Origin of the sequence: Halomonas alkalicola (assembly GCF_030704205.1) — a bacterium.
In the GTDB taxonomy this organism is placed as follows: domain Bacteria; phylum Pseudomonadota; class Gammaproteobacteria; order Pseudomonadales; family Halomonadaceae; genus Halomonas; species Halomonas alkalicola.
The window spans coordinates 111,955-1,015,225 of the sequence record NZ_CP131913.1 but is presented as its reverse complement, the minus strand read 5'-3'; the positions used below and the strand labels follow the sequence as shown (position 1 = coordinate 1,015,225).

At 67.5% G+C, this 903,271-nt stretch carries 817 protein-coding genes, 11 tRNA genes, 1 other RNA gene and 31 pseudogenes (1 of these 860 cut by a window edge); 520 read left to right on the top strand and 340 right to left on the bottom strand.

The window, feature by feature from the left end; translation table 11 throughout:
• Window positions 1–451 carry the beginning of a replication-associated recombination protein A gene (locus B6N23_RS04875; protein WP_305502418.1) on the bottom strand. The gene continues 899 nt to the left of window position 1, outside the view, so the window shows 451 of its 1,350 coding nt (coding positions 1–451); the start codon lies at window positions 449–451; its stop codon lies off the left edge, out of view.
• A 177-nt stretch (window positions 452–628) separates the two neighbouring features.
• Between B6N23_RS04875 and B6N23_RS04870 the strand changes: the two genes are divergently transcribed.
• The 5 genes from B6N23_RS04870 (at window position 629) to B6N23_RS04850 (ending at window position 9,436) form a co-directional block, all read left to right on the top strand.
• Window positions 629–1,177 (top strand): hemerythrin domain-containing protein, encoded by a 549-nt coding sequence (locus B6N23_RS04870; protein ID WP_169957825.1) that lies wholly within the window; start codon window positions 629–631, stop codon window positions 1,175–1,177.
• Between the two features lie 142 nt (window positions 1,178–1,319).
• A complete protein-coding gene (murI, locus tag B6N23_RS04865; RefSeq protein ID WP_305502414.1) occupies window positions 1,320–2,099 on the top strand; it encodes a glutamate racemase in 780 nt (259 codons plus the stop codon).
• Window positions 2,100–2,144: 45 nt separating this feature from the next.
• Entirely contained in the window at window positions 2,145–3,272 is a 1,128-nt protein-coding gene (gene trmA, locus B6N23_RS04860; RefSeq protein WP_169957827.1) for a tRNA (uridine(54)-C5)-methyltransferase TrmA, read from the top strand.
• A gap of 177 nt (window positions 3,273–3,449) precedes the next feature.
• Window positions 3,450–8,291, top strand: coding sequence for an NAD-glutamate dehydrogenase (locus B6N23_RS04855; protein WP_305502411.1), 4,842 nt, complete (start codon window positions 3,450–3,452; stop codon window positions 8,289–8,291).
• Between the two features lie 119 nt (window positions 8,292–8,410).
• Entirely contained in the window at window positions 8,411–9,436 is a 1,026-nt protein-coding gene (locus tag B6N23_RS04850) for a quinone-dependent dihydroorotate dehydrogenase (RefSeq protein ID WP_305502409.1), read from the top strand.
• A gap of 106 nt (window positions 9,437–9,542) precedes the next feature.
• Here the strand turns inward: B6N23_RS04850 and rmf are convergent, their stop codons facing one another.
• Window positions 9,543–9,749: a ribosome modulation factor gene (rmf, locus tag B6N23_RS04845; RefSeq protein ID WP_110068206.1), complete on the bottom strand. Its 207-nt coding sequence runs from the start codon at window positions 9,747–9,749 to the stop codon at window positions 9,543–9,545.
• Between the two features lie 244 nt (window positions 9,750–9,993).
• On the opposite strand from rmf, the gene rlmKL reads away from it, so the two are divergent.
• Together rlmKL and B6N23_RS04835 are read left to right on the top strand one after the other, a co-directional pair.
• A complete protein-coding gene (gene rlmKL / locus B6N23_RS04840) occupies window positions 9,994–12,198 on the top strand; it encodes a bifunctional 23S rRNA (guanine(2069)-N(7))-methyltransferase RlmK/23S rRNA (guanine(2445)-N(2))-methyltransferase RlmL (protein ID WP_305502404.1) in 2,205 nt (734 codons plus the stop codon).
• 82 nt (window positions 12,199–12,280) lie between these two features.
• Entirely contained in the window at window positions 12,281–12,628 is a 348-nt protein-coding gene (locus B6N23_RS04835; protein ID WP_302141852.1) for a glutaredoxin family protein, read from the top strand.
• Window positions 12,629–12,632: 4 nt separating this feature from the next.
• On the opposite strand, the gene B6N23_RS04830 is transcribed toward B6N23_RS04835, so the two are convergent.
• Window positions 12,633–12,920, bottom strand: a complete 288-nt coding sequence (locus B6N23_RS04830; protein WP_305502401.1) for a hypothetical protein — start codon at window positions 12,918–12,920, stop codon at window positions 12,633–12,635.
• Window positions 12,921–13,013: 93 nt separating this feature from the next.
• Between B6N23_RS04830 and pdxB the strand changes: the two genes are divergently transcribed.
• The 7 genes from pdxB to B6N23_RS04795 all read left to right on the top strand — a co-directional run bounded on the left by pdxB (window position 13,014) and on the right by B6N23_RS04795 (window position 18,644).
• A complete protein-coding gene (pdxB, locus tag B6N23_RS04825; RefSeq protein WP_305502398.1) occupies window positions 13,014–14,195 on the top strand; it encodes a 4-phosphoerythronate dehydrogenase PdxB in 1,182 nt (393 codons plus the stop codon).
• Window positions 14,196–14,540: 345 nt separating this feature from the next.
• Complete coding sequence (locus B6N23_RS04820) at window positions 14,541–15,038, top strand: GNAT family N-acetyltransferase (protein ID WP_187984713.1); 498 nt, start codon at window positions 14,541–14,543, stop codon at window positions 15,036–15,038.
• A 168-nt stretch (window positions 15,039–15,206) separates the two neighbouring features.
• Window positions 15,207–15,842, top strand: coding sequence for a LysE family translocator (locus tag B6N23_RS04815; protein ID WP_305502392.1), 636 nt, complete (start codon window positions 15,207–15,209; stop codon window positions 15,840–15,842).
• 39 nt (window positions 15,843–15,881) lie between these two features.
• Window positions 15,882–16,298 (top strand): hypothetical protein, encoded by a 417-nt coding sequence (locus tag B6N23_RS04810; protein ID WP_305502390.1) that lies wholly within the window; start codon window positions 15,882–15,884, stop codon window positions 16,296–16,298.
• Between the two features lie 88 nt (window positions 16,299–16,386).
• A complete protein-coding gene (locus tag B6N23_RS04805; RefSeq protein WP_305502387.1) occupies window positions 16,387–17,166 on the top strand; it encodes a hypothetical protein in 780 nt (259 codons plus the stop codon).
• Between the two features lie 109 nt (window positions 17,167–17,275).
• Window positions 17,276–17,434, top strand: a complete 159-nt coding sequence (locus B6N23_RS04800) for a hypothetical protein (RefSeq protein WP_305502384.1) — start codon at window positions 17,276–17,278, stop codon at window positions 17,432–17,434.
• A gap of 472 nt (window positions 17,435–17,906) precedes the next feature.
• Window positions 17,907–18,644: a hypothetical protein gene (locus B6N23_RS04795; RefSeq protein ID WP_305502382.1), complete on the top strand. Its 738-nt coding sequence runs from the start codon at window positions 17,907–17,909 to the stop codon at window positions 18,642–18,644.
• A gap of 343 nt (window positions 18,645–18,987) precedes the next feature.
• Here the strand turns inward: B6N23_RS04795 and B6N23_RS04790 are convergent, their stop codons facing one another.
• Complete coding sequence (locus B6N23_RS04790) at window positions 18,988–20,406, bottom strand: IS1380 family transposase (RefSeq protein WP_305501048.1); 1,419 nt, start codon at window positions 20,404–20,406, stop codon at window positions 18,988–18,990.
• An 81-nt stretch (window positions 20,407–20,487) separates the two neighbouring features.
• On the opposite strand from B6N23_RS04790, the gene B6N23_RS04785 reads away from it, so the two are divergent.
• Window positions 20,488–21,171 (top strand): DUF5677 domain-containing protein, encoded by a 684-nt coding sequence (locus tag B6N23_RS04785; protein ID WP_379688214.1) that lies wholly within the window; start codon window positions 20,488–20,490, stop codon window positions 21,169–21,171.
• Between the two features lie 68 nt (window positions 21,172–21,239).
• Entirely contained in the window at window positions 21,240–21,560 is a 321-nt protein-coding gene (locus tag B6N23_RS04780; RefSeq protein WP_305502377.1) for a hypothetical protein, read from the top strand.
• A 134-nt stretch (window positions 21,561–21,694) separates the two neighbouring features.
• On the opposite strand, the gene htpX is transcribed toward B6N23_RS04780, so the two are convergent.
• The 11 genes from htpX to B6N23_RS04725 all read right to left on the bottom strand — a co-directional run bounded on the left by htpX (window position 21,695) and on the right by B6N23_RS04725 (window position 32,533).
• Window positions 21,695–22,597, bottom strand: a complete 903-nt coding sequence (gene htpX, locus B6N23_RS04775) for a protease HtpX (protein ID WP_305502375.1) — start codon at window positions 22,595–22,597, stop codon at window positions 21,695–21,697.
• Between the two features lie 138 nt (window positions 22,598–22,735).
• Window positions 22,736–23,965 (bottom strand): pyridoxal phosphate-dependent aminotransferase, encoded by a 1,230-nt coding sequence (locus tag B6N23_RS04770; RefSeq protein WP_305502369.1) that lies wholly within the window; start codon window positions 23,963–23,965, stop codon window positions 22,736–22,738.
• 42 nt (window positions 23,966–24,007) lie between these two features.
• Entirely contained in the window at window positions 24,008–24,976 is a 969-nt protein-coding gene (ylqF, locus tag B6N23_RS04765) for a ribosome biogenesis GTPase YlqF (protein ID WP_305502365.1), read from the bottom strand.
• A 94-nt stretch (window positions 24,977–25,070) separates the two neighbouring features.
• Window positions 25,071–25,472, bottom strand: a complete 402-nt coding sequence (gene msrB, locus B6N23_RS04760) for a peptide-methionine (R)-S-oxide reductase MsrB (RefSeq protein WP_305502358.1) — start codon at window positions 25,470–25,472, stop codon at window positions 25,071–25,073.
• Between the two features lie 159 nt (window positions 25,473–25,631).
• Window positions 25,632–26,723, bottom strand: a complete 1,092-nt coding sequence (gene ychF / locus B6N23_RS04755) for a redox-regulated ATPase YchF (protein WP_305502356.1) — start codon at window positions 26,721–26,723, stop codon at window positions 25,632–25,634.
• A gap of 74 nt (window positions 26,724–26,797) precedes the next feature.
• Window positions 26,798–27,385, bottom strand: coding sequence for an aminoacyl-tRNA hydrolase (gene pth, locus B6N23_RS04750; RefSeq protein WP_305502353.1), 588 nt, complete (start codon window positions 27,383–27,385; stop codon window positions 26,798–26,800).
• A 99-nt stretch (window positions 27,386–27,484) separates the two neighbouring features.
• A complete protein-coding gene (locus B6N23_RS04745; protein ID WP_119020749.1) occupies window positions 27,485–28,120 on the bottom strand; it encodes a 50S ribosomal protein L25/general stress protein Ctc in 636 nt (211 codons plus the stop codon).
• A 108-nt stretch (window positions 28,121–28,228) separates the two neighbouring features.
• Window positions 28,229–29,170, bottom strand: coding sequence for a ribose-phosphate pyrophosphokinase (locus B6N23_RS04740; protein ID WP_169957852.1), 942 nt, complete (start codon window positions 29,168–29,170; stop codon window positions 28,229–28,231).
• 28 nt (window positions 29,171–29,198) lie between these two features.
• Entirely contained in the window at window positions 29,199–30,101 is a 903-nt protein-coding gene (ispE, locus tag B6N23_RS04735; protein ID WP_305502348.1) for a 4-(cytidine 5'-diphospho)-2-C-methyl-D-erythritol kinase, read from the bottom strand.
• A 16-nt stretch (window positions 30,102–30,117) separates the two neighbouring features.
• Window positions 30,118–30,735: a lipoprotein insertase outer membrane protein LolB gene (gene lolB, locus B6N23_RS04730; protein ID WP_305502346.1), complete on the bottom strand. Its 618-nt coding sequence runs from the start codon at window positions 30,733–30,735 to the stop codon at window positions 30,118–30,120.
• 37 nt (window positions 30,736–30,772) lie between these two features.
• On the bottom strand, window positions 30,773–32,533 hold the full coding sequence (locus B6N23_RS04725) for a tetratricopeptide repeat protein (RefSeq protein ID WP_305502344.1): 1,761 nt from the start codon (window positions 32,531–32,533) through the stop codon (window positions 30,773–30,775).
• Between the two features lie 162 nt (window positions 32,534–32,695).
• On the opposite strand from B6N23_RS04725, the gene hemA reads away from it, so the two are divergent.
• The 13 genes from hemA to B6N23_RS04660 all read left to right on the top strand — a co-directional run bounded on the left by hemA (window position 32,696) and on the right by B6N23_RS04660 (window position 46,880).
• Window positions 32,696–33,964 carry a glutamyl-tRNA reductase gene (gene hemA / locus B6N23_RS04720; protein ID WP_305502341.1) on the top strand — a complete coding sequence of 423 codons (1,269 nt, stop codon included), beginning with the start codon at window positions 32,696–32,698 and terminating at the stop codon, window positions 33,962–33,964.
• 8 nt (window positions 33,965–33,972) lie between these two features.
• The gene (prfA, locus tag B6N23_RS04715; protein ID WP_119020755.1) at window positions 33,973–35,064 is read left to right on the top strand and encodes a peptide chain release factor 1; all 1,092 of its coding nucleotides are present in this window, start codon (window positions 33,973–33,975) and stop codon (window positions 35,062–35,064) included.
• On the top strand, window positions 35,064–35,924 hold the full coding sequence (prmC, locus tag B6N23_RS04710) for a peptide chain release factor N(5)-glutamine methyltransferase (protein ID WP_305502339.1): 861 nt from the start codon (window positions 35,064–35,066) through the stop codon (window positions 35,922–35,924). The genes prfA and prmC overlap by 1 nt, the downstream gene beginning before the upstream one ends.
• 181 nt (window positions 35,925–36,105) lie before the next feature.
• Window positions 36,106–36,606 carry an Lrp/AsnC ligand binding domain-containing protein gene (locus B6N23_RS04705; RefSeq protein WP_169957858.1) on the top strand — a complete coding sequence of 167 codons (501 nt, stop codon included), beginning with the start codon at window positions 36,106–36,108 and terminating at the stop codon, window positions 36,604–36,606.
• A gap of 2 nt (window positions 36,607–36,608) precedes the next feature.
• Window positions 36,609–37,355, top strand: a complete 747-nt coding sequence (locus tag B6N23_RS04700; RefSeq protein ID WP_302141885.1) for a HesA/MoeB/ThiF family protein — start codon at window positions 36,609–36,611, stop codon at window positions 37,353–37,355.
• A gap of 211 nt (window positions 37,356–37,566) precedes the next feature.
• Window positions 37,567–38,874 carry an NAD(P)/FAD-dependent oxidoreductase gene (locus B6N23_RS04695; protein WP_305502335.1) on the top strand — a complete coding sequence of 436 codons (1,308 nt, stop codon included), beginning with the start codon at window positions 37,567–37,569 and terminating at the stop codon, window positions 38,872–38,874.
• A gap of 36 nt (window positions 38,875–38,910) precedes the next feature.
• Window positions 38,911–40,257, top strand: a complete 1,347-nt coding sequence (locus tag B6N23_RS04690) for a glutamine synthetase family protein (protein WP_119020760.1) — start codon at window positions 38,911–38,913, stop codon at window positions 40,255–40,257.
• Between the two features lie 107 nt (window positions 40,258–40,364).
• A complete protein-coding gene (locus B6N23_RS04685) occupies window positions 40,365–41,471 on the top strand; it encodes a polyamine ABC transporter substrate-binding protein (protein WP_305502332.1) in 1,107 nt (368 codons plus the stop codon).
• A 186-nt stretch (window positions 41,472–41,657) separates the two neighbouring features.
• A complete protein-coding gene (locus tag B6N23_RS04680; RefSeq protein ID WP_305502330.1) occupies window positions 41,658–42,791 on the top strand; it encodes an ABC transporter ATP-binding protein in 1,134 nt (377 codons plus the stop codon).
• A gap of 51 nt (window positions 42,792–42,842) precedes the next feature.
• On the top strand, window positions 42,843–43,754 hold the full coding sequence (locus tag B6N23_RS04675) for an ABC transporter permease subunit (RefSeq protein ID WP_305502327.1): 912 nt from the start codon (window positions 42,843–42,845) through the stop codon (window positions 43,752–43,754).
• A gap of 2 nt (window positions 43,755–43,756) precedes the next feature.
• Window positions 43,757–44,599 (top strand): ABC transporter permease subunit, encoded by an 843-nt coding sequence (locus tag B6N23_RS04670; protein ID WP_305502324.1) that lies wholly within the window; start codon window positions 43,757–43,759, stop codon window positions 44,597–44,599.
• A 30-nt stretch (window positions 44,600–44,629) separates the two neighbouring features.
• The gene (locus B6N23_RS04665; protein WP_305502321.1) at window positions 44,630–45,922 is read left to right on the top strand and encodes an NAD(P)/FAD-dependent oxidoreductase; all 1,293 of its coding nucleotides are present in this window, start codon (window positions 44,630–44,632) and stop codon (window positions 45,920–45,922) included.
• Window positions 45,923–46,181: 259 nt separating this feature from the next.
• Window positions 46,182–46,880 carry a glycine zipper 2TM domain-containing protein gene (locus B6N23_RS04660; RefSeq protein WP_305502319.1) on the top strand — a complete coding sequence of 233 codons (699 nt, stop codon included), beginning with the start codon at window positions 46,182–46,184 and terminating at the stop codon, window positions 46,878–46,880.
• 143 nt (window positions 46,881–47,023) lie between these two features.
• Here the strand turns inward: B6N23_RS04660 and B6N23_RS04655 are convergent, their stop codons facing one another.
• Window positions 47,024–48,394, bottom strand: coding sequence for a glutamine synthetase family protein (locus B6N23_RS04655; protein ID WP_305502316.1), 1,371 nt, complete (start codon window positions 48,392–48,394; stop codon window positions 47,024–47,026).
• A gap of 169 nt (window positions 48,395–48,563) precedes the next feature.
• Between B6N23_RS04655 and B6N23_RS04650 the strand changes: the two genes are divergently transcribed.
• The 4 genes from B6N23_RS04650 to B6N23_RS04635 all read left to right on the top strand — a co-directional run bounded on the left by B6N23_RS04650 (window position 48,564) and on the right by B6N23_RS04635 (window position 52,642).
• Window positions 48,564–49,340 (top strand): gamma-glutamyl-gamma-aminobutyrate hydrolase family protein, encoded by a 777-nt coding sequence (locus B6N23_RS04650; protein WP_305502313.1) that lies wholly within the window; start codon window positions 48,564–48,566, stop codon window positions 49,338–49,340.
• A gap of 25 nt (window positions 49,341–49,365) precedes the next feature.
• Entirely contained in the window at window positions 49,366–50,799 is a 1,434-nt protein-coding gene (locus tag B6N23_RS04645; protein ID WP_305502310.1) for an aspartate aminotransferase family protein, read from the top strand.
• Entirely contained in the window at window positions 50,796–52,316 is a 1,521-nt protein-coding gene (locus B6N23_RS04640) for an aldehyde dehydrogenase (RefSeq protein WP_305502308.1), read from the top strand. Before B6N23_RS04645 ends, B6N23_RS04640 begins: the two co-directional genes overlap by 4 nt.
• A 155-nt stretch (window positions 52,317–52,471) precedes the next feature.
• Complete coding sequence (locus B6N23_RS04635; protein ID WP_305502306.1) at window positions 52,472–52,642, top strand: DUF6435 family protein; 171 nt, start codon at window positions 52,472–52,474, stop codon at window positions 52,640–52,642.
• Between the two features lie 22 nt (window positions 52,643–52,664).
• Here B6N23_RS04635 and B6N23_RS04630 read toward each other — a convergent pair whose 3' ends face one another.
• Genes B6N23_RS04630 through gatC form a run of 4 tightly spaced genes read right to left on the bottom strand, consistent with a single transcriptional unit; the run spans window position 52,665 to window position 56,475 of the window.
• Window positions 52,665–53,216 carry a cupin domain-containing protein gene (locus tag B6N23_RS04630; RefSeq protein WP_169957869.1) on the bottom strand — a complete coding sequence of 184 codons (552 nt, stop codon included), beginning with the start codon at window positions 53,214–53,216 and terminating at the stop codon, window positions 52,665–52,667.
• 12 nt (window positions 53,217–53,228) lie between these two features.
• Window positions 53,229–54,698, bottom strand: a complete 1,470-nt coding sequence (gene gatB / locus B6N23_RS04625; RefSeq protein WP_305502301.1) for an Asp-tRNA(Asn)/Glu-tRNA(Gln) amidotransferase subunit GatB — start codon at window positions 54,696–54,698, stop codon at window positions 53,229–53,231.
• On the bottom strand, window positions 54,698–56,158 hold the full coding sequence (gatA, locus tag B6N23_RS04620) for an Asp-tRNA(Asn)/Glu-tRNA(Gln) amidotransferase subunit GatA (RefSeq protein WP_169957871.1): 1,461 nt from the start codon (window positions 56,156–56,158) through the stop codon (window positions 54,698–54,700). The genes gatB and gatA overlap by 1 nt, the downstream gene beginning before the upstream one ends.
• Before the next feature lie 29 nt (window positions 56,159–56,187).
• On the bottom strand, window positions 56,188–56,475 hold the full coding sequence (gatC, locus tag B6N23_RS04615; protein WP_110068164.1) for an Asp-tRNA(Asn)/Glu-tRNA(Gln) amidotransferase subunit GatC: 288 nt from the start codon (window positions 56,473–56,475) through the stop codon (window positions 56,188–56,190).
• A gap of 172 nt (window positions 56,476–56,647) precedes the next feature.
• Here gatC and B6N23_RS04610 point away from each other — a divergent pair.
• From B6N23_RS04610 to tldD, 7 genes and pseudogenes are all read left to right on the top strand, one after another.
• Window positions 56,648–57,690: pseudogene (locus B6N23_RS04610) on the top strand (rod shape-determining protein).
• Between the two features lie 104 nt (window positions 57,691–57,794).
• On the top strand, window positions 57,795–58,643 hold the full coding sequence (gene mreC, locus B6N23_RS04605) for a rod shape-determining protein MreC (RefSeq protein WP_305502298.1): 849 nt from the start codon (window positions 57,795–57,797) through the stop codon (window positions 58,641–58,643).
• Window positions 58,643–59,137 carry a rod shape-determining protein MreD gene (gene mreD, locus B6N23_RS04600; RefSeq protein WP_119020776.1) on the top strand — a complete coding sequence of 165 codons (495 nt, stop codon included), beginning with the start codon at window positions 58,643–58,645 and terminating at the stop codon, window positions 59,135–59,137. Before mreC ends, mreD begins: the two co-directional genes overlap by 1 nt.
• 13 nt (window positions 59,138–59,150) lie before the next feature.
• A complete protein-coding gene (locus B6N23_RS04595) occupies window positions 59,151–59,768 on the top strand; it encodes a Maf family protein (RefSeq protein WP_305502295.1) in 618 nt (205 codons plus the stop codon).
• A gap of 80 nt (window positions 59,769–59,848) precedes the next feature.
• Window positions 59,849–61,312, top strand: a complete 1,464-nt coding sequence (rng, locus tag B6N23_RS04590) for a ribonuclease G (RefSeq protein WP_305502294.1) — start codon at window positions 59,849–59,851, stop codon at window positions 61,310–61,312.
• Between the two features lie 4 nt (window positions 61,313–61,316).
• Window positions 61,317–65,150, top strand: a complete 3,834-nt coding sequence (locus B6N23_RS04585; protein WP_305502292.1) for a YhdP family protein — start codon at window positions 61,317–61,319, stop codon at window positions 65,148–65,150.
• The gene (gene tldD, locus B6N23_RS04580; RefSeq protein ID WP_305502290.1) at window positions 65,147–66,604 is read left to right on the top strand and encodes a metalloprotease TldD; all 1,458 of its coding nucleotides are present in this window, start codon (window positions 65,147–65,149) and stop codon (window positions 66,602–66,604) included. Before B6N23_RS04585 ends, tldD begins: the two co-directional genes overlap by 4 nt.
• Window position 66,605: 1 nt before the next feature.
• On the opposite strand, the gene yjgA is transcribed toward tldD, so the two are convergent.
• Entirely contained in the window at window positions 66,606–67,145 is a 540-nt protein-coding gene (gene yjgA / locus B6N23_RS04575; protein WP_305502288.1) for a ribosome biogenesis factor YjgA, read from the bottom strand.
• 114 nt (window positions 67,146–67,259) lie between these two features.
• On the opposite strand from yjgA, the gene pmbA reads away from it, so the two are divergent.
• Window positions 67,260–68,600 carry a metalloprotease PmbA gene (pmbA, locus tag B6N23_RS04570; RefSeq protein ID WP_305502286.1) on the top strand — a complete coding sequence of 447 codons (1,341 nt, stop codon included), beginning with the start codon at window positions 67,260–67,262 and terminating at the stop codon, window positions 68,598–68,600.
• 158 nt (window positions 68,601–68,758) lie between these two features.
• Here the strand turns inward: pmbA and B6N23_RS04565 are convergent, their stop codons facing one another.
• From B6N23_RS04565 to B6N23_RS04515, 11 genes are all read right to left on the bottom strand, one after another.
• Entirely contained in the window at window positions 68,759–69,028 is a 270-nt protein-coding gene (locus tag B6N23_RS04565; protein WP_305502285.1) for an HPr family phosphocarrier protein, read from the bottom strand.
• 2 nt (window positions 69,029–69,030) lie between these two features.
• Complete coding sequence (gene rapZ / locus B6N23_RS04560; RefSeq protein ID WP_302141934.1) at window positions 69,031–69,951, bottom strand: RNase adapter RapZ; 921 nt, start codon at window positions 69,949–69,951, stop codon at window positions 69,031–69,033.
• Window positions 69,952–69,994: 43 nt separating this feature from the next.
• Complete coding sequence (locus tag B6N23_RS04555) at window positions 69,995–70,459, bottom strand: PTS sugar transporter subunit IIA (protein ID WP_305502282.1); 465 nt, start codon at window positions 70,457–70,459, stop codon at window positions 69,995–69,997.
• Window positions 70,460–70,466: 7 nt separating this feature from the next.
• Complete coding sequence (gene hpf, locus B6N23_RS04550) at window positions 70,467–70,775, bottom strand: ribosome hibernation-promoting factor, HPF/YfiA family (RefSeq protein ID WP_119020786.1); 309 nt, start codon at window positions 70,773–70,775, stop codon at window positions 70,467–70,469.
• A 170-nt stretch (window positions 70,776–70,945) separates the two neighbouring features.
• Window positions 70,946–72,358 carry an RNA polymerase factor sigma-54 gene (locus B6N23_RS04545; RefSeq protein WP_305502279.1) on the bottom strand — a complete coding sequence of 471 codons (1,413 nt, stop codon included), beginning with the start codon at window positions 72,356–72,358 and terminating at the stop codon, window positions 70,946–70,948.
• A 154-nt stretch (window positions 72,359–72,512) separates the two neighbouring features.
• The gene (gene lptB / locus B6N23_RS04540) at window positions 72,513–73,244 is read right to left on the bottom strand and encodes an LPS export ABC transporter ATP-binding protein (RefSeq protein ID WP_305502277.1); all 732 of its coding nucleotides are present in this window, start codon (window positions 73,242–73,244) and stop codon (window positions 72,513–72,515) included.
• 8 nt (window positions 73,245–73,252) lie between these two features.
• Window positions 73,253–73,759, bottom strand: coding sequence for a lipopolysaccharide transport periplasmic protein LptA (lptA, locus tag B6N23_RS04535; protein WP_110068149.1), 507 nt, complete (start codon window positions 73,757–73,759; stop codon window positions 73,253–73,255).
• On the bottom strand, window positions 73,756–74,340 hold the full coding sequence (gene lptC / locus B6N23_RS04530) for an LPS export ABC transporter periplasmic protein LptC (protein ID WP_169957881.1): 585 nt from the start codon (window positions 74,338–74,340) through the stop codon (window positions 73,756–73,758). Before lptC ends, lptA begins: the two co-directional genes overlap by 4 nt.
• A 4-nt stretch (window positions 74,341–74,344) precedes the next feature.
• Window positions 74,345–74,902, bottom strand: a complete 558-nt coding sequence (locus B6N23_RS04525; protein ID WP_110068147.1) for a KdsC family phosphatase — start codon at window positions 74,900–74,902, stop codon at window positions 74,345–74,347.
• 26 nt (window positions 74,903–74,928) lie between these two features.
• Window positions 74,929–75,924 (bottom strand): KpsF/GutQ family sugar-phosphate isomerase, encoded by a 996-nt coding sequence (locus B6N23_RS04520; protein WP_305502272.1) that lies wholly within the window; start codon window positions 75,922–75,924, stop codon window positions 74,929–74,931.
• Window positions 75,925–75,956: 32 nt separating this feature from the next.
• Window positions 75,957–76,913 carry a calcium/sodium antiporter gene (locus B6N23_RS04515; RefSeq protein WP_305502270.1) on the bottom strand — a complete coding sequence of 319 codons (957 nt, stop codon included), beginning with the start codon at window positions 76,911–76,913 and terminating at the stop codon, window positions 75,957–75,959.
• 166 nt (window positions 76,914–77,079) lie between these two features.
• Between B6N23_RS04515 and B6N23_RS04510 the strand changes: the two genes are divergently transcribed.
• The 9 genes from B6N23_RS04510 to hisD all read left to right on the top strand — a co-directional run bounded on the left by B6N23_RS04510 (window position 77,080) and on the right by hisD (window position 83,988).
• On the top strand, window positions 77,080–77,892 hold the full coding sequence (locus tag B6N23_RS04510; protein WP_110068145.1) for an ABC transporter ATP-binding protein: 813 nt from the start codon (window positions 77,080–77,082) through the stop codon (window positions 77,890–77,892).
• A complete protein-coding gene (gene mlaE, locus B6N23_RS04505; protein WP_305502268.1) occupies window positions 77,889–78,677 on the top strand; it encodes a lipid asymmetry maintenance ABC transporter permease subunit MlaE in 789 nt (262 codons plus the stop codon). The genes B6N23_RS04510 and mlaE overlap by 4 nt, the downstream gene beginning before the upstream one ends.
• 54 nt (window positions 78,678–78,731) lie before the next feature.
• On the top strand, window positions 78,732–79,196 hold the full coding sequence (gene mlaD, locus B6N23_RS04500) for an outer membrane lipid asymmetry maintenance protein MlaD (protein ID WP_305502266.1): 465 nt from the start codon (window positions 78,732–78,734) through the stop codon (window positions 79,194–79,196).
• A gap of 44 nt (window positions 79,197–79,240) precedes the next feature.
• Window positions 79,241–79,894, top strand: a complete 654-nt coding sequence (locus B6N23_RS04495) for an MlaC/ttg2D family ABC transporter substrate-binding protein (protein WP_305502263.1) — start codon at window positions 79,241–79,243, stop codon at window positions 79,892–79,894.
• Window positions 79,891–80,226, top strand: a complete 336-nt coding sequence (locus B6N23_RS04490; protein WP_305502261.1) for an STAS domain-containing protein — start codon at window positions 79,891–79,893, stop codon at window positions 80,224–80,226. The genes B6N23_RS04495 and B6N23_RS04490 overlap by 4 nt, the downstream gene beginning before the upstream one ends.
• A 123-nt stretch (window positions 80,227–80,349) precedes the next feature.
• Window positions 80,350–80,604, top strand: coding sequence for a BolA family protein (locus B6N23_RS04485; protein WP_305502259.1), 255 nt, complete (start codon window positions 80,350–80,352; stop codon window positions 80,602–80,604).
• A gap of 12 nt (window positions 80,605–80,616) precedes the next feature.
• Entirely contained in the window at window positions 80,617–81,879 is a 1,263-nt protein-coding gene (gene murA, locus B6N23_RS04480) for a UDP-N-acetylglucosamine 1-carboxyvinyltransferase (protein ID WP_305502257.1), read from the top strand.
• Window positions 81,880–81,898: 19 nt separating this feature from the next.
• Complete coding sequence (gene hisG, locus B6N23_RS04475; RefSeq protein WP_110068138.1) at window positions 81,899–82,549, top strand: ATP phosphoribosyltransferase; 651 nt, start codon at window positions 81,899–81,901, stop codon at window positions 82,547–82,549.
• 119 nt (window positions 82,550–82,668) lie between these two features.
• Window positions 82,669–83,988, top strand: a complete 1,320-nt coding sequence (gene hisD / locus B6N23_RS04470; RefSeq protein WP_302141941.1) for a histidinol dehydrogenase — start codon at window positions 82,669–82,671, stop codon at window positions 83,986–83,988.
• An 84-nt stretch (window positions 83,989–84,072) separates the two neighbouring features.
• Here the strand turns inward: hisD and B6N23_RS04465 are convergent, their stop codons facing one another.
• Entirely contained in the window at window positions 84,073–85,326 is a 1,254-nt protein-coding gene (locus tag B6N23_RS04465) for a S1C family serine protease (RefSeq protein ID WP_305502253.1), read from the bottom strand.
• 102 nt (window positions 85,327–85,428) lie between these two features.
• On the opposite strand from B6N23_RS04465, the gene B6N23_RS04460 reads away from it, so the two are divergent.
• A complete protein-coding gene (locus B6N23_RS04460; protein WP_305502251.1) occupies window positions 85,429–86,190 on the top strand; it encodes a Nif3-like dinuclear metal center hexameric protein in 762 nt (253 codons plus the stop codon).
• Window positions 86,191–86,452: 262 nt separating this feature from the next.
• Here B6N23_RS04460 and B6N23_RS04455 read toward each other — a convergent pair whose 3' ends face one another.
• The gene (locus B6N23_RS04455) at window positions 86,453–86,902 is read right to left on the bottom strand and encodes a Z-ring associated ZapG family protein (RefSeq protein WP_305502249.1); all 450 of its coding nucleotides are present in this window, start codon (window positions 86,900–86,902) and stop codon (window positions 86,453–86,455) included.
• Window positions 86,903–87,096: 194 nt separating this feature from the next.
• Here B6N23_RS04455 and zapE point away from each other — a divergent pair, with 194 nt between their 5' ends.
• The 8 genes from zapE (at window position 87,097) to B6N23_RS04415 (ending at window position 93,446) form a co-directional block, all read left to right on the top strand.
• Window positions 87,097–88,284: a cell division protein ZapE gene (gene zapE, locus B6N23_RS04450; protein ID WP_305502236.1), complete on the top strand. Its 1,188-nt coding sequence runs from the start codon at window positions 87,097–87,099 to the stop codon at window positions 88,282–88,284.
• 173 nt (window positions 88,285–88,457) lie between these two features.
• On the top strand, window positions 88,458–88,886 hold the full coding sequence (gene rplM / locus B6N23_RS04445; protein ID WP_110068133.1) for a 50S ribosomal protein L13: 429 nt from the start codon (window positions 88,458–88,460) through the stop codon (window positions 88,884–88,886).
• Window positions 88,887–88,899: 13 nt separating this feature from the next.
• On the top strand, window positions 88,900–89,289 hold the full coding sequence (gene rpsI / locus B6N23_RS04440) for a 30S ribosomal protein S9 (protein ID WP_110068132.1): 390 nt from the start codon (window positions 88,900–88,902) through the stop codon (window positions 89,287–89,289).
• A 224-nt stretch (window positions 89,290–89,513) separates the two neighbouring features.
• Window positions 89,514–90,107: a ubiquinol-cytochrome c reductase iron-sulfur subunit gene (gene petA, locus B6N23_RS04435; RefSeq protein ID WP_169957892.1), complete on the top strand. Its 594-nt coding sequence runs from the start codon at window positions 89,514–89,516 to the stop codon at window positions 90,105–90,107.
• Entirely contained in the window at window positions 90,107–91,366 is a 1,260-nt protein-coding gene (locus B6N23_RS04430) for a cytochrome b (protein WP_169957893.1), read from the top strand. Before petA ends, B6N23_RS04430 begins: the two co-directional genes overlap by 1 nt.
• Window positions 91,366–92,133 carry a cytochrome c1 gene (locus B6N23_RS04425; RefSeq protein ID WP_169957894.1) on the top strand — a complete coding sequence of 256 codons (768 nt, stop codon included), beginning with the start codon at window positions 91,366–91,368 and terminating at the stop codon, window positions 92,131–92,133. The genes B6N23_RS04430 and B6N23_RS04425 overlap by 1 nt, the downstream gene beginning before the upstream one ends.
• Before the next feature lie 142 nt (window positions 92,134–92,275).
• Window positions 92,276–92,902, top strand: coding sequence for a stringent starvation protein SspA (gene sspA, locus B6N23_RS04420; protein WP_169957895.1), 627 nt, complete (start codon window positions 92,276–92,278; stop codon window positions 92,900–92,902).
• A gap of 49 nt (window positions 92,903–92,951) precedes the next feature.
• A complete protein-coding gene (locus B6N23_RS04415) occupies window positions 92,952–93,446 on the top strand; it encodes a ClpXP protease specificity-enhancing factor (protein WP_305502233.1) in 495 nt (164 codons plus the stop codon).
• 103 nt (window positions 93,447–93,549) lie between these two features.
• Here the strand turns inward: B6N23_RS04415 and B6N23_RS04410 are convergent, their stop codons facing one another.
• From B6N23_RS04410 to B6N23_RS04395, 4 genes are read right to left on the bottom strand one after another with little or no spacing between them, the layout of a single operon-like run.
• Entirely contained in the window at window positions 93,550–94,128 is a 579-nt protein-coding gene (locus tag B6N23_RS04410) for a BON domain-containing protein (protein ID WP_305502231.1), read from the bottom strand.
• A 5-nt stretch (window positions 94,129–94,133) separates the two neighbouring features.
• Window positions 94,134–94,727 (bottom strand): phosphoheptose isomerase, encoded by a 594-nt coding sequence (locus B6N23_RS04405; RefSeq protein WP_110068125.1) that lies wholly within the window; start codon window positions 94,725–94,727, stop codon window positions 94,134–94,136.
• Between the two features lie 37 nt (window positions 94,728–94,764).
• Window positions 94,765–95,133, bottom strand: coding sequence for a YraN family protein (locus B6N23_RS04400; RefSeq protein ID WP_302141945.1), 369 nt, complete (start codon window positions 95,131–95,133; stop codon window positions 94,765–94,767).
• Entirely contained in the window at window positions 95,117–96,865 is a 1,749-nt protein-coding gene (locus B6N23_RS04395) for a penicillin-binding protein activator (RefSeq protein WP_305502227.1), read from the bottom strand. The genes B6N23_RS04400 and B6N23_RS04395 overlap by 17 nt, the downstream gene beginning before the upstream one ends.
• Window positions 96,866–96,914: 49 nt before the next feature.
• Here B6N23_RS04395 and rsmI point away from each other — a divergent pair, with 49 nt between their 5' ends.
• The 17 genes from rsmI (at window position 96,915) to lpxC (ending at window position 115,884) form a co-directional block, all read left to right on the top strand.
• Complete coding sequence (gene rsmI, locus B6N23_RS04390) at window positions 96,915–97,772, top strand: 16S rRNA (cytidine(1402)-2'-O)-methyltransferase (RefSeq protein ID WP_305502225.1); 858 nt, start codon at window positions 96,915–96,917, stop codon at window positions 97,770–97,772.
• 50 nt (window positions 97,773–97,822) lie between these two features.
• Window positions 97,823–98,175: RNase P RNA component class A (rnpB, locus tag B6N23_RS04385), an RNA gene on the top strand.
• 61 nt (window positions 98,176–98,236) lie between these two features.
• Complete coding sequence (rsmH, locus tag B6N23_RS04380) at window positions 98,237–99,193, top strand: 16S rRNA (cytosine(1402)-N(4))-methyltransferase RsmH (RefSeq protein WP_169957901.1); 957 nt, start codon at window positions 98,237–98,239, stop codon at window positions 99,191–99,193.
• Window positions 99,194–99,203: 10 nt separating this feature from the next.
• A complete protein-coding gene (ftsL, locus tag B6N23_RS04375) occupies window positions 99,204–99,527 on the top strand; it encodes a cell division protein FtsL (protein ID WP_169957902.1) in 324 nt (107 codons plus the stop codon).
• Window positions 99,524–101,233, top strand: a complete 1,710-nt coding sequence (locus B6N23_RS04370; protein ID WP_305502222.1) for a peptidoglycan D,D-transpeptidase FtsI family protein — start codon at window positions 99,524–99,526, stop codon at window positions 101,231–101,233. Before ftsL ends, B6N23_RS04370 begins: the two co-directional genes overlap by 4 nt.
• Before the next feature lie 51 nt (window positions 101,234–101,284).
• A complete protein-coding gene (locus B6N23_RS04365; protein WP_305502220.1) occupies window positions 101,285–102,811 on the top strand; it encodes a UDP-N-acetylmuramoyl-L-alanyl-D-glutamate--2,6-diaminopimelate ligase in 1,527 nt (508 codons plus the stop codon).
• Window positions 102,808–104,193, top strand: coding sequence for a UDP-N-acetylmuramoyl-tripeptide--D-alanyl-D-alanine ligase (locus B6N23_RS04360; protein WP_169957905.1), 1,386 nt, complete (start codon window positions 102,808–102,810; stop codon window positions 104,191–104,193). The genes B6N23_RS04365 and B6N23_RS04360 overlap by 4 nt, the downstream gene beginning before the upstream one ends.
• Before the next feature lie 9 nt (window positions 104,194–104,202).
• The gene (gene mraY / locus B6N23_RS04355) at window positions 104,203–105,288 is read left to right on the top strand and encodes a phospho-N-acetylmuramoyl-pentapeptide-transferase (protein WP_305502215.1); all 1,086 of its coding nucleotides are present in this window, start codon (window positions 104,203–104,205) and stop codon (window positions 105,286–105,288) included.
• 32 nt (window positions 105,289–105,320) lie between these two features.
• Window positions 105,321–106,700 carry a UDP-N-acetylmuramoyl-L-alanine--D-glutamate ligase gene (gene murD / locus B6N23_RS04350; protein WP_169957907.1) on the top strand — a complete coding sequence of 460 codons (1,380 nt, stop codon included), beginning with the start codon at window positions 105,321–105,323 and terminating at the stop codon, window positions 106,698–106,700.
• The gene (gene ftsW / locus B6N23_RS04345; protein ID WP_305502212.1) at window positions 106,697–107,968 is read left to right on the top strand and encodes a putative lipid II flippase FtsW; all 1,272 of its coding nucleotides are present in this window, start codon (window positions 106,697–106,699) and stop codon (window positions 107,966–107,968) included. The genes murD and ftsW overlap by 4 nt, the downstream gene beginning before the upstream one ends.
• A 2-nt stretch (window positions 107,969–107,970) precedes the next feature.
• Window positions 107,971–109,053, top strand: a complete 1,083-nt coding sequence (murG, locus tag B6N23_RS04340; RefSeq protein ID WP_305503950.1) for an undecaprenyldiphospho-muramoylpentapeptide beta-N-acetylglucosaminyltransferase — start codon at window positions 107,971–107,973, stop codon at window positions 109,051–109,053.
• A gap of 52 nt (window positions 109,054–109,105) precedes the next feature.
• A complete protein-coding gene (gene murC / locus B6N23_RS04335) occupies window positions 109,106–110,518 on the top strand; it encodes a UDP-N-acetylmuramate--L-alanine ligase (RefSeq protein ID WP_305502209.1) in 1,413 nt (470 codons plus the stop codon).
• Window positions 110,515–111,444 carry a D-alanine--D-alanine ligase gene (locus B6N23_RS04330; protein ID WP_305502203.1) on the top strand — a complete coding sequence of 310 codons (930 nt, stop codon included), beginning with the start codon at window positions 110,515–110,517 and terminating at the stop codon, window positions 111,442–111,444. Before murC ends, B6N23_RS04330 begins: the two co-directional genes overlap by 4 nt.
• Entirely contained in the window at window positions 111,441–112,166 is a 726-nt protein-coding gene (locus B6N23_RS04325) for a cell division protein FtsQ/DivIB (protein WP_302141953.1), read from the top strand. Before B6N23_RS04330 ends, B6N23_RS04325 begins: the two co-directional genes overlap by 4 nt.
• 194 nt (window positions 112,167–112,360) lie before the next feature.
• Window positions 112,361–113,650 (top strand): cell division protein FtsA, encoded by a 1,290-nt coding sequence (ftsA, locus tag B6N23_RS04320; protein ID WP_119020824.1) that lies wholly within the window; start codon window positions 112,361–112,363, stop codon window positions 113,648–113,650.
• Window positions 113,651–113,684: 34 nt separating this feature from the next.
• Window positions 113,685–114,860: a cell division protein FtsZ gene (gene ftsZ, locus B6N23_RS04315; protein ID WP_305502200.1), complete on the top strand. Its 1,176-nt coding sequence runs from the start codon at window positions 113,685–113,687 to the stop codon at window positions 114,858–114,860.
• Window positions 114,861–114,972: 112 nt separating this feature from the next.
• Window positions 114,973–115,884 (top strand): UDP-3-O-acyl-N-acetylglucosamine deacetylase, encoded by a 912-nt coding sequence (lpxC, locus tag B6N23_RS04310; RefSeq protein WP_169957912.1) that lies wholly within the window; start codon window positions 114,973–114,975, stop codon window positions 115,882–115,884.
• Between the two features lie 88 nt (window positions 115,885–115,972).
• Here lpxC and B6N23_RS04305 read toward each other — a convergent pair whose 3' ends face one another.
• Complete coding sequence (locus tag B6N23_RS04305; protein WP_169957913.1) at window positions 115,973–116,434, bottom strand: DUF721 domain-containing protein; 462 nt, start codon at window positions 116,432–116,434, stop codon at window positions 115,973–115,975.
• Between the two features lie 115 nt (window positions 116,435–116,549).
• Here B6N23_RS04305 and B6N23_RS04300 point away from each other — a divergent pair, with 115 nt between their 5' ends.
• The 4 genes from B6N23_RS04300 to B6N23_RS04285 all read left to right on the top strand — a co-directional run bounded on the left by B6N23_RS04300 (window position 116,550) and on the right by B6N23_RS04285 (window position 121,977).
• Complete coding sequence (locus tag B6N23_RS04300) at window positions 116,550–116,921, top strand: hypothetical protein (protein WP_305502196.1); 372 nt, start codon at window positions 116,550–116,552, stop codon at window positions 116,919–116,921.
• 59 nt (window positions 116,922–116,980) lie between these two features.
• Entirely contained in the window at window positions 116,981–119,710 is a 2,730-nt protein-coding gene (gene secA, locus B6N23_RS04295; RefSeq protein ID WP_305502193.1) for a preprotein translocase subunit SecA, read from the top strand.
• A 30-nt stretch (window positions 119,711–119,740) separates the two neighbouring features.
• Window positions 119,741–120,958 (top strand): bifunctional glutamate N-acetyltransferase/amino-acid acetyltransferase ArgJ, encoded by a 1,218-nt coding sequence (argJ, locus tag B6N23_RS04290; RefSeq protein ID WP_305502191.1) that lies wholly within the window; start codon window positions 119,741–119,743, stop codon window positions 120,956–120,958.
• Window positions 120,959–121,029: 71 nt separating this feature from the next.
• Window positions 121,030–121,977 carry a Nudix family hydrolase gene (locus B6N23_RS04285; protein ID WP_119020830.1) on the top strand — a complete coding sequence of 316 codons (948 nt, stop codon included), beginning with the start codon at window positions 121,030–121,032 and terminating at the stop codon, window positions 121,975–121,977.
• An 82-nt stretch (window positions 121,978–122,059) separates the two neighbouring features.
• On the opposite strand, the gene B6N23_RS04280 is transcribed toward B6N23_RS04285, so the two are convergent.
• The 3 genes from B6N23_RS04280 to B6N23_RS04270 form a co-directional block, all read right to left on the bottom strand.
• Entirely contained in the window at window positions 122,060–123,574 is a 1,515-nt protein-coding gene (locus B6N23_RS04280; protein WP_305502189.1) for an NCS2 family permease, read from the bottom strand.
• Window positions 123,575–123,778: 204 nt separating this feature from the next.
• On the bottom strand, window positions 123,779–124,966 hold the full coding sequence (locus B6N23_RS04275) for an amino acid aminotransferase (protein WP_169957918.1): 1,188 nt from the start codon (window positions 124,964–124,966) through the stop codon (window positions 123,779–123,781).
• A complete protein-coding gene (locus tag B6N23_RS04270; RefSeq protein ID WP_119020834.1) occupies window positions 124,967–125,305 on the bottom strand; it encodes a 4a-hydroxytetrahydrobiopterin dehydratase in 339 nt (112 codons plus the stop codon).
• A 190-nt stretch (window positions 125,306–125,495) separates the two neighbouring features.
• Between B6N23_RS04270 and B6N23_RS04265 the strand changes: the two genes are divergently transcribed.
• Window positions 125,496–127,064 (top strand): sigma-54-dependent transcriptional regulator, encoded by a 1,569-nt coding sequence (locus B6N23_RS04265; protein ID WP_305502186.1) that lies wholly within the window; start codon window positions 125,496–125,498, stop codon window positions 127,062–127,064.
• Window positions 127,065–127,090: 26 nt separating this feature from the next.
• Window positions 127,091–127,720, top strand: coding sequence for a hypothetical protein (locus tag B6N23_RS04260; RefSeq protein WP_305502184.1), 630 nt, complete (start codon window positions 127,091–127,093; stop codon window positions 127,718–127,720).
• Window positions 127,721–127,730: 10 nt separating this feature from the next.
• On the opposite strand, the gene B6N23_RS04255 is transcribed toward B6N23_RS04260, so the two are convergent.
• Together B6N23_RS04255 and cfa are read right to left on the bottom strand one after the other, a co-directional pair.
• Window positions 127,731–129,716 carry a RecQ family ATP-dependent DNA helicase gene (locus tag B6N23_RS04255; protein ID WP_305502182.1) on the bottom strand — a complete coding sequence of 662 codons (1,986 nt, stop codon included), beginning with the start codon at window positions 129,714–129,716 and terminating at the stop codon, window positions 127,731–127,733.
• Window positions 129,717–129,847: 131 nt separating this feature from the next.
• A complete protein-coding gene (gene cfa / locus B6N23_RS04250; protein ID WP_305502180.1) occupies window positions 129,848–130,999 on the bottom strand; it encodes a cyclopropane fatty acyl phospholipid synthase in 1,152 nt (383 codons plus the stop codon).
• A gap of 360 nt (window positions 131,000–131,359) precedes the next feature.
• Here cfa and hppD point away from each other — a divergent pair, with 360 nt between their 5' ends.
• From hppD to B6N23_RS04145, 21 genes are all read left to right on the top strand, one after another.
• Window positions 131,360–132,463: a 4-hydroxyphenylpyruvate dioxygenase gene (hppD, locus tag B6N23_RS04245; protein WP_305502178.1), complete on the top strand. Its 1,104-nt coding sequence runs from the start codon at window positions 131,360–131,362 to the stop codon at window positions 132,461–132,463.
• Window positions 132,464–132,607: 144 nt separating this feature from the next.
• Window positions 132,608–134,068: a sodium-dependent transporter gene (locus B6N23_RS04240; protein ID WP_302141975.1), complete on the top strand. Its 1,461-nt coding sequence runs from the start codon at window positions 132,608–132,610 to the stop codon at window positions 134,066–134,068.
• Window positions 134,069–134,230: 162 nt separating this feature from the next.
• Complete coding sequence (cobA, locus tag B6N23_RS04235) at window positions 134,231–135,058, top strand: uroporphyrinogen-III C-methyltransferase (protein WP_302141977.1); 828 nt, start codon at window positions 134,231–134,233, stop codon at window positions 135,056–135,058.
• A gap of 73 nt (window positions 135,059–135,131) precedes the next feature.
• Window positions 135,132–136,835, top strand: a complete 1,704-nt coding sequence (locus B6N23_RS04230; protein ID WP_305502174.1) for an ATP-binding protein — start codon at window positions 135,132–135,134, stop codon at window positions 136,833–136,835.
• Between the two features lie 44 nt (window positions 136,836–136,879).
• Window positions 136,880–137,641 (top strand): response regulator, encoded by a 762-nt coding sequence (locus tag B6N23_RS04225; protein WP_305502172.1) that lies wholly within the window; start codon window positions 136,880–136,882, stop codon window positions 137,639–137,641.
• Window positions 137,642–137,787: 146 nt separating this feature from the next.
• Window positions 137,788–138,789, top strand: a complete 1,002-nt coding sequence (locus tag B6N23_RS04220; protein ID WP_305502170.1) for a tripartite tricarboxylate transporter substrate binding protein — start codon at window positions 137,788–137,790, stop codon at window positions 138,787–138,789.
• 98 nt (window positions 138,790–138,887) lie between these two features.
• Window positions 138,888–139,370, top strand: coding sequence for a tripartite tricarboxylate transporter TctB family protein (locus tag B6N23_RS04215; RefSeq protein ID WP_305502168.1), 483 nt, complete (start codon window positions 138,888–138,890; stop codon window positions 139,368–139,370).
• Window positions 139,371–139,389: 19 nt separating this feature from the next.
• A complete protein-coding gene (locus B6N23_RS04210; RefSeq protein WP_305502165.1) occupies window positions 139,390–140,871 on the top strand; it encodes a tripartite tricarboxylate transporter permease in 1,482 nt (493 codons plus the stop codon).
• Window positions 140,872–141,184: 313 nt separating this feature from the next.
• The gene (urtA, locus tag B6N23_RS04205) at window positions 141,185–142,534 is read left to right on the top strand and encodes an urea ABC transporter substrate-binding protein (RefSeq protein WP_379688216.1); all 1,350 of its coding nucleotides are present in this window, start codon (window positions 141,185–141,187) and stop codon (window positions 142,532–142,534) included.
• A gap of 220 nt (window positions 142,535–142,754) precedes the next feature.
• Window positions 142,755–144,350 carry an urea ABC transporter permease subunit UrtB gene (urtB, locus tag B6N23_RS04200; protein ID WP_305502162.1) on the top strand — a complete coding sequence of 532 codons (1,596 nt, stop codon included), beginning with the start codon at window positions 142,755–142,757 and terminating at the stop codon, window positions 144,348–144,350.
• Window positions 144,351–144,353: 3 nt separating this feature from the next.
• Window positions 144,354–145,520 (top strand): urea ABC transporter permease subunit UrtC, encoded by a 1,167-nt coding sequence (gene urtC, locus B6N23_RS04195; protein ID WP_253443660.1) that lies wholly within the window; start codon window positions 144,354–144,356, stop codon window positions 145,518–145,520.
• Window positions 145,517–146,356, top strand: coding sequence for an urea ABC transporter ATP-binding protein UrtD (gene urtD / locus B6N23_RS04190; RefSeq protein WP_305502157.1), 840 nt, complete (start codon window positions 145,517–145,519; stop codon window positions 146,354–146,356). The genes urtC and urtD overlap by 4 nt, the downstream gene beginning before the upstream one ends.
• Window positions 146,356–147,054: an urea ABC transporter ATP-binding subunit UrtE gene (gene urtE / locus B6N23_RS04185; protein WP_305502154.1), complete on the top strand. Its 699-nt coding sequence runs from the start codon at window positions 146,356–146,358 to the stop codon at window positions 147,052–147,054. Before urtD ends, urtE begins: the two co-directional genes overlap by 1 nt.
• 411 nt (window positions 147,055–147,465) lie before the next feature.
• Window positions 147,466–148,356 carry an urease accessory protein UreD gene (locus tag B6N23_RS04180; protein WP_305502152.1) on the top strand — a complete coding sequence of 297 codons (891 nt, stop codon included), beginning with the start codon at window positions 147,466–147,468 and terminating at the stop codon, window positions 148,354–148,356.
• A gap of 25 nt (window positions 148,357–148,381) precedes the next feature.
• A complete protein-coding gene (locus tag B6N23_RS04175) occupies window positions 148,382–148,690 on the top strand; it encodes an urease subunit gamma (protein WP_305502151.1) in 309 nt (102 codons plus the stop codon).
• A gap of 157 nt (window positions 148,691–148,847) precedes the next feature.
• The gene (locus B6N23_RS04170) at window positions 148,848–149,168 is read left to right on the top strand and encodes an urease subunit beta (protein ID WP_169957935.1); all 321 of its coding nucleotides are present in this window, start codon (window positions 148,848–148,850) and stop codon (window positions 149,166–149,168) included.
• On the top strand, window positions 149,165–150,868 hold the full coding sequence (ureC, locus tag B6N23_RS04165) for an urease subunit alpha (RefSeq protein ID WP_305502148.1): 1,704 nt from the start codon (window positions 149,165–149,167) through the stop codon (window positions 150,866–150,868). The genes B6N23_RS04170 and ureC overlap by 4 nt, the downstream gene beginning before the upstream one ends.
• 9 nt (window positions 150,869–150,877) lie before the next feature.
• On the top strand, window positions 150,878–151,402 hold the full coding sequence (gene ureE / locus B6N23_RS04160; RefSeq protein WP_169957937.1) for an urease accessory protein UreE: 525 nt from the start codon (window positions 150,878–150,880) through the stop codon (window positions 151,400–151,402).
• The gene (locus B6N23_RS04155; protein WP_249322326.1) at window positions 151,392–152,114 is read left to right on the top strand and encodes an urease accessory protein UreF; all 723 of its coding nucleotides are present in this window, start codon (window positions 151,392–151,394) and stop codon (window positions 152,112–152,114) included. Before ureE ends, B6N23_RS04155 begins: the two co-directional genes overlap by 11 nt.
• A 41-nt stretch (window positions 152,115–152,155) precedes the next feature.
• The gene (ureG, locus tag B6N23_RS04150) at window positions 152,156–152,797 is read left to right on the top strand and encodes an urease accessory protein UreG (protein WP_305502145.1); all 642 of its coding nucleotides are present in this window, start codon (window positions 152,156–152,158) and stop codon (window positions 152,795–152,797) included.
• Between the two features lie 47 nt (window positions 152,798–152,844).
• Entirely contained in the window at window positions 152,845–153,075 is a 231-nt protein-coding gene (locus tag B6N23_RS04145) for a hypothetical protein (protein ID WP_305502143.1), read from the top strand.
• A gap of 70 nt (window positions 153,076–153,145) precedes the next feature.
• Here the strand turns inward: B6N23_RS04145 and B6N23_RS04140 are convergent, their stop codons facing one another.
• Together B6N23_RS04140 and B6N23_RS04135 are read right to left on the bottom strand one after the other, a co-directional pair.
• Window positions 153,146–154,123: an NADPH:quinone reductase gene (locus B6N23_RS04140; RefSeq protein WP_305502141.1), complete on the bottom strand. Its 978-nt coding sequence runs from the start codon at window positions 154,121–154,123 to the stop codon at window positions 153,146–153,148.
• Window positions 154,124–154,223: 100 nt separating this feature from the next.
• Window positions 154,224–154,778, bottom strand: a complete 555-nt coding sequence (locus B6N23_RS04135) for a hypothetical protein (RefSeq protein WP_305502139.1) — start codon at window positions 154,776–154,778, stop codon at window positions 154,224–154,226.
• Between the two features lie 185 nt (window positions 154,779–154,963).
• On the opposite strand from B6N23_RS04135, the gene B6N23_RS04130 reads away from it, so the two are divergent.
• Window positions 154,964–155,767: a glycerophosphodiester phosphodiesterase family protein gene (locus B6N23_RS04130; protein ID WP_305502137.1), complete on the top strand. Its 804-nt coding sequence runs from the start codon at window positions 154,964–154,966 to the stop codon at window positions 155,765–155,767.
• A gap of 90 nt (window positions 155,768–155,857) precedes the next feature.
• Here the strand turns inward: B6N23_RS04130 and B6N23_RS04125 are convergent, their stop codons facing one another.
• A complete protein-coding gene (locus tag B6N23_RS04125; protein WP_305502135.1) occupies window positions 155,858–157,156 on the bottom strand; it encodes a xanthine/uracil/vitamin C permease in 1,299 nt (432 codons plus the stop codon).
• A gap of 132 nt (window positions 157,157–157,288) precedes the next feature.
• Here B6N23_RS04125 and B6N23_RS04120 point away from each other — a divergent pair.
• The 3 genes and pseudogenes from B6N23_RS04120 to B6N23_RS04110 all read left to right on the top strand — a co-directional run bounded on the left by B6N23_RS04120 (window position 157,289) and on the right by B6N23_RS04110 (window position 161,111).
• Window positions 157,289–158,708: pseudogene (locus tag B6N23_RS04120) on the top strand (IS1380 family transposase).
• Window positions 158,709–159,350: 642 nt separating this feature from the next.
• Window positions 159,351–160,769 carry a phospholipase D-like domain-containing protein gene (locus B6N23_RS04115; RefSeq protein WP_305502134.1) on the top strand — a complete coding sequence of 473 codons (1,419 nt, stop codon included), beginning with the start codon at window positions 159,351–159,353 and terminating at the stop codon, window positions 160,767–160,769.
• Between the two features lie 114 nt (window positions 160,770–160,883).
• Window positions 160,884–161,111 (top strand): lipopolysaccharide assembly protein LapA domain-containing protein, encoded by a 228-nt coding sequence (locus B6N23_RS04110; RefSeq protein WP_305502132.1) that lies wholly within the window; start codon window positions 160,884–160,886, stop codon window positions 161,109–161,111.
• A 38-nt stretch (window positions 161,112–161,149) separates the two neighbouring features.
• On the opposite strand, the gene B6N23_RS04105 is transcribed toward B6N23_RS04110, so the two are convergent.
• Together B6N23_RS04105 and B6N23_RS04100 are read right to left on the bottom strand one after the other, a co-directional pair.
• Window positions 161,150–162,076: a YihY/virulence factor BrkB family protein gene (locus tag B6N23_RS04105; protein WP_305502130.1), complete on the bottom strand. Its 927-nt coding sequence runs from the start codon at window positions 162,074–162,076 to the stop codon at window positions 161,150–161,152.
• Window positions 162,077–162,245: 169 nt separating this feature from the next.
• Window positions 162,246–163,229, bottom strand: coding sequence for a serine hydrolase domain-containing protein (locus B6N23_RS04100; protein WP_305502128.1), 984 nt, complete (start codon window positions 163,227–163,229; stop codon window positions 162,246–162,248).
• Window positions 163,230–163,376: 147 nt separating this feature from the next.
• Here B6N23_RS04100 and B6N23_RS04095 point away from each other — a divergent pair, with 147 nt between their 5' ends.
• From B6N23_RS04095 to dcd, 6 genes are all read left to right on the top strand, one after another.
• A complete protein-coding gene (locus tag B6N23_RS04095; RefSeq protein ID WP_110068073.1) occupies window positions 163,377–164,051 on the top strand; it encodes a polyamine aminopropyltransferase in 675 nt (224 codons plus the stop codon).
• Between the two features lies 1 nt (window position 164,052).
• Window positions 164,053–164,676, top strand: coding sequence for a hypothetical protein (locus tag B6N23_RS04090; RefSeq protein ID WP_110068072.1), 624 nt, complete (start codon window positions 164,053–164,055; stop codon window positions 164,674–164,676).
• Window positions 164,673–165,416: an RNA pseudouridine synthase gene (locus B6N23_RS04085; protein ID WP_305502124.1), complete on the top strand. Its 744-nt coding sequence runs from the start codon at window positions 164,673–164,675 to the stop codon at window positions 165,414–165,416. The genes B6N23_RS04090 and B6N23_RS04085 overlap by 4 nt, the downstream gene beginning before the upstream one ends.
• A 178-nt stretch (window positions 165,417–165,594) precedes the next feature.
• On the top strand, window positions 165,595–166,611 hold the full coding sequence (locus B6N23_RS04080; protein ID WP_305502122.1) for a coiled-coil domain-containing protein: 1,017 nt from the start codon (window positions 165,595–165,597) through the stop codon (window positions 166,609–166,611).
• A 155-nt stretch (window positions 166,612–166,766) separates the two neighbouring features.
• Complete coding sequence (apbC, locus tag B6N23_RS04075) at window positions 166,767–167,570, top strand: iron-sulfur cluster carrier protein ApbC (protein ID WP_283241859.1); 804 nt, start codon at window positions 166,767–166,769, stop codon at window positions 167,568–167,570.
• Window positions 167,571–167,671: 101 nt separating this feature from the next.
• Window positions 167,672–168,238: a dCTP deaminase gene (gene dcd, locus B6N23_RS04070; protein ID WP_110068068.1), complete on the top strand. Its 567-nt coding sequence runs from the start codon at window positions 167,672–167,674 to the stop codon at window positions 168,236–168,238.
• A 95-nt stretch (window positions 168,239–168,333) separates the two neighbouring features.
• On the opposite strand, the gene purN is transcribed toward dcd, so the two are convergent.
• Complete coding sequence (purN, locus tag B6N23_RS04065) at window positions 168,334–169,065, bottom strand: phosphoribosylglycinamide formyltransferase (protein ID WP_305502120.1); 732 nt, start codon at window positions 169,063–169,065, stop codon at window positions 168,334–168,336.
• On the bottom strand, window positions 169,062–170,129 hold the full coding sequence (purM, locus tag B6N23_RS04060) for a phosphoribosylformylglycinamidine cyclo-ligase (RefSeq protein WP_305502118.1): 1,068 nt from the start codon (window positions 170,127–170,129) through the stop codon (window positions 169,062–169,064). The genes purN and purM overlap by 4 nt, the downstream gene beginning before the upstream one ends.
• A gap of 165 nt (window positions 170,130–170,294) precedes the next feature.
• Here purM and B6N23_RS04055 point away from each other — a divergent pair, with 165 nt between their 5' ends.
• Both B6N23_RS04055 and hda read left to right on the top strand, forming a co-directional pair.
• On the top strand, window positions 170,295–171,371 hold the full coding sequence (locus B6N23_RS04055; RefSeq protein WP_305502111.1) for an AI-2E family transporter: 1,077 nt from the start codon (window positions 170,295–170,297) through the stop codon (window positions 171,369–171,371).
• Window positions 171,368–172,069, top strand: a complete 702-nt coding sequence (hda, locus tag B6N23_RS04050) for a DnaA regulatory inactivator Hda (RefSeq protein ID WP_119020875.1) — start codon at window positions 171,368–171,370, stop codon at window positions 172,067–172,069. The genes B6N23_RS04055 and hda overlap by 4 nt, the downstream gene beginning before the upstream one ends.
• 27 nt (window positions 172,070–172,096) lie before the next feature.
• Here hda and B6N23_RS04045 read toward each other — a convergent pair whose 3' ends face one another.
• On the bottom strand, window positions 172,097–172,633 hold the full coding sequence (locus tag B6N23_RS04045; RefSeq protein ID WP_305502109.1) for a carboxypeptidase-like regulatory domain-containing protein: 537 nt from the start codon (window positions 172,631–172,633) through the stop codon (window positions 172,097–172,099).
• A gap of 171 nt (window positions 172,634–172,804) precedes the next feature.
• Window positions 172,805–173,188, bottom strand: coding sequence for a phasin family protein (locus tag B6N23_RS04040; protein ID WP_110068358.1), 384 nt, complete (start codon window positions 173,186–173,188; stop codon window positions 172,805–172,807).
• Window positions 173,189–173,402: 214 nt separating this feature from the next.
• On the opposite strand from B6N23_RS04040, the pseudogene B6N23_RS04035 reads away from it, so the two are divergent.
• Window positions 173,403–174,784, top strand: a pseudogene (locus B6N23_RS04035) (class II fumarate hydratase).
• 392 nt (window positions 174,785–175,176) lie between these two features.
• Here B6N23_RS04035 and glpD read toward each other — a convergent pair.
• The 16 genes and pseudogenes from glpD to pyk all read right to left on the bottom strand — a co-directional run bounded on the left by glpD (window position 175,177) and on the right by pyk (window position 192,989).
• Window positions 175,177–176,673: a glycerol-3-phosphate dehydrogenase gene (glpD, locus tag B6N23_RS04030; protein WP_305502107.1), complete on the bottom strand. Its 1,497-nt coding sequence runs from the start codon at window positions 176,671–176,673 to the stop codon at window positions 175,177–175,179.
• Window positions 176,674–176,833: 160 nt separating this feature from the next.
• The gene (locus B6N23_RS04025; protein WP_305502105.1) at window positions 176,834–177,598 is read right to left on the bottom strand and encodes a DeoR/GlpR family transcriptional regulator; all 765 of its coding nucleotides are present in this window, start codon (window positions 177,596–177,598) and stop codon (window positions 176,834–176,836) included.
• The gene (locus tag B6N23_RS04020; RefSeq protein ID WP_305502103.1) at window positions 177,595–179,478 is read right to left on the bottom strand and encodes a glycerol-3-phosphate dehydrogenase/oxidase; all 1,884 of its coding nucleotides are present in this window, start codon (window positions 179,476–179,478) and stop codon (window positions 177,595–177,597) included. The genes B6N23_RS04025 and B6N23_RS04020 overlap by 4 nt, the downstream gene beginning before the upstream one ends.
• Window positions 179,479–179,592: 114 nt before the next feature.
• Window positions 179,593–181,088: pseudogene (glpK, locus tag B6N23_RS04015) on the bottom strand (glycerol kinase GlpK).
• A gap of 248 nt (window positions 181,089–181,336) precedes the next feature.
• Entirely contained in the window at window positions 181,337–182,125 is a 789-nt protein-coding gene (locus tag B6N23_RS04010) for an MIP/aquaporin family protein (protein WP_305502101.1), read from the bottom strand.
• A gap of 636 nt (window positions 182,126–182,761) precedes the next feature.
• Window positions 182,762–183,511, bottom strand: a complete 750-nt coding sequence (gene tpiA / locus B6N23_RS04005; protein WP_305502098.1) for a triose-phosphate isomerase — start codon at window positions 183,509–183,511, stop codon at window positions 182,762–182,764.
• Window positions 183,508–183,903, bottom strand: coding sequence for a hypothetical protein (locus tag B6N23_RS04000; RefSeq protein ID WP_305502095.1), 396 nt, complete (start codon window positions 183,901–183,903; stop codon window positions 183,508–183,510). Before B6N23_RS04000 ends, tpiA begins: the two co-directional genes overlap by 4 nt.
• Window positions 183,887–184,259: pseudogene (locus B6N23_RS03995) on the bottom strand (phosphoglucose isomerase-related protein); the annotation flags it as partial. The pseudogene B6N23_RS03995 and the gene B6N23_RS04000, both read right to left, overlap by 17 nt.
• Window positions 184,260–184,309: 50 nt before the next feature.
• Window positions 184,310–184,789, bottom strand: a complete 480-nt coding sequence (locus B6N23_RS03990; protein ID WP_305502093.1) for a methylglyoxal synthase — start codon at window positions 184,787–184,789, stop codon at window positions 184,310–184,312.
• Between the two features lie 144 nt (window positions 184,790–184,933).
• A pseudogene (locus B6N23_RS03985) lies at window positions 184,934–186,261 on the bottom strand (sodium ion-translocating decarboxylase subunit beta).
• Between the two features lie 11 nt (window positions 186,262–186,272).
• A pseudogene (gene oadA / locus B6N23_RS03980) lies at window positions 186,273–188,110 on the bottom strand (sodium-extruding oxaloacetate decarboxylase subunit alpha).
• 56 nt (window positions 188,111–188,166) lie between these two features.
• Complete coding sequence (locus B6N23_RS03975; RefSeq protein ID WP_305502091.1) at window positions 188,167–188,418, bottom strand: OadG family protein; 252 nt, start codon at window positions 188,416–188,418, stop codon at window positions 188,167–188,169.
• A gap of 41 nt (window positions 188,419–188,459) precedes the next feature.
• Window positions 188,460–189,245 (bottom strand): alkaline phosphatase family protein, encoded by a 786-nt coding sequence (locus B6N23_RS03970; RefSeq protein WP_305502088.1) that lies wholly within the window; start codon window positions 189,243–189,245, stop codon window positions 188,460–188,462.
• Window positions 189,133–190,035: a hypothetical protein gene (locus B6N23_RS03965; protein WP_305502086.1), complete on the bottom strand. Its 903-nt coding sequence runs from the start codon at window positions 190,033–190,035 to the stop codon at window positions 189,133–189,135. The genes B6N23_RS03970 and B6N23_RS03965 overlap by 113 nt, the downstream gene beginning before the upstream one ends.
• Window positions 190,036–190,189: 154 nt before the next feature.
• Complete coding sequence (eno, locus tag B6N23_RS03960; protein ID WP_305502084.1) at window positions 190,190–191,482, bottom strand: phosphopyruvate hydratase; 1,293 nt, start codon at window positions 191,480–191,482, stop codon at window positions 190,190–190,192.
• 46 nt (window positions 191,483–191,528) lie between these two features.
• The gene (gene pyk, locus B6N23_RS03955) at window positions 191,529–192,989 is read right to left on the bottom strand and encodes a pyruvate kinase (RefSeq protein WP_305502076.1); all 1,461 of its coding nucleotides are present in this window, start codon (window positions 192,987–192,989) and stop codon (window positions 191,529–191,531) included.
• A gap of 286 nt (window positions 192,990–193,275) precedes the next feature.
• Between pyk and gap the strand changes: the two genes are divergently transcribed.
• The 3 genes from gap to B6N23_RS03940 all read left to right on the top strand — a co-directional run bounded on the left by gap (window position 193,276) and on the right by B6N23_RS03940 (window position 194,634).
• On the top strand, window positions 193,276–194,298 hold the full coding sequence (gene gap / locus B6N23_RS03950; protein WP_305502074.1) for a type I glyceraldehyde-3-phosphate dehydrogenase: 1,023 nt from the start codon (window positions 193,276–193,278) through the stop codon (window positions 194,296–194,298).
• A gap of 161 nt (window positions 194,299–194,459) precedes the next feature.
• Window positions 194,460–194,536: transfer RNA gene (locus tag B6N23_RS03945), tRNA-Val, on the top strand.
• 21 nt (window positions 194,537–194,557) lie between these two features.
• Window positions 194,558–194,634 (top strand) — tRNA-Val (locus tag B6N23_RS03940).
• A gap of 98 nt (window positions 194,635–194,732) precedes the next feature.
• On the opposite strand, the gene B6N23_RS03935 is transcribed toward B6N23_RS03940, so the two are convergent.
• The 4 genes from B6N23_RS03935 to B6N23_RS03920 all read right to left on the bottom strand — a co-directional run bounded on the left by B6N23_RS03935 (window position 194,733) and on the right by B6N23_RS03920 (window position 197,830).
• Window positions 194,733–195,203, bottom strand: coding sequence for a free L-methionine (R)-S-oxide reductase MsrC (locus tag B6N23_RS03935; RefSeq protein ID WP_305502071.1), 471 nt, complete (start codon window positions 195,201–195,203; stop codon window positions 194,733–194,735).
• Between the two features lie 56 nt (window positions 195,204–195,259).
• A complete protein-coding gene (locus tag B6N23_RS03930) occupies window positions 195,260–196,054 on the bottom strand; it encodes a MetQ/NlpA family ABC transporter substrate-binding protein (RefSeq protein ID WP_305502069.1) in 795 nt (264 codons plus the stop codon).
• A gap of 83 nt (window positions 196,055–196,137) precedes the next feature.
• Window positions 196,138–196,791, bottom strand: a complete 654-nt coding sequence (locus tag B6N23_RS03925) for a methionine ABC transporter permease (protein ID WP_302142032.1) — start codon at window positions 196,789–196,791, stop codon at window positions 196,138–196,140.
• Window positions 196,772–197,830 carry a methionine ABC transporter ATP-binding protein gene (locus B6N23_RS03920; RefSeq protein WP_302142034.1) on the bottom strand — a complete coding sequence of 353 codons (1,059 nt, stop codon included), beginning with the start codon at window positions 197,828–197,830 and terminating at the stop codon, window positions 196,772–196,774. The genes B6N23_RS03925 and B6N23_RS03920 overlap by 20 nt, the downstream gene beginning before the upstream one ends.
• A 406-nt stretch (window positions 197,831–198,236) precedes the next feature.
• Here B6N23_RS03920 and B6N23_RS03915 point away from each other — a divergent pair, with 406 nt between their 5' ends.
• The 7 genes from B6N23_RS03915 to B6N23_RS03885 all read left to right on the top strand — a co-directional run bounded on the left by B6N23_RS03915 (window position 198,237) and on the right by B6N23_RS03885 (window position 204,226).
• On the top strand, window positions 198,237–198,866 hold the full coding sequence (locus tag B6N23_RS03915; protein ID WP_305502066.1) for a riboflavin synthase subunit alpha: 630 nt from the start codon (window positions 198,237–198,239) through the stop codon (window positions 198,864–198,866).
• 227 nt (window positions 198,867–199,093) lie between these two features.
• Window positions 199,094–200,395, top strand: coding sequence for an NCS2 family permease (locus B6N23_RS03910; RefSeq protein ID WP_305502064.1), 1,302 nt, complete (start codon window positions 199,094–199,096; stop codon window positions 200,393–200,395).
• 42 nt (window positions 200,396–200,437) lie between these two features.
• The gene (locus tag B6N23_RS03905; protein WP_169957965.1) at window positions 200,438–200,983 is read left to right on the top strand and encodes an adenine phosphoribosyltransferase; all 546 of its coding nucleotides are present in this window, start codon (window positions 200,438–200,440) and stop codon (window positions 200,981–200,983) included.
• Between the two features lie 4 nt (window positions 200,984–200,987).
• Window positions 200,988–201,467 carry a xanthine phosphoribosyltransferase gene (gpt, locus tag B6N23_RS03900; RefSeq protein ID WP_302142039.1) on the top strand — a complete coding sequence of 160 codons (480 nt, stop codon included), beginning with the start codon at window positions 200,988–200,990 and terminating at the stop codon, window positions 201,465–201,467.
• A gap of 18 nt (window positions 201,468–201,485) precedes the next feature.
• On the top strand, window positions 201,486–202,169 hold the full coding sequence (gene ung / locus B6N23_RS03895) for a uracil-DNA glycosylase (RefSeq protein ID WP_302142040.1): 684 nt from the start codon (window positions 201,486–201,488) through the stop codon (window positions 202,167–202,169).
• Between the two features lie 117 nt (window positions 202,170–202,286).
• The gene (gene upp / locus B6N23_RS03890) at window positions 202,287–202,916 is read left to right on the top strand and encodes a uracil phosphoribosyltransferase (RefSeq protein WP_119022969.1); all 630 of its coding nucleotides are present in this window, start codon (window positions 202,287–202,289) and stop codon (window positions 202,914–202,916) included.
• Between the two features lie 65 nt (window positions 202,917–202,981).
• Window positions 202,982–204,226, top strand: coding sequence for a uracil-xanthine permease family protein (locus B6N23_RS03885; RefSeq protein ID WP_305502059.1), 1,245 nt, complete (start codon window positions 202,982–202,984; stop codon window positions 204,224–204,226).
• Between the two features lie 173 nt (window positions 204,227–204,399).
• Here the strand turns inward: B6N23_RS03885 and B6N23_RS03880 are convergent, their stop codons facing one another.
• Together B6N23_RS03880 and B6N23_RS03875 are read right to left on the bottom strand one after the other, a co-directional pair.
• Window positions 204,400–205,302, bottom strand: coding sequence for a carbon-nitrogen hydrolase (locus B6N23_RS03880; RefSeq protein ID WP_305502057.1), 903 nt, complete (start codon window positions 205,300–205,302; stop codon window positions 204,400–204,402).
• 178 nt (window positions 205,303–205,480) lie between these two features.
• A complete protein-coding gene (locus tag B6N23_RS03875) occupies window positions 205,481–206,524 on the bottom strand; it encodes an agmatine deiminase family protein (protein ID WP_305502055.1) in 1,044 nt (347 codons plus the stop codon).
• 164 nt (window positions 206,525–206,688) lie between these two features.
• Between B6N23_RS03875 and B6N23_RS03870 the strand changes: the two genes are divergently transcribed.
• The 4 genes from B6N23_RS03870 to B6N23_RS03855 all read left to right on the top strand — a co-directional run bounded on the left by B6N23_RS03870 (window position 206,689) and on the right by B6N23_RS03855 (window position 211,831).
• Entirely contained in the window at window positions 206,689–207,489 is an 801-nt protein-coding gene (locus B6N23_RS03870; protein ID WP_305502053.1) for a hypothetical protein, read from the top strand.
• Window positions 207,486–209,747, top strand: a complete 2,262-nt coding sequence (locus tag B6N23_RS03865) for an EAL domain-containing protein (protein WP_305502050.1) — start codon at window positions 207,486–207,488, stop codon at window positions 209,745–209,747. Before B6N23_RS03870 ends, B6N23_RS03865 begins: the two co-directional genes overlap by 4 nt.
• 97 nt (window positions 209,748–209,844) lie before the next feature.
• The gene (locus B6N23_RS03860; protein ID WP_305502048.1) at window positions 209,845–211,086 is read left to right on the top strand and encodes a lipoprotein-releasing ABC transporter permease subunit; all 1,242 of its coding nucleotides are present in this window, start codon (window positions 209,845–209,847) and stop codon (window positions 211,084–211,086) included.
• Window positions 211,087–211,093: 7 nt separating this feature from the next.
• A complete protein-coding gene (locus tag B6N23_RS03855) occupies window positions 211,094–211,831 on the top strand; it encodes an ABC transporter ATP-binding protein (RefSeq protein WP_249322287.1) in 738 nt (245 codons plus the stop codon).
• A 116-nt stretch (window positions 211,832–211,947) separates the two neighbouring features.
• On the opposite strand, the gene B6N23_RS03850 is transcribed toward B6N23_RS03855, so the two are convergent.
• On the bottom strand, window positions 211,948–212,490 hold the full coding sequence (locus B6N23_RS03850) for a DUF2062 domain-containing protein (protein WP_305502045.1): 543 nt from the start codon (window positions 212,488–212,490) through the stop codon (window positions 211,948–211,950).
• A gap of 135 nt (window positions 212,491–212,625) precedes the next feature.
• Here B6N23_RS03850 and B6N23_RS03845 point away from each other — a divergent pair, with 135 nt between their 5' ends.
• From B6N23_RS03845 to murB, 9 genes are all read left to right on the top strand, one after another.
• Window positions 212,626–214,902 carry a DNA internalization-related competence protein ComEC/Rec2 gene (locus B6N23_RS03845; protein WP_305502043.1) on the top strand — a complete coding sequence of 759 codons (2,277 nt, stop codon included), beginning with the start codon at window positions 212,626–212,628 and terminating at the stop codon, window positions 214,900–214,902.
• 42 nt (window positions 214,903–214,944) lie between these two features.
• Complete coding sequence (locus B6N23_RS03840; RefSeq protein ID WP_305502041.1) at window positions 214,945–215,643, top strand: MotA/TolQ/ExbB proton channel family protein; 699 nt, start codon at window positions 214,945–214,947, stop codon at window positions 215,641–215,643.
• The gene (locus tag B6N23_RS03835; protein WP_110068040.1) at window positions 215,640–216,077 is read left to right on the top strand and encodes an ExbD/TolR family protein; all 438 of its coding nucleotides are present in this window, start codon (window positions 215,640–215,642) and stop codon (window positions 216,075–216,077) included. The genes B6N23_RS03840 and B6N23_RS03835 overlap by 4 nt, the downstream gene beginning before the upstream one ends.
• The gene (msbA, locus tag B6N23_RS03830; protein ID WP_305502037.1) at window positions 216,074–217,834 is read left to right on the top strand and encodes a lipid A export permease/ATP-binding protein MsbA; all 1,761 of its coding nucleotides are present in this window, start codon (window positions 216,074–216,076) and stop codon (window positions 217,832–217,834) included. The genes B6N23_RS03835 and msbA overlap by 4 nt, the downstream gene beginning before the upstream one ends.
• 79 nt (window positions 217,835–217,913) lie before the next feature.
• Window positions 217,914–218,984 (top strand): tetraacyldisaccharide 4'-kinase, encoded by a 1,071-nt coding sequence (gene lpxK, locus B6N23_RS03825; RefSeq protein ID WP_305502034.1) that lies wholly within the window; start codon window positions 217,914–217,916, stop codon window positions 218,982–218,984.
• A 10-nt stretch (window positions 218,985–218,994) separates the two neighbouring features.
• Window positions 218,995–219,204, top strand: a complete 210-nt coding sequence (locus B6N23_RS03820; protein WP_119023720.1) for a Trm112 family protein — start codon at window positions 218,995–218,997, stop codon at window positions 219,202–219,204.
• Window positions 219,204–220,004, top strand: coding sequence for a 3-deoxy-manno-octulosonate cytidylyltransferase (gene kdsB, locus B6N23_RS03815; RefSeq protein ID WP_169957978.1), 801 nt, complete (start codon window positions 219,204–219,206; stop codon window positions 220,002–220,004). Before B6N23_RS03820 ends, kdsB begins: the two co-directional genes overlap by 1 nt.
• Window positions 220,001–220,480: a low molecular weight protein-tyrosine-phosphatase gene (locus B6N23_RS03810; RefSeq protein ID WP_305502031.1), complete on the top strand. Its 480-nt coding sequence runs from the start codon at window positions 220,001–220,003 to the stop codon at window positions 220,478–220,480. Before kdsB ends, B6N23_RS03810 begins: the two co-directional genes overlap by 4 nt.
• Window positions 220,477–221,505: a UDP-N-acetylmuramate dehydrogenase gene (gene murB, locus B6N23_RS03805; protein WP_379687103.1), complete on the top strand. Its 1,029-nt coding sequence runs from the start codon at window positions 220,477–220,479 to the stop codon at window positions 221,503–221,505. The genes B6N23_RS03810 and murB overlap by 4 nt, the downstream gene beginning before the upstream one ends.
• Window positions 221,506–221,614: 109 nt before the next feature.
• On the opposite strand, the gene rne is transcribed toward murB, so the two are convergent.
• Window positions 221,615–224,761: a ribonuclease E gene (gene rne / locus B6N23_RS03800; RefSeq protein WP_305502029.1), complete on the bottom strand. Its 3,147-nt coding sequence runs from the start codon at window positions 224,759–224,761 to the stop codon at window positions 221,615–221,617.
• 553 nt (window positions 224,762–225,314) lie between these two features.
• On the opposite strand from rne, the gene B6N23_RS03795 reads away from it, so the two are divergent.
• From B6N23_RS03795 to sppA, 3 genes are all read left to right on the top strand, one after another.
• Window positions 225,315–226,262 carry an RluA family pseudouridine synthase gene (locus B6N23_RS03795; RefSeq protein ID WP_305502026.1) on the top strand — a complete coding sequence of 316 codons (948 nt, stop codon included), beginning with the start codon at window positions 225,315–225,317 and terminating at the stop codon, window positions 226,260–226,262.
• Between the two features lie 66 nt (window positions 226,263–226,328).
• Window positions 226,329–226,982 (top strand): HAD family hydrolase, encoded by a 654-nt coding sequence (locus B6N23_RS03790; RefSeq protein WP_302142065.1) that lies wholly within the window; start codon window positions 226,329–226,331, stop codon window positions 226,980–226,982.
• 3 nt (window positions 226,983–226,985) lie between these two features.
• Complete coding sequence (gene sppA / locus B6N23_RS03785) at window positions 226,986–228,092, top strand: signal peptide peptidase SppA (protein ID WP_305502024.1); 1,107 nt, start codon at window positions 226,986–226,988, stop codon at window positions 228,090–228,092.
• On the opposite strand, the gene B6N23_RS03780 is transcribed toward sppA, so the two are convergent.
• The gene (locus B6N23_RS03780) at window positions 228,084–228,665 is read right to left on the bottom strand and encodes a Maf family protein (protein ID WP_169957984.1); all 582 of its coding nucleotides are present in this window, start codon (window positions 228,663–228,665) and stop codon (window positions 228,084–228,086) included. The genes sppA and B6N23_RS03780 overlap by 9 nt on opposite strands.
• Window positions 228,666–228,767: 102 nt before the next feature.
• Between B6N23_RS03780 and B6N23_RS03775 the strand changes: the two genes are divergently transcribed.
• From B6N23_RS03775 to B6N23_RS03720, 12 genes and pseudogenes are all read left to right on the top strand, one after another.
• Window positions 228,768–229,295, top strand: a complete 528-nt coding sequence (locus tag B6N23_RS03775) for a YceD family protein (protein ID WP_119022942.1) — start codon at window positions 228,768–228,770, stop codon at window positions 229,293–229,295.
• Between the two features lie 32 nt (window positions 229,296–229,327).
• A complete protein-coding gene (gene rpmF / locus B6N23_RS03770) occupies window positions 229,328–229,498 on the top strand; it encodes a 50S ribosomal protein L32 (protein WP_023005526.1) in 171 nt (56 codons plus the stop codon).
• A gap of 43 nt (window positions 229,499–229,541) precedes the next feature.
• A pseudogene (gene plsX / locus B6N23_RS03765) lies at window positions 229,542–230,665 on the top strand (phosphate acyltransferase PlsX).
• Between the two features lie 5 nt (window positions 230,666–230,670).
• On the top strand, window positions 230,671–231,639 hold the full coding sequence (gene fabD, locus B6N23_RS03760) for an ACP S-malonyltransferase (RefSeq protein ID WP_305502018.1): 969 nt from the start codon (window positions 230,671–230,673) through the stop codon (window positions 231,637–231,639).
• 30 nt (window positions 231,640–231,669) lie between these two features.
• Complete coding sequence (gene fabG / locus B6N23_RS03755; RefSeq protein ID WP_302142072.1) at window positions 231,670–232,413, top strand: 3-oxoacyl-ACP reductase FabG; 744 nt, start codon at window positions 231,670–231,672, stop codon at window positions 232,411–232,413.
• 131 nt (window positions 232,414–232,544) lie between these two features.
• Entirely contained in the window at window positions 232,545–232,778 is a 234-nt protein-coding gene (acpP, locus tag B6N23_RS03750; protein ID WP_008956801.1) for an acyl carrier protein, read from the top strand.
• 197 nt (window positions 232,779–232,975) lie between these two features.
• Window positions 232,976–234,214, top strand: a complete 1,239-nt coding sequence (gene fabF, locus B6N23_RS03745) for a beta-ketoacyl-ACP synthase II (RefSeq protein ID WP_302142074.1) — start codon at window positions 232,976–232,978, stop codon at window positions 234,212–234,214.
• A 19-nt stretch (window positions 234,215–234,233) separates the two neighbouring features.
• A complete protein-coding gene (pabC, locus tag B6N23_RS03740; protein WP_305501987.1) occupies window positions 234,234–235,049 on the top strand; it encodes an aminodeoxychorismate lyase in 816 nt (271 codons plus the stop codon).
• Between the two features lie 21 nt (window positions 235,050–235,070).
• Window positions 235,071–236,078 (top strand): endolytic transglycosylase MltG, encoded by a 1,008-nt coding sequence (gene mltG, locus B6N23_RS03735; protein WP_305501984.1) that lies wholly within the window; start codon window positions 235,071–235,073, stop codon window positions 236,076–236,078.
• Window positions 236,079–236,088: 10 nt separating this feature from the next.
• Window positions 236,089–236,730 carry a dTMP kinase gene (gene tmk / locus B6N23_RS03730; RefSeq protein WP_119022936.1) on the top strand — a complete coding sequence of 214 codons (642 nt, stop codon included), beginning with the start codon at window positions 236,089–236,091 and terminating at the stop codon, window positions 236,728–236,730.
• Complete coding sequence (locus tag B6N23_RS03725) at window positions 236,721–237,719, top strand: DNA polymerase III subunit delta' (protein WP_305501982.1); 999 nt, start codon at window positions 236,721–236,723, stop codon at window positions 237,717–237,719. The genes tmk and B6N23_RS03725 overlap by 10 nt, the downstream gene beginning before the upstream one ends.
• Before the next feature lie 14 nt (window positions 237,720–237,733).
• Window positions 237,734–238,069, top strand: coding sequence for a PilZ domain-containing protein (locus B6N23_RS03720; protein ID WP_305501979.1), 336 nt, complete (start codon window positions 237,734–237,736; stop codon window positions 238,067–238,069).
• Here the strand turns inward: B6N23_RS03720 and B6N23_RS03715 are convergent.
• From B6N23_RS03715 to frdA, 7 genes are read right to left on the bottom strand one after another with little or no spacing between them, the layout of a single operon-like run.
• Window positions 238,057–239,478, bottom strand: coding sequence for an AMP-binding protein (locus B6N23_RS03715; protein ID WP_305501977.1), 1,422 nt, complete (start codon window positions 239,476–239,478; stop codon window positions 238,057–238,059). The genes B6N23_RS03720 and B6N23_RS03715 overlap by 13 nt on opposite strands.
• Window positions 239,471–240,454 (bottom strand): o-succinylbenzoate synthase, encoded by a 984-nt coding sequence (gene menC / locus B6N23_RS03710; RefSeq protein WP_305501975.1) that lies wholly within the window; start codon window positions 240,452–240,454, stop codon window positions 239,471–239,473. The genes B6N23_RS03715 and menC overlap by 8 nt, the downstream gene beginning before the upstream one ends.
• A 19-nt stretch (window positions 240,455–240,473) precedes the next feature.
• On the bottom strand, window positions 240,474–241,334 hold the full coding sequence (gene menB, locus B6N23_RS03705; protein WP_305501973.1) for a 1,4-dihydroxy-2-naphthoyl-CoA synthase: 861 nt from the start codon (window positions 241,332–241,334) through the stop codon (window positions 240,474–240,476).
• A 28-nt stretch (window positions 241,335–241,362) separates the two neighbouring features.
• Window positions 241,363–241,743 (bottom strand): fumarate reductase subunit FrdD, encoded by a 381-nt coding sequence (gene frdD / locus B6N23_RS03700; protein WP_305501970.1) that lies wholly within the window; start codon window positions 241,741–241,743, stop codon window positions 241,363–241,365.
• A gap of 1 nt (window position 241,744) precedes the next feature.
• A complete protein-coding gene (locus B6N23_RS03695; protein ID WP_305501968.1) occupies window positions 241,745–242,137 on the bottom strand; it encodes a fumarate reductase subunit C in 393 nt (130 codons plus the stop codon).
• A gap of 9 nt (window positions 242,138–242,146) precedes the next feature.
• Window positions 242,147–242,872, bottom strand: coding sequence for a succinate dehydrogenase/fumarate reductase iron-sulfur subunit (locus B6N23_RS03690; protein ID WP_305501960.1), 726 nt, complete (start codon window positions 242,870–242,872; stop codon window positions 242,147–242,149).
• A complete protein-coding gene (gene frdA, locus B6N23_RS03685; protein WP_305501958.1) occupies window positions 242,869–244,653 on the bottom strand; it encodes a fumarate reductase (quinol) flavoprotein subunit in 1,785 nt (594 codons plus the stop codon). The genes B6N23_RS03690 and frdA overlap by 4 nt, the downstream gene beginning before the upstream one ends.
• A gap of 339 nt (window positions 244,654–244,992) precedes the next feature.
• Between frdA and B6N23_RS03680 the strand changes: the two genes are divergently transcribed.
• Entirely contained in the window at window positions 244,993–246,462 is a 1,470-nt protein-coding gene (locus B6N23_RS03680; protein WP_305501956.1) for an anion permease, read from the top strand.
• Window positions 246,463–246,480: 18 nt separating this feature from the next.
• On the opposite strand, the gene menH is transcribed toward B6N23_RS03680, so the two are convergent.
• The 3 genes from menH to B6N23_RS03665 are packed head-to-tail and all read right to left on the bottom strand — an operon-like array spanning window position 246,481 to window position 250,274.
• The gene (gene menH / locus B6N23_RS03675; protein ID WP_305501954.1) at window positions 246,481–247,245 is read right to left on the bottom strand and encodes a 2-succinyl-6-hydroxy-2,4-cyclohexadiene-1-carboxylate synthase; all 765 of its coding nucleotides are present in this window, start codon (window positions 247,243–247,245) and stop codon (window positions 246,481–246,483) included.
• Entirely contained in the window at window positions 247,235–248,962 is a 1,728-nt protein-coding gene (gene menD, locus B6N23_RS03670; RefSeq protein WP_305501952.1) for a 2-succinyl-5-enolpyruvyl-6-hydroxy-3-cyclohexene-1-carboxylic-acid synthase, read from the bottom strand. The genes menH and menD overlap by 11 nt, the downstream gene beginning before the upstream one ends.
• Window positions 248,963–248,969: 7 nt before the next feature.
• The gene (locus tag B6N23_RS03665) at window positions 248,970–250,274 is read right to left on the bottom strand and encodes an isochorismate synthase (RefSeq protein WP_305501950.1); all 1,305 of its coding nucleotides are present in this window, start codon (window positions 250,272–250,274) and stop codon (window positions 248,970–248,972) included.
• 168 nt (window positions 250,275–250,442) lie between these two features.
• On the opposite strand from B6N23_RS03665, the gene B6N23_RS03660 reads away from it, so the two are divergent.
• The 4 genes and pseudogenes from B6N23_RS03660 (at window position 250,443) to B6N23_RS03645 (ending at window position 254,914) form a co-directional block, all read left to right on the top strand.
• On the top strand, window positions 250,443–251,291 hold the full coding sequence (locus B6N23_RS03660) for a TatD family hydrolase (protein WP_305501947.1): 849 nt from the start codon (window positions 250,443–250,445) through the stop codon (window positions 251,289–251,291).
• Window positions 251,292–251,314: 23 nt separating this feature from the next.
• Window positions 251,315–251,872: a DUF1285 domain-containing protein gene (locus B6N23_RS03655; protein WP_169957993.1), complete on the top strand. Its 558-nt coding sequence runs from the start codon at window positions 251,315–251,317 to the stop codon at window positions 251,870–251,872.
• A pseudogene (locus B6N23_RS03650) lies at window positions 251,869–254,093 on the top strand (ATP-dependent helicase). Before B6N23_RS03655 ends, B6N23_RS03650 begins: the two are co-directional and overlap by 4 nt.
• Window positions 254,090–254,914, top strand: coding sequence for a sulfurtransferase (locus tag B6N23_RS03645; protein WP_305501944.1), 825 nt, complete (start codon window positions 254,090–254,092; stop codon window positions 254,912–254,914). The pseudogene B6N23_RS03650 and the gene B6N23_RS03645 overlap by 4 nt, the downstream one beginning before the upstream one ends.
• A 291-nt stretch (window positions 254,915–255,205) precedes the next feature.
• Here the strand turns inward: B6N23_RS03645 and B6N23_RS03640 are convergent, their stop codons facing one another.
• On the bottom strand, window positions 255,206–256,870 hold the full coding sequence (locus tag B6N23_RS03640) for an electron transfer flavoprotein-ubiquinone oxidoreductase (protein WP_305501943.1): 1,665 nt from the start codon (window positions 256,868–256,870) through the stop codon (window positions 255,206–255,208).
• 350 nt (window positions 256,871–257,220) lie between these two features.
• Here B6N23_RS03640 and B6N23_RS03635 point away from each other — a divergent pair, with 350 nt between their 5' ends.
• The 6 genes and pseudogenes from B6N23_RS03635 (at window position 257,221) to B6N23_RS03610 (ending at window position 262,556) form a co-directional block, all read left to right on the top strand.
• Complete coding sequence (locus B6N23_RS03635) at window positions 257,221–257,970, top strand: electron transfer flavoprotein subunit beta/FixA family protein (protein ID WP_305501941.1); 750 nt, start codon at window positions 257,221–257,223, stop codon at window positions 257,968–257,970.
• Window positions 257,971–257,984: 14 nt separating this feature from the next.
• The gene (locus tag B6N23_RS03630; protein WP_305501938.1) at window positions 257,985–258,935 is read left to right on the top strand and encodes an electron transfer flavoprotein subunit alpha/FixB family protein; all 951 of its coding nucleotides are present in this window, start codon (window positions 257,985–257,987) and stop codon (window positions 258,933–258,935) included.
• Window positions 258,936–259,152: 217 nt separating this feature from the next.
• Window positions 259,153–260,862, top strand: coding sequence for a DUF3450 family protein (locus B6N23_RS03625; protein WP_305501936.1), 1,710 nt, complete (start codon window positions 259,153–259,155; stop codon window positions 260,860–260,862).
• Entirely contained in the window at window positions 260,846–261,412 is a 567-nt protein-coding gene (locus B6N23_RS03620; protein ID WP_305501934.1) for a MotA/TolQ/ExbB proton channel family protein, read from the top strand. The genes B6N23_RS03625 and B6N23_RS03620 overlap by 17 nt, the downstream gene beginning before the upstream one ends.
• Window positions 261,405–261,810 (top strand): annotated as a pseudogene (locus tag B6N23_RS03615) (ExbD/TolR family protein). The gene B6N23_RS03620 and the pseudogene B6N23_RS03615 overlap by 8 nt, the downstream one beginning before the upstream one ends.
• The gene (locus B6N23_RS03610) at window positions 261,807–262,556 is read left to right on the top strand and encodes an energy transducer TonB (protein ID WP_305501932.1); all 750 of its coding nucleotides are present in this window, start codon (window positions 261,807–261,809) and stop codon (window positions 262,554–262,556) included. The pseudogene B6N23_RS03615 and the gene B6N23_RS03610 overlap by 4 nt, the downstream one beginning before the upstream one ends.
• A 182-nt stretch (window positions 262,557–262,738) precedes the next feature.
• Here the strand turns inward: B6N23_RS03610 and xthA are convergent, their stop codons facing one another.
• Together xthA and B6N23_RS03600 are read right to left on the bottom strand one after the other, a co-directional pair.
• Window positions 262,739–263,566 (bottom strand): exodeoxyribonuclease III, encoded by an 828-nt coding sequence (gene xthA / locus B6N23_RS03605; RefSeq protein WP_305501929.1) that lies wholly within the window; start codon window positions 263,564–263,566, stop codon window positions 262,739–262,741.
• The gene (locus B6N23_RS03600) at window positions 263,566–263,820 is read right to left on the bottom strand and encodes a hypothetical protein (RefSeq protein ID WP_305501926.1); all 255 of its coding nucleotides are present in this window, start codon (window positions 263,818–263,820) and stop codon (window positions 263,566–263,568) included. Before B6N23_RS03600 ends, xthA begins: the two co-directional genes overlap by 1 nt.
• A gap of 152 nt (window positions 263,821–263,972) precedes the next feature.
• Here B6N23_RS03600 and rhlB point away from each other — a divergent pair, with 152 nt between their 5' ends.
• Entirely contained in the window at window positions 263,973–265,250 is a 1,278-nt protein-coding gene (gene rhlB / locus B6N23_RS03595; protein WP_305501924.1) for an ATP-dependent RNA helicase RhlB, read from the top strand.
• 4 nt (window positions 265,251–265,254) lie between these two features.
• A complete protein-coding gene (gene dinG, locus B6N23_RS03590; protein ID WP_305501922.1) occupies window positions 265,255–267,393 on the top strand; it encodes an ATP-dependent DNA helicase DinG in 2,139 nt (712 codons plus the stop codon).
• A 66-nt stretch (window positions 267,394–267,459) separates the two neighbouring features.
• Here the strand turns inward: dinG and B6N23_RS03585 are convergent, their stop codons facing one another.
• The gene (locus B6N23_RS03585; RefSeq protein WP_305501920.1) at window positions 267,460–268,548 is read right to left on the bottom strand and encodes a 3-deoxy-7-phosphoheptulonate synthase; all 1,089 of its coding nucleotides are present in this window, start codon (window positions 268,546–268,548) and stop codon (window positions 267,460–267,462) included.
• A gap of 340 nt (window positions 268,549–268,888) precedes the next feature.
• Here B6N23_RS03585 and rpoE point away from each other — a divergent pair, with 340 nt between their 5' ends.
• From rpoE to B6N23_RS03555, 6 genes are all read left to right on the top strand, one after another.
• The gene (gene rpoE / locus B6N23_RS03580; protein WP_305501918.1) at window positions 268,889–269,494 is read left to right on the top strand and encodes an RNA polymerase sigma factor RpoE; all 606 of its coding nucleotides are present in this window, start codon (window positions 268,889–268,891) and stop codon (window positions 269,492–269,494) included.
• Window positions 269,495–269,679: 185 nt separating this feature from the next.
• On the top strand, window positions 269,680–270,369 hold the full coding sequence (locus tag B6N23_RS03575) for a sigma-E factor negative regulatory protein (RefSeq protein ID WP_305501915.1): 690 nt from the start codon (window positions 269,680–269,682) through the stop codon (window positions 270,367–270,369).
• Window positions 270,370–270,385: 16 nt separating this feature from the next.
• On the top strand, window positions 270,386–271,366 hold the full coding sequence (locus B6N23_RS03570; protein ID WP_305501912.1) for a MucB/RseB C-terminal domain-containing protein: 981 nt from the start codon (window positions 270,386–270,388) through the stop codon (window positions 271,364–271,366).
• A gap of 111 nt (window positions 271,367–271,477) precedes the next feature.
• Window positions 271,478–272,899, top strand: coding sequence for a DegQ family serine endoprotease (locus B6N23_RS03565; RefSeq protein WP_305501910.1), 1,422 nt, complete (start codon window positions 271,478–271,480; stop codon window positions 272,897–272,899).
• Between the two features lie 215 nt (window positions 272,900–273,114).
• Window positions 273,115–273,738 carry a DUF6036 family nucleotidyltransferase gene (locus tag B6N23_RS03560; protein WP_169958026.1) on the top strand — a complete coding sequence of 208 codons (624 nt, stop codon included), beginning with the start codon at window positions 273,115–273,117 and terminating at the stop codon, window positions 273,736–273,738.
• A complete protein-coding gene (locus B6N23_RS03555; RefSeq protein WP_119022218.1) occupies window positions 273,735–274,163 on the top strand; it encodes a hypothetical protein in 429 nt (142 codons plus the stop codon). Before B6N23_RS03560 ends, B6N23_RS03555 begins: the two co-directional genes overlap by 4 nt.
• A gap of 298 nt (window positions 274,164–274,461) precedes the next feature.
• Here B6N23_RS03555 and B6N23_RS03550 read toward each other — a convergent pair whose 3' ends face one another.
• The 5 genes from B6N23_RS03550 to B6N23_RS03530 all read right to left on the bottom strand — a co-directional run bounded on the left by B6N23_RS03550 (window position 274,462) and on the right by B6N23_RS03530 (window position 279,907).
• Complete coding sequence (locus B6N23_RS03550) at window positions 274,462–276,531, bottom strand: helicase C-terminal domain-containing protein (protein ID WP_305501903.1); 2,070 nt, start codon at window positions 276,529–276,531, stop codon at window positions 274,462–274,464.
• Window positions 276,528–277,169 carry a type I-E CRISPR-associated protein Cas6/Cse3/CasE gene (locus B6N23_RS03545; protein ID WP_305501901.1) on the bottom strand — a complete coding sequence of 214 codons (642 nt, stop codon included), beginning with the start codon at window positions 277,167–277,169 and terminating at the stop codon, window positions 276,528–276,530. The genes B6N23_RS03550 and B6N23_RS03545 overlap by 4 nt, the downstream gene beginning before the upstream one ends.
• A complete protein-coding gene (locus B6N23_RS03540) occupies window positions 277,166–278,002 on the bottom strand; it encodes a hypothetical protein (RefSeq protein ID WP_305501898.1) in 837 nt (278 codons plus the stop codon). The genes B6N23_RS03545 and B6N23_RS03540 overlap by 4 nt, the downstream gene beginning before the upstream one ends.
• 184 nt (window positions 278,003–278,186) lie before the next feature.
• A complete protein-coding gene (locus tag B6N23_RS03535) occupies window positions 278,187–278,852 on the bottom strand; it encodes a hypothetical protein (protein WP_305501896.1) in 666 nt (221 codons plus the stop codon).
• 2 nt (window positions 278,853–278,854) lie between these two features.
• Complete coding sequence (locus B6N23_RS03530) at window positions 278,855–279,907, bottom strand: hypothetical protein (RefSeq protein ID WP_305501894.1); 1,053 nt, start codon at window positions 279,905–279,907, stop codon at window positions 278,855–278,857.
• Between the two features lie 413 nt (window positions 279,908–280,320).
• On the opposite strand from B6N23_RS03530, the gene B6N23_RS03525 reads away from it, so the two are divergent.
• The 8 genes and pseudogenes from B6N23_RS03525 (at window position 280,321) to acpS (ending at window position 287,513) form a co-directional block, all read left to right on the top strand.
• On the top strand, window positions 280,321–280,881 hold the full coding sequence (locus B6N23_RS03525; RefSeq protein ID WP_305501892.1) for a pilin: 561 nt from the start codon (window positions 280,321–280,323) through the stop codon (window positions 280,879–280,881).
• 378 nt (window positions 280,882–281,259) lie between these two features.
• On the top strand, window positions 281,260–283,077 hold the full coding sequence (gene lepA / locus B6N23_RS03520; protein WP_305501890.1) for a translation elongation factor 4: 1,818 nt from the start codon (window positions 281,260–281,262) through the stop codon (window positions 283,075–283,077).
• 27 nt (window positions 283,078–283,104) lie between these two features.
• A complete protein-coding gene (gene lepB / locus B6N23_RS03515) occupies window positions 283,105–283,908 on the top strand; it encodes a signal peptidase I (RefSeq protein WP_305501888.1) in 804 nt (267 codons plus the stop codon).
• Window positions 283,909–283,987: 79 nt separating this feature from the next.
• Window positions 283,988–284,692, top strand: a complete 705-nt coding sequence (gene rnc, locus B6N23_RS03510; RefSeq protein ID WP_305501886.1) for a ribonuclease III — start codon at window positions 283,988–283,990, stop codon at window positions 284,690–284,692.
• On the top strand, window positions 284,689–285,588 hold the full coding sequence (gene era, locus B6N23_RS03505; protein ID WP_169958035.1) for a GTPase Era: 900 nt from the start codon (window positions 284,689–284,691) through the stop codon (window positions 285,586–285,588). The genes rnc and era overlap by 4 nt, the downstream gene beginning before the upstream one ends.
• Window positions 285,589–285,594: 6 nt before the next feature.
• Window positions 285,595–286,296: a DNA repair protein RecO gene (gene recO, locus B6N23_RS03500; RefSeq protein WP_305501883.1), complete on the top strand. Its 702-nt coding sequence runs from the start codon at window positions 285,595–285,597 to the stop codon at window positions 286,294–286,296.
• A 37-nt stretch (window positions 286,297–286,333) separates the two neighbouring features.
• Window positions 286,334–287,132: pseudogene (gene pdxJ / locus B6N23_RS03495) on the top strand (pyridoxine 5'-phosphate synthase).
• Between the two features lie 3 nt (window positions 287,133–287,135).
• Window positions 287,136–287,513 carry a holo-ACP synthase gene (gene acpS / locus B6N23_RS03490; RefSeq protein WP_305501881.1) on the top strand — a complete coding sequence of 126 codons (378 nt, stop codon included), beginning with the start codon at window positions 287,136–287,138 and terminating at the stop codon, window positions 287,511–287,513.
• Here acpS and B6N23_RS03485 read toward each other — a convergent pair.
• On the bottom strand, window positions 287,510–290,197 hold the full coding sequence (locus tag B6N23_RS03485; RefSeq protein ID WP_305501879.1) for an ATP-binding protein: 2,688 nt from the start codon (window positions 290,195–290,197) through the stop codon (window positions 287,510–287,512). The two genes, acpS and B6N23_RS03485, sit on opposite strands and share 4 nt — an antisense overlap.
• A gap of 116 nt (window positions 290,198–290,313) precedes the next feature.
• Here B6N23_RS03485 and cysM point away from each other — a divergent pair, with 116 nt between their 5' ends.
• Genes cysM through ppc form a run of 5 tightly spaced genes read left to right on the top strand, consistent with a single transcriptional unit; the run spans window position 290,314 to window position 298,518 of the window.
• On the top strand, window positions 290,314–291,216 hold the full coding sequence (gene cysM / locus B6N23_RS03480) for a cysteine synthase CysM (protein ID WP_305501877.1): 903 nt from the start codon (window positions 290,314–290,316) through the stop codon (window positions 291,214–291,216).
• A gap of 1 nt (window position 291,217) precedes the next feature.
• Window positions 291,218–292,690 carry a 23S rRNA (uracil(1939)-C(5))-methyltransferase RlmD gene (rlmD, locus tag B6N23_RS03475; protein WP_305501875.1) on the top strand — a complete coding sequence of 491 codons (1,473 nt, stop codon included), beginning with the start codon at window positions 291,218–291,220 and terminating at the stop codon, window positions 292,688–292,690.
• A complete protein-coding gene (gene relA / locus B6N23_RS03470; protein ID WP_305501873.1) occupies window positions 292,683–294,959 on the top strand; it encodes a GTP diphosphokinase in 2,277 nt (758 codons plus the stop codon). Before rlmD ends, relA begins: the two co-directional genes overlap by 8 nt.
• Complete coding sequence (gene mazG / locus B6N23_RS03465) at window positions 294,956–295,873, top strand: nucleoside triphosphate pyrophosphohydrolase (RefSeq protein WP_305501871.1); 918 nt, start codon at window positions 294,956–294,958, stop codon at window positions 295,871–295,873. Before relA ends, mazG begins: the two co-directional genes overlap by 4 nt.
• Window positions 295,870–298,518: a phosphoenolpyruvate carboxylase gene (gene ppc / locus B6N23_RS03460; protein WP_305501869.1), complete on the top strand. Its 2,649-nt coding sequence runs from the start codon at window positions 295,870–295,872 to the stop codon at window positions 298,516–298,518. The genes mazG and ppc overlap by 4 nt, the downstream gene beginning before the upstream one ends.
• A gap of 111 nt (window positions 298,519–298,629) precedes the next feature.
• Here ppc and B6N23_RS03455 read toward each other — a convergent pair whose 3' ends face one another.
• The 4 genes from B6N23_RS03455 to B6N23_RS17090 form a co-directional block, all read right to left on the bottom strand.
• Window positions 298,630–299,196, bottom strand: a complete 567-nt coding sequence (locus B6N23_RS03455) for a hypothetical protein (RefSeq protein WP_305501867.1) — start codon at window positions 299,194–299,196, stop codon at window positions 298,630–298,632.
• A 74-nt stretch (window positions 299,197–299,270) separates the two neighbouring features.
• The gene (locus B6N23_RS03450) at window positions 299,271–300,287 is read right to left on the bottom strand and encodes a ketopantoate reductase family protein (RefSeq protein WP_305501865.1); all 1,017 of its coding nucleotides are present in this window, start codon (window positions 300,285–300,287) and stop codon (window positions 299,271–299,273) included.
• A 36-nt stretch (window positions 300,288–300,323) separates the two neighbouring features.
• Window positions 300,324–301,118 carry a DNA topoisomerase gene (locus B6N23_RS17095; protein WP_439649832.1) on the bottom strand — a complete coding sequence of 265 codons (795 nt, stop codon included), beginning with the start codon at window positions 301,116–301,118 and terminating at the stop codon, window positions 300,324–300,326.
• Window positions 301,051–302,232, bottom strand: coding sequence for a DNA topoisomerase (locus B6N23_RS17090; RefSeq protein WP_439649831.1), 1,182 nt, complete (start codon window positions 302,230–302,232; stop codon window positions 301,051–301,053). The genes B6N23_RS17095 and B6N23_RS17090 overlap by 68 nt, the downstream gene beginning before the upstream one ends.
• Window positions 302,233–302,357: 125 nt before the next feature.
• Between B6N23_RS17090 and B6N23_RS03440 the strand changes: the two genes are divergently transcribed.
• Entirely contained in the window at window positions 302,358–303,602 is a 1,245-nt protein-coding gene (locus B6N23_RS03440; RefSeq protein ID WP_302142187.1) for an ABC1 kinase family protein, read from the top strand.
• 63 nt (window positions 303,603–303,665) lie between these two features.
• Complete coding sequence (locus B6N23_RS03435; protein WP_305501863.1) at window positions 303,666–305,504, top strand: SEC-C metal-binding domain-containing protein; 1,839 nt, start codon at window positions 303,666–303,668, stop codon at window positions 305,502–305,504.
• 37 nt (window positions 305,505–305,541) lie between these two features.
• Here the strand turns inward: B6N23_RS03435 and B6N23_RS03430 are convergent, their stop codons facing one another.
• Window positions 305,542–306,909: an AmpG family muropeptide MFS transporter gene (locus B6N23_RS03430; RefSeq protein ID WP_305503941.1), complete on the bottom strand. Its 1,368-nt coding sequence runs from the start codon at window positions 306,907–306,909 to the stop codon at window positions 305,542–305,544.
• Window positions 306,910–307,090: 181 nt separating this feature from the next.
• Here B6N23_RS03430 and rfaH point away from each other — a divergent pair, with 181 nt between their 5' ends.
• The 5 genes from rfaH (at window position 307,091) to B6N23_RS03405 (ending at window position 310,221) form a co-directional block, all read left to right on the top strand.
• A complete protein-coding gene (rfaH, locus tag B6N23_RS03425; protein WP_110067986.1) occupies window positions 307,091–307,627 on the top strand; it encodes a transcription/translation regulatory transformer protein RfaH in 537 nt (178 codons plus the stop codon).
• Between the two features lie 38 nt (window positions 307,628–307,665).
• A complete protein-coding gene (locus B6N23_RS03420) occupies window positions 307,666–308,175 on the top strand; it encodes an FKBP-type peptidyl-prolyl cis-trans isomerase (protein ID WP_305501860.1) in 510 nt (169 codons plus the stop codon).
• Window positions 308,176–308,303: 128 nt separating this feature from the next.
• Window positions 308,304–308,417, top strand: coding sequence for a cytochrome c oxidase subunit CcoM (gene ccoM, locus B6N23_RS03415; protein WP_276110359.1), 114 nt, complete (start codon window positions 308,304–308,306; stop codon window positions 308,415–308,417).
• 245 nt (window positions 308,418–308,662) lie between these two features.
• Complete coding sequence (locus B6N23_RS03410; RefSeq protein WP_305501852.1) at window positions 308,663–309,019, top strand: hypothetical protein; 357 nt, start codon at window positions 308,663–308,665, stop codon at window positions 309,017–309,019.
• A gap of 44 nt (window positions 309,020–309,063) precedes the next feature.
• Entirely contained in the window at window positions 309,064–310,221 is a 1,158-nt protein-coding gene (locus B6N23_RS03405; protein ID WP_305501850.1) for a PqqD family protein, read from the top strand.
• Here the strand turns inward: B6N23_RS03405 and B6N23_RS03400 are convergent.
• The 3 genes from B6N23_RS03400 to B6N23_RS03390 form a co-directional block, all read right to left on the bottom strand.
• The gene (locus B6N23_RS03400; RefSeq protein ID WP_305501848.1) at window positions 310,205–310,342 is read right to left on the bottom strand and encodes a hypothetical protein; all 138 of its coding nucleotides are present in this window, start codon (window positions 310,340–310,342) and stop codon (window positions 310,205–310,207) included. The genes B6N23_RS03405 and B6N23_RS03400 overlap by 17 nt on opposite strands.
• A gap of 147 nt (window positions 310,343–310,489) precedes the next feature.
• Window positions 310,490–311,143, bottom strand: coding sequence for a lytic transglycosylase domain-containing protein (locus B6N23_RS03395; protein ID WP_379687045.1), 654 nt, complete (start codon window positions 311,141–311,143; stop codon window positions 310,490–310,492).
• Between the two features lie 13 nt (window positions 311,144–311,156).
• A complete protein-coding gene (locus tag B6N23_RS03390) occupies window positions 311,157–312,878 on the bottom strand; it encodes a proline--tRNA ligase (RefSeq protein ID WP_305501846.1) in 1,722 nt (573 codons plus the stop codon).
• 242 nt (window positions 312,879–313,120) lie between these two features.
• Between B6N23_RS03390 and B6N23_RS03385 the strand changes: the two genes are divergently transcribed.
• Window positions 313,121–313,573: a hypothetical protein gene (locus tag B6N23_RS03385; protein ID WP_305501844.1), complete on the top strand. Its 453-nt coding sequence runs from the start codon at window positions 313,121–313,123 to the stop codon at window positions 313,571–313,573.
• 32 nt (window positions 313,574–313,605) lie between these two features.
• Here the strand turns inward: B6N23_RS03385 and B6N23_RS03380 are convergent, their stop codons facing one another.
• Window positions 313,606–314,889 (bottom strand): benzoate/H(+) symporter BenE family transporter, encoded by a 1,284-nt coding sequence (locus B6N23_RS03380; protein WP_305501842.1) that lies wholly within the window; start codon window positions 314,887–314,889, stop codon window positions 313,606–313,608.
• A 104-nt stretch (window positions 314,890–314,993) separates the two neighbouring features.
• Between B6N23_RS03380 and B6N23_RS03375 the strand changes: the two genes are divergently transcribed.
• Window positions 314,994–315,566 (top strand): helix-turn-helix domain-containing protein, encoded by a 573-nt coding sequence (locus B6N23_RS03375; RefSeq protein ID WP_305501839.1) that lies wholly within the window; start codon window positions 314,994–314,996, stop codon window positions 315,564–315,566.
• A 22-nt stretch (window positions 315,567–315,588) separates the two neighbouring features.
• Here B6N23_RS03375 and B6N23_RS03370 read toward each other — a convergent pair whose 3' ends face one another.
• From B6N23_RS03370 to B6N23_RS03360, 3 genes are all read right to left on the bottom strand, one after another.
• Window positions 315,589–316,779 carry a vWA domain-containing protein gene (locus B6N23_RS03370; protein WP_305501837.1) on the bottom strand — a complete coding sequence of 397 codons (1,191 nt, stop codon included), beginning with the start codon at window positions 316,777–316,779 and terminating at the stop codon, window positions 315,589–315,591.
• 3 nt (window positions 316,780–316,782) lie between these two features.
• Window positions 316,783–317,637, bottom strand: coding sequence for an AAA family ATPase (locus B6N23_RS03365; protein ID WP_305501834.1), 855 nt, complete (start codon window positions 317,635–317,637; stop codon window positions 316,783–316,785).
• Window positions 317,638–317,713: 76 nt separating this feature from the next.
• Window positions 317,714–318,601, bottom strand: coding sequence for an NAD(P)-dependent oxidoreductase (locus tag B6N23_RS03360; protein WP_369424882.1), 888 nt, complete (start codon window positions 318,599–318,601; stop codon window positions 317,714–317,716).
• A gap of 169 nt (window positions 318,602–318,770) precedes the next feature.
• Here B6N23_RS03360 and B6N23_RS03355 point away from each other — a divergent pair, with 169 nt between their 5' ends.
• The 3 genes from B6N23_RS03355 (at window position 318,771) to B6N23_RS03345 (ending at window position 323,155) form a co-directional block, all read left to right on the top strand.
• Window positions 318,771–320,405, top strand: coding sequence for a metal-dependent hydrolase family protein (locus B6N23_RS03355; protein ID WP_305501829.1), 1,635 nt, complete (start codon window positions 318,771–318,773; stop codon window positions 320,403–320,405).
• Window positions 320,406–320,597: 192 nt separating this feature from the next.
• Entirely contained in the window at window positions 320,598–321,779 is a 1,182-nt protein-coding gene (locus tag B6N23_RS03350; RefSeq protein ID WP_305501827.1) for an acyl-CoA dehydrogenase, read from the top strand.
• Window positions 321,780–321,949: 170 nt separating this feature from the next.
• On the top strand, window positions 321,950–323,155 hold the full coding sequence (locus B6N23_RS03345; RefSeq protein ID WP_305501825.1) for a CaiB/BaiF CoA transferase family protein: 1,206 nt from the start codon (window positions 321,950–321,952) through the stop codon (window positions 323,153–323,155).
• Here B6N23_RS03345 and ppsR read toward each other — a convergent pair.
• Window positions 323,152–323,985 (bottom strand): posphoenolpyruvate synthetase regulatory kinase/phosphorylase PpsR, encoded by an 834-nt coding sequence (gene ppsR, locus B6N23_RS03340; RefSeq protein ID WP_119023659.1) that lies wholly within the window; start codon window positions 323,983–323,985, stop codon window positions 323,152–323,154. The genes B6N23_RS03345 and ppsR overlap by 4 nt on opposite strands.
• 269 nt (window positions 323,986–324,254) lie before the next feature.
• On the opposite strand from ppsR, the gene ppsA reads away from it, so the two are divergent.
• Together ppsA and ggt are read left to right on the top strand one after the other, a co-directional pair.
• A complete protein-coding gene (gene ppsA, locus B6N23_RS03335) occupies window positions 324,255–326,627 on the top strand; it encodes a phosphoenolpyruvate synthase (RefSeq protein ID WP_305501822.1) in 2,373 nt (790 codons plus the stop codon).
• Window positions 326,628–326,878: 251 nt separating this feature from the next.
• A complete protein-coding gene (ggt, locus tag B6N23_RS03330; RefSeq protein ID WP_305501820.1) occupies window positions 326,879–328,720 on the top strand; it encodes a gamma-glutamyltransferase in 1,842 nt (613 codons plus the stop codon).
• A gap of 109 nt (window positions 328,721–328,829) precedes the next feature.
• On the opposite strand, the gene B6N23_RS03325 is transcribed toward ggt, so the two are convergent.
• The 3 genes from B6N23_RS03325 to acnB all read right to left on the bottom strand — a co-directional run bounded on the left by B6N23_RS03325 (window position 328,830) and on the right by acnB (window position 334,105).
• Entirely contained in the window at window positions 328,830–330,713 is a 1,884-nt protein-coding gene (locus B6N23_RS03325; RefSeq protein WP_305501818.1) for a glycerophosphodiester phosphodiesterase family protein, read from the bottom strand.
• Between the two features lie 94 nt (window positions 330,714–330,807).
• Window positions 330,808–331,296, bottom strand: a complete 489-nt coding sequence (gene rraA / locus B6N23_RS03320) for a ribonuclease E activity regulator RraA (protein ID WP_305501815.1) — start codon at window positions 331,294–331,296, stop codon at window positions 330,808–330,810.
• A 205-nt stretch (window positions 331,297–331,501) separates the two neighbouring features.
• A complete protein-coding gene (gene acnB / locus B6N23_RS03315; RefSeq protein WP_305501813.1) occupies window positions 331,502–334,105 on the bottom strand; it encodes a bifunctional aconitate hydratase 2/2-methylisocitrate dehydratase in 2,604 nt (867 codons plus the stop codon).
• A 284-nt stretch (window positions 334,106–334,389) separates the two neighbouring features.
• On the opposite strand from acnB, the gene B6N23_RS03310 reads away from it, so the two are divergent.
• The 7 genes from B6N23_RS03310 to B6N23_RS03280 are packed head-to-tail and all read left to right on the top strand — an operon-like array spanning window position 334,390 to window position 340,977.
• On the top strand, window positions 334,390–335,748 hold the full coding sequence (locus B6N23_RS03310) for an NTP/NDP exchange transporter (RefSeq protein WP_305501811.1): 1,359 nt from the start codon (window positions 334,390–334,392) through the stop codon (window positions 335,746–335,748).
• Window positions 335,745–336,692: an aldo/keto reductase gene (locus B6N23_RS03305; RefSeq protein WP_305501808.1), complete on the top strand. Its 948-nt coding sequence runs from the start codon at window positions 335,745–335,747 to the stop codon at window positions 336,690–336,692. The genes B6N23_RS03310 and B6N23_RS03305 overlap by 4 nt, the downstream gene beginning before the upstream one ends.
• A gap of 3 nt (window positions 336,693–336,695) precedes the next feature.
• Window positions 336,696–337,010, top strand: a complete 315-nt coding sequence (locus B6N23_RS03300; protein WP_119022175.1) for a cupin domain-containing protein — start codon at window positions 336,696–336,698, stop codon at window positions 337,008–337,010.
• A gap of 21 nt (window positions 337,011–337,031) precedes the next feature.
• Window positions 337,032–337,439 carry a hypothetical protein gene (locus B6N23_RS03295; protein WP_119022174.1) on the top strand — a complete coding sequence of 136 codons (408 nt, stop codon included), beginning with the start codon at window positions 337,032–337,034 and terminating at the stop codon, window positions 337,437–337,439.
• Window positions 337,440–337,496: 57 nt separating this feature from the next.
• The gene (locus B6N23_RS03290) at window positions 337,497–338,267 is read left to right on the top strand and encodes a metallophosphoesterase (protein WP_305501804.1); all 771 of its coding nucleotides are present in this window, start codon (window positions 337,497–337,499) and stop codon (window positions 338,265–338,267) included.
• The gene (locus tag B6N23_RS03285) at window positions 338,264–338,566 is read left to right on the top strand and encodes a DUF1294 domain-containing protein (protein WP_119022172.1); all 303 of its coding nucleotides are present in this window, start codon (window positions 338,264–338,266) and stop codon (window positions 338,564–338,566) included. The genes B6N23_RS03290 and B6N23_RS03285 overlap by 4 nt, the downstream gene beginning before the upstream one ends.
• 5 nt (window positions 338,567–338,571) lie before the next feature.
• A complete protein-coding gene (locus B6N23_RS03280; protein WP_305501799.1) occupies window positions 338,572–340,977 on the top strand; it encodes a DNA polymerase II in 2,406 nt (801 codons plus the stop codon).
• A gap of 12 nt (window positions 340,978–340,989) precedes the next feature.
• Here the strand turns inward: B6N23_RS03280 and B6N23_RS03275 are convergent, their stop codons facing one another.
• Window positions 340,990–342,795 carry an ABC transporter transmembrane domain-containing protein gene (locus B6N23_RS03275; protein ID WP_305501796.1) on the bottom strand — a complete coding sequence of 602 codons (1,806 nt, stop codon included), beginning with the start codon at window positions 342,793–342,795 and terminating at the stop codon, window positions 340,990–340,992.
• Window positions 342,796–342,966: 171 nt separating this feature from the next.
• Here B6N23_RS03275 and trxC point away from each other — a divergent pair, with 171 nt between their 5' ends.
• On the top strand, window positions 342,967–343,404 hold the full coding sequence (gene trxC, locus B6N23_RS03270) for a thioredoxin TrxC (protein WP_110067967.1): 438 nt from the start codon (window positions 342,967–342,969) through the stop codon (window positions 343,402–343,404).
• A 186-nt stretch (window positions 343,405–343,590) separates the two neighbouring features.
• Here trxC and B6N23_RS03265 read toward each other — a convergent pair whose 3' ends face one another.
• The 6 genes from B6N23_RS03265 to B6N23_RS03240 form a co-directional block, all read right to left on the bottom strand.
• Window positions 343,591–344,694, bottom strand: coding sequence for a GGDEF domain-containing protein (locus B6N23_RS03265; protein ID WP_305501792.1), 1,104 nt, complete (start codon window positions 344,692–344,694; stop codon window positions 343,591–343,593).
• Between the two features lie 132 nt (window positions 344,695–344,826).
• Window positions 344,827–345,825, bottom strand: coding sequence for a nucleoid-associated protein YejK (gene yejK, locus B6N23_RS03260; RefSeq protein WP_110067964.1), 999 nt, complete (start codon window positions 345,823–345,825; stop codon window positions 344,827–344,829).
• 66 nt (window positions 345,826–345,891) lie between these two features.
• A complete protein-coding gene (locus B6N23_RS03255; RefSeq protein ID WP_305501788.1) occupies window positions 345,892–346,653 on the bottom strand; it encodes an ABC transporter permease in 762 nt (253 codons plus the stop codon).
• A complete protein-coding gene (locus B6N23_RS03250; protein WP_305501786.1) occupies window positions 346,650–347,591 on the bottom strand; it encodes an ABC transporter ATP-binding protein in 942 nt (313 codons plus the stop codon). Before B6N23_RS03250 ends, B6N23_RS03255 begins: the two co-directional genes overlap by 4 nt.
• Before the next feature lie 129 nt (window positions 347,592–347,720).
• Window positions 347,721–347,999, bottom strand: coding sequence for a peptidylprolyl isomerase (locus B6N23_RS03245; protein WP_110070487.1), 279 nt, complete (start codon window positions 347,997–347,999; stop codon window positions 347,721–347,723).
• Between the two features lie 100 nt (window positions 348,000–348,099).
• A complete protein-coding gene (locus tag B6N23_RS03240; RefSeq protein WP_110070488.1) occupies window positions 348,100–348,423 on the bottom strand; it encodes a hypothetical protein in 324 nt (107 codons plus the stop codon).
• A 146-nt stretch (window positions 348,424–348,569) separates the two neighbouring features.
• On the opposite strand from B6N23_RS03240, the gene B6N23_RS03235 reads away from it, so the two are divergent.
• The 6 genes from B6N23_RS03235 to B6N23_RS03210 all read left to right on the top strand — a co-directional run bounded on the left by B6N23_RS03235 (window position 348,570) and on the right by B6N23_RS03210 (window position 357,331).
• Complete coding sequence (locus B6N23_RS03235; protein WP_305501783.1) at window positions 348,570–348,920, top strand: DUF1722 domain-containing protein; 351 nt, start codon at window positions 348,570–348,572, stop codon at window positions 348,918–348,920.
• A 10-nt stretch (window positions 348,921–348,930) separates the two neighbouring features.
• On the top strand, window positions 348,931–350,157 hold the full coding sequence (locus B6N23_RS03230; protein WP_305501782.1) for a methyltransferase: 1,227 nt from the start codon (window positions 348,931–348,933) through the stop codon (window positions 350,155–350,157).
• 88 nt (window positions 350,158–350,245) lie between these two features.
• Window positions 350,246–352,813 carry an ABC transporter substrate-binding protein gene (locus tag B6N23_RS03225; protein ID WP_305501780.1) on the top strand — a complete coding sequence of 856 codons (2,568 nt, stop codon included), beginning with the start codon at window positions 350,246–350,248 and terminating at the stop codon, window positions 352,811–352,813.
• Entirely contained in the window at window positions 352,810–353,937 is a 1,128-nt protein-coding gene (locus tag B6N23_RS03220) for an ABC transporter permease (protein WP_302142387.1), read from the top strand. Before B6N23_RS03225 ends, B6N23_RS03220 begins: the two co-directional genes overlap by 4 nt.
• Entirely contained in the window at window positions 353,934–355,274 is a 1,341-nt protein-coding gene (locus tag B6N23_RS03215) for an ABC transporter permease (RefSeq protein WP_305501777.1), read from the top strand. Before B6N23_RS03220 ends, B6N23_RS03215 begins: the two co-directional genes overlap by 4 nt.
• A complete protein-coding gene (locus B6N23_RS03210) occupies window positions 355,274–357,331 on the top strand; it encodes a dipeptide ABC transporter ATP-binding protein (RefSeq protein WP_305501775.1) in 2,058 nt (685 codons plus the stop codon). The genes B6N23_RS03215 and B6N23_RS03210 overlap by 1 nt, the downstream gene beginning before the upstream one ends.
• Before the next feature lie 58 nt (window positions 357,332–357,389).
• On the opposite strand, the gene B6N23_RS03205 is transcribed toward B6N23_RS03210, so the two are convergent.
• From B6N23_RS03205 to B6N23_RS03190, 4 genes are all read right to left on the bottom strand, one after another.
• Entirely contained in the window at window positions 357,390–357,782 is a 393-nt protein-coding gene (locus tag B6N23_RS03205; protein WP_110070494.1) for a glutaredoxin family protein, read from the bottom strand.
• A gap of 80 nt (window positions 357,783–357,862) precedes the next feature.
• Window positions 357,863–359,842: a M1 family metallopeptidase gene (locus B6N23_RS03200; protein WP_305501773.1), complete on the bottom strand. Its 1,980-nt coding sequence runs from the start codon at window positions 359,840–359,842 to the stop codon at window positions 357,863–357,865.
• Between the two features lie 4 nt (window positions 359,843–359,846).
• Complete coding sequence (locus B6N23_RS03195; protein ID WP_305501771.1) at window positions 359,847–361,007, bottom strand: ChaN family lipoprotein; 1,161 nt, start codon at window positions 361,005–361,007, stop codon at window positions 359,847–359,849.
• 126 nt (window positions 361,008–361,133) lie between these two features.
• Window positions 361,134–361,610, bottom strand: a complete 477-nt coding sequence (locus tag B6N23_RS03190) for an aminoacyl-tRNA deacylase (RefSeq protein WP_305501769.1) — start codon at window positions 361,608–361,610, stop codon at window positions 361,134–361,136.
• A 206-nt stretch (window positions 361,611–361,816) separates the two neighbouring features.
• Here B6N23_RS03190 and B6N23_RS03185 point away from each other — a divergent pair, with 206 nt between their 5' ends.
• The 17 genes and pseudogenes from B6N23_RS03185 (at window position 361,817) to B6N23_RS03105 (ending at window position 377,396) form a co-directional block, all read left to right on the top strand.
• Window positions 361,817–362,182 (top strand): hypothetical protein, encoded by a 366-nt coding sequence (locus B6N23_RS03185; RefSeq protein WP_305501767.1) that lies wholly within the window; start codon window positions 361,817–361,819, stop codon window positions 362,180–362,182.
• A gap of 50 nt (window positions 362,183–362,232) precedes the next feature.
• A complete protein-coding gene (locus tag B6N23_RS03180) occupies window positions 362,233–363,366 on the top strand; it encodes an acyltransferase family protein (protein ID WP_305503937.1) in 1,134 nt (377 codons plus the stop codon).
• Window positions 363,363–364,424 (top strand): serine hydrolase, encoded by a 1,062-nt coding sequence (locus tag B6N23_RS03175; RefSeq protein WP_305501765.1) that lies wholly within the window; start codon window positions 363,363–363,365, stop codon window positions 364,422–364,424. Before B6N23_RS03180 ends, B6N23_RS03175 begins: the two co-directional genes overlap by 4 nt.
• 136 nt (window positions 364,425–364,560) lie before the next feature.
• Window positions 364,561–365,559: a metal ABC transporter solute-binding protein, Zn/Mn family gene (locus tag B6N23_RS03170; RefSeq protein ID WP_305501763.1), complete on the top strand. Its 999-nt coding sequence runs from the start codon at window positions 364,561–364,563 to the stop codon at window positions 365,557–365,559.
• Window positions 365,559–366,356: a metal ABC transporter ATP-binding protein gene (locus B6N23_RS03165; protein ID WP_305501760.1), complete on the top strand. Its 798-nt coding sequence runs from the start codon at window positions 365,559–365,561 to the stop codon at window positions 366,354–366,356. Before B6N23_RS03170 ends, B6N23_RS03165 begins: the two co-directional genes overlap by 1 nt.
• Window positions 366,356–367,567 (top strand): metal ABC transporter permease, encoded by a 1,212-nt coding sequence (locus B6N23_RS03160; protein WP_169958087.1) that lies wholly within the window; start codon window positions 366,356–366,358, stop codon window positions 367,565–367,567. Before B6N23_RS03165 ends, B6N23_RS03160 begins: the two co-directional genes overlap by 1 nt.
• Window positions 367,564–368,484, top strand: coding sequence for a metal ABC transporter permease (locus B6N23_RS03155; RefSeq protein ID WP_305501757.1), 921 nt, complete (start codon window positions 367,564–367,566; stop codon window positions 368,482–368,484). The genes B6N23_RS03160 and B6N23_RS03155 overlap by 4 nt, the downstream gene beginning before the upstream one ends.
• Window positions 368,485–368,603: 119 nt before the next feature.
• A complete protein-coding gene (locus tag B6N23_RS03150; RefSeq protein ID WP_305501755.1) occupies window positions 368,604–369,182 on the top strand; it encodes a TetR/AcrR family transcriptional regulator in 579 nt (192 codons plus the stop codon).
• A 218-nt stretch (window positions 369,183–369,400) separates the two neighbouring features.
• Window positions 369,401–369,988, top strand: a complete 588-nt coding sequence (locus B6N23_RS03145) for a DUF1326 domain-containing protein (protein ID WP_305501750.1) — start codon at window positions 369,401–369,403, stop codon at window positions 369,986–369,988.
• Window positions 369,985–370,790 (top strand): annotated as a pseudogene (locus B6N23_RS03140) (DUF2182 domain-containing protein). Before B6N23_RS03145 ends, B6N23_RS03140 begins: the two are co-directional and overlap by 4 nt.
• Before the next feature lie 127 nt (window positions 370,791–370,917).
• Window positions 370,918–372,165: an RNA polymerase sigma factor gene (locus B6N23_RS03135; RefSeq protein WP_369424870.1), complete on the top strand. Its 1,248-nt coding sequence runs from the start codon at window positions 370,918–370,920 to the stop codon at window positions 372,163–372,165.
• 88 nt (window positions 372,166–372,253) lie between these two features.
• Window positions 372,254–373,099 (top strand): YciI family protein, encoded by an 846-nt coding sequence (locus tag B6N23_RS03130; protein ID WP_305501746.1) that lies wholly within the window; start codon window positions 372,254–372,256, stop codon window positions 373,097–373,099.
• The gene (locus B6N23_RS03125; protein ID WP_305501744.1) at window positions 373,096–373,506 is read left to right on the top strand and encodes a YciI family protein; all 411 of its coding nucleotides are present in this window, start codon (window positions 373,096–373,098) and stop codon (window positions 373,504–373,506) included. The genes B6N23_RS03130 and B6N23_RS03125 overlap by 4 nt, the downstream gene beginning before the upstream one ends.
• The gene (locus B6N23_RS03120) at window positions 373,503–373,856 is read left to right on the top strand and encodes a DUF1428 domain-containing protein (protein WP_305501742.1); all 354 of its coding nucleotides are present in this window, start codon (window positions 373,503–373,505) and stop codon (window positions 373,854–373,856) included. Before B6N23_RS03125 ends, B6N23_RS03120 begins: the two co-directional genes overlap by 4 nt.
• Before the next feature lie 105 nt (window positions 373,857–373,961).
• Entirely contained in the window at window positions 373,962–375,647 is a 1,686-nt protein-coding gene (locus B6N23_RS03115; protein ID WP_305501739.1) for a methyl-accepting chemotaxis protein, read from the top strand.
• A gap of 105 nt (window positions 375,648–375,752) precedes the next feature.
• A complete protein-coding gene (locus tag B6N23_RS03110) occupies window positions 375,753–376,142 on the top strand; it encodes a DUF1801 domain-containing protein (protein WP_305501737.1) in 390 nt (129 codons plus the stop codon).
• A 399-nt stretch (window positions 376,143–376,541) separates the two neighbouring features.
• A complete protein-coding gene (locus B6N23_RS03105) occupies window positions 376,542–377,396 on the top strand; it encodes a helix-turn-helix transcriptional regulator (RefSeq protein ID WP_305501730.1) in 855 nt (284 codons plus the stop codon).
• Here B6N23_RS03105 and B6N23_RS03100 read toward each other — a convergent pair.
• Window positions 377,361–377,951, bottom strand: coding sequence for a LysE family translocator (locus B6N23_RS03100; protein WP_305501728.1), 591 nt, complete (start codon window positions 377,949–377,951; stop codon window positions 377,361–377,363). The genes B6N23_RS03105 and B6N23_RS03100 overlap by 36 nt on opposite strands.
• 231 nt (window positions 377,952–378,182) lie before the next feature.
• Here B6N23_RS03100 and B6N23_RS03095 point away from each other — a divergent pair, with 231 nt between their 5' ends.
• From B6N23_RS03095 to B6N23_RS03085, 3 genes are all read left to right on the top strand, one after another.
• A complete protein-coding gene (locus tag B6N23_RS03095) occupies window positions 378,183–379,745 on the top strand; it encodes a glutamate synthase-related protein (RefSeq protein WP_305501725.1) in 1,563 nt (520 codons plus the stop codon).
• Window positions 379,746–379,876: 131 nt separating this feature from the next.
• Entirely contained in the window at window positions 379,877–380,695 is an 819-nt protein-coding gene (locus tag B6N23_RS03090; protein ID WP_305501723.1) for a class I SAM-dependent methyltransferase, read from the top strand.
• A gap of 3 nt (window positions 380,696–380,698) precedes the next feature.
• Window positions 380,699–380,899 (top strand): hypothetical protein, encoded by a 201-nt coding sequence (locus B6N23_RS03085; protein WP_305501721.1) that lies wholly within the window; start codon window positions 380,699–380,701, stop codon window positions 380,897–380,899.
• Between the two features lie 29 nt (window positions 380,900–380,928).
• Here the strand turns inward: B6N23_RS03085 and B6N23_RS03080 are convergent, their stop codons facing one another.
• Window positions 380,929–381,558, bottom strand: a complete 630-nt coding sequence (locus B6N23_RS03080) for a CIA30 family protein (RefSeq protein WP_305501719.1) — start codon at window positions 381,556–381,558, stop codon at window positions 380,929–380,931.
• A gap of 119 nt (window positions 381,559–381,677) precedes the next feature.
• Between B6N23_RS03080 and B6N23_RS03075 the strand changes: the two genes are divergently transcribed.
• Window positions 381,678–383,888 (top strand): OsmC domain/YcaO domain-containing protein, encoded by a 2,211-nt coding sequence (locus tag B6N23_RS03075; RefSeq protein WP_305501717.1) that lies wholly within the window; start codon window positions 381,678–381,680, stop codon window positions 383,886–383,888.
• Between the two features lie 147 nt (window positions 383,889–384,035).
• On the opposite strand, the gene B6N23_RS03070 is transcribed toward B6N23_RS03075, so the two are convergent.
• The 6 genes from B6N23_RS03070 to B6N23_RS03045 all read right to left on the bottom strand — a co-directional run bounded on the left by B6N23_RS03070 (window position 384,036) and on the right by B6N23_RS03045 (window position 390,169).
• On the bottom strand, window positions 384,036–384,737 hold the full coding sequence (locus tag B6N23_RS03070; RefSeq protein WP_305501714.1) for an aspartate/glutamate racemase family protein: 702 nt from the start codon (window positions 384,735–384,737) through the stop codon (window positions 384,036–384,038).
• Window positions 384,738–384,740: 3 nt separating this feature from the next.
• Window positions 384,741–386,045 (bottom strand): TRAP transporter large permease, encoded by a 1,305-nt coding sequence (locus B6N23_RS03065; protein ID WP_119022114.1) that lies wholly within the window; start codon window positions 386,043–386,045, stop codon window positions 384,741–384,743.
• Complete coding sequence (locus tag B6N23_RS03060; protein ID WP_119022113.1) at window positions 386,042–386,611, bottom strand: TRAP transporter small permease subunit; 570 nt, start codon at window positions 386,609–386,611, stop codon at window positions 386,042–386,044. Before B6N23_RS03060 ends, B6N23_RS03065 begins: the two co-directional genes overlap by 4 nt.
• Window positions 386,612–386,626: 15 nt before the next feature.
• Window positions 386,627–387,664: a TRAP transporter substrate-binding protein gene (locus tag B6N23_RS03055; protein WP_253443310.1), complete on the bottom strand. Its 1,038-nt coding sequence runs from the start codon at window positions 387,662–387,664 to the stop codon at window positions 386,627–386,629.
• Between the two features lie 268 nt (window positions 387,665–387,932).
• Complete coding sequence (locus B6N23_RS03050; RefSeq protein ID WP_305501708.1) at window positions 387,933–388,781, bottom strand: MurR/RpiR family transcriptional regulator; 849 nt, start codon at window positions 388,779–388,781, stop codon at window positions 387,933–387,935.
• Between the two features lie 95 nt (window positions 388,782–388,876).
• A complete protein-coding gene (locus B6N23_RS03045) occupies window positions 388,877–390,169 on the bottom strand; it encodes an MgtC/SapB family protein (protein WP_305501706.1) in 1,293 nt (430 codons plus the stop codon).
• Between the two features lie 165 nt (window positions 390,170–390,334).
• On the opposite strand from B6N23_RS03045, the gene B6N23_RS03040 reads away from it, so the two are divergent.
• Window positions 390,335–392,251, top strand: coding sequence for an ABC transporter ATP-binding protein (locus B6N23_RS03040; protein WP_305501704.1), 1,917 nt, complete (start codon window positions 390,335–390,337; stop codon window positions 392,249–392,251).
• Between the two features lie 9 nt (window positions 392,252–392,260).
• Here the strand turns inward: B6N23_RS03040 and B6N23_RS03035 are convergent, their stop codons facing one another.
• Window positions 392,261–392,497, bottom strand: a complete 237-nt coding sequence (locus B6N23_RS03035) for an antibiotic biosynthesis monooxygenase family protein (RefSeq protein ID WP_305503933.1) — start codon at window positions 392,495–392,497, stop codon at window positions 392,261–392,263.
• 75 nt (window positions 392,498–392,572) lie between these two features.
• On the opposite strand from B6N23_RS03035, the gene B6N23_RS03030 reads away from it, so the two are divergent.
• Window positions 392,573–393,991: an IS1380 family transposase gene (locus B6N23_RS03030; RefSeq protein WP_305501048.1), complete on the top strand. Its 1,419-nt coding sequence runs from the start codon at window positions 392,573–392,575 to the stop codon at window positions 393,989–393,991.
• A 208-nt stretch (window positions 393,992–394,199) separates the two neighbouring features.
• Here the strand turns inward: B6N23_RS03030 and B6N23_RS03025 are convergent, their stop codons facing one another.
• The gene (locus tag B6N23_RS03025) at window positions 394,200–394,331 is read right to left on the bottom strand and encodes an antibiotic biosynthesis monooxygenase family protein (protein ID WP_305501700.1); all 132 of its coding nucleotides are present in this window, start codon (window positions 394,329–394,331) and stop codon (window positions 394,200–394,202) included.
• 142 nt (window positions 394,332–394,473) lie between these two features.
• Here B6N23_RS03025 and B6N23_RS03020 point away from each other — a divergent pair, with 142 nt between their 5' ends.
• The gene (locus B6N23_RS03020; protein WP_305501698.1) at window positions 394,474–395,199 is read left to right on the top strand and encodes an aspartate/glutamate racemase family protein; all 726 of its coding nucleotides are present in this window, start codon (window positions 394,474–394,476) and stop codon (window positions 395,197–395,199) included.
• Window positions 395,200–395,333: 134 nt separating this feature from the next.
• On the opposite strand, the gene B6N23_RS03015 is transcribed toward B6N23_RS03020, so the two are convergent.
• Window positions 395,334–396,299, bottom strand: a complete 966-nt coding sequence (locus tag B6N23_RS03015) for an integron integrase (protein ID WP_302142528.1) — start codon at window positions 396,297–396,299, stop codon at window positions 395,334–395,336.
• Window positions 396,300–396,531: 232 nt separating this feature from the next.
• On the opposite strand from B6N23_RS03015, the gene B6N23_RS03010 reads away from it, so the two are divergent.
• The 8 genes from B6N23_RS03010 (at window position 396,532) to B6N23_RS02975 (ending at window position 400,096) form a co-directional block, all read left to right on the top strand.
• On the top strand, window positions 396,532–397,029 hold the full coding sequence (locus B6N23_RS03010) for a GNAT family N-acetyltransferase (protein WP_033933253.1): 498 nt from the start codon (window positions 396,532–396,534) through the stop codon (window positions 397,027–397,029).
• A 188-nt stretch (window positions 397,030–397,217) separates the two neighbouring features.
• Window positions 397,218–397,670, top strand: coding sequence for a GNAT family N-acetyltransferase (locus B6N23_RS03005; protein ID WP_305503931.1), 453 nt, complete (start codon window positions 397,218–397,220; stop codon window positions 397,668–397,670).
• A 140-nt stretch (window positions 397,671–397,810) separates the two neighbouring features.
• Window positions 397,811–398,047, top strand: a complete 237-nt coding sequence (locus B6N23_RS03000) for a helix-hairpin-helix domain-containing protein (protein ID WP_169958114.1) — start codon at window positions 397,811–397,813, stop codon at window positions 398,045–398,047.
• Window positions 398,048–398,168: 121 nt separating this feature from the next.
• Window positions 398,169–398,489: a hypothetical protein gene (locus tag B6N23_RS02995; protein ID WP_164834383.1), complete on the top strand. Its 321-nt coding sequence runs from the start codon at window positions 398,169–398,171 to the stop codon at window positions 398,487–398,489.
• A gap of 150 nt (window positions 398,490–398,639) precedes the next feature.
• Window positions 398,640–398,882 carry a type II toxin-antitoxin system Phd/YefM family antitoxin gene (locus B6N23_RS02990; protein ID WP_099036673.1) on the top strand — a complete coding sequence of 81 codons (243 nt, stop codon included), beginning with the start codon at window positions 398,640–398,642 and terminating at the stop codon, window positions 398,880–398,882.
• Complete coding sequence (locus B6N23_RS02985) at window positions 398,879–399,142, top strand: Txe/YoeB family addiction module toxin (RefSeq protein WP_305501681.1); 264 nt, start codon at window positions 398,879–398,881, stop codon at window positions 399,140–399,142. The genes B6N23_RS02990 and B6N23_RS02985 overlap by 4 nt, the downstream gene beginning before the upstream one ends.
• 94 nt (window positions 399,143–399,236) lie before the next feature.
• Window positions 399,237–399,668 (top strand): hypothetical protein, encoded by a 432-nt coding sequence (locus B6N23_RS02980; RefSeq protein ID WP_305501680.1) that lies wholly within the window; start codon window positions 399,237–399,239, stop codon window positions 399,666–399,668.
• Complete coding sequence (locus B6N23_RS02975; protein WP_305501679.1) at window positions 399,665–400,096, top strand: hypothetical protein; 432 nt, start codon at window positions 399,665–399,667, stop codon at window positions 400,094–400,096. Before B6N23_RS02980 ends, B6N23_RS02975 begins: the two co-directional genes overlap by 4 nt.
• 138 nt (window positions 400,097–400,234) lie before the next feature.
• Here the strand turns inward: B6N23_RS02975 and B6N23_RS02970 are convergent, their stop codons facing one another.
• Genes B6N23_RS02970 through B6N23_RS02950 form a run of 5 tightly spaced genes read right to left on the bottom strand, consistent with a single transcriptional unit; the run spans window position 400,235 to window position 406,855 of the window.
• A complete protein-coding gene (locus tag B6N23_RS02970) occupies window positions 400,235–401,134 on the bottom strand; it encodes a hydroxymethylglutaryl-CoA lyase (protein WP_305501678.1) in 900 nt (299 codons plus the stop codon).
• Window positions 401,135–401,138: 4 nt separating this feature from the next.
• Window positions 401,139–403,205: an acetyl/propionyl/methylcrotonyl-CoA carboxylase subunit alpha gene (locus tag B6N23_RS02965; RefSeq protein WP_302142535.1), complete on the bottom strand. Its 2,067-nt coding sequence runs from the start codon at window positions 403,203–403,205 to the stop codon at window positions 401,139–401,141.
• A complete protein-coding gene (locus tag B6N23_RS02960) occupies window positions 403,202–404,050 on the bottom strand; it encodes an enoyl-CoA hydratase-related protein (RefSeq protein WP_305501677.1) in 849 nt (282 codons plus the stop codon). Before B6N23_RS02960 ends, B6N23_RS02965 begins: the two co-directional genes overlap by 4 nt.
• 17 nt (window positions 404,051–404,067) lie before the next feature.
• Window positions 404,068–405,675: a carboxyl transferase domain-containing protein gene (locus B6N23_RS02955; protein WP_305501676.1), complete on the bottom strand. Its 1,608-nt coding sequence runs from the start codon at window positions 405,673–405,675 to the stop codon at window positions 404,068–404,070.
• A gap of 10 nt (window positions 405,676–405,685) precedes the next feature.
• Entirely contained in the window at window positions 405,686–406,855 is a 1,170-nt protein-coding gene (locus tag B6N23_RS02950; protein ID WP_305501675.1) for an isovaleryl-CoA dehydrogenase, read from the bottom strand.
• 277 nt (window positions 406,856–407,132) lie between these two features.
• Here B6N23_RS02950 and B6N23_RS02945 point away from each other — a divergent pair, with 277 nt between their 5' ends.
• A complete protein-coding gene (locus tag B6N23_RS02945) occupies window positions 407,133–408,314 on the top strand; it encodes an RNA-guided endonuclease TnpB family protein (protein ID WP_305501674.1) in 1,182 nt (393 codons plus the stop codon).
• Window positions 408,315–408,492: 178 nt separating this feature from the next.
• On the opposite strand, the gene B6N23_RS02940 is transcribed toward B6N23_RS02945, so the two are convergent.
• Entirely contained in the window at window positions 408,493–409,434 is a 942-nt protein-coding gene (locus B6N23_RS02940; RefSeq protein WP_305501673.1) for a sodium-dependent bicarbonate transport family permease, read from the bottom strand.
• A gap of 130 nt (window positions 409,435–409,564) precedes the next feature.
• Here B6N23_RS02940 and B6N23_RS02935 point away from each other — a divergent pair, with 130 nt between their 5' ends.
• The 3 genes from B6N23_RS02935 (at window position 409,565) to idi (ending at window position 411,643) form a co-directional block, all read left to right on the top strand.
• The gene (locus tag B6N23_RS02935; RefSeq protein ID WP_305501672.1) at window positions 409,565–410,551 is read left to right on the top strand and encodes a LysR family transcriptional regulator; all 987 of its coding nucleotides are present in this window, start codon (window positions 409,565–409,567) and stop codon (window positions 410,549–410,551) included.
• 161 nt (window positions 410,552–410,712) lie between these two features.
• Window positions 410,713–411,243, top strand: a complete 531-nt coding sequence (locus B6N23_RS02930) for a squalene/phytoene synthase family protein (RefSeq protein WP_305501671.1) — start codon at window positions 410,713–410,715, stop codon at window positions 411,241–411,243.
• 28 nt (window positions 411,244–411,271) lie between these two features.
• Window positions 411,272–411,643, top strand: coding sequence for an isopentenyl-diphosphate delta-isomerase (gene idi, locus B6N23_RS02925; RefSeq protein WP_305501670.1), 372 nt, complete (start codon window positions 411,272–411,274; stop codon window positions 411,641–411,643).
• Between the two features lie 215 nt (window positions 411,644–411,858).
• Here the strand turns inward: idi and B6N23_RS02920 are convergent, their stop codons facing one another.
• The gene (locus B6N23_RS02920; protein ID WP_305501669.1) at window positions 411,859–413,481 is read right to left on the bottom strand and encodes an alpha/beta hydrolase; all 1,623 of its coding nucleotides are present in this window, start codon (window positions 413,479–413,481) and stop codon (window positions 411,859–411,861) included.
• 69 nt (window positions 413,482–413,550) lie between these two features.
• The gene (tnpC, locus tag B6N23_RS02915; RefSeq protein WP_022519762.1) at window positions 413,551–414,999 is read right to left on the bottom strand and encodes an IS66 family transposase; all 1,449 of its coding nucleotides are present in this window, start codon (window positions 414,997–414,999) and stop codon (window positions 413,551–413,553) included.
• Window positions 415,000–415,217: 218 nt separating this feature from the next.
• On the opposite strand from tnpC (B6N23_RS02915), the pseudogene B6N23_RS02910 reads away from it, so the two are divergent.
• The 6 genes and pseudogenes from B6N23_RS02910 (at window position 415,218) to arcC (ending at window position 422,555) form a co-directional block, all read left to right on the top strand.
• Window positions 415,218–415,980: pseudogene (locus B6N23_RS02910) on the top strand (IS5 family transposase).
• Between the two features lie 124 nt (window positions 415,981–416,104).
• A pseudogene (locus B6N23_RS02905) lies at window positions 416,105–417,677 on the top strand (IS3 family transposase).
• A 114-nt stretch (window positions 417,678–417,791) separates the two neighbouring features.
• Window positions 417,792–419,231: a YfcC family protein gene (locus B6N23_RS02900; protein ID WP_305501668.1), complete on the top strand. Its 1,440-nt coding sequence runs from the start codon at window positions 417,792–417,794 to the stop codon at window positions 419,229–419,231.
• Window positions 419,232–419,334: 103 nt separating this feature from the next.
• Window positions 419,335–420,591 carry an arginine deiminase gene (gene arcA / locus B6N23_RS02895; protein WP_305501667.1) on the top strand — a complete coding sequence of 419 codons (1,257 nt, stop codon included), beginning with the start codon at window positions 419,335–419,337 and terminating at the stop codon, window positions 420,589–420,591.
• A gap of 11 nt (window positions 420,592–420,602) precedes the next feature.
• The gene (locus tag B6N23_RS02890; protein ID WP_305501666.1) at window positions 420,603–421,613 is read left to right on the top strand and encodes an ornithine carbamoyltransferase; all 1,011 of its coding nucleotides are present in this window, start codon (window positions 420,603–420,605) and stop codon (window positions 421,611–421,613) included.
• A 12-nt stretch (window positions 421,614–421,625) separates the two neighbouring features.
• Complete coding sequence (arcC, locus tag B6N23_RS02885; protein WP_305501665.1) at window positions 421,626–422,555, top strand: carbamate kinase; 930 nt, start codon at window positions 421,626–421,628, stop codon at window positions 422,553–422,555.
• A gap of 278 nt (window positions 422,556–422,833) precedes the next feature.
• Here arcC and B6N23_RS02880 read toward each other — a convergent pair.
• The 9 genes and pseudogenes from B6N23_RS02880 to B6N23_RS02845 form a co-directional block, all read right to left on the bottom strand.
• Window positions 422,834–423,220: pseudogene (locus tag B6N23_RS02880) on the bottom strand (transposase); the annotation flags it as partial.
• Window positions 423,219–424,670, bottom strand: coding sequence for an IS66 family transposase (tnpC, locus tag B6N23_RS02875; protein WP_305501664.1), 1,452 nt, complete (start codon window positions 424,668–424,670; stop codon window positions 423,219–423,221). The gene tnpC (B6N23_RS02875) and the pseudogene B6N23_RS02880, both read right to left, overlap by 2 nt.
• A gap of 164 nt (window positions 424,671–424,834) precedes the next feature.
• A complete protein-coding gene (locus B6N23_RS02870) occupies window positions 424,835–425,656 on the bottom strand; it encodes an ABC transporter substrate-binding protein (protein ID WP_305501663.1) in 822 nt (273 codons plus the stop codon).
• A 25-nt stretch (window positions 425,657–425,681) separates the two neighbouring features.
• Window positions 425,682–426,410, bottom strand: a complete 729-nt coding sequence (locus B6N23_RS02865; RefSeq protein WP_305501662.1) for an ATP-binding cassette domain-containing protein — start codon at window positions 426,408–426,410, stop codon at window positions 425,682–425,684.
• On the bottom strand, window positions 426,407–427,111 hold the full coding sequence (locus tag B6N23_RS02860; protein WP_305501661.1) for an ABC transporter permease: 705 nt from the start codon (window positions 427,109–427,111) through the stop codon (window positions 426,407–426,409). Before B6N23_RS02860 ends, B6N23_RS02865 begins: the two co-directional genes overlap by 4 nt.
• 80 nt (window positions 427,112–427,191) lie before the next feature.
• Window positions 427,192–427,740, bottom strand: a complete 549-nt coding sequence (locus tag B6N23_RS17025; RefSeq protein WP_369424856.1) for a hypothetical protein — start codon at window positions 427,738–427,740, stop codon at window positions 427,192–427,194.
• Window positions 427,694–428,641: a GntP family permease gene (locus B6N23_RS02855; protein ID WP_369424854.1), complete on the bottom strand. Its 948-nt coding sequence runs from the start codon at window positions 428,639–428,641 to the stop codon at window positions 427,694–427,696. The genes B6N23_RS17025 and B6N23_RS02855 overlap by 47 nt, the downstream gene beginning before the upstream one ends.
• A 194-nt stretch (window positions 428,642–428,835) precedes the next feature.
• On the bottom strand, window positions 428,836–428,961 hold the full coding sequence (locus B6N23_RS02850; RefSeq protein WP_258306303.1) for a hypothetical protein: 126 nt from the start codon (window positions 428,959–428,961) through the stop codon (window positions 428,836–428,838).
• Window positions 428,958–430,172, bottom strand: coding sequence for an MFS transporter (locus B6N23_RS02845; RefSeq protein WP_305501660.1), 1,215 nt, complete (start codon window positions 430,170–430,172; stop codon window positions 428,958–428,960). Before B6N23_RS02845 ends, B6N23_RS02850 begins: the two co-directional genes overlap by 4 nt.
• 174 nt (window positions 430,173–430,346) lie before the next feature.
• Between B6N23_RS02845 and B6N23_RS02840 the strand changes: the two genes are divergently transcribed.
• Window positions 430,347–430,529, top strand: coding sequence for a hypothetical protein (locus B6N23_RS02840; protein ID WP_119022508.1), 183 nt, complete (start codon window positions 430,347–430,349; stop codon window positions 430,527–430,529).
• A gap of 194 nt (window positions 430,530–430,723) precedes the next feature.
• Window positions 430,724–430,996, top strand: a complete 273-nt coding sequence (locus B6N23_RS02835) for a hypothetical protein (protein WP_119022507.1) — start codon at window positions 430,724–430,726, stop codon at window positions 430,994–430,996.
• A 90-nt stretch (window positions 430,997–431,086) separates the two neighbouring features.
• On the opposite strand, the gene B6N23_RS02830 is transcribed toward B6N23_RS02835, so the two are convergent.
• The 9 genes from B6N23_RS02830 to B6N23_RS02790 all read right to left on the bottom strand — a co-directional run bounded on the left by B6N23_RS02830 (window position 431,087) and on the right by B6N23_RS02790 (window position 441,457).
• Window positions 431,087–432,193 (bottom strand): pyridoxal phosphate-dependent aminotransferase, encoded by a 1,107-nt coding sequence (locus B6N23_RS02830; RefSeq protein ID WP_305501659.1) that lies wholly within the window; start codon window positions 432,191–432,193, stop codon window positions 431,087–431,089.
• Window positions 432,194–432,226: 33 nt separating this feature from the next.
• Complete coding sequence (locus B6N23_RS02825) at window positions 432,227–432,673, bottom strand: GNAT family N-acetyltransferase (RefSeq protein WP_305501658.1); 447 nt, start codon at window positions 432,671–432,673, stop codon at window positions 432,227–432,229.
• The gene (locus B6N23_RS02820; protein ID WP_305501657.1) at window positions 432,670–433,602 is read right to left on the bottom strand and encodes a DMT family transporter; all 933 of its coding nucleotides are present in this window, start codon (window positions 433,600–433,602) and stop codon (window positions 432,670–432,672) included. Before B6N23_RS02820 ends, B6N23_RS02825 begins: the two co-directional genes overlap by 4 nt.
• Window positions 433,599–434,993, bottom strand: coding sequence for an FAD-binding oxidoreductase (locus B6N23_RS02815; protein ID WP_305501656.1), 1,395 nt, complete (start codon window positions 434,991–434,993; stop codon window positions 433,599–433,601). The genes B6N23_RS02820 and B6N23_RS02815 overlap by 4 nt, the downstream gene beginning before the upstream one ends.
• A gap of 40 nt (window positions 434,994–435,033) precedes the next feature.
• Window positions 435,034–436,659 carry an ABC transporter ATP-binding protein gene (locus B6N23_RS02810; RefSeq protein ID WP_305501655.1) on the bottom strand — a complete coding sequence of 542 codons (1,626 nt, stop codon included), beginning with the start codon at window positions 436,657–436,659 and terminating at the stop codon, window positions 435,034–435,036.
• Between the two features lie 14 nt (window positions 436,660–436,673).
• A complete protein-coding gene (locus B6N23_RS02805; protein ID WP_305501654.1) occupies window positions 436,674–437,510 on the bottom strand; it encodes an ABC transporter permease in 837 nt (278 codons plus the stop codon).
• Entirely contained in the window at window positions 437,507–438,490 is a 984-nt protein-coding gene (locus B6N23_RS02800) for an ABC transporter permease (protein ID WP_305501653.1), read from the bottom strand. Before B6N23_RS02800 ends, B6N23_RS02805 begins: the two co-directional genes overlap by 4 nt.
• 85 nt (window positions 438,491–438,575) lie before the next feature.
• Window positions 438,576–440,126: an ABC transporter substrate-binding protein gene (locus tag B6N23_RS02795; protein ID WP_169958139.1), complete on the bottom strand. Its 1,551-nt coding sequence runs from the start codon at window positions 440,124–440,126 to the stop codon at window positions 438,576–438,578.
• 83 nt (window positions 440,127–440,209) lie between these two features.
• On the bottom strand, window positions 440,210–441,457 hold the full coding sequence (locus tag B6N23_RS02790; protein ID WP_305501652.1) for a M20 family metallo-hydrolase: 1,248 nt from the start codon (window positions 441,455–441,457) through the stop codon (window positions 440,210–440,212).
• A 131-nt stretch (window positions 441,458–441,588) separates the two neighbouring features.
• Between B6N23_RS02790 and B6N23_RS02785 the strand changes: the two genes are divergently transcribed.
• The 12 genes from B6N23_RS02785 to B6N23_RS02730 all read left to right on the top strand — a co-directional run bounded on the left by B6N23_RS02785 (window position 441,589) and on the right by B6N23_RS02730 (window position 454,937).
• The gene (locus B6N23_RS02785) at window positions 441,589–442,527 is read left to right on the top strand and encodes a LysR family transcriptional regulator (RefSeq protein ID WP_305501651.1); all 939 of its coding nucleotides are present in this window, start codon (window positions 441,589–441,591) and stop codon (window positions 442,525–442,527) included.
• Between the two features lie 264 nt (window positions 442,528–442,791).
• A complete protein-coding gene (locus B6N23_RS02780) occupies window positions 442,792–444,066 on the top strand; it encodes an ArgE/DapE family deacylase (RefSeq protein WP_305501650.1) in 1,275 nt (424 codons plus the stop codon).
• 31 nt (window positions 444,067–444,097) lie between these two features.
• Window positions 444,098–445,153 (top strand): histone deacetylase family protein, encoded by a 1,056-nt coding sequence (locus B6N23_RS02775; protein WP_305501649.1) that lies wholly within the window; start codon window positions 444,098–444,100, stop codon window positions 445,151–445,153.
• A 65-nt stretch (window positions 445,154–445,218) separates the two neighbouring features.
• A complete protein-coding gene (locus tag B6N23_RS02770) occupies window positions 445,219–446,865 on the top strand; it encodes a thiamine pyrophosphate-dependent enzyme (protein WP_305501648.1) in 1,647 nt (548 codons plus the stop codon).
• Window positions 446,866–446,902: 37 nt separating this feature from the next.
• Window positions 446,903–448,273, top strand: a complete 1,371-nt coding sequence (locus B6N23_RS02765) for an NAD-dependent succinate-semialdehyde dehydrogenase (RefSeq protein WP_305501647.1) — start codon at window positions 446,903–446,905, stop codon at window positions 448,271–448,273.
• A 39-nt stretch (window positions 448,274–448,312) separates the two neighbouring features.
• A complete protein-coding gene (locus B6N23_RS02760; RefSeq protein WP_305501646.1) occupies window positions 448,313–449,083 on the top strand; it encodes a helix-turn-helix transcriptional regulator in 771 nt (256 codons plus the stop codon).
• A 153-nt stretch (window positions 449,084–449,236) separates the two neighbouring features.
• Window positions 449,237–450,304: a TRAP transporter substrate-binding protein DctP gene (dctP, locus tag B6N23_RS02755; RefSeq protein WP_305501645.1), complete on the top strand. Its 1,068-nt coding sequence runs from the start codon at window positions 449,237–449,239 to the stop codon at window positions 450,302–450,304.
• Between the two features lie 65 nt (window positions 450,305–450,369).
• Window positions 450,370–450,915 carry a TRAP transporter small permease gene (locus B6N23_RS02750; protein ID WP_305501644.1) on the top strand — a complete coding sequence of 182 codons (546 nt, stop codon included), beginning with the start codon at window positions 450,370–450,372 and terminating at the stop codon, window positions 450,913–450,915.
• On the top strand, window positions 450,912–452,189 hold the full coding sequence (locus B6N23_RS02745) for a TRAP transporter large permease (protein WP_305501643.1): 1,278 nt from the start codon (window positions 450,912–450,914) through the stop codon (window positions 452,187–452,189). Before B6N23_RS02750 ends, B6N23_RS02745 begins: the two co-directional genes overlap by 4 nt.
• A 165-nt stretch (window positions 452,190–452,354) precedes the next feature.
• Window positions 452,355–452,711, top strand: a complete 357-nt coding sequence (locus B6N23_RS02740) for a RidA family protein (protein WP_305501642.1) — start codon at window positions 452,355–452,357, stop codon at window positions 452,709–452,711.
• 1 nt (window position 452,712) lies between these two features.
• On the top strand, window positions 452,713–453,654 hold the full coding sequence (gene lhpI / locus B6N23_RS02735) for a bifunctional Delta(1)-pyrroline-2-carboxylate/Delta(1)-piperideine-2-carboxylate reductase (protein ID WP_305501641.1): 942 nt from the start codon (window positions 452,713–452,715) through the stop codon (window positions 453,652–453,654).
• Entirely contained in the window at window positions 453,651–454,937 is a 1,287-nt protein-coding gene (locus tag B6N23_RS02730; RefSeq protein ID WP_305501640.1) for an aminotransferase class IV, read from the top strand. Before lhpI ends, B6N23_RS02730 begins: the two co-directional genes overlap by 4 nt.
• A gap of 13 nt (window positions 454,938–454,950) precedes the next feature.
• Here B6N23_RS02730 and B6N23_RS02725 read toward each other — a convergent pair.
• A pseudogene (locus B6N23_RS02725) lies at window positions 454,951–455,731 on the bottom strand (SDR family NAD(P)-dependent oxidoreductase).
• Window positions 455,732–456,019: 288 nt separating this feature from the next.
• On the opposite strand from B6N23_RS02725, the gene B6N23_RS02720 reads away from it, so the two are divergent.
• The 5 genes from B6N23_RS02720 (at window position 456,020) to B6N23_RS02700 (ending at window position 460,614) form a co-directional block, all read left to right on the top strand.
• Window positions 456,020–456,994: a TRAP transporter substrate-binding protein gene (locus tag B6N23_RS02720; protein WP_305501639.1), complete on the top strand. Its 975-nt coding sequence runs from the start codon at window positions 456,020–456,022 to the stop codon at window positions 456,992–456,994.
• An 87-nt stretch (window positions 456,995–457,081) separates the two neighbouring features.
• Window positions 457,082–457,627: a TRAP transporter small permease gene (locus B6N23_RS02715; RefSeq protein ID WP_349304971.1), complete on the top strand. Its 546-nt coding sequence runs from the start codon at window positions 457,082–457,084 to the stop codon at window positions 457,625–457,627.
• Window positions 457,627–458,922: a TRAP transporter large permease gene (locus tag B6N23_RS02710; protein ID WP_305501638.1), complete on the top strand. Its 1,296-nt coding sequence runs from the start codon at window positions 457,627–457,629 to the stop codon at window positions 458,920–458,922. Before B6N23_RS02715 ends, B6N23_RS02710 begins: the two co-directional genes overlap by 1 nt.
• Window positions 458,923–459,062: 140 nt before the next feature.
• Entirely contained in the window at window positions 459,063–459,419 is a 357-nt protein-coding gene (locus B6N23_RS02705; RefSeq protein ID WP_110070422.1) for a RidA family protein, read from the top strand.
• A 106-nt stretch (window positions 459,420–459,525) separates the two neighbouring features.
• On the top strand, window positions 459,526–460,614 hold the full coding sequence (locus tag B6N23_RS02700; protein ID WP_305501637.1) for an Lnb N-terminal periplasmic domain-containing protein: 1,089 nt from the start codon (window positions 459,526–459,528) through the stop codon (window positions 460,612–460,614).
• Here B6N23_RS02700 and B6N23_RS02695 read toward each other — a convergent pair.
• A pseudogene (locus B6N23_RS02695) lies at window positions 460,544–461,691 on the bottom strand (IS110 family RNA-guided transposase). The gene B6N23_RS02700 and the pseudogene B6N23_RS02695 overlap by 71 nt on opposite strands.
• A gap of 189 nt (window positions 461,692–461,880) precedes the next feature.
• Here B6N23_RS02695 and B6N23_RS02690 point away from each other — a divergent pair.
• Together B6N23_RS02690 and B6N23_RS02685 are read left to right on the top strand one after the other, a co-directional pair.
• Complete coding sequence (locus tag B6N23_RS02690) at window positions 461,881–462,096, top strand: hypothetical protein (protein WP_305501636.1); 216 nt, start codon at window positions 461,881–461,883, stop codon at window positions 462,094–462,096.
• Between the two features lie 326 nt (window positions 462,097–462,422).
• Window positions 462,423–463,772: a Na+/H+ antiporter family protein gene (locus B6N23_RS02685; RefSeq protein WP_305501635.1), complete on the top strand. Its 1,350-nt coding sequence runs from the start codon at window positions 462,423–462,425 to the stop codon at window positions 463,770–463,772.
• A 148-nt stretch (window positions 463,773–463,920) separates the two neighbouring features.
• Here the strand turns inward: B6N23_RS02685 and B6N23_RS02680 are convergent, their stop codons facing one another.
• The 4 genes from B6N23_RS02680 to B6N23_RS02665 all read right to left on the bottom strand — a co-directional run bounded on the left by B6N23_RS02680 (window position 463,921) and on the right by B6N23_RS02665 (window position 467,530).
• Window positions 463,921–464,661, bottom strand: coding sequence for an RNA methyltransferase (locus tag B6N23_RS02680; protein ID WP_305501634.1), 741 nt, complete (start codon window positions 464,659–464,661; stop codon window positions 463,921–463,923).
• A 139-nt stretch (window positions 464,662–464,800) separates the two neighbouring features.
• The gene (groL, locus tag B6N23_RS02675; protein WP_119022480.1) at window positions 464,801–466,444 is read right to left on the bottom strand and encodes a chaperonin GroEL; all 1,644 of its coding nucleotides are present in this window, start codon (window positions 466,442–466,444) and stop codon (window positions 464,801–464,803) included.
• A 57-nt stretch (window positions 466,445–466,501) separates the two neighbouring features.
• Entirely contained in the window at window positions 466,502–466,795 is a 294-nt protein-coding gene (locus tag B6N23_RS02670; RefSeq protein WP_119022479.1) for a co-chaperone GroES, read from the bottom strand.
• 198 nt (window positions 466,796–466,993) lie between these two features.
• Complete coding sequence (locus tag B6N23_RS02665) at window positions 466,994–467,530, bottom strand: FxsA family protein (RefSeq protein WP_302142618.1); 537 nt, start codon at window positions 467,528–467,530, stop codon at window positions 466,994–466,996.
• Between the two features lie 229 nt (window positions 467,531–467,759).
• On the opposite strand from B6N23_RS02665, the gene B6N23_RS02660 reads away from it, so the two are divergent.
• Complete coding sequence (locus B6N23_RS02660; RefSeq protein WP_302142621.1) at window positions 467,760–468,521, top strand: SDR family oxidoreductase; 762 nt, start codon at window positions 467,760–467,762, stop codon at window positions 468,519–468,521.
• Window positions 468,522–468,585: 64 nt separating this feature from the next.
• Window positions 468,586–469,337, top strand: a protein-coding gene (locus B6N23_RS02655) for an IS5 family transposase (protein ID WP_371317400.1) whose coding sequence is annotated in 2 segments (ribosomal slippage) — window positions 468,586–468,909 and window positions 468,912–469,337 — 750 coding nt in all. Because the reading frame shifts where the segments join, the coding sequence is not laid out codon by codon here.
• A gap of 246 nt (window positions 469,338–469,583) precedes the next feature.
• On the opposite strand, the gene B6N23_RS02650 is transcribed toward B6N23_RS02655, so the two are convergent.
• Window positions 469,584–469,865: a ComEA family DNA-binding protein gene (locus B6N23_RS02650; protein ID WP_169958157.1), complete on the bottom strand. Its 282-nt coding sequence runs from the start codon at window positions 469,863–469,865 to the stop codon at window positions 469,584–469,586.
• Between the two features lie 323 nt (window positions 469,866–470,188).
• Here B6N23_RS02650 and pyrF point away from each other — a divergent pair, with 323 nt between their 5' ends.
• Window positions 470,189–470,890, top strand: coding sequence for an orotidine-5'-phosphate decarboxylase (pyrF, locus tag B6N23_RS02645; RefSeq protein ID WP_169958158.1), 702 nt, complete (start codon window positions 470,189–470,191; stop codon window positions 470,888–470,890).
• A gap of 7 nt (window positions 470,891–470,897) precedes the next feature.
• On the opposite strand, the gene lapB is transcribed toward pyrF, so the two are convergent.
• The 3 genes from lapB to B6N23_RS02630 are packed head-to-tail and all read right to left on the bottom strand — an operon-like array spanning window position 470,898 to window position 472,741.
• Window positions 470,898–472,079, bottom strand: coding sequence for a lipopolysaccharide assembly protein LapB (lapB, locus tag B6N23_RS02640; protein ID WP_305501633.1), 1,182 nt, complete (start codon window positions 472,077–472,079; stop codon window positions 470,898–470,900).
• Window positions 472,080–472,385: a lipopolysaccharide assembly protein LapA domain-containing protein gene (locus tag B6N23_RS02635; protein WP_119022473.1), complete on the bottom strand. Its 306-nt coding sequence runs from the start codon at window positions 472,383–472,385 to the stop codon at window positions 472,080–472,082.
• Window positions 472,386–472,444: 59 nt separating this feature from the next.
• On the bottom strand, window positions 472,445–472,741 hold the full coding sequence (locus B6N23_RS02630; protein WP_169958160.1) for an integration host factor subunit beta: 297 nt from the start codon (window positions 472,739–472,741) through the stop codon (window positions 472,445–472,447).
• 191 nt (window positions 472,742–472,932) lie between these two features.
• Here B6N23_RS02630 and B6N23_RS02625 point away from each other — a divergent pair, with 191 nt between their 5' ends.
• Window positions 472,933–473,226, top strand: coding sequence for an FAD assembly factor SdhE (locus B6N23_RS02625; protein ID WP_169958161.1), 294 nt, complete (start codon window positions 472,933–472,935; stop codon window positions 473,224–473,226).
• A 46-nt stretch (window positions 473,227–473,272) separates the two neighbouring features.
• Window positions 473,273–473,599: a hypothetical protein gene (locus B6N23_RS02620; RefSeq protein ID WP_305501632.1), complete on the top strand. Its 327-nt coding sequence runs from the start codon at window positions 473,273–473,275 to the stop codon at window positions 473,597–473,599.
• An 11-nt stretch (window positions 473,600–473,610) separates the two neighbouring features.
• Here the strand turns inward: B6N23_RS02620 and nadB are convergent, their stop codons facing one another.
• The 8 genes from nadB to B6N23_RS02580 form a co-directional block, all read right to left on the bottom strand.
• Window positions 473,611–475,200, bottom strand: coding sequence for an L-aspartate oxidase (gene nadB, locus B6N23_RS02615; RefSeq protein WP_169958163.1), 1,590 nt, complete (start codon window positions 475,198–475,200; stop codon window positions 473,611–473,613).
• On the bottom strand, window positions 475,181–476,326 hold the full coding sequence (locus B6N23_RS02610; protein WP_110070438.1) for an FUSC family protein: 1,146 nt from the start codon (window positions 476,324–476,326) through the stop codon (window positions 475,181–475,183). Before B6N23_RS02610 ends, nadB begins: the two co-directional genes overlap by 20 nt.
• A 59-nt stretch (window positions 476,327–476,385) precedes the next feature.
• Window positions 476,386–476,472 (bottom strand) — tRNA-Leu (locus B6N23_RS02605).
• A 30-nt stretch (window positions 476,473–476,502) separates the two neighbouring features.
• Window positions 476,503–476,576, bottom strand: a tRNA-Cys gene (locus tag B6N23_RS02600).
• 34 nt (window positions 476,577–476,610) lie between these two features.
• A tRNA-Gly gene (locus B6N23_RS02595) sits at window positions 476,611–476,685 on the bottom strand.
• 59 nt (window positions 476,686–476,744) lie between these two features.
• Window positions 476,745–477,293, bottom strand: coding sequence for a CDP-diacylglycerol--glycerol-3-phosphate 3-phosphatidyltransferase (pgsA, locus tag B6N23_RS02590; protein WP_110070439.1), 549 nt, complete (start codon window positions 477,291–477,293; stop codon window positions 476,745–476,747).
• Window positions 477,294–477,360: 67 nt separating this feature from the next.
• Window positions 477,361–479,175, bottom strand: coding sequence for an excinuclease ABC subunit UvrC (gene uvrC / locus B6N23_RS02585; protein ID WP_169958178.1), 1,815 nt, complete (start codon window positions 479,173–479,175; stop codon window positions 477,361–477,363).
• Between the two features lie 68 nt (window positions 479,176–479,243).
• Window positions 479,244–479,891, bottom strand: coding sequence for a response regulator (locus tag B6N23_RS02580; protein WP_119022466.1), 648 nt, complete (start codon window positions 479,889–479,891; stop codon window positions 479,244–479,246).
• A gap of 184 nt (window positions 479,892–480,075) precedes the next feature.
• Between B6N23_RS02580 and B6N23_RS02575 the strand changes: the two genes are divergently transcribed.
• Window positions 480,076–480,151 (top strand) — tRNA-Ala (locus B6N23_RS02575).
• A 204-nt stretch (window positions 480,152–480,355) separates the two neighbouring features.
• Here the strand turns inward: B6N23_RS02575 and B6N23_RS02570 are convergent.
• Together B6N23_RS02570 and argF are read right to left on the bottom strand one after the other, a co-directional pair.
• Window positions 480,356–480,661 (bottom strand): hypothetical protein, encoded by a 306-nt coding sequence (locus B6N23_RS02570; protein ID WP_305501631.1) that lies wholly within the window; start codon window positions 480,659–480,661, stop codon window positions 480,356–480,358.
• Window positions 480,662–480,806: 145 nt separating this feature from the next.
• Window positions 480,807–481,727: an ornithine carbamoyltransferase gene (argF, locus tag B6N23_RS02565; protein ID WP_305501630.1), complete on the bottom strand. Its 921-nt coding sequence runs from the start codon at window positions 481,725–481,727 to the stop codon at window positions 480,807–480,809.
• A 171-nt stretch (window positions 481,728–481,898) separates the two neighbouring features.
• Between argF and B6N23_RS02560 the strand changes: the two genes are divergently transcribed.
• Entirely contained in the window at window positions 481,899–482,234 is a 336-nt protein-coding gene (locus B6N23_RS02560; protein ID WP_305501629.1) for a Grx4 family monothiol glutaredoxin, read from the top strand.
• A gap of 114 nt (window positions 482,235–482,348) precedes the next feature.
• Here B6N23_RS02560 and rnt read toward each other — a convergent pair whose 3' ends face one another.
• Window positions 482,349–483,017, bottom strand: a complete 669-nt coding sequence (gene rnt / locus B6N23_RS02555) for a ribonuclease T (RefSeq protein ID WP_119022462.1) — start codon at window positions 483,015–483,017, stop codon at window positions 482,349–482,351.
• A gap of 179 nt (window positions 483,018–483,196) precedes the next feature.
• On the opposite strand from rnt, the gene B6N23_RS02550 reads away from it, so the two are divergent.
• The 3 genes from B6N23_RS02550 to B6N23_RS02540 all read left to right on the top strand — a co-directional run bounded on the left by B6N23_RS02550 (window position 483,197) and on the right by B6N23_RS02540 (window position 486,155).
• A complete protein-coding gene (locus B6N23_RS02550) occupies window positions 483,197–484,417 on the top strand; it encodes an argininosuccinate synthase (protein ID WP_119022461.1) in 1,221 nt (406 codons plus the stop codon).
• 203 nt (window positions 484,418–484,620) lie between these two features.
• Complete coding sequence (locus B6N23_RS02545) at window positions 484,621–484,920, top strand: HlyU family transcriptional regulator (RefSeq protein ID WP_119022460.1); 300 nt, start codon at window positions 484,621–484,623, stop codon at window positions 484,918–484,920.
• Between the two features lie 107 nt (window positions 484,921–485,027).
• On the top strand, window positions 485,028–486,155 hold the full coding sequence (locus B6N23_RS02540; protein ID WP_305501628.1) for a DUF294 nucleotidyltransferase-like domain-containing protein: 1,128 nt from the start codon (window positions 485,028–485,030) through the stop codon (window positions 486,153–486,155).
• Here the strand turns inward: B6N23_RS02540 and B6N23_RS02535 are convergent.
• The 3 genes from B6N23_RS02535 to B6N23_RS02520 all read right to left on the bottom strand — a co-directional run bounded on the left by B6N23_RS02535 (window position 486,152) and on the right by B6N23_RS02520 (window position 491,562).
• Entirely contained in the window at window positions 486,152–488,884 is a 2,733-nt protein-coding gene (locus tag B6N23_RS02535; RefSeq protein ID WP_305501627.1) for an ATP-binding protein, read from the bottom strand. The genes B6N23_RS02540 and B6N23_RS02535 overlap by 4 nt on opposite strands.
• Window positions 488,885–489,130: 246 nt before the next feature.
• Window positions 489,131–491,191, bottom strand: coding sequence for a 3'-5' exonuclease (locus tag B6N23_RS02525; protein ID WP_305501626.1), 2,061 nt, complete (start codon window positions 491,189–491,191; stop codon window positions 489,131–489,133).
• Window positions 491,191–491,562 (bottom strand): response regulator transcription factor, encoded by a 372-nt coding sequence (locus B6N23_RS02520; RefSeq protein WP_305501625.1) that lies wholly within the window; start codon window positions 491,560–491,562, stop codon window positions 491,191–491,193. Before B6N23_RS02520 ends, B6N23_RS02525 begins: the two co-directional genes overlap by 1 nt.
• Window positions 491,563–491,716: 154 nt before the next feature.
• Here B6N23_RS02520 and B6N23_RS02515 point away from each other — a divergent pair, with 154 nt between their 5' ends.
• On the top strand, window positions 491,717–492,400 hold the full coding sequence (locus B6N23_RS02515) for a glutathione S-transferase (RefSeq protein ID WP_305501624.1): 684 nt from the start codon (window positions 491,717–491,719) through the stop codon (window positions 492,398–492,400).
• 3 nt (window positions 492,401–492,403) lie between these two features.
• On the opposite strand, the gene B6N23_RS02510 is transcribed toward B6N23_RS02515, so the two are convergent.
• The 3 genes from B6N23_RS02510 to B6N23_RS02500 all read right to left on the bottom strand — a co-directional run bounded on the left by B6N23_RS02510 (window position 492,404) and on the right by B6N23_RS02500 (window position 495,064).
• Complete coding sequence (locus B6N23_RS02510; RefSeq protein WP_305501623.1) at window positions 492,404–492,688, bottom strand: hypothetical protein; 285 nt, start codon at window positions 492,686–492,688, stop codon at window positions 492,404–492,406.
• 163 nt (window positions 492,689–492,851) lie between these two features.
• The gene (locus B6N23_RS02505; RefSeq protein ID WP_305501622.1) at window positions 492,852–494,543 is read right to left on the bottom strand and encodes an AMP-binding protein; all 1,692 of its coding nucleotides are present in this window, start codon (window positions 494,541–494,543) and stop codon (window positions 492,852–492,854) included.
• A gap of 71 nt (window positions 494,544–494,614) precedes the next feature.
• A complete protein-coding gene (locus B6N23_RS02500) occupies window positions 494,615–495,064 on the bottom strand; it encodes a MerR family transcriptional regulator (protein ID WP_305501621.1) in 450 nt (149 codons plus the stop codon).
• 216 nt (window positions 495,065–495,280) lie between these two features.
• Between B6N23_RS02500 and B6N23_RS02495 the strand changes: the two genes are divergently transcribed.
• The 6 genes from B6N23_RS02495 to B6N23_RS02470 all read left to right on the top strand — a co-directional run bounded on the left by B6N23_RS02495 (window position 495,281) and on the right by B6N23_RS02470 (window position 501,254).
• Complete coding sequence (locus tag B6N23_RS02495) at window positions 495,281–496,453, top strand: acyl-CoA dehydrogenase family protein (protein ID WP_305501620.1); 1,173 nt, start codon at window positions 495,281–495,283, stop codon at window positions 496,451–496,453.
• Window positions 496,454–496,471: 18 nt separating this feature from the next.
• A complete protein-coding gene (locus tag B6N23_RS02490; protein WP_305501619.1) occupies window positions 496,472–497,626 on the top strand; it encodes an enoyl-CoA hydratase/isomerase family protein in 1,155 nt (384 codons plus the stop codon).
• Window positions 497,627–497,673: 47 nt separating this feature from the next.
• The gene (gene mmsB / locus B6N23_RS02485) at window positions 497,674–498,570 is read left to right on the top strand and encodes a 3-hydroxyisobutyrate dehydrogenase (RefSeq protein WP_305501618.1); all 897 of its coding nucleotides are present in this window, start codon (window positions 497,674–497,676) and stop codon (window positions 498,568–498,570) included.
• A gap of 143 nt (window positions 498,571–498,713) precedes the next feature.
• The gene (locus B6N23_RS02480; protein WP_305501617.1) at window positions 498,714–499,154 is read left to right on the top strand and encodes a hypothetical protein; all 441 of its coding nucleotides are present in this window, start codon (window positions 498,714–498,716) and stop codon (window positions 499,152–499,154) included.
• A 216-nt stretch (window positions 499,155–499,370) separates the two neighbouring features.
• Window positions 499,371–499,826 (top strand): tellurite resistance TerB family protein, encoded by a 456-nt coding sequence (locus B6N23_RS02475; RefSeq protein WP_302142709.1) that lies wholly within the window; start codon window positions 499,371–499,373, stop codon window positions 499,824–499,826.
• A 180-nt stretch (window positions 499,827–500,006) separates the two neighbouring features.
• A complete protein-coding gene (locus B6N23_RS02470; protein WP_305501616.1) occupies window positions 500,007–501,254 on the top strand; it encodes an NAD(P)/FAD-dependent oxidoreductase in 1,248 nt (415 codons plus the stop codon).
• A 76-nt stretch (window positions 501,255–501,330) separates the two neighbouring features.
• On the opposite strand, the gene B6N23_RS02465 is transcribed toward B6N23_RS02470, so the two are convergent.
• Together B6N23_RS02465 and B6N23_RS02460 are read right to left on the bottom strand one after the other, a co-directional pair.
• Window positions 501,331–501,768, bottom strand: coding sequence for a hypothetical protein (locus B6N23_RS02465; protein ID WP_169958195.1), 438 nt, complete (start codon window positions 501,766–501,768; stop codon window positions 501,331–501,333).
• Window positions 501,769–501,809: 41 nt separating this feature from the next.
• The gene (locus tag B6N23_RS02460; RefSeq protein WP_169958196.1) at window positions 501,810–502,700 is read right to left on the bottom strand and encodes a DMT family transporter; all 891 of its coding nucleotides are present in this window, start codon (window positions 502,698–502,700) and stop codon (window positions 501,810–501,812) included.
• A gap of 171 nt (window positions 502,701–502,871) precedes the next feature.
• Between B6N23_RS02460 and pyrC the strand changes: the two genes are divergently transcribed.
• Both pyrC and luxS read left to right on the top strand, forming a co-directional pair.
• Window positions 502,872–503,909 carry a dihydroorotase gene (gene pyrC / locus B6N23_RS02455; RefSeq protein ID WP_302142717.1) on the top strand — a complete coding sequence of 346 codons (1,038 nt, stop codon included), beginning with the start codon at window positions 502,872–502,874 and terminating at the stop codon, window positions 503,907–503,909.
• Window positions 503,910–504,028: 119 nt separating this feature from the next.
• On the top strand, window positions 504,029–504,553 hold the full coding sequence (gene luxS, locus B6N23_RS02450; RefSeq protein WP_305501615.1) for an S-ribosylhomocysteine lyase: 525 nt from the start codon (window positions 504,029–504,031) through the stop codon (window positions 504,551–504,553).
• Window positions 504,554–504,634: 81 nt separating this feature from the next.
• Here the strand turns inward: luxS and B6N23_RS02445 are convergent.
• The 3 genes and pseudogenes from B6N23_RS02445 to folD all read right to left on the bottom strand — a co-directional run bounded on the left by B6N23_RS02445 (window position 504,635) and on the right by folD (window position 507,245).
• Window positions 504,635–505,555 (bottom strand): annotated as a pseudogene (locus B6N23_RS02445) (alpha/beta hydrolase fold domain-containing protein).
• A 13-nt stretch (window positions 505,556–505,568) separates the two neighbouring features.
• Complete coding sequence (mtnN, locus tag B6N23_RS02440; RefSeq protein ID WP_305501614.1) at window positions 505,569–506,315, bottom strand: 5'-methylthioadenosine/S-adenosylhomocysteine nucleosidase; 747 nt, start codon at window positions 506,313–506,315, stop codon at window positions 505,569–505,571.
• A gap of 72 nt (window positions 506,316–506,387) precedes the next feature.
• Window positions 506,388–507,245 carry a bifunctional methylenetetrahydrofolate dehydrogenase/methenyltetrahydrofolate cyclohydrolase FolD gene (gene folD, locus B6N23_RS02435; RefSeq protein WP_305501613.1) on the bottom strand — a complete coding sequence of 286 codons (858 nt, stop codon included), beginning with the start codon at window positions 507,243–507,245 and terminating at the stop codon, window positions 506,388–506,390.
• A gap of 206 nt (window positions 507,246–507,451) precedes the next feature.
• Between folD and B6N23_RS02430 the strand changes: the two genes are divergently transcribed.
• From B6N23_RS02430 to B6N23_RS02380, 11 genes are all read left to right on the top strand, one after another.
• Window positions 507,452–507,528, top strand: a tRNA-Pro gene (locus tag B6N23_RS02430).
• 68 nt (window positions 507,529–507,596) lie between these two features.
• Window positions 507,597–507,673, top strand: a tRNA-Arg gene (locus B6N23_RS02425).
• 38 nt (window positions 507,674–507,711) lie between these two features.
• Window positions 507,712–507,786 (top strand) — tRNA-His (locus tag B6N23_RS02420).
• A 57-nt stretch (window positions 507,787–507,843) separates the two neighbouring features.
• Window positions 507,844–507,918 (top strand) — tRNA-His (locus B6N23_RS02415).
• A 274-nt stretch (window positions 507,919–508,192) separates the two neighbouring features.
• The gene (gene tig, locus B6N23_RS02410) at window positions 508,193–509,554 is read left to right on the top strand and encodes a trigger factor (RefSeq protein WP_305501612.1); all 1,362 of its coding nucleotides are present in this window, start codon (window positions 508,193–508,195) and stop codon (window positions 509,552–509,554) included.
• A 90-nt stretch (window positions 509,555–509,644) separates the two neighbouring features.
• Window positions 509,645–510,265, top strand: coding sequence for an ATP-dependent Clp endopeptidase proteolytic subunit ClpP (gene clpP, locus B6N23_RS02405; protein WP_169958202.1), 621 nt, complete (start codon window positions 509,645–509,647; stop codon window positions 510,263–510,265).
• Between the two features lie 108 nt (window positions 510,266–510,373).
• On the top strand, window positions 510,374–511,654 hold the full coding sequence (clpX, locus tag B6N23_RS02400; RefSeq protein ID WP_169958203.1) for an ATP-dependent Clp protease ATP-binding subunit ClpX: 1,281 nt from the start codon (window positions 510,374–510,376) through the stop codon (window positions 511,652–511,654).
• A gap of 210 nt (window positions 511,655–511,864) precedes the next feature.
• Complete coding sequence (gene lon, locus B6N23_RS02395) at window positions 511,865–514,270, top strand: endopeptidase La (protein WP_305501611.1); 2,406 nt, start codon at window positions 511,865–511,867, stop codon at window positions 514,268–514,270.
• 177 nt (window positions 514,271–514,447) lie between these two features.
• Window positions 514,448–514,720 (top strand): non-specific DNA-binding protein Hbs, encoded by a 273-nt coding sequence (gene hbs / locus B6N23_RS02390; RefSeq protein WP_119022795.1) that lies wholly within the window; start codon window positions 514,448–514,450, stop codon window positions 514,718–514,720.
• Between the two features lie 118 nt (window positions 514,721–514,838).
• A complete protein-coding gene (locus B6N23_RS02385; protein WP_305501610.1) occupies window positions 514,839–516,656 on the top strand; it encodes a SurA N-terminal domain-containing protein in 1,818 nt (605 codons plus the stop codon).
• Window positions 516,657–516,842: 186 nt separating this feature from the next.
• Window positions 516,843–517,901 carry a CobW family GTP-binding protein gene (locus B6N23_RS02380; protein WP_305501609.1) on the top strand — a complete coding sequence of 353 codons (1,059 nt, stop codon included), beginning with the start codon at window positions 516,843–516,845 and terminating at the stop codon, window positions 517,899–517,901.
• Here the strand turns inward: B6N23_RS02380 and B6N23_RS02375 are convergent.
• Both B6N23_RS02375 and B6N23_RS02370 read right to left on the bottom strand, forming a co-directional pair.
• On the bottom strand, window positions 517,890–518,654 hold the full coding sequence (locus tag B6N23_RS02375; RefSeq protein ID WP_305501608.1) for a UDP-2,3-diacylglucosamine diphosphatase: 765 nt from the start codon (window positions 518,652–518,654) through the stop codon (window positions 517,890–517,892). The genes B6N23_RS02380 and B6N23_RS02375 overlap by 12 nt on opposite strands.
• A 79-nt stretch (window positions 518,655–518,733) precedes the next feature.
• Entirely contained in the window at window positions 518,734–519,231 is a 498-nt protein-coding gene (locus tag B6N23_RS02370; protein WP_305501607.1) for a peptidylprolyl isomerase, read from the bottom strand.
• Between the two features lie 303 nt (window positions 519,232–519,534).
• On the opposite strand from B6N23_RS02370, the gene B6N23_RS02365 reads away from it, so the two are divergent.
• Together B6N23_RS02365 and cysS are read left to right on the top strand one after the other, a co-directional pair.
• Entirely contained in the window at window positions 519,535–521,238 is a 1,704-nt protein-coding gene (locus B6N23_RS02365) for a glutamine--tRNA ligase/YqeY domain fusion protein (RefSeq protein ID WP_305501606.1), read from the top strand.
• 14 nt (window positions 521,239–521,252) lie between these two features.
• Window positions 521,253–522,716, top strand: a complete 1,464-nt coding sequence (gene cysS / locus B6N23_RS02360; RefSeq protein WP_305503928.1) for a cysteine--tRNA ligase — start codon at window positions 521,253–521,255, stop codon at window positions 522,714–522,716.
• 98 nt (window positions 522,717–522,814) lie between these two features.
• On the opposite strand, the gene B6N23_RS02355 is transcribed toward cysS, so the two are convergent.
• Window positions 522,815–523,786 carry a DUF1853 family protein gene (locus tag B6N23_RS02355; RefSeq protein ID WP_305501605.1) on the bottom strand — a complete coding sequence of 324 codons (972 nt, stop codon included), beginning with the start codon at window positions 523,784–523,786 and terminating at the stop codon, window positions 522,815–522,817.
• A 98-nt stretch (window positions 523,787–523,884) separates the two neighbouring features.
• On the opposite strand from B6N23_RS02355, the gene osmF reads away from it, so the two are divergent.
• The 8 genes from osmF (at window position 523,885) to B6N23_RS02315 (ending at window position 533,224) form a co-directional block, all read left to right on the top strand.
• A complete protein-coding gene (osmF, locus tag B6N23_RS02350) occupies window positions 523,885–524,796 on the top strand; it encodes a glycine betaine ABC transporter substrate-binding protein OsmF (RefSeq protein ID WP_305501604.1) in 912 nt (303 codons plus the stop codon).
• A 3-nt stretch (window positions 524,797–524,799) separates the two neighbouring features.
• Complete coding sequence (locus B6N23_RS02345) at window positions 524,800–525,978, top strand: ABC transporter permease (RefSeq protein ID WP_305501603.1); 1,179 nt, start codon at window positions 524,800–524,802, stop codon at window positions 525,976–525,978.
• The gene (locus B6N23_RS02340) at window positions 525,975–526,919 is read left to right on the top strand and encodes an ABC transporter ATP-binding protein (protein WP_305501602.1); all 945 of its coding nucleotides are present in this window, start codon (window positions 525,975–525,977) and stop codon (window positions 526,917–526,919) included. Before B6N23_RS02345 ends, B6N23_RS02340 begins: the two co-directional genes overlap by 4 nt.
• Window positions 526,920–526,944: 25 nt before the next feature.
• Window positions 526,945–527,670, top strand: a complete 726-nt coding sequence (locus B6N23_RS02335; protein WP_305503926.1) for an ABC transporter permease — start codon at window positions 526,945–526,947, stop codon at window positions 527,668–527,670.
• A gap of 174 nt (window positions 527,671–527,844) precedes the next feature.
• The gene (locus tag B6N23_RS02330) at window positions 527,845–529,053 is read left to right on the top strand and encodes a thiamine pyrophosphate-dependent dehydrogenase E1 component subunit alpha (protein ID WP_305501601.1); all 1,209 of its coding nucleotides are present in this window, start codon (window positions 527,845–527,847) and stop codon (window positions 529,051–529,053) included.
• 1 nt (window position 529,054) lies between these two features.
• Window positions 529,055–530,032, top strand: a complete 978-nt coding sequence (locus B6N23_RS02325) for an alpha-ketoacid dehydrogenase subunit beta (RefSeq protein ID WP_305501600.1) — start codon at window positions 529,055–529,057, stop codon at window positions 530,030–530,032.
• Between the two features lie 13 nt (window positions 530,033–530,045).
• On the top strand, window positions 530,046–531,368 hold the full coding sequence (locus B6N23_RS02320; protein ID WP_305501599.1) for a 2-oxo acid dehydrogenase subunit E2: 1,323 nt from the start codon (window positions 530,046–530,048) through the stop codon (window positions 531,366–531,368).
• 5 nt (window positions 531,369–531,373) lie between these two features.
• Window positions 531,374–533,224 (top strand): protein kinase domain-containing protein, encoded by a 1,851-nt coding sequence (locus B6N23_RS02315; RefSeq protein WP_305501598.1) that lies wholly within the window; start codon window positions 531,374–531,376, stop codon window positions 533,222–533,224.
• 7 nt (window positions 533,225–533,231) lie between these two features.
• On the opposite strand, the gene B6N23_RS02310 is transcribed toward B6N23_RS02315, so the two are convergent.
• The 3 genes from B6N23_RS02310 to B6N23_RS02300 are packed head-to-tail and all read right to left on the bottom strand — an operon-like array spanning window position 533,232 to window position 536,148.
• Complete coding sequence (locus B6N23_RS02310; protein WP_305501597.1) at window positions 533,232–534,536, bottom strand: TRAP transporter large permease; 1,305 nt, start codon at window positions 534,534–534,536, stop codon at window positions 533,232–533,234.
• A 25-nt stretch (window positions 534,537–534,561) separates the two neighbouring features.
• Complete coding sequence (locus B6N23_RS02305) at window positions 534,562–535,125, bottom strand: TRAP transporter small permease (RefSeq protein ID WP_305501596.1); 564 nt, start codon at window positions 535,123–535,125, stop codon at window positions 534,562–534,564.
• Window positions 535,126–535,161: 36 nt separating this feature from the next.
• Window positions 535,162–536,148, bottom strand: a complete 987-nt coding sequence (locus tag B6N23_RS02300; RefSeq protein ID WP_305501595.1) for a TRAP transporter substrate-binding protein — start codon at window positions 536,146–536,148, stop codon at window positions 535,162–535,164.
• Between the two features lie 256 nt (window positions 536,149–536,404).
• Here B6N23_RS02300 and B6N23_RS02295 point away from each other — a divergent pair, with 256 nt between their 5' ends.
• The 11 genes from B6N23_RS02295 (at window position 536,405) to B6N23_RS02245 (ending at window position 546,579) form a co-directional block, all read left to right on the top strand.
• A complete protein-coding gene (locus B6N23_RS02295) occupies window positions 536,405–537,322 on the top strand; it encodes a LysR family transcriptional regulator (RefSeq protein WP_305501594.1) in 918 nt (305 codons plus the stop codon).
• Between the two features lie 81 nt (window positions 537,323–537,403).
• Window positions 537,404–538,207, top strand: a complete 804-nt coding sequence (locus B6N23_RS02290; protein ID WP_305501593.1) for a putative hydro-lyase — start codon at window positions 537,404–537,406, stop codon at window positions 538,205–538,207.
• Between the two features lie 40 nt (window positions 538,208–538,247).
• Window positions 538,248–539,312 carry a TRAP transporter substrate-binding protein gene (locus B6N23_RS02285; protein WP_305501592.1) on the top strand — a complete coding sequence of 355 codons (1,065 nt, stop codon included), beginning with the start codon at window positions 538,248–538,250 and terminating at the stop codon, window positions 539,310–539,312.
• Between the two features lie 64 nt (window positions 539,313–539,376).
• Complete coding sequence (locus B6N23_RS02280) at window positions 539,377–539,973, top strand: TRAP transporter small permease subunit (protein ID WP_305501591.1); 597 nt, start codon at window positions 539,377–539,379, stop codon at window positions 539,971–539,973.
• Window positions 539,970–541,256 carry a TRAP transporter large permease gene (locus B6N23_RS02275; RefSeq protein WP_119022814.1) on the top strand — a complete coding sequence of 429 codons (1,287 nt, stop codon included), beginning with the start codon at window positions 539,970–539,972 and terminating at the stop codon, window positions 541,254–541,256. Before B6N23_RS02280 ends, B6N23_RS02275 begins: the two co-directional genes overlap by 4 nt.
• Window positions 541,257–541,315: 59 nt before the next feature.
• On the top strand, window positions 541,316–541,993 hold the full coding sequence (locus B6N23_RS02270; RefSeq protein ID WP_305501590.1) for a DUF2848 domain-containing protein: 678 nt from the start codon (window positions 541,316–541,318) through the stop codon (window positions 541,991–541,993).
• 16 nt (window positions 541,994–542,009) lie between these two features.
• Complete coding sequence (locus B6N23_RS02265; protein ID WP_305501589.1) at window positions 542,010–542,822, top strand: hypothetical protein; 813 nt, start codon at window positions 542,010–542,012, stop codon at window positions 542,820–542,822.
• Between the two features lie 110 nt (window positions 542,823–542,932).
• Window positions 542,933–544,105 carry an NADH:flavin oxidoreductase/NADH oxidase gene (locus tag B6N23_RS02260; RefSeq protein WP_305501588.1) on the top strand — a complete coding sequence of 391 codons (1,173 nt, stop codon included), beginning with the start codon at window positions 542,933–542,935 and terminating at the stop codon, window positions 544,103–544,105.
• A gap of 46 nt (window positions 544,106–544,151) precedes the next feature.
• Window positions 544,152–544,907 (top strand): 5-oxoprolinase subunit PxpA, encoded by a 756-nt coding sequence (locus B6N23_RS02255; protein WP_305501587.1) that lies wholly within the window; start codon window positions 544,152–544,154, stop codon window positions 544,905–544,907.
• Window positions 544,904–545,629 (top strand): 5-oxoprolinase subunit B family protein, encoded by a 726-nt coding sequence (locus B6N23_RS02250; protein WP_305501586.1) that lies wholly within the window; start codon window positions 544,904–544,906, stop codon window positions 545,627–545,629. Before B6N23_RS02255 ends, B6N23_RS02250 begins: the two co-directional genes overlap by 4 nt.
• Complete coding sequence (locus B6N23_RS02245; RefSeq protein ID WP_305501585.1) at window positions 545,626–546,579, top strand: 5-oxoprolinase subunit C family protein; 954 nt, start codon at window positions 545,626–545,628, stop codon at window positions 546,577–546,579. Before B6N23_RS02250 ends, B6N23_RS02245 begins: the two co-directional genes overlap by 4 nt.
• 21 nt (window positions 546,580–546,600) lie before the next feature.
• Here B6N23_RS02245 and B6N23_RS02240 read toward each other — a convergent pair whose 3' ends face one another.
• Complete coding sequence (locus B6N23_RS02240) at window positions 546,601–546,810, bottom strand: sugar phosphate isomerase family (RefSeq protein ID WP_305501584.1); 210 nt, start codon at window positions 546,808–546,810, stop codon at window positions 546,601–546,603.
• Window positions 546,811–547,094: 284 nt separating this feature from the next.
• Here B6N23_RS02240 and sugE point away from each other — a divergent pair, with 284 nt between their 5' ends.
• Window positions 547,095–547,409 carry a quaternary ammonium compound efflux SMR transporter SugE gene (sugE, locus tag B6N23_RS02235; protein WP_162899980.1) on the top strand — a complete coding sequence of 105 codons (315 nt, stop codon included), beginning with the start codon at window positions 547,095–547,097 and terminating at the stop codon, window positions 547,407–547,409.
• A 19-nt stretch (window positions 547,410–547,428) separates the two neighbouring features.
• Here sugE and csiR read toward each other — a convergent pair whose 3' ends face one another.
• The 6 genes from csiR to B6N23_RS02205 all read right to left on the bottom strand — a co-directional run bounded on the left by csiR (window position 547,429) and on the right by B6N23_RS02205 (window position 553,602).
• A complete protein-coding gene (gene csiR / locus B6N23_RS02230) occupies window positions 547,429–548,112 on the bottom strand; it encodes a DNA-binding transcriptional regulator CsiR (protein ID WP_305501583.1) in 684 nt (227 codons plus the stop codon).
• A gap of 176 nt (window positions 548,113–548,288) precedes the next feature.
• Complete coding sequence (locus B6N23_RS02225; RefSeq protein ID WP_305501582.1) at window positions 548,289–548,894, bottom strand: ABC-type transport auxiliary lipoprotein family protein; 606 nt, start codon at window positions 548,892–548,894, stop codon at window positions 548,289–548,291.
• Window positions 548,891–549,829, bottom strand: coding sequence for an MlaD family protein (locus tag B6N23_RS02220; protein WP_305501581.1), 939 nt, complete (start codon window positions 549,827–549,829; stop codon window positions 548,891–548,893). The genes B6N23_RS02225 and B6N23_RS02220 overlap by 4 nt, the downstream gene beginning before the upstream one ends.
• Entirely contained in the window at window positions 549,829–550,650 is an 822-nt protein-coding gene (locus tag B6N23_RS02215) for an ABC transporter ATP-binding protein (RefSeq protein WP_305501580.1), read from the bottom strand. Before B6N23_RS02215 ends, B6N23_RS02220 begins: the two co-directional genes overlap by 1 nt.
• On the bottom strand, window positions 550,647–551,780 hold the full coding sequence (locus tag B6N23_RS02210) for an ABC transporter permease (RefSeq protein ID WP_305501579.1): 1,134 nt from the start codon (window positions 551,778–551,780) through the stop codon (window positions 550,647–550,649). Before B6N23_RS02210 ends, B6N23_RS02215 begins: the two co-directional genes overlap by 4 nt.
• A gap of 109 nt (window positions 551,781–551,889) precedes the next feature.
• Window positions 551,890–553,602, bottom strand: coding sequence for a SulP family inorganic anion transporter (locus tag B6N23_RS02205; RefSeq protein ID WP_305501578.1), 1,713 nt, complete (start codon window positions 553,600–553,602; stop codon window positions 551,890–551,892).
• Between the two features lie 202 nt (window positions 553,603–553,804).
• Here B6N23_RS02205 and B6N23_RS02200 point away from each other — a divergent pair, with 202 nt between their 5' ends.
• A complete protein-coding gene (locus B6N23_RS02200; protein ID WP_305501577.1) occupies window positions 553,805–554,980 on the top strand; it encodes an RNA-guided endonuclease InsQ/TnpB family protein in 1,176 nt (391 codons plus the stop codon).
• 110 nt (window positions 554,981–555,090) lie between these two features.
• On the top strand, window positions 555,091–556,365 hold the full coding sequence (locus tag B6N23_RS02195; protein WP_305501576.1) for an O-acetylhomoserine aminocarboxypropyltransferase/cysteine synthase family protein: 1,275 nt from the start codon (window positions 555,091–555,093) through the stop codon (window positions 556,363–556,365).
• A gap of 65 nt (window positions 556,366–556,430) precedes the next feature.
• Here B6N23_RS02195 and rarD read toward each other — a convergent pair whose 3' ends face one another.
• Window positions 556,431–557,339, bottom strand: a complete 909-nt coding sequence (gene rarD, locus B6N23_RS02190) for an EamA family transporter RarD (protein WP_305501575.1) — start codon at window positions 557,337–557,339, stop codon at window positions 556,431–556,433.
• Between the two features lie 148 nt (window positions 557,340–557,487).
• Here rarD and B6N23_RS02185 point away from each other — a divergent pair, with 148 nt between their 5' ends.
• Together B6N23_RS02185 and B6N23_RS02180 are read left to right on the top strand one after the other, a co-directional pair.
• On the top strand, window positions 557,488–558,303 hold the full coding sequence (locus B6N23_RS02185; RefSeq protein ID WP_305501574.1) for an amidohydrolase: 816 nt from the start codon (window positions 557,488–557,490) through the stop codon (window positions 558,301–558,303).
• A complete protein-coding gene (locus tag B6N23_RS02180) occupies window positions 558,303–559,001 on the top strand; it encodes a pseudouridine synthase (protein ID WP_305501573.1) in 699 nt (232 codons plus the stop codon). The genes B6N23_RS02185 and B6N23_RS02180 overlap by 1 nt, the downstream gene beginning before the upstream one ends.
• Before the next feature lie 82 nt (window positions 559,002–559,083).
• Here the strand turns inward: B6N23_RS02180 and B6N23_RS02175 are convergent, their stop codons facing one another.
• The 6 genes from B6N23_RS02175 to B6N23_RS02150 form a co-directional block, all read right to left on the bottom strand.
• Window positions 559,084–559,662, bottom strand: coding sequence for an OmpW/AlkL family protein (locus tag B6N23_RS02175; RefSeq protein ID WP_305501572.1), 579 nt, complete (start codon window positions 559,660–559,662; stop codon window positions 559,084–559,086).
• A 113-nt stretch (window positions 559,663–559,775) separates the two neighbouring features.
• Complete coding sequence (locus B6N23_RS02170; protein ID WP_305501571.1) at window positions 559,776–560,636, bottom strand: YjbH domain-containing protein; 861 nt, start codon at window positions 560,634–560,636, stop codon at window positions 559,776–559,778.
• A gap of 55 nt (window positions 560,637–560,691) precedes the next feature.
• Entirely contained in the window at window positions 560,692–561,840 is a 1,149-nt protein-coding gene (locus tag B6N23_RS02165) for a YjbH domain-containing protein (protein ID WP_305501570.1), read from the bottom strand.
• Between the two features lie 71 nt (window positions 561,841–561,911).
• A complete protein-coding gene (locus tag B6N23_RS02160; protein ID WP_305501569.1) occupies window positions 561,912–562,703 on the bottom strand; it encodes a capsule biosynthesis GfcC family protein in 792 nt (263 codons plus the stop codon).
• Window positions 562,694–563,263, bottom strand: coding sequence for a hypothetical protein (locus B6N23_RS02155; RefSeq protein ID WP_305501568.1), 570 nt, complete (start codon window positions 563,261–563,263; stop codon window positions 562,694–562,696). Before B6N23_RS02155 ends, B6N23_RS02160 begins: the two co-directional genes overlap by 10 nt.
• A gap of 155 nt (window positions 563,264–563,418) precedes the next feature.
• Complete coding sequence (locus B6N23_RS02150; RefSeq protein WP_305501567.1) at window positions 563,419–563,700, bottom strand: hypothetical protein; 282 nt, start codon at window positions 563,698–563,700, stop codon at window positions 563,419–563,421.
• Between the two features lie 429 nt (window positions 563,701–564,129).
• On the opposite strand from B6N23_RS02150, the gene B6N23_RS02145 reads away from it, so the two are divergent.
• Entirely contained in the window at window positions 564,130–565,155 is a 1,026-nt protein-coding gene (locus tag B6N23_RS02145) for a polysaccharide export protein (RefSeq protein ID WP_305501566.1), read from the top strand.
• A 208-nt stretch (window positions 565,156–565,363) separates the two neighbouring features.
• Here B6N23_RS02145 and B6N23_RS02140 read toward each other — a convergent pair whose 3' ends face one another.
• Window positions 565,364–566,782: an IS1380 family transposase gene (locus B6N23_RS02140; RefSeq protein ID WP_305501048.1), complete on the bottom strand. Its 1,419-nt coding sequence runs from the start codon at window positions 566,780–566,782 to the stop codon at window positions 565,364–565,366.
• A gap of 87 nt (window positions 566,783–566,869) precedes the next feature.
• On the opposite strand from B6N23_RS02140, the gene B6N23_RS02135 reads away from it, so the two are divergent.
• Genes B6N23_RS02135 through B6N23_RS02125 form a run of 3 tightly spaced genes read left to right on the top strand, consistent with a single transcriptional unit; the run spans window position 566,870 to window position 569,647 of the window.
• Window positions 566,870–566,965: a hypothetical protein gene (locus B6N23_RS02135; protein ID WP_379688579.1), complete on the top strand. Its 96-nt coding sequence runs from the start codon at window positions 566,870–566,872 to the stop codon at window positions 566,963–566,965.
• 3 nt (window positions 566,966–566,968) lie between these two features.
• A complete protein-coding gene (locus tag B6N23_RS02130) occupies window positions 566,969–567,400 on the top strand; it encodes a low molecular weight protein-tyrosine-phosphatase (RefSeq protein ID WP_305501565.1) in 432 nt (143 codons plus the stop codon).
• A gap of 30 nt (window positions 567,401–567,430) precedes the next feature.
• Entirely contained in the window at window positions 567,431–569,647 is a 2,217-nt protein-coding gene (locus B6N23_RS02125; RefSeq protein WP_305501564.1) for a polysaccharide biosynthesis tyrosine autokinase, read from the top strand.
• Window positions 569,648–569,689: 42 nt separating this feature from the next.
• Here the strand turns inward: B6N23_RS02125 and B6N23_RS02120 are convergent, their stop codons facing one another.
• Window positions 569,690–570,715, bottom strand: coding sequence for a site-specific integrase (locus B6N23_RS02120; protein ID WP_305501563.1), 1,026 nt, complete (start codon window positions 570,713–570,715; stop codon window positions 569,690–569,692).
• A gap of 215 nt (window positions 570,716–570,930) precedes the next feature.
• On the opposite strand from B6N23_RS02120, the gene B6N23_RS02115 reads away from it, so the two are divergent.
• From B6N23_RS02115 to B6N23_RS02040, 17 genes and pseudogenes are all read left to right on the top strand, one after another.
• Window positions 570,931–571,125, top strand: a complete 195-nt coding sequence (locus B6N23_RS02115; protein ID WP_305501562.1) for a hypothetical protein — start codon at window positions 570,931–570,933, stop codon at window positions 571,123–571,125.
• A 58-nt stretch (window positions 571,126–571,183) separates the two neighbouring features.
• Window positions 571,184–571,612, top strand: coding sequence for a HipA family kinase (locus B6N23_RS02110; protein ID WP_305501561.1), 429 nt, complete (start codon window positions 571,184–571,186; stop codon window positions 571,610–571,612).
• Window positions 571,500–571,922, top strand: coding sequence for a HipA family kinase (locus tag B6N23_RS02105; protein ID WP_369424821.1), 423 nt, complete (start codon window positions 571,500–571,502; stop codon window positions 571,920–571,922). Before B6N23_RS02110 ends, B6N23_RS02105 begins: the two co-directional genes overlap by 113 nt.
• Window positions 571,919–572,758 carry a DUF3037 domain-containing protein gene (locus B6N23_RS02100; protein WP_379688599.1) on the top strand — a complete coding sequence of 280 codons (840 nt, stop codon included), beginning with the start codon at window positions 571,919–571,921 and terminating at the stop codon, window positions 572,756–572,758. The genes B6N23_RS02105 and B6N23_RS02100 overlap by 4 nt, the downstream gene beginning before the upstream one ends.
• A gap of 24 nt (window positions 572,759–572,782) precedes the next feature.
• A complete protein-coding gene (locus B6N23_RS17020; protein WP_369425123.1) occupies window positions 572,783–573,025 on the top strand; it encodes a DUF2442 domain-containing protein in 243 nt (80 codons plus the stop codon).
• A gap of 76 nt (window positions 573,026–573,101) precedes the next feature.
• A complete protein-coding gene (locus B6N23_RS02095) occupies window positions 573,102–573,245 on the top strand; it encodes a hypothetical protein (protein ID WP_305501558.1) in 144 nt (47 codons plus the stop codon).
• A gap of 313 nt (window positions 573,246–573,558) precedes the next feature.
• Window positions 573,559–574,677 carry an ISAs1 family transposase gene (locus B6N23_RS02090; RefSeq protein ID WP_305503922.1) on the top strand — a complete coding sequence of 373 codons (1,119 nt, stop codon included), beginning with the start codon at window positions 573,559–573,561 and terminating at the stop codon, window positions 574,675–574,677.
• 177 nt (window positions 574,678–574,854) lie between these two features.
• Window positions 574,855–575,916, top strand: coding sequence for a dTDP-glucose 4,6-dehydratase (rfbB, locus tag B6N23_RS02085; RefSeq protein ID WP_305501557.1), 1,062 nt, complete (start codon window positions 574,855–574,857; stop codon window positions 575,914–575,916).
• A gap of 66 nt (window positions 575,917–575,982) precedes the next feature.
• Window positions 575,983–576,861, top strand: coding sequence for a glucose-1-phosphate thymidylyltransferase RfbA (rfbA, locus tag B6N23_RS02080; RefSeq protein ID WP_305501556.1), 879 nt, complete (start codon window positions 575,983–575,985; stop codon window positions 576,859–576,861).
• 17 nt (window positions 576,862–576,878) lie between these two features.
• Window positions 576,879–577,922, top strand: coding sequence for a TDP-N-acetylfucosamine:lipid II N-acetylfucosaminyltransferase family protein (locus tag B6N23_RS02075; protein ID WP_305501555.1), 1,044 nt, complete (start codon window positions 576,879–576,881; stop codon window positions 577,920–577,922).
• A complete protein-coding gene (locus B6N23_RS02070; RefSeq protein WP_305501554.1) occupies window positions 577,915–578,628 on the top strand; it encodes an NAD-dependent epimerase/dehydratase family protein in 714 nt (237 codons plus the stop codon). The genes B6N23_RS02075 and B6N23_RS02070 overlap by 8 nt, the downstream gene beginning before the upstream one ends.
• A gap of 49 nt (window positions 578,629–578,677) precedes the next feature.
• Window positions 578,678–580,108, top strand: a complete 1,431-nt coding sequence (locus tag B6N23_RS02065) for a lipopolysaccharide biosynthesis protein (RefSeq protein WP_305501553.1) — start codon at window positions 578,678–578,680, stop codon at window positions 580,106–580,108.
• Between the two features lie 143 nt (window positions 580,109–580,251).
• Window positions 580,252–581,364 carry a glycosyltransferase gene (locus B6N23_RS02060; protein ID WP_305501552.1) on the top strand — a complete coding sequence of 371 codons (1,113 nt, stop codon included), beginning with the start codon at window positions 580,252–580,254 and terminating at the stop codon, window positions 581,362–581,364.
• A gap of 185 nt (window positions 581,365–581,549) precedes the next feature.
• Complete coding sequence (locus B6N23_RS02055; protein WP_305501551.1) at window positions 581,550–582,824, top strand: hypothetical protein; 1,275 nt, start codon at window positions 581,550–581,552, stop codon at window positions 582,822–582,824.
• A 608-nt stretch (window positions 582,825–583,432) separates the two neighbouring features.
• On the top strand, window positions 583,433–584,686 hold the full coding sequence (locus tag B6N23_RS02050; RefSeq protein ID WP_253447568.1) for an IS256 family transposase: 1,254 nt from the start codon (window positions 583,433–583,435) through the stop codon (window positions 584,684–584,686).
• Between the two features lie 74 nt (window positions 584,687–584,760).
• The gene (locus tag B6N23_RS02045; RefSeq protein ID WP_305501550.1) at window positions 584,761–584,943 is read left to right on the top strand and encodes a hypothetical protein; all 183 of its coding nucleotides are present in this window, start codon (window positions 584,761–584,763) and stop codon (window positions 584,941–584,943) included.
• A gap of 24 nt (window positions 584,944–584,967) precedes the next feature.
• Window positions 584,968–586,093, top strand: a pseudogene (locus tag B6N23_RS02040) (ISAs1 family transposase).
• 24 nt (window positions 586,094–586,117) lie between these two features.
• Here the strand turns inward: B6N23_RS02040 and B6N23_RS02035 are convergent.
• A pseudogene (locus B6N23_RS02035) lies at window positions 586,118–586,576 on the bottom strand (helix-turn-helix domain-containing protein); the annotation flags it as partial.
• 122 nt (window positions 586,577–586,698) lie between these two features.
• Between B6N23_RS02035 and B6N23_RS02030 the strand changes: the two are divergent.
• The 7 genes from B6N23_RS02030 to B6N23_RS02000 all read left to right on the top strand — a co-directional run bounded on the left by B6N23_RS02030 (window position 586,699) and on the right by B6N23_RS02000 (window position 593,777).
• The gene (locus B6N23_RS02030; RefSeq protein WP_305501549.1) at window positions 586,699–587,379 is read left to right on the top strand and encodes a hypothetical protein; all 681 of its coding nucleotides are present in this window, start codon (window positions 586,699–586,701) and stop codon (window positions 587,377–587,379) included.
• A gap of 115 nt (window positions 587,380–587,494) precedes the next feature.
• Entirely contained in the window at window positions 587,495–588,301 is an 807-nt protein-coding gene (locus B6N23_RS02025; RefSeq protein ID WP_305501548.1) for a glycosyltransferase family 2 protein, read from the top strand.
• Window positions 588,302–588,311: 10 nt separating this feature from the next.
• On the top strand, window positions 588,312–589,091 hold the full coding sequence (locus tag B6N23_RS02020; RefSeq protein WP_305501547.1) for a glycosyltransferase family 2 protein: 780 nt from the start codon (window positions 588,312–588,314) through the stop codon (window positions 589,089–589,091).
• A gap of 265 nt (window positions 589,092–589,356) precedes the next feature.
• A complete protein-coding gene (locus B6N23_RS02015; protein WP_305501546.1) occupies window positions 589,357–590,523 on the top strand; it encodes a nucleotide sugar dehydrogenase in 1,167 nt (388 codons plus the stop codon).
• Window positions 590,524–590,569: 46 nt separating this feature from the next.
• Window positions 590,570–591,859, top strand: a complete 1,290-nt coding sequence (locus B6N23_RS02010; protein ID WP_305501545.1) for a sugar transferase — start codon at window positions 590,570–590,572, stop codon at window positions 591,857–591,859.
• A gap of 75 nt (window positions 591,860–591,934) precedes the next feature.
• On the top strand, window positions 591,935–592,492 hold the full coding sequence (locus B6N23_RS02005; protein WP_305501544.1) for an acyltransferase: 558 nt from the start codon (window positions 591,935–591,937) through the stop codon (window positions 592,490–592,492).
• A 97-nt stretch (window positions 592,493–592,589) separates the two neighbouring features.
• Entirely contained in the window at window positions 592,590–593,777 is a 1,188-nt protein-coding gene (locus B6N23_RS02000; RefSeq protein ID WP_305501543.1) for an O-antigen ligase family protein, read from the top strand.
• On the opposite strand, the gene B6N23_RS01995 is transcribed toward B6N23_RS02000, so the two are convergent.
• The 5 genes from B6N23_RS01995 to rimO form a co-directional block, all read right to left on the bottom strand.
• A complete protein-coding gene (locus tag B6N23_RS01995) occupies window positions 593,769–594,746 on the bottom strand; it encodes a glycosyltransferase family 4 protein (protein ID WP_305501542.1) in 978 nt (325 codons plus the stop codon). The genes B6N23_RS02000 and B6N23_RS01995 overlap by 9 nt on opposite strands.
• Window positions 594,743–595,819 carry a glycosyltransferase family 9 protein gene (locus B6N23_RS01990; protein WP_305501541.1) on the bottom strand — a complete coding sequence of 359 codons (1,077 nt, stop codon included), beginning with the start codon at window positions 595,817–595,819 and terminating at the stop codon, window positions 594,743–594,745. Before B6N23_RS01990 ends, B6N23_RS01995 begins: the two co-directional genes overlap by 4 nt.
• A gap of 111 nt (window positions 595,820–595,930) precedes the next feature.
• Window positions 595,931–597,499, bottom strand: coding sequence for an ATP-binding protein (locus B6N23_RS01985; RefSeq protein WP_305501540.1), 1,569 nt, complete (start codon window positions 597,497–597,499; stop codon window positions 595,931–595,933).
• A 42-nt stretch (window positions 597,500–597,541) separates the two neighbouring features.
• Window positions 597,542–599,407, bottom strand: a complete 1,866-nt coding sequence (locus B6N23_RS01980; RefSeq protein ID WP_305501539.1) for an SEC-C metal-binding domain-containing protein — start codon at window positions 599,405–599,407, stop codon at window positions 597,542–597,544.
• A gap of 55 nt (window positions 599,408–599,462) precedes the next feature.
• The gene (gene rimO / locus B6N23_RS01975) at window positions 599,463–600,788 is read right to left on the bottom strand and encodes a 30S ribosomal protein S12 methylthiotransferase RimO (protein ID WP_305501538.1); all 1,326 of its coding nucleotides are present in this window, start codon (window positions 600,786–600,788) and stop codon (window positions 599,463–599,465) included.
• Between the two features lie 79 nt (window positions 600,789–600,867).
• Here rimO and B6N23_RS01970 point away from each other — a divergent pair, with 79 nt between their 5' ends.
• The gene (locus tag B6N23_RS01970; RefSeq protein ID WP_305501537.1) at window positions 600,868–601,278 is read left to right on the top strand and encodes an SRPBCC family protein; all 411 of its coding nucleotides are present in this window, start codon (window positions 600,868–600,870) and stop codon (window positions 601,276–601,278) included.
• A gap of 121 nt (window positions 601,279–601,399) precedes the next feature.
• On the top strand, window positions 601,400–601,600 hold the full coding sequence (locus B6N23_RS01965; RefSeq protein WP_305501536.1) for a hypothetical protein: 201 nt from the start codon (window positions 601,400–601,402) through the stop codon (window positions 601,598–601,600).
• 381 nt (window positions 601,601–601,981) lie between these two features.
• On the opposite strand, the gene B6N23_RS01960 is transcribed toward B6N23_RS01965, so the two are convergent.
• From B6N23_RS01960 to coaE, 5 genes are read right to left on the bottom strand one after another with little or no spacing between them, the layout of a single operon-like run.
• Window positions 601,982–602,860, bottom strand: a complete 879-nt coding sequence (locus B6N23_RS01960; protein ID WP_305501535.1) for a DNA replication terminus site-binding protein — start codon at window positions 602,858–602,860, stop codon at window positions 601,982–601,984.
• A 7-nt stretch (window positions 602,861–602,867) separates the two neighbouring features.
• Window positions 602,868–603,098 (bottom strand): DNA gyrase inhibitor YacG, encoded by a 231-nt coding sequence (yacG, locus tag B6N23_RS01955; protein ID WP_305501534.1) that lies wholly within the window; start codon window positions 603,096–603,098, stop codon window positions 602,868–602,870.
• 14 nt (window positions 603,099–603,112) lie between these two features.
• Window positions 603,113–603,397, bottom strand: coding sequence for a type II toxin-antitoxin system RelE family toxin (locus B6N23_RS01950; RefSeq protein ID WP_110070305.1), 285 nt, complete (start codon window positions 603,395–603,397; stop codon window positions 603,113–603,115).
• Window positions 603,387–603,635, bottom strand: a complete 249-nt coding sequence (locus B6N23_RS01945) for a type II toxin-antitoxin system Phd/YefM family antitoxin (protein WP_110070304.1) — start codon at window positions 603,633–603,635, stop codon at window positions 603,387–603,389. The genes B6N23_RS01950 and B6N23_RS01945 overlap by 11 nt, the downstream gene beginning before the upstream one ends.
• A gap of 54 nt (window positions 603,636–603,689) precedes the next feature.
• Entirely contained in the window at window positions 603,690–604,319 is a 630-nt protein-coding gene (gene coaE, locus B6N23_RS01940) for a dephospho-CoA kinase (protein ID WP_305501533.1), read from the bottom strand.
• Between the two features lie 230 nt (window positions 604,320–604,549).
• Here coaE and B6N23_RS01935 point away from each other — a divergent pair, with 230 nt between their 5' ends.
• The 3 genes from B6N23_RS01935 to B6N23_RS01925 are packed head-to-tail and all read left to right on the top strand — an operon-like array spanning window position 604,550 to window position 607,558.
• A complete protein-coding gene (locus B6N23_RS01935) occupies window positions 604,550–606,226 on the top strand; it encodes a carbon starvation CstA family protein (protein WP_305501532.1) in 1,677 nt (558 codons plus the stop codon).
• Between the two features lie 14 nt (window positions 606,227–606,240).
• Window positions 606,241–606,543, top strand: a complete 303-nt coding sequence (locus B6N23_RS01930) for a cory-CC-star protein (RefSeq protein WP_302138655.1) — start codon at window positions 606,241–606,243, stop codon at window positions 606,541–606,543.
• Between the two features lie 7 nt (window positions 606,544–606,550).
• Complete coding sequence (locus tag B6N23_RS01925; protein ID WP_305501531.1) at window positions 606,551–607,558, top strand: ArsA family ATPase; 1,008 nt, start codon at window positions 606,551–606,553, stop codon at window positions 607,556–607,558.
• 7 nt (window positions 607,559–607,565) lie between these two features.
• On the opposite strand, the gene B6N23_RS01920 is transcribed toward B6N23_RS01925, so the two are convergent.
• From B6N23_RS01920 to metG, 5 genes are all read right to left on the bottom strand, one after another.
• Window positions 607,566–608,330, bottom strand: a complete 765-nt coding sequence (locus B6N23_RS01920; protein WP_305501530.1) for a YdcF family protein — start codon at window positions 608,328–608,330, stop codon at window positions 607,566–607,568.
• Window positions 608,330–609,412 carry a hypothetical protein gene (locus tag B6N23_RS01915; protein WP_305501529.1) on the bottom strand — a complete coding sequence of 361 codons (1,083 nt, stop codon included), beginning with the start codon at window positions 609,410–609,412 and terminating at the stop codon, window positions 608,330–608,332. Before B6N23_RS01915 ends, B6N23_RS01920 begins: the two co-directional genes overlap by 1 nt.
• A gap of 86 nt (window positions 609,413–609,498) precedes the next feature.
• Window positions 609,499–610,134 (bottom strand): endonuclease III, encoded by a 636-nt coding sequence (nth, locus tag B6N23_RS01910; protein ID WP_305501528.1) that lies wholly within the window; start codon window positions 610,132–610,134, stop codon window positions 609,499–609,501.
• Between the two features lie 498 nt (window positions 610,135–610,632).
• On the bottom strand, window positions 610,633–611,418 hold the full coding sequence (locus B6N23_RS01905) for an RnfABCDGE type electron transport complex subunit B (RefSeq protein ID WP_305501527.1): 786 nt from the start codon (window positions 611,416–611,418) through the stop codon (window positions 610,633–610,635).
• Window positions 611,419–611,422: 4 nt separating this feature from the next.
• Complete coding sequence (metG, locus tag B6N23_RS01900; RefSeq protein ID WP_305501526.1) at window positions 611,423–613,459, bottom strand: methionine--tRNA ligase; 2,037 nt, start codon at window positions 613,457–613,459, stop codon at window positions 611,423–611,425.
• A 219-nt stretch (window positions 613,460–613,678) separates the two neighbouring features.
• On the opposite strand from metG, the gene B6N23_RS01895 reads away from it, so the two are divergent.
• A complete protein-coding gene (locus tag B6N23_RS01895; RefSeq protein WP_169958488.1) occupies window positions 613,679–613,948 on the top strand; it encodes a hypothetical protein in 270 nt (89 codons plus the stop codon).
• A gap of 187 nt (window positions 613,949–614,135) precedes the next feature.
• Window positions 614,136–614,408 (top strand): hypothetical protein, encoded by a 273-nt coding sequence (locus B6N23_RS01890; RefSeq protein ID WP_379686506.1) that lies wholly within the window; start codon window positions 614,136–614,138, stop codon window positions 614,406–614,408.
• 174 nt (window positions 614,409–614,582) lie between these two features.
• Here B6N23_RS01890 and B6N23_RS01885 read toward each other — a convergent pair whose 3' ends face one another.
• From B6N23_RS01885 to B6N23_RS01860, 6 genes are all read right to left on the bottom strand, one after another.
• Window positions 614,583–617,714, bottom strand: a complete 3,132-nt coding sequence (locus tag B6N23_RS01885) for a transglycosylase domain-containing protein (protein WP_305501524.1) — start codon at window positions 617,712–617,714, stop codon at window positions 614,583–614,585.
• Window positions 617,715–617,800: 86 nt separating this feature from the next.
• Window positions 617,801–619,285: a tRNA uracil 4-sulfurtransferase ThiI gene (gene thiI / locus B6N23_RS01880; RefSeq protein WP_305501523.1), complete on the bottom strand. Its 1,485-nt coding sequence runs from the start codon at window positions 619,283–619,285 to the stop codon at window positions 617,801–617,803.
• 169 nt (window positions 619,286–619,454) lie between these two features.
• Window positions 619,455–619,736: a hypothetical protein gene (locus tag B6N23_RS01875; RefSeq protein ID WP_110070292.1), complete on the bottom strand. Its 282-nt coding sequence runs from the start codon at window positions 619,734–619,736 to the stop codon at window positions 619,455–619,457.
• 75 nt (window positions 619,737–619,811) lie between these two features.
• Entirely contained in the window at window positions 619,812–621,008 is a 1,197-nt protein-coding gene (locus B6N23_RS01870) for a cation diffusion facilitator family transporter (RefSeq protein WP_305501522.1), read from the bottom strand.
• A gap of 24 nt (window positions 621,009–621,032) precedes the next feature.
• On the bottom strand, window positions 621,033–622,205 hold the full coding sequence (locus B6N23_RS01865) for a 1-acyl-sn-glycerol-3-phosphate acyltransferase (protein WP_305501521.1): 1,173 nt from the start codon (window positions 622,203–622,205) through the stop codon (window positions 621,033–621,035).
• A gap of 4 nt (window positions 622,206–622,209) precedes the next feature.
• The gene (locus tag B6N23_RS01860) at window positions 622,210–623,136 is read right to left on the bottom strand and encodes a recombination-associated protein RdgC (protein ID WP_305501520.1); all 927 of its coding nucleotides are present in this window, start codon (window positions 623,134–623,136) and stop codon (window positions 622,210–622,212) included.
• Between the two features lie 166 nt (window positions 623,137–623,302).
• Between B6N23_RS01860 and B6N23_RS01855 the strand changes: the two genes are divergently transcribed.
• The 8 genes from B6N23_RS01855 to B6N23_RS01820 all read left to right on the top strand — a co-directional run bounded on the left by B6N23_RS01855 (window position 623,303) and on the right by B6N23_RS01820 (window position 634,345).
• Window positions 623,303–623,722, top strand: a complete 420-nt coding sequence (locus B6N23_RS01855; RefSeq protein ID WP_305501519.1) for an acyl-CoA thioesterase — start codon at window positions 623,303–623,305, stop codon at window positions 623,720–623,722.
• Between the two features lie 122 nt (window positions 623,723–623,844).
• On the top strand, window positions 623,845–626,529 hold the full coding sequence (gyrA, locus tag B6N23_RS01850) for a DNA gyrase subunit A (protein WP_305501518.1): 2,685 nt from the start codon (window positions 623,845–623,847) through the stop codon (window positions 626,527–626,529).
• Window positions 626,530–626,551: 22 nt separating this feature from the next.
• The gene (gene serC, locus B6N23_RS01845; protein WP_305503920.1) at window positions 626,552–627,670 is read left to right on the top strand and encodes a 3-phosphoserine/phosphohydroxythreonine transaminase; all 1,119 of its coding nucleotides are present in this window, start codon (window positions 626,552–626,554) and stop codon (window positions 627,668–627,670) included.
• Window positions 627,671–627,675: 5 nt separating this feature from the next.
• On the top strand, window positions 627,676–628,767 hold the full coding sequence (pheA, locus tag B6N23_RS01840; protein ID WP_305501517.1) for a prephenate dehydratase: 1,092 nt from the start codon (window positions 627,676–627,678) through the stop codon (window positions 628,765–628,767).
• A gap of 9 nt (window positions 628,768–628,776) precedes the next feature.
• A complete protein-coding gene (locus B6N23_RS01835) occupies window positions 628,777–631,038 on the top strand; it encodes a bifunctional prephenate dehydrogenase/3-phosphoshikimate 1-carboxyvinyltransferase (RefSeq protein ID WP_305501516.1) in 2,262 nt (753 codons plus the stop codon).
• Window positions 631,035–631,733, top strand: a complete 699-nt coding sequence (gene cmk / locus B6N23_RS01830) for a (d)CMP kinase (RefSeq protein WP_305501515.1) — start codon at window positions 631,035–631,037, stop codon at window positions 631,731–631,733. Before B6N23_RS01835 ends, cmk begins: the two co-directional genes overlap by 4 nt.
• Before the next feature lie 179 nt (window positions 631,734–631,912).
• Entirely contained in the window at window positions 631,913–633,589 is a 1,677-nt protein-coding gene (rpsA, locus tag B6N23_RS01825; protein WP_305501514.1) for a 30S ribosomal protein S1, read from the top strand.
• Window positions 633,590–633,967: 378 nt separating this feature from the next.
• Window positions 633,968–634,345: a histone-like nucleoid-structuring protein, MvaT/MvaU family gene (locus B6N23_RS01820; protein ID WP_169958470.1), complete on the top strand. Its 378-nt coding sequence runs from the start codon at window positions 633,968–633,970 to the stop codon at window positions 634,343–634,345.
• 37 nt (window positions 634,346–634,382) lie between these two features.
• Here B6N23_RS01820 and B6N23_RS01815 read toward each other — a convergent pair whose 3' ends face one another.
• Window positions 634,383–634,589: a hypothetical protein gene (locus B6N23_RS01815; protein ID WP_305501513.1), complete on the bottom strand. Its 207-nt coding sequence runs from the start codon at window positions 634,587–634,589 to the stop codon at window positions 634,383–634,385.
• A 143-nt stretch (window positions 634,590–634,732) separates the two neighbouring features.
• Here B6N23_RS01815 and istA (B6N23_RS01810) point away from each other — a divergent pair, with 143 nt between their 5' ends.
• Window positions 634,733–636,040, top strand: a complete 1,308-nt coding sequence (istA, locus tag B6N23_RS01810) for an IS21 family transposase (RefSeq protein WP_379687598.1) — start codon at window positions 634,733–634,735, stop codon at window positions 636,038–636,040.
• Window positions 636,040–636,834, top strand: a complete 795-nt coding sequence (gene istB / locus B6N23_RS01805) for an IS21-like element helper ATPase IstB (RefSeq protein WP_305499182.1) — start codon at window positions 636,040–636,042, stop codon at window positions 636,832–636,834. Before istA (B6N23_RS01810) ends, istB (B6N23_RS01805) begins: the two co-directional genes overlap by 1 nt.
• On the opposite strand, the gene B6N23_RS01800 is transcribed toward istB (B6N23_RS01805), so the two are convergent.
• Window positions 636,827–637,447 carry a helix-turn-helix domain-containing protein gene (locus B6N23_RS01800; RefSeq protein ID WP_305501511.1) on the bottom strand — a complete coding sequence of 207 codons (621 nt, stop codon included), beginning with the start codon at window positions 637,445–637,447 and terminating at the stop codon, window positions 636,827–636,829. The genes istB (B6N23_RS01805) and B6N23_RS01800 overlap by 8 nt on opposite strands.
• 351 nt (window positions 637,448–637,798) lie before the next feature.
• Here B6N23_RS01800 and B6N23_RS01795 point away from each other — a divergent pair, with 351 nt between their 5' ends.
• Window positions 637,799–638,140 carry a hypothetical protein gene (locus tag B6N23_RS01795; RefSeq protein WP_305501510.1) on the top strand — a complete coding sequence of 114 codons (342 nt, stop codon included), beginning with the start codon at window positions 637,799–637,801 and terminating at the stop codon, window positions 638,138–638,140.
• Between the two features lie 11 nt (window positions 638,141–638,151).
• Here B6N23_RS01795 and B6N23_RS01790 read toward each other — a convergent pair whose 3' ends face one another.
• Genes B6N23_RS01790 through queC form a run of 4 tightly spaced genes read right to left on the bottom strand, consistent with a single transcriptional unit; the run spans window position 638,152 to window position 640,710 of the window.
• Complete coding sequence (locus B6N23_RS01790; protein ID WP_305501509.1) at window positions 638,152–638,445, bottom strand: YkgJ family cysteine cluster protein; 294 nt, start codon at window positions 638,443–638,445, stop codon at window positions 638,152–638,154.
• On the bottom strand, window positions 638,442–639,287 hold the full coding sequence (locus B6N23_RS01785) for a 6-carboxytetrahydropterin synthase (protein WP_305501508.1): 846 nt from the start codon (window positions 639,285–639,287) through the stop codon (window positions 638,442–638,444). The genes B6N23_RS01790 and B6N23_RS01785 overlap by 4 nt, the downstream gene beginning before the upstream one ends.
• Window positions 639,287–639,979, bottom strand: a complete 693-nt coding sequence (gene queE, locus B6N23_RS01780) for a 7-carboxy-7-deazaguanine synthase (RefSeq protein ID WP_305501507.1) — start codon at window positions 639,977–639,979, stop codon at window positions 639,287–639,289. Before queE ends, B6N23_RS01785 begins: the two co-directional genes overlap by 1 nt.
• On the bottom strand, window positions 639,979–640,710 hold the full coding sequence (gene queC / locus B6N23_RS01775) for a 7-cyano-7-deazaguanine synthase QueC (protein WP_305501506.1): 732 nt from the start codon (window positions 640,708–640,710) through the stop codon (window positions 639,979–639,981). The genes queE and queC overlap by 1 nt, the downstream gene beginning before the upstream one ends.
• 198 nt (window positions 640,711–640,908) lie before the next feature.
• On the opposite strand from queC, the gene trhP reads away from it, so the two are divergent.
• From trhP to B6N23_RS01760, 3 genes are all read left to right on the top strand, one after another.
• Window positions 640,909–642,351, top strand: a complete 1,443-nt coding sequence (gene trhP, locus B6N23_RS01770; protein ID WP_305501505.1) for a prephenate-dependent tRNA uridine(34) hydroxylase TrhP — start codon at window positions 640,909–640,911, stop codon at window positions 642,349–642,351.
• 147 nt (window positions 642,352–642,498) lie between these two features.
• Window positions 642,499–643,167: an anti-virulence regulator CigR family protein gene (locus B6N23_RS01765; RefSeq protein ID WP_169958463.1), complete on the top strand. Its 669-nt coding sequence runs from the start codon at window positions 642,499–642,501 to the stop codon at window positions 643,165–643,167.
• A gap of 123 nt (window positions 643,168–643,290) precedes the next feature.
• The gene (locus B6N23_RS01760) at window positions 643,291–643,971 is read left to right on the top strand and encodes a TVP38/TMEM64 family protein (RefSeq protein ID WP_305501504.1); all 681 of its coding nucleotides are present in this window, start codon (window positions 643,291–643,293) and stop codon (window positions 643,969–643,971) included.
• 14 nt (window positions 643,972–643,985) lie between these two features.
• Here the strand turns inward: B6N23_RS01760 and B6N23_RS01755 are convergent, their stop codons facing one another.
• The 7 genes from B6N23_RS01755 to B6N23_RS01725 all read right to left on the bottom strand — a co-directional run bounded on the left by B6N23_RS01755 (window position 643,986) and on the right by B6N23_RS01725 (window position 651,087).
• The gene (locus tag B6N23_RS01755) at window positions 643,986–644,222 is read right to left on the bottom strand and encodes a DUF2789 domain-containing protein (RefSeq protein ID WP_305501503.1); all 237 of its coding nucleotides are present in this window, start codon (window positions 644,220–644,222) and stop codon (window positions 643,986–643,988) included.
• Between the two features lie 92 nt (window positions 644,223–644,314).
• Complete coding sequence (locus B6N23_RS01750) at window positions 644,315–645,373, bottom strand: asparaginase (RefSeq protein ID WP_305501502.1); 1,059 nt, start codon at window positions 645,371–645,373, stop codon at window positions 644,315–644,317.
• A gap of 61 nt (window positions 645,374–645,434) precedes the next feature.
• Complete coding sequence (locus B6N23_RS01745) at window positions 645,435–646,643, bottom strand: efflux RND transporter periplasmic adaptor subunit (protein ID WP_305501501.1); 1,209 nt, start codon at window positions 646,641–646,643, stop codon at window positions 645,435–645,437.
• Between the two features lie 16 nt (window positions 646,644–646,659).
• On the bottom strand, window positions 646,660–647,133 hold the full coding sequence (locus tag B6N23_RS01740) for an ABC transporter permease (protein ID WP_305503918.1): 474 nt from the start codon (window positions 647,131–647,133) through the stop codon (window positions 646,660–646,662).
• Window positions 647,134–647,170: 37 nt separating this feature from the next.
• Window positions 647,171–649,030 carry an FtsX-like permease family protein gene (locus B6N23_RS01735; protein ID WP_305501500.1) on the bottom strand — a complete coding sequence of 620 codons (1,860 nt, stop codon included), beginning with the start codon at window positions 649,028–649,030 and terminating at the stop codon, window positions 647,171–647,173.
• Between the two features lie 7 nt (window positions 649,031–649,037).
• A complete protein-coding gene (locus B6N23_RS01730; RefSeq protein ID WP_169958458.1) occupies window positions 649,038–649,769 on the bottom strand; it encodes an ABC transporter ATP-binding protein in 732 nt (243 codons plus the stop codon).
• A gap of 91 nt (window positions 649,770–649,860) precedes the next feature.
• Window positions 649,861–651,087 (bottom strand): MFS transporter, encoded by a 1,227-nt coding sequence (locus tag B6N23_RS01725; protein ID WP_305503916.1) that lies wholly within the window; start codon window positions 651,085–651,087, stop codon window positions 649,861–649,863.
• A gap of 130 nt (window positions 651,088–651,217) precedes the next feature.
• Here B6N23_RS01725 and B6N23_RS01720 point away from each other — a divergent pair, with 130 nt between their 5' ends.
• On the top strand, window positions 651,218–651,388 hold the full coding sequence (locus B6N23_RS01720; RefSeq protein WP_305501499.1) for a hypothetical protein: 171 nt from the start codon (window positions 651,218–651,220) through the stop codon (window positions 651,386–651,388).
• A 72-nt stretch (window positions 651,389–651,460) separates the two neighbouring features.
• Here the strand turns inward: B6N23_RS01720 and B6N23_RS01715 are convergent, their stop codons facing one another.
• The 5 genes from B6N23_RS01715 to B6N23_RS01695 all read right to left on the bottom strand — a co-directional run bounded on the left by B6N23_RS01715 (window position 651,461) and on the right by B6N23_RS01695 (window position 657,205).
• Entirely contained in the window at window positions 651,461–652,759 is a 1,299-nt protein-coding gene (locus B6N23_RS01715; RefSeq protein WP_305501498.1) for a DEAD/DEAH box helicase, read from the bottom strand.
• 149 nt (window positions 652,760–652,908) lie between these two features.
• Entirely contained in the window at window positions 652,909–653,427 is a 519-nt protein-coding gene (locus tag B6N23_RS01710) for a helix-hairpin-helix domain-containing protein (protein WP_305501497.1), read from the bottom strand.
• 82 nt (window positions 653,428–653,509) lie between these two features.
• Complete coding sequence (locus B6N23_RS01705; RefSeq protein ID WP_119023557.1) at window positions 653,510–654,100, bottom strand: PqiC family protein; 591 nt, start codon at window positions 654,098–654,100, stop codon at window positions 653,510–653,512.
• 61 nt (window positions 654,101–654,161) lie between these two features.
• On the bottom strand, window positions 654,162–655,835 hold the full coding sequence (gene pqiB / locus B6N23_RS01700; protein WP_305501496.1) for an intermembrane transport protein PqiB: 1,674 nt from the start codon (window positions 655,833–655,835) through the stop codon (window positions 654,162–654,164).
• The gene (locus B6N23_RS01695; protein ID WP_305503914.1) at window positions 655,832–657,205 is read right to left on the bottom strand and encodes a paraquat-inducible protein A; all 1,374 of its coding nucleotides are present in this window, start codon (window positions 657,203–657,205) and stop codon (window positions 655,832–655,834) included. The genes pqiB and B6N23_RS01695 overlap by 4 nt, the downstream gene beginning before the upstream one ends.
• A gap of 198 nt (window positions 657,206–657,403) precedes the next feature.
• Between B6N23_RS01695 and B6N23_RS01690 the strand changes: the two genes are divergently transcribed.
• The 6 genes from B6N23_RS01690 (at window position 657,404) to B6N23_RS01665 (ending at window position 665,718) form a co-directional block, all read left to right on the top strand.
• The gene (locus B6N23_RS01690) at window positions 657,404–658,384 is read left to right on the top strand and encodes a calcium/sodium antiporter (RefSeq protein WP_305501495.1); all 981 of its coding nucleotides are present in this window, start codon (window positions 657,404–657,406) and stop codon (window positions 658,382–658,384) included.
• A 388-nt stretch (window positions 658,385–658,772) separates the two neighbouring features.
• A complete protein-coding gene (locus B6N23_RS01685; protein WP_119020899.1) occupies window positions 658,773–660,191 on the top strand; it encodes a cytochrome ubiquinol oxidase subunit I in 1,419 nt (472 codons plus the stop codon).
• A gap of 3 nt (window positions 660,192–660,194) precedes the next feature.
• On the top strand, window positions 660,195–661,196 hold the full coding sequence (cydB, locus tag B6N23_RS01680) for a cytochrome d ubiquinol oxidase subunit II (RefSeq protein ID WP_119020900.1): 1,002 nt from the start codon (window positions 660,195–660,197) through the stop codon (window positions 661,194–661,196).
• 3 nt (window positions 661,197–661,199) lie between these two features.
• Window positions 661,200–662,885 carry a thiol reductant ABC exporter subunit CydD gene (gene cydD, locus B6N23_RS01675; RefSeq protein ID WP_305501494.1) on the top strand — a complete coding sequence of 562 codons (1,686 nt, stop codon included), beginning with the start codon at window positions 661,200–661,202 and terminating at the stop codon, window positions 662,883–662,885.
• Window positions 662,878–664,644 (top strand): thiol reductant ABC exporter subunit CydC, encoded by a 1,767-nt coding sequence (gene cydC / locus B6N23_RS01670; RefSeq protein WP_305501493.1) that lies wholly within the window; start codon window positions 662,878–662,880, stop codon window positions 664,642–664,644. Before cydD ends, cydC begins: the two co-directional genes overlap by 8 nt.
• A gap of 78 nt (window positions 664,645–664,722) precedes the next feature.
• The gene (locus tag B6N23_RS01665; protein WP_119020903.1) at window positions 664,723–665,718 is read left to right on the top strand and encodes an adenosine deaminase; all 996 of its coding nucleotides are present in this window, start codon (window positions 664,723–664,725) and stop codon (window positions 665,716–665,718) included.
• Between the two features lie 81 nt (window positions 665,719–665,799).
• On the opposite strand, the gene B6N23_RS01660 is transcribed toward B6N23_RS01665, so the two are convergent.
• The gene (locus B6N23_RS01660) at window positions 665,800–666,789 is read right to left on the bottom strand and encodes a cytochrome-c peroxidase (RefSeq protein ID WP_110070353.1); all 990 of its coding nucleotides are present in this window, start codon (window positions 666,787–666,789) and stop codon (window positions 665,800–665,802) included.
• Window positions 666,790–667,024: 235 nt separating this feature from the next.
• On the opposite strand from B6N23_RS01660, the gene msrP reads away from it, so the two are divergent.
• From msrP to B6N23_RS01645, 3 genes are read left to right on the top strand one after another with little or no spacing between them, the layout of a single operon-like run.
• On the top strand, window positions 667,025–668,002 hold the full coding sequence (msrP, locus tag B6N23_RS01655) for a protein-methionine-sulfoxide reductase catalytic subunit MsrP (protein WP_169958449.1): 978 nt from the start codon (window positions 667,025–667,027) through the stop codon (window positions 668,000–668,002).
• A gap of 15 nt (window positions 668,003–668,017) precedes the next feature.
• Entirely contained in the window at window positions 668,018–668,623 is a 606-nt protein-coding gene (msrQ, locus tag B6N23_RS01650) for a protein-methionine-sulfoxide reductase heme-binding subunit MsrQ (protein WP_169958448.1), read from the top strand.
• Complete coding sequence (locus B6N23_RS01645; protein ID WP_305501492.1) at window positions 668,620–668,964, top strand: c-type cytochrome; 345 nt, start codon at window positions 668,620–668,622, stop codon at window positions 668,962–668,964. The genes msrQ and B6N23_RS01645 overlap by 4 nt, the downstream gene beginning before the upstream one ends.
• A gap of 65 nt (window positions 668,965–669,029) precedes the next feature.
• Here B6N23_RS01645 and B6N23_RS01640 read toward each other — a convergent pair whose 3' ends face one another.
• The 5 genes and pseudogenes from B6N23_RS01640 to xdhA form a co-directional block, all read right to left on the bottom strand.
• Window positions 669,030–670,400 (bottom strand): NCS2 family permease, encoded by a 1,371-nt coding sequence (locus B6N23_RS01640; protein ID WP_305501491.1) that lies wholly within the window; start codon window positions 670,398–670,400, stop codon window positions 669,030–669,032.
• A 144-nt stretch (window positions 670,401–670,544) separates the two neighbouring features.
• Complete coding sequence (gene guaD, locus B6N23_RS01635) at window positions 670,545–671,861, bottom strand: guanine deaminase (RefSeq protein ID WP_305501490.1); 1,317 nt, start codon at window positions 671,859–671,861, stop codon at window positions 670,545–670,547.
• 13 nt (window positions 671,862–671,874) lie between these two features.
• Window positions 671,875–672,764 (bottom strand): annotated as a pseudogene (xdhC, locus tag B6N23_RS01630) (xanthine dehydrogenase accessory protein XdhC).
• Between the two features lie 2 nt (window positions 672,765–672,766).
• Window positions 672,767–675,265: a xanthine dehydrogenase molybdopterin binding subunit gene (gene xdhB, locus B6N23_RS01625; RefSeq protein WP_305501489.1), complete on the bottom strand. Its 2,499-nt coding sequence runs from the start codon at window positions 675,263–675,265 to the stop codon at window positions 672,767–672,769.
• The gene (gene xdhA / locus B6N23_RS01620; RefSeq protein WP_305501488.1) at window positions 675,249–676,712 is read right to left on the bottom strand and encodes a xanthine dehydrogenase small subunit; all 1,464 of its coding nucleotides are present in this window, start codon (window positions 676,710–676,712) and stop codon (window positions 675,249–675,251) included. Before xdhA ends, xdhB begins: the two co-directional genes overlap by 17 nt.
• 237 nt (window positions 676,713–676,949) lie before the next feature.
• Here xdhA and B6N23_RS01615 point away from each other — a divergent pair, with 237 nt between their 5' ends.
• Window positions 676,950–677,624, top strand: coding sequence for a TetR/AcrR family transcriptional regulator (locus B6N23_RS01615; RefSeq protein ID WP_305501487.1), 675 nt, complete (start codon window positions 676,950–676,952; stop codon window positions 677,622–677,624).
• On the opposite strand, the gene B6N23_RS01610 is transcribed toward B6N23_RS01615, so the two are convergent.
• The 4 genes from B6N23_RS01610 to B6N23_RS01595 form a co-directional block, all read right to left on the bottom strand.
• A complete protein-coding gene (locus tag B6N23_RS01610) occupies window positions 677,605–677,901 on the bottom strand; it encodes a HigA family addiction module antitoxin (RefSeq protein ID WP_305501486.1) in 297 nt (98 codons plus the stop codon). The two genes, B6N23_RS01615 and B6N23_RS01610, sit on opposite strands and share 20 nt — an antisense overlap.
• A gap of 10 nt (window positions 677,902–677,911) precedes the next feature.
• Window positions 677,912–678,193 carry a type II toxin-antitoxin system RelE/ParE family toxin gene (locus B6N23_RS01605; protein ID WP_305501485.1) on the bottom strand — a complete coding sequence of 94 codons (282 nt, stop codon included), beginning with the start codon at window positions 678,191–678,193 and terminating at the stop codon, window positions 677,912–677,914.
• 72 nt (window positions 678,194–678,265) lie between these two features.
• A complete protein-coding gene (gene arsJ, locus B6N23_RS01600; RefSeq protein ID WP_305501484.1) occupies window positions 678,266–679,483 on the bottom strand; it encodes an organoarsenical effux MFS transporter ArsJ in 1,218 nt (405 codons plus the stop codon).
• Window positions 679,480–680,493: an ArsJ-associated glyceraldehyde-3-phosphate dehydrogenase gene (locus B6N23_RS01595; RefSeq protein WP_305501483.1), complete on the bottom strand. Its 1,014-nt coding sequence runs from the start codon at window positions 680,491–680,493 to the stop codon at window positions 679,480–679,482. Before B6N23_RS01595 ends, arsJ begins: the two co-directional genes overlap by 4 nt.
• A 79-nt stretch (window positions 680,494–680,572) precedes the next feature.
• On the opposite strand from B6N23_RS01595, the gene hrpB reads away from it, so the two are divergent.
• Entirely contained in the window at window positions 680,573–683,029 is a 2,457-nt protein-coding gene (gene hrpB, locus B6N23_RS01590; protein WP_305501482.1) for an ATP-dependent helicase HrpB, read from the top strand.
• Here hrpB and B6N23_RS01585 read toward each other — a convergent pair.
• The 3 genes and pseudogenes from B6N23_RS01585 to B6N23_RS01575 all read right to left on the bottom strand — a co-directional run bounded on the left by B6N23_RS01585 (window position 683,026) and on the right by B6N23_RS01575 (window position 689,867).
• Window positions 683,026–684,372 carry a DUF3999 domain-containing protein gene (locus tag B6N23_RS01585; RefSeq protein ID WP_305501481.1) on the bottom strand — a complete coding sequence of 449 codons (1,347 nt, stop codon included), beginning with the start codon at window positions 684,370–684,372 and terminating at the stop codon, window positions 683,026–683,028. The two genes, hrpB and B6N23_RS01585, sit on opposite strands and share 4 nt — an antisense overlap.
• Window positions 684,369–687,032, bottom strand: a pseudogene (locus B6N23_RS01580) (DUF2339 domain-containing protein). Before B6N23_RS01580 ends, B6N23_RS01585 begins: the two are co-directional and overlap by 4 nt.
• Before the next feature lie 66 nt (window positions 687,033–687,098).
• On the bottom strand, window positions 687,099–689,867 hold the full coding sequence (locus B6N23_RS01575) for a cation-translocating P-type ATPase (RefSeq protein ID WP_305501480.1): 2,769 nt from the start codon (window positions 689,865–689,867) through the stop codon (window positions 687,099–687,101).
• A gap of 180 nt (window positions 689,868–690,047) precedes the next feature.
• Here B6N23_RS01575 and B6N23_RS01570 point away from each other — a divergent pair, with 180 nt between their 5' ends.
• The 3 genes from B6N23_RS01570 (at window position 690,048) to B6N23_RS01560 (ending at window position 692,387) form a co-directional block, all read left to right on the top strand.
• The gene (locus B6N23_RS01570; RefSeq protein WP_305501479.1) at window positions 690,048–690,506 is read left to right on the top strand and encodes a YchJ family protein; all 459 of its coding nucleotides are present in this window, start codon (window positions 690,048–690,050) and stop codon (window positions 690,504–690,506) included.
• A gap of 102 nt (window positions 690,507–690,608) precedes the next feature.
• Window positions 690,609–691,736 carry a 23S rRNA pseudouridine(2604) synthase RluF gene (gene rluF / locus B6N23_RS01565; protein WP_305501478.1) on the top strand — a complete coding sequence of 376 codons (1,128 nt, stop codon included), beginning with the start codon at window positions 690,609–690,611 and terminating at the stop codon, window positions 691,734–691,736.
• 27 nt (window positions 691,737–691,763) lie between these two features.
• On the top strand, window positions 691,764–692,387 hold the full coding sequence (locus B6N23_RS01560; RefSeq protein WP_305501477.1) for a DUF938 domain-containing protein: 624 nt from the start codon (window positions 691,764–691,766) through the stop codon (window positions 692,385–692,387).
• Between the two features lie 17 nt (window positions 692,388–692,404).
• Here the strand turns inward: B6N23_RS01560 and B6N23_RS01555 are convergent, their stop codons facing one another.
• Window positions 692,405–692,671 carry a hypothetical protein gene (locus B6N23_RS01555; RefSeq protein ID WP_305501476.1) on the bottom strand — a complete coding sequence of 89 codons (267 nt, stop codon included), beginning with the start codon at window positions 692,669–692,671 and terminating at the stop codon, window positions 692,405–692,407.
• Between the two features lie 67 nt (window positions 692,672–692,738).
• Here B6N23_RS01555 and B6N23_RS01550 point away from each other — a divergent pair, with 67 nt between their 5' ends.
• Entirely contained in the window at window positions 692,739–694,124 is a 1,386-nt protein-coding gene (locus tag B6N23_RS01550; RefSeq protein WP_305501475.1) for an FAD-binding oxidoreductase, read from the top strand.
• A gap of 27 nt (window positions 694,125–694,151) precedes the next feature.
• Here the strand turns inward: B6N23_RS01550 and B6N23_RS01545 are convergent, their stop codons facing one another.
• The 5 genes from B6N23_RS01545 to nfo all read right to left on the bottom strand — a co-directional run bounded on the left by B6N23_RS01545 (window position 694,152) and on the right by nfo (window position 698,407).
• Window positions 694,152–695,414, bottom strand: coding sequence for a TRAP transporter large permease (locus B6N23_RS01545; RefSeq protein WP_119020929.1), 1,263 nt, complete (start codon window positions 695,412–695,414; stop codon window positions 694,152–694,154).
• Window positions 695,411–695,899 (bottom strand): TRAP transporter small permease, encoded by a 489-nt coding sequence (locus B6N23_RS01540; RefSeq protein ID WP_305503912.1) that lies wholly within the window; start codon window positions 695,897–695,899, stop codon window positions 695,411–695,413. The genes B6N23_RS01545 and B6N23_RS01540 overlap by 4 nt, the downstream gene beginning before the upstream one ends.
• A 66-nt stretch (window positions 695,900–695,965) precedes the next feature.
• Window positions 695,966–696,961, bottom strand: coding sequence for a TRAP transporter substrate-binding protein (locus B6N23_RS01535; protein WP_305501474.1), 996 nt, complete (start codon window positions 696,959–696,961; stop codon window positions 695,966–695,968).
• Window positions 696,962–697,055: 94 nt separating this feature from the next.
• Window positions 697,056–697,562 (bottom strand): GNAT family N-acetyltransferase, encoded by a 507-nt coding sequence (locus B6N23_RS01530; RefSeq protein WP_119020931.1) that lies wholly within the window; start codon window positions 697,560–697,562, stop codon window positions 697,056–697,058.
• Complete coding sequence (nfo, locus tag B6N23_RS01525) at window positions 697,559–698,407, bottom strand: deoxyribonuclease IV (protein WP_305501473.1); 849 nt, start codon at window positions 698,405–698,407, stop codon at window positions 697,559–697,561. Before nfo ends, B6N23_RS01530 begins: the two co-directional genes overlap by 4 nt.
• Before the next feature lie 135 nt (window positions 698,408–698,542).
• Between nfo and B6N23_RS01520 the strand changes: the two genes are divergently transcribed.
• Window positions 698,543–699,022: a Spy/CpxP family protein refolding chaperone gene (locus tag B6N23_RS01520; protein ID WP_302138488.1), complete on the top strand. Its 480-nt coding sequence runs from the start codon at window positions 698,543–698,545 to the stop codon at window positions 699,020–699,022.
• Window positions 699,023–699,091: 69 nt separating this feature from the next.
• Here B6N23_RS01520 and B6N23_RS01515 read toward each other — a convergent pair whose 3' ends face one another.
• The gene (locus B6N23_RS01515) at window positions 699,092–700,051 is read right to left on the bottom strand and encodes a zinc metalloprotease HtpX (protein WP_305501472.1); all 960 of its coding nucleotides are present in this window, start codon (window positions 700,049–700,051) and stop codon (window positions 699,092–699,094) included.
• A 538-nt stretch (window positions 700,052–700,589) separates the two neighbouring features.
• Here B6N23_RS01515 and B6N23_RS01510 point away from each other — a divergent pair.
• From B6N23_RS01510 to B6N23_RS01495, 4 genes are read left to right on the top strand one after another with little or no spacing between them, the layout of a single operon-like run.
• Window positions 700,590–704,270, top strand: a complete 3,681-nt coding sequence (locus B6N23_RS01510) for an ATP-binding protein (protein WP_305501471.1) — start codon at window positions 700,590–700,592, stop codon at window positions 704,268–704,270.
• 41 nt (window positions 704,271–704,311) lie between these two features.
• The gene (locus tag B6N23_RS01505; RefSeq protein WP_369425130.1) at window positions 704,312–704,938 is read left to right on the top strand and encodes a condensin complex protein MksE; all 627 of its coding nucleotides are present in this window, start codon (window positions 704,312–704,314) and stop codon (window positions 704,936–704,938) included.
• On the top strand, window positions 704,935–706,182 hold the full coding sequence (locus B6N23_RS01500) for a hypothetical protein (protein WP_305501469.1): 1,248 nt from the start codon (window positions 704,935–704,937) through the stop codon (window positions 706,180–706,182). The genes B6N23_RS01505 and B6N23_RS01500 overlap by 4 nt, the downstream gene beginning before the upstream one ends.
• A 20-nt stretch (window positions 706,183–706,202) precedes the next feature.
• Entirely contained in the window at window positions 706,203–707,081 is an 879-nt protein-coding gene (locus B6N23_RS01495) for a DUF7281 domain-containing protein (protein ID WP_305501468.1), read from the top strand.
• A gap of 86 nt (window positions 707,082–707,167) precedes the next feature.
• Here B6N23_RS01495 and B6N23_RS01490 read toward each other — a convergent pair whose 3' ends face one another.
• The gene (locus tag B6N23_RS01490) at window positions 707,168–707,779 is read right to left on the bottom strand and encodes a superoxide dismutase (protein ID WP_305501467.1); all 612 of its coding nucleotides are present in this window, start codon (window positions 707,777–707,779) and stop codon (window positions 707,168–707,170) included.
• A gap of 238 nt (window positions 707,780–708,017) precedes the next feature.
• Between B6N23_RS01490 and B6N23_RS01485 the strand changes: the two genes are divergently transcribed.
• Window positions 708,018–709,442, top strand: a complete 1,425-nt coding sequence (locus B6N23_RS01485) for a DNA recombination protein RmuC (RefSeq protein ID WP_305501466.1) — start codon at window positions 708,018–708,020, stop codon at window positions 709,440–709,442.
• 46 nt (window positions 709,443–709,488) lie between these two features.
• Here B6N23_RS01485 and B6N23_RS01480 read toward each other — a convergent pair whose 3' ends face one another.
• Together B6N23_RS01480 and B6N23_RS01475 are read right to left on the bottom strand one after the other, a co-directional pair.
• Window positions 709,489–710,181 (bottom strand): RES family NAD+ phosphorylase, encoded by a 693-nt coding sequence (locus B6N23_RS01480; protein WP_305501465.1) that lies wholly within the window; start codon window positions 710,179–710,181, stop codon window positions 709,489–709,491.
• A complete protein-coding gene (locus B6N23_RS01475) occupies window positions 710,175–710,573 on the bottom strand; it encodes an antitoxin Xre-like helix-turn-helix domain-containing protein (protein WP_305501464.1) in 399 nt (132 codons plus the stop codon). The genes B6N23_RS01480 and B6N23_RS01475 overlap by 7 nt, the downstream gene beginning before the upstream one ends.
• Window positions 710,574–710,773: 200 nt before the next feature.
• Here B6N23_RS01475 and B6N23_RS01470 point away from each other — a divergent pair, with 200 nt between their 5' ends.
• Together B6N23_RS01470 and B6N23_RS01465 are read left to right on the top strand one after the other, a co-directional pair.
• The gene (locus B6N23_RS01470; protein WP_305501463.1) at window positions 710,774–712,009 is read left to right on the top strand and encodes a DUF4236 domain-containing protein; all 1,236 of its coding nucleotides are present in this window, start codon (window positions 710,774–710,776) and stop codon (window positions 712,007–712,009) included.
• A 115-nt stretch (window positions 712,010–712,124) separates the two neighbouring features.
• On the top strand, window positions 712,125–712,589 hold the full coding sequence (locus tag B6N23_RS01465) for a hypothetical protein (protein WP_305501462.1): 465 nt from the start codon (window positions 712,125–712,127) through the stop codon (window positions 712,587–712,589).
• A 10-nt stretch (window positions 712,590–712,599) separates the two neighbouring features.
• On the opposite strand, the gene B6N23_RS01460 is transcribed toward B6N23_RS01465, so the two are convergent.
• Complete coding sequence (locus B6N23_RS01460) at window positions 712,600–713,322, bottom strand: L,D-transpeptidase (RefSeq protein ID WP_305501461.1); 723 nt, start codon at window positions 713,320–713,322, stop codon at window positions 712,600–712,602.
• A 326-nt stretch (window positions 713,323–713,648) separates the two neighbouring features.
• On the opposite strand from B6N23_RS01460, the gene B6N23_RS01455 reads away from it, so the two are divergent.
• The 14 genes and pseudogenes from B6N23_RS01455 (at window position 713,649) to B6N23_RS01390 (ending at window position 739,011) form a co-directional block, all read left to right on the top strand.
• Window positions 713,649–716,642: a DEAD/DEAH box helicase gene (locus tag B6N23_RS01455; RefSeq protein ID WP_305501460.1), complete on the top strand. Its 2,994-nt coding sequence runs from the start codon at window positions 713,649–713,651 to the stop codon at window positions 716,640–716,642.
• Between the two features lie 97 nt (window positions 716,643–716,739).
• A complete protein-coding gene (locus B6N23_RS01450) occupies window positions 716,740–718,902 on the top strand; it encodes a hypothetical protein (RefSeq protein ID WP_305501459.1) in 2,163 nt (720 codons plus the stop codon).
• 132 nt (window positions 718,903–719,034) lie between these two features.
• Window positions 719,035–720,182: pseudogene (locus tag B6N23_RS01445) on the top strand (IS110 family RNA-guided transposase).
• A gap of 376 nt (window positions 720,183–720,558) precedes the next feature.
• Entirely contained in the window at window positions 720,559–723,453 is a 2,895-nt protein-coding gene (locus tag B6N23_RS01440) for a hypothetical protein (protein ID WP_305501458.1), read from the top strand.
• Between the two features lies 1 nt (window position 723,454).
• Window positions 723,455–724,183 carry a hypothetical protein gene (locus B6N23_RS01435; RefSeq protein WP_305501457.1) on the top strand — a complete coding sequence of 243 codons (729 nt, stop codon included), beginning with the start codon at window positions 723,455–723,457 and terminating at the stop codon, window positions 724,181–724,183.
• A gap of 243 nt (window positions 724,184–724,426) precedes the next feature.
• Entirely contained in the window at window positions 724,427–724,897 is a 471-nt protein-coding gene (locus B6N23_RS01430; protein ID WP_305501456.1) for a DUF2846 domain-containing protein, read from the top strand.
• Window positions 724,898–725,251: 354 nt separating this feature from the next.
• Window positions 725,252–727,219 (top strand): DUF262 domain-containing protein, encoded by a 1,968-nt coding sequence (locus B6N23_RS01425; protein ID WP_305501455.1) that lies wholly within the window; start codon window positions 725,252–725,254, stop codon window positions 727,217–727,219.
• A gap of 226 nt (window positions 727,220–727,445) precedes the next feature.
• Window positions 727,446–727,685: a type II toxin-antitoxin system Phd/YefM family antitoxin gene (locus B6N23_RS01420; RefSeq protein WP_305501454.1), complete on the top strand. Its 240-nt coding sequence runs from the start codon at window positions 727,446–727,448 to the stop codon at window positions 727,683–727,685.
• Window position 727,686: 1 nt separating this feature from the next.
• Complete coding sequence (locus tag B6N23_RS01415) at window positions 727,687–728,073, top strand: type II toxin-antitoxin system VapC family toxin (protein WP_305501453.1); 387 nt, start codon at window positions 727,687–727,689, stop codon at window positions 728,071–728,073.
• A gap of 31 nt (window positions 728,074–728,104) precedes the next feature.
• Window positions 728,105–729,274, top strand: coding sequence for a DEAD/DEAH box helicase (locus B6N23_RS01410; protein ID WP_305501452.1), 1,170 nt, complete (start codon window positions 728,105–728,107; stop codon window positions 729,272–729,274).
• On the top strand, window positions 729,165–734,645 hold the full coding sequence (locus tag B6N23_RS01405) for a DUF1998 domain-containing protein (RefSeq protein ID WP_305501451.1): 5,481 nt from the start codon (window positions 729,165–729,167) through the stop codon (window positions 734,643–734,645). The genes B6N23_RS01410 and B6N23_RS01405 overlap by 110 nt, the downstream gene beginning before the upstream one ends.
• A gap of 1 nt (window position 734,646) precedes the next feature.
• On the top strand, window positions 734,647–736,770 hold the full coding sequence (locus B6N23_RS01400; protein ID WP_305501450.1) for a UvrD-helicase domain-containing protein: 2,124 nt from the start codon (window positions 734,647–734,649) through the stop codon (window positions 736,768–736,770).
• A gap of 382 nt (window positions 736,771–737,152) precedes the next feature.
• Window positions 737,153–738,232, top strand: a complete 1,080-nt coding sequence (locus B6N23_RS01395) for a hypothetical protein (protein WP_305501449.1) — start codon at window positions 737,153–737,155, stop codon at window positions 738,230–738,232.
• Window positions 738,233–738,234: 2 nt separating this feature from the next.
• A complete protein-coding gene (locus B6N23_RS01390; protein WP_305501448.1) occupies window positions 738,235–739,011 on the top strand; it encodes a hypothetical protein in 777 nt (258 codons plus the stop codon).
• A gap of 207 nt (window positions 739,012–739,218) precedes the next feature.
• Here B6N23_RS01390 and B6N23_RS01385 read toward each other — a convergent pair whose 3' ends face one another.
• Entirely contained in the window at window positions 739,219–739,416 is a 198-nt protein-coding gene (locus B6N23_RS01385; protein WP_305501447.1) for a hypothetical protein, read from the bottom strand.
• A gap of 288 nt (window positions 739,417–739,704) precedes the next feature.
• Here B6N23_RS01385 and B6N23_RS01380 point away from each other — a divergent pair, with 288 nt between their 5' ends.
• The 8 genes and pseudogenes from B6N23_RS01380 to B6N23_RS01345 all read left to right on the top strand — a co-directional run bounded on the left by B6N23_RS01380 (window position 739,705) and on the right by B6N23_RS01345 (window position 744,869).
• Window positions 739,705–740,805, top strand: a complete 1,101-nt coding sequence (locus tag B6N23_RS01380) for a tyrosine-type recombinase/integrase (protein ID WP_305501443.1) — start codon at window positions 739,705–739,707, stop codon at window positions 740,803–740,805.
• A 39-nt stretch (window positions 740,806–740,844) separates the two neighbouring features.
• Window positions 740,845–742,265: pseudogene (locus B6N23_RS01375) on the top strand (IS1380 family transposase).
• A gap of 247 nt (window positions 742,266–742,512) precedes the next feature.
• Window positions 742,513–742,824, top strand: coding sequence for a tyrosine-type recombinase/integrase (locus B6N23_RS01370; protein WP_305501440.1), 312 nt, complete (start codon window positions 742,513–742,515; stop codon window positions 742,822–742,824).
• 64 nt (window positions 742,825–742,888) lie between these two features.
• Window positions 742,889–743,155 carry a type II toxin-antitoxin system RelE family toxin gene (locus B6N23_RS01365; protein WP_305501438.1) on the top strand — a complete coding sequence of 89 codons (267 nt, stop codon included), beginning with the start codon at window positions 742,889–742,891 and terminating at the stop codon, window positions 743,153–743,155.
• Window positions 743,139–743,483, top strand: a complete 345-nt coding sequence (locus B6N23_RS01360) for a helix-turn-helix transcriptional regulator (protein ID WP_305501436.1) — start codon at window positions 743,139–743,141, stop codon at window positions 743,481–743,483. The genes B6N23_RS01365 and B6N23_RS01360 overlap by 17 nt, the downstream gene beginning before the upstream one ends.
• A gap of 118 nt (window positions 743,484–743,601) precedes the next feature.
• Window positions 743,602–744,222 (top strand): hypothetical protein, encoded by a 621-nt coding sequence (locus tag B6N23_RS01355; protein WP_305501433.1) that lies wholly within the window; start codon window positions 743,602–743,604, stop codon window positions 744,220–744,222.
• 111 nt (window positions 744,223–744,333) lie between these two features.
• The gene (locus B6N23_RS01350; RefSeq protein WP_305501431.1) at window positions 744,334–744,639 is read left to right on the top strand and encodes a MerR family transcriptional regulator; all 306 of its coding nucleotides are present in this window, start codon (window positions 744,334–744,336) and stop codon (window positions 744,637–744,639) included.
• Complete coding sequence (locus B6N23_RS01345; RefSeq protein ID WP_305501430.1) at window positions 744,636–744,869, top strand: KilA-N domain-containing protein; 234 nt, start codon at window positions 744,636–744,638, stop codon at window positions 744,867–744,869. Before B6N23_RS01350 ends, B6N23_RS01345 begins: the two co-directional genes overlap by 4 nt.
• A gap of 54 nt (window positions 744,870–744,923) precedes the next feature.
• Here B6N23_RS01345 and B6N23_RS01340 read toward each other — a convergent pair whose 3' ends face one another.
• A complete protein-coding gene (locus tag B6N23_RS01340; protein WP_305501427.1) occupies window positions 744,924–746,141 on the bottom strand; it encodes an IS256 family transposase in 1,218 nt (405 codons plus the stop codon).
• Window positions 746,142–746,223: 82 nt separating this feature from the next.
• Between B6N23_RS01340 and B6N23_RS01335 the strand changes: the two genes are divergently transcribed.
• The 5 genes and pseudogenes from B6N23_RS01335 (at window position 746,224) to istB (B6N23_RS01315) (ending at window position 752,861) form a co-directional block, all read left to right on the top strand.
• Window positions 746,224–746,712: a KilA-N domain-containing protein gene (locus B6N23_RS01335; RefSeq protein WP_379687576.1), complete on the top strand. Its 489-nt coding sequence runs from the start codon at window positions 746,224–746,226 to the stop codon at window positions 746,710–746,712.
• A 230-nt stretch (window positions 746,713–746,942) separates the two neighbouring features.
• A pseudogene (locus tag B6N23_RS01330) lies at window positions 746,943–748,197 on the top strand (IS256 family transposase).
• Window positions 748,198–749,239: 1,042 nt separating this feature from the next.
• Window positions 749,240–750,547 carry a group II intron reverse transcriptase/maturase gene (gene ltrA / locus B6N23_RS01325; RefSeq protein WP_305501424.1) on the top strand — a complete coding sequence of 436 codons (1,308 nt, stop codon included), beginning with the start codon at window positions 749,240–749,242 and terminating at the stop codon, window positions 750,545–750,547.
• 48 nt (window positions 750,548–750,595) lie between these two features.
• Window positions 750,596–752,134 (top strand): IS21 family transposase, encoded by a 1,539-nt coding sequence (gene istA, locus B6N23_RS01320; RefSeq protein WP_305503910.1) that lies wholly within the window; start codon window positions 750,596–750,598, stop codon window positions 752,132–752,134.
• Entirely contained in the window at window positions 752,121–752,861 is a 741-nt protein-coding gene (gene istB / locus B6N23_RS01315; protein ID WP_305501416.1) for an IS21-like element helper ATPase IstB, read from the top strand. The genes istA (B6N23_RS01320) and istB (B6N23_RS01315) overlap by 14 nt, the downstream gene beginning before the upstream one ends.
• A gap of 519 nt (window positions 752,862–753,380) precedes the next feature.
• Here istB (B6N23_RS01315) and B6N23_RS01310 read toward each other — a convergent pair.
• The 13 genes from B6N23_RS01310 to B6N23_RS01250 all read right to left on the bottom strand — a co-directional run bounded on the left by B6N23_RS01310 (window position 753,381) and on the right by B6N23_RS01250 (window position 777,157).
• Window positions 753,381–754,622, bottom strand: coding sequence for an McrC family protein (locus B6N23_RS01310; RefSeq protein WP_305501414.1), 1,242 nt, complete (start codon window positions 754,620–754,622; stop codon window positions 753,381–753,383).
• Window positions 754,619–757,267: an McrB family protein gene (locus B6N23_RS01305; protein WP_305501411.1), complete on the bottom strand. Its 2,649-nt coding sequence runs from the start codon at window positions 757,265–757,267 to the stop codon at window positions 754,619–754,621. The genes B6N23_RS01310 and B6N23_RS01305 overlap by 4 nt, the downstream gene beginning before the upstream one ends.
• Complete coding sequence (locus B6N23_RS01300) at window positions 757,254–760,589, bottom strand: AAA domain-containing protein (RefSeq protein WP_305501409.1); 3,336 nt, start codon at window positions 760,587–760,589, stop codon at window positions 757,254–757,256. Before B6N23_RS01300 ends, B6N23_RS01305 begins: the two co-directional genes overlap by 14 nt.
• 15 nt (window positions 760,590–760,604) lie before the next feature.
• A complete protein-coding gene (locus B6N23_RS01295; protein WP_305501407.1) occupies window positions 760,605–761,867 on the bottom strand; it encodes a hypothetical protein in 1,263 nt (420 codons plus the stop codon).
• The gene (locus B6N23_RS01290) at window positions 761,864–765,358 is read right to left on the bottom strand and encodes an Eco57I restriction-modification methylase domain-containing protein (RefSeq protein WP_305501405.1); all 3,495 of its coding nucleotides are present in this window, start codon (window positions 765,356–765,358) and stop codon (window positions 761,864–761,866) included. Before B6N23_RS01290 ends, B6N23_RS01295 begins: the two co-directional genes overlap by 4 nt.
• 115 nt (window positions 765,359–765,473) lie before the next feature.
• Window positions 765,474–766,829: an IS1182 family transposase gene (locus tag B6N23_RS01285; protein WP_305501403.1), complete on the bottom strand. Its 1,356-nt coding sequence runs from the start codon at window positions 766,827–766,829 to the stop codon at window positions 765,474–765,476.
• Window positions 766,830–766,860: 31 nt separating this feature from the next.
• Window positions 766,861–767,688, bottom strand: coding sequence for a hypothetical protein (locus B6N23_RS01280; RefSeq protein WP_305501401.1), 828 nt, complete (start codon window positions 767,686–767,688; stop codon window positions 766,861–766,863).
• A 31-nt stretch (window positions 767,689–767,719) separates the two neighbouring features.
• Window positions 767,720–769,369 (bottom strand): DUF8741 domain-containing protein, encoded by a 1,650-nt coding sequence (locus B6N23_RS01275; protein WP_305503908.1) that lies wholly within the window; start codon window positions 769,367–769,369, stop codon window positions 767,720–767,722.
• Entirely contained in the window at window positions 769,270–770,562 is a 1,293-nt protein-coding gene (locus B6N23_RS01270; RefSeq protein ID WP_305501399.1) for a DEAD/DEAH box helicase, read from the bottom strand. Before B6N23_RS01270 ends, B6N23_RS01275 begins: the two co-directional genes overlap by 100 nt.
• A complete protein-coding gene (locus tag B6N23_RS01265; protein WP_439649852.1) occupies window positions 770,562–775,586 on the bottom strand; it encodes a DEAD/DEAH box helicase in 5,025 nt (1,674 codons plus the stop codon). Before B6N23_RS01265 ends, B6N23_RS01270 begins: the two co-directional genes overlap by 1 nt.
• A 21-nt stretch (window positions 775,587–775,607) precedes the next feature.
• Window positions 775,608–775,811 carry a hypothetical protein gene (locus B6N23_RS01260; protein ID WP_305501395.1) on the bottom strand — a complete coding sequence of 68 codons (204 nt, stop codon included), beginning with the start codon at window positions 775,809–775,811 and terminating at the stop codon, window positions 775,608–775,610.
• A gap of 267 nt (window positions 775,812–776,078) precedes the next feature.
• Window positions 776,079–776,723: a hypothetical protein gene (locus B6N23_RS01255; protein ID WP_305501393.1), complete on the bottom strand. Its 645-nt coding sequence runs from the start codon at window positions 776,721–776,723 to the stop codon at window positions 776,079–776,081.
• A gap of 357 nt (window positions 776,724–777,080) precedes the next feature.
• Window positions 777,081–777,157: transfer RNA gene (locus tag B6N23_RS01250), tRNA-Pro, on the bottom strand.
• Window positions 777,158–777,367: 210 nt separating this feature from the next.
• On the opposite strand from B6N23_RS01250, the gene B6N23_RS01245 reads away from it, so the two are divergent.
• The 4 genes from B6N23_RS01245 (at window position 777,368) to B6N23_RS01230 (ending at window position 780,166) form a co-directional block, all read left to right on the top strand.
• On the top strand, window positions 777,368–778,306 hold the full coding sequence (locus B6N23_RS01245) for a BCCT family transporter (RefSeq protein WP_369424793.1): 939 nt from the start codon (window positions 777,368–777,370) through the stop codon (window positions 778,304–778,306).
• Window positions 778,188–778,997, top strand: coding sequence for a BCCT family transporter (locus B6N23_RS01240; RefSeq protein WP_369425127.1), 810 nt, complete (start codon window positions 778,188–778,190; stop codon window positions 778,995–778,997). The genes B6N23_RS01245 and B6N23_RS01240 overlap by 119 nt, the downstream gene beginning before the upstream one ends.
• Window positions 778,998–779,078: 81 nt before the next feature.
• Window positions 779,079–779,435 carry a CidA/LrgA family protein gene (locus B6N23_RS01235; protein ID WP_169958415.1) on the top strand — a complete coding sequence of 119 codons (357 nt, stop codon included), beginning with the start codon at window positions 779,079–779,081 and terminating at the stop codon, window positions 779,433–779,435.
• Entirely contained in the window at window positions 779,432–780,166 is a 735-nt protein-coding gene (locus B6N23_RS01230; protein WP_302138462.1) for an LrgB family protein, read from the top strand. Before B6N23_RS01235 ends, B6N23_RS01230 begins: the two co-directional genes overlap by 4 nt.
• Window positions 780,167–780,261: 95 nt before the next feature.
• Here B6N23_RS01230 and B6N23_RS01225 read toward each other — a convergent pair whose 3' ends face one another.
• Window positions 780,262–780,615: a hypothetical protein gene (locus B6N23_RS01225; protein ID WP_169958413.1), complete on the bottom strand. Its 354-nt coding sequence runs from the start codon at window positions 780,613–780,615 to the stop codon at window positions 780,262–780,264.
• Window positions 780,616–780,777: 162 nt separating this feature from the next.
• Between B6N23_RS01225 and B6N23_RS01220 the strand changes: the two genes are divergently transcribed.
• The 5 genes from B6N23_RS01220 to B6N23_RS01200 all read left to right on the top strand — a co-directional run bounded on the left by B6N23_RS01220 (window position 780,778) and on the right by B6N23_RS01200 (window position 785,360).
• On the top strand, window positions 780,778–780,951 hold the full coding sequence (locus tag B6N23_RS01220; protein WP_169958412.1) for a DUF2970 domain-containing protein: 174 nt from the start codon (window positions 780,778–780,780) through the stop codon (window positions 780,949–780,951).
• A gap of 133 nt (window positions 780,952–781,084) precedes the next feature.
• Entirely contained in the window at window positions 781,085–782,206 is a 1,122-nt protein-coding gene (coxB, locus tag B6N23_RS01215) for a cytochrome c oxidase subunit II (RefSeq protein ID WP_305501389.1), read from the top strand.
• Window positions 782,207–782,239: 33 nt separating this feature from the next.
• Window positions 782,240–783,874, top strand: a complete 1,635-nt coding sequence (ctaD, locus tag B6N23_RS01210; protein WP_305501387.1) for a cytochrome c oxidase subunit I — start codon at window positions 782,240–782,242, stop codon at window positions 783,872–783,874.
• A gap of 32 nt (window positions 783,875–783,906) precedes the next feature.
• A complete protein-coding gene (locus tag B6N23_RS01205; protein ID WP_305501385.1) occupies window positions 783,907–784,506 on the top strand; it encodes a cytochrome c oxidase assembly protein in 600 nt (199 codons plus the stop codon).
• Window positions 784,503–785,360 (top strand): cytochrome c oxidase subunit 3, encoded by an 858-nt coding sequence (locus B6N23_RS01200; protein ID WP_305501382.1) that lies wholly within the window; start codon window positions 784,503–784,505, stop codon window positions 785,358–785,360. The genes B6N23_RS01205 and B6N23_RS01200 overlap by 4 nt, the downstream gene beginning before the upstream one ends.
• Before the next feature lie 40 nt (window positions 785,361–785,400).
• Here the strand turns inward: B6N23_RS01200 and B6N23_RS01195 are convergent, their stop codons facing one another.
• Window positions 785,401–785,595, bottom strand: a complete 195-nt coding sequence (locus B6N23_RS01195) for a DUF2909 family protein (protein WP_110068630.1) — start codon at window positions 785,593–785,595, stop codon at window positions 785,401–785,403.
• Window positions 785,596–785,605: 10 nt separating this feature from the next.
• Between B6N23_RS01195 and B6N23_RS01190 the strand changes: the two genes are divergently transcribed.
• The 4 genes from B6N23_RS01190 to cyoE are packed head-to-tail and all read left to right on the top strand — an operon-like array spanning window position 785,606 to window position 788,911.
• Window positions 785,606–786,346: an SURF1 family protein gene (locus tag B6N23_RS01190; RefSeq protein ID WP_305501378.1), complete on the top strand. Its 741-nt coding sequence runs from the start codon at window positions 785,606–785,608 to the stop codon at window positions 786,344–786,346.
• On the top strand, window positions 786,346–786,894 hold the full coding sequence (locus B6N23_RS01185) for a redox-active disulfide-containing membrane protein (protein WP_305501376.1): 549 nt from the start codon (window positions 786,346–786,348) through the stop codon (window positions 786,892–786,894). The genes B6N23_RS01190 and B6N23_RS01185 overlap by 1 nt, the downstream gene beginning before the upstream one ends.
• Window positions 786,895–786,915: 21 nt before the next feature.
• On the top strand, window positions 786,916–787,980 hold the full coding sequence (locus tag B6N23_RS01180; RefSeq protein WP_305501374.1) for a COX15/CtaA family protein: 1,065 nt from the start codon (window positions 786,916–786,918) through the stop codon (window positions 787,978–787,980).
• A gap of 7 nt (window positions 787,981–787,987) precedes the next feature.
• Window positions 787,988–788,911, top strand: coding sequence for a heme o synthase (gene cyoE, locus B6N23_RS01175; RefSeq protein WP_439649851.1), 924 nt, complete (start codon window positions 787,988–787,990; stop codon window positions 788,909–788,911).
• Between the two features lie 82 nt (window positions 788,912–788,993).
• Here cyoE and B6N23_RS01170 read toward each other — a convergent pair whose 3' ends face one another.
• Window positions 788,994–790,292 (bottom strand): SLC13 family permease, encoded by a 1,299-nt coding sequence (locus B6N23_RS01170; RefSeq protein WP_305501370.1) that lies wholly within the window; start codon window positions 790,290–790,292, stop codon window positions 788,994–788,996.
• A gap of 76 nt (window positions 790,293–790,368) precedes the next feature.
• Here B6N23_RS01170 and B6N23_RS01165 point away from each other — a divergent pair.
• A protein-coding gene (locus tag B6N23_RS01165) for an IS5 family transposase (RefSeq protein ID WP_305501369.1) occupies window positions 790,369–791,123 on the top strand; the annotation gives its coding sequence in 2 pieces (ribosomal slippage) (window positions 790,369–790,699 and window positions 790,699–791,123; 756 coding nt in all).
• Here the strand turns inward: B6N23_RS01165 and B6N23_RS01160 are convergent.
• A complete protein-coding gene (locus B6N23_RS01160; RefSeq protein WP_305501367.1) occupies window positions 791,120–791,290 on the bottom strand; it encodes a hypothetical protein in 171 nt (56 codons plus the stop codon). The two genes, B6N23_RS01165 and B6N23_RS01160, sit on opposite strands and share 4 nt — an antisense overlap.
• A gap of 213 nt (window positions 791,291–791,503) precedes the next feature.
• Between B6N23_RS01160 and cysQ the strand changes: the two genes are divergently transcribed.
• From cysQ to ihfA, 10 genes are all read left to right on the top strand, one after another.
• Window positions 791,504–792,334 (top strand): 3'(2'),5'-bisphosphate nucleotidase CysQ, encoded by an 831-nt coding sequence (gene cysQ / locus B6N23_RS01155; RefSeq protein WP_302138441.1) that lies wholly within the window; start codon window positions 791,504–791,506, stop codon window positions 792,332–792,334.
• A 43-nt stretch (window positions 792,335–792,377) separates the two neighbouring features.
• Window positions 792,378–792,845: a DUF2489 domain-containing protein gene (locus B6N23_RS01150; protein WP_305501365.1), complete on the top strand. Its 468-nt coding sequence runs from the start codon at window positions 792,378–792,380 to the stop codon at window positions 792,843–792,845.
• Between the two features lie 267 nt (window positions 792,846–793,112).
• Window positions 793,113–793,775, top strand: coding sequence for an OmpA family protein (locus tag B6N23_RS01145; RefSeq protein WP_302138436.1), 663 nt, complete (start codon window positions 793,113–793,115; stop codon window positions 793,773–793,775).
• 199 nt (window positions 793,776–793,974) lie between these two features.
• The gene (thrS, locus tag B6N23_RS01140) at window positions 793,975–795,873 is read left to right on the top strand and encodes a threonine--tRNA ligase (RefSeq protein ID WP_305501363.1); all 1,899 of its coding nucleotides are present in this window, start codon (window positions 793,975–793,977) and stop codon (window positions 795,871–795,873) included.
• 33 nt (window positions 795,874–795,906) lie between these two features.
• Window positions 795,907–796,449: a translation initiation factor IF-3 gene (gene infC / locus B6N23_RS01135; protein WP_258306193.1), complete on the top strand. Its 543-nt coding sequence runs from the start codon at window positions 795,907–795,909 to the stop codon at window positions 796,447–796,449.
• A 107-nt stretch (window positions 796,450–796,556) separates the two neighbouring features.
• Entirely contained in the window at window positions 796,557–796,751 is a 195-nt protein-coding gene (gene rpmI / locus B6N23_RS01130) for a 50S ribosomal protein L35 (protein WP_089725334.1), read from the top strand.
• Between the two features lie 35 nt (window positions 796,752–796,786).
• Window positions 796,787–797,140 carry a 50S ribosomal protein L20 gene (gene rplT, locus B6N23_RS01125; protein WP_021817421.1) on the top strand — a complete coding sequence of 118 codons (354 nt, stop codon included), beginning with the start codon at window positions 796,787–796,789 and terminating at the stop codon, window positions 797,138–797,140.
• A 119-nt stretch (window positions 797,141–797,259) separates the two neighbouring features.
• The gene (gene pheS, locus B6N23_RS01120) at window positions 797,260–798,279 is read left to right on the top strand and encodes a phenylalanine--tRNA ligase subunit alpha (protein WP_169958399.1); all 1,020 of its coding nucleotides are present in this window, start codon (window positions 797,260–797,262) and stop codon (window positions 798,277–798,279) included.
• Between the two features lie 33 nt (window positions 798,280–798,312).
• Window positions 798,313–800,709, top strand: coding sequence for a phenylalanine--tRNA ligase subunit beta (gene pheT, locus B6N23_RS01115; protein WP_305501341.1), 2,397 nt, complete (start codon window positions 798,313–798,315; stop codon window positions 800,707–800,709).
• A gap of 88 nt (window positions 800,710–800,797) precedes the next feature.
• A complete protein-coding gene (ihfA, locus tag B6N23_RS01110; protein WP_110068640.1) occupies window positions 800,798–801,097 on the top strand; it encodes an integration host factor subunit alpha in 300 nt (99 codons plus the stop codon).
• 57 nt (window positions 801,098–801,154) lie between these two features.
• On the opposite strand, the gene B6N23_RS01105 is transcribed toward ihfA, so the two are convergent.
• Window positions 801,155–801,364: a DUF2788 domain-containing protein gene (locus B6N23_RS01105; protein WP_110068641.1), complete on the bottom strand. Its 210-nt coding sequence runs from the start codon at window positions 801,362–801,364 to the stop codon at window positions 801,155–801,157.
• A gap of 153 nt (window positions 801,365–801,517) precedes the next feature.
• On the opposite strand from B6N23_RS01105, the gene B6N23_RS01100 reads away from it, so the two are divergent.
• Window positions 801,518–801,982, top strand: coding sequence for a flavodoxin domain-containing protein (locus B6N23_RS01100; protein ID WP_305501340.1), 465 nt, complete (start codon window positions 801,518–801,520; stop codon window positions 801,980–801,982).
• Window position 801,983: 1 nt separating this feature from the next.
• Window positions 801,984–802,349 carry a hypothetical protein gene (locus B6N23_RS01095; protein WP_169958397.1) on the top strand — a complete coding sequence of 122 codons (366 nt, stop codon included), beginning with the start codon at window positions 801,984–801,986 and terminating at the stop codon, window positions 802,347–802,349.
• A gap of 119 nt (window positions 802,350–802,468) precedes the next feature.
• Here B6N23_RS01095 and ppnN read toward each other — a convergent pair whose 3' ends face one another.
• The gene (gene ppnN, locus B6N23_RS01090) at window positions 802,469–803,830 is read right to left on the bottom strand and encodes a nucleotide 5'-monophosphate nucleosidase PpnN (RefSeq protein ID WP_283241836.1); all 1,362 of its coding nucleotides are present in this window, start codon (window positions 803,828–803,830) and stop codon (window positions 802,469–802,471) included.
• A gap of 98 nt (window positions 803,831–803,928) precedes the next feature.
• On the opposite strand from ppnN, the gene B6N23_RS01085 reads away from it, so the two are divergent.
• On the top strand, window positions 803,929–804,843 hold the full coding sequence (locus B6N23_RS01085; protein ID WP_305503901.1) for a LysR family transcriptional regulator: 915 nt from the start codon (window positions 803,929–803,931) through the stop codon (window positions 804,841–804,843).
• 105 nt (window positions 804,844–804,948) lie between these two features.
• On the opposite strand, the gene gcvP is transcribed toward B6N23_RS01085, so the two are convergent.
• Both gcvP and gcvH read right to left on the bottom strand, forming a co-directional pair.
• Window positions 804,949–807,843: an aminomethyl-transferring glycine dehydrogenase gene (gcvP, locus tag B6N23_RS01080; protein ID WP_305501338.1), complete on the bottom strand. Its 2,895-nt coding sequence runs from the start codon at window positions 807,841–807,843 to the stop codon at window positions 804,949–804,951.
• Window positions 807,844–807,947: 104 nt separating this feature from the next.
• Window positions 807,948–808,340 carry a glycine cleavage system protein GcvH gene (gene gcvH, locus B6N23_RS01075; RefSeq protein WP_110068646.1) on the bottom strand — a complete coding sequence of 131 codons (393 nt, stop codon included), beginning with the start codon at window positions 808,338–808,340 and terminating at the stop codon, window positions 807,948–807,950.
• A gap of 497 nt (window positions 808,341–808,837) precedes the next feature.
• Between gcvH and B6N23_RS01070 the strand changes: the two genes are divergently transcribed.
• Window positions 808,838–810,241, top strand: coding sequence for an alanine/glycine:cation symporter family protein (locus B6N23_RS01070; RefSeq protein ID WP_305501335.1), 1,404 nt, complete (start codon window positions 808,838–808,840; stop codon window positions 810,239–810,241).
• Window positions 810,242–810,318: 77 nt separating this feature from the next.
• Window positions 810,319–811,431, top strand: coding sequence for a glycine cleavage system aminomethyltransferase GcvT (gene gcvT, locus B6N23_RS01065; RefSeq protein ID WP_305501333.1), 1,113 nt, complete (start codon window positions 810,319–810,321; stop codon window positions 811,429–811,431).
• 134 nt (window positions 811,432–811,565) lie between these two features.
• Here the strand turns inward: gcvT and B6N23_RS01060 are convergent, their stop codons facing one another.
• The 6 genes from B6N23_RS01060 to B6N23_RS01035 form a co-directional block, all read right to left on the bottom strand.
• Window positions 811,566–812,189 carry an alpha-ketoglutarate-dependent dioxygenase AlkB family protein gene (locus tag B6N23_RS01060; protein ID WP_305501331.1) on the bottom strand — a complete coding sequence of 208 codons (624 nt, stop codon included), beginning with the start codon at window positions 812,187–812,189 and terminating at the stop codon, window positions 811,566–811,568.
• Between the two features lie 50 nt (window positions 812,190–812,239).
• Entirely contained in the window at window positions 812,240–812,782 is a 543-nt protein-coding gene (locus B6N23_RS01055; protein WP_119021007.1) for a phosphatase PAP2 family protein, read from the bottom strand.
• Window positions 812,754–813,911, bottom strand: coding sequence for a glycosyltransferase family 4 protein (locus tag B6N23_RS01050; RefSeq protein WP_110068651.1), 1,158 nt, complete (start codon window positions 813,909–813,911; stop codon window positions 812,754–812,756). Before B6N23_RS01050 ends, B6N23_RS01055 begins: the two co-directional genes overlap by 29 nt.
• A 108-nt stretch (window positions 813,912–814,019) precedes the next feature.
• Window positions 814,020–814,955 carry a LysM peptidoglycan-binding domain-containing protein gene (locus tag B6N23_RS01045; RefSeq protein ID WP_110068652.1) on the bottom strand — a complete coding sequence of 312 codons (936 nt, stop codon included), beginning with the start codon at window positions 814,953–814,955 and terminating at the stop codon, window positions 814,020–814,022.
• Window positions 814,907–815,773, bottom strand: coding sequence for a 1-acylglycerol-3-phosphate O-acyltransferase, YihG family (yihG, locus tag B6N23_RS01040; protein WP_305501328.1), 867 nt, complete (start codon window positions 815,771–815,773; stop codon window positions 814,907–814,909). The genes B6N23_RS01045 and yihG overlap by 49 nt, the downstream gene beginning before the upstream one ends.
• A gap of 75 nt (window positions 815,774–815,848) precedes the next feature.
• Window positions 815,849–816,745: a LysR family transcriptional regulator gene (locus B6N23_RS01035; RefSeq protein WP_110068654.1), complete on the bottom strand. Its 897-nt coding sequence runs from the start codon at window positions 816,743–816,745 to the stop codon at window positions 815,849–815,851.
• A 205-nt stretch (window positions 816,746–816,950) separates the two neighbouring features.
• Here B6N23_RS01035 and B6N23_RS01030 point away from each other — a divergent pair, with 205 nt between their 5' ends.
• A complete protein-coding gene (locus tag B6N23_RS01030) occupies window positions 816,951–817,652 on the top strand; it encodes a CoA transferase subunit A (protein WP_305501326.1) in 702 nt (233 codons plus the stop codon).
• An 88-nt stretch (window positions 817,653–817,740) separates the two neighbouring features.
• Window positions 817,741–818,400: a CoA transferase subunit B gene (locus tag B6N23_RS01025; protein WP_110068656.1), complete on the top strand. Its 660-nt coding sequence runs from the start codon at window positions 817,741–817,743 to the stop codon at window positions 818,398–818,400.
• A gap of 80 nt (window positions 818,401–818,480) precedes the next feature.
• Here the strand turns inward: B6N23_RS01025 and B6N23_RS01020 are convergent, their stop codons facing one another.
• From B6N23_RS01020 to B6N23_RS01010, 3 genes are all read right to left on the bottom strand, one after another.
• Window positions 818,481–819,248, bottom strand: a complete 768-nt coding sequence (locus tag B6N23_RS01020) for a VOC family protein (RefSeq protein WP_110068657.1) — start codon at window positions 819,246–819,248, stop codon at window positions 818,481–818,483.
• 123 nt (window positions 819,249–819,371) lie between these two features.
• Window positions 819,372–819,647 carry a GrxA family glutaredoxin gene (locus B6N23_RS01015; RefSeq protein ID WP_110068658.1) on the bottom strand — a complete coding sequence of 92 codons (276 nt, stop codon included), beginning with the start codon at window positions 819,645–819,647 and terminating at the stop codon, window positions 819,372–819,374.
• Between the two features lie 118 nt (window positions 819,648–819,765).
• Window positions 819,766–820,587, bottom strand: coding sequence for an inositol monophosphatase family protein (locus tag B6N23_RS01010; RefSeq protein ID WP_305501324.1), 822 nt, complete (start codon window positions 820,585–820,587; stop codon window positions 819,766–819,768).
• A gap of 104 nt (window positions 820,588–820,691) precedes the next feature.
• On the opposite strand from B6N23_RS01010, the gene hybE reads away from it, so the two are divergent.
• Window positions 820,692–821,138 carry a [NiFe]-hydrogenase assembly chaperone HybE gene (gene hybE / locus B6N23_RS01005; protein ID WP_305501322.1) on the top strand — a complete coding sequence of 149 codons (447 nt, stop codon included), beginning with the start codon at window positions 820,692–820,694 and terminating at the stop codon, window positions 821,136–821,138.
• Between the two features lie 83 nt (window positions 821,139–821,221).
• The gene (locus tag B6N23_RS01000; RefSeq protein ID WP_305501320.1) at window positions 821,222–821,995 is read left to right on the top strand and encodes a 3-hydroxybutyrate dehydrogenase; all 774 of its coding nucleotides are present in this window, start codon (window positions 821,222–821,224) and stop codon (window positions 821,993–821,995) included.
• Between the two features lie 104 nt (window positions 821,996–822,099).
• On the opposite strand, the gene B6N23_RS00995 is transcribed toward B6N23_RS01000, so the two are convergent.
• Entirely contained in the window at window positions 822,100–822,645 is a 546-nt protein-coding gene (locus B6N23_RS00995; protein WP_305501318.1) for a response regulator transcription factor, read from the bottom strand.
• A 27-nt stretch (window positions 822,646–822,672) separates the two neighbouring features.
• Window positions 822,673–823,947 (bottom strand): ATP-binding protein, encoded by a 1,275-nt coding sequence (locus B6N23_RS00990; RefSeq protein WP_110068663.1) that lies wholly within the window; start codon window positions 823,945–823,947, stop codon window positions 822,673–822,675.
• Window positions 823,948–824,092: 145 nt separating this feature from the next.
• Here B6N23_RS00990 and prfC point away from each other — a divergent pair, with 145 nt between their 5' ends.
• Window positions 824,093–825,682, top strand: a complete 1,590-nt coding sequence (gene prfC / locus B6N23_RS00985) for a peptide chain release factor 3 (RefSeq protein ID WP_169958386.1) — start codon at window positions 824,093–824,095, stop codon at window positions 825,680–825,682.
• Window positions 825,683–825,755: 73 nt separating this feature from the next.
• Window positions 825,756–826,514 carry a TatD family hydrolase gene (locus B6N23_RS00980; protein ID WP_305501308.1) on the top strand — a complete coding sequence of 253 codons (759 nt, stop codon included), beginning with the start codon at window positions 825,756–825,758 and terminating at the stop codon, window positions 826,512–826,514.
• Here the strand turns inward: B6N23_RS00980 and ygfZ are convergent, their stop codons facing one another.
• Window positions 826,515–827,552 carry a CAF17-like 4Fe-4S cluster assembly/insertion protein YgfZ gene (gene ygfZ, locus B6N23_RS00975; RefSeq protein ID WP_305501306.1) on the bottom strand — a complete coding sequence of 346 codons (1,038 nt, stop codon included), beginning with the start codon at window positions 827,550–827,552 and terminating at the stop codon, window positions 826,515–826,517.
• Between the two features lie 180 nt (window positions 827,553–827,732).
• On the opposite strand from ygfZ, the gene B6N23_RS00970 reads away from it, so the two are divergent.
• From B6N23_RS00970 to B6N23_RS00940, 7 genes are all read left to right on the top strand, one after another.
• Window positions 827,733–827,930, top strand: a complete 198-nt coding sequence (locus B6N23_RS00970) for a hypothetical protein (protein ID WP_110068667.1) — start codon at window positions 827,733–827,735, stop codon at window positions 827,928–827,930.
• Window positions 827,931–827,944: 14 nt separating this feature from the next.
• Window positions 827,945–828,361, top strand: coding sequence for an OsmC family protein (locus B6N23_RS00965; RefSeq protein ID WP_119021023.1), 417 nt, complete (start codon window positions 827,945–827,947; stop codon window positions 828,359–828,361).
• Between the two features lie 28 nt (window positions 828,362–828,389).
• Window positions 828,390–830,411: an excinuclease ABC subunit UvrB gene (gene uvrB / locus B6N23_RS00960; RefSeq protein WP_305501303.1), complete on the top strand. Its 2,022-nt coding sequence runs from the start codon at window positions 828,390–828,392 to the stop codon at window positions 830,409–830,411.
• Between the two features lie 184 nt (window positions 830,412–830,595).
• Window positions 830,596–831,420, top strand: coding sequence for an endonuclease VIII (gene nei / locus B6N23_RS00955; RefSeq protein WP_305501298.1), 825 nt, complete (start codon window positions 830,596–830,598; stop codon window positions 831,418–831,420).
• A gap of 179 nt (window positions 831,421–831,599) precedes the next feature.
• Window positions 831,600–833,105: a fumarate hydratase gene (locus B6N23_RS00950; protein ID WP_305501294.1), complete on the top strand. Its 1,506-nt coding sequence runs from the start codon at window positions 831,600–831,602 to the stop codon at window positions 833,103–833,105.
• A gap of 92 nt (window positions 833,106–833,197) precedes the next feature.
• Window positions 833,198–834,613 (top strand): cardiolipin synthase, encoded by a 1,416-nt coding sequence (gene cls, locus B6N23_RS00945; RefSeq protein ID WP_305501291.1) that lies wholly within the window; start codon window positions 833,198–833,200, stop codon window positions 834,611–834,613.
• A gap of 64 nt (window positions 834,614–834,677) precedes the next feature.
• Window positions 834,678–835,595 (top strand): LysR substrate-binding domain-containing protein, encoded by a 918-nt coding sequence (locus tag B6N23_RS00940; protein ID WP_110068672.1) that lies wholly within the window; start codon window positions 834,678–834,680, stop codon window positions 835,593–835,595.
• Window positions 835,596–835,742: 147 nt separating this feature from the next.
• Here B6N23_RS00940 and B6N23_RS00935 read toward each other — a convergent pair whose 3' ends face one another.
• On the bottom strand, window positions 835,743–836,837 hold the full coding sequence (locus B6N23_RS00935) for a bifunctional nicotinamide-nucleotide adenylyltransferase/Nudix hydroxylase (RefSeq protein WP_305501289.1): 1,095 nt from the start codon (window positions 836,835–836,837) through the stop codon (window positions 835,743–835,745).
• 134 nt (window positions 836,838–836,971) lie between these two features.
• On the opposite strand from B6N23_RS00935, the gene B6N23_RS00930 reads away from it, so the two are divergent.
• Window positions 836,972–837,907, top strand: a complete 936-nt coding sequence (locus B6N23_RS00930) for a YihY/virulence factor BrkB family protein (RefSeq protein ID WP_305501287.1) — start codon at window positions 836,972–836,974, stop codon at window positions 837,905–837,907.
• Window positions 837,908–838,018: 111 nt separating this feature from the next.
• Here the strand turns inward: B6N23_RS00930 and B6N23_RS00925 are convergent, their stop codons facing one another.
• A complete protein-coding gene (locus tag B6N23_RS00925; RefSeq protein ID WP_305501285.1) occupies window positions 838,019–838,522 on the bottom strand; it encodes a Rossmann-fold NAD(P)-binding domain-containing protein in 504 nt (167 codons plus the stop codon).
• A gap of 214 nt (window positions 838,523–838,736) precedes the next feature.
• A pseudogene (locus B6N23_RS00920) lies at window positions 838,737–839,069 on the bottom strand (Glu/Leu/Phe/Val dehydrogenase dimerization domain-containing protein); the annotation flags it as partial.
• A gap of 236 nt (window positions 839,070–839,305) precedes the next feature.
• On the opposite strand from B6N23_RS00920, the gene B6N23_RS00915 reads away from it, so the two are divergent.
• The gene (locus B6N23_RS00915) at window positions 839,306–839,578 is read left to right on the top strand and encodes an acylphosphatase (protein ID WP_302138270.1); all 273 of its coding nucleotides are present in this window, start codon (window positions 839,306–839,308) and stop codon (window positions 839,576–839,578) included.
• 70 nt (window positions 839,579–839,648) lie between these two features.
• Here the strand turns inward: B6N23_RS00915 and B6N23_RS00910 are convergent, their stop codons facing one another.
• Genes B6N23_RS00910 through B6N23_RS00900 form a run of 3 tightly spaced genes read right to left on the bottom strand, consistent with a single transcriptional unit; the run spans window position 839,649 to window position 842,466 of the window.
• Complete coding sequence (locus B6N23_RS00910; protein WP_305501283.1) at window positions 839,649–840,593, bottom strand: nucleoside hydrolase; 945 nt, start codon at window positions 840,591–840,593, stop codon at window positions 839,649–839,651.
• A gap of 10 nt (window positions 840,594–840,603) precedes the next feature.
• Complete coding sequence (locus B6N23_RS00905; protein WP_305501281.1) at window positions 840,604–841,518, bottom strand: ribokinase; 915 nt, start codon at window positions 841,516–841,518, stop codon at window positions 840,604–840,606.
• A 15-nt stretch (window positions 841,519–841,533) separates the two neighbouring features.
• Window positions 841,534–842,466, bottom strand: coding sequence for a D-2-hydroxyacid dehydrogenase (locus B6N23_RS00900; protein ID WP_305501279.1), 933 nt, complete (start codon window positions 842,464–842,466; stop codon window positions 841,534–841,536).
• 180 nt (window positions 842,467–842,646) lie between these two features.
• On the opposite strand from B6N23_RS00900, the gene B6N23_RS00895 reads away from it, so the two are divergent.
• The 13 genes and pseudogenes from B6N23_RS00895 to B6N23_RS00835 all read left to right on the top strand — a co-directional run bounded on the left by B6N23_RS00895 (window position 842,647) and on the right by B6N23_RS00835 (window position 853,491).
• Window positions 842,647–842,913, top strand: coding sequence for an FmdB family zinc ribbon protein (locus B6N23_RS00895; RefSeq protein WP_110068678.1), 267 nt, complete (start codon window positions 842,647–842,649; stop codon window positions 842,911–842,913).
• A gap of 53 nt (window positions 842,914–842,966) precedes the next feature.
• Window positions 842,967–844,747: pseudogene (gene aspS / locus B6N23_RS00890) on the top strand (aspartate--tRNA ligase).
• Window positions 844,748–844,885: 138 nt separating this feature from the next.
• Window positions 844,886–845,425, top strand: a complete 540-nt coding sequence (gene ruvC, locus B6N23_RS00885; RefSeq protein WP_119021037.1) for a crossover junction endodeoxyribonuclease RuvC — start codon at window positions 844,886–844,888, stop codon at window positions 845,423–845,425.
• 152 nt (window positions 845,426–845,577) lie between these two features.
• Window positions 845,578–846,189 (top strand): Holliday junction branch migration protein RuvA, encoded by a 612-nt coding sequence (ruvA, locus tag B6N23_RS00880; RefSeq protein ID WP_305501275.1) that lies wholly within the window; start codon window positions 845,578–845,580, stop codon window positions 846,187–846,189.
• A 4-nt stretch (window positions 846,190–846,193) separates the two neighbouring features.
• Window positions 846,194–847,238: pseudogene (ruvB, locus tag B6N23_RS00875) on the top strand (Holliday junction branch migration DNA helicase RuvB).
• Window positions 847,235–847,651 carry a tol-pal system-associated acyl-CoA thioesterase gene (gene ybgC, locus B6N23_RS00870; protein WP_305501273.1) on the top strand — a complete coding sequence of 139 codons (417 nt, stop codon included), beginning with the start codon at window positions 847,235–847,237 and terminating at the stop codon, window positions 847,649–847,651. Before ruvB ends, ybgC begins: the two are co-directional and overlap by 4 nt.
• Before the next feature lie 11 nt (window positions 847,652–847,662).
• A complete protein-coding gene (gene tolQ, locus B6N23_RS00865; RefSeq protein ID WP_110068797.1) occupies window positions 847,663–848,352 on the top strand; it encodes a protein TolQ in 690 nt (229 codons plus the stop codon).
• Between the two features lie 12 nt (window positions 848,353–848,364).
• Window positions 848,365–848,802, top strand: a complete 438-nt coding sequence (gene tolR / locus B6N23_RS00860; protein WP_305501270.1) for a protein TolR — start codon at window positions 848,365–848,367, stop codon at window positions 848,800–848,802.
• A 9-nt stretch (window positions 848,803–848,811) separates the two neighbouring features.
• Window positions 848,812–850,035, top strand: coding sequence for a cell envelope integrity protein TolA (tolA, locus tag B6N23_RS00855; RefSeq protein ID WP_305501268.1), 1,224 nt, complete (start codon window positions 848,812–848,814; stop codon window positions 850,033–850,035).
• Window positions 850,035–851,321 carry a Tol-Pal system beta propeller repeat protein TolB gene (tolB, locus tag B6N23_RS00850; RefSeq protein WP_305501266.1) on the top strand — a complete coding sequence of 429 codons (1,287 nt, stop codon included), beginning with the start codon at window positions 850,035–850,037 and terminating at the stop codon, window positions 851,319–851,321. The genes tolA and tolB overlap by 1 nt, the downstream gene beginning before the upstream one ends.
• Before the next feature lie 44 nt (window positions 851,322–851,365).
• Entirely contained in the window at window positions 851,366–851,902 is a 537-nt protein-coding gene (gene pal, locus B6N23_RS00845; protein WP_305501264.1) for a peptidoglycan-associated lipoprotein Pal, read from the top strand.
• Window positions 851,903–851,933: 31 nt separating this feature from the next.
• Window positions 851,934–852,710 (top strand): tol-pal system protein YbgF, encoded by a 777-nt coding sequence (ybgF, locus tag B6N23_RS00840; RefSeq protein WP_110068687.1) that lies wholly within the window; start codon window positions 851,934–851,936, stop codon window positions 852,708–852,710.
• Between the two features lie 16 nt (window positions 852,711–852,726).
• Window positions 852,727–853,491 carry a YciK family oxidoreductase gene (locus B6N23_RS00835; RefSeq protein ID WP_305501261.1) on the top strand — a complete coding sequence of 255 codons (765 nt, stop codon included), beginning with the start codon at window positions 852,727–852,729 and terminating at the stop codon, window positions 853,489–853,491.
• A gap of 134 nt (window positions 853,492–853,625) precedes the next feature.
• Here the strand turns inward: B6N23_RS00835 and B6N23_RS00830 are convergent, their stop codons facing one another.
• Both B6N23_RS00830 and ubiG read right to left on the bottom strand, forming a co-directional pair.
• A complete protein-coding gene (locus B6N23_RS00830) occupies window positions 853,626–854,288 on the bottom strand; it encodes an HAD-IA family hydrolase (protein ID WP_110068798.1) in 663 nt (220 codons plus the stop codon).
• Window positions 854,288–855,013, bottom strand: coding sequence for a bifunctional 2-polyprenyl-6-hydroxyphenol methylase/3-demethylubiquinol 3-O-methyltransferase UbiG (ubiG, locus tag B6N23_RS00825; protein WP_110068689.1), 726 nt, complete (start codon window positions 855,011–855,013; stop codon window positions 854,288–854,290). Before ubiG ends, B6N23_RS00830 begins: the two co-directional genes overlap by 1 nt.
• Window positions 855,014–855,243: 230 nt before the next feature.
• On the opposite strand from ubiG, the gene galU reads away from it, so the two are divergent.
• On the top strand, window positions 855,244–856,134 hold the full coding sequence (gene galU / locus B6N23_RS00820) for a UTP--glucose-1-phosphate uridylyltransferase GalU (protein ID WP_305501258.1): 891 nt from the start codon (window positions 855,244–855,246) through the stop codon (window positions 856,132–856,134).
• Between the two features lie 4 nt (window positions 856,135–856,138).
• Window positions 856,139–857,425, top strand: a complete 1,287-nt coding sequence (locus B6N23_RS00815) for a UDP binding domain-containing protein (RefSeq protein WP_305501256.1) — start codon at window positions 856,139–856,141, stop codon at window positions 857,423–857,425.
• 94 nt (window positions 857,426–857,519) lie between these two features.
• Here B6N23_RS00815 and B6N23_RS00810 read toward each other — a convergent pair whose 3' ends face one another.
• Entirely contained in the window at window positions 857,520–858,101 is a 582-nt protein-coding gene (locus tag B6N23_RS00810) for a superoxide dismutase (RefSeq protein ID WP_110068692.1), read from the bottom strand.
• Between the two features lie 224 nt (window positions 858,102–858,325).
• On the opposite strand from B6N23_RS00810, the gene B6N23_RS00805 reads away from it, so the two are divergent.
• Genes B6N23_RS00805 through msrA form a run of 5 tightly spaced genes read left to right on the top strand, consistent with a single transcriptional unit; the run spans window position 858,326 to window position 865,729 of the window.
• Entirely contained in the window at window positions 858,326–859,237 is a 912-nt protein-coding gene (locus B6N23_RS00805) for a coiled-coil domain-containing protein (RefSeq protein WP_302138236.1), read from the top strand.
• A gap of 56 nt (window positions 859,238–859,293) precedes the next feature.
• Window positions 859,294–861,177, top strand: coding sequence for an autotransporter assembly complex protein TamA (gene tamA, locus B6N23_RS00800; protein WP_305501252.1), 1,884 nt, complete (start codon window positions 859,294–859,296; stop codon window positions 861,175–861,177).
• Entirely contained in the window at window positions 861,141–864,041 is a 2,901-nt protein-coding gene (locus B6N23_RS00795) for a translocation/assembly module TamB domain-containing protein (RefSeq protein ID WP_305501250.1), read from the top strand. The genes tamA and B6N23_RS00795 overlap by 37 nt, the downstream gene beginning before the upstream one ends.
• The gene (locus B6N23_RS00790; RefSeq protein WP_305501248.1) at window positions 864,005–865,171 is read left to right on the top strand and encodes a translocation/assembly module TamB domain-containing protein; all 1,167 of its coding nucleotides are present in this window, start codon (window positions 864,005–864,007) and stop codon (window positions 865,169–865,171) included. Before B6N23_RS00795 ends, B6N23_RS00790 begins: the two co-directional genes overlap by 37 nt.
• A 27-nt stretch (window positions 865,172–865,198) precedes the next feature.
• Window positions 865,199–865,729 carry a peptide-methionine (S)-S-oxide reductase MsrA gene (msrA, locus tag B6N23_RS00785; protein WP_305501246.1) on the top strand — a complete coding sequence of 177 codons (531 nt, stop codon included), beginning with the start codon at window positions 865,199–865,201 and terminating at the stop codon, window positions 865,727–865,729.
• Between the two features lie 28 nt (window positions 865,730–865,757).
• On the opposite strand, the gene B6N23_RS00780 is transcribed toward msrA, so the two are convergent.
• From B6N23_RS00780 to B6N23_RS17005, 3 genes and pseudogenes are all read right to left on the bottom strand, one after another.
• Window positions 865,758–866,792, bottom strand: coding sequence for a hydrolase (locus B6N23_RS00780; RefSeq protein WP_302138226.1), 1,035 nt, complete (start codon window positions 866,790–866,792; stop codon window positions 865,758–865,760).
• 7 nt (window positions 866,793–866,799) lie between these two features.
• Entirely contained in the window at window positions 866,800–867,438 is a 639-nt protein-coding gene (locus B6N23_RS17010; RefSeq protein WP_369424776.1) for a M24 family metallopeptidase, read from the bottom strand.
• Window positions 867,439–867,716: 278 nt separating this feature from the next.
• Window positions 867,717–868,103 (bottom strand): annotated as a pseudogene (locus B6N23_RS17005) (Xaa-Pro dipeptidase); the annotation flags it as partial.
• A gap of 141 nt (window positions 868,104–868,244) precedes the next feature.
• Here B6N23_RS17005 and B6N23_RS00770 point away from each other — a divergent pair.
• Complete coding sequence (locus B6N23_RS00770) at window positions 868,245–868,724, top strand: cytochrome c (protein ID WP_302138223.1); 480 nt, start codon at window positions 868,245–868,247, stop codon at window positions 868,722–868,724.
• On the opposite strand, the gene can is transcribed toward B6N23_RS00770, so the two are convergent.
• Window positions 868,721–869,368, bottom strand: coding sequence for a carbonate dehydratase (gene can / locus B6N23_RS00765; protein ID WP_305501242.1), 648 nt, complete (start codon window positions 869,366–869,368; stop codon window positions 868,721–868,723). The two genes, B6N23_RS00770 and can, sit on opposite strands and share 4 nt — an antisense overlap.
• Before the next feature lie 165 nt (window positions 869,369–869,533).
• Between can and gorA the strand changes: the two genes are divergently transcribed.
• The 4 genes from gorA to B6N23_RS00745 all read left to right on the top strand — a co-directional run bounded on the left by gorA (window position 869,534) and on the right by B6N23_RS00745 (window position 873,617).
• On the top strand, window positions 869,534–870,913 hold the full coding sequence (gorA, locus tag B6N23_RS00760; protein ID WP_305501240.1) for a glutathione-disulfide reductase: 1,380 nt from the start codon (window positions 869,534–869,536) through the stop codon (window positions 870,911–870,913).
• 282 nt (window positions 870,914–871,195) lie between these two features.
• The gene (ectA, locus tag B6N23_RS00755; protein ID WP_169958354.1) at window positions 871,196–871,774 is read left to right on the top strand and encodes a diaminobutyrate acetyltransferase; all 579 of its coding nucleotides are present in this window, start codon (window positions 871,196–871,198) and stop codon (window positions 871,772–871,774) included.
• A 91-nt stretch (window positions 871,775–871,865) separates the two neighbouring features.
• Window positions 871,866–873,131, top strand: a complete 1,266-nt coding sequence (ectB, locus tag B6N23_RS00750; RefSeq protein WP_305501238.1) for a diaminobutyrate--2-oxoglutarate transaminase — start codon at window positions 871,866–871,868, stop codon at window positions 873,129–873,131.
• Between the two features lie 90 nt (window positions 873,132–873,221).
• Window positions 873,222–873,617 carry an ectoine synthase gene (locus tag B6N23_RS00745; RefSeq protein ID WP_169958352.1) on the top strand — a complete coding sequence of 132 codons (396 nt, stop codon included), beginning with the start codon at window positions 873,222–873,224 and terminating at the stop codon, window positions 873,615–873,617.
• A gap of 44 nt (window positions 873,618–873,661) precedes the next feature.
• Here the strand turns inward: B6N23_RS00745 and B6N23_RS00740 are convergent, their stop codons facing one another.
• Window positions 873,662–874,249, bottom strand: a complete 588-nt coding sequence (locus B6N23_RS00740; protein WP_169958351.1) for a DUF3833 domain-containing protein — start codon at window positions 874,247–874,249, stop codon at window positions 873,662–873,664.
• Between the two features lie 290 nt (window positions 874,250–874,539).
• Between B6N23_RS00740 and B6N23_RS00735 the strand changes: the two genes are divergently transcribed.
• The 6 genes from B6N23_RS00735 to yidD all read left to right on the top strand — a co-directional run bounded on the left by B6N23_RS00735 (window position 874,540) and on the right by yidD (window position 879,277).
• Window positions 874,540–875,376: an ATP-dependent zinc protease family protein gene (locus B6N23_RS00735; protein ID WP_305501235.1), complete on the top strand. Its 837-nt coding sequence runs from the start codon at window positions 874,540–874,542 to the stop codon at window positions 875,374–875,376.
• A 48-nt stretch (window positions 875,377–875,424) separates the two neighbouring features.
• On the top strand, window positions 875,425–876,930 hold the full coding sequence (locus B6N23_RS00730; RefSeq protein ID WP_305501233.1) for a UUP1 family membrane protein: 1,506 nt from the start codon (window positions 875,425–875,427) through the stop codon (window positions 876,928–876,930).
• Window positions 876,927–877,925 (top strand): alpha-L-glutamate ligase-like protein, encoded by a 999-nt coding sequence (locus B6N23_RS00725; protein ID WP_305501231.1) that lies wholly within the window; start codon window positions 876,927–876,929, stop codon window positions 877,923–877,925. The genes B6N23_RS00730 and B6N23_RS00725 overlap by 4 nt, the downstream gene beginning before the upstream one ends.
• 67 nt (window positions 877,926–877,992) lie before the next feature.
• Window positions 877,993–878,436, top strand: coding sequence for a transcriptional repressor (locus B6N23_RS00720; protein ID WP_305501229.1), 444 nt, complete (start codon window positions 877,993–877,995; stop codon window positions 878,434–878,436).
• A 44-nt stretch (window positions 878,437–878,480) separates the two neighbouring features.
• Window positions 878,481–878,927 (top strand): phosphoribosyl-AMP cyclohydrolase, encoded by a 447-nt coding sequence (gene hisI / locus B6N23_RS00715; RefSeq protein WP_305501227.1) that lies wholly within the window; start codon window positions 878,481–878,483, stop codon window positions 878,925–878,927.
• Window positions 878,928–878,929: 2 nt separating this feature from the next.
• Entirely contained in the window at window positions 878,930–879,277 is a 348-nt protein-coding gene (gene yidD / locus B6N23_RS00710; RefSeq protein ID WP_305501225.1) for a membrane protein insertion efficiency factor YidD, read from the top strand.
• 38 nt (window positions 879,278–879,315) lie between these two features.
• Here the strand turns inward: yidD and B6N23_RS00705 are convergent, their stop codons facing one another.
• The 5 genes from B6N23_RS00705 to B6N23_RS00685 form a co-directional block, all read right to left on the bottom strand.
• Window positions 879,316–880,881, bottom strand: a complete 1,566-nt coding sequence (locus tag B6N23_RS00705) for a Fic family protein (protein WP_305501223.1) — start codon at window positions 880,879–880,881, stop codon at window positions 879,316–879,318.
• A gap of 76 nt (window positions 880,882–880,957) precedes the next feature.
• Window positions 880,958–881,383 carry a SufE family protein gene (locus B6N23_RS00700; protein WP_305501221.1) on the bottom strand — a complete coding sequence of 142 codons (426 nt, stop codon included), beginning with the start codon at window positions 881,381–881,383 and terminating at the stop codon, window positions 880,958–880,960.
• A gap of 27 nt (window positions 881,384–881,410) precedes the next feature.
• Entirely contained in the window at window positions 881,411–881,797 is a 387-nt protein-coding gene (locus tag B6N23_RS00695) for a helix-turn-helix domain-containing protein (protein WP_305501219.1), read from the bottom strand.
• Window positions 881,797–882,093: a type II toxin-antitoxin system HigB family toxin gene (locus B6N23_RS00690; protein WP_305501218.1), complete on the bottom strand. Its 297-nt coding sequence runs from the start codon at window positions 882,091–882,093 to the stop codon at window positions 881,797–881,799. Before B6N23_RS00690 ends, B6N23_RS00695 begins: the two co-directional genes overlap by 1 nt.
• Window positions 882,094–882,117: 24 nt before the next feature.
• Window positions 882,118–883,266 (bottom strand): tyrosine-type recombinase/integrase, encoded by a 1,149-nt coding sequence (locus B6N23_RS00685; RefSeq protein ID WP_305503899.1) that lies wholly within the window; start codon window positions 883,264–883,266, stop codon window positions 882,118–882,120.
• Window positions 883,267–883,543: 277 nt separating this feature from the next.
• Between B6N23_RS00685 and B6N23_RS00680 the strand changes: the two genes are divergently transcribed.
• Window positions 883,544–884,572, top strand: coding sequence for a DNA-binding protein (locus tag B6N23_RS00680; protein ID WP_305501216.1), 1,029 nt, complete (start codon window positions 883,544–883,546; stop codon window positions 884,570–884,572).
• Window positions 884,573–884,778: 206 nt separating this feature from the next.
• Here B6N23_RS00680 and nfuA read toward each other — a convergent pair whose 3' ends face one another.
• The gene (gene nfuA / locus B6N23_RS00675; protein WP_305501214.1) at window positions 884,779–885,369 is read right to left on the bottom strand and encodes a Fe-S biogenesis protein NfuA; all 591 of its coding nucleotides are present in this window, start codon (window positions 885,367–885,369) and stop codon (window positions 884,779–884,781) included.
• Between the two features lie 299 nt (window positions 885,370–885,668).
• Between nfuA and metH the strand changes: the two genes are divergently transcribed.
• The 4 genes from metH (at window position 885,669) to B6N23_RS00655 (ending at window position 893,107) form a co-directional block, all read left to right on the top strand.
• A complete protein-coding gene (gene metH / locus B6N23_RS00670; protein WP_305501212.1) occupies window positions 885,669–889,382 on the top strand; it encodes a methionine synthase in 3,714 nt (1,237 codons plus the stop codon).
• A 55-nt stretch (window positions 889,383–889,437) separates the two neighbouring features.
• Window positions 889,438–890,766, top strand: a complete 1,329-nt coding sequence (locus B6N23_RS00665; protein ID WP_305501204.1) for an MATE family efflux transporter — start codon at window positions 889,438–889,440, stop codon at window positions 890,764–890,766.
• A 135-nt stretch (window positions 890,767–890,901) separates the two neighbouring features.
• Complete coding sequence (locus B6N23_RS00660) at window positions 890,902–892,554, top strand: nitrite/sulfite reductase (protein ID WP_305501202.1); 1,653 nt, start codon at window positions 890,902–890,904, stop codon at window positions 892,552–892,554.
• Complete coding sequence (locus B6N23_RS00655; RefSeq protein WP_305501200.1) at window positions 892,547–893,107, top strand: DUF934 domain-containing protein; 561 nt, start codon at window positions 892,547–892,549, stop codon at window positions 893,105–893,107. Before B6N23_RS00660 ends, B6N23_RS00655 begins: the two co-directional genes overlap by 8 nt.
• 52 nt (window positions 893,108–893,159) lie before the next feature.
• Here B6N23_RS00655 and smrA read toward each other — a convergent pair whose 3' ends face one another.
• Window positions 893,160–893,774, bottom strand: coding sequence for a DNA endonuclease SmrA (gene smrA / locus B6N23_RS00650; protein ID WP_379687188.1), 615 nt, complete (start codon window positions 893,772–893,774; stop codon window positions 893,160–893,162).
• 116 nt (window positions 893,775–893,890) lie between these two features.
• On the opposite strand from smrA, the gene B6N23_RS00645 reads away from it, so the two are divergent.
• The 5 genes from B6N23_RS00645 to B6N23_RS00625 all read left to right on the top strand — a co-directional run bounded on the left by B6N23_RS00645 (window position 893,891) and on the right by B6N23_RS00625 (window position 896,393).
• On the top strand, window positions 893,891–894,334 hold the full coding sequence (locus B6N23_RS00645) for a gamma-glutamylcyclotransferase family protein (RefSeq protein ID WP_119021074.1): 444 nt from the start codon (window positions 893,891–893,893) through the stop codon (window positions 894,332–894,334).
• An 83-nt stretch (window positions 894,335–894,417) separates the two neighbouring features.
• On the top strand, window positions 894,418–894,765 hold the full coding sequence (gene arsC, locus B6N23_RS00640) for an arsenate reductase (glutaredoxin) (protein WP_305501198.1): 348 nt from the start codon (window positions 894,418–894,420) through the stop codon (window positions 894,763–894,765).
• A gap of 34 nt (window positions 894,766–894,799) precedes the next feature.
• Window positions 894,800–895,423 (top strand): NAD(P)H:quinone oxidoreductase, encoded by a 624-nt coding sequence (gene wrbA, locus B6N23_RS00635; RefSeq protein ID WP_305501196.1) that lies wholly within the window; start codon window positions 894,800–894,802, stop codon window positions 895,421–895,423.
• Complete coding sequence (locus B6N23_RS00630) at window positions 895,423–895,824, top strand: DUF2069 domain-containing protein (protein WP_169958337.1); 402 nt, start codon at window positions 895,423–895,425, stop codon at window positions 895,822–895,824. Before wrbA ends, B6N23_RS00630 begins: the two co-directional genes overlap by 1 nt.
• Window positions 895,825–895,916: 92 nt before the next feature.
• The gene (locus B6N23_RS00625) at window positions 895,917–896,393 is read left to right on the top strand and encodes a c-type cytochrome (RefSeq protein WP_119021078.1); all 477 of its coding nucleotides are present in this window, start codon (window positions 895,917–895,919) and stop codon (window positions 896,391–896,393) included.
• 105 nt (window positions 896,394–896,498) lie between these two features.
• Here the strand turns inward: B6N23_RS00625 and B6N23_RS00620 are convergent, their stop codons facing one another.
• From B6N23_RS00620 to istA (B6N23_RS17000), 3 genes and pseudogenes are all read right to left on the bottom strand, one after another.
• Window positions 896,499–897,185 (bottom strand): cytochrome b/b6 domain-containing protein, encoded by a 687-nt coding sequence (locus B6N23_RS00620; RefSeq protein WP_302142907.1) that lies wholly within the window; start codon window positions 897,183–897,185, stop codon window positions 896,499–896,501.
• A 113-nt stretch (window positions 897,186–897,298) separates the two neighbouring features.
• Window positions 897,299–898,058, bottom strand: a pseudogene (gene istB, locus B6N23_RS00615) (IS21-like element helper ATPase IstB).
• Between the two features lie 16 nt (window positions 898,059–898,074).
• Window positions 898,075–899,615: pseudogene (gene istA / locus B6N23_RS17000) on the bottom strand (IS21 family transposase).
• A gap of 342 nt (window positions 899,616–899,957) precedes the next feature.
• Between istA (B6N23_RS17000) and B6N23_RS00605 the strand changes: the two are divergent.
• Complete coding sequence (locus B6N23_RS00605; protein WP_249322117.1) at window positions 899,958–900,662, top strand: AzlC family ABC transporter permease; 705 nt, start codon at window positions 899,958–899,960, stop codon at window positions 900,660–900,662.
• Window positions 900,659–901,006 carry a branched-chain amino acid transporter permease gene (locus B6N23_RS00600; RefSeq protein WP_110068722.1) on the top strand — a complete coding sequence of 116 codons (348 nt, stop codon included), beginning with the start codon at window positions 900,659–900,661 and terminating at the stop codon, window positions 901,004–901,006. Before B6N23_RS00605 ends, B6N23_RS00600 begins: the two co-directional genes overlap by 4 nt.
• Window positions 901,007–901,106: 100 nt before the next feature.
• On the opposite strand, the gene B6N23_RS00595 is transcribed toward B6N23_RS00600, so the two are convergent.
• Window positions 901,107–903,014, bottom strand: coding sequence for a Tn3 family transposase (locus tag B6N23_RS00595; RefSeq protein WP_305503895.1), 1,908 nt, complete (start codon window positions 903,012–903,014; stop codon window positions 901,107–901,109).
• Window positions 903,015–903,271 lie beyond the last annotated feature (257 nt).

Here is a 903,271-nt window from a genome sequence, read left to right as displayed (position 1 = left end):
GCGCCGAGTTGACCTCGAAGGAGGGGTTCTCGGTGGTGGCGCCGATCAGGGTCAGCAGCCCCGACTCCACATGGGGCAGCAGGGCGTCCTGCTGGCTCTTGTTGAGACGGTGGATCTCGTCGAGAAACAGCAGCGTCGCCTGGCCGTGAGCCTGGCGCGCCCTGGCCCGCTCCACCGCGGCGCGGATCTCCTTGACGCCGGCCATCACCGCCGAGAGGTGCTCCAGTTCGGCGCCGGACTCGGCGGCCAGGATCTCCGCCAGGGTGGTCTTGCCGCTGCCCGGCGGCCCCCAGAGGATCATCGAGCGCACCACGCCGGTCTCGACCATACGGGCCAGGGGGCGGCCGGGGCCTACCAGCGCCTTCTGGCCCACATAGTCGGCCAGGGTGCGGGGCCGCATGCGCCAGGCCAGCCGGGCGCCGTGATCGCTCTCGTCGGCGAAGAGGTCCATGGCAGGTTCCTTACGTTGATCTCGACAGAGGCAGGTCGTGGGACTGGCTGCTAGAGTGGGGAGGTATCATCGCTGGCCAGGCAGTCGATGAACCTCGTCCCCGATGGCGCATCCAATGAAAGCGTGTGCCTACTCCCTACGTCCCTGCAATGATGTCACTACACAGGAGGGCCCGACATGCCCGTGCTGACCCAACTGCGTCTGGATCATGCCAACATGGCTCGCATGTTGCACGTTCTGCAGCTGAAGCATAAGACCCTCGCGGCAGGCGAGCGCCCCAACTTCCAACTGGTGCGCGAGGTGGTGGACTACATCCTGGACTACATGGAAGGTTTCACCCTGCCCCTGGAGCGGCTGTTCAGTGAGCGCCTGGCAGAGCTCGACCCCGGCAGCCGGCCGATGACCGAGCGTCTCGCCGCCGACTATCAGGCGCTGAAGGTCCAGCTGGGCCGCCTCTCCAGCGATATCGACATGATCCTGATGGATGCGGTGATCCCCATGGATCGCTTCGCGGACGACCTCAAGGCGTACCTGGATGCCCACCGCGCCTACCTGCGCGACGAGCGGGAGCTGCTCTTCCCGATGATTCGCGAGCACTTCAACGAACAGGACCTCGATCGCCTCGCCCAGGCACTTCCCGAGGGTGCCGCGGCCGAGCTGGAGCGCCTCCAGGAGGCCTATCCGGAGCTCTATGCCGAGCTGCGCGAGACGCCCGAACCCGCCTGACCCGGGCTGCCAGCGCGCGCCGGCTGGGGTAGAATGTCGCCTCTCCCAGCCGGTGCCTCGTGATGCCAGACCCCCGACGCTCGTCGACGCTCTCCCGCCGCCCCCACCGTGATGCCGCCTGCGGCATGGCCGGGGTGTGCCCATGAGCGGCGGACCGATCCTGGTCTTCGACTCCGGGGTGGGGGGGCTCTCCGTGGTGACGGCCCTGCGTCACCAGTTGCCGGAGGCCGCGCTGGCCTACGCCTGCGACAATGCCATGCTCCCCTACGGCCTGCGCGAGGACAACTGGCTGGTGGCGCGCATCCTGCGCGTATGCGAGGCCGCCGTGTCGGCCAGCCGCTGCGTGACCCTGGTGGTGGCCTGCAACACCGCCAGCACCCTGGCGCTGGATGCCCTGCGCAGCCGGCTGGCGATCCCCGTGGTCGGCACCGTACCGGCCATCAAGCCCGCCGCGGCCTCCTCGCGCAGCGGCCACTTCGGCCTGCTGGCCACCTCCGCCACGGTGGCGCGTCCCTATACCCTGGGCCTGATCGAGGCCTTCGCCGCCCACTGCCGGGTGACCCGGGTGGCCGCCGATGAGCTGGTCCGCGAGGCCGAACGCTGGCTGGCCGGCGAGGCCCCGGACCCCGCGGTGATCCGCCGGGCCCTGGCGCCGCTGTGGGAGGATCCGCTGCTGGATACCGTGGTGCTCGGCTGCACCCACTTTCCCCTGCTGCGGGACTTCCTGGCCGCCGCTGCCCCCCGCGAGATTGCGTGGATCGACTCCAGCGAGGCCATCGCCCGGCGCACCGCCCAGGTGGCGCGCGGCGTGGCCCCCCGGCGCGGTCCGGGAGAGAGCCATGTCACCGCCCTGGACCCCCGGCTGACCGCGGCCCTTGCCCGCTTCGGCTTTGCCGAGCCGCGACTTCTGGTGCTGGACTGAGCGCAGTCCCCCATCCGTTTCCTGCCATTCCCCGAAGGAGGCTTCTTGGCCATTCCTGTTGTCGACCCCGCCCGCTATGACCAGCAGCTCGAGGCCAAGCGCGAGCGCATCACCCGCGACTTTGCGCGCTTCTCGCCGCCGACCCTCGAGGTCTATCCCTCGCCGCCCAGTCACTACCGCCAGCGCTGCGAGTTCCGGATCTGGCACGAGGGTGACGACCTCTTCTATGCCATGTTCGAGATACAGGAGTCCGAGGCGGGCCCCGAGGAGCCGAAGAAAAAGACGAAGAGGGTGATTCGCCTCGACGAGTACCCGGTGGCCAGCCGTCGCATCAATGAGCTGATGCCGGCCCTGCTCGACGCCATCCGTGGGGTGCCCCTGCTGCGCCGCAAGCTCTTCCAGGTGGAGTTCCTCACCACGCTCGCCGGCGAGGCGCTGGTGACCCTGGTCTACCACCGCCCGCTGGACGAGGCCTGGGAGGCCGAGGCGCGCCGCCTCCAGGAGACGCTCGGGGTGATGATCATCGGGCGCGCCCGCAAGCAGCGTCTGGTGCTCGAGCGCGACCACGTCTGGGAGCGCCTGACGGTGGAGGGGCGCGAGTTCGTCTACCAGCAGGTGGAGAACAGCTTCACCCAGCCCAATGCCGAGATCTGCCGCTCGATGCTCGCCTGGGCGCGGGAGGTGACCCGGGGCAGCCAGGCCGGCGACCTGGTGGAGCTCTACTGCGGCAACGGCAACTTCACCGTGGCGCTGGCCGAGAACTTCCGCCGCGTGCTGGCCACCGAGATCTCGCGCACCTCGGTGGCCAGCGCCCGCGAGAACCTCGCCGCCAACGGCCTCGACAACGTGACCGTGGGGCGCATGTCGGCCGAGGAGTTCGCCGCGGCCCTCCAGGGCGAGAAGGGCGGCCGGCGGGTGGCCGAGTGGGCGCTGGACGACTATGACTTCACCACCGTGCTGGTGGATCCGCCCCGCGCCGGACTGGACGAGGCCAGCTGCCGCCAGCTCAGCGGCTATGAGCGCATCGTCTATATTTCATGCAATCCGGATACGCTGGCGGACAACCTGGAGCGACTGACCGAGACCCACGCCATCACCCGTTTCGCGCTGTTCGACCAGTTTCCCTGGACCCACCACTGCGAGTGCGGGGTGCTGCTGGAGCGGCGCGACTGACCGGGTCGCGGGGCGTGCCTGTCAAGTGGCGATGCCCAACCGTCATGCTCCATGAGCATGTTGGCATCCCGGTGGGGCCGGTGCGGAGAGTGGCGTAAGCTGGCGACAGGGCGCCCGGGGCGGGCGCCATGTCGAACACTTCCGGTCGCTGTCGCGGCCCAAGGCACGAGGTGAAGGATGCTGCATGTTGCGAACAATGACGCCAGACAGGACTTTCTCAAGCAGCTTACCGAGCGGCTGAGCACCCGACTCGAGGAGCGCAAGGCGGCGGAGGTGGGCGCCTTCGCCCGCTACTTCTACGCCTCCGTGCCCTTCGATGACCTCGAGGATCGCCGCCTGGACGACCTCTACGGGGCCACCCTGTCGGTCTGGCACTTCCTCCAGCAGTTCGACGCCGCCTCCCCCAAGGTGCGGGTCTTCAACCCCGACTACGAGGAGCATGGCTGGCAGTCGTCCCACACCTTCGTGGCGGTGCTGCATGAGGACATGCCCTTCCTGGTGGACTCGGTGCGCATCGAGCTCAATCGTCGCGGCATCACCGTGCATGCCATTCACAATGCCGTCCTGGCCACGGAGCGCGGCAAGGAGAGTCGCCTGACCCGGGTCGCCTCGCCCCGCGATGCCGATGCGCCGAGCGGCCGGGAGTCGCTGATCGTCATCGAGATCGATCGCCACTCCGACCCGGCCGCGCTGGCCGAGCTCCAGGCCAGCCTGCATGAGGTGCTGGTGGACGTGCGCACGGCGGTCACCGACTTCGAGCCGATGCGCGAGCAGGTCAAGGCCGCCCTGGAGGAGCTGCGCGCCGCCTGTCCGGCCCAGATCGATCCGGAGGACCACCGCGAGGCGATTGCTTTCCTCGAGTGGCTGTTGCACGACAACTTCACCTTCCTCGGCTACGACGCCTACCAGGTCACCGAGAAGGGCGGCCAGCAGCAGCTGGTCAAGGCCAAGGGCAGCGAGCTGGGGGTGTTCCGGCTCGACCAGCCGCGCTATCGCGAGCGCATCCGCACCGAGCTCGGCGTCGAGAATGGCGAGTTCGTCCTGGTGCCGGAGCTGCTGTCGTTTGCCAAGAGCGCCCACCACGCCCGGGTGCATCGCCCGACCTACCCCGACTACATCTCCATCGACCGCTACGATGAGCAGGGCAACCTGATCGGCGAACACCGCTTCCTGGGCCTGTTCACCGCCACCGTCTACAACGAGTCGCCGCGCAACGTGCCGATCCTGCGCCGCCGGCTCAAGGCGGTCATGGAGATCGCCGGCTTCAACCCCAAGGGGCACAACGGCAAGCAGTTGCTGCAGATCCTCGAGGTCTATCCCCGCGACGACCTCTTCCAGATCGACACCGAGGAGCTGGCCGAGACCGCGCTGGGCATCCTCAGCATCCGCGAGCGGCGCCGGGTGCGGCTCTTCATCCGCGAGGACCGCCCCGGGCGCTTCTACTCCTGCCTGGCCTACATCCCGCGGGATGTCTTCTCCACCGAGCTGCGCGTGCGTATCCAGAACCTGCTCTGCGAGGAGCTCGACGCCACCTTCGGCGACTTCAACACCTACCTCTCGGAGTCGGTGCTGGCCCGCATCCAGTTCATCCTGCGCTTCGAGGGCGACCGGCCGGTGGAGTATGACGTCAGGCGTCTCGAGGCCAAGGTGGCCCAGCTGGCCCGCAACTGGCGCGACGACCTGCAGGCCGCCAGCATCGAGGGCTTCGGTGAGGAACAGGCCAACCGCCTGATGGATCGCTTCCGCGATGCCTTCCCGGCCAGCTATCGCGACGACTTCAGCGCGCGCACGGCGGTCTATGACCTGCAGCATATCGGCGAGCTGGACGAGGGTGCGCCGCTCTCCCTGTCGCTCTACCGGCTGGTGGAAGAGGAGGGCAGCGGGGTCAACCTCAAGCTGTTCCATCGCGACAAGCCGATTCCGCTCTCCGACGTGCTGCCGATGATGGAGAATCTCGGCCTGCGGGTGATCGGCGAGCGCCCCTACGAGATCGTCACTCCCGACGTGCGTTACTGGCTGCACGACTTCGACCTGGAACACCACACCAGCGCCGAGGTGAACCTCCAGGAGATGCGCAAACCCTTCATCGAGGCCTTCCAGCGTATCTGGGTCGGCGAGGCGGATAACGACGCCTTCAACCGCCTGATCATCGGCGCCAACCTGACCTGGCGCGAGGTGGCCATGCTGCGCGCCTATGCGCGCTACATGAAGCAGATTCGCTTTGGCGTCTCCCAGGAGTACATGGCCAACACCCTCACCAGCCACCCGGAGATCACCCGCGAGCTGGTGACCCTCTTCGAGCTGCGCTTCGACCCCGAGGAGCGTCCCGCCGAGGGAGAGGAGGAGGCCTGCCTCGAACGCATCCAGCGCCTGCTCGACGACGTGGCGAGCCTCAACGACGACCAGCTGCTGCGCCGCTACCTGGAGCTGATCCAGGCCACCCTGCGCACCAACTACTACCAGACCCGCGAGGATGGCGGGCCCAAGGACTACATCGCCTTCAAGCTGGAGCCCGGCCGGGTGACCGGCATGCCGAAACCCAGGCCGGCCTTCGAGATCTTCGTCTGCTCGCCGCGCCTCGAGGGCGTTCATCTGCGCGGCGGCAAGGTGGCCCGGGGCGGTCTGCGCTGGTCGGATCGTCATGAGGACTTCCGCACCGAGGTGTTGGGGGTGGTCAAGGCCCAGCAGGTCAAGAATGCCGTCATCGTGCCGGTGGGTGCCAAGGGCGGCTTCGTCTGCAAGCGCCTGCCCGAAGGGGGCGACCGCGACGCCATCCAGCAGGAGGGCATCGCCTGCTACAAGACCTTCATCCGGGCGCTGCTCGACGTGACCGACAACCTGGTCGGCGGCGAGGTGGTGCCGCCCAGGGACGTGGTGCGTCACGACGATGACGACGCCTATCTGGTGGTGGCGGCCGACAAGGGCACGGCGACCTTCTCCGATATCGCCAACGAGATTTCCGCCGAGTATGGCCACTGGCTGGGCGATGCCTTCGCCTCCGGTGGCGCCAACGGCTACGACCACAAGAAGATGGGCATCACTGCCCGCGGTGCCTGGGAGTCGGTGAAGCGCCACTTCCGCAATCTGGGCCTTAACACCCAGGAAGAGGAGTTCACCGTGGTCGGCATCGGCGACATGGGCGGCGACGTGTTCGGCAACGGCATGCTGCTCTCCGACAAGATCCGCCTGGTGGGGGCCTTCAACCACCTTCACATCTTCGTCGACCCGAATCCCGATGCGGCGGCCACCTTCGCCGAGCGCAAGCGCCTGTTCGAGCTGCCGCGCTCCAGTTGGGAGGACTTCGACGCCTCGCTGATCTCCGAGGGGGGCGGCATCTTCAAGCGCAGCGCCAAGTCGATCCCGATCTCGGCCCAGATGAAGCGCCTCTTCGGCATCCGGGAGGAGCGGCTCTCGCCCAGCGAGCTGATCCGCGCCATGCTCAAGTCCGAGGTCGACCTGATCTGGAACGGCGGCATCGGCACCTACGTCAAGGGCAGCGAGGAGAGCGACGCCCAGGTGGGCGACAAGGCCAACGATGCCCTGCGCATCGACGGTCGCGAGCTCAACTGCCGGGTGGTGGGCGAGGGCGGCAACCTGGGCCTGACCCAGCGTGGCCGCATGGAGGCCGCCGCCAAGGGCGTGCTGGTCAATACCGACTTCATCGACAACGCCGGCGGGGTCAACTGCTCGGACCATGAGGTCAACATCAAGATCCTCATCGATGAGGTGGTCAAGCGCGGCGACATGACCGACAAGCAGCGTAACCAGCTGCTCGCCGACATGACCGAGGAGGTGGCCGATCTGGTCATCCTCGACAACTACCGCCAGACCCAGGCGCTGGATATCTCGGCCATCTTCTCGCGCCAGGGCATCGACCCCTACCGGCGCTTCATCAGCGGGCTGGAGGCCGCCGGCCAGCTCGACCGGGAGCTGGAATTCCTGCCCTCCGACGAGGAGTTGCTGGAGCGCGCCAACAGTGAGCAGGGGATGACCCACCCTGAGCTGTCGGTATTGATCTCCTATTCCAAGAGCGTGCTCAAGGGCGAGGTGCTGGCCTCCGACGTGCCCGACGACCCCTATATCCAGCAGTACGTGGAACGTATCTTCCCACGGGTACTGGTCGAACGCTTCCCCGATGAGATGTACGAGCATCGCCTCAAGCGCGAGATCGTCTCCACTCAGGTGGCCAACGATCTGGTCGATCACATGGGTATCGTCTTCGTGCGGCTGCTGATCGACTCCACCGGCGCCAGCCCGGCCGATATCGCCCGTGCCTATGTCATTGCCCGCGACAGCTTCCAGCTCTCCAGCCTGTGGGAGCGTATCGAGGCGCTGGACAACCGGGTACCGAGCGCCGTGCAGTACGGCATGATGATCGACCTGATGCGCCTGATCCGCCGCGCGACCCGCTGGTTCCTGCGTGCCCGGGTGGGTATGGAGACCCGCGAGACCATCGAGTACTTCGCCCCGCGCCTGGCCCAGCTCCAGGAGGGCATCGGCAAGCGGCTGCGCGGCGAGGAGCTCGCGGCCTGGGAGGCGCGCCGCGCCGAGCTGATCGAGGCCGGCGTGCCAGAGGCGCTGGCCGGCGCCTCGGCGGCGGCCGCCAGCCTCTATGCCGGGCTCGGCATCATCCAGGCGGCCCGCCAGGCCGACGAGAAACCGCAGCGCGTTGCCGAGGTCTTCTACGAGATCGGCGACCGCCTGGAGCTGCCGTGGCTGATCGGCCAGATCACCGACCTCAAGGTACGCGACAGCTGGCAGGCCCAGGCCCGGGACACCTTCCGGGACGACGTCGACCGCCAGCAGCTGGCGCTCACCGTCAGCGTGTTGCGCATGGAGGGCGGCGCCCGCGAGGCCGGCGAGCGGGTCGATCAGTGGCTTGAGCTGCACGCCGGCATGCACAGCCGCTGGTGCAAGCTGCTCGAGCAGGTGGGCAGCGGCGGTCAGGGGGGCTTCCCGCTGTTTGCCGTGGCCGTGCGCGAGCTGGTGGACCTGGCGGAGAGCAGCCAGGAGAGCTGAGCTCGCCCTGCCTCCGGAATCGACGCACCCCGCCGCCTGGCGGGGTGCGTCGTCATGGGGCGGGGGCGCTGCTATACTCCTGCGCCGACACGTCTAGCCCCTCGCCGCCTGGAGACGCCATGTATTCCCTCGCCCGCTCGATCCTCTTTCGCCTCGATGCCGAGACCGCCCACGGGGTGGCGCTGAAGGGGCTCGACCTTGCCGGGCGCCTGGGGCTGGCGGGCCGCCTCGGCGGCGAGCGCGTTGAGGACCCGGTGGAGCTGATGGGGCTGCGCTTTCCCAACCGGGTGGGCCTGGCGGCCGGCCTCGACAAGAACGCCGACCACCTCGACGTCCTGGGGGCGCTGGGCTTCGGCTTCGTCGAGGTCGGGACCGTGACCCCGAAGCCCCAGGCGGGCAATCCGCGGCCGCGGCTCTTCCGGCTGCCCGAGGCCGGCGCCATCATCAACCGCATGGGCTTCAACAATGCCGGGGTCGACCACCTGGTCGAGAAGGTCAGGGCGAGCCGCTATGACGGCGTGATCGGCATCAACATCGGCAAGAACCTCACCACGCCGGTGGAGCAGGCGGTGGACGACTACCTCGCCTGCCTGCGCAAGGTGCATGCCCATGCCCACTACATCACCGTGAACATCTCCTCGCCCAACACCCCGGGGCTGCGCAACCTGCAGTTCGGCGAACAGCTCGATGGCCTGCTCTCGGCGCTGCGTGAGGAGGGCAGCCGGCTCGACCGCGACGGCGGCCGTCGGGTGCCGCTGGCGGTGAAGATCGCCCCGGACATGGAGGCCGAGGAGGTCTGCCTGGTGGCGCGCTGCCTGGCCGGCAACGCCATCGATGCGGTGATCGCCACCAACACCACGATCTCCCGCGAGGCGGTGGCGGGGCTGCCCCACGCCGAGGAGGCCGGGGGGCTTTCCGGCCGTCCGGTGTTCGAGGCCTCCAATGCGGTGATCCGCGAACTGCGCCGGCAGCTGCCAGAGATGCCGATCATCGGCGTGGGGGGCATCGACAGCGGCGAGGCGGCCCTTGCCAAGCGCGAGGCCGGCGCCGACCTGGTGCAGCTCTACTCGGGCTTCATCTATCGCGGCCCGGCCCTGGTGGGCGAGTGCGCCCGGGCCCTGAAGGCCCAGGCCGGCGCGCGATGAGTTGGTGAGGCACGCAAAAAGCCCGTGGTGAGTGCCACGGGCTCCATCGAGTTGGGATCTCCAGTCTATCGAGATCGGTGGGTGTGAACCCGAAAGCGGGTAGGGGTCACATCACCATGGGGTTCTTGTGGATGCCGGAGACTCCCGTCATGCCGGACCATTGATCCCCACGACCTTCACGCCAACCGCTCATCCAGTATTCGCGAAGATTGATGTCCTGGCTCGGACAGTCATCGCGAGAGCGACCTGAAATACCTGCCTTGTAGCCATGAATGTAGGCACGCTGGAAGCGATCACGTTTCTGTCGTTTCATTGGACTACCTCTTGAAAAGGTATCTAACTGGCAGGCCCCGACCGAAGGCGCGAGCCATACCCTAACGTGCCACGGGCCGGTTCATGAAGAGCGAGCCCGTTGACAGCAAACGCATGCGTGTTTCAGTAGCTACTGGGGTATTGATAGCCCACTTCGATCGGGCTTGTCGACCCCCGATTTGTAACAACCCGTTCACCTGTCTGACACGGTGGACCCCGAGAATCTGCCAAGCGGTATCGACGCGATGACACTACCACCACACGACGCCACGCTGGATCTCCTGGCCACCTGCCCCCAGGGGCTCGAACTGCTGCTGGCCGAAGAGCTCGCCGCCCTGGGCGCCGAGCCCGGCAAGACCACGGTCGGCGGGGTGAACCTGCGCGCCGACCTCGCCGGCGCCTACCGCGCCTGCCTGTGGTCGCGGCTGGCCAACCGGGTAGTGCTCTGCCTGGCCAGGGAGGAGGGAATCGAGACCCCGGAACAGCTGCGTGCCGCCGTGGCGGCCATCGACTGGTCGCGCCATCTGGCGCCCGGCGCGACGCTGGCGGTGGATTTCCATGGGCGCAGTGAGGCCATTCGTCACACCCGCTTCGGCGCCCAGACGGTCAAGGACGGGGTGGTCGACCGGCTGCAGGCCGCGGGGCTGGCGCGCCCCGATGTCGACCTGAAGTCCCCCGACCTGCGCCTCTATGCCCACCTGCACCGCGGGCGGCTGATCATCGGCGTGGACCTCTCCGGCGACAGCCTGCACCGCCGCGGCTATCGCCGCGACGTGGGCCATGCCCCGCTCAAGGAGAACCTGGCCGCGGCGCTGCTGGTGCGCGCCGGCTGGCCGGCCCTGGCCCGGGAGGGGCGCGTGCTGGTGGACCCGCTGTGCGGCGCCGGGACCCTGCTGATCGAGGCGGCGATGATGGCCGCCGACATGGCCCCGAACCTCGCGCGGGAGCGCTTCGGCTTCCATGGCTGGGCCGGTCACGACGAGTCCCTGTGGCGCGAACTGAAGCGCGAGGCCGAGACCCGGGCCAGCATCGGCCGCAAGCGCTGCCGTTCGCACTTCCATGGCTTCGACCAGAGCCCGGCGGCGCTCGCCGCGGCCCGGGCCAACGCCATGCGCGCCGGCATCCCGGCGCTGATCACCCTGACCGGGGCGGGGCTGGCCCAGCTGGCGCGTCCTGAGGGCCTGGGCGTCGAACCGCCTGGCCTGGTGATCACCAACCCGCCCTACGGCGAGCGGCTCGGTGACCTGCCGGAACTGGTCGGCCTCTATGCGCAGCTGGGCGAGCGGGTGCGCGCGGCCTTTCCCGGGTGGCGGCTGGCGGTATTCACCGCCAACCCTGACCTCGGCCACCGCATCGGCCTGCGTGCCCAGAAACAGTATGCCCTGCGCAACGGGCCGCTCGAGGCCAAGCTGCTGCTCATGGAGGTCACCGAGGCCGACGGCCCAGCGTCAGGGGAGGGCACCGCCCCGCGTCGCTCCGAAGGGGCGCAGATGTTCGCCAACCGGCTGGAGAAGAACCGCAAGCGCCTGAAGAAGTGGCTCAAGCAGAGCGGCGAGCGCTGCTATCGGCTCTATGATGCCGACATGCCGGAGTACGCTCTGGCCGTTGATCTCTATGGCGATCGGGTCCATGTGCAGGAGTATGCCGCGCCCCGCTCCGTCGATGCCGCCCAGGCCCAGAAGCGCCTGTTCGAGGCGCTGGCGGTGATCCCCGAGGTGCTCGAGGTCGACCCGACGCGGGTGGTGGTCAAGCGCCGCGAACGCCAGAGCGGCCGCGCCCAGTACCAGAAGCAGGCGGCCAGCGGCGAGCGCTTCGAGGTGCGCGAGGGCCGCGCCCGGCTGTGGGTCAATCTGCGCGACTACCTCGACACCGGCCTGTTCCTGGACCACCGTCCGGTGCGCCGGATGCTGGGCGAGATGGCGCCGGGCAAGCGCTTCCTCAACCTCTTCTGCTACACGGCCACCGCCACCGTGCAGGCGGCGCTGGGGCCGCGTGGCGCCGAGGGATGCGCCGGTGCCAGCGACAGCGTCAGCGTGGATCTCTCCAACACCTATCTGGAGTGGGCGCGGGACAACTTCGCCCTCAACGGCCTCGACCCGAGCCGCCACCGGGTGGTTCGCGACGACTGCCTGCGCTGGCTCGAGACGGCGGGGGCCGAGTTCGACCTGATCTTCATGGACCCGCCCACCTTCTCCAACTCCAAGAAGATGGAGGGTACCCTCGACGTGCAGCGCGACCACGGGCGCCTGGTGCGCCTGGCCATGGCCCGCCTGGCGCCGGGTGGCACCCTGGTGTTCTCCAACAACCAGCGCCGCTTCACGCTGGACGCCGACCTGGCCGAGCACTATGCGGTGGACGACATCTCGGCGAAGACCTTCGACCCGGATTTCAAACGCAATCCCGACCTTCACCACGTCTTCCTGATTCGTCACAGAGAGGAAGCGGCATGAGACCTTCGACCCGCTTTTTAACTTGTTCCAGGGACCCTGACCTTCACCACGTCTTCCTGATTCGTCACCGGGAGGCGCGCGCATGATCCGGCTGACCCTTTACACCACCCTGGGCTGCCATCTGTGCAGCCAGCTCGAGGCGCTGCTGGGCCACCTCAGCCGCGAGCCGGTGGCCCTGGATCGGGTCGAGATCAGCGAGGATGATGCCCTGGTCGAGCGCTACGGGGTGCGCATCCCGGTGCTGGCGGATGCCGAGGGGAAGGAGCTGGACCGCGGCTTCGATGCGCCACGGCTGGCGGCCTGGCTGGCCGAGCGGGACTGGCTGGATGACGACGCCTGGGAGGTCCTGCACCGCCAGCTGGCGGGCGAGGAGCCGACCCGCGAGGTACGCGGGGCCGAGATGCGCAACGGTCGGCGCTACCTGGGATAGCGTCCTACAGGGCGTCCAGCAGCGACAGCTGGCTGACCGCCTCGCGTCCCTCGGGGCTTTCGTCCTCCACCTCCACCTCCAGCACCTTGCGAAAGCCCCGGGAGGCCTGGATGGTGGCCTCGTCGGCCAGCCACATCAGCGCCTGGTCATGATCGTCGGCCAGCTGGTGCTTGAGGCCCCCGAACTGGGTGCCGATCTGCCCCCAGGCGCGACTGAAGATCCAGTCGCCGAACATGTCCTGGTGAATGTGCACCAGCACATAGTCGTGGTCGGTTTCCCAGCGGACGATCATCGAGGCTCCTGAGATGCAGAGGCTCCCCGTGGCGGCGGGGGAGTGGTAGGTTGGGGCGTATTGTAATCGCCTGAGAAGTGGGAACAAGAGACCATGCGAATCCTTGTCGATGCTAACGTCCCCGCCGCCGAGGCCTGCTTCGGTTCGCTGGGCGAGCTTGTCCGCCGGCCCGGGCGGGAGATCACCGCCGATGACCTGGTCAACGTGGACGCCCTGGTGGTGCGCTCCATCACCCGGGTAGACGAAGCGCTGCTGGCCCGAGCGAACCGGCTGCGCTTCGTGGGCACCTGCACCATCGGCACCGACCATATCGAGACCGCGCTGCTCGCCGAGCGCGGTATCGCCTTCGCCAGTGCCCCGGGCTGCAACGCCGAGGCGGTGGTGGATCATGTGCTCGGCAGCCTCGCCACCCTGGCCGAGCGCCAGGGGTGGCGGCTTGCCGAGCGGCGGGTGGGCGTTGTGGGCGCCGGCAACGTAGGCGGGCGGCTGCTGGGGCGCCTCGCCGCCATGGGCATCGACTGTCTGGCCTGTGATCCGCCCAGGGTCGCGGCAGAGAGTGCCGCGGGGCAATCTCTGTCCGGCTTCGTCGACCTCGAGACGCTGATCGATGAGTGCGACGTGCTCTGCCTGCATACCCCGCTGGTGCGCGAGGGGCCCCATGCCACCCATCACCTGCTCGACGCCGAAGCGATCGCCGAGCTGGCGCCCGGTACCGTGCTGCTCAATGCCGGCCGCGGCGACTGCGTCGACGGCGCGGCGCTGCGCCAGCGGCTGGCCGGGGAGGGCGATATCAGCGCGGTGCTCGACGTCTGGGAACACGAGCCCGCCATCGACACCGCCCTGTGCGACCTGGCCGAGATCGCCACGCCCCATATCGCCGGCCACAGCCTGGACGGCAAGCGGCGCGGCACCCATATGGTCTACCGAGCGCTCTGCCGTGAGCTCGGGCTCCCCGCTCGGGTCACCCTCGATGCGCTGCTGCCTTCCCCGCCCCTGCGCCGCCTGGCGCTGGGCCCGGGCCTCGACCCCGAAGAAGCGCTGCGGCTCTGCCTGCGCGCCGTTCACGACGTGCGCCGGGACCACGACAGCCTGCGACGTGAAAGCCGCCGTCAGGGCATGGCCAAGGGCTTCGACGCCTGCCGGGCGAACTACCCCCTGCGCCGGGAGTTTTCCACCCTTGAGGTGGAGCTGACCGAGCCCGACGCCGCCCTGGCGGCGCTACTGACGGGAGCGGGCTTTCGGCTGCTACACGGCGATGATGGCAAGAGTCGATAGGATCATCCGAACTGCCCTTTGCATCCCTGGCGGCCCCGGCATACGCTGAAATACAGCAAGCCAGCCGAGGCGGCTGGCCAGCGAGCTCAAAGAGGCGCATCACACCGCATGGATGGCAGGTGCCAAGCCAGCATGCAGTGGGGCGGTAGCGTGCCTGAATGACCAAGCGAGCAGGCACGCGAATCCTTCTTATGTAGCCAAGCTATTCTTAATTTCAAAAGAAATCAGCTGGTTAGTGGAAAAGTTGCACGCTCGTTTATTGACTTGAACGCGGGCGCTCGTTCAAGTCAATAAACGAGCGTGCTGTCTAATACCTGTTATGCATTTTTTGAGAAAAGAGGAACTATGGTTGTTGAAGTCAGGCGAGCAGAGCCATCAGATGCTAAAGCGATAAAAGGAATTTATGAGTGCCCAAATGCTTACACTGGCACATTACAACTTCCGCTTCCATCCTCAGATATGTGGGAAAAACGTTTCCAGGCTATTCCAGAGCATGTTTATGCGTATGTGGCAGTAGTGGACGGTGAAGTAGTAGGTAATTTAGGCTTTGAGCTATGTGCCAATCCGCGACGCCGTCACGTTGGTACATTCGGTATGGGCGTCAAAGACGATGTTCAAGGTTTAGGTGTTGGTAGTGCTTTACTGAAAACGGTTATCGATTTAGCGGATAACTGGCTAAATTTGAAACGAATCGAATTGACGGTGTATGTGGATAACGAACGAGCGATTAATTTGTACAAGAAATTTGGCTTTGAGATTGAAGGTGAGTCGAAAGCTTATGCGTTCAGAAATGGCTGCTACGTTGACGTTTACCACATGGCTCGCGTTGTGGCACATGCATAACAAACGCTTCAAGAGGGACTTCCAACGCGTGGCATTTTCATTATGCGTTGATTTTGGTGGTTTTATTGTTATGCGGAAACTTGGTAGTAGCGTTGTCAGCCCCTTAAGCGGGCGTTATGTTTACACTTGGCATCTGGAACAGATGCTGCCCATATTGGAAGCCTTAAAATGTTTGACTACACGCTTGTTCACTGGATGACATTTTTTTCAGCGGCGGTTCTTCTGAATCTGTCCCCTGGCCCAGAAAGTGCCTTCATTTTGGGCCAGACCTTGCGAAATGGACGTAGACAAGGCTTTGCCGCGATGTTTGGAACTTGGACAGGTGGGGGGCTGCATGTGGTCATGGCAGCCGCCGGCCTCTCGGCAATTCTCGCAACATCAGCTGTGGCTTTTTCGATTATAAAGTGGTTAGGCGCTGCATATTTGATATGGCTTGGGTTCATGATGCTGCTGTCGCGTGAAGATTCACCAGCTTCGAACGAGGAACCAAAAAGGAAAAATGAATATTCGATCTATGGTCAAGGGGTGTTAGTTGCAACTCTCAACCCGAAGGTGGCCATCTTTTTTCTGGCGTTCTTACCGCAGTTTGTTGTTGAGGGGGCTGGTTCTCCTGGCGCTCAATTATTTCTCCATGGATGTCTGATAATTATTATTGCTGCTTTCATAGATCCTTTTTTAGTTATGATTGGATCTCGTTTAGGGACGTTTTTCAAGAAAAAACAGAAAGTTGCATTGTGGGCCAATCGTGCTCTTGGGGGAGTGTTTGTAACCTTGGGTGTGCGCCTCGCGTCAAGTGCCAGGTAGTAATACCGTTGCACACAGCAATGCAGAAAGGAGTAAATAGTGTTGAAGCCCGTGATACAGGAAGAAATTTCAGGATGCGGAATTGCGTCTGTAGCCAACATTCTGGGAAAAACGTATTCGGAAATGAAAGCTACCGCAAATGCAATGGGAATTTATGCTGAAGATGAGTCGCTTTGGTCTGATACTCAATATGTGAGAACGATGTTAACTCATGCAGGCGTCGAGACGTCAGCTGGTGAGATTCCATTTGAATCGTGGGATGCGTTGCCTGATTTGGCATTACTGTCCATCAAGCACCATCAAGAAAATGGCAGAAACTTCTGGCACTGGGTTGTTTTCAAACGCGTAGAAGATCGGGGTTTTGTTTTGGATTCAGCGAGCTACCTGCCATCAAATATTCGAACGGACTTCAGTGAAATGCAGCCCAAGTGGTTCATCAAAGTAACAAATACATAACCAGACCATGCACCGGATGCCAAACCCTTCGCTCCGCTGCGGATTTTTCACCGGTGATGGTAGCGTTATATTCAAGGAGCCAAATTTAATGCCATATGATCTTTTTGACCTCACAGGTCTCCTTGAACACACCATTCGAACAACGGTTAAAAACGTTGGGATTTGGGATTGGGATGAAGACCACATCACGCGAAGTATTCTGACGCAATTGCGACAAGAGCTTGGTCGAGTTGAGCTGATGGGCGACGACGTCCGAAGCCACCTGCACTGGGAGGCCTATAAGCTGAGTGGTTCCTACGAAAATCGGTTTGGCGATATAGCAGTGCTGGTCAAGATTAACTACAAGGACGGTGAACATCTTCAGGGGGCAGCATTCCTTGAGGCGAAGCGGCGACAACGAAGAAAGACCAACTTTGACGCCATGCGTGCACAACAGGTCAATAAAATCCTTAAGCATGCACCAAGGGCTCAATATCTGCTGTACGACTATGAAGATATTACGGGCTTTCAGTCTGCTCCGGCATTTCTTCATGAAATCAGAAATTTCTATCGAAGAAATTGGCAAACTGGTTCAGTTGCTCTACGAACAAGCGCTGTATGTGTGCCGCTGAACGTGGCTAAAGCAACAGGGTATAAAGATACCCTACTATATCGGTATGCAACGCCGCTTTCGATGATGCTCTCGTGCCGGTATTTTCAGGGGCTCGATCTAGAGTTTGGAAAAGAAGCGATTGAAGTGGCGTGTGGTTACCTCGAAAAGTTTGGATTGCCTTCGTACGTTTTGGAAGTCGAGATTTCGGAAGCGGGTGCTGAGCCAAAGGAAAATACAGCTTACGTCAACCGGCAGCGCTATGAACCGATGGATTGAATATAACAAGGCCAAGCACAGCGACAGCTTTTCCGTTGCGGCTTCGCCTTCACTGCAAAGCTGCGCGTGTTAGCGGCGTTAGTCACTCAAGATAACGAGGAAGGTTCCCATGCAGGGAGAAGACCGTCTAATTGACGAGTTGAATAAGATCATTGAAAAGCCGAGCGGCAAACAGGCAGTAAGGTATCTTCTGAATGCAATGGGAGGAATACCATTTGTGGGTGGAGCAATAGCAGGCGTAGGTAGTGCTTGGGGTGAGAAGGAGTAGCAAAAGTTTAATGAGATAGTTACTGAGTGGGCTTCCCAGGCTGATACTGATATTGCAAGGTTGTTAGAAGTGCTTGGAGACCAACTCAGGGAGCCGACACAAGCTCATCTTGCTATTTTAATCGGTGAGATAACGGGCCTAGATATTTCTTCCGTCTCAGAAGAAGCTCATGTTCCTGTGGTATTGAATGGTGAAACAGTGTCTGAGCTTCAACCATATGTGCAGAAAAGTTGGGTTTCACCTCGGTCAAACAGAAATTTCACCAATATGGGTGCGGGTAATCGAATCGGGAATTCAATAGAAGATAGGAAGCGACCTTGGGGAATGGGGAATGGCTTTATCCTTACCGTATCTCGTTTGTACTTCGAAGGCGAAGATGACTAACAAAGCCATTAAATTCGCTACCTTCGGTCGCCGGACCTCATTTTACTCGCCGTTTATGGCGTGCGTTATGTTTTTAGAGTGAGGAAGAATGGTTAAAGGGAATCACCAAGGTCAGATATTACGAGATCATAAGAAGGTGGGGAAAAAATTCATACCACCTTTGATGCAGCTCCCCAATATGAAAGAAATGTCATTTAGGGATAATACGCTGCCTTGTCTGATTTGGCTATCGGCTATTTTTCTTCGAAATCCTGATCGGCAATCCGTTCATTATGTCATCGAATTCCTTGTCAGATGCAAGGATATTTTGGATGATGACAAATCACCAGCACTAGTGTTTCTGAATAACTTTGACAAACTGACTGCTGAGCAAAAGAGAAGGATTTTGGATGGTATCGAAAATCAGGCTGTGCTCAATTTCCTTAGAGAAAGCTTGGTTCATCAGTATCACCTTCTAGAAGATTACCCCCTTGACTTTCTTTTTGAAGATTATACCTATGGTGTTGATAAGGAAGAAGCATTGGAGCAACTTAGAGAAGATGTTTCGGCTTTGCTAGATCGATCTACAATGCACTCTACCAAGGTCCAGACTACAGCATTCGTTTCAATGGTGGCTACTGGTAAGTTGTTTTTAAGTTCAGCAATAGACCTTCCTGATTTCAATTCAATTTTTACAGTTCCTGATTCGGAAGAAAGCAAAAGAGTCGCTTCTTTTGTGCGTGCAAACATAAATGTCGGAGCAGGATTTCAGGATGCAGAAGGAGGTGAAAACGAATGGTCAAAATCATTCTGGAGTCAGTGTTTTGACTTGGAGGCTTGTTCATAAATGGAAGATAAAAACCCAGTTTCAGAGTTGATTGAGTCGTATGAATCATATCTAAAATCAAGCTTTGAAGAGCTTTGGGGAAGTGTGAAAATTGAGTACGATAAGTTAGACCCGCCTTATTCACGAGGGCGCTGATTGAGCGGTCTGAAGGTACTGGCTGTTGGCATTGCTTATCAGGATTCGCCTCTTCAGCGCGAGTGGCTGTTGAGTAATGCCAGAACGCAGCCCTTTTTCCTACTTACTTATAGCTCTTTGGAATCAATGGCGGCCGTCCAAGCAGCCGTGATCGCCGACCGCCGCTCCGTCGCTCGCTTTCTGATGCTGTGGTGGTCTCGCAGGAGCGTCAGCTCAGTGCGGTCAGCTTCGGTAGCCCCTTCAGCAGCGTCGGCCACCACTTGTCGGCGGCGGCACCCAGATGAACGGTGATTCGCCGAGCGTGCAGCCTCAGCGTGGCGGCGACCTTGAGCACCTGCTCGCGCATCCGGCTCAGGCTCCAGCCTTGTCGGGTTTGCCGCTCCAGGAGGCAGCGCAGGCCATGCAGGACCTGGTAGGCGTAGAGACTGAGCAGCAAGCTCACCTCGTTGCGCGCCATCACGTCCTGAACGGTGGAGGCGCCGCGATCGGTCGACGAGAGGTGCACGTCGAGCGCCGACTTCACTTCGCCCATGTGCGCCTCGGCGCTGCCGCGCTTGCGATAGAGTGCTAGGACCTTCTCTGGCGGCCAGTCGAACTTGCTGAGGTTGGTGACCAGGAAGAAGGCATGCAGCAGCAGGTCATCGGGGCGCTCCTGCACGACCAGCACGACGCGCCGTGGTGCCGGCCAGGAACCGGCTTGGTACTCAAGGTCATGGCACCATTCTCGAGGCTGTTCAGGCGGTCGGCCGCGGGGCCGCTTCAGGTAGGGCGCCGCCAATTTTTGCAGGCCCTTGTGGCTGCGTAACCGGCCCAGATACTCGATGTCGCGCTCTTCCAGCGCCTCCAGCGTGTCGTTGTCGGTGAATCCGGCATCGATGCGCACCCGAACCTGGGCGCCAGTGCTCTCGTTGAGCCGCGTCACCAGATGGGGGATCCATGTATCGGCATTCTCAGCCGGGCCGGCGTTGCCCTCGCGTAGCAGGCCACCGACCATGTCGCCTGTTTCGGCCAGCGAGGCGACCAGCGGCGAGTAGATGCGGGTACCGTAAAGGCCATGGTAGGCCGAGCCACCTTGGTGACCGTGGACCTCGATCGGCAGGCCGTCGATGTCCAGCGTCAGCTGCTTGGGGCGCTCGCCGTTCTTCAGCGAGGTCAGGCGCCAGAGCACCAGCCGCAGCAGGCCTTCGTGCACGGCATCGATGTTGTCGTTGCGGCCGAGGCAGGTCAGCAGCCGCGACAGCGTGGCTTGAGACGGCCGGTCCTGCGCCAATGGCGTCGTCCCGCGCGCGTCGCTACAGGCCAACTGCCAGAGCGGGTCACGGCGCAGCGTGTCGGTATCGCTGAGATCGATCCAGCCCATCGCGCGCTGCAGCACCAGGGTGCGTAGCTGACTGGCCAGGGAGTGGCGGATACGCAGCGGGTGACGCGGATCGACCAGGTTGTCTTCGAGCGCCTCAATCACGCCGCTGTTGTCGAGGGCTTCACGCAGCAACAAAGCGCCGCTGTCGCTGGTGGTGCGGTGGCCGCTCAGCTCGACACGGACAGAGCCGTTGCACGAGGGCGTCCAGGTGGATAGGCTTTCACCCATAGCGGATGGCTCCCTTGGATCAGGTTCTTGGCGGAACACACTGAATTTTCAAGAGGATACCATCCGCTATCTTCGTTTTCAGGCCGGTCTCATGAATAAGGCGGGTTAGAGGCATACTCTGTGATTGGAGGGCTTTTGTCCCGCCAGGTCACCATGTCTATTCAAATGGCAAGATCGCCGAATATATGGAACGGACATTCGGCCCCATTGTTTCTACGAGCGATGACAGATTTACATATAGCGTTGTCGTGGATCATGCTAGATTTAGAGGAGCGTTCAAAAAAATATATATTGCATGGGTTAGGCGAAGAGAAGCTTCTTATGGAGCACTTCAAGAAAGAGTTGGAGGATAACCCTGAAAACCCTAATAATGAACAATTAATTCAGCTTGTTGATTATAAATCTGCTTGGATAAATTCACAGCGTCGTGACTTTTTTGTTGAGGTCAATCTTGGTAATTGGGCGCAGTTGGATTACAGGCGAATGTCTCAGGAAGCTGATTGTGAAGGTTTGTATAAGTTTGCATATAAGCCATTTAGCCATGCTGCTCATAACATGTGGCCTCATGTATCAATTTATAACTGTAAAGATTGCAATAGCCCACTTCACAAGCATCATCTCATTCCAGATTTATTCGAAGCTCCTATAGATATAGATTTTCTATTTAGATCATGTAAGTACGTCCATATGGCCTACGAGCTCTTCATGGAAAAATTTAGCTTAGTTGTTCAAGCTCCTATGCCAATGGACTGGTGGTACAATTATTTCGACGATGATGGCGATACAGAAGATGATGAAGCATAACAGACGCGTAAAATGCGACGCTCGTGCCTCGCGCGCTTTGCGCGGGCGTTATTTATTCAGGAGGTAACTTGATTAATATTGTGGGAAGATGGCGAATCAAGTGGATGGAGATGTGGGATCAAGATTTTGTTGATCTTATCGAGCCCGGGTATTTTCAGTTCGATAAAGACGGCCTTGGTTTCTTCATGTTCGGCGCAGTCGAGGGGGAAATCGATTATCGCGTTACTGATGATGGAGCGCGCGTCGAATTCTCGTGGTCCGGCAATGACGATGGCCGCGAGAACTCTGGCCGTGGTTGGTTCCAGTTTCAATCTGCAGGCTCAGCTAAAGGCAAGATATTCATTCATTGTGGAGACGAGTCGGCTGTGAATATCGAGTTTCAAGCATAACCAGGGCATGCGCCGGATGCCAAAACTTACGCTTCGCTGCGGATTTGCCACCGGTGATGACAGACGCTGCAACGCAAGAGGGCCCGCCAATGGCGGGCCCTCTGCATTCTGGCCGTCGGAATGGCTGATCGCCGTTACTGACGGTAGGCGGATTCCTTCAGGGCGCGGATGCGATCGTCCAGCGGTGGATGGCTGGCGAACAGGCGCTCCATCAGCGACTTGGTCTGGCCCTTGGTGATGGCCATGGCGCGCAGGGTGTCCGGCATCTGGTCGGGCATCTCGGTCTCCGCCTTGAGGCGGGCGAGGGCGTTGATCATGGCGCCGGAGCCGGCCAGCTTGGCGCCGGCGGCGTCGGCGCGGTACTCGCGGAAGCGCGAGAACCAGGCGACGATGGCCGAGGCGATGATGCCGAACACGATCTCGGCGACGATCACCACCGCGAAGTAGCCCATGAAGCCGAGCCCCGCGCCGTCGCTGCGGCTCTTGAGGAACTGGTCCACCAGGTGGGCGACCACCCGGGCGAAGAACATCACGAAGGTGTTCACCACCCCCTGGATCAGCGCCAGGGTCACCATGTCACCGTTGGCCACGTGGCCGATCTCGTGGGCCAGCACCGCGCGCACCTCCTCGGGGCGCATGCGGTTGAGCAGGCCGGCGGAGACCGCCACCAGGGCGTCATTGCGGTTCCAGCCGGTGGCGAAGGCGTTGGACTGCTGGGCGGGGAAGATGCCCACCTCGGGCGTCTTGATGCCGGCCTCCCGGGAGAGCTCTTCCACGGTGTCGAGCAGCCACTTCTCGGTGGCGTTGCTTGGCGTCTCGATGATCACGGTGCCGGTGCTGCGCTTGGCCATCCACTTGGAGATGAACAGCGAGATCATCGAGCCTGCCATGCCGACGATGAAGCAGAAGATCAGCAGGCTGTTGAAGTTGATGCCCTGGCCGCGCAGATAGCCTTCCACCCCCAGCAGCCGCAGGGTGATGCTGGCGACGATGATGACGCCCAGGTTGGTGCCCAGAAAGAGCAGGATTCTCATCATGGTGCAGTCTCCAATGGTTATCGAGGGAAAGGGGATCCGAAGTGAGGTGCCGCGCGGGGGCGCGGCGTTCAGAAGCTTTGGCTTAGATACGTCCGGAGCCCGCGGGTTTCAAGCGCCGCGGGCGCCGGGCCTGCGCCACTACTGGCGATAGCGCGACAGGAAGCGCTCGAAGCGCTCCAGGGCGTCGCCGAGCTGGTCGGCCCAAGGCAGGGTGACGATGCGCACGTGGTCCGGCTCCGGCCAGTTGAAGGCGGTGCCCTGGACCAGCAGGATCTTCTCCTGCAGCAGCAGGTCGAGCACCAGCTGCTGGTCGTCGCGGATGTTGTAGACCTTGGGGTCGAGCCGCGGGAAGGCGTAGAGCGCCCCCTTGGGCTTGACGCAGCTCACCCCGGGGATGGCGTTGAGCCGCTCATGGGTGATGTCACGCTGGGCCAGCAGGCGCCCGCCGGGCAGGATCAGGTCGTTGATCGACTGGTAGCCGCCCAGCGCCGTCTGGATGGCGTGCTGGGCCGGCACGTTGGCACACAGGCGCATGGAGGCGAGCATGGTCAGCCCCCGGATGAAGTCGGCGGCGCGCTGCTTGGCGAGGTTGCCGGAGAGGATCATCCAGCCGGAGCGGAAGCCGGCGCAGCGGTAGCTCTTGGAGAGCCCGTTCATGGTCACCACCAGCTGATCCTCGCCGGCCAGGGCGCCGGTGGAGACGTGCTCGACGCCGTCGTAGAGGATCTTGTCGTAGATCTCGTCGGAGAAGACCACCAGGTCGTGCTGACGGGCGATCTCCAGCAGCTCGCGCACCACCTCGGGCGGATAGACGGCGCCGGTGGGGTTGTTGGGGTTGATGATCACGATGGCCCGGGTGTGGCTGGTCACCTTGCTGCGGATATCGTCGAGATCCGGCGCCCAGTCGGCCTGCTCGTCGCACAGGTAGTGCACAGCGCGCCCTCCGGAGAGGTTGGCGGCGGCGGTCCACAGCGGGTAGTCCGGCGCCGGGATCAGCACCTCGTCGCCGTCGTTGAGCAGCGCCTGCATGGCCATCACGATCAGCTCGGAGACGCCGTTGCCGATGTAGATGTCCTCGATGCCGACATTGGGTATGTTCTTGCGCTGGCACTCCTGCATGATCGCCTTGCGCGCCGAGTAGAGCCCCTTGGAGTCGCAGTAGCCCTGGGCGGTGGGCAGGTTGCGCATCACGTCCTGGAGGATCTCCTCCGGCGCCTCGAAGCCGAACGGGGCGGGGTTGCCGATGTTGAGCTTGAGGATGCGCTGGCCTTCCTCTTCCAGCCGCTTGGCGTGGTCGAGCACCGGGCCGCGGATGTCATAGCAGACGTTGTGCAGCTTGTGCGATTTCCGGATCGGGGTGGTGTCCATGTCGTTCGGTGTCCAGTGTCCAGGGCGGCGGGCGAAAGGGGATTATGCGGTGTGGTCGGGGCCGGCGTCATCCTCGGCGCAGGCCGGTTCTTCCACGGGCTCGGGGGGAATATCCGCCGGGGTCTCCAGGGTAAGGCGGCCGAGCTTGCCGTCGCGCAGCTCGTGGAGCAGCACCTCGGCGCCGCGGTGCAGGTCCACCTCGCCGCCGGGGCGCAGGCCGCCGCGGCGGCTGGCGATCTCGGTCAGGATGGCGTGGCCATCGAAGCCGGCCAGCGCCAGCAGGTCCACGCGCACCGGGCCGTCGGCCTCGACCCGCTCGGTCTCGGGGTTGGCCGTGTAGGCCGGCAGCGCCTTGAGCCTGTAGCGCGCGGTGAGCGCCTCGGGGTAGCGGCGCGCCAGTTCGGCGGCGGTGACCACCGCCACGTCGACATAGTCGATGGCGGTATCGCGGATGGCGCCGCTGGCGGCCAGCCGATAGGCGCTGGCCTGGTCCTCGATCTTGGGCCACAGCACCCCGGGGGTGTCGATGATGGCGACGCGCCCGCCGATGCGCACCTTCTGCTGGCGCTTGGTGACCGCGGGCTCGTTGCCGGTCTTGGCGATGCTCCTGCCGGCCAGGCCGTTGATCAGGGTCGACTTGCCGACATTGGGAATGCCCATCACCATCACCCGCACGTCGCGGTCGGCACGCACCTGTCCTGCCAGCTCGTGGCAGAGCTTGGGGATGCGCTTGAGCTCCCGGGCGTTGGTGGTGGTGACGGCGAGCGCGCGCATGTCGGGCTGGGCGTCGAAGTAGGCGACCCACTCCTTGGTGCGCGCCGGGTCGGCCAGGTCGGCCCGCGACAGCAGCTTCAGCACCGGCTTGTGACGGGTCAGCTGGGCGAGCATGGGGTTGGCGCTGGAGTAGGGCAGGCGGGCGTCGAGGACCTCGATCACCACGTCGATCTCCGGCAGCGCCTCGGTGATCTGGCGCCTTGCCTTGTGCATGTGTCCCGGGTACCAGCCGAGCATGGGGGCCTCACTTGGGTCAGCCAAAAGAACGGCCGCCCATCTTACCAGATGGGCGGCCGCGGCAGGATGAGGTGGTCGGCGACTCGCCGGGGCGCTACTCCCCGGCGTGGAAGTCGATGGCCACCGAGTTGATGCAGTAGCGCAGGCCGGTGGTGTCCGGCGGGCCGTCGGGAAACACATGGCCCAGGTGGGCATCGCAGTGGGCGCAGGTCACCTCGGTGCGCAGCATGCCGTGGGAGGTGTCCTGGCGCTCCTCGAGGCTATGCTGGCCGAGCGGCCTGTCGAAGCTCGGCCAGCCGCAGCCGGCGTCGAACTTGTGCTCGTTCTCGAACAGCGGGGCATTGCAGCAGACGCAGTGGTAGATGCCGTGCTCGTCGCTGACCCGGTAGTCACCGCTGAAGGGCGGCTCGGTGCCCTGCTGGCGGGTGACCCGGTACTGCTCGGGCGTCAGCTGCTGGCGCCACTCGGCCTCGCTCTTCTCGATCTTGGTTCGCATAGCCTCTCTCCTCGTCGTCGGGGCCTGTGAGGTCCTCTCATTGTGGCACCCCGCGGCAGGAATGTGACCGGCAACGGCCGCTCGGGTATCACGCCGGCTCAACGCTGAGCGCTCGCCGGGGCGAGCGCTCAGGAGGAACCGCGGACCTAGACCGCGGGCCTATACATTGAAGCGGAAGTGGATCACGTCGCCGTCCTGGACGATGTACTCCTTGCCTTCCAGGCGCCACTTGCCGGCGTCCTTGGCGCCCTGCTCGCCGCCGAGGCTCACGAAGTCGTCGTAGGCGATGACCTCGGCGCGGATGAAGCCCTTCTGGAAGTCGGTGTGGATCACGCCGGCGGCCTCGGGGGCGGTGGCGCCCACCTTGACGGTCCAGGCGCGTACCTCCTTCACCCCGGCGGTGAAGTAGGTCTGCAGGCCGAGCAGGGCGTAGCCGGCGCGGATCACTCGGTCGAGGCCCGGCTCCTCCATGCCCATCTCGTCGAGGAACATGGCGCGCTCCTCGTCATCGAGCTCGGCGATCTCCGCCTCGAGCTGGTTGCACACCGGCACCACCACGGCGCCCTCGGCCTCGGCGATCTCGCGCACCACGTCGAGATAGGGGTTGGCCTCGAAGCCGTCCTCGTTGACGTTGGCGATGTACATGGTGGGCTTCAGGGTCAGGAAGCCGAAGCCCTTGAGCTGCTTCTTCTCGTCCTCGTCGAGGCCGAAGCTGCGCAGCGGCATGCCCTCGGCCAGGTGGGGCTGGATGCGCTCGAGGATCGCCTTGGTGGCGATGGCCTCCTTGTCGCCGCCCTTGGCCACTCGCACCAGGCGCTGGATGGCGCGCTCCACGGTGTCGAGGTCGGCCAGCGCCAGCTCCATGTTGATGATCTCGATGTCCGCCCGCGGGTCCACCTGGTTGGCGACATGGATGACGTTGTCGTTGTCGAAGCAGCGCACCACGTGGGCGATGGCCTGGGTCTCGCGGATGTTGGCCAGGAACTTGTTGCCGAGGCCCTCGCCCTTGGAGGCACCCGCCACCAGCCCGGCGATGTCGACGAACTCCATGGTGGTGGGCAGCACCTTCTGCGGCTTGACGATCTCGGCGAGCCGGTCGAGGCGCGGGTCGGGCATCGGCACGATGCCGACGTTGGGCTCGATGGTGCAGAAGGGGAAGTTCTCGGCGTCGATGCCGGACTTGGTGAGGGCGTTGAAGAGGGTCGACTTGCCGACGTTGGGCAGGCCGACGATACCGCAGTTGAAACCCATGGGATCGTCCTGGAAAGCGTGTTCGCGATTGGAAGGTGGCGTCTATTCTACGCGGGCGAAGCGCGTTTGAAACGTTAGGCGCTCTTGAAACTGTGCAGCCGGTTCATGGCCTTGACCCAGTCGCCGGCGAGGGCCTGGGGCAGGGTGGCCAGGCACTCGTCGATGGCGGCCTCGATGGCGCCATGCTCGGCCTTGCCGGGGCGCCCCAGCACGAAGTGGGTCACCTGTTTCGCATCGCCCGGGTGGCCGATGCCGATGCGCAGGCGGTGGAAGCCGCGCTCGTTGCCCAGGGCGCTGATGATGTCGCGCAGCCCGTTGTGGCCGCCGTGGCCGCCGCCGGTCTTGTAGCGGGCGGTGCCGGGGGGGATGTCCAGCTCGTCGTGGGCCACCAGCAGCTCGTCCGGGGCGATCTTGTAGAACTGGCAGAGGGCCGCCACGGCGCCACCGCTGCGGTTCATGAAGGTCGTCGGGTTGAGCAGGTGGAGGTCGTGGCCCTCGAACTGCACCCGGGCATGAAGCCCGAGGAACTTGCGGTCGGGGCGCAGCTCGGCCCCTGCGCGGCGGGCCACCGCCTCCACCAGCCAGGCGCCGGCATTGTGGCGGGTGGCCTCATAGTCGGCGCCGGGGTTGCCCAGCCCGATGATCGCTCTGACCTGACTCATGGGTTGCCTCCAAAAAAAATCAAGCGCCGGGGCGCTTGATCGTAACCGGAAGGGGCCGTGCCTGGCACGGCCCCGGGCGGTCGGATGGAGCGGTGAGGATTACTCCTCGCCCTGCTCGCCTTCCTCGCCTTCACCGGCTTCCTCGCCACCGCGGACCTTGGCCTTGGTGATGCTGAGGATCGCCTGGTTGTGGTCTTCGCCGTGGGTCAGCTCGACCAGGGTCACGCCGGCCGGCAGGACCAGGTCGGTCAGGTGCAGGGTGGAGCCCAGCTCGACGTCGGCGATGTTCACTTCCAGGAAGTCCGGCAGGTCCTTCGGCAGGCAGCTGATCTGGACTTCGTTGGCCAGCACGTGCAGCTCGCCGCCGTTGTCCTTGATGGCCTTGGACTTCTCTTCGCCCACCACGTGCAGCGGCACGTTGATGGTGATCTCGTGGGTGGCGTCCACGCGCAGGAAGTCGGCGTGGGTGATCAGCGGCTTGAAGGGGTGACGCTGCATGTCACGCACCACGACCTGCTCGCTCTTGCCGTCGATGACCAGGTTGATCACGGAGGAGAAGAAGGACTCGCTCTCGGCGGCCTTGTAGAACGCGGACTTCTCGACGGAGATCGGCTGGGGCGCCTTCTCACCACCGTAGACGATGGCCGGCACCTGGAGGTTCGCACGACGCAGGCGGCGGCTCGCACCTTTCCCCAGGTCGTTACGAACGCTGGCGTTAAGGGTAAAATCAGACATGGTATTGCCTCTTCAGTGAAGTAAGGAAGGCGCCACGGCCCGCGACCTGACCGTGACGCTTCCAGTTGCCCCGCAGGGCGCTTTCCGACGCGGTTCCCGAGGCGTGCCTCAGTGGAACATGGCGCTGACGGATTCCTCGTTGCTCACCCGACGGATCGCCTCGGCGATCAGCCCGGCCACGCTGAGCTGGCGGATATGGCCACAGCGGCGTGCGTTGTCGGAGAGCGGAATGGTATCGGTGACCACCACCTCGTCGAGCACCGAGCCGACGATGTTGTCGACCGCAGGCCCCGAGAGGATGGGGTGAGTGGCGTAGGCCACCACGCGCTGGGCGCCGTGGTCCTTGAGGGCCTCGCCGGCCTTGCACAGGGTGCCGGCGGTGTCGATCATGTCGTCGACCACCACGCAGTTGCGCCCCTCGATCTCGCCGATGATGTGCATCACCTGGGCCTGGTTGGCGGAGGGGCGACGCTTGTCGATGATGGCGAGATCGGCGTTGAGCTGCTTGGCGATGGCGCGTGCGCGGACCACGCCGCCCACGTCGGGGGAGACCACCACCAGGTTCTCGTAGTTCTGGCGCTCGATATCGTCGAGCAGGATCGGCGAGCCGTAGACGTTGTCCACCGGCACGTCGAAGAAGCCCTGGATCTGGTCGGCGTGCAGGTCCATGGTCATCACCCGGTCGACGCCGGCCTTGACCAGCATGTCGGCGACGATCTTGGCGGAGATGGGCACGCGGGCGGAGCGCACGCGACGATCCTGACGGGCGTAGCCGAAGTAGGGCACGACCGCAGTGATGCGGTGGGCCGAGGCGCGACGCAGGGCGTCCACCATCAGCACCAGCTCCATCAGGTTGTCATTGGTCGGTGCACAGGTGGACTGGAGGACGAAGACGTCCTTGCCGCGCACGTTCTCGTTGATCTCGACCGCGATCTCGCCGTCGCTGAACTGACCGACCGTGGCGTTGCCCATGCGGGTGTCCAGACTCTCGGCGATCTTCCGGGCGAGTTCGGGATTGGCGTTCCCGGCGAAAACCATCAATTTTGACACGCGCAGCCACCTATGCAGGGTTGGGTCATCAGGAGTCGAGTTCCACAGCGTCATGGCCCAGGACGTCGTCGTCCAGAACATCGTGGTCCAGAACATCATGGAGAGGGGAGCGGTTCAGCCCGCGGGCCTTGAAGGTCGGCCAGCGTCCGGCGATCTCGGCCAGCAGCCGGTCGGCCTCGGCCTCGCTGGCCAGACGGGCGAAGATGCAGGCGCCGGTGCCGGTCAGCAGGGCCGGTGCTCGTGCCGATAGCCAGTCGAGCGCCTCCGCCACGGGCGGATAGAGGGCCCTGACCGTGGCCTCGCAGTCGTTGCGCCAGCTCGACGCACCCCCCTGAAGTGCGCGCGCCATGGTAATCGGGGGGGTGTTGCGTGTCAATTCGGGGGCCCCGAACACCGCCGGGGTGGAGACCGCCACGCCGGGATGCACCACCACGAACCATGGGGTGTCGAGCTCGACGGGGGTGAGACGCTCGCCGACCCCCTCTCCCCAGGCGGCGTGGCCGCGCACGAACACCGGCACGTCGGCGCCCAGGGTGAGCCCCAGCTCGGCCAGGCGGTCCAGGGTCAGCCCCAGCTGCCACAGGGCATTGAGGCCGAGCAGGGCGGTGGCGGCATCGCTGCTGCCGCCGCCCAGCCCGCCGCCCAGGGGCAGGCGCTTCTCGAGGTGGATCTCGGCGCCCAGCCGGCAGCCGCTCTCTGCCTGCAGCGCTCGGGCGGCGCGCACGATCAGGTTCTCCTCGGCGGGCACCCCGGGAATCTCCGGGGTCAGGCGGATCTCGCCATCCTCGCGAAGGTGGAAGCGCAGGGTGTCGCCGTGGTCGAGGAACTGGAACAGCGTCTGCAGCTCGTGGTAGCCGTCCGGGCGGCGTCCGAGGATATGCAGCAGGCGGTTGAGCTTGGCCGGGGCCGGCAGGACAAGGGGCTTGTTCATCAACCTGCTCATCGACCTACTCATCGACGACCGGGCGCCAGTCGGTGACCACCAGAGTGACGCGCAGGTCGCCGTAGTTCATCACCAGCCGGCGCGGCAGCCAGAGCTCCTCGGCCAGGGTCCAGTCGCGGTACTCGATCTGCCAGCCATCCTGCTCGAGCCGCTGGGGGAAGCCGAGCTCATCCTCTTCCAGGTGGTAGTCGCTCTGCGAGCCGGGCAGGCCGCGAACCCAGTCCTGCAGCGCGCCCATCGGCAGCGACCAGCCGAGCTGCTCCTCCATCAGCGCCTCGGGGGTCTCGGCCTCGAAGCGGCCCTCGGAGGTGGTCAGCGAGAAGCGCCCCTCGCGGCCCTCGAGGGTGCTGCGCCCGCTGCCGAAGGGTCCGCTGAGCAGCATCCGGTAGTAGTGGGGGTGCTGGCTCCAGTCGAGGTTGGCGCTGGTGCCGTCCTGGGAGGTGCGCAGTCCGACGCGTGCCACCAGGATCCAGGTGTCCAGGGCCTCGGTGCGCTCGGCCTGGGACTGCCACTGGCCGGCGGCGCGCTCGCCATCCGGGGCTGGCGTGCGCCCGGCACAGCCGGCCAGCAGCAGCAGGGCGAGCAGGGGAATCAGCAGCGTCGTCAGGGAGCGTGGCGTCATGGGTGTCTCGTGGCGGTAGTCGGTGAGAGTCGGGCCTTCAGCGGGCCAGTTCGGGGATGCGCCGCAGCAGGTCATCGACCAGTGGGCGCTCGTCGAAGCGCTCGAGGGCCTCGGCCAGGCGCGCGCGGGCCTCGGCGCGCCGCTCCAGGGCCCACAGCACCTCGATCAGGTGGGCGGCGATCTCCTGGTCCGGCATCTGGGCATAGGCGCGCTCGAGCCAGGGCAGGGCGCGCTCGGGGTCGCCCAGGCGATAGTAGACCCAGCCCAGGCTATCCTTGATGGCGGGGTTACCGGGGTCGAGCTCGTGGGCCCGTTCGATCATTTCGCGCGCCTCGTCCAGGCGCTCGGTCACGTTCATGTCGGCCAGGGTGTAGCCCAGGGCGTTGAGGGCCATGGCGTTGTCCGGGTTGCGCTCGATGATGCGCCCCAGGTCGCGCTCCATCCCCTCGGGGTCGCCGGCCTCCCAGGCGCGCATGCCGCGCAGGTAGAGCAGCTGCTCGTCGTTGGGGGGGCGGTCGAGCTCGCGGTCGAGCAGGGCGGTGGCCTCGTCGGCGAGCCCCTCGCGCCCCAGCAGCTCCACCTCGAGGCTGACCAGGTCGGCGAAGTGGACCTCGTGGCGCAGCCGCTCGATGCGCAGGAAGGCGCGGGCGTCGAGCAGGCGGTCATCCTCGATCAGCATCTCGGCGGCACGCAGGCGTGCCGCCAGGAACTCGGGGCCCGGTGCCACCTGGCGGTAGTAGAGCAGGGCGTTGTCCACCTCGCCCTCCGCCTCGGCGGTGGTGCCGAGCAGGTAGAAGGCCATGGGCGGAGTGTCGGGTTCGTCAACCAGCGGCAGCAGCAGGCGGCGGGCGGCCTCGGTGGCGCGCTCCTCGAGGTAGAGGCGGGCCAGTGCCAGGCGCAGCTCCGCGTTGCCGGGGTGATCCTCCAGCAGGGCGTCGGTGCTCGCCTCGGCGGCGGCCACGTTGCCCAGGCGCAGCTCACTCTGGGCCAGCAGCAGGATGAAGCGGGCATCGTCCGGTGAGATGGCCAGCCCCCGCCGCGCCGCCTCGCGGGCGCCGCGGTGGTCGCCGCGCTCCTGGGCCAGGCGCGCCCGGGTCAGCCACAGCGCCGGCAGCTCCGGCGCACTCTGGCCCAGCCGTTCCAGACGGCGCTCGGCGGCGGCGGTGTCGCCGCTGGAGACCTCCAGCAGCGCGGTGGCAAGCTCCGCGTCCTGGCGGGCTGCGCCCTGTGGCGCGCGGGGCAGCCAGGGGCGGAGCAGCGCCAGCAGCGGTGCCGGGTCGGCGTTCTCGCCAAGCGCCGCCTCGACGAAGGCGGTCAGGTCGCTCTCGCTGCCACGCTCGATCAGCGCCAGGCGCTGGCGCAGCGCATCGGGCCAGTCGCCGCGCTGCACCGCCAGCCCCGCGAGCAGCCGCGAGGGCGCCTCGGCCTCGGGGGCCAGCGCCTGCCAGCGGTCGGCGGCCCGGGCCAGCAGTTCGCGGTCGCTGCTGAAGCTGGCGGCCAGGGCGGCGCGCTCGGCCAGGGCCGGGGCGGCGTAGCGCTCGGTGGCCTCCAGATACCCCAGGGCGGCGCGGCGGTAGTCGCCGCGCTGGCCGGCGAGCTCCGCGGTGAGCAGGCCGGCCAGCCCCTCGGCGTCCAGGCCGCGTTCGATGGGGGGAGCGCCGGCCAACGGGTCGTCCAGCGGCTCGCCCGCCCCGTCCACGGCCGACAGCGTCTGGCAGCCGGCGAGCAGCATGGCCAGCGCCAGCGGGGCCAGGCGGGCGGTGAGCGGGCGAAGTGACGAGGGAAGAGCGGCAGGCATGGGGTTCTCGCTGGCAGGGCCGAGGGGTCAGCATAACGGCTTGACCGGCGTGGGCAAAGCGCACCACCGTAGGCGGCCAAGCGGGCGACGCTATGGTAGAATCCACGCCCAATGATCAGGACGCCGCCAAGGCCGGCCACCACTAGCAAAGATGCCCGACGGATGACGCTGCTTGCCCTAGGAATCAACCATCGAACCGCCACCGTCGAGGTGCGCGAGCAGGTGGCCTTTACCCCCGCCCAGCTGGAAACGGCGCTCGGCGAGCTGCGCGGTTTGCCCCAGGTCAAGGAAGCAGCGGTTCTCTCGACCTGCAATCGTACCGAGCTCTACTGCGTCACCGAGCCCCAGGGGGAGATGGCGATCCTCGACTGGCTGGGTCGCTTCCATGGCCTGCCGGTGGCGGATCTCTCGACCTGCGCCTATCACTATCTGGATAACGAGGCCGCCCGCCACCTGATGCGGGTGGCGGTGGGCCTCGACTCCATGGTGCTCGGCGAGCCGCAGATCCTCGGCCAGCTCAAGGATGCCTATCAGGCCAGCCGCGAGGCTCGCGGGCTCGGCAAGGAGCTCGAGTGCCTCTTCCAGCACACCTTCGCAGTGGCCAAGCAGGTGCGCACCGAGACCGGTATCGGTCGCAACCCCGTCTCCGTGGCCTATGCGGCGGTCAGCCTGGCCAGCCGCATCTTCGATGACTTCGGTCGCGCCCGGGCCCTGCTGATCGGCGCCGGCGAGACCATCGAGCTGGTGGCGCGCCACCTCTTCGAGGCCGGCGTGCGCCAGATCACCGTGGCCAACCGCACTCGGGAGCGCGCCGAGCTGCTGGCCGGCAGCCTGGGCGGGCGCGCCATCACCCTGGACGCCATTCCCGAGGCGCTGGTGGAGGCCGATATCGTCATCTCCTCCACGGCGGCGCCGCTGCCGATCATCGGCAAGGGCATGGTGGAGCGAGCGCTGAAGGCGCGCCGCCACCGCCCCATCTTCATGGTCGACATCGCCGTGCCCCGGGACATCGAGCCCGAGGTGGGCAGGCTCGCCGACATCTTCCTCTACTCCGTCGATGACCTTCAGGAGGTGATCGAGGAGAACCGCCGCCACCGCCAGGTGGCCGCCGACCAGGCCGAATCGCTGATCGAGCACGGGGTGGGCGCCTGGCTCCACGAGCGGCGCATCCGCGGCGGCGGCGAGCTGATCCACGACTTCCGCTCCCGGGGCGAGACGCTGCGCGACCGCTCCCTGGAGCAGGCCCTGATGCGGCTTGGCCGCGGCGAGGACCCCGAGGCGGTGGTGCGCCGCCTGGCGCACCAGCTCACCAACCGGTTACTGCACAGCCCCACCGTGGCGCTGCGCGAGGCCGCCTCCGCCGAACGCCACGACCTGCTCGAGGCCGCCGGCGCCCTGCTGCTCGGCGCCGCCCCCGACAAGACCCGATAGGACAACCCATGAAAGCTTCCCTGCGTCAGCGCCTCGACGCCTTCGGCGAGCGCTTCGAGGAGCTCGCCGCCCTGTTGGCGGAGCCCGAGGTGATCGGCGACCAACCCCGCTTCCGAGACTATTCCCGCGAGTACGCCGAGCTCGAGCCCCTGGTGGAGGCCTGGCGCGAGTTCCGCGGCGTGGAGGGCGATATCGCCGACGCCGAGCAGCTCGCCGGTGACAGCGACCCGGAGATGCGCGAGCTGGCCGAGCTGGAACTGGCCGAGGGGCGCGACAGGCTTGCGGCCATGGAGGTGCGCCTCAAGCAGCTGCTGGTGCCGAAGGATCCCGACGACGGTCGCAGCGTCTTCCTGGAGGTGCGCGCCGGCACCGGCGGCGACGAGGCGGCGCTGTTTGCCGGTGACCTCTTTCGCATGTACTCCCGCTACGCCGAGCAGCACGGCTGGAAGGTCGAGGTGGTGAGCGCCAGCCACGGCGAGCAGGGCGGCTACAAGGAGATCATCTCGCGCATCAAGGGCGAGGGGGTCTACGCGCGGCTCAAGTTCGAGTCCGGCGCCCACCGGGTGCAGCGGGTCCCGGCCACCGAGTCCCAGGGGCGCATCCATACCTCCGCCTGCACCGTGGCGGTGATGCCCGAGGCCGATGCGGTGGGCGATATCGACATCAACCCCGCCGACCTGCGGGTCGACACCTTCCGCTCCAGCGGCGCCGGCGGCCAGCACGTCAACACCACCGACTCCGCGATACGCATCACCCACCTGCCCAGCGGCGTGGTGGTGGAGTGCCAGGAGGAGCGCAGCCAGCACAAGAACCGCGCCAAGGCGATGTCGCTGCTCGCCGCGCGCCTCAAGCAGAGCGCCGTTGAGTCGCGCCGCCAGGCCCAGGCCGACGAGCGCAAGAGCCTGGTGGGCTCCGGCGATCGCAGCGAGCGCATCCGCACCTACAACTTCCCCCAGGGGCGGGTCACCGACCACCGCATCAACCTGACCCTCTACAAGCTGGCCGAGGTGATCGGCGGCGAGCAGCTCGACGAGGTGATCGAGCCGCTGATCCACGAGTACCAGGCGGAGCAGCTCGCCGCCCTGCAGCAGGAGAGCTGATGCGCCTCGATGCCCTGCTGGTGGCGTCGGCGGCGCGCCTGGCGGCGGCCGGCTCGCCCACCCCGCGCCTCGACGCCGAGGTGCTGCTCTGCCACCTGCTCGAGGTCGATCGCACCTGGCTCTACACCTGGGGGGATCGCGAGGCAGACCCCGCCACGGCCGAGCGCTTCGCCGCCCTGCTGGCGCGCCGCGAGGCGGGGGAGCCGGTGGCCTACCTCACCGGCGAACGGGAGTTCTGGGGGTTGCGCCTGGCCACCGAGCCGAGCACCCTGATCCCGCGCCCCGATACCGAGACCCTGGTCGAGGCCGCCCTGGAGAAGGCGGGCGCGGCCGGCGGGCGCCTGCTGGATCTCGGCACCGGCACCGGCGCCATCGCGCTCGCCTTCGCCAGCGAGCGGCCGGGCTGGCGGGTGCTGGGGGTGGATCTGCGTCCCGAGGCGGTGGCGCTCGCCCGCCGCAACGCCGAGCGGCTCGCCATCGCCAACGCCGTGTTTCGCCAGAGTGACTGGTTCTCCGCGCTGGAAGCCGCCGAGGGCGAGGCCGCCGAGCGCTTCGAGCTGATCGTCTCCAATCCCCCCTATCTGGCCGACGACGACCCGCACCTGGCCCGCGGTGACGTGCGCTTCGAACCGGCAAGCGCCCTCGTGGCCGGCGACGGCGGCCTGGCCGACCTCCATCACCTGGTGCGCACGGCCCGGGAGCACCTGGCCGTGGCGGGCTGGCTGATGCTCGAGCACGGCGCCGAGCAGGGCGGGGCGGTGCGCCAGGCCCTGATCAGTGCCGGCTATGCCGAGGTGGCGACCCGCTGCGACCTGGCCGGCCTCGAGCGGGTCAGCCTGGGGCGCTGGCCAGGGCGTTGAGGGTTCAACTGGCGGTGATCGGCGGGGGTGTGGTACATCTTGATCAGAAAATAACACCTAAAGCCGCCGTGATTTCATGCCTGAAGACCACGATGCCGCTCTCCTGGCGGTGGTTTTCAGTCCGATCGACTGTCGCGCCGGCACGTTCTGCCACTCCCGAGACCGAGCAGCCGCCACGCCCATGAAAGCCAAGTCCCGCGCCCTCGACCGCATCGACCTCAAGATCCTGCGCTGCCTGCAGGAGAACGCCCGCATCTCCTACGTCGACCTCGCCGCCCAGGTGGGGCTCTCCACCACGCCCTGTCTCGAACGGGTCAAGCGCCTGGAGCGCGCGGGCGTAATCCGCGGCTACAAGGCGGTGCTCGACCCCCGGGCGCTCAAGGCCAACCTGCTGGTGTTCGTGGAGATCAGCCTGGAGACCCAGTCGCCGGCGGTGTTCGACGAGTTCCGTCGCGCCGTGGCCAAGCTGCCGCAGATCCAGGAGTGCCACCTGGTCTCCGGGCAGTTCGACTATATCCTGAAGTGCCGCATCCCCGAGATGGCCGCCTACCGGCAGCTGCTCGGCGACGTGGTACTGACCCTGCCGGGGGTCAAGGAGTCCAAGAGCTATGTGGTGATGGAGGAGGTGAAGGAGGAGTTCTCCCTCCATGTGCCCGACATCGAGGAGTTCGAGGACAAGTGACCATGCACGACGCCGACCTGCTGCGCTACAGCCGCCAGATCATGCTGGCCCAGATCGACATCGAGGGGCAGGAGCGGCTGCTGGCCGGCCGGGCCCTGGTGGTGGGCGCCGGCGGGCTCGGCTCCCCGGTGGCCCTCTACCTGGCCGCCGCCGGGGTAGGGCGGCTGACGCTGGCCGATGCCGATGCGGTGGAGCTCTCCAACCTGCAGCGCCAGATCGCCCACGGCGAGGCGGACCTGGGCCGCAACAAGGCCGAGTCCGCCCGGGACTCGGCGCGGGCCCTGAACCCCGGCTGTACGATCGAGACATTGACCGCTCATCTGGAGGGCGAGGCCATGGCCGCGGCGGTGGCCGACGCCGACGTGGTGCTCGACTGCACCGATCGCTTCTCCAGCCGCTACGCCATCAATGCCGCCTGCCGCGCGGCCGGCGTGCCGCTGGTCTCCGGGGCGGCGATCCGCTTCTCGGGGCAGCTGGCGGTGTTCGACCCCCGCGATCCCGACGGCCCCTGCTACGCCTGCCTCTACCCCCCGGACGATCGCGGGGACGAGGCGCTCTCCTGCGCCGAGAGCGGCGTGGTGGCCCCCCTGGTGGGGCTGATCGGCAGCTTCCAGGCGCTGGAGGCGATCAAGCTGCTCAGCGGGGCCGGCACGCCCCATCGCGGGCTCTCCACCTTCGACGGCCTCACCGGCCAGTGGCGCCACTTCAAGGTGCCCCGGGATCCCGCCTGCCCGGTCTGTGGCGGCTGAGGCCTGGCGGGCTCTGGTCGTCATTTCTTGACGCCTGAGGCGTCGCGGATGGGATCTGGCGGCCAGGATGGTGGACTTTCGGTGATTTTTGCCCGGCTGCCAGGCGTAGCGTTGTTATTGAATACTTGACAATCTCGCGGCGGCTGATGTCAAACTGTTCCGAGAGCAGGGCCGCACGGCCCTCCATCCCACAACAACGAGCGCACTGCGCATGACCGCATCGGCGACCCCCCCTTCCAGCCTCGATCGACGTCCGGCTTCCTGGTACCGCGACTCCATCGCCGTCGACCTTGGCCCCTGCCCCCCGCTGGCGGGGGAGGTGCGTGCCGACGTCTGCGTGATCGGCGGCGGGATCACCGGCTGCTCGGCGGCGCTGCACCTGGCCGAGCGGGGCTATTCGGTGGTGCTGCTGGAGGCCAGCGAGATCGGCTTCGGTGCCTCCGGGCGCAGCGGCGGCCAGATCCTGCCGGGGCTCGGCACCGACATCGCCACCGTGGAGCGTGCGCTGGGCCTCGGCGCCGCCCGTGACATCTGGGCCATGAGCCGCGAGGCGGTGGCCCTCACCGCCGAGCTCATCGAGCGCCATGCCATCCCCTGCGATCTCGCCTGGGGCTACCTGCACGCCGCGGTGAAGTCGCGCCACGTGCGCGAGCTCAAGGCCTTCCGCGACCGCCTGGCCCGAGACTATGGCTACGAGGCGCTGACCTGGCTCGAGGGCGAGGCCCTGCGCGAGCGCGTGGTCAGCGATGCCTATCCCGGGGCGCTCCACGAGAGCGAGGCGGGGCACCTGCATCCGCTCAACTACACCCTGGGGCTGGCCCGCGCCGCTCGCGACGCCGGCGCGGTGCTCCACGAGGGCAGTCCGGCGCTCGCGATCGAGCGCGGCACTCCCCACCGGGTGGTCACGCCCGGCGGCAGCGTCACCGCCGACTTCGTGGTGCTGGGTACCAACGCCTTCCAGCACCGCCTGGTGCCGGAGCTCACCGGCCGGGTGATGCGCGCCGCCAACTACCTCATCGCCACCGAGCCCCTCGGCGCCGCCCGCGCCGCCCGGGTGCTGCCGAAGAACGATGCCCTCTCGGACGCCAACTTCGTCCTCGACTACTATCGTCTCTCCGCCGACCGGCGGCTGATCTACGGCGGCGAGGTGAGCTATACCGGGCGTGAGCCCAGGGGGCTTCAGGCGCGCATGGACGCCAAGATCGCCCGGCTCTTCCCGGCGCTGCGTGGCGTCGCCATCGACTACCGCTGGGGCGGCGAGGTGGCCATCACCCTCAACCGGGCGCCGGACTTCGGCCGCATCGGCCAGACGCTCTACTATGCCCAGGGCTACTCCGGCCACGGCATGGCGCTGGCGGGGCTGGCCGGCAAGCTGATGGCGGAGGCGGTGGCCGGCCAGTGCGAGCGCTTCGACGCCTTCGCCGCCATGCCCCACCGGCGCTTTCCCGGCGGAGAGCGGCTGCGCACGCCGCGGCTGGTGCTGGCCACCGCCTTCTACAAGCTGCGTGATCGACTATGACGAGCGCCCGGGCCCCGGGCGACTGACGAGGTTCCCATGAAAGACCTGGAAAGCTGGCTGAAGGAGCGACGCATCACCGAGGTGGAGTGCCTGGTGACGGATATCACCGGCATCGCCCGCGGCAAGATCACCCCGGTGTCGAAGTTCGTGGCCGAGAAGGGCATGCGCCTGCCGGAGAGCGTGCTGCTGCAGTCGGTGACCGGCGACTACGTCGAGGACGACATCTACTATTCGCTGCTCGACCCCGCCGATATCGATATGGTCTGCAAGCCCGATGCGGGGGCGGCCTACCCGGTGCCCTGGGCGCTGGAGCCCACCGCCCAGGTGATCCACGACTGCTTCGACAAGATGGGCAATCCCATCGAGCTCTCCGCCCGCAACCAGCTCAAGCGCGTGCTGGCGCTCTACGCCGAACAGGGCTGGCGCCCCATCGTGGCGCCGGAGATGGAGTTCTACCTCACCAAGCGCTGCGAGGACCCGGACCTGCCGCTGCAGCCGCCCATCGGCAGAAGCGGCCGCCAGGAGACCGGCCGCCAGTCCTTCTCCATCGACGCCGCCAACGAGTTCGACCCGCTCTTCGAGGACATGTACGACTGGTGCGAGGCCCAGGGGCTGGATATCGACACCCTGATCCACGAGGAGGGCACCGCCCAGATGGAGATCAACTTCCGTCACGGCGACCCGCTGACCCTGGCCGACCAGGTCTTCCTGTTCAAGCGCACCATGCGCGAGGCGGCGCTCAAGCACGACGTGGCCGCCACCTTCATGGCCAAGCCGGTGACCAATGAGCCGGGCAGCGCCATGCACATCCATCAGAGCGTGCTGGACGCGAAGAGCGGCAAGAGCGTCTTCTCCAACGCCGACGGCACCATGAGCCAGCTCTTCCTGCACCATATCGGCGGGCTGCAGAAGTTCATTCCCGAGGCGCTGCCGCTGATGGCTCCCAACGTCAACTCCTTCCGCCGCTTCCTGCCCGACACCTCGGCGCCGGTCAACGTCGAATGGGGGGAGGAGAACCGCACCTGCGGCCTGCGGGTACCCGACTCCAGCCCCCAGAACCGCCGGGTCGAGAACCGCCTGCCGGGAGCCGACGCCAACGCCTACCTGGCCATCGCGGCGTCCCTGCTGTGCGGCTACCTGGGGATGATCCAGAAGCTCAACCCCTCGGCCCCGGTGCAGGGGCGCGCCTTCGAGCGCCGCAACCTGCGCCTGCCCTTCACCCTGGAGCAGGCCCTGGAGCGCATGGAGCACTGCGCCGAGCTGGAGACCTACATGGGCAGCAAGTTCGTGACCGGCTTCGTGGCGGTCAAGCGGGTGGAGAACGAGAACTTCAAGCGCGTGATCAGCTCCTGGGAGCGGGAATTCCTGCTGCTGAGTGTCTGATGCGCACCCCAGCGTTGAGACCGCCCCCGAAGCGGGTCGCTACGCTGGCTTCATCGGGCCCGGCCCAGGGTAACCGATAACAACAAGCGACCGAAGAGGTGATCAGGATGATGCAAGCCAAGCGACTCTCACTGGCCGTGACCGCCGCCGGCCTGGCGCTGGGTGCCGCCGCCGCCCAGGCGGCGGGCGAGGTACGGATCTACAACTGGTCGGACTACATCGCGCCGGACACCCTGGAGAAGTTCACCGAGGCCACCGGCATCGAGGTGATCTACGACGTCTACGACAGCAACGAGGTGCTCGATGCGGCCCTGCTGGCGGGCCGCTCCGGCTATGACGTGGTGGTGCCCTCCAACCACTACCTGACCCGCCACATCAGCGCCGGGGTCTATCGGGAGCTCGACCACGACAAGCTGCCCAACATGGCCAACCTCAACCCGGAGCTGATGGACGACCTGGAGTTCGTCGACCCGGGCAGCCGCTACTCGGTCCCCTACATGTGGGGCACCAACGGCATCGGCTACATCGAGGAGCGAGTCCTCGAGATCCTCGGCGACGACGCCCCGGTGGACTCCTGGGCGCTGCTCTTCGATCCCGAGATCACCACCGCCCTGCGCGAGGGGGGCTGCGGCATCTCCATGCTCGACTCCGGCGACGAGATGCTCTCGCCGGCCATGGCCTACCTGGGGCTCTCGCCGCTCTCCGAGGAGACCGCCGACCTGGAGGCCGCCGGTGACCTGATCGCCGCGGTGCGCAACAACGTCACCTACTTCCACTCCTCGCGCTACATCACCGATCTCGCCAACGGCGACCTCTGCGTGGCGGCGGGCTACTCAGGCGACATCTTCCAGGCCGCCGACCGCGCCGAGGAGGCGGGCCGCGACTTCACCATCCGCTACAGCATCCCCAAGGAGGGCGCCGCGCTCTGGTTCGACATGATGGCGATCCCCGCCGATGCGCCGAACCCGGACAACGCCCACGCCTTCATCAATTTCATCCTGGAGCCCGAGATCGCCGCCGCGATCACCGAGTACGTGGTCTACGCCAACCCCAACCTGGCGGGCAACGCCTTCCTCGACCCGGCCATCCGCGACGATCCGGCGATCTATCCCGACCAGGAGGTGATGGACAACCTCTACGTGGCCGAGGAGAAGCCGCTGGCCGTGCAGCGCGTGCGCACCCGGGTCTGGAACCGCGTCAAGTCGGGGCGCTGAAACGCACCCAATGAGCTGTCAGGGGCGCCGGGGGCAGGCTTGAGCGGAGGTCCTACGCCAGGGAAGGCGTCGGTAGCGCCCAGGGAAGGGTTCACAGCGCCTCCGCGAATGGCCTGCCGCCGGATCAGCCCCGAGTTTCCATGCCTCTCAGCGTGCGGTGGCAATCACTTATCACAGGAGATGCCGATGCCACAGAACCAGACCGCGGCGCGTCCGCCCGGGCGACGCACCGGCGAGGCGCTGGTCGAGATCCGCCGCATCAGCAAGCGCTTCGACGGCGTCCTGGCGGTGGACGACGTCAACCTGACCATCCGCCAGGGCGAGATCTTCGCCCTGCTGGGGGCCTCGGGCTCCGGCAAGTCGACCCTGCTGCGCATGCTGGCAGGGTTCGAGAAGCCCAGCGAAGGCCAGATCCTGCTCGACGGTCAGGACATCACCGCCATGCCGCCCCATGAGCGGCCGATCAACATGATGTTCCAGTCCTACGCGCTCTTCCCCCACATGACGGTGGCCCAGAACATCGCCTTCGGGCTCAAGCAGGACCGCCTGCCCCGGGCCGAGATCGAGCAGCGGGTGGCCGAGATGCTCAAGCTCGTGCACATGGAGGGCTTCGCCCGGCGTCGCCCTCACCAGCTCTCCGGGGGGCAGCGCCAGCGGGTGGCCCTGGCCCGCTCGCTGGCCAAGCGGCCGAAGCTGCTGCTTCTCGACGAGCCCATGGGGGCGCTGGACAAGAAGCTGCGCACCGAGATGCAGCTCGAGGTGGTGGCGATCCTCGAGCGGGTGGGGGTGACCTGCATCATGGTCACCCACGACCAGGAGGAAGCGATGACCATGGCCGATCGCGTGGCGATCATGTCGGATGGCTGGATCGCCCAGGTGGGCAGCCCCATGGACGTCTACGAGAGCCCGGCGAGTCGCATGGTGGCGGAGTTCGTGGGCACCGTGAACCTCTTCGAGGGGGAGATCCGCGTCGACGAGGCCGACCACTGCATCATCGCAAGCCCGGCACTCGGTCGCGATATCCGCATCGGCCACGGGGTCTCGACCCAGGCCGACGAGCGCCGGGTGTGGGTGGCCATTCGCCCGGAGAAGACCACGCTCACCCGCACGCGGCCAGAGGGCGAGCACAACTGGACCGCCGGCACGGTGGAGGATATCGCCTACCTGGGCGGGCTCTCGGTCTACTACGTGCGCACCGAGTCCGGCGCTCTGGTCAAGGCGAGCCTGGCCAACGTGGAGCGTCGCGGCGACCGCCCCGACTGGGACGAGCCGGTCTACGTCAGCTGGGACGAGATGAGCGCCGTGGTGTTGCATGAGTGAGCGCTGCACGAACAGCCCTTCACGCGTGAGCCCGAACAAGCGAGGAGCCCCATGAAATCGACTGCCCTCGAGCGCCTCTCGCGCCGCCTGCGCCCGGGGCGCGGCTGGGTCATCGCCGTGCCGCTGATCTGGCTGAGCCTCTTCTTCCTGGCGCCCTTCGCCATCGTACTCAAGATCAGCCTCTCCGAGGCGGCCATCGCGGTGCCTCCCTACCAGCCGATCCTCGACTTCACCGCCGAGACCCTCAACATCGCCCTGAACCTTGGCAACTACCTGTTCCTGGCCAGCGATTCGCTCTACGTGGCGGCCTACTGGGGCTCGGTGAAGATCGCCTTTTTCTCGACGCTCTTCTGCCTGCTGATCGGCTACCCCATGGCCTATGCCATGGCCCGCGCCCCGGCGCGCTGGCAGCTGGTGCTGCTGCTGCTGGTGATGCTGCCCTCCTGGACCTCCTTCCTGATCCGGGTCTACGCCTGGATGGGGATCCTGAGCACCAACGGCCTGCTCAACAACCTGCTGCTGTGGATCGGCATCATCGATTCGCCGCTGCGCATGATGAACACCAACTTCGCGGTGATGCTGGGCATCGTCTATGCCTACCTGCCGTTCATGATCCTGCCGCTCTACGCCAACCTGACCCGGCTCGACGACTCGCTGCTGGAGGCGGCGGCGGACCTCGGCTCCCGGAAGTTCAACACCTTCCTGAAGGTGACCCTGCCGCTCTCCAAGGGGGGGATCATCGCCGGCTCCATGCTGGTCTTCATCCCCGCGGTGGGGGAGTACGTGATCCCCGAGCTGCTCGGCGGACCCAACACGGTGATGATCGGCAAGGTGCTGTGGGAGGAGTTCTTCCTCAATCGCGACTGGCCGGTGGCCTCGGCGCTGGCCATGGTGATGCTGCTGCTGCTGTTGATCCCCATTGCGCTGTTCCATCGCTACCAGTCCCGCGAGCTGGAGGAGTGACCATGCGCCGATCCTTCACCCCCCCCTCGTTCACCACCCTGATGCTGATCCTGGGGCTGCTGTTCCTCTACCTGCCCATGGTGGTGCTGGTGGTCTACTCCTTCAATTCGTCGCGGCTGGTGACGGTCTGGGCGGGCTTCTCCGGGCGCTGGTACCTGGAGCTGCTGCGCGACCGGCAGATACTCGCCGCGGTGTGGACCAGCCTGCGCATCGCCTTCTTCTCCGCCACCATGGCCGTCTGCCTCGGCACCCTGGCCGCCTTCGTGATGACGCGCTTCGGCCGCTTTCGCGGCAAGACCGCGCTCTCCAGCATGATCACCGCGCCTCTGGTGATGCCGGAGGTGATCACCGGCCTGTCGCTGCTGCTGCTCTTCGTGCAGATGGCCCAGATCGTCGGCTGGCCGGCGGATCGCGGCATGGCCACCATCTGGATCGCCCACACCACCTTCTGCAGCGCCTACGTGGCGGTGGTGGTGTCGTCGCGGCTGCGCGAGGTGGACCGCTCCATCGAGGAGGCGGCCATGGACCTCGGCGCGCCGCCGGTGAAGACCTTCTTCCAGATCACCCTGCCGGTGATCGCCCCGGCGCTGGCCGCGGGCTGGCTGCTGGCCTTCACCCTGTCGCTGGATGACCTGGTGATCGCCAGCTTCGTCTCCGGCCCCGGCGCCACCACCCTGCCCATGGTGGTCTTCTCCTCGGTCCGCATGGGCGTCTCGCCCAAGATCAACGCCCTGGCCACCCTGATCATCCTGGCGGTGTCGCTGGCCACCTTCCTGGCCTGGTACTTCATGCGCCGCAGCGAGGCGCGCCGCCTGGCCGCCCTGCGCCAGCAGGAGACGCCCTGATGTCCCCTTCGCAGAGTCTGGAGCCCTCTCATGCCTGACTATCCCGCCGGCGAGCACGTCGCCTCCTGGTACGCCGCCACCGCCAACCCCGCCCCCGAGCGCCCGGCGCTCGCCGGGGAGGTCGAGTGCGACGTCTGCGTGGTGGGGGCCGGCTTCACCGGCATCTCCGCGGCGCTGCACCTGGCCGAGCGCGGCCTCTCGGTGGTGGTGCTGGAGGGGGCCCGGGTGGGCTTCGGCGCCAGCGGGCGCAACGGCGGCCAGATCGTCAACAGCTACAGCCGCGACATGGACGTGATCGAGGCGAAGTATGGCGCCCAGACCGCCCGCGCCCTGGGCGACATGGCCTTCGAGGGCAATCGCATCATCCGCGAGCGGGTGGCGACCTACGCCATCGACTGCGACCTGCGCGACGGCAACCTCTTCGCCGCCTGCAACCGCAGGCAGCTGGCCGGGCTGCGCGAGCACAAGGCGCTCTGGGAGCGCTACGGCTACCGGGAGCTGGAGCTGCTGGAGGGGGAGGGGGTGAAGCGCGAGGTCAACTCCGACCGCTACGTGGGCGCCCTGGTGGACCATGGCGGTGGCCACCTGCATCCCCTGAACCTGGTGCTGGGCCAGGCCGCCGCGCTCGAGTCGCTCGGCGGGCGCATCTTCGAACAGTCGGCGGTGCGGGAGGTGATCCACGGCGAGCCGGTCACCCTGCGCACCGCCGGCGGGCGGGTGCGCGCCGAGCGGGTGGTGATGGCCGGCAACGCCTACCTGCGCGGGGTGCTGCCGGAGATCGAGGGCCGCTCGATGCCCTGCGGCACCCAGATCATCACCACCGAGCCCCTCGGCGAGGCCCGGGCCCGGGCGCTGATACCCAACGGCCTGGCGGTGGAGGACTGCAACTACCTGCTCGACTACTACCGGCTGACCCGCGACAACCGGCTGCTCTATGGCGGCGGGGTCAACTACGGCGGCGAGGACCCGGCCGACATCACCGCGGTGATCCGGCCCAAGATGCTGGCCACCTTCCCGGGGCTTGCCGACGTCAAGGTGGACCACGCCTGGAGCGGCACCTTCCTGATGACGCTCAACCGGCTGCCCCAGTTCGGGGTGGTCAACGGCAACGTCTACTATGCCCAGGGCTACTCCGGTCACGGCGTCACCTGCACCCACCTGGCCGGCAAGCTGATCGCCGAGGTGATCCATGGCCAGGGTGAGCGCTTCGACGCCTTCGCCGGCATTCCCCACCTGCCGTTCCCCGGCGGGCGGCTGCTGCGGGTGCCGCTCTCGGCGCTGGGCGCCTGGTACTACTCGACCCGCGACCGTCTGGGGCTCTGAGGGCCAACCGGGACCGCTTGGGGCACTGACCCCCGGGCGCCACCGGCCTGTCGCATCCCTGCGACAGCCGGTCAGATAATGGGGAAACCCTGTCCGCGCCCTCCACCGGGTGGCGCGGGCGCCTATAATGCCCCTATCGCGGTGGCGCAGGAGGCCCCGCCGCGGCTCTCATCGTCACCATCACCGAACCGAGTCATCCACGCCTGGAGCCATGCGAGTTTCAGCGACGGGCGCCCGCACGCCCGCGAGGAGGAGAACCATGAGCAAGTCGATCATCGTGGGGTCCAGCCTGGCCGTCCTGGGGCTGGGGGGGCTGGCCTTCGGCGCCTGGCAGGTCCAGGAGAACCGCGCGCCCGAACCGCAGTTTGCCGAGATCCTTGACGTCGCGGCGGCCACCCGCAGCGTGGAGCGCCCCCGTGAGGTGTGCGAGGACGTGGAGCGGGTGGTCAGCGTCGAGGTGCCGGTGGAGGTGCCCGTCCAGGTGCCCGTCACCCAGGCCGCGCCCTCAGGCCCCGGGGCGAGCCAGGACCCCCATCGCGTCGTCGGCACCGCGGCCGGGGCCATCGTCGGCGGCCTGCTGGGCAACCAGGTGGGCGGCGGCAGCGGCAAGAAGCTGGCCACCGTGGCCGGTGCCATCGGCGGCGGCCTGGCCGGGCGCGAGGTGCAGAACCGCGTCGAAGCCCGCCAGCACGCCCAGGCGGGTAGCCAGGTCCAGTACGAGACCCGCTACGAGACCCGTTACGAGACCCAGAACCAGACCGTGACCGAGCGGCAGTGCCAGACGGTGATGGAGAGCCACGAGGAGCACCTCGGCTACGACGTCACCTATCGCCTCAACGGCGAGGAGCTGACCCGGCGCATGGAGAGCGCCCCCCAGGCCGAGCGTCTCCCGGTCGTCGAGGGCGAGGTGCAGTGGCAGGCCGCCCTGCAGGAGGCCGAGCCCCAGCGCGAGGGCTGAGCCCCAGCGCGAGGGCTGAGCGAGAGGGCTTGGCAAGAGGGTTGAGCAAGAGCGCTCTGCGCCCCACCGGCCCGGCTCATGCACGCCCCCGGATCCGCCAGGATCCGGGGGCGTATGCGTTTCGGGGGGCCGCACCAGGGGGCTCAGACTTGGCGCAGGTACCACTCGTACTCGAGCCGGCTCACCGCCTGCAGGGCCTGGGCACGCTCGGCGCGACGGTTGGCCAGGTAGACGTGGAGGAAGTCGCGCCCCAGGGCCTCGCCGAGGATCTCGTTGGCCTCCAGCAGGTCGAGGGCCTGCTGCCAGCTGTTGGTCAGGCTGGGGGGCGTCGTCTCGTAGGCGTTGCCGACGCTGGGCGGCGGCGGCTCGAGTCCCTCGGCGAGACCATGGTGGATGGCGGCCAGCAGGGCGGCCAGCAGCAGGTAGGGGTTGGCGTCGGCGCCGGCCACCCGGTGCTCGATGCGCCGGGCGGCCCGGGCCCCGGCGGGAATGCGCAGCGCCACCGAGCGGTTGTCGAAGCCCCAGGTGGGAGCCAAGGGCACGTAGAGCCCTGCCTGGAAGCGCCTGAAGGCGTTGAGGTTGGGCGCGCAGATCGCCATGGAGGCGGGCATCAGCGCCAGCAGGCCGGCCACCGCCTGGCGCAGCGCCGGGCTGCCCAGGGGGTCGTCACCCGGCTCGGTGAAGACATTGCGGCCCGTCTCATCCAGCAGGCTGATATGCACGTGCATGCCGTTGCCCGCCTCCTGGCCGTAGGGCTTGGCCATGAAGGTGGCCTCGAAGCCGTGGCGCAGGGCGACCCCCTTGATCAGGCGCTTGAGCTGCACCGCGTGGTCGCAGGCCGCCAGCGCATCGTCGCAGTGGATCAGGTTGATCTCGAACTGCCCCGGGGCGCACTCCTTGAGAGCGGTGTCCAGGGGCAGGCCCTGAACCTGGGCCGCGGCCTGCACTTCCTCGAGGAAGTCGGCGTACTCGTCGAGCTCCAGCATGGAGTAGAGCTGACTCTGGCTGGCGCGTTCCCCGCTGACCGGCGAGCAGGGCGGCTGGATCAGCCCGGCGGCGGTGCGCTCGCGATCCACCAGGTAGAACTCCAGCTCCACGGCGACCACCGGGGTCAGCCCCAGGGCGGTCAGGCGACCCAGCACCCGGCCCAGCAGCTGGCGGGGGTCGGCGAAAAAGGGGGAGCCGTCGAACTCCTCCATGGTCATCAGCAGCTGGGCCTGATGGCCCCGGGCGACCCAGGGCACCGGCTTGAGGCTGCCGTCGATCGGTCGGCAGAGGCGGTCGCCGTCGCCGCTGTCGAGGCCGAGCCCGGTCTCCTCGATGGTGTGGCCGTTGATGTCCAGGGCGAAGACCGAGGCGGGCAGGGCGATGCCGCTGGTATAGGCCTTGGTGACGCTCTCCCGGGGGATGCGCTTGCCGCGCATCACCCCGTTGAGATCGCTGATCAGCAGGTCGACGCTGTTGATCTCCGGGTGGGCGTCGAGGAAGGCCCGGACATCGTCGGGAGCAGGCATGGGCACACCTCTGGCGTTGTGATCCTTGTGGCTCCTATCCTTGTAGGGGTGCCCGGTGTTGTCAAATAATTTACGTATCGAGGGGAGTGTCCGCCTTGGAAAGCGGGCGACAGGTGGTTATGGTGAATAAAACATAACACCCGGTCCGCTTCCGACGAGGAGAGACGCGATGAAGAGCCGACCCCTGGTGGGGGTGATCGCCTGCCACCGTGAGGTGGAGGGCCATCCCGCCCAGATGGTGACCGACAAGTACCTGCGCGCCCTGTGGGACTACGGCCTGTCGCCGGTGATCCTGCCGGTGTGGGAGGAGCAGGAGGCCGACCCCGAGGCCGCTCGCGCCCTGCTGGCCCGCCTCGATGGTCTGCTGCTGACCGGCAGCTACACCAACGTCGAGCCGCGCCGCTACGGGGCCGAGCGGGTGCCGGAGAACACCCGGGATGACCGCCACCGCGATGCGGCCGCCCTGGTGTGGATTCCCGCGGCGCTGGACCTCGGCCTGCCGCTGTTCGGCATCTGCCGGGGCTTCCAGGAGCTCAACGTGGCCTTCGGCGGCACCCTTCACCAGGCGGTGCAGGGCGTGCCCGGCCTGCAGGACCACCGCGAGCCCCCGGGGGAGCGCGAGGTGCAGTATGCCCCCGCCCACGAGATCACCCTGGTGCCCGGCGGGCGCCTGGCGGCGCTGCACCCCGAGCCCCGGTCGCGGGTCAACTCCCTGCACCAGCAGGGCATCGCCGAGCTGGGGGCGGGCCTTGTGGCCGAGGCCCATGCCCCGGACGGGCTGATCGAGGCGGTGTCGGTGGCCGATGCCGCCGGCTTCGCCCTGGCCGTGCAGTGGCATCCCGAGTGGCGTCCCCGTGAGCACCCCCTGAACGATGCCCTCTATCGCGCCTTCGCCGAGGCGTGCCGCGTCCGCCAGGCCGCCTCCCGCGCGCCCCGGGTGGACTGAACGCCCCGCTATCTGGAGATCCCCCATGCATACCCGTGACTACCAGGCCCTGGATCGCGCCCACTACCTGCACCCCTTCACCGACTTCAAGGCCCTGGGCGAGGAGGGCAGCCGCATCATCGAGCACGCCGAGGGGGTCTATATCCACGACTCCGAGGGCAACCGCATCCTCGACGGCATGGCGGGGCTCTGGTGCGTCAACCTGGGCTATGGCCGCGAGGAGCTGGTGGCAGCGGCCACCGAGCAGATGCGCCAGCTTCCCTACTACAACAGCTTCTTCAAGACCGCTCACCCTCCGGCGGTCAAATTGGCCGAGACCCTCTGCCGCCTGGCGCCCGCCCATGTCAACCACGTCTTCTTCACCGGTTCCGGCTCCGAGGCCAACGATACCGTGCTGCGCATGGTGCGCCGCTACTGGGCGCTCAAGGGCCAGCCCGACAAGCAGTGGGTGATCGGCCGCAAGAACGCCTACCACGGCTCCACCGTGGCGGGGGTGAGCCTCGGCGGCATGGCCCCCATGCACGCCCAGGGCGGCCCCCTGGTGCCGAAGATCGCCCATGTGCGCCAGCCCTACTGGTTTGGAGAGGGGCGGTCTGGAGAGGGTCGGTCTGGAGAAGGGCGCACGGCCGGCCAGGACCCCGAGGCCTTCGGCCGGGAGTGCGCCGCGGCCCTGGAGGCGAAGATCCAGGAGCTCGGCGAGGAGAACGTCGCCGCCTTCATCGCCGAGCCGGTGCAGGGCGCCGGCGGTGCCATCATTCCGCCGGAAAGCTACTGGCCGGCGGTGAAGGCGGTGCTGGCGAAGTACGACATCCTGCTGGTGGTGGACGAGGTGATCTGCGGCTTCGGGCGGCTGGGCGAGTGGTTCGGCAGCGTCCACTACGGCCTGGAGCCTGACCTGATGCCCATCGCCAAGGGGCTCTCCTCGGGCTACCTGCCCATCGGCGGGGTGCTGGTGGGCGACCGGGTCGCCGAGACCCTGATCGAGGAGGGCGGCGAGTTCTTCCACGGCTTCACCTATTCGGGCCATCCGGTGTGCGCCGCGGTGGCGCAGCGCAACCTCGAACTGCTGGAGGCCGAGGGGCTGGTGGACCGGGTCCGCGACGAGATCGGCCCCTACCTGGCCAGCCGCTGGAAGGCCCTCGAGGCGCACCCCCTGGTGGGCGAGGCGCGCTCCCTGGGGCTGATCGGCGCCCTGGAGCTGGTCGATCCCGCCACCGGCGAGCGCTTCGCCGAGTCCCGGGGGGTGGGCACCCTGTGCCGCGATCTCTGCTTCGCCGGCGGCCTGGTGATGCGCTCGGTGGGTGATACCATGATCATCTCGCCGCCGCTGGTGATCTCCCGTGACGAGATCGACGAGCTGATCGACAAGGCGCGCGCCGCCCTGGATGCCACCCTGGCGCGGCTGGCCGAGCCCCAGTCCGACCCCCGACCCGACCCCCAGGAGGAGTCCCCCGCATGAGTCGCCTCGAACCCCCCAAGACCCTGGCCGACTGGCAGGCCCTGGCCGATCGTCTGATTCCGTATCTGGAAACTCGCGCTTTTATCGACGACGCCTTCGTCGATGCGCTGAGCGGCGAGACCTTCACCACGACGAACCCGGCCACCGGCGAGCCCCTGGCCGAGGTGGCGAGCTGCGACGCCGCCGACGCCGAGCTCGCCGTGGGCCATGCCCGGGCCGCCTTCGATGCCGGCGAGTGGTCGCGCCTGGCGCCTGGCCGGCGCAAGAAGGTGCTGCTGCGCCTGGCCGACCTGATGGAGGCCCACCGGCACGAGCTGGCGCTGCTCGACACCCTGGACATGGGCAAGCCGGTGGCAAGCTCGCTGGGCGACATGGCCGGCGCCATCGCCTGCTTCCGCTACCAGGCCGAGTGCATCGACAAGCTCTACGGCGAGGTGGCGCCCACCGGCGAGGAGGCCCTGGCCCTGGTGCTGCGCGAGCCGCTCGGGGTGGTCGCCTCCATCGTGCCCTGGAACTTCCCGCTGATGATGACCGCCTGGAAGGTCGCCCCGGCGCTGGCCGCCGGCAACAGCGTGATCCTCAAGCCCTCGGAGAAGTCGCCGCTCTCGGCGCTGCGCCTGGCGGCGCTGGCCCATGAGGCGGGTATCCCCCGCGGGGTCTTCCAGGTGCTGCCGGGCTTCGGCCACACCGTGGGCAAGGCCCTGGCGCTCTCCATGGGGGTGGACTGCCTCGCCTTCACCGGCTCGACCCAGGTGGGCAAGCAGCTGATGCAGTACGCCGGCCAGTCCAACCTCAAGCGGGTCTATCTGGAGTGCGGCGGCAAGTCCCCCAATATCGTCTTCGCCGACTGCAAGGACCTCGCGCGGGTGGCGAAGCACGCCGCCTCGGCGATCTTCCACAACCAGGGGGAGGTGTGCATCGCCGGTTCCCGGCTGCTGGTGGAGAACGCGATCCGCGAGGCCTTCATCGACCAGGTGCTCGTGGCGGCTAAGCGGATGCAGCCCGGCGACCCCCTGGACCCCGACAGCTTCATGGGGGCCATCGTCGACGAGGCCCAGTATCGGCGCATCCTGAGCTACATCGAGAAGGGCCGCGAGGAGGGCGCCCGGCTGCGTGTGGGCGGTGAGGCCACCCAGGTCGATGGTAAGGGGCTCTTCATTCCACCTACGGTGTTCGACGGCGTGACCCCCGAGATGGCCATCGGCCGCGAGGAGATCTTCGGCCCGGTGCTCTCGGTGTTCGGCTTCGACAGCGAGGAGGAGGCGGTGGCCATGGCCAACGACAGCGTCTATGGCCTGGCCGCGGGGCTGTGGAGCCAGGACATCGACCGCATCATGCGTGTCACCCGGCGGCTCCACTCCGGCCAGGTGTTCGTCAACAACTGGGCCGGCGGCGACCAGACCATGCCCTTCGGCGGGGTGAAGCAGTCGGGCAACGGCCGCGACAAGTCCCATCACTCCCTGGAGGAGTACTCCGAGCTCAAGAGCGTCTGGATCTGGATCTCGCTGTCGAGCTGAGCCCTTTCACCGTAGCCTGACGCGACGAGGCCGGCGCCATGGGCGCCGGCCTCGCCATATCTGTGCGACATAGTTTATATGTACAGCCCTTGTATCGCTTTTTTCCGGTGAGGGGAGTAGCCTGTGGGTGATACTCCCCGGCCAGAGGTACTCCCATGTTCGGACTCTTCAAGAGCGACCCGACGAAGAAGCTGCAGAAGGAATATGAGCGCAAGCTCGAGCAGGCGATGCATGCCGCCCGCAACGGCGACATGCGCGCCAACGCCTCGCTCACCGAGGACGCGGAGGCGATCCGCGCCGAGATCGATAAGCTGAAGCAGGAGTAGGAATCCGCAGCGCCCGAGCCTGTCAGAAGGCCCGGGCGGGGGTCGCGCAGCTCACCAGGCGGCAGGGCTCGCTGCCCGGGTTGCGGAAGCGGTGGGGGACGTTGGTCTCGAAGTAGTAGGCCTCGCCCGCCTGGAGCACCCGGCTCTCGGCGCCGATGGTGATCTCGATCTCGCCCTCGAGCACCATGCCGGCCTCCTCGCCCAGATGGGCGATCATCTCGCGGCCGGTGTCGGCCCCCGGCGGGTAGGTTTCCACCATGAAGGAGAGGGCGCGATCGCGGCGATCGGCCCCCACCAGCTTGTAGATGACGTCGCCGGTGCCCACGTCGGCCAGGTCCTCGGCCGAGTAGAAGACCCGGCGACCGTTCTCCAGGTCCATGGTGAAGAAGTCGCCGACGCTCATCGGGATGGCGTCGAGGATTTTCTTCAGGGAGCTGACCGAGGGGCTCACCTTGCCCTGCTCGATCAGCGACAGACTGGAGTGGGTCACCCCGCAGCGCTTGGCCAGCTCGCGCTGGGAGATGCCGCGCAGGGTGCGCAGTGCGCGCAGCCGCTCGCCCACGTCATCGGCCATGGTGGCTCCTCTTCAGCACAGGGCGTCCAGTTTCTCCTTGAGGAGCTGGTTGACCTGCTGCGGATTGGCGGTGCCGCGGGAGGCCTTCATCACCTGGCCCACGAAGTAGCCGATCATCTTGCCGCGCTTGTCCGGCTCGGCGTCGCGGTACTGGGCCACCTGGGCCGGGCTCTCGCCGATCACCTGGTCGATCATCGCCTCGATGGCGCCAGTGTCGGTGACCTGCTTGAGCCCCTTGGCCTCGATCACCTCATCGGCGGACTGCCCCTGGCCGTTCCAGAGCGCCTGGAACACCTGCTTGGCGGCCTTGCCGTTGATGGTGTCGTCCAGCACTCGGCCAATCAGCTCGCCGAGCTGGCGTGCCGAGACGGGGCTGTCGGTGATCGGCAGCCCCTCGCGGTTGAGCGCGCCGGCAAGCTCGCCCATCACCCAGTTGGCGGCGGACTTGGCGTCGCCGCAGGTGTCCTTGACCTCTTCGAAGAACTCGGCCATCTCGCGGGTGGCGGAGAGCACCCCGGCGTCATAGGCGGAGAGGCCCAGCGCCGACTGGAAGCGGGTGCGCTTCTCGTCGGGCAGCTCCGGCAGCGCCTCGCGCAGGTGGTCGAGGTAGGCTCGGTCGAGCACCACCGGCAGCAGGTCGGGGCAGGGGAAGTAGCGGTAGTCGTTGGCCTCCTCCTTGGTGCGCATGCTGCGGGTCTCGTCGCGCTCGGGGTCGAAGAGGCGGGTCTCCTGGACCACCTTGCCGCCGTCCTCCAGCAGCTCGATCTGGCGCTCCACCTCGAACTCGATGGCGCGCTCCACGAAGCGGAAGGAGTTGACGTTCTTGATCTCGGCGCGGGTGCCGTACTCGGCCTGGCCCACCGGGCGCACCGAGACGTTGACGTCGCAGCGCATGGAGCCCTCGGCCATGTTGCCGTCGGAGATCCCCAGGTAGGTGACGATGGAGTGGATCGCCTTCAGGTAGGCGGCGGCCTCCTTGGCGCTGCGCATGTCAGGCTCGGAGACGATCTCCAGCAGCGGGGTCCCGGCGCGGTTGAGGTCGATGCCGGTCATGCCGTGGCCCATGCCGTCAGAAAAGGATTCGTGGAGCGACTTGCCGGCGTCCTCCTCCAGGTGGGCATGGTGCACCCGGATGCGCTTGCTGCTGCCGTCTTCCAGGGTGATCTCCACCTCGCCGGCGCCGACGATGGGGTGGTACATCTGGCTGGTCTGGTAGCCCTTGGGCAGGTCCGGGTAGAAGTAGTTCTTGCGGTCGAAGACCGAGACCTCGGGGATCTCGGCGTGGATCGCCAGGCCGAACTGCACCGCCATGGCCACCGCCTGCTCGTTGAGCACCGGCAGCACCCCGGGCAGGCCCAGGTCCACGGCGCAGGCCTGGGTGTTGGGCTCGGCGCCGAAGGCGGTGGAGGCCCCGGAGAAGATCTTCGAGCGGGTGGCGAGCTGGACGTGCACCTCCAGCCCGATCACGGTTTCCCATTGCATCAGGTGGTCTCCTCGGCAAGCGCGGGACGACGCAGGTGCCAGTCGGTGGCCTGCTGGAAGCGGTGGGCGACGTTGAGCAGCCGCGCCTCGGCGAAGTGGGTGCCCAGGATCTGCAGGCCCACGGGGCGCTTGCCCACGAAGCCCGCCGGCACGCTGATGCCGGGGATCCCGGCCAGGTTCACCGCGATGGTGTAGATGTCCTGCAGGTACATGGAGACCGGGTCCTTCTTGGCGCCCAGGTCGAAGGCCGGGGTGGGGGAGGCCGGGCCCATCAGGACGTCGACCTCCTCGAAGGCGTCGAGGAAGTCCTGGCGGATCAGTCGGCGCACCTGCTGGGCCTTCTTGTAGTAGGCGTCGAAGAAGCCCTCGGAGAGGGTGTGGGTGCCGATCAGGATGCGCCGCTGCACCTCCTCGCCGAAGCCCTCGGCGCGGGAGCGCTTGTAGAGGTCGATCAGGTCGGACGGGGCCTTGCAGCGGTGGCCGAAGCGCACGCCGTCGTAGCGCGACAGGTTCGAGGAGGCCTCGGCCGGCGCGATGACGTAGTAGGCCGGGATCGCGTAGTGGGTGTGGGGCAGGCTCACCTCGCGCACCGTGGCGCCCAGCGACTCATAGACCCTCACCGCCTCGCGCACCGCGGCCTCCACCTCGGGGTCGAGGCCGTCGCCGAAGTACTCGACCGGCAGCCCGATCTTGAGGCCGGAGAGCGGAGCGCCGAGCTCCTCGGTGTAGTCCGGCACGCCGCGGGCCACGCTGGTGGAGTCCTTCGGGTCGGGGCCGGCAATGGCGTTCAGCAGCAGGGCGCAGTCCTCGGCGGTGCGCGCCATGGGGCCGGCCTGATCGAGGCTCGAGGCGTAGGCGATGATGCCCCAGCGCGAGACGCGGCCATAGGTGGGCTTCAGGCCTGTGATGCCGCAGAAGGCGGCCGGCTGACGGATCGAGCCGCCGGTGTCGGTGCCCATGGCGGCGGGCACCAGGCCCGCGGCCACCGCGGCAGCGCTGCCGCCGGAGGAGCCGCCGGGCACGGCGCTGGTATCCCAGGGGTTCTTCACCGGGCCAAAGGCGCTGTTCTCGTTGGAGGAGCCCATGGCGAACTCGTCCAGGTTGACCTTGCCCAGGCTCACCGTGCCGGCGGCCTTGAGCTTCTCCACCACGGTGGCGTCGTAGGGGGAGACGAAGTTGGCCAGCATCTTCGAGCCGGCGGTGGTCAGCACCCCCTCGGTGCAGAACAGGTCCTTGATGGCCAGCGGCAGGCCGGTCAGGGGGCCGGCCTCGCCGCGAGCGCGGGCGGCGTCGGCGGCATCCGCCGCGGCGAGGGCCTGCTCGGCGGTCACGGTGATGAAGCTGTTAAGCTCGCCGTCGAGGCGCGCGATGCGCGCGAGCTGGTGTTCGGTCAGCTCGCGGCTGGTGAACTCGCCGGCCGTGAGGGCGGCGGCCAGTTCGCTCAGTGTCTTGTCATGCATGGGCCGGGGGCTCCGTCAGGCAGGAAGGCTTATTCGACCACGCGGGGGACCAGGTAGAGGCCCTGTTCCACCGCCGGGGCGCAGCGCTGGAAGCGGTCGCGCTGGTCGCTCTCGGTCACCTCGTCGGCGCGCAGCCGCTGGGTGGCGTCGAGGGGATGGGCCAGGGGGGCAACGCCCTCGGTGTCCAGCGCCTGGAGCTGGTCCACCATCTCCAGGATGCGGCCGAGGTCGTCCAGGTAGTGGGCGGCGTCCTCGTCGCTCAGGCCGAGCCGGGCGAGGTGCGCGGCCCTGAGCACGTCAGCGTGTTCAAGCGCCATGGTTCGGATGTCCTCGAAGGGAAAACAGGCCGCAAAAGGTACCACATACCGCGACCCGCGGGCAGGTCCGTGAGAGGCCGGGCTTGCGGGCTCCGCGCTTGCTGCGCAGGGGCCGCGGTGATACCGTTTGCGTCCGCACAGGGTTCCCGGACTGCACTAGGTAACGACTTCCATGTTCAAACGCTTGAGGGGGCTGTTCTCCAGCGATCTGTCGATCGACCTGGGAACCGCCAATACGCTGATTTATGTGCGCGGTCGTGGCATCGTGCTCGATGAGCCGTCGGTTGTGGCCATCCGCCAGTCCGGCAACATGCGCAGCGTGGCCGCGGTTGGCTCCGATGCCAAGCGCATGCTGGGCCGCACGCCCGGCAACATCACCGCCATCCGCCCGATGAAGGACGGGGTCATCGCCGACTTCACCGTCACCGAGCAGATGCTCCAGCACTTCATCCGCAAGGTCCACCAGAGCACCTTCCTCACCCCGAGTCCGCGGGTGCTGGTCTGCGTGCCCTGCATGTCGACCCAGGTGGAGCGCCGCGCCATCAAGGAGTCCGCCGAGGGCGCCGGCGCCCGCGAGGTGTTCCTGATCGAGGAGCCCATGGCGGCCGCCATCGGCGCCGGCCTGCCGGTCGAGGAGGCCCAGGGCTCCATGGTGGTGGATATCGGTGGCGGCACCAGCGAGATCGCCATCATCTCCCTCAACGGCATCGTCTACTCCGAGTCGATCCGCGTGGGCGGCGACCGCTTCGACGAGGCGATCATCGCCTATGTGCGCCGCCACTACGGCAGCCTGATCGGCGAGGCCACCGCCGAGCGCATCAAAGGAGGAGATCGATCGGCTGTGCCTATCCCGGCGGCGAGCTGCGCGAGATCGACGTGCGCGGCCGCAACCTGGCCGAGGGGATCCCGCGCAGCTTCACGCTCAACTCCCACGAGATCCTCGATGCCCTGCAGGAGACCCTGGCCTCCATCGTCACCGCGGTGAAGAACGCCCTGGAGCAGTCCCCGCCGGAGCTCGCCTCGGACATCGCCGAGCGCGGCCTGGTGCTGACCGGTGGCGGGGCGCTGCTGCGCGACCTGGACAAGCTGATCGCCGAGGAGACCGGCCTGCCGGTGATCGTCGCCGAGGATCCGCTGACCTGCGTGGCCCGCGGCGGCGGCAAGGCCCTGGAGATGATCGACCAGCACACCTTCGAGCTGCTCTCCAGCGACTGACCCGGGGCTGACTTTAGGGGAAAACGCCTATCAAGCCGCTGTTCTCCGACGGATCGCTGCCCGGCTATCGCCTCTTCCTGTGCGTGCTGGTGGCGTCGGCGCTGATGTTCGCCGATACCCGCCTCACGCGCATGGAGGAGGTGCGCGCCCAGCTCTCCACCCTGGTGGCCCCCGTCCAGTGGGCGGTGAGCCTGCCCAGCGGTATCCTCACCTGGGGGTCGCTGGCGCTCTCCGACCAGCGCGCCCTGCTGGAGGAGAACCGCCGGTTGCGCGAGCAGATCCTGACCCTCTCCCACCGCGTGCAGCACATGGCCAGCCTCACCGCCGAGAACGTGCGCCTGCGCGAGCTGCTCTCCGCGGCCCAGCGGCACGACATGCCCTTCATCACCGCCGAGCTGCTCTCCCTGGACCCGGACCCCTTCGCCCACCAGATGGTGATCGATCGGGGGCGGCGCAACGGCGTCTACGTGGGCCAGCCGGTGATGGATGCCTCTGGCCTGGTGGGGCAGGTGACGGCGGTCTCCGCCTACTCCAGCCGGGTGCTGATGGTGGCCGATGCCAGCCATGCGCTGCCGGTGCAGGTGAACCGCAACGGGCTGCGCTTCATCCTCCAGGGCAGCGGCCGCTACGAGGCGCTCACGGTGCTGCACGTGCCCGACACCGCCGATATCCGCGAGGGCGACCTGCTGATCACCTCGGGGCTGGCGGGACGCTTCCCGCCGGGCTACCCGGTGGCGCGGGTCGCCGAGGTGGTCCATGACCCGGGCCAGCCCTTCGCCCGGGTCACCGCCACGCCGGTGGCCCAGCTGCAGCGCTCCAGACACTTCCTGCTGCTCTTTCCGCCGCCCGCCCCGGGGGTCGACGACGAGGTCTGGGAGCTCGAGCTCTCCGCCGAGGCGATGGAGGCCGCCCGGGCGGTGATCGGCCTCGACGCCGACCAGGAGGCACGCTGATGGCCGCTCCCTCTTCCGCCCACCTGGCCCTGCCGTGGATCTGGCTCTCGCTGCTGCTGGCGCTCTGCCTGCAGGTGATGCCGCTGGCGGACGGCTGGCAGATCTGGCGCCCCGACTGGCTGGGCCTGATGCTGATCTACTGGTGCATGAAGGCGCCGAGCCGGGTGGGCGTCTTCCACGGCTTTGCGCTCGGTATCCTGCTCGACCTGATCGAGGGGGCCACCCTCGGGCAGAACGCCCTGATCCTGTCGCTGCTGGCCTTCCTCTGCGCGCTGGTCTATCCGCGTTTCCGGGCCTATTCCCTGGTCCAGCAGGCGGTGCTGATCTTCGTGCTGCTGGGCACCGTACAGCTGGCCGAGCAGTGGCTGCGCACCCTGCTCGGCCCCTTCTCCATCCATCTGGCCTTCCTGCTGCCCTCGCTGATCGGCGCCGTGCTGTGGCCCTGGCTCGCCACCCTCTTCGAGGCCCTGGGCCGGCGCCTGGCCCGCGACTGATCCGGAGCCCCGCATGTCCGATCCCCGTCAGCCCCTCTCCGATACCGCCCGCCCCGGGCTCTGCCTGGCCAGTGCCTCGCCGCGGCGCCGCGAGCTGCTCGCCTCCATCGGCGTGTCGGTGGCGGTGCGGCCGGTGGATATCGACGAGACTCCGCGCCCCGGCGAGGGGGCGGTCGACTACGTGACCCGGCTGGCCCGGGAGAAGGCCCTGGCCGGGGCCCGGCTCACGACGCTGCCGACCCTGGGCTCCGATACCGCCGTGGTCTGCGATGGCGAGATCCTCGGCAAGCCGGAGGGACCCGAGCATGCCGCCGGCATGCTGCGTCGCCTCGCCGGCCGGACCCACGAGGTGCTCACCGCGGTGGCGGTGAGCGGGCCCGCCGGCGTGCTCGAGGCCTGTGTTGCCACCCGGGTCACCATGCGCGCGATCGGCGAGGCGGAGATCGCCGCCTACTGGGCCACCGGCGAGCCCGCCGATAAGGCCGGCGGCTATGCCATCCAGGGGCTGGCGGCGATCTTCGTCGAGCGCATCGAGGGCAGCCACTCGGCGGTGGTGGGGCTGCCGCTTTACGAGACCGCCGAGCTGCTGCGCCGCCAGGGGGTGGCGCTGTGGGGCAGGACCTTCGGTTGACCCCTTGCCGGTCATCAACGCCTTGGGCGTATGACACTATGTCATAATGGACGCAAAGCATTCTGGATAAGGACTTCCGCATGAGCGGCGAAGTACTGATCAATCTGACGCCGATGGAGACCCGCGTCGCCGTGGTGGAGAACGGCGTGCTGCAGGAAGCCTTCATCGAGCGCAGCCGCCGGCGCGGTATCGTCGGCAATATCTACAAGGGCAGGGTGGTCCGGGTGCTGCCCGGCATGCAGGCGGCGTTCGTCGATATCGGCCTGGATCGCGCCGCCTTCATCCACGCCCATGAGGTGATGCCCCCCGGCACCCCGGCCGAGGAGCAGCTCTCCATCGGCCACTTGCTCCACGAGGGGCAGGCGCTGGTGGTGCAGGTCACCAAGGACCCCATCGGCTCCAAGGGGGCCCGGCTCACCACCCACCTGTCGGTGCCGTCGCGCTACCTGGTCTACATGCCGGATGCCCCCCATCACGGGGTTTCCCAGCGCATCGAGGACGAGCGGGAGCGGGAGCGGCTGCGCGGGCTGATCGAGGAGGCCCAGGCCCAGCAGGGCCAGGAGGTGGTCGGCGGCTTCATCGTGCGCACCGCCGCCGAGGGTGTCGGCCTCGAGGAGCTCGCCACCGACATGCACTTCCTGCTGAGGCTGTGGCGCAAGGTGAGCGAGCGCAAGGTGACCGCCGGGGCCCCCAGCGTCATCTACGACGACCTGCCGCTGTTCATGCGCATCCTGCGCGACGTGATGCGCGACGACATCGAGAAGGTGCGCATCGACTCCCGTGAGAACCACGTCAAGCTGATCGAGTTTGCCGAGGAGTTCATGCCCGATGCGGTGGAGCGCATCGAGCACTATGCCGGCGAGCGGCCGATCTTCGACCTGTTCAGCGTCGAGGACGAGATCCAGAAGGCCCTGGGCCGCAAGGTGCAGCTCAAGTCCGGCGGCTACCTGGTGATCGATCCCACCGAGGCGATGACCACCATCGACGTCAACACCGGCGGCTATGTGGGGCACCGCAACCTCGAGGAGACCATCTTCAAGACCAACCTCGAGGCTGCCACCGCCATCGCCCGCCAGCTGCGCCTGCGCAACCTCGGTGGCATCATCATCATCGATTTCATCGACATGGAGGACCCGGAGCACCAGCGACAGGTGCTGCGCATGCTCGAGAAGTCGCTTGAGCGGGACCACGCCAAGACCAAGTGCACCGGCGTCACCGAGCTGGGCCTCGTCCAGCTGACCCGCAAGCGCACCCGCGAGAGCCTGGAACAGACCCTCTGCGAGGCCTGTCCCACCTGTGGGGGGCGCGGCACCCTCAAGACCCCGGAAACGGTCTGCTACGAGATCTTCCGCGAGATCCTCCGCGAGGAGCGTGCCTACAGCGCCGAGACCTACATGGTGCTGGCGGCCCAGGCCGTGGTGGACCGCCTGCTCGACGAGGAGTCCGCGGCGGTGGCCGACCTGGAGGAGTTCATCGGCAAGCCGATCCGCTTCCAGGTGGAGACCCACTACTCCCAGGAGCAGTACGACATCGTGCTGATGTGAGCCCATGTCTCCGATTCGCCTGGTGACGCGCTGGAGCCTGACGCTGGTGGCGCTGCTGCTGGCGTCGCTGGCGCTGCTGCTGCTGGCGCTGCGCCTGGCGCTGGCGCTGGCCGACGGGCTCACGCCGAATCTCGAGGCGCTACTCTCGGCGCGCTTCGGCGCCGAGGTGCGCATCGCCGAGCTGGACACCCGCCTCGCCGGCCTCGACCCGGCGCTCTCCCTCGACGCCCTGAGCATCCGCACCCACGAGCGTGCGCTGCCGCTGCTGGAGGTGGAGAGCGGGCGACTGCGCCTGGACAGCCTGGCCTCCCTGCGCGCCGGGGTGCCGGTGGTGGAGGATGCGAGGCTCTCCGGGGTGACCCTGCACCTCTATCAGACCCCCGAGGGCGGCTGGCACTGGCCCGACCCCGCCGAACTGCCCCCCGAACTCCAGCCCCGCGGCGAGCTCGACCTGGAGCGCCTCGACTTCTGGGTCGGGGTGCTGCTGCGCCAGCGCGCCTGGGTCGAGGACCTGCGCCTGGTGCTGCATGGACGCGAACGGCGCGTGGTGCTCGAGGCGCCGCGGCTGCTGATGACCGGCGATGACCGACGCGCTCACCTCGAGGGCGAGGTGCGTCTCGAGGGGGACCCCGAGGCCGCCATGCAGGCCGCCCTGGAGGTGCTGCCCGGCCCCTCGGGCTTTCGCGACTTCAGCGCCGCCCTGCAGGCTGACATGCGGCTCGACAGCCTGATCAGCCTGGTGGAGGTGCTGGGCCGCAACGAGCCGCTGCGCCTCGACGAGTCCAGCGGCCGGGCGCGGCTGTGGGGCCGCTGGCACCGCGGGGAGCTGGCCGATGCGCGGCTGGACCTGGGCATTGCCCGCTTGGCGGTGAGCCACGCCGATGGCAACGGCGAACGCCACGCCATCGAGCTGACCGAGGTGGAGGGGCGTGGTCAGTGGCTGCGCCGCGACGGCGGCTGGGAGGCCTGGTTCGAGGGCGATGCGGTGAGCCCCGAGGCGGCGGAACCCGACGACCTCGAGGCGCCCTGGGGGCCGGCGCTGCCGCACCGCTGGCAGCTCGCCGGCGATGGCGACGGCTGGTGGCTGGACACCAGCGGCTTCGACCTGGGGTCGCTGGCCGCCTGGCGTCACCGGGTGCCGCTGCCGGAGGCCCTGGCCCGGGTGGTGGACACCCTGGACCCCCGCGGACAGGTCAACGGCTTCCGCCTCGGCCATCGGGAGGGCCAGTGGTTGGCCCGCGCCGCGCTGAGCGGGGTGGAGGTCTCGCCCTGGGAGCAGGCCCCCGGCGGTGGCCCCCTGGACATGTGGGTCGAGGCCCGCGACCTGACCGGCCGGGTGCGCTTCGCGGGCGGGCCGGGGGCCAGCCTGCACTTCCCCGCGCTGTTCCAGGGACCGATGGCGCTGGAGCATGCCGCCGGCGAGGTGCTGTGGACCTATGACGGCCCGCGCAGCCTGGTCAGCGGCCGCGAACTGCGGGTGGGCTGGAACGGTGCCGAGGTGGAGGGCGGCTTCGGCCTCGCCGTGGGCGGCGGGCAGCGGGGCGGCTTTGGCCTCTCGCTGGGGTTCCGGGAGGTGGACGCCGTGGAGACGCCGCTGTCGGAGTGGCTGCCGGTGGGCATCCTCGGGGAAGAGCTGCGGACCTGGCTGGACGGCGTGGCCGGCCGGGTGCCCGAGGGCTCGCTGCGCCTGCATGTCCCCCTGGCCGGCGGTGCCGAGCGCATCGACCCCAGCTTCGGGCTGGAGCTCGCCATCGAGCAGGGGCGGCTGGCCTTCGATCCGGCCTGGCCGCCCCTCACCGACGTCGAGGGGCGGCTCTCTCTGCAGGACACCACCCTGGAGGCGAGCCTCGAACGGGCCGAGAGCCTGGGGGTAGCGGCCCGCAACGGCCGGGTGCGCCTGATCGACGAGCGCCTCGAGGTGGAGGGCGAGCTTGCCGCCTCGGCGCAGGCGCTGCGTCGCTACCTGCTGGCCATGCCGGTGGAGGGCATCGAGGCCGTCGACGACTGGCAGGCCGAGGGGGAGGCGGAGGGCCGCCTGCGCCTGGCGCTGCCGCTGGGGCAGCCCGACGAGCCGAGCGGGCTCGAGCTCGATATCGAGACCGAGGTCACCTTCCCGCGGCTGGAATTCCGTCCGCTCGAGCTTACGTTCAGTGATCTCTCGGGTCCCCTGAGCTGGCGTCAGCGGGGCGAGGAGGGGGGCCTTGAGGGGCGCATCGAGGGACGGCTGCTGGGCGGTCCGGTGCGCGCCGATGTCGATACCCTGGGCGGCGGCCTGGGTCTCTCCGGCAGCGCCGAGGCCGCGGCCCTGGCGCGCTGGGGGGGGCTGGCGGACAGTGCCGACCTGGCGAGTGGGCGTTTCGCCTGGCAGGGACGGCTGGCCATCGGCGAGAACCGTGTCCACCTCGGCCTCGACAGCGGCCTGGAGGGGCTCGGCATCTCGCTGCCCGCCCCGCTGGGCAAGAGCGCCGCCGAGCGGCGCCCGCGGCGGCTCGACATGGACCTGACCGAGGGGCGCCTCGAGGGTCGCCTGGGTGACGAGATCTCGCTGCGTTGGCGGGCCCTGCCCGGTGACGGTCCCGGCCAGGGCCAGGTCTGGGTGGGGCGGGCACCGACCGCGGGCTGGCCCGAGGGGGAGGGGTGGCGAGTCGACGCCTACCAGCCGCGCCTCGCCCCGGCGCGCTGGGCCGAGGCGCTGGGCGGGCTCGGCGGCCTGGCCGGTGGCGGGGGAGCGACGGCCCTGCGCGAGCTGCGCCTGGCCACCGACTGCCTGGAGAGCGACGGCCGCTGCATCGGTTCGCTGGCGGCGGAGGGACGGCCCCAGGCGGGAGGCGGCTGGCGCGTGGCGCTGGAGGGCAGCCTGCTGGCGGGTCAGTTCGACTACCGCCCGAACCTTCCCCAGCCCCTGGACATCAGCCTGATGCGCCTCTCCCTGGATGGCCTGACCCCGGAGCCCGAGGCCATGGGGTCGCTGTTCGACGAGATCGCCACCCCGCCCGAGCCCGCGCCTTTCCCCGACTGGGTGGGGGAACTGCCCGATGGCCGCCTGCGCATCGCCGACATCGAGCGCGGCGGTCAGCGGCTGGGCCCCTTCACGGCGCGCTGGCAGGCTACTCCGGAGCGCCTCACCGTCGCCCCGCTGGGCCTGACCCTGGGGCAGATCAGCGCCCGGGGCGAGCTGGTCTGGGAGGCCGCCGGGGCCGCCGACACCCTGACCCGGGCGCGGCTCGATCTGGACGGCCGCGACCTGGGCACGGCCATGGAGCGGCTGGGTCAGGATGCGGTGATCCGCAGCGGCGAGACCCGCGTGCAGAGCCAGCTGGCCTGGCCAGGGGCGCCCTGGCAGTTCGCCCTGGAGCGCTCCCGGGGCAGCGTCGAGGTGGAGCTGCGCGACGGGCGCTTCGTCAACGTCGCCTCGACCTCCGCTCGCCTGGTCGGGCTGCTCAACGTCGACAACCTGGTCCGCCGGCTGCGCCTGGACTTCTCCGACGTGACCGGGCAGGGCACCGCCTTCGACCGTGTCAGCGGAGCGGCGACCCTGTATGGTGGCATACTGGAGACCCGGGGCCCGGTGACGGTCGACGGCCCGGCCACCCGCTTTACCCTCGAGGGGCGCGTCGACCTGGCGCGGCGGGAGCTGGATCAGCGTCTGGGGGTCACGGTACCCATCAGCCGCAACCTGCCGCTGGCCGCGGTGCTGGCCGGGGCGCCGGTGGTGGGGGGGGCCCTGTTCATCGCCGACCGCCTGTTCGGTGACGCCCTCGACCGCGTGACCCGAATTCATTATCGCGTGCGGGGTCCCTGGACCGCGCCGCAGATCTCAGTGGAAAGTGCCGAATGACTGCTACCCGACGTTCCCTGCTCGACGAAGCCGAAGCCTTCCTGCTCACCCCAGGGGGACTGACCCTCGATGACCTGGACCTCGGCCTCGGCCATGCCCTGGGGCCGGGGATCGACTACGCCGACCTCTACTTCCAGCGCAGCTGGCACGAGGGCTGGGTGCTCGAGGACGGTGAGGTGAAGGAGGCGAGCTACAACATCGACGGCGGCGTCGGCGTGCGCTCCCTCTCCGGCGAGAAGACCGGTTTCGCCTACTCCAACCAGATCACCGCCGACGCCCTGGCCGAGACCGGCCGCACCGCCTCCGGCATCGTGCGCAGCGGCTCGCGCCTGGCGCTGGCGCCGAGGGTGGTGGTGCAGAGCGACGCCCGCTACGGCGGCGTCGACCCCCTCACCGGCCTCTCCGCCGAGGAGAAGATCGCCCTGCTCAAGGAGGCGGACCGGGTGGCGCGGGCCGCGGACCCGGCGGTGAGCCAGGTCAGCGCGTCCCTCACCGGCGTCCATGAGGTGGTGCTGGTGCGTGCCAGCGATGGCACCCTGGCGGCGGACATCCGCCCCCTGGTGCGCCTCAACGTCAGCGTGATCGTGGTGCGCAACGGCCGCCGCGAGCGCGGTAGTGCCGGGGGCGGCGGCCGCTACCCCCCATGGCCGCGGCTGCGCGACGAGGGGGTGGCCGAGCGCTTCGCCCGGGAGGCGGTTCGCCAGGCGCTGGTCAACCTGGAGGCCATCGATGCCCCGGCCGGCCAGCTGCCGGTGGTGCTGGGGCCGGGCTGGCCCGGCATCCTGCTCCATGAGGCGGTGGGCCACGGCCTGGAGGGCGACTTCAACCGCAAGGGCAGCTCCGCCTTCGCCGGGCGGATGGGCCAGCGGGTCGCGGCCCGGGGCGTGACCGTGGTCGACGACGCCACCCTGGTCGACCGCCGCGGCTCCATGACCATCGACGACGAGGGCACCCCGGGCCAGTGCACGACGCTGATCGAGGACGGCATCCTCACCGGCTACATGCAGGACAAGCTCAACGCCCGGCTGATGGGCATGGCGCCCACCGGCAACGCCCGGCGGGAGTCCTTCGCCCACCTGCCGATGCCGCGCATGACCAACACCGTCATGCTGGCCGGCCAGGACGATCCCGCGGATATCCTGAAGAGCGTCAAGCGGGGCCTCTATGCGGTGAGCTTCGGCGGCGGCCAGGTGGACATCACCTCGGGCAAGTTCGTCTTCTCGGCAAGCGAAGCCTACCTGGTGGAAGACGGCAGGATCACCGCGCCGGTGAAGGGTGCGACCCTGATCGGCAACGGCCCCGAAGCCATGGGGCGGGTCTCGATGATCGGCCACGACATGGAGCTGGATACCGGCATCGGCGTGTGCGGCAAGGAGGGCCAGGGCGTACCCGTCGGAGTGGGCCAGCCCACCCTGAAGCTGGACGAGCTGACGGTGGGCGGCACGGCGTCCTGAGTCACATCCCCGCGGTATCGCGGATCAGCTTGAAGAGCTTGCGGGCGCTGGCGGGGGGCTTGCCCCTCTCGCGCTCGCGCTGGGCGTTGCGGATCAGCTGACGCAGCGCCTGGCGATCGACCTCGGGGAAGTCGGTGATGAAGGCCTCGACGGCGCTGTCGCCCTCGTCGAGCAGGCGGTCCCGCCAGGCCTCCAGGCGATGGAAGGCGTGGTCGCGGCGCAGTTTCTCCTGCTCGATCTCGTCGTAGACGGCCTTGATCGCCTCGAGGTTCTCGCGGCGCATGACCTTGCCCACGTACTGCATGTGGCGCCGGCGCCCCTCGTGGGAGCGCACGCGCGAGGTCTCCTCCACGGCGGCCAGCATGTCGTCGGAGAGGGGGAAGCGGGCGCGCTCGGCGGGGGTCATGGCGATGATCGCCTCGCCCAGCGCCTGCAGGGCATGCATCTCCCGCTTGAGCTGGGACTTGCTGGGGCGTTCGTCTTCGTCGGGCTGCTGCTGGATCAGCTGGTCGAGCAGTTCGAGGGGGGAATCCTGGGACATGCCGCATCCATGGTTGGGCTTGAGAATAGCCACAGTATACCAGCCCGCGGCGGCGGGCTTGAGCGCAACATCACGAAGAGTTGGCCCGCAGGGCCGGCAGACGAGGAGAGACCCATGACACAGGCATTCGATGCCGCCGCCCAGCAGGCCCTGCTGGAGACCCGCGCCCAGATGGCCCTGGAGCTGGCCCGTCGGCTCGGCGCCGACGCCTGCGAGGTGGGCGCCAGCGTCGACCAGGGCGTCGGCGTAAGCGTGCGTGAGGGCGAGGTGGAGACGGTGGAGCTCTCCCGCGATCAGGGCATCGCGGTGACGGTCTACGTGGGCAAGCGCAAGGGCAGTGCCTCCTCCACCGACGCCGGGGAGGCGTCGATCCGTGCGGTGGTGGAGAAGGCCCTGGCCATCGCTCGCCACACCGGGGAGGACCCGGCCGCGGGGCTCGCCGACGCCGAGCTGATGGCCACCGAGCTGCCCGACCTCGACGTCCACCACCCCTGGCCCCTCTCCACCGAGGAGGCCATCGAGCTGGCGCTGGCCTGCGAATCCGCCGGCCGCCGCCGCCCCGGTATCAGGAGCTCCGACGGCGCCTCCCTCTCCAGCGGCGAGGGGGTGCGGGTCTATGCCAACAGCCACGGCTTCCTGGGCACCCAGCGCGGCAGCCGCCACTCGCTCTCCTGCATGCTGATCGCCGGCGACGACAGCGGCATGCAGCGGGACTACGACTACACCTCGGCGCGCAACCCCCGGGACCTGCTGGCCCCCGAGAAGGTCGGTGAGAGCGCCGCCGAGCGCACCCTGCGCCGCCTGGGTGCCCGGCGGCCGGCCACCGGGCGGATGCCGGTGCTCTTCGACCCGACCCTGGCCTCGGGGCTGGTCGGTTCGCTGATGGGGGCCATTGCCGGCGGCGCCCTCTATCGCCAGGCCTCCTTCCTCTGCGACCGCCTCGGCGATGGGCTCTTCCCGGAGTGGTTCAGCCTCCAGGAGCGTCCCATGGAGGTGGGGGCCATGGCGAGCTCCCCCTTCGACGGTGACGGCGTCCAGACCCGGGACAACGTCTTCATCGAGAATGGCCGCCTGGCCAGCTACATGCTCTCCGCCTACAGCGCCCGGCGCCTCGGCATGCAGACCACCGGCAACGCCGGCGGCGCCCGCAACCTGCGCCTCGACGCGCCGCTGGCCAGTCGGGACGAGCTGCTCGCCCGCATGGGGCGCGGGGTGCTGGTGACCGAGCTGATGGGGCAGGGGGTGAACGCCGTGACCGGGGGCTACTCCCGCGGCGCGGCAGGCTTCTGGGTGGAGAATGGCCAGATCCGGCACCCGGTGGAGGAGTTCACCATCGCCGGCAATCTGGAGGCGATGTTCAGGGGCCTGGCCGGCATCGGCAGCGATACCGACACCCGCGGCAGCATCCATACCGGCAGCTGGCTGATCGACGAGATGACCGTGGCGGGTAGTTGACCCCCCGGGTTAACCCGGGAGACCCAGTCTGCGACGGAGAGGGATGAGCGAGCGAAGGTCAGGCAAGGCGAAGCCCGACGAGCAAGCGGAGTTTAGGGAACCTAAATGAGCATTGTGAGGAGGGCTTCAACGCCGCTTGGCCGAGCGCAGCCATTCCGTTACTCATCTTCGTGGAAGCGGGCCTCGAACAGCGCTTCTATGGCCTCGAGGGCCGCCTCGGCATCCTCGCCCTCGGCGCTCACCGTGAGCTCGGTGCCGCAGGGTGCAGCCAGCATCAGCAGCGACATGATGTTGGCGGCGTCGCCGCGCATGGGCCCGTTGGCCACGCTGATGGAGGCGGCGAAGGGCTGGCAGCACTGCACCAGCTTGGTGGCGGCGCGCGCATGCAGGCCGCGCTTGTTGCTCAGGGTCAGCTTGCGTTGCGGCACGCTCAACTTCCTTGATGAGGTGTGACGTCGGTCGCCGGGTCCGGCAACGGGAGCAGGGTGTCATGGATGCCCAGCTCGCGATGGCGGAGCCGGACCAGGGGGTGGGAGGCGGCCAGGCTCGCGGCCAGGCGCTCCGCCAGGTAGACCGAGCGGTGCTGGCCGCCGGTGCAGCCGATGGCCACCGTGAGGTAGCTGCGGTGGCTGGCCAGGTAGGCGGGCAGCCACCGCTCCACCCAGGCCTGGATATCGGCGCGCATCGCCTCCACCAGGGGGTAGGTCTCGAGGAACTCGATGACCGGCGCGTCGCGGCCGGTGCTGGCGCGCAGCTGCGGGTCCCAGTAGGGGTTGGGCAGGCAGCGCGCATCGAACACCAGGTCGGCGTCCAGCGGCACGCCGCGCTTGAAGCCGAAGGACTCGAATGTGAGGGTGAGCTGGTCGGGCTGGTGGAGTGCCACCTGGTCGGCGATACGGCGCCTCAGTTCGTGGACCGATAGCCGTGAGGTATCGATGACCAGGTCGGCCAGGTCGCGGATCTCGGAGAGCGCCAGCTCCTCGGAATCGATCGCCTCGGCCAGGGTCATCTGGCTGTCCCGCGTCAGCGGATGGCGGCGTCGGGTGGCGGAGTAGCGCTCGAGCAGGATGCGCGCATCGGCGGTGAGGTAGATCACCTGGCAGGCGATGCCACGGGCCTGGAGCGCCTGCAGCTGGGCGGGAAAGCTCTGCAGGGCCTGCGGCAGGTTGCGGGCGTCGATGCTGACGGCGATGGAGGAGCGTGGCGACTCCGAACTACCCAGCTCATCGACCAGCGAGCCGAGCAGCATGGCCGGGAGGTTGTCGATGGCGTAGTAGCCGAGATCCTCCAGGGCCTGCAGCGCGATCGACTTGCCCGAGCCGGAGCGGCCGCTGATGATCACGAGCTGCATGGGGGATCTCCTGGTCGTCAATCTGGCCGGGTGCCCGTGGGCGCTATCCCTGCCGTCGAATCGCCTCGATGAGCCTTTCGTGGAGCTCGCGCTGGCTTTCGCTGCGGCGCAGCCCGCTGCGGGTGTCGGCGTCGTTCATCACCCCGCCCACCTGGGCCAGCAGGGCGAGGTGGGCGTCATCGGCCTCCTCGGGGACCAGCAGCACGAACACCAGGTCGACGGGTTCGCCGTCGATGGCGTCGAAGTCCACCGGCTCGGCCAGCTTCAGGAAGCCGGCGATGGGGGCCTTGCAGTGGGGGCTTCTGGCGTGGGGGATGGCCACCCCGTTGCCGATGCCGGTGCTGCCCAGGCGTTCGCGCCCGATCAGCCGGCTGAATACCTCCTGGCTGTCGAGGCTTGGCGTATTCTGGGCGATGAAGGTGCTGAAGAACTCCAGCACCCGTTTCTTGCTGCCCCCGGGCACGCCGAACAGGGTGCGCTCCGGGGGCAGGATGGCTTCCAGTGACATGATGGGCTCAGCGAGCGCCGGCGCCCTGGGCGCGGGCCTGGGCCTTCTCCTTGTGCTTGACCAGCTGGCGGTCCAGCTTGTCGGCCAGGGCGTCGATGGCGGCGTACATGTCGCCGTCCTGGGCTTCGGCATGCAGGTCGGCGCCGGCGGCATGCAGGGTGCAGGCGGCGTGCTGGCGCTCCTTCTCCACGGACAGGGTCACCTGCACGTTGGTGATGTTGTCGTAGTGGCGCTCCACGCGAGCCAGCTTCTCGTCCACATAGCCACGCAGGGCATCGGTCAGTTCCACATGATGGCCGGTGATATTGACTTGCATGACACGCTCCTTGCTCGTTGGTTGTGGGTCGATTGTAACCCTTTTTCCTGCCTTGCATACCCCCCGGCCTGACGCCGCCGTGGCGGGCCTGATGCAGGTCATCGAAGCGTCTCCCGGCGGCGGCCGGCACGGGACGCGGCCGCCGCCCCGAGGCATGCTGGGAGATGGGGTCAACGCAGCCGCTTGCGCTCGCTGGAGGAGGGGATGCCCATGGCTTCGCGGTACTTGGCGACCGTGCGGCGGGCCACCTGGATGCCGGCCTCCTCGAGCAGGGTCACCAGCTTGCTGTCGGAGAGCGGCTTGCGCGGCGGCTCCTCCTGGATCAGCTTGCGGATCCGTGCGCGGATGGCGGTGCTGGAGTGGGCGTCGCCCTCGCCGTTGCCGCCCACCTGGCTGGAGAAGAAGAACTTCAGCTCGAACACCCCCCGGGGAGTGTGGATGTATTTCTGGGTGGTGACCCGGGAGATGGTCGATTCGTGCATCTCCACGGCCTGGGCGATGTCGGCCAGGATCAGCGGCTTCATCGCCTCCTCGCCCTGCTCCAGGAAGTCGAGCTGGCGGGCCATGATCTCGCGGCCCACCCGCAGCAGGGTGTCATTGCGGCTGGAGAGGCTCTTCATCAGCCAGCGCGCCTCCTGCAGGTGGTCCTTGAGGAACTGGTTGTCCTGGCTCTTGTCGGCGCGGCGGATCAGCGCCGCGTAGTCGGGCTGGATGCGCAGACGGGGCAGCGCCTCCTGGTTGAGCTCCACGTGCCAGCCGCGGCTGTCCTGGCGTGCCACCAGGTCGGGGATCACGTAGTCGTTCTCGAGGCTGGAGTAAGCGCTTCCGGGGCGCGGGTCCAGGGAGCGGACCAGGGCGATGGCCGTTTCCAGGGCGTCGTCGTCGAGGCCGAGGCGGCGCTTGAGCAGGCGACGGTCGTCGCCGGCCAGGGCCTCGAGGAACTGGCGCACCAGGCGGCGCGCCTGGGGCAGCAGCGGGGTGTCGTCGGGCAGGGCGGCGAGCTGCAGCATCAGGCACTCGCGCAGGTCCCGGGCGAAGACGCCGGTGGGCTCGAACTGCTGCAGGCGCAGCAGCACCTGCTCCACCTCGGCGCTGCGCAGCCCGCCGAGCCCCTGGGACTTGAGGCCGTCGCGGATCTCGTAGAGGGATTGCGCCAGGTAGCCCGCGCTGTCCACGGCATCGATCAGGCTCTCGGCGATCTGCTGCTCGCGGGGGTCGAGGTCGGTCATCGCCAGCTGCCAGGCCAGGTGGCCCTGCAGGCTCTGTGCGCTCGCCTCGCGCTCGAAATCGGGGCCCTCGCCGCCGGCCGGCGCCCCCAGGTCCTGGTAGGTGTCCGACCAGTCGCTGTCGGTGCTGAGCTCGTCGGGAATCTCGCTGGCCCAGTCGTCCTCGGGGGCCTCGCTCACCGCCTGCTCGCCGAAGCCCTCGTCGAGCTCCAGCATGGGATTTGACTCCAGGGCCTGCTGGATCTCCTGGCGCAGGTCGAGGGTGGAGAGCTGCAGCAGGGCAATCGCCTGCTGCAACTGGGGCGTCATGGTCAGCTGCGTGCCGACGCGGAGCTGAAGGGAGGCTTTCATGGCCATCGTGATCGTCTGCCCTCTTGTGCCGGGAAGTGGCCGGAAGGCCTCACCCTAGCGCGGGCGACGCGGGCATGCAAGCGCTTGTTAAGCAACTTCTGTGCCACCCGCAATCGGTATGCCGTCATCTAATAACGACAGGCATATCAGGGGATTGTGGTCAGAGCCGGAAGTCCTCGCCCAGGTAGACCTCGCGCACCCGCTGGTTGGCGAGGATCGCCTCGGCGTTGCCCTCGGCGATGATCTTGCCGTCACCGACGATGTAGGCGGTGTCGCAGATATCCAGAGTCTCGCGCACGTTGTGGTCGGTGATCAGCACGCCGATGCCGCGGGCCTTGAGCTGGCGGATGACCCCCTTGATCTCGCCCACCGAAATGGGGTCGACGCCGGCGAAGGGCTCGTCGAGCAGGATGAAGGCGGGCTCCGTGGCCAGGGCCCGGGCGATCTCCACACGCCGTCGCTCGCCGCCGGAGAGGCTCATGCCGAGGTTGTCGCGGATATGGGTCACGTGAAACTCCTCGAGCAGCTGCTCGAGGCGGGCGCGGCGCCCCTCACGGTCGAGATCCTTGCGGGTCTCGAGGATCGCCATGATGTTGTCGGCCACCGACAGCTTGCGGAAGATCGACGCCTCCTGGGGCAGGTAGCCGATGCCGGCCCGGGCGCGGGCGCGCTGGTGCATGGCGGCCCGGGACAGGTCCAGGCCGTCGATGGCCACCTCGCCGGCGTCGGCGCGCACCAGCCCCACGATCATGTAGAAGGAGGTGGTCTTGCCGGCGCCGTTGGGGCCGAGCAGGCCGACGATGCTGCCCTGGCGGATGGCCAGGCTGATGTCCTGGACAACGCGGCGACGCTTGTAGCTCTTGGCCAGGTGGCGGGCATGGAGGGTCTTCATGGGCGGCCTTACTGCTCGGGCTGTAGGGTCATGCGGATGCGCTGGCGTCCTTCGACACCCTCGCCCTCGCTGCGGGCCTGGACCACGCGGCGGTCGAGGAAGTACTCCAGATAGCCGCCGTCGAAGGTATCGCCGCCCTGGTGCAGCTCGGCGCGGTCGATCAGCTCCATACGCCGCTCGGCCACGTGGTAGATGATGGTGCGGCCCCACCCGCGCACCATGGGCTCTGAGGGGTCGGGCTGCTGCTCCAGATAGGCGCGCTCGCCGGTGGCGATGGCGCGGGAGAGCTGGCCCTGGGCGTTGCGCTGGATCTCCACCCGATCGCCGGTCAGGCGCATGCTGCCCTGGCGGATATCCACCTCGCCGGTATAGACCGCGGTGCCGGCGCGGTCGTCCAGATCGAGCCGGTCGGCCTCCACCTCGATGGGGGCCTCGGCATCGCGGCCCTGGGCCAGGGTCGGCGCGGCGACCAGCGGCAGCAGCAGGCAGAGCAGCAGGGCGGAGGTTCGCTTCATGGCTGGGGGTCCTCTCGGGTCTCGGGCGGATGGTGGCCGCGCACATTGTCGGTCAGTCGGGCGCGGTTGTCATGGAGCCAGGCGTCGAAGCGCTCGCCGCTCATGCGCTGGGGGGGCTGCTGGAGCAGGGCCGGGGTGTCGCTCCAGGCGTGACCGCTCTCGGCGTCGTAGTGGAGCACCTCGGTGTCGAGCTGCCAGCGCTCCTCGGGGGCGTGGAGCCTGGCGCTGCCGGAGAGGGTGAGCGGGTTGCCGCCGGGACCCAGCACGCCGCTGTCGGCCTCGGCCAGCCATATCCGGCCGGCGTTGTCGTAGAGTCGGGCGTCGGGAGTCTCGAGGCGGGTGACGTCGTCGTGGGGCGTGTGCACCAGGCGTGGCGTCTCGATGCGCTGATGGGCGCGCCCCTCGCCGTCGAAGCGGGTCAGTCGTGCCCCCTCCAGGTAGAAGTCCGGCTCGCCGGCTTCGTCCCGGGGGACCGCGCCGGGCTCCCTGACGCTGCGCGAGTCGAGCAGCACCAGCATGCCACCCAGCGCCACCAGCAGCAGGAAGAGCCAGACCCGAAACGACGGCCGCGGCAGGGCCATGGGCTCAGCCGGCCCCGTGCAGGTAGGTGTCGATCACGGCGTCCCAGTGGCCCTGGGCCTTGAGCAGGGTGTCGGCGATCTCGCGGGCGGCGCCCTGGCCGCCGCCCTTCACGGTGACCCAGTCGGCGTGCTTCTGGATGTACTCCGGGGCGTTCGGCACGCTGATGCCCACGCCGGCGCGGCGAATGGCGCCCACGTCTGGCATGTCGTCGCCGCAGTAGGCGACCTGGTCGAATTCGAGGCCTAGGCGGGCGCAGAGGTCGCGCAGCACCGGCAGCTTCTTCTCCACCCCCTGGAAGACGTGCGGGATGCCCAGCGCCGCAGCGCGGCGGCTCACCGTCGGGGAGTCGCGGCCGGTGATCAGCGCCACCTCGATGCCGGCACGCTTGAGCAGCTTGAGGCCGTGGCCATCCTGCACATTGAACGCCTTGATCTCGATGCCGTCGGCCTGGAAGTAGAGCTGGCCGTCGGTGAGCACGCCATCGACGTCCAGGGCCAGCAGGCGGATGCGGCGCAGGCGGTCCACCAGGCGGGGGTCTTGCAGCGGGAGGGTGTGGGGCATGGGAGCTCCGGTTCGGGGGGTGAGGGTCAGATCACGCCGCTGGCGAGCAGGTCGTGCATGTGCAGGGCGCCGACCGGCCGGTCGTCGTCGTCGACCACCGCCAGGGCGGAGATGCGGTGGTCCTCCATCAGCTTCACCGCTTCGGCGGCCAGCATCTCCGGTGCCACTCGCTTGCCGGGTCGAGTCATCACCGTGTCGACGGTCAGGCCGGAGAGGTCGCTGTGCTGGTCCAGGGTGCGGCGCAGGTCGCCGTCGGTGTAGACCCCGGCCAGCCGGCCCTGCTCGTCCACCACGCAGGTGAAGCCGAGCCCCTGGCGGGTGATCTCCAGCAGGGCGTCGCGTAGCGGGCTGCCCAGCGGCACGATGGGCAACCGGGGACCGTCGTGCATCAGGTCGGCCACGCGCAGCAGCAGCCGCTTGCCGAGGCTGCCGCCGGGGTGGGAGAGGGCGAACTCCTCCGCGGTGAAGCCGCGAGACTCCAGCAGCGCCACCGCCAGGGCATCGCCCAGCGCCAGGGCGGCGGTGGTGGAGGCGGTGGGCGCCAGGTCCAGCGGGCAGGCCTCGCGTTCCACGCCGGCGTCGAGGTGGGCCTCGGCGTGGCGGGCCAGGGTCGAGGCGGGGCGGCCGGTCATGCTGACCAGGGGCACGCCCATGCGCTTGAGCAGCGGCAGCAGGGCGGTCACCTCGGCGGTCTCGCCGGAGTTGGAGAGCGCCAGCACCACGTCCCCCGGGGTGATCATGCCGAGGTCCCCGTGGCTGGCCTCGCCGGGGTGCACGAAGAAGGCCGGGGTGCCGGTACTGGCCAGGGTAGCGGCGATCTTGCCGGCGATATGGCCGGACTTGCCCATGCCGGTGACCACCACCCGGCCGCGGCAGGCGAGAATCAGCTGGCAGGCGCGGTCGAAGTCGGCGTCGAGGCGGGCGATGAGCGCGCCGATGGCCTGCTGCTCGAGGCGCAGGGTGCGCCGGGCGCTGTCGCGCAGCGACGAGGCGTGCGGAGCCTGGGGAGTCTGTTGGGTCATGGCGGTGATTGTTGCCTGTTGCGCGGGTTCACTCAAGGGGCAGCGCCGAGGCTGGCCACGCCGACCCAGGCCAGGTAGCCCAGGTAGGTGGCCGCCAGCAGGGCCCCGGGGAGGCGACCGACCCGACCGCGGCGCTGCCACAGCAGCAGCATGCCGAGCGCCAGGGTCAGCGCCAGCATCACCGGGTAGTCGCGGCCCGCGGCGGCGGGATCGCTGGGGCCGGGGGCCAGCAGGCCGGGAATCGGCAGCACGAGGAGCAGGTTGAAGAGGTTGGAGCCGATCACGTTGCCGATGGCGATGTCGTGGTGACGCTTGAGGGCGCTGGCCACGCAGGCGGCGAGCTCCGGCAGGCTGGTGCCGATGGCCACCACGGTCAGTCCGATGGCCAGCTCGCTCACCCCCAAGCCGAGAGCCAGCTCGCTGGCCCCCCACACCACGGCGCGGGAGCCCGCGGCCAGCACCAGCAGGGTCGCCGCCAGCCAGGCCAGCGCCCGGGGCAGGGCCATGTCGGGGATCTCGCCGGCGTCGGGGTGGGGGGCGTCCGGGGTGTCGGCGCGGAACAGCCACCACAGGCTGAAGACCAGCAGCAGTAGCAGGAAGAGAGCGTCGAAGCGGCCGAGGATGCCATTGGCCAGGGCGTAGCCGGCCAGGCCCGTGGCACCCAGCAGCAGCGGCAGCTCGCGGCGCACCAGAGAGAAACGCACCGGGATCGGCACGATCAGGGCGGTGATCCCCAGCACCAGGCCGATGTTGGCGATGTTGGAGCCCAGGGCGTTGCCCGTGGCCAGGTCGGGGATGCCGTCCAGGCTGGCCACCACCGAGACCACCATCTCCGGCGCCGAGGTGCCCAGCGCCACCACCGTCATGCCCACCAGCAGGGTGCTCATGCCGGCCCGGTGGGCGGTGGCCGCCGCCGCCCCCACGAAGCGGTCGGCGCTCCACAGCAGGGCGGCGAGGCCCAGCAGCACGACGATCAGCGGTACCAGCATGCGGTGTCCTTGGCGGAGAAGCGGGAAGGGCGCATTAAACGCGCTGGCCTCGGGGAGTGCAAGGCGTCGGGGGAGGGGAGAAGAGCGTGTCGCTGGCGCAGGCCCGGGGAGTTAGGATACGATGTTCGATAATTATCCCCAGGGTTCCGGAAGAGTTGACGAGCCGATGAGTGACACTCCCTTCGTGGTGGTGGAGGGTCTGCATTTCTCGCGGGGTGACAAGGAGATCTTCCGCGGCGTCGATCTCGTCATCCCGCGGGGCAGGATTACCGCCATCATGGGTCCCAGCGGCACCGGCAAGACCACGCTGCTCAAGCTGATCGGCGGCCAGCTGGTCCCCGATGCCGGCCGCGTGCTGATCGACGGCGAAGACGTGCATCGCCAGTCGCGCCGGGCGCTGTTCGCCATGCGCCGGCGCATGGGCATGCTGTTCCAGAGCGGGGCGCTCTTCTCGGACCTCAGCGTGTTCGAGAACGTCGCCTTCCCGCTGCGCGTTCACACCGATCTGCCCCAGGCGATGATTCGCGACCTGGTGCTGATGAAGCTCGAGGCGGTGGGGCTGCGCGGCGCCCGCGACCTGATGCCGGCGGAGCTCTCCGGCGGCATGGCACGCCGGGTGGCGCTGGCCCGAGCGATGGCCCTGGACCCCGAGCTGATCCTCTACGACGAGCCATTCGTCGGCCAGGACCCCATCTCCATGGGCGTGCTGGTGCAGCTGATCAAGCGCCTCAACGAGGCGCTGGGGCTCACCTCCATCGTGGTCTCCCACGATATCAAGGAGACGCTGACCATCGCCGACTACGTCTATGTGATCGCCGACGGCCAGGTGATGGCCCACGGCACCCCCGAGGGGCTCGACGTGGACCAGGACCCCCGGGTGAGCCAGTTTGTGCATGGCGAGCCCGACGGCCCGGTGCCTTTCCACTATCCGGCGGTGGACTTCTTTACCGATATCCTCAATGCGGGAGGGCGGCGATGATCGGGCGGATCACCAGCCTCGGCCGGCGCGGCTGCGAGCTTCTCGAGTCGCTGGGCCGGGCCGGCATCTTCGTGGCCCAGTCGGCGGTGGGCGTGCCCAGCCGGGAGGGCTGGCACCTGTGGCTGCGCCAGATGCACTTCGTGGGGGTGCTGTCGCTGGCCATCGTGCTGGTCTCGGGGCTCTTCATCGGCATGGTGCTGGCGCTGCAGGGCTACACCATCCTGGTGGACTTCGGCGCCGAACAGGCGCTGGGCCAGATGGTGGCGCTGTCGCTGCTGCGCGAGCTGGCGCCGGTGGTGGCCGCGCTGCTCTTCGCCGGCCGCGCCGGCTCGGCGCTGACCGCCGAGATCGGCCTGATGAAGGCCACCGAGCAGCTCACCAGCATGGAGATGATCGGCGTCGGCGTCGACCCGCTGCGCCGGGTGGTGGCCCCGCGGCTGTGGGCGGGGTTCGTGGCCCTGCCGCTGCTCACCATCGGCTTCAGCGTGGTGGGGATCTACGGCGGCTACCTGGTGGGCGTGGAGTGGCTCGGCGTCTTCGAGGGCTCCTACTGGGGCAACATGCAGTCCAGCGTCGAGTTCATCGGCGACGTGGGCAACGGCATGGTCAAGAGCCTGGTGTTCGCGGTGGTGGTGACCTGGATCGCGGTGTTCCAGGGCTACGACCTGGTGCCCACCTCGGAGGGAATCTCCCGGGCCACCACCCGCACGGTGGTCTACTCGTCGCTGGCGGTCCTCGGCCTCGATTTCGTGCTGACCGCGGTGATGTTCGGTGGCCTCTCCTGAGCGGATTCCCGACAGGAAGAGACGCCCCGCAAGCTTGATGTTCGGAGAGAAACGATGAAGCGCAGCAAGATGATGGAGCTGGGGGTGGGGCTGTTCATGCTCGCCGGCATCCTCGGCCTGATATTCCTCGGCCTGCGGGTCAGCGGGCTGACCTTCCAGGCGCCCGGCGATACCTTCCGCCTGGAGGCCAACTTCGCCAATATCGGCGGTCTCAAGCCGCGGGCGCGGGTCACCATGGCCGGTGTCACCGTAGGAAGGGTCTCGGCCATTGAGCTCGACACCGACTGGTACGATGCCCGGGTGATCCTCGAGCTCAACGGCGACCTGGAGGACAGGCTCTCCCGGGATACCACCGCGGCGATCCTCACCGCGGGGCTGCTCGGCGAGCAGTACATCGGGCTCAGTGTGGGCGGGGACCCCGAGACCCTCTCCGACGGCGACACCATTCGCGACACCCAGTCGGCCGTGGTGTTGGAAGAACTCATCCAGCAGTTCCTGTCCAACATGATGAGCGACTGACCTGAGCGGTACCGCTTTGTGCCCCCTTCAAGGAGAGTTTCTGCATGAGCCGTCTTTTTCTTCCCGTGCGTGCCCTGCTGGCCGGCCTGGTGCTGGCCCTGTTCGCCCTGCCGGCCAGCGCCGCCCCCGAGCGCTCCCCCGAGCAGGTGATCCGTGAAAGCGTCGAGACGCTCACCGCCGAGATCGAGGGGCGTCGCGACTACTTCGCCGACAACCTCGACGAGCTCAAGGCGCTGGTCGACGAGAGCCTGGATGACATCGCCGACTTCCGCTACATCGGGGCCAGCGTGATGGGGCGCTACTTCCAGAATGCCACGCCCCAGCAGCGCGCGCGGTTTGCCGATACCTTCCGCCAGACCCTGATCGACACCTACACCAAGGGCCTGGTCACCTTCGACTATCGCGAGCTGCGGGTGCTGAACAGCCAGCGCCCCCCGCGCCACGAGGACCAGGCCAGCGTCGACATGGAGGTGGTCGCGACCAGCGGCCAGGTCTACCCGGTCAGCTATTCGCTGCGCCTCTCCGGCGACGAGTGGCGGGTGGTCAACGTGATCGTCAACGGCATCAACCTGGGGCTCACCTTCCGCAACCAGTTCGACCAGGCCATGCGCGAACAGGGCCGCGACTATGACGCGGTGATCGACGGCTGGGCGCCGGAGCTGGCCGTCGAGGAGCTCGAGGAGGGCGGCAGCGCATGACCCGGCTGCTCGAGGGCGCGGACGTCTGCCTGGAGGCCGACGGCAGCGTGCTCAAGGTCGAGGGGCGGGTGGGCTTCGAGGCCGCCGCGGCCCTGGCCGAAGCGGGACGCGGCTGGCTCGCCAGCCAGCCCGCCGGCACCCGGGTCAGCTTCGACCTCACCGGCGTGGCCGACGTCAGCAGTGCGGCGCTCAGCGTGCTGCTGGAGTGGGCCCGTGCCGCGCGGGCCGCCGGCCTCAAGCTGCAGGCGGTGCGCCTCTCGCCGGCCCTGCGCCGGCTCACCGATCTCGCCGGACTGGAGCGCCTGCTCCCGGTGGAGAGCGACGCTGCCTGAGGCGATGGCCTGCCGAGATCGCCAAGCGACGCGCTTTTCATTACCATGGGCCATCCCCATTTCGTGCCATCGGTCGCGCCGCGCCCGGTGGCCTTCCCGTTTCAGACACAGGAGTGCCGCACCATGCACCCCAGCGACGTCAAGGCGCTGCTCGTTGCGCGCATCGAAGGCTGCGAGTTCCATATTCAGGGCGAAGGCTGCAACTTCCAGGTGGTGGCCGTGGGCGAGGTCTTCTCGGGCCTGTCGCCGGTCAAGCGCCAGCAGCTCATCTACGGGGCGCTGGCCGACGAGATCGCCTCCGGCGCCCTGCACGCGGTGAGCATCAAGACCTATACCCCGGCGCAGTGGGAAAGCGCGCCGGAAAACGCCGGTGCCTGAGATCGAGCCCCCATGGACAAGTTGATCATCACCGGCAACGGGCCGGTCGACGGCGAGGTATGGGCCAGCGGCGCCAAGAACGCTGCCCTGCCGATCCTGTGCGCCACCCTGCTTGCCGAGGAGCCGGTGACCATCGGCAACCTGCCGCACCTGCAGGACATCACCACCACCCTGGAGCTGCTCGGCCACCTCGGCGTCGAGCCGGTGATGGGCGAGAAGATGACCATTCAGCTCGACGGCGCCCAGGTGAAGCACTGCGATGCGCCCTATGAGCTGGTCAAGAAGATGCGCGCCTCCATCCTGGTGCTGGGGCCGCTGCTGGCCCACTTCGGCCACGCCGACGTCTCCCTGCCCGGCGGCTGCGCCATCGGCTCGCGCCCGGTGGACCTCCACCTGCGTGGCCTCGAGGCCATGGGCGCCGATATCCGCGTCGAGGGCGGCTACATTCGCGCCCGGGTCGATGGTCGCCTCAAGGGCGCCACCATCTTCTTCGATACCGTGACCGTGACCGGCACCGAGAACCTGCTGATGGCCGCCACCCTGGCCGACGGCACCACGGTGCTCGAGAATGCCGCCCGGGAGCCGGAGGTGGTCGATCTGGCCGAGTGCCTGATCAAGATGGGGGCGAGGATCCGCGGCCACGGCAGCGACACCATCGTCATCGAGGGCGTCGAGCGCCTGCACGGCGCCTACCACGACGTGATGCCCGACCGCATCGAGACCGGCACCTTCCTGGTGGCCGCCGCACTCTCCCGGGGGCGCGTCAAGGTGCGCCGCACCCGCGCCGATATCCTCGAGGCGGTGCTCGCCAAGCTCGAGGAGGCCGGCGCCGAGATCACCACCGGCGACGACTGGATCGCCCTGGACATGCACGGCAAGCGCCCGCGGCCGGTGAACATCCGCACCGCCCCCTATCCGGCCTTTCCCACCGACATGCAGGCGCAGTTCGTGGCCATGAATGCGGTGGCCGATGGGACCTCCCGGGTGGTGGAGACCATCTTCGAGAACCGCTTCATGCACGTCCAGGAGCTCAACCGTATGGGCGCCAGGATCGCCCTGGAAGGCAATACCGCGGTGATCGAGGGGGTCGAGCGCCTCTCCGGCGCCCCGGTGATGGCCACCGACCTGCGCGCCTCGGCGTCGCTGGTGATCGCGGCGATGATGGCCGAGGGCGAGACCCTGGTCGACCGCATCTACCATATCGACCGCGGCTACGAGTGCATCGAGGAGAAGCTGCAGCTGCTGGGTGCGCAGATTCGTCGCGTGCCGGGCTAAGGACGACCAAGGCAAGAGCATGAGCAAACAACTGATCCTGGCCCTCTCGAAGGGCCGCATACTCGACGAGACCCTGCCGCTGCTGGCCGATGCCGGCATCACCCCGGCCGAGGACCTGGGCAGGAGCCGCAAGCTGCTGTTCGACACCAACCTGCCCGACGTCAAGCTGGTGGTGATCCGCGCCACCGACGTGCCCACTTATGTGCAGCTGGGCGCCGCCGACCTGGGGGTCGCCGGCAAGGATGTGCTGCTCGAGCACGGCGCCGAGGGGCTCTACGAGCCGCTGGACCTGGAGATCGCCCGCTGCAAGCTGATGACCGCCGGGATCGTCGGGGCCGAGCCGGCCCGCGCCAGGCGCCGGGTGGCCACCAAGTTCGTCGGGGTGGCGCGCCGCTGGTACGCCGAGCAGGGCATCCAGGCCGAGGTGATCAAGCTCTATGGCGCCATGGAGCTGGCCCCGCTGATGAACCTGGCCGACGAGATCGTCGACATCGTCGACACCGGCAACACCCTGCGGGCCAACGGCATGGAGCCCCGCGAGCTGATCGCGCAGGTCTCCACCCGGTTGGTGGTCAACAAGGCCGCCATGACCATGAAGCACGCGCGGATCAAGCCGCTGCTGGAGCGCCTCGGCCAGGCCGTGGCCGCGCGCCGGGAAACCCTGGCCTGAACCGGCGGGGTTGGAGGAATGATAGCCATGGCGTCTCGACGCCATAGCCCAAGCCCCCTTGCTCCCTGGCCTCCGGGCCCGAACAATAGAGTCCTCCCCGATTGATGACGGAAGCTGCCATGACCGAGACAACCGCCCCCTCCGGCATCGCCCGGCTTGCCACTGCCGAGGCGAGCTTCGAAGACCGCCTGTCGACCCTGCTGGCCTGGGAGGGGGTCTCCGACGCCGCGGTGCAGCACCGCGTCGACGAGATCATCGCGGCGGTGAAGGCCCGCGGTGACGATGCCCTGGTGGAGGCCAGCAACCGCTTCGATCGCCTCTCGGCGACCGGCATGGCGGAGCTGACCCTGTCCGCCGAACGGCTGCGCCAGGCCTATGACGGCCTGCCCGCCGAGCAGCGCGAGGCGCTGGCCCAGGCCGCCGAGCGCATCCGCGTCTACCACGAGCGTCAGAAGCCCGAGTCCTGGCACTACACCGAGGCCGACGGCAGCGTGCTGGGCCAGCAGGTGATGCCGCTGGACCGCGCCGGCATCTACGTGCCGGGGGGCAAGGCGGCCTATCCCTCCTCGGTGCTGATGAACGCCATTCCCGCCCACGTGGCCGGGGTGCGCGAGATCATCATGGTGGTGCCGACCCCGGACGGCGTGCTCAACGAGCTGGTGCTGGCCGCCGCCCACCTGGCCGGCGTCGACCGGGTCTTCACCGTGGGCGGTGCCCAGGCGGTGGCGGCGCTGGCCTACGGCACCGAGACAGTGCCGCGGGTCGACAAGATCGTCGGGCCCGGCAACATCTACGTGGCCACGGCCAAGCGCGCGGTGTTCGGCCAGGTGGGGATCGACATGATCGCCGGCCCCTCGGAGATCCTGGTGGTCTCCGACGGTGGCACCGACCCGGAGTGGCTGGCCATGGACCTCTTCTCCCAGGCGGAGCACGACGAGGATGCCCAGTCGATCCTGGTGAGCTGGGACGCCGAGCACCTCGACGCCGTGGCGGCCGCCATCGATCGGCTGCTGCCGACCCTGGAGCGCGAGGAGATCGTGCGCGCGTCGCTCTCCCGTCGCGGCGCCCTGATCCGGTGCGCCAGCCGCGAGGAGGCGGTGGCGCTGATCAACCGCATCGCCCCCGAGCACCTGGAGCTCTCGGTGGCCAACCCCGAGGGCTGGCTGCCGGAGATTCGCCACGCCGGGGCCATCTTCATGGGCCGCTATACCGCGGAGGCGCTCGGCGACTACTGCGCCGGCCCCAACCACGTGCTGCCCACCTCGGGCACCGCGCGCTTCTCCTCGCCGCTCGGGGTCTACGACTTCCAGAAGCGCTCCTCGATCATCCATTGCTCCGCCGAGGGAGCGTCCCGACTCGGCCGGGTGGCCTCCGTGCTGGCCCGCGGCGAGTCGCTGACCGCCCACGCGCGCAGCGCCGAGTACCGCATCAAGGAGTGAGCCCGAGCCGGTCGGACGGTTCGGTCGAGACGCAGGAGGCCCCGCCATGGCGGGGCCTCCTGCGTTGGTGCGGGGCGCGGCAGGCTACTCCGGGCGGCGCAGCTCCGGTGCCGGGCGCTCGCCCACCTCCAGGGTGACCTGCAGCGTCTCGCCGCCGCGCACCACGGTGAGCGGCAGCGTCTCGCCGGGGGCCACCGCGGCGATGTCGGACATGGTGACCCGCGCATCGAGGATCGGGCGGTTGTCGATGGCCAGCAGCACATCGCCGGGCTGGAGGCCGGCCCGGTCGGCGGGGCCGTCCGGCACCACGCCGGCGATCACCACCCCGCGGGGCGCCTGCAGGCCGAAGGAGGCGGCCAGCTCCGGGTTGAGCTCCTGGGCCTCGACGCCGAGCCAGCCGCGAATCACCCGCCCCTGGGTGACCAGCTCCTCGAGGATGTTGGCGGCGAGGTTGGCGGGGATGGCGAAGCCGATGCCCTGGGAGCCGCCGGAGCGCGAGAAGATGGCGGTATTGATCCCCACCAGCGCCCCCTCGGCGTTGATCAGGGCGCCGCCGGAGTTGCCGGGGTTGATGGCGGCGTCGGTCTGGATGAAGTCCTCGTAGGCGTTGAGGCCCAGGTGGCTGCGTCCGGTGGCGCTGATGATGCCCATGGTGACGGTCTGGCCCACACCGAAGGGGTTGCCGATGGCCAGCGAGACATCGCCGATGGCCACCTCGGTGGAGTCGGCCAGCTCGATCACCGGCAGGGAGTCGAGGTCGATGCGCAGCACGGCCAGGTCGCTCTCCGGGTCGGTGCTGATCACCTCGGCCAGGGTCTCGCGGCCGTCGCGCAGCGCTACCTGGATCTGATCGGCCCCGCCGATCACGTGGTGGTTGGTCAGCACATAGCCCTCCTCGCTGACGATCACCCCGGAGCCGAGGCTCGACAGCATGCGCTGGCGGGCGGGCACGTCGTCGCCGAAGAACTGACGGAAGAAGGGGTCCGACATCAGCGGGTGCTGGTCGCGCTCCACCACCCGCGAGGAGTAGATGTTGACCACCGCCGGCGCCGCCTTCTCCACGGCGGCGGCGTAGCTTACCGGCCCCTGCTCGCGGGAGAGCGGGGCGGCCTGGCGCAGCTCCGGGGCGGGGCGCGGTTCGCTCTCCTGCGGTGCCTCGACCCGGGGGGAGACGCTCAATGGCGCCGGGGGCGGCTGGACCGTGGGTTGCGGCGGCGGTGTGGGGTCCGCCTGGCGTCCGCTCAGCTGCGGGAAGGTGTTGAGCAGCACCACGGCCAGCAGCACCCCGATGGTGATCGGCAGCAGGTAGGGCGTGAGCGAGCGCAGAAGGCGAGGCATGCGGGTCGGCGTCCTTGTGGCGGGCGGTCGCGGGGAGGGTGGCCCCGCCGGTACAATGGGGCAATTGTAACATTGTCACCCCGCAGACGTAGGGAGCTCTCCATGATGAATCGCGATGCGCTGGTGGCCGCCTGTGACCGGGAACTGGCGGCGGAACGCTTCAAGGACTACACGATCAACGGCCTCCAGGTCGAGGGCCGCGAGACGGTGCGCCGGGTGCTGAGCGGCGTTACCGCCTGCCAGGCGCTGCTCGACGAGGCGGTGGCCTGGCAAGCGGACCTGGTGCTGGTGCACCACGGCTTCTTCTGGAAGAACGAGCCGGTGGCGATCACCGGCATGAAGCGCCGGCGCATCCGCACCCTGCTGGCCCACGACATCAGCCTGCTGGCCTATCACCTGCCGCTGGATGCCCATGTCAGTCTGGGCAATAACGCCGAGCTGGCTCGCCGGCTGCCGTTCCGGGTGCAGGGCTGCGCCGACGGTGAGACGGGCGAGGGGCTGCTGTGGCTGGGCTCGCCGCCGACGGGGCTGGATGCCCGCGGCCTGGCCGCCCACGTGGGTCAGCGGCTCGAGCGCGAGCCGCTGCTGGTACAGGCGCCGGGCCAGGGCGAAATTCGCCGGGTGGCCTGGTGCACGGGGGGCGCCCAGGACATGATCACCGCGGCCTGGAAGGCGGGTGCCGACGCCTTCATCTCCGGCGAGATCTCCGAGCGCACCACCCACCTGGCCCGGGAGCTCGGCATCCACTACCTGGCGGCAGGGCACCATGCCACCGAGCGCTACGGGGTCCAGGCGCTGGGCGAGTGGCTGGCCGGCGAGTTCGGGCTCGAACACCGCTTCGTGGATATCGATAACCCGGCCTGAGGCACTGCCCAACGACCGCGCCCCGACGGGGTCGGGGCGCGGTAGCATCAGCCTGCGGCAGCCTCAGTGCCGCGGCGGCCTCAGTACGGCGGCGGTTGGGGCGCCTTGGCGTCCTCATCGTCTTTGAGGCCGAGACCTTGTCGAGAGCTCTGAGAGGGTGCCGCGGCGGCCTCAGTAGCGGGGCGGCTGAGGCGCCTTGGCGTCCTCGTCGTCCTTGAGGCCGAGACCTTGTCGAGAGCTCTGAGAGGGTGCCGCGGCGGCCTCAGTAGCGGGGCGGCTGAGGCGCCTTGGCGTCCTCGTCGTCCTTGAGGCCGAAATCCTCCGACAGGGTGCCGCCGGTGCCATCGGCATAGTCCCGGGGAGTGGCCGGTTCCTCGCTGCCCTCGGCCGCGGGGGCGCTGGCGGGGGTGGCCTCCAGGCCGGCGCGCGGGGCGCCCTTGCCGCCCAGGCGGCTGGCGTCCTGGGCCAGGCGGCTGGCCAGCGCCTCGCCGTCGCGCTGCAGGGCGCTCACCAGGCGGGAGATCTCCCCCAGGTGATCGTCCACGCCATCGCGCAGGGCCGCCAGTTCACGGTCGCGCTCGGCCAGGGGCTGGCGCAGCTTCTGCAGGCTGGCGGCGCTGGAGTTGAGCAGGTGGTAGCCCAGTGCGCCCAGCCCGATGCCGGCGAGCAGGCAGGCGATGGCCAGAATCCAGTTGATCTTGCTTGCGTCCACGTCTGTCTCCCTGCGGCGGTGGATTGGCCCGCCTCGGTGCGGGCCCGTCTGGGGCGAGGCCCCGGGCGCCCATTATAGGGCCGAGCCGCGGCGGCGGGTCAACGCGCCCCTCTGGCGGGGTCATGGCGGTGCGTGCCTCGGCCTCTATGCGTATAATGCGCAACCACCTACAGCCGAGATGGTCCGAACCCCGCATGAGTGCCACGCCGACCCCGCCCGAGTCCCGAGACGCTCGCCTGTCGCCCACCGAGCGCTATCGCGCCGACCTGAAGCGGGACGACTTCCAGTACGACCCCGCCCAGGAGCAGGCGGTCACCCACCTGCAGCGTCTGCATGACGACCTGATGGCCGCTCCGCGGCGCCGGCCACGGGCCGTGCCTCCCCAGGGGAAGATCGCCTCGCGCATGGCCGGCCTGTTCGGCAAGCGCAGCCGTCAGGCGTCGGCGCCCGAGTCGGTGCTGCCCGAGGTCACGGGCCTTTATTTCTGGGGCGGGGTGGGGCGCGGCAAGACCTATCTGGTGGACGCATTCTACGAGTCGCTGCCCTTCCCGGAGAAGATGCGCACCCACTTCCACCGCTTCATGCAGCGGGTCCACAACGAGCTGACCCACTACAAGGGCGAGAAGAACCCCCTGAAGCTGATCGCCGCCAAGTTCGCCAGCGAAGCGCGGGTGATCTGCTTCGACGAGTTCTTCGTCAAGGACATCACCGACGCGATGATCCTGGCCAACCTGCTCGAGGCGCTCTTCGAGCATGGCGTGGTGCTGGTGGCGACCTCCAATATCGTGCCCGACGACCTCTACAAGGACGGCCTGCAGCGAGCGCGTTTCCTGCCGGCCATCGAGCTGCTCAAGCGTCACTGCGAGGTGGTCAACGTCGACTCGGGCATCGACTACCGGCTGCGCGCCCTGGAGCGCGCCGAGATCTTCCATGCGCCGCTGGATGCCGCCGCGGAGAGCGAGCTTGCACGCAGCTTCCGGGAGATCGCCGGCCATGAGGGCGAGGCGGATGCCCCCATCGAGATCAACCATCGCGTGCTGCGGGCGCGGCGTCTCCACGACGACGTGGTGTGGTTCGAGTTTCGGGAGCTGTGCGATGGTCCGCGCAGCCAGAACGACTACATCGAGCTGGCTCGCGAGTTTCACACCGTGCTGGTCGCCAACGTCACCCGCATGAGCGGGGCGACGGATGACCAGGCGAGACGCTTCATCAACATGGTCGACGAGTTCTACGACCGCGGCGTCAAGCTGCTGATGTCCGCCGAGGTGCCCGCCGAGCGGCTCTACGCCGATGGCCGCCTCGAGTTCGAATTCCAGCGCACGCTGTCGCGTCTGCAGGAGATGCAGTCCCACGAGTACCTGGCGCTGCCCCACAAGCCGTGATCAGCATTGCGTCCCTGGCGTGATCTCGTGTAGAATTCGCGCGCTCTACTCGTTGTCCCCGTCTCTGTCCGCCGCGCGGCGAGCCCCGGCGGGTGGCAACCAAGAAGAATAGGGATGGTTCCATGCCGGAGAGCCGGCTGAGAACCCAATACACTTGAACTGGTGATAGCTCCATGAAGACGTTCACTGCTAAGCCGCAGACCGTCCAGCGCGACTGGTATGTCGTCGACGCCACGGACAAGACGCTCGGCCGCCTGGCCACCGAAATCGCTCGTCGCCTGCGTGGCAAGCACAAGCCGGAATTCACCCCGCACGTCGACACCGGCGATTACATCGTCGTCGTCAACGCCGAGAAGGTGAAGGTCACCGGCAACAAGGCCAAGGCCAAGACCTACTACCGTCATACTGGCTACCCCGGTGGCCTGCGCTCCATGACCTTCGACAAGCTGCTCGACCATGCGCCCGAGCGCATCATCGAAGGCGCCGTCAAGGGCATGCTGCCCAAGGGTCCGCTGGGCCGCGCCATGTATTCCAAGCTCAAGGTCTATGCCGGTGCCGAGCATCCGCACGCCGCCCAGCAGCCGCAAGAACTGAACATCTGAGGGAGTCTTCGCCATGACACAGCAGTATTACGGTACCGGGCGCCGCAAGACCTCTACCGCCCGTGTCTTCATGAAGCCGGGCACCGGCAAGATCACCGTCAACAGCCTTGAGCTGGACCAGTACTTCGGCCGCGTTACCGGCCGCATGGTGGTCCGCCAGCCGCTCGAGCTGACCGATACCCTGAACCAGTTCGACGTCTTCGTGACCGTCAAGGGCGGTGGCGGCTCCTCCCAGGCCGGCGCCATCCGTCACGGCATTACCCGTGCCCTGATGGAGTACAACGAGGAGTTCCGCAGCCAGCTGCGTGAGGCCGGCTACGTGACCCGCGACGCCCGTCAGGTCGAGCGCAAGAAAGTGGGTCTGCGCAAGGCGCGTCGTCGCCCGCAGTTCTCCAAGCGTTAAGCGCCGATTATCGCGCCAGAGACGCTCACGCCCGAGTCTACGACTCGGGCGTTTTTGTTTTAGGATCAATGATTTGACGGGCGTGTTACACCTTCGTCAAGGGTCGTTGTCCTTGTATGGTGAGCCGCATTTTCTTACTATAGTGCGCATTTGGTATCCGTGGTCGCGGGATGCTTTTCCGCCCGTGATGGATCAACGGGTAAGCTGATGGGAGAAACCTTGAAATGGCAGATAACGGCGTAAACAAGGGTCGGCGCCGTTTCCTCGTAGGTGCCACCACCGTCGTGGGTGCGGTGGGTGCCGTCGGGGTAGCGGTCCCCTTTGTGGCTTCCTGGCAGCCCAGTGCCAGGGCGAGAGCGGCGGGTGCGCCGGTTCAGGCGGATATCTCCAAGCTTGAGCCGGGGCAGCGCATGACCGTCGAGTGGCGCGGTCGGCCGGTATGGATCATCAACCGCACGCCGGAGATGATCGAGCGCACCGAGAGCTTCGACGGCTCTCGCCTGTCCGATCCCGATTCGCAGGTGCAGCAGCAGCCCGCCTACATCAGTGGCCCGCTGCGCTCCATCCGCCCCGAGATCGGCGTGCTGATCGGCATCTGTACCCACCTGGGCTGCTCGCCGCTCTTCCGTCCCGAGCCCGATGCGGTCGACATGAGTGGCTGGCCGGGCGGTTTCTTCTGCCCCTGCCACGGCTCCTACTTCGACCTGGCGGGTCGCGTATTCCGCAACGTGCCGGCGCCCAGCAACCTGGAGGTGCCGCCGTATCGCTTCGAGACCGACGACATCATCATTGTCGGTGAAGACGAGGAGACTGCCTGATGGGTAACCCGAACAAGGCGAAGGCAGAAAAGGGCCTGATGCGCTGGGTCGATGATCGCTTCCCCGCCACCCAGATGGTTCAGGACCACCTGACCAAGTATTACGCGCCCAGGAACTTCAACTTCTGGTACTTCTTCGGCTCGCTGGCCCTGCTGGTGCTGGTCAACCAGATCCTCACCGGCGTCTGGCTGACCATGAGCTACAACCCCTCGGGAGAGGGTGCCTTCGCTTCCGTCGAGTACATCATGCGCGACGTGGAGTACGGCTGGCTGATTCGCTACATGCACTCCACCGGTGCGTCGGCCTTCTTCGTGGTGATCTACCTGCACATGTTCCGCGGCCTGCTTTACGGCTCCTACAAGGCGCCCCGCGAGCTGGTGTGGATCTTCGGCATGGCCATCTACCTGCTGCTCATGGCCGAGGCCTTCATGGGCTACCTGCTGCCCTGGGGGCAGATGTCCTACTGGGGTGCCCAGGTCATCATCTCGCTGTTTGCCACCATCCCGTTCATCGGTCCCGACCTGGCCCAGTGGATTCGCGGTGACTTCCTGATCTCCGGTATCACCCTGAACCGCTTCTTCGCCCTGCACGTGGTGGCCCTGCCCATCGTGATCCTGGCGCTGGTGGTGCTGCACCTGATCGCCCTGCATGAGGTGGGTTCCAACAACCCGGACGGCATCGACATCAAGGAGAAGAAGGACGAGACCGGCAAGCCGCTGGACGGCATCCCCTTCCACCCCTACTACACGGTGAAGGACATCGTCGGCGTGGCCGTGTTCCTGTTCGTCTTCGCGGCGGTGATCTTCTACTTCCCCGAGGGCGGCGGCTACTTCCTCGAGCGTCCGAACTTCGAGCCCGCCAACCCGATGGTGACGCCTGACCATATCGCGCCGGTGTGGTACTTCACGCCCTTCTACGCGATCCTGCGTGCGATCACCTTCAATATTGGCCCGCTGCAGGCCGAGTTCCTCGGCGTGCTCTTCATGGGCGGTGCCATCGCGGTGCTCTTCGTGCTGCCCTGGCTCGATCGCAGCCCGGTGCGCTCCATGCGCTACAAGGGCTGGATGTCCAAGGTGATGCTGACCCTGTTCGCCATCAGCTTCGTGGTCCTGGGCGTCCTCGGCGCCATCCCGGCCACAGGGCTCCGCACTGCGGTGGCGCAGCTGTGCACCGCGATCTACTTCGCCTTCTTCCTGCTGATGCCGATCTACACCAGGCTGGAGAAGACCAAACCCGTTCCGGAGAGGGTGACTGGCTAATGAAAAAGCAACTCTTCGCACTGCTCTTCGCGCTGGTGCCGTTCGCGGCCATGGCGGCTCCGCTGCCGGACATGCCGCACTCGATGTCGCCGGACCTCAGCGACACGGCGTCCCTGCAGCGTGGCAAGCAGCTCTACGTCAACTACTGCATGGGCTGCCACTCTCTGGAGCACCATCGTTTCGCCCGCTCCGCTGCCGATCTGGGTATTCCCCAGGACCTGATCGAGGAGAATCTGATCTTCTCCAGCGAGCTGGCCTTCAACGACCAGATGCATGTTGCCATGCAGTCGGGTGACTCCGAGAACTGGTTCGGTGTGGCACCGCCCGATCTGACGCTGTTCAGTCGCCTGCGGGGAGCGGACTACATCTACTCCTATCTGCTGGGGTTCTATCGTGACCCGAGTCAGCCGCTCGGCGTCAACAACACCGTGCTCGAGGCGTCGGCCATGCCCAACGTGCTCGAGCCCCTGCAGGGCGTGCAGGAGATGGTGTGCAGCGAGAGCGACCGGCCGCTGCCGGGCGCCGAGCTGGACCCGCTGACCGGCAAGTACCAGTCCTGCGAGGTGCTGCAGATCACTCGCCCGGGCAGCATGGAGCCGGACGAGTTCGAGGAGGCCATGTACGACCTGACCAATTTCCTGGTCTACGTGGGCGAGCCTTCCAAGCTCCAGGCCCAGGCCCTGGCGCCCAAGGTGTTGATCTTCATCTTCATCTTCGGTGTCATCGCCTACCTGCTGAAGCGTGAGTACTGGCGCGATATCCACTGATCCACTGCGGTGGTGACGTTCGGGGGCGCATGGCCGAGGGTCATGCGCCCCCTGTGGTTTCTGCTGGCAGCCTGGGAGCACGGCCTCCCGCTGCCCGCTGTCGTGTTATCATTGCCGTTCGAACTGATGCGAGGATTCTTTCATGGGTGTAGTGGCCAAGCGGTCGTCGATGATCTTCTACTCGGGTGGTGCTGATCACCTCAGCCATCGCGTACGGATCGTGCTCGCCGAGAAGGGCGTGGCGGTGGACATCGTCGAGGTCACCGACGAGCAGCACCCCGAGGAGCTCGCCGACCTCAACCCCTACAACAGCGTGCCCACCCTGCTGGATCGCGAGCTGGTGCTCTACGAGTCCAAGGTGATGATGGAGTACCTGGACGAGCGCTTCCCCCATCCGCCGCTGCTGCCGGTCTACCCGGTGGCGCGTGCCCAGAGCCGGCTGTGGATGCATCGCGTCGAACGCGAATGGTGTCCGCTGGTCGAGCAGATCGAGAAGGGGCCCAAGAAGGAGGCGGACAAGGCGCGCAAGGAGCTGCGCGAGAGCCTGATCGGCATCTCGCCGATCTTCGAGGACATGCCCTACTTCATGAGCGAGGAGTTCACCCTGGTGGACTGCTGCCTGGCGCCGCTGCTCTGGCGTCTCCCGGCACTCGGCATCGAGCTGCCCGAGAAGCAGGTCAAGCCGCTGCTCGGCTACATGGAGCGGGTCTTCGAGCGTGAGGGCTTCAAGGCCTCGCTGAGCGAAATCGAGCGCGAGATGCGCAGCTGAATACACCGCCCCCGGCCCGGCCGGGGGCCGCAATCCGGAGGGCCTGACGATGTCATCCAGTCGCCCCGAGTCGAGTCGCCCCTATCTGGCCAGAGCCCTGTATCAGTGGCTGCTGGACAACGACCTGACCCCCTATATCGTGGTCGATGCGGAGCAGCCCGGCGTGGAAGTGCCGCGGCAGTTCGTCCAGAACGGGCAGATCGTGCTCAACCTCTCGCCCGGCGCGGTGCGGGACCTCTTCATGGAGAACGAGGCGCTGGGTTTCTCCGCCCGTTTCGGCGGCCAGCCGATGCGGCTGATGGTGCCCACCTCGGCTCTGGTGGCCATCTACGCCCGCGAGAACGGCGTGGGCATGGTATTCGGCCATGAGCCGGTGCTGGCCAGCGCCGAGGCGCCCAGCGAGGAGGGGCCGAGCCTGACCAGCGTGGAGGGCGACGGCGAAGCGCCCGGCGCGCCCCGGAGCGAGGGGGGCGAGCAGGGCGGTGGCGAGAAGGCCGACGGGACGCCACGCAAGCGCAAGCCCTCGCTGCGGGTGATCAAGTAGCGCCTCGCCGACGTGTCGGCACGGCGCCATCAACGCGAAACGGCAGGCCGCTGGCCTGCCGTTTCGCGTTTTCCGGTCCCCGCGCCTGGCGGGGAGGCCGCCCTCAGTCGGTGTAGTCGAACACCTTGACGATGCGCTGCATGCCGCCGACGTTGGAGACGGCGTCGACGATGCGGTCGCCTTCGGCACGGCTGACGATGCCCATCAGGTAGACGCTGGCATTCTCGGTGACCACGCGGATGCGGCCCGAGTCGATGCGCTCGTTGGCGGCCAGACTGGTGCGGATGCGGGTGTTGAGCCAGGAGTCGGAGAGGCGCTGGCTGGCCGGGAGGTTGGCGGCCACGGAGAGCTCGTTGTGGACCTCGCGCACATTGCGCACCTCGCGGGCGACCTCGCTGGCCTTCTCCTTGAGCTCCTGGCTCGGCACCTGGCCGGTGAGCAGGACCACGCCGTTGTAGGTGTCGACGTTGATGCGGGCGTCGCCCAGGCGGGCGTCGGTGCGGCGCAGGTTGTGGCTGATCTTGGTCTCGATGTTCTGATCTTCGACCTGGGTGCCGACGGTGCGCTTGCCGTAGTTCTCGTCGATGGTGCCCTGGTGGGTGACGCCGGTGACGGTGGTGCAGCCGGCGACGCCCAGGGCGGTGGCCAGCAGCAGGGAGGTGAGCAGGGGCTTGCGGGTCATGGGCTTTACTCGCTTGTACCGAAGAGTTGTTCGTCGATCAGGTCGCAGAGGCAGTGGATCACCAGCAGGTGCACTTCCTGGATGCGGGCCGTGGAGGTGGCCGGGACGCGGATCTCGCAGTCGTCCTGGCCGAGCAGCGAGGCCATGTTGCCGCCGTCGCGGCCGGTCAGTGCCACGACCGTCATGTCGCGGTCGTGGGCGGCCTGGATGGCCTGGATGACGTTGGCCGAGTTGCCGCTGGTGGAGATCGCCAGCAGGATGTCGCCGGGCTGTCCCAGGGCTCGGATCTGCTTGGAGAAGACCTCGTTGTAGCTGTAGTCGTTGGCGATGGAGGTCAGCGTCGATGTGTCGGTGGTCAGCGCCAGGGCCGGCAGGCTGGGGCGCTCGCGCTCGAAGCGGTTGAGCAGCTCGGAGGAGAAATGCTGGCTGTCGCCGGCGCTGCCGCCGTTGCCGCAGGCCAGGATCTTGCCCTCGTTGACCAGGCACTGGACCATCATCTGGCTGGCCACCTCGATAAAGGGCGGCAGCACCTCGCTGGCGTAGGTCTTGGTGTCGATGCTGGCGTTGAAATGGCCGAGAATGCGCTGCTGGAAATCCATGTGGCGTCCGGGTCCTTTGGCAGGGTGACGTGACCGGTCAGTACGCCTCGAAGGCGTTGGCGACCCAGTCGTACTCGAGGTGGGGCGGCAGGCCGGTGACGGCCAGCACATCGAAGCGGCAGGGACATGATAGCCGGTTGCGATGGAGATAAAAACGCGCGGCCCGGATCAGGCGGCGCTGCTTGGAGGGGGTGACGGTCTCCAGCGGGTGGCCGTGGCGGCTGTCGGCCCGGTGGCGCACCTCGACGAACACCAGGGTCTCGCCGTCGCGCATCACCAGGTCGAGTTCGCCTCCCTTGGCGTGCTGGTTCACCGCCTCCAGGGCCAGGCCGCGCTCGGCGAGCCAGGCCGCGGCGAGGCGCTCGATGGCCTCGCCGCGGGCGCGGGCATCACGGGGTCCGTTCATCGCCGAAGATCCCGGGGATCAGGATCGGCTGGGGGACGCCGTTGACGAAGCGAGCCCAGGGCAGCTGGCGCTCGATGCGCCCATCGCTGCCCGGGCGCAGGGTGCCGGTGGCGCCCTGCACTTCGCTCCCGGGGATGGCCTGCAGCTGGGGCAGGCGGCGGGCCAGTTCGAAGGCGTCCACGCCCATGGCCTGCAGGCGGAACACCGTGGGGTCCGACTCCTCGCGCAGCGAACGGTAGCTGTCGAGGAAGGGCAGCACCTCGACGCCGCCCACGGCGGCCTCGGGGATCTGCCAGGGGATGTCGAGGAACTGGACGTCGTTCAGGTCGTTGTCCAGGCGCGGGTTGATGCGCCCCTCGAAGAGGTGTGAAGTGGCGTAGACCGGCAGCTGGCTGGCGTTGAAGTAGTCCAGGGTGGGCGGCACCTGGCGGGCGTAGTCCGGCAGGCCCAGCAGGAACAATGCGTCCGGGCGCGGGTTGCTGATGGCGCGGCGGGTGCTCTCGGTGGCCGGGGCGCCGGGGTTGTAGCGCACGGCATTGGTCACCTCACCGCCCAGGGCCTGCCACTCGTTCCAGAACGCCTCGCCGACGCGGCGCCCCCAGTCGTTGTCGGGCACCAGCAGGGCGGCGCGGCGATGGCCGTCCCGCCAGGTGCGGAGGGCGGCCTGGCGGGCCTCGTCCTCGGCGGAGAGGCCGTACTGGAAGAGCCCGTCGGCGCGGTTGCGCTCGGCGTGGCCGTAGTTGAGCGCCAGGGTGAGCAGCGGCACCCGGTCGCGCGCCTCGAGCTGGCTCACCTGGTCCTTGTCCAGGGGGCCGATCACCACCTGGGCGCCGCGGCTCTCGGCCTCGCGATAGAGCGATTCGAGGTCGCCGCTGGCGGCGTCGATGAAGCTCAGACGGACGTCGCCGCCGCTATTGCGATGCTGGGTACGCATGCCTTCGGCGATGGCCGCGGCGGGGCGCGCCAGAGGGCCGGACTCCGGCAGCAGCACGGCGATATGGCGCACCTCAAGGCCGCGCAGTTCGCCCAGGGCGGCAAGGTCGGCGGGCAGCTGGCGGGCCGCCGGATGGCGGCCGTTGCGGCTGCGCCACTCCTCCAGGCGCCCAAGGAAGCGCTCGATATCGCCCCCGCTTGCGCGGTATAGCTCGGTGAGTTCGAGCCAGCCCCGGGTCAGGGCGTCCTCGTCCCGGGCCAGGACGCTGATGGCCTGGTGGTCCATGCGGATGAGGGCCTCCCAGATCGGGTCGTTGAGCGCCACGTCATCGGTCTCGGCCTGGACGCGCAGCAGCGCCCGGGCGGCGCCGGCCGGCTCGTCCTCGGCCAGCAGCGCCAGGCCCATCCGCTCGCGCAGGGCCCTGGACTGGGCGGGCTCCAGGGCGAGCTCATCCAGGTCGCGGGTGGCTTGGATCACCGCCTGCGGCTCGCCCAGCGCCTCGCCGAGGTCGGCCAGCAGCAGGGCCCAGCGGGCGCGCTGCGGACCCTCGAGCAGGCTGTCGTCGATGTCGGAGGCGACCCGAAGCGCCTGGGTGCGTTCCCCCTGGCGTGCTAGGATGTCGGCCGCCTCGAGCCGGCTCCTGGCCGCCTGGGCCGGTTCCTGCTGGCCGGCCTGTTCGAGCAGGCGTGCGGGGTCATCTTCCGTCACGCGATCGACGATGCCCGGTGCCGTGGCACAGCCCGCCAGCAGCAGCGCAAGGAGCGCGGTGGCCAGCAGGCCGCGAGTGGGTATCCGCATGAATCCATCCTTAGTCCGTTGTGTCGGTCATTGCGCCGAGGAGCCACAAGTGTCAGACGCTAACTCAGCCTCATTGTACGTGGTCGCCACGCCGATTGGGAATCTGGAGGACCTGAGCCCGCGCGCCGCGCGGCTGCTGGGAGAAGTGGCACTGATCGCCGCCGAGGATACCCGCCATACCGGCCGGCTGCTGCGCCACCTGGGGCTCTCGGTGCCGCTGCTCTCGCTGCATGAGCACAACGAGGCGGCGCGGGTCGAGCAGCTGGACGCCCGGCTGGTGGCCGGCGAGTCCATCGCCCTGGTCTCCGACGCCGGCACGCCGCTGATCAGCGACCCGGGCTTCGTGCTGGTGCGCGAGCTGCGCGCCCGGGGGCGGCGCATCGTGCCGGTGCCGGGCGCCTGCGCCCTGGTGGCCGCGCTCTCGGCGGCGGGCCTGCCCACCGACCGCTTCACCTTCCAGGGATTCCTGCCGGCCAAGGGGGGCGGACGCCGCGCGCGCCTCGAGGCGCTGGCCGCCCGGGAGGAGACCCTGGTCTTCTACGAGTCGCCCCACCGCATCCGCGACACCCTGGCCGACCTGGCGACGGTGGTTGGCAAGCGGCGCCTGGTGCTGGCCCGGGAGCTGACCAAGGCCTTCGAGACCTTCCTCGACGGCTCGGCGGACGAGCTGCTGGCGCGCATGGAGGCCGACCCCGACCAGGCCCGCGGCGAGTTCGTGGTGATGGTGGCTGGTGCCGCCCCCCGCGAGGAAGAGGAGGCCTCGGTGGTGGAGGGCGAGGCGCTGCTCGCGGCGCTGCTGGCCGAGGGCGTCGGCGTCAAGCAGGCGGCCGCGGTGGCGGCGCGGGTGCTGGGGGGCGGCAAGAAGGCCTGGTATGCCCGCGCCCAGGCTCTCAAGGGTGCGGGTTGAGCCGCGATCAGGCATTGAGGGGCCTACGGGGCGCTGGTATGCTTGCCGCGGGAGTCGGCCAGACAGTCGCCGCCGGAGAGATCCGGGGGAGGAAAGTCCGGGCTCCACAGGGCAGAGTGCCAGGTAACGCCTGGGCGGCGTGAGCCGACGGAAAGTGCAGCAGAGAGCAGACCGCCTACGTCTCCTTCGGGAGGCCGGCAAGGGTGAAAGGGTGCGGTAAGAGCGCACCGCGCGCCTGGTAACAGTGCGTGGCACGGTAAACCCCACTCGGAGCAAGACCAAATAGGAACCCCATGACGTGGCCCGCGTCGGGTTCGGGTAGGTTGCTTGAGGGTCGCGGTGACGCGCCCCCTAGAGGAATGACTGTCCACGACAGAACCCGGCTTATCGGCCGGCTCCCCCCTGATTTCCACCCCTGAGCGTGCGGTCTGTGGCCGACCCGCCAGCCCATGATCGAGATACGCATGTCGTCATCCGCACCTGATACTGCCTCGCGCGGCTTCCGTCATGCCAGCGTCCTGCTCGACGGCGCCGTGGAGGCCCTGGTGCACGACACCGATGGGGTCTACCTGGACGGCACCTTCGGCCGCGGGGGCCACTCCCGCGCCATCCTTGACCGGCTCTCGCCGGCCGGGCGCCTGATCGCCATCGACCGCGACCCCGAGGCCATCGCCGAGGCCGCGGCCATCGACGACACCCGCTTCACCATCGAGCGCGCGGAGTTCGCCCGCCTGGGCGAGATCGCCGGGCAGCACGGCGTGCACGGCCAGCTGGCCGGCATCCTGCTCGACGTCGGCGTCTCCTCGCCGCAGCTCGACGACCCCGAGCGCGGCTTCAGCTTCCTGCGCGATGGTCCCCTGGACATGCGCATGGACCCCACCCAGGGGGAGAGCGCAGCGGCCTTCATCGCGCGCGCCAGCGAAGCCGAGCTGGCGCGGGTGTTCAAGGAGTACGGCGAGGAGCGCTATGCCCGCCGGCTGGCCAAGGCCATCGTCGCCCGTCGCGGCGAGCAGCCCTTCCTGCGCACCGCGGACCTGGCCGAGGTGGTCAAGACGGCCCACCCTGCCTGGGAGAAGCACAAGCACCCCGCGACGCGGGTCTTCCAGGCGCTGCGCATCCATGTCAACGGTGAGCTCGAGCAGCTCGATGCGGCCCTGGAAGCGGCCCTCGAGGCCCTGGCCCCCGGTGGCCACCTGGTGGTGATCAGCTTCCACTCGCTGGAGGATCGCCGGGTCAAGCGCTTCATTCGCCACCACGTGCGCGGTGATTCCCACCTGCCGCGGGGCATGCCGATTGCCGATACGGAGCTCGAGCGGCGCCTCGAGGCGCTTGGCAAGGCGCAGCGGGCCGGCCCCGAGGAGGTCGAGGAGAACCCCCGGGCACGCAGTGCGGTGATGCGGGCGGCTCGCAAGCGTTACTGAGGGAGGCGATATGACACAGGGACGAACGTCGACATCCGGATTCGGCTGGCCGCTGGCAGTGCGGCCCAGCCCCTCCCTGCTGCTGGTGGCCGCCCTGCTGGTGGCCAGCCTGGTCAGCGCCCTGGCGGTGATCACCACCACCCATCTGACCCGTGAACAGTATGGTCGCCTGCAGCAGCTCGAACGCGAGCAGAACCAGTTGCAGACCGAGTGGGGGCAGCTGCTGCTCGAGGAGAGCGCCTGGTCGTCGCCGGCGCGCATCGAGCGCCTGGCCATGGAGCGCCTGGAGATGCGCCTGCCCGATGTCGACGAGGTCGAGGTGATCCGGCCATGAGCACCGAGGTCCGCGGCGGCGTCTCGCCCCGTCGTCCGCCGCCCATGGCCCCCATGGGGGGGCTGCGCTACGGCCTGATGCTGGCCATCGTGCTACTGGGGCTGGGCCTGCTGGTGGGGCGCATCGTCATCCTCCACGTGGTGGACCGCCCCTTCCTGCAGGGGCAGGGCGACGCCCGCACCCTGCGCACCGACCCGATTCCCGCCCACCGTGGCATGATCAGCGACCGCAACAGCGAACCCCTGGCCATCTCCACGCCGGTGGTCACCCTGTGGGCCAATCCCCAGGATGTCCCGGAGGATCCCATCCAGCGTCTTCAGCTGGCCAGGGCGCTGGGCATGGAGCTCGACGACCTCGACGCGCGCCTGGAGCGCTTCGCCTCCCGGGAGTTCATGTTCCTGCGCCGCCAGCTGACCCCGGAAGCGGCCCAGCGGGTGCTGGACCTGCGCATCCCCGGGGTCTATCGCCAGGACGAGTACAAGCGCTACTACCCGGCGGGGGAGGTGACCGCCCAGCTGCTTGGCGTCACCAATGTCGACGACGTGGGCCAGGAGGGCCTCGAGCTCGCCTACCAGTTCTACCTGGCCGGCGAGCCGGGACAGCGCCGCGTGCTGAAGGACCGTCGCGGGCGCCTGGTGCGCGACCTCGAGGTGCTGCGCGAAGCGCGCCCCGGCGGTGAGCTGACCCTTTCCATCGACCAGCGCCTGCAGTACATGGCCTACCGCGAGCTCAAGGCGGCGGTGGCCGAGCATGACGCCGACGGCGGTGTGGTGGTGATGATGGATGCCCGCACCGGCGAGGTGCTGGCCATGGCCAACCAGCCCTCCTACAACCCCAACAATCGCGCCGGCCTCGATCCCCGCGGCCTGCGCAACCAGGCCATCGTCGACGTCTTCGAGCCCGGCTCGGTGATGAAGCCGCTGGCCATGGCGGCGATCATGGAGAGCGGCCAGTTCCCCCGCGACGTGGTGGTGGACACCTCGCCGGGCTGGATGCGCATCGACCGCTTCACCATCCGCGATATCCGCAACTACGGCCGACTCGACCTGGCGGGCATCCTCGAGAAGTCCTCCAACATCGGCATGTCGAAGCTGGTGCTGGAGCTCGACGACCCCCTGGTGCCGGACCTCTACCGCCGGCTCGGCTTCGGCCAGAGCCCCGAGACCGGCTTTCCCGGCGAGTCCACCGGCACCCTGCCGGCGCCGGTGCGCTGGTCGCGCAGCCAGTGGGCCGCGCTCTCTTATGGCTACGGCCTGTCGACCTCCGCGCTGCAGCTGGCCGGCGCCTACACCGCCATCGCCAACCACGGCGAGCGCCTGCCGCCGTCGCTGCTCAAGCTCCCCGAACCGCCGCCGGGGGAGCCGGTCATCGACCGCGCCGTGGCCCACGACCTGCTGCGCATCATGGAGGAGTCCGTGCAGCCGACCACCGGGGCGCGGCGCGCCATGGTGCCGGGCTACCGGGTGGCCGGGAAGACCGGCACGGTGCGCAAGACCGGTGCCGGCGGCTATGTGCAGAACGCCTATCGCAGCCTCTTCGCCGGTATCGCGCCGGTCTCCGACCCGCGCATCGTCACCGTGGTGATGATCGACCACCCTCGTGGTGACAGCTACTTCGGCGGCGCCGTGGCGGCGCCGGTCTTCTCCCGCGTCGTGGGCAGCGCCCTGCGCCTGCTCGACGTGCCGCCCGACCAGCGCAGCCGCTGAGGCCCCCATGACCCTGAGCCCACTCCCGACCCGACAGCTGCGAGGCGAAACATGCAGGTGACCCCCTCTCGCCTGACGGCGACCCTCCAGCGCCTCTGGCCCGAGGCGCGCCCCTTGCCTGAACTCGCCGTAGCGACCCTCGGGCTCGCGACCGACAGCCGCCGTGCCGGGCCGGGCACGCTGTTCGTGGCGGTGCCCGGGGTGGCCGCCGATGGCCGCGACTTCATCGCGGCGGCGCTGGCAGCCGGGGCCTGTGCGGTGCTCTGCCACTCGGGCGATGAGCGCGCCTGCCCCGACGACCCACGCGTGGTGCCGCTGCCCGGCCTGCGCGAGCGGCTGGGGGAGCTGGGGCGCGAGCTCTTCGCGGTGCCGGACAGCCTGGAGCTGATTGGCGTCACCGGCACCAACGGCAAGAGCTCGGTGACCCACTATATCGCCGAGCTGAGTGAGGCGCTGGGAGTGTCGGCGGGGCTCGTGGGTACCCTGGGGTGCGGGCGCCTGGGTGCGCTGCACGACGGCGGCCTGACCACGCCGGGGCCGCTGGCGCTGCAGGCGGCGCTGGCCGAGCTGGCCGATGCGGGTGTTCGCCGGGTGGCCATGGAGGTCTCCTCCCACGCCCTGGAGCAGGGGCGCCTCGACGGCTGCCGGCTGGCCGCGGCGGTCTTCACCAACCTGACCCGCGACCACCTCGACTATCACGGCAGCATGGCCGCCTACGCCGCGGCCAAGGCCAGGCTCTTTCGCCGTGAGGAGCTGCGCCTTGCCGTGGTCAACGCCGATGACTCCCTGGCCCGGCTGATGCTGGCCGGGCTCCCCGGTGGTCAGGAGGGGCGGGTGCGCGTGCTGGCCACCGGTACCGACGAGGCGGTGACCTTCCGGGTCATCGACTGGCACCCCCACGGCGCCGGCCAGCGGGCGCTGGTGGCGACCCCCGAGGGGGAGCGGGTGTTGGAGACCTCGCTGCTCGGCCGCTTCAACCTGGACAACGTGCTGCTGGCCATCGCCACCCTCTACGGGCTGGGCCACCCCATCGGCGCGCTGTTCGACGCCGCCGCGGGCCTCGCCCCGGTGCCGGGGCGCATGGAGGCGCTGGTGCGCCCCGGCGCTCCTACCGTGGTGATCGACTACGCCCACACCCCCGACGCCCTGGACAACGCCCTGGCCGCCCTGCGCGCCCACCGGCCGGCGGATGGCCGGCTGTGGTGTCTGTTCGGCTGCGGCGGCGACCGCGACCCCGGCAAGCGGGCGCTGATGGCGGCCGCCGCCGAGCGCCATGCCGACCGCCTGGTGGTCACCGACGACAACCCCCGCGGGGAGGATCCGGCCGCGATCCGCGCAGCGGTGCTGGCGGGGCTCTCCGCCGACGCGCGCCGGCAGGCGCTGGAGATCGCCGGGCGTGGCGCGGCGATCGCCCGGGTGCTGGCCGATGCCGATGCCGAGGACCTGGTGCTGATCGCCGGCAAGGGCCACGAGACCTACCAGGAGATCGCCGGCGTGCGTCACCCCTTCTCGGACCTGGTCGAGGCCGAACGCGCACTGGCCGCCCGGGCGCCTGCCGGCGGGGAGGCGACGCCATGAGCCGCTGCGGATTGACCACCCTGGCCGAGGTGGCCGAGGCGCTGGGCCTCGAGGCACCGGCGGCCGACCTGCCCATCGGTGCGATCGTCACCGATACCCGCCGGCTGAGCCCGGGCAGCCTGTTCGTCGCCCTGCGCGGCGAGCGCTTCGATGCCCACGACTTCCTCGACGAGGCCCGGGCGGCCGGCGCCGCGGCGGCGCTGGTCGAGGCCGGCGCCATGGCCGAGAGGGGCGACGTGGAGGGCATGGCGCTGCTCGAGGTGGCCGATACCCGCCTGGCCCTGGGGCTGCTCGGCCGCGCCCGGCGCCGCGCCTGGGGCGGCCCTCTGGTGGTGGTGACCGGCAACAGCGGCAAGACCACCGTCAAGGAGATGCTGGCCGTCATCCTGGCTCGGCGGGGGGCGACGCTGGCCACCCGGGGCAACCTCAACAACGACTTCGGTGCGCCGCTGACCCTGCTCGAGCTCGCCCCCGAGCACCGCCAGGCGGTGGTGGAGCTCGGCGCCAACCACCTCGGAGAGATCGCCTGGACCAGCGTGCTGGCCGAGCCCGGGGTGGCGGTGATCACCAACGTCACCGGCGCCCACGTCGGCGAGTTCGGCGGCATGGGGCGCATCGCCCAGGCCAAGGGCGAGATCCTCGCCGGCCTGCCGACCGACGGCGTGGCGGTGCTCAATCGCGACGACGCCTACTTCGCCACCTGGGCGCGCCTCGCCGCGCCGCGGGAGGTGCGCGACTTCGGCCTCGATCCCCGCGCCCGGGTCACCGCCCGGGCGCTGGCCTGCGATGCCCTGGGGCGCTATGCTTTCACGCTTGTCGCCGACGGGGTCGAGCTGGGCCGCGTGCAGCTGGGCCTGCTCGGGCGCCACAACGTGGCCAATGCCCTGGCCGCGGCGGCGGCGGCGCTGGCCATGGGCCTGGCCCCCGAGGAGGTGGTGGCAGGCCTTGGCGAGGTGGTGCCGATGCCGGGACGGCTCTCCGTCGTGCCGGGCATCAACGGTTCACGCCTGCTGGATGATACCTATAATGCCAACCCCGGCGCGGTGAGGGCGGCACTCGACCTGCTGGTCACGCTGCCCGGCCCCCACTGGTGCCTGCTGGGCGCCATGGGGGAGCTGGGGGAGGCGTCCGAGCGGCTGCACGCCGAGATCGGAGATTACGCACGGAAACTGGGAATCGACTTCCTCGGCACCTGCGGCGAGGCGGCCCGCGCCGCCTCCCATGCCTTCGGCGCAGGCGGGTGCCACTTCCAGGAGCGCGAGGCGCTGGTGCGTCACGCCCTCCACCATCTTCCTCCCGGCGCCAGCGTGCTGGTCAAGGGATCGCGCAGTGCCGCCATGGAGCAGGTGGTGACGGCACTGCGTCAGGATCGATCAAGGTGAACGCGATACATGCTGCTCTATCTGGCTGAGTTCCTGGCGCAATACTTCAGCGCCTTCAACGTCTTCAACTACCTGACCCTGCGCATGATCCTGGGCACCATCACCGCCCTCGGGCTCTGCCTGTGGCTGGGGCCGGTGATGATCCGCCGCCTGGTCGAGCGCCAGATCGGGCAGGCGGTGCGCGACGACGGCCCCCAGTCACACCTCTCCAAGGCCGGCACGCCCACCATGGGCGGGGCCATGATCCTGATGGCCATCGCCGTCAGTACCCTGCTGTGGGGCGATCTCGGCAACCACTACGTCTGGATCGTGCTGGGCGTGACCCTGGGCTTCGGGGCCATCGGCTGGGTCGACGACTATCGCAAGGTGGTGGAGAAGAACCCCCGCGGCCTGCCCGCGCGCTGGAAGTACCTGTGGCAGTCGGTGGTCGGCCTGGCCGCCGCGGTGCTGCTCTACGCCACCGCGGCCTCGCCGGTGGAGACCAGCCTGATCGTGCCGCTGTTCAAGGACGTGGTGGTGCCGATGGGGGTGTTCTTCATCGTGCTGACCTACTTCGTGATCGTCGGCAGCTCCAACGCGGTGAACCTCACCGACGGCCTCGACGGCCTGGCGATCATGCCCACCGTGCTGGTGGCCATGGGGCTGGCGGTGTTCGCCTACGCCACCGGCAATGCGGTGTTCGCCAACTACCTGCAGATCCCCTTCATTCCCGGGGCCGGGGAGCTGGCCGTCTTCTGCGCCACCATCGCCGGCGCGGGGCTCGGCTTCCTGTGGTTCAACACCTACCCCGCCCAGGTCTTCATGGGGGACGTGGGGGCCCTGGCGCTGGGGGCGGCGCGCTGGGCGTGTGGGGCGGTGATCGTGCGCCAGGAGATCGTGCTCTTCATCATGGGCGGCATCTTCGTGATGGAGACCATCTCGGTGATCCTGCAGGTGGGCTCCTACAAGCTCACCGGCCGGCGCATCTTCCGCATGGCCCCGCTGCACCATCACTATGAGCTCAAGGGCTGGCCCGAGCCGCGGGTCATCGTGCGTTTCTGGATCATCACCGTGGTGCTGGTGCTCATCGGCCTGGCCACCCTCAAGGTGCGCTGAGCGAGGCCCTCCACGCGGGCAAGGAGCAGGATATGGTCAAGGTGCCGACAGGCGTCACCCTGGTGGTCGGGCTCGGGATCTCGGGGCGCGCCATCTGTCGCCATCTGGAGCGCCAGCGGGTGCCCTACATGGTGGCCGACACCCGTGCCGTGCCGCCGGGCATCGACGACTTTCATGCCGCCCACCCCGGCGTGGCCATCCACTGCGGCCCGCTGACCGCCCTCGACCTCTCCGAGGTGGAGGAGGTGGTGGTGAGCCCCGGCATCGACCCGCGCACCCCGGGCCTCGACGTCCTGGACGGGCGCCTCCGCGAGGCCACCGGCGAGCCGCTGGTGATCGGCGAGATCGCGCTCTTCGTGCGCGCCGCCCGGGCGCCCATCGCGGCCATCACCGGCTCCAACGCCAAGTCCACCGTGACCACCCTGGTGGGGGAGATGGCCGTCGAGGCCGGTCGTCGCGTGGCGGTGGGGGGCAACCTGGGCACCCCGGCCCTGGACCTGCTCGCCGACGAGCCCGATGCCGATTTCTACGTGCTGGAGCTCTCCAGCTTCCAGCTCGAGACCACACCCAGGCTCGGTGCCGAGAGTGCGGCCTTTCTCAACCTCTCCGAGGATCACCTGGACCGCCACGGCGACATGGCCGGCTATCGGGCCGCCAAGCTCGGCATCTTCCGCGGGGCGCGTCACGGGGTGGTCAACGCCGAGGACCCCAACACCTGGCCGGAGCAGCGGCTGCCCTTTCAGGACAGCTTTACCACCCGCCCACCCGAGGCCGGCGAGTGGGGCATCGGCCGCCACCGGGATGCCGACTGGCTGATGCATGGCGACACGCCGCTGATGCCCGCCGCCGAGGTGCGCCTGGCCGGTCGCCACAACCAGGCCAATGCCCTGGCCGCGCTCGCCATGGGGCGCCGGCTGGGCCTGCCCATGGAGCCGATGTGCCGGGTGCTGCGGCGCTTTCCGGGGTTGCCCCATCGTGGCGAGGTGGTGGCCGAGGTGGGCGGCGTGCGCTGGATCAACGACTCCAAGGGCACCAACGTGGGGGCCACCCTGGCCGCCATCGCCGGGCTCGGCCCGACCCTGGCGGGCCGCCTGATCCTGCTGGCCGGCGGCGTCGGCAAGGGGGCCGACTTCGCCCCCCTGGCCGAGCCCCTGGCCCGCCATGGCCGCGAGGCGATCCTCTTCGGCCTCGATGCCGAGCGCCTGGCGCGCGCCTTGCGCGGGCGGCTGCCGCTGACCGAGGTGGAGGACCTGGCCGCGGCCATGGCCCGGGCCGCCGAGATCGCCGAGCCCGGCGACTGCGTGCTGCTCTCGCCGGCCTGCGCGAGCCTCGACCAGTTCGCCAACTACCAGGAGCGGGGCGAGGTGTTTCGGCGCTGGGTGCGCCGCCACCTGGCCGAGGAGGAGGCATGAAGCGCGCGCCCCGGTTCGCCCGGCTCTCCCGGCTCCGCGAGCGGCTCTCCACCCGCGACCAGCCCTTCGACGGCTGGCTGCTGATCGCGACCCTGTCGCTGATGCTGATCGGCTGGGTGATGGTGACCTCGGCGTCATCGGAGGTGGCGGCGAGCCTGACCGGCAATCCCTGGTACTTCAGCATCCGTCACGGCCTCTTCCTGGTGATGGCGCTGGCCGCGGCCGCCTTCGTGCTGCGCATTCCCCTGGGGTGGTGGAAGGTCAACGGTCCGCTGCTGCTGCTGGTGGGCATCGCCCTGCTGGTGCTGGTGCTGCTGGTGGGGCGCGAGATCAACGGCAGCAAGCGCTGGATCTCGATCCCCGGGGTGCCCTTCAACCTGCAGGCCTCCGAGGTCGCCAAGCTCTGCCTGATCGCCTACATGGCTGGCTACCTGGAGCGCTTCCTGCCCCAGGTGCGCCGGCAGTGGGGCGCCTTCCTGCGTCCGCTGCTGATCCTGGCCATCATCGGCGTGCTGCTGATCCTCGAGCCGGACTACGGTGCCGTGGTGGTGATGACCGGCTGCGTGATGGGCATGCTGCTGATGGCCGGGGCCCCCTGGGGGCGCTTCCTGCTGCTGGCGCTGCTGGTCGCGGCCGGCGGGGCCCTGCTCGCCATCGCCGAGCCCTATCGCCTGGCGCGCCTGGCCAGCTTCGCCGACCCCTGGGCGGACCAGTTTGCCAGCGGCTACCAGCTGACCCAGGCGCTGATCGCCTTCGGCCGCGGCAGCTGGCTGGGCATGGGGCTCGGCAACAGCGTCCAGAAGCTCTTCTACCTGCCCGAGGCCCACACCGATTTCGTCTTCGCGGTGCTCGCCGAGGAGCTCGGCCTGTTCGGCGCCGTGGGGGTGGTGGGGCTCTTCGCGCTGCTGATCTGGCGGGCCATGGCGGTGGGCCGCCGTGCCGAGCTGGCCCAGCTGCCCTTCGCCGCCTACCTCAGCTACGGCATCGCCCTGGTGATCGGTGCCCAGGCCTTTATCAATATCGCCGTGAGCAGCGGCATGCTGCCCACCAAGGGACTGACCCTGCCGCTGCTCAGCTACGGTGGGTCGAGCCTGCTGGTCAGCGCGGTGATGATGGCGCTGCTGCTGCGGGCCGACATCGAGACGCGCCAGGCCCAGCGGCGGGCGAGCCCCGCGGCGCCCAGGGGGAATGGGCGCCGGGAGCCCTCCCTGGCACCGTCGGGTTCCGCTTCCACGCCACTCTCTCAACGACAAGGAGTCGCCAAGTGAGCATGCGACCGGGACGCCGCGTCCTGATCATGTCCGGAGGCACCGGCGGCCACGTCATTCCCGCCCTCTCCCTGGCCCGGGGCCTGGACGCCGAGGGGGTAGAGGTGGCCTGGCTGGGCAGCCCCCGCGGCATCGAGAACCGCCTGGTGCCGGAGGCCGGCATTCCCCTGCATCGCATCGCGGTGTCGGGGTTGCGCGGCAACGGTGCCGCCGGCTGGCTGCTGGCCCCGTTCAACCTGACCCGCGCCGTGTGGCAGGCGTGGCGGGTGATCCGTGCCTTCGACCCCCAGCTGGTGGTGGGCCTTGGCGGCTTCGCCAGCGGTCCCGGCGGCCTGGCCGCCTGGCTGGCGCGCCGCCCCCTGGTGATCCACGAGCAGAACGCCGTGGCCGGACTTACCAACCGCGCGCTGTCACGACTGGCGCGGCGCGTCTACGCCGCCTTTCCCCAGGCCTTCGGCGCCCGCGGCGAGGTGATCGGCAACCCGGTGCGCGAGGAGATCGCTGCCCTGGGCGAGTCACCCCGCCCGGCCGCGGCGATGCGTGGCCGGCGCCTGCGCCTGCTGGTGGTGGGCGGCTCGCTGGGGGCCCAGGCGCTCAACGAGCGCCTCCCCCAGGCCCTGGCTCGCCTGCCGGAGGGCGAGCGACCCGAGGTGCGCCACCAGGCGGGACGCGACAAGGACGCTGCCACCCGCGAGGCCTACGCCCGCGAGGGCGTGAGCGCCGAGGTGACGCCCTTCATCGATGACATGGCCGAGGCCTACGGCTGGGCCGACCTGGTGGTCTGCCGGGCGGGCGCCCTGACGGTGGCGGAGCTGGCCGCCGCGGCCAGGCCGGCGCTCTTCGTGCCCTTTCCCTTCGCTGTGGACGATCATCAGACCGCCAACGCCCGAGCGCTGGTGGAGGAGGGGGCCGCCGAGCTGCTGCCCCAGACCGACCTCACGGCGGCGACGCTGGCCGATCGGCTGGCGGCGCTGCTCGATCCCGATACCCTTGCCACCATGGCCGTGCGAGCGAGGGCCTGCGCGCACCTCGATGCCGTCGAGCGCCTGGTGGCCGGCTGCATGGAGACAGGTTTTGAGCGATAGCACGTCACGGCCGGTTCCCGGCCAGTCCGTCCCCCCCGAGCGGGGCCTTGGCATGCGCCGGATCCGGCACATCCATTTCGTGGGCATCGGCGGCGCCGGCATGTGCGGCATCGCCGAGGTCCTGGCCAACCAGGGCTATACGGTCAGCGGCAGCGACCTGAAGGCGTCGACGGTGGTGGCGCGGCTGCGCCAGTGCGGCATCACGGTGGCCATCGGCCACGATGCCGACCACGTAGTCGGCGCCGATGTCGTGGTGGTCTCCACCGCGGTGGACGAAGCCAACCCCGAGATCGTCTGGGCCCGGGAGCACCGGGTGCCGGTGGTGCGCCGCGCCGAGATGCTCGCCGAGCTGATGCGTTTCCGCCACGGCATCGCCGTGGCCGGGACCCACGGAAAGACCACCACGACGAGCCTCACCGCGACCCTGCTCGGCGAGGGGGGGCTCGACCCCACCTTCGTGATCGGCGGGCGGCTGACCAGCGCCGGCACCAATGCCCGGCTGGGGGAGGGCGATTACCTGGTGGCCGAGGCGGACGAGTCCGACGCCTCCTTCCTGCACCTGCAGCCCATGGTCTCCATCGTCACCAACATCGATGCCGACCACATGGCCACCTACGGCGGCGACTTCGAGAAGCTCAAGACCACCTTCCTCGAGTTCCTGCACAACCTGCCGTTCTATGGCCTGGCGATCCTGTGCAACGACGATGACAACGTGCGCGGCCTGCTCGACCGGGTGCATCGCCAGTTCATCACCTACGGCTTCAGCGAGGACGCCGACTACCGCATCGCCGACTTCGCCCAGCAGGCCGGCGAGATCCGCTTCACCGCCCATCGCCCCGGCGGGCTGGCGCCGCTCGCCGTTCGGCTGGCCATGCCCGGCCGCCACAACGCCCTGAACGCCCTGGCGGCCATCGCCGTGGCCACCGATGCCGGGGTCGACGACGACGCCATCCTGCGCGGCCTGGCCGGCTTCCAGGGGGTGGGACGTCGCTTCCAGGTGCAGGGGCATTTCCCGGCGCCGGGCGGCGAGGGCGAGGTGATGCTGGTGGACGACTACGGCCACCACCCTCGCGAGGTGGAGATGGTGATCCGGGCGGTACGCGCCGGCTGGCCCGAGCGGCGCCTGGTGATGCTCTACCAGCCCCACCGCTACTCGCGCACCCGTGACCTCTATGAGGACTTCGTGCGGGTGCTCTCCGGCGTCGATACCCTGCTGCTGCTGGACGTCTACAGCGCCGGCGAGGCGCCGATTCCCGGCGCCGAGGGGCGCACCCTGGCCGGTTCCATCCGCCAGCGCGGTGAGGTGGACCCGATCTTCGTCCAGGAGAAGGGCGAACTGCCTGGTCTGCTGGCCCGGGTGCTGCGCCCGGACGACATCCTGATCACCCAGGGCGCCGGCGACGTGGGTGGCATCTCCCTGGCCCTGGCCGAGGCGGCCCTTGAGCTCGACGAGGTGACCCTATGAGCCTGGTGAACGACCTGGGCCGCGTGGCCGTGATCTACGGCGGCAGCTCCGCCGAGCGGGAGGTCTCGCTGAAGAGCGGGGCGGCGGTGCTGGCGGCGCTCACCCGCGCCGGCGTGAATGCCATCGGCTACGACCCTGCCGACGGCGGGCTGGTGGGGCTCGAGGCCCTGGCCCCGGACCGCGTCTTCATCGCCCTGCACGGCCGCGGCGGCGAGGACGGCACCCTGCAGGGGGCGCTGGAGCTGCTCGGTATTCCCTATACCGGCAGCGGCGTGCTCGCCTCGGCCCTGGGCATGGACAAGCAGCGCACCAAGCTGGTGTGGCAGGCACTCGGCCTGCCCACGCCGGAGTCGGTGATGCTGGAGACCGACGCCGACTGGTCGGCGGTGGTGGCGCGCCTCGGCCTGCCGCTGATCGTCAAGCCGGTGCATGAGGGCTCGACGCTGGGCATCAGCATCGTCGAGAGCGCCGAGGCCCTGGCGGCGGCCTACCACGAGGCGGCCCGCTTCGACGCCCGGGTGATGGCCGAGCGCTTCATCAAGGGCGACGAGTATACGGTGTCGCTGCTTGGCGACGAGGTGCTGCCGGCGATCCGCGTCGAGGTGCCCGGGGGCTTCTACGACTACGAGGCCAAGTACCTCTCCGACGAGACGCGCTACCACCTGCCCTGCGGGCTCGGCGATGCCGAGGAGGCCGAGCTCGGCGAGCTCTGCCGTCGCGCTTTCGAGGCGGTCGGCGCCGAGGGGTGGGGGCGCGTCGACGTGATGCGCGACGTCGAGGGGCGCTTCTGGCTGATCGAGGTCAACACCTCGCCGGGCATGACCGACCACAGCCTGGTGCCCCAGGCCGCGGCGCATGCCGGTATCGACTTCGAGGCCCTGGTGCTGCGCATCCTGGCCACCACCCTGGAGGCGAAGCGGGCATGACGCGTCGCGGTGGCCTGCTCGGGGTGGTGCTGCTGCTGGTGCTGTTCGGCGCCGGCGGTCGGGCCCTGTGGCTGTGGCTCGACCGGCCCATCGAGCGGGTCTCCATCGCCGGCGAGTTCACCCACGTCAGCGCCGACTACCTGCGCGACGAGCTGGCGCCGCTGATCCGCGGCCGCACCTGGCTGTCGGTCAACGTGGCCGAACTGCGCGAGGAGGCGCTGGCCATCGACTGGCTCTCCGAGGTGCGGGTCACTCGGGAGTGGCCCAATGCGCTGACCTTCGAGCTGGTCGAGCAGATTCCGGTGGCACGCTGGAACGACGACTACCTGCTCAATCCCGAGGGCGAGCCCTTCGCCTTCGGCCCGGTGTCGCCGCCCGGCGACCTGCCGGATCTCGCCGGTCCCGCCGGCAGCGGGGCGGAGGTGCTGGCCTACCACGAACGGCTGGCCACCCGCTTCGGCGCCATGGGCCTCGAGCTCTCCCAGCTGCGCCTGGAGCCCCGCGGCGCCTGGCGCTTCCAGCTGGACGATGGGGTCTGGGTGATGCTCGGTCGCAACGACCGCGAGGCGCGGCTGGGCAGGCTCTCCGCGGCCTGGCAGCGGCAGCTCGGCTCCCAGGCGTCGCATATCCGCTACATCGACCTGCGATACCCCAACGGCGTGGCCGTTGCCTGGCACGGTGAATCCGACCCCGCCGAGGATGATGAGTCGGCCGAGGGCTGAGACCATTTTCTCCGCAAAGGCGCATGTTCGAGGGACTGCGCCTGTTTCTTTTGGGGCAAAATCACCGTATCGTGAAAGGTGAATTTTTCTGTGGGGTGGAGGATCAACCCGAGTTGTTCCTATAATTGCCCCCAGGTTCATTTTCCGTGTTGCAGGCCCCGAAGCGGGCCAGGTTCTAGGAGAGTTCCCGACTCATGGCAGGTCCTTCCAATGCGTCCAATATGGTAGTCGGGCTGGATATCGGAACGTCCAAGGTCGTGGCGATCGTGGGTCAGCCCACCGACGATGGCGGCATCGAGATCGCCGGTATCGGCTCGCACCCCTCCCGCGGCATGAAGAAAGGGGTGGTGATCAACATCGAATCCACGGTGCTCTCCATCCAACGCGCCGTGGAGGAGGCCGAGCTGATGGCCGGCTGTGATATCCACTCGGTCTATGTCGGCGTCGCCGGCAGCCATATCAGCTCCATGAATTCCGATGGCGTGGTGGCGATCAAGGAGCGCGAGGTCACCCCCTCCGACATCGATCGCGTCATCGACTCCGCCCGGGCCCGGGCCATCTCCGAGGGCCAGCGCGTCCTCCATGTGCTGCCCCAGGAGTTCTCCATTGACACCCAGGGCGGCATCCGCGAGCCGCTGGGCATGTCCGGGGTGCGCCTGGAGGCCCGGGTGCACCTGGTCACGGCGGCACTGAACGCCGTGCAGAATATCGAGAAGTGCGTGCGCCGCTGCGGCCTCGAGGTCGATGCCATCATCCTCGAGCAGCTCGCCTCGAGCATGGCGGTGCTCACCGAGGACGAGCGGGAGCTGGGCGTCTGCATGGTGGACATCGGCGGTGGCACCACCGATATCGCCGTGTTCACCGAGGGGGCGATTCGCCACACGGCGGTGATCCCCATTGCCGGGGACCAGGTCACCAACGACATCGCCATGGCCCTGCGCACCCCGACCCAGCACGCCGAGGAGATTAAGGTCAAGTACGCCTGCGCGTTGACCCAGCTGGCCGCCAGCGACGAGCTGATCAAGGTGCCCAGCGTCGGCGACCGCCCGGCCAGGGACCTCTCCCGCCAGGCGCTGGCCGAGGTGGTGGAGCCGCGCTACGAGGAACTCTTCACCCTGGTGCGCGACGAACTGCGCCGCAGCGGCTACGAGGACCTGGTGGCCGCCGGGGTGGTGCTGACCGGGGGCACCGCGCGCATGGAAGGGGTGGTGGAGCTCGCCGAGGAGATCTTCCACATGCCGGTGCGCATCGCCTGCCCGCAGAACGTGCGGGGCCTGGCCGATGTGGTCCGCAACCCGATTTATTCGACCGGAGTCGGTTTGCTACATTACGCCCTGCAGGAAAATCGGCAGGGGCATGGTCGACAGACACAGGGCAGCTTGGTGCCGGTTCAGGCGCGGCGTGAGGACGCCGGCCGGCGCGGCTTCAGGGAAAGCATACCGGCGCTGGCAAGGTTCAAGGGCTGGTTGAAAGGAAATTTCTGACAGGGTCGCCATGGCGACCCAGGAGACGGGGCAAATGTTTGAACTGGTAGATAGCGCACCCTCAAGCAGCGCGGTCATCAAGGTGATCGGTGGCGGCGGCGGCGGCGGCAATGCCGTCAATCACATGGTCGAGAGCAACATCGAGGGCGTGGAGTTCATCTGCGCCAACACCGATGCCCAGGCCCTCAAGCGGGTCTCCGCCAAGACCGTGCTCCAGCTCGGCACCGAGATCACCAAGGGGCTCGGTGCCGGCGCCAACCCCGAGGTGGGGCGCCAGGCGGCCATGGAAGACCGCGAGCGGATCGCCGAGCTGCTCAACGGTGCCGACATGGTCTTCATCACCGCCGGGATGGGTGGCGGTACCGGCACCGGCGGTGCCCCGGTGGTGGCCCAGGTGGCCAAGGAGCTGGGTATCCTCACCGTGGCGGTGGTGACGCGTCCCTTCCCCTTCGAGGGCCCCAAGCGCATGCGCGCCGCCGAGGAGGGCATGCGGGAGCTCTCCGAGCACGTCGACTCGCTGATCACCATCCCCAACGAGAAGCTGCTCTCGGTGCTGGGCAAGAGCGCCAGCCTGCTGACCGCCTTCAGCGCCGCCAACGATGTGCTGCTGGGCGCCGTTCAGGGCATCGCCGAGCTGATCACAAGCCCGGGCATCATCAACGTCGACTTCGCCGACGTGCGGACCGTGATGTCCGAGATGGGCATGGCGATGATGGGCTCCGGCAGCGCCATCGGCGAGAACCGCGCCAGGGAAGCCGCCGAGAAGGCCATTCGCAGCCCGCTGCTCGAGGACGTCGACCTCCACGGCGCCCGCGGCATCCTGGTCAACATCACCGCCGGCCCGGATCTCTCCATCGGCGAGTTCAACGATGTGGGCGCCACCGTTCAGGAGTTCGCCTCCCAGGACGCCACCATCGTGGTGGGCACCTCCATCGACATGGAGATGTCCGACGAGCTGCGTGTCACCGTGGTGGCCGCCGGGCTCGACGGCCGTCAGCAGGCCAAGGCAGCGACCCGCGAGCCGGCCAAGCGCGTCGAGGCAGGCAGCGACTACCGTCAGCGCCCGGCGCAGCCGGCCATGCGCCAGCAGGCCCCCCGCGCCGCCGCCGAGCCGGAGGAGGCCGCCAAGCCGCGTGCCGAGAAGCGCCGCTCCCAGGAGCTCGATGACTATCTCGATATCCCGGCCTTCCTGCGCCGCCAGGCGGATTGAGGGGCGCTATCGAGTCCATAGGGCGTGCCGGGCGAGGTTTCTTTGTCGAAACGCCCGTTCGGTGTTATAGTGAACAGTGTTTGATAACCCGACAACAGCCTGGCCACCTCTCATGATCAGACAACGCACCCTGAAGAACGTCATCCGCGCCACGGGCGTCGGCCTGCACTCCGGCAAGAAGGTCTACATGACCCTTCGCCCGGCGCCCGTGGATACCGGCATTGTCTTCGTGCGCACCGATCTGGATCCCGAGGTGCAGATTCCGGCGAAGGCCCACAACGTCACCGACACCACCCTGTGTACCGCGCTCTCCTCGGGCGGCGCCAAGGTGGCCACGGTGGAGCACCTGATGTCGGCCCTGGCCGGACTCGGCATCGACAACGCCTATGTCGACCTCAGCGCCCCCGAGGTGCCGATCATGGACGGCAGTGCCGGCCCCTTCGTGTTCCTGATCCAGTCCGCCGGCATCAGCGAGCAGAACGCGCCCAAGAAGTTCATCCGCATCAAGCGCGAGATCACGGTGACCGAGGGCGACAAGGAGGCCACCTTTCGCCCGCATCAGGGCTTCAAGGTCGCCTTCTCCATCGACTTCGACCATCCGGTGTTCGAGGAGCAGACCCAGACGGCCATGGTGGACTTCTCCACCACCTCCTTCGTCAAGGAGGTGTCGCGGGCCCGCACCTTCGGCTTCATGCGTGACCTGGAGTACCTGCGCTCCAACAACCTGGCGCTCGGTGGCAGCCTCGACAACGCCATCGTGGTGGACGACTACCGCATCGTGAACGAGGGCGGCCTTCGCTACGACGACGAGTTCGTCAAGCACAAGGTGCTGGATGCCATCGGCGACCTCTACCAGCTCGGCCACAGCCTGATCGGCGAGTTCCGCGGGGTGAAGTCGGGCCATGCGCTCAACAATCAGCTCTGCCGCGCCCTGCTGGCCCAGCCCGACTCCTACGAGATCGTCACCTTCGAGGAAGAGGCCGCCGCCGCGCCCATCTCCTACGCGGCCCCGGCCATGGCCTGACGCCAGTTCGTCCCGCCCCCATGACATGAAGAAGGCCCGCCAGCATCTGGCGGGCCTTCTTCATGTCATGGGGCTCGGGGCGTTGCCGTCATGGCTCGCGCTCGGCATGGGCGGCCAGTCGCTGGAGCGCTGCCTTGAGCCGCGGGTCGACCACGTCCTCGGCGCAGCTCGCGAGTTCATCGGCCGCTCGGGCCGGCAGATGGCGCACCTGGCGCAGCGGCGCCTTGACCGGTCGTACCGGGCGGACCTTGAGGGTGAAGCCGGTCACCGCCTCGAAGCCGGGCAGCTGGTGAAGCCGTTCGAGCAGTCGCGGCTGCTCGTAGCGCAGCCGGGTGAGCCAGGCGGCACGGTCGGTGATCAGCGTCAGGCGACCATCGCGAAAGCCGCCCACGTGCAGGTGCTCGGCCACTTCCGCGGGGAGCTGGTCACGCAGGTGCTGCTGAGCGCGCTCGATCAGTCGCGCCATGCGCATCAGCGAGCCGAGTTCGCCGTGGCCATCGAGCAGGCGGGTCATGGGCTGGGCGCGGAAGCGCTTAGCCTTTATACTCATGGGCTTGTTTCTCGGGGCCATGTTCCGGTCGCCGGACAGGAAAGCCACACTCACTCTTCACTGTGTCGGGCGCTGATGCCCGCCAGCCTAGCACGCTCGGGAGTCCATCGACAGCATGCCCGCCCGCACCCAGCATGACGATGCCAAGGCGCCTGCCGCCATGAGCCGGCGGCGCCCGGCGCGCTGGTGGCTGGCCGGGCTGCTGGTGGGGTGCCTGCTGCCGGCCGGCCTGGCCCAGGGGGAGCCGCTGCGCCAGGCCGAGCGCCTGGTGCAGGTGTGCATCCTGGCACCGGCGCTGATCCGGGCCAGCTCCCGGCTGCAGGCCCGCCGCCGCGCGCGGCGTGCCTGGCCGCTGCGCGTCCTCGGCCGCCTCGGCGCCTGCGGGCGACGTCCCCTGCCGCCATCCCCCTGCCGCCGTCCGGCGACCGCGGCCCATGATGTCCTGACCCGTCGGGGTCCGCCCTGCGTTGGCACGCTGAACCCCTGATCCTGGCCGGCTGCCTCGGGCGGCTGGCACGTTTCCACACGCAAAGACTGGACCCCCCAATGATCAATTCCCTGTTACGCAAGGTCGTCGGCTCCAAGAACGATCGTGAAGTGAAGCGCATGAGCCGCCAGACCGACCGCATCACCCTCCTCGAGCCGGAGCTGCAGGCGCTGGACGACGCCTCTCTGCAGGCGCGCACCGAAGCCTTCCGTGGCCGTCTCGACGCCGGCGAGGCACTCGATGACCTGCTCGTCGAGGCCTTCGCCACCGTGCGCGAGGCGGGCAAGCGGGTGATGGGCATGCGCCACTTCGATGATCAGATGATCGGCGGCATGACCCTGAACAGCGGCCGCATCGCCGAGATGAAGACCGGTGAGGGCAAGACCCTGGTGGCGACCCTGGCCGTCTACCTCAATGCCCTGCCCGGCAAGGGCGTGCACGTGGTCACGGTGAACGACTACCTGGCGCGCCGTGACGCCGAGTGGATGCGTCCGCTCTATGAGTTCCTCGGCCTCACCGTCGGCATCATCCATGCCGGTCAGACCAGCGAGGAGAAGCGCGCGGCCTACGCCTGCGACATCACCTACGGCACCAACAACGAGTTCGGCTTCGACTATCTGCGCGACAACATGGCCTTCTCGCTGGAGGACAAGGTCCAGCGCGGGCTCAACTTCGCCATCGTCGACGAGGTGGACTCGATCCTGATCGACGAGGCGAGGACGCCGCTGATCATCTCCGGCGCCGTGGACGAGAATACCGAGCTCTACAAGGTTGTGGACCGCCTGGCGACCCACCTGGTGGCCTGCGAGGATCCCGAGGAGCCGGCCAGCGGCGACTTCCTGCTCGACGAGAAGCACAAGCAGGTGGAGATCACCGAGACCGGCCACAACAAGGTCGAGGAGCTGATGCGGGCGGAGGGGCTGCTGGGCGAGGAGGACTCCCTCTACGCGGCCCAGAACCTCAACCTGCTGCACCACATGCATTCGGCGCTGCGCGCCCGTCACCTCTACCATCGTGACGTGGACTATATCGTCGCCGAAGGCCAGGTGGTGATCGTCGACGAGCACACCGGGCGCACCATGCCGGGCCGCCGCTGGTCCGAGGGCCTGCACCAGGCGGTCGAGGCCAAGGAGGGCGTGGCGGTGCAGCGCGAGAGCCAGACGCTCGCCTCGACCACCTTCCAGAACTACTTCCGCCTCTACGAGAAGCTGGCCGGCATGACCGGTACCGCCGACACCGAGGCCTTCGAGTTCCGCCAGATCTACGGCCTCGACGTGGTGGTGATTCCTACCAACAAGCCGCGGGTGCGGCGCGACCTCAACGACCTGGTCTACCTGACCGCCGAGGAAAAGTTCGAGGCGATCATCAAGGACGTCCAGGCCGAGACCGAGGCCGGACGCCCGGTGCTGGTGGGGACCGCCTCCATCGAGACCTCCGAGTACCTGGCCGGGCTGATGAAACAGGCTGGCCTCGCCTTCAGCGTGCTCAACGCCAAGCAGCACCAGAGCGAGGCGGAGATCATCGCCCAGGCGGGCCGCGCCGGCGCCATCACCATCGCCACCAACATGGCCGGCCGCGGCACCGACATCATGCTGGGCGGCAACTGGGAAGCCGAGGCGGCCAAGCTCGACAACCCGAGTCCCGAGCAGCTCGAGGCGCTCAAGGCCGCCTGGCAGGAGCGCCACGATGCGGTGCTGGCCGCCGGCGGCCTGCACGTGATCGGCTCCGAGCGCCACGAATCGCGGCGCATCGACAACCAGCTTCGTGGCCGTGCCGGTCGCCAGGGGGACCCGGGCTCGACCCGTTTCTTCCTGTCGCTGGAGGACAGCCTGATGCGGCTGTTCGGCTCCGACCGGGTGCAGCGCATGATGAAGGCCCTGGGCCTGGAGCGCGGCGAGGCGATCGAACACAAGATGGTCTCCAACGCCGTGGAGCGCGCCCAGAAGAAGGTCGAGAGCCGCAACTTCGATATCCGCAAGCAGCTGCTCGAGTATGATGACGTGGCCAACGACCAGCGCCGGGTGATCTACGAGCAGCGCAACGAGATCCTGGCCGCCGAACAGGTCTCCGAGGCCGTGGCGGGCATTCGCCAGGAGGTGCTGGACCTGGCCATCAGCGACTATGTGCCGCCCCAGAGCCTCGCCGAGCAGTGGGATCTCCCCGGGCTTCAGGACCACCTCAAGGCCGAGTTCAACCTGGACGTCCCGGTGGTGCAGTGGGCCGAGGAGGACGACCGCTTCCACGAGGAGCAGCTGCGCGAGCGGCTGCAGACCCTGCATCGCGAGACCTACGAGGCCAAGGTGGCCGAGGCCGGCGAGGCCCTGATGCGCCGCTTCGAGAAGCAGGTGATGCTGCAGGTGCTCGACACCCGCTGGAAGGAGCACCTGCAGTCCATGGACCATCTGCGCCGGGGCATCCACCTGCGCGGCTACGCCCAGAAGAACCCCAAGCAGGAGTACAAGCGCGAATCCTTCGAGCTGTTCCAGAACCTGCTGGCCAATATCAAGGCCGATGTGACGCGCATCCTCAGCCATGTGCAGGTGCGGCGTCCCGAGGAGGTCGAGGAGCTCGAGCAGAAGCGTCGCGAGGCGCTGGAGCGCGAGAAGGCCATGGCGGACAGCCGTCACGAGGATCCCGATGCGCTCGACCGCCCCGAGGAGTCGGGGGCGCCGCTGCCGGGAGCGGATGGACGCCCGGTGCGCCGCGAGGGGCCCAAGGTGGGCCGCAACGATCCCTGCCCCTGCGGGTCGGGCAAGAAGTTCAAGCAGTGCTGCGGCAAGCTGGACTGAGCCGCCGCCCAGCAGACAGGAGACGAGACGATGGCAGTGGGTAATGCAAGCTTTCCCGAGATGCCGGCGATCCCCGGCGTGCGCCTGGGCACCGCCATGGCGGGCATCAAGAAGGCCAACCGCCGTGACCTGGTGGTGATCGAGGCGCCCGCCGGTGCCCGCGTGGCGGGGACCTTTACCCGCAACGCCTTCTGCGCGGCGCCGGTCACCGTGGCCCGCGAGCACCTGGCCTCCGGCCAGCCGGCCCGCTACCTGGTGATCAATACCGGCAACGCCAATGCCGGTACCGGTGAGGTAGGTCTTGCCGATGCCCGCGCCACCTGCGCCGAGCTGGGGCGCCTGGCCGGGGTGCCCGGCGAAGCCGTGCTGCCGTTCTCCACCGGGGTGATCGGCGAGCCGCTGCCCATGGAGCGGGTGCTGGCGGGCCTGCCCGTGGCGCTGGCGAACCTGGCGGAGGAGGGGGCCTCCTGGCACCAGGCCGCCGAGGGCATCCTCACCACCGACACCCGCGCCAAGGGTGCCAGCGTGACCCTGGCGCTGGGGGAGGCCACGGTCACCATCAACGGCATCGCCAAGGGCTCGGGCATGATCCAGCCCAACATGGCGACCATGCTGGCCTTCGTGGCCACCGACGCCACCCTCGACCAGGCGCTGCTCGAGGAGATGCTGCGCGAGACGGTGGATCGCTCCTTCAACTGCATCACCGTGGACGGCGACACCTCCACCAACGACGCCTGCATGCTGATCACTACCCAGCAGGGACCGCGGGTCGAGGGGGAGGAGGCCATCGCCATCTTCCGCAACGGTCTGCAGCGGGTCATGACTGAGCTGGCCCAGGCGATCATCCGCGACGGCGAGGGAGCCACCAAGTTCGTGACCCTGCAGGTGAACGGGGCCGCGAGCCGTCAGGAGGCTCTCGACGTGGCCTTCACCGTGGCCAACTCGCCGCTGGTCAAGACCGCGCTCTTTGCCTCGGATGCCAACTGGGGTCGGATACTGGCGGCGGTCGGCCGTGCGCCGGTCGTGGACTTCGATGTCTCCCGGGTGGCCATCGACCTGGGCGAGGTTCGCCTGGTGGAGGCCGGTGGCCGGGCGCCCTGCTACACGGAAGAGGCCGGCAGTGCGGTGATGGCCAGGGAGGAGATCCCCATTCGCATCGACCTGGGACGCGGGGAGGAGAGCGCCACGGTATGGACCACCGACCTCTCCCATGAGTATGTAACCATCAACGCCGACTATCGCAGCTGAGCGATCGGTCAGCCGCCGGACAGAGCATCCCGCCCCCGAGGGCGGGCAAGTTGGAAAGGTGAATGAACGCAATGGTGAAGAGAAGGGTGCATGTGGCGGCCGCCGCCATCATCAGTGCCGACGGCGGGCAGGTCCTGATCGCCCGCCGGCCCAGCAACGTCGACCATGGCGGGCTGTGGGAGTTTCCGGGAGGCAAGCTGGCGCCGTACGAGACGGGCCTCGGCGGGCTCAAGCGCGAACTCCATGAGGAGCTCGGGGTGGAGATCCAGCGCGCGCAGCCGCTGATCCGCATCCACCACGAGTATCCCGACAAGCACATCCTGCTCGACGTCTGGCAGGTGCACGAGTTCTCCGGCGAGCCCTTCGGCCGCGAGGGGCAGGCGGTGCGCTGGGTGCCCATGGAGGAGCTGGTCAACTACCCCTTCCCGGCGGCCAACCTGCCGATCCTGCGTGCCGTCGCGCTGCCGACCGAGTACCTCATCACCGCCGAGGAGGAGGACGAGGCTCTCTACCTGCAGCGCCTCGAGCGTGCCCTGGTGGAGGATCGCGCCCGCCTGGTGCAGCTGCGCGCCAAGCAGCTCGACGAGACCGCCTACCTGGCCCGCGCCGAGGTCACCCTGGCGCTGTGTCGCCAGCATGGGGCTCGCCTGCTGCTCAACGCCGAGCCCGAGCTCCTCGAGCGGGTCGATGCCGACGGTATCCACCTCACCAGCGAACGGCTGATGCGCCTCGAGCGTCGCCCCATCGCCGAGGGGAAGTGGCTGGCGGCCTCTACCCACGATCGCGAGCAGCTGGTACAGGCCGGCAAGCTGGGCTGCGACTTCGTGACCCTCTCGCCGCTGCGCACTACCCCCTCCCACCCCGAGGTGCCCCCCATGGGCTGGCATGACTTCCAGCAGCTGGTGGAGCGTGCCGCCATGCCGGTCTTCGCCCTGGGCGGCATGACCCGCTTCGATGCCAACCATGCCCGCGCCGTGGGTGCCCAGGGCATCGCCTCGATCCGCGATTTCTGGAAGTAGCCGTCGGCGACGTCGGTCGCTGTAGTCAGGTTGCGCCCCGCCATCCGGCGGGGCGCGCTGCGTCAGGGGCAGGGCAGGGCGACTAGGGGCGGCGTGGTGCCCCGGCGGCCAGGCGCTGCTGCTGCCAGGCGAAGTAGAGGAACAGGCCCCCCATCACCAGGTAGCCCACCACATAGTCCGGGGCGGCGTTGAGGGCGAGGGCCGGGGCATGCATCAGGCCCACGAAGGAGAAGCCCGCGGCGACCGCGGCGAAGGCGGCGGCACGGCGGAACTGGTGGTCGATCACCGAGACCGTCATGGCGCCGATCAGGATCGCCATGAACATGGCGCCCTGGCCCAGCGGCACGATCCCGGTGGAGATGCCGGTCACCGTCTCCTCGGCGGCACGCCCGAAACGGGTCATCACGTAGTTGGCGAAGTAGGGCAGCATGGCCAGTGCCACCGCGGGGTAGTAGCGGGTGTCGTTGCTCTGGAAGGCGGTGGCGATCATCGACATGCCCACGAAGACCAGGATCGGCGCGACCACCGAGACCGGGATGATGGCGGCCAGGGCCGCGATCAGGCCGAACATGGTGGCCAGGCCGTAGACCGCGCCGTTGAGCAGGCTGTAGCCGCGCCCGGCGCCCATCCACTTGGCGCCCACGGTGGCGATGTAGACGGTGGTGGGGAAGACCCCGCCGAACAGGGCGCCGATCATGGTGCCGGCGCCGTCCACCGCCTGGCACTCGCGCACGTCGTACCTGTCGCCGGCGGCCTCCATGGCCTCGACGTTGTTCATGGTCTCGATGGCGTTGTAGAGGGTGATCGGCAGCACCACGGTGAGCACCGCCAGCATGCCGGTGAAGAGCAGCCCCAGCCCCTCGAGCCAGGCCAGGTTGGGCAGCAGCGGGTAGAAGCCCAGATGGGTGAAGGCGTCGCTGAAGCGCTCGCCGCCGGCATCCCCGATCAGGTAGGCCATGGCGGTCCCCACCACGATGGCGAACAGCGAGGTGGGCAGCCGGAAGGGCATGGCGACCCGGGCCACCAGGCCGACGATGATGATCGCCAGCACCAGCAGGCCGATCACCGGCATCTCCAGGGTCTTGAACAGCATCTCGCCGGCGATGAAGGTCAGCGCCACCCCGGCCACGGCGCCGAGCATCGCCGCCCGGGGCAGGTGATGCTGGACCCAGCGGCCGATCAGGCTGATCAGCGCCTCGATGGCGCCGCTGATGAAGCAGGCGGCCACCGCAACCTTCCAGGCCAGTTCGGCATCGCCGGTGAGCTGCTTGGCGGGCAGCAGCACCCCGAACAGGAAGACGAACATCACCGGGGTGGAGATGCCGTAGGAGAGGGCGGTGACGTCGGTGCGGTTCTCCTTCCTGGCCAGGCGCGCGGCGCTCCAGGCGTAGTAGAAGTTGCCCACCATCACGGCCACCGCGGCGCCGGGCAGCACCTGGCCGAAGACGATCGACGCCGGGGAGCCCATGCCGAGCATGGTGATGGCGATGATCACGAAGTTGGCGATGTTGTTCTGGAACAGGGCGAAGAAGGCGTCGGTGTCCTCCTTCTTGTACCAGGGATAGTGCACGGGGGAGCTGCCGGGGGTAGCCGCCATGGGGAGCCTCTTGCTGTTGGGGTGGTTGTGTACAAGGCAGGCATCAGTCTGTATGCGACCTGACTGATTGGTCAAGACTGTTGCCGCCGGGCGCGCCCCGAGGCCGCCCTGATCCCCGGTGCAGCGAAAAACAGGCGAGGAGTCTACCCGAAACGAAAACGCCCGGGCAGGGCCCGGGCGTCGGCATGGCTGGCGGCGCGGCGATCAGTTGACGGCGGCGACGGCCTTGGCCAGGTAGGGCAGGTTCTCGTGGGAGAAGCCTGCCACGTTGGCGCGGCCGGAGCGCACCATGTAGATGCCGAACTCGTCGCGCAGGCGATCGACCTGCTCAGGCGTCAGGCCGGTGTAGCTGAACATGCCGCGCTGCTCGGCGATGTGCGCATACTTCTGGTCGAGGCCGTAGGGCTTCAGGGCCTCGACGAAGTCGCGACGCAGGGTGTTGATGCGGTCGCGCATCTCGGTGAGCTCCTCGCGCCAGATGGCGGCGAGCTCCGCGGAGTGCAGGATCTCGCTGACGATGGCGCCGCCGTGGGCCGGCGGGTTGGAGTAGTTCTCACGGGCCACGATGGCGATCTGCGAGCGGACGTTCTCCATCTGCTCGGCGTTCTTCGCCACCATGATCAGGGCGCCGGTACGCTCGCAGTAGATGCCGAAGTTCTTGGAGCAGGAGCTGGTGATGATCACCTCGTCGAGGTGCTCGGCCAGCAGGCGCACGGCGTAGGCGTCCTCCTCCAGGCCCTCGCCGAAGCCCTGATAGGCGAAGTCGACCAGCGGCAGCAGGTTGCGCTCGCGCAGCACCTCGAGCACGGTCTGCCACTGCTCCCGGGAGAGGTCGAAACCGGTGGGGTTGTGGCAGCAGGCGTGCAGCACCACCACGTCGCCCTCGGGAATCTGCTTCAGGGCGGCGAGCATGCCGTCGAAGTCGAGGCGGTTGTCGGCGTCCACATAGGGGTACTTGTGCAGCGCGATGCCGGCGGCGGTGAAGATGCCGTGGTGGTTCGGCCAGGTCGGGTCGGAGACCCAGATCCCCTTGCCGGGCAGCTCCTTAGCGATGAAGTCGGCCGCCAGGCGCAGGGCGCCGGTGCCGCCGGGTGACTGGGTGGCGCTGGCGCGGTTCGCCGCGAGGACCGGAGAGCCCTCGCCCAGCACCATCGGCAGCACCACCTCACCGTACGCGGGCGCCCCGTGGGAGCCGATGTAGGTCTTGGTGGTCTCGTTCTTGAGCAGCAGGGCCTCGGCTTCCTTGACCGCGCGCATCACCGGGGTGTTGCCCTGGGCATCCTTGTAGACGCCGACGCCGAGGTCGACCTTCTGGGGGTTGGTATCCTTCTTGAAGGCCTCGATGAGACCGAGGATGGCGTCCCCGGGAACCCGCTCAATGTGTTCGAACATTTAATTCGCTACCTCGTCGGTTCTGGCGGCAAGAATGAAGTCGTTCCTGTGCAGGCCCCGTATCTTGTGTGACCACCAGGTCACGGTGACCTTGCCCCATTCGGTCAGCAGGGCCGGGTGGTGACCCGCCGCCTCGGCGATCTCGCCGACGCGGTTGGTGAAGGCCAGCGCCTGCTTGAAGTCGGGGAAGGTGAAGGCCCGCTCCAGCTGCATGATGCCATCGCGCTCGACGATCTTCCACTGGGGGATCTCCGGCTTGAACAGCGCGATCTCGGCTTCGCTGACGGTGGGGGCGCCCTTGCGGCAGGCCTCGCAGGGCTGCTGGGACAGCTGGCTCATGGTGTGGCTCCCGGGGTGATGGCATGACCCTGTCAAGGTCGTGCAGCCGGCCCCGGGCGTCAAGCACCCGCGGCGGTGGCGGCGGGATTGAGCCGCCGGGGGTGTCACGTTATCTTGACACTCCGTCATGCCGGCGTGACACCCCGTGGCCGGCCTGGCCTCCCTGATCCCCCTGAGGAGCGTTGCCACCATGCGTCTGAGGTTTCACTGCCAGAATCGGGTGGGCATCCTGCGCGATATCGTGGCCCACTTTGCCGACTATGGCCTCAACGTGGCCCGTGGCGAGGTGGGGGGCGAACAGGGCAACGCCATCTACCTGCATGTGCCCCACCTGCTCAATGCCCAGCTGGTGACCCTCAAGCCCGAGCTGGAGGCGGTGCCCGGGGTCTTCGCGGTGCGCCGGGTCGGCCTGATGCCCAGCGAGCGGCGCCACCTGGAGCTCGATGCGCTGCTCTCCTCGCTCACCGACCCGGTGATGTCCATCGACATGGAGGGGCAGGTGGTGGCCGCCAACCGCGCCGCCGGCCAGCTGCTCGGCGTGCGCATCGACGAGGTGCCGGGCCTCTCCCTGGACCGCTACCTGCCCGACCTGGACCTGCCCGAGCTGGTCCGGCGCAACAACGCCCGGGTCAACGGCCTGCGCGTCACCCTGCGTGATACCACCTTCCTGGCCGACATTGCGCCGCTGCACCGGGAGCATCTCGATGACGTGGCGTCGCTGGCCGGCGCCGTGGTGACCCTGCACCGTGCCGAGCGCATCGGCGAGCGCATCTATCAGGTGCAGCGCCAGGAGCTGCGCGGCTTCGAGGCGATCTTCCAGGCCAGCCCGCGCCTGGAGGCGCTGACCCGGGAGGCCCGGCGCATGGCGCCGCTGGATGCGCCGCTGCTGATCCAGGGCGAGACCGGCACCGGCAAGGAGCTGCTGGCGCGGGCCTGCCACCTGGCGAGCCCTCGCGGCCAGGCCCCCTTCATGGCGCTCAACTGCGCGGGGTTGCCTGAGTCCATGGCCGAGACCGAGCTCTTCGGCTATGCCCCCGGCGCCTTCGAGGGGGCCCGGCCCGAAGGCAAGCTCGGCCTGCTCGAGCTCACCGCCGGCGGCACCATCTTCCTGGACGAGGTAGGAGAGATGAGCCCGCGCCTGCAGGCCAAGCTGCTGCGGTTCCTGCAGGACGGCGGCTTCCGGCGGGTGGGCAGCGACGAGGAGACCTGGCTCGACGTGCGGGTGATCTGCGCCACCCAGCAGGACCTGCCGCGGCTGTGCGCCGAGGGGCGCTTTCGCCACGACCTCTTCCATCGCCTCAACGTGCTGTCGCTCGTGGTGCCGCCGCTGCGCGATTGTCGCGACGGCATCCCCGCCCTGGCGGAGCATTTCATCGACCGTGCCGCCCGCCAGATCGGCTGCCCGCTGCCGGCGCTCTCGGCCGCGGCCCTGGCCCGCCTGGAGGCCTACCCTTGGCCCGGCAACGTGCGCCAGCTGGAGAACGTGCTCTTCCAGGCGGTCTCGCTGTGTGACGGGGCCCGCATCGAGCCCCTTCACCTGCGCCTGCCCGAGGTGGGGGAAGGCCCCCTGCTGGCCGGCCTGGAGCTGTCGGGAAGCCTGGCCGAGATCATGGGCGCGGTGGAGCAGCGGGTGCTGGCCGCCCTCTATCCCCGCTTTCCCTCCAGCCGGCAGCTGGCCAGGCGGCTCGGGGTCTCCCACACTACCATCGCCAACAAGCTCCGGCGCCACGGCATCGGCGGGGAGGAGGGCGATGCCTGATGGAGCCGGCCGAACAGGAGGGCGTCATGCCGAACAACGCTGCACCGGGTCAGCTGCCGCTGTGGCTGAAGCTTGCCTTCACCGCCTGGATCATCGGCTGGGCGCCCACCTACTGGGTGCTGCTCGGGCCGCAGAACTACTTCTGGCTATGTAACCTGGCGAGCTTCCTGATCCTGGTTGGCCTGTGGCGGGAGAGCCGGCTGCTGCTCTCCATGCAGTGGCTGGCGGTGGCCCTGGTGGGCACCCTTTGGGCACTGGACGTGGGCACGGCCTGGCTGACGGGGGTGCATCCCATCGGTGGCACCGAGTACATGTTCGATGACGACCAGCCGCTGCTGACCCGGCTGATGTCGCTCTACCACCTGGTGCTGCCGGTAGTGGCGGGGCTGGCCATCTGGCGGCTCGGCTATGCGCCGCGGGCGCTGGCCTGGCAGTCCGTGCTGACCTGGCTGGTGGTACCGACGAGCTACCTGCTCACCGAGGCCGAGCGCAACATCAACTGGGTGCACGGCCCCTTCGGCACCCATCAGGAGTGGCTGCCGCCGCTGGTCTACCTGGCGGGGCTGATGGCGCTGTGGCCGCTGCTGATCTACCTGCCGGTGCACCTGGCGACGCGCTGGCTGCAGCGGCGTGGTCGCCTCCCAGGCGCGGGCTGAGCGGCGCCGTTCAGGCCCCTGTCGGGGCCGCGGTGCTCCTGTGCACCGCCTCGCGCACCTCGGCGTAGGGGTAGGCCTCGAGCGCCCCGAAGCCGGGCAGCTGCCTGGCCTTGAGCCGGGTGAGGCGGGGCGTGGTGATGCCGCACAGGAAGCGCGCCAGCAGGTCTGCCGTGGCGGGGCCGCCGGCGGCATCCTCGGCGAGCCGAGGGGCCAGCGCCGCGAGGTGTGCGGCGAGCTCTCGCTCCTCCAACGGGGCCAGCGACGGCGGGGCCGGCAGCCGCGCGGGCTGGCCCCGGCAGGCGGAGCAGTGGCCGCAGTGCACCGGGGCCTGGGTATCGCCGAACCACTCGGCGAGCCGTCGACTCAGGCAGTCATCGGACTCGAACAGCGCCAGCATGGCGTGCAGGCGGGCGATCTCGGCCTGTTCCCTGTCGCGGAAGTAGGCGTGGAGCTCGGCGCCGAGGGCGGCGGGGTCCCGGGGGGGAGCGAGCACCCGGTAGACCTCGGTGAGCTGCTTGCTCTCGAGCACCATCCACCCCTTCTCGACGAAATACTCGAGGGCCGTGAGCACCCGGCCGCGCTGGACGTCCAGCCCGCGCTCCGCGCCCAGCCGCTCCAGTACCGCGAAGTCCAGGGCGTGCCAGGTGCGCGCCCGGGGGGCGGCGTCGAGGATGGCCTGCACGAAGGCGCGGCGCTCGCCCGCAAAGCGCTCGACCAGAGCCTCGGGCTCCTCCTGCAGGCGGAAGCGGTAGTCGGCGAAGTAGCTGTGGCGCGGGGCGATGATGCCGCGCAGCTCCAGCTGCACCAGCAGCGTCTTGAGCGGCAGCGGGCGGATATCGCTGTCCCGGGAGAGGGCGTTCAGGGTGAGCTCCCAGTCGCCGCCATGGTGCTCGGCGGCCTCGACCAGGGCATCGATCACGCGAACGATGCCCTGGCGCTCCGGGGTGTCGCCGTAGACGAAGGTCTCCAGCACCCCGAGGGTGTCGCGCCCCGCCAGCATCAGGCACTCCGAGGGCTGGCCATCACGGCCCGCTCGGCCGATCTCCTGGCTGTAGTTCTCGATGGACTTGGGCAGGTCGAAGTGCACCACGGCGCGGATGTCGGCCTTGTCGATGCCCATGCCGAAGGCGATGGTGGCGACGATGCAGGAGGTCTTCCCGGCCATGAAGTCGCGCTGGATCGCCTCGCGCCGCTCGCTCTCCAGTCCGGCGTGATAGGCGGTGGCCTTGACGCCGGCCTTGTCCAGATAGGCGGCCAGGCGTTCGGCGGTCTGCTGCAGGGTCACGTAGACGATGGTGGGAAAGCCGACGTCGCCGCCCTGGCGTGCCTTGAGCCAGGCCGCCAGGGCCCGCGGGCGGGAGTCGGCGGCCACCGGCGCCACCGTCAGGTCCAGGTTGGGCCGATAGAAACCGGTGAGGGTGACGTCGGCCTCGGCGATGCCGAAGCGCCGGCGCATGTCCTCGATGACCCGCGGGGTGGCGGTCGCGGTGAGCAGCAGCACCTGGGGAATCGCGAACTCGCGCTGGTAGTCGGGGAGCTTCAGGTAGTCGGGACGAAAATTGTGGCCCCACTCGGAGATGCAGTGGGCCTCGTCCACCACCATCAGCGAGATCGGCACGCGGCGAATGAAGGCGCGGAAGCGCTCGTTCTTCAGGCGCTCCACCGAGATCATCAGGATGCGGATCTCGCCACGCTCGACCCCGCCCATCACCGCGGCGGCCTCGTCGCGGCTCTGGCCGGAGTCGATGCTGGCGGCGGCGATGCCATGGCGCCGGAGAAAGGCGAGCTGGTCCTGCATCAGCGCCAGCAGCGGCGAGATCACCAGCGTCAGGTGCGGCAGGTGGAGGGCGGGCAGCTGGTAGCAGAGCGACTTGCCGGAGCCGGTGGGGAAGATCGCCGCCGCCGAGCGGCCGGCCGCCACGGCCTCGACCACCGGGCGCTGCCCGGGGCGAAAGTCGTCATGGCCGAATACCTGTCGGAGTGTCTGCTCGATCATGTCGCCATTCCCTTGTCAGCCTTTTTATGTATGGGCATACAGTATAGCCGATACGCCGGTGGCAGGTGCAGCTGATGGCCTGGCATGGGGCGTCGTCCGCGGTGGCAGGTCGTGCCGGTACCGCGTGCCGGTCAGCGCGGGGCGTCGTAGCGACCTTGGCGCTGGCGGGAGAAGACCAGCTGCCAGAGCTGCAGGTCGCGGGCGCGGAAGGCGCCGGCGCAGACGGAGAGGTAATACCGGAACATGCGTCGGGTGCGTTCGTTGTAGCGTGGGGCCACCTCGTGCCAGCGGGCGTCGAAGTTGGTAAGCCAGGCCATCAGGGTCGGGTCGTAGTCGGGCCCGAAGTTCTGCCAGTCCTCCAGCAGCAGGTGGGGTTCGCTGGCCCTCGCGACATGCATGGCCGACGGCAGCACGCCGTTGGGGAAGATGTACCTGTTGACCCAGGGGTCGGCCGAGATCTCCGAGCGGTTCGAGCCGATGGTGTGGAGCAGGAAGAGCCCCTCCGGCATCAGGTGCTCCGACACGGTGCGGAAGTAGGTCGGGTAGTTGCGGTGGCCGACGTGCTCGAACATGCCGATGGAGACGATGCGGTCATAGCGGCCGCTCAGGTCGCGATAGTCCTTGAGCTCGATGGTCACCGCCAGGTCCCGGCAGCGCTCCCGGGCCAGCTCGGCCTGCTCCCGCGAGATGGTGATGCCGGTGACCTCCACGCCATGGTGGCGGGCGGCGTGTTCGGCGAAGCTGCCCCAGCCGCAGCCGATGTCCAGCACGCGCAGGCCCGGCTCGAGCTCGAGCTTGCGGCAGGCCAGCTCCAGCTTGGCCCGCTGGGCCTCGTGGAGGGTGCGCGCCTCCTTCCAGTAGCCGCAGGAGTAGCACATCGTCGGGTCGAGCATGCGTTCGAAGAGGTCGTTGCCGAGGTCGTAGTGGGCCTCGCCGACGATATGGGCGCGGGCCTTGCTCTGCAGGTTGAACAGGCCCGACTGCAGCCGGTACCTCAGCCGCTCGGAGGGGGTGTGGGCGCGCTCGCCCAGGCCGTGACGCAATAGCCGGCAGGCCATCTCGTCGATGCGGTCGCAGTCCCACCAGCCGTCCATGTAGGCCTCGCCGAGCCCCAGGGTGCCCTGGCGCAGCACGCGCGAGAAGAAGTCGGGGTGATGGACGCGCAGGTCCTGAGGGGCCTGGCCGTTGAGGGCCACCCCGGAGCCCTCCAGCAGCTGTTCGATGACCCGCCGGGCGCGGGTCTCGGGGAGGGCGATGGGGCCGATGCGGGAATCGCTGGTCATGGAGTCCTCCTGATCCAGCCGAGTCGGTGTTCCCGGGCTGGCGCACCCGGATGTGGTGCGGCGCAAACCCTTGAAAAGGAGCATAGCCCAGTCGCCGTGACCCGGTGGGTTCCGTCGTGGGTGTCAAGATTTCGTGACGCCCTGTCAGGAATTCCTGCCGCCCGGGAGGCCGGACGGTGCTGGCAGGTGTGCCTGTAACGAAATCCTTACGACTGGCGGCCGCGGGGCAGGCGACCGGGCCCCGACCGGGCCCGGCGGGGGCGTATCACGACGCCTCGTCCCCCTCTAGGCTGGGTCTCGACAACCGAGGCGACCCGGCATGGCCGGGCGCCTGACAACAACACCCCCTGGAGACCCGCCATGAACGCACCCGCCCGAGAGCCCCTGACGCCCACCGCCAAGGGCAACCCCATCGGCACCGACGGCTTCGAGTTCGTCGAATTCACGGCCCCCGACGCTTCCGGCATCGAGGCGCTGCGCCAGCTCTTCGGCCAGCTGGGCTTCACCGAGACCCGTCGCCACCGTTCCAAGCAGGTCTTCCTGTTCCAGCAGGAGGGCGTCAACTTCGTGCTCAACGCGGAGCCAGCAAGCCATGCCGCCGAGTTTGCGCGCCTCCACGGCCCCAGCGCCTGCGCCATGGCCTGGCGGGTCTCCGACACCCGCCAGGCCTTTGAGCATGCCCTGGCCAACGGCGCCGAGGCGGTGGAGAACCCGGTCGGCCCCGGCGAGGTCGGCATCCCGGCCGTCAGGGGCATCGGTGGCTCGCTGCTCTATTTCGTCGACCACCGGGTCAACGAGGCGGGGCGCACCATCTATGAGATCGACTTCGAGCCGATCCCCGGTCGCAGCGCCACCGATGGCAGCGTGGGTCTCAAGGTGCTCGACCACCTGACCCATAACGTCGCGCGTGGCCAGATGGATGTGTGGGCCGACTTCTACACCCGCATCGCCAACTTCCGCGAGATCCGCTACTTCGACATCGAGGGCAAGATGACCGGGCTGCATTCCCGGGCCATGACCGCCCCCTGCGGCAAGATGCACATCCCGATCAACGAGTCGGCGGACGACACCTCCCAGATCGCCGAATTCCTGCGCGAGTACAACGGCGAGGGCATCCAGCACCTGGCCATGGCCACCGATGACATCTACGCCACGGTGCGCGCGCTCAAGGCCAACGGGGTGACCTTCCTGACCACGCCGGACACCTACTACGAGAAGCTCGACGCGCGGGTGCCCAACCACCAGGAGGACCTGGGCGCCCTGCGCGAGCTCAGCCTGCTGGTGGACGGCGGTCCGGACGAGGGCGTGCTGCTGCAGATCTTCACCGACACGGTGATCGGTCCGATCTTCTTCGAGATCATCCAGCGCAAGGGCAACGACGGCTTCGGCGAGGGCAACTTCAAGGCGCTCTTCGAATCCATCGAGGAAGACCAGATCCGTCGCGGCGTGCTCAAGGCCGAGTGAGCCGCGGCGCCCCCTGCCGGAGCGAAGAAGAATAACGCCATGGCAGGCTGCCAAATCACGGCAATATCCATCACAATGCCGGGCCAGAACGGCCTGGTATTGTGGTGTCCAACCATAAAAGCAACGTGATTCCCCTGGTGTAACATGACGACGAACGCACAACCTCGTGCCCAGTGGCTCGGCCGCTGGGGCTTCGTGCTGGCGGCCACCGGTTCCGCGGTGGGTCTCGGCAACATCTGGAAATTTCCCTACATCACCGGCGAGTACGGCGGCGGCGCCTTCGTACTGGTCTACCTGGCCTGCATCCTGGCAGTGGGCATCCCGGTGATGATGACCGAGATCGCCTTCGGGCGTCGCGGCCGCGGCAGCCCCATCGACGCCGTGCGGCGGGTCGTCAACGAGTCCGGCCGCGCCTCTGCCTGGTCGCTGCTGGGCTGGATGGCGATGCTCTGCGGCTTCATGATCCTCTCCTTCTATGCGGTAGTGGCAGGCTGGTCCTTCGCCTACCTGTGGAAGATGCTGACCGGTGTCTTCGCCGGGGCCGGCGCCGACGACATGGTGGGGATCTTCGTCGCCAACAACGAGAACCCGCTGAACCTCGGCTTCTGGAGCACCCTGGTGGTGGTGGCTACCATGCTGATCGTCGGCAAGGGGGTGCAGGCCGGCATCGAGCGCAGCGTCAGCTGGATGATGCCCGGCATGGTGGTGATGCTGGCGATTCTGATCGGCTACGGCGTGTTCTCCGGCGGCTTCGGCGAGGCGTGGCGCTTCCTGTTCTCCTTCAACGCCGGCAGCCTGTCGAGCGAGGGGATGCTGGCGGCCCTGGGCCATGCCTTCTTCACCCTGTCGCTGGCCTCCGGTGCCATCCTCACCTACGGCAGCTACCTGCCGGCCCGGGCCTCCATCGCCCGCACCACCCTGACCGTGGCCGCCGCCGATACCTTGGTTGCGCTGATGGCGGGGCTGGCGATCTTCCCGATCATCTTCGCCAACGGCATGAGCCCGGCGGAGGGGCCGGGGCTGATCTTCATGAGCCTGCCGCTGGCCTTCCAGGCAATGCCGCTGGGCACCCTGTTCGGCATCCTCTTCTTCGTGATGCTCTCCATGGCGGCGCTCACCTCGTCGATCTCCATGGTGGAGGCCACCGTCTCCTGGCTGACCGACAACAAGGGGATCTCGCGCCGCGCCGCGGCCTGGGGCACCGGCATCGTGCTGTGGGTGGTGAGCACCCTGGCGATGCTCTCCTTCAACCTGGGCGCCGACTGGACCCTGGCCGGGCGCAACGTCTTCGACTGGCTCGACTACCTGACCGCGCGCTGGATGATGCCGCTGGGTGGGCTCGGCCTGGTGCTGCTGGCCGGTTTCGTGCTCAAGAGCGAGATCCTGCGTGACGAACTCGGGCTCTCGCCGCGGGCCCATGCGCTGTGGCTCTTCGCCGTGCGCTACCTGGCCCCGCTGGGCATTCTGGTGATCTTCGCCGACGCCCTGGGCGTGGCCCGCATCGAGTTCGGCCTGCACTGGCCCTGGCTGCTGGCGACGTTGGTCGTGATCACCCTGATCGGTGAGCTCGCCTGTCCCAGGCTGCGTCGCACCCTCCAGGGCTGAGCCCCTCTCGCCACCCGCCCATCGCCCCCGCCTCGTCGGGGGCGATGACGTTTCGGGCGGTGGAAAAGGTTATAAGCTCGGTGCGGATGGAGAGTGGCAGGCGCGTGGCAAAATCATTACCTTTCGGAATATCAACAAATAGATTGTCCGAGGTAATGGAATATGCAGCAGAGCCCGTCTCCCCACGAGCCCCCAGGCACCGCCTTCGCGCCGGGCAGCGTCTGCCTGGTGGGGGCAGGCCCCGGCGACCCGGAGCTGCTGACGCTGAAGGCGCTGCGCCGCCTCCGGCAGGCCGAGGTGGTCCTGCACGATCGACTGGTCGGGGCGGAGATCCTGGCCCTGGCCAACCCGGCGGCCGAGCGCCTCTACGTGGGCAAGGCGCGCTCGAACCACAGCGTCCCCCAGGAGGGCATCAACCAGGCGCTGGTGGAGTGGGCGAGGGCGGGGAAACGTGTCCTGAGATTGAAGGGGGGCGATCCCTTCATCTTCGGGCGTGGCGGCGAGGAGCTCGAGACCCTGGCGGCGGCAGGCATCCCGGTGGAGGTCGTTCCCGGCATCACCGCCGCTTCGGGGTGTGCCGCCTATGCCGGCATCCCGCTGACCCATCGCGACCACGCCCAGTCGGTGCGCTTCATCACCGGCCACCTGAAGAACGGCAGCGCCGAGCTGGACTGGCCAGCCCTGGCCAGCCCCGGCCAGACCCTGGTCTTCTACATGGGCCTGCATGGCCTGCCCGAGATCTGCCGTCAGCTGGTGGCCCATGGCCTCCCCGAGACCACCCCGGCGGCCCTGATCGAGCAGGGCACCACGGCGCGCCAGCGGGTGCATCGCGCGACCCTCGCCGACCTGCCGGCGCGACTGGCCCAGGCGTCGCCCCGGCCACCCACCCTGATCATCGTCGGTGGAGTGGTCGGGCTGCACGGCACCCTGGCCTGGTTCGACCCCGCGCATGCCGGGGCCGGTGGCTGGGAGACCGGTAGCCGCGGCTGAGGCGGGGCGCTGCCGGCGACGGCGTGGTCGTCGCGTGCGACAATGAGGGCTCCACGATCGTCGGGAGCCCATCATGACGGCTCGTCCCAATGATGCCCTCGCCGAGGTGAGGCGACTGCGCCACCAGCGCCCGCGGCGCCACCACCTGATGCGCAGCTTCCGCCTGCAGGTGATGCTGCTGGTGGGGGTGCTGCTCGCCGCCATGCTGCTGGCCCAGGGCGCCTACCTCAATCACCGCAAGGCCGAGATCATCAGCGACCAGATGGGCCAGCGTGCCCTGGCGGTGGCCCAGAGCGTGGCCGCCATTCCCGAGCTGGTCGCGGCCTTCGATGAGCCCGACCCCAGTGTCACCATCCAGCCCATCGCCGAGCGTATCCGCCGCGACACCGGGGCCCGCTATGTGGTGGTGGGCAACGCCGAGGGCATCCGCTACTCCCACCCGCTGCCGGACCGCATCGGCCTGCCCATGGTCGGGGGCGACAACGACCGGGCGCTGATCGGCGGCGAGTCCTACGTCTCCGAGGCCGAGGGCTCGCTGGGCGAGGCGATGCGCGGCAAGACCCCTGTGTTCGACGCCGAGGGCAACATCATCGGCATCATTTCGGTGGGCTTCATGCTCGACCGGGTGGCCCTGGACGTGGGGGGACACACCAGCCTCGGCTGGTGGCTGGTGGCGGCCATGATCGCCCTGGGCTTCGCCGGCGCCTACGGGCTCTCCCACCACCTCAAGCGGGTGATCCTGGGCCTCGAGCCCCACGAGATCGCCCGGCTCGCCATGGAGAAGGAGGCGATCCTGCAGTCGATCCACGAGGGGATCCTCGCCGTCAACCGCGAGGGCGAGATCACCCTGGTCAACCAGCAGGCGCGGCGCTTCCTGGGGCTGCCCGAGGCCCGGGAGGTGCTGGGGCGGCCGATCCAGGAGCTGGTGCCCAACTCGCGGCTGCTGGAGGTGCTCGAGCGCGGCGAGCGGCAGTTCGACCAGCAGATGTGGCTCGGCGACCACCCGGTGGTGGTCAATCGGGTGCCGGTGCGCCACGCCGGCGAGATCGAGGGGGCCGTGGCCACCTTCCGCAGCCGCCGCGAGATCGTCGAGCTCTCCGATGCCCTGACCGCCGCCAGCCGCGACGTGGACATGCTGCGTGCCCAGGCCCACGAGTTCTCCAACAAGCTCTACACCCTCTCCGGGCTGCTGCAGCTCGATCGCATCCAGGAGGCCCTGGCGCTGATCCACCAGGAGAGCGAGCGGGCGCAGGCGCAGATGAGCTTCCTGATGGGCCACGTGGCCGACCCGGTGATCAGCGGCACCCTGCTCGGCAAGCTGACCCGGGCCCGCGAGATCGGCGTGGTGCTGGAGATCGACGACCAGAGCTCCTTCTCGCTGCCGATGACCGCCGCCGGCCAGGAGGTGCTGATGACGGTGCTGGGCAATCTCATCGACAACGCCTGCGATGCCGCCCGGCAGGGCGCCGGCCCGGATGGCGATGGAGACCGTGGCGAGCTGCCGCGGGTCAGGCTCTTCTTCACCGACCTGGGCGAGCAGCTGCTGATCGAGGTGGAGGACAACGGCCCCGGTGTGCCGTCCGCCCAGGTGGCGCGCATCTTCGAGGAGGGCTACTCCACCAAGCCCGGCCGCCACCGCGGCATCGGCCTGGCCCTGGTCGCTCGCCTGTGCGCCGAGCACGGCGGCGCCATCACCCTGGAGGAGAGCGAGCTGGGCGGGGCCTGCTTCACGGTGGTGCTGGACCGTTCGCTGTGCCGCGACCCGGCCACGGCCTGAGCGAGCCCCGGCACCCAACCGCCACCACCGTCAGAGGAGGAGAGATGTCGAACGACCCCCAGTCGGCCCAGGGCCAGGACCTCGATCATCAGGGCCATGGCGTCCTGATCATCGAGGACGACTTTCGCATCGCCGAGATCCACCGCGCCTTCATCGAGCAGAGCGAGGGCTTCCGGGTGGTGGGGATGGCGCGCTCCGGGGCGGAGGCCCGCACTCTGCTCACCGACGTCGGGGAGGCGGTGGATCTGGTGCTGCTCGACGCCTATCTGCCCGATGTCGAGGGGCTCGAGCTGCTCTGGCTGCTGCGCCGCGACCACCGCCATGTCGACGTGGTCATGGTCACCGCCGCCCGGGAGGTGAAGACCATCGGCGAGGCGCTGCGCGGCGGCGTCTTCGACTACCTGATCAAGCCCGCCGAGGCCTCGCGCATGGCCCAGATGCTGGCGCGCTTTCGCCGCGAGCGGGCGGCCCAGGCGGCCCGTGGCGAGATGAACCAGGAGGAACTCGACCGGGTGCTGGCGCGGGTGCAGCCCGAGGCGGGCGGGTCGCGGCGGCAGTTGCCCAAGGGCATCGACCGGCTGACCCTGCGCGCGGTGGTGGCCGCCCTGGAGGAGGCGAGGGCGCCGCTGGCGGCCATGCAGGTGGCCAGGGCGATGGGCGCGAGCCGCTCCACGGCGCGGCGCTACCTGGAGTTTCTGGTATCGGTGCAGGTGATGGAGGCCGAGCTGGGCTATGGTGATGTGGGCAGGCCGGAGCGTCGCTATCGCCTGGTGGGGGACGCCACTCCCTGGTGCGAGGAGGGGTGAGGGGCTCGCCGCCGTGAGCAGAATGGACACAATGCCCACAACGCACTTTTTCTTCATTATGTTCACAAGGTTGTGATCCCTGGCGCCGCTCCTCTAACGTTCGCTCCGTAGTTCCATAATAACGAACCCGCCTAGAGGAAATCGCCATGACCGCCACGTTCACTGCCAGGGGTCTCACCGCCATCGTACTGCCGCTGGCCGCGCTGACCGGCCTGGCCGGCGCCGCCCCGGCCGACGACTGGACCCCGACACGCTCCATCGAATTCATCGCTCCGGCCAATCCCGGTGGCGGCTGGGATACCCTGGTACGCACCGTCTCGCGGGTGATCCAGGAGGAGGGGCTGGCCGAGCGCAGCTTCGGCGCCATCAATGTGCCGGGCGGCGGCGGCGCCGTGGCCTGGGCGCAGATCGCCCGCGACACCGGCAACCCCCACAAGCTCTTTGCCACCAGTCCGCCGATCATCCTGGTGCCCCTGGCCGGCACCTCGCGCTATGACCACACCGACTTCACCCCCGTCGCGCGGCTGATCACCGACTACTCCATCATCCTGGTCAAGGCCGACTCGCCCTACGAGGACCTCAACGAGCTCTTCGAGGCGATCGCCGAGAACCCCAGCCTGAGCATCGGCGGTGGCAGCGCGCCGGGCTCCATGGACCATATCTCCATGGCCGGGGTGGCCGCCGCGGCCGGCCTGGATGCCGCCAGCGTCAACTACATTCCCTTCTCCGGCGGCGGCGAGGCGATGACCAACCTGATGGGCGGTCACGTGGCGGCGGTGATCACCGGTGCGGGCGAGGCCTCCGGCCAGCTCGGCGAGGGCAGCGGCCTGCGCCCCCTCGGTGTCTCTTCTCCCGAGCGGCTGGGCGGCGTGCTGGCGGATATCCCCACCTATCAGGAGCAGGGGATCGACTACACCTTCGACATCTGGCGCGGCGTGATGGGCACCCCGGACATGCCCGAGGAGGCGGTGGCCTACTACGAGGCGCTGTTCGCCGAGATGCTCGAGACCGACGGCTGGGAAGCGGCCCGCGACCAGCTGGGCTGGATCAATGCCTACCAGAACAGCGAGGAGTTCGGCGACTTCCTGGACGAGCAGAAGGAGCAGTTCAGCACCATCCTCGGTGACCTCGGCCTGCTCGGCGGCTGACCCCTCCACCCCTCTGTCTCACCGCTTGCCCGGGAGCCTGGCTCCCGGGCGGGCCCGTCCCCATGTGTCGGCACTGCGGTGCCGTCGGGCAGGTTTCCATGACACGACTCAACTCCAACCAGATCATCGCGCTGCTGCTGGCGCTGCTCTCGGTGGGCTACCTGGCCATGGCCTGGCAGATCCCGGCCTTCCCCCTGCCGCGTCCCATCGACTCCGACCTCTTTCCCAAGGTGCTGGGCTTCACCCTGCTGGGCCTGGCCGTGTTGCTCTTCCTCGAGGCGCCCGCCGCCGGCGAGCCCCAGCCCGACGGCGACGCGGCTGAGCCCAGGGGGCCGCTGCTGCTGCGCCCCTGGTCGCGAGTGGTGGTGACCGCCATCGCCCTTGCCGCCTATGCGCTGCTGCTGGTGCCGGTGGGCTTCGTGCTGGCCTCCACGGCACTCTGCTTCGGCCTCGGCGCCTACTACGGCTATCGCCGCCACGCCGTCAACCTGGCGACCTCGCTGGGCGTGGTGCTGACCCTCTACCTGACCCTGACCCGGGTGATGGGCGTCTACCTGCCCACCGGCCTGCTGCCGTTCTGACCGGCGAGAGAGTGATTCCATGGACGCCTTCAATAACCTGATCTACGGCTTCAGCATCGCGCTGGACCCGATCAACCTCTTCTACGTCTTCGCCGGGGTCTTCGCCGGCACGGTGATCGGCATGCTGCCGGGGCTTGGGCCGATCAGCGCGCTGGCCCTGATGATCCCGCTCACCTTCGGCATGGAGCCCTCCTCGGGGCTGATCCTGATGGCCGGGGTCTACTACGGTGCCATCTTCGGCGGCTCCACCTCCTCGATCCTGCTCAACGCCCCGGGCGTGGCGGGCACCGTGGCCACCTCCTTCGACGGCTACCCACTGGCCAAGCAGGGCCAGGCCGGCAAGGCCCTGGCCATCGCCGCTTACGCCTCCTTCATCGGCGGCACCATCTCCATCATCTTCCTGATGCTGGTGGCACCGCTTCTCGGCCGGGTGGCAGTCAGCTTCGGGCCCGCCGAGTACTTCTCGCTGATGGTGCTGGGCCTCACCGCGGTGGTCTCGCTCTCCGACAAGTCGCTGGTCAAGGGACTGATCGCCGCCGTGGTGGGGGTGATGATCTCCATCATGGGCATCGACCTGCAGACCGGCACCGAGCGCTTCACCTTCGGCACCGCCCACCTGCTCGACGGCATCGACTTCCTGGTGGTGGCGCTGGGGATCTTCGCCCTGGCCGAGGTGTTCTACATGCTGCTGCGGGGGGGCGGCGGCAAGGAGCAGCCGCGCAACGCCATCGGTTCGCTCAGGCTCTCGAAGCAGGAGGTCAGGCAGATCGCCCCGCCCATCGGCCGCAGCTCCATACTCGGCTTCTTCACCGGGGTGCTGCCCGGGGCCGGCGCGACCATCGGCTCCTTCCTCGGCTACAGCATGGAGAAGCGCCTGGCCAAGGACGGCGATACCTTCGGCAAGGGCAACATCAAGGGAGTGGCGGCGCCGGAGTCGGCCAACAACGCCGCCTGCACCGGCTCCTTCGTGCCCCTGCTTACCCTCGGCGTGCCCGGTTCCGGCTCCACCGCGGTGCTGCTCGGCGCCCTGCTGGTGATGGGGGTCTCCCCCGGGCCTGCGATGCTGGTGGACCGCCCCGACGTCTTCTGGGGCGTGGTGGCCAGCATGTATATCGGCAACATCATGCTGCTGGTGCTCAACCTGCCGCTGATCCCGCTGATCGCCAAGATCCTCGACCTGCCGCGGCCGCTGCTGCTGGCGCTGATCCTGATCTTCTGCATGGTCGGGGTCTACGGCATGAGCTTCAGCGTCTTCGACCTGCTGCTGCTGCTCGGCTTCGGCCTGCTGGGGCTCGGCATGCGCCTGTTCGGCTTCCCGGCCGCACCGCTGATCCTGGCGCTGATCCTCGGCAGCATCATGGAGGAGTCCATGCGCCGGGCGCTGCAGATCTCTGGGGGCGACTGGTCGATCTTCATCGACAAGCCGATCTCCCTGGCGCTGCTGGTGGTGGCCGCGCTCTCCCTGACCCTGCCGCTGCTGCGCAAGCTCAGGGCCCGCTGACCCCCTCGCCAGACCGCTGTTCGCGGGGGCGCCGGCCATGCCGGCGCCCCCGCGTCGTTGTACCCGGGCTCTCGGCGCGCGGCACGTCCGCCGCGCACTGACCTGGCGCAAGGGGGCGGGCGCGGTGCACCGAACGGTGCATGGCGGCGCCCTCGGTTGCACCGAGGCGGTGCGTCAAGCGCTCTGCTGCGCCGCATTAATTAGAGACAACTGCTTGTATTTGCAGGCCTTTATCGGGAATGGCCTACTGTGGCGCACCCCTTGCAAAGTCTCCTTGTCCCACAACAACGACCCCCGAGCGGGGAGCAAGGAGATTCTCGTGACCCTATCCCATCGCAAGTCGCTGCCGCTTCGTCCCCTGACCGCCGCGCTGCTGACCGCCTCCCTGCTGGGCGCCGGCGGCCAGGCCCTGGCCGACGACGACCCCATCAAGGTGGGCATCCTGCACTCGCTCTCCGGCACCATGGCGATCAGCGAGACGGTGCTCAAGGACACCGTGGAGATGCTGATCGCCAAGCAGAACGAGCAGGGGGGGCTGCTCGGCCGCCAGCTCGAGGCGGTGGTGGTGGACCCGGCCTCCAACTGGCCGCTGTTCGCCGAGCGCGCCCGGGAGCTGCTCGCCCAGCATGAGGTGGACGTGGTCTTCGGTAACTGGACCTCGGTGTCGCGCAAGGCGGTGCTGCCGGTGTTCGAGGAGCTCAACGGCCTGCTCTTCTATCCGGTGCAGTACGAGGGGGAGGAGTCCTCCGAGAACGTCTTCTACACCGGCGCCGCGCCCAACCAGCAGGCCATCCCCGCGGTGGAGTACTTGATCAACGAGATGGGCATCGAGCGCTTCGCGCTGCTCGGCACCGACTACGTCTATCCGCGCACCACCAACCGCATCCTCGAAGCCTTCCTCAAGGAGGAGCACGGCATCGCCGACGAGGACATCATGGTCAACTACACCCCCTTCGGGCACAGCGACTGGCAGAACATCGTCGCCGAGGTGCGCCGTTTCGGCAGCGAGGGCAAGCCCACCGCGGTGGTCTCCACCATCAACGGCGATGCTAACGTGCCCTTCTACCGGGAGCTGGGCAACCAGGGGGTGGACGCTGGCGACATTCCGGTCATCGCCTTCTCGGTGGGAGAGCAGGAGCTCACCGGCATCGACACTGCCCCCCTGGTGGGCCACCTGGCCGCCTGGAACTACTTCATGAGCGTCGACACCGACGCCAACTACGACTTCATCGACGCCTGGATCGAGTGGACCGGCGACGAGGAGGCGGTCACCAACGACCCCATGGAAGCCCACTACATCGGCTTTAACATGTGGGCCGAGGCGGTGCGCAAGGCCGGCACCACCGACCCCGACGCCATCAAGGACGCCATCATCGGCGTGGTGGTGCCGAACCTCTCCGGCAGCTACGCGGCGATGATGCCCAACCACCACATCACCAAGCCGGTGCTGATCGGCGAGGTCCAGGACAACGGCCAGTTCGACATCGTCTGGCAGACCCCCTCCACCGTGGTCGGCGACGCCTGGTCCGACTTCCTGCCCGGCTCCCGTGACCTGATGGCCGACTGGCAGGCGCCCATGCGCTGCGGCAACTTCAACGTGGCCACCGGCCGCTGCGGCGGCAGCACCGCCGCCGAGGAAGCCGAGGCCGCCCTCGCCGAGTAACGCCCGCTCCCGGCGTCGCATCAAGCGCAAGGCGCCGGGGACAGGTCGAAGAGGGGGTCCTATGCCAGGGATGGCATCGGTAGCGCCCAGGGATGGGTTTACAGCGCCCCCTCGCAGGCCTGTCGCCGGAACAGCCTTGAGTGATTCTGCCTGCTGTGATTTCGCGGGGCGCACGCCCGCTTTACCCCCTTAGTGACTCCCTAATCCAAAGGATGAACCCATGAGGCGTCTCCTTTTTCTCTGGCTGCTGGTGCTGCTGGCCGTGCCGCTGGGCGCCCAGGCCCAGCCCGCGGCCGACGATTCCGCCGCCATCGAGCTGCTCGACGCCCTCGACGTCGACAGCTTCCCCGCCAAGAGCCGCGCCATCGAGGCCATCGTGGCCAGCGACGACGAGCGCGCCCGGGACTGGCTCCAGGCCCTGCTCGACGGCCGCCTGCAGCGCGCCGACGACGGCCGCTTCGTGGTGGTGCTGGACAACCGCGGCCGCGACTGGCCGGTGGAGGATGCCCTCACCGGCGAGGCGCTGGGCGAGATGTCCCGGCGCGATCTCGACCGCATCGGCATCAACAACGCCCTGCGCAACCAGCTGCGCAGCGCCATCGCCGTGGTGGATCTCTACTCGGCGGACCTCACACTGCGTCGCGCCTCCGCCGAGCGGCTGCTCGGCGAGGTGGACGCCGACCTGGCCGGCCCCCTTGCCGAGGTGATCGAGGGCGAGGAGGACGCCCGGGTGCGCCGCCGCCTGACCCAGGCGCTCGCCATCTACCGCCTGGAGCAGGGCGAGGTGGCCGCCGTGGCCGACCTCGAGGGCAGCCTGCACTCCCGGGTCCGCGTCGCTCTCAATCAGGCGGCCAACGGCGACGACCCGATGCTGGCCGACGCCGCCCGCAGTGCCCTGAGCGGCATCGAACAGATGCTCAAGGTCAACCGCGCCGCCGAGACCCTCTACTTCGGGCTCTCCCTGGGCTCGGTGCTGGTGCTGGCGGCTATCGGCCTGGCCATCACCTTCGGGGTGATGGGGGTGATCAACATGGCCCACGGCGAGCTGATCATGCTCGGCGCCTACACCACCTGGATGATGCAGCAGCTGCTGCCCGGCCAGCCGGGCCTGGCCCTGGTGCTGTCGGTGCCCGCCGGCTTCCTGGTGGCGGCGCTGGCCGGCATCGCCATCGAGCGCGGGGTGATCCAGTTCCTCAAGGGGCGGCCGCTGGAGACCCTGCTGGCCACCTTCGGCATCAGCCTGATCCTGCAACAGCTGGTGCGTACCCTGATCTCGCCCCAGAACCGCACCGTGGTCTCCCCGGAGTGGATGAGCGGCTCCATCGCCGTCAACGACGCCCTCTCGCTGACCCTCAACCGCCTGGTGGTGATCGCCTTCGCCCTGGCGGTGTTCGCCGCTCTGGTGCTGATCATGCGCCGGACCCGGCTCGGGCTCGAGGTGCGGGCGGTGACCCAGAACCGCGCCATGGCGCGCTCCATGGGCATCCGCGCCACCCGGGTCGATATCCTCACCTTCGCCCTGGGCTCCGGGGTGGCGGGGCTCGCCGGGGTGGCGCTCTCCCAGCTCACCAACGTGGGGCCCAACCTGGGCCAGAGCTACATCATCGACTCCTTCATGGTGGTGGTGTTCGGCGGCGTCGGAAACCTCTGGGGCACCCTGGTGGCGGGCCTGTCGCTGGGGGTGATCAACCAGGTGCTGGAACCCTGGGCGGGCGCCGTGCTGGCCAAGATCATCGTGCTCGTCTTCATCATCCTGTTCATTCAGAAGCGCCCCCGCGGACTCTTCCCGCAGAAGGGCCGGGCGGCGGAGGGCTAACCGATGCATTCCACACACTTCTGGCTGACGCGCCCCTTCGCCGAGCGCTCGACGCAGCTCTTCCTGGCCGTGCTGCTGGCGGCCATGACCCTGGTGACGCTGCTGCACCTGGCCGTGCCCCAGGGCCACCCGCTTTACGTCAACGCTTATACCGTCAACCTCTTCGGCAAGTACCTGAGCTATGCGCTGCTGGCCGTCGCCGTGGACCTGGTGTGGGGCTATCTGGGCATCCTGAGCCTGGGTCACGGCGCCTTCTTCGCGCTGGGCGGCTACGCCATGGGCATGTACCTGATGCGCCAGATCGGCGACCGCGGGGTCTATGGTGATCCCGTGCTGCCGGACTTCATGGTGTTCCTGAGCTGGGAGAACCTGCCCTGGTACTGGCTCGGCTTCGACATGGCCTGGTTCGCCTTCCTGATGGTGCTGCTGGTGCCCGGCGCCCTGGCGCTGGTGTTCGGCTTCCTGGCCTTCCGCTCCCGGGTCACCGGGGTCTATCTCTCCATCATCACCCAGGCGCTCACCTTCGCCCTGATGCTGGCCTTCTTCCGCAACGAGATGGGCTTCGGCGGCAGCGACGGCCTGACCGACTTCCGCGAGATCCTGGGCTTCAACCTGAGAAGCAACGAGACGCGCCTCGGGCTCTTCCTGGCCAGCGGCGTGGCGCTGGCCCTGGGCTATGTCGTGTGCCGAGCCATCGTGGGAAGCAAGCTCGGCCGGGTCTGCGTGGCCACCCGTGACGCCGAGGCGCGCACGCGCTTTCTCGGCTACCGGGTGGAGCGCTTCCAGCTCTTCGTCTTCGTGGTCTCGGCCATGCTGGCGGGGCTCGCCGGCGCCCTCTACGTGCCCCAGGTGGGGATCATCAACCCCAGCGAGTTCTCGCCGCTCTTCTCCATCGAGATCGTGCTCTGGGTGGCGCTCGGCGGCCGGGCGACCCTCTACGGGGCGGTGATCGGGGCGATACTCGTCAACTACGCCAAGACCTATTTCACCGGCGCTATGCCCGACGCCTGGCTCTTCGCCCTCGGCGGGCTCTTCGTGCTGGTCACGGTCTTCCTGCCCAGGGGCGTGGCGGGGATCCTCGCCTATCGCCTGAAGCGTCGCCGAACGGGCGATGACGCCGGCGCGTCCGGCAATGAAAACAGCGCCACCGGCTCGGAGGTGACCCCATGAGCTTCCTGAGATCCCTGGCCGACCGCGATCGCGTCTTCGACTTCCTGGTGCCGACCGCCTCGCCGGTGGACGTGCGCCACGGCCCGATCCTCTACCTGGAGGACGTCACGGTGAGCTTCGACGGCTTCAAGGCCATCGACAACCTCAACCTGACCATCGACGACGGCGAGCTGCGCTGCATCATTGGCCCCAACGGCGCCGGCAAGACCACCATGATGGATATCATCACCGGCAAGACCCGCCCCGACACCGGCTCGGTGTGGTTCGGCAGCCGCCACGACCTGCTGACGATGAACGAGCCGGAGATCGCCAGTCTCGGCATCGGCCGCAAGTTCCAGAAGCCTACGGTCTTCGAGGCGCTCAGCGTGTTCGAGAACCTGGAGCTGGCCATGGCCGCCGACAAGCGCATCCTGCCGACCCTGACCGCACGGATGAGCGGCGAGGTGCGCGACCGCATCGAGGAGGGGCTCGACACCATCGGCCTCACCGCGCTGCGCGACCGGCCGGCGGGCATCCTCTCCCACGGCCAGAAGCAGTGGCTGGAGATCGGCATGCTGCTGATGCAGCGGCCGCGCCTGCTGCTGGTGGACGAACCGGTGGCCGGCATGACCGAGCAGGAGATGGAGCGCACCGCGGAGCTGCTGACCGGGCTTGCCGGCAAGCAGTCGGTGGTGGTGGTGGAGCACGATATGGGCTTCGTGCGCTCCATCGCCCGCCAGGTGACGGTGCTCCACCAGGGCAGCGTGCTGGCCGAGGGGACCATGGACCAGGTGGCCAGCGACCCCAGGGTGATCGAGGTCTACCTGGGGGCCGAGGCCGACGAGGAGATGGCGTGATGCTCAGGATCGACAAGCTCAACCAGTACTACGGCGAGAGCCATACCCTCTGGGATCTCGACCTCGAGGTGCCCGCGGGGGAGTGCACCTGCGTGATGGGCCGCAACGGGGTGGGCAAGACCACCCTGATGAAGGCGATCATGGGCGAGGTAAAAGTGGCCTCCGGCAGCCTCCGCTACGCCGACGACGTGGAGCTGACCCGGCGGCGCGTCGAGGAGCGCTCGCGGCTCGGCATCGGCTACGTGCCCCAGGGCCGCCAGATCTTTCCGCTGCTCACCGTGGAGGAGAACCTGCGCACCGGGCTCGCCGCCCGGGGCGACGGCCGCAGGACGATTCCCGAGCGCATCTACGAGCTCTTCCCGGTGCTTCGGGAGATGAAGCACCGTCGCGGTGGCGATCTCTCCGGTGGCCAGCAGCAGCAGCTGGCCATCGGCCGGGCGCTGGTGCTCGAGCCGCGCCTGCTGATCCTCGACGAGCCGGGGGAGGGCATCCAGCCCAATATCGTCACCCTGATCGGCGAGGTGATCCGCAGGCTGATCGCGGAAGACGGCCTCAGCGTGCTGCTGGTGGAGCAGAAGCTGCCCTTCGCCCGCAAGTACGCCGACCGCTTCGTGATCATGGACCGCGGCCGGCCGGTGGCCAAGGGGGCCATCGGCGAGCTCTCCGATGCGCTGATCAGGGAGCACCTCACCGTCTAAGGTCGGAAGCGACGACGGGCGGTTACAGCTGGCTTATATCACTCGGGGCTGACCTGTCGGCAAGCCTTCGAGGAGGCGCTCTGAATACATCCCTGTACGCTACCGATGCCATCCCTGGCATAGGACCTCCTCTTCGGCTTGCCCCCAGCGCCCCTCGTTATGCGTCACTGCGGCAGCCCGGCTGTCGAAATCGAGAGAGTCTTGCACCTTTCTGGCCTGCCCGCCCGTGCGCCTGCACCCGCAAGGTGCGCGGCGGCCTCCGTTGATGCACCGCGAGGGGGCGTGCATGCCGTCAGCCTGGCACCGGCATTCATCTCAACTTTATGAATGATAAGGGAAATATATCCCTCTCCCCATTCTGGTACGCCCCTTGCTGAAGACTGGTCAGAGATGCCACCGCACGAGCCGCCCATGACTGCCTTCGAGCCTACCCTTGCCCCCCCGCCGCCGGCATCCGGCCACCGCTTCGATGCCGAGCGGCGCTGGGAGGCGACGCTTGAGTTGCGTTTCGCCGCGCGGGGCGGGGCGACGCGGCTGACCCGGGCGCGCCATTGCGGGCCGCTGCGGGTGCAGCGCCCCTTCTATCCGGAGGGGCCTGCGGGCGTCTGCCACCTCTACCTGCTGCACCCGCCGGGGGGGCTGGTCAGCGGCGATGCGCTGACGATCTCGGCGCGGGTCGAGGCGGGCGCCCAGGCGCTGCTCACCACGCCTGCGGCCAACAAGCTCTATCGCGCCGACAGCCACGGGGTGGCCTGGCGCCAGGCCACCCACCTCGCGGTCGACGACGGCGGCAGCCTGGAGTGGCTGCCCCAGGAAACCATCGCCTTCGACGGCTCCCGGGGGGAGCAGAGCACCCGGATCGACCTTTCCGGCACCGCCCGTTGCCTGGGATGGGAGGTGCTGGCCCTGGGGCGCCCGGCAAGCGCGCTGCCCTATCGCTCGGGGCGCCTCGAACAGCGCTTTCGCCTCACCCGCGACGGCAGGCCCCTGTGGCTGGAGCGCCAGCCGCTGGACCCCACCCACCCGCGCTTCACGGGGCGCTGGGGGCAGGGGGGCGCCAGCGTCCAGGCGACCCTCTGGGCGGTGGGCCTCGACGACGAACCCGAGGCCATCGAGGCGCTGCGCGACGCGCTTCCCGCCTCGCCGCGCTGGGCGGTGACCCTGCGCCACGGCGTGCTGCTGCTGCGCTACCTGGGCGATGAGCGCCGCGAGGCCTGGGCGCTCTGCGAGGCCGCCTGGCGCGTGCTGCGCCCGCGGCTGCTGGGCCTCGAGGCCCAGATTCCGCGCATCTGGCTGACCTGATTCCCTTCACCAACGAGACGACGCCATGGAACTGACTCCCCGCGACAAGGACAAGCTGATGCTGATGCTCTTTCTGGCCGCTCAGCTGGCCGAGCGCCGCCGCGCCCGCGGCCTGAAGCTCAACTACCCCGAGGCGGTGGCGCTGATCAGCTTCGAGATCATGGAGGGCGCCCGGGATGGCCGCAGCGTGGCCGACCTGATGAGCGCCGGCCGCGAGATCCTCGGCCGCGACGACGTCATGGAGGGGGTGGCCGAGATGGTCCACGAGGTGCAGGTGGAGGCTACCTTCCCGGATGGCACGAAGTTGGTCACCGTCCACACCCCAATCGTCTAAAACTGGCTGCACTCGGCCATGCTGTGTTGGCTTCGCGACAAAAATTGCTCATTTACTAAAGTAAACTCCGCTTTTTTGCCGCTCGCCGCCTTGCCTGGCCTTCGTTCGCTCAGTTTTAGCTGTGCAGCAGCAGCCATTAACGAAAGGTAAGGCGCTTATGATTCCTGGCGAATATCAGCTGAAGGACGGCGAGATCGCGCTCTGCGAGGGGCGCGAACGGATCACCGTCGAGGTGGCCAACACCGGCGACCGGCCGATCCAGATCGGCTCCCACTACCACTTCGCCGAGGCCAACCCGGCGCTGGTCTTCGACCGCGACAAGACCCGCGGCCATCGCCTCGACGTGGCCGCCGGCACCGCGATTCGCTTCGAGCCGGGCCAGACCCGGGAGGTGACCCTGATTCCCTTTGCCGGCACGCGCCATATCTACGGCTTCCGCGGCGACGTAATGGGCGCGCTGGAAGGAGGCAAATCATGAAGATCTCGAGACAGGCCTACGCCGATATGTACGGCCCTACGGTGGGCGACCGGGTGCGCCTGGGCGACACCGAGCTGTGGATCGAGGTGGAGCGCGACGCCACCCACTACGGCGAGGAGGTGAAGTTCGGCGGCGGCAAGGTGATCCGCGACGGCATGGGCCAGAGCCAGCGCCATGACGACAGCGTGATGGACACCGTGATCACCAACGCCCTGATCCTCGACTGGTGGGGCATCGTCAAGGCGGATGTGGGGCTGCAAAATGGCCGCATCGCCGCCATCGGCAAGGCGGGCAATCCCGATACCCAGCCGGGCGTGGAGATCGTGATCGGCCCCGGCACCGAGGTGATTGCCGGCGAAGGCATGATCCTCACCGCCGGCGGCATCGACGCCCATATCCACTTTATCTGCCCCCAGCAGGTGGAGGAGGCGCTGGCCAGCGGCATCACCACCATGCTGGGCGGCGGCACCGGGCCCGCCACTGGCTCCAAGGCCACCACCTGCACCCCGGGGGAATGGCATATCGGCCGCATGCTCCAGGCGGTGGATGGACTGCCCATGAACATCGGCCTGTTGGGCAAGGGCAATGCCAGCCTGCCGGAGGGGCTGGCGGCGCAGCTCGAAGCCGGGGCCATGGGCCTCAAGCTCCACGAGGACTGGGGCACCACCCCGGCCTCCATCGACAATTGCCTCAGCGTGGCCGAGCGGTATGACGTGCAGATCGCCATCCACACCGACACCCTCAACGAGTCGGGCTTCGTGGAGGACACCCTGGCGGCGTTCAAGGAGCGCGGCATCCACACCTACCACACCGAGGGGGCCGGGGGCGGCCACGCGCCGGACATCCTCACCGCCTGCGCCAAGCCCTACGTGCTGCCGTCCTCCACCAACCCGACCCGGCCCTACACGGTCAACACCATCGACGAGCATCTCGACATGCTGATGGTGTGCCACCACCTGGACCCCAACATCCCCGAGGACGTGGCCTTCGCCGATTCGCGCATCCGCCGCGAGACCATCGCCGCCGAGGACATCCTCCAGGATCTCGGCGTGATCTCGATGATCTCCTCCGACTCCCAGGCCATGGGCCGGGTGGGGGAGGTGGTGTGCCGCACCTGGCAGACCGCCCACAAGATGAAGGTGCAGCGGGGCCTCTTGCCCGAGGACGAGGCGCTCGGCGCCGACAACTTCCGCGCCCGGCGCTATATCGCCAAGTACACCATCAACCCGGCGATCACCCACGGTATCGGCCACGAGGTGGGCTCCGTCGAGGTGGGCAAGCTGGCCGACCTGGTGCTCTGGAGCCCGGCCTTCTTCGGCGTCAAGCCGGCGCTGATCCTCAAGGGCGGCATGATCGCCATGGCGCCCATGGGCGACCCCAACGCCTCAATCCCTACGCCCCAGCCGGTCCACTACCGGCCGATGTTCGGCGCCCTGGGGCGGGCAGCAAGCGAGACCCGGGTCAGCTTCGTCAGCCAGGCGGCCCTGGACGCGGGGATCCAGGAGCGGCTGGGCCTCGCCAGCCGGCTGGTGGCGTGCAAGAACGTGCGCGGCGTGCGCAAGGGGGATGTGAAGCTCAACGACGCCTGCCCCGAGCTCAGCGTCGACCCCCAGACCTATGAGGTGCGCTGCGACGGGGAGCTTCTGACCTGCGAGCCCGCCACCGAGCTGCCGCTGGCCCAGCGCTACCACCTGTTCTAGGAGCCCGAGATGCTGAAAATGACCGAACGCCTGGGCCCCATCGGGGCGGACCAGGCCCGCGATACCCTGACGCTGCCCTATGAGCTGCGTATTCGCGGCCGCCTCAAGGCGACTAGCGACGCCGGCCGCGACCTCGGCCTCTTTCTCGACCGCGGGCCGGTGCTGCGCGACGGCGAGGGGCTGCGCGCCGAGGGCGGCGAGGTGGTGCGCATCCGCGCCGCCGACGAGCCGGTGGTCACCGCCCGCATCGCCGCCGGCCTGCCCCTGGCGCGGCTCGCCTACCACCTGGGCAACCGCCATGTGCAGCTGGCGCTGGGCGAGGACGAGAAGGGGGGATACGTACGCTTTCCGCCGGACCATGTGCTGGAGGAGCTGGCGGCGCTGCTCGGCGCCACGCTCGAGCACCACCGGGCCCCCTTCGACCCGGAGCCCGGCGCCTACCAGCAGCTGGGCGGGCACGGCCACTCACACAGCCACTCGCACGGGCACGACCACGACCATGAGCACGACCATGGCCACCCCCATGCTCACTGAGCCCGAGGCGCCGGTGGAGAGGGCGCCGGGCGACGACCTGGCCCTGCTCGGGCTGCTGCAGTGGGTCAGCCCGGCGCTGCCCATCGGCGCCTTCGCCTTCTCCCAGGGGCTCGAGAGTGCCTTCGAGCTGGGCTGGGTGACCGACGAGGCGAGCCTCGGCGACTGGCTCGAAGGGGTGCTCGAGGATGGCCTGACCCGCTGCGACCTGCCGGCACTTTCGCGCCTGCATGCCGCCTGGTCGGAAGGCGACGGCGAGGCGGTGGCCGAGTGGGACCAGTGGCTTGCCGCCAACCGCGAGACCGCGGAGCTCGCCGCCGAGGATGCGCGGCTCGGGGCCTCGCTCAAGCGGCTGCTGGGCAGCCTGGCGCTGCTGCCCCCTGATGTTTCAAGTCATGGGCCCGAGCTCCCGGAAGGAGCGGGCTATGTGACGCTGTTTGCCTGGGCGGCCCGGGTGCGCGGCATACCGGTGCGCCAGGCGCTGCTTGGCTTCGCCTGGGCCTGGCTGGAGAACCAGCTGGCGGTGGCCTGCAAGGCGCTGCCCCTGGGCCACACCGCCGCCCAGCGAATCGTGGAACGGCTGCGTCCGGCCCTGGTCGCCGCGGTGGACGAGGCACTGGCGCTGCCCGATGACGAACTCGGCCCGGCGCTGCCCGGCCTCGCCCTGGCCAGCGCCCTGCACGAGACCCAGTATTCGCGACTGTTCAGAAGCTGATGTGACCAGAAGCTGACGATGCACAACCAGGAGAGACGACCATGACCCATTGTTTACGCGTTGGCGTCGGCGGCCCGGTGGGCTCCGGCAAGACGGCGCTGCTCAAGCAGCTCTGCCTGGCCCTGCGCGACCACTACGATATCGCCGTGGTCACCAACGACATCTACACCCGGGAGGACGCCGACTTCCTGCTGCGCCACGAGGCGCTCGCCGCGGATCGCATCCTCGGCGTGGAGACCGGCGGCTGCCCCCACACCGCCATCCGCGAGGACGCCTCCATGAACCTCGCCGCCATCGACGAGCTCCAGGGGCGCCACCCTGGCCTTGAGCTGGTGCTGGTGGAGTCCGGCGGCGACAACCTCTCGGCCACCTTCAGCCCCGAGCTCTCCGACCTCACCCTCTACGTGATCGACGTCTCCGCCGGCGACAAGATCCCCCGCAAGGGCGGCCCCGGCATCACCAAGTCTGACCTGTTGATCATCAACAAGATCGATATCGCCGAGCAGGTGCATGCATCGCTCGAGGTGATGGAGCGCGACTCGAAGATGATGCGTGTCGAGCGCCCCTTCGTTTTCACCAACCTCTACGACGGCGTGGGCCTCGAGACCATCATCCAGTTCATCCTCGAGCGCGGCATGCTGCCGGAACGACGGCCGTCGGCCGATGCCGGCGCTACCGCCTGATTCACTCCCCCATACCGACTCGACACCCTGGCAAGGAGATCGCCACCATGACCTTACTCTCGATGTCTCTCTCGAAACGGGCCGCCGCGGCCACCGGCCTGATGCTTGTGGCCCGCTCCGCCCTGGCCCACCCGGGCCACGGCGCCCCCGATGTCCATGCGCATACCGGCCATCCGCTGCTGCTGCTGGCGGGCGCCTTCGCCGTGCTGGGCGTGACCGGGCTGGCCCTGCTGCTGCGGCGTGTCCTTCGCCAGCGACGGCTGCAGCGTCAGCGCTGAATGTCGGCGTCGCCACAAGCAGAACGCCCGGCCAGTGGCCGGGCGTTCTGCATGGGGGGCAGGGTGGTGATCAGGGCAGCAGGATGGTGGAGCCAGTAGTCTGGCGGCCCTGCAGGGCGTCCTGAGCCTGGCCGGCCTCGGCCAGCGGGTAGCGGTGGGAGATATCGACCTTGAGCTTGCCGCTTTCGAGCATGGCGAAGAGCTCGTCGGCCATCATCTGCAGCCGCTCGGGGGTGTCGGCATAGCCATTGAGGCTGGGGCGGGTGACGAACTGCGACCCCTTCTGGTTGAGAATGCCCAGGTTGACCCCCTCGACTGCGCCGGAGGCATTGCCAAAGCTGACCATCAGCGAGCGCGGCTTGAGGCAGTCGAGGGAGGTTTCCCAGGTGTCCTTGCCCACCGAGTCGTAGACCACATCGCACATGGCATCGTCGGTGAGCTCGCGCACCCGCTCGACCACGTTCTCCTTCGTGTAGTCGATGGTGGCCCAGGCGCCGTTCTTCTCGGCCAGGGCCGCCTTCTCCGGGGAGCTGACGGTGCCGATCAGCCTGACGCCGAGCGCCCGCGCCCACTGACAGGCGATGGAGCCCACGCCGCCGGCCGCGGCATGCCACAGGATGGTCTCGCCGCCCTTGAGGGGAAAGGTCTGGCGCATCAGGTACTGCACCGTCAGCCCCTTGAGCATGCTGGCCGCGGCGGTCTCGAAGTCGATGGCATCGGGCAGCTTGACCACCTTGTCGGCGGGCAGGGTATGCAGCTCGGCATAGGCGCCGAGCGGCCCCTGGGCGTAGGCGACGCGGTCGCCGGGCGCGAGGTGGCTGACCCCTTCACCTACCGCATCGACCACGCCGGCGCCCTCGGTGCCTAGCCCGGAGGGCAGCGACGGGGCGGGGTAGAGGCCGGTGCGGAAGTAGATGTCGATGAAGTTGAGGCCGATGGCGCGGTTGGCGATTCGCACCTCGCCGGGGCCGGGCTCGGCGGGGGAGACATCGACGAGTTCGAGCACCTCGGAGCCGCCGGTGCGGGCAAACTGGATACGCTTGGCCATGGTGTCAGGTCCTTGTCATGGGAGTGGAAAGCCGTGGGGACAGAGAGCCATCCAAACGCCGAACGTCCGGCCGGTCAAGTCGCTGGCTCCCTCGGCGGGTTCAGCCGGTCCCGAGCCCGTCGACGAAGGCCTGCCGCTCCGCCTCGAAGAAGGCCCGCTCCTGCTTGAAGCGGCGCAGCACCGCCTGCTCATCGAAGGCGAGCGGTGGCGTCAGCCGGCCGGAGAGCGCGGCGGGGTGCTGGAAGGCGAGGCCGACCCGCTCGCCCCGGTCGTTCTCCACCCAGCGAGTGATGCCGCACTCCCCCAGGAAGGCCTCATCCAGGGTCTCGTTTGGGGGGATGCAGAGCGGCGCCTTCAGGGCCAGGTCGTGAAGCAGGCGCCTCAGCGGCTCGCGGCTCTCCTCGAGGGTGGCGGCGAGGGTCACGGCCATGCCCTCGCCGCTCTCGTCCATGACCAGCAGGGCCAGCGCCAGGGGCCGACCCTTGTTGTCCAGCAGCGCCCAGAGCCGTGCCGCCTCGGCGGGAAACAGCAGGTGACGGGTGCCGCTGAAGGCCACCAGGGGCGCCAGGCCGGCCTGGGTGCCGTGGACCGCCGCGCACAGCCGCGCCAGGCAGGCATCGCGCCTGGCGCCGGGCTCGAGACTCACCACTTTCATCCGGATTCTCCACTCCATGACGGGTTGGCGCGAAGCCTACCATATCTGCCCGCCCATGCTCGGCCGCCATCCCTCCGCGCAGGGGCTGTGCCTGGCTCCTGCATCTCGCTATGCTGGCTTCCATTGCCGGTCGCCGCTGCCATCCGCTCGTGGTGGCCGGCCCCCTCAAGGACGCGAGAGGCCCCATGAACTATCCCACAAAGCCCCATCCCCTCATGCCTCATTCCGCCACGTCCCACCCTGCGATCAGCCTGCCACGCCTGATCGCCCACCGCGGCCTGTCGGCTCGGGCCCCCGAGAATACCCTGGCCGCGGTGCGCGCCGCCCACCGGGCGGGCTGTACCTGGGTGGAACTCGACGTCCAGCTGCTGGGCGACGGCACGCCGGTGGTCTGGCATGACGCCACGGTCAAGCGCTGCTCCGATGGCCGCGCCCGCCTGGCGGACCTGGACCTGCCCCGGGCCCGTCGCCTGGACGTGGGCGGCTGGTTCGGCGACGAGTTCCGCGGTGAGCGCATGGCGACCCTCTCGGAGATGCTCGCCCTCGTCGATGCCCTGGGGCTCGGCCTCAATCTGGAGCTCAAGGTGAACCGCGGCCGCAGCGCTGCGGCCCTGGTCGAAGAGGCGGTCCCCGCAGCCCTGGATGTCCTGTCCCCCGAGCGGCTGATCGTCTCCTCCTTCAGTGGCGAGGCGCTGGCTTGCGCCCGGGACCTGGCCCCCGCCGCCCGGCTGGCCCTGGGCGTGCTGTTCGAGGGGATTCCCGACGACTGGCGGCAGCGCTGCGAGGCGCTGGACACCTTCAGCGTGCATGCCGACTGGACGCGCCTGAGCGGGCGCGGTGCCAGGGCCGTGCGTGAGGCCGGCTACCCGCTGCTCTGCTACACCGCCAACGATCCGGCGGCCTTCGCCCACCAGTGGGCGTGGGGCGTGACCAGCGTGATCAGCGACGATCCCGCCCGCTTTGCGGGGCATCTGCCCGACCGGGAGTGACAGGTCAGCCCGCATGGCAACGCCAGGGGCCGCTCCGGTGGAGCGGCCCCTGGCGGTTGGTCCGGATGTGGTCATCCGGTGGCACTTGGTTCAGCGGGTGGCCGGGGAGATCTCCTCGCGGCCATCATCCTGTTCCACCACCATGTCATCCTCGACGTGGATCGGCTCCTCGTCCTCGGCGGCGCGCACGCTGCGGGCGCGGTGCTCGATCAGGAAGTAGAGGATCAGGCCGATGCCCAGGCCCCAGGCGGCGCCGTGGGTGGCCAGGACCACGCCCATGATGCCCGCCACGCCCATGGCGGTGGCGTTCTTGATCTGCTCTACGGCGACCGCGATGCACAGGTAGCCGGTGATCAGCAGGGTGATGGAGAGGGCGATCGGCAGCACCGGACGGAAGGCGGTGACCAGCGGCAGCAGGAAGAGGGCAAAGAAGCCGACCATCCAGAACACCGCGGTGCCGGAATAGATGGTCTCCATCGCCTTGCGGCCGTAGCGGTAGCGCTCGGTGACCGTCGCCATGGCACCGGTGAAGAGCGGACCGGCCAGGCCCGGGTAGGGGGCCAGCAGGGAGTGCATCAGGTTGCGCAGGCCGGTGATCAGGTGCACGCGATCCACGTCCACCTCGATCTTCTCGTCGGGGCGCAGGTGGTCGACGCGCTTGATCAGGGTCTGGCCGACGATGATGTCACCGAAGGCGATGATGTAGGCGATGATGGCGGTGGGGATGGCGGCGATCATCAGCTCGATGCCGGGGGCACCGATGGAGAAGGGCAGGTAGGCCCAGATGCCACCGAAGTCGGGGATGGCGATGCCCCACTCCACCGTCGGCAGCGGGTACTCGCCCACGCCCCAGCCGATGGCCATGGTGATCAGCATGCCCGGCACCATGCCGTAGGCGACGATGTTGCGGGCCCAGCGGTACTTCTCGGCCAGGTCGCGGAAGGAGAGCGAGAAGAGCACGTAGAGGGTGATCAGGCCGCCGATGCCGAGCGAGATCGGAGTATTGTAGAGACGCCCACCCACGCTGATCTCGCCGCTGATGGCGGCGATGCCGGCGCCCAGCAGGATGCCCGCCTTGATGGAGTCGGGGACATTGTTGACCAGCTTGGTGCCCAGACGGGTGACGGCCATGAACAGGAAGATGGCGGTGACCATCAGCTGCAGGGCGATCATCGCCTTGAGGGCGTCCGGGCCCGGCTCGTACTGGCCGATGAACAGGAGTACGACCGGAATGGCCGGGGTGATCCAGCCGGCGATAAAGGGAATCCCGAGCAGCGGCGGCAGGATGAAGCCGATGCCACAGACCACCACGAAGGCCAGTGCCACCTCGTAGGGGATGCCGAGGTACTGTTCCAGCAGCGGGATCATGCCCAGGGATATGACGAACATCACCAGCGCCTGGATGGTCTCCGGGATGGCCCAGGGGAAGTGGATGAAGGGAAGGCGAACCTTGAACCCGCCTTATTCATGAGACCGGCCTGAAAACGAAGATAGCGGATGGTATCCTCATGAAAATTCAGTGTGTTCCGCCAAGAACCTGATCCAAGGGAGCCATCCGCTATGGGTGAAAGCCTATCCACCTGGACGCCCTCGTGCAACGGCTCTGTCCGTGTCGAGCTGAGCGGCCACCGCACCACCAGCGACAGCGGCGCTTTGTTGCTGCGTGAAGCCCTCGACAACAGCGGCGTGATTGAGGCGCTCGAAGACAACCTGGTCGATCCGCGTCACCCGCTGCGTATCCGCCACTCCCTGGCCAGTCAGCTACGCACCCTGGTGCTGCAGCGCGCGATGGGCTGGATCGATCTCAGCGATACCGACACGCTGCGCCGTGACCCGCTCTGGCAGTTGGCCTGTAGCGACGCGCGCGGGACGACGCCATTTGGCGCAGGACCGGCCGTCTCAAGCCACGCTGTCGCGGCTGCTGACCTGCCTCGGCCGCAACGACAACATCGATGCCGTGCACGAAGGCCTGCTGCGGCTGGTGCTCTGGCGCCTGACCTCGCTGAAGAACGGCGAGCGCCCCAAGCAGCTGACGCTGGACATCGACGGCCTGCCGATCGAGGTCCACGGTCACCAAGGTGGCTCGGCCTACCATGGCCTTTACGGTACCCGCATCTACTCGCCGCTGGTCGCCTCGCTGGCCGAAACAGGCGACATGGTCGGTGGCCTGCTACGCGAGGGCAACGCCGGCCCGGCTGAGAATGCCGATACATGGATCCCCCATCTGGTGACGCGGCTCAACGAGAGCACTGGCGCCCAGGTTCGGGTGCGCATCGATGCCGGATTCACCGACAACGACACGCTGGAGGCGCTGGAAGAGCGCGACATCGAGTATCTGGGCCGGTTACGCAGCCACAAGGGCCTGCAAAAATTGGCGGCGCCCTACCTGAAGCGGCCCCGCGGCCGACCGCCTGAACAGCCTCGAGAATGGTGCCATGACCTTGAGTACCAAGCCGGTTCCTGGCCGGCACCACGGCGCGTCGTGCTGGTCGTGCAGGAGCGCCCCGATGACCTGCTGCTGCATGCCTTCTTCCTGGTCACCAACCTCAGCAAGTTCGACTGGCCGCCAGAGAAGGTCCTAGCACTCTATCGCAAGCGCGGCAGCGCCGAGGCGCACATGGGCGAAGTGAAGTCGGCGCTCGACGTGCACCTCTCGTCGACCGATCGCGGCGCCTCCACCGTTCAGGACGTGATGGCGCGCAACGAGGTGAGCTTGCTGCTCAGTCTCTACGCCTACCAGGTCCTGCATGGCCTGCGCTGCCTCCTGGAGCGGCAAACCCGACAAGGCTGGAGCCTGAGCCGGATGCGCGAGCAGGTGCTCAAGGTCGCCGCCACGCTGAGGCTGCACGCTCGGCGAATCACCGTTCATCTGGGTGCCGCCGCCGACAAGTGGTGGCCGACGCTGCTGAAGGGGCTACCGAAGCTGACCGCACTGAGCTGACGCTCCTGCGAGACCACCACAGCATCAGAAAGCGAGCGACCGGAGCGGCGGTCGGCGATCACGGCTGCTTGGACGGCCGCCATTGATTCCAAAGAGCTATAAGTAAGTAGGAAAAGGGCTGCGTTCTGGCATTACTCAACAGCCACTCGCGCTGAAGAGGCGAATCCTGATAAGCAATGCCAACAGCCAGTACCTTCAGACCGCTCAATCAGCGCCCTCGTGAATAAGGCGGGTTGAAGGGTCCCACCGGCCAGTAGGGTTGTTCCTCACCATACTTACGTTTCAGTAGCACGTCGTTAACCTCAGCGGTTCTGGTTGTTCATGGGCATTCCTCGCTTTGCTGTTGTTGTTCTTGGCTGAGGCGTTTGTACTCGGCGCCGCCGGGGGGGAACATTCGACCTTGTAACGAGGCGGCTCGTCCCCGGCAGGTCGGGAGTGTCGACAATCTTTGCGGCGAGCGGTGGAAGTATCGCGAAATGACGGGGAAATGCCGCCAAGGCGCCGGCATATGACGGCATCGTTGTCGACACGCGGAGGCTTGTTTAGGTAGCTTACGTAAACGTAAACTTTGGTCCAATGGGCCCCGATACGGGAGTCGGGGAGCGCCCGAGGGGCTGTACGTGGACGAAACGAGGAGGGCGCATGTGGCCATGGATCGTGACGGCGGCGCTGGCGGCCTGGGTCGCCATGGGCCTCTGGCAGCGCGTCAAGCCGCTGCCGGCGGGCGTCGGCGTGGCCTGGCCGCAGCGCGCGGCCGATGAGGTGCGCTTCCTGGCCGACGAGTCCTGGTTCGATGCGGCGGGGGAGCGTCGCCTCGAGCAGGTCATCTTCGACGAGGTGCTGGCGCTGATCGGTCAGGCCCGGCGCCTGGTGGTGCTGGATATCTTCCTGTTCAACGACTTCGCCGGCGACGCCGACGGCCTGCGGCCGCTCAGTGCCGAGCTGACCGACGCCCTGGTCGAGCGCAAGTGCGATCATCCCGAGCTCCAGGTGGTGGTGATCAGCGATCCGCTCAATACGCTCTACGGCGGCATCGAGCCCGATCACCTGGCGGTGCTGCGCCACGCCGGCATCGAGGTGGTGCTGACCGACCTCGATCGGCTGCGCGCCTCCAACCCCCTGTGGTCGGGCCTCTGGTGCCTGGGGGCGCGCTGGCTCGGCAACAGCGCCCGTGGCGGCTGGCTGCCCAATGCCCTGGGGCCCGGACGGGTCACCCTGCGCAGCTACCTGGCGCTGCTCAACTTCAACGCCAACCATCGCAAGACCCTGGTGGTGGATCGCGGCGAGGGCTGGGCGGGGCTGGTGACCTCCGCCAACCCCCACGACGCCAGCAGCCTCCACGGCAACGTGGCCCTGCGCTTCGCGGGGGCCGCCGCCCTGGACCTGCTGGCCTCCGAGCGCACGGTCGCCGCCTGGTCCGGCGTCCGCCTGCCGGGCCCGGGGCCACGGCCGGCCCCGCCCACCCCCGAGGGTGGAAGGCTACAGGTGCTCACCGAAGGGGCGATCCGCGATGCCCTGCTGGCCGCCATCGGGGCCAGCGGCGAGGGGGATCGCCTCGACCTGGCGGTCTTCTACCTCTCCCACCGCGAGGTGATCGAGGCGCTCAAGCGGGCCAGGCAGCGGGGCGCCGAGGTGCGCGCCCTGCTGGACCTCAATCGCGACGCCTTCGGCCTGGAGAAGGGCGGCATCCCCAACCGGCCGGTGGCCCGCGAGCTCGTCGAGGCGGGCATCGCGGTGCGCTGGTGCGCCACCCGGGGCGAGCAGTGCCACAGCAAGCTGCTGCTGCGCCGACCCGCCCGGGGGGGCGAGGCGGAGCTGATCCTCGGCTCGGCCAACTTCACCCGGCGCAACCTCGACAACCTCAACCTGGAGACCAGCGTCCGGCTGCTGGACGCCCCCGGCTCGCCGGCCCTCGAGCAGGCCGCGGCCTTCTTCGAGCGCCGCTGGCAGAGCTCCCCGGAGCGCACCACCAGCGAGCCCTTCGCGGCACACGATGACGCCACCGTCTGGCAGCGCTGGCGCTACCGGATCATGGAGGCCACCGGGCTCTCTACCTTCTGACGGCTGAAGGCTCTCTACCTTCTGATGGCGTCCCGGCCCTGCGGCGGGGGGCGCCTTGACAGGGCGAGGCTCACCGACCAGCTTGGAAGGGCCGATTCGACAAGGAGAGCGGGCATGGACAAGCTGCTGCTGGCCGTGAAGCTGATCATCACGGCCCTGGTACTGATTCTCTTCGTGCAGAACATCGCCGTGGTGGAGGTGCGCTTCCTGACCTGGAGCCTGTCGCTGCCCCTGGCCCTGCTGCTGGTGGCGATCTACCTGCTGGGCATGATCAGCGGCAAGAGCCTGATGGGTCTGATCCGCCGGCTGCGCCAGGGCGGTTCGGAGTCCTCCCGTCGCTGAGGGCGCCTGCGGGCCTTCTCACCCCCGGCGCTGCCCTATTACTCTACATGGGTGACGGCCTGGCGGCGGGGGTCGATGTGCCACGCCAACCCCTGGCGGGCGTTGTGCTCCAGCTCGGCGATCACCTGGGCGCCCAGCAGCAGGATGATGGCCCCCACCTCCAGGCTCAGCAGCATCACGATCAGGGTGGCCAGGGAGCCGTAGACGGCGTTGACGAAGGAGATGTTGGCGAAGTAGTAGACCAGCAGCAGGCGCACCCCCCCCCACAGCAGGGCGGCCACCAGGCCGCCGATCACCGCCCGGCGCAGGGCGACCTTGACCACCGGCAGCACCTTGTAGATGGCGCTGAAGAGCAGGAAGACCCCGAAGAAGCTGGCCAGGTTGAGCACCGGATCCGAGAGTCCGGCCAGCGGCAGTTCGCGGTCGAAGAGCGCCAGCCATAGCGCGTTGACCGAGCTGAGCAGGCTAACCAGCAGGGTCAGCGCCATCAGCCCCGCCCCCAGCACCACCATGAAGGCATAGGGCAGCAGCACCGAGACCCAGGCGCTGCGGCCGTGATGGTGGGTGTCCGGGGCATGGAAGATGATCGCCAGGGCGTCCTCCAGCATGCGGAAGGCGAAGGAGCTGAACAGCAGCAGGATCGGGAAGCCGAGGATGCCGATCACCTCGCGGGTGTCGAGCAGGGCGCGCACCGCCTCCAGCAGCACCTCGGCGTGGGCCGGGGCCAGGTGCTGGGCCTGGATGCTCAGCACTCCGAGCAGGTGCGCCTCGTCCACCACCCGGGCCAGCAGCACCACCAGCAGCGCAAACAGCGGCACGATGGAGAGCAGGATGTTGTAGCCCACCCCCCCGGCCAGCAGGATGCCGCGGTTGCGCAGGAAGGCGGTGAGCACCCGCCACAGGAAGCGTGCTACCCGGGGCAGCAGGGGGAAGGCGCTGGGTCGCGTTGTGCGGATTCGTGCCATGGGGACTGCCATCCTTGTGCGCTGCAGGCATGATACGCCTCCCCGCTGCCCGCCGGCCAACCGCATGCGCGCGATGATCACCCGGATGCCGATGCCGATGCCGATGCCGCTACCCGCGTGGGGCCTCCACGGGGGGGAATCGCCCCCCTTTCTGTGACGTTATTCCTGTTCAAGGCGCTCCCAGCATGCCCTCGACGAGGGCGTGCAGCGTCTGTTGGAACTGGCCGCCGGGGGAGGGTGGCTCGGGGTCTGAGGTGATTGCCACGGTCAGCCCCCTTCCGGGAATCACATAGAGCGCCTGACCGCCGAAGCCGCGGCCGTAGTAGGCGGCCTCGCCGGCGAGCTCGGTGACGAACCAGCCGTACCCATAGCCGTCTCCGGTCCAGGGCGAGCGGCCCCGCGGCTGCCAGGAGGCCTCGACCCACCCCTCGGGCAGCACCCGGGTGCCATCGATGACGCCGTCCAGGCGGTAGAGCTCGCCGATTCTCACCAGCGCCCGCGGCGAGAGCTGCATGTCGTTGCCGCCGAAGTAGACCCCCTGGGGATCTCGGGGCCAGGCGGGAATGGCGATGTCGAGCGGCTCGCCCAGCAGCCGCCGTGCCAGCGCCAGGGTGCTCTCGCCGCCGGCGCGGGTCAGCGCCGCGGAGAGCAGATGGCTCGAGCCGGTGGAGTAGAGCATGCGCCCGCCCGGCTCGTCGACGAAGGGGCGCGAGAGGGCGTCGCGCACCCAGTCGGGGCTCGCCACCCAGCTGCCGTAGTTGGCGCCGGAGGTGCGCTCGAGGCCGGCCTGCAGCGACAGCAGGTGGCCGACGGTGATCTCCCTCACTCGCGGGTCGGCGCCGGCGGGCACTCGGGAGCCGAGCAGCTCGGCGACCGGGCGGTCGGGGGAGTCGATGATGCCCGCCTGGATGGCGGCGCCGACCAGGGCCGCCAGCACCGTCTTGGAGAGCGACTTGATGTTGGCCGGCTGGTCGACCCCGGGGCCGCCATAGGCGCGCTCGAAGCGGATCTCGCCCTGCTCGGCCACCACCAGGGCGTGCAGCCTCTCCAGGCGCGACGCCTGGGCGTCGAGGCGCTCCAGGCCGGCCTGGCCGAGGGGCGGTGGTGACGCCTCCCCGGCCTGCGCATGGCAAGCCGCGGCGACTGCCAGCATAATGAGTCCCCCCAGCAGGGGACGAAGGGCACTCAGGGGGCGCGGGGTCGGCATCGGGACTCCTCGTTGGCCGGGTGTGGACCTGACCTTCGAGGCGCCAGCGGCCGCTGGGTTCCGCCCTCCATCTTCCATCGCCAGCGAGAGACCATGGCCAAGTTCGAACTGATCGGCACCGCCAGCATTCCCGGCAAGGGCACCGAGCTGCGCCTGCTGCGGCGCAATGATGAATTCTCCATCCGCATCGCCGGCACCGCCGGCGAGCTGATGAACACGCGCCTGCACGGCTCCGAGGATGCCCTCGCCGAGCTCGCCTGCCAGCGCATCGCCGAGCGTCCCGCGGCCCGGGTGCTGGTGGGTGGGCTGGGCATGGGCTTCACCCTGGCCGCGGCGCTGGCCGCCCTGGGGGAGGACGCCGAGGTGGTGGTGGCCGAGCTGGTGCCGGGGGTGGTGGAGTGGAACCGGGGACCGCTCGGCGCCGCCGCCGGCTACCCCCTCGACGATCCGCGCACCCGGGTCAGCGTGGGCGACGTGGGCGAGCTGCTGCGCCGCGAGCCCGGCGGCTTCGACGCCATCATGCTCGACGTGGACAACGGTCCCGAGGGGCTGACCCGGCGCGAGAACGACTGGCTCTACTCGCCCAAGGGGCTCGCCGCCGCCCAGGCGGCGCTGCGCCCCGACGGCGTGCTGGCGGTGTGGTCGGCGGGCCAGGATCCGGCCTTCACCGAGCGCCTGCGCCGGGTCGGCCTGCTGGTCGAGACGGTCACGGTGCGCGCCCATCGCCCCGGCAAGGGGGCCAAGCACTGCATCTGGCTGGCCCATTGAGATGGGCATCTCGAGCGCGCTGATCCGGGGAGCGCTGCTGCTCGCCCTGCTGGGCCTGGTCGGCTGTGCCGGTCGGCTGACTCCGCCGGAGGCCAGCGTGGCGCCGGTGACGGTCTACCTGCTCGACCACGGCCGCCACGCCAGCCTGGTGCTGCCACGCCGGGAGGGCGGCATGGTGCGCTACAGCTACGGCGAGTGGCGCTGGTACGTGGAGGGCGAGCGCCACCTGCTGGCCGGTGCCTCGGCCCTGCTCTGGCCCACCGCCAGCGGCCTGGGGCGCGGCGTGCACGAGACGATCACTACCCGGGGCGAGCTGGCAGGCCTCGCCCCGGAAGGGCTGGTGCGGGTCTATCCGCTGGTGGCCGAAGAGGCCCGGGTGGTGGCCCTCAAGCGCCGTCTGGATGCCCACTTCGAGGCGCCAGGCGTCGCGCCGGTCTACAGCGAGGAGTTCGATCTCGCCTTCGTGCCCTATCCCCGCGCCTACTGGCTGACCCACCAGTCCAACCTGGTCACCGCCCGCTGGCTGCGCAGCCTGGATGTGGAGGTGCGGGGCATCCCCTGGCTCTCCAACTGGCGCCTCGAGGCGCCACCCCACCCCATCGATCAGCAGAAGGATGAAACATGAGTGACACGGACGCCGGTGAGCGGCTCTCCAAGCGGCTGGCCCGCGAGCTGCCCTGTTCGCGCCGCGAGGCCGAGCTCTATATCGCCGGTGGCTGGGTGAGGGTCGATGGCCGCATCGTCGAGGAGCCCCAGTTCAAGGTCGCCGATGAGCGTATCGAGCTCGCCCCCGGCGCCACGCCCCGGGAGATCCCGCCGGCCACCCTGCTGTTCAATGCGCCCGCCGACATCGCTGCCGCCGAGGCCGGGGCCGAAGGCGAGGACCTGGCCAGGCGGCTGATCCGCAAGGCCACCCACTGGGCCGAGGACCCCGCAGGCCAGGCTCCTCTCAAGGCGCACTTTCGCGGCCTGACCACGCTGCTGCCGCTGGCCCCCGGCGAGGAGGGGCTGCTGGTGTTCACCCAGGATCGCGGGGTGGCGCGGCGTCTCGAGGAGGGGCGGACGCGCCTGGAAGAGGAATGGCAGGTGGAGGTGATCGGCAGCCTGGACGAGCGTCAGCTCGCATCGCTGCGGGATGGCACGGCGGTGCCGGGACGACGGCTGGCGCCCGGCAAGGTCAGCTGGCAGAGCGAGACTCGCCTGCGCTTCGCGCTGAAGGGCATGGTGCCCGGCCAGCTTGCGCTGATGTGCCGGGCCGTGGGGCTGACCGTGGTCGCCACCCGCCGGCTGCGCATCGGCGGGGTGTCGCTGGGCCGGGTGCCGGTGGGCGAGTGGCGGTTTCTCAGGGCCGCGGAGCGCTTCTGAGCGTTGAGCCTCCCCCGGCGCCGTCCCTTTCCCCTGTGAGACCCCCTCTGTATGCTGGGCTTCAGTAGGTTGGAATCCTGATCGCCTGAACGCCACCCGGGCAGGATTCGAAGTGCTTGGCCGCTCGGCCCATGCCGGCCGGTCCCGATCCCTAGGTTGACTCAGAGAGGATGCATCCATGTCGGAAACCTCCAAGACATCACCGTTCAAGGACAACCGCGTCAAGGGGCTGGCGGGCGTCGCCGCCGTCGCCGTCATCTGGGCCCTCGTCGCCCAGTCCAACTCCGGCTCTCATCGTGAGGCTCGCGAGGCCCTGGAGGCGGAGCTCGCCGCGCTGGAGTCGCGCAACCAGACGCTGGCCAGTCAGCTCGACGAGCGCGACGAGGCCGGCGAGGAGATCGAGGCGCTGCAGGCGCGCCTGGCCGAACTCCAGGACGAGCGCGATGCCGCCGAGGCCGCCATGGCCGAGGAGCAGGCCGAGGCGCGCGGCGAGCTCGAGCGTCTGAATGCCGAGATCGGCGAGGCCGAGGCGCAGCTCGAGTCGCTCACCGAGCAGCGCGATGGCCTCCAGGAGGAGCTCGAGGCCCTCGAGGCGCAGCAGGCCGAATTGCAGGCCGCGCTCGAGGCGCTGGGCGAGGAGGTCGAGGCCGTCGAACAGGCGCGCGACGACGCCGAGGCCGCCCGCCAGGATGCCGAGGAGTCACGCCAGGAGGCGGAGGCCGCCCGTCAGGAGGCCGAGGAGGAGCGCCAGCAGGCGGTCGACACTCGCGAGCAGGCCGAGGCGGCTCGCGATGAGGCCGATGCCGAGCTCGAATCCCTGCGTGAGCGGGTCGAGGAGGCCGAGGTGCGGCTGGCCGGCATCGAGGCCGAGCTCGAGGAGCGCCAGGCCCATCTCGAGGCCCTCGAGGAGGAGATCGAGGCGCTGGAGATCTGGCGCGACGAGGTCGCCGAGGAGGTCGGCGAGGCCCGCGACGAGCGTGACGCCGCTCGCGCCGAGGTGCAGGAGGCCCGCGCCGAGCGCGACGACCTGATGATCGCCATCGGCATCGGCCGCGACGAGGTGGCCACCATCGAGGCGGAGGCGGAGCGCCGCGAGCAGCAGCTCGAGCGCCTGGAGGCCCAGCTGGCCACCTGGCGCAGCGAGCTGGCCGATCTCGAGGCCAGCGTCACCGCCGAAGAGGCCGACGAGGAGTAGTCATCTCCCGGGATGGCGCCAGCGCGACGGCGGGCTTCGACCCGCCGTTCGCCGTTGGGGGAGCCGGGACGGCGCCGGGCCCTATGGGTATACTGGTCCGACAGCGCGGGGCGGCGACGCAGGCCCCGGCCGATGACAAGCGAGAGGAGCAGTCCGTGATCGAAGGGGTCAAGCATATCGTCGCCGTGGCATCCGGCAAGGGCGGCGTGGGCAAGTCCACCGTCACCGTCAATCTGGCGCTGGCCATGGCGGCCGAAGGCTATCGGGTCGGCATCCTGGATGCCGATATCCACGGGCCCAGCCAGGCCCAGATGCTGGGGGTAGGCGAGGGCGTGCGGCCCCAGGCCGCCGGCGAGAACCGCATGCACCCGCTCGAGGCCCACGGCCTCCAGGCGATGTCCATGGCCTTCATGGTCGACACCCGGGAGCCCATGGTATGGCGCGGGCCCATGGTGGCCGGTGCCTTCCAGCAGCTGCTGACCCAGACCCAGTGGGATGACCTGGACTTCCTGTTCATCGACATGCCACCGGGCACCGGCGACATCCAGCTGACCCTGGCCCAGAAGGTGCCGGTGGACGGCGCGGTGATCGTCACCACCCCCCAGGACATCGCCCTGCTCGACGCCCGCAAGGGGATCGAGATGTTCCGCAAGGTGAAGGTGCCGGTGCTCGGCGTGGTGGAGAACATGAGTCTCCACGTCTGCTCGAACTGCGGCCACGCCGAGCCGATCTTCGGCGAGGGGGGCGGCGAGCGCATCGCCGCAGAGTACGAGACCCGGGTGCTGGGCCGGCTGCCCCTGGCGCTCTCCATTCGCGAGCAGGTCGACGGCGGGCGGCCCACGGTGGTCGCCGAACCCGACGGCGAGGTGACGGCCATCTTCCGCGACATGGCCCGCCAGGTGGCCGCGCAGGTGCAGGCGCAGGCCGATGAGGGGCCCAGCATCTCCTTCAGCGACTGAGCCCGCGGCGTCGAGGTGACGCCCGTGGCCGGGGCCGCTATCATGTGGCCCCGCGGCCTGGCGCCCAGGCCCAAGACTTCACTTCAGCAGGAAATGTCCCGATGAGCATCAAGTCCGACAGGTGGATCCGCCGCATGGCCGCGCAGGAGGGGATGATCGACCCCTTCGAGCCCGACCAGGTTCGCTACGTGAATGACCGTCGGGTGATCTCCTACGGCACCTCCAGCTACGGCTACGACGTGCGCTGTGCCGACGAGTTCAAGGTGTTCACCAACATCCACTCGGCGGTGGTGGACCCCAAGGCCTTCGACGAGAAGAGCTTCGTCGACATCAAGGGCGACGTCTGCGTGATTCCGCCCAACTCCTTCGCCCTGGCGCGCACCGTGGAGTACTTCCGTATCCCGCGCAGCGTGCTGACCATCTGCCTGGGCAAGTCCACCTACGCGCGCTGCGGCATCATCGTCAACGTGACGCCGCTGGAGCCGGAGTGGGAGGGGCATGTGACCCTGGAGTTCTCCAACACCACCAACCTGCCGGCCAAGATCTACGCCAACGAGGGCGTGGCGCAGATGCTCTTCCTGGAGTCCGACGAGGTGTGCGAGACCTCCTACAAGGACCGCGGCGGCAAGTATATGGGGCAGCGGGGGGTCACCCTGCCGCGCACGTAACCGCGGCGCGCCTGCTGCTGGAAACGAGAAGACCCGCCGGCGTCGGACGCCGGCGGGTCTTTCGTTGGGGCCGCATCATGCCACGCTGCTTGCCGCTACTGCTCGTCCAGCTCCTCGGCCGCATCGGCGTGGGAGAGGCGCACGCCCTGTGCCGGCAGCGGGGTGCCGTCCAGGGTGGCGCCGCCGGGGGCGAACTGCAGGCGCCCCTCCAGGAACCACTTCACCGCGATGGGGTAGATCAGGTGCTCGCGGGCGTGCACCTTCTCCTTGAGGCTCGCTTCGGTCTCGCCCTCGGCCACGTCGACGGCCACCTGGATCACCACGGGGCCGCCGTCGAGCTCCTCGGTCACGAAGTGCACGCTGCAGCCGTGCTCGGCCACGCCGTCGGCCAGGGCCCGGGCGTGGGTGTCGTGCCCCTGGTAGGCGGGCAGCAGCGAGGGGTGGATATTGAGCATCCGCCCGAGGAAGCGCTGCACGAAGCGCGGGGTGAGGATGCGCATGAAGCCGGCCAGCACGATCAGGTCCGGCTCGTGGCGCTCGATCACCTTGATCAGGGCGCCATCGTAGGCCTCGCGGCTGTCGTACTCGCGGTGGGGGAGCACCACGGCGTCGATCCCGGCCTCCCGGGCGCGGGTGAGGCCGTAGGCGTCGGGCTCGTTGGAGATCACGGCGACGATCTCGCCGCCCAGGCGGTCATGGGTCTGCTCGTCGATCAGCGCCTGCAGGTTGCTGCCGCTGCCGGAGATCAGCACCACCACCCGGCGCGCACCGACCGGCTCCGAGGCGAAGTCGTTCAGGGTGTCGCTGGCGTAGTCGGTATCGCTCATGCCCGAAGGTTCTCCAGGCGAATCTGTTCCTCGTCGCCGTCCCGGGCGACGATCTCGCCGATGCGATGCACCGTCTCGCCCAGGGCCTGCAGGTGGGCGCGGGCCTGGTCGGCCTTCTCGGCCGGCACCACCACCACCATGCCGATGCCGCAGTTGAGCACCCGGTGCATCTCGTCCTCGGCCACGTTGCCCTGCTGCTGTAGCCAGTCGAAGACCGCCGGGCGGGTCCAGCTGGCCACGTCGACCTTCGCCGCGAGGCCCTCGGGCAGCACCCGGGGCAGGTTCTCGGTGAGGCCGCCGCCGGTGATGTGGGAGAGCGCATGGACCGGTACGCCGCTCTCCTTGATCAGCGACAGCAGCGACTTGACGTAGATGCGGGTGGGCGCCATCAGGGCGTCGCCCAGCGCCGTGCCGTCCAGGTCGGTGTCGAGAGAGGCGCCCGAGACCTCGAGGATCTTGCGGATCAGCGAGTAGCCGTTGGAGTGGGGGCCGGAGGAGGCGATGCCCAGCAGCGCATCGCCCTCGGCGACCTTCTTGCCGTCGAGGATCTCGGACTTCTCCACCACGCCGACGCAGAAGCCGGCCAGGTCATAGTCGCTGCCCTCGTACATGCCGGGCATCTCGGCGGTCTCGCCGCCCACCAGGGCGCAGCCGGCCTGCTCGCAGCCGTCGCCGATGCCGGTCACCACGTCGGCGGCGATGTCCACATCGAGCTTGCCCGTGGCATAGTAGTCGAGGAAGAACAGCGGCTCGGCACCCGCCACCACCAGGTCGTTCACACACATCGCCACCAGGTCGATGCCGATGGTGTCGTGGCGGCCAAGGTCCATGGCCAGGCGCAGCTTGGTGCCCACGCCGTCGGTGCCGGAGACCAGTACCGGCTCGCGGTAGCCGCTCGGCAGCTGGCACAGGGCGCCGAAGCCGCCCAGGCCGCCCATGACCTCGGGGCGGGTGGTACGCTTGGCGACGCCCTTGATGCGGTCGACCAGGGCGTTGCCGGCATCGATGTCGACGCCGGCGTCCTTGTAGCTGAGCGAGGGGCGGGAAGAGGGGGAGTCGGTCATCTCGGGTCCTGTCGGTGGGTCGTCGGCCCGGGCCGGCCGCCGTGGGTGGCGGGCCGCGTGGGCAAGTTCGGGCGCTGGATCAAGAGTGGGTGCCGAATTGTAGCATCAAGACGCCGTGCAGGCAGCCGTGAGGGCATGCCCGCGCGGCAGCACAGGGAGAGCAGGATGCGCAGAGAGTGGTGGGTGCTGGCGGCGGCGGTGGCCCTGGTGTGGCTGATGCTGCGCCTCGAGGCGATGCTGATGCCCTTTATCGCCGGGATGATCCTGGCCTATCTGGTCGACCCCCTGGCCAACCGGCTGGAGCGCTGGGGAGCGTCGCGGCCGCTGGCGGTCAGTGCCGTCTTCCTGGTGCTGCTGGTACTGCTGGCGGTGGGGGTGCTGGTGCTGATTCCCCTGCTGGTCCAGCAGCTGCGCCAGTTCGGCCAGATGATCCCGGGGATCTTCGAGTGGCTGGAGTCGGTGCTGGCGCCCCAGATCCAGGCCTGGACCGGCTTCGACGTGGCCGGTGAGCTGGACAACGTCCAGGCGACCCTGGCCGACCACTGGCAGGATGCCGGCGGCTACCTGGCCCAGTTCCTCGGCCAGGTGGGGCGCTCGGGCATGGCCTTCATCACCTGGGTGACCTATGTGTCGCTGATCCCGGTGGTGACCTTCTACCTGCTGCTCGACTGGAAGCGCCTGATGGCCAGCCTGCGCGACCTGCTGCCGCGGGGCTGGGAGGCCGACACGCTGCGCCTGGTCGGGCGCTGTGACGAGGTGCTTTCGGCCTTCCTGCGCGGCCAGCTGCTGGTGATGCTGAGCCTGGGGGTGATCTACGGGCTGGGGCTGACCCTGATGGGGGTGCGCTTCGGGGTGCTGATCGGCCTGATCTCGGGGCTGGCCAGCATCGTGCCCTTCCTGGGGTTCATCGTCGGCATCAGCATCGCGCTGATCGTCGCCTTCTTCCAGTTCGGCACCTGGCTGGCGCTGCTGGGCGTGGTGGCGGTGTTCAGCATCGGCCAGGCGATCGAGAGTACGGTGCTGCAGCCCAAGCTGCTGGGGGACCGCATCGGCCTGCACCCGGTGGCGGTGATCTTCGCCGTGCTGGCCGGCGGCAACCTGTTCGGCTTCACCGGGGTGCTGCTGGCGCTGCCTGCGGCGGCGGTGATCATGGTACTCTTGCGCGAGCTCAATGAACGCTACAAGAACAGTACCTTGTACGACGCCACGCTCGCTCGACGCGACGATGAGGAGGCGCCATGAGCAGGACCCCGGCGCAGCTGCCGCTGGGCGTCGGCCTGCGTGACGACGCCACCTTCGCCAACTACCATCCCGGGCCCAATGCCAGCCTGGTCGCTCGCCTGGTCCAGCAGCTGGACGAGAGCGGGGAACCCTTCCTCTACCTGTGGGGCGGGGAGGGCGTGGGTCGCAGCCACCTGCTCCAGGCCGCCTGCCATGCCGCCTCGGATCGGGGCCTGCGCGCCCTCTACCTGCCGCTGGCGGAGCTTGGACACTTTCCGCCCTTGATGCTCGAGGAGATCGAGCGCCTCGACCTCGTGGCCATCGACGACCTGGAGCGGGTGCTCGGGCGCAAGCGCTGGGAGGAGGCGCTGTTCCACGCCTTCAATCGCCTGCGTGATGCGGGCAAGCGGCTGCTGGTGGCGGCCGACGCCGCTCCCCGGCAGCTGCCGGTCAAGCTGCCCGATCTCGCCTCGCGGCTCACCTGGGGCGTCACCTTCCACGTTCAGGGGCTCGACGATGCCGGGCGGCTGGCCGCGCTGCAGCTGCGCGCCCGGGGGCGGGGCATGGCGCTGCCGGACGAGGTGGCCCGCTATATCCTGCATCGCGGGCCGCGACGGCTGGGCGAACTCTTCGAGGTGCTGGCCACCCTGGACCGCGCCTCGCTCTCCGCCCAGCGCAAGCTGACCATTCCCTTCGTCAAGCAGGCGCTGGGCTGGTAGGGCAGATGGCCGCGCCGCCTTGGCCGCTCAGCGGCTGAGCTCGACCTCCATCTGCTGGCCACGGCTCAGCTGCACCTGGCGGATCACCACCCGCGCCTCGCCGGTGCGCGGGTCGGGACCGGCGCCGGAGAGGTAGAATGCGCCTGCGGGCAGGCCGGTGAGGCGGAAGCGGCCGCTGCCGTCGGTGCGCGTGCTGTGGGTATACTCCCGCGCTCGCGGGTCGGCGGGCTCCACGGCGATGCCGGCCAGCGCCTTCTCCGCCGCCTCGGCGGAGTAGGTGGTCACCGGCGCGGCGGAGACGCCGGCGCCCGCCACCGGCTGGCCGCCCAGCATCAGTCGACCGCTGATCACGGCGCTGCCCGACTTCTCCAGGGCGGCATACTCGGCGGCGGGGAAGGCCACCTGGCGAGCCACACGCCCGGGAGCGACCTCGCGGACCTCCTCGGCCGGCTCGACCTCGCGGTCGACCACCTCGATGCGCTCGGTGGGCGTCGGGGCGGGGGGCATGATCTCGCAGCCGGCCAGCAGCAGCCCCGGCAGCAGCATCGGTATCCAGCGTTTCATGGTGTCACTCCCTGAGAGGTTCATCGGCGCCCTGTGCCAGCCCAAGAGCATAGCGCAAGCCGCTGCCCAGGCCACGCCGTGCGTGTCGAGCGCCCAGCAAAAAGCCGCCGCCCCGGAGGGCGGCGGCTTTTCTGAAGCGCGGCGGTTGCCGGCCTGGCCGGCAGCGGCGGCTTACTTCTGGGCGGTAGCCTTGGTGGCGGTCGCCTGGGCCTGCTTGACGTTCTCTTCGGTCAGCTTCTGGCTCTGCTGGACGAAGTCCTGCTGCAGGGCCACGACCTTCTCGGCGTCGCCCTTCAGGCGCTCGGCCAGGTCCTTGGCGACCTTCTGCTGGCCTTCCATGTAGCTCTTCAGGCCTTCGGCATCCTTGACGGCCATCAGGGTGCGCAGCTGGGCCAGGCCGGTGTCGGTGTAGGCCTTGGTGGCGTCCAACTGGGCGTGGGCCAGCTTCTCGGCGTAGTCCACGGACAGGGAGGCGTAGGCGCGGGCCGGGCCGAAGAAGAGGGCGTCGAACTGCTGGGTGTCGAACTGCTTGGTGTCGAAGTTGAAGGCGTTCATCATGGTAGAACCTCCTGGTTCATCTGGTGTTGAGGAGCAGGAAGCCTGCCCTGTTGCAATGCACAATAGCAGAGTGGTTTGTGCACTGCAACATCGCCTCGGGGTGAAAACTCTCATGCTCGGATGCGTCGCCACGCGTCGTCTCACGCTTGCGGATCCGAGGTGGCAGCGCCAGGCTGAACCCGATGATCACGCCGCCTGCGAGGAGCGAGCCATGAACGAGACGCGTATCGAGCGAGACAGCATGGGCGAGCTGGAGGTGCCGGCCGATGCCCTCTACGGCGCCCAGACCCAGCGTGCCGTGAACAACTTCCCGGTGTCGGGGCAGCCGATGCCGCCGGCCTTCATCCACGCCATCGCCCGCATCAAGCTGGCCGCCGCCCGGGTCAACGCCGAGCTTGGCCTGCTCGACGCCCCGCGGGCCACGGCGATCGCCGCCGCCGCCGAGGCGGTGATCCGTGGCGAGCATGACGACCAGTTCCCGGTGGATCTCTTCCAGACCGGCTCCGGCACCTCCAGCAACATGAACGTCAACGAGGTGGTCGCCCATCTGGCGAACCGCGAGGGGGTCGAGGTCGGGCCCAACGATCACGTCAACATGGGGCAATCCAGCAACGACGTGATCCCCACGGCGATCCACCTCTCCGCGGCGCTGGAGGTGAGCGGGCGGCTGCGCCCGGCGCTGGTCCACCTGCGTGAGACCATCGAGGCCCGCGCGGTGGAGCTCGACGGGGTGGTGAAGACCGGCCGCACTCACCTGATGGACGCCATGCCGCTGCGCATGAGCCAGGAGCTGGGCGGCTGGGCGAGCCAGGTGGGGCAGGCGGTCGAGCGCCTGGACGACGCCCTGGTGCGGCTCTGCCGCCTGGCCCAGGGCGGCACTGCGGTGGGCACCGGCATCAACGCCCATCCCGAGTTCGCCGCGCGCATGGCCGCGGAGCTGTCGCAGCAGACCGGGCTCGCCTTCGTGCCCAACGACAGCCTCTTCGCGAGCCTGGCCTCCCAGGACGCCGCGGTGGAGCTCTCCGGGCAGCTCAGGGGGCTCGCCTGCGTGGTCATGAAGATCGCCAACGACCTGCGCTGGATGAATTCCGGCCCCCTGGCCGGCCTCGGCGAGATCGAGCTCGAGGCGCTGCAGCCGGGCAGCTCCATCATGCCGGGCAAGGTCAATCCGGTGATCCCGGAGTCGGCGGCCCAGGCGGCCGCCCAGGTCATCGGCCTCGACGCCGCCGTGACCATCGCCGGGCAGAGCGGCAACTTCCAGCTCAACGTGATGCTGCCGCTGGTGGCCCACAACCTGCTGACCTCCATCACCCTGATGAGCAACACCGCCTGGCTGCTCGCCAACCGGGCCATCGCCACCTTCAAGGTGCGCGAGGATCGCCTGCAGGCGCCGCTCTCGCGCAACCCCATCCTCCTGGACGGGCGCTCAACGCCGTGATCGGCTACAACGCCGCCGCGGCGATCGCCAAGCAGGCCTATCAGGCGGGGCGGCCGATCCTCGACGTCGCCGAGGAGCAGACCGAGCTCTCCCGGGAGGAGCTCGAGCGGCTGCTGGACCCGGCGGCGCTGACCCGAGGCGGGATTCCGGAGTAGGGGCGGCGGGCCGGTAGAGAAGCCGGCGATATGCAGGCGTCCGCTGCGCATCGCTTCTCCAGATCGCCTCGAGGCAGTCGGCCAGGGCGGGAGCGGACCGGGTAAGCGATGCGGGTTGGGTAACCCTGGGGGCATAGGCATGGCGATGTTCGGAAACCGACATGCCGAGAACAAGTCTGGTTGCTTCCGAAAGATTGCTCCCTCAGCTTGGTTTTGCCGCCGGGCGATGTCAAACACTAGGCGCTGTCTGAAAAGTCGGCGAGCGAAGGCCAGACAAGGCAAAAATCGGCGAAAAGACGGAGTTTACGCAGTGTAAATGAGTACTTTGAGCCGATTTTTAACGCCGTATGGACGAGCGCAGTCAGTTTTCGGACAGTGCCTAGACCTAACGGTCAATTGACGCCCATGGAGGTGCGCCTCTGGCGCGTCGTCAAGTAGTGGTCGAGCCGCTGACGGTCCCGTTCGCTCAGGCGCATGGCGAGCTTGGTCCGCCGCCACAGGACATCCTCGAGGCCGACTGCCCACTCCCGGTCGACCAGATAGTCGACCTCCCGGGCGGTGAGGCCGGCGCCGAACGCTTGGCCGAGATCGGCCTCGGCCCGGGCGCTGGCGAGAAACTCGAGGCAGAGAGAGCCATAGGTGCGCGCGAACCGGCGCGCCCGCGCCTCGCCCAGCCAGGGAAACTCCGCGAGCAGCCGTGCCGTGAAATCGACCTGGCTGCCGATGTCGCCGCCGGGGAGGGGAGTCTTCTCGGTCCAGGCGGGCCCCATCGTCGGCAGGTGCGGGGCCAACTGCGCCAGGGCGGCCTCGGCGAGCCGGCGGTAGGTCGTCAGCTTGCCGCCGAAGACGCTGAGCAGCGGTACCCCGCTGGTGTCCAGATGGAGGGTGTAGTCGCGGGTCATGGCGGAGGGGGCGGTCGACTCGTCATCGCACAGCGGCCGGACGCCGGAGAAGGTGCGCAGCACGTCCTTGCGGGCGAGCGGTCGCCGGAAGTGGGCGTTGACGACCCCCAGCAGGTAGTCGATCTCCTCGTCGGTGGCGGTGACCCGGGCCGGATCGCCGTCGTAGCGGCGATCGGTGGTCCCCACCAGGCTGAAGTCCTCCTCCCAGGGGAGCACGAAGACGATGCGCCCGTCCTGGTTCTGCAAGATGTAGGCGCGCTCGTCCTCGTTGAGGCGGGGCACCACCAGGTGGCTGCCCTGGATCATGCGGATGCCATAGCGCGGCTCGCGCGCGAGCCCCTGGCGTATCACTTGCTCCACCCAGGGGCCGGCGGCGTTGACCAGCGCCCGGGCGCGGCGCAGGAAGCGCTCGCCGCTGGCGGCATCCTCCAACTCCAGCTCCCAGAGCCCCTCCACCTCGCGGGCAGCGATACAGCGGGTGCGGACCAGCACCTCGGCGCCCTGCTCCCGGGCCTGCAGGGCGTTGAGCACCACCAGGCGGGCATCGTCCACCCAGCAGTCGGAGTATTCGAAGCCACGGGTGATGCTCGGTGCGAGCGGGCCCTGGGCGGTGAAGCGCACGCCGCGGGAGGCGGGCAGCGCTCGGCGTTTGCCCAGATGATCATAGAGGAAGAGGCCGGCGCGAATCATCCAGGCCGGCCGCAGATGGGAGCGGTGGGGGAGCAGGAAGCGCATTGGCCAGATGATATGGGGCGCCTTGGCCATCAGCACCTCGCGCTCGCGCAGCGCCTCGCTCACCAGTCGAAACTCGCGGTGTTCCAGGTAGCGCAGGCCGCCATGGATGAGCTTGCTGCTGGCGGAGGAGGTGGCGCTGGCGAGGTCGCCCTGTTCGCAGAGGCCGACGCGCAGCCCGCGGCCGGCCGCGTCGTTGGCAATGCCGGTGCCGTTGATTCCGCCGCCGATCACCATGAGGTCCAGGGGTGCCATGGGGGTCATTGTCTCCTCCGATCCATCGCTCGGCGGGGTGGGGGCCGCCAGCGCTTCCACCAGTATTTTTCATAGGTGAAAGTACTGTACTCGGAAAAGAACATCAATGGGCGAAATCGAACTCTGCAGGGTTCGCTTTCGACAGGTTGGGCGGCGGGACTCAGTCGGCGATATGCAGGGCCACGTCGTGGCTCTCCATCAGCTGGCAGATCGACTGGGGGGGGCGCAGGTCGGTGAAGAGGGCGTGGATCTGGGTGATATTGCCCTGGCGCACCGAGGGGTTGCGGCGGAACTTGGAGTGGTCGGCGGCGAGATAGACCTGGCGCGAATTCTGGATGATGGCCTGGGCCACGCGCACCTCCTGGTAGTCGAACTCCAGCAGTGAGCCGTCCTCGTCGATGCCGCTGATACCGATGATGCCGTAGTCCACCTTGAACTGGTTGATGAAATCGATGGTGGCCTCGCCGATGATGCCCCCGTCCCGGGAGCGCACCTGGCCGCCGGCGATGATCACGTTGAAGTCCTCCTTGTGCTGGAGGATGGCCGCCACGTTGAGGTTGTTGGTGATCACCTCCAGCTCGCGGTGGTGCTCCAGCAGCGCCTCGGCGATCACCTCGTTGCTGGTGCCGATATTGATGAACAGCGATGAGCTGTCGGGGATCCGGCTGGCCAGCAGCGCGGCAATGCGGCGCTTGGCCTCGAGGTTGAGGGTCTTGCGAGTGGCGTAGGCGGTGTTGACGGTGCTCGATTCGAGCCCCGCGCCGCCGTGGACCCGGCGGAGCCGCCCTTCCTCAGCCAGGGCGTTGAGGTCGCGGCGAATGGTCTGGGGGGTGACGCTGAAGTGATCGGTCAGTTGCTCGATGCTGGCATAGCCCTGCTGGCGGACCAGGTCGACGATGGCATCCTGACGAAGTTGCTGATTCATGGGGGCTCCCTATTGTCACGCCATTGTATGTGATCATCTTGTTGTGCTGCAGTCGCTTCCAACACTACCTGACGCACACTCAGTGACCATAATCGAACATACAATGAGGGATAAGGGGAGCCTCCATGGCAAATTCCCTGCCTTTCGCTGCCCCTGAGGCTCTCCAGAGGGCGTGGTGGTGGTCTGGATCGAGCGTCCCTCCACCACTTCAGCGATTCGGAGCGGGCCGGATTGTCCGCCGCGGCCACGGGGCTAAGTGCTTCAGGCGTCTGATCGTGTGGATCGGCGAAGTACTCATCATAGCGTGCCTGGGCTTGGTCACCGAAAAGCATTTCACAGGCTTCCCGAAGGCCGGGAGAGTGGCGAATCTGATCGTTGTTGACCACCAGGGAGATCTTGGCGCGACGTCGCAGGAAGTCCTCGAGCCGGGTGATCATTTCACGGCGCTTGGCCTGGTGCAGCTCGCAGCGGATGTATTCGGTGCCCTCGATCAGTAGTTCGCCCTGGCGCGGGTCTTCCCGAATCTCCTCGAGCATGTCCAGAGCATGGGTCCCGTAGCGCCGCCACAGCCGCGTCGTCAGCGGCTCTGACGCCTCCGGTGAGGTCATGGCGTCGAGATCCATCAGGCGCGCCTGATGCAAGAATTCCTGCCTGACTGTCTCGGGGGGCTCGCCGTACCAGCGATAGTCAGGATAGGGCACCGCCACCCCAAAGCGCTTCACCTCGGCGACGATCTCCTCGCCCACGTTCAGGCAGTCGGTCAGCTTGCCGCCAAAGATGCTGATGTGCGCGTCGGCAGCGTTGGTGTCGATAACATGCTTGCGCGAGAGCTGCAGAAAGTCACGGCCGCTGCCGGCGCTGGCCTTGACCGCTAGCGGGCGGACGCCGCAGCGCGAGGCGATGATGACATCGCGGTCGAGGGGTTTGGCCAGCTTGAGGCGCTTGTTGATGTTGTCCAGTACGAAGGCGACATCTTCGTCTGTCACATGCACGTCGGGGCTCTCCATGCGGGTATCGGTCGTGCCGATACAGGTGCGCTCGCCCATGGGGATGACGAAGAAGAGGCGGCCATCATCGGCGAAGAAGGCCAGTACGCGCTGGCTGCTGGTGAGCTTCGGTACAATCAGATGAATGCCCTTGGAGTAGACGTGCTGATGCTGGGTCTGCTGCCTGGTCATGGCGTTATGCTCGTCTACCCAGGGGCCGGCGGCGTTGACGATAACCTGGGCGCGAATCTCGAAGGTGTCGCCGTCAATGACGTTGCGCGCGCGTGTGACCCAGGTGCCGTCCTGGCGTTGCGCGCCGAGCGACTCCACATAGTTGGCGGCAGCCGCACCGTAGTCCAGCGCCGTCCGCACGAAGTTGAAGGTGAAGCGGGCATCGTTGTCGTGCAGGTAGGCGTCCGAGTACTCGAAGCCGCCCGCGGCCTCGCTGGTGTCGATGATCGACTCGCGCTCTCTGAGGGCGGAGGGGGACAAGAATTTTGGCAGCCGGGTGGCGGCGTTGCCAATCAGCCAGTAGAGCCAGGTGCCCGCCCACAAGAAGCGGGGATGGTGACGAAACCCCCGCGTCACAGTGGTTAGGAAGCGTATCTCCTGCACCGTTGAGGGGTAGCTTCTCATCAGGTGGTTGCGGCTCTTGCACAGCTTGCGAACCAGTGAAAAGTCGTAGCTCTCCATGTACTTGATGCCGCCCCATACCAGGTTGGAGGAGTGCATGCTGGTGCTGCCGGCGAAATCGCCGCGATCGATCAGCGCCACTTTGACGCCTTTTCCGGCCAGGGCGGCTGCCGCGGAGGCGCCGTTGATCCCGCCCCCGATGATCAACACGTCGAAGGTCTCGCTGGCCAGCTTGTCGAGATTGCTGTTGCGCAGTTGCATTGTAGGGTCCTGTCGAAACAAGGTGTTGGCCATGAGGCCTCGTCCCTATCGGGAAGTGGGCCAGGCCACCGGGTGCGTTGGCCACGGTGGTCTGGTTCGATGTCGCGAACGGGGTTACTCCATGTCTTCCTTCTCCCAGTGCATGGTCCGTCGCACGGCTTTCTTCCACCCCTTGTAGCGGCGCTCACGCTGCTCTTCGTCCATCTGCGGCTCGAAGGTGCAATCCAGCTCGGCTTTTTCCTTCAGCTCGTCCTGGGTCCACAGGCCCACGGCGATACCCGCCAGGTAGGCAGCCCCCAGGGCGGTGGACTCGGTGACCCGCGGACGCTCCACGTTGACTCCCAGCATGTCGGACTGGAACTGCATCATGACGTTGTTTACCACGGCCCCGCCGTCCACCCGCAGAGACTTCAGGGTGATTCCGGAGTCTGCCTGCATAGCGTCGATGACATCGCGAGTCTGGTAGCCCAGGGAGTCCAGGGTGGCGCGAGTGATGTGCTCCTTGCGCGTGCCCCGGGTGATGCCGAAGATCGCCCCGCGCGCGTACATGTCCCAGTAGGGGGCGCCCAGGCCGGCACCACGTAGACCCCGCCGGCGTCCTCCACCTTGCTGGCGTAGTACTCCGAGTCTTCGGCCGAGTCGATCAGCTTGAGCTCATCGCGCAGCCACTGCACGGCCGCCCCGGCGATGAAGATGGCGCCTTCCAGGGCATACTCCACCTTGCCTTCCAGCCCCCATGCGATGGTGGTGAGCAGGCCGGACTTGGAGGGCACGGGGGTCTCGCCGGTGTTCATCAGTAGAAAGCAGCCGGTACCGTAGGTGTTCTTGGCCATGCCCTTCTCGAAGCAGGCCTGGCCGAAGAGCGCTGCCTGCTGGTCACCCGCGATGCCGGCGATGGGGATCCGCGCGCCGCCGAACATTTCGGCACCGGTGGTGCCATAGATCTCGCTGGAGGGGCGCACCTCCGGCAGCATGGCGGCCGGGATACCCAGCTCTTCGAGCATGCGTGAGTCCCACTCCAGGGTGCGGATGTTGTAGAGCAGGGTGCGCGAGGCGTTGCTGTAGTCCGTGACGTGCCGCTCGCCCCGGGTCAGGTTCCAGACCAGCCAGGTATCCATGGTGCCGAACAGCAGATCGCCGCGCTCCGCCCGCTCCCTGGCCCCCTCGACGTTGTCGAGAATCCAGCGGATCTTGGTGCCCGAGAAGTAGGCGTCTGCCACCAGCCCGGTGGTCTCACGAATGTAATCCTCCAGCCCGCGTGCCTTGAGGTCGTCGCACAGCGTCGCGGTGCGACGGTCCTGCCAGACGATGGCGTTGTGAATCGGCTTGCCGGTATGGCGGTCCCACACCACCGTGGTCTCGCGCTGGTTGGTAATGCCGATGGCCGCCACTTCGGAGGGCTTAATGCCTTGGGTCTCCAGCACCTCGCGGGCCACCCCCATCTGGCTGCCCCAGATCTCCATGGCGTCGTGCTCGACCCAGCCGGGGGTGGGGTAGTACTGGTTGAACTCCTTCTGCGCGATGCCAACGATCTGCGCGTTACGATCAAACAGAATAGCGCGGCAGCTGGTGGTGCCCTGGTCAAACGACAGGATGTACTGCTGTTCCATGATGGTTGCTCCACAGGTTGGGCCGTTGAGTCGCTTGCCGATTAATGCTCTGCCGCCAGCGTGGCGCGGTGATGCTCGTCAGCAGAGCCGTCCGGCTGGCTATCAAGGCTGTCATGATGAGTTGTTGTGTCAGTATTCATGTCTCAGGTGCGCCAACGGTGTTGGCGACTGCCTGTCCTGCTTCTGTGGTTACTTGGGCTTGGTGATGTTGCTGGCAGCGCCGGCTACGGCATCTGGCATGGGCCTGGTCAGGCCCCGGACGCTCTGGAACCGACGGCTAGGCATGCGATGATGGCCAGCAGAGCGATTGTCATGGCCAGCGCGCTGCCGTCGACGAAGACATGGCGATAGAAGAGTGCACCCGCCACGCCACCGATAAGCGGGCCCGCGACCGGAATCCAGGCGTACTTCCAGTTGGAGCCCCCTTTCCCTGCAATGGGGAGCAGGAAGTGCGCCAGCCGCGGTCCAAGGTCACGCGCCGGGTTGATGGCGTAGCCTGTGGTACCGCCAAGCGACAGGCCGATGGCCAGGATGAACAAGCCGATGATCAGCGGATTGAGCCCTTCGGTAAAGTCGTTGGCGCCGATCGCCAGAATGCCTAGCACCAGCATGAAGGTGCCGATGACTTCGCTCATCATGTTGGAGGGTGTGTGCTCGATGGCTGGGTCGGTGCAGAACACCGCCAGCTTCAGACCCGGGTTTTCGGTTTTTTCCCAGTGGGGGTAGTAGTGTAGCCAAACGATCACCGCGCCGATGAAGGCGCCGATCAGCTGCGCTAGCAGATAGGCTGGCACCATGGACCAAGGAAACTCGCCGATGGCGGCGAGGCCAACGGTTACGGCTGGGTTGATGTGAGCGCCGCTGACGCTACCCACGGCATAAATGGCCACGGCGACCCCCAACCCCCACCCCATCGTGATAACGATCCAGCCGCCGGCTTCAGCCTTGGAGTGCTTGAGCAGCACACCAGCGACTACGCCGCCACCGAATACGATAAGTAGCATCGTGCCGATTATTTCGCCGAGAAACGGAGTCATTAGCGTTACCTTTGTCTTGTAGTTGTGAGCCGTTGTGAGGTCGTTTGCATTAGCGGCCGCAGGCGTGGTCGTAGAGGCCGATCAACAACGACGCAGCGCCCTTGAGTTGCAAATCGAACATTATTGTCAAAATTCGAACATGACAACCTCTGGTCGGTCGATCACGAAAACAATTGACTTAGTGGCTTGTTTTTAATGTCTTTTTTAGGGGTTCTACTTTCGTATTATGCGCGTTCGCAACCTGCTCATTGCCAAGGATTGGCGGCTTGTCTACTGAGCGTAAGCGTACTTAGTGTTCTTTATCGAACTATTCGCACGGGGTCGGTGGCTGCTCCCCGTTGTTGGGAGCTTAAAGCAGGCGGCTGTGAGTCAGGTACTCTGTGGGAGGCAGAGCGCCGTGCGGCGGCGCTCATGCGATGGGGTTGCGTTGCTTTCTGGAGGCGTGACGAAGCGGTTCGAGTGTTCATTATGGACATGCCTGCTGCCAACCAGATGGGGTCGGCGAGGCCGACATCGTGATCGGGTTGCTGCAGGTTTCGGCGATCAAGGAAGTGTCGGTGTGCTGTCCGGTGGCTAATCGCACTTCCGGCCCGCAGACTGGAAGTGCAGTCCTGATGCTCGATGTGGCCTGTTGCATCAACTCGCTGACTGGCAGATGGCCAGGAAGTCGTCGACTTTCAGCGAGGCCCCGCCCACCAGGCCGCCGTCAATATCCGGTTGTGCAAGCAGTTCGGCGGCATTGTCGGCATTCATGCTCCCGCCGTAGAGGAGTCTCAGTCCACTGGCCAGCTCGTGATCGTGTCTCGCCTGGTGCTCGCGAATGGCTGCCATCACCTCCTGGGCCTGCTTCGGCGTTGCGGTGCGGCCGGTGCCGATGGCCCATACCGGCTCGTAAGCAATGACGATTCGCTGGCGCTGCTCGGGCTCCAGGCGCGACATCACGAAACCTGTCTGACGCAGGACCACTTCCATGGTGTGCCCGGCGTCGCGCTCTGAGAGCGTCTCGCCGACACACAGCGCCGGCGTCAGGCCCACGCTGAGCGCCGCCAGCAGCCGGTCGAAGACCTGCTCGTCATTCTCACGGTAGAGCTGGCGACGCTCCGAGTGGCCTACCAGCGCATAGCGCACCCCGAACTCGCCCAGCATTCGCCCGCTGACTTCACCGGTATGGGCTCCGGAGTGGAGCGGGTTGAGGGTCTGGGCACCCAGGTGAAGCGGCGTGCCGTCGAAGGCGCGCTGCGCCGCTTCCAGATAGGGGAAGGGCGGGCAGATCACCACCTCCAGTCCCTCTGGTAGCGTCGCCTCCGTAAAGGCATGTCCAAACGCTTCAGCGAGCGTTGCCGAGCCGTTCATTTTCCAGTTGCCGGCAACCAGCGGAGTTCTCATGAGTTGTTGTCCTCTTTTTGCAGTTTCTGCAGGGGTGTCGTGTCAGGATGTTGTGTGAATGTATCCTGCTGGGATGAGACCCTGGCGCCAGACGAGGCGATATCCTTTCGGGTCTCCCAGGAAGGGTGCTCTCCCGCCAGAGCACTGCTTTCAGCGGCTTGGTTGCCGAAATGTCCTCTCTCGAAGCCGCCGAACACCGAGGCGCCGAGCTCAGAAGCGGTAGCCAGGGGGCTGCCGGTGATAGCCTCGGGGGCCATGTAGATGGCCGCGGGGACCTTGTCGTAGTCCCCGGATACACGTTCGTCGGTGACCAGAGCGGCCTGGAAGTAATTGACGGCGGCTATGGCCACCATGTTCGCGCGGTGCACCCCACGACTATGCTGGGCCGCCATGCGCGCCTCGTGGAGGGCGAGGCGTTCCGCGGAGCGCTCGCGAGTGCGGCGTGTTCGCCGCTGGCTCGGCGGTCTCGGTCTCGCTAGCTGTGAAGTGCTCGCGTACCCGCGCCAGCAGCCCCTGGGTAGAGGCGCCGCAGTCCTGGCGCGGCTCGTCTATGCGCTCGTTGATCTCGCCGGCGATGCGCTTGCCAAGCTGCACCCTCCTACTGGTTGAAGGAGTTGATGTTCCACATCACCCGCTGTACGAACACCTTGTGCTCGTACAGCGCGATCAGCGCGCCCAGATTCCTCGGTGCCAGCTCGTCGAGCAGCAGGGTGCTGGAGGGGCGGTTCCCCGGGCAGCGCTGCGGTTCAACTGGAACATCGGAAGCCTCGCCTCTTGTTATCGGTTGGGGCTCTTGGGTCAGTCGGCGGTGCGGTCGGAGACCCAGGCGCCGGCATCGGGAATGGTCATCGCATACTCTGACGCTAGCCAGGGAGAGCTGATCAGGAAGTCGGCGCTGGCCGTGTTGCAGGCCACGGGGATGTTCCAGAGGGCGGCAAGCCGCAGCAGCGCCTTGACGTCTGGATCATGGGGCTGCGGAGCGAAGGGGTCCCAGAAGAAGATCAGCAGATCGAGCCGCTGCTCGGTGATCAGGGCGCCGATCTGTTGATCGCCGCCCAGCGGCCCGCTCATCAGCCCCTGGACCTCCAGGCTAAGTGCCCGTCCGATGCGACTGGCCGTGGTGCCGGTGCCGGAGAGGTCATGCTGGGCCAGGGTTTGCTTCCAGCGCGCGACCCACTGCAGCAGTTCCTCTTTTTTTCCGTCATGTGCGATGAGTGCAATACGCTTGCGAACAGGGAGAGTGCGCGTCACGCTGCGTTTGGGGCGTAAGTCAATCACGGTCCTTCACCTCTAGAGTCTGTAATGTGTTGGTGTCGCTGGCTGTCTGGCGGCTGATGCTCCCTTCGGCCCAGATACCATGAGGGCGCTGTAGTGGGGGGCGCCGCTGAGGCGCCCCGCTGCTGGCGATGACAAGCGTGTCGCTCAGCCCAGGTACTTGATCATCACCCCCGCGGCCACCGCCGAGCCGATGACGCCGGCCACGTTGGGCCCCATGGCGTGCATCAGCAGGAAGTTGTGCGGGTTGGACTCCAGCCCCACCTTGTTGGCCACCCGTGCCGCCATCGGCACCGCCGAGACCCCGGCGGCGCCGATCAACGGGTTGATCGGGGTCTTGCCAACGGCATTCATCAGTTTAGCCATGACCACACCCGAGCCGGTACCGATGGCGAAGGCGACGATGCCCAGCGCCATGATCCCCAGGGTTTCCATCGCCAGGAAGCTCTCGGCCATCAGCCGCGAGCCCACGGCCAGGCCCAGCACGATGGTGACGATGTTGATCAGGGCGTTCTGGGCGGTGTCGGTCAGGCGCTCGACCACGCCGCACTCGCGCATCAGGTTGCCGAAGCAGAACATCCCCCCCAAAGGCGGCGCGGCGTCCGGCAGGAACAGCGCCACCAGCATCAGCAGGGCCAGCGGGAAGACGATCTTCTCGAGCTTCGACACCGGACGCAGCTGCGTCATGGTGATCTCGCGCTCCTTCTTGCTGGTCAACAGCTTCATGATCGGCGGCTGGATCATCGGTACCAGCGCCATGTAGGCGTAGGCGGCCACGGCGATGGCCCCCAGCAGTTCCGGGGCCAGCACGCTCGACACGTAGATCGAGGTGGGGCCGTCGGCGCCGCCGATGATGCCGATGGCGGCGGCCTGCTCGAGGGAGAAGTCCATCCAGCCCAGGGCCGACAGGCCCACCGCGCCGAACACCGTGGCGAAGATGCCGAACTGCGCCGCCGCGCCCAGGAACAGGGTGCGCGGGTTGGCCAAGAGCGGCCCGAAGTCGGTCATCGCCCCCACGCCCATGAAGATCAGCAGCGGGGCGATGCCCGAGGCGACCGCGACCTGGTAGAAGGTGTAGAGCAGGCCGTCGCCGTAGCCGACGTTCATGGCCACGTCCTTGGCGGCACGCAGCTGGTCCGGCGAGGCGCCGTTGTCGACCAGCGCCTTGAGGGTGGCCCGCCAGGCCTCCTCGCCGGCCAGCGGGTCCAGGGTCGCCCCCAGCGCCATGGCCATCTGGTGGAGCACCGCGGGGCGCGCCACCTCGATGGCCTGGTCCAGGGCCGAGATGGCCAGGCAGCCGCCTCGGGAATGTTGGCCAGTATCCCGCCGAAGCCGATAGGCACCAGCAGCAGCGGCTCGAACTTCTTGGCGATGGCCAGGTACAGCAGCCCCAGGCCCACCGCGATCATCAGCGTCTGGCCGAGGGTCAGGTTGTAGGCACCCGAACCCTCCCAGAGTGTCAGCAGATTCTCCATGGTCAGGGCCCTTAGAGCTCGATGAGGACGTCACCGACGGCGACGCTGTCGCCCTCGCCGACCTTGACCGCGGAGACGGTACCGGCGCTCGCCGCACGCACCTCGGTTTCCATCTTCATGGCCTCGAGGATGATCACCACGTCACCCGCCTTGACCGCATCGCCCGGGCGCACGTTGACCTTGAAGATGTTGCCGGCCAGCGGCGCGCTGATCACCTCGCCGGTTGCGGCCGGCGCGGCCTCGGCGGCGGGCTGGGCGGCAGTGCCCTGCGCCTGGACATCGGCGATCTCGCCGCCCTCGGCGACCTCGACCACGTAGGCCTTGCCGTTGACCTTGACGGTGTAGGTCTCGGGGCCGGCCGGGGCGCCTGCGCTGACGGCCGGCGCCCCGCCCTTCTGGGCAGCGACCGGCAGGTTGGCACCGGCGGCGTCCTTGCCCGGCGCCTGGGGCGCCGGCTCGAAAGCATCGGGGTTGTCGCGGTTCTTGAGGAACTTCAGGCCGATCTGCGGGAAGAGCGCATAGGTGAGCACGTCATCGATCTCGCGCTCGCCCTCGGCCAGGCGGATGCCGTCGGCCTTGGCCTTCGCCTTGAGCTCCTTGGTCAGCGTATCCATCTCCGCCTCGAGCAGGTCGGCGGGGCGGCAGGTGATGGGCGCCTTGCCCTCCAGCACGCGAGCCTGCAGCTCCTTGTTGAAGGCGGCAGGCGCGGCGCCATACTCGCCCTTGAGCAGCGCCTGGACCTCCTTGGAGATCGACTTGTAGCGCTCTCCCATCATCACGTTCATCACCGCCTGGGTGCCGACGATCTGGGAGGTGGGGGTGACCAGCGGGATGAAGCCCAGGTCCTCGCGCACCCTGGGGATCTCCTGGAGCACGTCGTCGAGCTTGTCGCCGGCGCCCTGCTCCTTGAGCTGGTTCTCCATGTTGGTGAGCATGCCGCCCGGCACCTGGGCGATCAGGATGCGCGAGTCGATGCCCTTGAGCGAGCCCTCGAAGGCGGCGTACTTCTTGCGCACCTCGCGGAAGTAGGCGGCAATCTCCTCGAGCAGCTCGAGGTCCAGGCCGGTGTCGCGCTCGGTGCCCTGGAGGATCGCCACCACGGACTCGGTGGGGCTGTGGCCGTAGGTCATCGACATCGAGGAGATGGCGGTATCGACGTTGTCGATGCCCGCCTCGGCGGCCTTGACGATGGTCGATGTGGAGAGGCCGGTGGTGGCGTGGCACTGCATGTGGATCGGGATGTCCACCGCGGCCTTGAGCTTGGTGACCAGCTCATAGGCGTCATAGGGCTTGAGCAGGCCGGCCATGTCCTTGATGCACACAGGGAATCGGCGCCCATGGCGGCGATGGTCTTGCCGAGCTCGACCCAGCCGTCCAGGGTGTGCACCGGGCTCACCGTGTAGGAGAGGGTGCCCTGGGCGTGGCCCTCGACGTTGCGCACCGCCTGGATGGCGCGCTCCAGGTTGCGCGGGTCGTTCATGGCATCGAAGACGCGGAAGACGTCGACGCCGTTGGTCTTGGCGCGCTCGACGAATCGGTCCACCACGTCGTCGCCGTAGTGGCGATAGCCGAGCAGGTTCTGACCCCGCAGCAGCATCTGCTGGGGGGTGTTGGGCATGGCCGCCTTGAGCTCGCGGATACGCTCCCAGGGATCCTCGCCCAGGTAGCGGATGCAGGCGTCGAAGGTGGCGCCGCCCCAGGACTCCAGCGACCAAAAGCCGACGCGGTCGAGCTTCTTCTCGGCGATGGGCAGCATGTCATCGAGGCGCAGGCGGGTGGCGAACAGCGACTGGTGGGCGTCACGCAGGACGACGTCGGTGATACCGAGCGGGCGAGCGGTGTCAGTCATTGGCTTGACCTTGTCGTAATAGTGAAGGGGAAGTCGGGAAAGCGGGGAAGCCGGCGTCAGCGGCGATGGCGCTGACGGTAGCGATGCAGGGCGGCGCCGATCACCGCCATCAGCTCGTCATCCTGGCGGGCGGACGCCGGCGAGCGAGTGGGCGTGGCGGCGGGCGCGGGCGGCTCGGGGGCGAAGCGCCGGATCACCAGCGACATCAGGGTGGTCACGATCACCAGAACGGTAAGAAAAACAAAAACGAAGCCCATGCCGAGCCCCATCAGGGCTAGGCCCTCCTCCAAAAGTGACGTGCCTTGCATATAGAAATCTTCCAGTTGTAGACCTGTTACCCGGGCTCTGTTCAGACATAATCGACCAGCACCCGGCCGGTCATCTCCTTCGGCACCGGCTGGTCCATCAGGGTCAGCAGGGTCGGGGCGATGTCGCACAGGCTGCCGTCCTCCTGGAGCCGCGCCGGGCGCGGGCCCACGTAGATCAGCGGCACAGCGAAGGTGGTGTGGGCGGTCTGGGGGTTGCCGGTCTCCGGGTTGACCATCTGCTCGGCGTTGCCGTGGTCGGCGGTGACCAGGCAGGCGCCGCCCACCTTCTCGATCGCTTCCACCACTCGGCCCACGCAGCTGTCGACGGCCTCGATGGCCTTCACCGCGGCGTCGAAGTCGCCGGTGTGGCCGACCATGTCGCCGTTGGCGTAGTTGCAGACGATCAGGTCGTAGTCGCCGGACTCGCTGGCCGCCACCAGCTTGTCGGTGACCTCGACGGCGCTCATCTCCGGCTTCTCGTCGTAGGTCCTGACCTCCTGGGGGGAGGGCACCAGGATCCGGGTCTCGCCCTGGTACTCGGCCTCGCGGCCGCCGGAGAAGAAGAAGGTGACGTGGGCGTACTTCTCGGTCTCGGCGATGCGCAGCTGGGTCAGGCCGCGGCTCTCCATCACCTCGCCCAGGGTGTTGTGTGAGAGCGACGCCGGCGGGAAGGCCGCGGGGGGGGGGGGATGTCGGCGGCATACTGGGTCAGCATCACCAGGCCGTCGGCGGCGAGGCGCGGGCAGACGCGGCGCTCGAAAGCCGTCGAAGTTTTCCTGGACGAAGGCGCGGGTCAGCTCCCGGGCGCGATCGGCGCGGAAGTTCATGAAGATGGCGGCGTCGCCCTCCTCCAGCACCACCGGGGCGCCGGTGGGGCGGGATGCTGGTAGCGGCCACGAACTCGTCGGTCTCGCCGCGCTCGTAGGCGGCGCGCAGCCCCTCCTCGGCGCTCACCGCCTCGAACTCGCCGACACCCTCGGTGAGCAGGCGGTAGGCCTTCTCGACGCGATCCCAGCGGTTGTCGCGGTCCATGGCGTAGTAGCGGCCGATGATGGAGGCGACGAAGCCGTTGTCGGCGCCGACCAGCTCGGCGAGGCGCCCGTTGGCGCGCTCGAGGGAGGCCAGGGCGCTCTTGGGCGGCATGTCGCGACGACCGTCCAGGAAGCCGTGGACGTAGATACGCTGCGCGCCGCGGCGGGCGGCCAGCTCGGCCATGGCAATGAAGTGGTCGTCGTGGCTGTGCACGCCGCCCGGGGAGAGCAGGCCCAGCAGGTGCACCGCCCGGCCCGCCGCCACGGCGGCATCGATGGGCGCGGTCAGGGCGTCGATGAGATCCAGGTCGCCCTCCTCGATCGCCTTGGTGATGCGGGTGAAGTCCTGGTACACCACGCGGCCGGCGCCGAGGTTCATGTGGCCCACCTCGGAGTTACCCATCTGGCCCTCCGGCAGGCCCACGTGGCGGCCGTCGGTGTGGATCAGGGTCGCCGGATGCTCCTGCTGCAGGCGATCCATCACCGGGGTGCGGGCGGCCAGCACGGCGTTGTGGGCGGCGTCCGGGTTATGGCCGTAGCCGTCCAGGATGATCAGGGCAACGGGGCGCGGAGAGATATGGCTCATGAAACAGTCTCATTTTTTAGTTATAAGGCCAAGCTGTTGCGGTAGCTACCTTAGGTAGCCAGCTACAGCTCGGTAAGATATCTGTCTGGCTAACCGGATAGCTCCTTGTGTCCATCGACAGCAAGCCTGTTCTGCCGGAGTCTGCAGCAGCGGCTTACTGGCCCTTGATGGCCGAGAGCCCCGGGTAGCGGGCGCGCTCGCCCAGCTCGTTCTCGATCACCAGCAGGCGGTTGTACTTGGCGACGCGATCGGAGCGGCACAGCGAGCCGGTCTTGATCTGGCCGGCGCAGGTGCCCACGGCGAGATCGGCGATGGTGGTGTCCTCGGTCTCGCCGGAACGGTGGGAGATCACCGCGGTGAAGCCGGCGTCCTGGGCCATCCTGATGGCGTCCAGGGTCTCGGAGAGCGAGCCGATCTGGTTGAACTTGATCAGGATGGAGTTGCCGATCTGCTCGTCGATGCCGCGCTTGAGGATCTTGGTGTTGGTCACGAAGAGGTCGTCGCCCACCAGCTGCACGCGATCGCCCAGCTTGTCGGTCAGCGCCTTCCAGCCGGCCCAATCGGACTCGTCCATGCCGTCCTCGATGGAGACGATGGGGTAGTCGTCACACAGGCCGGCCAGGTAGTCGGCGAAGCCCTGGGTGTCATACTGCTTGCCCTCGCCGGCGAGGTTGTACTGGCCGTCCTGGTAGAACTCGGAGGAGGCGCAGTCCAGCGCCAGGGTGATGTCGCGGCCCAGGGCGTAGCCGGCGTCTTCCACCGCCTGCTTGATCACCGCCAGGGCCTCGGCGTTGGAGGCCAGGTTGGGGGCGAAACCGCCCTCGTCACCCACCGAGGTGGAGAGGCCACGAGCGGAGAGCACCTTCTTCAGGGCGTGGAAGATCTCGGCGCCCATGCGCAGGGCCTCGCGGAAGTTCGCGGCGCCCACCGGCTGCACCATGAACTCCTGGATATCGACGTTGTTGTCGGCATGCTCGCCGCCGTTGAGGATGTTCATCATCGGCACCGGCATGCTGTACTGGCCCGGCTGGCCGTAGAGCTCGGCGATATGGGCGTAGAGCGGCATGCCCTTGGCGTCGGCCGCGGCCTTGGCGGCGGCCAGGGAGACGGCCAGAATGGCATTGGCGCCCAGGGTCGCCTTGTTGTCGGTGCCGTCCAGCTCGAGCATGGCGTTATCCAGGGCTCGCTGATCCTCGGCATCCAGGCCCACCAGGCGCTCACGGATGGCGCCATTCACGGCCTCGACGGCCTTGAGCACGCCCTTGCCCAGGTAGCGGCTCTTGTCGCCGTCGCGCAGCTCCAGGGCCTCGCGGGAGCCGGTGGAGGCGCCGCTGGGGGCGCAGGCCACGCCCACGGCACCGCTCTCCAGCCGCACCTCGGCCTGGACGGTGGGATTGCCGCGGGAATCGAGTACCTCGAGGGCGCGAATGTCGACGATCTTGGTCATGCGAGTTTCCTTCAATGTTATTTAAATTGGCTGTCTGGTCAGAACGTTAACGGACGTCGAGGATCTTCAGGGTGTTGGTGCCGCCATGGGCGTTCATGTGATCGCCGCGGGTCAGGATCACGTGATCGCCAGGGGCGGCGATGCCCTTCTCCACCAGCAGCTGAAGCGCCCGGTCGTTGAGCTCGGTGGGGGCCATGTCGCGGGTATCGAAGGGCAGCGAGACCACCCCGCGGTAGAGCGCCATGCGCCGCTGCGCCACCGGGCTGTGGGCCAGGCCGACGATGGGCAGGCTCGAGCGAATGCGCGAGGCGATCAAGGGCGTGTAGCCGGTGGAGGTCATGCAGGCGATGGCCGCGACGCCGGAGAGGTGGTTGGCGGCATACATGGCCGACAGCGCGGTGGTCTCGTCGATGCGCGAGAAGCCCTCGTGGATGCGGTGGCCGGACTCCTGGGCGATGCGCTCGCGTTCGGCGCCCAGGCAGACCCGATCCATGGCCTCGATGGTCTCCACCGGGAAGTCCCCGGCGGCGGTCTCGGCGGAGAGCATCACCGCATCGGTGCCGTCGAGCACGGCGTTGGCCACGTCGAACACCTCGGCCCGGGTGGGCAGGGGCGATTCGATCATCGACTCCATCATCTGGGTGGCGGTGATCACCGCCCGGTTGAGCTGGCGTGCGCGCTTGATGATGCGCTTCTGCATGCCGATCAGCTTGGCGTCGCCGATCTCCACGCCGAGATCGCCGCGGGCCACCATCACCGCCTCGGAGGCCTCGATGATGCCGTCCAGGGTCGCCTCGTCGGCCACGGCCTCGGCACGCTCCAGCTTGGCCACCAGGCCGATCTCGCGCCCGGCCTCGCCGAGCAGCGCGCGGGCCTCGGCCATGTCGGCGGCCGAGCGCGGGAAGGAGACGGCTAGGTAGTCGACGCCAATCGCCACCGCGGTGGCGAGGTCGGCGCGGTCCTTGCCGGTGAGGGCCGGGGCCGAGAGGCCGCCGCCCTGCTTGTTGATGCCCTTGTTGTTGGAGAGCTTGCCGCCCACCACCACGCGGGTGTGAATCTCGCGCCCCTGGATGGCGGTGACATCGAGCACTACCCGGCCGTCGTCGAGCAGCAGGCGGTCGCCGGGGACGACGTCGTCGATCAGCTGCTGGTAGTCGCAGCCGACCCGGGTCGCGTCGCCGGCGTTGCCGTCGAGCGCCATGTCGAGCACGAAGGTGGCGCCCTCGGCGAGCTCGACGGCGCCCTCGGCGAAGCGGGCGATGCGGATCTTGGGCCCCTGCAGGTCGCCGAGGGCGGCGACGCTTCTGCCCAGGCGGTCGGCGATCTCGCGCACCCGCACCAGGCGCTGACGGTGGTCGTCGGCCGAGCCGTGGGAGAAGTTGAGGCGCACGACATCGACGCCGGCCGCGATCATGGCCTCCAGCACGCCCTCGCGGTCGCTGGCCGGGCCCAGGGTGGCAACGATCTTGGTGCGGCGGATGGGGGGCATGGGGGGCTGGATCGGCATTGCGACCTCCGGTCGGTTGGGTGGGAGTTTAAAACGTAAACTTACAACCAATGTGTTCGTTAGTGAAGGTAATTGGCCAAATTTACGAACATATTGGCGGTTTTCCAAGTAGTTTTTTTCTAAATATAACAAAAAAATCTTGAGCGGCCCTCTCCCATCGGGCATATTGAGGGGCAAGGACGAGCCCGTGGGCACGGCAGGCGGCCACTGGCCGCCATCGGCGCCGGCCGGGCTCCCTCCGTCTCACGACAACACAACGAGTGGCAGCGCCACGGAGGAGAGACCCATGACCCTGAAGATCGCCATCAATGGTTTTGGACGTATTGGCCGCAACGTGCTGCGGGCCCTCTATGAGAATGGCTATCGCCATCGTGTGGAGGTGGTGGCCATCAATGATCTTGGTGCGCCGGCTCTCAACGCTCATCTGCTACGCCACGACACCGTGCACGGGCGCCTCCCCTGCAAAGTGGAGCACGATGAAGCGAGCATGAGCGTGGACGGCGACCGTATTGCAATTTTTTCCGAGCGCGAACCGGCGGCCCTGCCCTGGAAGTCGCTCGGCGTTGACCTGGTGATGGAGTGTACCGGGCTCTTTACCAAGCGGGCCGATGCCGCCAAGCACCTTGAGGCCGGTGCCAAGCGGGTGCTGATCTCAGCACCGAGCCCCGACGCAGACGCCACCGTGGTCTATGGGGTCAACGAGGCTGAGCTCACCGCCGAGCACAAGGTGGTCTCCAACGCATCCTGCACCACTAACTGCCTGGCGCCGGTGGCCAAGGCGCTCAACGAGAGCGTGGGCATTGAGAACGGCCTGATGACCACGGTGCACGCCTACACCAACGACCAGAACCTCTCCGACGTCTACCACAGCGATCCCTACCGGGCGCGCAGCGCCACTCACTCGATGATCCCCACCCGGACCGGGGCCGCCGCCGCCGTCGGGCTGGTGCTGCCAGATCTGGCCGGAAAGTTTGACGGCCTGGCGGTGAGGGTGCCGGTGATCAACGTCTCGCTGGTCGACCTGGTCTTCACGGCCAGCCGCGATACCACCAAAGAGGAGATCAACGCCATCGTCGCCAAAGCCGCCGAGGCGTCCCCTGTGCTGGCGGTCAACTCTCAGCCGCTGGTCTCAATCGACTTCAATCACGACGCCAATTCCTCCACCTTCGACGCCAACCACACCCGGGTGAACGGCCGGCTGGTCAAGGTGATGGCCTGGTACGACAACGAGTGGGGCTTTTCCAACCGGATGCTGGATACCGCTCTGGCCATGCAGGCAGTGGGCGAGGCCAGGCACGAAGCAGCCTGACTGTCCGAATTGGCCAGTTCGGCCAGGCCTCGACCTGATGCTGGCAGGAGGCGGTGGAGCGGGTCAAAAGCGATCGCTGAAGGCTTGCAAAATCCTTGGGGATCGGTAATATATGCATCCGTTGCCGAGGCGAGCACGCCCCGGCAATTTGCTGCTGAAACAGGACCATAGCTCAGTTGGTTAGAGCGCTACCTTGACATGGTAGAGGTCGGCGGTTCGAATCCGCCTGGTCCTACCAGCACGCAGAAGGCATCACCACAGGACCATAGCTCAGTTGGTTAGAGCGCTACCTTGACATGGTAGAGGTCGGCGGTTCGAATCCGCCTGGTCCTACCAGATTCCAGAACGCCCCCGCAGCCCTGCTGCGGGGGCGTTCTGCTTTTTGCTTCATCAGCCGCGAGCCGTGTCTTCCGATTTTCTGCCGGCGCCACGCGTCAGGCGGGCAGCTTCAGTTCTGTGCGCTCGATAAAGATCGCCACCAGGGCCTCGATGCCGGCCTGGTCGTCGGCGCTGAAACGCCCGCGCCTGGGGCTGTCCAGGTCCAGCACGCCCCACAGTCGGTCGCCTGCCACGATGGGCACCACCAGCTCGGCCCGGGAGGCGGCGTCGCAGGCAATATGGTCGGCCACGGCGTGGACGTCGTCGATGCGCTGGGTGCTGCGGGTGCGCGCCGCGGCGCCGCACACCCCTCTGCTGAAGGGAATGGGGTGGCAGGCGGGCTTGCCCTGGAAGGGGCCGAGGCCTAGCGTCTCGGGTGCGCGCTGCAGGTAGAAGCCCACCCAGTTGAGCTCGGGGAGCTCCTGCATCAGGAAGGCGGCGGTCTGGGCGCTGTTGGTCAGCCAGTCGCGGGTATCGAGCAGTGCGGCGAGCTGGCGGGCGAGCAGGGGATAGTCAACGGTCATCATGGCTCCTGAAATAGAAGGGGCCGGCTAAGGCCGGCCCCTGTTCTTCTCCGTTTTTCTTATTCCCAGCCGGGCACCGCCGCCGGCCCAAACAGCTCGGCCGCCTTGGCCTTCACTTCCTCGGTCTGGTAGCTGCGCACCAGCTGCTGGATAGCCTCACGCTCCTCGTCGCCGCCGCGCACCACGATCAGGTTGACGTAGGGGGACTCCGGGCCCTCCTTGATCAGGGCGTCGTCCAGGCTCAGGCCGGCGGGCTGGGCGAAGGTGTTGTTGATGAAGGCCATGTCCACGTCGGGCAGCACGCGGGGAAGCTGCGCGGCCTCGATCTCGCGGAAGCGGAAGCGCTTGGGGTTTTCCACCACGTTGATCGGCGTCGCCTCGAGGTTTTCCGGGTCGTCGAGTTGGATCAGGCCCTTGTTGTGCATCAGGATCAGCGAGCGCCCCTCGTTGGAGGGGTCGTTGGGCAGGGCGATCTGGGCGCGCTCGGGCAGTTCGTCGATGCTCGCGTACTTTTCGGAGTAGGCGCCGATGGGATAAACGAAGGTGTAGCCGGCCACGGCGAAGTCGTAGCCGCGATCGTTGACCATGGCCTGCATGTAGGGCTCGTGCTGGTAAGCGTTGGCGTCCAGGCTACCGTCGGCCAGGGCCGCGTTGGGCGTCACGTAGTCGGTGAACTCGATGATCTCCACGGTCAGGCCGTACTCGCGCAGGGCGATCTCGGCGGCCACCTGCATCACGTCGGTCTCGGGGCCGGCCACGGTGCCGATCTTGATGCGGTGCTCGTCGGCCAGGGCGCTGCCGGCGCCGAGGGCCAGGCTGGAGGCGAGCAGGGTGCTGAGCAGTGTCTTGCGCATGGCGGGTCTCCTAGAGTGATGGTTCGATGATAATGGAATAAAAATAATTTTTTAAATATTAAAAAGCTATTGATGGTGTCTTTTCATTTGTGATCGCTCTTGCGGACCAAGTAGTCCCCGATGCTCTGGAAGCCCTGCACCATGACCACCAGGATCGCCACGGTGATCAGCATGATGGTGGGGTTGAAGCGGTTGTAGCCGTAGCGGATGCCCAGATCGCCAAGGCCCCCGCCGCCTACGGCGCCGGCCATGGCGGAGTAGCTCACCAGGGTCACCACGGTGACGGTCAGTGCGGTGAAGATGCCGCCGCGGGCCTCGGGCAGCAGCACCCGGGTGATGATCTGCCAGGGGGTGGCGCCCATGGACTGGGCGGCCTCCACCAGGCCCGGGTTGATCTCGTTGAGCGCGCCCTCCACCAGGCGGGCGATGAAGGGGATGGCGGCGATGGTCAGCGGCACAGCGGCGGCATTGGTGCCGATGGAGGTGCCCACCAGCATGCGCGTGAAAGGGATGATCGCCACCATCAGGATGATGAAGGGGATCGAGCGGCCGATGTTGGTGACGATGCCGAGCGCGCCGTTCACCGCCGGCTGGGCCAGCACCTGGCCGGGGCGAGTCACATAGAGCAGCACCCCGAGGGGAATGCCCACCAGGGCCGAGAGCACCCCGGAGATGGCCACCATGTAGAGGGTGTCCAGGGTGGCCCGGAGTATCAGGTCAATCATCGCGCTGGACATGGCCGAGCACCTCCACGTGCAGATCATGGGATTCGAGGTAGTCGATGGCCTCACGGGTCTTGGCCGGCGGGCCCATCAGTTCGGCGATCATCAGTCCCAGGGTGCGCTCCTGGATCGATTCCACCTTGGCCTGCAGGATGCTGACGTCGACGCCGCACTCCCGGGCCAGCCGGGAGATCAGCGGGGTGGAGACGGCATCGCCCGAGAAGGCCAGGCGCACCACCGGATGGGTGTGCTCGCCGGGTGTCGCCTCCAGGCGCTCGAAGAGCGCCCGGGGCGGTTCCAGCTGGAGGAAGTCGTTGAGAAACTCGCGGCCCAGCTGGGTCCTGGGCGAGGTGAAGAAGTCGCCGACCTCGGCCTCCTCCACCAGTTCGCCGTCGGAGATCAGGCTGACCCGGTGGCAGATCGCCTTGACCACCTCCATCTCGTGGGTGATCAGCAGGATGGTCAGGCCGAGCTTCTGGTTGATGTCGCGCAAGAGCGCCAGGATCGAAGCAGTGGTCTGGGGATCCAGTGCCGAGGTGGCCTCGTCGCACAGCAGCACCTTGGGCCGGCTGGCCAGCGCCCGGGCGATGGCCACCCGCTGCTTCTGGCCGCCGGAGAGCTGGGCCGGGTACTGGGCCGCCTTGTCGGCCAGGCCCACCAGCTCCAGCAGCGGCGTGACCCGGCTGCGGATCTCGGCGCGCTTCATGCCCATCAGCTCCAGGGGCAGGGCCACGTTGGCGAACACCGTGCGGTTGGTCAGCAGGTTGAAGTGCTGGAAGATCATGCCGATCCCGTGGCGCGCCTGGTTGAGCGCCTGGCGGGAGAGCCCGGTGAGCTCCTGGCCGTCCACGCTGACGGTGCCGGTAGTGGGGCGCTCGAGCAGGTTGACGCAGCGGATCAGGGTCGACTTGCCGGCCCCGGAGAGGCCGATCACGCCGTGGATCTGGCCGGCGGGCACGTGGAAGTCGATATCCTTCAGCGCCTGGACGGTCCGGGCGCTGCCGCGCCGGCCCTTGAGGGCATAGGTCTTGGAAACGTTCTGGAGTCGGATCATGGAAGCACCGCAAACGGGGCGCCGGGGCGGGCGGGGCAGGGCAGGGTGGGCGCAAAAAAAAGGCCACCCTTGCGGGTGGCCATCAACGCTGGACACACCCTTTTAGCTGCACTTCACACGCTGGCCGCTCCGAGGAGTGTGCCACCGCGCTGGCGCCCGCAAGCCGGGTACAAATCGGCGCCGTTCAATGTAGCGGGGAAGCTTAGGTGCGGCGGGCGTGGCTGTCAATCGGCCTGGGTGTTGTTGTGGTCGTCCCGCCCATTAGACAGGACAATTTCCTGTTTTCTCGTGTTTGGTAGGTGAAAACGCTGGTGTGCCGGGTGCCGGCGTGGACGCGGCGGGGCAGAGTTCTCTACACTCGTGACCCTTGGCCCCGCCCGGGGCCCATCCCAGTCGAGGAGACGCCATGTTCACTGGTATCGTGCAGGGCACCGCCGAGGTGGTCGCCATTGAAGAGGCAGATCAGTTCCGCACCCATGTCATCGCCCTGCCCGAGGCGCTGCGCCAGGGGCTCGAGATCGGTGCCTCGGTGGCCCACAACGGGGTCTGCCTGACGGTGACCGCCATCGACGGAGAGCGGATCAGCTTCGACCTGATGCGCGAGACGCTGCGCGTGACCAACCTTGGTGCACTGGCGGTCGGCGACAGCGTCAATATCGAGCGCGCCGCCCGCTTCGGCGACGAGATCGGCGGGCACTCGATGTCCGGCCACGTGATGGCGGTGGCCGAACTGGTGGAGCTCGATGAGGCACCCAACAATCGTCGCCTGTGGTTCGAGCTGCCCCACGCCCTGGGGCGGTTCCTGTTCGACAAGGGCTACATCGGCGTCGATGGTGCGAGCCTGACCATCGGCGAGGTGCGCCCGGCCACCGCCGCCCACGGCCCGCGCTTCTGCGTCAACCTGATCCCCGAGACCCTGGCCCGCACCACCCTGGTGGACCGGGTGCCGGGTGACCGCGTCAACATCGAGATCGACCCCCAGACCCAGGCCATCGTCGAGACCGTGGAGCGGGTGCTGGCGGCCCGCGGCATCTGAACGCGGCGGGTGATTGACCACTTCGTCAAGTCTGCGTTGGCGGCGCGGCTGGCGCCTGGCCCGGCCTTTGCTTATACAGTGTGACGAGCAGTGTGAAGAGTCTGAATCAGCGGCCTTCCGGTCTCTCGCATCCCGTCGGGGATGCGAGTACCATAGGCCGCTTTTCTCGTGACCCTTCTCGCCCCCCAGGGACCGTCGCAACGTCCACGCGCGCAGGAATGAGCCTCATGAAGAGCCTGATCGACAAGCAGTTCAAGCTGTCCGAGCACAACACCAACGTGAAGACCGAGGTCATCGCCGGGATCACCACCTTCCTGACCATGGCCTACATCATCTTCGTCAACCCCAGCATCCTCTCCGAGGCGGGCATGGACTATGGCGCGGTCTTCGTCGCCACCTGCCTGGCCGCGGCCATCGGCTGTCTGATCATGGGGCTGTGGGCCAACTATCCCATCGCCCAGGCGCCGGGCATGGGCCTCAATGCCTTCTTCACCTACGGGGTGGTGCTGGGCATGGGCTACACCTGGGAGGCGGCGCTCGGCGCGGTCTTCTTCTCCGGCCTCTGCTTCTTCCTGCTCAGCATCTTCAAGGTGCGCGAGTGGATCATCCACTCGATCCCGCTCTCCCTGCGCCTGGGCATCGCCGCCGGTATCGGCCTCTTCCTGGCGATGATCGCGCTGAAGAACGCCGGCATCGTGGTCTCCAACCCGGCCACCTATGTCGCCCTGGGGGATCTCTCCCAGCCGGCGGCCATCTATGCGCTGCTGGGCTTCTTCGTGATCACCGCCCTGGCCTACCTGAAGGTCACCGGGGCGGTGATGATCGGCATCCTCGGCATCACCGTGATGGCCATGCTGCTCGGCCACAACGAGTACGGCGGCATCATGTCCATGCCGCCCTCCATCGCGCCCACCTTCATGGCGCTGGACCTGTGGGGCGCGCTGGACATCGCCATGCTCAGCGTGATCTTCGCCTTCCTGTTCGTCGACCTCTTCGACACCTCCGGCACCCTGGTGGGCGTGGCCCATCGCGGCAAGCTGCTCGACAAGGACGGCAAGCTGCCGCGCCTCGGTCGCGCCATGATGGCCGACAGCGGCGCCTCCATGGCCGGTGCGGTGCTTGGCACCTCCACCACCACCAGCTACATCGAGTCCACCGCGGGCATCGCCTCCGGCGGGCGTACCGGCCTGACCGCCGTGGTGGTCGCCGCGCTGTTCCTGATCAGCCTCTTCTTCGCCCCGCTGGCGGGCTCCATTCCGGCCTACGCCACCGCCGGCGCGCTGCTCTACGTGGCGGTGCTGATGGCCGGCAGCCTGGCCCACGCCAACTGGGAGGATCCCACCGACGCCGCGCCGGTGCTGATCGCCGCCCTGGCCATGCCGCTGACCTTCTCGATCGCCGAGGGCATCGCCCTGGGCTTCATCAGCTATGCGGCGATCAAGGCGCTCTCCGGGCGCTTCAAGGACCTCAATCCGGCGGTAGTCGTGCTGGCGCTGCTGTTCGCGCTGAAGTTCCTGTTCCTCGACTGATCCTCGACCACCGATTGCACCCACTCACCGAGACCCGTATCGATGAGCATCTACGGCGACTACATCAAGTCCGTCATCCGCACCGTCCCCGACTGGCCGCAGCCGGGGGTCAACTTCCGCGACATCACGCCGCTGCTGCAGAACAGCGCGGCCTTTCGCAAGCTGGTCGACAGCTTCGTGCACCGCTACCAGGAGATGGAGATCGATGCCGTCGCCGCCATCGACGCCCGCGGCTTCATCGTCGGGGCGCCGTTGGCCTACGAGCTCGGCTGCAGCTTCGTGCCGGTGCGCAAGAAGGGCAAGCTGCCGTTCCGTACCATCAGTGAGACCTACACCCTGGAGTACGGCGAGGCCGAGGTGGAGCTCCACTCCGACGCCTTCAAGCAGGGCGATCGCATCCTGATCGTCGATGACCTCATCGCCACCGGCGGTACCATGCTGGCCGCCGCCAAGCTGATCACCCGCAGCGGCGGCCAGGTGGTGGAGACCGCCACCATCGTCGACCTGCCGGATCTCGGCGGCTCTGCGCGCATCCGCGAGGCGGGCTTCAACGTCTTCGCCGTCTGTTCCTTCACCGAGGACGAGTGACCTCATGAGCAGCAACCGCTACCACAAGCACTTCACCGTCTCCTGGGACCAGCTGCATCGCGATGTCCGCGAGCTCTGCCACCAGCTGGTGGAGCGCGACTTCAAGGGCATCGTCGCCATCACCCGCGGCGGGCTGATCCCTGCGGCCCTGATCGCTCGTGAGCTCAACGTCCGCCTGATCGATACCGTCTGCATCAAGAGCTACGACCATATGGACCAGGGCGGCCTCGACGTCATGAAGGGCGTCGACCATGACGGCGACGGCTGGCTGCTGGTCGACGACCTGGTGGACACCGGCAAGACCGCCCGCAAGGTGCGCGAGCTGCTGCCGAAGGCGCACTTCGTCACCGTCTATGCCAAGCCGGAGGGGCGTCCGCTGGTGGATCAGTACCTCACCGAGGTGGCGCAGGACTGCTGGATCCAGTTTCCCTGGGACATGGGCGTGGCCTACGTCGAGCCGCTGGTCGACCAGGTCAAGCGCTGAGACGCGAGGAGGGCAGGGATGGCGGCACCGCTTCCCGATAGCTGGCAGCAGTGGCTGGGCGAGGAGTTCCAGGCGCCCTACATGCAGTCGCTTCGCGACTTCCTGGCCGCCGAGAAGGCGGCCAGGAAGGTGATCTATCCCCACTCCGTCGACTGGTTCCGGGCCTTCGAGCTCACGCCCCTGCCGTCCGTGAAGGTGGTGATCCTCGGCCAGGACCCCTACCACGGCCCCGGCCAGGCCCATGGCCTGTGCTTCTCGGTGAAGCCGGGGGTGCGCATTCCGCCGTCGCTGGCCAACATCTACAAGGAGCTGGCCACCGACGTCGGCTTCCGCCCGGTGGCCCACGGCCACCTGGAGCACTGGGCGCGCCAGGGGGTGCTGCTGCTCAACACCTCGCTGACCGTGGAGGAGGGCAATGCCGGCTCCCACCGCGGGCGCGGCTGGGAGACCTTCACCGACCGCGCCATCGCCACGGTCAGCGAGCACGGCGAGCCCACGGTGTTCCTGCTGTGGGGCAGCCACGCCCGCCAGAAGAGGGCGCTGATCGATGCCAGCCGGCACCTGGTGCTGGAGTCGCCGCACCCCTCGCCGCTCTCCGCCCATCGCGGCTTCTTCGGCAACCACCACTTCTCCCGGGCCAACGCTTTCCTGGTCGAGCACGGGCGCACCCCCATCGACTGGCAGCTGCCCGAGGTGCCCTGAGCCGCCTACACCTCGAGGCGGGATGCGGGTAGAATGGCCGTCAATTTACCGGCCGGGTCCATGCGACCAAGGTCGGTATCGTCTCCCGCCGCCCCGAAGAGTGAAGAGGTTCCGCCCATGAGCGTCCATGCCATCCAGCACCCCCTGGTCCAGCACAAGTTGGGTCTGATGCGTGAAGCCGGCATCAGCACCAAGAGTTTCCGTGAGCTGGCCGGCGAGCTGGCCAAGCTGCTCACCTACGAGGCGACCAAGGATCTCGAGCTCGAGGTTCAGGAGATCGACGGCTGGAGCGGCAACAAGATCCCCGTGAACCTGCTCAAGGGCAAGAAGGTCACCATCGTGCCGATCCTGCGCGCCGGCCTCGGCATGCTCGACGGCGTCACCGACCTGATCCCCAGCGCCAGGATCAGCGTGGTGGGACTCTACCGAGACGAGGAGACCCTCGAGCCGGTGCCCTATTTCGCCAAGTTCGCGAACGACCTCGACGAGCGCCTGGCCATCGTCATCGATCCCATGCTGGCCACCGGGGGCACCATGGTGGCGACCCTGGACATGCTGCGCGAGCGCGGCTGCAAGCAGATGAAGGTGATCGTGCTGGTGGCGGCGCCCGAAGGGATCAAGCGGGTCCAGGACGCCTACCCGGACATCGAGATCTACACCGCCGGCGTCGACGAGCGTCTCGATGAGCACGGCTATATCGTGCCCGGCCTGGGTGATGCCGGCGACAAGATCTTCGGTACCCGCTGAGTCCTTTCCCATCGCCATCGCGCCCCTGAGCCCTCGCGCCAGGGGCGTTTTTTCGGAGAACTGTCATGACTGACACCTCAGCGGCCGCCCACCCCGCGGCCGAATCGCTGCCCCGTACCCTGCTCACCGGGGCGCAGATGCTCTTCGTGGCCTTCGGCGCCCTGGTACTGGTGCCGCTGCTCACTGGGCTTGACCCCAGCGTGGCGCTCTTCACCGCCGGCGTGGGGACCCTGGTGTTCCACGGCGTGACCCGGGTCACCGTGCCGGTCTTCCTGGCCTCGTCGTTCGCCTTCATCGCTCCCATCCAGGGCTCGGTGGTCAACTTCGGCATCCCGGCCACCATGGGCGGCCTGATGGCCGCGGGCCTGGTCTACGTGGCGATCTCCCAGGCCGTGCGCCTCAAGGGCACCGCCTGGCTGCATCGGCTGCTGCCGGCCGTGGTGGTGGGGCCGGTGATCATGGTGATCGGCCTGGCGCTGGCGCCGGTGGCGGTCAGCATGGCCACCGGCGAGACCAGCGACAACATCGGCTATGCCCCGGCGATCTTCCTCTCCATGACCAGCCTGCTGGTGACGCTGGTGCTGGCGGTGTTCGGCCGCGGCCTGATCCGCCTGATCCCGATCATGGGCGGCATCGTCACCGGCTATGTGCTGGCGCTTGCGATGGGCATGGTGGACTTCACGCCGGTGCGCGAGGCGGCCTGGCTATCGATCCCGGCGTTCACCGCGCCGAGCTTCCACTGGGCGGCGATCCTCTTCATGATCCCGGTGGCCATTGCGCCGGCGGTGGAGCATATCGGCGACATGGTGGCCATCGGCTCGGTGACGCGGAAGAACTACCTGGAGAAGCCGGGCCTGCATCGCACCCTGCTGGGTGACGGCCTGGCTACCACCACCGCGGCGCTGTTCGGCGGCCCGCCCAACACCACCTATTCCGAGGTGACCGGCGCGGTGACCCTGACCCGGGCCTTCAACCCGAAATACATGGTGGTGGCGGCCTGTCTCGCCATCGGCCTGGCCTTCGTGGCCAAGCTCGGCGCCCTGCTGCAGACCATCCCGGGCCCGGTGATGGGCGGCATCATGACCCTGCTGTTCGGCTCCATCGCCGTGGTGGGCATGAACACCCTGGTGCGCGCCGGCCACTCGCTGACCGCGCCGCGCAACCTGGTGGTGGTCTCGCTGATCCTGGTCTTCGGCATCGGCGGCATGCAGTTCGGCGGCGGCCAGTTCACCCTGCAGGGGGTCAGCCTGGCCGCCCTGGTGGGCATCGTGCTCAACTGGGTGCTGCCGCGCGCCGAAGAGGACGAGTAGGCGGCAAGTCCGCCGGTCTGTCGTCGGGCTTTACCGGCGGCAGGCCCCGGGGCGCCGGACCGTCGAGGAGGCGCTGTAAATACTTCCCTGTACGCTACCTCGGCCGTCCCTGGTCCTCGGACCTCCTCTTCGGCCTGCCCCCGGCGCCCTCTGGCTTGCTGACGGCACCAGTCTCAGTCGCGGTAGCGCCGGGTCAGATCGCCGTAGGCGTCGATGCGGCGGTCTCTCAGATACGGCCAGATCCGGCGCACGTCCTCGCCGCGCTCCATGTCCAGGGTCACCAGCAGGCGCTCGGCGTTGACGCCGCCGTGGGCCAGCAGCTCCCCCTGGGGGCCGGCGATGAAGCTGCCGCCCCAGAAGTCGATGCCGCGGCCGACCCCGGAGTGATCTGGCTCGTGGCCGACCCGGTTGGCGACGATCACCGGCACGCCGTTGGCCACCGCGTGGCTGCGCTGGATCAGCGTCCAGGCGTCCTTCTGGCGGGACTTCTCGGCGTCGTCATCGGCGGGGTCCCAGCCGATGGCGGTGGGGTAGAGCAAAAGCTCCGCCCCGGCCAGCGCCATCAGGCGCGCCGCCTCCGGGTACCACTGGTCCCAGCACACCAGCAGGCCGAGCCGGCCCACCGAGGTGTCGATGGGGTGGAAGCCCTGGCCGCGGGCGTCGTCGGCGTCGCCCGGGGTGAAGTAGAACTTCTCATAGAAGCCCGGATCGTCGGGGATATGCATCTTGCGGTAGTGGCCCACGGCACCGTGCTTGCGGTCGTAGACCACGGCGGTGTTGTGGTAGAGCCCCGGCGCGCGGCGCTCGAACAGCGAGCCCACCAGCACGATATCGAGCTCGGCGGCGAGCGCCGCCAGGCGGGTGCCGGTGGGGCCGTCCAGGGGCTCGGCCAGGTCGAAGAGCTCGGTGTCCTCGTACTGGCAGAAGTAGTGGGTGGCGTGCAGCTCCTGGAGCATCACCAGCTCGGCGCCGGCGGCGGCCAGCTCGCGGATGCCGGCCTCGCTCTCGGCGAGGCTCCTGGCCTTGTCGGGCCAGGCGGGCTGCTGGACCAGGCCGACCTTCAGTTGGCGGGGCATGATCGACTCTCCTCTTTATTCATTTTCTCGGGGCTTGTCTGGCGACAAGCCTGTGAGCGGGGCCGGCCTTCCGGAGGCGCTGTGAATACTTCCCTGTACGCTACCGACGCCATCCCTGGCGTAGGACCTCCTCTTCGGCTTGTCCCCAGCGCCCCTAATCTCGTGGTTTCAATTTCCTTCAGGCCCGGCTGGCCAGGCTGCCCTGGGGCAGCTGCATGGTCAGGCAGTGCAGGCTGCCGTGCTGGCGGATCACGCTCAGGCAGTCGATGGGAATGATGTCGCGCCCCGGGAAGGCGCCGGCCAGGGCGGTCAGCGCCCGGGTGTCGGCGGCGTCGCCGTAGGTGGGCACCAGCACCGCACCGTTGATGATCAGGAAGTTGGCGTAGGTGGCCGGCAGGCGGTGGCCGTCGACCGGGTCGAAGCAGGGGCTCGGCCAGGGCAGCGGCACCAGCCGGTAGGGCTCGCCGTCCCGGCGGCGCAGGGCCTTGAGCTCCGCCTCCATGGCGGCCAGCGCCGGGTAGTGGGGGTCGCTCTCGTCGTCGCAGCGCACGTAGGCGACGGTGGCCGGGTCGCAGAAGCGCGCCAGGGTGTCCACGTGGCTGTCGGTGTCGTCCCCTTCCAGGTGGCCATGGGCCAGCCACAGCACCCGGGTCACCCCGAAGTCCTCGTGCAGCCAGGCCTCCACCGCCGCTCGGTCGAGGCCGGGGTTGCGGTTGGGATTGAGCAGGCACGCCTCGGTGGTGAGCAGGGTGGCGGCACCGTCGCTCTCCAGCGCCCCACCCTCCAGCACCAGGCCGCGCTCGCTGACCGGGCAGGCGTAGACGCCGGCATCAAGCAGCCGCCGGGTCAGGGTATTGTCCCGGGCGGCGGGAAACTTGCCGCCCCAGCCGGTGAAGACGTAGTCATGCAGGCGCAGCTCGCCGTTATCCTCCACGGCCAGCGGGCCATGGTCCCGGGCCCAGGTGTCGTCGGCGGGCGCCACCACCAGGGTCACTCGCTCCTCCGGCACGCCGAGGCTTGCGAAGCGGCCGGCCAGGTGGGTGCGGGTGGCGGTGTCGGGCACGCTGATCAGCACGGCCTGATAGCGGGCGATGGCGACCACCATGGCCTCCAGGGTGGCCTCGATGCGCTCGAGCAGCGGCGCCCAGTCGCTCTCGGGGCCGGGCCAGGTGAGCTGGACGGCATCCTGAGGGTGCCATTCGGGAAGCAGGCGTTTGGCCATGGTCAGAGAAAGCCCCGCTGGGTGGATCGGTGGGTCAGGTCGCGAATGTAGGCATCAATGCACGGCGATGCAAGTGGCGACCGTGAGAGGGTTGGTCTCGGTCGGTGGTGCGCATCGATGATATTCTTGGAGCATTGCAGATTGCCGGCCCGCCGAGGAGCCCCATGCGCCCGTTGACTCGCCCCCTCTTTCCCCTGGCCATGGCGCTGCTGCTCGGCGGCTGTGCCGCGCTGCCCTCGGGCGATGCCATCGTCACCTCCTCGGGTGAGTGGCTGTCACGTACCGGGGAGGCCATCGGCGCCCAGCGGGAGCGCCTGGCCGATCGCTTTTCCCGGGATGACGACGACCTGGCGGCGCAGGAGGCCGAGGTCGAGGCGCTGCTGGCGCAGCCCTGGATCGACCCGCTCACGGACTTCCTCGAGGCGAACGCCGGGGAGCCTCGGCTCGCCGAGAGCCTGGTGGTCCTGTCCCGTGAACGTGACCGCCGCTGTGCGGCCATCGCCGAGGAGTACGCCGAGCGTCCCGCGAATCGGGAGACCCTCGCGCGTTACCGCCGCGGCTATCTCCACTCCTGCCCCGCCGATGTGAACGCCTTCCATGCCAGGGTCCGCGAGGAGGAAGCGCGCCTGGCCGCCGCCTCGCCCCCCGCCTCCGAATCCCTTGAGGATGAGTCCGAGTCGCGCCGCGAGGCGCAGGCCATGGCACGCCGCGGCGCCAGCGACTGCTACCTCTACTTCACCATTCGCAACCTCCAGCAGGCCCGCGAGGCCTGTGCCGCGCCGGCGGAGCAGGGGGATACCAGGGCCCAGCACCATATGGGCAGTCTGGCGGAGCTGGCGGGGGAGCGCGAGGAGGCGCTGGGCTGGTTGCAGCGCGCCGCCGACGGTGGCGATGAAGCCGCGGCGGCCCGCCTGGAGCAGCTCTCCCGGGCCGGTGGTGACGAGACCGCCGAGGCCGCCCGATGAAGCCGCCCGCCCTCGGACTGGGCGGGCGCCACGTCATCATGCTGCTGCTGGCTCTGCTGGTGGCGCTCTTCCTCGGCGGCATGTGGCTGCTCTCGGGGCTGAACCTGCGCATGGCCGAATCCTCCCTGGCCGAACTGCGTGAGCGCCAGATTCACGAGAGCTTCGAGGCCAACCTGGGGCGCATCAACGCCCACCATCGGCGCATGGAGCAGAACACCCAGGACCTGGCGCGGGTCGGCCAGCTGTTGATCGAGCTGGGCGGGGGGGCAGCAGCGGCCGAGGAGGCCCTGCGCCAGGCACTGACCGACTTTCCCGATGCCCAGGGGGTCACCCTGTGGCTCGCCGGCGTGACGCCGCCGCTGGGCATGCACGCCTGGCGTCGGGGAGGCGAGCTGCGGGTCGCTCCCCTGGAGCCGGGCTGGGAAGCGGCCGACTGGCTGGCCCGGCGGCTCGACGCCTGGCGCGAGGGGGCGACGCCCATGCACTGGACCGCCGCCTACTTCAAGGAACGCATCGACGACGTGGTGATCAGCGCCAGCGCCCCGGTGCGCGACGCCGAGGGGCGCGTGCTCGGCATGGCGGCCAGCGACTGGGTGGCCGGGGACATCATCGGCCTGATCAGCGAGGTGGAACTGACGCCGCGCGCCTTCACCTTCCTGGTCGACCGCGAGAACCGCAACCTCTCGAGCCTGGCCCGGGCCGAGGACCAGGCCCGCGCCCAGCCGCTGATCGAGGCGGTCATCGACCAGCAGCTGCACCGCGAGACCAGTCCCGAGATGACCCTGAGCCCCCTGGCCCTGCAGGGGGAGGCCTGGGTCCTGCTGCATGCCACCACCCGGGCCGGCATGGTGTTCGGTATCGGCGTGCCCCAGGCCGAGATCGACGCGGTGCTCACCCCGATGCGCCAGGCCAACCTTCGCATCATGGCCACGGTGGGGGCGGGGGTGCTGCTGCTGGCGCTGGTCATCCTGCTGCTGGTGGCCGGCATGCTGCGTCAGCTGCGCACCCTCTATACCGACCCCCTGACCGGCCTGCCCAACCGGGCCCGGCTGCTGGCCGACCTGGAAGGGCACAAGCCGGGTGCCCTGGTGCTGGTCAACGTCGACGGCTTCAAGCAGTTCAACGGCGTCTTCGGCCAGGCCTGCGGCGACCAGGTGATCCGCCACATGGTGTCATGCCTCGCCGCCGAGCTGCAGGGGGTGGAGTGGCGCGGCAGCCGGCTCTACCGCATGCCTGCCGACGAGCAGGCGATCTGGCTGCCAGGCCGCTTCTCGCACGAGGCGCTGGCGCGACGGCTCGCGGCCCTGCAGGTGGCGGTGGGGACCTCGCGCCTGACCTGGCGGGGGCAGGAGCTGGCGCTGCACGCCACCCTGGGGCTGGCCGCCACCTGGCAGCTCGCGGACGAGGGACGCGAGGCGCTGATCTCCGCCGCCGGGATGGCGCTGCGCCAGGCCCGCGAGCAGCAGACGGGCAGCGGCCTCTATGACCCCGCCAAGCGGGTGCGGGAGGGCTACGAGCAGAACCTGGCCTGGGCCAACCGCCTCTCCGCCGCCCTGGAGGAGGGGCGCATCGTCGCCTACTTCCAGCCGATCCTCGAGCTTGCCAGCGGCCGGATCATCAAGCACGAGTGTCTGATGCGCCTGATCGACGAGCAGGGCGAGGCGGTGAGCCCCGCCCAGTTCCTGGAGGTGGCGCGGCGCAGCCGGCTGCACCGGCGCCTGACCCTGACCATGCTCGAGTGCTGTCTCTCGGCCATGGCGCAGGGCGACCACTCCTTCTCGCTGAACCTCTCCGCCGAGGACCTGGTGGATCCCGAGGTGAGCGAGCCGCTGCTCGCTCGGGTAGCCGAGAGCGGCCTGGGCAGCCGGCTCATCCTCGAGATCCTCGAGTCGCACAGCATCGACAGCTATGTGGCGGTCAGCGACGCCATCGCCCGTGCCCGTGCGCTGGGGGGGCGCATCGCCATCGACGACTTCGGCACCGGCTACGCCAACTTCGAGCACCTGCTGCGCCTCGACGTGGACCTGCTCAAGATCGACGGCAGCCTGATCCGCCATCTGGACAGCGACCCCCAGGCGCTGACCCTGACCCGTGGCATCGTGCGCTTCGCCCGGGAGCTGGGCATCGAGACGGTGGCGGAGTTCGTGCATAGCCCCGAGGTGCTGGCGCGGGTGCGCGAGCTGGGCATCGACCATGCCCAGGGCGCCTGCATCGGCATGCCCGAGGCGCAGCCGATCACCGAGCCTCGTCTGGCCTGAGCGGGAGTCGTGCAAATCCGCGGCAAGGCGCCGCCGCCCCGGTGCAGCGGCGTCCAAAAAGCCGTACCATGGGTGCCCGCTGACAAGGAACGCCTCCATGCTTGACCGTCTGCCATTCCTGATTGGGCTGCGCTACGTGCGCGCCAAGCGCCGCAACCACTTCATCTCCTTCATCACGCTGACCTCCATGCTGGGCCTGATGCTGGGCGTGGCGGTGCTGATCCTGGTGCTCTCGGTGATGAACGGCTTCGACCACGAGCTGCGCACCCGCATCCTCGGCATGGTGCCGCACACCAAGATCGAATCGCGTACCGGCATGGTGGAGTGGGAGTCCCTGGCCGCCCAGCTGATGGAGCGCGAGCGGGTGATCGGCGCCGCCCCCTTCGTGGAGCAGCAGGGCATGTTCTCGGTGGGCGGCCGCAACGAGGGCGCCATGGTCAACGGCATCCACCCCGATTGGGAGGACCGCGTCTCGATCATCGGTCGGCACATGCAGCAGGGCGGGCTCGACGACCTGCAGCCCGGCGAGTGGAACATCGTGCTGGGCTCCATCCTGGCCAGGCGGCTGGGGGTCGGCGTGGGTGATACCGTGACCCTGCTGGTGCCCGAGGCCTCGATCACTCCGGCCGGGGTCTTCCCGAGACTCAAGCGCTTCACGGTGAGCGGGGTGTTCAGCGTCGGTGCCGACCTGGATGCCGCGCTGGCCTACGCCAATATCGAGGACATGCAGACCCTGGCGCGCCTCGGTGACGCCGTGGGCGGCCTGCGCCTGGAGCTCGACGACCTCTTCCTGGCCGCCGCCGAGACCCGCAGCATCGTCAACGAGCTGGGGCCGGGCTACCGCGGCATCGACTGGACCTTCTCCCACGGCAACCTCTTCCAGGCGATCCAGATGGAGAAGCGCATGATCGCGCTGCTGCTGACGGTGATCATCGCCGTGGCGGCCTTCAACATCGTCTCCACCCTGGTGATGGTGGTCACCGACAAGCACGCCGACATCGCCATCCTGCGCACCATCGGCGCCACGCCGCGCTCGATCATGGGTATCTTCATCGTCCAGGGGCTGGCCATCGGGGTGATCGGCATCCTGGTCGGGGTGGCGCTCGGGGTGCTGCTGGCGCTGACCATCTCCGACATCATCGACGGGGTCGAGAGCCTGTTCGGCATCCAGTTCCTCGACGCGGGGGTCTACTTCATCAGCAACCTGCCGTCGCGCCTCGACTGGACGGACGTGCGCGACATCGTCGCCGCGGCCCTGGGCCTGACCTTCCTTTCCACCCTCTATCCGGCCTGGCGGGCGGCCAAGGTCCAGCCGGCCGAGGTGCTGCGCTATGAGTGAGACGACCATGCAAGCCACTGCCGAGCAGGGCGCCGCCACGGCGCCGGGGGCGCCGATGCTGGAGTGCCGCGACCTGACCCGCATCTACCACGAGGGTCCCCAGGACGTCACCGTGTTGGACGGCCTCGAGCTCACCGTGCACGCCGGCGAGCGGGTCGCCATCGTCGGCAGCTCCGGCTCCGGCAAGACCACCCTGCTCAACCTGCTGGGCGGCCTGGACCAGCCCACCCGCGGTGAGGTGCGCATCGCCGGCGAGTCGCTGCTGGCGCTGGGCGACGCGGCCCTCGGCCACTTCCGCAACCGCCATATCGGCTTCGTCTACCAGTTCCACCACCTGCTGGCCGAGTTCACCGCCCTGGAGAACGCCGCGCTGCCGCTGATCGTGCGCGGGCAGCGCAAGAAGGTCGCCGAGGCGCGCGCCCGCCAGCTGCTGGAGCGGGTCGGCATGGCCGCCCGCGCCGACCACAAGCCGGGTGAACTCTCCGGCGGCGAGCGCCAGCGGGTGGCCATTGCCCGGGCCCTGGTCACCGACCCGAGCCTGGTGCTGATGGACGAGCCCACCGGCAACCTGGACCAGCACACCGCGGCGAGCATCCTGGCGCTGATGGATGAGCTGGCGCGCACCTCCGCCTGCGCCTTCGTGATCGTGACCCACGACCCGGGGCTGGCGGCCCATCAGGACCGGGTCATGCGCCTGGACGAGGGGCGCCTGAGCGAGCAGCCGCGGCCCACCCCGGTGGAGTGAGCCCGCAGGCGAGGCGCCGCCATCGTCCGGCAACCGCGAACGGCCGGCCCCAAGGGGGCCGGCCGTTCGCGTAGGGGCAGTCGATAGGGCAGCGACAGGAAAGGAGCAGCGGCGCCTCAGCGCAGGTCCTTGTCGCAGGGCGCCTTGCGCCGCCGGCGCCGCCGGGCCTTCCAGCTGCGCGAGACCTGCCAACGCCAGATCAGCCGGATCACTAGGTTGCCGAGCAGCGCCAGGACGACGGCGGTGACCACCGAGCCCACCGCCAGGGCGGGCAGGATATCGGCCATCTGTTCGGCGATCCAGCGGGTGGAGAGGCGTTCGGGCACCTCCCGGGCCGGCGTGTTCATCAGCCAGGCGCCGAGGCGGTAGTTGGCGTAGAAGATCACCGGCATGGTCAGAGGGTTGGTGATCCACACCAGGCCCACGGAGAGGGGCAGGTTGGCGCGCGCCAGCCAGGCGCCGAAGGCAGCCACCACCATCTGGAAGGGAATCGGCAGCATGGCGCTGAACAGGCCCACCGAAAAGGCGTTGGCCACACTGCGACGACTCAGCACCCACAGGGCGGGGTTGCCGATCAGGTGACTCATGAAACGCAGCGAGCGCTGGCGCCTGAGTGTCTCGGGGTGGGGCATGTAGCGCTGGAGAAAGCGGCGCGGCATGTCGTCGGGCTCGCGGCATCGTGACGCGAGCTATTATCCATACAAGGGCCTGCCTTTGCCATGACTGCGCTTCCACGCAAGGCGCGGGGCACGGGCAGACATGCACCCATCCGGAGCAAGGGAATGCGACCTGGAATGGCCATCCTCCTGGCCCTGGCCGTGCTCGCCGGCCTGGGACTGGGCAGCCAGCCGCCGCCGGGGCTGCTCGAGGGGCTGGGACTCCTCGCCCTGGGCGCGCTGGCCAGGCGGCGACCGGCCGACTGGCTGCCTCTGGCGGCACTGGTCGGCGTGACGGCCGCCGTACTGCTGGCACGCGGGGCGGTCCTGCCCGATGGGCTGCTGCGCGAGGATCTCGCCATCCAGGGGCGGCTGGTGGAGGTGACGGAGGAGGAGCGGCTGACCCGCCTCACCCTGGCGGTGAGCGATTGCCGCCCGCTTGCCGCGGCGCGCCCCGCCTGCGAACGCCTGCGACGCGTGCGCCTGAGCGCCTTCGAGGCGCCCCCCCTGCAGCCCGGCGAGCACTGGGCGCTCACCGTGCGGCTGCGTCCGCCGGCGGGATTCGCCAATCCCCACACCTTTGACTACGAGGCCTGGCTGTGGCGCGAGGGAATCCAGGCCACCGGCTATGTGCGCCATGAGCCGCCGCCGCAGCGGTTGGCCGAGTCCGCGCCCGGCCTGCGCGAACATGCCCTCACGCATCTGGAGGGCCGGGCGCTGCCGCCTCGCGCCGAGCGCTGGCTGGCGGCCCTGACCCTGGGCGCCGGCGATCGGTTGACGGCCGATGACTGGGCCCTGCTCAACGCCAGCGGCACCACCCACCTGATGGTGATCTCCGGGCTGCATGTGGGGCTGGTTGCGGGGTTTGCCCTGCTGCTGGGCCGGGGAGCCGCGCGGTTGGCGACCCCGGGGGGATGGCGCCTGGCGGTGTGGCCCTGGTGGATGGCCGGCGTCGCGGCGGCGGGCTATGCGACCCTCGCCGGTCTGGAGCCCCCGGCGCTGCGCGCTCTGGTGATGGCGCTGGTGGGGCTGTGGGTCGCCAGCGGGCGCCACGCCCCGGGGCCCTGGCAGGGGTGGTGGCTGGCGCTGGCCGTGGTGCTGGCCATCGACCCGCTGAGCGCCTGGCGCCCGGGGCTCTGGCTCTCCTTCCTGGCGGTGGCGCTGCTGATCCTGGCCTGGCAGGGCCGGCCGCGTCCCCGTGGCGTGCGCGGCTGGCTGTGGGCGCTGGTCAGGACCCAACTGCTGCTGGCGCCGCTGATGGCGGCGGCGGTGCTGCTGGCCTTCGCGCGGCTGGCCCCGGCCGCACCGCTGGTCAACCTGGTGGCGGTGCCCGTGGTCAGCAGCCTGCTGGTGCCGCTGGGGCTGCTCGGCTGGCTGCTGGCGCCGCTGCCGCCGCTCTCCGCGCTCTGCTGGTGGCTCTTCGCGCACCTGAGCGAGGCCCTGGCCCGAGGCCTGGAGGCCGCCGTGGCCTGGTTGCCGCTGTGGCTCCCCGAGCCGGCCCTGGTGACGCCCCTGGCGCTCTGCCTGGGGCTGATGGCGCTGCTCTGGGTGCTGCCCGGGCTTGCGGCCCCGCTGCGCGCCACGGGCAGCCTGGCGCTGGCCGCAGTGGCGCTGAGCCTTGCGCCGGCGGGCATCCCCCCCGGCCAGCTGGAGGTGCGCGTGCTGGACGTGGGCCAGGGGCAGCTGGTGGAGCTGCGCACCGCCGGCTATCGGGCGCTCTATGATGCGGGGCCACGCTTCGCCTCGGGGTTCGTCCCGGTCAGCGTGCTGTGGCCGCCGGGTCAGCGCTTCGACGAGGTGATCGTCAGCCACGATGACATCGATCATGCCGGCGGGGTGGCGCTGCTGGCGGAGCGCCATCGCGTGGGGCGCTTCCTGGCGCCGCCTGGCGAGGAGATCGGCGTTCCCTTCGCCGCCTGCCGGCGCGGCGACAGCTGGGAGCGGGACGGCGTGCGCTTCCGTTTCCTGTGGCCGCCGGAGGAGACCGCCGCGCTCTCCAGCAATGACCGCTCCTGCGTGCTGGAGGCGAGCGTGGGCGGGCAGCGCTTGCTGATCACCGGCGACGTGGGGCGCCGGGTGGAGCGCGCCTTCCTGCTCGAGGCCGAGGCGCCGGTGACCCTGCTGGTGGCCGGCCACCACGGCAGCCAGACCAGCTCCGGGCCTCAGCTGGTGCAGTGGCTCACCCCGCGTCAGGTGGTCTACAGCGCCGGGCGGCGCAACGCCTTCGGCCATCCCCACGACGAGGTGGTCAGGCGCTTCCGCGGCGCCGGCAGCTGCCAGTGGAGCACGGCGCTGGATGGCGCGCTGACGTTCCGGCTGGGGGGCGAGGCGGGTCGGGTCGTCGAGAGCACACGGCCACTGCCCTGGCGGCGGGGCGGTGTCGGAGCCGACTGCCTTGCGTTAGAATCGCCCTGAGTTCGGGATCACGGTTCACGGGGCATCTTCGAGGGAAAGCGCATGGACATGATGGAGGCCCTGATCGCCGGGGGCTGGCTGATGCTGCCACTGCTGGGCTGTTCGCTGCTGGCCACGGTGATCATCATCGAACGCCTCTGGACCTTGCGTGCCGGGCGCATCGCGCCCCGGGGGCTCGGCCAGGAGGTCTGCACCCTGGTCTCCCGGGGCCAGGTCAACCTCTTCTGGCTGGAGAGCCACTCGCCGCTGGGCGGCGTGCTGGCCGCGGGGCTGCGCAACGCGCGCCTCGGCCATGAACAGGTGCGGGCGCGTCTCCAGGAGGCGGGCACCGCGGTGATCCATGACATGGAGCGCTTCCTGAGCCCCCTCGGCACCATCGCTGCCATCGCTCCGCTGATCGGGCTGCTGGGCACCGTGGTGGGGATGATCGAGGTCTTCTCGGTGATCGTCGCCGGCGACGGCGCCAGCCGCACCGCCGATCTGGCCGGCGGCATCTCCCGCGCCCTGGTGACCACCGCGGCGGGCCTGACCGTGGCGATTCCCGCCCTGATGTTCCACCGCTACTTCCTGCGCCGGGTCGAGGACATCACCGTGCGCATGGAGGAGCAGTCGGGCCAGGTGATGGAGTTCCTCGCCCACTACGGCGGCGAGCTGACCCTGGCCGAGCGCCACGAGGCCGCCGCCGAGGAGGAGCGCCTCGAGGCCGACGGGCGGATGGCGCCCCGGGTGAAGCGCTCGTGAGGTTTGCGCGTACCCGCCGCGACCCGGTGGAGGTCAACCTCACGCCGCTGATCGACGTGGTGTTCCTGCTGCTGATCTTCTTCATGGTCTCCACCACCTTCGAGACCCGTCAGGCGCTGGAGCTCGAACTGCCCGAGACGACCAGCGGGGCCGCCGCCGAGGTCTCGCCGGTCACCCTGGTGGTCACCGCGGCCGGCGTCTACCGCCTCGGCGAGCGCGAGCTGACGCCGGCCGAGCTGGCCTCGGCGCTGGCCGCCGAGGCCGAGCAGGCCCGCGAGCACGGTCTGGTGGTGGAGGCCGATGGCCGCGCCAGCCACGCCGATGTGGTCCGCGTGCTCGACCAGGCCGGCCTGCAGGGCATCGAGCGGGTGCGTATCGCCACCACCGAAAGCCGCACCGGCGAGACCATTTCCCCACAAGCGGAGACGCCGTGAATCAGGACGGGACCCCCCAACACTCCGGCTGGACGCTCTACAAGCGCCTGCTGAGCTATGTGCGCCCCCACTGGCGCTCCTTTGGCCTGGCCATTGTCGGCTACGTCATCTATGCCGCTTCCAGCACGGCACTCGCCGAGATGATGAAGCGCCTGATCGATGGCATCCAGAACCCCGATGCCGCCTTCCGGCTCTTCCTGCCGCTGTTCGTGGTCGGCATGTTCGCCGCCCGGGGCCTCGGCACCTTCCTCGGCACCTACTTCATGAGCAACGTGGCGCGCAACGTGGTCCACGCCCTGCGCTGCAACGTCTTCAACCATATGCTCCACCTCCCGGGGCGCTTCTTCGACAGCCACTCCAGCGGCCACCTGATCTCGCGGGTCACCTACCACGTGGAGCAGGTCACCGGCGCGGCCACCAAGGCGCTGACCATCCTGCTGCGCGAGGGGCTCTTCGTCCTCGGCCTGGTGGGCTACCTGCTGTGGACCAACTGGATGCTGACGCTGCTCTTCCTGACCGTCACGCCGCTGATCGGCGGGGTGGTCAGCTACGCCAGCAAGCGCTTCCGGCGCATCTCGATGCGCATCCAGGCCTCCATGGGGGACGTCACCCACGTGGCCTCCGAGGCGCTCTCCGGCTACCGGGTGGTGCGCACCCACGGCGCCGAGGGCTTCGAGAAGGCTCGCTTCGCCGCCGCCAGCGAGTACAACCGCCAGCAGAGCATGAAGGAGGCGCTGACCAAGGCGATCAGCACTCCGGTGATTCAGCTGCTGGTGGCCCTGGCCCTGGCGGTGCTGGTGTGGCTGGCCATGTCGCCGACGCTGATGGACAACATGACCGCCGGCGAGTTCGTCGCCTTCATCACCGCCGCCTCGTTGATGGCCAAGCCGGTGCGCCAGCTCACCGAGATCAACAGCGAGATCCAGAAGGGGCTGGCCGCCGCCGCCGAGCTGTTCGGCCTGCTGCAGGTGCCCGCCGAGCGGGACGAGGGGCACCACGAGCCGGGCCGGCTGGTCGGCAGGGTCCGCTTCGAGGGCGTGCGCTTCCGCTACGGCGAGGGTCAGCCCGAGGTGCTCAAGGGCATCGACCTCGAGGTGGCGCCGGGCGAGATGATCGCCATCGTGGGCCGCTCGGGCAGCGGCAAGTCGACCCTGGTGGGGCTGCTGCCGCGCTTCTATCGGCCCACCGAGGGGCGGGTGCTGGTCGATGACGTGCCCCTGGACGACTACCGCCTGACGCCGCTGCGCCGCCAGATCGCCCTGGTCTCCCAGCAGGTGACCCTGTTCAACGCCAGCATCGCCGACAACATCGCCTATGGCGTACCCGACGCCGACCCTGCGGCCATCGAGGCCGCCGCCCGGGCCGCCCATGCCCACGAGTTCATCGAGCGCCTGCCCGGCGGCTACGCCACCGTGGTGGGCGACAACGGCGTGATGCTCTCCGGCGGCCAGCGTCAGCGCGTGGCCATCGCCCGGGCGATCTTCAAGGACTCGCCGCTGCTGATCCTCGACGAGGCCACCTCGGCGCTGGACACCGAGTCCGAGCGCCATATCCAGGCGGCCCTGGAGGAGGTGTGCCGCGGGCGCACCACCCTGGTGATCGCCCACCGTCTCTCCACCATCGAGCGCGCCGACCGGATCCTGGTCATGGAGCAGGGCGAGGTGATCGAGCAGGGTAGCCATGCCGAGCTGCTGGCCCGCGACGGCGCCTACGCCGCGCTGCACCGCCTGCAGTTCCAGGAGGCCGACCCCGCATGAGAGGCCCGCAAGCGTGCCGGCCGGTGATGGCCACGGCAGTGTCGCTGCATCGCTTGCCGCACCGGGAGGCCGGCCCCGCATGAGCGGACTGGGCGAGCGCTGGCTGGCGGCCGCCTATGGGGGGGCGCCCTGGCTGGCGCTGCTGCGTCCCCTGGAGGCTCTCTACCGCGCCGCGGTGGCGCGTCGCACCGCCGCCTATGCCGAGGGGCGCCGCACGGTGTGGCGGGCTCCGGTGCCGGTGATCGTGGTGGGCAACCTGACGCTCGGCGGCACCGGCAAGTCGCCGCTGGTGGCCTGGCTGGTGCGCCACCTCGTCGAGCGCGGCCATCGTCCGGGCATCCTCTCCCGCGGCTATGGTGGGCAGAGCGACGCCTATCCGCTGTGGGTCGATGACCGGACCCCCGCGGCGCAGTGCGGCGACGAGCCGCGCATGCTGGCCGACCAGACCGGCGTGCCGGTGGTGGTGGACCCGGACCGTCCCCGCGGGGCAGGCAGGCTGCTGGCGGCGGGCTGTGACATCCTGGTCAGCGACGATGGCCTCCAGCACCTGGCCCTGGGGCGCGACCTCGAGCTGGTGGTGGTGGACGGGGCCCGGGGCTTCGGCAACGGCCGCTGCCTGCCGGCGGGGCCGCTGCGCGAGCCGCTCTCGCGACTGGCCAGTGTCGACGCGGTCGTGATCAATGGCGTGGCGGTCGGCGGCCAGCCGGCCTTCACCCCGCCGCCGGGGGGCTTCGCGATGACGCTGGCCCCGGTCGCCTGGCGCCGGCTGGGTGACGGCAAGCGCTCTCCACCGCTACCGCTGCCGTTCACGGGGCCGGTGCACGCCGTGGCCGGCATCGGCCGTCCGGCGCGCTTCTTCGAGACCCTGGCCGAGCTCGGCGTCGAGGCGATGGCCCACCCCTTCGACGACCACCACACCTATCGCGCCGAGGAGCTCGCCTTCGCCGACGGTCGCCCGCTGGTGATGACCGCCAAGGACGCCGTGAAGTGCCGTGACCTGGCGCCCCGCGACAGCTGGGTGCTGGAGGTGGCGGCCACGCCGGATCCCGCCTTCGTTCGCTGGCTCGAGGCGCGGCTGGCCGCCCTGGATGCCGCGGCGCCCGACATGAATTCGCGAGCCGGCAGTGCGCCGGCTCACCACCAGGAGTGAGGTGAACATGATGGACAAGGAACTGCTGGCCATGCTGGTCTGCCCGCTGTGCAAGGGCAAGCTGAAGTACCAGCGCGAGGCCGAGGAGCTGCACTGTCTCTATGATGGCCTGGCCTATCCGGTGCGCGACGGCATCCCGGTGATGCTGCCCGAGGAGGCGCGTCAGCTCTCCGCCGACGAGAAGCTCCGCGCCTCCCCTGGACGCACGGGGGAGGCGTGATGGCCGAGCGCGACTTCATCGCCGTCATTCCGGCGCGCTTCGCCTCCTCGCGCCTGCCCGGCAAGCCCCTGGCCCAGATCGCCGGCCGGCCCATGGTGGCCCACGTCTGGCAGCGCGCCTGCGAGAGTCGCGCCGCCCGGGTGGTGGTAGCCACCGACGATGGCCGCATCGAGCAGGCCATGCGGGCCGAGGGCGCCGAGGTGGTGATGACCCGCGCCGACCACCCCTCCGGCACCGACCGCCTGGCCGAGGTGGCCGAGCGGCTGGGCCTGGCCGATGACGCCGTGCTGGTCAATGTCCAGGGCGACGAGCCGCTGATCCCGGCGACGCTGATCGACCAGGTGGCCGACCGGCTGTTCGACGACCCGGAGGCCTCCATCGCCACCCTCGCCGAGCCGATCAGCGACGTGGAGAGCCTCTTCAATCCCAACGTGGTGAAGGTGGTGCGCGCCCTCTCCGGGCGGGCGCTCTACTTCTCCCGGGCGCCCCTGCCCTGGGATAGAGAGGCCTGGGACCGTGACGCCTTCACCGCCCGCCCCGAGCTGCTCGAGACCGACGCCTGGCTGCGCCATATCGGTCTCTACGCCTATCGCGCCGGCTTCCTGGCCGAGTATCGCGACTGGGTGCCGTCGCCCCTGGAGCGGCTCGAGCACCTGGAGCAGCTGCGCGCGCTCCATCACGGCCACGCGATTCAGGTGGCCCTGGCCAGGGAGCCGCATCCCGCCGGGGTCGATACCGCCGAGGACCTGGCCCGGGTGAGGGCCCTGCTGGACGCCGCCGAACGCGGGGGAGGGGAGTGAGGCGGGTACTCTTCGTCTGCCTGGGCAATATCTGCCGCTCGCCCACCGCCGAGGGGGTGTTCCGTCGCCTGCTCGACGAGCGCGGCCTGGCTCACCGGGTCGAGGTCGACTCCTGCGGCATCGCGGGCTGGCACGAGGGCAAGGCGCCGGATCCGCGCACCCGAGAGGCCGCCGCCCGCCGCGGCATCGACCTCTCGACGCTGCGTGCCCGCCAGCTGGATGATGCGGACTTCGACGCCTTCGACTACCTGCTGGCCATGGACCACGACAACCTGGCGGCCATGCGGGCCCGAGCCCCCGCGACCCTCGACGCCCATCTCGGGCTCTTCCTCGCCTTCGCCGGCATGCCGGATCGTGCGGTGCCCGACCCCTACTATGGCGGTGAGCAGGGCTTCGAGGAGGTGCTCGACCTGGTGGAGCAGGGGGCCCGCGGCCTGCTGGCCGAGATCGAGGCGCGGCTGGAGCGCCGCCCTTGAGTCCGGTGGCTTATCCCGCGCGTGACCTGGCCTCGTCGAACACCCTGGGCCTGCCCTGCATGGCGGAGCATTTCGTCGCGCCTGCAAGCCTGGCCGAGCTGCAGATGGCCCTGGCAGAGGCGCGCGCCCGAGACTGGCCGCTGACCCTGCTCGGCGGCGGCAGCAACCTGATCCTGCCCGAGCGCCTGCCTGGGCTGGTCATCCGGCCTGCCATGGCGGCCTGGTGGCTCGAGGAGGGCGAGGAGGACGAGGAGGACGAGGTACGGGTCCACGCCGAGGCGGGGGTGGTCTGGCACGCGCTGGTGATGGCCCTGGCGCGCCTCGGCCTGTGGGGCACCGAGAACCTGGCGCTGATTCCCGGCCACTGCGGGGCGGCGCCGATCCAGAATATCGGCGCCTATGGCGTCGAGCTCTGCGAGGTGCTGGAGGCGCTGCAGGTGGTGGATCTCGCGGACGGACGTGAGCGCTGGATGACGCCGCAGGAGTGCGCCTTCGGCTACCGCGACAGCATCTTCAAGGGGGCTCTCGCGGGGCGGGTGGTGATCACCCGGCTGGTGCTTCGGCTGTCGCGCACTGCGCGGGCGCACCTGGGCTATGGCGATCTGGCCAGTCGGGTGGGGAAGGCCCCGACGCCGCTGGCAGTGGCCGAGGCGGTGTGTGCCATTCGCCGCGAGAAGCTGCCCGACCCCGCGGTGCTCGGCAACGCCGGCAGCTTCTTCAAGAACCCGGTGGTGTCGCAGGCGCTGGCCGAGCGACTGCTGGCCGAGCACCCCGAGATGCCCCACTTCCCCCAGCCCGACGGGCGGGTCAAGCTGGCCGCCGGCTGGCTGATCGACCGCTGCGGCCTCAAGGGCCTGCGCGAGGGGCACTTCGGGGTGCATGAGCGCCAGGCGCTGGTGCTGGTTCACTTCGGTGGCGGCAGTGCGGCGGAGCTGCTCGGCTTCGCCAAGCGGGTGGCGAGCCGCGTGCACGAGCGCTTCGGCGTGACCCTCGAGCGGGAGCCCCGGCTGGCCGGCGAGCGCTGATGGCCTGACTCGACGGCCATGCCATAACGACCGCGCCCGCAGCCATGGCTGCGGGCGCGGTCGTCTCAAAGAGGGTCAAGCGGGGCCTCAGCCCTGCTTGGCCTATCTCCTAGCGCTGAGGGCTCTCCTGGGCCTTGGCCTCGAGCTCGCGACGGCGGATCTCGCGCGGGTCATTGTGCGCGCGGCGGCGACGGCGGTTGGCGCGGCGCTCCTCTGGCGTCTCTTCGGCCTTGGCGTCGGCCTTCGGTGCCTCGGCGGGCTTCGGTTCTGCCTTGGGCGCTTCGGCTTTTACCTCGGCCTTGGCCTCGACCGGTGCTTGCGCCGCCGGCTTCGGTGCCTCGGCTTTCGGCGCGTCGGGCTTAGGCGCTTCGGCCTTCGGCGCGTCGGGCTTCGGTGCCTCGGCCTTCGGCGCGTCGGGCTTCGGTGCCTCGGCCTTCGGCGCGTCGGGCTTCGGTGCCTCGGCCTTCGGCGCGTCGGGCTTGGGTGCCTCGGCCTTCGGCGCGTCGGGCTTGGGTGCCTCGGCCTTCGGCGCGTCGGGCTTCGGTGCCTCGGCCTTCGGCGCGTCGGGCTTGGGTGCCTCGGCTTTCGGCGCGTCGGGCTTGGGCGCTTCGGCCTTCTGCTCGGTCGGCTTGGCTACCTCGGGCTTGGGCGCCTCGGCCTTCGGCTCGGCGGACTTGGGCGCTTCGGCCTTCGGTGCGTCGGGCTTGGCTACCTCGGGCTTGGGCGCTTCGGCCTTCGGCTCGGCGGGCTTCGGAGCCTCGGCCTTCGGCTCGGCGGCTTTCGGAGCCTCGGCCTTCGGCTCGGCGGCTTTCGGAGCCTCGGCCTTCGGCGCGTCGGGCTTCGGTGCCTCGGCCTTCGGCTCGGCGGGCTGCGGCGCTGCCTTGGGCGCTTCAGCCTTTACCTCGGCCTTGGGCGCCTCGGCTGCCGTTTCCGGCTGGGCCTCGGCCGCCTGGGCCTGGAGGCGCTGCTGCTCCTCCAGGGCCTTCGGGCTGATGGCGTGCTGACGGCTGCGGCTGCGCGGGTTGTTGCGGGTACGCTTGGGCTTGCCGTCGTCCACCGGCGCCTCGGCCCTGGGCGCGTTGCTCTTCGCCTCTACCGGCTTCTCGGCCGGGCGCTCGTCACGCCTGTCGCCGCCGCGTTGGCGACGCGCGTCGTCCCGGGGCTTCTCGTCGCGCGGCCTTTCATCGCGCTTGGGTGCCTCGGGCTGACGCGCCTGACGGGCATCGTCCTGGCGGCCGCGCCCACGGCCGCCACGGCCACCGCGGTTGTCGGCGGACTCGGCCCTGCTGTCGCCGCGCTCGCTCTCCTGGCGCGGCGCGCCGCGGCGCTCCTCGCTGCGCGGGCGGCGCTGACGCTGATTGCGCCCGCTGCGCTCGTCGTCGCGCTGCGCGGGCTTGCGGGCGCCCTGGTCAGCGCGTGACTCCTCGCCGCGGGCGGCGGGGGCCTTGCCGCTGTCGGCAGGCGCTTCGTCGCCGCCGAGCAACTTGGCCAGGCCCTTGACCAGGCGGCCCAGCACGCCGGCCTGGGGCTCGGCGACCGGCTGCTGCACCGCGGGCGGGCGGGCCGGCGCCCTGGCTGCCGGGGCAGGGGGCTTGGCGGGGGCCTTGGGTGCCGGGGCCTCTTCCTGCTGCAGGGAGGCGGGGGCCGGCTCGTGGTGGATGACCGTCTTCACCGCGGCCTCGGCGCGCTGCACCGGCTTGCCGAAGGTGGGTTCCGGCTCGCGGCCGACCTCGGTGTCGGTGGAGAGCTCGAAGCTGGAGAGGGTGGCGGTGCCCTCCTCGTCCACGTGGTCGTCGCGCAGCCGCTGGACATCGTAGTGGGGCGTATCCATGTCCGGGCTGGGCAGCAGCACCACCCGCACGCCCTGGCGGCGCTCGATGTCGGCCAGCACGTTGCGCTTCTCGTTGAGCAGGTAGGTGGCTACCGGCACCGGGAGGATGGCGCGGATCTGGGCGCTGCGCTCCTTCATGGCCTCTTCCTCGATCAGGCGCATGATCGAGAGGGAGATGGAGCGGACGTCGCGGATGGTGCCCTGGCCGTCGCAGCGCGGGCAGACCACGCCGCTGGTCTCGCCGAGTGACGGGCGCAGGCGCTGGCGGGACATTTCCATCAGGCCGAAGCGCGAGATGCGGCCGATCTGCACCCGGGCGCGGTCCAGCTTCAGCGCATCCCGCACGCGGTTCTCGACCTCGCGCTGGTTGCGTGCCGGGCTCATGTCGATGAAGTCGATCACCACCAGGCCGCCGATATCGCGCAAACGCAGCTGGCGGGCGATCTCGTCGGCCGCCTCCAGGTTGGTCTGCAGGGCGGTCTCCTCGATATCGCTGCCGCGGGTGGCGCGCGCCGAGTTGATGTCGATGGAGACCAGCGCCTCGGTGTGATCGATGACGATGGAGCCGCCGGAGGGCAGCTTCACCTCACGCTCGTAGGCAGTCTCGATCTGCGACTCGATCTGGAAGCGCGAGAAGAGCGGCACCTCGTCGACGTAGAGCTTGATCTTCTGCTGGTAGGAGGGCATCACCTGGCGGATGAAGGCCAGCGCCTCCTGGTGCACCGCCTCGCTGTCGATCAGCACCTCGCCGATGTCCTGGCGCAGGTAGTCGCGCATGGCGCGGATGATGACGTTGGACTCGCGGTAGATCAGGAAGGGAGCGGAGCGCTTGCCGGCCTCGGCGGTGATCGATTCCCACACCTGGACCAGGTAGTCCAGGTCCCACTGCAGCTCTTCGGGGGAGCGGCCGATGCCGGCGGTGCGCACGATCAGGCCCATGCGGTCGGGAATGGTGAGCTGCCCCATGGCCTCCTTGAGCTGGCTGCGCTCCTCCCCCTCGATGCGGCGCGAGATGCCGCCGGCCTTGGGGTTGTTGGGCATCAGTACCAGGAAGCGACCGGCCAGACTGATGAAGGTGGTCAGCGCCGCGCCCTTGTTGCCGCGCTCCTCCTTGTCGACCTGGACGATGACCTCCTGCCCCTCCTTGAGCACCTCCTTGATGCTGGGGCGGCCGGAGGCGGGCTCCTTGACGAAGTACTCGCGGGAGATCTCCTTCAGCGGCAGGAAGCCGTGGCGATCCGCGCCGAAGTCGACGAAGGCGGCTTCCAGGGAGGGCTCGATGCGGGTGATCTTGCCGCGGTAGATATTGGCTTTCTTCTGTTCCCGGGCACCGGATTCGATGTCCAGGTCGTAGAGGCGTTGTCCATCGACCAGCGCGACGCGCAGCTCTTCGGGCTGGGTCGCATTGATGAGCATCCGTTTCATGTTGTCTCGCACTATGGGGTGCCGGCGAGTACGACGTGGCGAACCTCTGTGTGCTGCGTGCCTGTGCTCAGCGTATCGCAGGAATACGCATATCTACGGCCGTGGCGGTTCGATGACGACGCGTCACGGCACGAGTTGTTGAGTACGGGGCGGAGGCAGGACATGTCTCGGTGGGGGTCACCCATCCGGCCCTGCGGTCACCGCCAACACCTGGCATTCATCGATTCGCCGCCGCCGGTCGCCGGCACGCTGTTGAACGTGTCCCGTGGCCTGCCGAAGTTCCATGACGGGGGAAACATCGGGGGGATCCGGGCGTGGCGCTGTATCGCTGTGTTTCCGTTGCTGCGGGGGGCGGGACGTGTCGACGTCGTCGCGGCCTGATCTTTTCGCTCCGGCCTGCGTGTCTGTCGGGCAGGCGCCAGAGGGCCTGGTTTGGCCCATTGGAGCGAACTGGCAATATAACAGCAACCGGGCCGCGCCAGCAATTGGCGCGCCGGGGAGCCCACTGCGATAGAATGCGCCTTTTGGCAGTTTCCGGCAGTGGAGTCTCGGCATGGCCGAAGGGCGCGACGTACAGTGGGTCGAGGTGACGGAAGGTCAGGATGGCCAGCGGGTCGACAATTTCCTGATGACCCGGATCAAGGGGGCGCCGCGGGCGCTCATCTACCGCATCGTGCGCAAGGGCGAGGTGCGGGTGAACAAGAAGCGCGTCAAGCCGGACACCCGCCTGGCGGTCGGTGTTCTGGTGCGCATACCGCCTCTCAAGCTCTCGCCCCGCGAGGCGGTGCGGGAGGTGAGTGACAACCTGCGCAACCTGCTGGCCGGCAGCGTGCTGGTCGAGGGACGCGACTGGCTGGTGATCAACAAGCCGGCGGGGCTCGCCGTGCACGGCGGCAGCGGGGTCAAGATCGGCCTGATCGAGGCGCTGCGCCAGGTGCGCGAGGATCTCGACTTCCTGGAGCTGGTGCACCGCCTGGATCGCGACACCTCCGGCTGTCTGCTGCTGGCCAAGTCGCGCCCGGCGCTGCTGGCACTGAACGAGGCCCTCAAGCAGCAGCAAATGGACAAGCGTTACCTGGCCCTGGTGGCCGGTCGCTGGCCGGCGCGGCGCGACTACGTGGCGGCGCGGCTGGACCGCTACACCCTGGCCAACGGCGAGCGTCGGGTGCGGGTCGATCCGGCAGGGAAGGTCTCCCGCACCCGTTTCGCGGTGCGCGAGGCCTTTCCGAGGGTGACCCTGCTGGAGGCCGAACCGGTCACCGGGCGGACCCACCAGATCCGCGTGCATGCGGCCCACGCCGGTCATCCGCTGCTGGGCGACGACAAGTATGCCAGTCGCGACAGCCAGCGGCTCAGCGAGTCCCTCGGCGTGACGCGGCTCTTCCTGCACGCCGAATCGCTGAGCTTCCCCGAGCCCACCAGCGGCCGCCCGGTGCAGATCAAGGCGCCGCTGCCCGATGAGCTTCAGGCGGTGCTGGCCCGGGCCCGTCGCGACGCCTGAGCCCTGTTCGACTCGATTCAACGACCCGATTCATCGACCTCGGGCATCGACCACACGGAGAGGACAATGCGCTATCGACTGGTGATCTTCGACTGGGATGGCACCCTGATGGACTCGGCGGCTCGCATCGTCGACTGCATGCAGGCGGCGTCGCGGGACGCCGGCTGGGGCGAGCTCTCGCCCCAGAGCATCCGCAACATCATCGGCCTGGGGCTGCCCGAGGCGATCGCCACCCTGTGTCCCGGCATCGACGCGGAGCGCGCCGAGCTGCTGCGCAGCCGCTACTCCTGGCACTTCGTCGAGGGCAGCGACACGCCCATGCGCTTTTTCTCCGGGGTGGAGGCGGGGCTTGCCGACCTGCATGGCCGTGGCGGGCAGCGTCTGGCGGTGGCCACGGGCAAGAGTCGCCGAGGCCTCGACCGCGTCTTTCACGAGAGCGGCAGCGGTCGCTGGTTCCACGCCAGCCGCACCGCCGATGAGACCCGCTCCAAGCCGCACCCGCAGATGCTCGACGAGCTGCTGGCCCAGCTCGAGGTGGACGTGGCGGAGGCGGTGATGGTGGGGGATACCGAGTATGACCTGGAGATGGCCCGGGCCATCGGCATGGACCGGGTGGCGGTGACCTGGGGGGTGCATGCGCCCGCGCGGTTGGCGGCCAGCCGGCCGACCTTCACCGCCGAGGCGGTGCCCGAGCTCTTCGACTGGCTGCAGGGAAGGTAAGGCATGAGTGACGACGACCAGAAGCATGGCACCACACAGGACCCCTGGACCCAGGGGGAGGAGCGCAGCCCCGAGCAGGCCCGCGAGGAGCGCGAGGCGCGCCGCACCCCGGCGGAGCCGGTCGCGGCCCAGGCCGAGAGCGCCGAGGCCCTGCGCGAGCGCCAGCGCCTCCAGCAGCTGGAGATGATGGACCGCTGGATCGGCGGGGTGCTGACGGAGCAGCGTCGCGCGCGACGCTGGAAGCTCTTCTTCCGCTTCCTGTTCGCGGCGCTGATCCTGGCCTCGCTCTCGGCGACCCTCTACAGCCTGGTGGCCGGCCCCCCCGGCAGCAGTGCCGCTTCCGGGCCGCACCTGGGCGTGGTCAAGGTGCGCGGCGTGATCGATTCGGAGTCGCCGGCCAGTGCCGAGCGCATCATCACCGGGCTCAATCGCGCCTGGGAGGCCGAGGAGAGTGTGGCGGTGGTGCTGCAGATCGACAGTCCCGGCGGCAGCCCGGTGCAGTCCCAGCGCATCTTCGACGAGATCATGCGGCTGCGCGGCGAGGGCGACAAGCCGATCATCGCGGTGATCGAGGATGTGGGGGCCAGCGGCGCCTACTATATAGCCGCGGCGGCCGACGAGATCCTGGTGGCTCCCGCCAGCCTGGTGGGGTCCATCGGGGTGATCTCGGCCAGCTTCGGCTTCGAGGAGGCGATCGAGCGCCTGGGCGTGGAGCGGCGTGTCTTTGCCGCCGGTGACAACAAGGCCTTCCTCGACCCCTTCTCGGAGCTGGCGCCCGAGCAGCGCGACTTCTGGCAATCGGTGCTGGCCACCACCCACCGCCAGTTCATCGAGGCCGTGCGCGAAGGGCGGGGCGATCGCCTGAGCGAGGATGAGCGACTGTTCAGCGGCCTGGTGTGGAGCGGCGAGCAGGCCGTGGCGCTCGGCCTGGTGGACGGCATCGGCAGCCTGGGCGGCCTGGCCCGGGAGCGGCTGGCCGAGCCCAGGGTGCGGGACTACACTCCGCGCCCGGATCCCTTCGAGCGCTTCTCCCGGCAGTTCGGCCGCGTCGCCATGGAGCTGCTGGGCGTGCCCCGCGCCGATTCGCCGCTGCGCTATCAGCTACCCTAGCGGGTCGAGGCCTGCCTCGCGCAGCATGGCGCAGAGGCGGATCAGCGGCAGGCCGATCAGGGTGTTGGGGTCGTCGCCCTCGAGTTTCTCGAACAGGGTGATCCCCAGCCCCTCCATGCGGAAGCTGCCGGCGCACTCCAGCGGCAGCTCCTTCTCCACGTAGCGGGCGATCTCGCCCTCGCCGAGCCGGCGAAACACCACGTCATAGGTCTCGTGGGTCACCCGATGGCGCCCACGGCGCGTGTCCAGCAGGGCCAAGCCGGTCAGGAAGCGCACCCGCTGTCCGGAGAAGCGCGCCAGCTGGCGTCTTGCGGCGGCGGCATCGGCTGGCTTGCCGAGGATCTCGCCGTCGAACAGGGCCACCTGGTCGGAGCCGATGATCAGGTGGTCGGGCCACGCCTCGGCCAGGGCCTGGGCCTTGCCCAGCGCCAGCCGGTGCACCAGGGTGGCCGGCGCCTCCCCCGGGTGCGGGGTCTCGTCGATGTCGGGGCTCTGCCAGGCGTAGGGGATTTCCAGGCGATCCAGGAGCTGGCGGCGCCAGCGAGAACCTGAGGCGAGGACGAGTCGTGGCATGGGGGCTTTTCCGGTGGCGGATGGATGAACGAGGGTAGCATGAGCCGAACGGTCAACGGCGGCTTTGACAGGGGAGGGGGGAGTGCCTATCATTGCGCGCCTATGTTGACCACACGACTTCCCAGCAGGGTCGAGCCCTACAAGCTTGCAGCCCGCGCCGAGCGACTCGAGGGCCTGATGGCCCTCGCCGATTTTGCACGTCTGGCCGAAGAGGTCGGTGCCCAGACCGGCGATATTCGCGTCACCCTCGATTTCGGCATCGACGCCCAGGGACGCCGAGTGATCCATGGCCGCCTGGAGGCCGACCTGCAGCTGCCGTGCCGGCGCTGCCTGTCGCCCCTGGCGCAGCATGTGGAGAGCGAGTTCCTGCTGGGGATGGTCACCAGCGACGATCTGGCAGCCGAGTTGCCGAGCACTCATGAGCCGGTGCTGGTGGAAGACGAACAGCTGAACCTGCTGACGGTGGTCGAGGACGAACTGATCCTCAGCCTGCCTCAGGTGGTTTACCACGATGAGGCCGACTGTGAGGTCTCTCGCGACCAGCTGACCAGCGGGGAGGATGCCGTGGCATCCCGGGAGCCCGCAGCGAGCCCCTTCGATGTGCTCAGGCACCTCAAGGGCAAATCCTGATTCATCATCGTTTTACTCTGGAGTGACATCCCATGGCAGTTCAACAGAACCGCAAGACCCGTTCCAAGCGCGGCATGCGTCGTAGCCACGACGCCCTGAGCGCTCCGGCCCTGTCCCAGGACAAGGAAACCGGTACCACTCACCTGCGCCACCACGTCTCTCCGGACGGCTTCTACCGTGGTCGCAAGGTCGTCGACGCCTGAAGCGACGACGCATCTCTCGGTGACGCCTGGCCGCTGACTCCCCGTGCGAATCGCCATCGATGCGATGGGCGGTGACCTCGGTCCCCGCGCCACCGTGCGAGGAGCGGCCAGTGCGGCCCTCCAGGACTCCCGTCTCTCGCTCCTGCTGTTCGGCCCGCGTCGACAGCTGGAGGGAGAGATCTCCTGCCTGCCGCGGCGTCTCGTCGCGTCGCGCTGGCTGGTTCGCGTCTGGAGGTCGTGGATTCCGCCGAGGTAATCGCCCCCGGTCAGCGCCCCGCCGACGCCCTGCGCCATGGCCAGGCCAGCAGCATGGCCAGGATGCTGGCCGCGGTAGCGGCCGGCGACGCCGCGGCGGGGGTCAGCGCCGGCAACACCGGTGCCCTGGTGGCGCTGGGGCGCCAGGCGCTGGGCACCGTGGCCGGCATTCCGCGTCCGGCGATCAGCACTGCCATTCCGACCCGCAGCCAGGGGCGCTGCTATCTGCTCGATCTGGGGGCCAACGTCGAGGCCTCCGCCGAGCGGCTGGTGGACTTTGCCCTGATGGGTGAGCTGATGGCTCGTCATGTGGACGGGATCGAGGCCCCCCGGGTGGCGCTGCTCAACGTCGGGGTCGAGGGCACCAAGGGCACGGCTAGCGTTCGCGAGGCGGATGCGCGGCTGCGCGCCATGGGTGGGCTCGACTATCGCGGCTACGTGGAGGGTGATGGCATCTTCGCCGGCCAGGTGGACGTGGTGGTGTGCGACGGCTTCGTCGGCAACGCCGTGCTCAAGGCCAGCGAGGGGTTGGCACGCATGCTGGTGGCGCGGGTCCAGGCGACCTTCGAGGCCCACTGGAGCAGCCGGCTGGTGGGGCTGCTGGCGCGACCGGCGCTGCGCCGCCTGCGCGGCGAACTCGACCCGGTGCGCTACAATGGCGCCAGCCTGCTGGGCCTGGCCGGTATCGTGGTCAAGAGCCACGGCAGTGCCGACGCCGCAGGCTTCCACTATGCGGTACAGCGGGCAGTGCAGGAGGTCCGGCATGACCTGCCGCGCTGCCTGGCGGCGGGTCTGGCCCCACGGCGGGGCGTTGGCGAGTCGATCGGCAGAGCCGGTCGAGTCGCCAGCGATCCCGACTTCCTCACGCCGGGGATTTCCGGTGGTGATGACAGCCAACAAGAGCAAAGGTGACCAAGATGACTCAATCCCTCGCCCTCGTGTTCCCCGGGCAGGGTTCCCAGCAGATCGGCATGCTGCGGGAGCTGGCGGAACGCTACAGCGTGGTGCGTACCTCCTTCGAGGAGGCCTCCGACGCGCTGGGCTATGACCTCTGGCAGGTGGTGCAGGAGGGCCCGGCAGACGCCCTCAATGCCACCGCCTGTACCCAGCCGGCCCTGCTCACCGCCAGCGTCGCCATCTGGCGGGTCTGGCAGGAGCTGGAGGGGCCGCGCCCCGGTGCCATGGCCGGTCACAGCCTCGGCGAGTACAGCGCCATGGTGTGCGCCGGCGTGATGAGCTTCGCCGAGGGCGTCAAGCTGGTGCGCCTGCGCGGCGAGGCGATGCAGGCGGCGGTGCCGGTGGGTCAGGGCGCTATGGCGGCGATCCTCGGTCTCGACGATGGCGTGGTGGAACAGGCCTGCGCCGAGGCCGCCCAGGGCGAGGTGGTCTCCGCGGTCAACTACAATGCCCCCGGTCAGGTAGTGATCGCCGGCGGCAGTGCCGCCGTGGAGCGCGCCATCGCCGCCTGCCAGGCGGCCGGTGCCAAGCGTGCCATGGCGCTGCCTGTCTCGGTGCCCTCCCACTGTGCGCTGATGGAGCCCGCCGCTGAGCGCCTGGCCGAGGCGATGGCCGCCATCGAGCTGCGTGCCCCGCGCTATACCGTCTTCCAGAACGTCGATGCCCAGGCCCACGCCGATACCGAGACCCTGCGTACCCGGCTGATCGAGCAGCTCTATCGCCCGGTGCGCTGGACCTCCTGCGTCGAGGCCATGGTCGAGGGCTGCGCTGAGGTGTTCATCGAGTGCGGGCCCGGCAAGGTGCTCACCGGCCTCGGCAAGCGCATCGCCCGGGGCAGCAAGGGGCTGGCCGTCAACGACCCGGACAGCCTCGAGGCGGCACTGGAGCTGGCCCGCAGCGTCGCCAACGGCGGCTCGACCAACGGCTGAACCATTCCTCAGGACGAAGGCGAAAACACCATGACAACCGAAACGAGAGTTGCCCTGATCACCGGCGCCAGCCGCGGCATCGGCCGGGCCATCGCCCATGAGCTGGGCCGTCAGGGGCGCATCGTGATCGGCACCGCGACCAGCGATGCCGGCGCCGAGAAGATCGACGCCGATCTCAAGGCCCAGGGGATCCAGGGCGCCGGGCGCCGGCTCGATGTCACCGACGCGGCCAGCGTCGAGGCCCTGGTCAAGGCGGTCACCGAGGAGTTCGGAGCGCCGACCATCCTGGTCAACAATGCCGGGATCACCCGCGACAACCTGCTGATGCGCATGAAGGAAGAGGAGTGGAGCGACGTCGTCGACACCAACCTCACCTCGATCTATCGCGTCAGCAAGGCCTGCCTGCGCGGCATGACGCGGGCGCGCTTCGGCCGCATCGTCAACATCAGCTCGGTGGTGGCCACCATGGGCAACCTTGGGCAGACCAACTATGCTGCCGCCAAGGCGGGCATGGAGGGGTTCACCCGGGCCCTGGCCCGCGAGGTCGCCTCTCGCGCCATCACCGTCAATGCGGTGGCCCCGGGCTTCATCGCCACCGACATGACCGAGGCGCTGCCCGAGGAGCAGCACAAGATGCTGCTGGGCCAGATTCCCCTGGCGCGGCTGGGCCAGCCGGAGGAAATTGCCGCGGCGGTGGGCTTCCTTACCGGCGACACGGCGAGCTACATCACCGGCGAGACGCTGCACGTCAACGGCGGGATGAACATGCGTTGAGACCCTTCCGGGGCGGCGGTTGCGCCGGCCCCGGGGCGTCTATAAACTACCCCGCAGCTTCCGTCTGCGGATCTGGAACCCCAACGGCTGGTCATCTGGACGGCCAATTTGAACGACTGGAGTACGTCATAATGAGCACCATCGAAGAGCGCGTGAAGAAGGTTGTGGCCGAGCGCCTGAACGTCAAGGAAGAGGACATCCAGAACAGCTCCTCCTTCACCGAGGACCTGGGCGCCGACTCCCTGGATACCGTCGAGCTGGTCATGGCGCTCGAGGAAGAGTTCGATACCGAGATCCCGGACGAAGAAGCCGAGAAGATCACCACCGTCCAGGAAGCCATCGACTACGTCAACGCCCACCAGTAAGCCTGGTGGCGGTCGATGCCGCCTGACGCGGGGAACCGCTTCCCCGGAGAAAAGCCGCCTCGCGAGGCGGCTTTTTCGTGGCAGGGTGATACGAGGCTTGTCAGGGCAGCGCATGGCGGGGAGACTCGGTATAATGCGCGCAAAGGACGGCTCCTCGCGGGGGAGCCCTGTCATACTGGATGTCTGGAGGAACACTGATGGCACGTAGAAGGGTTGTGGTGACCGGCCTGGGACTGGTCACGCCGGTGGGGAATAGCGTCGAGGAGAGCTGGTCCAGCATCAAGGCCGGCAAGAGCGGTATCGCCCCCATTGAGCACTTCGATGCCAGCGGCTTCAATACCCGCTTCGGCGGCTCGGTGAAGGACTTCGACATCAGTCCCTACCTGAATCCCAAGGAGGCCCGCAAGATGGACCTCTTTATCCAGTACGGGGTGGCGGCAGGGGCCCAGGCGATTCAGGATTCCGGGATCGAGTGCACCGAGGAGAACGCCGCGCGCATCGGCGTGGCCATCGGCTCCGGCATCGGCGGCCTGCCGATGATCGAGCACAACCACAGCGCCATGCTCAAGAGCGGCCCGCGGCGCATCTCGCCCTTCTTCGTGCCCGGTTCGATCATCAACATGATCTCCGGCAACCTGGCCATCCAGCACGGCTTCCGTGGCCCCAACATCGCCATCACCACCGCCTGTACCACCGGCACCCACAATATCGGCTACAGCGCCCGCACCATCGCCTACGGTGACGCCGACGTGATGATCTGCGGTGGAGCCGAGATGGCCACCACGCCCCTGGGCCTGGGCGGCTTCTCCGCGGCGCGGGCGCTGTCGACCCGCAACGAGGCGCCCGAGGCGGCCAGCCGCCCCTGGGACCGCGACCGCGACGGCTTCGTGCTCTCCGATGGCGCCGGGGTGCTGGTGCTGGAGGAGTACGAGCACGCCAGGGCGCGCGGGGCGACCATCTACGCCGAGCTGACCGGCTTCGGCATGAGCGACGACGCCTATCACATGACCGCCCCGCCCGAGGACGGCAGCGGCGCGGCGCTCTCCATGGCCAATGCCGTGAGGGATGCCGGCATCGATGCCTCGGCCATCCACTACATCAATGCCCACGGCACCTCCACCCCGGCCGGCGACCTTGCCGAGAGCCGCGCCGTGGAGAAGGTGATGGGCGCGGCGGCGAAGTCCGTGGCGGTGAGCTCCACCAAGTCGATGATCGGCCACCTGCTGGGCGCCGCCGGCGCCGTGGAGGCGATCTTCTCGATCCTGGCCATCCGCGACCAGGTGGCGCCGCCCACCATCAACCTGGATAACCCCCAGGAGGGCTGCAACCTCGACTACGTGCCGCACACCGCTCGCGAGATGAAGATCGACGTGGCGCTGTCGAACTCCTTCGGCTTCGGCGGCACCAACGGCACCCTGATCTTCTCCCGGGTCTGACCCGGGGGTAGGCAAGCCGATGCGTGACGGGCAGGGTGGCTGGCCGCTGGACGACCGCGGGGCCGCCTACGGCGACGGCCTGTTCGAGACCGTGCTGCTGCGCGATGGCAGTCCGCTGCTGTGGGATGAGCACCTGGCGAGGCTGGTGCGCGGCTGCCATGCCCTGGGCATTCCGATGCCCGCCGAGCGTGAACTGGCCGCTCCCCTGGCCGAGGCGGGGCCGGGGCTCGTGGTACTCAAGCTGATCCTGACCCGCGGCAGCGGTGGCCGCGGTTACCGGCCGCCGGCGTCCCCCGAGCCTCGCCTGCGCTGGCAGCTGGCGACCTTCGTCCCTGCGGAAAACCGCTGGCGGGAGGGCGTGCGAGTGCGACACTGCCGCCTGCGGCTGGGTATCCAGCCGGCGCTGGCCGGCCTCAAGCACCTCAATCGCCTGGAGAATGTGCTGGCCCGCTCGGAGTGGGACGACGAAGGAGTTGCCGAGGGGCTGCTCTGCGACAGCGATGGCCGGCTGGTGGAGGCGACCGCCATGAACCTCTTCTGGCAGCGTGACGGCCGCCTGGAGACGCCCCGCCTCGACCGCTGCGGCGTGGCGGGCACCCTGCGCGAGGCCCTGAGGGAGCGCCTTTCCATCGCCGAGGTGGAGGCCGGGCCCGAGGCGCTCATCGCGGCCGAAGCGGTGTGGCTCGGCAACTCGGTGCAGGGGATCTGGCCGGTGGTGCGCCTCGATGATGCCGATGGCGTCGAGCGGCAGCGCTGGTCCCTTGCGCCGCTGCACCGGGGCTTCCAGGCCGAGGCCCATCGCCTGCTGGGCTATCCACTGCCCGATCCGACCTGACCTGAGATGATGAGGACGCCGATGCTGCGTGTGCTGAAGTTCCTGCTGGTGCTGGCCATCCTGGCCGCTGGCGCCCTGTTCGGTGGTTACCGCTACTGGGAATCCCGGCTCGAGGCGCCCATCGCGGTGAGCGAGCCAACCCTCTACGAGGTGCCCCGCGGCGCCGGCTACAACCGGGTGGTGGCCGACCTGGCCCAGCGCGGAATGATCGAGGACGACTGGGCCTTCCGCCTGCTGACCCGCCTGGAGCCCGACAGCGTGCCGCGCCTGCGCGCCGGCGAGTACATGCTGGAGCCGGGCATGAGCGGGCGCGAGCTGGTGGCGCTGCTCGGCAGCGACCGGGTGGTCACCTACCCGCTGACCATCCCCGAGGGCTGGACCTTCCGTCAGATGCGCCAGCTGCTGGACAACGCTCCCAAGCTGGAGAACCGCACCGCCGGCCTCTCCGACGAAGAGGTGATGGCGCTGCTGGACCGCGAGGGCGTCTATCCCGAGGGCTGGTTCTTCCCCGACACCTACCGCTACCACAAGGGGGTGAGCGACGTGGAGATCCTGCGCCAGGCGCTCACCCGCATGGAGGCGATCCTCGAGGAGGTGTGGGAGGGGCGCGCCGACGACCTCACCATCGATTCGCCCTACGAGGCGCTGATCATGGCCTCGCTGATCGAGCGTGAGACCGGTGCGCCCGAGGAGCGCCGCGAGATCGCCGGCGTCTTCAAGCGGCGCATGCAGACCGGGATGCGCCTGCAGACCGACCCCACCGTGATCTACGGCATGGGCGAGCGCTACGAGGGCCGCATCACCCGCGCCGACCTGCGCGAGGCGACTCCCTACAACACCTACGTGATCGACGGCATGCCGCCGACGCCCATCGCCATGCCGGGCCGGGCGTCGTTGGAGGCTGCGGTGGATCCGCTGCCCGGCGACACCCTCTACTTCCTCTCCCGGGGCGACGGTACGCACCACTTCTCGCGCACCCTGCGCGAGCACAACAACGCGGTGAACCGGTATATCCGCAATCGCCAGTAAGGAGACCCAGATGGCCGTGCGCGGACGCTTCATCACCCTGGAGGGGGGCGAGGGGGTCGGCAAGTCCACCAACCTGGCCCGGGTGGTCGCCTGGCTCGAGGCCCGAGGGCTCGAGGTGGTGCAGACTCGCGAACCCGGCGGTACCCCGCGGGCCGAGGCGATCCGCCGCTTGCTTCTCGACCCCGACGTCGAGGAGCCGCTGGACGTCGATGCCGAGCTGCTGCTGGTCTTCGCCGCCCGCGCCCAGCACCTGGCGCGGGTGATTCGCCCCGCGCTCGAGCGCGGCGCCTGGGTGGTCTGCGACCGTTTCACCGATGCCACCTTCGCCTACCAGGGCGGCGGGCGGGGCATCGACCCCGCGCGCATCGCCGAGCTGGAGCGCTTCGTGCAGCGGGGCCTCGCCCCCGACCTGACCCTGCTGCTGGACATGCCCATCGAGGCGGCCCGCGCGCGCGTGGCCCTGCGCGGCGAGACGCCGGATCGCTTCGAGCGCGAACGCGGCGAGTTCTTCTCGGCGGTGCGCCAGGCCTACCTGGCCCGCGCCACCGCCGCCCCCGAGCGTATCGCTGTGGTGGACGCCTCGCGCCCCCTGGCGGCGGTCGGGGAGCAGATCGATGCGCTCCTGGCCCAGCGGGTGTCGGCATGGCGGTAGCGTCCTCGGTCGGCCAACCGCTGCCCTGGCTGGCGCCGCGCTTCGCCGAGCTGACGCGCCTGGCCGATGCGGGCCGGCTGCCCCATGCGCTGCTGATCTCGGGGCCGCGCGGCGTAGGCAAGCGCTCCCTGGCCGACGCCCTGGTCGCGCGCACCCTGTGCGCCGCCCCCGGTGAGAGCGCCTGCGGCAGCTGCCATGGCTGCCGCATGCTGGCCTCGGGCTATCACCCCGACCTGCTGCGCGTGGAGCCGGAGGAGGGCAAGCGCCAGATCCGCATCGATGTCATCCGCGAGGTCAACGCCTTCGTGGCCCAGACCCCCCAGCAGGGCGGCTACCGGGTGATCCTCATCGCCCCGGCCGAGGCCATGAACCTGGCCGCCGCCAACGCTTTGCTCAAGAGCCTCGAGGAGCCGGGGGAGCGCACCCTCTTCGTGCTGCTCGCCGACATTCCCTCGCGCCTGCTGCCCACCATCCGCTCACGCTGTCAGCACTGGAGCCTGGCGGTGCCCGGGGAGGCGGCCTGCCTGCCCTGGCTGGCCGAGCGACTCGGCGACGAGCAGGAGGCCCGCTTCTGGCTGGGGCTCGCCGGCGGGCTGCCCCTGGCCGCCCTGTCCCAGGCCGAGCCGGCCTCCCGGGCGCTGCGTCAGCAGCTGGTCGAGACCTTCGAGGCGCTGGTACGCGGCGCCGAACCGGTGGCCGAGGCCGCCCGGCTGGAGCGCCAGTCGACGGAGGCGATCCTGTGGTACGGTATCGCCTGGCTGGAGGACCTGATCCGGCTGGGGCTCTCGGGGCAATCCGGCGAGCTGCGCAATCCCGATCTGCTGCCGCTCTACCGCCAGGCGGTGAAGAACGCGCGACTGCGCGACTGGTTCCGCCTGCTCGACTACGCCCGGGAACAGCGTCGCCTGCTGGCTGCGGGCGGCAATCCCAATCCCCAGCTGGTGCTCGAAGCCTGGCTGGTGCGCTGGTCCGCGCTGCTGCGCTCGTGAACGAGGAGAGGCCCATGGCTGCCCAGAAGGCCCTGTCGCTGAATATCCAGGATGTCCAGACCCTGCTCTCGGCCTACATGCCGATGCTCGAGCGGGGGGGCATCTTCGTGCCCACCCGGGAGCGCTACGAGCTGGGGCAGGAGATCTACCTGCTGCTCACCCTGCCCGGCGAGAGCGACCGGGTCCCGGTCACCGGCCAGGTGGTGTGGGTCTCCCCGGAAGGGGTCAGCGGGCGGCGCATGCCCGGCGTAGGCATCCACTTCAGTGCCGGTGACCAGTCGGTGCGCGATCGCATCGAGAACCTGTTGGCCGGCCGCCTGGACAAGGGCGCGCCCACCTACACGCTGTGAGGCCGCGCGCCCAGCCGTTCGGCGGCCAGCGCGCTCAGCCGCCGGCGTGACGGCTTGAGTCCCTGGTCGGCATCGGGCCAGGGCAGCCAGGCGTCGGGCACCATGTAGCCGGGCAGCGTCTCGCGCAGCCAGGCCTCGAGCGCGCGGGCCGGCAGCGGATGGTCGTGCCAGTCGACGAAGGCGACCGGCCGCTGCCCCCACTCCTCGCTGGGCACCGGCACCACCAGGGCCTGGGCCACCCCGGGATGATCCACCAGGCGCTGCTCGATCGTCTCCGGCTGAATGTTCTCGCCCCCCGAGACGAAGCGGTTGTCGAGCCGTCCCTCCACCACCAGCTCGCCCCCGTCGGTGAAGCGCCCCCGGTCGCGGGTCGCGAACCAGCCCTCGGGGTCGCGGGCGGGCACGAGATTCTCTCCTTCCAGATAGCCGACGAACAGGGTGTCGCCGCGCACCTGGATCTCGTCGTCGACGATCCTCACCTCCCGACCGGGCAGCGGCCTGCCCACCACGCCGGGCGCCGTCGGCTCCCCCGTGCACACCTGGCTGGCCATCTCGGAGAGGCCGTAGCTCACCTTGGGCGCGAGCCCGAGGGCGCTCAGCCGTTCCACCAACGGGGCGGGTATCGCCGCGCCGCCCAGCAACAGCTCCCGCAGCCGCGTGCGCTCGGGGCGGAAGCCCTCCCGCAGCAGCCGCCACAGCTGAGTCGGCACCAGGGAGAGGTGGGTGATGGGCTCCCGCTCCAGGCGCTCCCCGAGCGGCCGCGCGCGGGAATCGAGGATCAGGCAGGCCCCGGCGAGGAAGACCCGGAACGGAATGGCGTAGCCGCCGATGTGGAACAGCGGCAGCGACAGCAGCCATCCGCAGTCGGCGTCCAGGGGCAGCACGGCGGCCGAGCCGCGGGCCGAGGCGAGATGGTTGCCGAGCCGGTGCAGCACCGCCTTGGGCGGCCCGCTCGACCCCGAGGTCAGGATGGTGTTGCAGGGCCGCTCGGGATCGAGGCGGGGCGGGGGAACGGCGGCCGCCTCCCGGGAGAAGTCGAGCCGCAGCGGCCGCCAGTCCGGGGCCGGCGAGCCCTCCGCACATGAGCCCTCTATGGAGTAGAAGGCGTCCGCGCGCAGCCGCCGGGCCATCCCGACCTGCGTCTCGGCGGGAAAGGCGGGGTTGAGCGGGCAGAACAGGAGGCCCGCGCGCAGGCAGGTCCAGGCCAGCAGCAGATCCTCCAGGCTGCCCCGGACCGGCGCGACCAGCCGGGCGCCGGGCGCCACCCCGGCCTCGCTCAGCTGCGACTGGAGCGAGGCGAGGCGTCTGTCCAGGGTGCGGTAGTCGAGGGTCGTCGTCTCGCTTCGCACGGCGATGCGCGAAGGGGCCTCGCCGGCCCAGTGATGGATGGGGCAGGGCATGTCATTCATGGTGGCCGTCGCTCCGGTGGAGGCGGATCAGGGCGTCGCGCTCGGGCAGGCCGTCCGGGGCCAGCAGGCCCTTCGCCAGCCAGCGGCGGGTATCGAGCCCCGGAGGCTCGTCCGGCGCCCATTCGGCGGCGAGCCTGTCCAGCAGCCCGAGCCCCAGGTCGGACTCGAAGCTCGAGGAGACCACCGTCCTGAGGCCCAGCCGCCGCGCCTCCCGCACCAGGGCCTCGCAGCGGGCCAGGGAGCCCACCAGGGTGGGCTTGATCACCAGCGCCGCGAGCTGCGGGACGGGGTGCCAGGGCAGGCCGCGCGCCAGGGGCTCGTCGACGGCGATGGGCACGCCGCTGGCGGCGGCGACGGCGGCGCTGTCGGCGAAGTCGGCGCAGGGGTCCTCGAGATAGTCGATGCGCCCGACCGGCAGCCGCGAGCAGAAGGCGAGGGCCTGCGCCCGGGACCAGCCGCCGTTGGCGTCGAGCACCAGCATGAGCGCCGGGAAGCGCTCGGTGAGCCGGCGGATCAGCGCCAGCTCGTCCTGCGTGGCGTGGCGGGCCACCTTCAGCTTGGCCTTGCGAACCGCCGCCGTCTCCCAGGCCCGCGCCAGATCGTCGAGGCCGGCCAGCAGCTCGAGGGGCGGGCCCTGCAGCAGCGGACAGGGCTCGGGAGGCGTCGCGACGGCGGGGGGCGAGCGCCTGAGCGCGCAGTCGAAGCCGAAGCTCACGGACGGCAGGCGCGGGGCGATGGCGCGGCCGCGCGCCAGGGCCTCGAGACAGGCCAGGCTCTCCGCCTCGGCCTCGTCCAGACTCTCCCGGGAGAAGCCGGGCAGCGGGGCGATTTCCCCCCACTGGCCGTCGATCTCCAGCAGCAGGCCCTCTCGTATCGGGCTCTTTTGTGTCGGGCCTTCCCGTTTTCCGGGCTGCGCGTCGCCCGGCATCAGCGGACGTGTAAGGGGCAGGCGATAGCGGTAGAGGGCGAGGCGCATCGGGTCCCGTGAGCCCGGCTCAGGGATTGCGAGGATAGCGCGAGAAGTCGGGGCGGCGCTTCTCGTTGAAGGCGTTTCGCCCCTCCTGGCCCTCCTCGGTCATGTAGAAGAGCATGGTGGCGTTGCCCGCCAGCTCCTGCAGCCCGGCCTGGCCGTCGCAGTCGGCGTTGAGCGCGGCCTTCAGGCAGCGCAGCGCCATGGGGCTGTGCTGCAGCATCTCGCGGCACCAGCGCACGCTCTCCCGCTCCAGTTCGGCCAGCGGCACGACCTGGTTGACCAGCCCCATCTCCAGGGCCTGGCGGGCGTCGTAGCGGCGGCACAGGAACCAGATCTCCCGGGCCTTCTTCTGGCCGACGATGCGCGCCATGTAGGAGGCGCCCCAGCCGCCGTCGAAGGAGCCCACCTTGGGCCCGGTCTGGCCGAAGACGGCGTTGTCGGCGGCGATGGTGAGGTCGCACATCATGTGCAGCACGTGGCCGCCGCCGATGGCGTAGCCGGCGACCATGGCGACGATCGGCTTGGGGCAGGTGCGGATGTCGCGCTGGAAGTCCAGGACGTTGAGGTGGTGGACTCCCTCGTCGTCGCGGTAGCCGCCGTAGTCGCCGCGGATGCGCTGGTCGCCGCCGGAGCAGAAGGCCTCGTCGCCGGCGCCGGTGAGGATGATCGCGCCGATCGCGCTGTCGCGACGGGCCGCGTCGAGGGCCTGGATCATCTCCGCCACGGTGCGCGGACGGAAGGCGTTGCGCACCTCGGGCCGGTCGATGGTGATCCTGGCGATGCCGTCGGGCGAGGTGTGGTAGCGGATGTCCCGATAGCCGTCGGAACGGTCCCGCCATTCGATGGGCGCGTAGAGTTCCGCTTCCGTGATGCCTTCGATCATGGGTTCTCTCTTTTCGTCGGGGTGAGGCTCAGCGCAGCATGCCCAGCAGCACGACGCCCAGCGCCAGGGCGCTGAGCAGGGCGGCGGCGCCGTACATGAGCCACTTGTTGGTGCCGTCGCTGCCCAGCGTCAGGTCGAACAGGCCGTGACGGATCCGGTGGGCGGCGTGGAAGAGCGGCAGGCAGATCGTCGCCCCGACGAAGATCAGGCCGGGCAGGCCGAACAGCAGGGAAGAGGCGCGCTCGTAGCTCAGCGCATCCGCCGGCAGCAGCCCGGCGGGCAGCAGCAAGGCCAGGAACAGTGCCGCCGAGGGCACGAACAGCGCGAAGCAGACGCCGCCGGCGCTGAACAGGGCCCACCACAGCGGCTCGTCGTATGCCTGACGGCGGTCCGGATGATGCTGGGTCATGTCATGCCCTCCCGAATACCCAGACGAACAGCAGCAGCACGGCCAGCACTCCCGCCCACTGGCCCGCCACCATGAGGCTGGCCGGGACGCTGCGATCTCCCAGGCGCAGCGGCATCACGCGGGGGAAGAGCTGGAAGAAGGTCCAGGCGTGATAGAGGCTGGCCACCAGTGCCAGCGCGTTGAGGGCGACGACCGGCGGCGATCCCATGAAGCCGAGCCAGCCCTGCCAGGCGTCGGGGCCTCGCGAGAGGGCGAGGGTGCCGGCCAGCAGGCAGACGATGAAGAACACCAGCGGCAGCACCGTGGCCTCCCGCGCCATGTAGGCGATGAAGAAGCGGTGCTTGAGCCACCAGTTCCGCGGCAGCGGCGGATGGGCTCTCGGCGGCTTGTGCATGCGATCTCCTTAACCTTTGAACAGCGCGATCAGCGTATGCTTGGCGGCTTCCACCTTGCCCTGGTTGACGGCGGCGGCCGGGTCGACGTGCTTCGGGCAGACCTGGGAGCAGAAGCCGACGAAGGTGCAGCTCCAGACGCCGTCGTGGCGGTTGAGCTCGGGCATGCGCTGCGCCTTGCCCCGGTCGCGGCTGTCGAGGTTGTAGCGGTGGGCGAGGGTCAGCGCCGCCGGGCCCAGGAACTCCGGATTGAGGCCGAACTGCGGACAGGCCGAGTAGCACAGCCCGCAGTTGATGCAGTTGGAGAACTGCCGGTAGCGGGCGAGCTGCTGCGGCGTCTGCCGGTAGGTCTCGGCCGTCTCCTGGGTCTGGGCGTCGTCGATCAGGTAGGGCTTCACGGCGGCCAGGTGCTCGAGGAAGATCTCCATGTCGACGACCAGGTCGCGACGCACCGGGAAGTGGGCCAGCGGCTCGATGCGGATCTCTCCGTCGTAGTCGCGCAGGAAGGTCTTGCAGCCCAGCTTGGGAATGCCGTTCACCATCACCCCGCAGGAGCCGCAGATCGCCATGCGGCACGACCAGCGGTAGCTCAGGCTGCCGTCCAGGCTCTCCTTGACGTGATGGAGCGCGTCCAGCAGCGAGGTGCTGTCGTCGACTGGCACCTCGAACGGCTGCCAGAAGGGAGCGTCGTCGCGCTCGGGAAGATAGCGTCTGATGCTGATCTGCTTGGTGGTCATGCGCTTGATCCTTTGCCGGCGTCGCCATAGACCCGTGCCGCGGGAGCGGAGAAGCGGGTGTCCACCTCCTGCCAGCGCAGCTCGGCCGGGCCGTCGTGGCGATGGAAGACCTGGCTGTGCCGCAGGTAGCGGTCGTCGTCCCGCGCCTGCATGCCTTCGTCGAGGCGCTGGTGGGCGCCGCGCGACTCCCGCCGCTCCAGGGCGCCCAGGCAGGTCGCCTCGGCGATGTCCAGGCCGAAGCCGAGCTCGATGCACTCCAGCAGCTCGGTGTTGTAGACCTTGCTGGTGTCCCCGACCCTGATCTCGCGGTAGCGCTCCCGCAGCCGGCGCACGGTCTGCAGGGCGTGGCCCATGCCGTCCTCGGTGCGGTAGATGCCGCAGCCCGACTCCATGGCCTGAACCAGCTCGCGCTTGAGTTCGACCCAGTGCTCGCTCTCGCGGCCGTCGCACATCCGGGCCAGCCGGGCGCGCTGGTCGTCGGCCTGCTCCCGCAGGGCGCGCGGGTCGGCGAACTCCGTCCGGGCCGCGCGCTGGCTGGCCCGCTCCCCGGCCAGGCGGCCGAAGACCAGCAGCTCGGTGAGCGAGTTGGAGCCGAGCCGGTTGGCGCCGTGCAGCCCCACCGAGGCGCACTCTCCGGCGGCGAACAGCCCTGCCACGCTGGTCTCGCACTGCGGGTCGGTCTCGATGCCGCCCATGGTGTAGTGCACCGCCGGGCGGATCGGAATGGGCTCGCGCACCGGGTCGACGTTGATGTAGGCCTTGGCGAGCTCGCAGATGAAGGGCAGCCGCTCGTGCAGGAAGGCCTCGCCCAGGTGGCGCAGGTCGAGATAGACCACGTCGCTGCCGGCGAAGGTGCCGGTGCGCCCCGCCTGCTGCTCCTGCCAGAAGGCCTGGGACAGCTTGTCCCGGGGACCGAGCTCCATGTACTTGTTCTGCGGCTGGCCCAGCGGGGTCTCGGGGCCGAGGCCGTAGTCCTGAAGGTAGCGGTAGCCGTCCTTGTTCAGCAGGATGCCGCCCTCGCCGCGGCAGGCCTCGGTGATCAGGATGCCGGAGCCGGGCAGGCCGGTGGGGTGATACTGCACGAACTCCATGTCGCGCAGGGCGACGCCGTGGCGATAGGCGATGGCCATGCCGTCGCCGGTGACGATGCCGGCGTTGGTGTTGAAGCGGAACAGCCGTCCCGCTCCGCCGGTGGCCAGGATCACGGACCTGGCGCGCAGCAGCACCATCTCGCCGGTGGCCACCTCCAGGGCGACGATGCCGGCCACGGCGCCGTCGTGGACGGCCAGGTCGAGGACGAAGTACTCGTCGAGCCGCTCGATCTCGGGGTATTTCAGCGAGGTCTGGAACAGGGTATGCAGCATGTGGAAGCCGGTCTTGTCCGCCGCGAACCAGGTCCTGGCGGTCTTCATGCCGCCGAACCGGCGTACCTGCACGTTGCCGTCGTCCCTGCGGCTCCAGGGACAGCCCCAGCGCTCCATCTGCACCAGCTCCCGGTGGGCGTGGCGCACGAAGTAGTCCGCCACGCCCTGTTCGACGAGCCAGTCGCCGCCGGACACGGTGTCGTCGAAGTGCGCCTGCAGCGTGTCGTCCGGACTGGTGACCGCGGCGGCTCCGCCCTCGGCGGCCACCGTGTGCGAACGCATGGGATAGACCTTGGAGAGCAGGGCGACGCGCTGTGGCCGATGGTCGCTCCTGGCCTGCTCGGCGGCGGCGATCGCGGCGCGCAGTCCGGCTCCGCCTCCCCCCACGATGACGATATCGAAATCTCGATGCTGCATGGTGATGCGGCCCCTGTCCGGTCCTTGGTCTCCCGCGCCCGGGTTGCGGCATCGGCCGCGAAGGGCCGGCGGGAGTCCGCGTAGCTCGGTTGGCGTACGTCTCGAATCGAGTCTAGCATGCAGCTCCGAGAGGGGACCACTTGAGCGCATCCTTATGCATGCCGGTCTTGACGCACGTCAAGATTGCTCCCGTTTCGGCTTCTCCGCTGGGGGTTCGTCACCTAGCCTCCGTCTAGGGAGTGGAGCAGACGTCCCGTCTCTCGACGTTCCCGGTACGTCATGTCTCGCAACGGCTGGTCAACGACAACGGCTGGCAAACGACAACGAAAGGAACGGCTCATGAACCTCAACGGGATATCTTTCCCCTCCTGGAAGTCTCTGGCGCCGCTCATCGTCACCGTCGTAGTGGCGCTGTGGCCGACCCCCGACGGGCTGTCTCCCCACGCCTGGTATTTCTTCGCCATCTTCCTCGGCTGCGTGGTGGGCCTGATCCTCGAGCCCCTGCCGGGGGCGGTGATCGGGCTGATCGGCGTCACCGCGGCGGCGCTGCTCGCGCCCTGGGTGCTGTTCTCGCCGGAGCAGCTCGCGGCGCCCAACTTCAACGCGGCCAACCAGGCCTTTGCCTGGGCGGTGTCCGGGTTCACCAACTCCACCGTGTGGCTGATCTTCGGCGCCTTCATGTTCGCCCTGGGCTATGAGAAGACCGGCCTCGGCAGACGCATTTCCCTCTGGCTCGTGAACGCCATGGGCAGGCGCACCCTGACGCTTGGCTACGCGGTGATGATCTCGGATACCATTCTTGCCCCTTTCACACCCTCCAATACGGCGCGTAGTGCGGGCACCATCTATCCGGTCATTCGCAACCTTCCGCCCCTTTACGATTCGCATCCCAATGACCCGAGCATGAAGCGTATGGGCAGCTTCTTGATGTGGACGGCGCTGGCCTCTACCTGCGTTACCAGTTCGCTGTTTCTGACCGCCATGGCCCCGAACCTGTTGGCCATCGCGCTGACCGAGAGCGCCACCGGCATTCAGGTCAACTGGGGACAGTGGTTCATGGCGATTGCCCCGGCGGGTATCCTGCTGCTGCTTCTGGTACCGCTGCTGTGCTACTGGCTATGCGCCCCCGAAGTGAAGGCGGGCCATGAAGTCTCCGACTGGGCGAGAGACGAACTCAAGAAGCTGGGCGCTCTCACTCGCAAGGAGATCGTGCTGGTGCTGATGGTCGTCACGGCCCTGCTGCTGTGGATCTTTGGCGGCGACATCATCTCCGCATCGCTGGTAGGGCTGGTGGTGATTTGCGGCATGCTGCTGACCGGCATCGTCACCTGGGACGATATCCTCAACAACAATCCGGCCTGGAACACTCTGGTATGGTTCGCCACGCTGGTGGCGCTGGCGGGCGGGCTGAGCCAGGTGGGCTTCGTGCACTGGTTCGGCACCGTGGTGGGTGGGCAGATCAGCCACTTCAACCCGCTGATGGCCATGGTGGCGCTGGTCGTGCTGTTCTACGCCCTGCACTACTTCTTCGCCAGCATCACCGCCCACGTGACGGCGCTGCTGCCGGTGATCCTCGCCGCCGCCTCGGGCATTCAGGGCCTCGACATGCAGATGTTCGTGCTGCTGCTGCTGCCGACCCTGGGCTTCATGGGCATCCTGACCCCCTACGGCACCGGCCCGAGCCCGGTCTACTATGGCAGCGGCTATCTGCCCAGCGCACTCTTCTGGCGCCTCGGGGCGATCTTCGGGCTGCTGTTCCTGGTGGTCTGGCTGGCGATTGGCATGCCCTGGCTGGCGCTGATCCTGTGACGCGCTGAGCGCTCACCCTCACGGATCGCCGGCGCCGTCGCGGCACCAGGCGCGTACCGCCTCGGCCACGTCGTCGGGGCGGTCGAGGTGCAGATCGTGCCCCCCGGGCAGGCTCAGGTGCCTGAGACGGCGGCAGCGCCGGGCCAGCTCCGAGCCGATGCCGTGGAACTTCGCGTCGCGACTCCCCGAGAGATACCAGACCGGCAGCCCGGTGCCCGCCAGCCATGCGCCGAGCGCGGGCTGCCGGCCCAGCGAGGTGGCGCGCAGCATGGCCGCCACGGCCGGGCCGTGGTTGCCGAGCCGCCTGGCGACCTGGCGGGTTCTGGTCGACTCGTCCAGATCGGCGAAGACCGGCTGGCGATACCAGTCGGTCAGCACGCTCTCCAGCGGCTCCTCCTCGAAGCGCTCGGCCCAGGCGTCGTCGTGGGCGAGGCGCGCCGGGCGCTGCTGCTCGGGCAGGCCCGGGTGCGCGCTCTCCAGCATCAGCACCCCGAGTCCGGCGGGCCGATGGCTGGCGTGATGGAGTGCCAGCCGCCCGCCGAGGGAGTAGCCCAGCAGGCGGTAGCGCCGGATGCCGCGCCTCTCCAGCTCGCCGCACAGCCAGCGCCGGGCCTCGTCGAAGGAGCGGACGTGCAGCCGGCGATTGTCGCCGTGACCCGGCAGGTCGAGGGCCAGGCACCTGAGGCCGTCCAGCCGCGCGATGAGCGCGTCCCAGTCGCGGCGCTCGCCCAGCAGGCCGTGCAGCAGCACGATGGGCGTCGCGGTGCGCGCTTCAGCGCTCACGCAGCCGGGCTCCCAGGGCCTCGAGATCCTCGGCCACCTGCCGGCTGGGCACGCGGACCTCGATCAGCGTGGCGCCCCGGCGCAGGGCGTTCCGGTAGCTCTCCTCGAAGGCCTCCAGCGTCTCCGGCGCCGCGTAGTCCAGGCCGAACATGGCGGCGGCCCGGGCGAACGACAGCCCGTGGGGCAGGCGATAGCAGGCATCGAGCAGCTCGCCCCGGTCGGGCACCGGCAGCATGTGGAAGATGCTGCCGCCGTCGTTGTTGAGCACGATCACCACCAGCGGCGGCCCGTCCCGATTCGGCAGTGCCAGGCTGTTGAGGTCGTGCAGGGCGCTCAGGTCGCCGAGCAGCAGGGTCGTCGGCATCCCGCTGCCCCGGGCGGCGCCGCAGGCGGTGGCGATCAGGCCGTCGATGCCGGAGGCGCCGCGGTTGACCAGCACCCGCGCCGGGCCCGTGCCGGCGCCGCCCAGCATGTCCATCAGCCGCGCCGGCAGGCTGTTGCCGACCACCAGCAGCCCCTCGGCGAGGCGGCTCAGTCGATGACAGACGCCCAGCTCCGAGAAGCGCCCGCAGGCGCGTTCGACGTGCTCGCTGGCCCGCCTCTGCCGCGCTGGCAGCTGGTGCCAGGGCGCATCGGCGGGCGGCGCGGGGTGGACGGCGAGGAAGTCGTCCGCCCGGCAGGTCAGGCGGCGACGCACCCGGTGGTCGGGGTCGAGGCGGGCGGGCAGGGGGTCCACCAGCCAGTAGTCGCGCCAGGGATGATGGGCGATGAAGCGGCTCAGGCGCTTGGAGATCAGGCGCCCGCCGAACTGCAGCAGCACCTCGGCCCGCGACAGCTCGGCGACGAAGGCCGCGTCGTGGAGCGCCAGGTCGCCGTGGATCAGGTTGCGCGCATCGAAGCGGATCTGGCTCTGCAGGTCGGCGAACAGCGGCCAGCCGAGGCGCTCGGACGCCTCGGCCACCGCGCGGGCCCGCTCGGGCTCGTCGATGCGTCCGGCGACGATCAGGCCGCGTCTTCCGCGAAACGCCTCCCAGTCCGGCTGCACGGGGCAGCCCGGCGGCGTGGCGACCCAAGGCCCCCAGGGGCGCCGGTCGCGGGGCCAGTCGCCCAGCGGCGCCAGGTAGTCGCCGGCGTCGATGGCCCGGTCGCCGGGGTAGAGCGGCTCGGGGTAGCGGCAGTTGAGGTGGATGGGACCGGGCGCCAGGCGCTGGCTGGCCATGGCCTGATCCACCGTGCCGAGCACGAAGGCGGCGGCGATGTCGGGGGCGGGGCTGGGCAGGTCGCGGTGGAACGCCACGTGGCGGGCGAACAGGTCGCGCTGGTCGATCGCCTGGTTGCTGCCGTTGTCGAACAGCTCCGGCGGGCGGTCGGCGCAGAGCAGCACGAGGGGGACGCCGCTCAGGTGAGCCTCCACCACGGCCGGCAACAGGTTGGCGACCGCCGTGCCCGAGGTGGTGACGATGGCGACCGGGCGGCGGGAGCTCCTGGCCAGGCCCAGCGCCAGAAAGCCCAGGCCGCGCTCGTCGAAGTGCAGGTGGCGGCGCAGCCCCGGGTGGGCCGCGGCGGCCATGGTCAGCGGCGAGGAGCGCGAGCCGGGCGCCAGCGCCAGGTCGCGCACGCCGTGGCGGTACAGCTCCTCCAGCAGCAGCGCGGCCCACAGATGGTTGAAGGTGTCGTGGTGGCGGGGAAAGGGGGGCGTGGCGGCGTCGTTGGACATGGCGGTCTCATACCAGCAGGGACATGACGTCGGCGATCTTGGCCTCCAGCTCGTCCCACTCGTCGTCGGGGACGGAGCCGTCGACGATGCCGGCGCCGGCGTAGAGGCTCACTGCCTCGGCGGTGACCAGGGCGCAGCGGATCGCCACCGTCAGTTCGGCGGCCTCGCGGCTCAGCATGCCGCAGGCGCCGGCGTACCAGCCACGCCGGTGGCGCTCGTGGCGGCGGATGAACGCCAGCGCCGCGTCGCGGGGCGTGCCGCCGACCGCCGGCGTGGGATGCAGCGCGGCCAGCAGGTGCCGGTCGCGCACCCAGGGATGCAGCTCGGCCTCGATGTCGCGCCGGATGTGCTGCAGCGCGCGCAGCCTGACGACGCCGGGCTCGGCGAGGCTGGCGTGGCGGGCGAGCGGGGCGAGGCGCGCCAGGATGTCGGCGTGCACCAGTTGGTTCTCCCGGCGGTTCTTGGGATCGGCGAGCAGGGTGGCCGCCAGGGCCGCGTCCCGGGCGGCGTCGCCGTCGCGCCGGCAGGTGCCGGCCAGCGCCTCGCTGAGCAGCCGGGCGCCGTCGCGCCGGTAGAGGCGTTCCGGCGAGCAGCCGATGAAGGTTGCCTCCGGGGAGAACTGGAAGCCGAAATGGAAGCAGTGCCGGGCACGCCGGCGCCAGGCGTCCAGCAGCACCCAGGGATCGACGGGGACGCGGGTGAGCAGCCGGCTCTGCCGCGACAGCACCACCTTGGCGGCCCGGGCCTGTTCCTCGGACGAGGTGGCCCGGTCGACCCAGCCGGCCCAGTCGTCGCGGCAGGGGGTGTCGTGGCGCCCGGTGACGACCGGCGACAGCGGCTCGGCGGGCCGCGCATCGCGCAGGGCCAGCAGCGCCGCGCGGGCGGCTTCCAGCTCCGCGTCGGGATCGCGGCCGTCGAAGAGCAGGTTCAGGCACAGCTCGGCGGCATGCTTGCGCCGCACCAGCTCCAGGCGTGGCAGCACGAAGCGGCCGGCGCCGAACCCTTGCCAGCCGGCGTCCCGGGGGTCGAAGGCCAGGCCCCCGAAGTAGCGGGCTTCCGCGTCCTCCAGGCAGGCGGGCAGGGCGGGCGGCAGGCCGTCCTCGGCCGGGCGCTCGTCGGCGGCGCCGACCGCCGCATGCTCGACGGCGTCGGGGCCGCGCGAGCGCCAGTACAGGCGGGGCAGCAGCGGCTGGGCGCGGAGCCAGTCCAGGGGACTGTCGATGTCGACGCGCCAGGTCAGGCGAAGGAGTCCGCTCGGCGGGCGTTTCCCCAGCGTGTCCAGGCGCCGCATGATACGGGGAGGTACTCGCATGTCGTCCGTTCGGTCCATGAAGTGAGCGAGCAGAATACTGGATGGCCCGGGCGATGAGAAGCCGGGCCGGCCGCGGTGGCGCGCGGCGCGGCGGCCCTTTTGTCCATCGCCGCGGCGCTTTCGTGGTACCCTGCCTGGCTCGATGTTGAACGATGAAGAAGAGCCCCGATGTTCGTCGATTCCCACTGCCATCTCGACCGCCTCGACCCACGTACCCACGGCGGTGACCTCGCCGCCGCCCTGGATGCCGCCCGTGCCCGGGGGGTGAAGCAGTTCCTGGCCATCGGCGTCACCCTCGACGAGGTGCCCGGCGTGGCGGCCATCGCCCGGGAGCATGACGACGTGGTGATCTCCGCCGGGGTTCACCCGCTGCACAGCGTCGCCGAGGAACCGAGCCTCGAGGCGATCAAGGAGGCCGCCGAGCGCTTCGGCGCCGTGGCCATCGGCGAGTGTGGCCTGGACTACCATTATCTGGAGAAGGCGCCGGACAAGGTGCCCTCCCGCGAGGTGCAGCGCGAGCGCTTCCGCCGCCAGCTGATCGCCGCCACCGAACTCGAGCTGCCGGTGATCATCCACACCCGGGAGGCCCGCGAGGAGACCCTGGCGATGATCCGCGAGCACACCGACCCGGCCATCGGCGGCGTGCTGCACTGCTTTACCGAGGATCTCGAAATGGCCCGGGAGGCGGTGCGCCACGGCTTCTACATCTCGCTCTCCGGCATCGTCACCTTCCGCAACGCCGAGGCGCTGCGCGAGGTGGCGCGCAAGGTGCCGCTGGATCGGCTGCTGATCGAGACCGACAGCCCCTACCTGGCGCCAGTGCCCCATCGCGGCAAGCCCAACGAGCCGGCCTGGGTGGTGGAGGTCGCCGAGTGCATCGCCGCCGAGCGAGGCATCAGCGTGGAGGAGGTTGCCATGCAGACCACCGCCAACTTCTACCGCCTGTTCCGGGCCGCGGCCCCTGAGGCGCCCGCCGAGCTGCGCGAGACGCTGCGCGGCGCGGGCCTGCTGGGCTGATTCACTGCAAGGCTGGAGCCACCATGAACCTCGACCCGCTGCTGGCCCAACTCGATCCCGAGGGCGAGATCCCGCCGGTGGATCTCTGGCATCCCGAGCAGGTCGGCGAGATGGACCTGGTGATCGTCGCCGACGGACGCTGGCTCCATGAGGGGACGCCGATCGCACGTCCGCGACTGGTGCGGCTGCTCTCGACGATCCTGCGCCGCGAGGATGACGGCCGCCATGCCCTGGTGACCCCGGCCGAGAAGCAGTTCATCCGGGTGGAGGATCGTCCCTTCGTGGTGGTGGACGCCGACCCGGATGCACAGGGCACCTGGTGGCTCACCACCAACGTCGGCGACCGTCTGGCGCTGGGCGAGGACCTCCGCCTGTCGCTGAGCGAGACGCCTGCCGGCGAGACGGTGCCCGAGGTGCCGGTACGCTTCGGCCTCGCCGCGCGCCTCGGGCGCAACGTCTACTACCGGCTGGTGGAGGCCGCCGAGCACCGCCCGCTGCAAGGCGGCGGCGAGGAGCTGGGCCTGGTCAGCGCCGGCGTCTGGCAGCCCCTGGGGCGCCTGGACAGCGGCGACACGGCGTGAGGCTGACCCCCGAACAGCGTGCCGTCGTCGAGCACGCGGGCGGTCACGCACGGGTGGCGGCGGTGGCCGGCTCGGGCAAGACCACCACCATGGTGGCCCGGGTGCTGCAGCTGCTGGCCCGGGGCGTGGCGCCGGAGCGGATCCTGGTGCTGATGTTCAACCGCTCGGCCCGCGAGGATTTTCAGGCGCGCCTGGCCGCCATGGCGCCTGCCGGGCAGACGCTGCCCGACGTGCGTACCTTCCACTCCCTGGGTCACCGCCTCACCGCCAGCCTGACCCGCTGGGGGGCGCTCTCGCCGCGCACGCTGCTCACCGCCGACTGGCAGGCCGAGCGGCTGCTGCGCCAGGCCACCCAGCGCGCCCTGGTCGATAGCCCCGAGGCGGGAGAAGCGGCCCTGGACGCCGAACGCCTCGAGGCCCTGGCCCACTTCTGCGCCCTGGTGAAGGCCGAGATGCTGCCGCCGGCGGAGCTCTACGCGCGGCTCGATTTCGGCGAGGCCACCGAGCACTTCGTGGTGGCCTTCGACCACGCCGAGGCGCTGCTCGACGAGCATGGCCTGATGGGCTATGCGGACCTGCCCTACCGCCCGCTGCGCGCCCTGGAGGCCGACGACAGGCTACGCAGTCGCGTGCAGGGCTTTCTCGACCACGTGATCATCGACGAGTACCAGGACATCAACGTCGCCCAGCAGCGCCTGCTGGCGGTGCTGGCCGGTGATCGCGCCGAGGTGATGGCGGTGGGCGACGCCAACCAGTGCATCTACGAGTGGCGCGGCGCCCATCCGGACACCATGCTGGAGCGCTTCACCGCCACCTTCGGCGCCGCGCTCGACTACCCACTCTCCACCACCTTTCGCCATGGCCACGCCCTGGCCCTGGCCGCCAACCACGCCATCGAGGCCAATCGGCGCCGCCCCGACCAGCTCTGCCTGGCCGCACCGGGCAACCCGAAGACCCGCCTGGCCCAGGCCCAGGGCAGCCGAGCCCTGCTCGAGGCCCTGTCGGCCTGGCAGGCGGATGGCCGCCGGCTCAGCGAGGCCTGCGTGCTGGTGCGCAGCTGGTCGCTCTCGGTGCCGCTGCAGCTGGCGCTGCTGCGCGAGGGAATACCCTTCCGGCTCTCGCGCCAGGATCGCTTCGTCTTCCGCCTGCCGCTGGTCCAGGCCCTGGCCGGCTACCTGCGCCTGGCGCGGGAACCGGCCCTGCTGGCAGATCCCGCCCACCTGGCGTTGCTGCTGAGCCAGCCGACCCCCTTCGTGGCCCGGGAGCGACTGGAGCGCCTCGCCGCCGTGCTGGCCGACACCCAGCGCTGGCCGGAGCGCCACGACCCGCTGCTGGCCGGCCTCAAGCCCCACCAGCAGCGCACCCTCAAGAAGCGCTGGGCGCTGCTCTGCGAGCTGCCCAAGCGCTCGGCCTGGCCGCCCGCGCGGCTGCTCGAGCACGTGGTGGAGGCGGTGGAGGCCGAGAAGGTGCTCAAGCGCGCCGCGGCCCGGCGTGACAAGGGCGAGGAGGACGTGCGGCTGCTCGACGTGCTGCTGGAGCAGGCCGCCGAGCTCGCCGAGCTCGCAACGACCCGGCGGCCTTCATCGAACTGCTGCAGCGGCCGGTGCAGAGCGATGCACAGGGCGTGCTGATCACCACGGTGCACGGCGCCAAGGGGCTGGAGTGGCCGCTGGTGGCGCTGGCCGGGGCCAACGAGCAGGACTTTCCCCACTACAGCCGCGACAACCCCTTGACCGCCCAGCGTCTGGAGGAGGAGCGCCGGCTCTTCTACGTGGCCATCACCCGGGCCCGGGAGCGGCTGCTGCTGCTCCACGACGGTGGCGACCACCGGCCGAGCCGCTTCCTCGCCGAGAGCGCCTGGGAGGAGTGCCAGCGGGTGGCCGAGCGGCTTGACGAGGAGCCGCCAGCGCCGGCCGCCAGGGCCGAGGCGCCGCTGGCAGTGTCGCGTCCCGTCCTGGTCGAGCGCTATCTGGCGAGGCTCGGCACCTCGCTGCCGCTGGCCTCGGCGGCCTCGCCGGGGGTGGCCGAGGGTACCGTCGACTATCGCGCCTTCGACGTGGGGCAGCGCCTGCGCCATGCTGTCTTTGGTGAGGGCGAGATCGACCTGGTGGAGGGCGACCCGGACAACCCGGTGATCGAGGTGCGCTTCCGCCATGCCGGCCGCCGGCGCCTGATCGCGCGCCGGGCGCCCATCGAACTGCTGGAAGGAGACCGCCCATGAGCCCCCCCTTGATCACCGCTTCCGAACTGGCCGAGGCCGTCGACAGTCGCCTGCCGCCGAGGCTGCTGGACTGCCGTGCCCGCCTGGGCGATCCCGATGCCGGCCACACCCTGTGGTGGGAGGCCCATCTGCCCGGCAGCTACCACCTCGACCTGGACCGCGATCTGGCGGGTCCGCCGGGGCAGGGCGGTCGCCACCCGCTGCCGAGCCGCGAGGCCTTCACCGCGACGCTGCAGCGCCTCGGCATCACGCCCGAGGTGCCGGTGGTGCTCTATGACGATATGGGGGGGCAGCTGGCCGCGGCGCGGGCCTGGTGGATGCTGGCCTGCTGGGCCGGCCATCCGGAGGTGCGGGTCTTCGATGGCGGCATCAAGGCCTGGCTGGGGGCCGGTGAGGAGCTCTCGGAAGGCGACCGTGCCGCGCCGCCTGCCAGCCGCTGGGTGCCGGAGTTCCGTGACGACCAGTGGGTGGACGCCGTCGGGCTTCAGGCGAGCGGGGCGCTGCTGGTGGATGCGCGCAGCCGCGAGCGCTTCCGCGGCGAGGTCGAGCCCATCGATCCGGTGGCGGGGCATATCCCCGCGGCGGTGTGTCGACCCAGCGCCGACAACCTGACCCCCTTCGGTCGCTTCAAGTCCGCCGCCGAGCTCGCGCGGGAGCTGCCGGAGGCCGAGGCGGTGATCGCCTACTGCGGCTCCGGCGTCACCGCCTGCCATAACATCCTGGCTTACGCCGTGGCCGGCCGCCCGCTGCCGCGGCTCTACCCCGGCTCCTGGAGCGAATGGATTCGCGACCCGTCGCGAGAGGTGGCCACCGGCGAGTAGCGTCCGCACCCAGTAGCCTCGCTGAGGCTCGAGGCTACTGGTGGGATGGTGGGAGCTCGGCTCCGCCGGGCGAATGGCTGCGTTGCCAAGGTTTGTCATCACTGGTGGGAGCTCGGCTCTGCCGGGCGAATGGCGCCGCAGGCGCCTCGGCGGTGTCGCTTGCGTTGGCGAACACCGCCTGGGAGCCCTTCGGTCTCCATTCGCTCCGCAAAGCGTTGCTCCCACCACAATCAACAGCCTCAGTGGCCACTTTCCATCAGAAGCAACGACCTCGGCGAGGTTGCTGGATGCCTACATATTCGGGTAGTTGGGTCCGCCGCCGCCTTCCGGCGCCACCCAGGTGATGTTCTGGGCCGGGTCCTTGATATCGCAGGTCTTGCAGTGCACGCAGTTCTGGAAGTTGATCTGGAACTGCGGCTTGCCGTCGTCCCCCTCGATCACCTCGTAGACCCCGGCCGGGCAGTAGCGCTGGGCAGGCTCGGCATAGGTCGGCAGGTTGTCGCGGATCGGAAGCTCACGGTCCGCCAGGCGCAGGTGGCAGGGCTGATCCTCCTCGTGGTTGGTGTTCGACAGGAACACCGAGGAGAGCTTGTCGAAGGAGAGCTTGCCGTCGGGCTTGGGGTAGTCGATCTTCTCGAATTCGGCGGCCGGCTTGAGCGCTGCGTGATCCGGCGTGGTGTCGTGGACGTTGGGCAGCTTGCCGCCGAGCAGCTGGTTGACGAAGTTGTAGGCGCCGCCGCCCACGGTACCGTACTTGTGGATCGCCGGGCCGAAGCTCGCGCTCTCCTTGAGCTCGGCGTAGGCCCAGCTCGCCTCCCACTTCTCGGTGAAGGCGGTCAGCTCGGCGCCCCCCTCGTCACCCCCCTTGATGGCTTCGAACACCGCCTCGGCGGCCACCAGGCCCGACTTCATGGCGGTGTGCAGCCCCTTGATCTTGGCGAAGTTGAGGGTGCCGGCGTCGCAGCCGATCAAGAGGCCACCCGGGAAGGTCATCTTCGGCAGGCAGTTGAGGCCGCCCTTGGTGATGGCGCGGGCGCCGTAGGCGATGCGCTTGCCGCCCGCGAGGTGCTTGGCCAGCACCGGATGGTGCTTCATGCGCTGGAACTCGTCGAAGGGCGAGAGCCAGGGGTTCTGGTAGGAGAGGTCCATGATCAGGCCCACCACCACCTGCTGGTTCTCGGCGTGGTAGAGGAACCAGCCACCGTGGGTGGACTTGTCCAGCGGCCAGCCGGAGCCGTGCAGCACCAGGCCGGGCTCGTGCTGCTCGGCGGGGATATCCCACAGCTCCTTCAGGCCGATGCCGTAGTGCTGGGGGTCGCGGCCGGCCGCCAGGTCATACTGCTGGATCAGGCGCTTGCCGATATGGCCGCGGGCGCCCTCGGCGAACAGGGTGTACTTGGCGCGCAGCTCCATGCCCGGCATGTAGCTGTCCTTGGGCTCGCCGTCGGCGCCCACGCCCATGTCGCCGATCAGGATGCCTTTGACCACCCCCTCCTCGACGATCGCCTCCTGGGCGGCGAAGCCGGGGAAGATCTCCACGCCCAGGCCCTCGGCCTGCTCGGCCAGCCAGCGGCACAGGTTGCCGGCGCTGATCACGTAGCGGGGCATGTCGCCGCCGGTGTTATGCATGCTCTTCGGCACCAGGGCGTTGGGCAGCTTCTGAGCCTTCTCGGCGTCCTTGAGCAGGTACACCTCGTCGCGGGTCGCCGGGGTGGTCAGCGGGGCGCCGCGCGCCTCCCAGTCGGGGAAGAGCTCGGCCAGGGCGCGGGGCTCGAAGACGGCGCCGGAGAGGATATGGGCGCCCACCTCGGAGCCCTTCTCCACCACGCATACCGAAAGCTCCTGCTCGGCCTCATTGGCCTGCTGCATCAGCCGGCACGCGGCGGCCAGGCCCGAGGGGCCGGCGCCGACGATGACCACATCGAACTCCATCGAATCGCGTTCTACCTGTTCCACCTGCTTCTCCTCCCTCGCTCCGCCTCCGCTGGCCTGCTACCAACGTCGACAGTAATTAAAACGGTCGTTTGCTTCTTGCCTGGCTCCATGATAGGCATAATAGCCGACTCAGGTCACCCCTTCGATGTGGATTAGGCGATGAGGGGGGGTGAAGAGAGGATTGTTGCCGGGCCATCGGCTATGGCACATTGGAAATGTTTATCCGTGCGGCGCCTATCAAACGCTCGCATGAATTTCGAACAAGGGCATGCCGGCCCGTTATAAGCGGCCCCAACAGGCGGAGGCCGGCGGTCAGCGTCGCGCCCAGTCACCAGGATGGTTCCATACTCGAAGAGCCAAGCGAGGACACCATGAAAGTACTCGTCGCGGTCAAACGCGTCATCGACTACAACGTCAAGATCCGGGTCAAGCCGGATCACTCCGACGTCGACCTCACCAACGTCAAGATGGCCATGAACCCCTTCTGCGAGATCGCCGTGGAAGAGGCGGTGCGCCTGAAGGAGAAGGGCGTGGCGACCGAGATCGTCGCCGTGACCATCGGCCCCAAGGCCGCCCAGGAGCAGCTGCGCACCGCGCTGGCGCTGGGTGCCGACCGCGCCATCCACGTCGAGACCGACGAGCGCGTCGAGTCCCTGGGCGCCGCCAAGGCGCTGGCCAAGCTGGTGGAAGAGGAGCAGCCGGGCCTTGTGATCCTCGGCAAGCAGGCCATCGACACCGACAACAACCAGACCGGCCAGATGCTCGCCGCCCTGACCGGCCTGCCCCAGGGCACCTTCGCCTCCGCCGTGGACGTGGATGGAGAGAAGGTACAGGTGACCCGCGAGGTCGACGGCGGCCTGCAGACCGTCGAGCTGACCCTGCCCGCCATCGTCACCACCGACCTGCGCCTCAACGAGCCGCGCTACGCCAAGCTGCCGGACATCATGAAGGCCAAGAAGAAGCCGCTGGACGTCAAGACCCCGGCGGATCTCGGCGTCGAGGTGGCCTCGAAGGTCAAGCTGCTCAAGGTCGAGCCGCCGGCCGAGCGCCAGGGCGGCGTCAAGGTGGGCTCCGTGGATGAGCTGGTCGACAAACTCAAGAACGAAGCCAAAGTGCTTTGATAGGAGCGGATCTCATGAGCATTCTGGTACTCGCTGAACATCACGACGGCGCCCTGGCCGGCGCCACCGCCCATGTGGTCGCCGCTGCTAAGGCCATCGGTGGCGATATCGACGTGCTGGTGGCAGGCGAGAACGTCGCCGCCATCGCCGAGGCCGCCGCCAGGCTGGACGGCGTCTCCCGCGTGCGCGTGGCCGACCACGCCGCCTACGCCCATCTGCTGGCCGAGCCCACCGCGGCGCTGCTCAACGAGCTGGCCGGCGATTACACTCACCTGCTGGCGGCCGCCTCCACCACCGGCAAGAACGTGCTGCCCCGCGTCGCCGCCCTGCGCGACGTCGCCCAGATCTCCGAGATCATCGCGGTGGAGTCCCCGGACACCTTCAAGCGCCCGATCTACGCCGGCAACGCCATCGCCACCGTGCAGAGCGAGGACGCCCTCAAGGTGATCACCGTGCGCACCACCGGCTTCGATGCCTGCCCTGATAGAGGGACCGAGGGTGGCAGCGCCGCCATCGAGGCGGTGGACCTGTCCTTCACGAAAGGGGCCGACAACGCCCAGTCCACCTTCCTCAAGGAGGAGCTGGCCAAGTCCGACCGCCCCGAGCTGGGTGCCGCCCGGGTGGTGATCTCCGGTGGCCGCGGCATGGGCAACGGCGAGAACTTCAAGCTGCTCGACGGCATCGCCGACAAGCTGGGCGCGGCCATCGGGGCCTCCCGCGCCGCAGTGGACGCTGGCTTCGTGCCCAATGACATGCAGGTGGGCCAGACCGGTAAGATCGTCGCGCCTGAGCTCTACATCGCCGTGGGCATTTCCGGTGCCATCCAGCACCTGGCCGGCATGAAGGACTCCAAGGTGATCGTCGCCATCAACAAGGACGAGGAGGCGCCGATCTTCCAGGTGGCTGACTATGGACTCGTGGCCGATCTCTTCGAGGCCCTGCCCGAGTTGGAAAGCAAGCTGTAAGCAAGAGAGCCTTGCTCTCGACAGGCGCATCGAACACACCGTTGCCGGCCCTCGAACGAGGGCCGGTTTTTTATGGGGCGTCGCCAGGATAAAATAGAGAATCATTTGCATTAATATCGCGGTTGATCTGGGCCATGGCAGAGCAGCGCGCCATGGGGGAAGATCACGCCAGTCGCTGTTTCGGGAGACGAGGGTGAACGAGCGCAGAGGAAGATCGATGGCGAGGCAGTGGGTCGGGTCCGCCTGCCTGTGCCTGACCCTGCTGATGACATCGGGCATGGCCAGCGGGGCATCGCCGGAGGAAACGGACCCGGGGGTCGAGCCAGGCGCCCTCGGCCCGGCCTTGCCGCTGGCCGCCGAGATGGCACGCAGCCTGGAGCGGCTGGAGGCCTTCATCGCTGGCGACCTGCCCTTTCTGGTCGAGCAGCGCCGGGCGCGGGTGGGTGATCTGCGCCAGGCGCTGGCCGCCGAGCCGCTGCTGGCCCATGAGCAGTGGGAGGGCCTGGTGGCCGCCTGGCGCCAGGAGCTCGCCTACGGGCGAGAGATCGACAGCTGGCGTGGACTGCTGGTGGGTAACGCGTCCCGGGAGGTGGACTACCTGCGACTGGGTCGGGTCGGGCTCTATTTCCTGAGCCCGGATGGTCGTGAAGGGGGCGTCTGGTCCCGCGCGGAGGCGGGCTGGCAGCCCCTTGATGCGGCCGCGCTGGCCGAGCTGCGCAAGGGGCTGGCCATTGCCCGCGAGCGGCGTGCCCCCGAGCTGCTGGCGCTGCCGGTCTCCCTGTTGCCTGAGGCCGAGGAGGCCGGCGCCCCCGCCAGCGTGCCGCTGCCCGGGACCCCGGTCGCCGAGGATGGCGGCGACGCCGAGCTGCTGGCGCGGGTGGATCGCCAGGCCGGCGAGCTGCGTGACGGCCTCGCCGAGAGCTGGCTGCGCCTGGGCAGCGGGCTCGAGCTGCCGGCGCGACCCTCACAGGAGGCGAGCGGCATCGAGGCGAGTGCGGAGCTGCTGCGTGGGCTGGAGGCCTGGACCGCGGAGAGCGGACGCTGGCGGCGCTTCGAGGCGCCGGTGGCCGACCTCGCGGGCCATATCGCGCCGCGCGAGGTTGCCCGCCTGGGCGACCTGATGGCCTTCGGCGGCGGCGATCTGCTGCGCCGCGGCACCGCCGAGAATGGCGATATACCGCGCCTGGCGGTGGTCGAAGGGCTCTCCGCCGAGCAACGCGCCCGCCTGGCGGCGGCCTGGTCCGGCGGCGAGGCGCTGCTGCTGGACCCCACCGCAGGCCGGCTGCTGGACGCCCTGTCGGCCCAGCCCACCCTGGTGGAGCGCTTCCACCAGGGTGGGGCCGTGGGCTACGTGGTAGTGACGCTGGGCGGGCTCGGCCTGTTCGCCGCGCTGCTGCAGTACACCTACCTGCTGGGGGTCACCCTGCGGCTGCGCCGCCAGTGCAGGACCCCCGAACGGCTGCGCGATGACAACCCCCTGGGGCGGGTGCTGGCACGCTTCGAGGCACTCCCCGATGGCCTGCCGCCCGAAGCGCTCGAGGCGCGCCTGGACGAGGCGCTGTTGGCAGAGCTGCCGCGTCTCGAGCGTGGCCAGGGGCTGGTCAAGCTGCTGGCCGCCGTGGCGCCACTGCTGGGCCTGCTCGGCACCGTCACCGGCATGATCGTCACCTTTCAGGCGATCACGGTGTTCGGCACCGGGGACCCGCAGCTGATGGCCGGCGGCATCAGCCAGGCGCTGGTCACCACGGTGCTGGGCCTGATCACTGCGGTGCCGCTGCTGTTCGCTCATACCGCCCTGGTCAGCCGCAGCCGACGCCTGGTGGGCCTGCTGGAGGGTCACGCCAGCGCGACCCTGGCCGACCACCTGGAGGCCCATTCCGCCCCCGCCAAGGCGTCGTCGCGAGAGTCCCATGCCCTTTCCGCCTGAGGCCTGGTGGGGCTGGACCGCGCCTCTTCAACGCCTGGTGGAGGCGGGCGGTGCCGTGCTGGTGGGCATCATGCTGGTGGCCGCGCTGCTCTTCGCCCTGACCCTGGAGCGCTGGTGGTACTTTCGGGTCACCTGGCGTGCGGAGCGCCGCGCCCTGCTGCGCCGCTGGTCGGCCCGTCGGGACCACGCGAGCTGGAGCGCGCGCACCCTGCGCGAGGCCTGGAGCCGCGAGCTGGTGGCTCGGCTGCACCGCCCCCTGCCGTGGATGAAGCTGCTGGTGGCGCTCTGTCCGCTGCTCGGCCTGCTGGGGACCGTGACCGGCATGATCGTGGTGTTCGACGGCCTGGCGCTCAGCGAGACCCACCAGGCGCGGGCCATGGCCGACGGGGTGGCCCGGGCCACCCTGCCCACCCTGACCGGCATGGCGGTGGCCGTGGCGGGCCTGCTGGCCACCACGCGCCTGGAAGTGATCATTCGGCGCGAGCGCCAGCGGCTGCATGACCGCCTGGCCCGTGCCGTCGAGGAGAGGGGAGAAGAGCAGGATGCGTAGACGCCGCCTGGAGGCCGACAGCGAGAGGCAGTGAAGTGAACCTCACGCCGATGCTCGACGTGGTCTTCATCATGCTGATCTTCTTCATCGTCACCACCAGCTTCATCAAGGAGAGCGGGGTGGAGATCGAGCGCCCCGACTCCAGCGCCGCGACCCCGAGGCCCGAGGCCCAGGTCATGGTGGCACTCACCGCGGAAGGGGCGGTGTGGGTCGACGGGCGCCCGGTGGACCTGCACCGGGTCGGCGCCGAGGTGGCCGGGCTGCTCGGCAGCGAGGGCGGCGTGGTGATCCAGGCCGACCGCCGTTCTACTACCGGACTGCTGGTGGAGGTGATGGACCGGCTGCGGGAGTCGGGCGTCGATGACGTGGCGGTGGCGGCCACCCGGGGCGGTCCATGATGCGGCTGGCCCTCTCGGGGCTCGGCGGTGCCGCCCTGGCCATGGGGCTGTTCTGGCTGCTGGCGCTGCTGGTGACGCCGCCGATGGAGGAGGTGGCGCCGCTGGAGGCAGCGATGCCGCTGCGGATGGCGTCGCTGGCGGAGAGCGACGAGCCGGGCGAGCCGGCACCCGAGGAGGTCGCCGACGCGCCGGCATTGCCCGCCGCGGCGGTCGATAGCGAGCCTGTCGAGAGCGACCCTGTCGATAGCGCCGCGGCCGAAGCGGCGCCTGTGCCCGCACCCGAGCCCGTACCCGAGCCCACGTCCGAGCCCAAGCCGGAGCCAGCGCCCGATCCCACGCCGGAGCCTGTGCCCGAACCGCAACCGCAGCCGCAGCCAGCGCCGGTCGCCGAGCCAGTCGAAGCGCCCGGGGCAGAGCAGGTCCGGGAGCGCAGGGCGGACGAGGAGCGTGGAGAGTTGGCGGTCGTCGATGGCGGACCGGTGGAGGTGGGGGAGGCAGTGCCGCTCAGCCGCGTGCCGCCCGGCTATCCGCGACGCGCCCAGCGTCGTGGGCTCGAGGGGCATGTGGAACTGGAGTTCCTGATTCGGCCCGATGGCAGCGTCGATCGTGCCAGCATCCGGGTGCTGGACGCCCGGCCGCGTCAGGTCTTCGAGGAGGCCGCCGAGGAGGCGGTAGGGCAGTGGCGCTTCGAGGCCGACGGCCGCCTGCGGCGCGCCCGTCAGCGACTCGAGTTCCAGCTGCGCTAGGGGCCTACAGTCGGCCGGCAAGCAGGGCGGTCAAGGCCTCGTCGCTGAGCACCAGGGGGTTGGTGGCCATGCTGCCGCCGCGGGCATGGTGGCGATCCCTGGCGTGGTGGGCATGACCCCTCACTATAGGGCCCCGCCTGGGCCGGGCCAACCGCCGGGTCAGCCGCCCGGCGGGGGCAGGCTCAGAGCGCGAGGTCGGTCCACACCGGGGCGTGGTCGGAGGGCCTCTCCATGCCGCGCAGGTCATAGTCGATGCCGGCGTCCACGACCCGCTCGGCCAGCGGTGCGGTGACCAGGATATGATCGATGCGCAGCCCGCGCCTGGGCTCGCGGTCGAAGCCCTTCGAGCGATAGTCGAACCAGCTGTAGCGGTCGTCCACTGCCGGGTAGCGCACCCGGTAGCTGTCGACGAGCCCCCAGGCCTTGATGCCGTCGAGCCACTCCCGCTCCACCGGCTGGAAGCTGGTCTTGCCCTCGCGCAGCCAGCGCTTGCGGTTGGCCTCGCCGATACCGATGTCGATCTCCTCGGGGGAGATGTTGAAGTCGCCCATCACCGCGAGGCGCTCGTCGGGGCGGTGCTGCGTCTCCAGCAGTCGCCTGAGCTGGGCGTAGAACTCGCGCTTGTGGGGAAACTTCACCGGATGGTCAAGGTTCTCCCCCTGGGGGAAGTAGCCGTTCCACACCGTCAGCGCCTCGCCGTCGGCCAGCACCAGGCGCGCGCCGATCATGCGCCGCTGGGCCTCCTCGCCATCGTCGGGAAAGCCGTAGTGGACCGCCTCGGGCTCGCCGCACTGGCCGGCGTCGATCATCAGCGCCACCCCGTAGTGCCCCTTCTGGCCGTGAAAGAACACTCGGTAGCCCAGCGCCTCCACCGCCTCGCGGGGAAACTCGCTGTCCTGGACCTTGGTCTCCTGCAGGCCGATCACCGCCGGGCGCGGGGTGGCCACCAGCGCCTCGAGCTGGTGGAGCCGGGCGCGAATGCCGTTGATGTTGAAGGACACCAGGCGCATCAGCTCTGCGGACCTCCCTGCTCGGGGGGCTCGGTCTGCGGTTCGGGGTGGATGGCGATGCTCTCGCCGCTCTCCTGGCGGGCCAGCTTGCGGGCGGCCTGGAGCTTGCGCTGCTGGCGCTTCTTCTGGGTGTAGCGGGTCGACGAGGTAACCTGGTCGGGATTCTCGTGGCGCCATTTCTTGTAGTCCTTGCGCCGACCGGTGCGGATGGTCACCTTGTCGGCGAGCGAACGGGTCTTCTTGCGACGGGTCATGGATCAACTCCTCTGGTCTGGCGCGCATTCTACCAGTCCCGCCGCGCCTACCACAGGCGAAGCGCTCACGAGACGCGCCCTTCGTCGCATTGGCTGTTACAATGCGCGTTTGTGTCATGCACTCAACCACCCAAACGGACAGACAGCAGCCTATGAGCGAGTCGGATCAGATCAACGCACCGGCCCAGGATCACAAGCCCAAGCGTCGTCGTCGCAAGCCGCGGCGCCGCAACGCCTCCGGCTGGGACCTGCGCCAGTTCCAGGTGCCTGCCGTGGCAGGCAAGTGGCGCTTCCATGACTTCGATCTGCCGCTGCCGCTGATGCATGCCATTCATGCCCTGGGCTTCGAGTACTGCACCCCGATCCAGGCCGAGGCGCTGACCCACACCCTGCTGGGCGGCGACGTGGTCGGCAAGGCCCAGACCGGCACCGGCAAGACCGCCGCCTTCCTGATCTCGATCCTCGCCTACTTCCTCGAGGAGGAGGCGCCGAACGCCCAGAAGCCCGGCGCCCCGCGGGCCCTGATCGTCGCCCCGACCCGGGAGCTGGCCCTGCAGATCGAGAAGGACGCCAGGGCCCTGGCCCGCTTTACCGACCTCAAGGTGGCCAGCGTCGTCGGCGGCATGGACTACCAGAAGCAGCGGGAAGCCCTGGGCGGCCGGCTCGACCTGCTGGTGGCCACCCCCGGCCGCCTGCTCGACTTCCACCAGAAGCGCGACGTCGACCTGACCCAGGTCGAGGTGCTGGTGCTCGACGAAGCCGACCGCATGCTCTCCATGGGCTTCATCCCGGACGTCAAGCGCATCATCCGCCACACTCCGAAGAAGGAGGAGCGTCAGACCTTCCTCTTCTCGGCCACCTTCACCGAGGACATCCTCAACCTTGCCAGCCAGTGGACCCATGAGCCGACCCACGTCGAGATCGCGGTCACGGTGGAGAATGCCGCCGATATCGACCAGCGGGTCTACCTGGTCAGCGACGCCGACAAGCAGCGTCTGCTGGTCAACCTGCTCGGGCAAGAGAGCTTCGACCGAGTGATGGTGTTTGGCAACCGCCGCGACCTGGTACGCAAGCTCGACGAGCTGCTGACCAAGGCCGGCATCAACGCCGCCATGCTCTCCGGCGATGTGCCCCAGAACCAGCGCATCTCCACCCTCGAGAAGTTCCGCGAAGGCGAGATCCAGGTGCTGGTGGCCACCGACGTGGCCGGCCGCGGCATCCATATCGAGGATGTCAGCCACGTGATCAACTACACCCTGCCGGAAGACCCGGAGGACTACGTTCACCGCATCGGCCGCACCGGCCGCGCCGGCGCCAAGGGGGTCTCGATCAGCTTCGTCGGTGAGGAGGACGCCTTCTCGCTCCCCGAGATCGAGCGCTTCATCGGCGACAAGCTGCCCTGCGAGCATCCGCCCGAAGGCCTGCTCTGAGCCCATGCTCGACGAGGCCCTGAAGGGGGAGATCCAGGCCGCTTACCGCCGCGTGCTCGAGGGCCTCGAGCTGACGCCCCGCTATGGCCAGCGGCTGATGATCGCCGAGATCGCCCGCACCCTGGGGGGGATCGAGGCCGACGAGGCCGGCAAGCGGGTCAGCGACGAGCACGTCTGCGTGCTCGAGGCCGGCACCGGCACCGGCAAGACCCTGGCCTACCTGCTGGCCGCGCTGCCGGTGGCCAAGGCCCGCGGCAAGCGGCTGGTGGTGGCCACCGCCACCGTCGCCCTCCAGGAGCAGGTGCTGCACCAGGATCTGCCCGCCCTCAAGGCCCACAGCGGCATCGACTTCGGCTATGCCCTGGCCAAGGGGCGCGGCCGCTACGTCTGCGTGGCGCGCCTCGATCAGGTCCTCGAGGGCGTCGAGGAAAATCCCACCCTGTCGCTCTTCGAGCGCGAGATCGCCAGCGGCGGCGACGACTTCCAGGCCCTGGCCCAGTCGCTGGGCGAGGCCTACGGCAACGGCCGCTGGGCCGGCGATCGCGACAGCTGGCCCGAGGCCATCGAGGACACCCACTGGCGCCGGCTCACCGTCGACCACCGCCAGTGCACCAACCGCCGCTGCGGTCACTTCGGGGCCTGCGCCTTCTTCCGCGCCCGGCGCGACCTGGAGCAGGCCGACATCATCGTCGCCAACCACGACCTGGTGCTGGCCGACCTCTCCCTCGGCGGTGGCGTGGTGCTGCCCAACCCCGGCGACTGCATCCACGTCTTCGACGAGGGCCACCACCTGCCCGACAAGGCGCTCAACCACTTCACCCATCGCTTCGCCGTGGGCGGCGCCCTGGGCTGGCTGCGCACCCTGAAGAAGTCGCTGACCGAGCTCAATGCCGCGCTCGCCGTGCAGCCGACCCTGGCGCGGCTGCTGGCCACGCTGCCCCCGGCCATCGAGGCGCTGGAGCCGAAGCTCGGCGAGGCCTTCGCCCTGGGCCACCAACTGGCCGGGCGTCCCGAGGGGCTCGCCGACGGCGAGGAGGCCCGTCAGCACCGCTTCGAGATGGGCCGTGCCCCGGAGGCGCTTCGCGAGCTGGCCGGGGCCCTGCTGGTCATCTTCGCCGAGCTCGCGCGGACCCTGGAGAGCATGGCCGATATCCTGCGCGAGAGCCTCGACCCGGAGAAGCATACCGGGCTGCCGAAAGAGCAGGCCGAGGCGTGGCTGCCGCTGGTGGCGCTGCTGCACGGTCGCGCCCTGGAGGCCCACGCCCTGTGGCAGGCCTTCAGCGAGAGCGACCCCGAGGGCGAGCCCCCGCGGGCGCGCTGGCTGACCCTGGAGCGCTTCGGGGCCGACCCGGAGCTGAGCTTCTCGGCCAGCCCCGTCTCGGCGGCCCATACCCTGGCAAAGAGCCTGTGGGGCGCCACCTTCGGCGCCGTGGTCACCTCGGCCACCCTCACCGCGCTCGGGCGCTTCGAGCGGCTGCAGGAGCGCGCGGGGCTCGCCAATCGCTACCGTTACCAGCGCCTGCCGAGCCCCTTCGACTACTCCCGGGCAGTGCTCAGCGTACCCCGGGAGGCCGTGGACCCGGCCGACCGCGAGGGCCATGAGCGCGCCATCGTGGACTTCGTCCAGGCGCTGGGGGACAAAGAGGCGGTACTGATGCTGTTCTCCTCCCGGGCGCAGCTGCGCGCAGTGGAGAAGGCGCTGCCCAAGGCCCTGGGCGAGCGGGTGCTGGCCCAGGATCGGCTGCCCAAGCGCGAGCTGATCACCCGGCACCGGGCGCGGGTCGATGCGGGGGAGGGCAGCATCATCTTCGGCCTGGCCAGCTTCGCCGAGGGGATCGACCTGCCCGGCGACTACCTCACCCACGTGGTGATCACCCGGCTGCCCTTCGCGGTCCCCGACGACCCGGTGGGGGCGACGCTCGCCGAGTGGATCGAGAGTCGTGGCGGCAACCCCTTCATGCGCATCAGCGTGCCGGACGCCTCCATCAAGCTGGTGCAGGCCTGTGGCCGGCTGATCCGCAAGGAGCAGGACAGCGGCCGCATCACCCTGCTCGACCGGCGCGTGCTGACCCGCCGCTACGGCCGGGCCCTGCTCGACGCCCTGCCACCCTTCGTGCGCGAGATCGACGGCGTCCGCCAGTAGGGCGCAGGGAACACGCAAGCGGGCCCGCCAACTGGCGGGCCCGCTTGCGTTCTGGAAGCGCCGCGACTAGGCAGTCTGTGCCGCCTCGAGCCGCTTGGCCAGCGCCGGGGCGAGCTTCTCGTTCATCGCCTTGAAAGCGCGCTCGGTGGCATCCCAGTCGATGCAGGCATCGGTGATGGAGACGCCGTACTGCAGCTGGTTGAGGTCCTCGGGCACCTTCTGGGCGCCCCAGCCGATGTTCGACTCCACCATCAGGCCGATGATCGAGCGGTTGCCCTCGAGGATCTGGTTGGTGACATTCTCCAGCACCAGGGGCTGCAGCGCCGGGTCCTTGTTGGAGTTGGCGTGGGAGCAGTCGATCATGATGTTGGGCTTGATGCCGGCCTTCTTGAGCTCCTGCTCGGCCAGGGCCACGCTGACGCTGTCGTAGTTGGGCTTGCCGTTGCCGCCGCGCAGCACCACGTGGCCGTAGGCATTGCCGCGGGTGCGGATGATCGCCACCCGGCCGGCATAGTCGATGCCCAGGAAGTTGTGCGGGTGGGCCACCGACTGCAGGGCGTTGACCGCCACCTCCAGGCTGCCGTCGGTGCCGTTCTTGAAGCCGACCGGGCAGGAGAGGCCGGAGGACATCTCGCGGTGGGTCTGGGACTCGGTGGTGCGCGCCCCGATGGCCGACCAGCTGATGCAGTCCTGGATGTACTGCGGCGAGATCGGGTCCAGCGCCTCGGTGGCCAGTGGCAGGCCCATCTCGGCCAGCTCCACCAGCAGCCGGCGGGCGATGTGCAGGCCCTCCTCGATCTCGAAGGAGCCGTTGAGGTGCGGGTCGTTGATCAGGCCCTTCCAGCCCACGGTGGTGCGCGGCTTCTCGAAGTAGACCCGCATCACGATGTAGAGGCTCTCCTTGACCTCGTCGGCCAGGCGGCGCAGGCGGCGGGCGTAGTCGAGGGCGGCATCCACATCGTGGATGGAGCAGGGGCCCACCACCACCAGCAGGCGGGGATCCTCGCCGTCGAGGATGCGCTGGATGGTCTCGCGCCCTTCGATGACGGTGCGCTCGGCGGCCTCGGTGAGGGGGATCTCCTGCTTCAGGGCCTCGGGAGTGATAAGGACGTCCTGGGAGAGGACGTTGAGGTTGCTGACCTGCTGATCTGTCATTCGGCTACCTGTGTGTCGTGTCTGCGCTGATGGCCCGGGGGCGAGGGAGAGTTTTTCCCCCTACTATACACCGGTGGGGCCGCATCAGATCAATCACGGAACCCCCGCCGGGGCCTGGTGGTCACAGCGCGGTTCGTCCTGTCGATGTCGCGATGACCCGCCCCGGGTTGATGGATGGCCAGGAAAAGGGAACACTTGTGCGACTTTGGGCTACGGCCTTGGATCTTTTGCTGCCCCTTCAGGGCTTCGGGTTGATGCCATGCACGCACTCTTGAACATGACCGCCGCTCCCCGAGCGCACTCGTCACGCTCTCCTCGCCGTCTGTCGGGGAGGCCGTGAATGGGTGCCAGGGAGACCGACCAGCAGCTCGTCGAGCGCGCCCAGAAGGGCGACAACCAGGCCTTTGACCTGCTGGTGAGGAAGTACCAACACAAGATCATCGGGCTGATCGGGCGCTACGTCCACGACCATGCCGAGGTGCAGGACGTGGCCCAGGAGGCCTTCATCAAGGCCTACCGGGCACTGGGCAAGTTTCGCGCCGAGAGCGCCTTCTATACCTGGATGTATCGCATCGCCATCAACACCGCCAAGAACCACCTGGTCTCCCGAGGGCGCCGTCCGCCGGGCAGCGACCTGGATATCGTGGATGCCGAGATCGTCGACCGCAGCGGACGCCTGGCGGATTCCGAGACGCCGGAGGCGGCCATGGCCCGCGACCAGCTCGAGGCGGCGGTCTTCGAGGCGATCGACAATCTGCCCGATGACCTGCGCACGGCGATCACCCTGCGTGAGCTCGAGGGGCTCTCCTACGAGGATATCGCCAACATCATGCAGTGCCCGGTGGGCACGGTGCGTTCGCGGATCTTTCGTGCCCGGGAGGCGGTAGATCAGCATATCCAGCCGCTGGTCACCACCTCGCGCAACCGCGAGGCCGTGGAGGAGTAGGGGCGAGTGCACACTTTTTGCCGATTGGCTGAACTGTCCGCCGCCTTTGACGTCAGAAGCTGTGTTCGATCCGCCTGCCAGGCGGAGATCGCGTCGGCATTCCCGGCCCATTCCGGGAATGCCGATTCCAGGCTGAAATCGAGGGAGCAGGGCGGAGCGTCCTGCCACTGTAGAGGGTGTTGAGAATGAGTCAGAACGCACGGGAGTCGCTTTCTGCCCTGATGGATAACGAGGGGGACGAGCTGGAGCTGCGCCGAGTGCTCAAGGCGCTGGAGGCCTCCCCCGACGCCGCCGAGGCGTGGCGGCGTTACCACCTGATGCGCAGCCTGATGCGTCGGGAACCCGATATCGACGTCACCACCGATCTCTCCGCCGGCATCATGGCACGCCTCAAGGACGAGCAGCCGCCCCAGATGGAGGCTGCTGCGCCCACCGCCCGCCGCTCGTTGCCCTTCGCGCGCAGCGCCGGCATCGCCGCCGCGGTGTCGCTGATGGTCATCACCGGCGTGCAGTTCTACGGGGGCGGCGGCTCCGATGGTACTCAGCCGAGTGTCGCCGGCGGCAGCGCCGCTCAGCCGGCACCCGCCAGCCTGGCGGCCGGCGAGAGTGCCGCGCGTCCCTCGCTGGTCGACCTGCCCCTCTTCCAGCTGCCTCAGGGCGCCGGACAGGGGCTGATGACCGTGGGGGCCGGCGCTGACGCCTCCCCCATGTTCATGGCGCCGGGGCAGCGTCAGTCGCTGCTCGCCGACGAGGAGCAGGCCCGCCTGCTGCAGTCCTACCTGGATCGCCACGCCGAGGGGGCCGCCTACCGCAGCGGCGATACCTGGATGCCGCTGCTGCGCGCCTCCGGCGCCGACGGCCTCGGTCAGCGCTGAGCGAGGCGGGGTGACGATGAGTGCGTCACGCCTGTGCCTCCTCGCCGCGAGCTGCCTGAGTGGCCTGCTGTTCAGCAGCGCCCTGATGGCCGCCCCGATGGCAGAGACCAATGGACCCGGGGAGGAAGCCTTCGATTGCCGGAGCCTGGCCGAGGCCGAGGCCCCCGAGACGGCCCGGCAGTGGCTCGAGCGCAGCCTGTGGGCGGGCCACTGCTACCTCTACGATGCCCATGCCGTGCGCATCGGCCACGATGGCGTGCGTACCCTGACCCTCAGCCATGATGTGCGTGATGGCATCGAGCGGGGCGTGGCCAGCTACCTCGACGGGCCGCCCATGGTGTTCGAACGCCGCGGGCGCGTCGGTCGCCTGGGTGGGTCGGGGGAGGGCGGCGAGGCGCTGCCGTCCCCGGCTGGGATCGCCGAGCGGGTCGACGGCCTCTATCGCCTGCAGCTCGGTGGCGAGGAGCGCATCGCCAACCGCCGCGTCCTGCGCCTGGATATCGCCCCCCTGGACAGTTTCCGCTTCGGGCATCGGCTGTGGCTCGATCAGGCCACCGGCCTGACGCTCAAGCAGTCGCTGCTCGACGAGACCGGGCGCCCCCTTGAGACCTTTCAGCTGACGGCGCTGGAGCGTCCCCGCCTCTATCAGGGCGAGGTGCGTCTCGACCGCCTGCGCGAAGCCCCGGCAGACCCCTGGCGGCTGGGCTGGCTGCCCGACGGCTTCGCCCCCCAGCCGGCGGATACCCGCAGTGCCCGCCACGGCGAAGGCGTGATTCACCGCCTCTACAGCGATGGGCTCGCCACCCTCAGCCTGTTCGTGGCGCCCATCGGCGAGGTGGAGCTGCTGGCGCCGGGTCTGCATCGCCTGGGCGTCTCCAACGCTGCGGTGCGCCATCGCGAACTGGGTGGCGAGCCGCGCCAGCTGGTCGTGATGGGCGAGCTGCCGCCCCGGGTGCTGCTGCGGGTTGCCGACAGCCTGGCGTGGGAGGCCCCCTGATGGGGGGCTTGTGAAGGCCGCCCATCGCCCCTATCTGCCTGTTGTGCCATGACCCTCATCGCCAACCGACATCATGGATATCCGTCGTTCGATCCATCGCAGGAGCCCTTCATGAAGCGCATGATCCGACCCCTTTCCCTGTGGATGCTGCTCGCCGCGACCCTGCTGGCCTGGCAGTCGGCCTCGGCCCGGGGGCTGCCCGACTTCACCGAGCTGGTGGAGGAGGCCGCTCCTGGCGTCGTCAACATCTCCACCACGCGAACGGTGCAGAGCCGCGACAACCCCTTGCAGGGCTTCGGCGGTCAGGAGCTGCCGGAGATCTTCCGCCACTTCTTCGGCGACCGTTTCCCGGCGCCGCCCAGCGGTCCGGCGCCCGGGCGTCCCCAGGAGCGCCAGTCACTGGGCTCCGGCTTCATCATCAGCGATGACGGCTACATCCTCACCAATGCCCACGTGGTGGACGGCGCCGACGAGATCCTGGTCCGCCTCAGCGATCGCCGCGAGCTCCAGGCCGAGCTGGTGGGCAGTGACGAGCGCACCGATGTGGCGCTGCTCAAAGTGGACGGCGAGGACCTGCCTACCCTCAAGCTGGGCAACTCCGATACCCTTCGGGTGGGCGAGTGGGTGGCCGCCATCGGCTCGCCCTTCGGCTTCGACCACTCGGTGACCGCCGGCATCATCAGCGCCATCGACCGCACCCTGCCCAGGGATGCCTATGTGCCCTTCATCCAGACCGATGTCGCCATCAACCCGGGCAACTCCGGCGGCCCGCTGTTCAACCTGGACGGCGAGGTGATCGGCATCAACTCCCAGATCTTCACCCGCAGCGGCGGCTTCATGGGGCTCTCGTTTGCCATTCCCATCAACGTCGCCATGGACGTGGCCGACCAGCTGCGCGATGACGGCCAGGTGCGCCGCGGCTGGCTCGGGGTGATGATCCAGCCGGTCTCCCGGGACCTGGCCGAATCCTTCGGCATGGACAGCCCCAGCGGGGCGCTGATCGCCGACCTGGACCCCGAGGGCCCGGCCGCCCGCGATGGCCTGCAGGCCGGCGATGTCATCCTCGAGGTGGACGGCAGCCGCGTGCACGACTCCAGCACCCTGCCGCGCCTGATCGGCCGCACCGCGCCGGGCAGCGAGGTGGAGCTCGAACTGATGCGCGACGGCCAGCGTCGCCAGCTCACCGTCACCGTGGGTGACTGGCCCGACGCCGAGCGGGCCACCGCCAGCCGCCCACAGGAGAGTCGCCAGGCCCGCCTGGGTATCTCGGTGGGCGAGCTCGAGCGCGCCGAGCGTGAACAGATCGGCATCGAGGGCGGCGTGCGGGTGCGCGAGGTCGACCCCGACGGTGCCGCCGCCGCGGCCGGTATCCGCCCCGGCGACATCCTGGTCAGCATCGACCATCGGGCCGTCACCGGCGCCTCCCAGCTGGTCGAGCTGGTCAGCGAGCTGCCCGCCGATCGTGCCGTGCCGGTGCGGCTCTTCCGCGATGGCCGCTCGCTGTTCGTGGCCCTGCGCCTGGCCGGCGACTGAGTCCTTCCACGGCGCCACCCGAACCCGGCGGCCATGGCCGCCGGGTTCGCTGTATCTGGCCGCTTGACCAGCACCTGGCGCGTGGAGGGGCAGGGTGGGCTGGTGATGCTTTTTTCTTTACTCAGCAGGGAGATAGTGTGGAGAGGGGCGGCTGGCGATAGCGCTTGACATATGGTGCTGTGGTAGCATTTACGGATCAGCTAACAGGAGGCATCATGGCTATAGAGCCAACAGGCTACCCAGCTATCGAGCCCAATACAGCATTGGGGCGTGCCCTTGTAGACTTCTTTGATGTTCTTGAGCCGGTATACGCGAGCGGTGAGCATGGCGTTTTCCAAGTGATTGTATTTGGCGGGTGTGCCGTCCATATTCATACGCAGTCACGTGGCAGTGCTGATATTGACGCTGAGGTCGCTTCTCACGGCCATGCTGATAAATCCGAGATTATTGCCCTCCTGGGTGAAGATGCCTATGTCTTCTCTGATGAGGAGGGTGTTTCGCAGATGCTGGAGCTCGATCTCAGCTTCAATACGACGCTATCCCCATTGCATGAGGATTACGAGGACCGAGTCGTTCGGCTAGTGACACAAAGCAGTGTTCCGAACGTGGAGGTATATGTAGCCAGCGCCATCGACGTGGCAATCTCCAAGCTTGGCCGATTTGGTGAGCGAGATCAGCATGATATTCAATCTTTACTTCGTCTTCCTCATGTCGATATCGTCGAATTCGAACGGTTGGCTCGTGAGGCCATCGGTTACTATGTCGGCGACCATACTCGAATACTGGGAAACCTAAGCATTGTGCTGGACGACTATCACCACAGTGAGGGTCAGTCATGATGGTCTCTTTCAAACGCAAACGGCTGTATCGCGTCGGCTCTCGTCCGCTAGAGGTGGCGGTCGATGACGTGAAGGCACTGGCTGAAGCCGTCTGGTACCGCGGCTATCGTCCGACGCGGGTGGAACTGGAGCAGCTGCGTGGCGTGATGTCACGAGAGGAGTTCCAGAGGGCGCTTTGTGTGCTGGAACTGCTCAGTCAGTATCCAGTGTGCCGCCGCGAGACCGCACGACATCTACAGCAGCTCGCCCGGTACTTTCATAGGGAGCTGCTTGGAAACGACGACACGCCGGTACAGGGGCGCTACTCCCCCAGCAAGCGTTGGGGCTTGAATGATGCCACTGGCCCCTTGCGCAAGGCACTGTTGCCGCTGCAGACCCGTACCTACGCTGACGCCACGGGCCACCAACACGGCCTCAGCGCCTGAGTGCTGGGGAAGTGTTCAGGCCTTCCCCATGACCCCGTCAAATGCAAAAGGGCAGCCCTGGTGGCTGCCCTTTATGGCACTGTCTGTTTTTTTGGTACCACAGCAGAGCGCAGCCCGACCCGATGGATCGGGCTATGAGTGCTCTTTGTGCTGCTATCATCCCCGCATCTGCGGGGAAAACACTCGATAAGGGTGAAACCACCCTGTCCGTGCCGTTCATCCCCGCGTCTGCGGGAGTCCTGCTGCAGGGACGGTTCGATGATACCTCAGATTGCACCGTGGGTCCGGCCTCATCAGGTCAAAAGAACGTCCCCCATGCGGTATCAGGCATGGGCTTTTGATCGCTCCTGCCGCTAGTTGCCGCTTCACCCGGCCAGGTGGTCTGGGCTTCGCGGTAATCCTTCAGGAAGCGAGGCGGTATCGCGCCGAGTGACTGGGCGTGCTGTCGCAGCCCCTCGCCGGCGGGTGCTCCCCTGGGCGAGGGGAAGCGTGGGTCGAGGATAACCACATGTACGTCGTCATCGGGGTGGCGAATTCCGCGCCCGAGGCCCTGGCGCAGCTTGTGGGTCGCCCGTATGCCGCCTTGCTTGAGCAGGATCTGCCGGGCCAGTTTGCTGGCTTCCTCCCGTGAACGACTGCCGCGGCGCATGAACTGCTGTTCCAGCAGGGCCTGGAGCACGGGGTCCGGCGTGGGGTGGGGCAGGCGCAGGATGACCAGGTGATCCCAGAAGGCCCGGTCACCGCGAGTCGGCGACAGCCCCTCCCATCCTGAAGGGGTCACCAGCACGGCGTCCTCGTCCAGCGCCTCGGCGATCTGGTTGAGGTTCGCGCCGGGGGCGTGGGTCGTAAGCCTTGCGTCTTCTTCTGGCCAGGCATGGCGGATTGCCTCCACGTCCGAGTAGGCGTTGGCCAGCACCAGGACGCGGCCCGAGAGCGAGCGGATGCGCCGAGTGGCTATGGCGCAGAAGGTTGGGGAGAGCGCATAGCGCCCCGCCTCCGGCTGCCACAGTGGCGGGGGCATGTCGTCCGGCAAGGTGAAGCGCATCCTGCCGAAGCGCAGGGCGGGGTGGCTCGCCTTGAGGCCCAGGCGGGTGTCCGCCGTGCCCAACTGCAGGCGGCCCCGCAGATAGTCGAAGCTGGGGGCTTCTCCCAGGGCGTGCTGCATATCGGAGAGCGTGGCCGAGGTCAGGATGGTGCAGCGTGAAGCGGCGCCTGACTTGAGGCACCGCCCGGCGGCGGGCTCCTGAGCCACGAGGCTGGGCAGCCCTATGACGGGGGAGTGCGATACCAACAGGGGGCTGTCGGGGGAGTCCTTCAGGCGCATGGTCATCAGGTCGGCCTGCGCCATGAGCCGGTGCCACTCCGCAGCGAGGGTACTACTCACGGCGTCCAGATTGGGCTTGGCACGGCGCAGCGTCTGGAAGGCCGCCACCAGCTGCTCACGTTGTGGAGCGGAGAGCGGCAATGCCCGCCCGGCATGGGACGGCGTCGTCCAGCCGTTCAGCAGCTCCTGCCACGCGTGTGCTGCCCGTATCCCCAACTGGTCCAGCAGCGCGTGGCTGGCCCGCAGCGACAGCTGCTCAGACAGAATCGATTCGGCGGCGTCCGGGAAGCGGCCGGCCTCATCCAGCAGCAGCGCATAGGGCGTCTGGGCACCGGTGATGCTCCCCTCGGTGACCAGATCCAGAGCCAGCAGGGCGTGGTTGATGATCAGGATGTCGTGGGACTGGGTGGCCTGAAAGTGCTCTTCAAGGGCTCGGGGTAGTGGTTCCTGGGGCAGCAGGCAGATATCGGCCAGGGTGACGCCTTCGGGCAGGGCGTCCGTCTCCAGGTCGAGCAGGCAGCCGGGCGTCTCCAGGGCCCACTGGGCCAGCGTGCGCTCCTCGTCCCGCCGAGAGCGGTCCTTGGCGACCGTGGCCAGCTCCGGCGCGCCCAGCGACCTTGCCAGGCGTTCGGGGGAGACATAGTTGCCGCGCCCCATACGCAGGCCCACCCTCAGTGAAGGCAGGCCCTCCAGAGCCAGGTACTCGGCGATCAGCTCGAGATGTTCGGGGTCCAGCAACTGGCGCTGCAGCGCCCGGGTGTGGGTGGCGACGATGGCGCGTCGGCCGATGTCCTGGTTTCGGCCCTTGTCCTTGTGTTTTCTCTTGCCACGGGCCACCCAGTCCGCCAACGCCAGCGAGTAGGCCAGCGACTTGCCGATGCCGGTATCCCCCTCGATGAAGTGCAGCTTGCCGGGCTGGGCCAGGGCGCCGGTCATGGAGCCGGCATAGGCCATCTGCACCGGGTTGGCCTGGTAGCCGGCCCTCTGGGGTAGCCGCTCGGCGAGAAACGCCTGCACGCGGTTTGCCGTCCGGGTGCTGGTCATGCGTCACCGCCATGCGTCACCGGCATCAGGAGCCCCAGGCCATAGCCGCGCTTGCGTGAGACTCCCTTGAGCCACGCCTCGGCGGCCAGCATCGGGTCGGTGACGCGCAGCCGCGCCTGGCAGTGGGCCACGCCGATCAGGCGCTCCCCTTTGCCCGGCAGGCGGAAGACGCCATGCCGATGCACCGCGATCTCTCCGCATGCCGCCCAGCCGTGGCGGTGTATCTTGTCGCGGCAATTCTCTGGCCACTCTTCGATACCGGGCTGGTAACGCTGGCCCCGGGGCTTGCCGGCGGCGCGGCCCTGCTGGGGCGAGGCCAGCAGCCGGCTGCGGGAGGGCAGGTGTAGCCAGGAGAGCGTCAGCTCCGCACCCTCGCTCAGGTCCACGCTGCGTAGCGAAGATCTGGCCTTGGCCCCGTCGAACGCCATAGGGGAGCGAATCAGGTAGACATCCATGGGCAGGCTGGGGTGCGGCTGCACGCGAAACAGGAAGGGGCGTGGGTCGCCGTCCTGAAGCTCAGTGGCACCCTGGCTGAAGAGCCGCCAGGCGGTCCTGTGGTGATCGTCCAGGCTCAGGTGGCCCCGGGTGGGCGTGGCCTGGGGCACCATGGCCATAGCCTCATGGTAATGAACGATCACGGGGCCTCCTCCAGAAACGCCGGATCAGCGCTGATTCTCGGGATGAGGGAGCGCATCATGGCGGGCAGTTCCAGGCGGTCGTGGGGGTTGATGGGCAGGGCGCCCAGCAGCGCCTGGGGGTCCGGCACCTTCTTGAGCCAGGTCGCCATGTCGTCGGAGAGCGATTCCAGCGGTGCCCCCTGGGCGGCCTGGCGGATGGGCGTCCAGAAGCTCGGCTTGAGCCCCTGGTCGGCGATGCCCTGCCGGCACAGCTCCCGGGCGGTAGCGGCATGGGCCAGCAGGTCCCGGGCGAACGGCCCCTTCTCGCTGTTGCACCACAGCTCCGAGAGCGAGTGGGTCAGGCTCAGGCCCTGCATCAGGGCGTCGGGCTTGCGTCCCCACAGGTCGATGTAGAGAAAGCCTCGCTCGACCTCGATCTGATCGCCGTAGATCAGCTCCAGCAGGATATCCAGCGGCCTTACCCCGGGGCCGATTTCATGGATCTGCCCCCGCTGACCATAGATGCCGGGGCCGTATTTCGTCACGAACGCCTTGGGAAGCGCGAGGTGCAGCGTTCCCTCATGGGTCACGATGCCGCCCGAGCCTGCCAGCATGCCCAGCTTGCCGGGGGTGGGTATCCGGCTCTTGCCCCGGTAGGACTCGATGCCCAGGGCGTTGGGTGCCGAGATGCGCGGGGTGTAGCAGGTGCTGCACAGGTACTCGACGGCGGTAGGCGGGGAGTACCGGTAGGTAAAGGCCTGGTCGGGGTCTTCTACCTCGTTCCAGCCGCGCTGGCAGTAGCCGCAGGCGAGGGAGGTGGGCGTTACCGGCCCGGCTTCGTTGTCCTCCCGCACGACGTGGGTCGCAGCATGAAACAGCGCATACGGATTCAGGTGAAAGGCGCCGAGGGAGTGGGCGCTCGGGCTGAGTGGAGTCTCAGGCGCTGGGTCATCGAAGAGAAACGGAAGGGTGCCCTGCAACGCGCTTTCGGCGCCCTTGGTGTTACGGCTGGGCTTTTGCTGTCGGTTTGTCCGGGGCTTAGCCATGGTGCAGCGCCTCCTTGAGCACGCGGGGCGGGCGCAGCACCGGCTGGTCATCACCGCCCGGCACCAGGGCGAGATGGTCGACCACGGGGGGGTAGGGTTGCTCGGCATGCGCATGACCCTTGTCGGTTGCCCAGGGCCGCCAACGCCAACGCCCATCATCGTCCGGCAGGCTCTCGATGCTCTCCACGGAGAAAAGGCCACAGCCATGGGCGTGCTCGCGCCCGATGCCGCTCAGCAGCGTCAGCAGTTCCGCGCAGCGCATGGCGTCGCCGACGCCGTAGAACAGGGCGTAGGGGGCGAGCAGGGCAGGGTGCTCGCTCAGGCGTGGGGCGGTCGGCCCTCCATCCACCGTGATGCGTTTGCGGATCGGCGGTGAGACCTCGCTGAAGGGCAGTCGTCTGATCGCCGTGGGGAAGGGCACGCTTTCGGCCACCAGCCCTGACTGAGGCGTTGTGCCAAACACAAGCTGTGAGCCTCGAAGGCCGCGCAGTTCGGCATCCCACGCCAGCGGAATGTCACTGGCCTGGATCGGGGTGTCCCAGTCCAGGCGCAGGTTGCGCACGGCCTCGGCTAGCAGCACATCGAGCCGGGGTGCGGCGCGGGGCAGGATCAGCGGCGTGTGCAGCTTGAGCCGCAGGCAGAAGGTATCGCCGGCCATGCTTACCGGCCCCGCGGCGCTTTCTGCATCGCCTGCTCCAGCAGGTAGCACGAGAGATCCTGGGTCGGGATTGCGGCCCGGAATGCCTCTCGGGCTGCTTCCAGGGCATCACCAATCAGCTGGATGCCCAGCTCGTCCAGCGCGACCTCGCCGATCTCCTCGGCCTGCAGGCTGCCGGCGTCGCGGCGATAGACCGTCCAGCGCGCCTCGAGGGTGCCGCCGGCCCCCTGGTGCCCGCCGATCACCGGATGGCGAGAGAAGACGATCAGGGTCTCCAGTAGCAGGCCGAGCGACGCCTCAGACACGTTGCGCAGCTTCAGGGTGGAGGAGAGGGTGCTGCCCGGCGCGATCGCTTCATACCCCTCGATGGGGTGCTTGATCGAGTTCTCGGCGCCCTTGCGATTCTCGCGCAGTTCCTTGATCTCGGCTTCAAGGCGTTCGACCTGCTTCCACAGCTGGCTCTTCTGCTCACGGTCGTCCGTCTTGCGGTACTGGGCCTTGAGCTGCTTGATCTCGGCCTGGAGGGGGGCGATATCCGCCATCGACGCCGAGGCGCTGGCTATCATGTCGCGGAGTGCCGCCTGGTCCTCCTCGGAGAGCCACTCCACCAGCGAGGGGTCGCGCTCGAACTGGTCATGGCGGGTGCCCTGGCCCGCCTGCATCACATTGCCGGCAGCGGTGCGCAGCGGGCTCACGCTGAGCTGCCCGGCCAGCCGCCAGCGGCCGAACATGTCGAGGATCAGGTTGGTCTCGCGCAGGCGCTGCTCGGCGGCAGGGTCGTAGTATTTGCCCGCCTCGTTGTTCACCTCGCGGGTGGTGTCCACGCCTTCCCCGAGCATATAGAGCGTCTGGAGGCTCAACGCCTCGTTCACCTGCTCCTTCGCGACCCGCAGCGCGGCCTTGCGCAGCGGACCGCGCAGGGTGCCACTGTTGAGAAACACCTCCCCGTGCGGGGTGCGGGGCAGCCTGCCATCCAGGCCCACATAGGTGACGGAGAGGGGCGCGGTGGCGGTGATCTCGCCGCGAAGGAGGTACTGGTGCTTTTGGGCTGGCATCGCGTTCGGGCTCTCCTGGGCTGTGGGGCTTGGCTGCAAGCTGTGGCTGCTGGCCCCGATGGTAGCGCATCTCGGCGCTTAACAAAGCCGGCAAGGCCGCGGAGGGGAGGCAGCCTAGCTCAAGCCGGGCGATGAGTCGGTGGCCGTGCCCATGCTATGGCGACTCGCCGCCGGTAGATGCCGCGTGCCGAGCGCTGCGACACGCCGTGAGCGAAGACCGTAAAAAATAGCTCACACAAGGTGAGCTCGGCCTTGCAGAATTACAAACCGTAACTTAGAGTAACTGGCAGGAGCCGCACCCGATGCGGTTCCGTGGAGAGCAGGCAGCGCGGCAGCGCTCGACTGCCTGGCTTGGGCACATCCGCAGGGGGCAGACCACTGCCGGGGCGGACACGAATTCAAGGGGCACAGCCATGAGCACGGTAAAAGAGATGAACGAGTTGAACAGAAAGACGCAGCGCAACAGGGAGCAGGGCGGTTTTACCCTGATCGAACTGATGATCGTGGTGGCGATTATCGGTGTTTTGGCAGCGGTTGCAATTCCGCGCTACCAAGATTACGTGGCCAAATCTCAGCTTACTCGAGCTTACAGTGAACTCTCTAGTCTTCGTACGGGATTAGAGGACAGGCTCACAAGAGGCCTAACTGAAGCTCAAGCAGGTGATCTGACTGTGAATGACATAGGTTGGACTGGTTCAAATATGTTTACTGAGATCCCCGCAGGGGAAGATTCTACGCAGGATCCTGCTGTTGACAATCCATTGCTGAAAGCTAACGCTGATGGGTCGGCTACAATTGCTGGGGTGTTGAATGGCGATGTCTCTTCCAGGTTGAATAATGTTGCTGTGGAATTGACAAGAAATGCTGACAATGCTACCGGTAATCCTGGTGCTTGGAGTTGTTCAATTAGCGGAATTGCTGAAGACGATTTTGATAATTTGGCCCCGGCGGCATGTACCAGAGATGCTGGATGATCTGACTCATTGTGGCTAGGCGAACTGCTGGTGGCTCCTCATTGCCTACCACTTATCTAGCTTGAAACAGCACCCAGCGGCCGGCAGAGATGTCGGCCGCTGGCGTTATGGCCAGCCTCTGACGGCATTCTGACCACCTTCGCTTTGGGTCTCGACGGCCTCCTCCACTGACTGCTCACCAAGTCCACCTGGCTGCGCCCTGCTCGAGACCTTGGCAACCCCCTGATCGTCGTTTAATCGAAGAGCGTCGGCCAAGCCAGCCTCTGACGACAACCCGCCCTTTCTCGCTGTACAATACGCCCAACCTAGATTCTCGCGCTCGCTCGGGACCCTGCCCAGCGTTGTACATGGGTGCGTACATGAACCGGATTCTGATGCATGTCTAACAGCGAAAACCGTAGCAAAATCAGTCATATACGGAACTTCTCGATCATCGCCCACATCGACCACGGCAAGTCGACCCTGGCCGACCGTCTGATCCAGAGCTGTGGCGGGCTGTCCGAGCGCGAGCTGAAGGAGCAGGTACTCGACTCCATGGACCTCGAGCGCGAGCGCGGCATCACCATCAAGGCCCAGTCGGTGACCCTGGACTACCACGCCCAGGACGGCAACACCTACCAGCTCAACTTCATCGATACCCCGGGGCACGTGGACTTCTCCTACGAGGTCTCGCGCTCTCTCTACGCCTGTGAAGGGGCGCTGCTGGTGGTGGACGCCGCCCAGGGCGTCGAGGCGCAGTCGGTGGCCAACTGCTACACCGCCATCGAGCAGGGGCTCGAGGTGCTGCCGGTGCTCAACAAGATGGACCTGCCCCAGGCAGACCCCGACAAGGTCGCCCACGAGATCGAGGAGATCATCGGGCTGGATGCCACCGATGCCTGCCAGGTCTCGGCCAAGAGCGGCCTGGGCATCGATGCCCTGCTGGAGCGTCTGGTGCGCGACATTCCGCCGCCCAAGGGGGACCCCGACGCCCCGCTGCAGGCGCTGATCATCGACTCCTGGTTCGACAACTACCTGGGCGTGGTCTCCCTGGTGCGGATCTTCGACGGCACCCTGAAGAAGGGCGAGAAGATCCGCATCAAGTCCACCGGCCGCGACTGGCAGGCCAACGAGGTGGGCATCTTCACCCCGCTGCGCCGCGAGACGGGGATCCTGCGTGCCGGCGAGGTGGGCTTCGTGGTGGCCGGCATCAAGGAGATCCAGGGCGCGCCGGTGGGGGATACCATCACTCACGCCAAGACGCCTGACGTCGAGCGCCTGCCCGGCTTCCAGAAGGTCAAGCCCCAGGTCTACGCCGGCATGTTCCCGGTCAGTGCCGACGACTACGAGGATTTCCGCGACGCCCTGGAGAAGCTGGCGCTCAACGACGCCTCCCTGGAGTACGAGCCCGAGAACTCCGACGCCCTGGGCTTCGGCTTCCGGGTCGGCTTCCTCGGCACCCTGCACATGGAGATCATCCAGGAGCGCCTCGAGCGCGAGTACAACCTGGACCTCTTGACCACGGCGCCCACGGTGGTCTACGAGCTGGCGCTGAAGAACGGCGACGTCATCTACGTTTCCAACCCCTCCAAGCTGCCCGACATGGCCGACGTGGAGGAGATGCGCGAGCCCATCGTGCGCGCCAGCATCCTGGTGCCCCAGGAGTTCGTCGGCAACGTCATCGCCGAGTGCGAGAATCGCCGCGGCACCCAGAAGGACATGCAGTTCCTCGGCAGCCAGATCCAGCTGGTCTACGAGCTGCCGATGTCCGAGGTGGTGATGGACTTCTTCGATCGCCTGAAGTCGATCTCCCGGGGCTATGCCTCCCTCGACTACGGCTTCGAGCGCTTCCAGGCGGCCAAGCTGGTGCGCCTGGACGTGCTGATCAATGGCGACAAGGTCGACGCCCTGGCGGTGATCATCCACCGCGACCACGCCCACGGCCGTGGCCGGCTGCTGGTCGAGAAGATGAAGGAGCTGATTCCGCGCCAGATGTTCGACGTGGCGATCCAGGCGGCCATCGGTGGCCAGGTGGTGGCCCGCTCCACGGTCAAGGCGCTGCGCAAAAACGTCACCGCGAAGTGCTACGGTGGCGACGTCAGCCGCAAGAAGAAGCTGCTCGAGAAGCAGAAGGCGGGCAAGAAGCGCATGAAGCAGGTCGGCCGGGTGGAGATTCCCCAGGACGCCTTCCTCGCCGTGCTCAAGGTCAATGACTGATTTCAACCGCTAGGAACGCATACCCCCATGGATTTCTCCCTGCTGCTGGTGGTGGCCGTGGCCATCACCGGCCTGATCTGGCTGCTTGATCTCGCCTGGTGGCGCCCCGCCCGTCGTCGCGCTGCGGCCAACGCCGAGGCCGGCACCACCGAGGGACTCGACCCCGTCGCCCGCGAGAAGGTGCTCAAGGAGCCCTGGCCGGTGGACTACTCGCGCTCCTTCTTCCCGGTGCTGCTGGTGGTGCTGGTGCTGCGCAGCTTCGTGGTGGAGCCCTTCCAGATCCCCTCGGGCTCCATGCGCCCGACCCTGGAGGTGGGCGATTTCATCCTGGTCAACAAGTTCACCTACGGCCTGCGCCTGCCGGTGGTGCACACCCGCATCGTCGAGTTCAACGAGCCGGCGCGCGGCGACGTCATGGTGTTTCGCTTCCCCAACGAGCCGGCGGTGAACTTCATCAAGCGGGTCGTCGGCCTGCCGGGCGATACGGTGCGCTACGAGGGCAAGCAGCTCTACGTGAACGGCGAGCCGGTGCCCAAGCGGCTGCTGGAGGAGGGCCCCGCCGGCGCGCCGGGCGAGCTGTTGCTGGCCGAGCGGCTGGGCGGTGTCGAACACCGGATCTACAATAACCCCCGAGACCCGGGCCCGCAGATGCGTGAGCTGGTGGTGCCGGAAGGCCACTACTTCACCCTGGGCGATAACCGCGACCACTCCAACGACAGCCGCTACTGGGGCTTCGTGCCGGAGGAGAACATCGTCGGCCGGGCGTTTGCGGTATGGATGCACTGGGACGGCGGCCTGCCCAGCTTCAGCAGCGTACGACGCATCCAGTGAGCCTCCATGCCACCGGCGGCAAGGGCCGTCGTGCGCGGGCCGCCTCGACGCCGACAAGACATCAGACAACAGGATATCCGTGAGCAACTCCCTCAACGCCTTCAGCCGACGCCTCGGCCACGCCTTCAGGGATCCCGCCCTGCTGGAACTGGCCATGACCCACCGCAGCGTCGGCGGGCAGAACAACGAACGCCTCGAGTTCCTCGGCGATTCCATTGTCAACTTCGTGATCGCTGAGGCGCTGTTCCGGCGCTTCCCGGACGCCCGCGAAGGGCAGCTCTCGCGCCTGCGTGCGCGCCTGGTCAAGGGCCAGACCCTGGCCGAGCTGGCCCGCGAGATGGGCTTCGGCGAGCACCTGCGTCTCGGCTCCGGCGAGATGAAGAGCGGCGGCCATCGCCGCGAGTCGATCCTGGCCGATGCCGTGGAGGCGGTGATCGGCGCCATCTACCTGGATGCCGGCATGGAGGCGGTGCGCGGTCGCGTGCTCTCCTGGTATGCACCGCGGCTGGAGAGCACCAGCCTGCAGGATACCCAGAAGGATCCCAAGACGCGCCTGCAGGAGTTCCTGCAGTCCCGCCAGGTGCCGCTGCCCCGCTACGAGGTGGTCAACGTGGAGGGCGAGGCCCACGCCCAGACCTTCACCGTGGAGTGCCACGTGGAGATGCTCGATCAGCACACCTCCGGCGAGGGGGCCAGTCGGCGCCACGCCGAGCAGCAGGCCGCCGAGAAGGCCCTGGCCCTGCTGGAACCCGTCAGGGCCAACGCACAGGGAGCACGACCATGACCCAGACCTGCGGCTTCGTGGCCATCGTCGGTCGCCCCAACGTCGGCAAGTCGACGCTGATGAACCGGATCCTCGGCCAGAAGATCTCGATCACCTCGCGGCGTCCCCAGACCACCCGCCACCAGGTGATGGGGATCAAGACCGAAGGGGAGGCGCAGTTCATCTACGTCGATACCCCCGGCATCCATATCATGGCCAAGGATCGCAACAAGGCGATCAACCGCTTCATGAACCAGGCGGCGACCCAGGCCCTGCGCGATGTGGACTGCGTGGTGTTCATCATCGACCGCACCCGCTGGAGCGACGAGGACCAGATCGTGCTGCAGCGCCTCGAGCACGTCACGGCGCCGGTGATCCTCGCGGTCAACAAGGTCGACCGGCTGCAGGACAAGGCGAGCCTGCTGCCCTGGCTCGAGGAGGTCGGCGCCCGGCGCGACTTCGCCGCCATCGTGCCGATCTCCGCCAAGCACGGCACCAACGTGCCGGAGCTTGAGGCCGAGGTGGCCAGGCACCTGCCCGAGAGCGTGCATTTCTTCCCCGAGGATCAGGTCACCGACAAGAGCCAGCGCTTCCTGGCGGCGGAGCTGGTACGCGAGAAGGTGATGCGCCAGCTCGGCGACGAGCTGCCCTACCAGATGACCGTGGAGATCGAGGAGTTCCGCGACGAGGGGCGGGTGGTGCATATCAGTGCCCTGATCCTGGTGGAGCGCCAGGGGCAGAAGAAGATCCTGATCGGCGAGAACGGCGAGCGCATCAAGAGCATCGGCCGCGAGGCGCGCCTCGACATGGAGCGCGCCTTCGGTGCCAAGGTGATGCTCAACCTCTGGGTCAAGGTGAAGCGCGGCTGGTCTGACGACGAGCGGGCGCTGAAGAGCCTGGGCTACAACCTCGACTGAGGCGCCATGACGCCTGAACCGGCCTTTCTGCTGCACCGGCGCCCTTACCGGGAGACCAGCGCCCTGGTGGAGCTGCTGACCCTGCACCACGGGCGGGTGCGAGCGGTGGCCCAGGGGGTGCAGCGCCCCGGTTCGCGCTCCCGGGGGCGCCTGCAGCCCTTCGCGCCGCTCTACCTCACCTGGACGGGGGGGGGCGAGCTCAAGCGCCTGCGCCTGATCGAGAGCCGCGGGTCCGCGGCGCTGCTGGCTGGCGAGGGGTTGCTCTGCGGGCTCTACGCCAACGAGCTGCTCACCCGCACCCTGCCGGTGGAGCTGCCGGTGGCCGAGGTGTTCGCCTTCTACACGGCGCTGCTCGAGGCCCTGCCCAGGCCGGATGCCCGCGCCGCGGGCCTGCGTCGCCTCGAGGTGGCGCTGCTCGAGGCCTTGGACGCCCTGCCGCGTTTCACCACCCCGGACGGCGGCGAACTGGACCCCCAGTCGCGCTATGTGCTGGATGCGGCCAGCCGTGCCTTTCGCCCCGGCAAGCCGGGCCTGGATGGGCGTACCCTGCGCCTGCTGGCGGCCGGGGACTGGGACGCCCCGGGGCTCGCGGGCCCCGCCAAGGCGGTCACCCGGGCGGCGCTGGCGCCGCTGCTGGGCGCACGCCCCTTGCGCTCCCGGGAGCTGATGGCCCAGCTTGCCCAGCGCCGCCGGGCTGGGTCACACTGAACACCTCCTGACTTCCCGCCTATTCAAGGATCGTGCCATGCATCCCCCCCGACTCCTGCTCGGCGTCAATATCGACCATATCGCTACCCTGCGTCAGGCCCGCGGTACCCGCTACCCCGACCCGGTCCAGGCGGCGCTGCTGGCCGAGGAGGCCGGCGCCGATGGCATCACCGTGCATCTGCGTGAGGATCGCCGGCACATCCAGGAGCGCGATGTGCGCCTGCTGGCCGAGGTGCTCAACACCCGCATGAACCTGGAGATGGCGGTCACCGAGGCGATGATCCGCCTGGCCGAGGAGGTCCGCCCGGCCCACGTCTGCCTGGTGCCCGAAAAGCGCGAGGAGCTGACCACTGAGGGCGGCCTGGACGTGGTGGGGGGGGGCTGCGGCGGCGATCCAGGCCGCCTGCCAGCGCCTGGCCGCGGCCGGCTGCGAGGTGTCGCTGTTCATCGACCCCGAGCCGTCACAGATCGAGGCCGCCGCCCGGGCCGGCGCCCCGGTGATCGAGCTGCACACCGGCGCCTATGCCGAGGTGACCGGCGAGGCGGCGGTCAAGGAGCATGCGCGGCTCGCGGCGGCCGTGGAGATGGCGCTGGAGCTGGGGCTCACCGTCAACGCCGGCCACGGCCTGAACTACCATAACGTGGAGGCCATCGCCGCCATTCCCGGCCTGCACGAGCTCAACATCGGCCATGCGATCATCGCCCGTGCGCTCTTCGTCGGGCTCAAGGAGGCGGTGGCCGAGATGAAGCGCCTGGCCATCGCCGGCCAGGAGGCGGGCTTCGTGGCCTCGCTGGAGGAGCACGACCATGACCCTCACCACGATCATCAGCACTGAGCCATGATCCTCGGCATCGGCACCGATATCGCCAGGGTCGAGCGCTTCGAGCGGGCGCAGGCGCGGCACGGCGAGCGTCTGGCGCTGCGGCTGCTGGGCGAGCTGGAGCGCGAGCGCCTGGCGGGCCATCCGGCGCCGGCGGCCTTCCTGGCCAAGCGCTTCGCCGCCAAGGAGGCCTTCGTCAAGGCGCTGGGGACCGGCCTGCGGCTGGGCATGCGCTGGACCGAGATCCAGGTCACCAACGATGCCCTAGGCCGGCCCTCACTGCTGCTGTCGGGCAAGGCCCACGAGATGGCGCTGGCCGCCGGGGTGCGGGCGACCCACCTGTCGATCAGCGACGAGGAGGCCCTGGCGATCGCCTTCGTGGTCCTGGAAGGTTAGCTGTCGTCGGGTCTGGCCTGCGGCTTCGCCCAGGCGCGCAGGTCCGCCATGGCGGCGAAGAGGTCGTCCATCAGTGGTATCACCGCCTCCCGGCCACGGGTGCGCAGCCGGGTCTCCAGGGACTCGGCGATCAGCCCCAGCCGCGGGGCCCCGCAGTAGCGGCAGGCCCCGTTGAGGGCGTGGATGCCGTCCAGCAGCGCCTCATCGTCGCCCTCGTCCAGGGCGCGGCGCAGGGCGGCCTCATTGTCGTCGAGTCCCTCCGCCAGGCGCTCCAGCAGCTCCCTGGCAAGCGCCACCCGCCCCCCCGCCAGCCGTGCGCCGAGCTCCAGGTCCACCGTGGGCAGCTCGCCGTCATCGGCGATCAGCACGGGCGCCTCCTCCCGCGCTGGCGAGGCGGCCTCGTCGCCCTCCGGCAGCGTGACATCCAGATGCCGGCGCAGGGCGCTGCGCAGCTCTCCGGCGTCCACCGGCTTCACCAGCACATCATCCAGCCCGCTGGCCAGCAGCCGGCGGCGCTCCTCCTCCAGCACGTGGGCGGTGACCGCCACCACCGGGGTGGTGCGCCAGGGGCCGCCCAGGCGGCGCAGCGCCCGAGTGGCGGCCACGCCGTCCATGCCGGGCATGCGGATATCCATCAGCACCAGGTCGAAGGGGTGCTTTCGTGCCAGGGCCAGGGCCTCCTCGCCGCTGGCGGCCAGGCTGACCTCGATGCCGGGGCCTGCCACCAGCTCACGCAGCAGCAGACGATTCGACTCGGTGTCATCCACCGCCAGCAGGCGCAGCACAGAGGGGGGCGGCAGCCCCCGCGGGGCGGCCTGTGTCGAACCCTCGCCTGCGTCCAGGAAGCCCGCCACGGCGTTAGCCAGGGTAGCCCTGGCCACCGGCTTGGCAAGGATCTCGCCGCCGTGGGGCAGCGGCAGGCTGGGCAGGTCGAGCGGGCTGGCATTGGCCAGCAGCAGCGTCGGGCAGCCCAGCTCGGCCAGTCGGTGCTGCCAGGCCGACGCCTCATCCGGGGTCAGCGGCGTGTGGGGCAGGCTGGCGACCAGCAGGGCCGGGGACGCGTTCTGGGGTGGTGGGGTCGTGTCGTCCAGCGGTTGGGCGCCCCAGCGGGAAAAGAGATGGCGCAGGGCGCGGCGAGTGGCGGGGTGGGGCTCCTCGATCAGGACCCTCTGCCCGTCCAGCTGCAGCTCGGGTGGCCGCTCGCTGAGGTCGCTGCCTTCCAGCGGCAGGGTGAAGGAGAAGGTGGCGCCCTGGCCGGGCTCGCTCTCCACGCCGATCTCGCCGCCCATCTGCTCCACCAGCTGGCGGCAGATGGTCAGCCCCAGCCCGCTGCCGCCGAACTCCCGGGAGTGGCTGGGCTCGGCCTGCTGGAAGGCCTGGAACAGGCGGCGCTGACGCTCCGCGGAGAGGCCGATGCCGGTGTCGGTGACGCTGATCCGCAGGATGACCCGGCCGGGGTCGGCCTGCTCCACCATCACCCGCACCACCACCTCGCCCTGCCGGGTGAACTTCACCGCGTTGTGCACCAGGTTGGTGAGCACCTGCTGGATGCGCATCGGGTCGCCGGTGAGCACGCTGGGCACATCGTCATACACCAGGCCCAGCAGCTGCAGCTCCTTCTGGTGGGCCAGCGGTGCCTGCAGGCCCAGCACCTCGTCCACCAGGGCGACCATGTCCAGCGGCAGCCGCTCGAGTTCCAGGCGCCCGGCCTCGAGCTTGGAGAAGTCGAGCACGTCGTTGACCAGCATCAGCAGGTTGCTGGAGGCGCGCTGGACGTGCTCCAGCCACTCGCGCTGACGGGGCTCCAGCCGCGAGCGGTCAAGCAGGCGGCAGAAGCCGATGATGCCGTTCAGCGGGGTGCGGATCTCGTGGCTCATGTTGGCCAGGAATTCCGACTTGATGCGGTTGGCCTCCACGGCGCGGCGGTGGGCGATGTCCAGTTCGATGCTCTGGACCTCGATGGTCTCCATGGACTCCTCGAGCTCGGCGGTGGCCTGCTCGATCTGGCGCTGCGTCTCCAGGCCCGCCCGGGCAAGGTGGCTGGCCAGGGCGTTGACCCGTTCGGTCAGGCCGGCCAGCTCGCCGGGCGAGGGGGCAAGCTCGGGGGGGCTCTCGCCCTGGGCCAGTCGGGAGAGGGCCTCATCCACGGCTTGCAGGGGAGGGGAGAGACGCCGGTGGGTGGCGAAGGTCAGCCCCCCCAGCAGCAGGGCGGCAATCCCCAGCAGCAGGGCCGTCAGGCCGATCTGGCGATAGTGGCCGAGCAGCAGTCGGCTGGCATCCACGTCGAGCACCAGCCAGGTTGGTTCGGTCCCGGACAGCGGCGCCTGCAGTCGCCATTCGGTGGCCTGCTGTTCGAGGTGCCGGTGGCCGTCGCGCGGCAGGCCGGGCGGCGAGCGCAGCCGGCCCAGCTGAAGCAGCGTCTCGCCTCGGGCATCGATGATGCCGAGTGCGCGAACCTCGTCGAGTTCCAGCAGCCGCGCCGCCGTGGCCTCCCGCTGGAGGGCATCATCGGCGCTGCCCAGCTGGGGCGCGAGCAGGTCGACGGCGTGATCGAGACGAGCCCGCAGCAGCTCGTCGTGGTGCGAGCGGTGCAGCGACAGGGTCGTGGCGGCAATCAGCAGCATCAACAGCCAGGGGACGACCAGGCCGGTCATCAGCAGGCGGAACTTCAGGGACATCGACATCGACAGGCTCTCTGCAGGTGGCAGCCCCCAGTATGACACAGCCGCGGGGGATGCCTGTCCACCCCGGGGTGGCAGGGATATAATGGCTGAAAACCCGTTTCCACAAGGAAGGTTGCATGCATTTTCCCACCCTCGAGGAGGTCGTCGGCAACACGCCCCTGGTCCGCCTCAAGCGCATCACCGCCGGCCGCCGCAACAACAACATCCTGCTGGCCAAGCTGGAGGGCAACAATCCCGCCGGCTCGGTGAAGGATCGCCCGGCCCTCTCCATGCTCGAGCAGGCCGAGGCGCGCGGCGAGATCCGCCCCGGCGACACCCTGGTGGAAGCGACCTCGGGCAATACCGGCATCGCGCTGGCCATGGCGGCCGCCATCAAGGGCTATCGCATGGTGCTGATCATGCCCGAGAACGCCTCCGAGGAGCGTAAGCAGGCCATGGCGGCCTTCGGCGCCGAGCTGATCACCGTCAGCAAGGCGGGCGGCATGGAGGAGGCCCGCGACCTGGCCGAGGCGATGCTGGCCCGCGGCGAGGGCAAACGCCTGGACCAGTTCGCCAACCCTGACAACCCCCTGGCCCACTATCGAGGCACCGGCCCCGAGATCTGGGAGCAGACCGCCGGCACGGTGACTCACTTCATCAGCTCCATGGGCACCACCGGCACCATCATGGGGGTCTCCCAGGCGCTCAAGGAGCGCAACCCCGAGGTGCAGATCATCGGCCTGCAGCCCGAGGACGGGGCCAGCATCGCCGGCATTCGCCGCTGGCCGGCGGAGTACCTGCCGAGCATCTTCAACGCCAGCCGGGTCGACCGGGTGCTGGACATCGGCCAGCACGAGGCGGAGGCGCACATGCGCCGCCTGGCCCGGGAGGAGGGCATCCTGGCCGGGGTCAGCTCCGGCGGTGCCCTGGCCGGCGCCCTGCGCGTCGCCGAGGAGGTGGAGAACGCGGTAATCGTGTTCATCGTCTGCGACCGCGGCGACCGCTACCTTTCCACCGGCCTGTTCGCCCCGGAGGCCTGAGATGGCGATGCTGGGCAAGCGGCGGCCGCGCCGTGAACGGTCTGGGGTCTCGGGCCTGCAGGGGCGCCAGGCGCCCCGGGGTATTCCCGGTGAGCACGCGGGCAGCGAGGAGCCGTCCCCGGGGGTGACCATCGAGCGCCTGGCCCACGACGGCCGCGGGCTGGCTCATGACGCCGCCGGCAAGGCGCTGTTCGTCGAGGGGGCGCTGCCCGGAGAGCGGGTCGAGGCGGCGGTGCACCGCACCCGCAAGCGCTTCGATGAGGCCCATGTGCGCAAGGTGCTCGAGGCCTCGTCCGACCGGGTCGCGCCTCCCTGTGCCCACTTCGGCCGCTGCGGCGGCTGTGACCTCCAGCACCTGGCCGTGCCTGCCCAGCGTCGCCACAAGCAGGCGGTGCTTCTCGACCTGCTGGCCCGCCAGGGCATCGAGGCGCCCGCCGCGCCGGAGCTGCTGGCCGGGGAGGCCAGCGGCTATCGCCGCCGCGCCCGGCTCGGGGTCAAGGTCGACGCCGAGGGGCAGGTGCACCTCGGCTTCCGCGCTCGCCACAGCCATCGCCTGGTGGACATCGACCACTGCACCATCCTGGTGCCTGTCCTCGACGCCCTGCTGGCGCCCCTGCACCAGCAGGTGGCGTCGCTCTCGGCGCCGCGCCAGGTGGGGCATCTGGAGCTGCTCGACAGCGACCAGGGGCCGGCGCTGGTGGTTCGCCAGCTCAAGGAGCATGCCCAGGACCGCGAGGCCTGGCAGGCCTTCGCCGCCGAGCATGGCCTGCACCTGGCCTGGCTGGCGGGGCGCGAGTCGCCGGCGCTGACCTGGCTGACCCCGGCGCCGGCGCTGAGCTGTCGCGTGCCAGCGGCCCCTGGCGCAGCGGGCGGCGTGGGAGAGCTGACCCTGGGCTTCGCCCCGGGGGATTTCCTGCAGGCCAACGCCGAGGTGAACCGGCAGATGGTGGCCACCGCCCTGGCCTGGCTCGAGGGGCTTGACGGCGTGTCGCTGCTGGACCTGTTCGCCGGCGTCGGCAACTTCAGCCTGCCGCTGGCCTCCGCCGGGGCCCGGGTGACGGCGGTGGAGGGCAGCCCGGCCATGGTCGAGCGGCTGGCCGACAACGTCCGCCTCAATGCGTCGGCGCGGGCCCTGTCGGTGACTGCCCGCCAGGCCGACCTCAACGATGCCGTGGCGGTGCAGCCCCTGCTGGCCGAGGCCGCGCCGGACGCCCTGCTGCTGGACCCGCCGCGGGATGGCGCCGATGCCGTCTGCGGGGCGCTGGTAGCCGCCCCCGTGCCGCGAGTGCTCTATGTCTCCTGCGATCCGGCCACCCTGGCGCGGGATGCGGCACGCCTTGTGCATGGCGGTTATCGGCTGACGCGACTCGCGGTGGCCGACATGTTCGTGCATACCTCACACCTGGAATCGATGCTGCTGTTCGAGCACCCGTCTGCAGAACGGCAGCCGCAAGGAGCTACGCCCGATGGTTAAAGTCCGTGAGGACCAGCCGCTGACCGACACGGGGCGCGTCGACATCGAGCGCTGGATCGAGCGCCTGCAGGAAGACGTCAAGCTGCGCGACCCGGCCCAGCTGCGCGAGGCCTGCCTGCTGGCCGAGCGCCTGGAGCGCGAGTCCGACCGGCCCCACCGTCGCTGGCTGGCCGATGGCTCCAGCTTTCGCATGGGTCTGGAGATGGCCGACATCCTCGGTGAGCTGAAGCTCGACCAGGCCACCCTGGTGGCCGCGGTGCTCTACCGGGCGGTGCGCGAGGGGCTGATCGACCTGCCGGCCATCACCCGGCAGTTCGGTCGCGAGGTCGCCGGCCTGATCGACGGCGTGCTGCAGATGGCGGCGATCAGCGCCTCCCAGACGCCCAGCCACGAGATGGGCCAGCACGACCAGCAGGACAACCTGCGCAAGATGCTGGTGACCATGATCGACGACGTGCGGGTGGCGCTGATCAAGATCACCGAGCGCACCTGCGCCCTGCGCCAGGTCAAGGATGCCCCCCGCGAGAAGCAGCTGCGCGTGGCCCGGGAGGTGTTCGACATCTATGCGCCCCTGGCCCACCGGTTGGGCATCGGCCACCTCAAGTGGGAGCTGGAGGATCTCTCCTTCCGCTACCTCCACGAGGACGACTACAAGGCGATCGCCCGCCAGCTGGCCGAGAAGCGTGTCGATCGCGACCGCTATATCGCCGAGGTGGTCGAGGCCCTAAAGGGCATGCTGGAGACCCAGGGCATCACCCGCTACGACGTCGACGGCCGCGCCAAGCATATCTACTCCATCTGGCGGAAGATGAAGCGCAAGCGCATCGACTTCTCCCAGGTGCACGATATACGCGCGGTGCGCATCCTGGTGCCCGAGGTGGCCGACTGCTACACCGTGCTGGGGCTGGTGCACTCGCGCTGGCACCACGTGCCCAACGAGTTCGACGACTACATCGCCAACCCCAAGAAGAACGGCTACCAGTCGCTGCACACCGCGGTGCTCGGCCCCGAGAGCAAGGTGCTGGAGATCCAGATCCGCACCTTCGCCATGCACGAGGAGGCCGAGCTCGGGGTCTGCGCCCACTGGCGCTACAAGGGCCACGACACCAAGGCCAAGAGCTCCAGCTACGAGGAGAAGATCGCCTGGCTGCGCCAGGTGCTCGAGTGGCAGGAGGAGGTCGGCGACATCGGCAACCTCAGCGAGGGGCTCAACAGCGACGTGGCCCCGGATCGCATCTACGTCTTCACCCCCGACGGCCACGTCATCGACCTGCCGCGCATCGCCACCCCCATCGACTTCGCCTACCGGGTGCATACCGAGGTGGGCCACCGCTGCCGCGGCGCCAAGGTCAACGGCCGCATCGTGCCGCTCACCTACCGGCTCAAGACCGGTCAGCAGGTGGAGATCCTCACCGCCAGCAAGGGCGGCCCCAGCCGCGACTGGCTCAACCCCAGCCTCGGCTACGTGCGCACCAGCCGCGCCCGGGCCAAGATCCAGGCCTGGTTCAAGCACCAGGCCCGCGACCAGAACCTGGAGGAGGGCCGCGCCCTCTTCGAGCGGGAGATGAAGCGCCTCGACCTCGAGGACATGGACCTCGATACCCTGGCGCGCAAGGTCAACTACCAGAGCCCCGACGACATGTACGCGGCGCTCGGCGCCGGCGACCTGCGCATCGGCCAGGTGCTGCACCAGGCCCAGCAGCTGTTCGGGGAGAACGACGACCAGGAGCAGCTCGACCGCCTGCTGGCCAAGCCCAAGCGCTCGCCGGGCAAGGCCGGCCAGAGCGACATCACCGTGCTCGGGGTGGGCAACCTCAAGACCAGCATGGCCAACTGCTGCCACCCGGTGCCCGGGGAGCCCATCGTCGGCTTCATCACCCAGGGGCGCGGGGTCACCGTGCACCGCCAGGAGTGCCCCAACATCCTGCAGCTGCGTCTCGACGAGCCCCAGCGCATCATCGAGGTGGAGTGGGGCGAGCGGGCACGCACCCAGTACCCGGTCAATATCGAGGTCCAGGCCTGGGACCGCTCCGGCCTGCTGCGCGACGTCACCGGCGTGCTCGGCAACGAGAAGGTCAACGTGCTGGCGGTCAACACCCTGACCGACTCCGACGACGGCATCGCGCGCATGCAGATCACCGTGGAGGTGGATGGCCTGGAGACCCTGGGGCGGCTCTTCTCGCGCATCCAGCAGCTCTCCAACGTGATCGAGGTGCGCCGGCTGCGCAGCGGCGCCAAGGCGGGCAAGCGCAAGGGGAAGGGCGCATGAGCCATCGCCATGACCTCGACGACCTGCTGACCCTCATGGCCGTGCTGCGCGACCCCGAGCAGGGCTGCCCCTGGGACCTCAGGCAGGACTGGGACTCCATCGTCCCCCACACCCTCGAGGAGGCCTACGAGGTGGCCGATGCCATCGAGCGGCGGGCCTGGCATGAGCTGCCCGGGGAGCTCGGCGACCTGCTCTTCCAGGTGGTCTACTACGCCCGGTTCGGTGACGAGCAGGGGCGCTTCGATTTCGGCGACGTGGTGCACGTTCTGACCGAGAAGATGCTGCGCCGCCACCCCCATGTCTTCCCCGACGGCACCCTGGCCTCGCGTCGCCCGCCGGGTGTGACCGCCGAGGAGATCGAGACGGCCCAGGTCCACTCCCGCTGGGAGAGCCTCAAGGCCGAGGAGCGCGCCGAACGCGTTCAGGCCGAGCCCGCCGCCGCCGCGGCGTCGGTGCTGGACGACGTTCCGCGCAGCCTGCCGGCGCTCTCCCGGGCCGCCAAGCTCTCCAAGCGCGCCGCCCGGGTCGGCTTCGACTGGCCCAATGCGCGGGGCGTGATCGCCAAGATCCGCGAGGAGCTCGACGAGGTCGAGGAGGCGCTGGCCGCCGGCGACCGCGACCACGCCGCCGAGGAGGTGGGCGACCTGCTCTTCGCGGTGACCAACCTGGCGCGCACCCTCAAGGCCGATCCCGAGCAGTGCCTGCGCGCCACCAATGCCAAGTTCGAGCGCCGCTTCCGCCATCTTGAGGCGGCCCTGATCGCCGAGGGCGTGGCCCTCGAGGAGGCCGGCCTCGACCTCATGGAGCGCCACTGGCAGGCCGCCAAGGCCGCCGAGCACTCCGCCGCCGACTCCACCCCCCCCTTCTCATCTCCCGCGACGGCGGGAGCGACTCCGGGAGACTCTGGGCCATGAGCCACGACCTGCATGAATCCCTGCGCGACAACGTTCGTGTCCTGGGCGATAGCCTGGGGCGCACCATCGCCGATGACCTGGGTGCCGGTTTCGTCGACAAGATCGAGACCATCCGCGGCTTCGCCAAGCGCGGCCGCCAGGGCGACGAGACGAGCCAGCGCGAACTGATCGACTACCTGCGTCGCCTGCCCGACCGCGACCTGCTGCCGGTGACCCGCGCCTTCAACCAGTTTCTCAACCTGGCCAATATCGCCGAGCAGCACTATCGGGCGCGCTTTCGCCGCGTGGAGGACTACCGCCCCGGCAGCCAGCCGGTGCTCAGTGAACTGCTGGCCCGCGCCCGCGAGGCCGGCAACACGCCGCGCAAGCTCGTCGAGACCCTGGCCGCCATGCGCGTCGAGCTCGTGCTCACGGCCCATCCCACCGAGGTCATCCGCCGCACCCTGATCCAGAAGTACGATGCCATCGACGACTGCCTCACCGCCATCGAGTCCTCCGGCGACTACCCCGAGCGGGGCGTCCGGGCCAAGGGGCGCCTGGAGGAGCTGATCAGCCAGGCCTGGCATACCGACGAGATCCGCCACGAGCGTCCCACCCCGGTGGACGAGGCGAAATGGGGCTTCGCGGTGATCGAGAACTCGCTGTGGCAGGCGGTGCCCGACTTCCATCGCGACCTCGACAACCTGCTGCTGGAGACCGCCGGCGAGCGGCTGCCGCTGGATTCGGCGCCGATCCGCTTCGCCTCCTGGATGGGGGGCGACCGTGACGGCAATCCCAACGTCACCTCCCGGGTCACCCGCGAGGTGCTGCTGCTGGGACGCTGGATGGCCGCCGACCTCTACCTGCGTGACCTGGAGCAGCTCAAGGCCGAGCTCTCCATGTGGAAGGCCAACAGCGCCCTGAAGGCCGAGGTGGGGGATGTCGCCGAACCCTATCGCGAGTTGCTGCGCCGGCTGCTCACCCGGGTCGAGGCGACCCGCGACTGGGCCAAGGCGTGCCTGGACGGCAAGCCCTTCGACGGTGGGCCGGTCATCGAGAGCCGCGACCAGCTCTTCGCGCCGCTGCTGACCTGCTACCGCTCGCTGTGCGATGTGGGCCTCGACACCATCGCCAACGGCGCCTTGCTCGATACCCTGCGTCGGGTGGCGGTGTTCGGGGTGACCCTGACCAAACTCGACATCCGCCAGGAGGCGGGGCGTCACGCCCAGGTGATGGAGGAGCTCACCGATGGCCTGGGCCTTGGCCACTACCGCGACTGGAGCGAGGAGCAGCGCCAGACCTTCCTGCTCGAGGAGCTCGCCTCGCGGCGTCCGCTGATTCCTCGCCGCTGGGAGTGCTCCTCGGAGTCCCGGGAGGTGATCGATACCTTCCGCGTCATCGCCAGCGAGCAGGCCGAGGCGCTGGGCACCTATATCATCTCCATGGCGGGGCAACCCTCCGACGTGCTGGCCGTGGCGTTGCTGATGAAGGAGGTGGGGGGCGAGGTCAAGCTGCCCATCGCGCCGCTGTTCGAGAGCCTGGACGACCTCAACCATGCCGGCGACGTCATCGACCGGCTGCTGTCGCTGCCCGGCTACCGCGCCCTCGTCGCCGACCGCCAGGAGGTGATGATCGGCTACTCCGACTCGGCCAAGGATGCCGGGCAGCTGGCCGCGGCCTGGGCCCAGTATCGCGCCCAGGAGACCCTGGTTGAGGTATGCCGCCAGCATGGTGTCGACCTGACCCTGTTCCACGGCCGCGGCGGCACCGTGGGGCGCGGCGGCGGCCCGGCTCACGCGGCGATTCTCTCCCAGCCGCCCGGGTCGGTGAACGGCAGCCTTCGCGTGACCGAGCAGGGCGAGATGATCCGCTTCAAGTTCGGCCAGCCGGAGATCGCCCTGCGCTCCATGGAGATCTACGCCTGTGCGGTGCTGGAGGCGACCCTTCTGCCGCCGCCGGCGCCGCAGCCCCGCTGGCGCGAGGAGATGGATCGCCTGGCCGAGGTGGCCCACCGTGCCTATGTCGGCGTGGTGCGCGAGGATCCCGACTTCGTGCCCTACTTCCGGGCGGTGACGCCGGAGGGGTCGCTGGGGCGGCTGCCGCTGGGCTCGCGTCCCACCAAGCGCCGCCAGGACGGTGGGGTCGAGACGCTGCGCGCGATCCCGTGGATATTCGCCTGGACCCAGATCCGGCTGATGCTGCCCGCCTGGCTGGGCAGCGGCGAGGCCTTCGCCCGGCGCCTGGAGGAGGAGGGTGGCCTGGAGGTGCTCCAGGAGATGCGCGATAGCTGGCCCTTCTTCGGCACCTACCTGGACATGCTGGAGATGCTGCTGGCCAAGGCCGACGTGGGCATCGCGGCCTACTATGAGCATCGCCTTGTGGACGAGCCGGCGCTCAAGGCGCTGGGCGAGCGGCTGCGCGAGCGTTTCGGCCGGCTTCATCAGGTGGTGCTGCAGGCCCTTGAACAGCAGGAGCTGCTGGAGAAGACCCCGCTGATTCGCCAGGCCATCGCGGTACGCAACCCCTATATCGATCCGCTGCATGGCCTGCAGGCGGAGCTTCTGCAGCGCAACCGGGATGCCGACGGGGCGATCAGCGCCGACCTGTCCCGGGCGCTGATGGTCACCATGGCGGGCATCGCGGCGGGGCTGCGCAATACCGGCTAGGGTCTTCGGCCCGCATCAGGCGAGTAGGCACAGGCGGCAAGGAAACCCCTTGCGGCTTGTGCCTGCGCGGACACCTTGTCTGTCTAGCTTCTTGCTTCTTGCTTCTTGCTTCTAGAAGGGGAAGTGCAGCGAGGCGGTGAACAGGTTGAGATGCGCCATGTCCGGGGCATCGAACTCCTCGAACTCCAGGCGGCTGACCAGGTGGTTGAACTCCAGGCGGGCGCCGAGGCCAGTCACTCGGGTGGTGCCGGCGGTATTGAGGGCATCCCGGGGGATCACCGCGTCGCCCTCCCAGCCCGCCAGGCCGGACTTGGCGTAGAGGCCGAGCTGGCCGATGCGCACGCCGGCCATCAGGCTGCCGCCCAGGCTGACCGAGTTGACCAGCAGGCTGTTGTCACCCATCCGGGTGGGCACCTCGTCGCTTTCGCGATAGCTGAATTCTGCGGCCAGGTCGAGCCGGGGAAGGCGCAGCGGGGTGAAGCCGGCGATGAGCCGGAAGCCGGAGGTGTAGCCGTCTGGCGTCTCGATGTCGCGCCCCTCGATCACCATGCCGTTGTCCAGGCGCATCAGGTCGCTGTCCTTGCCGGCAAAGGAGGGGGCGCCATCGGCCAGCGCCACGGGCGTGGCGGTGGCGGCCAGGCAGGCCAGCAGGCAGGCGCAGAGGGAACGCGTTCTCATGATCCCTGTCCTTGCGCTGGGGCCCGGCCGACCTCGGCAAGAGCCTCAGGGCGAGTGATTGGTGTCAAGATAGCCTAGCAAGTGTCGCTCGAGCCCGCCACTTCCCGGGCCCTGAGCCAGTCCGCCAGTTCGGTCAGGCGCGGGGCCGGGAGCCGATGGGTGTCGGCGGCGGCCAGCAGCGGGCCGAGGATCGCCTCGTGTTCGGTGGGACGCCCGGCCAGCACGTCCTGCAGCATGGAGGCGCGGTTGCCGGCGGTGCCCTCCACCACTCGCCATACCAGGCCTCGCCACGCCTCGAGGTCCCGGGCATGCTCCTCCCCTCGCGCCATCACGCCCCCCGCCCCGTCGGGCGGGGCGATGCCCTCGGCGGCCAGGATCGTCGCCACCTCGGCGATGACCGCCTCCACCATGGGGCGGAAGGGGCGGTCGCGCAGCTGGCCGTTGCGGATGCCGAAGCGTGCCACCAGCGGGTTGATGGCGGCATTGACGGCGAGCTTGTGCCACAGCCGCCGGTGGATATCGTCGACCGCCCGGGCGGCCAGGCCGGCGTCGGTGAGCGCGGTGGCGAGCTCGCCGGCCAGGGCCCTGGCGAGTGCGGCATGCCGGGTGTCCCTGGCGTCGTCGAGCGTCCCGATCAGGGTCTCGCCGTGGCCGGCATGGACCACCCGGCCGTCGCTCGCCGGCCCGGCCTCGAGGTAGGCGCCCTCGGTGGTGGTGGCACACAGCACCGGGCCGTCGTGGCGCTGGGCGAGGCGTGGCTGGCAGCCGAAGCCGTTCTGCCACAGCACCAGCGGCGTGCCGGCAGGCAGGTGGGAGGCCAGGGCGACATGGGCCGCCTCGGCGCCGTAGGCCTTGGTGGTCAGGTGCACCACGCCGGGCGGGTCGGTCGGCAGCGACTCCAGGGTGGCGGTTGCCACGCTGACGCTCAGGGCCTCCCCCTGGGGGGTGACCAGCGTCTGCTCCATGGGGAGGCGACGGCGCCCGATCAGGGCCACCGCCACGGGCGGGCCCGGGCGGGTGGCCAGGCGCAGGCCGATCAGCCGGCCCAGGGCGCCGGGGCCGACGATCCAGTGGGTGCCCTGCCGGTTCATGAGCCGCTCCGCTTGCGGCTCGGGCGACGGGTGCCGCTACCGGTTCCGCTGCGGCGACGGGAGGCCGTGCCTCGGCGTCTGGCCGGGGCGCGCCCCCGCGGGGGCGGGCTCCTCGCCGCGGGCGGTGGCCAGCGCCTGGCGCAGGCGGCCGGCGTCGGCGCTGGCCAGCAGGCCGTGCAGGTCGCGGATCAGGTCGCCGAGGAAGGGGGCGGGGTCGGCGCCCGCCTCGGCGATGGCCGAGAGGCGCTGCTCCCACAGGGCGGTGCGCTCCGGGCGGCTGGCCGCCTCGGGCAGCGAAGCGATCAGGGCGCTGCCGAGGCGCGTGGCACGCAGCGCCTTGGCGCGCCGCACCAGGTAGCCGCGCTCCACCAGGGTCTCGATGATGCCGGCGCGGGTGGCCTCGGTGCCCAGGCCGTCGTGCTCGCGCAGGGTGCGCCTCACCGCCGGGTCGTCCACGTAGCGGGCGATGTTCATCATCGCCTTGATCAGGCTGGCGTCGTTGAAGGGCTCCGGCGGGCGGGTCTCGCGATCCTCCACGGCGGCCTCGACGACCCGGCACGCTTCGCCCTCGCTGAGCGCCGGCAGCGGCGGCGCCTCGTCGCGGGTGGTGAAGAGCGGCTTCCAGCCCGCCTCGAGAATCTCCTGGCCGCGGGCGCGAAAGGCCTCGCCGAGAATCTGGAACTCCGCCTTCACCTCCCGGGTGGCGAGTGGGGGATAGAACTGGGCCAGCACGTTGCGGGCGATCAGCCGGAAGACGTTGGCCTCAGTGGCCGAGAGGCGGGTGGGGTCCATGGGCCGGCCGGTGGGGGCCAGGGCGTGGTGGGCGCCCACCTGCTTGTCGTTCCAGGCCCGCGAGCGCCGCGTGAAGTCGGCCCCGGCCAGCCACTGGCGCAGGGTGGGTGTCGTCCGCCCGGCAGGCGCTCTCCAGGGTGGTCCTGGCGGTGGCGAAGTGCTCCTGGGGCAGGTAGCGGCAGTCGGAGCGCGGGTAGGTGATCAGCTGGTGGCGCTCATAGAGGGCCTGGCAGGTATCCAGCACCGCCTTGGCAGAGAGCCCGTAGCGGCGTGCGGCGTCTACCTGCAGCGCGGAGAGGGAGTAGGGCAGCGGGGCGGCCTGGCGCTTCTCCTGGGTCTCGAGCGAGGTGAGCCGCCCCTCGGCGCCGGGCAGCCGTTCGGCCAGGGCAGCGGCGGGGGCACGCTCGAGCAGTCGCCCCTGGTCGTCCAGAGGCTGGCCCTCGCCGGGCGCCCACCAGGCGCGCAGCGTCCCGCGCGCCACGGCGAGGTCCGCCCACAGCACGTAGAAGGGGTGGGGGGTGAAGTCGCGGATCTCGGCGTCGCGGCGAACCACCAGCCCCAGCACCGGCGTCTGCACCCGGCCCACGGAGAGCACTCCGTCGTGGCCCGCCTGGCGCCCGGTGAGGGTCCAGGCTCGGGTGAGGTTGATGCCGTAGAGCCAGTCGGCCCGGGAGCGCGACTCGGCGGCGCGATAGAGCGGCTGATAGCGGGCGTTGTCCTCCAGCCGGGCCAGCGCGCGCTGCACCGCCGGCCGGTTGAGGTCGCTGACCAGCAGACGCAGGACCGTCCCCTTCCAGCCCAGGTGCTCGATCACCTCCTGCACCAGCAGCTGGCCCTCGCGGTCCGGGTCGCCGGCGTGGACCACCTCCCGGGCGGACTTGAGCAGGCCGCGGATCACCGCCAGCTGGCCACGCGCCTTCGGGCGCGGCGTCAGCTTCCAGCGGCTGGGCAGGATCGGCAGGCTATCGAGCCGCCACTGCTTGAGGGCCGGGTCATAGGCGTCCGGCGGCGCCTGCTCCAGCAGGTGGCCCAGGCACCAGGTCACCACGGTGTCGCCCACGGCAATGGCGCCCTCCTGCTTGCGGGGGGCGCCGGGCAGGGCGTCGGCGATGGCGCGGGCGAGACTGGGCTTCTCGGCGATGATCAGGCGCATGGCAGGCTCTTCGGCGGTAGTCTGGATATTCTTCCAGCCGGCGGTGTCCCTGGCCAGGTGTCACGAGATGATTTTGATGTACAATCCTTGTATCGGTATTTCGACCCAACGAGCGGAGCGACAGCATGCGCGAACGAGGCAGGACGAGACGACTGCTGGGACTGGGTGCCCGGACCGGCGGCGCGCTGATCCGCACCCGGCTGGGCGGCCAGGCGGACTGGCGGGCCCTGGGCGAGGCGCTGTTCGAGGGGCTCTCCGAGCTCAAGGGGCCGGCCATGAAGCTGGCCCAGATCATGTCCCAGTGGGATGACCTCCTGCCCCCCGACCTGGCCGAGGAGCTCGCTCGCCTGCAGCGCCAGGCCGAGCCCATGCCCTGGCCGCGCATCCGCGAGAGCCTGGTGGCTCAGTATGGCGATCTCGACGCGGTGTTTCGCGAGGTCGAGGAGCGTCCCTTCGCCAGCGCCTCCATGGGGCAGGTGCACCGTGCCGTGACCCGGGACGGCGAGATCCTGGTGCTCAAGGTGCAGTACCCGGGGCTCGCCGAGGTGCTGGAGAGTGACCTGGCCCAGGTGCGCCGGCTGATGCGGCTGGGCCGCTGGTTCAAGGTGCCCCAGGCGCGCCTCGATGCGCTCTTCGAGGAGCTCGCCGCCAGCCTGCGTGGCGAGTTGGACTACCGCGCCGAGGCCGAGGCGCTGGCCCGCTACCGGGCGCGCTATGCCCACCTCGAGAACCTGGTGATCCCCGAGCCGCTGCCCGCGCTCTGCGGCGAGCGCGTGCTGGCCATGCGCTATGCGCCGGGAACCCCGCTGCGCGAGCTGGAATCGGGCGACGATGCCCTGCGTCAGGGCGTGGCGGTGACCCTGGCCGACTGGCTCACCGAGGAGCTTTTCACCCATGGCGAGCTCCACGCCGACCCCCACGCCGGCAACTTCGCCGTCGACGCGCAGGGGCGCCTGGTGATCTACGACCTGGGGGCGGTGATCCCGGTCCCCGAGCCGCGCCTGCGCGCCATGATGCAGCTGCTCGAGGCGACCCTGGCGGGTGATCCCATGGCCATGGACGAGGCGCTGCTCAGGCTCGGTGGCCGCCAGGGGCACGGCGCCCCGCTGGCGCTCTACCGGGAATCCGCCGAGGCCGTATCGCCGCTGTTTGCGCCCGGCGAGCAGGACTTCGGCGACGTGCGGGTGCACCGCCGCCTGCGTGACCTCACCCCCAAGGTGTGGGCCGCCATGGACCGCCTGCAGCCGCCTGCGGAGACACTGCTGCTGTCGCGCACCCTCAACGGCCACTACTGGAACCTGGTGCGCCTGGGCGCCCGGCTCGACATGCAGGCCCGTACCCGGCCGCTGCTGGAGTGGGCGCGGCGCTGAGCGGCTGCCCAGCCGCCAGGCGGACTGGTAGACTGTGCCGTTTTCCGGACGGTGGAGAGTGCCATGCTGGCAGTATGGGTCGAACAGCTGTTGGGGTTTGCCTCGGGAGCCCTCAAGGCGATTCGCCGCGACGAGCGCTATCCGGCGCTGATGACCTGGGCCCGCGAGCAAGGCCCGGCGCTGGTGGGTGGCAATCTGCCCATGGCCCAGGCGCTGGCACCGGAGCTGTGGTCCCAGACGCCGCTGGAACGCCTCGGCTTCGCCTGCGAACCCCTGGCGCGCCCGGGCCGCAACGAGCCCTGCTGGTGCGACTCCGGCCGCAAGACCAAGCAGTGCTGCGGGGCGGTGCGCCTGCCCGGTCCGGTGCCCGACCACCTGATGTGGATGCTGTCGCTGCGGGAGTGGAAGGGCGATACCCTCAAGGCGGCCCTGGAGAGCGGTCGCGCCCCGGCCCAGGCGCTGCTCGAGGCGGGGCTGATCGCCGCCGAGACCGGCCAGCGTGGCCGCGCTCAGCAGATCCTCGAATCGCTGTTCGAGCGCGGCGACTGGTCGCGGTTGCCCGAGCAGGCCGAGCCCGCCTTCGAGATCCTCATCGACCTCTACCAGGAGCGCGGCTTCCGTCACAAGCGTGAGGCCCTCCTCGACGCCGTGCTCGAGCAGGGCCCGCTGTTCCTGAGGGGAGTGGCCCTGGAGCGCCTCTGCCTGATGCATCTCGACGCCGACGACCTCGACAGCGCCCGGGCCGCCTTCGTGCGTGCCCAGCAGGCGCTGCCGCACTCACCGACCCTGGCCTATATCGAGGCGATGCTGCTGCTCCACGAGGGGCACGAGGAGGAGGCCGCCGAGCGGGCTCGTTTCTGGTTCCGCCGCCTCGCCCGCCAGGGCGAGCTGGATCCCGACCAGCTGGAGTTCCTGGCCGACCTGGCCGACAACCCCGGGGCCACCCTGGCCCTGGCCGAGCAGCTGCTCAACGCCGAGGAGGACCTGGCCGGTCCGCTGGCGTCGCTGCAGGCCCTGCTGGAGGTGCTGCCCACCGCTCCTCGGCTGCAGATCACTCGCAGCGACGAGGGGCGTCTCGAATACCACCAGGGCGAGCGTGAGCGGGCCCTCACGGCGGCATGGCTCGCCTGCTTCCCGGCGGAGGCAGTCAGCGAGTCGCCGCTGGGGCTGGAGGATGACCCCTGGCCGGCGGCCGGCGAGTGGCTGCCCGAGCTCTGTGCCCACCCCGAGTGGCTCGATGCCCCGGCGGTGCTCCAGGGCCTGGCCCTGGCGCTCACCACCCGGTTCGGCAGCCTACCCTGGATGGCCCCGAGCCTCTTCGTGCCCCTGGCCGAGCGGCTGGAGCGCTGGCTCGACCAGGCGGCCGGGGAGGGGCCCGGCACCCTGGCCTGGGACGATGCCGACAACGCCCTGCTGCTGCGCACCGGCCTGGCGCTGGTGGTGGGCATGGAGCGCGGCGCACGCCAGCGTTCCCGGCGGCTCGCCGAGTGCCTGCTGGCGCTGGATGACCACGATAGCCTGGGGCTCCGGGAGCTGGTGCTCGACCAGCTGCTGCGCGACGGGCGCGACGACGAGGCGCTCGCCGTCAGCCACCCGCCGGCGGGAGAGGAGCTGGGCGAGGCGGCGCTGGGTCTGCTGCTGGGCCGCGCGTTGGCGCTCTATCGTCTCGAGCGTCAGGCCGAGGCCGCCGAGGCGCTGGAGGAGGCCCGTCGACACAACGGCTATGCCCTGGCCCTGCTGTGCGCCGACAGCCCCCGCCCGCTGCCCGCCGTCGCCGGCGACGGGGTGGCCGAGCCGGGCTCCCGGGCAGAGGCGTGGCAGTATCGCACCCTGATGCGCGACCAGTGGCGAGCCACCCCCGGGGCGCTGGCCTGGCTGCAGGCCTGGCTCGACGAGCGCTAGTCTCCCGGCGCCCGCAGGGCCAGCCGTGCTTAAGCTGTCAGGTCCCGCGGGCCAGCGGGGCCGGCACCAGGTCGCGGTCGCGGCTGATCCAGATCGCCAGCGCGATCGCCGGCAGGCCCAGGGCCGTGGCAATGACGAAGAAGGTGGCGTAGCCCTCGGCGGCCACCACCAGCCCGCCGAAGCCGCTGAGGAACTTGCCCGGCAGGGTCATCAGCGACGAGAAGAGCGCGTACTGGGTCGCGGTATATGCCCTTGACGTTAGGCTGGAGAGGAAGGCGATGAACACCGCGCTGGCCAGGCCGTTGGCCAGGTTATCCCCGACGATCGCCATCACCAGCATCGGCAGGCTCTGGCCGGCCAGGGCCAGGGCGGCGAACAGCAGGTTGGTCAGGGTGGCAGACGCCGCCCCCAGCACCAGGATCGGCCCGATGCCGTAGCGCGCCACCAGAAGCCCCCCCAGGATCCCCCCGGTCACGCTCATGGCGATGCCGAAGACGGTGGTGACGTTGGCGATGGTGGCCAGGGAGAAGCCCATGTCGATATAGAGCGGGTTGGCCATGGAGGCCATGGCCAGGTCGCTGATCCGGAACACGGCGATGAACACCAGCAGCCACAGCGCCTTGAGGCGGTGGCGGCTGAAGAAGTCGGTGAAGGGGCAGACGATGGCGCCGATCACCCAGGCGCCCAGGCGGCGCAGCTGGCGCGGCTTGCCGCGGCTGGCGCGCAGGAAGGCGCGCACCTTCGGCTCGTGGATCAGCTGGGTGGTGAGCGAAAGGCGCGCAGGCTCAGGCCGCAGCAGTACGGTGACCACCCCGATGCCCACCAGGGCGGCCATGGTCAGGTAGGCCGCCTCCCAGGAGAGCCAGGAGGCCCAGTACATGGCGCCGGCACCGGCGGCCAGCAGCCCGCCGCGGTAGCCGATGATGTAGGTGGAGGCCATGGCCGCCTGGATATCGTCCGGGGCCGACTCGATGCGGAAGGCGTCGATGGCGATGTCCTGGGTGGCGCTGCCGAAGGCCACCAGCAGCGCGAAACCCGCCACCATGGCCAGGTTCCGGGTCGGATCGAGGCTGGCCAGCCCCACCAGGCCGGCGGCGATCATCGCCTGGGCCAGCAGCATCCAGCCGCGCCGTTGGCCGAAGGTGCGGGTCAGCAGCGGCAGGGCCAGGCGATCCACCACCGGCGCCCAGAAGAACTTGATCGAATAGAGGATGCCGATCCAGGAGAAGAAGCCGATGGCGGCCACCTCGACCCCATCGCTGCGCAGCCAGGCCGAGAGGGTCGAGAACACCAGCAGGAAGGGCAGGCCGGCCGAGAAGCCGAGGAACAGCATGGTGATCACCGGCGCACGCAGGTAGATCGCCAGGGCGTCGCGCCAGCTGCGGTGCGGCGTTGGGCTGGGCATGGGGCTTGGCATCGGGCAGGGCACTCCTTGCGAGCCACCCGGACGGCGGGCCGTCACAGGCGGTCACCATCGATGGTAGAATCAGGGGGTTGGCTGCCGAGCCGACGGCCCGGGCATCGCGCCGATTGTTGCAGAGCCCGGGCGGTGATACCAGCGTCCAGCCCTACCTGTCAGGTGTCCCATGAACGAGAACGATGCGACCCTTGAGTCCGGCGACGAGGCCGTCCCCCGCTGGTACGTGATCCAGTGCAAGGGCGGTGAGTCGTTCCGTGCCGCCGAGCACCTGGCCAACCAGGGCTACGAGGTGTTCCACCCGGTGCTCGAGGTGCAGAAGAAGCGCCGCGGCAAGCTCGAGTGGGTCAGCGAGCCGCTGTTCCCCTACTACCTGTTCATTCACCTCGATCGGCTGGTCAGCAACTGGCGCCCGATCCGCTCGACCCGCGGCGTGCTGAAGCTGGTCGGCTTCGGAGACATGCCGGTGGCGGTGAGCGATGCGCTGATCACCACCCTGCGTGAGCACGGCAGCGAGCGCGACGACGCCACCGTCAACCTCTACTTCCGCACCGGCGAGCCGGTCACCATCACCGAGGGGCCCTTCAAGGACCTGCAGGCGGTCTTTGCCAGCCACAAGGGGGAGGAGCGCGCCATCGTGCTGCTCAACCTGCTGCACCGCCAGCAGCGCCTGGAGGTACCGGTGGCCCAGCTGCGCCGCAGCTGAGCCATAACGCCCCCCCGTTCCTGTCCGAGGAGACTGCCATGACGATCGCCCCCCAGCGGGTCGTGACCCTGCACTATGTCCTGACCGATACCGCCGACGGCGCGCTGCTGGATGACTCCCGTGCCCGCCAGCAGCCCCTGGAGTACCTCCACGGCCACCACAATATCGTCGAGGGGCTGGAGCGTGCCCTGGAGGGCCAGGCCGCGGGCGCCGAACTCTCCGTGACCCTGATGCCGGCGGAGGCCTACGGGCTGCGCAACGAGGCGCTGGTGCGCGAGGTCGGCCGCGGCGCCTTCCCGGTAAGCGATCTGGCGCCGGGCATGCGCTTCCAGACCCCCGGCGAAGCCGGCCCCCAGGTGGTCACGGTGCTGGAGGTGCGCGATGACAGCGTGCTGATCGACACCAACCATCCGCTGGCGGGCCGCACCCTGCGCTATCGGCTGGAGGTGCTCGGGGTGCGCGACGCCACTCGCGCGGAGCTTGCCAAGGGCCATCCGCTGCCGCCCGGCACCGATCACGCCAGCGTGGAAGACAAGAAGGTGCTGTGAAAACTGACCTGCATCAATATTCGTCCCGCCCCCGCGGGGCGGCGGAGTCGAATTTGATGCAGGTCAGGTTTTTTCCCGCCTCCCCGGGCTAAAGTCCTCTCAACACATCGAGACGGGAGGACACGCACATGTATCTGGATGACGCCGTAATCTTCGGGTTGGTCACCGTCGCGATGATGATCGCTTTCATGGGTGGCTGGATTACCTTCATCGTGCGGGATCATCGCAAGAAGAAGCACTGAAGCCAGCTGCATCAAGAGTCGTCAGGGGAGGGGGGAGTCATCCCCCCTGTAGCCGACCCACTTGGGTCGGCTTTTTTTCGCCTGTCGTTTTTGTCCGCCTGTCGTTTTTGACCGACGGCGCCGGGCAGAATGTGCAGGCTTCGCGGAACCCGGCCGCGATCATCGCCAGGTCTCCCTGGTCGGCTGGTGAAGCGGGTCTGGGCAGCGCTAGAATGAACGCTGTTCGATAATCCGGAGAGCCCGCCATGACCGCCCAGCGTGACACCGAGAGCCCGAACGAGCGCAAGCGCCAGAGCCGACGCCGGCTGCTGGCGACCCTGGGCATCGGGATCGCCGGCGCCTACGTCGCCCCGACCCTCTTCAGCCTCGGCCAGGCACAGGCCCAGCACTCCCGACGCTCCCGTCCCAGCTTCAGCCGTCCCGGCTACTCCCGCCCGAGCTTCAGCCGCCCAGGCTATTCCCGCCCGAGCTATTCACGACCCAGCGGCGGCTATCGTCGCGACCGCCGCGATGGCGTCTATCGCGATCGCGATTATCGCCGCGACGATGAGCGCAGCGGGATCCGACTGATCGTCTCCGTCTCCCCCCCCCCCCGATGGTGAGGGCCGCTGCGTCATGTGACCTGTGCCTGGCCAGCCTCGGCCGGGTGCTGCGTCTGAGCGACTGTCCCGAAGTGCTCGATGCCCTGCGGGCGGCGATGGCGGGATGGCCTGTCGAGGTGGTCGAGGCCGAGGGGGCGGCCCCGCCGATCCGGCTTGGTCGCGAGGGGCGGGGCTACCGCCAGCACTCGCCGGCCCTGCCGGAGGGTCTCTTTCTCTCCACCCCCACCGAGGCCGCCTGCAGCCTGATTGCCGACCTGGTCGGCGAATACTTCGACCGCCACCCCGACAGCATCGGGCTGCATGGCGGTTCGGTGGAGGTCGACGGGCGCCTGATGATCTTTCCGGCCCCCCACCGGGCGGGCAAGAGCACCCTGACGGCCGCCTTCGCCGCCGCGGGCTTCCGGGTGTTCGGTGATGATGTGCTGGCCCTGACGCCAGAGGGCGAGGGCATGGCGCTGGGCATCGTTCCCCGCCTGCGCCTGCCGTTGCCGGAGAGCTTCGCCCCCGGCTTCCTCGACTACGCCGAGCGCCATGCCGGGCCTGCCGACAGGCGCTACCGCTACGTGGTGCCGCCGCGTGGTCGGTTGGCGTCCCACGGCGAGGTTCGCCCGCTGGGTGCCGTGGTGCTGCTGGCGCGGGACGAGGGGGCCGTGGCCCCGGCGCTTAGCCGACTGGCGCCGGGAGAGGGGCTGCTGCAGCTGCTATGCGAGAACTTTGCCCCTGAGGTCGCGAGCGAGGCCCTGATGGAGCGCTTCCTGCCGCTGATGGGGCAGGTTCCCTGTCTGCTGCTGCGCTATTCGGAGCCGCTGGCGGCGGCCAGGGCCCTGGGTGAGGCCCTGAGCGGGCCACTGCCGGCAGCGCTGCCGGCGGCCAGTCTGGTGGCGCGCCCGACGCTGTCGACGGGGGCCCTGCCGGATGGCCCCTGGGCGCCCGAGCAGAGCGTCCTCGACTATCCGCTGGACGACGAACTCTTCCTGGTGGAGGTGGCCAGCGGGGCGATCCACCGGCTCAACCCCACCGGCCGGCTGATCTGGCAGCTGCTGCGCCATGAACCCCTGAGCCCCGAAGAGCTGGCGGAGCTGCTGGGCGAGCACTTCGGGCTGCCGTGGGTCAGGGTGCTCGAGGATGTCCAGGCCCTGCTGGCGGGGCTCGCCGCCGCCGGGCTGGTGAGTCCGGCCGGCATGGTCAGCGACTGCCCTTGACCCTGGCCAGGAAGGCCTCCACCGGCTCCGGTCGGGCCAGCAGGTAGCCCTGCATCAGCGTCACCCCATGGCGGCGCAGGAAATCGGCCTGGGCCTCGGTCTCCACCCCCTCGATCTCCACCCCCCTCGGTCACCAGCTGTAGCGCCAGGCCACGCCGCAGGCGGCGGAAGTCCTGCACGGTGACGTTGACCGGTGAGGGTGGGGGCGCGTTCCTGCGGCGCCATGGTGACTCCTTCCTTGGTTCCTTGCTGCGGGGGCGGCGCAGCGTCAGCGCTGCACGGTGACCCGTCCGTTCTCCGCGGGCCCGCGCCAGTGGCGCTGCCAGGCGCGCATCACCCGCTCCGGGTACCAGGTCTGGCCCAGGCTGCCGTTGTAGCGGGCCAGCGCCCGAGTGAAGTCGCTGCGCTCCACCGCCAGGTAGTGGGCCAGGATGGTGGTGCCGTAGCGCAGGTTGCGCCATGGGTCCTTGAGGTCGTCGGCGGGAAGGCCCAGCTCGCGGATCCAGAAGGGCATGATCTGCATCAGGCCCACGGCCCCGGCGGAGGAGACCGCGTCGGCGCGAAAGGCGCTCTCCACCTGGATCACCGCCAGCACCAGCTCCGGCGGCAGGTTGGCCAGGCGCGCCTCCAGGTAGACCCGCTGCAGCAGCTCGCCGCGCAGCGCCTCGTCCTTGACGAAGCGTGCCAGCGAGGGCGCCATGGCGCTCTGCCACTGGCGAGCCGCCCAGATCTCGGTCGGGTCGCGGGGCGTGGCGAGGCTGGCGTCGAGGGTGGTGCGCAGGGAGGCGGGCGTGGGGGGCAGCGCCTGGACCACCAGGGGGCGTCGGTCGGCGTCCAGAGCGGCCAGGAAGCTGTCATCGCTGGCCGCCGCCGTGGAGGCGGCGGCCAGGCAGAGCGCGGTGAGCGCGATGGCGCGCTTCACGCGGCGGTGCGCGTCAGGGGCTGATGCGCTCGCGCAGAAAGTCGAGGATCTGCTCGGCCGGTACCATGGTGGCATCGCTGTCACGGCGTCCCTTGTACTCCAGTTCACCCTTGTCCAGGCCTCGATCGCCGACCACCAGGCGGTGGGGCAGGCCCATCAGCTCATGGTCGGCGAACTTGGCGCCCGGGCGCAGGTCGCGGTCATCCAGCAGCACCTCGAAGCCGGCGGCGGTCAGCTCGCCGTAGAGCTTCTCGGACTCCTCGCGCACACGCTGCGACTTGTGGGCGTTCATTGGCACCAGCGCGATCTGGAAGGGGGCGATGGCGTCGGGCCAGATGATGCCGGCCTCGTCGTGGTTCTGCTCGATGGCGGCGGCCACGACCCGGGTCACACCGATACCATAGCAGCCCATCCAGGGATGCAGGGCGCGACCTTCGTCGCCGAGCACGTTGGCGTCCATCGCTTCGCTGTACTTGCGGCCCAGCTGGAAGACGTGGCCCACCTCGATGCCGCGCTTGATGGAGAGGATACCGTGGCCATCCGGGGAGGGGTCGCCCTCCACCACGTTGCGCAGGTCGGCGACCTGGGGCAGGGCGACGTCACGCTCCCAGTTGATGCCGAAGTAGTGCTTGCCGTCGACGTTGGCGCCGGCGCCGAAGTCGCTCATCAGCGCCACGCTGCGATCCACGATGATCGGCATCGCGAGGCCCACCGGGCCCAGCGAGCCGGGGCCGGCGCCCACCGCGGCGCGGATCTCCTCTTCGCTGGCCATGGTCAGCGGCTCCGCCACCTCCGGGAGGTTCTCGGCCTTGATGGCGTTGAGCTCGTGGTCGCCGCGCACCAGCAGGGCGATCAGGCCGCCCTCGGCGGCGTGGACCATCAGGGTCTTGATGGTCTTCTCGATGGGCAGGCCATGCTGCTCCACCAGGGCGGCGATGGTGCGGGCATCGGGGGTGTCGACCAGACGCAGCTCCTCGGCGGGGGCGGCGCGCTCGGGGGTGGTGCCCAGCGGCGCCGGCAGCGCCTCGGCCTTCTCGATGTTGGCGGCGTAGTCGGAGTCGCTGGAGAAGACGATGGCGTCCTCACCGGAGTCGGCCAGCACGTGGAACTCGTGGGAGCGGTCGCCGCCGATGGCGCCGGAGTCGGCCAGCACCGGGCGGAACTCGAGGCCCAGGCGGGTGAAGATGCGGGTGTAGGCATCGTACATCGCCTGGTAGGTCTCCTTCAGGGAGGCCTCGTCGACGTGGAAGGAGTAGGCGTCCTTCATGATGAACTCGCGGGAGCGCATCACCCCGAAGCGCGGACGGATCTCGTCGCGGAACTTGGTCTGGATCTGGTAGAAGTTGACCGGCAGCTGCTTGTAGCTGGCGATCTCGCGGCGCACCAGATCGGTGATCACCTCTTCATGGGTCGGGCCGACGCAGTAGTCGCGCTGGTGGCGATCCTTGAGGCGCAGCAGCTCCGGGCCGTACTGCTCCCAGCGGCCAGACTCCTGCCACAGCTCGGCCGGCTGCACCGCCGGCATCAGCACCTCCTGGGCGCCGGCACGGTCCATCTCCTCGCGCACGATCTGTTCGACCTTGCGCAGGGTGCGCAGGCCCACCGGCAGCCAGGTATAGAGGCCGGAGGTGAGGCGACGGATCATTCCCGACCGCAGCATCAGCTGGTGGCTGATGACCTCGGCGTCGGCGGGGGTTTCCTTGAGGGTGGCGATCAGCAGTTGAGTGGCGCGCATGGGTCCCGGGGTTCCTCGGTCAGCAGATGGCGGGCCGCCGTCGTGGCGGCGAATGGGCGCATTGTACGGCCAAGCGCGGGAGGCGGCAAAAGCGACCGTGAGAAGGGCGTCATCCGTCGGGTTTTCCCGCGACTGGGCCTGCGGACGGGGTGTGATAGACTCTCGCTGGTTTGCCAGGCGACGCCGAGTCACGCATGTCCTCGCTCGGCGCCACGGCTCCCCCCTTTCATGGAGGTTTCCGCATGACTCCCGCTCTCCGTCGCGGCCTGACCGGTCTTCTCCTCGGTGTGTCCATCACCGCCCTGGTGGGCTGCGGCACCGTCTTCCACCCCGAGCGCAAGGGCCAGCAGAGCGGGCGCATCGACCCGGTGGTGGCGATCGCCAACGGCGTCGGCCTGCTCTTCTTCATCGTCCCCGGCGTGGTCGCCTACGCGGTCGATTTCTCCAACGGCACCATCTACCTGCCCAGCGGGCACACCTCGGCCGGCGTGGATGCCATGCGGCTGGAGGAGGGCATGGACGTCGCCTCCCTGGAGCGGCTGCTCTCCGAGAAGACCGGCAAGGCGGTGAGCCTGGACAGCGAACTGATGATGGTCGAGGAGGTCGCGAGCCTGGACGAGGCGCTGGCCCTGGTGCGCATGGCCGGCATCGACGACGAGGCGCGGCTCGGCACCGCCACCGACGGCGAGGCCTGATCGGCCACTCCCGGCGGCGGCTTGCGTAGGGCTCAGCCGATCGTTGCCTGCTTATCCTGTGTCACCTTCTCCTGCGTGGCCCTTTCCTGGGTGAGAGGGCGCTCGGCGGGTCGCCGGCCGGCACCGAGCCACAGCACCGCCATTCCCGCCACCAGCCCCCAGAAGGCGGCCCCGATGCCGAGCAGGGTGACCCCCGAGGCGGTGAAGAGAAAGGTCACCAGGGCCGCATCGCGCTGGCGTTCGTCAGCCATCGCCGCGGCCAGGCCGTTGCCGATGGTGCCGAGCAGTGCGAGCCCGGCCAGGGCGGCGATCAGCGCGCCCGGCAGCGCCGCAAAGAGAGCCGTCACCGTGGCACCGAACACTCCCAGCACCAAGTAGCCGACGCCGGCCGCCACACCCGCCGTGTAGCGCCGCGACGGATCCTCGTGGGCTTCCCGCCCCATGCACACCGCAGCGCTGATCGCCGCCAGGTTGAGCGCGAAGCCGCCGAAGGGGGCGAGGCCCAGGGTGGCCGCCCCGGTCCAGCCGATCAGCGGTGAGGTGGGCGGCCGGTAGCCGGCGGCCCGCAGCACCGTGATGCCCGGCAGGTTCTGGGTGGCCATGGTGACCACGAAGAGCGGGATCCCGACCCCGACCAGGGTAGCGAGCGAGAAGGCCGGGGCGGTGAAGACCGGCAGGGTCGGGGCGAGGCTCACTCCGGCAAGGCTCAGCTCCCCCTGCATGGCGGTGAGGCTGACCCCTACCAGCAGCACCAGCACGATGGCGTAGCGGGGCGCGAAGCGACGCCCCAGCACGTAGCTGGCCAGCATGGCCAGCGGCAGCAGCCAGGCGTTGGCCAGGGTGGCGAAGAGCTCGATGCCGAAGCGTAGCAGCACGCCGGCGAGCAGGGCGGCGGCCAGCGCCGGCGGGATACGCTTCACCAGGGCGCCGAACAGGCCGGTCACCCCGCACAGGGTGATCAGCGCCGCCGAGAACAGGAAGGCCCCGATCGCCTGCTCCATGGGCACGCCCGGCAGGCTGGTGGCGAGCAGGGCGGCGCCCGGGGTCGACCAGGCGGTGAGGATCGGCATCCGGTAGCGCAGCGACAGCCCCAGCGAGGTGAGCCCCATGCCGATGCCCAGCGCCCACAGCCAGGAGCCGATCTGGGCGTCGCTGGCGCCTGCGGCCTCGGCGGCCTGAAAGATGATCACCGCCGAGCTGCCGTAGCCTACCAGCACCGCCACCAGCCCGGTGACCAGCGTGGAGGCGCTGAAGTCCCGCCATACCGAGCGCGTCGGCGCGTCCCGCGTCACGGGGGTATCGCGGTATTCGATCATCTCGGGCTCCTCCCGGCTGTCGCCGGCCGTGCGTTATGACGTACAATAGGCGGCACCCTACCATCGTGCGTTATAGCGCACAAGTCGTTTCGGGAGGATTTTCCATGCAGGAGATCGCCACTCATATCGCGCAGCGGCTCAAGGCCCTGCGCCAGGCGCGGGGCTGGAGCCTGGAGGCGGCCGCTCGGGCCACCGGGGTCAGCAAGGCGATGCTCGGGCAGATCGAGCGGGGCGAGTCGAGCCCCACGGTGTCGACGCTGTGGAAGATCGCCAGCGGCTTCTCGGTCTCCTTCTCGTCGCTGTTCGGAGCGCCGGGCAGCGAGGCGGGACCCGCCGGCGAGACGCGCTGGGGGCGCGACGCCGTGGGCATGCAGGCGACGGTGATCTTTCCCTATGACCCCCTGCTGGGCTTCGAGATGTTCGAGATCGCGCTGGCCCCCGGGGCGGCGAGCGAGTCCTCGCCCCACGCCGCGGGGGTGGTGGAGCACATCGTGGTGCTGGAAGGTGAGCTGGGCCTGACCCTGGGCGAGGCGGAGGAGCAGCGGCTGCGGCCCGGCGAGGCGCTGCGTTTCCAGGCGGACTGCCACCACGTCATGCGCAGCCTCGGCGAGGCGCCGCTGCGCTTCCATGACGTCATCCACTACCTGCCCGGGGCCGCGGCGGGGGAGACCCTCTAGCGGCCGCGGGCGACGACGGCCCCTACCGGGCCAGGTCCCGCATGGCGCTCTCCAGCCCCTCAAGGGTCATGGGGTACATGCGGTCGTCGATCAGCTGGCGGATCAGCTGGGTGGAGTGGGTATACTCCCAGGCGCGCCGCGGCATGGGGTTGAGCCAGGCCAGGCGTGGGAACTTGTGCACCAGGCGCTCGAGCCACACCGCGCCGGCCTCATCGTTGAAGTGCTCGACGCTGCCGCCGGGATGGGTGATCTCATACGGCGACATGGCGGCATCGCCGACGATCACCACCTGGTAGTCCTCGCCGTAGGTGTGCAGCACGTCCATGGTCGGGATGCGCTCGGCGTGGCGTCTTGTCTGGTCGTGAGCGTTGTTGCGCCACACCCCCTCGTAGAGGCAGTTGTGGAAGTAGTAGGCCTCCAGGTGCTTGAACTCCGAGCGTGCCGCGGAGAAGAGCTCCTCGCAGGTACGGATGTGGTCGTCCATGGAGCCGCCCACGTCGAGCAGCAGCAGCACCTTCACCGCGTTGTGGCGCTCCGGGCGCATCTGCACGTTGAGCAGGCCGGCGTCGCGCGCGGTCTCGCGGATGGTGGCGTCGATGTCGAACTCCTCCGCCGCCCCCTGACGGGCGAACTTCCTCAGCCTTCGCAGCGCCATCTTGATGTTGCGCGTGCCAAGCTCCAGGGAGTCGTCGTAGTCGCGGAAGCGCCGCTCGTCCCACACCTTCACCGCCCGGCGGTGGCGGGAGCCCTCCTGGCCGATGCGGATGCCTTCGGGGTTGTAGCCGTAGGCGCCGAAGGGGCTGGTGCCGCCGGTGCCGATCCACTTGTTGCCGCCGGCGTGGCGCTCCTTCTGCTCCTCGAGGCGCTGCTTGAAGGTCTCGATCAGCTTCTCGAGCCCGCCCAGGGACTCGATCTGTGCCTTCTCCTCCTCGGAGAGCTGCTTCTCGAACTCCCGGCGCAGCCAGTCGTCCGGGATCAGCGCCTCGATGGCGGCATCCAGGTTCTCGAGCCCCTCGAACCAGGCGGCGAAGGCACGATCGAAGCGGTCGAAGTGGCGCTCGTCCTTGACCATCACGGTGCGCGCCAGCTGGTAGAAGGCCTCCATGTCGGCGAACACAACGCCGCGCTCAACCGCGGCGTGGAGATCGAGCAGCTCGCGCAGCGACACCGGCACCCCGGCACGCTTCAGGGTCTCGAACAGGCCGATAAACATGGGTCAGCGCCTCTGGTTGCCCTGGCGACGCAGCATGAAGGCCAGCCGCTCCAGCAGCTGGGTATCCTGCTCGTTCTTGACCAGCGCCCCGGCCAGCGGTGGGATCGCCTTCACCGGGTCGCGGTGGTAGAGCGCCTCTCGGGCCAGCTCGTCGGCCATCAGAAGCTTCAGCCAGTCCACCAGTTCCGAGGTGGAGGGCTTCTTCTTGAGGCCCGGGGCCTCCCTCAGCTCGAAGAACACCTCCAGCGCCTCGCCCACCAGCTTCGGGGCGATGTCGGGGAAGTGCACGTCGACGATGGCCTGCATGGTCGCCCGGTCGGGGAACTCGATGTAGTGGAAGAAGCAGCGGCGCAGGAAGGCGTCGGGCAGCTCCTTCTCGTTGTTGGAGGTGATCACGATGATCGGGCGGTGGCGCGCGGTCACGGTCTCGCCGGTCTCATAGACGTGGAACGCCATGCGATCCAGCTCGTGGAGCAGGTCGTTGGGAAACTCGATGTCCGCCTTGTCGATCTCGTCGATGAGCAGTACCACCCGCTCGCTGGCGCTGAAGGCCTCCCAGAGCTTGCCGGGCCTGATGTAGTTGGCGACGTTCTCCACGCCCTCGACGCCCAGCTGGGAGTCGCGCAGGCGGCTCACCGCGTCGTACTCGTAGAGCCCCTGGGCGGCCTTGGTGGAGGACTTGATGTGCCAGGTGATCAGGCGGGTGCCCAGGGAGGCCGCCAGCTCCTCGGCGAGCAGGGTCTTGCCGGTGCCCGGCTCGCCCTTGATCAGCAGCGGGCGCTCCAGGGTCACGGCGGCGTTGACCGCCTGTTTCAGGGCCTCGGTGGCGACATAGGTCGCAGTGGAATCAAACGCCATGGAGTGTGTGCCTCGACAGATCGTCAGGAATGGGGATTTTCGAACAAGTGTACGGAAGGGCGGCGATGGCGACAAATCACCCCCGCTGCGGTGGGCGGTAGGCCTCCACCAGGATTGCCGGGTCGTGCTCGGCGTGGCCGCGGGTGGCATGGGCGCGCATCAGTTGGGCGGCGAGGGCGCTCATGGGGGTGGGGCTGCCGCTGCGCTGCCTCTGGGCCACCGCCAGGTCGAGGTCCTTGAGCAGGGTGCGCAGGTGCCAGGGCGGGTCGGCGAAGTCGCTCGTCGCCATGCGCGGGGTGAGGATCTGGAAAGGCTTCGAGTCCGCGAAGCCCCCGGAGAGCGCCTCGACGAGGCGGGTGGCCTCCACGCCGCTGGCCTCGGCCAGCGCCACCATCTCGGCGAGCACCGCGGCCTGGCAGCCCACCACCATCTGGTTGCACACCTTGGTGACCTGGCCGGCGCCCACCGGCCCCATGTGGGTGACCCGGGCGGCCATGGGGGCGAGGGCCGGGCGGATGGCGTCGATGGCGTCCGCCTCGCCGCCGGCCATCATCACCAGGCTGCCGGCCTCGGCGCCGGCCACGCCGCCGGAGACCGGGCAGTCGATCCAGCGCATCCCGCACTGCGCCTCGAGCCGGGCGGCGAAGTCGCGGGTGGCCGCCGGGTCGCTGCTGGAAAGGTCGATCAGGGTCTGGCCCGGGCGGCCATGCGCCGCCACGCCGCCCTCGCCGAACACCACCTGCTCCACCACGGCGGTATTGGCCAGGCAGAGCATCACCACCTCCACGCTGGCCACCAGCTCGCCGACGCTGGCGGCCACCCGGGCGCCGGCCTGGCCCAGCGCCTCGGCCTTGGCGGGGGTGCGGTTCCAGACGGTCACATCGAAGCCGGCCTCCAGCAGCCGGCGGGTCATGGGGTCGCCCATCAGGCCAAGCCCGATAAAGCCGAGTTGGGAATTCGTCACGCGGTGCTCTCCGTAAAAGGAAAGCATGCAGAATGCGCGATCCGAGCCGACGGCATCAAGCGCATCGGCCGCGAACGGGGCTGGCTGCGGCCAGAAGAGCGCGCTAGTGTCAAACGGTAACCGCGTGGGCGCTAACCGGCCGCGCAGCGCCATGTTGAAGGAACCCGTCATGCCTCAGCCGCTTCAACCCACTCACCTCGCAGGGCTTCACGCCCACGCTCACGGGGCCTGCTGCTGCGGCTCGCCGCTGCTCCAGCGCTTCCACGAGCGCATGATGGCGGAGATCAGCCGCCGCCAGTTCCTGGGCGGAACCGCCGCCGTCATGGCGCTGTTTGCCGGCCTGCACGCCCCCTCCGCGGTGGGGGAGGCGCCGAAGGAGCGCGAGGGTCCGCTGCTGCTGACCCGCCTGCGTCTGTTCGACGGCAGCGGGGCGCCGCTGCGCGACGATGTGGCGGTGCGGGTAGAGGCGGGGCGCATCTCGGCGCTTCTGCCTGGTGACGCCTACCCCGAGGGGGCCGAGGTGATCGACTGCGGCGGTCGGGTGCTGATGCCGGGGCTGATCGACGCCCACTGGCACACCACCCTGGTGGGCATCACTCAGGTGGCGGCGATGACCGCCGACGTGGGTTACGTGCATTTGGTGGCGGCCCGGGAGGCGGAGCGCACCCTGATGCGCGGGGTGACCAGCGTGCGCGACGTGGGCGGTCCCTCGTTTGCGCTCAAGCGCGCCATCGATGAGGGCATCATGACCGGGCCCCGGATCTTTCCCGCCGGCGCCATGATCTCCCAGACGTCGGGCCACGGCGACTTCCGCATGCGCCACGAGGTGCCCCGCGGCAGCGCCACGCCGCTCAGCGAGCAGGAGCGCCAGGGGGTGGCGGCGATCGCCGACGGCGAGGCCGAGGTGCTGCGCCGCACCCGGGAGCAGCTGATGCTGGGCGCCTCCCAGATCAAGCTGATGGCCGGTGGGGGGGTCGCCTCCACCTACGATCCCCTGGACAGCACCCAGTTTACCGAGCGCGAGCTGCGCGCCGCGGTGGAGGCCGCCGAGGACTGGGGCACCTACGTGATGGTGCACGTCTACACGCCGCGGGGGATCCAGCGCGCCCTGCGGGCCGGGGTGCGCTCCATCGAGCATGGCCAGCTGGCCGACGAGGAGAGCGTGCGCATGATGGCCGGGGAAGGCGCCTGGTGGAGCCTGCAGCCCTTCCTGCAGGATGAGGATGCCAATGTCTATCCCGACGCCGCGCGCCGCGAATCCCAGCGCCGGGTGGCCGAGGGCACGCTGCGCGCCTATGAGCTGGCCCAGCGCTTCGACGTGAAGACGGCCTGGGGCACCGATATCCTCTTCAGCCCCCAGAACACGCCGAACCAGCTGCGCCACCTGGCCAAACTCACCCGCTTCTACGACCCGCTGACGGCCCTGGCCATGGCCACCGGGCGCAACGGCGAGCTGCTCGCGCTCTCGGGCCCGCGCGCCCCCTATGCCGGCACCCTCGGGCGTATCGAGCCCGGCGCCCTGGCCGACCTGCTGGTGGTCGACGGCGACCCGAGCCGCGACCTCGACTTCCTCAACGACCCGGAGCGCAACCTGCGCCTGATCATGAAGGGGGGCGCATCCACAAGGATCGCCTGGGGGAGGGTTGAGGATGGCCGGCGCTTCTTACCCGGGCCCCTGCCTCGCCATGGCGCATTTCGCACCGGTGGGGCGCCCGGATGGTGCAGTGCGGCATGGTGTATGAAGGTGCCTTTCCCCTCCCTGGCAGGTCATCGATACAGTAATCAATTGATATGTAAGGAATGATTAAGGTTCTGGCCCGCCGTTCGCAGTGTGTTGGGCATGATCGCTGAACCACCTGGCGATCGACGAGTGAGCTGGCGTGCTCCACCTGGCCCCCTTCGGGGGGCCTTTTTTATGCTTGGCAGGTGGGCGCTCGTGGTCTACATTTGTTGAAAATGTAGAAATTACCCATCGCCAACCCACGGAGCCCTCTCCATGAGCCAGATCACCCCCGTCACCTGGGAAGACCCCTTCCGCCTGATCGACCAGCTCAGCGAAGACGAGCGCATGGTCTACCAGACCGCCCACGACTACTGCCAGGAGAAGCTCCTGCCCCGGGTGCTGGAGGCCAACCGCCACGAGATCTTCCACCGCGAGATCATGAACGAGATGGGTGAGCTCGGCCTGCTGGGTTCCACCATCGACGGCTACGGCTGCGCCGGGCTCAACTACGTCAGCTATGGTCTGGTCGCCCGCGAGGTGGAGCGGGTCGACTCCGGCTATCGCAGCGCCATGAGCGTGCAGTCGAGCCTGGTGATGTACCCCATCCACGCCTTCGGCAGCGAGGCCCAGCGCGAGAAGTACCTGCCCAGGCTGGCCACCGGCGAATGGGTCGGCTGCTTCGGCCTCACTGAGCCCGACCACGGCTCCGACCCGGGCGGCATGGTCACCCGTGCCACTCGCACCGACAGCGGCTGGCGCCTCAACGGCACCAAGACCTGGATCACCAACTCTCCCATCGCCGACGTCTTCGTGGTGTGGGCCAAGGATGACGAGGGCGTCATCAACGGCTTCATCCTCGAGAAGGGCATGAAGGGCCTCACCGCGCCCAAGATCGAGGGTAAGTTCAGCCTGCGTGCCTCCATCACCGGCCAGATCGCCATGCAGGACGTGGAGGTCTCCGACGACCAGCGCCTGCCCAATGTGACCGGCCTCAAGGGCCCGTTTTCCTGCCTCAACCGCGCCCGCTACGGGATCGCCTGGGGCGCCATGGGCGCGGCCGAGGCGTGCTGGCATGCGGCACGCGACTACACCATGGACCGCAAGCAGTTCGGCCGCCCGCTGGCCGCCAACCAGCTGATCCAGAAGAAGCTCGCCGACATGCAGACCGAGATCACCCTGGGCCTGCAGGCGGCGCTTCGCGTGGGTCGCATGATCGACGACGGCCAGCTGGTGCCCGAGGCGATCTCGCTGATCAAGCGCAACAACTGCGGCAAGGCGCTGGACATCGCTCGTGTGGCCCGCGACATGCACGGCGGCAACGGCATCAGCGACGAGTACCACGTGATTCGCCATGTGATGAACCTCGAGGCCGTCAACACCTACGAGGGGACCCACGACGTCCACGCCCTAATCCTGGGGCGCGCCCAGACTGGCCTGCAGGCATTTACCGGCTGATCCGCGGCAGCTGCAACGTTGCCCATCACAAGGGGCGCCGGGGGCAAGCCGAAGAGGAGGTCCGATTCCAGGGAAGGAATCGGTAGCGTACAGGGAGGTATTCACAGCGCCTCCTCGCAGGCTTGTCGCCGGAACAGCCCCGTAGGCTACACGCTCTGTAAGGAGTCAAGATGAGCGGACCGCTGGAAGGCATCACGGTGCTCGACATGTCGCGGGTGCTGGCCGGTCCCTGGGCCGGCCAGCTGCTCGCCGACCTGGGCGCCCGGGTGATCAAGATCGAACATCCCGAGCGCGGCGACGACACCCGGGGCTGGGGGCCGCCGTGGCTGGCCGAGGGCGATGCCCTGGAGCAGGTGGCTGCCTACTACCTCTGCGCCAACCGTGGCAAGCAGTCGCTGGCCGTGGATATCGCCACCGAGGAGGGCCAGGCGCTGGTGCGCCGGCTGGCCGAGGGCGCCGATATCCTGCTGGAGAACTTCAAGGTGGGCGGGCTTGCCAAGTACGGCCTCGACTACCCGAGCCTCAGGGCCCTCAACCCGCGGCTGATCGGCTGCTCCATCACCGGGTTCGGCCAGGAGGGACCCTACGCCCACCGCGCCGGCTACGACTTCATGATCCAGGCCATGGGCGGACTGATGAGCCTCGGCGGCGAGCCCGACGGCATGCCGATGAAGACCGGCGTGGCGATCACCGACGTCACGACCGGGCTCTACGCCACCGTGGGGGTGCTGGCGGCGCTGCAGGAGCGTGAGCGCACCGGGGTCGGGCGCCATGTGGACGTGGCCCTGCTCGATGTCCAGGTGGCGACGCTCGCCAACCAGGCCCTCAACGCCCTGGTCTCGGGCCGCGACCCGGAACGCCACGGCAACGCCCACCCCAATATCGTCCCCTACCAGGCCTTCGCCTGCGCCGATGGTCACCTGGTGCTCACCGTGGGCAACGACGCCCAGTTCGCCCGCTTCGCCCGCCTGCTCGGCCACCCCGAGTGGGCCGATGACCCGGCCTACGCCACCAACGCGGCGAGGGTCGGCAACCGCGAGGTGCTGGTGCCGATGATCCAGGCGATCCTGATGACCCGCGGTCGGGACGAGTGGCTCGCCGAGCTGGAGGCGCGCGGCATTCCCGCCGGGCCCATCAACACCCTCACCGAGGTGTTCGACGACCCCCAGGTGCAGCACCGCGCCATGCGCCGCACCCTCAGGCGGGGCGAGCTTGAGGTCCCCCAGGTGGGCAACCCCCTGCGCTTCGATGGCGAATCCGCCACCAGCGAGGTGGCGCCGCCGCGCCTCGGCCAGGACAGCGATGCCATCCTGGCCGGTATGGGGCTGACGCCGGACGATATCGCCCGGCTGAGACGGGCAGGGGTGGTACGTTAGCGGGGAGAGAAACGGCGGGTCAGGCCCATTTCGGCGATCATGCGGGTGGAGATCTCCTCCACCGAGAAGCGGGTGGTGTCGATGAAGGGGATATGCAGCTGGCGATAGAGCCCCTCGGCCTGGCCGACCTCCTGCATGCACTGGTCCATGGAGCTGTAGCGGCTGTTGGGCCGGCGCTCGTGGCGGATCGCCGCCAGCCGGCGCGGGTCGATGGTCAGCCCGAACAGCTTGTGGCGGTGGGGCGCCAGGGCCTTCGGCAGCTTGAGGACGCCATCCTCGTCGAGGTCATCCTCGGTGAGCGGGTAGTTGGCGGCGCGGACGCCGAACTGCAGCGCCAGGTAGAGCGAGGTGGGGGTCTTGCCGCAGCGCGAAACCCCGACCAGGATCACGTCGGCCTTGTCGTACTGGTGGGTACGGGCGCCGTCGTCGTTGTCCAGGGCGAAGTGCACCGAGTGGATGCGGTCCATGTAGACCTCGTCCTGCCCGATGGCGTGGGTGCGTCCCACGCTGTAGCTGGAGCGGGTGGCGAGCTCCTGCTCGAGGGGCTCCAGGAAGGTCGAGAAGATGTCGACCTTGAAGCCCTCGGCCTGGCGGATCACGTCGCGGATGGCGCTGTCGACGATGGTGTCGATGATGATCGGCTTCTCGCCATCGTGCACCGCGGTGCCGTTGATCACCTCCACCAGGTTCATGGCCTTCTCGACCGAATCGATGTAGGGCTTGGTGACCATGCGGATCTCGACGTTCTCGAACTGTGCCAGCAGGCTGCGGCCCAGGCTCTCGGCGGTGATGCCGGTGCCATCGGAGATGAAGAAGGCGGTACGGGTCATGTCGGTGTCGTCGCAGCAAGTGAATGGAAAAGGTAGTAAAGGCAGCGGGCCCTATTGTCGGTGCCCGCGCCGCCTGCCACAAGCATCGGCCGTCCGGCCACTTGGTTAGTCGACTACAGGAATCCGTGAAAAGCGGCCGTTCTTGTAAAAATCCTCCAGCGACTTCGCTGTTAGACCAATGGCGAATATGGCCCTCGCTTGGTAGAGTGCCGACCATCCCGTCATGCCTCCTGGCATGACCACCTGTCGTCGTAAGCCAAGGGGGTTCCGTGGACGATTACATTCTGTGGTTCGAAGAGCTGGGCATGGACGATGTAGAGCGCGTAGGGGGCAAGAACGCCTCCCTCGGCGAGATGATCTCCAACCTGGCCGGCGCCGGGGTCACCGTGCCCGGCGGCTTCGCCACCACTGCCCACGCCTACCGCGAATTCCTCTCCCACGAGGGGCTCAACGAGCGCATCAACGCCGCGCTTGCCACCCTGGACGTGGATGACGTGACGGCCCTGGCCCGCACCGGCGCCGAGATCCGCCAGTGGATCATCGACACGCCGCTGCCGCCCGCCTTCGAGCAGCACCTGCGCAGCGCCTACGACCAGCTCCTCGTCCGGCACCCCAACCTCAAGGTGGCGGTGCGCTCCTCGGCCACCGCCGAGGACCTGCCGGACGCCTCCTTCGCCGGCCAGCAGGAGACCTTCCTCAACATCGAGGGCTTCGACAACATCAAGCGCGCCGTGCATGAGGTGTTCGCCTCGCTGTTCAACGACCGCGCCATCTCCTACCGGGTGCACCGCGGCTACGCCCATGAGAACGTGGCGCTCTCCGCCGGCGTCCAGAAGATGGTGCGCTCCGAGACCGGCGCGTCAGGCGTGATGTTCACCCTGGACACCGAGTCCGGCTATCGCGACGCTGTCTTCGTCACCGCCTCCTGGGGCCTCGGCGAGACCGTGGTGCAGGGCGCCGTGAACCCCGACGAGTTCTACGTCCACAAGCCCACCCTGGCCGCCGGCCGCCCGGCGGTGCTGCGCCGCAACCTGGGCTCCAAGCTGATCAAGATGGTCTACGGCAAGGAGGCCAGCGCCGGCAAGTCCGTCGAGACCGTCGAGGTGCCGCTCAAGGAGCGCGGCCGCTTCTGCATCGGCGACGAGCAGGTGATGGCCCTGGCCCGCCAGGCGGTGACCATCGAGCAGCACTACCAGCGCCCCATGGACATCGAGTGGGCCCTTGACGGCGACGACGGCGAGCTCTACATCGTCCAGGCCCGCCCGGAGACCGTGGTTTCCCAACAGGAGGGGGGCAAGCTGGAGCGCTTCCAGCTCAAGGAGAAGGGGCGCAACCTGATCTCCGGCCGCGCCATCGGCCAGCGCATCGGCCAGGGCACCGTCAGGGTGGTGTTCTCCCCGGAGGACATGGAGAAGGTGCAGAGCGGTGACGTCCTGGTCACCGACATGACCGACCCCGACTGGGAGCCGATCATGAAGCGCGCCTCGGCCATCGTCACCAACCGCGGCGGGCGCACCTGCCACGCGGCGATCATCGCCCGAGAGCTCGGCATTCCCGCCGTGGTGGGCTGCGGCGATGCCACCGAGGTGCTCGCCGACGGCCGCGACGTCACCGTCTCCTGCGCCGAGGGCGACACCGGCCACGTCTACGAGGGGCTGCTGGCCTTCGACCGCAGCGTGACCAGCGTCGATGCCATGCCCGAGATCCCCTTCAAGATCATGATGAACGTCGGCAACCCCGACCGCGCCTTCGGCTTCGCCAGCCTGCCCAATGCCGGCGTCGGCCTGGCGCGCCTGGAGTTCATCATCAACCGCATGATCGGCGTGCACCCCAGGGCGCTGCTCGAGTACGACAGCCTCCCCGCCGACCTGCAGCAGACCATCGACCTGCGCATCGCCGGCTATGCGAGCCCCGTGGACTTCTACGTCGACAAGCTGGTCGAGGGTATCAGCACCCTGGCCGCCGCCTTCTACCCCCAGCGGGTGATCGTGCGCCTATCGGACTTCAAGTCCAACGAGTACGAGAACCTGATCGGCGGCAAGCTCTACGAGCCCGGCGAAGAGAACCCCATGCTCGGCTTCCGCGGCGCCGCCCGCTACATCTCCGAGACCTTCCGCCCCTGCTTCGAGCTGGAGTGCCGGGCGCTGAAGCGGGTACGCGAGGAGATGGGCCTGACCAACGTCGAGGTCATGGTGCCCTTCGTGCGCACCCCCGACGAGGCCCGCCAGGTGGTCGAGCTGCTCGCCGCCAACGGCCTCAAGCGCGGCGAGCATGACCTCAAGGTCATCATGATGTGCGAGCTGCCGGCCAACGCCCTGCTGGCCGACGACTTCCTCGAGCACTTCGACGGCTTCTCCATCGGTTCCAACGACCTGACCCAGCTCACCCTGGGGCTGGATCGCGACTCCGGCATCGTCGCCCACCTCTTCGACGAGCGTAATCCGGCGGTCAAGAAGCTGCTGGCCATGGCCATCCAGGCCTGCAAGGCCCAGGGCAAGTACGTCGGCATCTGCGGCCAGGGCCCGTCGGATCACCCGGACCTCGCCAAGTGGCTGATGGAGCAGGGCATCGACTCCGTCTCCCTCAATCCCGATGCGGTGCTGGAGACCTGGTTCATGCTTGCCGGGGAAACCCTGGGCTAAGCGCTAAACTTGGCGTCAGTACAGCGCCCGCGAGGGCGCTGGGGGCAAGCCGAAGAGGAGGTCCTACGCCAGGGATGGCGTCGGTAGCGCCCAGGGAAGGGTTCACAGCGCCTCCTCTGAGGCTTGTCGCCAGGTCAGCCCGAGTAAAACATTGATAGGCTTTTCTCGCCCGGTCGACCTCCAGTCGGCCGGGCGTCTTTCGTCTATGCTGACAGTCTCCCGCTGACCCGATCGTGACAAGGAGCCTGTCCATGACCCTGCCCGCCGTTCCCTTCCGCCGCCGCCTGCTGTTGCCGGTGACTGCCGCCCTGATGCTTGGCCTGCCGCTCGCGGCCCAGGCCGAAGTGGCCTTTCAGTACGACCTGCCGGCCATCGCCCCCGAGGTCGCCTCCGAGACACAGGAGAAGCCCGGCTGGGCCACGGAGCGCTTCGCGGTGGCCGCCGCCAACCCGCTGGCCACCGACGCCGGCTACCAGGTGCTGAGGGCCGGCGGCAGCGCCATCGACGCCGCGGTGGCCGTGCAGATGGTGCTGACCCTGGTGGAGCCCCAGTCCAGCGGGATCGGCGGCGGCGCCTTTTTGATGCACCACGACGGTGACGAGGTGGCCGCCTATGACGGCCGCGAGACCGCGCCGGCCGCCGTCAACGGCGAGCTCTTCCTCGACGAGGAGGGCGAGCCGATGCCCTTCATGGAGGCCGCCGCCGCCAGCGGTCTCTCGGTGGGGGGGGTGCCCGGCACCGTGCGCATGCTGGAGCTGGCCCACGCCGAGCACGGCCGGCTGCCCTGGGCGGAGCTCTTCGGCCCGGCGATCCGGCTGGCCGAGGAGGGCTTCACGGTGAGCCCGCGACTGGCCACCAGCCTCGAAAGCGAGCAGCCGCTGCGCGACGATCCCCTGGGCAGCGCCTTCTACTACCCGAACGGCGAGCCGCTCGAGGCGGGGGTGACGCTGAAGAACCCGGCCCTGGCCGCCATCCTGCGCGAGATCGCCGAGCACGGAAGCCGGGCCCTGCACGAGGGGCCGATCGCCGAGGACCTGGTGGCCCGGGTGCAGGGCCACCACAGTCGTGCTGGCGCCATCACCGCGGAGGACCTGGCCGGCTACGAGGCGAAGCGGCGCGACCCGATCTGCACCGCCTGGCAGGCCTACGAGATCTGCGGCTTCCCGCCGCCCTCCTCGGGCCACCTCACCGTGATGCAGATCCTCGGCATCCTGGAGCACCTGCCCGAGGTGGAGACTCCTCTGGAGGAGGGCGTGCCCGGCGAGCCCTGGCTGCACCAGTTCCTCGAGGCCTCGCGGCTGGCCTTCGCCGACCGCGGCCACTACATCGGCGACCCGGACTTCGTGGAGGCCCCCGGCGGCGACTGGTCGGTGATGCTCGCCCCCGACTACCTGGCGCTGCGTGCGGGGCTCATCGGCGAGGAGAGCCTCGGTAGCGGCGGCGCCGAGCCCGGCAATCCGGGCGAGCTCGCCACCGCCTGGGCCAGCCAGCCCGAGCAGCCGGAGTACGGCACCAGCCATATCAGCATCATCGACGAGCATGGCAATGCCCTGGCCATGACCACCACCATCGAGGCCGCCTTCGGCTCGCGGATCCTCGCCGATGGCGGCACGGGGCTGGCCGGCGGCTACCTGCTCAACAACGAGCTCACCGACTTCTCCTTCACTCCGCAGGATGAGGCGGGCCAACCCATCGCCAACCGGGTGGAGGCGAACAAGCGGCCGCGCTCCAGCATGAGCCCGACCCTGGTCTTTGCGCGCGACGGCGACAGCCGCGGCGAGCTGGTGGCGAGCCTCGGCTCCCCCGGTGGGGCGGCGATCATCCACTACACCGCCAAGGCGCTGGTGGCCATGCTCGACTGGGGGCTGGATGCCCAGGAGGCCCTGAACCTGCCCCACGCCATCACCCTGGGTGGGCCGGTGTTCCTGGAGGAGGGGCGCTTCCCGTCCGCGACCCTGGAGGCGCTCAACGCCCGCGGCCACGAGGCCAGCGAGCGCGAGCTGGTCAGCGGGCTGCAGGCGATCCAGCGCACCGAGACGGGCTTCTTCGGCGGCGCCGACCCGCGCCGGGAAGGGGTGGTGATGGGCGATTAACGGCGCAGCCAGTTGCGCAGTTTCACCAGCAGCAGGGCGCCGTCGCCGAGTTCGCGGCGGTCGTCCAGCAGCTCGGCGAGCAGCCCCGGGAAGGGGTGGTGATGAGCGATTAACGGCGAAGCCAGTTGCGCAGCTTGACCAGCAGCAGGGCACCGTCGCCGAGTTCGCGGCGGTCGTCCAGCAGCTCGGCGAGCAGCTCCGGGCGGTCGGTGATGATGGCGTCGACGCCCAGGTCGATCAGCTGAGACATCCGGGCGCGGTCATTGATGGTCCAGGCGTGCACCTCGTAGCCGTAGTAGCGCGCCAGGCGAATCTCGTTATCGGTGATGCGGTTGTGGCGCAGCCCCAGGGCATCGAAGCCGCGCCGGTCCAGGGTGCCGGGCAGGATCAGCTGGGCCAGCAGGGTCACCCTGAGCTCGGGCTCCCGGGCGCGAATCTCCTCTACCAGGGCCGCCGACATGGTGGCCACGCGGGTCTCTCCGACCACGTCCACGCTCCCGCAGGCCGCGGCCGCCTCGGCGTCTGCGGCCTCGTCGTGGCAGGCCTGGCGCCGGGCCGACTCCTCGCGCAGGGCGGCGATCACTCCCTCCACCAGGGCCACCTCGCGGCCAGGGTCCGGCTTCATGTCGATCATCAGGGCGTTGCGACCGCGCACCGCGGCCAGGGTCTCGTCGAGCCCCGGGATCCGCTCCCCCTGGAAGGCGTCGCCGAACCAGCTGCCCACGTCGAAGACGGCCAGCTCCTCCCGGGTCAGCTCGCCGAGGTTACGCGGGTCGCCGGTCAGGCGAGTGAGGCTGCGGTCGTGGTACAGCACCACCTCGTCGTCGGCGGTGAGGCGCACGTCGATCTCCACGTAGTCGGCGCCGTCCTGTATCGCCTGCTCCACCGCCGCCAGGGTATTCTCCGGGGCGGCCATGGAGCTGCCGCGGTGGGCGATATTGGCGACCTCGTCGCGCAGCTCGAAGCTGTTGACGATCAGCCATGCCTGGGAGAGGGCGAAGACGATCACCCCGATCTCCAGCGCCCAGGCCAGGCGCCCGGGGTGGGCGCCCTTGGGCGGCGGCGCGGGGCGCGGCTCGCGGTGCGCCAGGCGCAGGGTGAGGCAGGCCGAGAGCAGGGCGTTGGCGGCGATACCGACGAAGGTGATAGCCAGGGTCACCAGCACGTAGGCGGTGAGGTAGGCCAGGGTGGCCGGCACCAGCACGGCGTTGCGCTCCGGCAGCCACCACAGCATCGGTGTGAAGAGCCGGTCGAAGAGCAGGGTAGCGACCAGCGGTAGGGCGATGATCAGCAGCAGCAGGGCGATCACCGCCAGGGCGATGGGGCCCTTGCGGCCATGGGTCAGCCGGTGGCTGCGCTTGAGGGCCTGGCGGGGCCAGAGGCCCTCCAGCGCCACCAGCGGCAGGGCGAGGATCCAGCGGAAGTAGAGGGTCGCGGCGATGGCCGCCCAGACCACCACCAGGGGCAGGCCGATGGCCAGGAACTGCCACAGTGCCGGCGGGCGCACCCGCTGCACGTAGTAGGGGTCCAGCCCGCCGAGGAAGGTGCCGTAGAGCCAGGCAATGGCAAAGGCCACCGGAATGACCAGCAGCAGGTGGCTGCCCACCTGGACCACCACCAGGGCTGCCAGCTGCGGCAGGCGGCGCAGGGTCCACCAGAGCGCCTCGAAGGCCAGACGCACGTGGTTGTCCCGGGGGCGCGCCGCCACCAGGATCATCCCGGCCTGCTGCAGGTAGAGCACCAGGAAGGTGAGGCCGATGGCGGCCAGCAGCCAGAGGGCGCCGCCGGCACTCATCAGGATATCGATGAGCTCGGCGTTGGTGATCACCGGGCGCCCGAACTGGCCGAGCAGCCGGGTCAGGCTCCAGGCCACCGCCGGCAGCAGCAGCAGCGAGGCCAGCAGGGTGAAGAAGAAGTGGTAGACGATCAGCGGCCGCAGGTGCTCGCGCAGGGTGCGCAGCACGTCCCGGCTCAGCTGAGAGAGGGCCAGCATGGGGCGTTCGGCGTCATGGTCATGCCCCTAGGGTGACACCCTCGGGCAGCGGGCGGCAAGGGGCCGCCCGCGCGGGGAAGGGCGAAGGCGGGCCTCAGCCCTCCAGCGGCAGGCGCGCATCGGCCACCAGGATGCCGTTGTTGTCGGCGTAGAGCCACTCGCCGGGCGATAGGGTCACACCGGCGAAGGTCACCGGGATGTCGCGCTGGCCCTCGCCGCGCTTCTCGCTCTTGCGCGGGTGGGCGCCCAGCGCCTGCACGCCGAGCTCGGTCTCGGCCAGCACGTCCACGTCACGCACGCAGCCGTACATGATGACGCCCGACCAGCCGTTGTCGGCGGCCTGCTCGGCCAGCATGTCGCCCAGCATCGCACAGCGCTGGGAGCCCCCGGCGTCCACCACCAGCACGGCGCCCTCGCCGGGCTCGGCCACCGCTTCCTTGACCAGGGAGTTGTCCTCGAAGCACTTCACGGTGCGGATCGGCCCGCAGAAGGCATCGCGGCCGCCGAAGTTGACGAACAGCGGGTCCAGCACGCGCACCTCGGGGTGGGCGTCGCAGATATCGGGGGTGATGATATGGCTCACGTCGGGCTCCTTGCTCGGCTCGGGTTGCTGATTGCTGAAAGGCGTGCAGCCCGATGATGCCACAGCCGTCGGGGGTGCGGCAGGACGGCTTTGGTGGGAGGCCAGACGAAAAAAGCGCCCCCGGAGGGGCGCTTCTGTCATCGGCTCAGGCCGCCGCGGAGGCGGCCATTCGATGTTGCGAGCATCGGAGTCGAAGCTAAGGGTATCAGGCTTCCTGGGTGACGGGAATCACGTTGGAAGCGGCGTTCTGATACTCCTCGATCTCGTGGAAGTTCATGTAACGATAGATCTCGCCGGCCATGGCGTCGAACTCGCCCATGTAGCGGCGGTACTCGTCGACGGTGGGCAGGCGACCTTCCACGGCGGCCACGGCCGCCAGCTCCGCGGAGGCGAGGTACACGTTGGCACCGTCACCGAGGCGGTTCGGGAAGTTGCGGGTGGAGGTGGAGACCACGGTGGACTTGGCGGCCACGCGTGCCTGGTTGCCCATGCACAGCGAGCAGCCCGGCATCTCCATGCGCGCACCGGCGCGACCGTAGATGCCGTAGTAGCCTTCCTCGGTCAGCTGGTGCTGGTCCATCTTGGTCGGCGGGGCCAGCCACAGGCGGGTCTTCAGGCTGCCGGCCGGCTGCTTCTCGAGCAGCTTGCCCGCGGCGCGGAAGTGGCCGATGTTGGTCATGCACGAGCCGATGAAGACCTCGTCGATCTTCTCGCCGGCCACATCAGACAGCAGGCGGGCGTCGTCCGGGTCGTTCGGGGCGCAGAGTACCGGCTCCTTGAGCTCCTCGAGGTCGATCTCGATGACCTCGGCGTACTCGGCGTCCTTGTCGGCGCGCATCAGGCTCGGGTTGGCCAGCCACTCCTCCATGCCCTGGATGCGGCGGCTGATGGTGCGCTCGTCACCGTAGCCGTTGGCGATCATCCACTTGAGCAGGGTGATGTTGGACTTCAGGTACTCGCTCACGCTCTCCTCGGAGAGGGGGATGGTACAGCCCGCGGCGGAGCGCTCGGCGGAGGCGTCGGAGAGCTCGAAGGCCTGCTCGACGGTGAGGTCCTCGAGGCCCTCGATCTCCAGCACGCGACCGGAGAAGGCGTTCTTCTTGCCGGACTTCTCGACGGTCAAGAGCCCCTTCTGGATGGCGTAGTAGGGGATGGCGTGGACCAGGTCACGCAGGGTGACGCCGGGCTGACGCTTGCCCTTGAAGCGCACCAGCACGGACTCCGGCATGTCCAGCGGCATCACGCCGGTGGCGGCGGCGAAGGCCACCAGGCCAGAGCCTGCCGGGAAGGAAATGCCCAGCGGGAAGCGAGTGTGGGAGTCGCCGCCGGTGCCGACGGTGTCGGGCAGCAGCATGCGGTTCAGCCAGCTGTGGATGATGCCGTCGCCCGGACGCAGGGAGACGCCGCCGCGGTTCATGATGAAGTCGGGCAGGGTGTGGTGGGTGTCCACGTCGACCGGCTTCGGGTAGGCAGCGGTGTGACAGAAGGACTGCATCACCAGGTCGGCCTGGAAGCCGAGGCAGGCGAGGTCCTTGAGCTCGTCACGGGTCATCGGGCCGGTGGTGTCCTGGGAGCCCACGGTGGTCATCTTCGGCTCGCAGTACATGCCCGGGCGCACGCCCGCCATGCCGCAGGCCTTGCCGACCATCTTCTGGGCCAGGGTGTAGCCCTTGCCGGTATCGGCGGGCTGCTCCGGCAGGCGGAAGACGTCGGAGGCGGGCAGCCCCAGCGACTCGCGCGCCTTGGTGGTCAGGCCGCGGCCGATGATCAGCGGGATACGGCCACCGGCGCGCACCTCGTCGAGGATCACCTGGGTCTTGAGTTCGAAGGTGGTCAGCACCTCGTCGGTGCCGTGCTTGCACACCTTGCCCTCGTAGGGGTAGACGTCGATGACGTCGCCCATCTCCATCTTGGAGACGTCCATCTCGACGGGCAGGGCGCCGGAATCTTCCATGGTGTTGAAGAAGATCGGGGCGATCTTGCCGCCGAAGCAGAAGCCGCCGGCGCGCTTGTTGGGCACGTAGGGGATGTCGTCGCCGAAGAACCACAGCACCGAATTGGTGGCGGACTTGCGCGAGGAGCCGGTGCCGACCACGTCGCCGACGTAGGCGACCGGGAAGCCCTTGGCCTTCACTTCCTCGATCTGCTTCAGCGGGCCGGTGGTGCCGGGCACTTCGGGGTTGATGCCGTCACGCTCGTTCTTGAGCATGGCGTTGGCGTGCACCGGGATATCGGGGCGCGACCAGGCGTCCGGGGCCGGGGAGAGGTCATCGGTGTTGGTCTCGCCCGGCACCTTGAAGACGGTCAGGGTGATCTTCTCTTCCAGGGCGGGCTTGGAGAGGAACCACTCGGCCTCGGCCCAGGACTGGATGACGTCCTTGGCCACGGCGTTGCCGGCCTTGGCACGCTCTTCCACGTCGTGGAAGGCGTCGAACATCAGCAGGGTGTGCTTGAGCTGCTCGCCCACTTCCTTGGCCAGCGCGTCGTCGTCCAGCAGCTCGACCATGGAGACGATGTTGTAGCCGCCCTGCATGGTGCCGAGCAGCTTCACCGCGTGGATCCGGTCGATCAGCGGCGACTCGGCCTCGCCCTTGGCGATGGCGGTGAGGAAACCGGCCTTCACGTAGGCGGCCTCGTCAACACCCGGCGGAACGCGGTTGGTGATCAGGTCGAGGACAAACTCCTCTTCACCTGCCGGCGGGTTCTTCAGCAGCTCGACCAGTGCGGCGACCTGTTCAGCGTTCAGCGGCTTCGGCGGCACGCCTTCGGCGGCGCGCTCCTCGACATGTTGGCGATAGGCTTCAAGCACGTTGGGGCCCTCATTGCTAGTGAAGCCAGAGTGACCCGACCCGGCACGTAACCTGCCGATACGGCTCCTCTGGCGCGGGAGTCAGGGGTACGGCACCCCCCGTCCAGTTGGCCGCGATTCTACGGTAAGCTGTCGACAATGTTAAGCAAGCCCCGCCCCGCGGGGCCTTGCACTTTGGTCGGCGCTGTGTGGGTCGGGTTACAAGGGTGAGGGGAAGACGTGCCCGAAAAGTAGCCCCGGCGGATGCCTGCTAAGGTCAAGGGAAAGCCGAAAGGACCCTCTGGATGCCCGATTCCCTTCAGCGCCTCTTCAATGTGCGACCCGAGGAGCGCCTGCCGGTCCTGCTGGCAGTGCTGTTCTTCTTCTGCGTCCTCACCGCCCTGATGGTGCTGCGCCCGGCCCGGGAGGCCCTGGGGCTGCGCGGCGGCATCGAGGCGGTGCGCTGGCTCTTCATGGGCACCGCCCTCGTGACCCTGCTGGTCAACCCGCTGTTCGGCCTGCTGGTCAGCCGCCTGCCGCGGCTGCGCTTCATCGCCGCCACCTACCTCTTCTTCGCCGCCAGCCTCGGTGCCTTCTACCTGCTGATGACGCTGGCCCCTGGTGCGGTCGGCGTGGCCTCCGGCCAGGTCTTCTACGTCTGGTTCAGCGTCTTCAACCTCTTCGTCACCATGCTCTTCTGGGCGCTGATGGCCGACCGCTTCTCGCTGGCCCAGGGCAAGCGCTTCTTCGGGCTGATCGCCGTGGGCGGCACCTGCGGGGCGATCTTCGGACCCTGGCTGGCCGGGCGGCTGGCCGAGCCGCTGGGCACCCCGGCGCTGCTGCTGGTGGCCATCGGCTTCCTGCTGCTGGCGCTCACCGCCGCCTGCGGCGTGGCCCTCTGCCAGCCCCATCGGCCTCGGGAGAGCGATGACGAGGCCCCGGTGGTGGAGGAGCGCGAGCGGATCGGCGGCAGCGCCTGGGCCGGGCTGCGCGCCCTGACCCGGTCGCGCTACCTGCTCGGCATCGCCGCCTACGTGGTGATACTCGCCATCATGGCCACCTTTCTCTATTTCACGCGGCTGCAGATGGTGGCCGCCCTGGGCGATGACCTGGACCTGCGTACCGCCTGGTTCGCACGCATCGACCTGATCACCCAGGTGGCGACCCTGGTGATGCAGGCGCTCGTGGCCGGCCACCTGATGAAGCGTCTCGGCGTCGCCTTCACCCTGGCGCTGCTGCTGCTGCCGATGACCACCCTGCTGGGCTTCATCGGCCTGGCGATGGTCGGCTCCCTGGCCGCGCTGATCGCCTTCGAGGCGGTCTTCCGGGCCGTGCAGCGCGCCCTGATGCGCCCCGCCCGGGAGACCCTCTACACCGTTACCAGCCGGGAGGAGAAGTACAAGGCCAAGGCTGCCATCGACACCTTCGTCTACCGCGCCGGCGACGTGGTGGGTGCCCAGGTCGAGGGCGCGCTGGGTCGGCTCGGCATGGGCCTGGCCGCGGTGGCCAGCGTCGCCGTGCCCCTGGCGCTCGCCTGGGCGGCCCTGGCGCTCGCCTGGGCGGCCCTGGCGCTCTGGCTGGGCCGCACCCAGGGGCACATCGCCGCCGAGGCGGATGCCCCGGCCTCCACCACGACCCTCGATTCACAAGGGAGACCCTCATGATCTCGCGTCGCGATACCCTCAAGCTCTGCCTGGCGGCCGGTGCCGCCGCCACCCTGCCGCTCTCCACGGGCCTGCTCGCCCAGCCGCCTCGCGGGGAGCTGATCACCCGGGCCATCCCCTCCACTGGCGTGCGCGTTCCGGCGGTGGGGCTCGGCAGCTCGGCCACCTTCGCCAGCGTCGCCCGCAGCGAGGATGTTGCCGCCCTGCGCGAGGTGCTACAGACGCTGGTCGATGAGGGCGGGCGGGTCTTCGACACCGCGCCGGGCTATGGCGCCTCCGAGGCAGTGGCCGGCGAGCTCGCCGCGGAGCTTGGTCTCTCCGAGACGCTCTTCTGGGCCACCAAGGTCAACGTGGCGGGCCGCAACGGCGGCAGCGCCGACCCGGAGGCGGCTCGCGAGCAGATCGAGACCTCCTTCCGGCGCCTGGACAAGACGCCGCTGGACCTAATCCAGGTGCACAACTTGGGCGACGTGCCGACCCAGCTCGGGCTGCTCAAGGAGCTTCGCGAGGAGGGGCGGGTGCGCCATATCGGCGTGACCACCACCTTCGAACGACACTACGAGGCGCTCGAGCAAATCATGGAACGTGAGCCACTGGACACCGTCGGCATCGACTACGCCATCGACAATCGCTTCATGGAGGAGCGCATCCTGCCCCTGGCCCGTGACCGCGGCATCGGCGTGCTGGTCTATGCCCCCTTCGGGCGCACCCGGCTCTGGGAGCGGGTGCGCGGCCATGAGGTGCCGGACTGGGCCGCCGAGTTCGATGCCCACTCCTGGGCCCAGCTCTTCCTCAAGTTCGTGATCAGCCACCCGGCGGTGACCGTGGCCACCCCGGCCACCAGCCGCGCCCGCCACATGATCGACAACATGGGGGGCGCGCGCGGCGAGCTGCCGGACGAGGCGATGCGCCGGCGCATGATCGCCCACGTCGAGGGGCTCTGAGCCGTGGCGAATCTGTTCCAGGGGATTCCCGATCGCCTTCCCGAGGAGCGTTTCGAGGAACTCGTCAGAGGGGATTCGGTGACGGTGGAGCGCATCGTCTCCCGGGGGCATACCTCGCCCGAGACCGGCTGGTACGACCAGCCGCGCCACGAGTGGGTGCTGGTACTCAGGGGCCGCGGCGTGGTCGCCTTCGAGGACGGCGAGGAGGTTTCACTCGGCCCCGGGGACCACCTGCTGATTTCCGCCCACCGACGGCACCGGGTCGCCTGGACCGATCCGGACGAGGCGACCGTGTGGCTGGCGGTGCACTACGACTGACCCGGCACCAGGGAGGCCACCATGGAGAAGCTCCCACGCACGCTTCGACGCATCCTGCTGCTGCTCGCTCTGGCCCTGCCGATGGTGGCCTGGCAGCTGTGGCTGGCGCCGGCCCGGGAGACGCGCCAGGCCTGGAGCGGCAACCTGATCGAGACGACCCGCAGCCCCAGGCTGCTGCGCCTCGACGCGCCGGGCACGCATCGCCGCCCCAGGGACTACCACCATGTGTGGCATGTCGACCTGGACGGTGGCGGGGTCCGGGAGGTGGAGGTGCCCCACCGGCTCTGGCACCACGGCGAGCCGGGCCTGCCGGTGGTGAAGCGCCGCGGCGAGCGCTGGCCCGAGATCGACACCGATGAGTATCGCGACCAGCAGCGGCGCAACCGGGAGGGGACCCGGCGAGTCTTCGAGGTGCTGACCGGGAAGTAGAGTTCCTCCGGCGGGTGTATCACACTGGCCGAAATGGCTCGCTGCAAGGGACCGACGATGCGCCTGAGGGTACTTTCGGATCTTCATCTGGAACACTTCGACACTGCGAGGGAGCTGCCGGAGGTCAACGCCGATGCGGTAATCCTGGCCGGTGACATTCACTCTGGCACCCGTGGGCTCGCCTGGGCAGCAGAGTGCTTCGCCGGTACGCCGATCCTCTATGTACCCGGCAACCACGAATTCTACGGCACCTGCATGCCGGCCCTGCGCCGTGAACTGGCTACCGAAGCCGCTCGGCTGGGCATCCATCTGCTGGACAATCACACCCTGACCCTCGGCGGTGTATGTTTCCACGGCACGACCCTATGGACCGATTTCGCCCTCCATGCCGGCCAGCCCGATCACGACCCGGCGCTGACCGAGGCCAGGGCGCTGGCCCTGATGCCGGATTTCCGCATCATCGAGCAGCCGGAAGGGGAGGTCTTCACCCCGGCCGAGAGCCGCCGCCTGCATGCCGAGGCGCTGGCCTGGCTGGAGGCGGAGCTTGTGGAGCCGTTCAGCGGTCCCCGGGTGGTGATTAGCCACCATGCCCCCCCGGCCGAGGGTATTCCGCCGCGCTACCGCGGTGATGCCCTGTCGCCGGCCTTCGCCTCCCATCTGCCGCGGCTGATGGGCCGCATGGACCTGTGGGTCCACGGCCATGTGCATGAGCCGGTAGACCTGGAAGTGTCGGGAACGCGTATTGTCGCCAACCCTGGCGGGTATCCCGACGAGTTCAACCCACCGTTGTTCACATCGGATCTGATCATCGAGGTGCCGGCCAAATGACCTGGCTGATCGGCCTCTACCTGCCGGCGAGCCTGGCGGCCGCGGCCCTCTACGGCATCGACAAGGCCGCGGCTCGTTGCGATCGCCGCCGCGTCCCCGAGTCGACCCTGCATCTGGTGGCTCTGGCGGGGGGCTGGCCCGGGGCGCTGCTGGCCCGGCGCGCCTTCCGCCACAAGACCCGCAAGCAGCCCTTCGGCGCCATCCTCTGGGGCTGCGTGGCGCTCAATGTCGGCCTGGTGGCGTGGCTGGCCACGGCAGAGGCCACCCTGGGCCTGCGCCGGCTGGCGGGTCTGGAGTAGGGCAGTTGACGCACCATGGCAGCGCCCGGGGTGAGGGCATCACCCGCCAAGGCTTTATCCTGACCCGCCACTGGGAGGACACGCCCCGAGGCACCGAGGTCACCCTGTGGCTTGCCACCGACCAGGGGCCGCTGCTGGTGCGCCTGCCGGTTCAGACATCGGTGGCCTTCCTGCCCGCCGAGCAGCGAGCGCAGGCCGAGGCGCTGCTGGCCGGCGAGCCCGGCGTGACGCTGCGCGAGCTCGAGCTGCGCGACTTCCAACACCGCCCCGTGCTCGGCCTCTACTGCGAACAGTACCGCCAGCTGCTCCGGCTCGAGCGGCGCCTGGGGGAGGCCGGCCTGGCGCTCTACGAGGCCGATATCCGCCCACCGGAGCGCTATCTGATGGAGCGCTTTATCACCGCCCCCGTCGAGGTCACGGGCAAGGTAGATGGACAGGGCGGCCTAGCCGAGGCGCGCCTGCGCCCGGCCCCGGCCTATCGCCCGCGGCTGCGCACGGTGTCGCTGGATATCGAGACCAGCGGCCGAGGCGAGCTCTATTCCATCGCCCTTGAGGGGTGCGGCCAGCGCCAGGTCTATATGCTGGGGCCGGCCAACGGGGCGGCGGGCGATCACGACTTCGCGCTCGAGTACTGCGCGAGTCGCGCCGAGTTGCTCCGGCGCCTCAACGCCTGGTTCGCCGAGCATGACCCCGACGCCATCATCGGCTGGAACCTGGTGCAGTTCGACCTGCGGGTGCTGCGCGACCACGCCGAGCGGCTCGGCGTGCCGCTCAGGCTCGGCCGCGGGGGCAGCGAGCTCGAGTGGCGCGCCCACGGCCATCAGCCCAACCACTTCTTCGCCGCTACCGCCGGGCGGCTGATCATCGACGGCATCGAGGCGCTGCGCTCGGCCACCTGGCACTTCCCCTCCTTCAGCCTTGAGAACGTGGCCCGGGAACTGCTCGGCGAGGGCAAGGCGATCGACAACCCCTACCAGCGCCTGGACGAGATCCTGCGCCTGTTCGCCGAGGACAAGCCGGCGCTGGCCCGCTACAACCTACAGGACTGCGAGCTGGTTACGCGGATCTTCGCCAGGGCCGAACTGCTGGACTTCCTGCTCGAGCGGGCCGCGGTAACCGGCCTGCCCGCCGACCGCAGCGGCGGATCGGTGGCCGCCTTCACCCACCTCTACCTGCCGCGGCTGCATCGCCTGGGCCTGGTGGCGCCGAGCCTCGGCGAGGGAGAGAACGCCGAGAGCCCCGGCGGCTTCGGCATGGATTCCCGCCCCGGCCTCTACGATTCGGTGCTGGTGCTCGACTTCAAGAGCCTCTACCCCTCGATCATCCGCAGCTTCCTGATCGACCCGGCGGGGCTGGTGGAGGGGCTCGCCGAGCCTTCGGACGCCGCCTCGGTGCCGGGCTTTCGCGGCGCGCGCTTCTCGCGTACCCGCCACGCCCTGCCGGCCATCGTCGAGGGGGTCTGGGCCGGGCGCGAGGCCGCCAAGCGTGCCGGCAATGCGCCGCTCTCCCAGGCGCTCAAGATCATCATGAACAGCTTCTACGGGGTGCTGGGCTCCAAGGGGTGCCGCTTCTTCGATGCGCGGCTGGCCTCTTCGATCACCATGCGCGGCCACGCCATCATGCACCGCACCCGGGAGCTGATCGAGGGTGAAGGGTATACCGTTATCTACGGCGACGCCGACTCCACCTTCGTCTGGCTGGGGCGCCCCTGCGAGGAAGCGGAGGCGGCCGCGATCGGCCATCGGCTGGTGGAACAGGTCAACGCCTGGTGGCGCGAGCACCTGGCCGAGGCGTATGGCCTCGCGAGTGCCCTGGAGCTGCAGTTCGAGACCCACTATCGGCGCTTCCTGATGCCCACCATCCGCGGCGCCGAGGCGGGCAGCAAGAAGCGCTATGCGGGGCTGGTGCGGGACAAGGACGGCCAGGAGCGGCTGGTGTTCAAGGGGCTCGAGACGGTGCGCACCGACTGGACGGAGCTCGCCAAGGCGTTCCAGCAGGAGCTCTACCGGCGGGTCTTCACCGGCGAGCCCTGGCGGGAGTACGTGCGCGGCTACGTGCAGGCCTTCCTGGCGCGCGCCCGGTCGGGGGAGTTCGACGAGCGGCTGGTCTATCGCAAGCGGCTGCGCCGCCGCCTCGAAGACTACCGCCGCAACGTGCCGCCCCACGTGCGGGCGGCCAGGCTCGCCGATGCCGAGAACGACCGCCTCGGGCGGCCGCGCCAGTACCAGCACGGCGGCTGGATCCGCTACGTGATGACCCTGGCCGGTCCCGAGCCCCTGGAGGCCCACCGCTCGCCCATCGACACCGACCACTACCTGACCCGCCAGCTCCAGCCGGTGGCCGACGCCATCCTGCCCTTCGTGGGCGACGACTTCGCCAGCCTGGTCGACCGTCAGCTGGGGCTTTTCTGAGCGCTAGAGGGGTCAGCTGTGGGCCTGGGGTGTTGTGTCGGTTACCAAGGCCGACGCATGCCGCCCGAACTGCAGCTCCGCCAGGTGGCGATAGAGCGGGCTCGACGCCATCAGCTCCGAGTGGCGGCCGGCGGCCACCAGCCGGCCCTCGTCCAGCACCAGCAGTCGGTCCGCCGCCACCACCGTCGCCAGCCGGTGGGCGATCACCAGGCTCGTGCGCCCCACCATCAGCCGGTCCAGAGCCTGCTGCACCAGCCGCTCGCTCTCGGCGTCCAGGGCGCTGGTGGCCTCGTCCAGCAGCAGCACCCGCGGATCCCTGAGCAGCGCCCGGGCAATGGCCAGGCGCTGGCGCTGGCCGCCGGAGAGCTGCACCCCGCCCGGGCCGAGGGGGGTGTCGAACCCCCTTGGCAGCGCCTCGATGAAGGCCAGGGCGTTGGCGTCCCGGGCCGCCCGGCGCAGGGTCTCCAGATCCGCTTCGGGGTCGCCGTAGCGCAGGTTGTCGGCCACGCTGCCGGTGAACAGCACCGGCTCCTGGGCCACCAGCCCCAGGGCCGAGCGCAGCGCGCCGGGGTCCAGCTCGCGCAGGTCGATGCCATCCAGGCGCAGGGTGCCGGCGTCGGGGTCATGGAAGCGCAGCAGCAGGGCGAGCAGGGTGCTCTTGCCGGCCCCGGAGGGGCCCACCAGCGCCACCCTCTCACCCGGCTGGATGGTCAGGTCGAACCCCGCCAGGGCTGGGGTCTTCCGCCCCGGGTAGGTGAAGCTCACCCCCTCGAAGCGCAGCTCGCCGGCGAGCGGCTCGGGCAGTGGGACCGGATGCGCCGGCGGCGCGATGGCCGGCCGGGTATCGAGAAGCTCCAGCAGGCGCTCCGCGGCGCCCGCGGCGCGCTGCACGTCGCCGGCCACCTCGGCCAGGGTCGCCACGGCGCCGGCCGCGAGCACCGCATAGAAGACGAAGGCCGAGAGCTCGCCGGCGGTCATGGTGCCGGCCAGCACCGCCTGGCCGCCCTGCCACAGCATGATGCCCACCGCCGCGAAGACGGCCAGCATGGCGATGCCGGTCAGCCAGGCGCGCTGACGGGTGCGCTGGATGGCGCTGGAAAAGGCCTCCTCGACGCGGCCCGCGTAGTCACGCTGGTCTAGCTGCTCGTGGGTGAATGCCTGGACGGTGCGGATGCCCGTAAGCGTTTCGTCGGCATAGCGGCCGAGCTCCGCCACCCGGTCCTGGCTGGCGCGGGAGAGCCGCCGCACCCGCCGCCCGAACCACAGGATCGGCAGCACCGTGGCGGGAATGCCTAGCAGGACGATGGCCGAGAGCCAGGGCTGGGTCACCAGCATCAGCGCCACGGCACCGATGAGCATCAGCAGGTTGCGCAGGGCCAGGGAGACCGAGGAGCCGAACAGGCTCTGCAGCACGCTGGTATCGGCGGTGAGCCTCGAGGTGATCTCGCCCGCGGCTTGGCCGGGTGCCTGGGCGCTCTCGAAGAAGCCGGGCTCCAGGGTAAGCAGGTGGTCGAAGACCCGACGGCGCAGGTCGGCGGCCAGCCGCTCGCCGATCCAGGTCACCAGGTAGTAGCGCAGCGCCGAGGCCATGGCCAGTACCGTCACCACGGCAAGCATCATCCCGAGGGTGTGGCTCAGAGCGTCGCCGTCGGCGGCCATGAAGCCGCGGTCGATCACCAGGCGCAGCCCCTGGCCAAGCAGCAGCACGCTGCCCGAGGCCGCCAGCAGGGCCAGGGCCGCCAGGGCCAGTCGCCATCGATAGGGGACCAGCAGGCCCAGCAGGCGCAGCAGCACGCGCGGGTCGGGGCGTGAACTCATCGCGGATCTCGGCAGGCGGAAGAGGGAGATAGCATGTGCCGACGATGGCCGTCCGGCAAGGCCCTCGCAGGGCATGGCAGGCAGCGTGGCCGGCTGCGCGATGCGGTGACGCTTGAAGGGGGAGGGGCCAGGCGCCATAGTCGAGATCAATGACCCCGACCCGGAGCCCCCATGTCCGACGCCCTGACCCTCGGCTGCCCGCACTGCGGCGCCATCAATCGCGTCAGCCAGGCGCGCCTGCACGACGGCCCGAAGTGCGGCCGGTGCAAGCAGGCGCTGTTTACCGGCGAGCCGGTCGAGCTGACGTCAGCCAACTTCCGCGCCCTGGTGGAGCGCAGCGAGCTGCCGGTGGTGGTGGACTTCTGGGCCGCCTGGTGCGGCCCCTGCAAGATGATGGCGCCGATCTTTGCCGAGGCGGCTCGCGAGCTGGAGCCGCGCATGCGCTTCGCCAAGCTCGATACCGAGGCCCAGCAGCCCCTGGCCGGGCGCTTCGGCATCCGCAGCATTCCCACCCTGATCGTGTTCAGGAACGGCCAGGAGGTGGCTCGTCAGCCGGGATTGCTACAGGGGCCTCAGCTTCGTCAGTGGCTATCTCCGCATCTGGCATAGCGGCTAGCTCCGGCAGCCACAGCGTGGTGGGGGAGTCAAAGCGCATGCCCTTCGGGGGGGAGCCGGCCACCACCACGCGGTTGCGGCCGCGCGCCTTGCCGGCATAGAGGGCCCGGTCGGCGCGCAGCAGCACCGGGTCGAGGCGTGACTCTCCGGGCGCGATCTGGCTGATGCCCACGGTGACACTCAGCTGGGCCTGCTGGCCCAGCATCGGCAGCGCCAGGCCGCTGACCCTGCGGCGCAGCCGCGCAGCCGCTCGCCCACGGCCGCCGCGGTGGCGAGGTCGGCCAGTGGCAGCACGATCACGAACTCCTCGCCGCCGTAGCGGCCGAGAATGTCGCACTCCCTCAGCACCGACCGACAGCAGCCGGCCACGCTGGTGAGCACCATGTCGCCTACGGCATGGCCGTGGAGGTCGTTGAGCCGCTTGAACAGGTCCACATCGACCATGCAGATCGACAGCGGCGTGCCGTCGCGCCGGGCACGACGCAGCTCCTGGCCGGCCAGTTCGAAGACATGCCGCCGATTGGCGACGCCGGTCAGGCCATCGGTACAAGCCATGTAGCGCAGGCGTGCCTCCAGTTCCTTGCGTTCGCGGATCTCCTCCTTGAGGCGGCGATTGATATGCCGCTCTTCCAGCAGGAGCGCGAACTGCTCGCGCTTGAGGCGCTTGAGATGGAGGATCGTCAGCCAGCCCAGCAGATTGACGAACAGCAGCAGCAGCAGGCTGGTCATCACCAGCATCGGGGGTAGGCTGGAGCCCACCAGCGAAACCGTCAGGAAACCGGCCAGCAGATAGGCGTTGCCGGCGAGCATCCAGGGCAACCGGTTGGGGAGGAAGAGGTAGAGCGCCATGCTCGCCACCACCAGGGAGGCGACGTGGATGCCGGTATGGATGGGGCGCAGCAGGATGGTCATCAGTATGACGGAGAGGCACAGCAGGCTGACCAGGTTGACCGGCAACACCCTGTGGGCCACCCCCGGCCTGCGCCACACCGCCAGCGCTACGGCCAGGCAGGCGGCCACGGTGGCCAGACGAGCGACGAGCAGGATGAAGAAGTCCCCCCCGAGCCCCAGCACGCTGTAGTCCGCCGCTGCGAAGGCCAGGAAGAGCCCGGCGATCAGGCACAGCGCCAGGCGCAGCTGGCAGGCGTGGTGTGCCAGGATCGAGCGCTTGAACAGTGCCTCCAGTGCCGGGTCCCTGAACTCCGCCTGCCAGTTCAGCAGACCCGCCTCTCCCACCAGTTGCCGCATGCCAGATGCCTCGCGTACCGGGCTCGTCACGAGCACCGTGGCCTCATCGCTTGGTTATCTGGTGCAGCTTGGCCCTGAAAGCCCGGGGCTGCCAGCGGTGGACGGCAAGTGCCAGCAATTGCCTACATTGGCTGTAAGCCATCGCCTACAGAGGGAGGATGAGAGCGCTCAGCCCTGGCGCTTGAGCTGTTCCCTCAGCTGCTTGGGTACCTGCTTGATGATCAACCGGTCGGTGGCCTCGTCATACTCCACGCTGGAGCCGAGCAGGTGGGAGTCGAAGCTGATCGAGACCCCCGCGGCGCGGCCGGTGAAGCGGCGAAACTGGTTGAGGGTCTTGCGGTCTGGCGGGATCTCCGGAGAGAGGCCGTAGTCGGCATGACGAATGTGGTCATAGAAGGCCCTGGGCTGCTGCTCATCGAGCACCTCCGAGAGCTCCTCCAGGGTGATGGGCTCGCCGCGGCTGGCCTGGTCGCTGGCATAGTCGATCAGCGCAGACGTCTTTTCGCGGCTCGCTTCCTCGGCCAGGTCCTCCTTCTCCACGTAGTCGCTGAACGCCTTGAGCAGGGTGCGCGTCTCGCCGGAGGCGTCCACGCCCTCCACGGCGCCGAGCAGGGCGGCAAATCCTTCGGCCAGGGCCTTGCCTCCCCGGTCGCGGGTCCAGGAGAGGTACTGTCGCGAGTCTCCGGCCTGCCACTGGGCGAGGTCGATGCGGGCCGCCAGGCTCATCTGGGCCAGGTTGAGCTGGCGGGCCGGCACCAGGGCCAGCTGCGGGTCCACCGCGAAGCCTTCGCGGTGGTGGAGCAGGGCGAGGGTGAGGAAGTGCCCGTCACCGAATCGGGTCTCCAGCACGACCAGGTCACCGGATACCGAGAGGTGGGCATCGAGCAGGGTGGTCAGGCGCTCGCCGATGGCCCGGGTCAGGGCGACGAAGTCGCGGCCATCGGCCAGGTAGTCGGCCAGCTCCGCGGCCAGCGGCGACGCCTGTTCGGTGCCTTCAACGGCGAAGTGGCCCCACGCCTTGCCCTTGCCGTGGTAGGCCTTGTTGAGTCCCTCCAGCAGGGCGTCCAGGGTATCGGTGTGGGGCAGCGTCGCCTCGGCCGCGACCAGCCTGGCCGTGGCGTCACCGGGTTTCTCGATACGATGGACGATGGCGTTGAGGATCGGCATGGGGCCTCCTGCGAGAGTGGGCGAGGGCGGCGATGATACCCGGCCGGCTCGCGAGTCGATACCCGATCACGGCTTGAGCCGGTACCCCGTGCGGAAGATCCGCTCCACCACCGCGAGTGCCGCGGTCAGGAACAGCAGGATCATGGCGAGGCTGATCACCGGGCTGACGTCGCTGATGCCGTAGAAGCTCCAGCGGAAGCCGCTCACCAGGTAGACCACCGGGTTGGCCAGGGTCACCGCCTGCCAGAAGGGCGGCAGCATGTCGATGGAGTAGAAGGTGCCGCCAAGGAAGGTGAGCGGGGTGATCACCAGCAGCGGCACCAGCTGCAGCTTCTCGAAGCCGTCGGCCCAGATGCCGATGATGAAGCCCAGCAGGCTGAAGGTCACCGCGGTGAGCAGCAGGAAGAGCACCATCATCAGCGGGTGCGCGATCGAGTAGGGCACGAACAGTCGCGCGGTGACCAGCACGATCAGCCCCAGGGCGATGGACTTGGTGGCCGCCGCGCCCACGTAGCCGAGCACGATCTCCCAGTAGGAGATGGGCGCCGAGAGGATCTCGTAGATCGAGCCCGAGAAGCGCGGGAAGAAGATCCCGAAGGAGGCGTTGGAGACGCTCTGGGTCAGCAGCATCAGCATGATCAGCCCGGGCACGATGAAGGCGCCGTAGCTCACGCCGTTGACCTCGCTGATCCGCGTGCCGATGGCCGCGCCGAACACCACGAAGTAGAGCGAGGTGGAGATCACCGGCGAGACGATGCTCTGCAGTACGGTGCGCAGGCTGCGCGCCATCTCGGCGAGATAGAGGGTCTTCACGGACTGCAGGTTCATGCCGTCTCCTTGACCAGGCTGACGAAGATCTCCTCCAGGGAGCTCTGGCGGGTGTGCAGGTCCTTGAAGCCGATGCCGGCGGCCTCCAGGTCGGCGAGCAGCTCGGCGATGCCGGCCTGGTCCTCGTCGGGTTCGTTGGCATCGTAGGTGTAGACCAGGGCGTGGCCCTCCTCGGCCAGGGCCAGCCCGTGGCGGGCGAGGGCGTCGGGCAGCGTCGCCAGGGGCTCGCGCAGGTGCAGGGTCAGCTCCTTGCTGCCGAGCTTGCGCATCAGGGCGTGCTTCTCCTCCACCAGCACCAGTTCGCCGCGGCGGATCACGCCGATGCGGTCGGCCATCTCCTCGGCCTCCTCGATGTAGTGGGTGGTGAGGATGATGGTCACGCCGCTGTCGCGCAGCTGGCGCACCACCTCCCACATGTCGCGGCGCAGCTCCACGTCGACCCCGGCGGTGGGCTCGTCCAGGAACAGGATCTCCGGCTCGTGGGCCAGGGCCTTGGCGATCAGCACCCGGCGCTTCATGCCGCCCGAGAGGGTGATCAGGCGATTGTGGCGCTTGTCCCACAGCGACAGCGAGCGCAGCACCGCCTCGATATGGGCCGGGTCCTTGCCCTTGCCGAAGAGCCCGCGGCTGAAGCTGACGGTGTCCCACACGGTGACGAAGGCCTCGTTGGTCAGCTCCTGGGGTACCAGGCCGATCCGCTGCCGGGCGGCGCGGAAGTCGCGGACGTTGTCGTGTCCGTCCACCAGCACCCGCCCCGATGTGGCATTGACCAGGCCGCAGATCACGCTGATCAGGGTGGTCTTGCCCGCCCCGTTGGGGCCCAGCAGGGCGAAGATCTCGCCCCGCCGGATCTCGAGGTTGACCTCCCTGAGGGCCTCGAAGCCGCCGGCATAGGCCTTCGAGAGCCGCTCGACCGCGATGACCGGGGACTCACTCATGCCTGGCTCCTGTGGCGGGTTCGATGATGCCCTCCATCCTAGCGCGACTCTCCGTATGATACAGGGCTTGTACAAGAAAAAAGCCGCGCAGGGTGGCCCATGCGCGGCGTCATCCAGCACGGCAGGCGATCAGCTGCGGCTGGTGATCTCCAGCAGGTGGTAGCCGAACTGGGTCTTCACCGGTCCGTGCACCTTGTTCAGCTCGCCGGAGAAGACCACCTCGTCGAACTCGCGGACCATCTGGCCCGGGCCGAAGCTGCCGAGGTCGCCGCCCTGGCGGCTGGAGGGGCAGGTGGAGTTCTCGCGGGCCACCTCGGCGAAGTCGCGACCGCCCTCGATCTCGGCCTTGAGGGCCTCGCACTTCTCCTTGCTGTTCACCAGAATATGACGCGCGGTTGCCTTGGCCATGGAAGTCTCCTGAAGGTTGGCTCTCGGGGGCCGGCGGGGGCGCCGGCCGGTCACGGCGAGGATAGCATGACCCTGCCCGGGGGCAGGCCGCAACCCCGGCTCAGCCCCCCAGCCCGATGCTGAGTCGCAGGGCCTGCAGGCCATCCAGTTCCAGGCGGACCTCGTCCGAGAAGAGCGGATGGCCGAGCACGCGAACGTCGAGGGTGGCCTCGGCGCCGCGATAGCGGATGCCGACGGCGACCTGTGCCGCCTGGCTCACCGGCGCGAGCAGCCCGTAGTCGAGGCTCTGCACCTCGATGGCCGTCAGCCCGCGGGCCTCCAGCTGCTCCTCGATGGCCTGCCGGGCGGCATGGCCGTAATAGACATAAAGGCCGGCGTAGGCCAGGCCGGCGAGCATGGCGAGAGTGAAGACGAAGCGGCCCATGGCATCCTCCCTGTGGGCAACGATGGAATCCCGATTGCGCGTTATATCACACCGCCGGGCACCATGCCGGGCGGCGGCCGTCGTGTCACAATCATGTCTCAATGGCGGGGCGTCACCCCCCGCAGCGATGATCGAGGGAGGCGAGCATGAGCGAGGCGGTGTCGAACGGGGCGGGCATTCCGGTGGGGATCAGTGCCTGCCTGATGGGCGAGCAGGTGCGTTACAACGGCGGCCACAAGCGGTCGCGCTACTGCCTGGAGGTGCTCGGGGAGTGCTCCCTGATGCACGTCTTCGGCTACCTCAAGGAGGCCCTGGACGGCGAGACACGCCAGGACCTGCTCGCCGCCATCGAGGAGTATCGCCAGGGGCATGTGGCCCTGGCGGTGCCGATCCGCCTGCTGGCGCACTACCTGAAGCGCCACGGCTCGGAGTATATCCGCCGCCAGACCTACCTGGACCCGCACCCCTATGAGCTGGGGCTGCGCAATGCCATCTGACCCCTGGCCCATGACGCACCTCGAACGCTTCACCGGCCTGGCCGAACGCTTCACCGGCCTGGCCGAACGGTTGGCCGAATGGCAGTCGCTGTGGCGCTGCCTGCCCTTCCAGCACCCGCGGCTGCCCTGGCAGGCGCGCTGGCCGGGGCTTGCCGAGGCGCTGCTGGCGCTCACTGACGCCGAGGTGGCGCGTCTGCAGGAGGACCCCTTCACGGACTCCCCCCTGGCCGCCTGGCTGCCCGTGGATGAGCTGGCTTGGCTGGTGGCCCTGCCGGCGATGGAGGCGCAGGGCGGGGTACTGGCCGAGGAACTGCCCGAGGCCTGGGGAGAACAGGTGGGGGGGCGCAAGTGGCGCCAGGTACAGGCCTTTCTGCCCCAGGTCGAGGTCGCCCAGGCCGAGTCGCTGGTGGAGTGGTGCGCCGGCAAGGGGCACCTGGCCCGGGCCCTGTCGCGGCATCATGGCATCGAGGTGACCGCCCTGGAGTGGCAGCCGGCGCTGTGCGAGGCGGGCCGCGCCCTGGCCCAGCGGCAGGGCGCTCGGGTGACGCTGCGGGAGCAGGACGTCATGGCCGAGAACGCCGCGGCGTGGCTGGACGACCGGACCCGGGTGGCGGCGCTGCACGCCTGCGGCGACCTGCACCGTCGGCTGCTCACGCTCGCCGCGGCGGCGGGCAGTGCCGTGACCCTGGCGCCCTGCTGCTACCAGCGCACCGCGGACGACCGCTACCGGCCGCTTTCCACCAGGGGGCGCGCCCTCGCCGAGGCCCGGGGCCTGGTGCTCGAACGGGATGACCTGGCCCTGGCCGTGCAGGAGACGGTCACCGCCCCCCGTGGCGTGCAGCGCCACCGGGAGCGGGCCGGCGCCTGGCGCCTCGGCTTCGATCGGCTGCAGCGCGAGGTGCGCGGTGTCGATGCCTACCTGCCGGTGCCGAGCCTCGCCTACGGCCAGATGCCCGCGACCTTCGAGGGCTTCTGCCACTGGGCGGCGCAGCAGAAGGGCATCGCGCTGCCCGCGGGGGTCGACTGGCGCGCCCACGAGGACGCCGGCTGGCGGCGCCAGCGGGAGGTCGCCCGTCTGGATCTCGCCCGCCACCTCTTCCGCCGCCCCCTGGAGGTGTGGCTGGTGCTGGATCGTGCGGCCTTCCTGGAGGAGGCCGGCTATGCGGTGGAGCTCGGCACCTTCTGTCCCCGGGAGCTCACCCCTCGCAACCTGGTGCTGCGCGGGCGCAAGCGTTGAAACGCCGACCGCTGCGGCGCGGTTTCCTCGCTGCCCCGGCTCGGTCAAAGTGTAGCCCTGAGGCCTGGTCGGAAGCAGGGATGACATCATGAGAGGCGTGGGACTCGGCATCAGCGCGCTGCTGTTGGCCGCGGCAGTGGGGGTGGCGCTGTGGCCAGCGGGGGACAGGCCCGGGCGGGAGCCGCCGCGCCTGGACGTCGAGCTCGACCGCGAGGCCCTGGCCGGGCGGCGCGGGGCACTGCTCGACGAGATCGTCTTCCTGCGCGAGACCGATATCGGCCGGGTCACCGGGCTGATCGAGTCGGGCAGTCACCAGCTCTTCAGCCAGGGGATCTCGAGCCCCACGGTGGTCAACCGGCTGCGCGACTCCGTCCATGCCGATCATGACCTGGCCTTCGGCACGTCCAGCGAGCTGACCCTCAACCCCGCCGGGCCGATCCTTGCCGATGGCAGCCTCAACCCCTTCGCCCTGCCCGAGATCCGCGAGGCGCTCAACTGGCTGATCGACCGTCGCCACGTCGCCGAGGAGCTCTATGGCGGCCTGGCCGTGCCGCGCACCCTGCCGCTCTCCACCGCCTTTCCCGACTACTCGCGGCTCGCCGAGGTGGCCCGGGCGCTGGAGCTCTACTATGCCCACGACCCCGAGCGGGCCCGCGCCGCCATCGATGCCGGCATGCGCGAGCTGGGCGCCGAGCGCGAGGGTGGGCGCTGGACCTGGCGCGGCGAACGGGTGCGCCTGCGCCTGCTGATCCGCACCGAGGACGAGCGCCGCCGGGTGGGGGACTATCTCGCCAACCTGCTGCAGGAGCTCGGCTTCGAGGTGGAACGGCGCTACCGCACCGCCGAGGAGGCCTCCAGGCTCTGGATCGCCACGGATCCCGCCGCCGGCCACTGGCACCTCTATACCGGCGCCTGGATCTCCATCGTGATCCAGCGCGACCAGGCCGACAACTTCAGCTTCTACTACACCCCCCGCGGGCGCGCCGAGCCGCTGTGGCAGGCCTACCGCCCTGCGCCCGAGTTCGATGCGCTCGCCGATCGGCTGTCGCGGCGCGACTACCAGAGCTGGGAGGAGCGCCAGGCGATGATGGCCGAGGCCCTGGCGCTGGCCCTGGCGGACTCCTCCCGGGTATGGCTGGTGGACCAGCTCAACGCCTCGGCGCGGGCCGCCAACGTCGAGGTGGCCGCGGATCTGGCCGGCGGGGTCTCGGGCTCCGCGCTGTGGCCCTACACCCTGCGCTACACCGACCGCCTCGGCGGGCGCATGGTGGTGGGGCTGCCGGGGCTGCTGGGCGAGCCCTGGAACCCGGTGGCCGGCAGCAACTGGGCCTTCGACCGCATGATCACCCGCGCCACCCAGGACCCCGTGGTGCTGCCCGATCCCTACACCGGGCTCTACCACCCCCAGCGCATCGCCCGCGCCGAGGTGGCGGTGGAGCAGGGCGTGCCGGTGGAGCAGACCCTGGACTGGCTGACGGTGACCCGGGAGGCGCAGATCCGGGTGCCCGACGACGCCTGGGTCGACTGGGATGTCCTCTACGGTCGTTTCATCACCGCCGAGGAGGCCCATCCCGAGGGGCTCACCGCCCGCACCCGGGTGCGGGTCCACTACGACGATGACCTCTTCGCCCACCGCTGGCATGACGGCTCCTGGCTGACGCCGGCGGACTTCGTGCTGCCCTGGATTCTCGACTTCGAGCGCGCAAGCGAAGCGAGCCCGCTCTTCGATCCGGCCCACCTGGCCACCTTCGAGGCCTTCCGCCGCCACTTCCGCGGCTGGCGGATCCTCTCCACCGAGCCCCTGGTGATCGAGGTCTACAGCGACCAGATCTTCCCCGATGCCGAGAGCATCGTCGCCGCCCGGGCGCCGAGCCCGCTGCCCTGGCACGTGCTGATGCTGGGCATTCTCGGCGAGCGCCGCGGCGAGCTGGCCTTCTCCTCCAACAAGGCCGATCGCCACCGGGTCGACTGGCTGAGCCTGGTGGCCGGCCCCAGCCTGCCGGCACTGGCACGGCTGCTGGATCAGGCCAGGGAGGCCAGCGAGCTGCCCCACGAGGTGGCCATGAGCGAGTGGATCGCGCCGGGCGAGCGCGAGCGGCGCCTGGAGGCCCTCGCCGCCTGGCACGGGGCCTTCGGCCACTTCTGGGTGGGCAGCGGCCCCTATCGGCTGCACTCGGTGCATCCCGTGGAGGGCAGCGTGGTGCTGCGCCGCTTCGAGGGGTATCGCGACCCCGCCGACCGCTGGCTCGGACTGAGCACGGCGCCCATTCCGGAACTGGTGCTCGATGGCCCCCTGGTGGTGGAGGCGGGAGGCCCGAGGGCTCGCAATGGCCTGGCGGCCGGCGGTGCCGAGGGGCACGAGGCCGCCGAATTTCGCCTCAGCGTCACCGTGGAGGGCGAGCCCTATCCCGAGGCCGACGTCCAGGAGGTGAGCTACCTGCTGTTCGACGGCCAGGGGGCGCTTGCTCATCGCGGCGAGGCCAGGCCGCTGGGCGACGGCGAGTGGCGGGTGCTGCTGGACGCCGAGGCCCTGGCGGCCCTCGGCAGCGGCGCCAACAGCCTGGAGCTGGCCGTGATCAGCCGGCGGGTGGCGCTGCCGGCCTTCGCCTCCCATGTGTTTGCCACCGTGCCATTCGGCGAGGAGGTGCCCCGATGACCCCCGAATCCTCGACCGAACCGCGGCGGCCCTCCCTGCGTCGCGCCCGCCTGCACGACCTGCGTCATCTGCTGCTCTTCGCCCTGGGGCGTCTCGTCGCCCTGCTGGCCACGGTGCTGGTGGGGGTCTACCTGACCATCGTGGTGGCCAACATGGGCGGGCAGGTGGATGAGCTGCGCCTGGTGCAGATCAGGAGCGAGGTGGTCGAGACGGTGCGCGCCGACCCGGCCTTCTTCGACATGCCCGGCGAGGAACGCAACGCCCTGGTGGCACGCCAGGTGGCCCTGGAGGTGGAGCGGCTGCGCCTCGACCAGCCCTTCGTGGTGCGCAGCCTCGACTACCTGAAGCGGGCCATGAGCCTGGACCTGGGGCGCGCCGAGCAGATGCACAGCGATCGCGGCTCCCGGGAGGTGCGCGACATCATCACCGAGCGGCTGCCGGCGACCCTGCTGCTGTTCGGCACCGCCAACCTGCTGGTCTTCTTCACCGCGGTGTTCGCCGCCCTCTCGCTGTCTCGGCGCTACGGCAGCGCCCTGGACCGTACGGTGATCGCGCTGGCGCCGAGCTCGGCGGCACCGGGCTGGTTCTACGGCATCTTCCTGATCCTGCTGCTGGCCTTCCTGTTCCCGTTGCTGCCCGCCGGGGGCATGGTCACCGCGCCGCCGCCGGAGGGCCGGCTCGCGTACGCGGCGAGCCTTGCGCGCCACATGCTGCTGCCGGTGGCCGCCATGTTCCTCTCCTCGATCTTCGTCTCCATCTACTCCTGGCGCACCTTCTTCCTGATCCACTCCAGCGAGGACTACGTGGAGATGGCCCGCGCCAAGGGGCTCTCGTCGCGGCGCATCGAGCGTCGCTACATATTGCGCCCGGCGCTGTCGCCCATCATCACCAGCTTCATGCTGATGCTGATCGGCCTGTGGAGCGGGGCGATCATCCTCGAGCAGGTGTTCAACTGGCCCGGGCTCGGCTCGCTGCTGTTCCAGGCCATCGGCCACCGCGATACGCCGGTGATCATCGGCGGGGTGGTGATCTTCGCCTACCTGCTGGCGGCGACCGTGTTCCTGCTCGATATCCTCTATGCGCTGCTCGACCCGCGGGTGCGGGTCAAGGGAGGCCGCCGATGAGTGCCGCGACAGAGCGCAGGGGCTGGCGGGAGCTGGCCCGCTACCCCTCGGCGCTGCTGGGCGTCCTGATCATCCTGCTGCTAGGCGTCGTGGCCCTCGCCACGCCGCTGGTGATTCCCTACGGCGAGGCCCTGGAGCGCTGGCGGGGCGGCGAGATGTGGCAGCGCCACCCGGTCAACGCCTCGCCGGCCTGGGTCGACCGCCTGCGCGGCGGCAACGCCGCCCGAACCCTGACGGTGGCCAGCCACGCCGCTGAGGTCGAGGAGGTGCCCTTTCCGGGCGGGCGGCGGCTGCAGATCCCGCTGGAATTCGACTACGCCTACGGGGGCTTTCCCAGCGAGATCAATCTCTTCCTCGCCGCCGAGGGGCACGCTCGCGCGCCCTTCGTGCGGCTCACCTGGGAGGCCCCGGACGGCCGCGAGGTGGCCCTGGGCGGCTATCGGGTCGGCCGCCAGGAGCGCGTCTCGATCTCCCAGGACCGCGGCCTCGAGCGGCGCCTCGGCGGCCTGGCGCCCCATATCGGCCTGCTGAGCGCCCCCCTGGTGGAGGGGGAGCCCGAGGTGCTGAAGGGTCGCTATCGGCTGCTGCTCGATGCGGTGGTGTTCGACGAGCAGGCCGGGCTCGGGGCCGAGCTGGTGCTCTACGGCCGGGTCCACGGCATCGCCGGCACCGACCACCAGCGCCGCGACCTCAGCCTGGCGCTGCTGTGGGGCACCCCGGTGGCGCTCGCCTTCGGGCTGATCGCCGCGGTGGGCACCACCCTGACCACCCTGGTGATCGCCGCCGTGGGGGTCTGGTACCGCGGCTGGGTGGACGCGGTGATCCAGCGCCTCACCGAGGTCAACATGATCCTGCCGGTGCTGCCGATCCTGGTGATGGTGGGCACCCTCTACTCCACCAGCATCTGGCTGATGCTCGGGGTGGTGGTGCTGCTCGGCATCTTCAGCGCCGGCATCAAGACCTACCGCGCCATGCTGCTGCCGATCCGCGAGGCGCCCTACATCGAGGCCGCACTCGCCTACGGGGCCTCGGACCTGCGCATCGTGATGCGCTACATGCTGCCGCGCATCCTACCGGTGCTGATCCCCACCTTCGTGACCCTGATCCCCACCTTCGTCTTCCTGGAGGCGTCGCTGGCGGTGCTGGGGCTGGGCGACCCCGAGCTGCCCACCTGGGGCAAGGTGCTCAACGACGCCCAGTCCCAGAGCGCGCTCTACAACGGCTACGTCTACTGGGTGGTGGCCCCGGCGATCCTGCTGATGCTCACCGGCCTGGGCTTCGCCATGCTCGGCTTCGCCCTGGACCGGGTCTTCAATCCACGACTGAGGAGCCTGTGATGGCAGGGACGACGGCAGGCGAGACCCTGCTTCGCGTCGAGGAGCTGGCGCTGCACTACCGTACCCGCGGCGGCGCGGTGCGCGCCGTGGACGGGGTGAGCTTCGACGTGAAGCGCGGTGAGGCGCTGGTGATCCTCGGCGAGTCGGGCTGCGGCAAGAGCTCGCTGGCCAGGGCGATGATGCGCCTGCTGCCGCGCAACCTGGCCCACCATAGCGGCCGGGTCAGCCTGGGCGATGCCCCGATCAGCGAGCTCTCCGACGAGCGCTTTCGTCGCGAGGTGCAGTGGTCGCGCATGGCGCTGGTGATGCAGGCCTCCATGAACGCCCTGAATCCGGTGGTGAAGGTGGGCGAGCAGGTGGCCGAGCCGCTGCGCGAGCTGAAGCGCTGGCCTCGGCGCCGGGCGCTCGAGCGTGCCGCCGAGGTGTTCCAGCGGGTGGGGCTGCCGCTGGACTTCATGGCCCGCTACCCCTTCGAGCTCTCCGGCGGCATGCGCCAGCGCGCGGTGCTGGCCATGGCGCTGGTGGCGGAGCCGGAGCTGGTGATCCTCGACGAGCCCACCTCGGCGCTGGACGTGCTGACCCAGGCGGCGATCATGAACGTGCTGAAGGAGATCAAGGCGGAGCAGGGCACCAGCTTCATCCTGATCACCCACGACGTGGCCACCTCCAGCGAGCTGGCCGACCGGGTGGCGCTGATGTATGCCGGCGAGCTGGTGGAGGCGAGCAGCGCGGCGCGCTTCTTCGCCGAGCCGGCCCATCCCTATTCGCGCCTGCTGATGAAAAGCGTGCCGCGGCTCCACGAGCGCGAGCGCCCGCGGGCCATTCCCGGTCAGCCGCCGAGCCTGCTCGCCTGCTCGACCCGCCAACCGGCTGCCGCTTCGCCGCGCGCTGCCCCGAGCGCTTCGCCCGCTGCGACGCGTCGCCCTCGGCGTTTGTTCCGGGAGGGGGCGCACGGGAGGCAGCGGGTGAAGGGGCGAGCGAGAGCCGCCATCGGGTGCGCTGCTGGCTGCATGCGCCGAGCGGGGGAGGTGAGCATGGCTGAGACGCCGCTGGTGGAGGCCCGTGGCCTGCACACCTGGTTCGAGCTGCGTCAGTGGGGCTTCCTGCGGGTGGGGGCGGTGCGGGCGGTCGACGATGTCAGCTTCACCCTGGCCCGCGGCGAGGCGGTGGCCTTCGTCGGCGAGTCGGGTTGCGGCAAGAGCTCCCTGGTACGAACCCTGCTGGGCCTGCACCGGCCGACCCGGGGCGAGGTGCGCTTCGAGGGGGAATCGCTGGCCGGCCTCAAGGGGGCGGCGCTCAAGGCGTGGCGGGCCCGGGTGGGCTATGTGCAGCAGGACCCTTTCGGGGCGCTGCCGCCCTTCCTGGACGTGCGGCGCATCCTCGCCGAGCCGCTCAAGATCCACGGTGTGACGGATCGCGCCGAGCGCGAGCGGCGCATTCGCGCGGCGCTCGCAGAGGTGCGGCTGACGCCGGTGGAGGAGTTCCTCGGCAAGTTCCCGCATATGCTCAGCGGCGGCCAGCAGCAGCGGGTGGTGATCGCCCGGGCGCTGATCCTCGAACCGGCGCTGGTGATCGCCGACGAGCCGGTGTCGATGCTCGACGCCTCGGTGCGGGTGGAGATCCTGGAGCTGTTGCGCGGCATCCAGCGCGACCGCGGCCTGACCCTGGCCTTCGTCACCCACGACCTGGCCACGGTGCGTCACTATGCCGAGCGCATCTTCGTGCTCTATGCCGGCAAGGTAGTGGAGAGCGCCCCGGTGGACGACCTGCTCGACGCCCCCCAGCACCCCTATACTCGGGCCCTGCTGGCCGCACTCTCCGACCCGGACGCCGCCAATGCCACCCGCCTGCGCGAGGTGCCTGCCGGCGAGCCGCCGAGCCTGATCGACCCGCCGGCCGGGTGTCGCTTCCATCCGCGCTGCCCCCAGGCCATGGCGGGGCTATGCGACCGGGAGGTGCCCCCGGAGTTCATGCCGCGCTCGGACCACGGCGCCGCCTGCTGGCTGCATCAGCCGGGCGGCGAGGGAGAGGCGCAGGCGGCAGGGCCTGGACGATAGCGTCCAGGCGATGGTCATCAGATGGTGGTCATCAGGCGCTGGGGGCCGGCGACATGGGTCAGGCGGCGCCGAAGCGCTGGTGCAGCCAGGCGTTGATGGCGTCGGACTCGTAGAGCCACTCCTCGCGGCCGTCGTCGTGGGCGATCTTCAGGCAGGGCACCTTGATGCGCCCGCCGCCCTCGGCCAGGGCCTTGCGGTGATCGGGGTCGAGCTGGGCGTCGCGCACCTCGATGGGCAGGCCCAGGCGGGCGATTTCCTTGCGCACCTTGACGCAGAAGGGGCAGGTGCGGAACTGGTAGAGCGCGAGGTTCTCGCAGGCGCTGTCGACCTCGGCCTGGGCCTCCGGGCTGCGCTCGATGGACTTCGGGGTGGAGAGCTTCTCGGCGATCAGCACGACCGGCGCCAGCACCAGGCGCAGGCCGCGGAAGAAGGTGCGGATGATGATACGCATCGGGGGAAGTGACCTCGGGAATGGTGAAGGAAACGGCGCCCATGATGCCTGTCTGGGCGGCGGCTGGCCATCCCCGACGGCTACTCCTCCCACTCGATGCGCAGCGGATTTTCCTCTGCCGGCCAGGTGTCGGCGTCACGGGTCTCGCCGTCCTCGCCCAGCACCAGGTGGCTGCGCTGGCCATGGTGGCGCAGTCGGGCGGCGAGCATGGCCAGGCCCTCGGCGTCGTCGCCGCTGAGCAGGCCGATGGGGTGTTCCGGATGCATCCAGACCCTTGCGCGACCGGCCTCTTCCAGCCCCTCCCGGGGCGGGGCGGCGAGGCCGCGCTCCCGGCGCCATGCGACGACCTCGTCGGTGGTGCCCACCACCAGCAGCGGCGCGAGGGTCTCCCACTCGCCATCCAGTGCCTCCTCGGCGGGCAGCGACGCGAGCCGGCGGCCCAGGGCCCGGCTGGCCAGCGCCTCCAGCTCCGCCGTGCGGCCAGGCGTCAGCGCCACCAGCCGGGTGTCGGGGTCGAGCAGCAACCGGCGCAGCACGCTGGGCAGCGCGCCGGGGTGGCGCAGCAGCTCGGCGTCGGGGTCCATCTCGAGCGCCCGCGGGGGCCCCGCCAGCGGCAGGGCGAAGGGCTGGCGCGCGCTCTCCATGCGCTGGGTCAGGGTCACCGGCCCCGCGTCCGTGTCCACCACCAGGGGCACGCTCATCGGCCAGGGGGCGTGCTCGCCCCGCTGGACCAGCACGCCATGCAGCCAGCCGCCGTCCGGTTCGGCCTCGAAGCGTACCTCCTCCAGGGCCAGCGCCGGGCGGCCGGGGCGGTCGCGCCAGGCGGCGAAGAAGGGGGCAAGCTCCTCGCCCGCCGCCTCGCTGAAGGCGGCCTCCAGGGCCTGCCAGTCGGCGGTGCGGTGCATCCAGCGCCCGGCGAAGGCGACCAGGGCGGCGTCGAAGGCGGCGTCGCCCAGGCGCTTTCGCAGCATGTGAAAGAGAAGGGCGCCGTGCTGGTAGCCGATCAGTCGGCCGGCGGGGTCCGGGCCGCCGCGGAAGTCGCGCAGGGTCGGCTCGTGGACGGCGGGCAGCGCAGCGAGGTCGCGCAGCCAGCCCCGGCGCAGCTCGGCATCCTCGCCGGCCGCCTCGGCCACGGCGTGGTCGGCCAGGTAGGTGGTCAGCGCCTCGGCCCAGTTGCCCTCGGCGTAGTCCACCAGCACGCCGGCCCCCCACCAGGCGTGCATGATCTCGTGGGGCAGCGAGGTGTCGGGAATGAAGGGCAGCGGGATTACCCGCTCGCCGAGCAGCGTGAAGCCGGGAAAGGCGACCCCCACCGGCGCCGGCGAGGCGGCGATGCTGAAGCTCGCAAAGGGCAGGCGCCCCAGCCGGGCCTGGAAGGCGGCCAGGTGGTGCGCCGCCCGCTCCAGGTAGGTCGCACCGAAGGCGGCGTCCAGCGCCTCGGGGAAGAGCACCCGCAGGGTCACCCCGCCCACGTCGCGCTCGCGCAGGGCCCAGGGGCCGGCGGCGAGCTCCACCTCGCGGGTCCGCGGGTGGTGGAAGCGGGCGAGCCTGCCTTCTGGCGTGGTCCGCTCCTCCACCAGGGAGCCGCTGCCCAGCGCCCGCTGCCCGGCCGGGGTATACACCTCGAGGGAGAGCGGCCCGGCCGCCTCCACCAGGTGGGGATACCAGCCGCCCCGGGTGGGCAGGAAGGTGCCGGCCTCGGCGATGGTGTGGCGCGTCTCCCGCTCCGCCTCGGGCAGCGTCCCCTGCCAGCGCAGGGTGAGCGTCGGCGCGGAACAGGCCGGAACCAACCAGCGGCCCTCGTGGTCCCGCGCCAGCCGGAGCGTCCGCTCGCCGCAGTGGGCCTCGCGGACATCGAGCCCGTCGAGCAGCGCGAAGCGACCGCCGTCGGGCAGCGGCTGCACCAGTTCGCCGGCGAGGCTTCGCTCGGCGGGATCGAGGTGCAGTGTCAGCCGGCGCTCGGGCCCGAGCGCCTCCCCCCAGGCGGGACCGGCCAGCAGCGCGCCGAGCAGGGCCCAGGCCAGAGGCGAGCGGCAGCGGGGCAGGCCCGTTGTCGCCATGGATTCAGCGCACCCCGTCGCGAAGCGGGAAGCGGGCCAGCAGCTCCTCGGTGCTGCCATTGCGCGTCACGGTGAGGGGCAGCAGGGTGCCTGGCGTCTGGCGGCGTACCAGGTCGGTGAGTTCGCCGGGGCGGCGCACTGGCCGGCCGGCGACCTCGACGATCAGATCATCACGCTGCAGACCCAGCGTTTCGGCCAGGCTCTCCTCCATCACCCTGACCACCCGCACGCCGCCCTCGTCTGCCGCGATCAGGATCCCAAGGCGCTGGGGCTCGGGGGGCTCGAAGGCGGCCTCGTCGCCGAGGGTAAAGAGCGCATCGGCCAGCCCCGTCGGCGGCGTGCAGCCGTCGTTCCGCTGCCAGGCCAGCAGCCCGGCGGCGTCGATCCCTAGATCGGCCAGCTGGTGGGGCACGCCGTGGCCTAGGCTGACATGGCCCTGGCCCATCAGCCCCACCACCAGCGCCGCCTCTTCGGCGGCCTCGGCCAGGGCCTGGGCCATGGCGCGATCCCACACCAGCTGGGCATCGATGAAGCGCTCGAGGCCCGCCTCGGGGTCCACGGCGCTGGGGTGGTTGGCATAGACCTCGGCCAGCGCCTCGCGGTATCCCTCGGAGGCGGGGACGGGCGGGGTGATGGCGTGTCGCTCCTGCGGGGGAATGGCCTCCCACCCCTCTTCGGCGATGCGCTGGCGCAGCGCCGGGGTGACGTTGAGCGCCCGCAGCGGGATGCGCTGCATGCGCGCGAAGTGCAGGATCGGCAGGTAGGCGTCGGGGTCATAGCCCCAGGCACCCAGCCAGTCGCTCTCGGCCAGGAAGGCGGCCTCGTCGAGCTCGCCGGCCACCCAGGCGTCCAGCGCTGGCTGGGCCTCCCGGGGCAGCATCTCCAGGCCGATGACCATCCGCGGCTCGCGGGCGTGCAGGCCGGCCAGGGTGTGCAGCTGCCAGCGGTGGTGGGCCAGTCGCTCGTGCTGCTCGCCGAGCAGCACCACGCGGTGCTCGGCCAGGTCGGCCATCAGCGTGGCGGTATCCACGACCGCGCCCGCGCGCTGCCACTGGCCGGGGGCCGGGCAGTCGCTGGCCTGGGCGGCGGGGAGGCCGGCGAGGATCAGGGCGAAGGGGAGGGCGGCGATGCATGGGGCACGGAAAGGGGAACGCTGCTGCGGCATGGGAGCTCCTGACGGGCGAGTCGGCGGGCCTCAGGCCGCTACCATAGCGCAGTCGGCTCGCCAGCAGGAAAGGGCCGCGATCAACGCGGATCGCGGCCCGGCAGGTACCCACCCCGTGCACCGGGGTCAGTAGTGGCGGCTGAAGCGCCCGTGGGGGCTGTCGTGCATCAGGCGGTCGAACTCCCGCCCGCTCATGTGCACCAGGGTCTCGTGGTCGCCGGCATCGAAGTAGACGTCGGGCTGGTGCCTGAGCATGTCGTCGACATAGACCTGCAGACCCCAGGCCTGGCCAACCGGGGAGGTGGCGCCGGGGTCGCAGTCGCAGTCGCGGAAGTGCTCCATGATCTGCTGCTCCGAGGCCAGGGAGACCTTCTCGTGGAGCATCCGCGAGAGCTGGTCGAGGTCGGCGTCGCAGCTGCTGGGGATCACCGCGAGGCGATACCCGGAGTCGCTGTGGAGCATCACCGCCTTGGCCATGCGATCGCCGGCAATCTTCGATGTCTCGGCGATGCGACTGGCGGTGATCTCCCGGGGATGGGGGAGTTCCTCGTAGTCGATGTCACAGGCCTCGAGATACTCCTTGAGGGTCATGGGCATGGTCATGGCGTGCTCTCTTCCGGACGCATGGGCCGGGGGGTTGACGGGGGCATCCTCACTCTCAGCATAGCCATCCCGCCTCTTCCTCGAGCATGATCCTCTTCATCGCGTGAGTGGGAATGGCATCGCACCGGGGGAATTGTCGATACACTCCTGAGAGGCAAGGTTGACGAGGAAGCGATGTGTCAAAGGCAATCACGAGAGGCGTTACGGTGAAGCGGTTCGGAAGCGGCATCCTGCTGGCGGCGCTTGCGCTTGCGCTTGCGCTTGCGCTTGCGCTGGCCGGCTGCGGTGGCGATTCGGGGCCCAGAGAGACACCTCTGGCGGTGCTGGCCACCGACAGCGAGGCTCTCGGCGGCAGCCGGGTGGTCACCGAAGGGGTGGTGCGCCACTTCGAGGAGCCGCTGCACTACTGGATCGAGGACGAGGACCTCAACCGGGTGGAGCTCTTCCCCCACGAGGCGATCGCGCCCCACCTGGGCGAGCGGGTTCGGGTGGAGGGGGCGTTCGCCTTCTCCCGGGAGGAGGGACGCCGCCTCACCCTGGAACGGGTCGAGGTGCTTGCCACGGCGGACTAGGCCGGTCGATTGACAGCCAATCGACTGACAGCAAGGAGAAGAGCGACTTGATGCAAGGGAAGGCCATCCAACAGCGGCTCGTCGAGCGCCCGGTGCTACCGCGCCCCGAGGGGCGCATCGAGGCGATCGACCTGGCCCGGGGCATCGCCATCGCGCTGATGATCATAAGCCACGCGGTAAGCGGGCTCTTCGGCATTCGCCAGCTGCCCGACTGGGGCCTGGTGCCGGTCCACTTGATCACCAAGTTCTCCTCGTCGCTGTTCATCGTGGTGTTCGGCATCGCCTTGGCGGTGGCCTTCCTGCCGCGGATGGGCGAGGCGGACTGGTCGGCGCGTCGCCTGCGCCTGATGCTGCGCGGCCTGGAGGTGTTCTTCTGGTACAAGGTGCTCACCGTGGTGGAGATGATGGCCATCTTCCCGCGGGAGGACATCCTCGACGCGCTGCTCTACCAGCGCTTCCCGATCTGGGTCGAGATCCTCGGCTTCTACGCCATCGCCCTGCTCTGGCTGCCCTGGGTGCTGCCCCTCTGGAGCCGCCTGCCGCTCTGGTCGCGGCTGCTGCTGCCGGTGGCCATCGCCCTGGCCGCGGGCTGGCTGGAGCGTCACGCCAGCTTCTGGGGCATCGAGCCGCTCAAGGCGATCCTTGTTGAAGACGCCAACCACTACACCTGGGGCCAGCTCTCGCGCCTGCCGCTGGTGCTGCTGGGCCTGTTGATCGGCGAGGCGCTGCTGCGCGGCTACTGGACGCCCCGGCGCGCCCGGGTGCTGCTGAGCATCGCCGGCGCCGGCGCACTGATGCTGCTCGCCTTCTTCGCCCTGGCCCTGGGCAAGGCGGAGACCACGGTCGACGATGCCCTGATGGCGGTGGCACGCAACGTCGGCAAGCACCCGCCGGAGCTTGCCTTCATGCTCTTCAGCCTGGGCGGGGCCCTGGTGATCCTGGCGCTCTGCCTCCAGGGCGGCGCGGCGGCGGCGCGCTGGCTGCGCCCGCTGACCCTGATCGGCGGCGACGCCCTCAAGGCCTTCATCTTCCATATCGTGGTGATCTTCGGGGTCTTCCGCTACCTGCTGGAGGCCTGGCAGGTCTACTCCTACCCCCAGGTGCTGGGCATCGGGGTGGCCCTGGTGCTGGCCACCGCCGGCTGGATCGCCCTGACCGGCTGGTTGCGGGAGAAGCGCGGATGACGTGGCTCACCGCTGTCGCCATCTCGAGCCTGGTGATGGCCGCGCAGGCCCTGGCCGGCAGCGCCTGGGCGCCCGAGCTCGAGGCCCGGCTGGCCGCCCTGGAGGCCGAGGGGCAAGACGAGATCGGCCTTCACGTGCGCGAACTGGGGGCGAGGGACGGCTCGGTAGACCGAGGCGAGCGGTTCGGCTGGCGCGACGACGAGACCTGGTACCTGGCCTCGCTGGTCAAGGTGCCGGTGGCCGTGGAGCTGCTCGCCCGGCGCGAGGCCGGCGCGCTCTCCCTCGACGAGACGCTGGTGCTCAAGGAGCGCGACTACGTGGACGGCGCCGGGCCCATCAACTGGGCGGAGCCGGGCACGACCCTGGCGCTTGGCGAGCTGCTCGAGCCGATGCTCACCGAGAGCGACAACACCGCCAGCGACCTGCTGATCGGCCGGCTGGGCCTCGCCGCGGTGAACGACCGCGCCCAGGCGCTCTCCGGTGGCGGGCTCGGCCCCATCACCCCGCTGCTGGAGGTGCGCCGCGAGGCTTACGGGTATCTGCATCCCGGGGCCCGGGCGCTCACCGGGATGGACTTCATCCGGCTGCGCCAGGTCGAGGAGGATGACGCCCGCCTCGACGCCCTGGCCGAGCGCCTCGGCGTGCCGCGAGGCGAGTTTGCCCTGCCGAGCTTGGATGCCGGCTTCGACGCCTACTACGCGAGCGGGCTCAACGCCGGGCGCCTGGACGCCTTCGGCGCGCTGCTCGCGGCCATCGGCGAGGGGCGGGCGCTGGGGCCCGCGGCCACCGCCGAGCTGCTGGCGATCATGGCGCGCACCACCAGCGGCGAGGCGCGGCTCAAGGCGGGCCTGGGGGACGATATCCGCTTCGCCCACAAGACCGGCACCCAGCACCGGCGCAGCTGCGACGCCGGCATCGCCTTTCGCGGCGAGGGCGCCGTCGAGCGGCGCTGGGTGGTGGTCGCCTGCACCCGGGGCGAGCGCGATATCGAGCACTCGGAGGCGACCCTGAGCGAGGTGGGCCGGGCGCTGCGCGAGTCGGGCCTCCTCGTGCCCTGAGGCGGGGCATGCATCCTGCCTATGAAGCGGCTAGCCCTGCTCGATTAGCATCGGGAGCGGTTCGCGGTACCCTATGGTCAATTTCCTTCCCTGCGCCTGGTGGCAAGGGGATGCCTCTGGCCTGAAGGAGCCTCTCGTGTCGAGACTGCGTCAATTGATCCCTGCCTGTTTCGCGCGGCCTCTCGCCGTTGCTGGTCTTGTCGCGGCGACGGCCGCCGCGGCACCGGCCGTCGCGGCCGATGAACGCCTGCAGCTGGTCGCTACCACCGGCATGATCGCCGATGTGCTGCGCGAGGTGGGGGGGGATCGCGTCGAGGTGCGCGGCCTGATGGGCCCCGGCGTCGACCCGCACCTCTATCGCCAGACCCGCACCGACGTGACCGCCATGACCCGTGCGGACGCGGTGTTCTGGAACGGCCTCTACCTGGAGGCCCAGCTGGAGTCCTTCCTCGAACGCCTCGGCCAGCGCCAGCCGGTGATCGCCGTGGGGGAGGCGGTGCCCGCCGAGGCGCGCCTGGCCGACGAGGAGTACCCCGACCAGCCCGACCCCCACGTGTGGATGGACCCTGGCCGTTGGCGCTACGCCGTGGAGGCGATGCGCGATGCCCTGACCGAACTGGCCCCGGCGCACGCCGAGGGCTTCGCCGAGCGCGCCGAGGCCTACCTCGAGGAGCTCGAGGCGCTGGACGCCTATGCTCGGGAGGTACTGGCCAGCGTGCCCGAGGAGGCGCGAGTGCTGGTCACCGCCCACGACGCCTTCGGCTACTTCGGCGATGCCTACGGCTTCGAGGTGCTCGGCATCCAGGGCTACTCCACCGAGAGCGAGGCGGGCCTGGCCCGCATCGAGTCGCTGGTGCGGATGCTGGTAGAGCGCGAGATCGGCGCGCTGTTCGTCGAGACCTCGGTGTCGGATCGCAACGTGCGCGCCCTGGTGGAAGGGGCGGCCGCCCGCGGCCATGAGGTGCGCATCGGCGGCGAACTCTACTCCGATGCCATGGGCCCCGAGGGCAGCTACGAGGGCACCTGGCTCGGCATGCTCGACCACAACGTCAGCCAGATCGCCCTGGCCCTGGGCGGCGAGGTGCCCGAGGGCGGGCGCCTGGGCCGGCTCGGCCACCTCGAGGAACGCCCCTGATGCCCGATGCGCGCCTCGGCAAGGAGGTGATCGCCAGCCCGCTCGCGATCCAGGGCCTGACCGTGAGCTATGACCATCGCCCGGTGGTGCACTCGGTGGACTTCGTCACGCCGCCGGGCAGCATGAGCGCCATCATCGGCCCCAACGGGGCGGGCAAGTCCTCCCTGCTCAAGGCGGCGCTGGGCATTACCCGGCGCCTGACCGGTGAGGTGCGGGTGTTCGGGCGCCCCTTCGACCAGATGACCCGCCATGTCGCCTATGTTCCCCAGCGCAACAGCGTCGACTGGGATTTTCCCGCCCGGGTGATCGACGTGGTGGCCATGGGGCTGTTCCGCGACCTGCGCTGGTGGCAGTTCGGCGGCAGTGGCCAGCGCCGCCGGGCCATGCGGGCCCTCGCCCGGGTGGGCATGGAGGCCTTCGCCGAGCGCCAGATCGGCCAGCTCTCCGGCGGCCAGCAGCAGCGGGTCTTCCTGGCCCGTGCGCTGGTCCAGGAGGCCGACCTGACCATCCTCGATGAGCCGTTCGCCGGGGTCGACGCGGCCACCGAGACCGCCATCGTCGAGGTGCTCAAGTCGCTGCGCGACGAGGGGCGCACCCTGCTCTGCGTGCACCACGACCTGGCCACGGTGCGTAGCTACTTCGACCATGTGCTGCTGCTCAATGTCCGGCGCGTCGCCGCGGGGCCGGTGGACGAGGTGTTCACCGAGGCCAACCTGCAGGCCACCTACGGCGGCCGGCTGAGCCCGGTGCAGCTGGCGCGGCTGGTGGAGCCGGCCCTGGCGGAGCGGGGGCGCTGATGGAGACCTGGTGGCGCGCGCTTACCTTCACCCTCGGCTACAACACCAGCGTGGTGACCCTGGGAGCCATGCTGCTGGCGGCGGGCGCTGGCATGGTCGGCACCTTCGTGCTGCTGCGCAAGCGGGCCCTGGTCAGCGATGCCATCAGCCATGCGACCCTGCCCGGCCTGGCGCTGGCCTTCATCTTGGTGGGGCTCGCCACCGGTGACGGCCGCTACTTGCCGGCGCTGCTGCTCGGTGCCGCCGGCAGCGCGGCCATCGGGCTGTGGGCGGTGCAGGCGATCAGCGCGCGTACTCGGCTCGGCGAGGATGCCGCCATCGGCGCGGTGCTCTCCTCCTTCTTTGCGTTCGGCGTGGTGCTGATCACCGTGATCCAGTCCATGGCGGTGGCCGGCCAGGCCGGGCTCACCGGCTACCTGGTGGGCGCCACCGCCGGGATGCTCGCCTCCGAGGCCAAGCTGATCGCCGGCTCGGCCCTGGGCCTGCTGCTGGCGGTGCTGGTGCTGCGCCGGGACCTGCTGCTGATCTGTTTCGACACCGACTTCGCCCGCACCCAGGGGCTCGATACCGGCCGCCTGGACCTCGTGCTGCTGATGCTGCTGATGGCGGTGGTGGTGATCGGCCTCAAGGTCACCGGGCTGATCCTGATCGTGGCCCTGACCATCATTCCGCCGGTGGCGGCGCGCTTCTGGACCGACCAGCCCATGCGCATGGTGGCCCTGGCCGCGCTGCTCGGGGCCCTGGCCGGCTACCTGGGCGTGACCGTTTCCAGCGTGCGCGAGGGGTTGCCCACCGGCCCGCTGATCGTACTCTCTGCCTTCGCGCTGTTCATGGTCTCCTTTCTCTTCTCGCCGCGCCGCGGCGTCCTGGCCTCGCTGCTGGCCTATCGCCGCCTGCGCCGCCGGGTGCATCTGCGCCAGGGGCTGCTGGCGCTGGCCCGCGAGGAGCCGATCTTCGACGACCTGACCCTGACCCTGCTGCGCCGGCGCGGCCATATCCGCCGCGACGGCGTGGCGACCCCGGCGGGGCTCGCCGCCGCCCGCGACGCCGAGCATGAGGAGCGCCTCTGGGCGCTCTACCGGGCGCGCTACCCCGACGACGCCCTGCACCGCGAGCACGCGGGGCTGGTGCCGATCCACGAGGTGCTCTCTCCGGATGCGATCATGGCGCTGGAGACGCAGCTGCTGGGCCGCCGGGAGGCCGCGCGATGAGCGAGTTCATGATGTTCAGCCTGGTGCCGCTCAGCGTGGCGGTGATCATCTCCATGACCTGCGCGCTGCTCGGCAATTTCCTGGTGCTGCGCCGGCAGAGCCTGATCGGCGACGCCATCAGCCATGTGGCGCTGCCCGGCATCGTGGTCAGCTTCCTGCTTACCGGGGTGCTCGCCTCCTCGGCGATGATGCTGGGCGCCGGGGTCTCGGCGCTGGTCACCGTGGGGATGATCGAGCTGATCCGCCGCCTGGGGCGGGTGGAGGCGAGCGCCGCCATGGGGGTGGTGTTCACCAGCCTGTTCGCGTTCGGAGTGCTGCTGCTGGAGTGGCACGGCGCCAGCGGCGTGCACCTCGACGTGGAACACGCCCTCTACGGTAACCTGGAGAGCCTGATCTGGTTCGAGGGCACCGGCCCCGCCGCGCTGCTCGACCCGGTGGCCCTGGCGGACCTTCCCCCGCAGCTGGGCCGCGCCGCCTGGGTGGGGCTGCTGGTGGTCGCCATGCTGGTGGTGCTGCGCCGCCACCTGGTGCTGGGCAGCTTCGACCCGGAGTTCGCCGCCAGCGTCAACGCCCGCCCGGCGCTGGTCGACCTGCTGCTGGTGACCCTGGTGGCCATCGCCGCCATCGCCGCCTTCGAGGCGGTGGGCTCGATCATCGTCATCGCCATGTTCATCTGTCCGGCCGCCGCGGCGCGGCTGATGACCAATCGCCTGGGGCGCCAGATCGCCTGGAGCCAGCTCTTCGCGGTGCTCTCCGCGGTGCTCGGCTACCTGCTCGCCGGCCACGGTCCCGGCTGGCTGGGCCATGACCTTTCGGTCAGCGCCGCCGGCATGATCGCAAGCGTCGCGGGCCTGATCCTGCTGGCCGCCTGCCTGGCCGGTCCTCGGCGCCGACGCACCGGGGCGGCGGTGGCCTGAGGAGGCCGCCGTACCTTCCCGCTCCCTGCCTCTTCCGTGGCGACTCATCCACGAGTTTCTTGACAGCGCCTGGTAGCGTCCTATGTTGAGAATAGACCGGTCAGTCTAGTGGAGGTGAGATGGCGACAACCCGCGAACGGCTGCTCGAGGCGGGGCTTCGTCTGCTGCTGGAGCACGGCTACAACGACCTGGGGATCCAGGTGCTGCTGAAGGAGACCGGCATTCCCAAGGGCTCCTTCTACCACCACTTCGCCAGCAAGGAGGAGTTCGCCCTGCAGGTCGTCGACCGCTATATGGAGGAGGTGCACCAGGGCCTGGACCTTTCCCTGGGCGACACCCGGCTCGCCCCGCTTGCGCGAGCCCGGCGCTTCTTCGAGCTGTCGCGGGAGAAGTACCGTCGGGATGGCTATATGGGCTGCATGCTGGGCGGCCTGGGGCAGGAGCTCTCCGGCGTGAATGCCACCTTTGCGGCCAGGATCGAAGCCTGTTTCGGCGAGATCAGCGGCCGTATCGCCAGCTGCCTGGAGGAAGCTCGCCATCGGGGCGAGATCCCCCAGGACGCTGACCCGCGAGAACTGGCCAATCTGCTGCTCAACTGCTGGGAAGGCGCTGCCCTGCGCAGCCGCCTGCTGCGAGATCCGGCCCCCCTCGATCGGATGCTGGATTTCACCTTCTCGGCGGCGACCCGGGCGTCATGACGAAGCGCCAGGAGGTTGCCAGGGACCCGGCCGCACCAGGCGGCCTGTGGAGCGCGACTGCCCCGGCGTGGCCGGTGCCGTGACCGCTCACGACATCCCACCACGGCGGGGAAATCCGACCCTGACGCTGGTGGAGGTGCGCCATGAACATCACAACAACGAACACCACAACAACGAATACCACGACAGCCAATTCGGGCTATCACCTGAAAGGCACCATGCTGGAGATCTGCTCCTGCGCGGTCCCCTGTCCCTGCTTCATCGGCGAGGACCCGGATGGGGGCGAGTGCTTCGGGGTGATCGCCTTTCATCTGGAGAAGGGGAAGGCCCGTGGCGTCGATGTCGCCGGCCTGACCCTGGTCAACGTCGCCCACATCCCCGGCAATGCCCTGTCCGGCAACTGGCGCTCGGTGCTGCTGGTCGACAGCCGCGCCGACGATGAGCAGGTCGAGGCCCTGCTGGATGCCTTCGGTGGCAAGCTGGGCGGGCCGCTGGCCGACCTGGCGAGCCTGGTCGGGGAGGTGGTCGCCGTCGAGCGGGTGCCGATCCTCCACGAGGCTCGCGAGGCCGAGGGTAGCCTGGTGGCCGAGGGCATGCTGGAGGCGGAACTGGCACCGATCCAGTCCTCGCCGGACGGCACCACTGCGACCCTACATGACAGCGCCTTCACCACGGTGAAGGGGGCCCCGGCCTATATCGGCAAGTCGCGACGCTACCGGGTGACCCTGCCCCAGCACGGCATGGAGTGGTCCTTCGACGGCCACAACACCATCCAGACCCGCTGGATGATGGAGCATGCGCCATGAGCGCCGCTTCTGGCGTGCGCCCCGTCTGGCGACATGCCTCCCTGCTGATGGGCATCATCGTGGTGGCCTGGGGCCTCGCCGTGGGTGCCGAGCTGAGCGGCCAGGCCCAGTGGGTGCACCACCACCGGCTGGTGGTCGACGGAGTGGCCCTCTGGGCCAGCCTGGCGCTCTTCCTGGTGGCCTGGCAGGTACATATCGCGGCGATGATGCTGCCGACGGCCCTGCCCATGGTCGGGCTCTATCGACAGGTGGCGGCGGGGCAGCCCCACCCCCGGCTGGCTCGGGCCAGCTTCCTCTTCGGCTACCTGGTGGTCTGGACCGCCTTCGGCGTGGCGGCACTGATCGGCATGGCCCTGCTGGAGGGCCTCGGTGCCCACTGGCACTGGCTGCACCAGCGGCCCGAGTGGCTGGCCGGTGGCGTGCTGGTGCTCGCCGGGGCCTTCCAGTTCTCCGCCCTCAAGGCGAGCTGCCTGGACAAGTGCCGAGCCCCCCGCGCCTTCCTGCTCAACCACTACCGGCGCGGCGTGGCCGGCGGCTTCGCCCTGGGGCTGCGCCACGGGGCCTTCTGCCTCGGCTGCTGCTGGTGATGTTCGTGGTCGGGATCGCCAACCTGGCCTGGATGGCCCCGCTCGCCGCCCTGATGCTCTACGAGAAGGTCGGGCGCCACGGCGCGCGCCTGGTGCGCCCGGTTGGCGTGGCGCTGATCCTGCTGGGGCTGCTGGTGATCGTGGAGCCGGCCTGGCTACCTGGCCTGACGCCTGACCCCGTGCCGCACGGCATCCCTCTCCATGGCGCCCACTGAGGCCGCTTCTTGGCCCGACGACAGGCGAGGCGGGGCCCGCGATGGCCTCGCCCCCCGGTGGCCAACGGCCAGGGTGATTCGGCTTGCCGTCTATGCTGAAGGGATGTCCAGGCAGCGGTGATTCCCCATGAGCATGGAGCAGCAGATCGAGCGGCTCTACCGGCAGCACTCTGCCAGGGTGCTGGCCACCCTGATCCGGCTGACCGGCGATTTCGACCTCGCCGAGGAGGCGATGCAGGAGGCCTTCGCCAGTGCGGTGCAGCAGTGGCCGGGGGAGGGCGTGCCCGAGCATCCCGTCGCCTGGCTGATTCGTGTCGGCCAGCGCCGCGGCGTCGACCAGATCCGGCGGCGCCAGGTGATCCGCCGCCATGCCCGGGAGCAGACCCCCCTGGAGGAGGCGTCCCTGCCGGCCGGGCTCGATGCCCTTGAGTCCCTCGATGCCGTGACGATCCAGGACGACATGCTGCGCCTGCTCTTCACCTGCTGCCACCCGGCACTGGCCATGGCGGACCGGGTGGCGCTCACCCTGCGCGAGATGTGCGGCCTGACCACCGAGCAGGTGGCTGCGGCCCTGCTGGCCAGGCCCGCTACCCTGGCCCAGCGCATCGTGCGGGCCAAGCGGCGCCTGCGCGAGCTGGGCCTGCCCTACGAGGTGCCTGAGGCCGCGGCCCTGCCGGAACGCCTGGCCGGGGTGCTGCGGGTGCTCTACCTGGTGTTCAACGAGGGCTACTCGCGCAGCGACGGAGAGGCGCTGCTCGACGTCAGCCTGGCCGAGGAGGCGATACGCACCGCCCGCGCGCTGGTCGAGCTGCTGCCCCGGGGCGAAGCCTTCGGCCTGCTGGCGCTGATGCTGCTGCATGATGCTCGCCGCGCCGCACGCCAGGGCGCCGATGGCGAGCTGGTCCCCCTGGAGGAGCAGGATCGAGGGCGCTGGGACCGGGAGCGTATCGAACAGGGCCTGGCCTGCCTGGCCCGGGCGCTGGAGCTCACCCCCATCGACCCCTACACCCTGCAGGCCTCCATCGCCGCGGTGCACGCCGAAGCGCCCCGGGCCGAGGCCACCGACTGGGCTCGCATCGTACGGCTCTACGCGGCGCTCCAGCGCCGCCAGCCCTCGCCGGTGGTGGCCCTCAACCAGGCGGTGGCGGTGGCCATGCGCGATACCCCGGAGGCGGGCCTGCACCAGCTGGCGACGCTGGGGGATGAGGCCGCCCTGGCCGACTATCACCTCTTCCATGCCGCCCGGGCCGACCTGCTGCGCCGCGCCGGCCGGTCCGACGAGGCGCTCCTCGCCTATCGGCAGGCCCTTGCGCTGTGCGGCCAGGGGGCCGAGCGGCGCTACCTCGAACGCCGGTTGGCCGAGCTCGAATGCTGAGCAGGCGGGGCGAAAAAAACCTGTCGGCTGTCGATCTGCGTCGAGCCGGCGCGACTCAAGGAGGTAACCCACAGCTAAGGAGGATGTCATGCGTTACATGCTGATGCGCAAGGCCGATGCCCGTACGGAGTCGGATCCCCAGCCGGATGTGAAGGTGCTCGCCGCCATGGCCGACTATAACCAGCGGATGCTCAGGGCCGGGGTGATGGTCTCCGGGGATGGCCTGAGGCCGAGCCGCGAGGGCTGCCGCCTGATCTTCCGCGACGGCGAGCCCAAGGTGGTGGTCGGCCCCTTCGCGCCCAGCGAGGAGCTGCTGGCCGGCTACAGCGTGCTCGAGGTCGATTCCCTGGAGGAGGCGATCCGCTGGGCCAGTCAGTGGCCCCCCGAGGACAGCGACGGCAACGTCACCCTGGAGCTGCGCCGCTACTACACCCTCGAGGACTTCGCGCCGAGCGCCGGCCTCGAGCAGCATCGCGTCCAGGCCCGGCTGCCCGACGAGCTCAACCTGCATCTGACCTTCCCCGGCACCTGCCGGGAGGCGATGACCTACTACGTCGAGGTCACCGGCGGCCATCTGGAAGCGCTGATCACCTACGGCGAGACCCCGACCGCCGCGGAGGTCCCGGCGGACTGGCACGACCGCATCATCCACGCCTCGCTCAACCTGCGCGGCCGCCGGCTGATGGGGGCGGACATGCCGGGAGAGGACTACCGTGCTCCCCAGGGCGCCCGGGTGCACCTGGAGTATGACGACGAGGCCCAGGCCGCCGAGGTGTTCCGACGGCTTGCCGAGGGCGGGGAGGTCGCCATGCCCTTCGCCGAGACCTTCTGGGCGCGGCGCTTCGGCATGCTCACCGACCGCTTCGGGATGCCCTGGATGATCGCCTGCCGGACCGGCCACTGCCTGGATCAGGAAACGGGAGGTGCGTCATGAAGTATGCCGCCCTGGTCTACTACCAGGAGAGCCTGATCGCCGCCATGACCGACCAGGAGTGGCACGACCTCAATCAGGAGTGCGTGGCCGGGGTGGAACGGCTGACCGAGCAGGGGCACTTCCTCGGCGGCCAGGCACTGCAGCCGGTGGAGAGCGCGGTCAGCGTGCGCCTTCGCGACGGCGAGCCGCTGGTCTCCGATGGCCCCTTCGCCGAGACAAAGGAGCAGCTGGCGGGCTTCTACCTGCTCGAGGCCCGCGACCTCAACGAGGCGCTGCGCCTCGCCGGGCGCATTCCGCCGGCGCGCTTCGGCACCGTCGAAGTGCGGCCGATCCGCGAGCTGCCACCCCCTGACCCGGCACCCGAGACCGCCCCGTCGCGGCCCCCAATAGGAGGAGAGACCCCATGAACTATGTCGATGGCTTCGTCGCCGCGGTGCCCACCGCCAACCGCGAGCAGTACATCCAGCATGCTCGAGATGCCGCGGAGGTGTTCAAGGAGCACGGTGCGCTGCGCGTGGTGGAGTGCTGGGGGGATGACGTGCCCGAGGGCAAGGTCACCTCCTTCCCCCTGGCCGTGCAGTGCCGGCCGGACGAGACGGTGATCTTCTCCTGGCTGCTGTGGCCCTCCCGTGTGGTGCGTGATCGCGGCATGGCCAAGGTGATGGAGGATCCGCGCCTGCAGCCCGATGTCAACCCGATGCCGTTCGATGGCAAGCGGCTGATCTACGGTGGCTTCGAGGTCGTGGTGGACGAGTAGCCATGCGTATTATCCATTAGTCGTAATCGACTCTTTCGTGCCTCAACCTTCCCCCTGCGCCGCCGATGAAGTGTTGAATATCGCCATCGCAGGGGAACGAGGCAGATGAAACATCTATCCATCAAGTGGAGCCTGACGGCGGCGCTGGCCGCGCTGGTACTGATGATCGGCTTGATCAGCGGGCTGGGCTTCTACGCCAGTGCCACCAGTGAAGAAGCGCTCCACGAACTCGCGGAAACCAATGTGGAACTCTCCACCCTGGCCAATCGCACCCAGGTCAATGTGCTGCGTGCGCAGATCATGCTGGACCGCTTCGCCAGTCTCAGTACCCAGGGCAATCCTGAACGCGGTCAACTGAGCCAGCAACAGGCGCTGGAAGCGCTGGCCGACGCCCATCAGCGTTTCGATGCATTCCGCGCCGTGCCCATCGACGCCGACGATTCTCGCGCACCCTACGTGGCAGCGATCATTGCTGCCTTTGACGCCTATGTGGTTGAGGGGCTCGAGCCGCTGATGGACGCCGCGCCTTTCCAGATCCAGCGCAGCCAGGATCAGATGACCGAACTCGGCGCCGAACTGGATGCGGCCATGGAAGCCTTCGTTGCCTACTCCGAGCGGCGCGGTGACACCGTGATCGAGCAGGTTGGCCGGCTTGGCGACAGCGTCACCATGATTGCCGTAACCTTGCTGGTAGTGGCGCTGGTTGCCGCAGTGGCCATTCGCATGGCGATGATGCGGGTCGTGGTCACGCCACTGCGTGAGGCCGTCGAGCACTTCGAGCGGATTGCCGACGGCGATCTTACCGAACAGATTCGCGACCGCGGTCGCAACGAGATCGGCCAGTTGTTCAGCGCCCTGGCACGTATGCAGGAGAAGCTCAAAACGCTGGTCGTCTCGCTGCGTAGCAGCAGCGACAGCGTATTCCTCGGCGCCGGTGAGATCGCCTCGGGCAGTCAGGACCTCTCATCGCGCACCGAGCAGCAAGCCTCGGCGCTCCAGCAGACTGCCTCCAGCATGGAAGAAATGGCCGCCACGGTAAGCAAGAACACCGAGACTGCCCAGGAGGCCGATGGCCTCTCGGCGTCTGCCTCGCAGCGTGCAGAGGCCGGTGGACAGGAGGTCGAGCACACCGTACAGCTGATGCGCGAGATATCCGCCAGTGCCAGTCGCGTCAACGATATCATCGGCGTGATCGACTCGATCGCCTTCCAGACCAATATCCTTGCCCTCAACGCCTCGGTGGAAGCGGCTCGCGCCGGTGAGCAGGGGCGTGGCTTTGCCGTCGTGGCTAGCGAAGTACGCAATCTTGCCTCGCGTAGCGCCGAATCGGCCAAGGAGATCCGCAAGCTGATCGAAGAGACCACCACCAAGATCGCCAGCGGCGCCGAGCAGGCCGAACGTAGCGGCGCCACCATCGGCGACACCGTGGAGTCGATCCGCCAGGTTACGGCACTGATGGGCGAGATATCCAGCGCGACCCGTGAGCAGAACAGCGGCATCGAGCAGATCAACAGCGCCATTACCGAGATGGACTCGGTCACCCAGCAGAATGCCTCGCTGGTGCAGCAGACCAGCGCCGCTGCTGCCTCCCTGGAAGATCAGGCCAAGCGTCTCGCCGAGCTGATCGCCACCTTCCGCGTCGATGAGCACGCTGCACAAGCCACACAGCTTACGCATCAACCGAGTGAGCGCAGCCGGCCGCCGGAGGCGCCGGCCAAGCCCACCGCGGAAGCGCCCAGGCAGTCCTACAAGAAACCCTCTGAAACCGTCGAAGACTGGTCCGAGTTCTAGGCACCGCCAATTCAGCTCGCGACAGCCGCTCCCTAGGGGCGGCTGTCGAATCGCTGCCTTCCTGACCGATTATCCTGGAAGTGATATTGCTACAGGAGAGTCGCCATGCATCCCGATATCCAGACGTATCACGCGCGCCAGGCGCCGGCCGACCGGGAGATATGCGAGTACTTGGCCCATGCCATCGAGCGCTATCTGCCCGACGCAGAGGGCAAGCTATGGCATGCCCATCCCGTGTGGTTTCTGGAGGGCAACCCCATCGTTGGTTACAGCAAGCTCAAGCACTGCGTGCGGCTGTTGTTCTGGAGCGGACAATCCTTCGATGAGAGCGGGCTGCGCAAGGAGGGCAGCTTCAAGGCTGCGGAGGCCCGCTATACCGCGGTGGAGCAGATCGATGCAGAGATGCTACACCGCTGGCTCGGCAAGGCGCGGGATATCCAGTGGGACTACAAGAGCATCGTGCGCCGCAAGGGGCGCCTGGAACGACGAAAGTGACCCGGTAGCCAGGCGCCGCGCTGCCGGCCAACCCAACCTCATCGTGACTGAAGTCACTCCTACATTGGCCTTGGCGCCACTCCCATGTGGGAGCGAATTTATTCGCGATTGCAGCGCGCAGCGCTGCTGGGTCAGGCCAATACCATCATCTGCTTCGGCGCCACCTCAACCGTGTGGGAGCGAATTTATTCGCGATCGCAGCGCGCAGCGCTGCTGGGTCAGGCCAATACCATCATCTGCTTCGGCGCCACCTCAACCGTGTGGGAGCGAATTTATTCGCGATTGCAGCGCGTAGCGCTGCCGAGTCGCCAGCATCCTCGAAGGACGGCGGCGAGTATCGTAGAGTTATCGCATTGAGGCTGAGCACGCTTCTTTCCTTGGTAGCGAGACGATTCGAGCATGGCACATGCCCACCAGCCCCATTTCTGGCGCGATCCGCGTATGCCCCATGTGGAGCTGCGCGTGGTCGAGGATGGCCGTCAGGTCGGCTACGCCCGTCACAGCCATACCCAGTGGTCGTTGGGGGCAGTGGCCGCCGGAGAGAGCACCTTTCATTATCTCGATGACGAGTATCGCATCTGCGCGGGGCACCTAGTGTTGATGAACCCGGACTGGGTGCACGCCTGCAACCCTGTCGACGGCCAGCCCTGGGCCTACCGCATGCTCTACGTGGACGCCGAGTGGCTGACTCGGCTGCGCCATGCAGCGGGGCTGATCGATACGCCATGCTGGCAGGACATTCCCACCGCGGTGATGGCAGACCCGAGCTGGTATGCCGGCTATCACCGTATGACCGACGCCCTGCTGGACCCACAGCGCGACCTTCTGAACAAGCAGAGCGAGCTGGTCGAATATCTTTCGGCGCTGATGCATCACCTGTCGGGGCAGCCGGCCAGGCTGCGCTCGCTACCGCCGGCCACCCTGTGCGAGTTAGCCGCTTACCTCGACGAGCACGTTGCTGAGGATGTATCCCTCGATGCCCTCTGCCAGCGCTCCGGCTACAGCGCCGGCCACCTGATCCGCGCCTTCAAGCAGCACTTTGGCCTCACACCGCATGCCTACCTGATCAATCGCCGTATCCAGTTGGGGCAGCGGGAGCTCAAGCTTGGCAAGCCGATCGCCGAGGCGGCGCTGAATGCCGGCTTCAGCGACCAGCCGCATTTTCAGCGCACCTTCAAGCGCCTAGTCGCCGCTACACCCCATCAGTACCGGAGCTCGCTACTCGAATACGAGATAGACGCAGCTGACCGCTAGCAGCACCGCCAGCCCTCGATTGATGGTGATCAGTACGCCAGGGCGCTGCACGTAACGGCGCAGAAAAACACCGGCATAGACCCAACTGCCCAGCGAAAGCCAGCAGATGGGCAGATAGAGGGCGGCGAACAGCCACAGCAGGCCGACATCTCCGCCAGTGTAGGCGCCGATGCCGGAGGCTGACGCCAGCCAGGCCTTTGGGTTCAGCCACTGCATCAGCGCGCCGGCTAAAAACCCGGGAGCACGTTGCGTATCACCTTCCGGCAGACGACCATCATCGCGAAACAACCGCACGCTTAGATAGAGCAGGAATGTCACGCCGGCCCAGCGTAGCGCATCCTCCAACCCTGGCACCATCGTCAGCAGTGAGTAGAGACCGAGGCCAACGGCAAGGAACAGAACAATAAAGCCCAGGGTGGCGCCGGTAACGAAGAGCAGTCCGCGTGAGATGGGGTAGCGAGTACCGCTGCTGAGGCATACCAGGTTCACCGGCCCCGGTGAAATGGATGCCGCCAGGGCAAAGGCCGACATCGGCAGGATCATGGCAAGGTTCATCGTTCGTCTCCTGGAACAGATTGCCAGGAGTCTGGCGTAGCGACGTCGACCGATATTGAACGAAATTGAGGTGTCAGTCATAGCCAATGCCTATTGAAGGGGTTGGCTTGCCGGCATTGAACGAAACCCTCCAGGCTAGCTCAATGAGTAGTGGCAACGACCGTTGACGAATAGCGCCATGCGCCGGGCCTGACACCCGTCGCAAGCCAATAATGACGACATGGAGTCCTCATGAGCCAACCTATCATCGCTGATAACAAGCCGGCCAAAGTAAGCTTGAAAAAAAGTGAGGAGTACGCGTTCTGCATGTGCGGACGCTCTGGCGACCAGCCGTTCTGTGACGGCTCACACTCGGGGACTGGCATCACCCCCAAGATGTTCAAGGCCGATAAGGAGGGGGACGCCTTTCTTTGCCAGTGCAAGCATACCCAGGATGCGCCGTTCTGTGATGGCACCCACAAGCAGTTCAGTGACGATGACGTGGGCCAGCAGAGCCCCGAAAGCAAGGACGCCGCCGCCGAACAGGGCAGCGGTGGCCAACCCGCCCCCAAGGCCAGTCAGGAAGAGCCCACCGTGGAGTTCATCCACCAGCTCGCCAAGGAGGGGATCGAAGGGGTTGGCCACCACGGCCCGATGAGCGCCATGGGCGTGCCGCGCCACACCCTGCCCCAGTGGGACGACCTGCAGTTGATGGTGGCGCAGCTGGCCACCCAGCCGCTGCTCGATGGTGCCGAGGTGGCCACCCGCCTGGTGGTGGGCCCCGAGGCGAAGAGGCCGCTGACCCTGGAGATGCCGCTGCTGGTCTCCGACATGAGCTTCGGCGCCCTCTCCGAGGAGGCCAAGGTGGCGCTCGCCCGCGGGGCCGAGCGGGCCGGCACCGGCATCTGCTCCGGCGAGGGTGGCATGCTGCCCGAGGAGCAGGCCGAGAACTCCCGCTACTTCTATGAGCTGGCCAGCGCCCGCTTCGGGTATGACGAGCAGCTGCTCGAGAAGGTACAGGCCTTCCACTTCAAGGGCGGCCAGGGCGCCAAGACCGGCACCGGCGGCCACCTGCCTGGCAACAAGGTGACCGGCAAGATCGCCGAGGTGCGCGGGCTCGAGGAGGGCCAGCCCGCGGTGTCGCCGGCCACCTTCGAGGACCTGCACAGCGTGGCGGACTTCCGACGCTTCGCCGATCGCGTGCGCGAAATCACCGGCGGCGTTCCCATGGGCTTCAAGCTGAGCGCCAACCATATCGAGCGCGATATCCAGTTCGCTCTGGACGCCGGGGCCGACTACCTGATCCTCGACGGCCGCGGGGGCGGCACCGGGGCGGCCCCCACCATGTTCCGCGACCATATCAGCGTGCCGACCATCCCGGCGCTGGCCCGGGCCCGGCGCTACCTGGACGCCGAGGGGGCCAGCGGCCGCGTGACCCTGATCATCACCGGTGGCCTGCGCCTGCCCATCGACTTCGTCAAGGCCCTGGCGCTGGGCGCCGATGGGGTGGCCATCGCCAACAGCGCCATGCAGTCCATCGGCTGCGTGGCGGCGCGCATCTGCCACACCAACAACTGCCCGGCGGGCATCGCCACCCAGCGTGCGGACCTGCGCCAGCGGCTGGATGTCGACAAGTCCGCCGCCCAGCTCGAGCGCTTCCTGCGTGCCTCCACGGCGCTGATGCAGGTGATGGCGCGGGCCTGTGGCCACGACAGCCTGGCCGGCTTCAACTCCGACGACCTGGCCACCTGGAAGCGCGAGATGGCGCTGCTCAGCGGGGGGCGCTACGTGGGGGTCATGGACCCCGGGCGCTGACACCCCTCGGTCAGGGCTTCCCCACCCCTGGCGTCGTCTTGCGACTGGCGAGTAGCTCCCGGCGGATTACGCTGAAGGGAAAGAGGGCCGCGGTGTCCCCCTCGGGGGAATGCCGGGCCAGGGGGGGAAGCATGAGCGAGAAGCCCGAGGTCGACTATCAGGCCGTGACCGCACGGCAGCAGGAGGTGTGGGCCAGCGGCGATTTCCACGAGATCGCCCGCCAGAACGTGGTCATGGCCGAGGCGCTGTGCGCCGCGGTGGACCCCCATGGCGGCGAGCGCGCGCTGGACATCGCCTGCGGCAGCGGTACCGCCGCCCTGGTCGCCGCACGGCGCTACTGCGAGGTGACCGGCATCGACTATGTGCCGGCTCTGATCGAGCGCGCCAGGCAACGAGCCGCCTCCGAGGGGTTCGAGGTGGATTTCCGGGTGGCCGACGCCCAGGCGCTGCCGTTCCCGGATGCCCACTTCGATGCGGTGCTCTCCGTCTACGGGGTGCAGTTCGCCCCGGCCCAGGCTCGCGCCGCCGACGAGATGCTGCGCGTCTGCCGCCCTGGAGGACGGATCGGCCTGGCCACACCGCTGCCGAAGGGCTGGAGCGGTGACTTCTTCGCCACCAATGCCAGGTACATGCCGCCACCACCCGGCCTTCATCCACCGCTGCGCTGGGGCACCGAGGCCGGTCTCGACGCGCTGCTCGGCGCTGGCATCCGCACCATCGAGAGCGAGGAGCGCATCGCCCTGCAGTACTACCGCTCCGTCGACCACGCGGTGGAAGTGTTCCTGCGCTATTTCGGCCCAGTCATGCGGGCTTCCGATGCGGCAGGCGAGCAGCGGCGCGAGCGCTTCCGCAGCGACCTGCATGAGGTCTTCAGCCGCTACAATCGCGCGACGGATGGCACGGCGGTGGTCGAGAACCGCTACCTGCTGACCCTGGCCACCCGGGCGTAGACCATGGCAACGAGCATCGGGCTTCTCGCCATGCTGCCGCTACTGGCGGCGGCCGGGGTCTTCCTGCTGCGCGGGCCTCGGCAGAAGGGGGCGTTCGGCCCGGCGCGACTGGTGGCGCTGGTGCTGGCCGGGTTGGTGCTGCTCTTTCTGGTATGGATGGTCGTCATGGTGCTGGGGGTGGGCTCGCATATGCGGGCGATGTAACGGTGGAAGCGGGGATGTACCCCCACTGCTCACGGCGCACCGAGCCAGGCCACCTCCAGCCGAAAGGGCCCTGCCTGCCTGTCGACGATCATCAGCCCCACTTGATCAACCCCTGCGGGATCGAGAGGCGGCATGCCCTCCAGCAGTCGGCCGCGAAACACCGCCTCGAAGTCGTGCCAGGAGACCTCAACGCGCTGCCACTCGCCGGCGGGCGGCTGGAAGCTCGCCCGGTAGGCGGCGCCCTCCGGCAGCTGGCCGGTGTAGAGGCGCAGCTGGTAGGTGCGCCCATCACCGCGCACATGGAGTGCCAGGCCTGGTGCGTCGCTCAGGTCGAAGGCCTCGGGGTCGCGGCGCACCGAGGCGAAGCCGCCGTTGTTTTCAAGCGACGTCTCGCCGCGGAAGACGCCGATGCCATCCTCCACCGCCAGGCCGCCGCGAGAGACGCCACCCATCACGCTGTCGTTGATGGCGCGCCAGCGGTTGGCCTCGCCGGGGTCCTGGAAGTCGATCAGGTAGGTCATGGGCTCACCCTGTGTCTGTGCGGTCACGGTAGCCGGAGGCTCGCTGGCCTGCACGTCCGAGAAGAAGATGAGAAACGCGAACATGGCAGCGACGGTGCTGACGACGACGATCATGGTGAGCATTAGAAAGCGCGGCATGACGGTTCCTCATCGTGGCGATCTGGGTGCCATTTTGTAACCCTGCCGAGACGTCCGGCGCCAAAACCGGGATAATGCCCGGTTTCGTTCGTTCACGCCCAACGCTCCCCCGGTGCCCCATGGAAATCAAGGTCAACTATCTCGACAACCTCCGCCTGGAGGCCAAGTTCGACGACTTCACGGTCATCTCCGACCAGCCCATTCGTTACAAGGGCGACGGCTCGGCGCCGGGGCCCTTCGACTACTTCCTGGCCTCCTCGGCGATGTGTGCGGCCTACTTCGTCAAGGTCTACTGCAACGCCCGGGACATCCCCACCGAGAACATCCGGCTGTCGCAGAACAACATCGTCGACCCGGAGAACCGCTACAAGCAGATCTTCCGCATCCAGATCGAGCTGCCCGAGGATATCTCCGAGAAGGACCGCCAGGGCATCCTGCGCTCCATCGACCGCTGTACGGTGAAGAAGGTGGTGCAGGAGGGCCCCGAGTTCCAGATCGAGGTGGTCGAGAACATCGACGAGGACGCCCAGGCGCTGCTGATGGGCCAGCCTGACGGCGACGACTATACGTGGATCGAGGGCAAGGACCTGCCGCTGGAGCAGACCATCGCCAACATGACCGGCATCCTGGCCGAGCTCGGCATGAAGATCGAGATCGCCTCCTGGCGCAACATCGTGCCTCATGTGTGGTCGCTGCATATCCGCGATGCCGCCTCGCCGATGTGCTTCACCAACGGCAAGGGCGCCACCAAGGAGAGCGCGCTCTGCTCGGCGCTGGGCGAGTTCATCGAGCGCACCAACTTCAACTTCTTCTACAACGACCAGTTCTTCGGCGAGGAGATCGCCGACGCCGAGTTCGTCCACTACCCCGACGAGAAGTGGTTCCAGCCCGGGCCGGGCGACGCGCTGCCGGCGGAGATCCTCGACGATTACACCCGGGAGATCTACGACCCGGAGGGGGAGCTCTGCGGCTCGCACCTGATCGACACCAACTCCGGCCGGGCGGATCGCGGCATCGTTTCGCTGCCCTTCGTGCGCCACTCCGACGGCGAGACGGTCTACTTCCCCTCGAACCTGATCGAGAACCTCTACCTCAGCAACGGCATGAGCGCGGGGAACACCCTGGCCGAGGCCCAGGTGCAGTGTCTCTCGGAGATCTTCGAGCGGGCGGTGAAGCGCAAGATCATCGAGGAGGAGCTGGCGCTGCCCGACGTGCCGGCCGAGGTGCTGGCGCGCTATCCGGAGATCGTCGAGGGCATTGAGGCGCTGGAGGCCCAGGGCTTCCCGGTGCTGGTCAAGGATGCCTCGCTCGGCGGCCAGTTCCCGGTGATGTGCGTCACCCTGATGAACCCCAAGACCGGCGGCGTCTTCGCCTCTTTCGGCGCCCACCCGAGCTTCCACGTGGCCCTGGAGCGCACCTTCACCGAGCTGCTGCAGGGGCGCAGCATCGAGGGCTTCAACGACTTTCTGCCGCCCACCTTCAACTCCATGGCGGTGACCGAGCCCAACAACTACGTCGAGCACTTCATCGACTCCTCCGGGGTGATCTCCTGGCGCTTCTTCAGCGCCCGCTCGGATATCGACTTCTGCGACTGGGACTTCTCCGGCAGCGGCGCCAACAGTAACGAGCAGGAGGCGGCGACCCTGTTCGGCATCCTCGAGGAGCTGGAGCTCGAGGCCTACGTGGCCGTGCGCGACGAGCTCGGCGCGCCGACCTGTCGCATCCTGGTACCGGGCTTCTCCGAGGTCTATCCGGTGGAGGATCTGGTGTGGGACAACACCAACGTGGCGCTTCAGTACCGCGAAGAGATCCTCAACCTGCACCGCCTGGAGGATGACCGGCTTGCCGAGCTGCTCGAGCGCCTGGAGGAGAGCCAGCTCGACGAGCACATGGACATCATCACCCTGATCGGCATCGAGTTCGATGAGAACACCGACTGGGGCCAGCTGACCATCCTCGAGCTGAAGCTGCTGCTCAACCTGGCGCTGGGCCAGCACGAGGAGGCCCTGGAGCGGGTCGAGATGTTCCTGCAGTACAACGACAACACCGTGGAGCGCAACCTCTTCTACCGCGCGGTGCAGGCGGTGCTAGAGATCGTGCTGGATGACGAGCTGGAGGTCGACGACTTCCGCCACAACCTCGGCCGCATGTTCGGCGAGGCGACCATCGAGGCGGTGATCGGTTCGGTGCTGGGCACGGTGCGCTTCCACGGCCTCACGCCCACCAGCATGGCCCTGGAGGGGCTGGAGAAGCATCAGCGCCTGATCGAGAGCTACAGGAAGCTCCACGCCGCCCGGGCCCGCCGGGCGGGGATGCGCGCCCCGGCCTGAGCGGCGGCGATACCGCGCCGCCGTCTGGGCCAGCACCCGAGGCATCGCCCCATATGACAAGGCCCCGAATCAGGTGACTGGTTCGGGGGCCTTGGCTTTGGGTCCTTGGCTTTGGGTTGAAGAAACCGGCAGGAGAGGAGGCGGGCGCTAGATGTCCTGGGCCCTCTCGGGTTCCACCTGGTGCAGCACGAAGGCCAGCGCCTCGGCGAAACCGTCCATCACCGGAAGGCCGTGGCGGGCGGCCAGCTCCTCACCGCGCCCGGCGAAGGCGCCGGAGCCCAGCACGATGGCACGCGCGCCCTCGGCACGGGCTTGCTCGCAGAGCCTCGCCAGCCGCGCCTCGGCCTCCGGGGTGCGCGCCGCGGTGTCGCTCACGCCGATGCCGGTGGCCACCACGCGGCAGCGCTCCCTCACGCCGTAGTCCTCGCAGAGCGACTCGATGGTGGCCACGGCCCCCTCGAAGGTGGTGATCACCGTGAAGGGGCCGCCGGTGGCGTCGGCGCGGCGAATGCCGGCCTCCGCCAGGCTGACCACCGGGGCGCCGGTCAGGGTTCGGGCCTCGGCCACGGCGATGTCATCGAAACAGGCGAGGATATAGCCGGCGTAGCCCTGCGCCAGGCGGCGCTCGATCAGTGCCATCACGTGGCCGGCGGCGCGGGTCTTGTCCTGCCCGCTCTCTACCGCCCGGGGCCCCTGGGGCGGGCTGACCGCCTCGATCAGCACCCCGGGCGGCGCCTGGGCCTGCAGCACCGCCTGCACCCGCTGGGTAACGGTCGGGTTGGTGTTGGGATTGATGGCCAGCACGCGCACGCTGGCCGGCGGAGTGGCGTCTCCACGGGTGTGCGTCATGGGTCATCGCCCCGCCAGCAGGTCGGGGAGCCACATCACGATCTGCGGCCAGACCATGATGGCCAGCGTGAACAGCGCCATGATCACCACGAAGGGCAGCGAGCCCCAGATCACGTCGTTGAAGCTGCCGCCATCCTTGCGCACCCCCTGCACCACGAAGAGGTTCATGCCCACCGGCGGCGTGATCAGGGCGATCTCGCACATCAGCACGATGAAGATGCCGAACCAGATCGGGTCCACGCCCACGGCCATCACCATGGGTACTGTGATCGGCACCGTCAGTACCAGCATCGACATGGCATCCATGAAGGTGCCGAGCACCACGTAGAAGAGCAGCAGCACCAGCAGCAGGCCCACCTGGGTCAGGCCGAAGCTCGCCACCCACTGGGTCAGCGCCTGGGTCACCCCCAGCATCGAGAGGGTCACGTTGAGCAGCAGGGCGCACATCAGCACGATGATCACCATGCCGGTGGTCTTGGCCGCGTGCAGCGAACAGTGGATCAAGAGATCGAGGCTCAGCTTGCCGCCGCCGACGATGAAGGCCAGCGCGATCATCACCCCGATGGCGGCGGACTCGGTGGGCGTGGCGATCCCGCCGTAGATGCTCCCCATCACCACCCCGAAGATCACGAAGGGCGGCACCAGGTGGCGCGAGAGGGCGAGCTTCTCGCGCAGCGGCAGGTTGACCTCCACCAGGGAGGCATTGCCCGCCTTGCCGTGGAAGATGAACAGATAGACGGAGAAGAGCAGGGCCAGGGTGAGGCCCGGGATCAGCCCGGCGGCGAACAGCTGGCTCACCGAGGTGTTGGCCAGCTGGCCGTAGACCAGCAGGTTGATGCTGGGGGGAATCAGGATGCCCAGGGTGCCGCCGGCGGCCAGGGAGCCCAGCGACGGGCGCACCGGGTAGCGGTACTTCTGCAGCGCCGGCAGCGAGATGGTGCCCACGGTGGCGGCGGTGGCCACCGACGAGCCCGAGGTCGCCGAGAAGAGCGTGCAGGTGGCGATGTTGGTGTGCAGCAGCCCGCCCGGCAGTCGGTTGAACCACACCGAGAGCGCGGCGTACATGCGGTCGGCGATGCCGCCGCGCAGCAGCAGCTCGCCGAGCAGCATGAACAGCGGGATCGCCAGCATGGAGGGGCTGTTCAGGCTGCTCCAGACCACGCCGCCCATCATGTCCACCAGCGGGAAGCCGTGCATCAGGTAGCCGCCGATCACGCCGACGAAGAGAATGGCCACGGCCACCGGGATGCTCAGCAGCATCAGGCCGAGCATGATGATGAACGCCGTGGCGATCAGGGGAATGCTCATGACTGGCCTCCTTCGCGCTGCTTCAGGTCCTCGAGTTCCGCCTCCAGCTCATCCTGGGTGGAGCTCGGTCCGAAGCGGCGGTTGAGCCCTTTCCAGTCGCCCTTCACCAGCAGCCCCAGGGCCTGGGCGGTCAGCACTCCGGCCGCCAGGGTGAAGGCGAGCATGGCGATCAGCCACACGGTCTGCGGGTAGATCAGCGGCGTGGCCCGGGGCGTCTGGGCGATGGAGCCGTAGAGCCGGGTGTCCTGGACGGTCTGGAGGGTGAAGTAGAGCAGGAAGGCCGCCAGCAGCCCGAGGGTGAGGGCGGCCAGGGCGTTGAGCACCGCCTGCACCCGGAAGGGCAGGCGCATGTGCACCAGGTTGATGCGGATATGGGACTGCTCGACCATGGCCACGCAGAATGCCAGGGGGGCGGCGATGGCGATGGCATAGCCCCCCAGCTCGTCGACCCCGCCAAGCGACATCGAGAAGACCTTGCGGATCACGGTCTCCACCGTGATCAGCAGGGCGAGCAGCAGCATCATGGCGCCGAACAGCATGCCGAGAATGCGAGCGTAGATGTTCATCGTCGCCTCCGCGGCTCAGAGGCCGAGTTTCTGGCCGACGGTGTCGCGCCACACGGCTTCGCAGTCCGCGGCGGCGGCGTTGCACTGGCGCGCCCAGATCGGCAGGGAGACCTCTTCCACCGCGGCGGCCACCTTGGCCAGGTCCTCGTCGGTGACCGGCACCTCGGTGAGGGAGTAGGGCTTGCCGTACTCGCAGGGGGTCTCGCCGGCGTTGCAGCGCATGGCGTCCTCGTAGAGCTCCTCGGAGTAGGCCCAGATCTCGTCGCTCAGCCCGGCGATGGCCGTTTCGAGCTTGCCCTGCTGCTCCTCGGTCATGCTGTTCCAGGTATCGAGGTTGATGGCGTAGCCGTTGATGGCCAGCTGCAGGGCGATGGGCAGCACCGTGGTGGTGGCCTCCGGCCAGCCGCCGGAGTTGGCCGAGGCGGGGCCGGTGATGGCGCAGTCGATCACCCCGCGGGAGAGCGACTGCTGGACGTCGCCGAAGGGCATCGAGATGCCGGTGGCGCCGAGCTGGCCGACGAAGTTGGCCGCGCTCTGGTCACCCACGCGCACGCGCTTGCCGCGCAGGTCATCCAGGCCGCCGATCTCGCCGCGGCAGAAGATCACCTGGGGGCCGGCCGGCCAGGTGCCCAGCAGCTTGGCGTTGAAGCGCTCCTGCAGGCGGCTGTCCACGTAGTCGTAGAAGGCATCGACGTGCTCGCGGCCGGCCTCGAAGCTGGTGTTGAGCCCGATCAGGTCGAGCCCGAGGATGGAGGGCTCGTCGCGGCTCACCTGGGGGCCGCGCAGGGAGACGATGTCGAACAGCCCCGAGCGCAACACGCGCAGGCCGTCGGTGTCGGGCACGCCGGCCACGTCCACCGGCAGGTACTGCACGTTGATGTCCAGGCCGGTGTGCTCGGCCAGGTTGTTGAAGAAGGGCTGCTCCTTCTGCTGGGCGATCAGGCCGGAGCCGGCGGGCTGGCCCAGCACCTGGAGCGACAGCGAGCTGGCCTGGGCGGCGGAGGCCATCAGGGCGGCGGAGACGGCGGTTACCAGAGCGGTACGTGTCAGCATGGTCTTGGTCCTGTCATCGGCGGCACCTCGGGCGGGAGAGCGGCTCCGCTGGGCGCCCGGTGGCGGTATCGGCCCGCCGCATTCGCGGCGGCGGCAGTCGCCTTGAGTGATCCAAGTTTCATGCCATCAATTTCAAGAAACCTCAGTTTCATAACGAAAACAGCTAATTACTCCAGAATCGCCTGGGCGTCGCCCGCGCGACTGTTTCGTTTCTTGCCCGGAAAGTGTGCAGATTGGTAGCGCCCTGCACCGGGAAGGTGCCGTCTTCCTACAGTTCTTCGAGCTTGTCGTTCAGCGTCTCGATGCGGCGCAGGCGGCGACGCGAGTCGTCACCGGCTAGCTCGATGGTGCGCATGGCCAGCAGGTGGCAGAGCGCCATCACGGCGGTGTGGTTGAACAGCGGCCCCGCGGCCAGGGTGCAGCAGCGGAAGTGCCAGGTGACGCTTCGGTCCGGGGTGAGCCCCTCGTCGGTAATGTAGAGCACCCGGGCGCCGCTCTCGCGGGCCTCGGCCAGCACCTGCTCGGTGATCGCCACCCGGCGGCGCAGGCCGATGACGACCACGCAGTCCTCCGGGCGCAGGCTGACCAGGTGCTCGCCCAGGGTCTCGCCGCCGCCGGGCAGGCTGACCACCTGCTCCACCACCTGGGTGAGCTGCCAGCGCAGGTAGTCGGCGAAGGGGTGGCTGGCGCGAAAGCCGATGACCCAGGTCTTGCGGGCCTCGAGGATGGCCCGGGCCACTTCATCCACCTGCGCCTGGGGGATCGCCGAGAAGGTGCGGTCCAGGTTGTCCTTGCCCTGGTCGAGGTTGAGCGCCAGGGAGCGCTCATCCGGCGCCAGGGAAGCGCTCTGCAGGAAGAGGCGCGAGCCGGTGGCCTGCTCTTCCCGGGCGTGCTTGCGCGCCGCCTCGTAGCTCTCGTAGCCGAGCCGGCGCACGAAGCGCGACACCGTCGCCTTGGAGACCCCGGCGAACTTCGCCAGCTCCTGGGCATCGTAGCTGGCGATTTCACCGGGGAAATCGCACACGAACTCGCCGAGCCGGCGCTCGGCCGGGTGCAGAGAGGGCAGGGCGCTGCGCACCCGGGCGAGGAAGGAACGCGCCTGCGAGGATCTGGCCATGCCGGCTCCTGAAACTGTGGTTTCAGACATCATGTCCGGTGGCAAGCGGGGTCGCAACTGCGGATGGCAAGAGTCGGGACGCAGAGAGGCGCTGCCTACCCTGCCAGGCGCATGGCGAGGGCGGCGGCCAGGCCGATCAGCAGCGACGCCAGCATCGGCCCGGCGACTCGCCACCCGATGTCTCGGGTGCCGAGCAGGCCGGCAAGGCCCGCCTTGACCAGGTTGTTGGTGGCCGCGGCCAGGATGATCCCCAGCACGGCCGTCTGGCCGGCGATGGTCTCCAGCGACATGCGGGTCAGGGAAAGGGTGATGGCATCCACGTCGGCGAGACCCGAGGTGGTGGCCAGCAGGTAGATGCCGGCATCGCCCAGGGCGCTGCGCAGCCATTCGCCGAGCAGCATGATCAGCGCCAGCAGGGCGCCGAAGAGCAGCGCCAGGCGCAGCTCCAGCGGGTTCCTGATCAGGGCGGGGCTCTCCACCAGGCCCTGGCGGTGGTGGCGGCGCCAGATCAGCAGCGAGGGGAGATAGAGGGTCAGGGCCATCAGGCTGATCGGCAGCCACAGCGACGACAGCAGCCCTGGGCTGATCACCGCGGCGTAGAGCAGGATCCTCGGGAACATGGTGCCGCAGGCGAGCAGGATGCCTGCCGCCAGCAGCGGCCCATGGGCCGGCGCCAGGCGTGACTGACGGGCGAAGTGCAGGGTCAGGGCCGTGGAGGAGCTGAGCCCGGCGAACAGGCTGGTGAAGAGGATGCCCTTCTCGGTGCCGCCTACGCGGATCGCGAAGTAGCCGACGAAGGAGACGGAGGCGACCAGCACCACCATCCACCACAGCTGGTAGGGGTTGATCACGCCTCCCGGGCCCAAGGCCTGGTTGGGCAGCAGCGGCAGCATCACCACGCTGATCACCAGCAGCTTGAGGCCGGCGTCCAGCTCGTGGGCCTGGAGCCGGTTCAGCAGGCCGTGGATCTCGCGCTTGTTGTCCAGGATCAGCGCGGTGGCCACGGCGCAGGCGGTGGCCACGGCCAGGTCCACGCCCACCGCCACGGCGCCGAAGCAGAAGGTGAGCAGCAGGCCGATCAGGCCGGTGATGCTGAAGTCCGGCGGATCGCCGAGCCGTGCCTGCCAGGCCACCAGGGCGGTGGCCGCCACCGCCACGAAGATCAGCGGGAAGGCCCAGGCGCTGACCGACGCCGAGAGCAGGGCGGCGATGCCGCCCAGAAGCCCCACCAGGGCGTGGGTGCGCACGCCCGCGATGCGCAGGCCGGCGCGCTGCTCGCGTGCCACCCAGCCGCGTTCGATGCCGATCAGGGCGCCCAACAGCAGGGCCACCGCCAGTCGGATCAACGGCTGGTTGGTATCGAGGAATTCGCGAGTCACGTCTTCCATTGGCGAGTCGCTCCCCCTGGTGTTTAGATCAGGGTGGCCCGCTCGCCGGGTCCTGGCCAGTATCGCGCACAGGGCCGGGGGAGGGTCGAGTCTGAGGTACCGCCAATGGCGTGATGGGGGTTACCCTGGCGTGCCCGAGCCACCCCGTGTCAATGGACTGCCGCCATGCTTCGCTCCCGTTTGCGTTTGGTTTCCCACCACGTCTTCCGCTACTTCGAGCACCTGGTGAACCCCTACCCGCAGGACCTCGGCGGCACGCCGCCCCGGGGGCTCTTCGCCTTCATTCTGCATTTCACGCGGCCGGTGCTGCCGCTGCTGCTGCTGATGTCGCTGCTCACCGCCCTGCTCTCCGCCGCGGAGGTGCTCTTCTTCCACTACATGGGGCAGCTGGTCGACTGGCTGGCCGGTGCCGAGCGGGCGGGCTTCTTCGCCGAGTACGGCTGGCGCCTGGCGGGCATGGCCGCGCTGGTGATGGTGCTGCTGCCGCTGCTCACCCTGCTGCAGGCGCTGGTGACCCACCAGAGCATCTTCGGCAACTACCCGATGATCGGCCGCTGGCTGGCACACCGCCACATGCTGGGCCAGAGCCTCGCCTTCTATCAGGACGAGTTCGCCGGCCGGGTCTCCCAGAAGGTGATGCAGACGGCCCTGGCGATCCGCGAGACGGTGACCAAGCTGATGGACCTGATGGTCTACGTGGTCGTCTATTTCGTCGGTGCCATGGTGCTGCTGGGCAGCGCCGAGCCCTGGCTGATGCTGCCGCTGGTGGCGTGGCTGGCCGGCTATATCGCCATCATGCGGGTCTTCGTGCCGCGCCTGCGCCGGGTCTCCATGGAGCAGGCCGACGCCCGGGCGGTGATGACCGGGCGCATCGTCGACAGCTACAGCAACATCCAGACCATCAAGCTGTTCGCCGACACCCGCCGGGAGGAGGCCTACGCCCGGGATGCCATGGAGGGCTTCATGGGCACGGTGCATCGCCAGATGCGCCTCGCCACCGGCCTCACCGTGACCCTGACCCTGCTCAACTCCCTGCTGCTGGCCAGCGTCGCGGCCATCGCCATCGGCGCCTGGTACCTGGAGGCGGTCTCGCTCGGCACCATCGCCGTGGCCATCGCGCTGGTGATGCGCATCCGCTTCATGTCCGACTGGATTCTCTGGGAGGTGGCGAGCCTGTTCGAGAACATCGGCACCGTGCAGGACGGCCTCAACACCATCGCCCGGGAGCCCGCGATCCAGGACGCCCCCGGGGCGCCGGCGCTCGCGGTGCCCCGCGGCGAGATCCGCTTCGAGGCGATGCGCTTCGGCTACGAGCGCCCGGATGGCCAGGCGAAACGCGTCTTCGACGGCCTCGACCTCACCATCGCCCCGGGCGAGAAGGTGGGGCTGATCGGCCGCTCCGGGGCGGGCAAGTCGACCCTGGCCAACCTGCTGCTGCGCTTCTATGACTTGGAGGGCGGGGACCTGGAGGGCGGGCGCATCCTGATCGACGGCCAGGATATCGCCGGGGTGACCCAGGAATCGCTGCGCCGCCATATTGGCATGGTCAACCAGGACACCTCGCTGCTGCACCGCTCGCTGCGTGACAACATCCGCTACGGCAGCCCGGAGGCCAGCGAGGAGGCGATCCTCGAGGCGGTGCGCCGCGCCCACGCCGACACCTTCATCGACGACCTGGTGGACCTGCAGGGACGCCGCGGCCTGGACGCCCACGTGGGCGAGCGCGGCGTCAAGCTCTCCGGCGGGCAGCGCCAGCGCATCGCCATCGCCCGGGTGCTGCTCAAGAATGCCCCCATCCTGGTGCTGGACGAGGCCACCTCGGCGCTGGATTCCGAGGTGGAGGCGGCGATCCAGGAGCAGCTCTACACCCTGATGGAGGGCAAGACGGTGATCGCCATCGCCCATCGGCTCTCCACCATCGCCATGCTCGACCGCCTGGTGGTGATCGACGAGGGCCAGATCGTCGAGAGCGGCACCCACCAGGAGCTGCTGGCGCGAGACGGTCTCTATGCCGCCCTGTGGCGCCGCCAGTCCGGTGGTTTCATCGGGGTGGACGTAGAGGGTGAGGCCGAGTCGGTCTGATCAGGCGGGTCAAGACTCGTGCCGCTCGCGGCTATCCGCGGGGGCCTGCTCGCGGTCGTGCATGCCGTAGTCGCGCAGCACCCCGGCTACGCGCAGGCGGTAGTCGGCGAAGATCTCCTGGCGCCCCTCGGCCTGGGCGGCGCGGTGGCGCTCCAGCCGGCGCCATTCGGCCACGGCCTCCTCGTCGCGCCAGAAGGAGAGCGAGAGCAGCTTGCCCGGCTGGGTCAGGCTCTCGAAGCGCTCGATGGAGATGAACCCGCCTTATTCATGAGACCGGCCTGAAAACGAAGATAGCGGATGGTATCCTCTTGAAAATTCAGTGTGTTCCGCCAAGAACCTGATCCAAGGGAGCCATCCGCTATGGGTGAAAGCCTATCCACCTGGACGCCCTCGTGCAACGGCTCTGTCCGTGTCGAGCTGAGCGGCCACCGCACCACCAGCGACAGCGGCGCTTTGTTGCTGCGTGAAGCCCTCGACAACAGCGGCGTGATTGAGGCGCTCGAAGACAACCTGGTCGATCCGCGTCACCCGCTGCGTATCCGCCACTCCCTGGCCAGTCAGCTACGCACCCTGGTGCTGCAGCGCGCGATGGGCTGGATCGATCTCAGCGATACCGACACGCTGCGCCGTGACCCGCTCTGGCAGTTGGCCTGTAGCGACGCGCGCGGGACGACGCCATTGGCGCAGGACCGGCCGTCTCAAGCCACGCTGTCGCGGCTGCTGACCTGCCTCGGCCGCAACGACAACATCGATGCCGTGCACGAAGGCCTGCTGCGGCTGGTGCTCTGGCGCCTGACCTCGCTGAAGAACGGCGAGCGCCCCAAGCAGCTGACGCTGGACATCGACGGCCTGCCGATCGAGGTCCACGGTCACCAAGGTGGCTCGGCCTACCATGGCCTTTACGGTACCCGCATCTACTCGCCGCTGGTCGCCTCGCTGGCCGAAACAGGCGACATGGTCGGTGGCCTGCTACGCGAGGGCAACGCCGGCCCGGCTGAGAATGCCGATACATGGATCCCCCATCTGGTGACGCGGCTCAACGAGAGCACTGGCGCCCAGGTTCGGGTGCGCATCGATGCCGGATTCACCGACAACGACACGCTGGAGGCGCTGGAAGAGCGCGACATCGAGTATCTGGGCCGGTTACGCAGCCACAAGGGCCTGCAAAAATTGGCGGCGCCCTACCTGAAGCGGCCCCGCGGCCGACCGCCTGAACAGCCTCGAGAATGGTGCCATGACCTTGAGTACCAAGCCGGTTCCTGGCCGGCACCACGGCGCGTCGTGCTGGTCGTGCAGGAGCGCCCCGATGACCTGCTGCTGCATGCCTTCTTCCTGGTCACCAACCTCAGCAAGTTCGACTGGCCGCCAGAGAAGGTCCTAGCACTCTATCGCAAGCGCGGCAGCGCCGAGGCGCACATGGGCGAAGTGAAGTCGGCGCTCGACGTGCACCTCTCGTCGACCGATCGCGGCGCCTCCACCGTTCAGGACGTGATGGCGCGCAACGAGGTGAGCTTGCTGCTCAGTCTCTACGCCTACCAGGTCCTGCATGGCCTGCGCTGCCTCCTGGAGCGGCAAACCCGACAAGGCTGGAGCCTGAGCCGGATGCGCGAGCAGGTGCTCAAGGTCGCCGCCACGCTGAGGCTGCACGCTCGGCGAATCACCGTTCATCTGGGTGCCGCCGCCGACAAGTGGTGGCCGACGCTGCTGAAGGGGCTACCGAAGCTGACCGCACTGAGCTGACGCTCCTGCGAGACCACCACAGCATCAGAAAGCGAGCGACCGGAGCGGCGGTCGGCGATCACGGCTGCTTGGACGGCCGCCATTGATTCCAAAGAGCTATAAGTAAGTAGGAAAAGGGCTGCGTTCTGGCATTACTCAACAGCCACTCGCGCTGAAGAGGCGAATCCTGATAAGCAATGCCAACAGCCAGTACCTTCAGACCGCTCAATCAGCGCCCTCGTGAATAAGGCGGGATGAAGCCATCGGCCTCCTCCAGCAGCGGGCGCAGGCTCGCGGCGATATCGAGGTAGTGGTCGCGGTGCTCGGCCTTCGGCACCACTTCGAAGATGACGGCGATCATGTAAGCTCCTGGTAAACAATACGAACAGCGGCAGGGCGCAATAGCGGCTCGGCCCCGCGGCCCTGGCGGGCACTCCCCCTGAACCTAAAGGGAAACGGCCCCCGAGTCACTCACCCGACCCGAGGCCGCAAGAGGAGGGAAGATGAAGACCATAGGGCTGATCGGCGGCATGAGCTGGGAATCGACCCAGACCTACTACCGGCTCATCAACCAGGGGGTGAAGGCGCGGCTGGGCGGGCTGCACTCCGCCCGGCTGGTGCTCTACAGCGTGGACTTCGCCGAGATCGAGGCCCTACAGCGTCGCGGCGACTGGGCGGCCACGGCACAGATCCTCGGCGCGGCGGCGCGCTCCCTGGCGGCGGCCGGTGCCGACTTCCTGGTGCTGTGCACCAACACCATGCACAGGGCCGCCCCGCAGCTCGAGCAGGCCGTCGAGATTCCGCTGCTGCACATCGCCGATGCCACCGCCAAGGCGCTGCACCGGCAGGGCGTGACCCGGGTGGGGCTGCTCGGCACCCGCTTCACCATGGAGCAGGCCTTCTACCGCGAGCGCCTGGAAGCACACGGCATCGAGGTGTTGATTCCCGATGCCAAACAGCGCGAGCGGGTGCACGCCGTCATCTACGACGAACTCTGCCGCGGTGAGATCCGCTCGGATTCCAAAGCTGATTACCTTGAGATCGTGGCCTCGCTGGCCGGGCAGGGCGCCCAGGGCGTCATCCTCGGCTGCACGGAGATCGGGCTGCTGATCCAGGCCGACGACACGGACATTCCCCTCTTCGACACCACCGCCATCCACGCCGAACAGGCGGTGGAGGCTGCCCTTGCTACTAAACTCGACTTTGCAACGCCGTACCGGCTCACATAGGCTCACGATAATGAATAACTCGCAGGGAGCCAGGAAGGCACAGCGCGACGCTCAATGACTACCGCATGGATGGCTGCAGGCCGTGAACATGCCCAGGTAGGGGCGGTAGCATGTCCCGGCTCCCAAACGCACCCTCACCCAAGAGGGCTTCGTACTCCCGCAAAGCCTTTGCCCAGTACATGAGTATAGATCTGGGTGGTTTCTACGCTCTTGTGGCCAAGCAACTCCTGTACCGTGCGGATGTCCGTGCCCTGGTTCAGAAGCTGAGTGGCGAAGCTGTGCCGGAGAGTATGGCAAGAGCCTGGACGGGTAAGTGAAGCAGCACGCATGGCCTGTCTCACCGCTCTTTGCACCGCTGACGGATGGATATGATGTAGCACGATCTTTCCGGTATCGTCGAAGCAAGGGCGGCTGGCGGGAAAGAGCCACTGCCAGGCCAGGGAGACACCGGCATTGGGGTACTTGCGCTCGAGTGCGTGGGGCAGTGTCACTGGCACAACGCCATGCTGCAGGCGATCGTCCAGCTGATGTTTGGCCGCCGTTATGCTGAGCTGTAGGGCGGGAATGCTGATCCCAGGGAGTAGGGTGGTTCTGTCCTTGTCGCCCTTGCCTGCTCTCACCGTTATGATCTGGCGTTCGAAGTCGATATCGCGGACACGTAATCGGCACGTCTCGATGAGCCGCAGCCCTGAGCCATACATCAAGGTAGACATCAGGTGCATGGGGCCAGATAGATGGCTCAACACGCGCATGACATCCTCGTGAGAAAGCACCACCGGAAGCCGGCGAGGACGCTTGGCACGTGAGAACTCTCCGATATCGCCCAAGGGCTGGTCGAGTACGTGCCGATAGAGGAACACAAGGGCATTCAGCGCCTGATTCTGCGTGGCCGCCGCTACCCGCCGCTCCACTGCCAAATGTTCCAGGAAGGCGCGGACCTCCGCGCCGCCCATGCCGGCGGGATGCCGGACCCCGTGGAAGCGAATGAAGTAGCGTATCCAGTAGCAGTAGGTCTTTTCGGTACGCGGGCTGTAACGTTTCACCCGCAGGGTGGCCCTGATCCGGTCCATCAGCTTCGGCGGTTTGCTGTGCGTATCCATACTCCCGTCCTCCCGATGCATGGATGTTCATACAGTATTATTGACGCTGGCAAAACGCGCAAGCGTGCGAATTTTGTATAGGTGGCCAAGTTTTTCTTTGGGAATAATGAAATCAAGGGGTTAGCTGGTAAAGCTTGCGATGATAAGATTGTTGAACACGCGTGCTCGTTCAAGTCAATAAACGAGCACGCTGTCTAATACCTGTTATGCATTTTTTAGGAAAAGAGGAACTATGGTTGTTGAAGTCAGGCGAGCAGAGCCATCAGATGCTAAAGCGATAAAAGGAATTTATGAGTGCCCAAATGCCTACACCGGCACATTACAACTTCCTTTTCCATCCTCAGATATGTGGGAAAAACGTTTCCAGAATATTCCAGAGCATGTTTATGCGTATGTGGCAGTAGTGGACGGCGAAGTAGTAGGTAATTTGGGCTTTGAGCTATGTACCAATCCGCGACGTCGTCACGTCGGTACATTCGGTATGGGCGTAAAAGACGATGCTCAAGGTTTAGGTGTTGGTAGTGCTTTGCTGAAAACAGTTATTGATTTAGCGGATAACTGGCTGAATTTGAAACGAATCGAATTGACGGTCTATGTGGATAACGAACGAGCGATTAATTTGTACAAGAAGTTTGGCTTTGAAATTGAAGGTGAGTCGAAAGCTTATGCGTTCAGAAATGGCAGCTACGTTGACGTTTACCATATGGCTCGCGTTGTGGCACATGCATAACAAACGCCTCAAGAGGGACTGTCAACGCGCGGCGTTTCCAGTCCCATTGAGCCGCGGTGGTTTCGGTTGTTGTGTTTGAGTTTAGTGGTATGCGTTGCCAGCCCCTTAGGCGGGCGTTATGCATTTTTTAGGAAAGAGGAACCATGGTTGTTGAAGTCAGGCGAGCAGAGCCATCTGATGCTTAAGCGATAAAAGGAATTTATGAGTGCCCAAATGCCTACACCGGCACATTACAACTTCCTTTTCCATCCTCAGATATGTGGGAAAAACGTTTCCAGAATATTCCAGAGCATGTTTATGCCTATGTGGCAGTAGTGGACGGTGAAGTAGTAGGTAATTTGGGCTTTGAGCTATGTACCAATCCGCGACGTCGTCACGTCGGTACATTCGGTATGGGCGTCAAAGACGATGTTCAAGGTTTAGGTGTTGGTAGTGCTTTACTGAAAACGGTTATCGATTTAGCGGATAACTGGCTGAATTTGAAACGAATCGAATTGACGGTCTATGTGGATAACGAACGAGCGATTAACTTGTACAAGAAATTCGGCTTTGTAATTGAAGGTGAGTCGAAAGCTTATGCATTCAGAAATGGCAGCTACGTTGACGTTTACCATATGGCTCGCGTTGTGGCACATGCATAACAAACGCCTCAAGAGGGACTGTCAACGCGTGGCGTTTCCCGTCCCATTGAGCCGCGGTGGTTTCGGTTGTTGTGTTTGAGTTTAGTGGTATGCGTTGCCAGCCCCTTAGGCGGGCGTTATGTGGCTTAAGGAGTTCCGGTATGGCATTCAGTGAATCAGAAAAAACCGCTCTACTCGAAGTGAAGGGTGTGGGGCCTACGGTTGTTAAACGTTTTGAGGAAATAGGTATAGATTCTTTTTCTGAGTTAGCGAACTATGAGCCAAAAGAAATTGCTGAAAGAGTGGCGTCTATGCTCAGAACTACTTGCTGGAAGAATAGTCCTCAGGCCTTGTCGGCGGTCAAGTCTGCAATCGAAAGAGCAAGGCAAGGTCTATAGATGGCGGCGCGCTCACATAACAATCGGCTGTTGTCGCCCCTTCGGGGCTGGGACGGCCTTTCCGCCGCTTTGCGGCTACAAGTCCGCCCCAAAGCCGGGCGTTATGTTTTAAGGAGGTAGTTTGAGTAAAGTCGTTGGACGCTGGCGAATTAAGTGGATGGAAATGTGGGATCAAGACTTTGTTGATCTTATCGAGCCCGGATACTTCCAGTTCGATGAAGATGGCCTCGGCTTTTTTGTATTCGGAGCAGTTGAGGGCCAAATCGACTACCGCATTCCAGATGATGGAGGGCGAGTCGAGTTTTCTTGGTCTGGAAATGATGATGGTCGTGAAAAGTCTGGCCGTGGTTGGTTTCAGTTTTCATCTTCAAATTCAGCGAAAGGGGAACTCTTCATTCATTGTGGAGACGAGTCGGCCGTAGAAATCGAATATCAAACATAACCAGGCGCGGCACTCGGATGCCTTTGTCTCCGCTTCGCTACGTCAAAGTCACCGGTGCGCTAAGCGTAAGCGTTATGCGTGGCGTTCGTCTTGACGTACGTACCCAAAGGCGTACACTTGGTGAAAAGTTGAACACACAAGAGGTGCGTCATGACCGGAATCACAGCAACTGAGGCGCGCAGCAACCTATATCGGTTGATCGACGAGACCGCTGAGTCCCACCAACCAATCGTCATCATGGGTAAGCGGAACAAAGCTGTTCTGGTTTCCGAGGAAGATTGGTCTGCAATTCAGGAGACACTTTACCTGCTCTCCGTACCGGGTATGAGGGAGTCTATTCGTGAGGGGATGGATTCCCCCGTGGATGAATGCGATGAGGAGCTGGACTGGTGACATGGAAGTTGGTTTACACCAAGCAAGCCCAGAAAGATGCAAAGAAGTTGGCCTCCAGCGGACTCAAACCAAAAGCCCAGGAACTGTTAGCGCTGCTAGCGGAAGATCCATACCGCAAGCCGCCTCCGTTTGAGAAGCTCATTGGTGATCTTGCGGGGGCCTATTCACGTCGCATCAATATTCAGCATCGTCTTGTCTACCAAGTGCTTGAGGACGAGCAAGTGGTGAAAGTCCTCAGGCTCTGGAGCCACTACGAATGATGCATAACCAGTCGCTGTTGCCGGACAATTTTTCCACCGCTTCGCGGCTCCAAAATTGCCGCAAAGCTTCGCGTTATAAATCATCAGGGAAGTTATGAGTAATTTTGACAAGATCACCACGTATCATGGAACTGCTGAAGCGCATGCAGATACCTTGGTAGAAGGTAAAGTTGACACTGCTTTAGGTGGCGGTGAGTTAGGGCAAGGATTTTACTTGGGCACTGCATTACATGTAGCAAAAGCTTGGGCAGTACAAATGCATAACTGCGAATCAGTTGTTGAGTTTCAGTTCGACGATGATGAATTTTGGAACTTTGATATAGAGAGCTTAACTGAAATAGAGGCAATTGAATATCGTTCAAATATCAGAAGGAATGGGCAAACCAGAACCTATAAATTCTCAAAGGACATTGTTTGGGGGCCTATTGTTGGCGGACCAAAAGTCTATTCGGATCAGCATAAATGGGAATCTAAGAATGGTGAAAGTTTCTTGAATGGAAGCAAGGTCCTGAGGCGGAAAAGATGAATAGTCTTGTTTACTACCTTTGCTTTTTCAGTCAAGGCGGAGGTTTTTTGTTTCCTGATGAACTACCACCAGACTATTATTCGCCTGGACTATTTCTTATTAAGCCTAACCAAAATGGTGAATACCCATATTCGTTCTCATTTGATGCAATGGATAATGGAAAGCGGGTATCTTTAAATTTGGTTAGAGCTGATGAGGGAAATCCTAGATCAACGCTTTACGTTGTCCGAACCAAGCATTACGGTTCATTTTGGTTCAACCTTGAGCGGGTTAATCCACTTTTGCCTTATTTGGGTACAAGGCCTCAGCTAGAGAATCACCGCAATTTCGGCGTTGCAATCACCACAGATTCAGTAAAGCTGGAAAGAGTTTGCCATAAGTTCGACTTTTATTTTATTGGAAGCACGTTACGTGAAGAAGATTTATAACAAGGCCAGGCACAGCGACGGCTTTTTCGTTGCGGCTTCGCCTCCACTAGAAAGCCGCGCGTGCTGGCGGCGTTATGCAATACCAAAGCCCCCGAGTCATTCATCTGGCTCGGGGGCTTTCGCTTGTTGGCTTTGCGATTACCTGGCCGCTAGTGCTACCCCCACCTTGGAGCGGTTGGGCCGGCCGATGGCCTGGGTGATCCAGGTGCCAGTATCTGCGAGCTTGTCGAGATCGATGCCGGTCTCGATGCCGAGGCCGTTGAGCAGGTAGACCACGTCTTCGCTTGCCACGTTACCGGAGGCGCCCTTGGCGTAGGGGCAGCCGCCGAGGCCGGCGACGGAGCTGTCCACCACCGCGATGCCTTCCTCCAGCACCACGTAGAGGTTGGCCAGCGCCTGGCCGTAGGTGTCGTGGAAGTGGGCGGCGAGCTGGGCCATGGGCACCTCGCGGCTCACCGCCTCGAGCATGCGCTTGGCCTTGAGCGGTGTGCCCACGCCGATGGTGTCGCCGAGCGAGATCTCGTAGCAGCCCATCTCATAGAGCGCTTTCGAGACTTCAGCCACCTTGGCCGGGGCGATCTCGCCCTCGTAGGGGCAGCCCAGCACGGTGGAGACGTAGCCGCGCACCCGCACGCCGGCGGCCTGGGCGCGCTCCAGCACCGGTTCGAAGCGTGCCAGGGACTCGGCCACGGAGCAGTTGATGTTCTTCTGCGAGAAGGCCTCGGAGGCGGCGCCGAACACCGCTACCTCCTCGACGCCGCACTCGAGGGCCGCTTCCAGCCCCTTGAGGTTGGGGGTCAGCGCCGCGTAGGTGACGCCATCCAGCCGGGCGAGGTTCTGCATCACCTCGCGGTGGTCGGCCATCTGCGGCACCCACTTGGGCGAGACGAAGCTGGCCGCCTCGATGTAGGAGAGGCCGGCCGCGCCCAGGCGGTCGATCAGCTCCAGCTTGGTGGCGGTGCTGATCGGCTCGGGCTCGTTCTGCAGGCCGTCGCGGGGACCGACCTCGACCAGGCGAACCTGTTTCGGGAATGCCATCGTCTTATTCCTCCGGGGCGAATTCGAGCAGCACGTCGCCCTGGCCCACGGTGTCGCCGGCGGCGAAGTGGAAGCTCGCCACGTGGCCATCGGCGGGGGCGGACATGGTGTGCTCCATCTTCATGGCTTCCATGACCATCAGCGGCATGCCTTTCTCCACCTTCTGGCCCGGCTCCACCAGCAGCGCCACCACGGTGCCGTGCATGGGCGCGGTGAGGGTGGATTCCGCCTCGTGCTGGCCGTGGTCGATGGCGTCGATGCGGCGCCAGAACAGGCAGGTCTCGCCGCTCGGGTCGGCCATCACCACCACGCCGTTCTCGCCCAGTCGCGCCTGCAGGCGGCGGCGGTGGCCGTCGAGGGTCACCGCCACGGCGTCGCCTTCCAGGTGCTGCAGGCGGGCGGTGAGGGTGGTGTCGCCGATGGTCAGGTGCCAGGGATCGGCGTCGGTCTCCCGGGTGCCTTCCACGATCACCACGCCTTCGGCGTCCGGCGCCTGGGCATTGGTAAGGTTCTGGCCGGTGGCGCACAGGGCCAGGCGGATGGTGTGCGGTGCGTTGAGACGGAAACCGTCATGGCGATCCCAGGGGGAGTCGCTCTCGCACTCGCGGGCCAGCTGCTTGAGGCCGATCAGCGCCGCGGCGGCGTAGGCCTCGGTGGTGATCTCCTGGGTGGCGAACAGGGTCGCTTCGTTCTTCTCGATGAAGCGGGTGTCGAGCTCACAGCCCTTGAAGGCCGGGTGGGTGGCCAGGCGCTGCAGGAAGGCGCGGTTGGTGACCACCCCTTGCACGTCCAGCGCCGCGAGTGCCCGGTTAAGGGTGGCGAGTGCCTGGTCGCGGTCGTCACCGTGGACGATCAGCTTGGCGAGCATCGGGTCGTAGTGCATGGAGACGACGTCGCCGCTCTCCACGCCGCTGTCCAGGCGCACCTTGTTGGAGCCCTTTCCTGAAGAGCTAAGGCCGGCGCCCACCAGGTCCAGGGCGAAGCGGTCCAGACGGCCGGTGGCGGGCAGGAAGTCCTGCTCCGGGTCCTCGGCGTAGAGGCGCGCCTCGAAGCTGTGGCCGGTGATGGTCAGCTCATCCTGCGCGAGAGGCAGCCGCTCGCCCATGGCCACGCGCAGCTGCCACTCGACCAGGTCCTGGCCGGTGATCATCTCGGTGACCGGGTGCTCCACCTGCAGGCGGGTGTTCATCTCCATAAAGAAGAAGGAGCCGTCCGCATCCAGAAGGAACTCCACGGTGCCCGCGCCCACGTAGCCGATCTCGCGGGCGGCGCGCACGGCGGCCTCGCCCATCTCGCGGCGCAGCTCGGCGCTCATGCCCGGGGCCGGGGCCTCCTCCAGCACCTTCTGGTGGCGGCGCTGCACGGAGCAGTCGCGCTCGAAGAGATAGACGCCGTTGCCGTGGCTGTCGCAGAACACCTGGACCTCGACGTGGCGCGGCTGGGTCAGGTACTTCTCGATCAGCATGCGCTGGTCGCCGAAGGCGGCCTGGGACTCGCGGCGGCAGCCGTCGAGGGCGGCCTGGAAGCCCGCGGCGGATTCCACCACGCGCATGCCCTTGCCGCCGCCGCCGGCGCTGGCCTTGAGCAGCACCGGGTAGCCGATCTTGTCCGCCTCGCTCTTGAGCAGGGCGTCATCCTGGTCGTCGCCGTGGTAGCCCGGCACCAGGGGCACGCCGGCGTGGGACATGCGCTCCTTGGCGGCGGACTTGTCGCCCATGGCGGCGATGGCCGAGGCGGGCGGGCCGACGAAGGTGATGCCGGCCTTCTCGAGGGCCTCCACGAAGGGGCCGTTCTCGGAGAGGAAGCCGTAGCCGGGGTGGATGGCGCCGGCGCCGGTGCGGCGTGCGGCTTCGATCACCGCCTCGACCTTGAGGTAGCTCTCGCGGGCGGCGGCGGGGCCGAGGCGCACGGCCTCGTCGGCCTCGCGCACGTGGCGTGCATTGGCGTCGGCGTCGGAGTAGACGGCCACGGTGCGCAGGCCCATGGCGCGCGCGGTGCGCATCACCCGGCAGGCGATCTCGCCGCGGTTGGCGACCAGCAGGGTATCGAATTTCTTCACTTCAGAGGTCATGAGCGGGGCTCCGCGGCGTTGTTGTCGGCGGCACTGTTGTCGCTGTCGTTTGTCCAGGCGGGGCGGCGCTTCTCGAAGAAGCTGGCCAGGCCTTCCTGGCCCTCCAGGCTTACGCGCAGCTCGGAGATCACCCGGCAGGTGTGCTCGCGGGTGGCCTTGCTGTCGGGCTCCCGGGCCACCTCGGCCAGCAGCGCCTTGGTCGCGCGCTGGGCCTGGGGCGAGCCGGCCAGCAGGATGTCGAGCATGGCCTCCACGGCGGCGTCGAGCTCGTCGTGGGGGGCGAGGCGATGAACGAGGCCCAGCGCCAGGGCGGTGGTGGCGTCCATCACCTCGGCGGTGAGCGCGTAGCGGCGCATCTGGCGCTCGCCCAGGGCACGCTGCACGTAGGGGCTGATCACCGCGGGCGACAGGCCGATCTTCACCTCGGAGAGGCAGAACTTGGCCTTCTCGGAGGCGACGACGACGTCGCAGCAGGCGGCCAGGCCCACGGCGCCGCCGAAGGCGGCCCCCTGCACGCGGCAGAGGGTGGGGCAGGGCAGGGTGTCGAGCCCGTGCATCAGGGCGGCGAGCTTGCGCGAGTCCGCCAGGTTGCCCTCGAAGTCGTACTCCACCATGCGCTTCATCCAGCCGAGGTCGGCCCCGGCGGAGAAGCTCTTGCCCTCGGAGCCCAGCACCACCGCGCGCACCTCGCCGTGATGGGCGGCGTCGCGAAGACGCTCCAGGTGGGCGTTGAGCTCGGCGATCAGGCTGTCGTCGAAGGCGTTGTGTACCTCGGGGCGCTCCAGCGTCAGCCAGGCGATGCCGCGATCGTCGAGCTCCAGCCGTGAAAAGGTTGTCTCAGACATAACGGGATCCCCTGCGGTCACATCCGGAACACGCCGAACTTGGTCTCTTCGACCTCGGCATTCATGGCCGCGGCCAGCGACAGCCCCAGCACGTCGCGGGTCTGGGCCGGGTCGATCACGCCGTCGTCCCCCAGCCGCGCACTGGCGTAGTAGGGGTGGCCCTGGTGCTCGTACTGCTCGCGGGTGGGCTGCTTGAAGGCCTCTTCTTCCTCCTTGCTCCACTCGCGGCCCTCGCGCTCGATCTGCTCGCGCTTGACCTGGGCCAGCACGCCAGCGGCCTGCTCGCCGCCCATCACCGAGATGCGGGCATTCGGCCACATGAACAGCAGGTTGGGGTCGTAGGCGCGGCCGCACATGCCGTAGTTGCCGGCGCCGAAGCTGCCGCCGATCAGCACGGTGAACTTGGGTACGCGGGCGCAGGCCACCGCGGTGACGAGCTTGGCGCCGTGCTTGGCGATGCCCTCGTGCTCGTACTTGGAGCCCACCATGAAGCCGGTGATGTTCTGCAGGAAGATCAGCGGGATCTTGCGCTGGGCGCAGAGTTCGATGAAGTGGGCGCCTTTCACGGCGGACTCGGAGAAGAGCACGCCGTTGTTGGCGACGATGCCCACCGGGTAGCCGTGGATATGGGCGAAGCCGGTGACCAGGGTGTCGCCGTAGTAGCGCTTGAACTCGTCGAAGTCGGAGTCGTCGACGATGCGGGCGATCACCTCGCGCACGTCGTAGGGCTTCTTGAGGTCGGTGCCGACGATGCCGTAGAGCTCGGCCGGGTCCAGGCGCGGGGGCTTGGGCGCCTGCATCTTGAGCTGGCCGCGCTTCTGCCAGTTGAGCCGCGACACGCAGGCCCGGCAGAGCTGCAGGGCGTGGGCGTCGTTCTCGGCGTAGTGGTCGGCCACGCCGCTCTTCTTGGCATGGACGTCGGCGCCGCCCAGGTCCTCGGCGCTGATGCTCTCGCCGGTGGCGGCCTTCACCAGGGGCGGGCCGCCCAGGAAGATGGTGCCCTGCTCGCGGACGATGATCGACTCGTCGGCCATGGCCGGCACATAGGCGCCGCCGGCGGTGCAGGAGCCCATTACCACGGCGATCTGCGGGATGCCCTCGGCGGAGAGGGTGGCCTGGTTGTAGAAGATGCGGCCGAAGTGGTCGCGGTCCGGGAAGACCTCGTCCTGGCGGGGCAGGAAGGCGCCGCCGGAGTCGACCAGGTAGATGCAGGGCAGGCGGTGCTTGCGGGCGATCTCCTGGGCGCGGATGTGCTTGCGCACCGTGAGCGGGAAGTAGGTGCCGCCCTTGACGGTGGCGTCGTTGGCGACGATCACGCACTCGACGCCGGAGACGCGGCCGATGCCCGTCACCACGCCGGCGGCGGGCACCGCGGAGTCGTAGACCTCGTGGGCGGCCAGCGCCGAGAACTCCAGGAAGGGGGAGCCCTCGTCGATCAGGTGGTCGATGCGGTCGCGCACGAAGAGCTTGCCGCGGGACTCGTGGCGCACGCGGGCCTTCTCGCCGCCGCCCTGGGCGATGGCGGCGGTAAGCTCGCGCAGCTTCATCACCTCGGCGCGCATCGACGCCTCGTTGGCCTGGAAGCCGTCGCTGCGCGGATTGATCTGGGTAGTCAGAATGGCCATCGGTAACCCCTTACTTGGACTCGTTGAAGAGTTCGCGGCCGATCAGCATGCGGCGAATCTCGCTGGTGCCGGCGCCGATCTCGTAGAGCTTGGCGTCGCGCAGCAGGCGGCCGGTGGGGTACTCGTTGATGTAGCCGTTGCCGCCCAGCAGCTGGATGGCGTCCAGGGCGACCTGGGTGGCCTTCTCGGCGCAGTAGAGGATCACGCCGGCGGCGTCCTTGCGGGAGGTCTGGCCACGGTCGCAGCCGGCGGCCACGGCGTAGAGGTAGGCGCGGCAGGCATTCAGGGTGGTGTACATGTCGGCCACCTTGCCCTGCACCAGCTGGAACTCGCCGATGGACTGGTTGAACTGCTTACGCTCGTGGATGTAGGGCACCACGATGTCCATGGCGGCCTGCATGATGCCGATGGGGCCGGCGGCCAGCACGGTGCGCTCGTAGTCGAGGCCGCTCATCAGCACGCGCACGCCCTTGCCCACCTCGCCCAGCACGTTCTCTTCCGGCACCGCGCAGTCCTGGAACACCAGCTCGCAGGTGTTGGAGCCGCGCATGCCGAGCTTGTCGAGCTTCTGGGCGGTGGAGAAGCCGGGCATGCCCTTCTCGATGATGAAGGCGGTGATGCCCTTGGAGCCGGCCGCAGGGTCGGTCTTGGCGTAGACCACCAGCACGTGGGCGTCGGGGCCGTTGGTGATCCACATCTTGTTGCCGTTGAGCACGTAGCGGTCGCCGCGCTTCTCGGCGCGCAGCTTCATGGAGACCACGTCGGAGCCGGCGCCCGGCTCGGACATGGCCAGCGCCCCGACGTGCTCGCCGCTCATCAGCTTGGGCAGGTACTTGGCCTTCTGCTCGGCGTTGGCGTTGATCTTGAGCTGGTTGACGCAGAGGTTGGAGTGGGCGCCGTAGGAGAGGCCCACGGAGGCGCTGGCCCGGGAGATCTCCTCCATGGCGATGCAGTGCGCCAGGTAGCCCATGCCGGTGCCGCCATCTTCCTCGGAGACGGTGATGCCAAGCAGGCCCATGTCGCCGAACTTCTGCCAGAGGTCGTTGGGGAACTCGTTCTTCTCGTCGATCTCGGCGGCGCGCGGGGCGATCTCGTCGCGGGCGAAGGCGTTGACCTGGTCGCGCAGCATGTTCAGTTCGTCGTCGAGGCCGAAGTCGAGGGGCTTGAAGGGCGTATGCATGAGCGGGGCTCCGTTCTTGTCGGTGGTCGCGGTGCCCGGCTGATAGGGTGGTCATCCGGGCGCGCACGACGGGTCGTGTCGGGTGGTGAAACCGTGATGGCACAAGACTAGATCAGGTTGACGTTAACGTAAAGTGCAGCTTTTCACGCTTTAGCAATAATCCGCGTAACCCCTCGCCCACTCGGGCGGGGATACAAGCGGGCAGCGCGATAGCACTGCTGGGTTTGCAGCACTTGGCCAGTCGGCATAAGCTGTGTATACATCCAGCATCTGGCAGATGGCTATGCTGAAGGCCACGAAGATACGCATCTACCCGACGACCGAGCAGGCGGTGTTCCTGAACCGCCAGTTCGGCGCGGTGCGCTTCGTCTATAACACCGGCCTTCGCATCATGTCCCATCGCTACCAACGCCACGGCCAGTCGTTGAGCGCCAAGCACGACATCAAGAAGCTGCTGCCGGTCGCCAAGACATCGCGCAAGTACGGCTGGCTGAAAGAGGCTGACTCCATCGCCCTCCAGCAGGCGTGCATGAACCTCGATCATGCCTTCCAACGCTTCTTCGATCCCAAGCAGAAGGCCGGCTATCCGCGCTTCAAGAGCAAGCGGGGCAAACAGACCAGCTATCACTGCGTCGGCGTCAAGGCCGGCGACGACTGGATCAAGGTGCCCAAGCTCGGGCCGATCAAGGCCAGGATGCATCGCAAGGTCGAGGGCAGGCTGAAAAGCATCACCCTGACCCGTACCGTCACCGGCAAGCACTACGCCTCGTTGCTGTTTGACACTGAGCAGGCCGCCCCGGCACTGCTGAAGGACGTTGACACCACCAAGGTCGTGGGCCTCGATATGGGGCTGTCGCATCTGGCCATTGACTCCACCGGCCGCAAGATCGCCAATCCGCGCTTCCTCAAGCAGGCGCAGAAGAATCTCAAGCGCAAGCAGCAGGCGTTGTCCCGCACGAAGAAGGGCAGCGCGAATCGGGCCGAGGCACGGTTACTCGTCGCCAAGGCGCACGAGCGGGTCGCCAATGCCCGCCACGACTTCCAGCACAAGCTCTCTCGACAGATCGTTGACGACAACCAAGCGGTGATCGTCGAGACGCTGAAGGTCGGCAACATGATGAAGAACCGCAGACTCGCCAAGCACATCGGCGATGCGTCCTGGTATGCCTTGATCACCAAGCTGGACTACAAGGCCAAGGAGCAGGGCAAGCATCTCGTCAAGATCGACCCGTGGTTTACCAGCTCCAAGACCTGCCATGTCTGCCAGCACAAGAGGGACGCCATGCCGTTGAACGTCCGGTCGTGGGAGTGCCCGGCCTGCCACACACAGCATGACCGGGACATCAACGCGGCGTTGAACATCAAGCAGCAAGGCATCATCCAGTTGAAGGCGGAAGGGCTGTCCGTCTCTGCCCATGGAGGCTTGCGTAAGTCCGGCACATCGCCGGCTGCTGCCTGAGAAGTGGGAAGCCTCGCCCGTGGCGCGTCAGCGCTTAGGGTGGGGAGCAGTCACACGAATGTCGGACGGTGGCACTGCCACGACGACCGTTTCGATACGGCAGCATTGAAACGATAGGATTGAAACGACAAGGGCAGCCCGGTGGGCTGCCCTTGTCGTTTTCTGTGGTTCGGCTCGCTCAGCCGGCCAGCCACTGGATCAGCTGGTGATAGAGCGGGATGCCGATGATCACGTTGAGCGGGAAGGTGAAGCCCAGGGCGGCCAGCATGGCCAGGCCGATATTGGCCTGGGGAATGGCGGTGCGCATGGCGGCCGGGGCAGCGATATAGGAGGCGCTCGCGGCCAGGGCGGTGAGGATCAAGAGCGAGCCGGCGGGCAGGCCCAGTGCCAGGCCCACGGCCAGCCCGGCCAGCGACAGCACCAGGGGGGCGACCAGGGCGAAGGTGAGCAGGCGCCAGTGGAACCAGGGGATGGGGCGCAGCGTCTCGGCGGCGGTGAGACCCATCTGCAGCAGGAAGAGGGCGAGCACGGCGTGGAAGGCGCTGGTGAAGAGCTCGGTGACGTTGGCGCCCTCCTGGGGGCCGTACATGGCGCCGATCACCGCGCCGCCGGCCAGCAGGATCACCCCGCGGTTGGTCAGCGTCTCGTGCCAGATCCCCTGCATCGCTTCCCCGGCGGCCTTGCCCGCATGGCGGCGATAGAGGGCGATGGCCACCATGATCGCCGGCAGCTCCATCATCACGAGATACAGGGTGACCTCGGCGCCGATCGGCAGGTTGCGCCCCTCGGCGAAGGCCAGGGCCACGGCGAAGGTGCCGGCACTCACCGAGCCGTAGTGGGCGGCGATACTGGCGCTATCGGCAGGAGAGAGCCGAATCAGCCGGCGCAGTATCGGCATCAGCGCCAGGGGGATCAGCGCGCCCAGCGCGGCCACGGCGAGCAGTTCCGGTACCAGCGACCAGCCGAGGTTGCCGTAGAGCGCCATGCCGCCCTTGAGGCCGATGGTCAGCATCAGCAGCAGGCTCAGGGTGTCGTAGGCGGCCTTGGGAATGGTCAGGTCGGACTTCACCACCCCGGCCAGCAGGCCGAGCAGGAAGAACATCACCACGATATCGGGCATCAGGAGCGTCTCTTGCAGCGGTCAGGGGAAACGGTCGGCATTGTCGGAAAGTCGCATCATTGATACCAATTAAGTTTTCGCGAGTGCATCATGGATGATTATCTATGGATCGAGGCGAGGAGGGCGTCCCATGAACATTCGACACCTGACGTTTCGACTGCTGCAGGTGCATGTGGCGGTGGTGCAGGCGGGCTCCATCAGCGAGGCGGCGCGACGCCTGCACCTCACTCAGCCCACCGTCTCCCAGCAGCTCAAGCGGCTGGCCGAGGCGGTGGGAGAGCCGCTGCTCGAGAACCGCCAGGGCCGGCTGGCACCCACCGAGGCGGGCCTTGAGCTCTACCGCGCCAGCCGCGAGGTGCTCGGGCGCTTCGCCGACTTCGACGACTACCTGGCGGCGCTGCGCGGCGGCGAGAGGGGGCGCTTCTCCATTGCGCTCGTCAACACCGCCCAGTACGTGCTGCCGCGCCTGCTCGGCCCCTACAGCCGCGCCTTCCCCGAGGTGGACGTTACCGTGCACATCGGCAACCGCCGCCAGATGCTGACCCGCTTCGAGCGCCAGGAGGATGACCTCTACGTCTTCAGCCACCCGCCGTCGCTGGCCCACGCCCTGGCCGGGCGCTTCCTGCGCAACCCGCTGGTGGCGGTGGCGCCCCGGGGGCATCCGCTGGCGGGGCGCGAGCGGATCGTCATGGCGGAGCTTCTGGAGGAGCGCTTCCTGCTGCGCGAGCCGGGCTCGGCCACGCGGATGCTCTTTGAGAGCTGGCTGCAGGAGCAGGGGCTGACCCTGGGGCCGACCCTGCAGATGGCCAGCAACGAGGCGATCCGGGTCGGCGTGGCCGCCGGCATGGGCCTCGCCGTGCTCTCCGAGCACGTGCTGCCGCCGGAGCATCCCGATATCACCATCCTGCCGGTGACGGGCCTGCCCATCGAGAGCCACTGGCAGTTCATCGTGCGCCGCGACCGGCGCCTCTCCCACGCGGCGCTGGGCTTCCTGCGCTTCGCCGAGGGCCACCTCGGCGAATGCGTGGAGCCGCGCTTCCTGAGCAACGAGCTCAAGGGGCTGCTGGGGCGGCTCGACGCCGCCCCGGGGGCCGCCGCTCCGGGGTCAGACCCTTAAGGAAATTTAGGGATCTGGCCCCGGCCGAGGGCGTTGGCTGGGCGTCGGCACCCTCCCGAAGCCCGCGTGATAGCCTGCATTTTCCAGCCTGCCTGCTTTCACGCCATGCTGGGAGAGATGACCGGCCTCGGTCAATTGCCACACACAACGGGTGTTCTGCCATGGCCCAGGTCCTCTCGACGGCTGCCGCAATTGCAGAGGCAGAAGCCTACCAGGGCAAGGTCCTGGGCGCGGTGTCACGCACCTTTGCCTTCACCATCCCGCAGCTTCCGGCCGACCTACGCAAGGTCGTGACCAATGCCTACCTGCTCTGCCGTATTGCAGACACCCTGGAGGACGAGCCCGCGCTTTCCGCGGTTCAGAAGGCCCTCCTGCAGGAACGGTTCCTGGCGGTGCTGAGAGGGGACGAGAGGGCCCAGGATTTCGCCACGCAGGTCACGCCGCTGCTCTCGCCGGCCACCTCGCCGGATGAGCGAGAGTTGATGGCCAATACGCCGCTGGTCGTCCGCTGCACCCACAGTCTCGATGCGCCCCAGCAGCAGGCGCTGGTCAAGTGTGTGAGCATCATGTGCCGGGGCATGAGCCACTTCCAGGACAGCGCCTGCCTGGAGGGCCTGGCGGACCTGGGCGAGCTGGACCGCTACTGCTACCACGTGGCAGGCGTCGTGGGCGAGATGCTCACCGAGGAGTAGACAGCGATATGGCGATGGAGGTGACACCTTGATCAGCACAGGATCAGGCGAGCGCGACGAGACCGTTTCCTTCGATGATGAAGAACTGATTCTGGTCGATGAAGAGGACAGGGAGCTGGGGTTCTTGAACAAGGCCAAGTGCCACGAAGGAAGCGGAGTGCTGCATCGCGCCTTCTCGCTTTTCGTGTTCAATGCCGACGGGGAGCTTCTTCTGCAGCAGCGGGCGAAGGGCAAGCGCCTGTGGTCGCTCTACTGGTCCAACAGCTGCTGCAGTCATCCACGCCGAGGCGAGCCCATGGAAGAAGCGGTTCACCGTCGATTATGGCAAGAGGTCGGCATCGAGGCGGAATTCGACTACCTCTACAAGTTCCACTATCAGGCTCAGTATGATTCAAGCTGAGCCGAGCACGAGCTATGCTCAGTCTTCCCGGGAGTCAGCGACCAGGAGCCACGCCCCAACCGCCAGGAAATCGCCGACTGGTGCTGGATATCACCAGCAAGGCTTGATGCCGACCTGGTCTCTCACCCGGAGCACTATACGCCCTGGTTCAAGATGGAGTGGAGTCGATTGCGGAGTGAATTTGGGGATGAACTGAAAAGGTATATCCGCTAAGTTCAGCGACGAAAAGTCTCCTTTAGCCGCTCCAGTTCGCTCTCCGACCAGCCGTCCGGTTCGGTGAGGGCAACCCAGGCATCGATGTAGTGCTCGGCCGCGATCTCGTGGCCAAACCCCGGAGGAGCGCTGCCGGTAGCCAGGTCGGCGAGCAGCTGCAGCATGGTGACGATGGGGTACCAGCGCAGGTCGGGAGAGACATCCGGGCCGCGCGGTTCGCGCATCCATTCGGGCTCCCGGTAGAGCGAACTCGGTTCGAAGAAGGTCACCGGGTCGCTGGCATATTGAAGGTAGGCGATACGAAAGTCGCCCCAGTCGTCGTCATGGTCCAGTAGGCCGGTGTCCTGATTCATGAAGCGGACGACCCGGCCGTCTCGGAAGCGAGGCAGCCAGGCGGGGGAGCCTGAGTCGCGGTCGGCAGTGACGCTGCGCCAGGTGTCGCTGCGAAAGGGGGGGCCGCTCCACAGGGCGCCCTGGAAGGGGTCGTCGATGATGTCGTAGAGGTCGAAGGCGCTGTCCGAGTTGAGCGCCCCAAGGCTCAGGCCATGGAGATAGAGGGCCGGACGCTCGGTCTGCGGCAGCGCTGACCAGTGGTCGTAGACCGCCTGGAAGAGCGCACGGGCCATCTCGACGCCGTATTCGCCCTCGGTGAGCAAGGCCAGCGGGCTCGGCAGGTAGGAGTATTGGGCGGTGACGGTGGCCACGTCGCCGCGGTGCAGGGCCTCCAGGGTGTCCTGGGCACCGGGGTCCAGCCAGCCACGTCCGGTGGGGGTGGCCAGCAGCAGCAGCGAACGCTCGAAGCCGCCGACCCGAATCAGTTCCGCCAGGGCCAGCTCGGCGCGCTCCTCGGGTGTCTCGGCGGCGTTGAGGCCGACGTAGACGCGGACCGGGCGCTGGGCCGGCGCGCCGATGACCTCGCTCAGCTGTTCGGCACTGGGGGTGGCCGTGATGAAACGACGGCCGCGCAAGCCGAGCCCCTCCCAGCTGATCAGCGAGGCGTCACTGCCGGACAGCTGCGGGTCAGTGGGCGGGTCGAGGTCATCAGGCATCAGCCGGTCGACCTGCTGGTAGGAGTTGTCCAGCGCGCGCAGGGTCAGGGCGAAGATCACCCCGTCGATGACGGCCCAGAACAGCACAATGGCGGCTATCAGGCTCACCATGTGGGAGACTCGCCGGGGCACATGGCGGCGCAGGCGGCGTGATAGCGAGCGGAAGGTGCGGCGGAACAGCCGGGCCAGCAGCAGCACGGCGACGAAGACCAGGGTGGCGACCAGGGCCACGCTGATGGGGCGCGTGCCGTCCACCGGATCCATCTCCATCAGCGTGCGGATGCCTTCCTGCCAGCCGGAGGCTCGCCACAGGAAGACGCCGGCCGCCAGCAGGCAGAAGACGCTGGCCACCAGCTTGATACGCTGGAGGAGGCGCTTGCCGGGTTCGGGCAGCTCCAGGTAGTGCCACAGCCAGTGGCCACCGACGCCCAGAGCGTAGCCGGCGGCGAACGAAAGACCACTGATGCCCCCCTGCACCAGCCAGGGCCGCGGCAGCAGGCTGGGGGTAAGGGAAAAGGCAAAGAACAGGGTGCCGACCATGAGGCCGGTCACCGACAACACCCTGAGCAGCGGCATGAATGGCTCCTGCGGTCCGAAACGAGAGCCCCTGAAGGGCAGTAGCCCCTTATCGTATCAAATCCGTAACTATTCAGCACCGGTTGGCTGAGTCGGGGCTTCTTGCTGCATGAAGGCTGGCACCTCCCCCGCAAACAGTTGCTCCAGTGCGGTATGCGCCGCTACCCCTTGCTTGACGGCGGTCGAGAGAAAGCTACGCATGCGGCAGAAGATCTCAGCACCCTCCCAGGAGCGGAAACAGCCCGAGATTTTCTGCTGGACCTTGGTCATTCGCAGATCGCGTTCCCCCTGGTTGTTGGTGAAGGGAGCGGCAGGGTCGTCGAGGAAGCGCAACACGTCGTCCTCGTACGCCTGGAGGCGTTCCAGGAGGTTGCGCGACTTGGTGCGCTTGGCCCGGCCTCGCGTTCCAGGTGGCGGTTTCACCGGCGGGGGGCACTCGGCGTCCCCTTTCGCCAGGCAATCTCGATAGCGCTGCCGCCAGGCTCGGGTCTCATCGGCCGAGAGGCAGCCGTCGGCCACCTCCACGGCGCGATGCATCTCCAACAACAGGTCATGCAAGGCCTTGGCCCATGCCTGGCCATCGTTCTCCCAGGCCGCTGTCAGCTCCCGAAGGTGGTGCGCATTACAGAGCGCGTGCCGGCAATCCGGATAGCGGTAGTAGGGCTTCCAGTGATCATGCACCAGCACGCCACGCACGAAGGGCAATACGCCGATGGCGTCCATCGCTTCCTGGCCGCGCTTGGGGTGCGGGGCCAACCAGGTCAGGGCCTCGTTGGAGGCGCTGTGTAGCCAGTAGCGTTTGCCACCGACCTGCATTCCGGTTTCATCGGCATGGACGGTGGCTGCTTCACGTAGCGCCGGGATCACCCACTCGGCGAACGCCTCGGCCCGCTGGTAGGCCTCCTGGTTGAAGGCGAACAGGGTGCCGGTGCTCAGCGACAGGCCGCACTGCGAGGTGAGCAACTCGCGGATACGCGCATAGGGCAACAGCTGATACTGGGAGAGATAGACGACATGCGCCTTGAGGCGAGGGCCATACTGGATGGGGCGAGTCACGCCCTCGGGGAATGGCGCCACGTAGCGTTGCCCCTGATCATCTTCGAGGACCTCAGCCTGATATTCGGTGACCACGGCCTGGATTACGATGTCCTGCACTTGGCGCGTTTCGACGCCGACCGGGCGGTAAGAACGCCCCTTGGGGAGTTGCCGACGATCGACACGGAGCTTGACCACCTCGTCGGGGTCCGTCACCGGCGCCAACGTCTTACCCTCATGCCCTGGCTGTCCGCCGGGGCGCCGCTCGCCTTTGGCGCGCGAGCGGCGCTGGCGATTGGGATCCTGGGACGGTGGCTTGCTGCTGTTGCGGCTACTGGTGGCCAGGCGATCGGCCATGAGCTTGACCAGCAGCATCAGCACATCGATGGCGGCACGCAGCGACGGCGAGACCGTCTGGTCTTCCTTGAGCTGCTGCCGGACCCGCTCCAGGGCCTCGTCGACGTTGATATCGCTGATGGTCATATCGCCGCATAGGTGTGCCGAATGATGCTGTGCACTATGCCAGAAAAATCAGCTGGTTGGCGATACCCCATCCGCAGCCACCTGAATAGTTACAATTATTTTTTATTTTTTTGATGCTTGTCAGTTTTTTATTTAAATGTTGGCCTATAGTTAGGGTGCGTTAACAATTGCCGATGGAGATCGGGCTGATTTAGAATATCAGCATTTTTCGGTGATCTATGCCTCGGCTAATGCTACGTGATGACCAATGGGAGCGCATCGAGCACATGCTCCCCGGCAAAGCTTCAGATCGCGGGGTGACGGCCAAGGACAATCGCTTGTTCGTGGAAGCCGTCCTGTGGATCGCCCGGACAGGCGCTCCCTGGCGTGATCTGCCCGACGCCTTCGGTCGCTGGCACACTGTCTACATGCGCTATAACCGGTGGTCTAAGAAGGGGGTCTGGCAGCAGGTTATCGACACATTAGCCGATGATCCCGACATGGAGCAGCTGATGATAGATGGCAGTATCGTCAAAGTTCATCAGCATGGGGCGGCAAAAAAAAAACGGCTCAGAGCACCGAAGCCATGGGGAAATCGCGTGGGGGATTGAGCACCAAGATCCACGCGGCGGTCGATGCCCTCGGCAACCCGGTACGGCTAATCCTCACACCGGGCCAAGCGTCCAAGCGTCTGAGTACGGAGCCGCCCCAGCGTTACTGGCGGGCTTTTCTCCAGCGGCGGTGCTTGGCGACAAGGGGTATGATTCCACCGCTTTGAGGGACATCATTCGAGCGGTGGGCGCCGAGCCGGTGATTCCGCCGAGAAAGAATCGCTTGGAATGCCCCGAGATAGATTGGCACTGTTACAAGGATCGCAACCTGGTAGAAAGGTTCTTCCAGAAAATCAAGCAGTTCAGGCGGCTGGCAACACGCTATGAGCGACTGGCGAGAAACTACCAGTCGCTACTCAACCTTGTATCCGCCGTCATATGGCTGGCCTAATTGTTAACGCTCCCTAGCGTCATGGAAGGTTAAGTGCTGGTGGTTACCCCCAGTGTCAGGATGACTGTCGTGCCCTCTGATACCCTGTTCCTATAAACCGATCAGGGGGCGAAAGGAGACACTCATGCCTCGTTACTCAGAGGAGCGCCGGCAAGCCGTGGTCACCAAGCTGCTGCCTCCCCACAACCTCCTCTCTCCCCGCAGGTGATCGCGGAGCAGGAAGGGATCTCGCTGGGCACCGTCTACACCTGGCGCAAGCAAGCCCGCGCCGAGGGACGTTGCCTGCCGGACGCGCTGGGCAAAGGCACCGATGGCTGGTCGTCCAAGGACAAGTTCAACGCCGTGCTTGAAACCGCCTCGATGAATGCTCAGGAGACCGCGGAATACTGCCGCCGTCGGGGCATCTTCCCCGAACAGCTGGGGCGGTGGCGGCATGACTGCGAGCAAGCCGCCAGCCTCTCGCACTCGGAACGCCAGCGTGAAGCCGACGAGGCCAAGCAACAGCGCAAGCGCATCAAGGCGCTGGAAAAGGAGCTCGCCCGCAAGAACGAGGCCCTGGCGGAGACCGCAGCGTTACTGGCCCTCAGAAAAAAGGCGAGGGCGATCTGGGGGGACGAGGACGCATGATCAGCACCCCAGATCGCCAACGCGCCATCGCGCTGATCGAAGAGGCCAGGGCCCAGGGGGCCCGCCTGGAGGCCGCCTGCCGAGAGCTGGGCATCACCGCCAGGACGTACCAGCGCTGGACGCGCGGCGGCGAGCTGCACGAGGACCAGCGCCCTTTGGTCGGCCGGCCGGTGCCGGCTAACGCGCTAACACCGGCCGAAGAACAGGAGATCCTCGACGTGTGCCACCGCCCCGAGTACGCCAGCCTGCCGCCAGAGCAGATCGTGGTGCGCCTGTTCGACGAGGAGCAGCGCTACTTGGCCTCATCCTCGTCGTTCTACCGCGTGATGCGCAAGCACCACGAAATGGTGCATCGGGGCCGTGCCAAGCCACCTCAACGCCGCGCCAAGCCCACGACCTACCAGGCCACTGCGCCGAATCAGGTGTGGTCGTGGGATTGCACGTGGCTGGGCGGCCCGATCAAGGGACAGCACTACTACCTGGTCATGATGGTCGACATCTTCAGCCGCAAGATCACCAGTTGGGAGGTGTTCCTGGCCGAGTCGGCCTACAACTCCCGCACCGTACTGGAGCGGGCCGTGCTGGCCGAGCGGATCATTGACCAGCCGCTGGTGCTTCACGCGGACAACGGCAGCCCGTTCAAGGGTGCGACGCTGCTGGAGAAGCTTCACGAGCTCGGCATCACGCCATCCTTCAGCCGACCGCGGGTCAGTAACGACAATCCCTACTCAGAGGCGCTGTTCCGCACCTGCAAGTACCGCCCCTGCTACCCCACTGACGGGTTCGCCACGCTCGACAACGCCCGCGAGTGGGTGGCTGGCTTCGTGCAGTGGTACAACCACGAGCACCGGCACAGCGGCATTCGCTTGGTGACACCGGCACAGCGCCATGCGGGCGAAGATAAGGAGGTGCTGGCCAAGCGCCACGTCATCAATCAGGCAGCGCGTGACGCCAACCCTGCGCGATGGAGCGGCAAGACCCGCAACTGGACGCCGATCGGTACCGTGTCACTCAACCCGGAGCGGGAGCTCCAGGTCACCGTCGCCGAACCGGAAAAACAGGTGGCCTGAATGACCTCAGAGGCGACAGATTCCTTGACAACTACCGGTTATATGCCGTAATAAGTGCCTGTTATTTAGCCTGCAAAAATGCATGGCATGGTGATTTATTAGAGGTGGAGAGCAATGGATAACGCACAAACGAGTGATAATAAAGAAGTAAAACGCTTTCGTTTTCCCACGGCTTTTACCATTTTATTTAGTCTGACTATCCTTGCTGCGGTGATGACGTGGTTCGTTCCGGCGGGTCAGTATGAGCGGGAGTTTGACGAATCGTTGGGGCGAGAAGTTACCGTGGTGGGCAGCTATCAAGAAGTAGCGCCTAATCCACAAAATGCCTGGGATGTGTTGATGGCCCCAATAGCAGGGCTTTATGACCCTGCGACCAATGTGGCCAACGCAATCGATGTGGCGCTTTTTGTACTGATTATTGGCGGTTTTATTGGTGTTGTGACGGCGACCGGGGCGATTGATGCCGGTATTGGGCGAGCCATGAAACGCATGGTAGGGCATGAGAAATGGATAATTCCATTGCTAATGGGGCTATTCGCCCTCGGTGGCTCTACCTATGGAATGGCCGAGGAGACGCTGGCCTTCTACATGCTGTTAATTCCCATCATCATTGCCGCTGGCTATGACTCGGTAACGGCCGTTGCCATCATCCTGCTAGGGGCAGGTGTGGGGGTGTTGGGTTCAACAGTCAATGCCTTCGCGACGGTCATCGCTTCCGATGCTGCTGGTATCCCTTTCACCGAAGGTCTTGTTCTGAGGCTGGTGATTCTTGCGCTTTGTTTCGTGGCGACGGTTCTATATGTGATGCGCTATGCAGCCCGTGTTCGCCGCAGTCACGATGCTTCCATTGTCAGTGATCAGTACGAGGCGGATCGCGAGTATTTTCTGAGCCAGCGCGACGCGGAAACGTTGCCGTTTACCCGCACCCGTAAGCTAGTACTCATTCTGTTCGCGTGCACCTTCATCATTATGGTGTGGGGTGTATTGGCAGCCGATTGGTGGATGGGCGAAATGACGGCACTCTTTCTGGCATCCAGCCTAGTGGTCGGCGTTGTTTCCCGGTTGGGTGAGGTGCGCTTTGTTGACTCCTTTGTAGGCGGCGCCAAGGAGCTATTAGGCGTGGCGCTAATTATCGGCCTGGCCAGAGGGATCGTTGTCATTATGGATGCCGGCCTTGTCACCGACACGCTACTGCATTGGTCTGAAGAGCGGGTGAGTGGTCTTTCCAGCGTCGCCTTTATAAACGTGATGTATTGGTTACAGGTGATGATGTCGTTTTTTGTCCCCTCTTCATCAGGGTTAGCGGTGATGAGTATGCCTGTTCTAGCCCCGATGGCGGACTTCGCTGGGGTGGGGCGAGATCTGGTGGTGACCGCTTATCAATCGGCGAACGGATTAGTGAACCTAATCAACCCGACCTTTGCCGTGGTCATGGGGGCGTTGGCAATTGGGCGTGTGCCCTATGAGCGCTGGCTGCGATTCATGTGGCCGCTGCTGTTGATCCTGACGGTGATCATTCTTGCCTGCCTGAGTCTGGCAGCTCTTATAGGCTGAGATTCGTCGGCAGCACTTCAACTTTGTGTTGGTCGTGGCCACAAGCCGCTAAGCCAATGATGAAACGATACGTGCCTACTGGCATGCGACAAGGAGAAACGCAATGTCTACCAATGCCTCAACGCTTGGCGTTCATTCCGAAGCAGGCAAATTACGTAAGGTAATGGTCTGCTCGCCAGGGTTGGCCCATCAGCGTCTAACGCCGAGTAATTGTGATGATTTACTGTTCGACGACGTACTGTGGGTAAGCCAAGCTAAGCGTGATCACTTCGATTTTGTGACCAAAATGCGCGAGCGTGGCGTGGAAGTGCTGGAAATGCACAACCTGTTGACGGACACCCTCAAAATTCCTGAGGCGCGCAGTTGGCTCCTGGATCGCAAGATTACTGCCAATCAAGTGGGGTTAGGGCTACAGGATGAAGTGCGTGCTTGGCTTGATGATATGGAGCCGCGCCGACTCGCTGAGTTTCTTATTGGCGGGGTGTCAGCCAATGATATGGCGGGGTCTCAGGGAGGTGAAATCCTCAAAATGTTTCGTGATTACCTGGGCCATTCAAGCTTTATTCTACCGCCACTACCGAATACTCAGTTCACCCGTGACACCACGTGCTGGATCTATGGCGGTGTGACATTGAACCCGATGCACTGGCAGGCTCGGCGCCAAGAAACGCTGCTTACCGCGGCGATCTACAAATTTCATCCCGAATTTGAAAAAGCCGACTTTCAGGTCTGGTACGGCGATCCTGATGTGGATCATGGCCTAGCGACTCTGGAAGGTGGAGACGTGATGCCGATAGGCAACGGCGTTGTGCTGATTGGAATGGGCGAACGCAGCTCTCGTCAGGCCATTGGCCAAGTGGCACAGGCGCTATTCTCTGCCGGTGCGGCCAAGCGAATCGTTGTAGCAGGCCTGCCAAAATCTCGCTCGGCGATGCATGTGGATACCGTATTCAGCTTTTGTGACCATGATCTGGTAACCATTTTTCCTGAAGTCGTGCGTAATATCGTCGCCTTCAGCCTCAGGCCAGATGAGAGTCGCCCAGGGAGGATCGATGTACGCCGAGAAGAAAACAGCTTCCTTGAGGTGGTCGCTGAGTCGCTCGGTTTGCCCGCCTTGCGCGTGGTTGAAACGGGCGGTGACAGTTTCGAATCAGAGCGTGAGCAGTGGGATGACGGTAACAATGTTGTGGCACTCGAGCCCGGTGTGGTGATCGGCTACGACCGCAATACGTCGACGAATACGCTGCTACGCAAAGCGGGCGTGGAAGTTATCACCATTAGCGCTAGCGAGCTTGGTCGCGGCCGTGGTGGTGGCCACTGCATGACCTGCCCGATCATTCGTGACCCCATTGACTACTGAGAGCGTTCACCATGGCATTTAATATTCATCACCGTAGCCTGCTTAGCCTCATGCATCATAGCGAGCGTGAGCTTTGCTATATGCTCGACCTTGCCCGCGACCTCAAGCGCGCCAAATACTCCGGTACGGAGCAGCAACTTCTCAAGGGGCAGAATATTGCGTTGATCTTCGAGAAGACATCAACCCGTACCCGGTGTGCCTTCGAAGTGGCCGCATACGACCAAGGCGCCAATATTACCTTCATTGACCCAGGCTCCTCGCAAATTGGCCATAAAGAGAGCATGAAAGATACCGCTCGTGTGTTGGGCCGCATGTACGACGCTATTGAATATCGCGGCTTTAAACAGGAAGTTGTCGAAGAGCTGGCCAGCTATGCGGGCGTGCCGGTTTACAACGGTTTAACCGAGGAGTATCACCCGACACAAATGCTCGCCGACGTGATGACCATGCGGGAGCATACACAAAAGCCGTTACACCAGATCAGCTATGCCTATGTGGGCGATGCCCATAACAACATGGGCAAATCGCTACTATTAATTGGTGCCAAGCTTGGCATGGATGTACGCATCGCTGCTCCCAAAGCGTTGTGGCCTTCTCAAGAACACATCGATGCTTGCCAGCGTTTTGCGGAGGAAAGTGGTGCCACTATTACGTTGACCGAGGACCCAGAAGCGGCGGTTAAAGGTGTCGACTTTATCCACACGGACGTGTGGGTCTCGATGGGCGAGCCAGTAGAAGCCTGGGGGGAGCGAATTGAGCAGCTCCTCCCTTATCAGGTAAACAGCAGCCTGATGCAGTGTTCAGGTAATCCGCGCGTCAAATTCATGCACTGTTTACCAGCCTTCCACAATACGGAAACTAAAATCGGCAAGCAGGTGGCTGATCAATACCCGCACTTGGCTAATGGCATTGAAGTGACTGAGGAGGTCTTCGAGTCGCCGGCCTGTATTGCGTTTGAACAGGCGGAAAACCGCATGCACACCATCAAGGCGGTGCTTGTTGCCACCTTGGGCGGGGTCTGAGGAGAAATGTCGATGCGAATTGTCGTTGCACTGGGTGGAAATGCCTTACTACGTCGTGGAGAGCCGATGACAGCAGAGGCTCAGCGTGGAAATATTAGAATTGCCTGTGAACAAATTGCCAGGATTGCACCAGGTAATGAATTGGTAATCGCCCACGGCAACGGCCCGCAAGTTGGGTTGCTGGCACTGCAGGGGGCCGCTTACACGGATGTTAGTGCCTACCCACTGGATGTTCTAGGTGCAGAAACGGAAGGCATGATCGGTTATATGATTGAGCAGGAACTCGGCAACCTGCTGCCTGTTGAGGTTCCGCTGGCTACTTTATTAACACAAGTGGAAGTTGACCTTGATGACCCTGCGTTTCAGCACCCCAGCAAGCCGATAGGCCCGGTTTATACAGCGGAAGAGGCCGAACGCTTGGCTAAGGAAAAAGGCTGGAGCATTGCACCCGATGGGGACAAATTCCGTCGTGTAGTTGCCAGCCCGCGTCCCAACAGAATTTTCGAGATTCTCCCGGTAAAGTGGCTTCTCGAAAAAGGAACGATCGTCATTTGTGCTGGCGGGGGAGGGATTCCTACTGCCTACGACGAAAATAATAAACTCAATGGCGTAGAGGCAGTGATCGATAAGGATCTCTGTTCGGCCTTACTCGCTGAGCAGTTGCAGGCTGATTTGCTGATCATTGCGACGGATGTTGATGCTGCTTATATCGACTGGAATGGGCCAAACCACAAAGCGATCGCTAGTGCTCATCCGGACGTGCTGGATGACATGCAGTTTGCGGCGGGCTCCATGGGGCCAAAAATAGAGGCAGCATGCAGCTACAGCAGGAATACCGGTAAAGAAGCGGTTATTGGCGCACTGGCTGATATTGAAGAAATTCTTCAGGGAGCCGCCGGCACCCGTGTTAGCACCAACATACAGGGCATTAACTTCCGTTAGGTGCTTTTACTAGGAAGCTTTGTTAGAGAGCTTTGTTTGGCAGCCTTGCATTAGCTTTTGGTTTTAAAAGTAGTCTTGTAGTGGCTTCTTATGACAAAAAATAAGTTGCTGATCTAGCTTGGATTTCTCATAGTACCTCAGCCAGTACCGCACTCAGGCTGTAACACCGCTAAACACCTACTGGCTCGACTTACATCGGCTACTTTTTAACCACTTTCCGGCGTTCAGACACACTTCCCCCTTTCCCCCATTGCTTCGGGCCGGGGGCGCCCGAGCAGTCAGTTAGGAACCAACCGCCTGACGAGATCGGATAGCGCCGTTTTATAGGGGTAGCTGTCACTCATGAGTACTCGGATTCGACGCGTATTGCGGATGATGACCGCGCCTACTTTGATGAGCTTGAGCCTCAGGTTGCTCGGACTCATGCGCGCGAAGGGCGTGTGCTTCAGATAAGTCCGTAACCGCTCGAACAGCGTATAAGCGAAGCCCGACAAGATCAGCCGCCACTGATTGGCCCACCAGTGCGTGCTGGAGGTCCGGTCAGCAAACAGGCTCAGTTGTTGATCCTTGATCCGGTTCTCCATGTCACCCCGGGCACAGTACTGCTCGTAGTAAAGCTTGAAGCCATCATCGTAACGGGAACTGATGATAAACCGGGGGTAACTATTCAGCACCGGTTGGCTGAGTCGGGGCTTCTTGCTGCATGAAGGCTGGCACCTCCCCCGCAAACAGTTGCTCCAGTGCGGTATGCGCCGCTACCCCTTGCTTGACGGCGGTCGAGAGAAAGCTACGCATGCGGCAGAAGATCTCAGCACCCTCCCAGGAGCGGAAACAGCCCGAGATTTTCTGCTGGACCTTGGTCATTCGCAGATCGCGTTCCCCCTGGTTGTTGGTGAAGGGAGCGGCAGGGTCGTCGAGGAAGCGCAACACGTCGTCCTCGTACGCCTGGAGGCGTTCCAGGAGGTTGCGCGACTTGGTGCGCTTGGCCCGGCCTCGCGTTCCAGGTGGCGGTTTCACCGGCGGGGGGCACTCGGCGTCCCCTTTCGCCAGGCAATCTCGATAGCGCTGCCGCCAGGCTCGGGTCTCATCGGCCGAGAGGCAGCCGTCGGCCACCTCCACGGCGCGATGCATCTCCAACAACAGGTCATGCAAGGCCTTGGCCCATGCCTGGCCATCGTTCTCCCAGGCCGCTGTCAGCTCCCGAAGGTGGTGCGCATTACAGAGCGCGTGCCGGCAATCCGGATAGCGGTAGTAGGGCTTCCAGTGATCATGCACCAGCACGCCACGCACGAAGGGCAATACGCCGATGGCGTCCATCGCTTCCTGGCCGCGCTTGGGGTGCGGGGCCAACCAGGTCAGGGCCTCGTTGGAGGCGCTGTGTAGCCAGTAGCGTTTGCCACCGACCTGCATTCCGGTTTCATCGGCATGGACGGTGGCTGCTTCACGTAGCGCCGGGATCACCCACTCGGCGAACGCCTCGGCCCGCTGGTAGGCCTCCTGGTTGAAGGCGAACAGGGTGCCGGTGCTCAGCGACAGGCCGCACTGCGAGGTGAGCAACTCGCGGATACGCGCATAGGGCAACAGCTGATACTGGGAGAGATAGACGACGACATGCGCCTTGAGGCGAGGGCCATACTGGATGGGGCGAGTCACGCCCTCGGGGAATGGCGCCACGTAGCGTTGCCCCTGATCATCTTCGAGGACCTCAGCCTGATATTCGGTGACCACGGCCTGGATTACGATGTCCTGCACTTGGCGCGTTTCGACGCCGACCGGGCGGTAAGAACGCCCCTTGGGGAGTTGCCGACGATCGACACGGAGCTTGACCACCTCGTCGGGGTCCGTCACCGGCGCCAACGTCTTACCCTCATGCCCTGGCTGTCCGCCGGGGCGCCGCTCGCCTTTGGCGCGCGAGCGGCGCTGGCGATTGGGATCCTGGGACGGTGGCTTGCTGCTGTTGCGGCTACTGGTGGCCAGGCGATCGGCCATGAGCTTGACCAGCAGCATCAGCACATCGATGGCGGCACGCAGCGACGGCGAGACCGTCTGGTCTTCCTTGAGCTGCTGCCGGACCCGCTCCAGGGCCTCGTCGACGTTGATATCGCTGATGGTCATATCACCGCATAGGTGTGCCGAATGATGCTGTGCACTATGCCAGAAAAATCAGCTGGTTGGCGATATCCCATCCGCAGCCACCTGAATAGTTACTCAAATCCCTCCCACCACCCGGTTTCAGGCGAGTGCCGAGAACGCCCGGGCCGTAAGTCCTCCGCTTCAGGTCAGTCGGGGCGAGCATTGGGAAAGAACAGCGGCTCGCCGTTGACGGTGAACTCCGCGATGGCCTGCTGGCCCTGCTCGGAGAGCAGCCACTGGTGCCACCGCTCGGCCAGGTCGTGCTTCAGGTGGGGGTGGCGCTCCGGGTCGATCAGGATGCTGCCGTACTGGTTGAAGAGCGCCTCGTCGCCCTCGAAGAGCAGCGCGAGCGACTGGCGGTTGCGAAAGGCCGCCCAGGTGGCGCGGTCGCTCATCACGTAGGCGTCCATGGCGGCGGCGGTGTTCAACGTCGGGCCCATGCCGCTGCCGAGTTCGCGGTACCACCACCCCCCCCCGGGCTTGACGCCCGCCGCTTCCCAGAGGCGCTGCTCGGCGCGGTGGGTGCCGCTGTCGTCACCGCGGGAGGCGAAGGGCGCCTCGGCCTCGGCGATCCGGCGCAGGGCCTCAGCCACGCTCTCGGCCTCGGCGATGCCGGTGGGGTCCTCGGCGGGGCCGATGATCACGAAGTCGTTATACATCACGTCGGCGCGCTCGGTGGCGTAGCCCGCCTCGACGAAGCGCCGTTCCCCCTCGCCGTCGTGGACCAGCAGACCGTCGGCATCGCCACGGCGGGCGATCTCGAAGGCCTGGCCGGTGCCCACGGCCACCACCCGCACCCGGATGCCGGTGGCCTCGGCGAAGGCCGGCAGCAGGTGACCGAAGAGCCCGGACTGCTCGGTGGAGGTGGTCGAGGCCAGGACGATATGGTCGTCAGCGGCGTGGACCGGTGCCAGGCCGGCGCTGCCGGCCAGTAGCAGGGCGGTCAGGGCGATCGCGCGTGGCGTCATGCTGCTCTCCTCGAGAGAAAAGGGGCTACCAGACCAGTTCGCCGCGCAGGAAGGCCTGCCCCTCGGGCGTCCGCGGTGCCGCGAAGAAGCGCTCGGCCGGGGTGTGCTCGATCAGCCGACCACCGTAGAGCAGCACCACCTCGTCGGCCAGGCGCTTCGCCTGGTTCAGGTCATGGGTGGTCATGACGATGCGCGTGCCGCGGGCATGGAAGTCGCGCACGGCCTCCTCCACGGCGCGGATCGCCGCCGGGTCCAGCGCCGAGGTGGGCTCGTCCAGGAACAGCACCTCGGGGCGGGTGAGCCAGGCGCGGGCCAGCGCCAGGCGCTGCTGTTCGCCGCCGGAGAGCACCCGGGCCGGGCGCTTCTCCAGGGCGGCCAGGCCGAAGCGGGTGAGGGCCTCCCGGGCCCGCTCGCGGCGCTCGCCGCGGGGCGTGCCGGTCACCGCCAGCGCATAGGTGAGGTTCTCCAGAGCGCTGCGTCGCAGCAGCACCGGGCGCTGGAAGACCATGGCCTGGCGGGGCGTGATGCCCTCCCAGCGCACTCGGCCCGCACTGGGCGCCAGCAGGCCATGGGCCAGGCGCAGCAGCAGGCTCTTGCCGGCGCCGTTGGGGCCCATCACCAGGGTGCGGCGACAGCCGCTGAGGCGCAGGTCGAGCGGCTGCAGCAGCGACTGGCCGCGGTGGCTGACGCTCACCCCCTCGAAGGCCTGCGGGGTGATCCCGGCGGTGGTGGCGGGACGGAGCATGTCGTTCATCCCAGCCGTCTCCGCGCCGTCTCGCCGACCAGGTGAGCGGCGGCGTTGACCAGCAGCACCAGCCCCAGCAGCACCAGGCCGAGCCCGAGGGCCAGCGGCAGGTTGCCCTTGCTGGTCTCGAGCACGATGGCGGTGGTCATCACCCGGGTGACGCCGTCGATGTTGCCGCCGACGATCATCACCGCCCCTACCTCGGCGCTGGCGCGGCCGAAGCCGGCCAGCACCACGGTGAGCAGCGAGAACCGCGCGTCCCACAGCAGGGTGGGAATCATGCGCGGCCGCGAGACGCCGAGGGAGCGCAGCTGCTCGCGGTACTCGCTGTGGAGCTCTTCGATCTGCTGGCGGGTCAGGGCGGCGATGATCGGCAGGATCAGGATCACCTGGGCGATGACCATGGCGGTGGGGGTGAAGAGCAGGCCGAACTGGCCCAGGGGGCCCGCCCGGGAGAGCAGCAGGTAGACGGTGAGCCCCGCCACCACCGGCGGCAGGCCCATCAGCGCATTCAGCGCCACGATCACAGCGCCGCGCCCGGGGAAGCGCCACAGCGCCAGCGCCGCGCCCAGCGGTAGGGCGAGCAGGGCGGCGATCAGCACCGCGCTCAGCGAGACCTGCAGCGAGAGCGCCACGATGCCGAGCAGCACCGGATCCATGCCCAGGATCAGGGCGAGGGCGGTCTGGAAGGCGTTGGCGTCGGCAGGCATCGTGTTCTCCTGTTACGTCACCTGCATCATAACAGTGCCCTCGCCGTCGCGAGCGTTGATGGTCCCGGACCTACCCCGCCTCAGAACGAGCCGACCAGCGTACCCAGGGCGATCAGCAGCACCAGCGAGAGGATCGGGACCACCACGGCCACCACCGCGATATCCAGATAGGCCTGGCGATGGGTCAGGCCGCAGATGGAGAGCAGCGTGATCACCGCGCCGTTGTGGGGCAGGGCATCCAGCCCGCCGGTGGCGACGGCCGTGACCCGGTGCAGCAGCTCGGGGGCGATGCCGGCGGCCTGGCCCATGGCCAGGTAGGTGTCGCCCAGCGTGGCCAGGGCGATGCTCATGCCGCCGGAGGCCGAGCCGGTCATGCCCGCCAGCAGGTTGACCGCGATGGCGAGAGAGATCAGCGGGTTGTCGCCGCCCACCGAGGTCACCCAGAGGCTGATCGCCTCGAAGGCGGCGAGCGAGGCGATCACCGAACCGAAGCCGACCAGGCTGGCGGTGTTGAAGATCGGCAGCAGCGAGGCGTTGGCGCCGCTGTCCAGGGTGGTGGTGAGCGACTCGAGGCGCCTGAGGTTAGCGACGATGATCACCGCGATGGCGACCACCAGGGCGGCGATCACCGACCAGACCCCGCGCACCGACTCGATGCTGGTCGCACCATAGGCCGGCTCGGCGAGATACCCCGTCTCCATGGCCGGGATCACCACCGCCGTGAACAGCAGGTTCAGGGCGATCACCAGCACGATGGGCAGCAGCGCCAGCGGCAGGGGGGGGCAGGTCGCGCACCGCCGGCGGCGGGGTCATCTCGGCCAGGTCGAAGCCTTCGCCCGCCGCGCGCTCCCGCAGGTGGCCGGCGGTAGGCGCATTGTCCTGGTGCTCGCCGTAGCCTTCGCCGGCCAGCCGCGCCTGGCGCGCCCGACGGTTCAGCCAGGCCTGTCCCAGCACCAGCATGACCAGGCCGGTGAGGATGCCGAGGCCCGGCGCGGCAAACGGCGAAGTGCCGAAGTAGGGCATGGGAATGGCGTTCTGGATCGCCGGCGTGCCCGGAAGCGCGGTCATGGTGAAGGTGAAGGCGCCGAGTGCGATGGTGCCGGGGATCAGCCGCTTGGGCAGGTTGGCCTGGCGAAACAGCGCCGCGGCGATCGGGTAGACCGCGAAGGCCACCACGAACAGCGAGACGCCGCCGTAGGTCATCACCGCACAGGCGAGCACCACCGCCAGGATGGCGCGGGCGTCGCCCAGGCGCTTCACGATGGCGCTGGCCAGCACCTCGGCGCTGCCCGAATCCTCCATCAGCTTGCCGAAGATCGCCCCCAGCAGGAACAGCGGGAAGAAGCGCAGGATGAAATCGCTGGCGGCCCCCATGAAGACCTGGGTGTAGCTGGCCAGCAGGGGCGTATCGACCGAGACCAGCGCCACCAGGGCCGCCAGCAGCGGGGCGAGGATCAGCAGGCTGAGCCCGCGGTAGGCCAGGACCATCAGCAGCACCAGCGCCACGATGATTGCCATGATGCCGGTCATCGGGCGTCTCCCCGGTCGGGTGCCGTTTCGGTTCGTAAGGGGGAATAGCGTGCCATGCCTGCTCCTGCTCATCCGTCAATGCTGCAGTGCAGTATAGGCGTGAGGACCGAGGTTGTCTCCCGCCTGGGGGCAACGTTAGTCGTCAACGTGGGCGGTCAGCGCCGCCGAACAGCCCTGCCGTTCAGAGACGTCCCTCAGCAGAGCCGGCTGCCCAGCAGCAGCTGGGCAGCATCGAGGTGGTGCCAGCCCCACCAGACCAGGGCGAGGGCCATGGCGGTCAGCAGGGCGGCGGCGATCGGCAGCAGGAGTGAGCGACTCATGCCTCGGCCTCCGTGGGAGCGGGGCGGCTGACCGGCCGCTCGCTGATGAACCAGTGCAGGGCGGCGGCCACCACCGAGAGCAGGATGGCGATGTTCCATACCACAGCGTAGTCGCCCTGCAGGTCGTAGAGGAAGCCCCCCAGCCAGACCCCCATGAAGGAGCCGAGCTGGTGGAAGAGGAAGACGATGCCGCCCAGCATGGAGAGGTGCTGGACGCCGAATACCGAGGCGACGATGCCGTTGGTCAGCGGCACCGTGGAGAGCCACAGCAGGCCCATGGCGATGCCGAAGAGGTAGGCGCTGCCGGGGCTGAGCGGCGCGACCAGGAAGAGGGTGATGACCACGCCGCGGATCAGGTAGAGCCAGGTGAGCAGGCGCGGCTTGGAGTAGCGCCCCCCGAGCCAGCCGGCGGCGTAGGTGCCGAATATGTTGAACAGGCCGACCAGGGCCAGCACGGTGCTGCCCACCTGCACGGCGATGCCGTTGTCGAAAAGGTAGCCGGGCAGGTGTACGCCGATGAACACCACCTGGAAGCCGCACACGAAGAAGCCGAGGCAGAGCAGCCAGAAGCCGCGATGGTTGGCGGCCTCGTTGAGCGCCGCGCCCAGGCTGATGTCGCTGGCGGCCTTGGCCGAGGGGCGGTCGCGCAGCATGGCGCCCAGCGGCAGCATCAGCGCGGCGATGGCGCCCATAGCCAGCAGCGCCGCCGACCAGCCGAGCCATCCCATCAGGCCGAGGGTGCCGGGCAGCATTGCGAACTGGCCGAAGGAGCCGGCGGCGCTGACGATGCCCATGGCCATGCTGCGCTTCTCCGGGGCTACCGCGCGGCCCACGGCGCCGAGGATCACCGAGAAGGTGGTGCCGGAGAGCCCCAGGCCGATCAGGATGCCGGCGGAGAGGGTCATGCCCAGCGCCGATTCCGAGAGGCCCATGAACAGCAGGCCCAGGGCATAGAGGGCGCCGCCGATGACCACCACGCGGGCAGCGCCGAAGCGATCGGCCAGGGCCCCGGCGAAGGGCTGGGAGAGCCCCCACAGCAGGTTCTGCAGGGCGAGGGCAAAGGCGAAGGCGAAGACGCCGCGGCCCCAGCCCAGCTCGGTGCTCATGGGCTCGAGGAACAGGCCGAAGCCATGGCGCAGGCCCATGGCCAGGGTGACGACCAGGCTGCCCAGTACGATAAGCAGCAGGGAATGACGGCGCACGCTCTCCATGGGAGGTCCCGTTTGCAGACTAATGATAGGCCTACTATGCGACGGGCGTCGCCGCTTGGCTACTGTCGCTGACTGGCGACGCCGCTGTCGTCGACGCGCCACATGGGCGCCTGCCGGGCGCTTGGATAGAATGGGTGGCGATGAAGTTCCCCTGATAGAGAACAAGGAGGTCGTATGTCACGGCACCTGTATTTGCCCCTCATGCTGGTGGCGGCCAGCCTGGTCATGGCCGGCTGCAGCTATACCCCTGCCCGCATCAAGTCCGAACCGCTGATCGTCATCGATGACGACCGAGGCGGCCACTCGCGCGGCGGCTACTTCTGCCCGCCGGGGCAGGCCAAGAAGGGGCGTTGCTGACGACGCGGCAGTGAGGTTGCACGTTTTTTCCCCGCTCCGGTCTGGCGATTGGCCGGCGGCGGGTACAAGGTTATAGAACACTGTTTGCGTTTCGCCGGCCCGCCAGAGGCCACCGTCATCCACGATGACGGGCAGCGACACCGAACCGGGAACGAAGGGAGCCCCTTTTCTCGACTGCCTTGCGAGGTAACTCCATGAGGACTCCCGTGCGCTTGCTGATGCTGGCCATGGTGGCATCTACCCTGACCCTGGCGGGCTGCAGCTATACCCCTGCCCGAGTCGAGACCCGCCCGCTGATCGAGGTGGACGGCTACAGCGGCCATCGCCACTATCGCGGGGATGATCGTCGTTACTATCGCGATCGCCATCGGCGGGTGGAGCGGTACTACTACTATGATGACCGTCGCCATGACCGCCGCGGCAGGGGCTTCTGTCCGCCCGGGCTGAGGATGCAGGGGCGCTGCTGAGTGCCCCGGTGACTTCGCTTCGGGGCTTGATCCGGCACCGCCCTCGGGCGGTGCCGGCGTTTCGGTGCGAGGTCTCGCCCTTTCAGCGCGTCAGCGCGCGGTGAGTGCCGCCTCCAGGGTGGCCAGCCGCCCCGGCACCAGGGCGTCCTCCACGGCGGTGATGCGCAGCACATGGCCCAGCGCGGGGTCGGCAGGGCGGGCGATCAGCTTGCCCTCGTCGAGCAGGGCGGCGTGCAGCTGACCGGCCAGCTCGGCGCTGGCCAGGCGAATACCGACGAAGTTGGTGGCGCTGGGCAGCACGTCGGCCCCCAGTTCGCGCAGGTGGGCCGCCAGCCGCTCGCGCCGCCGCCGTACCGCCGCCACGTGGGCTTCCACCTCGTCGGGGGCGTCCAGCACCACCTCGGCGGCAGCCTGGCTCAGGGTCGACACCGCGTAGTGGATGCGCACCTTCATCATCACCGCCAGCGTCTCGGGCTCGGCGATGGCGTAGCCGACCCTGAGCCCGGCCAGGCCATGGGCCTTGGAAAGGGTGCGCAGCCGGATCACCCCGGGTAGCACCCGCCGCCCGAACTCGCCGTCGGCATCCTCGCGAAAGTCGTGATAGGCCTCGTCCAGCAGCAGCCAGCAGTCGTCGGGTAGCGCGTCACGCAGCGCCAGCACGTCGGCATCACGATGCAGGTGGCCGCCGGGGTTGTCGGGATTGGCCAGGTAGACCAGCCGAGCCCCCTGCTCGCGGACGGCCGCGGCCAGGGCGTCGAGATCCGGTGCCAGGCGGCCGGGCCCCTCGTCGTAGGGCACCTCCACCAGCCGGCAGCCGTGGCCCCGGGCGAAGTAGGCGAAGGTGGGGTAGGTGCCGGTGGTGCTCACCACCACGTCGCCCGCGGCGGTGGCGGCGCGCAGCGACAGCGCGATCAGGCTGTCGGCGCCGGCGTCCACCAGCATCGCCTCCAGGGGAATGCCCTTCTGCTCGGCCAGGCGCCGCCGGATGCCCAGCGCCTCGGCGTCGCCGTAGCTGTAGACGTGGGCCGCCATGGCATCGCCGAAGTGCTCGCGCAGGGCGCGGTGGGGCATGTCGAGCCCCTCGTTGGAGCCGAGCTGGTGGGGGATCTCGCGGCCCAGGCGGCGTTCCAGCACGCGCACCCCGGGGAAGGGGTTGTGGGGGCCGTCACCGGTCAAGTGGTCGGGAAAGCGGGGCATGCAGAACTCCCAGTCAGTCGTCGTGTATGGGTGTCAGGGTTCGAGCTGATAGGTCAGCCAATCGGTACGGGTGGCGTGACGGTCATAGACGCCGCGGGCACGGTAGTTGTGCTCGCGGGTGATCCAGCGCACGAAGGGCCAGCCCTGGCGGCGAGCCTCCTCGCGCAGCTCGTCCAGCATCTCGTCCACGGCGCCGCTGCCGCGATGGGCGGGGGCCAGGAAGAGGTCGTCCAGGAAGCCGATGGTGGCACCGCGCAGCGGCGATGGCATGGCGCGGAAGTGCATCAGGCCGATGGCCTCGCCGTCGGCGGTGCGGGCCAGCAGGCCCTGCAGCGGCGAGTCCGGCGACTGGATCCATCCCCATACGGTATCAAGGATCGTGGCGTCCATGTGCATGCCGTAGTACTCGGCATAGCCGCGATACAGGCGCTCCCAGTCGGCGCGATCGGCGTCCTGCGGTACGGCGATGGTCAGGGTCATGGGCTTTTCCTCTTTTGCAGCATCACGATTGCCACGGCGGCCAGCGTCAGCAGCAGGGCAAGAAAGACCTTGGCGCTCAGCGGCTCGCCGAGCAGCAGGATGGCACTGGAGACGCCTACGGTCGGAATGATCAGGGTCGAGATGGTGGCCTGTGCCACGCTCAGCCGATTCACGTTCATGAACCACAGCATCTGGGCCAGGGTGATCGAGAACAGCAGATGATAGCCCAGGGCCAGCCAGGTGCTGGCCTGCCAGGACGCCGGAGGCGGCGGTGACTCCGTTAGCACCATCATCACGATCATGGGCAGTGCGCAGATTACGAACTGCCAGCCGGTGATCACCACCGCGTGGCTCTGCCAGACGCCGCGCTTCTTGATCAGCACCGTGCCGAGCGCCCACGAAAGCGCCGCACCCAGCATGATCAGGGGCCCCGTCAGCCCCCGGGTGCCGCCGGCCAGTGCGGTGGGGCCCAGCAGCACCAGCAGGCCCGCCTGGCCGCACGCCAGCCCCAGCCATTGACGGCGCGTGATGCGCTGGCCAAGCAGCCACCATCCCATCAGCAGCGCCCAGCAGGGCATGCTGAAGGCGATGATCGCGGCCTGGGAGGTGGGCATTCTGAGCTGCGCGAAGGCCGTGGCCAGGTTGAAGCCGAGGATGGTGAAGAGCCCCGTGGCGATGAGCCAGGGCCACTCGTCGGCCGGAACCCGGAGCGGCAGCCGTCGCCACCGGGCCCAGCTCAGCAGCAGCAGGGCTCCCGTCGTGAAGCCGATCGTTCGCAGGGTGAAGGGCGGCACGTCCATCAGTATGAACCGTACCGCCGGCCAGTTGCCGCCCCAGAACAGTCCAATGGTGGCGATCAGCAGCAGCGCCGTCAGTCGCTCGCTATGGCGCAGCCGGGCCAGCTGCGCGCGGGCAATGGTCAGGCTCATTCGGCGATGTCCGGCAGCACCTTGTGCCGGTTCAGCAGCCCCTTGGGGTCCAGGGCCTGCTTCAGGGTGCGCATCAGGGCAATCTCTTCAGGGGACCGTGAGAGGTGCAGGTAATCGCGCTTCTCGATTCCGATACCGTGTTCGGCCGAGATGGAACCGCCCAGCGCGGCCAGCGGTTCGTAGACCAGCGCCTCAACGGCGCGGCGTGTCTCGGCGTCGTCGTGGCCGGTGCCCACGGTGACATGCAGGTTGCCATCACCCAGGTGGCCGAACACCACGATGCGTCCCTCGGGCCAGCGTGCGCTCACGGCCCGCTCCAGGGCTTGCACATAGTCCTCCATGTCGGCGATCGGCAGGCTGATATCGAAGGCGAACCGCGGCGCGATGTGGTGAAGCAGGCCCTCGATATCCTCGCGGATGGCCCACAGACGCTCGCGCTGCTGCTCGGAGCTTGCCACCGCGGCATCGCTCAGCAGCCCGGCCTCGAAGGCCGACTCGATCGCCGTTTCGAAGCGCTGGGCGCTCTCTGTCGCGTCGCTGCCCAGGCTCTCGATCAGCGCATAGAAGGGGAAGTCGGACGGCAGCGGCGGCGCATGGCGGCAGCTCTCCTCGGTGAGCAGGGCATAGTGGCTGCGCCACATCACCTCGAAGGCGCTGAGCTGCTCCCCGAGCGTTCGTCTTACATGCTGGAGCAGCCCGGTGAGCGCCGTAAAGTCTGCGCAGGCCACCAGGGCGGTCTGGGACACCGGCTGCAACGGCTGCAGCCGGAGCACCGCGCGGGTGATGATGCCGAGCGTTCCCTCGCTGCCGATGAACAGCTGCTTGAGGTCGAAGCCGGCGTTGTTCTTGAGCATCCGGTTCATGGAGCTGACCACACGGCCGTCGGCCAATACCGCCTCCAGTCCCAGCACCTGCTGGCGCATCATGCCGTAGCGGATCACCCGCACGCCGCCTGCATTGGTGGCGATGTTGCCGCCGATGGTGCAGGAGCCGCGTGCCCCCAGGTCGAGGGGGAACTGCATGCCGGCTTCCATGGCGGCCTCTTGCACGGCCTGCAGCGGTGCCCCGGCCTGGGCGGTCAGGGTGCCGCCGACCGGGTCCAGCGCCTCGATGGCGGTCATGCGCTCCAGCGAGATCACCAGCTCATCGGCATCCGCCTCGGCGCCGTGCACCAGGCCGGTCAGTCCGCCATGGGTCACCACGGGCTGGCCGGCGGCATGGCACTTCATCATCACGGCCGCCAGCTCCTCGGTGGAGGCGGGGCGCAGGATGGCCGCGGCGCGACAGGGCGCGCCGCTCATCCAGTCCACCCGCCGCGCGGCGACGTCATCGCCCCGCAGCACATTCGCGGGCCCCACGATCCCCTCGATCGCCTTCAGCAGTGATTCCATTCTCCCCTCCTGGCGGATCAGTCGGCTTGCCGTGCCGAGTTCATGCGGTCTCGAGGGCTTCCGGCCGGCCGGGAATGGCCTCGAGCAGCTGGCGGGTGTAGGCCTCCTGCGGTGCCAGGAAGACGTCGCGGGCCGGCCCCTGCTCGACGATCCGCCCATGCTGCATCACGATGATGCGGTCGCAGATCTGGGCGGCCACGCGCAGGTCGTGGGTGATGAACAGCAGGGACAGCGAGAGCTTCTGCTTGAGCTCCTCGAGCAGCTCGAGGATCTGCGCCTGGATCGACACGTCGAGCGCCGAGACCGCCTCGTCGGCCACGATCAGCTCCGGCTCGAGGGCCAGTGCCCGGGCGATGCCGATGCGCTGGCGCTGGCCGCCGGAGAACTCGTGGGGGAAGCGGTCGGCGGTACCGCCCAGCCCGACCAGTTCGAGCAGAGCGTCGGCCTGTGCCATCGCCTTGGCCCTGGGCACGCCATTGGCGAGCGGCCCCTGGGCGATGGCGTAGCCCACCCGGTGGCGAGGGTTCAGCGAGGCGTAGGGGTCCTGGAAGATCATCTGCACCCGGTGGCGCTCGCGGCGCAGGGCTTCCCCCTTGAGGTTCATGAAGTCGGTGCCGGAGAGCTTCATGGTGCCGCTGTCCGGATGTTCGAGACGGACCACGCAGCGCCCCAGCGTCGACTTGCCGGAGCCCGATTCACCGACGATGCCGATGGTCTCGCCCTTCACCAGCGAGAAGGAGACCTCACGCAGGGCATGCACCTCCCTGGCCGGCTTGAAGAGCCCGCCGCGGGAGCGGAACACCTTGTTGAGGTTCTCCACCTCCAGCAGCGGCGTGTCGGTCTCGGCCCCGCGGGCCTCGGGAATCACGTCGCTGGGGATCGCCTCGATCAGCGCCCGGGTGTAGTGGTGCTGGGGGTTGTCGAGCACCGGCCTGGCATCGCCGAGCTCGACGATCTTGCCGTGGCGCATCACGCAGACCCGGTTGGCGATCTCGGCCACCACTCCGAAGTCGTGGGTGATGAACATCACCGCCATGCCGCGGCGGCGCTGGAGGTCGAGGATCAGCTCCAGGATCTGGGCCTGGGTCGTCACATCCAGGGCCGTGGTCGGCTCATCGGCGATCAGCAGCTCCGGCTCGAGTGCCAGGGCCATGGCGATCATCACGCGCTGTCGCTGTCCGCCGGAGAGCTGGAAGGGATAGGCGCGGATGGCTTTCTCGGGTTGCGGGATGCCGACCTCGATCAGCAGGGCCAGTGCCTTCTCCTGCCGCTCGCGGCCGCTCAGCATTCCGTGAGCCTCGAAGACCTCGCTGATCTGGGCCCCGACCCGCATCAGCGGGTTCAGCGCGGTCATCGGCTCCTGGAAGATCATGCCGATACGCAGGCCACGCAGTTGACGATGCTGCTTCTCGGTGAGGGTCAGGAGATCCTGGCCATCGAAGAGTGCCTCGCCGCCCACCGGGCGGACGCCCTTGGGCAGCAGGCCCATGATGGCGTTGGCGGCCATCGACTTGCCGGAACCTGACTCACCGACCACGCAGAGGATCTCGCCACGCTTCACGTCGTAGCTCACGTCCTCCACGGCATAGGCGCGGTCGGCGCCCTTGGGCAGGGCAATGGTCAGATTGCGCAGGCTCAGCAGGGGACTGGAGGATGTCTCGTTCATGGGATTCCCCTCGCTCAGGAGCGCTCGCGGCTCAGTTTCGGGTTCAGGGCGTCATCCAGCCCCTCGCCCACCAGGTTCAGGGCCAGCACGGTCAGCAGGATCGCCAGGCCCGGGAAGAAGCTCAGCCACCAGGCCTGGCGAATCACCGTGCGTGCCGCCCCGATCATGTAGCCCCAGGACATCACATTGGGGTCGCCCAGGCCGAGGAAGGAGAGCGACGATTCCAGCAGGATGGCCGTGGCGACCATCAGCGAGGCCAGCACGATGATCGGCGACAGGGTGTTGGGCAGTATCTGGCGCAGGATGATGGTGCGGTTGGACTGGCCGACGAGGCGTGCCGCCTCCACGTACTCGCGATGGCGCAGCGACATGAACTCGGCGCGCACCAGGCGGGCGACGGGCGGCCAGCTGACCAGGGCGATGGCCACCACGATGGAGGTGACGCTGGGCTGCATGATCGCCACCAGCACGATGGCCAGGGCAAAGTTGGGAAAGGTCTGGAAGAACTCGGTGAAGCGCATCAGGGCGTCATCGATCAGGCCGCCGTAGTAGCCGGCCACGGCGCCGAGCGGAACGCCGATCATCAGTGCCACCAGGGTCGAGACCAGCCCGATCAGCAGTGACACCCAGGCGCCATGCATGAGCCCGGCGGCCACGTTGCGGCCCATGGTGTCGGTGCCGAGCGGAAAGCCGTCGACTTCCAGGGGCGGCAGGAAGGGCCGCTGGACCATTCGCCAGGGAGATTCCGGATAGAACAGGGGGGCGGAAATGGCCATCAGGATGATCGTGACCAGAATGATCAGCCCGATCAGGGCTCCACGGTTCTGGGCAAAGCGGGCGAAGAAGCTCATGAGGCCTCCTTGATGCGCGGATCGGCCAGGCGATAGACGAGATCGGTAAGGATGTTGAACACGATCACCAGGGCGGCCGAGAAGAAGAAGATCCCGAGCAGCAGGTTGTAGTCACGCTGCATCAGCGCCTCGTACATCAGGCGTCCGATGCCGGGCCAGGCAAACACCGTCTCGGTAAGGATCGCGCCCCCCACCATCTGGCCGGCCTGCAGGCCCGCCAGGGTGATGATCGGCAGCAGGGCATTGCGCAGGATATGCCGCCGCTGAATGATCCGTGGCGACAGCCCCTTGGCACGAGCCGTCTTGACGTAGTCCTGCTGGCTGGCCTCGAGCATCGAGGTGCGGGTCATGCGGGTGTAGATGGCCATGAAGAACAGGGCGAGGGTGGTGGCGGGCAGGATCAGGTGCTTGCCGACATCCAGTGCCAGGGCCAGGCCGGTGTAGCCGGCGCCAACGGTGTACATGCCATAGGCGGGCAGCCAGTCGAGATAGACCGAGAACAGCACCACGGCCATCAGGGCGACCCAGAACAGCGGGGTGGCATAGAAGAGCAGGGCGAGTGCCATGATCAGCGAGCCGGAGGGCTTCTTGGCCCGAGCGGCGGCCAGGGAGCCGGCCAGGATGCCCAGGGCCAGCGACAGCACGAAGGCGGTACCGGTCAGCAGCAAAGTGGCGGGCATGCGCGCCATGATCAGGTCGAAGACCGGCATCTGCTGGCGGTAGGAGTAGCCGAAATCGAGCATGGCGATCCCGGAAACGTAGCGCCAGAGCTGGACATACATCGGCTGGTCGAGACCGAACTGCTCGCGCAGCTGGCGAAGGAACTGCTCATCGGTGGCTCCCGCTTCCCCGGCCCCGGCCAGCACGGCCGCGGGATCCCCAGGAGCCATATGAATCAGGAAGAAGTTGAAGATGACGATGAGAAACAGGACGACGACGGCTTTCAGCAGCCGCATGACAATCAATCTGGCATAGAGCATGCCATTACCCCCGTGGCAACATGGTGCAGGTGTGGGGCGGCACGCGGCCGCCCCACCCGAGCTCAGCGGTGTAAGTCAGCCGAACTCAGCGATCAAGCCAGGCGTTCTTGAAGCCGTCGTTGAGGCCGATGCCGGTGGTCACCAGATCCTGCACGTCACAGCGATAGATGGTCGGGAAGCCGAGCTCCAGCAGCCAGCCCACCGGGACGTCCTCGTGGAGCAGCTCCTGGACCTCCTGGTAGTAGATCTCGCGCTGCGAGTCCGGGTAGGCGGTGGCGGCCAGGTCGAACAGCTCGTCGACGCGCTCATTCTCGTAGCCCTGGACATTGTTCCAGGGAGAGCCCTTGGCGATATTGCTGGAGATATAGGTGCGCGAGATGCCCAGCGCCGGGTCGCCGTACTGGAAGAGGTAGGTGAAGGCGAGGTCATAGTCCCAGTCGCCCAGGCGCTGGTTCCAGCCGCCCACGTCGGTGGACTGGGTGCGGACGTTGATGCCCACCTCACGCAGGTTCTGCTGCACGGCTTCGGCCCAGCGGACCCAGGTCTCGCCGTAGGGGATCGGCAGCAGGCGGACCTCCTCTCCGTCATAGCCCATCTCGGCGAGCAGCTCCCGAGCGCGCTCGGGGTTGTGGTCGTAGGGGGGCAGGCTGTCGTCCTGGAAGCGTGCGTTGGAGCCGAAAGCGGACAGCGGCACGTTGCCGAGGCCATTCCACAGCACGTCACGGGCGAACTCGCGATCCATGGCGTACATCACCGCCTGGCGGAAGCGCTTGTCGGCAGTGGGGCCCTCGCGATTGTTCATCCACAGCATGGCGAAGGGGCTGAAGTACTCGTGCCCGGCCTCGGTGCGGCAGGTGTTGTCCAGGGCGCTCAGGCGCGGGATGTCGAAGTTCTCGACGGAGTTGGCCGGCAGCACATCGACGCGACCGTTCTCATAGGCCACCGCCCGGGAGGAAGCATCGGGGATGATGTGCCAGTTGATGCCGTCGAGGTAGGGCAGGCCCTCCTCGTAGTAGTCGTCGTTGCGCACCAGCTGGATGACGCTGCCGCGATCCCAGCGCTCGAACTTGAAGGGACCGGTGCCGATCGGGTGGCTGTTGGCCGGGTTGTCGCGGAAATCGGTGCCCTCGTAGATATGCTTGGGCATCATCGGCATGGTGCCCGCCTCGAAGGAGAGCAGGAACGGCCCGAAGGGGTTCTTGAGGCTGAAGACCACGGTGTGGTCATCCGGCGCCTCGATGCTGTCGACGTGAGCCAGGATGGTGCGAGTCCGCGGGTTCATCTCACGCAGGTAGACATCCGTGGAGAAGACGACGTCGGCCGAGGTGAAGGGCTCGCCATCGTGCCAGGTCACGCCCTCGTTGAGGTGGAAGGTGTAGACGAGACCGTCATCGCTCACTTCCCAGCTGTGGGCGAGCTGAGGCATCGGCTCGAGGTCGGTGCTGTAGCGCAGCAGGCTCTCGTAGATGTTGCCGGAGACGGTCTGGGTCGGCGCATTCTGGTGGATGCCGGCGATGATCCCCGGGGGTTCCGGTTGCAGTACCGTGTTGATGACGCCGCCCGAGCGTGGCTCTGCCAGCGCCGCGGTGGAGGCCAGGGTGGCGGCCGCGATGGCAATGGTCAAAGGCTTCTTCATGGTCTTCCCCGTTGAGTTATGGCTTTTTGGTGGGTCAGGTCGACTCTTGCGAGCCTGGATGAAAACGAGCGATCAGCGCCGCCTCATGGCCGGCTCGCCGCCCGCAGCACTGCATCGCACAATACCTGGGTGGCGATGGCGCAGTGTTCGGGTTCTGCATACTCCCGCTCGTTGTGGCTGATGCCTTCACGGCAGGGAATGAACAGCATGGCGGTCGGCGTCACATAGCTCAGGTTGACGGCGTCATGGCCGGCACCGCTCATCATGGTGAAGGGGTCCAGGCCGTGGGCACGCGCGGCTGCCGACAGATCGTCTACCAGGGTGGTGTCGAAGCGCGTCACCGGCATGTGCCAGAGCTCCTCGACGCGGGCCGTGATCCCCTCGCGCTCGGCCGCGGCAGCTACATGGTCGCGCAGCAGGCCATCGAGCTCCGCCAGGCGGGCCTCGTCCGTATGGCGCACATCGACGTTCAGGAGCACCTTGCCGGGAATGACGTTGCGCGAGGGTTCGGCAACCTGGAAGTCCCCGACCGTCAGGCGGGACATGCCCTCGACGTCAGCCAGGACCGTCTCGCGCATGGCCTCGATGAAGGCGGTGGCGGCCAGCAGCGGGTCGTGTCGGTAGCTCATGGGCGTGGGGCCCGCATGGGCGGAGTCGCCCGTGAACTCGATGTCATACCAGCGCAGGCCCTGGACGCCGCTGACCACGCCGATGGGCAGCGCCTTGCGCTCCAGGACAGGGCCCTGTTCGATGTGCAGCTCCAGGTAGGCGCCCAGGGGCAGGTCGTCGCGGGTCAGGCTCCCCTTGAAGCCCGAGTGATCCAGCGCCTCGCCAAGGGACATGTCCGAGCGATCCCGGGCGTTGCGGAAGGCCTCCAGAGAGAGACGGCCACTGTAGACGCCGCTGCCGCCCATGGCAGGTGCGAACCGGCTGCCTTCCTCGTTGGTCCAGACGATGAGCTCCAGGGGGCGCTGCGTGGTGATGCCCGCCTCATCCAGGGTGCGAAAGATCTCGAGCCCCGCCAGCAGCCCCAGGATGCCGTCGAATCGCCCGCCCAGCGGCTGGGTATCCAGGTGGCTGCCGATGCCGATGGGGGGCAGGGAGTCATCACGGCCCGCGCGGCGGATGAAGAGGTTGCCGGCCTGGTCGGTGCGCCATTCGCACTTCAGCGCATCGGTCCAGGTGAGAAGCTGCCGTCTGCCGGCGATGTCCTCATCGCTGAGGGCCAGGCGTCGACTGCCGCCATTGGGCGAGGGGCCGATCCGTGCCATGTCCATGAGAGAAGACCAGAGCCGCTGGCCGTCGATGTGTGGGGCAGGGGTGACGCTCATGCCGCTTGTCTCCATGACGGGTGAGAAGAGAATGACGGGGGAGAAGAGATGAGATTGCGTTGAATGTGCAGCCCCGGGCGGCTGGCGTATTCTCGAAGCCTTTCAGTGGACTGCCACAGGAGATGCACCCGATGAGGTCCGTGCACGACACCCTCGACTGGAACCTGCTGCGAACCTTCGTGAGCATCGTTCAGGAGAAGAGCATCAGTCGCGCGGCTCAGCGCCTCAATCTGTCCCAGCCGGCGGTCAGCCTGGCCTTGAAGCGGCTGGAGTCGCACCTCGGGCAGAGTCTCATCGAGCGGGGCAGCCACCGATTTCGCGTCACCGAGGCGGGCGAGCTGGTCTACCGGGATGCACTCGAGATCTATGCCAACGTGGCGAGGCTTGGCATCACGGTGCGGGAGACCTCCCCGGAGGTGGCCGGTCAGGTCACCCTGCTGCTGGTCAGCGGCATCCAGTGCTCGTTTCTCGACAACGTCCTGCGTGATTTCCACGAGCAGCACCCGCGGATCACCTGTGAGGTGAGCGTCCTGTCGAGTCAGGACGTCGTGCAGGCGATGCTGCAGAAGATGGGTACCGTCGGGGTGTGCCTGCTGCCGCATCCGGTCGAGGGGCTCAACGGCCAGCTGCTTGTCCATCAGCGCTACCGGTTCTACTGCGGCCACTCCCATCGCCTGTTCGGCCAACAGAACCTCTCGCTCCAGGCGCTGGCGCGAGAGCCTTTCGTCTCCTTCACCAGCGCCCAGCTGTCCGGGGCGCTTGCGGAAATCGCGGTCTACCGGGCGCATGCGGCCATGACCGGCGAGGTGGTGGTCACGTCCAGCAGCCTGGAAGAGATCCAGCGCTTCGTGCGTACCGGCTGGGGCATCGGCTGCTTGCCCGAGCACACGGTCCAGGCGGATGTCGACAAGGGTCTGCTCTGGCCACTTCCGCCCTACGAGGGGGTGCCGAATATCGACCTCCACCTGGTGTGGCACGAAGATTCGCGCTTTTCGCAGGCAGAGCGACTGTTCTTCGATTATCTGCATGGCGCCATGGCGTCGGTCAGCCTGGAGCAGCGACTGCCATGAGGTGGCCTGGGGTGGGTGCATCCGGGAGGGTCCCGTCTTGTTGTTTGTTCTAGGGGTACCGGTCCGGGTCCTATAAGGCAATTTTTCATTTTTTATTCTTTGTATTAGCCCCGCTTATGCACCAGCGGGGCGTTTTTTTGCTTGCAAACAGGCGATAAAGGTGCAAAGCATGAATAGGCCGATCGGGAAACTGGTGTCGATTCAACGCCCGGGTCTTGAGTCAACAGGGTGATCGAGCTTCCACAACGATAATGGAGCCAATTCATGCTTACCGAGCCGGAGAAGCGGGTCATGTCGACCTGCGATGAGCTCTTCGAGGAGACGCTTTGCCTGACGGAATCCCTGGTCAGAGCCTACAGTACGCTGGGCAATGAACAGGAAGCACTCGAGGTGATGGAGGCGTGGTATCGCCAGGAAGGATTTACGGTAAAGCGAGTGCCAATGGAGGCTTCTGTCCTTCAAATCGACCAGGTTGAGCCATCACCCATTCCGGCTCGATACAATGTGATGGGGATGCTCAATCCGGAGTCGAAAGGCCCGCATCTCGTCTACAATGGCCACCTCGATGTGGTGCCGGCTGAACCGGAATCTCTATGGACACGCCCGCCCTGGGAGCCCTGGCGAGATGGCGGCTGGCTCTATGGCCGGGGGGCGGGTGACATGAAGGCCGGTATCGCCGCCATGGCGATGGCTGTCAAGGCAGTTCGGCAGGCCGGCATCGCGATCGATCACCCCCTGACGCTGCAGACCGTCATCGAGGAGGAGTGCTCAGGGCACGGCGCTCTCTCCTGCGTCAAGGCTGGCCATGCCGGCGATTTCGTGCTGATTCCCGAGCCTTTCGGCGCCAAGCTGGTGTCCGGGCAGGTGGGCGTGCTGTGGTTTCGCATCCGCCTCGATGGCGTGCCGACGCATGTGCTAGATACCAGTGCCGGAAGCAACGCCATCGAGGCCATCACGTCACTCTTTGCTGCCTTGAAGGCCCTCGAGGCGGAGATCAATGCGCTGCCTCGGCACTCCCTCTATCAAGACATGGAAAAGCCGTTCAACCTGAACATAGGACGCATCGAAGGGGGTGACTGGGCCTCCAGCGTTCCCGCTCATGCCTGTCTGGAGGGCCGGCTGGGTTTCCCCTCCGAGATGGCCGTCAATGACGCCATGAAACTGGTGGAGGCGTGTGTCGAAAAGGCGGAGGCCGGCCTGGGGAAAGGCATCTCCAATCTCAGGGTGGAGTTTCACGGATTTCGCTCCGAGGGTGTGGTGGTCGACATGGAGAATTCTGGCATACGTCTGCTGGGAAAATGTCATCACGACCTGACAGGTAATGCGATCACCTCCCAGGCGCTGACGTGCACGACAGACCTGCGCGCATTTCACGTTCATGGTGGCATCACCGGGACCTGCTACGGACCCGTTGCCGAGAACATTCACGGCGTCGATGAGCGGGTCGATATCGAGTCTATCCGGCATGTGCTGAAAGCCTATGCCCTGTTCTTGTGCAGGTGGGGGCGAGAGAGCCATCAGGAGCTTGTGGTTCGGTAAACCCAAATTTCCGACTTGAGGAGCTGGTGCTGTGAAATTCTTCTATCACCCGGATCAGGAGCGGCATGCGCCGCCGAGCTTCCTGTTGAGAGGCCGGCAGGTGGCATCGCCGGAGGGACCCCTGCGGGCTCAGATGTTGCTGGAAGGCCTGGCTAGCCTGGGCATCGAGGTCACGTCGCCGGAAACGCCGGATACCCCCCGCCTGCGTGAACGGCTGTCGCGGATCCATACCAGGCGCTACCTCGACTTCCTGGAAACCATCCACTCGCGCTGGTCGGCGCTTCCCGAGGCGACCGAGGTGGTATCTCCCAATGTGCACCCCTGCGGCGGCGGCCACCACTATCCCCGCCACCCGGTGGGCCAGGCGGGCTGGCACATGCACGACATGGCCTGCCCCCTGACGGCCGAGACGTTCAGCGGGGTCATGGCGAATGCCGCCAGCGCCGAGGCGGCGGCGGACGCGGTGCTGGCCGGCGATGACAGTGCCTACGCGCTGTGCCGACCGCCGGGGCATCATGCGGGGCCCGATCGCGCCGGCGGCTTCTGCTTCCTCAACAACTCGGCCCTGGCCGCCGAGGTGCTGCGCGAGCGCCATGCGCGCGTGGCAATCCTCGATGTGGACCTGCACCACGGCAATGGCACCCAGGACATCTTCTATGACCGTGGCGACGTCTGGACGGGATCCGTTCACGCGGACCCGGCCGACTTCTACCCCTTCTTCTGGGGCGGGGTCGACGAGATTGGAGAGGGGAAGGGCAGGGGCACCAACGTCAACCGTCCCTTGCCGCTGGGCAGCGACGGGGTCGCCTTCATGGCGGCGTTGGACGAGCTTATCGAGGCCATGACGGCGTTTCGGCCCGAGGCCCTGGTAGTGCCGCTGGGGCTGGATGCTCATCGTGAGGACCCGCTGGCCGGTCTGGCCCTGGAGACCGAGGACTTCCAGGCCCTGGGGCAGCGTCTCGCCGCCATCGAGCTGCCCACGGTGATCGTGCAGGAAGGGGGCTATCCCACCGAGCACCTGGGTAACAACCTGGCCGCTTTCATCCGTGGCTATACCGGTTCTCGGGCCGCCAATGGCGGCAGCTGACCCCCGACAGCCAAACAAGGCGCTGGCGCAGGGCTCCCCTGTGCCAGACTCTCTGGAGCGATCACATGAATGAGCAGCATGCCGGCCAGGCGATCATCGACACTCTGGTGCTGCACGGCGTCGAGCGTGTCTTCGTGGTGCCGGGCGAGAGCTTCCTGGCGGTGCTCGATGGCTTGTACGAGTCCCCTGTCGAAACGGTGGTGTGTCGTCATGAGGGTGGGGCGGCCTACATGGCCGAGGCACACGGCAAGTTTACCGGCAGACCTGGCGTGGCCATGGTGACCCGCGGCCCCGGCGCCGCCAATGCCCTGGTGGCGCTGCATGCCGCCTGGCAGGATGCGGTGCCCATGGTGCTGTTCGTGGGGCTGGTGCCCATAGCGGATCGCATGCGCGAATCCTTCCAGGAGTTCGATCCGCATGCGTGGTTCGGTACTCAGTGCAAGCGGGTCATGGTGCTCGACGAGGCCGAGCGCGCCTCCGAGGTGGTGGCGGAGGCCTTTTTCGCTGCGGGCTCCGGCCGGCCGGGACCGGTAGTGGTGGGCCTGCCCGAGGACGTGATCACTCGGCCGGTATCCGGCGTGCTGCATCCGCTCCTGCCCGTCGGTGAGGGAGCGCTCTCCTCCGAGGACCTGGAGGCGGTGTGTGCCGCGCTCAACGAGGCTCGGCGTCCGCTGCTGTTCGTCGGCGGCCAGCGGTGGACGCCGGAGGCCGCGACCAGCCTGACGCGTTTCGCCGAGCAGAACGGTATCCCGGTGGTGCAGGACTGGCGCGCGGCCGATCGGGTGCCATTCGACTCCCCGGTCAACTGCGGCTGGCTTGGCTATGGTCGCTCCGATGCCACGCTTGCGCTGTTCGAGGAGGCGGACGTGCTGATCGCCGTGGGCGCGCTGCCCACCGACGTGCCCAGCGAGGGGTTCACGGCTCGGCAGGGGCACGACCGCCTCAACATCCTGGTCAATATCGATACCGGCCTGCGCGGCCGCAGCGGTGCCGTGACTCGCCACCTGATCGCAAGTCCGGTCGCCTTTGCCGAAGCGGTGGCGGGTCTGCGGCTGGGGCGCGAGAAGGAGTGGGACGCCTGGCGGAGCGGTGGTCGGGCGGCTCAGCAGTCGTTCACTGCGCTGCCGGTGCCGGAGGCCTTGTCTGCCACGTGTCCCGGCACCGCGCACATGGGGGCGGTCCTTGGTGAGCTCGTGAAGCGCCTCCCCGACGATGCGGTGTTCACCTTCGGGGCTGGCAACCACTGCATCTGGGCGCAGAGGTACCTGCCGACGCGAACGTTTCCCAGCCAGCTCAGCATGCGCAACGGCTCCATGGGCTATAGCGTCCCGGCGGCCGTCAGCGCCTCGCTGGCCAGCCCAGAGCGCCTGTGCGTGGTGGTCGCTGGCGATGGCGAATTCATGATGAACGGCCAGGAGATCGCCACCGCCGTTCAGTACGGTGCCGCTATGCTGATACTGGTCGTGGACAACGGGCGCTATGGGACCATCTGTCTCCATCAGGAGGCGCAGTTTCCGGGGCGGGCAAGTGGCACCCGGCTGGCCAACCCCGATTTTGCCGCCCTCTGTCGAGCCTATGGCGGGCACGGCGAAACCGTGGCTGCCAACGACGAGGCGGCTGGCGCCATCGAGAGGGCGCTGCATGCCGTGATCGAGCTGCGCCGCCCCGCGCTGATTCACATCGTGACCGACCCTCGGCACGACCTGCCCTGAGGCGCCGGCTCACCATCCACTCCAAGGAGAGCATCCGATGACGCATTATGCCGTGACCAACCCGGCCACCGGTGAAGTGGAGAAGACCTACCCGACGGCCAGCGACACCCAGATTCGAGGCGCCATCGAGTGTGCCCACCGGGCATTCGGCGACTGGCGCAAGAGCGAGGTGGCGACACGCGTTGCGCTGCTGAACCGCGTTGCCGACCTCTATGCGGAGCGTCGTGAGGCCCTGGCGGCCATCATCAGCCGCGAGATGGGCAAGCCCCTGGCCCAGGCGAGAGGCGAGATCGACATTGTGGTGTCGATCTACCGCTATTACGCAGACAACGGTCCGCGCTACCTGGAGGATGAGCCGATCGAGACGGCGATCGGCAATGCGTTGGTACGCAAGGAGGGCCTGGGAGTCCTTCTGGGCATCATGCCGTGGAACTTTCCCTACTATCAGGTGGCGCGGCTGGCCGCGCCCAACCTGATGAACGGCAACACCATCCTGCTCAAGCATGCGCCCCAGTGTCCCGAGTCGGCAGAGGCAATGGAGCAGATCTTCCGTGATGCCGGCGCGCCTGAAGGGACCTACCTCAACCTCTACGCCACCAACGAGCAGGCCGCCGACATCATCGCCGACTCCCGGGTACTGGGCGTCTCCCTGACGGGTTCCGAGAGGGCAGGGGCCGCGGTTGCGGAGATCGCCGGTCGTCATCTGAAGAAGGTGGTGCTCGAACTGGGCGGCTCCGATCCATTTATCGTGCTGGACGATGCGGACCTGGACCAGGCGGTTCAACACGCGCTGGTAGGCCGCTTCGGCAATGCCGGCCAGGCCTGCAACGCGGCCAAGCGGATCATCGTCGATGACGCTCTGCACGACGATTTCCTGGCCGCCTTCAAGACGGCCATCGAGAGCATCAGGGTGGGCGACCCCATGGCCGCTGACACCTTCATGGGCCCTCTGTCCTCCGAAAGGGCGCTGCAGACGCTGGATGCCCAGGTGCAAGACGCCGTAGCACAGGGTGCCACCGTGCTGTTGGGCGGTCAGCGGCTCGATCGTTCCGGCGCCTGGTATGCGCCGACGCTGCTGAGCCGGGTGACCCCTGAGATGCGTATCTTCCGCGAGGAGCTGTTCGGCCCCGTGGCGGTAGTGTATCGGGTCGGCAACGAGCAGGAGGCCATCAGGCTGGCCAATGACACCGCCTATGGCCTGGGCGCCGTCATCCAGTCCACCGACCTGGCGCGTGCCCGCCGGGTGGCGGAAAGCCTGGAGACCGGCATGGTGACCATCAACGAGGCGCCAGGGTCGGCCGCCGAGCTGCCGTTTGGCGGCATCAAGCGTTCGGGCTTCGGTCGTGAGCTGGGGCGCGACGGCATGGACGAGTTCGTCAATCGCAAGGTGGTAAAGATCGGCGCCTGATTCTCCTCACAACCTCACGATAACAGTGCGTGCCTTTTCATGAACAAACTTGCCGTGCGGGCTAAAACCTTGGGCGGTGAGCATGTCGCTCACGCCCATGACCATCACCAGCTGATTCTGGCGACCTGTGGACAGACGGAGCTGGCCGTGGAGGGCCATGGTGACCGCATCACCGGTGGGCGTGGCTGCCTGATTCCCTGTACCCGCGATCATGACTACCGCGGCGATGGGCGCAACCGCACTCTGGTGCTGGACATACCCGTGGCTGGCCTTGAGGGGCTTCGCGAGGCCGACGCCCTATCGCGGCTATTCGAGCGGCCGCGGTTCTTCGGGGTGCCACCCCGGCTGCGTCAGCTGGCCGACAGCCTGATGCTGCAGCTTGACCAGTGCCCCGGGCTGCACAATGAAATCGCCGCTCTGATGCTGCGAGCCATCTACCTGCATCTACAGGACGAACCGCTGATCGATGTTGACGGAGTCGGCCTTGCAGGACGCGCCTGCGATCGCCTGGACCTGCCTCGCCTGGAGGCCTGGGTGGATCGCCACCTGGCCGATGAGATTCGTGTCGAGCAGCTGGCGTCCCTGTGTGCGCTGAGCGTGGGTCACTTCCATGCCCGCTTCCGCGAAATGACCGGAGTCACCCCCCAGGCCTACGTGCAGCAGCGCCGGCTCCGGCATGCCCGGACGCTGGTCTGCCACAGTGATCTGAGCCTGGGCCAAGTGGCCGCCTTGGTGGGTTTTCGCGACCAGGGCAGTTTCTCACGCTCCTACAGACGCCATTTCGGCACCCCGCCCTCGGCCGATCGTTGACGCTGTTGCCGGAGCCCTGGGCAAAGGCTCCGTAGCTGGGGGCAAGCAGCCTTCGTCCGTTCGTCCTAGGCTTTGAGGCAGGGCAGTGCCTGCGGTACTGCCGATTCCTGAGCCAAGCAACGAATAACGAATAACGGACAAGAGGCAGGCATCATGCGCATGAGATCCCTTACCGGGCTGTTCGCCCTGGCGTCACTCCCGCTGGCCATGGCGGCCGCTCAGGCCCAGGCCGAGGAGATGGCCATTGCCACCATTCTTCCCGAGAACATGAGTAACAACGAAGTGTATCCGGCGCTGGTGCACTTCAAGAACCTGGTGGAGACCCGCACCGACGGCGAGATAACGGTGTCGATCTTCGGCAACAGCCAGTTGGGCTCCGAGGTGGAGACGGCAAGGGAGGTGCAGGGCGGGCGCACCCTGCAGTCCACCATCATCACGACCGGTGCGATGTCCTCCTTCTACCCGGACTACCAGATGATGACGGCCCCCTTCATCTTCGATAACTGGCGCCAGGCGTGGGCCTTCTTCGACGGTGAGTGGTTCGCCGACTTCATGTCCGGCACCGTCGAACAGACCGACATGCGCTATCTGGGTACCTTCGATGACGGTGGCGGCTTTGTCGCCTTCACCAACAACAAGCGACTGATCGAGACCGTCGAAGATCTCGAGGGGCTCAACATCCGCACCGAGGAGAACCCGGGCCACGTGGCCATCATGCGCGCCCTGGGTGCATCGGCGACCCCCCTGCCCTGGGGCGAGGTGATCACCGCCCTGGAAACCGGCCTCGCCGACGGCCAGTTCAACGCGCCGGTGCTCAATACCACCTTCAACTTCCATGAGGTGACCGACTACACCACCCTGACCGGCCACGTGTACAACAGCGCTGCCTGGCTGGTCAGCGAGGACTGGTTCCAGAGCCTCACGGAGTCGCAGCAGGAGGCCATCGTCACCTCGGCCCGCGAGGCCATCGCCATCGGCCACGGGATGTCCGGGGCACTGGCCACCGCCAGCTGGCAGGAGTCCTGCGAGACCTTCCAGGAGTGCTACATCATGCCCCCGGAGGAGCGGGCGCGGATGTCTGAGATCGCCACTCCCGCCTGGCGCGAGTGGATCGTCAACGACTTCGGCCTCGACGGCGACCGTGTGGATGCCTTCCTGGAGGAAGTGGAGCGCGTTCGCGTCGAGGTGGCCGAGTCCGACGTTGCTACCTACGGGCGTTGACCCCGAGGCTTTCATCGCCCTGCGCCCGGCCGGCTATCGGTCGGGCGCTTGACTGAGGTGGCGCCATGACCCTCCTGCAGCCCCTGCGACGCCTGAGTGACATCGTCAATCAGGTGGCGATCGTGACCTGCATTGCCTGCGTGCTGGCCATGTTGGGCATCTCCTTCACGGCCTTCGTCTACAAGCTGGCCACCGGCAGTACCCTGAGCTGGACCTACTCCCTGGCGCGGCTCTTCCTGCCGTGGATCGGTTTTCTTTCCATGACCATCTCGCTGCGCTATGGCGAGCACGTGGCCATGACCCTGCTGGTCAGAAGCCTGCCCCGCGTGCTGACCGTGGTGGCTGCCGTTCTCAGCCTGCTGGCCATCGCCGTGTTCGGCGCGCTGCTGCTCTGGTACGGCTGGGACTATTTCAAGGGGACTCGTCAGGTCTACATGGTCTCCGACCAGATTCGCGTGCACGGCAAGTTTACCGCCATCGTGGTGCCGATCAGTGGCGCCATCATCCTGCTGCACCTGGTGCAGGGCTTTGACCTGCTGGAACACTTCATCGACGAGCGCGAGATGATCGACGAGCTCATCGAGACCGCCGACGGGGAGAAACACCCATGACGCCAGCGATCATCGCTTTCATCCTGCTGTTGCTGATCGGTGCCCCCGTGGCGGTGGTCATGGCACTTTCCGGGCTTGCCGGCGGCTATGCCATGGGCGGCGAACGGATGCTCGGCATCATCGCCGACCGCATGTTCTCGGGTGTATCCGGCTTCCTGCTGATCGCCGTGCCCTATTTCATCTTCACCGCCGAACTGATGAACCAGGGCGGGCTGACCCAGAAGCTGATCACCTTCAACAATGCCCTGTTCGGGCGGGTGCGCGGCGCGCTTTCCCACGTCAACGTCTCGGTGTCGGTGTTCTTCGCCGGCCTGACCGGGGCGGCGATCACCGATACCGTGGCGATCGGCAAGATCATGATTCCGGAGATGAAGCGCCAGGGATACGACGCCGAGTACGCGGCGGCGATCACCGCCTGCTCCTCGATCATCGGGCCGATCATCCCGCCCAGCGTGGTGATGGTGGTCTATGCGACCCTGCTGCGTGACATCTCGGTGATCGACCTGTTCGCCGGCGGCATCATTCCCGGCCTGCTGATGGCTCTGGCGCTGCTCGGGGTGAGTTTCGTCCTGGCCTGGAAACGGGGCTACCCCAAGCAGGCGCCCACCCCGCTGAAGGTGGCGGCGTTCTCCTTCCTGATGGCGCTGCCGGCAATGATCGTCCCGCTGATCATCCTCGGCGGCATCCTCTCGGGGCTGACCACCATCACCGAGGCCTCGGGCTTCGCCGCCATCTACACGATCTTCATCGGCGTGGTCTTCTACCGCAACCTGACCTGGCGGAAGATCTGGAACGCCCTGATCATCACCGTGCGCTTCTCTGGGGTGGTGTTCTTCCTGCTGGCCACCTCGGCGGTGCTGGGCTGGTTCGTCACCCGCTCGGGCATCGCTCGCGACGCTGCTGGCCTTATCACCACCTTCAGCGATTCCGCCTTCCTTCAGCTGATGGCCGTCTGCGTGCTGTTGATCATCGTCGGGACGGTGATGGATGTGCTGCCGGCGCTGGTGGTGGTAGCCCCGGTGCTGGTGCCGGCAATGATCCAGCTGGGCTTTGATCCGCTGCACTTCGCGATCCTGATGATCGTGGTGCTCAACATCTCCAACGTGACGCCACCGGTGGGCATGACGCTGATGACGGCGGCGCGCATCGCCAACGTGCCCTACGAACGGGCGATCATCGCCTCACTGCCGTTCTACGTGGCCTTCATCATCGTCATCCTGCTGCTGGCGGCCTTCCCGGCGCTTTCCACCTGGATTCCGTCGCTGCTGCGCTAGGAAGTGTTGCCATGACGCTTTTCCACCAGCCTGATCAGGCGTGTCGTGCGCCGCTGAGTGCGAGTTCCGTGCTTGTCGCCTGCACGCTCGACGCCCTGGTCATACCGCTGCTTGATGCAGCCCCTTGATCGGTGCCGACCGGCACCCGCCCATGAGAGACGCGAAATGACCGTTACCTATCACGACAGCAATACCCGCATGAGCCAGGCCACCGTCCACAACGGTACCGTCTACCTGGCAGGCCAGGTGCCCGACGACACCAGCGCCGACATGCGCGGACAGACCGAGCAGGTGCTGGCCAAGATCGACCGCCTGCTGGCAGCAGCGGGGACCTCCAAGCAGCATGTGCTCAGCGCCCTGGTGTGGGTCACCGACATGGCGGAGTTCGCCGAGATGAACAGCGTGTGGGACGCCTGGGTCGTGGCCGGCCGCCCGCCGGCGCGGGCTGCCACCGAGGCCAAGCTGGCGCTGCCCGAGTTCAAGGTGGAAATCATGGTCACTGCGGCGATCCCGGAGGCCTGATATGCGAGTCGTCTCGGCCCTTGAGGTGGCCGAGGCGCTGCCCTGGGAACCCCTGGTGCAGCGCCTGGCACACACCTTCCGAGAAGGCGTGGAGTCACCGCCTCGTCATCACCATGCCATGCACCGGCCCGACGGCGAGGCCACCATGCTGCTGATGCCCGCCTGGGAGCGCGAGGGCTACATCGGCGTGAAGATGGTCAATGTCTTCCCGCAGAACGCCGAGCACGGGTTACCTGCCATTGCCGGGGTCTATCTGCTGAGCGAGGGCGCCCACGGGCGCCCCCTGGCCTGCATCGACGGCAGCGAGCTGACCCGACGGCGCACCGCCGCGGCCTCGGCGCTGGCGGCCCGCGAGCTGGCCCGCGAGGACGCCGAGACGCTGCTGGTGGTGGGCACCGGCAAGCTGGCGCCCATGGTGATCGAGGCCCACGCAGCGGTGAGGCCCATTCGGCGGGTGCGCATCTGGGGACGCAGTCTCGCGAAGGCTGAGGCCCTCGCCGCCGAGTATACCGATCGTTTCGACACCTCGGCGGTGACCGACCTGGAGGCGGCCTCCCGGCAGGCGGACATCATCAGCTGCGTGACGCTCTCCACCGAGCCGCTGATCCGCGGCGCCTGGCTTGCGCCCGGCACGCACCTCGACCTGATCGGCGCCTTCCGACCGACCATGCGCGAGACCGATGCCGAGTGCCTGGTCAGAAGCGAGGTCTTCGTCGATACCTACGCCGGCGCCCGGGGCGAGGGGGGGGATATCCTCCAGGCCATCGACGAGGGGGCCTTCGCCTTCGCCGACATCCGTGGCGAGCTGGCCGAGCTGCTGCGCGGCGTGAAGCCCGGGCGCTCCTCTCCCGACGCGATCACCCTGTTCAAGTCGGTGGGGGCGTCGCTGGAGGATCTCGCCGCTGCCATCGAGGTGTGGGAACGGCTGGAGACGCCCGCATGACGGGCGCTGCCACCGGGCTCTTCTGGCACGAGCGCTGCTTCTGGCACGATCCAGGTGCCATCGGCGTGTTCTCGGCACCTGGCGAGTTCCTACAGCCTCAGCCCGCCTCGGAGAGCCCCGAGAGCAAGCGCCGGCTCAAGAACCTGCTGGAGGTCTCGGGCCTGATCGACGAGCTGGCGGTGTGCAAGCCGCCGCCGGCGAGCCGGGAGGATCTCGAGCGCTTCCATACGACCCGCTACCTGGATGCCCTGGCAGCGGGTGACGCCGGGCGGGGCGGTGACGGTGGCGACTGCGCGCCCTACCTGCCAGGGAGCCTGGCGGCGGCGCGCCAGTCCGCGGGGCTGGCCGTGGGTGCCGTGGAGGCGGTCGCCACCGGTGAGCTGAGTCAGGCCTACGCGCTGTGTCGGCCTCCGGGCCACCACGCCGAGGCCGATCGCGGCCGGGGCTTCTGCCTGCTCGGTAATATCCCCGTGGCGGTGATGCGCGCCCGCGCCCTGGGCCAGGTGGGGCGGGTGGCGATCCTCGACTGGGACGTGCACCACGGGAACGGTCAGCAGGGCGCCTTCTGGAACACGCCCGAGGTGTTGACGGTCTCCGTCCACCAGGCGGGCAACTATCCGCTGGAAACCGGGGAGTTCGCGGAGCAGGGCGGGGCAGCGGCCCTCGGCACCGACCTCAACCTGCCACTTCCCCCGGGGAGTGGCATCGGTGCCTATGAGTACGCCATGGATACCCTGGTGCTGCCGGCCATCGAGGCCTTCGCTCCGGAGTTGATCGTGGTGGCCTGCGGCTATGACGCCTGCGCCAAGGATCCGCTCGGCAAGATGCTGCTCAACACCGCCGTCAAGGCGGGCTTCGACGAGACGATCATGCTCGACCCCGAGGGCTACGTGGCCGAGGCCTCCGCGGCCAACGTCTTCCTGGTCCGCGACGGGGTGCTGCACACCCCCGAGGTAACCTCCTGCCTGCAGGGCATCACCCGCGACAGCGTCATCCGGCTGGCCCGGGAGGTGCTCGGCCTGGAGGTGGTGGAGCGGCGCATCACCCGTGACGAGCTCTATATCGCCGACGAGGCCTTCCTGACCGGGACCGCCGCCGAGATCCTGCCGCTGCGCGAGCTCGATGGGCGCCATATCGGCGCCCGCAGCGGGGGGGCCGCCGTTGGTGCCCCCATCGCCGACGGCTCGGTGACCGCTCGCCTGCAGAGCCTCTATCGCCGCCTGGTGCGTGGCGAGCTGGAGGCTGATCTGGCGGCGTTCGGGGCCTGGCTGACCCCGGTGTGAGGGGCTGTGGCCATCACTCATCACGCAGGATGGTGAAGGGCGACCACTGCTGGCAGATCGGCGCGACCTCCAGGCGGGTGATATTGACGTGGGGCGGCAGCTCGGCGATGTGCAGCGCCTGGCGGGCCACATCGTCCGGCTGCAGGGCGCGGGTACCCCGGTAGTACTCCTCGGCGATGCCGGCATCGCCCATCGCCCTTCATGCGCACCAGGGTGAACTCGCTCTCGGTCATTCCTGGTGCCAGGTCGGTGACCCGCACCCCGTGGGGGGCCAGGTCGCAGCGCAGGTTGTAGCTGAACTGTTCCACGAAGGCCTTGGTGGCCCCGTAGACGTGGCCGCCGGGATAGGGAGTGTGGCCGGCGATGGAGCCGAGGTTGATCACGGTGGCGCCCGGCCCCGTGGCGATCAGGTGTGGCAGCAGCAGGCGGGTCACCGTGACCAGCCCCTTGATGTTGGTATCGATCATGCGGTGCCAGTCGGCCAGCTCTGCCTGCTGGGCCGGCCCCTTGCCCAGTGCCAGCCCGGCGCTGTTGATCACGACGCGAATGCGCTGGAAGGCCTCGGGCAGCGAGTCGATCGCGGCCTCCAGGGCCTCGCTGTCGGCGAGGTCCACGGCGAGGGCATGGACCGCCACCCGGTCGCTCTGGAGTTCCGCCTGGAGGGCCTCCAGCCGATCCTGGCGGCGTCCCGAGAGCACCAGCGACCAGCCGGCCCCGGCGAAGCGCCGGGCGCAGGCCGCGCCGATCCCGGAGGTGGCGCCGGTGATGAAGGCGATGGGGGTGGCTTCGTGCATGGTGAAATCTCCCGTCTTGGGGTGGAGGGGGAAGGGCAGCGCCCCCTGGCATCAGAGTCTCCCGGCGGTTCGCATGCCTATGCTGCTTTGGTCGTATCCGGCGCGGTCGAGGCGTCGCCGTCAGGCCGGCCGGGCTATTCTTCGCTATCGTGATCGGCGAAGCCTGCCTTCATGAACGTCGATTTGAGCAAGCCCAGCGACTGTTACAAGATCGACATACTGCGCCGCGCGCCCTGCCAGCGGCCGCCGGCGAACCACCAGAACGACAAGAATCGCGGAGACACGCTGATGCGCAAGACACTCATCGCCACCCTGGCCAGCCTCGGGCTGGCCGTTGCCCCTCTGGTCCTGGCGAGCACCATCGAGATCCAGGTCAACAACACCATGAGCGAGGGGGGCTCGGAAAGCGCCGCCGTCGAACGGTTCGCCGAGTACCTCGAAGAGCAGGCGCCGGGCCGTTTCAACGTGCGCCCCTTCCTGGCCGGCTCGCTGGGCGGCGAGAACGCCGTGCTCGAGCTGCTCAACCTGGGCCAGACCCAGCTCTCCATCACCGGCGGCAACTGGCGTCAGCAGTATGCCCCGGAGTATGACGCCATCACCGTGCCCTTCGTGTTCGCCACCTGGGACGAGGTGGATGCCTTCATGGAGAGCCCCTCCGGCCAGCGGCTGGTGGAGATCGCCGAGGAGAAGGGGGGCATCAAGTACTTCGGGACCCAGCATCGTGGCCCCCGCCACATGACCGCCAACAAGGCCATCCACTCGCCGGAGGACCTGCAGGGCTTCCGCATGCGCCTGCCCTCCCTGCCCGTGTGGCTCCAGGTGTGGGAGGAGATCGGCGCCACGGTGGTCAACGTGCCGGCGCCGGAGATCTACCTGGCCATGCAGACCCGCCAGGTGGATGGCCACGAGAACTCCCTCTCGTCGCCCTACACCCGTCGCCTGTGGGAGGTGCAGGACCACATCATTCTCACCAGCCACGTGCAGTTCCCCTGGAACTGGGTGGCCAGCAAGCGCTGGTGGGACAGGCTGGAGGCCGATGACCAGGCGCTGATCGCCGAGGCGATCGAGGTGGCCCGCCTGCACGGGACCGAGGTGGAGCGCGAGCTCGACGAGTACTACCTGGAGCAGCTCGAGGCCAACGGCATGACCATCATCGAGCCGGACGTGGAGGCCTTTCGCGAGGCGGCCATGCCGGCCATCGAGCGCATCCTGGCCGAGATGGCCGATGGCGTGATGGATGACGCGCTGGGCGGCAACGACTGAGCCCGCGTTAACCGTTGATGTGACGATGCCGGCGGCGCCCCCTGGGGCGCCGCCGTGCTGTCACCGGGAATCATCGAGGAGTCTTTCGTGGTGCAAGAAACCGGGATACCCCAAGGGCCCGTGGACCGCCTGGCCTACTGGCTGCTGCGCGGCCTGACCCTGGTCTGCGATGCGCTGGGCGTGCTGCTGCTGGCGGGCATCCTGCTGCTCATCGTGGCCGCCGTGGTGGCGCGGGACTTCATCGGGCTGGGCATGCCCTGGACCGAGGAGGTGGCCTCGTTGCTGGCCATCTACGCCGTCGGCATCGGGTCGCTCTCCGCCCTGGTGCGCGGCGAGCACCTGCTGGTGGACCTGTTCAGCCATCGCATGTCGCGGCTGGCGCTGGATCTGCAGTACCGCCTCAATGCGCTGCTTTCCTGCGGCTTCTTCGCGCTGGCCGCCTGGGGCGCCTGGATCATGTCCGAGATGAGCGCCAACAACCGCACCGTCTCGCTGGGGATCAGCTTCAGCTACCTCTACTACGGCATCTTCATCGGCTTTGCCGGGATGACGCTGATAGCCGCCTGGCAGGCGCTGCGCGGCCGCGTGGCCTGGCTGCCGGGTGGCGGCCGCGACGATGAGGAGCCGCGCTGATGTTGGAACTGGCAATCTTCGTGGGCGGCCTGCTGGCGCTGATGATCATCGGCCTGCCGGTGGTGGTGGCGATCGGCATCACCTCCTTCATCGCCCTGGCGGTCACCGGCAGCGGTGGCCTGCCGGTGGAGCTGATGTCGCTGCGCATGGTGCAGACCCTCAACAACTTCACGCTGCTGGCGATTCCGCTGTTCATCCTGGCCGCCAACATCATGAACACCGGCTCCACCACCACGCGGATCTTCGACTTCGCGACGGCCCTGGTCGGCTTCACCAAGGGGGGACTGGGCCATGCCAACGTGGTGGCCAGCTCCATCTTCGCCACCATGTCCGGCACCGCGGTGGCCGATGCGGCGGGGCTCGGTAGCCTCGAGATCAAGGCCATGAAGGAGCGCGGCTATGACCTCGGCTACTCCACCGGGATCACCGCGGCGTCGAGCGTGATCGGCCCGATCCTGCCCCCCAGCATTGCCCTGGTGGTCTACGGCTGGCTGGCCAACGTCAGCATCGGCGCCCTGTTCATGGCGGGGCTGTTGCCGGGCATTCTCATGGCGCTGCTGCTGATGGGCATGACCGTGGCCCTGGGCGCGACCCAGCGGGTGGTGATGCCGGCGCCGACCCCCTTCGACGGACGCGAGGTGCTGCGCACCGGGCGCCGGGCGATCCTGCCGCTGATGATGCCGGCGATCATCGTGGGGGGCATCTGGGGCGGCTTCTTCACGCCCACCGAGGCGGGCGCCGTGGCCTCCTTCTACGCGATCATCCTGGGGGCGGTGGTCTACCGCGACCTGACCCCGAAGGCCCTCTACCTGGCCTTCCGGCGCACCCTGATGTTCAGCGTGGCGATCCTGCTGATCATCGCGGTGTCCAGCTTCTACGGCTGGATCCTGGTGCGCATCGGCATTCCCCAGGCGCTGGCCGGCCAGGTGGCCAGCATCGACATGCCCACCGTCTTCCTGCTGCTGGCCTTCGCGCTCTTCTTCCTGCTGATCGGCTGCTTCATGTCGGTGGTGGAGAGCATCCTGATCTTCACGCCCATCGTGGTGCCGGCCGCGCTCGCCGCGGGCCTGGACCCCATCCATTTCGGCATCGTCATGGTGATCACGCTGTCGGTGGGGGTGATCACGCCCCCCCTCGGCAACGTGCTGTTCCTGATGGTGGGCATCACCCGGCTGCGCTACGGGCAGGTGGTATCAGCGGTGATGCCCTTCCTGATACCCATCATCCTCACGATCCTGATCCTGATTGCGGTGCCGTCGCTGGCCACCTGGCTGCCCGCACGGCTGGGCTACTGAGGCCGCCATGATCCCGGTTCTGCCTTCGGCACTCGCCTGGCGGGTCCGGGGGCGCTACCCTGTCGGCCTTCCCGGTGCCTGCCTGGCCGGGGAGGCCGACCCACTTCCGGGCCCCGCCCGACGAGACGAGAGAGAGTCACATGAGCGTTACCTATCACGACAGCAACACCCGCATGAGCCAGGCCGCCGTCCACAACGGCACCGTCTACCTGGCCGGCCAGGTGCCGGACGACGCCAGCGCCGACATGCGCGGTCAGACCGAGCAGGTGCTGGCCAAGATCGACCGCCTGCTGGCCGCCGCCGGCACTTCCAAGGAGCACCTGATCAGCGCCCAGGTCTGGGTGACCAGCATGGCCGAGTTCGACCAGATGAACGCTGCCTGGGATGCCTGGGTGGTGCCGGGTCGCCCGCCGGTGCGCGCCGCCACCGAGGCCAAGCTGGCCCGTCCGGACTGGAAGGTGGAGATCATGATCACCGCGGCCCTGCCGGACGCCTGATCCCCCCCTGCGGCGGCGGCCTGCGCCGCCGCATCCCGGCAGAAGCGTTGAGGCCGCCCCGGGGCGGCCATGCTAGCCTTGCGCCATTCCGCTCTGGAGACTTTCGATGCTGCTGATCGTCGATCTCGGCCTGAGGTTGGCCATGGCGCTGTGTGCCCTGTGGGGTGGGCTGGCGCTGGGGCATCGCCTGCCGCTTGCGCGCCCCGGCCGGCTGCTGGCGGTGGCCCTGTGGCTGCTGGCGAGCGGGCTCTGGCTCTGGCTCTACGGCAAGGGCGCGCGGGTAGGACCGATCGCCGGGCTGGCGGTGCAGATGCTGGCGCTGCTGGCCTGGTGGAGGCGTCTCGACCCGGCGGCGGATCTCGACTGGGCCGATGATGTGGCCCACCTGGCCACCGGCCGCCAGGAAGGCGAGTGGCTGACCCTGGACCGGGTGCGCTGCTTCGACTGGCAGACCCGCGATCGGGCCCGGGTGGCCTGGGAGCCGCGGCGCTACCCGCTGAACCGACTCGCCTCGCTGGATCTGATCGTCTCCGGCTGGGGGCGTCCCGGCATCGCCCATGTGCTGCTGTCGTTCGGCTTCGCGGACGAGGAGGGCGAAATCGACGACTTCCTGGCCTTCTCGGTGGAGGTGCGTCGCGAGCGCCACGAGGCGTTCTCGGAGATCGGCGGCTTCTTCAAGCAGTATGAGCTGGCCATCATCGCCGCCGACGAGCGGGATGCCGTGCGGCTGCGCAGCAACGTGCGCGAGGAGTCCGTCACCCTCTATCGGGTCACGCTGGGCGAGAGCGCGCGTCGCGATCTGCTGCTGGCTCTGGTGGCGGAGGCCAATCGCCTGCAGGGAGAGCCGCGCTTCTGGTATGGATTGACCCGTCAAGGGTTCGGTTGTCTCTGTTGTCTATTGTCGTCCTCAATGCCTTCGGATCAGGAAGCGAGGGGCTATCAGCGACGGTGGATCTCTCTGGTATTCGTGGGTTGGGTACCGACCTGTCATCACTTCGTCGCGGAGCTGCCCTGGTCTACGAGCGAGGGTCACCCTGCCCCGGAGGGCGGGGGCCTCATAGGAGCGTCAGGGGTTCTCCCACCGGCCCGACGCTCCCTGACCCGAAGGCACTGGGACGGAATGATCATGCCGTGGCTCGGCTGCCGTGCGGCTTGCCCATGGCCTCGCAGGCAATCGCCCACAGGAAGCCGGTGAGCTCCCGAGCCACGGGCCGTCACCACCTGTTGCTTGGCCTTGCCCGTGGCCGCCAGCCGGCGGTAGCGCCCACAGAGTCGTTTCTGTGCGGCCCAGGCTATCGCCTGCACCGTCGGCGAGGTCCTCTCGGCCCGCTGCTCAATGATGCGCGTCTTGCGGGCCGGAAAGCGGTAGCTCCAGGCAGCCTCCACCAGGACGCGTCGTACATGGCCATTGCCGGTCTTGGTAATGCCACCCTGGCGTCGGCTACCCCCGCTCGAGTGCTCGCTGGGCACGAGCCCCAGATAGGCCATCAGCTGACAGGGCGAATCAAAACGGCTGATATCCCCCAGCTCAGCCATCACCGTCATGGCGGTGATCAGGCTGACGCCGCGCATCGCCTGGATGGCTTCGACCACCGGGGCCAGCGACCAGTCCGGCAGTGCTGCCTCCATCTGCCTCTCCAGGCCGGCCACGCGGCGCTGCGCTTCGCGCACCGCCTCGATGTACTCCTGCAGCACGATCTGCTGAACCGGGGTGTCGAAGCGCACCGTTTCCAGCCAGCGAAAGTGCGCAGGAATCCACTTGCTCTTGCCGGGATAGGCCTTGCCGTGTCGCAGCAGGAAGGCGTTCAGCCGCTGACGCGCCTTGAGCTCGATGGCCTTCATGTCCTCGCGAGCCCGCGTCAGATCGCGAATCGCCTCCTGCTCCGGCGTAGGCACCCAGACGGGGGTGAGTTCTCCGGAGCGCGACAGGCGGGCCAGCATCTGCGCATCGCGGCGGTCAGTCTTGACACGATCGCCGGCACGACGCGGGGTCAGGGTCGGTGCCACCACCTCGCAATCATGTCCGCTGGCCTGAATCTGGTGATAGACGCCGTAGCCGCAGGGTCCTGCCTCATAGCTGAATAGCATGGGCTGCCCATCAAAGCGCTCACTCAGCTGACGAATCAGCTTGTCGATCGCCTTGGGTTCATTGGGGATCTCGCCACGAAACTCGGGCGTTTGCCGGCCTGCCTCAGCACCCCGCCACCGAGATGCTGGCCTTATGCACGTCCAGGCCGATATAGGCGGCGTGAACGTAGCTGGCGGCGTTGATCCGCTCGGTGACAGTGCGGTCGACAACGGATCGCTGAGTTGCGTTAGACTGTTTCATGACCTGCCTCCCTTAATAGTGGCTCTGTGTTCTGGCCCAACCTCAACATAACCCACGACGTTGAGGTGGGGCAGGTCAATCCATCATGTCTACCACACCATCACCGCGAACTGCACCACCCTGGTCTTCGCCATGATGCGGCGGATCATCGAGGGGTTGCCGCTGGATCATCGGCTGCTGCTCACCGGGCTGCTGCCCGGCTATGTCCACGACCACGGCGGCCTGGTGCCGGGCTATCGGCTCGCCGAACTCAGAAGGCTTGGCGACATCACCGAGCGTGCCCGAAAGGCCCACGACGCCCCCGACTTCTCGCGGCGCATACGCGAGGGCGTGCCGGGCTGGTCGTGACGCCCCCTCCTGTCATCCACAAGAACGCCACGGCAGATGCCGTGGCGTGACGCCATGCCTCCCTGGGCACCCTCCCGGTGCCTGACCGGCCCTCGGCCGCTCCTCCTGAGGTGCTTCCTGCACCGGCGCATCCCTGCGGGGCGGGGCAGTTTCCCTTGCCGAGCCGTAGTGCATCGACCCACCGATATCCTCGCCCAGACAGATGACAGATCGATCACACCGGCATGACCGGAAGATGACAGGTGGAGGATTCGGCTGTGCGGGTGGTCTCTGGTAGAATCCGCCGCTTTGTCATTCAACCCCTTCCTCCTGTTCGGATACATGACATGAATGCAGTGATTCTTGCGGTGCTGGTGATGGTGGGCCTGTCGCTGGCGCGGGTCTCGGTGGTCTTCGCTCTGGTGGTCGGGGCCTTGGTCGGCGGCCTGGTGGGCGGGCTCTCCATCGAGGAGACCCTCTCCGCCTTCAACGACGGCGTCGGCGGCGGTGCCCAGGTTGCCCTGGCCTATGCCACCCTGGGGGCCTTCGCGGTGGCGATCTCGCGCTCGGGCCTGCCCGACCTGCTGGCGCGCAAGCTGATCGGCCTGCTGGGCCAGGAGGCCAGCGAGGCGCGCCAGGCCACGGTCAAGGCGCTGCTGCTGACCGCGGTGCTGCTGGTGTCGATCTCCTCCCAGAACCTGATCCCGGTGCATATCGCCTTCATTCCGATCCTGATCCCGCCGCTGCTCAAGGTGATGAACCAGCTGCGCCTGGATCGCCGGGCGGTGGCCTGTGCGCTGACCTTCGGCCTGACGGCTCCCTATATGCTGCTGCCGGTGGGCTTCGGGGCGATCTTCCTCAACGATATCCTGCTGGCCAACATCAACCGCGCCGGCGAGCTGCTGGGGCTCGAGATCACCCGGGGCATGGTGCCCATGGCCATGGCGGTGCCGGTGGGCGGCATGGCGCTGGGGCTCGCGGTGGCGCTCTTCTTCAGCTACCGCCGCCCGCGGGAGTACCAGGCGCTGGAGGTGGCCACCACCAATGTGCCGCACCATCACCCCGAGCCGCGTGAGCCCCATGCCCTGGGGCTGGTGATGTCGGGGCTGGCCATCGTGGCGGCGCTGGGCATCCAGCTGTGGACCGGCTCCATGGTGCTGGGCGGCTTGATGGGCTTCGCGCTGCTCTCCCTGGGGGGCATCTTCAAGTGGCGTGAGGCCGACGACCTCTTCACCAGCGGCATGCGCATGATGGCGCTGATCGGCTTCATCATGATCTCCGCCTCGGGCTTCGCCGCGGTGATGAACGCCACCGGCGAGATCGACAGTCTGGTGCAGTCGAGCTTCGCGATCATCGGCGACAACCGCGGCCTGGCCGCGCTGATCATGCTGCTGGTGGGGCTCTTCATCACCCTGGGGATCGGCTCGTCCTTCTCCACCATCCCGATCATCGCGGCGATCTTCGTGCCCCTCGCGGTGCAGTTCGGCTTCTCGCCCCTGGCCACCGTGGCCCTGGTGGGCACCGCGGCGGCCCTGGGCGACGCCGGCTCCCCGGCCTCGGACTCCACCCTGGGCCCGACCTCGGGCCTCAACGTCGACCGCCAGCACGACCATATCTGGGACAGCGTGGTGCCTACCTTCCTGCACTACAACATCCCGCTGATCGCCTTCGGCTGGGCGGCGGCCATGCTGTTCTGAGTCCTGAAGTCTAGCCATCACCGTTCGGGGCTGATCCGGTGACAAGCCTGCAGGGAGGCGCTGTGAATACCTCCCTGTAAGCTACCGACGCCATCCCTGGCGTAGGACCTCCCTTTCGGCTTGCCCCCGGCGCCCCTCTGGAAGCCCCTTACTTTCCTTCCTCGGGCAAGTGGACTTCCAGGGAGGCAAGCAGCCCCCGCAGCAGCGAGAGCTCCTTCCGGCTGGGCTGGGCCCGGGCGAAGAGCGCCTGCAGCTGGGCCTCGGTCCGGGCGTGGGGCTGGGTGAGAAAGCCGCTCTCCCGCATCACCCGTGACAGGTGGTCGTGGAAGTGGCCGAGCTGATCGCGGCTGGGGGCGCGCTCCTCCTCAGGGCGCTGGGGCCGGTAGCCGCTCTCCGGGCGCTGGCGCCACGCCTTGAACACCTCGTAGGCCAGCACCTGCACCGCCTGGGAGAGGTTGAGGATGCCGTACTCGGGGTTGGCCGGGATGCTCACCTGGTGGCTGCATAGACGAATCTCGTCGTTGGTGAGGCCTGAGCGCTCGCGGCCGAACACCAGCGCCACCGGGTCGGTGGCGGCGTGCTCGACCAGCTCCCGGGCCATGGCGTCGGGCTCATCGAAGTGGGGCAGCGGCAGGCTGCGCAGCCGGGCGCTGGCCCCCACCACCTGCATGCAATCACTCAGCGCCTCGCCAAGCGAGCCCACCACCCGGGCGTTCTCCACCAGATCCTCGGCACCGGCGGCGAGCCGGGTCGCCTCGGGGTCGGGGAACTGGCGCGGGTTGACCAGCACCAGGTCGTCGAGCCCCATGGTCTTCATGGCCCGCGCCGAGGCACCGATATTGCCGGGGTGGTAGGTCTGGACGAGAACGATGCGGATATTCGAGAGCATGGGAGGCGGCTGTTGTCGGCTGATGGGGAGAGGGTAGAGGGCGGAGGGTGGCTATCTTAAAGCAAAAACCCCGCCGGCTCGCGCCGGCGGGGTCTGTCTCAGGCCTTGCGTGACGCAGCGCCTGGGGCAGGGGGCGTGATCACATCATGCCGCCCATGCCACCCATGCCACCCATGCCGCCCATGTCCGGACCGGCGTCCTTCTCTTCCGGATCGTCGGCAATCATGCACTCGGTGGTGATCATCAGGCCAGCCACGGAGCCGGCAGACTGCAGCGCGGTGCGGGTCACCTTGGCGGGGTCCAGCACGCCCATCTCGAACAGGTCGCCGAACTCGCCGGTCTGGGCGTTGTAGCCGAAGTTGCCTTCACCGCTCTTCACCTCGTTGAGGATGACGGAGGCTTCCTGACCGGCGTTGGTGACGATCTGGCGCAGCGGGGACTCCATGGCGCGCAGGGCGATGGCGATGCCGTGGGTCTGGTCCTCGTTGTCACCCTTGAGGTCCTTGATCTTGGTCAGCACGCGCACCAGGGCGGTACCGCCGCCGGGCACCACGCCTTCCTCGACCGCGGCGCGGGTGGAGTGCAGGGCGTCCTCGACGCGGGCCTTCTTCTCCTTCATCTCGACTTCGGTGGCGGCACCGACGCGGATGACGGCCACGCCGCCGGCCAGCTTGGCAACGCGCTCCTGGAGCTTCTCGCGATCGTAGTCGGAGGAGGTCTCCTCGATCTGGGCGCGGATCTGGTTGACGCGGGCCTCGATGTCGCCCTCGTTACCGGCGCCGTCGATGATGGTGGTGTTCTCCTTGGACATGGTCACGCGCTTGGCGGTGCCCAGGTGGTCCAGGGTCGCCTGCTCGAGGGTCAGGCCCACTTCCTCGGAGATCACGGTGCCGTTGGTCAGGATGGCGATGTCCTGCAGCATGGCCTTGCGACGGTCACCGAAGCCCGGGGCCTTGGCCGCCGCGACCTTGACGATGCCGCGCATGGTGTTGACCACCAGGGTGGCCAGCGCCTCGCCCTCGATGTCCTCGGCGATGATCGCCAGGGGCTTGCCCGCCTTGGCGACGGCTTCCAGCACCGGCAGCAGCTCGCGGATGTTGGAGATCTTCTTGTCGACCAGCAGGATGTAGGGGTCTTCCAGCTCGACCTGCATGGTGTCCTGGTTGGTCACGAAGTAGGGCGACAGGTAGCCGCGGTCGAACTGCATGCCTTCCACGACTTCCAGCTCGTCCTCGAAGCCACGGCCCTCGTCGACGGTGATGACGCCTTCCTTGCCGACCTTCTCCATCGCCTCGGCGATGATCTCGCCGATGCGCTTGTCACCGTTGGCGGAGATGGTACCGACCTGGGCGATCGCCTTGGTGTCGGTGCAGGGCACGGACAGGGCTTCGATCTCCTTGACGGCGGCGATCACGGCCTGGTCGATGCCGCGCTTGAGGTCCATCGGGTTCATGCCGGCAATGACGCCCTTCAGGCCTTCGTTGACGATGGACTGGGCCAGCACGGTGGCGGTGGTGGTGCCGTCACCGGCGACGTCGGAGGTCTTGGAAGCGACTTCCTTGACCATCTGGGCACCCATGTTCTCGAACTTGTCCTTCAGTTCGATCTCCTTGGCCACGGAGACGCCGTCCTTGGTGACGGTCGGGGCGCCGAAGGACTTCTCGATCACCACGTTGCGACCCTTCGGGCCCAGTGTGGTCTTGACGGCGTTGGCCAGCAGGTCGACACCACGGGCCATGCGCTTGCGGGCGTCGTCGGAGAACTTGACTTGTTTCGCTGCCATTTCGGTCTCTTCCTATCAATTCGTGAACGTCTGAGGGATAGCGAGGGGCGTGGGCAATCAGCCCTCGACCACGGCCAGGATGTCGGATTCGCTCATGATCAGGACTTCTTCGCCGTCGATCTTCTGCTTCTCGACGCCGAAACCATCCTTGAAGATCACGGTGTCGCCGACCTTCACGTCCAGCGGGCGCACATCGCCGTTCTCGAGAATCCGGCCGTTACCGACGGCAAGCACTTCGCCGCGAGTCGGCTTTTCCTGGGCACTGCCCGGAAGCACGATGCCGCCAGCGGTCTTCTGTTCTTCTTCAACGCGACGGATGATGACGCGATCGTGCAAGGGACGGATGTTCATTGCTCACGTTCTCCTGATGTTTCACATGGCCGGGGTCTCCCGGCGGTTCTGGTCATCACCTCGCAGGCTCCGCCTGCGAGGGGGAGGCGCTGAACGCCTTCCGTGTCAATGGCGCGACAGCCGCGCCGAAACTTGTTGCTGAGCGATAAGTGGGGCTCGCCAAGGGGCTTTCAAGGCCCCCGGGGAAATTTTTTTGGCTCAGCGCCGTGCATCGTCGCGGGAGATGAACTCTCCCTCCAGCGGGCCTTCTCCGCTGTTGCCGTCGCTGGCCGAGGAGGACGCCCTTGAGTCTCCCGGCCGCTGCTCGCCCGAGGCCTGCCGCCAGTCATCGGCGGGGCCTTGGCGGGGGCCGGACCCGAAGCCGCCGCCCACGTGGATGCCCTGGGCGCGCACCCCGAGCCGGGCCAGCAGCTTGCCCAGCAGGCGGCGCGCGTCGGGAATCAGGCACAGGAACCCCAGGGCGTCGGAGACGAACCCGGGAGCCATCAGCAGGGCGCCGCCGAAGATCAGCGCGGCGCCGGTAAGCAGCTCGCCGGAGGGGACCTCGCCGCGCTCCAGGCGCTCCCGGGCACGGGCGAAGGTGGCGGCCCCTTCACGGCGAATCAGGTGCAGGCCGATGAAACCGGTGGCCAGCACCATCAGCAGGGTGGTGAGCAGGCCGATCTGGCTGCCTACCGAGAAGAGGATGACGAAGTCGAGCAGGGCGAAGAGGGTAAAGGCAAGCAGAAAGGGCATGGGAACTCCGCGAGGGTCAATTGCGCAAATGATGGGGGCGCTTCGCGAGAACTCAAGCGTTGACGCGCATTGCTCGCCTCGGCGGTGCCAGACCGCATAGATTGTCATATCGATAGCGCTATGGTGCGCCGCACAAACTCTGCTACCTTACTTGTACCCCAAAAGAGCGATGTCCAGGACTCTGCCGCCAGGTCGGCCCTGAATCGCCCCATCCCCTGGAGGATTGACGATGAAACTCGATAGCTCAGTGATTGCCATTACCGGTGGCGCCCGCGGCCTCGGCCTGGCCATGGCCCAGCTGCTGGGCAGTCGAGGCGCCCGTCTGGCGCTGATCGATACCGATGCCGCCACCCTGGACGATGCCGTGTCCCGGCTGCACCAGGCGGGCATCGAGGCCCGTGGCTTCGTGGCCAACGTGGCCGACGAGACGTCGGTGAAGCAGGCCTTCGGGGATATCGCCGCCTCCCTGGGGCCGGTGAGCGGCCTGGTCAACAACGCCGGCATCCTGCGCGACGCCCTGCTGGTGAAGGCGAAGGAGGGCAGGGTCGAGAAGGTGATGTCGCTTGAGAGCTGGCAGGCCGTGATGGACGTCAACCTGACCGGTGTCTTCCTGTGCGGCCGCGAGGCGGCCAGCCAGATGATCGAGGCGGGCAACGAGGGGGTGATCGTCAATATCTCCAGCATCTCCCGGGCCGGCAACATGGGGCAGAGCAACTACGCGGCCTGCAAGGCGGCGGTCGTCGCGCTGACCACCACCTGGGCCAAGGAGCTTTCTCGTTACGGCATTCGCACCGGCTGTGTGGCCCCGGGCTTCATCGAGACCGACATGACCGCCTCCATGCGCCAGGACATGCTGGAGAAGCTGACCTCCGGTGTGCCCCTGGGCCGCCTGGGCCAGCCGGAGGACATCGCCCAGAGCGTGGCCTTCATTTTCGAGAATGCCTACTTCACCGGGCGGGTCATTGAGTGCGACGGCGGCCTGCGCCTCTAGGGTGCGTTAACAATTGCTGATGGAGATCGGGCTGATTTAGAATATCAGCATTTTTCGGTGATCTATGCCTCGGCTAATGCTACGTGATGACCAATGGGAGCGCATCGAGCACATGCTCCCCGGCAAAGCTTCAGATCGCGGGGTGACGGCCAAGGACAATCGCTTGTTCGTGGAAGCCGTCCTGTGGATCGCCCGGACAGGCGCTCCCTGGCGTGATCTGCCCGACGCCTTCGGTCGCTGGCACACTGTCTACATGCGCTATAACCGGTGGTCTAAGAAGGGGGTCTGGCAGCAGGTTATCGACACATTAGCCGATGATCCCGACATGGAGCAGCTGATGATAGATGGCAGTATCGTCAAAGTTCATCAGCATGGGGCGGCAAAAAAACGGCTCAGAGCACCGAAGCCATGGGGAAATCGCGTGGGGGATTGAGCACCAAGATCCACGCGGCGGTCGATGCCCTCGGCAACCCGGTACGGCTAATCCTCACACCGGGCCAAGCGTCTGAGTACGGAGCCGCCCCAGCGTTACTGGCGGGCTTTTCTCCAGCGGCGGTGCTTGGCGACAAGGGGTATGATTCCACCGCTTTGAGGGACATCATTCGAGCGGTGGGCGCCGAGCCGGTGATTCCGCCGAGAAAGAATCGCTTGGAATGCCCCGAGATAGATTGGCACTGTTACAAGGATCGCAACCTGGTAGAAAGGTTCTTCCAGAAAATCAAGCAGTTCAGGCGGCTGGCAACACGCTATGAGCGACTGGCGAGAAACTACCAGTCGCTACTCAACCTTGTATCCGCCGTCATATGGCTGGCCTAATTGTTAACGCTCCCTAGGGAAACACTGATTTATTGCTGCGCTCGATATCCTGACCGCCGGCGGTACTGGCGCGCCAGCCCGGTCAAAATCCTCATTTACTGCCGTGTAAACTCCGGTTTTTCCGTTCCGGCGGCGGTCAGCCTCTCATCGCTCGCGACATAAATCAGTGCTTCCCTTTAACGCCTGCTGTCGTAAAATCGAGCGGCCGCCGGGATCTTCCCGGCGGCCGCTGCGCTTCCGGCCGGTTCAGAAGCTGACCTGGTCCTCCAGGTTGGCGACGGTGCCGGCGCCGATGCCGCTGACCCGCGTCAGGTCCTCGGCACTCTCGAAGGGCCCGTTGGCCTCGCGCTCCTCGATGATGGCGGCCGCCTTGGCCGGCCCGATCCCCGGCAGTTCGCTGAGCAGCTCCGCGTCGGCGGTGTTGACGTTGATCGGCGCCATCTCCTGCGCCACGGCACCGAGCGGTGCCAGGCCGAGCAGCAGGGCGAGCAGTGCCCCGGCCAGTGCGTTGCGTGTCACTCCCTTCATGATCGTCTCCTCATGTTCTCACTGTTCTGGGTGATGCCTGTTGCTGGTTGTCGCCGTCGACGGTGTCTTCTTCCTGGACCTTGGGTCGTGCCGCTCACCCGGAGCCCTCTGCGTCGGGGCACTCTTCAAGCTAGCGGGCGCCCGGGGCCTCTATCGTCAGCGGGTGCCGCCAGCCGACGTAGGCCAGGGCCGGCAGCGAGGGGTAGCCACGCGCTTCGCTGGAGGGCTCCCGGGGAGACGCACCGCGGGGCGATCTCCTACGCGAGTTGGTGGTTCGGGCTGATATAATGTCGCTCATCTGTCCCTTGCCTGGAGCCCGGCCCGTGTCTACCGATTCGCCCCTGATCATCGCTCTCGACTATGCCTCCCTGGATGCCGCCCTGTGCATGGCCGATCGCCTCGATCCGGCCCGCTGCCGCCTGAAGGTGGGCAAGGAGCTGTTCACCCGCAGCGGCCCCGACGTGGTGGAGGCGCTGCATGGTCGCGGCTTCGAGGTGTTCCTGGATCTCAAGTTTCACGACATTCCCAACACCGTGGCCGGCGCCGTTCAGGCGGCGGCGGAGCAGGGCGTGTGGATGGTCAACGTCCATGCCGGCGGCGGTCGTCGCATGATGGAGGCGGCCAGGGAGCGGCTTCAGCGCCACGGGCTCTCCACCCACCTGATCGCGGTGACAGTGCTGACCAGCATGGAGGCCGAGGACCTGGCCGAGGTGGGGGTCGGCGTCACCCCGGCGGAGCAGGTGGAGCGCCTGGCGATGCTGGCCAGCCAGAGCGGCATGGACGGGGTGGTGTGCTCGGCCCAGGAGGCTGCGCGGCTGCGTGAGCTGTGTGGCGAGTCATTCCTCAAGGTCACCCCGGGCATCCGCCCGAGCTTCGCGGTGGCCGGCGACCAGCGTCGCGTCATGACCCCGCGTGACGCCATGGCGGCGGGCAGCACCCACCTGGTGGTAGGGCGTCCGGTGACCCAGGCCGATGATCCCATGGCGGCGCTGGCGGCCATCGAGGCCGAGCTGGCCGCCGGCTGAGGTCGGGCTACTCGCCCTCGATGCCGGTGATCGGCTTGGTGGTGCCCCAGCTGCGGCAGCGCGGGCACTGCCAGTGAAGCTGCTCGCCGGCGTGGCCACAGCGCCGGCAGCGGTGGCGGGGCAGGGCCTCCAGCAGCGTGTGGGTGTGACGCTGCAGCAGCTGGAGCTGCGCCAGGGGCTCGCCCACGCTGAGCTGGCGGTAGAGGTCGATCAGGTAGTCCAGCGCGCCCAGGCTGGGTTCGCGGTTGAGCTGTTCGCTGACCAGGTCGATGGCGGCCTGCAGGCCATCCCGGTGGCGCACCGTCTCGGCCAGCAGGATAATCACGCTGGTGTAGGGCGTGCGCTCCACCAGCTGCTGCAGGTGGCGAACCAGCCCGTCCTCGTCGTCGAGCAGCCGATAGGCGGCGGCCAGGGGAGGCAGCAGGGTGGGGGTGAAGGCGGCATCCTGGCCGGGGATGCGGTCGAGCAGGCGAATCTCCTGGCGGTAGTGGCCGGTGTCGTGCTCCATGGCGGCCAGCAGCAGGTTGGCGCGCACGCAGCGGGGGTCGATGGCCAGCGCCCGGCGCAGGTGCTTGCGGGCGAGGCCGGGGCTGGCCTCGAAGCGCTCCTGCTCGGCCAGCTGGCAGAGCCAGTGGGCGGCGGCGCGGCGGATGTCATCGCTCTGGCGTATCAGCTGGGGCTGGGCTACCTCGAGTGCCGCCTGCCACTCTCCCTCGCGCTCCAGCAGATCCGTGAGCAGGCGCTTGGCCGACAGGCGCCGCTCCTCGTCCTGGGAGTCGCGCACCAGGGTATGCAGCAGCCGCTCGGCGCGGTCCAGCAGCCCCAGCGCCAGGAAGTCGCGCGCCAGCTCCAGCTGCACGCGCTCTCCCTGGGCGACGGAGAGCGTCGGCCGGGCGAGCAGGTTCTGATGGATCTTCACCGCCCGGTCCGCCTCGCCGCGGGCGCGAAACAGGTTGCCCAGGGTGATATGGGTGTCGATGGTCTCGCTGTTGACCTCGAGTGCCGCCACGAAGGTCTCGATGGCGCGATCCTGCTGGTCATTGAGCAGGTAGTTGAGCCCCACGAAATAATCCTGCGCCAGCCCGGATGATGGCGCGGGATCGGAGGGCTTGCTGCGTTCGCGGCGGCCGAGCCACCAGCCGATGGCGACCGCTGCCAACAACAGCGTCAGCAGCAGGGCGTCGGGCATTTAGGGGAGTTCCTTGAGCTCCTGAACGCGCAGTCGATCGAGCTCCTTGCGCTGCTGCTGGTTGTGGCGCTGGGCGCGGGTCAGCAGGGTGCGCAGGCGCAGGTAGACGCCGCTCATGGCCAGCATGCCGAGCAGCACCCCGACCGCCAGGGAGGCGAGCAGCCAGACGGACAGCGAGGCCGCGGGGAGCTCGAGCCAGATCAGGTTGAGCGGAAGGGCCTGCTGGTTGTTCACGGCGAAGAGAATGCCGACCAGCAGGACGACCAGCAGAATGACGGCCAGGATCAGGCCTTTTAGCCAACGCATGCGCTTGTGTCCCCTGTAATGGTGGTGCCGGTAATCATGGTGTGGGTGACCGGAGCCGATCAGTAGCCCAGGGCGCGGCTGGCGTCTACCTGCTCGCGCAGCTCCTTGCCTGGCTTGAAGTGTGGCACGAACTTGCCTTCCAGCGCGACCGGTTCGCCGGTCTTGGGGTTGCGGCCGACCCGGGGCTCCCGGTAGTGCAGCGAGAAGCTGCCGAAGCCGCGAATCTCGACGCGGCCCCCTTCGGCCAGGGTGTCGGTGATGTCGTCGAGGATGAGGCGCACGGCAGCCTCGACTTCCTTGATCGACAGCTCCGGCTGCCGTGCGGCGATCTGCTCGATCAACTCGGACTTGGTCATCGACGTTCTCCCTGTGCGGTGGGCGAAAGAGCCGGCCCGCCTGGCGCTGTTGTTTCTCCAAAGCATACTCGGCAAGTTGTGATAAAACAACGCACTACGACCATTGGCAGATGGCGCGGCTGGCGGCTGCCGTTCGCGGGGGGGTCGGGTATACTGTGGTGACACATCCCACCGGACAGGCGAGGTCGACGTTGAACGAGCAATCACCCCAGGAAGCGGCACTGCGCAAGCGGCTCTATTGGCACTCCCGTCGCGGCATGTGGGAGCTGGACCTGCTGCTGGTGCCCTTCCTCGAGCAGCGCTACGACAGCCTCGACGAGGCGGATCAGCTGGCCTTCCGGCAGCTGATCGACGAGGAGGACCAGGACCTGTTCATGTGGTTGATGCGCCGCGACTGGCCGGAGGACCCGGACCGCCGCCGCATAGTGCAGCTGATCGTCGAGCATGCCGAAAGCGCCGACAGCATTGGGCATCGTCCCGTCTAGGCTCTCCCTCCTCCTTCACGCCCTGCTGGCCGCTGCGGTGGTCGGCATGGCGTTTCTGCATGCCCCGGCCTGGCTGGCCGCCCTGGTCGCTGTCGCGATGCCGGGCGTCGTCCTCGACGCCGCACGGCGGCGGGTGCGTGGCGAGCTGCGTGCCCTGGTGCCCGGCGATGGCGGCCCGCGGGCCGGCAGTCTGCGCTGGGAGTGGCGTCAGCACGGCGAGGCGCCCTGGCGCCCGGCTTCCCTCGAGTGCGACTATCTCGGCCCCTGGCTGATTGGCCTGCGCCTCAACGGCCGACGGCTATGGCTGTGGCCGGACAGCAGTGACGCCGCCTCGCTATGGCGGCTGCGTCGCCTATTGATCCAGCAGCGCTAGGCAGGAGGCCGTCAGTCGAGGTCCGCGAGATGGACCCGCGAGGGCTGCGCGGTCCCCGGGGCGTGGCCGGGGCAGCCCGGGTTGTAGTGCAGGCCGCGAGATTCGCGGCGGGCACGGGCGCTGGCCACGGTCAGCCGCGCCAGGCGCAAGGCCTGCCACAGGCTGGCCAGGGTGACCGTGGGGGCGCAGGCAGCCACCAGCGGGGCGAGTTCCCGCTGCAGTGCCTCCAGGGTCTCGGCGGCCTCGTCCAGCCCGGCATCATGGCGCACGATCGCCACCCGCGCGCTCATCATCTGGCGCATCCGCTCGCGGATGCTGGACAGCACCTGGGGATCGGCCAGCCTGTCGCCGCTGTCCGGGAGCGGCACCAGGGGCGCGGCCTGAGCCGACGCGCCAGGGGGTGCGTCCCGAAGCAGTGCGGCGCCACAGCTGCGGGCGAACACCAGGCACTCCAGCAGCGAGTTGCTGGCCATGCGGTTGGCGCCGTGCAGCCCGGTGCAGGCCACCTCGCCGATGGCGTGGAGGTTCGGCACCGTGGTGGCCCCGGCCAGGTCGGTGGCCAGTCCCCCGCAGCTGTAGTGCGCGGCGGGGACCACCGGGATCGGCTCCCGGGCGATGTCCAGGCCGCGGCTGGCGCAGTGGGCATGGATGGTGGGGAAGTGGTGGCTGATCGCCGCCTCGCCCAGGTGGCGGATATCGAGCAGCACGTGGTCGCTGCCGGTGCGCTGCATCTCGGCATCGATGGCCCGGGCGACGATATCGCGCGGCGCCAGTTCGGCGCGCGGGTCCAGGGCGGGCATGAAGCGCTCGCCGTTGACGTTCAGCAGCCGTCCACCTTCGCCGCGCACCGCCTCGCTGATCAGGAAGGGGCTGCCGTCGGGATCATAGAGGCAGGTCGGGTGGAACTGCTGGAACTCCAGGTTCATCAGTTCCGCCCCCAGCTCTGCCGCCATCAGCATGCCTTCGCCGCTGGCCGGGTGGGGGCTGGTGGTATGGCGGTATAGCCCGCTGGCGCCGCCGGTGGCCAGCACTGTGTCCGCGGCCAGCAGTTCGTGCAGCCGGCCCTGGCCATCCAGGCAGCGCGCCCCGCGGCAGGCCCCGGCGGTGTCGCCGATCAGGCCGATGGCGGTGAGGTCGTCCAGCACCTGGATGGCAGGATGTGCGGTCACATGGGCCTTGAGGGTCTCCATCACCGCCAGACCTGTGGCATCGGCGGCGTGGATGATGCGCCGGGCGCCGTGGCCGCCCTCCCGGGTCAGGTGGTAGGGGTAGGTGGCCTCGGGGCTGGGGTCCGGGGTGAAGGGCACGCCGAGGGCCAGCAGTCGCGCGATGGCGGCAGGCCCCTGCTCGACGGTGAAGCGCACGGCGGCCTCGTCGCAGAGGCCGTCGCCGGCCACCAGGGTGTCGGCCACGTGGGCATCGAAGTCATCGCTTGGCGAGAGCACCGCGGCGATCCCGCCCTGGGCCCAGCGGCTGGCCCCCTGGTCGTCGCTGGCCGGGCGCAGCAGGGTGACCCGCCGTCGCTCGGCGACCTCCAGGGCCAGCACCAGGCCGGCAACGCCGCCACCGATGATCAGCACATCATGATTGCCGTGGGTCATCTTGCGTTCCTTTGTCGGTGGCGGCGGTGTCGCGGGGTGCCCACTTGCGCCCGGAGGCGCGATGCAGGCGGCGGCTGGGAAGCCGGGTCAGGCCGCCGAGGCAGGCGACCAGGTCGCCGGTGACGCGGGCCAGCTCGCGATTTAGCCACAGATAGCCGCTGGGGCTGAAGAGGGTGCGTCCCTCATCGCTCACCGCGGTGGTGGCCAGCTCGGCGTGTCGCTGCAGGTTGAAGGGGCTCACCGTGACCGCGATGGGCTGGCCAGTGCGTACCTGGAAGGCGAGGGTGCCGAGCTCCCGGGCCAGCCGGTGTTGCTCCTCGCGCAGTCCCGTCATGGCCTCGATGCGGTCGTGGCCCTCCCGGGTGGTCCAGTGGGTCTCCAGCAGCAGCTCGATGGTGGAGAGCATTCGGCGCTGCAGGGAGATGACGTCGTCGAGTTCGTCGCGGGTGAGCCGGCGCTCGCGATGGATGGCATCGACCAGGCCGCGCTGCTTGACCAGGGCGGAGCTGGTGGCCTTGAGCAGGGCGCGGGTATCCACGTCCAGGGCGGCCGCGGCGGTGGTGTGAGCATGGAACAGGCGCGCCATGCGGTCGAGGTTCTCGGCCAGCATGAAGCGCATCATGTCGGTGGCCTTCTGGGGCAGCACGAGTACGGTGACGGTGATGCCCACCAGGGTCCCGAGCAGCACGTCGAAGGCGCGCCACAGGCCGATGCCCAGGTCGTGGCTGCCGTCGCCGACCACCAGCAGCAGGCTGATGGCAAACATCAGGCCGCTGTAGCCGTGGCGATTGCCGAAGGTGAGCCAGGTGGCGACGCCGATGGCGACCAGGCTGCCGGCGGGAATCAGCAGGGGAGCGGCGGGCGGAAAGAGGATCAGCGCGAGCCCGCTGGCCGCGCCGAGCACGGTACCCAGCAGTCGCTGGCGGCCCTTGTCGAGCACGCCTCCGATATGCGGCAGGTTGCCCATCACCATCACGGTGCTGACCAGCGCCCAGCTGGAGTGGGGGATCTCGAACAGGCGGATGATGACGAAGGTGATCGTCAGGGCCAGAAGCACGCGCACCACATGCAGGCGGCGGCGAAAACGATAGGTAAAGAAGGGGTCGCGCAGGGGCGGCAGGTTCATGAGGCAAGGCCCCGCTGGTGCGCCGCTTGGGTGTCGGTCCAGGCGAAGGACGGAGAGACTGGTGCCCGGAGCCGGGCTCGAACCGGCACGGTGTCGCCACCGAGGGATTTTAAGTCCCTTGCGTCTACCAATTTCGCCATCCGGGCGGCACGGTGTCGAGCAGAAAAAGGGGGAAATGGAGGCTGGAGTCGGAATCGAACCGGCGTACACGGAGTTGCAGTCCGCTGCATGACCACTCTGCCATCCAGCCTCACCGAGTCAGATGTTCACCTCCCGAAGGGAGGTGGAGCGGGAAACGAGATTCGAACTCGCGACCCCAACCTTGGCAAGGTTGTGCTCTACCACTGAGCTATTCCCGCCTGACTCGAGAGCGAATTATACGGATAAGTCGGTGACTGTCAAACGCTTTTGCACTCCCTCACATGGAATCGCTGAGGTGCGGCCAGGCGGCGCGCAGGTAGAGCACCATGGACCACAGGGTCAGCACGGCCGCCACGTAGAGGGTGGCCACGGCGAGATGGGCGATGGGAGTGCCCGGGGCGAAGGCCAGCAGCAGGAAGATGGCGACCATCTGCAGGGTGGTCTTCACCTTGCCGATCCAGGAGACCGCGACCTTGCCGCGCTTGCCCATCTCCGCCATCCACTCGCGCAGCGCCGAGATGACGATTTCGCGGCCGATGATCACCAGCGCCGGCAGGGTGAGCCAGACCGCCTCGTAGCGTTCGATCATCAGCGCCAGGGCCACGGCCACCATCAGCTTGTCGGCCACCGGGTCGAGGAAGGCGCCGAAGGGGGTGGCCTGGTCCCAGCGCCGGGCCAGGTAGCCGTCGAGCCAGTCGGTGATCGAGGCCAGGGCAAACAGGCCGGCGGCCAGCGGCATGCTCCACGAGAAGGGCAGGTAGAAGAACACCACCAGCAGCGGAATGAAGCCGATACGGGCGAGGGTGAGGAGATTCGGGATGTTCATTGCTTGACGCTGTCCTTGCCGGTGGGTGGTGCCGAGCGCCCGCTCATTCTATCCCCCTTGGCGGACTTCATCCATGCAGGGCGCGATGAATCGCCTCGGCCAGGGTGGCGCTGATGCCTGGCGCCCGCGCCAGCTCCTCGCGGCTGGCCTGCTTGACCCCCTGCAGCCCGCCGAAGAAGCGCAGCAGCTCGCGGCGGCGCTTGGGCCCGACGCCGGGGATGCCTTCCAGGGTGGAGGTGCGGCGCGCCTTGTCGCGGCGTGTGCGATGGCCGGTGATGGCGAAACGGTGCGCCTCGTCGCGCACGTGCTGGATCAGGTGCAGGGCCGGCGAGGCCGGATCCATGTCCAGGCTCCGATCTGCGGTCTCGAGGAACAGGGTCTCCAGGCCCGCCTTGCGGGTGGTGCCCTTGGCGACGCCGACCAGGGCGATGCCGCTGACCCCGAGCTCGGCAAAGACCTCCCGGGCCAGGTTGAGCTGGCCCTTGCCGCCGTCCACCAGCAGCACGTCGGGGCGCTCCCCCTCGCCGTCCGTGAGTCGGCGGAAGCGTCGGGTCAGCGCCTGGCGCATGGCGGCGTAGTCGTCGCCGGCGGCCACTCCCTCGATATTGAAGCGGCGATAGTCGGACTTGCGCGGGCCGTTCTGGTCGAACACCACGCAGGAGGCCACGGTGGCCTCGCCGTGGCTGTGGCTGATGTCGAAGCACTCCAGGCGAGCAGGGGTCTCGGCCAGGCCCAGCACCTCGCGCAGCGACGCGAACCGCCGCGTGAGCTGGGCCTGGCTGGCCAGCTGGCTGGCGAGCTGCTGCTCGGCGTTGGTCACGGCCAGGGACTGCCACTGCGCGCGGTGGCCGCGCACCCGATCGGTGAGCCGCACGCGCCGGCCGGCGCGCTCGCCGAGCGCCGCCTCGATCAGCGCACGATCCGCCAGGGGGTGGCTGGTGATCAGCTCGCGGGGAATCTCGTTGTCCTGGCCCAGGTAGTACTGGCTGAGAAATTCCGCGAGCAGCTCCTCGGCGGGCAGGTCGAGCCCGTTGGCGGGGGCATGGTGGCGCGCCCCCAGCAGCCGCCCGTGACGCACGCTGAGCACCGAGATGCACAGCGCGCCGGGGCGGGTGGCCAGGGCGAAGATGTCGGCATCGCCGTCGCCGGTATCGACGAACTGGCGCTGCTGGAGCTGGCGCAGCTGCTGGATCTGGTCGCGCAGCCGGGCGGCCTCCTCGAAGGCCAGCGCCTGGCTGGCCGCCTCCATGGCCGCGGTGAGCTCGCCGGTCACCTGCTCGCTTCTGCCCTCCAGGCACTGCACGGCGTGTTCCAGGTCGCGCCGGTACTCCGCCTCGCCGATCAGGCCCACGCAGGGGCCGCTGCAGCGCTCGATCTGATATTGCAGGCAGGGCCTCGTGCGGTGGGCGAAGACGCTGTCCTCGCAGTTGCGGATGCGGAAGATCTTCTGCATCAGCGAGAGGCTCTCGCGTACCGCCAGGCTGCTGGGGTAGGGGCCCAGGTAGCGGCCGTCGTCGCGGCGCGCCCGGGCACGCTTGTACTCCAGCGCCGGGAAGGGGTGGCGGTCGGTGACGAAGACGAAGGGATAGGACTTGTCGTCGCGCAGCAGGATGTTGTAGGGCGGGCGCAGCTCCTTGATCAGGGTCTGCTCCAGCAGCAGCGCCTCGGTTTCGCTGTTGGTCACCGTGACCTGGATGTCGGCGATGCGCGAGACCAGGGCCTGGGTCTTGGCGTTCAGGGCGCCACGGAAATAGCTGGCCAGGCGCGCCTTGAGGCGTCGGGCCTTGCCGACATACAGGGTCTCGCCCCGGGCATCCAGCATGCGGTAGACGCCCGGGGATTCGCTGACGGTGCCGAGGAAGTGGCGATGATCGAAGCTCATGAAGGCGGTGCGGTCGCGGACGGGAGTGCCATCCTAGCAGATCAGGCCGGACGGCAGGCCGGGGCGGCTCACTCCACGCTGGCGAAGCCCTCCACCAGGCCATGGCGCAGCCCCAGGTGGGTAAGCTCGACGTCGGTCTGTACGCCCAGCTTGTCGAAGATGCGGTAGCGGTAGGTGTTCACCGTCTTGGGACTGAGGAAGAGCCGGTCGGAGATATCGGCCACCTTCTGGCAGTTGACGATCATCATCGCCACCTGCATCTCGCGCTGGGAGAGCTGGTCGAAGGGGTTGTCGGCGGCATCGATGCGCGACAGCACCAGCCGCTGGGCGACCTCCGGGCTGACGTAGCGCTGGCCGTGGAAGACGCCGCGGATGGCCGCCACCATCTCCTCGTGCTGGCAGTCCTTGCTCAGGAAGCCGAAGGCGCCGGCGTCCAGCAGTCGCTGGGCGAAGGCCTCCTCGAGCCAGGCGGTCAGCACCAGCACGCGGGTGTCGGGCTGGGTGCGGTGGATCTTGCGGGTGGCCTCCAGGCCGCCGATCCCCGGCATGCGGATATCCATCAGCACCACGTCGGGGGAGAGGCGGCGGGTCTCGGCGATGGCGGTCTCGCCGTCGGAGGCCTCGCCGACCACGCTGAGGTCTTCCTCGGCGTTCAGCAGGTGGGCGATGCTGGTCCTCACCAGGTGATGGTCATCGGCAATCAGTACCCGGATCAAGGCGGCGGCTCCTGAGCGAATGGGCTGGTAGGGAAAAGGTGGGGAGAGACGAGGTGTCTCATGCCAAAGAGTGGCACAACTTCGGTGCAGGTGGAAAGCATCCTTCGGGGGAGAGATGGAGGGGGTTGACGAACCCGGTATCAGCGCGTAATATCTGCCTCGTTCTCGCAAGGCGAGACGATGTGGGGCCTTAGCTCAGCTGGGAGAGCGCAACACTGGCAGTGTTGAGGTCAGCGGTTCGATCCCGCTAGGCTCCACCAGCAAGACACCATGAAAACCCCCCTGGCGCCCGGCGTCAGGGGGTTTTTCTTTGGCCTGTGTGCGGCAGGCGTCCGCGCGTTCGGCAGGTGTAGGTGCGTTGTTGTTGCCGCGGCCGCGGCCGTCGCCGCGGGGGCGTTTCCCGATGCAAAAGCCCCGCCGCGGCGATGCCGGGCGGGGCTTCTGGGGTCACTGGCGGTCAGGGCTCAGGCGCAGTCGGCGGCGCCTTCACCGAACATGTCGAACAGCAGCTCGCGGCCGAGGGGAGTGAGCACCAATCGGTTGTGCTCGTTCCAGGAGGCCGCCTCGCTGTTGACCAGGACCTTTTCGCAGGTCTGCCATTCGCTGGAAGAGCGGGAGAGGTCTGCCACATCCTGGCGGTCGAGGCCGCGATGGGGGATGGAGACGGTTTCCAGCACGTGACCATGGTGGTAGAGCAGGGCCGCCATGTTGGAGAGGCACTGGCGCAGGCTGCGCTGCATGGAGGCGATGGGGGAAGCGTCGATCATCATGGGCCGCATTTCCTGTCAATCAGGGGGTGTGCTGCGGCGCATTATACTACCAAGGTCGTGGTTATACAAAGGTCTAAGTCGACGGGTTCTAGGATGGTGATGGGCCCGGGGCGCTGCGGTGGAGCGTCGCAGGGCCCCGGGAAGATCAGCCGTCGACGCGACCGAGCAGCAGGAACTCGATCAGAGCCTTCTGGGCATGCAGGCGGTTGCCGGCTTCCTGCCAGACCACGGCGCGCGGGTCGTCGAGCAGGGTCTCGCTGATCTCCTCGCCGCGGTGGGCGGGCAGGCAGTGCAGGAAGAGGGCGTCGGCCCTGGCGCGGTCGAGCAGCGCCTCGGTCACCTGGAAGCCGGCGAAGTCTGCCTCGCGCTTGGCCTGCTCCTCCTCCTGGCCCATGGAGGCCCACACGTCGGTGGTGACCAGGTCGGCGTCGACCACGGCATCATTGGGGTCGCGCAGGATCGTCACCCGGTCGCCGGCGGCCTCGAGGATATCCTGGCGCGGCTCGTAGCCCGCCGGGCAGCAGATGCGCAGCTGGAAGTCGAACTGACGCGCGGCGTTGATCCAGGAGTGGCACATGTTGTTGCCGTCGCCGATCCAGACCGCCGTCTTGCCCTTGACGCTGCCGCGCAGCTCGGTCCAGGTCATCACGTCGGCCAGCAGCTGGCAGGGATGGTAGTCGTCGGTCAGCGCGTTGATCACCGGCACCGAGCTGGCCGCGGCATACGCCTCCAGCCCTTGATGGGAGAAGGTGCGGATCATCACGATGTCGACCATCTCCGAGAGCACTCGGGCGGTGTCGCCGATGGGCTCGCCGCGACCCAGTTGGGTGTCGCGGGGGGAGAGGAAGAGGGCGTGGCCACCGAAGTGTGCCATGGCGGTTTCGAAGGAGACCCGGGTACGGGTCGAGGACTTCTCGAAGATCATCGCCATGGTGCGGTTGGGCAGGGGGGTGTAGCGGGGCCCCTGGGCCTTCAGCTCGTTCTTGATGGTGATGGCGCGCTGGATGAGGTAGTGCAGCTCATCCTGGCTCAGGTCCAGCAGGGTCAGGAAGTGGCGGGTGGCCATTGGGCGTGCTCCACGGGAAAAAACGACCATCCTAGCCAGGCGCTGGGGGATGCGCAACGCGCGTCGTATCAGTAGAATGGGCGATCACCAAGACCTACCGTCGAGCTCGGGTATTAACCCCGCGCCGCCATCCGCGACCTCTGTCATCCGTGACATCCATAGGGAGACGCCATGAGCACCACCCTCGAGAATATCCAGCGCCAGATCGGCGAAAACCCCATCCTGATCTACATGAAGGGCACGCCTCAGCTGCCCCAGTGTGGCTTCTCCGCCCAGACCGTCCAGGCGCTGATGGCCTGCGGCGAGCGCTTCGCCTTCGTCAATATCCTGGACAACCCGGATATCCGCGCCGAGCTGCCCAAGTTTGCCAACTGGCCCACCTTCCCCCAGCTGTGGGTCGAGGGCGAGCTGGTCGGCGGCTGTGACATCGTGGTGGAGATGCACCAGAGCGGCGAGCTCGAGAAGCTGATCAAGGAAACCGCCGCCAAGCACCAGCACGACGCCTGAGCCCTCGAGGCAGCAGCGACAGCGTCGAGCCACCAGCTGGCGTCATGGAACCCCGTCGGCATTGCCGGCGGGGTTCCCTGTTTATGCGTCTGATCGCATCATGCCGGCTGCCGCCTACGGCACCTCGTCCATCCCCTGTTCGCGCTGGGCCTGGGACCAGCCGCCCAGCTCCTTGTAGCGATTGACCATGGCGCAGAACAGCTCGGCGGTGCGTTCGGTATCGTAGCGCGCCGAGTGGGCCTCACCGTTGTCGAAGGGGATGCCGGCGGCGCGACAGGCCCTGGCCAGCACCGTCTGGCCGTAGATAAGGCCGGCCAGCGAGGCGGTGTCGAAGCTGGAGAAGGGGTGGAAGGGGTTGCGCTTGATGCCGCAGCGGTTGACGGCGGCATTCAGGAAGCCGTGGTCGAAGGCCGCATTGTGGCCGACCAGCACGGCGCGGGTGCAGCCGTGTGCCTTGATCGCCTTGCGCACCGGGCGGAAGATCTCGCCGAGCGCCTCGGCCTCGGAGAGCGCCACCTGCTGACGCAGCGGGTCATCGAGCCTGATCCCGGTGAAGTCCAGCGCCGACTGCTCGACGTCGGCACCCTCGAAAGGCTTCACGTGGAAGGCGTAGGTGGCTTCGGGCAGCAGGAAGCCCTGGGCGTCCATGGTCAGGGTCACGGCGGCGATCTCCAGGATCGCATTGCGCTCGGCATTGAAGCCGCCGGTCTCCATGTCCACCACCACCGGCAGGAAGCTGCGGAATCGCTGTGCCAGCAGCTCGCGGGCGATCGCCTCGCTCATGCACCCTCTCCTTGCGTCTTTCGGTCTCGGTCGCCCCGCCCCGCGGGGACCCGGGGCGAATCCGCGCAAGTCTAGCAGGTTGGCTTCCGGGCGTCCCGGGGCCGGTATTCGCCGTGCCAATGGCGCGCTATACTGCCCCCCCTGATGCCAACCCCCTAGCTTTCATCGAGGAGCCCCGAATGTCCGATGTCAAGAAGGTCGTGCTCGCCTACTCCGGTGGCCTGGACACCTCCGTTATCGTCAAGTGGTTGCAGGAGACCTACAACTGCGAGGTGGTGACCTTTACCGCCGACATCGGCCAGGGCGAGGAAGTCGAGCCGGCGCGCGCCAAGGCCCAGGCCCTCGGCGTGAAGGAGATCTACATCGAGGACCTGCGCGAGGAGTTCGTGCGCGACTACGTCTACCCGATGTTCCGCGCCAACACCATCTATGAGGGCGAGTACCTGCTCGGCACCTCCATTGCGCGCCCGCTGATCGCCAAGCGCCTGATCGAGATCGCCAACCAGACCGGTGCCGACGCCATCTCCCACGGCGCCACCGGCAAGGGCAACGACCAGGTGCGCTTCGAGATGGGCGCCTATGCCCTCAAGCCCGGCGTCAAGGTGATCGCCCCCTGGCGCGAGTGGGACCTGACCTCCCGCGAGAAGCTGATGGCCTACTGCGACGAGCACAGCATCCCGGTGGACTTCTCCTCCAAGAAGAAGAAATCCCCCTACTCCATGGACGCCAACCTGCTGCACATCTCCTACGAGGGCGGCATCCTCGAGGATCCCTGGGCCGAGGCCGAGGAGGACATGTGGCGCTGGAGCGTCTCTCCGGAGACCGCCCCGGACGTGCCCACCTACGTGGAGCTGACCTTTGAGAAGGGTGACATCGTGGCCGTCGACGGCACCCCGATGCGCCCCCATGAGGTGCTCGAGACCCTCAACAAGCTGGGCGGCGACAACGGCATCGGCCGTCTCGACATCGTCGAGAACCGCTACGTGGGCATGAAGTCCCGCGGCTGCTACGAGACGCCCGGCGGCACCATCATGCTCAAGGCCCACCGCGCCATCGAGTCCATCACCCTGGACCGCGAGGAGGCCCACCTCAAGGACGAGCTGATGCCCAAGTACGCCAAGGTGATCTACAACGGCTACTGGTGGAGCCCGGAGCGCCGCATGCTGCAGGCCGCCATCGACGAGACCCAGAAGAACGTCTCCGGCGTGGTGCGCATGAAGCTCTACAAGGGCAACGCCATCGTGGTGGGGCGCCAGTCCGAGCAGTCGCTGTTCGACGAGTCCATCGCCACCTTCGAGGACGACGCCGGCGCCTACGACCAGAAGGATGCCGAGGGCTTCATCAAGCTCAACGCCCTGCGCCTGCGCATTGCTGCCGGCAAGGGCCGCAAGCAGGACTAAGGAAACGCTGATTTATTGCTGCGCTCGATATCTTGGCCGCCAGCGGTGCTCGAAATCCTCACCTAGTACCGCATAGGCTCCGGTTTCTGCGCTCCGGTGGCGGCCAACCTCTCTTCGCTCGCGACATAAATCAGGTGTTCCCTGAAGTGACTACTGTGTCGACACCGGCTTATGCCGGTGTCATCGTTTCGGGAGGATCTCAGATGCTGAAGAAATTGCTGTCCGGGCTGTTCGGCGGCGGCGAGAAGGCGCCGGGCAGCGCGCCGGCCGCCGAACCGGTGGCCTACAAGGGCTACCAGATCATCTCCGAGCCCGCCGACCAGGGCGGCCAGTACCGGGTCAGCGGCTGGATCCGCAAGCCCGGGGAGGACGGCGAGGTGCAGGAGCACCGCTTCGAACGCTCCGACATGGTGCCCGGCCGCGAGGCCTGCGACCAGCTGATGGTCAGCAAGGCGCAGCGCTTCATCGACGAGGTGGGCGAGGGGATGTTCCGGCCCCGCTGACCGATAACGGCGGCGTGGCGGGGCGCTCCCGCCATCCCCCTTTCGCCCAAGTGTGCCTCGGCGGGCGCGCCGCTACACTGGATCGATTTCCGCAGCCCGGAGTCGTCATGCGCCTGCTTCACCGTGCCTCCTCGTGGCGTTCGCTGTTCGCCCACGAGGAGCATCCCGACCCTGCGCGGCTGCCGCCGCTGCTGGCCCCGCTGCGCGACGCCCTTGCCGAGCTGGGCCCGGCGCCGACCCTGCCCGAGGCCCACGCCTGGCAGCCTCGCCTGGCGGAGGCGCTGATGCGCCTCGACCTCCCCGCCTGGCGCATCAGCCAGCTGATCAGCGACCACAATGACTGGCTCTACCGGCGCGCCATCCAGCTGGCCCTGAGCGAGATGGAGGGACAGGGGTGGGGCACGCCGCCGGTGCCCTACTGCGTCATCGTGATGGGCTCCGGGGCTCGCCAGGAGAGCCTGCTCGGCCCCGACCAGGACAACGGCATGATCATTGCCGACTATCCGGACAGCCGCCACACCGAGGTCGACGGCTATTTCCAGGTGCTGGGCGAGCGCTTCACCGACCGGCTGGACCAGGCCGGTATCCCGCTGTGCAGCGGCCATGTGATGGCGCGCTGGCCCATGTGGCGCAAGCGGCTCTCGGAATGGAGCGAGCAGCTGGCTATCTGGACCGCCGGGCGACGGGTCAAGCGGGTGCAGCAGGCCAACATCCTGCTCGACTTCCGGGCCGTGCATGGGGAGGGCACGCTGGCGGAGGCACTGGCCGACCGCGTGGCGCGGCTGATGCCCCAGGCCGGGCTCTTCCTGGACGAGATGGGCGCGCTGCTCGACGAGCTGCCGGTGGCCCTGGACCGCTTCGGTCGACTCTCGGGGTCACTCGACGGGGCGCCCCATGAGCGGGCGATCAACCTCAAGCAGCAGGCGGTGCTGCCGCTGGTGGCCGCCGTCCGCTTGCTCTCGCTGCGCCATGGGGTGCGCGAGGTCGACACCCGGGAGCGGCTGGCGGTGCTGGTGCTGAAGGAGGCGCTTTCCGCCGAGACCAGTCGCGCCCTGACCGCGGCGCTGGAGCGCCTGCAGGGGCTGCTGCTGGAGGAGCAGTGCCGGGGCGTCAGGTCGGGACGCGGCGCCGATGGCTGGGTCGACCTGTCGCGCCTCGGCGAGGACCAGCGCCTGCTGCTGCGCCATGACCTGCAGCAGATCAGGGCCCTGAAGCGTCGCGCCAGGCGAGGTTAGGCCTTGGGCGCCTCGGGCAGCTCCATGATCAGGCAAGCGCCGCCCAGGGTGGGGGCGTCCTCGACCCACAGCCGGCCGCCCAGGTGGGCGACGATGCCGCGGCTGATGGGCAGCCCCAGGCCGCTGCCGCGCGGGCGCCCACGGCTCTTCTCGGGGCTTTCGCCGGGGCGCTGGATCTGGTGGAACTTCTCGAACACCCGCTCGCGCTCGTCGTCGGCGATGCCGGGGCCGTTGTCCTCCACCGCCAGGCGGTAATGGTTCTTGTGGCGGGCTAGGCGCAGTAGCACCCGCGGGTCAGCGTCGTCGGCGGACTTGCCGGCGTTGTCCAGCAGGTTGATGATCACCTGCTCCAGGCGATCCGGGTCGCCCACCACCGCCGCCGTCTCGACCTCGATGCGTACCCCCAGCGCCACCCCGCGGTTCTCCTGCATATGGTGCACGGCATCCACGCTGTGGCGGGTCAGCTCCACCAGGTCCAGCTTCTGCGGGTTGAGGGTCAGCCGGCCGCTCTCAAGGCGAGCCAGGTCGAGGATCTCCTCGATCAGCCGCGACAGCCGCTGGCTCTCCTTGACCACCACGTTCAGGAAGTGGACCCGCTTCTCCTCGGGCAGGTCGCCGCTGTCGCGCAGGATCTCGGCGAAGGCGCGGATCGAGGTGAGCGGGGTGCGCAGCTCATGGCTGACCATGGCCACGAACTCGTCCTTGAGGCGATCCAGCTCGCGCAGGCGCTCGTTGGCGGCGCGCAGCTCCTCGCTGGCCCGGGCCAGCTCCTCGGACTTCTGCTCCAGGCGGCGGTTGACCTCCAGGGTTTCCGAGGTGGTGTCGAGGATGCTCAGTATCGATTCCAGGTCCAGCGCCTCGCCGCGCACCACGGAGTTGATCAGCACGCGAGCCGAGGCATTTCCCAGCGCCCCGGAGAGCGCCTGCTCGGCCCGGGCGATCAGCTCCGGCGGGGCCGGCTGGTCGTTGGTGGGTTCCTCGCCTGGATAGCCGGTGAAGACCCGGGCGGTGGCGTTGGCGCCCAGGTAGCGGTCGAGCAGGGAGCGCAGCTCGCCCCGGGTGGTCTGGCCGTGCCACAGCGAGGTCTCCATCAGGCTCGGGTGCATCGCCTCGGTGAACAGCGCCGCCTGGGTCTGCTCCAGCGGGGTCTGCCGGGTGAACAGCGAGACGCCCACCAGCAGGCCGACGTTGGCGGTCAGGCTCCACAGCAGGGAGTGGGAGTAGATGTCCCAGCCCTCCAGGCCGAACAGGGCGTAGGGCCTCAGCCACGCGAGGCCGAAGGGGCCCGCGCTCAGGAAGGCGTCGTCCAGCCACCCCGACTGGGCGAAGCCCGGGATCAGCAGGGTCCAGGCCCAGATCAGGGTGCCGGCGATCAGCCCCAGGGCGGCGCCGCGACCGGTGGCGCCGCGCCAGTACATGCCGATCAGCATCGCCGGGGCGAACTGGCAGGCGGCGGCGAAGGAGACCAGGCCGATGGTCACCAGGCTGTAGGAGTCGCCGATCAGGGCATGGTAGAGGTAACCCAGCAGCAGGATCAGCACGATGGCGACCCGGCGAATGCCCAGCAGCCAGCCGGCCAGCTCGCCGCGGCTGCTCAGGTGGAGTCGCCGGGTGCGCAGCAGCAGCGGCATGATCAGCTGGTTGCTGACCATGGTGGAGAGCGCGATGGTCTCCACGATCACCATGCTGGTGGCCGCCGACAGGCCGCCGATGAAGACCAGCAGCGGCAGCCCCTCGAAGCCCGCCGAGAGCGGCAGGGTCAGCACGTAGCTGTCCGGGTCGCCGGCGGAGAGCAGCATGCCGGCCAGGGCGATGGGGATCACGAACAGGTTGATGGCCAGCAGGTAGAGCGGAAAGAGCCAGGTGGCGCGCTTGATGTGGCGTTCGTCGACGTTCTCCACCACCAGCACCTGGAACTGGCGGGGCAGGGCGATGAAGGCCAGGAAGGCCAGCACCAGCATACCCATCCAGCCGCTGGCGCCGCCGGGAATGGCGTCGAGCCCCATCGCCCCCACCAGGTCGGGGCTCGCCGCCACCTGGGCGAAGAGGTCGCCCGGGCCGTGGAAGAGCCCGAAGACCACGAACAGGCCCACCGTAAGGAAGGCGAGCAGCTTGATCAGCGACTCGAAGGCGATGGCCGCCACCATGCCCTCGTGGCGTTCGCTGGCGTCCAGGTGGCGGGTACCGAAGAGGATGATGAACACCGCCAGCACCAGGGCGACCCAGAAGGACTTGTCGACCCAGAACGCCTCCTCGGCGATGCTCAGCTCCGGCGCCTGGGGATAGTTGACCAGCACCGCATGGCTGACGGTGATCGCCTTGAGCTGCAGGGTGATGTAGGGGGTGATGCCGATCAGCGCGATCAGCGCCACCAGGGCGCCGAGGCTCGAGCTCTTGCCGTAGCGGGCGCTGATGAAGTCGGCGATGGAGGTGATGCGCTGGGCGCTGGCGATGCGCACCATCTTGCGGATCAGGAAGGGCGCCAGCAGCATGGCCAGGGTCGGGCCCAGGTAGATGAGCAGGAAGCTGGGGCCATACTGGGCGGCCCGGCCGACGCTGCCGTAGAAGGTCCAGGCGGTGCAGTAGACCGCGATGGAGAGGGCATACACCGTCGGCGAGCCGATCAGCGAGCGGCCCTGCTCGGCGCGGCGGTCGCCCCAGGCGGCGATCACGAAGAGCAGCGCCAGGTAGCCGAAGGCGACGCTCAGCACCACGGCATCGGTCCTCATCGCCCGGTCTCCGTCATCGTCACTCTCCCGAAGGGTGCTCGAGCAGCCAGGCGGCCAGCGCGATCACCACGGCCCAGGCCACGAACAGGTAGAGCGGCAGCCAGGAGGGCCCCCCGGCGGGCCGGTCGAAGAGCAGCACCAGCGGGGGGGGGGAACAGCAGCGTGGCCACGAGCACCAGCGCGGTGAGCCGTTCGCCGAGGCGCGGGGTCTTCATGCCGACCGCCGCTGGGGCCAGGCCAATGGGGTCATGAGGCGCAGGCATCCTCCTTGGTCAGGGCGCTGTTCTGCAGGGCCAGCGCCTGCTCCAGGGTCTCGATGCCGCGGGCCTCCAGGCGTGGCAGCAGGGCCAGCCACAGCTCGGCGGTGACCCGGGCGTCGCCCAGGGCGGTATGCCGCGTGCCCGGCGGGAAACTCAGTCCGTAGCGCTCGGCCAGGCTGTCGAGGTCGTGGCCATCCAGGCTGGCATCCAGGGCCCGCGAGATCAGCAGTGTGTCGAGCACCGGCATGTCGAGGGTCACGCCGGCCCCCGGCGGCTGCAGGGCGAGCAGGTCGAAGGCGGCGTTGTGGGCGAGGATCACCGCGTCGCCCACGTAGTCGCGAAAGCGCGGCAGCACCACCGGCAGCGGCGGGGCGCCCGCCACGTCGGCGTCGGTGATGCCGTGGATCGCGGTGCTGGCCGGGGGGATCGGCTTGCCGGGATCGACCCGCATGTCGAACACCTCGCTGGCCAGCAGCCGGGCGTTGACGACCCGGCAGGCGCCGATGCTGATCACGGTGTCGCCGCGCCGCAGTTCCAGGCCGGTGGTCTCGGTGTCGAAGGCCACTACCTCCAGGGCCCGCAGCGGGCGGGCCGCGAGCTCGGCGTCCGGCGGGGGCAGCTCGGCGATGCCGAAGTCGTGGAACTCCGGACGCGGCTCGGTGGCCGGGCGCGGCGCCCCGACCCGCTCGGTGGCGGGCAGCGGCAGGCGCAGGCGGGCATGCACGCCGTCGTCATCGGCCAGGCTCCAGGCGTCGCTTGCATGCTGGCGCAGCACGTCGGCGACCCGCGGCGAGAGCGGCAGGTCGTCGAGGCGCTGCTGCTGCCACTCGGTGAGCTGGCGCTCGCTGAGCGGTGCCCCGCGCCAGATCAGGTCCAGGTAGACCCGCTTATTGCCCAGGCAGACTTCGCCCTCGAGACCCTGCGGGCTGCGCTGCTGCTGGAGGCTGTCGATCAGGGAGCCCAGCAGCACCAGCAGCGCCGTGGCGTCGCCCTTGAACCAGGCGGGCATGCCGACCGGCACCACCGTGACCTGGCCGTTGCGACGCTCGTTGAGGGCCTGCCACAGGTCGTTGGACCATAGCGGCACCAGCCGTTCGCCCTCGTGCTGCATCTGTTCCACCAGGGCGGCGAGCTGCTCGATGTCCTGGCCGAGGGACTGGCTCTCTTCGTCGATCACCCGCTCGAGGCGCTGGCGCATCTCCCCCGAGGCATTGCCCAGGGAGCTCAGGGCATCGGCCGCGCTGGTCAGGCTGGCGCTGTGGCGGCGCAGGCGGGGCAGGCTGTCGAGCAGCTCGGCGCGGGCACCCATCTCGCTGGTCCAGGCGGCGGTGGTATCGCTCAGGGTGAGCAGGGTCTCGCCATGGCTGCCGGGCACCCGGCGCAGCACGGCGCGCAGCCAGCGCTCGTCACAGGGCACCAGCACCTCCCGCGGCGAGCCGTCACGGGGCAGCTGGCCCAGGGCATCCTGGAGGCTGGTGGCGGGCAGCAGGCTCTCGAGACGCTTGCCCAGCCCCAGCCCGTGATGATCCTCGAAGAGTGTCTCGGCCGCTTGGTTGAAGAGCAGCACCCGACGGTGCTGGTCGCAAAGCAGCAGCGGGGTGTCGAGCACCTGGAGCAGGGTCTCGAGCTCCTGGCGGATGCGGGCGGCGCTGCGCGCGCCTTCGGCGTGGGCAGTGGCCAGGCGGCCGCGGTCGGCCCGCCAGGCATCGCGCACCCTCACCAGATCGGGGCCCAGCGCCCGCAGCCAGCCCTCGGGGGGGTAGTCCTCCCGGGCGTCGGGGTTGGCCACCAGGCGCGCGAGCTGCACCTGCAGGTGGCGCAGCGGGGTGAACAGCTGGCGCTCCAGCAGCAGGCCGACCAGGAAGATAGTGCCGCCGCCCGAGAAGCAGCCCAGCCACAGCACCAGGCGGGCCAGTCCCTGGGGTTGGAAGAGGGTGTCGAGCCACAGGGCGAAGGTGGCGCCGCCGAAGACGCTGATGCCGCTGAGCAGCAGCCAGAGGCCGATCAACCGCTGGCGGCGGGGCAGCCCGGAGAGACGTCGAGCCATCAGGAGACCTCGGCGAGCAGCGCCTTGACCTTGTCGACCAGCGCCTGGGTGGAGAAGGGTTTGGTGATGTAATCGTCGGCGCCCAGCGCCAGTCCCTTCTCGCGCTCCACCTCGCGTCCGTGGGCGGTGAGCATGATGATCGGCAGGCGGGCGTGGCCGGGATCGGCGCGCAGGCGTTCCAGCACGTCGAAGCCGCTGATACCCGGCAGGCTGATATCCAGCAGGACCAGGTCCGGGGTGCCCTCGGCCACCCGCGCCAGGGCGCTCTCGCCATCCTCGGCGGTGACCACCTCGAAACCTGCCTGCTGCATCAGGAACTCCAGCGACAGGACGATGTTGGGTTCATCGTCCACCACCACGACCTTGGCCATGGCGTTCTCCATTCTCGTTGTCATCGTTGTTGTCTTGGGGACTCATTGCTGGTCAGTCTAGTGCCCGGCCGAGGCGCAGCAAAGGCGACCTTGGCAGGAGATCGGCGGCCTGCGCCGTGCTAGGGTGCGTGAGGCAAGCGCACCAGGAGGCAACATGATCGAAGTGCATCATCTGGAAAACTCCCGCTCCCAGCGGGTGGTCTGGCTGCTGGAGGAGCTGGGGGTGGCCTATGAGCTGGTCACCCATCGCCGCGATCCCTCCACCCTGCTGGCGCCGGATTCCCTGCGGGCCGTCCACCCGCTGGGCAAGGCGCCGGTGATCCGTGACCTGTCTCGAGAGGGGCGGGTCATGGCCGAGTCCGGCGCCATCATCGACTACCTGATCGAGCACCATGATGGCGACCGGCGGCTGGCCCCGACTGCGGGAAGCGATGCCTGGGAACGCTATCGTTTCTGGCTGCACCATGCCGAAGGGTCGGGGATGGGCCCGCTGGTGATGCGCCTGGTGTTCTCGCGGCTCGGCCAGCCGCCGGTACCCGCCCTGGCGCGTCCGCTGGGGCGTCTGTTCGCCCGCGGGGTGGAGCAGCAGTACCTGGGGCCGGAGATTCGGCGGCTGGGGGACTTCTGGGAGGGCGAACTGGCCGAGGGCCCCTGGTTTGCCGGCGCGACGTTCAGCGCCGCGGATATCCAGATGAGCTTCCCGGTGCTGGCGCTGGCCGGTCGCGGCGGGCTTGCGGGCTATCCGCGTCTCGAGGCATTTCTCGCCGCCTGCCGTGAACGCGAGGGCTGGCAGCGCACCGTGGCGCGGATCGGCGAGTTTCGCCTGGCCGGGGGCTGAGCCTCAGCGGCCGGGGTCGTCCTGGCCCTCGGCCCGGGCGCCGGGGCCGAAGGGGCCGAGCCACAGCCACACCTGCACCACCACCAGCAGCGGCAGCAGCCAGAGCGGCGCCCCGGTGGTGGCCACCAGCAGCCGGTAGATCACAAAGCCGATGATGCCGGCCGCCAGGCCCACCAGCGGAAAGAGCAGCGGACGCTGGTAGCCGGGGCGGCGCGAGAGGCGATAGAGGGTGCCGATGAAGGCGCCGAAGGCACCGGTCATGGCCAGGGGGAGAAGCAGGTCCTGCATGGCGGTCTCGCTTTGCGTGGTGGTCAGAGAGGTAATACCATCCGGGGCAAGCCATCGCCAATGCCGCCTTCGGTGGGTTGCTGTGCCCCGACAGAGCTGGTAGCGATCACGAAAAAGGGCAGGCCGCCGGCCCGCCCCTTGTACACGGTTGCGAGATGGCTCGTCAGGCCAGCCCGAGTTCGTGGGTCGCTTCCTCGCGCATCTTGAACTTCTGGATCTTGCCGGTGACGGTCATCGGGAACTCGTCGACGAACTTCACGTAGCGCGGCACCTTGTAGTGGGCGATCTTGCCCTTGCAGAATGCCTTGAGCCCGTCGGCGTCGAGCTGCTGGCCGTCGGCCAGCTTCACCCAGGCCATCACCTCCTCGCCGTACTTCTCGTCCGGCACGCCGATCACCTGGACGTCGGAGATGGCGGGGTGGGTGTAGAGGAAGTCCTCGATCTCGCGTGGGTAGATGTTCTCGCCGCCGCGGATGATCATGTCCTTGATGCGCCCCACGATCGCCACGTAGCCCTCGTCATCCATGGTGGCGAGGTCGCCGGTATGCATCCAGCCGGCGCTGTCGATCGCCTTGGCGGTGGCCTCCTCGTTGTTCCAGTAGCCCAGCATCACGCTGTAGCCGCGGGTGCAGAGCTCGCCGGTCTCGCCGCGGCCCACCACGGCACCGGTCTCCGGGCTCACCAGCTTCACCTCCAGGTGGGGGTGGATGGTGCCCACGGTGGTGACGCGCTTCTCCAGCGGGGCGTCGGTCTGGGTCTGGAAGCTTACCGGGCTGGTCTCGGTCATGCCGTAGCAGATGGTGACGTCCTTCATGTTCATGCGGTCGATCACCTTGCGCATCACCTCGATGGGGCAGATGGAGCCCGCCATGATGCCGGTGCGCAGGTGGGAGAGGTCGAAGCTCTCGAAGTTGGGAAGTTCCAGCTCGGCGATGAACATGGTGGGCACGCCGTAGAGGGTGGTGGCCTTCTCCTCGGAGACCGCGCGCAGGGTCGCCTCGGGGTCGAAGCCGTCGCCCGGGTAGATCATGGTGGCGCCGTGGGTCACGCAGCCCAGGTTGCCCATCACCATGCCGAAGCAGTGGTAGAGCGGCACCGGGATCACCATGCGGTCCTCCTCGGTGAGCGCCATGGTGCGCGCCACGAAGAAGCCATTGTTGAGGATGTTGTGGTGGGAGAGGGTGGCGCCCTTGGGCGCGCCGGTGGTCCCGGAGGTGTACTGGATGTTGATCGGGTCGTCGAACTGCAGGGTACCCTGCACGTCGGCCAGGTGCTCGGCGGAGACCTCATCGGCGTGGGCCAGCATCGACTGCCAGCTGAACATGCCGGTCAGCGCCCGGTCGGCGTCCAGGCAGACCACCCGCTTGAGCTCGGGCAGCTTGGCGCTCTTGAAAGTGCCGGGGCCGCCTTCGCGCAGCTCGGGCGCCAGCTCGGCCAGGGTCGCCACGTAGTCGGAGCTCTTGAACTTGCCCTGCAGGATCAGCGTGGAGGCGCCGGACTGCTTGAGGGCGTACTCCAGCTCATGGGTGCGGTAGCTGGGGTTGATGTTGACCAGCACGGCGCCGATCTTCGCCGTGGCGAACTGGGTGATGGTCCACTCGGCGCAGTTGGGTGACCAGATGCCGACGCGATCGCCCTTGGTGACGCCGAGTGCCAGCAGGGCGCGGGCGGCCTGGTCGACGGCGGCCTGCAGCTCGGCCCAGGTGTAGCGAAGCCCCTGGTGGAGGCTGATCAGGGCCTCGCGGTCGGGGAAGCGGGCCACCGTCTCATCGAAGCAGTCGCCGATGGTCTGGCCCTTGAGGGGAGTGTCGCTGATGCCGCTGACGTAGCTGATCGGATTATGTTGGCGTGTCATCGTCTACCGTCTCTTTGTTGTTGCTGGGTGTGCAGTGGTGCAACACGGTCATGACCCTGGTCGTGGCTGGCTCAGTGCGTCGGGGGCTCGACGCCGAGGCCGGCGAGCACCTCCCGGGCGCGGCTCTCCACGTCGTCGAGCTCCTTGTGCATCAGCCGGATGTCCTCCAGCTGGCGCTCCAGGTTGGCGCGCTTGTCGGCCAGGATCTCCAGAAGACGCTGAAGCTGGCGGGCGTTACCGTCGGGCATGGCGTCATACATCATCACCACCTCGCGGATCTCGGCCAGCGAGAAGCCCAGGCGCTTGCCGCGCAGGGTCAGCTTCAGGCGCACCCGATCCTTCTCGTGATAGATGCGGGTCTGGCCTCGGCGTTCCGGGGCCAGCAGCCCCTCCTGCTCGTAGAAGCGGATGGTGCGCGGCGTCACCTCGAACATCTTGGCCAGCTCGCCGATGCCGTAGGTGCGGCGCTGGCGGGGCAGGCCGCCGGGCTGGGCCGCGGCGCTCGCTGTGTGCTGAGTCATGAGCGTCTTCCTTTATTGTAGGGGCGGGGCGGGGCGTAGGCCGCCCGCCTGACGGCAACACTAGCCGAGGTTTACGTTAACGTAAAGTGCTTGTTCGACCATGGAGTGATGTGGGATAAACCTAGCAAGTGCTAGGTTGGTAGCAGCCGGCAGCAAGGCGTCAACGACACGACAGCCAACAACAAGACAATCGACACGTGAAACGAGGATAGCACCATGGATTTCTCCCTGAGTGACGACCAGAAGGCGCTGGTCCAGGCCGCCGCCGACTTCGCGAAGGCCGAACTGGCCGATCACGCCGCCGAGTGGGATGCCCGCTCCCACTTCCCCCTCGATGTCATTCGCCGCGCCGGCGAGACCGGCTTCCTGGGGATCTACACGCCCGAAGAACACGGTGGACTGGGGCTGTCGCGCCTCGACGCCTCGCTGATCTTCGAGCAGCTTGCCCAGAGCTGCGTGGCCACCACCGCCTACCTCTCCATCCACAACATGGTGACCTGGATGATCGCCAGCTGGGGCGACGACGCCCTGCGCGAGGCCTGGGTGCCGCAGATGATCAGCGGTGAGGTGCTGGGCTCCTACTGCCTCACTGAGCCCGGCGCTGGTTCGGATGCGGCCCATCTGCGCACCAAGGCCGTGCGCGAGGGCGATGAGTATGTGATCAGCGGCAGCAAGATGTTCATCTCCGGCGCCGGCAGCACCGAGGTGCTGGTGGTGATGGCGCGTACCGGCGCGCCCGACAGCGGCGCCGGTGGGGTCTCGGCCATCGTGGTGCCGGCCGACGCCGCGGGCATCGAGTACGGGAAGAACGAGGAGAAGATGGGCTGGAAGAGCCAGCCGACCCGGCTGGTGAGCTTCGATGGCGTGCGAGTACCGGTCACCAATCGCCTGGGAGCGGAGGGCGAGGGCTTCAAGTTCGCCATGAAGGGGCTCGACGGCGGGCGCCTAAATATCGCCAGCTGCTCCCTGGGTGCCGCCCAGCATGCCCTGACCCTGTCCCGCAACTACATGAGCGAGCGCAAGCAGTTCGGCCGCGAGCTCAACCAGTTCCAGGCGCTGCAGTTCAAGCTCGCCGACATGGCCACCGAGCTCACCGCCGCCCGGCTGATGGTCCGCCAGGCCGCCTGGCGCCTCGACCAGAACGACCCCGAGGCGCCGGTCCACTGCGCCATGGCCAAGCGGTTCGCCACCGATGTAGGCTTCCAGGTCTGCAACGAGGCCCTGCAGCTCCACGGTGGCTATGGTTATATCCGCGAATACCCCCTGGAGCGGCTGGTGCGCGATACCCGCGTGCACCAGATCCTCGAAGGCACCAACGAGATCATGCGCCTGATCGCCGCGCGTCGCCTGCTGGCCGATGGCGTGATCGAATCCCTTCAGCTCACTTAAGAAAATAGGGAGACCAGGATGTCGGACCTTCCCGTGACCTTCGACGAGCTGCCTACCGCCTGCGGCGGGCGCATCGGCGTGGCCACCCCCAACGCCCCCAGATCGCTCAACGCCCTTTCGCTTGAGATGGTGCACCAGCTCGAGGCCAAGCTCGACGCCTGGGCGGTGGATCGCAGCATCGTCGCCGTATGGCTCGAGGGCAGCGGCGACAAGGCCTTCTGCGCCGGTGGCGACGTGGTGGCCCTCTACCGCTCGCTGACCGAGGCGGGCGAGAACCGCGGCGCCGGCCGCGACAGCCTGCTGGCCGAGACCTACTTCACCGCCGAATACCACCTCGACTTCCGTATCCACACCTACCCCAAGCCGCTGATGGTGTGGGGCGATGGCATCGTCATGGGCGGCGGTCTCGGGCTGATGGCCGGGGGCTACCAGCGCATCGTCACCGAGACCACCCGCATCGCCATGCCGGAGATCACCATCGGCCTCTACCCGGACATCGGCGCCAGCTGGTTCCTCAACCGCATGCCGCCCGGGGTGGGCGCCTACCTGGGCCTGACCGGCGCCCAGCTCAACGCCCGGGACGCCCTGGACCTCGGCATGGCCGACCGCTTCATCCCGCGCGAGCGCCGCGGCCTGGTGCTTGCCGCCCTGACCGAGGCCGATTACGGCGACCGCAGCGGCGCAGCCCTGCGCGCCGGCGTCCAGGCCGCCCTGGACCGCCATGAAGATCGCACCACGGCCCCGACGGGGCAGGTGATGCCGCGTATCGATCATCTCCAGGCCCTGGTGGGCGCCGTGGATGCCGCCACCGCCGTGTCGCGCATCCTGGCCGACGAAGCCGACGACCAGTGGCTCGCCGCCAACCGCCAGCGCCTGGCCGACGGCTGCCCGCTCAGCGCCCAGCTGGTCTGGCGCATGCTCGATCGTCACGCCCACACCAGCCTGGCCGATGCCTTCCGCGACGAGCTCGTGCTGTCGGTGCAGTGCTGCCGCCACAGCGACTTCGTCGAGGGCGTGCGGGCGCTGCTGATCGACAAGGACAGGGCCCCGCGCTGGAGCCATGCCGACGCGGGCAGCGTGCCGGAGGAGGCGATCCAGGCGCTGTTCGTCTCGCCCTGGAGCAGCGAGGACCACCCCCTGCGCGACCTCGGCCTCGGCCACCGCGTCGGCTGACGGCATCAATGCCCCAACAACAACGTCATAATCTCAAGGAGCCATCCATGAATATCGCCTTTATCGGCCTCGGCAACATGGGCGCGCCCATGGCCAGCAACCTGGTCAAGGCCGGCCACAGCGTCACGGTCTTCGACCTGATGGAGAGCGCCATGCAGGCGCTGGAGAGCGAGGGGGCCAGCCGCGCTGACAGCGCCGAAGAGGCCGCCCATGGCGCCGAGGTGATCATCTCCATGCTGCCCGCCGGCGTGCACGTGAAGGGGCTGTACCTGGGCCGCAACGGCGAGCCGGGCCTGCTGGATGCCGTGGAGGGCAAGCCGCTGGTGATCGATGCCTCCACCATCTCCCCGGACGACGCCCGCGCCGTGGCCGCCGCCGCCGCCGAGCGCGGCATCACCTGGCTGGATGCCCCTGTCTCCGGCGGCGTGGGCGGCGCCAAGGCCGGCACCCTGACGTTTATCGTCGGCGGACCCCAGGCGGGCTTCGACAAGGCCAGGCCTGTGCTCGAGGCCATGGGCAAGAACATCTTCCACGCCGGCGACCACGGCGCGGGGCAGGTGGCCAAGATCTGCAACAACATGCTGCTCGGCATCCTGATGAGCGGCACCGCCGAGGCCCTGGCGCTGGGGGTCAAGAACGGCATGGATCCGTCGGTGCTCTCCGAGATCATGAAGCAGAGCAGCGGCGGCAACTGGGCGCTGAACGTCTACAACCCGTGGCCCGGCGTGATGGAGGGCTCCGCCGCCTCCCGCGACTACCAGGGCGGCTTCCTGACCGACCTGATGGCCAAGGATCTGGGCCTGGCCTGGGAGTTGGCCCTGGGCTCGAAGTCCTCGGTGCCCATGGGCTCCCAGGCCCGCAACCTGTTCGCCCTGCACAGCGCCCAGGGCAGCGGCGCCCTCGACTTCTCCAGCATCCAGAACCTCTACCGCGCCGGCGAATAACGCCTCGGTGCTGCCTGGGGGGAGCTCCTGCAGGGGGCTCCCCCTGCTGCGTCTGCTCCCTGGCTCCGACCGGCCCAGCTCCACGCTCCTTGCTGTCGGTGTGGCACAATGTCCGCCCGGTATCGCAACGAAGGGTTCGCCCGATGGCATATGTTCTGGTAATGGGCGGTCTGGCGCTGTCGGTGAGCTTCACCCTGGGCTGGATACTCTGGCGCGCCGCACGCTGGGCCTGGGGGCTGGTGGCCGCGCCGCCCGCGCGGCGGGGCGTAAAACCCAGAGCGCGCGCCCGCAAGGCACCGGCGGCGCGCAAGGCGGCCGCCAGGCCGAGTGCAAAGCCGGCCCCGCGTGAGCCCTGGGGGCTCACGCGCTGGCTGTCTCGCCGCCACTCCGCTCCCCCCCTGGCAAGCCTTGCCCTCATCCTCTACGGCCTGACCCGGGTGGCGGAGTTCGGCATGACCCAGCGCCCCCTGTCACCTCCCGCCGGCTATCACCGCCTGGTGGATGGCCTGGGCTGGCTGGCCGCTGGGCTGCTCGCCCTGGCACTGATGAACCTGCTGGCGCGCTGGCGCTGCCGGGAGGAGTGAGCGAACCAAGTGAAACCCCCGTGGCGAGGCGACTGGGCGAGACCAGCCTGATGTTCCTGGTGGACCACACGCTGTCTGTCGAACAGATGGGCCGCCTGGCCGACACGGTCGCCGAGGTGATGGCCATGGCGACGCTGGTGGAGCGCAAGTGGCCCGCATTCGAACGTCGGCGCCGGCCTCGTGTCATAGCGGGTGACAGGCAACCGGAGATCGACCGTGCTCGCAGATATCCAACGATTCTTCCAGCAGGTGCTGGCCGATCCCGAGGCGCGGGATGACAAGGCGCCGACCCTGGAGCTGGCCACCGCCGCCCTGTTGTGCGAGGTGATGCGCGCCGACTATCAGGAGGACCCGGCGCAGCTGGTGGCGCTGCGCGAGATGCTGCGAGGCCGCTTTGCGCTCGAGGACGAGGCGGTGGATGAGCTGGTCGACCTCGCCCGGGAGGAGGTGGAGAGCTCGGTGGACCATTACCAGTTCGTCAGCCTGATCAAGCAGCACTATGACTACCCGAAACGCTGTGAGCTGGTGCGCATGATGTGGGACCTGGCGCTGGCCGACGGCGAGCACCATCACCTGGAGGAGCACCGCATTCGTCAGCTCGCCGACCTGCTGCACGTGGGCCACGGCGACTTCATCCGCGCCAAGCTCCATGCCAGGGGTGAGCGCGCTTGAAAGAATTCTCTGCAGGCGGTGTTTCTGTCAGAGAAAAATATCGATCATGGGTTTCTTGGTAGATGTAGCATCTTAATTTTCCGTCACTTGCCGATGTTCCGCCGAGGCCTGCTAGACTTCACGCCATGATTGCCCTGCCGCGAGGCGGGGTTTTCTCTTTGGCTGAGCAGGGAGACTTCCATGTCCCGCAACATCATCGTTCTCGTTCTCGGCGCCGGGATGGTCGGCGTCTCGGTGGCCTGGCACCTGGCGCGCCGCGGCCACGACGTTACCCTGGTGGATCGTCGCGCCCCGGGCCTCGAGACCTCCTTCGGCAATGCCGGCATCATCCAGCGCGAGGCGGTGCGCCCCTACCCCTTCCCCCGGGATCTCGGCACCCTGCTGCGCGTGCTGCCCAACCGCGAGGTGGACATCCGCTATCGTCCGACCGGCATGGTCGGCGCGGCGGGGCCGCTGCTGCAGTACTGGATCAACTCCGGCGGGGCGCGCTACGAGCGCATCGTCAACGAGTGGGCTTCGCTGATCATGCGCTGCCAGGATGCCCACGCGCCGATGATCGAGGCCTCCGGCGCCGAGGCGCTGGTGCGCAAGGGGGGCTGGCTGGAGCTCTACCGGACCCGAAAGGCGCTGGACGAGCGCCTGGTGGAGGCCAAGGAGAACCACGAGCGCTTCGGCGTGGAGTACGAGGTGCTGGATGCCCAGGCGCTCTATGCCAAGGAGCCGCACCTGGCCGAGGGGCTGGTCGGTGCCATCCACTGGACCCAGCCGTGGATGGTGGCGGACCCGGGCGGCCTGGTGCAGGCCTACGCCGCGAACTTCGAGGCGCTGGGTGGCCATGTGATGCAGGCCAGCGTCGAGGAGGTGCATCAGGTGGGCACCGGCTGGCGCGTCACCACCAGCGAGGGGGCCCTGGAGGCGCAGCAGGTGGTGGTGGCCATGGGCCCCTGGAGCGGCGAGCTGCTGTCACGGCTGGGCCTCGAGGCGCCGCTGTTCGTGAAGCGTGGCTATCACATGCATTACTCGGCGGAGGGAGAGGCCAGGCTCAACCACTGGGTGATGGATGCCGAGCGGGGCTTCCTGCTCGAGCCGATGCGGGCCGGCATTCGCCTGACCACCGGCGCGGAGCTGGCCGACCTGGACGCGCCGCCCCAGTACAAGCAGCTGGCGGCGGCGGAAAAGGTGGCGCGCAAGCTGTTCCCCCTGGGCAAGCGACGCGATGCCCAGCCGTGGAAGGGCGCGCGTCCCTGCATGCCCGACATGAAGCCGGTGATCGGCGCTGCGCCCGGCAAGGAGGGCCTGTGGCTGGCCTTCGGCCATGGCCACCAGGGCTTCACCCTGGGGCCCGCCACCGGTGAGCTGCTGGCCCAGATGATGGATGGAGAGACCCCGGCGGTCGACATGACGCCGTTCCGGCTCGACCGTTTCTGACGGTGCCTCGCGGCGCGAGGCCCTCAATGACAGCGGGCGCCTGGTTGCCAGGCGCCCGCTGTCGCGTCGGGGGAGGCTAGCCCTCGGCCTTGCCGTTGCCGCTATTCCGGCGGCGCAGCTGGTGGATGGCCAGCTTGATCAGCACCGTGACCACGAAGACCAGCCAGCCGGCGGTGGCGAAGACGTTGAACAGCAGCATCTTCTGAGGGCCGTTCAGCGGGGCCAGCATGCTCTCGATGACGATGCCGAAGAAGAAGGCCAGGGTCAGTGGCAGCGCCAGGATATGCATCCACATCTCGGTGCGCCGCTTGCGCACGTGGTAGCGGCGCAACAGCACGCGAATGGGGCGATGCACGAAGCTGACCAGCACCAGCGCCCCCAGCATCAGCAGCGCGGCCAGGGTGGGCTCGATGCTGCCGACCTGCGCCGTCAGGCTGATCGACCAGTACACCACCAGCCAGGACAGCCCGGACAGCACGGTGACCAGATCGGCATAGTGGCGCACCTTCGGCATGTTCTCTTCCCTCGTTGGATCTGCGGGCATGATACGGGAAATCAGCGCCGCGTGAAGAGCCGGCGAACCCAGTACCAGCGGTTGATCAGCAGCGCGGCGAAGATCAGCGCACAGCCCGCGAGCTGCAGCGGCGTCATGGTCTCGCGGTACCAGGCGGCGGCCAGCAGCGCGGTCCAGACCGCCTCCAGCATCAGGATCACCGCGGCATGGCTGGGGGTGGTGAGCCCCTGTGCATGCACCTGGAGGAAGAAGCGCAGGGTGCTGGCCAGCAGCACGCTGGCGGCCAGCCAGCCGAGGGTCTCCCCGCCGATGTGCCCAGGCCAGGGCTCGATCACAAGCGAAGCCAGGCCGAGCAGCAGGCCTACCACGCTGAGCTGGATCACCGTGAGCGGGAGGGCCGGGACCCGGTGCACCACTCGCGAATTGACGTTGATCAGGATCGAGAAGAGCACCGCCGAGGCGGTGATCAGGCCCTGGCTGGCCTCGATGCGTAGCCCGGCGTTGAGCGACAGCAGGGCGAAGCCGACCAGCGCCACCGGCAGGGCGATCCAGGTGGTGCGCGGCGGGCGGTCGCCGAACAGCAGGCGGGCCATCACCGGCACCAGCAGGATGCCGAGGCTGTTGATGAAGGCGCTCTCGCCGAGGTGGCGGGAGTGGTAGAGGCCGAGGATCCACAGTGCCAGGGCGGCGCTGAACAGCACCCCGACGCCGGAGGCGGCCAGGATGTCCCTGCGGGACAGCCGACGCAGGGCGGGCAGGGCGAAGGCCCCGAGCAGCATCCCGGCCAGCAGGAAGCGGGTGCCGATGAACAGCAGCGGCGGCATGCCGTTCAGGGCCTCCTTGGAGAAGATCCAGCCGGCCGCGGCCAGCAGGGTGACCAGCAGCAGCAGCAGGTCGGCGCGCAGCGGCGCTCGGGCGGTGGTGTTGGGCATGGGGTCCTGAGGGGCGGAGAGTGGGCTCGAGACGGGCAGCATGGATGTTAGCAGACAAAGCAACTTGCCGTGTGCCGATCGGCATGCTCGCCCGGCGGCTTCCGGTATCTTTGGGCATCTTTCCGTATAATGGGGCACATGTTCCCTTGACCCGCCGACACAGGACCCGCCGTGACTTCATTGACCCTGACCCGCCCCGATGACTGGCACCTGCACCTGCGTGACAACGAGGCGCTGGCCGCCGTGGTCGGTGCCACTGCCCGCCAGATGGGCCGTGCCATCATCATGCCCAACCTCACGCCGCCGGTCACCACCACCGAGCAGGCCCTGGCCTACCGCGAGCGCATCCTGGCCGCGCTGCCGGCGGGCAGCGCCTTCGAGCCGCTGATGACGCTCTACCTCACCGACAGGACACCGGCCGAGGAGATCGAGCGCGCCCACGCCAGCGGCCTGGTGCATGCGGTCAAGCTCTACCCGGCCGGTGCCACCACCAACTCCGATTCCGGCGTCACCGACCTCGCCCACTGCGACGCCGCCATCGCCGCCATGGCGAGGCTCGGCCTGCCGCTGCTGGTGCACGGCGAGGTGACCGACGCCGAGATCGATATCTTCGATCGCGAGGCGGTGTTCATCGAACGGGTGATGAAGCCACTGCTCGAGCGCCATCCCACCCTGAGGGTGGTCTTCGAGCACATCACCACCGCGGATGCCGCCGAATTCGTGACCAGCGCGCCGGCCAACGTGGCCGCGACGATCACCGCTCACCACCTGCTCTATAACCGCAACCACATGCTGGTGGGCGGCATTCGTCCCCACTACTACTGCCTGCCGATCCTCAAGCGCGAGCGTCACCGCCAGGCGCTGCTGGCGGCGGCGACCTCCGGCAGTCCCAAGTTCTTCCTGGGCACCGACAGTGCCCCCCATGCCCAGGGTGACAAGGAGAGCGCCTGCGGCTGTGCCGGCGCCTACACCGCCCCGGCGGCCATCGAGCTCTATGCCGAGGCCTTCGAGGCGGCAGGTGCCCTGGCGCGCCTGGAGGGCTTCGCCAGCCACTTCGGGCCGGACTTCTACGGCCTGCCTCGCAATGCCGACACCGTCACCCTGGTGCGCGAGCCATGGCAGCTGCCGGCCTCGCTGCCCTACGCCGCGGGTCAGCGCATCGTGCCGCTGCGTGCCGGCGAGACGCTGGCCTGGAAGCTGCAGGCGTAACGCCTCTGCACCCGCCGGGGCCATGCGAGGCCCCGGCGGGCGCGGCCAGTTTTCGGGCAGGGCCTCGCCCGGATCTGTTATCGTGCCGTTGAATTCATCGGACCTGAATGGAGAATCCCATGCCACTCCTGGACAGTTTTCGCGTTGATCATACCCGGATGGAGGCGCCCGCCGTGCGGGTCGCCAAGGCCATGCAGACCCCCTCCGGCGACAAGATCACCGTCTTCGACCTGCGCTTCTGTCTGCCCAACCGGGAGATCCTCTCGGAGAAGGGCATCCATACCCTGGAGCACCTCTTCGCCGGTTTCATGCGGGACCATCTCAACGGCCCCGAGGTGGAGATCATCGACCTCTCGCCCATGGGCTGCCGTACCGGCTTCTACATGAGCGTGATCGGTACGCCCAGCGAAGCGGACGTGAGCCGCGCGTGGCTGGCCGCCATGGAGGATGTCGCCCGGGTGCCGAGCGCGGACCAGATCCCCGAGCTCAACGAGTACCAGTGCGGCACCTACACCCTGCACTCCCTGGAGGAGGCGCAGGCGATCGCCCGGGACATCATCGCCCGCGGGATTGGCGTCAACAGCAACGAGGCGCTCTACCTGAGCGAGGCCTTCCTGAAGGAGGCGGAGGGCAAGAGCGCCTGAGCGCCTCGCAGCCAGGGCCTTCGGGCCTGCCATCACGCGACACTGCCGGCCCAAGGGCCGGCAGTGTCGTATGTGGGGGCGTCATGGCGGCGTTGAGGGCGCGCTGGGCGCCTCGGCCGGCGAGACCTGGCGCGTCAGGAAGTCGATGCCCGCCTCGATGGCGCTGCCCCGGGTCAGGAAGCTCAGGAAGTGACCGCGCCCATGCTGCAGATAGAGCTCGGCCTCGCCACCGCGGGCCACCAGCGCCTGCTGGAAGTCGGTGCTGTGGTCCAGCGGCACCAGGCGGTCGCGGGTGCCGTGGAACAGGAAGAAGGGCGGCGGCTGGCCGTTGATCTGACGGGCCAGTGAGGCGAGGGCATACTGCTCCGGCACCTCGGCGCGGGTGCCGCCCAGGAACTCCACCACCAGCCGACCATCGGGAAACTTGAACAGGTCGCTCGGGATGCCGCCGGCGAGCACGGCGGCGGGCTGGGTGTGGTCGCCACCATGGGGGTCGGCCAGGGGCCCCTCCGCCCCGGCCAGGGCCAGCAGGCTGACCAGGTGGGCGCCGGAGGAGAAGCCCACGCCGACGATCCGCGCGGTGTCCACTCGCCACGCTTAGGCGTTGGCGTGGATCCAGGCCATGGCCTGCTGGAGGTCGTGCAGCTGGGCGGGGAAGCGATGCTCCGGGGCGAAGCGGTGTTCGATGTTGATGGTGACGTAGCCGCGGGCGGCCAGCTGTTCGGCGATGCCGGCCATGTCCCGCGGGGTGCGGTTCTGCCAGCCGCCGCCGTGGACCAGCAGAGCGGCGGGGCGTAGTGCATCATCCGCCGAGCGCGGCAGCAGCACCTCGGCTCGCAGGGGCCTGGGCCAGTCCGGTGGGGTATAGGTCCGCGCCGGCAGCGCATCGAAGGCAAGGCTTGGCGCTTCGGTCGGGGTCGCCGCCACCGGCGCGAAGGTGTCGTCGAGGTGGGTGGAGCCGCAGCCGGTCAGCAGGGCGCCGGCCAGCAGCAGCGCCGGCATCCACCGCCTGGGATCAGGCCCGCTCCGCCAGGGCATCGCTGGGCTGCTCGACGGGGAGGTTCGCCAGGCGCTTCACCATGGCCTCCACCATGTGGGCGGAGTGGGTGGCGGCCTTCTCCAGGAACTCTTCGAAGGAGAGGTGGTTGTCGCCACCGCCGGCGATATCGGAGAGGGCGCGGATCACCACGAAGGGGCAACCGTAGAGCAGGCAGGTCTGGGCGATGGCGGCGGCCTCCATCTCGGCGGCGAGCATGGTGGGGAAGCGTCGGCGGGTCTGCTCCACCAGGTTGGGGCAGGCCATGAAGACATCGCCGGTGGCGATCAGCCCCTCGACGACGCGGACCTCGCCCAGGGATTCCACGCACTCCCGCGCGATGGCCACCAGGCGCGGGTCGGGCAGATAGGCGGCGGGCATCTGCGGTACCTGGCCATGCTCGTAGCCGAACACCACGGCGTCCACGTCATGGTGGCGCACCTCGCTGGAGATCACCACGTCGCCGATCGCCAGATCCTTGCCGAAGCCGCCGGCGGAGCCGGTGTTGATCACGGCGTCGGGCTTGTAGATGTCCAGCAGCAGGGTGGTGCCGACCGCCGCGTTCACCTTGCCGATGCCGGACTGCAGGATCACCACCTCGACCCCGTGCAGCCGTCCGCTGTGGAAGGTGGAGCCCACGTGAGAGCGGGTCTCGCGCCCCTCCAGCAGGGAAGCCAGGTGCTCTACCTCCTGGGCCATGGCGCCAATGATTCCGATGCGTTGCATAGCAGGTCCTGGTGGTGGGGGCCCGCCGCGGCGGACCCCGAAGTGAGTCTCGGGTGCTGACGGGTATCGGGGTCAGCGTGTGTCGTGCATGTCGGCGGCCTGCAGGGTGTTCTCGAGCAGGGTGGCGACCGTCATGGGGCCGACGCCGCCAGGCACCGGGGTGATCCAGCTGGCGCGTTCGGCGGCGGCGGCGAAGTCGACGTCCCCCCCCAGGCTGCCGTCCTCCAGCCGGTTGATGCCCACGTCGATGACGATGGCGCCCTCCTTGACCCACTCGCCCTTGACCAGCCCCGGCTTGCCCACGGCCACCACCAGCAGGTCGGCGCGACGCACGTGCTCCTCGAGGTTCTGGGTGAAGCGGTGGCAGACGGTGGTGGTGCAGCCGGCCAGCATCAGCTCCAGCGCCATGGGGCGCCCGACGATATTGGAGGCGCCGACCACGGTGGCGTCCAGCCCGCGCACCCGGAGATCGGACTGCTCGAGCAGCGTCATCACCCCCTTGGGGGTGCAGGGGCGCAGCATGGGCAGGCGCTGGGCCAGACGGCCCAGGTTGTAGGGGTGGAAGCCGTCCACGTCCTTGTCGGGACGGATGCGTTCGAGGATCGGGCGGGCATCCAGGTGGGCGGGCAGCGGCAGCTGGACCAGGATGCCGTCCACCGTCGGGTCGGCGTTGAGCCGGTCCACCAGGGCCTCGAGCTCCTCCTGGGAGGTCTCGGCGGGTAGCTGGTGCCGGAAGGATTCGATCCCCGCTTCCACGCAGGCGTTGTGCTTGTTGCGCACATAGACCGCCGAGGCGGGGTCCTGGCCCACCAGCACCACGGCGAGCCCCGGCACGCGGGCCCCGGCGTCGCGACGTGCCTGAACCTGGCGTGCGACCTGCTGGCGGACTCGGGCGGCTATGGACTTGCCATCGATCAGTTGGGCGGACATCGCGCTTCCTCTGGCGGCTGGGTGGGCGGTGCGGGCTGGCAGCCGGCCCGCGGAAGAAGGCGTGATTTTCGCATGCCGCGGCGTCGAAACAAAGCGCCAGGCCCCAATGTCGATGATCCAAGCGCTTGACCGCAGGGGAAAGTCACGTAGAATACGCAGCGCTCGACGAGGCCCCTGCGGCGGCGTCAGGCCGGCATGAATCGCGGCGGAGTGTAGCGCAGTCTGGTAGCGCGCCTGCTTTGGGAGCAGGATGTCGGGGGTTCGAATCCCTCCACTCCGACCACAACCTGTTGAATGGTCTGCAGAAAACGAGATCTACGGGTTGCGGTTCGGCAGTCTGAAGAGTAGAATGCGCCCATAGCTCAACCGGATAGAGCAACGGCCTTCTAAGCCGTAGGTTGCAGGTTCGAGTCCTGCTGGGCGTGCCAGCTCTGGCAGGATGCGGTTCGAGTTGTTGTCGATTATGGTGGATGTAGCTCAGTGGTAGAGCCCCGGATTGTGGCTCCGGTGGTCGTGGGTTCGATCCCCATCATCCACCCCATTTCGACAGGCGTTGGTTTCGGCTGGCGTTAGTTTCGACAGTTGTTTCAAGGCAGTGGTGGATGTAGCTCAGTGGTAGAGCCCCGGATTGTGGCTCCGGTGGTCGTGGGTTCGATCCCCATCATCCACCCCACTCCTTGACTCCCTCCGTTCGATCCTCGTTTCTGTTCTTTTGTGACGTTGTATCCTCACGCGGGCTCCACGAGTCGGCGATCTTGGCGTTTCCGGCGTTTGCGCCATGGCGTGGCCAATTATCGGTGCCGCTGGCCGAACTGCCCTTGTAAAAACGCCCGAAGCCCCCATGTTCTGCGGCATGGCGCTTGCCAGTGCCGGGCGGGATTCATAAAATCCCCTCTTTGATCTTTCCACTCTTCAACATAACGCCCCCAGTCGGTAGAGGACATTTCATGCAAGTTTCCGTCGATACGACCTCCCAGATCGAACGCCGCATCACCGTCCAGGTGCCGGCCGCCGAGATCGACGAGGCCGTCAATGCCCGTCTCAAGGATGCCGCCAAGAACGTTCGCATGGACGGCTTCCGCAAGGGCAAGGTGCCGATGTCGGTGATCCGTCAGCGCTACGGCCGCGACGTGCGTAACGAAGTGGTGGGCGAAGTGATGCGCGAGCGCTACGTGCGCGCCATTTCCGAGAACGAGCTCAACCCGGCCGGCTTCCCGCGCATCGAGGCGACCGTCGACGAGGCGGGCAAGGACCTCGAGTTCGTGGCGACCCTCGAGGTCTATCCGGAGTTTGAGCTGGCCTCCATCGAGGGCACCGAGGTCGAGCGCCCGGTGGTCGAGGTGGTCGAGTCCGACGTCGACGAGATGATCGAGACCCTGCGCAAGCAGAATGCCGGCTGGGAAGAGGTTGAGCGTGCCGCCGCCGAGGGTGACCAGGTGACCATCGATTTCCAGGGCTTCCTGGGCGACGAGCCCTTCGAGGGCGGCAGCGCCGAGGGCCACAGCCTGGTGCTGGGCTCCGGCAGCTTCATCCCCGGCTTCGAGGAGCAGCTGGCGGGTGTCGCGGCCGGCGAGGAGAAGGAGATCAAGGTCACCTTCCCCGAGGACTACCAGGCCGCCCACCTGGCCGGTCAGGAAGCGACCTTCAAGATCAAGCTGCACGCGGTGAAGGCCCAGGCCCTGCCCGAGGTGGACGCCGAGTTCGTCAAGAAGTTTGGCGTCGATGACGGCGACCTCGACAAGTTCCGCGCCGAGGTCCGCAAGAACATGACCCGCGAGGCCTCTCAGGCCGTCGACAACCGCGTCAAGCAGCAGGTGCTCGAGGCGCTCAAGAAGGCCAACGAGATTCCGGTGCCGCAGTCGCTGATCCAGCAGGAGACCGACGGCCTCAAGCGCCAGGCGGCCCAGCAGTTCGGCCTGGGCGAGGACTTCGATGTCTCCCAGCTGCCCAACGAGTTGTTCTCCGAGCAGGCCAAGAGTCGCGTCCAGGTCGGCCTGCTGCTGGCCGAGGTGATCAAGTCCGGTGAGCTCGACGCCACCGACGACGAGATCAAGGCCAAGGTCGAGGAACTCGCCGAGCAGTACCAGGAGCCCGCCCAGGTGGTCGAGTACTACATGGGCAACGAGCAGATGAAGACTCAGCTGAAGTCTGCCATTCTCGAAGAGAAGGCCGTCGACACCCTGCTCGAGCAGGCCAGCGTCAAGGATGTCACCATGACCTACCAGGAGGTCCTGGCCGCTGCCCAGCAGCAGGCCGAGGCCGACGAGGAGGAGAGCGAGGAAGAGGGTCAGGAAGAGAGCAAGGCCTGATCTCCTTCACCGCCTCCGGGCACAGGCGCGCCGACGATCGGCGCGCCTGCCCAGCCGCTTCCATTCTTCGGATGCAAGGACGTCACACTGATGAGCAACGAGTTCGAGATCCACAACGCCGGTGGCCTGGTGCCGATGGTGGTCGAGCAGAGCGCGCGCGGCGAGCGGGCCTACGACATCTATTCCCGCCTGCTCAAGGAGCGTGTGATCTTCCTGGTGGGGCCCGTGGAAGACTACATGGCCAACCTGGTGGTGGCTCAGCTGCTGTTCCTTGAGTCCGAGAACCCGGACAAGGACATCCACCTCTACATCAACTCCCCGGGCGGGGCGGTGACCGCGGGGATGTCGATCTACGACACCATGCAGTTCATCAAGCCCGACGTCTCTACCGTCTGCATCGGCCAGGCGGCGAGCATGGGGGCCCTGCTGCTGGCCGGCGGTGCGGCCGGCAAGCGCTTCTGCCTGCCCAACTCGCGGATGATGATCCACCAGCCGCTGGGCGGCTACCAGGGCCAGGCCTCGGATATCGAGATCCACACCCGTGAGATCCTCGGCATCCGTGACAAGCTCAACCAGATCCTGGCGCACCATACGGGCCAGGACATCGATACCATCGCGCGGGACACCGACCGCGACAACTTCATGAACGGCGTCCAGGCGGCCGAGTATGGCCTGATCGATGCGGTGCTGGATAAGCGGCCGACATCCTGATAGCGTGAATTTCATCACGCCCTGACACCGTTCTCCGGCAGCTCGTGCTGCCGATGTGAGCCCGGCCGGGCGCCATGTGCGCCCGGCCAACTGAGATGAGGTAAGCGAATGGCCGACGGCAAAGGCAAGGACGAAGGCGGCAAGCTGCTCTACTGCTCGTTCTGCGGCAAGAATCAGAACGAGGTGCGCAAGCTGATTGCCGGCCCGTCCGTCTATATCTGCGATGAGTGTGTCGACCTCTGCAATGACATCATTCGCGAGGAGGTGCTCGATGCCGATGCCGAGACCGACGAGGAGCGGCTGCCGACTCCCCGCGAGATTCGTCACACCCTCGATGACTATGTGATCGGCCAGGACCGCGCCAAGATGGTGCTGTCGGTAGCCGTCTACAACCACTACAAGCGCCTGCGCTCCGAGGTCAGGAAGGACGACGTCGAACTCGGCAAGTCCAATATCCTGCTGATCGGCCCCACCGGCAGCGGCAAGACCCTGCTGGCCGAGACCCTGGCGCGCCTGCTCAACGTGCCCTTCACCATCGCCGACGCGACCACGCTGACCGAGGCGGGCTACGTGGGCGAGGATGTCGAGAACATCATCCAGAAGCTGCTGCAGAAGTGCGACTACGACGTCGAGAAGGCCGAGCGCGGCATCGTCTACATCGACGAGATCGACAAGATCTCGCGCAAGTCGGACAACCCCTCCATCACCCGTGATGTCTCGGGGGAGGGCGTGCAGCAGGCGTTGCTCAAGCTGATCGAGGGCACCACCGCCTCGGTGCCGCCCCAGGGCGGGCGCAAGCATCCGCAGCAGGAGTTCCTGCAGGTCAACACCGGCAACATCCTGTTCATCGTCGGCGGTGCCTTCGCCGGCCTGGATCGGGTGATCCGCGACCGTGCCGAGAAGGGGGGCATCGGCTTCAGCGCCGAGGTCAAGAGCAAGGACGAGTCGCGCGGCGTGGGCGAGCTGCTGGCCGATGTCGAGCCCGAGGACCTGGTCAAGTTCGGCCTGATCCCCGAGTTCGTGGGGCGCCTGCCGGTGATCGCCACGCTGACCGAGCTCACCGAGGATGCGCTGATCCAGATCCTCACCGAGCCGAAGAACTCGCTGGTCAAGCAGTACGCCAAGCTGTTCGAGATGGAGGGCGTGGAGCTCGAGTTCCGCGAGGACGCCCTGCGCGCCGTGGCGGTCAAGGCGATGGCGCGCAAGACCGGCGCCCGTGGCCTGCGCTCGATCCTCGAGTCGGTACTGCTCGACACCATGTACGAGATTCCTTCCCTGGAGGGGGTCAGTAAGGTGGTGATCGACGCCTCCGTGATCAGCGGCGAGAGCGAGCCGCTGCTGATCTACTCCCAGCAGCAGGAGGCGGCCGGCGACGGCACCGACGGCTGAGCGGTTCGGTCCCGGCGCCAGCGCCGGGCCCCGATGCGGGAGCGAGCCTCGCCACAGCCGGTGACCCGCCGGCCAGGCGAGGCCGCTCCCGCGTTCTTTTGTGCGGGCGCTGCCTTTTTTCGTCATCCATCGTCAGGCCTTCCCTTGCAAAGCGGCCGGCGCGCCCCCACCCCTGTCACATTCACCCGTTTTGTTTGAGGAACGTCTGCGATGCAGCAGAACGCCGATCAGACCCTGAGTCTGCCCCTTTTGCCGCTGCGGGACGTGGTCGTCTACCCGCAGATGGTCATTCCGCTGTTCGTCGGCCGGGAGAAGTCGATCCAGGCCCTCGAGGCGGCCATGAGTGCCGACAAGCGGGTGCTGCTGGTGGCCCAGCGCGAGGCCAGCAAGGACGATCCCGACCGCGATGACCTCTTCGCCATCGGTACCGTGGCCGAGATCATGCAGCTGCTCAAGCTTCCCGACGGCACCGTCAAGGTGCTGATCGAGGGGGTCTCCCGCGCCGACGTGGGGACCATCCATGCCGGCGAGGCCTTCACCTCGGCCGAGGCGGTGCTGCGCGAGAGCGAGCCCCTGACCGAGCGCGAGCAGGAGGCCCTGGTGCGCGTGCTGCTCAACCAGTTCGAGCAGTACGTCAAGATGTCCAAGAAGGTGCCCAACGAGGTGCTCAACTCCCTCTCCGGCATCGAGGACCCGAGCCGTCTGGTGGACACCATCTGCGCCCACCTGTCGCTGAAGATCGACGACAAGCAGCGTCTGCTGGAGATGGATCGCGTGCGCGATCGCATCGAGCACCTGATGGCGCTGATCGAGGCCGAGATCGACCTGCTGCAGGTCGAGAAGCGCATCCGCTCCCGGGTCAAGGACCAGATGGAGAAGTCCCAGCGCGAGTACTATCTCAACGAGCAGATGAAGGCCATCCAGAAGGAGATGGGCGAGCTCGAGAACGTGCCCAACGAGGCCGAGAAGTACGAGCAGGCCATCGAGGCCTCCGGGATGCCCAAGGAGGCCCGCGACAAGGCCACCCAGGAGCTCGGCAAGCTCAAGATGATGTCGCCCAACTCCGCCGAGGCGACGGTGGTGCGCTCCTACCTCGACTGGCTGGTCTCGGTGCCGTGGAAGAAGCGCACCCGGGTCAAGCACGACCTGGTGCACGCCCAGCAGGTGCTGGACGAGGATCACTACGGCCTCGAGGAGGTCAAGGCGCGCATCCTCGAGTACCTGGCCGTGCACAAGCGGGTCAAGAAGCTCAAGGGTCCGGTGCTCTGCCTGGTGGGGCCGCCCGGGGTGGGCAAGACCTCGCTGGGCAAGTCCATCGCCCGGGCCACCAACCGCAAGTACGTGCGCCTGGCGCTCGGCGGGGTGCGCGACGAGTCCGAGATTCGCGGCCACCGCCGCACCTATATCGGCTCGCTGCCGGGCAAGATCGTCCAGCGCATGTCCCGGGCCGGGGTCAGGAACCCGCTCTTCCTGCTCGACGAGATCGACAAGATCGGCATGGACCACCGTGGCGATCCCGCCTCGGCGCTCCTCGAGGTGCTCGACCCGGAGCAGAACGACACCTTCAGCGACCACTACCTGGAGCTGGACTACGATCTCTCCGAGACCCTGTTCATCTGTACCGCCAACTCCATGAACATCCCGGGGCCGCTGCTCGACCGCATGGAGGTGATTCGTCTGCCGGGGTACACCGAGGACGAGAAGCTGGCCATCGCCAAGCGCTACCTGGCGCCCAAGCAGCTCAAGGCCAACGGCTTCCAGGAAGGGGAGCTCGCCTTCGCCGACGAGGCGATCCTGGAGCTGATCCGCTACTACAGCCGCGAGGCGGGCGTGCGCGAGCTCGAGCGCCAGATCGCCAAGGTGTGCCGCAAGGTGCTGCGCGAGCGCCTCGAGAAGGAGAGCCAGGAGGGCGCGCTGGCGCCGCAGACCCTGGCCGCTGCCGACATCGAGGCCTACGCCGGCGTGCGCCGCTACAGCTACGGCCTGGCCGACCAGGATGACCAGGTCGGACGCGTGACGGGCCTGGCCTGGACCTCGGTGGGCGGCGAGCTGCTCAATATCGAGTCGGTGGTGACGCCGGGCAAGGGGCGCATCAACAAGACCGGCTCGCTCGGTGAGGTGATGAAGGAGTCGGTGAGCGCGGCCCAGACCGTGGTGCGGGCCCGGGCGCTCAAGTTCGGCATCGACCCGGAGCGCTTCGAGAAGGAGGACCTTCACATCCACGTGCCCGAGGGCGCCACGCCCAAGGACGGTCCCAGCGCCGGCATCGCCATGGTCACCGCCATGGTCTCCGCCTACACCGGTCGCCCGGTGCGCTGCGACGTGGCGATGACCGGTGAGGTCAACCTGGGCGGCGAAGTGCTGCCCATCGGCGGCCTGAAGGAGAAATTGCTGGCCGCCCGGCGCGGTGGTATAAAGACCGTGCTGGTGCCCGAGGAGAATCGCCGCGACCTCAAGGAGGTTCCGGATAATATCAAGGAGGCTCTCGACATCAGGCCGGTTCGCTGGATCGACGAGGTGCTTGAAGTTGCGCTGGCCAAAAGGCCGGAGGCTTCCGGAGAGGAATCTCGATCCGAGGATGCCGCCTCATCCCCGTCGATGATCAGCACGCATTGACAATAATTTCCCCACCATGTTTCGTCGAAAAGCCTGATATGGTGGGGTCCGGCGCGGTAGTATGCTTGACAGTCCTTTCATCGCATTGCTATAAAATGCGCCATGCCGTGATCGTGACCTTCCGGTTGAGTTGTTGCGCCGATTAGAGCCAAATTCCGAAAAATCAAGGGGTGAAGTGTGAACAAGTCCGAGCTGATCGAAGCCATTGCCGCGTCTGCCGACATTCCCAAGGCAGCCGCTGCCCGGGCCCTGGACGCCATGGTCGAGACCGTGACCGATAGCCTGAAGAAGGGCGACAGCGTCTCCCTGGTGGGCTTCGGCACCTTCCAGGTCAAGGAGCGCGCCGCGCGTACCGGCCGCAACCCCCAGACCGGCCAGCCGATCGAGATCAGCGCCGCCAAGGTGCCGAGCTTCAAGGCCGGCAAGGCGCTCAAGGATTCCGTCAACTGAGGCGTCCCGCCCGCCGCGCCGCTGATGGTTGACTCTCCTACAGGCGCATCGCCCACGGCGGTGCGCCTGTCTTGGTTTAAAGTCCGCACTTTCCACACAATACGTTGCCGAGGCCTGCATGCTGCAAAGTATTCGTGACCGCTCCCGAAGCTGGGGCGCCAAGATCATCGTCGGGGCCGTGGTCGTGACCATGGCCCTGTTCGGCGTCGAGTCCCTGGTGGGCCTGTTCGGCGGCGGAGGCGACGAGATCGCCAAGGTCAACGGTGAGCCGATCACTCGCCAGCAGCTGGAGCTCGAGGTCCAGCGGGCGATCCGCAGCGGTCAGGTGCCTCCCGAGCAGGAGCGCGCCCTGCGCGCCCAGATGCTCGACCAGCTGATCACCGACCGCCTGCTGACCCAGTATGCCGAGGAGGGCGGCCTGCACCTCTCCGAGGAGCAGCTCGACCAGATCATCGTGTCGCTGCCGGAGTTCCAGGATCAGGAGGGCCGCTTCGACAGCGAGCTGTTCCGCAACCGCCTGGCCAGCGCCGGCTATACCCCGGTGGCCTTCCGCGAGGAGCTGCGCGTGGACATGAAGCGCCAGCAGCTGCAGCAGGGCCTGGCCTTCAGCGACTTCACCCTGCCAAGCGAGCAGGAGACCCTGGCGACCCTGCAGCGCCAGACCCGCAGCTTCCGCTATGCAGCGCTGTCCGCCGAGCAGGTGGAGGACGACGTGGAGGTGACCCAGGCCGCCCTGGAAGAGTACTACGCCGCCAACGCCGACAACTACCGCCGCCCCGAGCAGGTGCGCCTGGAGTACGTGCTCATCGACCGCCAGGAGATGGCCGAGGCGGTCGACGTGGAGGAGTCCGAGCTGCGTGATGCCTGGCAGGAGCGCACCGCCGACGCCGATCGCCGCATCGCCCATATCATGCTGACCGTCGGCGGCGAGCGCAGTCGCGACGAGGCGCGTGCCGAGCTTCAAGCGGTGCGCGAGCGCCTGGCCGAGGGCGAAGCCTTCGCCGATCTGGCCCTTGAGGTCTCTGACGACACCGTCACGGCGGAGCAGGGTGGCGATCTGGGCGTGATCAGCCGCGGCTTCTTCGGCGACAGCTTCGACGAGGCGGCCTTCAGCCTCGACGAGGGTGAGGTCTCCGATATCGTCGAGACCGACAACGGCCTGCATCTGCTGACCGTGACCGGCCTCGAGCGACAGTCCTTCGAGGAGCTGCGCGACGAGCTTCGTCGCGAGGTCGCGCTCTCCCGGGTCTCCGGCGAGTTCAACGAGCGTGTCCAGCGCCTGATCGACGAGAGCTTCGCCGCCGACGACCTGCAGAGCGTCGCCGACGACCTCGGCCTCGCCCTCCAGGAGAGCGACTGGGTCTCCCGCGACGGCGCCGAGGGCGTGCTCTCCGAGCCCGGCGTGATGAGCGAGGCCTTCAGCCCCGACGTGCTGGAGGAGCGCTTCAACAGCGAGGTGATCGAGCTGGATAACGACCGCCGCCTGGTGGTGCGCGTGGCGGAGCATCGCGAGGCCACCACCCTGCCCCTGGAAGAGGTGCGTGACCAGGTCGAGGCCAGCGTGGCCGCCAACCTGCGCCGCGATGCGCTGATGGCGCTGGGCGAGGAGCGCCTCGCGGCGCTGCGCGACGGCGACGAGCAGGGCCTCGACTGGCAGCGGGTCGATGGCGTGGGCCGCCAGGAGACCCAGGGCCTCTCCCGCGCGCTGGTGGATGCGGTGTTCCGCCTCCCGGCCCCCGAGGGCGATGCCCCGGTCTATGGCCGTGCCGCCGACGGTGACCGGGTGGTGTTGATCGCCCTGGAGCGGGTCGAGGAGGGCGAGCTGGATGCCCAGGTCGAGCAGTTCGTGGCCAGCATGGCCGAGCGGCTGCGCGCCCAGGCCGCCATCCAGGGCCTGCTGGATGACCTGCGCGACAGGGCGGAGATCCGCCGCTAGGGTCCTCGGCCAGCCGCTAGGCCAGCGAAAAGGAGCAAGCTTCAAGGCAACCCCTTGGCTTGCTCCTTTTTCATGGGGGCCCTGTCGTTGCTGATCCCCGCGTCGCTGGCCCTGGCCTGAATCTGGTCCCTCAGGCTCGTGATCGACATGTTATGATGTAACACTTTCTTCGTCCGAGGACTCCCCATGCCTGCGCCCCTGGCCAATATCCCCGTGCACCTGATCACCGGTTTCCTGGGCAGCGGCAAGAGCACCCTGATCCATCGGCTGATCGAGCAGAAACCCGCGGATGAGCGCTGGGCGGTGCTGGTCAACGAGTTCGGCCAGGTGGGCATCGACCAGACCATGTTCGAGGAGCGCGACGACCTGGTGGTGAAGGGACTGCCGGGTGGCTGCCTCTGCTGCCAGCTGGCCTTCGTGATGCAGGCGACCCTGGTCAACCTGCTGCATCGCCATCGCCCGGACCGGCTGATCATCGAGCCCTCCGGGCTCGGCCATCCCGCGGGGCTGCTGGAGGTGCTGAGGGGAGAGGCGTTCGAGGGGGTGCTGGCGCTGGGGGAGATGGTCGCCGTCTTGGACCCCCGCCGCCTGGATGACCCGCGTGCCCTCGAGCACGAGACCTTCCGCGACCAGCTGACCCTGGCCGATGGGGTGGCGCTGACCATGGTCGACCTGGCAAGCCCCGAGCAGGTGGCGAGGGCGAAGGCGTGGCTCGCCGAGCTGTGGCCCGCCAAGCGCTGGATCGTGGAGGCGCCCCTCGGCCGCCTGCCGCTGGCGCGACTGCTCAAGGCCGAAGCGCCCGCCTCGCCGCTCGCGGCGCCCGACAGCGAGACCCACCGGCGGCTTCGCGACGCGGCGGGCGGCGCGCTCGGCTCGCAGGGCGTGGTGCTGGAGGCGTTCGCGGCGCCGCTGCCCGCGCCGGGGCGGCCGCATCGGGAGGCGGGCGAGGCGCTGGGGCATGCCACCCTGGGGTGGCGCTGGCACCCCGACGACCGGTTCGAGCTCGACCGGTTGGCCATGGTGCTGGGGGAGCTGCCGGCCACCCTGCGGGTCAAGGGGGTGTTCCACTGTGACGCCGGCTGGCGGCTCTACAACCGCGCCGAGGGGGCGGTCAGCCTCACCGCCAGCGCCTGGCGGCGCGACTCGCGCCTCGAGGTCATCGGCACAGCGGGGAGCCTGCCCGACGCCGAAGCGCTGGAGGCGCGCCTCGAGGCCTGCCGGCTGGGCGCGGCGTCACCCGCCTAGGGCGAAGTGCTCAAGCCTGGGGGCCTGCCCCTCCTCGATGACGATCTCCCACCCCTGGTCGGGCTGCCAGTCGCCCAGCACGAGGCGCGTCGCGGCCTGGCCGTCGATGCTCAGGTCGTGCACCGCGGGGCGGTGGGTGTGGCCGTGAATCAGGGTGGCCACCGCGTGCTCGTCCATCACCCTGACCACCTCCTCCGGCGTCACGTCCATGATGTCCTCGGCCTTGTTGGAGTTGGCCTCCCCGGACTGCTCGCGCAGCTGTTTCGCCAGGGCGATGCGCTGCGCCAGGGGCATGGAGAGCACCTGGGCCTGCCATAGCGGGTTGCGAGCCTGGGCGCGGAATGCCTGGTACTCGGCGTCCAGGGTGCAGAGGCTGTCGCCATGCATCAGCAGGATCCGCTGGCCGCCGAGCATCACCACGCTGGGGTCGGGGAGCAGGGTAGCGCCGGCCGCTTCGGCGAAGCGCTCCCCGAGCAGGAAGTCGCGGTTGCCGTGCATCAGGTAGAGCTCGGTGCCGTCGTCGGCCAGGCGCCGCAGCGCCCGGGCGACGCGCAGGGCCAGGTCGGCGTTGCCGCTGGGATCCTGGCCGGCCAGGTCGAGCAGGTCGTCGCCGATCCACGCCTCGAAGAAGTCGCCCAGGATGTAGAGCGCGTCACAGCCGCAGGCGCGCGTCTGAAGCCAGTGCAGGAAGCCTTCGGTGACCTCGGGGGCGCCGGGGTGCAGGTGCAGGTCGGAAATCAGCAGGGTGGTCATGGCAGCGGGGTCCTGGGCTGGCGGGCAGAGGGCAAGACGCCCGCGCGGGGCGGGCGTCGGCCGGGGCAGGGCGGTGGAATCAGGCGTCCTTGACGAAGGCCTTCTGGATCACCACGTCCTCGGCGGGCACGTCGGCGTGCATGCCGCGGCGGGTGGTGGCCACGCCCTTGATCTTCTCGACCACGTCCATGCCCTCGACCACGCGACCGAACACGCAGTAGCCCCAGCCCTGGATGGACTTGCCGCTGTGGTTCAGGAAGGCATTGTCGGCCACGTTGATGAAGAACTGTGCGGTGGCGGAGTGCGGGTCCTGGGTGCGTGCCATGGCGAGGGTGGCGGCCTCGTTCTGCAGGCCGTTGTCGGCCTCGTTCTCGATGGGATCGCGAGTGGGCTTCTGGTTGAAGTCCTCGTCGAAGCCGCCGCCCTGGACCATGAAGCCGTCGATCACGCGGTGAAAGAGGGTGCCGTCATAGAAGCCATCGCGCACGTACTGCTCGAAGTTGGCAGCGGTCTTCGGCGCCTTCTCGTGGTCCAGCTCGATGCCGATGTCGCCGTAGGTAGTCTGCAGAGTGATCATGCGTAAGTTCCTGTGCGGTAAAGGGGCCTCGCCTTGGCGTTGCCCATGGACGTGGCGCTATAATACCGGTTTTGCCTCGCTGCGCGAAACAAGCCCGAGCGTCTCATGTCAGCGGCTTGACCCAGCGGCGAGGGCGCCGGGGATAAGCGGAAGAGGAGGTCCTATGCCAGGGATGGCATCGGTAGCGCCCAGGGATGGGTTCACAGCGCCTCCTCGAACGCTTGTCGCCGGAATAGCCCCGAGCAGTGGAGGCCATCGGCAAGGCTCCAGACCGCACCCTAACCAGAGGTTGTTTTCCCAACCATGACCACCGACACCACCAGCGCGCCGAATTTCATTCGCAACCAGATTCGCGACGAGATCGAGGCCGGTCGCACCGGCAAGATCGTGACCCGCTTCCCGCCGGAGCCCAACGGCTTCCTGCATATCGGCCACGCCAAGTCGATCTGTCTCAACTTCGGCCTCGCCGAGCAGTTCGGTGGTGACTGTCACCTGCGCTTCGATGACACCAACCCGGCCAAGGAAGAGCAGGCCTACATCGACGCCATCCAGGAGGACGTCAGCTGGCTGGGCTTCGAGTGGGCCGGGGCGGTGCGCTTCGCCTCGGACTACTTCGATCAGCTCTATGCCTGGGCCCAGCACCTGATCCGCGAGGGCAAGGCCTACGTGGACGACCTCTCGGCCGACGAGATCCGCGAGATCCGCGAGTACCGCGGCACCCTCACCGAGCCGGGCCGGCCGAGCCCCTACCGCGAGCGCAGCGCGGAGGAGAACCTCGACCTGCTCGAGCGCATGCGCGTCGGCGAGTTCGCCGAGGGCGAGAAGGTGCTGCGGGCGAAGATCGACATGGCCTCGCCCAACATCAACCTGCGCGACCCGATCCTCTACCGCATTCGCCACGCCCATCATCACCAGACCGGCGACAAGTGGAAGATCTACCCCTCCTACGACTTCACCCACGGCCAGTCGGACGCCATCGAGGGGATCACCCACTCCATCTGCACCCTGGAGTTCGAGGACCATCGCCCGCTCTACGAGTGGTTCCTGGAGAACCTGCCGGTGCCGGCGAGGCCCCGCCAGATCGAGTTCGCCCGGCTCAACCTCAACTACACCCTGACCTCCAAGCGCAAGCTCAAGCTGCTGGTGGACGAGGGCATCGTCGACGGCTGGGACGATCCGCGCCTGCCGACCATCTCCGGGATGCGCCGTCGCGGCTACACGCCGGCCTCGATCCGCAGGTTCTGCGACATGATCGGCGTGACCCGCGCCGACGGCGGCCTGGTGGACATCGCCATGCTCTACCACGCCATCCGCGCCGACCTCGAGGACAACGCGCCCCGGGCCATGGCGGTGCTCAAGCCGCTGAAGGTGGTGCTGACCAACGTGCCGGAGGGGCATGAGGAGGTCTATGAGGTGCCCGGCCACCCGGCCCGGGACGATCTCGGCCTGCGCAAGCTGCCGTTCACCCGGGAGCTCTATATCGATCAGGACGACTTCATGGAGGAGCCGCCCAAGAAGTTCTTCCGCCTGGCGCCGGGCCAGGAGGTGCGCCTGCGCAACAGCTATGTGATTCGCTGCGATGAGGTGGTCAAGGACGCCAACGGCGAGATCGAGGCGCTCCACTGCTCCGTGGACTTCGATACCCTGGGCAAGAACCCCGAGGGTCGCAAGGTCAAGGGCGTGATTCACTGGGTCAGCGCCGAGCACGGCGTGCCCATGGAGGTGCGGCTCTACGACAACCTCTTCACCGTGGAGCAGCCGGACCGCGACAAGGATGCCGACTTCCTCGACCACCTCAACCCGGAGTCGCTGGTGGTCTGCCAGGCCATCGGCGAGCCGAGCCTCGCCGAGGCCGCCGCCGAGAGCCGCTTCCAGTTCGAGCGGGTGGGCTACTTCTGCGCCGATCGCCACGCCTGCCGCGACGGCAAGCTGGTGTTCAACCGCACCGTGGGCCTCAAGGACAGCTGGGCCAAAGTCATGAAGAAAGACGCGCAGACGAAGGGGTGATCGTGAGTAACGAGCTGCAGATCTACAACACGCTGACCCGCCGCAAGGAAGCCTTTACCCCCATCGAGCCGGGCCGGGTGCGCATGTACGTGTGCGGTATGACCGTCTACGACTACTGCCATCTGGGCCATGCCCGGGTGATGGTGGCCTTCGACGTCATCACCCGCTACCTGCGCCATCGTGGCTATGACGTCACCTATGTGCGCAACGTCACCGACATCGACGACAAGATCCTGCGCCGCGCCGACGAGAACGAGAACGGCGAGAGCATCGCCTCGCTCACCGAGCGCATGATCGAGGCGATGCACGAGGACGAGGCGCGCCTCGGCGTGCTGCCCCCGGACCAGGAGCCCCGGGCGACCCGCCATGTCGGCGACATCATCGCGATGGTCGAGACCCTGATCACCAAGGGCTACGCCTATGCCGCCGACAACGGCGACGTCTACTACCGGGTGCGCAGGTTCGAGGGCTACGGCAAGCTCAACAACCGCGACCTCGACGAGATGCGCGCCGGGGCGCGCATCGAGGTGGACGAGCACAAGGAGGATCCGCTGGACTTCGTGCTCTGGAAGGCCGCCAAGCCCGGCGAGGCGAGCTGGACCTCCCCCTGGGGCGAGGGGCGCCCCGGCTGGCATATCGAGTGCTCGGCCATGTCCAAGTGCTGCCTGGGCGACACCTTCGACATTCACGGCGGCGGGCCGGATCTCACCTTCCCCCACCACGAGAACGAGATCGCCCAGTCCGAGGCCGCCAACGGCAAGCCCTTCGTCAACACCTGGATGCACGCCGGGGCGGTGAGGGTGAACCAGGAGAAGATGTCCAAGTCCCTGGGCAACTTCTTCACCATCCGCGAGGTGCTCGAGCACCACGACCCGGAGGTGGTGCGCTACCTGCTGGTGGCCAGCCACTATCGCAGCGCGATCAACTACTCTCCGGACTCCCTGGCCGACGCCCGCAAGTCCCTGGAGCGCTTCTACCACTCTCTTGAAGGGCTCGCGCTTGAAGGGCTCGCTCTCGAGGGGCTGGCGCTGGAAGGGCTGGCTCAGGAAGAGGGCGAGCCGGCAGCAGGGGCGGTGGCGCCCGAGTTCGACGAGCGCTTCACCGCCGCCATGGACGACGACTTCAACACGCCCGGGGCGCTCTCGGTGCTCTTCGACCTGGCCCGCGAGCTTAACCGGGCCAGGAAGGAGGCGCCCGAGCAGGCGCCGGCCCTGGCCCTCGAGCTCAAGCGCCTGGGTGGCATCCTGGGCCTGCTGCAGCTGCAGCAGGACGCGGCGACCTTCCTCAAGGCGGGTGCCTCCGGCCTGCCGCTCTCGGAAGCCGAGATCCAGGCGAAGATCGACGCGCGCGCCGCGGCCAAGCAGGCGAAGGACTTCGCCGCCGCCGACGCCATCCGCAATGAGCTCGCGGTGCTGGGCATCATCCTCAAGGACTCCCGCGAAGGCACCACCTGGGTCTTCGAGAAGCCCGACGCCTAGCCGCAAGTCAGCAGCGTTATCCCGGAAAGCCCGGCCCCCCTGTGGGGTCGGGCTTTCTGGTTGTCGCGGGCAGGCCCAGTGCGCCAGGGGGCGCGAGCCTAGGTGGCAGGCGGCAGCGGGATCTGTCGCGGCCAGTCGTCGGCCACCACGAAGAGGCGCTGCCAGCCCGCCTCGGCATGCCAGAGGGCGAGCTGCACCGGCGAGGCGGGCTCCCGGAAGTGCTCGGCCAGCCGGGCCTCAACCTCGCCCAGGGGCTGCAGACACTCATGGCGGGGTAGCGCCAGCCAGTGGGGCTTGGTCAGCCTGGCCGCCCGGGTGCCGGTCGGCAGCCCATCCCGGAAGTCTCTCCACGCTCCCCAGAACAGCCAGGTCCCGCGCAGGTGCGCCGGGTTCGCTTCCCGGGGCACCGGCAGGGGGTGGCGCCAGGGATAGAAGAGCACCCCCGGTATGGCCAACTGGCGATGGATCTCGAGGGGACGAGCGGCGCCGACGGCATCGCCATCGATCAGCTCGCGCAGGGCGTGGCGGGTCTCGGGCTGCTCGGTCAGGCGAAGCTGGTGTCGATGGAGGTGCTCGCGCTTGCCACCCAGGCTGTCGGCGCCGCCGGGGCCGATCCAGCGCGCCTGGTCCTCGGCGCTTCCCGGTCCCTCGATCAGCCCCAGGTAGTACTTGATGGCGACCTCGAGATGGATCAGCGCCGTCTCGCCGCGGCGGCGGTAGAGCAGGTCGAGCTCGCCCAGGGTCTGCTTGCCGCGATGGATGCGCAGGTTGTGGGCGAGCAGCTCGGTGCCCGGGGCCGCGTCGAGCAGGAACTGCCAGAGCCGCTCGTGGTAGAGCCCCATGCGACCGACGAGGGTCTCGCCGACGCAGGCCTCCAGTGATGTGGGGTCGGCCTCGAGATCATCCAGCCAGGCGGCGAGCAGGGCGTCGTCACCCAGCCCCAGCGCCTCGCGGCTGGGCCGGCCCGGCCAGGGCATGTCGAGCAGATCGGGTGCCAGCAGCAGCCACGCCAGGTCGCGGACCAGCGGATGGTGGCAGCGGTCGAGCAGGGGCGGGGTGGCGTGCGGCATCCGGGGCATCCTTTGCGTTGGCGGCAAGTGTCTGACAGGCAAGGGCTGTGATCCCTATACTGCAGCATACCTTCACACTTCCCGAGTGGTCACTCGCCATGCGTATCCCGTTTTCTCGCCCCCTGGCCATCGCGGCCGGCACCCTGCTGACCCTCTCCCTCGCCCAGGCAGAGGGGCCCGTGGTGGTCTCTTCCAAGATCGATACCGAAGGCTCGGTGCTTGGCCAACTGATCGTCCAGCGCCTGGAGGCCGGCGGCATCGAGGTGCGGGAGCGGCTGCAGCTGGGCGGCACCAGCATCGTGCGCGAGGCCCTGCTGGCCGGGGAGGTCGACCTCTATCCGGAGTACACCGGCAACGGCGCCTTCTTCTTCGACATGACCGACAGCGACGTCTGGCACGACGCCGAGGCTGCCTACGCGACGGTGCGTGAGCGCGACGCCGAGCGCGGCCTTGCGTGGCTGACGCCGGCACCGGCCAACAACACCTGGGCGATGAGCGTGCGCGGCGACCTGGCCCGGGAGCAGGGGCTCGCGACCCTGGAGGACCTGGCCGCCTGGCTGGGCGACGGCGGCGATTTCAGGTTCGCCGCCAGCGCCGAGTTCGTCGAGTCCGAGCAGGCGCTGCCGGCCTTCCAGGCGGCCTATGGCTTCGCGCTCTCCGATGACCAGCTGCTGGTGCTCTCCGGCGGCAATACCGCCTCCACCATGCGCGCCGCCGCCCAGCGGACCAGCGGGGTCAACGGCGCCATGACCTATGGGACCGACGGTGGTCTCAACGCCCTGGACCTGGTGGTGCTGGAGGACACCCTCGGCGTGCAGCCCGTCTACCAGCCGGCGCCGGTGGTGCGCGCCGAGGTGCTTGAGCGTCATCCCGAGATCGAGTCGCTGCTGGCGCCGGTGTTCCAGGCCCTCGATCTCGAGGTGCTCCAGCGCCTCAACGGCGACGTGGCGGTGAACGGGCTCGACCCTCGCCAGGTGGCGGCCGACTTCCTCGCCACCCTGGAGGAGTGACCCGTGACGCGCAGGGACGCGCCGCCCACCAATCGGGTGATCGGGCTGCTGGCGCTGGTGGCGGCCCTCGGCGTCGGCTGGCTGGCCACGGTGAGCGTGGCGCCCAACCGCATCGTGCCGGGTTCGCCCCTTCGGGCCCATGAGGCCGCCGGCTGGCTGGGCGCCCTGGCGCTGCTGCTGCCGCTGCTGGGGCTGGCGGCGTTGGCCTGGCGGCCCACCCGGCGCCGGCTCTGGCTGGCCCTCGCCCTGGCCACGCTGCTGCTGATGGCGCTGCCGGCCTGGCTTGTCGTGGCGGCTCTCCTGAACCTCGACCCCGGCGAGCCCCAGGCGCGGCTGGGGCTCGGCGCGGGTTTCTGGCTGCTGCTCTTCTGCCTCTCGCTGATGGTGATCGAGCTGCGCACCCGCCTCGTGCTCGGGGCCGCCGCGGGCTGGCTGCTGGTCGCGGCGGTGCTGGCCGCCTGGTGGCTGGCCGCTCCCTGGCTGGAACCGCTGGCGCTCGTGCGGGAATACCGGGGACGCAGCGGCCAGTTCGCCGGCGCCGTGGTCGACCACCTGCTGCTGGTCGGCGCCGCCGTGGGAGCGAGCCTGGTGCTGGGGGCGCTGATCGCGCTGGCGATGCGCCGACACCCGGCCGTGGAGCGGGTCGGGTTCGCCCTGCTCAATTTCCTGCAGACCATCCCGAGCCTCGCCCTGTTCGGCCTGCTGCTGGCCCCCCTGGCCTGGCTCTCGGCGAACCTGGCCTGGGTCAACGCCCTGGGGGTGCGCGGCATCGGCTGGGCGCCGGCCTTCCTGGCCCTGCTCGGCTACAGCCTGCTGCCCATGGTGCGTAACACCTTCGTGGGGCTCTCCGCGGTGGATGCCGGGGTGCTGGAGGCGGCGCGCGGGATGGGCATGAGCCGTTCCCAGGTCTTCCTGCAGGTGCGCCTGCCGCTGGCGCTGCCGGTGGTGCTGGAGGGGGTGCGCATCACCACGGTGCAGGCCATCGGCCTTGCCGCCGTGGCGGCGCTGATCGGGGCCGGCGGGCTCGGCACCTTCATCTTCCAGGGGCTGGGCCAGGCGGCCATGGATCTGGTGCTGCTGGGCGCGCTGCCGATCCTGGCCATGGCGCTGGCCGTCGACTCCCTGCTGGGCGCTCTCACGCGTCGCCTGGACACCCGCATCGCCGCAGGAGCCACCCCATGATCGAGCTTAGCGAGGTGACGAAGCGTTTCGGCACCGAAACGGCGGTGGAACGCCTCTCGCTGCGAGTGGAGAGGGGCGAGCTGTGTGCCCTGGTGGGCACCTCCGGCTGCGGCAAGTCCACCACCCTGCGCATGATCAACCGGCTGATCGAGCACGACGGCGGCGAGATTCATTTCGACGGCCGGCCGGTACGGGAGTTCGATGAGCAGGCCCTGCGCCGGCGCATCGGCTATGCCATTCAGAGCACCGGGCTCTTCCCCCACTGGACGGTGGCGCGCAACATCGGCCTGGTGCCGCGGCTGCTCAAGTGGCCGGCGGCCCGGGTCCGGGATCGCGTCGAGGAGCTGATGGCGCTGCTGGGCTTGCCCCTCGAGCAGTTCGCCGACAAGTACCCCCACCAGCTCTCCGGAGGGCAGGCCCAGCGGGTGGGCGTCGCCCGTGCCCTGGCGGCGGATCCGGATATCCTGTTGATGGACGAGCCCTTCGGTGCCCTGGACCCCATCACCCGGGAGTCGCTGCAGGCCGAGCTTCGCCGCCTCCAGGCGCGGCTCAACAAGACCATCCTCTTCGTCACCCACGACATGGACGAGGCCCTGGCCCTGGCCGACCGGCTGGTGGTGATGCGCGCCGGGCGTATCGTGCAGCAGGGTACGCCGCTTTCGCTGCTGCGCGATCCCGCCGACGACTTCGTGGCCTCCCTGCTGGGCGGCGAGGATCGCGGCCTCAAGGAGGCGGCGATCACCCCGGTGAGCGAGCGTATGCAGCCGCTCTCGCCGCGGCTGCTGCCCCGGGCGCGGGTGCATCGGAGCGCCTCGCTGCGCCAGGCGCTCTCGGTGATGTTTCGCGAGCACGCGGATCGGCTCGCCGTGGTGGATGACGATGACATGGCGGTGGGGGAGCTCTCCCTGCGCCGCCTGGTGGAGGGGCGCCGTGACGAGTGAGGTGCCACCCGATGTCGGGCGACTGATGCGCTGGCGGGCGCCGCTGGTCTGGCTTTCGCTGCTGATGCTGCTGGCGGCGGGCATGGCCTGGCTGGCGCCGCTGTTTCACTGGGTCGAGCCCGGCGCCCGCCAGGTGATCTACCCCCACGGCGACTTCCTGGTGCTGCTGGGGCGCCACCTGCTGGTGGTCTCGGTGGCCTCGCTACTGGCGTTGCTGCTGGGAGTGGGGGCCGCCGTGCTGGTCACTCGACCCGCCGGTCGGGACTTCCTGCCCCTGGTGGCGCAGTTCGCCTCCATGGGCCAGACCTTCCCGCCGGTGGCGGTGCTGGCGCTGGCCGTGCCGGTGCTGGGCTTCGGCACCTGGCCGATCATCGTGGCGCTGCTGCTCTATGGGCTGCTGCCCATCGTGCGCAACACCCTGGCGGGGCTGGAGGGGATTGACCCCGCGGTGCACGAGGCGGCGCGCGGCATGGGCATGAGCCGCGGGCAGGTCCTGCGCCAGGTGGAGCTGCCCCTGGCCGCGCCGGTGATCCTGGCCGGCGTCCGCACCTCGGTCACCATCAACATCGCCACCGCGGCGCTCGGCGCCACCGTGGGCGCGAGCAACCTCGGCGCGCCGATCATCTCCGGCATCGTCAACGGCAACAGCGCCTACGTGCTCCAGGGGGCGGTGCTGATCGGCCTGCTGGCGCTCTGCGTGGACAGCGCCTTCGAACGCCTTCAGCGCGAGCTGGGCCATCCGGGCCGCTGAGCAAGAGACAGCAAGATCCACTGCCCTCTGCTGCCTTGGTAGCAAGGTGGGTGCGCATGGCTGCATTTTACGTTAACGTCATCCTGGGTTGCGTTGACCCGCCGGCGGCGACCCCGCTGGCAAAGGGCGAGACAAGCGACAACACTGCCCTCAAAAGGGGTAGAGGAAACCGAGATGACAACGACACAAGATATCCATACGCCGGACTTCCTGCGCGGCGACGAGTTTTCCATTCCCACCTTTCGCCTGCTCCGGCAGGACGGCACCCTCCATGAGGGGGCCGAGGCGCCCGCGCTCGAGCGCGACCAGGCGCTCAGGATCTACCGCGCCATGGTGGCGACCCGGGTGCTGGACGAGCGCATGATGGCCGCCCAGCGCCAGGGACGGCTCTCCTTCTACATGCAGTGCACCGGCGAGGAGGCCGCGGTGATCGGCTCGGCGGCGGCGCTCGACGACGCTGACATGATCATGGCCCAGTACCGCGAGCAGGGGGCGCTGGTCTATCGCGGCTTCAGCTACGACGAGTTCATGAACCAGCTGTTCGGTAACGAGCTCGACTACGGCAAGGGCCGCCAGATGCCGATCCACTATGGCTCGCGCAAGCTGCACTACATGACCATCTCGTCGCCCCTGGCCACCCAGATCCCCCAGGCCGCCGGCTACGCCTACGGCCAGAAGCTGGCGGGCGAGGGGCACTGCACCATCGTCTTCTTCGGCGAGGGGGCCGCCTCCGAGGGGGACTTCCATGCCGCGCTGAACATGGCCGCCGTGCACGAGGTGCCGGTGATCTTCTTCTGCCGCAACAACGGCTATGCGATCTCCACCCCCTCCATCGAGCAGTTCGCCGCCGACGGCGTGGCGCCCCGGGCCTTCGGCTACCGCATGCACGTGATCCGCGTCGACGGCAATGACGTGCTGGCGGTGCTGGCGGCGACCCGCAAGGCCCGTCGCATCGCCGTGGAGGAGAACAAGCCGGTGCTGATCGAGGCGATGACCTACCGCCTGGCGGCCCACTCCTCCTCGGATGACCCCTCCGGCTACCGCTCCAAGAAGGAGGAGGAGGCCTGGCGCGACAAGGATCCCATCCAGCGCATGCAGAACTGGCTGCTGGCCAGGGGGTGGTGGGGCGAAGAGGAGGAGAAGACGCTCCAGGAGACGCTGCGCCGCGAGGTGCTGGAGACCATGAAGCGTGCCGAGAAGCGCCCGCCGCCGCCGCTCGACAGCCTGGTCACCGACGTCTATGCGGACGTGACCCCGGCGCTGCAGCGCCAGCTCGATGGGCTCAAGGCCCATATCCGCAAGTACCCGGAGGCCTACCCGAAGGGGGCGCGCTCCCTGGACCCGGACGTGAGTGCCAGCCTCGATACCCAGGGAGGGGAGTGAGATGCCTAACATGAACATGCTGCAGGCGATCAATAACGCCCTGGACATCGCCATGGCCGAGGACGAGAAGGTCATCTGCTTCGGCGAGGACGTGGGCTTCTTCGGCGGCGTCTTCCGCGCCACCAGCCACCTGCAGGAAAAGTACGGCCGCGCACGCTGCTTCAACACCCCGCTGGTGGAGCAGGGCATCATCGGCTTCGCCAACGGCCTGGCCGCCCAGGGCTCGGTGCCGGTGGCGGAGATCCAGTTCGCCGACTACATCTTTCCGGCCTTCGACCAGATCGTCAACGAGACCGCCAAGTTCCGCTACCGCTCGGGGGATCTCTTCAACGTCGGCGGCCTGACCATCCGCGCCCCCTACGGCGGCGGCATCTCCGGAGGCCACTACCACTCCCAGTCGCCGGAGGCCTACTTCGCTCATACGCCCGGCCTCAAGGTGGTGGTGCCCCGCAACCCCTATCAGGCCAAGGGGCTGCTGCTCTCGGCGATCCGCGACCCCGACCCGGTGCTCTTCTTCGAGCCCAAGCGCCTCTACCGCGCCTCCACCGGCGAGGTGCCCGAGGCGGACTACCAGCTGCCCCTGGGGGAGGCGGAGGTGACCCGCGAGGGAAGCGACATCACCGTGCTCGGCTGGGGGGCGCAGATGGAGGAGATCGAGCGCGCCGTGGCGCTGGCCGAGAAGGAGGGCATCTCCTGCGAGGTGATCGACCTGCGCTCCATCCTGCCCTGGGACGAGGACACCGTAGTCGAATCGGTGCTCAAGACCGGGCGCCTGCTGATCACCCACGAGGCGCCGCTGACCGGCGGCTTCGCCGGCGAGATCGCCGCCACCATCCAGGAGCGCTGCTTCCTCTACCTGGAATCTCCCATCGCCCGGGTGACCGGCCTGGATACCCCCTTCCCGCTGACCCTGGAGAAGGAGTACCTGCCGGACCACCTGAAGATCTTCGAAGCGATCCAGGCCTCGATGGCCTTCTGAGGGAGACAAGACGATGAGCGATTTCATGCTGCCCGATATCGGCGAAGGTATCGTGGAGTGCGAGGTAGTGGAGTGGCACGTGGCCGAGGGCGACGTGATCGAGGAGGACCAGCCGGTGGTCGAGGTGATGACCGACAAGGCGCTGGTGGAGATCACCGCCCCCGAGGCGGGGCGGGTAACGCGGCTCTACGTGCAGAAGGGCGAGATCGCCAAGGTGCACGCGCCGCTGTTCGGCTACGTGGCCGAGGGGGAGGCGGACGAGGGGCAGCCCGCGGCCGTGCCGGAAGCGACGCCCGATGACACCGGCGCCGCCGCGCAGGCGCCAGGGGCGACGGTCGACCAGGGCACTGCCGACCGGGCCTCGAGCCGCCAAGGGCAGGCGCCCGACGCCTCGGAGGCGGCCCCGGAAGAGGAGAGAGCCGAGCCGGGCCGTGGCCCCTACGGGCGCATTCCGGTCGCCCCGGCGGTGCGTCGCCTGCTGCGCGAGCACGACCTCGACCTCGAGGCGGTGCCGGGGTCCGGCCGCCAGGGGCGGGTACTCAAGGAGGACGTGCTGCGCTACCTGGAGGAGGGCGGCCCCGACGTCCGAGCCGCCGAAGGTATCGCGGTGGCCGACGCCGGTAGCCGGCAGGAGATACGCGTGGAGCCCCTGCGCGGCGTTCGCGCCGTCATGGCCAGGCGCATGGTGGAGGCGGCCAGCACCATTCCCCACTTCCAGTATGGCGAGGAGATCGACGTCACCGAGCTGCTGGCGCTGCGCGAGCGGTTGAAGCCCAGGGCGGAAGCGCAGGGGACGCGTCTCACGCTGATGCCCTTCTTCATGAAGGCGATGGCGCTGGCGGTGCGCGAGGCGCCTATCCTCAATGCCCGGCTCAGCGATGACGAAAGCGAGATCCACTACCTCGCCTCGGTCAACGTGGGGATGGCGGTGGACAGCCGCGCCGGCCTGCTGGTGCCCAACGTCAAGGGGGTGGAGCGCAGGAGTCTGCTCGCGCTGGCCGAGGAGGTGGCGCGCCTGACCGAGGCGGCCCGCGCCGGCAGGGTAAGCCAGGAGGACCTCAAGGGCGGCACCATCAGCATCTCCAATATCGGAGCGCTCGGGGGCACCTATGCGGCCCCCATCATCAACGCCCCGGAGGTGGCGATCGTGGCCATCGGCAAGACCCAGTGGCTGCCGCGCTTCGACGCCGAGGAGCGGGTGGTCAAGCGGGCGATCATGACCGTCACCTGGGCCGGCGACCATCGCCTTATCGACGGCGGCACCATCGCCCGCTTCTGCAACGCCTGGAAGGGGTATCTGGAGGCGCCGGAGACCATGCTGCTCCACTTGGGCTGACGGCCATGACCCAGGCGCCCCTGCAGCAGTTCTATATCCCGGAAGAGCAGTCGATCTACCTGCTCAGCCACCAGGACGCCCGCAAGCTCAAGGCGTGGGTGGCGCTGTGCCAGGCCCAGCTCGAGCAGCTGGGCTACCGGGAGATCGCGCTGATCGGCAAGGGCGCCTATGGCTTCGTCTTCGCGGGGCTGACCGCGCTCGGCGACGAGTATGTCTTCAAGTTCACACGGGTCAACCTGCCCCAGCACCTCCAGGACCGCCTCGAGGAGGAGGCCTTCATGCTGGAGCAGGTGGACCACCCCCGGGTCCCGAAGCTGATCGCCTACCAGCGGGTGCGCCACCAGGCGATCCTTGTCATGCAGCGGGCGCCGGGCCTCAACCTCGAGGAGGTGTCGCTGCGCGAGGGCCGGCTCTCGCCGCGCCTGGTGGTGCATATCGCCGGCCAGCTGGCCGATATCCTGAGCACCCTGCGCCGGGAGTCCGGGCCGGCCGGCCGCCCCATCGTGCATGGCGACATCAAGCCCTCCAACCTGGTCTTCGACGCCGCCACCGAGAACATCGCCCTGATCGACTGGGGCTCCTCGGTGTTCGCCCAACTCGACGCCAACCAGCAGTTTGTGGCGGCCAACGTCATGGAGCTGATGTCCGACAACCTCCAGCAGACCAACGCCCGCCTGGGCGACGTCTACTTCATCGGCGAGGAGCAGCTGAACGGCGCGCTCTCCTCGCCGCGCTTCGACGAGCAGGGGGCCGCCGGCACCCTCTATGCGCTGGCCTCGGCGCAGTCCTGCCGCTTCGGCCACCGCGCCATTCCCGCAACCTCCCTGGGGCTGCCGGTGGAGTTCGCGCGCATGCTCGACGGCATGCTCGACCCCGATCCGCGCCAGCGCCACCGGGCCGGCGACCACTTCATCCGCGAGATGCCCAGGCTCTCCCGGCTGGTGATGATCGACCTACCGGTCACGCCGCCCCAGGCGCTGGTGCCGGTCTGGGTGCGCCCGGCCGAGCGCGAGATCGACACCGTGGTCTACAGCTCGCGCAAGGCCTTCCTGCGCGAGGAGGGGGCGCCGGAGACCCTGAGCGACGTCAACGACGTGCAGCTCGATCGCTACTACAAGAACTTCATGCAGGGCATGGGCGAGACCGAGAAGGCCTTCCTGGCCGCGGTGAGCCGGCTGGGGCGCTACCCGGTGGTGGGGGGGCTGGCGGTGCGCTGGGAGGCCGACGGGGTCTATATCGACACCTCGCTGAACCTGCACGACGCCGCCCGGCGACCGGCCTTCATCGCCGCGGTCAACAACATGGTGCACCTGGCCCGGGCCATCTACCGCCAGGGCATCTTCAAGAGCTGCCTGTTCAACGCCCGGGACACCCTGCACCTGGATCGCGAGGGGCCGGAGCAGCCCTTCCGGCTGGAGCCCGGAATGCGGCTGGCCTACGAGGTCAGCGCGATGCCGGAGCTGGAGGACCGCAGCCGCCTGCACAGCTACTTCGAGGATGGCCCCGACCCCGAGGAGTTCCTGATACTGCCCGAGCAGATCATCACCTCCCTGGAGGCGCTCAACGAGATCCACCACACCGGCATGATCATCTTCGAGGCGCGGCCGGCTCACCTCAAGATCCACAGCTACTACCGCCTGCTCGACCCCTCCCGGGAGGCGGAGTTCCGCCGCCGCCTGGAGGACATCCTCGACGCCGTGGGCCTGATCGAAGGGCTCGGGGTCTCCGGCTTCATGAAGATGCCCTACAAGGACACCCGCTTCTTCCCCCACGTGGAGCGCCAGCCGGAGCGCTTCTATCCGCGCGACCCGCGCGCCGCGCTGCGGGAATCGGCACGCAGGGCAGAGGGCGGCTGACCCCGGTTCAGCGGTTCATCGCCTGGGGCAGGTAGAGGGCTATCTCCGGGAAGAGGTGCATCAGGGCGATGGCCGCCAGCATGAGCAGGAAGAAGGGCAGGGTGGCCCGGGTGATGGTGAGGATGTCCTTGCCCGTCAGCCCCTGGATCACGAAGAGGTTGAACCCCACCGGCGGGGTGATCTGCGACATCTCCACCACGATCACCAGGTAGATGCCGAACCAGATCAGGTCGAAGTCCGCGGCGCTGATCACCGGCATGATGATGGCGGTGATCAGCAGGATCAGCGAGATGCCGTCCAGGAAGCAGCCCATCACCAGCAGCAGCAGGGTCAGGGCCACCAGCAGCAGGGTGGGGGAGAGCCCCATCTCGCCGATGGCCCGGGCCAGCTGCATGGGGACCTGGGTGAAGCCCATCGCCGAGGTCAGGAAGGAGGCCCCGGCGATGATGAAGGCGATCATGCAGGAGGTCCGGACCGCGGCGAAGAGCGACTCCCGGAAGACGACCGAGCCGAAGTGGCCGTTCCAGCGGGCGATCAGCATCGAGAGCACCACCCCCACCGCGGCGGCCTCGGTGGGGGACGCCAGGCCGCCGTAGATGGAGGCGATGATCCCGCCGATCAGAGCCAGGATCGGCAGCAGCGCGAGGGTCTGGCGCAACTTCTGGGCAAGCGGCAGGGCGGATTCGTCCGGGCCGGTGAGCCCCGCCCGGTTGCCCTTGAGCAGCGACCACAGGATCAGGTAGCCCATGAAGAGCGAGAGGATCATGAGCCCCGGTCCGATGCCGGCCATGAAGAGCCGCGAGATGGACTGCTCGGTGACCACGCCGTAGACGATCAGCACGATCGAGGGCGGGATCAGCAGCCCCAGGGTGGAGGCGCTGGCCAGGGTGCCGATGGCCATCTGGGGGTCGTAGCCGCGCCGTTCCAGCTCCGGCAGGGTCATCTTGCCCACGGTGGCGCAGGTGGCCGCCGAGGAGCCGCAGACGGCGGCAAACATGCCGCTGCCGATGATGTTGGTGTGCAGCAGTCGGCCGGGCAGCCGGTTCAGCCAGGGCGAGAGCCCCCGGAACATGTTGTCGGCCAGGCCCGAGCGGAAGAGGATCTCGCCCATCCAGATGAACATCGGCAGGGCGGTCAGGTCCCAGCCGTAGCTGGCGCCCCAGAAGTCTGAGGCGAGGATGGGGCCGGGGGCGAAGGGGGTGAAGAACGCCAGGGCCACCCAGGCGGTGCCGATCAGGGCGAAGGCGATCCAGACCCCGCTGCCGAGCAGCAGGGCCAGGGTCAGGATGGCGGTTAGGGACAGGGCTAGCACGTGGTGTCGTCTCCCGGTGAGCCGGTCAGGGCAGGTCGCTGTCGTCGGTGGCCGTGAGCTCGCGGAAGCTGTCGGGGTCCCGGGCGGCGATGCGCAGGGTCATCAGCAGGGCCTCGGCCAGCGCCAGGCAGAGCAGCCCGACGCCGGTCGCCAGCACGGTCTGGGGGATCCACAGCGGGATCGACAGGAAGCCCGAGGAGACGTCGCGGTAGTGCAGGCTCTCGCGGGCGAGCTCGACCAGGCCGTAGGCCAGCAGCAGGCCGATGGCCAGCGCCACGACCAGGCACCACACCTCCACCCAGACCCGGAATCGCGAGGGAAGCCGGGAGAGCAGCAGGGTCACCCGGATATGGGCGTGATGGACGAAGGTGTAGGCGAGCCCCAGGAAGGTCGCCCCGACCAGCAGGTAGGCGGCGAGCTCGGAGACCCCGGTGATGCCGAGGCCCAGGCGGCGCAGCCCGACCAGGATCAGCAGGGCATCCAGCACGCGAAAGGTGACCTGCAGCGCCACCAGGGCGCAGATGGTGACCATGCAGGCGGCCGCCCCCCAGGCCCCCAGGCGGTAGAGCAGCGCAAACCTGAAGGTCATGGAGGCGCTTGTCGGGCGGCCGGCCGTCATCGTCTCTTACTCCTCGAGTCCGGCGCGGTAGGCCTCGAGCAGCTCCTTCGCCTGGTCGCTGGCGCGGGACTCCCAGTCGGCGAAGAGCTTGTCACCGGCCGCCTGTAGCGCCTCGGCCACGGCCTCGTTGGGGGTCACCACCGAGACGCCATTGGCCGCCAGGGCCTCGAGGCTCGTCGCGTTGTTGTCGCGGCTCATCTGCCAGCCCCGCTCCTCGGCGCGGGCGGCCGCCTCGAGCAGCGCCTCCTGGGTGGCCTCGTCGAGGCGGTCGAAGGCGCGCTGGTTGATAAACACGATGTTCTTGGGCAGCCAGAGGTTGGCGTCGGTGTAGTGGGAGACATAGTCCCAGGCGGTCATGGCGTTGCCGGTGGCGCTGGAGGTGATCATGGCGTCCACCCGGCCGGTGCTGAAGGCGGTGGGAATGTCGGACTCCTCGGTCTCGGTGGGGCTGCCGCCGAGGTTCTGCACGAAGCGCTGGGTGTTGATGTTGGGGGCGCGCACCCTGAGCCCCTCGAACTGCTCGGGGTCGGTGATCTCCTCCCGGGTGTAGAGGCCCTGGGCCGGCCAGGCCACGGCGTAGAGGGGCTTGAGCCCCTCCGCCGCGAAGAGCTCGGTGATCATGGGGCGGGTAGCGTCCCACAGCGCCATGGCCTCCTCGTAGCTGCCCGCCACCCCCGGCAGGGTGTCGATCTCGAAGATGGGGTCGTCGTTGGAGAGGGTCGAGAGGAAGACCTCGCCTGCCTCGATGGTGCCGCGGCGCACCGAGGGCTTGATCTCGCCGTGGGCCACCAGGGAGCCACCGCTGTGGACGGTGATGCGCAGCGCGCCTTCGGTGGCCTCGGCCACGTCCTCGGCGAACTGCTTGACGTTCTGGGTATGGAAGCTGGCGTCTCCGTAGGGGGTGGCCATGTTCCACTCGGCGGCCTGAACGGCGCCGGCGAAGGCGAGGGCGGAGAGCGGGAGCAGCAGCGGCGTGAAGCGATGTGGACGCATGGTGCGAACCTCCTGAGGGATGCCGATGACGGAGCGTAGACTCCTCGAAGCCTAGCAGGTGCCTGGCCGGCCGCCCGGTGACCTTTCGACCTGCTCTAAACGGTGGTGGACGCCCCTGCCGGTCGACATCGGGCAGTGCCATGGCGCCGCGGCGGCTGTGATAGGGTATTTTCATCAGTGGGGGTCGAACATGATCGGTGCTGCCTGTCACCCAGGCTCGCCGCCCCCTCGGTCTCGGGAGGCGAGCAGGTAACGGATGAATATCAGAACCTTGGAAACCTTCGTGTGGATTGCCCGACTGGGCAGCTTCAGGGCCGCCGCCAAACGGCTCTATGCCTCCCAGCCCTCCGTCTCCGCGAGGATCTCGAGCCTCGAGGATGAGCTGCGTACCGAGCTGTTCGACCGCACGGGGCGCAGGGCGGTCCTCACCGCCAAGGGGCGGCAGCTGCTGGTCTACGCGGAGAAGATCCTCCAGCTACACTCCGAGCTTCTCGAGACCGTGGCTCGCCCCGATGCCATCCACGGCACCATTCGGCTGGGGGTCTCGGAGACCATCGCCTACACCTGGCTGCCGCGGCTGATCGAGAAGATCAGCGAGGCCTACCCGGCCATCAACCTCGAGCTGGACGTGGACATTTCGGTCAACCTGGCCGACAAGCTCACCAGCCGCGAGATCGACATCGCCTTCCTAATCGGCGAGGTGAACCAGGCGGATTTCGTCAGCCGCCCCTTCTGCCGCTACGCCCTGGTCTGGGTGGCCAGCCCCTCGATTCCCCTGCCCGAGGAGCCGATCCGCCTGGCCGATCTGGCCAGGATTCCGATCATCACCTACCCGCGCCGCAGCGAGCCCTATGCAAATATCCGCTCCCTGGTGACCCCCACGGACCACCCCTCCCGGATTCACTCGAGCTCGTCGCTCTCCACCATCATCAGGATGACGGTCGACGGGCTCGGTGTGAGCGCACTGCCGCGGGAGATTCTCACCCGGGAGCTGGCCACGGGGGCGCTTCGGGAGTTCCGGGTCGAGGCCACGCTGCCGGACCTGGTGTTCAGCACCGCCTACAGCGCCTCACCCGGTGCCGGCGTGGTCCGCGCGGTGGCCGAACTGTCGCTTGCCACGGTGGCGGAAGGCGACCGAAGCGGTGATAGGCTCCCTAGTGATCAGCTTTATTGATCAAAAGTGATCCTGAATATCGATTTGAAGTAATCATTTGTTCTGCCCTACCTTTGAAGGACCGCATGCAGAGGCAGAACAATGACCCCAACAACGCTCCCTTATGCCGAGAACGACCCGAGAGCCGTGCGCCTCGCCGCTCGTGATGGCACCCTGGTCGGCCCCACCGCGGGCCTGGCCAAGGGGTATGTCCAGGTCAACCTGGTGATCCTTCCCGAAGCTCAGGCCAACGGCTTCCTGCGCTTCTGCCAGGCCAACCCCCGGCCCTGCCCGCTGCTGGCCGTCACCGAGCCCGGCGAGCGTATCTGCGGCGCGCTGGGGGAGGACCTGGATATCGCCCGCGACGTTCCCGCCTATGGCATCTACCGCGACGGCCGGCTGGCCGAGACGGTGCATGACGTCGCCGGGATCTGGCGAGATGACCTGGTGACCTTCGCCCTGGGCTGCTCCTTCACCTTCGAGCATGCCCTGGCGCTGGATGGGCTGCCGGTGCGCCATATCGACGAGGGACGCAATGTTCCGATGTACAACACCTCCGTCCCGCTGATCCCGGCGGGCGGCTTCGGCGGTCGCCTGGTGGTCTCCATGCGCCCCTACCGGGCCGCGGATGCCATCCGGGCGATCCAGATCACCAGCCGCTATCCCCAGGCACACGGTGCGCCGGTGCATTTCGGTGACCCGGCACTCATCGGGATCCCGGACATCGGCACCCCCGATTACGGCGATGCGGTCACGATCGGCGAGGACGAGATCCCGGTGTTCTGGGCCTGCGGGGTCACGCCCCAGCAGGTGCTGGTCGAGTCTGCCATCGAGTTTGCCATCACCCACAGCCCGGGCCATATGCTGATCACGGACATTCCCGACAGTCGCCTGGCCCTGCTGTAACCCTCGAAAGACCCCACAACACCAACAAGAGGTAGATCCCATGATGACCCCGAAATCCCTCGTGACTGCTGTGGCTGCCGGCATGCTGGTGGCCGCCTCCCAGGCCCAGGCCCAGGAGCTGGACGAGACCAGCATCGCCTACGTGGGCAGCTGGAGCAGCCTGTCGCTCTATCAGAACTTCGAGCGCCCCTTCTGGGAGCGCCACCTGCCCGAGGCCTCCGGTGGCCGGATCACCACCGATGTCACCACCTTCGACCAGATGGGGCTCGGGGGAGGGGAGGTCTACCGCCTGATGGGCCGCGACGTGATCGAGGTGGCCTCCACCGTTATCAACTATGCCGTGCAGGATGCGCCGGAGCTCGAGGGGCTGGACATGCCGATGATCGCACCGGACGTGGAGACGGCCCGGGCGGTGGCCGACGCCTATCGTCCGGTGCTGGCCGACGCCTTCGCCAAGCGCTATCGCAACGCGCACCTGCTGGCCGTGGTGCCCTATCCCTCGCAGATGGTCTTCTGCAATGTCGCCATCGACGGGCTCTCCGATCTGGCCGGCAAGAAGGTCAGGGCCAGCGGCCGGACCACCGCCGAGTTCCTGGAAGCGCTGGGCGCCGAGGGCATCACGCTGAACTTCAGCGAGGTACCCGGTGCCATGCAGCGTGGCGTCATCGACTGCGCCGTGACCGGCTCGCTCTCCGGCTACAGCTCCGGCTGGCATGAGGTCTCCACCCACCTCTACCCGCTGCCGGTGGGGGGCTGGGATCATGTGGTTACGGCCATGAACGGCAACAAATGGGCCTCCCTGTCGCCCGAGACCCAGGAGTGGCTGACCGCCGAGATCCGCGACCACTACGAGAACCCGGTGTGGGAGTCCGCCGTGGAGGAGACCCGCGAGGGGATCGCCTGCCTGACCGGCGAAGGGGAGTGTACCCGTGGCGACCCCGGCAGGATGGTGCTGGTCGAGGCGACCGATGAGGACTACGCGGAGGCGACGCGTCACCTCGAGGAGACCCTGCTGCCGAACTGGGCCAACCGCGTGGACCAGGAGTGGGTCGATCGCTGGAACGAGACCATCGGGGCCATCACGGGCCTGACGGCCACCAAGTAATTCCCGTTCGATGACTGCCGGCGACCGGGCTGTTCTACAGCCCGGCCTCGCCCTGGAGAGACACATGTTGCAACGGGTCAATACCACCCTCGATCGGGTGCTGGATGGCGTGCAGGTCGGCTCCCTCTGGCTGGCGAGAGCCGGCGGCGTGCTGATTCTGCTGACCGTGGCCATGGTCACCCTGGAAGTGCTGTCGCGGCGCTTCATGGGGCGCTCGGCCGTCCATGCCACGGAGATCACCGGCTATATCATGGCGATCAGCGCCAGCTGGTCGTTCGCCTTCACCCTGATGCGCAAGGCGCACATTCGCATCGATGCCCTCTACCTCAACCTGCCGGTCAGCGTCCGTGGGGTGCTCGATCTGGTCGCCCTGCTCGCCATGGCGCTCTTCTGCGTGCTGGTGGTCGGGGCCGCCTTCGAGGTCACCAAGGACTCCTACCTGGCTGGGGCGACGGCCAACACCCCGCTCGGCACGCCCATCTGGCTGCCCCAGGCGCTGTGGCTGCTGGGGCTGGCCTGGTTCAGCCTCGCCGTCGGCCTGCTCTCGCTGCGCGTCCTCCTCGGCCTGCTGTGTCGGGATGTGGAGGGGGTCCAGCGGCTGGCGGGCAGCCCGACGCTGGATGAGCAGATCAGCGAAGAAAACAAGGAAGCCCACTCATGATTCTGATCGCACTGCTGGTGCTGCTCGTCCTGCTGCTGGTCAGCGTCCCCGTGGCGGCGACCCTGATAGCCCTGGGGCTGTTCCTGGATGAGTTCTTTTCCCCCTTCCCGCTGGTCAGGGCCATGGGCGACGTGCTCTGGTCGGCCTCCGACAGCTTCCTGCTGATCGCCATCCCCCTGTTCATCCTGCTGGGCGAGATCCTGGTGCGTACCGGGATCGCCAAGGGTACCTACCGGGCGCTGGAGAGCTGGCTCTCCTGGCTGCCGGGTGGGCTGCTGCATGCCAACATCGGCACCGCGACGCTGTTTTCCGCCACCTCCGGGTCCAGCGTGGCGACGGCGGCCACCATCGGCACCGTAGCCATCCCCCAGGGCAAGGAAATGAAGTACGATGCCAAGCTGTTCACCGGCTCGATCGCCGCCGGGGGCACCCTCGGCATCATGATTCCCCCCTCCATCAACCTGATCGTCTACGGCTTTCTGACCGAGACCTCGATTCCCCAGCTCTTCGCCGCGGGCCTGATTCCGGGTCTGCTGCTGGCGGTGCTGTTCATGGTCGGCACGGCCCTGATCTGCATGTGGCGCCCCAGCCTCGGTGGGCCCAGTACCCACCACAGCTGGGGAGAGCGTATCGCGGGGCTCAGGCACCTGGTCCCCGTGCTGATCCTGTTCGGCATCGTGGTGGGCTCGATCTATGCGGGCTGGGCGACCCCCACCGAGGCGGCCTCGCTGGGGGTGATCGGGGCGCTGCTGATCGCGCTGTTCATGCGCAAGCTGTCGCTGCGCATCATCGTCGAGGCCCTGGATGGCACCATGCGCACCACCGGCATGATCATGCTGATCATCATCGCCTCCTACTTCCTCAACTTCGTGCTGGCTTCCACCGGGGTCACCCGGGAGCTCACCGCCTTCCTGGAGTCGGCGGGTCTCGGTCCCTACTCGACCCTGATGCTGGTGATCGTGCTCTACATCATCCTCGGCTTCTTCATCGAGACGCTGTCGCTGATGGTGATCACCATCCCCATCGTGGCGCCCATCGTGATCGCCATGGGCTTCGATCCGGTGTGGTTCGGCATCCTGCTGATCCTGCTCATCGAGATGGCGCTGATCACCCCGCCGGTGGGGCTCAACCTCTACGTGGTCCAGGGGGTTCGCCAGGGCGGCTCCTTCAACGACGTGATGCTCGGCGCCATGCCCTATGTCGGCATCATGTTCATCATGGCGATCGTGCTGATCCTCTTCCCGTCGGTCGCCATGTACCTGCCCAACCTGGTGCGCGGCTAGTGCCGCCGCCCACCAGGCACCGCTCGCCGCTCACCACTCACAACAAGGAGGAGCCCATAGTGACCACATTCTATCTTTCGGCGACACAGCCACCCGTCGAGGTGGAGGTCGAGGAGCTGATCATCGCCGGCTGGGCCGGCCGCGAGCAGGCTGCCATCGACGAGCACATCGAGGAGCTCCGGGCGATCGGCGTGACCCCGCCCTCCACCACGCCGCTCTTCTACCGCGTGGCGGCCAACCAGCTGACCACCGACCCCGGCGTCCAGGTGCTGGGCGAGGCCACCAGCGGCGAAGTGGAGGTGGTGCTGATCGGCAGCCACGCCGGCACCCTGGTCGGCATCGGGTCCGACCACACCGACCGGGAGGCCGAAGCATGGTCGGTGGCGCACTCCAAGCAGGTCTGTGCCAAGCCGGTAGGCGGGAGCGTATGGCGCCTCGACGAGGTGATCGACCACTGGGACGAGCTGACCCTGGCCTCCCATGCCACCATCGATGGGGAGGAGGTGTGCTACCAGCAGGGGGGCGTGACCGGGCTGCTGCATCCCGAGGCGTTGCTGTCGCGTTTCGGGCTGGCCGGTGCGCAGCTGGCGCCGGGCCAGGTGATGTTCTGTGGCACCCTGCCGGTGATCGGCGGGGTGCGGCCCGCCGAGGCCTTTCGCGTGGTGCTGACGGACCCGGTCTCCGGACGTACCCTGGAGCACGCCTACCGGGTCGAGACCCTGCCGGTCGTGGCATGAGGCGAGGCAAGTCAGCATGCTGAGCGTTCTGCTGGCCAAGCTCATCGCCACGGCGGTGGTGGTGGTCGGGGTGTCGCTTGCGGTCGGCAAGCTGGGGCCGCGGCTGGGCGGTATCATCGCCGGAACCCCCATCGTCCTGGGCCCCGGCTACTTCTTCATGCTTCGGGACCATTCGACCGAGTTCATCCAGGCCGCGGCGCTCTCGACCCTGCATGCGCTGGTCGCCACCCTGCTGTTCAGCATCAGCTTCGTGGTCACCGCCGGACGGCTGAGCGCCCTGGCCAGCCTGGGTCTCGCCACGCTGTGCTGGGTGCCCGCGGCCCTGCTGTTCTCGCGGGTGCCGGGAGGGGTGGGGGGCGCGGTGCTGATGTACCTCGCCATACTGCTGCTGGCGGAGGGGATCCGGCGGGGGCTCCGGTTGCGCCAGCCCGTCGTGGTGGCGCGATCCGGCTGGTTCGACCTGGCGCTGCGCGGCCTGCTGGCCGGCGTGCTGGTGAGCGTGGCGACCACCCTGGCGGTCAAGTCGGGCCCGCTGCTTTCCGGCATGCTGGTGGGGTTCCCGGTGGGGCTGTTTACCATTGGCTGGACCCTGCATGAGCGCTACGGTCCCGATGTGGCGCGTGCCACCGTGAGCATGGCCCAGAAGGGCATGCTGAGCCTGGTGGCCTTCGGCGTGGTGACGGCGGCACTGGTCGGCCACCTGCCTCCGATGGGAGTCTTCCTGCTCGCGCTGCTGGCTTCCATGGGCGTCAGCGCGACGCTGTTCCTGATCAGCCAGTGGCGGTTCAGGCGCGCCCTCGCCAGCAGGGGCGGCACCCTCGATTCATGAGCCGACGGCGGCACACGGAACACTTCCAACAAGCCAGAAATCAACGCAGACAGCTACGCACACAACAACGCAGACAGCCACGCACACAACAATGACAAGGAGGCCTGGCCATGGCCGATATCACCCCTGACCCGGCGGCGCAGGGTGCCATCATCGACTCACGCTCCGGCGGGGAGGATGAGCGCCGGGTCCTGCGCCGCGACCCCGACCCCCACCTGTTCCGGCCTATCCAGTTTCGCTCGGTCACCGCCCGCAACCGGATCATGCTCTCGCCCATGTGCCAGTACTCTGGGCACGACGGCCTGACCAACGACTGGCATCTCGTTCATCTGGGTGCCAGGGCCGCCGGTGGCGCCGGCTGGGTGTTCACCGAGGCGGTGCACATCGAGCCCCGGGGGAGAATCACCCCGCACTGCCTCGGGCTCTGGAACGACGAGCAGCGCGACCGCCTGGCCCGCATCGCCGCCTTCGTCGAGGCCCAGGGTGCGGTGCCGGGGATCCAGCTGGGCCACGCCGGGCGCAAGGCGTCGGTGGGGCGCCCCTGGGAGGGCTCACGCCCCCTGACGCCTGCCGAGGGGGGCTGGCAGGATCAGGTCTCGGCCTCGGCGCTGCCCTATGCCCGGGGCTGGGCGACGCCCGAGGCCATGTCGGTCGACCAGATCGAGGCGTCCATCGCCAGCCTCAAGGCCAGCGTGCGCCGTGCCCGGGAGGCGGGCTTCAAGGCGCTGGAACTGCACGGCGCCCACGGCTATCTGATCCATCAGTTCCTGTCCCCCCTGAGCAATCGGCGCGATGATGGCTACGGCGGCAGCTTCGACAATCGCATCCGCTTCCTGCTGGAGTCCATCGCGGCGACCCGGGAGGAGTGGCCCGAGGAGTTGCCGCTGTTCCTGCGCCTCTCCTGCACCGACTGGGTCGAGGGAGGCTGGGACCTGGAGCAGACGGTGCGACTGGCCGCGCGGCTGAAGGCGCTGGGCCAGGTGGACCTGATCGACTGCTCCTCGGGTGGCAACGACCCCCGCCAGGCGATTCCCATCCACCCCGGCTACCAGATTCCCCTGGCCCAGGCGGTGCGCAGCGGGGCCGAGATCGCGACCGGTGCCGTCGGCCTGATCCATAGTCCCGACCTTGCCGAGTCGGTGATCGCCAACGGCCAGGCCGACCTGGTGATCCTCGGGCGGGCCCTGCTGGCCGATCCGGTCTGGCCGCTGCGGGCCGCCGCGGCGCTGAAGGCCCGGAACGTGGCCTGGCCGAGCCAGTACGAACGCTCCAATATCTTCTAGAACTTCCAGGCCCCGGGCCCAATCCTGTTTCACAAGGAGAGACTCCATGACACCTATCCTGCTCAACGCCGACATGGGGGAAAGCTACGGCCCCTGGGTGATGGGGCTCGACCATGAGGTGATGCCCCACGTGGACCTGGCCAACGTCGCCTGCGGCTTCCACGCCTCGGACCCCGACGTGATCCGCATGACGGTGCGCCTGGCGAAGAGGCACGGGGTGCGTGTCGGCGCCCACCCGGCCTACCCGGATCTGGTGGGCTTCGGGCGCCGCTCCCTGGCCTGCTCGTCCGAGGAGGTCGAGAACCTGGTGCTCTACCAGCTCGGGGCGCTTCACGGCATGTGCCGGGGGGAAGGGGTCGAGGTGAGCTACGTGAAGCCCCACGGTGCCCTCTACAACGACATGGCCCGGGACCCGGAGATCATGACCGCGGTGATGCGGGCGATACTCGCCTTCGACCCCGCGCTGCCCTTGATGACCATGGCCACCCGCGACACCGCGGCGGCCCGGGCGCTGGCCGAGGCCGAGGGGGTGGCGTTGTGGTTCGAGGCCTTCGCCGACCGCGCCTACGACGGCGAGGGGCGACTGGTCTCCCGGCGCGAGACGGGGGCGGTGCATCATGACCAGGCGGTGATCGTGGACCAGGCGCGGCGTATCGCCACCGGCCAGCCGCTCACCGCCAGGGACGGCAGCGAGCTGGTGCTGGCCGCTGACACCCTCTGCGTGCACGGCGACAACCCCGAGTCCATCGCCGCGGTGCGGGCGATCCGCCAGGCCCTCGACGAGATCGAGGCCGGCTCATGAGGGGGGAGGACGCACGGCTGCCGCGGCTGGAGTCCGCCGGCCTGGACGGGTGGATGGTGCGGCTCTTCGAGCGCATCGAAGAGTCCAACCTGGCCTGGATCACCCCGCTGACGCGGCGCTGCGAGGCGGCCTTCGGCGAGGCGCTGGTCGACCTGGTGCCTTCCTATACCACCCTGCTGGTGGTCTTCGACCCGCTCAGGCTCTCCCCCGAGGAGGCCCGCCGCCGGCTGCTCGGGCTGCTGGGGGATCTCGAACCGGACGAGCAGGCCGATGCCGGCGAGGTCCGCGAGTTGCCCACCTGGTACGACCCTAGCGTAGGGCCGGACCTGCCCCGGGTGGCCGAGCGGGTCGGGATGACGGTGGACGAGGTGATCGCCTGCCACGCCGGCCACGACTTTCGGGTCTTCGCGCTGGGCTTCGCGCCCGGCTTCGCCTTCATGGGGCTGCTGGACGCGCGCCTCGAAGTGCCAAGGCTCGACACGCCCCGCAAGCGGGTGCCGGTCAACAGCGTGGCCATCGCCGGGCGCCAGACCGCCGCCTACCCGGCGGTGACCCCCGGCGGCTGGCACCTGCTGGGACGCACCTCCGCGCGGCTCTTCGATCGCGACCGCGAGGGTTTCAGCCTGCTCCGGGTGGGCGACCGGGTGCGCTTCGTGCCCGTGGACCGGCAGGCCTTCGAGGCCGAGGGGGGCGATACCACGCCCATGGAGGCAGGGAGATGAGTCGCGACAAAGGAAGATATACCGTTATCGGATTTCGCGTCGAACGTGCCGGCCCCCTGGCGCTGCTGCAGGATGCCGGGCGCTTCGGCGTGCGCCGCCTGGGGGTCACCCAGGGTGGGCCGGCCGACCTCCACGGCTGGGCCTGGGCCAACCGCCTGGCGGGCAATCCCTGGGGCGCGGCGGCGCTGGAGGTCACCTTCGGCGGGCTGACCCTGGTGGCCGAGCGCGACCTGACGCTTGCCGTGGCCGGTGCCGACCTGGGGGCCACCCTGGACGGCGAGCCGCTGCCGCTGTGGCAGCGCATTACCTGCAAGGAAGGGCAGCGGCTGGTCTTCGCCGCGCCGGCCAACGGCCTGCGCGCCTACCTGGCGGTGGCCGGCGGCTTCGTCGCCGAGCCGGTGCTGGGCAGCGTGGCCTGCGTGGTGCGCGAGGGGCTGGGCGGCTTCGACGGGCGCGGCAGCCGGCTTGCCGAAGGGGATCGCCTGACGGTGGGAGAGCCCCGGGGCATCGATGGGCCGACCGAGGCACCGGAGGCGCTACGACCCGACTATCGCGCTCCGGCCAGGCTTGCGCTGCTGCCCGGCGCCCAGATCAGCGACTTCACCGCCCAGAGCCTGTTCCAGGCCTTCAACTCGGCCTGGCGGGTGGATGACCGCGCCGACCGCATGGGGGTGAGGCTGACCGGGCCGCGGCTGCAGTGCCGCATCGCTTCGCTGGTCTCGGAGGGCATCGGCCTCGGGGCCGTGCAGGTGCCGCCGGACGGCCAGCCCATCGCGCTGCTCAACGACCGCCAGACTATCGGCGGCTATCCGCGGCTGGGGGCGCTGACGCCGCTTGCCGCCTCGCGGCTGGCCCAGTGCCTGCCGGGGCAGGAGGTGCGGCTGGTAGCAAGCTCTGGCGAGCAGGCGCTGGGCGAGCTGCGCCGCTTTCACGCCGCACTCGCCCGCTAGAGAGGACTCAGGGCGAAGGCGTCAAGCGCCCAGGCCGCTCTCCCGCAGCACCTGGTCGATGCTGCGCTCGGTCGGGGCCTGGCTGTCGGTAGGCAGCAGCTGGGTCTCCAGGGCGGTGATGCCGCCCTCGACGCAGCGGGTGATCAGTTCGCTCTTGCTCAGGCCGGTGGTCTCGGCCAGGGTCTCGAGGCGGGCTTCCAGATCGCGGGAAAATCTCAGCAGGTGAGGCATCTCGTCGTCTCCAACAGGCCCATCCTCGGGCGGGGTGTTTTCCTCAGGATAAAACGGATGTTTTATCCTGTCACGCTTCCTTACGTTGAGCCTGCCATCCCGAGATGACGGCAGGGTGACAGCGGGTGCTGTCTCTGCGATTGCCCTGCGATGGGCACCCTTGCAACTACTGGCATCGGTGCTAGCATGCCCGGCTCGAACAGTGCATTAAACCAAGCGCCCGGGACGACCCGGTGCGCGCCTGCGCAGCGGGGACGGCCTCGCCTGGAAAGGACATCATCGAGATGGCGTGGATTCTTGTGGCCGTGGCCGGCCTGCTGGAGGTCGCCTGGGCCCTGGGGCTGAAGGCCTCCGCCGGCTTCACCCGGCCGCTGCCGAGCGTGCTGACCGTGCTGGCCATGGTGGCCAGCTTCTACCTGCTGGCCCAGGCGATGAAGGTGCTGCCGGTGGGCACCGCCTATGCGGTGTGGGTCGGCATCGGCGCGGTGGGCACCGTGCTGCTGGGCATCCTGATCTACGGGGACAGCGCCTCGCCGCTGCGCCTGCTCAGCCTGGTGCTGATCCTGGCCGGCCTGGTCGGCCTCAAGCTGGCCGGCTGAGGGCGGGGCAGGGGCTGACCTAGGCCTGGCGCTTCATGACCTGGGTGATGATCGGCACCGGGGTCATCAGGTGCTCGCGCATCATCTCGCTGGCGCGCTCCACGTCCCGGGCGAGGATCACCTCCACCAGGGCGGCATGTTCCTGGCGCTTGCGCTTGAGCGCCTGCTCCGAGAAGACCGTCTCGCGCAGCCACAGGTGGCGGTAGCGCTCCACCTGGTCGAACAGGCTCTCGCGCACCTGCAGCAGGTGGGGCGAGCGACAACCGCTGGCGATGGCGGTATGGAAGGCCTTGTGGCGGGCGTCCCAGACATCGAGCAGCTCGTCGGGGGAATTGACCTCCATCACCTTGGCGAGGGTGTGAGCGGTGGCCAGGATCTCGGCCTCCCAGGCGTCGTCGCCGCGCTCAATGGCCAGCCGCAGCACCAGCCCCTCGAGCTGGGCGCGGGCGTCGTAGAGGTCCTCGAGCTCGGCCAGGGACATGGGGGCCACCCGGTAGCCGCGCTGGCTGATCGCCACCACCAGGCGCTCGGCCACCAGCTGGGAGAGCGCCTCGCGCAGCGGGCCGACGCCGAGGTCATAGCGCTCCTTGAGCCGGCTCATCAGCAGCTTCTCGCCGGGCCGGAAGACCCCGCGGATGATGTCCTGCTTGAGCCAGCGGTAGGCGCTGATGCCGAGGTTCTGCCGAGGGGGAGTCGTGTCCATGCCGCCTGCGTCCTTGTACTTATTTGGGTCGTACTTATTCGAGCCGTACTTATTCAAGCCGTACGTGTCCAAGCCGTTCTTATCCAAGCCATCGTTTGCCGACATCATAGCCGAACATCGCCGATCTGAATAATCGGCGGCATCCTGCCGTAATGGCGCCATTTGCCCGGCGGGCGTCAGCGTGTCGCCATGGCCTCCTCGCTCCACTCGGCGATGGCCAGGGCCAGCTCGTCGGCGGCGCGGCCGAAGGCCTCCACCACCTGTGCCACGGCGGTCCCCTCGCTGGGCTCGCGCACTTCGAAGCGCCGCTCGGCCAGCAGCCGTCGCTGGCTCTCGTCCACCAGGCTGGCGTCGAGGCGGATCACCGCCACCGGCGAGCCCTGCGCCTCTGCCGGCGGATAGACGCTGTGAAAGGCGCGCAGGTCGCTGACCAGCGCCACATCGGCGCCCAGCGGGCTGTTGTCATCCTGGACGTGCAGGCGGCCGCGGTCGCGCAGCCCCTCCACCAGGCGGTCGCGCAGCAGCAGCGGGGTGCGGTCGCTCCAGCGGGCGCCGGCGTAGGCCTGCAGGCGGTTGGGCTCCGGCATCACCAGGATGCGTGCCCCGGAGAGCAGCGCCGGTGCCTGGGGGGTCTCCACCCGCAGGCGTGCCTCCAGGGGGGCGCTCTGGGCGGGGGCAAGCGGGGTGGCGGGCAGCAGGTGAAGGCTGGGCGGCTCGCTCTCCGGCAGCAGGGTGCAGGCGGTGAGGGTGCTTGCCAGCAGCAGCAGGGCCAGGCGTCTCACGGTGAAAACTCCTCGATCGGTTCACGGCCCAGCAGGAAGTCGGCCGGGTTCTCCTCCAGGCGGCGGGTGATGCGCCCCAGGGTGTCCAGGGTGCCGCGCAGCTCGCGGATGGTGGGGCCCAGATCGCCCAGCCCCTGCATGCCGCGGCCCAGGGCCTCCTCATTGCTGCCGAGCAGCTCCTCCAGGCGGCGGGCCATGCCCTGCAGGCTGCCCATGGCCTGGCCGGCGCTCTCCAGGGCCTGGCGGCCGTCCCCCTCGACCAGGGTCTCGGCGCTCTGGCTCAGGCCGGCCAGCGACCGCAGCAGGGCGGTAGCTTCCTGCCCCAGCCGGTCGGCGATGTCGACTACCGCGCCGAGCTCGCCGCTGCGCGCGGCCAGCTCCTCGCTGAGCTGCTCCAGGTTGATCAGGATCTGCTCGACCCGGGCAGTGTTCTCCTCGTCGAGCAGGCGGTTGGCGTTGGTGATCAGCTGGTTCAGGCCGCCGATCAGGGTTTCGCCGTCGGCGAGCAGCGAGCCCAGAGCGGAGGGCTCGGCGAGGATCAGCGGCGGGTCGTTGCGGCTTCCCTGCAGGCGCGGCCGCTCCGGGCTGCCACCCCGCAGTTGGATGTTCATGCTGCCGGTGACGTTGGCCAGGGCTAGGCTGGCGCGGGTGTCCTCGCGCACCGGAATATCGGCGTCGATGCGGATCAGGGCGCGCACCAGGCGCGGATCATCCGGATCCAGGCGCAGGTCGGCCACGTCGCCGACCCGGATGCCGCTGAACAGCACCGCATTGCCGGTGGCCAGGCCCCCGACGGGGCTCTCGAAGCCGACCTCGTAGAAGGTCACCTCGCGGTCGGTGGCGGACTTGCCGAGCCAGAGGGCGAAGCCCAGGGCCGCGACGACGGCGATGACGGTAAAGAGGCCGATCACCAGGTGGTGGGCGCGAGTTTCCATCAGGGTGTCTCCATGTCCGTGGCCTGGCCGCCGGCGGGCGCGGCGTTTTCGGCGGCCCGGGAGGCCGCCCGCCCCCGGGGGCCGTGAAAGTAGTCTCTTATCCAGGCGTCGTCGCTGGCCTCCACCACCGGCAGGCGGTCGGCGACCAGCACCCGGCGCTGGGAGAGCACGGCGACCCGGTCGCAGGCGGTATAGAGCGTATCCAGGTCGTGGGTGACCAGGAAGACGCTGAGCCCCAGGGCGTCGCGCAGGGTCATGATCAGCCGGTCGAAGTCGGCGGCGCCGATGGGGTCGAGGCCGGCGGTGGGTTCATCGAGGAAGAGCACCTCGGGGTCCAGGGCCAGGGCCCGGGCCAGGGCGGCGCGCTTGACCATGCCGCCGGAGAGCTCCGAGGGCATCTTGAGGGCGGCGTGGCGAGGAAGCCCCGCCAGGGCCAGCTTCATGCGCGCCAGGTCCTCGGCGTCCGGCCGGGCGAGACCGGCATGCTCGATCAGCGGCAGGGCCACGTTCTCCTGGAGGTTGAGCGACGAGAAGAGCGCCCCGCGCTGGAAGAGCACGCCGAAGCGGCGCTCCATCTCGGAGCGCTGGCGGGCGGGCAGGGCGGAGAGGTCCTCGCCGAACAGCTCCACCCGGCCCGCGTCGGGGCGCTTGAGGCCCACGATGCTCCTGAGCAGCACCGACTTGCCGGTGCCGGAGCCGCCCACCACGCCGAGGATCTCGCCGCGGCGGATGTCCAGGTCGAGATCCTCGTGGACCACGTGGCTGCCGAAGCGGTTGGCCAGCCCCCGCACCCGGATGACCGTGTCGTTGGCGCCGCTCACCAGCCCATCTCCATGAAGAAGAGCGCGGCCACGGCGTCGAGCAGGATCACCATGAAGATCGACTGCACCACGCTCGAGGTGGTGTGCTCGCCCACCGACTGGGCGCTGCCGCTCACCTTGAAGCCCTCCAGGCAGCCGATCACCGCGATCAGGAAGGCGAACAGCGGCGCCTTGCCCAGCCCCACCAGGAAGTGGTTGAGGGGAATGTCGCGCTGCAGGATCAGCAGGAACTGGGTGGCCGAGATATCGAGCATGAAGATGCACACCAGGGCGCCGCCGAGGATGCCGCAGAGCATGCCGATAAAGGTCAGGATCGGCAGAATCACCATCATGGCCAGCAGCCGCGGCAGCACCAGGAGCTCCACCGGGTCGAGGCCCAGGGCGCGGATGGCGTCGATCTCCTCGTTGGCCTTCATGGAGCCGATCTGGGCGGTGAAGGCGCTGGCGGTGCGCCCGGCCAGCAGGATGGCGGCCAGCAGCACCCCGAACTCGCGCAGGAAGGCGAAGGCTACCAGGTTGACGGTGAAGATGGTGGCGCCGAAATCGCGCAGCACGGTGGCGCCCAGGAAGGCCACCACGGCCCCTACCAGGAAGGTGAGCAGGGCGACGATGGGCACGGCGTTGAGCCCGGTCTGATGGACATGGGCCACCAGCGCGGTGACCCGCCAGCGCCAGGGGCGCACCAGGCAGGCCAGCAGGGTGGTGAGGGTCAGGCCGATGAAGCCGAGCAGCAGGCGCTGCTGGTGCCATAGGGCGGTGATGCGCTCGCCGATGTCGACCAGCCAGTCGGCCAGCGCCGCCCGGCGAGGCGCCTCCGGCTCCAGCGGCTCGCGCAGTACCTTGGCCACGGTCTCGAGCAGCGCCTGGCGCGCCTTGGGCAGGTCAGGTGCCCAGCGCGACACCTCGGCCACGCGATCGGCACCGACCAGCTCCACCAGCAGGCGGGCCCCGGCGGTGTCCAGGGCGGCGAGGCCGGAGAGGTCCAGGGTGGCATCGGGGGCCGCGTCACGGCGGTGGGCGAGCACCTGCTCCCGCAGCTCGCGGTGGTGCGTGAGGGTCCAGTCACCGCTGATCAGCAGCCGGCCGGCCTCCATTTGGAGTCGGCCGGGCGAGGCGTCGGTCGAGGCCATGGTGCGGAGACTCCTTCTCTATCGGTCGACATTCCCTGGGCAATCATTGCCGTCCCATCATAGCGTTAACCTACAGCTTTGTATGCCCCCCGGGGTGATCGCCTGCGAGCTACTCCGGCGGGGTGCCCAGCGCCTGCCAGGCCGCGTAGGTGCTGAGGAAGACCCGCCCGGTCAGGTCGTCGAGGAAGTCGCTGCGCTTGAGGCGGTCCATCACTGGCCCCTTCACCTCGGCCAGGTGCAGGGTGACGCCGGACTCCTTGAGGCGGGCGTTGATGGCGTCGAGGCTCTCCAGCGCCGAGGCGTCGATCAGGTTGACCGCCGAGCAGATCAGCACCACGTGCTCGAGCCCGGGGCGGCGTACCACCAGGGCGTGGACGGTGTCCTCCAGGTAGCGGGCGTTGGCGAAGTACAGGCTCTCGTCGATGCGCAGGAAGGCGACGTGGCTCAGGGTCTCCACCTCGTGGCGGGTGACGCTGCGAAAGTGCTCGCTGCCGGGAATCAGCCCCACGATGGCGCTGTGGGGGCGGCTGGTGCGGTAGAGGAAGAGCGCCACCGAGAGCAGTACCCCACTGATGATGCCGGCCTCGGCCCCCTCCGCCAGGGTGAGCAGGATGGTCACGGCCATGGCCGAGAAGTCGGCCCGGGAGTAGCGCCAGGTCTGGCGGATCATGGGGAGATCCACCAGGGTCAGTGCGGCCACGGTGATGGTGGCGGCCAGGGTGGCGATGGGCAGGTGGTAGAGCAGTGGGGTGAAGGCCAGGGTGACCAGGCCGATGCCGAGTGCGGTGAAGAGCCCGGCCATGGGGGTCTGGGCGCCGGCCTCGTCGCTGACCACGGTGCGCGACAGCCCGCCGGTGACCGGCATCCCGGCGGTGAAGGCGGCGGCCAGGTTGGCGCCGCCCAGGCCCACCAGCTCCTGGTTGGGGGAGATGCGCTGGCGCCGCCGGGCGGCCAGCATCTGGGCCATGGAGATCGACTCCACGAACCCCACCACACTGATCAGCAGCGCCGGAATCAGCAGCGCATACCAGAGCGAGCCGTCGAAGCCCGGCAGGGTCAGCGGCGGCAGCCCGCTCGGCACCGAGCCGATCACTGCCACGCCGCGTTCGGCGAGCCCCAGGTGCCAGCTGAGCCAGGTGGTGACCAGCACCGCCAGCACCGGGCCCGAGCGCGCCAGCAGGGCGGCGATGGGGTCGGCCAGGCCGAGGCGGCGCAGCAGCGTCCTGGCGTGGCGCCGGCACAGCAGCAGGAAGAGTAGGGTGCCACCTCCCAGCGCCAGGGTCGGCCAGTGCACGGCGTCGAGGCTTGAGGCCAGGCTGCCCAGCAGGGCAATGACGGTGTAACCGTTGGCCTCGATGCCCAGCAGGTGGGCGGCCTGGCTGGCGGCGATCAGGAGCCCCGAGGCGGAGAGAAATCCCGCGATCACCGGGTGGCTCAGGAAGTTGGTGAAGAAGCCCAGGCGGGCCAGGCCCATGGCCGCGAGCATCAGCCCGGAGAGCAGTGAGAGCACCAGGGCCGCCTGCAGGTACTCCGGGGTGCCCGGGGTGGCCACCCCGGAGAGGGCCGCACCAGTCATCAGCGCGATGATCGCCACCGGCCCCACCGCCAGGGTACGGCTGGTGCCGAGCAGCGCATAGAGCACCGCCGGCAGGATGCTGGCGTAGAGCCCCACCACGGCGGGCAGGCCGGCGAGCAGGGCGTAGGCCAGCGACTGGGGAATCACCATCACGGTGACGATCAGGCCGGCCAGCAGGTCGGCGCCACCCAGCCGGCGGTTGTAGTGGGGCAGCCAGGTGAGAATCGGCAGGTAGCGCTTGAGCATCCGTTCTTCGTTCGGCATAGGGAGTGACCCTAGAGACTAAACGATATGTGTGGCCGTGCTCAGCGTGGGTTAGCAAAAATCCGCGTAAACCCTCGCCCACTCGGGCGGGGATACAAGCGGGCAGCGCGATAGCGCTGCTGGGTTTGCGGTATGGGGCCCGGCAGCATAAGCTGTACATATATCCATGTACCAATGGCGCGCCATGCTGAAGGCTACGAAGGTACGACTCTACCCCACGACCGAGCAGGCGGAGTTCCTGAACCGCCAGTTCGGCGCGGTGCGCTTCGTCTATAACACCGGCCTTCGCATCATGTCCCATCGCTACCAGCGCCACGGCCAGTCGCTGAGCGCCAAGCACGACATCAAGAAGCTGCTGCCGGTGGCCAAGAAATCGCGCAAGTACGGCTGGCTGAAAGAGGCGGATTCCATCGCCCTCCAGCAGGCGTGCCTCAACCTCGATCATGCCTTCCAGCGCTTCTTCGACCCCGCGCAGAAAGCCGGCTATCCGCACTTCAAGAGCAAGCGTGGCAAGCAGTCCAGCTATCACTGCGTCGGCGTCAAGGCCGGCGACAACTGGATCAAGGTGCCCAAGCTCGGGCCGATCAAGGCCAGGATGCATCGCCAGGTCGAGGGCAGGCTGAAAAGCATCACCCTGACCCGTACCGTCACCGGCAAGCACTACGCCTCGTTGCTGTTTGATACTGAGCAGGCTGCCCCGGCACCGCTGAAGGACGTTGACGCCGCTAAGATCGTGGGCCTCGATATGGGGCTGTCGCATCTGGCCATTGACTCCACCGGCCGCAAAATCGCCAATCCGCGCTTCCTCAAGCAGGCGCAGCAAAATCTCAAGCGCAAGCAGCAGGCGTTGTCCCGCACGAAGAAGGGCAGCGCCAATCGGGCCAAGGCACGGTTACTCGTCGCCAAGGCGCATGAGCGGGTCGCCAATGCCCGCAACGACTTCCAGCACAAGCTCTCTCGACAAATCGTTGACGATAACCAAGCGGTGATTGTCGAGACGCTGAAGGTCAGCAACATGATGAAAAACACCTGCCTCGCCAAGCACATCGGCGATGCGTCCTGGCATGCCTTGATGACCAAGCTGGACTACAAGGCCAGGGAGCAGGGCAAGCATCTGGTCAAGATTGACCCGTGGTTTGCCAGCTCCAAGACCTGCCATGTCTGCCAACACAAGATGGACGCCATGCCGTTGAACGTCCGGTCGTGGGAGTGCCCCGCCTGCCACACACAGCACGACCGGGACATTAACGCGGCGCTGAATATCAAGCATCAAGGCATAGTGAAGTTGAAGGCGGAAGGGCTGTCCGTCTCTGCCCATGGAGGCTTGCGTAAGTCCGGCATGTCGCCGGTTGCTGCCTGAGAAGTGGGAAGCCTCGCCCGCTAGGGCGGGGAGCAGTCACCATCTGGTGAAATGGCCGTGTCGGCCCACCACCCACGCCGGATCATCCACAGCAACCGCAAGGACACCTCATGAAGCGCGAAACCATCGCCCTGCACCACGGCTATGCCCCCGACGACCAGCACTCGGTGGCGGTGCCCATCCACCAGACCACCTCGTTCTCTTTCGACAGCGCCCAGCACGCCGCCGACCTCTTCGACCTCAAGGTCGAGGGCAACATCTACTCGCGGATCATGAACCCCACCTGCGCGGTGCTGGAGCAGCGCATCGCCGCCCTGGAAGGCGGCCTCGCCGGCCTCGCCGTGGCCTCGGGCATGGCCGCCATCACCTATGCGATCCAGACCATTGCCGAGGCGGGCGACAACATCGTCTCCATCAGCGAGCTCTACGGCGGCACCTACAACCTCTTCGCCCACACCCTGCCGCGCCAGGGCATCGAGGTGCGCTTCGCCGACAAGGACGACCTGGCCGGCCTCGAGGCGCTGATCGATGCGCGCACCAAGGCGGTCTTCTGCGAGAGCGTCGGCAACCCGTCGGGCAGCGTGGTGGACATGAAGGCCCTGGCCGAGGTGGCCCATCGCCACGGCGTACCGGTGATCGTCGACAACACCGTGCCCACCCCCTTCCTGTGGCGTCCCATCGAGCACGGCGCCGACATCGTGATCCATTCGGCCACCAAGTACATCGGCGGCCACGGTACCACCGTGGGCGGCGTCATCGTCGACTCCGGCAAGTTCCCCTGGGCCGAGCACGCCGAGCGCTTCCCGCTGCTCAACCAGCCGGATGTCTCCTACCACGGGGTCTGCTACACGCGGGATCTCGGCGAGGCCGCCTTCATCGGCCGCGCCCGGGTGGTGCCGCTGCGCAACATGGGCGCGGCGCTCTCCGCCCAGGCCGCCTGGAACCTGCTGCAGGGGCTCGAGACCCTGGCGCTGCGCATCGAGCGGATCTGCGACAACGCCCAGCGGGTGGCCGAATACCTGGAGGGCCACGACGCGGTGACCTGGGTGAAGTACGCGGGCCTGCCGAGCCACAAGGACCACGGCCTGGCCCAGGAGTACATGGGCGGTCGCGCCTCGGGCATCTTGAGCTTCGGCATCAAGGGCGGCCGCGAGGCCGGCGCGCGTTTCTACGACGCCCTGGGCATGATCCTGCGCCTGGTCAACATCGGCGATGCCAAGACCTGCTCGTCGATTCCCGCCGCCACCACCCACCGCCAGCTCAACGACGAGGAGCTGGTCAAGGCGGGGGTGACGCCGGACATGGTCCGCCTCTCCATTGGCATCGAGCATATCGACGACATCCTCGCCGACCTCGATCAGGCCCTGGCCGCTAGCCAGCGCTGATCTGACGGGTAGGAGCTGAGCTCCGCTCGGCGAAGGGAGCCCGCAGGGCTCCGGGGCGGTGCCTCCTAGGCCGCCGCCCTCACTCGCCCCTGCCAGGCGGACCAGGTGTAGAGCGCAAGCGCCGTCCAGATCAGCGCGAAGGTGGCCAGCTGCACCGCCGTGAGCGGCTCGCCGAATACGAGCAGGGCGATGCCGAACTGGATGGTGGGGTTGATGTACATCAGAAAGCCGAGGGTGGCCAGGCGCAGCCGCCTGGCCGCGCCGGCAAAGGCCAGCAGGGGCAGGGCGGTGATCACCCCGCTGGCAATCAGCAGCAGGGTGGTGCGGGTCTCTCCCAGGAAGTGGGAGAGGTCGACCTGGACCAGCCAGGCCAGCGTCAGCAGCGCCAGCGGCATCAGCAGCAGGGTCTCCACGAACAGCCCCGAGAGGCCATCCAGCGGCACCTGCTTGCGCAGCAGCCCGTAGGTGCCGAAGGAGAAGGCGAGCCCCAGGCTGATCCACGGCAGCTCCCCGAGCAGAAGCAGCTGGATCAGAATTGCCACGGCGGCGAGCCCCACGGCCGCCGCCTGCAGCCGGTGCATGGTCTCGCGCAGCACCAGCATCCCCAGTGCCACGTTGACCAGCGGCGTCATGAAGTAGCCCAGGCTCGCCTGCAGCACCTGGCGGGTCTCCACCGCATAGATGTAGAGCCCCCAGTTGATCGCGATCAGCAGCGCGCAGCCCAGCACGCTGCCCAGGCGGCGCGGCTCACCCAGGGCCTTGCGGATCGGCGCCCAGCGCCTGAGCAGGGTGACCAGCCCCACCAGGAACAGGCAGGACCAGAGGATCCGGTGGATCAGGATCTCGAAGGCCGGCACCCCCTGGAACAGGGCGAAGAAGAGCGGAAAGCAGCCCCACAGGATATAGGCGGAGAGGCCGAAGGCGACCCCCTTGGCGGGTTCACGGTCGGGGGTGGGGCTGGGCGATGGGCGCATCGGGGTCTCGTGGCCAGGACGGCGTATAAGGTGACGGGAAAGCTGTACGTTAGCAGGCTATCGGGCTAGCCGCCACGGGGGCGGCTGACGTGGCCCCGGGCCTGGGTTACGCTTGCTGTCACAATCACCTATCGAGCAGGAGCGCCCCATGAGCGAGCTGAGAGTGACCCTGGTACAGTGCGACCTGCGCTGGGAAGACCCGGAGGCCAACTGCCGGATGCTGGAGGAGACCCTGGGCGACCTCGGCCAGGCCGATACCGACCTGATCGTGCTGCCCGAGATGTTTGCCACCGGCTTCACCATGAACTCCCGGGAGATGGCCGAGCCCATGGCGGAGAGCCGCACCGTGGCCTGGCTAAAGGACCAGGCCTGGCAGCGCGGCTGCGTCGTCACCGGCAGCGTGGCGATCGTGGAGCAGGGTAACTACTTCAACCGCCTGGTGTGGGCGCGCCCCGACGGGACGCTTGCCACCTACGACAAGCGCCACCTCTTTCGCATGGCCGGCGAGCACGAGCGCTACGCCATGGGCCACGAGCGGGTGATTGTCGAGCTCAAGGGCTTCCGGCTCCTGCTCAGCGTCTGCTACGACCTGCGCTTCCCGGTCTGGCTGCGCCAGCAGCCGGCCCCCGGCGAGCACTTCGAGTACGACGCCTTGCTCTGCGTGGCCAACTGGCCGGCCCCGCGGCGCCACCCCTGGCGCACCCTGCTGCAGGCCCGCGCCATCGAGAACCTCTGCCCAGTGATCGGCGTGAATCGCGTCGGCGAGGACGCCAACGGGTTGCCCTACGCCGGCGACTCCATGCTGATCGACGCCAAGGGCGAGGCGCTGATCGACGAGCCCGAAGGCAGCGTCTTCGTGAAGACCGGCAGCCTGTCGCTGGATGAGCTCAAGGACTTCCGCGAGAAGTTTCCCGCCTGGCGCGACGCCGACCACTTCACCCTCTCCGACGGAGTCGGCTTCTGATGCGCCTCGACCGCTTCCTCTCCGAGACCACCGAGCTCACCCGCAGCCTGGCCAAGAAGGCGATGCACCGCGGCGAGGTGAGCGTTGACGGCGAGGTGATCAAGAACCCCGCCACTCAGGTCGGCGAGGCGAGTCGCGTCACCTGGAACGGCGAGCCCCTAGCGCTGGTGGGGCTGCGCTACGTGATGCTCCACAAGCCCATGGGAGTGGAGTGCACCGCCCGGCGCACCCTCTATCCGCGGGCCATCGACCTGATCGAGCTGCCCAAGGTGGAGCGCCTGCAGCCGGTGGGGCGACTCGACGTCGACACTACCGGCCTGGTGCTCCTGACCGACGACGGCCAGTGGTCCCACCGGGTCACCTCCCCGAAGCACCGCTGCGGCAAGGTCTACCGGGTCACCCTGGCCGAGCCGCTGGAGGGTGATGCACTGGCGCGCGCCATCGAGGCCTTCGCCGAGGGCGTGGTGCTCGAGGGCGAGGAGACGCCCACCCGCCCGGCGGAGCTTGCCATGCGCGAGCCGACGGTCGCCGAGCTCACCCTCTATGAGGGCAAGTACCACCAGGTGAAGCGCATGTTCGCCGCCATCGGCAACCATGTGGTCGCCCTGCACCGGGAGTCCATCGGCCCGCTGGCGCTGGGCGAGCTGCCCGAAGGGGAATGGCGCGAACTCACCGCCGACGAAATCGCCGCTTTCTAAGCACGCCTCGGGGTCAGACCCTTAAGGCAACTTAACTAAGTTGGCTTAAGGGCCTGACCCCGAGTGATACCTTGGGCGAAGCCTAGAAGCGGTAGGTGATGCCGGCGCCGACGGTCAGCGGGTCGAGGCGCACCTTCTCCACCGTCTCACCGCCGCTCTCGAAGGTTGCATCCACCTCGGTATAGCGGGCGAAGCTGGTGGCGCTGAGGTTATCGGTGATCACCAGGTCCATGCCCACCTGGCCGGCGAAGCCGTAGTCGTTGTCCACGCTCAGGCCGGCGGTGCTGACGCCGGAGAAGCGGGTGTAGTTCACGCCCACGCCGACGAAGGGCTGCACGCGAGCATCCTCGATGCCACCCAGAGGGTAGTACTGCAGCAGCAGGTTGACCGGCATGCGGTCGAGGCTGCCTGCGTCGCCGGCGTCGAGCTGGCAGTCGTGTTCCAGCTTCTCGCCGATGCCGAGCTCGACGCCGAGCATGTCCGTGATCAGGTAGCCACCGGCGATGGCGAAGCCGCTCTCGCGGGAGAACTTGGCCGACGCCAGATCGGATTTCTCGAATTCGCCGCGCACATAGACATCACCGGCCTGGTAGGCCAGTGCCTGGCCGGCGAACGTCGAGAGCGAGAGGGTGGCTGCAACCGCAAGCGGTAAGATGCGCATGGTAGGTCTCCTGAGCGATGGTTCATCCGTGATGCTTGTTTAAGCAGTCTACGTAGAGCAGCGCAAAGGCTCAAGCTTCAAGGTAAACCCTTGCCCCCTTGAGCCCTTGCAGCTTACTCCCACGCCGTCCCGTACTCCTCCCAGTATCCGCCGAGCCTGCGCTCCTCGGTCAGATCATAGAGGTGGTAGCGGCGGTCCAGGGTGGCGCCGCCGTCGCGGGTGAGCGGTCGCCAGGCGACCTCGGCCCGGTCGCGACTGGAGCGGGTGAACATGGCATCGAAGGGCACCGAGAGATAGAGCCCCTTGTCGAAGCCGCCCTCGCCGAAGTCGTCGCCGGCATCGGTCCAGGTGCCCCAGGCCCCCACCCGCGCCCCGGAGGCGAACTCGCGGGAAAGATCCAGCGTGGTGCCCAGGTCCCCGGCCAGGTAACGCCCCACGCTCAGCTTGGCCAGCACGTCCTCGATGCCGGTCTCCAGGTAGGCGGTGAGGTGGCCCGTCCAGGTGTCGTAGTCGCGCAGTTCGAAGCGCTGCTCGAAGTCGCGCTGGCGCACCCAGTTCACGTCCAGGCCCAGGGCCAGCGGGCTGTTGAAGGGGCGGTACATCAGCTCGCCGCCGGCGCCGGCGTACATCATCTCCAGCAGGCCGCCGTAGCCCATGGCATACCAGCTATCGCCCAGCTGGGCCGTGCGGGTGTACTGCAGCGACTCGATCCCCAGGCTCGATTCGGCCAGGTAGTCGCCGATGAAGGTACGCACCCGGGGCAGGTCGGAGTCGGCGATGTACTCGTAGTTGTCCAGGTTGTCGAGGGCGGTCCAGGCCAGCTGGCCGGAGAACCAGCCGTTGCGATCGGTGCGATACTCCGCCTCGAGCACCGCCATGAGCCGGTAGAGGTAGCCGTCCGGGCCGCCGAAGTTCTGGTCCAGTCGCGGCCCCAGGCTCCACTGGAAGCGCTGCGGCGACGTCTCGTGCAGCACCTCGGCACGGGCTGAGTCGCGCAGCTCGGCGTGGGCGTAGATGCCGTAGAGGTGGTCATCCTCGCGCTCGCGCGCGCTCGGCGCTGCCCACCGCCGCCGTCAGCGCCGGGCGGCTGTGTACCCCTTCGCGCAGGCCGAGGCCGCGGTTCTCCCAGCGGAAACGGAAGCGCTCGACCTCCTCGTCGGCCTGGGCGTTGAGGATGCGCCCGGCCCGGATCTCGCTGTGCATCAGCGAGGGGTAGGTCACCGGCTCGCCGGTTACGGTGATGTCGCGCCCCTGACGGGTGATGCGCGATACCGCAATCCCGGCGTTCTCCTCCAGCTCACGGCTGACAGCGGCCCAGTCCTCCCGGGGCGGGGCGTTGATATCGGCCGGTGGCGGGTTGCGCTTCACCTGACTCAGGCCGGCCAGGTCGACGTTCCAGGTCACCCCGGCCATGGCGGTATTGCCACGCTGCCAGCCGGCGTGGAGCTCCAGGTTATCAGTCAGCGCCAGGCGCGCCCCCAGGTTCACCCGGCTATCCTGTTCCTGGGTGTTGTTCTGGGGCTCGTTGGCGTAGTCGTTGCCTTCCACCTCCAGCTGCAGCACCAGCGGCTGCCAGGGGGTCTGCCACTCCACGCCGCCGAACAGCGCCATGGGCCCGCGGAACAGCGCATCGAGGGCGAACTCGCCGCCCTGATCGCCCCCGGCCCGGCGGGGGCGCTCGTCGAAACGCTCCGCCACCCAGCCGAAGGGGGAGTCCACATCGCTCTGGTTGCCCAGATACCCCCAGCCAAGCCCCAGGGTGACGTCCAGGTCGTACCAGCGCTTGCTCGCCGCCAGGTACTCGCCGCCGAACAGGGTGGTGCCGCCCACGTCGCGAAAGCCCAGGGCGAGCTGCGGCCGGTAGCGGGTCTCCTGGAGCAGGCGCAGCTTCATGTCGAAGCCCTTGTCGAGATTGGGGCGCCCGTCCCCGGCGGCGGCGAACTCGCGGTTCTCCACCTCCACGTAGCGAAAGCCCCCCTCGAACCAGGCGGTGGGCTGGAAGAAGACGTTATAGCGACGATAGGGCTGGGTGCGGCTCCAGCTCACGCTCATGGTGCCCTCGGGCGCCATTCGCGCCGTCGGCGTCTGCATGATGCCCACGCCGCCGAAGTCGCTCTGGCCCGTACCCAGTTCGCCGGCGAGGCCTGCCGCGGCGGCGGGTGCCGCCGCTGTGGCCATCAGCAGGGCACACGGGGTCAGACCCTTAAGTCGATTTTGGGGTCTGACCCCAAAGGGAGCTTTGGATTTGCTCATTCTTCTTCACCCATGCCTTGCAGAGTGCACTCATCGCCCGGTAGGCGCGTCGCCAGGTACGCCGGCAGCCGCTCGTTGACCAGGGTGATCTCCTGGCGTACCGAGGTGGGCAGGGCGCCCCGGCGCTCGCCGGCCTCGCGCAGGGGAAGCACTACCCGGCTGCCCGGGCTGAGCGGCGTGGCCTGGTGGTTCCAGGCGGCGATGCCGCGGGCGATCTGCTCGCCGCTCGGGGTGATCACCATCGCCCTGTCGATGCCGCGGTGGCCCTCGGCGGGGAGCCGGTTAAGAGCGCTATCCAGGTTCATGCCGGCGCGCCACTCGAGCCGCGCAACGCCGCCCGGGTGCCAGATCTCCACCCAGCCTGGCACCTCGCAGTGTCCCCAGTGGCGTATCCGCTCGAGCGCCGGGTCATGGCGCAGATTGGCGCCTAGCCAGGGCAGGTCGTGGCGGCCGGGTGTGCGGGCGGGCAGGGCGGGGACGTCGGCCAGGGTCTCGCGCCAGTCGGCCAGGCCCCGGATCAGCGTGGCGTTGCCGGCCACCCGGGCAGCCACCCTCAGGGTGTCGAGCTCGTTGAGCAGCCGGCTACGCTGGTTCGCCAGCTGTTCCGCGGTGGCGTCTCGCAGGGCGAAGGCGTGGCTCCATGTCACCCGCCGTTCGCTTTCCTGCAGATAGCCGAGCCAGGCATCCGAGAGCCTGGCATCAGGCTGGGCGGGCTCTGCCGCAGCCGCCAGGGGCAACGTCAGCAGAAAGGCGCCTGCCAGGTAGCGCAGCCGTGTGATTACCACCATGGCCTGGCCACCTCCCACTGAAGCCTCGGGCCGCTGGGCCAGGCCTGCTCATTGGCGGCCCATACCCGCCGTGTCTGTGGGTCACGCCACAGCTCGCCACGGGTCGTCCGTCCGTTCTCCCAGCGCAGGGTCATCTCGCAGGCCTCCAGGGTCAGGGTGGCCAGCGGCAGCGCCCTGGGCGCCGGTGCGCTGCAGGCCAGGGTGCCCTCGGCGCTCATCTGCTCGGTCAGGCCATCCTCGCGCTTCCAGCTGCGGGTCAGGCCGAAGGCCACCGGTGCCTGGAGCCGCCAGGGGGCCTCGGTGCCGCCCTCGGGTAGCGTAAAGCGGGTATCCAGCAGGTCTGCGCCCAGGCCGGCGGTGGCATGCAGCCCCTCGTGGCGCAGGGTCACCAGGCCGCGATTGCCGGTAGGCCAGTAGCTCTCTGGTTCGGCCAGGGCCCCCAGCACCACCAGGCCGCGGCGGTCATCGGCCTGCAGCGCCAGGCTGGCGAAGGAGATATCGGCAGCGCGTGCGGAGGCGTCGCTCTCACTCCCCCAGGCATCACGTAACATGTCGCCCATGGGGGTCGCCCCACCGCTGGCGCAGCCGGCCAGCATCCAGGGGACAAGCAGTGCGCCGATGGCGCGAGGGGAAGGGCATAGACGCGAGAGAGCCGCCCTTGGGCGGCTCTGCATGACGGCGCTGCCAGGTGTGTCGGGTGGCATGCGTGATCCGATCAGTTGGTGCCAGTGCCTGAAGACGAGCCACCGGAAGCGGCCACTCCGATGCCCACGGCGATAGCGGCACCGATACCCACGGTCAGGGCGGTCTGGCTAACCCCCAGGGACTGGGCCAGGCCGGAAGCGCCGCCGGCCTGAGGCGCTGCCTGCGGTGCGGTCTCGGCCTGGGCGGGTACGTTGGGCTCGGCCGGTGCCTGGTCGGCATCCTGCTGAGCCAGGGCCAGGGGGGAGGCCAGCAGGCCGGCGATGGCCGCGATGGCGAAGGTTTGCTTGATCATGGAGTGACTCCTTGTCGATGAGCGACGTGGCACCCAGCGGTGCCCTGCGCAGATGGTAATGCCTGGGGGATGACATTGGTAGTGTGTATGGAATGGGTTAACTAAGGTTTTCATTTGATGCCTGCTGCTTGTAGGAAATCACTGACAATCCAGTCAAGTTGGCGAATTCGTATGGTCCCCATTCGGCTTAGCATGCTAGTATCCGTGCGCCAAATTACGATGGTTATCATGCTGTAACAGTTAGGGTTTTCAATAACCTGCCATCGGAGCGGCCGCCAGGACGGCGAGCCACTCGCACAATTTATTGCCTTGCCTGTCGCCGCGGCGGCGGGCGTCTTGCCGGCCTCAGGGATGCGCCTTTGTCACCCTGGGGCGGTAGCGTGTCTGCACGATTCACGTGCTTCCCCTTACCCGACGGGCACCCTCTACATGCGCCATCTGCCTCCTTTCCGACTGCTGCTGGCCCTGGCCGGCGCCGCCTGGCTCTCCGGCTGCGCCCTGGCCCCCGGCGGCCACATGGACTACCGCACCGAGACCGCCCCGCTGGACGATCTGGTGGATATCGAGCCCATCACCCCCGGGCTCGTGGCCTCCTACCGCAATACCGTCAGCCGCGCGGCGCCCATGCCCGAGTCCCTGCGAGCCGAGCTGGATGCCTGGACCTACCGCATCGGCCCCGGCGACGTGCTCAGCATCATCGTCTATGACCACCCGGAGCTGACCATCCCCGCCGGTGCCGAGCGCAGCGCAGCGGAGTCCGGCAACCAGGTGCGCAATGACGGCACCATCTTCTACCCCTTCATCGGCCGGGTGCCGGTGGCCGGCAAGACCCTGGACGAGGTGCGCGAGCTGATCACCCGGCGCCTGGCCGCCTATATCTTCGAGCCCCAGGTGGACGTGGGTGTGGCCGCGTTTCGTTCCCAGAAGGTGCATGTCAGCGGTGCGGTGGAACAGCCCGGCCCGGTGCCGATCACCAGCGTGCCGCTGACCCTGGGCGATGCCATCGGCCAGGTGGGCGGCGCCCGCGACGATGCCAACTGGCACGAGGTGATCCTGACCCGCGATGGTGAAGAGCAGCGCCTCTCGCTCTACGCCCTGCTGCGCCAGGGGGATCAGGCCCAGAACCGCCTGCTGCGCGACGGCGACGTGCTCCACGTCACCAGCGCCGAGAACCAGGCCGTGGCGGTGATGGGGCAGGTGCAGCGTCCCGGCAACATCGCCCTGGGCAACGAGCGCCTCTCGCTCACCGATGCCCTGGCCCGCGCCGGCGGCATCGACGAGGGCACCGCCCAGCCATCCGGCATCTTCGTGATCCGTGGCCAGGGGGAGGGCAGCGACAGGCTCGCCACCGTCTACCAGCTCGATATCCGCAACGCCACCGCCTTCACCCTGGGCAGCCACTTCCCGCTGCAGCCCCAGGATGTGGTCTACCCGCCTTATTCACGAGGGCGCTGATTGAGCGGTCTGAAGGTACTGGCTGTTGGCATTGCTTATCAGGATTCGCCTCTTCAGCGCGAGTGGCTGTTGAGTAATGCCAGAACGCAGCCCTTTTCCTACTTACTTATAGCTCTTTGGAATCAATGGCGGCCGTCCAAGCAGCCGTGATCGCCGACCGCCGCTCCGGTCGCTCGCTTTCTGATGCTGTGGTGGTCTCGCAGGAGCGTCAGCTCAGTGCGGTCAGCTTCGGTAGCCCCTTCAGCAGCGTCGGCCACCACTTGTCGGCGGCGGCACCCAGATGAACGGTGATTCGCCGAGCGTGCAGCCTCAGCGTGGCGGCGACCTTGAGCACCTGCTCGCGCATCCGGCTCAGGCTCCAGCCTTGTCGGGTTTGCCGCTCCAGGAGGCAGCGCAGGCCATGCAGGACCTGGTAGGCGTAGAGACTGAGCAGCAAGCTCACCTCGTTGCGCGCCATCACGTCCTGAACGGTGGAGGCGCCGCGATCGGTCGACGAGAGGTGCACGTCGAGCGCCGACTTCACTTCGCCCATGTGCGCCTCGGCGCTGCCGCGCTTGCGATAGAGTGCTAGGACCTTCTCTGGCGGCCAGTCGAACTTGCTGAGGTTGGTGACCAGGAAGAAGGCATGCAGCAGCAGGTCATCGGGGCGCTCCTGCACGACCAGCACGACGCGCCGTGGTGCCGGCCAGGAACCGGCTTGGTACTCAAGGTCATGGCACCATTCTCGAGGCTGTTCAGGCGGTCGGCCGCGGGGCCGCTTCAGGTAGGGCGCCGCCAATTTTTGCAGGCCCTTGTGGCTGCGTAACCGGCCCAGATACTCGATGTCGCGCTCTTCCAGCGCCTCCAGCGTGTCGTTGTCGGTGAATCCGGCATCGATGCGCACCCGAACCTGGGCGCCAGTGCTCTCGTTGAGCCGCGTCACCAGATGGGGGATCCATGTATCGGCATTCTCAGCCGGGCCGGCGTTGCCCTCGCGTAGCAGGCCACCGACCATGTCGCCTGTTTCGGCCAGCGAGGCGACCAGCGGCGAGTAGATGCGGGTACCGTAAAGGCCATGGTAGGCCGAGCCACCTTGGTGACCGTGGACCTCGATCGGCAGGCCGTCGATGTCCAGCGTCAGCTGCTTGGGGCGCTCGCCGTTCTTCAGCGAGGTCAGGCGCCAGAGCACCAGCCGCAGCAGGCCTTCGTGCACGGCATCGATGTTGTCGTTGCGGCCGAGGCAGGTCAGCAGCCGCGACAGCGTGGCTTGAGACGGCCGGTCCTGCGCCAATGGCGTCGTCCCGCGCGCGTCGCTACAGGCCAACTGCCAGAGCGGGTCACGGCGCAGCGTGTCGGTATCGCTGAGATCGATCCAGCCCATCGCGCGCTGCAGCACCAGGGTGCGTAGCTGACTGGCCAGGGAGTGGCGGATACGCAGCGGGTGACGCGGATCGACCAGGTTGTCTTCGAGCGCCTCAATCACGCCGCTGTTGTCGAGGGCTTCACGCAGCAACAAAGCGCCGCTGTCGCTGGTGGTGCGGTGGCCGCTCAGCTCGACACGGACAGAGCCGTTGCACGAGGGCGTCCAGGTGGATAGGCTTTCACCCATAGCGGATGGCTCCCTTGGATCAGGTTCTTGGCGGAACACACTGAATTTTCAAGAGGATACCATCCGCTATCTTCGTTTTCAGGCCGGTCTCATGAATAAGGCGGGGTCTACGTCACCACCGCCCCGCTGGCGCGCTGGAACCGCGTGATCAGCCTGCTGCTGCCCTCGATCCGCCTGCCCGGCGCCACCGCGGATAGCATCTCCGACGCCAGGGACCTCTAAGCCATGTTCCAGCGCATTCTCGTCGTCTGCACCGGCAATATCTGCCGCAGCCCCGTGGCCGAAGCCATGCTGCGGGAGGCCCTGCCCGGCAGGCGGCTCGGCTCCGCCGGCCTCGGCGCCCTGGTCGGCCACGGCGTCGAACCCACCGCCCGGGCGCTGGCCGAAGCCGACAGCCTCGATGTCGCGAACCATCAGGCTCGCCAGCTCACCGTCGAGATGCTCGGCGACGCGGATCTGATCCTGGTGATGAGCCCCGGCCAGCGACGCGCCGTGGGTGAGCTGGCCCCCCAGGCGCTGGGCAAGACCATGCTGCTCGGCAAGTGGCTCCCCGACGAGCCCGAGATTCCCGACCCCTACCGCAAGAGCCGGGAAGTCTTCGAACATGTCCATCGAATGCTCGGCCGTGCCACCGACTCTTGGGCCGCCAGGCTCTAGTCGCCACGTTACTCCGGAATAACGATCTCCATGACAGACTCTTCCCAATCCTCTCCGCGGGCCGCTGCCCCGGCCGACGACGAAATCGACCTCGGCCGTCTCTTCGGCCTGCTCCTCGACCACAAGTGGCTGATCATCGCCGTCACCGCGCTGTTCGCCTTCGCCGGGGTGGTCTACGCCCTGCTGGCCACGCCGGTCTACCAGGCCGACGCGCTGGTGCAGGTGGAGCGGCGCTCCTCCATCAGCCCGCTGGGGGACCTCGGCAGCATCTTCGGCGAGGAGACCGACAGCCGCACCTCCGCCGAGGTGCAGATCCTGCGCTCGCGCATGGTGCTGGGCCAGGTGGTGGACCGCCTGGAGCTCGATACCGTCGTCACGCCGGCCTCCCTGCCGGTGCTCGGCGATGCCCTGCGCCGCCGTGGCATCGAGCGCCCCGGCTTCATGGCGGGGCGGGCCGCGGTGTGGGGCGGCGAGCACCTGGAACTGGGCCGTTTCGAGGTGGCCGAGCGCCTGCGCGGCGAGCCGCTGACCCTGGAATCCCTGGGCGAGGGCCGCTACCGCCTGCGGCTCGAGGGGCGCGAGCTGGGCGAGGGGCAGGTCGGCCAGCTGGCGCAGTTCCTCGACGGAGCGATCGAGCTGCGCGTGGCGGAGCTCACCGCCGCCTCCGGCGCCGAGTTCACCCTGACCAAGCGCAGCCGAGCCGCCGCCATCCGCAGCCTGGCGGGACGCTTCAACGTCAGCGAAGTGGGGGGAGGGCGCAACGCCAGCACCGGCATGCTGAGCCTGACCCTTACCGGTACCGACACCCGCGAGATCAAGCACGCCCTGGACACCGTGGCCGAGGTGTTCCTGCTGCAGAACGTCGAGCGCCAGTCCGCCGAGGCCGAGCAGAGCCTGGAGTTCCTGCAGGAGCAGGCGCCGGAGCTGCGCGCCCAGCTCTCCGCCGCCGAGGATCGCTTGAATGACTACCGTGTCGATATGGACAGCGTGGATCTCTCCAGCGAATCCCGCGCCGCCATCGAACAGTTCATCGAGATCGAACGCCAGCTCAACGAACTGGAGTTCCAGGAGGCGGAACTCGCCCAGCGTTTCACCCGCGACCACCCCAGCTATCAGGCCCTGCTGCGCCAGAAGCGCTACCTGCAGGACGAGCGCGCCCAGCTCAACCAGCGCGTCAACCAGCTGCCTGCGGCCCAGCAGGAGGTGGTGCGTCTGACCCGCGACGTGGAGGTCACCCAGGCGATCTACGTCAACGTGCTCAACAAGGTGCAGGAGCTGCAGGTCGCCAAGGCCGGCACCGTAGGGAACGTGCGCATCATCGACGACGCCCTGGTGGGCCCGGGCCCCATCGAGCCCAGGAAGCCGCTGATCGTGGTGCTGGCCACCCTGCTCGGCGGTATGCTCAGCGTCGGCGTGGTGCTGGTGCGCGGCCTGCTGCGCCGCGGCGTGGAATCGCCGGAGCAGATCGAGGAGACCGGCCTGCCGGTCTACGCCACCGTGCCGCTCTCCGATGCCCAGCAGCAGCTGATCAAGCGCATCAAGCACAAGCGCGACCGCAAGGGGCAGGAGGTGGCCACCGCCGTGCTGGCCGAGAAGGCCCCGGCGGACACCTCCATCGAGGCGCTGCGCAGCCTGCGCACCAGCCTGCACTTCGCCATGATGGAAGCCGGCGACAACCGCCTGGTGATCACCGGCCCCAGCCCCGGCATCGGCAAGAGCTTCGTCGCCGTGAACCTGGGCGCCGTCTGCGCCCAGGCTGGCCAGAAGGTGCTGGTGGTGGATGCCGACATGCGCAAGGGCCACGTGCACTACGCCTTCGGCGGCAAGAGCGAAGGCGGGCTCTCCGAGCTGCTCTCGGGCAAGGCCGGGCTGCACGAGGTGATCCGCCCGGGCAACCAGGAGGGGCTGAGCTATATCTCCCGCGGCAATGTACCGCCCAACCCCTCGGAGCTGCTTGCCCACCAGCGCTTCAGCGAGTTCCTGGCTCAGGTGAGCGAGCAGTACGACCTGGTGATCATCGACACCCCGCCGGTGCTCGCCGTCACCGACGCCGCCGTGGTTGCCAAGCAGTGCGCCACCACCCTGATGGTGGTGCGCTTCCAGCTCAACCCGGTGAAGGAAATCCAGATCGCCACCCGCCGCCTGGAAAACGCCGGCGTCTCGCCCAAGGGCGCCATCCTCAACGCCATGGAACGCAAGGCCGCCACCTACTACGGCTACGGCTACTACAACTACTCGTACAAGTAGGGGGCAGGCCACCGACGGCGCCAAGGGCCAGGCCAACCAGCATCACCGCCAATAGAACCAGGGCAGCGCCTCCTCCACCCCGGGATAGAAATCCCCAGCGTGCCCCTCGAACGCATCGGTACGCCGAATATAGCGCTCGAAGGTGCGCTGGTCGCGATGACCGCTGACGCGTTTGATATCGACCGCCGCCTTGCCGCGACGATGCGCCTCGGTGATAAAGCCGGCCCGAAAACTGTGCGGCGAGAAGCCGCGATCGGCCATGCCGGCCGCCTCCAGGTGATGCGCCAGACGCTGGGCCACCACGCAGCCGGTCAGTCGCCCGGCCCCCAGCTTCCCGGACAGGCTGATGCTGCGAAACACCGCCCCGCGCCGGATGCCCGAGGCCGCAAGCCAAGCCTCCAGCAGCCGAACGGGGCAGTAGGGAAAACCCTCAGGCGCGCGCAGGATCGCCTTGGTCTCTTCGGCCCCCTCCTGATTGGTCTTGCTGCGCCGCAGGCCCACCAGGATGCCCCGGGCCTCCCACTGGATATCCTCCAGGTAGAGCGCCACCACCTCGCTGCGCCGAAAGGCGCCGTGGAAGGAGAGGGCAAACAGCGCACTATCGCGCTTGCCGCGCAGGTCAGTGCGGTCGATAGGCTCAAGCAGGCGGTGCAGGTCCTCCAGCAGCAGCGGCGGCGCCTCCTTCTGGCGCGTACCGGCGGCCCGGCGAATGCCGCGCATCACCGCCCGCACCGGCATGCTCCTCACCGGTGATGGAAGGTTCATGTAGCGATGCCACATGTGCAGGGAGTTGAGATAGCGCTCGAGGGTGGCGGGTTTCTTGCCCAGGGCGCGCTGATCGGCGATGAAGTTGGCGATATCAAACTCATCCGCCGGCAGCAGGCCTCCCGCACGCTGATAGACGCGTAGATCGGCCCGCATGCCGCGGATGGTGTTCTTCGACACGCTGTTGGCGATATGGCGGCGCGCCCGGGCCGACAGGCGCTTCACCACCTGGGGAAGGCGTTCAAACTCCACCACCGCCTCATCGGGCTCGATCAGCTGCCCGTTGTGAATATCACGGCTCATGGTACCCCCCCCCAGCCCAGTCAGGCTAGACTATGTTGGACAGGGCTTGGCTGGATAGATAGCCAGTATAGCCGCCGAGGGGGCAACCGCCATGACCTACCTGTCGGCACGAACGAACATGCGACTGAATCAGCACGAAATCGATGTCATCAAGGCGGCCGCTGCCGAGATTTTCGGCAAAGACGCCGAGGTCCGGCTCTTCGGCTCCCGCGTTGATGACGCCGAAGGGCGGCGATATCGACCTAATGGTCGAGCTCGATGAGGCGGTTGAGCACCCTGCGCGCCTGTCGGCCTGGCTCAGCGTCAAGATCATGCGCGCCACGCAGGGCAAGGTGGATGTGATACGCATCGAAGAACTGCCGATTCACCGTATCGATCGGGAACAGGGGGTAATACTGTCTCATGAGTAAAATCATGATGAGCGATTTGCCTTTCTGCGTAACGCCAGCAGTCAAGAGGCTGTGCTAGGTGCCGGTTGAAATCGTTGAGGTGATGCGTCGATCCACTCAAGGCATGACCCGACCCTATATTTGTCGTGGTGATGATGGTCATGTCTACTTCGTGAAAGGAGTAGGCGCGGGACGGCGTAGTCAGCTATGCGAGTGGATCGCCGGCTCGCTTGCGCTGGAAATCGGTCTTCCGGTGGCACCTTTCGAGATCGTGCATGTCCCCGATGAGCTGATAGAGCTCGAGGCTGGTCTGGATCTTGGCGACCTGGGGATCGGGCCCGCCTTTGCCTCGCGGGAATGCGGCGTATCGGAGCTGAGCTTCAGCCGAGTGAAGGATGTGCCGAGCGAGCTGCAGCAGCAGGTGCTGGCTGGCTTTCGACTGGTGGATTCACAACGCAGACCGCATACTGACAGCCAGGGGTGGCAATCCGAACCTGTTCTGGGATGAGGGGGCCGGTGAACTGGTAGTGATCGACCACAACCAAGCCTTTGATCAGGCCTTCGATCCGCATGACTTTCTAGCGCACCATGTGTTCCGCGCCCAGGCGGCTACGATTCATCATGACTGGTTACGCCGGCATGAGCTGGCCGATGCCATGATCGCGGCGCTGCAGCACTGGGACAGCATACTCGAACAGGTTCCCGAAGAGTGGTGGTACCTCGACGAGGAGCTAATCACCCGAGTCGATTTTGATCATGAAGCGATTCGCCAAGGGCTAGCCCAGGTGAATCGCGACGAATTCTGGGGGTGGCGATGAAGCGCATAGCGTGCCAGTACGTGATTGTACGTTTCATGCCCTATGTGGAAACTGGTGAGTTCGCCAACGTCGGCGTGGTGATGATCTCTCCGCGCGACCGCTATTTCGGGTTCAAGTTAGAAACTCGGCGCTATGCACGGCTAACAAGCTTCTTCAAAGATCTGGAGGGGCGGCTGTATCGCTCTGCTATTTATGCCGTTAAGCAAGAGCTGGAGCGCGTTCATGCACTACTCAAGGACACTGGGTTTGAACAGCGCTTCAAGCACAACGACGAGGCATTCGCCAAGCAACTTTTTACGGAGCTCACTCGCCCTCGCGAAACGATGCTGCGTTTCAGCGAACCACGGGTAGTGTTGGCCGAAGAGCCTGAAAAGAAACTGGATGAGCTGTTTGGTTATTATGTCGAGCATAGCTTCGCGACCAAGCAATATCGCGAAACCGTGCTGGAAAGCCAGCTTCGTCGACTACTGTACCAGGCAAAGCTCGGGGAGCGTTTTACTCCTGAGAAATTGGGCGATGCCGAGTATCACGTTAGCTTCCCCTTCGTTGAAAAGCAGCAGGCTGAGGTTGTGTGCGCCATTAAGCCGCTTAACCTAGGGCAGCAGGACTCTAGCCACATCGTCGAACATGGTGGCAAGTGGCAGTTTCGGATCAATGAGCTCAAACGACGTCACCGCTTGCCCCGGCGTGTGCTCTTTGCCGTAGAAGGGCCCGATGATGATAGCCAGCGGGGCGAGGCCTACCACCATGCCGTAGCGTTGCTGCAGCAGACCGGGGTCAGTGTCCTGCCGATGGCGCATAAGGATGCCGTGCTAGAGTTTGCCAAGGCAGAGTAAGTGCGTTTTGCATCGGTAGTCAGTATGGCGTACAAAGTTACTTATGTAGAAGCACTGTGCGATTACCGGTTGCGTGTAGTCTTTGCAGATGGCTCCAGTGGTGTTGTTTCGCTTAAGGACAGGTTGTTCGGTCCAGTGTTCGAGCCACTAAGAGATCCAGTTTTATTTTTTCTGGTAACCATCGATGAATTTGGGGTTGTCTGTTGGCCTAACGGTGCAGACCTAGCACCTGATGCACTTTATAAGCAGATAGAGAAGGCTGCATAAGGTCTTAGCGGGTTGGTAGCCTTCCCTTATCGCTAATGTCGTTGAGAAACAGCTGGTTAGCGAAGGTGCCCAAAGCGTGAAATCGCGTTTCCGGCATTTTTGCAGCGGGATTCGTGAAACGCAATTTTCGGCAAAAATGCCGATTTTGGCCCTCAAGCGGCCAGCAGGGCAGGGCAGCAAAACGGCAAAAATTCCGGCCCAGCGGCAAAAATGCCGCTGAATTCATGAAATGACGTTTTCGGAAAAATTGCCGGTTTTAGCCTCCAGACGGCCGGCAGGGCAGGGTACTGAAACGGCAAAACTGCCGGCCCAGTGGCAATATTCCCGCTGATTTAACGGAGAGGCGTTTCCGGCAAAAGCTCCGATTTTCAATAGCGTCCTAACGAAATTCAGCCATGAAAAGTTGCCATCATTTCACTGCGCCGGGTCAGACAGGGAAAACGCATGAAAAACCGCTCTACGACGGGCTTCGTAGCGCTTTACCAGTAGGAGCTAATGTGGTCATCTAACGGCTTTTGCTCATGGATGACCCGATGCTGACTCCGTCGCTTATGCACCATTTATCGATCGTTCCCGACTTCCGCCAGGCCTGGAAAGTGCAACATCAGCTTTCCGACATCCTGTTCCTGACCGTCTGTGCAGTGATCTGTGGAGCTGAAGGATGGGACGAGATTGAGGATTTTGGCCACGCAAAGCTAGATTTTCTACGCCAGTACGGCGATTTTGAGGCTGGCGTGCCCAGTCATGACACCCTGGCCAGAGTGATGGCCCTGGTGAATGCCGAGCAGCTGCAAAGAGCGTTTGCCGAGTGGATGAAGGCCTGCCACGACGTGACGGAGGGCGCGGTGGTAGCCATCGATGGCAAGACGCTGCGCGGGTCGTACTGCCGAGGGAAGGGCAAAGGGGCGATCCACATGGTCAGTGCCTTCAGTGCGGCGAATGGCGTGGTGCTGGGCCAGGTCAAGACGGCGGAGAAATCCAATGAGATCACGGCGATTCCCGAGCTGCTCAAGCTTCTCAATCTGCAAGGCTGTCTGGTGACGATCGATGCCATGGGGTGCCAGAAGAAGATCGCCACTCAGACCCTGCAGAAGGGTGCCGACTACCTGCTGTCCGTGAAGGACAATCAGCCCGCCTTGGCTGACGCCTTCGAAGCCGCATTTCCCATGGCCAAGGTGGCCAGCTTCGAGGGTGACGCCTATGTGACGGATGAGAAGAACCGTGGCCGGCAAGAGACCCGATACCATATTGTCAGCGACGTTACTGAGGAATTTCAGGAGCTTAGCTATGAATGGCCGGGACTGAAATCGGTAGGGGTGGTGATGAGTTTCCGCCAGGAAGGCGATAAGGAACCAGAAGCCCCGATGATCCGCTACTACATCAGCTCTGCCGATCTGAGCGCCAAGAAGCTCGCTGAAGCGGCCCGCCGGCATTGGCATGTCGAGAATAAACTCCACTGGTCTCTGGATGTAGCGTTGCGCGAAGACGCCTGCAAAATCCATCGCGGTCAGGCGGCCGAAAACCTCGCCAGGATGCGTCATATCGCCTTGAATTACCTGAAAGGGGAGACCCGTTTCAAAGGCGGAATCCGGCGAAAGCAGAAGAAAGCGGCGCTGGATGAGACCTACCTGGCGGACATTCTTGCGGTGTAGTTTTTTTCATGCGTTTTCCCTGCCGGGTCAGACTCCCGGCGGCGAGCACGGTGAATGCCATCGTTACCCAATACATGAATATCCCAATGGCAGGGGTCTGACCCAAGCGGTCCACCGCGGCTCCAATGTGCCCCCACCCTTGCTTTATGATTCCTCGACTCTTGTAGCCCTTATCCCATGAAACTTCTTATCACCGGCGGCGCGGGCTTTATCGGTTCGGCCGTGATTCGCCATATCATCCGCAAGACCACCGACAGCGTCGTCAACGTCGACAAGCTCACCTATGCCGGCAACCTGGAGTCGCTGTCGGAAGTAGCCGACAGCGACCGCTACGCCTTCGAGCAGGTTGATATCTGTGATCGCGCCGAGGTGGAGCGCGTCTTCCGCGAACATCAGCCGGATGCGGTGATGCACCTGGCCGCCGAGAGCCACGTGGACCGCTCCATCGACGGCCCGGCGGAATTCATCCAGACCAATATCGTGGGCACCTATACGCTGTTGGAAGTAGCCCGTGCCTATTGGAATGGTCTGGAGGCCGAGCGTCGCGACGCCTTCCGCTTCCACCATATCTCGACTGATGAGGTGTATGGTGACCTGGAAGCGTCCGAGGGGCTCTTCACGGAAGAGACCTCCTACGCACCGAGTTCTCCCTACTCGGCCAGCAAGGCCAGCTCGGATCACTTGGTACGCGCCTGGCAGCGCACCTATGCCCTGCCGACGCTGATCACCAACTGCTCCAATAACTACGGCCCCTATCACTTCCCCGAGAAGCTGATCCCGCTGATGATCCTCAACGCCCTGGAAGGCAAGGCGCTGCCAGTCTATGGCAAGGGCGAGCAGATCCGCGACTGGCTCTACGTGGAAGACCACGCACGGGCCCTCTACAAGGTGGTGACGGAAGGGGAGGTAGGTGAGACCTACAACATCGGCGGCCATAACGAGAAGCAGAACATCGAGGTGGTGAACACCATCTGTGCCCTGCTGGATGAGCTGGCGCCGTCGCAGTACTCTCCCTACGCCAACCTGATCACCTACGTGGCAGACCGGCCCGGCCACGACCTGCGCTATGCCATCGATGCCGACAAGATCGAGCGCGAGCTCGGTTGGCGCCCGGAAGAGACCTTCGAATCCGGCATTCGCAAGACGGTTCAGTGGTACCTGGATAACCAGGAGTGGTGCCGCCGCGTACAGGATGGCAGCTATCAGCGCGAACGGCTGGGCACCACCGCTAACATGTAGGAGCGCAGATTCTGCGCGAACAATCACTAAGCGATGGCAGCACACAGAACACTGAAAGGAATCACAATGGCACGCAAAGGCATCATTCTCGCCGGTGGCTCCGGCACTCGGCTCTACCCCATCACAATGGGCGTCTCCAAGCAGCTGCTGCCGATCTACGACAAGCCGATGATTTACTATCCGCTCTCCGTGCTGATGCTGGCCGGCATTCGCGAGGTGCTGATCATCACCACCCCGGAAGATCTGGCCAGCTTTCAGCGCCTGCTCGGCGACGGCAGCCAGTTCGGCATCGAGCTGACCTATGCCGAGCAGCCCAGCCCCGATGGCCTGGCCCAAGCCTTCATCATCGGCGAGGAGTTTATCGGCAGCGACAGCGTCTGCCTGGTGCTGGGCGATAACATCTTCTACGGCCAAGGCTTCACTCCAAAATTGCTGCAGGCAGCGAGTCGGCAAAGTGGCGCCACGGTCTTCGGTTACCAGGTCAAGGATCCAGAGCGCTTCGGCGTGGTCGAGTTTGATGACAAGAAGCGGGCTATGTCTATCGAAGAGAAGCCGGCTAAGCCGAAATCTCATTTCGCGGTGACCGGTCTCTACTTCTACGACAACGACGTGATTGAGATCGCCAAGGGGGTGGAGCCGTCAGATCGCGGCGAGTTGGAGATCACCAGCGTCAACCAGGCTTACCTGAAGCGCGGTGACCTCAACGTCGAGTTGTTGGGGCGCGGTTTTGCCTGGCTCGATACCGGTACCCATGAGAGCCTGTTGGAAGCTGCACAATTCGTCGAAACGATTGAAAAACGACAGGGCTATAAAATCGCCTGTTTGGAAGAGGTTGCTTACAATCAAGGGTGGTTGTCGGCAGCTAGGTTAGAAGCGCAGGCGAAAGGTTTAAAAAAGAATAGCTATGGTGAGTATCTGTTTGCTTTGCTTCACGGAAAACTTTGATTGGTGATGGTGTGATCTTGCACGTAGCTGGACTCGATAAGTTTATTCCGCCATTCATTGATCTCGTAAAAAATGAGTTTAATGAAGATGAACACCGATATTGGCTAACGTGTTCATCAGAAAAATACCCAGTGGAGATCGCCGAGAATATCACTCTTTGCGGAAGTACATTTAAAGATACGGCCGCAGGCTATTATAAGTTAGTTAAGGAACTTCACTCTGCCGACAAGATTATTCTGCATGGACTTTTTGATATCCGTGTTGTTGTACTGCTGGCTTGTATGCCGTGGCTACATAAAAAATGTTATTGGGTACTGTGGGGAGGTGATCTGTATGTTCGGAGAAATGGCGCCCGCACTTTGTTTTGGCGAATCAAAGAGGTGTTCCGAACGATTTTGATTAGGCGATTGCATGCTATAATAACAACAGTGCCGGGTGACTATGAGCTTGTAAGAAAGTGGTACTCAACAAGGGCAAAGTATATTCCAAGTTTGATGTATGGGAGCCATGTTGCAAGAGGTTTGGAGTTGCAATCAGTTGCCGATAAAAACCTGATAAATATTCAGGTTGGTAACTCCGCAGATCCAGAGAATAGGCACGCTGAAGTTTTCGATAAACTTGACCAGCTTAGGGGGAAGGTAAAATTTAATGTTTACTGCCCTCTATCCTATGGCAACGAAGAGTATGCTCAGGCGGTAATTGCGAAAGGGACTAGCTTGTTCAGGGAGAATTTTCTGCCTTTGACTGAATTTATGTCGTTTGATGAATATAATCGTTATATGGCCACGATTGACGTGGCAATTTTTAACCATCGTCGCCAACAAGCGATGGGAAACATTATAGGCCTTCTTTCTATGGGGAAAACAGTCTATCTAAGACCCACGGAGACTCCGTATCAATTCTTCAAAGAGCTTGGGATTACTGTTTTTAGTAGTTGCACTATCGATGAATGCTTGAAGGTTCTATCAGAAAAGCAGAAGCAAGAAAATATAGAACTGGTGAGGCGTGAATTTTCCAGAGGCTCGTTAGTTGAGTCTTGGCGGTTGATATTCAATGAGTAATGTCATTGGTAGTGGGCTTCTCGGCCGCAGTTTTCGGAGTCTGGCTTTGCCCGGGGCGCTTTATTTCTGTTCGGGAGTTTCCGACTCGAAGGAAACGCGGGCTTCTGAATTTGACCGGGAACGAGAACTGCTGCTGAGTATTTGTGAGGAAACGCAGACGTTTTCAAATTTTGTCTACTTTAGTAGCATCATGGCGCCCGATCGAGCGAGCAAGTATTTTGAGCACAAGTACAATATGGAGGAACTTGTCAGGTCACTGTTTCCAGAAAAGTATCTGATTGTTAGGTTGCCCCAAGTTGTTGGAATGGTTAAGAACACAACTTTGTTTCCCGAGCTTGTTCGTAGAATCCACCGCGGATTACCAGTTTTAGTCCAACGAAATGCAACGCGTTCACTTATTGATATTGACGATGTAGTAAGGATAACGAATAAGTTAATAGAGGTTGATGCCAAAGGGTTGGAAATAAATTGCATGCCAGATGAAACGGTTTCTCTATCAGATATTGTTGACTTTATCTCTGATGAGATAGGATGTCCGGCTGACAGAGTCTATGTGGATGAGGGTGTTGCTCAAGACGCAGACCGTAGGCTTATGCGGCAGTATTTGTGTGAAGAAGACCCTGTGTTGCTTCCAGGTTATACTCGATTCGTTGTCAGTAAGTATGCAAAAAAGCTTCTTGATGATGAGGCGAGACAGCCAACATGACTACGTCATTTGATAACTGCACTTTTTTGTCAAAATTTATAAATAATTTATGACGCCCAAAAAAGTAGCCGCCTTTGCCATCGGCCCCATCGGTGGAGCCCTGCTTGGGCTTATCTCATTGCCGATCATTACTTGGTTCTTCTCACAAGAAGACGTGGGCAGGATGGCGATGCTTCAGGTGGCCATCGGGTTTAGTACGCTATTTTTCAGTCTCGGTCTCGATCAATCATACGTACGTGAGTTCCATGAAGTCACCGATAAACCATCACTGCTGAAACGAGCATTGCTTCCAGGCCTCATCCTGCTCGTGACCACACTGCTGACATTGGTGATGTTCGGCGGTGCCTTAGCTAGCTGGCTATTTGAAATTCCAGAGTGGCATCTCAGCTTACTGGCATCAACTGCCTTGTTAGCGGCATTTATCTCTCGCTTTTTGTCTTTGGTATTGAGGATGAACGAGCAGGGCCTGGCCTATTCGATGAGTCAGCTGCTTCCGAAGCTTCTACTGCTAGCAGTGATTGGCACATATGTAGTGATAGGCGCTGAAAAGTCACTAACCAACCTTGTAATTGCCAATACGTCTGCTCTAATCTGTGTCTGCATAATATTTGCATACAATACGCGACGTGAGTGGCTAGCCAGTGTGACGGCATCGCTGGATATTCAACACCTTAAGCATATGCTCCGCTTCGGTCTGCCATTGATACTGGGCGGCATCGCATTTTGGGGCCTTACTGCTATCGACAAGGTTTTTTTGCGAACCCTAGCTAGCTTTGAAGAGCTTGGCCTGTATTCAGTGGCGGTAAGTTTTGCTGCCGCAGCCACTATCTTGCAAAGCGTATTTTCCACTGTATGGGCACCAACTGTATATAAGTGGGCGAGTAAGGGGGAAGGTCTAGAGAATGTTCACAAGGTGAGCCGATATATTCTGGCCCTTGTTGTACTTGCATTCTGTTTGGCTGGTTTGCTCTCCTGGGTTGTCACTTTCGTGCTGCCTCCCAAATATGATGCTGTGCGGTGGATCGTCGTATCCTGTTTAGGCTTTCCCTTGCTGTATACACTCTCCGAAACCACTGTGGTCGGCATTGGTATTTCTAGACGCACCGGTTTCGCCATGTTGGCAGCCCTTTCAAGCTTTGCGATAAACCTAGTTGGTAACTGGTTTTTGATACCTCACTATGGGGCGGCTGGAGCAGCGGTAAGTACCTGCATTTCCTTTTGGGTGTTTTTCGTATTAAGAACTGAGTTTTCTATCTATCTCTGGAAAAGTATGCCCAGGCTTTTGCTCTATGCCTTCACATTGGCCTGCGTATCCGGAGCCGCGGTGTTTACTCTTTGGGGCGAGACTTTAAGAGGTTTGATGGCGGCATACTGGGTGCTCCTCCTGTGTGCTGCGGCTTACTCTTTTAGAGGTGAAATTCGAGACGCATCCGTCTTTGCCCTACAAAGGGGTAGAGCAGCTAGTGTCAGACGTGGCTAATAGTGCATGCCATTGATTTGTTGTGTCATCGGCGATAAGCGGGACTGCTTACTGCGTATATTACTATACGCCCATGCGTCTTCTTTTTCAATAATTTGCTTTAAGTGGCCAAAATTCTGATAGAGTGTTAAGGCATTAGCAGTATGGCTAAAAAAATTAAGTTTATAACATATCACAGTTACTCTTCAAACGGCATTGGGGGTGTGGAAGAGTTAATAAGATCGCTCCAGCTGATAGCCGAAACCAGTGGGTTAAGACCTGTCGAAATATATTTAAAGGGTGATAATGGCCATGTATTTGAATCCATGGCTAACGTCACCAAGATAAAATATCCGGGTGTTTTTTATAATTTTAAGTTTATTGATCGCATTAATAGGGCGCTATTCTTAAGGCGGGCTTTAGACGCGCTGGATGTTGGAGTGGGGGATTTTTTAGTTTTATTTGATCCTAAACAGCTGCTCCTGTTGCCAGCCAAAGTTAAAAGTAATTGTAAAATAATTCTGGTTCAAGTGAATCGAGTCGACAAGCTTTTTAAGACCATGTCATCGAAAATTTCTGTTTGGGTGCTAAAGCAGAATATATTTGCATTCACCGTATATACAGATTTCGATAAAAAGGAATTGGTTGAGCGATTTCCGTTTCTTGTGAACAAGGTCAAGGTAATCCCTAGGGCTTGCAAGCTAAAGACTTCTAGTGAGACAGCTCGTCATAGTAAGCGACTTGTAACTGTCGCAAGAATAGATGAAAAACAAAAGAATTTTTTTGCTATGGTAGCTATCTTTAAAAGTCTTCCCCAGGACTATAGCTTGGAGATATACGGAGATGGCCCTCCTGATGAGTTGTGTAGACTTGAAGAAATAATAAAGGGTGTCAAAAACGTCAGGTATATGGGGGTTGTTCGTGATGTTTCCACTGTTCTGAAAAAAAACTCAATATTTATAATGACTTCGCATTATGAGGGGTTTGGTCAAACTTTGATTGAAGCAAGAAGCCAAGGGCTGCCAGTTGTTGCATATGATAGCTTTAAGTCAGCATCTTGGGTAGTTAAAGATGGCGTTACAGGGTTTTTAGTTGAGCCTAACAATATAAGTGGCTTTGTAGAAAAGCTCATGCTCATTGGGGAAGATAAGAAGATTTATAACTATTTATCAAATAACTCTATTCATTTTGCTAAAGAAACTGAAAGGGAGAAAATAGATTGTTTATGGGAGAAGGTTTTAACCTCTGCGCGCGCTGGGCTTGAAAGCTCAGATTGAACATGATAAGGCCGTATCTTGCGAAGCCGGCCTGAATCGATTATGTCAAGTATCATACTCTTTTATACACTATAAAGCCAGCATGCAAAAAGATAACATGCGCTTGCAGTCTGTATGGATCGCCGTGCGGTCAAAATTGCTGCGGTTTTTATGGACCTCGAATTATAAGGGATAACGCCTTGTCTATGAGCAAAGTGATTTATAGCATAAGTAATAAGAACTTTGTTGGCGCCCTTCTTTTTGTTTGTGCATTGTTGCCGCCATTTCCTGAAATTTTTGGAAGATCTCTTTTTCTGTCACTTTCTGTTTTGGTGATAACAGTTGTAGCTTTCTTTTTTAATATAAATAAGATTAAGTTTAATCAGTGGTACTGTGTTTTTTGGCTAGCATTTTATATTTTCTTGATCTTAACGATGTTTGGTACAGAAGAAGACTTGGCCCTAGCTGACCTTAAAGAGCTCTTCATACCTCTTGCAGCTGTTATACTATCTTTCTTGTTTTATAGTATATTTAGCGTGAATGATTTCATCTCTTTTCTCAAAGAGTCCTTGAGGGCTGCTGTAGCCTTTCTTTTTCCTGTGATATTGATTTCACTTGTGTTCGCGTTTTTGGAGTATAATCAAAGCGATCTAAGCTTTATGTATAAGCTCTATAAGCCATATGAAAAATATCTGGAATCAAGACAATCGGTAGGTCTCTATGTTTACCCTTACTATAATTCTTTTTTTGCGTTGATGTGTTTGTCAATAGCTGCACCCTTCTTCTTTTATAAACCAACTTTAGCGAATAGTTTTGTTTTTTTTGGATCTATAGTTATTAATGTTCTATCGCAAAGCCAAAGTGGCTTAATCGCTATGGTGGCGTATTTGATTATATTTTTAACTCTCAAGGGGAAAAGGTTTTTTGGCGTTACGGTTGTCATGCTCTCATGCTCGCTTTTATTTGTTTTTATTTATGGTGTAGAATTGCTCGTTTATTTTTCCGATAGATTTGATCTTTACTCACTCTCTGCCATTAGGAGGATAGTTGAAGATCCAGGCTCTAGTCGCACTCTTCAGGTTAGGCTTGGCCAGGTCGTGCAGGGGGTAGAAGGCACGGCACGTAACTTATATTTGATCGGCGGAGGTCTCGATAGAGGCGGACTTCTGGAAAGTTGGTTAGCATATATGTTCTATAAACATGGGGCCCTATATACTTTTATTATAGCGTTGGCCTTTGTTTATTTGGTGCTCCGCTTGTTGAAAAGCTATTTTTTTCTATATGGCCGCGACTTGCTATTGTCTAAAATAAATAAGTCGTTTTTGGCTTTTATTATAGTAATGCCAATATCTCAGCTGAGTGCATTTATGGTTTTTACACACAAGCTGACACCTTTTTTCATATTTATAATTGTTGTTTCTATGTTTATTTCCTCTACCCATAGGTTTTACAGAAATGATGCCACTGCGAATGTTGCTTAGGCTGTGTCCGAAAAGTCTGCTCGCGGGCATCTGATCTTACCCAGCATTGGTGGACACCGTTCTAAGCGATCATTCGGGCCTCGAAGGTCGGCGGTCTCAATGACCAAGTGCAACACGTGACCCATCAGGTATGGTGTTGCCATGACTCACTGCTATCGCCATCTCTCGGAGTCTGTCAACATAGTTGGCACATGAAATAGTTCTGGCTCTTTAAAATCCGGCTGCCTGTGGCACCGGGTCCCGCTCGGGGTTTAGGTGCACGATCTCTGGCAGGCTAAGTTTCCGGATGTCACCCGACCAGCGTTCCGGGTGGCGCTGCTTCGCCGCCTCGAAGACTTCCCGGCGCTGCGCCAAGATGCCCTTGGCCTCGCCGTTATGGCGCTGACTCGGCGTGACCGGAGTCTGTCAACATAGTTGGCACATGAAATGACTTCGGCTCGTTAAAATCCTGCCGCCTGCGGCACCGCCACTGCTCCCAGAGTACTTGTGAAATGACCCCCTCCAGAGGGAGCTATGGTGATTTCTGGTGTACGGGAGGAGGTAGGAAGGGTGGCGTATCCTGTTGATTGATCAGGACCAAGATCTCAATCAACACGAGTGGATACGCCATGACCGATTCTACCCTCCGGGCTCTTTCACAACCAGAACCCCCGATCACTGACCCGCTGCACGAGCTGTTGCGTCAAGGTGCCCGTGACCTGATCGCCAAGGCCGTCGAGGCTGAACTGGCCACCTTCCTGGAACAGTACGCCGATCAGCGGCTCGATGATGGGCGCCAGGCCGTGGTCCGCAACGGCTACTTGCCCGAGCGCACCGTCCAGACCGGGGTCGGGGATGTCAGCGTGCAGGTGCCCAAGGTGCGCGACCGTAGCGGTGGTGGCGCTCGATTCAACAGCAGCCTGCTGCCGCCCTACCTGAAGCGGGCTCGCAGCATCGAGGAGCTGATCCCCTGGCTCTACCTGAAGGGGATCTCCACCGGCGACTACCAGGAGGCCCTGGCGGCGCTGCTGGGCGACCAGGCCAAGGGGTTGTCGGCCAACACGGTGTCACGGCTCAAGAAGCGGTGGGAAGACGAGCATGCCGAGTGGCAGAAGCGGGACCTTGCCGACAGACGCTTCGTCTACTGGTGGGCCGACGGCGTGTACAGCAACATCCGCATGGGCGACCGCCTGTGCCTGCTGGTGATCATCGGCGTCACCGAGCAGGGCCGCAAGGAGCTGGTGGCCGTCGAGGACGGCTTTCGCGAGTCGGCGGCCAGTTGGGAGACCTTGCTGACAGGGCTACGAGAGCGTGGCCTGGCCCAGGCTCCCAAGCTGGCAGTGGGTGACGGTGCCATGGGGTTCTGGGCGGCGCTGAGCAAGATTTACCCGGAAACCGACCATCAGCGCTGCTGGGTCCACAAGACGGCCAACGTGCTGAACAAGCTGCCAAAATCGGTGCAGCCCAAGGTCAAGGCGGACCTCCATGACATCTGGATGGCCGAGACCCGCGACGAGGCACACAGGGCCTTCGATCGCACAGTGAAGCGTTTCGAGGCCAAGTACCCCAAGGCGATGGGGTGCCTGGCCAAGGACCGGGACGAGCTGCTGGCGTTTTACGACTACCCGGCAGAGCACTGGGTGCATATCCGCACCACCAACCCGATCGAGTCGACCTTCGCCACGGTCCGTCTGAGGACCAAGCGGAGCCGGAACTGCGGCTCCCGGGCGACGACCCTGGCGATGGTCTTCAAGCTGCTCCAGAGCGCCCAAAAGCGATGGAGGAGGATCAAACACTTCCAGAAGCTGGAACTGGTCGTCAGCAACGTCAAGTTCCAGGACGGGGAGCAAGTAGTTGATCAATCAGACAGGAATGCGGCCTGATCGCCATCCACCAGATTTGACGATAACTCCCTCCAGAGCTGCACAGGCTATAGTGCAGCGATCAGCAGGACGTGATGAGCAACGAACCCACCGTTAAACGCTGGACCGCGAAGCGCAAAGCCGCCGTGGTCATGGACATCTTCAAGGGCAAGACCACGGTCGCTGAAGTGGCTCGCCAGCCAGGGAAAACGCATGAAAAACCGCTCTACGACGGGCTTCGCAGCGCTTTACCAGTAGGAGCTAATGTGGTCATCTAACGACTTTTGCTCATGGATGACCTCATGCTGACACCATCGCTCATGCACCATTTATCGATTGTTCCCGACTTCCGCCAGGCGTGGAAAGTGCAGCATCAGCTGTCGGATATCCTGTTTCTGACGGTCTGTGCGGTGATTTGTGGTGCCGAGGGTTGGGACGAAATCGAGGATTTTGGCCACGCTAAGCTCGATTTTTTGCTTTTTTTGCCAGTACGGCGATTTTGAGGCTGGCGTGCCCAGCCATGACACTCTGGCCAGGGTGATGGCCCTGGTGAATGCCGAGCAGCTGCAAAGCGCATTCGCCGAGTGGATGAAGGCCTGTCACGATGTGACGGAGGGCGCGGTGGTGGCCATCGATGGCAAGACGCTGCGTGGATCGTACTGCCGAGGGAAGGGCAAAGGGGCGATCCACATGGTCAGTGCCTTCAGTGCGGCGAATGGCGTGGTGCTCGGCCAGGTCAAGACGGCCGAAAAGTCCAACGAGATCACAGCGATCCCCGAGTTGCTCAAGCTCCTCAATCTGCAAGGCTGTCTGGTGACGATTGATGCCATGGGGTGCCAGAAGAAGATCGCCACTCAGATCCTGCAGAAGGGTGCCGACTACCTGCTGTCGGTGAAGGACAATCAGCCCGCCTTGGCTGACGCCTTCGAAGCCGCATTTCCCATGGCCAAGGTGGCCAGCTTCGAGGGTGACACCTATGTCACGGATGAGAAGAACCGTGGCCGGCAAGAGACCAGATACCATATTGTCAGCGACGTTACTGAGGAATTTCAAGAGCTTAGCTATGAATGGCCAGGGCTAAAAACGGTAGGTGTGGTGATGAGTTTCCGCCAAGAAGGCGATGGGGTGCCAGAAGCCCCGATGATCCGCTACTACATCAGCTCTGCCGACCTGAGCGCCAAGAAGCTCGCCGAAGCGGCTCGCCAGCATTGGCATGTGGAGAATAAACTCCACTGGTCCCTGGACGTGGCGCTCCGCGAGGACGCCTGCAAAATTCACCGAGGACAGGCGGCGGAAAACCTCGCCAGGATGCGTCACATCGCCTTGAATTATCTGAAAGGGGAGACTCGTTTCAAAGGCGGCATCCGGCGAAAGCAGAAGAAAGCCGCGCTGGATGAGACCTACCTCGCGGACATTCTCGCGGTGTAGGATTTTTCATGCGTTTTTCCTGTTGCTCAAATCCAGTTCCCCCAGCATGCGGCCGACGTAGTGGTGCACGATGCGCCACAGCCGCTTGTCGGAGATCTCCAGCTGCCGGGAGACGGCCAGTACCGGCATTTCCTTGACCAGCGACATGGCGGCTTGCTCGAACAACAGGGTGAAGTCGCTGCCTGGCCGGGCCCAGGGCACCTCGATGCGCTTGACGCCATGCTCCGGGCACTTGGTGCGGGGCACGCGGGCGTGCAGGTGGCAGTGATGCTGGAAGAAGTTCAGATGCCGCCAGGTCTTGTTGGAGAAGTCGTGAGCCGGACAGGCCTCACCGCACTCAGGGCAGGGGTAGAGGCTGCCGCGCTCGGCCTCGACGTAGAGGTCCAGCCGGTGGGGTGACACGGCGGTATCCAGGTGCTGGTCCTTGAGGATCCAGGGCGCTTCCAGGCCCAGGCCGAGGGTCAGAATCTGGGTGCCGTCCATGCCATGCCTCCTGTCGTCGTGGAGGCCATATCCTGGCCCAGCTCAGGGGGCGAATTCCACACCCAACGACGAAGAGCCTATATACTCCCTTTTTAAACTTCCCTTTTGAAACCAGATCGCATGTGCACAGCTCTAGTGGGGTTGATTTGCTTGCCTCACAAAGAGTTACAGGTGTAGCTAGAGAGCCAAGTTTTTTTGTTCCTTTTGTTGTTGATTTTATTATCCTCACATTAATTTTAGTTGCTTCTTTGCTTAAGCGCTATATTATTATTGCTTTTGCTGTTCTCCTCTTGCTCCTTTCACTTTCTCCTTCAGGTTATATGATCTTGTTTGGCTCTGTATTTGGGGCTTTAGTTATTGTTTTTCTTCGCACCCCTATTCGCACAAGACACAAGATTCAGCATGTTTTATATTTTATACGGGCACTTTCTTTATTTTTAGCGTTTTATTTTAGTTTTGTCGATACTCCTTCATTTTATTATGTCTACAAAAGATTCACCAGCCTTGATGTAAGCTCTAGTAGCAGGTTTTATATGGTTGTTATGCCTTTCTATTGGATGCTAGATTCTAGTGTTTTTACTTTTTTATTTGGCAATGGAATTAAAACATACTCAATTATAGGAACCGAATTTTTTTTGCCAGATGGTTCTCCTGTGCATGTAACATCAAATAATTTTTTTGTTGATACATTTTGGGGGTCAGGTCTTATAGGTTTGGTGGTTTTGATTTCCTTTTTTCATACATTTTCATTAAATTGTTCAAATCAGGTTTTTCAAATTATCAAGTATTTGTTGCCGCAATGATCTTTTTTGATTTACTTTTTTCAAGTCTTGTTCGTTCTGATTTCGCATCGTTGAGGTTTTTTCTAATGCTTTATTTTTTGTTCATTTTAATTAATTACGATATGAAAGGCATTGCATGGAAAAAAATTTAAGAAAAGTTTCAGTTCTAGTCCCAACCTTTCGGCCTGGCAACTATTTAGTTGATTGTCTTCAATCTATTGAAAACCAAACGTTGGACAGAAAGTTATTTAAGGTTTATATTGGACTAAATGGTGACTTTGAACCTTATTATAAATTTGTTGAAAATGCGCTTGTTTGTGCTGGCTTTGAGTATGAGCTTTTCTATATAGAAAAGTCTGGGGTTTCGAATGCTCGCAATTTTTTAATTGAGCAATCTCAGGAAGAGTATATCGTTTTTGTTGATGACGATGATTTGCTTTCTCCAAATTATCTTGAAGAGCTGCTGAGAGTTTCTTCAAGTGACGCCATGGGTATTGCTAATGTTTATAATTTCGAAGAGACGATCGGTGAGAAGAAGACTAACTACATTGGTATGGCTTTCCAAGCGATAGTTGATGGCGAGTCATCAAAGTTTAAGGCTAGGAAATACTTTTCCTCGCCGTGGGCAAAAATGCTTCACCGTGGAATGATAGCCCATCATCTTTTTGATCCTAGGGTGGCCAAAGGGGAGGATTCACTTTTTATGGCTATGCTTTCGCCTCATGTGAAGTGTGTTAGAAAAACGTCGGATGATGCTTGCTATTTCGTCCGCGAGCGAATTGGTTCAGTTACAAGAAGAAAAACACCGCTTCGCTCAGAAATTAAAACATTGAGCTACCTGATGTTGAAATATTTTCGTTTACTTTCTTGCTCTTGTTATGATAAGTCATTCATTATAACCAGGTTAATTGCTACGGCTTTAAAATTTTTCAAAATGACATAAAGATAAATGTATGCCTTTGATATCAATAGTTACCCCTTCTCATAATTCTGCCCGGTTTGTTTCGGAAACAATTCAGTCTGTTTTGGATCAGTCATTTGTCGAATGGGAGATGATTATTGTTGATGATTTTTCAACAGACGATTCTGTTGAAATGATTAAGGCCTTTGTTGAGCGAGATTCTCGGATTAATTTGATTCGATTAACCAAAAATTCCGGCGCGGCTTTGGCACGTAATGCTGCGATTGAGGTTGCGAAGGGGCGTTATATTGCCTTTTTGGATAGTGACGACCTTTGGTTACCGTATAAGTTAGAAAAGCAGTTGGCGTTTATGCAGGCGAATAATTATCCGTTTGCGTATACGGCCTATGATAAGATTGATGAAGAGGGTCTGGTGCTTGGGCGCATTGGTGCTCCTGGTAAAGTTTCATACTCTGACTTATTGAAGACTTGCTCTATAGGTTGTTTGACGGCGATGTATGATGCGGATTTTTTCGGCAAGATTTATATGCCGGTTAATACTAAGCGAGAGGATTTTGCTACATGGTTAAAGTTGTTGAAAGAAGTTGATTATGCTTATGGCTTGAACGAGAATTTAGCTCAGTATCGTGTTTATAAAAATCAAACTTCTGCGAATAAGGCAAAAATGGCTAAAGAGAACTGGCGCTTATATCGTGATGTGGAGCGGCTGAGCTTTCTTACGGCCACATATTATTTTTCACACTATGCAATTCGCGGCTTTCTGCGGACAAAGTTTCCAGTATTGGCCCGTAGACTTGGTATGCTTGATTAATTATATTGCATGGCGATGAAGTGTGTGCAGGGATGATGTTCATCATGATACATCATCTTGCTAAGAATTAAAGGAAGACACCCGGGTGGATAGGCTTTCATCCATGGCGAGTGGCCCTTTTGAATCGTGCTCTGCTAGGCATATCTCGATTATACAAAATAAAGCCACTCGCCATCATGATCTTTAGTTCTGACTCAAGAGTATAGCGGATTCACCGTAGCCCCGTCTGCCAGTAGGGCTGAAGCCGCACCAAAAAGGGAATGGAATGAAAATAGCCGTAGTGGGTACCGGCTACGTCGGTCTCTCCAACGCCGTTCTGCTTGCTCAGCATAATGAAGTGTTGGCTCTGGATGTCGTCCCTGAAAAGGTTGCGATGCTGAATGATCGGGTTTCACCCATCGAAGACGTCGAGATCAGTGAGTTACTGGCCCGCCGCCAACTGAAGTTTACCGCGACGCTGGATCGTGAAGCGGCCTATCGGGATGCCAACTTCGTGGTGATCGCCACCCCCACCGACTACGATCCGAAGACCAATTATTTCGATACGTCCAGCGTGGAGGCCGTGATCCAGGACGTGATGGCCATCAACCCCGAAGCGGTGATGGTGATCAAGTCTACTGTGCCGGTGGGTTTCACGGTGGAGGCGTGTGAGCACTTCAGTACTCGAAACCTTATCTTCTCCCCGGAGTTCCTGCGCGAGGGCAGGGCGCTGTATGACAACCTGTACCCGTCCCGGATCATCGTGGGGGAGCGCTCTGAACGTGCCCAGGTGTTTGCCGAGTTGCTCAAGCAGGGGGCGGTTAAGGAAGATATACCGGTGCTGTTCACCAACAGCACCGAGGCGGAGGCGATCAAGCTATTCGCCAACACCTATCTCGCCATGCGGGTGGCCTACTTCAACGAACTGGACAGCTACGCCGAGACCCACGGCCTGGATACCCGCCAGATCATCGAGGGTGTGGGGCTCGATCCGCGCATCGGCAGCCACTACAACAACCCGAGCTTTGGCTACGGGGGCTACTGCCTACCCAAGGACACCAAGCAGCTGCTGGCCAACTATGAGGACGTGCCCAGCAACATGGTGCAGGCCATCGTGGATGCCAACCGTACCCGCAAGGACTTCATCGCCGAACAGATCCTCAAGCGCCAACCGAAGGTGGTAGGGGTCTACCGCTTGATCATGAAAGCAGGGTCCGACAATTTCCGTGCGAGTGCCATGCAGGGCGTGATGAAGCGCATCAAGGCCAAGGGTATCGAGGTGGTGGTCTATGAGCCGGTGCTGCAGGAGGAGAGCTTCTACGGCTCCCGGGTGTTCCGTGATCTCGATGCCTTCAAGCAGCTCTCCGATGTCATCCTGAGCAACCGCATGGTAGAAGAGCTCAGCGACGTTGCCGAGAAGGTGTACACTCGGGACCTGTTCGGCAGCGATTGAGCCTGCCGGCAGAGGTGGATAGGCTGAGCGGGTAGCCAGAGGGACAATGAACGAAATGACGGAACGCATGCGCTACGAACGCCGCCACTCGCGCTGGTACGAGGCGCTGTTGCTGGGGTGGCCATTCCAACTGATTGTTGGCGCCTTGGTGGTAGTGGGGCTGCCGGCCTGGGAGCGCTGGCACTGGGGCTTTTGGGAGTTTCTGCCGCCGGTCCGCAGCAATACACTGCTGGCCTGCGGCCTCGCCTTTGTGGGCATACTCTTCACCCTGCGGAGGATGCACCGCTTCCCGGGCGCCCGTATCTCGGCCTTTATCGCCCCAACGGTGTCGGTGGCCTATCTGCTGGTGGTGGCGGTGCTTTTCTTCACCCGCGAGGAGTACACCCGGCAGGTGTTGTTCGGCAGCTTCCTGATGAGCCTGGGCTGGTTCTACCTGGCTTTCTTCCTCGGGCGGCGCTACCGGCGAATGAAACTCGCTGTGGTGCCTCTAGGCCGGGCGACCTCCCTGAAGCCGACGCCCGATATCGAGCTGCGTTGCCTGGAAGGGCCTGATCTGGCCAAAGTACGTTACGACGGCGTGGTAGCGGACTTGCACACCGACGAACTGGGTCCAGAATGGGAACGATTCCTGGCCCGCTGCACGCTACACCATATCCCAGTCTACCACATTCGCCAGATTCAAGAGTCGCTGACCGGGCGGGTACGGATCGAGCACCTGACCGAGAACGAGTACGGCAGCCTGATGCCTTCACTGTTCTATCAGGGTTTCAAGCGCAGTATCGACCTTGTTGCCGCGCTGTTGTTGCTGCCGTTGCTGGCTCCTGTGATGCTCGCCACGGCCATCGCCATCCGCTTGGATAGCCCGGGCCCGGCGCTCTTCATCCAGCAGCGGATGGGGTTTCGTGGCGTGCCGTTTAAAGTCTACAAGTTCCGCAGCATGTACGTGGATCAGAAGGGTAGGGGCTTTACGGAAGGTGAAGACGATCCCCGCATCACCCGCGTAGGCCGTTTCATCCGCAAGTGCCGGCTGGATGAGCTGCCGCAGCTCTTCAACGTGATCAAGGGCGAGATGAGCTTCATCGGCCCGCGGCCCGAGTCCATGGAGCTCTCGGAATGGTACGAGCGTGACGTCCCGTTCTTCAGCTATCGCCACGTGGTGCGCCCGGGCATCTCCGGCTGGGCCCAGGTGGAGCAGGGCTATGCCGCCGAGGTCGACGGCATGACCACCAAGCTCCAGTACGACTTCTACTATATCAAGCACTTCTCGCTGTGGCTGGATATCCTGATCGCCTTTAAGACGCTGAAGACCATCGTAACCGGAGATGGGGCAAGATAAAACCATGGTAAACTGGCTTTCGCGGGCGCCTTCAGGGCGCCCGCAGTGTTTCTGGCCCCGGCAGGAGAAGAGTCAATGGGTTCGACACTGATGCCAGCATGGCGGCTTGCCCTGCGCAACAAGGTTCGGGTGGCTTCGGGTAATGAGCTGGAGGTGGCTCGGGATACCCGGATCCGCCACTGTCGGATCTCGATCAAGGGTGGCGGCAATCGGCTGGTGATCGAGCCCGGTGCCAACCTGCGCGGTGTGCAGCTGGAGATCGATGGCGAGGGCTGTGAGTTGCGGATCGGTGCGGAGACGGTGATCGGCGAGGGGTGCTACCTCTCCTGCCGCGAGAGTGGCACGCGGCTGGTGATCGGCCGTGACGGCATGCTGTCCCGCAACGTCAAGGTCATGACCTCCGACGGGCATGAGATCCTGGCTGGCGGCCAGCGCATCAACCCGGCGCGCTCCATCACCATCGGCGATCATGTCTGGCTGGCCGATAGCGCCATCGTGCTGAAGGGCGCCACCATTGGCGACAACGCGGTAGTTGGCATTGCCAGCCTGGTGACGGGAAAGGTGGAGGCCGGCAATGTGGTGGCGGGCAATCCGGCCCGGGTGGTGAAGGAAGGGGTGACCTGGCTGCGCTGAGCCGCGGCGGGGTACCGAGATATCAGTGAAACAAGGTGCTTTTCTGATGGCAGGTATGTTTTCGCGGGACCGGGCTCTTTTGATAAATGCCTGGGCGATGATGATCGCCTTGGTACTGTTGGTGGCCACGCCGGTGCGCAGCACCGTGGTGGTGGCGCTACTGATGCTCTACGGCATCGCCTACCTGGTGGCCAATCGGCACAGTTTTCAGATGATGGCGCTGGACTGGTGGGTGGTGCTGCTGATCAGCGCGCTGCTGATCGGGCGGATCGGCCCCTTCGTGGTGGGGGACTACTCCAGCCGCTATTTGAGCGACGGGCTGCATATGGTGGCGACGATTCCCATCTACCTGATGCTGCGCCATGCGCTGGGGCAGGGGGGTGTGTTGCGCTTCCGGGCCTTTCTGGAGAGGGGGTTGATCCTGGGTGCCATCGGCGGTGGGCTGCTGGCCATCTATCAGACCCAGTGGCTTGGCATGCAGCGTGCCGATGGCTTCCTCTTCAGCATCAACTTCGGTTATTTGAATGCCATCCTGATGACGCTCGCCCTGGTGCTGATGGCGGGCTCGCCGCGGCGCTGGTGGTTGGCCCTGGCGGCGCTGGCCGCTGCCGCTGCGGTGTTGCTTTCCGGCGCGCGGGGTGCCTGGCTGGTGATCCCGGTGGCGCTGCTGCTGGTGGGGCTTGCCTATGCGCCACGGCTTGGCTGGAAGTGGCTGGCGGCAGGTGCCGTTGTGTTGCCACTGGTGGCCGTACTGGCCGTGACACAGGTGCCCGAGGTGGAGCGGCGCTACCAGCAGACGATCTCGGAGGTCCAGCGGATCCAGAGCGGCAACCTCAACACCTCGGTAGGCTACCGGTTTCAGTTCTGGTACGCGGCCATGGAGGCCTTCAAGCAGCGCCCGCTGATCGGGCTGAGCTATCCGGAACGCGAGGCGCTGAATGCCGAATTGCAGGCGCGGGGGGAGATCGCCCCCTTCGTGGGCCAGAGCAGCCGGGGCCATGCCCATAGCCAGTACTTCGAGATGATGGCGACGGGCGGGCTGATCGGCTTGCTTGCGCTGGTGGGCTATCTGGTGGTGCCGGGCATCTATCATGCCCGCACCTGGTGGCGCGACCGCGAGAATGTCTATGCCATGGCGGGGCTGGGGTTGACCGTCTCGGTGGCGGTCTGCGGGCTGACGGAGGTGCTGCTGCAGCAGGAGATGATCGCCGCCATGTATGCCTACCTGCAGGGGGTGCTGCTGGTGCTGGCTTTGGCCTGGCGGCGAGCAGGGCAGTCAGCGTAAGTAAAACGCTAGCCGTTGGCCCATGGCCGCCTCTGAGAACAGCTGGTGGGCGTACTGTCGCCCACCTTCGCCGAGCTTCCGGCGAAGCTCTACCGAATCGATCAGCAGGCCAAGCTGTTCCAGCGCCTCATCGGCGGTGTCAAACAGCAGGCCGTTGGCGCCATGCTGGATATGCTCGACGTAGCCGCCGCGCCGATGGCAGACCACGGGAATGCCGCAGGCCATCGCCTCGAACACCACTCGGCCGAACGTCTCGAGATGTGTCCCTGAGCGATAGTAGAGAATGTCCAGGTGCTGCAGAAATTCCCGGGCCGGCATGGCGCCCGTCGGGAGAACCTTGATGTTCGGGTGCCTGGAAAGTCGAGACTGAATCGAGGTGGCGCCCTGGAGGATCACCTCGATGCCCCTCTCTGCCAGCTGCTGATAGACGGCACTATCCTCCTCGTCGTGCTTGTCCGGTGTATCTCGGCTCATGCGGCCTATGCGCAGGGGGCCCGGAGCACGCCGTGATGCGGGTGCGAAGGTGGCCAGGTCGATAGGCGATGGATGCGCCTCCGCCCGGATGCCGAGCTCTCGGCGTTGGAACTCCGAGATCACTACATGCTCTGCCGATGGCCAGCCGAGCAGGCGCGGCATGCGCTGCGTGAGCTCGAGATGTTTGGGGTGAAAGGTGTTGTAGATATAGATCAGCCGCCTGGGCTTGGGGATCAGGTAGGGCCACAGCTTGTTGCGCCAGTGGGAGCCGACAAAGACATAGGTGCCGCCGCCTGGCCGATTTCCCTTGTGGGGCTCGATGGCCTTGATGCCCTGTGAGGCCAGCAGTGTGCTATCTGCCCGTGACGAGGCTGCCCAGGCGTGCACGTCGGCATGGGGGGCAAGTTGGCGCCAGAGGGTCAAGGCTTCCTGTTCGCTGCCACCATAGGGTGTTCTGAACCCGTTGAAGATATGGATGGGGTTCGATGCTGTCATGAATCCGCTTTTCCTTCTGCAGGTTCGGGTGTGGCGCGCAACGCCAGAAGCTCGGTCAGGGCCTGCTCGAACGCCTGGTCATCGAGCAGGGGTAGGGAGGAGGCTGTCACAGTGCGGCTATGGGTGGCCAGCGGCTGCCAGAACGAGGGCTCGGCCAGGTAGATGCCCAGGGTGGGGCGATCGAAAGCACTGGCCATATGGATGGCGGCCGTATCGGGAGAAACCAGCAGCTCTGCGTGCTTGATGATGGCCGCGCTGTGCGGGACGGGGACGGTCCGCGCGGTTGGTACCACATGGACATCAGGCATGGTGGCGGCCAGCTCCAGTGCTTTTGGCTCACCGCCAGGAGCGCACGGGATGACCACCGGTAGCTGGCTGGAGCGATGGAGAATGGAGCTGAGCCGTCGGGCCTGGTCCAGCGGTATGGAGCGCTCGGGTATGCTCCCGTCCAGATTGAATGCCACGTAGCGTCCCAGGTCGGCCGTCAGCGCGATGACTTCCTCTTCCACTTCTGCGGCGATCGGCAGCTCGTACCTGGCGGGGACGTCGGCGATGCCGGCGCGGGCCATCAGGCGTGACCAGCTGCCGGGCAGCGGGGTAGTGGGTAGCTCGGTGGTCACCTCGTTGCAGAGTGGGGCGTAGGCTCGCATGGTTGAGCTGCTGAGCTGAAGGTTCATGCGTGCCTTGAGGGTGCCGACGAAATGAATCGCCGGCGAGGAGGCCGCCAGCGTGGCATCGACGCAGAGATCGACCCGGCCGCAGCGTTGGCGAATCGAACGAGCCGTTTGCCTCACCTGGCGGTAGTCGCGGTCTCGTGGAATGACGAAGAGCTCGACTCCATCACCCTGGAGCGGCTCGAAGACCGCGGCGTTCCTGGCCGAGGCGACGATGCCCAGCCACTCCAGCGAGCGAGCCTGCAAGGCGCGAATCACCGGGAAGACCGCCATGCCATCCCCGATGGATTTGGGAATGAACACCACGGCCTTGCGGATGGTCTCGGGCTCGAGTGGCTTTGGCGCGTAATCGAACCAGGCTTCGGCCAGCGACCTTCCTAGACGCTTGCGAAGTGACAACGCGGCTACCTCTGTGTCGGTGAACGGTTCATTCGCCCCGCGGAGCGTGGCTCGCACCAGAACCAACAGCCTCGGTGGCTTGGGATGCAGTAGCGCCCATGGCGGTGGGAATCAGCCTGCATCCGTTTCCACCTCGAAACCCACGATCTGGCGCTTGTCGCTTGAAAACTCCACCCCGATCAGATGTATCACCTTGCCCTGGCCGCGGTACTTGTCGGCGTAGCCCTTGTCCTTGATCTGCTGTAATGCGCGGCCTTCGGGGAGCTGCTCCACCACCTTGAACTCGAACAGGTAGAGGTGGCCGGCAAAATCGACGGCCATGTCGACGCGGCCGTGGTGGCTGGCGTCTTCCACGGTGACTCGCAGGCCCAGGGCGGCGAAGTGGCTGTAGAAGACGCTGGCGTAATGCCCCTCATACTTCGCAATCGGGTTGTTTCGATACCAGTCGTGGGGCAGGCCGGCGAAGAGCGCCTTGAGGTGGGCTTCCAGGCCTGGCAGGTCGGCGGTTTTCAGCAGGCGAGGCAGTCGTACCATCAGCTCGTCGAGGCTGTCGTTGTTGATGCCCAGTACCGGCAACAGCGCTTCGTTGAGACTGGCCTCTACCTCCTGATTGGGAAACCCCAGTGCATAGATCGGGCGGTTTGGGATTTCCTCGCGTATGGCCTTGATGGTCAGGTAGCCGGTCTGGAACAGCAGCGCCTCGGTGGCGATATCATCGACGTCGAACCGGCTCAGCAGTGCCGGTCGGCTATGCCAGGCAGTCAGCGCTGGAGTAAAGACACCGCGCTGCTTGAGCACCTCGACCAGGAAGGTCGGCGTGGCGCTCTCGAACCAGTAGGCGCCGAAAAGGCGCTTCTGAAATAGTAACAGGACATCGAAGGGATTGTAGACGGAGGGGGCCTCATGTCCACCCCACCGGTAGCCGTTGTACCAGGCTCGTATTTCGTTGCGATCGAGCGCCTGAAGCTCTGGGGCGAAGACGCTGTCGATGTCTTCGTCGGTGTAGCCGCAGATCGTGGCTAAGGGCGCATCCAGGGTGATGTCATTGAGGTTGTTTAGCCCGGAAAAGAGGCTGACCTTGCTGAACTTGGAGACGCCGGTGAGCAGCACGAAGGCCAGGTGCGGGTCGGCATCCTTGAGCACGCTGTAGAGGTTCTTGAGCCCCTCGCGCAGCTCGCGGGCGCGCTCGGGCGTGAGCAGGTTGTCGAGGATCGGCTTGTCGTACTCATCCACCAGGATCACGACGCGCTGGCCATGCTGTTGGTGGGCCTTGTGGATCAGCTCGCGAAACCTGCCGGCAATGGAGATGTTGTCGAAGGCGACGGCATGGCGTGTGGCTTCGGCCTGCAGCAGCTCGTTGATGTGCTGGTCCAGGGCCTCACGGCTGCCGATGACGCCATCGGCAAAGCTCAGGCGGATGACAGGGTGTTGAACTCGCCAGTCCCACTTGTCGTGGATGTACAGACCGTTAAACAGGGCTTCGCGGCCCTCGAAGAGGCAGCGCAGGGTGTCCACCAGCAGGCTCTTGCCGAAGCGCCGCGGCCGCGACAGAAAGTAGTACTTGCCTTCTTCCACCAGGCGATGGATGTGGGGTGTCTTGTCGACGTAGTAGTAGCCGCCCTTGATGATGTCGGCGAAGGTCTGGATGCCAATGGGCAGCTTCTTGCGAGTGAGGGTCAAGGCAACCTCCGGTAGGGGCACGCGTCGTCAAGGATAGCAGAGTTACCTGAGCCGCTTCTTGATGCTGTCCATCCAGCCAAGGGCACCCGGGGTGGCCTGGAAGAGGTCGCGCATCTCCTGGCGGTAATACCACGCCTGATCGGGGCCACCGATGGTCATGCGCTGGGGGTCGAGCTTCGGCGGCTTGCGTTTGCTGGCGATCAGGTAGTTGAGCACCTTGGGTAGCGCCCGATAGGCCTGGGAGAGGGCCTTTTCGGCGTCATGCAGGCGGTTGAGTCGCACCAGGGCCAGCACTCGGCCATAGCGGGTCTCTGCCAGTGCGTCGTCTGGGAACTGCTCACAGATGGCCAGCGCCGCTTCATCCTGCCCATCGCGCAGCAGGGCGTTGACCAGTGGGGCGCGCGCGCCAAGGTTGTCATTCGGGCAGAGGGCCAGCAGCTGCGAGAGGCCGCGAATGGCGGCGCCCTGGTCCTCCTGGTCGAGGGCGTGCTGCATCATCAGCCTGAGCAGGGGGCGATGTTCCAGCCATGCCCAGGGCAGTTGGCCGCCCTCGGGCAGGGCGTCCAGGATATGGGCAATCACTCGCTCCTGCTGCCGCTGCAGCGCCTTGTTGAACTGCTCGTGAGCGGTGCTGAAGGCAGCGCCGGCAAAGGCATCGAGCTGCTGTAGGAAGTCGGGGCTCTGCAGCAGCGCCGGTTGCTGGCGAATCAGCTCGGGGTCCAGCGGGTTCTGTGGATTGCCAGTCTGGTAGAGAGCCGCCTGGGCCTGCTCGACCTCGGGTGGCAGCATCAGCACCCACTGGGCTCCATCGCCGTCGGGGCCGGGCGGGCCCGGCTCGAATGTGACCGGGTAGAGCGGCTGGCGGAGTGCGCTCTTCAGCAGGACGGCAATCGGCCTCAGTAGCTCATCCGGCGCGCCGAACAGGGCCATCAGGCGGTCGTCTTCCGGGGCGTCGTCGGCGAACGCTTCGGGCTCATCCTCGTCATCCGGGATGTCGTCCGGCAGGGTGGCCAGGCTGGCCTGCTCCTCGAAGAAGGCGATGGCATCCTCGAGCCCCAGTTCCCGGGCAACCGGCAGCCACTCCTGGGCGGTACGCTGGGCCTCGGCATCGGCGCCGATATCGCGCAGGCAGACCACCTTGAAGAGGCCGTTGGACAGGTTGTCCGGGTCCAGCGTCTCGGCCTGGTGGAGCAACGCCATGGCGTCGGCGGGGCGGCCATCCAGCAGCGCCTGGCCCGTCAGCCAGTGGAGCGCCTCGGCGGCGGCCGGCGGCTTAAGGCTGGGGAGCAGATCGCTCAGCGCCTTCTCGCCGGCCGAGTGGTGGCCGAGGGCGTTATAGGCGTCGCCAAGTAGATGGACGGCCTGGGCCTGCAGGTCGGCCTCCAGGACGCCCTGCTTGAGCAGTTTCAACAGCTGGGTGCGCGCCTTGCCGGGGTGGTTGTCATCCAGTTCCAACTCGGCAAGCACCAGCCGCAGCCTGGGCGGTGCCTTGCTGGCGGCTTCCTTGCGCTGCTTGGCGGTGAAGAGTGACGCGGCAATACGCAGCACCGGCAGCTCGTCGTCGAGGCCCAGGGGGAGTTCCTGCCGCAGCGGTTGGCAGCAGCGCTTGAACTTCTTGCCCGAGCCGCAGGGGCAAGGGTCGTTGCGTTTCGGCTCGGGAAGCGGGTCCGGCCGGAAGCCCCGCGAGGGCAACGGCGCGTTGTCCCAGAGGGTGCGCGCGATCGGCCAGAAGGGCATCTGCGGATCGAACCATTCGGTAACGCCGCTGCGTCGGGTGATTTCGTCTAGCGCTGCGAAGTAGGCGTCGGCACTCTCATGCTGGAGGATGTGCCGTAATGACGCCTCCAGGAAGGCGTCGATGCTGATTTCGAGCTCTGCAGGAATCTCGGGAAGATCGGCGTCAACCATCGGTACCATTTCTCTACTGTCGAGTTCGTGATCGAAGGTCATGAATCCGCTACGCTCAGGCGTTAACCACCTCGGCCCAGAGGTCATACTCGTCGGCGTTGGTCACCCGCGCCCGAATGATCTGGCCGGGGCTGAGTTCTTGCTCGCTGTCGAGGAACACCATGCCGTCGATCTCCGGGGCGTCGGCGTGGCTGCGGCCGATGGGGCCTTCGTCGGTGATCTCGTCGACCAGCACCTCGATCTCGCGGCCGATCTTGGCCTGCAGGCGGGCGGCGGAGATCTGCTGCTGGTGGGCCATGAAGCGCTCCCAGCGCTCCTGCTTGACGTCGTCCGGCACCGGCTCGAGTTCCATGTCGTTGGCGGGTGCGCCGTCCACCGGGGAGTACTGGAAGCAGCCGACGCGGTCGAGCTGGGCTTCGGTGAGCCAGTCGAGCAGGGTCTGGAAGTCCTCCTCGGTCTCGCCGGGGAAGCCGACGATAAAGGTGGAGCGGATGGTGAGCTCCGGGCAGATCTCTCGCCAGCGCTTGATGCGCTCCAGCGTCCTGTCCTCGAAGGCGGGGCGCTTCATCGCCTTGAGCACCCTCGGGCTGGCGTGTTGGAAGGGGATATCCAGGTAGGGCAGGAGCTTGCCTTCGGCCATCAGCGGGATCAGCTCGTCCACGTGGGGGTAAGGGTAGACGTAGTGCAGGCGTACCCAGATGCCGAGCTCGGCGAGCGCCTCGCACAGCTCGGTCATGCGGGTCTTCACCGGGCGGCCGTTCCAGAAGCCGGTGCGGTACTTGAGATCGACCCCGTAGGCGCTGGTGTCCTGGGAGATCACCAGCAGCTCCTTGACACCGGCGCGCTTCAGCCCTTCGGCCTCGCTCAGCACCTCGCCCACCGGACGGCTGACCAGCTTGCCGCGCATGGAGGGGATAATGCAGAAGCTGCAGCTGTGGTTGCAGCCCTCGGAGATCTTCAGGTAGGCGTAGTGGCGCGGGGTGAGCTTGACGCCCTGGGCCGGTACCAGGTCGATGCGCGGGTCGTGGTCCTGGCGGGGCGGCACCACCTCGTGGACGGCGCCCACCACCTGCTCGTACTGCTGGGGGCCGGTTACCGCCAGCACGCTGGGGTGCACGTCGCGGATCGCGCCTTCCTCCACGCCCATGCAGCCGGTGACGATCACCCGGCCGTTCTCGGCGATCGCCTCGCCGATGGCGTCGAGCGATTCCGCCTTGGCGCTGTCGATGAAGCCGCAGGTGTTGACCACCACCACGTCGGCGTCGTCATAGCTCGGGGTGATCTCGTAGCCCTCGGTGCGCAGCTGGGTGAGGATCCGTTCGGAATCCACCAGCGCCTTGGGGCAGCCGAGCGAGACGAAACCGACCTTGGGTGTGGACATGCAGAAGACCTTTGCTTGATGATACGGGGCAGGGAAAACGTGCAATTCTACCGTTCTGACCGAGCCCGGGAAACACCATATGGCCACCATCGAACACAGCGCGATCCTGAAGGCGCCGCCGGAGCGGGTCTTCGCCCTGCTGGAGCGGGTGGAGGACTTCGCCGACTATTCCGACCTGATCCACGCCATCGAGCCGCTGGGGGGAGATCGCTACCGCTGGCACGTGCGGGCGGTGGGCCGCGACTGGCACTTCGACGTGGCGGTGACCGAGTCTCGTGCACCGGAGGTGCTCTCCTGGGAGTCGCTGGACGGCGTGGAGAACCAGGGCTGCTACCGACTCACCCCGGTGAAGGAGGGCACCGAGGTGGCGCTGACCCTCACCTATGTGCTGCGCAACAAGCTGGTGGAGAAGGCGGTGAACAAGGCGGCGAGGCCCCTGGTGGGGCGCGTCAGCCGCCAGATCCTCGAGCGGGTGGAGGAGAGGCTATAGCTTTCTCTATGGCGTCTCCTGCCCTGATGCAGAAATTCTATTAGGCTGCTATCTACTTTTTCCCCTGCGGTAGACCTATCATGACCTTGACGAGGCCGCCGGCCTCACAGAGGAATCCGCCATGATCAAGGGGCTTATGTGGTGCTTCGCCATCCTGGGCGTGCAGCTTGGCCTTTTGCGCTACATCGATCTGCGCGTGGCTGCCATGCCGCGGCTGCAGGACCCTTCCGAGGAGCCGGGCCATCCTGACTCTCAAGCCACCGAGGCCGTTGCTTCTGGTGGGAGCCACGCTCTGCGGGCGGTCCGACGTTTCGGCGAATAGGCGGATGGCGGCACCGCTGGGCGCCTGCGGCGCCATTCGCCGGGCGGAGCCCAGCTCCCACCAGTAACTTGAAGCGCTGGCAATACAGCCATTCGCTCGGCAGAGGCGGTCTCCTACCTGTGGCTTGGATGTGTGGCTTCTTTGGTCGCTGGCTAGCGCTTGGCGCTCTTTAACTAAATGTATTTTGATTGATGGGTGAGTTTAGTTAAAGAACCACGCTCTGCGGTGCAAGTAGACGGATGGCGACACCGCTGGGCGCCTGCGGCGCCATTCGCCGGGCGGAGCCCAGCTCCCACCAGTAGTTTGAAGCGGTGGCAACGCAGGCATTCGCTGGGTAGCGCCCGGCTCCCACCATCAACAATCAGGCATGCCTGTTTTCCGTTACCGGTACCGATAGACCCGCAGGCTGGGCAGGAAGGGCTCGTCCTCGAGCTTCTCGTCGCGTCTTCTGGCGCGGGTGCGCTGCTCGGGCGGCGCGAGCGGGGGGAGGTTGTGGTCGGGCAGGCGGCCGTCGGGGCTGGGCACGAAAAGCGGCAGGGCGACGTTCATGGCACGGCGGGTACGTCCGTCGTCGAGGGGCTCCCGATAGAAGAGGTTTGCGCGCATCAGCGGGGCCTGGCGCTGCACCTGGGCCAGCGGTTCTGCGCTCGGGATGCCGGCGAGCTTGCGCAGCTGGATGCGCACGTGCGCGGCCTCGGAGTCGAGCTTCATCAGCTTCTGCTCGGCCTCCTGCACCGTCAGGCGCTTGATGGAGCGCCCGCTGGAGTACCAGGCGAGCCGCACCCGGGCGAGGGGCGCCTCGGCCACGGGGATCGCTCGCCAGCACTGCTTGAGGTGCACTCTGGCGAGGCCCTGGCCGCGCAGGTGATCGTGCAGCTCCGGGTGGCGGAAGGGCAGCACCGCCTTCGCCTCGGGAATCAGCTCGGGTTCGCACTCCTTGATGCGGGCGAGCAGGGCGGCGAAGTCGGCCTTGGCGATGTTGGTGCGTGCCACCGCGTCCATCAGGGGCTCATCGGCGGCCACCAGCCCGATATGGGTGCGGGTGGCGCGGCCGTCCTGGCCATCCTGGTACCAGACATCCAGCAGGGCGTGGCGCAGCCAATCGGCCGCGCGTTCGGCGCTTACCGTTTCCGGCTCGCCAAAGATCCAGCAGGCGCCGGGCTTCGCTTCATGGGCCGCGGCCAGCGTTTCGCCGGCGTCGATCAGGGCGTCGAAGGCGGCCTCCAGCTCGGCCAGCAGGCGGTATTCGGGGCGGCTCAACGGGGACTCACTCCGGCTCCTGCAAGCCGCGCTCGGCGCGCAGAATCATCTCGTCGATCTCGGTCTCGTCCATGGCGGGCTCGCCGGCAATGCGGTGGCTGCCATCCGCCCAGGCGCCGAGATCCAGCAGGCGGCAGCGCTCGCTGCAGAAGGGGCGGTAGGCGTTCTTCTCGCTCCACACGACCTTCTTGCGGCACTGGGGGCAGGCGACTTCCAGGGGGCGTTGGGTGTTGCTCATGGGGCTCCTGTGGGTCAGTGTCGTTTATCGGCTTTCATGTAGACGTCATTACGCTCGCGTTTGCCGATGGCAATCACGACGACAACCAGTTCATTGTTTCTTACCTCGTAGACGAGGCGGTAACCAGCACTACGAAGCTTGATCTTGTATCTGTCGCGGTTGCCATGCAGACGGGCCGCCGGAATTGAGGGTGAATCCAGTATGGCGGTCAGCTTCTTCTTGAACTGAGCGCGAACACTTCCGTCCAGCTTTCGCCACTCTTTTAGCGCCTCCTTGCGGAAGCGTAACTCATAGGTCATCCAGACTCACCGCAATTTCAGGTTGCTGGCTGCGCTCATCGGCTATCCGGTTAAGCTCAGCATCCTCGAGTTTCTCAAGCAGCTCCTCATAGGCAGCGGCCGGGATGCAGTAGAAAGCGGGTTCATTCCGGTTGAGCACGGCAACCGGGAAGCCCTCGCCCGCAGCGACGGTAGCCATCGGATTCTTCTTGAGTTCGGAGATGCTGGCGGTGGTGTTAGCCAGGATGGTATGGGGCATGTGAATCACTCCTTATGCTTCAACTGCCAGCATTGTAGACCTTTTAAAAGTCTTTTAACAGGTCTTGGATCGCTCGCTCGTCAGCTCCCGATACCGCCGATCCAGCTCGGCGACCCGGCGGCGCATCTCCTCTTCGCTGCCGCCATTGTCCAGCACATCGTCGGCCCGGGCCAGGCGTTCGGCGCGGGGCATCTGTGCGGCGACGATGGCGCGGGCCTGGGCCTCGTCGACATCGTCCCGGGCGGCGGTGCGTTCGATCTGCAGCGCCTCGGGGACGTCGATCACCAGGCAGCGATCGGCCATCTCGCTCTGGCCGGATTCGAACAGCAGCGGCGAGACCAGCAGCACGTAGGGGGCGCCTGAGGCCTCGAGGCGCGCCAGGTGCTCGACCAGCCGCGCGCGGATGCGCGGATGGGTGACGGACTCCAGCCAGCGGCGCTCCGCCGGGTCGGCGAAGACGATCTCCCTGAGCGCGCGGCGATTCAGGGTGCCGTCGTCATTGAGCACCCCGGGCCCTTGTTCATGAGCATAGCGCTCGGCGATCTCCGCAAGCGCCGGCTCGCCGGGCTCGACCACCTCGCGGGCCACGTCGTCGGCGTCCACCCAGGGGGCGCCGAGCGCGGCGAAGGCCCTGGCCACGGTGGACTTGCCCGAGGCGATGCCGCCAGTCATGCCTATGATCATCGTGTTGCTTCCATCCTTGGGCTCTTGTCTTCAGCAGATGCTGTGAGTGCATACAGTCTATGGAGTTTGGCCGTGAAGTTCGAGCGGGCTCTGCGACTTTAGTCTCGCGTTGACCGTCAAGTCGCGCTTTGTCATGGACTTGGCCTATATAAGGTAAGACCATTGAACAGAGTGCTGCCCGAGCCGCGGTGCCGTCTCCCACACCTCCCCGTTCCCGCTAGGAGTGCGCCATGAGTGCCATCGTTATCCTGGTCCTGGGTCTTGCCGCGATGGCGGCCGGGTACTTCCTGTACTCGAAGTTCATCGCCGAGAAGATCTACCGACTGGACCCTGACTACAAGACGCCCGCCCATGAGTACGAGGATGGCGTCGACTTCGTGCCCACCAACCGCTTCGTGCTGTGGGGCCACCACTTCACCTCGGTGGCCGGGGCCGCGCCCATCGTGGGGCCCGCCATCGCCGTGATCTGGGGCTGGCTGCCGGCCTTCCTGTGGGTGGTGTTCGGCACCATCTTCTTCGCCGGGGTGCATGATTTCGGCGCCATCTGGGCCAGCGTGCGCAACAAGGCCAAGTCCGTCGGCGCCCTGACCGGCGACGTGGTGGGCAAGCGCGCCCGCAGCATCTTCATGATCGTCATCTTCCTGGTGCTGCTGATGGTCAACGCGGTGTTCGCCGTGGTGATCGCGGGCCTGATGATGAACTTCTCCAGCGCCGTGGTCCCGGTGTGGGGCGCCATCCTGGTGGCGCTGATCATCGGCCAGCTGATCTACCGTCGCATGCTGAGCCTGCCGATGGTCTCCATCATCGGCGTGGTGGCGCTCTATGCGCTGATCGGCATCGGCCCCTCGGTGCCGATCCAGATGCCCGCCGAGGTGGCCGGCCTCTCCGGCAACGCTGTGTGGATCCTGATCCTGTTCGCCTATGCGGCCATCGCTTCGCTGCTGCCGGTGTGGGTCCTGCTTCAGCCCCGCGACTACATCAACGGCCTGCAGCTGTTCATCGGCCTGATCATCCTCTACGGCGCCATCGTGCTGATGAACCCGACCCTGGTGGCCCCGGCGTTCAATACCAACGTACCGGCCGGTACGCCGTCCTTGCTGCCGCTGCTCTTCGTGACCATCGCCTGTGGCGCCATCTCCGGCTTCCACGGCCTGGTCTCCTCCGGTACCACCTCCAAGCAGCTCAACCGCGAGACCGATGCACGCTTCGTCGGCTACTTCGGCGCCGTGGGCGAGGGCATGCTGGCTCTGGCCGCCATCCTGGCCGCCACCGCCGGCTTCGCCACCTTCGGCGACTGGCAGGCGATGTACAGCGCCTTCGGCCAGGGCGGCGTGAATGCCTTCGTCGAGGGCGGTGCCTTCATCATCCATAACGGCATCGGCTTGCCCGAAGCTACCGCGGCGACCCTGCTCACCGTGATGGCGGCGCTGTTCGCCGGCACCACCATGGATACCGGCCTGCGCCTGCAGCGCTACATCTTCCAGGAGTGGGGTGAGATCTATAATCAGCAGTGGATGAAGAAGCCGGCCATCGCCACCTTCCTGGCCGTGGGCAGCTGCCTGCTGCTGGCCTTCGGCGCCGGCGGCGCGGATGGCTCCGGTGGCCTGATCATCTGGCCGCTGTTCGGCACCACCAACCAGCTGCTGGCGGGCCTGACCCTGCTGGTGATCACCGTGATGCTGGTGCGTCTGCGTCGCCCGATGTGGTACACCCTGGCGCCGCTCTGCTTCCTGCTGGTGATGACCATCGCCGCGCTGCTGATCCAGCTGCGCACCTTCTATCAGCAGGGCAACATGTTCCTGCTGGTACTGGATATCGTGGTGCTGATCGCCGCGATCATGGTGGCCATGGAGTGTGCCTCGGCGCTCAAGCGCTCCCGCGCGGAGATGGCCGCCGAGCAGAAGTGATGAAGGAGTGACCCATGAACGATGATCATGACCCCGGTCATGATCCTCGTCTCGAACGGATTCGGGCCTGGCTTAGCCAGGCCCGTTTCTTCGCGGAGGAGGTCTACTCTTCCCGCTACCGGGGCGCCATCGCTCGCGCCCGTCGAGACGAGGATGACCTCTTCATGCTGCTGGTATTCTCCGAGATGATGGGAGTGCCCAACCCGGCGGCCTACTACACCCTGGAGCTGCAGCCGCTGCTGCTGGAGCGCTTCCACGACTGGCACCGGCGTATGGGCATGGAGCGCTCGCCGCTGGATCATTTCAAGTGTTGCTGAGGCCCTGATGAAAGAACTGCTGAACAAACGCCTGCTGTGGGTGGGCGGCAAGGGCGGGGTCGGCAAGACCACGGTGGCCGCGGCCCTGGCGGTGCTGGCGGCGCGACGGGGCAGGAAGGTGCTGGTGGTCTCCACCGACCCGGCCCACAGCCTTGGCGACGTCTTCGACCGCGAGCTTGGCGACGTGCCGCGCCGGCTGCTGCCGGGCCTGGATGCCATGGAGATCGACCCCGATGCCGAGGTGGAGGCCCACCTGGCGCGGGTCACCGAGCAGATGCGCCGTTACGCTGCGCCGGAGATGATGAAGGAGCTGGAGCGGCAGATGCGCCTGACCCGGCAGTCGCCGGGCACCCAGGAGGCGGCGCTGCTGGAGCGGCTGTCGCGGCTGATCACCGATGACGAGGCCGACTGGGACCTGATCATCTTCGACACCGCACCCACCGGCCACACCCTGCGCCTGCTGACCCTGCCCGAGGCGATGGCCGCCTGGACCGACGGCCTGCTGGCCCACAACCGCAAGTCGGAGGAGCTGGGCAAGGTCCTCTCGCACCTGACCCCCAAGCGCGGCCGCGACGTGGCCACCCCCTTCGACGATCCCCAGGAGGATCCGCTCACCGACCTGGACGAGAAGACCCGCGACGTGGCGAAGACGCTGATCGAGCGCAGGCGGCTCTTCCACCGGGCGCGGCGGCGCATCGAGAACGCCGAGGAGACCGGTTTCCTGTTCGTGCTGACCCCGGAGCGGCTGCCGATCCTCGAGACCGCGCGGGCCGTGGCGACCCTCGAGGAGGCCCATGTGCCGGTGGCCGGCACCCTGGTCAACCGGGTGATTCCCGAGGATGCCGACGGGGAGTTCCTGCGCGCCCGGCGGGAGCAGGAGGCGACCTACCTGGCCCGCATCGATCAGGAGCTCGGCCACCTGCCGCGCCCGCGGCTGCCCTGGCTGCCCACCGACGTGCAGGGCATCTCGATCCTCGAGGAGCTGGCCGACCGGCTGGAGGGTGAGGGCTTCTAGCCCCGCGTCAGGCGCCGCCGCGGTGGCGCTCCAGCAGCGCCTTGCGCACCCACAGCACCCCGCGCCCTAGCCACTCGTGCAGGGCGCGGGTGCTTTCGTTGAGGTGATAAGCGCGCGGGATCCAGCCATGCACCCCCGGCGGCGGTGCGCTGGCGAACTCCGTCGGCGCGGCGATTACCGCAAGCCCCGCGCGTTCGAACTCGGCGATAGCTCGCGGCAGGTGCCAGGCCTGGGAGACCAGCGCCACCCGCTCGATGCCGTCGCGTTGAAGCATGGCGGCGCTGAAGCGGGCGTTCTCCGCAGTGTTGCGGCTCTCACCCTCCAGCCAGCGTACCGGTACCTCGAACACCTCGCGCAGCGCCGCGGCCATCAGACTCGCCTCGGCGCTGTGCTCATCATGGACCCGCCCGCCGCTGACCAGGATCGGCAGGCCGCTGCCCCGGTGCAGGTGGGCGCCATAGGCCAGCCGCCGCCAGGTGGGGTTGGAGGGGGCATCGCCCCAACCGAACTCAGGGGCGACGTAGTCGCGCCCGCCGCCCAGGATCACAATGGCCTGGGCGCCGCGCAGCGTGCCAGGGCCAGCCAGCGGCGCGGGCTCGAGCCCCTGGCGCAGGGCGTGGCTGGCCCAGGGGGTGGCGAGCAGCAGCAGGCTGGCGAGGCCGAGTGTGACCAGCAGGCCGCCGGCGAGGCGCTTCGCGCCGAGGGCCAGACCCACCAGCACCAGCAGGACGTTGACCAGCGGCGGCAGCGCCAGGTACTTGAGCACGTCCATCAGCGCGGCCTCCCGATGCCGGTGTCGAGCAGGTCGAGGCGCCGTGTGGGCCAGTGCACCACGGCGGTGTGGCGGTGCATGCGCTCGGCGAGCCAGGGGTGACGCTCCTGGATCACGCGGCTCGCGAAGTCGGCCAGGAAGTGCGACTTGAGCTCGGCCCTGGCGCGATCCACCCCCACCGCCTGGTAGGGAGTGGAGGCCAGCAGCATGAGGCCGTCATCGGGAATGCGTCCGGCGGCCATGTTGGCATCGATGATGTCGGCGGCGGTGCCGATGGGCTCGGCGAGGCTCGGGCCGTAGGGGCCGATGATCAGCGCGGTGTTGGGCAGGTGCAGGAAGTCGAAGCCGCGCCCCACGCAGATCACCCACTCGCGATGCTCGATATCGAGCTGGCGGGCCACGCCGCGCAGGCTCGCCGCATGGGCCAGGTTGCCCTCGAGCAGCGGCAGCAGGTCGCGGCGGATATCGGCCGGCATGTCCGGGCAGAGGGCGGCGACCCGGTGGCCGAGGCTCTCGCCGTCGTCGGGGGCGAGCGCGCCGATGTCCAGGGTCGCCTCCCCCTCGCCGTGCAGGATCAGGGCGTCGGAGTCGGTCTCGAAGCCGCACACCAGCGGGTAGACGTGCTGGTGGTCGGTGCCGAACAGCCGCTCGGCCTGGGCGCGGATCTCGCGGGCGTGAGTCAGGGCGGCACCGGCATCGCAGCCGAAGCCGGCGCAGCCGCGCAGCCGCTCTCCCCGGGAGAAGTGGTAGGTGATCATCAAGAGCGAGCCGTGGCCCGCGCGGATCCCCTCGGCCACCGCTTCGGTGACCAGTTCTCCCAGGTAGGGCCAGCCCAGGTCGAAGATGCCACCGAGGTTACGAAAGGGGGAGATGATGCCCAGCGGCGTGCGGGTGGCGTGGGGAATATGGATGCGCCCGTCCATGCACTTCAGTACCAGCAGGCGGGTGGGGTGACGGGCCAGATAGCTCTCCCGGGCCAGGCTGGCCGAGGGGCTGCAGTAGGTGTCGGCATGCTGGCGGGAGAGAGCCAGCAGCGCCTCGATGCGCTCGGCGATGGGGCGGTCGTGGAGTGGGATGGGCATGGGGCTCCGAAAGGGCTCTTGTCGTTGTGGATCCATCCTCCCCCAGCCGCCGGCGGCTGCCAACCCGCCGTTCGGCGCATCCCGCCTTAAAGTTCAACCTTCTCCTTGAATTCGCACAGGTCCTCGATGACGCAGCTGCCGCAGCGCGGCTTGCGCGCCACGCAGGTGTAGCGGCCGTGGAGGATCAGCCAGTGGTGGGCGTCCTGGCGAAACTCCTTCGGCACATGGCGCAGCAGCTTCTTCTCGACCTCGACCACGTCCTTGCCCTTGGCAATACCGGTGCGATTGGAGACCCGGAAGATATGGGTGTCCACCGCGATGGTGGGCTGGCCGAAGGCGGTGTTGAGGATGACGTTGGCGGTCTTGCGGCCCACCCCGGGCAGCGCCTCCAGGGCGGCGCGGGTCTCGGGGACCTCGCCGCCGTGCTTGTCAACCAGCAGGTGGCAGGTCTTCATCAGGTTCTCGGCCTTGGTGTTGAACAGGCCGATGGTCCTGATGTGCTCCTTGAGCCCGTCGATGCCGAGCTCGATGATCGCCTGGGGGGTGTTGGCGATGGGGAACAGGCGGGCCGTGGCCTTGTTGACGCCGACGTCGGTGGCCTGGGCGGAGAGCAGCACCGCCGCGAGCAGCTCGAAGGGGGTCGTCCAGTGGAGCTCGGTGGTGGGCTCGGGGTTGTGCTCGCGCAGCCGCGCGAAGATCTCGAAGCGTTTCTGGGCGTTCATGGCATCTTTTTCGTTTCTCGGAAACTCGGCCTTCGGGCTGTGTAATTTATCCGGGCGCCTGCGGCGCCATTCGCCGGGCGGAGCCCAGCTCCCACCAGTAGTCTGAAGCGGTGGCAATACAGCCATTCGCTCGGCGGAGCCGGTCTCCTACCTGTAGCTTGGAGCGGTGGCGGCACAGCCGTTCGCTCGGCAGAGCCGATCTCTTACTAGTAGCTTGGGGCGGTGGCAACACTGCCATTCGCTTGGTGGGGCCCAGCTCCCATCAGTTGCCTGCTGCCACCGAGGCTGTTGCTTCTGGTGGGAGCCACGCTCTGCGGGGCGAATAGACGGATGGCGACACCGCTGGGCGCCTGCGGCGCCATTCGCCGGGCGGAGCCCAGCTCCCACCAGTAGTCTCCGGCCTTGGTGACTAACACGCCATCACCGTGACCTGCTCCTTCTGGGACCAGTAGGTTGAAGCGATTTAGACTTCGCCTTCGCCCAGCGGTGTGATTCCGCTTAATCGGCCGTGTCAGCCTGCTCCAGCGCGCTTCTGGCCTCGGCGAGCAGCCGCTCGGCCTCGGGGAGCTGGGTCCTGGCGGTAGCCTCGGCCTGGGCGTCGCCGCGGCGCTGGGCGCTCTCCAGCTGCTGCCGCACGCGCTTGACGGCCTGTTCGGCGGCCTTCAGAGCCATCTGGCGTTGTCGTTTTACCGCGGGGCCTGCGGCGGCCGGGCCAGAGCCGCCGGGGCGGCGCTGCTGCATCAGCCGCTTCTGGCGCTCCAGGCGTTTCTCCTTGGCTTCGCGGGCCAGGCGCGCCTGGCGAGCGCGGTGGCGGCTGCGCCCGAGCGTCGCGCGCTGGGCCAGGTAGGCCTCGCGCTCGGCCTCGCTCTCGGCGGCCTGCCAGGCGGGGTGGGGCACCAGATCGATGCAGTCCACCGGGCAGGGCGCCACGCAGAACTCACAGCCGGTGCACTCGTCCGTGATCACCGTATGCATGCGCTTGGCCGCGCCGAGGATAGCGTCCACCGGGCAGGCCTGGATGCACTTGGTGCAGCCGATGCACTCGTCCTCGCGGATCACCGCGGCCAGCGGCGGCTGGGCGGGCTCCGCCAGGGGCTCTACCGGCAGGCCGGTGAGCGCCGCCAGGCGTACAAGCGTTGCCTCGCCGCCAGGCGGGCAGCGGTTGATGGGCTCACCCGCGGCGATCGCCTCGGCGTAGGGGAGGCAGCCATCGAAGCCGCACTTGCCGCACTGGGTCTGCGGCAGCAAGGCGTCGATGGCCGCGATCCGCTCGCGCTGGCTCACCGCCTCAGGTCACCCGCTGGCCGGGCTCGGCACCGGTGTCCGGCGAGAGCAGGTAGATGCCCTCGTCGTTGGCCGAGGCCAGCACCATCCCCTCGGAGAGGCCGAAGCGCATCTTGCGCGGGGCGAGGTTGGCCACCATCACGGTGAGCCGTCCCTCCAGGGCCTCGGGGGCGTAGGCGCTGCGGATGCCGGAGAACACCGTGCGGGTCTCGCCGCCCAGGTCCAAGGTCAGCTTGAGTAGCTTGTCGGCGCCCTCGACGTACTCCGCCTTGGCGATCCGCGCAATGCGCAGGTCCACCTTGATGAAGTCCTCGAAGCCGATCTCCGGGGCGATGGGCGTCTCGGCCAGGGGCCCCTTCGGGGTCTCCTTGAGCTTCTGTTCTTCCACCAGGTCCTCCTTTGACGCCGCCATCATGGCGTCGATCTTCTCACGCTCCACGCGGGTCATCAGCGGCTTGAACTTGGCGATCTCGTGGCCCAGCAGCACCGAATGGCGGCTGTGCCAGTCGAGGCCGTCGAGCTTGAGGAACGCCCGGGCGTCCTCGGCCATGGCCGGCACCACCGGTGCCAGGTAGACCATCAGCTGGCGGAACAGGTTGAGACCCACCGAGCAGATGTCGACGACCTCCTGCTCGCGTCCCTCCTGCTTGGCCAGCACCCAGGGCTCGGCATCGGCGATGTAGGTGTTGGCCTCATCCGCCAGCTCCATCACCCGACGCATGGCACGGCCGAACTCGCGGGCCTCGAAGAACTCGGCGATCTCGTCGCCAGCGGTGATGAAGCGGGCCACCATCTCAGGCTCGGCGCAGTGGGCTGAGAGCCTGCCGCCGCCGAGCTTCTTGACGAAGCCGGCGCAGCGGCTGGCGATGTTGACCACTTTGCCGACCAGGTCGCTGTTGACCCGGGCGGCGAAGTCCTCGAGGTTGAGGTCCAGGTCGTCCACCCGGGAGGTGAGCTTGGCGGCGAAGTAGTAGCGCAGGTACTCCGGGTTCAGGAAGTCCGCGTAGGTGGCGGCCTTGATGAAGGTGCCGCGAGACTTGGACATCTTGGCGCCGTTCACCGTCACGAAGCCGTGGCAGTTGACCGCGGTGGGGGTGCGGAAGTCGGCGCCGTGGAGCATGGCCGGCCAGAACAGCGCGTGGAAGTAGACGATGTCCTTGCCGATGAAGTGGTAGACCTCGGCCTGGCTGTCCTTGTGCCAGAAGGCGTCGAAGTCCAGCCCCTGCCGGTCGCAGAGGTTCTTGAAGCTGGCCAGGTAGCCGATGGGGGCGTCCAGCCAGACGTAGAAGTACTTGCCCGGGGCGTCGGGAATCTCGAAGCCAAAGTAGGGGGCGTCGCGGGAGATGTCCCACTCGTTGAAGCCGGCCTCGAACCACTCCATCAGCTTGTTGCGGATCTGCGGCTGGACGTGGCCGTCGTTGATCCACTCGTGCAGGAAGTCGGCGAAGTCCGGCAGCTTGAAGAAGTAGTGGGTGGAGCTTCTCACCTCGGGGGTGGCGCCGGAGATGGCCGACACCGGGTCGATCAGCTCGGCCGGGGTATAGGTGGCGCCGCACGCCTCGCAGTTGTCGCCGTACTGGTCGTCCGCCTTGCACTTGGGGCAGGTGCCCTTGATGAAGCGGTCGGCCAGGAACAGCCCCTTGACTGGATCGTACATCTGCTCGATGTCGCGGGTGGCGATGTGGCCCTTGTCGCGCAGGCGGGTGTAGATCAGCTCGCTGAAGTAGCGGTTCTCGTCGGAGTGGGTCGAGTGGTAGTTGTCGAAGGCCACGCCGAAGGTGGCGAAGTCCGCCTGGTGTTCCTGGCTGACGCGATCGATCAGCGCCTCGGAGGTGATCCCCTCCTGCTCGGCGCGCAGCATGATAGCGGTGCCGTGGGCGTCGTCGGCGCAGACATAGTGGCACTCGTGGCCGCGGCTCTTCTGGAAGCGCACCCAGATATCGGTCTGGATGTACTCGAGCAGGTGGCCGAGGTGGATGGCGCCGTTGGCGTAGGGCAGGGCGCTGGTAACCAGGATCTGGCGCTTGGCGGTGGTCGACATGTCGGCTCTGGATTCCCATGAAAATCAGGCCGTCGATTGTAGCGGTCTTGGGGCGTGGCTGCACCCGCGCACCACCCGGGTTTGGCGTGTCGCACACTGTTCGGTTAAAATGGTAGGGTCAATCGGTGAGTGGCACGGATCGCCACTCGCAGGATGACCAACCTCAGCGTCACGCATGCCTGGAGCCTGCTTCCCAACAGACTTCATGGAGGAATTCCCATGCGTATGCGTCTTGCCCTGCCCCTGATTGCGGCCACCGCCCTGCTGGCCGGCTGTGCCGGCAATGCCATCTCGCCGACCTACACCAGCGTCGACCCGGACCTCATGCGGATCGGCGATGATCGCCCCGCCGACCCCGAGAAGCGCGTCGAGGAGATGGGCTCCTACTGCCTCGAGATCACCGAGACCTGGAACGACCACGGCACCACCCCGGACGGCCAGAGCCTGTGGGCCAAGGACACTGCCCGCAAGGTCGTACCCTGCAGCTGAGGCCAGGTATGCTCTGACCGCAAGCCGCCCGATGCGATCCCGCATCGGGCGGCTTCGTTCTGGCGGCTGCCGATAGCATGCAAACAGTGTTCGAAAACGTTTGACGGCCCTCCCGGCCGGGGGTATATAGCCTTGCCGGCCAATGGGTGCCGGCATCGGATCGACTCACTCTGAGGGTTTAGTGAACATGCCTCTGCGCCGCTGTTTACCCGTCCTGCTCGTGGCTGCCCTGGCAGCCGGCTGTGCCAGCAACACTACCATCGCGCCCCGCTACACCACCGAGAATCCCGATGTGCTGCGGATCGGTGGCGAGCGTCCCGCCAGCCCCGATCCCCGCGTGGAGAACGCCGGCTCCTTCTGTCTCGAAGTCACCGAGCGCTGGAGTGAGCACGGTCGTACCCCCGATGGCCAGATGCTGTGGGCCAAGGATACGCTGCGCAAAGTCGTGCCCTGCGGCTGATCTGAGCACGTCTGAACGAACAAAGCGCCCGGTGCCTACCCTCACCGGGCGCTTTTCGTAGGGGCCTTTGTACCCCTTCGCCCCGCGGAGCGTGGCTTGTATGTTGAAAGCGAGCGGAGAAAAGCAATATTGAGAGAGCCTGCCAGCTGGAACAGCCTTTGCCCTGCCGGACGCTCAAGAAGAGCCGCCGCTGGGCTTGGAGTCTGCCATCAGCATGTCGTGGTCGCGGGGCGGCTGGCACTGGGTATGAGTGCCCGCGGCCAGGTAGTGGCGCAGGATCGGCTCCATGCCCTTGAGCACCTGAACCGGCAGGGCCGAGGTGAAGCGGAAGCGGTCCGACTCGCTGCCGGCCACGTAGGCGGTGAGGGTGCCGAAGTGGTCGTCGCCCAGGTAGAAGACGAAGGTGGCGGTGCGGTTGCGCGCTTCGGAGTGCACCACCTGGCCGGAGCGGGTGACGGTCTGGAAGCGGTTGTTGCCGGTGCCGGTCTTGCCGCCGAGGGTCAGCGGGGTGTCGTCGTCCAGCCGGAAGCTGCCCTGCAGGCGGCGGGCGGTGCCGCCCTCCACCACCTGGGAGAGGGTGTGGCGCAGCACCGCGGCCACCTCCGGCGCCATGACCTGGCGGGCGCGGCCGTGGTCAGGCAGGAAGCGGGTCTCGTAGGGGGTGCCCTCGGCCAGGTGCAGGTCGTCGATGCGTAGGGTGGGCAGCCGCACCCCGTCGTTGAGGATGATGCCCATCAGCTCGGCTAGGGCTGCGGGGCGATCCCCCGAGCTGCCCACCGCGGTGGCCAGCGACGGTACAAGGTGGTCGAAGGGGTAGCCGAGCCGCGCCCAGCGCTGGTGGATGTCGAGGAAGGCCTCGACCTCCAGCATGGTGCGGATGCGGGTGTCGCGGGCGCTTCGGTGGCGAGTGCGCAGCAGCCAGCCGTAGACCTCCTGGCGCGCCTCGCGGCTGGCGGCCTCGGCGTCGGCGTAGCCCGCGTCTGGCTGGTCCTGCAGGAAGCCCACCAGCCACAGCTCCAGCGGATGCACGCCGGCGATATAGCCCTGGTCGGAGAGGGTGAGGGCGCTGGGGTCGCTGCCCTCGAACAGCACGCTGGGCCGGAAGCTGGCGTCGCGGCCGCCCAGCCGCTCGGCGACGAAGGCGGTGAAGCCGATGGGGTCCGCCTCCGGGTAGAGATAGCGGTAGACCGCCGCCAGCCGCCGCGCGCCGGGGCGCAGCCCGCCCAGGAAGGCCTCCAGGCGCTCCTCGGGCGGCAACGCCTGGTACTTGCGCCAGAAGCGTTGCAGGAACACCCGGCCCTCGCGATCGGCGAAGCTCGCCAGGTAGTCCAGGCGACGCGGATCGCTGTCGTCCTCGAGCAGCCGGCGGCGGTTCTCGTCGCGGTGGATGCTGTAGTTCACCAGGTCGCGCATCAGGCGGATGAAGGGCAGGTTGAGGGACTCCCGCATGGCCTCCTCGAGGGTGGGGTTGCGGCCGTTGTCCTCGCGCCGGAAGTTGCTGAAAGTGTGGCGCCCGCCCCCGGTGAAGAAGGCCTCGTGGGGGCTGGCCGAGTAGCGGCGCTGCATGGCCTGGGTGAGCAGCTCGTCGAGCGGCACCTCCGGGGTGGCGATCAGCCGCTCGAGCACCCAGCGGCTGAGATGATCCTGGCGGTCCACCGGGATCTGGCGCAGGGTATCGGCGGGCAGACCAGCGTGGCGGGCGTGCAGCTCGGCGATCACCTCCAGGTAGGTGGCCAGCACCCTGAGCTTGGCGGTGGAGCCCAGCTCCAGCTTGCTGCCCTCGTTGATATCGAAGGGCTGGCCGCCGTTGTCGGTCTGCACGCGCACCCGGAAGCCCTCTTCGCTGCGCTCGAAGAGCGTAAAGCTGTAACGCACCTCGGCGGTCTTCTCCGGGGCGAGCAGGCGCTCGCCAAAGAGGCCGATCTCGCCGGCGAAGGGCGGGTCGGCCAGCCGATACAGGTAGTCGGTGACCTCGACCTGTAGGTCGGGGTGCAGGGTGGTGCGTGCGGTCAGATCCAGGCGGTCCAGCTCGTGGAGCGAGACGCCCAGCATGCCCGCCAGGCGGGTACGCGCCACCTGCAGCCCCTTGTCGCGGGGCACCCGGTGGGCCACCGGGGCCGCCTGGAAGTCGCGGAACACCAGGCGCTGGGCCAGGGCCGCCTCGCTCAGCTCGACGGGCAGCACGCCCTCGCTGGCGAGCAGCCTTAGGTGGCTGTCGGTCAGCCGTTCCAGGGCCTCACGGCCGCCGCGCAGGTACCAGGAGGGGCGGCGCTGGGCGATCATCAGCGCGAGCACCTGGCGCGTTGCCAGCCCCCGCCGCGCCAGGGCATCGGGGCCGTTGAAGTCCGGCACCAGCAGGCGGTTGATCTCGTCGGGGTCGGCGCCGAACCAGACCCACAGGCCGTCGGCGAGGCCATGCACCTCGCCGTGGCCGGGGGCGGCGGCCAGCGGCACGCTGTTGAGGTAGTCCAGGGCGATATCCTGGCGGGCGGTGAGGGTCTCGGGGCCGTGGCGGTAGCCGCGCACGCTGGCCGAGGCCATCTGGCGCAGCTTCTCCATGGGGGTGTCGGTGCGCCCGCCGGGGGAGTGACGATACTTCTCGATCTGGGTGGCCAGGGTGCTGCCGCCGGCGGATTGGTCCGAGACATCCAGAGCCCGGCTCGCCTGGGAGAGTGCAGCGCGGGCGAAGCGCGGCCAGTCCACCGCGGGGTTGGCGTTGGGGGCGCTGGCGTCGAGCAGCTGGCGGTTCTCGATGAACAGCAGCATCTCCAGCACCAGAGGCGGCACCGCATCGAAGTGGGGGAAGTGGCGCCCGGGGTGGCGGTAGACGTAGAGGCTCTCGCCGGTGCAGCTCTCCAGGGTGAGGCCGGCACGGGTCTTCTCGCCGTAGGGGGGGAAGAAACCGTGGTTGACATACTCCATCAGCGCCGGCGAGAAGCGTGCCTGGCGCTCGACCAGGAAGCCGCGCTCCACCAGTCGCGACTGGAATTCGGGCAGCCGGGTGTAGCCGAGCCGCTCATCGAAGGGGCCGTGGGCGGGGGCGAGCAGCCGCTCGCTGCGTCCCGGGGCGACGGTCCAGGTCAGGGTGGCGGCGTAGCGGGAGAGCTCCTGGGACTGGAAACGCGAGGTGCGTGCCTCGGCCACCAGCAGGGTGGCCAGCACACTGGCCACCAGCGCGAGGAACAGCAGTAGCCACAGGCCGAGGCGCCGCCGCTTCCTGGGTGGGGGCTCGGCCGACAGCCCGGCGCCCGGCGGCCGCGGCCAGCCGGGATCGAGAAGCGGCTCCTGGGAGTCCTGCTTGCCCATACGCTACCTCCGCCATGGCCCGGTACGAATGCGTACCTCCTTCCATGAGCGTAGAACGATTCTGGCGTTTGAGTAGCGAAATGTAACTATCTGGATGCGGTGTTTCGATAGACGCCGAAGTGGGTGAGGCCGCGATCGTGGAGGTGCAGGGCCTGCAGGCGACTCATCACCCCCTGGTCGCAGTAGAGGAGGTAGCGGCGATCGTCCGGCAGGGCCTCGGCCCGCTGCTGCAGCTCGTAGAAGGGGATCTCCAGGCGCGGAACCTCGGGCAGTGCCAGCGGCGCCTCCTCCCGCTCGCCGGGTGGGCGGATGTCGATCACGCTGACGTCGTCGGCGGCGGCGAGGGCCGCCGGGGAGTCCAGGGTGAGGAGCGCCTGCGGGGCGGGGACCATCGTGTCGCCGAGGCTATCGCTGCGGGTCAGCGTGGCGGCCTCGATGGCGGCGTCGAGCACGCCGAAGTCGAAGCCGGCCTCGGCGGCCGCGACCTGATCGCGCCGGGCGCGGGTGTGGGGGCGCTTGGAGATCACCCCGCAGTACTCCGGCATCGCCTCGGCGAAGCGTGCGGTATCGATCCGGCGGGCCTGATCGATGATCGCCTGCTTGTCCTCGGTGAGCAGCGGGCGCAGCACCGGCAGGGAGCTTGCCTCGTCGATCAGTGCCAGGTTGGTCAGGGTCTGACTGGAGACCTGGGCGATGGCGTCGCCGGTGACCAGGGCCGGCACCCGGGCGCGCTGGGCGATGCGCGAGGCGGCGCGCACCATCATGCGCTTGAGCACCACCCCCATGAGGCTGTCGGGCACCGTCTTGAGGATCTCGGCCACCACCGGCTCGAAGGGCACCGAGATGAAGTTGACCCGATGCGACAGGCTGTAGCGCTGCCAGAGGTGGTGGGTGACCTCGCGGACGCCGCGCTCATGCTCGGGGCCGCCGAGATTGAAGAACAGGAAATGGCTCTTGATGCCGCGGCGGATCATCCGCCAGGCGGCCACCGGGGAGTCGTAGCCGCCGGAGATCAGCGTCATGGCCTGGCCCTGCATGCCCAGCGGATAGCCGCCGAGCCCCGGCCAGCGCTGGCGGATCAGGCGCAGGCGAGCGTCCACCACCTGCACCGGCACCTCGACCTCGGCGTGGCGCAGATCGACCCGCGCCGTGGGGGCCGCGGCAAGCAGCTGGGTGCCCAGGTGGCGCTCCATGTCGGCAGAGGTGAAGTCGTGCTCGCCGCGGCGCTTGGCGGTGACCCGGAAGCGCCGCCCGGCGATGGCTTGCTGCCATAGCGGAACCACCTGCCTGGCGATGTCCTCGAGGCCGTCGAAGTCGACCTCCTCGACCGCCTGTACCTCGTGGATACCGGGAATGCGGGTCAGCCGTTCCTGCATTTCCTCCTGATGCGCAGGGATCAGGTCATCGGGCAGGGCCACCTGCAGGATGTCCCAGCGCTCCTGGACCTTCACCCGCGGGTCAAGCGGGCGCAGGGTATTGCGTACGTTGGAGGCGAGGCAGCGGATCATGTGGCGCCGCACGGAGCGTGACTTGATGGTGATCTCGGGGAACAACTTGAGCAGATAGTACATCGTGGAAATTCTGTAAAGCTTTTGTGGAAACAGTGCCTTGCAGTTTACCAGACTCGGCGGGCAGGGGCCCGCAACGAACACGCCCGGCAGGGCCGGGCGTCGGGGGGCGCTTGGGAGGTGCCGGAAAGGCGGGGAGGAGGGCGGCAGCAGCGGCGGCCGCGAGCGGCGCTCAGTAGAGGGCCTGCTCCTCGTCCACCACCTCCTTGAGCAGTTCCAGGAAGAGGCGGTCGGCCTCGGAGTGCTCGGCCGGATCCTCCGGAATGTGCACGCTGGTGGTCTCCGAGATCTCGTTGGCGATACGCGCCATCACCGCGCTGCCGCCGCCCTCGGGCAGGTGGCGCCGGGCGATCTCGAGGGACTGGTCGAGGATCTTCGGATCCTGCAGCAGCTTCTTGATGAAACCACGCAGTTCGTTGATGACCCGGGTCTTCTGGATTTCCGATGAGGACATGGCCTTCTCCTTGGGTAGCGTTGCCGTGCCGCAGTGGCGTGACGATACCACGTTTGGGCCAGGCAGCAGAGGGGATCACCCCTTGCCGGGGCCCTGCCAGACACGCAGGCAGCCCACCCAGGTAAGGTCCCGGCAGGCGTCGCGCAGCTCGTCGGCGGCCTGGGTCAGGCTCTGGCCCTCCGGCAGGGCGTTGACGAAGATCGAGACATCCACCTGGTTGTCGAGATAGTGCAGGTCCAGGGCGACCCGGGCCTGCCAGGCGGGCACCTCCTGCCAGGTCTGCTCCAGCATGCCCTCCACCTCGCCGCGCAGGGGCAGGCCGGGGCGCAGGCTGTGCTCGGTCTCGCCGGCATCGTCCTCGGGGTCGATATGGAAGGTGACATCGGCGAGCAGCGGGAAGGCCTCGCGCAGCCGGCGGCTCGCCTCGTTGCCGATCTCGTGGGCCTCTGAGACGGTGACACGAGGCGGCACCACGATGTGCAGGTCCAGCACCGCCTGGCTGCCCAGGGTGCGGGTGCGCAGGTCATGCACGCCGCGCACGCCGGGGACCCGCTCGGCCACCGCCTGCATCTCGCGGCGCTCCGCCTCGGGCAGGGCGGTGTCGATCAGCTCTTGGCTCGACTCCCAGAGCAGCCGGCCGCCCACCTGGCCCACCATCACCCCCACCACGATGGCGGCCACGGCATCCATCCAGCCGGCCCCGAACTGGGCGGCCACTAGGCCCACCAGGACCACCACGGTGGAGAGGGCGTCGGAGCGCGAATGCCAGGCGTTGGCCTCCAGGAGCCGCGAGTTGACGCGCCTGGCGACCCGCATGGTGTAGCGGAAGATCCACTCCTTGGCCCCCAGGGCGATCACCGCGATGCCGATGGCCCAGAGGCCCGGGGCGGGGATCGGCTCGCCGGCGACCAGCCGTATGAGGCTGGCCCAGGCGATGCCGCCGGCCACGAAGATCAGCACGCTGCCCAGCCACAGGGTGGCCAGGGTCTCGATGCGGCCGTGGCCATAGGGGTGGTTGCTGTCCGGCTCCTGGCGGCCGAAGTGGGTGGCGCCCAGCACGAAGACATCGGTGAGGATGTCCGAGAAGGAGTGGATGCCGTCGGCCACCAGGGCCGCTGAGCCCACCATGAAGCCGGTGACCATCTTGGCCACACCCACCACGAAATCGATCACCGCCCCGATCAGGGTGACCTTGTGGGCCTCGCGGGTCTGGGCGCCGCGGTCGGGGGGCACGGCATGGTGATGGTGGTGATGGCCGTGGGCGTGTGCCATGGCGTCCTCGCGGTCAGGGGGCGATCAGGGGGCGATGAGTCCGGCCTTGTTGCGTACCGGGTTGGCGTACTGCGCCAGCCACCAGCTGCGCAGCTCCGCAGGGACCTGCTGCAGGCGGGCCTGGAAGCGGGCACGGTCGGCGTCGCTGATGGCCGCGTGGTCGATCAGCTCCGGGGCGTCGCCCAGCGCCTCCAGGGCCAGGTGATGGCTCGGGAAGAGGTGGTAGTTGGCCAGCACCTGGCGGTCGATCTCCGCGGCCACTGCCTCTGGGCTTGAGAAGTCATCGGAGAGCGGCGTGCCGACGCAGAGCCGCACCCGGCCCTTGTGGCCGGTGATCCCGGCGACGATGGACTGGATGTCCTCGAACTGGCCCTTCTCGTAGTTGCCGCTGGTGTGCAGGGCGTGGAGTTCGCGGGCCTTCTGCACGTCGCAGGGGTCGTACTCGTAGCTGATCGAGACCGGCACCAGGCGCAGCTCGGCGACCGCCTCGCCGATGGGGACGCCGCGCTGCTCGGCTCGCCGAGCCATGGTGATCATCTTGATGATCGCGGGGTCGGTGCGGTCGATGCCGTCCTTGGCCCGCCCTTCGCGCTGGGCCATCCAGATGGAGTGGTTGTCCTCCCTGATAGAGTGGCGGATATAGGCGGAGAGCTGCTGGTAGGCGGCCAGCATGGCGCGCTTGCCGCGGGCGCTGCGCGGCACGATGAAGCTCTTGTTGAGCCGCATCAGGTCGGTGACATAGGGCTTCTTGAGCAGGTTGTCGCCGATGGCGATGCGCACCGTGTCACGCCCGGCCAGATAGAGCGCATAGTTGATGAAGGCCGGGTCCAGGGAGATATCGCGGTGGTTGCCGATGAACAGGTAGGCGGTGTCGTTATCCAGGGCGTCGAGCCCCTCGACCTGGAAGTCATCGGTGGTGGTGCGGATCATGCGCTCCATGTAGGAGGCGATGCGCATCTGGAAGTCGTTGACGCTGGTCACGCCGCGCACCTCGCGGCGAATGGCCAGGCTCGCCAGGGTGCTGGAGAGGCGCGGCATGACGCGCGACAGCCGCGGCAGCCGGAAGCGGGTCAGGGCGGTGAGCAGCTCCGGGTCGTAGGCGAGGCGGGCGAGGACCTCGGCAACCTCGTCGTCACGGTAGGGGCGAATCTCGGCCCAGGGATCGGCGGGCGAGGTGTCGGGGCGTTGGTCGGTCATGGCGTCACACTTCACGGTTCGCGGTGCTCGCCTCGCCGCCCAGCCAGGCGATCAGGCGTTCGATGCTCTCGCCCAGGGCCTGGGCCATCAGCAGGAAGTCGGTCTCGAGGCGCACCAGGGCATCGTCGCCGTCATCGGCGGCGTTGGCCTCGTCGATCAGGGCGTCACCGAAGCGCAGCGACTTCAGCGCCAGGTCGTCGTGCAGCACGAAGCTGACTCGGCCCTCGATCTCGAGGGCCAGCTTGCTGGCCTGGCGGCCGCCCTCCAGCAGCTGCTGGATCTCGTCGCTGTCCAGTTCGACCTGGCGAGCGCGCAGCACGCCGTCGTCGCCCTTGGCCTTGAGCTCCACCTGGTCGCCCAGCACCAGGTCGGCGGGACGCGAGGCGGGGTCGGTCAGCCACTGGGTCATGGCGCGCATGGGCAGGGTCTGGCTAGCCAGCGGGGTCACCTTGAGGCTGCCCAGGGTCTCGCGCAGCAGGTCGAGCAGCTCCTCGGCGCGGGTACGCGAGCTGGCATTGATGCCGATCAGCCCGCGGCGAGTGTCCCACCACAGGTCAATCTTCTGGCTGCGCACGAAGGCCCGCGGCAGCAGCTCCTCGACGACCTGTTCCTTGAGGGCGATCTTCTCCTGGCGGCGCGGCTTGCGCCCCTCCCGGGTCTCGACCTCGGCGGCACGCTCCTCGGTCTCTTCACGCACCACGCCGGCGGGCAGCAGGCGCTCCTGGCGCAGGGCGCTGAGCAGGCGCTGGCCCTGCAGCTCGTGCAGGCGTGCGGTGCCCGCGCGGCCGGCCGGGGCGGTCCAGCCCAGTCGGCGAGGATCCTGGCCGCCCAGCGGCCTGGCGGCGTGCTCGGCCAAGGCCTCCTCGAGGGTGGCGGCATCCAGCGTCGGCGCATCGTGCAGGCGATAAAGGTGCAAGTGCTTGAACCACATGAAGCATTTCCCGGGGTAAAAAGGACGGCCATTATCCCTGAAGGGGGGCGGGGGTGCCAGCGGGTCGCCGGGCGGCGTCCAGCTTGAAACGACTGTTTGAAATTCACCGGCGGCATTGCCAGAATCGCCGGGCCTGCCATCACGGCCATTATCAAGGAGCAATGCCATGGATTCTCGTGTCTCGACCACCCGCCTGAGGGTGCGCGGCTATCACCTGGACGGCTACGGCCATGTCAACAACGCCCGCTACCTGGAGTTCCTGGAGGAGGGGCGCTGGGGCTACTTCGACGATCGACCGGGCCTCGCCCGGCGCCTGATGGGGGGCGAGCTCGCCTTCGTGGCGGTGAACCTCAATATCGACTACCGCCAGGCGGCGGTGGCGGGGGACGATCTGGAGATTCTCACGCGCCTCTCGGCCGTCGGCGGGCGCAGCGCCAGGATGAGCCAGGAGATCCGCCGGGTGCGCGACGGCGCCCTGGTGAGTGCGGCGACCTTGACCTTTGTGCTGCTCGACGTGGCGGCCAACCAGGCGGTGCCCATCGAGGGCGAGATTCGTGAGCTGCTCGAGCCCCTGGTGATGGAGTAGCCCCTCGCATAGCCGGCTGCCTTTGCTCTGCCCGCGGTGGTATGATGTAGCGCTATCATGGCGCCCGCGGCAACGCCGGCGAGGGCGGCCAACCTCTTGCAGTGCAAAGGATTCGACGACCCATGGGTGACATCGCCAGAGAGATTCTGCCAGTCAATATCGAGGACGAACTCAAGCAGTCGTACCTCGATTACGCGATGAGCGTGATCATCGGCCGGGCACTGCCCGATGTGCGCGATGGCCTGAAGCCGGTACACCGGCGCGTGCTGTTCGCCATGCACGAGCTCGGCAATGACTGGAACAAGCCATACAAGAAGTCGGCCCGCGTAGTGGGCGATGTCATCGGTAAGTACCACCCCCACGGTGACAGCGCCGTCTACGACACCATCGTGCGCATGGCTCAGCACTTCTCCATGCGCCACGTGCTGGTGGATGGCCAGGGCAACTTCGGCTCCATCGACGGCGACAGCGCCGCCGCCATGCGTTACACCGAGGTGCGCATGGCGAAGCTGGCCCACGAGCTGCTGGCCGATCTCGAGAAGGACACCGTCGACTGGGTCGACAACTACGACGGCACCGAGCGCATCCCCGAGGTGCTCCCCACCAAGGTGCCCAACCTGCTGATCAACGGCTCCTCCGGCATCGCCGTGGGCATGGCCACCAATATCCCCCCCCACAACATGGGCGAGGTCATCAGCGCCTGCCTGGCGCTGATCGACGACTACACCCTGACCGTCGACGACCTGATGGAGCATGTGCCGGGCCCGGACTTCCCCACCGGGGCCATCATCAACGGCCGGGCCGGCATCCTCGAGGCCTATCGCACCGGCCGCGGGCGCATCTATGTGCGCGCCTGTCACACCATCGAGCATGACGACAAGAGCGGCCGCGACCACATCATCATCAGCGAGCTGCCCTACCAGGTGAACAAGGCGCGGCTGATCGAGAAGATCGCCGAGCTGGTCAAGGACAAGAAGATCGAGGGCATCGCCGAGCTGCGCGACGAGTCCGACAAGGACGGCCTGCGCGTGGTGATCGAGACCAAGCGCGGCGAGTCCGGCGAGGTGGTGGTCAACAACCTCTTCGCCCAGACCCAGCTGCAGACGGTCTTCGGCATCAACATGGTGGCCATCGAGGATGGCCAGCCGAAGATCATGAACCTCAAGGAGATCCTCGAGGCGTTCATTCGTCATCGCCGCGAGGTGGTGACCCGTCGCACCCTGTTCGAGCTGAAGAAGGCCCGCGAGCGCGGCCACATCCTCGAAGGCCTGACCGTCGCGATCTCCAACATCGACGAGGTGATCGAGCTGATTAAGGCCTCGCCGAACGCCGCCGAGGCCAAGGAGAAGCTGCTCGCGCGCAACTGGCCGCCGGGGCAGGTCACGCCCATGCTGGAGCGCGCCGGTGCCACCTCCTGCAAGCCCGAGGAGCTGGAGGAGGGCTTCGGCCTCAACCCCTCGGCCACCGAGTACCGCCTGTCGCCGGCCCAGGCCCAGGCCATCCTCGAGCTGCGCCTGCACCGCCTGACCGGCCTCGAGACCGAGAAGCTGCTCGACGAGTACCTCAATATCCTCGAGAAGATCGCCGAGCTGATGGCGATTCTCGCCTCCAGCGAGCGCCTGCTCGAGGTGATTCGCGAGGAGCTGATCGCCGTGCGCGACCAGTTCGGCGACCCGCGTCGCACCGAGATCCAGGCCAGCCATCTCGACCTCTCCATGGAGGACCTGATCGCCGAGGAGGACATGGTGGTCACGGTCTCCCGCTCCGGCTACGCCAAGACCCAGCCGCTCTCCGACTACCAGGCCCAGCGCCGCGGCGGTCGCGGCAAGTCCGCCACCGCCATGAAGGACGAGGACGTCATCGAGCACCTGCTGGTGGCCTCGACCCACGACACCGTGCTGCTCTTCTCCAACCGCGGCAAGGTCTACTGGCTTAAGGTCTACGAGATGCCGGTGGCCAGCCGCGGCTCGCGGGGCAAGCCGCTGGTCAACATGCTGCCGCTCGACGAGGGCGAGGCGATCAACGCCATCCTGCCGGTTCGCGACTACGACCCGGACCACTACATCTTCTTCGCCACCGCCAAGGGCACGGTGAAGCGCACCAGTCTCGAGCAGTTCTCGCGGCCGCGCAGTGTGGGCCTGATCGCCATCGACCTCGAGGAGGATGATCGTCTGATCGGTGCGGCTATCACCTCGGGCAGCGACCACGTCATGCTGCTGTCGTCCAACGGCAAGGCGATCCGCTTCGAGGAGGGCAACGTCCGCGCCATGGGCCGTACCGCCCGCGGCGTGCGCGGCATGCGCCTGCTCGACGACGCCGAGGTGATCAGCCTGATCATCCCCCAGAGCCAGCTGATCGACGCCGAGGCCGACGTGGAGGGCGAGGGCGAAGCCGAGGCGGAAGCGGGTGTCGCCGTCGAGGCCGGCAACGGCGGCCAGATCTATATCCTGACCGCCTCCGAGAACGGCTACGGCAAGCGCACCCGTCTCGAGGAGTTCCCGCTGCGCGGCCGCGGCGGCCAGGGCGTGATCGCCATGCAGACCAGCGAGCGTAACGGCGCCCTGGTGGCCGCCATGCAGGTCTACTCCACCGACGAGATGATGCTGATCACTGACCGCGGCACCCTGGTGCGCACCCGGGTCGACGAGGTCTCCATCACCTCCCGCAACACCCAGGGCGTGATGCTGATCCGCCTGGGCAACGAAGAGAAGCTGGTCAAGACGGTACGGATCGACGAGCCGGAAGAAGCCGGGGCAGACCCCGATTTCGACGGTGACGATGAGCAAGGGGAAGACGATGGGGAATAACGGCAATGGGGGGCTGCCCCCCATTCATCGCCACTACAACTTCTGCGCCGGTCCGGCCGCGTTGCCCACGGCGGTGCTCGAGCGGGCCCGCGACGAGCTGCTCGACTACCACGGCCGTGGTCTGTCGGTGATGGAGATGAGCCACCGCTCGCCGGAGTACGTGGCGATCGCCGAGAAGGCCGAAGTGGACCTGCGCGAGCTGCTGGCCATTCCGGCCAACTATCGGGTGCTCTTCACCCAGGGTGGAGCCACTCAGCAGTTCGCCGCCGTGCCCTACAACCTGCTCGGCCCGGGCGGGCGAGCCAACTTCGTCAACACCGGCATCTGGAGCAAGAAGGCGATCGCCGAGGCGCGCCACCTGTTTGGTGACGTTCACGTGGCGGCCGCCAGCGAGGCCGGCGGCCACCTGGCGGTGCCCCGTCCGGAGGAGATCCTGCTCTCCAGCGATGCGGCCTACCTGCACTACACCGCCAACGAGACCATCGGCGGGCTCGCCTTCGATTACATCCCCGGCAGTGAAGGTGGAGGGCCTCGCCGTCCGGATGGCTCCGAAGCGCCGCTGGTGTGCGACATGTCCTCCAGCATCCTCTCGGGGCCCCTGGATGTCTCGCGGTTCGGCGTGATCTACGCCGGCGCCCAGAAGAACATCGGCCCCGCGGGCCTGGTGGTGGTGATCGTGCGCGATGACCTGCTCGACCGCGCCCGTGCCGATATGCCGTCGCTCTTCGGCTACCAGGCGCTGGCGGAGGCGGGCTCCATGATCAACACCCCGGCCACCTACAGCTGGTACCTGGCCGGGCTGGTGTTCGAGTGGCTCAAGGACGAGGTGGGTGGTTTGGCCGCCATGGAGGCGATCAACGCCCGCAAGGCCGCCAGGCTCTATGCGGCCATCGACGAGAGCGAGCTCTACTCCAACCCCATTGCGGTGGCCAACCGCTCGCGGATGAACGTGCCCTTCGTGCTGGCCGACGCTCGCCTGGATGAGCCGTTCCTGGCCGAGGCCGAGGCGGCGGGGCTACTCAACCTTCAGGGCCACCGCAGCGTGGGTGGCATGCGTGCCAGCCTCTACAACGCCGTGCCCGAGGCCGCGGTGGAGGCGCTGGTGGAGTTCATGGCCGATTTCGAGAAGAGAAGGGGCTGACGAGCATGAGTGATACCCCCATCGATCTGGAGGCGCTGCGCCAGCGCATCGACGCCCTGGACGGCGACATCCTGCGCTTGATCAGCGAGCGCGCCGACTGCGCCCAGCAGGTGGCCCAGGTCAAGACCGCCGAGGACCCCGATACGGTCTTCTATCGGCCCGAGCGCGAGGCCCAGGTACTTCGCCGGATCATGGCGCTCAACAAGGGTCCGCTGGACAGCGAGGAGGTCGCCCGGCTGTTCCGCGAGATCATGTCCGCCTGCCTGGCGCTGGAGCAGCCCATCAAGGTGGCCTACCTGGGCCCCGAGGGCACCTTCACCCAGCAGGCGGCCCTCAAGCATTTTGGCGAGAGCGCCATCAGCCTGCCCATGGCGGCCATCGATGAGGTGTTCCGTGAGGTGGAGGCCGGCGCGGTCAACTACGGCGTGGTGCCGGTGGAGAACTCCACCGAAGGGGTGATCAACCACACCCTGGACTCCTTCATGGATTCCGGCCTGCGCATCTGCGGCGAGGTGGTGCTGCGCATCCACCACCACCTGCTGGTGGGCGAGACCACCCGCCAGGACAAGGTCTCGCGCATCTACTCCCACCCGCAGTCCTTCGCCCAGTGCCGCAAGTGGCTCGACGCCCACTACCCCCAGGCGGAGCGGGTGCCGGTCTCCTCCAACGCCGAGGCGGCGCGCCTGGTCAAGACCGAGTGGCATAGCGCGGCGATCGCCGGCGACATGGCCGCCAAGCTCTATGGCCTGACCCGCCTGGCCGAGAAGATCGAGGACCGCCCGGACAACTCCACGCGCTTCCTGATCATCGGTCACCAGGACGTGCCCATGTCCGGCGAGGACAAGACCTCCATCGTGGTGGCCATGCGCAACCAGCCGGGTGCGCTGCACGACCTGCTGGAGCCCTTTCATCGCCACCAGATCGACATGACCCGCCTGGAGACCCGCCCCTCGCGCAGCGGGGCGTGGAACTACGTCTTCTTCATCGACTTCAAGGGGCACCGCGACGAGCCCCGGGTCGCCGCGGTCCTCGAGGAGGTGCGCCTGCGCGCCGCCGAGGTGAAGGTGCTCGGTTCCTACCCGATCGGCGTGCTCTGAGGCGTGGTGGTGAGAGTCAATGAACCCCGCCTCCTGATCGTCGGCCTGGGGCTGATCGGCGGCTCCCTGGCCGCGGCGCTACGTTCTGGCGGCTTTCGGGGCGCCATCCATGCCTGTGATCCGGACCCTGGCGAGATCGCCCGCGGCATCGAGATGGGGCTGATCGACGGCGGCGACACCGAGCTCGCCGCGGTCATCGAGGGCGCCTCCCTGGTGGTGCTGGCGGTGCCGGTGCTGGCGATGCGCAGCGTGATGGGGGAGCTGGCCCGGCTGATCGACCGGGCCGCCCCCGACGTGGTGATCACCGATGTGGGCAGCACCAAGGCGACCATCCGCGACTGCGCCCGCGAGGCCTTCGGTTGCGTGCCGCCCCGCCTGGTGCTGGGCCACCCCATCGCTGGCTCCGAGAAGAGCGGCGTGGCGGCGGCCAACCCTGAGCTCTATCTGCGCCACAAGGTGATCCTCACTCCGGAGCCCGACACCGACCCGGTGGCGCTTTCCCGGGTGCGCGCCCTGTGGGAGGCGTGCGGGGCCGAGGTGCTGGAGATGGACGTGGTGCGCCATGACCAGGTGCTGGCCCGCACCAGTCACCTGCCGCACCTGCTGGCCTTCTCCCTGGTGGACACCCTGGCGCGCCAGGACGAGCGGTTGGAGATCTTCCGCTATGCCGCCGGGGGCTTTCGCGACTTCACCCGCATCGCCGGCAGCGATCCGGTGATGTGGCGCGACATCTTCGTCGCCAACCGCGAGGCGGTGCTGGCCTCCCTGGACGACTTCGAGGCCGGCCTGGTGCGGATTCGCCAGGCCATCGAGCATGGCGACAGCGATGCCATGCTCGCCACCTTCGACCGCGCCCGTCACGCGCGCCACTACTTCGAATCCCTGCTCAACAAGACCAGTTATCAGGCGGAATATCAGATGCAACAGCAAGGCAAGCTGCGCTACCGGGTCGCCTCGGGCGGCACCGTGACCGGCCGCATTCGCGTGCCCGGCGACAAGTCGATCTCCCACCGCTCCATCATGCTCGGGGCGTTGGCCGAGGGGGTCACCGAGGTCAAGGGCTTCCTGGAGGGCGAGGACAGCCTGGCCACCCTGCAGGCGTTCCGCGAGATGGGCGTGGCCATCGAGGGCCCCCACCAGGGGCGCGTGACCATCCACGGCGTCGGCATGCACGGCCTCAAGGCGCCCTCGGGGCCGCTCTACGTGGGCAACGCCGGCACCGCCATGCGCCTGTTTGCCGGGCTCTTGGCCGGCCAGGCCTTCGACACCGAGCTTACCGGCGATACCTCCCTGACCAAGCGCCCCATGGGCCGCGTGGCCGACCCGCTGCGCCTGATGGGGGCGGTGATCGATACCGCCGAGGGTGGTCGTCCGCCGCTGCATATCCACGGCGGCCGCGCGCTCAAGGGCATCACCTACGACATGCCGATGGCCAGCGCCCAGGTGAAGTCCTGCCTGCTGCTGGCCGGTCTCTACGCCGAGGGCGAGACCCGGGTGCGCGAGCCGGCGCCGACCCGCGACCACACAGAGCGCATGCTGGCCGGCTTCGGCTACGAGGTGCACCGCGAGGGAGACACCTGCTGGCTTCAGGGCGGCGGCAGGCTGACCGCCGCGCCCATCGATGTGCCGTCGGACATCTCCTCGGCCACCTTCTTCCTGGTGGCGGCGGCCATCACCCCGGGGGCCGATCTGGTGCTGGAACACGTCGGCATCAACCCGACCCGCATCGGCGTGATCAATATCCTCAGGCTGATGGGCGCCGACCTGCGCCTCGAGAACGAGCGCGAGGTGGGCGGCGAGCCGGTGGCCGACCTGCATATCCGCCATGCCCCGCTCAAGGGCATCGACATTCCCCTCGACCAGGTGCCGCTGGCCATCGATGAGTTTCCGGCGCTCTTTATCGCCGCAGCCAATGCCGAGGGGGTGACCCGCCTGCGCGGGGCCGAGGAGCTTCGCGTCAAGGAGTCCGACCGCCTGCAGGCCATGGCCGACGGCCTGGCCGCCATCGGCGTCGAGCACACGCTGGTCGCCGACGGTATCGATATCGTCGGTGGCGGCAAGGCCGAAGGCCCCAACTATGGCGGCGGGCGCATCGACAGTCTCGAGGATCACCGCATCGCCATGTCCTTTGCCATCGCCGCCCTGCGCGCCGGTGACGAGATCATCATCGACGACTGCGCCAACGTGGCCACCTCCTTCCCCGGCTTCATCGAGTTGGCGCGCAAGGTGGGACTCGTCCTCGAGGAGGAAGCGGCCGAGGAGGGCGCATGACCGTCGCCGAGACTGCCGTGCCGGTACTGACCATCGACGGCCCCGGCGGGGCCGGCAAGGGCACCATCAGCCGCCTGGTCGCCGAGCGGCTGGGCTGGCACCTGCTCGACTCCGGTGCCCTCTACCGCCTCACGGCGCTGGCCGCCGGCAAGCACGGCGTGGCGCTGGATGACGAAGCTGGGCTCGCCCGGGTGGCGGCGGGGCTCGATGTGGTGTTCGTGGCGGAGGCGGAGGCCACCCGCATCCTGCTCGAAGGGGATGACGCCACCGCCACCATCCGCACCGAACAGGTCGGCGATGCCGCCTCGCGGATCGCGGCCCTGCCGACGGTGCGCGAGGCGCTGCTGGGCCGCCAGCGCGACTTTCGAAAGTCGCCGGGCCTCGTCGCCGACGGCCGCGACATGGGCACGGTGGTATTCACGGAGGCCCCGCTGAAGATCTTCCTCACCGCCAGCGCCGAGGAGAGGGCGCGCCGCCGCCAGCTCCAGTTGCGGGAAGCGGGGGTGGATGCTAGTCTATCGAGTCTTTTGAAGGAGATTCAGGCGCGCGATGCACGCGACATGCAACGCAGCGTGGCCCCGCTCAAGCCGGCAGACGATGCCATCACGCTTGACACCACGCGCCTGACGATACCGGAAGTGGTGGATCGGCTGACGGAACTGCTGACCGAACGAGGTCTGGCGTCCGCCACCTGAAACTCCCTTGCGGCGCCTCCGGCAGCATGTGATGACGTGGCTGGGTAGCGATTCCCGATAGCCGAGCCAGGTCGAACCAGCGCCAACATCTCCGGGGGTTTGGTAAATAAGGCCCGCACTCGCTGGTGGTGCGGAGGAAGCGGCATGACCGCACTTAACGTTGATCACGTAGGAACATCATGAGCGAAAGCTTTGCTGACTTGTTTGAACAATCTCTCCAGGACATCAACATGGAGCCGGGCGCGATCGTCGTGGCTACCATCATCGACATCGAGGGTGACTGGGTCACCGTCAATGCCGGCCTGAAGTCCGAAGGTCAGATCCCCGCGGCCCAGTTCCGCGACGATAATGGCGAGCTGTCCATCGCCATCGGCGACGAGGTTCACGTCGCTCTGGAAGCCGTCGAAGACGGTTTCGGTGAGACCCGCCTCTCCCGCGAGAAGGCCAAGCGCGCCGAAGCGTGGAAGATCCTGGAAGCTGCCTTCGAGAAGGACGAGATCGTCAAGGGCGTGATCAACGGCAAGGTCAAGGGCGGTTTCACCGTCGATGTCGACTCCATCCGTGCCTTCCTCCCGGGTTCCCTGGTCGACGTGCGTCCGGTGCGCGACACCACGCACCTCGAGAACAAGGAACTCGACTTCAAGGTCATCAAGCTTGACCCGAAGCGCAACAACGTCGTCGTTTCCCGCCGTGCCGTGCTCGAAGCCGAGAACAGCGCCGAGCGTGAGGCCCTGCTCGCCACCCTGCAGGAAGGCCAGCAGATCCTGGGTATCGTCAAGAACCTGACCGACTACGGCGCCTTCGTCGACCTCGGCGGCGTCGACGGCCTGCTGCACATCACCGACATGGCCTGGAAGCGCATCAAGCATCCGAGCGAGATCGTTGCCGTGGGCGACGAGATCAGCGTCAAGGTGCTGAAGTTCGATCGCGAGCGCAACCGCGTCTCCCTGGGCCTCAAGCAGCTGGGCGAAGATCCCTGGGTCAACATCAAGGATCGTTACCCGGAAGGCACCAAGGTGCGTGCCGTCGTCACCAACCTCACCGACTACGGCTGCTTCGCCGAGCTGGAAGAGGGTGTCGAGGGTCTGGTCCACGTCTCCGAGATGGACTGGACCAACAAGAACATCCATCCGTCCAAGGTTGTCCAGGTGGGCGACGATGTGGACGTCATGGTGCTGGATATCGACGAGGAGCGTCGTCGTATCTCCCTGGGCATCAAACAGTGCACCGCCAACCCGTGGGAGACCTTCAGCTCCCAGTTCAACAAGGGTGACCGCGTTGCCGGTACCATCAAGTCGATCACCGACTTCGGTATCTTCATCGGTCTGGATGGCGGCATCGACGGTCTGGTGCACCTCTCCGACATCTCCTGGACCGAGACCGGCGAAGAGGCCGTGCGCTCCTTCAAGAAGGGCGACGAGGCCGAGGCCGTGATCCTCTCCATCGATCCGGAGCGTGAGCGCATCTCCCTGGGTATCAAGCAGCTGGACACCGATCCGGTCGCCGAGTACCTGGCCGTCAACGACAAGGGCACCATCGTCACCGGCCGCGTGGTCGAGGTCGATGCCAAGCAGGCCCAGGTCGAGCTGGCTACCGATGTCGTCGCCGTGCTCAAGGCGTCCGAGATCAGTGCTGACCGCGTCGAGGATGCTCGCAACGTCCTGAACGAGGGTGACAGCGTCGAGGCCCGCATCATCGGTGTCGACCGCAAGAACCGTCAGATCGCCCTGTCCATCAAGGCCAAGGATCAGGACGAGACGCGTCAGAACCTCAAGAAGCTGCGCGAAGAGAACGTCGAAGTGGGTGGCCCGACCACCATCGGCGACCTCATCAAGCAGCAGATGGGTCAGGACTGATCGGGAAGTTAGTTCCCGACGGACCAGAGACCGCCGCCCTTCGGGGCGGCGGTTTTTTTTTTTTTTTAGCGCCGGTGTTTGGCGTGTTGACCGGGTTCGGCGCGCTTTTGTGTTCTTCTCGAGTTGCCGAACAAGATAGTCTCGCGCTCGACGCTCGCAGCGACCCCTTTCTTGAATTCAGGAAACTTGGCTGTTGTACTTCATGGCGAGAGATAATGTCTCGCCGAGTCGCTGCTCGAAGTTTGTTATCGCATGAAAACGGTAATACTCGAGTTGCGTTGAGTGCTGCTATCATCCAGACTGTTGCAAGTTATAACTCCGCTGTCAGATAATCGTTCACCCGTTGCACCTATCATTTCGAAAGAAGGAAATCGGATCATGTCCCTGATCAACGAATACATGCAGATGGAACAGCAGCTGAAACAGCTCCAGGCCAATATGGAGAAGCTGCAGAACGACAAGCGCCTGCAGTCGGAGCTCGAGTTCAAGGAGCGCCTCGAGTCGCTGATGCGAGAGTTCGACAAGAGCGCCGCGGACGTGATCGCGCTGCTCAACCCGAAGCCTGCGGCGGCAGCACCCAAGGCCGCCTCCGCGCCGGCAGGGGCGCGTCGCAAGCGCAAGCTGAAGATCTACAAGAACCCGAATACCGGTGAGGTCGTGGAGACTCGCGGTGGCAACCACAAGACCCTGAAGGCGTGGAAGGACGAGCACGGCAGCGATACCGTGGAGTCCTGGCTGGTGCGCGTCGAGGAGTAAGGCGCGATCGCTACGCTTCGGCCTTTAGACGGCGCCCTCAGGGCGCCGTCTTCGTCTGTGGTGGCGGCATCAGCGGCAGCTGGAGCTCGAGGGCGTCTCCGTCGGCGATCAGGCGGATCGCTTCTCCACTGTAGTGCTCGCCCAGCGTGGGCAGGGCGTCGGTGAGCAGACTCTCCAGGGCTGTGTTGACGTCGTCGACCGCGGTCAATGACAGGCTGGCCGTGCGCACGCTTGGCAGCGTCACCACCCTCAGTGAGGGCGGCATGGCCAGGCTGTCGGCCAGCCCCGGCGCCAGGACCACCCCCAGGTGTCAGGCGACATGGAAAACTGCCCCCCAAGCGACACCGAAAACTGACCCCTCCGTGAGTTCACCAGGAGGGTCCGCCCATGAAGAAATCCGGATATAACGTTCCCCACACTCAGGTACGAGGGGAACCGATGCAGAGCCCAGAGGATGTCGCCGCCATGCTCCGCCTGAAGGCCTGTGGCTGGGGGACGAAACGCATCGCCGATGAACTCGGTATCAGCAGGAACACCGTCAAGCGCTACCTGCGCCAGGGCGGCTGGGCGCCCTACGCAAGCCCGCAGCGCAGCAAGTCGCTGGAAGGGCTGGAGGAATGGCTGAAGGCCCGCTTCCTGCAGCATGCCGGCAACGCCGCCGTGGTCCTGCAAGACCTGCAGCTCGAACACGGCCTCACGGTCAGCCTGCGTACGGTGGAACGCGCCTGCGCGCCCTTCCGTCAGGCCCTGGCCGCCGAAGCCAAGGCCACGGTGAGGTTCGAGACTCCGCCCGGCAAGCAGCTCCAGATCGACTTCGGCAGCCGCCACATCACCATCGATGGGGAGTCGGTCAAGGTCTTCCTGTTTGTCGCCACCCTGGGCTACTCCCGCCGCCACTACGTCCGCGCCTTCCGGCACGAGCGGCAGTCGGCGTGGTTCGCCGGCCTGGAAGGCGCCTTCCGCCACTTTGGCGGCGTGCCGGAGCAGGTACTGCTGGATAACGCCCGGGCGCTGGTCGATCACCACAACGCGGCGACCCGCGAGGTGGTGTTCAACGAGCGGCTGGCGGCCTTTGCCCGCTACTGGGGGTTCCGACCGGTGGCCTGTGCGCCGTACCGCGCCCGCACCAAGGGCAAGGACGAGCGAGGCGTCGGCTATGTGAAACGTAACGCCATCGCCGGCCGCACCTTTGCCTCCTGGGCGGCGCTGGAGGCCCACCTGATCTGGTGGATGCGCGAGATCGCCGACCAGCGGGTCCACGGCACCACCGGAGAGCTGCCGGCGGTGCGCTTCATCGCCGAACAGGCCAGCCTGCAGCCGCTCAACGACCGGGCGCCCTTCGAGCAGGCACGAGAGCTGAGCCGTCGGGTCCAGCGCGACGCCACCGTGGAGGTCGACACCAACCGCTACAGCGTGCCCTGGCGCCTGATCGGTGAGCCCGTCCAGGTCAGCGTGACCGACGGCGAACTGCGGGTGCACCACGCCGGCCGTGAAGTGGCCCGCCACCCGGAGCTGGGCGGGCGCCGCCAGGTGCGCTGCCTGCCGGAGCACCTGCAGGGCATCGTCGGCTACCGATCCCCCAAAGCGGACGCCGAGGAGGTCGTGGCGTCCAGCGAGATCGTGGCCACCTTGCCGCCGGCCGTGCTGCAGCGCGACCTGACCGAGTACGAAGCCGTGGTGGGAGGTGGCTGGTGATGACGATGCCCGAGACGGAGCGCCTGGATGCCATGCTGACGCGTCTCAAGCTGACCGCCATCCGCGAGCGGCTCGACACGCTGCTTGACGAAGCCGCACGCCGGGAGCTGACCCTGCGCGAGACGCTGGCCTACCTGTGCGAGCAGGAGGTGGCCCACAAGGAGCAGCGGCGCATCCAGATGGGCCTGAGCATCGCCCGCTTCCCGTTCCTGCGCACTCTGGAAGGGTTCGACTTCAGCGCCCAGCCTGCCGTCGATCCCGGTCAGATCCGTGAGTTGGCCTGCGGACGCTGGATCGCCAACGGCGATGCTCTGCTGCTGCTCGGCCCGCCGGGCGTGGGTAAGAGTCATCTCGCTGTGGCACTTGGCCGGGAAGCGGTCAAGGCCGGCTACTCAGTGCTGTTCACTACCGCCACGGCACTGATTACCCAACTGGTCCAGGCCCATGCCAATGGCGACCTGGAGGAACGGCTAAGGCACTTCGCCAAGCCCAAGCTATTGATCATCGACGAGCTGGGCTACCTGCCGCTGGAGCCGGGGGCGGCCAACCTGTTCTTCCAGCTGGTCACCCGGCGTTATGAGCGCGGCAGCCTGTTGGTCACCAGCAACCGAGCGGTCAGCGAGTGGGGCGAGGTGTTCGGTGACGCCGTGGTCGCCACGGCGATCCTTGACCGACTGCTGCATCACAGCCACGTCATCACCATCCGAGGCGACAGTTACCGACTGCGTGCCAAGCGCAAGGCCGGGCTGATCAAGCCCGACACCATCCACCATCACGATCAGGTCGTCAGGTAAGGGGGTCAGATTTCACTGTCGCCAGGGGGTCACTTTCTGATGTCGCTTGACACCAGGTCGAGCTTGGGCAGCGAGCATGCCTGGCAGGGGTCATGCAGCAGGGCAAGGGACGGCGCGTCCATCGGAATGCCTGACGGCGGCTCTTCCCCCCCCACAGCATCCGTGGCCATGTCTCGGGCGGCGTCAGCTGTTCCGTGCCGACATAGCAGCGGGTAACCACGGCGGTGCGCGGGGGGAGGGTGTGGAGAGTGGGCTCTAACGTCAGCGCAGGCGGGCGAGAGGCCCTGAGCGCCCTGTGCCGGTTGAGCCGAAACTCCCGGGGGGTCTGGCGATAGCGGCGCTGGAAGGCCCGGCTGAAGGCCGAGTGGTTGGTATAGCCGCAGCGCCCGGCGATCTCGCGCACGCCCCGCGGCGTGAAGGTGAGCAGCCGAGCGGCCTTCTCCAGGCGCAGGCTCTCCCGGTAGGCGCTCGGCGATAGCCCGAAGCACTGACGGAATCGGCGGCGTACCTGAGAGCTGGAGTAGCCCAGGCGCGCGGCCAGTTCCTCGAGGCTCTCTCCACTGGCGAGCGTCTCCTGCAGCCAGATCTCTGCTCGCATCATTTCGTTGAACATGGTCTGGCCCCTTCCTTGCGCGATGGTTCCCGGTGCGGGGCGTCCGTTCATTTTCAGCCTGGCGACGTCTGCAGTCGCTGCGAAAATGATCAGCGCCCTGACGGCCTGGTTACTTTATGCGGCCTAAGGGTTGGCAAAGGCAAGTTTGGGCAAGCTGTATGCGCGCTGGTGCACAGTCGCGATATCCTGTTGCCGGTCGGGTCGTGGCGCCATCATGGTCCCGGCCCTTCGCCGGGCAGTACGTTGGCGGTATAATAATGACTCGGGACATCGCGCTTATAAGTGGCTGGTTAACGCCCGCCTGGTTCGATGTTCATCTCCTCAGCCGTCCCCATGAACGACCGGAAACAGATGAAACAGCAGACCCAGCGCAAACCGATGGACGAGCGTGAGAAACTGCGCAAGTTCCGTGAACTCGATGATGCCTTTGCCGAGGCGCTTCGCGAACTCGATAACCCCGATGGACGTTCAGGGATGCCCGATGCGCCTTCCGAGGTGATCGCGTCTCCACTGGAGGAGCAGGAAGCGCCCCGCCAGAAGAACGTTGAGGAGAATGTCGAGAAGAGCGTCGAGAAGAGCGTCGAGAAGAGCTTCGAGGAGCGACTGCGAGCGCTGATGCAGGAGTATCAGAAGCCCGCCGAGCAGGTGTCCGAGCTGCTGGTGCAGCTCAAGGCGATGGGCCGAATCGTCTGATATCAGGAGCGCTAGCCGGTGGCGCACTCCAGGGCGGCGATGCGCTCCAGCGCCTGCTCACGGCGTTCGCCGCATAGCGCTGCATCGAAGCCGAAGCGCTCGCATACCGCCGGGCGGCGCGGGTCGCCGAACAGCCGGCACAGATTGTCCTCGTCCAGCTGCACGCAGCGCATGCCGGCCGGCTTGCCATTGCCATCCGGCATGCCGGGAATCGGCGTGCTGATCGAGGGGGCGATGCAGCAGGCGCCGCATCCCGGCCGGCAGGCCGCTGCGCTTGCCGGCGTGTCGTCGGTGGGCGTGATCATGGCGAGGCCTGCGCGATGGCGCCCTTGTCGATCCCCTCGAAGGCCTGCACCCGAGTGGCGCGCCCCGTCTCGCCGGCGATCTGCCGGGCCAGCCAGTCGGCGATCCACTCCACCGTGGTCGGCGTCGGCAGCACCTCACAGCGCTCCCTCGGCAGGCGCAGGAAGAACTGCCCCTGGGCCGTGCGATAGCGGCTGGTCAGCATCTGCTTCCAGGCCGGCTCCTCGTCCGTGACGATATCGGCCTGGTCGACCAGGTAGCGATCCGCGAGCCGCTCTGCCCACTCTCGCTCCAGCTCGGGAACGCGCTTCCCGCCCTGCCAGATATGTAGCCGCGAGCGGTGGCCATGGGCGATGCGCTGGCAGTTGCCGGCGTGGCGCCGCAGGCCATGGCTGTAGGTGTAGGCCGCTCCCTCGATCTCCTCTTCCCGCAGGCGCAGGCGGATATCGCTGACCCGCGGCGGCGGCCGGCGCATCAGCTCCGCCGCCAGGTGGTCGGCCAGGCGCTCGGCGCGGATCTCCCGCCAGGGCAGCAGGGTCAGCGCCTGGCGTGGGGCGCGCAGCTCCATTGTCCAGGGCAGGGTGGTGCGCACGCAGAGCCCCTCGCGGCAGTCATGGAGCTCCAGGCCGGGGGCCCGGGTGGGCACCAGCAGGGTATGGTCGGCACCGGCATCCAGGCGCTGCTTGATCCACGGCTTCACCTCGCCGAAGTCGAACAGCATGCCGTCCTCGCCGAGCTCCCCGTCGAGCTCCACGTCCACCTGCCAGCTGGCGCCGACCAGGCCCCGGGTCGGGCACCACCAGGAGACGTCGAGCTGGGTCAGGCGGTTGACGAATAGCGTCATCAGTCGATCCCCGTAATCTTGTGGGTCTGCAGCGACAGGCGCCACTGCGGGTGGGCGAGGCAGTAGGCGACGCTGGCGGCCATGGTGTCGGTCGTCGCGACGGCGATGGCGTCGTTCGCCGGGGGGGCAGGTCGCCCGCCGGCCCCGGTGTCCATGGGCTGCAGGAAGAAGTGCTCGAAGTCGAGCGAGGCGAAGCGCGCCGGCGGGGCCTCAGACTGTGGGTAGACCAGCTTCAGCTCGTTGCCCGCGGTGATGGCGAGTGCCGTCGCCCCCTTGGGGCTGACGCAGAGCCAGTCGATGCCGGCGGGGGCGGGCAGGGTGCCGTTGGTCTCCACGGCGACCTCGAAGCCCTGCTCATGCATCGCCTGAATCAGCGCCTCGTCGAGCTGCAGCAGAGGCTCGCCCCCGGTGAAGACCACATAGGGCGTGGCGCCTCTCACGCTCGGGCCGTCCTGCGCAGGCCAGAGCGCCGTCAGGTGCTCGGCCAGGGACGCAGCATCCGCAAAGCGCCCGCCGTTCTGACCGTCGGTGCCGAGGAAGTCGGTATCGCAGAAGGTACAGGCGGCACTCGCCCGGTCCGACTCCCGGCCGGACCAGAGGTTGCAGCCTGTGAAGCGGCAGAAGACGCTGGCGCGACCGGCCTGTCCGCCCTCGCCTTGCAGGGTATAGAAGGCCTCCTTGACGTGGTACATCAGGCCTCCTGATCGGGCTGCGGTGAGGCGTCGGTGGCGGACCGATCCGAATAGCCCAGGGGGTCGATCGCCCCGTTGGCGGCAAAGGCCGCCAGGCGCTCGCGGCAGCTGCCGCAGCGCCCGCAGGCAAGCCGCCCGCCCCGATAGCAGGTCCAGGTCTGGCCGTAGTCGAGCCCCATGGCCAGGCCATCGGCGAGGATCTCGGCCTTGCTGGCGCGCAGGTAGGGGGCGTGGATCTCGACGGGTTCGAAGTTGGCGATGCCAGCCACGGCGTTCATGCGCTCCACGAACTCGGGGCGGCAGTCGGGGTAGAGCACGTGATCCCCGCCGTGGGCGCCGTAGTCGACCCGGCCGGCGCCGATGTTCACCGCCTTGGCGATGGCGAGCGCCAGCAGGATCATGTTGCGGTTGGGCACCACCGTGGCGCTGAGGTTCTCCTCGCCGTAGTCGCCCTCGGGCAGCTCGCGGCCGGCGTCGGTGAGCGCCGAGCCATCGATCAGGCCGTGAATGGCGCGGATGTCCACCACCTGGTGAGGCACGCCGAGTTCGCGGCAGACGCTCTCGGCCACCTCGAGCTCACGGGCGTGGCGCTGGCCGTAGTCGAAGGAGAGGGCGTGGACGTCGAGCCCCTCGCGCAGCGCGCGGTGCAGCACGGTGTAGGAGTCCATGCCGCCGGAGTAGATCACCGCGGTGGTGCGGTCGGCCGCCGTGGGGGAAGCAGGAAGGGTCATGGGTCAGCTCTGGTCGGAGAATTTGTGGGGCCGTGGGTGCGGCAGTCCGGGGTCCGGTCCGGTGGCGCGCAGTGTACGCAAATCGACACTTTCTGGCCAGATTCGGCGGCAATTGCTAGACTTTCGCGCCTTCCCATCCCCCTGCACGCCGGAGCGCTTCTGCCCCGGCTGCCATCGTCCTGACAACGGTGACCTCACATGCAAGCCCCCGAACTGCTCTCCCCCGCGGGAACGTTCAAGAACATGCGCTACGCCTTCGCGTATGGCGCCGATGCCGTCTATGCCGGCCAGCCGCGCTACTCGCTGCGCGTGCGCAACAACGACTTCAAGATCGACAACCTGCACAAGGGCATCGCCTACGCCCATGAGCGGGGCAAGCAGTTCTACGTGGCCTCCAACATCGCGCCCCACAACAGCAAGCTGAAGACCTACCTGCGCGACATGGAGCCGGTGATCGAGGCCGGTCCCGATGCCCTGATCATGTCCGACCCGGGGTTGATCATGATGGTGCGCGAGCGCTGGCCCGACCAGGTGATCCACCTCTCGGTGCAGTCCAACGTGGTCAACTGGGCGGCGGCGAAGTTCTGGCAGCGCCAGGGCATCAGCCGCATCATCCTGTCGCGTGAGCTGTCCCTCGAGGAGATCGGCGAGATCCGTGCCGAGTGCCCCGACCTCGAGATCGAGACCTTCGTTCACGGCGCGCTGTGCATCGCCTACTCCGGGCGCTGCCTGCTCTCCGGCTACTTCAACCACCGCGACCCCAACCAGGGCACCTGCACCAACGCCTGCCGCTGGAAGTACAACACCGTGGCCGCCGCCCAGGACGAGACCGGCGACCTGGTGCCGGCCAACTCGGCGGCCGCCCATGCGGCCAGCGGCGTCTGGACCTCCGAGCAGGGCGGGGCTCAGGGCGGGTTGATCGCCTCCGGCGGCGGCAGCACCTCCTTCGCCGGCCTGTCCCAGACCACGGCCACCGCCGGCGGGGTGGAGGGCCAGGACGAGCTCTCGGCGCTGATCGAGGACCGCACCCGCCCGGGCGAGCTGATGCCGGTGTTCGAGGACGAGCACGGCACCTACATCATGAACTCCAAGGACCTGCGCGCCGTCCAGCACGTGCCGCGCCTGACCCAGATGGGCGTCACCTCGCTGAAGATCGAGGGGCGCACCAAGTCCCACTACTACGTGGCGCGCACCGCCCAGGTTTACCGTCGCGCCATCGATGATGCCGTGGCTGGCCGGCCCTTCGACATGCGCCTGATGGATGAGCTCGACAACCTCGCCAACCGCGGCTACACGGAAGGCTTCTATCGCCGCCACGTGCATGACGAGTACCAGAACTACGAGCAGGGCAACTCGGTGGGGGTGCACCAGCAGTTCGTCGGCGAGGTGATCGGCTATGACCCCGACCGAGGCGTGCTGGAGGTGGACGTCAAGAACCGCTTCGAGGTGGGGGACGGCATGGAGCTGATGCTGCCCGGTGGCAACCGCCGCTTCGTGCTCGAGCATATCGAGAACAAGCGTGGCGAATCCGTGGGGGTGGCACCGGGCTCCGGCCACGTGGTGCGCATCCCGGTACCGGGCGAGGCGATCGCGCCCGAGCGCATCGAGTTCGCGCTGCTGATGCGTGACCTCAAGGGCTGAGCCAGGTTCGACCCGCAGAGGCCCGGCATGCCGCATGCCGGGCCTCTTTGCATTCAGGGTGTTGCCACAGGCCGACAGTAGTTCCACACCGGCTGCATCATTGGCGACTAGTCTGATAGGCATCCCCCCATGGAACCGGAGGTTCACATGAGCAAGCGAATCGATCTGCGCCTGGCCCTGGCGGCTTCTAGCCTTGCGCTGGTGATGGCGGCAGGCCCCGCCCTGGCACAGCCCGCCGACCACCCCGGCCGAGGCCAGGGGGCCTCTCAGGCTCAAGGGCAGGGGCAAGGACAAGGACAGAGCCAGGAGCGGCGAGAGCAGGGGCCCCAGGGGCGGGGCGGTGATCGCGGCCAGCAGGAGCTTCGTGAGCAGGAGCGCTACCGCGACGGTGAACGCCGGGAGGGTGACTGGCGCGACCGCGAGCGTGACCGGGAAGGCTACCGGGATCGGGAGAGCTACCGGGACAGAGAAAGCTACCGTGACCGGCGCGACGCGGGCTATCGCGACCGTGAGCGTCGCGACGAGCGCTACCGCAGCGGTCCCAGCATCGACGAGCGGGAGCTGCGCCGCCTCTTCGGCGAGGGTCGCGACTGGGTTCGCGAAGATGATCGCGCCGCCCTGCCGCCGGGCATCCGCATGAACCTCGAGCGCGGCAAGCCGCTGCCTCCGGGCATCGCCAAGCGCTTCGACGACCGTGCGCTGGGCTACCTGCCGCGCTATGACGGCTACGAATGGCGCCGAGTGGGGCCCGATGCGATCCTGGTCGACGCCGCCAACGAGATCATCTACCAGGTGATTCGCGACGTCCTCTATTGATCCCGCAGGCTCGACACGCCGCCGTGGCAGGCCCCTCAGCGGCCGGCCGCGGCGGTTGCCATGCTGGCGTAGGATGGCTCCTGCATGGCACCATGGGCGCCTCTGCGCACCGGAAGATGATCGATGTTCAACGATAGTTCACTGCGCTGGCCCTGGCGGGTAGCGGCGGTGGGTGGCGTCGTGTTGATGGCGCTCTACCTGTGGATCTGGCACTCGCCTGACCTGGCGGATCTGCAGCGCTGGGCGGACGAGGCCTCCCACCATCCCGCCGTGATCATCAGCGTGATCCTGGTGATGGCCGTGACCCTGGCGCTGGGCCTGCCCGGCAGCATCGGGCTGTGGCTGATCGCCCCCTTCTATTCGCCCCTGGCGGCGACCCCCATGCTGATCGTGGGCAGCGTGCTCGGGGCCTTGGGCGCCTACTGGCTCTCGGCCCGGGTGGGCGATCGCTGGACGCCCAAGGGGCTCACCCGCAAGATCATGCGGCGCCTGGAGCAGCGCAGCGATTTCCTGACCCAGTGCGCCCTGCGTGTGCTGCCGGGCTTCCCGCACTCGGTGGTCAACTATGCCGCCGGCCTGCTGCGCCTGCCGCTGGGGACCTTCCTGATGGCGGCCATCATCGGTCTCGGCGTGAAGTGGGCGGTCTATGCCAGCGCCATCTATGGGGCGCTGGAGGCGGTGGAGAAGGAAGAGGCACTGAGCGTCAGCGTGGTGCTGCCGCTGCTGGCGCTCACCGTGCTGCTGCTGGTGGGCGCCTGGGTCAGGCGGCGGGTGGAGGCCAACGGCCAGGCCGCCAACGGCTAGCCTGGCCGGCGCCATCAGGGCTTGCGCAGCGAGGCGTTGAGGTGGTCGACCACCTCGGCCCAGTCGGCGTCCGCCTCGATGGCCTCGCGCAGGAACTCGGCCTGGCCCTCGTTCCAGCAGGGGGCGTCCGGCAGGGGGATCTCCTCGGGAATGGGACCGTTGCGCTCGATGAAGCGCTTGATCGCCTCCGGGTCCGATGCGAGGCCCAGCTGCTCGAAGAGTTCGGTGAAGGGGTGGTCGGGGTGATCCATGGTGGCTCTCCTTGCGGTGTTGGAATACCTCCCACCATAGCGGCTTGCGCCGCCCGTTGCATGACCGTCGTCAACGCTGGTGCAGGATGCCGTCACCGCTCTCCCACCAGCGGGGTGAGAAAGCGCCGCCGGCGCTCGTCATCCGCCAGCGGCTGGGCCAGCAGGTGGACCAACTTGGTCAGTGCCGCCTCCGGGGTCATGGCATCGGCCGACAACACCCCGGCCGCCTGAAGCCCCCGGCCCGCGGCATAGTGGTCGATGTCGATGCCGCCATGGGGGCACTGGCTGATCGCCGCCAGCAGCTTGCCCTGACCGCTGGCGTCGGCAAGCACGCCGAGCAGGTCACGATCCTGCGGCATGTTGCCGCCTCCCCACACCTCCAGCAGGGCCCCCTTGAGGGTCGGCGCCTCGAGCCAGGCCGCCACCTGGCGGGCGGTGATGCCCGGCCACAGCACGATGCGCGCCACTCCGCCCTCCGCCAGGGGGCCATAGTCGGGCAGCTCGAAGCGTGGGGCGCCGCGCTGCTGCTGTGCCAGGCCTCGTCCGGGATAGAGCACGGCGTCGTTGCCCACCCGCTCGCCGAGGAGCGGATAGTTGGGGGTGACGAAGGCGTGGGCGTCCCGCGTCTGCCACTTGCGTGCCCGCACGCCGCGCAGCAGCCTGCCGCCGAAGGCGATGGCCACCTCCTGAAGCGCCGGATTGATCGCGAAACGCAGCGCCAGTTCGACGTTGTCGGCCGCGTCGCTGTTCTCGGCTTCCAGCGGCTGCATGGCGCCGGTCACCACCACCGGGCGGTCCAGGCCCTGAAGCTGATAGGCGAGGCTCGAGGCCGTCCAGGCCAGTGTGTCGGTTCCGTGCAGCACCACGATGCCGGTGTGGTCCCGGAAGCGCGTGGCGATCAAGTCGGCCAGCCGCTGCCACTCCCGCGGGGTGGCGGCACTGGAGTCGATGGGGGCGGGTAAGGCCAGCACCTCATGGTCCGGCAGTGCCGCGCGGCGCTGGGCGGGCAGGCCGTCCAGGGCGCGAGCCAGGCGCGCCTCGATGTCGCCGCCGGGGGCGAGGCCGTGCTCGCCTGCCACCATGCCCAGGGTTCCCCCGGTGTAGATGACCAGCACAGGGCGCAGGGACGAGGAGGTGGCGTCGATGGGCATGGGGGCTCCGGGGCAGGCTTGGGCCGACCATGATACGAAGGGGTGGGCCCAGCCGCCAGGCTCAGTCGTCGACGCGCACTCGCACGCCCTCGGCGACCCGCTCGCCCGGGTGGGTGATGACGAGATCGCCGGCCTCCAGTCCGTCGAGCACCTGGGTGACGAGGCCGCTGCGCCGCCCCGGGGTGACCGGCACCCGCCGGGCGCGCGCCTCCTCCACGCGGAACACCGCCCACTCGCCGTCGGCGCGGAACAGGGCGCTGGTGGGCAGCTGCAGCACCTCATCGGCCTCCCAGACCAGGAACTCGGCGTCGACCCGGAAACCGCTGCCCAGGCCCAGGGCGGCGGGGTCGACCTCCTCGGCGAAGTCGACGATCACCGGCACCCGCTGCTCGTCGACGCCCAGCGCCGAGACCCGGGTGAAGCCGGCGGGCTCGATGCGCCGCATCGCGCCCGCCAACGTCTCCTCGCCGCCCCAGCCGGTCAGGCGAACCGCCATGCCGGGGCGGACCCGCACGGCATCCATGGAGAGCAGGTCCACCTGGATCTCCAGGTCCGAGAGGCTGCCGAGCTCGAGGATGCGCTCGCCGGCGGCCACGCTGCCCTCGCAGCAGCGATAGCGGGTCAGCACCGTGCCGCTGATGGGGGCGCGAATCGCGAGGGCAGGGTGGTCGGCATCGTCGCGCTGGCCGCTGGCCACCGCCAGCACGGCCCGGGCGCTCTCCAGCTCGAAGCGGGCCGCCTCGACGCTGGATGCCGCCGCGCTCTCGATGGCGCGCTGGCGGTCGCGCTGGCTGCGGCGCTGGTCGAGGTCGGCGGTGGAGACCAGGTTGCGCTGGTGCAGGGTGCGGTAGCGCTCGTACTCGGCCTCGGCGAAGCGCCGCTCGGCGCGGGTGGTCTCCAGGTTGGCCCGGGCGGCCGCGAGGCGCGCCTCGGCCGCCTGCAGCGCGTCCTCGGCCTGCTGGCGGGAGCGGGGATCCAGGGCCGGCGCGGGGCTGGGTTCGAGAAGGAACAGGGGCTGGCCCTGCTCCACCTCGTCACCGACTTCCAGCAGCACCCGCTGCAGGTAGCCGGCGATGGGCACTGAGACATTCCAGGTGTCGCGCAGCCGGGTGCGTCCCTCCTCAATCACCGAGTCGACGAAGGGGGCGGCCGTGACCCGGGCCACGCTGACCGGCACCGGCGCCGGGCGCAGCGCCAAGGCCAGCAGGGCCAGCATGGCCAGGGCGGCCAGGCTCCAGAAGAGGCGTCTCTGCCAGGGGCGAAGTGTCACGGTCGGTCTCCTTGTACTATTCCACGGCCTTGAGGACGCGCAGCTTGTCCAGGCGGCCCAGGCGTCGCACCACCAGTAGGGCGACCACCAGCGAGGCGGCCAGCACGCCGCTGGCGGCGATGCCGAAGGCCTGGGGAGTGAGCACCAGCGGAATGCGGAACAGGTCGCTGCTGAAGGCCTGGTTGAGCAGGCGGCTGAAGACGATGCCGATGACCCAGCCCGGCGGCAGGGCGGCGAGCGTCAGCAGGGCGATCTCGCCGAGCAGGATGCGCGACACCTCGGCACGGCTGTAGCCCAGCACCTGCAGGGTGGCGAGCTCCCGGGCGCGCTCGGCGAAGGTGACGCGAGCGTTGTTGTAGACCACGCCGAAGCTGATCGAGGTGGCGATGGCCACGAAGATCACCGCGAACAGCAGGATCGTCTCGTCGAGGTAGTCGCGGATGCCCCGCTCGGCCTGGTCGAGCCGCCCGATGGCGGCCACCCCGGGCATCTCCCAGAGGGCGGCGTTGAGCGCCTCGCGGTGGTTGTCATCCACCAGCAGCCAGGCACCGCTGATCGCCGGCCCCTCGCCCATCAGCGCATTGAGCCGGGGGCGGGTGAGATAGGCGCCTACGCCGAGGGGTTCGTCTACCAGGGCGGCCAGCGGCAGCATCACCTGGCGCCGCCGCCCCTCCATGATCGCCACCTCCAGCTCGTCCCCCACCCGGGCATCGAGGGAGTCGGCCAGGTGGCGGGTCAGCATCAGGCCCTCCTCGGGCAGGCGCTGGGGACGGCCCTGGCCATCCAACACCTGGCGCAGCTGCGGCTCGGGCTCCATGCCCAGCAGGCTGGTGCGCTCCTCGCGATGGCCGTGAATCAGGGTGACCGGCACCCGGCACCCGGCGCCAGGTCTCCACGGCGAGCACCCCGGGCAGGTGGCGCAGCTCGCCGGCGGCTCGGGCCGGGGTCGCCTCGGCGAAGGTGAGCTCCATGTCCATGCGCAGCACCTGGCGATACTGCTGGTCGATCATCGCCTCCACGGCGTCGAGCTGGTAGGCGCCCATCATCAGCAGGCCCGCGGAGAGGGCGATGCCGGCCACCGAGAGGCCGGCCTTGGCCGGGTGTCGGGCGAGGTGGCGCAGGATCATGCGCCCCTCCTGCCCCAGCAAGGCAGCGGGCAGCAGGCGCTCCAGCCAGCTGCGGCGAAAGCGCAGCGGGGCCGGCGGGCGCATCGCCTCGGCGGGCGGTCGGCTGACCGCCTGCCAGACCGCTCGCCAGGTGCCGAGCAGGGTCGCCAGGGCCACCACCGACAGCGACAGCGCCAGCGCCCACAGCGGCACCCGGAAGGGCATCTCGGGGAAACGGAAGTACTCCCGATAGAGGCTGGCCATGCCGCTGGCCGCCCAGGCCCCCAGGGCCACGCCCAGCGCCCAGCCGAGCAGCACGATCATCCCGGCCAGCAGGCCGAAATGGCGGGCCAGCTCCCCGTCGCGGTAGCCGAAGGCCTTGAGCACGGCGACCTGCTCGCGCTGGGTCTGGATCAGGCGGCCCATCACCACGTGGAGCAGGAAGGCGGAGACCGAGAGGAAGATCGCCGGCAGCACCGTGGCCTGGATGCGCTGCTGGTTGAGCTCCTCGTCGAGGAAGCGGTGGGAGGGCTGGTCGTCGCGGGTCCAGGCGCCAGTGCCACCGTAGCGGGCCAGCGCCAGGTCGAGGGCGTCGATCACCGCCTCGCGTTGCGCCCCGGCCTGCAGGGTCAGGGTCAGCTGGTTGAAGGCGCCCTCCATGCCGAAGGCATTGGCCAGCGTACGCTGGTTCATCCAAAGCACGGCGTAGCGGCGGTAGTCGGGCATCAGGTCGGTGGGGGCGACCTGGTAGAGGAACTCCGGGCTCAGGGCGATGCCCGCGAGCTGCAGCCGCACACGGCGACCGTCGATGATCGCCTCCAGGCTGTCGCCCGGGACCAGCCCATGGGCCTCGGCGAAGGCATCGGAGACCACCGCCTGGTCGTCGCGGCCCGCCTCGGGCAGGCCGCCGGCCACCAGGTGCAGGCGGTTGAGCATCGGCTGACGCCCATCGGGGATCGACTGGGCCAGCCCGCGGATGGGGTCGTCGAAGCCCGCCACCGAGAGGCGCATGGCGGCCTGCACCCGGGGTTCGATCAGGTTGACCCCCTCGATCTCCTGCAGGCGGCTCACCACGCCCAGCGGGGCGCGCTTGACGTCGGCGAACACCTCGGCGAAGTGGTGGCTGGCGTAGAAGCGCTCCCTGGCCCCGGAGAGCGCCTCCAGGGTGGTCACCGAGAGGATCAGGGTCATCACCCCGCCGGAGATCACCACGGCGATGGCCAGGGCCTGGCCCTTGAGGCGCCAGAAATCGCGGAGCAGCTTGCGGTCGAGGGTCCTCACGGCGGCCTCACCAGCGCAGCTCGCGGGCGGGGCGGCGGGTGGCGTTGACGTGGATCTCGTCGACCCGGCCGTCGCGCAGGCGGATCACCCGGTCGGCCATCTCGCCGATCACCTCGTTGTGGGTGATGATCGCCACCGTGGTGGCGGTCTCGCGGTTGACGGTCTCGAGGACCTCGAGGACGCGGATGCCGGTGCGGAAGTCCAGGGCGCCGGTGGGTTCGTCGCAGAGCAGCAGATCGGGCTGCTTGGCCACCGCCCGGGCGATGGCCACCCGCTGCTGCTCGCCGCCGGAGAGCTGGGAGGGAAAGTGGTCGAGGCGCTCGCCGAGGCCGACCATGGCCAGCGCCGACTCCGGGCTCATCGGGCGGCGCGCGATCTCGGTGACGATGGCCACGTTCTCCCGGGCGGTGAGGCTGGCGATCAGGTTGTAGAACTGGAACACGAAGCCGACGTAGTGGCGGCGAAAGCGGGTGAGTTCGCGCTGGCTGGCGCGGGTCAGGTCGCGGCTCTGGCCGCGGTGGTCGACGTAGCGCACCTCGCCGCCGCTGGCACTGTCGAGGCCGCCGAGGATATTGAGCAGGGTGGACTTGCCGGAGCCCGAGGCGCCCAGCATCACCAGCAGCTCTCCGCGGTAGAGGGCCAGGTCCACGCCGCGCAGGGCCTGGATGGTCACCTCGCCCATCGGGTAGCTGCGCGTCAGCCCGCGGGCCTCGAGGGCCACCGCCTTGTCATCGCCCATGCGTCACCGCTGCCGGAAGGGTTTGCCTCGAGTCTAACCGCGGCCGTGGAGGGCCGCCATTGATCGCGGACAAGCCTGGCGGTCCGCGTTGTCAGCGGGTGACCAGGCGCCCCTCGGCATCGATCTCCAGGCGTCGGTTGCGGCCGGCGAACAGGGCGAACAGGCCAGCCAGGGCGCAGACCGACATCAGCACGATGGTGATGGTGGCAAGGCCCAGATCGAGCTGCAGCATGACCCCTACACCCAGCGGCCCCAGGGCGGCCAGAGTATAGCCGCCGCCCTGGGCCAGGCCGGAGAGCTTGCCGGCCAGCCGGGAGTTGCCTGAGCGCAGCACGATCAGCGTCAGCGCCATGCTGAAGCCGCCTCCCTGGCCGAGCCCCAGCAGCATGGCGCCCGGCCAGCGCAGCGCATCCGGCCCTTGCAGCAGCAGCCAGAGGCCGGCCGCGGTGATGCCCAGCGACAGGCACAGGGCCGGGCGCTGGTCACGGCCCAGGCGAGCCAGCCATGGCGCCGAGAGCGCCGAGACCACCTGGATCATGACCGAGGCGCCCATGACCCAACCGGCCTCGCCCTCGCCGTAACCCCGGGCCACCAGCAGGGTCGGCAGCCAGCCGAAGACGATATAGGCCAGCGACGACTGGAGCCCCATCAGCAGCATGACCTGCCAGGCCAGCGGCTGGCCGAGCACGTCGCGCATGGAGCCGCCGGCGCTGGGCAGCGTGGCTTCGTCCCGGCGTGGCGCCATCAGCAACCAGGCCGCCAGGGCCAGAACGGCAAGCGCCGCCCAGCTGGCCAGGCCCAGATGCCAGCCGCCCAGCCACTCGGTCAGCGGAATGGCGAGCCCAGCCCCCAGGGCGCCGCCCAGGCACAACGCCATGGTGTAGACGCCGGTCATCAGGTCGGCGCCGGCGGGCAGCTCGCGCTTGACCAGGGCGGGCAGTAGGGTGCCGGCCACGCCGATGGCGGCGCCCACCATCAGGGTGCCGAGGAAGAGGGGCGCGATCAGGGGGATACCACGCAGCGCGAGCCCGCCGGCCAGCAACGCGAGGCCGGCGGCCAGGGCCCGCTCCGGGCCCAGCCGCTTGGCCAACCAGGGGGCCAGGGGTGCGAAGAGCCCCAGGCAGAGCACCGGCAGGGTGGTGAGCGCGCCGATGGCGAGCGGCGAGAGGCCGGTATCCTGCTGGATGCGGGTGAGCACCGGGGCGAGGCTGGAGAGGGCGGGGCGCAGGTTGAGGCCCACCAGCACCATCAGGCCGATGAAGACCAGCAGCAGGCGGCGGTTCGGTTGGGGGGAGCGGGGGTCCGTGGTCTCCGGCATCGCAGACATCGGCGTTGACTCGTCGGGTGAAGGGGGCAAATAGATTAGCATGTTAAGCTTCATGGCCCCACGTCGGCAGGCTGCCCCCCCCCTCGGCACCCCCTCCCGGTCACCCTGACCTCGTACGGACTTGTTCAACCTGCCGCTGGCCCTCTTGCCCGCAGAGTCCGCTTGGCCCATAGGGCTCTCCAGCGGCGCGCTGTGGGCCGTGGCGGTGCTGGGCGTGCTCTGCACGGCGCTGGGCCGCGTGGTCTACTTCACCCTGGTGACGGCCATGGGGGACGCCTCCCAGCGCCGCTAGGGCGTCGGCAAAGAGGCTCGTGGACGGGGCCTTCGCAGAAGCCGGAAACGACACGACCGCCTTGCGGCGGTCTCACGCCTGCCGGCGACCTCCGCCACCGCCGCCACCACCGCGACGCCGGCGCGGCGCCTGGGACTGCTCGTCGCGGCCGCGCTGGCCCTGGCCGTTGCCGCGGCCCTGGCCGCGACCGCCGCCGCCACGATTGCGACCGTTCTCGATCGGCTCGGGCTTGGCGTTGGGGTCGGGCTCGAAGCCGGGCTCGATGCGCTTCTCGAGATCGCGCTTGATTAGGCGCTCGATGCCCTTGAGCAGGCCGTGCTCATCGACGCAGACCAGCGAGACCGCCTGGCCCTCGCTGCCGGCGCGCCCGGTGCGGCCGATGCGGTGCACATAGTCCTCGGCCACGTTGGGCAGCTCGAAGTTGACCACGTGGGGCAGCTCGCTGATGTCGAGGCCGCGGGCGGCGATATCGGTGGCCACCAGCACCTGCAGGTCGCCGCTCTTGAAGGCGGAGAGCGCCTTGGTGCGCGCCGACTGGCTCTTGTTGCCATGGATCGCCATGGCCGGGATCTCCTGCTTGGAGAGCTGCTCGGCCAGGCGGTTGGCACCGTGCTTGGTGCGGGTGAAGACCAGCACCTGGTGCCAGTTGTGCTGGCTGATCAGGTGGGCCAGCAGCTCGCGCTTCTTCTCGCGGTCCACGCGATAGATCGCCTGGTCGACGGTCTCGGCGGTGGTGTTGCGACGCGCCACCTCGATCATCGCCGGACGGTCCAGCAGCTTGTTGGCCAGCGCCTGGATGTCATCGGAGAAGGTGGCCGAGAAGAGCAGGTTCTGGCGCTTCGGGGGCAGTACCCGGAGGATCTTCTTGATGTCGTGGATGAAGCCCATGTCGAGCATGCGGTCGGCTTCGTCGAGCACCAGGATCTCCACCTTGGAGAGGTCCACGTGCTTCTGCTGCTGCAGGTCGAGCAGGCGACCCGGAGTGGCGACAAGGACGTCGAGGCCGGGGCGGATGGCATCCACCTGGGGCTGCTGGCCCACGCCGCCGAAGATCACGTGGCTCTTGAGGGTCAGGTGGCGGCCGTAGTCGGCCACGCTCTCGCCCACCTGGGCGGCCAGCTCGCGGGTCGGGGTGAGCACCAGGGCGCGCACCTCGCGGCGGCCGGGGCGCGGGCCACCGGCCAGGCGCTGGAGCATCGGCAGGGTGAAGCCGGCGGTCTTGCCGGTACCGGTCTGGGCGCTGGCCAGCAGGTCGCCGCCCTCGAGCACGGCAGGAATCGCCTGGCGCTGGATCGGGGTCGGAACGGTGTAGCCCTGTGCCTCTACGGCACGCAGCAGTTCGGCACGCAGGCCGAGGTCGGAAAAGGTCATGCGGTCTCCGCAGAAACGCCTCGGCCGTGCCACGCAACGTCGCGTGGCCAGTCCCGGGCCGGGGCGTGAGAAATTCGGGTAGGCGCGGCAGGAGGGACTCGATGGTTGCCGCGTGGCAACATTATGCCAGATCGAGGCGGCCGGCGCAGCTACTTCCCGTCCGCGTCTGCGGCGAGGCTTGTGCGGATGCGGGCCAGGGTGGCGGCGTTGAGGCCGGTGATCTCGTCGAGACCCTCGGCGCCGAGCACGCGCAGCTGGTCGAGGTCGCTGATGCCGTGGGCGAACAGGCGCCGGGCCGTGACCGGGCCGATGCCGTCCAGGGCGGTCAGCCCGCGGGCATGGCGGTTGAGGAAGGCCTCGTGGGCGTCCTCGTCGAGGCCGTCGCAGGCGCCGTCCTGGTAGAGCTGGCAGGCCAGGCGGTCGACCCCGCGGCGCACGTCGGCAAGCATCGGCAGCGCCACGAAGTCATGCTGTGCGGCCAGGGCGTCGAGCTCGGCCAGCGCCCGGTCGGCGACCCCGAGCTCCGCCAGGGCCTCCTGGCCGTGGGTGTCGCTGGCCAGGGCGATCAGCAGGGCGCGGCGGGCGCGCCGGGCTATCTCGCGCAGCTCGAGGGCGATGGCATGGCGGAACTCGCGTTCGGCGAGCTCCCGGGTCAGGTCGTCGTGCATGGTGTCATCCCTGTCGGTGAAAAGATGTCCCTGGGGGCCTCAGATGACCATAGCCCAGCGCCGGGCGCTCTGCCTGCGGCGCTCAGCGCGCGCGGCGCACCGCCTCGGCGAGCTGGTCGGCCGCGCTGTCCCAGCCGCGGCCCAGGGCGCGCACCAGTGCCGGGTAGCCGTCGTCGTCGAGCTCGGTCTCCACCTGCAGGGGCGCCATGGCCAGCAGGCGCCCCTCGGCGTCGCGCAGCTGCCACTGGCCGCCGATCACGGCCAGGCCGTCGTGGCGACCCTGGAAGCGGTCGAGCTCCAGGCGCAGGCTGAGGGCGCCGGGTTCGCGCACGCCGGCCTCGTCCAGCATCACCCGGGTATCGGGCAGCCGGGCGGCCAGGCGCAGGCGCAGGCCGCGCTCGAGCTGGCGGCCCAGGGCCTCGGCCCACTGATGGCCGCGGGCCTCCACCAGGGTAATGTCATCCACCTGCATCACCAGGCCGTCCACGTCCAGATAGTGGGCCAGACGCGGCGGGCGCAGCAGCAGCAGGTGAGTCGCCTCGGCGCCGGCCGCCGAGCCTGCCGCCTCGGGCAGGGTATAGCGCGCAGGTTGGGGGCTCGAGCTGGCGCAGCCGGCGAGCCCCGCCGTCACCGTAAGGGCCGCCAGGGCGGCCAGCATCCATCGCCTCGTCATCGTCTCGTCTCCTTGTCGAGGGGCGTCTTGTGCCGACAGTCGCCGTCAGTCGCCATCGTACTCACCGCGGGGCCCGGGGCATGGGGTCCTCGGTCTCCAGGCTGTCGAAGAGCAGGGCGCGGGGGTTGTCGGAGAGGGTGCGTGCCACCGGCTGGAGGTCCCGCATCAGCCGCTCAAGGCGCTCCACGGCGCCGGTCAGCTCCTGGTAGGCGCTGGAGCCGGGCGAAACCCCCTGCAGGGTCTCGCGCAGCTCCACCAGGGTGGCGTTGAGGTTGGCCGGCACCTCCCGGGTGCCCGGGTCCGCCAGCAGGGCGTTGAGCGAGGCGGAGAGCTCGCGCACCTCACCCAGCATCGCCTCGGAGGCGGCCAGGTTGCGATCGAGGCCGGCCAGCAGCGGCTCCACCTCCAGGTCATTGAGCTTGGCCAGCAGCTCGGTCACCTGAGCCTCGATCAGCGCAAAGCCGCCGGCGACCGTGGGGAAGACCGTCTTGTCGGCGAAGGTCTCGGCCACGTGCTGGCCGGCCAGGTCGCTGTTGAAGTTGAGGTCGACGAACAGCGCCCCGGTGAGCAGGTTGCCGCTCTTCAGGCTGGCGCGCAGCCCCACGCCGAACAGGCGGTCGAAGCGCTCGCGCCATTCGGAGAGCACGACGTCCTGGTTCTCGATGCCCAGTCGCTGCGGCTCGATGCGGATCAGCACCGGGATGGAGAAGCCGGTGCGGCCCTCGGGCTGGGGGGCGTTGAAGTTCCAGGGGACCGCCGCCACGGTGCCGATGCGCACGCCGCGGAACTCCACCGGCGCCCCTCGGGAGAGGCCGCGCACCGAGTCGTCCACCAGCAGCACGTACTCCAGGTAGCGGTTGAAGGTGCCCTGGCGGGCGCTGTCCTCGTCGGGATAGAGGTTGAAGGTGACGTCGGGCTCCACCGGGCCGCCCAGCGGCAGGTCCTCCGGCACCCCGAAGGTGACGCCGCCCCCCAGCAGCGCCTCGAAGGACTCCACGTTGACCCGAAAGCCCTCGGAGTCGAGGCGCAGGTCGATGCCGCTGGCCGACCAGAAGCGGGTGCTGTCGGTGACCAGGGTGTCGTAGGGCGCCTCGATGAAGATGCGGTGCTGCATGCGCCGGGTCTGGGCATCGAAGAGGGCGTCCTCGACGCGGCCCACGGTATAGCCCTGGTAGGTGACCGGGTCACCGACCCGAAGCGAGTTGCCGAGCTGGCTGACCAGGTTGATGCGCAGGCCAGCCGCCCCCGCCGGGGCCACCGGCGGCTGGTCGCTGACCTGGAACTCCCGGGAGGCGACTTCACTGCCGCCCGGCTCGAGCTGGATGAAGGCGCCGGAGAGCACCGTGCCCAGCCCGCTGATCCCCTCGCGGCCCACGCGGGGCTTGACCACCCAGAAGCGGCTGTCCTCGACCAGCATGGCGTCGGTGTCGGGGCTCATGCGGGCGGTGATCACCGCCGTCGACAGGTCCTCGGAGAGCTGCACCCGCTCCACGCGGCCCACCTGGACGTTGCGGGTCTTGATGAGGGTGCTGCCGGCCTCGATCCCCTCGGCGTTGGCCATCACCAGGGTCACCTGGGGGCCGCGGCTGCGGTAGTTGTCATAGACCAGCCACAGGCCGATCAGGATGGCCACGATGGGCACGATCCAGATCGGCGAGAAGCGGGCCTGGGGAGAGGGCTTGGCCCGGTGCAGGTCCTGGTCGGGCGCGGCCTCGCCGCGGGGGGTATCGCTCATCCGGTATTTCCTTGTGAATCCTGGCGGGTGACGTGGGGCGCCGGGTGCGTGCCCTCTGGGGTTCGTCGGCGGTCATCGCGGGGCAGCGGGGCATCCCAGAGCAGCCGCGGGTCGAAGGTCATGGCCGCCAGCATGGTGATCACCACCACGGCGCCGAAGGCCAGGGCGGCGGGCCCAGGGGTGATCGACATCAGCGAGCCGGCACGGATCAGCGCCACCAGGATCGCCACCACGAAGATGTCGATCATCGACCAGCGGCCGATGAATTCGGTGAGCCGGTAGAGCCGGGTACGCACGGCGGCATTGAGCTCGCTGCTGCGGCTCACCACCAGGCAGAGCCAGGCCAGCGCCACCAGCTTGCCCACCGGCACGATGACGCTGGCGATGAAGATCACCGCGGCCACCGGCCAGGAGCCTAACTGGACCAGCTCCACCACGCCGCCGATGATGGTCGAGGGGCTCGTGTGGCCGAGGCTGGTGGTGGTCATGATCGGGTAGACGTTGGCGGGAATGTACATCACCGTGGCGGCGGCGAGCAGGGCCCAGGTGCGCTGCAGGCTGTGGGGCAGTCGGGCGCGCAGACGGTCGCCGCAGCGTCGGCAGCGCCCGCGCCCTCGTTCATCCAGGCGACCGATCAGGCCGCAGGTGCCGCAGCCGGCCAGTCTCTGGGGGGCGGCGGTCTCGCCAGTGCGGGTGCCCTCCGGAGCCCGGGGCTCGCCGGCCAGGGAGAACCACATCCAGTCGGCATCGATGGACTGGGTGGTGAAGAGCAGCAGCAGGGCAAAGGCGCAGAAGGCCCAGAAGGAGACCCCCAGCTCGATCTGGGCCATGCCGGCGACCTTGATCAGGCTGACCAGGGCGCCAATGATGAAGACATCGGCCATCATCCAGGGGTTGAGCTGGGCCAGGGAGCGGGCGATGGCGCGGCTGGCGGGCAGCGGGTCATCGCGCAGCAGGCCGAGCTGCAGCCAGATCACTCCCAGCAGGTAGACCGCCGGCAGCACGATGATGGTGAGGATCACTGCGCCGGCCACCACCGGTTGATGAAAGCCGATCAGGGTGGTGGCGGTCTGGGAGAGCTCGATGCGGTTGCCCACGCCGCCCACGCTGAAGCTGATGAAGGGAAAGGAGAGCGCCATGGCCAGCGCCAGCAGGGCCGATAGCGCCAGCGCCATGCTGCGCTGGGCTGGCCGCAGGTGGCGCTTGACCAGCGTGTGCCCGCAGCGCGGGCAGTCGGCCTGTTCGCCGCCGCGCAGCGGGGGGAGGGCGACCACCCAGTCGCACTCCTGGCAGGCGCGCAGGCGTCGCCGCGCCCGGGATTCGGGCGGCGTGCGATCGACCCTCGGGGCCTCGGTGGGCAACGAGGGCATGCGATCCAGAAGGCGAAGGGGGCGCTGGGCCAAGGGCGTGGTCACTCCTGCTGACGGCACGGTGCCGGGCTTCACCCGGGGCGGTAGGGGGCCTACACTCTCGGCCCTGGGCGATGGGTCTCGGACAAAAGTGTGACACGTTGACGCAATGCGTACCATAGAGAAACATGCACTCCTGAATGTGGCTGAGGCAACACGATGATCCTTCCTGCAGTAGCGGTGGTGGCAGGCCTGGTCCTGCTGGTGTGGAGCGCCGAGCGCTTCGTCGACGGAGCGGCGGCATCCTCCGCCCGTTTCGGTGTCTCGCCGCTGCTGATCGGCATGCTGGTGATCGGCTTCGGCACCTCGGCGCCGGAGCTCGTGGTCTCGGCGCTGGCGGCGGGGCAGGGCAATCCCGGCCTGGCGCTGGGCAACGCCTACGGTTCCAACATCGCCAATATCGGCCTGATCCTCGGCCTGGTGGCGCTGATCTCGCCCCTGGCGGTGCACTCCAGGGTGGTGCGCCGCGAGATGCCCATCCTGGGGGCGGCGACCCTGCTCTCGGCGCTGCTGATGTGGGGCGGCGTGGTGGGGCGGCTGGAGGGGGCGCTGCTGCTGGCGCTGCTGGCGCTCTTCATCGGCGTGAGCATCTTCCGTGCCCGCCGCGAAGGCGCCGACGCCCTGGGCGCCGATACCGAGGAGAGCCTGGCGGAGCACCCGATGTCGCTGGGCGCCGCCCTGGCCTGGACCGGCATCGGCCTGGTGCTGCTGGTGGTCAGCTCGCGCATTCTGGTGTGGGGGGCGGTGGCCATCGCTCAGGGCCTCGGCGTCAGCGACCTGATCATCGGCCTGACCGTGGTGGCGGTGGGCACCTCACTGCCCGAGCTCGCCTCTTCCATCAGCGCCCTGCGGCGTCGCGAGCACGACCTGGTGCTCGGCAACGTGGTGGGCTCGAACCTGTTCAATACCCTGGGAGTGGTGGGGCTCGCCGCGGTGATCCACCCCATCCAGGTCGGTGCCGAGGTGCTGCTGCGCGACTGGAGCCTGATGGCGGCCATGACCGTGCTGATGGCGGTCTTCGCCCTTGGCTGGCGCGGCCGGGCGGGGCGCATCATCCGCCTGGAAGGCGGGGTGCTGCTGGCCATGTACCTCACCTATACGGCCTGGCTGGTGCGTCTGGTACTGGGCGGCACAGGCTAGTTGCCGCGGGGGCGTGCCGCTGGGTCGCAGCCCCCAGCGAGGGCAGAAGCCGAGGCCGGAACGAGGCCCGGCGACGGGCTCCTGCATCCGTCTCTTGGGAGGGAGCCGAGGTCGAGACAGGCAGTGCGACAATGGGACACGCCTGATCCAGATCAACTTTTCGGCATTATGGCGGTCGGTATGGATGACTCAATGAAAATGCATCAATAAAGGTCATCGATTCCCTTTCCGGTCGCGCGATTTTCGTCTGCGTGCCGGCATTGACCTGGTGTCCAGGTGGAGTGCGTCATGGCGCCGCGACGGCGTCAGAGGCATAACAAGCACCGTTAGGTGCGCCCGCATCCCTTGCGACATGCTCGACTCAATATCCCGTATCGAGGCATGCGTCATGGAACTGGATCCCCTGCTGTTGTCACGATTGCAATTCGCCTTCGTGGTCTCCTTTCACGCCATCTTCCCGGTCTTCACCATCGGGCTGGCGTCCTATATCGCCCTGCTGCACGGGCTCTTCTATCGGACCGAGAACCCCGTCTGGGATCGTCTGGCCCTCTTCTGGACCAAGGTCTTCGCTGTGGTCTTCGGCATGGGGGTGGTGTCGGGCATCGTGATGTCCTTCCAGTTCGGCACCAACTGGAGCAACTTCTCCTACGCCTCGGCCAACTTCCTCGGGCCCATGCTCAGCTATGAGGTGGTCACGGCCTTTTTCCTGGAGGCGGCCTTCCTCGGCGTGCTGCTCTTCGGCCGCGGCAAGGTGCCCCAGGGGGTGCATCTCTTCGCGGCCTGCATGGTCGCCTTCGGTACCTTCATCTCATCGTTCTGGATCCTCTCGGCCAACAGCTGGATGCAGACCCCCGCGGGGGTAGAGCTCATCGACGGCAGCTTCCGGGTGCTCTCCTGGAGCGAGGCGATCTTCAACCCCTCTTTCGGCTGGCGCTTCGCCCATATGGTGATGGCCTCCTTCCTGACCGGTGCCTTCGTGGTGGCCGGGGTCAGCGCCTGGTACCTGCTGATCCGGCGTGACGTGGAGGCCAACCGCCGGGCCCTCTCCATGTGCCTGTGGCTGCTGCTGGTGCTGACCCCCACTCAGGCGGTGGTCGGCGACTTCCACGGCCTCAATACCCTGGAGCACCAGCCCACCAAGGTGGCGGCCATGGAGGGCAACTGGGAGACCCGCGGCAATGTCCCGCTGCTGCTTTTCGCGATTCCCGACCAGGAGGCCCAGACCAACCGCTTCGAGATCGGCATCCCGAGCCTGGCCAGCGTGATCCTCAAGCATGACCCGGCCGGCGTGGTGCCCGGCATCAGCGAGGTACCCCCGGAGGAGCAGCCGCCGGTGTGGATCGTCTTCTGGGCGTTCCGTGTCATGGTGGGCCTGGGCTTTGTGATGATCGGCGTCGCCCTCGCCGGGCTCTGGCTGCGCCGCGGCGGGCGGCTCTACGAACACCGCGGCTTCCTGCAGACGCTGCGGCTGATGAGCGTGACCCCCTTCATCGCGGTGCTGGCGGGCTGGATCGTCACCGAGGTGGGCCGCGCCCCCTGGCTGGTCTACGGCATGCTGAGCCATGCCGAGGGGCTCACGCCGTCGCTCACCGGCGGCATGGCGCTCTTCACCCTGGTGGGCTACGTGGCGGTCTACGCAGTGGTGTTCTGGGCCGGGGTCTACTACCTCACCCGAGTGGTGCGCCAGGGCATGCTGCCCGAGGACGAGCGCGACAGCGTGGAGGGCGAGGTGCACCGCCCCAAGCGCCCGCTTTCCGCCGCCCATACCCCCTTCGAGCATGACGCCTCGCCCACCTGGAGGAGATAGGCCATGGAGATGTTTGATCTTTCATTGATCTGGGCGCTGATCATCGGCTTCGGGGTGATCATGTACGTGGTGATGGACGGCTTCGACCTGGGCTTGGGGATTCTCTACCCCTTCGCTCCGGACGAGGCCTCCCGGGACGTGATGATGAACTCCGTGGCCCCGGTCTGGGACGGCAACGAGACCTGGCTGGTGCTGGGCGGTGCCGGCCTGCTCGGCGCCTTTCCGCTGGTCTACTCGGTGTTTCTCCCGGCGCTCTACATCGGGGTCTTCCTGATGCTGGCCGGCCTGATCTTCCGGGGCGTGGCCTTCGAGTTCCGCTTCAAGTCGCGGCGCAACCGGCACTGGTGGAACCGTGCCTTCTGCTGGGGCTCGGCGGTGGCCGCCTTTGCCCAGGGCGCCGTGGTAGGGGCCTATATCCAGGGCTTCGCCGTGGAGGACTTCACCTACGTGGGCGGCGCTCTGGACTGGCTGACGCCCTTCACCATCCTGACGGGCATCAGCCTGATGGCCGGCTATGCGCTGCTCGGCGCCACCTGGCTGATCCTCAAGTCCGAGGGGCATGTCCAGGCGTGGGCCTACCGCATCACGCCGGTGCTGCTGCTGGCGGTGCTCGCCGCCTTCGTGATGATCAGCCTGTGGACCCCGATGGTGAACCCGGGCGTCTTCGAGCGCTGGTTCGATCATATCCACCTGATCTGGGTCTTCCCGGTGCTGGCGCTGGCCTGCGCCGGCTGGCTGATCGCGGCGGTCCATCGCCGCCAGGAGGGGCAGCCCTTCGTCGCGACGCTTGGCCTGTTCATCTTCACCTACCTGGGCCTGGTGGCCAGCAAGTGGCCGGTGATCGTGCCGCCCAACTACACCATCTGGGACGCCGCCTCGGCGCCGGAATCCCAGCTCTTCCTGCTGATCGGGGTGCTGTTCGTGATTCCCATCGTGCTGGCCTACACCGCCTGGACCTACTGGGTCTTTCGCGGCAAGGTCAAGGTGGGCGAAGGCTACCACTGAGCCATGGCCGCTCCTGACACCACCGGCGGCGGACGCGATGTCCGCCGCTGGCTGAACGGACTCGCCGCCCGGGAGCGACGCCGCCTGGGTCTGGCGGTGGTCGCCGGGGTCATCGCCACCCTGGCCACCCTGGGGCAGCTGGCGCTGCTGGCGTGGGTGGTCAGTCAGCTGCTGGTGGAGCGGGCCTCCCCGGCGTCCCAGCTGCCTGCCATCGCCGCCATGGCCGGGTTGCTGCTGCTTCGCGCCCTCGCGCTCTTCGGCCAGGAGCAGCTGGGCCAGGCGGCCAGCCTCGCCATCCGCTCCCGGGTGCGTGGCGAGCTGCTCGATCACCTGGCGCGGCTCGGGCCGGGCTGGCTCGCCGGGCGCCACTCCGCGGCACTGGCCAGCCAGCTGGTGGAGCAGGTCGAGGCGCTGGATGGCTATGTCGCCCGCTTCCGACCGGCGCTTACGCTCTCGGTGCTGAGCCCGCTGCTGGTGCTTGCGGTGGCGCTGTCGCTGGACTGGCTGGCCGCACTCTTCCTGCTGCTGGCCGCGCCACTGATCCCGCTGTTCATGGCGCTGGTGGGTATGGGCGCCGAGCGCCTCAATCGCGAGCAGTTCGAGGCGGTGGCCCGGCTCTCGGGGCACTTCATCGACCGGGTGAGGGCGATCTCCACCCTGCAGCTGTTCGGCCGGGCACGGGGGGCGACCGCCGAGGTCCACGCCGCTGCCGACGACTATCGCCGGCGCAGCATGCGCACCCTGCGCGTCGCCTTTCTCTCCTCGGCGGTGCTGGAGTTCTTCGCCTCGGTGGCCATCGCCGTGGTGGCCATCTATGTGGGCTTCGGGCTGCTCGGCTACATCACCTATGGACCCTCTCCCGAGCTCACCCTGTTCAGCGGCCTGCTGGTGCTGCTGCTGGCGCCGGAGTTCTTCCAGCCGCTGCGCACCCTGGCCCAGCACTACCACGACCGGGCCGCCGCCCTGGGGGCCGCCGATGGCCTGCTGGCGATTCTTGCGGAAGCCCCCAATCCGCAGCGCGGTATCGCGCCACCCTCGACGAACTCGCCCGACGCCCTTCTGGAACTCGACGGGGCAGGCGTGACTCGACCCGGCCGCGGCCGGGTGCTGGGGCCGGTCGACCTGCGCCTGGCAGCGGGCGAGGTGGTGGCGCTGACCGGTCCCTCAGGGAGCGGCAAGTCGACTCTGCTGCAGCTGCTGGCGGGCTTTGTCGGCCCGGAGGCCGGCGAGCGGCGCCTGGCCGCCGGCACGACCTTCGCCTGGATGGATCAGCGGCCGCTGCTGATCCAGGGCAGCCTGGCCGACAACCTGCGGCTGGCCGCCCCCGCGGCCTCGCGGGAGGCGATGCAGGCGGCGCTGGACAGGGCCGGCTTGGGGGCGCTCGTCGCGGCGCTGCCCGGGGGGCTCGATACGTCCATCGGCGAGCGCGGGGTCGGGCTCTCCGGCGGCCAGGCCCAGCGCCTGGCGCTGGCCAGGGTGTTTCTCTCCGGTGCTCCCCTGGTGCTGCTGGATGAACCCACGGCGAGCCTGGATGCCGAGACCGAGGCCCGGGTCGTCGTGGCGCTCGAGGCCCTGGCCCGGGAGGGCCGCACCCTGGTCATTGCCACCCACCACCCGGCGTTGATCGCCATGGCCGGTCGGCGCCTGGCGATCGAGGCGGGTCGCGTCATGGAGGTGCCCCATGGCTGATTACCGACCCGCGGGCACTTCGCTTGCGGCCCTGCGCCCCTGGCTAACGCTGCTCGACCGCCGCCGAGGGCGCCTGTGGTCCGGCGCCGCCCTGATGGCGCTGACCCTGGCCTCGGCCATCGGCCTGCTGGCGCTCTCCGGCTGGTTCATCGCCGCCACGGGGCTCACCGGTCTGCTCCTGGCGGCGGGCGTGGCCGCCACCCTCGAGGTCTACGTGCCCGGTGGCGGGATCCGCTTCTTCGCGGTCACCCGCACCGTGGCGCGCTATCTGGAGCGGCTCTACAACCACGACACCGTGCTGCGCCTGCTGGCCGACCTGCGCGCCCGGCTGTTTGGTGCGCTGGCGGGCCTCGACGGCCAGGCCCTGGCGCGCCGCCGGGCCAGCGACTGGCTCAACCGCCTGACGGCCGATATCGACACCCTGGACAGCCTCTACCTGCGCCTGCTCGCCCCGGCCGGCGTCGCGCTGCTGGCGATCCTCGGCCTCTCCGGCTTCCTGGCCGTGTTCGCGCCGCGGGTCGGCCTGGCCTCGGGCGCCCTGCTGCTGGTCGGCTGGCTGTGGTTGACCCTCGCCCAGGCGCGGCTGGGCCTGGCCCCGAGCCGGGCCCAGGTGAGCGAGCTGGAGGCGCTGCGCGGGCGCCTGGTCGAGCAGCTGCAGGGGATGGCGGAGCTCGAGGCCTACGGCAGCCTGACGAGCCACCGCCGCGACCTTGCGGCCCTCGAGGTGAGGCTCTACCGCGGACAGCGCCGACTCGGGTTGCTGGCGGCCCTGGGCAACGCCCTGGCCAGCCTGCTGGTGGGGCTCGCCGCGCTGCTGGCGCTGTGGCTGGCCGCCCAGGCCTGGGCGGCGGGCCAGCTCTCCGGGCCGCTGATGGTGATGATGCCGCTCGCCATGCTGGCCATGAGCGAGGCGCTGGCGGCGCTGCCGGCCGCCTTCACCTGGCTGGGCGCCACCCTGGGGGCCGCCGAGCGGCTCAACGAGCTGGAGGCCCGCGCCGACTCCACGCCGCCCGCGTCCGCCTCCGCTGCCCCGATGCCGGTGGAGGGGGCACCGGCGGTCGAGCTCGATGGGGTCACCCTGCGCTATCCCGGTGCCCTGGCGCCGGCCCTGCAGGCGCTGACGCTGACGCTGGCCCCCGGCGAGCGGCTGGCGCTGTGCGGGGCGTCCGGGGCTGGCAAGACCAGCGTGGTGGAGCTGCTGCTGCGCCAGCTGAAACCCCAGGCCGGTGCCCTGCGGCTTGGGGGCGTGGTCCTCGCGGACTGGCCAGAGGCGGCGCTGCGCCGGCGGGTCGCCGCGCTGACCCAGCGCATCGATCTGCTCGATGACAGCCTGGCCGCCAACCTGCGCCTGGCCGCCCCCGAGGCCGACGACGATGCCCTGTGGCGCGCGCTGGCCTGGGTGGGCCTCGAGGCCTGGGTCCGAGGCCTTGCCGAGGGGCTCGACACCCGGGTGGGCGAGGGTGGCCAGCGCCTCTCGGGGGGGCAGGCGCGCCGCCTGGCGCTGGCACGCCTACACCTGCGCGACCCGTCGCTGGTGATTCTCGATGAACCCTTCGCGGGCCTGGATGCCGATACCGCCACGGCACTCGCCGCACGGCTCGACGCCTGGCTTGCCGGGCGCAGCGTGCTCTACCTGGTGCACCAGCTCGACGGCGGTCCCTTCCAGCCGCCGGGCATCGATCGGACGCTGACGCTGGTCGAGGGGCAGCTGGCGAGTGAGGGCGCGGGGAGACCGCCACCGGTACCTGGGGCGGGATAGCGGGCGTGGAAACTCAGGCTTTGCGCAGAGTCGGTGTCTATATCAGGATGAGAGCAACGCCCCCGGACGAGACGAGCCATGCATGACTTCCTCAAGCGGCTGCCCAAGGTCGAGCTGCACCTGCACATCGAAGGTTCCCTGGAACCCGAGCTGATGTTTGCCCTCGCCGAGCGCAACGGCGTGGCGCTGCCCTACGCCTCGGTGGAGGAGGCCCGGGCTGCTTATGACTTCACCGACCTGCAGTCCTTCCTCGACCTTTACTACCAGGGCATGAGCGTGCTGCGCACCGCCGAGGACTTTCACGACCTGGCCATGGACTACTTCCGGCGCGCCCACGCCGAGGGGGTGGTGCATGTGGAGATGCACTTCGACCCCCAGGCCCACCGGGTGCGCGGCATCGAGCTGCCCGTGGTGATGGAAGGGCTCTCCCTGGCCCGGCGCCATGCCGAGCGGGAGCTGGGCCTCTCCACGGCGCTGATCATGGCCTTCCTGCGCGACCGCGATGCCAGCGAGGCGATGGCGGTGCTGGAAGAGGCCGCCCCTTACTGGGAGATGCTCGATGCCGTGGGGCTGGACAGCGCCGAGCGCGGCAACCCGCCCTCGAAGTTCACCGAGGTGTTCGAGCGGGCGGCGCGGCTGGGGATTCCGCGAGTGGCGCATGCCGGGGAGGAGGGGCCGCCCGAGTACATCCGCGAGGCACTGGATCTGCTCGACGTCTGCCGCATCGACCACGGGGTGCGCTGCCTGGAGGACCCCGAGCTGGTGGCGCGGCTGCGCGACGAGGGCGTGGTGCTCACCGTCTGCCCGCTCTCCAACGTGCGTCTCAAGGTGGTGGAGCGACTCGAGGCGCATCCGCTGCCGCAGCTGCTGGAGGCAGGCTTGAGGATCACCCTCAACTCCGACGACCCGGCCTACTTCGGCGGCGGGATGCTCGACAACTACCTGGCCTGCCAGCGCGCCTTCGGCTGGGACGAGGCCACCTTCATCCAACTGGCGGGCACCGCCATCGAGGCCGCCTTCGTCAGCGACCAGCGCCGTCTGGCGCTCCGTCGCCGGCTCGCCGATAGCGTGTGACGCCATTCGGGGCCCACAACGAACCCCCCCCCGGCGAGCCGGGGGGCGGTGCTGTCATGCTCCTGCGGTCAGGCGCTGTGGTTACGGCAGGGCCGGTATCTCGAGGGCGGGCATCTCGCCGGTCAGGGTGTGCAGGAAGGCGGTGATGTCGGCGATGGTCTGCTCCTCGAACTCGCGACCCAACATCTCGCTGCCCATGATGGCCACGGCCTCCTCCAGGGTCTCGGTGGCGCCGTTGTTCATGTAGGGGTAGGTCACGCCCACATTGCGCAGGGTCGGGGTGCGGAAGCGGTACATGTCCGCCTCGTTGCCGGTGACCTCGTAGCGGCCCACGTCGGTAGAGCCCGGCACCTGGATGCGGTGGAAGTTGCTGTCGGTCAGCGCCGGGCCGCTGTGGCAGGCGATGCAGCCGTTGTCCACGAAGGCCACCATGCCGTCCTTCTCCTGCTGGTTCAGGGCGCCGATGTCGCCGCGCAGGTAGCGGTCGAAGGGGGAGTTCGGGGTGTTCAGGGTGCGCTGGAAGCTGGCGAGTGCCTGGGCCAGGTTGTCGGCGTTGATCGGATCATCGTCGCCCGGGAAGGCTTCGGCGAACTTCTCCTGGTAGAGGTCAAACTCGGTCAGACGCTCCAGGGCGCTGTCCAGGTCCATGGCCATCTCGACGTCGGCCTCGATGGGGCCGAGGGCCTGGCCTTCCAGATCGGGCTCGCGGCCATCCCAGAACTGGGAGCCCAGGAAGCCGGAGTTCAGCACGGTGGGGGTGTTGCGCTCACCGATCTGGCCGTCATGGCCGGTGGCGCGGGGAATGCGGTCCGCCCAGCCCAGCGCCGGGTTGTGGCAGGTGGCACAGCTGATCACGCCGCTGGAGGAGATCCGCGGCTCGAAGAACAGGAACTTGCCGAGCTCGACCTTCTCCGGAGTCAGTGAGTTAGCGGCCGGAATCGGCGGGAAGTGGGGCAGCGGTTCGAAGCGGTTGCGGTAGTCGCCGAGACCGTCGTCGGCCATGGCCGGTGCGGCGATGGCGATAGCGGAGCCCATGGCGATGGCCGAGGCCAGCAGGCGTTGTTTGATCATGGTCGTTCCCCTCGTGGTGATGAGCCGGGTCAGTCGCATTGGCTAACTTGCGCTTAACCTTCTGTAGGCACAGTGCGTTACTGCATCTCGCTAATCAACCCAGTAAAACCGTCGGAAAACGACCAACCTTGAGCCACGTCAAGTTTTGACAATGGTTCACCTTGCTGGCTGGACGCCTCCCGGCTTTTTCGGGAAGCTGTGAGCTTTCTCGACCCTGCGGAGGAGGTCACCGGCCATGACCCGCTATCGCTATCCCGCCATTCCCGAGTCCGAGGTGACGCCCCGCGAGCTCTTCGAGCGGAGGCGCCGCTTTCTCAAGGGCACGCTCCGGGGCGGGGCGGCCCTGGGCGCGGCCGCCCTGGCCCCGGGGTTGCTGTTCTCGCCTGCCGCCCACGCCTGGCGCGAGGGACTCGAAGCGCGCCTCGAGGGAGAGCTGCCGAGCCAGGCGCTCGCCGGCGATGAGTCGCTGACCGAGTTCCGCGACGCCACCACCTACAACAACTTCTACGAGTTCGGCACCCGCAAGAGCGACCCGGAGGTCTACGCCCACCGGCTTGTCACCGATCCCTGGTCGGTCACCATCGAGGGCGAGGTGGAGAAGCCCGGCACCTTCGCCCTGGAGGATATCCTCGCCGACCAGAAGCTGGAGGAGCGCATCTACCGGCTGCGCTGCGTGGAGGCCTGGTCCATGGTAATTCCCTGGATCGGCTTCCCGCTGGCCGAGCTGCTCAAGCGCCATGCGCCCACCTCGCGGGCGAAGTACGTGGTCTTCGAGTCGATCCTCGACCCCGACAACCTGCGCGGTCAGCGCCGCTCCATCATCGAGTGGCCCTACCGGGAGGCGCTGCGCATCGACGAGGCGATGCACCCGCTGACGCTGATGGCGGTGGGCATGTACGGCGAGGTGATGCCCAACCAGAACGGTGCGCCGATCCGGCTGGTGGTGCCTTGGAAGTACGGCTTCAAGAGCATCAAGTCGGTGGTGAAGATACGCCTGGTGGAGGAGCAGCCCACCACCTCCTGGATCGACCAGAACCCGGAAGAGTACGGCTTCTACGCCAATGTGAATCCCGAGGTGGACCATCCACGCTGGTCCCAGGCCCGCGAACGGCGCATCGGCGAGAGCGGTCGTCGAGAGACGCTGATGTTCAACGGTTACGCCGACGAGGTCGCCGAGCTCTACGCCGGCATGGACCTGAACAAGTACTTCTGACTCCAGGGAAACCCGATGCTGGATGCGTCACAGCGAATCCTCGCCTTCCGCCTGCTGGTGCTGGCCGCCGGTACCTTGCCCGCGGTGTGGCTGGCCTGGCAGTGGTTCTTCGGCGACCTGGGGGCGGTGCCCGCCGAGGCGGTGGTCCACTTCACCGGCCGCACCGGCCTGACCCTGCTGGTGGCGACCATCGCCTTCAGCCCGGCCTTTCGCTTCACCGGCTGGATCGGCTTCATGATCGCCCGCCGGCAGATCGGCCTGTGGGCCTTCGTCTGGCTGGTGGCTCACATGCTGGCCTGGATGGGCCTCGACCAGTACTGGGACTGGCCCTGGATCCGTCGCGAGATGGTAGAGCTGCCCTACATCCGTTATGGCGCCGCGGCGCTGTTGCTGCTGGTACCGCTGGCGCTCACCTCCTTCCGCTACACGCAGAAGGCCATGGGCTACACTGCCTGGCACTGGCTCCACCGCCTGGTCTATGTGTCCGCGGCCCTGGGGGTGGTGCACCTGTGGGTCCTTACCCGCGCCGACTACCTGATGGCCACGAGCTTCGCGGTCGCCGTGGCGGCCCTGGCGCTGTTCCGGGTGGTGGATGCGTTGATCGGGAGACGATCACAATGAACAGTCATAGTCGCTGGGGAGTGGGGCTTTGCTCGGTGCTGATGCTGTCCGGGGCCGCCTTCGCCGAGAAGAATGACGAGGCGATGATCGACCTGGCCTGGGAGAGCGGCTGCTTCAACTGCCACGACCTGGACAAGCCCCTGCTGGGGCCGGCCTGGCGCGACGTGGCCGAGCGCTATCGGGACGACGACGAGGCGCTCTCGCGTCTGGTGGTCACGGTGCGCGACGGCGGCAGCGGCAACTGGGGCGAGGAGCGCATGACCCCCAACCGCCGCGCCGCCGAGGAGGAGATCGAGCGCCTGGTGAGCTGGCTGCTCAGCCTCGACGCCCGCGAGGACTAGGAGCCCCGCCTCGACCCCGCCGGGAGCGGGAGCGGGGGCGAGGCCACGGCCTGTCGTGTGTCGGCCTAGTGGGTCGTGGCGAGCATCACCACGCTCAGCGCCGCCGAGATCCACATGGCGGGGCGGATCGCCTGCATCCGGCCGGTGAACACCTTGATCAGCACGAAGCTGAGGAAGCCGAAGGCGATCCCCAGGGTGATCGAGTAGGTCAGCGGCATCAGGATGATCGCCAGGAAGGCCGGGAAGGCCTCGTCATAGCGATTCCAGTCGATCTTGCCGATGGGCGAGAGCATGAAGAGCCCCACCAGCACCAGGGCCGGCGCCGTGGCGATGCTCGGCACCAGCGAGAGCAGCGGCGAGAGGAACAGGAAGGGCAGGAAGAGCAGGGCGATCACCACCGCCACCAGCCCCGTGCGCCCGCCCTGGGCCACGCCCGCGCCGGATTCGATGATGGTCTGGGCCGCACTGGTGCCCAGCGGTGCGGCGATCATCGAGGCGAAGGCGTCCACCGTCATGGAGCGCTTGAGGTTGCGGGGGTTGCCGTCCTTGTCCTTGAGGTCCGCCGACTCCGACAGCGCCATGAAGCAGGAGAGCGCATCGAAGAAGTTGGTGAAGAGCATCACGAAGATGAAGGGCAGGTAGGCGACCTTGAGGGCGCCCCAGATATCCACCTGCATCACCGCGCTGAAGTCGGGCCAGGCGGCCAGCCCGCTCCACTCCACCATTACCTCGCCGCCCCACAGGCGCCCCATGGGCGTGGCCAGCAGGGTGGTGAGCGCAATCCCCAGGATCAGGGCGCCGTTGAAGCGCAGGATCACCAGGATGGCGGTGGCCATCATGCCCAGGAAGAAGATCCCCAGCGCCGGGTCGAAGCTGCCCAGCGTCACCAGAGTGGCATCGCTGCCGACGATGAAGCCGGCGTTCTTCAGGCCGATGAAGGTGATGAAGAGTCCGATGCCGCAGGTGATGGCATAGCGCAGCGAGGGCGGAATCGCCTCGATGATCGCCTTGCGCACGTTGAACATGGCCAGGATCGCGAACATCACGCCGGACCAGAACACGCAGCCCAGCGCCACCTCCCACGAGAGCCCCGCACCCTGCACCAGGGTGTAGGTGAACAGGGCGTTCATGCCCATGCCGGGGGCCACCAGGATGGGGTTGCGGGCATAGAGACCCATGGCCAGGCTGCTCATGAAGCTGATCAGCACCGTGGCCGAGAGGGCGGCGGAGAAGGGAATGCCGGCGTCGGAGAGGATCGCCGGGTTGACCACGATGATGTACATCGAGGCAAGGAAGGTGGCCATGCCGGCCAGCACCTCGGTGCGCAGGGTGGAGCCGCGGCGGCTGACCCCGAAGTAGCGGTCGAGCCAGTGTCCTTCCGTTGACGATGTCGGCTTGAGTGACTCGCCTGACAGGGAGGCATTGTTGGTGTCCATGAGAACCCCGTTGTTGTTGTGGGTTTCTGACCATATGGTCAACTATGGGCCGCAGTTGGCCCGCTGGCGATGGCCCTCCATGCGCGGAGGGCCGTCGTGTCAGGTGCGCTTAGTGTGGTGATGGTGAATGGGCGGCACGCCCGCTCAGGAGCGGCGGTGCTGCAGGCGCCCTCCGGCCCAGGTCTCGGCCACGCTGCGATCGTCGCCAAGCATCATCAGCGCGAAGAGCGTCTCGCCGAACGTGCGGCAGCGCGCGGTGCGCCGCGCCAGCAGCGGGGTCGCTGCGGGGTCGAGCACCACGAAGTCGGCGTCCATGCCCGGCGCCAGGCGGCCGATGCGATCGCTCAAGGACAGGGCCCGGGCGTTGCCTAGGGTCAGGCCATGGAAGCCCTGCCAGGCGGTGAGGGGCTGGCCGCGCAGCTGGCCGACCTGGTAGGCGGCCTTCAGGGTGGCAAGCCCCGAGAGGTCGGTACCGCCGCCCACGTCGCTGGCGAAGGTCACGCCCAGCCCCATCTCGCGGGCTGCCTGGCGGTCGAAGAGGCCGCTGCCCAGAAAGAGGTTGGAGCTCGGGCAGAAGGCGAGGTTGGCGCCGCGCTCGGCCAGGCGTGCGCGCATCTCCTGGTCCAGGTGGATGCCGTGGGCGAAGGTGCTGCGCGGCCCCACCAGGCCCGAGGCCTCGTAGACCGCGAGGTAGTCGCGGCTGCCGGGGAAGAGCTCCGCCACCCAGTCCAGCTCGCCGGTGTTCTCGGCCAGGTGGGTCTGCAGCCAGAGGCTCGGGTCGTTTCTCAGGATGGCGCCGGTGGCGTCGAGCTGGGCCCTGGTGGAGGTGGGCGCGAAGCGCGGGGTGAGGCTGTAGCCGAGCCGCCCCTTGCCGTGCCAGTCGCCGATCAGTCGCTCGCTGTCGCGGATGCCGCCCAGGGTGTCGTCGGTGAGTCCCTCGGGGGCGTGGCGGTCCATCAGCACCTTGCCGGCCAGCATGCAGAGCCCGCGGCGCTGGCTCGCCGCGAAGAAGGCGTCCACCGAGACCGGGTGGCTCGAGCAGAACACCTGGGCGGTGGTGGTGCCGACCTTGAGCATCTCGTCGAGGAAGGCCTCCGAGAGGGCGTCTGCGTGCTCGCGGCTGGCGAACCTTAGCTCCTCCGGGAAGGTGTAGTCGTTGAGCCAGTCGAGCAGCTGGCGCCCGTAGGAGGCCATGATCTCCAGCTGCACGTAGTGGACGTGGCTGTCGATGAAGCCGGGGGTGATCAGCTTGCCGCGGTGATCGATCACCTCGAGGCCCGGGGGCAGCTCGGGGGCCAGGGTAGCGTAGTCGCCGCTGGCCCGGATCCGCCCATTCTCGATCCACAGGACACCGTCCGGGGGGGGGGTGACGCTGCCCGGGGCGGGGGTGTCCTCGTCGCCGGGGTCGGCATCGAAGCTCAGCAGTTCGGCGCGCAGCAGGCGCGAGTCGTTCGTCGTCATTGTGGTCAGGGGCTCATGAAGTAAACAGGTGGCGCAGCTCGGCGGGGTCGAGGCCGCGCTGATCGGGGCGCTCGACGCTTGCCGTCAGCGGCAGGAGCTCGGCGAGGGTGGCTAGCGCAATGGCGTAGGGGGTCTTGTCCCCCCCGGTGCCACCTGCCGCCATGCCGATGGGGCAGCGCACCCGGGCAAGCGCCGCCTCGTCGTGACCGGCCTTGCCCAGCCGCGAGCGAAAGCTGGCCCACTTGCTGGTCGAGCCGATCAAACCGAGGGAGGCGACGTCGCCACGGGCGAGCAGAGCATCCACCAGGGCGAGATCCTCGGCGTGGTCGTGGGTCAGCACCAGGGCATGGGCGCCGGGCGGCAGCGCCGCCACGGCGGCGGCCGGGTCGGGGGGTGGCGGCAGGCGAGCCGCGGCTGCTCAGCCGCCCAGTCGGGGAAGATCGCCTCCCGGCTGTCGTGCCACCGCACCTGCCAGGGCAGCGGGGCGGCCAGGCGCACGAGCTCGGTACCCACGTGGCCGGCACCGAACAGCGCCAGGGTGGTGGCGCTGCCCGGGAAGACCTCGACCAGCACGTTGACGAAGCCGCCGCAGCACTGGCCGCTGCGCCCGCCCCGGGAGAAGGCCTCGAGGCTGATGCCCCCCTCGGGATGGCCATCGTTGCCTACGAGCCGCGCCCTGGCGGCCTCGATCACCTGGTACTCGAAGGTGCCGCCGCCGAGGGTGTCGAAGACGGCATCCAGGGTGATCACCATCCGCGCCCCGGGCTCCCGGGGCGTGGAGCCGGCGCTGGTCACCTGGGTGGCCAGGGCGTGGGGAGCGCCGTCGCGCTGCAGGCGATGCAGGGCAGCGTGCCAGCTCTCGGGACGCCTTTCGCTCGCCGGGGGCGTGCTCTGCGGGGCCACGGTCACTGCCCCCCGAAGGCCGGCGGCCAGTCGCTGTGGCGTGAACGCAGCGCCTCGGCGGCCAGCAGCACCCGTTCCGGCGTGGCCGGGGTGTCGAGCCGCGGGGCTTCGCGGTAGTCGGCGAGGCTCGCCAGGGCGTCACGCAGCGCCGACCATACCGAGATGCCCAGCATGAAGGGCGGCTCGCCCACCGCCTTGGAGCGGTAGATGCTGGCCATGGAGTTGGGATGTCCCTCCATCAGCGCGACGTTGAATACCGGGGGCAGGTCGCCGTAGGTGGGGATCTTGTAGGTGGCCGGCCCGTCGGAGATCAGCCGGCCGGCCTCGTTCCACTTGAGTTCCTCGCTGGTCAGCCAGCCCATGCCCTGGATGAAGCCGCCCTCCACCTGGCCGATATCGATGGCCGGGTTCAGGGAGTCGCCCACGTCGTGCAGGATGTCGACCCGGTTCACCTGGTACTCGCCGCTCAGGGTGTCCACGCTCACCTCGGCCACAGCGGCCCCGAAGGCGTAGTAGTAGAAGGGGCGCCCCTGGCCGGTGCCGCGGTCGTAGTGGATCAGCGGCGTGGCGTAGAAGCCCTTCTCGGAGAGCGAGACGCGGCCCAGATAGGCCGCCTGCACCAGCTCGCCCCAGGGGATGCGCCGCTCGCTCTCACCAACGCCTGCCACCAGATGCCCCGCCTCCAGGCGCATCGCCTCGCGGTCGAGTGCATAGTGCTCGGCGGCGAAGTCGAAGAGCCGCGCCTTGAGCGTCAGGCAGGCGTCGCGGGCGGCCATGCCGTTGAGGTCCGCGCCGCTCGAGGCGGCGGTGGGGGAGGTGTTGGGCACCTTGTCGGTGCGGGTGGCGGTGATGCGGACGCTGTCGAGGTCCAGCGCCAGCTCCCGGGCCACCACCTGGCAGATCTTGGTATGCAGCCCCTGGCCCATCTCGGTGCCGCCGTGGTTGATCTGCACGCTGCCGTCGGTATAGACGTGGAGCAGGGCGCCGGCCTGGTTGAGGTGCTTGGCGGTAAAGGAGATGCCGAACTTCACCGGGGTCAGTGCCAGGCCGCGCTTGATCACGGGGCTGTCCGCGTTGAAGGCGGTGATGGCCTCGCGCCGGGTCCAGTAGTCGCTGCTCGCCTCCAGGCGCTCGATCAGCTCGTGCAGCAGGCCGACCTGGTCAACGGTCTGGCCGTAATGTGTCACGTCGTGGGGGAGGGCATCCCCCTGGGTGCCGTCGCTCTCGTGGCGATAGAGATTGCGCTTGCGCACGGTGAGCGGGTCCTCTCCCACCCGGCGGGCGATATCGTCCATGGCCGCCTCGATCACCATCATCCCCTGGGGGCCGCCGAAGCCGCGGAAGGCGGTGTTGGAGGCGGTATGGGTGCGGGCGCGATGACCGGTCACCCGGGCCGCGCCCAGGGAGTAGGCGTTGTCGGCGTGGAACATGGCGCGGTCGACGATGGCATCCGACAAGTCCGGCGAGTAGCCGCAGTCGCCGATCACGGTGATCTCGCCGCCCTGAATCACGCCCTTGTCATCTACGCCCAGCCGGTAGCGGTTGTGGAAGGGGTGGCGCTTGCCGGTGACCCGCATGTCGTCACCGCGGGGCAGGCGCAGCCTGGCCGCGCGGCCGGTGCGCCGAGCGATCAGCGCGGCGATGCAGGCCCAGGGCGAGGCCTGGGTCTCCTTGCCGCCGAAGCCGCCGCCCATGCGTCTCACCTCCACGGTCACCGCATGGAAGGGTATGCCCAGCACTTCGGCCACCAGCTTCTGGGTCTCGCTCGGGTGCTGGTTGGAGGTGTGGACCACCACCCCCTCGTCCTCGGTGGGCGTGACCAGGCAGGCCTGGCCCTCGAGATAGAAGTGCTCCTGGCCGCCCACGAACTGTTCGCCCTCGACGACCTGGCTGGCGCCTCCCAGCGCCGCCTCCCAGTCGCCGCGCTGCTGGATGTGGGTGGGCCTCACGAACTCGCCGCGCTCGGCGGCGACCACCGCATCGAGACTCGCCGGCCGCTCGTCGATCGTGACCAGGCCGGCATCGAAGGCCGCCTTCACCGCCTCCCGGGCGGCGCGGTGGCCCTCGGCGGCCACGGCGAAGAGCACCTGGCCTGCGTAGCTGATCTCGTCCTCGACGAAGATCGGGTCGCCGGGAAAGACCGGGCCGATATCGGTGTGGCCGGGCACCTCCTCGATGCCGACCACGTCCACCACCCCGGGTAGCGCCCGGACCTTGTCGAGGGCCACGCCGGTCAACCGGCCGTGGGCCACCGGCGAAAGCGCCAGGGCCACGTGCAGGCAGTCCGCCGGTACCTTGAGGTCGTCGATATAGGCGGCGCGACCGGTCACGTGCTTCACCGCGCTCTCGTGGGCCTGGGAGTGGCCGGCGCTGCCGGGGAGAAGGGTGTCGCGAGCCAGCGGGCTCGCCCCCTGGATGCGGTCGTCGAGTTCCCGCCGCGCCTCGGCGGAGTCGGTGCCGACATCACCTTTGATCTTGTCGAGCTTAGTGAGCGTACGCATGGAGCATCACCTCCCGGTCAGAGTGGGCTTGCTGCTGCGCGATGACAAGGCGCAGCCGCTCCAGCAGGTTGGCGGCGGAAAGCGAGCGGTAGTAGGCGCTGCCGCGCACGTCGCTCATCGGTGAGAACGCCTGCCCCAGGGCGGCGCGAGCCGCCTGGAAGCTGGCCACCGTGGGTGGCTGACCCTCCAGCGCCGCCTCGGCGGCGGCGGCCCGTTTCGGTATGGCCGCCATGCCGCCGAAGGCGAGGCGCACCTCGCGCAGCACCCCGTCCTCCAGGCGCCAGGAGAAGGCGCCCAGCACCGCCGAGATATCATCCTCTCGACGCTTGGACAGCTTCCACACCTTGAGGTGTCGCCCCGGTTCGGGGCGCGGCAGGAAGATAGCGCGGATCACCTCGCCCTTGTCCTTGAGCAGGGCGGTCTGCTTGTAGTCCAGGAAGAAGTCGTCGAGGGGTAGCTCCCTTTCACCGTCCGGCCCTGCGAGCCGAAGTCGCGACCCCAGCGCCAGCAGCACCGGCGGGGTGTCGCCGATGGGCGAGGCGTTGGCGATGTTGCCCCCCAGGGTGCCGCGGTTGCGCACCTGGGCGGAGCCCAGGCGGTGCAGCAGGTGGGCGAAGGCGGGGTAGTGGGCCTCTAGCAGCGGCGCCAGGTGCGCGTAGGTCACCGCACCGCCGATCCACCAGCCTTCGCGGCCATCCGCCAGGGTGGCCTCCTCGATGGCGGTGAGCTCGGCCACCCGGGTCACATCCACCAGGCGCTCGAAGCGGCGCAGGCGCTGGGTCACCTCCAGCCAGAGGTCGGTGCCGCCGGCGACGATGGGCGCCTCGGGGTGGCGGCGACGCTCCTCGACCAGTTCGGCCAGGGTCACGGGCTGCACGAAGGCGTTATCGGCCGTGGGTTCCTGAGAGGGTGCGCTGGCATCCACGGCGAGGTCCAGCCACTCGGGACGCGCGTAAGGGTGCTCCCCCATGGAGAGTGCCGCGTCGCGGATCGGGCGATAGCCGGTGCAGCGGCAGAGGTTGCCGCCCAGCGCCGCTTCGAGCCGCTCGGGGGTCAGCGGCGCGGGCCTCTGCTGCTGCTCCTCGTGCAGGGTGAAGAGCGACATCACGATGCCTGGAGTACAGAAGCCGCACTGGCTGGCGTGACAGGTCACCATGGCCGCCTGGGCGGGATGGAGAGCCTCGCCTCGTGCGAGCCCCTCCACGGTGACAAGCGACCGGCCCTGGAGCTGGTGGGCGGGGGTGATGCAGGCGTTGGCGCTGTGATAGCGCACCCGGCCGTCGGGACCGGCCTCGCCGATGGCCACGGTGCAGGCGCCGCAGTCGCCGGAGGCGCAACCCTCCTTGGTGCCGGTCTGGCCGAGGGAGTCGCGCAGAAGCTCGAGCACACTGGTATCGGGCGTGGCCTCGCACCGGCGGGGCTGCCCGTTGAGCAGGAAGTCGATCATGACATTGTCTCTGTTATAGATCGCTGGGGGCGTACCCCGGTCGTCACCGACCATCAGGGAAGTCGGCATGTTGACCATATGGTCAGGTTGTATTCAGCATGGCCAACGATGGCCGACTTTGCAAGCCAGTCGCTCGCGACCTTCGCCTCATGTCGCCATCCCGAGGCGGCCGGCAATTGCATGCACCGCCGCGGTGCGGCACTCTCGGCGGAGACCACTGGCACAGGGAACAGGCAGATGACAGAAGTCGCGAGTCCGGCGGATATACGCCGTGGGCGGGAGAGGGGTGAGGCCGGGGGCGCGACCCGCGAGCGCAACGAGCGCGAGATCCTCGCCGCGGCGGAGAAGATCTTCGCCGCCCACGGCTATCGCGGCGCCAGCGTCCAGGCCATCGCGGAGGCGGCGGGGCTGCCCAAGTCCAACGTGCTCTACTACATGGGCAGCAAGCGTGGGCTCTACGTGCGCCTGCTGGAGCGGATGATGGCGCGCTGGAATGCGCTGCTGGACGATATCTCGGTGGACGATGATCCCGCCGAGGTGCTGGAGGCCTTCATCCGCAGCAAGATGGCGCTTTCCCGGCGCCACCCGGAGGGCTCACGGCTGTTCGCCGCCGAGATCCTGGCCGGGGCCCCCTTCCTGCAGGAGTACCTGAGCGGCGAGCTGCGCGCCTGGGTGGAGGAGCGCGGGGCGATCTTCCGCCAGTGGGCCGAGCGCGGCCTGATGGATCCGGTTGAGCCGGTCTGGCTGATATTCCTGATCTGGTCCGCCACCCAGCACTACGCCGACTTCGAGGCCCAGGTGCTTGGCATCACCGGCAAGGGTGAGCTCAGTGACGCCGATGTGGAACAGATCACCGCCTTCCTCACCCGAGTGATCCTCAAGGGGTGCGGTGTCAGGCCGCGCGAGGCTTGATGCCGCGGAAATCGCCCTTGCGGCGGGCTTCCTCCAGGTCGTAGGCGTTCTGCAGCCGCAGCCAGTAGCCCTCGCTGGTGCCGAGAAAGCGGGAGAGGCGCAGGTCGGTATCGGCAGTGATGGCACGTTTGCCGCGAGTGATCTCGCCGATTCGCGTGGCCGGTACCCCGATGGCGCTGGCTAGCCCGTTCTTGGTCAGGCCCAGCGGCTCGATGAAGTCCTCGAGCAGGATCTCACCGGGATGCACGTTGGGCAGGTAATCGTTGGCTTGCGTCATGGCGGCCTCCTCAATGGTAATCAACGATCTCCACATCCCAGGCGTTACCGTCTTCGAAAAGAAAGCAGATTCGCCATTGGGCATTGATCCGAATACTGTGCTGGCCTGCCCGGTCCCCCTGCAGTGCCTCGAGGCGATTGCCGGGTGGAATGCGAAGGTCGTCCAGCGTGGCAGCGGCACCGAGCTGGCGCAGCTTCTTCAAGGCATTGCGCTGCATGTCATGCGGGAGGCGTTTCGCTACCCGGCCCTGAGCAATAAGGGCGGTCTGCTTGTCCTTGAAGGAAGCGATCATGGTCGAGGCATGTGAAACTTTTGAAGAAAATATAACGCCATGCGTTATATGACGCAAGGCGTTATATCAGGCTCACGCCGCCTTCGGCAGCGCCAGGCTGATCAGCACGGTGGCGGCGAGCAGGGCACTGGAGACCCAGAGTGTGGCGACGAGGCCGCCGGCGAGGTAGAGCCAGCCGGAGAGCAGGGTGCCGATCAGCCGTCCCATGGCGTTGGCCATGTAGTAGAAGCCCACGTCCAGCGAGACCCCGTCCGAGCGCGCCATGCGCACGATCAAAAAGCTGTGCAGGCTGGAGTTCACCGCGAACACTACGCCGAACAGCATCAACCCCCCGAGCAGCACCAGCTGCGGCTGCGCCGCCAGGAGCTGTCCTTCAAGACCCAGGGCGATCAGCGCCGGCAGGGCGGTAAGCGCCGAGGCCCAGGCGATGGCGGCACCGCGACCCGCCGTGCCCCCGGTGATCCTGGGGGCGACCGCCTGCACCGCCCCGTAGCCGATCACCCAGAGCGCCAGGAAGCCCCCCACCCGCCAGCTGTCCCAACCGAACTGGGTGGCCAGGAAGACCGGTAGGGCCACCACGAACCAGACGTCCCGTGCGCCGAACAGGCACATTCGCGCCGCCGACAGGATATTGATGGCGCGGCTCTTGGAAAGCATCTCGCGAAACTTCGGCTTGGCCTTGGCCCGGCCCAGATCGCCGTCGAGGCGCGCAAGCGACAGCGCCAGCACCCCGGCCAGCATCACCGCCATGGCGAGTATGGCCCCCTGGAAGCCGATCAGGGTCAGCAGCAGGCCCCCCAGGAAGAAGCCCACGCCCTTGAGCGCGTTCTTGGAGCCGGTGAGCAGCGCCACCCAGCGGTAGAGGGACTGATGCTCGGCGTCGCCGGCCGGCACCAGGGTCTTGATGGCGCTCTTGGCGCTCATCTTGTTGAGGTCCTTGGCGATGCCCGAAAGCGCCTGGGCAGCCATCACCCAGGGCACCGAGAGCCAGGCCACCGGCACCAGCAGCATGGCCAGCGCCACCACCTGCAGGCCGAGGCCCAGGTTCATGGTGCGGTTGAGCCCGAGGCGCGCACCCAGCCAGCCCCCCACCAGATTGGTCACCACCCCGAAGAACTCGTAGAAGAGAAACAGCAGCGCCACCTCGAGTGCCGAGTAGCCCAGCTGGTGGAAATAGAGCACCACCAGCATGCGCAGGGCGCCGTCGGTGAGGGTGAAGGCCCAGTAGTTGCCGGTGACCATCAGGTACTGGCGGATCTCCCGGGGTAGGGCAGCGACGCGAGCGATCATCCCGCGAGGCCCACCTTGGCGGCCAGCTCCGCGGTTCGGCAGGCGTAGCCATACTCGTTGTCGTACCAGGCGTAGAGTTTCACCTGGGTGCCGGCCACCACCATGGTGGAGAGGGCATCGACGATGGAGCTGCGCGGGTCGGTGCGATAGTCGATGGAGACCAGCGGGCGCTCCTCGTAGCCGAGGATGCCGGCAAGCGGGCCCTCGGCGGCCTCCTTCAGCAGGGTGTTGACCTCCTCCTCGGTGGTCTCTCGCTTGACCTCGAACACCATGTCGGTGAGCGAGGCATTGGCGAGCGGCACGCGCACGGCGTGGCCGTTCAACTTGCCTTCGAGCTCCGGGAAGATGGCGGTGATCGCCTTCGCGGAGCCTGTGGTCGTCGGGATCAGGCTCATGCCGCAGGCCCGGGCGCGCCTGAGATCCTTGTGGGGGGCATCCAGAATCGTCTGGGTGTTGGTGATGTCGTGGATGGTGGTCATGGAGCCGTGGCGGATGCCGAGCGTCTCGTGGATCACCTTGACCACCGGCGCCAGGCAGTTGGTGGTGCAGCTCGCCGCGGTGACGATGCGGTGGCGGGCCGGGTCGAACAGATGATCGTTGACGCCTACCACCAGGTTGAGCACCCCCTCGTCCTTTACCGGGGCGCTCACCACCACCCGCTTGACCCCCTGCTCCAGGTAGGCCTGGAGCTTGTCGGTGGTCTTCATCTTGCCCGAGGCCTCGATCACCACGTCGCAGCCGGTCCAGTCGGTGGCCTCGATCTCGCGCTTGGCAGTGTAGGCGATGCGCCGGCCGGCCACCGTCAGGGCGCCGTCGTCCGCCGTGATATCATCGCCGCCGCCCGTCCACTGGCCGTGCACCGAGTCGAACTGCAGCAGGTGGGCGAAGGTGGCGGCGTCGCCGCCCGGGGCGTTGATCTGCACGAACTCAAGCTCCGGGTTCGTCCAGCCGGCGCGCAGGGCCAGGCGGCCGATGCGGCCGAAACCGTTGATGCCGATGCGTATCGCCATGGGAAGGCTCCTTGGGTATCAGGGGGGTGGGAGAATGAGTATATATGGCGAATCGTATATGAATTCAGATGACAGTTCGATGACAGCCGGCCTGCCCATCGAGGCGCGGCTCGACGCCATCCAGGCCGCCCTGGCGGCACACTCGCGCGCGCTGCTGGTGGCCGAGCCCGGCGCCGGCAAGACCACGCGGGTGCCCCTGGCGCTGCTCGAGGCCCCCTGGGCCCGCGAGGGCCGGCTGCTGCTGTTGGAACCCCGGCGGGTGGCGGCGCGGCTTGCCGCCGGCTTTATGGCGGAAAGCCTGGGGGAAAGCGTAGGCGACACGGTGGGCTACCGAATGCGCGGCGAGAGCCGGGTCGGCCCGCACACCCGCCTCGAGGTAGTGACCCAGGGCGTGCTGACCCGCATGCTCCAGGAGGACCCGCTGCTGGAGGGGGTAGCCGGCATCCTCTTCGACGAGTTCCACGAGCGCAGCCTGGAGGCCGACCTCGGCCTGGCGCTGGCCCTGGACGCCCAGTCGGTGCGCGACGATCTGCGCCTCCTGGTGATGTCGGCGACCCTGGACGTCGAGGCCCTGCTCGGCGTGCTGGGCGAGGGCACCCCGGTGATCGACTGCCCGGGGCGCACCTTTCCCGTAGCGACCCGCTACCGCGCCCTCAACGCGCGGGAAGAGGCCGCGCCCCAGCAGGCCCGGGCGCTGCTCGACGCCATGGGGCAGCAGGCAGGCGACGCCCTGGTGATCCTCCCCGGGGTGGCGGAGATCCGTCGCCTGGCCCGGGAGCTGTCGAACCGGTCGCCCGAGCTTGCCGTCATGGAGCTCCACGGCCGCCTGCCGCTCGAGGCTCAGCGCCGCGCCCTGCGCCCAGACCCTGAGGGGCGACGGCGCGTGGTGCTCGCCACCGCCATCGCCGAGTCCAGCGTCACCGTGGACGGCGTGCGCCTGGTGATGGACGCAGGGCAGGAGCGGGTGCCGGTGTTCCAGCCGCGAAGCGGCCTGACCCGCCTCGTGACGCGCCGCGTCAACCGCGCCAGTGCCGACCAGCGCCGAGGCCGGGCCGGCCGCCAGGGCCCCGGCCTCTGCCTGCGGCTCTGGGCCGAGGAGCAGCCGCTCGTTCCCCACGGCGAGCCGGAGATGCGCCAGGCCGACCTTGCCCCGCTGGCCTTCGAACTGGCGCGCTGGGGCGTGACCGACCCGGGTAGCCTCGCCTGGGTGACCCCGCCTCCCGCCGCGGCACTTTCCGCCGGCCGCGAGCTGCTCGGGCGCCTGGGGCTGCTGGATGCCGAGCACCACCTCTCCGAGCTGGGTCGCCGGGCCGCCCGCTGGCCCACCCATCCGCGTCTCGCGGCCATGCTGGAGCGCGCCCGAGCGCTCGACGCGCTGCCGCTGGCCTGCGCCCTGGTCGCGCTGCTCGAAGGGCGCGGCCTGGACGACGAGCGTGACCTCGAACAGGCGCTGCAGGCACGGCTCAAGGCGCCGAGGGAGCACCGTCAGTGGCAGCGGGACGCCGAGCGGCTGGCCCGTATCGCCCAGGTGAGTCTCAAGGTGGCAGGCCTGGCCCCGCTCGGTGAGCTGCTGGCGCTGGCCTATCCGGAGCGCATCGCCCAGCGCCTGGATGTCCCGGGCCGCTTTCGCCTGGCTAGCGGGGGCCTGGCGACCCTGCCCGACCACCACCCCCTGGCCCACGCGGCGCTGCTGGTGGCGGTGGAGCTGGACGGCGAGGCGAGCGGGGCGCGGATCTTTCGCGCCGTGGGGCTCTCTCAAAAGCGGATGGAAGTGCTCTATCCCGAGTGCGGCGAGTGGCGGGCGAGCCTTGCGTGGTCCGACGCCGAAGGCCGCCTGATCGGCGAGCAGGTGCGCGGCCTGGGCGCGGTGGTGCTGGAGCGAAGACCTCTGGCCAAGCCGCCGGCCGAGGCGGTCAGGGCGGCGCTGATCGAGGCGCTGCGCCGCCGGGGGCTCCCCCGGGATGACGTCCTGACTCAGTTACAGGGGAGGGTGGCGCTGCTGCGCCGCACCTTCGACTCTGATGAGCAGGCAGCCTGGCCCGACTGGTCCGACGAGGCACTGCTCGCGAGCCTCGAGGCGTGGCTTGCTCCGCACCTCGATGGCATCACCCGGCTCGACGCCGTGGAGCGCCTGCCCCTGGCGCGCCTGCTGCTCGACACCCTCGACTGGCCGCTTCGCGCCCGCCTGGACGAACTGGCCCCGGAGCGGCTCCCGGTGCCCAGCGGCGCCAGCCATCGGGTGGACTATGCCCCCTGCCGGGAGGGCCAGCCGCCGGTGCTGGCGGTGAAGCTCCAGGAGTGCTTCGGCTGGCAGGCCTCGCCCCGGGTGGCCGAGGGCCGCGAGGCGGTGCTCTTGCATCTGCTCTCGCCGGCACGCCGCCCCCTGCAGGTCACCGCGGACCTGGCTAGCTTCTGGGCCAATGGCTATCCGGAGGTACGCAAGGAGATGCGCGGCCGCTACCCCAAGCACCCCTGGCCGGAATATCCCACCACTGCCGAGGCCACCGCCCGCACCAAGCGGCGCGACCGGAGCTAGCTTCGCAGCAGGCGAAGTGCCAGGCCGCCGACCAGCCCTGCCCCGAGGATCAGCACGCCCCACAGCAGCCACTGGGTCCAGTCCCGGGGCGGGCGCAGCGCCGCTTCACCGGCCAGGGGCTGTGCCTCCCCCAGGCGTGCCGCGGCCGGCTGCCACCCCGCGCCGTGACGCTCGGCCAGGGAGGCCAGCACCGCCTCCACGGGCGCGGGCCGGCGGCTCTCCCGGGCGCTGCCGGCGGCGAGTCGCCAGGGCGGCTCCCCCTCGGCCAGGAAGACCAGCTGCTCCGGCCGGTAGCCCAGGCGTAGCCCGGGCGGCGCCTCGGCGCTCCATGATGTGCTTACCAGGCGCCAATGCCGATCCCGGCTGGGGGCGCGAAGGGGCTGCGGCGCCGAACGCAGCACCTCGCCGTCGTCGGCCAGCCGATAGCCCGTCCAGGGGGCGGCCCGCAGCTGCCAGGGGGCGTCCTCATGCTCACGGCTGTAGATCCGCCACTGGCTGGCATAGGACGCCTCGCTCTCCACGTCCGCCAGCGTCACCGGCAGCCGCTGCCCCAGGCGATAGTGAAACGCCTGGTCTCCCTGGGGGCTGCCCGCCAGGACCCGCCATTCGGGCTCGGGCAGCGAAGCCGGTGGGCGGGTCACCGCCACCACGCCGCTCAGTTCAACCGGCGGCGAGCCGTCGTCCGGACGCAGCCTCAGGTAGCGCGGCGAGACCGCGTCCAGCTCCAGCCGTCGGCGTACCAGCTGCTCGCCCTCATGGGCGATATCGAGAAGCCGCCCCCGGGCGGGGAGTGGCCGCCAGCGCTCCAGGTCATCGCTCGCCTCGAGCCGGTAGCGGCTGTCCACGGGGCGCTCGCTGGCCTCCCACTCAAGCTCCAGGGCCGTCACCGGCGCCGTGAGACCGCTCAGGTCGACCAGGGCGGCGCCGTCGCCGCGCTCACTCCCGGGTTGAACGCCTCGGCTCTCCACCCGGCGCAGCCGCCCCGAGGGGTCGGTCTCGGCGACCAGCTCCCAGCGCGCCTCGCTGCGCGCAGGCAGAGGCAGCGGGAACCAGGGGACGGCCTGGCGCTGCTCCTCCGCGGTCTCCGCCGGCCCGCTCGGGCGCAGCAGGGTGGGCACCGCTCGACCTCGGCTGTCGAACACCTGGAGATCCGCCAGGGCGGGGGTGTGCAGGGTGGCATAGACCTCCGACGGGAGGGTCAGTCGATAGGCCGGCGCTTCGGCATCGACGATGATCGGCCAGGCCTGCTGCCAGGAGGTGGCCAGGTCGTCGGCCAGCGCCAGGGGCGCCCAGCAGAGCAGCGCTGCCAGCCAGAGTCGGAAAATCGAAGGGGGTGATGTCATGGGGTCTCCTCCCGGAGCGCCGGCTCCCGTGCCTGGCGCGGGGGGGCCGGGGCTATATAGCCCACCGCGATGCAGAGCAGGCCATAGCCGATAAAGGAGGCGATGCCGAGCAGGTTGCCGAGATGGGTGCGGTCCACCAGCACCAGCTTGGCCAGCACGACGGCCATCAGCAGCGCCGAGACCAGCCACACCTCGCGCAGTCGGCGCCGAGACCCCAGGATCCAGCCGCTGACGCCGAGGACGCTCCACAGCAGCGTCAGGGCGGTCTGCACCGCCTGGTGCTCCAGCAGGGACGGCGACCAGGGGCCGAGGTCGAGCAGGTGGGCGCCGCGCAGCACCTCCAGGGAGAGCAGGGCAAAGGCGGCCAGTGCCAGGGCCAGGACGCCTCGCTCCTGCAGCCGGGCGGGACAGATCGGGTCCCGCTGTAGCCGCCAGAGCACCAGCAGGCTGGCCCCCTGGGCCAGGAACAGCGGATTGAGCAGCGGCCACCAGGTCAGCGGCGCAGGGCTTCCGGGCCTGCCGAGGAGCAGGAGCCAGAGTGCCGCCAGGGCCAGGGCGAGGCTAGCCGCCAGTGCCGGCCGCCACGCCTGGGCTCGCGGCAGCATGGCCGCCAGGAGCAGGGGCGGGTGCAGAAGCAGCAGGGCGAGCAGGCCGAGCCAGGGCAGCAGCGCCGCCGCCAGCCGCCAGCCCTCACCGAGGGGAGGCGGCAGGGCGGCCAGCAGCGCCCCGGTGAGAAAGAGTGCCAGGGCCCAGAGCCAGGCCCCCTGGGCGAAGGCCCCGGGCTCGCGACGGTGGGGCTCGCCGACGGCGGTCAGCCGCAGCACCCGGAGCTGCCGGTCCCCCAGGATCACCACCAGGGCCCAGCCCCAGGGCGCGAGCTGACTCAGGGTAACGGGACTTGAGTGCGGCGCCACCAGGGGAGCCGCCAGCAGCGGGAGGGTGGCGAGCAGGCCGGCGGCCAGGCTCCAGGCCAGGGCCGGTGCGGGGTGACGACGGTGGAATTCGGCGATCAGCGCACCGGTGAGGGCGAGCAGCGCCAGGCGCCAGTCGTTGGCGAGGTGGGAAGGGGCAAAGCGGCCGATCTCCTGGAGGGCGATCCCCAGCCACCAGGCCAGCCCCCACAGGTAGGCCCCCAGCGCCCAGCGGGAGCGGCCCCGGTGCCGGAGGCACCAGGCCGAGGCGAGGCCGGAGGCCGCGACGAGGGCCCCCGCCATGAAGGTGGGGTTGGCCAATGCCAGCGTCTCCGGGCGCTGGAAGGGCAGGCTCAGGATCAGGACGACGCCCGCCAGCAGCTGAAGCCCCGCGCCGGTCAGCTGCGGCAGCAGGCGGTGCTGGCGCAGGCCCAGCCAGATCAGGGCGGCCCCTTCGACGGCGAAGATGCTGGCGCTGACCCGGGCCGAGAGCGCCAGGGGTACCGCCAGGGTGGCCAGCCCCACCGCCAGCACGGCGTGGGCCTCCCCGAGCGGACGAAGGCTCGGGCGCCGCCGCAGCAGCGCGGCGAGCAGGGTGTAGAGGAGCCCCAGGCCCAGGGCGCAGAAGGCCAGCGGCAGGCGGGCACCCTCCAGCAGCGCCGCCTGCAGGCCGAAGGCCACCAGGGGGGTGGCGAAGACCAGGCTGCCGTCGACCACCCGGCCATCCATCAGCCCGGTGCGACTCGGGGGGCGGCGGCGGGCGTAGAGGATCGGGATGACCAGATAGATCAGGAAGAAGAGGGCCAGGAAGGGCTGGGCGATGGCGTAGTCCTGGGGGCGGTAGGCGAGCACGCCCCAGGCGGTGGCGATCACGAAGGTGGCCAGGAACCCCAGCAGGTTCAGCAGGCGCCAGGGGCGGTACCAGGCGATGGCGAAGATTCCCAGGTTGAGCAGGGGCTAGTAGCCGAACAGCACCGCCGGGTCGCCGCGCCCGGAGGTCAGCCACAGCGGTGCCAGGAAGCCCGCCAGGCTGCCCAGCACCGCCAGGGCCAGGGCGTTCTGCAGCACCGCCAGCACACAGAGCCCGGCCACCAGGATCACGCTCAGGGCGAAGGCTAGGGGCAGCGGCACCAGGCCGAAGCGCTGGGCGGCGGCGAAGATCACCATCAGCAGGATACCCACGGCGCCGCCCTGAAGGCTCAGGGAAAAGACGCGGCGCGCCTGGCGCTGGCGCCAGCCGAAGCCCAGTGCTCCGAGGGCCAGCAGGGCGATGCCGGCCAGTCGCAGCGCCGGCGGCAGGGTCAGCCAGCCCTCCTCGGTGGCGTGGCGGATCAGCGCCGCCAGGCCGGCGAAGAGCACCAGGGTCCCCACCTTGACCGGCACATTGCCCTCGGTGAGCCAGCGCCAGGCAGTGGCCTTGAGCCTGGCCGCCCGGTCGGTGAGGAGCGTGCCGAGGCGACTCGCCTGGCGGGGCGCGGCGGCCGGTGCGGCGCGGTCGGGCTCGCGCCAGCCGTCTCGACGCGGCGTGGCGGGCTCCGCGGCAGAGGGGGCGGCGGGCGTGGCGGGTGCGCCCGGGGCAGGGTCGCGGGCGCCCTCCGGCGCCACGCTCGCGTCCCGCGCCGTGCGCCGCAGCAGCGCCGCCTCCAGTGCCTCCACTCGGCGCTGCAGGCGCGCCGTGCGTATCAGGGCCAGGATCGCCACGGCGATCGGCAGCCCCAGCAGGGTCAGTAACAGCAGTAGCAGCGGCATGGTCTCTCTCCCTGGCTCGACTTCCAGCATGGGCCAGGTCCGTGCCGCTGTCGCGGGATTCGGCGCCTAGCCGGACTCAAGCCCGGTGTGACCGCCCTGGCCGTGGTTGGCGGTGGCCTGGCCGCTGACGCCCCGGGCGCGCAGCACCCGCTTTTCGAGTTCCACGATCAGGTAGATGGCCAGGCTGCCGGCGACGATCACGCCCCAGTGGCCGAGGCCGAGCCCTTCGCTGGCAAAGATCACCTGCATGAAGGGCAGGTAGGTCCAGGCCAGCTGCAGCGCCACGATAGTGCCGATGGAGCCCCACACCGGGCGGCTGCCGAAGATCCCCGCGAAGGAGAGGGTGCTGCGCAGCAGGTAGCGACTGTTGATCAGGTAGGCGGCGCTGCCCATCACCAGCATGTTGACCGCGCCGGTGCGGGCGAGCTCCACGCTGCCGCCCTGGGCCTGGATCCAGCTGAACATGCCGAAGACGCCGACCAGCAGCAGCATCGAGACGAACACCACCCGCCACAGCAGGAAGAGGTCGAGCAGGGAGGCGTCGGGGTCCCGGGGCTTGCGGGTCATGATGTCCTTCTCGGCGTGCTCGAAGGCGAGCGCCAGGCCCAGGGTCACCGCCACCACCATGTTGACCCAGAGCGCCTGGAGCGGGGTCACCGGCAGGGTGGAGCCGGCCAGCACGGCGAGCATGATGGCGAGGCCCTGGCCGCCGTTGGTGGGCAGGATGAAGGTGATGGTCTTGCGGATATTGTCGTAGACCTTGCGCCCCTCGCGGATGGCGCCGACGATGGTGGCGAAGTTGTCGTCGGCCAGCACCATCTCGGCGGCCTCCTTGGCGGCCTCGGTGCCCTGGATGCCCATGGCCACGCCCACATCGGCACGCTTCAGGGCCGGGCCGTCGTTGACCCCGTCGCCGGTCATGGCGCAGATGCCGCCGCGGGCCTGCATCGCCTTCACCAGGCGCAGCTTGTGCTCCGGCGCGGCGCGGGCGAAGACGTCCACCTCCAGGATCACCTCCTCGAGTTCGGCATCGGACATCGCCTCGATCTCGCGGCCGGTGATAGCGCGCTCGGTGTGGGCGAAGCCCAGCTGCCTGGCGATGGCGAGTGCCGTCACCGCATGGTCGCCGGTGATCATCACCGGGCGGATGCCGGCGGCCAGGCACTCCTTGACCGCCTCGATGGCCTCGTCCCGCGGCGGGTCGAGCAGCCCCACCAGGCCCAGCAGCACCAGCTCCTCCTCGGCGTGCTCGTCGGCCAGTTCATGGATGTCGCGGACCCGCTTCTCTGCCAGCGCCAGCACGCGCAGGCCCCGGGATGAGAGGTCGTTGATGCGCTCCTCCCAGAGGCCGACGTCGAGCTCGATGTCGTTGCCGTCGTCGCGCACCCTGTGGCACATCTCGAGCAGGCGGTCCGGCGCGCCCTTGACCAGCAGCAGCTGTTCGCCCTCCAGCTTGTGCAGGGTGGCCATGTACTTGCGCTCGGACTCGAAGGGGATGGCGTCGTGGCGGTCGTGCTTGCCGCGCAGCTCGTCGGTGGTCAGCCCCGCCTTGGCGGCGGCGACCACCAGGGCCCCTTCGGTGGGGTCGCCGTGGATCTTCCAGCGGCCCTGCTCCTCGCCCAGTTCGGCGTCGTTGCAGAGCACTCCCACCTTGAGGAAGTGGCGCAGGGCATGATCCTCGTCCAGGTCCAGCGCCTCGCGGTCGGGCTCGCCGTCGCTGACGCGGTGGAAGCTCCCCTCCGGGGCGAAGCCGATCCCTTCGATGCGCACCTCCCCGGACGGTAGCCAGATGGCCTGGGCGGTCATCTCGTTGCGGGTCAGGGTGCCGGTCTTGTCGGAGAAGATGGTGGAGATGGAGCCCAGGGTTTCCACCGCCGGCAGGCGGCGGATGATGGCGTTCTTCTTCGCCATGGTCTGCACGCCGAGCGCCAGACCGATGGTGACGATGGCGGGCATCCCCTCGGGGATCGCCGCCACGGCGAGGCCCACCGCCGCCATGAACATGTCGCCCAGGGGCTGAGCGTGAACCAGCACCCCGAAGGTGCCGGTAAGCACCGCCGCGGCGAGGATGAAGAGGGCCAGCACCTGCCCGGCGCGGTCGATCTGGCGCAGCAGCGGCGTCTTGAGCTTCTCGACGCCGCGCAGCATCTCGGAGATGCGGCCGATCTCGGTGTTGGCGGCGGTCTCCACCACCAGGCCCCGGGCGTTGCCCTGGACCACGATGGTGCTGGCAAAGGCCATGCTGGTGCGGTCGCCCAGGTCGGCGTCCTCCGCGGTCGCCTCGGTGTTCTTGTCCACCGGGGTGGATTCACCGGTCAGCGACGCCTCCTCGGTGCGAAAGCGCCGCGCCTCCAGCAGGCGCAGGTCCGCCGGCACCCGGTCGCCGCTCTCCACCAGCACGATATCACCGGGCACCAGTTCCTCGGCGGGAATGGTCTGGCGCTTGCCGTCACGCAGCACATTGGCCTGGGGGGAGAGCATCTGGCGGATGCTCTCCAGGGCCTGCTCCGCCTTGCCCTCCTGGATGAAGCCGATCAGGGCGATGATCAGCACCACCCCGAAGATCGCCCCGGCATCCAGGGTGTGGCCCAGGGCGAGGCTGGCGATGGCCGCCACGATCAGCACCAGCATCAGGATATTGTTGAACTGCTCCAGCAGCCGCTTCCACCAGGGCCGTGCCTCCGCCTGCTTGAGCTCGTTGGGGCCATACTCCTTGAGGCGCCGCTCGGCGTCGCTGGCGGCAAGCCCATCGGTCGAGCTGTCGAGGCGCTCGAGAGCCTCGTCGGCGGCCAGGGCGTGCCAGGCGGTGGTCTCGCTGCGTTTTGGGTCGGTCATCCTCTACCTCCGGCGCTGGTGGGCGGGTACTTCCAGAGAACTAGCATACAGCATGTTGCAGTGCAATGATCCAGGACAGGTTGACGCGCCAATTCATTGAGCACAAGGGGGATGAGAGCGGAGTCGAGGCGGTCGCAGGGCCCTGTTAACATGGGGCGAAAACCCCGACGAGGAACCGTGATGACCCACGCACGCCCCGCCTGTCCCTGCGGCAGCGGCCAGTCCCTGGCCCAGTGCTGTGGCCGCTACCACGCCGGGGAGCCGGCGCCTACCCCCGAGGCGCTGATGCGCTCGCGCTACAGCGCCTTCTGCCTGGATCTCACCGGCTACCTGCTGGAGAGCTGGCATGCCAGCTCTCGCCCGGCCGAGCTCGCCCCGGATCCGACCACCCGCTGGCTGCGCCTCGAGGTGCTGGAGAGCAACGAAGACGGCGATAGCGGTCACGTGCATTTCCGCGCCACCTTCCGTGAGGGGCGGCGCTTCGGGGTGCTGGAGGAGGCCTCGCGCTTTCGCAGGGAGGCCGGACGGTGGTATTACCTGGAGGGACGCCCCACGCTGAGCCGCCTCAAGCCCGGCCGCAACGAACCCTGCCCCTGCGGCAGCGGTCGCAAGCTCAAGGCGTGCTGCGGAGCAGGCTAGGCCCTTCCTCGTCGGCTGGCCGTCAGCCGGGTCAGCCCTTACACTGCCGGGCTGATAGCCTCGCCACCTCGGCCCTTTCACCCCACGTTCCGGACGCGTCCCATGGCCCAGACCCTCTCCAAGCGGATCAACAAGTACATCAGCGAAAGCGGCATGTGCTCGCGACGAGAAGCCGACCGCTACATCGAACAGGGCAACGTGCGCATCGACGGCAGGCGCGCCACCCCCGGTGACCAGGTCTTCCCGGGCAGCGTGGTCAAGGTCAACGGCCAGCTCGTCGAGCCGCTGGAGCTGGAAGAGGAGGACCTGGTCTTCATCGCCCTCAACAAGCCGGTGGGCATCGTCAGCACCACCGAGCCGAGCGAGAAGGCCAATATCGTCGACTTCGTCGGCCATGGGGCGCGCATCTTCCCCATCGGCCGGCTGGACAAGGACTCCCAGGGGTTGATCTTCCTGACCAACAACGGCGACCTGGTCAACCGCATCCTGAGGGCGAGCAACCAGCACGAGAAGGAGTACCGCGTCACCGTCAACAAGCCCATCACCGATGACTTCATCGCCGGGATGGGAGGTGGCGTGCCGATCCTCGGAGAGGTCACCAAGAAGTGCCCGGTGGTCAAGGAGTCCCGCTTCGTCTTCAACATCACCCTGGTCCAGGGCTTGAACCGCCAGATTCGCCGCATGTGCGAGGTGTTCGGCTACGAGGTGGTCAAGCTGGAGCGTCTGCGCATCATGAACGTCACCCTCAAGGGGCTCGCCGAGGGCGACTGGCGGGACCTGACGCCCGCCGAGGTGTCGACGATCCTCGCCATGACCGAGCACTCCACCTCCGAGGCCCAGTCCCCCGGCCGCCGCTCTGCCCGGCGCCAGGGTGGCAGGGCAGGGACCGGCAAGGCAGCGAGCTCCGGGGCGGGGGGGCGGCAGGGCGGTACGCCGCGCCGCGGCGAGGGTGGCACGGCTGCCGGCGGCAAGCCGGCCAGCGGTAAGCCCGGTAGGCGCAAGGCGTCAGGCGGCAGCGCGCCCCCGGGCAAGGCCGCAGGTGGCAAGGTGGCGGGTGCCAAGGGAGCGGGCGGCAAGACGCCGAGCGCCAGGGCGGGGAGCCCGAAGAAGGCCGGCGCCAAGCCCTCTGGCACCCGGAAACCCGGAGCAGGGCCGGCCAGGGGCGGGCGCTCCTCGGGGCCGGGACCCAAGGGCGGCGTGGTCGGCAAGCCCCGGGGCAGAAAGAAGTAGCGATTCCTCCCTCGACCGAGAGTCACCATGAGCGATGCCCGTCTCCACAGTCCCGCCGCGGCCCGCAACCGCCAGCCGATCCTCAAGGTGCTGCGCCAGGTCCTGCCCGAGCGGGCCCGTATACTGGAGGTGGCCAGCGGCAGCGGCGAACATGCCCTCTACTGCGCCGGCGCCATGCCCGGCTGGCACTGGCAGCCCAGCGATCCCACCGACGAGGCGCTGGCCTCCATCGCCGCCTGGCGCGAGACGGCGGCGCTGCCCAACCTGGCCGCGCCGCGGCATCTCGACGCCACCGAGCCCGACGGCTGGCCGGCAGAGTCCTTCGACGCCATCGTGGCCATCAACCTGCTGCATATCTCGCCCTGGGCGGTCACCGAGGCGTTGATGGCTCGCGCCGGTGAGCGCCTGGTGCCGGGCGGCACGCTCTATCTCTACGGTCCCTATCGGCGGGGCGGCGAGCACACAGCGCCCAGCAACGCCGCCTTCGACGCCAGCCTCAGGCGCCACGATCCGCGCTGGGGCGTGCGCGACCTCGAGGCGGTCGTGGCCGAGGCGACGTGCCATGGCCTCGAGCTCGAGCGAGTCATGGATATGCCCGCCAACAACCTCAGCGTGGTCCTCGTCAGGGGGCAGGCCCTCTCCACCGCCTGAGGGCCCGCCCCGCAGGATTACTCCGGCATCTCGCCGGGCACCCGGTAGCGGGGCGCCTGGCGGTCGCGCTCCTCGCGGGTCAGCGTCTCGTCGTCGGTGGGCACGCCCCACAGGGTCTCCTGGCTACCGTCGGGAAAGGTGTAAGTGGTACAGCCGGCGAGCAGCAGTGGGCCGAACAGCAGGGTCGCGAGCAGGGTCGAGCGCTTGGAGAGCATGCGGCATCCTTGATGGCAGTGTCGGGAGAGTCGGGCGGCCAGGGCCCGCGGCCTGTCGACATTACCCATCGCCGCTCGCCCTGGGAAGAGGGTTGGGGGAGAATGACGGCAGAACAAGGCATTACAGGAATCCACCATGCAGCAACTGCTTGATGAGATCGCCGAGATCGTCGGCCCCGAGAACCTTCTGACCGGTGAGGCCGTGCGCCAGCGCAGCGTCGACTGGTTCACCTCGGCCCCCTGCGAGGCCGCGGCCATCGTGCGACCCGGGAATACCGAGCAGCTCAGCCGCGTCATGGCCCTCTGCCATGCGGCTCGCCAGCCGGTGGTCACCCACGGCGGCCTGACCGGGGTGGTGCACGGTGCGGTGGCGGCGCCCAGTGAGCTTGCGATCTCCCTGGAGCGCATGAGCGCCATCGAGGCGATCGACCCGGTGGGTGGCACCCTCACCGTCCAGGCCGGGGCGCCGCTGCAGCGGGTCCAGGAGGCCGCCGCCGAGATCGGCATGCAGTTCCCGCTGGACCTGGGCGCCCGAGGCTCCTGCACCATCGGCGGTAACATCGCCACCAACGCTGGCGGCATCCGGGTGATCCGCTACGGCATGATGCGCCAGCAGGTGCTGGGGCTGGGGCTCGAGGCGGTGCTGGCCGACGGCCGCGTGCTGAGCTCCATGAATCACATGCTCAAGAACAACGCCGGTTTCGACCTGAAGCAGCTCTTCATCGGCAGCGAGGGGACGCTCGGCATCGTCACCCGTGCCGTGCTGCGCCTGCAGCCGGCCCTGGCCAGCGAGCAGTGCGCCCTGGTGGCGGTACCCAGCTTCGCGGCGCTGACCAGCCTGCTCAACCTGGCGCCCCTGCGCATCGGGCTGAGCGCCTTCGAGGCGCTGTGGAACAGCCACTACCGGCTGATGACCGAGGAGAGCGGCGCCCATACCCCGCCGCTGGCCACCGATTCGCCCTTCTACGCCATCCTCGAGAGCCAGGGCATGGACGCCGAGCACGACGCCGAGCAGTTCCAGGCGCTGCTGGAGGAGGCCTTCGAGGCGGAGCTGATCACCGACGCGGTGCTGGCGAGCTCCGAGGCCCAGCGCCAGGCGATCTGGGCGATCCGCGAGGACATCGAGGTGCTGGTGCGCACGCTCAATCCGATGTTCTCCTTCGACGTCAGCCTGCCGATTCCCGCCATGGAGGCCTATGTGGAGGCGCTGGAGCAGCGCCTGGCCGAGGCCTGGCCCGGGGTCGCGCGGCTGGTCACCTTCGGCCACCTGGGCGACGGCAATCTGCACCTGATGATCACGGTGCGAGACGGCGGCGCCGAGAGCCGTCGGGCGGTGGAGCAGCTGGTCTATGCGCCGCTGGCCGAGATCGGCGGCTCGATCTCTGCCGAGCATGGCATCGGCCTGGAGAAGCGCGACTACCTGAGCCTCAGTCGCAGCGAGACGGAGATCGCCACCATGCGCCTGCTCAAGCAGGCCCTAGACCCCCATGGCCTGCTCAACCCCGGCAAGGTGCTGGGGTGAGCGCCAGGGCGTGACATCCGGCGCCGCTCAGGCGCCGGACCAGCCCGCGAGTATCGGCACGTAGACCACCAGCAGCAGCACCGCGATCAGCCCCAGCAGATAGGGGAGGATCGCCCGGGTGATGCGCTCCAGCGGCAGCTGGGTCACCGAGGAGGCGACGTAGAGGTTGATCGCCACCGGTGGGGTGATCATCCCGATGGCGAGCCCCATCACGATGATGATGCCGAAGTGGATCGGGTCGATGCCGAGCTGGGTCACCAGCGGCAGCAGCACCGGGGTGAGGATGATGAGCGCACTGGCAGTCTCGATGAAGACCCCGGTGAGCAGGATCACCGCCACGATCAGCAGCATGATCACCAGCGGGTCGGTGGAGAGCGAGAGCACGGCGCTTGCGATGGCGCCGGGCACCTGCCAACTGGAGAGGGTCCAGCTCAGCACCGCCGAGGTGGCGATCACCAGCATGATCACCGAGGTGGTGATCGCCGAGCGGATCAGGATGCGGTAGACGTCGGCAAGGCCGAGGTCGCGGTAGACGAACAGCGACACCAGCAGGGCGTAGTTCACCGCCACCACCGCCGCCTCGCTGGGGGTGAAGATCCCCGAGAAGATGCCGCCCAGGATGATCACCGGGGTCATGAGTCCCCAGCTCGCGCTCAGGAAGGTGCGCCAGATGGTGGCCAGCGAGAGCTCGGTGCCGCGGGGGTAGTTGCGGCGGTAGGCCTGGACGATGGCGATGGTGCCGAGTCCCAGCCCCATGGCGATCCCCGGCAGGATGCCACTCAGGAACAGCTTCGAGACCGACTGCTGGGCGATCACCGCGTAGATGATCATCGGCACCGAGGGGGGGATCACCACGCCGATGGTGCCGCTGGCGGCGATCAGGCTGGCCGCCGAGGCCGGGTCGTAGCCCTTCTTGCGCAGCTCCGGCACCAGGCTCGAGCCCACCGCGGCGGTGGTGGCGGCGCCGGAGCCCGAGATCGCTGCGAAGAACATGCCGGCGCCCACCGAGACGATGGAGAGCCCGCCCTTGAGGAAGCCGAACAGAGCATCGGCGAAGTCGACCAGCTTCTCGCTCACCTTGCCCTGGGCCATCAGGTCCCCGGCAAGGATGAACATGGGCACCGCCACCAGGGCGAATGAGTTGATGCCCTGGAACATCTGCTGGGTAACCACCATCAGCGGCACGCCCTGGGCGTTCAGGGCCAGCAGGGTGCTGGCGCCGATGGCCAGGGCGATGGGGACCCCCAGCAGCATGAAGAGGAAGAAGAGCAGGAACAGCACGCCGGTCATGGCAGAGGCTCCTCGGCTGTGCCGCTGCCACCCTTGTCATCGTCGCGGGCGGCATCCGGCCCCTGGATCAGCAGCTCCAGCAGGTCGACCAGGGCGTACCAGGCCATGATCGCCGCCGAGAGCGGGATGACGGCGTAGACATAGGTCATGGAGAGGCGCAGCGAGGCGGACTTCTGGAAGCTCTGCACCTGCATGTAGCGATGGCCGATCACCACCAGCGCGACCATGAAGCCCAGCGCCACCAGCACCGCGGCGATGCGCGCGAGCTGGCGCAGGCGCAGCGGCAGGGCGTCCACCACGAAGGTCACGGCGATATGGCGCCCGCGCTGGAAGGCGAGGGTGGCGGCGAGGAAGGTGATCCACACCAGCAGGAAGCGGGCGACCTCCTCGGTCCAGCCCACCGCCGTGAAAAAGACCCGCGAGACGATCTGCAGTGTGATCACGCCGATCAACGCCGCCATGCCCGCGAAGACCACGGGCTGCATGACGGCGTCGAGGGCGCGCTCACTCCACTGCAGGGGTCGCAGCAGGTAGCGCGCAAGCGGGTTCACTTATTCCAGCGCCTCGCGGATGCGCTCGAGATAGTCGCCGAACTGCTCGCCGTACTTCTCGTAGACCGGCGCCACGGCGGCCTGGAAGGCCTCGAGGTCGGCATCGTCGATGATCTGCATGCCCGCCTCGCGCAGTTCGGCCAGCTGCTCCGCCTCCATCTCGGCGTTGACGCGGCGCTCATGCTCGGCGGCCTCCTGGGCGGCCTGCACCAGCACCTCCTGGGCGGCCTCGGGCAGCTGGTTCCAGCTCGGCATGCCCATCACGAAGAGCGCCGGTGCATAGGTGTGCCGGGTCAGCGTCATGTGCGCCTGGGTCTCGTTGAGCTTGAAGGAGTGGATGACGTTGACCGGGTTCTCCTGGCCGTCGATGGTGCCCTGCTGCATGGCGGTCAGCGCCTCGGTCCAGGCCATGGGGATGGCGTTGGCGCCGAGCTCGCGGAAGGTGTCGGTGTAGACCGGGTTTTCCATCACGCGGATGCGCAGGCCGTCGAGGTCGTCGGGGCTCGATACCGGACGCTCGCTGTTGGTCAGGTTGCGAAACCCGCGCTCGGCGTAGGCCAGGCCCTTGAGGTTGACCTCGGCGAGCTTGTCGAGGAGCTCCTGGCCGATGGGGCCGTCGAGCACCTCGTAGGCGGCCTCGGGGCTCGGGAACAGGAAGGGCAGTTCGAAGACCGCCATCTCCTCGACGAAGTTGGCCACCGGACCGTTGGTGATCACCCCCATGTCCACGGTGCCGATCTGCATGCCCTCGAGCAGGGTGCGCTCGTCGCCCAGGCTGGCGTTGGGGTAGAGGTCCACGGAGACCGCACCCTCGGTGCGCTCCTGGACCAGCTCCTGGAACTTCACGGCGGCGATATGGAAGCCGTCCTGCTCGTTGACCACGTGGGCCAGGCGCAGGGTGACTGGGTCCATCTCGGCGAACTCGGAGGCGTTGGCGGAGGCCATCATGGCAAGCGAGATGCCCATGGCCAGCGTGCTGCGTACGAAGCCTTTCATTATTGGTTTCCTTTGTAGTGTCAGCGTCTTGCGGTTCGATGCCCTGCCGAGCATGCACCGCCCCGGGGAGGCCGGTCAATGGCTTCGGCGACGGCTACAGCAGCCGATACATCACGTGGGCGTCCACCGGGCCGTGCACGGGGTGGCGAAAGGCCCGGGGCAGGGTGCCGGCGATGGCGAAGCCGTGCCTCTGCCACAGCTTGACCGCCACCTCGTTGGTGGCCACCACCAGGTTGTACTGCATGGCGCTGAAGCCGAGCTCGCGAGCCAGCCCCAGGGAGTGCTCGCACATCCGACCGGCGACGCCGAGGCCGCGGGCCTGCGCGGCGACGATATAGCCGCAGTTGGCCACGTGGTTGCCGGGGCCGGCCTGGTTGGCCTTGAGGTAGTAGGTGCCGAGCAGGGTGCCCTGCGCATCGACCGCCACCCGCACCGCCCGGGGCAGCTCGACCCACATCCGGTGGGCGTCCTGCTCGCCGATGTCGCGGGGCACGGCGTAGGTCTCCCCGGCGCGGAATACCGGCTCGAGCATCGCCCAGACGGCGGGCCAGTCGGCGGGATCGTAGGCGCGAATGCCGATCGGCGATGAACCCGTCGTCATGGTGCCTCCTGCTGGGCGCGCAGCCAGGCGATCTCCTCGGCCCAGATGGCCGGCTCGATGGTCTCCAGCACCAGGGGGATGCCGTCGGTGCGCGCATCGCGCATCAGGGTGGTGAAGCAGGCAAGGCCGATATTGCCCTGGCCCAGGCTGTGGTGGCGGTCGACCCGGCTGCCGAGTTCGCTCTTGGCGTCGTTGAGGTGCATGCCCTTGAGGTACTCGATGCCCACCACCCGCTCGAACTCGTCGAGCATGGCGGTGGTCGCCTCGGCGCTGCGCAGGTCGTAGCCGGCGGCGAAGGCGTGGCAGGTATCGAGGCAGACGCCGACGCGACCCTTGTCCTCCACCTGCTCGATGATCTCGGCCAGATGCTCGAATCGCCAGCCCAGGTTGCTGCCCTGGCCGGCGGTGTTCTCGATCACCGCGGTGACGCCGCGGGTCCGGGTCAGCGCCTCGTTGATCGACTCGGCGATGCGAGCGAGACACTCGGACTCACTGATCTTCTTCAGGTGGCTGCCCGGATGAAAGTTGAGCAGGTCGATGCCTAGCCGCTCGCAGCGCTGCATCTCGTCGACGAAGGCCGCCCGGGACTTGGCCAGGCCCTCCGCTTCCGGGTGGCCGAGGTTGATCAGGTAGCTGTCGTGGGGAAGGATCTGCCCCGGGCCGAAGCCGTGCCGGCGGCAGGCGGCACGGAACGCCTCGACGGTGGCATCATCCAGCGGCTTGGCGTTCCACTGGCGCTGGTTCTTGGTGAACAGGGCGAAGGCGTTGGCGCCGATCTCGACGGCGCGCAGTACCGCCTGATCGACGCCGCCCGCGGCGCTGACGTGGGCTCCGATATATTTCATGGTGAACGGGATGGCTCCGCTGCTGTCTCGGGAATGGCTCGGGATTCTAGCGCAACTCGCCGTGGGGTGCGGGGTGTCATCTCCACCAGCGGCATGCTAGGGTCATTGGATACCCATGATTTTTCAGGAGATTGCATGACATTTGCCAAGCCCCTCGCCGTGATCGGCAGCAGCGCCCTTGCCCTGACCTTCGCCCTGGCCGCCCCCGCCGTGGCCCAGCAGATGCCCCAGGGCGCGCCCAGCGCCGAACAGCAGGTGGCCCAGCTCGACGAGCTGGTGAATCTGGACGACAGCCAGGAGCAGGAGCTGGTCGCGCTGCTGACCGATGGCCAGGAGCGGCTGCAGTCGCTGCAGGCCGAGGCCCAGGGCGTGCAGATGCAGATCCACGAGCAGATCGGCCCGGAGTTCGATGAGGCCGCCATTCGCCGTGACGCCGAGCGGCTCGGCCAGCTCACTGGTGACATGACCGCCGAGAGCGCCCTGATGCAGGCCCGCATCCAGTCCACCCTGACCGCGGAGCAGCGCGACGAGCTCGAGCGCCTGGCCGAGGAGCAGGAGGCGCAGATGCGCCAGATGCAGGAGCAGATGCAACAGCAGCAGATGCCAGCCGAATAAGCCGAAGGCCCCTCGCAGAGCGGGGCCCTGGCGCGATCAAGAGGCGACCCTTCGGGGTCGCCTCTTGCGTTACCGCCCTGGCCTGCGCCCCAGCCAGTGGCGGTGTCCCAGGGGCGACGGCCGGTTCACCACCAGCCCCTTATCGGGGCGATGGGGGCGGGGGGAGGAGGGCCGCGGCGGCTGGAGTCGGGCCAGGGCGAGCAGCCGGCGGACGCGCTCGTCGGTGGGCGGGTGGGTCTGCAGCAGGCGGAACCAGCCCGGCGGGCGGCCACCGAGCAGCAGGGCCGACAGCCACAGCCCCTGGCGGCGCTCCAGCACCTGAAGGGCCCCGGCCAGGCCCAGCGGATCCCGGGTCAGCGCAGCCGCCTCGAGGTCCGCGGTGAACTCCCGGTTGCGCGACAACGCCAGCTGCAGCAGGGTGCTGGCCGAAGGCGCCAGGGCCACCACCAGCAGCTCCAGCCAGGGCATCCTGAGCTCTCCGGCCAGCACCATGGGCAGCATCAGCACAAGCCCCAGCTGCACCAGGAAGGCGCCCCAGATGGTCAGGCGCGTCATGGTCGCCGCCATGGACATGACCCGGGTATCCCCGTGGCGCAGGTGGCTCACCTCGTGGGCCAGCACCCCGGCCAGCTGGCGCAGGTCGAGGGTGCGCACCAGGCCGTCGGTGAGGGCGATGCCCCCCTCGCGGGCGTCCCCCACGGCGAAGGCGTTGAGGTCCGCCGACGGCACGTAGAAGAGCTGGGGTTCGGCGCGAATCCCTGCACGGCGATAGAGCAGATCCAGCACCCGGTAGAGCGCCGGCGCCTGGTGACGGCGCAGCAGGCCGGCATTGGCGCGGGCGAGCGCCAGGCGCGGTGGGATGCGCCCGCCCAGATAGAGGGTCAGCGCTACCAGACCGAAGGCCCAGGCCACCCCGAAGGCGCCCGCCAGCAGGTAGCCGGGCACCGCCAGCAGCAGGGCCAGACCGGCCAGGATCAGCAGGTGCTGCAGGGCGTTTCTGAGCCGCTGGGCGGCCAGGCGATGGGTCACGATGGCTCCTGATGACTCTCAATGGGGAGAGGGCAACTCGCTGATGTTGTTTGCGATTCTGGCGTAACGGGCTGTTTTCGTTAAAAATCGTTACGCTCACGCAACAATATGGAAATTGATTCCGCGCATTGAAATGTCGAAAATCCTGGGTTATATAGTATTTTCCCTACCAAGGAGACACGCCATGTCAACTTCCACCCAAGCGATCGTTCTGGACAGCGAAGTGCTCGAGTACTGGGCCACCACCGCCATGGCGCAGCGCGCCGCCAGTGACGCCATTCGCGCCTACATCGTCTGATTATCAGCGTTTGACACGATGATGGCGCAGGGCCAGGGAGGGCCCCCGACGCTTTACGGCTGAGACGACCAATCCGTTCGAGCCGTCCGCTTCGCCCCCTCGATTGACCTCCCGCCCGTCCCCTTTCGTCTTTGTGTCACCCCCTGCTTTGCAGCATACTTTGCCGTTTCCAAAAGGCACAGGATCGCCCGGCGCCGACCGCCAGGCCTCGATCCCAACGGCAAGCATCAAGGACGCGGCATGGCCCAGCTGCTACGCATCGTGATGATTCACGGCCACCTGGACGGCGTGGTCGAACTCAGTGTGGATGGCCACACCAACATCTGCGGTACCAACGCCTCGGGGAAGACGACCCTGCAGCGCCTGGTGCCGGTGTTCTACGGCGAGCTGCCCAACCGGGTCGTCCCACGCACCCGGCTCAAGTTCGATGCCTTCTACTTGCCCCACCGCAACAGCTACCTCGTCTACGAGTATCGCCGCGAGGAGGGGGATGTCTGCCAGGCGGTGCTGACCCGCAGGAGCGAGGGCGGCGTGGAGTACCGCTTCGTCGGCGCGCCCTATCGGCCCGAGGACTACCTGGTGGAGAGTGAGGCCGGGGTGACGGCCCTGGACTACGCCCAGTGGGCCAACGGCCTGCGTCGCCAGGGGGTCTCGCTGTCCCCCAAGTTCGGCGCCACCTCCGAATATCGCTCGGTGATCCAGAACGACTTCACCCAGGTCGGTGATGCCCAGCCCCGGGCCAACAGCCGCGACGGGCTGCGCCTGCGCCAGGTGGCCGCCCGCTTCAGCCTGGTGCGCCCGGGGCAGCGCATCCGCCATATGGAGAAGCTGGTCTCGGCAGTACACGCCAAGGAGGGCAAGATGGACACCCTCAAGACCATGCTGGCGGCGATCTTCGAGGAGGACGGCGTCGAGCTGCCGGTCACCCGCATTCGCAACACCAAGGCGCGGGAGTGGATCGCCCGTATGCGCCAGTCCATGCGCCTGGACCCCCTGCAGCGTTCCCTGGCCGCCCTCGAGAGCCTCGATCGCGAGCTCGCCGACCTCGAGGCCTCGCTGTGGCAGCTCAGGCCACAGCTCGAAGCCGACCGCCACCGCGCCGAGCGCACCCGGGCCGACCTCGAGGCCGAGCTCGGCCAGCGCCAGCGCGACTTCCAGGCCCAGGAGCAGGCCTACCGCGAGACCCGCGATGCCCTCAACGATCGTGCAAGCGAGCTCGACAGCGAGCTGGACAAGACCCGCGGGGACCTGGACGACTTGCAGCGCCGCTTCGAGGCCTATGAGGAGGCCGACATGCCGGGCCTCGAGCAGGACCTCAAGGCGCTGCCCCAGTGGCGTGAGCAGCAGCAGCAGCTGCGTGACCACCTCGAACTCATGGAGCAGGCGTTCCAGGCGAGCAAGGCGCGGCTCGAGGCCCGCCTGGTGGAGCTGGGCGACCTGCTGGAGCAGCGCCGCGACGAGATCCAGGCGCTGATCGACGCCCTGGGCGAGGAGAAGGAGGGCTGCCTGGAGGCCCAGCGCGAGGCGCAGAGCCGCCTCGAGGCCGACTACCAGGCGCGCCGCCAGGCCCTGGACGACGACTACCGCAGCCGCCTGGAGCAGGGCACCGCCCGGCTCTCCGAGCTCAAGGCGCAGCTGGCCCACACCGCCCAGACCGCGGAGGAGGCCCGCGAGGCCGAGCTCGCCCAGGCGCGGGTCGATCAGGCCCGCAGCGAGCAGCAGGCCGCCACGGCGGCGGTCGACAGCCTGCGCAGCGAGCTGGATGAGCGCCGGCAGGCGCGGGAGGTCGCCGAGCGCGAGTTGGAGCTGGCCCGCGCGCAGCGCTCCCGGGCCGAGGCGCACCTCGAGACGCTGCGGGTGCAGCGCGACCCCGCCCAGGGCAGCCTGCGCCACTTCCTGCGTCACCATCGCCCGGGCTGGGAAGTGACCCTCGGCAAGGTGATCGCCCCGGCGCTGCTTGAGCGTCGCGACCTGGCGCCTCAGTTCAACGACGAGGCCAGCGACGACCTCTTCGGCCTGGCGCTGGACCTCTCCGCCATCGCGCTGCCCGACTACGCCCAGGACGAGGCAAGCCTGCTGGCCGAGATCGAGGCCGCCGAGCAGGCGCTCGGCGAGGCCCAGGCGGCGATCCAGGCGGCGGAGAAGGCCCTCAGGGCGCGCCATGACACGGTGCAGGAAGCCACCGCGCGCCTCGATCGCGGGCGCAGCGCCAGCCGGCGTGCCGGCGAGGAGGTGGAGTACGCTCTGCAGGCCCGTCGCCAGTGCCAGGAGCGCCACGCTAACGCCCAGCAGGCCCGCCAGCTCGCCTGCCGCGCGGCCCTGGAGGAGCAGCAGGCGACCCAGCAGGCGTTGAGCGAGGAGCGACAGCGTGCCCTGGCGGCACTGGCGGAGACCCACCGCGCCCAGGGCCTCGAGCTGACCGCCGACTACCAGGGTCGGCTGTCCGGCTTCGAACAGCAGATCCAGCAATACCGCCGTCAGCTCGGCGAGCTCAAGGAAGAGAACCGCCGCCAGCGCGAGGAGCTGCAGGCCGCCTTCGATCGCGAGCTCGCCGAGCAGGGCGTCGACACCGTCCGCCTCGGAGAGACCCGCACCCGCCTCGAGGCCCTCGGCAAGCGCATCCGTGCGACCGAGGCGCGCCGCGAGGAGCTCGACGACTACGCCCGCTTCATGCGCGTGGAGTGGGGCGAGCGCAAGCCCCGGCTGGTAGAGAAGGAGGCGTCGCTCGACCGCGAACGCCAGGCGGCGGAGCGCGAGCGCGAGAAGCACAGGGCCGACTTCCGTGCGGCCAGCCAGGCGCACCAGGCCGCGGTGGGCGAGCTCAAGGTCCGCCGCGACGCCGAGCAGGCGCTGGTGGAGACCCTGGTGCCGCTGCTCGACAAGCTCGCCGACCTGGCGCTGGCGCCCGCCGCCGAGCCCCGCGGCGAAGCGCCGGGCGATGCCGCCGAGCGCATCGAGCGCGCCCGCCAGGCGCTGGCCGACCACGCCCGCCAGCTCGACGAGCTGCGTCGCGGCTGCGAGAAGATCGAGGTCGAGCTGGTCAAGGGGGCCAGCGCCGACTTCCAGGACGCCCTGGAGACCGAGCGCGCCAAGCTCGAGGATCCTGGCCCGCGCCGCCTGCTCGGGGTGCTGCGCGACATGCTCCAGCTGCTCGAGGGCCAGCAACAGCAGCTGCTGCAAGAGGGGCGCAACCTCAGCGACGACCTCGACAAGTTCTTCACCGTGTTCCGCGACCTCAACCGCCGCATCAACGCCCAGAGCCGGCGGCTCTCCGACGAGGTGGCCGACGACCTCCGGCTGGAGGGCATCGGCCGCGCCGAGGTTAAGATCCAGTCCACCATCGACGAGCTGGGCTTCTGGGAGCCGCTCAAGCGCTTTGCCCAGCGCTATCGGGAGTGGCGGGAGTCCGGCCAGCCGCTGCCCAGTGACGACTACCTCGATGCCCTGGCCGACGTGGTGGAGCTGTTGCGTAGCGACCAGCAGTACAGCTTCGAGAGCCTGCTGCGCCTGGAGCTGCACCTCAATGAGGGTGGCACCGACCTGGTGATCCGTAACGACCGCCAGCTGCTGGAGTCCTCCAGCCACGGCATGGCCTACCTGATCCTGTGCAAGTTCCTGCTCGCCTTCACCCGGCTGCTGCGGGGCCAGGCCGAGATCGCCATCCACTGGCCCATCGACGAGATCGGCACCCTGGCCTATCACAACGTCGAGAAACTGTTCGACGCCTGTGACAACAACCGCATCCATATCGTCGGCGCCTTCCCCAACCCGGAGTCGGACGTGCTGCTGCTGTTCCACAATCGCTACCTGATCGACCGCGACGAGGCGGCCCCGGAGAAGCGCCGCCTCAAGCGCATCGAGCCGCGCCTGAGCCGCCTGGCCCAGCGCCTCCAGGCCCGTGCCGAGGAGGCCGCCTCATGAGCGATATGATCCACAGCGAAGGCGCCATGGTGGCGCCTTCCATGGTCGAGCTGGGCCCCCTGCTCGAACGCCTGCTGGCCGGCGAGTTCATCTGCGCGGTGAGCGACGAGAGCGCCTTTCGCCGTCTCGAGGACGAGGCGACCCGCGAACGGCTCGATGCCTACCTGCGCCCGCTCAACCGCCGCCTGGCCACCAGCGACGAGGGCAGCGTCTACTTTCTGGCCTGGCGCGTGCTCGACGAGGCCGCCCGGGAGCAGCTCTCCCGGCAGCTGGCCGAGACGGTCTCAAGCCTGCTGCCGCTGCTGGAGTGGCTGCAGCTGGTCCAGGAGACCCTGGGGCGCGATGGCCTGGCCTCCGCGGGGGACGTGCTCAAGCCCGCGGACTTCAGTTCCCGCTGCGAGGACAACCAGGGCCTGCGCGAGCGCCTCGAGCGCCTCGCCACCGACCCCTTCTTCGGCTCCCAGAGCGAGCAGCTCGACGCCCAGATCAAGCAGGTCTTCAAGCGGCTCAGGGAGCACGGCTACCTGCTCCAGCCCCACGCCGACCGGCAGTACTACGTGGTGACCGCCAAGATCGACTACCTGATCGACCTGGTGCGCTTCATCCGCGACGAGGAGCACCTGCCCATCGATGACCAGGCGCCGGCCGGTCAGGAGAGCCTGCTGTGACGGGGGGCGTCGGCGACCCTCACGCCCTGGAGAGCCGGCTGATCAGCACCGGCACCGAGCGGCTGGCGCTGCTCGGCAAGCACGCCGAGACGCTGATGGCCGGCTACGCCCGGGACGAGGTGCCGCTGGCCGGGCTGAGCAAGACCGCGCTGAACCGGCTTCTCGCCGCGCGCATCCTGTGGCGCCCGGACGAGCAGGGCGGGGTCAAGCTGGCCCCCAAGGTGCGCGAGCTGATCGCCGAGATGCTGGCCGACGAGACCCGCCGCCACGTCAACGCCGACGTCGCCGAGTCCCTGGAGCTCCTGCGCAGCCTGGTGCAGAGCTACCGCGAGGCGCGGGATGCCGGCGACTACTGGCGCCAGGAGCAGCAGCTGCTGCGCCTGCGCCAGGAGGTGGACGACCTCAACGGCCGCTTCGCCGACGCCATCGACAGCCTGTGGCGCCGCCTCAACAGCGACTTCGGCTTCGTCAGCCGGCTGGGCGACAAGATCCGCGAGAACGAGCGGGCCCAGAAACAGATCGTGCGCCTGCTCGACGGCCTGGCGCTGATCGACTTCACCGAGTTGATCGAGCTGGTAGGGGGCGACGGCGCCCTGCGCAAGCTCCTGGTGAGCGGCCTGCAGCACCAGCTCAGCCGCCATTACACCAGCCTGCGCGAGGTGCAGCGGCGGATGATCGAGCTGCTGGCACGCTTCCGCCAGCAGCAGGCGCGCAGCCGCCTGGTGGCCGGCATGGCCGCCTTCCTGCGCGAGCATCCCGGCTTCGTGCCCGGCAACTACGCCCGGCGCAGCGAGGTGCCGGCGCTGGTCAACCGCGCCGCGCCGCTGATCGCCGCCGGTGCCGCCGCTCTGGACCACGACGCCGACAGCAGCACCCTGGCCGGGCTGCTTCATCGCCTGCCCAGGCCAGCAACGCGCTCCGAGCCGGTGACTGCCGCCGGCGCCGCACAGATTCAGGCGGCCACCCTCGTCGCCGCCCGCCATCAGGCGCTCAAGGAGGACGTGGAGCGCTTCTATCTCGCGGTGGTGGATGGCGGCGGTGAGCCGCGCAGCGCACTCGAGTACCTGCAGGAGGGCGAGTTCGACTGGGGCGAGGAGATCTGGCTGTTCCAGGTCATCGCCGAGTACCAGGGGCTGCCGCGGGGGGAGCAGCGAGCCTTCCGGCTGCGCCAGCAGGAGACCCAGGCCAGCCCCTTCAACCACCTGCGGCTGATCCACGACGTCATCCTTCAACTGGAGGCCTGAATCAGCCCACCGGAGGCTCCATGCATCTCTCGTCCCGCGCCCGCACCCTGCTGCTCGATGCCGCCCGCTCCCTGCGCCGGGTGGCCCAGGTCGACAAGCGCCGCAGCCGGGTGGTGGAGGAGGTCGTCGCCTGGTGCGAGGCTCACGACATCGAGCCCGGCCCGCGGCTGACCCATGGCCGGCTGCGGCTGGACCGCGATCTGCTCGAGCGCATCGACGACACCCTGGGCGCCCTGGGTCATCCCCGCCTCGAGGACACCCTGGCGGGGTTGACCAGCGCCGAGCAGGCGCGGCTCGGGAATCTCGAGCACAAGAGCGTGCGCGAAGCGCCGCGCCGTCAGCGAGTGCTGGCCAGCCTGCCCGCGGGCGATCCGCGCCCTGGCCTCGCGAGCCGGCCCCGGGACTTCCTCGACCTCGATCGCCGAGAGATCGCCCTGGAGGCCTTCGACGTGCTGCTCCAGGTCGAGAACCTCGACAGCTTCTATGCCTTCGACCCGGCGATACCGGCGCTGGCCGGCTGGTCCCGCCCGCTGGTGCTCTACCGCGGCGATCGCCACTATGGCGGCGGCTTCGCCGCCCTGGCCGCCGACTGGTCCGCCACCGGAAGGCCGCACCTCTACCTGGGCGACTTCGATGCCGCGGGGCTTCACAACGCCCTGGGCAGCGGGGCGACCCACCTGCTGCTGCCGCCCCTGGCGTTCATTTCGAACCGGGCCAGCGGCGAGCAGCTCCCGGCGGAGCAGTTTCCCCTGCAGGCATCGCTTCGCGACCACGCCGCGCGCCTGCCGGCAGACCATCCGCTGGCCAGCCACCTGGCCGTGCTGCTGGGCGAACAGCGCGGTCTTCTCCAGCAGTGGTTCGGCCCCGACGAGGCGTTGGCGCTGCTGCCGCTGGGATAGCCCGACGCCATCAACGACATCGCCGCACCCGAGGGGCGCGGCGATGGAGGGCGGCGGCATGGACCGCCGGGTCAGGGGTGGGACGTTCAGGCCATGGCGGCCTGGTAGCGGCGCTCCACCTCGTCCCAGTCGATGACGTTGAAGAACTCGGCCACGTAGTCCGGGCGCTTGTTCTGGAATTTCAGGTAGTAGGCGTGCTCCCACACGTCCAGGCCCAGCACCGGAGTGTTGCCGTTGGAGAGGGGGCTGTCCTGGTTCAGGGAGTTCTCCACCACCAGGCCCTTCTGGGGGGTGACGCAGAGCCAGGCCCAGCCGCTGCCGAAGCGCCCCAGGGCGGCCTGGGTGAAGGCCTCCTTGAAGGCGTCGAAGCCGCCGAGCTCCTTGTCGATGGCCTGGGCCACCTGGCCCTTGGGTGTACCGCCGCCGTCGGGCGACATCATCTGCCAGAACATGGTGTGGTTGGAGTGGCCGCCGCCGTTGTTGATCACCGCCTGGCGCTTATCGGCCGGCACGCGATCCAGGTTGGCCAGCAGCTCGTCCACCGGCACCTCCTCGAGGCCGGTCCCCTCCAGGGCGGCGTTGAGGTTGTTGATGTAGGTCTGGTGGTGCCGGGAGTGGTGGATCTCCATGGTCAGCGCATCGATGTGGGGCTCGAGGGCATCGTAGGCATAGGGAAGATCGGGCAGGCTATGGGGCATGGTTGCACCTCCATCGGTCGTCGGGAAATGTATTCCTTCAAGATCACCCGACAGCATGGCAGAGCCGGCTGGAATCGGCCAATAAGAATCATTATCGGCTTATATAGGCAAAGGTAATCGGCTAGTCTGGATCTGGTTTCGCCAGCGAGGCCTGCCGCCAGGTAGACTCGCCGTTATCGACTGTCCGTGGGCCTTCATCGACGAGGCCGCCGACCCCAGCCCACCCCCGGAGCCCTGCATGCCTCTCGACCTGGAACTCACCCTCATCGTCCTGGTTGCCCTCCTGCTCGGTGCGGCAGGGGGCTTCGCCCTGGGTCGGGGCGGGCTCAAGGCCGCTCGCCGGGCGCTCGATGCCACCCGCGCCGAGCTGCATGACCAGCAGCTGGAGGCCCGCGAGCAGGCGGTGGCGCTGCAGGTGGCCGAGGGGGAGGTGGAGACACAGCGCGAGGACGTGGCGGCCCGGGCGCGGGAGGTCGAGCGCTTCCGAGAGGCCTATTACGCCCTGAAACAGACCCACGGCGAGCTGACCAGCCGCCTGGAGGAGAAGGAGGCGAGCTTCAGTCGTCAGCTGGCCTGGATGGAGCAGAGCAAGCAACAGCTCAGGGTGGAGTTCGAGAACCTCGCCAACGAGCTGCTCGAGCAGAAGGGCAAGGCCTTCTCGTCGCTCTCCGAGCGCAACCTGCTGGGGCTGCTCAAGCCCTTCCAGGAGGAGATGAAGGGCTTTCGCGAGAAGGTGGAGACCCTGCATACCCAGGAGACCGCTCAGCGGGCCAGCCTCACCACCGAGCTCAGGCACCTGCAGCAGCTCAACCGTGACATCACCGACCAGGCGGCGCGTCTCACCGAGGCGCTCAAGGGGCAGAAGAAGGTGCAGGGCAACTGGGGCGAGCTGATGCTGGAGAACGTCCTCGACAGCGCGGGCCTGCGCCCGGGCCAGGACTACCAGCGCGAGAGGAGCTTTACCACCGAGGAGGGCAAGCGCCGCCCGGATGCGCTGGTTTACCTGCCTCAGGGGCGCCACCTGGTGATCGATGCCAAGACGTCGCTGGCCGCCTACCTGGAGTACGTCAACGCCGAAGATGAGCTGACCCGTCAGACGTCGCTGGCGGCTCACGCCCGGGCGGTGGGCGCGCGCATCGAGGAGCTGGCCGACAAGCACTACTACGACCTGCCGGGGCTCAACTCGCCGGAGGTGGTGATCATGTTCATTCCGGTGGAGTCGGCCTATATCGAGGCGCTGCGCCACGACGGCACCCTCTACCAGCGCGCCATCGAACGCAACGTGCTGGTGGCCACGCCCACCACGCTGCTCACCAGCCTGAACATCGTCGGCCAGCTGTGGCGCTTCGAGAACCAGAGCCGCCACAGCGCTGAGCTGGCCAGGAAGGCGGAGCGCTTCTACCACAAGCTGGGCTCCTTTCTGGAGAGCATGCAGGACGTCGGCAGGAAGCTGGATGGCGCCCGGGTCAGCTACGACAGGGCGCTGGGGCAGCTGGTCAACGGCAAGGGCAACCTGATCAAGCAGGCCAGCGAGTTCCAGGAGCTGGGCGTGGCGGTGAAGAAGGAGCTGCCCGCAGAGCTCGTGGAGCGTGCAGGGCTCGAGGTGGGCACTGCCACGCAGCCCGCTGCCGAGACCTCGCCGGCAGATGCCCGGGAACGATAGGCGGATCCTGGCCTGATCTGCGGGGAGTCGTGCGTCAGCGGCACCGTCATCGGGCGCTGAGCTGGTTCACCTCGGTCAGGCTGCCGTTCCAGATCATCTCCAGGTGGCAGGCCTGGACGATGCCGGAGACCCGGCTGGGGGTGAGCAGTGCCCAGCAGGTGGCGGCCTGTCGGCGTACCGAGCGGTAGCGCAGGCCGGGCTCGCCGGCGGCGCGCAGGGCATGGCCCAGGGCGCGGGACGCGCCGTAGTCGCTCGGGTGATAGATGGCGTGACCGGCGGGGAGGCATAGCCCGTCGCGACAGCCCGCCTCGTCGATGTCGGCCACAAGGCCGCGGAACACGAAGCGTTCGAAGTGCAGCCCCTCCACCCGCTGCCAGTAGGCCTGCTGGTGGTGCCTCACCTCGGCGATGGCGGTCTCCAGCGCATCGGCCAGGTAGAGGACCCCGAAGTTGCCGTCGCTGAACCGCGAGCCATCCGGGTTGACGTGGGTAAAGGGCGCCACCGCATAGCTGCAGCCGCGAATACCGAAGGGGATCTCGTTCCTGGGCAGCAGCGCCAGGTTGCCTGCCTCGGTCTGCAGGCGCGGATGGGTCAGCGCCTGCAGGGCGAAGAGGGCCTCGAACTCGGCGGCATCGGCCACATCGTCGAACAGGCCGATGGGCGGGAACTTGCTGTTGACCAGCCGATGGCCGCGGACCCTGCCGGGGGGCAGGGCGGGCAGCTCGTCGGGTGTTACCACTGGGCGCCTCGCAGGGCGTCGATGCGCTTGAAGGTCTCGTAGAGGGCGGCGATGTCGCCGCCGCCGATCAGCGACAGCGGGGTGCGGCCATTGAAGTAGGGGTTGTGGTTGGCCATGGCCATGAAGCCGTAGCGGTTCGCCGGGTTGTCGAACAGGATGCGCAGCGCCGCATGGATATTCAGCAGGTAGCTGATGCGGGTGAGCTGGTCGCGGTCGAGCTTGATCTCGGCCAGGTCGCCCCGGCGGGCGCGGGCATAGGTGCTGTGGGAGACGCGCAGGATCGCCTCGCCCTGCTCGCCGCTGGCGCCCCAGCGGTCGAGGATACGCACCGCGGTCTTGAGCCCTGCGGCGGCCGCGGCCTTGTCATGGGTCGGGGTGGCAGTGTCGAGCATGGGGCCTCCCGCTCTGTGTTGATAAAGATTCTGTATTTATAAAGACATAATAGCCCATTTTGTATTTGCAGAGACAGCTCGCCCGCCATGGTGCCCCACCTGGCGGAAAAAGATGCCCGCCGGCGTTGGCAATGGCGCCTTTTCTTGGTGAAGTGCTGGGGCGGCCCGGCAGGGGCCAGGCACAGGAACAGGGAGTGGAGATGGCCTTTCGTTTTCAGCGCCGTATTCGTCTGGCGCCCGGCGTGCGCCTCAACCTCGGCAAGCGCGGCCTGGGGCTCTCGGTGGGGCCGCGCGGCGCCAGCCTGAGCATGGGGCCGAGCGGGGTGCACGGCCATGCGGGTCTTCCCGGCACCGGCCTGGCCTACCGGCGCCGGCTCGACGCTGGCGGTGGTGCGGGCACGCAGGACAAGTCCGACGCGGGCGCCACGGCCGCCAGCCGTGCGGCGGCGCTGGAGGCGCTGCTGGCCGAGGGTGGCAGCCTGGCGGTGCAGTTGGAGGTCGAGGAGGGCGGCCAGGTCGTCTACTTCCACGCCGACGGCTCCCCCCTGTGCAGCGCCGAGGCCCGGGTGCTGCGCCGCCATGCCGAGGAAACACTTCGCGAACAGCTGCTGGCCCACTGCGAGCGGCTCAATGCCGACCTCGACCGCCTGGGGCGGCTGCACGAGGAAACACCGCCGCCCGAGGCGGGAGGCTATCTCATGCGCGACTTCGACGAACCGCCCCCGCCTCCGTTCCAGCCTCAGGCTCCCGGCCTGCGCCATGCCCTCTGGTCGCCGGCCAGGCGCCGCCTCGAGGAGGAGAATCGCCGGCGCCGCGACGAATTCGACGAGCATTACCGGGCCTGGGAGTGGCGCAAGGCCGACCACGACGCGGCGGAATTCTCCCGTCATCGCCGGGAGAGCGAGGAGGTGTGGGACGATCCGGCGGCCATGGAGCAGACGCTGCGCGACCGGCTGGAGGAGATCGACTGGCCCCGCGAGACCCTGATCGACTTCGACCTGGGTAGCGACCTGCGCACCATCGCCGTGGATATCGACCTGCCCGGCGAGGAGGAGATGCCGGACCGCTACTGGGGCATGCCCCCCAAGCAGCTCAGGCTCAGTCCGCGCAAGCTCGGCGCCACCCGCCAGCGTGAGCTCTACCGCGACCATGTCCACGGCATCGCCTTTCGAGTGCTGGGGGCGGTGTTCGCGCGCCTGCCCGCCGTGGTGGAGGCCCGCGTCTCCGGCTATCGTCAGGTGCCCGAGCCCGCCACCGGCGGCCAGCGCGACCAGTACCTCTACAGCGTCAAGGTGAGCCGGGAGCAGTGGGGGAAGATCCACTTCGACCGCCTCGACCAGGTGGACCCGGTGGCCGCCATGGAGGCCTTCACCCTGCGCCGCGACATGACGCGAACCGGAATCTTCCGGGATATCGAGCCCCTTAAGCTGGTGTAGGTGTGCCAGGTCAAGGCGGCGAGACCGGGTGGCGGTTATGCTGGAATCACGCTGATGACCAGCGCCCCGCGCCGCCATGGAACCGGCGCAGAGACCCCATAGGGAGGCCACCCAGATGAACATCCAGCACCGCATTGACCGCCCGTATGAAGCCGGTTGCATCGAGGTGTACGGTGACGAGCCCTACGAGTGGCGTATCCTCGATCATGCCGGCCATGTGGTACGTGACAGCGCCGGCTATGGCAGCGGCGCCAGCGCCTACGCCTCGGCGGAACTCGCCCTGCGCGATGCGATCACCTTCGATGCCGATGACAGCGTGGTACCGATCTTCTTCCGCCACGGTGCCGATGCCGAACTGGAGAACGCCGCTCAGGCCCACCGCACCGCCGATACCCTGCGTGCCATGGCCCTGGCCCTGAAGAGCGCCGGCAGCCAGGCGGTGCTGGATAGCCGCCACGCCACCGACGACGAGGCCCAGGACTACCTGGACGCGAGGATCGCCGTGATGGAACGCATCGTTCAGGAGCTGGAGGAGAGCGCCGGGCGCCTGCACGCGGCCACCCAGGCCACGGCAGGCTGATCAGGCAGGCTTACTGGATCAGCACCGGCGTATCGATCTCCACCAGCGAGTGGAGCAGGCGCACCTGGTCGTTCTCGACGGCCAGGCAGCCTTCGGTCCAGTCGACCCGCTGGTTCAGGAAGGGGTCGCGGTTGCCGAGGCCATGGATGCCGATATGGCCCCCCAGGGTGGTGTTGGGGTAGGAGAGGCGGTGCTGCTGGTAGTGGCGGCGAATCCGCTCGGCCTCCTCCTCGGTGATCAGCCCCTCCGACAGGGCTTGGTCGGCCACCCTCGGGTTCGGGTAGTTGATGCCGATGAAGGTGGCGTACTGGCTGTTGGGGTTGATCCGCTCGACCCGGAACTCCCCCTTCGGGGTCATGGCACTGCCGCGGGTGCGCAGGTTGACGGCGCCATTGATGCCGATGGCGAAGTGGGGGATCTCATGGATCACGTGCCGGCCGCGCACCACGGAGAGGGTGCGATCCTTCACGCTGATGTGCAGCCACACCCGCCCATCCTCGATGGGCAGCAGGCTGATCCCGGTATCGACGTCATCCAGGAAGTGCTGCCCCGGTGTGCCCGAGGCGTAGGTCGACGGCGGCTCCGTCGTGTCGATCAGCGAGGCGCTGGCAGGGCCGGGGGCAACCAGCAGGGCCAGCGGGGAGAGGGCAAGGCGCTTGAGCGAGCGGATGAGCATGGGCGGCAGCATGGTGTGTAAGGGTCGGCAGTGAGCGATGGTGGAGGAATCTACCACGCCCCGGCGCCCGCTGGCAGAGGCTCAAGACACTTTCAGTCATCGCTGCTTATACGGTCAACAATCGTTACATATCCCGATTTGGCTACTGTGAGCCCGTTCACGCCGGTGATACCCTAAGCCGATTGGGTGACTGCCCAGGGCAACAAATGGACTTAGGGAAACAAGTTTTGTGAGTTTAGAGGGTTAGCAACAGAGGATGTCGGGCTGGCCTGCCATCCTCTGCACTTTCTTCTTGAAAAGGACGAGGTCACTCCCCGGCGTGAGCCGAGGGAGGGCGGTAGCCGTCAGGAACCGTCAGGGCAGCAACGGCAGGGGAGGCTGATATGCAGGGTAAGGGAATGCAGGCGCGCTACGCCCCGGGGGCGCGGGTGGTGATCCGCGATTGCGAGTGGATCGTCCGCCGGGCCGACCCCAGCGATGACGGCGGCTATGTGCTTATCGTAGACGGCCTCTCGGAGCTGGTCAGCGGCAAGAGCGCGCGTTTCCTCACCCGGCTGGAGGAGGACGCCGACGCCATCCGCGTGCTCGACCCCGCCGAGACCCGCTTCGAGCAGGACCTCACCCCCGGCTTCGAGAAGAGCCGGCTCTTCATCGAGACCCAGCGGCGCCAGATCACCCCGGCGGATGCGCGCATCCACCTTGGCCACAAGGCCGCCATGGACCCGGTGCCCTACCAGCTCGACCCGGCCCTGCAGGCGCTGAAGCAGAACCGCCAGCGCATCCTGATCGCCGACGCCGTGGGCCTGGGCAAGACCTTGGAAGCCGGCATCCTGATCACCGAGCTGATGCGCCGCGGCCGCGGCAAGCGCATCCTGGTGCTCACCCTCAAGAGCATGATGACCCAGTTCCAGAAGGAGCTGTGGAACCGCTTCACTATCCCGCTCACACGGCTCGACTCCGCCGGCCTGCAGCGGGTGCGCAACCACATTCCCGGCAACCACAACCCCTTCTACTACTACGACAAGTCGATCATCTCTATCGACACCCTCAAGCAGGACAACGAGTACCGCCGCCACCTGGAGCAGGCCTACTGGGACATCATCGTCATCGACGAGGCCCACAACGTGGCCGAGCGGGGCGTAAGCTCCCAGCGCGCCCGGCTGGCCCAGCTGCTGGCGGGGCGCTCGGACAACCTGATCATGCTCTCCGCCACGCCCCACGACGGCAAGGCGAAGTCGTTTGCCAGCCTGATGAACATGCTCGACCCCACGGCGATCTCCGACCCGGAGGACTACGCCCGGGAGGACTTCCGCGACAAGGGCCTGGTGATTCGCCGCTTCAAGAAGGACATCCGCGACCAGGTGCAGCAGGAATTCAAGGAGCGCGTGGTCAAGGACCTCTACCTGGACGCCTCGCCCCAGGAGGAGGCCGCCTACCAGGCCCTGCTCGACGTGCCCTTCACCTACCGCGGCGAGCACTCGCCTGAGCGCAACGGCCAGCTGGTGCGCATCGGCCTGCAGAAGGCGATCTTCAGCTCGCCTGCGGCGGCGGAGGTCTCGGTGGCCCAGCGCATCAGGAAGCTCGCCGGCAGCGAGGCGAGCCCCCGCCAGCCCAGCGACGACGAGCAGGCCGAGATCCAGGCCCTGGAGAGCCTGCGCCTGGCGCTGCGCAATGTGGACGCTCCGAGCTTCGGCAAGTACCAGCAGCTGCTCGCGCTGCTGAAGAGCGCTGATTTCGGCTGGAAGAAGCGCGACACCCAGGACCGCCTGGTGATCTTCTCCGAGCGCATCGAGACCCTGAACTGGCTGCAGGGGCGGATGCAGGAGGACCTCAAGCTCAAGGAGGAGGCCATCCAGATCCTCCATGGCGGCATGAGCGATATCGAGCAGCAGGCCATCGTCGAGGCCTTCGGCAAGCCGGAAACGCCGCTGCGCGTGCTGCTCTGCTCCGACGTGGCAAGCGAGGGCATCAACCTGCACTACCTCTCGCACCGGCTGGTGCACTTCGACCTGCCCTGGTCGCTGATGGTCTTCCAGCAGCGCAACGGCCGGGTGGACCGCTACGGCCAGAGCGAAACGCCGATCATCACCTATCTGATCAACCGCAGCGACAACCCGAAGGTGCGCGGCGACCAGCGCATCCTCGAGATCCTCAAGGAGAAGGACGAGCAGGCCTACAAGAACATCGGCGACCCGGCCACCTTCATGAAGGTGCACGACCCGGAGGCCGAGGAGGCCCTGACCATCGAGGCCATGGCCGAGGGCACCGATGCCGCCGCCTTCGACGCCCAGTACCAGCCCGACGACAGCAACGAGGGCGACGACCTGCTGGCGCTGTTCTTGAATCCTGAGGCGGCGGGCTCGCCCCGGCCGGATGGGAGTCATGATGGAAGCGACGAAGGGCAGGGCGACTCGCCCACCGTGGAGCGCTACAGCCTCTTCCCCGGCGACTTCGAGTTCGCCCGCCAGGCCCTGGAGGCGCTCAACCGCGAGCGGCGCCAGGTGGAGTTCAGCGCCAACCCCGAGCGGGCCACCCTTACCCTGACGCCGCCGGACGACCTCGACTACCGCTTCCGCTTCCTGCCCCCGGAGATCCGCCCGGAGCACGGGACCCTGGTGCTCACCGCCGACAAGCAGCGCTTCGCCGAAGAGATCCGCCGCAGCCGCCAGGACGAGAACGCCTGGCCCAAGCTGCACTATCTCTGGCCTCAGCACCCTGCCATCCAGTGGCTGGAGGAGAAGCTACTCGCCCAGGTGGCCCGCCACAGCGCCCCGGTGCTGGCCCTGCCCGACTCCCCGGCGATCAACGACCTTCTGCCCGCCGGCGAGGCGGTCTTCCTGGTCAGCGGCCTGATCCCCAACCGCAAGGCCCACCCGGTGATCTGGGAGTGGTTCGCCATCCGCTGCCGCCCCGGCCAGGCGGGTAACGGTGAGCCGGGCACAGGAGCGCCGGGTGAAGTGCTGGAGGTGCTCGACGCCGAGACCTGGCTCCCGCGCCTGGGGCTCGACGGCAAGCTGCCCAACCGCGCCCGCCCGCTGGCGCTGGAACCCCTCGAGGCTCTGCGCCGGCCGGTGATCGCTGCCGCCCGGGAACAGATGGCCGATCGACAGGCCGAGTTCAGTGCCGAAACCCGGCCGGAGCTCGAGCGGCAGCTGGCCGAACTCAAGGCCCTGCAGGAGCGCCAGGTCCACCAGCTGGAGATGGCCCTGGAAGGCTCCCGCCAGGCCGAGCACTTCAAGGCCAGCCGCCGGGAGCAGCGCCTGGGCCGCATCGAGGCGGTGTTCGACGACTACCGCACCTGGGTGGAGGACACCCTCACCATCGAGCCGGTCCCCTTTATCCAGATCATCGCCGTGCTGACCCGCGACGCTGACTGAAAGAGCTGATTAAAAGATCCCGACTGAAAGTGCCGGTCGAAAGCGCCGATTGAAAGAGCCCAACTGCGGGTGCCGCAGGGCAAAGGAGCAAGAGAACATGGCCGTTCAGGACACCGCCGCCACCTTCATTGGCCTGACCAACGACAACGAATTCTTCAGCGCCCACTACCTGGCCGAAGTGTTCGAGGGCGACCTGGCCGAGACCCTCAAGGCCTGGGAGGCCGAGGGCGAGCCGCCCCATCGCGCCCTGCGCAACCTCCACCAGGGCTACTTCGCCCTGCGCCACCGCCTCAAGAGCGAGCGCAGCGCCGTGGAGCGCATTCGCCAGCAGCGCGACTTCTTCCGCGAGCTGATGGGCGTGCTCGGCATCCCCTGGCAGCCCCACAACCGCGAGGTGGCGGCCAATGCTGAGCTGCCCGTGCTTGCCGCCCTGGGCGACCGGCTCTGGGTGCTCGGCGCCCTGGACCCGGAAAACGAGGGCGAGGACCCGCTCTCGCTCACCCTGGACGCCCGGCAGTTCTTCGGCGAGGGCCCCCACTTCGACGCCCTGGCGGGGCAGAGCTGGTATTACATCCTCGACCAGGCGGTGCTGCGCCAGGCCGCGCCTCATAATGAGACCCCGCCGCGCTGGGTGCTGCTGCTCTCCGACCGCCAGGGCATCCTCGTCGACCGCTACAAGTGGTCCCAGAACCGCATGCTGCGCTTCGACTGGGAGGAGATCCTCGGCCGCCGCGACGATCGCACCCTCAAGGCCACCGCCGTGCTGCTGCACCGCGAGAGCCTGGCGCCGGTCGATCAACAGGGAAACCCAGGCCAGAGCCGCCTGGACAGCCTGGACGAGAACAGCCACAAGCACGCCTTCGCCGTCTCCGACGACCTCAAGTACGCCCTGCGCCAGGCCATCGAGCTCCTGGGCAACGAGGCCGCCGCGCAGCTGATCGAGCAGGCCCGCAGCCGCAAGGAGGGGATCTACAGCGGCCAGAACGCCCTGGACCCGGAGCAGCTCTCCCGGGAGTGCCTGCGCACCATGTATCGCATCCTCTTCTTGTTCTACATCGAGGCGCGCCCGGAGCTGGGCTACCTGCCCGTGGGCGACGACACCTGGCGCCAGGGCTACAGCCTGGAGAGCCTGCGCGACCTGGAGATGGTGCGCCTGACCACCGACGAGAGCCGGCAGGGGCGCTACTTCCACGACAGCCTGCAGCGCATGTTCGCGCTGATCTACGAGGGTTACCGCGCCAGCCGCCAGGGCGACCAGCTCCACCAGAGCACCGCCAACGCCTTCACCCTGCAGGGCCTGGACAGCCACCTCTTCGACCCGGCGAGGACCCCGCTGCTCAACCGCGTGGTGTTCAGCAACGCCACCCTGCAGCGGGTGATCCAGAGCATGTCGCTGACGCGCCCGAGCACCTCTGGGCGTGGAGGAAAGAGACGCCGCGGCCGGGTCAGCTACACCCAGCTCGGCATCAACCAGCTCGGCGCCGTCTACGAAGCGCTGCTCAGCTACCGCGGCTTCTTCGCCACCGAGGAGCTCTATGAGGTCGCCCCCAGGGGCAAGAAAATCAACCCGGACGAGCTCGACACCGGCTACTTCGTCACCCGGGCGCAGCTGGAGGAGTTCCACGACGACGAACGCGTCTACGATCACGTGGACGGCAAGAAGACCCTGCGGGTTCATCCGAAAGGCAAGTTCATCTACCGCATGGCCGGGCGCGACCGGGAGAAATCCGCCAGCTACTACACCCCGGAGGTGCTCACCAAAAGCCTGGTGAAGTACACCCTGAAAGAGCGGCTCACCGACGAGCTAAGCGCGGATGACATCCTCGACCTGACGGTGTGCGAACCCGCCATGGGCAGCGCGGCCTTCCTTAACGAAGCCGTTAACCAGCTCGCCCAGGCGTATCTCGCCCGCAAGGAGCAGGAGCTCGGCCAGCGCATCCCCCACGAGGCGTACCAGCAGGAACTCCAGCGGGTGAAGATGCACATCGCCGACCACAACGTCTTCGGCGTGGACCTCAATCCCATCGCCGTGGAGCTGGCCGAGGTCTCGCTGTGGCTCAATGCCCTCTCCGGCGGCCACAGCGTGCCCTGGTTCGGCTACCAGCTCTTCACCGGCAACAGCCTGATCGGCGCCCGCCGGGAGGTCTACCCGGTGCGCGCCCTGAAGAAACAGGCCAAGGAGGGCTACTGGTACAACCAGGCCCCGCGCCGACTCTCCCCCGAGAGCCTGTTGAACCCCCCTGTAGACATGATGGATTGACCTGCCCCACCTCAACGTCGTGGGTTATGTTGAGGTTGGGCCAGAACACAGAGCCACTATTGAGGGAGGCAGGTCATGAAACAGTCTAACGCAACTCAGCGATCCGTTGTCGACCGCACTGTCACCGAGCGGATCAACGCCGCCAGCTACGTTCACGCCGCCTATATCGGCCTGGACGTGCATAAGGCCAGCATCTCGGTGGCGGTCGCTGAGGCAGGCCGGCAAACGCCCGAGTTTCGCGGTGAGATCCCCAATGAACCCAAGGCGATCGACAAGCTGATTCGCCAGATGAGAGCGAACGCTTCGACGGGCAGCCCCTGCTGTTCAGCTACGAGGCCGGACCCTGCGGCTACGGGGTCTATCACCAGGTCCAGGCCAGCGGCCATGACTGTGAGGTGGTAGCACCGACCCTGATCCCGCGTCGTGCCGGCGATCGTGTCAAGACTGACCGCCGCGATGCGCAGATGCTGGCCCGCCTGTCGCGCTCTGGAGAACTCACCCCCGTCTGGGTACCCACGCCGGAACAGGAAGCGATACGCGACCTGACGCGGGCTCGGGAGGATATGAAGGCCATCGAGCTCAAGGCGCGTCAGCGGCTGAACGCCTTCCTGCTGCGACACGGCAAGGCCTACCCCGGCAAGAGCAAGTGGATTCCTGCCCACTTTCGCTGGCTGGAAACGGTGCGCTTCGACACCCCGGTTCAGCAGATCGTGCTGCAGGAGTACATCGAGGCGGTGCGCGAAGCGCAGCGCCGCGTGGCCGGCCTGGAGAGGCAGATGGAGGCAGCACTGCCGGACTGGTCGCTGGCCCCGGTGGTCGAAGCCATCCAGGCGATGCGCGGCGTCAGCCTGATCACCGCCATGACGGTGATGGCTGAGCTGGGGGATATCAGCCGTTTTGATTCGCCCTGTCAGCTGATGGCCTATCTGGGGCTCGTGCCCAGCGAGCACTCGAGCGGGGGTAGCCGACGCCAGGGTGGCATTACCAAGACCGGCAATGGCCATGTACGACGCGTCCTGGTGGAGGCTGCCTGGAGCTACCGCTTTCCGGCCCGCAAGACGCGCATTATTGAGCAGCGGGCCGAGAGGACCTCGCCGACGGTGCAGGCGATAGCCTGGGCCGCACAGAAACGACTCTGTGGGCGCTACCGCCGGCTGGCGGCCACGGGCAAGGCCAAGCAACAGGTGGTGACGGCCGTGGCTCGGGAGCTCACCGGCTTCCTGTGGGCGATTGCCTGCGAGGCCATGGGCAAGCCGCACGGCAGCCGAGCCACGGCATGATCATTCCGTCCCAGTGCCTTCGGGTCAGGGAGCGTCGGGCCGGTGGGAGAACCCCTGACGCTCCTATGAGGCCCCCGCCCTCCGGGGCAGGGTGACCCTCGCTCGTAGACCAGGGCAGCTCCGCGACGAAGTGATGACAGGTCGGTACCCAACCCACGAATACCAGAGAGATCCACCGTCGCTGATAGCCCCTCGCTTCCTGATCCGAAGGCATTGAGGACGACAATAGACAACAGAGACAACCGAACCCTTGACGGGTCAATCCATACCAGGAGCCCAGATTTCTGGGCGATCAGAGGCTGGGCGATCAGACGATGACGCCAGCGCTGGCCGTCGCTCGAACGAGATCTACCACTTCCTGCTCCCCGATCCCGGCATGGTCGGCTACAGCGACAAGGTCGCCAAGCAGCTGCGCCCCGAGGCGTTCCAGACGATCAAGGCGTGGAAGAAGGCCTTCTGCGCCCCGCTGGATGACGACGAGATCCGCACCCTGCAGAGCCTTTCCGATGCCGTGGACCGCCTGTGGCGAGAGCACACCCAAATGCTCGCCAAGGACAGAAGCCGCACCCAGGACAGCTATACCCTGTGGGGCCAGGAGGGCGGCGAGGAGCGCCACATCAGCACCCAGGCCAAGGACGACATCCGCACCAGTGGCATCTTCAATACCCACGCCCGCATCGCCTCGCCCTATCGGCGCCTGAAGCTCGCCATGGACTACTGGTGCGCGCTCTGGTTCTGGCCCCTGGAGCGCGTCAACGAGCTGCCCGACCGACAGAAGTGGCTCTTCGACCTCAACACCATCCTCAACAGCGCCGGCACCTTCGCCTTCGCCCCGGAGCAGGAGAGCCTGCTGGGCGGTGGCGAACCACCGGGCGACGGTGCCGACGAGCCGGGTGAAGACCTCTTTGCCAAGCCGATTGACGATCTCTTCGCCGCCGACGAGCCCCAGCAGCGCCTGCGTGAGGAGAATAGGCCCGAAGCCAGAGCCGCCCGTGAGGTGAGCAACCAGCGCGGCGAGCTCAACCTGGAGAAGCTCTTCGACAACCCCTTCTTCGCCACCCTCAGGCTTGCCAATGAGCTGGGTGAGCACTACCGCTTCTTCCACTGGGAACTGGCCTTCGCCGACCTCTTCGCCCACCGCGGCGGCTTCGATATCACCCTGGGCAACCCGCCCTGGCGCAAGGTGGAGTGGCAGGAGGGTGGCATCCTCGGCGACCACAACCCCCGCTTCGTGCTCCACAAGCTCAGCGCCAAGCAGCTTACCGACCAGCGCGAGGCCGCATTCTCCCGCAGCCCCGAGCTGGAGCAAGCCTGGTTCGCCGAGCTGGCCGAGGCCGAGGGCTCTCAGGCGTTCCTTAACGCCACCCAGAACTACCCGCAGTTGGCAGGCCAGAAGGCCAATCTCTACAAGTGCTTTTTGCCCCGGGCCTGGACCAATGCCAATGAACAGGGCGTCAGCGGTTTCCTGCATCCAGAGGGGATCTATGACGATCCCAAGGGAGGAGCCTTTCGGCGTGGGGTTTACCCACGACTACGTTTTCACTCGCAGTTCGAAAACGAGATACAACTGTTTCCCATCGGGGGCACGCGCCGATACGGCATCAACGTCTATGGCAAGGAAAATTACGAGCCAAACTTCTTGAGCCTTTCGAACGTCTTTCACCCTAAAACGATCGATATTAGCTTCGATCATGATGGGGCAGGCGCTGTACCAGGCATCAAGCATGAATACGTCGATGAGAGCGGAGGCGTAAAGTCGGAGTGGAATACGCGCGGCCACCGCGACCGCATTATCGAGATCGGCCAGCATGAACTGGCGCTCTTTGCCAAGCTCTACGATGAGGCCGGTACCGATGCCCTGGAAGCCCGTCTGCCGGCCCTTCACGCCCAGCAGTTGATGGCGGTATTGGACAAGTTTGCCGCTCAGCCCAGGCGATTGGGCGACCTGAAAGGGCAGTACTACTCCACCCAGCACTGGAACGAAGTCAATGCCCAGCAGGATGGCACCATGCGCCGGGAAACCCGCTTCCCGGAAAGCCCCGAGCAGTGGATACTCTCCGGTCCTCATTTTTACGTCGGTAGCCCGCTTTACAAGACCCCCCGTGCTATCTGCACGGAGAAGGGCCACTATGACATCCTCGACCTGCAGACCCTGCCGGACGACTACCTGCCGCGCACCAACTATGTGCCCGCCTGCGAACCTGCCACCTACCGCGACCGCACCCCGCGTGTGCCTTGGGAAGAAAAGGTAATGGTTAGACTCCACTGGGCCCATATGACACCGGAGGAAGCCGATCGAAGCGGCGAATATGGTGAGTGGCCGCGGATGGTGAATAAAAAAGTCACGGAATATTATCGTGTTAACGTCAGTCGTGCGCTGAGTCAATCAGGCGAAAGAACCTTGCAAGGTTCTGTCATGCCTAAAGGTGCGGCACATATTGACGGCGTGTTCAGTGTTGTCGCACAGAACCCAGACTTGGTTCCTGCACTCTCCGCTATGTGGGCTTCTGTTCCATTCGATTTCTTTGTTAAGACAATGGGGAAAAGTGATTTTCGCCTTGATACTGCAAAGCGAATGGCCATACCAGATTCGGCAGTCGATAATGGGGCGATCAATGCGCGCATACTGGGGCTTTGCTGTCTGACCAACCACTATGCCGACCTATGGCAATCCAACTGGCAAGACTCCTCCCGCCAGCAGCAGTGGGCCGCCGCCGATTACGTTCCCGACAGTGCCTTGCCCCGGGACTTCTTCGCCAAACTCACTCCCAAATGGCAGCGCCATAATGCCCTGCGCAGCGACTACCCTCGCCGCCAGGCTCTGGTGGAGATCGATGTCCTCGTCGCTCAGGCCCTGGGCCTCACCCTGGAAGAGCTGCTGACCATCTACCGCGTGCAGTTCCCGGTGATGCGCCAGTACGAGGCCGACACCTGGTACGACCAGAACGGCCGCATCGTCTTTACCCCCAGCAAGGGCCTCGTCGGCGTCGGTCTGCCCCGCAAGGCCAAGCCCGCCGCGCTGAAGGAGGGCACCCACTACTCCATCGAATCCCCCGAGCACACCGACTACAACATCGCCCTCGGCTGGGAGGACATCAAGGAAATGCAGGAAGGCGTCGTCCGTAAGACCTATGAAGACGACACCCTCCCCGACGGCCCCTGGGAAACCACCGTGGAGTACAAGGCCCCGTTCTTTCGCCCGGATCGGGAGGAGGATTATCGGGTGGCGTGGGAGATTTTTGAACATCAGTCTTCAAATGAGAGGGATTGATATGGCAGTTCCGTTGATTCCAATGGCAAAGGTGCTTGTTAAGAGTTGGCCTGCTATAGTCGCTTTTGCTGGTTTGATATTGGCAACAGGTTTTTCTTTTTCATTTATGGTTCGCCAAGCAGGTGATACGGCATTGAGCTTATGGCCTTTGTTGGCTATCGCCTGTTTCTTCCTTTTAATGAAGGAAGTAGTGCGGGCATGGTACAAAGTTAAGAAAAAAGAAAATGAATCAGGAGGGAGGGGATCAGTGAGTCTTGATGTTACCAAGCGATCAGGTTTTGTGCTAAGGATGTTGTCGCTTACAGCCTTCTCTTGCATGGTCCTTTTTGCAGGAATAGTTGTAATGCAAAACGAGGAATTAGGAAAGTTAGTTCCGCCCAGTACGGCTAGAACTCTATCAATATTTTTTGCCTATATAGTGTCAATGATAACATTTAATTATGCGTTGGCAACAAGGGGAAGAAATTTCATGGGATGGAAAAATGAAGCTCTGATTATGATTGGGTTTATTGTCGCTTTTGTCGGAATGTTTTTACCGCATGCCTTTCCAACTTCACAGGTTATTGTGACGGAAAGCTGGATCCCCTTTTCAAGTAAAGAGTCAACGCAGCTAAAGGCTAATTGGGTGTATGCGGTAGTATCGCTCATTTCGCTACCGTTTTTCTACAAGGCTTTTCAGGGAATAAGGGCGATGTCTTTATGGAAGCCAACCAAAAAAAAAGTGGAGTGATGTGATGGTTATTAATAAAGTTCAGCCGGTACTGATGGCGAGGGGTAAGAAATGTCCATCCTGTGGGCAGTGGACGATGCACAAGAAAAAGGATGGCTATTGGTATTGCTCAAACTGCAATGCCACTACGTTTGGGTAGAATAAGCACGGGAATTTGGCATTAATACCAAATGCTGTGGCCAAGAAGGCGGCGGTCAAGGAAGGCAGCCGAGGGCTGCCATAAAAAGTAAAAAGGGAACTGAAATGAAGCTGATCAAGACCACCGCAGCGCTCGCGCTCCTGGCCATCATGACGGGCTGTGCCTCCGTGAACATGGCGCCGCAGCAGGAGTCGACCGCCGCCAAGGAGTTTACCTACCCGGATGACGGGAAGGCGGGTGTCTATGTGTTCCGCAAGGACTCCCCGTTTGGTGCTGCCCTGAAGAAGGACATCTGGATCAATGGAGAGTGCATCGGTGAAAGCGCCCGGGGTGTCTTCTTCTACCACCAGGTGGAAGGCAGCCAGGAGCATGAAAATGCAACTGAATCAGAGTTTTCGCCCAACACCATGACCCTGTTCGCCGAGGCCGGAAACAACTACTTCGTTGAGCAGTACATCCGCATGGGTGCCTTTGTTGGCGGTGCCAACCTGCGTCAACATGACGAAGAGAGTGGCATGCGGGAAGTCAGCAAGCTCGACCTGGCGGCAAGTGGCAACTGCAGCCGCGAGCTGTAAACGTTGAGGGGCACCGCCCTGTGCGGTGCCCCGTGGTGGAGAGCAGCATGAAAGCATTCAAGATCTTTGAGTATCCCGAAGGCCGCCACGAATCCGTCAAGAAGGGGGTCCTGGCCAGGCTTCTTCTTCGCCCCATCTGGGCCATGGTCAACAAGATGTGGGGGATGTGGGGAGGGGGGAGCCACCCTTTTGCTGGACGTGCGCATCAACTACCGAGGCGAACCTCAGCTACTTCATCATGTGCTACATGAGCCAGTAGCTACCAGACCACCCTCTCAAATGAGTAAAGTCCACATTGAACTATGGATAGTTGAGGTTTTGTTAGTTGGCATAAAAAAATTAAGGAGATAGTCGTTGAGTCAATCTTGTATATCCTCTAATAGCCAGCTCGGTGCTAGTTTGACATCGCTTCCTCAGATTTTTAGAGGCCGGTTTTTTGCTATACCCGATTACCAGCGAGGATTCGCATGGGGAGAAAGGCAGGCACGTGACCTGATCGAAGATATTCAGCAACTTATGGCATCTCGAGACTTGGCATTTCACTTTACAGGAACGCTTGTTGTTTCGTGGAACGAGCACACGAAGCGTCTGGACATTGTCGATGGCCAGCAGCGGTTGACATCATTAATCATTTTTCTGAGCGAGATCCGTAATCGCCTCGACGGCTCACAAAATAAAGATCGGTTGAAGCAAGTCTATCTTACTCGAGGTGGTTTCGGTAATGAGTCTCCTGTTCTGCTGGTGGGGGAAGCGTTTAGGGATTATTTTGAGCGTTTAGTACTGCGCGGAGAGCCGGTCGATAGAGAAAGTTTCAAAACACACAAAAATATAAAAACAGTTCGCGACACTTTTGCCACGTTTCTTGACAAAAAGCTATCAGAGCAAGCTGGTAGTGCTCAAAGGCAAGCGTGGCTATGTGATTGGCTTGAGATATTGGAAAGCCGACTTGGGTTTCTCGTTTATCAGCCTGATTCAAATGCTGAAGTCGGTGTGATGTTTGAGGTGATAAATAACCGTGGAAAGCATCTGAGTGAGTTGGAGAAGATAAAGAATTACTTGATCTATGTGTGTGTAAAGCTGAATGCCAATCGAGTCCGGGAGGATGTAAATAAGAGGTGGGTTTATATATTAAGTTATCTTCATGAGGCGGGGAAGACCTCATTGCAAGATGAGTCTGGATTTCTAAGGGCTGTTGCAATAGCTTTTTTTCGGCTGAATAAGCGCCAGGCAAGCGACATATATTCCCACCTGAGATACAAAGCCTTGAGGTTGAGTGATTTAGTTTCTGGCACGGTTGAAAGTGATAAGTCTTTGAAAAAAATAGAGAGCTTTATTGAGTTTATGGAGCGGGCGGCGAAATGGTATCGAAATTTGTACAGTCGTCCAAGTTTCTCGGTTGAAAACTCAAAGCTCAATGAGTACCTTGGCAGATTGCGAGCACAAGATAATCACGCCAATATCATGCCACTTTTCTTGGCGCTAGCTGTAACTAAAGAAAAGGAACAGGAGATCGATGATCTAGCTGACTTGCTTCACTTTATAGAAGTTTTTAATTTTAGAACCTATATCGTGCCTCATGGATATTACAGTACTTGGCTTCAGGGGCCGCTATACACATTGGCGCATCAGTATCTTTGGTGGCTGAATGATGCAGAAGAAAATGGAGATAAAGATAGTCCGGGGTTACGCAAAAGGCGTGATGACAGCATGATTAAAGTTTTGATTAATGAGTCTATGATTAATGGTAAGATCACTGATGGCTTGATTGATCAGCGGCTTTTTGGTAAGTCGCGTGAAGAATCTTTTGATTTTGGTGGATGGAACGGAATCAAGTATTTTCTTATGTGTTACGAAGCTTTTCGTCGTCAGTCTAAAACCACTAGAATAGATGATATATTGCAAAAGCGTCGAGATGGGAAAACTGGTGACTACCTCTCGCTTGAGCATATTTTGGCCACTAAGTATGTGGTTGAAGGCCAAAGTAGCGAAGAAGTTTCTTACCAGAAACGCCGCCTTGGTAACTTTATGTTGCTAGAGATGGACATGAATGTCCGAGGTGGAAATCAATCAATAAAAGATAAAATGGAAGCCTATGAGAACGGGCCTGAGGGTAAGAATATACCAGGTAGTGAGCTGGCTCAGGTAAAAGAAGTGATTGGTCTATATGAAGAGTGCTTTAATTTTCACGAAGATCATTTGGAAGATTTTGATTTCCATGTTTGCCTTGCTGATAGAAGAGAAGATGAATTTAAAAATTTCTGGCGTCAGGAATGGTCTTTCAATCCATGGTTTTCACGTACAAAGACGAACTCTAGACTTTAATAAGAATTAATTTATCATCTGAACCGGACCAGCTGTGTCGCAAGACCGTGAAGGAGGAAATGATGAAGGGGCATTGGTCCAGTAGCGCTTCGCCATAGGCCTGCTGAACCTGGCCGGGTGAGCCGGGTGCCAGCCAGTTGGGGTTGGTCGGGTGTCTGCGATGTCAATGGCCAACCGAGTGCCTCTCGACTAAACTAAGTTAGTTGAACTAGATCGGAGGTGTGCCGTGGAATCCGTCAACATTCATGAGGCCAAGACGCGGCTCTCGCAGCTGATTGCTCGCGCCCAGCAGGGCGAAGGCTTCATCATTGCCAAGGCTGGCAAGCCCATGGTGCGCGTCACGCCCATCGACAGCCCGGCGCCCGAGCAGCAGAAGCGGCTGGGTTTCCTGGCGGGCGAGTTCCGCGTGCCGGATGATTTCGACCGTATGGCTGAGCAGGAAATCGCCGGTATGTTCGGGGTATGAGATGAACCTGTTGCTGGATACCCATGTGCTGCTGTGGGCTGCCGCCGAGCCGGAGAAGCTGTCGCCCGAGGCGGTGGAGCTGATCGTCGATGACGCAAACCGCCTCTACTTCAGCGCGGCGAGCCTCTGGGAAGTGGTGATCAAGAACAGCCTGCAACGCCCCGACTTTCATGTGGACCCCCACCTGCTGAGGCGTGGCCTGGTCGACAACGGCTACAGCGAGCTGAGCATCAGCGCTCAGCACACCCTGGGGGTTGCCCACCTGCCACCTCTTCACAAGGATCCTTTCGATAGGATCCTTATCGCTCAGGCAGAGGCGGAAGGCCTCCTGCTGCTCACCGCCGACGAACTCGTCGCCCGGTATCCCGGGCCGATTCGTCGCGTTTGATGTCACGCCCCTCGACTGGAGATGGACCTCTATGATCCCCGGCCTGCTAGCCAGCGAAGTCGCCGCGGCGCTGCGCGAATTCATCGTCACCGGCTATGAAACCGAAACGGCGCCGTTCAAGGGCGAGTTCCGCCGCCTGGTGGAGGAGCAGCAGGAGGGGGGGGCCTTCCTCAAGGGCCCCTATGTCTCAGTGGGGCTGCCATTCTTGACCGGCGGCGCCGGGCGGGACTTTTTTCCTGGCTTCGAGACCGAGCACCCGCCCTATGCCCACCAGGAGCAGGCGTGGCGGCGGTTGGTCTCCAGCGGGGCGGCCGCCAACGCGCTGGTGGCCACCGGTACCGGCTCGGGCAAGACGGAGTGTTTCCTCTATCCGGTGCTGGACCACTGCCAGCGGGCGGCGGGGCCGGGCATCAAGGCGATCGTGATCTACCCCATGAATGCCCTGGCCACGGACCAGGCGAAGCGCTTCGCCGAGGTGATTCACGGCCAGCCGGCGCTCAAGGGGCTGCGCGTCGGTCTCTTCGTGGGCGGCGATGCCCGAGGCTCTCAGGCCATGGGGCCGCAACAGGTGATCACCGACAAGGAGGCGCTGCGTGATAATCCGCCGGATGTGCTGCTTACCAACTACAAGATGCTCGACTACCTGCTGATGCGCCCCAAGGATCAGCCGCTGTGGGCCCATAACGGGCCGGAGACCCTGCGCTACCTGGTGGTGGACGAGCTGCACACCTTCGATGGCGCCCAGGGTACCGATCTCTCGCTGCTGATCCGTCGCCTGCGCGCCCGCTTCGAGATGACGCCTGAGCAGCTGATCTGCGTGGGCACCTCCGCGACTCTGGGGGGCGAGGAGAGCGTCGAGGGGCTGCTGCACTACGCCTCGGATATCTTCTCCAGCCCCTTCGGCCGTGAGGCGGTGATCAGCGAGCAGCGCCAGGGCGACTCAGATTTCCTCGACAACATCGCCTTTCTCTCGCCCAACCCCGAGGTCGGCCCGGAGGCGCTTCGAGAGGCGCTTCGCCAGGGGCTCTCGGCGTACCTGCACAAGGCCTACGAGCTCTACTTCAGCAAGGTGCCGGAAGGCGATCTGATGGATGATGATGCCGCATCGCATCGCCCTGGGCCGGGAGCTCAAGCAGCACGGCCAGCTGGCCAACCTGCTGCGCCAGATCAAGCTGAGTCCGGGCACGCCCACCTTTCGTGAGCTGGCCGAGCGCCTGGCGGGGCAGATCCCCGGCCGCTTTCAGCGCCAGCCGGAACTCGCCTTGATCGCGCTGCTCTCGCTGATGGCCCACGCCCGCGATGCGGTCGGCCGCCCCTTCGTGCAGCTGCGCCTGCAGCTCTGGTCCCGGGAGCTGCGCCGCATCGTGGGTACCCTGCGCGAGCCCGGGGTGCCTGCCGGTTCTTCTGAGGTGCCGGAAGAGAATGCCGCCGCCAGCCATCTGCCGCCGCTTCTCTCCTTCGGTGACGACAAGCCGCCCCGGGACCAGCGCCAGGTTCGCCTGCCCCTGGTCCAGTGCCGCGAGTGCCACGGTACCGCCTGGCTGACCCGCATGGAGATGAGCCACCCCACCGACCAGGTGGTGGAAATGGAGCTTCAGTCCATCTACTCCGCCTTCTTCGGCCAGCAGCCGGAAACCGCGCTGCTGCTGCCCTGGCAGCTGGGCGAGGCGCAGTCGCCGGCGGGCATGCGCCTGGAGCACTTCAAGGTGTGCCGCGACTGCGGCACCACCGCGCCGGTGGAGAGCACGACCGAGTGCCGGGGGTGCCAGGCCGGTGCCGATGCCCTAGTGCGGGTCAGCAAACCCCAGCAGCTCAAGGAGGTGAAGCGGGGCAGCATCAACAAGGTGATCCACGAGCACGACTGCCCCTGGTGCTCGGCGCGCTCCGCCCTGGTGGTGTTCGGTGCCAGGGCGGCAAGCCTCAGCGCGGTGGCCATCCATCGGCTCTTCAGCAGTCGCGACAACGACGACCGCAAGCTGCTCACCTTCAGCGACTCGGTCCAGGATGCCACCCACCGAGCGGGCTTCTTCGCCGCCCGCACCTGGCAGAACAACGTGCGCATGGCGCTGACCCAGCTGCTGGAGGGCAGCGGCGAGCCGATTCCGCTGCTGGAGCTGCCGGCGCGCTTCGAGGCCTGGTGGCTGGCCTCGGCCGAAGGGGAGCGAGAGAGTGGCGGGCAGGGGCGCCTGGCACTGTCGGCCTATCTGCGTGAATTCATGCCGCCGGACAAGCGCTATCGGGGTGACTTCGAGTTCTTCGAGCAGTCCGGCGAGGTGAAGGAGCCGGCACCGCTGCTCAGGCTGATCCGTGAGCGGATGCTGTGGCAGGCCCTGGAGGATCTGGGCTGGCGCTCCCAGGTGGGGCGTTCGCTCAATCGCCTGGGGATCGCGGCGCTCGCCTGGCCCCTGGAACCGGTGCGCCAGGCCGCCGCCGCCTGGGCCGAGACGGTGGACAACACCCTGGGCTACCGCATCGAGGCCCGGCCGGCCGAGGGCTTCATGCTGGGGGTGATGCAGCACCTGATTGGCCAGGGGGCGCTGGGGCTTGAGGACCTGGCCGGCTATCGCCTGAAGTTCGGCAAGGCCTACCTGCTGAGCTTTCTGAGCTATGCGCCGCCCATCGGCCCGGGGTCGCCGCGGCCGCGCTACCCGGCCACCGCCAAGGGGGAGGGCTACGAGGTGCTCTGCCAGGCCAGTGCCGCACAATCCTGGTACGAGCGCTGGCTGGCCTGCCTGAACCCGGAGACCCTGGTGGATCGCAAGCAGCTGGAGCAGGTGCTGGCGGCGGCGCTCTCGGCGCTGCGCGACAGTGGCCTGCTGAACGAGGAGGCCAACGAGCGCGGCGTGCGGCTGTGGTCCCTGCGGCCGGAGGCGCTGAGCATCACCACGGCGGTGCAGGGGGTGGAATGCCCGGGCTACCGCCCCATGCATGTGCCGGCATCCCACGCCGAGGCCTGGCTGGGGCTGCCCCTGCTCAGCGCCGCCCGCCCGGAACTGGCCTACGAGACCCCGGTGCCGGTGCGGGACTCCCTCTATGCCGGGCTCTACCGCGACGGCGAGATCCACCGGGTGATCGCCCACGAGCACACCGGGCTGCTGGCCGCCAGCGAGCGCATCCGCGTGGAGGACAGCTTTATCCATGGCAAGAAGCCCTGGGAGTACAACCTGCTCTCGGCCACTCCGACCCTGGAGATGGGCATCGACATCGGCGACCTCTCCAGCGTGCTGCTCTGCTCGGTACCGCCGGCCCAGGCCAACTACCTGCAGCGGGTGGGCCGGGGCGGGCGCCGTGACGGCAACGCCTTCGTGCTGACGGTGGCCAACGGTCGCCCCCACGACCTGGTCTTCTACGCCGACCCGGGGCGGATGCTGGATACCCCGGTGGAGCCGCCGGCGGTGTTCCTCAAGGCCCGCCACGTGCTGCGCCGCCAGCTGCTGGCCTACGCCATGGACTGCTGGACCCGCAGCGCCAGGGGTGACAACCAGATTCCCCAGACCATGCAGCCGGTGCTGGATGCGGTGGAGAAGGCCCAGGAGGAGCGCTTTCCCTATACGCTGCTGGCCTTCATGAAGCAGAACATGCAGGAGATCTGGGACGGCTTCGCCAGCCACGTGGCCACCGAGCTCGGCGGCGATGACCTGGAGCTGCTGCGCCAGACTCTGTTCGGCGGACCCCAGCACATCGACGACCGCCTGGAACTCTACCTGCTGGGCCGGCTCAAGCTGGTGGCCGACGAGCGCAGCCGCATGGCCACCACCATCAAGGAACTGGACCGCCAGCTGGAGAAGCTGCGCCAGCGCCCTCAGGACGAGCATACCCAGGCGGAGATCGCCGAGCTGGAGCGGGAGGTGGCGGGCTACCGCAGCCTGCGCATCCGGCTCAACAAGCGCGAGACGCTCAACTTCTTCACCGACGAGGGGCTCTTGCCCAACTACGCCTTCCCGGAGGAGGGGGCGACCCTGCACTCGGTGATCTTCCGCACCGAGAAGCCGGGTGGAGAGGGGGCCGAGGCGAGTGCTGCCCAGGGCGATATCAAGCGCGAGCTGGTCAAGCGGGAATACGAGTACCAGCGCCCGGCCCAGGCAGCGCTGACCGAGCTGGCGCCGGAGGCGGTCTTCTACGCCGGCAATCGCAAGGTACGGATCTCCCGAGTGGAGACCGCCAAGGGTCGCAACATCCAGCAGTGGCGCTTCTGCCCGCGCTGCCACTACTCGGCCCCGGCCGACGATCCCACCGCCGGCTTCAACGACCGCACCTGTCCGCGCTGCCACACCAACCGCTGGGGTGATGAGAGCGCACGCACCAGCATGCTCAAGATGACCCAGGTCTACGCCTTCACCAACGCCCGGGATGCCCAGCTGGACGACCGCTCAGACGACCGCGAGCCGGTCTTCTTCAACAAGCAGATGCTGATCGACTTCGACCCTTCGGACATCACCATCACCTGGGTGCTGGACGACAAGGAGCGCCCCTTCGGCTTCGAGTTCATCCGCAGCGCCCGCTTCCTGGAGGTGAACTTCGGCCGCCGGGAAGGGGAGGAGATGGCCTTCGAGGTGGCCGGTGAGGAGCTCCAGCGCGCCGGCTTCCCGATCTGCCGGGAGTGCGGCTCGGTGCAGACACGGGCGGCCGCCGCCGGCAAGCAGGAGCCCGCCCACCTGAAGTCCTGCCGCTACGCCAAGGGGCCGAAGACGCTGCCCGGTGGCAAGGCAGATACCGGTATCGAGAACTGCCTCTATCTCTATCGGCGGTTCGCCTCCGAGGCGCTGCGCATCCTGCTGCCCCGGCTCTCCAGCGGCGGCACCGAGGAGCAGGTGAACTCCTTCGTGGCGGCGCTGCAGCTGGGCCTGAAGCGGCGCTTCGGCGGCAAGGTGAACCACCTGCGGGTGGCCTACCAGAGCGAGCCCATCGGCGAGACCGACGAGCGGCGCCACTTCATCGTGCTCTACGATTCGGTGCCCGGCGGTACCGGCTACCTGCACGAGCTGCTCAGCCGGGCGGAGCATATGCAGGAGGTGTTCCGCCTGGCCTATGCGGTGATGCAGGCCTGCGACTGCTACGCCAACAGCTCTCCCGACTCACAACCGATGGACGGCTGCTACCGCTGCCTGCTGGAGTACCGCAACGCCTACGGCATGGAGAGCACCAGCAAGGCGCTGGCCCTGGAGATGCTCAAGGAGATCGTGGAGGGCGGCCACCAGTGGGTGCAGGACGAGCAGGGGCTGAGCGCGCTCTCCGGCAACCCCTGGATCGACAGCGAGCTGGAGGCGCGCTTCCCTGAGGCGCTGGCACGCTTCTCCGGCCATGAGTGCGTGGACCAGCAGCGGGTACGGGTCTCCCAGGATGTGATCCGCGGCAAGCACGGCTATCGGCTGACCATCGGCGAGCTGGCCTACGAGATGGAACCCCAGGTCGACCTGGGGATGGCCCAGGGGGTGCAGTTCGCCAGCCGTCCGGACTTCGTGCTGTGGCCGGTACGCAGTGGCCTGGCCCCGGTGGCGGTGTTCCTGGACGGCTACCGGTTCCATGCCGACAAGGCCAGCGATGACCTGCTCAAGCGCCAGGCGCTCAGGCATGCGGGCTACGTGGTGTGGAGCCTCAACTGGTACGACGTCAACCAGGTGATGGGCGACAAGGCCATGGATGTGCCGCTGCCGGCGGGCATGACCTCGCCGGAGCAGCACCATGCGGCCATCGCCGGGTTGGCGAAGATCGGCGGAATAACCAACCTGGCCCTGCACCTCGGCCGGGCGACCTTCGAGCTGCTGATGGGCTTTCTGGCGGATCAGCAGCCCGAGACGCTGGCCCGGCATGCGCTGCTCTTCGTGCTGCAGTGCCTGCCGGCAAGCCCCCTGGCCGACCCGGCCCTGAAGCAGCAGGTGATCGACTCGCTCCACGGCCTGCCCGCGGCCTTTACCGACCGTACCCCGCAGCCGGTGGCGCTGGCCGGTGCGGTGGAGCTCACCGACGACCAGGGGGCGGCGACCATCGTGCTGCGGCTGCTGGCCGGTGAGGAACTGGTCAAACGCTTCGATCTCGATAGCGCCCTGGTCTCGGTCTCCTACGCGCTGGCGCCTGGTGAACGTCGCGTGAGCAACGAGGAGGGCGCGCGCTACGCCTGGCAGCGTTTCTGGTCGGCGGTGAACCTGCTGCAGTTTCTGCCGTTGATGTATGCCTGGACCCCCGAGTCCCGTAACAGCGGCATCGCCGCCGGGCTGCTCTGGCCCGAGCGCCGCCCCGCGGCTGACGAGCAGCCGGCCGTGTCCCCGGAGCCTGCCTGGTACGCTTACCTCGATGCGTCGCTGGCCGAGGCGCTGCGGGGGCAGGAGGTCGACTGGCCGGAGGCACCCCAGGTGGGCGAGGACGTGGTCAACGACGAGGAGGAGGTCATTGGTCTCGCGGAGCTCCTCTTCGAAGCGTCGCGCATCGCCTTCCTGCTGGAGGACGATGAGGAGCAGCTGGCGGCCCGGCCGCACCTGGAATCGCAGGGCTGGCGCGTGTTGGTCGATGTGGAGGAGCTGGTGGCGGTGATCAATGGACTGGACTCGGTGAACGAGTCACAACAAGGAGCCTGATATGGTCAGTGTGGCGTTCTCGGAAAAGTACTTCGACAGCCTGCTCAAGCTAACCCCGAACGAGCAGAGCCAGGCCAACAAGGCGGTGATGCTCTTCCAGCAGGACCCGCAGCACGGCGGCCTGCACTACGAGAAGCTGACCGCCTACAAGGACGGCAAGCTGCGCTCGATCCGCGCCAACCAGGATGTGCGCATCATCCTCGCCGCCGCCGAGAAGGAAGAGCTCTACCTGATGCTCTACGTCGACCACCACGAGGCGGCCTACGCCTGGGCCGCCAAGCGCAAGGTGGAGATCAACCCCAATACCGGCAGCCTGCAGGTGTTCACGGTGGAGGAGCGCCGAGAGGAGGCCGCTCCCGCCCAGCCGGCCGCGCCGACGCTGCCGGGGCTCTTCGATGCCATTCGCGATCGCCAGCTGCTTCAGCTGGGCGTGCCCGAGGAGGCGCTACCCCTGGTGCGCCGCATGACCATCGAGGCGGACCTGGAAAGCGCTTACCACAGCGAGCAGATCCCCGCCGACGCCTACGAGGGGCTCTTCATGCTGATGGCGGGGGCCAGCTTCGAGGAGGCCTATGCCGAGGTGGTGCCCGCCGCCCCCGAGGCGGTGGATACCGAGGATTACGCCACCGCCCTGGCGCGGCCGGAGTCCCAGGCGCGCTTCACCGTGGCTGACGACGAGCAGGCGCTGCAGGAGGTGCTCAACCAGTCCATCGAGAAGTGGCGGGTCTTCCTGCACCCGGCCCAGCGGCGCCTGGCCGAAGGGAAGAAGAACGGGCCGGTGCGCGTGCTGGGTGGCGCCGGCACCGGCAAGACGGTGGTGGCCATGCATCGTGCCAGGTGGCTGGCCGAGAACGTGGCCAGTGCCCCACCGTCCGGTGAAGAACAGGGCAAGGTGCTCTTTACCACCTTTACCCGCAACCTGGCGGCGGATATCCGCCAGAACCTCAACAAGATCTGCTCCCGGCAGGCGCTGGAGCGCATCGAGGTGCTCAACCTGGACGCCTGGGTGGTCAGCTTCCTCAAGAAGCAGCGCTACGACTACGGCCTGCTGCTCGACGCCCAGCAGCAGAAGCGCCTCTGGGAGGAGGCCTATGCGGAGAAGCCGGCCACCAGCGACCTGGGGCTCGCCTTCTTCCAGGAGGAGTGGGCGAGGGTGATCCAGCCCCAGTCGATCCAGAGCCTGGACGGCTACAAGCGCGCCTCACGCATCGGCCGCGGCACGCGCCTCAACCGCCAGCAGCGCCTCGAGATCTGGCCGGTGTTCGAGCGCTTCCGCCACCTGCTGGCCAGCAACCACCTGAAGGAGACCGACGACGTCTACCGCGACGCCCGGGAGCTGCTGGAGGCCAACCCGGAGCTGCGCCCGGCTCTCTGCTCGGTGATCGTCGACGAGGCCCAGGACATGGGCTCCCAGGCCTTCATGCTGCTGCGCGCCCTGGTGCCGCCGGGCCCCAACGATATGTTCATCGTCGGCGACGGCCACCAGCGCATCTACGGCAAGAACAAGGTGGTGCTGGGGCAGTGCGGCATCGATATCCGCGGGCGCAGCGCACGTCTCAAGGTGAACTACCGCACCACCGACGAGACCCGCAAGCTGGCAGTGAGCATCCTGGAAGGAGTGGAGGTGGATGACCTGGACGGTGGCCAGGACTCCCAGCAGTTCTACCACTCCCTGATGCACGGGCCCGCCCCGGAGGTGCGCGCCTTCGAATTCATGGACGAACAGGCCGAGGCGATCCTGGCTGCTATCCGCAACCACGGTCTGGCCCCCGAGGCCTGCTGTGTGATCGCCCGTACTCACCGCGAGCTGGGCGAGCTGAAGGCCGCCCTGGAAAGCCGCGGGCAACCCTGCCGCCAGCTCGATGGCCGCAGCGCCTCCACGCCTGACGGTGAGCTCAACCTGGCCACCATGCACCGAGTGAAGGGGCTGGAGTTCGATGCGGTGTTCGTGGCCTCGGTAAACCGCGGCCTGGTGCCGCTGGCGCCGGTGGTCAACGCCGCGGCCGACGCCGTGACCCGCCGCCAGCGCGAGAACGAGGAGCGCGCGCTGCTCTACGTCAGCCTTACCCGCGCCCGCAAGCTGGCCTTCGTGTACGGCTACGGGCAGATGAGCGAGTGGTTTTGACCCGGTGTGATCATGCTATTCCGTCGTTGGATCAAGTAGCTACATCGACGGCAGGGCTTTGAATCCAGGGGGCTTTACTGTTTGGGGGCCTCCTGAGCGAGTGGCTGCGTGAAGCTTTTTTCCTTCCAGTCGCTTGATCATGGGTGATGACCGCAGTGGCCAGTGTTTCTCGGCTCCCAAATGAGCTTGTCATCCGTGCTTGCCACCTCTCCGAAACGCGAGCTGTGGCGCTTCAGCCCCCTGGAAATTTTTTTCTTGGCCCCAGGCCAGAATCCACGTGGGGATGCTTAAAACGAAACTTGTGATATTGAAAATCACTGTTGCTGTTTGTTTCGCTTTGTCAGATGATTGCGCCATCTGCTCTAGGCAACGGAGTTTTGCGATGGCAACCTTTCACTTCCACGATCTGCTGATTAACTATCCATTCGGAGAGGCCATTAGCCAGGTCCTGAACCCCCAGGAAATACGGCAAGATATCAAGGATATTGCAAACTTTTCGACCTCAAATCTCCCGACGGTTCTTTATACTGGTAGGCACCCCCCTGAAGACAGCAACATCAGGGCAAATAGCACTATTGTCGAGGAGAGATTTGCGTCCATTGCGGAGAGGCTTTATCGATTCGCTGTGTTGGATTATGTCGCTCTGCCTGAAAACCCTGAGCTACTCGACGATGACGTCCTGGATTTCCGGGCTTTCGTGGGGTTTGGTGCTATTGCCGCTGAGCTTTATGCGGCTGCATCCTATAAATCATTGACACACCTTCTGGCAGTGTTCCTGCTGCGCTACAAGATCGAGTGGATTCTTTGCGGTGAAAAGGATGGCAGTCACAGGGGAGTATTCCTGGGCGAGTATGATCTCAGCTCAGCCCACCCAGAGGTGGAGCAATATTTTTTCATTGAAGAAATTGCTATTGCTTCCGGCCTGAAGTTGGAGACCGTTAAGAATGCTCTGTCAAGAAAAGAAATTCCTCGAGATCGTTTGAAGCGCATCCCTGCTCGGTCTGCTATCACATGGATCTCCAGAAAAGAACAGTTGCCATGGGGTATAACCTGTCGCTTTATCGATGATCGCCTCCCGATCAATGGGCAGACGGCAGATGCCTGGCTTGATGTCATGACCGACTGGGAGCGCACCTATGTGGAGCCTCAGGGTAGTGTGTCGACTTGGCGAGTACCGCGGTCGAACCGCTATCTAATGATCAATTCAGGAGGGCGTAGGAAATGTATCCTGACTCTGCCTTTCGAGCCAGATGAAGGGTTGTTGTCACTTGGGGTACTTGGCGACGTTGACCGCAGTCACGAATCTACCAGCCACTTCCATGACCGAGGTTTTCCTGGAGGGCGTCCTGCCAAGCTCTGGCAAGTGACTGTGCCGTCACTCAGAGTGCTAAAGGCTGTGGTCGATCACCTTGCTCACCTATCATTGTCCATCATTCTCCCCAGTTCTGTAGAGGAAGCCTGATAATGAAACAGTTTTCCCAATTTGCCGACATAATTGAGAATATGCAGCCGCTAGGTAGCAATGATCACCTGCCTGAGTCTCTGCGGCTCACGCGTATCGGTAACATTGAAACCTACTATGCTCCATTCGAATATATCAACCGTGAGGCTCGGATCACTATCTGTGGTATTACGCCTGGGCTTCAGCAAGCCCGTAATGCCATAAATGCCGCACGCCAGTGCCTGCGAGATAAACTGCCCCATCAAGAGGTGCTTGCCCAGGCCAAGCAGACTGCAAGTTTCAGTGGGCCCATGCGGAGCAACCTTGTAACGATGCTGAATTATCTGGGGATCCCTTCATGGCTCGGAATCCATGATAGCGAACAGTTGTTCGGGAGCCACTCGCACTTGGTTCACTATACCTCAGCGCTTCGCTATCCGGTGTTAGTTAATGGAAAGAAGTATAACGGCACCCCAGCGATGTTGAAACAGTCGACATTACGCGAGCAGATCGAGACCTCTCTCCTTGAGGAGATCCGTATTTTGCCCGATAACCTTTTCTTGCCTCTTGGTCCAAGAGTGTCTGAAGTTTTTCAGTTGTTTGTCAATCAAGGTGTGTTGAGTCAGGATCAGGTGCTTGTCGGGATGCCTCATCCGTCAGGCGCAAACGCTGAGCGGATCGCCTATTTTCTGGAGCGTAAGCCCCGAGAAGTTCTGTCCAACAAGGTGAATCCCGATACCATTGATCGAGCGAGGGTAGCACTATTGGCAAAGATGTCTGCTTTGTCAGAAACTGCTTAATAATTATCTTTTAAGTGCTGGGCAGGGCGGCGGCGGGAATAAGTCTACGCTTCATCGGTTTCCGATGGTCGCCCTTGATTTCAAAAATTTCGCTCCTGCGATAGTAGGGCGATACAGCAGCAGGCAAGCTCGTCAGGAATTGTATCTATGACTCTTCGGGCTGAGGGTGAATGTACTTTATGGTGAGGTTTTTAAGTTAAATTTTATCTAGAAGAGAAGCTGGTAGATAATGAAACCTATGATCCATACGGGAGTCAGCAGCAGCACTTTAAAAAAGAGCCATGCGATTCGGCATATCAACCGGTTGATCACTTCGCAGGCCCGCAGAAAACCAAAGAAGAAGTTCATTGCGCCTCTCCTGTCCATGATCACAGCATAGCCGGGCAGCTGATCATTGACTGACATTCCACCAGGCTTCCACCACGTACAACAAAAAACGCCGCTTCGGTGTGACCCTGAGCGGCGTTTTCTCGATGTTAAGTGGTCGGAGCGACAGGATTCGAACCTGCGACCTTTGCAACCCCATTCCATTTTGATCATAAATCAGTATCCACTTACAGAAACGTATATCAACAAAAATCCATTTTGAAACAGTGGCTTGATGTTTTATCAGTGATTGCTTGTTGTTGCCCGTTGTGGGCCGTTATATCCTCCGTTTGCTACCTATTTGCTACCTAGAAAACGGGGGTCAGCGTGGCCAGCACCGCCAGTATGAAGCTCACAACCAAGGCATTGGAGCACCTCGCCAAGGAGCCCCCGGCTGATAACGTCTTCGACACCGACCTGCCTGGCTTCCATGTGCGCCCAGGCAAGCGTGGCCTTACTTTCCGCTTGTACTACCGCACGAAGGCCGGCAAGCAGAGAGTCCTGACTCTTGGTCGCTATGGCACGCTAACGGCCGCCCAGGCCCGTAAGGACGCCAATGAGGCGCTGGCCGTTGTAGCTCAGGGGGGAGACCCCAGGGCCGTTCTGGAAGCGGCCAAAGCCGATGCCGAGCGCCAGCAGCTCCAAACATTGGGGGCGTATCTGACGGGGCCCTACTCGGCGTACCAGAGCAGGAAAAAGGATGGTACCACCACCATACGGCGAATCGAGAGAGATTTTGCGGACTGGCTTGGCAAGCCCATGTCGAGCTTGACACGAGCTGACGTTGAACGCTGGCAAGCCAAGCAGGAGCTCGGCAAGCGGCCAAGAGCAAAGGACGATCCTCCCCCAAAGGCCAGGGCATTTGGCACGTTGAAGAGGTCCTACGATGCTCTCTGCGCGCTTCTGGCCCATGCTGCGGAGCGCGAGCTGATTCCTGCGCATCCCCTGAAAGGGGTCAAGCTGCAGCGTCCGGCCATGAGCAATGATGACATGGCCGATCAGGCCTCACAGCGAAGGTACCTGGAGCGCGAGGAGGTTGATGCGCTGTTTGTTGGCCTGGAAGCGTATCAGGAGGAGAAGCGTGCTCAGCGCCGGAGCAGTCGAGCCCATGGGAAGGGGTATCTGCCTGACCTAGATGACGTCGCCTATGTCGACCACGTGGCGCCTTGGATTTTAACGATGTATTACACCGGCTTCCGGCCTGGAGATCTGTTCGGGTTGCGTTGGGAGCATGTCAATCTGGACTTTCGAACCATTCGCAAGGTAATCGAGAAGACTGCTCATCATCATCCAGAGCCGATGACGTTTCTGCTGTCGACGCCCGTGGTGGAGGTGCTCAGGACCTGGCACCACCAGTCGGGTACCCCTAGAGCAGGCCTGGTGTTCCCCTCGCCACGTAACCCCGCCTTATTCATGAGACCGGCCTGAAAACGAAGATAGCGGATGGTATCCTCTTGAAAATTCAGTGTGTTCCGCCAAGAACCTGATCCAAGGGAGCCATCCGCTATGGGTGAAAGCCTATCCACCTGGACGCCCTCGTGCAACGGCTCTGTCCGTGTCGAGCTGAGCGGCCACCGCACCACCAGCGACAGCGGCGCTTTGTTGCTGCGTGAAGCCCTCGACAACAGCGGCGTGATTGAGGCGCTCGAAGACAACCTGGTCGATCCGCGTCACCCGCTGCGTATCCGCCACTCCCTGGCCAGTCAGCTACGCACCCTGGTGCTGCAGCGCGCGATGGGCTGGATCGATCTCAGCGATACCGACACGCTGCGCCGTGACCCGCTCTCTGGCAGTTGGCCTGTAGCGACGCGCGCGGGACGACGCCATTGGCGCAGGACCGGCCGTCTCAAGCCACGCTGTCGCGGCTGCTGACCTGCCTCGGCCGCAACGACAACATCGATGCCGTGCACGAAGGCCTGCTGCGGCTGGTGCTCTGGCGCCTGACCTCGCTGAAGAACGGCGAGCGCCCCAAGCAGCTGACGCTGGACATCGACGGCCTGCCGATCGAGGTCCACGGTCACCAAGGTGGCTCGGCCTACCATGGCCTTTACGGTACCCGCATCTACTCGCCGCTGGTCGCCTCGCTGGCCGAAACAGGCGACATGGTCGGTGGCCTGCTACGCGAGGGCAACGCCGGCCCGGCTGAGAATGCCGATACATGGATCCCCCATCTGGTGACGCGGCTCAACGAGAGCACTGGCGCCCAGGTTCGGGTGCGCATCGATGCCGGATTCACCGACAACGACACGCTGGAGGCGCTGGAAGAGCGCGACATCGAGTATCTGGGCCGGTTACGCAGCCACAAGGGCCTGCAAAAATTGGCGGCGCCCTACCTGAAGCGGCCCCGCGGCCGACCGCCTGAACAGCCTCGAGAATGGTGCCATGACCTTGAGTACCAAGCCGGTTCCTGGCCGGCACCACGGCGCGTCGTGCTGGTCGTGCAGGAGCGCCCCGATGACCTGCTGCTGCATGCCTTCTTCCTGGTCACCAACCTCAGCAAGTTCGACTGGCCGCCAGAGAAGGTCCTAGCACTCTATCGCAAGCGCGGCAGCGCCGAGGCGCACATGGGCGAAGTGAAGTCGGCGCTCGACGTGCACCTCTCGTCGACCGATCGCGGCGCCTCCACCGTTCAGGACGTGATGGCGCGCAACGAGGTGAGCTTGCTGCTCAGTCTCTACGCCTACCAGGTCCTGCATGGCCTGCGCTGCCTCCTGGAGCGGCAAACCCGACAAGGCTGGAGCCTGAGCCGGATGCGCGAGCAGGTGCTCAAGGTCGCCGCCACGCTGAGGCTGCACGCTCGGCGAATCACCGTTCATCTGGGTGCCGCCGCCGACAAGTGGTGGCCGACGCTGCTGAAGGGGCTACCGAAGCTGACCGCACTGAGCTGACGCTCCTGCGAGACCACCACAGCATCAGAAAGCGAGCGACCGGAGCGGCGGTCGGCGATCACGGCTGCTTGGACGGCCGCCATTGATTCCAAAGAGCTATAAGTAAGTAGGAAAAGGGCTGCGTTCTGGCATTACTCAACAGCCACTCGCGCTGAAGAGGCGAATCCTGATAAGCAATGCCAACAGCCAGTACCTTCAGACCGCTCAATCAGCGCCCTCGTGAATAAGGCGGGGTAACGGCAAGAGGATGAGCCAGACGGCCATGCAGAAGCCATGGGCCTCTGTTCGCAAGCTGGGTGGATTGCCAGATGATCTGCTGCTCTACAGCCTGCGCCACAACTTCGCGAGCCAGCTCGTCATGGCCGGCGCCGACATTCTGACCGTCTCCAAGCTGATGGCACACAGCAGCATCGAGACAACGATCAAGTTCTATGCCCACCTGGCGCCAGATCACAAGCGCGATGCCGTAGAGCTGTTCGCTCGGAAGGCCGCAGGGCAGGGGGCCGGCACCAGTGACGCAGCAGCCGAGGTGGGCGAGTCGTTGACGCTTGTGCGATAGCTGGCCGCAACGACAGCGCCGAGCTTGCGGCTGCGCCGACAATACCTTAAACTTATGAAAACTTATGACCTATCAAGTGCAGTGGACGCTGAAGGCCACAAAGCAGGCTAGGAAGATACCGAAGCCCGACCAGAAAAGAATCGTGGACAGTGTGGGCGAGCTAAGCGACTGGCCGGGCTGCATGGCTACCAAGGACATCAAGCTGTTGAAGCACCACCAGCACAACTACCGGCTCCGCGTTGGCCGATATCGCGTGCTGTTCGACGTAGAGACCGGGCTGCGCGTGGTGTCCATCGAGGAGGTGAGAAAGCGTGATGAACGCACCTATTGATTATCGCATCAGCGAGGAGGCGGGCCGTCGCTATGCCGTCGTGCCCCTGGAGCAGTTCACTGAACTGGTGGAGCAGGCCGGCGAGGTGGAGGCCCTGACCTTGCCGCATGAGATCGTCAGCCGGAACCTGACCGACGAGGTGCCGCTACTTCGCTGCTGGCGCGAGTATCTGGGCATGACTCAGGCTGACCTGGCCGCGCGCATAGGGGTGTCGCAAGCCCAGGTCGCGCAGTGGGAGCGCCCGGACGCCAAGCCGCGGCATACCACTCTGAAGAAGCTGGCGGCCGCCATGGGTATCCATGTGCAACAGCTTACTCTCGACGACTGACTCTGTTACACGGTAGGCACTGCCCCCCCTTGGTTGGCTAAGGCCGATCACCTGAAAGCGTTGGCACTCCACCACGCTCGCCAGCCATATTACTGGAGTAAGCGCGAGGAGTAGCGCGATGGCCCTTTCACCTTGGCATGTTGCCAGCCATCTTCACTGCCATGATGTTGCAAGCTTGCTGGCCGATGACATTCCTGATGAATATGAGGAATGGCGTCGGGCCATTTTTAATGCAGCCCACCTCGGTGAGCTCAAGCCATATCGCGTTATGGAACATGCCCCTAAGCCTGGAATAAAGCTCAGGGGTGAAGAGCTAATGCTATCGGATTGCTCTTGGCAGCCGAGAGATGTGGATGACACCTCCTGGCACTTGGCTCTTGCTGATCGTGTTCAGCTGACATTTGAGCGCCAAGAGATCTACCGCTGGCTGAAATCGACGGGAGCAACCGATGGTGACATTCCCGAGGCGCTGCGAGCCAAGCACGCTAATGCAATGGAACGTGCTCAGCAGCAAGATAGGCCGCTGCACGCAAGACGTCGGCATACCTACCTGACATTGATTGAGGCTCTAGCACTGGAGGCTATGGATGGTGTGATCCCAGATCAGCCCTACAAGGCTGCTATCACCCTTCAAGCCATTCTGGAGCGACGTGGACTGAAGTTGGACAAAGATCCGATAGCCGACACCATCAAGGAAATACAGGCCATCAGGGAGGATCGAGCGACCGAAGGATCCTGATTCGACATACTCCCACCTAGAATCTAAAAGGAACGCTGTCCGCTCCATTTGGAACCTACCTAGCTCTGCTTAGCTGACCATCGGTGCACCCCAATCAACGAGGATGCACCGATGCGCACCACCAGCAACGCCGCTGCTATTCTGGCCAATGCTCTGGCCCGCTACCGCGACGGCTTCGACCCGGCACTGATCGAACTCCCCGAGTCTGCCGTCTTTCCCCATCTGATCCCCGCACAACCTTCCACTGTGCGCAAGTCCCGCGTCACCGGCAGCTTGTTGGGCAAGCCAACGCCGCCCTTCGTGAAGCGTGGTCGAGCGATCCGCTACCGCCTCAGCGATGTGCTCGCCTGGCTGGCGGATGGCAATGCTGTGGGGAGCACCGCCGCCGCGAGTCGTTTCGGGGAGGGGGGGCAATGACTTCCTACGCAACCAGCATCGTTCGATTCGACTACTATGGCCAGCTCGTGTTGTTCAACAACAATGGCTGGATCAATGCCACCGAGGCGGCCCGGAATTTCGGGAAACGGCCTAATGACTGGTTCGGCTTGTCTTCTACTGCCGAGTACATCGAAGCCCTTGAGCGCCGACTGGGCATTACCAGGAAATCTGGTAATGGTCTTGTGGAGGTCTGGCGAGGTGGCAGGTAGTGTCCCGTCAAGTGGTGTAACAGCGGGTGAGGCCACCGCGGCCTTCGCTGACTGTTACGCCGCCTCCTCGTGAATCAATTGTTCGGTGCCTGCCTCAGTCGCCTCCTTGAGCACCGGGGCCAGGCTCTCCAGGCTCAGGTACCGGCGGCTGACTTGCCATTCATCGTTCTGCTCCAGCAGTACCGCTCCGACCAGGCGCGTCACCGACGCGTTGTTGGGGAAGATCCCGACGACGTTGCTGCGCCGTTTGATCTCCTTGTTCAGCCGCTCCAAGCAGTTCGTGGACGCCAACTTCGGCCAGTGATCTTTCGGGAAGGCCATGAACGCCAGCACGTCCTCCTCGGCGCTATCCATGCAGTCCGCCGCCTTGGCGAAGCGCTCACGCAGGCTGTCGGCCACCTGCCGCCACTGGCGCGTCGCTGCGGCTTGATCCGGCTGGGCAAAGGCCGTGCGCACCGCCGCCGAGATCGCTGGCTGGTGGGCCTTAGGGACCTGCGAGAGCACGTTGCGCATGAAGTGCACTCGACAGCGTTGCCAGCCCGCCCCAGTCAGTACCGTCGCGATCGCCTTTTTCAGCCCCTCGTGAGCGTCGGAGATGACCAGGCGAGTGCCCTTCAGCCCCCGGGCCACCAGCGAGCGTAGGAACGCCGTCCAGAAGCCCTCCGTCTCAGCCGGACCTGCGGAGAGGCCCAGCACCTCACGGTAACCGTCCTGATTCACCGCCGTGGCCACCACCACCGCCTGGCTCGCTACCGGGCCGTGCTCTCGACTCTTGATATAGGTCGCGTCGAGCCATACGTAGGGCCAGTGCCCCTCCAGCGGCCGCTCCAGGAAGCTCTGGACGCGCTCATCGATCGAGGCGCACAGTCGGGAGACCTGCGACTTGGAGATCCCGGTCATCCCCATGGCCTGGACCAGCTCGTCGACCTTACGAGTGGAGATGCCCTGCACGTAGGCCTCCTGCACCACCGCCGTGAGCGCTTGCTCGCTCATCCGCCGCGGCTCGAGGAAGCCGGGGAAGTAGCTGCCCTGGCGGAGCTTGGGGACCTTGAGATCCACTCGGCCCATACGCGTCTCCAACGGCCGCTCCCGGTAGCCATTGCGCCGGTTGACCCGCTCCTCGGAGCGCTCGTGGCGATCGGCCCCGCACAGCTCGGCCACCTCGTGCTCCATCAGCTCCTGGAGCATGAAGGCCAGCGTCTCACGCAGGAAGTCCGGTGCCACCGCTCGCTTTTCAAGCAGCTCCGTCAGTGCCATGCTCTTGTTGGTCATCGTGGGGTTCCTTCGGTTGGTTGCGTGTTTGGCGACTTGCAACTTTATCGAAGGCCCATGGTGACCTCATCCTCCCGTCTGAATTACACCTCTTCCCGGGACGTTACCAGGTGGCAAGTCTCCTGGCACGTGGCTACACCCCAAGCTGGCCGTTGCTTTCGCCCGCTGGCTGTCCATGGACTTCGCTGTCTGGTGCGACATGCAGATCGATGCTGTGATCCACGGCCCTCAGGACGGCTGGCAGCATCTCCGAGACGCTGCGGCCATCGGCTATCAAGGAATGTGCGATGCCTTGAGTCTGACTCGGGAAGCCCAGGGAAAGCAGTCATCCCGCCATCACTTCATGAATGAGTCTCGCCTGATCAATAGCATTCTTTTCGGCGAGCCTACGGAACGCGACCGGGACACGATGACCCCTTCAGACCTCCGTTTGGTGGCCATGACCGAACAACGGAACATTTTTTTGTTGGGGCAAGGAATGAGCTTCCAAGAGCGTAAGCAGGCCTTGGCCGAGTACGTAGAGCATCACCTGAGGCCTCGGCTGTCATGGCGAGGTGAGAAATGCGGGTAAAAAAAGAAGCCCCGACACAGCAGCTTCTGGTATCGAGGCATCATTCCTGATTGAGCCCATGGATGATAGCCCAGACCTTCAGCAGATAGCCAGCAACATGACGGCCCTCGCATGTGGAGCCGCACTGCCAGGAGTTAAGCTCAAGTCTTGTGTATGGAGGGAAGTAGAGAGGGTGGCGTATCCTGCTGATTGATCACGCCAGATCACAACCAGCATAGGATGGATACGCCATGAGCAATTCTACTCTCCAAGCCGTGACGCAGCCAGACGCCGGCGCTACTGATCCGTTGCATGAGTTGCTGCGCAAAGGGGCCCGAGACCTGATCGCCAAGGCCGTGGAGGCGGAGTTGAGTACGTTCTTGGAGCTATATGCCGACAAGACGCTGGAAGACGGCCGTCGAGCCGTGGTGCGCAACGGCTATCTTCCCGAACGAACGGGTACAGACTGGCATCGGCGACGTTGCGGTCAAGGTCCCCCGGGTCCGTGACCGCAGCGGTGACGGGATCACCTTCAGCAGCGCGCTGCTGCCGCCCTATCTGAAGCGGGCCCGCAGCATTGAGGAGCTGATCCCCTGGCTCTACCTGAAGGGGGTCTCCACCGGCGACTATCAGGAGGCGCTGGCGGCGTTGCTGGGCGACCAGGCCAAGGGACTGTCGGCCAACACCGTGTCTCGCCTCAAGAAGCAGTGGGAGGACGAGCATGCCGACTGGCAAAAGCGTGACCTGGCAGACCAGCGTTACGTCTACTGGTGGGCAGACGGCGTGTACAGCAACGTGCGCTTGGATGACCGTCTGTGTCTGCTGGTGATCATCGGCGTCACCGAGCAGGGCCGCAAGGAGTTGGTCGTCGTCGAGGATGGGCAGCGTGAGTCAGAGGCCAGCTGGAAAGAGCTGCTCACGGGGCTACGCGAGCGCGGGCTGACGACGGCCCCCAAGCTAGCGGTTGGCGACGGCGCCATGGGCTTCTGGGCGGCGTTGAGCAAGGTCTATCCAGAGACCGAGCACCAGCGCTGCTGGGTCCACAAGACTGCCAACGTATTGAATAAACTGCCTAAATCCGTGCAGCCCAAGGTCAAGGCCGACCTCCATGAGATCTGGATGGCCGAGACCCGCGATGAGGCGCACAAGGCTTTCGATCGCACGGTGAAACGCTTCGAGGCCAAGTACCCCAGAGCCATGGAGTGCCTGGCCAAGGATCGGGAGGAGCTGCTGGCGTTCTATGACTACCCGGCAGAACACTGGGTGCATATCCGCACCACCAACCCGATCGAATCGACCTTCGCCACGGTCCGCCTGCGGAGCAAGCGCAGCCGGAACTGCGGCTCCAGAGCGACGACCCTGGCGATGGTCTTCAAGCTGCTTCAGAGCGCCCAGAAGCGCTGGAAGCGGATCAAGGGGTTCAACAAGCTGGAGCTGGTCGTGAACAACGTCCAGTTCAAGGACGGCGAACCCTTGACCGATCAGTCAGACAGGACTGCCGCCTGACCTGCCGTACACAGGATTTGACAATAACTCCACTGCCAGTGGGACTATAGCATGGCCAGAAAGAAGTATAGGGTGAATTGGGGGCCTGCCGGTGCCTTCACGCTGCCTCGGCTCCTGATGGCTCACGAAGATTTCCGCGAGCTCTCCGGCTCGGCTATGAGGGTGCTGATGGCGCTGGGCTATCAGCACAATGGCCGAAATAATGGAGATCTCTCTGCCACGCACAAGACTATGGAGGCGTGGGGCGGCATGTCTCACACTACGCTCGCCAGGGCGCTCAGAGAGCTGCAAGAGCGCCTGTTAATGGCCAAGTAAAGTGACCCAGTACTGGCCAACGCTTTTGACCCACCCCCGAGGTGGCAGCGCTGCCACCATCCACCTACCGTGTCGGCTCAGCCAAGGGTCGGGACGGAGATGTGAAGGACTGGGGAATGATTCACAAGATCAAAGCGTTAGTGCGCCAGGCGAAGCCTGGTCATCCGGGAAACCGAGGAGGTGGAAAGGATGAGATGAAACCCAGTGGGTGTAAGTCCCATCCGGCCAAGGTTAGCCACCAGCCGGTAGCGAGTCTTGCGTGGCGTCGGGCAACCGCCGCTGCGAAGCGTAGACAGCGAGTGGATAGGCCGTGTGATTGAGCACCGAAATTGATGTGTCGTGGTTGCCGACAGCGTTAATGCTCTGGAAGGCTACACGGAACCGCTGTAAGGCTTGGCGGGGACGGACCACCGGTGTCGAAGAGCAGGGCATGTCCATACAGGGGTTTCCCAGGAACCTGGGAGGCCCGCCTTTCTCCCCCGAAAGGCAATGGAACAGGCATGGGGCTGCCTGCGGAGAAAGCTCCCGGTCCGGTGCTGTGGTGCCTGGCGGCACCGGAAGCGAACCCCAGGCACTCAGGGGGTACGGCCAGGCGACCATCAGGAGCCAGCCGGAGGGAAGGGCGGGAGTCGGAGTCGCTCATAGTACCGACGAAGGCGGGGAACCGACTCGACGGGACCCGTTGGAGGGAAGGGGCGGCCAATCATCAGAACTGCATGAGGGCAACATGACAGGTGCACAGGAACCTGAGGTCATGTCCACGAAACAAGTGCGGATAGCAGCGCTGGCAGAGCGCTTCCCGCAGCGTGCCTTCACGTCACTGGCGCATCATATCGACGCCCAGTGGCTGAAGACGGCCACCCTGATGACGCGCCATGACGGTGCGGTCGGGATTGATGGCCAGACGGCGGACGACTTCGTGCGCGACTTCGAGGCCAACATCCAGCGGCTGCTGGAGGACGCCAAGAGCGGTCGCTACAAGGCGCCGCCGGTGCGGCGTGTCCACATCCCCAAGGGAGATGGGCGCACCACACGGCCGATCGGTATTCCTACCTTCGAAGACAAGGTCCTGCAGCGTGCCGTGGTTGCCGTGCTGGAGCCGCTCTACGAGCACGACTTTCTGGACTGTTCGTACGGCTTTCGGCCGGGCCGCTCAGCGCATCAGGCCATCAAGACGGTGTGGGGCGGCCTGTCGTCGATGGGAGGTGGCTGGGTCATCGACCTGGACATCAAAGCCTTCTTCGACACGATCGACCACCAGCACCTGCGTGCGTTTCTGCAGCAACGAGTGAAGGACGGCGTGATCCTCCGCCTGATCGGCAAGTGGCTCAAGGCCGGGGTATTGGACGCCGGGCAATGGCAGAAGGGCGAGATAGGCAGCCCACAAGGGGGTGTGATTTCCCCCCTGCTGGCGAATGTCTACCTCCACTACGTGCTGGATGAGTGGTTTGAGCAAGACGTCAAACCACGCCTGCGCGGACGGGCATTCTCGGTGCGCTTCGCCGATGATGCCGTGCTCGCCTTCAGCAACGAAGCTGATGCCCGCAAGGTGCTGGAGGTACTGGCCAAGCGCTTTGCGCGCTTCGGCCTTACCCTGCACCCGACCAAGACTCGGCTGGTACGGTTTCGGCCACATCGCGAGCTACGGGCCGAGACCTTCGACTTCCTGGGCTTTACCTATTACTGGGGGAAGTCCCTGCGTGGACGCTGGATCATCAAGCAGAAAACGGCCAAGGACCGGTTCAAGCGAGGCCTGAAGCGAATTTCGCTGTGGTGCCGAGCCAACCGCCACCTGCCCCTGCGTGATCAGCACCGCCAACTCTGTCGAAAGGTTATGGGGCACTATGCGTACTACGGGATAACCCACAACATCGAGTCTCTGCAACGCTTCCAATACAGGGTTCAGACAACCTGGATCAAGTGGCTCAGGAGGCGATCGCAGAGAGGATGGTTCCCGTGGGAGAAGGCAAGGCAACTGTTGCTGACACTCCCGTTACCGCGAGCGAGAATCGTGCACCGAGCGTCCTTCGTGTGAACCTGACGGTTGAGGAGCCGAGTGCGTCAATCGCGCACGCTCGGATCTGTGGGGGGCCGGGACGAGCAATCGCCCGGTCTACCCGACCACGACGACGGACAGGGCCTGTCGATCCGTGCCATCGGACAGGAGCTGGGCATCTCCCGCAACACCGTCCGCAAGTACCTGCGTCAGGACGAGGCGACCATCGAGGCGGCGCAGTCGAACCGCGAGCGCGAGAAGAAGCTCGACGCCCACCGCGACTACATCGTCTACCTGCTGCGCACCTTTCCCCGGCTGAGCAGCGTCAAGGTGGCCCGCAAGCTGCGCGAGAAGGTCGGCGAGCTGGCGGTCTCGGAGCGGACCCTGCGTCGCTACGTGCAGCAGGTGAAGAGCACGGTGGCCAGCCGGCAGCGGCGCTACTACGAGCCGGTGCTCGACATGGTGCCAGGGGTGCAGTGCCAGGTGGATCCAGGCGAGCTGCGCGAGGTGATGATTGGTGGCGAGTCGCGCCCCCTGTACTTCGTGGTGTTCGTGCTCTCTTACTCGCGCCTGACCTATGTCGGCGTCAGCCTGTCGCCGCTCGATACCGCCACCTTCATCCGCCTGCACGATGAGGCCTTCCGCTACTTCGGTGGCCTGCCCGAGGAGTGCGTCTACGACCAGACCAAGATGGTGGTGATCAGCGAGCAGTTCCGCGAGCTGGAGGTGAACCAGCGCTTCCACGAGTACGCCACCACCGCCGGTTTCCGAATCCGCGCCTGCTGCGGCTACGACCCGGAGAGCAAGGGCAAGGTCGAGGCTGGGGTGAAGTATGCCAAGCAGGATGCCTTCTATGGCGAGGTGTTCCGCGACGAGGCCGACCTGCGCGCTTACGTGCGGCAGTGGCTCGACGAGGTCGCCAACGTGCGCACTCATGGCACCACCGGCCAGCAGCCGAGGGCCCACTTCGACGCTGAGGAGCGGGGCCACCTGCGCCCCTACCTGACCCCGGCCTGCGTGGGCCGCGAGGCCGACGGCCTGGCCCCGCGCCGGGTCGACAAGACCGGGCTGATCGCCTGGAAGGCCAACAAGTACTCGGTGCCGATGGCCTACCAGCAGGGTCGCGTCGGGGTCCGGGAAGTGGACGACCGCCTGGCGATCCACGATCTGGAGAGCGGCGACGAGATCGCCACCCATGCCCTGCACCTGGGCAAGGGCCGCACGCTGCGCAACGAGAGCCACTACCGTGACCACCGTCAGCAGGAGGCGGAGCTTGAGGGAGCCATCGCCCGCTGCCTTGGCACGTCGCTGGGGGAACAGCTCTGTGCGCGCCTGCGTGCCTCCATGCCGCGCCACTACAAGGAGCAGCTGCGCGCCGCCAAGCAGCTGCTGGAGGGCGAGGACACCCTCGATCTGGCGCTGATCGGCGACTGGGTCACCCGGGAGCGCCTCACCGCCGGTGGCCTCAAGGAGCGGCTGGCAGCGGCGCGGCTCGCCAAGGCGCGGGGCCGGGATCATGAGGGCGACGCTCCCATCGGCCCGAGCACGACACCGGTGGAGCTGGCTCAGTACGGGCGACTTGGCCGCTCCAGCGGCCAGCAGGAGGTGACCCATGGGGCAGCTTGAGCTGACCGCCGGGCGCTACCGTAGCCTGCGCCTGGGCGCCATCGCCGGCGACCTCACCGCGCTGCTGGCCCAGGCCGAGGCCAACGAGGTTTCCTACCTGGCCTTCGCCGACATGCTCGTCGAGCACGAGCGCCAGACCCGCGAGGCCAAGCGCATCGACCTCTACCGGCGCCAGGCTGGGTTCCCCAGCGACAAGCGGCTGGAGGGGTTCGACTACCGGCACCAGACCACCATCACCAAGCGCCAGATCAACGCCCTGCTGGACTTCGCCTTCCTCGATAACCGCGAGAATCTGGTGTTCATCGGCCCACCGGGGGTGGGCAAGACCCACCTGGCGATCGGTATCGGGCAGAAGGCCATCGAGGCCGGCTACCGGGTGCTGTTCCGCAACGCCCTGGACCTGGTCGAGGAACTGGAGCTGGCGGAGATGAAGGGCGAGCTGAAGAAGACGCTGCACAAGCTCGCCAAGGTCGACGCCCTGGTGATCGATGAGCTGGGCTACCTGCCGATGAGCCGGCAGGCGCGCTACGCACTGTTCCAGCTGATCAACCGGTTCTATGAACACCGCTCGCTGATCATCACCACCAACAAGGACTTCACCAGCTGGGGGGAGTTCTTCCACGACGACAACGTGGCGGTGCCGATCGTCGACCGGATCATCCACCACTCGCACCTCTACCTGCTCGGCGGGGAGAGCTACCGGCTGAAGCAGAAGACGCTCAGCTGACGATCATGGGTGGGTCAAAACTAATGACCACTGGTGGGTCACTTCTGATGGCCATTGACAGCGCCACCTGATCATCAAGACTAGGGACGCCCTTGTAGGCCGCCAGGGAGCCCGCTGTGCCCTCTATGCCCTGGCTTGGGAGCCAATAGATGACTGTGGCGGTAAATTGGATGTCGCCCCAACCATTGTGGCGCGGAGGAGCTTGAGCAAGGCGTGAGTTTCGATCTTTACCGCCTCCAAAAAGTAGAGACTGGCGCTCCAATTAATGGAGCATTCGAGGTTCTCTAGTGTTGCTTCGCCGTGAGACGCTCCAATTAATGGAGCCTTGGAATCGATTTCGGCCTTTTCCTGGCTCCAAAAAATGGAGACCTTTATAAGTTACCAGGTAAGTAGGTGTTATGACGTTGGTCTCCAGTCTTCCGGGTAGGCTCTGGATGAACAGCCTATCGAGAGATCACAGCGAGTGTGCTTTTTGTGGCTAATATTCGAGGTGATATGAGCGACAAAACGTTTTGTCGCTCATACATGAGCGGCAACGAGAGATTCGCTGAACACGATTTCGGGCGCCGTACCATCAACCGGTATAGCGGCCAGGGCCAGCCGGGCACCGGAGCCAGCGAGAGTCATGGCATGACGCTGACCGGCCCGGAGGTGAGCCTGCTCAGGGTAGAGCAGTACCACCGACAGGCACCTATAGGCCGTGGCGTAAGCGGTTAGCTGGTAGAGGTCTGTCGCGGAGAGCGCAGCCAGTGGGTCGGGCCCCTCGATGCGCTTCCACTTGGTGTCCAGGATGACCACCGGCCGCCTGGACTCGTTCAGCAGGCTGATATCCGGCCTCATCAGGAGTCGGCCGCGGCCGCTTTCCTCGTGGCCTAGATGTCGCCGCGGCCCCTGCTCGATCAGTTTGAGCCCCTGACGACGCGCCAGCGGGCGCAGGCGGCTCGCGGTGTAGCGTTCGAAGAGACGGTTCATGTCGAAGAGCAGGCTGAAGGCTTGCTGGCGCCCGGAGCGGGCATCCAGGAACTGGCCGTCCAGGAAGAGGTGGGCCAGCGCCACCAGCGGGGCGTAGCGGCTCTGCATCCGGTTGAGCTGCTCGGCAGTGGGACCGCGCTCGTGGGGTGCCAGGGTACCGACCTCGCCGAAGCGCATGCGCAGGGCGTGGAGCTGCTGGGCGAGCAGGGGGCTGGTGGCGAGCGAGATCACCAGCCGCAGTGCGGAGTGCAGCAGCCGGTTGACCGGGATGTCGGCGACCAGCTCGCTGTAGCGGCAGGCCAGGCGCTGGGGCTTGAAGAGGTTTTCGCGCTGCTGGCGCACCAGGTCGATGCGGCCGCGCACCTGGTCCAGGGTGTCGTCGATGTCTCGGTAGTCGCGCAGCAGCCCCTGCTGCAGCTGTCGCTCCAGGAGGTGGGCGAAGTGCCGGATGAAGAGATCCAGCAGGTTGGTGCGGCTGGTGGCAAGCCCGGCGCCGAGCCTCTCGACGCCCTCCAGGTCCCCGGCGCAGGCCAGCATGGTGAGCAGGGTGTCGCGCTGCTGGGCCTCGGTCTGGTAGGGCGTGAGCTTGGGCAGCACCTCCACTTGCAGGCCATCCACCTGTACCACGCCGCAGAACTGGGTGAACTTGACCCGTCGATGACCCCACTGAAGGCAGCCAGGTGGTAGGATGCCCTCGGCGGCAGCCAGGGCCTCCGCTTCGTGTGATGCCAGGTCGCGACCCTCTCCGACCTCCAGCCAACCATGCTCATAGGCGGTGAGCTGCCTCATGCCTCGCCTTCCAGTGACTCGTAGATCTTCCTGATGGCGTCGGCGCTGATCTCGTCTGGCGACTTGACGCGGTAGTCGGGGCGCTCCGGCAGCAGGTCGTCACTCCCGGGGAAGAGCCGGGCCGGGTCAAGGGGCTCCGCGATGATCAGCTGCTGCTCCCCATCGGCGCCCTCGTCGGCTAACACGCGGCGAATCTGTCGCCAGTCGTCGTAGAAGTACTCAGCGAGCATGGGGATGATGTCGTAGACCATCACCCGGCGAAGGGCCTCGAGGTCCTTCACCTCGGTGAAATAGGCATGGCCGAAGGTCTGGTCGCGGTGGAGTAGGTAGCGCAGGCGTAGGTTGATCGCCTCCAGCAGGGCACGCAGGTTGAGGAGCCCACCTTCGCCGTCGGGGATGTAGCCGTCCCCCTGGCTGCCGGGAATCAGCTTTGGCTCTGGCATGAGCTCCTGAAAGTGGAAGCGCCGGCGCAGGGCGGCATCCATCAGGGCGATGGAGCGGTCGGCGGTGTTCATGGTGGCGTAGATATCGAGGTTCTTGGGCACCCCGAAGCGCTCGCCGGAGTAGGGCAGCACCAGCTCGAAACCTCCCACCAGTTGGCCGTCCTCGTCCCACCAGGCGCGCTTGTCGGTCTCGATCAGGGTAATCAGCTCGCCGAAGATCCGTGAGATGTTGCCGCGGTTGATCTCGTCAATGAATAGCGCATAGCGCTGGTGCGGGTCTTGGCTGGCCCGTTGGCAGAATGCCTTGAAGAGGCCATCGCGCACCTCATAGCTGATGCCGCCGTCCTCGGTGGTCTGTGGTCGGATACCCTCGACGAAGTCCTCGTAGCTGTATGACTGGTGGAAGGTCACCGTCAGGTGGCGCCTGATGCGTGCGTCGTCGCTGGCAGGGCCCTGCCTGAGCTGAGCGAGTCTCGCGCGCAGTCCCTCGCCGGTCTCTTCCCAGTCACCAGTGAGCACCCAGTGGCCGCCGGGCTGCTTGTCGAAGATCAGCGGTGGCTGGCGCTTCTCCTGAGCATAGTTAACGGTAGTGGACTCCAGCACCGTATGGATCTGGAGGGCTCCCCAGCAGGTGGCCCGTAGGTTGGGGCTGTTGGGCCGCCCCTGCACCCGGGCCTTGGCCTTGAAGTAGGGATGGATGAGAAGGTCATTGACGGTGGCATTGCCGCCCAGGTCTGCCAGCGCCAGCGCAATGGCCTCCCACCAGGCGGTGTTGGCCAGCTGCTCCTCCAGCCACTCGCCGGTAGGCGCTTTCTTGGCCTCGCTCTCGTAGCGAGGCATCAGGTGCTTCTGCAGATGGTACGTCTTGCCGGTGCCGGGCGGGCCGTAGAAGATCGTGTTGACCGGGCGGGCAATCTGGATAGCCTGCTGCTTGGGAGACTCGGCTCTGTCGGTGGAGACCTTCACCGGCGGTAGCTTCTCCCACAGCTTGCCGATCAGCTTGGCCGAGAGCGACTTGATCTCGATGCCTGAACCCTGGGGTGACCAGTTCTGCCCATCGGTGGTGCCGGCCAGGAGGTCGGCCATGCTGATGTAGGCGTCCACGTCGGGATCACGCAGATCGGTAAGCGTGATATCGACTAAGCGGGCCGTCTCGCCGTTGGCGGCACGCTCGGTGTCGTAGTGATCATCGTCGTAGGGAGCCGAGGCGATATTGCCCCGCGCGATCAGCCCGCGAGGCTCCTGCCCCACCCGCACCAGATAGAAGGTGTCGCCCTCGCGGGGTTGGGTAGAGGCGGTGCGCCAGGGGAGGGTGACGTTCTCGCCGCCGGCGATCTTCATGCGGTCGTCCTGGTAGGACTTCCAGGGCCAATGCTTCGGATTCCAGGCCATCAGCCAGGTGCCGGGGGAAGGGCGCCACTGCTCGAGCCAGGGGGTATCGTAGAAGTCCACCTCGGTGCCGTGTTCCTGCTCCAGGCGCTGACGCAGGGCCAGCAACGCCTGGTCGACCTCCGGCTCCGAAAGCTGGCGGAGTCGGTGCTTCGAGAGCCCCTCGAAGGACTCCAGAATCTTTTCCTTGTCGAGACTGACGGAGATGTACTCGAAGCTGTCCGGGAAGAGCAGGTAGTTGAGTATGTGGGGCAGCTGGCGGATGCCATCGCGGCGCACGGTGGCCATCCAGTCAGCAAAGGCCCAGGGATCCTGTGCCTGGCGCTGCTGTTGATCGGCAGGCATCGACTTGAAGGCGCGCAGCAGGTCGATCAGGAAGACCAGCTCGCGCCAGCGGTGGGTGTTGAAACCGGTGCCGGTGCTGCCCACACCGGCAAGGCTTGGGTCGTCGAGACAGGGTGCTGACTCGGGGAGGGCCTCCCCGCTCAGCTCCCAGATCTCCATCACCATGCGCCGTTTGGTGTCGGGCTTGATGTTGCTCGAGAAGAGCAGCAGCAGCCAGTTGAGCTCCGCCATCAGCTGGATGGCCGCGGGGGAGCTGTCGGCCAGCTGCAGCGAGAGCTTGTGAACATAGCTGTCGCCGCCCTCGATGGGGTTCTGGGTGAAACGGCGGTCCAGCTCCTCGAGGTTGTCGAGGGTCCAGAGCTGCTTGTCGCTGAAGAGGCTGCCGTCCTGAAGCAGGCAGGTCTCCTTCCAGCGCTGGGCAGCGGCGAGCAGGTACTTGGTTTCGTGCTGGTGGCTATAGCGGCTCACGTCCTTGTTCCTTCCAGTCCTTGATGAGTTGAATACAGCGGCTCAGGTCATCTCTAACCTCGTAGACCCAGAAGCGCTTGACGTCCCAGCCGAGCTCGAAAAGCCGCTGATTACGCATCTGATCACGACGACACAGTTCGCCGGTCCAGTTTCGGTGATAGCGCTCGCCATCGACCTCGATGTTCAGCTTTCGATCACCAACGAAGAGGGCAAAGTCGAGGTCGTACTTCTCGACCTTGTACTGGGGAATGGCGCGGATTCCGGCCTGGTAGAGGGCGCGATAGAAGAGGCGCTCCCAGTCGGAGACTCGTTCGGGGTTGCTGACAGCAGGGTATTCCGGGCCGAGATCCTGTTGCCCCTGCTCCTGGTCCCGCTCGGACTGCTGTTGGAGCGCCTGGGAGTAGCTCGCGAAGCGCTCGAGATAGTCGATACCGCAGCGTGAGCAGGCCGTCAGGTCGCCTACCACCACCAGCATGCCCCGGGCCCGGGTGATGGCGACGTTGAACAGGTTCGGAGTGTTGCGCATGAAGCCGAGGGCGCCGTTGCTGATGCCGCTGGCGACCACCGGCGAGAAGATCATCAGGTCGCGTTCATCGCCCTGGAACTTATGCACGGTATCCACCAGGAAGTCATGCGCGGGGAGACGAGCGGCCAATACCTCGTCGGCGTTGACCACCTTGCGGATCAGGTTGGCCTGGGATCGAAACGGCGAGACAACGCCGATCGAGCCGCGATAGCCACGTTCCAGCACCAGCTCTTTGATCTCGGCCGCAATCTGCCTGGCCTCGGACAGATTCTCGGCGCCTCCGATGGGTGGACGTGTGGCCTGACCCTGAACATTGACCCAGCGAATCCCTGGTTCCTTGAGGCTAGGACGCACCAGGTTGTCATAGCGAGTGGCGACGCGGAGCCTTCCTTCATAGAACTCGCGGTTGGAGAACTCGATGATGTCGTTGTGGCTGCGGTGGTGGTCGCGCAGGTTGACGATGTCGCTGCCTTCCACCAGGCCGGCAGCCAGGTCAAATAGCGAGTTGTAGGAGTAGGCCCAGTGGGCGAACTCGGCGATCAGCCCGTGTTTTTCCAGCAGCTGCTGATCCTGACCGCGCTGCAGGCCGCTGATGTGGGAGAGCTGCTTGGGGTCGCCGATCACCACCGCCTGCTTGGCGCGATAGAGCAAGGGCAGGGCAGAGGCGATGTCGCACTGGCTGGCCTCATCGAAGACCACCAAGTCGAAGAAACCCGGCTCGAACGGGATCTTGCCCCTGGCCGAAAGCGCCGTGGTAGCCCAGCAGGGGAGTAGGTGCGCGGCCTGCTGGAAGAGCGACCGGTACTGCTTGCCTACCTCGCGAGAGAGCTGACTGTCGGGCCCGGTATCCATCACCATCTTGAGCAGGGAGTGGTAGCGGTTCAGCTTCTGGCGATCCTCTTTGCTGAGCGATGCCGGCTGGTTGACCAGCCAGGCCCGCCAAAGGGTGAAGGCATTGTCGGAGAGGGCGCGGATCCACTGCATCTGCTCCAAGCTGATCTCTTCGAGACTCTTGGCGCTCTGCAAGGCCTGAAGCGCATCGAAATACTCGCAGGCATGCTCGACTAGTTCGAGGCGGCTGCTGAGGGCTCCTGCGTAGGCTCGCCACTCGGCAAGGCTGGCTTCATCGGCGCGTATTGCCGGGTGCTGGAGCCCCAGCGTCTCGATATCGGACGGCAGTTGTCTTGCCGCATGCGCCAGCTGGTCCAGTCGCTCGCGCTTCTTGAAGGCCCACAACAGGCGCGGCAACAGTGGCTGCTGGTCCTTGCTGGCACCGTGAATTGCATCACGCAGTCGCCTGCTGGCGCCGATGAGGGGCTCCAGTTCGAGATGCCGCATGCCCTTGAACTGGCTGCGTGAAAGTTCCTGACGCACCTGCTCGGCAGCCTGCTCCAGGGCATCGACCTGATTGCGCAGGCTGATAAGCTGCTGGGTATCCTTGTCGAGCTGAATCAGTCGCTCCTCGATGCGCCGGTGCGACGTGTAGGCCTCGCGGTAGTTTTCCTGATCCTCGGCGGTGGCCGTGGTCGAGAGCATCGAGAGCAGATATTCAGCGAGCCGGGTCTGGTACTGCTGGGAGCCTACCCGTAGCAAGATCGGGCGGGGCCCGAGGCTGTTGACGCGGGTTTCCACAACGTCCACGGCCTTGTTGTTCTTGCTGGCGAATAACACGCGCTTGCCCTGCCAGGCCGCATTGATCAGCAGGTTGGTCACCACCTGCGATTTACCGGTGCCGGGTGGGCCGGTGACGATGGTCAGCTTGTTGGTCAGCGCCTGCTGGATGGCCTGGCGCTGCTCGGTATTGAGTGGCAGCACCTCGATCAGGGGCCGTTGTTCGGTGCCGGGTGAGGACTCCACTGTGCCTTTCAACCAGTCGCTGAGGGCCGAGCCCTGGTAGCGTCCTTCCGCCAGCTGTGCCAGCTGTTTGAGCTCGGACTCGAGCCCCTGGGTGAAGGGTGAGCGCTCGGCCATGACCAGCATGGCACGGTTGTAGAGGCCACCCTGCTGGGCCTCGGCCAGAGCCGGTGTGTCACCCAGCTGCTGGGGGTCGATCGCTTCCACCCAGAGCCACTCGGGGCGGATGGCCTGGAGACGAAGGGTCAGCTCATCGAGATCGGGGGGCTCGAACTGACCGGTCAGACCGAGCTCCTCTTCCAGCTGCACCAGCTCTTCCATCAGCGCCTCGCGCTGCGTGCGGGTCAGGAATTGCAGTGCCTTGTGGTTTAGGATCGGAAAGCCGGCCTGAAGCATCGGCTGGCTTCCGGGCCCGTTGTTGAGCTCGACCGGGTAGAGGAACAGGGGCTCGACGAAGAACCCGCGCCAGCCCTTCGCTGACTGGTGAGGCCGCAGCAGGGTGGGATAGCCGAAGAATACCTCCATGCGACCCTTGTCGTTGCGCCTCCGGGACAGCAGGTCGCGGGCGGCGGGCTGCTGGAAGATATCGTCATACTGGGGGAGCTGCGAGAGCTCCGCATAGTCCGGCTTGCCGAACTTGTCGTAGGCGAAGATGGAGACGCCGCGCTCATCCTGCCCCATGCAGGCGAGATAGTAGCGCGCCAGCCTGGACAGATCGGTATCGGAGTACTCGCTGGCCGGCGTCGAGGTCCGTGGTGCCTGTTGTTTTGGATACCAACGGTATTGGCTGTCCTGGTAGAGGGTGTCGCGCAGCAGGCTGTAGAGCAGGCCGTTGACCTGCTTCTTGTCACAGCCGATGCGCTCGGCGATCTCCCGGCCGAGAAGCCCAGGTTCCTGTTCGAGAACCTGTAAGATGCGTGAAGCGAGTTCCTGCGTGCTCATGGTTATCAGTTGGCCTTAACTGAACAGGTCATCTTCGATTGAGATGGTGCGTGCCTTAGCAGCGCTCGATTCCTGCATAATTCGGGACTTCAGGTCGGGGTAAAACTTTTCGATTAAACCCTGAAACTCTTCGTTTTTCAGCATTTCGTAGGTGACATCCTTGAAGATGCAGTGGAGCTTCATGTCGTCAACAAGCTTGCCGGGATCGGGGGCGACCCTGTAAAGCGTTTCTTTTATGAAGTCGATGGCTTGCTGTTTGGTTGGCTCGCCGACTATGACTGACTCCAGCTCGATCGGTGGGTTCTCGAGCACCAGGGGCGCCAGAGCTTCGGCGAGCTCATTGATGGATTTATCGATCTCTGATTTTATGACGGCCTTGGCGTCTTTCTTCCAGGACAAGATCTTTTCTTCCAGCGCTAGCTGCCTTTTTTGAAACCTGTCTTTCTTTGCCGTGAGAATGACGCGACCAAGCCGCTTATTGAGCTGGCGGGTATACTGCCTGAGCTCATCGACATCCCTGCGAATCTCGTCAAGCCCCTTCAGTTGGGGGGAGTCGATCAGCTTGTAGCTGGCCTTTAAACGCGAGTCGACCTCATCATTATTACCGAATAGCTGTTTCTGAAGACTTGCGGGAAGTCGGATGGTGCGCGACTCTACACGACCGCCTGTCAGTTCGATATCGACAAACTGAAGGCTGGCTGTATAGACATTGACCTGGCGCTGTAGGTCGAACGCCTGTGGCGGGTTGCTGTCAATGGCCTTCTTTATGCTGCTGTATTCAGCTTCAGGAATGGGTGTGAGACCAATTTCAATGCGCTCGCTCGCAGCACTGTGCTCTGATGAGGTTGAGGAGCTGTCGCGGGGCTCGTCTTGAATGCCTGCTGAGAAGCAGACTTCTTTGACCTGCTCGGCACTAAGCGCCATAGCGTTGCGAACGGGTGCATCAGGACTCTCAACCGCCATGGGGGATTGATGGAGAATCCAGCCTTGGTCATCGATCACCAAGGCGCTAATTCGCAGGCCCGATTCCTTGCGGAGCTCAATGCCTGACTCCTTCAGGATTTCTATCGCCTCGTGGTGGCCATACCCAAGGCGAAAGATAGCCTCATCGTAGTCGATGATGATCGTTACCCCGCGGCGGTCCAGCTGGCTGAATTTATTCGACAGCGCGGCGGCCACCTCTGTGGTCATGGCTGGGCCGATAAAGGCGACCCGTTTCCAGGCCGAATGGACCAACTCGCAAAGCCGCTGAGTATCAATTGACTGAAACATCGTCATGCGAGAACCCCCTCCTTGGTAGAGGCCAGAACATCAAACGCCTCCAGCACCCGGCGCTGGGTGCGGTACTCACCGAACTCGGCGATCTCCTTGCGCTTCAGGCCTGGGAAGGTGACCGAGGGGTAGTCGGGGCCCATCACCTCGGCCGGGTCGAGGATATAGCGCAGCTCGTTGCGGGTGAGGCCGTAGAGGTGGGCATAGTAGGCGTCGAGCTCGCAGCGCAGCCGGTGCCGGCGCTCCGGGTCCCAGCCGCAGGGCGCGCCCTCGTAGCCGAGATCCCGGGCGAAGGGGGCCAGGTCATGGCTGGTATAGGTCAGCTCCAGGACCCGCGGGACGATATAGTCGAGGGCTTCTTCGTCGTAGGCATCCGGTGGAAGCACCGGGAGCTGCTTCGCGATAAAGAAGTTCAGGGTGGTTCCACCAATCTTCTGTCTGGCGACGTAATCAAGTGCAAGCGAAGCAAGGTTGCCTTGGAGAGCAGCCTTCAGTCTTGGGCTCATCGCTACTGGAAGAAACAGTAGTGGATACTTGTTGCCCACCGCGGTAAAGGGAATCGTAGATCCAATGACTGTTCGCTCATCAGTAGAGCGGCATATATCGCGAAAGCCCAGCAGGTAGTGGGGGCAGCGACCGGGCAGCAGGTCTTCCACCAGCGCGAAGCGATCTTCGCCGCCCTCGAAGCGTCCCAGCCAGTCGACGAGCTGGTCATCCTCCATCGGGTGGGTTTCGGCCAGCTGGCGAGCCTCAAGACCGGCCCTAGTCTCCTCCGCCTGATCGAAGAGGCTGGCAGTAGAGCCCTGCTTGACTACCTGCTTGCCCAGCAATTGCGAGGCGTGATCGGCCTCTCCACGCACCAGCAGCAGACCGGCAAGCCAGGTACGCAGGGCCTTGTCCAGCTTGTCGGCATCTTCCTTCTTCACACCCTTGATCACGTCCTGGGGCACATCGGCGGTGCGCAGCACCACCTCCCAATCGTTGACCCAGTAGCGGGGGAGGGGAGCGAAGTCGGGGTTGGCCTTTTCTGCCGGCGTGGCGTCCCGGATATCCTCACCTTGGGAGTCGTAGGTCGCGAAGCGATGGTCATAGTGGTGGACCATCTTGGCTTCATACAGAGGGAGGTAGCGAGTATCGCCTTGGTGGAAGCGGTTGCCGTCGAGATAGCCACCCCCTTCGCGCAGGTCTTCCAAGCCATGGAAGAGGTTGCTGTCGTTGGACATGTCGAAGAGCCGCGAAAAACTTATGCCCCAGGGGTTCTGCTCGGGGGCTTCCTGGATCAGCACCGGCGCCTGGCGGTAGAGCTTGCGGGTCAGCTCTGCATCTCGCTTGGAGCGGAACACCGGGCAGGTGCGGGTATTGGGGTTGATCAGCGCGAAGTCGTCCGGCGAGAGCTGGAAGTGGCGCTCCTCGTCGTGCAGGTGTTCGATGCGGGTGGCGAAGAACATCAGATCGGCAACTTCAACTTGGTCGGCAATGGTCATTAAGACGAACTTCATGCGGCTATCGACCGACTTGAAGAGCTTTTCCCGATTCTCAAAGTCGTAGAGGCTGGCCAGGCGATGACCGGTACCCAGCGCATCGAAGTAGGCCTTGGTGCTGTCATCGGTGGCGATGCCGGTAGGCACGATTATGCCTGCCCGGCTACCGCGCCCGATCAGCCTGAGCGCCAGCTCGGCGAACAGCGCATAGAGGTTGACGTCGCCGGTGCCGGTGAGCGGGAAGCGCCCGCCTTTACGCACGAACTGGCTCGAGGCCTCGGCAGCATGGCGGGCGAGCTGGAACTCGGCGTGGAGCTGTTGCTCAGTGGGGTTGTCACTGTCGGCCAGGGCCTGGATCATGCGGCCGCGAGCGGAGGCGTTGCGTGCCTCGGCGATCTCCGGGGCACGCACGGCGAAGAACTCCTTCTCCTGGAGCTTGATGCGCTCCCACGGCGGGTTGCCCAGCACCACATCGAAGCCCGGTGATTCGCGATCGAAGACCTCCGGGAACTGCAGCCGCCAGTGGAAGAAGTGGTTCTGCTCGGCGCGCAGGCGCACCTCGGCCTCGATCTGTGGGTCGAGCTCGTCACGGTTGGCGGCCATCAGCGCCTCGTTGGTGACGATGCGAGCCTTGTGGCTTTCGGTCTTGGGAATGAAGAAGGCCGCCGTCCAGAGGTCCTGCATCAGGCGGGCGCGGCGGGTCTCGGGGTTCTCCTGGGCCGCCTCCCACTGCTGGCGCTTCTCGGCGATCTCCTCCAGCGACTCCTCGGGGAGCTCTTCCACCGCGGCAAGCTGGCTGGCATTGATGCGCAGGTCCACGGCCAGGGTATCGGCCATGGCCTTGTTGCGCTTGCGCAGCCCCTTGAGCAGCTCCTTGTCGTCACCCTCGATGGCATCGAAGGCCTCCTGGGGGATGCCGTTCTCCAGCACTGTGGGATCGAACACCCCGATCAGGGCGTTGCCGGCTTGGATGTGGCTGTCCAGGAAGGTGAGCGGCTTGCCAGGCTCCAGGGCTTCCATCCACAGCGCGGTACGGCAGAGCTCCACCGCCATGGGGTTCACGTCCACCCCGAAGATGCAGTGCTGGGCCACCTCGCGCAGGGCGTGCTGGAACTGTTCCGGGGTGGGCTCGTTGTCCTCGGCGTCCAGGCGAGCGATCTCGCGGGCCAGGGTGCGGGTGGCGGCGAGCAGGAAGTGGCCGGAGCCACAGGCCGGGTCGACGATGCGCAGTTCCAGCAGGGCCTGGCGGGGCCGCTCGCGGTGTTCCTCCAGTCGCTGGTGGATCACCGGCTTCAGGGCGGTGTCGATCAGCGACTGCACCAGTACGTCCGGGGTGTAGTAGGAGCCGGTGAGCTTGCGCAGATTTCCGGCGGTGCTGTCCCCGTCGTCCAGGCCCACAAAGCGGAACTGCCAGGTCGTCTCGTTGACGGCGGGCACCAGCTCGAGCAGGGCCTCATAGACGCTGCCCAGCTCCTCGGCGTCCATGTTGGCGTAGTCGGTGGCGACCAGGCCACGGCGGACGTCGCTACGATGCCAGGTGAGGGCGCGCATGGCATTGAGCAGCGAGCGGTTATCGATCAGCGCCGCATCCAGGTTGTGACACTGCGCGGAATCAAAGAGCCCGCCCAGGGCAGGGAGCGCCAGCAGTGGCTGCCCACCGGCCAGGCCACTGAGGGTCTGCTGGAGCGTCAGCCAGAGGTCGTGATGACGCGGCTCGAAGCGGTGGGTCTTGCGTGCCGCCTGACGCAGAAGCTCCAGGCTGTAGCCCTCACGGTAGCGCTCACGGGCCAGTGGGTCGCTATCCGCCGGGTGGAGCAGGTCGCGGGCCTCGGCACGCAGCAGGAACAGCAGCCGGTAGACCAGACGCAAGAGCTCCTGATAGTAGGCGTGGGCGTCCAGCTCGCCATCGAGGAAGCGCTGGCGCAGGGCGTGGTTCTCGGGGTGGGCCAGGAAACCATCGCCTAGCAGTCTGTCGGACTTGAGGTTAATGGATGAGCTGAGGCGTGGGTTCTTCACCCCCCCCTGTGTTGGTGTTGGTGTTGGTGCTGTTGTGTGGCTCTTAACCTGCCCCTCAGCTTCTGCAAGGCGGTTCTGACGCCTTGCCTGCTGGCCGGTTGGGCGCGGCGAGCCCTCAGCCCGCCGTCAACCGGTGCATCCGCTTGATATTCCACGCCATGGTGGCCAATCGCCACTCGCCGCTGACCTTATCCAGTCCGCGTAGCGAGAACTGCCGGAACCCCATCACGTGTTTGATGATCCCGAAGACCGGCTCCACGGTATTTTTGCGCAATGCGTAGAGCGCTCGGCCCGCCTGCGTCTTCAAGCGGTGTGCCATCTGTTCGACGGGGTCCTCGCTCTCCGGGGCAGGCGGATCCGCGGCGAAACGTTCAAAGACCGGAAGGTGATGGACGTCTCGCTTCATCGCCAACAGCGGTTCGATACCATGGTCATGGCAGGCCTGGATATTGCTGGCACTGAAGTAGCCGGTATCACCCAGCAGGTGGTCAGGTTTTCCCAGCGTTTCCGGGTAACCTTGCCAGGCCGTCAGTAGCGGCATGACTTGCTGCTTGTCATTGGTCGCCTGCGTGACGTGGACATGGGTCACCAGCAGACTCTCGGTATCAACCGCGGCTTGGGCGTTGTAGCACTGATCAAACCCCTTGCCGGTGACCGGCATGATGCGCGACTGCGGGTCGGTGAAATTGATCTGATCCTTGTCACGCGGGCCACCAGTGGGCGGTTCGGGGTCACGCCCACGGGGCTTCTTGCCGGCCTTGCGCTGCGCCTCCCGCCGCGCCACCTTTTCCTGATAGGCGGCTTGCTCGGTGGCGTCCCGCTCCTCGGCGCGCGCCTCGATCTTGGCCTTCGCCTCAGCGATGGCCGCCAGGCGGGCTTCACGGCGGGCAATCTCGGCGGGGATATCCATGCCGTCGGCCGCGTCCTCCTTGTCCGCCGACTCGGCCCGATCGGTCAGCGCTTTCACCTCTGCCCTGAACTGTGCCTCCAGCTTCTTGGCATGGCCATACGACAACGCCTTGTGCTTGCTGGCGTTGGCCTTGAGCTTGGTGCCGTCCAGGGCGATGGTGCCAAGCTTGAGCAGCTTCATCTCGCGGGCCAGCAGCAGCACCTGTACGAACAACTGTTCCAGTTCCGGCAGAAAGCGGCGGCGAAAGGTGGCCAGCGTGTCATGGTCGGGATGGGTATTGGCGGCCAGGTAGCGGAACGCCACCGAGTCATAGGTGGCACGCTCGATCTTGCGGCTGGAGACCACCCCGGTGGCGTAGCCGTAGATCAGCAGGCTCAGTAGCACCGCCGGGTGATGTGCCTTGGAACCCCGCCCCATGTAACGCCGGGTCAACGTCGAGAGGTCCAGTTGTTCGACAACATCGACAACGAACCGCGCCAGGTGACCATCGGGCAACCACTCGTCTACCGAAGGCGGCAGCAGGTAATCGGTCTGGCGATCCACAGGGATGAAGCGGCTCATGGCGATCTTCTCAGCTCGGCGATGACGGTGGTCAGTATCTCACGGTGCAACGGAAAGACCGACAGGCTGCTAGGGCCTTGAGGGCGTCGGTGACACCGAGGCGCAGCTTGTCGAGCAGGCGCTCGCCCTGCTCCTCGGCCTGCTCGCGCCACTGCTCAAGCCAGCAGGATGGCTTTCCTTCCAGCTCGCGGGGCGCGAAGCGGCTGGCATGGAGCAGCAGCCATAAACGGCGGAACTCGGGCAGGCGCTCCTCGCTGAACAGGCTGGCCAGATCGATCTCGACGAAGGCCGGGCGGGTCATTGAGGGGTTGTCGCGCAGGATGCGAAGGCGCTGGCCGTCACTGACCAGGCCCCAGTGGGCCTCGTCGCTGGCGTTGAGGTACTCCTGCAGCAACCCGGTGGGACTGCGTCGACGGCCTTCCTGACCGAAACGGGGCAGGCGCTCGTCCAGGGCCTGAGGCCCGGGAGCGCACAGCACGAATGGCACGGCACCGGCGAAGGCGTGATGGGTGATCGGGAAGTGACGCTCGCCGATCACCCGAGCGTGGCCGTCTGCGGTGAGGTCCGTAAAGCCGAAGACCTGGGTAAGCAGGTCCTCCATCCAGCGCTGGGCGGTGGCGGTGGGGTCGGCGAGATCCTCGCGCTGGCGCTTGGCGTCGAAGTTGGCCCATTGGGCCTGGGCGATACGCCAGTAGCGGCCGATCTCGTCGCGTAGCGAAAGCCCCTTGGGGATGGCGTAGTCCTTGGTGGGCTGCTGGCCGGGGAGCCCGAGTGAGTCGAGCTGGTTGAGTAGATCGGCGGGCAGCAGCCCGCCTTCCAGGCGAAAGAGCGTGTCCTGAGCGGCGTCCCTGCGGTTCATTGGCCGGCTCCTTGTTGGTTGCTAGCGTGTCTCAAAACCCTGCCTCCGGCATCAGCACATAGACCCCCAACACGTCGGCGGGGAGCTGTGGCCTGACCTCGAAGGTGCCGCGGCCGTCCCGCTCTGAGTCGCGCACCCGGCGGTGGTCCTGCAGCAGCTTGAGGCCGTGCTCGCGGCCGATCTCGTCCAGCACCTCCTGGTGACTCTCCAGGCGTTCAAGTGCCGTCTGCACGGCACGCTCGCGCACCTCGGGGGAAGTGTTCTGGGTGGCTTCATGGGTGAACCAGTCCACCGCTTCCTGGGTGGAGAGGGCGCGGGGTGGCTGGTTGCCGTCCAGCACGACGGTAACGGCCTCCTCGGCGAGCATCTCGCGGCGTGTTCCCTCGCGCACCAGGGTGAGGTTGGTGCGCAGGCGCAGCAGGGCGACGATCACGCGCTGGGAAACGGCAGCGGTGGTGATGGCGCCGGCCCGGCGGGCGGGCCGATCCGCCTCGCTGCCGTTCTCGTCCAGGGCGCGTTCGGCCAGTTCATCTGCCAGGACGGTGACCAGCGGGTGGCTGCGATGGATGTAGCCGACGCCGCGGGGCAGCGGCAACGCGAAGCGGATAGCGTCCAGGTGCTGGATGCCGTGGCTCTCCAAGCGCTCGCGGATGGAGCGGGGGAGTGTGTCCCAGCTCAGGCGCTGATGACTGCCGCGGCTTTCCAGTGGGGCGCGCAGGGCGGCCAGCGCCTGGGTGACAAAGCGCTCGACGTCCTGCTGGCTGCCGAGGACCTCCTGCATGCGCTGCCACTCCGGCAGCACTGCCTCGGGGCGGATCGCCTGCTGGGCGAAGATGGTGCGGTTGCGGCGTGCCTTCTCCCGGGCGCTTTCCCAGGCGACCTCGACGCGGTGGTCCAGGTCCTCGAGGCTTTCCGCAGGCTCGTCCAGGGCGAGGCCCATCTGGCTCATGCCGCTGCTGGCGCCGCGAGTGAGCAGTACGGTCTGCATGATGGCCTGGGTGACGCGGTTCTCGTCTTCCGGCATGGGGACGCTGACGCCCAGCGCCTTGCGGATGGCCTTGGCCTTGCGCAGGATCACCCGCAGCACGGCGCCATCCACCGGGTTATTGTCGCCGTAGAGCATCAGCGCCTTGACCTTGGGGGAGCGCTGGCCGAAGCGGTCGACGCGACCCTCTCGCTGCTCGTGGCGGGTGGGGTTCCAGGCCAGGTCGTAATGAACGACCGCATCGAAGGCATCCTGGAGGTTGATGCCTTCGGAGAGGCAGTCGGTGGCCACCAAGACGGGCGAGTCGGACTGCTCCGCCAGGGCCTCGACCTGCTCCTCGCGCTCTGCCGGGTGAAGCTCCCCGGTGACGCAGGCGACGCGGTGCTCCTTGAAGGCTTTCTGAAGCGCCTCTGCCACGTACTGGGCCGTAGCGATATATCGGCAGAACACCACAGGGCGGTGGCCCTTGGCCAGTATGGGGGTGAGCGTGGTGATCAGGTGCTTGAGCTTGGGGTCTTTGGCGGGCCCATGCAGCGCGGCGGCGCGCTCGATCAGGCTCTCCAGCCGCGGCAGATCCTCGAGTTGGGCGCCGGGCTCTAGGTCATCCTGGGTGTCGTCACTGTTGTCGAGGATGGTGCGGCTGGCTTGGTCATCGAGCTCGGCCTCGCTGAGACGCTCTTTCTCGGCGTTATGCATTCGATTCTGCAGGGTGCGCACAGCTGCCGCCGGCGAGGAGGAGATGCAGCGCAGCAGCGCCAGGGCGGCCCACCAGTGCAGGCGCTGGCTGAAGTGGTCGAGCGACTCGGCTCGGTCCACCAGCTCACGGGCGTATTCCACCACGTCTTGGAAGAGGGCCTGCCACTCCCCTGCATGCGGTAGGCACTTTCGCCTACCTCGCGGTCGGGGAACTGGGTGTTGTCCCGCCATTCGGCGATGTCTTGGCGGCGACGCTGGACCATGTGCTGGGCCAGGCGCTGACGCAGGGGATTGCGGGTGTCATCGAGCCGCTCCAGCGTGGCGAAGGCGGGGTCGAGCAGCCCCAGGAGGTTGCGGAAGGCCTGCTCATCGCCGCTGTGTGGGGTGGCGGTGAGCAGCAGCAGGTGCCTCTCACGGTCTTCGGCCAGACCGCGAAGCAAGGCGTAGCGCTGGTGCCGTGATTGGGCGCTGCCCTGCACGCAGGTGTGCGCCTCATCGACGATGACAAACCCCGGGCAGCTGTTGAGGAACTCGTCGCGGCGGCGATCGGATTTGATGTAGTCCAGGCTGACCACGGTGTAGGGGTAGCGCTGGAAGATCGACTCGCTTTGCAGCAGGTCGCGCTCGAGACGCGTGGCGGTGTGGCGGCTGACGATCTCAGGGCGCAGGTGGAATTTCTCGGCGAGCTCTTCCTGCCACTGCTCGCACAGGTGTGGGGGGCAGAGCACGGTGAAGCCCTTGATCTCGCCGCGATCGATCAGCTCGCGCACGATCAGCCCGGCCTCGATGGTCTTGCCGATACCTACGTCGTCGGCGATCAACAGGCGGACCACTGGCTGGCTAAGGGCCATCAGCAGCGGCACCAGTTGGTAGGCACGGGGTTCGAAGGCGAGATTGCCGATGGCGCGGAAAGGGCCAGCCCCGGCGCGCAACTTGAGCAGCAGGGCATCGCGTAGAAGGAGGCCCGACTGGCGGCTGCCATGGCGAGCCTCGGCGGGATCTGGAACCGGGAACAGCGCCTGCTCCACGGCTTCCAGGGTGGCGAGCAGGCGCACCCGGTCTTCCTCACCGCTTCCCAAGGGGCGCAGGTAGAGATCCTCTTCGCTGGATTCGGGCAGCACGATCCACTCGCGGCCGCGGGCCTTGACGATGCTGCCAGGCGTGAAATCAGGGCGTGTGATGGGCGCATTCATCAGGGCTGATCCTTGTCAGATACGGTGTCAGTTGACGGCATGGCGCCGAAGACATCCGGGTGCCGGTTAAAAATGGCGGGCCAGCGCGCGGTCTCCTTTGGGAAGCGGATCACCAGAAAACCGGCGTCCTCGAGATCGCGGGTCTGTTGCTCATCCACCATGTGGCGAGCGGGGGGGTCATGATGGGGGCCATCGACGAAGATCAGGGCACGGCTGTCGCGGTAGGCGAAATCCGGTCGGACGCCAAAGGCCTCGAGATAGGGTTGGGCGGCATCCGGCTGGCGCAGGCGGTAGGTGGTCAATGCATCCAGCCAGGCCTGCTCCAGGCTGCTACCGCTGGCGCGCTTGAGGCGGGCGCTCTGATCGGCCGGGGTATGGCCGTCGGCACCGCTGGCTAGGGTGAGGTCGGTCAGCTGAGCCAGCCAGGCCAGGGCTTCAGGGTTCTTGCGGTCGATCAGGGGATGATCTGGCTGGTTGTAGTAGCTGAGGATGCAGCGGTAGCAGCCCGCTTCGCAGTCTTCGGTCACGTTGCGCCAGTGGGTCACTGCTTGCTCATGCCAGGGCAATGATTCATCGGGGCGCTGCCAGTGCATCAGCTCCAGCGCGGTGGTGGCCACGCTCTGCCAGGCCTTGGAGTCGGTGGCCAGGCGTGTCAGCACGCCGGCACCCCCTTCGGCGGCCTCGTAGAAGAGCAGAGCGTTGCGCTCCTGGGGACTGGGTAGCGGCTCTGCCATCAGCTCGCTCTCCTCGAGCTGGAAGTTCAGCTCGATGCCGCGCTTGATGGCGTACTGCAGGGTGGCCGCGGTGGCGGGCGACATCTCCAGTTTGGGGCGTATCACCAGGGCGTTGCGCCGGTCTTCGACGTAAGGCGAGATCCGCTGGCGCTGATTGATCGGTTGATCGGCATCGTCGTCATCGGCTTCCTGCTCTTCGTCCTTGATCCAGTTACCGTTGATGGGGTCGATCATGAAGCCGTCGATGGCGGTGTTCTTGCGTCGCTTCCAGCCCAGATTGATACGCCACAGGTGGGCCTGCTGGGCGAACTCCATCTCGGCGAGCAGGTCATCGCCCTGGCGTATCTCGCTGCGTACCACCTTGAGCTGCCCGTTCTCCTCGGGGTATTGGAGTGTGGTGCGCAGGTCATACCCCTGGCGCATGCGCTCCTCTTCGTCGCAGGTGATTCGAGTGACGGGCCGTGTGGCGACGTTCTCTATGCGGAAGAGGTTGTGTACCTGCTTGGCCTCGGCCAACGGGGTGCTGCAGGCCACGCAGAGGTCGAGATCGAGCTGCTCGTTGAAATGGCCATAGCCGCAGTGGGGACAGAGCCGGACCCGCTGTTCGGGCAGCCGGGCCTCGTTCATTTGCTGCTGCTTTACGGCGCCCAGGATTACCCGCTTGACGCGATACTGCTGGCCCTCGTGGTAGATCAGACTGAGGGGGCCAAACTCGGAGATGGCCAGGAAGCGCGGACGCGAGAGCACCCGGCTGTGGCTCTCACGCCGCCCCTTGCGAGTGCCGGGGATGAAGGCCGCCAGCGGCAGGCGCGGGAAGTTGTAGCCGGGCAGAAAGCCCTGGCCTGCCAGGTAGCGGTAGGTCTCGAAGTCCGACTGACGCTTGCTGGTATCTCTGAGCAGGCTGAGCTGTACATGGCTTTCGTCCAGCCGCCTCTTGGCCACCTCGCGCTCCTGCTTGCTGCTGCCGGGCCGGGTGATGATCCTAGTCGCTTCTTCGATCTGGTGGATGGTCGAGGCATGCAGCTCGCGCCAGCGATCAAAGCAGAGGTCGAAGGTGGCCATGGCCTTGTTAAGCCTGGTCTCTGCCCAGCGTGCGGCCGCGGTTTCCAGCGGCTCTGCCTTGGAGAGCCAGACCCCCTTTGCCTGCGCCAGCTCGTCTCCGAGCAGTTGGATCAGGCGAGCCCCGCGACGCTGGGCGCCCTTGAGGGCAGCGTCTCGGTTGAGCTGCTGGGCGTAATCCTCCGCCAGTGGCTGCCCTTCCTGGGCGACGTCGATCACCTCATTGATGGCTGACGGCAGGCGGACGCCGGTTTCGGCGAGCCAGGTAGCGTACAGGTGGCTGCTGACCAACTCTTCGTTGGCGAGGTCGAGCATGGGCGGCGTGACCTGGCCATGCACCATGCGCCGCGGTTCGCGGAAGAAGTACTGATCATGCGGACTCTGGGCCGCGCAGTAGGTGATAACCAGGGCAGGTTGGCCGGAACGGCCGGCACGCCCGCTGCGCTGAGCATAGTTGGCTGGCGTGGGTGGCACGTTGCGCAGGTAGACGGTGTTGAGCGAGCTGATGTCGACACCGAGCTCCATGGTGGGGGAGCAGAACATCACGCGCAGGTCGCCGGTTCGGAAATCGCGCTCTCGCTCCTCGCGGTCCTCCGGGTCTACCTGGGCGGTGTGCTCTCGGGCCATGAACTGGAACCAGTCCTGGTGCTGCTGGGAAAGGCTCTGGGCCACGGCCTGGTAGAGCTCGGTGAAGTAGGGGTTCTGGCTGGCGGCAGGGGCCAGCGGGTCGTGCTCGGGCTCACCCGAGCCACGCTTCCAGATCAAGGCTTCGCCTACCAGCTGGTAGCCCTTGAGCCCCTGGTCGATCTCCTCTGACAGGATCAGGCCGTACTCTTCTAGCGCTTTGAGGATTGCCTCGATCAGTTCGGGCCAGTTCTTATCATTGAGTAAGGTGAAAGGAGCGCTCCCCCAGATCGCACGCTTCTTGAGCTCCTGTGCCAGTCGAGAACGGCTGCCCAAGGAGACCAGGTCGAAATCACGGGTTCTAGGCCTGGGCCCGGTGATCGCGTAATTGGCCTTTGCCATATCGCGCACGTCGCCCGGTCGCCACTTCTCAGTCAGGTGGGTGTAGGCGGCGTTGACGAATTTTTCATGCTCCTGGTGATCCAGATAGCGGGTGTGCAGGCAGAGGTTCTTGCGCAGCACGTCGAGCACTAGCCTGGTGACGCGAAAGCGCACCTCGGGCTCGGCCTTGGCAAGCATCGGCGGCGCCTTGTCCCAGAGCTCCTGAAGCCCAGCAAGCTCGTCTAGGCCGCCGTACTCGATTTTCAACAGCCCGACTTGCTCGAGGTTTGGCACGGTGTAGCGCCAGCCACGCCGGAGGTCGTGATAGGCACGATAGCCCAGCACGTTACGCATGGCCTCTTCAGCGCCGCGGCGTGCGTGAGGGGCGCGAGCCTCCGGGTTCTCCAAGAAGTCGGCGCGCACTCTGGGATCGCCACTGGTCAGGCCCAGAGAGTTGAAGATGTGCTGGGCCAAGTCCTGATCGGTGAGCTCGGTATTACTGCCTCCATCGAGGGAGGCAAGGATGCCTGCTCGCACCAGCAGGATCTGCATGAAGTCGTTGAAGTGGCCTGCCTGGAGGGCGGCGTCCTGACGGTTGTCGCTGAAGCCTAGGAGCTTGCGCGCCTCGTCGGCGAGCTCGTTATCTGCGCCCAGCAGGTAGCGCAAGGAGGAGAGCGTCAGGGTGGTAGTGGCGGAGCTTCTCCCTTCGGCGGAAAGCGAGCCGAGCCGGGTCCAGTCGCGGCCGGCGGTGTGGGCTTGGCCGCAGCTTAGACAGAACCGGAACCCGCCGGGGATGTAGAAGCTGCGCTCACCCTCGAGGCTCTGGGTGCCGTCCGGGAGGACGTGGACCTCCTGGGGGCGGTACTTCTTGTAGTGGGGCTTGAGCCCGGGGGGATCCTTCTTGAAGTCCAGCCAGTTCTCCGGGTAATCCTCCTCGTTCCAATGGCCAAGCATCAGGAACCCGTAGCTGGTCTCTTCCTCGCCCTTGGCCGTCTCCTTGATGTCACGAGGGTGAAAGCCCATCTCGCCCGTCTCGGGGGAGACGTCATGCCATACCGGGTAGTACTCCTGACCACAGCCTCGGCAGAAGTGGACTGTGTAGAAACGCCGGTTGCGGTCGCCGGGCACGAACTGCTGGCCATGAAGGTCGAGACGACGTTTTCCAGGGGACTCGAGGGAGGCGTAGAGGTTGCCAGCCCCTGAGATAAACTGGTGCAGTCGGAAGGCGAACAGCGGCTTGTCATTGATATCCCGAGCTCGGTAGGCAAAGAGCAGGAAGCGGGCAAGGTAGGCCTGGCAGTGGTCTGGCTCCTGGCCCGAAGCCTTGGCGAGCAGACTGGCGGCTTCCTCGAGTGTCTTAGGCTTGGCGCGGACCCAGCTGTCTTCCCAGACGATACCCAGGGTGAGCTCCACCCAGGCGGCGACAGGGTGTTTGCGCAGTTCCTCGAAGGTTGAGTTGTCATCCAACGGGGTGCTGAGCGCCTGCGACAGCACCTCTTGCGTTGGCATGTCGCCGGGAATCTGACGCTGGAGGGTCTCGCCAATGATGTTGCCGGGCGGGACCCTCTGGCCGAACAGCTTGCTGGCCACCTCGGCGACCTTGGCCTGTCGGGCTTCTCGGCTGCCATCGGTAGCCATGGTGGCCGAGGTGCCGATGCAGACCAGGTCAGGGTTCATGCGCTCTCGCACCCGGCGTACCAGCATGGCCACATCGGCACCCTGGCGGCCGCGGTAGGTATGCAGCTCGTCGAGAACGAGGAACTGCAGGCCGTCGGCGTGGCGGATGACCGCCTTGTCGCGCTCGTTCTGCCTGGTCATCAGCAGCTCGAGCATCATGTAGTTGGTGAGGATGATGTCCGGCGGATCCTGCTTGATCCGCTCGCGCTCGTCCTGGTTCTCCTGCCCGGTGTAGCGGGCATAGGTGACCGGCTTGCCGTCGCTGGGGAAGTCAGCCAGGAACTTCTCCAGCTCCTCACGCTGACTGTTGGCCAGGGCATTCATGGGGTAGATGACGATGGCCTGGATGCGAGGAGTGGGATCTTTCTCTTTGGCCTTGAGGATCGCATCTACCATCGGAATGAAGTAGGCAAGTGACTTGCCCGAGCCGGTGCCTGTCGTCACCACATAGGGCTCGTGGCGCTGGCAGCAGTCGATGGCCTGGCGCTGATGCTTGTAGAGCGATGCCGGTACTCCGGGAGAGGTCTCGCTCTTGCCGAAGCGGAAGATCTCAGCTGTGCGTGGGTGCAGTCATCCCTGTGCGGCAAGAGACTCTACCGTCCCCTCGGTGACATAGGAGGGGTTGATCTGGATGAGCGGGGAGGGCCAGTAGCGGCCGCCCCCATACTCACCGTCCAGGAAGGCATTGATGTCATCCGCCTTGGGCTGGATAAAAGAGCGAGTGAAATCGCGGTAGTCGTTGACCAGCTTGTCCCGGAACTCAAAAACGTCCATGTCTCTCCCCACGAGTCTGCGTGTTGCTGCGATCAGCTGCCGGCTTCTATGGTGGCTGGCTATGGCTGATCGTTGAGCTTAGCACTCTAAGTCTACCAAGGAGGAGGGCGATGCCGGGGACGGTGGCAGTTTCGCTGCCTGACGTGGAGAGGATGGCCGAGGCTGAGGTGGGGTTCAGATCAAGGCTGGAGTGGTACTCACCGATGTCCTGGGTGTCGGCTTCACTGAGAACAACATAGACCTAACCGACTGTCGGGTTCACCCCTTCTATGAATGAGTGGCCCTTGTGGGCCGCTGTGCAGGCCAGAGAGCCGTGAACTCCAGGGGCCTGCCCAGTGCTCTGGCCGCAGCTGTTGCGCGCTGAGGTGGGGATGTGAGCTCTGCTGCATAGTATGAGCTGCCTGGAACGTCACCTTCGACTAGGACGATGCCGATGGCGTCCATTTCATTGGCTGGCAGATCTTTCAGGTATTCGTAGGCGGCATCCTGCCCATTGAGGGGGAGGCTGATCCCGCTGGTGTCATCCCAGGTCCAATCGATATCAGAGCTCAGCCAGTCGTTCACGTCGGCAACCAGCACCTCCTGGAAGGTCTCAGGGCCCATCATCATAAACCAGAGGCCCATCCCGTCTTCCGGGTCGCTGGCGAGGTGTCGAGTCTGCTCGATGACCCTGTCGATCAGCTTGCGCTGTTTGGACGTCCTGGCGCCGCGAGGACCATCGCCCATCCAATAGCGGCTGTAGATGTTGTGCACCGCTTCCATCAGAGCAGGGCAGTCCTCCATGGCAAAGCGCAGCCCCTCGGGGGACTCATGCCACCGCTTGTCGACGTCGTAGATGTCGGAGCGGGTCTTGGGGGCCTCATACCCGGCAAGGGAAAGCGTGCCTGAATCGTCGACTTCGAAGGTGGGCATGTTGTTGACCACAGGTGGCAGGTGACATGGTCATGAGATTAGCAGGTGGATTAGCGAATGCCATCTCGGCATGACCGCCTCGACACGGCTGCTGTGGCGGGATGGGGCAGTGGGACGGGATGGACAGGGGGGCAGGAGTGTCCCGGCAGAAGCGAATGAGAAGAAATTCTATTTTGTGCCAAGACTTTCCTTACATGCAGAGATGGGGCCCCAGAGCGCGAGTAAAGGGCGGGGCACTCGCTACCTGCTGTCCCTGCTTGTTTCCGACGCGTGCTACCTATTTGCTACCTAGAACGAGATGCAACGAAAAACGGCCACCCGCTCGGTGAGCTAAGTGACCGTTTTTACAGTGTTCTTTGGTCGGAGCGACAGGATTCGAACCTGCGACCTTTGCAACCCCATTGCAACGCGCTACCAAGCTGCGCCACGCTCCGACTCTGTTTTCGGCTTCTTGGCCGTCTGGCCTGTCCCCCGAGAACGAGGCGTATACTAGCGCGTTCGCCGGCAAATGGAAAGCCCCTTTTGCACTTTCTTTTCAATCGCTTGGCGTGGGGCCGCTGGGGTGGGGCCAGGGGATCCTCTATCATGGGGAGGCGAAAGGGCGGCGAGGCTCGCCCACACCATGCAATCGGCTCGGAGTGGACATGTACGGACAGGCGCAGCGCGGGCTGCTGAAGGGAATGAATCCACGCGTCACCCTGGTCACGATCCTGGTGGTGGCGGTGGCACTGGTCTACGGCGCCTTCTTCACCGAGCGCCTGGCCGGCGGGCTTGCCGCCGCGCGCGGGCTGCTGGATCCGTTCCTCGAGTGGTACTACGTGCTGCTGGTGGCCTTCCTGCTGCTGTTCATGGTGTGGCTGGGCACGGGGCGCTACAAGAACGTGCGTCTGGGCGGCGACTTCGAGCAGCCGGAGTTCACCTTCTTCTCCTGGGTGTCGATGCTGTTTGCCGCGGGCACCGGGGTGGGCATTCTGTTCTGGGCGGTGGCCCAGCCGATCCTGCAGTTCCAGGAGAATCCCTTCATCGCCGAGGGGATGACCCCGGACGCCGCCCGGGTGGCCATGCGGCTGACCTATTTTCACTGGGGCCTCAACGGCTGGGCGATCTTCTCCTTCGTGGCGCTGGTGCTGGCTTACTTCAGCTATCGCTGGAACCTGCCGTTGACGATCCGCTCCTGCCTCCAGCCCCTGTTCGGCAAGCGAGTGGAAGGGGGGCTGGGCGATGCGGTGGACGTGCTGGCGGTGTTCGGCACCGTGTTCGGCATCGCCACCACCCTGGGGCTGGGCGTGCAGCAGATGAACGCGGGCCTGGGGGCGCTGTTCGGCCTGGAGAGTTCGGTGTGGCTGCAGCTGGCCGTGACGGCGGTGATCATGTCGGTGGCCACCTTCTCGGTGGTCTCCGGGGTCAAGCGGGGGGGTGCGCCTGCTCTCGGAGGCGAACTTCTGGCTGAGCATCGCGGTGGTGGTGTTCCTGCTGCTGTTCGGGCCGACCCAGTACCTGATCGCCATCACCATCGAGTCCGCCGGCGACTACATCCAGAACCTGATGGGCATGACCTTCCACACCAACGCCACCCGGGATGACGGCTGGCAGGCGGAGTGGACGGTCTTCTTCTGGGGGTGGTGGCTGGCCTGGTCGCCCTTCGTGGGGATGTTCATCGCCCGGGTCTCCCGCGGTCGTACCTTCCGCGAGTTCGTGATGGGGGTGCTGCTGGTGCCCACCGTGATCACCGTGGTGTGGATCGGGCTGTTCGGCGGCACCGCTCTCTACCATGAGCTGTTCGGTGCCGGCGGCATCGTGGCCGCGGTGGATCGGGACGTGGCCACGGCGCTGTTCGCCACCATCGAGGCGATGGGGCTCGGGGTGGCGGGGCAGGCCGTCTCCCTGGCGCTGGTGGTGCTGATCGCCACCTACCTGATCACCTCCGCCAACGCGGGCACCCTGGTGATCAACACCATCCTCTCCGGGGGCGACCCGGAGCCGCCGACCTTCCACCGCATCCTGTGGGGAGCGGTGCTCGGCCTGCTGACCGCGGTGCTGCTGCTGGCCGGCGGGCTGGAGACGCTCCAGGCGGCGGTGATCATGGCGGCGCTGCCCTTCTCGGTGGTGATCATGCTGATGATCGCCGGGCTGCTCAAGGCGCTGCACCGCGAGCGCTATGCGGCGCGTACCGGCGAGCGGGCCGAGGCGCCCCGCGAGCCCTGGGCCGACCTGGACGATGCCGGTGTCCAGCCGGTGCCGGTCTCCGATGACGAGGCCCACAAGCCACACTGAACACCCCTCAACGGGTGGCGCAGGGGATGAGAGCGATCGGGGGCGGCAGAGGCTACCCCCTGGGAGAGGAGGAGGGGCGCGATGCCATTGATCATGGGGATGAGCGTGCTGCTGATCTGCCAGTTCCTCGGGGAGCTGCTGGCTCGCGGCCTGATGCTGCCGGTGCCGGGCCCGGTGTTTGGCATGGTGATCCTGCTGGCGGGGCTGATGGTGCGCGGCAAGGTGCCGGACAGCCTGCGCATGACCGGCGAGGGGCTGCTGCGCTACCTGACGCTGCTCTTCGTGCCGGCGGGGGTGGGGCTGATGGTCCACTTCCGGCTGATCGGCCAGGACCTGTGGCCGATCCTGGTCACCCTGGTGTTCTCCACGGCGGTGACGCTGGGGGTGACGGCCTGGCTGCTGGATCGCATGAACCGGCGGCGGGGGAATCGCTCATGAATGTCGCCGACCTCGACCAGCTGTGGGTCTACCTTTCCGGCAGTCCGCTGCTCTCGCTGCTGGCGACCCTGCTGGTGTTCGCCCTGGCGGTGCGCCTCAACAGGGCCCTGGGGGGCACGCCGCTGCTGCATCCAGTGACCCTCTCCATCGCCATGCTGATCGGCCTGCTGCTGCTGGTGGACATGGACTACGCCACCTACTTCGAGGGCGCCCAGTTCATCCACTTCCTGCTGGGGCCGGCCACCGTGGCCCTGGCGATTCCCCTCTATGACCATCGTGAGCGGGTGCGCCGGCTGCTGGGTCCGCTCCTGGTGGCCTGCATGACCGGGATCGTCGCCGCGGTCGCCTCCACCCTGGGGCTGGCGATGGCGCTGGGGGCGCGGCCGGAGACCGTGCTGTCGCTGGCGCCACGCTCGGTGACCTCGCCCATCGCCATGGGCATCGCTGAGCAGATCGGTGGTATCCCGTCGCTGGCCGCGGGACTGGTGCTGCTGACCGGTTCCATCGGCTGTGCGCTCTCGCCCTGGGTGTTCCGGCTGCTGGGGGTGAAGGATCCGGCGGTGCAGGGCTTTACCCTGGGCCTGGCCGCCCATGGCTTCGGCACCGCCCAGGCCTTCGCCCGTATCGGGGCGGTCGCCGGGGCCTTCTCGGGGCTGGCCATGGGGCTCACCGGCCTGCTCACCGCCTTCCTGCTGCCGCTGCTGACACGGCTGTTCGGCCTGGGGGGATAGGCCCCGAGCGGCGGGCGGGAAAGCGGAAACACGAAGCGGCGCCAGATGGCGCCGCTTCGCGTGGTGGGTGTACGGGAGGAGTGGGCACTGGCCCGTCAGATCTCTTCCCAGAGCCGCTTGCGGAAGTCATGACTCAGCCGGGCGGCATGCTCCATGCGCTTCTGCTGGGCGTCGGTCATCTGCTGCACGAGTTTCTGGTAGCAGGCCTGGACCTGTTCGGGGGTGCAGGGGGTCTCGGTCTTGAAGCACTCGTTCATCTGCTCGCCGCTCTCGGCGATCGCTTTCAGAAACTGCGCTTCGAACTCCATGGCCTCGGCCAGGCTCTCTATCCAGGCCGCCTGCATGCGCGCCATCGGATTGACGCCCTTCATCCACTGCTGCTGCCACCAGGCCAGCATGGGATTGGCATTCATCATGCCGAGGTCCATGCCGAAGGGGTTGGTCTTCATGATCGCCTCCTGAACGGGCCCCCTCGGGGCGCGCTGCGGGGTATGGGGAGAAAGCATCTAGAGTATAGGAGAGGTGGTCGGTGATGTGACGCAGGGAATGAGCCTTTCTTGATGCCTGTCACGCCGCCCCCTGCTACTCGGCGAACAGACAAGGAGCTGGCGATGTGGCGCGTGATCAAGTCGGTACTGGCGGCATTCCTCGGCGTGCAGAAGGAGCAGCGCCGCCGCGAGGATTTCGAGCAGGGCAGGCCGCTGGCCTTCATCGTGGTGGGCGTGGTGATGGGGCTGCTGTTCGTGGTGGGGGTGGCGGCGGTGGCCATCGTGGTCGCCCGCTGAGGGGCCCCGTTGAATCCGGCGTTGGTACGCCCGCCGACTGCGGCGAGTTGTCACAGCAGGGTCTTCTATACTGCATCGCAGACACAGCTAATGTTGCGTTAACCGCTAAGACAACAATAACGAGGAGGCGCCGATGCGCACGTTGTTCGTGTGGATGGCGGGCTGTCTGACGGGGCTTGCGTTCGTCCCCGCGGCAGTCGCCAGCGGTTGGAACATGCCGGTGGGGGTCACCGACCTCAGTCGCGAGATCCACTCCCTGCACATGACCATCTTCTGGATCTGCGTGATCATCGGCGTGATCGTGTTCGGGGTGATGTTCTACTCCCTGTTCAAGTTCCGTCGCTCCCGCGGCGCCAAGGCGGCCAACTTCCACGAGAACACCACCGTGGAGGTGCTGTGGACCGCCGTTCCCCTGCTGATCCTGGTGGGCATGGCGGTGCCGGCCACCGCGACCCTCAAGAAGATGTACGACACCTCCGACGCCGAGCTCGATGTGATGATCATTGGCCAGCAGTGGCGCTGGCGCTACGAGTACCTGGGCGAGGATGTCGCCTTCAACTCCAGCATGAGCACCCCGCGCGCCCAGATCCGCGGGGATGAGCCGCGTGGCGAGCACTACCTGCTCGAGGTCGACAACCCCCTGGTGCTGCCCATCAACCGCAAGGTGCGCTTCCTGATGACCTCCGACGATGTCATCCACTCCTGGTGGGTGCCGGACTTCGCCGTCAAGCAGGACACCATTCCCGGTTTCGTCAACGAGAACTGGGTGCGCATCAACGAGCCCGGCATCTATCGCGGCCAGTGCGCCGAGCTCTGCGGCATGGACCACGGCTTCATGCCAATCGTGGTGCATGCCATGGAGGAGGAGGAGTTCGATACCTGGCTCGCCGAGCGTCGCGAGGAGGCGGAGCAGGAGGCGATGGGCGTCGACCGCGAGTGGGAACTGGAGGAGCTGATGGAGCGCGGCGAGGCGGTTTACGCCAGCATCTGTGCCTCCTGCCACCAGCCCGAGGGGCAGGGGGCGGCGCCGGCCTTCCCGGCGCTCGCCGGCAACCAGCGGCTGCTTGACGACCTCGCCTGGCACCTGGACACCATCGTCAACGGCGTGTCCGGCACGGCGATGCCGGCCTTCCGCAGCACCTTGAACCCGGTCGAGATTGCCGCCGTGACCACCTGGACGCGCAACGCCTGGGGCAACGACACCGGTGACGCTGTCCAACCGGCTGACGTGGTCGAGAAGCTGGCGAACCAATAACAACAGCACAATGACAGATCAGGGAGATTCACGATGGCGCCCAAGCTGCCTCCGCATCACCCCGTCGAGCAGAGCACCTCGGCCACCGCCGGCGGCCAGGCAGCCGCCCATCCTGAGCCACCGCGTGGCATCCTGCGCTGGCTGCTGACCACCAACCACAAGGAGATCGGCAGTCTCTACCTGATCTTCTCGCTGATCATGTTCTTCATCGGCGGGATCTTCGCGCTGGTGGTGCGGGCCGAGCTCTTCCAGCCGGGCCTGCAGTTGGTCAATCCGGAATTCTTCAACCAGATGACCACCATGCATGGCCTGATCATGGTCTTCGCGGCGGTCATGCCGGCCTTCACGGGGCTTGCCAACTGGATGATCCCGCTGCAGATCGGTGCGCCGGACATGGCCCTGCCACGGCTCAACAACTTCAGCTTCTGGCTGCTGCCGGTGGCCTTCCTGCTGCTGCTCTCCACCCTGCTGATGCCGGGGGGCGGGCCCAACTTCGGCTGGACCTTCTACGCGCCGCTCTCCACCACCTATGCGCCGCCGTCCACCACCTTCTTCATCCTCTCGCTGCACATCGCCGGCATCAGCTCGATCCTCGGTGCCATCAACATCATCGCCACCATCATCAACATGCGCGCCCCGGGCATGCGGCTGATGGATATGCCGCTGTTCGTCTGGACCTGGCTGATCACCGCCTTCCTGCTGATCGCGGTGATGCCGGTGCTGGCAGGGGTGATCACCATGATGCTGATGGACATCAACTTCGGCACCCACTTCTTCAATGCCGCCGGCGGCGGCGACCCGGTGCTGTTCCAGCACCTGTTCTGGTTCTTCGGGCATCCCGAGGTCTACATCATGATCCTGCCGGCCTTCGGCATCGTCTCGGCGATCATCCCGACCTTCGCCCGCAAGCGGCTGTTCGGCTACGCCTCCATGGTCTATGCCACCGCGGCCATCGCCATCCTCTCCTTCCTGGTGTGGGCGCACCACATGTTCGTGGTGGGGCTGCCGCTGGCCGCCGAGCTGTTCTTCATGTACACCACCATGATCATCGCGGTGCCCACCGGGGTGAAGGTGTTCAACTGGATCACCACCCTGTTCCGCGGCTCCATCACCTTCGAGCCGCCGATGCTCTTCGCCCTGGCCTTCGTGGTGCTCTTCACCATCGGCGGCTTCTCCGGCCTGATGCTGGCCATCGCCCCCGCGGACTTCCAGTACCACGACACCTATTTCGTGGTGGCCCACTTCCACTACGTGCTGGTGCCCGGAGCGGTGTTCGCGATCATGGCGGGGGTCTACTACTGGCTGCCCAAGTGGACCGGCCACTACCCCAACGTGAAGCTGGCCCAGTGGCACTTCTGGCTCTCGGTGATCGGCGTCAACCTGACCTTCTTCCCCATGCACTTCGCGGGCCTGGCCGGCATGCCGCGGCGCATTCCCGACTACGCCCTGCAGTTCGCCGACTTCAACCTGGTGTCGAGCCTGGGGGCCTTCATGTTCGGCACCTCGCAGCTGGTGTTCGTGGCGGTGGTGATCCTCTGCGTGCGCGGCGGCGAGAAGGCGCCGGCCAAGGCCTGGGAGGGCGCCGAGGATCTCGAGTGGAGCGTGCCGAGTCCGGCCCCGCTGCACACCTTCGAGACGCCGCCGACCTTCCAGCGCCAGGAACACTGAGCGAGCCTGGCCCGCGCCCAAGGAGGTGACCCATGACAGAGCCCCAACGCCACTCCACCGCCCCCAACCCCGGCGTGCGCCGCACCGTGGTGCGCTCGGTGGCCGCCCTGGTGGGCATGTTCGCCTTTGCCTTCGCCCTGGTGCCGCTCTATGACGTCTTCTGCCGCGTCACCGGCATCAATGGCAAGGTGGACACCACCGCCCAGGCCATCGTGCACGAGGGGGTGGACAATTCGCGCTACGTCACCGTGCAGTTCATCACCCGCAACGGGTCGGGGCTGCCCTGGAACCTCGAGGTGGAGACCCGCCAGATGCGCGTCCACCCGGGGCAGACCACCGAGGTGGAGTTCGCCTTCCACAATGCCAGCGGTGAGGGCACCTGGGGGCGGGCGGTGCCCAGCGTCTCGCCCTCGAATGCCACGCGCCACCTGCGCAAGGTGAGCTGCTTCTGTTTCGAGGAGCAGCACCTGGAGGCGGGCGAGCGCCTGGAGTTGCCGCTGGTGTTCCAGCTGGCCCGGGACCTGCCGCCCGAGGTCAATACGGTAACCCTGGTCTACACCCTGTATCCGGTCACCCGCGACGAGGCGCCGCTTCAGGCCCGGGCGACTGCCGGCAAAGGAGATGAGGCATGAGCGGTGGCAGCTACTACGTTCCGGCAACCAGCAAGTGGCCGATTCTCGGTTCGCTGGCCCTGGGCCTGATGATGGTCGGCACCGGCATGGTACTGGTGCATGACCGTGGCACTTCATTGATGGTGTTGGGCCTGCTGGCAGTGCTGGCGGTGATGGGACTGTGGTTCCGCGACGTGGTGAAGGAGTCCCGCCAGGGGCTCTACGACGCCCAGATGGACCGCTCCTTCCGCCAGGGCATGGGCTGGTTCATCTTCTCCGAGGTGATGTTCTTCGCCGCCTTCTTCGGAGCGCTCTTCTATATCCGCACCTTCGCCTTGCCATGGCTCGACGGCGAGGGGGCCAAGGGGGTGGCGGCGCTGCTGTGGCCGGAGTTCACCGCCAGCTGGCCGCTGCTCGAGCCGCCCGGTGATGTGGCAGGCCCCCGCGATACCTTCAGCCCCTGGCAGCTGCCGCTGGTGAACACTCTGATCCTGGTGGCGTCGAGCATCACCCTGACGGTGGCCCACGAGGGGCTCAAGGAGGGGCATCGCGATACCACCCGCAAATGGCTGTTCGCCACTCTGCTGCTGGCCATCAGTTTCATCACCATCCAGGGCATCGAGTACTACGAGGCCTATGTTCACTACGGCATCACCCTGGAGGCGGGCATCTACGGGGCGACCTTCTTCCTGCTTACCGGCTTCCACGGAGCCCACGTGATCATCGGCGCCACCATCCTGGCGGTGATGCTGGTGCGCGTGCTGCGCGGCCACTTCTCGAGCGACAACCACTTCGGCTTCGAGGCGGCCTGCTGGTACTGGCACTTCGTGGACGTGGTGTGGATCGGCCTGTTCCTGTTCGTCTATGTCTTCTGAGCCTGGGGCTGGCCGGGTTCGCCAGCATTCCGGGCCGAGTTCAGCCGGCGAGACCGCCGGCGTAGAAGCCGTAAAAGAGCAGGCCCAGCAGGGTGGCGGCCAGGGCGACGCGGAGCTTGAGTGACACCAGCAGCCGGCGCGAGGCGGCCTCGTCGCGGAGCAGGAAGCCCGCACCGGCGGCAAGGCTCGCCAGCATGGCCAGGAACACCAGCGCGATCAGGACCTTGAGTAGCATGGAACACTCCTTGAACGATTCTCCCTCTCAGCATGCCCGTCGCGGGCCATGGCGGCAACGCCTGTGGTGGCTGCTGTGGTCGCCGCTGGTGCTGCTCGGCCTGGGGCTCGGGCTCTGGCAGTGGGAGCGGGCAGGCGAGAAGCGTGACTATCTGGCGGGCCTGGCGGCGGCGCCGCACCTGGAGGCGCCGCACCAGCGGCCGCCGGACGGCAGCCACCTGACCCTGAGCGGTGAGTACCTGGCCGAACAGACGCTGTTCCTCGACAACCGGGTGCTCAATGGGCGTCACGGCGTGGCGCCGCTGACCCCGCTGCGCACCGCCGACGGCCGCCTGTGGCTGGTGCAGCGGGGCTTCCTGGCCAGTGGTGCCGGCCGCGAGACCCCGGAGGTGGAGACGCCGCAAGGCCCGGTGACCCTGGAGGGGCGCTGGCAGGTGGCGGGCGAGGGGGCGCCGCTGTTCGGCCCCAACCGCGAGGGGCAGCGCCTGCAGCGCATCCAGCTCGATGCCTGGGAGCTGCCCTTTGCCCATGACGGCTGGCTGCACCTCGAGCAGGGCCCGGGGCGGCTCGAACCCTGGTGGACGCCCAGCGTGATGCCGCCCAGTCGCCACCTGGGCTACGCCGTGCAGTGGTGGGGGCTGGCGCTGGCCGCCCTGGTGGTGATGGTGATCGGTGGCCGCCGCCTGGGGCGTGACCGCCGGGCGGCCAATGATGATCCCTGTCGTACAGACAACAAGCAGGAGAGCTTGTGATGAGACAGACCTCTCGAGCCCGTGCGTCCCGCCTCAAGGTGCTGGCGCTGCTGTCGCTCTTCGCACTGCCGTTGCTGGTGGCCTGGGCCATGGTGACCTGGCGGGTCGGCATTCCCGAGCAGCGTACCGCCCACGGGGATCTGGCGCCGGATCTCCCGGCGCTGGCGGCCTGGCCCCTGGAGGGGGAGCACGCCGCCGGGCTTGGCGGTGACTGGGTACTGGCCTTCGACTGCGGCGACCAGTGTGCGGCGCTGGCCGACCAGTGGTGGCGCCTGCACCGGGCCCTGGGGCGCGAGGCGCCGCGGGTCAGCCGGCTGCGGGTCGGCGGTGAGGCCAGTGCACTGCCCGGTGAGGCGGTGGCCCACTGGACCGAGCACCCGGCGTGGCATGCCCCCGACCACCTCTGGGTGCTGGACCCGCGAGGCGTACCGGTGCTTGCCTATGGGCCCGAGGTGTCGGCCCGGGACGTGCTCGACGATCTCAATCGCCTGCTGCGCATGAACCCCGAGGTGTTGCGTCGGGATGAGCCCAGGCTGGCGGGACGCTAGGAGGCGACAGGGATGACGACAATGACCAATGAGGCATCTCGGCGCCGCCTGCGGCGGCTCATGGCGCTCAGCCTGGTGGGGGTGGTCTTCACCGTGGCGGTGATCCTGGTGGGGGTGTTCACGCGGCTGGTGGACGCCGGCCTGGGTTGCCCGGACTGGCCCGGTTGCTACGGGCGGCTGGTGGTGCCGGATGAGACCCGGGCCCTGGCCCACACGCCCGAGGCGCCGCTCGAGACCTTCCAGGCCTGGGTCGAGATGGTGCATCGCTACGTGGCCTCGGCGCTGGGGCTGCTGGTGATTGCCCTGGTGGTGCTGGGCGCGCCGCTGCGTCGTCGGCCCGACTACCCCTGGGGGGTGAGCCTCGCGCTGCTGGCGGTGATCCTGGTGCAGGGGGCCTTCGGGGCCTTCACCGTGACTCTCAAGCTGTGGCCCCAGGTGGTGACTCTCCACCTGCTCGGCGGGCTGTCGGTGATGCTGCTGTTCCTGTGGCTGCACCTGCGGCTGCGTCGCTTCGCCGGCGGCCGACTGACGCCGGGTGGCGTGGCGCCGCCGCGCCGTCCGCTGACGCCGCTGTGGGGGCTCGCCATGCTGCTGCTGGTGGCGCAGATCGCCCTGGGAGGCTGGGTCTCCAGCAACTATGCGGGCATCGCCTGCCAAGGCTTTCCGACCTGCAACGGCCAGTGGTGGCCGGCCATGGACTGGAGCGAGGGCTTTCACCTGACCCAGAGCGTGGGGCCCAACTACCTGCATGGCCAGCTGCATGCCGATGCGCGCACGGCCATCCAGATGGGGCATCGGCTGGGGGCCCTGGTGCTGGGGCTGTCGCTGTTGCTGCTGGCCATGCGCCACTGGCATGAGGCGCGTCTGAGGCCCTGGCTGGGGGCGCTGGCTGGCCTCTATGTGGTACAGCTGGGGCTAGGCATCGCCAATGTGCTGCTGTGGCTGCCGCTGTGGCTGGCGCTGCTGCACACCGCCGGGGCGGTGGCGCTGGTGATCGCCATGGCCATGGCGGTGTGGGCCTGGCGCGAGGCCGAAGGCGTGTCGGCATTACAACAATCGACCAAGAAGGAGTGGGTCCATGTCTGAGGCCATGATGACGCAAGTTCGCACGGCAGCGTCCGTGCCGCTGGAGTCGGCCCGTTGGGGCTGGAGAGACCTGCTGACCCTGTGCAAGCCGCGGGTGGTGGTGGTGATGATGGTGTGCGCCCTGGTGGGCATGGCGCTCGCGCGCCCGGTACTGCCGTCGCTGGCCGTGGTGGTCTTCGGGCTGGCCGGCATCGGGCTGGCCGCCGGCGGCGCCGCGGCCTTCAACCACGTGGTCGACCGGCGGCTGGATGCGATGATGCTGCGCACCTCCCGCCGCCCGCTGGCGGCTCGGCGCATGCCCAGCGCGGTGGCGCTGGCCTGGGCCACGCTGCTCTCGGTGGCGGGCGTGGGCCTGCTTGCCTGGCAGGTCAATGCGCTCACCGCCTGGCTGACCCTGGGCTCGCTGATCGGCTATGCGCTGGTCTATACCGCCTTTCTCAAGCACGCCACGCCGCAGAACATCGTGATCGGCGGGGTGGCCGGGGCGGCGCCGCCGCTGCTGGGGTGGACGGCGGTGACCGGGCAGGTCGGTCCTGAGCCGCTGCTGCTGGTGCTGATCATCTTCGCCTGGACCCCGCCGCACTTCTGGGCGCTGGCGCTGCACAAGCGTGAGGAGTACGCACGCGCCGGGGTGCCGATGCTGCCGGTGACCCACGGCGAGGCCTTCACCCGGCTGCAGGTGTGGCTGTATGGGTGGCTCACCGTGGCGGTGACCCTCATGCCCTTCGCCATCGGCATGAGCGGGGCCGTCTACCTGGTGGGCATGGTGGCGCTCAATGCGCGCTTCATGTACTGGAACTGGAAGGTGTGGCGGGGACAGGATCCCAGGGCCCCCCTGGCCGCCTTCTGGTTCTCGATCCGCTATATCCTCGGCGTCTTCGGCGTGCTGCTGCTCGACCACTACGCCATGGCCTGGTCCCTCTGGGGATGAGTCGATGGCGCAGACGACTCCGCCCGGCCAAGGCCGGGCGGAGTCGTGTCGGGGGAGCCGAGGCGCCGTCAAGCGCGGTGGCCTACCAGAGGGTGATCAGCAGGAAGTAGGCCATCAGGGTGACCAGCACGGTGCTGATCAGGTTGAGGGCGAAGCCGGCGCGGATCATCGACTGGATCTTCATGTGGCCGGTGGCGAACACGATGGCATTGGGCGGCGTGGCCACCGGCATCATGAAGGCGCAACTGGCGGCGATGGCGGCCGGCACCGTGACCAGCAGCGGGGAGATGTCCAGCGACAGAGCCAGGGCGCCCAGCAGCGGCAGGAAGGCCGCGGCGGTGGCGGTGTTGGAGGTCACCTCGGTGAGGAAGATGATTACCAGCACCACCACGGCGATCATCGCCAGCAGCGGGAAGGTGCCGAAGATGGCCAGCTGGCCGGCGATCCACTCGGCGAGCCCGGTACGGGTGATGGTGCCGGCCAGGGCCAGACCGCCGCCGAACAGCAGCAGGATGCCCCAGGGAAGCTTCTGGGCCTCCTCCCAGACCATCAGCCGCTCGCCGTCGCCGCGACCGCTGGGCACCAGGAACAGCACCACGCCGGCGGCGATGGCGATGCTAGTGTCGGAGAGCCATGGCAGGCCCAGGTCATTGAGCAGGGGGCGCACCACCCAGGCCAGCGCCGCCAGCGAGAAGATGATCGCCACGCGCAGCTCGGCGGCGCTCATGGGGCCGAGCCTGGCAAGTTCCTGGCTGACCACCCCCGCGCTGTCCTCGCCGGCCTCGAGGCGGAAGCCACCGCGGGTCAGCCACCACCAGGCCGCGCCCATCATGGTGATGCTGATGGGCAGGCCGATGATCATCCACTGGGCGAAGCCGATGTCGATGCCGCGATCCTCAGCCAGGTAGCCGGCCAGCAGGGCATTGGGCGGGGTGCCGATCAGGGTCGCCACCCCGCCGATGCTGGCCGAGTAGGCGATGGCCAGCAGCAGGGCGGTGGCGTAGCGCTTGACCTCGTCGGGGTCGCTGTTGTCACCGAGCAGGCTGATCACCGACATGCCGATCGGGAGCATCATGATGGCGGTGGCGGTATTGGAGACCCACATGCTCAGGAAGCCGGTGGCGATCATGAAGCCGGCGATCTGGCGACGGGGCTGGTGGCCCACCAGCTTGAGCACATGCAGCGCCAGGCGGCGATGGAGGTTCCAGCGCTGCATCGAGATGCCGAGCAGGAAGCCGCCCAGGAAGAGATAGATGATCGGGTTGGCGTAGCTGCCGGTGGCCTCGCCCAGGGTGCCGAGGCCCAGGGCAGGCACCAGCAGCATGGGCAGCAGCGAGGTGACCGGGATGGGGACGGCCTCGGTGGACCACCAGGTGGCCATCAGCAGCGCTAGGGTGCGTTAACAATTGCTGATGGAGATCGGGCTGATTTAGAATATCACCATTTTTCGGTGATCTATGCCTCGGCTAATGCTACGTGATGACCAATGGGAGCGCATCGAGCACATGCTCCCCGGCAAAGCTTCAGATCGCGGGGTGACGGCCAAGGACAATCGCTTGTTCGTGGAAGCCGTCCTGTGGATCGCCCGGACAGGCGCTCCCTGGCGTGATCTGCCCGACGCCTTCGGTCGCTGGCACACTGTCTACATGCGCTATAACCGGTGGTCTAAGAAGGGGGTCTGGCAGCAGGTTATCGACACATTAGCCGATGATCCCGACATGGAGCAGCTGATGATAGATGGCAGTATCGTCAAAGTTCATCAGCATGGGGCGGCAAAAAAAAAACGGCTCAGAGCACCGAAGCCATGGGGAAATCGCGTGGGGGATTGAGCACCAAGATCCACGCGGCGGTCGATGCCCTCGGCAACCCGGTACGGCTAATCCTCACACCGGGCCAAGCGTCTGAGTACGGAGCCGCCCCAGCGTTACTGGCGGGCTTTTCTCCAGCGGCGGTGCTTGGCGACAAGGGGTATGATTCCACCGCTTTGAGGGACATCATTCGAGCGGTGGGCGCCGAGCCGGTGATTCCGCCGAGAAAGAATCGCTTGGAATGCCCCGAGATAGATTGGCACTGTTACAAGGATCGCAACCTGGTAGAAAGGTTCTTCCAGAAAATCAAGCAGTTCAGGCGGCTGGCAACACGCTATGAGCGACTGGCGAGAAACTACCAGTCGCTACTCAACCTTGTATCCGCCGTCATATGGCTGGCCTAATTGTTAACGCTCCCTAGCCCCACGCAGGCCCAGGCGGCCTCGCTCATGCCGGTGGGGGGCGGCAGAATCAGGGTGGCGAGCAACAGGGCGGGGCCCAGCCACAGGCCGAAGCGGCCGGGACCGGAAGGGCCCTGTGTCTTCTCGGGAACATCGGGGCTCGACTGCATGCGTGTCTCCATCAGCGGATTGGCACCGGGGTGCGTGAAAGCGCGGCATTCTACTTAAGTTGTAGTCGTGCGTCAGGATAGTCTTATTCGCCTTTGGTCTAAGGTGTGGCGCCCGCGGTAGGCGGATGCCGGCAACCTTGACTCGGGTAAGGCCAGAGGCAACCCTGTTCCCGCCGTCCCCACCCGACACACCGGACCTCCAGGAGCCTTGTCATGGAGCCAAGCGATACCCAGCCGGACCTCGAGACCCTGGTGTGCCTCTGCGAGGAGGCCGGACGTGCCATCCTGGCGGTGCGCGAGGCGGGCTTCCGGGTCGATGCCAAGGAGGACGCCTCGCCGGTGACGGCCGCGGACCTGGCTGCCCATGAGATCCTGGTGGCGGGCCTTGCGGCCGGTTCGACGCTGCCGATCCTCTCCGAGGAGGGGCGCGAGGTGCCCTGGGAGGCGCGCCGGGAGTGGCAGCGTTTCTGGCTGATCGACCCGCTGGACGGCACGCGCGAGTTCGTCGACGGCTTCGATGACTTCACCGTCAATGTGGCGCTGGTCGAGGCGGGGCGGCCGGTGCTTGGGGTGGTGCATGTGCCGGCCTCGGGCACCAGCTGGGCCGGCGTCTTGGGGCAGGGGGCCTGGCGCTGGCAGGCCGGCCGTCGCGAGCCCATCGGCGTGGCCCCGCGCTGGCCTCCCCGGGTGCTGGCCAGCCGGGCGCACCTCGACCCCGCTACCCGGGCATGGATCTCGGCGATCCCCGGCGCCCGGCTGGAGCGCTGCGGCAGCTCGGTGAAGTTCTGTCGCATCGCCGAGGGGCGGGCCGATCTCTATCCGCGCTTCTCGCCGACCTGCGAGTGGGACACCGCCGCCGGTCAGGCGGTGCTGGAGGCCGCCGGCGGCGTGGTCCTCGCGGCGGACAGCCTGGCGGCACTGCGCTGCCAGCAGGGGGAGAGCCTGGTCAACGGCCACTTCATCGCCTGTGCGACGCCGGCCTGGCGGGAGCGCCTGGCGGTCCTGCGGCGGCAGGCGGTTGGGGAGAGCGGGCGGCACCGGTAGAATGGGGCCACCCCCGATTCGACCCACAACCTCGAGAGCCCTGATGTCGACAACCACTGCGCTTGTCCTCGCTGGCCTCGGTCTGGCGATCATCGCCGGCCTGGCCGCCTACGCCTATACGCTTCGCCAGGAGGTTCGCCGCCGGCAGGCCTTCCGTGAGGAGGAGGAGCGCCGCGCCCACGACAACTGCCTGGAGAACCTCGAACTCGTGGCCTCGGCCCTGCTCCAGGAGCAGGTGGATATCACCGAGGGGGGCTGGCGCTGCAAGGTGCTGCTGGAGATTCTTGATCCGCGGCTGCTGGAGCGCGAGGCCTTCCGCCCCTTCGGTGAGGTCCATGAGCGCACTCGCCACCTGCACACCCATGCGGCGCGCAAGGCGCTGACGCCCAAGGAGCGCTTCAAGGAGGATCGCGAGCGGCTGACCGTGGAGGAGGAGCTGCGCGAGGCGGTGCTCGGTGCGGCCGGTGCGGTACTGGAGTTCCGGCGCAACTGGCCGGGCAGCCTGCACTGACGCCTGAATGCCTCACGCCTGTTATCGAACACTGTGCGTATATTGTAACGATCTGCTAAGTTCATAAGAAGGCGATTGAAAGATGGGGCGAGCTGCTGCAAGCTTGGCCCGTGCCGAACCTGCCCGGATCGTGAAGCGGTCTGCGGCAGGCGAGGTCTGGTCGCGGCGGAGCCGACTCCGCGGCGCCCAATCGTCGGGATCATCTGGGAAGGCGGTGAACCTGTTGCCTGACCTGGAACCAAGAAAGAAAAAGAGAAGGAGTTTCACATGAAGAAGTCCACGACTGGCTTGCTGCTCGGTTCCGCTCTGGTGGTTGGCCTTGCCGGCTGCGCCACCCCCAACACCACCCCCTCGTCCGATCGTCCCTGGTACCAGCAGCCGGTGACCTGCGGCATCGCTGGCAGCCTGATCGGCGGCAGCATCGGCTACGCCACCAGCGGCAGCTCCGATGAAGAAGAGGGTGCCGCCACCGGTGCCGTAGCCGGTGCCGCCATCGGCGCCCTGCTGTGTGCCGACCGCACCCCGGCCCCGGTGGCCGAGCCCGAGCCGATGCCTGAGCCCGAGCCTGAGCCCGAGCCCGTGCCGGACTTCGAGCCGGTGACCCTCTCCAGCGAGGTCAACTTCGCGTTCGATTCCGATGCGCTGACCCCCGCTGCCGAGTCGACCCTGGACGAAGTCGCCCGTCGTCTGCGCGAGCATACCGACGTGCGCATTCGCATCGAGGGTCACACCGACTCCGTCGGCTCCGCCCAGTACAACCAGGGCCTCTCCGAGCGTCGTGCCAATTCCGTGCGCACCTACCTGGAAAGCCAGGGCGTCGCCGGTGACCGCATGATCGCCGTGGGCTACGGTCTGGAGCGTCCGGTTGCGAGCAACGACACCGACGAGGGCCGTGCCCTGAACCGTCGCGTCGAGATCGACCGTCAGTAATCGACCGTCGTGAACCGGGCGAGTCATCGCCCGACCGGCAGGGGCGCCTTCGGGCGCCCCTGCTTCGTTCCGGCTGGCGGTCGCGGTCGGTGGCGCCCCGGTGACCGACTCTGGTAAGGTAGTCGCCGCTTTTCCATCCCTGTTTACCGCGACACGTGGTCTCTCGTATGGGCCACCACTGCGCACAAGGACCCCCTTCATGCCCATCGTTACCCTGCCCGACGGCAGTCAGAGAACCTTCGATACCCCGATCACCGTGATGCAGCTGGCCGAGGCGATCGGCCCCGGGCTTGCCAAGGCCTGCGTGGCCGGCAAGATCGACGGTGTGCCGGTGGATACCGCCGACCTGATCGAGCACGACGCCGAAGTGGCCATCCTCACCGCTCGCGATGCCGAGGGGCTGGAGGTGATCCGCCACTCCTGTGCCCACCTGATCGGCCACGCCGTCAAGCAGCTCTTCCCTGAGGCGAAGATGGCGATCGGTCCGGTGATCGACGACGGCTTCTACTACGATATCGACTTCGGTCGCCCGGCGACTCCCGAGGACCTCGAGGCGATCGAGAAGCGCATGAAGCAGCTGATCGACAAGGACTACGACGTGGTCCGCGAATACGTCGATCGTGATAAGGCCATGCTCGCCTTCCTGCACCGCGACGAGCCCTACAAGCAGGAGATCGTGCGCGAGATCCCGGAAGGCGAGACCATCCGCCTCTATCACCACGAAGAGTACACCGACATGTGTCGGGGGCCCCATGTGCCTAACACCCGGCACCTGCAGGCCTTCAAGCTCACCAAGCTGGCCGGTGCCTACTGGCGCGGCGATGCCACCAAGCCGATGCTGACTCGCATCTACGGCACCGCCTGGCCCGACAAGAAGCAGCTCAAGGCCTACCTCAAGCGCCTCGAGGAGGCCGAGAAGCGCGACCATCGCAAGCTGGCCCGGAAGATGGACCTCTTCCACCTCCAGGAGGAGGCCCCGGGCATGGTGTTCTGGCACCCCAACGGCTGGACCATGTACCAGGCGCTCGAGCAGTACATGCGCCGGGTGCAGATCGAGAACGGCTACCAGGAGATCAAGACGCCCCAGGTGGTGGATCTCTCGCTGTGGAAGAAGTCCGGCCACTGGGGGCACTACAGCGAGCTGATGTTCACCACCGAGTCCGAGAAGCGCGACTACGCGGTGAAGCCGATGAACTGCCCCTGCCACGTGCAGGTGTTCAACCAGGGCCTCAAGAGCTACCGGGACCTGCCGCTGCGCCTGGCCGAGTTCGGCAGCTGCCACCGCAACGAGCCCTCCGGTTCGCTGCACGGCCTGATGCGCGTGCGCGCCTTCACCCAGGACGACGCCCACATTTTCTGCACCGAGAAGCAGATCCAGGCCGAGGCCGAGGACTTCATCGCCCTGACCCTGAAGGTCTACAAGGAGCTGGGCTTCGATGACGTGGAGCTCAAGCTCTCCACCCGTCCCGATGACTTCCTCGGTGAGCCGGAGATGTGGGATCGTGCCGAGGCGGGCCTCGAGGCGGCGCTCAACTCCACCGGACTCCAGTGGGAACTGCAGCCGGGCGAGGGGGCCTTCTACGGCCCCAAGATCGAGTTCTCCCTGCGCGACTGCCTCAATCGGGTCTGGCAGTGCGGCACCCTGCAGCTCGATTTCAACCTGCCGGGTCGCCTCGGCGCCCAGTTCGTCGACGAGGACGGCGCCCGCAAGACCCCGGTGATGCTGCACCGCGCGATCCTGGGCTCCTTCGAGCGCTTCCTTGGGATCCTCATCGAGCACTACGCCGGGGCCATGCCGCTGTGGCTGGCGCCGCAGCAGGCGGTGATCCTCAATATCACCGATGCCCAGCGCGATTACGTGCTGGATCTCGAGAAGCGTTTGCAGAAAATCGGCCTGCGCGTCAAGGCGGACTTGAGGAACGAGAAGATCGGCTTTAAAATCCGCGAGCATACGTTGCAGAAAGTTCCCTATCTCCTCGTGGTGGGGGATAAGGAAGTCGAGGCCGACTCGGTGGCCGTGCGCACACGCACCGGCGAGGATCTAGGCACCATGCGGGTCGATGACCTCATCGAGCGTCTGAACGCCGAACTCGGCTGACGACATCGTCAATCGTCTTAAGGAGACTGAGCGATCAAGCGAAGCAACCCAAGAGGGCGCGTCCAGGATAAGCGCCCCCCGATGAACGAGCGTATTACCGAGGATCAGGTTCGCCTGATCGATGCCGACGGCGAGCAGCTGGGCGTCGTGCCCACCAGTGAAGCACTGGAGCGCGCCGAAGCCTCGGGACTCGACCTCGTACAGATATCCAATGCCGATCCGATCGTCTGCAAGATCATGGATTACGGCAAGTTCGTCTTCGAGCAGAAAAAGCAGAAGTCCGCTCAGAAGAAGAAGACGAAGCAGATTCAGGTCAAGGAAGTCAAGTTCCGGCCTGGCACCGACGAGGGCGACTATCAGGTCAAGCTTAAGAACCTGATCCGTTTCCTCGAAGGTGGCGACAAGGGCAAGGTCACGCTGCGTTTCCGCGGTCGTGAGATGGCGCACCAGGACCTCGGCCGCAAGCTGATGGAACGGATCGCCGCCGATCTCGAGGAGATCGGGACCGTGGAGTCCTTCCCCAAGATGGAAGGGCGGCAGATGATCATGATCATTGCCCCCAAGAAGAAGCAGTAAGCAGCAGTAGAGAAGAAGTGATCCGGCGGCCCGTCCAACGGGCGGTGGGGTAGCCCATCGTCGGCCCCGGGTTTTCTGAAAAAAACCTCGTAATGGAGTGTTCTTCCATGCCGAAGATCAAGAGCAACAGTGGCGCCGCCAAGCGCTTCAAGAAGACGGCCAACGGCTTCAAGCACAAGCAGTCGTTTCGTAGCCACATCCTGACCAAGAAGTCCACCAAGCGTAAGCGTCAGCTGCGCGGCATGAAGCAGATCCACGACGCCGACAAGGCGCTGATCCAGCGGATGCTGCCCAACCTGTAACCCTTGGTAGACCCTATTTTCGTCAGGAGTAAGCTATGACTCGTGTCAAGCGTGGCGTTGTCGCCCGTCGTCGTCACAAGAAGATTCTCAAGCAGGCCAAGGGTTACTACGGTGCCCGTAGCCGAGTGTTCCGCGTTGCCAAGCAGGCCGTCATCAAGGCCGGCCAGTACGCCTACCGCGACCGCCGCCAGCGCAAGCGCCAGTTCCGCGCCCTGTGGATCCAGCGTATCAACGCCGGTGCCCGTCAGCACGGCCTGTCCTACAGCCGCTTCGTCGGTGGCCTGAAGAAGGCCGGTATCGAGATCGACCGCAAGGTCCTGGCGGACCTGGCCGTGCACGAGAAGGCAGCCTTCGCTGCCATCGTCGAGAAGGCCAAGGCTGCCCAGTAAGTGACCGCGTCATCCGCGTGTGTCCTGCCACGGCAGGGCGCACGCTGACGTTCAGGGGGAAGAGCAGCCGCTCTTCCCCTTTTTCTTGAAGACTGATACTCGAATTCGGAGCGCAACGGATGGACCACCTTCCCACTCTGGTCACCGAGGCCCGCCAGGCGATCCAGGCCGCCGAGACCATTCCGGCCCTGGAGGAGCTGCGCGTGCGCTACCTCGGCAAGAAGGGCGAGATCACCGCGCTGCTCAAGGGGCTCGGCCAGCTGCCGGGCGCCGAGCGCCCGGCAGCCGGTGAACGCATCAACCAGGCCAAGCAGGCGCTCGCCGAGGAGCTGGAGGGGCGCCGTGCGGCCCTGGAGAAGGCGGCCCTGGAGGCACGCCTCTCCGCCGAGCGCATCGACGTGACCCTGCCCGGGCGCGGCCAGCCCAGCGGCGGCCTGCATCCGGTGACGCGCACCCTGGAGCGCATCGAGGGGCTCTTCACTCGCATCGGCTACGACGTGGCGGTGGGTCCCGAGATCGAGGATGACTACCACAACTTCGAGGCGCTCAACATCCCGGCCCACCATCCGGCGCGGGGCATGGCCGATACCTTCTACTTCGATGCCACCCGGCTGCTGCGTACCCATACCTCGCCGGTCCAGGTGCGCACCATGAAGGAGGGCAAGCTGCCCATTCGCATCGTCTGCCCGGGGCGGGTCTACCGCAGCGACTCCGACCTGACCCACACCCCCATGTTCCACCAGGTGGAAGGGCTGCTGGTGGACGAGGATGTCAGCTTCGCCGACCTCAAGGGCACCATCGAGGACTTCCTGCACGCCTTCTTCGAGCGTGACGACCTCTCGGTGCGTTTCCGTCCCTCCTATTTCCCCTTCACCGAGCCCTCCGCCGAGGTCGATATCCAGTGCGTGATGTGCTCGGGCGATGGCTGCCGGGTCTGCTCCCACAGCGGCTGGCTCGAGGTGATGGGCTGCGGCATGGTGCACCCCGAGGTGTTCCGCCACTCCGGCATCGACGCCGAGCGCTACACCGGCTTCGCCTTCGGCATGGGGGCCGAGCGCCTGGCCATGCTGCGCTACGGGGTGAACGACCTGCGCATGTTCTTCGACAACGACCTGCGCTTCCTGCGCCAGTTTGCCTGACCTCCCTCGCACCAGCAGAACACAGGATTTGTCATGAAATTTTCCGAACAGTGGCTGCGCGAATGGGTGTCGCCGCAGCTTGCGACCCAGGCCCTGGCCGACCAGATCACCATGGCCGGGCTCGAGGTGGACGCGGTGGAGTCCGTCGCGGCGATCTTCGAGGGCGTGGTGGTGGCCGAGGTGCTGGAGAAGATCCAGCACCCCGATGCCGACAAGCTGAGCGTCTGCCGGGTCGACGACGGCTCCGGCGAGCCGGTCCAGGTGGTGTGCGGGGCGCCCAACGTGGCGGTGGGGCAGCGGGTGCCCTTCGCCCGGGTCGGCGCCGTGCTGCCCGGCGACTTCAAGACTCCTGGTTTCAAGATCAGGAAAGCCAAGCTGCGCGGCCAGGAGTCCCGCGGCATGATCTGCTCCGCCTCCGAGCTCGGCCTGGAGGAGGAGACCTCCCCGGGCATCCTGGAGCTGCCGGCGAGCGCGCCGGTGGGCGAGGACTTCCGCGCCTGGCTGGGCCTGGACGACCACACCATCGAGGTGGACCTGACCCCCAACCGCGGCGACTGCCTGAGCGTCAAGGGCATGGCCCGCGAGGTGGGCGTGCTCAACCGCCTGCCGGTGACCGGGCCTGACATCGCGCCGGTCGCCGCGACCCATGACGAGACCTTCGCGGTGCGCGTCGAGGACCCCGAGCACTGCCCGCGCTATATCGGCCGGCTGATCAAGGGGGTCGACGTGACCGCCGAGACGCCGCTGTGGATGGTGGAGCGGCTGCGTCGCAGCGGCATCCGCTCCATCGACCCCCTGGTGGATGTCACCAACTACGTGATGCTGGAGCTCGGCCAGCCCCTGCATGCCTTCGATCGTGCGAACCTTCACGGCGCCGTGATCGTGCGCCTGGCCCGGGAGGGCGAGCGCCTGGTGCTGCTCGACGGCCAGGAGGTCACCCTGGCCGATACCACCCTGGTGATCGCCGACGAGCGTGGCCCCCTGGCCATCGCCGGCGTCATGGGCGGCGAGCACTCCGGCGTGAACGCCGAGACCCGCGACATCTTCCTGGAGTCGGCCTTCTTCGCGCCCCTGGCGGTGGCCGGTCAGGCCCGCAACTACGGCCTGCATACCGATGCCTCCCACCGCTTCGAGCGCGGCGTCGATCCGCTCCTGGCCCGCGAGGCCGCCGAGCGCGCCACGGCGCTGCTGCTCGAGATCACCGGCGGCGAGCCGGGTCCGCTGGTGGAGGTGGCAAGCGGTGAGCACCTGCCCGGCGAGCGCCAGGTACGCCTGCGTGCCGCGCGGCTCGAGCAGGCGCTCAGCAAGGCGCTGCCCGCCGATGAGGTCACCGACATCCTGGAGCGTCTTGGGATGGCGGTGAAGGCCGATGCGCTTGGCTGGAGCGCCGCGGCGCCGAGCTGGCGCTTCGATATCGCCATCGAGGAGGACCTGATCGAGGAAGTGGCCCGCATCCACGGCTACAACCGCCTGCCGGTGCGCCGCCCGGCGGCACGCCTGGCCCTGCGTCCCGACCACGAGTCGCGCACACCGCTCGCCCGCCTGCGTCGCCAGATGGTGGCCCGCGGCTACCAGGAGGCGGTGACCTACAGCTTCGTCGCCCCTGAGCTGCAGAAGGCGCTGCTGCCCGAGGCCGTCTCGCCGGTGCTGGCCAACCCCATCTCGGCCGACCTGTCGGTGATGCGGGCGAGCCTCTTCCCGGGCCTGGTTCGTGCGCTTCAGCACAACCTCAATCGCCAGCAGACCCGGGTGCGCTTGTTCGAGACCGGCCTGATCTTCCGCGGTGAGCTCGACGACCTGCAGCAGCTGCCGATGTTGGGCGCGCTGGTGTGTGGCTCCCGGGATCCCGAGGGCTGGGCCGCCGGCCGCGAGAGTGTCGATTTCTTCGACCTCAAGGGCGACCTGGAGAGCCTGCTGGCCATGGGCGGCGAGCCCGAGGCCTGGCGCTTCGAGCCTGCGACGCATTCGGCCCTGCATCCGGGCCAGTGTGCCCGGATTCTCCACCGTGGCGAGGAGGCCGGCTGGATCGGCACCCTGCACCCCGCGGTGCGTGCCCAGCTGGGGCTGAAGGTGGACGCCGTGCTGTTCGAGGTGCGCCTCGATGCCCTGACCCATGGCCGGGTGCCGGCCTTCACGCCGCTGTCACGGTTCCCGGAAGTGCGCCGTGACCTGGCCTTCCTGGTGGACGAGGATCTGCCCGTCCAGGCGCTGCTCGATACCATCCATGGCCAGGCCGGCGAATGGCTCACCGAGAGTCGCCTGTTCGACGTCTATCGGGGCAAGGGGGTCGCGGAAGGGCGCAAGAGCGTGGCGCTGGGCTTGACCTGGCAGCATCCTTCGCGCACGCTGAATGACGAGGAAATCAATCAGTTGGTCGATGCCATCGTCACTGAGTCACGTCAGCACCTGGGCGCGGAGCTTCGCGGTTAAGCGTTGCGGAGGCGCGGTGAAGGAGCCGGCGAGGCGGAGCGGGGAGTCGGTACCGGCCGTAAGGCGGACCCCATACGAGGGAGTGAAAATGGGTGCACTGACCAAGGCCGAGCTGGCCGAGCATCTGCATGCCGAGCTGGGCCTCTCCAAGCGCGAGGCCAAGTCCATGGTGGAAGCCTTCTTCGAGGAGATCCGGGCCTGCCTGCGCGAGAATGAACAGGTCAAGCTGTCCGGTTTCGGTAACTTCGACCTGCGTGACAAGCGCGAACGGCCGGGCCGCAACCCCAAGACAGGTGAGGAGATCCCGATCTCCGCCCGGCGCGTGGTGACTTTTCGCCCCGGCCAGAAGCTCAAGAGCCAGGTGGAGGGCTACCGCGGCGACGCCTGATCTTCGCCGTGCCGCCCTGCGTTGAACGCCACCCTTCGGGGTGGCGTTCTGCTTTCCTTATACGCCGCCGCCGTTCTCCAGTGCCCAGGTGATCACCACCTTGAACACATAGCCTAGGATGCCGGCGCCCAGCACGACGAAGAGCATGAGGGTGCCGAAGCGTCCGGCGTTGGACTTCTTCGCCAGGTCCCAGATGATGAAGCCCATGAACAGGATCAGGCCACCGATCATGATCGGGGTGATCCAGGTCTCGAAGGTCTGCTGCATGTCGCCTCCGTGCAGGGGTGAAAGACCCAGCATTATACTGGGTCATCCCGCTCGGCGCAGGGCCCGGGGTGCGGCGAAACGCCTCGCCGGGGGATGGGCCGCGCCAATGAGTCGTGTTAATATCCGAGTGGAATTCTCAGGTAAATCCAAGACATGCCCATGCTCAAGATCTTCGTCGGTACCATGTATGGCGGCGCTCTGGACGTCGCCGAGCAGGTCAAGCCGCTGTTCGAGGAGGCCGGCTTCGAGGTGGCCATCCTCGAGAATCCCGTCCTCGAGGACCTCACCGGGTCGGATACCGACCTGGCGCTGTTCTGCGTCTCCACCACCGGCAGCGGCGACTACCCGGGCAACTTCGTGCCCTTCGCCCGGGCCATCGCCGAGCAGAGCCCCGGGCTCTCCTCGCTGCGCTACGGGCTGATCGCTCTGGGCGACAGCTCCTACGGCGAGACCTTCTGCGGTGCCGGGCGCCAGCTCGATGAGCTGCTGCAGGGGCAGGGCGCCCAGCGCCTCGGCGAGCGGCTGGAGGTCGATGCCATGGAGACCTTCATGGCCGATGACGCCGCCTTGCCCTGGGCCGAGGAGTGGATCGAGTCCCAAGCGCTCAAGGTGGCCTGAGATGGGCGCCCAGCCGACCCCCGAACGGCTCAGCCTGATGCTGGGCCTTGCGCTGCTGATGCTCTCGACCATCCCTCGCTACCTGGTGGGCGGCCACGACAACCGCTTCAACCTGATCCTGATCGCCCTGCTGGTGGTGGCCGGCGTGGCGGTGGCCCACTGGCGGATGCTCGAGGCCGAGGCACGCCGGCGCCTGCCGCCCCTGATGGGGCGGCTGGGAGTGTGCATGGTGGCAGGCCTGGCGGGGATGGGGCTCTACCACGCCCTGTTCACCGACTTCATCGGCTGGGAGCTGCTGATTGCCCACGGCGCCACCCTGGGGCTGCTGCTGCACGCCCTCGGGCTGTGGATCAAGGCGCCTCGCTAGGCCTGCCACAGGCAAAGAGCCAACAAGCCTCAAGCATATGCGACAAGGAGCAAGCGTCAGGGACCTCCCCTGGGCTTGCTCCTTGCGTTGGTGAGCCTTGATCTCCTGAGGCGTGCGGCTCAGCCCAGGGTGTAGCAGGGCTCGTAGTCGCCGGAGAGCTTCATGCGGCCTTGGGCGACGAAGGAGTCGAGGAGCCGGTCGAGGCGCGCCATCAGCTCCTCCTCGGCGTGCAGGCGGAAGGGGCCGTGGGCCTGAATGGCGCGGATTCCCTGTTCCTTGACGTTGCCGGCGACGATCCCCGAGAAGGCGCGGCGCAGGTTGGCGGCCAGCTCATGAACCGGCTGGTTGCGGTGCAGGGCCAGCCCGGCCATGGCCTCGTGGGTGGGCTCGAAGGGCTCCTGGAAGGGGCGGTCGATGGTCAGGCGCCAGTTGTAGTAGAAGGCGTCCTGGCGCGCCCGGCGGTACTCGGCCACCGCATCGATGCCCTTGCGCATGGCGCGGGCCACCTCGGTGGGGTCGTCGATGATGATGCGATAGCGCTGACGCACCGTTTCCCCGAGGGTGTAGACCAGGAACTCGTCGATGCGCGCGAAGTACTCGGCGCTGTTGGCCGGCCCGCTGAAGATCACCGGCAGTTCCATGTCGGCATTGTCCGGATGGAGCAGGATGCCGAGCAGGTAGAGGATCTCCTCGGCGGTGCCCACCCCGCCCGGGAAGACGATGATGCCGTGGCCCAGGCGCACGAAGGCCTCCAGGCGTTTCTCGATGTCGGGCATCACCACCAGTTCGTTGACGATGGGGTTGGGCGCCTCGGCGGCGATGATGCCGGGCTCCGAGACCCCGAGGTAGCGGCCCTCGCGACGGCGCTGCTTGGCATGGGCCACGTTGGCGCCCTTCATGGGGCCCTTCATGGCGCCCGGGCCGCAGCCGGTGCAGATGTCCATCTCGCGCAGGCCCAGGTGGTAGCCGACGTCCTTGCTGTACTCGTACTCCTCGCGGGAGATGGAGTGGCCGCCCCAGCAGACCACCAGGCTGGGATCGCGGCCGGGCTTGAGGGTGCCGGCCTTGCGCAGGATATGGAACACGGCGTTGGTGGTGCCCTCGCCGGTGCTCAGGTCGAAGCGCTGGTGGCCCTGGATCTCGTTGTAGACGTAGACGATGTCGCGCAGCACCGAGGAGAGGTGCTCGCGGATGCCGCGGATCATCTTGCCGTCCACGAAGGCCTCGGCCGGGGCGTTGGTGAGCTTGAGGCGGATGCCGCGATCCTGCGGGATCACCTCGATATCGAAGTCCCGGTAGGCCTCCATCAGGGCGACGCCGTCGTCGATGGGCGAGCCGCAGTTGAGCACTGCCAGGGAGCAGCGGCGCAGGATGTCGTGCAGGCCGGCCTTGGAGGTGTCGTGAAGGCGACTCACCTCGTGCTGGGAGAGGATCTCGAGGCTGCCTTCAGGAGAGATGATGCTGGAGATGGTGTCGGGCATAGAGGCGTCCTTGTCGCGGGTGTCGTCTGTGCCGATGCTATCACGGCACGCCGACGCCCGGTGCTACAATGGGACCCCCATCCCTCATCTGGCCCGCCATGTTCAACGCGCTCTACTTTCGCACCTTCATCACCCTGGTCGAGACCGGCAGCTTCACCCAGACGGCCCGCCGCCTGGAGATGACCCAGCCCGGGGTCAGCCAGCACGTGCGCAAGCTCGAGCAGTACCTGGAGAAGCCGCTCTTGGAGCGCCACGGCCGGCGCTTCACCCTCACCGAGGCGGGGCGGCGGGCCTATGACTATGCGCTGAAGCTGTTTGCCGACCACGAGCAGTTCCGCCACTCCCTGGATGTCGATTCCCTCTTCTCGGGGGAGTGCCGCCTGGCCTCGCCGGGGAGCGTGGGGCTGATGCTCTACCCCTTCCTGCTCGGGCAGCAGCAGATGCACCCCGGCCTCTCGGTCAGCTACAGCTTTGCCTTCAACCACGAGATCGTCCAGGACGTGCTGGCCGGCCGCTACGACCTGGGCATCGTCACCGACACCCTGCGCCAGCCTGACCTTAAGGTGGAACCCTGGCACCGCGAGCCCCTGTGCCTGGTGGTGCCGGCGGATTTCGCCGGCAGCGGGCTCGCCGAGCTGATGGGCATCGGCTTCGTCAACTACTACGATGGCCTCAACCACGCCAGTGCGCTGCTGCGCAGCAACTTCCCCCGCGAGTTTCGCTCCATGAGCCACTTCCGGCGCCAGGGCTTCACCAACGAGGTGAGCATGGTGCTGGATGCGGTGGCCCGGGGGCTCGGTTTTACCGTGGTCTCGCGGCTGGTGCTGGAGACCTCGCCCTGGCAGCGCCAGGTCAAGGAGCTGGACCTGCCGGTGGCGGTCCACGAGACCTTGCATCTGGTCACCCGCGCCGGCAGCGAGATGCCGCGCCGCTACGTGCGCCTGCTCGAGGATTTCCGGGAGCAGCGTCGCCAGGCGCTCTCCGGCTTCGGGGAGCTCCCGGCAGGGCCTTGATGATGTGAAAGCGAGAAGCACCGAGGGCAGGCCGGCCTGACCGGCGCCGTCAAACGCAAGGCCCCGCCGGATGGCGGGGCCTTGGTCGTCATGGGCGAGAGCGGATCAGTCGCGATATTCGTCGATGCTGGGGCAGGAGCAGACCAGCTGGCGGTCGCCGAAGACGTTGTCGACTCGGTTCACCGCAGGCCAGTACTTGGAGGCCTTGACCGCCGCGGTGGGGAAGGCGGCCAGCTCGCGGGAGTAGGGGTGCGCCCACTCGGCGTCCATCAGGTCGGCCTGGGTGTGCGGCGCCTTCACCAGCGGGTTGTCGTCCGCCGGCCACTCGCCGGCCTCGACCCGCGCGATCTCCTCGCGGATTGCGATCATGGCGTCGCAGAAGCGGTCGATCTCGTAGAGGGACTCCGACTCGGTGGGCTCGATCATCAGCGTGCCCGGTACCGGGAAGGACATGGTCGGGGCGTGGAAGCCGTAGTCCATCAGGCGCTTGGCGATGTCCTCCTCGCTGATGCCCGAGGCCGCCTTGAGCGGACGGATGTCGATGATGCACTCGTGGGCCACGCTGCCGTTCTCGCCACGATAGAGCACCGGGTAGTGCTCGCCGAGGCGGGCGGCGATGTAGTTGGCGTTGAGGATGGCGAGCTCGGTGGCTTCGCGCAGGCCCCGTGCACCCATCATCTTGATGTAGGCCCAGGAGATCGGCAGGATCGACGCCGAACCGAAGGCCGCGGCCGATACCGCGCCGCAGTCGGCGTTGACGCCGGGGATGGGGGTGACCACGTGGTTCGACACGTAGGGGGCGAGGTGCGCCTTGACGCCGATCGGCCCCATGCCCGGGCCGCCGCCGCCGTGGGGGATGCAGAAGGTCTTGTGCAGGTTGAGGTGGCTGACGTCGCCGCCGAAGTCGCCGGGACGGGTCAGGCCCACCTGGGCGTTCATGTTGGCGCCGTCCACGTAGACCTGGCCGCCGTGTGCGTGCACGATCGCGCACACCTCGCGCACGTTGGCCTCGAAGACCCCGTGGGTGGAGGGGTAGGTGATCATGATCGAGGAGAGCGCCTCGCTGTGCTGCTCGGCCTTGGCGCGCAGATCCGCGACGTCGATGTTGCCGAGGGCGTCGCACTCCACCACCACCACCTTGAGGCCGACCATGGCCGCCGAGGCGGGGTTGGTGCCGTGGGCGGAGCTGGGGATCAGGCAGACGTCGCGGTGGCCCTCGCCGATGGCGGCCTGGTAGCGGCGGATCGCCACCAGCCCGGCGTACTCCCCCTGGGCGCCGGAGTTGGGCTGCATGGAGATGTGGTCATAGCCGGTCACCTCCACCAGGAAGGCGGCCAGCTCGTCGATCATCTGCTGGTAGCCGGCCACCTGGTCGCGGGGCACGAAGGGGTGAACGTTGGCGAACTCCGGCCAGGTGATCGGGATCATCTCGCTGGTGGCGTTGAGCTTCATGGTGCAGGAGCCGAGCGGGATCATCGCGTGGGCCAGCGACAGGTCCTTGTTCTCCAGGCGCTTGAGGTAGCGCAGCATCTCGGTCTCGCTGCGGTAGCGCTTGAAGGTCGGGTGGGTCAGGAAGTCGCTCTCGCGCCGGCACGCCGCCGGAATCCCGCTGGCGCCCTCGGCCACGGCACGCTCGTCCAGGGCCGCGACGGAGAGGCCGTGCTCCTCGCCCACCAGCACGTCGAACAGCACGTCCAGGTCATGGGCGGTGGTGGTCTCGTCGAGGCTTACGCCCACGTCGCCATTGTCAAAGTAGCGCAGGTTGATCTCGCGGGTCAGGGCGCGTCCGTGTAGCTTGCCGGCATCCACGCCGGTCAGGCGCAGGGTGTCGAACCAGCTGTCGTGGGCAAGTTGAATGCCCTTCTCGCGCAGGCCCGTGGCCAGCAGGGTGGTCAGGCGATGGATGCGGGAGGCGATGGTGCGCAGCCCCTCGGCGCCGTGGTAGACCGCATAGAAGCCGGCGATGTTGGCCAGCAGCGCCTGGGCGGTACAGATGTTGGATGTGGCCTTCTCGCGGCGGATGTGCTGCTCGCGGGTCTGCATCGCCATGCGCAGCGCCTGGCCGCCGCGGCTGTCCTGGGAGACGCCGATGATGCGTCCCGGGATCGAGCGCTTGAGCTTGTCGGTGGTGGCAAAGAAGGCCGCGTGGGGGCCGCCGAAGCCCATCGGTACGCCGAAGCGCTGGGTCGTGCCGATGACGATGTCGGCGCCCAGCGCCCCCGGCTCCTTGAGCAGCACCAGGCTCATGATGTCGGCGGCCACGCAGGTCATGATGCCGCGCTCGGCGGCGGCGCCGAGCAGCGGCGCCAGGTCATGGACCCGGCCGCTCTCGCCGGGGTACTGCAGCAGGGCCCCGAAGGCCTCTGTCTCGGCCAGCTGCTCGACCGGGGCCACCACCAGCTCGAAGCCGAAGTAGGCGGCCCGGGTGCGCACCACGTCCAGGGTCTGGGGCAGCACGTCGTCGGCGACGAAGAAGACCTCGCTCTTGGCCTTCTTGTTGGCACGGTGGCACAGCGCCATGGCCTCGGCGGCGGCGGTGGCCTCGTCGAGCAGCGAGGCGTTGGCCAGCTCCATGCCGGTCAGGTCCATCACCATCTGCTGGAAGTTGAGCAGTCCCTCCAGGCGGCCCTGGGAGATCTCCGGCTGGTAGGGGGTGTAGGCGGTGTACCAGCCCGGGTTCTCCAGCACGTTGCGCTGGATCACCGGCGGCAGGTGGGTGCCGTGGTAGCCCTGGCCGATATAGCTCTTGAACACGCGGTTCTGACGCGCCAGGCGCTTCAGGTAGTCCAGCGCCTCCGCCTCGCTGCGCGGCGGGTCCAGCTCGAGCTCGCGGCCCAGGCGGATATCCGCCGGCACGGTGCGCTCGATCAGCGCCGAAAGGCTCTCCACCCCGAGGGTGGCCAGCATGGCCGTCACGTCCGCCTCGCGGGGACCGTTGTGGCGTTGCAGGAAGTCATCGTGGGCGGCCAGGTCGGCCAGGCGGCGAGTGTCGATCGGCATGGGGGCACCGTAGCGTGGGTCAGGGGCGTCGAGGGGACGACGCAGGCGTTGAAATCAAGGCCCCGGCCAGGGCGGCCGGGGCAGCAGGGAGCGTCGCGGCGGCCTCAGTCGTCGGACTGGGCGACGGCGGCGTAGCCGTCAGCATCCAGCAGGTCGTCGAGCTGGGCGCTGTCGTCCAGGCGAACCTTCATGATCCAGCCGTCCGCATAGGGGGCCTCGTTGACGGTCTCGGGGGCGTCCTCGAGCGCTTCGTTGACGGCGATGACCTCGCCGGCCACCGGGGCGTAGAGGTCGGAGGCGGCCTTGACCGACTCGATCACCCCGAACTCCTCCTTCACGGCGAGGGTGCGGCCGACCTCGGGCAGCTCCACGAACACCACGTCGCCGAGCGCCTGCTGGGCGTGGTCGCTGATGCCGATGGTCACGGTGCCGTCACCGTTGTCCAGCACCCATTCGTGGCTGTCGGCGTAGCGGAGGTTGGCAGGAATTGAGCTCATGAGAATTTCCTATACGAAAAAGGTTTTCTGGATGTGCAAATGCTAACGCCATCGACGGCGTTTGGCGAGCCCCCGCGGCGTATCCGGGGCGTACTCCCGCCTCCAAGGGTGGCCTGGCGGTGGCCGTTCGTCCAGCCGCAGGCCCCGTCACGGGGAGATTTGGCCTCGTCACTGGTGGTCAACGCCGCCTGGGGTCACGGCTCGGCGCCGGGCAGGCGGCGCGGGGCGACGATGCCGGCGAGACTGACTATCCTGCGGGTAGCGGCATGGCTTCGCGGGGCCTGTTCGTGTTTCTCATCGGAAACATGTTTTCACCGAATGGGGCAAGAGTTGAAGTTGAGTCATTCGTCAGGCTGGTGAAGAGGCGGCAAGATCCGCTATGTTAGCGCGGTTCGTTTCGTCGATCCTGCGCATGGCCAACGCCACGGCGGGATGATCGCCTGGCATTGCGGGGCGTGGTCGGCGAATCAAAACAACAATCGCAAAGGGAGATTCACGTGGAAACCTTGAACAGTATCTTTGGGGCCATCAACGGCGTGGTGTGGGGGCCGCTGATGCTCATCCTGCTGCTGGGGGTGGGCCTCTACCTCCAGATCGGCCTCAAGCTGATGCCGCTACTCAAGCTCGGCATGGGCTTCAAGCTGATGTGGCAGGGGCGGGATGCCAAGCCGGTGCCCGGCGAAAAGAAAAAGGACGATGACGGCGAGATTTCGCCCTTCAACGCCCTGATGACGGCGCTTTCCGCCACCATCGGCACCGGCAACATCGCCGGCGTGGCGACCGCCATCGCCCTGGGCGGCCCCGGTGCGGTGTTCTGGATGTGGATCACGGCGCTGGTGGGCATGGCCACCAAGTTTGCCGAGGCGGTGCTGGCGGTGCGCTACCGCGAGACCGACAGCACCGGCTACCATATCGGTGGTCCGATGTTCTACATCAAGAACGGCCTGGGCAAGAAGTGGCTGTGGCTGGGTGGCGCCTTCGCCTTCTTCGGGGCCGTGGCGGCCTTCGGCATCGGCAATACCGTGCAGTCCAACTCGGTGGCCGACGCCCTGGATTCCACCTTCGGCATCCCCCATGGGCTCACCGGCGTGGTGATCATGGTGCTGGCCGGTGCGGTGATCCTGGGTGGCATCAAGCGGATCGCCAAGGTAGCCGGCAAGCTGGTGCCGATCATGGGCATCCTCTATGTGATCGCCGGTATCCTGGTGCTGATCGTCAACGCTGGCCAGATCGGCGAGGCCTTCCGGCTGATCTTCTACTACGCCTTCAACCCGATCGCGGCGGCCGGCGGCTTCGCCGGGGCGGCGGTGATGGCGGCCATTCGCTTCGGTGTGGCCCGCGGCATCTTCTCCAACGAGGCGGGCCTGGGCAGTGCGCCCATCGCCCACGCCGCTGCCAGGACCAAGAACCCGGTGCGCCAGGGCATGATCGCCATGCTCGGCACCTTCATCGATACCATCATCATCTGCACCATCACCGCCCTGGTGATCCTGACCTCCACGGTGTGGATCGAGGGGGAGGCCGGCGCCTCGCTGACCGCGCTCTCGTTCGACGCGGCCCTGCCGGGCTTCGGCAACCAGATCGTGTCGGTGGCGCTGGCGGTCTTCGCCTTCACCACCATCCTCGGTTGGTCCTTCTACGGCGAGAAGTGCTTCCAGTTCCTGTTCGGTACCCGCTCGATCATGCTCTATCGGGTGCTGTTCGTGCTGGCGATCCCGCTGGGGGCCATGGCCAACCTGGGCTTCATCTGGCTGATGGCCGACACCTTCAACGCCATGATGGCGATTCCCAACCTGATCGCCCTGGCGCTGCTGTCGCCGGTGGTGTTCAAGCTGACCCGGGACTACTTCGACGGCAAGGAGATCCTGCCGGGCGAAGAGCTCGACCACGACAAGGGCTGAGGCCGGCCCGAAGACGACGGGAGGTGCCATGGCACCTCCCGTTCTTGTTTGCGAGACTCGAAGACGAGGGAGAGAAGATGAGCGAACTCAAGCACACCCCGCTGCATGGGCTGCATCGGGAGCTGGGCGCGAAGCTGGTGCCCTTCGCCGGCTACGAGATGCCGGTTCAGTACCCGCTCGGTGTCAAGAAGGAGCACGAGCACACCCGCAGCGCCTGCGGCCTCTTCGATGTCTCCCACATGGGCCAGCTGCTGCTGCGGGGACCGTCTCCGGCCGAGGCGCTGGAGACCCTGGTGCCGGCGGATATCGTCGGCCTCGAGCCGGGCTGGCAGCGCTATGCGCTGTTCACCAGCGAGGCGGGCGGCATCCTCGACGACCTGATGGTGGTCAATGCCGGGGACCATCTCTACCTCGTGGTCAATGCCGCCTGCAAGGAGCAGGACATCGCTCACCTGCGCCGCGGGCTCTCCGCTGGGCATGAGCTCGAGGTCCTCGACCGCGGCCTGCTGGCCCTGCAGGGGCCCAAGGCCGCCGAGGTCATGGCGCGCCTCTGCCCGGCGGCCTGCGAGATGGTCTTCATGCAGCACGGCCGCTTCGAGATCGATGGCTTCTCCGTATGGATCAGCCGCAGCGGCTACACCGGTGAGGATGGCTTCGAGATCTCGGTGGCGGCCGAGCAGAGCCAGGCACTGGCGCAACGCCTGCTGGCCGAGTCCGAGGTGGAGGCGATCGGCCTGGGCGCCCGGGACTCCCTGCGTCTGGAGGCGGGGCTCTGCCTGTATGGCCACGATATCGACACCGAGACCACGCCGGTGGAGGCGGGGCTGGTGTGGGCGATCGGCCAGCCGCGGCGCCGCGGCGGGGAGCGTGCCGGTGGCTTCCCCGGGGCGGATGTGATCCTGCACCAGATGCACGCGAAGGATCACCAGCGCAAGCGGGTCGGGCTGCTGGGGGAGGGGCGTGCGCCGGTGCGCGAGGGTGTCGAGCTGTTCGATGCCGAGGGCGGTCGCATCGGGATCGTCACCTCCGGAGGCTTCGGTCCGTCGGTGGGGCGGCCGGTCGCCATGGGCTACGTGGCGCTGTCCCATGCCGAGATCGGGACCCAGGTGTTCGCCGATGTGCGTGGCAAGCGCCTGCCGATGACGGTCAGCAGGATGCCCTTCGTGGCGCCGGGCTACTACCGCGGCTGATCGCCGGGAGTTGAGGGACATAGGGCGGCCACCTTCGGGTGGCCGCCCTGTATCCGGGACACAGCGGTTATATTTTATACCGTTAACTCAAGTTTGGAGCAGACAAGGGGCATCGCCGTGGCGAGAAGCCCGTGTCAGCCAGGATGCACCCGACGGAACGTCAGGCTGATGCGCAGCCCGGGGATTCGCCGCGGCAGCAGGGCGTGCTGCAGGGTACGCTGCACGCCGGGCCCCATGACCAGCAGGCTGTCGTGGGGCAGCCAGGCATTGAAGGGCGCGGCGGCTCCCGCGTCTCCGGCGGGGGCCGCGCCCGGCTTCCGGCGAAAGCGCAGCGGGCGCTCGGCCCCCAGCGAGACGGCGGCGATCAGCGGCTCGCGTCCGAGCTCGGGCTCGTCATCGCTGTGCCAGCCCATGCGCTCCTCGCCGCCCGCATAGCGATTGAGCAGCACGCTGTTGAAGCCGGCCTGCATGCCGTGGTCTGCCAGGGCGGCGATCACCCGATCCCGCAGTTCGGCCACGGCCGGGTGCCAGGGATCGGGGCGAAAGTCCCGACCGGAATAGCGATAGTGCGCCTCGGGGTCGCCCATCCAGACCTGGGCGCGGGGAATGAGGTGCTCACGGCCGTAGAGGCGCAGGGTGGGGCGCTGCCAGGCGAGCTCGGCATCGAGGGTGTGAAGCAGCCGGGAGGCATGGGGCTCCCCCAGCAGGGGAGCCGTGAGCCACAGGGGCGGGTCGGGCAGCAGGATCTCGGTCGGCATCGCCCAAGGATGCCACGGCGGTGCTGATCCGACGAGCCGTGCGCCGAGCGTCAGCCGACCAGGGCCAGGCTCGCGCCGGCGAACAGCAGCCCGAGCAGGGCGCCGGCCACCACATCGCTCAGGTAGTGCAGGCCGAGGCCAACCCGGGAGAGGGCGATCAGCAGCACCAGCGGGACCAGCCAGGGCGCCAGCCAGGGCAGATGGTTCGCGGTCAGCACAAGGAACATCACCGCATGCATGGTGTGGCCGCTGGGAAAGCTGTAGCGGTCCCGGGCCGGCTCGTGGGAGCGCACGTTGCCCACGAAGGTGATGAAGGGACGCTCCCGGCACAGGCGCGTCTTCACCAGGCGGTAAACGGCAATGGCGACCAGGGCCGTCAGGGTGTACTGCACCAGGTGCCGCCAGCCGCCGCTCTCCTGCAGCAGCGGCTGGGCGAGCACCAGGGCCACCCAGGCGGGCCAGTCCCCGAGACGGCTGGCCAGGCGGAGCAGCCAAAGCCAGGGGCGATAGAGGTTGAGGCGGCCGATGCGCTGGCAGAGTCGCCACTCCAGCAGGTCGAGGCGGTCAAGCAGGGCGGGGGCGCGAGTGTCCATGGGGAGTCTCCCGGGCGTGGTCGAGAACAGCGAGGAAGGCGTCGGCGATCGCCGGCCAGGCGTAGGCCAGCGCCCGCTCACGGGCATTTCGCCCCAGGCGGGCCCGTCGGGCCGGCTGCTGGCAGAGGGTAACGGCGGCCTCCCGGAAGCCGGCGACGTCCTCCACTGCCGGCGCCAAGCCGTTGAGGTCGTGGTCGATCAGCTCGGCGCCGGCGGCATGCCGAAAGGCCACCGTGGCCAGGCCGCTGGCCATCGCCTCGAGCAGCACGTTGCCCCAGGTCTCCGAGAGCGAGGGGAACAGGAAGAGGTCGGCGCTGGCATAGTGGCGCGCCAGGTCGTCGGCGGGGATGAAGCCGGTGAAGTGGGCATGGGGCAGCGAGGCCGCCAGGGCCTTGCGTCCCGGGCCGTCGCCGACGATAACGATGCGCGCATCGGGGCGGGCCTCGCCGATGGCCACGCAGCTCTCCCGCAGCAGCGCCAGGTTCTTCTCCGGGGCCAGGCGTCCCACGTGGAGGATGACCGGGGTGTGTTCGCCGGCCCCCCAGCGGGCGCGCAGGGCGGGGTCGCGGTGGGCCGGGGAGAAGCGCTCCCCGTCGATGCCGCGTGCCATGACCCGCACCTCCCGGAAGCCATCGGCCGTGAGCGCCTCGGCCTGACTGCGGGTCGGCACCAGGGTGGCCTGGCTGCGGTTGTGGAAGGTGCGCAGGCGGCGGCGCACCGGGCCGCTCAGCCAGGGAACGCCATAGTCATGGCAGTAGTGGTCGAAGTTGGTGTGCCAGCCGGCGACGCTTGGGATGGCCAGGCGCCGCGCGACACCCTGCGCCGACCAGCCCAGCGGGCCCTGGGTGGCGAGGTAGACCACGTCGGGGCGCTGTTCACGCCAGAACTGGGTGAGGCAGCGGGCGGCGGGCAGCCCCAGGCGGACCTCCCGGTAGCCCGGCAGCGAGACGCCGCGCACCCGAAGCTCGGCCTCCATGCCCTCGCTGCGTGGCGCCGGTGAGGCCGGTCGCGGACGCACCAGCTGCAGGCGATGGCCGCGTGCGATGGCTTCCCGGCTCAGGTGACCCAGGGTATGGGCGACGCCGTTGATCTCCGGCGCCCAGGTTTCGCTGACCAGACAGATACGCATGTGCATCCCCGCGGCGTGGCGGGCCCGTCATGGGCCCCGTCACCCGTCGAGGATGGGCCTGCGCGATGACACCCCGGCGACGCCGGGGTGACGGTTGCATGACGCGGTTCAGCGCAGTACGCGGCGCGGATCGATCGGCTTGCCGCCGTGGCGCAGGTCGAACAGCAGGTCATGGCGCTCGCTGGTGCTGCTGTAGCCCACCTCGCAGAGCGGGTCGCCGCGGCTGACCCGGGCGCCGTTGGCGACCAGGGTGGTCTCGCACAGGGCGTAGACGCTCTGCAGGTTGTCGGCGTGGTGGACGATGACCACCTGCCCCAGCTGGCGCATGCTGTCGGCGAAGCGCACCTCGCCATCGGCTACTGCGCGGGCCCGGGCGCCGCGGCCGGTGGCCAGCAGCATCGGCTGCAGGGTCCCGCGGCTGTCGGCACCGAAGGCACGCACGATGCGGTAGTCCTCCAGGGGCCAGGGCCAGTTGCGGGCCGAACTCGGCAGGTTGCCGGGGTCGGGGAGGCTGGCTCGCGCCGGGGCGGCGGCGCCCCCCGACCCGCTCGAGCCGGCTTGCGCCGGGCGAGAGGCACCGGCCGAGGCGCCGCCGGCGAGGGGGACCTGGATGAGCTGGCCGACCCTCAGGGCGGTGGGCTGGACCCCGGGGTTGGCGGCCTGGATGCGCGACGCACGGGTGCCGAAGCGGCGCGCGATGCTCGAGTAGGTATCGCCGGGCCGCACCTGGTAGCGATAGGGGCCGCCGGAGGGGGCACGCTCCTGCTGGGTGGGCATCAGCAGGCGCTGGCCCACGGCGAGGCGCCGCGGGTCCACGTCGGGGTTGAAGCGCTGCAGGCGTTCGAGGGGCACCTGACCGCGTCGCGCGATCTCACCCAGGGTATCGCCGCGCTGCACCACCACCCAGCCGCCGCTCTCGGCGGTGGCGTTGGTGCGGGCGCTGTCGGGGGCGTCGGGCCGCGAGGCGCAGCCTCCCAGCAGCAGCGCCGCCAGCATCAGCGCGAGAGCGAGTCGTCCTTTTCCTGCCACAGGGCGTTGAGCCATGAGTGGAAGCGCTCCTTGAGGTCGGGGTCGTCCTGATAGTCCCCCTCGAGCATCCAGGCTGGTACCGGGAGGACGCGTGCCTTCAGTACCACGCGCTGCTCCTGCCCGCACAGGAAGCCCCAGAAGGTGGGGTCGGGGTTGTCATAGCTCAGGGTCACGTCGAGGATCCCTTCCAGCCGGTCGCCGAGCAGGTTGATCACCTGGGCGATGCCGCCGGCCCTGGGGCTCAGCAGATGGCGGAAGGGGGCGCCCTGGGCCTCGCGCTTGGCCAGCGTGAAGCGGGTGCCCTCGAGGAAGTTGAAGATGGCGATGGGCGCCTCTCGGGCGCGGTGGCACATCCGCTCGGTGGCCTCCTGGTCGCGGCGCGCCAGGTGGGGGTGGCGGGCCCGCTGCTCGGCGCTCATGCGTCGCATGAAGGGATACTCCAGGGCCCACCAGGCCAGCCCCACGATGGGGATCCAGATCAGCTGGCGCTTGAGGAAGAAGCGCGGCATGGGGATGCGGCGGTGCAGGGCGAAGAACAGCACGAAGATGTCGGTCCAGCTGCGGTGGTTGGAGATCACCAGCCACCATTGATCGCGACGCAGCCCTTCGGGGACCTCGATCTCGAAGCGTGGCTTGAGCCAGTGGCGCATCCACCACAGGTTGACGCCGATCCAGTTGAGGGCCACGGCGTTGAGCCCACCCAGGACGCGGCGGCGCAGGGCGCGGCCGGGCGTCACCAGCTTGAGCAGGGTGAGCAGGATCAGCGGAACGCCCCAGAACAGGGTGTTGAGGGTGAGCAGAACAAGGCTGACGAGACCCTTGAGGGTCGGCATGCGTCTCTCCGTGGGCAGTGGGAGGGGCAAGGATGCGGCAATGCTAAAGGATCGCCGGGCGGCTGCCCAGCGTCCTCACTCGGCCACCGGCTCGGCTCGGCCGAGGGTCTCCACCAGCACCTGGCGAAGCGCGAGCGCGGCGGCGGAGAGCTCGCCGTGGGTGAGCATGCCGACGGCGTGCTCGATGGCCGGGTCGTCCAGCGGCAGGCAGCGGGCGCCGAGCTCCTCCATCTGCCGGGCGCACAGCGAGGGCACCGCGCTGACGCCCAGGCCGCTGGCCACCATGCGCCCCACGGTGGCCAGCTGGTGGCTCTCGAAGGCGGACGGCAGGCGGATGCCGCGTTCGCCGAGTTGCTGCTCGAGCAGCCGCCGCACCATGGAGGGGCGCTGCAGGGCGATGAAGTCATGGGTCAAGAGGGTCTCCCAGCTGAGCCTGTCGTGATGGGCCAGCAGCGAGCGGGGCGGCACCACGGCCACGAAGCGGTCGACGAACAGCGGGGTGAAGGCCAGGCTGCCCACCGCCTCGGGCTCGAAGGCGATGCCCAGCTCCACCTGGCGGTCGCGCACCATGTCGATGACCTGCTCGTTGATCACGTCGTGAACCGTGACGTTGATGCGCGGATGGCGACTGCGAAAGGCCATCAGCGCCGGCGGCAGCAGGTTGCTGGCGAAGGACGGCATGGTGGCCACCGCCAGGCGACCCAGCTGGAGGGTGAAGCGCTGGCGCATCAGCTCCTCGGTGTTGTCCCACTCCGCGAGCAGCCGCTTGGCCAGCGGGACGAAGGACTCGCCCTCCGGGGTGAGGCGCACGCTGCGGGTGGTACGGATCAGCAGCCGTCCGCCGAGGCTTTCCTCGAGCCCCTTGATGGCCAGGCTCAGGGCCGGCTGGGAGAGATGCAGCCGTTCGCAGGCCTGGGTGAAGCTCAGGGACTGGGCCACGGCGAGGAAGGCGCGAAGCTGCTTGACGGTCATGGCATGCTACCAAGGTCAAATTTATAAGCTGGATTGATCAATCAATAAGAAAAACAAACTTAACAAATATATCACCAGGCCCAACACTGGGGCCATCGTGTCCCCAGGGACTCGCTATCTTTTACCCCCGAGCCGCCTCCAGGGCGCCGACACCACAGGCCCCCCTGGCCAGGCTCATTCACAACAACATGAGGCGCCACTCACTATGGCCGGATTCGACAAGCGCGTTAACTCCTACGAAGAGGCGATGGCAGGCATCGAGAGCGGCATGACCGTCGTTGCCGGCGGCGTCGGTCTCTGCGGCATCCCCGAGAACCTGATCGCCGAGATCAAGCGCCTGGGCGTCAAGGACCTCACCGTGATCTCCAACAATTGCGGCGTCGACGGCTTCGGCCTCGGCATCCTGCTGGAGGACAAGCAGATCAGCCGGATCTACGCCTCCTACGTGGGCGAGAACGCCATGTTCGAGCAGCAGATGCTCAACGACGAGATCGAGGTGATCCTGACGCCCCAGGGCACCCTGGCCGAGAAGATGCGGGCCGGGGGCGCGGGCATCCCCGCCTTCTACACCGCCACCGGCTACGGCACCCCGATCGGCGAGGGCAAGGAGGTGCGCGAGTTCAACGGCCGTCACTATATCCTCGAGGAGGCGTTCCACGCCGACTTCGCCATCGTCAAGGGCTGGAAGGCCGATCGCTACGGCAACGTGGTCTATCGCGACACCGCCCAGAACTTCAACCCGCTGGCCGCCACCTGCGGCAAGATCACCGTGGTGGAAGTGGAGGAGATCGTCGAGCCGGGCGAGCTCAAGCCGGACCAGATCCACACCCCGGGCATCTATGTCGATCGCATCATCCAGGGCAGCTTCGAGAAGCGCATCGAGAAGCGCACCGTCCGCGAGGCCTGAGGCCGTAGCGATGCGTTGACCGCCGGCCCGGCCGGCGCTTCCTGAGCTTCTCCCCCGAAGCTGTTACATCGAACAACGAGGCAACAAGATGGCACTTACTCGCGAACAGATGGCAATGCGCGTGGCGCGCGAACTCGAGGACGGCTTCTACGTCAACCTGGGCATCGGCATCCCGACCCTGGTGGCCAACTACGTGCCGGACGGCATCGACGTGATGCTGCAGTCCGAGAACGGCCTACTCGGCATGGGTCGCTTCCCCACCGAGGAGGAGGTCGACGCGGACATGATCAACGCCGGCAAGCAGACGGTGACCGCCCGCCCTGGCGCGGCGATCTTCGACTCCGCGGAGTCCTTCGCCATGATCCGCGGCGGCCACGTGGACCTGACCGTGCTCGGCGCCTTCGAGGTGGATCAGGAGGGCAATATCGCCTCCTGGATGGTCCCGGGCAAGCTGATCAAGGGCATGGGCGGTGCCATGGACCTGGTGGCCGGTGCCGAGAACATCATCTGCACCATGACCCACGCCTCCAAGCACGGCGAGTCCAAGCTGCTCGAGAAGTGCAGCCTGCCGCTGACCGGCGCGGGCTGCATCAACCGGGTGCTGACCGACCTGGCCTATCTGGAGATCAAGGACGGCGCCTTCCACCTCAAGGAGCGCGCCCCGGGCGTCTCCGTGGAGGAGATCGTCGAGAAGACCGCCGGCAAGCTGATCGTTCCGGATCACGTGCCGGAGATGACCTTCGACTAATCACGTCACGTGTGAGACATGCCGGCCCGGTCGCGATGCGACCGGGCCGGCGTCGTTCGGGGCGGTGAAACGGCTGGCGCTCAGGCGATCTCGCAGCGGGTATGGTGGGGCAGCAGCAGCTCCACGGCGCGCTCCTGGTTGGCGCTGACCGATTTCTGCACCAGGGCGAGCCCGCCGCTCTCGATGCGGTGCTCGTCGCCCTCGGCAAAGGGCAGGCGCTGGGAGCAGGCCGGGTAGAAGCGGTAGTCGAGCAGCCCGGAGACCGGGAAGATGCCGTGGTGGCGGTCGCTGCTGCCGCTGAAGCCGCTCTCGCCGAGCCGCGCATCGAAATACTCGAGGGAGTCCCCGAGGCGCTGGCAGTCGAAGCCGGCATGGTGGAGGCGGGGGCCGTTGACGGCCAGCAGGCCGGCCAGGGGGTGGGCCTCGCACAGCCTCTGGTAGGTGTCCCAGTCCGGCATTGGCCAGGGGCGTCCGCGGCACAGCAGGTTCTGACCGCGCTGATCGGCCACCGGGGCCTGGGCCATCAGGGATTCGAGCCGCTGGCGCGGTTCCCGGGAGAGGGTGCCCAGCTGCAGCTCGGCCAGTACCAGCCAGGGGCCATCGTCCGGCGGGGAGAGCAGGGTCACCAGCAGCCCGCGGTCGGCCATGGCGTGGCGGTGCCCGGGGCGATAGCCCAGATGCGCCAGGCTGGGCATCAGGGCATCCATGCTCCAGGGCCCATGGTTAAGTGTCAGCAGCGCGAGATATTCCGCGGGGGCGTCCACCGGCCATAACCGCAGGGCGCCCACTTCCGGGTGCTGATGAATATAGTCCAGCCACAGCTGCTGGACGAACTCTTCCCTCTGCATCTCGCTGGCTTCCCTTGTCGTCTGATGCTGGCGGGAAGTATAGGCGGGTGCCGCCCGGGGGCTTTCAACGCCGCGATGACGCTTCTGGGTAGCCGGAAGCGCGCTGCAGGGAGGGGGGCTGGCTCAGACGCTGCGGGCCGGCTCCAGCAGGCGATGCTCGCGCACATACTGCTCGAACTCGGTGTAGCCGCCGATCGGGGTCTCGTCGATGAAGATCTGCGGCACGGTATGCACCGGCTTGCCGATGGTCTTCTCCAGATCGGCCTTGGTGATGCCCTCCGCCTGGATGTCCACGTAGCGGAAGCCCTCGATGGCGCCGGCGCCCTGCAACCGGGTGGCCAGCTCGTTGGCGAAGACGCAGAAGGGGCAGCCGGGGCGGCCGAAGATGACGACGAACATGCGGACTCCTGGTGGCGAAGTGGTCGAATGGTGTCGATTGTGACGGATCGACACCGGGTGCGCCAATAGTCGACATCAAGAGGCACCATTGGCGGGCCCTATGGGGGCGCGGTGTGCTTCAGCGCGGGATGCCCTCGCCGCTGTCGGCGCGGCGCAGCAGCTCGCCCAGCTCTCGGTGGATGGCGGGGCTCGCCACCAGCAGGTTCTCGCCGTAGAGATCCTCGGGGAAACCTTCGGGGCGGGGGTAGAGGTGCCCGGTGCGTGCGCCGGCCTCCCGGGCGATCAGCCAGCCCGCGGCGAAGTCCCAGGGTGAGACGCTCTCGTAGTAGGCATCGAGCCGGCCACAGGCCACGTCGCAGAGGTCCAGCGCGGCGGAACCGTTGCGGCGCACGTCCTGGCAGCGCTCGAGGACCGCCGTCAGGCGGCGCATCAGCGGCGGGCGGCTGTCGCGGCGGTAGGGGAAGCCGGTGCCCACCAGGCAGCGCTCGAGGCTGCCGGTGCGGCTTGCCTGGATGGGCCGCCCGTTGCAGTGGGCACCCTGGCCGTCGAGCGCCGTGAAGGTCTCGCCGAGGAAGGGGGCGTGGACTACCCCGAGGCGCACGCGGCCCGCCACGGCCCAGGCGATGGAGACCGCGACGTGGTGGAGGCCGTGGGCGAAGTTGACGGTACCGTCGATGGGGTCCACCACCCACAGCGGCGCCGGGCTGCCAAGCACCTCGCGCTCCGGGGCGAGCTCCTCGCTGAGCCGCGCCTCGCCGGGAAAGCTCGCTTCGAGCCGCGCGGTGATATGGGTGTCGACGGCCACATCCACATCGGTGACCAGCTCGTGCCCCTGCTTGTAGCGGTGGCCGAAGCTCTGCTGCTCCCGCGCCTCGCGGATCATCTGGCCGGCCTCCCGGGCGATTTCGACGGCCAGGGCCAGGCGTTCGGCATCGGTCATGACGGGCTCCATGGGGTGGGGTAACGGCCTTCCAGCATAGCAGGCCGGGCTGAACCGCGGGGAGGGCGACGCTATACTGCCGCCCACCTGCCGAGGAGCCCATCATGCATGCCCTGACCGCCGAGCAGTATGCCCGCCTGCGCCAGCTGGCCGAGGCCTGGACCCATGCGCACCTGCGCGACGCCAAGGCGTCGCCGACCTTCAACCCCCGGCTGGCCGCCGATGCCCTCTGTTTCCAGCGCCACACCGACCCCGAGCTCGGCGAGCAGCTGGTGGGGGCCCTGGTCACCCCGGTGTCGCTGTGGCTGGTGATGGTGCCCGCGGCCGACAGCGCCGAGATGCCCGAGGCGGGCGGCCGCCACTGGCTGGCGCTGCCCTCGGGGGAGTACCCGCTGGAGACCGTCGCCCTGGGGGAGTCGGCCTGGTGTCGTCGCCTGGTGCTGCTCGACGATCTCGCCGACGTGGCCAGCCGACCGGCCGCGAGCCGGCTGGCTCAGCAGCTGATGGAGCGGGTGATGGCCGATGGCTCGCCCGGCGATGGTAGCGCCTGAGAGCAGGCGGCCTTATGCTGGGGGCGCTTCATTTCTCCAGCCCCGCGCGCTGGGCATGACAACGAAAAGACAAGGAGCTGCTGATGTCAGGAACCGCCCCCATTACTCCCCGCGTTGCCCTGGTGACCGGCACCTCGAGCGGCATCGGTGAAGCCGTGGTACGCCACTTCTGCGCGCAGGGCCACCAGGTGCTGGCCGTGGACTTCAACCCGGCCGGTGCCGAGGTCGCCGAGCAGGCCGGCGCCGTCTTCTTCCAGGCCGACCTGACCGATGGCGAGGCCTGCAAGGCGGCAGTGGCGGAGGCCATCCGCCGCTTCGGGCGGGTGGACATCCTGGTCAACAATGCCGGGATCCAGCATGTCGCCCCCATCGAGGCGTTTTCGGAGGAGAAGTGGCGCCAGATCATCGACCTGATGCTGACGGCGCCCTTCCTGCTGACCCAGGCCGTCTGGCCCTCCATGCGCGAGAATGGCTGGGGTAGGGTGATCAACATCGCCTCGGTGCATGCCCAGGTGGCCTCGCCCGGCAAGTCCGCCTACATCAGCGCCAAGCACGGCATGATCGGCCTGACCAAGACCGCGGCGCTCGAGGGCGGGGCCCAGGGCATCACTGCCAACGCCATCTGTCCGGCCTATGTGAAGACTCCGCTGGTGGACAATCAGATCGCCGACCAGGCGAAGCTACACGGCATGGAGGAGCAGCAGGTGATCGAGCAGATCATGCTCAAGAACGCCGCCGTGAAGCGTCTGATCGAGCCCGCCGAGGTGGCCGAGCTGGTCGCCTACCTGGCCTCGGATGCCGCTGGTGCGGTCACCGGCTCGAGCTGGAACATCGACCTGGGCTGGACGGCGCAGTAAGCGCCAGCGCCCTGCCGTAGGCGCCGAGCTATATGCAAACCCCGAGGCCATGGCCTCGGGGTTTGCGTCTGAGGGTCGGCATCGCTTCCTGGCCGCTTGCCGCGTTATCGCCTCACCGGCCGCTTCTGCAGCTTGCGCTGCAGGGTGCGTCGGTGCATCCCCAGGGCGCGGGCGGTGGCGGAGATGTTGCCATCGTGCTCCTGCAGCACCTTCTGGATATGCTCCCACGCCAGGCGGTTGATGGAAGGCGGCTGCTCGGCCACTTCCGTCTCCGGGTCGCCGCCCTCCCGTCCGAAGGCCGCCAGTACCTCGTCGGCATCCGCCGGCTTGCAGAGATAGTTGACCGCTCCCAGCTTGATCGCCTCCACGGCGGTGGCGATGCTGGAATAGCCGGTGAGCACCACGACGCGGCACTCGGGTACCACCTCGAGCAGCTCCGGCAGCAGCTTCAGCCCCGAGTCATGCTCGAGCTTCAGGTCGAGGGTGGCCAGCGTCGGGCGCTGCTGATGCGCCAGGGCCAGCGCCTGCTCGGCGTCGTGGGCCACCACGACCTCGAAGCCGCGGCGGCGCATGGCGCGGTCCAGCACGTGGCAGAACATCTCGTCGTCGTCGATGATCAGCAGCCGTTCGGCTGTGGTTGGCTCTTGCATGGCGTCCTCGTCACGTCGGGTCATGGCTCAGCTGGCCGGTTCGCTGCGCGGCAGCACCACTTCGGTCAGGGTGCCGCCTTCGGGATGATTGTACAGGCTCACGCCGCCGCCGAGACGGTTGATGGTGGCGTGGGTCAGGAACAGCCCGATCCCGAGCCCCTTGCTCTTGGTGGAGATGAAGGTCTCGCCCAGCTGGTCGGCGATGGCGAGCGCCACGCCGGGGCCATGGTCGCGGATGTCGATCACCACCTCCTGGGTGTTCCAGTCGAGGCTGATCAGGATGTCGTCCGGGTTGGCATCGGCTGCGTTGTCGAGCAGGTTGGTCAGCGCCTGCTCCAGGGTGGTGTCCACCGAGATCCAGGGGCGCCCCCGGCGCTCCGCCACCGCCATGCGGTGGCTGACATCGGGGCGCAGTACCAGCCAGCGCTGTACCACGGCGGCCAGCCACATCTCGGCGTCGCGCACCTGGGGCTCCCCCATGCGCCGCCGGTCGGCGTTCTCCACCAGCTGGCGCAGCCGCGACTTGCAGGTGTCCACCTGTTGGCGCAGCAGCTCGATGTCCTTGACCAGTGCGGGGTTGTCGCGGGCCTCATCGCGCATCTCCGTGAGCAGGACCGCCATGGTGGAGAGCGGGGTCCCCAGCTCGTGGGCGGTGCCCGCCGCCTGGGTGGCGACGGCCAGCACCTGCTCGTTGCGCAGCGCGGCTTCCCGGGTGCGCGACAGCGCCTGCTCCCGGCTGCGCAGCGCATGGGCCATCTTGTAGATGAAGAAGGTCACCAGCCCCGCCGACAGGGCGAAGTTGAGCCACATCCCCAGCACGTGAAGGCTGATGCCGTGATCGGCATGGCTGCCGTGGGCCAGCTGGGGCACCGGGTGGTACTGCACCATCAGCAGCGAGTAGGCCAGCAGGGCGGTGGTGGCGATGATCCAGGCGAAGCGCCAGGGCAGGGTGGCGGCGGCGATGGTCACCGGCACCAGATAGTAGGTGATGAAGGGGTTGCTGGAGCCGCCGGTGAAGTAGAACAGCAGGGTGAGACCCGCCACATCGGCCAGCAGGTGGGTCAGGTACTCGCCGTGGGAGACGGCGCGGTGACGACCCAGGCGCCACCAGGTGGCCAGATTGATCAGCGCCATCGCCAGTATCACCCCGATCACCGCCTTGACCTGGAGCTCGAAGCCGAGCAGCTCGACGCCGACGATCACCCCGATCAGGAAACCTGTCCAGGTGATCCCGCGCACGATGGTCAGGCGCACCAGGTTGCGACTGGGGGTGGAGAGAGGCAGTGGCTGGGTGGTGGTCATGGCGGCTCCTCGCTGACGGCTATCCATCATACCCGCTGCCGGGCCGCCCTACATTTCGCAGGCCGACCGGCGTAGAATGCGGCCACTGCCGAACCGGCACCCATTCACGCACCGCTCGGCGGTGCCTCGACGACGAACCCCATCGATGTCAGATGCCACACTGGCCCGCGAAGTCGGGCTGCGCAGGACCTTCGCCATCATCTCGCACCCGGATGCGGGCAAGACCACCATCACCGAGAAGATGCTGCTGTTCGGAAACGCCATCCAGATGGCCGGCTCCGTCAAGAGCAAGCGCGCCGACCGCCACGCCACCTCCGACTGGATGAAGATGGAGCAGGAGCGCGGCATCTCGGTGACCACCTCGGTGATGCAGTTCCCCTACGGTGGGCGCATCGTCAACCTGCTCGACACCCCCGGCCACGAGGACTTCTCCGAGGATACCTACCGCACCCTGACCGCGGTGGACTCGGCGCTGATGGTGATCGACGGCGCCAAGGGCGTCGAGGACCGCACCATCAAGCTCATGGAGGTGTGCCGCCTGCGCACCACCCCGATCCTCACCTTCGTCAACAAGATGGACCGCGATATCCGCGACCCCATCGAGGTGATGGACGAGGTGGAGACAGTGCTCAACATCCAGTGCGCGCCCATGACCTGGCCCATCGGCATGGGTCGCCACTTCAAGGGGGTCTACCACCTCTACAACGACGTCATCCATCTCTACACCCAGGGGCAGGGCAGTCGCATCCCCGATGACAAGCGTATCGAAGGGCTCGACAACCCTGAGGTGGACGCCGTGCTGGGCGAGGACCAGGCGGAGGAGCTGCGCATGGAGGTGGAGCTGGTACGCGGGGCCTCGCACGCCTTCGACCTCGAGGCCTACCGCCGCGGCGAGCTCACGCCGGTCTACTTCGGGACCGCCATGGGCAACTTCGGCGTGCGCGAGATGATGGACGGCTTCGTGGAGTATGCGCCACCCCCGCAGTCACGGGAGACCGACACCCGCACCGTGGAGGCCAACGATTCACGCTTCACCGGCTTCGTGTTCAAGATCCAGGCCAACATGGATCCCAACCACCGCGACCGCATCGCCTTCCTGCGGGTCTGCTCGGGCAAGTACGAGAAGAACATGAAGATGCGCCATGTGCGCATCGGCAAGGACGTCAAGATCGCCGACGCCCTGACCTTCATGGCCTCGGACCGCTCCCAGGTGGAGGAGGCCTGGCCCGGCGACATCATCGGCCTGCACAACCACGGCACCATCCAGATCGGCGACACCTTCACGGTGGGCGAGGAGATGCGCTTCACCGGCATCCCGCACTTCGCCCCGGAGCTCTTCAAGCGGGTGCGCCTGAAGGACCCGCTCAAGATGAAGGCGCTGCAGAAGGGGCTCCAGCAGCTCTCCGAGGAGGGGGCCACCCAGGTCTTCATGCCGCTGGACAACAACGACCTGATCCTCGGTGCCGTCGGGACCCTGCAGTTCGACGTCGTCGCCCACCGCCTCAAGGAGGAGTACAAGGTGGAGGCGATCTACGAGGGGGTGAACGTCAACACCGCGCGCTGGATCTATAGCGACGATGCCAAGAAGCTCGAGGAGTTCAAGCGCAAGGCGAGCGCCAACCTCGCCATCGACGGCGGCGGCTACCTGACCTACATCGCGCCGACCCGGGTCAACCTGCAGATGACCCAGGAGCGCTGGCCGGAGATCCGCTTCCAGCCCACCCGGGAGCATTGAGATACCAGCACGGAGCGCCGAGCAGGATAGTGCCTAGCCGAGCGGCGCCGGGGACGGGCCTGAAGGGGGGTACATGCTGATCGACGCCCACTGTCATCTGGACTTCCCCGATTTCGACGCCGACCGTGAGGCGGTGGTCGAGCGGGCCAGGGCGGTGGGCGTTTCGCATTTCGTGGTGCCGGGCACGACGCGTGCCCGCTGGCCCGACGTGCTGGCGCTGGGGGCGCGGGACGACGTCAGCGTCTGCCTGGGGCTGCATCCCTATTTCCTGGAGGAACATCGGGAGGAGGACCTGGCCGCTCTTGAGGCAGGGCTGGAGACGCATGGCGACCTTGTCGCCATTGGCGAGTGCGGTATCGACGCCCGCTTTCCCGAGACCCTCGACGCCCAGTGGCGGCTCTTCGATGCCCAGCTCAGGATGGCCAAGGCGCGTCGCCTGCCGGTGGTGATCCACTGCGTGCGCGCCAACGACCGGGTCGCCAGGCGACTGCGTGAGCTGGCGCTACCGGCCGGCGGGCTGATCCATGCCTTCGCCGGCTCACCGGAGCAGGCGAAGGCGTTACTCGATCTGGGGTTCGTGGTGGGCCTGGGCGGCGCGGTCACCCATGTCCGGGCCAAGCGCCTGAGGCGCACGGTGGCGAGCCTGCCCGACGATGGCTATGTGCTGGAGACCGACAGCCCCGACATGCCGCTGGCCGGTCGCCAGGGAGAGCGCAACGAGCCGGCGCGGGTCGCGGAGGTGTGTCGGGTCGTGGCCGACCTGCGCGAGGAACCCTTCGAGGCCGTGGCGGCGGCCAGCACCGCCACCGCCAGGCGGCTTTTTCGGCTGTGACTAGCGGCTGGCCGCCAGGCTCTCCGGGTCCAGGCGTTCGATGGGGTAGGGCAGCTTCAGCTGCTTGACGGCCTGGCCGGCGACGCGGAGCGGCCCCAGGTCTTCTTTGGTGCTCAGTACCGCCAGGATCTCCGCCTGGTCATAGGCGTCGAGTTCGGCGGCCACCACCTCGCCCACCGCCTTGCCATCGGCACTCTCCACCGGGCTTGCCAGGGCGGGCAGCTCTCCGCCTTCCAGCTGGGCCCTGACCAGGCGACGCTTCACCTGGCCGCGGAAGTGGGCTCGGGCCACCACCTCCTGCCCCGTGTAGCAGCCCTTCTTGAAGCTGATGCCGCCCAGCGCTTCCCAGTTGATCATCTGCGGCAGCAGGGCATCGCGGTGGGCGGGCGTCAGCCAGGCCAGCCCGGCCTGGATGTCGTGCAGGCACCAGATGGCATTGCCCACCGGGCTGGCCTGCTCGGCGAGGCGCGACCACAGCGCCGCGCCAGCCTCGGCGGCCAGGCAGATCAGCTGGCGCGGGCGCGGGCCAGGGTGGGTCAGCAGCTGAGTCTCGGCATCCCCCGCCTGGTGCCACACCGGGGGCGGCGCCAGGTCCAGCCTCACCTCGGCCAGCGCCGGGGCGTCCTGGCCGATCAGGCCGATCAGCGCCAGGTCATCGCGCACCCGGAGCTCGGCCTTGTAGAAGGCGGCAAACTTGCCCAGGTGCTCCGCCAGGGGCTGGACCAGGCCGCGCTGCATCAGCAGCCGGTTGTGCCCCTCGGCGACGCGCAGCAGCTGGGCATTGGCCAGCATTCGCCCCTTGGGGGTGCAGAACACGGTTAGGGGGGCGAAATCGCCGTTGGCCAGGCCCACCTGGGCGCTGGCCTGGCCCTGCAGGAATCTCTCGGCGTCGGGGCCGGTCACGTCGAGTACGCCCAGATGCACCAGCGGTGTCACCACGGTGCCATCCAGGGCCTGGCGGGCCGGCGCCGGGGTGTCGAAGGCGATTCGGTCCTCGGCGTCCTGCCGTCCGCCACAGGCGGTGATCCAGTCGTGCATGGGGAGCTCCTTGTCGTCTGCTGGGTGGCTGGCTCCTCTTATGCGGGTAGCCATGCGACATTGCAACCGCTGTGGTCGTCTCGGCGCCATGCTAGACTCGCCGCAATCTTTCGCTGGGCGCTCGCGGCATGCCGCGACAGGCCCGGCCCCTCTTTTGCCACCCTCTCGGAGAGCCGTCCCATGGCGCACCAATCGCTGAGCTTCACGGGCGTCGAGAACGCCGACCAGATCAACCGTATCACCACCGCCCTGATGATGCTCGACGGCGTCGACAGTGCCGAAGTGGGGCGTCACGGTGCCGAGGTCGAGGGGCGCGCCCGGCGCGAGGCGCTGATCAAGGCCATCGAGGCCCTCAAGCTCCCCATCCAGGTCAAGTGAACAGGAGGTTCCCCATGAAGAAGACCATTGAAGTCGTAAGCGTACGCAACCATATCTTCCGCCAGCGAGTCGAACTGGATGGCTTTGAGGACCTCTTCGTCGATGTGCCGGTGGCCTATGGCGGAGAGGGCAGCGCCCCGGACCCCCACGACTACTTTGACCTGTCGCTGGGGGCCTGCAAGGCGATCACCTCGATGATGTATGCCAAGCGCAAGAAGTGGCCCCTGGAGGGGGTGAGCGTGAAGGTGCATCGCGATGACAGCGAGGAGCGCCATGGCACCTACCGGCTCGACGTGGAGATGACCTTTCACGGCATCGAGGACACCGAGCAGCGCCTGCGCCTCGAGGAGATCAGCCACAAGTGCCCCATTCATCGCCTGATGACCAGCTCCACCGTGGAGGTTTCCACGCGGACCACCGTCGAGGCCTGACCTTCCGGACCCCACACGCGGAGACGCCATGAGCAAGCCCTTTCGCCTCGCCTCGAAGTTCCAGCCCGCCGGCGACCAGCCCACGGCCATCGACAGCCTGGTCAAGGGGCTGGAGGCGGGGCTCGCCCACCAGACCCTGCTCGGGGTGTCGGGGTCGGGCAAGACCTTCACCATGGCCAACGTGGTCGAGCGCCTTCAGCGCCCGACCATCGTCATGGCGCCGAACAAGACCCTGGCGGCGCAGCTCTACGGCGAGTTCAAGGCGTTCTTCCCCGACAACGCCATCGAGTACTTCGTCTCCTACTACGACTACTACCAGCCCGAGGCCTATGTGCCGTCGTCGGACACCTTCATCGAGAAGGATGCCTCCATCAACGACCACATCGAGCAGATGCGCCTCTCCGCCACCAAGGCCCTGCTGGAGCGGCGCGATGCGCTGATCGTGGTCTCGGTGTCGGCCATCTACGGGCTGGGTGACCCCGACCAGTACCTGAAGATGCGGTTGCACTTCACCCGCGGCGAACTGATCGACCAGCGCTCCTTCCTGCGCCGCCTGGCGGAGCTGCAGTACACCCGCAACGACATGGACTTCAAGCGCGGCACCTACCGGGTGCGCGGCGACGTCATCGACATCTTCCCGGCAGACGCCGAGGACGAGGCGGTGCGCGTCGAGCTGTTCGACGACGAGATCGATACCATCAGCCTCTTTGACCCGCTCACCGGAGAGGTCAGGGGCAAGGTGCCCCGCATGACGATCTACCCCAAGTCCCACTACGTGACGCCCCGGGAGACCATCCTCGGCGCCATCGACGCGATCAAGGCGGAGCTCAAGGAGCGCCTCGACTGGCTGCGCAAGCATGACAAGCTGGTGGAGGCTCAGCGCCTGGAGCAGCGCACCCTCTACGACATCGAGATGATGCTGGAGCTGGGCTACTGCAACGGCATCGAGAACTACTCCCGCTACCTCTCCGGGCGTAACCCGGGCGAACCGCCGCCCACCTTCTTCGACTATCTGCCGGCGGATGCGCTGCTCTTCATCGACGAGAGCCATGTCAGCGTTCCCCAGGTGGGCGGCATGTACAAGGGCGACCGCTCGCGCAAGGAGACCCTGGTGGAGTACGGCTTCCGGCTCCCCTCGGCGCTGGACAACCGTCCGATGAAGTTCGAGGAGTGGGAGGCGATCTCCCCCCAGACGATCTTCGTCTCGGCGACCCCAGGTCCCTACGAGGCCGAGCATGCCGGCCAGGTGGTGGAGCAGGTGGTGCGGCCTACCGGGCTGCTCGACCCGGAGCTGGAGGTGCGCCCGGCCGGCACCCAGGTGGACGACCTGCTCTCGGAGATCCGCCTGCGCAGCGCGGTGGGCGAGCGGGTGCTGGTGACGACGCTGACCAAGCGCATGGCCGAGGATCTCACCGAGTATCTCGGCGAGCACGACGTGCGGGTGCGCTACCTGCACTCCGACATCGATACCGTGGAGCGGGTGGAGATCATCCGCGACCTGCGCCTGGGCAAGTTCGATGTGCTGGTGGGGATCAACCTGCTGCGCGAGGGGCTCGACATTCCCGAGGTCTCGCTGGTGGCGATCCTCGATGCCGACAAGGAGGGGTTCCTGCGCAACGAGCGCTCGCTGATCCAGACCATCGGCCGCGCGGCCCGCAATGCCCACGGCAAGGCGATCCTCTACGGTGACCGGGTCACCGACTCCATGCGCCGCGCCATGGAGGAGACCGAGCGACGCCGCGACAAGCAGATCGCCCACAACGAGGCCCATGGCATCACCCCGACCACGGTGACCCGCTCGGTGGCCGATATCCTCGAGGCCGCCCAGGCGCCGGGCCGCAAGGGCAAGGGGCGTCGCGGCGAGCGCAAGGTGGCGGAGCGGGAGGCGATCTACGACCCCCCGGAGCTGTCGCCGTCCGAGCTGGCGCAGGAGCTGACCCGGGTGGAGGACGCCATGTTCGAGGCGGCCCAGAACCTGGAGTTCGAGGAGGCAGCGCGGCTGCGCGACCAGCTGCATCAGCTCAAGGAGCGTCAGCTGGCGCTTGGATAGACAGCCTCGCGACTTCGCCAAGGTGAGGGGCGCCGGGGGCAGGCCGAAGAGGAGGTCTTTTGCCATGGATGGCAAAAGTAGCGCCCAGGGATGGGTTCACAGCGCCTCCTCGCAGGCCTGTCGGCGGATCAGCCCCGAGGGGCTGTGATTGTCGGATTCGTTGCTTAGTTCGTAAGGAAAAGGGATGCCTGAAGGGCCCGAGGTTCGCCGCGCCGCTGACCGGGTGCATGCCCAGCTTGCCGGCCGGCGGCTGGAACACGTCTGGTTCGCTTTTCCCGCGCTGGCGCCCCGGGCGGATTCGCTGGTGGGGCGGCGGGTCAGCGCCGTGGACAGCTGGGGCAAGGCGCTGCTGACCCGCTTCGACGATGGCCGGGTACTCTACTCCCACAACCAGCTCTACGGCGTCTGGAAGCTCCACGATGCCGAACGCGAGCCGGATACCGGCCGCTCGCTGCGTGTGCGGCTGGTGGCCGAGGGGAGGGCGGCCAGCCTCTACAGCGCCTCGGACGTCTCGCTGTGGCAGCAGGACCGTCTCGGTGACCACCCCTTCCTCGCTCGGCTCGGTCCGGACCTGCTGACACACGGGGTCACGGTGGGGGAGGCCATGGCCCGGCTACGGGAACCGCGCTTCCAGCGCCGGCGCCTGGGCGGGCTGCTGCTGGACCAGTCGCTGTTCGCCGGCATCGGCAACTACCTGCGCTCCGAGATCCTCTTCTTCGCCGGCCTTCACCACAGGGCGCGGCCGACGGACCTCGACGAGACCGACCTGGCGCACCTGGCCCGCACGATTCTCGAGGTGACCCGCCAGGCCTACGAACATGCCGGCGTCACCAACCGGCCGGAGTGGGCCGCCGCCGACAGGGCAGGTGGTGCTTCCCGACGGCGCTGGCGCTTTGCTGTCTTCGAGCGCGAGGGGCTGGCCTGCCATCGCTGCGGCACGCCCATCGAGAGGACGATGGTGGCCTCGCGCAGGCTCTACGCCTGCCCGCGCTGTCAGGCAGCCTCCTGATCTGTCGCCGCTACTTTTATACCGTTATCTACTTTGCAACTTATCTATCTGCTACCTTTGGCGGCCCAATGTCGACAGCCGGCGGGGTAGGGTATAATGCCGGCCGTTCGAGCCCGCCACGCCGGCCGCGCCGCCGGTGACAAGCGGGCATGCCGACAACGCCAAGGAGCCCCTTGCTCATGACCGTGATCCGCCAGGACGATCTGATTCAGAGCGTCGCCGATGCGCTGCAGTACATCTCCTACTACCATCCCAAGGACTTCATCGACGCCATGGCTCAGGCCTACGAGCGCGAGGAGAACCCTGCCGCCAAGGACGCCATCGCCCAGATCCTGATCAACTCGCGCATGTGTGCCATGGGGCACCGTCCGATCTGCCAGGACACCGGCATCGTGACCGTCTTCCTGCACGTGGGCATGAACGTGCGCTGGGACGCCGAGATGAGCCTGGACGACATGGTCAACGAGGGCGTTCGCCGTGCCTATGCGCTGCCCGACAACGTGCTGCGCGCCTCGGTACTGGCCGACCCGGACGGCGCCCGCAAGAACACCGGCGACAACACCCCGGCCATCATCCACCACAAGAACGTGCCCGGTGACACCGTGGAGGTCTACGTGGCAGCCAAAGGGGGCGGCAGCGAGGCCAAGTCCAAGTTCGCCATGCTCAACCCCTCCGACAGCGTGGTCGACTGGGTGATGGAACAGCTGCCCAAGATGGGCGCCGGCTGGTGTCCGCCCGGCATGCTGGGCATCGGCATCGGCGGCACCGCCGAGAAGGCCATGGAGATCGCCAAGGAAGCGCTGCTGGATCCCATCGATATCCAGGAGCTGCAGGCCCGCGGCCCCTCCAACCGCGCCGAGGAGCTGCGCCTCGAACTCTTCGACAAGGTCAACCGGAGCGGCATCGGCGCCCAGGGTCTGGGCGGCTTGACCACGGTGCTCGACATCAAGGTCAAGGACTACCCGACCCATGCCGCCAACAAGCCGGTGGCGATCATCCCCAACTGCGCCGCCACGCGCCACGCCCACTTCACCCTGGATGGCTCCGGGCCCGCCGCGCTGCCGGCGCCGAAGCTCGAGGACTGGCCGGAGATCACCCGCGAGGCGGGGGACAACGTCAAGCGCGTCAACCTCGACAGCGTCACGCCAGAGGAGGTGCTGACCTGGCAGCCCGGCGACACCCTGCTGCTCAACGGCAAGCTGCTGACCGGCCGCGACGCCGCCCACAAGCGCATGGTGGACATGATCGCCAAGGGCGAGCCGCTGCCGGTGGACCTGAAGGGGCGCTTCATCTACTACGTGGGCCCGGTGGATCCGGTGGGTGACGAGGTCGTGGGTCCGGCCGGTCCCACCACCGCCACCCGCATGGACAAGTTCACCCGCACCATGCTGGAAGAGACCGGCCTGCTGGGCATGGTGGGCAAGGCCGAGCGCGGCCCGGCCGCCATCGAGGCGATCCGCGACAACAAGGCGGTCTACCTGATGGCCGTGGGCGGCTCCGCCTACCTGGTGGCCCAGGCGATCAAGAAGTCCCGCGTGGTGGGCTTCGAGGACCTCGGCATGGAGGCCATCTACGAGTTCGAGGTGGAGGACATGCCGGTGACCGTGGCCGTTGACAGCCAGGGCACCTCGGTCCACCAGACCGGTCCGGCCAAGTGGAAGGAGATCATCGCCGAGCGCGCCTGATCCCCTGCCAGGGCAACCGAGCGGCCCCGCCATCTGGCGGGGCCGCTGCCGTTTGGGTATCCTGTAGGACACTGTTTTTTCAGGGAGAGATCATGACCTCCTGGCTGTTCGGCCTGGCCATCTTCCTTTTCCACGTGCTGGGGGTCGTCTCCGCGCTGCTGGCCCTGCTGTCGAGTCGCACCTCCCAGGGCGCCATCGCCTGGATCCTCTCCCTCATCACGCTGCCCTATGTGGCGGTTCCCGCCTACTGGATCTTCGGCCGGCCGCGCTTCTACGGCTATGTCTCCGCTCGCGGCGAACGCGACACCGTGCTGCGCCGCGTGCTCTCCCGCTACCGCGAGCAGCTCGAACCCTTCGTCGCCGATGCCCGGGATCCCGACGTGCGCGCCGTGGAGCAGCTGGCCCAGATGCCGCTGACCAGCGGCAACCGCGCCGAGCTGCTGGTTGACGGGGAGGCCACCTTCGACAGCCTGTTCGACGGCATAGAGCGGGCCAGGAACTACGTGCTGATCCAGTTCTTCATCGTGCGCAACGACGCGCTGGGCATCGAGCTCAAGCACCGCCTGCAGCGGGTGGCCGAACGCGGGGTGCGGGTCTACTTCCTCTACGACGAGGTGGGCAGCCACAAGCTCAACGAGGGCTATCTGCGCGATCTCGCCAGCAGTGGGGTGGAGGTGAGCGCCTTCCGGTCGTCGCGGGGGTGCCGCCATCGCTTCCAGCTCAACTTCCGCAACCACCGCAAGGTGCTGGTGGTGGACGGTCACGAGGGGTGGGTCGGCGGCTTCAACGTCGGCGTGGAGTACCTGGGACAGGGGCGCCATGGGCCCTGGCGGGACACCCACCTCAAGCTGACCGGGCCGAGTGCGCTGGGCCTGCAGGAGGCCTTCTGGGAGGACTGGCACTGGGCGACGGGCGAGGTCATCACCCTCTCCTGGACCCCCCGGGTCACCTGCGAGGAGTGCCACCAGGTGGTCATCGTGCCCTCGGGGCCGGCGGACCGCCAGGACACCGCCGGGCTGCTGGTGCAGCATGCCATCCACAGCGCCCGCGAGCGCTTCTGGGTGACCAGCCCCTACTTCGTGCCCGACCAGGGCGTCCAGGACGCCCTGCGCCTGGCCGCCATGCGCGGCGTCGATGTACGCATCATGATCCCGGAGCGCCCCGACCACCTGCTTGTGTTCCTCTCGGCCTTCTCCTTCCTGCCCGACATGCTCCGGGCCGGCGTGAAGGTCTATCGCTACCAGCCCGGCTTCCTGCACCAGAAGGTGATGCTGATCGATGATGCGGCGGCCAGCGTCGGCACCGTGAACCTCGACAACCGCTCCTTCCGGCTCAACTTCGAGATCACCGCCTTCCTGCCGGATCGCCTGTTCGCCGCCAAGGTGCGCCTGATGCTGGAGAAGGACTTCGCCGACTGCCGACGGATCAGCCTCGACGAGATCACCTCGCGCCCCCTGTGGCGCAAGCTGGTCTCGCGGGCCGCCTACCTGCTGTCCCCCATCCAGTGATACATTATCGTTTCACGATGGCCGCTGCGTCGGCCACCCTGCCATCCGCGGACCGGGAGTCACGGTGAACCTCGAGACCAAGTGGCTGGAAGACTTCGTCGCTCTGGCCAATACCCGCAGCTTTTCCGCCTCGGCGAGGCAGCGCCACGTTACCCAGCCCGCCTTCAGCCGCCGCATTCGCGCCCTGGAGCAGGTGGTGGGCGCCACCCTGGTGGACCGCTCCACCACGCCCGTGGACCTCACTCCCGAAGGGCAGCTGTTCCTGGTGACCGCCCGCAACCTGGTGGAGCAGCTCAACGAGAGCCTGGGCCACCTGCGTGGGCTCTCCATCGCCAACGAGGCGCTGGATATCGTCGCCGCCCACTCCCTGGCGCTGAGCTTCTTCCCGCCCTGGATCTCACGCCTTCAGCAGGGGGTCGGCGAGCTGCCGACCCGGCTGGTGGCCATGAACGTGGGGGAGGCGATCCACGTGCTGAGGGAGGGCAAGTGCGACCTGATGCTGGCCTACTACGACCCCTACGCCAGCATGCAGCTCGACCCGGAGGTGTTTCCCTCCTTCTCCATCGGCCAGGTGAAGATGCTGCCGGTGAGCCTGCCGGACGAGGAGGGCAGGCCGCGCTTTCCGCTGGAGGGGAGCGAGTCGATTCCCTATCTCGCCTATACCCAGGGCGCCTTCCTGGGCAGCAGCGTGCGCATGCTGCTCAAGAATGACGCCCTGCGCCTGCGCCTGCGCACCGTCTACGAGACCGCCATGGCCGAGGGGCTCAAGGGGATGGTGCTGCAGGGCATCGGCATGGCCTGGATCCCCGACTTCTGCATCCGCGAGGAGCTCAAGAGTGGCCGGCTGGTGCGCGCCGGCGGCGAGGAGTGGGATGTGCCCCTGGAGATCCGCCTCTACCGCTGTTCGCTGGTTCACAAGCCCGGCGTGGAGAAGCTGTGGCGGCAGATGCAGAAGTTGCCCCGCGATTTCCTCCAGGCCTGAAAAAGGTGCGATTTCCTGCTGCGCTCGATAGCCCGGCCCCCGGCGGATCGTCGCTATCCTCATGTAGGCCACTACACTCCGGTAGCTCCTCTCCGGCGGTGACCGGCCCCTCCTCGCTCGCGATGGAAATCACATCCTTTTCCTGAGCTAGTTGCCCCCGAAGTCGGCGGGCAGCCCCAGGAAGTCCTGGATGATGAAGAAGTGGTCCTCGAAGAGGGCCTCCGGATCGAGGTCCGCCAGCGCCACCCAGCGGGCATGGTCGCCGCCCTTGACCGGCTTGAGGCGTGGCAGCTGCTGGTCGGGGGTCAGCGCGAAGTAGAAGGCCTCCGCCAGGGTGCGGCCCCGCCAGCTGCGATGGGGCTCGTCGAATAGCCGCTGGCCGCGCAGGGAGCCCTTCAGCACCGGTTCCGGCACCTTGAGGCGGATCCGCTCGCGCAGCTCCCGCAGGCAGGCATCCAGCAGCCGCTCATGGGAGTTGATGAAGCCGCCGGGCAGTGCTAGCAGCCCCTTGCCGGGCGCCGCCGTGCGGCGCACCAGCAGCACGTGCCCCGACTGCACCACCACCGCGTTCACCGTCACGAAGATGGGCGGATAGGGCGCCTGGGCCCAGGCGCTGCGGTACTGGTCCAGTAGGCGCTGCTCCTCGCTGAGCTGGCGATAGTGGTCGCCGGCGCAGAAGTCGCGGACGGCGGCGACCACCCCGGGTGGCAGGTCGTGTGCGGCCCCGGTGCTCAGGTAGTCGTCGGCGGAGGAGGGGGAGCGGAACAGCCGCTCCCGGATCTGGCTGGCCGAGATGCCCTCCACCAGCGGCACGCTCACCGACTCCCACTGGGGGAAAAGCGAGAGGTAGTAGCTGGACTGGCCGCGACTGGCGCCGATCAGGCCGATGCGCGGCAGCCGCGCCCCCTGAGGGCTGGCGATATCGCGCACCTTGCGCTGCACGTCGCGCACCCAGACATCGTTGTTGTAGAGGGCGTCGAGCAGCGGCACCACGGCGAGCCGGCGGTTCTCCTCGTCGTCGAAGGCGCTGCGCAGCATGGCGCGGCGCTCGTCGAAGCGCCAGGGATTGCGCAGCGAGCGCGCCTGCCAGGAGGAGCCCACCAGCACGATCACCTGGCGGGCGCGCTTGAGCGCCTCGTGGATCACCGCGAGGTGCCCCAGATGAGGCGGCTGGAAGCGACCGATGAACACCAGGCAGTCGAAGTCGAAGGCGTCGCGGTCGGTGTCCGGGCAGTCGGTCATGGGCATTCCTGGCGGGCGGTGTGAAGGCGCCGCTCATTATGGTCAGCGCCGCAGGCGGGTGCAATGCGCCCCTTGGCAGCACGCTCGGCTACATTCGCGTATGCTGAAAGGCACACAGGGATGCGGGGAATACCATGATCGAGCTCAACCGACTGACACCGGCCGCGCTCAGGGCCACGCTGCTGTTCTGGTGGAACGTGACCCAGGGGGCGATTCGCCTCTGGCTGGAGCGCAACGCCTTCAGCTACGCCGGGTCGCTGGCCTTCTACACGCTCTTCTCCCTGGCCCCCACGGTGATCATCGCCGTCACCGTGATCGGCCTGGTGCTGGGCGAGGATGCCGCCCAGGGCCAGATCGTCGCCCAGCTGCAGGACACCATGGGCCATGATGCCGCCGCCGCCATCGAACAGGCCGTGGCGAGCTCGCGCATCGAGGAGTCGGGCCTGCTGCCCACGTTGCTGGGCGTCGGCGCCCTGCTGGTGGGGGCCACCACGGTGTTCGCCCAGATGCAGTTCTCGCTCAACACCATCTGGGGGGTCACCGCGCGGCCCAGCGCCAACAGCGCCCTGATCTTCATCAAGAACCGCCTGCTGTCGCTGACCGTGGTGCTCTCCATCGGCTTCATCCTGCTGGTCTCGCTGATCTTCGGCGTCATGGTGCGGGCCATGCTGCAGGCCGCCGATGAGCTGGTGCCCTTTGTGGGCTTCCTGACCACGGGAGTCGAGTTCCTCGTCTCCCTGGCGGTGATCTCAGTGCTCTTCGCCACCATCTTCAAGGTGCTGCCCGACGTGGTGCTGCGCTGGCAGGACGTGGTGGTAGGCGCCGTGGTCACCGCGCTGCTCTTTGCGGTAGGGCGCTCGGCCATCGCCGTCTACCTCTCCCACACCGCTACCGCCTCCACCTACGGGGCCGCGGGCTCGGTGGTGATGATCCTGCTGTGGGTCTACTACAGCTCGCTGATCCTGCTGTTCGGCGCCGCCTTCACCCGCTGCCACCTAGCCGAGCGGGGACGCCCGCTGGTGCCGCGCAATACCGCCGTGGTGGTCAGGCGCGAGCTGATGGACCCCTGACGGGGCCAGGCACCAAGACCAAGAGACCCCAAGGCGATGAGGCCGGCAGCATGCCGGCCTCGCGCGGTATGGGGTGCCCGGTTTCCACCGGGCGCCGGGGCCTCGCCAGGCTCAGCCGCGGCCGAAGCGCTCCCGGGCCATGGCATCGGCGATGGTCGCGGGACTGCGCCCCTCGCTGGCCGCCCGGGCGAACAGCTCGTCCAGGGTCGCGCCGATCCCCTCGATATGCGCCATCACCGCCTCGCGCCGATAGTCCTCGCGGCGCTGCCAGGCGATCTCGATCACCCCGCCGGCGTTGGCCACATAGTCCGGGGTATAGAGAATCCCGCGCGCCATCAGGCGCTCGGCCATGGCCGGGGTGGCCAGCTGGTTGTTGGCCGCGCCGCAGACCACCTTCGCCCTGAGGCGCTCCACCACGATGTCGTCGAGCACCGCCCCCATCGCGCAGGGGGCGAAGAGGTCCACCTCGGCATCGAAGATCGCCTCCGGTGCCGTCGTCTCGGCGCCGAGCTCCTCGGCCAGGTGGGCAAGCGCCTCGCGGTTGACATCGGTGAGCACCAGCCGCGCCCCGGCGGCGTGGAGGTGGGTGGGGGCGGGCCAGGTGGGCGCCGACATGACCGACGCCCTGGATCGCCACCCTGAGCCCTTCGAGATCGTCGCGCCCGAGGCCGTGGCGCACCGCACTCTTCAGCGCACAGAAGACGCCCCAGGCGGTGAAGGGGGAGGGGTCGCCGGACTCCCCGCTGGCTCGGCGCAGCCCGCCCACGTGGCGGGTCTCCTCGGCGATGATCTGCATGTCCGCCTCGCTGGAGCCGGAGTCCTCGGCGGTGATATAGGCGCCCCCCAGGGAGTCCACCAGGCGCCCCATGGCGCGCAGCAGTTCGGGAGTCTTCGCGGTACGCGGGTCGGCGATGATCACCGCCTTGCCGCCGCCCAGGGGCAGGTCCGCCATGGCCGACTTGTAGCTCATGCCTCGTGAGAGGCGCAGCACGTCGGTGAGGGCCTCCGTCTCGCTGGCGTAGGGGTAGATGCGCAGGCCGCCGAGGGCGGGGCCGCGGGAGGTGTCGTGGATGGCGATGATGGCGCGCAGCCCGCTCCCGGCATCGCTGCCGAAGACGATCTGCTGGTGGTGGTCGAATTCCGGGTGCTCGAAGACCGGCATGGCGTGGCTCTCCCTCATGAGGATTGTGGTTGTACTGGCTTGCCCGGGTAGGGCGGGGACCTGTCGATCCGGCTTGTGGCCGGGAGACAGGACTATGGTCAAGGTTAGAGCATGGCGGCGTTGGCGGGAAGTCACCTGCCGGGCTGGCCTTGGCCGCGTCGGGGCTGGTAGAAACGAGGGCATACCCAACGGAGCGGCAGCGGGCCGTTCCGGACACTGCGACGATGGAGGTGGGCATGGAGATGTGCTGCGTCAAGGCCTTGGTGACGGGCAAGGTGCAGGGGGTCTGGTATCGCCGGGCGACCCAGGAGCAGGCCCTGCAGCATGGTGTCACCGGCCACGCCAGGAACCTGCCCGACGGTCGGGTGGAGGTGCTGCTGTGCGGTGGCCCGGATGCCGTGAAGGCGGTCAGCGAGTGGCTGTGGCGGGGGCCGGAGAAGGCTAGGGTGACCCACGTCGAGCTCGAGGTGATCGAGGCCCACGTCCCGGATGACTTCCGTACCGGCTAGTCCGCCACCGGGGCGTGGCGTGGGCAGAGGCAAGGGGGGTGGCCCGGCTCGGGCCACCCCGCCGGCGCCATCAGGCGAGAACGTCGGCGATCCAGTCGCTCACCGCCTCGCCGTCGACTCCCAGGCAGGCATCCACCGCGGGTGTGCGCGACCAGCGTGAATCGATGAAGTCCCGGCCCTCGGGGGCGAAGAGCGTCTGGCCCTCGGCATCGCCCTCGGTGACCACGGCGAGGTGGCCGCGCGCCGTGGTGAAGAGCTCTGGCCTGAGCAGCCAGGCGAGGGCACAGCTGTCGTGGGGGCAGCAGCCGTCGATGCCCAGGAAGGTCCGGTAGAAGTCGCGGTAGAAGGCGTAGCTGCCGGCCAGCACGCGGCCAAGCTCGCCCTGGCCGGCCTCGATGCGCGCCATGTGCTCGGCCGTCAGCACGCAGCGGTGGGTGACATCGAGGCCGACCAGGGTCAGCGGCCAGCCGGCGGTCAGCACCCGGCTTGCCGCATGGGGGTCGTTGAACATGTTGGCCTCGGCCACCGGGGTGACATTGCCCCCCTCGCGAATCGAACCGCCCATGATCACCACCTGCTTCACCCGTTCGATGAGCGTCGGGTCGAGCTGGAGGGCGGCGGCCAGGTTGCCCAGCGGCCCCACCGCCACCAGGGTGACCTCGCCGGGGCGGGCATTGACGGTATCGACGATGAACTGCGCCGCGCTTCGCCCGTCGGCTCGGCCCTTCACCGGTGGCAGTGAGATGTCTCCCAGGCCGTTGGCGCCGTGGATATGGGCCGGCGGCGGACAGCGCCTCTTGACCAGCGGCGCGGCCGCCCCCTGGGCCACCGGGACATCGCCGCGGCCGGCCAGCTCGGCCAGCAGCAGGGCATTGTGGGTGGCGGTGGCCACGTCGACGTTGCCATAGGTGGTAGTGAGGCCGAGCAGCTCGAGCTCGGGGTGGCGCAGGGCGATGGCGATGGCCTGGGCGTCATCCACCCCGGGGTCGGTATCGAAGATGATCGGATGGCGCATGGGGGGCTCCTCAAGGGGCTGGGGGCGGGGTCGAGTCGTCAAGCAGGCGCGCCACCTCGGCGGCAACCGGGATGCTCTCGGCGGCCCCCGGGCGCTGCACGGCCAGGGCAGCGGCCGCGCTGGCCTGTGCCAGGCAGTCGGCCACCACGGCGCCGCGCTGAAGCGCCGCCAGGTAGTAGCCGATGAAGGTGTCGCCTGCCCCGGTGGTATCCACGGCCGTCACCGCCAGCGCCGGCTGATGGTGCCGCTGGTCGCCCCGCTGGTACCAGGCTCCCTCGCCGCCCAGGGTGAGCACGACCTCACAGCCCGGCAGCCGTTCGGCCAGGGCGTCGAGCAGGGCCTCCGCGCCCGCCTCCAGGGCCAGGCCGGTGATCCCGGCCGCCTCGCTGCGGTTGAGGAACAGCAGCTGACAGGCCGGCAGCGGCAACTCACTCACCGCCTCACTCATGGGGGCCGGGTTGAAGGCGATCCTGAGCCCGTGGCCGGCGGCCAGGGGAAGCAGCTGCTCGAGGCCGTTGCACTCGTTCTGGAGCAGCAGCCAGTCGCCGGGCCGGGTCGCGGCTACCAGCGCCTCCAGGTCGGCACGCCGGAAACCGTGGTTGGCCCCGCGAAAGAGGATGATGGCGTTCTCGCCGGCATCGTCCACCTGGATGATGGCGTGGCCACTGGGGGCATCCACCAGGCTGACATGGGTGACGTCGACCCCGGCCCGGGCCAGGCTGTCCCGGGCCCAGGCGTCCTGGCGGCCCAGTCGGCCCCAGTGGCAGACCCGCCCGCCGGCCCGGGCCATGGCCAGGGACTGATTGGCCCCCTTGCCGCCCAGGCCCACGCGATAGTCATGGCTGGCCAGCGTCTCCCCGGGCCTGACCAAGTGGGGAACGCGATAGACGTGGTCGAGGTTGATGGAGCCGAGGTTGTGCAGCATGGGCCGGGGCCTCCGTCACTCGGACTGCCAGGCGCGCAGGTTGTCGGCGGTGAGGGCCACCACGTTCTGGCGCGACTCCGGGGTTATCCAGGCGTTGTGAGGGGTCACGATCAGGTTCAGCGGCTCCGCCAGGGCATCGATCAGCGGATGGCCGTCCTGGGGCGGCTCCACCGGCAGCACGTCGACGCCGAGCCCGCCCAGGCGCCCCTCGCGGAGGGCCTCGAGGGCCGCCAGCTCGTCGATGATGCCCCCGCGGGCGCAGTTGACCAGCAGGGCGCCGGGCTTGAGGGTGGCCAGCAGGTCGGCATCGATCAGGTGCCGGGTCGCCTCGCTGAGCGGGCAGTGCAGGCTGATGATGTCGGCCTCGGGGGCGAGGTCTGCCAGGGTGGGGCGGCTGTCATCCGCCTTGCCGGGCCGGGCCGCGAAGGTCACGGCCATGCCGAAGGCCTCGGCGAGCTGGGCGACCCGGCTGCCGAGCACCCCCTGGCCGACGATCACCAGGCGCTTGCCCTCCAGCTGCAGGGTGCCGTGGTCCATCAGGCAGAAGAAGGGGCTCTCGCCCCAGCGCCCGGCCGCCACGTCGCGCTGGTAGAGGGGCAGTCGGTTGGCCAGGGCGAGCATCAGCATCAGGGTGTGCTGGGCCACGCTGGCGGTGCCGTAGGCGGTGACGTTCTTCACCGCGATGCCCAGGCGCTCGGCGGCGGCCATGTCGATGTTGTTGGTGCCGGTGGCCAGCACGCAGATCAACCTGAGCTCGGGCAGCGCCTCGAGGGTCGCGGCGTCCAGCACCACCTTGTTGACGATGGCTACCCGGGCCCCGGCCAGGCGCTCGCGGGCTTCGGCGGTGGTGCTCTGATCGTGGACCGCCAGGGAGTCGACCTGCTCGCGGATCGGGGCGAGGTCGATATCGGGGCCGAGGCTTGAGGCATCGAGGAGGACGGCATTCATCGGTTGGCTTCCTTCTGGGGGCCTTGCGCAGGCGCCTTGCCCGCACGGGTGGTGGGCACGCTATAATGTCCGGATTTGGCAGGCTTGGATTCGCTGCGGGCCGGCCACATATTCGTTGTCGCCGGGAGCGCCCGGCAGCGTCCTGATCTGGATACCGTGATTTTCCGGAGTGATCAAACCATGCCCATCTACGAATACGAGTGCAAGGCCTGCGGCCAGCGCCTGGAAAAGCTGCAGAAGATCAGCGCCGCCCCGCTGACCGACTGTCCCGCCTGCGAGGCCCCCGAGCTTTCGCGGCTGGTCTCGGCGGCCGGTTTCCGCCTGGCCGGCGGCGGCTGGTACGAGACCGACTTCAAGTCCGGCGGCAAGAAGAACCTGGCCGGTGATGCAGGAGGCTCCGCCCAGAGCGGGTCATCGTCCAGCAAGAAGGAGGGCGCGGCGGCCTGAGGGCCGCCCAGCCACTCGCCAACCCCTCATTTCGCTACAGAACAGGATACGACATGCGCAGCCATTATTGCGGCCAGCTCAACAAGACCCTGGTGGACCAGACGGTCACCCTGTGCGGCTGGGTACATCGCCGCCGTGACCACGGGGGCGTGATCTTCCTCGACATGCGCGATCGCGACGGCATCGCCCAGGTCGTGGTCGACCCCGACACCGCCGAGGCCTTCGCCACCGCCGACCGCGCCCGCAGCGAGTACGTGCTGCGCATCCAGGGCCGCGTGCGGCTGCGCCCGGAAGGCACCCAGAACCCCAACATGCCCACCGGCATGATCGAGGTGCTGGCCAAGGAGGTGGAGGTGCTCAACACCGCCGCCACGCCGCCCTTCCAGCTCGACGAGCACGGCAAGGTGGGCGAGGAGGTGCGCCTCAAGCACCGCTACATCGACCTGCGCCGTCCCGAGATGATCGAGAAGCTGCGCCTGCGCTCGCGCATCTCCCACAGCGTGCGCGCCTTCCTGGAGGGGCAGGGCTTCCTCGACATCGAGACCCCGATCCTCACCCGCGCCACCCCCCCGAAGGGGCTCGCGACTACCTGGTGCCGAGCCGCACCCATGCGGGCAGCTTCTTCGCACTGCCCCAGTCGCCGCAGCTCTTCAAGCAGCTCTTGATGGTGGCCGGCTTCGACCGCTACTACCAGATCGCCAAGTGCTTCCGCGACGAGGACCTGCGCGCCGACCGTCAGCCGGAGTTCACCCAGATCGACCTCGAGGCCTCCTTCGTCTCCGAGGACGACATCATGGGGATCACCGAGGCGATGATCCGCCAGCTCTTCCAGGAGGTGCTCAAGGTCGAACTGCCCGAGTTCCCGCGCATGACCTGGAGCGAGGCGATGAACCGCTTCGGCTCCGACAAGCCGGACCTGCGCATCCCGCTCGAGCTCACTGATGTCGACGACCTGATGCAGCAGGTGGACTTCAAGGTCTTCTCAGGCCCGGCCAGCGCCGAGGATGGCCGCGTGGCCGCGCTGCGCGTGCCGGGCGGTGCCAAGCTCTCCCGCAAGGAGATCGACGACTACACCAAGTTCGTCAGCATCTATGGCGCCAAGGGCCTGGCCTGGATCAAGGTCAACGAGCGTGCCAAGGGCCTCGAGGGCCTGCAGTCGCCCATCGTCAAGTTCATGGAGAACGTGGTGGAGCAGCTGCTTGACCGCGTCGGCGCCGAGGACGGCGACATCATCTTCTTCGGTGCCGACAAGGCGCGCATCGTCAACGAGGCGATCGGCGCGCTGCGCGTCAGGCTGGGCGAGGACCTCGACCTCTACACCCGGCCCTGGGCGCCGCTGTGGGTGGTGGACTTCCCGATGTTCGAGGCCGACGACGACGGTCGTCTGAGCCCGCTGCACCACCCCTTCACCTCGCCCTCCTGCAGCCCCGAGGAGCTCAAGGCCAACCCGGCGGGCGCGCTTTCCCGGGCCTACGACATGGTGCTCAACGGCACCGAGCTGGGCGGTGGCTCCATCCGTATCCACGACCAGGCGATGCAGACCACCGTGTTCGAGATCCTCGGCATCGGCGAGGAGGAGGCCCGTGAGAAGTTCGGCTTCCTGCTCGACGCCCTGCAGTACGGTGCGCCGCCCCATGGCGGCCTGGCCTTCGGCCTCGACCGCCTGGTGATGCTGATGGCGGGTGCCCGCACCATCCGCGAGGTGATCGCCTTCCCGAAGACCCAGAGCGCCGGCTGCCTGATGACCGACGCCCCGGGCGAGGTGAGCATCGACCAGCTGCGTGAGTTGAGCATCCGGCTGCGCCAGAAGGCCAAGGCGGAAGGGCAGGAGTAATATCTCCTGACCCCTGACGCAGCAAGAGACCGGCGCCCAATGGGCGCCGGTATCGTATGATGGCGACAGATCCGATCACCGAGCCGAGCAGGGAGGCCCCATGAGGAGCACGCAGCAAACCGATGGCGGGGCAGGGCCGTGCTGATTCTCGGCATCGACCCCGGCTCGCGGCTCACCGGCTACGGGGTGCTCGACGTCTCGACCTCGACGCCACGCTATGTGGCGAGCGGCTGCATCCGCATCCGGGCCGACGACCTGGCCCAGAAGCTGGCCCAGGTCTATGCGGGGGTGAGCGAGCTGATCGCCATCCATCGCCCCGGTGAATTCGCCATCGAGCAGGTGTTCATGGCCAAGAACGCCGATTCGGCGCTCAAGCTCGGCCAGGCCCGGGGCACCGCCATCGTCTGTGCCGCCAACCACGGCCTCCCGGTGAGCGAGTACGGTCCGCGGCAGATCAAGCAGGCGGTGACCGGCACCGGTGGCGCCGACAAGGCCCAAGTGCAGCATATGGTGACGGCCATCCTCAAGCTCTCCGCCACGCCCCAGGCCGATGCCGCCGACGCACTGGCCATTGCCCTGACTCACGCTTATGCTCGCCTCGGCCTGCTCCAGGCCGGCAGCTTCGGCGGCCACCGCAGCCGCAGGAAGGGCCTTTCCTGGCGCGATTTCCAACCCTGAGGCTGTCGCTCTCCGGCGACGTCGACGGAGGCTTTCACGAGTTGTCGAACGCTGTTTCAGCATGGGCTGGTCAGCCGCACGGGCGACCAGTATAGTGGCGTCATCGGCGGCCCTGAGCCGCCTTTCCTGCAGTGAAGGACACGGATTTCTCCATGATTGGACGCCTGCGCGGCACCCTGCTTGAGAAGCAGCCTCCCTGGCTGGTGGTGGATGTGGCCGGGGTCGGCTACGAGCTCGAGGCCTCCATGACCACCCTGGTGGCCCTGCCGGCCACCGGCGAGGCCGTCTCCCTGCACACCCACCTGATCGTGCGCGATGACGCCCACCTGCTCTACGGCTTCGCCCGGGAGCAGGAGCGGGCGTTGTTCCGCGCACTGATCAAGGTCAATGGCGTAGGCCCCAGGCTTGCCCTGGCGATCCTCTCCGGCATGGACGAGGCCGCCTTCCGGCGCTGCGTGCTCGACGACGACGTCAAGGCGCTGATGCGCCTGCCCGGGGTGGGCAGGAAGACCGCCGAGCGGCTGATCATCGAGATGCGCGACCGCTTCCCCCACTGGGAGCCCGGTGACGACGCCCTGGCGGAGCTGGCCAGCGGCGCCCAGCCCAACGTCTCACGCCACGATCCCCTGGCCGATGCCGAGGCGGCCCTGGTCAGCCTGGGCTACAAGCCCGCCGAGGCGGCCAGGATGCTGGCGGGCCTCGAGGGCGAGGGTAGCACCGAGGCGATGATCAAGGCGGCCCTGAGCCGCCGGATGGCGGGGTAGCGCGATGCTGGAGAACGATCGCCTGATCGCTGCCGACGCCCGCGAGGATGAGGAGCCCATCGACCGCGCCATCCGCCCGAAGCGCCTGGCCGACTACATCGGCCAGCCGCGCGTGCGCGAGCAGCTGGAGATCTTCATCGGCGCCGCCCGCGCCCGGGACGAAAGCCTCGACCACACCCTGGTGTTCGGCCCCCCGGGGCTGGGCAAGACGACCCTGGCCAACATCATCGCCGCCGAGATGGGGGTGGGGCTCAAGTCCACCTCCGGCCCGGTGCTGGAGCGCGCCGGCGACCTGCGACCTGGCCGCCATGCTGACCAACCTCGAGGCCGGCGATGTGCTCTTCATCGACGAGATTCATCGCCTCTCGCCGGTGGTGGAGGAGATCCTCTATCCCGCCATGGAGGACTTCCAGCTCGACATCATGATCGGCGAGGGGCCGGCGGCGCGCTCCATCAAGCTCGACCTGCCGCCCTTCACTCTGGTGGGGGCGACCACCCGGGCGGGACTCCTGACCTCGCCGCTGCGCGATCGCTTCGGGATCGTCCAGCGCCTGGAGTTCTATGCCATCGGCGAGCTCACCGAGATCGTCACCCGCTCGGCGCGGCTGATGGGGGTCGAGGCGGACGCCGACGGCGCCCGGGAAGTGGCGCGCCGTTCCCGAGGTACCCCGCGCATCGCCAACCGCCTGCTGCGCCGCGTGCGCGACTACGCCGAGGTGCGCGGCAGCGGCCGTATCGACGCCGAGATCGCCGACCGGGCGCTGGACATGCTCCACGTCGACCATCACGGCCTGGATCACATGGACCGCCGCTTGCTGCTGGCGATGATCGAGAAGTTCGACGGCGGCCCGGTGGGGGGCGACTCGCTGGCCGCCGCCATCGGCGAGGAGCGCGATACCATCGAGGACGTCATCGAGCCCTACCTGATCCAGCAGGGGCTGATGATGCGCACCGCGCGGGGTCGGGTGGTGACCCGCCAGGCCTGGCTGCACTTCGGCCTGGCACCCGCCGAGGATGCCGCGGACGCCGCCGGGGAGACCCGGCCGTGAGCGAGTTCCGTCTGCCGGTGCGCGTCTATATCGAGGACACCGATGCCGGTGGCATCGTCTACTACGTCAACTACCTCAAGTACATGGAGCGGGCACGCAGCGAGTGGCTGCGCGCGCAGGGGATCACCCAGCGCGAGCTGTTCGAGGCCGGCATCCAGCTGGTGGTGCACAAGCTGGAGTGTCGCTATGCCAAGCCCGCCCGACTGGATGACGCGCTCGAGGTGAGCGCCGAGATCCGGTCCCATGGCCGCGCCCGGCTGCAGTTCGGCCAGGTCGTGAGCTGTCGCGGGGAACCCTTGTGCGAGGCGCGGGTCGACATCGCCTGCATCGATGCGACGCGCCTCAAGCCCGTACCCTGGCCGCCGGCGCTGGCCGCGGCCCTGGCCCAACCCTCTGCCCAATCGCAAGACTGACGAGGATGCCCGTGAACGACTCCATGTCCATACCCCACCTGATCATGAGCGCCAGTACCGTGGTGCAGCTGGTCATGCTGCTGCTCACGGTGGGCTCGATCCTCTCCTGGGTCGTGATCTTCCAGCGCACCTTCGTGATGCGCCGTGCCAAGCAGACCCACCAGGCCTTCGAGGAGCGCTTCTGGTCCGGCGTCGACCTCAACGAGCTCTACCGGGAGACCCCGGCGGAGCAGGAGACCCAGGGCGCCGAGCACGTGTTCCGCGCCGGCTTCCGCGAATTCAACCGCCTGTTGCCCAAGACCAAGAGCCCCCAGGCGATCCTCGATGGCGTCCAGCGCAGCATGCGGGTGGCCTGGTCCCGGGAGGAGGAGCGCCTCAGCCTGCACCTGGTGTTCCTGGCCACCGTGGCCTCGGCCAGCCCCTATATCGGCCTGTTCGGCACCGTCTGGGGCATCATGGGCTCCTTCCAGGCGCTCTCCATGACCCAGCAGGCGACGCTAGCTACCGTGGCCCCCTGGATCGCCGAGGCGTTGATCGCCACCGCCATGGGGCTGTTCGCCGCCATCCCGGCGGTGATCTTCTACAACCGCCTGTCGTCAGAATCCGCGCGGCTGCTGGGCAAGTACGAGGACTTCGCCGAGGAGTTCCACTCCATCCTGCACCGCAACCTGCAGGGCCGGGCCGAATCCGGCGCCGCCTGAGGGAGTCTGGCCATGCATGGACCTTTCAATCGCAGCGGGCGCAAGCCCATGGGCGAAATCAACGTCGTGCCCTTCATCGACGTCATGCTGGTGCTGCTGGTGATCTTCATGATCACCGCCCCCATGATGACCCAGGGCGCGCAGGTGGATCTGCCCCAGGTGACCTCCGAGCCCATCGAGAACGCCGATGAGAGTGACCCGATCATCGTCTCGGTGGATCGCGACGGCGGCTACTACCTCTCCATCGGCGGCGAGGAGAGCGCCGTGGACCTCGACGAGCTCGCCGATCGGGTGATCATCCTGCTCGAGCGCCGCCCCGGCACGCCGGTGATGGTGCGCGGGGATCGCAGCGTCTCCTATGGCCAGGTGGTCACCCTGATGAGCACCCTGCAGGTGGCCGGCGTGGCCAACGTCGGACTGATCTCCGAACCGCCCTCCGGAGAAGGCTGAGGATTATCGATGGCCACACAGGACCCACGGGTAGGGTACGGCCTGCCGACGATCCTCGCGGTGGCGCTGCACGTGGTGGTGGTGCTGTTCAGCGTGATCAGCCTGCCCAGCCGCGAGCCGGAACCGACCTCATCCTCCATCGTCCAGGCGACCCTGGTCAGCACCGAGACGGTGACCGACCAGGCGCAGCGTGCCGAGGCGGCGCGCTCGCGCGCCCTGGCGCGGGAAGCGGAGGAGCAGCGTCAGGCCGAGGAGGCCGCCCGCGAGGCAGAGGAGGCGGCTGCCGCCGTCGAGGCCGCGCGTCAGGCGGAGCAGGAGGCCGAGACCCAGGCTCAGGAAGAGGCCCGTCGTGCCGCCGAGGCGGCCGAGGCCGACGCCGCCCGGCGCGCCGAAGAGGCCGAACGCCAGGCCCAGCAGCGTGAGGAGCAGCGCGTTCAGCAGGAAGAGGCCGAACGGCAGCGTCAGGCCGAGGCGGAAGCCGAGCGACAGCGTCAGGCCGAGGCGGAAGCCGAGCGACAGCGCCAGGCCGAGGCGGAAGCCGAGCGACAGCGCCAGGCCGAAGCGGAAGCCGAACGGCAGCGTCAGGCCGAGGCAGAGGCCGAGCGCCAGCGCCAGGCCGAGGCGGAAGCCGAACGCCAGCGTCAGGCCGAGGCAGAGGCCGAGCGCCAGCGCCAGGCCGAGGCGGAAGCCGAACGCCAGCGTCAGGCCGAGGCGGAAGCCGAGCGTCAGCGCCAGGCCGAAGCCGAACGCCAGCGTCAGGCCGAGGAAGAGGCCCGTCGTCAGCGCGAAGCGGAGGAGCAGCGCCGCCGGGAGCAGGAGGCCCAGCGCCAGCGCGAGGCCGAGGAAGCCGCGCGCCGCGCCGCCGAGGCGGCGAGCCAGGGGCTCGATCGCGCCATCGATGGCGAGAGCGACGCCGTCGCCAATGCGCGACAGGGCCAGGAGGCCGCCAACAGCTTCATCAACCTGGTCCGCCGCGCGGTGGAGCAGGCCTGGGTGATTCCCCCCAATGTACCGGGCGGTGCCACCGCGGAGGTCGCGGTGCGTCTCGGCCCTTCCGGCGAGCTGTTCGGCGCCTCGATCACCCGCAGCAGCGGCGACAGCGCCTTCGATCGCTCGGCGATCCAGGCGGTCGAGGCCGCGGCACCGTTCGCAGAACTGCGACAGTTGCCAGCCAACCTGCAACGGGACTACCGTCAATTCAATCTGCGTTTCACACCGGGAGACGTGCGCTGATGAAAGCCCTGATCACTTCCTGGCTGACGGCTCTGCTGCTGATCTTCAGCGGCCTGGCCCAGGCCAACCTGACCATCGAGATCACCCGCGGCAGTGACCGGGCGACCCCGGTCGCCGTGGTGCCCTTCGCCGGCGGCGACGACTTCCCCGAGGACGTCGCCCAGGTGATCCACGACAATCTGGAGCGCAGCGGCTACTTCGACCCGCTGCCGCGCCGCCAGATGATCGACCGCCCCAGCGAGAGCGACGAGGTGCGCTATGGCACCTGGCGCAGCCTGGACGTGCGCTACCTGGTGGTGGGGCGCGCCAGCCGGGAAGGCAACGGCTACCGCCTGCGCTATGAGCTGATGGACGTCAGCGGCGAGCGCCGCATGCTGGGGGAGGTGGTCACCGCCGACCAGAACGAACTGCGCGGCGCCGCCCCCTACATCAGCGACCAGATCTTCGAGGCGATCACCGGCATTCGCGGTGCCTTCTCGACCCGCATCGCCTACGTGACGGCCCAGGGCGTGGGTGACAACATGCAGTTCACCCTCTACGTGGCGGATGCCGACGGTCGCAACAGCCAGCAGGTGCTGAGCTCGCGGGAGCCGATCCTGTCGCCGGCCTGGTCGCCCGACGGGCGCCGCCTGGCCTATGTCTCCTTCGAGACCGAGCGGCCGGCGATCTATATCCAGGATCTGGCCTCGGGCCAGCGGGTGCGCGCGACCTCCTTCCAGGGCATCAACGGGGCGCCGGCCTGGTCACCGGATGGCCGCCGCCTGGCCATGTCCCTCTCCAAGGATGGGCGGCCGGAGATCTACGTGATGGATATCGCCAGCCGGGACTTCCAGCGCATCACCAACAGCGCGAGCATCGATACCGAGCCCGCCTGGGCGCCCGACGGCCGCAGCCTGCTCTTCACCTCGGATCGCAGCGGCGGGCCGCAGCTCTACCGCCACGACTTCTCCAGCGGCGAGCAGAAGCGGCTCACCTTCACCGGCAACTACAACGCCCGCGGGCGCTTCTCGCCGGATGGCGAAGCGATCTTCCTGATTCACCGTTCCAGCAACGGTTTCCAGGTGGCGCGACAGGATCTCGACAGCGGGCGACTGGTGGTGCTCAGCGACTCGCGTTTCGATGAATCTCCCAGTGTTGCCCCCAACGGGACCATGGTAATCTTCGCCACCCAGCAGGGTAACAGCGGGGTATTGGGGGCAGTGACCGCCGACGGACGTGCGTCCTTCCGGCTGCCTTCCGCATCGGGCGACGTGCGTGAACCCGCATGGTCTCCCTTTCTCAACTGACCACAGTGATGTTGGTGCTCTTCGATTCAGCAAGGAGTAACACAATGCAACTCAAGCCCTACGCCAGGACCCTGGCGGTCGCTCTGTCCCTGGCCTTCGTGGCAGGTTGTTCCAGCAGTGGCGGGACCCAGGACGGGTCCATGGACAGTTCCCGCACCGGCAACGGCGTGGCCGGCAGCGGCGTCTCCGGTAGCCAGGTAGGCGGCACCGGTTTCGGCAGCGGCACCGCAGGCCAGGAGGCCGATGGCCGCATCCCCCAGCAGCGCACCATCTACTTCGAGTTCGACAGCGACCGCATCCGCAGCGAGTTCGAGCCGGTGCTGGCCGCCCACGCCCGCTACCTGCGCGAGAACGGCAACTCCCGCGTGGTCCTGCAGGGCCATACCGATGAGCGTGGCACCCGCGAGTACAACATGGCACTGGGCGAGCGTCGTGCCCGCTCCGTGGAGCGCTTCCTCTCCGTGCAGGGCGTGTCCCCCTCCCAGATGGAAGTGGTGAGCTATGGCGAGGAGCGTCCGGCCGCCCGCGGCCAGAACGAGGAAGCCCACGCCCAGAACCGTCGGGTCGTCTTCGCCTACTGAGTCGTCGGCACCCGCGTCGATGGAGACACGCATGAAACACGGTCTGAAAGGACTGTGCGGCGCGGGAGCCCTGGTGCTCCCGCTGTCCGTATGGCTCCCCGCAGTCGCGCAGCAGCCGGTGGTCGAAGACCTCACCTCCCAGCCGCGCACCTTCTACCAGCAGACGGAAACCCGCGAGGCCGCGGGCGGCAGCCTGGTGATCTTCAACCAGGTCCAGCAGCACGAAGAGGAGATTCGTCAGCTGCGTGGCCAGGTCGAGGAGCTTCGGCACCAGCTCGAGCAGCTGCGCCGCCAGACTCGCGACCAGTACCTGGACCTCGAGGACAGGCTCGCCACAGCGCCGGTCGGCGTCGGCGGGGATGCGAGCGCTCAGGTCGATGACGAGGCCGCACGCCAGGTGGCCCAGGCACCGTCGCCCAGCGGCGCGAGCCCCGAGGCCCAGCAGGCCTATCAGCAGGCCTTCGCCAGGGTCCAGGCCCGGGAGTTCAGCGAGGCCATCGGCGCCTTCGAACGCTTCGTGGCCCAGCACCCCGACAACAGCCTGACCGCCAATGCCTACTACTGGCTGGGGGAGCTGCACGCCGCGGAGGGCGACCTCGAGGCGGCCGAGCGCGAGTTCCGCACCGTGCTCGACGACTTCCCGCAGAGCAACAAGGTGCCCGACTCCCTCTACAAGCTGGGCCTGCTCAAGGCGCGCCAGGGCGACCCCCAGGCCAGCCGCGAGCTGCTCGAACGGGTGCGCGAAGACTACCCGGACACCACCGCGGCGGGCCTGGCCAACGACTTCCTGCGCCAGTCCGGCAACTGATCACCAAGGAGACCCCATGACGACCTGCAAGATCGACTATCAGGCCCCTGCGGACCTGCTCAAGGACCGCATCATCCTGGTAACGGGCGCGGGCGACGGGATCGGCCGGGCCGCAGCCCTGACCTTTGCCCGTTACGGGGCCACGGTGATCCTGCTGGGCCGCACCATCGCCAAGCTGGAGAAGGTCTACGACGAGATCGAGGCCGCCGGCGGCCCTCAGCCGGCGATCTTCCCGCTCAACTTCGAGGGCGCCACCCTCAAGGACTACCACGACATGGCCGAGACCCTGGACCGGGAGTTCGGCCGCCTCGACGGTATCCTGCACAACGCCGGCCTGCTGGGGCGCATCACGCCCTTCGAGCAGTACAATCCGGAGCTGTGGGAGCAGGTGATGCAGGTCAACTTCAACGGTCCCGTCTGGATGACCCAGGCGCTGCTGCCGCTGCTCAAGGCGTCCGCGGATGCCTCGCTGGTGTTCACCTCCTCCAGCGTCGGACGCCGCGGGCGTGCCTACTGGGGGGCCTACGTGGTCTCCAAGTTTGCCACCGAGGGGTTCATGGAGGTGCTGGCCGACGAGGTCGAGCACCTGGGCAACGTGCGGGTCAACAGCCTGAATCCCGGCGCCACCCGCACCCAGATGCGCAAGCAGGCCTACCCGGGCGAGCTGCCGGAGACCCTGCGCACTCCCGAGGAGATCATGCCCACCTACCTGTGGCTGATGGGCGCGGAGAGCCGCGGCCACAACGGCGAGACATTCGACGCTCAGCCGCCGAAGGAGTAACCGCCCGACAACAGGCTCATGGGGTCAGGCCTGTGCGGTGTCGACCAGGCCCACCACGGTGGGCCTGGTGGCCGGGTCGGGGTCTGCGCCCGTGGCGACCGGGCCTGTCCCGGCGCCACTCACACTGTTTCCCGTCATCCTTGCAGCAGCGCGGCCACCAGCGCCTCGCCGCTCTCGAACCAGAGATCGGCGGGCCAGGCGCGATAGTCGTCGCCTTCCTCCACATAGCCCCAGCCCACCGCCACGGCCGCCATGCCGGCAGCGCGGGCGGCCTGGATGTCGCGCAGGTGGTCGCCCAGGTACCAGCAGGCCTGGGGCGCCACCGCAAGACGGCGGGCGGCCTCCAGCAGCGGGGCTGGGTCCGGCTTCTTCACCGGCAGGTCGTCGGCACACAGCAGCGCCCCCGGGGCCAGCCCCAGGGCAGCCACCAGAGGCTCGGCATAGGCCCGCGGCTTGTTGGTGACGATGCCCCAGGGGCGCTCGGCACCCTCCCACTGCTCCAGCAGCCGCACCAGCGGCGGGAAGACGCGGCTCTCGTCGGCCACCGCCTCGCCGTAGGCGGCGAGCAGGAAGGTGCGCGCCTCGTCGTGGCCCTCGGCCTCCCTGGCGAGTCCGAGTGCCAGGGTCACCAGAGCGCTGCCGCCATTGGAGACCTGGGCGCGGATCACCGGATAGGGCAGGGGGGCGAGCCCATGGTGGGCGCGCAGGGCATTGGTGGCCCGGGCCAGGTCCGGCGCGGTATCCACCAGGGTGCCGTCGAGGTCGAAGAGCAGAGCGGCCGGACGCGTCGCGGTGATCACTCGGCCTCCCGGCGGCAGTGCATCAGGTAGTTCACCGAGACGTCGGTGGGGTGCAGGCGGTAGCGCCGGGTCAGCGGGTTGTAGACCAGGCCGCTCTGCTCCTGGATCTCGAGGTGTGCCGCGCGGCACCAGCCGGCCAGCTCCGCCGGGCGGATGAACTTCTCGTAGTCGTGGGTCCCGCGGGGCAGCAGGCGCAGCAGGTATTCCGCGCCGAGGATCGCCAGGGCATAGGCCTTGGGGTTGCGGTTGAGGGTGGAGAAGAAGAGCTGACCGCCGGGCTTGACCAGGGTGGCGCAGGCGCGCACCACCGAAGCCGGATCGGGCACGTGCTCGAGCATCTCCAGGCAGGTCACCACGTCGAACTCGCCGGGCCTTTCCTCGGCCAGCGCCTCCACGCTGATGCGGCGATAGTCGACCTCGACGCCGCTCTCCTCGGCATGCAGCCTGGCCACCGCCAGGGGCGCCTCGCCGAGATCGATGCCGGTGACCCGGGCGCCGCGATGGGCCATCGCCTCGGCCAGGATGCCGCCGCCGCAGCCCACGTCCACCACTCGCTTGCCGGCCAGGCCCGCGCGGGCATCGATGAAGTCCAGGCGCAGCGGGTTGATCTCATGGAGCGGCTTGAACTCGCTCTCCGGGTCCCACCAGCGGCTGGCCAGGGCCTCGAACTTGGCAATCTCGCCGGGGTCGACGTTGCCCGCTTGCGTCTGACTTGCGCCCATCTGAGCTCTCCGTTCAGGAATCACGATGCAGTCCTAACCATGGATGTTGCCTGGCCGGCACAGTGGCAGGGCCAGGCTCGTCCGGTATCATGGCACCATTCTACCCGCTCTTGAGGCCGCATTCCCATGGCCAGGGGCGGGAGTCGCCTGGCGCGACGCGGCGGGGCTCTCAGGGTCCGGCCGCGTCGTGGCCATTCACAGACGATGACGTTACGGACAAGGATTTCACCATGATCAAGAAGGCCGTGCTTCCCGTCGCCGGCTTCGGCACCCGCTGCCTGCCGGCCTCCAAGGCAATTCCCAAGGAGATGATCACCATCGTTGACCGTCCGGTGATCCAGTACGTGGTCGAGGAGGCGGTCGCCGCCGGCATCCGCGATATCGTGCTGGTGACCCATGGCAGCAAGTCGGCCATCGAGAACCACTTCGACAAGCACTTCGAGCTGGAGGCGAGCCTCGAGGCCAAGGGCAAGCACGAGCTGCTCGCCGAGCTGCGCAGCATCGTGCCGGAGGACGTCAATATCATCAGCGTGCGCCAGCCCGAGCCCCTGGGGCTCGGCCATGCCGTGCTCTGCGCCCGCCCGGTGGTGGGTGACGACGAGCCCTTTGCGGTGCTGCTCCCCGACGTGCTGGTGGATGCCGAGGGCCTCGAACGCAACGACCTGGCCTGCATGCTCGGTGCCTTCGACGCCAGCGGCCGCGCCCAGCTGATGGTGGAGGAGGTGCCCCGCGAGCTGACCTACAAGTACGGCATCGTCGATACCGGGGGCGAGACACCCGCACCCGGCGAGTCGCACCCGCTGGCCGGCGTGGTGGAGAAGCCGCCGGTGGAGGAGGCGCCCTCCAACCTGGCGGTGATCGGCCGCTACGCGCTGCCCGGCAGCATCTTCCAGCTGCTGGCCGAGACGGCCCCGGGGGCCGGGGGCGAGATCCAGCTCACCGACGCCATCGAGACCCTCCGCCAGCGCGAGGGCGTCGGTGCCTTCCGCATGCGCGGCAAGACCTATGACTGCGGTCACCAGCTCGGCTACCTGGAAGCGATCCTCGCCTACGGACGCCGCCATGCCCGCTACGGCGAGGGATTCCGCGAGCTGCTCACCCGCTACGCCGACGAGGCCTGACGCCATGCGTGTGCTGATCCATGGCAGTGAACTGGCCGCGGCCACCGCCGCCGCCGCGCTCTCCTCGGTGGGCCATCGCGTCACCTGGCTTCCCCATCCCGAGACGCCCTGGGCAGAGCTCGAGCACGCCGACTGGCTGCGCCGCGAGCCCCGGCTGCTGGCCCAGTTGGAGGAGAGCCGCCAGGGCGGCAGCCTGCGGCTTGTCGAGACCCTCGAGGCGGCGCGCCCCGCCGACCAGGAGGTGCTCTGGCTGGCGGTCTCCCCCGGGCAGCGCGGCGACCTGGCCCCCCTGCTGGCCGCCCTTGCCGGCGGCGCCGCGACCCTGCTGGTGGTCAACAACTCCACCTTCCCGGTGGGCGAGACCGAGCGCCTGGAGGCCCAGCTCGAGGGCCGCGGCCGGACGGTCTCCCTGCCGGACCTGCTGGAGGAGGGGCGCGCCTGGGACACCTTCACGCGCCCCGGGCGCTGGCTGCTCGGCAGCGACGATGCCACCGCCGAGGCGCAGATGCGTGAGCTGCTGCGGGCCTTCAACCGCCGCAGCGAGGTGATCCAGCGCATGCCGCGCCGCGCCGCCGAGCTCACCAAGTTCGCCATCAACGGCATGCTGGCCACCCGCATCAGCTACATGAACGAGATGGCCGGCCTGGCCGACAGCCTGGGCGTCGACGTCGAGTACGTGCGCCGGGGCATGGGGGCGGATTCCCGCATCGGCTACGAGTATCTCTACCCCGGCTGCGGCTTCGGCGGCCCCAACTTCTCCCGGGACCTGATGCGCCTGGCCGACGTCCAGTCCGCCAGCGGGCGGCGCTCGGCGCTGCTCGAGCAGGTGCTCGACATCAACGAGCACAAGAAGGAGACCCTGTTCCGCAAGCTGTGGTCTCACTTCCATGGTCGCCTCGAGGGGCGCACCGTGGCCATCTGGGGTGCGGCGTTCAAGCCTGGCACGGCGCGCATCGACCATGCCCCGGTGCTGCGCCTGCTGCGGGCGCTGTGGGCGGAGGGGGTGCGGGTCCGGCTCCACGATCCCGCGGCGATTCCGGCACTGCTGGATGAGGTGGGCGAGCAGCCGCTGCTGGAGGTGTTCGACGGCGATCCCCACGTCGCCTGCGAGGGCGCCTGCGCGCTGATGCTGGTGACCGAATGGAAGGCCTACTGGAACCCCGACTGGGAACGGCTCGCCGGCCTGCTGGGGGAGGGCCTGCTGCTGGATGGCCGCAACATCTTCGACCCGGGCTGGGTGGCCGCCCAGGGCCTGCACTATCGGGGCATCGGCCGTCGCGCGGATCCCTGACCGTCTCGGGCCTTCCCATCACAGCAAGCGGCCCCGCCAATGGCGGGGCCGCTCGTCTCTACCGGGCGTCAGCGACGCCTGACGTGCCTGCCGATCAGCCGGCGAAGTTCTGGGCGACGAACTCCCAGTTCAGCACGTTCCACACGCTCTCCAGGTACTTCGGACGGGCGTTGCGGTAGTCGATGTAGTAGGCATGCTCCCACACGTCGATGGTCATCAGCGGGGTCTGGCCATGGGCGATCGGGGTGTCGGCGTTGCTGGTGTTGACGATGTCGACGCCGCCGTCCTCGGTCTTGATCAGCCAGGTCCAGCCGGAGCCGAAGTTGGCCACGGCGTTGGCGTTGAAGGTCTCCTTGAACTTCTCGAAGGAGCCGAACTTGGCGTTGATGGCGTCGGCCAGGGCGCCTGAGGGCTCGCCGCCGCCGTTGGGCGCCAGGCAGTGCCAGTAGAAGGTGTGGTTCCACACCTGGGCCGCCTGGTTGAAGAGGCCGCCGGAGGAGGACTTGATGATCTCTTCCAGAGACTTGCTGGCATCAGCGGTGCCTTCGGTCAGCTCGTTGAGCTTGGTCACGTAGGCCTGGTGGTGCTTGCCGTAGTGGTACTCGAGGGTCTCGGCGGAGATGTGCGGCTCCAGAGCGTTCTTGTCGTACGGCAGGGCGGGCAGTTCAAATGCCATTCAGGTTTCTCCTCGGGTCGTCACAATGAGTCACAGCGATCGTCCATGGTGGGTATTCCTTGCCTGGACTTCAAGGGGGCCGCTCCGTTGGCCGGACCCCGTGCGCCGTGGGGCAAAAAAACCTTACACTACGGCGACGCTGTACAGGGTGCCGCGGCATCATAGCACCCGTCGCAGGGGGCGCCAATTGTGCCCCCCGCCCACCGCCAGAGAAGGAGTTGACCATGGCTGATCGCCATGAGGACCGCCGTCATGCCGCCTCCATCGTCCCCGATCCCGAGGCCAGCCTGGCCTCCCGGCGCTGGCGGAGACCGCCGCCGCCCCGGGTATGGCCGCTGTGGCTGCTGGTCCTGGGGCTGGCCGCCGCCGGGGGCGGGGCGGGCTATCTGGCCTGGGAGGAGCGTGCGCGCCTCGATGCCGAAGTGGCCCGGCTTTCCGGGGAGCTCTCCAATGTCCATGCGCGCTTCGACGCGGCCCTCGGCGAGGGCGAGGCGCTCACCGACATCGAGGCACGCCTGACGGCCCTCGTGCGTCGCGACGAAGCCCACGACGGGCTGCTGGCGGTGCTCGAGGAGGACCTTGCCGCGGGGCTGGAGGCCCAGGAGGCCCGCCACGACGCCCTTCAGCAGCGCCTCGTGCGCATCGCCGAGGCCGCCGCCACCCGCGAGGCGATGCTGGCGGCGACCCAGCTCTCCCTGGATGCCCTGGAGCGCGCCGGCGCAGAGGGGCGGGCCGCCCTGGGCGATGCCCTCGAGGCCCAGCGCGGCCAGCTGGACGACCTGGCCGAGGTCCAGGCCAGCGAGCGCCGTCGCCTGGACGCGCTGGACGAGCGACTCGGCCAGCTGGCCGTCGAGAGCGGCCAGGACGAGGCCGTGGCGCGCCTCGAGGCCGACCAGCAGGCCCTGGCCGAGCGCCTCTCCGAGGCCGAGGAGGCCGCCGAGCGTCAGCGTCAGAGCCTCGAGGAGCAGCTGGCCGCCCTGGGAGGGGAGGTTGAAGCCCTCGCCGCGGCAAGGGATGATGAGGGCAGCGCGCAGGAGGCCCTGGCGGCCCGCCTCGCGGCCCTGGCGGTGGAAGTCGGGGAGCTGCGGCGCAGCCAGCTTGCGCTGAGTGCGCGCCTGGAGGCCCTGCGTCCCTGATGGCGACTTGCCATGGGGGCGGGAAAACGAGTCGCATGGAGCGAAGGCGTCGAGAGATGGGAGATCATGTGGGAAAACGCCTGGGAACCGCGACTCTGGTGGCGGCCCTTGCCCTGATGCCGGGCGGGGCCCTTGCCCTGGATGTTCGCATCGACGGCATCGACGGCAACGTGGCCGAGAACATCCGCCACTACCTGGACGGGCTGGACCCCGAGCAGTTCAGCCGCGCCCGGGTCGAGGGCGAGGCCCAGCGCCGCACCCGCGAGGCGATGCGGGTCTACGGCTACTACGAGCCCGATATCCGGCTGCGCCTCGACGACCGCGACCCGCCGCGCCACGTCGAGCTGGCCATCGACCCCGGCCCCCGCGTCACCATCGAGCGCCTCTCCTTTCGCCTGGCCGGCGATGCCCGCGAGGACCCACCCTTCCAGGAGGCCATCGACGCCTTTCCCCTGGCCGTGGGCGACCCCCTGGTGCATGCCCCCTACGACCGCCTGCGAGCCCGGCTGGCCAACCTGTCCCTGGAGCGGGGCTACTTCGACTGGCGCTTCACCGACCGCCGCATGGAGGTACGCCCCTTCGCCGAGAGCGCGCGGCTCTACCTCGCCCTGGACAGCGGGCCCCGCTATCGCTTCGGCAACGTCACCCTGAGCGGCAGCCATATCGAGCCCGAGCGCCTGCGCAACATGCTGACCTTCGCCCCCGGCGACCCCTACCTGGCCGGCGAGCTGGCTCGCTACAACCAGGGCCTCGGCCAGACCCGCTGGTTCGGCTCGATCACCGTGCGCCCCCGGCTGATCGAGGGCGAGGCGCTGTTTCGCGACGCCGACGCAGACGCCGACGCCGCGTCAGCCGAGGCAGACGGCTGGTGGGGCGAGCTCGAGGCCTCGCCCCCGGAGGTCGAGACGCCGACCCTGACCATGGCCGCGGTCGACGCGGCCGCCGCGGTGGGGCGTCGCGGCCCCCCCGAGGTGCCGGTCGACGTCACCCTCACACCGGCCGATCGTCACCAGTTCGAGGTGGGGGTGGGCTTCGCCACTGACGTGGGGCCGCGGCTGCGCTTCTCCTGGGACCAGCCGTGGATCAACCGCTATGGCCATGGGCTGGACCACGACCTCTTCATCTCGGCGCCGGAGCAGCGCTTTTCCGGGGTCTACAGCATGCCGCTGGATGATCCGCTGCGCGACAGCTACCGCTTCCAGTACGGCTTTCGGCATCGCGACAACAAGGATACCCGCTCGCTGGAGGCGACCCTCGAGGGCGCGCGGCGCTGGGAGTTCGAGAACCGCTGGGTGCAGACGATCTACGTGCGCAGTACCTTCGAGGACTTCACCCAGGGCGGCGACGACGAGCAGGTGGTGATCCTCTACCCCGGCGTCAGCTGGTCGCGGACCCGGACCCGCAATCCCACCTTCCCCACCTGGGGGGATCGCCAGCGCATCGCCTTCGAGGTCTCCGACGGCGCCTGGGGCTCCGACGCCGACTTCCTGCGCGTGACCGGCGAGACCCAGTGGATCCGCCTGTTCGGCGACGACATGCGCCTGGTGACCGGCATGGGCATCGGCGCCATCGAGACCGATGACTTCAGCAAGATCCCCCCCTCGCTGCGCTTCTTCGCCGGCGGTGACCGCAGCGTGCGCGGCTATGGCTACGAGAGCCTCTCGCCCCGCAACGAGGAGGGCAAGCTGACCGGTGGCCAGCAGCTGTTGACCGCCAGCGTGGAGCTGCAGCGACGGCTGACCGGCGACTGGTGGGGCGCCGCCTTCGTCGACACCGGCGACGCCTTCGAGGAGTGGGGGCCCGATGACCTCAACACCGGTGCCGGCCTCGGCGTTCGCTGGATCTCTCCGGTGGGCCCCATCCGTTTCGACATCGCTCACCCCTTCGACGACGAGGACAATGCGTGGCGCATCCACTTCGCCATCGGTCCAGAGTTCTGAGCCTGCTCTGGGCCCTGTTTCGCCTGCTGATCCTGCTGCCGCTCACCCTGCTGGGGCTGGCCATCCTGGCCCTGGGCCTGGCGCTCTCCCCCTGGGGCACGGGGCTACTGCTGGATGCCGGGGCGCGCCAGGGGTTCTACCAGCTGGAGAGCCATGAGGGCGCGCCGCTCGATCGCCTGGTGCTGCACGGGTTCAAGCTCGAGGCCGGTCCGGCCCGCGTGGCGCTCGAGCGCCTCGAGCTCGCCTGGGCCGACGACTGCCTGCTGCAGGGGCGGCTCTGCCTGGACACCCTGGCGGTGGACGGCGCTCGGATCCGAGTCGGGGCGGGCGAGGAGGGCGACGACGACCCGGCGCCCGCCGGCGAGCCCCTGGAGGAGATCCGTCTGCCGTTTCCGGTGGAGCTGCGCACCCTGGCCTTCAACGATGTGGAGGTGATGCTGGCCGATGGCACCCGGCTGCGCTGGGACACCTTCACCAGCGGAGCGCTGGCCGAGGAGCAGAGCGTCACCCTGCGCCCCACGCGCCTGGCCGGCATGCGGCTGCTGCTGCCCCTGTCGCCGGGCGCCCGGCTCGCCCTGAGCGAGGCCGAGCACGAGGGGCCGCGCATCGCCGCCGCCGCCATCGATGCCGCCATCGCCGTGCGCTCGCCGTTGCCGGCGGAAGTGGCCGCGGAGCTCGAGGGGCTCGCCGCCACGCCGCTCGCCGAGCAGCCCCGTCGCGAGCTGCCCGAGATCCACCTGCCGCTGCGCCTGGAGGTCCCGGAGCTGCTGGTGGAGGACAGCGCCGTGGAAGGCGCCGTGGAGTACGGCATACGGCGCCTGGCCCTGACGCTCTCCGCCAGCGGTCACGACGTGGAGCTCCACCCCCTGGAGGTGAGCAGCCGCGACGCCGATGCCCGCCTCCAGGCGCGGGTCTCGCTGCGCGATGACTACCCGCTCGAGGCGCGACTGCAGAGCGCCCTGTGGTTGCCGGACCGCCTTCCCGAGCTTGCCGGACAGCGCATCGACCTGGCCCTGGACGGCAGCCTGGCCGAGCTGCTGGTGCGGCTGCAGCTGGAGGGGCCAGTCAACGCCGCCCTGGATGCGCGACTGGATGCGCTGGAGCCGACGCTGCCCTTCAGCGCCTCGCTGGCCAGCGACCTGGTGCAGTGGCCGCTGCCCGGCGCCATGTCGGAGGAGGAGGAGGCCGCCCCCGAGCCCTGGCTGGTAGAGGAGCTGACGCTGCGCGCCGAGGGCCGCCTGACCGACTACCGGCTGGCCGCCTCGCTGATGGTGGAGGGCCCCGAGGTCCCCTTCACCCGGGTGGCGCTGGCCGGCAGCGGCGATCTCGAGCACTTCGCCTGGACCCCGCTCTCGATCAGCCTCGCCGGCGGCTCCCTGGTGACCCGCGGACGCGTCGACTGGGCCGAGGAGCTGGCGGTGGAGGCCGTGGCGCGCCTGGATCGCGTGGAGCCCGGGCGCTTCGTGGAGGGGCTCGACGGGCGCCTCGACGGCGACATCGCGGCGAGCTTCACCCAGTCGGCAGAGGGCTGGCAATTGGCCATCCCGACCCTCTCCATCAGCGGCGTGCTCCAGGAGCTGCCGCTGGCCCTCGACGCACGCCTGAGCGGCAACAGCGACATGCGCTGGGAGATCGACACCCTCGACTTCCGCCAGGGGGAGAATCGCCTCAATGCCGCCGGCCGGGTCAGCGAGGCCCTCATCGACCTGGCCGGCGAGCTGGACATGCCCAACCTCGGGAGCCTCCACGACGAGCTATCCGGCACCCTGGCCGGGCGCTTCGCCGCCGGTGGCAGCCTCGAAGCGCCCCAGCTCGACCTCGAGCTCGGCGGCGACGACCTGGCCTTCGCCCAGCATCGGGTGGACTCGCTGCGCCTGAGCGCCGATATCAGCGGCATCGAGGACCCTGCCCTCGACGTGAGCCTTGAGCTCGAGCGCCTCAACGCCGCCGGCCAGCGCTTCAGCGAGATCACCCTGGGGCTCGACGGCCGCCTCTCCGAGCATCGCCTGACCGTGGCGGCCCAGGCCGGTCGCGGCATGCCCCTGTCGCGTGCGGCCCTCGCCCTCGAGGGCGGACTCGATGGGGCCCGGGAACGCTATCGCGGCGCGCTCACGCCGCTGGAGGTCGATACCGAGTTCGGCGACATCCGCCTGGCGGAGGCGATCGCCTTCGAGGCCAACCTGCCCGCCGGCAGCGTCAGAGCCGAGCCCTTCTGCCTGCGTCGCGAGCAGGGCGGCGAGCTCTGCCTCGTCGAGACGCTCGAGGCCTCTGCCGACCGCGGGCGCGCCGCGCTGAGCCTGCGTGACCTGCCCATGTCGCTGCTCGACGAATGGGTGCCGGAGGAGTGGACCCTCGAGGGCGGAAGCGAGCTCGACCTGGTGGCCGAGTGGCGCCAGGGCGGGAGCGCCTGGCAGGCCGACCTGCGCCTTGAGAGCGACCTGGCCGTCGAGGGGCTCGATGCCTACGGCCAGCCCTGGTCGCTGCCGGCCTCACGCCTGACGGCTCGGGTCTCCGCCACCCAGGCGCGGGCCGAGGTGGACCTCGACCTGAACGTGGCCGAGGCGGGGCAGGTGGGCCTGGCGCTGACCATCGACGATCCGGCGGGGGCGGGACGACTCGACGGCCAGCTGCGCCTGGACGACCTGCGCCTCGATCGCTATCGCACCCTGGTGGCGGGCATGGAGACCCTGGAGGGGCGCCTGAATGGCCAGGTGGCCATCACCGGCACCACCCAGGTGCCCTCCCTGGACGGTCGCATCGACCTGGCCGGGCTGCGCCTGCGCGGGGCCGATGTGCCGATGTGCCGGTGGAGGTCCGCGACGGGGAGGTGGCGATCACGCTCAGCGGCGACCAGGGCCGCATAGACGGCTTCATCGCCGCCGAGGAGGGGCGCCTGGCCATTCGCGGCGATGCCGCCTGGCCCAGCGCCGACGACTGGCGCATCAGCATCGCCCTGGATGGCCGCGACCAGCCGCTGCTGGCGGTACTGCCGGCCTTCGGCCGCCTGCGCCTGGCCCCGGACATGACCGTGCTGGTGACGCCCTTGCTGCTGCAGGTGCGTGGCGAGGTGCGGGTGCCCTGGGCGAGGCTGGAGGTGGGCGAGCTGCCGCCCTCCGCCGTGTCGCCGAGCCCGGACGAGATCATCATCACCCGCCGCGACGAGGAGCGCGCGCGGCGCCAGGCCCAGCGGGCCGCCGAGGCGGCCGCGGGCGAACCCGGTGAGGAGGCCGCCGAGGCCCTGGCTCGGGCCGGCATGGCGGTCGATGTACAGCTGAACCTGCGCCTGGGCCCCGATATGCAGCTGTCGGCCTATGGCCTGGAGTCCGGCCTCTCCGGCACCCTGGAGGTCCGCCAGCAGAGCGGGCCGGTGCAGCTGTTCGGCGATGTCAGCCTGGTGGACGGCCGCTTCCGGGCCTACGGCCAGGACCTGCTGATTCGCGAGGGGCAGCTGCTGTTCAGCGGCCCGCCGGACCAGCCGCTGCTCAGCTTCGAGGCGATCCGCAACCCCAACGTCACCCAGGACGGCGTGATCGCCGGGCTGCGCGTCACCGGCACCGCCGCGGAGCCGCAGCTGCGGGTCTTCTCCGAGCCCGCCATGGACGAGGCGCGGGCGCTCTCCTACCTGCTGCGCGGCCGCGCCCCGGACGACAGCGATACCGACGGCGCCCTGACCCAGGCCCTGATCGGCCTGACCCTGGGCCAGACCGGCGGCGCCGTGGGCGCCATCGGCGAGGCCTTCGGCATCTCTGATCTCGCCCTGGAGACCGCCGGTACCGGCGAGGAGAGCCAGGTGGTGGTGACCGGGCAGCTCACCGATGACCTGCGCATCAGCTACGGGGTCGGGGTCTTCTCGCCGATCGCCGAGCTGACGCTACGCTATACCCTGTGGCGCAACCTCTACCTGCAGGCGGTCTCCGGGGCGGCCCAGGCGGTGGACCTGGTCTACGCCTTCAGCCGTCCCGGCAAGCCGCCGAGGATCACCGAGCAAGATTGATAGCGACAACCCGGGAGGGACGAGACGATGGCGATGGAAACCTGCGTGCTGGGCGGCGGCTGCTTCTGGTGCCTGGATGCCAGCTTCCGCCTGGTGGAGGGCGTGGAGCAGGTGGTGTGCGGCTATGCCGGGGGCGATGACCCGGCGCCGACCTACGAGGCGGTCTGCCGCGGCACCACCGGCCACGCCGAGGTGGTCGAGCTGACCTATGACCCGGCGGTGATCGGATTTCGCGACCTGCTGATGATTTTCTTCGCCCTGCATGACCCCACCACGCCAAACCGCCAGGGCAATGACGTGGGTACCCAGTACCGCTCGGCGATCTACACCCTGGACGAGGACCAGGCCCGGGAGGCGCGGGAGATGATCGATGCGCTGGCGGTCGACTACGCGGCCCCCATCGTCACCGAGGTGGCCCCCCTGGCGGTGTTCCATCCCGCCGAGGACTATCACCAGGACTACTTCACGAAGAGCCCCGGCAATGCCTATTGCCAGTACGTGATTCCCCCCAAGCGTCACAAGCTGGCACAGCACTTCGGCCACCGGCTCAAGGGCTGAGGGCCACCCTTGCCGCCGAGGGTAGCCCTCAGCGACCGGGGGGTTCGCTCTCGGCGGCCAGGCGACGAGGCCGGCCGGCGAAGGTCGGCGCCCAGTCCTCGAGCTGGCGGCTCACCCGGCGCGCCAGCCAGGAGCGCAGTCGCCCCTCGCGCCACTCCATGAAGCCCACATGGCCACCCTGGCGGGCCAGCTCGACCCGCACCGCCGCCCCCGGGGGCGGCAGCCGCTCGAACAGGTCTCCGGGCATGAAGGGATCATCCTCGGCATGCAGGATCAGGGTCGGCAACTCCAGCTCGCCGAGCCAGCGGCCCGCCGAGGCGCGGCGGTAGTAGTCCGCCGCGTCGCGGAACCCGTGCAGCGGCGCAGTCACGGCGTCGTCATAGTCGCGCAGGGTGCGCAGCCGCCCGAGTCGCTCACCATCGAGCGCCAGCGGGAAGTCACTCAGCCGGCCGGCGGTCTTGGCCTTGAGCGAGGCGAGCAGGTGGCGCTCGTAGACCCGGGCGAAGCCGCGCTGCAGGCAGTCGGCGCTGGCGGCGAGATCCAGCGGGGCGCTGATGGCGATGGCGCCGGCCAGGTCGAGGCCGTCGCCCCCCTGTTCGGCCACCAGCTTGACCAGCATGTTGGCGCCCAGCGAGACCCCCGCGGCCACCTTGAGGGCGCGGGGGTAGCGGTGGGCCAGCTGGCCGATCAGCCAGTAGGCGTCGGCGGTGTCGCCGCTGTGGTAGGCCCGCGGCAGCCGGTTGGGCCGACGGCCGCAGCCGCGGAAGTGCATCAGCACCGCCCGCCAGCCCAGGGCGTCGGCCGCGGCCAGCAGCTCGCGGGCATAGGGGGAGTCGAAGGAGCCCTCCAGGCCGTGGAAGAGCAGGAACAGAGGCGCGTCCGGGGCCGTGGGACCCGGCGCCACCCAGGCCAGCTCCACGAAGTCGCCATCCGGCAGCGTCAGGGTCTCCCAGCGATGCGGCAGATGGCGCCGCGGCAGCAGGCGGGGCAGCAGGGTCTGGACGTGGCGGTTGGCCAGCCCCGCGGGAGGGACGAAGTCGGCGCGATGCAGCTGACCGGTCATAGCGGGCTCACGCCTCCTGGGGAGTGAGGTTGTCCGGGCCCTCGGCGGTCACCAGCACGTTGTCCTCGATGCGGATGCCACCGTGGTCCGCCAGGCGCTCCACCCGACCCCAGTTCACCTCGGTCCGGTGGCGATGGGCCTCCAGCAGCATGGGGATGACATAGAGCCCCGGCTCCATGGTGACCACCATGCCGGCTTCCAGTTCCCGGGTGAGGCGCAGCGCCGGATGTTCGGCCGGGGGCGGCAGTGGCTCACCGTCGGCACTCACCCGGCCGGCCACGTCGTGGACCTGCACGCCGAGCAGGTGGCCGAGCCCATGGGGGCAGAAGGCGCGGGTCAAGCCGCTCGCCAGCACTGCCTCGGGCGAGGCCGCCACCAGGCCGTGGGACACCAGCAGTGCCGCGAGCTCCTCGTGCATCCGCGCGTGCAGGCCCACGTAGCTCACCCCGGGGGCGAGCCCGGCGATCAGCCGCTGCTGCAGCGCGGTGACGCCCTCGATCAGCGGCGCGAACTCGGGCGCCGCCGCGGGGCCGGCCCAGGTGCGGGTGATGTCGGCGCAGTAGCCCCGGAAGCGCCTGCCGCCATCCAGTAGCAGGCTGTGCCGTACCGGTGGCGGCGCCGTGTCGTAGTGCTGGTAGTGGAGCACCCCGGCGTGGGCGTTGAGCCCGACGATGTTGGGGGGTTGGGGTAGGGCAGCTCGCTCTCGCGCTGGCGGGCCGCGGCCAGGTACGCCAGCTGGATATCGAGCTCGGCGCCGCCTGCCTCGAACGCCTCCCGCGCGGCCAGGTGGCCGGCCAGGGCACGGCGGTTGGCCTCGCGCAGGCAGCTCACCTCGTAGTCGCTCTTGCACACCCGGCGCTCGTCGAGCGCGGCCACGAGGCCCGGGGGATTGGCTTCGGCGCCTAGCGCCCTTGCCATCCCGCTGTCGAGGTCCCCCAGCACCGCGAAGCGCCCGGGGGGCAGCGACGGGGGCTCGGTCGTCTTGCACCTCTCCACCCGAAGGCTCGCGACCCAGGGCTCCTCGGGCAGCTCGGCGGGGAGGTGCCAGAAGTCCTGTGGGGCATGCAGATAGAGGGTCGGCGGCTCCTCCGGGCGGATCAGCAGCCAGCTGTGGGCCAGCTGCGCCTGGCCGGTCCAGTGCACGAAGTGGCCATAGGCGGTGAAGCTGGCATGCTGGTCATCGCCGAAATGGCGGGCCGGCCGGCCGCTGTAGAGCAGCACGCCGTCGAACCCCTGGGCCCCCAGCACCTCGGCGTAGGCCTGGGTCAGGGCGCTCAGATGGGCGTGCTGCTGGCGATCACGTTCGGTCATGGGGTCGGATCCTGGCAGGGAGGTGAGCCGATGCGCTGCCTGGTCGCATTGTAGCGCCCCTCAGGTAAGACGGGCAGGGCAGACATGACGCGGTGCGACTGGCATCATGCGCAGCGCATGACTCACACGGGGAGGAACAAGATGCTGATGCTGCGGAAATCGCTGATGGCCGTCCTGGCGACAGGCGTGGCGCTGGCCGGTCCGCTGCAGGCCGAGTCGCCGAACGGGGAGGGGCCCCGCTTCGAGGATCCGCGCGAGGCCGTCACCTGGCGCCGCGAGGAGCTCAAGGGCATCGAGCGCCTGGTGCGCCAGCTGCGCTTCGACCTGGTCAACAACCGGGACGCCCGCGGCGCCGAGCCGCGCCTGGCGGAACTCGCCGAGTTCGCCAGCGGCGCGCACCTGCTGCCCGCCTTCATCGAGGGCAGCCACGGACGGGGCTCCGAGGCCCGCGCGCGCATCTGGGAGGAGTGGGAGGAGTTCGAGGCGGGCTTCACGGCCCTGGAGGAGCGGGTCGCGGCCCTGCGCGAGGCCGCCGAGGCGGAGGACTACCGCCTGGCGACCCGGGAGCTCTCCGATCTCAGCCTGACCTGCCGCAGCTGCCACCGCCGCTATCGCTACTAGCCGGCCGGGGAGAGCCCCTCGATGCGGTAGAGGGCCTCGATCTGGTCGAGGCCTGGGATGCTGCAGGCGAGATCCTTGACCCGGCCGTCCGCCAGTCCGTAGACCCAGCCGTGCACCGAGACCTCCTGGCCACGCTGCCAGGCGTACTGGATGATCTTGGTGCGACACAGGTTCATCACCTGGGCCTCGACGTTGAGTTCGCACATGCGGTTCACCTGGTCGTCCAGGGAGAGCGACGCCAGCGCCTCGCGGTGGCGGCTGTAGAGCTCGCGCACCGAGTGTAGCCAGATGTCCACCATGCCGTGATCGCCACCGGTGACCGCGGCCTTCACCCCGCCACAGCCGTAGTGGCCCACCACCATGATATGGCGCACCCCCAGCACCTCGACGGCGTACTGCAGCACCGAGAGGGCGTTGAGGTCGTTGTGGTGCACCAGGTTGGCGACGTTGCGGTGCACGAAGACCTCGCCGGGCGGCAGCGAGATGATCTGATTGGCCGGCACGCGGCTGTCGGAGCAGCCGATCCACAGGTAGTCGGGGTTCTGCTGCCGGGAGAGGCGGGCAAAGAACTCCGGATCGTCACGGCAGACCTTCTCGGCCCAAAGGCGGTTGTTCTCCAGCAGGCCGTGGATTTCCTTCTTCATGGCGGGGGCTCTTATCAAGGTGCAGGGGCCGTGCGACCGTTGGCGGAGGTTTTTACCCGGTCGAGACGCACTGGGTCAAATCGCCGCCTGCCGGGGCCGGGGGCCGGCTGTTATCATGCCGCCACGACGTATCGGGCCCAGGGCCCCCAGCAACAGGAGAATCTCGTGTCCGAGCCTACCGACTCCCACTACGACTGGGACCTCTTCGTGATCGGCGCCGGCTCCGGCGGCGTGCGGGCGGCGCGTACCGCCGCGGCCAGCGGCGCCCGGGTCGCCGTGGCCGAGGATCGCTATCTCGGCGGCACCTGCGTGAACGTGGGCTGCGTGCCCAAGAAGCTCTACTCCTACGCCGCCCACTTCCACGACGCCTTCGAGGACGCCGCTGGCTTCGGCTGGCAGCTCGGCGAGACGCCGCAGTTCGACTGGGCGACCCTGCGCGACAACAAGGTCGGCGAGATCAAGCGCCTCAACGGCATCTACGGGCGCCTGCTGGAGGGTGCCGGGGTCCGCCTGATCAACGGGCGCGCCCGGGTCCTCGATGCCCACACCGTCGAGGTGGCCGGCGAGACCCACCGTGCCGAGAAGATCCTGGTAGCGGTGGGCGGCTGGCCCTTCGTGCCGGAGTTCCCGGGCAGCGACCTGGCTCTGACCTCCAACGAGGTGTTCGATCTCGATGCTTTCCCCGAGCGCTTCCTGGTGCTGGGAGGCGGCTACATCGCCGTGGAGTTTGCCAGCATCTTCAACGGCCTGGGCAGCGAGACCCATCTGGTTTATCGCGGCGAGCTGTTCCTGCGTGGCTTCGACCAGCAGGTTCGCGAGTTCACCCGCGACCAGATGGCCGCCAAGGGGGTCAACCTCCACTTCGAGACCAACATCGAGCGCATCGAACGGGTCGAGGGCGGCCTGGCGGTGACCCTGACCAGCGGCGAGGTGCTGGAGGTGGACGCCGTGCTGGCCGCAACCGGGCGCCGACCGCATCTGGCGGGACTCGGCCTCGATGCCTTGGGGGTCGAACTCACCGAGAGCGGCCACGTCGCGGTGAACGACCGCTTCGAGAGCTCGGTGCCCTCAATCCTGGCGCTCGGCGATGTCACCGGCGGCCTCGAGCTGACCCCGGTGGCCCTGGCCGAAGCGATGCACCTGGTGGCCCACCACTTCGGCGACACCCCGCCGGCGGCCCCTCTGGACTACCGCAACATTGCCACCGCGGTGTTCTGCCATCCCAACATCGGCACCGTGGGGCTCTCCGAGGAGCAGGCCCGCGAGCAGTGCGGCGAGATCCGCGTCTACGTCACCGACTTCCGCCCCATGAAGCACACCCTCTCGGGCAGCCAGGAGCGCTGCCTGATGAAGCTTATCGTGGATGACGAAAGCGACGTGGTGGTGGGCGCCCATATGGTGGGCGAGGAGGCCGGGGAGGTGATCCAGGGCATCGCCATCGCCGTGCGGGCGGGCCTTACCAAGGCCGATTTCGACGCCACCGTGGGCATCCACCCCACCGGCGCCGAGGAGTTCGTCACCCTGCGTACGCCGACGCGGCGCTGAGCCTTCTTCACCTCGGTTCACCACGCCATCGGGCCACCTTCGGGTGGCCCGATGGCGTTTGGGTGGCAGCACCTAACACAGCGGGCTGGACTAGACTGCAGGGGAGGAGGGCGCGATAGGCGGAAAGGCACGGCTCCCCTGGCCCTGGCAGGCGGTTTCGCTGCCGGCAGCGCGCATTGCATAATTTTTCGTTATAGATAATGGCGTGGAAAATAACCCCAGATTTGAATTATCGCCCGCCGCTGGTATAATCCTTCCCAAATTCGCACAGCGAACCTGCCCATGATGACAACAACCGAGCCCTTCACTCCCTCCGCCGACCTGGCCCGCCCGAGCGTGGCCGATGCGGTGGTCGGCGCCGAGAGCACCTCGCTCTTCATCCGCAAGCCCAACCCCGATGACGGCTGGGGCATCTACGAGCTGGTCAAGTCCTGTCCTCCGCTGGACGTCAACTCCGCCTATGCCTACCTGCTGCTGGCCACCCAGTTCCGCGACAGCTGCGCGGTGGCCACCGACGAGGAGGGCGAGATCGTCGGCTTCGTTTCCGGCTACGTGAAGAGCAACGCCCCGGATACCTACTTCCTGTGGCAGGTGGCGGTGGGCGAGAAGGCCCGCGGCACCGGGCTGGCCCGCCGCCTGGTCGAGGCTGTCATGTCACGCCCCGAACTGGCCGAGGTGCATCACCTCGAGACCACCATCACCCCCGACAACCAGGCCTCCTGGGGGCTGTTCCGCCGCCTCGCCGATCGCTGGCAGGCGCCGCTCAACAGCCGCGAGTACTTCTCCACCGACCAGCTCGGTGGGGAGCACGACCCGGAGAACCTGGTGCGCATCGGCCCCTTCCAGACCGATCGCATCTGATCCCCCATCGTGACGCCTGGCCGGTCTCGTGACCGGTCACGGCATGCGCACGCCTTTTTTCCGCTACTCACCTACCGACAGGAGGTCGCCAATGCAGACCCAGATCCTCGAACGCATGGAATCCGAAGTCCGGACCTACTCACGCTCCTTCCCGGTGGTCTTCACCCGGGCCAGGAATGCGCGCCTCACCGACGAGAATGGCCGCGAGTACATCGACTTCCTGGCCGGTGCCGGCACCCTCAACTACGGCCACAACAATCCCCAGATCAAGCAGGCGCTGCTCGACTACCTGGCCGAGGACAACATCATCCACGGCCTGGACTTCTGGACCGAGGCCAAGCGCCACTACCTCGAGACCCTGGAGGAGGTGATCCTCAAGCCCCGCGGGCTGGACTACAAGGTGCAGTTCCCCGGGCCCACCGGTACCAACGCCGTCGAGGCGGCCATCCGCCTGGCGCGCAACGCCAAGGGTCGCCACAACATCGTCACCTTCACCAACGGCTTCCACGGCGTGACCATGGGGGCGCTGGCCACCACCGGCAACCGCAAGTTCCGCGAGGCCACCGGCGGCGTGCCGACGGTGGGCGGCACCTTCCTGCCCTACGATGGCTACCTGGGTGACGGCACCGACACCCTGGACTACTTCGAGAAGCTGCTCACCGACAAGTCCGGCGGCCTCGACGTGCCGGCCGGCGTGATCGTCGAGACCGTGCAGGGGGAGGGCGGCATCAACGCCTGCAGCCCCGAATGGCTCAAGCGCCTGGAGCAGATCTGCCGCGCCCACGACATCCTGCTGATCGTCGATGACATCCAGGCGGGCTGCGGCCGCACCGGCAAGTTCTTCAGCTTCGAACACGCCGGCGTGGTGCCCGATATCGTCACCAACTCCAAGTCCCTCTCGGGCCTCGGCCTGCCGTTCGCCCAGGTGCTGATGCGCCCGGAGCTCGACGCCTGGAAGCCGGGTCAGTACAACGGCACCTTCCGCGGCTTCGCGCTGGCCTTCACCACCGCCGCCGCCGCCCTGAACCACTATTGGCGCGACGATGCCTTCGAGCGCGACGTCCAGCGCAAGGGCGAGGTCGTTGCCGAGCGCTTCGCCAAGATCGCCGCCTGGCTCGGCACCCAGGGCATCGAGGCCAGCGTGCGCGGCCGCGGCCTGATGCGCGGCATCGATGTGGGCACCGGCGAGATCGCCGACAAGATCACCCACCAGGCCTTCGAGAACGGCCTGGTCATCGAGACCAGCGGCCAGGATGGCGAAGTGGTCAAGTGTCTCTGCCCGCTGACCATCACCGACGAGGACCTGGAGCAGGGCCTGGCCATCCTCGAGGAGAGCGCGCGTCAGGCGCTGAGCTGATAGGCTGCTCTGCGGGGGAGCCTCGCAGGTGACACCGGCGGTCGGGCGCAAGAGCGCCCGATCGGACAGGATCTATTACGGAGACATCATATGATCGTTCGCAATCTCGAGGAGTGCCGCAAGACCGACCGCCTGGTCAAGGCCGAGAACGGCAACTGGGACAGCACCCGTCTGAGCCTGGCCGACGACGGTGGCAACTGCTCCTTCCATATCACTCGGATCTACGAGGGTACCGAGACCCATATCCACTACAAGCACCACTTCGAGGCGGTCTACTGCATCGAAGGGGAAGGCGAGGTGGAGACCCTGGCCGACGGCAAGATCTGGCCGATCAAGCCGGGCGACATCTATATCCTCGACCAGCACGACGAGCACCTGCTGCGTGCCCACAAGACCATGCACCTGGCCTGCGTGTTCACGCCGGGCCTCTCCGGCAAGGAGGTCCATCGCGAGGATGGCTCCTACGCGCCGGCCGACGAAGGCTGAGCCGGGGCCTGCGCGCCCGGTCGCATGATGACGCCCCCGGCACCTCAGGTGTCGGGGGCGTCTGCGTCAAGGCTACCCGAGGCATCGTCGAGGCGCTCGAAGACGATGGTGATGCGCGCCAGGGTGACGCCGAACTTCTTCATGTCGGTGCGGTTGAGCAGGCGCCCGTCGGGCTGCAGGAACATCCAGTCCTCCATGGTGAAGGTGATCTCGCGGCCCGAGACCTCCACCGGCAGCCGGTAGGTCATGGTGAAGGCGTGGCCCGCCTGGCGTGCCTCCACGGGGCCTTCGACGTCGTTGGCGCTGCCGACCCAGCGACCGTCACCCTGGCGCTCGAAGGTCCAGACCCGGCGGTCGGTCTCGCCGTCGTCATAGACGAAGTGCTCGTCGAGCACCAGGGTGGTACCGTCATGCTCGCCGTCGATGTCGACCACGAAGCGCCGCTGCACTTCGCCGCGATAGTCCTGGACCATGCCCCAGGCCCGGGTGCGTCCCTCGAAATACTCGCCGATATCGAGCTCCGGCGTCGTGCCCGCATAGCGCTCGATATCCACGCTGCTGCAGCCGGCCAGCAGAAGAGGCAGGGCCAGCAGGAGCAGTGCCAGCGAATGAGAGCGGATTTTTCGATACATTGATATTTACTCGTATAACATTGGTAGAGATATTGTCATCCTAGCCCCGGAAAGGTCCGGCGGCCAGCGGAAACACCGGTTGAGACGGCTACCTCGCTCACGGCACCTTGAAGTGCGCATAATGTATATTATGTTAAATAAGGTAGATGCCAGCGGAGCCATCCCGCCCTCGGTGACACTTTTTCACCCTTTTTGCTTGAATCTTCACGCCCTCTGGCCCTCCCCGGTTGGACAAGCCGACCGGCGACTCCTTATCATCACGCGACCGCTACAAGGAACATTCCTGTCCCATGTCCCGACCCCTGCTGTTCACCGGAGCCCTCTCCCTCGGCCTGTTGCTCTCCGGCTGCGCCCTGACCCATCAGCCGGAACCTGACCCCGTGCTGGGCCCGGAAGAGTTCGCGCTGCGCATCGACCGGCTCGAGGCCAACCTCGCCACCCAGTGCGAGCTGCAGCAGGCGCAGCTCGGTGAACAGGCCCGCCGCCAGGACACCCTGGTGGACGACGTGCGCGAGGTCGGCAGCCTGGTGCGCCACCTGCGCGCCGATATCGAGCGCCTGGAGCGCACCGATGGCGAGCCGACCCTGATTCCCCAGGAGTGCGCCACCGTCGAGCCTGCCATGGGCGGCAAGACCGTGGTCGGTCGCAGCGAGTGGATCGGCCTGCCCGATGTGGGCACCTACCTGAAGGCGCGCGTCGATTCCGGCGCCAACACCTCGTCGCTCTCGGCCAGCGAGATCACCCGGTTCGAGCGCGACGGCGCCAACTGGGTGCGCTTCAAGCTGGGGCTCACCGACGATGACGTGGTGGTCGACGGCGTGCGCGACGAGTGGATCGAGGCGCCGGTGGAGCGCCGGGTGCGGATCGTGCAGGCCTTCGGCGAGGGAACTCGGCCGGTGGTCAGCCTGATGATGACCCTGGGGCCGATCCGCGAGTCCGTGGAGTTCACCCTCAACGACCGTACTCACCTCAACTACCCGGTGCTGCTCGGCCGGCGATTCCTGATGGACATCGCGATGATCGATGTCGCGGAGACCTACCTGCACGAGCGCCCCCAGTTCCCCGGCGGCCGCCCGGCCGACGAGGCCGAAGCCGACGAGAACGATCGGGAAGACGAGGAGCGCTGAGGCGCCCTGCCCGGCCCCGTCTCGTACTGATCTCGCCAAGGAAGCCCCATGTCACGACTCCCCTTCTATCTGCTGGTCGGCCTGCTGCTGCTGACCGGCATCGGCCTCAGCGTGCACCGTCACATTACCCTCGAAGTCCCCTGGACCCCCGGCGAACAGCGCGAGGTCTGGGAGGTCGAGGCGCTGGTCAACTTCACCGCCCAGGGAGGGCCGGTGCTGGTCAACATGGCGCTGCCGTCCCATCAACAGGCGTATCGGCTGCTCACCGAGCACACCGCCTCGCCCGGCTACGGCCTGGCCTTCCTGGAGGAGAACGGCGGGCGTCGCGCCCAGTGGTCGATTCGCGAGGCCTCCGGCAGCCAGCAGCTCTACTACACCACCCAGATGCTGGCGACCCCGAACGCCAGCTCCCCGGAGGTCGAGCCGCCTGAGCTGCGCCGCGACATCGTCTGGGAGCGCCCCTACGACACCGCGGCGACCCAGGTGATCGAACGCGCCTGGAACCGCAGCGCCGATGCCTTCACCTTCGCCCGGGAGCTGATCCGCGACTTCGGCGACGAGCGCCAGGGCGAGAACTCGCGCCTGCTGCTGCCCCAGTTCGAGCGCGGCCCGCTGCTGGTGCGCCTGCTCAACCAGGCCGGCGTGCCGGCCCGGGAGGTCAGCGGCCTGCTGCTGGAGGATGGCCGTCGCCGCCAGTCCCTCAGCCAGTGGGTCCAGGTGTTCGACGGCGACCGCTGGACCCTGTTCAATCCCGTCACCGGCGAACAGGGCCGCCCGGACAACCTGCTGCTGTGGGAGTCCTCGGGTCAGGCGGTGCTGGAGGTCCAGGGCGGCACCAACTCCCGGGTCACCTTCTCGATGCTCAACCGCAACCAGCCGGCGGCGGCCGCGGTGCGCAGCCAGATGGCCGAGGACACCCTGCTCAACTTCTCCATCCACAGCCTGCCGCTGGAGGAGCAGGCGCTGTTCCAGACCATCCTGCTGATCCCCATCGGCGCCCTGGTGGTGGTGCTGCTGCGGATCCTGGTGGGCATCAAGACCTCCGGCACCTTCATGCCGGTGCTGATCGCGCTGGCCTTCATCCAGACCACCCTGATCACCGGCCTGGTGGGCTTCCTGCTGGTGGTGGCGGTGGGCCTGGTGATCCGCAACTACCTCTCCTACCTCAACCTGCTGCTGGTGGCGAGGGTCTCGGCGGTGATCATCACGGTGATCGCGATCATCTCGCTCTTCTCGGTGCTCTCCTACCGCTTCGGCCTCAACGCGGGTCTGACCATCACCTTCTTCCCGATGATCATCCTCTCCTGGACCATCGAGCGCATGTCGATCCTCTGGGAGGAGGAAGGACCCAAGGAGGTGCTGATCCAGGGCGGCGGCAGCCTGCTCACCGCGGTCCTCGCCTACCTGGCCATGAACAACCCCTGGGTGCGCCACATCACCTTCAATTTCCTGGGGGTGCAGCTGATCCTGATGGCGCTGATCCTGCTGCTCGGCAACTACACCGGCTACCGGCTGCTCGAGCTGCGCCGCTTCAAGCCCGTGACCGAGGATTGAGCGCCATGTTGAACTGGACCACCCCGGAAAAGCTGCGCCTGAAGGGCATCGTCGGCATGAATCGGCGCAACATCCGCTACATCGGCCGCTACAACGCCCGGCGCCTCTACCCGCTGGTGGACGACAAGCTCAAGACCAAGCTGCTGGCCCAGAAGTACGGCATCACCACGCCGGCGCTGATCGGCACGGTGACGACCCAGTTCGGGGTCAAGCACCTCGATGAGATGCTGCGCGGCCACAACGGCTTCGTGATCAAGCCGGCCAAGGGCAGCGGTGGCAAGGGGATCCTGGTGATTGACCACGTCGACGGCGGCGCCTTCGTCAAGCCGAGTGGCGCCCGGCTCACCCTGGAGGACATCGAGCGCCACACCTCCAATATCCTCTCGGGGCTCTACTCCCTGGGCGGCTCGCCCGACGTGGCGGTGGTCGAGGCGCTGATCAACTTCGACGAGCGGCTCTCAGAGTACACCTACGAGGGGGTGCCCGATATCCGCGTCATCGTCTTCCTGGGCTACCCGGTGATGGCGATGATGAGGCTCTCCACCGCGGCCTCGGATGGCAAGGCCAACCTCCATCAGGGGGCCGTGGGGGTGGGGCTGGACATCGCCACCGGCACCGCCATCCGCGGCGTGCAGTTCGATCGCATCCGAGTCGACCACCCGGATACCGGCCACGAACTGGCCAGCCTGCATATCCCCGACTGGCGCACCCTGCTGCTGCTGGCCGCCGGCTGCTATGAAATGACCGGGCTTGGCTACCTCGGCACCGATATGGTGCTGGACCGCGACCAGGGGCCCATGCTGCTGGAGCTCAACGCCCGCCCGGGGCTCGCCATCCAGATGGCCAACGGCGAGGGGCTGCGCCGCCGGCTCGACCTGATCGAGCGCCAGGCCCCGGGCGCCTCCCCCGAGGCGCGTGTGGCCTTCGCCCAACGCCACTTCGCCAGACGCAGCGAACTCGAGCCCACCGCCGAGACGACGGCCGAGGCCGTCTGACAGCGGCTGGCCGGGCCGCGGTGCGGCGCGTAGAATAGGCCTTCCATTTCGCCACACGACGGTCGTCATGTCAGACTCCCGCGCCCTGCTCGACCAGGCCGCCCAGCAGTGCCAGCAGCGCGGCGTGCGCTTCACCCCGATCCGGCGACGGGTGCTGGAGATGATCGCCGAGGCCTCCGGCGGCCTCAAGGCCTATGATCTGCTCGACCGCCTGGCCGAGGAGCATGCCGCCGCCCGCCCGCCCACCGTCTACCGCGCCCTGGAATTCCTGATCGACCAGGGCCTGGTGCACCGCATCGAATCGCTCAACGCCTATGTGGCCTGCCCCTGCCCGGAGCATACCCATGGCTTCCAGCTGCTGATCTGTCGGCTCTGCGGGCGGGTCGAGGAGCTGCACCTTGATGACGTCAATGCCCAGCTCTCGCAGCGGGCCCGTGACCTGGGCTTCCGCGTGGAGCGCCAGACCATCGAACTGCTCGGCCACTGCGAGGCGTGCCATACCGCGCCCTGAGCCGGCCACCCTGCCCCTTTCCACCACTGCCTGCCGGACCGACCATGAGCGAACCCTTCAAGGCCCTCGAACGGGCCCCCCGCGACAGCCGCCACCCTCTGACCGAGATCCTCGATGCCGTGGGCTTCAATGAGAGCGGCCTGATTCCCGCCATCGCCCAGCAGCATGACTCCGGCGAGGTGCTGATGATGGCCTGGATGAATCGCGAGGCGCTGGAGGAGACCCTGCACACCGGCCGGGTCTGCTACTGGTCCCGCTCGCGGGGGAAACTGTGGCGCAAGGGAGAGAGTTCCGGTCAGCAGCAGCACCTGAAGAGCGCTGCCCTGGACTGCGACGGCGACACCCTGCTGCTGCAGGTGGAGCAGACCGGTCCGGCCTGCCACACCGGTCGGCGCAGCTGCTTCTATGTGGCCCTGGAGAACGACGAGGCGCGCATCACCGCGGAACCGCTGATCGATCCCGACACCCTCTACGGCAGCGGCAAGGGATAGCGATGCCCTGCCTCGCCGCCTGGCTGGTCCGCCTGCTGCGCGCCCTGCGCCGGGGCATGGCCTGGCTGATGATCGCTCTGGTGAGGGTCTACCAGGTCACCCTGAGCCCGCTGCTGGGGCCTCGCTGTCGCTACTGGCCGAGCTGCTCCCACTACACGGTAGAGGCGATTCAGGTGCACGGCCCCCTCAGGGGGGGCGTCATGGCGGCGCGGCGTATCGTGCGCTGCCACCCCGGCTGCGAGGGCGGCATCGACCCGGTGCCGGGCGGGCCCAGCGAACGACTGTGCCGCGAGGACCCTGAGCTGGACGAGAACTTCCGCCCGCGGCACGACGTTGGCCGTCACCGTTAACACCTTCTCCCGCAACACGTCCGACCAGACGGTTGGAGCTACTCGCTCTGGTCGAGGCCGGCAAAGCCATCGGCCACGATGCCCTCCAGTCGCTGAGCCAGAGTGTCATTATTCAGGACCGGAAAGTCGCGGCGCAGCTTTCCGCTAACAACACCGTGCTGTCGAATGGCTCGAATAATCCGGTCCATATGCTCGTCTGGTCCCTCTACCCACTCCTTGACCGCCTCGCGCGTCACGTACCAGGCCCTCTGAATGGCCGCCTGCTGATGCATCTCATGTTCCAGGGTGTAGCGCACGATCTCTTCAAGGTATTCGACCTGATCGGTCAGGTCGGGATACCGCCAGGCAGGTCCTGCCGCCTCATAGGCCGAAAAAGAAAAGTCGGATTCAATCCCGTCGGGGTAAGGCAAGGGCCTGCTGAGGAAGCTGACAGCGTCAGAGTAGTGTCGCATCAGAGGGCGTGAATAGCGCTCCAGCACTCGGTCATATTCGATGCGGCGCATAGACGACGAAGTGATTGCCGCTGAGACAGGCAGAATGAAGGGCTCGGGCACGGCGCCGTCGCGTCTCAGTATATCGTTGATCAGGAAACGTGAGATTCGCCCGTTGCCATCTGCCAGCGGGTGTATGAAGACAAAGCCAAAGCTGGCCACCGCCGCCCTGATGATGGCGTCTTCCCGAGCTGTCGACTCGAGAAAGACATTCAGTCCGTTCAGCAGGCTGGGTACCCATTCCCAAGGAGGGCATACATAGTGTACGACAGCCCCTTGGGCAACGGAGCGACTGCCCACAAAGACGGGAGATCGGCGCACTCCTGGGCGGATGGTGGCAAGGCCGAGAATGGCGCCTTGGAGTTCGCTCAATGCTTCGGGTGCCAGTGGGTCTTCCCACTGCCCGCAATAAGCCTCCATAGCGGAGGCGAAACGCTGTATACGCCCCTGGTGGTCGCCTTCATGTTCGATGATGAAGCTCGCCCTACTCTCCTTGATGGTCAACCAGACGGCACTGCGGCGGAGGATGTCTGCGCCGAACTCTCCTTCCATGCTTTCCAGCTGGTGACGAATATCATAGTCACGCGACCGCTCAATGCTCGGAGTGCGCCGGACCATGGGGCAGTAGTCCCGTGAGCCTGGGAGATTGTCGTTGATACGCCACCGCCGGTTACGCTTCGGATGCCTGGCCGTTACATAGTCGATGGGGCTCAGGGCATCCCGGTAATTCCCCCCGGTCTCGGCGATATCCAGCCGCGCCCCCGTCAACCATTCATATAGGAAGCCTGCCCGGCGGGCGTACTGCCCGGTAGGTTCGCTACTAACCCATTCGGACAGGCTCTCGGGGGGCAGCTTCTGAAACAGTCGTGCCAGGAACTCGAGATGCACGCCTTCATGCTTGAGGGCAAAGGTGAGGTGGCCGGAAAGCGTCGCTGGCGGCCGCATGCTCTCCAGGTAAGTTTCGCTGCGGCGCCCTTCGTGCTCCAGCGTATGGCGAGCACGGCCGATACGACTCTGGACCGCAAAGGGCTGGACAGCCTCCACGCCATAGGTCAACGCTAACCAGGCGTAGCCGACTTCGTCATCCGTTTTCCGTGGCCCAAGCTTTGCCAAAACGATTATCTCTCGTAAAAAACGATTATTTTTAGCCCCTGCTCTATAAAAATGATTATTGCAGCGGGCTCTTGGCTCAGGCGGCTTCCTGCTCGGCCACCTCGTAGATGCGCTTGAGCATGGCGTGCAGGCCGTTGCTGCGGGTCGGCGAGAGGTGCTTATCGAGGCCCAGGTCCGCCAGGAAGTGGGGGCTGGTGTCGCGGATCTCGGCGGCGGGCCGGTCGCTGTAGATGCGCATCAGCACGGCGATCAGGCCGGAGACGATGGCGGCATCGGAGATGGCGTCGAAGTGGATGGCGTCACCGCGGCGCTCGTGGCGCATCCAGACGTTGGACTGGCAGCCCTGGATCTTCAGCTCGTCGCTTTTCCACGCCTCGGGAAAGTCTGGCAGCGCCTTACCCATGTCGATGATGTACTGGTAGCGGTCCATCCAGTTGTCGAACATCTCGAACTCTTCGATCAGCGCCTGCTGCGCCTGCTCGGCGGTGGCTTCGGTCGTCATGGGGGCTCCTTGTGCTAAAGGCGGCGATTATATCGGCTGGGTGCCGTGTGCGTCCGCTTTGGGCTCTGCCAGCAGGCTCTCGTAGGGAATTTTCAGCCCCTCATGCAGGCGCCTGATCATGTTGAGACTCAGCGTCCGCTTGCGATTAAGCACCTCGGACACACGGCCACTCGAGCCGATATAGGGCTCGAGGTCTCGCTGAGTCAGACCCTGCTGCTCCATACGAAACTTGATCGCTTCGATGGGATCCGAGGGGGCGATAGGATAGTGCTCATCCTCGTACTTCTCGATCAGGATAGAGAGCACCTCCAGCTCATCGGCCTCCGGAGTGCCATCTTCGGCGGCCCAGAGCTGCTCCATGCGGGCGAAGGTGCGTTCAAGATCGGCATCATCATGGATAGGCTGAATATTCATCAGATAGTCTCCGCATCAACCTTGTCGTACTGGGCATGAGTGCCCACGAAGCGCACCCAGGCGATCTGCTGGGCATAGCGTATCGCTACGATCACGCGGTACTTGTTGCCCCCGATGTTAAAGACGACACGCCCTCCCTTGAGGATGCTTGCCGTGCGAACCTCGGCTTTCAGCTCTTGCGGCGTCAGCCAGGACGCCTTCAGCATCATGTTGTGCCATTCGGTGAGCGGCGTCCTGGCATCCTCGAACCCCTGTTCCCAGAACTCCCTCAGCGTGCGCTTCGCGATGACTCTCACGCAACCTCCCTTTTTGGGAGAATCCTATGAGCTCCCACCTGGGGAGTCAAGGGGGATTGAGGTGATCAGGCCGTGGCGCGCCTGCTGGCGGTGCCAGGCCTCATCCTCGGCGTGGAGGTAGCGCGCCGTGGTGTCGAGCCGCGAATGGCGTGCGGTAGCGGCCAGGTACCGCAGCTCCACCCCGGCCTGGGCCTGATGGGTCAGCGCGGTGTGGCGCAGCCAGTGGGGGGTGGCGGCGCGCAGCCGCATGGCCCATGGCCTGCCCTCCTCTCCCTGCTCAGCCTCCAGCGCCTCGGCGGCCTCGCCGAACGCCTCGCGGATAACCCGATAAAGCCGGTTGTCACCAAGGCCGCGCCGGCCGTCCAGGGAGCGCAGCACCGGCGTGGCGTCGTCCGGTAGCGGTTCGGCGGCGAGCCCCAGCGTGCGGCGCCACGCCGTGAGCAGCGTGACCATGTCGGGCGGCACCGGAATGGTCGCCGTCTTGTCGCCCTTGCCCGTCACCCGCCACCACCAGCGACCCTCGCGGCGATGGAAGTCCCCCATGCGCGCCGCGCTCATCTCGCCGACCCGCGGGGCCAGCAGGTAGGCGAAGCCGAACACCAGGCGGCGACGCTGCCACTCGTAGCGCTGCCTGGGTGAAGCGCTCTCCTCCACCGGCCGGTCCAGCCAGGACCAGAACCACGCCCACAGCGGGCGCTCCAGGTAGCGCTCGATGCCTCCCTGGCGGTTGTCGAGCCGCCGGCGCTTGTCGCGCATCAGCCGGAAGGGGTTGTGGGCCACCCAGCCGGCCTCGGCCAGCCAGGCAAACATGCCCTGCAGGATCACCAGGGACTGGCGCCGGCTGGCGGGGGCCAGTGGCCCGCGAAAGGGCCGCCAGTCATCGGCGTGGCGCGGCCTGGGCGGCCCGACCCAGCGCTCCCGCGGGCGCGGGTCGGCCAGGAAGGCCTCAAAGGCATCCAGATGGTCGCGCCGCACCTCGCCGAGCGCGAGCCCCTGCTCCGCCAGCCACAGCAGCAGCCGCTCGGCCTCGCGGCGGTAGGCGCGCCGGGTCTGCGGGCTGGCCCGATATTCGGCCAGCCACAGCCCCACCGCCTCCGCGTCGCTGCGAGCACTGATATGGGCGCTGTGCCCGGCGGGTAAGGCGGGAAGCAGCTCCCCTGCCGGCGCGGGCAGGAGCTCGCTGCTCGTCTCGTCACGGGTCTGGCGATCCACCCCTTTCCCCTTCTGCTAGTCCTTGCGCCACAGTATCCCGACTCCATGCATATAAAATCAAGATAAGCCGCGTAATCTTGCTTTTATCACCTATTTCATATCATAAATTACGTATAACGTATTATGTAATTATCTTCCCTTTCACCCCTCCACAGGATATGCTGCGCCCCATCGGCGCTTGCGGCCGCGCCCCATCTCGAGGTGGCCCACAGGCGAGAGCAGAGCAAGGAGAGGCGATATGGCGCGCACCGGCGTGCAGTACGAGGACGTGCAGCGGGCGATCGATGACCTGCTGGCACGGGGCGAGGCGCCCAGCGTGCAGAAGGTGCGCGAGGTGCTGGGCACCGGCAGCTTCACCACCATCAGCGATCATCTGCGCGAGTGGCGCCAGCGGCGCGACGAGAACCGCGACGTGCCGCCGCCCCGCGGCATGCCGGCGGCCCTGCAGGAGCTGGCAGAGGCGCTGTGGCACAGGGCCCAGGAGAGTGCCAACGAGGCCCTCGCCCACTACCGGGAGGAGGCAGACCGTCGCATCGCGGCGGCCGACGAGGCGGTGGCCGAGGCGCGCCGCCAGGCCGAGGACGCCGAGCAGCGGGAATCGGCCCTGGCGGCCCACCTGGCCAGCACCGAGCAGCGCCTGGAGGAGCGCAGCACGGCCCTGGCCCGCAGCGAGGCGCAGCGGGAACAGCTCATCGAGAAGGGTCACCGCCTGGAGACCCGCCACGCCGAGCTTGAGGGGCTGCTCGAGCGGATCCGCGGCGAGATGGCCCAGCAGGGCCGGGAGCACCAGCAGGCCATGGAGACCCTGGAGGCGGCGCAGCGCGAGCGCCTGGCCCGGGAGGAGCAGCGCCACGAGAGCGCCGAAGCGCGGCTGATGGGGCTGCTGGACGAGGCGCGCCAGGAACGCCTGGCCGGCGAGAAGACCGCCGCGGATCGGGAGAAGCAGATCGCGGTCCGCCTGGAGCGCCTGGAGCAGCAGCTGCAGGAGGCCCGCGGGCGCCTGGCCGAGGAGGAGAAGCAGCACCGGGAAACCGACTGGGCGCGCCGCCAGGCCGAGACTCTCGCCGACACCCGCCAGCACGAGCAGGCCCTGCTGCAGGCGCGCATCGACGAGCAGAAGCGCCTGCTCGAGGAGCAGGCCCGCCGCCTGCGCGACCTGGAGCAGCAGCTCCACCGCTGCCTGTGGCAGACCCCGCCGACGCCCGACGGCGAGGAGGAGGCCGACAACGACGAAGGCCCCGCCATGGCGGAGCCTTCAGAGAAATAGCCGAGGGCGGGCGCCTGCCCGCCCGGCCTGCCTAGGCTTTGCCTGAAACGTCGGCGAGCGAAGGTCAGACAAGGCAAAAATCAGCGAAAAGACGGACCGGGCTCGCGCGCGAGTTTACGGGGTGTAAATGAGTACTTTGATCGGACTCGCGCACGAGCTGATTTTTAACGCCGTATGGTCGAGCGCAGCCAGTTTTCGGGCAGAGCCTAGCGGTAGTAGGCGTTGGTGGTGTCGGTATGGTCGGTCACGTCGCGGATGCCGGCCAGCTCCGGAATGCGCTCCATGAGGGTCTTCTCGACGCCCTCCTTGAGGGTCAGGTCCACCGCGGCGCAGCCCTGGCAGCCGCCGCCGAAGGCCAGCACCGCCACCTGCTGCTCGGTGAGCTCGATCAGCTTGATCTCGCCGCCGTGGGCGGCAAGGCCGGGGTTGATCTCGCTGTAGAGGATGTAGTTGATGCGATCCTCCAGCGGACTGTCGGCGTTGACCTTGGGCATCTTGGCGTTGGGCGCCTTGATGGTGAGCTGGCCGCCCATGCGATCCTTGTTGAAGTCGACCACCGCCTCCTCGAGAAACGGCAGGCTGTTCTTGTCCAGGTAGACCCCGAGCTTGGGCAGCTCGAGATGCTCGTCCGTCGGCTCCTCCTCACCGGGGCGGCAGTAGGCCAGGCAGGTCTCGGCGTAGGGGGTGCCGGGCTGCGTGATGAAGATGCGCACGGCGATGCCCTCGACGTTCTGCTTCTCGAGCAGCTCGGCAAGGTAGTCCTGGGCGCTGTCGGTGATCTGGATCGGGTTGCTCATGGTGTTCTCGCTGGTCGGGCTGCGGCCTGGTGCGTTCCCTCGGCAGGCCGCGCGTCGGGGATTGACTGTCTCCCATGGTAAGACAGCGGGCCGGAACTGACAATCCCGAGTGAATTGGTGGGTCTTTGCGCAACGGCCTGCCTTTGGGCGCGCCTTTTGGTAACATGGGCCGCCATCCCTGGCCGCCCCTGACTGACACCGCCGGCTCTACCGGAGCGCTGCAGCAGGCAGAAGACGCCCCGAGGCGTCCGTGCGGCCCTGCCCCTGGATGCGACTTTCGCTGGAGACAAGACCTGCCCATGGCCGCCCTTCCCACCGCTCAGACCGCTTCCCTCATCGACAGCCTCAACGAGCGCATCCTCATGCTCGATGGCGGCATGGGCACCATGCTGCAGAATGCCGGCCTGTCCGAAGCCGATTTCCGCGGCGAGCGCTTCATCGACTGGCCCTCCGACCTCAAGGGCAACAACGACCTGCTGGTGCTCACCTGCCCGGAGCTGGTCGCGCGCATCCATCGCGAGTACCTCGAAGCCGGTGCCGACATCGTCGAGACCAACACCTTCAACAGCACCCGGCTCTCCCAGGCGGACTACGGCATGGAAGCGCTGGTAGTCGAGCTCAACCGCGAGGCGGCCCGCCTGGCGCGTCAGGCGTGTGACGCCGTGGCCGCCGAGACCGGCGTGCCCCGCTACGTGGCCGGGGTGCTGGGCCCCACCTCGCGCACCGCCTCGCTCTCGCCGGACGTCAACGACCCGGCCAAGCGCAACGTCACCTTCGACGCCCTGCGCGAGAATTATTACGAGGCGGCCGAGGCGCTGATAGAGGGCGGCAGCGACCTGATCATGATCGAGACCATCTTCGACACGCTCAACGCCAAGGCGGCGATCTACGCCCTGGAGGAGCTGTTCGAGGATCGCGGGGAGCGCCTGCCGGTGATGATCTCCGGCACCATCACCGATGCGTCCGGCCGCACCCTCTCCGGCCAGACCACCGAGGCCTTCTGGAACTCGGTGCGCCATGCGCGTCCCCTCTCGGTGGGCCTCAACTGCGCGCTGGGGGCCGAGGAGCTGCGCCCCTATGTGGAGGAGCTCTCCACCAAGGCGGACACCTTCGTCTCCGCTCACCCCAATGCCGGCCTGCCCAACGAGTTCGGTGAGTACGACCAGACCCCCGAGGAGATGGCGACCATCGTCGCCGAATTCGCCCAGAGCGGCCTGGTCAATATCATCGGCGGCTGCTGCGGCTCGACGCCCGAGCATATCGCGGCCATCCACCGGGCCATCCACGGCGTGGCTCCGCGCCGGGTGCCAGAGATCGCCAGGGCCTGCCGCCTGTCGGGCCTCGAGCCCTTCAACATCGCCGCCGACTCCCTGTTCGTCAACGTCGGAGAGCGCACCAACGTCACCGGCTCGGCGCGCTTCAAGCGGCTGATCGTGGAGGAGGACTTCACCACCGCCCTGGAGGTAGCCCTCGAGCAGGTCGAGAACGGCGCCCAGGTGATCGACATCAACATGGACGAGGGCATGCTCGAGTCCCAGGAGGCGATGGTGCGCTTCCTGAACCTGATCGCAGGCGAGCCCGACATCGCCCGGGTGCCGATCATGATCGACTCCTCCAAGTGGGAGATCATCGAGGCGGGCCTGAAGTGCGTGCAGGGCAAGGCGGTGGTCAACTCGATCTCCATGAAGGAGGGCGAGGCGGCCTTCCGCGAGCAGGCCACCATCTGTCGCCGCCACGGCGCCGCCGTGGTGGTGATGGCCTTCGACGAGACCGGCCAGGCCGACACCTTCGCGCGCAAGACCGAGATCTGCGAACGGGCCTACCGCATCCTGGTGGATGAACTCGACTTCCCGCCGGAAGACATCATCTTCGACCCCAACATCTTCGCCATCGCCACCGGCATCGAGGAGCACGACAACTACGCCGTGGACTTCATCGACGCCACCCGCTGGATCCGCGAGCACCTGCCCCACGCCATGGTCTCCGGCGGCGTCTCCAACGTCTCCTTCTCCTTCCGGGGCAATAACCCGGTGCGCGAGGCGATCCACTCGGTATTCCTCTACCACGCCATTCGCGCCGGGCTGACCATGGGCATCGTCAACGCCGGCCAGCTGGCGGTCTACGACGATCTGCCCGAGGAGCTGCGCGAGGCGGTGGAGGACGTGGTCCAGAACCGTCGCCCCGACAGCACCGAGCGGCTGGTGGATCTGGCCGAGAAGTACAAGGGCGACGGTGGCGGTGCGGCCAAGAAGGAGGATCTGGAGTGGCGCTCCTGGCCGGTCAACAAGCGCATCGAGCACGCCCTGGTCAAGGGGATCACCGCCCATATCGAGGAGGATACCGAGCAGGCGCGCCAGGAGGCGGCGCGCCCCATCGAGGTGATCGAGGGACCGCTGATGGACGGCATGAACGTGGTCGGCGACCTCTTCGGCGCCGGCAAGATGTTCCTGCCCCAGGTAGTGAAGTCGGCCCGGGTCATGAAGCAGGCGGTGGCCTACCTGATCCCCTTCATCGAGGCGGAGAAGCGCGAGCTGGCCCAGGGCGACGGCCAGGCCAAGGGCAGGATCGTCATGGCCACGGTCAAGGGCGACGTCCACGACATCGGCAAGAACATCGTCGGCGTGGTGCTCCAGTGCAACAACTACGAGGTGATCGACCTCGGTGTGATGGTGCCCGCGGAGAAGATCCTGCAGACCGCCAGGGAGGTAAATGCCGACATCATCGGCCTCTCCGGGCTGATCACCCCGTCGCTTGACGAGATGGTGCACGTGGCCAAGGAGATGCAGCGCCAGGGCTTCAGCCTCCCGCTGCTGATCGGCGGCGCCACCACTTCCAAGGCCCACACCGCGGTCAAGATCGAGCCCGGCTACGAGCACCCGGTGGTCTATGTGCCCGATGCCTCCCGCGCCGTGGGCGTGGCCGGCAAGCTGCTCTCGCCCGGTCTCAAGGAGGCCTATGTGGCCGAGATCCGCAGCGAATACGAGCAGGTCCGCGAGCGCAACGCCAAGCGTCGCCCCAAGGCCGCCGATCTCGGCTATGCCGAGGCCCGCGCGCGCAAGTTCGTCATCGACTGGACCAGCTACACCCCGCCCCGGCCTGCCGTCACCGGCCTCACGGTGTTCGAGGAGTACGATCTCACGGAGCTGGTCGAGCGCATCGACTGGACCCCCTTCTTCATGAGCTGGCAGCTGGCCGGCAAGTACCCGAAGATCCTCGACGATGCGGTGGTGGGCGAGGCCGCGCGCAACCTGTTCCGCGACGCCCAGGCGATGCTCGCCCGGCTGATCGACGAGAAGCTGGTGCAGGCCCGCGGGGTGATCGGCCTCTGGCCGGCCAACAGCGTCGACGACGACGTCATCGAGGTCTACGCCGACGAGTCGCGCCAGGTGGTGATCGAGCGGCTCCACCATATCCGCCAGCAGACCACCAAGAATCGCGATGGGGTCTGCTACAGCCTGGCCGATTTCATCGCCCCGAAAGAGAGCGGCAAGCCCGACTGGATCGGCGGCTTCGCGGTCACCGCCGGGCATGGCGTTGAGGAGCTGGCCGAGCGCTACAAGGCCGCCGGTGACGACTACAACGCCATCATGGTCCAGGCGCTCACCGACCGCCTGGCCGAGGCCTTCGCCGAGCGCCTGCACGAGCGGGTGCGCAAGGAGATCTGGGGCTACGTGCCGGAGGAGACGCTGGACAACGAGGCGCTGATCGCCGAGAAGTACCAGGGCATCCGCCCCGCCCCCGGCTACCCGGCCTGCCCGGACCACACCGAGAAGGCGACCCTCTTCCGGCTGCTCGACGCCGAGGCCAACAGCGGCCTTACGCTCACCGAGAGCTTCGCCATGTGGCCCGCCGCCGCGGTGGCCGGCTGGTACTTCTCGCACCCCCAGTCGAAGTACTTCTCCACCGGCAAGATCACCCGCGACCAGGTCGAGGCACTGGCCAGCCGCAAGGGCATGGCCCTGGACGAGATGGAGCGCTGGCTCTCGCCGGTGCTCTCCTACGACCCGGCCTGATCGGTCGCCAGCCGCCCAGGGGCCCGCTTTGCGGGCCCTGACTCGACGGACCCCCATGCTGCCCGAGCCCACTCGCCGCCAGACGATCCTCCGCCTCGCCCTGCCGATCATCGCCGGCATGCTCTCCCAGAGCCTGATCAACCTGATCGACGCCGCCATGGTGGGGTCGCTGGGCGAGGTGCCCCTGGCCGGCGTCGGCATCGGCGGCTATGCCATGTTCCTGATCACCGCCCTGGTGTTCGGCCTCTCCTCCGGGGTTCAGGCCCAGACCGCCCGGCGCCACGGCGAGGAGGCCTGGGAGCGGCGCGCGGTGCCGCTCAATGCGGGGCTGGTGATCGCGGTCATCGCATCGCTGCCCATCACGCTGCTCTGCCTGTGGCAGGCGCCGCGGCTGCTGGCGCTGATCAACCAGGACCCGGCGGTCAACGCCGTGGCGGTGGAGTACTTCCGCTGGCGGGTGGTGTCGCTTAACGCCGTGGCGATGATCTTCTGCTTTCGCGGCTACTGGAACGGTATCCAGCAGACCGGCATCTACCTGCGCATCATCCTCGTGATGCACGCCGTCAACGTGGCGGCGAGCCTGGCGCTGATCTTCGGCTACCTGGGCCTGCCGGCCATGGGAGCCGCCGGCGCCGGGGCCGGCACCAGCCTGTCGCTGTTCCTGGGGCTGGCCATCTGGGCGCTTCTCAGCGCGCGCCATGCCAGGGGCAGCGGCTTCCTCGCCGGCCTCCCGCGGCGCTTCACCTTCGCGACCACCCTGCGCCTGGCGACCCCCCACTCCTTCCAGCAGCTGTGGTTCGCCGCCGGCTACGCGGTGCTGTTCTGGATCCTCGGCCAGATCGATACCCGCAGCGTCGCCGTGGGCCACGTGCTAGTGAACCTCTCGCTGCTGCTGATCCTGCCCGGGGTGGGGCTCGGCATGGCCGCCATGAGCCTGGTGGGCCAGGCACTGGGCCGCGAGGCCCATGGCGATGCCCATCGCTGGGGCTGGGAGGTGGTGCACCTGGCCTGGCTGTGCCTCGCGGCCCTGGCGCTGCCCATGGCCCTGTTTCCCGAGGCGGTGCTGGGGCTCTTCCTGCATGACCCGGCGCTGATCGAACTGGGCCGGCTCCCTCTGCAGCTCACCGCGCTGATGATCGTGCTGGATGCCGCCGCCCTGGTGCTGGCCCAGGCGCTGCTCGGCGCCGGCGCCAATCGCACCGTGATGACCACCACCCTCGGCCTGCAGTGGCTGGTGTTCCTGCCGCTGGCGTGGTGGATCGGCGTGGGCCTCGAGCAGGGCCTGCTCGGCATCTGGTGGGCGCAGCTCGGCTATCGCTGCCTCAACTCCGCCTGGTTCGTGGTGATCTGGCAGCGCCGACGCTGGCAGCGCCTCAGGGTGTGACGGGCCGCCCTGCCGCGGCCCGGTAATTACTTTTCGCATAAAAACTATAAACATTTATTCTTTCCAAGTATAACGCGGGGCGCGTATGGTGCTCCCTCAGGCTCCGCCACCCTTCACTGCAGCAGGAACGGCTGAATGTACCGCTACGACACCCACGACCAGACCCTCGTCAATGAACGCGTCGCCCAGTTCCGCGACCAGATGGAGCGCTATCTGGCCGGCCGCCTCAGCGAGGAGGAATTCCTTCCGCTGCGCGTGCAGAATGGGCTCTATGTCCAGCGTCACGCCCCCATGCTGCGCATCGCCATCCCCTACGGGATGCTGGCCTCCTACCAGCTGCGCAAGCTCGGCGACCTGGCCCGCGACTATGATCGCGGCTATGGCCACTTCACCACCCGCACCAACCTGCAGCTGAACTGGCCGAAGCTCGAGACGGTGCCGGACATGCTGGCGGAGCTGGCCAGCGTGGAGATGCATGCGATCCAGACCAGCGGCAACGACATCCGCAACACCACCACCGACCAGTTCGCCGGGGTGGCCGAGGATGAGGAGGTCGATCCGCGCCCCTGGTGCGAGCTGATCCGCCAGTGGTCGACCTTCCACCCGGAGTTCGCCTACCTGCCGCGCAAGTTCAAGATCGCCGTCACCGGTGCCGCAGAGGATCGCGCGGCCATCCAGGTCCATGACGTGGGCCTGCGCCTGTGGCGCGACGACAGCGGCGAGGTGCGCGTTCGGGTGCTGGCCGGTGGGGGCCTGGGCCGCACGCCGATGATCGGCGACGTGGTGCGCGAGGACCTCCCCTGGCGCCACCTGCTGACCTACCTCGAGGCGCTGGTGCGGGTCTACAACCAGTTCGGTCGCCGCGACAACAAGTTCAAGGCGCGCATCAAGATCCTGGTCAAGGCGCTTGGCATCGAGGAGTTCCGCCGCCGGGTCGACGCCGAGTGGGCCCACCTCAAGGATGGCCCCCAGACCCTCACCCACGAAACCGTCGAGGCGGTTGCCGGCCACTTCGTCGACCCCGAACGCCGCCCGGTCAGCGCCGAGGCCATCGAGGCCTTCCAGCGGCTGCGCGGCGAGAATCGCGCCTTCGCCCGCTTCGTGACCAACAACGTCACCGGCCACAAGGTGCCCGGCTACAAGGCGGTGACCCTGTCGCTCAAGCGAGCCGGTCAGTCCCCCGGCGACGTGACCGCCGAGCAGATGCACCAGATCGCCGATCTCGCCGACGAGTACAGCTTCGGCGAGCTGCGGGTCACCCACGAGCAGAACCTGGTGCTCTCCGACGTGCCGGTGGATCGCCTCCACGAGCTGTGGCAGCGCCTGGATGCCCTGGGCCTGGCCAACCCCACCGTGGGCACCCTGGCCGACCTGATCTGCTGCCCGGGGGGCGACTACTGCGCCCTGGCCAATGCCAAGTCCATCCCGGTGGCTCAGGCGATCCAGGAACGCTTCGATGACCTCGACTTCCTCTATGACCTGGGCCCGCTGGAGCTCAATATCTCCGGCTGCATGAACGCCTGCGGCCACCACCACGTGGGCCAGATCGGCATCCTCGGCGTCGACAAGAAGGGCGAGGAGTGGTACCAGATCTCGCTGGGTGGCGCCCAGGGCAACGAAGCGTCGTTGGGTAAGATCCTCGGCCCCTCCTTCAGCCGCGAGAAGGTCCCGGAAGTGATCGATACCCTGCTTCAGGTCTACGTCGGTGAGCGCAGCGACGGCGAGACCTTCCTCGACACCTATCGCCGTATCGGCCTCAAACCCTTCAAGGAGCGGGTCTATGCCTGATCAAGCCCCCATTTCACGCCCCGAGTCACGCCCCGAGTCACGCCCCTACCTGTTCCGCGGCCAGCCCGCCGCGGACACCTGGACCCTGGTCCGCGAGGGCGAGGCCCCCGTGGGCGGCGCCGCCATCCTGCCCCTCGCCGACTGGCTCGAGGCCGCACCGAGCGCCACCCTGGCCCCCTGGCTCCCGGCCGACACCGAGTTGACCGACGCCCTGGCCGAGCGGTTGGCCGAGGCGCCGCTGATCGCCGTGGACTTCCCGAAGTTCACCGACGGGCGCGGCTACAGCCTGGCGCGGCTGCTGCGCGAGCGCCACGGCTTTGGCGGCGAGATCCGTGCGGTGGGCGACGTGCTGGTGGATCAGCTCTATTTCATGACGCGCTGCGGGTTCGATGGCCTCTCGCTGCGCGAGGACCAGTGGCTGGAGGATGCCCAGCGCGCCCTGGGCGCCTTCAGCCGCGCCTACCAACCGGCCGTGGACCAGCCGGAGCCGCTGTTCCGCCGCCGCGAGCGGGAGTGGGCCCAGGCCCGCGAAGAGGCGGCTGCCTTCGCCTGACCATCATCAGGGCCTGTCGCCAGCAAGGGCTTGCTCACGCTTGAGGCGGGGCTTATCCCCTTCGCTTCTGCTGCCGCTCGCGGTTGGCCGCCTTCGCCCGCTCGCTCTTGCGCAGCATCACCCAGGTAGCGCCGAGGCCTCCGTCGGCGGGCTGGGCGGAGACATAGGCCTGCACCTCCGGGAACTGGGGCAGCCACTTGGCCAGGTAGGAGCGCAGCACGTTGGCCGGGCTGTCGATCGCCTGGCCGCGGCCGTGGACGATCAGCACCGAGCGCAGGTCGTGGGCGAAGGCCTCGTGGATGAAGGGCGGCAGCGCTCGCCGGCACTCTTCCAGCGGGCGACGCAGCAGGTGCAGGCGCGCCTGGTCCGCGTAGCCGCCATGGCGCAGGCGGTCCACCACCCCCTGCTGGATGCCGTCACGCCGGTACTCGAGGGGATCGAAGGGGGGCACCAGGTCGACGAAATCATCGGAGAGAAAGCCATGGCCTGCTGGCGCAGCGGCGGCGCTTTCCCGCCTGGCCAGCTGTGCCTCGCTGGGCGCGCGACGCGTGCGACCGGGGTCGGCGCGATTGAGGTCCCGGGAGAGCGGGCGTACGTCACCCATCAGGGCCTGGAAGTCGAGGTCGTAACACGCCTGCCGGGTCATGGGGCACCTCACGTTCGTCATGGGGAGGCTCCATCCTAGCAGAGCGCTCGGCCCGGCTTAAGCCGCCCGATGACGAACACCGGACAACGCCCTCGCGGCATGGCAGGATGGGACGCTCCCCTCCCGGAAGGAGCCCCATGCGACGCCTACACCTGCTGCTCGCCACCCTGCTCGGCCTGCCCCTTGCCCTCGCCGGCTGGCTCTGGCTGACCATGCTCAGCCCCTTCACCTATGATCGCCCCGACCATCTGCCCCCCATTGAAGCGGGCCCCCACGAGGTCTTCGTCTACGGCACTCTGCGCTCGGGGCTGGTGCGCTGGATCGTCACCGGCCGCGCCGGCGAGTCACGACCGGCCACGCTCGAGGACTTCCGCCGCAGCGCCCTCGACCTGGAGGAGGCCCCCGGCGAGCGCGTCGAGGGCGAGGTGATCACGGTGAGCGCCGAGGAGCTCGCCCGGCTCGATCGCTACGAGCGCCTCGGCCTGCGCTACGAACGGGTGCGCCTCACCCTGGCCGACGGCAGCGACGCCTGGGTCTACCGGCGCCTGCCCGAGGAGGCCCTCGACGGGGCTCGGTTGTGAGCGCCCCACGCCGCCGAATACAATGGCCGCTGCCACGCCCCGGGCCGGTCCCGGCGGCGAACCGCCCTCGACAAGGAGTCGACATGACCGCCATCACCCTCCTCCACAATCCGCGCTGCTCGAAGTCCCGCCAGGCGCTGGCCCTGCTCGAGGAGCGCGGCGTGCCGGTGGAGGTACGCCGTTACCTGGAGGCGCCGCTCGACGCAGACGAGCTGCGCGCGCTGATCGCCCGCCTCGACGGCGACCACTCGGCCCTGATCCGCACCAAGGAGCCCGAGTGGAAAGCCCTGGATGCCGATGCCAGCGACGTCGAGCAGGTGATCTCGGCGATCGTCGCCCATCCGCGGCTCATGGAGCGCCCCATCGCCGACGACGGCCGGCGCGCCGTGATCGGCCGCCCGCCCGAAGACGTTCTCCGCCTGCTTGAGTGACCCCTTCCCACCCCTCCCTGCCTCAGGAGCCCCGATGAGCGCCTCCCTGCCCTATGTGCTGATCCTCTACTACTCCCGCCACGGCGCCACCCGCGCCATGGCCGAACGGCTGGCTGCCGGCGTCGAGTCCGTTCGCGGCATCGAGGCGCGGCTGCGCAGCGTGCCGCCAGTCTCGCCGACCTGCGAGGCGGTAGACCCGGAGATTCCCGCCGAGGGGGCCATCTACGCCAGCCTCGACGACCTGCGCCACTGCGCGGGGCTGGCGATCGGCAGCCCGACCCGCTTCGGCAATATGGCCGCCCCCCTCAAGCACTTCCTCGACGGCACCAGCGAGCTGTGGCTCGGCGGGGCACTGATCGACAAGCCGGCCACCGCCTTTACCTCCACCTCCAGCCTGCACGGCGGCCAGGAGAGCACCCTGCTGACCATGCTGGTGCCCCTGCTGCATCACGGCATGCTCTATGCAGGCCTGCCCTACAGCGAGACCGAGCTGATGGAGACCACCAGCGGTGGCACCCCCTACGGGGCCAGCCACCTGGCCGGCAAGCGCAGCGACCGCCCCCTGGACGAGCGGGAGCGCCACCTGGCCCACGCCCAGGGCCGCCGCCTGGCCAGGATCGCCCTGGCGCTGTCGGCGATGCCCAGGGAGGAGTGCTGATGAGGCGCTGGCTCGAAGCCCTGGAGGCCGAGAAGGGGCTGGATCACCTGACCGACCGGTCGCGCCGCTGGGTGCTGGGCAGCTACGGGATCCTGGTCCTGGCCCTGCTGGCCTGGGGTCTTCTGCTGGCTCGCGACGATGGCAACCTGCGTCCGCTGCTGGCCTTCCTGCTGCCACTGGCGCTGTTCCTGCCCTCCCTGCTGGCGAAGCGACCCCGCGGGCACGCCTGGCTGGCCTTCGTCAGCCTGCTCTACTTCATGATCGGGGTGAACGTCGCGATCCTGCCCGGGCTCGGCTGGCTGGGCTGGCTGATCGCCCTGGCGGCGCTGGCGCTGTTCGGCGGCTGCACCTTCTATGCCCGCTTTCGCAGCCGCCAGCAGCGCGCGGCCCGCGGGAACTAGGCGCACGTGCTACGCTTGAAAGGCTTGATTCAACTCAAGACGGCTGACTCAAGCCATACAATTCATGACCCGCCACACGAAAGGAGATCGTGATGACCGCAACCCGACGCTCCCTGCTCGCTCCCCTCGGCCTCTGCGCCGCCCTGCTCGCCTCCGCCTCCGCCCAGGCGCTGGAGGTCGACAAGGCGATCGAGTATCGCCAGGACGCACTGCGCGTGATGGCCTTCCAGACCGGCCCGCTGGGCGACATGGTCCAGGGCAACATCGACTATGACGCCGAGGAGTTCGCGCTGCGCGCGGGCAACCTGGCGGCCCTCGCGCACCTGCCCTGGGAGGCCTTCATCGAGGGCTCGCTGCAGGGGGATGGTCACGGCATCGAGACGCGGGCGCTGGCGGTCATCGGCGACGACTGGGCGGGCTTCGAGGAGCGCCAGGCCACCTTCCGCCGGGAGGCGGCGACCCTGGCCGAGATGGTCGATGACCAGGCGGAGTTCAGCGACCTGCGTCGCCAGATGGGGGCCGTGGTCAACAGCTGTCGCGGCTGCCACGACAACTACCGCGCGGACTGAGGCACGGTCCCGGCTGCGGTTGCAGCGTCAACATCGCGCGGGGCGGCCTAAGGGCCGCCCCGCTCTCTTTTTGCATCTGCCATGACCTCGCCGCGCGGATGGCGTTCAAGCGTTCCAGAGCCAGATCACCGGCAGCGCGGCGATGGCGATCACCACCAGGGCCAGCCAGGGACGGGCGGGACGCTGGGCCTGAGCGCCGGCCGAGGGGGCGTCCTCGGGCTCTCCCGCCAGGGACTTGCGGCCGGTGATCATCGCCCCCACCAGGCGTTCTCCCTTCAGGCGATGCACCACCAGGGCCAGCAGGTGCGCCGCGATCAGCCCCATCAGCAGGTTGGCGTTGAGGTGGTGCAGCCCGGCCAGGGTGCGGGCGGTGCTGCGGTCCACCAGGCCATGCAGGGGGGCATTGAAGAAGATGTCGTCGGTCAGGAAGAGGCCGCTGACGGCCTGGAAGGTCAGCGACAGCAGCATCACCATCACCATGAGGCCGCCCAGGGGATTGTGGCCGGCGAAGAGGGGCAGACGCCCGCTCATCAGGCGCCGGGCATAGCCCCACAGGGTGGCCGGCGAATAGAGGAAGCTGCCGAAGCGGGCGTGATGGCTGCCCACCAGGCCCCACAGCCAGCGGAACAGCAGCAGGCCAATCAGCACGTAGCCGCCCCGGGCGTGGATATCGATCGGGAAGATGAAGGGCGCCCCGTCAGTCTTCATGGTGTAGAACGCCAGCGCCACGCAGCCGACCAGCCCCCAGTGAAAGAGCCGTGTCGGCACATCCCAGACTTTCAGTCGCGTCATCTTGCCTCCTTGCTGATTGCTGCATATTCCAGCGAACGTGACCGGTCATTCCGGGGATCGTGACCGATTTGCTCACCCCTCTCTCGCTGGTTCTGGTTTTGTAAGCTGACCGGTCACGATGGGTCAACTTCTGCCGCTTGCGGGGCGGCGCTCTTGCGCATTGATTCTCCTCTGAGTGTCAGGCGGTGGGCGCTGTGCAGCAGCCGGTCCAGAATGGCGTCGGCCACCGTCGCGGCACCGATGTAGTCGTGCCAGTGTTCGATGGGCAGCTGGCTGGCAATCAGCGTCGAGCCCCGGCCGTGCCGGTCCTCGATCACCTCCATCAGGTCCTGGCGCTGCGGGGCGGTCATCTTCTGCATGCCCCAGTCGTCGAGGATCAGCAGGTCGGTCTTCTGCAGCTGGCCCATCAGCCGGGCGTAAGAGCCGTCGCCCTGGGCGATGCGCAGCTGCTCGAACAGCCTCGGCACCCGCAGGTAGCGCACCGAGTAACCTTGCCGGCAGGCCTGGTTGCCCAGCGCGCAGGCCAGCCAGGTCTTGCCGCACCCGGTGGGGCCGGTGATGCACAGGTTGAGTGACTGGCCAATCCACTCGCCGCTCGTCAGCGGTGCCATGCGGCCCCGCTCCAGGCCGCGGGGGGGTGGCGGTAGTCGATGTCCTCGACGCAGGCCATCACCCGCAGCTTGGCGGCCTTCAGCAGCCGGTCGAGGCGACGGTTATCGCGATGCAGGACCTCACGGTCGAGCAGCATGCCCAGACGATCCTCGCGAACGGCAGGTCGTAGGTGTCCGGCTGGGTGAGCTGGTGAGCCAGGGCGTCGTGCATGCCGGTCAGCTTGAGGCGGCGCAGGGTGTCGAGCAGGGGCTGGGTCATCATCGGTCGTCTCCTCGGGTCAGTGGTAGTACTCGGCACCGCGCACGTTGGTGTGGGGCGGCAGGTCGTCAAGCGCCTCGGGGAGCGTCAGCATCGGCTGCTGATCCAGCCCCTGCTTGAGGATCGAGGCGATGCTGCTGTAGCGCGTGGTGGGGATCGCCAGGGCATGTGCGCAAGCCTGCTCCAGGCGGTCCTTGCCGTAGCGCCGGCTGAGCTGCAGCAGGCCCAGGCAGGCACAGTAGCCATGCTCGGGATGGGGGCGGTCCTGCAGCTGCCGCTGGGTCATCTCCAGGGTGGCGACGCCGATGTCCTTGGCCCACGCCAGGAAGCGGCTCGGTGACCAGTCGCGGTGCGCCTGGTGGCGCTTGGGCATGTGTTCGGCCAGGGTCGAGAAACGCCCCGGCGCGTGGCGCGGGTGCGCCGCCACCCGGTGCCCCTTGTGGAACACCTCCACCATGGCGTGGGTCAGGCGCACCTCCAGCACCTGGCCCACCAGGGTGTGGGGGACGCTGTAGAAGCGTTTGTCGAGGTCGAGGTGGTAGTCGATGCCGGGCTTGGCCTTGCGCCACTCGGCGTACTCGTAAGGCGTCTCCGGCAACGGGCGCAGCACCGGCCGGTCGATGGCCTGGAACAGGTCACGCCGGCTCTCCTCGCGGCCCTGGAAGGGGCGGCGGTTGAGATCCTCCAGCAGCTCGCGGATGGCCTGGTTCAGCGAGGCCAGCGTGAAGAAGGTGTGGTGGCGCAGGCGAGCCAGGATCCAGCGCTCCACCAGCAACACCGCGGCCTCCGCCTTGGCCTTGTCCTTGGGCTTGTAAGGCCGCGCCGGCAGCACCGCGACCTGGTAGTGCCGGGCCATCTCGGCATAAGTCGCGTTGAGCTGGCTCTCGTAGCGACACGCCCGCGCGTCACGGCGCTCTTCAGGTTGTCGGGGACGAGTAGTTCGGGGACACCGCCCAGGAACTGGAAGGCACGCTGGTGAGAGGCGATCCAGTCGGGCAGCGCCTGGCTCCAGGTCGCCTCGGCATAGGTGTAGCTGGAGGCGCCCAGCACGGCAACGAACACCTGGGCCCGTCGCTCCTCGCCGGTGGCCTGGTTGATGATCGGCACGGTCGGGCCGCAGTAGTCGATGAACAGCTTCTCGCCGGCACGGTGGACCTGTCGCATGCTGCGCCGCTGGCGATTCCGCCAGGCGCGGTAATGGTCGCAGAACCGACTGTAGCGGTAGGCCTTGTCGCCATGGACCTCGACGTACTCCGCCCACAGCAGCTGCAGGGTGACGCCCTTGCGCTTGAGCGCCTGGTGGACCTGGAAGTAGTCCGGCGCCGAGAAGCGCATCGGCGGCGACTTGGCCGGGAACAGTCGCGCCTCCAGCGCTGCTTCGTCGGTGGCGTCAGGCAGCGGCCAGCGGATGCCGGCCACCTGGGCCAGGCTGACATACTTGCTGACCACGCCCTTGGAGAGGCCGCAGGCCCGAGCAATCTTCTCGTGGCTGAGGCCGGCGTCGTACTTGAGGCGCAACACCTCGGTGATGGTTCGCATAGGAATCCTCGGTGCTGGCATGTCCCCCTCCAGGGCAAAGGCAAAAGGAGGGGTATGCCGTAAAAATCCGAATCATTCCAGCGAGTTAGGTGAGATTCCGGGAACGTGACCGATGATTCCGACATCGTGACCACGGATTCCGGGAAAGAGGCCGAAATCGGTCACGACGAAACGGAATGGCCGGTCACGTTGGCCCGGAATGGTCGGTCACGATAGATCGGAACGGGCGGTCACGATGGCTCGGAATACGCAATTGCAGTGGATTCTCCGGCCCCGGGCTGCCAAAGCCAGTTTTTTGGCTTACCATGGGCGATTCCATGGACACCACCCCCATGCCGGTGGCCCGCAGAAGGAGTGTACCTCTTGTCATCGCCCAACGCCTGGCGCGAGGCCGGCACGCTGACCGTGCCGGTGATGTTCGGCTACCTGCCGCTGGGGGCCGCCTTCGGCATCCTGGCCATCGAGGTGGGCATCCCGGTCTGGGCCGCCCTGCTGATGTCGCTGGCCATCTACGCCGGGGCCGGCCAGTTCCTGGCGGTGGCGCTTCTTGCCGCCGGTGCCGGCCTGGTCGAGGTGGCGGTGGCCACCCTGATGCTCAACTCGCGGCACCTGTTCTACGGGCTCTCGCTGCTCAGGCGCTTCAAGGGCGCCGGCTGGCGCAAGCCCTACCTGATCTTCTCGCTCACCGATGAGACCTACTCGCTGTTGACCACCCTGCCGCCGGAGCGCGCCCGGGACCATGCCCTGGCCTTTCGCATCGGCCTGCTGAACCAGGCCTGGTGGGTGCTCGGCTCCCTGGCCGGGGCGCTGATCGGCAGCACCCTGGCATTCGACAGCCGCGGCATCGAGTTCGCCCTCACCGCGCTCTTCATCGTGCTCACCCTGGAGCAGGCGCGCCGGCTGCGCCAGGCGCTGCCCTTCGTGATTGCCCTGGCAACGGGCATCGGAGCCCTGCTGCTGGTGCCCGACCGCCACCTGCTGCTTGGCGCGATCGGCGCGGCGAGCCTGGTACTGCTGGCCCACTACCGCTTCCAGCGCCCGGCCCGGCCCCAGGAGAGTCGCCCATGAGCCACACCACCCTGCTGCTGTTCATCGCGGTGTGCGCCCTGGCCACCTTCGCCACCCGGGTGATCCCCTTCGTGGCCCTGGCCCGTCAGGCCGAGCACCCGCTGATCCTGCACCTGGGCCGCTATCTGCCCCCCACGGTGATGATGATCCTGGTGATCTATGCGCTGCGCGACTTCCGCCCGCTGGCCGAGGGCCAGCTCAACGCCGCGGCCAATGGCTGGCCGATGATCCTGGCCTCCCTGGCGGTGGTCACGCTGCACCTGTGGCGGCGCAACGCCCTGCTCTCCATCATCGGCGGCACCGCGGCCTACATGGCCATGGTGCAGCTGGGCTGGACACCTTGAGCGCGCATCGCCATATGCTTAGGGTCACAAAACCCGCCCGATAAAGGTAAAGGGTGTTGAGCTGAAGGGGGTCGTCTCAGAAAACGGAAAATAAAGCACGCTAAGCCGGTTGCAGCGGCCGTAGCGGCCTGAACTTGCCCGCGCCGATCTTGGCGCTGCTGCGCCAGAGGTAATCGCCGGTCAGGTTGATGTGCTCCCAGCCGAGCGGCGACAGGTACTGCAACAGGCCGTCATCGACGGCTTGACCGTGGCCACGCAAGGCGTTCGCGGCCCGCTCCAGATAGACCGTGTTCCATAGCACGATGGCCGCCGTCACCAGGTTGAGGCCGCTGGCCCGGTAGCGCTGCTGCTCGAAGCTGCGGTCGCGGATTTCCCCCAGGCGGTTGAAGAACACGGCGCGGGCCAGCGCGTTGCGCGCCTCGCCTTTGTTCAGCCCGGCATGCACGCGGCGGCGCAGCTCGACGCTTTGCAGCCAGTCCAGGATGAACAGTGTGCGCTCGATGCGTCCCAGCTCACGCAGGGCGACGGCCAGGCCGTTCTGGCGCGGGTAGCTGCCAAGCTTCCTGAGCATCAGCGAGGCCGTCGCCGTGCCCTGCTTGATCGAGGTGGCCATCCGCAGGATTTCATCCCAATGGGCGCGGACGTGCTTGATGTTGAGCGTGCCGCCGATCATCGGTTTCAACGCCTCGTAGGTGGCATCGCCCTTCGGGATGTAGAGCTTGGTGTCGCCCAGGTCACGAATGCGCGGGGCGAAGCGGAAGCCCAGCAGGTGCATCAACGCGAAGACGTGGTCCGTGAACCCTGCCGTGTCGGTGTAGTGCTCCTCGATCCGCAGGTCGGATTCGTGATACAGCAGGCCGTCGAGCACGTAGGTCGAGTCGCGCACGCCGACGTTCACGACCTTGGTGTGGAACGGCGCGTACTGGTCGGGGATATGGGTGTAGAACGTCCGCCCTGGGCTGCTGCCGTATTTCGGATTGATGTGGCCGGTGCTCTCGGCCTTGCTGCCGGTGCGGAAGTTCTGGCCGTCCGACGATGACGTGGTGCCGTCGCCCCAATGCTCGGCGAAGGGATGTCGGAACTGCGCGTTGACCAGCTCGGCCAGTGCCGCCCCGTAGGTTTCGTCGCGGATGTGCCAGGCTTGCAGCCAGGCCAGCTTGGCGTAGGTCGTGCCGGGGCACGATTCCGCCATCTTGGTCAGGCCCAGGTTGATCGCGTCGGCGAGGATCGTGGTCAGCAACAGGTTTTTGTCCTTGGCCAGGTCGCCTGACTTCAGGTGGGCGAAGTGCCGGGTGAAGCCCGTCCATTCGTCTACCTCCAGCAGCAATTCGGTGATCTTGACGTGCGGTAGGATCATCGCCGTCTGGTCGATCAGGGCCTGTGCGGTATCGGGCACCGCCGCATCGAGCGGCGTGATCTTCAGGCCCGACTCCGTGATGATGGCGTCCGGCAGCTCGTTGGCCAGCGCCATGCGGTTGACGGTGGCGAGCTGCGTTTCCAGCAGCGTCAGCCGGTCATGCAGGTACTGGTCGCAATCGGTGGCCACGGCCAGCGGCAATTCGCTGGCCTGCTTGAGGCTGGCGAATTTCGCGGGCGGCACCAGGTAGTCCTCGAAGTCCTTGAACTGGCGCGAGCCTTGCACCCAGATGTCGCCGGAGCGCAGCGCGTTCTTCAGCTCCGACAGCGCGCACAGTTCGTAGTAGCGCCGGTCGATGCCGGTGTCGGTCATCACCAGCTTCTGCCAGCGCGGCTTGATGAACTCGGTCGGCGCGTCGGTGGGCACCTTGCGGGCGTTGTCGCTGTTCATGCTGCGCAGCACCTCGATGGCGTCGAGTACGTCCTTGGCGGCGGGCGCGGCCCGCAACTTGAGCACGTCGAGAAATTCCGGCGCGTAGCGGCGCAGCGTGGCGTAGCTCTCGCCGATGCGGTGCAGGAGATCGAAGTCCTCGGGTTGCGCGAGCCGATGCGCCCGAACAGCCGCACCTTGGCATTGATCGCCTTGCCGGATGCCTGGAACTGCTGCTGATGCTTGTTCTTGGCGGCATTGAACAGCTTGCCCAGGATGCGGTCATGCAGGTCGATGATTTCGTCGGTGACGGTGGCCATGCCCTCGATGGCGAGCGCCACCAGGGTCGCGTAACGCCGCTGCGGCTCGAACTTCGCCAGGTCGGCGGGCGTCATCTGGCCGCCCTCGCGGGCGATCTTGAGCAGCCGGTTCTGGTGAACCAGCCGCTCGATGCCGGAGGGCAGGTCGAGCGCCTGCCA

Bases quoted from the DNA above. Each gene is read 5' to 3' on its own strand.
- B6N23_RS04635 (WP_305502306.1), top strand. From the start codon at position 52,472: ATGTTCGGACTCTTCAAGAGCGACCCGACGAAGAAGCTGCAGAAGGAA.
- B6N23_RS03430 (WP_305503941.1), bottom strand. From the start codon at position 306,909: ATGCCCAGCCCAACGCCGCACCGCAGCTGGCGCGACGCCCTGGCGATC.
- B6N23_RS01795 (WP_305501510.1), top strand. From the start codon at position 637,799: ATGAAACAGCAGACCCAGCGCAAACCGATGGACGAGCGTGAGAAACTG.
- B6N23_RS04270 (WP_119020834.1), bottom strand. From the start codon at position 125,305: ATGAGCCAGCTGTCCCAGCAGCCCTGCGAGGCCTGCCGCAAGGGCGCC.
- B6N23_RS01755 (WP_305501503.1), bottom strand. From the start codon at position 644,222: ATGGATCACCCCGACCACCCCTTCACCGAACTCTTCGAGCAGCTGGGC.
- hda (WP_119020875.1), top strand. From the start codon at position 171,368: ATGAGCAGGACCCCGGCGCAGCTGCCGCTGGGCGTCGGCCTGCGTGAC.
- B6N23_RS03620 (WP_305501934.1), top strand. From the start codon at position 260,846: ATGCCCTTTCCGCCTGAGGCCTGGTGGGGCTGGACCGCGCCTCTTCAA.
- B6N23_RS02010 (WP_305501545.1), top strand. From the start codon at position 590,570: ATGAACGAAATGACGGAACGCATGCGCTACGAACGCCGCCACTCGCGC.
- B6N23_RS02355 (WP_305501605.1), bottom strand. From the start codon at position 523,786: ATGCCGCACGCCACCCCGCCCCTGCTCGACCGCTGCCACCATCCGCTG.
- lon (WP_305501611.1), top strand. From the start codon at position 511,865: ATGCAGCAGAACGCCGATCAGACCCTGAGTCTGCCCCTTTTGCCGCTG.
- cysM (WP_305501877.1), top strand. From the start codon at position 290,314: ATGCATTTTCCCACCCTCGAGGAGGTCGTCGGCAACACGCCCCTGGTC.
- B6N23_RS03665 (WP_305501950.1), bottom strand. From the start codon at position 250,274: ATGCGAGTACCTCCCCGTATCATGCGGCGCCTGGACACGCTGGGGAAA.
- B6N23_RS02365 (WP_305501606.1), top strand. From the start codon at position 519,535: ATGACCACCGACACCACCAGCGCGCCGAATTTCATTCGCAACCAGATT.
- ureC (WP_305502148.1), top strand. From the start codon at position 149,165: ATGAAGATCTCGAGACAGGCCTACGCCGATATGTACGGCCCTACGGTG.
- lpxC (WP_169957912.1), top strand. From the start codon at position 114,973: ATGATCAGACAACGCACCCTGAAGAACGTCATCCGCGCCACGGGCGTC.
- ychF (WP_305502356.1), bottom strand. From the start codon at position 26,723: ATGGGTTTCAACTGCGGTATCGTCGGCCTGCCCAACGTCGGCAAGTCG.
- B6N23_RS02245 (WP_305501585.1), top strand. From the start codon at position 545,626: ATGAGTCGCGACAAAGGAAGATATACCGTTATCGGATTTCGCGTCGAA.
- B6N23_RS01150 (WP_305501365.1), top strand. From the start codon at position 792,378: ATGTCGACAACCACTGCGCTTGTCCTCGCTGGCCTCGGTCTGGCGATC.
- rplT (WP_021817421.1), top strand. From the start codon at position 796,787: ATGACTCGTGTCAAGCGTGGCGTTGTCGCCCGTCGTCGTCACAAGAAG.
- ygfZ (WP_305501306.1), bottom strand. From the start codon at position 827,552: ATGCACGACTGGATCACCGCCTGTGGCGGACGGCAGGACGCCGAGGAC.
- ectA (WP_169958354.1), top strand. From the start codon at position 871,196: ATGATGACAACAACCGAGCCCTTCACTCCCTCCGCCGACCTGGCCCGC.
- B6N23_RS04820 (WP_187984713.1), top strand. From the start codon at position 14,541: ATGGTTGTTGAAGTCAGGCGAGCAGAGCCATCAGATGCTAAAGCGATA.
- murG (WP_305503950.1), top strand. From the start codon at position 107,971: ATGCGACCGGGACGCCGCGTCCTGATCATGTCCGGAGGCACCGGCGGC.
- B6N23_RS02900 (WP_305501668.1), top strand. From the start codon at position 417,792: ATGGATAACGCACAAACGAGTGATAATAAAGAAGTAAAACGCTTTCGT.
- B6N23_RS01540 (WP_305503912.1), bottom strand. From the start codon at position 695,899: ATGCAGCCCGTGGTCTTCGCGGGCATGGCGGCGTTGATCGGCGTGATC.
- ihfA (WP_110068640.1), top strand. From the start codon at position 800,798: ATGGGTGCACTGACCAAGGCCGAGCTGGCCGAGCATCTGCATGCCGAG.
- B6N23_RS02780 (WP_305501650.1), top strand. From the start codon at position 442,792: ATGCTTACCGAGCCGGAGAAGCGGGTCATGTCGACCTGCGATGAGCTC.
- B6N23_RS01595 (WP_305501483.1), bottom strand. From the start codon at position 680,493: ATGGCGATACGCATCGGCATCAACGGTTTCGGCCGCATCGGCCGCCTG.
- B6N23_RS01200 (WP_305501382.1), top strand. From the start codon at position 784,503: ATGAGCGGTGGCAGCTACTACGTTCCGGCAACCAGCAAGTGGCCGATT.
- B6N23_RS04460 (WP_305502251.1), top strand. From the start codon at position 85,429: ATGATGAATCGCGATGCGCTGGTGGCCGCCTGTGACCGGGAACTGGCG.
- B6N23_RS01440 (WP_305501458.1), top strand. From the start codon at position 720,559: ATGGTCGGCTACAGCGACAAGGTCGCCAAGCAGCTGCGCCCCGAGGCG.
- B6N23_RS02795 (WP_169958139.1), bottom strand. From the start codon at position 440,126: ATGAAGAAGCCTTTGACCATTGCCATCGCGGCCGCCACCCTGGCCTCC.
- B6N23_RS03325 (WP_305501818.1), bottom strand. From the start codon at position 330,713: ATGCTGGCCCTCTCTCAGCTGAGCCGGGACGTGCTGCGCACCCTGCGC.
- B6N23_RS00925 (WP_305501285.1), bottom strand. From the start codon at position 838,522: ATGTCGGCGCCCACCTGGCCCGCCCCCACCCACCTCCACGCCGCCGGG.
- B6N23_RS02100 (WP_379688599.1), top strand. From the start codon at position 571,919: ATGAAGCGCATAGCGTGCCAGTACGTGATTGTACGTTTCATGCCCTAT.
- nei (WP_305501298.1), top strand. From the start codon at position 830,596: ATGCCTGAAGGGCCCGAGGTTCGCCGCGCCGCTGACCGGGTGCATGCC.
- B6N23_RS03790 (WP_302142065.1), top strand. From the start codon at position 226,329: ATGCGCTATCGACTGGTGATCTTCGACTGGGATGGCACCCTGATGGAC.
- murD (WP_169957907.1), top strand. From the start codon at position 105,321: ATGGTCAAGGTGCCGACAGGCGTCACCCTGGTGGTCGGGCTCGGGATC.
- B6N23_RS01205 (WP_305501385.1), top strand. From the start codon at position 783,907: ATGACAGAGCCCCAACGCCACTCCACCGCCCCCAACCCCGGCGTGCGC.
- istA (WP_379687598.1), top strand. From the start codon at position 634,733: ATGAAGAAATCCGGATATAACGTTCCCCACACTCAGGTACGAGGGGAA.
- yacG (WP_305501534.1), bottom strand. From the start codon at position 603,098: ATGAGCAACACCCAACGCCCCCTGGAAGTCGCCTGCCCCCAGTGCCGC.
- B6N23_RS04795 (WP_305502382.1), top strand. From the start codon at position 17,907: ATGGTTAAAGGGAATCACCAAGGTCAGATATTACGAGATCATAAGAAG.
- rplM (WP_110068133.1), top strand. From the start codon at position 88,458: ATGAAGACGTTCACTGCTAAGCCGCAGACCGTCCAGCGCGACTGGTAT.
- B6N23_RS04210 (WP_305502165.1), top strand. From the start codon at position 139,390: ATGGACGCCTTCAATAACCTGATCTACGGCTTCAGCATCGCGCTGGAC.
- B6N23_RS03560 (WP_169958026.1), top strand. From the start codon at position 273,115: ATGGCTATAGAGCCAACAGGCTACCCAGCTATCGAGCCCAATACAGCA.
- tnpC (WP_022519762.1), bottom strand. From the start codon at position 414,999: ATGACCATCAGCGATATCAACGTCGACGAGGCCCTGGAGCGGGTCCGG.
- B6N23_RS01260 (WP_305501395.1), bottom strand. From the start codon at position 775,811: ATGGACGTTTTTGAGTTCCGGGACAAGCTGGTCAACGACTACCGCGAT.
- B6N23_RS01300 (WP_305501409.1), bottom strand. From the start codon at position 760,589: ATGAGCACGCAGGAACTCGCTTCACGCATCTTACAGGTTCTCGAACAG.
- mlaE (WP_305502268.1), top strand. From the start codon at position 77,889: ATGATCGGGCGGATCACCAGCCTCGGCCGGCGCGGCTGCGAGCTTCTC.
- B6N23_RS02840 (WP_119022508.1), top strand. From the start codon at position 430,347: ATGTCACGGCACCTGTATTTGCCCCTCATGCTGGTGGCGGCCAGCCTG.
- B6N23_RS03010 (WP_033933253.1), top strand. From the start codon at position 396,532: ATGGTTGTTGAAGTCAGGCGAGCAGAGCCATCAGATGCTAAAGCGATA.
- B6N23_RS03310 (WP_305501811.1), top strand. From the start codon at position 334,390: ATGCCCGATTCCCTTCAGCGCCTCTTCAATGTGCGACCCGAGGAGCGC.
- B6N23_RS02385 (WP_305501610.1), top strand. From the start codon at position 514,839: ATGCTGCAAAGTATTCGTGACCGCTCCCGAAGCTGGGGCGCCAAGATC.
- B6N23_RS00625 (WP_119021078.1), top strand. From the start codon at position 895,917: ATGACCGCAACCCGACGCTCCCTGCTCGCTCCCCTCGGCCTCTGCGCC.
- B6N23_RS01470 (WP_305501463.1), top strand. From the start codon at position 710,774: ATGGCCTTTCGTTTTCAGCGCCGTATTCGTCTGGCGCCCGGCGTGCGC.
- B6N23_RS03865 (WP_305502050.1), top strand. From the start codon at position 207,486: ATGAAGCCGCCCGCCCTCGGACTGGGCGGGCGCCACGTCATCATGCTG.
- B6N23_RS03305 (WP_305501808.1), top strand. From the start codon at position 335,745: ATGATCTCGCGTCGCGATACCCTCAAGCTCTGCCTGGCGGCCGGTGCC.
- B6N23_RS03965 (WP_305502086.1), bottom strand. From the start codon at position 190,035: ATGAGCCATATCTCTCCGCGCCCCGTTGCCCTGATCATCCTGGACGGC.
- B6N23_RS03555 (WP_119022218.1), top strand. From the start codon at position 273,735: ATGATGGTCTCTTTCAAACGCAAACGGCTGTATCGCGTCGGCTCTCGT.
- B6N23_RS01390 (WP_305501448.1), top strand. From the start codon at position 738,235: ATGAAACAGTTTTCCCAATTTGCCGACATAATTGAGAATATGCAGCCG.
- B6N23_RS01025 (WP_110068656.1), top strand. From the start codon at position 817,741: ATGGCACTTACTCGCGAACAGATGGCAATGCGCGTGGCGCGCGAACTC.
- B6N23_RS04115 (WP_305502134.1), top strand. From the start codon at position 159,351: ATGTGGCCATGGATCGTGACGGCGGCGCTGGCGGCCTGGGTCGCCATG.
- hemA (WP_305502341.1), top strand. From the start codon at position 32,696: ATGACGCTGCTTGCCCTAGGAATCAACCATCGAACCGCCACCGTCGAG.
- B6N23_RS03550 (WP_305501903.1), bottom strand. From the start codon at position 276,531: ATGACCAGCACCCGGACGGCAAACCGCGTGCAGGCGTTTCTCGCCGAG.
- B6N23_RS17090 (WP_439649831.1), bottom strand. From the start codon at position 302,232: ATGCGCCTGATCATCGCCGAGAAGCCCAGTCTCGCCCGCGCCATCGCC.
- B6N23_RS01885 (WP_305501524.1), bottom strand. From the start codon at position 617,714: ATGGGCAAGCAGGACTCCCAGGAGCCGCTTCTCGATCCCGGCTGGCCG.
- B6N23_RS01345 (WP_305501430.1), top strand. From the start codon at position 744,636: ATGACTTCCTACGCAACCAGCATCGTTCGATTCGACTACTATGGCCAG.
- B6N23_RS01450 (WP_305501459.1), top strand. From the start codon at position 716,740: ATGGCCGTTCAGGACACCGCCGCCACCTTCATTGGCCTGACCAACGAC.
- B6N23_RS01465 (WP_305501462.1), top strand. From the start codon at position 712,125: ATGAACATCCAGCACCGCATTGACCGCCCGTATGAAGCCGGTTGCATC.
- B6N23_RS00980 (WP_305501308.1), top strand. From the start codon at position 825,756: ATGCTGATCGACGCCCACTGTCATCTGGACTTCCCCGATTTCGACGCC.
- B6N23_RS04170 (WP_169957935.1), top strand. From the start codon at position 148,848: ATGATTCCTGGCGAATATCAGCTGAAGGACGGCGAGATCGCGCTCTGC.
- B6N23_RS01535 (WP_305501474.1), bottom strand. From the start codon at position 696,961: ATGAAAGGCTTCGTACGCAGCACGCTGGCCATGGGCATCTCGCTTGCC.
- eno (WP_305502084.1), bottom strand. From the start codon at position 191,482: ATGACCAAGATCGTCGACATTCGCGCCCTCGAGGTACTCGATTCCCGC.
- B6N23_RS02990 (WP_099036673.1), top strand. From the start codon at position 398,640: ATGACCGGAATCACAGCAACTGAGGCGCGCAGCAACCTATATCGGTTG.
- B6N23_RS01370 (WP_305501440.1), top strand. From the start codon at position 742,513: ATGAGCCAGACGGCCATGCAGAAGCCATGGGCCTCTGTTCGCAAGCTG.
- B6N23_RS04100 (WP_305502128.1), bottom strand. From the start codon at position 163,229: ATGCTGGCAGTCGCCGCGGCTTGCCATGCGCAGGCCGGGGAGGCGTCA.
- B6N23_RS02150 (WP_305501567.1), bottom strand. From the start codon at position 563,700: ATGATCAAGCAAACCTTCGCCATCGCGGCCATCGCCGGCCTGCTGGCC.
- B6N23_RS04525 (WP_110068147.1), bottom strand. From the start codon at position 74,902: ATGCCCCACACCCTCCCGCTGCAAGACCCCCGCCTGGTGGACCGCCTG.
- rsmH (WP_169957901.1), top strand. From the start codon at position 98,237: ATGTCGTCATCCGCACCTGATACTGCCTCGCGCGGCTTCCGTCATGCC.
- B6N23_RS03095 (WP_305501725.1), top strand. From the start codon at position 378,183: ATGAGCCAACCTATCATCGCTGATAACAAGCCGGCCAAAGTAAGCTTG.
- rne (WP_305502029.1), bottom strand. From the start codon at position 224,761: ATGAAACGGATGCTCATCAATGCGACCCAGCCCGAAGAGCTGCGCGTC.
- pdxB (WP_305502398.1), top strand. From the start codon at position 13,014: ATGCGAATCCTTGTCGATGCTAACGTCCCCGCCGCCGAGGCCTGCTTC.
- B6N23_RS02330 (WP_305501601.1), top strand. From the start codon at position 527,845: ATGACAACGACACAAGATATCCATACGCCGGACTTCCTGCGCGGCGAC.
- B6N23_RS04415 (WP_305502233.1), top strand. From the start codon at position 92,952: ATGTCATCCAGTCGCCCCGAGTCGAGTCGCCCCTATCTGGCCAGAGCC.
- B6N23_RS04175 (WP_305502151.1), top strand. From the start codon at position 148,382: ATGGAACTGACTCCCCGCGACAAGGACAAGCTGATGCTGATGCTCTTT.
- tamA (WP_305501252.1), top strand. From the start codon at position 859,294: ATGGGAGATCATGTGGGAAAACGCCTGGGAACCGCGACTCTGGTGGCG.
- B6N23_RS02275 (WP_119022814.1), top strand. From the start codon at position 539,970: ATGATTCTGATCGCACTGCTGGTGCTGCTCGTCCTGCTGCTGGTCAGC.
- B6N23_RS02210 (WP_305501579.1), bottom strand. From the start codon at position 551,780: ATGGCCTCGACCGACGCCTCGCCCGGCCGACTCCAAATGGAGGCCGGC.
- tnpC (WP_305501664.1), bottom strand. From the start codon at position 424,670: ATGACCATCAGCGATATCAACGTCGACGAGGCCCTGGAGCGGGTCCGG.
- B6N23_RS04510 (WP_110068145.1), top strand. From the start codon at position 77,080: ATGAGTGACACTCCCTTCGTGGTGGTGGAGGGTCTGCATTTCTCGCGG.
- B6N23_RS01800 (WP_305501511.1), bottom strand. From the start codon at position 637,447: ATGTTCAACGAAATGATGCGAGCAGAGATCTGGCTGCAGGAGACGCTC.
- B6N23_RS01875 (WP_110070292.1), bottom strand. From the start codon at position 619,736: ATGTCCTCATCGGAAATCCAGAAGACCCGGGTCATCAACGAACTGCGT.
- coaE (WP_305501533.1), bottom strand. From the start codon at position 604,319: ATGATCATAGGCATGACTGGCGGCATCGCCTCGGGCAAGTCCACCGTG.
- lepA (WP_305501890.1), top strand. From the start codon at position 281,260: ATGTCTAACAGCGAAAACCGTAGCAAAATCAGTCATATACGGAACTTC.
- sspA (WP_169957895.1), top strand. From the start codon at position 92,276: ATGGGTGTAGTGGCCAAGCGGTCGTCGATGATCTTCTACTCGGGTGGT.
- B6N23_RS03880 (WP_305502057.1), bottom strand. From the start codon at position 205,302: ATGCCCCGCCAACTGAAGGTCGGCCTGGTCCAGCAGCCCGCCTGGCCC.
- petA (WP_169957892.1), top strand. From the start codon at position 89,514: ATGGCAGATAACGGCGTAAACAAGGGTCGGCGCCGTTTCCTCGTAGGT.
- B6N23_RS00915 (WP_302138270.1), top strand. From the start codon at position 839,306: ATGGAGATGTGCTGCGTCAAGGCCTTGGTGACGGGCAAGGTGCAGGGG.
- B6N23_RS01405 (WP_305501451.1), top strand. From the start codon at position 729,165: ATGATGATGCCGCATCGCATCGCCCTGGGCCGGGAGCTCAAGCAGCAC.
- murC (WP_305502209.1), top strand. From the start codon at position 109,106: ATGCGCCGGATCCGGCACATCCATTTCGTGGGCATCGGCGGCGCCGGC.
- B6N23_RS03110 (WP_305501737.1), top strand. From the start codon at position 375,753: ATGCATCCCGATATCCAGACGTATCACGCGCGCCAGGCGCCGGCCGAC.
- B6N23_RS03585 (WP_305501920.1), bottom strand. From the start codon at position 268,548: ATGACAGATCAGCAGGTCAGCAACCTCAACGTCCTCTCCCAGGACGTC.
- B6N23_RS02570 (WP_305501631.1), bottom strand. From the start codon at position 480,661: ATGATGATCGACGCTTCCCCCATCGCCTCCATGCAGCGCAGCCTGCGC.
- B6N23_RS03970 (WP_305502088.1), bottom strand. From the start codon at position 189,245: ATGAACTTCCGCGCCGATCGCGCCCGGGAGCTGACCCGCGCCTTCGTC.
- purN (WP_305502120.1), bottom strand. From the start codon at position 169,065: ATGAGCGATACCGACTACGCCAGCGACACCCTGAACGACTTCGCCTCG.
- B6N23_RS01100 (WP_305501340.1), top strand. From the start codon at position 801,518: ATGCCCATGCTCAAGATCTTCGTCGGTACCATGTATGGCGGCGCTCTG.
- B6N23_RS04130 (WP_305502137.1), top strand. From the start codon at position 154,964: ATGAACTATCCCACAAAGCCCCATCCCCTCATGCCTCATTCCGCCACG.
- rfaH (WP_110067986.1), top strand. From the start codon at position 307,091: ATGAACGAGAACGATGCGACCCTTGAGTCCGGCGACGAGGCCGTCCCC.
- trxC (WP_110067967.1), top strand. From the start codon at position 342,967: ATGTCCGACGCCCTGACCCTCGGCTGCCCGCACTGCGGCGCCATCAAT.
- B6N23_RS03355 (WP_305501829.1), top strand. From the start codon at position 318,771: ATGCCTCAGCCGCTTCAACCCACTCACCTCGCAGGGCTTCACGCCCAC.
- B6N23_RS02020 (WP_305501547.1), top strand. From the start codon at position 588,312: ATGCCTTTGATATCAATAGTTACCCCTTCTCATAATTCTGCCCGGTTT.
- clpP (WP_169958202.1), top strand. From the start codon at position 509,645: ATGAGCAACGAGTTCGAGATCCACAACGCCGGTGGCCTGGTGCCGATG.
- B6N23_RS03635 (WP_305501941.1), top strand. From the start codon at position 257,221: ATGAAAGTACTCGTCGCGGTCAAACGCGTCATCGACTACAACGTCAAG.
- prfC (WP_169958386.1), top strand. From the start codon at position 824,093: ATGTCAGATGCCACACTGGCCCGCGAAGTCGGGCTGCGCAGGACCTTC.
- B6N23_RS01895 (WP_169958488.1), top strand. From the start codon at position 613,679: ATGCGTATGCGTCTTGCCCTGCCCCTGATTGCGGCCACCGCCCTGCTG.
- rfbA (WP_305501556.1), top strand. From the start codon at position 575,983: ATGGCACGCAAAGGCATCATTCTCGCCGGTGGCTCCGGCACTCGGCTC.
- B6N23_RS02785 (WP_305501651.1), top strand. From the start codon at position 441,589: ATGAGGTCCGTGCACGACACCCTCGACTGGAACCTGCTGCGAACCTTC.
- ylqF (WP_305502365.1), bottom strand. From the start codon at position 24,976: ATGCTCGGCTGGTACCCGGGACACATGCACAAGGCAAGGCGCCAGATC.
- rpsA (WP_305501514.1), top strand. From the start codon at position 631,913: ATGAGCGAAAGCTTTGCTGACTTGTTTGAACAATCTCTCCAGGACATC.
- tig (WP_305501612.1), top strand. From the start codon at position 508,193: ATGCAAGTTTCCGTCGATACGACCTCCCAGATCGAACGCCGCATCACC.
- B6N23_RS01820 (WP_169958470.1), top strand. From the start codon at position 633,968: ATGTCCCTGATCAACGAATACATGCAGATGGAACAGCAGCTGAAACAG.
- B6N23_RS01860 (WP_305501520.1), bottom strand. From the start codon at position 623,136: ATGTGGTTCAAGCACTTGCACCTTTATCGCCTGCACGATGCGCCGACG.
- B6N23_RS04405 (WP_110068125.1), bottom strand. From the start codon at position 94,727: ATGGATTTCCAGCAGCGCATTCTCGGCCATTTCAACGCCAGCATCGAC.
- B6N23_RS02975 (WP_305501679.1), top strand. From the start codon at position 399,665: ATGAATAGTCTTGTTTACTACCTTTGCTTTTTCAGTCAAGGCGGAGGT.
- B6N23_RS02160 (WP_305501569.1), bottom strand. From the start codon at position 562,703: ATGGTGGTAATCACACGGCTGCGCTACCTGGCAGGCGCCTTTCTGCTG.
- B6N23_RS00805 (WP_302138236.1), top strand. From the start codon at position 858,326: ATGGCTGATCGCCATGAGGACCGCCGTCATGCCGCCTCCATCGTCCCC.
- B6N23_RS01740 (WP_305503918.1), bottom strand. From the start codon at position 647,133: ATGCCCGGGGTGGCCGCCATCGGGCGGCTCGACCAGGCCGAGCGGGGC.
- B6N23_RS02165 (WP_305501570.1), bottom strand. From the start codon at position 561,840: ATGGCCACAGCGGCGGCACCCGCCGCCGCGGCAGGCCTCGCCGGCGAA.
- B6N23_RS00950 (WP_305501294.1), top strand. From the start codon at position 831,600: ATGACCGTGATCCGCCAGGACGATCTGATTCAGAGCGTCGCCGATGCG.
- B6N23_RS02465 (WP_169958195.1), bottom strand. From the start codon at position 501,768: ATGCCGAAGGTGCGCCACTATGCCGATCTGGTCACCGTGCTGTCCGGG.
- yihG (WP_305501328.1), bottom strand. From the start codon at position 815,773: ATGCCGACCCTCAAGGGTCTCGTCAGCCTTGTTCTGCTCACCCTCAAC.
- B6N23_RS04090 (WP_110068072.1), top strand. From the start codon at position 164,053: ATGGGCATCTCGAGCGCGCTGATCCGGGGAGCGCTGCTGCTCGCCCTG.
- era (WP_169958035.1), top strand. From the start codon at position 284,689: ATGACCCAGACCTGCGGCTTCGTGGCCATCGTCGGTCGCCCCAACGTC.
- B6N23_RS03240 (WP_110070488.1), bottom strand. From the start codon at position 348,423: ATGGGCCGCTTCGTCTTCACTCTCGCCATGCTCGCCGGCCTGGCCTAC.
- pabC (WP_305501987.1), top strand. From the start codon at position 234,234: ATGCGTGACGGGCAGGGTGGCTGGCCGCTGGACGACCGCGGGGCCGCC.
- B6N23_RS03720 (WP_305501979.1), top strand. From the start codon at position 237,734: ATGGCTGCCCAGAAGGCCCTGTCGCTGAATATCCAGGATGTCCAGACC.
- B6N23_RS01485 (WP_305501466.1), top strand. From the start codon at position 708,018: ATGCCTCTCGACCTGGAACTCACCCTCATCGTCCTGGTTGCCCTCCTG.
- cfa (WP_305502180.1), bottom strand. From the start codon at position 130,999: ATGACCAGCGATTCCCGCATCGGCCCCATCGCCCTCCCCGAGACCCGC.
- ureE (WP_169957937.1), top strand. From the start codon at position 150,878: ATGCTGAAAATGACCGAACGCCTGGGCCCCATCGGGGCGGACCAGGCC.
- B6N23_RS02980 (WP_305501680.1), top strand. From the start codon at position 399,237: ATGAGTAATTTTGACAAGATCACCACGTATCATGGAACTGCTGAAGCG.
- nfo (WP_305501473.1), bottom strand. From the start codon at position 698,407: ATGAAATATATCGGAGCCCACGTCAGCGCCGCGGGCGGCGTCGATCAG.
- lptA (WP_110068149.1), bottom strand. From the start codon at position 73,759: ATGAAGCGAACCTCCGCCCTGCTGCTCTGCCTGCTGCTGCCGCTGGTC.
- dcd (WP_110068068.1), top strand. From the start codon at position 167,672: ATGAGCATCAAGTCCGACAGGTGGATCCGCCGCATGGCCGCGCAGGAG.
- ggt (WP_305501820.1), top strand. From the start codon at position 326,879: ATGACCCTGCCCGCCGTTCCCTTCCGCCGCCGCCTGCTGTTGCCGGTG.
- B6N23_RS01410 (WP_305501452.1), top strand. From the start codon at position 728,105: ATGATCCCCGGCCTGCTAGCCAGCGAAGTCGCCGCGGCGCTGCGCGAA.
- B6N23_RS01220 (WP_169958412.1), top strand. From the start codon at position 780,778: ATGTGGCGCGTGATCAAGTCGGTACTGGCGGCATTCCTCGGCGTGCAG.
- arcA (WP_305501667.1), top strand. From the start codon at position 419,335: ATGTCTACCAATGCCTCAACGCTTGGCGTTCATTCCGAAGCAGGCAAA.
- ccoM (WP_276110359.1), top strand. From the start codon at position 308,304: ATGTATCTGGATGACGCCGTAATCTTCGGGTTGGTCACCGTCGCGATG.
- B6N23_RS03725 (WP_305501982.1), top strand. From the start codon at position 236,721: ATGGCGGTAGCGTCCTCGGTCGGCCAACCGCTGCCCTGGCTGGCGCCG.
- smrA (WP_379687188.1), bottom strand. From the start codon at position 893,774: ATGACGAACGTGAGGTGCCCCATGACCCGGCAGGCGTGTTACGACCTC.
- B6N23_RS04110 (WP_305502132.1), top strand. From the start codon at position 160,884: ATGGACAAGCTGCTGCTGGCCGTGAAGCTGATCATCACGGCCCTGGTA.
- prfA (WP_119020755.1), top strand. From the start codon at position 33,973: ATGAAAGCTTCCCTGCGTCAGCGCCTCGACGCCTTCGGCGAGCGCTTC.
- ispE (WP_305502348.1), bottom strand. From the start codon at position 30,101: ATGAACAAGCCCCTTGTCCTGCCGGCCCCGGCCAAGCTCAACCGCCTG.
- B6N23_RS01310 (WP_305501414.1), bottom strand. From the start codon at position 754,622: ATGAGGCAGCTCACCGCCTATGAGCATGGTTGGCTGGAGGTCGGAGAG.
- B6N23_RS01925 (WP_305501531.1), top strand. From the start codon at position 606,551: ATGAAAGAACTGCTGAACAAACGCCTGCTGTGGGTGGGCGGCAAGGGC.
- B6N23_RS02935 (WP_305501672.1), top strand. From the start codon at position 409,565: ATGAACATTCGACACCTGACGTTTCGACTGCTGCAGGTGCATGTGGCG.
- B6N23_RS03925 (WP_302142032.1), bottom strand. From the start codon at position 196,791: ATGTCCAGCGCGATGATTGACCTGATACTCCGGGCCACCCTGGACACC.
- thrS (WP_305501363.1), top strand. From the start codon at position 793,975: ATGCCCATCGTTACCCTGCCCGACGGCAGTCAGAGAACCTTCGATACC.
- B6N23_RS02825 (WP_305501658.1), bottom strand. From the start codon at position 432,673: ATGACCCTGACCATCGCCGTACCGCAGGACGCCGATCGCGCCGACTGG.
- msrB (WP_305502358.1), bottom strand. From the start codon at position 25,472: ATGCGAACCAAGATCGAGAAGAGCGAGGCCGAGTGGCGCCAGCAGCTG.
- B6N23_RS00935 (WP_305501289.1), bottom strand. From the start codon at position 836,837: ATGACCGACTGCCCGGACACCGACCGCGACGCCTTCGACTTCGACTGC.
- B6N23_RS01685 (WP_119020899.1), top strand. From the start codon at position 658,773: ATGGAACTGGATCCCCTGCTGTTGTCACGATTGCAATTCGCCTTCGTG.
- B6N23_RS00735 (WP_305501235.1), top strand. From the start codon at position 874,540: ATGTCCCGACCCCTGCTGTTCACCGGAGCCCTCTCCCTCGGCCTGTTG.
- B6N23_RS02280 (WP_305501591.1), top strand. From the start codon at position 539,377: ATGTTGCAACGGGTCAATACCACCCTCGATCGGGTGCTGGATGGCGTG.
- B6N23_RS02665 (WP_302142618.1), bottom strand. From the start codon at position 467,530: ATGCCCTTTCTGCTTGCCTTTACCCTCTTCGCCCTGCTCGACTTCGTC.
- zapE (WP_305502236.1), top strand. From the start codon at position 87,097: ATGAGTGCCACGCCGACCCCGCCCGAGTCCCGAGACGCTCGCCTGTCG.
- B6N23_RS02965 (WP_302142535.1), bottom strand. From the start codon at position 403,205: ATGACCTCTGAAGTGAAGAAATTCGATACCCTGCTGGTCGCCAACCGC.
- B6N23_RS04020 (WP_305502103.1), bottom strand. From the start codon at position 179,478: ATGCAACTGCGCAACAGCAATCTCGACAAGCTGGCCAGCGAGACCTTC.
- B6N23_RS02180 (WP_305501573.1), top strand. From the start codon at position 558,303: ATGCGCCTCGACCGCTTCCTCTCCGAGACCACCGAGCTCACCCGCAGC.
- rimO (WP_305501538.1), bottom strand. From the start codon at position 600,788: ATGTCCACACCCAAGGTCGGTTTCGTCTCGCTCGGCTGCCCCAAGGCG.
- B6N23_RS04680 (WP_305502330.1), top strand. From the start codon at position 41,658: ATGCCACAGAACCAGACCGCGGCGCGTCCGCCCGGGCGACGCACCGGC.
- rluF (WP_305501478.1), top strand. From the start codon at position 690,609: ATGGCCCAGACCCTCTCCAAGCGGATCAACAAGTACATCAGCGAAAGC.
- B6N23_RS03085 (WP_305501721.1), top strand. From the start codon at position 380,699: ATGGCAACGAGCATCGGGCTTCTCGCCATGCTGCCGCTACTGGCGGCG.
- B6N23_RS02890 (WP_305501666.1), top strand. From the start codon at position 420,603: ATGGCATTTAATATTCATCACCGTAGCCTGCTTAGCCTCATGCATCAT.
- B6N23_RS03190 (WP_305501769.1), bottom strand. From the start codon at position 361,610: ATGACCATGCCCATGACCCTCAAGGAGTATCTCGAGGCCTGTGACATC.
- B6N23_RS01000 (WP_305501320.1), top strand. From the start codon at position 821,222: ATGTCAGGAACCGCCCCCATTACTCCCCGCGTTGCCCTGGTGACCGGC.
- B6N23_RS03420 (WP_305501860.1), top strand. From the start codon at position 307,666: ATGACGATCGCCCCCCAGCGGGTCGTGACCCTGCACTATGTCCTGACC.
- B6N23_RS03645 (WP_305501944.1), top strand. From the start codon at position 254,090: ATGAGCCCCCCCTTGATCACCGCTTCCGAACTGGCCGAGGCCGTCGAC.
- glpD (WP_305502107.1), bottom strand. From the start codon at position 176,673: ATGGCACCCCTGGACCTCATGGTGATCGGCGGCGGAATCAACGGCACC.
- B6N23_RS03250 (WP_305501786.1), bottom strand. From the start codon at position 347,591: ATGAGTGAGTCCCCGGTCATCGCGGTCGAGCGGCTCTCGAAGGCCTAT.
- pheS (WP_169958399.1), top strand. From the start codon at position 797,260: ATGGACCACCTTCCCACTCTGGTCACCGAGGCCCGCCAGGCGATCCAG.
- B6N23_RS03845 (WP_305502043.1), top strand. From the start codon at position 212,626: ATGGCCATCCTCCTGGCCCTGGCCGTGCTCGCCGGCCTGGGACTGGGC.
- B6N23_RS04665 (WP_305502321.1), top strand. From the start codon at position 44,630: ATGCCTGACTATCCCGCCGGCGAGCACGTCGCCTCCTGGTACGCCGCC.
- B6N23_RS02620 (WP_305501632.1), top strand. From the start codon at position 473,273: ATGGCGTTTCTGCATGCCCCGGCCTGGCTGGCCGCCCTGGTCGCTGTC.
- B6N23_RS03630 (WP_305501938.1), top strand. From the start codon at position 257,985: ATGAGCATTCTGGTACTCGCTGAACATCACGACGGCGCCCTGGCCGGC.
- B6N23_RS03040 (WP_305501704.1), top strand. From the start codon at position 390,335: ATGCTTCGCTCCCGTTTGCGTTTGGTTTCCCACCACGTCTTCCGCTAC.
- B6N23_RS02860 (WP_305501661.1), bottom strand. From the start codon at position 427,111: ATGCCTGCCGACGCCAACGCCTTCCAGACCGCCCTCGCCCTGATCCTG.
- B6N23_RS02060 (WP_305501552.1), top strand. From the start codon at position 580,252: ATGGCTAAAAAAATTAAGTTTATAACATATCACAGTTACTCTTCAAAC.
- B6N23_RS03255 (WP_305501788.1), bottom strand. From the start codon at position 346,653: ATGAACCTGCAGTCCGTGAAGACCCTCTATCTCGCCGAGATGGCGCGC.
- B6N23_RS01365 (WP_305501438.1), top strand. From the start codon at position 742,889: ATGACCTATCAAGTGCAGTGGACGCTGAAGGCCACAAAGCAGGCTAGG.
- B6N23_RS04555 (WP_305502282.1), bottom strand. From the start codon at position 70,459: ATGTCACTGGAAGCCATCCTGCCCCCGGAGCGCACCCTGTTCGGCGTG.
- prmC (WP_305502339.1), top strand. From the start codon at position 35,064: ATGCGCCTCGATGCCCTGCTGGTGGCGTCGGCGGCGCGCCTGGCGGCG.
- B6N23_RS02295 (WP_305501594.1), top strand. From the start codon at position 536,405: ATGAATATCAGAACCTTGGAAACCTTCGTGTGGATTGCCCGACTGGGC.
- B6N23_RS01530 (WP_119020931.1), bottom strand. From the start codon at position 697,562: ATGACGACGGGTTCATCGCCGATCGGCATTCGCGCCTACGATCCCGCC.
- B6N23_RS03610 (WP_305501932.1), top strand. From the start codon at position 261,807: ATGATGCGGCTGGCCCTCTCGGGGCTCGGCGGTGCCGCCCTGGCCATG.
- rng (WP_305502294.1), top strand. From the start codon at position 59,849: ATGAGCGGCGAAGTACTGATCAATCTGACGCCGATGGAGACCCGCGTC.
- frdD (WP_305501970.1), bottom strand. From the start codon at position 241,743: ATGACCCAGCATCATCCGGACCGCCGTCAGGCATACGACGAGCCGCTG.
- B6N23_RS00905 (WP_305501281.1), bottom strand. From the start codon at position 841,518: ATGCTGCACAACCTCGGCTCCATCAACCTCGACCACGTCTATCGCGTT.
- rpsI (WP_110068132.1), top strand. From the start codon at position 88,900: ATGACACAGCAGTATTACGGTACCGGGCGCCGCAAGACCTCTACCGCC.
- B6N23_RS02815 (WP_305501656.1), bottom strand. From the start codon at position 434,993: ATGGAATCACTGCTGAAGGCGATCGAGGGGATCGTGGGGCCCGCGAAT.
- B6N23_RS00655 (WP_305501200.1), top strand. From the start codon at position 892,547: ATGCCTGATCAAGCCCCCATTTCACGCCCCGAGTCACGCCCCGAGTCA.
- B6N23_RS03100 (WP_305501728.1), bottom strand. From the start codon at position 377,951: ATGAACCTTGCCATGATCCTGCCGATGTCGGCCTTTGCCCTGGCGGCA.
- B6N23_RS03160 (WP_169958087.1), top strand. From the start codon at position 366,356: ATGGAGACCTGGTGGCGCGCGCTTACCTTCACCCTCGGCTACAACACC.
- B6N23_RS01505 (WP_369425130.1), top strand. From the start codon at position 704,312: ATGGTCGAGCTGGGCCCCCTGCTCGAACGCCTGCTGGCCGGCGAGTTC.
- rpmI (WP_089725334.1), top strand. From the start codon at position 796,557: ATGCCGAAGATCAAGAGCAACAGTGGCGCCGCCAAGCGCTTCAAGAAG.
- rmf (WP_110068206.1), bottom strand. From the start codon at position 9,749: ATGAAACGACAGAAACGTGATCGCTTCCAGCGTGCCTACATTCATGGC.
- B6N23_RS03020 (WP_305501698.1), top strand. From the start codon at position 394,474: ATGAAGACCATAGGGCTGATCGGCGGCATGAGCTGGGAATCGACCCAG.
- B6N23_RS04025 (WP_305502105.1), bottom strand. From the start codon at position 177,598: ATGAATCAGCAACTTCGTCAGGATGCCATCGTCGACCTGGTCCGCCAG.
- B6N23_RS02300 (WP_305501595.1), bottom strand. From the start codon at position 536,148: ATGCGTCCACATCGCTTCACGCCGCTGCTGCTCCCGCTCTCCGCCCTC.
- urtB (WP_305502162.1), top strand. From the start codon at position 142,755: ATGAGGCGTCTCCTTTTTCTCTGGCTGCTGGTGCTGCTGGCCGTGCCG.
- hisG (WP_110068138.1), top strand. From the start codon at position 81,899: ATGAGCAAACAACTGATCCTGGCCCTCTCGAAGGGCCGCATACTCGAC.
- B6N23_RS01550 (WP_305501475.1), top strand. From the start codon at position 692,739: ATGCAGCAACTGCTTGATGAGATCGCCGAGATCGTCGGCCCCGAGAAC.
- mltG (WP_305501984.1), top strand. From the start codon at position 235,071: ATGCTGCGTGTGCTGAAGTTCCTGCTGGTGCTGGCCATCCTGGCCGCT.
- arsC (WP_305501198.1), top strand. From the start codon at position 894,418: ATGACCGCCATCACCCTCCTCCACAATCCGCGCTGCTCGAAGTCCCGC.
- nfuA (WP_305501214.1), bottom strand. From the start codon at position 885,369: ATGAGCAACCCGATCCAGATCACCGACAGCGCCCAGGACTACCTTGCC.
- B6N23_RS04430 (WP_169957893.1), top strand. From the start codon at position 90,107: ATGGGTAACCCGAACAAGGCGAAGGCAGAAAAGGGCCTGATGCGCTGG.
- B6N23_RS03150 (WP_305501755.1), top strand. From the start codon at position 368,604: ATGGCGACAACCCGCGAACGGCTGCTCGAGGCGGGGCTTCGTCTGCTG.
- B6N23_RS01995 (WP_305501542.1), bottom strand. From the start codon at position 594,746: ATGACAGCATCGAACCCCATCCATATCTTCAACGGGTTCAGAACACCC.
- B6N23_RS01085 (WP_305503901.1), top strand. From the start codon at position 803,929: ATGTTCAACGCGCTCTACTTTCGCACCTTCATCACCCTGGTCGAGACC.
- B6N23_RS03600 (WP_305501926.1), bottom strand. From the start codon at position 263,820: ATGACCCGTCGCAAGAAGACCCGTTCGCTCGCCGACAAGGTGACCATC.
- B6N23_RS04700 (WP_302141885.1), top strand. From the start codon at position 36,609: ATGCACGACGCCGACCTGCTGCGCTACAGCCGCCAGATCATGCTGGCC.
- B6N23_RS02510 (WP_305501623.1), bottom strand. From the start codon at position 492,688: ATGCAGGACCTGCTTCTCCCCCTGGCCATGACCGGTGCCTTCGGCGCC.
- ftsL (WP_169957902.1), top strand. From the start codon at position 99,204: ATGACACAGGGACGAACGTCGACATCCGGATTCGGCTGGCCGCTGGCA.
- cyoE (WP_439649851.1), top strand. From the start codon at position 787,988: ATGACGCAAGTTCGCACGGCAGCGTCCGTGCCGCTGGAGTCGGCCCGT.
- B6N23_RS03230 (WP_305501782.1), top strand. From the start codon at position 348,931: ATGACGCACCTCGAACGCTTCACCGGCCTGGCCGAACGCTTCACCGGC.
- B6N23_RS03795 (WP_305502026.1), top strand. From the start codon at position 225,315: ATGGCCGAAGGGCGCGACGTACAGTGGGTCGAGGTGACGGAAGGTCAG.
- B6N23_RS01060 (WP_305501331.1), bottom strand. From the start codon at position 812,189: ATGCCGACCGAGATCCTGCTGCCCGACCCGCCCCTGTGGCTCACGGCT.
- B6N23_RS03065 (WP_119022114.1), bottom strand. From the start codon at position 386,045: ATGAGCATTCCCCTGATCGCCACGGCGTTCATCATCATGCTCGGCCTG.
- B6N23_RS03090 (WP_305501723.1), top strand. From the start codon at position 379,877: ATGAGCGAGAAGCCCGAGGTCGACTATCAGGCCGTGACCGCACGGCAG.
- B6N23_RS03245 (WP_110070487.1), bottom strand. From the start codon at position 347,999: ATGGCCAAGGCAACCGCGCGTCATATTCTGGTGAACAGCAAGGAGAAG.
- msrP (WP_169958449.1), top strand. From the start codon at position 667,025: ATGACCCGCTATCGCTATCCCGCCATTCCCGAGTCCGAGGTGACGCCC.
- arsJ (WP_305501484.1), bottom strand. From the start codon at position 679,483: ATGATCGCTCGCGTCGCTGCCCTACCCCGGGAGATCCGCCAGTACCTG.
- B6N23_RS04800 (WP_305502384.1), top strand. From the start codon at position 17,276: ATGCAGGGAGAAGACCGTCTAATTGACGAGTTGAATAAGATCATTGAA.
- B6N23_RS00835 (WP_305501261.1), top strand. From the start codon at position 852,727: ATGACGACCTGCAAGATCGACTATCAGGCCCCTGCGGACCTGCTCAAG.
- B6N23_RS03655 (WP_169957993.1), top strand. From the start codon at position 251,315: ATGAACCTCGACCCGCTGCTGGCCCAACTCGATCCCGAGGGCGAGATC.
- B6N23_RS02255 (WP_305501587.1), top strand. From the start codon at position 544,152: ATGACACCTATCCTGCTCAACGCCGACATGGGGGAAAGCTACGGCCCC.
- groL (WP_119022480.1), bottom strand. From the start codon at position 466,444: ATGGCAGCGAAACAAGTCAAGTTCTCCGACGACGCCCGCAAGCGCATG.
- ftsW (WP_305502212.1), top strand. From the start codon at position 106,697: ATGAAGCGCGCGCCCCGGTTCGCCCGGCTCTCCCGGCTCCGCGAGCGG.
- ubiG (WP_110068689.1), bottom strand. From the start codon at position 855,013: ATGGGCGCAAGTCAGACGCAAGCGGGCAACGTCGACCCCGGCGAGATT.
- B6N23_RS03690 (WP_305501960.1), bottom strand. From the start codon at position 242,872: ATGACCACCAAGCAGATCAGCATCAGACGCTATCTTCCCGAGCGCGAC.
- clpX (WP_169958203.1), top strand. From the start codon at position 510,374: ATGGCCGACGGCAAAGGCAAGGACGAAGGCGGCAAGCTGCTCTACTGC.
- B6N23_RS00990 (WP_110068663.1), bottom strand. From the start codon at position 823,947: ATGACCACCACCCAGCCACTGCCTCTCTCCACCCCCAGTCGCAACCTG.
- uvrC (WP_169958178.1), bottom strand. From the start codon at position 479,175: ATGAGCTTCGATCATCGCCACTTCCTCGGCACCGTCAGCGAATCCCCG.
- B6N23_RS00600 (WP_110068722.1), top strand. From the start codon at position 900,659: ATGAGCCACACCACCCTGCTGCTGTTCATCGCGGTGTGCGCCCTGGCC.
- B6N23_RS02710 (WP_305501638.1), top strand. From the start codon at position 457,627: ATGTTGGAACTGGCAATCTTCGTGGGCGGCCTGCTGGCGCTGATGATC.
- B6N23_RS03220 (WP_302142387.1), top strand. From the start codon at position 352,810: ATGACCCCCGAATCCTCGACCGAACCGCGGCGGCCCTCCCTGCGTCGC.
- B6N23_RS04135 (WP_305502139.1), bottom strand. From the start codon at position 154,778: ATGAAAGTGGTGAGTCTCGAGCCCGGCGCCAGGCGCGATGCCTGCCTG.
- B6N23_RS01145 (WP_302138436.1), top strand. From the start codon at position 793,113: ATGAAGAAGTCCACGACTGGCTTGCTGCTCGGTTCCGCTCTGGTGGTT.
- B6N23_RS01945 (WP_110070304.1), bottom strand. From the start codon at position 603,635: ATGCCCCATACCATCCTGGCTAACACCACCGCCAGCATCTCCGAACTC.
- pyk (WP_305502076.1), bottom strand. From the start codon at position 192,989: ATGCCGATCCAGCCCCCCATGCCCCCCATCCGCCGCACCAAGATCGTT.
- B6N23_RS02015 (WP_305501546.1), top strand. From the start codon at position 589,357: ATGAAAATAGCCGTAGTGGGTACCGGCTACGTCGGTCTCTCCAACGCC.
- B6N23_RS04670 (WP_305502324.1), top strand. From the start codon at position 43,757: ATGCGCCGATCCTTCACCCCCCCCTCGTTCACCACCCTGATGCTGATC.
- cmk (WP_305501515.1), top strand. From the start codon at position 631,035: ATGACCGTCGCCGAGACTGCCGTGCCGGTACTGACCATCGACGGCCCC.
- B6N23_RS01275 (WP_305503908.1), bottom strand. From the start codon at position 769,369: ATGCATAACGCCGAGAAAGAGCGTCTCAGCGAGGCCGAGCTCGATGAC.
- B6N23_RS01715 (WP_305501498.1), bottom strand. From the start codon at position 652,759: ATGACCTTTTCCGACCTCGGCCTGCGTGCCGAACTGCTGCGTGCCGTA.
- B6N23_RS02380 (WP_305501609.1), top strand. From the start codon at position 516,843: ATGCCTGCGCCCCTGGCCAATATCCCCGTGCACCTGATCACCGGTTTC.
- acpS (WP_305501881.1), top strand. From the start codon at position 287,136: ATGATCCTCGGCATCGGCACCGATATCGCCAGGGTCGAGCGCTTCGAG.
- B6N23_RS03485 (WP_305501879.1), bottom strand. From the start codon at position 290,197: ATGTCGATGTCCCTGAAGTTCCGCCTGCTGATGACCGGCCTGGTCGTC.
- B6N23_RS00745 (WP_169958352.1), top strand. From the start codon at position 873,222: ATGATCGTTCGCAATCTCGAGGAGTGCCGCAAGACCGACCGCCTGGTC.
- rnt (WP_119022462.1), bottom strand. From the start codon at position 483,017: ATGAGCGAGGCGATCGCCCGCGAGCTGCTGGCACAGCGATTCCGCAGC.
- B6N23_RS02320 (WP_305501599.1), top strand. From the start codon at position 530,046: ATGAGCGATTTCATGCTGCCCGATATCGGCGAAGGTATCGTGGAGTGC.
- B6N23_RS01585 (WP_305501481.1), bottom strand. From the start codon at position 684,372: ATGACATCACCCCCTTCGATTTTCCGACTCTGGCTGGCAGCGCTGCTC.
- B6N23_RS00770 (WP_302138223.1), top strand. From the start codon at position 868,245: ATGCTGATGCTGCGGAAATCGCTGATGGCCGTCCTGGCGACAGGCGTG.
- istB (WP_305499182.1), top strand. From the start codon at position 636,040: ATGACGATGCCCGAGACGGAGCGCCTGGATGCCATGCTGACGCGTCTC.
- B6N23_RS04485 (WP_305502259.1), top strand. From the start codon at position 80,350: ATGCACCCCAGCGACGTCAAGGCGCTGCTCGTTGCGCGCATCGAAGGC.
- gyrA (WP_305501518.1), top strand. From the start codon at position 623,845: ATGGGTGACATCGCCAGAGAGATTCTGCCAGTCAATATCGAGGACGAA.
- rpoE (WP_305501918.1), top strand. From the start codon at position 268,889: ATGGGTGCCAGGGAGACCGACCAGCAGCTCGTCGAGCGCGCCCAGAAG.
- B6N23_RS03410 (WP_305501852.1), top strand. From the start codon at position 308,663: ATGACCGCCCAGCGTGACACCGAGAGCCCGAACGAGCGCAAGCGCCAG.
- B6N23_RS03930 (WP_305502069.1), bottom strand. From the start codon at position 196,054: ATGCGCAAGACACTGCTCAGCACCCTGCTCGCCTCCAGCCTGGCCCTC.
- B6N23_RS04260 (WP_305502184.1), top strand. From the start codon at position 127,091: ATGCCGAACAACGCTGCACCGGGTCAGCTGCCGCTGTGGCTGAAGCTT.
- B6N23_RS01710 (WP_305501497.1), bottom strand. From the start codon at position 653,427: ATGCACGACGACCTGACCCGGGAGCTCGCCGAACGCGAGTTCCGCCAT.
- B6N23_RS02250 (WP_305501586.1), top strand. From the start codon at position 544,904: ATGAGGGGGGAGGACGCACGGCTGCCGCGGCTGGAGTCCGCCGGCCTG.
- B6N23_RS00810 (WP_110068692.1), bottom strand. From the start codon at position 858,101: ATGGCATTTGAACTGCCCGCCCTGCCGTACGACAAGAACGCTCTGGAG.
- tmk (WP_119022936.1), top strand. From the start codon at position 236,089: ATGGCCGTGCGCGGACGCTTCATCACCCTGGAGGGGGGCGAGGGGGTC.
- B6N23_RS01695 (WP_305503914.1), bottom strand. From the start codon at position 657,205: ATGCCCTCGTTGCCCACCGAGGCCCCGAGGGTCGATCGCACGCCGCCC.
- B6N23_RS02730 (WP_305501640.1), top strand. From the start codon at position 453,651: ATGACGGGCGCTGCCACCGGGCTCTTCTGGCACGAGCGCTGCTTCTGG.
- B6N23_RS01475 (WP_305501464.1), bottom strand. From the start codon at position 710,573: ATGCTCGACACTGCCACCCCGACCCATGACAAGGCCGCGGCCGCCGCA.
- B6N23_RS02610 (WP_110070438.1), bottom strand. From the start codon at position 476,326: ATGAACCTGCCGCCCCTGCGCGACCCCTTCTTTACCTATCGTTTTCGC.
- B6N23_RS01935 (WP_305501532.1), top strand. From the start codon at position 604,550: ATGAGTGCCATCGTTATCCTGGTCCTGGGTCTTGCCGCGATGGCGGCC.
- B6N23_RS01865 (WP_305501521.1), bottom strand. From the start codon at position 622,205: ATGACCGACCAACGCCCCGACACCTCGCCCGCCGATCCCTGGGCCGAG.
- B6N23_RS03850 (WP_305502045.1), bottom strand. From the start codon at position 212,490: ATGCCGCGCCGCTTTCTCCAGCGCTACATGCCCCACCCCGAGACACTC.
- csiR (WP_305501583.1), bottom strand. From the start codon at position 548,112: ATGGACACGACTCCCCCTCGGCAGAACCTCGGCATCAGCGCCTACCGC.
- B6N23_RS03295 (WP_119022174.1), top strand. From the start codon at position 337,032: ATGGAGAAGCTCCCACGCACGCTTCGACGCATCCTGCTGCTGCTCGCT.
- B6N23_RS03015 (WP_302142528.1), bottom strand. From the start codon at position 396,299: ATGGATACGCACAGCAAACCGCCGAAGCTGATGGACCGGATCAGGGCC.
- B6N23_RS03135 (WP_369424870.1), top strand. From the start codon at position 370,918: ATGAGCATGGAGCAGCAGATCGAGCGGCTCTACCGGCAGCACTCTGCC.
- B6N23_RS01010 (WP_305501324.1), bottom strand. From the start codon at position 820,587: ATGACCGATGCCGAACGCCTGGCCCTGGCCGTCGAAATCGCCCGGGAG.
- gatA (WP_169957871.1), bottom strand. From the start codon at position 56,158: ATGCATGACAAGACACTGAGCGAACTGGCCGCCGCCCTCACGGCCGGC.
- cydB (WP_119020900.1), top strand. From the start codon at position 660,195: ATGGAGATGTTTGATCTTTCATTGATCTGGGCGCTGATCATCGGCTTC.
- B6N23_RS02200 (WP_305501577.1), top strand. From the start codon at position 553,805: ATGCTGAAGGCTACGAAGGTACGACTCTACCCCACGACCGAGCAGGCG.
- B6N23_RS03775 (WP_119022942.1), top strand. From the start codon at position 228,768: ATGTTGACCACACGACTTCCCAGCAGGGTCGAGCCCTACAAGCTTGCA.
- B6N23_RS04300 (WP_305502196.1), top strand. From the start codon at position 116,550: ATGCCCGCCCGCACCCAGCATGACGATGCCAAGGCGCCTGCCGCCATG.
- menD (WP_305501952.1), bottom strand. From the start codon at position 248,962: ATGTCCAACGACGCCGCCACGCCCCCCTTTCCCCGCCACCACGACACC.
- relA (WP_305501873.1), top strand. From the start codon at position 292,683: ATGGTTAAAGTCCGTGAGGACCAGCCGCTGACCGACACGGGGCGCGTC.
- B6N23_RS00630 (WP_169958337.1), top strand. From the start codon at position 895,423: ATGAGGCGCTGGCTCGAAGCCCTGGAGGCCGAGAAGGGGCTGGATCAC.
- xdhA (WP_305501488.1), bottom strand. From the start codon at position 676,712: ATGATCGACTTCCTGCTCAACGGGCAGCCCCGCCGGTGCGAGGCCACG.
- B6N23_RS03175 (WP_305501765.1), top strand. From the start codon at position 363,363: ATGACGTGGCTCACCGCTGTCGCCATCTCGAGCCTGGTGATGGCCGCG.
- thiI (WP_305501523.1), bottom strand. From the start codon at position 619,285: ATGTACTATCTGCTCAAGTTGTTCCCCGAGATCACCATCAAGTCACGC.
- B6N23_RS04425 (WP_169957894.1), top strand. From the start codon at position 91,366: ATGAAAAAGCAACTCTTCGCACTGCTCTTCGCGCTGGTGCCGTTCGCG.
- B6N23_RS02340 (WP_305501602.1), top strand. From the start codon at position 525,975: ATGATCGAGCTTAGCGAGGTGACGAAGCGTTTCGGCACCGAAACGGCG.
- B6N23_RS02525 (WP_305501626.1), bottom strand. From the start codon at position 491,191: ATGGCTCGACGTCTCTCCGGGCTGCCCCGCCGCCAGCGGTTGATCGGC.
- arcC (WP_305501665.1), top strand. From the start codon at position 421,626: ATGCGAATTGTCGTTGCACTGGGTGGAAATGCCTTACTACGTCGTGGA.
- B6N23_RS02500 (WP_305501621.1), bottom strand. From the start codon at position 495,064: ATGACTCAGCACACAGCGAGCGCCGCGGCCCAGCCCGGCGGCCTGCCC.
- B6N23_RS00660 (WP_305501202.1), top strand. From the start codon at position 890,902: ATGTACCGCTACGACACCCACGACCAGACCCTCGTCAATGAACGCGTC.
- wrbA (WP_305501196.1), top strand. From the start codon at position 894,800: ATGAGCGCCTCCCTGCCCTATGTGCTGATCCTCTACTACTCCCGCCAC.
- B6N23_RS00695 (WP_305501219.1), bottom strand. From the start codon at position 881,797: ATGAATATTCAGCCTATCCATGATGATGCCGATCTTGAACGCACCTTC.
- sugE (WP_162899980.1), top strand. From the start codon at position 547,095: ATGGCGTGGATTCTTGTGGCCGTGGCCGGCCTGCTGGAGGTCGCCTGG.
- ruvA (WP_305501275.1), top strand. From the start codon at position 845,578: ATGATTGGACGCCTGCGCGGCACCCTGCTTGAGAAGCAGCCTCCCTGG.
- B6N23_RS00970 (WP_110068667.1), top strand. From the start codon at position 827,733: ATGGCGCACCAATCGCTGAGCTTCACGGGCGTCGAGAACGCCGACCAG.
- B6N23_RS01455 (WP_305501460.1), top strand. From the start codon at position 713,649: ATGCAGGGTAAGGGAATGCAGGCGCGCTACGCCCCGGGGGCGCGGGTG.
- ltrA (WP_305501424.1), top strand. From the start codon at position 749,240: ATGACAGGTGCACAGGAACCTGAGGTCATGTCCACGAAACAAGTGCGG.
- secA (WP_305502193.1), top strand. From the start codon at position 116,981: ATGATCAATTCCCTGTTACGCAAGGTCGTCGGCTCCAAGAACGATCGT.
- B6N23_RS04365 (WP_305502220.1), top strand. From the start codon at position 101,285: ATGCAGGTGACCCCCTCTCGCCTGACGGCGACCCTCCAGCGCCTCTGG.
- B6N23_RS03910 (WP_305502064.1), top strand. From the start codon at position 199,094: ATGAAGAGCCTGATCGACAAGCAGTTCAAGCTGTCCGAGCACAACACC.
- B6N23_RS01185 (WP_305501376.1), top strand. From the start codon at position 786,346: ATGAGACAGACCTCTCGAGCCCGTGCGTCCCGCCTCAAGGTGCTGGCG.
- B6N23_RS04220 (WP_305502170.1), top strand. From the start codon at position 137,788: ATGACCGCCACGTTCACTGCCAGGGGTCTCACCGCCATCGTACTGCCG.
- B6N23_RS02055 (WP_305501551.1), top strand. From the start codon at position 581,550: ATGAGCAAAGTGATTTATAGCATAAGTAATAAGAACTTTGTTGGCGCC.
- B6N23_RS02130 (WP_305501565.1), top strand. From the start codon at position 566,969: ATGTTCCAGCGCATTCTCGTCGTCTGCACCGGCAATATCTGCCGCAGC.
- B6N23_RS04805 (WP_305502387.1), top strand. From the start codon at position 16,387: ATGCCATATGATCTTTTTGACCTCACAGGTCTCCTTGAACACACCATT.
- B6N23_RS03130 (WP_305501746.1), top strand. From the start codon at position 372,254: ATGCGTTACATGCTGATGCGCAAGGCCGATGCCCGTACGGAGTCGGAT.
- B6N23_RS01340 (WP_305501427.1), bottom strand. From the start codon at position 746,141: ATGACCAACAAGAGCATGGCACTGACGGAGCTGCTTGAAAAGCGAGCG.
- menB (WP_305501973.1), bottom strand. From the start codon at position 241,334: ATGATCGAAGGCATCACGGAAGCGGAACTCTACGCGCCCATCGAATGG.
- B6N23_RS02000 (WP_305501543.1), top strand. From the start codon at position 592,590: ATGATGATCGCCTTGGTACTGTTGGTGGCCACGCCGGTGCGCAGCACC.
- B6N23_RS02745 (WP_305501643.1), top strand. From the start codon at position 450,912: ATGACGCCAGCGATCATCGCTTTCATCCTGCTGTTGCTGATCGGTGCC.
- B6N23_RS01350 (WP_305501431.1), top strand. From the start codon at position 744,334: ATGCGCACCACCAGCAACGCCGCTGCTATTCTGGCCAATGCTCTGGCC.
- ectB (WP_305501238.1), top strand. From the start codon at position 871,866: ATGCAGACCCAGATCCTCGAACGCATGGAATCCGAAGTCCGGACCTAC.
- hisI (WP_305501227.1), top strand. From the start codon at position 878,481: ATGAGCGAACCCTTCAAGGCCCTCGAACGGGCCCCCCGCGACAGCCGC.
- B6N23_RS01760 (WP_305501504.1), top strand. From the start codon at position 643,291: ATGTTCAACGATAGTTCACTGCGCTGGCCCTGGCGGGTAGCGGCGGTG.
- istB (WP_305501416.1), top strand. From the start codon at position 752,121: ATGGGGCAGCTTGAGCTGACCGCCGGGCGCTACCGTAGCCTGCGCCTG.
- B6N23_RS04660 (WP_305502319.1), top strand. From the start codon at position 46,182: ATGAGCAAGTCGATCATCGTGGGGTCCAGCCTGGCCGTCCTGGGGCTG.
- B6N23_RS02705 (WP_110070422.1), top strand. From the start codon at position 459,063: ATGAGCGTTACCTATCACGACAGCAACACCCGCATGAGCCAGGCCGCC.
- B6N23_RS04515 (WP_305502270.1), bottom strand. From the start codon at position 76,913: ATGCTGGTACCGCTGATCGTCGTGCTGCTGGGCCTCGCCGCCCTGCTG.
- cydC (WP_305501493.1), top strand. From the start codon at position 662,878: ATGGCTGATTACCGACCCGCGGGCACTTCGCTTGCGGCCCTGCGCCCC.
- B6N23_RS01785 (WP_305501508.1), bottom strand. From the start codon at position 639,287: ATGACGCTATTCGTCAACCGCCTGACCCAGCTCGACGTCTCCTGGTGG.
- B6N23_RS02205 (WP_305501578.1), bottom strand. From the start codon at position 553,602: ATGCTCAAGCGCTACCTGCCGATTCTCACCTGGCTGCCCCACTACAAC.
- B6N23_RS01950 (WP_110070305.1), bottom strand. From the start codon at position 603,397: ATGACCTATGAGTTACGCTTCCGCAAGGAGGCGCTAAAAGAGTGGCGA.
- B6N23_RS01615 (WP_305501487.1), top strand. From the start codon at position 676,950: ATGACAGAAGTCGCGAGTCCGGCGGATATACGCCGTGGGCGGGAGAGG.
- B6N23_RS02670 (WP_119022479.1), bottom strand. From the start codon at position 466,795: ATGAACATCCGTCCCTTGCACGATCGCGTCATCATCCGTCGCGTTGAA.
- hpf (WP_119020786.1), bottom strand. From the start codon at position 70,775: ATGCAAGTCAATATCACCGGCCATCATGTGGAACTGACCGATGCCCTG.
- B6N23_RS02025 (WP_305501548.1), top strand. From the start codon at position 587,495: ATGGAAAAAAATTTAAGAAAAGTTTCAGTTCTAGTCCCAACCTTTCGG.
- B6N23_RS02470 (WP_305501616.1), top strand. From the start codon at position 500,007: ATGTCCCGCAACATCATCGTTCTCGTTCTCGGCGCCGGGATGGTCGGC.
- B6N23_RS02630 (WP_169958160.1), bottom strand. From the start codon at position 472,741: ATGACCAAGTCCGAGTTGATCGAGCAGATCGCCGCACGGCAGCCGGAG.
- B6N23_RS01490 (WP_305501467.1), bottom strand. From the start codon at position 707,779: ATGCCCCATAGCCTGCCCGATCTTCCCTATGCCTACGATGCCCTCGAG.
- pheT (WP_305501341.1), top strand. From the start codon at position 798,313: ATGAAATTTTCCGAACAGTGGCTGCGCGAATGGGTGTCGCCGCAGCTT.
- B6N23_RS02335 (WP_305503926.1), top strand. From the start codon at position 526,945: ATGCGCTGGCGGGCGCCGCTGGTCTGGCTTTCGCTGCTGATGCTGCTG.
- B6N23_RS00930 (WP_305501287.1), top strand. From the start codon at position 836,972: ATGATCGAGCTCAACCGACTGACACCGGCCGCGCTCAGGGCCACGCTG.
- B6N23_RS02750 (WP_305501644.1), top strand. From the start codon at position 450,370: ATGACCCTCCTGCAGCCCCTGCGACGCCTGAGTGACATCGTCAATCAG.
- B6N23_RS03535 (WP_305501896.1), bottom strand. From the start codon at position 278,852: ATGGCCGGCGATACCTTCTGCCTGCGGCTCAAGCTGCACACGCCGCTG.
- B6N23_RS02240 (WP_305501584.1), bottom strand. From the start codon at position 546,810: ATGCCTCACCTGCTGAGATTTTCCCGCGATCTGGAAGCCCGCCTCGAG.
- B6N23_RS00895 (WP_110068678.1), top strand. From the start codon at position 842,647: ATGCCCATCTACGAATACGAGTGCAAGGCCTGCGGCCAGCGCCTGGAA.
- B6N23_RS00730 (WP_305501233.1), top strand. From the start codon at position 875,425: ATGTCACGACTCCCCTTCTATCTGCTGGTCGGCCTGCTGCTGCTGACC.
- B6N23_RS02460 (WP_169958196.1), bottom strand. From the start codon at position 502,700: ATGCCCAACACCACCGCCCGAGCGCCGCTGCGCGCCGACCTGCTGCTG.
- metG (WP_305501526.1), bottom strand. From the start codon at position 613,459: ATGTCGACCACCGCCAAGCGCCAGATCCTGGTTACCAGCGCCCTGCCC.
- hppD (WP_305502178.1), top strand. From the start codon at position 131,360: ATGAACGCACCCGCCCGAGAGCCCCTGACGCCCACCGCCAAGGGCAAC.
- gap (WP_305502074.1), top strand. From the start codon at position 193,276: ATGACCCTGAAGATCGCCATCAATGGTTTTGGACGTATTGGCCGCAAC.
- B6N23_RS03225 (WP_305501780.1), top strand. From the start codon at position 350,246: ATGAGAGGCGTGGGACTCGGCATCAGCGCGCTGCTGTTGGCCGCGGCA.
- B6N23_RS02520 (WP_305501625.1), bottom strand. From the start codon at position 491,562: ATGGCCAAGGTCGTGGTGGTGGACGATGAACCCAACATCGTCCTGTCG.
- recO (WP_305501883.1), top strand. From the start codon at position 285,595: ATGACGCCTGAACCGGCCTTTCTGCTGCACCGGCGCCCTTACCGGGAG.
- msrQ (WP_169958448.1), top strand. From the start codon at position 668,018: ATGCTGGATGCGTCACAGCGAATCCTCGCCTTCCGCCTGCTGGTGCTG.
- B6N23_RS01015 (WP_110068658.1), bottom strand. From the start codon at position 819,647: ATGTTCGTCGTCATCTTCGGCCGCCCCGGCTGCCCCTTCTGCGTCTTC.
- B6N23_RS03080 (WP_305501719.1), bottom strand. From the start codon at position 381,558: ATGCCGCGCTTTCTAATGCTCACCATGATCGTCGTCGTCAGCACCGTC.
- rapZ (WP_302141934.1), bottom strand. From the start codon at position 69,951: ATGCAGCTCGTGATCATCAGCGGCCGCTCCGGCTCGGGCAAGTCGATC.
- B6N23_RS04010 (WP_305502101.1), bottom strand. From the start codon at position 182,125: ATGACTCCGTTTCTCGGCGAAATAATCGGCACGATGCTACTTATCGTA.
- B6N23_RS03905 (WP_169957965.1), top strand. From the start codon at position 200,438: ATGAGCATCTACGGCGACTACATCAAGTCCGTCATCCGCACCGTCCCC.
- B6N23_RS01360 (WP_305501436.1), top strand. From the start codon at position 743,139: ATGAACGCACCTATTGATTATCGCATCAGCGAGGAGGCGGGCCGTCGC.
- gcvH (WP_110068646.1), bottom strand. From the start codon at position 808,340: ATGAGCTCAATTCCTGCCAACCTCCGCTACGCCGACAGCCACGAATGG.
- cls (WP_305501291.1), top strand. From the start codon at position 833,198: ATGACCTCCTGGCTGTTCGGCCTGGCCATCTTCCTTTTCCACGTGCTG.
- xthA (WP_305501929.1), bottom strand. From the start codon at position 263,566: ATGCGCCTGGTGTCCTTCAACATCAACGGCATTCGCGCCCGGCTCCAC.
- B6N23_RS01245 (WP_369424793.1), top strand. From the start codon at position 777,368: ATGTACGGACAGGCGCAGCGCGGGCTGCTGAAGGGAATGAATCCACGC.
- B6N23_RS02865 (WP_305501662.1), bottom strand. From the start codon at position 426,410: ATGAACGACATGCTCCGTCCCGCCACCACCGCCGGGATCACCCCGCAG.
- B6N23_RS04655 (WP_305502316.1), bottom strand. From the start codon at position 48,394: ATGCCTGCTCCCGACGATGTCCGGGCCTTCCTCGACGCCCACCCGGAG.
- B6N23_RS02540 (WP_305501628.1), top strand. From the start codon at position 485,028: ATGCGCCTGCTTCACCGTGCCTCCTCGTGGCGTTCGCTGTTCGCCCAC.
- B6N23_RS04140 (WP_305502141.1), bottom strand. From the start codon at position 154,123: ATGGCCAAGCGTATCCAGTTTGCCCGCACCGGCGGCTCCGAGGTGCTC.
- ybgF (WP_110068687.1), top strand. From the start codon at position 851,934: ATGAAACACGGTCTGAAAGGACTGTGCGGCGCGGGAGCCCTGGTGCTC.
- B6N23_RS02090 (WP_305503922.1), top strand. From the start codon at position 573,559: ATGCTGACTCCGTCGCTTATGCACCATTTATCGATCGTTCCCGACTTC.
- B6N23_RS01020 (WP_110068657.1), bottom strand. From the start codon at position 819,248: ATGCAGAGGGAAGAGTTCGTCCAGCAGCTGTGGCTGGACTATATTCAT.
- B6N23_RS01295 (WP_305501407.1), bottom strand. From the start codon at position 761,867: ATGACGATGTTTCAGTCAATTGATACTCAGCGGCTTTGCGAGTTGGTC.
- B6N23_RS03125 (WP_305501744.1), top strand. From the start codon at position 373,096: ATGAAGTATGCCGCCCTGGTCTACTACCAGGAGAGCCTGATCGCCGCC.
- B6N23_RS01225 (WP_169958413.1), bottom strand. From the start codon at position 780,615: ATGAAGACCAACCCCTTCGGCATGGACCTCGGCATGATGAATGCCAAT.
- B6N23_RS02845 (WP_305501660.1), bottom strand. From the start codon at position 430,172: ATGGAGAGCGTGCGCCGTCATTCCCTGCTGCTTATCGTACTGGGCAGC.
- B6N23_RS03350 (WP_305501827.1), top strand. From the start codon at position 320,598: ATGAGCCAGATCACCCCCGTCACCTGGGAAGACCCCTTCCGCCTGATC.
- tpiA (WP_305502098.1), bottom strand. From the start codon at position 183,511: ATGAGAACTCCGCTGGTTGCCGGCAACTGGAAAATGAACGGCTCGGCA.
- B6N23_RS02835 (WP_119022507.1), top strand. From the start codon at position 430,724: ATGAGGACTCCCGTGCGCTTGCTGATGCTGGCCATGGTGGCATCTACC.
- dctP (WP_305501645.1), top strand. From the start codon at position 449,237: ATGCGCATGAGATCCCTTACCGGGCTGTTCGCCCTGGCGTCACTCCCG.
- B6N23_RS03120 (WP_305501742.1), top strand. From the start codon at position 373,503: ATGAACTATGTCGATGGCTTCGTCGCCGCGGTGCCCACCGCCAACCGC.
- B6N23_RS01545 (WP_119020929.1), bottom strand. From the start codon at position 695,414: ATGACCGGCGTGCTGTTCCTGCTCTTCTTCCTCTTCATGCTGCTGGGG.
- B6N23_RS04675 (WP_305502327.1), top strand. From the start codon at position 42,843: ATGAAATCGACTGCCCTCGAGCGCCTCTCGCGCCGCCTGCGCCCGGGG.
- B6N23_RS01570 (WP_305501479.1), top strand. From the start codon at position 690,048: ATGACCCACGCACGCCCCGCCTGTCCCTGCGGCAGCGGCCAGTCCCTG.
- pal (WP_305501264.1), top strand. From the start codon at position 851,366: ATGCAACTCAAGCCCTACGCCAGGACCCTGGCGGTCGCTCTGTCCCTG.
- urtE (WP_305502154.1), top strand. From the start codon at position 146,356: ATGCTCAGGATCGACAAGCTCAACCAGTACTACGGCGAGAGCCATACC.
- pqiB (WP_305501496.1), bottom strand. From the start codon at position 655,835: ATGAGCGATACCCCCCGCGGCGAGGCCGCGCCCGACCAGGACCTGCAC.
- B6N23_RS00815 (WP_305501256.1), top strand. From the start codon at position 856,139: ATGCGTGTGCTGATCCATGGCAGTGAACTGGCCGCGGCCACCGCCGCC.
- B6N23_RS02945 (WP_305501674.1), top strand. From the start codon at position 407,133: ATGGCTATGCTGAAGGCCACGAAGATACGCATCTACCCGACGACCGAG.
- dinG (WP_305501922.1), top strand. From the start codon at position 265,255: ATGCTCGACGAGGCCCTGAAGGGGGAGATCCAGGCCGCTTACCGCCGC.
- B6N23_RS04705 (WP_169957858.1), top strand. From the start codon at position 36,106: ATGAAAGCCAAGTCCCGCGCCCTCGACCGCATCGACCTCAAGATCCTG.
- B6N23_RS04520 (WP_305502272.1), bottom strand. From the start codon at position 75,924: ATGACCCAACAGACTCCCCAGGCTCCGCACGCCTCGTCGCTGCGCGAC.
- B6N23_RS00720 (WP_305501229.1), top strand. From the start codon at position 877,993: ATGTCAGACTCCCGCGCCCTGCTCGACCAGGCCGCCCAGCAGTGCCAG.
- B6N23_RS04285 (WP_119020830.1), top strand. From the start codon at position 121,030: ATGGTGAAGAGAAGGGTGCATGTGGCGGCCGCCGCCATCATCAGTGCC.
- gatC (WP_110068164.1), bottom strand. From the start codon at position 56,475: ATGGCGCTTGAACACGCTGACGTGCTCAGGGCCGCGCACCTCGCCCGG.
- B6N23_RS02920 (WP_305501669.1), bottom strand. From the start codon at position 413,481: ATGCCGCTGCTCAGGGTGTTGTCGGTGACCGGCCTCATGGTCGGCACC.
- frdA (WP_305501958.1), bottom strand. From the start codon at position 244,653: ATGCAGCATCGAGATTTCGATATCGTCATCGTGGGGGGAGGCGGAGCC.
- B6N23_RS03235 (WP_305501783.1), top strand. From the start codon at position 348,570: ATGAGCGAGGCGGTGTCGAACGGGGCGGGCATTCCGGTGGGGATCAGT.
- B6N23_RS01030 (WP_305501326.1), top strand. From the start codon at position 816,951: ATGGCCGGATTCGACAAGCGCGTTAACTCCTACGAAGAGGCGATGGCA.
- metH (WP_305501212.1), top strand. From the start codon at position 885,669: ATGGCCGCCCTTCCCACCGCTCAGACCGCTTCCCTCATCGACAGCCTC.
- B6N23_RS02070 (WP_305501554.1), top strand. From the start codon at position 577,915: ATGAGTAATGTCATTGGTAGTGGGCTTCTCGGCCGCAGTTTTCGGAGT.
- B6N23_RS04080 (WP_305502122.1), top strand. From the start codon at position 165,595: ATGTCGGAAACCTCCAAGACATCACCGTTCAAGGACAACCGCGTCAAG.
- B6N23_RS02125 (WP_305501564.1), top strand. From the start codon at position 567,431: ATGACAGACTCTTCCCAATCCTCTCCGCGGGCCGCTGCCCCGGCCGAC.
- B6N23_RS04695 (WP_305502335.1), top strand. From the start codon at position 37,567: ATGACCGCATCGGCGACCCCCCCTTCCAGCCTCGATCGACGTCCGGCT.
- luxS (WP_305501615.1), top strand. From the start codon at position 504,029: ATGCCACTCCTGGACAGTTTTCGCGTTGATCATACCCGGATGGAGGCG.
- ung (WP_302142040.1), top strand. From the start codon at position 201,486: ATGGCGGCACCGCTTCCCGATAGCTGGCAGCAGTGGCTGGGCGAGGAG.
- B6N23_RS02370 (WP_305501607.1), bottom strand. From the start codon at position 519,231: ATGATCACTCTGCAGACTACCTACGGCGACATCGGCATCGAGCTGGAC.
- gpt (WP_302142039.1), top strand. From the start codon at position 200,988: ATGAGCAGCAACCGCTACCACAAGCACTTCACCGTCTCCTGGGACCAG.
- rlmD (WP_305501875.1), top strand. From the start codon at position 291,218: ATGGCGATGCTGGGCAAGCGGCGGCCGCGCCGTGAACGGTCTGGGGTC.
- cysQ (WP_302138441.1), top strand. From the start codon at position 791,504: ATGGAGCCAAGCGATACCCAGCCGGACCTCGAGACCCTGGTGTGCCTC.
- B6N23_RS03390 (WP_305501846.1), bottom strand. From the start codon at position 312,878: ATGCGCGCCACTCAACTGCTGATCGCCACCCTCAAGGAAACCCCCGCC.
- gcvP (WP_305501338.1), bottom strand. From the start codon at position 807,843: ATGCCGATCGACACTCGCCGCCTGGCCGACCTGGCCGCCCACGATGAC.
- B6N23_RS04305 (WP_169957913.1), bottom strand. From the start codon at position 116,434: ATGAGTATAAAGGCTAAGCGCTTCCGCGCCCAGCCCATGACCCGCCTG.
- B6N23_RS01105 (WP_110068641.1), bottom strand. From the start codon at position 801,364: ATGCAGCAGACCTTCGAGACCTGGATCACCCCGATCATGATCGGTGGC.
- tldD (WP_305502290.1), top strand. From the start codon at position 65,147: ATGACTGCTACCCGACGTTCCCTGCTCGACGAAGCCGAAGCCTTCCTG.
- B6N23_RS01920 (WP_305501530.1), bottom strand. From the start codon at position 608,330: ATGGACGTGCTCAAGTACCTGGCGCTGCCGCCGCTGGTCAACGTCCTG.
- B6N23_RS02050 (WP_253447568.1), top strand. From the start codon at position 583,433: ATGACCGATTCTACCCTCCGGGCTCTTTCACAACCAGAACCCCCGATC.
- B6N23_RS01195 (WP_110068630.1), bottom strand. From the start codon at position 785,595: ATGCTACTCAAGGTCCTGATCGCGCTGGTGTTCCTGGCCATGCTGGCG.
- B6N23_RS04595 (WP_305502295.1), top strand. From the start codon at position 59,151: ATGTCCGATCCCCGTCAGCCCCTCTCCGATACCGCCCGCCCCGGGCTC.
- B6N23_RS01435 (WP_305501457.1), top strand. From the start codon at position 723,455: ATGGCAGTTCCGTTGATTCCAATGGCAAAGGTGCTTGTTAAGAGTTGG.
- B6N23_RS02490 (WP_305501619.1), top strand. From the start codon at position 496,472: ATGTCGGACCTTCCCGTGACCTTCGACGAGCTGCCTACCGCCTGCGGC.
- B6N23_RS02105 (WP_369424821.1), top strand. From the start codon at position 571,500: ATGTGCCGAGCGAGCTGCAGCAGCAGGTGCTGGCTGGCTTTCGACTGG.
- uvrB (WP_305501303.1), top strand. From the start codon at position 828,390: ATGAGCAAGCCCTTTCGCCTCGCCTCGAAGTTCCAGCCCGCCGGCGAC.
- B6N23_RS02375 (WP_305501608.1), bottom strand. From the start codon at position 518,654: ATGACCACCCTGCTGATTTCCGACCTGCACCTGCACCCCGGCGCCCCC.
- B6N23_RS02680 (WP_305501634.1), bottom strand. From the start codon at position 464,661: ATGCTCTCGAATATCCGCATCGTTCTCGTCCAGACCTACCACCCCGGC.
- nth (WP_305501528.1), bottom strand. From the start codon at position 610,134: ATGAACGCCCAGAAACGCTTCGAGATCTTCGCGCGGCTGCGCGAGCAC.
- menC (WP_305501975.1), bottom strand. From the start codon at position 240,454: ATGCGCCTCGCCCTCTACCGCTATCGCCTGCCCCTTACACGTCCGCTG.
- B6N23_RS00645 (WP_119021074.1), top strand. From the start codon at position 893,891: ATGCGACGCCTACACCTGCTGCTCGCCACCCTGCTCGGCCTGCCCCTT.
- B6N23_RS04645 (WP_305502310.1), top strand. From the start codon at position 49,366: ATGCATACCCGTGACTACCAGGCCCTGGATCGCGCCCACTACCTGCAC.
- B6N23_RS01285 (WP_305501403.1), bottom strand. From the start codon at position 766,829: ATGAGCCGCTTCATCCCTGTGGATCGCCAGACCGATTACCTGCTGCCG.
- B6N23_RS04870 (WP_169957825.1), top strand. From the start codon at position 629: ATGCCCGTGCTGACCCAACTGCGTCTGGATCATGCCAACATGGCTCGC.
- rarD (WP_305501575.1), bottom strand. From the start codon at position 557,339: ATGCGCCCATCGCCCAGCCCCACCCCCGACCGTGAACCCGCCAAGGGG.
- B6N23_RS01400 (WP_305501450.1), top strand. From the start codon at position 734,647: ATGGTCAGTGTGGCGTTCTCGGAAAAGTACTTCGACAGCCTGCTCAAG.
- B6N23_RS03565 (WP_305501910.1), top strand. From the start codon at position 271,478: ATGAAGCGCATGATCCGACCCCTTTCCCTGTGGATGCTGCTCGCCGCG.
- B6N23_RS04040 (WP_110068358.1), bottom strand. From the start codon at position 173,188: ATGAACGCCTTCAACTTCGACACCAAGCAGTTCGACACCCAGCAGTTC.
- folD (WP_305501613.1), bottom strand. From the start codon at position 507,245: ATGTCCGCCCAACTGATCGATGGCAAGTCCATAGCCGCCCGAGTCCGC.
- B6N23_RS04330 (WP_305502203.1), top strand. From the start codon at position 110,515: ATGAGCCTGGTGAACGACCTGGGCCGCGTGGCCGTGATCTACGGCGGC.
- B6N23_RS03855 (WP_249322287.1), top strand. From the start codon at position 211,094: ATGCAAGCCACTGCCGAGCAGGGCGCCGCCACGGCGCCGGGGGCGCCG.
- B6N23_RS01660 (WP_110070353.1), bottom strand. From the start codon at position 666,789: ATGATCAAACAACGCCTGCTGGCCTCGGCCATCGCCATGGGCTCCGCT.
- B6N23_RS01855 (WP_305501519.1), top strand. From the start codon at position 623,303: ATGGATTCTCGTGTCTCGACCACCCGCCTGAGGGTGCGCGGCTATCAC.
- B6N23_RS03070 (WP_305501714.1), bottom strand. From the start codon at position 384,737: ATGACGCACACCCGTGGAGACGCCACTCCGCCGGCCAGCGTGCGCGTG.
- B6N23_RS03375 (WP_305501839.1), top strand. From the start codon at position 314,994: ATGCAGGAGATCGCCACTCATATCGCGCAGCGGCTCAAGGCCCTGCGC.
- B6N23_RS03215 (WP_305501777.1), top strand. From the start codon at position 353,934: ATGAGTGCCGCGACAGAGCGCAGGGGCTGGCGGGAGCTGGCCCGCTAC.
- purM (WP_305502118.1), bottom strand. From the start codon at position 170,129: ATGACCGACTCCCCCTCTTCCCGCCCCTCGCTCAGCTACAAGGACGCC.
- B6N23_RS02545 (WP_119022460.1), top strand. From the start codon at position 484,621: ATGCTGAAGAAATTGCTGTCCGGGCTGTTCGGCGGCGGCGAGAAGGCG.
- sppA (WP_305502024.1), top strand. From the start codon at position 226,986: ATGAGTGACGACGACCAGAAGCATGGCACCACACAGGACCCCTGGACC.
- B6N23_RS04410 (WP_305502231.1), bottom strand. From the start codon at position 94,128: ATGACCCGCAAGCCCCTGCTCACCTCCCTGCTGCTGGCCACCGCCCTG.
- B6N23_RS01870 (WP_305501522.1), bottom strand. From the start codon at position 621,008: ATGGCACACGCCCACGGCCATCACCACCATCACCATGCCGTGCCCCCC.
- B6N23_RS04125 (WP_305502135.1), bottom strand. From the start codon at position 157,156: ATGTTCGTCATATCCCTGGGCATGATCCCGCTGCTGGAACAGTACCTC.
- htpX (WP_305502375.1), bottom strand. From the start codon at position 22,597: ATGATGAGAATCCTGCTCTTTCTGGGCACCAACCTGGGCGTCATCATC.
- nadB (WP_169958163.1), bottom strand. From the start codon at position 475,200: ATGACCCACGGCAATCATGATGTGCTGATCATCGGTGGCGGCGTTGCC.
- mazG (WP_305501871.1), top strand. From the start codon at position 294,956: ATGAGCCATCGCCATGACCTCGACGACCTGCTGACCCTCATGGCCGTG.
- B6N23_RS04745 (WP_119020749.1), bottom strand. From the start codon at position 28,120: ATGTCTGATTTTACCCTTAACGCCAGCGTTCGTAACGACCTGGGGAAA.
- mmsB (WP_305501618.1), top strand. From the start codon at position 497,674: ATGAATATCGCCTTTATCGGCCTCGGCAACATGGGCGCGCCCATGGCC.
- B6N23_RS04230 (WP_305502174.1), top strand. From the start codon at position 135,132: ATGACGGCTCGTCCCAATGATGCCCTCGCCGAGGTGAGGCGACTGCGC.
- galU (WP_305501258.1), top strand. From the start codon at position 855,244: ATGATCAAGAAGGCCGTGCTTCCCGTCGCCGGCTTCGGCACCCGCTGC.
- B6N23_RS00995 (WP_305501318.1), bottom strand. From the start codon at position 822,645: ATGCAAGAGCCAACCACAGCCGAACGGCTGCTGATCATCGACGACGAC.
- B6N23_RS02650 (WP_169958157.1), bottom strand. From the start codon at position 469,865: ATGAAGGGAGTGACACGCAACGCACTGGCCGGGGCACTGCTCGCCCTG.
- B6N23_RS03370 (WP_305501837.1), bottom strand. From the start codon at position 316,779: ATGTTTATCGGCCTGTTCGAGACCCTGAAGCGTGCCGGGGTGCCGGTG.
- mreD (WP_119020776.1), top strand. From the start codon at position 58,643: ATGGCCGCTCCCTCTTCCGCCCACCTGGCCCTGCCGTGGATCTGGCTC.
- B6N23_RS03870 (WP_305502053.1), top strand. From the start codon at position 206,689: ATGCGCCCGTTGACTCGCCCCCTCTTTCCCCTGGCCATGGCGCTGCTG.
- B6N23_RS03285 (WP_119022172.1), top strand. From the start codon at position 338,264: ATGACCTGGCTGATCGGCCTCTACCTGCCGGCGAGCCTGGCGGCCGCG.
- B6N23_RS00680 (WP_305501216.1), top strand. From the start codon at position 883,544: ATGGCGCGCACCGGCGTGCAGTACGAGGACGTGCAGCGGGCGATCGAT.
- B6N23_RS01970 (WP_305501537.1), top strand. From the start codon at position 600,868: ATGGCCACCATCGAACACAGCGCGATCCTGAAGGCGCCGCCGGAGCGG.
- B6N23_RS02970 (WP_305501678.1), bottom strand. From the start codon at position 401,134: ATGGCATTCCCGAAACAGGTTCGCCTGGTCGAGGTCGGTCCCCGCGAC.
- B6N23_RS02065 (WP_305501553.1), top strand. From the start codon at position 578,678: ATGACGCCCAAAAAAGTAGCCGCCTTTGCCATCGGCCCCATCGGTGGA.
- B6N23_RS01575 (WP_305501480.1), bottom strand. From the start codon at position 689,867: ATGACCGACCCAAAACGCAGCGAGACCACCGCCTGGCACGCCCTGGCC.
- msrA (WP_305501246.1), top strand. From the start codon at position 865,199: ATGGCGATGGAAACCTGCGTGCTGGGCGGCGGCTGCTTCTGGTGCCTG.
- B6N23_RS02265 (WP_305501589.1), top strand. From the start codon at position 542,010: ATGCTGAGCGTTCTGCTGGCCAAGCTCATCGCCACGGCGGTGGTGGTG.
- B6N23_RS01705 (WP_119023557.1), bottom strand. From the start codon at position 654,100: ATGACGAGGCGATGGATGCTGGCCGCCCTGGCGGCCCTTACGGTGACG.
- B6N23_RS04640 (WP_305502308.1), top strand. From the start codon at position 50,796: ATGAGTCGCCTCGAACCCCCCAAGACCCTGGCCGACTGGCAGGCCCTG.
- B6N23_RS01160 (WP_305501367.1), bottom strand. From the start codon at position 791,290: ATGCAGTCGAGCCCCGATGTTCCCGAGAAGACACAGGGCCCTTCCGGT.
- hisD (WP_302141941.1), top strand. From the start codon at position 82,669: ATGACCGAGACAACCGCCCCCTCCGGCATCGCCCGGCTTGCCACTGCC.
- B6N23_RS04145 (WP_305502143.1), top strand. From the start codon at position 152,845: ATGACCTTACTCTCGATGTCTCTCTCGAAACGGGCCGCCGCGGCCACC.
- queC (WP_305501506.1), bottom strand. From the start codon at position 640,710: ATGACCCTTCCTGCTTCCCCCACGGCGGCCGACCGCACCACCGCGGTG.
- guaD (WP_305501490.1), bottom strand. From the start codon at position 671,861: ATGACGACGAACGACTCGCGCCTGCTGCGCGCCGAACTGCTGAGCTTC.
- B6N23_RS03885 (WP_305502059.1), top strand. From the start codon at position 202,982: ATGACTGACACCTCAGCGGCCGCCCACCCCGCGGCCGAATCGCTGCCC.
- B6N23_RS01645 (WP_305501492.1), top strand. From the start codon at position 668,620: ATGAACAGTCATAGTCGCTGGGGAGTGGGGCTTTGCTCGGTGCTGATG.
- B6N23_RS03200 (WP_305501773.1), bottom strand. From the start codon at position 359,842: ATGGCGACAACGGGCCTGCCCCGCTGCCGCTCGCCTCTGGCCTGGGCC.
- B6N23_RS04280 (WP_305502189.1), bottom strand. From the start codon at position 123,574: ATGGCGGCTACCCCCGGCAGCTCCCCCGTGCACTATCCCTGGTACAAG.
- B6N23_RS03290 (WP_305501804.1), top strand. From the start codon at position 337,497: ATGCGCCTGAGGGTACTTTCGGATCTTCATCTGGAACACTTCGACACT.
- osmF (WP_305501604.1), top strand. From the start codon at position 523,885: ATGCGTATCCCGTTTTCTCGCCCCCTGGCCATCGCGGCCGGCACCCTG.
- pmbA (WP_305502286.1), top strand. From the start codon at position 67,260: ATGACACAGGCATTCGATGCCGCCGCCCAGCAGGCCCTGCTGGAGACC.
- B6N23_RS04690 (WP_119020760.1), top strand. From the start codon at position 38,911: ATGAAAGACCTGGAAAGCTGGCTGAAGGAGCGACGCATCACCGAGGTG.
- B6N23_RS04095 (WP_110068073.1), top strand. From the start codon at position 163,377: ATGGCCAAGTTCGAACTGATCGGCACCGCCAGCATTCCCGGCAAGGGC.
- B6N23_RS03860 (WP_305502048.1), top strand. From the start codon at position 209,845: ATGCTTGACCGTCTGCCATTCCTGATTGGGCTGCGCTACGTGCGCGCC.
- murI (WP_305502414.1), top strand. From the start codon at position 1,320: ATGAGCGGCGGACCGATCCTGGTCTTCGACTCCGGGGTGGGGGGGCTC.
- B6N23_RS02505 (WP_305501622.1), bottom strand. From the start codon at position 494,543: ATGACACGCCAACATAATCCGATCAGCTACGTCAGCGGCATCAGCGAC.
- B6N23_RS01605 (WP_305501485.1), bottom strand. From the start codon at position 678,193: ATGATCGCTTCCTTCAAGGACAAGCAGACCGCCCTTATTGCTCAGGGC.
- B6N23_RS03455 (WP_305501867.1), bottom strand. From the start codon at position 299,196: ATGAGAACGCGTTCCCTCTGCGCCTGCCTGCTGGCCTGCCTGGCCGCC.
- B6N23_RS03875 (WP_305502055.1), bottom strand. From the start codon at position 206,524: ATGGCCAAACGCCTGCTTCCCGAATGGCACCCTCAGGATGCCGTCCAG.
- B6N23_RS04255 (WP_305502182.1), bottom strand. From the start codon at position 129,716: ATGATCGAGCAGACACTCCGACAGGTATTCGGCCATGACGACTTTCGC.
- lhpI (WP_305501641.1), top strand. From the start codon at position 452,713: ATGCGAGTCGTCTCGGCCCTTGAGGTGGCCGAGGCGCTGCCCTGGGAA.
- B6N23_RS03180 (WP_305503937.1), top strand. From the start codon at position 362,233: ATGCAAGGGAAGGCCATCCAACAGCGGCTCGTCGAGCGCCCGGTGCTA.
- B6N23_RS03915 (WP_305502066.1), top strand. From the start codon at position 198,237: ATGTTCACTGGTATCGTGCAGGGCACCGCCGAGGTGGTCGCCATTGAA.
- upp (WP_119022969.1), top strand. From the start codon at position 202,287: ATGAGCGTCCATGCCATCCAGCACCCCCTGGTCCAGCACAAGTTGGGT.
- B6N23_RS01095 (WP_169958397.1), top strand. From the start codon at position 801,984: ATGGGCGCCCAGCCGACCCCCGAACGGCTCAGCCTGATGCTGGGCCTT.
- B6N23_RS03365 (WP_305501834.1), bottom strand. From the start codon at position 317,637: ATGGCGTTTGATTCCACTGCGACCTATGTCGCCACCGAGGCCCTGAAA.
- B6N23_RS00910 (WP_305501283.1), bottom strand. From the start codon at position 840,593: ATGCGCCATCCGATCATCTTCGATACCGACCCCGGGGTGGATGACGCC.
- B6N23_RS03155 (WP_305501757.1), top strand. From the start codon at position 367,564: ATGAGCGAGTTCATGATGTTCAGCCTGGTGCCGCTCAGCGTGGCGGTG.
- B6N23_RS04215 (WP_305502168.1), top strand. From the start codon at position 138,888: ATGACACGACTCAACTCCAACCAGATCATCGCGCTGCTGCTGGCGCTG.
- B6N23_RS02195 (WP_305501576.1), top strand. From the start codon at position 555,091: ATGAAGCGCGAAACCATCGCCCTGCACCACGGCTATGCCCCCGACGAC.
- B6N23_RS04630 (WP_169957869.1), bottom strand. From the start codon at position 53,216: ATGGCCGATGACGTGGGCGAGCGGCTGCGCGCACTGCGCACCCTGCGC.
- B6N23_RS04085 (WP_305502124.1), top strand. From the start codon at position 164,673: ATGAGTGACACGGACGCCGGTGAGCGGCTCTCCAAGCGGCTGGCCCGC.
- fabF (WP_302142074.1), top strand. From the start codon at position 232,976: ATGGCACGTAGAAGGGTTGTGGTGACCGGCCTGGGACTGGTCACGCCG.
- B6N23_RS03145 (WP_305501750.1), top strand. From the start codon at position 369,401: ATGCTGGAGATCTGCTCCTGCGCGGTCCCCTGTCCCTGCTTCATCGGC.
- B6N23_RS01930 (WP_302138655.1), top strand. From the start codon at position 606,241: ATGAACGATGATCATGACCCCGGTCATGATCCTCGTCTCGAACGGATT.
- B6N23_RS00965 (WP_119021023.1), top strand. From the start codon at position 827,945: ATGAAGAAGACCATTGAAGTCGTAAGCGTACGCAACCATATCTTCCGC.
- B6N23_RS01980 (WP_305501539.1), bottom strand. From the start codon at position 599,407: ATGGTTGACGCCGATCTTCCCGAGATTCCTGCAGAGCTCGAAATCAGC.
- yjgA (WP_305502288.1), bottom strand. From the start codon at position 67,145: ATGTCCCAGGATTCCCCCCTCGAACTGCTCGACCAGCTGATCCAGCAG.
- ctaD (WP_305501387.1), top strand. From the start codon at position 782,240: ATGGCGCCCAAGCTGCCTCCGCATCACCCCGTCGAGCAGAGCACCTCG.
- acpP (WP_008956801.1), top strand. From the start codon at position 232,545: ATGAGCACCATCGAAGAGCGCGTGAAGAAGGTTGTGGCCGAGCGCCTG.
- yidD (WP_305501225.1), top strand. From the start codon at position 878,930: ATGCCCTGCCTCGCCGCCTGGCTGGTCCGCCTGCTGCGCGCCCTGCGC.
- B6N23_RS04395 (WP_305502227.1), bottom strand. From the start codon at position 96,865: ATGCGGATACCCACTCGCGGCCTGCTGGCCACCGCGCTCCTTGCGCTG.
- B6N23_RS04770 (WP_305502369.1), bottom strand. From the start codon at position 23,965: ATGGACACCACCCCGATCCGGAAATCGCACAAGCTGCACAACGTCTGC.
- B6N23_RS01235 (WP_169958415.1), top strand. From the start codon at position 779,079: ATGCCATTGATCATGGGGATGAGCGTGCTGCTGATCTGCCAGTTCCTC.
- B6N23_RS03525 (WP_305501892.1), top strand. From the start codon at position 280,321: ATGAGCACGGTAAAAGAGATGAACGAGTTGAACAGAAAGACGCAGCGC.
- B6N23_RS02790 (WP_305501652.1), bottom strand. From the start codon at position 441,457: ATGAGCGTCACCCCTGCCCCACACATCGACGGCCAGCGGCTCTGGTCT.
- B6N23_RS03570 (WP_305501912.1), top strand. From the start codon at position 270,386: ATGAGTGCGTCACGCCTGTGCCTCCTCGCCGCGAGCTGCCTGAGTGGC.
- rfbB (WP_305501557.1), top strand. From the start codon at position 574,855: ATGAAACTTCTTATCACCGGCGGCGCGGGCTTTATCGGTTCGGCCGTG.
- mlaD (WP_305502266.1), top strand. From the start codon at position 78,732: ATGAAGCGCAGCAAGATGATGGAGCTGGGGGTGGGGCTGTTCATGCTC.
- argJ (WP_305502191.1), top strand. From the start codon at position 119,741: ATGGCAGTGGGTAATGCAAGCTTTCCCGAGATGCCGGCGATCCCCGGC.
- B6N23_RS02685 (WP_305501635.1), top strand. From the start codon at position 462,423: ATGAATGCAGTGATTCTTGCGGTGCTGGTGATGGTGGGCCTGTCGCTG.
- B6N23_RS03680 (WP_305501956.1), top strand. From the start codon at position 244,993: ATGAACCTCAACGGGATATCTTTCCCCTCCTGGAAGTCTCTGGCGCCG.
- trhP (WP_305501505.1), top strand. From the start codon at position 640,909: ATGCAAGCCCCCGAACTGCTCTCCCCCGCGGGAACGTTCAAGAACATG.
- murA (WP_305502257.1), top strand. From the start codon at position 80,617: ATGGACAAGTTGATCATCACCGGCAACGGGCCGGTCGACGGCGAGGTA.
- pgsA (WP_110070439.1), bottom strand. From the start codon at position 477,293: ATGAACATCCCGAATCTCCTCACCCTCGCCCGTATCGGCTTCATTCCG.
- cydD (WP_305501494.1), top strand. From the start codon at position 661,200: ATGGCCGCTCCTGACACCACCGGCGGCGGACGCGATGTCCGCCGCTGG.
- hybE (WP_305501322.1), top strand. From the start codon at position 820,692: ATGCATGCCCTGACCGCCGAGCAGTATGCCCGCCTGCGCCAGCTGGCC.
- B6N23_RS03000 (WP_169958114.1), top strand. From the start codon at position 397,811: ATGGCATTCAGTGAATCAGAAAAAACCGCTCTACTCGAAGTGAAGGGT.
- B6N23_RS01355 (WP_305501433.1), top strand. From the start codon at position 743,602: ATGGCCCTTTCACCTTGGCATGTTGCCAGCCATCTTCACTGCCATGAT.
- B6N23_RS04725 (WP_305502344.1), bottom strand. From the start codon at position 32,533: ATGCCTGCCGCTCTTCCCTCGTCACTTCGCCCGCTCACCGCCCGCCTG.
- B6N23_RS03820 (WP_119023720.1), top strand. From the start codon at position 218,995: ATGGACAAGGAACTGCTGGCCATGCTGGTCTGCCCGCTGTGCAAGGGC.
- B6N23_RS03530 (WP_305501894.1), bottom strand. From the start codon at position 279,907: ATGCCAGCCCAAAAGCACCAGTACCTCCTTCGCGGCGAGATCACCGCC.
- B6N23_RS01665 (WP_119020903.1), top strand. From the start codon at position 664,723: ATGCATGACTTCCTCAAGCGGCTGCCCAAGGTCGAGCTGCACCTGCAC.
- B6N23_RS02115 (WP_305501562.1), top strand. From the start codon at position 570,931: ATGACGCCGAAGGGCGGCGATATCGACCTAATGGTCGAGCTCGATGAG.
- B6N23_RS02940 (WP_305501673.1), bottom strand. From the start codon at position 409,434: ATGCCCGATATCGTGGTGATGTTCTTCCTGCTCGGCCTGCTGGCCGGG.
- rlmKL (WP_305502404.1), top strand. From the start codon at position 9,994: ATGACACTACCACCACACGACGCCACGCTGGATCTCCTGGCCACCTGC.
- can (WP_305501242.1), bottom strand. From the start codon at position 869,368: ATGAAGAAGGAAATCCACGGCCTGCTGGAGAACAACCGCCTTTGGGCC.
- lapB (WP_305501633.1), bottom strand. From the start codon at position 472,079: ATGCCCGACGCCCTGCTGCTGACGCTGTTGTTGGCAGCGGTCGCCATC.
- B6N23_RS02805 (WP_305501654.1), bottom strand. From the start codon at position 437,510: ATGAGCTTCTTCGCCCGCTTTGCCCAGAACCGTGGAGCCCTGATCGGG.
- queE (WP_305501507.1), bottom strand. From the start codon at position 639,979: ATGTACCACGTCAAGGAGGCCTTCTATACCCTGCAAGGCGAGGGCGGA.
- ppnN (WP_283241836.1), bottom strand. From the start codon at position 803,830: ATGCCCGACACCATCTCCAGCATCATCTCTCCTGAAGGCAGCCTCGAG.
- B6N23_RS02690 (WP_305501636.1), top strand. From the start codon at position 461,881: ATGATGCGGCGGATCATCGAGGGGTTGCCGCTGGATCATCGGCTGCTG.
- B6N23_RS03380 (WP_305501842.1), bottom strand. From the start codon at position 314,889: ATGATCGAATACCGCGATACCCCCGTGACGCGGGACGCGCCGACGCGC.
- B6N23_RS04275 (WP_169957918.1), bottom strand. From the start codon at position 124,966: ATGTTCGAACACATTGAGCGGGTTCCCGGGGACGCCATCCTCGGTCTC.
- B6N23_RS02870 (WP_305501663.1), bottom strand. From the start codon at position 425,656: ATGACGCCACGCGCGATCGCCCTGACCGCCCTGCTACTGGCCGGCAGC.
- B6N23_RS04815 (WP_305502392.1), top strand. From the start codon at position 15,207: ATGTTTGACTACACGCTTGTTCACTGGATGACATTTTTTTCAGCGGCG.
- B6N23_RS03625 (WP_305501936.1), top strand. From the start codon at position 259,153: ATGGCGAGGCAGTGGGTCGGGTCCGCCTGCCTGTGCCTGACCCTGCTG.
- B6N23_RS01690 (WP_305501495.1), top strand. From the start codon at position 657,404: ATGATCCTTCCTGCAGTAGCGGTGGTGGCAGGCCTGGTCCTGCTGGTG.
- B6N23_RS02315 (WP_305501598.1), top strand. From the start codon at position 531,374: ATGACCCAGGCGCCCCTGCAGCAGTTCTATATCCCGGAAGAGCAGTCG.
- fabD (WP_305502018.1), top strand. From the start codon at position 230,671: ATGACTCAATCCCTCGCCCTCGTGTTCCCCGGGCAGGGTTCCCAGCAG.
- B6N23_RS03205 (WP_110070494.1), bottom strand. From the start codon at position 357,782: ATGCGTATCATCATCCGCACCTTCTTCCGCGGCCTGCGCCTGGTGCTG.
- B6N23_RS04180 (WP_305502152.1), top strand. From the start codon at position 147,466: ATGACTGCCTTCGAGCCTACCCTTGCCCCCCCGCCGCCGGCATCCGGC.
- B6N23_RS03780 (WP_169957984.1), bottom strand. From the start codon at position 228,665: ATGCCACGACTCGTCCTCGCCTCAGGTTCTCGCTGGCGCCGCCAGCTC.
- B6N23_RS01915 (WP_305501529.1), bottom strand. From the start codon at position 609,412: ATGCCCATCCCACTCCACGACCGCCCCATCGCCGAGCGCATCGAGGCG.
- B6N23_RS01230 (WP_302138462.1), top strand. From the start codon at position 779,432: ATGAATGTCGCCGACCTCGACCAGCTGTGGGTCTACCTTTCCGGCAGT.
- B6N23_RS04240 (WP_302141975.1), top strand. From the start codon at position 132,608: ATGACGACGAACGCACAACCTCGTGCCCAGTGGCTCGGCCGCTGGGGC.
- B6N23_RS01280 (WP_305501401.1), bottom strand. From the start codon at position 767,688: ATGAACCGCAGGGACGCCGCTCAGGACACGCTCTTTCGCCTGGAAGGC.
- B6N23_RS01395 (WP_305501449.1), top strand. From the start codon at position 737,153: ATGGCAACCTTTCACTTCCACGATCTGCTGATTAACTATCCATTCGGA.
- lptB (WP_305502277.1), bottom strand. From the start codon at position 73,244: ATGAAGACCCTCCATGCCCGCCACCTGGCCAAGAGCTACAAGCGTCGC.
- mtnN (WP_305501614.1), bottom strand. From the start codon at position 506,315: ATGCAACGCATCGGAATCATTGGCGCCATGGCCCAGGAGGTAGAGCAC.
- ureG (WP_305502145.1), top strand. From the start codon at position 152,156: ATGACCCATTGTTTACGCGTTGGCGTCGGCGGCCCGGTGGGCTCCGGC.
- cobA (WP_302141977.1), top strand. From the start codon at position 134,231: ATGCAGCAGAGCCCGTCTCCCCACGAGCCCCCAGGCACCGCCTTCGCG.
- B6N23_RS03575 (WP_305501915.1), top strand. From the start codon at position 269,680: ATGAGTCAGAACGCACGGGAGTCGCTTTCTGCCCTGATGGATAACGAG.
- B6N23_RS02850 (WP_258306303.1), bottom strand. From the start codon at position 428,961: ATGAGTCGCTCACTCCTGCTGCCGATCGCCGCCGCCCTGCTGACCGCC.
- B6N23_RS02720 (WP_305501639.1), top strand. From the start codon at position 456,020: ATGCGCAAGACACTCATCGCCACCCTGGCCAGCCTCGGGCTGGCCGTT.
- B6N23_RS03660 (WP_305501947.1), top strand. From the start codon at position 250,443: ATGTTCGTCGATTCCCACTGCCATCTCGACCGCCTCGACCCACGTACC.
- B6N23_RS01510 (WP_305501471.1), top strand. From the start codon at position 700,590: ATGGCCCAGCTGCTACGCATCGTGATGATTCACGGCCACCTGGACGGC.
- B6N23_RS02855 (WP_369424854.1), bottom strand. From the start codon at position 428,641: ATGACCGGCATCATGGCAATCATCGTGGCGCTGGTGCTGCTGATGGTC.
- B6N23_RS04830 (WP_305502401.1), bottom strand. From the start codon at position 12,920: ATGATCGTCCGCTGGGAAACCGACCACGACTATGTGCTGGTGCACATT.
- xdhB (WP_305501489.1), bottom strand. From the start codon at position 675,265: ATGCGTACGCTCACTAAGCTCGACAAGATCAAAGGTGATGTCGGCACC.
- B6N23_RS01890 (WP_379686506.1), top strand. From the start codon at position 614,136: ATGCCTCTGCGCCGCTGTTTACCCGTCCTGCTCGTGGCTGCCCTGGCA.
- tolR (WP_305501270.1), top strand. From the start codon at position 848,365: ATGCATGGACCTTTCAATCGCAGCGGGCGCAAGCCCATGGGCGAAATC.
- B6N23_RS02260 (WP_305501588.1), top strand. From the start codon at position 542,933: ATGGCCGATATCACCCCTGACCCGGCGGCGCAGGGTGCCATCATCGAC.
- B6N23_RS01045 (WP_110068652.1), bottom strand. From the start codon at position 814,955: ATGGCTCAACGCCCTGTGGCAGGAAAAGGACGACTCGCTCTCGCGCTG.
- B6N23_RS02560 (WP_305501629.1), top strand. From the start codon at position 481,899: ATGAGCACCACCCTCGAGAATATCCAGCGCCAGATCGGCGAAAACCCC.
- B6N23_RS03060 (WP_119022113.1), bottom strand. From the start codon at position 386,611: ATGAACATCTACGCTCGCATTCTCGGCATGCTGTTCGGCGCCATGATG.
- B6N23_RS02635 (WP_119022473.1), bottom strand. From the start codon at position 472,385: ATGCGTTGGCTAAAAGGCCTGATCCTGGCCGTCATTCTGCTGGTCGTC.
- B6N23_RS04225 (WP_305502172.1), top strand. From the start codon at position 136,880: ATGTCGAACGACCCCCAGTCGGCCCAGGGCCAGGACCTCGATCATCAG.
- lepB (WP_305501888.1), top strand. From the start codon at position 283,105: ATGGATTTCTCCCTGCTGCTGGTGGTGGCCGTGGCCATCACCGGCCTG.
- B6N23_RS03025 (WP_305501700.1), bottom strand. From the start codon at position 394,331: ATGATCGCCGTCATCTTCGAAGTGGTGCCGAAGGCCGAGCACCGCGAC.
- B6N23_RS03385 (WP_305501844.1), top strand. From the start codon at position 313,121: ATGACTCCCGCTCTCCGTCGCGGCCTGACCGGTCTTCTCCTCGGTGTG.
- B6N23_RS02660 (WP_302142621.1), top strand. From the start codon at position 467,760: ATGAAACTCGATAGCTCAGTGATTGCCATTACCGGTGGCGCCCGCGGC.
- B6N23_RS02830 (WP_305501659.1), bottom strand. From the start codon at position 432,193: ATGCCCCGCTTTCCCGACCACTTGACCGGTGACGGCCCCCACAACCCC.
- lpxK (WP_305502034.1), top strand. From the start codon at position 217,914: ATGAGCGGACTGGGCGAGCGCTGGCTGGCGGCCGCCTATGGGGGGGCG.
- B6N23_RS01640 (WP_305501491.1), bottom strand. From the start codon at position 670,400: ATGGACACCAACAATGCCTCCCTGTCAGGCGAGTCACTCAAGCCGACA.
- B6N23_RS03165 (WP_305501760.1), top strand. From the start codon at position 365,559: ATGCCCGATGCGCGCCTCGGCAAGGAGGTGATCGCCAGCCCGCTCGCG.
- B6N23_RS01790 (WP_305501509.1), bottom strand. From the start codon at position 638,445: ATGATCACGCCCACCGACGACACGCCGGCAAGCGCAGCGGCCTGCCGG.
- B6N23_RS17020 (WP_369425123.1), top strand. From the start codon at position 572,783: ATGGCGTACAAAGTTACTTATGTAGAAGCACTGTGCGATTACCGGTTG.
- B6N23_RS02800 (WP_305501653.1), bottom strand. From the start codon at position 438,490: ATGCTCTATGCCAGATTGATTGTCATGCGGCTGCTGAAAGCCGTCGTC.
- B6N23_RS04650 (WP_305502313.1), top strand. From the start codon at position 48,564: ATGAAGAGCCGACCCCTGGTGGGGGTGATCGCCTGCCACCGTGAGGTG.
- B6N23_RS04265 (WP_305502186.1), top strand. From the start codon at position 125,496: ATGCGTCTGAGGTTTCACTGCCAGAATCGGGTGGGCATCCTGCGCGAT.
- B6N23_RS03115 (WP_305501739.1), top strand. From the start codon at position 373,962: ATGAAACATCTATCCATCAAGTGGAGCCTGACGGCGGCGCTGGCCGCG.
- B6N23_RS02325 (WP_305501600.1), top strand. From the start codon at position 529,055: ATGCCTAACATGAACATGCTGCAGGCGATCAATAACGCCCTGGACATC.
- ppsR (WP_119023659.1), bottom strand. From the start codon at position 323,985: ATGACCCGTACCGCCTTCTTCATCTCCGATGGCACCGGCATCACCGCC.
- B6N23_RS03715 (WP_305501977.1), bottom strand. From the start codon at position 239,478: ATGAATGACATGCCCTGCCCCATCCATCACTGGGCCGGCGAGGCCCCT.
- B6N23_RS02955 (WP_305501676.1), bottom strand. From the start codon at position 405,675: ATGGCCATTCTGACTACCCAGATCAATCCGCGCAGCGACGGCTTCCAG.
- urtD (WP_305502157.1), top strand. From the start codon at position 145,517: ATGAGCTTCCTGAGATCCCTGGCCGACCGCGATCGCGTCTTCGACTTC.
- B6N23_RS02220 (WP_305501581.1), bottom strand. From the start codon at position 549,829: ATGGAAACTCGCGCCCACCACCTGGTGATCGGCCTCTTTACCGTCATC.
- B6N23_RS01050 (WP_110068651.1), bottom strand. From the start codon at position 813,911: ATGCGTATCTGTCTGGTCAGCGAAACCTGGGCGCCGGAGATCAACGGC.
- B6N23_RS04545 (WP_305502279.1), bottom strand. From the start codon at position 72,358: ATGGCCATGAAAGCCTCCCTTCAGCTCCGCGTCGGCACGCAGCTGACC.
- B6N23_RS01495 (WP_305501468.1), top strand. From the start codon at position 706,203: ATGCATCTCTCGTCCCGCGCCCGCACCCTGCTGCTCGATGCCGCCCGC.
- pth (WP_305502353.1), bottom strand. From the start codon at position 27,385: ATGAGTCAGGTCAGAGCGATCATCGGGCTGGGCAACCCCGGCGCCGAC.
- urtC (WP_253443660.1), top strand. From the start codon at position 144,354: ATGCATTCCACACACTTCTGGCTGACGCGCCCCTTCGCCGAGCGCTCG.
- B6N23_RS04360 (WP_169957905.1), top strand. From the start codon at position 102,808: ATGAGCCGCTGCGGATTGACCACCCTGGCCGAGGTGGCCGAGGCGCTG.
- B6N23_RS02760 (WP_305501646.1), top strand. From the start codon at position 448,313: ATGAACAAACTTGCCGTGCGGGCTAAAACCTTGGGCGGTGAGCATGTC.
- ftsZ (WP_305502200.1), top strand. From the start codon at position 113,685: ATGTTTGAACTGGTAGATAGCGCACCCTCAAGCAGCGCGGTCATCAAG.
- B6N23_RS02930 (WP_305501671.1), top strand. From the start codon at position 410,713: ATGGCCCAGGTCCTCTCGACGGCTGCCGCAATTGCAGAGGCAGAAGCC.
- yejK (WP_110067964.1), bottom strand. From the start codon at position 345,825: ATGCCGATCCTCAACGCCATCGTCCATCGTATCGAGAAACCCGGTGAC.
- B6N23_RS02005 (WP_305501544.1), top strand. From the start codon at position 591,935: ATGGGTTCGACACTGATGCCAGCATGGCGGCTTGCCCTGCGCAACAAG.
- B6N23_RS03975 (WP_305502091.1), bottom strand. From the start codon at position 188,418: ATGCAAGGCACGTCACTTTTGGAGGAGGGCCTAGCCCTGATGGGGCTC.
- tolB (WP_305501266.1), top strand. From the start codon at position 850,035: ATGAAAGCCCTGATCACTTCCTGGCTGACGGCTCTGCTGCTGATCTTC.
- B6N23_RS01255 (WP_305501393.1), bottom strand. From the start codon at position 776,723: ATGCCCACCTTCGAAGTCGACGATTCAGGCACGCTTTCCCTTGCCGGG.
- ftsA (WP_119020824.1), top strand. From the start codon at position 112,361: ATGGCAGGTCCTTCCAATGCGTCCAATATGGTAGTCGGGCTGGATATC.
- B6N23_RS03210 (WP_305501775.1), top strand. From the start codon at position 355,274: ATGGCAGGGACGACGGCAGGCGAGACCCTGCTTCGCGTCGAGGAGCTG.
- pheA (WP_305501517.1), top strand. From the start codon at position 627,676: ATGAGTGATACCCCCATCGATCTGGAGGCGCTGCGCCAGCGCATCGAC.
- B6N23_RS02185 (WP_305501574.1), top strand. From the start codon at position 557,488: ATGAGCGAGCTGAGAGTGACCCTGGTACAGTGCGACCTGCGCTGGGAA.
- B6N23_RS04105 (WP_305502130.1), bottom strand. From the start codon at position 162,076: ATGGCACGAATCCGCACAACGCGACCCAGCGCCTTCCCCCTGCTGCCC.
- B6N23_RS03840 (WP_305502041.1), top strand. From the start codon at position 214,945: ATGGACATGATGGAGGCCCTGATCGCCGGGGGCTGGCTGATGCTGCCA.
- B6N23_RS03105 (WP_305501730.1), top strand. From the start codon at position 376,542: ATGGCACATGCCCACCAGCCCCATTTCTGGCGCGATCCGCGTATGCCC.
- B6N23_RS03920 (WP_302142034.1), bottom strand. From the start codon at position 197,830: ATGATCCGACTCCAGAACGTTTCCAAGACCTATGCCCTCAAGGGCCGG.
- B6N23_RS02515 (WP_305501624.1), top strand. From the start codon at position 491,717: ATGATCGAAGTGCATCATCTGGAAAACTCCCGCTCCCAGCGGGTGGTC.
- B6N23_RS03195 (WP_305501771.1), bottom strand. From the start codon at position 361,007: ATGCCGCAGCAGCGTTCCCCTTTCCGTGCCCCATGCATCGCCGCCCTC.
- B6N23_RS04855 (WP_305502411.1), top strand. From the start codon at position 3,450: ATGCTGCATGTTGCGAACAATGACGCCAGACAGGACTTTCTCAAGCAG.
- B6N23_RS01035 (WP_110068654.1), bottom strand. From the start codon at position 816,745: ATGACCGTCAAGCAGCTTCGCGCCTTCCTCGCCGTGGCCCAGTCCCTG.
- B6N23_RS04850 (WP_305502409.1), top strand. From the start codon at position 8,411: ATGTATTCCCTCGCCCGCTCGATCCTCTTTCGCCTCGATGCCGAGACC.
- B6N23_RS04055 (WP_305502111.1), top strand. From the start codon at position 170,295: ATGCGCAGAGAGTGGTGGGTGCTGGCGGCGGCGGTGGCCCTGGTGTGG.
- B6N23_RS01730 (WP_169958458.1), bottom strand. From the start codon at position 649,769: ATGGGCGATGACAAGGCGGTGGCCCTCGAGGCCCGCGGGCTGACGCGC.
- B6N23_RS02175 (WP_305501572.1), bottom strand. From the start codon at position 559,662: ATGCGCATCTTACCGCTTGCGGTTGCAGCCACCCTCTCGCTCTCGACG.
- B6N23_RS03345 (WP_305501825.1), top strand. From the start codon at position 321,950: ATGAGCGGACCGCTGGAAGGCATCACGGTGCTCGACATGTCGCGGGTG.
- B6N23_RS04370 (WP_305502222.1), top strand. From the start codon at position 99,524: ATGAGCACCGAGGTCCGCGGCGGCGTCTCGCCCCGTCGTCCGCCGCCC.
- B6N23_RS02770 (WP_305501648.1), top strand. From the start codon at position 445,219: ATGAATGAGCAGCATGCCGGCCAGGCGATCATCGACACTCTGGTGCTG.
- B6N23_RS00620 (WP_302142907.1), bottom strand. From the start codon at position 897,185: ATGACGCGACTGAAAGTCTGGGATGTGCCGACACGGCTCTTTCACTGG.
- B6N23_RS04325 (WP_302141953.1), top strand. From the start codon at position 111,441: ATGACGCGTCGCGGTGGCCTGCTCGGGGTGGTGCTGCTGCTGGTGCTG.
- B6N23_RS01555 (WP_305501476.1), bottom strand. From the start codon at position 692,671: ATGGGTAATGTCGACAGGCCGCGGGCCCTGGCCGCCCGACTCTCCCGA.
- B6N23_RS02120 (WP_305501563.1), bottom strand. From the start codon at position 570,715: ATGAGCCGTGATATTCACAACGGGCAGCTGATCGAGCCCGATGAGGCG.
- B6N23_RS00700 (WP_305501221.1), bottom strand. From the start codon at position 881,383: ATGACGACCGAAGCCACCGCCGAGCAGGCGCAGCAGGCGCTGATCGAA.
- B6N23_RS03045 (WP_305501706.1), bottom strand. From the start codon at position 390,169: ATGGAAGACGTGACTCGCGAATTCCTCGATACCAACCAGCCGTTGATC.
- B6N23_RS04400 (WP_302141945.1), bottom strand. From the start codon at position 95,133: ATGAACGGACCCCGTGATGCCCGCGCCCGCGGCGAGGCCATCGAGCGC.
- B6N23_RS01055 (WP_119021007.1), bottom strand. From the start codon at position 812,782: ATGGACACTCGCGCCCCCGCCCTGCTTGACCGCCTCGACCTGCTGGAG.
- B6N23_RS04000 (WP_305502095.1), bottom strand. From the start codon at position 183,903: ATGGCGGCCCAGCATAGTCGTGGGGTGCACCGCGCGAACATGGTGGCC.
- B6N23_RS04585 (WP_305502292.1), top strand. From the start codon at position 61,317: ATGTCTCCGATTCGCCTGGTGACGCGCTGGAGCCTGACGCTGGTGGCG.
- rhlB (WP_305501924.1), top strand. From the start codon at position 263,973: ATGAGCGAGTCGGATCAGATCAACGCACCGGCCCAGGATCACAAGCCC.
- B6N23_RS00780 (WP_302138226.1), bottom strand. From the start codon at position 866,792: ATGACCGGTCAGCTGCATCGCGCCGACTTCGTCCCTCCCGCGGGGCTG.
- B6N23_RS02550 (WP_119022461.1), top strand. From the start codon at position 483,197: ATGTCCGATGTCAAGAAGGTCGTGCTCGCCTACTCCGGTGGCCTGGAC.
- B6N23_RS01385 (WP_305501447.1), bottom strand. From the start codon at position 739,416: ATGTCAGTCAATGATCAGCTGCCCGGCTATGCTGTGATCATGGACAGG.
- mraY (WP_305502215.1), top strand. From the start codon at position 104,203: ATGCTGCTCTATCTGGCTGAGTTCCTGGCGCAATACTTCAGCGCCTTC.
- tolA (WP_305501268.1), top strand. From the start codon at position 848,812: ATGGCCACACAGGACCCACGGGTAGGGTACGGCCTGCCGACGATCCTC.
- B6N23_RS03050 (WP_305501708.1), bottom strand. From the start codon at position 388,781: ATGGCCAGATCCTCGCAGGCGCGTTCCTTCCTCGCCCGGGTGCGCAGC.
- B6N23_RS03440 (WP_302142187.1), top strand. From the start codon at position 302,358: ATGCGCGAACGAGGCAGGACGAGACGACTGCTGGGACTGGGTGCCCGG.
- B6N23_RS03935 (WP_305502071.1), bottom strand. From the start codon at position 195,203: ATGATGACCGTTGACTATCCCCTGCTCGCCCGCCAGCTCGCCGCACTG.
- gatB (WP_305502301.1), bottom strand. From the start codon at position 54,698: ATGCAATGGGAAACCGTGATCGGGCTGGAGGTGCACGTCCAGCTCGCC.
- coxB (WP_305501389.1), top strand. From the start codon at position 781,085: ATGCGCACGTTGTTCGTGTGGATGGCGGGCTGTCTGACGGGGCTTGCG.
- B6N23_RS03450 (WP_305501865.1), bottom strand. From the start codon at position 300,287: ATGAACCGGCAGGGCACCCACTGGATCGTCGGCCCCGGCGCCCTGGGC.
- B6N23_RS02495 (WP_305501620.1), top strand. From the start codon at position 495,281: ATGGATTTCTCCCTGAGTGACGACCAGAAGGCGCTGGTCCAGGCCGCC.
- B6N23_RS02535 (WP_305501627.1), bottom strand. From the start codon at position 488,884: ATGAGGACCGATGCCGTGGTGCTGAGCGTCGCCTTCGGCTACCTGGCG.
- lptC (WP_169957881.1), bottom strand. From the start codon at position 74,340: ATGGCCCTGCCGCGGCCGTCGTTTCGGGTCTGGCTCTTCCTGCTGCTG.
- B6N23_RS02480 (WP_305501617.1), top strand. From the start codon at position 498,714: ATGGCATATGTTCTGGTAATGGGCGGTCTGGCGCTGTCGGTGAGCTTC.
- B6N23_RS04685 (WP_305502332.1), top strand. From the start codon at position 40,365: ATGATGCAAGCCAAGCGACTCTCACTGGCCGTGACCGCCGCCGGCCTG.
- B6N23_RS01560 (WP_305501477.1), top strand. From the start codon at position 691,764: ATGAGCGATGCCCGTCTCCACAGTCCCGCCGCGGCCCGCAACCGCCAG.
- B6N23_RS03435 (WP_305501863.1), top strand. From the start codon at position 303,666: ATGCTGGCAGTATGGGTCGAACAGCTGTTGGGGTTTGCCTCGGGAGCC.
- B6N23_RS03695 (WP_305501968.1), bottom strand. From the start codon at position 242,137: ATGCACAAGCCGCCGAGAGCCCATCCGCCGCTGCCGCGGAACTGGTGG.
- fabG (WP_302142072.1), top strand. From the start codon at position 231,670: ATGACAACCGAAACGAGAGTTGCCCTGATCACCGGCGCCAGCCGCGGC.
- B6N23_RS01270 (WP_305501399.1), bottom strand. From the start codon at position 770,562: ATGAATGCGCCCATCACACGCCCTGATTTCACGCCTGGCAGCATCGTC.
- B6N23_RS01180 (WP_305501374.1), top strand. From the start codon at position 786,916: ATGACCAATGAGGCATCTCGGCGCCGCCTGCGGCGGCTCATGGCGCTC.
- B6N23_RS04835 (WP_302141852.1), top strand. From the start codon at position 12,281: ATGATCCGGCTGACCCTTTACACCACCCTGGGCTGCCATCTGTGCAGC.
- B6N23_RS02960 (WP_305501677.1), bottom strand. From the start codon at position 404,050: ATGTCTGAGACAACCTTTTCACGGCTGGAGCTCGACGATCGCGGCATC.
- mreC (WP_305502298.1), top strand. From the start codon at position 57,795: ATGTTCGCCGATACCCGCCTCACGCGCATGGAGGAGGTGCGCGCCCAG.
- B6N23_RS00900 (WP_305501279.1), bottom strand. From the start codon at position 842,466: ATGAATGCCGTCCTCCTCGATGCCTCAAGCCTCGGCCCCGATATCGAC.
- B6N23_RS04465 (WP_305502253.1), bottom strand. From the start codon at position 85,326: ATGCCTCGCCTTCTGCGCTCGCTCACGCCCTACCTGCTGCCGATCACC.
- B6N23_RS00740 (WP_169958351.1), bottom strand. From the start codon at position 874,249: ATGTATCGAAAAATCCGCTCTCATTCGCTGGCACTGCTCCTGCTGGCC.
- B6N23_RS03275 (WP_305501796.1), bottom strand. From the start codon at position 342,795: ATGAGTTCACGCCCCGACCCGCGCGTGCTGCTGCGCCTGCTGGGCCTG.
- B6N23_RS02285 (WP_305501592.1), top strand. From the start codon at position 538,248: ATGATGACCCCGAAATCCCTCGTGACTGCTGTGGCTGCCGGCATGCTG.
- B6N23_RS01750 (WP_305501502.1), bottom strand. From the start codon at position 645,373: ATGCCCATCGACGCCACCTCCTCGTCCCTGCGCCCTGTGCTGGTCATC.
- B6N23_RS02145 (WP_305501566.1), top strand. From the start codon at position 564,130: ATGCGCCATCTGCCTCCTTTCCGACTGCTGCTGGCCCTGGCCGGCGCC.
- B6N23_RS04495 (WP_305502263.1), top strand. From the start codon at position 79,241: ATGAGCCGTCTTTTTCTTCCCGTGCGTGCCCTGCTGGCCGGCCTGGTG.
- B6N23_RS01965 (WP_305501536.1), top strand. From the start codon at position 601,400: ATGATCAAGGGGCTTATGTGGTGCTTCGCCATCCTGGGCGTGCAGCTT.
- B6N23_RS00665 (WP_305501204.1), top strand. From the start codon at position 889,438: ATGCTGCCCGAGCCCACTCGCCGCCAGACGATCCTCCGCCTCGCCCTG.
- B6N23_RS02155 (WP_305501568.1), bottom strand. From the start codon at position 563,263: ATGGGCGACATGTTACGTGATGCCTGGGGGAGTGAGAGCGACGCCTCC.
- B6N23_RS02290 (WP_305501593.1), top strand. From the start codon at position 537,404: ATGACCCCAACAACGCTCCCTTATGCCGAGAACGACCCGAGAGCCGTG.
- ppc (WP_305501869.1), top strand. From the start codon at position 295,870: ATGAGCCACGACCTGCATGAATCCCTGCGCGACAACGTTCGTGTCCTG.
- B6N23_RS01430 (WP_305501456.1), top strand. From the start codon at position 724,427: ATGAAGCTGATCAAGACCACCGCAGCGCTCGCGCTCCTGGCCATCATG.
- B6N23_RS02305 (WP_305501596.1), bottom strand. From the start codon at position 535,125: ATGACCTTCAGGTTTGCGCTGCTCTACCGCCTGGGGGCCTGGGGGGCG.
- B6N23_RS04045 (WP_305502109.1), bottom strand. From the start codon at position 172,633: ATGAAACGCTGGATACCGATGCTGCTGCCGGGGCTGCTGCTGGCCGGC.
- kdsB (WP_169957978.1), top strand. From the start codon at position 219,204: ATGGCCGAGCGCGACTTCATCGCCGTCATTCCGGCGCGCTTCGCCTCC.
- B6N23_RS01610 (WP_305501486.1), bottom strand. From the start codon at position 677,901: ATGACGCAAGCCAACGATTACCTGCCCAACGTGCATCCCGGTGAGATC.
- B6N23_RS03075 (WP_305501717.1), top strand. From the start codon at position 381,678: ATGGAAATCAAGGTCAACTATCTCGACAACCTCCGCCTGGAGGCCAAG.
- B6N23_RS02765 (WP_305501647.1), top strand. From the start codon at position 446,903: ATGACGCATTATGCCGTGACCAACCCGGCCACCGGTGAAGTGGAGAAG.
- B6N23_RS04155 (WP_249322326.1), top strand. From the start codon at position 151,392: ATGCTCACTGAGCCCGAGGCGCCGGTGGAGAGGGCGCCGGGCGACGAC.
- B6N23_RS01765 (WP_169958463.1), top strand. From the start codon at position 642,499: ATGAGCAAGCGAATCGATCTGCGCCTGGCCCTGGCGGCTTCTAGCCTT.
- B6N23_RS02045 (WP_305501550.1), top strand. From the start codon at position 584,761: ATGAGCAACGAACCCACCGTTAAACGCTGGACCGCGAAGCGCAAAGCC.
- B6N23_RS02810 (WP_305501655.1), bottom strand. From the start codon at position 436,659: ATGAACGAGACATCCTCCAGTCCCCTGCTGAGCCTGCGCAATCTGACC.
- B6N23_RS02740 (WP_305501642.1), top strand. From the start codon at position 452,355: ATGACCGTTACCTATCACGACAGCAATACCCGCATGAGCCAGGCCACC.
- B6N23_RS02950 (WP_305501675.1), bottom strand. From the start codon at position 406,855: ATGCATACGCCCTTCAAGCCCCTCGACTTCGGCCTCGACGACGAACTG.
- B6N23_RS04490 (WP_305502261.1), top strand. From the start codon at position 79,891: ATGACCCGGCTGCTCGAGGGCGCGGACGTCTGCCTGGAGGCCGACGGC.
- hrpB (WP_305501482.1), top strand. From the start codon at position 680,573: ATGACAGCCGGCCTGCCCATCGAGGCGCGGCTCGACGCCATCCAGGCC.
- B6N23_RS03055 (WP_253443310.1), bottom strand. From the start codon at position 387,664: ATGCTGACACGTACCGCTCTGGTAACCGCCGTCTCCGCCGCCCTGATG.
- gcvT (WP_305501333.1), top strand. From the start codon at position 810,319: ATGAGCGAACTCAAGCACACCCCGCTGCATGGGCTGCATCGGGAGCTG.
- B6N23_RS01725 (WP_305503916.1), bottom strand. From the start codon at position 651,087: ATGCCGGAGACCACGGACCCCCGCTCCCCCCAACCGAACCGCCGCCTG.
- lolB (WP_305502346.1), bottom strand. From the start codon at position 30,735: ATGACGCCACGCTCCCTGACGACGCTGCTGATTCCCCTGCTCGCCCTG.
- rpmF (WP_023005526.1), top strand. From the start codon at position 229,328: ATGGCAGTTCAACAGAACCGCAAGACCCGTTCCAAGCGCGGCATGCGT.
- B6N23_RS02700 (WP_305501637.1), top strand. From the start codon at position 459,526: ATGCTGCTGATCGTCGATCTCGGCCTGAGGTTGGCCATGGCGCTGTGT.
- B6N23_RS01415 (WP_305501453.1), top strand. From the start codon at position 727,687: ATGAACCTGTTGCTGGATACCCATGTGCTGCTGTGGGCTGCCGCCGAG.
- B6N23_RS02820 (WP_305501657.1), bottom strand. From the start codon at position 433,602: ATGAGCCTGACCATTGCCCGCGCGCAGCTGGCCCGGCTGCGCCATAGC.
- argF (WP_305501630.1), bottom strand. From the start codon at position 481,727: ATGGCCACCCGCCACTTCCTGACCCTGCTGGACCTGAGCCAGGATGAG.
- B6N23_RS01170 (WP_305501370.1), bottom strand. From the start codon at position 790,292: ATGGCCACCTGGTGGTCCACCGAGGCCGTCCCCATCCCGGTCACCTCG.
- B6N23_RS01520 (WP_302138488.1), top strand. From the start codon at position 698,543: ATGACATTTGCCAAGCCCCTCGCCGTGATCGGCAGCAGCGCCCTTGCC.